The 688022-nt window shown below is 35.0% G+C and carries 615 protein-coding genes, 13 tRNA genes, 5 pseudogenes and 1 riboswitch (1 of these 634 running past the window's edge); of the genes and pseudogenes, 336 read left to right on the forward strand and 297 right to left on the reverse strand.

The window, feature by feature from the left end; translation table 11 throughout:
* The 4 genes from PGH12_RS15905 to PGH12_RS15920 all read right to left on the reverse strand — a co-directional run.
* A protein-coding gene (locus tag PGH12_RS15905; RefSeq protein WP_267598460.1) for a pectate lyase family protein crosses the window boundary here: on the reverse strand, positions 1-720 show its 5' end (the start). 726 nt of this gene lie to the left of the window's left edge; only the first 720 of its 1446 coding nucleotides appear in the window; it begins with the start codon at positions 718-720; the stop codon falls past the left edge of the window.
* Between the two features lie 17 nt (positions 721-737).
* Positions 738-1763, reverse strand: coding sequence for a pectinesterase family protein (locus PGH12_RS15910; RefSeq protein WP_267598462.1), 1026 nt, complete (start codon positions 1761-1763; stop codon positions 738-740).
* Positions 1764-1849: 86 nt separating this feature from the next.
* Positions 1850-3676 carry a RagB/SusD family nutrient uptake outer membrane protein gene (locus PGH12_RS15915; RefSeq protein WP_267598468.1) on the reverse strand — a complete coding sequence of 609 codons (1827 nt, stop codon included), beginning with the start codon at positions 3674-3676 and terminating at the stop codon, positions 1850-1852.
* An 11-nt stretch (positions 3677-3687) separates the two neighbouring features.
* On the reverse strand, positions 3688-6696 hold the full coding sequence (locus tag PGH12_RS15920) for a SusC/RagA family TonB-linked outer membrane protein (RefSeq protein WP_267598469.1): 3009 nt from the start codon (positions 6694-6696) through the stop codon (positions 3688-3690).
* An 875-nt stretch (positions 6697-7571) separates the two neighbouring features.
* Here PGH12_RS15920 and kduI point away from each other — a divergent pair.
* The 8 genes from kduI to PGH12_RS15960 all read left to right on the forward strand — a co-directional run bounded on the left by kduI (position 7572) and on the right by PGH12_RS15960 (position 17768).
* A complete protein-coding gene (gene kduI, locus PGH12_RS15925; protein ID WP_267598470.1) occupies positions 7572-8408 on the forward strand; it encodes a 5-dehydro-4-deoxy-D-glucuronate isomerase in 837 nt (278 codons plus the stop codon).
* 10 nt (positions 8409-8418) lie between these two features.
* Positions 8419-9201 (forward strand): gluconate 5-dehydrogenase, encoded by a 783-nt coding sequence (locus PGH12_RS15930; RefSeq protein WP_267598471.1) that lies wholly within the window; start codon positions 8419-8421, stop codon positions 9199-9201.
* An 18-nt stretch (positions 9202-9219) separates the two neighbouring features.
* Complete coding sequence (uxaC, locus tag PGH12_RS15935) at positions 9220-10617, forward strand: glucuronate isomerase (protein ID WP_267598472.1); 1398 nt, start codon at positions 9220-9222, stop codon at positions 10615-10617.
* A 321-nt stretch (positions 10618-10938) separates the two neighbouring features.
* Positions 10939-11946, forward strand: a complete 1008-nt coding sequence (locus tag PGH12_RS15940) for a sugar kinase (protein WP_267598473.1) — start codon at positions 10939-10941, stop codon at positions 11944-11946.
* 249 nt (positions 11947-12195) lie between these two features.
* The gene (locus PGH12_RS15945; RefSeq protein ID WP_267598474.1) at positions 12196-12855 is read left to right on the forward strand and encodes a beta/alpha barrel domain-containing protein; all 660 of its coding nucleotides are present in this window, start codon (positions 12196-12198) and stop codon (positions 12853-12855) included.
* Positions 12856-12867: 12 nt separating this feature from the next.
* Entirely contained in the window at positions 12868-14397 is a 1530-nt protein-coding gene (locus PGH12_RS15950; RefSeq protein WP_267598475.1) for an MFS transporter, read from the forward strand.
* A gap of 287 nt (positions 14398-14684) precedes the next feature.
* Positions 14685-16148 (forward strand): tagaturonate reductase, encoded by a 1464-nt coding sequence (locus PGH12_RS15955; RefSeq protein ID WP_267598476.1) that lies wholly within the window; start codon positions 14685-14687, stop codon positions 16146-16148.
* Between the two features lie 6 nt (positions 16149-16154).
* Complete coding sequence (locus tag PGH12_RS15960) at positions 16155-17768, forward strand: UxaA family hydrolase (protein WP_267598477.1); 1614 nt, start codon at positions 16155-16157, stop codon at positions 17766-17768.
* Positions 17769-17918: 150 nt separating this feature from the next.
* Here PGH12_RS15960 and PGH12_RS15965 read toward each other — a convergent pair whose 3' ends face one another.
* Both PGH12_RS15965 and PGH12_RS15970 read right to left on the reverse strand, forming a co-directional pair.
* On the reverse strand, positions 17919-18770 hold the full coding sequence (locus PGH12_RS15965) for a DUF6236 family protein (RefSeq protein ID WP_267598478.1): 852 nt from the start codon (positions 18768-18770) through the stop codon (positions 17919-17921).
* 1352 nt (positions 18771-20122) lie between these two features.
* Positions 20123-20608 carry a hypothetical protein gene (locus PGH12_RS15970; protein WP_267598479.1) on the reverse strand — a complete coding sequence of 162 codons (486 nt, stop codon included), beginning with the start codon at positions 20606-20608 and terminating at the stop codon, positions 20123-20125.
* Between the two features lie 358 nt (positions 20609-20966).
* Here PGH12_RS15970 and PGH12_RS15975 point away from each other — a divergent pair, with 358 nt between their 5' ends.
* Positions 20967-21383 carry an endonuclease domain-containing protein gene (locus PGH12_RS15975; RefSeq protein ID WP_267598480.1) on the forward strand — a complete coding sequence of 139 codons (417 nt, stop codon included), beginning with the start codon at positions 20967-20969 and terminating at the stop codon, positions 21381-21383.
* A 313-nt stretch (positions 21384-21696) separates the two neighbouring features.
* Here the strand turns inward: PGH12_RS15975 and PGH12_RS15980 are convergent, their stop codons facing one another.
* Both PGH12_RS15980 and PGH12_RS15985 read right to left on the reverse strand, forming a co-directional pair.
* Positions 21697-22014: a nuclear transport factor 2 family protein gene (locus PGH12_RS15980; RefSeq protein WP_267598481.1), complete on the reverse strand. Its 318-nt coding sequence runs from the start codon at positions 22012-22014 to the stop codon at positions 21697-21699.
* A gap of 21 nt (positions 22015-22035) precedes the next feature.
* A pseudogene (locus PGH12_RS15985) lies at positions 22036-22800 on the reverse strand (SDR family oxidoreductase); the annotation flags it as partial.
* A gap of 154 nt (positions 22801-22954) precedes the next feature.
* Between PGH12_RS15985 and PGH12_RS15990 the strand changes: the two are divergent.
* A complete protein-coding gene (locus PGH12_RS15990; RefSeq protein WP_267598482.1) occupies positions 22955-23341 on the forward strand; it encodes a winged helix-turn-helix transcriptional regulator in 387 nt (128 codons plus the stop codon).
* 143 nt (positions 23342-23484) lie between these two features.
* Here the strand turns inward: PGH12_RS15990 and PGH12_RS15995 are convergent, their stop codons facing one another.
* On the reverse strand, positions 23485-24513 hold the full coding sequence (locus PGH12_RS15995) for a LacI family DNA-binding transcriptional regulator (protein ID WP_267598483.1): 1029 nt from the start codon (positions 24511-24513) through the stop codon (positions 23485-23487).
* Between the two features lie 244 nt (positions 24514-24757).
* Here PGH12_RS15995 and PGH12_RS16000 point away from each other — a divergent pair, with 244 nt between their 5' ends.
* Positions 24758-26341 (forward strand): Na+/H+ antiporter, encoded by a 1584-nt coding sequence (locus tag PGH12_RS16000; RefSeq protein WP_267598484.1) that lies wholly within the window; start codon positions 24758-24760, stop codon positions 26339-26341.
* A gap of 15 nt (positions 26342-26356) precedes the next feature.
* Complete coding sequence (locus tag PGH12_RS16005; protein ID WP_267598485.1) at positions 26357-26812, forward strand: hypothetical protein; 456 nt, start codon at positions 26357-26359, stop codon at positions 26810-26812.
* A gap of 54 nt (positions 26813-26866) precedes the next feature.
* On the opposite strand, the gene xylE is transcribed toward PGH12_RS16005, so the two are convergent.
* From xylE to PGH12_RS16020, 3 genes are all read right to left on the reverse strand, one after another.
* Positions 26867-28288, reverse strand: coding sequence for a D-xylose transporter XylE (xylE, locus tag PGH12_RS16010; protein WP_076557925.1), 1422 nt, complete (start codon positions 28286-28288; stop codon positions 26867-26869).
* Between the two features lie 21 nt (positions 28289-28309).
* The gene (gene xylA / locus PGH12_RS16015; RefSeq protein ID WP_267598486.1) at positions 28310-29638 is read right to left on the reverse strand and encodes a xylose isomerase; all 1329 of its coding nucleotides are present in this window, start codon (positions 29636-29638) and stop codon (positions 28310-28312) included.
* Positions 29639-29820: 182 nt separating this feature from the next.
* On the reverse strand, positions 29821-31311 hold the full coding sequence (locus tag PGH12_RS16020; RefSeq protein ID WP_267598487.1) for a xylulokinase: 1491 nt from the start codon (positions 31309-31311) through the stop codon (positions 29821-29823).
* Between the two features lie 452 nt (positions 31312-31763).
* Between PGH12_RS16020 and PGH12_RS19070 the strand changes: the two are divergent.
* The 4 genes and pseudogenes from PGH12_RS19070 to PGH12_RS16040 all read left to right on the forward strand — a co-directional run bounded on the left by PGH12_RS19070 (position 31764) and on the right by PGH12_RS16040 (position 33906).
* Positions 31764-32072 (forward strand): annotated as a pseudogene (locus tag PGH12_RS19070) (DUF5616 domain-containing protein).
* A gap of 2 nt (positions 32073-32074) precedes the next feature.
* Positions 32075-32725, forward strand: a complete 651-nt coding sequence (locus PGH12_RS16030; RefSeq protein WP_267598489.1) for a tRNase toxin domain-containing protein — start codon at positions 32075-32077, stop codon at positions 32723-32725.
* Between the two features lie 81 nt (positions 32726-32806).
* Positions 32807-33124 carry a hypothetical protein gene (locus PGH12_RS16035; RefSeq protein WP_267598490.1) on the forward strand — a complete coding sequence of 106 codons (318 nt, stop codon included), beginning with the start codon at positions 32807-32809 and terminating at the stop codon, positions 33122-33124.
* Entirely contained in the window at positions 33121-33906 is a 786-nt protein-coding gene (locus PGH12_RS16040) for a TatD family hydrolase (protein ID WP_267598491.1), read from the forward strand. The genes PGH12_RS16035 and PGH12_RS16040 overlap by 4 nt, the downstream gene beginning before the upstream one ends.
* A 61-nt stretch (positions 33907-33967) precedes the next feature.
* Here the strand turns inward: PGH12_RS16040 and deoD are convergent, their stop codons facing one another.
* Positions 33968-34678 (reverse strand): purine-nucleoside phosphorylase, encoded by a 711-nt coding sequence (gene deoD / locus PGH12_RS16045; protein ID WP_267598492.1) that lies wholly within the window; start codon positions 34676-34678, stop codon positions 33968-33970.
* A gap of 275 nt (positions 34679-34953) precedes the next feature.
* Here deoD and PGH12_RS16050 point away from each other — a divergent pair, with 275 nt between their 5' ends.
* From PGH12_RS16050 to PGH12_RS16135, 18 genes are all read left to right on the forward strand, one after another.
* Positions 34954-35601: a conflict system bpX4 domain-containing protein gene (locus PGH12_RS16050; RefSeq protein ID WP_503612727.1), complete on the forward strand. Its 648-nt coding sequence runs from the start codon at positions 34954-34956 to the stop codon at positions 35599-35601.
* Complete coding sequence (locus PGH12_RS16055) at positions 35601-36734, forward strand: AAA family ATPase (RefSeq protein WP_267598494.1); 1134 nt, start codon at positions 35601-35603, stop codon at positions 36732-36734. The genes PGH12_RS16050 and PGH12_RS16055 overlap by 1 nt, the downstream gene beginning before the upstream one ends.
* Entirely contained in the window at positions 36707-37450 is a 744-nt protein-coding gene (locus tag PGH12_RS16060) for a hypothetical protein (protein WP_267598495.1), read from the forward strand. The genes PGH12_RS16055 and PGH12_RS16060 overlap by 28 nt, the downstream gene beginning before the upstream one ends.
* Positions 37441-39825 (forward strand): hypothetical protein, encoded by a 2385-nt coding sequence (locus PGH12_RS16065; protein ID WP_267598497.1) that lies wholly within the window; start codon positions 37441-37443, stop codon positions 39823-39825. The genes PGH12_RS16060 and PGH12_RS16065 overlap by 10 nt, the downstream gene beginning before the upstream one ends.
* Entirely contained in the window at positions 39815-41521 is a 1707-nt protein-coding gene (locus PGH12_RS16070) for a bpX3 domain-containing protein (protein ID WP_267598498.1), read from the forward strand. Before PGH12_RS16065 ends, PGH12_RS16070 begins: the two co-directional genes overlap by 11 nt.
* Positions 41514-42533, forward strand: coding sequence for a soluble NSF attachment family protein (locus PGH12_RS16075; RefSeq protein WP_267598499.1), 1020 nt, complete (start codon positions 41514-41516; stop codon positions 42531-42533). The genes PGH12_RS16070 and PGH12_RS16075 overlap by 8 nt, the downstream gene beginning before the upstream one ends.
* 18 nt (positions 42534-42551) lie before the next feature.
* On the forward strand, positions 42552-42830 hold the full coding sequence (locus tag PGH12_RS16080) for a hypothetical protein (RefSeq protein WP_267598500.1): 279 nt from the start codon (positions 42552-42554) through the stop codon (positions 42828-42830).
* Positions 42831-43628: 798 nt separating this feature from the next.
* Positions 43629-43696: transfer RNA gene (locus PGH12_RS16085), tRNA-His, on the forward strand.
* Positions 43697-43728: 32 nt separating this feature from the next.
* A tRNA-Arg gene (locus tag PGH12_RS16090) sits at positions 43729-43802 on the forward strand.
* A gap of 69 nt (positions 43803-43871) precedes the next feature.
* Positions 43872-43943 (forward strand) — tRNA-Pro (locus PGH12_RS16095).
* Between the two features lie 385 nt (positions 43944-44328).
* A tRNA-Cys gene (locus tag PGH12_RS16100) sits at positions 44329-44410 on the forward strand.
* A 185-nt stretch (positions 44411-44595) separates the two neighbouring features.
* A tRNA-Tyr gene (locus tag PGH12_RS16105) sits at positions 44596-44682 on the forward strand.
* Between the two features lie 442 nt (positions 44683-45124).
* On the forward strand, positions 45125-45610 hold the full coding sequence (locus PGH12_RS16110; RefSeq protein ID WP_115620186.1) for a ribonuclease H-like YkuK family protein: 486 nt from the start codon (positions 45125-45127) through the stop codon (positions 45608-45610).
* 19 nt (positions 45611-45629) lie between these two features.
* Entirely contained in the window at positions 45630-46442 is an 813-nt protein-coding gene (locus PGH12_RS16115; protein ID WP_267598501.1) for an ATP-grasp domain-containing protein, read from the forward strand.
* A 23-nt stretch (positions 46443-46465) separates the two neighbouring features.
* Entirely contained in the window at positions 46466-46999 is a 534-nt protein-coding gene (locus tag PGH12_RS16120) for an ATP-grasp domain-containing protein (protein ID WP_267598502.1), read from the forward strand.
* Positions 46977-47492 (forward strand): DNA ligase-like domain-containing protein, encoded by a 516-nt coding sequence (locus PGH12_RS16125; RefSeq protein ID WP_267598503.1) that lies wholly within the window; start codon positions 46977-46979, stop codon positions 47490-47492. Before PGH12_RS16120 ends, PGH12_RS16125 begins: the two co-directional genes overlap by 23 nt.
* Positions 47493-47758: 266 nt before the next feature.
* Complete coding sequence (locus tag PGH12_RS16130) at positions 47759-48304, forward strand: 3'-5' exonuclease (protein WP_267598504.1); 546 nt, start codon at positions 47759-47761, stop codon at positions 48302-48304.
* 27 nt (positions 48305-48331) lie between these two features.
* Positions 48332-48883, forward strand: a complete 552-nt coding sequence (locus PGH12_RS16135; protein WP_267598505.1) for a 3'-5' exonuclease — start codon at positions 48332-48334, stop codon at positions 48881-48883.
* Between the two features lie 53 nt (positions 48884-48936).
* Here the strand turns inward: PGH12_RS16135 and PGH12_RS16140 are convergent, their stop codons facing one another.
* Positions 48937-49383 (reverse strand): VOC family protein, encoded by a 447-nt coding sequence (locus PGH12_RS16140; protein WP_267598506.1) that lies wholly within the window; start codon positions 49381-49383, stop codon positions 48937-48939.
* A 314-nt stretch (positions 49384-49697) separates the two neighbouring features.
* Here PGH12_RS16140 and PGH12_RS16145 point away from each other — a divergent pair, with 314 nt between their 5' ends.
* The 4 genes from PGH12_RS16145 to PGH12_RS16160 all read left to right on the forward strand — a co-directional run bounded on the left by PGH12_RS16145 (position 49698) and on the right by PGH12_RS16160 (position 53060).
* Positions 49698-51215, forward strand: coding sequence for a TROVE domain-containing protein (locus PGH12_RS16145; RefSeq protein ID WP_267598507.1), 1518 nt, complete (start codon positions 49698-49700; stop codon positions 51213-51215).
* Positions 51216-51369: 154 nt separating this feature from the next.
* Positions 51370-51822, forward strand: coding sequence for a hypothetical protein (locus tag PGH12_RS16150; RefSeq protein WP_267598508.1), 453 nt, complete (start codon positions 51370-51372; stop codon positions 51820-51822).
* 185 nt (positions 51823-52007) lie between these two features.
* Positions 52008-52535, forward strand: a complete 528-nt coding sequence (locus tag PGH12_RS16155) for a DUF6584 family protein (RefSeq protein ID WP_267598509.1) — start codon at positions 52008-52010, stop codon at positions 52533-52535.
* 384 nt (positions 52536-52919) lie between these two features.
* Positions 52920-53060: transfer RNA gene (locus tag PGH12_RS16160), tRNA-OTHER, on the forward strand.
* 366 nt (positions 53061-53426) lie between these two features.
* Here the strand turns inward: PGH12_RS16160 and PGH12_RS16165 are convergent.
* Both PGH12_RS16165 and PGH12_RS16170 read right to left on the reverse strand, forming a co-directional pair.
* Entirely contained in the window at positions 53427-53753 is a 327-nt protein-coding gene (locus PGH12_RS16165) for a helix-turn-helix domain-containing protein (protein ID WP_267598510.1), read from the reverse strand.
* A 19-nt stretch (positions 53754-53772) separates the two neighbouring features.
* The gene (locus tag PGH12_RS16170; RefSeq protein ID WP_267598511.1) at positions 53773-54192 is read right to left on the reverse strand and encodes a transposase; all 420 of its coding nucleotides are present in this window, start codon (positions 54190-54192) and stop codon (positions 53773-53775) included.
* Positions 54193-55244: 1052 nt separating this feature from the next.
* Here PGH12_RS16170 and PGH12_RS16175 point away from each other — a divergent pair.
* The 7 genes from PGH12_RS16175 to PGH12_RS16205 all read left to right on the forward strand — a co-directional run bounded on the left by PGH12_RS16175 (position 55245) and on the right by PGH12_RS16205 (position 61355).
* Positions 55245-55919: an HAD family hydrolase gene (locus tag PGH12_RS16175; protein ID WP_267598512.1), complete on the forward strand. Its 675-nt coding sequence runs from the start codon at positions 55245-55247 to the stop codon at positions 55917-55919.
* A 1-nt stretch (position 55920) separates the two neighbouring features.
* Positions 55921-56745, forward strand: a complete 825-nt coding sequence (locus PGH12_RS16180; RefSeq protein WP_267598513.1) for a phosphoribosyltransferase family protein — start codon at positions 55921-55923, stop codon at positions 56743-56745.
* Positions 56735-57289, forward strand: coding sequence for a TerD family protein (locus PGH12_RS16185; RefSeq protein WP_267598514.1), 555 nt, complete (start codon positions 56735-56737; stop codon positions 57287-57289). Before PGH12_RS16180 ends, PGH12_RS16185 begins: the two co-directional genes overlap by 11 nt.
* A 6-nt stretch (positions 57290-57295) precedes the next feature.
* Complete coding sequence (locus PGH12_RS16190) at positions 57296-58462, forward strand: toxic anion resistance protein (protein WP_267598515.1); 1167 nt, start codon at positions 57296-57298, stop codon at positions 58460-58462.
* Positions 58463-58476: 14 nt separating this feature from the next.
* Positions 58477-59421, forward strand: coding sequence for a hypothetical protein (locus PGH12_RS16195; RefSeq protein ID WP_267598516.1), 945 nt, complete (start codon positions 58477-58479; stop codon positions 59419-59421).
* A 179-nt stretch (positions 59422-59600) separates the two neighbouring features.
* On the forward strand, positions 59601-60212 hold the full coding sequence (locus PGH12_RS16200) for a TerD family protein (RefSeq protein ID WP_267598517.1): 612 nt from the start codon (positions 59601-59603) through the stop codon (positions 60210-60212).
* Positions 60213-60320: 108 nt separating this feature from the next.
* On the forward strand, positions 60321-61355 hold the full coding sequence (locus tag PGH12_RS16205; protein ID WP_267598518.1) for a TerC/Alx family metal homeostasis membrane protein: 1035 nt from the start codon (positions 60321-60323) through the stop codon (positions 61353-61355).
* Between the two features lie 102 nt (positions 61356-61457).
* Here the strand turns inward: PGH12_RS16205 and PGH12_RS16210 are convergent, their stop codons facing one another.
* A complete protein-coding gene (locus PGH12_RS16210) occupies positions 61458-62459 on the reverse strand; it encodes a catalase family protein (RefSeq protein ID WP_267598519.1) in 1002 nt (333 codons plus the stop codon).
* Positions 62460-62622: 163 nt separating this feature from the next.
* On the opposite strand from PGH12_RS16210, the gene PGH12_RS16215 reads away from it, so the two are divergent.
* The 5 genes from PGH12_RS16215 (at position 62623) to PGH12_RS16235 (ending at position 66490) form a co-directional block, all read left to right on the forward strand.
* Complete coding sequence (locus PGH12_RS16215; protein ID WP_267598520.1) at positions 62623-63057, forward strand: FKBP-type peptidyl-prolyl cis-trans isomerase; 435 nt, start codon at positions 62623-62625, stop codon at positions 63055-63057.
* 104 nt (positions 63058-63161) lie between these two features.
* Positions 63162-63731, forward strand: a complete 570-nt coding sequence (locus PGH12_RS16220) for a helix-turn-helix domain-containing protein (RefSeq protein ID WP_267598521.1) — start codon at positions 63162-63164, stop codon at positions 63729-63731.
* A 140-nt stretch (positions 63732-63871) separates the two neighbouring features.
* Complete coding sequence (locus PGH12_RS16225; protein ID WP_267598522.1) at positions 63872-65281, forward strand: serine hydrolase domain-containing protein; 1410 nt, start codon at positions 63872-63874, stop codon at positions 65279-65281.
* Positions 65282-65368: 87 nt separating this feature from the next.
* Positions 65369-65779, forward strand: coding sequence for an Rrf2 family transcriptional regulator (locus PGH12_RS16230; protein ID WP_267598523.1), 411 nt, complete (start codon positions 65369-65371; stop codon positions 65777-65779).
* 57 nt (positions 65780-65836) lie between these two features.
* The gene (locus PGH12_RS16235; RefSeq protein ID WP_267598524.1) at positions 65837-66490 is read left to right on the forward strand and encodes an NAD(P)-dependent oxidoreductase; all 654 of its coding nucleotides are present in this window, start codon (positions 65837-65839) and stop codon (positions 66488-66490) included.
* Positions 66491-66559: 69 nt separating this feature from the next.
* On the opposite strand, the gene PGH12_RS16240 is transcribed toward PGH12_RS16235, so the two are convergent.
* The gene (locus PGH12_RS16240; RefSeq protein WP_267598525.1) at positions 66560-67582 is read right to left on the reverse strand and encodes a M23 family metallopeptidase; all 1023 of its coding nucleotides are present in this window, start codon (positions 67580-67582) and stop codon (positions 66560-66562) included.
* A gap of 218 nt (positions 67583-67800) precedes the next feature.
* Between PGH12_RS16240 and PGH12_RS16245 the strand changes: the two genes are divergently transcribed.
* The 7 genes from PGH12_RS16245 to PGH12_RS16275 all read left to right on the forward strand — a co-directional run bounded on the left by PGH12_RS16245 (position 67801) and on the right by PGH12_RS16275 (position 76021).
* Complete coding sequence (locus tag PGH12_RS16245; protein WP_267598526.1) at positions 67801-68841, forward strand: NAD(P)H-dependent glycerol-3-phosphate dehydrogenase; 1041 nt, start codon at positions 67801-67803, stop codon at positions 68839-68841.
* A gap of 368 nt (positions 68842-69209) precedes the next feature.
* Positions 69210-70715, forward strand: coding sequence for a malate dehydrogenase (quinone) (gene mqo / locus PGH12_RS16250; protein ID WP_267598527.1), 1506 nt, complete (start codon positions 69210-69212; stop codon positions 70713-70715).
* A gap of 96 nt (positions 70716-70811) precedes the next feature.
* Positions 70812-71210 carry a hypothetical protein gene (locus PGH12_RS16255; RefSeq protein ID WP_267598528.1) on the forward strand — a complete coding sequence of 133 codons (399 nt, stop codon included), beginning with the start codon at positions 70812-70814 and terminating at the stop codon, positions 71208-71210.
* Entirely contained in the window at positions 71211-71837 is a 627-nt protein-coding gene (locus tag PGH12_RS16260; RefSeq protein WP_267598529.1) for a DUF1684 domain-containing protein, read from the forward strand.
* 3 nt (positions 71838-71840) lie between these two features.
* Positions 71841-72323: a GNAT family N-acetyltransferase gene (locus PGH12_RS16265; protein ID WP_267598530.1), complete on the forward strand. Its 483-nt coding sequence runs from the start codon at positions 71841-71843 to the stop codon at positions 72321-72323.
* Positions 72324-72394: 71 nt separating this feature from the next.
* Positions 72395-73204: a glucose 1-dehydrogenase gene (locus PGH12_RS16270; RefSeq protein WP_267598531.1), complete on the forward strand. Its 810-nt coding sequence runs from the start codon at positions 72395-72397 to the stop codon at positions 73202-73204.
* Positions 73205-73363: 159 nt separating this feature from the next.
* Positions 73364-76021, forward strand: coding sequence for an MGH1-like glycoside hydrolase domain-containing protein (locus tag PGH12_RS16275; RefSeq protein ID WP_267598532.1), 2658 nt, complete (start codon positions 73364-73366; stop codon positions 76019-76021).
* Positions 76022-76025: 4 nt separating this feature from the next.
* Here PGH12_RS16275 and recO read toward each other — a convergent pair whose 3' ends face one another.
* Genes recO through PGH12_RS16295 form a run of 4 tightly spaced genes read right to left on the reverse strand, consistent with a single transcriptional unit; the run spans position 76026 to position 80689 of the window.
* The gene (recO, locus tag PGH12_RS16280; RefSeq protein WP_267598533.1) at positions 76026-76712 is read right to left on the reverse strand and encodes a DNA repair protein RecO; all 687 of its coding nucleotides are present in this window, start codon (positions 76710-76712) and stop codon (positions 76026-76028) included.
* Entirely contained in the window at positions 76712-78982 is a 2271-nt protein-coding gene (gene porZ / locus PGH12_RS16285) for a type IX secretion system anionic LPS delivery protein PorZ (RefSeq protein ID WP_267598534.1), read from the reverse strand. Before porZ ends, recO begins: the two co-directional genes overlap by 1 nt.
* A gap of 1 nt (position 78983) precedes the next feature.
* Positions 78984-79934 carry a bifunctional metallophosphatase/5'-nucleotidase gene (locus PGH12_RS16290; protein ID WP_267598535.1) on the reverse strand — a complete coding sequence of 317 codons (951 nt, stop codon included), beginning with the start codon at positions 79932-79934 and terminating at the stop codon, positions 78984-78986.
* Complete coding sequence (locus PGH12_RS16295; RefSeq protein ID WP_267598536.1) at positions 79934-80689, reverse strand: 5'-nucleotidase C-terminal domain-containing protein; 756 nt, start codon at positions 80687-80689, stop codon at positions 79934-79936. The genes PGH12_RS16290 and PGH12_RS16295 overlap by 1 nt, the downstream gene beginning before the upstream one ends.
* Positions 80690-80856: 167 nt before the next feature.
* Between PGH12_RS16295 and dapA the strand changes: the two genes are divergently transcribed.
* A complete protein-coding gene (dapA, locus tag PGH12_RS16300; RefSeq protein WP_267598537.1) occupies positions 80857-81729 on the forward strand; it encodes a 4-hydroxy-tetrahydrodipicolinate synthase in 873 nt (290 codons plus the stop codon).
* A 191-nt stretch (positions 81730-81920) separates the two neighbouring features.
* Positions 81921-82418: a GNAT family N-acetyltransferase gene (locus PGH12_RS16305; protein WP_267598538.1), complete on the forward strand. Its 498-nt coding sequence runs from the start codon at positions 81921-81923 to the stop codon at positions 82416-82418.
* Between the two features lie 71 nt (positions 82419-82489).
* Here PGH12_RS16305 and recG read toward each other — a convergent pair whose 3' ends face one another.
* The 5 genes from recG to PGH12_RS16330 all read right to left on the reverse strand — a co-directional run bounded on the left by recG (position 82490) and on the right by PGH12_RS16330 (position 90403).
* Positions 82490-84574, reverse strand: a complete 2085-nt coding sequence (gene recG / locus PGH12_RS16310; protein ID WP_267598810.1) for an ATP-dependent DNA helicase RecG — start codon at positions 84572-84574, stop codon at positions 82490-82492.
* Between the two features lie 110 nt (positions 84575-84684).
* Positions 84685-85218, reverse strand: coding sequence for a thioredoxin family protein (locus PGH12_RS16315; RefSeq protein WP_267598539.1), 534 nt, complete (start codon positions 85216-85218; stop codon positions 84685-84687).
* Positions 85219-85254: 36 nt separating this feature from the next.
* Positions 85255-86766 (reverse strand): peptide MFS transporter, encoded by a 1512-nt coding sequence (locus tag PGH12_RS16320; protein WP_267598540.1) that lies wholly within the window; start codon positions 86764-86766, stop codon positions 85255-85257.
* Between the two features lie 132 nt (positions 86767-86898).
* Positions 86899-88617, reverse strand: coding sequence for a peptide MFS transporter (locus tag PGH12_RS16325; protein WP_267598541.1), 1719 nt, complete (start codon positions 88615-88617; stop codon positions 86899-86901).
* A 133-nt stretch (positions 88618-88750) separates the two neighbouring features.
* Positions 88751-90403: a peptide MFS transporter gene (locus PGH12_RS16330; protein WP_267598542.1), complete on the reverse strand. Its 1653-nt coding sequence runs from the start codon at positions 90401-90403 to the stop codon at positions 88751-88753.
* Positions 90404-90485: 82 nt separating this feature from the next.
* On the opposite strand from PGH12_RS16330, the gene PGH12_RS16335 reads away from it, so the two are divergent.
* Both PGH12_RS16335 and PGH12_RS16340 read left to right on the forward strand, forming a co-directional pair.
* Entirely contained in the window at positions 90486-90731 is a 246-nt protein-coding gene (locus PGH12_RS16335) for a hypothetical protein (RefSeq protein ID WP_267598543.1), read from the forward strand.
* On the forward strand, positions 90718-91023 hold the full coding sequence (locus PGH12_RS16340) for a type II toxin-antitoxin system RelE/ParE family toxin (RefSeq protein ID WP_267598544.1): 306 nt from the start codon (positions 90718-90720) through the stop codon (positions 91021-91023). Before PGH12_RS16335 ends, PGH12_RS16340 begins: the two co-directional genes overlap by 14 nt.
* Positions 91024-91080: 57 nt before the next feature.
* Here PGH12_RS16340 and PGH12_RS16345 read toward each other — a convergent pair whose 3' ends face one another.
* A complete protein-coding gene (locus tag PGH12_RS16345; RefSeq protein WP_267598545.1) occupies positions 91081-93210 on the reverse strand; it encodes a S9 family peptidase in 2130 nt (709 codons plus the stop codon).
* A 116-nt stretch (positions 93211-93326) separates the two neighbouring features.
* On the opposite strand from PGH12_RS16345, the gene PGH12_RS16350 reads away from it, so the two are divergent.
* Positions 93327-93800, forward strand: coding sequence for a hypothetical protein (locus PGH12_RS16350; protein ID WP_267598546.1), 474 nt, complete (start codon positions 93327-93329; stop codon positions 93798-93800).
* A 12-nt stretch (positions 93801-93812) separates the two neighbouring features.
* Positions 93813-94004: a DUF6496 domain-containing protein gene (locus tag PGH12_RS16355; RefSeq protein WP_267598547.1), complete on the forward strand. Its 192-nt coding sequence runs from the start codon at positions 93813-93815 to the stop codon at positions 94002-94004.
* Positions 94005-94048: 44 nt separating this feature from the next.
* Here the strand turns inward: PGH12_RS16355 and glgP are convergent, their stop codons facing one another.
* Positions 94049-95713, reverse strand: coding sequence for an alpha-glucan family phosphorylase (glgP, locus tag PGH12_RS16360; RefSeq protein WP_267598548.1), 1665 nt, complete (start codon positions 95711-95713; stop codon positions 94049-94051).
* A gap of 200 nt (positions 95714-95913) precedes the next feature.
* On the opposite strand from glgP, the gene PGH12_RS16365 reads away from it, so the two are divergent.
* On the forward strand, positions 95914-96711 hold the full coding sequence (locus PGH12_RS16365; RefSeq protein WP_267598549.1) for a hypothetical protein: 798 nt from the start codon (positions 95914-95916) through the stop codon (positions 96709-96711).
* A gap of 136 nt (positions 96712-96847) precedes the next feature.
* Positions 96848-98944: an FIDD domain-containing protein gene (locus tag PGH12_RS16370; protein WP_267598550.1), complete on the forward strand. Its 2097-nt coding sequence runs from the start codon at positions 96848-96850 to the stop codon at positions 98942-98944.
* Positions 98945-99126: 182 nt separating this feature from the next.
* On the opposite strand, the gene PGH12_RS16375 is transcribed toward PGH12_RS16370, so the two are convergent.
* Positions 99127-99459, reverse strand: coding sequence for a nuclear transport factor 2 family protein (locus PGH12_RS16375; RefSeq protein WP_267598551.1), 333 nt, complete (start codon positions 99457-99459; stop codon positions 99127-99129).
* A gap of 131 nt (positions 99460-99590) precedes the next feature.
* Between PGH12_RS16375 and PGH12_RS16380 the strand changes: the two genes are divergently transcribed.
* The 3 genes from PGH12_RS16380 (at position 99591) to PGH12_RS16390 (ending at position 103196) form a co-directional block, all read left to right on the forward strand.
* Complete coding sequence (locus tag PGH12_RS16380; protein WP_267598552.1) at positions 99591-100163, forward strand: hypothetical protein; 573 nt, start codon at positions 99591-99593, stop codon at positions 100161-100163.
* Positions 100164-100289: 126 nt separating this feature from the next.
* Complete coding sequence (gene mtaB / locus PGH12_RS16385; RefSeq protein ID WP_267598553.1) at positions 100290-101636, forward strand: tRNA (N(6)-L-threonylcarbamoyladenosine(37)-C(2))-methylthiotransferase MtaB; 1347 nt, start codon at positions 100290-100292, stop codon at positions 101634-101636.
* Between the two features lie 57 nt (positions 101637-101693).
* Entirely contained in the window at positions 101694-103196 is a 1503-nt protein-coding gene (locus PGH12_RS16390; RefSeq protein WP_267598554.1) for an FMN-binding glutamate synthase family protein, read from the forward strand.
* A gap of 86 nt (positions 103197-103282) precedes the next feature.
* Here the strand turns inward: PGH12_RS16390 and PGH12_RS16395 are convergent, their stop codons facing one another.
* On the reverse strand, positions 103283-104035 hold the full coding sequence (locus PGH12_RS16395) for a hypothetical protein (RefSeq protein ID WP_267598555.1): 753 nt from the start codon (positions 104033-104035) through the stop codon (positions 103283-103285).
* Positions 104036-104090: 55 nt separating this feature from the next.
* On the opposite strand from PGH12_RS16395, the gene PGH12_RS16400 reads away from it, so the two are divergent.
* A complete protein-coding gene (locus PGH12_RS16400) occupies positions 104091-104534 on the forward strand; it encodes an RNA-binding S4 domain-containing protein (protein WP_267598556.1) in 444 nt (147 codons plus the stop codon).
* Here the strand turns inward: PGH12_RS16400 and PGH12_RS16405 are convergent.
* Entirely contained in the window at positions 104529-105044 is a 516-nt protein-coding gene (locus PGH12_RS16405; RefSeq protein WP_267598557.1) for a shikimate kinase, read from the reverse strand. The genes PGH12_RS16400 and PGH12_RS16405 overlap by 6 nt on opposite strands.
* A 116-nt stretch (positions 105045-105160) precedes the next feature.
* On the opposite strand from PGH12_RS16405, the gene PGH12_RS16410 reads away from it, so the two are divergent.
* The 3 genes from PGH12_RS16410 (at position 105161) to PGH12_RS16420 (ending at position 105492) form a co-directional block, all read left to right on the forward strand.
* Positions 105161-105233: transfer RNA gene (locus PGH12_RS16410), tRNA-Lys, on the forward strand.
* Positions 105234-105267: 34 nt separating this feature from the next.
* A tRNA-Leu gene (locus tag PGH12_RS16415) sits at positions 105268-105350 on the forward strand.
* 69 nt (positions 105351-105419) lie between these two features.
* A tRNA-Lys gene (locus tag PGH12_RS16420) sits at positions 105420-105492 on the forward strand.
* 100 nt (positions 105493-105592) lie between these two features.
* On the opposite strand, the gene panC is transcribed toward PGH12_RS16420, so the two are convergent.
* Complete coding sequence (panC, locus tag PGH12_RS16425; RefSeq protein WP_267598558.1) at positions 105593-106441, reverse strand: pantoate--beta-alanine ligase; 849 nt, start codon at positions 106439-106441, stop codon at positions 105593-105595.
* Positions 106442-106610: 169 nt separating this feature from the next.
* On the opposite strand from panC, the gene PGH12_RS16430 reads away from it, so the two are divergent.
* The 8 genes from PGH12_RS16430 (at position 106611) to PGH12_RS16465 (ending at position 116820) form a co-directional block, all read left to right on the forward strand.
* Positions 106611-107381, forward strand: coding sequence for a glycogen/starch synthase (locus PGH12_RS16430; protein ID WP_267598559.1), 771 nt, complete (start codon positions 106611-106613; stop codon positions 107379-107381).
* A 10-nt stretch (positions 107382-107391) separates the two neighbouring features.
* Entirely contained in the window at positions 107392-108978 is a 1587-nt protein-coding gene (locus PGH12_RS16435; protein ID WP_267598560.1) for a DUF4270 family protein, read from the forward strand.
* 21 nt (positions 108979-108999) lie between these two features.
* The gene (glmS, locus tag PGH12_RS16440; RefSeq protein WP_267598561.1) at positions 109000-110853 is read left to right on the forward strand and encodes a glutamine--fructose-6-phosphate transaminase (isomerizing); all 1854 of its coding nucleotides are present in this window, start codon (positions 109000-109002) and stop codon (positions 110851-110853) included.
* A 108-nt stretch (positions 110854-110961) separates the two neighbouring features.
* Entirely contained in the window at positions 110962-112374 is a 1413-nt protein-coding gene (gene porK / locus PGH12_RS16445; RefSeq protein ID WP_267598562.1) for a T9SS ring complex lipoprotein PorK/GldK, read from the forward strand.
* Positions 112375-112433: 59 nt separating this feature from the next.
* A complete protein-coding gene (porL, locus tag PGH12_RS16450; RefSeq protein WP_267598563.1) occupies positions 112434-113126 on the forward strand; it encodes a type IX secretion system motor protein PorL/GldL in 693 nt (230 codons plus the stop codon).
* A 40-nt stretch (positions 113127-113166) separates the two neighbouring features.
* Entirely contained in the window at positions 113167-114759 is a 1593-nt protein-coding gene (gene porM / locus PGH12_RS16455; RefSeq protein WP_267598564.1) for a type IX secretion system motor protein PorM/GldM, read from the forward strand.
* 21 nt (positions 114760-114780) lie between these two features.
* Complete coding sequence (gene porN / locus PGH12_RS16460; protein WP_267598565.1) at positions 114781-115719, forward strand: type IX secretion system ring subunit PorN/GldN; 939 nt, start codon at positions 114781-114783, stop codon at positions 115717-115719.
* Between the two features lie 54 nt (positions 115720-115773).
* Positions 115774-116820 (forward strand): NAD(P)/FAD-dependent oxidoreductase, encoded by a 1047-nt coding sequence (locus tag PGH12_RS16465; RefSeq protein ID WP_267598566.1) that lies wholly within the window; start codon positions 115774-115776, stop codon positions 116818-116820.
* 18 nt (positions 116821-116838) lie between these two features.
* On the opposite strand, the gene PGH12_RS16470 is transcribed toward PGH12_RS16465, so the two are convergent.
* A complete protein-coding gene (locus PGH12_RS16470) occupies positions 116839-117216 on the reverse strand; it encodes a hypothetical protein (protein ID WP_267598567.1) in 378 nt (125 codons plus the stop codon).
* Positions 117217-117463: 247 nt separating this feature from the next.
* On the opposite strand from PGH12_RS16470, the gene PGH12_RS16475 reads away from it, so the two are divergent.
* The 4 genes from PGH12_RS16475 (at position 117464) to PGH12_RS16490 (ending at position 123710) form a co-directional block, all read left to right on the forward strand.
* Positions 117464-117853, forward strand: a complete 390-nt coding sequence (locus PGH12_RS16475) for a hypothetical protein (RefSeq protein WP_267598568.1) — start codon at positions 117464-117466, stop codon at positions 117851-117853.
* A 143-nt stretch (positions 117854-117996) separates the two neighbouring features.
* Positions 117997-119079 carry an efflux RND transporter periplasmic adaptor subunit gene (locus PGH12_RS16480; protein ID WP_267598811.1) on the forward strand — a complete coding sequence of 361 codons (1083 nt, stop codon included), beginning with the start codon at positions 117997-117999 and terminating at the stop codon, positions 119077-119079.
* A gap of 7 nt (positions 119080-119086) precedes the next feature.
* A complete protein-coding gene (locus tag PGH12_RS16485; protein WP_267598569.1) occupies positions 119087-122281 on the forward strand; it encodes an efflux RND transporter permease subunit in 3195 nt (1064 codons plus the stop codon).
* A complete protein-coding gene (locus tag PGH12_RS16490; RefSeq protein ID WP_267598570.1) occupies positions 122268-123710 on the forward strand; it encodes a TolC family protein in 1443 nt (480 codons plus the stop codon). Before PGH12_RS16485 ends, PGH12_RS16490 begins: the two co-directional genes overlap by 14 nt.
* A gap of 686 nt (positions 123711-124396) precedes the next feature.
* Here the strand turns inward: PGH12_RS16490 and PGH12_RS16495 are convergent.
* From PGH12_RS16495 to PGH12_RS16505, 3 genes are all read right to left on the reverse strand, one after another.
* Positions 124397-124927 carry a phage tail-like protein gene (locus tag PGH12_RS16495; RefSeq protein ID WP_267598571.1) on the reverse strand — a complete coding sequence of 177 codons (531 nt, stop codon included), beginning with the start codon at positions 124925-124927 and terminating at the stop codon, positions 124397-124399.
* A 137-nt stretch (positions 124928-125064) separates the two neighbouring features.
* Entirely contained in the window at positions 125065-128610 is a 3546-nt protein-coding gene (locus PGH12_RS16500) for a DUF8202 domain-containing protein (RefSeq protein WP_267598572.1), read from the reverse strand.
* Between the two features lie 276 nt (positions 128611-128886).
* Positions 128887-129147 carry a hypothetical protein gene (locus PGH12_RS16505; protein ID WP_267598573.1) on the reverse strand — a complete coding sequence of 87 codons (261 nt, stop codon included), beginning with the start codon at positions 129145-129147 and terminating at the stop codon, positions 128887-128889.
* A gap of 1323 nt (positions 129148-130470) precedes the next feature.
* Here PGH12_RS16505 and PGH12_RS16510 point away from each other — a divergent pair.
* The 3 genes and pseudogenes from PGH12_RS16510 (at position 130471) to PGH12_RS16520 (ending at position 132633) form a co-directional block, all read left to right on the forward strand.
* Positions 130471-131730, forward strand: a pseudogene (locus PGH12_RS16510) (aldehyde dehydrogenase family protein).
* Positions 131699-131845, forward strand: a complete 147-nt coding sequence (locus PGH12_RS16515; RefSeq protein ID WP_267598574.1) for a hypothetical protein — start codon at positions 131699-131701, stop codon at positions 131843-131845. The pseudogene PGH12_RS16510 and the gene PGH12_RS16515 overlap by 32 nt, the downstream one beginning before the upstream one ends.
* A 92-nt stretch (positions 131846-131937) precedes the next feature.
* Positions 131938-132633 carry a hypothetical protein gene (locus tag PGH12_RS16520; RefSeq protein WP_267598575.1) on the forward strand — a complete coding sequence of 232 codons (696 nt, stop codon included), beginning with the start codon at positions 131938-131940 and terminating at the stop codon, positions 132631-132633.
* A gap of 181 nt (positions 132634-132814) precedes the next feature.
* On the opposite strand, the gene PGH12_RS16525 is transcribed toward PGH12_RS16520, so the two are convergent.
* The 7 genes from PGH12_RS16525 to PGH12_RS16555 all read right to left on the reverse strand — a co-directional run bounded on the left by PGH12_RS16525 (position 132815) and on the right by PGH12_RS16555 (position 136859).
* The gene (locus tag PGH12_RS16525) at positions 132815-133312 is read right to left on the reverse strand and encodes a hypothetical protein (RefSeq protein ID WP_267598576.1); all 498 of its coding nucleotides are present in this window, start codon (positions 133310-133312) and stop codon (positions 132815-132817) included.
* A gap of 3 nt (positions 133313-133315) precedes the next feature.
* Complete coding sequence (locus PGH12_RS16530) at positions 133316-134119, reverse strand: helix-turn-helix domain-containing protein (RefSeq protein WP_267598577.1); 804 nt, start codon at positions 134117-134119, stop codon at positions 133316-133318.
* 19 nt (positions 134120-134138) lie between these two features.
* Positions 134139-134540 (reverse strand): GlcG/HbpS family heme-binding protein, encoded by a 402-nt coding sequence (locus PGH12_RS16535; RefSeq protein ID WP_267598578.1) that lies wholly within the window; start codon positions 134538-134540, stop codon positions 134139-134141.
* Between the two features lie 66 nt (positions 134541-134606).
* Positions 134607-135284 carry an SDR family NAD(P)-dependent oxidoreductase gene (locus PGH12_RS16540; RefSeq protein ID WP_267598579.1) on the reverse strand — a complete coding sequence of 226 codons (678 nt, stop codon included), beginning with the start codon at positions 135282-135284 and terminating at the stop codon, positions 134607-134609.
* Complete coding sequence (locus PGH12_RS16545) at positions 135277-135399, reverse strand: hypothetical protein (protein WP_267598580.1); 123 nt, start codon at positions 135397-135399, stop codon at positions 135277-135279. The genes PGH12_RS16540 and PGH12_RS16545 overlap by 8 nt, the downstream gene beginning before the upstream one ends.
* Before the next feature lie 299 nt (positions 135400-135698).
* Positions 135699-135785: transfer RNA gene (locus PGH12_RS16550), tRNA-Ser, on the reverse strand.
* Positions 135786-135842: 57 nt separating this feature from the next.
* Positions 135843-136859, reverse strand: a complete 1017-nt coding sequence (locus PGH12_RS16555) for an asparaginase (RefSeq protein WP_267598581.1) — start codon at positions 136857-136859, stop codon at positions 135843-135845.
* A gap of 84 nt (positions 136860-136943) precedes the next feature.
* Between PGH12_RS16555 and PGH12_RS16560 the strand changes: the two genes are divergently transcribed.
* Positions 136944-137615, forward strand: coding sequence for a TrmH family RNA methyltransferase (locus PGH12_RS16560; RefSeq protein WP_267598582.1), 672 nt, complete (start codon positions 136944-136946; stop codon positions 137613-137615).
* Here PGH12_RS16560 and PGH12_RS16565 read toward each other — a convergent pair.
* The 3 genes from PGH12_RS16565 to tsaD all read right to left on the reverse strand — a co-directional run bounded on the left by PGH12_RS16565 (position 137612) and on the right by tsaD (position 139889).
* The gene (locus PGH12_RS16565; RefSeq protein ID WP_267598583.1) at positions 137612-138307 is read right to left on the reverse strand and encodes an RsmE family RNA methyltransferase; all 696 of its coding nucleotides are present in this window, start codon (positions 138305-138307) and stop codon (positions 137612-137614) included. The two genes, PGH12_RS16560 and PGH12_RS16565, sit on opposite strands and share 4 nt — an antisense overlap.
* Before the next feature lie 131 nt (positions 138308-138438).
* Positions 138439-138849, reverse strand: coding sequence for a hypothetical protein (locus tag PGH12_RS16570; RefSeq protein ID WP_267598584.1), 411 nt, complete (start codon positions 138847-138849; stop codon positions 138439-138441).
* Positions 138850-138872: 23 nt separating this feature from the next.
* Positions 138873-139889 carry a tRNA (adenosine(37)-N6)-threonylcarbamoyltransferase complex transferase subunit TsaD gene (gene tsaD / locus PGH12_RS16575; RefSeq protein WP_267598585.1) on the reverse strand — a complete coding sequence of 339 codons (1017 nt, stop codon included), beginning with the start codon at positions 139887-139889 and terminating at the stop codon, positions 138873-138875.
* A gap of 4 nt (positions 139890-139893) precedes the next feature.
* Between tsaD and PGH12_RS16580 the strand changes: the two genes are divergently transcribed.
* The 3 genes from PGH12_RS16580 to PGH12_RS16590 all read left to right on the forward strand — a co-directional run bounded on the left by PGH12_RS16580 (position 139894) and on the right by PGH12_RS16590 (position 145744).
* Entirely contained in the window at positions 139894-144681 is a 4788-nt protein-coding gene (locus PGH12_RS16580) for a translocation/assembly module TamB domain-containing protein (protein WP_267598586.1), read from the forward strand.
* A 134-nt stretch (positions 144682-144815) separates the two neighbouring features.
* Complete coding sequence (locus PGH12_RS16585) at positions 144816-145286, forward strand: Lrp/AsnC family transcriptional regulator (protein ID WP_047446659.1); 471 nt, start codon at positions 144816-144818, stop codon at positions 145284-145286.
* A gap of 68 nt (positions 145287-145354) precedes the next feature.
* The gene (locus tag PGH12_RS16590; RefSeq protein WP_267598587.1) at positions 145355-145744 is read left to right on the forward strand and encodes a hypothetical protein; all 390 of its coding nucleotides are present in this window, start codon (positions 145355-145357) and stop codon (positions 145742-145744) included.
* Positions 145745-145790: 46 nt separating this feature from the next.
* Here the strand turns inward: PGH12_RS16590 and gwsS are convergent, their stop codons facing one another.
* The 12 genes from gwsS to PGH12_RS16650 form a co-directional block, all read right to left on the reverse strand.
* Complete coding sequence (gwsS, locus tag PGH12_RS16595) at positions 145791-146873, reverse strand: grasp-with-spasm system SPASM domain peptide maturase (protein WP_267598588.1); 1083 nt, start codon at positions 146871-146873, stop codon at positions 145791-145793.
* Positions 146870-147058: a hypothetical protein gene (locus PGH12_RS16600; RefSeq protein WP_267598589.1), complete on the reverse strand. Its 189-nt coding sequence runs from the start codon at positions 147056-147058 to the stop codon at positions 146870-146872. Before PGH12_RS16600 ends, gwsS begins: the two co-directional genes overlap by 4 nt.
* Positions 147027-147986 carry a grasp-with-spasm system ATP-grasp peptide maturase gene (gene gwsG, locus PGH12_RS16605; RefSeq protein WP_267598590.1) on the reverse strand — a complete coding sequence of 320 codons (960 nt, stop codon included), beginning with the start codon at positions 147984-147986 and terminating at the stop codon, positions 147027-147029. The genes PGH12_RS16600 and gwsG overlap by 32 nt, the downstream gene beginning before the upstream one ends.
* A 320-nt stretch (positions 147987-148306) precedes the next feature.
* On the reverse strand, positions 148307-149302 hold the full coding sequence (locus PGH12_RS16610; protein WP_267598591.1) for a hypothetical protein: 996 nt from the start codon (positions 149300-149302) through the stop codon (positions 148307-148309).
* Between the two features lie 277 nt (positions 149303-149579).
* Positions 149580-150527 carry a transketolase family protein gene (locus tag PGH12_RS16615; protein ID WP_267598592.1) on the reverse strand — a complete coding sequence of 316 codons (948 nt, stop codon included), beginning with the start codon at positions 150525-150527 and terminating at the stop codon, positions 149580-149582.
* Between the two features lie 225 nt (positions 150528-150752).
* Positions 150753-151604, reverse strand: coding sequence for a transketolase (locus PGH12_RS16620; RefSeq protein WP_267598593.1), 852 nt, complete (start codon positions 151602-151604; stop codon positions 150753-150755).
* A gap of 240 nt (positions 151605-151844) precedes the next feature.
* Positions 151845-152690 carry a GIY-YIG nuclease family protein gene (locus tag PGH12_RS16625; protein WP_267598594.1) on the reverse strand — a complete coding sequence of 282 codons (846 nt, stop codon included), beginning with the start codon at positions 152688-152690 and terminating at the stop codon, positions 151845-151847.
* A gap of 117 nt (positions 152691-152807) precedes the next feature.
* On the reverse strand, positions 152808-154382 hold the full coding sequence (locus PGH12_RS16630; RefSeq protein WP_267598595.1) for a sodium:solute symporter: 1575 nt from the start codon (positions 154380-154382) through the stop codon (positions 152808-152810).
* Between the two features lie 108 nt (positions 154383-154490).
* A complete protein-coding gene (locus tag PGH12_RS16635) occupies positions 154491-154772 on the reverse strand; it encodes a GNAT family N-acetyltransferase (protein ID WP_267598596.1) in 282 nt (93 codons plus the stop codon).
* A gap of 1 nt (position 154773) precedes the next feature.
* A complete protein-coding gene (locus PGH12_RS16640) occupies positions 154774-155172 on the reverse strand; it encodes an OsmC family protein (RefSeq protein WP_267598597.1) in 399 nt (132 codons plus the stop codon).
* Positions 155172-155390 carry a (4Fe-4S)-binding protein gene (locus PGH12_RS16645; protein ID WP_267598598.1) on the reverse strand — a complete coding sequence of 73 codons (219 nt, stop codon included), beginning with the start codon at positions 155388-155390 and terminating at the stop codon, positions 155172-155174. Before PGH12_RS16645 ends, PGH12_RS16640 begins: the two co-directional genes overlap by 1 nt.
* A gap of 56 nt (positions 155391-155446) precedes the next feature.
* Entirely contained in the window at positions 155447-155983 is a 537-nt protein-coding gene (locus PGH12_RS16650) for an NADPH-dependent FMN reductase (protein ID WP_267598599.1), read from the reverse strand.
* Positions 155984-156260: 277 nt separating this feature from the next.
* Here PGH12_RS16650 and PGH12_RS16655 point away from each other — a divergent pair, with 277 nt between their 5' ends.
* Positions 156261-156659 carry a hypothetical protein gene (locus tag PGH12_RS16655; protein ID WP_267598600.1) on the forward strand — a complete coding sequence of 133 codons (399 nt, stop codon included), beginning with the start codon at positions 156261-156263 and terminating at the stop codon, positions 156657-156659.
* A 57-nt stretch (positions 156660-156716) separates the two neighbouring features.
* On the opposite strand, the gene PGH12_RS16660 is transcribed toward PGH12_RS16655, so the two are convergent.
* The 8 genes from PGH12_RS16660 to PGH12_RS16695 all read right to left on the reverse strand — a co-directional run bounded on the left by PGH12_RS16660 (position 156717) and on the right by PGH12_RS16695 (position 166494).
* A complete protein-coding gene (locus PGH12_RS16660; protein WP_267598601.1) occupies positions 156717-157616 on the reverse strand; it encodes a pirin family protein in 900 nt (299 codons plus the stop codon).
* Positions 157617-157692: 76 nt separating this feature from the next.
* A complete protein-coding gene (locus PGH12_RS16665; RefSeq protein ID WP_267598602.1) occupies positions 157693-158010 on the reverse strand; it encodes a GNAT family N-acetyltransferase in 318 nt (105 codons plus the stop codon).
* A gap of 45 nt (positions 158011-158055) precedes the next feature.
* Positions 158056-158931, reverse strand: coding sequence for a pirin family protein (locus PGH12_RS16670; protein WP_267598603.1), 876 nt, complete (start codon positions 158929-158931; stop codon positions 158056-158058).
* A gap of 163 nt (positions 158932-159094) precedes the next feature.
* On the reverse strand, positions 159095-160501 hold the full coding sequence (locus PGH12_RS16675) for an MFS transporter (RefSeq protein ID WP_267598604.1): 1407 nt from the start codon (positions 160499-160501) through the stop codon (positions 159095-159097).
* Positions 160502-160584: 83 nt separating this feature from the next.
* Positions 160585-161400 carry a hypothetical protein gene (locus tag PGH12_RS16680; protein ID WP_267598605.1) on the reverse strand — a complete coding sequence of 272 codons (816 nt, stop codon included), beginning with the start codon at positions 161398-161400 and terminating at the stop codon, positions 160585-160587.
* Between the two features lie 144 nt (positions 161401-161544).
* Positions 161545-163212 (reverse strand): asparagine synthase B, encoded by a 1668-nt coding sequence (gene asnB / locus PGH12_RS16685; RefSeq protein WP_267598606.1) that lies wholly within the window; start codon positions 163210-163212, stop codon positions 161545-161547.
* Between the two features lie 319 nt (positions 163213-163531).
* Positions 163532-165196, reverse strand: a complete 1665-nt coding sequence (locus PGH12_RS16690; protein WP_267598607.1) for a GLPGLI family protein — start codon at positions 165194-165196, stop codon at positions 163532-163534.
* A gap of 92 nt (positions 165197-165288) precedes the next feature.
* Entirely contained in the window at positions 165289-166494 is a 1206-nt protein-coding gene (locus PGH12_RS16695; RefSeq protein WP_267598608.1) for an RsmB/NOP family class I SAM-dependent RNA methyltransferase, read from the reverse strand.
* 146 nt (positions 166495-166640) lie between these two features.
* Between PGH12_RS16695 and PGH12_RS16700 the strand changes: the two genes are divergently transcribed.
* A complete protein-coding gene (locus PGH12_RS16700; protein ID WP_267598609.1) occupies positions 166641-166985 on the forward strand; it encodes a zinc ribbon domain-containing protein YjdM in 345 nt (114 codons plus the stop codon).
* Positions 166986-167245: 260 nt separating this feature from the next.
* Here the strand turns inward: PGH12_RS16700 and PGH12_RS16705 are convergent, their stop codons facing one another.
* Entirely contained in the window at positions 167246-168181 is a 936-nt protein-coding gene (locus PGH12_RS16705; protein WP_267598610.1) for a sulfate/molybdate ABC transporter ATP-binding protein, read from the reverse strand.
* A 144-nt stretch (positions 168182-168325) separates the two neighbouring features.
* Here PGH12_RS16705 and PGH12_RS16710 point away from each other — a divergent pair, with 144 nt between their 5' ends.
* The 4 genes from PGH12_RS16710 (at position 168326) to PGH12_RS16725 (ending at position 172672) form a co-directional block, all read left to right on the forward strand.
* Positions 168326-168982, forward strand: a complete 657-nt coding sequence (locus PGH12_RS16710) for a YceI family protein (protein ID WP_267598611.1) — start codon at positions 168326-168328, stop codon at positions 168980-168982.
* Positions 168983-169214: 232 nt separating this feature from the next.
* A complete protein-coding gene (gene pheS / locus PGH12_RS16715) occupies positions 169215-170225 on the forward strand; it encodes a phenylalanine--tRNA ligase subunit alpha (protein WP_267598612.1) in 1011 nt (336 codons plus the stop codon).
* Between the two features lie 99 nt (positions 170226-170324).
* Positions 170325-172031, forward strand: a complete 1707-nt coding sequence (locus tag PGH12_RS16720) for a sensor histidine kinase (protein ID WP_267598613.1) — start codon at positions 170325-170327, stop codon at positions 172029-172031.
* Positions 172028-172672 carry a response regulator gene (locus tag PGH12_RS16725; protein WP_267598614.1) on the forward strand — a complete coding sequence of 215 codons (645 nt, stop codon included), beginning with the start codon at positions 172028-172030 and terminating at the stop codon, positions 172670-172672. Before PGH12_RS16720 ends, PGH12_RS16725 begins: the two co-directional genes overlap by 4 nt.
* 519 nt (positions 172673-173191) lie before the next feature.
* On the opposite strand, the gene PGH12_RS16730 is transcribed toward PGH12_RS16725, so the two are convergent.
* A complete protein-coding gene (locus tag PGH12_RS16730; protein WP_267598615.1) occupies positions 173192-173962 on the reverse strand; it encodes a DUF3108 domain-containing protein in 771 nt (256 codons plus the stop codon).
* Between the two features lie 152 nt (positions 173963-174114).
* On the opposite strand from PGH12_RS16730, the gene PGH12_RS16735 reads away from it, so the two are divergent.
* Both PGH12_RS16735 and PGH12_RS16740 read left to right on the forward strand, forming a co-directional pair.
* Positions 174115-175170, forward strand: coding sequence for an NAD(P)/FAD-dependent oxidoreductase (locus tag PGH12_RS16735; protein WP_267598616.1), 1056 nt, complete (start codon positions 174115-174117; stop codon positions 175168-175170).
* Positions 175171-175253: 83 nt separating this feature from the next.
* On the forward strand, positions 175254-175583 hold the full coding sequence (locus PGH12_RS16740) for a 2Fe-2S iron-sulfur cluster-binding family protein (protein WP_267598617.1): 330 nt from the start codon (positions 175254-175256) through the stop codon (positions 175581-175583).
* A 663-nt stretch (positions 175584-176246) separates the two neighbouring features.
* On the opposite strand, the gene PGH12_RS16745 is transcribed toward PGH12_RS16740, so the two are convergent.
* The 4 genes from PGH12_RS16745 to PGH12_RS16760 all read right to left on the reverse strand — a co-directional run bounded on the left by PGH12_RS16745 (position 176247) and on the right by PGH12_RS16760 (position 179541).
* Positions 176247-177692: an aminoacyl-histidine dipeptidase gene (locus PGH12_RS16745; protein ID WP_267598618.1), complete on the reverse strand. Its 1446-nt coding sequence runs from the start codon at positions 177690-177692 to the stop codon at positions 176247-176249.
* A gap of 177 nt (positions 177693-177869) precedes the next feature.
* The gene (locus PGH12_RS16750) at positions 177870-178364 is read right to left on the reverse strand and encodes a hypothetical protein (protein ID WP_267598619.1); all 495 of its coding nucleotides are present in this window, start codon (positions 178362-178364) and stop codon (positions 177870-177872) included.
* Positions 178365-178419: 55 nt separating this feature from the next.
* A complete protein-coding gene (locus PGH12_RS16755; protein WP_267598620.1) occupies positions 178420-178932 on the reverse strand; it encodes a BTB/POZ domain-containing protein in 513 nt (170 codons plus the stop codon).
* Positions 178933-178938: 6 nt separating this feature from the next.
* On the reverse strand, positions 178939-179541 hold the full coding sequence (locus tag PGH12_RS16760) for an LURP-one-related family protein (RefSeq protein ID WP_267598621.1): 603 nt from the start codon (positions 179539-179541) through the stop codon (positions 178939-178941).
* A 176-nt stretch (positions 179542-179717) separates the two neighbouring features.
* On the opposite strand from PGH12_RS16760, the gene recR reads away from it, so the two are divergent.
* Positions 179718-180329 carry a recombination mediator RecR gene (gene recR, locus PGH12_RS16765; RefSeq protein ID WP_267598622.1) on the forward strand — a complete coding sequence of 204 codons (612 nt, stop codon included), beginning with the start codon at positions 179718-179720 and terminating at the stop codon, positions 180327-180329.
* Between the two features lies 1 nt (position 180330).
* Positions 180331-181170, forward strand: coding sequence for a glycosyltransferase family 2 protein (locus tag PGH12_RS16770; protein ID WP_267598623.1), 840 nt, complete (start codon positions 180331-180333; stop codon positions 181168-181170).
* Between the two features lie 53 nt (positions 181171-181223).
* Here the strand turns inward: PGH12_RS16770 and secG are convergent, their stop codons facing one another.
* The 3 genes from secG to PGH12_RS16785 form a co-directional block, all read right to left on the reverse strand.
* Positions 181224-181571: a preprotein translocase subunit SecG gene (gene secG / locus PGH12_RS16775; protein WP_267598624.1), complete on the reverse strand. Its 348-nt coding sequence runs from the start codon at positions 181569-181571 to the stop codon at positions 181224-181226.
* Between the two features lie 123 nt (positions 181572-181694).
* Entirely contained in the window at positions 181695-183740 is a 2046-nt protein-coding gene (locus PGH12_RS16780) for a M16 family metallopeptidase (protein WP_267598625.1), read from the reverse strand.
* 113 nt (positions 183741-183853) lie between these two features.
* Positions 183854-185167: a M16 family metallopeptidase gene (locus PGH12_RS16785; protein ID WP_267598626.1), complete on the reverse strand. Its 1314-nt coding sequence runs from the start codon at positions 185165-185167 to the stop codon at positions 183854-183856.
* A gap of 159 nt (positions 185168-185326) precedes the next feature.
* On the opposite strand from PGH12_RS16785, the gene PGH12_RS16790 reads away from it, so the two are divergent.
* The 5 genes from PGH12_RS16790 to PGH12_RS16810 all read left to right on the forward strand — a co-directional run bounded on the left by PGH12_RS16790 (position 185327) and on the right by PGH12_RS16810 (position 190964).
* Complete coding sequence (locus PGH12_RS16790; RefSeq protein ID WP_267598627.1) at positions 185327-186544, forward strand: PAS domain-containing protein; 1218 nt, start codon at positions 185327-185329, stop codon at positions 186542-186544.
* 8 nt (positions 186545-186552) lie between these two features.
* Positions 186553-187194 (forward strand): sensor histidine kinase, encoded by a 642-nt coding sequence (locus PGH12_RS16795; RefSeq protein WP_267598628.1) that lies wholly within the window; start codon positions 186553-186555, stop codon positions 187192-187194.
* Positions 187187-187555 (forward strand): response regulator, encoded by a 369-nt coding sequence (locus PGH12_RS16800; RefSeq protein WP_267598629.1) that lies wholly within the window; start codon positions 187187-187189, stop codon positions 187553-187555. Before PGH12_RS16795 ends, PGH12_RS16800 begins: the two co-directional genes overlap by 8 nt.
* A 167-nt stretch (positions 187556-187722) precedes the next feature.
* A complete protein-coding gene (locus PGH12_RS16805) occupies positions 187723-190053 on the forward strand; it encodes an ATP-dependent helicase (RefSeq protein ID WP_267598630.1) in 2331 nt (776 codons plus the stop codon).
* 89 nt (positions 190054-190142) lie between these two features.
* Positions 190143-190964 carry an alpha/beta hydrolase gene (locus tag PGH12_RS16810; RefSeq protein ID WP_267598631.1) on the forward strand — a complete coding sequence of 274 codons (822 nt, stop codon included), beginning with the start codon at positions 190143-190145 and terminating at the stop codon, positions 190962-190964.
* Between the two features lie 39 nt (positions 190965-191003).
* Here the strand turns inward: PGH12_RS16810 and PGH12_RS16815 are convergent, their stop codons facing one another.
* Genes PGH12_RS16815 through PGH12_RS16825 form a run of 3 tightly spaced genes read right to left on the reverse strand, consistent with a single transcriptional unit; the run spans position 191004 to position 193167 of the window.
* Positions 191004-192002 (reverse strand): alpha/beta hydrolase, encoded by a 999-nt coding sequence (locus PGH12_RS16815; protein ID WP_267598632.1) that lies wholly within the window; start codon positions 192000-192002, stop codon positions 191004-191006.
* A 21-nt stretch (positions 192003-192023) separates the two neighbouring features.
* On the reverse strand, positions 192024-192407 hold the full coding sequence (locus PGH12_RS16820; protein ID WP_267598633.1) for a DUF3037 domain-containing protein: 384 nt from the start codon (positions 192405-192407) through the stop codon (positions 192024-192026).
* The gene (locus PGH12_RS16825) at positions 192394-193167 is read right to left on the reverse strand and encodes a HipA family kinase (protein WP_267598634.1); all 774 of its coding nucleotides are present in this window, start codon (positions 193165-193167) and stop codon (positions 192394-192396) included. The genes PGH12_RS16820 and PGH12_RS16825 overlap by 14 nt, the downstream gene beginning before the upstream one ends.
* A gap of 223 nt (positions 193168-193390) precedes the next feature.
* Here PGH12_RS16825 and PGH12_RS16830 point away from each other — a divergent pair, with 223 nt between their 5' ends.
* A complete protein-coding gene (locus PGH12_RS16830) occupies positions 193391-194239 on the forward strand; it encodes an alpha/beta hydrolase family protein (protein WP_267598635.1) in 849 nt (282 codons plus the stop codon).
* Positions 194240-194267: 28 nt separating this feature from the next.
* Here PGH12_RS16830 and PGH12_RS16835 read toward each other — a convergent pair whose 3' ends face one another.
* The 8 genes from PGH12_RS16835 to PGH12_RS16870 form a co-directional block, all read right to left on the reverse strand.
* Positions 194268-194876 carry a hypothetical protein gene (locus PGH12_RS16835; protein WP_267598636.1) on the reverse strand — a complete coding sequence of 203 codons (609 nt, stop codon included), beginning with the start codon at positions 194874-194876 and terminating at the stop codon, positions 194268-194270.
* 18 nt (positions 194877-194894) lie between these two features.
* Entirely contained in the window at positions 194895-195665 is a 771-nt protein-coding gene (locus PGH12_RS16840) for a flavin reductase family protein (RefSeq protein ID WP_420710305.1), read from the reverse strand.
* A 188-nt stretch (positions 195666-195853) separates the two neighbouring features.
* Positions 195854-197101, reverse strand: coding sequence for a fumarylacetoacetase (gene fahA / locus PGH12_RS16845; protein WP_267598638.1), 1248 nt, complete (start codon positions 197099-197101; stop codon positions 195854-195856).
* Between the two features lie 46 nt (positions 197102-197147).
* Positions 197148-197612, reverse strand: coding sequence for a hypothetical protein (locus PGH12_RS16850; RefSeq protein WP_267598639.1), 465 nt, complete (start codon positions 197610-197612; stop codon positions 197148-197150).
* Between the two features lie 69 nt (positions 197613-197681).
* Positions 197682-198812: a 4-hydroxyphenylpyruvate dioxygenase gene (hppD, locus tag PGH12_RS16855; protein ID WP_267598640.1), complete on the reverse strand. Its 1131-nt coding sequence runs from the start codon at positions 198810-198812 to the stop codon at positions 197682-197684.
* Between the two features lie 228 nt (positions 198813-199040).
* Positions 199041-199823 (reverse strand): hypothetical protein, encoded by a 783-nt coding sequence (locus tag PGH12_RS16860; protein WP_267598641.1) that lies wholly within the window; start codon positions 199821-199823, stop codon positions 199041-199043.
* Between the two features lie 176 nt (positions 199824-199999).
* Positions 200000-201274, reverse strand: a complete 1275-nt coding sequence (locus PGH12_RS16865; RefSeq protein WP_267598642.1) for an acetyl-CoA hydrolase/transferase family protein — start codon at positions 201272-201274, stop codon at positions 200000-200002.
* 179 nt (positions 201275-201453) lie between these two features.
* Entirely contained in the window at positions 201454-202641 is a 1188-nt protein-coding gene (locus PGH12_RS16870; protein ID WP_267598643.1) for a homogentisate 1,2-dioxygenase, read from the reverse strand.
* Between the two features lie 125 nt (positions 202642-202766).
* Here PGH12_RS16870 and PGH12_RS16875 point away from each other — a divergent pair, with 125 nt between their 5' ends.
* Together PGH12_RS16875 and PGH12_RS16880 are read left to right on the forward strand one after the other, a co-directional pair.
* Positions 202767-204839, forward strand: coding sequence for a TonB-dependent receptor plug domain-containing protein (locus PGH12_RS16875; RefSeq protein ID WP_267598644.1), 2073 nt, complete (start codon positions 202767-202769; stop codon positions 204837-204839).
* 245 nt (positions 204840-205084) lie between these two features.
* Entirely contained in the window at positions 205085-205492 is a 408-nt protein-coding gene (locus tag PGH12_RS16880; protein WP_267598645.1) for a thioredoxin fold domain-containing protein, read from the forward strand.
* Between the two features lie 13 nt (positions 205493-205505).
* Here the strand turns inward: PGH12_RS16880 and PGH12_RS16885 are convergent, their stop codons facing one another.
* Positions 205506-205871 (reverse strand): DUF1304 domain-containing protein, encoded by a 366-nt coding sequence (locus tag PGH12_RS16885; protein WP_267598646.1) that lies wholly within the window; start codon positions 205869-205871, stop codon positions 205506-205508.
* Positions 205872-205936: 65 nt separating this feature from the next.
* Between PGH12_RS16885 and PGH12_RS16890 the strand changes: the two genes are divergently transcribed.
* Together PGH12_RS16890 and PGH12_RS16895 are read left to right on the forward strand one after the other, a co-directional pair.
* Positions 205937-206509 (forward strand): Crp/Fnr family transcriptional regulator, encoded by a 573-nt coding sequence (locus PGH12_RS16890; RefSeq protein ID WP_267598647.1) that lies wholly within the window; start codon positions 205937-205939, stop codon positions 206507-206509.
* Between the two features lie 66 nt (positions 206510-206575).
* A complete protein-coding gene (locus tag PGH12_RS16895) occupies positions 206576-207019 on the forward strand; it encodes a carboxymuconolactone decarboxylase family protein (protein WP_267598648.1) in 444 nt (147 codons plus the stop codon).
* Positions 207020-207072: 53 nt separating this feature from the next.
* On the opposite strand, the gene PGH12_RS16900 is transcribed toward PGH12_RS16895, so the two are convergent.
* From PGH12_RS16900 to PGH12_RS16910, 3 genes are read right to left on the reverse strand one after another with little or no spacing between them, the layout of a single operon-like run.
* Positions 207073-207576, reverse strand: a complete 504-nt coding sequence (locus PGH12_RS16900; protein WP_267598649.1) for a PPC domain-containing DNA-binding protein — start codon at positions 207574-207576, stop codon at positions 207073-207075.
* Between the two features lie 57 nt (positions 207577-207633).
* A complete protein-coding gene (locus PGH12_RS16905) occupies positions 207634-207921 on the reverse strand; it encodes a putative quinol monooxygenase (protein ID WP_267598650.1) in 288 nt (95 codons plus the stop codon).
* Positions 207918-208535 carry an NAD(P)H-dependent oxidoreductase gene (locus tag PGH12_RS16910; protein WP_267598651.1) on the reverse strand — a complete coding sequence of 206 codons (618 nt, stop codon included), beginning with the start codon at positions 208533-208535 and terminating at the stop codon, positions 207918-207920. Before PGH12_RS16910 ends, PGH12_RS16905 begins: the two co-directional genes overlap by 4 nt.
* Positions 208536-208749: 214 nt before the next feature.
* Here PGH12_RS16910 and PGH12_RS16915 point away from each other — a divergent pair, with 214 nt between their 5' ends.
* The 3 genes from PGH12_RS16915 (at position 208750) to PGH12_RS16925 (ending at position 211737) form a co-directional block, all read left to right on the forward strand.
* Positions 208750-209655 carry a LysR family transcriptional regulator gene (locus PGH12_RS16915; protein WP_267598652.1) on the forward strand — a complete coding sequence of 302 codons (906 nt, stop codon included), beginning with the start codon at positions 208750-208752 and terminating at the stop codon, positions 209653-209655.
* A gap of 55 nt (positions 209656-209710) precedes the next feature.
* Positions 209711-210586, forward strand: a complete 876-nt coding sequence (locus PGH12_RS16920) for an aldo/keto reductase (protein WP_267598653.1) — start codon at positions 209711-209713, stop codon at positions 210584-210586.
* 158 nt (positions 210587-210744) lie between these two features.
* The gene (locus PGH12_RS16925; RefSeq protein WP_267598654.1) at positions 210745-211737 is read left to right on the forward strand and encodes an NAD(P)H-dependent flavin oxidoreductase; all 993 of its coding nucleotides are present in this window, start codon (positions 210745-210747) and stop codon (positions 211735-211737) included.
* Positions 211738-211795: 58 nt separating this feature from the next.
* Here PGH12_RS16925 and PGH12_RS16930 read toward each other — a convergent pair whose 3' ends face one another.
* From PGH12_RS16930 to PGH12_RS16945, 4 genes are read right to left on the reverse strand one after another with little or no spacing between them, the layout of a single operon-like run.
* Positions 211796-213133, reverse strand: a complete 1338-nt coding sequence (locus PGH12_RS16930) for a UDP-N-acetylmuramate--L-alanine ligase (RefSeq protein ID WP_267598655.1) — start codon at positions 213131-213133, stop codon at positions 211796-211798.
* Positions 213134-213135: 2 nt separating this feature from the next.
* Positions 213136-213576, reverse strand: coding sequence for a hypothetical protein (locus PGH12_RS16935; RefSeq protein ID WP_267598656.1), 441 nt, complete (start codon positions 213574-213576; stop codon positions 213136-213138).
* A 16-nt stretch (positions 213577-213592) separates the two neighbouring features.
* A complete protein-coding gene (locus PGH12_RS16940; protein ID WP_267598657.1) occupies positions 213593-214393 on the reverse strand; it encodes a lysophospholipid acyltransferase family protein in 801 nt (266 codons plus the stop codon).
* Between the two features lie 28 nt (positions 214394-214421).
* Complete coding sequence (locus PGH12_RS16945) at positions 214422-215051, reverse strand: NUDIX hydrolase (RefSeq protein ID WP_267598658.1); 630 nt, start codon at positions 215049-215051, stop codon at positions 214422-214424.
* Positions 215052-215299: 248 nt separating this feature from the next.
* Here PGH12_RS16945 and PGH12_RS16950 point away from each other — a divergent pair, with 248 nt between their 5' ends.
* From PGH12_RS16950 to PGH12_RS16975, 6 genes are all read left to right on the forward strand, one after another.
* Positions 215300-216814, forward strand: coding sequence for a hypothetical protein (locus tag PGH12_RS16950; protein WP_267598659.1), 1515 nt, complete (start codon positions 215300-215302; stop codon positions 216812-216814).
* A 280-nt stretch (positions 216815-217094) separates the two neighbouring features.
* Positions 217095-217508: a hypothetical protein gene (locus PGH12_RS16955; RefSeq protein WP_267598660.1), complete on the forward strand. Its 414-nt coding sequence runs from the start codon at positions 217095-217097 to the stop codon at positions 217506-217508.
* 10 nt (positions 217509-217518) lie between these two features.
* A complete protein-coding gene (gene csgH, locus PGH12_RS16960; RefSeq protein WP_267598661.1) occupies positions 217519-218244 on the forward strand; it encodes a curli-like amyloid fiber formation chaperone CsgH in 726 nt (241 codons plus the stop codon).
* 12 nt (positions 218245-218256) lie between these two features.
* Positions 218257-218664, forward strand: a complete 408-nt coding sequence (locus PGH12_RS16965; RefSeq protein ID WP_267598662.1) for a curli production assembly/transport component CsgF — start codon at positions 218257-218259, stop codon at positions 218662-218664.
* 23 nt (positions 218665-218687) lie between these two features.
* Complete coding sequence (locus PGH12_RS16970) at positions 218688-220055, forward strand: CsgG/HfaB family protein (RefSeq protein ID WP_267598663.1); 1368 nt, start codon at positions 218688-218690, stop codon at positions 220053-220055.
* Between the two features lie 5 nt (positions 220056-220060).
* Positions 220061-221566, forward strand: coding sequence for a carboxypeptidase-like regulatory domain-containing protein (locus PGH12_RS16975; RefSeq protein WP_267598664.1), 1506 nt, complete (start codon positions 220061-220063; stop codon positions 221564-221566).
* A gap of 79 nt (positions 221567-221645) precedes the next feature.
* Here the strand turns inward: PGH12_RS16975 and PGH12_RS16980 are convergent, their stop codons facing one another.
* The 4 genes from PGH12_RS16980 to PGH12_RS16995 form a co-directional block, all read right to left on the reverse strand.
* Positions 221646-222293 (reverse strand): response regulator transcription factor, encoded by a 648-nt coding sequence (locus PGH12_RS16980; RefSeq protein WP_267598665.1) that lies wholly within the window; start codon positions 222291-222293, stop codon positions 221646-221648.
* Positions 222294-222666: 373 nt separating this feature from the next.
* Positions 222667-224226, reverse strand: coding sequence for an Rne/Rng family ribonuclease (locus tag PGH12_RS16985; RefSeq protein ID WP_267598666.1), 1560 nt, complete (start codon positions 224224-224226; stop codon positions 222667-222669).
* Between the two features lie 351 nt (positions 224227-224577).
* The gene (locus PGH12_RS16990) at positions 224578-224868 is read right to left on the reverse strand and encodes an HU family DNA-binding protein (protein ID WP_034674127.1); all 291 of its coding nucleotides are present in this window, start codon (positions 224866-224868) and stop codon (positions 224578-224580) included.
* Between the two features lie 138 nt (positions 224869-225006).
* Positions 225007-225678 (reverse strand): response regulator transcription factor, encoded by a 672-nt coding sequence (locus PGH12_RS16995; RefSeq protein ID WP_267598667.1) that lies wholly within the window; start codon positions 225676-225678, stop codon positions 225007-225009.
* A 178-nt stretch (positions 225679-225856) separates the two neighbouring features.
* On the opposite strand from PGH12_RS16995, the gene tssO (PGH12_RS17000) reads away from it, so the two are divergent.
* The 10 genes from tssO (PGH12_RS17000) to PGH12_RS17045 all read left to right on the forward strand — a co-directional run bounded on the left by tssO (PGH12_RS17000) (position 225857) and on the right by PGH12_RS17045 (position 239386).
* Positions 225857-226387: a type VI secretion system TssO gene (gene tssO, locus PGH12_RS17000; protein ID WP_267598668.1), complete on the forward strand. Its 531-nt coding sequence runs from the start codon at positions 225857-225859 to the stop codon at positions 226385-226387.
* Positions 226388-226408: 21 nt separating this feature from the next.
* On the forward strand, positions 226409-226927 hold the full coding sequence (gene tssO / locus PGH12_RS17005) for a type VI secretion system TssO (protein ID WP_267598669.1): 519 nt from the start codon (positions 226409-226411) through the stop codon (positions 226925-226927).
* A gap of 36 nt (positions 226928-226963) precedes the next feature.
* The gene (locus PGH12_RS17010) at positions 226964-227869 is read left to right on the forward strand and encodes a PKD domain-containing protein (protein WP_267598670.1); all 906 of its coding nucleotides are present in this window, start codon (positions 226964-226966) and stop codon (positions 227867-227869) included.
* Positions 227870-227916: 47 nt separating this feature from the next.
* Positions 227917-230313 (forward strand): type VI secretion system protein TssR domain-containing protein, encoded by a 2397-nt coding sequence (gene tssR, locus PGH12_RS17015; protein ID WP_267598671.1) that lies wholly within the window; start codon positions 227917-227919, stop codon positions 230311-230313.
* Between the two features lie 92 nt (positions 230314-230405).
* A complete protein-coding gene (locus tag PGH12_RS17020; RefSeq protein WP_267598672.1) occupies positions 230406-230909 on the forward strand; it encodes a DUF4280 domain-containing protein in 504 nt (167 codons plus the stop codon).
* Positions 230910-230927: 18 nt separating this feature from the next.
* Positions 230928-233918 (forward strand): peptidoglycan DD-metalloendopeptidase family protein, encoded by a 2991-nt coding sequence (locus tag PGH12_RS17025; RefSeq protein WP_267598673.1) that lies wholly within the window; start codon positions 230928-230930, stop codon positions 233916-233918.
* A 5-nt stretch (positions 233919-233923) separates the two neighbouring features.
* Positions 233924-234700, forward strand: coding sequence for a hypothetical protein (locus PGH12_RS17030; protein WP_267598674.1), 777 nt, complete (start codon positions 233924-233926; stop codon positions 234698-234700).
* A 36-nt stretch (positions 234701-234736) separates the two neighbouring features.
* Entirely contained in the window at positions 234737-235699 is a 963-nt protein-coding gene (locus PGH12_RS17035; RefSeq protein ID WP_267598675.1) for a hypothetical protein, read from the forward strand.
* A 259-nt stretch (positions 235700-235958) separates the two neighbouring features.
* Positions 235959-238454, forward strand: coding sequence for an ATP-dependent Clp protease ATP-binding subunit (locus tag PGH12_RS17040; RefSeq protein ID WP_267598676.1), 2496 nt, complete (start codon positions 235959-235961; stop codon positions 238452-238454).
* Between the two features lie 80 nt (positions 238455-238534).
* Positions 238535-239386, forward strand: a complete 852-nt coding sequence (locus PGH12_RS17045) for a lytic transglycosylase domain-containing protein (protein ID WP_267598677.1) — start codon at positions 238535-238537, stop codon at positions 239384-239386.
* A 70-nt stretch (positions 239387-239456) separates the two neighbouring features.
* On the opposite strand, the gene PGH12_RS17050 is transcribed toward PGH12_RS17045, so the two are convergent.
* The 3 genes from PGH12_RS17050 to PGH12_RS17060 form a co-directional block, all read right to left on the reverse strand.
* A complete protein-coding gene (locus tag PGH12_RS17050; RefSeq protein ID WP_267598678.1) occupies positions 239457-241241 on the reverse strand; it encodes an endonuclease in 1785 nt (594 codons plus the stop codon).
* Between the two features lie 190 nt (positions 241242-241431).
* A complete protein-coding gene (locus tag PGH12_RS17055) occupies positions 241432-241962 on the reverse strand; it encodes a DUF4136 domain-containing protein (protein WP_267598679.1) in 531 nt (176 codons plus the stop codon).
* A 5-nt stretch (positions 241963-241967) separates the two neighbouring features.
* Entirely contained in the window at positions 241968-242147 is a 180-nt protein-coding gene (locus tag PGH12_RS17060) for a C1orf53 family protein (protein ID WP_267598680.1), read from the reverse strand.
* 31 nt (positions 242148-242178) lie between these two features.
* Here PGH12_RS17060 and PGH12_RS17065 point away from each other — a divergent pair, with 31 nt between their 5' ends.
* The 4 genes from PGH12_RS17065 (at position 242179) to hemL (ending at position 246086) form a co-directional block, all read left to right on the forward strand.
* Complete coding sequence (locus PGH12_RS17065) at positions 242179-242508, forward strand: hypothetical protein (protein ID WP_267598681.1); 330 nt, start codon at positions 242179-242181, stop codon at positions 242506-242508.
* Between the two features lie 152 nt (positions 242509-242660).
* Positions 242661-243569: a 1-aminocyclopropane-1-carboxylate deaminase/D-cysteine desulfhydrase gene (locus tag PGH12_RS17070; protein WP_267598682.1), complete on the forward strand. Its 909-nt coding sequence runs from the start codon at positions 242661-242663 to the stop codon at positions 243567-243569.
* 87 nt (positions 243570-243656) lie between these two features.
* On the forward strand, positions 243657-244709 hold the full coding sequence (locus PGH12_RS17075) for a glucosaminidase domain-containing protein (protein WP_267598683.1): 1053 nt from the start codon (positions 243657-243659) through the stop codon (positions 244707-244709).
* A 93-nt stretch (positions 244710-244802) separates the two neighbouring features.
* The gene (gene hemL, locus PGH12_RS17080) at positions 244803-246086 is read left to right on the forward strand and encodes a glutamate-1-semialdehyde 2,1-aminomutase (RefSeq protein WP_267598684.1); all 1284 of its coding nucleotides are present in this window, start codon (positions 244803-244805) and stop codon (positions 246084-246086) included.
* Between the two features lie 125 nt (positions 246087-246211).
* Here the strand turns inward: hemL and PGH12_RS17085 are convergent, their stop codons facing one another.
* Entirely contained in the window at positions 246212-247384 is a 1173-nt protein-coding gene (locus tag PGH12_RS17085) for a beta-helix domain-containing protein (RefSeq protein ID WP_267598685.1), read from the reverse strand.
* A 27-nt stretch (positions 247385-247411) separates the two neighbouring features.
* Positions 247412-249976, reverse strand: a complete 2565-nt coding sequence (locus PGH12_RS17090; RefSeq protein ID WP_267598686.1) for a TonB-dependent receptor domain-containing protein — start codon at positions 249974-249976, stop codon at positions 247412-247414.
* Positions 249977-250163: 187 nt separating this feature from the next.
* Between PGH12_RS17090 and PGH12_RS17095 the strand changes: the two genes are divergently transcribed.
* The 3 genes from PGH12_RS17095 to PGH12_RS17105 all read left to right on the forward strand — a co-directional run bounded on the left by PGH12_RS17095 (position 250164) and on the right by PGH12_RS17105 (position 252655).
* Positions 250164-250841, forward strand: a complete 678-nt coding sequence (locus PGH12_RS17095; protein WP_267598687.1) for a response regulator — start codon at positions 250164-250166, stop codon at positions 250839-250841.
* A gap of 44 nt (positions 250842-250885) precedes the next feature.
* On the forward strand, positions 250886-251917 hold the full coding sequence (locus PGH12_RS17100) for a sensor histidine kinase (protein WP_267598688.1): 1032 nt from the start codon (positions 250886-250888) through the stop codon (positions 251915-251917).
* Positions 251918-252049: 132 nt separating this feature from the next.
* Complete coding sequence (locus PGH12_RS17105; protein ID WP_267598689.1) at positions 252050-252655, forward strand: IS1096 element passenger TnpR family protein; 606 nt, start codon at positions 252050-252052, stop codon at positions 252653-252655.
* Positions 252656-252789: 134 nt separating this feature from the next.
* Here the strand turns inward: PGH12_RS17105 and PGH12_RS17110 are convergent, their stop codons facing one another.
* On the reverse strand, positions 252790-254019 hold the full coding sequence (locus PGH12_RS17110; protein WP_267598690.1) for an ABC transporter permease: 1230 nt from the start codon (positions 254017-254019) through the stop codon (positions 252790-252792).
* A 4-nt stretch (positions 254020-254023) separates the two neighbouring features.
* Here PGH12_RS17110 and PGH12_RS17115 point away from each other — a divergent pair, with 4 nt between their 5' ends.
* Positions 254024-255220 (forward strand): exo-beta-N-acetylmuramidase NamZ family protein, encoded by a 1197-nt coding sequence (locus PGH12_RS17115; RefSeq protein WP_267598691.1) that lies wholly within the window; start codon positions 254024-254026, stop codon positions 255218-255220.
* Positions 255221-255302: 82 nt separating this feature from the next.
* Here PGH12_RS17115 and PGH12_RS17120 read toward each other — a convergent pair whose 3' ends face one another.
* The 9 genes from PGH12_RS17120 to PGH12_RS17160 form a co-directional block, all read right to left on the reverse strand.
* Positions 255303-255509 carry a hypothetical protein gene (locus PGH12_RS17120; RefSeq protein ID WP_267598692.1) on the reverse strand — a complete coding sequence of 69 codons (207 nt, stop codon included), beginning with the start codon at positions 255507-255509 and terminating at the stop codon, positions 255303-255305.
* 1 nt (position 255510) lies between these two features.
* A complete protein-coding gene (locus PGH12_RS17125) occupies positions 255511-256161 on the reverse strand; it encodes a DUF3575 domain-containing protein (protein ID WP_267598693.1) in 651 nt (216 codons plus the stop codon).
* A 7-nt stretch (positions 256162-256168) separates the two neighbouring features.
* Entirely contained in the window at positions 256169-257344 is a 1176-nt protein-coding gene (locus PGH12_RS17130) for a thioredoxin family protein (protein ID WP_267598694.1), read from the reverse strand.
* Positions 257345-257537: 193 nt separating this feature from the next.
* The gene (locus tag PGH12_RS17135) at positions 257538-258149 is read right to left on the reverse strand and encodes a hypothetical protein (RefSeq protein WP_267598695.1); all 612 of its coding nucleotides are present in this window, start codon (positions 258147-258149) and stop codon (positions 257538-257540) included.
* A 24-nt stretch (positions 258150-258173) separates the two neighbouring features.
* The gene (locus PGH12_RS17140) at positions 258174-258590 is read right to left on the reverse strand and encodes a hypothetical protein (protein ID WP_267598696.1); all 417 of its coding nucleotides are present in this window, start codon (positions 258588-258590) and stop codon (positions 258174-258176) included.
* Positions 258591-258706: 116 nt separating this feature from the next.
* On the reverse strand, positions 258707-259003 hold the full coding sequence (locus PGH12_RS17145; protein WP_267598697.1) for a hypothetical protein: 297 nt from the start codon (positions 259001-259003) through the stop codon (positions 258707-258709).
* A 217-nt stretch (positions 259004-259220) separates the two neighbouring features.
* Entirely contained in the window at positions 259221-259796 is a 576-nt protein-coding gene (locus PGH12_RS17150) for a hypothetical protein (RefSeq protein WP_267598698.1), read from the reverse strand.
* 59 nt (positions 259797-259855) lie between these two features.
* Positions 259856-263674, reverse strand: coding sequence for an AsmA family protein (locus PGH12_RS17155; protein ID WP_267598699.1), 3819 nt, complete (start codon positions 263672-263674; stop codon positions 259856-259858).
* A 234-nt stretch (positions 263675-263908) separates the two neighbouring features.
* On the reverse strand, positions 263909-264649 hold the full coding sequence (locus tag PGH12_RS17160) for a hypothetical protein (RefSeq protein ID WP_267598700.1): 741 nt from the start codon (positions 264647-264649) through the stop codon (positions 263909-263911).
* 725 nt (positions 264650-265374) lie between these two features.
* On the opposite strand from PGH12_RS17160, the gene PGH12_RS17165 reads away from it, so the two are divergent.
* Complete coding sequence (locus PGH12_RS17165; RefSeq protein ID WP_267598701.1) at positions 265375-266745, forward strand: phosphatase PAP2 family protein; 1371 nt, start codon at positions 265375-265377, stop codon at positions 266743-266745.
* Between the two features lie 248 nt (positions 266746-266993).
* Here PGH12_RS17165 and PGH12_RS17170 read toward each other — a convergent pair.
* From PGH12_RS17170 to PGH12_RS17185, 4 genes are all read right to left on the reverse strand, one after another.
* A tRNA-Phe gene (locus PGH12_RS17170) sits at positions 266994-267066 on the reverse strand.
* A gap of 274 nt (positions 267067-267340) precedes the next feature.
* Positions 267341-267413: transfer RNA gene (locus tag PGH12_RS17175), tRNA-Phe, on the reverse strand.
* 97 nt (positions 267414-267510) lie between these two features.
* Positions 267511-269352, reverse strand: coding sequence for a bifunctional lysophospholipid acyltransferase family protein/GNAT family N-acetyltransferase (locus PGH12_RS17180; RefSeq protein WP_267598702.1), 1842 nt, complete (start codon positions 269350-269352; stop codon positions 267511-267513).
* A 22-nt stretch (positions 269353-269374) separates the two neighbouring features.
* A complete protein-coding gene (locus PGH12_RS17185) occupies positions 269375-270613 on the reverse strand; it encodes an aspartate kinase (RefSeq protein ID WP_267598703.1) in 1239 nt (412 codons plus the stop codon).
* Positions 270614-270850: 237 nt separating this feature from the next.
* Between PGH12_RS17185 and fbp the strand changes: the two genes are divergently transcribed.
* From fbp to PGH12_RS17210, 5 genes are all read left to right on the forward strand, one after another.
* Positions 270851-271867, forward strand: coding sequence for a class 1 fructose-bisphosphatase (gene fbp, locus PGH12_RS17190; protein ID WP_267598704.1), 1017 nt, complete (start codon positions 270851-270853; stop codon positions 271865-271867).
* Positions 271868-272872, forward strand: a complete 1005-nt coding sequence (gene menC / locus PGH12_RS17195) for an o-succinylbenzoate synthase (protein WP_267598705.1) — start codon at positions 271868-271870, stop codon at positions 272870-272872. It begins immediately after the preceding gene.
* A gap of 673 nt (positions 272873-273545) precedes the next feature.
* Positions 273546-275219: a glutamine--tRNA ligase/YqeY domain fusion protein gene (locus tag PGH12_RS17200; RefSeq protein ID WP_267598812.1), complete on the forward strand. Its 1674-nt coding sequence runs from the start codon at positions 273546-273548 to the stop codon at positions 275217-275219.
* A 206-nt stretch (positions 275220-275425) separates the two neighbouring features.
* Positions 275426-276649 (forward strand): MFS transporter, encoded by a 1224-nt coding sequence (locus tag PGH12_RS17205; RefSeq protein WP_420710306.1) that lies wholly within the window; start codon positions 275426-275428, stop codon positions 276647-276649.
* A 122-nt stretch (positions 276650-276771) separates the two neighbouring features.
* Positions 276772-278802, forward strand: a complete 2031-nt coding sequence (locus PGH12_RS17210; RefSeq protein ID WP_267598706.1) for a TonB-dependent receptor — start codon at positions 276772-276774, stop codon at positions 278800-278802.
* A gap of 16 nt (positions 278803-278818) precedes the next feature.
* Here PGH12_RS17210 and PGH12_RS17215 read toward each other — a convergent pair whose 3' ends face one another.
* Complete coding sequence (locus tag PGH12_RS17215) at positions 278819-279784, reverse strand: YpdA family putative bacillithiol disulfide reductase (RefSeq protein ID WP_267598707.1); 966 nt, start codon at positions 279782-279784, stop codon at positions 278819-278821.
* Between the two features lie 130 nt (positions 279785-279914).
* Between PGH12_RS17215 and PGH12_RS17220 the strand changes: the two genes are divergently transcribed.
* Positions 279915-280550 carry a hypothetical protein gene (locus tag PGH12_RS17220; RefSeq protein WP_267598708.1) on the forward strand — a complete coding sequence of 212 codons (636 nt, stop codon included), beginning with the start codon at positions 279915-279917 and terminating at the stop codon, positions 280548-280550.
* Positions 280551-280568: 18 nt separating this feature from the next.
* On the opposite strand, the gene PGH12_RS17225 is transcribed toward PGH12_RS17220, so the two are convergent.
* From PGH12_RS17225 to PGH12_RS17250, 6 genes are all read right to left on the reverse strand, one after another.
* A complete protein-coding gene (locus PGH12_RS17225) occupies positions 280569-281858 on the reverse strand; it encodes a glycosyltransferase family protein (RefSeq protein ID WP_267598709.1) in 1290 nt (429 codons plus the stop codon).
* A gap of 121 nt (positions 281859-281979) precedes the next feature.
* The gene (locus PGH12_RS17230; protein ID WP_267598710.1) at positions 281980-284523 is read right to left on the reverse strand and encodes a YfhO family protein; all 2544 of its coding nucleotides are present in this window, start codon (positions 284521-284523) and stop codon (positions 281980-281982) included.
* A gap of 56 nt (positions 284524-284579) precedes the next feature.
* Positions 284580-284807 (reverse strand): hypothetical protein, encoded by a 228-nt coding sequence (locus PGH12_RS17235; protein ID WP_267598711.1) that lies wholly within the window; start codon positions 284805-284807, stop codon positions 284580-284582.
* 88 nt (positions 284808-284895) lie between these two features.
* Positions 284896-285942 (reverse strand): DUF6263 family protein, encoded by a 1047-nt coding sequence (locus PGH12_RS17240; RefSeq protein WP_267598712.1) that lies wholly within the window; start codon positions 285940-285942, stop codon positions 284896-284898.
* A gap of 18 nt (positions 285943-285960) precedes the next feature.
* Entirely contained in the window at positions 285961-286761 is an 801-nt protein-coding gene (gene rlmB / locus PGH12_RS17245) for a 23S rRNA (guanosine(2251)-2'-O)-methyltransferase RlmB (RefSeq protein ID WP_267598713.1), read from the reverse strand.
* Between the two features lie 85 nt (positions 286762-286846).
* Positions 286847-287317: a DinB family protein gene (locus PGH12_RS17250; protein ID WP_267598714.1), complete on the reverse strand. Its 471-nt coding sequence runs from the start codon at positions 287315-287317 to the stop codon at positions 286847-286849.
* A gap of 250 nt (positions 287318-287567) precedes the next feature.
* Between PGH12_RS17250 and PGH12_RS17255 the strand changes: the two genes are divergently transcribed.
* From PGH12_RS17255 to PGH12_RS17295, 9 genes are all read left to right on the forward strand, one after another.
* Positions 287568-288572, forward strand: a complete 1005-nt coding sequence (locus PGH12_RS17255; protein WP_267598715.1) for an AAA family ATPase — start codon at positions 287568-287570, stop codon at positions 288570-288572.
* Positions 288573-288657: 85 nt separating this feature from the next.
* Positions 288658-289521: a DUF58 domain-containing protein gene (locus tag PGH12_RS17260; protein WP_267598716.1), complete on the forward strand. Its 864-nt coding sequence runs from the start codon at positions 288658-288660 to the stop codon at positions 289519-289521.
* A gap of 49 nt (positions 289522-289570) precedes the next feature.
* Positions 289571-290467, forward strand: a complete 897-nt coding sequence (locus tag PGH12_RS17265) for a BatD family protein (RefSeq protein WP_267598717.1) — start codon at positions 289571-289573, stop codon at positions 290465-290467.
* Positions 290460-291452 carry a vWA domain-containing protein gene (locus PGH12_RS17270; protein WP_267598718.1) on the forward strand — a complete coding sequence of 331 codons (993 nt, stop codon included), beginning with the start codon at positions 290460-290462 and terminating at the stop codon, positions 291450-291452. The genes PGH12_RS17265 and PGH12_RS17270 overlap by 8 nt, the downstream gene beginning before the upstream one ends.
* Entirely contained in the window at positions 291452-292459 is a 1008-nt protein-coding gene (locus tag PGH12_RS17275; RefSeq protein ID WP_267598719.1) for a vWA domain-containing protein, read from the forward strand. The genes PGH12_RS17270 and PGH12_RS17275 overlap by 1 nt, the downstream gene beginning before the upstream one ends.
* Before the next feature lie 98 nt (positions 292460-292557).
* The gene (locus PGH12_RS17280) at positions 292558-293295 is read left to right on the forward strand and encodes a tetratricopeptide repeat protein (RefSeq protein WP_267598720.1); all 738 of its coding nucleotides are present in this window, start codon (positions 292558-292560) and stop codon (positions 293293-293295) included.
* A complete protein-coding gene (locus PGH12_RS17285; RefSeq protein WP_267598721.1) occupies positions 293295-295031 on the forward strand; it encodes a BatD family protein in 1737 nt (578 codons plus the stop codon). The genes PGH12_RS17280 and PGH12_RS17285 overlap by 1 nt, the downstream gene beginning before the upstream one ends.
* Before the next feature lie 41 nt (positions 295032-295072).
* Positions 295073-295678 carry a MarC family protein gene (locus PGH12_RS17290; protein WP_416258827.1) on the forward strand — a complete coding sequence of 202 codons (606 nt, stop codon included), beginning with the start codon at positions 295073-295075 and terminating at the stop codon, positions 295676-295678.
* Between the two features lie 3 nt (positions 295679-295681).
* The gene (locus tag PGH12_RS17295) at positions 295682-295876 is read left to right on the forward strand and encodes a hypothetical protein (protein WP_267598722.1); all 195 of its coding nucleotides are present in this window, start codon (positions 295682-295684) and stop codon (positions 295874-295876) included.
* A gap of 203 nt (positions 295877-296079) precedes the next feature.
* Here PGH12_RS17295 and PGH12_RS17300 read toward each other — a convergent pair whose 3' ends face one another.
* From PGH12_RS17300 to PGH12_RS17345, 10 genes are all read right to left on the reverse strand, one after another.
* Positions 296080-297048, reverse strand: coding sequence for a chorismate-binding protein (locus PGH12_RS17300; protein WP_267598723.1), 969 nt, complete (start codon positions 297046-297048; stop codon positions 296080-296082).
* 22 nt (positions 297049-297070) lie between these two features.
* Positions 297071-297940 carry a hypothetical protein gene (locus PGH12_RS17305; protein WP_267598724.1) on the reverse strand — a complete coding sequence of 290 codons (870 nt, stop codon included), beginning with the start codon at positions 297938-297940 and terminating at the stop codon, positions 297071-297073.
* Positions 297941-297950: 10 nt separating this feature from the next.
* Positions 297951-299039 carry an RNA polymerase sigma factor gene (locus tag PGH12_RS17310; RefSeq protein WP_267598725.1) on the reverse strand — a complete coding sequence of 363 codons (1089 nt, stop codon included), beginning with the start codon at positions 299037-299039 and terminating at the stop codon, positions 297951-297953.
* 7 nt (positions 299040-299046) lie between these two features.
* A complete protein-coding gene (locus tag PGH12_RS17315; protein ID WP_267598726.1) occupies positions 299047-299850 on the reverse strand; it encodes a hypothetical protein in 804 nt (267 codons plus the stop codon).
* A 31-nt stretch (positions 299851-299881) separates the two neighbouring features.
* Positions 299882-300097 (reverse strand): hypothetical protein, encoded by a 216-nt coding sequence (locus PGH12_RS17320; protein WP_267598727.1) that lies wholly within the window; start codon positions 300095-300097, stop codon positions 299882-299884.
* Positions 300098-300148: 51 nt separating this feature from the next.
* Entirely contained in the window at positions 300149-300604 is a 456-nt protein-coding gene (locus PGH12_RS17325; protein WP_267598728.1) for a protease complex subunit PrcB family protein, read from the reverse strand.
* Positions 300605-300716: 112 nt separating this feature from the next.
* Positions 300717-301151 (reverse strand): PaaI family thioesterase, encoded by a 435-nt coding sequence (locus PGH12_RS17330; RefSeq protein WP_267598729.1) that lies wholly within the window; start codon positions 301149-301151, stop codon positions 300717-300719.
* A gap of 64 nt (positions 301152-301215) precedes the next feature.
* The gene (locus tag PGH12_RS17335; protein WP_267598730.1) at positions 301216-301806 is read right to left on the reverse strand and encodes a 1-acyl-sn-glycerol-3-phosphate acyltransferase; all 591 of its coding nucleotides are present in this window, start codon (positions 301804-301806) and stop codon (positions 301216-301218) included.
* A 298-nt stretch (positions 301807-302104) separates the two neighbouring features.
* Complete coding sequence (locus PGH12_RS17340) at positions 302105-303823, reverse strand: PspC domain-containing protein (RefSeq protein ID WP_267598731.1); 1719 nt, start codon at positions 303821-303823, stop codon at positions 302105-302107.
* A gap of 11 nt (positions 303824-303834) precedes the next feature.
* Positions 303835-304164, reverse strand: a complete 330-nt coding sequence (locus PGH12_RS17345) for a PadR family transcriptional regulator (protein WP_267598732.1) — start codon at positions 304162-304164, stop codon at positions 303835-303837.
* A gap of 247 nt (positions 304165-304411) precedes the next feature.
* On the opposite strand from PGH12_RS17345, the gene PGH12_RS17350 reads away from it, so the two are divergent.
* Both PGH12_RS17350 and PGH12_RS17355 read left to right on the forward strand, forming a co-directional pair.
* On the forward strand, positions 304412-305002 hold the full coding sequence (locus tag PGH12_RS17350; protein WP_267598733.1) for an HD domain-containing protein: 591 nt from the start codon (positions 304412-304414) through the stop codon (positions 305000-305002).
* A gap of 68 nt (positions 305003-305070) precedes the next feature.
* Complete coding sequence (locus PGH12_RS17355; protein ID WP_267598734.1) at positions 305071-305298, forward strand: hypothetical protein; 228 nt, start codon at positions 305071-305073, stop codon at positions 305296-305298.
* Between the two features lie 67 nt (positions 305299-305365).
* On the opposite strand, the gene PGH12_RS17360 is transcribed toward PGH12_RS17355, so the two are convergent.
* The 3 genes from PGH12_RS17360 to PGH12_RS17370 all read right to left on the reverse strand — a co-directional run bounded on the left by PGH12_RS17360 (position 305366) and on the right by PGH12_RS17370 (position 307576).
* On the reverse strand, positions 305366-305749 hold the full coding sequence (locus PGH12_RS17360; protein WP_267598735.1) for an acyl-CoA thioesterase: 384 nt from the start codon (positions 305747-305749) through the stop codon (positions 305366-305368).
* A gap of 110 nt (positions 305750-305859) precedes the next feature.
* Positions 305860-306039: riboswitch (cobalamin riboswitch) on the reverse strand.
* A gap of 43 nt (positions 306040-306082) precedes the next feature.
* Complete coding sequence (locus PGH12_RS17365; protein WP_267598736.1) at positions 306083-306880, reverse strand: hypothetical protein; 798 nt, start codon at positions 306878-306880, stop codon at positions 306083-306085.
* Positions 306881-306913: 33 nt separating this feature from the next.
* Positions 306914-307576, reverse strand: a complete 663-nt coding sequence (locus PGH12_RS17370; protein WP_267598737.1) for an ATP-binding cassette domain-containing protein — start codon at positions 307574-307576, stop codon at positions 306914-306916.
* 386 nt (positions 307577-307962) lie between these two features.
* Between PGH12_RS17370 and PGH12_RS17375 the strand changes: the two genes are divergently transcribed.
* A complete protein-coding gene (locus PGH12_RS17375) occupies positions 307963-309048 on the forward strand; it encodes a GEVED domain-containing protein (RefSeq protein WP_267598738.1) in 1086 nt (361 codons plus the stop codon).
* Between the two features lie 37 nt (positions 309049-309085).
* Here PGH12_RS17375 and PGH12_RS17380 read toward each other — a convergent pair whose 3' ends face one another.
* Complete coding sequence (locus PGH12_RS17380; protein WP_267598739.1) at positions 309086-311233, reverse strand: endonuclease MutS2; 2148 nt, start codon at positions 311231-311233, stop codon at positions 309086-309088.
* A 217-nt stretch (positions 311234-311450) separates the two neighbouring features.
* Between PGH12_RS17380 and PGH12_RS17385 the strand changes: the two genes are divergently transcribed.
* From PGH12_RS17385 to PGH12_RS17395, 3 genes are read left to right on the forward strand one after another with little or no spacing between them, the layout of a single operon-like run.
* On the forward strand, positions 311451-311960 hold the full coding sequence (locus PGH12_RS17385; protein ID WP_267598740.1) for a GNAT family N-acetyltransferase: 510 nt from the start codon (positions 311451-311453) through the stop codon (positions 311958-311960).
* Positions 311961-311988: 28 nt separating this feature from the next.
* Positions 311989-312291, forward strand: coding sequence for a hypothetical protein (locus tag PGH12_RS17390; RefSeq protein WP_267598741.1), 303 nt, complete (start codon positions 311989-311991; stop codon positions 312289-312291).
* 23 nt (positions 312292-312314) lie between these two features.
* The gene (locus tag PGH12_RS17395; RefSeq protein WP_267598742.1) at positions 312315-312956 is read left to right on the forward strand and encodes a uracil-DNA glycosylase; all 642 of its coding nucleotides are present in this window, start codon (positions 312315-312317) and stop codon (positions 312954-312956) included.
* On the opposite strand, the gene PGH12_RS17400 is transcribed toward PGH12_RS17395, so the two are convergent.
* The 3 genes from PGH12_RS17400 to PGH12_RS17410 form a co-directional block, all read right to left on the reverse strand.
* On the reverse strand, positions 312943-313425 hold the full coding sequence (locus PGH12_RS17400; protein ID WP_267598743.1) for a hypothetical protein: 483 nt from the start codon (positions 313423-313425) through the stop codon (positions 312943-312945). The two genes, PGH12_RS17395 and PGH12_RS17400, sit on opposite strands and share 14 nt — an antisense overlap.
* A gap of 6 nt (positions 313426-313431) precedes the next feature.
* On the reverse strand, positions 313432-313923 hold the full coding sequence (locus PGH12_RS17405) for a DUF456 domain-containing protein (RefSeq protein ID WP_267598744.1): 492 nt from the start codon (positions 313921-313923) through the stop codon (positions 313432-313434).
* 70 nt (positions 313924-313993) lie between these two features.
* Positions 313994-315169: a hypothetical protein gene (locus PGH12_RS17410; RefSeq protein ID WP_267598745.1), complete on the reverse strand. Its 1176-nt coding sequence runs from the start codon at positions 315167-315169 to the stop codon at positions 313994-313996.
* Between the two features lie 163 nt (positions 315170-315332).
* On the opposite strand from PGH12_RS17410, the gene PGH12_RS17415 reads away from it, so the two are divergent.
* From PGH12_RS17415 to PGH12_RS17445, 7 genes are all read left to right on the forward strand, one after another.
* Positions 315333-316595, forward strand: a complete 1263-nt coding sequence (locus PGH12_RS17415; RefSeq protein WP_267598746.1) for a mechanosensitive ion channel family protein — start codon at positions 315333-315335, stop codon at positions 316593-316595.
* A gap of 116 nt (positions 316596-316711) precedes the next feature.
* Positions 316712-317431: a pyridoxine 5'-phosphate synthase gene (locus PGH12_RS17420; protein WP_267598747.1), complete on the forward strand. Its 720-nt coding sequence runs from the start codon at positions 316712-316714 to the stop codon at positions 317429-317431.
* A gap of 32 nt (positions 317432-317463) precedes the next feature.
* Positions 317464-317964, forward strand: a complete 501-nt coding sequence (locus tag PGH12_RS17425; protein ID WP_267598748.1) for a hypothetical protein — start codon at positions 317464-317466, stop codon at positions 317962-317964.
* A gap of 206 nt (positions 317965-318170) precedes the next feature.
* Positions 318171-318959, forward strand: a complete 789-nt coding sequence (locus PGH12_RS17430) for an alpha/beta fold hydrolase (RefSeq protein ID WP_267598749.1) — start codon at positions 318171-318173, stop codon at positions 318957-318959.
* Positions 318960-319140: 181 nt separating this feature from the next.
* On the forward strand, positions 319141-320157 hold the full coding sequence (locus PGH12_RS17435) for an NAD-dependent epimerase/dehydratase family protein (protein ID WP_267598750.1): 1017 nt from the start codon (positions 319141-319143) through the stop codon (positions 320155-320157).
* Positions 320157-321917, forward strand: coding sequence for an AMP-dependent synthetase/ligase (locus PGH12_RS17440; protein WP_267598751.1), 1761 nt, complete (start codon positions 320157-320159; stop codon positions 321915-321917). The genes PGH12_RS17435 and PGH12_RS17440 overlap by 1 nt, the downstream gene beginning before the upstream one ends.
* A 43-nt stretch (positions 321918-321960) precedes the next feature.
* A complete protein-coding gene (locus tag PGH12_RS17445; RefSeq protein WP_267598752.1) occupies positions 321961-323019 on the forward strand; it encodes a diphosphomevalonate decarboxylase in 1059 nt (352 codons plus the stop codon).
* Between the two features lie 150 nt (positions 323020-323169).
* On the opposite strand, the gene PGH12_RS17450 is transcribed toward PGH12_RS17445, so the two are convergent.
* Positions 323170-324252, reverse strand: coding sequence for an endonuclease/exonuclease/phosphatase family protein (locus PGH12_RS17450; RefSeq protein ID WP_267598753.1), 1083 nt, complete (start codon positions 324250-324252; stop codon positions 323170-323172).
* Positions 324253-324377: 125 nt separating this feature from the next.
* Between PGH12_RS17450 and PGH12_RS17455 the strand changes: the two genes are divergently transcribed.
* Both PGH12_RS17455 and gloA2 read left to right on the forward strand, forming a co-directional pair.
* The gene (locus PGH12_RS17455; RefSeq protein ID WP_267598754.1) at positions 324378-324818 is read left to right on the forward strand and encodes a nuclear transport factor 2 family protein; all 441 of its coding nucleotides are present in this window, start codon (positions 324378-324380) and stop codon (positions 324816-324818) included.
* Between the two features lie 5 nt (positions 324819-324823).
* A complete protein-coding gene (gloA2, locus tag PGH12_RS17460) occupies positions 324824-325201 on the forward strand; it encodes an SMU1112c/YaeR family gloxylase I-like metalloprotein (RefSeq protein WP_267598755.1) in 378 nt (125 codons plus the stop codon).
* 4 nt (positions 325202-325205) lie between these two features.
* On the opposite strand, the gene PGH12_RS17465 is transcribed toward gloA2, so the two are convergent.
* Genes PGH12_RS17465 through PGH12_RS17475 form a run of 3 tightly spaced genes read right to left on the reverse strand, consistent with a single transcriptional unit; the run spans position 325206 to position 326922 of the window.
* Entirely contained in the window at positions 325206-325673 is a 468-nt protein-coding gene (locus tag PGH12_RS17465; RefSeq protein ID WP_267598756.1) for a hypothetical protein, read from the reverse strand.
* 38 nt (positions 325674-325711) lie between these two features.
* The gene (locus tag PGH12_RS17470) at positions 325712-326095 is read right to left on the reverse strand and encodes a DUF1634 domain-containing protein (protein WP_267598757.1); all 384 of its coding nucleotides are present in this window, start codon (positions 326093-326095) and stop codon (positions 325712-325714) included.
* Positions 326092-326922, reverse strand: a complete 831-nt coding sequence (locus PGH12_RS17475; protein ID WP_267598758.1) for a sulfite exporter TauE/SafE family protein — start codon at positions 326920-326922, stop codon at positions 326092-326094. The genes PGH12_RS17470 and PGH12_RS17475 overlap by 4 nt, the downstream gene beginning before the upstream one ends.
* Positions 326923-327453: 531 nt before the next feature.
* Here PGH12_RS17475 and PGH12_RS17480 point away from each other — a divergent pair.
* Positions 327454-328005: a DUF1543 domain-containing protein gene (locus tag PGH12_RS17480; RefSeq protein ID WP_267598759.1), complete on the forward strand. Its 552-nt coding sequence runs from the start codon at positions 327454-327456 to the stop codon at positions 328003-328005.
* A gap of 16 nt (positions 328006-328021) precedes the next feature.
* On the forward strand, positions 328022-329131 hold the full coding sequence (locus PGH12_RS17485) for a 5-(carboxyamino)imidazole ribonucleotide synthase (protein ID WP_267598760.1): 1110 nt from the start codon (positions 328022-328024) through the stop codon (positions 329129-329131).
* Positions 329132-329192: 61 nt separating this feature from the next.
* Here PGH12_RS17485 and PGH12_RS17490 read toward each other — a convergent pair whose 3' ends face one another.
* Both PGH12_RS17490 and PGH12_RS17495 read right to left on the reverse strand, forming a co-directional pair.
* Positions 329193-329765 (reverse strand): hypothetical protein, encoded by a 573-nt coding sequence (locus PGH12_RS17490; RefSeq protein ID WP_267598761.1) that lies wholly within the window; start codon positions 329763-329765, stop codon positions 329193-329195.
* 108 nt (positions 329766-329873) lie between these two features.
* A complete protein-coding gene (locus PGH12_RS17495; RefSeq protein ID WP_267598762.1) occupies positions 329874-330782 on the reverse strand; it encodes a DMT family transporter in 909 nt (302 codons plus the stop codon).
* Positions 330783-330993: 211 nt separating this feature from the next.
* Here PGH12_RS17495 and purE point away from each other — a divergent pair, with 211 nt between their 5' ends.
* Positions 330994-331497 (forward strand): 5-(carboxyamino)imidazole ribonucleotide mutase, encoded by a 504-nt coding sequence (gene purE / locus PGH12_RS17500; protein WP_267598763.1) that lies wholly within the window; start codon positions 330994-330996, stop codon positions 331495-331497.
* Positions 331498-331555: 58 nt separating this feature from the next.
* Here the strand turns inward: purE and PGH12_RS17505 are convergent, their stop codons facing one another.
* From PGH12_RS17505 to ahcY, 5 genes are all read right to left on the reverse strand, one after another.
* The gene (locus tag PGH12_RS17505) at positions 331556-333115 is read right to left on the reverse strand and encodes a BspA family leucine-rich repeat surface protein (RefSeq protein WP_267598764.1); all 1560 of its coding nucleotides are present in this window, start codon (positions 333113-333115) and stop codon (positions 331556-331558) included.
* A gap of 39 nt (positions 333116-333154) precedes the next feature.
* The gene (locus tag PGH12_RS17510) at positions 333155-334699 is read right to left on the reverse strand and encodes a BspA family leucine-rich repeat surface protein (protein WP_267598765.1); all 1545 of its coding nucleotides are present in this window, start codon (positions 334697-334699) and stop codon (positions 333155-333157) included.
* Between the two features lie 305 nt (positions 334700-335004).
* Positions 335005-335397: an inner membrane protein YiaA gene (yiaA, locus tag PGH12_RS17515; protein WP_263000920.1), complete on the reverse strand. Its 393-nt coding sequence runs from the start codon at positions 335395-335397 to the stop codon at positions 335005-335007.
* 144 nt (positions 335398-335541) lie between these two features.
* Positions 335542-336354 carry a hypothetical protein gene (locus PGH12_RS17520; RefSeq protein WP_267598766.1) on the reverse strand — a complete coding sequence of 271 codons (813 nt, stop codon included), beginning with the start codon at positions 336352-336354 and terminating at the stop codon, positions 335542-335544.
* A 130-nt stretch (positions 336355-336484) separates the two neighbouring features.
* Entirely contained in the window at positions 336485-337801 is a 1317-nt protein-coding gene (ahcY, locus tag PGH12_RS17525) for an adenosylhomocysteinase (protein ID WP_267598767.1), read from the reverse strand.
* A gap of 157 nt (positions 337802-337958) precedes the next feature.
* On the opposite strand from ahcY, the gene PGH12_RS17530 reads away from it, so the two are divergent.
* Positions 337959-338489, forward strand: coding sequence for a HugZ family pyridoxamine 5'-phosphate oxidase (locus PGH12_RS17530; protein ID WP_267598768.1), 531 nt, complete (start codon positions 337959-337961; stop codon positions 338487-338489).
* 142 nt (positions 338490-338631) lie between these two features.
* The gene (locus PGH12_RS17535) at positions 338632-339246 is read left to right on the forward strand and encodes a 4'-phosphopantetheinyl transferase family protein (RefSeq protein WP_267598769.1); all 615 of its coding nucleotides are present in this window, start codon (positions 338632-338634) and stop codon (positions 339244-339246) included.
* Here PGH12_RS17535 and PGH12_RS17540 read toward each other — a convergent pair.
* The 3 genes from PGH12_RS17540 to porU all read right to left on the reverse strand — a co-directional run bounded on the left by PGH12_RS17540 (position 339227) and on the right by porU (position 346764).
* Positions 339227-341488 (reverse strand): FUSC family protein, encoded by a 2262-nt coding sequence (locus PGH12_RS17540; RefSeq protein ID WP_267598770.1) that lies wholly within the window; start codon positions 341486-341488, stop codon positions 339227-339229. The genes PGH12_RS17535 and PGH12_RS17540 overlap by 20 nt on opposite strands.
* A gap of 171 nt (positions 341489-341659) precedes the next feature.
* A complete protein-coding gene (porV, locus tag PGH12_RS17545) occupies positions 341660-342823 on the reverse strand; it encodes a type IX secretion system outer membrane channel protein PorV (RefSeq protein ID WP_267598771.1) in 1164 nt (387 codons plus the stop codon).
* A gap of 56 nt (positions 342824-342879) precedes the next feature.
* Entirely contained in the window at positions 342880-346764 is a 3885-nt protein-coding gene (gene porU / locus PGH12_RS17550) for a type IX secretion system sortase PorU (protein WP_267598772.1), read from the reverse strand.
* A gap of 164 nt (positions 346765-346928) precedes the next feature.
* Between porU and gldJ the strand changes: the two genes are divergently transcribed.
* Together gldJ and PGH12_RS17560 are read left to right on the forward strand one after the other, a co-directional pair.
* Positions 346929-348530 (forward strand): gliding motility lipoprotein GldJ, encoded by a 1602-nt coding sequence (gene gldJ, locus PGH12_RS17555; protein ID WP_267598773.1) that lies wholly within the window; start codon positions 346929-346931, stop codon positions 348528-348530.
* Positions 348531-348591: 61 nt separating this feature from the next.
* Complete coding sequence (locus PGH12_RS17560; protein ID WP_267598774.1) at positions 348592-349863, forward strand: UDP-N-acetylmuramoyl-tripeptide--D-alanyl-D-alanine ligase; 1272 nt, start codon at positions 348592-348594, stop codon at positions 349861-349863.
* Here the strand turns inward: PGH12_RS17560 and PGH12_RS17565 are convergent.
* A complete protein-coding gene (locus tag PGH12_RS17565) occupies positions 349856-350467 on the reverse strand; it encodes an NUDIX hydrolase (protein ID WP_267598775.1) in 612 nt (203 codons plus the stop codon). The genes PGH12_RS17560 and PGH12_RS17565 overlap by 8 nt on opposite strands.
* Positions 350468-350497: 30 nt before the next feature.
* Between PGH12_RS17565 and PGH12_RS17570 the strand changes: the two genes are divergently transcribed.
* Positions 350498-350887: an SRPBCC family protein gene (locus PGH12_RS17570; RefSeq protein ID WP_267598776.1), complete on the forward strand. Its 390-nt coding sequence runs from the start codon at positions 350498-350500 to the stop codon at positions 350885-350887.
* Between the two features lie 31 nt (positions 350888-350918).
* On the opposite strand, the gene PGH12_RS17575 is transcribed toward PGH12_RS17570, so the two are convergent.
* Genes PGH12_RS17575 through bamG form a run of 3 tightly spaced genes read right to left on the reverse strand, consistent with a single transcriptional unit; the run spans position 350919 to position 353868 of the window.
* Complete coding sequence (locus tag PGH12_RS17575; protein WP_267598777.1) at positions 350919-351968, reverse strand: anhydro-N-acetylmuramic acid kinase; 1050 nt, start codon at positions 351966-351968, stop codon at positions 350919-350921.
* 9 nt (positions 351969-351977) lie between these two features.
* On the reverse strand, positions 351978-352574 hold the full coding sequence (lptC, locus tag PGH12_RS17580; protein ID WP_267598778.1) for an LPS export ABC transporter periplasmic protein LptC: 597 nt from the start codon (positions 352572-352574) through the stop codon (positions 351978-351980).
* Position 352575: 1 nt separating this feature from the next.
* Positions 352576-353868: a BamG family beta-barrel-assembly machinery protein gene (gene bamG, locus PGH12_RS17585; RefSeq protein ID WP_267598779.1), complete on the reverse strand. Its 1293-nt coding sequence runs from the start codon at positions 353866-353868 to the stop codon at positions 352576-352578.
* A 207-nt stretch (positions 353869-354075) separates the two neighbouring features.
* On the opposite strand from bamG, the gene PGH12_RS17590 reads away from it, so the two are divergent.
* The 5 genes from PGH12_RS17590 to PGH12_RS17610 all read left to right on the forward strand — a co-directional run bounded on the left by PGH12_RS17590 (position 354076) and on the right by PGH12_RS17610 (position 360088).
* Positions 354076-355194, forward strand: coding sequence for a DNA polymerase III subunit (locus PGH12_RS17590; protein WP_267598780.1), 1119 nt, complete (start codon positions 354076-354078; stop codon positions 355192-355194).
* A 160-nt stretch (positions 355195-355354) separates the two neighbouring features.
* A complete protein-coding gene (locus PGH12_RS17595; RefSeq protein ID WP_267598781.1) occupies positions 355355-355981 on the forward strand; it encodes a TetR/AcrR family transcriptional regulator in 627 nt (208 codons plus the stop codon).
* Positions 355965-357278, forward strand: coding sequence for a TolC family protein (locus PGH12_RS17600; protein WP_267598782.1), 1314 nt, complete (start codon positions 355965-355967; stop codon positions 357276-357278). Before PGH12_RS17595 ends, PGH12_RS17600 begins: the two co-directional genes overlap by 17 nt.
* 16 nt (positions 357279-357294) lie before the next feature.
* Positions 357295-358398 (forward strand): HlyD family secretion protein, encoded by a 1104-nt coding sequence (locus tag PGH12_RS17605; RefSeq protein WP_267598783.1) that lies wholly within the window; start codon positions 357295-357297, stop codon positions 358396-358398.
* 115 nt (positions 358399-358513) lie between these two features.
* Positions 358514-360088 (forward strand): DHA2 family efflux MFS transporter permease subunit, encoded by a 1575-nt coding sequence (locus PGH12_RS17610; protein ID WP_267598784.1) that lies wholly within the window; start codon positions 358514-358516, stop codon positions 360086-360088.
* A 37-nt stretch (positions 360089-360125) separates the two neighbouring features.
* On the opposite strand, the gene PGH12_RS17615 is transcribed toward PGH12_RS17610, so the two are convergent.
* Positions 360126-360632 carry a hypothetical protein gene (locus PGH12_RS17615; protein ID WP_267598785.1) on the reverse strand — a complete coding sequence of 169 codons (507 nt, stop codon included), beginning with the start codon at positions 360630-360632 and terminating at the stop codon, positions 360126-360128.
* 177 nt (positions 360633-360809) lie between these two features.
* On the opposite strand from PGH12_RS17615, the gene PGH12_RS17620 reads away from it, so the two are divergent.
* A complete protein-coding gene (locus PGH12_RS17620) occupies positions 360810-361361 on the forward strand; it encodes a DNA-3-methyladenine glycosylase I (RefSeq protein ID WP_267598787.1) in 552 nt (183 codons plus the stop codon).
* A 16-nt stretch (positions 361362-361377) separates the two neighbouring features.
* Here the strand turns inward: PGH12_RS17620 and PGH12_RS17625 are convergent, their stop codons facing one another.
* The 4 genes from PGH12_RS17625 to PGH12_RS17640 form a co-directional block, all read right to left on the reverse strand.
* Positions 361378-361746, reverse strand: a complete 369-nt coding sequence (locus tag PGH12_RS17625) for a glyoxalase (RefSeq protein ID WP_267598788.1) — start codon at positions 361744-361746, stop codon at positions 361378-361380.
* A gap of 130 nt (positions 361747-361876) precedes the next feature.
* The gene (locus tag PGH12_RS17630; protein WP_267598789.1) at positions 361877-363169 is read right to left on the reverse strand and encodes a hypothetical protein; all 1293 of its coding nucleotides are present in this window, start codon (positions 363167-363169) and stop codon (positions 361877-361879) included.
* Positions 363170-363257: 88 nt separating this feature from the next.
* Positions 363258-364844, reverse strand: a complete 1587-nt coding sequence (locus PGH12_RS17635) for a patatin-like phospholipase family protein (RefSeq protein ID WP_267598790.1) — start codon at positions 364842-364844, stop codon at positions 363258-363260.
* Between the two features lie 154 nt (positions 364845-364998).
* Entirely contained in the window at positions 364999-365898 is a 900-nt protein-coding gene (locus tag PGH12_RS17640) for a magnesium transporter CorA family protein (RefSeq protein WP_267598792.1), read from the reverse strand.
* A gap of 76 nt (positions 365899-365974) precedes the next feature.
* Between PGH12_RS17640 and PGH12_RS17645 the strand changes: the two genes are divergently transcribed.
* Positions 365975-366997: a 3-oxoacyl-ACP synthase III family protein gene (locus tag PGH12_RS17645; RefSeq protein ID WP_267598794.1), complete on the forward strand. Its 1023-nt coding sequence runs from the start codon at positions 365975-365977 to the stop codon at positions 366995-366997.
* Between the two features lie 355 nt (positions 366998-367352).
* Here PGH12_RS17645 and PGH12_RS17650 read toward each other — a convergent pair whose 3' ends face one another.
* The 4 genes from PGH12_RS17650 to pruA all read right to left on the reverse strand — a co-directional run bounded on the left by PGH12_RS17650 (position 367353) and on the right by pruA (position 371004).
* Complete coding sequence (locus PGH12_RS17650; RefSeq protein ID WP_267598795.1) at positions 367353-368513, reverse strand: thioredoxin family protein; 1161 nt, start codon at positions 368511-368513, stop codon at positions 367353-367355.
* A gap of 140 nt (positions 368514-368653) precedes the next feature.
* Positions 368654-368911 carry a hypothetical protein gene (locus PGH12_RS17655; protein WP_267598796.1) on the reverse strand — a complete coding sequence of 86 codons (258 nt, stop codon included), beginning with the start codon at positions 368909-368911 and terminating at the stop codon, positions 368654-368656.
* 84 nt (positions 368912-368995) lie between these two features.
* Positions 368996-369205: a cytochrome C551 gene (locus tag PGH12_RS17660; RefSeq protein ID WP_267598797.1), complete on the reverse strand. Its 210-nt coding sequence runs from the start codon at positions 369203-369205 to the stop codon at positions 368996-368998.
* A 173-nt stretch (positions 369206-369378) separates the two neighbouring features.
* Positions 369379-371004, reverse strand: a complete 1626-nt coding sequence (gene pruA, locus PGH12_RS17665; protein WP_267598799.1) for an L-glutamate gamma-semialdehyde dehydrogenase — start codon at positions 371002-371004, stop codon at positions 369379-369381.
* Positions 371005-371315: 311 nt separating this feature from the next.
* On the opposite strand from pruA, the gene PGH12_RS17670 reads away from it, so the two are divergent.
* A complete protein-coding gene (locus PGH12_RS17670; protein WP_267598800.1) occupies positions 371316-372341 on the forward strand; it encodes a L,D-transpeptidase in 1026 nt (341 codons plus the stop codon).
* Here the strand turns inward: PGH12_RS17670 and PGH12_RS17675 are convergent.
* From PGH12_RS17675 to PGH12_RS17685, 3 genes are all read right to left on the reverse strand, one after another.
* A complete protein-coding gene (locus PGH12_RS17675) occupies positions 372338-372862 on the reverse strand; it encodes a hypothetical protein (protein WP_267598801.1) in 525 nt (174 codons plus the stop codon). The two genes, PGH12_RS17670 and PGH12_RS17675, sit on opposite strands and share 4 nt — an antisense overlap.
* The gene (locus PGH12_RS17680) at positions 372834-374189 is read right to left on the reverse strand and encodes a PDZ domain-containing protein (RefSeq protein ID WP_267598802.1); all 1356 of its coding nucleotides are present in this window, start codon (positions 374187-374189) and stop codon (positions 372834-372836) included. The genes PGH12_RS17675 and PGH12_RS17680 overlap by 29 nt, the downstream gene beginning before the upstream one ends.
* An 87-nt stretch (positions 374190-374276) precedes the next feature.
* Positions 374277-374915, reverse strand: a complete 639-nt coding sequence (locus PGH12_RS17685) for an alpha/beta hydrolase (protein ID WP_267598803.1) — start codon at positions 374913-374915, stop codon at positions 374277-374279.
* 272 nt (positions 374916-375187) lie between these two features.
* On the opposite strand from PGH12_RS17685, the gene PGH12_RS17690 reads away from it, so the two are divergent.
* Positions 375188-375622 carry a hypothetical protein gene (locus PGH12_RS17690; protein ID WP_267598804.1) on the forward strand — a complete coding sequence of 145 codons (435 nt, stop codon included), beginning with the start codon at positions 375188-375190 and terminating at the stop codon, positions 375620-375622.
* Positions 375623-375688: 66 nt separating this feature from the next.
* On the opposite strand, the gene tyrS is transcribed toward PGH12_RS17690, so the two are convergent.
* A complete protein-coding gene (tyrS, locus tag PGH12_RS17695) occupies positions 375689-376984 on the reverse strand; it encodes a tyrosine--tRNA ligase (RefSeq protein WP_267598805.1) in 1296 nt (431 codons plus the stop codon).
* Between the two features lie 151 nt (positions 376985-377135).
* On the opposite strand from tyrS, the gene PGH12_RS17700 reads away from it, so the two are divergent.
* Positions 377136-377696 carry an RNA polymerase sigma factor gene (locus tag PGH12_RS17700; RefSeq protein ID WP_267598806.1) on the forward strand — a complete coding sequence of 187 codons (561 nt, stop codon included), beginning with the start codon at positions 377136-377138 and terminating at the stop codon, positions 377694-377696.
* A 117-nt stretch (positions 377697-377813) separates the two neighbouring features.
* Here the strand turns inward: PGH12_RS17700 and PGH12_RS17705 are convergent, their stop codons facing one another.
* Both PGH12_RS17705 and PGH12_RS17710 read right to left on the reverse strand, forming a co-directional pair.
* The gene (locus tag PGH12_RS17705) at positions 377814-378446 is read right to left on the reverse strand and encodes a hypothetical protein (protein WP_267598807.1); all 633 of its coding nucleotides are present in this window, start codon (positions 378444-378446) and stop codon (positions 377814-377816) included.
* A gap of 46 nt (positions 378447-378492) precedes the next feature.
* A complete protein-coding gene (locus tag PGH12_RS17710) occupies positions 378493-379410 on the reverse strand; it encodes an IS982 family transposase (RefSeq protein WP_442867828.1) in 918 nt (305 codons plus the stop codon).
* Between the two features lie 181 nt (positions 379411-379591).
* Here PGH12_RS17710 and lipA point away from each other — a divergent pair, with 181 nt between their 5' ends.
* Positions 379592-380458, forward strand: coding sequence for a lipoyl synthase (gene lipA / locus PGH12_RS17715; RefSeq protein ID WP_267598286.1), 867 nt, complete (start codon positions 379592-379594; stop codon positions 380456-380458).
* 170 nt (positions 380459-380628) lie between these two features.
* Here lipA and PGH12_RS17720 read toward each other — a convergent pair whose 3' ends face one another.
* The gene (locus PGH12_RS17720; RefSeq protein WP_267598285.1) at positions 380629-381483 is read right to left on the reverse strand and encodes an AraC family transcriptional regulator; all 855 of its coding nucleotides are present in this window, start codon (positions 381481-381483) and stop codon (positions 380629-380631) included.
* A gap of 130 nt (positions 381484-381613) precedes the next feature.
* On the opposite strand from PGH12_RS17720, the gene PGH12_RS17725 reads away from it, so the two are divergent.
* Positions 381614-382816, forward strand: a complete 1203-nt coding sequence (locus tag PGH12_RS17725; RefSeq protein WP_267598284.1) for an MFS transporter — start codon at positions 381614-381616, stop codon at positions 382814-382816.
* A 30-nt stretch (positions 382817-382846) separates the two neighbouring features.
* Here PGH12_RS17725 and PGH12_RS17730 read toward each other — a convergent pair whose 3' ends face one another.
* Positions 382847-383227: a SpoIIAA family protein gene (locus tag PGH12_RS17730; protein WP_267598283.1), complete on the reverse strand. Its 381-nt coding sequence runs from the start codon at positions 383225-383227 to the stop codon at positions 382847-382849.
* Between the two features lie 110 nt (positions 383228-383337).
* Here PGH12_RS17730 and PGH12_RS17735 point away from each other — a divergent pair, with 110 nt between their 5' ends.
* A complete protein-coding gene (locus tag PGH12_RS17735) occupies positions 383338-384543 on the forward strand; it encodes an NAD(P)/FAD-dependent oxidoreductase (protein WP_267598282.1) in 1206 nt (401 codons plus the stop codon).
* A gap of 100 nt (positions 384544-384643) precedes the next feature.
* Here the strand turns inward: PGH12_RS17735 and PGH12_RS17740 are convergent, their stop codons facing one another.
* From PGH12_RS17740 to PGH12_RS17755, 4 genes are all read right to left on the reverse strand, one after another.
* Complete coding sequence (locus PGH12_RS17740; protein WP_267598281.1) at positions 384644-385837, reverse strand: vWA domain-containing protein; 1194 nt, start codon at positions 385835-385837, stop codon at positions 384644-384646.
* Positions 385838-385861: 24 nt separating this feature from the next.
* On the reverse strand, positions 385862-386536 hold the full coding sequence (locus PGH12_RS17745) for an SIMPL domain-containing protein (protein WP_267598280.1): 675 nt from the start codon (positions 386534-386536) through the stop codon (positions 385862-385864).
* Positions 386537-386629: 93 nt separating this feature from the next.
* The gene (locus PGH12_RS17750; protein ID WP_267598279.1) at positions 386630-387586 is read right to left on the reverse strand and encodes an SIMPL domain-containing protein; all 957 of its coding nucleotides are present in this window, start codon (positions 387584-387586) and stop codon (positions 386630-386632) included.
* Between the two features lie 150 nt (positions 387587-387736).
* Positions 387737-388141 carry a nuclear transport factor 2 family protein gene (locus tag PGH12_RS17755; RefSeq protein ID WP_267598278.1) on the reverse strand — a complete coding sequence of 135 codons (405 nt, stop codon included), beginning with the start codon at positions 388139-388141 and terminating at the stop codon, positions 387737-387739.
* A gap of 239 nt (positions 388142-388380) precedes the next feature.
* Here PGH12_RS17755 and PGH12_RS17760 point away from each other — a divergent pair, with 239 nt between their 5' ends.
* The 3 genes from PGH12_RS17760 (at position 388381) to PGH12_RS17770 (ending at position 391522) form a co-directional block, all read left to right on the forward strand.
* Positions 388381-390105, forward strand: a complete 1725-nt coding sequence (locus tag PGH12_RS17760; RefSeq protein WP_267598277.1) for a tetratricopeptide repeat-containing sensor histidine kinase — start codon at positions 388381-388383, stop codon at positions 390103-390105.
* A 35-nt stretch (positions 390106-390140) separates the two neighbouring features.
* Positions 390141-390875: a LytR/AlgR family response regulator transcription factor gene (locus PGH12_RS17765; RefSeq protein ID WP_267598276.1), complete on the forward strand. Its 735-nt coding sequence runs from the start codon at positions 390141-390143 to the stop codon at positions 390873-390875.
* A 107-nt stretch (positions 390876-390982) separates the two neighbouring features.
* Entirely contained in the window at positions 390983-391522 is a 540-nt protein-coding gene (locus PGH12_RS17770; RefSeq protein WP_267598275.1) for a lipocalin family protein, read from the forward strand.
* A gap of 78 nt (positions 391523-391600) precedes the next feature.
* Here PGH12_RS17770 and PGH12_RS17775 read toward each other — a convergent pair whose 3' ends face one another.
* A complete protein-coding gene (locus tag PGH12_RS17775; protein WP_267598274.1) occupies positions 391601-392077 on the reverse strand; it encodes a DUF7832 domain-containing protein in 477 nt (158 codons plus the stop codon).
* 113 nt (positions 392078-392190) lie between these two features.
* On the opposite strand from PGH12_RS17775, the gene PGH12_RS17780 reads away from it, so the two are divergent.
* The 5 genes from PGH12_RS17780 (at position 392191) to PGH12_RS17800 (ending at position 400020) form a co-directional block, all read left to right on the forward strand.
* Positions 392191-393441: a CinA family nicotinamide mononucleotide deamidase-related protein gene (locus PGH12_RS17780; protein WP_267598273.1), complete on the forward strand. Its 1251-nt coding sequence runs from the start codon at positions 392191-392193 to the stop codon at positions 393439-393441.
* Positions 393442-393583: 142 nt separating this feature from the next.
* Positions 393584-395638 carry a M13 family metallopeptidase gene (locus tag PGH12_RS17785; RefSeq protein WP_267598272.1) on the forward strand — a complete coding sequence of 685 codons (2055 nt, stop codon included), beginning with the start codon at positions 393584-393586 and terminating at the stop codon, positions 395636-395638.
* Between the two features lie 215 nt (positions 395639-395853).
* The gene (locus PGH12_RS17790) at positions 395854-397947 is read left to right on the forward strand and encodes a M13 family metallopeptidase (protein ID WP_267598271.1); all 2094 of its coding nucleotides are present in this window, start codon (positions 395854-395856) and stop codon (positions 397945-397947) included.
* Between the two features lie 242 nt (positions 397948-398189).
* Complete coding sequence (locus tag PGH12_RS17795) at positions 398190-398636, forward strand: type VI secretion system contractile sheath small subunit (RefSeq protein ID WP_267598270.1); 447 nt, start codon at positions 398190-398192, stop codon at positions 398634-398636.
* A gap of 22 nt (positions 398637-398658) precedes the next feature.
* Positions 398659-400020, forward strand: coding sequence for a DUF5458 family protein (locus PGH12_RS17800; protein WP_267598269.1), 1362 nt, complete (start codon positions 398659-398661; stop codon positions 400018-400020).
* A 3-nt stretch (positions 400021-400023) separates the two neighbouring features.
* Here the strand turns inward: PGH12_RS17800 and PGH12_RS17805 are convergent, their stop codons facing one another.
* Positions 400024-400215, reverse strand: a complete 192-nt coding sequence (locus PGH12_RS17805) for a hypothetical protein (protein WP_267598268.1) — start codon at positions 400213-400215, stop codon at positions 400024-400026.
* Positions 400216-400285: 70 nt separating this feature from the next.
* On the opposite strand from PGH12_RS17805, the gene mutY reads away from it, so the two are divergent.
* The 5 genes from mutY to PGH12_RS17830 all read left to right on the forward strand — a co-directional run bounded on the left by mutY (position 400286) and on the right by PGH12_RS17830 (position 405824).
* Entirely contained in the window at positions 400286-401332 is a 1047-nt protein-coding gene (gene mutY / locus PGH12_RS17810) for an A/G-specific adenine glycosylase (protein ID WP_267598267.1), read from the forward strand.
* Positions 401333-401593: 261 nt separating this feature from the next.
* Positions 401594-402151: a gliding motility lipoprotein GldD gene (gldD, locus tag PGH12_RS17815; protein ID WP_267598266.1), complete on the forward strand. Its 558-nt coding sequence runs from the start codon at positions 401594-401596 to the stop codon at positions 402149-402151.
* A 212-nt stretch (positions 402152-402363) separates the two neighbouring features.
* On the forward strand, positions 402364-403284 hold the full coding sequence (locus PGH12_RS17820) for a PfkB family carbohydrate kinase (protein ID WP_267598265.1): 921 nt from the start codon (positions 402364-402366) through the stop codon (positions 403282-403284).
* Between the two features lie 91 nt (positions 403285-403375).
* Positions 403376-404743: a peptidylprolyl isomerase gene (locus tag PGH12_RS17825; RefSeq protein ID WP_267598264.1), complete on the forward strand. Its 1368-nt coding sequence runs from the start codon at positions 403376-403378 to the stop codon at positions 404741-404743.
* 91 nt (positions 404744-404834) lie between these two features.
* Positions 404835-405824, forward strand: a complete 990-nt coding sequence (locus PGH12_RS17830) for an NAD(P)H-dependent flavin oxidoreductase (RefSeq protein ID WP_267598263.1) — start codon at positions 404835-404837, stop codon at positions 405822-405824.
* A gap of 184 nt (positions 405825-406008) precedes the next feature.
* Here PGH12_RS17830 and PGH12_RS17835 read toward each other — a convergent pair whose 3' ends face one another.
* Together PGH12_RS17835 and PGH12_RS17840 are read right to left on the reverse strand one after the other, a co-directional pair.
* Positions 406009-406632, reverse strand: coding sequence for an HD domain-containing protein (locus PGH12_RS17835; RefSeq protein ID WP_267598262.1), 624 nt, complete (start codon positions 406630-406632; stop codon positions 406009-406011).
* A 22-nt stretch (positions 406633-406654) separates the two neighbouring features.
* Entirely contained in the window at positions 406655-406954 is a 300-nt protein-coding gene (locus PGH12_RS17840) for a rhodanese-like domain-containing protein (protein WP_267598261.1), read from the reverse strand.
* Between the two features lie 104 nt (positions 406955-407058).
* Between PGH12_RS17840 and queG the strand changes: the two genes are divergently transcribed.
* The 3 genes from queG (at position 407059) to PGH12_RS17855 (ending at position 409692) form a co-directional block, all read left to right on the forward strand.
* Positions 407059-407991 (forward strand): tRNA epoxyqueuosine(34) reductase QueG, encoded by a 933-nt coding sequence (gene queG, locus PGH12_RS17845; RefSeq protein ID WP_267598260.1) that lies wholly within the window; start codon positions 407059-407061, stop codon positions 407989-407991.
* 364 nt (positions 407992-408355) lie between these two features.
* On the forward strand, positions 408356-409039 hold the full coding sequence (locus PGH12_RS17850; RefSeq protein WP_267598259.1) for a TIGR02117 family protein: 684 nt from the start codon (positions 408356-408358) through the stop codon (positions 409037-409039).
* Positions 409040-409041: 2 nt separating this feature from the next.
* Positions 409042-409692, forward strand: coding sequence for a murein L,D-transpeptidase catalytic domain-containing protein (locus PGH12_RS17855; RefSeq protein WP_271286778.1), 651 nt, complete (start codon positions 409042-409044; stop codon positions 409690-409692).
* Positions 409693-409737: 45 nt separating this feature from the next.
* On the opposite strand, the gene PGH12_RS17860 is transcribed toward PGH12_RS17855, so the two are convergent.
* Positions 409738-410436: a DUF1826 domain-containing protein gene (locus PGH12_RS17860; protein WP_267598257.1), complete on the reverse strand. Its 699-nt coding sequence runs from the start codon at positions 410434-410436 to the stop codon at positions 409738-409740.
* Between the two features lie 21 nt (positions 410437-410457).
* Positions 410458-412614: an ATP-binding protein gene (locus PGH12_RS17865; protein WP_267598256.1), complete on the reverse strand. Its 2157-nt coding sequence runs from the start codon at positions 412612-412614 to the stop codon at positions 410458-410460.
* A 388-nt stretch (positions 412615-413002) separates the two neighbouring features.
* On the opposite strand from PGH12_RS17865, the gene PGH12_RS17870 reads away from it, so the two are divergent.
* Positions 413003-413374 carry an RNA polymerase sigma factor gene (locus PGH12_RS17870; protein ID WP_267598255.1) on the forward strand — a complete coding sequence of 124 codons (372 nt, stop codon included), beginning with the start codon at positions 413003-413005 and terminating at the stop codon, positions 413372-413374.
* A 10-nt stretch (positions 413375-413384) separates the two neighbouring features.
* Here the strand turns inward: PGH12_RS17870 and PGH12_RS17875 are convergent, their stop codons facing one another.
* On the reverse strand, positions 413385-413984 hold the full coding sequence (locus PGH12_RS17875; RefSeq protein ID WP_267598254.1) for a Crp/Fnr family transcriptional regulator: 600 nt from the start codon (positions 413982-413984) through the stop codon (positions 413385-413387).
* Between the two features lie 394 nt (positions 413985-414378).
* Here PGH12_RS17875 and PGH12_RS17880 point away from each other — a divergent pair, with 394 nt between their 5' ends.
* The 8 genes from PGH12_RS17880 to PGH12_RS17915 all read left to right on the forward strand — a co-directional run bounded on the left by PGH12_RS17880 (position 414379) and on the right by PGH12_RS17915 (position 420727).
* Positions 414379-414975 (forward strand): Crp/Fnr family transcriptional regulator, encoded by a 597-nt coding sequence (locus tag PGH12_RS17880; RefSeq protein WP_267598253.1) that lies wholly within the window; start codon positions 414379-414381, stop codon positions 414973-414975.
* Positions 414976-415609: 634 nt separating this feature from the next.
* Complete coding sequence (locus PGH12_RS17885; RefSeq protein ID WP_267598252.1) at positions 415610-416023, forward strand: thiol-disulfide oxidoreductase DCC family protein; 414 nt, start codon at positions 415610-415612, stop codon at positions 416021-416023.
* A 53-nt stretch (positions 416024-416076) separates the two neighbouring features.
* Positions 416077-416385 carry a CCC motif membrane protein gene (locus PGH12_RS17890; protein WP_267598251.1) on the forward strand — a complete coding sequence of 103 codons (309 nt, stop codon included), beginning with the start codon at positions 416077-416079 and terminating at the stop codon, positions 416383-416385.
* Between the two features lie 204 nt (positions 416386-416589).
* Positions 416590-416817, forward strand: a complete 228-nt coding sequence (locus tag PGH12_RS17895) for a hypothetical protein (RefSeq protein ID WP_267598250.1) — start codon at positions 416590-416592, stop codon at positions 416815-416817.
* Between the two features lie 265 nt (positions 416818-417082).
* Positions 417083-419347: a cytochrome-c oxidase, cbb3-type subunit I gene (gene ccoN, locus PGH12_RS17900; RefSeq protein ID WP_267598249.1), complete on the forward strand. Its 2265-nt coding sequence runs from the start codon at positions 417083-417085 to the stop codon at positions 419345-419347.
* A 10-nt stretch (positions 419348-419357) separates the two neighbouring features.
* On the forward strand, positions 419358-419558 hold the full coding sequence (locus PGH12_RS17905; RefSeq protein ID WP_267598248.1) for a CcoQ/FixQ family Cbb3-type cytochrome c oxidase assembly chaperone: 201 nt from the start codon (positions 419358-419360) through the stop codon (positions 419556-419558).
* Positions 419559-419696: 138 nt separating this feature from the next.
* Positions 419697-420458: a succinate dehydrogenase/fumarate reductase iron-sulfur subunit gene (locus PGH12_RS17910; protein ID WP_267598247.1), complete on the forward strand. Its 762-nt coding sequence runs from the start codon at positions 419697-419699 to the stop codon at positions 420456-420458.
* 77 nt (positions 420459-420535) lie between these two features.
* On the forward strand, positions 420536-420727 hold the full coding sequence (locus tag PGH12_RS17915) for a hypothetical protein (protein ID WP_267598246.1): 192 nt from the start codon (positions 420536-420538) through the stop codon (positions 420725-420727).
* Positions 420728-421181: 454 nt separating this feature from the next.
* On the opposite strand, the gene PGH12_RS17920 is transcribed toward PGH12_RS17915, so the two are convergent.
* The 6 genes from PGH12_RS17920 to PGH12_RS17945 form a co-directional block, all read right to left on the reverse strand.
* Positions 421182-422183, reverse strand: a complete 1002-nt coding sequence (locus PGH12_RS17920; protein ID WP_267598245.1) for an NAD-dependent epimerase/dehydratase family protein — start codon at positions 422181-422183, stop codon at positions 421182-421184.
* Positions 422184-422251: 68 nt separating this feature from the next.
* Positions 422252-422848 carry a Crp/Fnr family transcriptional regulator gene (locus tag PGH12_RS17925; protein WP_267598244.1) on the reverse strand — a complete coding sequence of 199 codons (597 nt, stop codon included), beginning with the start codon at positions 422846-422848 and terminating at the stop codon, positions 422252-422254.
* Between the two features lie 521 nt (positions 422849-423369).
* Positions 423370-424824: a cytochrome c oxidase accessory protein CcoG gene (ccoG, locus tag PGH12_RS17930; protein ID WP_267598243.1), complete on the reverse strand. Its 1455-nt coding sequence runs from the start codon at positions 424822-424824 to the stop codon at positions 423370-423372.
* Between the two features lie 45 nt (positions 424825-424869).
* Positions 424870-426423 (reverse strand): FAD-dependent oxidoreductase, encoded by a 1554-nt coding sequence (locus PGH12_RS17935; protein ID WP_267598242.1) that lies wholly within the window; start codon positions 426421-426423, stop codon positions 424870-424872.
* A gap of 395 nt (positions 426424-426818) precedes the next feature.
* Positions 426819-426900 (reverse strand) — tRNA-Leu (locus PGH12_RS17940).
* Positions 426901-426968: 68 nt separating this feature from the next.
* A complete protein-coding gene (locus PGH12_RS17945) occupies positions 426969-427736 on the reverse strand; it encodes an MBL fold metallo-hydrolase (RefSeq protein ID WP_267598241.1) in 768 nt (255 codons plus the stop codon).
* 53 nt (positions 427737-427789) lie between these two features.
* On the opposite strand from PGH12_RS17945, the gene PGH12_RS17950 reads away from it, so the two are divergent.
* Entirely contained in the window at positions 427790-429217 is a 1428-nt protein-coding gene (locus PGH12_RS17950; protein ID WP_267598240.1) for a TonB-dependent receptor, read from the forward strand.
* An 11-nt stretch (positions 429218-429228) separates the two neighbouring features.
* A complete protein-coding gene (locus tag PGH12_RS17955; protein WP_047445792.1) occupies positions 429229-429678 on the forward strand; it encodes an XrtF-associated fRMsr-like GAF protein in 450 nt (149 codons plus the stop codon).
* A 106-nt stretch (positions 429679-429784) separates the two neighbouring features.
* Here the strand turns inward: PGH12_RS17955 and PGH12_RS17960 are convergent, their stop codons facing one another.
* The 3 genes from PGH12_RS17960 to PGH12_RS17970 all read right to left on the reverse strand — a co-directional run bounded on the left by PGH12_RS17960 (position 429785) and on the right by PGH12_RS17970 (position 432503).
* Positions 429785-430513: an ABC transporter substrate-binding protein gene (locus PGH12_RS17960; RefSeq protein WP_267598239.1), complete on the reverse strand. Its 729-nt coding sequence runs from the start codon at positions 430511-430513 to the stop codon at positions 429785-429787.
* Positions 430514-430539: 26 nt separating this feature from the next.
* A complete protein-coding gene (mgtE, locus tag PGH12_RS17965; RefSeq protein WP_324290956.1) occupies positions 430540-431880 on the reverse strand; it encodes a magnesium transporter in 1341 nt (446 codons plus the stop codon).
* Between the two features lie 65 nt (positions 431881-431945).
* Positions 431946-432503, reverse strand: a complete 558-nt coding sequence (locus tag PGH12_RS17970; protein ID WP_267598237.1) for a pyruvate decarboxylase — start codon at positions 432501-432503, stop codon at positions 431946-431948.
* 172 nt (positions 432504-432675) lie between these two features.
* Between PGH12_RS17970 and rpsO the strand changes: the two genes are divergently transcribed.
* The 6 genes from rpsO (at position 432676) to PGH12_RS18000 (ending at position 438518) form a co-directional block, all read left to right on the forward strand.
* The gene (rpsO, locus tag PGH12_RS17975; protein WP_034679332.1) at positions 432676-432945 is read left to right on the forward strand and encodes a 30S ribosomal protein S15; all 270 of its coding nucleotides are present in this window, start codon (positions 432676-432678) and stop codon (positions 432943-432945) included.
* Positions 432946-433090: 145 nt separating this feature from the next.
* Positions 433091-434281, forward strand: a complete 1191-nt coding sequence (locus tag PGH12_RS17980; RefSeq protein ID WP_267598236.1) for an acyloxyacyl hydrolase — start codon at positions 433091-433093, stop codon at positions 434279-434281.
* A gap of 142 nt (positions 434282-434423) precedes the next feature.
* Positions 434424-436640, forward strand: a complete 2217-nt coding sequence (locus tag PGH12_RS17985; protein ID WP_267598235.1) for a polyribonucleotide nucleotidyltransferase — start codon at positions 434424-434426, stop codon at positions 436638-436640.
* 82 nt (positions 436641-436722) lie between these two features.
* The gene (locus tag PGH12_RS17990) at positions 436723-437079 is read left to right on the forward strand and encodes a hypothetical protein (protein ID WP_267598234.1); all 357 of its coding nucleotides are present in this window, start codon (positions 436723-436725) and stop codon (positions 437077-437079) included.
* Positions 437080-437581: 502 nt separating this feature from the next.
* On the forward strand, positions 437582-438016 hold the full coding sequence (locus tag PGH12_RS17995; protein ID WP_267598233.1) for a cold-shock protein: 435 nt from the start codon (positions 437582-437584) through the stop codon (positions 438014-438016).
* Positions 438017-438080: 64 nt separating this feature from the next.
* Entirely contained in the window at positions 438081-438518 is a 438-nt protein-coding gene (locus tag PGH12_RS18000; RefSeq protein ID WP_267598232.1) for a hypothetical protein, read from the forward strand.
* Here the strand turns inward: PGH12_RS18000 and PGH12_RS18005 are convergent.
* The 5 genes from PGH12_RS18005 to PGH12_RS18025 all read right to left on the reverse strand — a co-directional run bounded on the left by PGH12_RS18005 (position 438499) and on the right by PGH12_RS18025 (position 444115).
* On the reverse strand, positions 438499-439218 hold the full coding sequence (locus PGH12_RS18005) for a hypothetical protein (protein ID WP_267598231.1): 720 nt from the start codon (positions 439216-439218) through the stop codon (positions 438499-438501). The two genes, PGH12_RS18000 and PGH12_RS18005, sit on opposite strands and share 20 nt — an antisense overlap.
* A 195-nt stretch (positions 439219-439413) precedes the next feature.
* Positions 439414-440472, reverse strand: coding sequence for a nucleotidyltransferase domain-containing protein (locus PGH12_RS18010; protein WP_267598230.1), 1059 nt, complete (start codon positions 440470-440472; stop codon positions 439414-439416).
* A gap of 6 nt (positions 440473-440478) precedes the next feature.
* On the reverse strand, positions 440479-441540 hold the full coding sequence (locus PGH12_RS18015) for a hypothetical protein (RefSeq protein ID WP_267598229.1): 1062 nt from the start codon (positions 441538-441540) through the stop codon (positions 440479-440481).
* A 216-nt stretch (positions 441541-441756) separates the two neighbouring features.
* On the reverse strand, positions 441757-442509 hold the full coding sequence (locus tag PGH12_RS18020; protein WP_267598228.1) for a nucleotidyltransferase domain-containing protein: 753 nt from the start codon (positions 442507-442509) through the stop codon (positions 441757-441759).
* Between the two features lie 211 nt (positions 442510-442720).
* Positions 442721-444115, reverse strand: coding sequence for an RtcB family protein (locus PGH12_RS18025; protein WP_267598227.1), 1395 nt, complete (start codon positions 444113-444115; stop codon positions 442721-442723).
* Positions 444116-444415: 300 nt separating this feature from the next.
* On the opposite strand from PGH12_RS18025, the gene PGH12_RS18030 reads away from it, so the two are divergent.
* The 3 genes from PGH12_RS18030 to PGH12_RS18040 all read left to right on the forward strand — a co-directional run bounded on the left by PGH12_RS18030 (position 444416) and on the right by PGH12_RS18040 (position 446146).
* The gene (locus tag PGH12_RS18030; RefSeq protein ID WP_267598226.1) at positions 444416-444748 is read left to right on the forward strand and encodes a HopJ type III effector protein; all 333 of its coding nucleotides are present in this window, start codon (positions 444416-444418) and stop codon (positions 444746-444748) included.
* A gap of 178 nt (positions 444749-444926) precedes the next feature.
* Entirely contained in the window at positions 444927-445946 is a 1020-nt protein-coding gene (locus PGH12_RS18035) for a helix-turn-helix transcriptional regulator (protein WP_267598225.1), read from the forward strand.
* 68 nt (positions 445947-446014) lie between these two features.
* Entirely contained in the window at positions 446015-446146 is a 132-nt protein-coding gene (locus PGH12_RS18040; RefSeq protein WP_267598224.1) for a hypothetical protein, read from the forward strand.
* A gap of 48 nt (positions 446147-446194) precedes the next feature.
* Here PGH12_RS18040 and PGH12_RS18045 read toward each other — a convergent pair whose 3' ends face one another.
* Both PGH12_RS18045 and PGH12_RS18050 read right to left on the reverse strand, forming a co-directional pair.
* Positions 446195-447385 carry a DUF1501 domain-containing protein gene (locus PGH12_RS18045; protein WP_267598223.1) on the reverse strand — a complete coding sequence of 397 codons (1191 nt, stop codon included), beginning with the start codon at positions 447383-447385 and terminating at the stop codon, positions 446195-446197.
* Between the two features lie 52 nt (positions 447386-447437).
* Positions 447438-448811: a DUF1800 domain-containing protein gene (locus tag PGH12_RS18050; RefSeq protein ID WP_267598222.1), complete on the reverse strand. Its 1374-nt coding sequence runs from the start codon at positions 448809-448811 to the stop codon at positions 447438-447440.
* A gap of 239 nt (positions 448812-449050) precedes the next feature.
* Here PGH12_RS18050 and PGH12_RS18055 point away from each other — a divergent pair, with 239 nt between their 5' ends.
* The 7 genes from PGH12_RS18055 (at position 449051) to PGH12_RS18085 (ending at position 456193) form a co-directional block, all read left to right on the forward strand.
* Positions 449051-449614, forward strand: a complete 564-nt coding sequence (locus tag PGH12_RS18055) for a hypothetical protein (protein WP_267598221.1) — start codon at positions 449051-449053, stop codon at positions 449612-449614.
* A 113-nt stretch (positions 449615-449727) separates the two neighbouring features.
* A complete protein-coding gene (locus PGH12_RS18060) occupies positions 449728-450783 on the forward strand; it encodes a glucokinase (RefSeq protein WP_267598220.1) in 1056 nt (351 codons plus the stop codon).
* A 141-nt stretch (positions 450784-450924) separates the two neighbouring features.
* Positions 450925-451491 carry a YceI family protein gene (locus tag PGH12_RS18065; RefSeq protein WP_267598219.1) on the forward strand — a complete coding sequence of 189 codons (567 nt, stop codon included), beginning with the start codon at positions 450925-450927 and terminating at the stop codon, positions 451489-451491.
* A 78-nt stretch (positions 451492-451569) separates the two neighbouring features.
* Positions 451570-452181 (forward strand): YceI family protein, encoded by a 612-nt coding sequence (locus tag PGH12_RS18070; protein WP_267598218.1) that lies wholly within the window; start codon positions 451570-451572, stop codon positions 452179-452181.
* A 244-nt stretch (positions 452182-452425) separates the two neighbouring features.
* Positions 452426-453067 (forward strand): alpha/beta hydrolase family protein, encoded by a 642-nt coding sequence (locus tag PGH12_RS18075; protein ID WP_267598217.1) that lies wholly within the window; start codon positions 452426-452428, stop codon positions 453065-453067.
* A 110-nt stretch (positions 453068-453177) separates the two neighbouring features.
* A complete protein-coding gene (locus PGH12_RS18080) occupies positions 453178-454524 on the forward strand; it encodes an ammonium transporter (protein ID WP_267598216.1) in 1347 nt (448 codons plus the stop codon).
* 250 nt (positions 454525-454774) lie between these two features.
* The gene (locus PGH12_RS18085) at positions 454775-456193 is read left to right on the forward strand and encodes an L-serine ammonia-lyase (RefSeq protein ID WP_267598215.1); all 1419 of its coding nucleotides are present in this window, start codon (positions 454775-454777) and stop codon (positions 456191-456193) included.
* Between the two features lie 110 nt (positions 456194-456303).
* Here PGH12_RS18085 and PGH12_RS18090 read toward each other — a convergent pair whose 3' ends face one another.
* The 11 genes from PGH12_RS18090 to PGH12_RS18140 all read right to left on the reverse strand — a co-directional run bounded on the left by PGH12_RS18090 (position 456304) and on the right by PGH12_RS18140 (position 466740).
* A complete protein-coding gene (locus PGH12_RS18090) occupies positions 456304-457686 on the reverse strand; it encodes a serine hydrolase domain-containing protein (protein WP_267598214.1) in 1383 nt (460 codons plus the stop codon).
* Positions 457687-457692: 6 nt separating this feature from the next.
* The gene (locus tag PGH12_RS18095; protein ID WP_267598213.1) at positions 457693-458256 is read right to left on the reverse strand and encodes a YIP1 family protein; all 564 of its coding nucleotides are present in this window, start codon (positions 458254-458256) and stop codon (positions 457693-457695) included.
* A gap of 2 nt (positions 458257-458258) precedes the next feature.
* The gene (locus PGH12_RS18100) at positions 458259-458531 is read right to left on the reverse strand and encodes a DUF2089 family protein (protein WP_267598212.1); all 273 of its coding nucleotides are present in this window, start codon (positions 458529-458531) and stop codon (positions 458259-458261) included.
* Positions 458532-458665: 134 nt separating this feature from the next.
* Entirely contained in the window at positions 458666-459511 is an 846-nt protein-coding gene (locus tag PGH12_RS18105) for a prephenate dehydrogenase (protein ID WP_267598211.1), read from the reverse strand.
* Between the two features lie 270 nt (positions 459512-459781).
* The gene (locus PGH12_RS18110; protein ID WP_267598298.1) at positions 459782-462061 is read right to left on the reverse strand and encodes a cation:proton antiporter; all 2280 of its coding nucleotides are present in this window, start codon (positions 462059-462061) and stop codon (positions 459782-459784) included.
* 101 nt (positions 462062-462162) lie between these two features.
* Positions 462163-462885 (reverse strand): LytR/AlgR family response regulator transcription factor, encoded by a 723-nt coding sequence (locus PGH12_RS18115; protein WP_267598210.1) that lies wholly within the window; start codon positions 462883-462885, stop codon positions 462163-462165.
* On the reverse strand, positions 462851-463624 hold the full coding sequence (locus tag PGH12_RS18120) for a histidine kinase (RefSeq protein ID WP_267598209.1): 774 nt from the start codon (positions 463622-463624) through the stop codon (positions 462851-462853). Before PGH12_RS18120 ends, PGH12_RS18115 begins: the two co-directional genes overlap by 35 nt.
* A 10-nt stretch (positions 463625-463634) precedes the next feature.
* Positions 463635-464006, reverse strand: a complete 372-nt coding sequence (locus tag PGH12_RS18125) for a hypothetical protein (protein WP_267598208.1) — start codon at positions 464004-464006, stop codon at positions 463635-463637.
* Positions 464007-464020: 14 nt separating this feature from the next.
* Complete coding sequence (locus PGH12_RS18130) at positions 464021-465214, reverse strand: alanine dehydrogenase (RefSeq protein ID WP_267598207.1); 1194 nt, start codon at positions 465212-465214, stop codon at positions 464021-464023.
* A 70-nt stretch (positions 465215-465284) separates the two neighbouring features.
* The gene (gene tsaE / locus PGH12_RS18135) at positions 465285-465692 is read right to left on the reverse strand and encodes a tRNA (adenosine(37)-N6)-threonylcarbamoyltransferase complex ATPase subunit type 1 TsaE (RefSeq protein WP_267598206.1); all 408 of its coding nucleotides are present in this window, start codon (positions 465690-465692) and stop codon (positions 465285-465287) included.
* A gap of 136 nt (positions 465693-465828) precedes the next feature.
* On the reverse strand, positions 465829-466740 hold the full coding sequence (locus PGH12_RS18140; protein ID WP_267598205.1) for an alpha/beta hydrolase: 912 nt from the start codon (positions 466738-466740) through the stop codon (positions 465829-465831).
* A gap of 147 nt (positions 466741-466887) precedes the next feature.
* On the opposite strand from PGH12_RS18140, the gene dnaG reads away from it, so the two are divergent.
* Together dnaG and clpP are read left to right on the forward strand one after the other, a co-directional pair.
* On the forward strand, positions 466888-468858 hold the full coding sequence (dnaG, locus tag PGH12_RS18145; RefSeq protein ID WP_267598204.1) for a DNA primase: 1971 nt from the start codon (positions 466888-466890) through the stop codon (positions 468856-468858).
* 156 nt (positions 468859-469014) lie between these two features.
* Positions 469015-469701, forward strand: coding sequence for an ATP-dependent Clp endopeptidase proteolytic subunit ClpP (clpP, locus tag PGH12_RS18150; RefSeq protein WP_267598203.1), 687 nt, complete (start codon positions 469015-469017; stop codon positions 469699-469701).
* A gap of 115 nt (positions 469702-469816) precedes the next feature.
* Here the strand turns inward: clpP and tpiA are convergent, their stop codons facing one another.
* The 5 genes from tpiA to PGH12_RS18175 form a co-directional block, all read right to left on the reverse strand.
* Complete coding sequence (gene tpiA / locus PGH12_RS18155) at positions 469817-470578, reverse strand: triose-phosphate isomerase (RefSeq protein ID WP_267598202.1); 762 nt, start codon at positions 470576-470578, stop codon at positions 469817-469819.
* 13 nt (positions 470579-470591) lie between these two features.
* Positions 470592-472721 (reverse strand): S9 family peptidase, encoded by a 2130-nt coding sequence (locus PGH12_RS18160; RefSeq protein ID WP_267598201.1) that lies wholly within the window; start codon positions 472719-472721, stop codon positions 470592-470594.
* Positions 472722-472739: 18 nt separating this feature from the next.
* Entirely contained in the window at positions 472740-473090 is a 351-nt protein-coding gene (locus PGH12_RS18165; protein ID WP_267598200.1) for a TerB family tellurite resistance protein, read from the reverse strand.
* A gap of 68 nt (positions 473091-473158) precedes the next feature.
* The gene (locus PGH12_RS18170) at positions 473159-474256 is read right to left on the reverse strand and encodes a BT_3928 family protein (RefSeq protein ID WP_267598199.1); all 1098 of its coding nucleotides are present in this window, start codon (positions 474254-474256) and stop codon (positions 473159-473161) included.
* A 1-nt stretch (position 474257) separates the two neighbouring features.
* Entirely contained in the window at positions 474258-474824 is a 567-nt protein-coding gene (locus tag PGH12_RS18175) for a DUF1599 domain-containing protein (protein WP_267598198.1), read from the reverse strand.
* 169 nt (positions 474825-474993) lie between these two features.
* On the opposite strand from PGH12_RS18175, the gene folP reads away from it, so the two are divergent.
* Positions 474994-475869: a dihydropteroate synthase gene (gene folP / locus PGH12_RS18180; RefSeq protein ID WP_267598197.1), complete on the forward strand. Its 876-nt coding sequence runs from the start codon at positions 474994-474996 to the stop codon at positions 475867-475869.
* 98 nt (positions 475870-475967) lie between these two features.
* Here folP and PGH12_RS18185 read toward each other — a convergent pair whose 3' ends face one another.
* From PGH12_RS18185 to PGH12_RS18215, 7 genes are all read right to left on the reverse strand, one after another.
* Entirely contained in the window at positions 475968-478421 is a 2454-nt protein-coding gene (locus PGH12_RS18185) for a DUF5686 family protein (RefSeq protein ID WP_267598196.1), read from the reverse strand.
* A 148-nt stretch (positions 478422-478569) separates the two neighbouring features.
* A complete protein-coding gene (locus PGH12_RS18190; RefSeq protein WP_267598195.1) occupies positions 478570-478806 on the reverse strand; it encodes a hypothetical protein in 237 nt (78 codons plus the stop codon).
* A 44-nt stretch (positions 478807-478850) separates the two neighbouring features.
* Positions 478851-481268: a DUF5686 family protein gene (locus PGH12_RS18195; protein ID WP_267598194.1), complete on the reverse strand. Its 2418-nt coding sequence runs from the start codon at positions 481266-481268 to the stop codon at positions 478851-478853.
* A 263-nt stretch (positions 481269-481531) separates the two neighbouring features.
* A complete protein-coding gene (locus PGH12_RS18200; RefSeq protein WP_267598193.1) occupies positions 481532-483343 on the reverse strand; it encodes a cytochrome-c peroxidase in 1812 nt (603 codons plus the stop codon).
* A 66-nt stretch (positions 483344-483409) separates the two neighbouring features.
* Positions 483410-484885: a PhoX family protein gene (locus PGH12_RS18205; RefSeq protein WP_267598192.1), complete on the reverse strand. Its 1476-nt coding sequence runs from the start codon at positions 484883-484885 to the stop codon at positions 483410-483412.
* A gap of 197 nt (positions 484886-485082) precedes the next feature.
* The gene (locus tag PGH12_RS18210) at positions 485083-485829 is read right to left on the reverse strand and encodes a hypothetical protein (protein ID WP_267598191.1); all 747 of its coding nucleotides are present in this window, start codon (positions 485827-485829) and stop codon (positions 485083-485085) included.
* A 540-nt stretch (positions 485830-486369) separates the two neighbouring features.
* The gene (locus PGH12_RS18215) at positions 486370-488349 is read right to left on the reverse strand and encodes an ATP-dependent nuclease (protein ID WP_267598190.1); all 1980 of its coding nucleotides are present in this window, start codon (positions 488347-488349) and stop codon (positions 486370-486372) included.
* Between the two features lie 685 nt (positions 488350-489034).
* Between PGH12_RS18215 and PGH12_RS18220 the strand changes: the two genes are divergently transcribed.
* Positions 489035-489727, forward strand: coding sequence for a hypothetical protein (locus PGH12_RS18220; protein WP_267598188.1), 693 nt, complete (start codon positions 489035-489037; stop codon positions 489725-489727).
* Positions 489728-490755: 1028 nt separating this feature from the next.
* A complete protein-coding gene (locus tag PGH12_RS18225; protein WP_267598187.1) occupies positions 490756-491043 on the forward strand; it encodes a GIY-YIG nuclease family protein in 288 nt (95 codons plus the stop codon).
* A gap of 602 nt (positions 491044-491645) precedes the next feature.
* Here PGH12_RS18225 and alaS read toward each other — a convergent pair.
* Positions 491646-494249, reverse strand: coding sequence for an alanine--tRNA ligase (alaS, locus tag PGH12_RS18230; RefSeq protein ID WP_267598186.1), 2604 nt, complete (start codon positions 494247-494249; stop codon positions 491646-491648).
* A 662-nt stretch (positions 494250-494911) separates the two neighbouring features.
* Here alaS and msrA point away from each other — a divergent pair.
* Positions 494912-495562: pseudogene (gene msrA / locus PGH12_RS18235) on the forward strand (peptide-methionine (S)-S-oxide reductase MsrA); the annotation flags it as partial.
* 145 nt (positions 495563-495707) lie between these two features.
* Here the strand turns inward: msrA and PGH12_RS18240 are convergent.
* The 3 genes from PGH12_RS18240 to PGH12_RS18250 form a co-directional block, all read right to left on the reverse strand.
* Positions 495708-496229, reverse strand: coding sequence for a hypothetical protein (locus PGH12_RS18240; protein ID WP_267598185.1), 522 nt, complete (start codon positions 496227-496229; stop codon positions 495708-495710).
* Positions 496230-496310: 81 nt separating this feature from the next.
* Positions 496311-497153, reverse strand: a complete 843-nt coding sequence (locus PGH12_RS18245; protein WP_267598184.1) for an ABC transporter permease — start codon at positions 497151-497153, stop codon at positions 496311-496313.
* Between the two features lie 2 nt (positions 497154-497155).
* Positions 497156-498058, reverse strand: a complete 903-nt coding sequence (locus PGH12_RS18250; protein ID WP_267598183.1) for an ABC transporter ATP-binding protein — start codon at positions 498056-498058, stop codon at positions 497156-497158.
* A gap of 116 nt (positions 498059-498174) precedes the next feature.
* On the opposite strand from PGH12_RS18250, the gene PGH12_RS18255 reads away from it, so the two are divergent.
* The 3 genes from PGH12_RS18255 (at position 498175) to PGH12_RS18265 (ending at position 501510) form a co-directional block, all read left to right on the forward strand.
* Complete coding sequence (locus PGH12_RS18255) at positions 498175-499524, forward strand: AAA family ATPase (RefSeq protein WP_267598182.1); 1350 nt, start codon at positions 498175-498177, stop codon at positions 499522-499524.
* Between the two features lie 68 nt (positions 499525-499592).
* Positions 499593-500705 (forward strand): peptide chain release factor 2, encoded by a 1113-nt coding sequence (gene prfB, locus PGH12_RS18260; RefSeq protein ID WP_267598297.1) that lies wholly within the window; start codon positions 499593-499595, stop codon positions 500703-500705.
* An 88-nt stretch (positions 500706-500793) separates the two neighbouring features.
* Positions 500794-501510 carry a DedA family protein gene (locus tag PGH12_RS18265; RefSeq protein ID WP_267598181.1) on the forward strand — a complete coding sequence of 239 codons (717 nt, stop codon included), beginning with the start codon at positions 500794-500796 and terminating at the stop codon, positions 501508-501510.
* 41 nt (positions 501511-501551) lie between these two features.
* Here PGH12_RS18265 and PGH12_RS18270 read toward each other — a convergent pair whose 3' ends face one another.
* Complete coding sequence (locus PGH12_RS18270; protein ID WP_267598180.1) at positions 501552-502412, reverse strand: alpha/beta hydrolase; 861 nt, start codon at positions 502410-502412, stop codon at positions 501552-501554.
* A 252-nt stretch (positions 502413-502664) separates the two neighbouring features.
* Between PGH12_RS18270 and PGH12_RS18275 the strand changes: the two genes are divergently transcribed.
* Both PGH12_RS18275 and PGH12_RS18280 read left to right on the forward strand, forming a co-directional pair.
* Positions 502665-503570, forward strand: coding sequence for a DUF808 family protein (locus PGH12_RS18275; protein WP_267598179.1), 906 nt, complete (start codon positions 502665-502667; stop codon positions 503568-503570).
* Between the two features lie 122 nt (positions 503571-503692).
* Positions 503693-504610: an acyltransferase family protein gene (locus PGH12_RS18280; protein ID WP_267598178.1), complete on the forward strand. Its 918-nt coding sequence runs from the start codon at positions 503693-503695 to the stop codon at positions 504608-504610.
* A 248-nt stretch (positions 504611-504858) separates the two neighbouring features.
* Here PGH12_RS18280 and PGH12_RS18285 read toward each other — a convergent pair whose 3' ends face one another.
* The 6 genes from PGH12_RS18285 to proS form a co-directional block, all read right to left on the reverse strand.
* A complete protein-coding gene (locus PGH12_RS18285; RefSeq protein WP_267598177.1) occupies positions 504859-505209 on the reverse strand; it encodes a prevent-host-death protein in 351 nt (116 codons plus the stop codon).
* A 90-nt stretch (positions 505210-505299) separates the two neighbouring features.
* Positions 505300-506421 (reverse strand): molecular chaperone DnaJ, encoded by a 1122-nt coding sequence (dnaJ, locus tag PGH12_RS18290; protein ID WP_267598176.1) that lies wholly within the window; start codon positions 506419-506421, stop codon positions 505300-505302.
* A gap of 66 nt (positions 506422-506487) precedes the next feature.
* The gene (locus tag PGH12_RS18295; protein WP_267598175.1) at positions 506488-507024 is read right to left on the reverse strand and encodes a nucleotide exchange factor GrpE; all 537 of its coding nucleotides are present in this window, start codon (positions 507022-507024) and stop codon (positions 506488-506490) included.
* 259 nt (positions 507025-507283) lie between these two features.
* Positions 507284-508606: an Nramp family divalent metal transporter gene (locus PGH12_RS18300; RefSeq protein ID WP_267598174.1), complete on the reverse strand. Its 1323-nt coding sequence runs from the start codon at positions 508604-508606 to the stop codon at positions 507284-507286.
* 122 nt (positions 508607-508728) lie between these two features.
* Positions 508729-510063 (reverse strand): OmpA family protein, encoded by a 1335-nt coding sequence (locus PGH12_RS18305; protein ID WP_267598173.1) that lies wholly within the window; start codon positions 510061-510063, stop codon positions 508729-508731.
* 121 nt (positions 510064-510184) lie between these two features.
* The gene (proS, locus tag PGH12_RS18310) at positions 510185-511660 is read right to left on the reverse strand and encodes a proline--tRNA ligase (protein ID WP_267598172.1); all 1476 of its coding nucleotides are present in this window, start codon (positions 511658-511660) and stop codon (positions 510185-510187) included.
* 146 nt (positions 511661-511806) lie between these two features.
* On the opposite strand from proS, the gene PGH12_RS18315 reads away from it, so the two are divergent.
* Entirely contained in the window at positions 511807-512886 is a 1080-nt protein-coding gene (locus tag PGH12_RS18315; protein ID WP_267598171.1) for a prolyl-tRNA synthetase, read from the forward strand.
* Between the two features lie 56 nt (positions 512887-512942).
* Entirely contained in the window at positions 512943-514349 is a 1407-nt protein-coding gene (locus PGH12_RS18320; RefSeq protein ID WP_267598170.1) for an OmpP1/FadL family transporter, read from the forward strand.
* Between the two features lie 163 nt (positions 514350-514512).
* Here the strand turns inward: PGH12_RS18320 and PGH12_RS18325 are convergent, their stop codons facing one another.
* Together PGH12_RS18325 and PGH12_RS18330 are read right to left on the reverse strand one after the other, a co-directional pair.
* The gene (locus PGH12_RS18325) at positions 514513-515232 is read right to left on the reverse strand and encodes a ZIP family metal transporter (protein ID WP_267598169.1); all 720 of its coding nucleotides are present in this window, start codon (positions 515230-515232) and stop codon (positions 514513-514515) included.
* Positions 515232-515957: a class I SAM-dependent DNA methyltransferase gene (locus PGH12_RS18330; protein ID WP_267598168.1), complete on the reverse strand. Its 726-nt coding sequence runs from the start codon at positions 515955-515957 to the stop codon at positions 515232-515234. Before PGH12_RS18330 ends, PGH12_RS18325 begins: the two co-directional genes overlap by 1 nt.
* A 136-nt stretch (positions 515958-516093) precedes the next feature.
* On the opposite strand from PGH12_RS18330, the gene PGH12_RS18335 reads away from it, so the two are divergent.
* The 3 genes from PGH12_RS18335 (at position 516094) to PGH12_RS18345 (ending at position 519223) form a co-directional block, all read left to right on the forward strand.
* Complete coding sequence (locus tag PGH12_RS18335) at positions 516094-517263, forward strand: THUMP domain-containing class I SAM-dependent RNA methyltransferase (RefSeq protein ID WP_267598167.1); 1170 nt, start codon at positions 516094-516096, stop codon at positions 517261-517263.
* 4 nt (positions 517264-517267) lie between these two features.
* Positions 517268-517702, forward strand: coding sequence for a branched-chain amino acid ABC transporter substrate-binding protein (locus PGH12_RS18340; RefSeq protein WP_267598166.1), 435 nt, complete (start codon positions 517268-517270; stop codon positions 517700-517702).
* Positions 517703-518218: 516 nt separating this feature from the next.
* Positions 518219-519223, forward strand: coding sequence for a glycosyltransferase family 2 protein (locus tag PGH12_RS18345; RefSeq protein ID WP_267598165.1), 1005 nt, complete (start codon positions 518219-518221; stop codon positions 519221-519223).
* Positions 519224-519643: 420 nt separating this feature from the next.
* Here PGH12_RS18345 and PGH12_RS18350 read toward each other — a convergent pair whose 3' ends face one another.
* Complete coding sequence (locus tag PGH12_RS18350) at positions 519644-520870, reverse strand: aminotransferase class I/II-fold pyridoxal phosphate-dependent enzyme (protein ID WP_267598164.1); 1227 nt, start codon at positions 520868-520870, stop codon at positions 519644-519646.
* A gap of 144 nt (positions 520871-521014) precedes the next feature.
* On the opposite strand from PGH12_RS18350, the gene PGH12_RS18355 reads away from it, so the two are divergent.
* Positions 521015-521476, forward strand: coding sequence for an Lrp/AsnC family transcriptional regulator (locus PGH12_RS18355; RefSeq protein WP_267598163.1), 462 nt, complete (start codon positions 521015-521017; stop codon positions 521474-521476).
* A 1-nt stretch (position 521477) separates the two neighbouring features.
* Here PGH12_RS18355 and PGH12_RS18360 read toward each other — a convergent pair whose 3' ends face one another.
* Both PGH12_RS18360 and PGH12_RS18365 read right to left on the reverse strand, forming a co-directional pair.
* Positions 521478-522512: a bestrophin family protein gene (locus tag PGH12_RS18360; RefSeq protein WP_267598162.1), complete on the reverse strand. Its 1035-nt coding sequence runs from the start codon at positions 522510-522512 to the stop codon at positions 521478-521480.
* A gap of 80 nt (positions 522513-522592) precedes the next feature.
* Complete coding sequence (locus tag PGH12_RS18365) at positions 522593-524665, reverse strand: alpha-ketoacid dehydrogenase subunit alpha/beta (RefSeq protein WP_267598161.1); 2073 nt, start codon at positions 524663-524665, stop codon at positions 522593-522595.
* A gap of 237 nt (positions 524666-524902) precedes the next feature.
* Here PGH12_RS18365 and dnaE point away from each other — a divergent pair, with 237 nt between their 5' ends.
* The 4 genes from dnaE (at position 524903) to PGH12_RS18385 (ending at position 538269) form a co-directional block, all read left to right on the forward strand.
* On the forward strand, positions 524903-529570 hold the full coding sequence (dnaE, locus tag PGH12_RS18370; protein ID WP_267598160.1) for a DNA polymerase III subunit alpha: 4668 nt from the start codon (positions 524903-524905) through the stop codon (positions 529568-529570).
* Between the two features lie 305 nt (positions 529571-529875).
* Positions 529876-533355, forward strand: coding sequence for an NIDO-like domain-containing protein (locus PGH12_RS18375; RefSeq protein WP_267598159.1), 3480 nt, complete (start codon positions 529876-529878; stop codon positions 533353-533355).
* A 193-nt stretch (positions 533356-533548) separates the two neighbouring features.
* Positions 533549-536170 carry a GEVED domain-containing protein gene (locus PGH12_RS18380; protein WP_267598158.1) on the forward strand — a complete coding sequence of 874 codons (2622 nt, stop codon included), beginning with the start codon at positions 533549-533551 and terminating at the stop codon, positions 536168-536170.
* 134 nt (positions 536171-536304) lie between these two features.
* Positions 536305-538269, forward strand: a complete 1965-nt coding sequence (locus PGH12_RS18385; protein WP_267598157.1) for a T9SS type A sorting domain-containing protein — start codon at positions 536305-536307, stop codon at positions 538267-538269.
* A gap of 76 nt (positions 538270-538345) precedes the next feature.
* On the opposite strand, the gene PGH12_RS18390 is transcribed toward PGH12_RS18385, so the two are convergent.
* A complete protein-coding gene (locus PGH12_RS18390) occupies positions 538346-538507 on the reverse strand; it encodes a hypothetical protein (RefSeq protein WP_267598156.1) in 162 nt (53 codons plus the stop codon).
* Positions 538508-538550: 43 nt separating this feature from the next.
* Positions 538551-539378, reverse strand: coding sequence for an ion transporter (locus tag PGH12_RS18395; RefSeq protein ID WP_267598155.1), 828 nt, complete (start codon positions 539376-539378; stop codon positions 538551-538553).
* A 63-nt stretch (positions 539379-539441) separates the two neighbouring features.
* On the opposite strand from PGH12_RS18395, the gene PGH12_RS18400 reads away from it, so the two are divergent.
* On the forward strand, positions 539442-540539 hold the full coding sequence (locus PGH12_RS18400) for a Nif3-like dinuclear metal center hexameric protein (protein ID WP_267598154.1): 1098 nt from the start codon (positions 539442-539444) through the stop codon (positions 540537-540539).
* A 2-nt stretch (positions 540540-540541) separates the two neighbouring features.
* Positions 540542-541318 carry a zinc ribbon domain-containing protein gene (locus PGH12_RS18405; RefSeq protein WP_267598152.1) on the forward strand — a complete coding sequence of 259 codons (777 nt, stop codon included), beginning with the start codon at positions 540542-540544 and terminating at the stop codon, positions 541316-541318.
* Positions 541319-541547: 229 nt separating this feature from the next.
* On the opposite strand, the gene PGH12_RS18410 is transcribed toward PGH12_RS18405, so the two are convergent.
* Positions 541548-543326 (reverse strand): AMP-dependent synthetase/ligase, encoded by a 1779-nt coding sequence (locus tag PGH12_RS18410; protein WP_267598151.1) that lies wholly within the window; start codon positions 543324-543326, stop codon positions 541548-541550.
* 240 nt (positions 543327-543566) lie between these two features.
* On the opposite strand from PGH12_RS18410, the gene PGH12_RS18415 reads away from it, so the two are divergent.
* Both PGH12_RS18415 and PGH12_RS18420 read left to right on the forward strand, forming a co-directional pair.
* Complete coding sequence (locus PGH12_RS18415; RefSeq protein ID WP_267598150.1) at positions 543567-544706, forward strand: acyl-CoA dehydrogenase family protein; 1140 nt, start codon at positions 543567-543569, stop codon at positions 544704-544706.
* Between the two features lie 19 nt (positions 544707-544725).
* Entirely contained in the window at positions 544726-545091 is a 366-nt protein-coding gene (locus PGH12_RS18420) for a hypothetical protein (protein WP_267598149.1), read from the forward strand.
* A 219-nt stretch (positions 545092-545310) separates the two neighbouring features.
* Here PGH12_RS18420 and PGH12_RS18425 read toward each other — a convergent pair whose 3' ends face one another.
* Positions 545311-546240 (reverse strand): DUF4349 domain-containing protein, encoded by a 930-nt coding sequence (locus PGH12_RS18425; RefSeq protein WP_267598148.1) that lies wholly within the window; start codon positions 546238-546240, stop codon positions 545311-545313.
* Positions 546241-546654: 414 nt separating this feature from the next.
* Between PGH12_RS18425 and PGH12_RS18430 the strand changes: the two genes are divergently transcribed.
* Positions 546655-549036, forward strand: a complete 2382-nt coding sequence (locus tag PGH12_RS18430; protein ID WP_267598147.1) for a zinc-dependent metalloprotease — start codon at positions 546655-546657, stop codon at positions 549034-549036.
* Between the two features lie 61 nt (positions 549037-549097).
* Here the strand turns inward: PGH12_RS18430 and PGH12_RS18435 are convergent, their stop codons facing one another.
* Positions 549098-550693: a peptide chain release factor 3 gene (locus tag PGH12_RS18435; protein ID WP_267598146.1), complete on the reverse strand. Its 1596-nt coding sequence runs from the start codon at positions 550691-550693 to the stop codon at positions 549098-549100.
* A gap of 56 nt (positions 550694-550749) precedes the next feature.
* Entirely contained in the window at positions 550750-551940 is a 1191-nt protein-coding gene (locus PGH12_RS18440) for an MFS transporter (protein ID WP_267598145.1), read from the reverse strand.
* A 168-nt stretch (positions 551941-552108) separates the two neighbouring features.
* Here PGH12_RS18440 and PGH12_RS18445 point away from each other — a divergent pair, with 168 nt between their 5' ends.
* The 8 genes from PGH12_RS18445 (at position 552109) to PGH12_RS18480 (ending at position 564690) form a co-directional block, all read left to right on the forward strand.
* On the forward strand, positions 552109-552939 hold the full coding sequence (locus PGH12_RS18445) for a CPBP family intramembrane glutamic endopeptidase (protein WP_267598144.1): 831 nt from the start codon (positions 552109-552111) through the stop codon (positions 552937-552939).
* A gap of 104 nt (positions 552940-553043) precedes the next feature.
* A complete protein-coding gene (rdgB, locus tag PGH12_RS18450; protein ID WP_267598143.1) occupies positions 553044-553619 on the forward strand; it encodes an RdgB/HAM1 family non-canonical purine NTP pyrophosphatase in 576 nt (191 codons plus the stop codon).
* A 124-nt stretch (positions 553620-553743) separates the two neighbouring features.
* A complete protein-coding gene (locus PGH12_RS18455) occupies positions 553744-554658 on the forward strand; it encodes a ribonuclease Z (protein ID WP_267598142.1) in 915 nt (304 codons plus the stop codon).
* 6 nt (positions 554659-554664) lie between these two features.
* Positions 554665-555432 (forward strand): TIGR02757 family protein, encoded by a 768-nt coding sequence (locus PGH12_RS18460; protein ID WP_267598141.1) that lies wholly within the window; start codon positions 554665-554667, stop codon positions 555430-555432.
* Positions 555433-555441: 9 nt separating this feature from the next.
* Entirely contained in the window at positions 555442-555972 is a 531-nt protein-coding gene (locus PGH12_RS18465) for a hypothetical protein (RefSeq protein WP_267598140.1), read from the forward strand.
* Positions 555973-556098: 126 nt separating this feature from the next.
* Entirely contained in the window at positions 556099-558453 is a 2355-nt protein-coding gene (locus tag PGH12_RS18470) for a choice-of-anchor L domain-containing protein (protein ID WP_271286779.1), read from the forward strand.
* A 176-nt stretch (positions 558454-558629) separates the two neighbouring features.
* Positions 558630-562232 carry a choice-of-anchor L domain-containing protein gene (locus tag PGH12_RS18475; RefSeq protein ID WP_267598138.1) on the forward strand — a complete coding sequence of 1201 codons (3603 nt, stop codon included), beginning with the start codon at positions 558630-558632 and terminating at the stop codon, positions 562230-562232.
* Positions 562233-562338: 106 nt separating this feature from the next.
* A complete protein-coding gene (locus PGH12_RS18480) occupies positions 562339-564690 on the forward strand; it encodes a choice-of-anchor L domain-containing protein (RefSeq protein ID WP_267598137.1) in 2352 nt (783 codons plus the stop codon).
* A 68-nt stretch (positions 564691-564758) separates the two neighbouring features.
* Here PGH12_RS18480 and rsmA read toward each other — a convergent pair whose 3' ends face one another.
* Complete coding sequence (gene rsmA, locus PGH12_RS18485) at positions 564759-565529, reverse strand: 16S rRNA (adenine(1518)-N(6)/adenine(1519)-N(6))-dimethyltransferase RsmA (RefSeq protein WP_267598136.1); 771 nt, start codon at positions 565527-565529, stop codon at positions 564759-564761.
* A 92-nt stretch (positions 565530-565621) separates the two neighbouring features.
* Here rsmA and PGH12_RS18490 point away from each other — a divergent pair, with 92 nt between their 5' ends.
* From PGH12_RS18490 to PGH12_RS18535, 10 genes are all read left to right on the forward strand, one after another.
* Positions 565622-566518, forward strand: coding sequence for a cell division protein FtsX (locus tag PGH12_RS18490; RefSeq protein WP_267598135.1), 897 nt, complete (start codon positions 565622-565624; stop codon positions 566516-566518).
* 3 nt (positions 566519-566521) lie between these two features.
* Positions 566522-566818, forward strand: a complete 297-nt coding sequence (locus tag PGH12_RS18495; protein ID WP_267598134.1) for a DUF3098 domain-containing protein — start codon at positions 566522-566524, stop codon at positions 566816-566818.
* 93 nt (positions 566819-566911) lie between these two features.
* Positions 566912-567730 (forward strand): undecaprenyl-diphosphate phosphatase, encoded by an 819-nt coding sequence (locus tag PGH12_RS18500; RefSeq protein WP_267598133.1) that lies wholly within the window; start codon positions 566912-566914, stop codon positions 567728-567730.
* Between the two features lie 228 nt (positions 567731-567958).
* On the forward strand, positions 567959-568657 hold the full coding sequence (gene truB / locus PGH12_RS18505) for a tRNA pseudouridine(55) synthase TruB (protein WP_267598132.1): 699 nt from the start codon (positions 567959-567961) through the stop codon (positions 568655-568657).
* Between the two features lie 11 nt (positions 568658-568668).
* Positions 568669-569394 (forward strand): 23S rRNA pseudouridine(2604) synthase RluF, encoded by a 726-nt coding sequence (rluF, locus tag PGH12_RS18510; protein ID WP_267598131.1) that lies wholly within the window; start codon positions 568669-568671, stop codon positions 569392-569394.
* Positions 569395-569624: 230 nt separating this feature from the next.
* Positions 569625-571430: a 30S ribosomal protein S1 gene (rpsA, locus tag PGH12_RS18515; protein WP_267598130.1), complete on the forward strand. Its 1806-nt coding sequence runs from the start codon at positions 569625-569627 to the stop codon at positions 571428-571430.
* 235 nt (positions 571431-571665) lie between these two features.
* Positions 571666-574266, forward strand: a complete 2601-nt coding sequence (locus tag PGH12_RS18520; RefSeq protein ID WP_267598129.1) for a T9SS-dependent M36 family metallopeptidase — start codon at positions 571666-571668, stop codon at positions 574264-574266.
* Between the two features lie 182 nt (positions 574267-574448).
* Positions 574449-577064, forward strand: a complete 2616-nt coding sequence (locus PGH12_RS18525) for a T9SS-dependent M36 family metallopeptidase (protein ID WP_267598128.1) — start codon at positions 574449-574451, stop codon at positions 577062-577064.
* A 114-nt stretch (positions 577065-577178) separates the two neighbouring features.
* On the forward strand, positions 577179-578159 hold the full coding sequence (locus PGH12_RS18530) for an EamA family transporter (protein WP_267598127.1): 981 nt from the start codon (positions 577179-577181) through the stop codon (positions 578157-578159).
* A gap of 85 nt (positions 578160-578244) precedes the next feature.
* Complete coding sequence (locus PGH12_RS18535) at positions 578245-579240, forward strand: alpha/beta fold hydrolase (protein WP_267598126.1); 996 nt, start codon at positions 578245-578247, stop codon at positions 579238-579240.
* A 235-nt stretch (positions 579241-579475) separates the two neighbouring features.
* Here PGH12_RS18535 and rplS read toward each other — a convergent pair whose 3' ends face one another.
* Entirely contained in the window at positions 579476-579832 is a 357-nt protein-coding gene (gene rplS / locus PGH12_RS18540; protein WP_034709455.1) for a 50S ribosomal protein L19, read from the reverse strand.
* Positions 579833-580119: 287 nt separating this feature from the next.
* Between rplS and PGH12_RS18545 the strand changes: the two genes are divergently transcribed.
* From PGH12_RS18545 to PGH12_RS18555, 3 genes are all read left to right on the forward strand, one after another.
* The gene (locus PGH12_RS18545; RefSeq protein ID WP_267598125.1) at positions 580120-582858 is read left to right on the forward strand and encodes a fibronectin type III domain-containing protein; all 2739 of its coding nucleotides are present in this window, start codon (positions 580120-580122) and stop codon (positions 582856-582858) included.
* A 206-nt stretch (positions 582859-583064) separates the two neighbouring features.
* On the forward strand, positions 583065-583769 hold the full coding sequence (locus PGH12_RS18550; RefSeq protein WP_267598124.1) for a CoA transferase subunit A: 705 nt from the start codon (positions 583065-583067) through the stop codon (positions 583767-583769).
* Positions 583770-583900: 131 nt separating this feature from the next.
* Positions 583901-584554 carry a CoA transferase subunit B gene (locus PGH12_RS18555; RefSeq protein ID WP_267598123.1) on the forward strand — a complete coding sequence of 218 codons (654 nt, stop codon included), beginning with the start codon at positions 583901-583903 and terminating at the stop codon, positions 584552-584554.
* 237 nt (positions 584555-584791) lie between these two features.
* On the opposite strand, the gene PGH12_RS18560 is transcribed toward PGH12_RS18555, so the two are convergent.
* On the reverse strand, positions 584792-585601 hold the full coding sequence (locus PGH12_RS18560) for a DUF4197 domain-containing protein (protein WP_267598122.1): 810 nt from the start codon (positions 585599-585601) through the stop codon (positions 584792-584794).
* Between the two features lie 106 nt (positions 585602-585707).
* On the opposite strand from PGH12_RS18560, the gene PGH12_RS18565 reads away from it, so the two are divergent.
* The 14 genes and pseudogenes from PGH12_RS18565 (at position 585708) to gldG (ending at position 604585) form a co-directional block, all read left to right on the forward strand.
* Positions 585708-587963, forward strand: coding sequence for a glycoside hydrolase family 20 protein (locus PGH12_RS18565; RefSeq protein ID WP_267598121.1), 2256 nt, complete (start codon positions 585708-585710; stop codon positions 587961-587963).
* Positions 587964-588020: 57 nt separating this feature from the next.
* The gene (locus PGH12_RS18570) at positions 588021-589016 is read left to right on the forward strand and encodes an isoaspartyl peptidase/L-asparaginase family protein (protein WP_267598120.1); all 996 of its coding nucleotides are present in this window, start codon (positions 588021-588023) and stop codon (positions 589014-589016) included.
* Between the two features lie 28 nt (positions 589017-589044).
* A complete protein-coding gene (locus PGH12_RS18575) occupies positions 589045-589707 on the forward strand; it encodes a copper homeostasis protein CutC (protein WP_267598119.1) in 663 nt (220 codons plus the stop codon).
* A gap of 20 nt (positions 589708-589727) precedes the next feature.
* Positions 589728-590122, forward strand: a pseudogene (locus tag PGH12_RS18580) (GxxExxY protein).
* Positions 590123-592606, forward strand: a complete 2484-nt coding sequence (locus PGH12_RS18585) for a beta-mannosidase (RefSeq protein ID WP_267598118.1) — start codon at positions 590123-590125, stop codon at positions 592604-592606.
* 55 nt (positions 592607-592661) lie between these two features.
* Positions 592662-595109, forward strand: a complete 2448-nt coding sequence (gene priA / locus PGH12_RS18590; protein ID WP_267598117.1) for a replication restart helicase PriA — start codon at positions 592662-592664, stop codon at positions 595107-595109.
* Positions 595110-595268: 159 nt separating this feature from the next.
* Positions 595269-596738, forward strand: a complete 1470-nt coding sequence (gene dacB / locus PGH12_RS18595; protein WP_267598116.1) for a D-alanyl-D-alanine carboxypeptidase/D-alanyl-D-alanine endopeptidase — start codon at positions 595269-595271, stop codon at positions 596736-596738.
* Between the two features lie 137 nt (positions 596739-596875).
* Positions 596876-598789, forward strand: coding sequence for a M1 family aminopeptidase (locus tag PGH12_RS18600; protein ID WP_267598115.1), 1914 nt, complete (start codon positions 596876-596878; stop codon positions 598787-598789).
* Between the two features lie 217 nt (positions 598790-599006).
* Complete coding sequence (kbl, locus tag PGH12_RS18605; protein WP_267598111.1) at positions 599007-600203, forward strand: glycine C-acetyltransferase; 1197 nt, start codon at positions 599007-599009, stop codon at positions 600201-600203.
* An 85-nt stretch (positions 600204-600288) separates the two neighbouring features.
* Positions 600289-600732 (forward strand): toxin-antitoxin system YwqK family antitoxin, encoded by a 444-nt coding sequence (locus PGH12_RS18610; RefSeq protein ID WP_267598109.1) that lies wholly within the window; start codon positions 600289-600291, stop codon positions 600730-600732.
* 78 nt (positions 600733-600810) lie between these two features.
* Complete coding sequence (locus tag PGH12_RS18615; protein WP_267598108.1) at positions 600811-601461, forward strand: hypothetical protein; 651 nt, start codon at positions 600811-600813, stop codon at positions 601459-601461.
* A 92-nt stretch (positions 601462-601553) separates the two neighbouring features.
* Positions 601554-602105, forward strand: coding sequence for a CopD family protein (locus PGH12_RS18620; protein ID WP_267598106.1), 552 nt, complete (start codon positions 601554-601556; stop codon positions 602103-602105).
* 79 nt (positions 602106-602184) lie between these two features.
* Positions 602185-602913 carry an ABC transporter permease subunit gene (locus tag PGH12_RS18625; protein WP_267598105.1) on the forward strand — a complete coding sequence of 243 codons (729 nt, stop codon included), beginning with the start codon at positions 602185-602187 and terminating at the stop codon, positions 602911-602913.
* A gap of 4 nt (positions 602914-602917) precedes the next feature.
* On the forward strand, positions 602918-604585 hold the full coding sequence (gene gldG / locus PGH12_RS18630; RefSeq protein WP_267598104.1) for a gliding motility-associated ABC transporter substrate-binding protein GldG: 1668 nt from the start codon (positions 602918-602920) through the stop codon (positions 604583-604585).
* 73 nt (positions 604586-604658) lie between these two features.
* Here the strand turns inward: gldG and PGH12_RS18635 are convergent, their stop codons facing one another.
* The 3 genes from PGH12_RS18635 to PGH12_RS18645 all read right to left on the reverse strand — a co-directional run bounded on the left by PGH12_RS18635 (position 604659) and on the right by PGH12_RS18645 (position 607203).
* On the reverse strand, positions 604659-605408 hold the full coding sequence (locus tag PGH12_RS18635; RefSeq protein ID WP_267598103.1) for an LCIB family protein: 750 nt from the start codon (positions 605406-605408) through the stop codon (positions 604659-604661).
* A gap of 11 nt (positions 605409-605419) precedes the next feature.
* A complete protein-coding gene (locus tag PGH12_RS18640; RefSeq protein ID WP_267598102.1) occupies positions 605420-606427 on the reverse strand; it encodes a bestrophin family protein in 1008 nt (335 codons plus the stop codon).
* A gap of 104 nt (positions 606428-606531) precedes the next feature.
* Positions 606532-607203 carry a potassium channel family protein gene (locus tag PGH12_RS18645; protein ID WP_267598101.1) on the reverse strand — a complete coding sequence of 224 codons (672 nt, stop codon included), beginning with the start codon at positions 607201-607203 and terminating at the stop codon, positions 606532-606534.
* 619 nt (positions 607204-607822) lie between these two features.
* Here PGH12_RS18645 and PGH12_RS18650 point away from each other — a divergent pair.
* Complete coding sequence (locus PGH12_RS18650; RefSeq protein ID WP_267598100.1) at positions 607823-608500, forward strand: YceI family protein; 678 nt, start codon at positions 607823-607825, stop codon at positions 608498-608500.
* A 180-nt stretch (positions 608501-608680) separates the two neighbouring features.
* Here the strand turns inward: PGH12_RS18650 and PGH12_RS18655 are convergent, their stop codons facing one another.
* The 6 genes from PGH12_RS18655 to PGH12_RS18680 all read right to left on the reverse strand — a co-directional run bounded on the left by PGH12_RS18655 (position 608681) and on the right by PGH12_RS18680 (position 612950).
* Positions 608681-609841, reverse strand: a complete 1161-nt coding sequence (locus PGH12_RS18655) for an FAD-dependent oxidoreductase (RefSeq protein WP_267598099.1) — start codon at positions 609839-609841, stop codon at positions 608681-608683.
* A gap of 28 nt (positions 609842-609869) precedes the next feature.
* Complete coding sequence (locus PGH12_RS18660; protein ID WP_267598098.1) at positions 609870-610628, reverse strand: helix-turn-helix domain-containing protein; 759 nt, start codon at positions 610626-610628, stop codon at positions 609870-609872.
* A gap of 94 nt (positions 610629-610722) precedes the next feature.
* A complete protein-coding gene (locus PGH12_RS18665; RefSeq protein ID WP_267598097.1) occupies positions 610723-611460 on the reverse strand; it encodes an SDR family oxidoreductase in 738 nt (245 codons plus the stop codon).
* 116 nt (positions 611461-611576) lie between these two features.
* Positions 611577-612152 (reverse strand): Crp/Fnr family transcriptional regulator, encoded by a 576-nt coding sequence (locus tag PGH12_RS18670; protein WP_267598094.1) that lies wholly within the window; start codon positions 612150-612152, stop codon positions 611577-611579.
* Between the two features lie 60 nt (positions 612153-612212).
* Positions 612213-612476, reverse strand: coding sequence for a hypothetical protein (locus PGH12_RS18675; RefSeq protein WP_267598093.1), 264 nt, complete (start codon positions 612474-612476; stop codon positions 612213-612215).
* Positions 612477-612521: 45 nt separating this feature from the next.
* Complete coding sequence (locus PGH12_RS18680; RefSeq protein ID WP_267598296.1) at positions 612522-612950, reverse strand: DUF4268 domain-containing protein; 429 nt, start codon at positions 612948-612950, stop codon at positions 612522-612524.
* Between the two features lie 141 nt (positions 612951-613091).
* Between PGH12_RS18680 and PGH12_RS18685 the strand changes: the two genes are divergently transcribed.
* The 6 genes from PGH12_RS18685 to PGH12_RS18710 all read left to right on the forward strand — a co-directional run bounded on the left by PGH12_RS18685 (position 613092) and on the right by PGH12_RS18710 (position 617769).
* Positions 613092-613499: an RrF2 family transcriptional regulator gene (locus tag PGH12_RS18685; RefSeq protein WP_267598091.1), complete on the forward strand. Its 408-nt coding sequence runs from the start codon at positions 613092-613094 to the stop codon at positions 613497-613499.
* Between the two features lie 88 nt (positions 613500-613587).
* Entirely contained in the window at positions 613588-614280 is a 693-nt protein-coding gene (locus PGH12_RS18690; protein WP_267598090.1) for a phosphoadenylyl-sulfate reductase, read from the forward strand.
* 21 nt (positions 614281-614301) lie between these two features.
* Entirely contained in the window at positions 614302-615210 is a 909-nt protein-coding gene (gene cysD / locus PGH12_RS18695) for a sulfate adenylyltransferase subunit CysD (RefSeq protein WP_267598089.1), read from the forward strand.
* 63 nt (positions 615211-615273) lie between these two features.
* Positions 615274-616515 carry a sulfate adenylyltransferase subunit 1 gene (locus PGH12_RS18700; protein WP_267598088.1) on the forward strand — a complete coding sequence of 414 codons (1242 nt, stop codon included), beginning with the start codon at positions 615274-615276 and terminating at the stop codon, positions 616513-616515.
* A 1-nt stretch (position 616516) separates the two neighbouring features.
* Positions 616517-617401, forward strand: coding sequence for a sulfite exporter TauE/SafE family protein (locus PGH12_RS18705; RefSeq protein ID WP_267598087.1), 885 nt, complete (start codon positions 616517-616519; stop codon positions 617399-617401).
* Positions 617402-617478: 77 nt separating this feature from the next.
* Positions 617479-617769: a putative quinol monooxygenase gene (locus PGH12_RS18710; protein WP_267598086.1), complete on the forward strand. Its 291-nt coding sequence runs from the start codon at positions 617479-617481 to the stop codon at positions 617767-617769.
* Between the two features lie 180 nt (positions 617770-617949).
* Here PGH12_RS18710 and PGH12_RS18715 read toward each other — a convergent pair whose 3' ends face one another.
* Complete coding sequence (locus tag PGH12_RS18715; RefSeq protein ID WP_267598085.1) at positions 617950-619227, reverse strand: T9SS type A sorting domain-containing protein; 1278 nt, start codon at positions 619225-619227, stop codon at positions 617950-617952.
* Between the two features lie 197 nt (positions 619228-619424).
* Complete coding sequence (locus tag PGH12_RS18720) at positions 619425-620228, reverse strand: T9SS-dependent choice-of-anchor J family protein (RefSeq protein ID WP_267598084.1); 804 nt, start codon at positions 620226-620228, stop codon at positions 619425-619427.
* Positions 620229-620481: 253 nt separating this feature from the next.
* On the opposite strand from PGH12_RS18720, the gene PGH12_RS18725 reads away from it, so the two are divergent.
* From PGH12_RS18725 to PGH12_RS18750, 6 genes are all read left to right on the forward strand, one after another.
* Entirely contained in the window at positions 620482-622617 is a 2136-nt protein-coding gene (locus tag PGH12_RS18725; protein ID WP_267598083.1) for a TonB-dependent receptor plug domain-containing protein, read from the forward strand.
* A gap of 10 nt (positions 622618-622627) precedes the next feature.
* The gene (locus tag PGH12_RS18730; protein ID WP_267598082.1) at positions 622628-623755 is read left to right on the forward strand and encodes an HmuY family protein; all 1128 of its coding nucleotides are present in this window, start codon (positions 622628-622630) and stop codon (positions 623753-623755) included.
* Between the two features lie 30 nt (positions 623756-623785).
* Positions 623786-624664, forward strand: coding sequence for a heme/hemin ABC transporter substrate-binding protein (locus PGH12_RS18735; RefSeq protein WP_267598081.1), 879 nt, complete (start codon positions 623786-623788; stop codon positions 624662-624664).
* On the forward strand, positions 624648-625688 hold the full coding sequence (locus tag PGH12_RS18740; RefSeq protein WP_267598080.1) for a FecCD family ABC transporter permease: 1041 nt from the start codon (positions 624648-624650) through the stop codon (positions 625686-625688). The genes PGH12_RS18735 and PGH12_RS18740 overlap by 17 nt, the downstream gene beginning before the upstream one ends.
* Positions 625688-626458, forward strand: coding sequence for a heme ABC transporter ATP-binding protein (locus PGH12_RS18745; protein ID WP_267598079.1), 771 nt, complete (start codon positions 625688-625690; stop codon positions 626456-626458). The genes PGH12_RS18740 and PGH12_RS18745 overlap by 1 nt, the downstream gene beginning before the upstream one ends.
* Positions 626459-626642: 184 nt before the next feature.
* On the forward strand, positions 626643-627671 hold the full coding sequence (locus PGH12_RS18750) for a hemin-degrading factor (RefSeq protein WP_267598078.1): 1029 nt from the start codon (positions 626643-626645) through the stop codon (positions 627669-627671).
* 370 nt (positions 627672-628041) lie between these two features.
* Here PGH12_RS18750 and PGH12_RS18755 read toward each other — a convergent pair whose 3' ends face one another.
* A complete protein-coding gene (locus PGH12_RS18755; RefSeq protein ID WP_267598077.1) occupies positions 628042-628284 on the reverse strand; it encodes a hypothetical protein in 243 nt (80 codons plus the stop codon).
* A 70-nt stretch (positions 628285-628354) separates the two neighbouring features.
* Between PGH12_RS18755 and PGH12_RS18760 the strand changes: the two genes are divergently transcribed.
* Positions 628355-629227, forward strand: a complete 873-nt coding sequence (locus PGH12_RS18760) for a ChaN family lipoprotein (RefSeq protein WP_267598076.1) — start codon at positions 628355-628357, stop codon at positions 629225-629227.
* Between the two features lie 185 nt (positions 629228-629412).
* On the forward strand, positions 629413-630042 hold the full coding sequence (locus PGH12_RS18765; protein ID WP_267598075.1) for a peptide deformylase: 630 nt from the start codon (positions 629413-629415) through the stop codon (positions 630040-630042).
* 25 nt (positions 630043-630067) lie between these two features.
* Here the strand turns inward: PGH12_RS18765 and PGH12_RS18770 are convergent, their stop codons facing one another.
* From PGH12_RS18770 to PGH12_RS18825, 13 genes are all read right to left on the reverse strand, one after another.
* Positions 630068-630649, reverse strand: a complete 582-nt coding sequence (locus PGH12_RS18770) for a hypothetical protein (RefSeq protein WP_267598074.1) — start codon at positions 630647-630649, stop codon at positions 630068-630070.
* 121 nt (positions 630650-630770) lie between these two features.
* Entirely contained in the window at positions 630771-631193 is a 423-nt protein-coding gene (locus PGH12_RS18775) for an organic hydroperoxide resistance protein (RefSeq protein WP_267598073.1), read from the reverse strand.
* A gap of 5 nt (positions 631194-631198) precedes the next feature.
* Positions 631199-631633 carry a MarR family winged helix-turn-helix transcriptional regulator gene (locus PGH12_RS18780; protein WP_267598072.1) on the reverse strand — a complete coding sequence of 145 codons (435 nt, stop codon included), beginning with the start codon at positions 631631-631633 and terminating at the stop codon, positions 631199-631201.
* Between the two features lie 27 nt (positions 631634-631660).
* On the reverse strand, positions 631661-632293 hold the full coding sequence (locus PGH12_RS18785) for an NAD(P)H-dependent oxidoreductase (RefSeq protein ID WP_267598071.1): 633 nt from the start codon (positions 632291-632293) through the stop codon (positions 631661-631663).
* Between the two features lie 213 nt (positions 632294-632506).
* On the reverse strand, positions 632507-633241 hold the full coding sequence (lipB, locus tag PGH12_RS18790) for a lipoyl(octanoyl) transferase LipB (protein ID WP_267598070.1): 735 nt from the start codon (positions 633239-633241) through the stop codon (positions 632507-632509).
* A 31-nt stretch (positions 633242-633272) separates the two neighbouring features.
* Positions 633273-634007 carry a tryptophan synthase subunit alpha gene (trpA, locus tag PGH12_RS18795; RefSeq protein WP_267598069.1) on the reverse strand — a complete coding sequence of 245 codons (735 nt, stop codon included), beginning with the start codon at positions 634005-634007 and terminating at the stop codon, positions 633273-633275.
* Positions 634008-634067: 60 nt separating this feature from the next.
* Complete coding sequence (gene trpB / locus PGH12_RS18800; RefSeq protein WP_267598068.1) at positions 634068-635258, reverse strand: tryptophan synthase subunit beta; 1191 nt, start codon at positions 635256-635258, stop codon at positions 634068-634070.
* A 209-nt stretch (positions 635259-635467) separates the two neighbouring features.
* On the reverse strand, positions 635468-635557 hold the full coding sequence (locus PGH12_RS19165; RefSeq protein WP_420710272.1) for a hypothetical protein: 90 nt from the start codon (positions 635555-635557) through the stop codon (positions 635468-635470).
* Entirely contained in the window at positions 635532-636236 is a 705-nt protein-coding gene (locus PGH12_RS18805; protein ID WP_267598067.1) for a phosphoribosylanthranilate isomerase, read from the reverse strand. Before PGH12_RS18805 ends, PGH12_RS19165 begins: the two co-directional genes overlap by 26 nt.
* Complete coding sequence (gene trpC, locus PGH12_RS18810; protein ID WP_267598066.1) at positions 636233-637009, reverse strand: indole-3-glycerol phosphate synthase TrpC; 777 nt, start codon at positions 637007-637009, stop codon at positions 636233-636235. The genes PGH12_RS18805 and trpC overlap by 4 nt, the downstream gene beginning before the upstream one ends.
* A 108-nt stretch (positions 637010-637117) precedes the next feature.
* Entirely contained in the window at positions 637118-638104 is a 987-nt protein-coding gene (gene trpD / locus PGH12_RS18815) for an anthranilate phosphoribosyltransferase (RefSeq protein ID WP_267598065.1), read from the reverse strand.
* A 16-nt stretch (positions 638105-638120) separates the two neighbouring features.
* Positions 638121-638714 (reverse strand): anthranilate synthase component II, encoded by a 594-nt coding sequence (locus tag PGH12_RS18820; RefSeq protein ID WP_267598064.1) that lies wholly within the window; start codon positions 638712-638714, stop codon positions 638121-638123.
* A 10-nt stretch (positions 638715-638724) separates the two neighbouring features.
* Positions 638725-640146: an anthranilate synthase component I family protein gene (locus tag PGH12_RS18825; RefSeq protein WP_267598063.1), complete on the reverse strand. Its 1422-nt coding sequence runs from the start codon at positions 640144-640146 to the stop codon at positions 638725-638727.
* Positions 640147-640501: 355 nt separating this feature from the next.
* Between PGH12_RS18825 and PGH12_RS18830 the strand changes: the two genes are divergently transcribed.
* The 5 genes from PGH12_RS18830 (at position 640502) to PGH12_RS18850 (ending at position 644883) form a co-directional block, all read left to right on the forward strand.
* Positions 640502-640711, forward strand: coding sequence for a hypothetical protein (locus PGH12_RS18830; RefSeq protein ID WP_267598062.1), 210 nt, complete (start codon positions 640502-640504; stop codon positions 640709-640711).
* Entirely contained in the window at positions 640711-641073 is a 363-nt protein-coding gene (locus tag PGH12_RS18835; RefSeq protein ID WP_267598061.1) for a c-type cytochrome, read from the forward strand. Before PGH12_RS18830 ends, PGH12_RS18835 begins: the two co-directional genes overlap by 1 nt.
* Positions 641074-641076: 3 nt before the next feature.
* On the forward strand, positions 641077-642003 hold the full coding sequence (gene rlmF / locus PGH12_RS18840; RefSeq protein WP_267598060.1) for a 23S rRNA (adenine(1618)-N(6))-methyltransferase RlmF: 927 nt from the start codon (positions 641077-641079) through the stop codon (positions 642001-642003).
* A gap of 249 nt (positions 642004-642252) precedes the next feature.
* Positions 642253-643953, forward strand: coding sequence for a lysine--tRNA ligase (gene lysS, locus PGH12_RS18845; protein WP_267598059.1), 1701 nt, complete (start codon positions 642253-642255; stop codon positions 643951-643953).
* Between the two features lie 105 nt (positions 643954-644058).
* Entirely contained in the window at positions 644059-644883 is an 825-nt protein-coding gene (locus tag PGH12_RS18850) for an OmpA family protein (protein ID WP_267598058.1), read from the forward strand.
* 2 nt (positions 644884-644885) lie between these two features.
* On the opposite strand, the gene PGH12_RS18855 is transcribed toward PGH12_RS18850, so the two are convergent.
* Together PGH12_RS18855 and PGH12_RS18860 are read right to left on the reverse strand one after the other, a co-directional pair.
* Entirely contained in the window at positions 644886-645896 is a 1011-nt protein-coding gene (locus PGH12_RS18855; protein WP_267598057.1) for a cytochrome d ubiquinol oxidase subunit II, read from the reverse strand.
* Positions 645893-647236, reverse strand: coding sequence for a cytochrome ubiquinol oxidase subunit I (locus tag PGH12_RS18860; protein ID WP_267598056.1), 1344 nt, complete (start codon positions 647234-647236; stop codon positions 645893-645895). Before PGH12_RS18860 ends, PGH12_RS18855 begins: the two co-directional genes overlap by 4 nt.
* A gap of 231 nt (positions 647237-647467) precedes the next feature.
* Between PGH12_RS18860 and gyrB the strand changes: the two genes are divergently transcribed.
* The 5 genes from gyrB (at position 647468) to PGH12_RS18885 (ending at position 655186) form a co-directional block, all read left to right on the forward strand.
* Positions 647468-649402, forward strand: a complete 1935-nt coding sequence (gene gyrB / locus PGH12_RS18865; protein ID WP_267598055.1) for a DNA topoisomerase (ATP-hydrolyzing) subunit B — start codon at positions 647468-647470, stop codon at positions 649400-649402.
* A gap of 141 nt (positions 649403-649543) precedes the next feature.
* Positions 649544-651439, forward strand: a complete 1896-nt coding sequence (locus tag PGH12_RS18870; protein ID WP_267598054.1) for a DUF3858 domain-containing protein — start codon at positions 649544-649546, stop codon at positions 651437-651439.
* A gap of 1 nt (position 651440) precedes the next feature.
* Complete coding sequence (locus PGH12_RS18875; RefSeq protein WP_267598053.1) at positions 651441-653375, forward strand: DUF3858 domain-containing protein; 1935 nt, start codon at positions 651441-651443, stop codon at positions 653373-653375.
* 81 nt (positions 653376-653456) lie between these two features.
* Positions 653457-654290 carry a DUF3298 and DUF4163 domain-containing protein gene (locus PGH12_RS18880; protein ID WP_267598052.1) on the forward strand — a complete coding sequence of 278 codons (834 nt, stop codon included), beginning with the start codon at positions 653457-653459 and terminating at the stop codon, positions 654288-654290.
* A gap of 5 nt (positions 654291-654295) precedes the next feature.
* On the forward strand, positions 654296-655186 hold the full coding sequence (locus PGH12_RS18885; RefSeq protein WP_420710271.1) for a diacylglycerol/lipid kinase family protein: 891 nt from the start codon (positions 654296-654298) through the stop codon (positions 655184-655186).
* A 203-nt stretch (positions 655187-655389) separates the two neighbouring features.
* Here the strand turns inward: PGH12_RS18885 and PGH12_RS18890 are convergent, their stop codons facing one another.
* Positions 655390-656670 (reverse strand): dicarboxylate/amino acid:cation symporter, encoded by a 1281-nt coding sequence (locus PGH12_RS18890; protein ID WP_267598051.1) that lies wholly within the window; start codon positions 656668-656670, stop codon positions 655390-655392.
* A 161-nt stretch (positions 656671-656831) separates the two neighbouring features.
* On the opposite strand from PGH12_RS18890, the gene PGH12_RS19170 reads away from it, so the two are divergent.
* Positions 656832-657008: a hypothetical protein gene (locus PGH12_RS19170; RefSeq protein WP_442867833.1), complete on the forward strand. Its 177-nt coding sequence runs from the start codon at positions 656832-656834 to the stop codon at positions 657006-657008.
* Between the two features lie 96 nt (positions 657009-657104).
* On the opposite strand, the gene ggt is transcribed toward PGH12_RS19170, so the two are convergent.
* On the reverse strand, positions 657105-658796 hold the full coding sequence (gene ggt / locus PGH12_RS18895; RefSeq protein ID WP_267598049.1) for a gamma-glutamyltransferase: 1692 nt from the start codon (positions 658794-658796) through the stop codon (positions 657105-657107).
* Positions 658797-659211: 415 nt separating this feature from the next.
* Between ggt and PGH12_RS18900 the strand changes: the two genes are divergently transcribed.
* From PGH12_RS18900 to PGH12_RS18910, 3 genes are all read left to right on the forward strand, one after another.
* Entirely contained in the window at positions 659212-662067 is a 2856-nt protein-coding gene (locus PGH12_RS18900; protein WP_267598048.1) for a TonB-dependent receptor plug domain-containing protein, read from the forward strand.
* A 111-nt stretch (positions 662068-662178) separates the two neighbouring features.
* Positions 662179-663141 (forward strand): NAD-dependent epimerase/dehydratase family protein, encoded by a 963-nt coding sequence (locus PGH12_RS18905; protein ID WP_267598047.1) that lies wholly within the window; start codon positions 662179-662181, stop codon positions 663139-663141.
* A gap of 74 nt (positions 663142-663215) precedes the next feature.
* Positions 663216-663968, forward strand: coding sequence for a polysaccharide deacetylase family protein (locus PGH12_RS18910; protein WP_267598046.1), 753 nt, complete (start codon positions 663216-663218; stop codon positions 663966-663968).
* Positions 663969-663972: 4 nt separating this feature from the next.
* Here PGH12_RS18910 and PGH12_RS18915 read toward each other — a convergent pair whose 3' ends face one another.
* The 3 genes from PGH12_RS18915 to PGH12_RS18925 form a co-directional block, all read right to left on the reverse strand.
* Complete coding sequence (locus PGH12_RS18915) at positions 663973-664272, reverse strand: hypothetical protein (RefSeq protein ID WP_267598045.1); 300 nt, start codon at positions 664270-664272, stop codon at positions 663973-663975.
* Positions 664273-664292: 20 nt separating this feature from the next.
* Complete coding sequence (locus PGH12_RS18920) at positions 664293-665498, reverse strand: metallophosphoesterase (RefSeq protein ID WP_267598044.1); 1206 nt, start codon at positions 665496-665498, stop codon at positions 664293-664295.
* Between the two features lie 73 nt (positions 665499-665571).
* Positions 665572-666639, reverse strand: coding sequence for a 3-oxoacyl-ACP synthase III family protein (locus tag PGH12_RS18925; RefSeq protein WP_267598043.1), 1068 nt, complete (start codon positions 666637-666639; stop codon positions 665572-665574).
* Positions 666640-666738: 99 nt separating this feature from the next.
* Between PGH12_RS18925 and PGH12_RS18930 the strand changes: the two genes are divergently transcribed.
* The 7 genes from PGH12_RS18930 (at position 666739) to PGH12_RS18960 (ending at position 671756) form a co-directional block, all read left to right on the forward strand.
* The gene (locus PGH12_RS18930; RefSeq protein ID WP_267598042.1) at positions 666739-667308 is read left to right on the forward strand and encodes a hypothetical protein; all 570 of its coding nucleotides are present in this window, start codon (positions 666739-666741) and stop codon (positions 667306-667308) included.
* Positions 667305-668036 carry a bifunctional demethylmenaquinone methyltransferase/2-methoxy-6-polyprenyl-1,4-benzoquinol methylase UbiE gene (ubiE, locus tag PGH12_RS18935; protein WP_267598041.1) on the forward strand — a complete coding sequence of 244 codons (732 nt, stop codon included), beginning with the start codon at positions 667305-667307 and terminating at the stop codon, positions 668034-668036. The genes PGH12_RS18930 and ubiE overlap by 4 nt, the downstream gene beginning before the upstream one ends.
* A gap of 3 nt (positions 668037-668039) precedes the next feature.
* Entirely contained in the window at positions 668040-668822 is a 783-nt protein-coding gene (gene porT / locus PGH12_RS18940) for a type IX secretion/gliding motility protein PorT/SprT (protein ID WP_267598040.1), read from the forward strand.
* A gap of 139 nt (positions 668823-668961) precedes the next feature.
* Positions 668962-669264, forward strand: coding sequence for a coiled-coil domain-containing protein (locus PGH12_RS18945; RefSeq protein ID WP_267598039.1), 303 nt, complete (start codon positions 668962-668964; stop codon positions 669262-669264).
* Positions 669264-669551, forward strand: coding sequence for a cell division protein ZapA (locus PGH12_RS18950; RefSeq protein ID WP_229984527.1), 288 nt, complete (start codon positions 669264-669266; stop codon positions 669549-669551). The genes PGH12_RS18945 and PGH12_RS18950 overlap by 1 nt, the downstream gene beginning before the upstream one ends.
* Before the next feature lie 217 nt (positions 669552-669768).
* Entirely contained in the window at positions 669769-671337 is a 1569-nt protein-coding gene (gene rny / locus PGH12_RS18955) for a ribonuclease Y (RefSeq protein WP_267598038.1), read from the forward strand.
* A 221-nt stretch (positions 671338-671558) separates the two neighbouring features.
* Positions 671559-671756, forward strand: a complete 198-nt coding sequence (locus tag PGH12_RS18960; protein ID WP_267598037.1) for a hypothetical protein — start codon at positions 671559-671561, stop codon at positions 671754-671756.
* A gap of 299 nt (positions 671757-672055) precedes the next feature.
* Here PGH12_RS18960 and PGH12_RS18965 read toward each other — a convergent pair whose 3' ends face one another.
* Positions 672056-672928 carry a sugar phosphate isomerase/epimerase family protein gene (locus tag PGH12_RS18965; protein WP_267598035.1) on the reverse strand — a complete coding sequence of 291 codons (873 nt, stop codon included), beginning with the start codon at positions 672926-672928 and terminating at the stop codon, positions 672056-672058.
* Between the two features lie 6 nt (positions 672929-672934).
* Positions 672935-673402: an acyl-CoA thioesterase gene (locus PGH12_RS18970; protein WP_267598034.1), complete on the reverse strand. Its 468-nt coding sequence runs from the start codon at positions 673400-673402 to the stop codon at positions 672935-672937.
* A 140-nt stretch (positions 673403-673542) separates the two neighbouring features.
* On the opposite strand from PGH12_RS18970, the gene PGH12_RS18975 reads away from it, so the two are divergent.
* Entirely contained in the window at positions 673543-673899 is a 357-nt protein-coding gene (locus PGH12_RS18975; RefSeq protein ID WP_129534108.1) for an arsenate reductase family protein, read from the forward strand.
* Between the two features lie 97 nt (positions 673900-673996).
* Here the strand turns inward: PGH12_RS18975 and gcvT are convergent, their stop codons facing one another.
* The 3 genes from gcvT to idi are packed head-to-tail and all read right to left on the reverse strand — an operon-like array spanning position 673997 to position 676088.
* Positions 673997-675073: a glycine cleavage system aminomethyltransferase GcvT gene (gcvT, locus tag PGH12_RS18980; protein WP_267598033.1), complete on the reverse strand. Its 1077-nt coding sequence runs from the start codon at positions 675071-675073 to the stop codon at positions 673997-673999.
* 17 nt (positions 675074-675090) lie between these two features.
* On the reverse strand, positions 675091-675567 hold the full coding sequence (locus PGH12_RS18985; RefSeq protein ID WP_267598032.1) for a hypothetical protein: 477 nt from the start codon (positions 675565-675567) through the stop codon (positions 675091-675093).
* Between the two features lie 11 nt (positions 675568-675578).
* Positions 675579-676088 (reverse strand): isopentenyl-diphosphate Delta-isomerase, encoded by a 510-nt coding sequence (gene idi / locus PGH12_RS18990; protein WP_267598031.1) that lies wholly within the window; start codon positions 676086-676088, stop codon positions 675579-675581.
* A 238-nt stretch (positions 676089-676326) separates the two neighbouring features.
* On the opposite strand from idi, the gene PGH12_RS18995 reads away from it, so the two are divergent.
* Both PGH12_RS18995 and PGH12_RS19000 read left to right on the forward strand, forming a co-directional pair.
* Positions 676327-676728, forward strand: a complete 402-nt coding sequence (locus PGH12_RS18995; RefSeq protein ID WP_267598030.1) for an LNS2 domain-containing protein — start codon at positions 676327-676329, stop codon at positions 676726-676728.
* 94 nt (positions 676729-676822) lie between these two features.
* Positions 676823-677782: a D-2-hydroxyacid dehydrogenase gene (locus PGH12_RS19000; RefSeq protein WP_267598029.1), complete on the forward strand. Its 960-nt coding sequence runs from the start codon at positions 676823-676825 to the stop codon at positions 677780-677782.
* Between the two features lie 54 nt (positions 677783-677836).
* Here the strand turns inward: PGH12_RS19000 and mscL are convergent, their stop codons facing one another.
* Complete coding sequence (mscL, locus tag PGH12_RS19005; RefSeq protein ID WP_267598028.1) at positions 677837-678226, reverse strand: large conductance mechanosensitive channel protein MscL; 390 nt, start codon at positions 678224-678226, stop codon at positions 677837-677839.
* 136 nt (positions 678227-678362) lie between these two features.
* Here mscL and PGH12_RS19010 point away from each other — a divergent pair, with 136 nt between their 5' ends.
* The gene (locus tag PGH12_RS19010; RefSeq protein WP_267598027.1) at positions 678363-679880 is read left to right on the forward strand and encodes an NAD(P)H-hydrate dehydratase; all 1518 of its coding nucleotides are present in this window, start codon (positions 678363-678365) and stop codon (positions 679878-679880) included.
* A 25-nt stretch (positions 679881-679905) separates the two neighbouring features.
* Here PGH12_RS19010 and lgt read toward each other — a convergent pair whose 3' ends face one another.
* From lgt to PGH12_RS19030, 4 genes are all read right to left on the reverse strand, one after another.
* Positions 679906-680751: a prolipoprotein diacylglyceryl transferase gene (lgt, locus tag PGH12_RS19015; RefSeq protein ID WP_267598294.1), complete on the reverse strand. Its 846-nt coding sequence runs from the start codon at positions 680749-680751 to the stop codon at positions 679906-679908.
* A 454-nt stretch (positions 680752-681205) separates the two neighbouring features.
* A complete protein-coding gene (gene yidD / locus PGH12_RS19020) occupies positions 681206-681448 on the reverse strand; it encodes a membrane protein insertion efficiency factor YidD (protein WP_267598025.1) in 243 nt (80 codons plus the stop codon).
* Between the two features lie 179 nt (positions 681449-681627).
* Positions 681628-682419, reverse strand: coding sequence for a hypothetical protein (locus tag PGH12_RS19025; protein ID WP_267598024.1), 792 nt, complete (start codon positions 682417-682419; stop codon positions 681628-681630).
* A 47-nt stretch (positions 682420-682466) separates the two neighbouring features.
* Positions 682467-682721, reverse strand: a complete 255-nt coding sequence (locus PGH12_RS19030; protein ID WP_267598023.1) for a hypothetical protein — start codon at positions 682719-682721, stop codon at positions 682467-682469.
* 166 nt (positions 682722-682887) lie between these two features.
* On the opposite strand from PGH12_RS19030, the gene PGH12_RS19035 reads away from it, so the two are divergent.
* On the forward strand, positions 682888-683217 hold the full coding sequence (locus tag PGH12_RS19035; RefSeq protein ID WP_267598022.1) for a helix-turn-helix domain-containing protein: 330 nt from the start codon (positions 682888-682890) through the stop codon (positions 683215-683217).
* A 12-nt stretch (positions 683218-683229) separates the two neighbouring features.
* On the forward strand, positions 683230-684507 hold the full coding sequence (locus PGH12_RS19040) for a replication-associated recombination protein A (protein ID WP_267598021.1): 1278 nt from the start codon (positions 683230-683232) through the stop codon (positions 684505-684507).
* Positions 684508-684563: 56 nt separating this feature from the next.
* Here the strand turns inward: PGH12_RS19040 and PGH12_RS19045 are convergent, their stop codons facing one another.
* The 3 genes from PGH12_RS19045 to PGH12_RS19055 all read right to left on the reverse strand — a co-directional run bounded on the left by PGH12_RS19045 (position 684564) and on the right by PGH12_RS19055 (position 687887).
* Entirely contained in the window at positions 684564-685001 is a 438-nt protein-coding gene (locus PGH12_RS19045; RefSeq protein ID WP_267598020.1) for a hypothetical protein, read from the reverse strand.
* A gap of 187 nt (positions 685002-685188) precedes the next feature.
* Positions 685189-687393, reverse strand: coding sequence for a DUF2339 domain-containing protein (locus tag PGH12_RS19050; protein WP_267598019.1), 2205 nt, complete (start codon positions 687391-687393; stop codon positions 685189-685191).
* Between the two features lie 80 nt (positions 687394-687473).
* Entirely contained in the window at positions 687474-687887 is a 414-nt protein-coding gene (locus PGH12_RS19055) for an acyl-CoA thioesterase (RefSeq protein WP_267598018.1), read from the reverse strand.
* Positions 687888-688022: the final 135 nt, after the last annotated feature.

Here is a 688022-nt window from a genome sequence, read left to right on the forward strand (position 1 = left end):
AAATTTACTTCCTGCATATTCTCCCAACCTTGGATTTCTGCTGTCGTGGTTGGCGTAGATATTATGATGAAAAGAAGCGAATTTTCCGCCGGCAATTCCGCCATATCCGTGTGCGCCTTTCTGGTGAGCTGAATTTCTAAGGCTTTCTGTAATCACACACCATTGAAGCGTGGTATTTTCATTCACATAAATTGAAACCGTTTCATCGGTTGACCAACTCATCGAACAGTGATCGAAAATCAGATTTTTAATAAATCTTGCGCCTAAAGCATCGCCTTCATATTTTTTCTTGTCACCCATTCTGAAACGCATGAAACGGATGATGACATTGTCTGCTGCGACAAAAGTTTCATAGTTGGCAACCGTGATTCCGTCTCCGGGAGCGGTTTGTCCGGCAATCGTAACGTCACCTTCTTTTATTCTTAAAGGAGATTCAAGGAAAATCGTACCGGCAGTTTTAAAAACAATATATCTCGGACCTTTCTGTTCTAAAGCGTGTCTTAAAGTTCCTTCCGAACCATCATCTGTCAATTTAGTTACGAAGACAACTTTTCCGCCACGACCACCAGTGGTAAATCTTCCAAAACCTTCTGCACCAGGGAAACTGATCGGCTTGCCTGAAACCATTGTTTCAGATTCAGCTGATGTTTTTACCTGGCTCGTACAACTTTGTAAAGATAAAATTCCCAAAAGGAAGATTGAAGGAAAAAGTATTTTCATTTAAAACTTTTATAAGATTATTGAACAGCTTTTTTGAAGTTCCAGTTGTCTTTTCCTGAAAGAATATTTTTAGCAGTATATTTTTTACTTTGCTCTTTCGTTAGCTGATGTGACCATGAAACTCTTTTTTCAGCATTAGCTCCTGAACCTTTAGAGTTGTATTCTGCATAGAAAGTCGTTTTCTCAGCATCAGGTTTAGACCAGTTGTGCCAACCTTCAGATTTGATTGTGGAATCGATTGCACAATGAATATAAACAGTTTTGGCAAATGGTCTCCACGGACGACCCAAATATACTGAATTTGCATCGGCATCTCCTGTTAAATTACAGTTAATAAACACAAATCCGAATTCATTTCCTTCAATGGTAGAAGCAGCAGTAACGTAAGAAGCATCTTTTTTTGAGTAAATTGTACAGTTTTCAAAAACCGCAGTTCCGGCTCCGAAAATATAATCGGTAGTTCCTTCTATGTAACAATTTTTGAAATAGTTTCTGGAGATTTTAGATTTGTCAGGATTATCCTGAGCTCCTTTAATGTAGAGTGTATCCTGAAATCCTAAAAATTTGCAATTTTCAAAAGCAATTCGGTCACCTGTCGTTAAAACGGCAACTGCTTGTCCGACTGGACCTGCGTTGTTTTGAAACGTGATATTTTTAGCTGAAAAATCATCAGAAAAGATAAAAAAAGATGATGAGCCTGTCGTTCCTATATTTTTACCCTCAGCATTTTGCTTTGAAGCATGATCACCGTAAACTAAGATCGTGTTTTCTGCATTTTCTCCGATTAAAAAAATCGGACTTTTTGCAGCATCAACACTTATTTTTTCTCTGTAAGTTCCGGGTTTTACAATGATTTTCGTTCTTACTGTTTTTCCTTCTTCAACAGAATTGATCGCCTGCTGAATTGTAGTGAAATTTCCTTTTCCGTCCTTCGAAACTACGATAGTTTTATCATCATTAATTTTGAAAGAAAGAAGACTGATTGCGACTAATGAAAAAATAGACAAGAATTTTATTTTTCTGTAAAGACTTGAAATCTTCATAGATTTTATTTTTTATGAAAATACAGACTTTACTCTGGTGAAAGAGAAAGTCTGTATTGAAATTAATATAAATGTATTTTTTAATTCTAATAACCGTAATCTTGGGTCAGATTGTAGTTATTCTGAATGTATTCAAAGTAAATAGGCAATAATTCTCTCTTATTTGCCTGGAAATACTGTGCATATCCTGCGGAAGGATCATTAACGTATGTTGCGGTAATTCCTGCTCTCCATGCAATAACTTTGTAACCTGCAGGCGTTGTAGCAGATTGATTAGGAAGATAAAATACCTGGCTTTTGTCTGTTCCTGTCGTATAAACATCGATCGCTGTAATGTTCTGCTGAGCAGTTTTGGTAGGATCGTAAACAGAATTTTTGTAGTAAATATTCAAAGGTACATTTGCGTAAGCTCCTACACCGTTGATGAAATCTGTCAGTTTCTGTTTAGTTTCAGCAATTTTTGTAGCCAATAAATTCCAACGGATCAAATCGTATTTTCTGATTCCTTCAGAACCCAGTTCTAATAATCTTTCTTTTACAATTGCATTAAAGAAACCTACTTTATCGGAAGGAATTGTTCCTACCTGACCAAGATTTCCTGCGTATGCTCTGTTTCTAACTGCTAAAAGAGCATTTTTTGCTTCCTGTGAAGGTGCTCCGTGAATTTCGTTGTCAGCTTCTGCAAACATTAGCATTACATCAGAAAGACGGATCAAAGGCCAGTCAACGGCAAGTGTTTGTGAAGGTCCGGTAATGTTTGTCCACGATTTTCTATATTTAGAATCTGTCCAGGCATTAGAAGCGACCAATTCAGCTTGATTTGAATTATTTACCTTAAAAATCCCTACGTTCATGTCTCTTCTAAGATCATATTTTGTGAATTCGTAGAAATAAACAGGTAAGGCATTGATACCACCACCACCTTTCCAGGTTGAATTGTCATCATGCTTAAGACCGTTATAATATCCTATTTTAGAATCTGTTCTGGTACCACCACCAAACGCACCAACAGAGAAAATAACTTCATTGGTTGCGTCCTGAGCATTTGTGTGTAAAGCACGGAATACATTTTCATAACTTGGGTTAAGGCTGTGTTCACCAGCATGATTCATAATGTCCTTACATTCGTCTAAAGCGATCTGAAAATATTTCTGAGGATTAGATCCCTGAGCCATGATCTGCGGGCTTCTTCTCAAAGAATATCCTGCTCTGGCTAAAGCGATTCTTGCTCTCAGACCTTTCACTGCGCCTTTAGAAATTCTGTTGCTTGTAGTTCCGCCTTCGGATCTCCAAGGAACTAAAGTTGCAGCTTTTTCAAGATCGATGATCATTTGATCATAAATAATGTCTCTGTCTGTTTTTGGCTGATTTTGTTCGGCCACATCAGAAGCAGGAACAAGATAGAATGGTACATCTCCCCAGTTTCTGATCAGTTCATAGTAATATTGCGCTCTCAGCGTTAAAGCTTCACCCAAATATCTGTCCATCAGTTTTTTATCTTCCGCAGATCCTGTCTGCATCACTGGTGATAATGGGATGTTTTTAATTACAAGATTAGCACGCTCAATTCCTGTATACAATTTTGAGAAAGGATTGTTAAGCTCTGTATTAGTGGTACATGCACCGAAAGTAGCAACACCTCTTCTGTCGTTACAGTTATAACTTCCTGAAGTTCTGAAATCGTCTCCGGAGTGAGGAATAATTAATGACAATCTTTGTCCGTAACCGTCGTCACCTCCTAATTGGGCATAAACACCAACTAATGCTGAAAATGTATCTGCGGTGCTGTCAAACTGCTGTGCTTCAGAGATACTTGATAAGTTTTCCGGCTCTAGAAAGTCGCTGCACGATGAGTTTAAGAAAAGTGCTCCTAGTAAGCAACTTGCTATAAATATTGATTTAGATTTTTTCATGATAATAAATTTTAGAATGTGATATCTACACCTGTTACAAAAAATCTGCTGCGAGGGTAGGCTGAGTAATCAACTCCGGGAGTTAAAGGATTTCTTCTTGTACTTGCTTCAGGATCATAACCACTGTATTTTGTAAGAACAAAAACATTGTTTACTGTAGCATACAATCTGAAGTTTTTAACACCGACTGCATCCAGAGAACCTTTTGGTAATGTGAATCCTAAAGTTACGTTATTTAGTCTTAAGAAAGAACCGTCTTCAATTCCGTAAGAATGTAAAATATATTGTCCTGTAGGTGGCGTCCACATTGTTGTATTTGCGTTCAATGCTGCCAAAGCTGTAGGATCGTTTACTTTAATACCATTATTATCAAACCATCTCCATCTGTCTGCAACTTCTGCAGCCATATTATTATCTCTGTATAGATATTGGGTGGTGTTTTCGATTTTATTAGCATTGTAAACTTTGTTTCCTACGGAGAAATTAAAGAATAAACTCATATCAAAGTTCTTATAACGGAAAGTCTGGTTAAAGCCTCCATAGAATTTCGGTTGAGCGCTTCCCAATTCTGTTCTGTCGGCATCGGTAAGCTGTCCGTCACCATTTAAATCCTTTAACTTAAGATCTCCTGGTTGTACAGCTTTTGCACCAAGTGCGATTGCACTACTGTTAGGAATTCCTGCTTTTAAAGTATAAACCTGAGTTGCCGAATTGTAATTAAAATCGCTGATTTCATATCTTCCTTCAGTCACATAACCGTAATAAGTACCGACCGAGCTTCCTACTTTTGCAATAAAATCAAACCCACCGATACCTCCTGACTGTACAAGGTAAGAGTCTTGTCCCGGACGAACGCCGCTTCCTAAACTTAAAATCTTGTTTTTGTTGGCAGAAAGGTTGATGTCTGTTTTCCATGTGAAATCTTCTTTGTTGACAATAACTCCTCCAAGAGTAAATTCTAAACCTTTGTTCTGAGTTTTACCAGAATTCTGGAACTGATTCGAATATCCTGGGAAAGCAACTTTTGCTAAAACCAACAAATCTTTGGTATCAGTAATATATCCGTCAACGCTACCGTATAATCTGCTGTTGAAAAATTCGAAGTCAATACCCGCATTTTTAGATACCGTAGCTTCCCATTTTACGTTAGGATTTGCCTGTGTTGTTGAGATCGCGGCTCCCGGTGTAACCGAAGTCCCGAAGACATATCCGTTGTTGGCATTGATATTATAAAAATTTGCCCAAAGGTAAGATGTGATTCTATTGTTCCCCGAAAGACCGTAACCTACACGAAGTTTTAATTCATCTAACCAATTAACATCTTTAAGGAATTTTTCTTCTTTAATTTTCCAAGCCAATGAAGCCGCAGGGAAGTATCCCCACTGATTTCCTTTCATGAAAACATTGGATCCGTCAGCTCTTACTGAGGCTGTAAGAATATATTTATTGTCAAAAATATAGTTTACTCTACCGAAGAATGAAGCTAAACGATCTGGTGCCATAGCTGCTGTTCTCGCAGCATCCTGAATTAAACCTGCCGGTGGAGTAGCAGCTGCAATATTTGCAAATGCTTCTTCAGGAAGAATAGATTTCGGAAACCATTTTACATACGTATTGCTAGATTCGCCATCAGTCTGAATTGTTTCCTGACCTAATAAAACATCCAGCTTATGTCTGCCAAATTTTTTAGTATAATTTAATGTATTCGTATTGGTAATTCTTCTGGACTGGGATCTGTCGAGCTGTACAATCGGCATATCTGCATTGGCTCTGGCCTGAGAAGTTACAACACCCCAAAACTGATTGGTAATAATATCTCTTTGTACATATCCTACAACACTTCTGAACGTAATATCTTTACTGATGTTCCAGTTGATATAACCATTTAATAATAAATCGTTTGATCTGTTGTCTCTTACCTCATTATCGTTAAGAATCAAAGGATTTACAAGGTTTGTATTTGTAGCGTAGTTAGGATCAAAATCATCGATAGGAATATTAGATCCGCCTTCGAAAGGCTGATATCTTACCGCATTTCTCAGTCTGTTGTTACTTTGAGAACCTGAGCTTGATGTACCCACACCGTTGATTAATGATCTGCTGTATCTTGCATTAAACCCGATTTTCAATTTTTTGCTGATATCGTAGTCATATTTAAAGTTGACCATACTTCTCTTAAAACCTGAGTTAAGCATAATTCCATCTTCGTCTACGTGGTTTAAGGTAAGTGCAAATGCAGATTTTTCAGAGCCTCCGTTTACGGTAATATTGTGTGTAAAGTTGAAAGCTTCTTTCCCGAATAGCTCATCTTGCCAGTTTCTTCTTTTTACATTGCTGTATTTACTTTCCAGCTCATTGTAAGTTCCATATCTTGTTGCAAATGCGGTGATATCTTCTGCAACACCGTTTTTATTGTATAGCTCATATTGATACAGTACAAATTGGTAAGGATCAAGAACATCGAGCGTGTTCATGATTTTTCTTACACCTGTGAAACCATTATAATTAATTGTAGTTGTAGCTCTTTTTCGGCCGCTTTTTGTAGTAATTAAAACTACTCCGTTTGCACCTCTAGAACCATAGATTGACGTAGATGAAGCATCTTTAAGAACTTCGATAGACTCAATTTCTTTAGGAGTTAAAAGTGACATAGCATTATCCATCTGGATTCCGTCTACAATATAAAGCGGAGCATTACTTCCGGTAATAGAAGTACCACCTCTTACTTTTATATCTACCTCAGCACCTGGTGATCCTTCACTTGTCTGAACCTGCACCCCGGCCAATCTACCCTGAATTGCTTCTGCAGCACTGTTTACCGGCATATCTTTCAAAGCTTCAGCTTTTACAGACGATACAGCATTGGTTACATCTTTTTTAGAGACTTTGGAGTAACCTACCAAAACCACCTCGTCAATGTTGGTTTCTTTTTCTTTGCCTTTTTCCTGTGCCATACCAAGTACGGGAAGCAGGAAGACAGACAGATATAACCACTTAATTGATTGTACTTTTTTATTCATTATTATATCCTTATATAGTTTTTAAAGTATGGTCGGAAAGCTTTTACAGACCTTCCGCTTAGTTTTTTTGTGGATGCAAGTACTCTGTATATATTTTGAAAGTCATTACGCATCTTGTAGTGCAATCGATTGCGTAATTTTTCACAACATATAATTATCGTGGGTTCTAAACTAATATTATTTTCCAATACACAAAACAAAAAATATTATTTTTTCATTAATTTCATGGTTTACTTTGTTAAATATCGCACAATATTAAGTTGGGTTTTGGTATTAATTGATTGATATTCAGAATAATATTTACTCAGATGTTTTTCGCTGAGAAAATGAAAAAAAAATTTCAATCTGAAGTTTTTGGTTCAAATTTGATAAGATTTTGCACCGAAAAATCAATTTTTACGTTAAACTGAACTCCCAAAATACGTTGTCGAGCACCAATATTTTAAAATTTTTGTGATTTTTATCATCTTTTTGATGTTAAAATTTGCCCGTATTTTCCAAATAACAATGTTTTTATCATAAATTAACACGTTTTGCACCGCATAAATAATATTTAAGTAATTTTAGAAAATTGTTATAGTTAAATACACAAATTTTGTGGCATGATTTTTACATTTCCATAGATCAATTCTTTATTTAGTTAAAAATCAACATAGATTTTTTCTTAAATTCCCTTTATTTTTCCTGTGTATTCGCTCGTATAACATTCATTTTCAGTAAATTAAAAAATTAAATGAATTTTTTGTTAACGGAATGGTTATTATATATATATTTAGGGACAAGTATTTCTGTACAATTTGAGTGTAATTTAATGCAATCGATTACGCAATGTTTAACCGGTTTTTGTAACCGTAATTAAGTTTAAAATCTAGAGTATGACAAAATCAGAATTTCGTTACGCCCATCATCCTGAAGATGTAAAAAAATATACAACTGAAGACCTGAGAAGGGAGTTTTTAATGAATGATTTATTTAATGAAGATCAAATCAATGTAGTGTATTCTATGTACGACAGAATGATCGTAGGTGGTGCAATGCCTGTAAATAGCGCATTGAAACTTGAACCTACCGATGATTTGAAGGCAGAAAACTTCCTCGACAGAAGAGAATTGGGAATTATCAACGTAGGTGCTGCCGGAAAGGTAACCGTTGACGGAGAGGTTTTCGAACTTGAAAATAAGGAAGCTTTATACATAGGAAAAGGGGCAAAGGATGTCGTTTTTGAAAACGGAAATGAAGGTCAGACTTTATTTTATTTTAATTCTGCTCCGGCGCATCACACTTTTCCTACAAAGAAAATCACTAAAAATGAAGCCGAAATTGTAGAATTGGGAGAAGCAAAATACGCCAACAGACGTACCATCAATAAGTTGATCGTCAACAGCGTATTGGAAACTTGCCAACTACAAATGGGAATGACTGAGTTGCACGAAGGAAGTGTTTGGAACACGATGCCTTCTCACACGCATACCCGTAGAATGGAAGCTTATTTTTATTTTGATCTTGAAGAAGGGCAGGCGGTAAGTCATTTTCTTGGCCAGCCGAATGAGACCCGTCATATCTTTATGAAAAACAATGAAGCAGTCTTGTCTCCGGAATGGTCTATTCACTCAGGGGTTGGTACTTCCAACTACACTTTTATCTGGGGAATGGCAGGAGAAAATATGGATTATGGAGACATGGACGCTGTTAAAACTAACGAACTAAAGTAATTTTTTCTACATGAATTTATTCGATTTATCCGGAAAAGTAGCCGTTGTAACCGGCGGTACTCACGGATTAGGAATGGCAATGGCTGAAGGTCTTGCCTCTGCAGGTGCTGAACTGGCAATCACAAGTACAACTCCCTCAAAATTAGATGAAGCCTTAGAATATTATCGCAGTAAAGGATATAACGCTACAGGTTATCTTTTTGATGTAACAGACGAACGTGAAGCTGCTCAGAAAGTAGCATTAATGCTTGCTACACATGGGAAAATCGACATCTTAGTCAACAATGCGGGAATCATCAAACGTGTTCCGGCTTTGGAGATGGATGTTGCAGACTTTAGAAAAGTAATCGATGTAGATCTTACCGGTCCTTTCATCATGTCTCAACTGGTTGGGAAACATATGATCAAAAGACAATCCGGTAAAATCATCAATATTTGCTCGATGATGAGTGAGCTTGGCCGCGACAATGTAGTAGCGTACGCTTCTGCAAAAGGCGGACTGAAAATGCTTACCAAAAATTTAGCAACAGAATGGGCAAAACACAATATTCAGGTGAACGGTATCGGTCCTGGATATTTTGCGACAACCCAAACAGAACCAATCAGAGTAGACGGTCATCCGTTTAACGATTTTATCATCAGCAGAACTCCGGAAGGAAGATGGGGGAACCCGGAAGATCTTTCAGGAACGGCTATTTTCTTAGCTTCAGACGCAAGTAAATTTATCAACGGACACATTATTTATGTGGATGGAGGTATTTTGGCGACCATCGGGAAACCTGCTAATGAATAACACAAGAATTTTACAGAAATGAAATCTTTTATTACAGATAATTTTTTACTACAAAATAAATATGCGGAAGAATTATATTTCAATTTCGCAGAAAAACAGCCAATCATCGATTATCATAATCACTTGATTCCTAAAGATATCTCTGAAGACACGGTTTTCGAAAATATTTCTAAAGTTTGGATTGCAGGCGATCATTACAAATGGCGTGCAATGCGTACAATGGGCGTGAACGAAAGATTCATCACGGGCGACGCAACAGATAAAGAGAAATTCGAGGCTTGGGCAAAAACGGTTCCTTATACTTTAAGAAATCCTTTGTACCACTGGACGCATTTAGAATTAAAGCGTTATTTCGGTATCGATGAATTATTAAACGAAAAAAACGCGTCAAATATTTACGACAACATCACCGCACAACTTCAGACTCCTGAAAAGTCGACAAGAGGTTTGCTGAAAATGATGAACGTAGAATCTTTGTGCACCACAGAAGATCCGATTGATGTTTTAAATTATCATCAGGATTTGGCGAAAAGTGATTTCAGCATTAAAGTAAGCACAGCTTTCCGTCCTGATAAAGCAATTTTGATTGAAAATCACAACTTTGCAGATTATATTTCTAAATTGGGCGAGTCGGCTGGAATTGAAATCAATTCTTACCAGACTTTGTGTGATGCTTTACTAAAAAGAGTAGAATATTTCCATGAAAACGGATGCAGATTATGCGACCACGGATTGAATAATATTTCTTTTGAAGAAGCTTCAGAAGCTGAAGTAGGCGCAATTTTCAACGATAAAATTTCAGGAAAAGTAATCGCTGAAAAGCAGGTGAATCAGTTCAAAACTGCTATTTTATTATTCTTAGGCGAAACTTATCATAAATTCGGATGGGTTCAGCAGTTCCATTTGGGAGCTTTAAGAAACAATAACGAAAGAATGCACAGAATATTAGGTCCTGATACAGGATGGGATTCTATTGGTGACTTCGTGCAGGCTGAAACTTTATCTAAATTATTAAACGCTTTAGACGGAAAGGACAAACTGACCAAAACAATTCTATATAACTTAAATCCTGCCGACAACGAAATTTTCGCGACTATGATCGGGAATTTTAATGACGGCAGTATCAAAGGAAAAGTACAATTCGGTTCGGGATGGTGGTTTTTGGATCAGAAAGACGGAATGATCAAGCAGATGAATGCCCTTTCAAACATGGGATTGATCAGCTGTTTCGTAGGAATGTTGACAGATTCTAGAAGTTTCTTATCTTACCCGAGACACGAATATTTCAGAAGAGTATTGTGTAATCTTTTCGGAGAAGAAATGAAAAACGGCGAATTGCCGGATGATATGGAATTAATTGGTAAAACAATTTCCGATATTTGTTATCACAATGCTAAAAATTATTTCGATTTTTAAATTTCGAATTAAATAAATAAAATTTGAACCATTAAGGAGAATTAAGGAGTTAAGGCTTTTTAAGATTAAAATCTAAGATTTATTTAGCAGACTGCTTAAAGCGAAGCTCAACTTATTGATTCTTAAATTCTTAATAAATCTTAATGGTTTAAATAATAACAATAATTTAAATATCTGCAATTTTCTGAATTTGAAAAATCTTTGTGAGCTTGGCTGAGTGGAACGCCTTTGCGAGCTTAAAATATACATCGAGTTTTAAAAGAAAAATCTTAGCGTACTTGCGTTTAAAACACAGCAGATATTAAACAGAGTATTTAAAATATGGCTAGTAAAATACTTACTTTCGGTGAAGTAATCATGAGGCTTTCACCTCCCGGAAACAAAACAATGAAACAGAGCCACGAGATGGAGTTCTTTTTCGGCGGAACTGAGCTCAACGTAGCTTCCTCATTGGCAACAATGGGTTGCGATGTGACGCACATCAGTAATGTTTCTGACGATTTTGTGGGAGAATCTGCATTGTCTTTCATCAAAAGTTTCGGAATAAATACAACTTTCATCAATAAAAACGAACATCCTTTAGGTTTATATTTCCTTGAAGTAGGGGCATCCGTTCGTGCGAGCAGAATTGCTTACAACAGACTGAACGGTTCTTTTGCCAACATCAAACCCGAACAGGTAGACTGGAAAAAAGCTCTGGAAGGTTGCGACTATTTCCACTGGACAGGCATCAGCCCCGGAATTTCCGAAGGTGCTTACGAAACTTTGAAAGAAGGTTTATTGACAGCCAGAGAAATGGGAATTGAAGTGACAACCGATCCTGCTTACCGTTCCAACCTTTGGAAATATGGTAAAAACGGAAACGAAGTTTTAAAGGAATTGGTTTCTTACTCAACGATTTTTATCGGTGGAGTGAATGAAATTAATGAGATTTTGGGAACTCAATTTTCGTCAGATCAGCAAGGTTTTATTGAAGCCTGTGAAGAATTAAAAAAACAATGTCCTTCTATTCATAAAATTTTCGACAAAATAAGAATTGGGGTTACAGCGAGTTCTCAACAAACGCAGGGAAGAGCTTTGATTAACGGGAATTATTTTGAAACTAAATTTTTAGAAATAGACAACGTAGTCGACAGAATCGGAACGGGAGATGCTTTTGCCGCAGGTTTAATTTACGGTCTATTAAATTTCGATGACGAAAAAGCACTGAATTTCGCCAACGCAGCCTGCGCCATCAAACACACGATTCTAGGTGACATCAATTACTGCAGCGCAGAAGATATCCTCGAAGTAATGGCCGGAAATTCCGGAGGAAGAATCAAAAGGTAGCTTTTCGCTTTTGGCTGTTAGCTTTTGGCAATTGGCTTAGTGCTTAAAATAAACATTGCGGACTTAGCTTAGTGAAATCGAAGATTCGACGAAGTCAAACGCCTTTGCGAACTTAAAAATATACATCAAGTTTTAAAAAGAAAATCTTTGCGCTCTTTGCGATAAAAAAAGGAAGTGTTGAAGTTACAGCATACCAAAGGATGGTTAAACCTCCATCAAAGATTATTTTAACAAAATAATTCAACAAAAATGACAAAAATTCAATTGGTTACAAACACCATCATCAATCAGGGAGCTTTGCCTCTGTATTACAATGCTGATGAAACGGTAACTTTAGAAATATTGAGATCGCTTTACAAAGCAGGAATCCGCGCAGTAGAATATACCAGCCGTGGAGAAGCTGCGTTGAGCAATTTCACAAAAATGGTAGAAGTACGTAATGCAGAAATGCTTGAAATGCTTCTCGGAATCGGCACCATCAAAAATGTAAAACAAGCTGAAGAATATTACAAAGCGGGAGCAGATTTCTTTATCAGTCCGGGTTTTGTAGCGGAAGTTGCAGCATTTCTAATTCCGAAAGATGTGTTGTACAGTCCGGGTTGTATGACTCCGACAGAAATTATTGAGGCGGAAACAGCTGGGGTAACTTTCATTAAATTATTCCCGGGGAATGCTTTGGGACCAGGATTTATGAGTGCCATCAAAGACGTTTTCCCAAATCTGAAATTTATGCCGACAGGAGGTGTTGATACTACGAAAGAAAGTATTGACAGTTGGTTCAAGTCGGGAGTTTCTGCAGTGGGAATGGGAAGCAAGCTGGTAAGCAAAGAATTAATGCTTGCGAAAGACTATGCGACGATAGAAAATGAAACCAAAAAAGTGCTGGATATTATTCAGACTTTAAAATAAATAAAATTGACTATGAGTTCAGTTAAATCTCTTAAGCCGACGCAATACAGATGGACGATTTGTCTGCTGTTATTTCTCGCCACCACAATCAATTATCTCGATCGTCAGGTTTTATCATTGACGTGGAAAGATTTTATAGCACCGGAATTTCATTGGAATAACAACGATTACGGAAATATCACGGCATTATTCTCTATATTTTATGCAGTGGGAATGCTTTTCGCAGGAAAATTCGTTGACTTCATGGATACCAAAAAAGGTTTTCTTTGGGCTATCGGAGTTTGGTCTATCGGTGCAGTTTTACACGCATTCTGTGGAATCGCAACGTCAGGAATCCTTACCGGAACTTGGACGGCTGGTTTTCATGGTTCTAAAGAATTGATTGGTACAGTGTCTAACACTTCTGCGATCATCAGTACAAGTGTTACCTTATTTGTTTTTGCACGTTTCGTATTGGCAATTGGTGAAGCAGGAAATTTCCCGGCGGCAATCAAAACTACGGCAGAATATTTCCCTAAAAAAGACAGAGCATTTTCTACAAGTATCTGGAACGCCGGAGCTACTGTTGGAGCTTTGGCAGCACCGCTTACAATTCCATTTATTGCAAAGTCAATGGGTTGGGAATGGGCGTTTATCATTATTGGTGCGCTAGGATTTGTATGGATGGGACTTTGGGTTTTCGTTTACAAAAAGCCACATTTACACAAGAGAGTTAACGAGCACGAATTAACGTATATCAATCAGGATCAGGATGATCTTCCGAATGAAGACACTTACGTTCCTGAAAAAGTATTTACGTTCAAAGAATGCTTCAGCTACAGACAGACTTGGGCTTTTGCCTTCGGTAAATTTATGACAGACGGAGTTTGGTGGTTCTTTTTATTCTGGACTCCGGCTTATTTAAGTTCGGTTTACGGAATGGATTCCACACAAAGTGCATTGCCATTATTCGTATTATACATGATCACTTTACTATCCATTATCGGTGGATGGCTTCCAAAATATTTTGTTGAAAAGAAAGGAATGAACGCTTACAACGGAAGAATGAAAGCGATGTTGATTTTCGCATTTTTCCCTCTGTTGGCGCTTTTAGCACAACCTTTAGGAACGATTACCTATTGGCTTCCGGTTTTAATTATTGGAGTTGCAGGAGCAGCGCATCAGGCTTGGTCTGCAAACATCTTCTCAACAGTTGGCGATATGTTTCCGAAAAAAGCCATCGCAACCATCACTGGAATTGGCGGAATGGCTGGAGGAATAGGTTCATTTATCATTAATAAATCTTCAGGAGTTTTATTTGATCACGCTCACAAAGCATGGTCAACTGTTGACGGAGTTCCGTTATTGGAAAAATATCCACAATACGTAAACGATCGTTTGCCGGATGGTTTCTTTGAGCAGTTAGAAAAATCAGGAGCGGTAGTTTCAGACGGAATTGATAAAGGCTACATGATCATTTTCTCAATCTGTGCAGTCGCTTACCTTATTGCATGGGTGGTAATGAAATCATTGGTTCCTAAATATAAAGTGATCAGTAAATAAATTAAAATTTAAACCATTAAGGAGAATTAAGAAGTTAAGAAAGATTTAGAATTTGCTTGCAAACTGAAGTGCATACTTTAGAAATTTATTTCTCTTAAATAACCTAAACCCCTTAATAAATCTTAATGATTCAAATATAAAACTTTGAGTTCTTAGCTAAGTAGAACGCCTTTGCGAACTTAAAAATATACATCAAGTTTTAAAAAGAAAATCTTTGCGCCCTTTGCGTTTAAAAAAGCATTAAGATTTCATCGAATTAAAAACACAATTTAATTCAAATTAGAAAAATGGAAAATCAGACAAAACAACAGTTAAACCGCCAAAACAGCGGAATAGATACAAAATTACCAATCAAAATCCTACAATTCGGGGGAGGAAACTTCATGCGTGGATTTACTGATTATGTGATTGATAAATTAAATAAAGAAGCAGGTTTCCACGCAGGAATTGTCAACATACAGCCTACACCAAACGGTTCAGTTCACAAGCTTGAAGAACAGGGAAATCTCTACACTTTATTTTCAAGAGGAATCAAAAAAGGTGAAATCATCGATGAAAAATGTGTGATTTCGGCAATTCAGAAGTCAGTAAATCCTTACACAGATTACAACAGTTTCTTAGAATTAGCAAAAGAAGAAGAACTAGAATTTGTTTTTTCAAATACAACCGAAACCGGAATTGCTTACGACGAAACAGAAAATACCTATGAAGGTCCGCACAAAAATTTCCCTGCGAAAGTGGCGGTTTTACTTCACGAAAGATATAAGCATTTCAATGGAGCGGCAGACAAAGGTTTAAGAATTATTCCTTGCGAGCTGATCGAAGAAAATGCGGTTGTTTTAAAAGGTATTATTTTAAAATATGCCCAACTTTGGAATTTAGAAGAAGGTTTTGCGCAATGGATTGAACAAAGCAATCACTTCCACAATACTTTGGTCGACAGAATCGTTCCGGGCTATCCGAAAGATGATGCTGCAACCTATGAAGACCAGTTGGATTATGAAGATCCGATGATGGTAGTTTCTGAAACATTCCTTTTGTGGGTGATTCAGGGAGGTGAAGATTTAAAAAAGAGAATTCCTTTCGATCAGATCAATGAACAGATTTTGGTGGTGGATGATATTCAGCCGTACCGTTTGAGAAAAGTGAGAATTCTGAATGGCGGACATACGTTGATGTTGGCTCCGGCAATTTTAGCAGGAAAAGAAATCGTAAAAGAAGCAATCGATGACCAGTTTATCGGAACTTTTTTAAGCGATTCTATTTTTAATGAAGTGAATCAGACTTTAGGTTTGGATGAAACTGAACTGAAGGAATTTGCGGAAGAAGTGTTCGACAGATTCAGAAATCCTTTCATCAAGCATCATTTGGCAAGCATCGCTTTATATTTTGTTTCTAAATTTAAAGTGAGAGTGGTTCCGAGTTTGTTGACGTATGTTGAAAGAAATAATAAACTTCCGTTGAATTTAACATTCTCTCTGGCAAGTTTAATCAGATTCTATCAGGGAAGTTTTGGTGAAAAATCTCTTCCTTTGAATGACGAAGAAGCCATCGTAAACAGATTCAAAGAAATCTGGAAAAACGAAGATTACGAAGTAGTTTCAGAACAGGCATTAAGCGAAAAACTATTCTGGGAGACCGACCTTACACAGGTTGAAGGCCTGAAAGCCGCAGTAGCAAAAGCATTGTACGAAATCGACCACAATGATATGGAAACTGCTTACAAAAATTTTATTCAATTTTATTCTTAAACAATCATGCAAAAGAAAGTACTGAAAGTAAATCCCAAAGACAACGTTATTGTAGCGCTGTTGGATTTACCTGCCGGAGAATCGGTGCACTTAGACGGTACAGATTATACGATTCTTAAAGATATTAAAGCAAAACATAAATTCGCTGCCGTAGATTTTGAGGATGGCGACCATATTTTAATGTATGGCGTTATCGTTGGAAAAGCCAACCAATCCATCAGACAGGGCGAAGTCATTACTACCGAAAATGTAAAGCACCAAAGTGCAAAAGTGGTCGGCAAAACCGAAACTTTAGGCTGGACTCCACCCAATGTTGACAAATGGAAAGACCGTACGTTTATGGGCTACCACCGTGAAGACGGACAGGTAGGAACAGAAAACGTCTGGCTCTTCTTCCCGTTGGTATTCTGCGAAAACAAAAATATCGAAACGCTGAAGGATATTTTTGAAAAAGAATTGCTTCACGATAAAGCCAGCAAACACCAGTTGTTACTTCGTTCGTTATTAAACGGTGGCGCAACTGTTGAAGTTGAAGAAGAAGAACCGGATACAAGAATATTTAAAAATATCGATGCAAGATTCATCACGCATCAGGGCGGTTGTGGCGGAATCCGTCAGGACGCTGAAGCATTGGGGAGACTGTTTGCAGGATATGTCAACAACCCGAATGTGGCGGGAGCTACGGTTCTCAGCTTAGGGTGTCAGAATCTTCAGGTACAGATTTTCATGGATTCACTGCACGCATTGGCTCCAAATAATAAAAAACCGATTGTCGTTTATGAACAGCAAAAATCGGGTACCATCGATGAAATGCTGACCGGCGTTATTAAAGATTCATATGAGGGTATTAAAAAAGCCAACGAAATAGAGAGAAAACCTGCCTCCATCACCAAACTGAACATCGGTTTGGAATGTGGTGGCTCAGACGGTTTCTCAGGAATTTCTGCAAACCCTGTTTTGGGTGAAGTTTCCGATATTATGGCGGCAGTGGGCGGAACAACCATGTTGGCCGAATTCCCTGAATTATGTGGAGTAGAGCAGGAGTTGGTCAACCGTTGCATCAACGATGAAGACGGAGTAAAATTCCTGAAACTGATGAAAGATTTTGAAGCCTCTGTGGTTGCGGCAGGTTCAGGATTTGATATGAATCCGTCCCCAGGTAACATTAAAGATGGTTTAATTACCGATGCCATGAAATCTGCTGGAGCATCCAAAAAGGGCGGAGCGGCTCCAATTGTAGAAGTTCTCGATTTTACAGAATATGCTACAAAACCAGGTCTGAATCTTTTATGCACTCCCGGAAATGATGCTGAATGTACAACAGCGTTAGTTGGTTCAGGTGCAACAGTGGTACTTTTCACCACAGGTCTTGGAACTCCGATGGGAAATCCTATTACGCCTGTTGTGAAGATTTCTTCCAACACGGTTTTGGCAGAAAAAATGTCAGACATTATTGATTTCAATGCTGGTACCGTAATCAGCGGAGAAAAAACAATTCCCGAAGCAGCAGACGAACTTCTGGAACTCATCATCAACGTAGCCAGCGGCGAAGTAAAAACCAAGGCTGACGTTCTTAATCAGAATGATTTCATTCCATGGAGACGAGGAGTCTCTCTGTAATGGGTTAATTATATTAAATATTAGGGTTGAAAATGCTTTCTACATCGTGTAGGGAGCATTTTCTTTTTTGGGTGATTGCACAGTTTTATAATTTAAATTATGATGATTGTGGGAGGAAATCACGGAATTAAACTCTTATAATTCTTCATACTATATAATTTTTTCTTTTTTAGCATTGGCTAAATAACTTAATTTTATTTTTTCCTTTGCTTCTTCCACACTAATTGTTTTATTTGCCTTAATACTAACAAAAGATAATGCTGCTCCTATAATCGATGTCAAAGGTATAATTTGAGGATTTGTCATAAAACCTAACGTCACTCCAGAGGTTAATCCTGTTATCAGATTACCGAAATTAAGTTCTGTTACTAAATTATATTTCGATGAAAGTGAAAATTTTTCATTTGAAACTTGATTAACATTTTCGAGGACTTTTTTCAATTTTAATAAGCTTTTTTTTGATTGAAAATCTTTGTCTGGAGAGTTTATTATTTCAAAATAAAATGAATCTAGAGTTTCATGTAATTCATCAAGTTCAGACTGTCTTCTTCTTTTAAAATCTATTATGTCTTCAATAGAAGTTTCTTGAGTAGGTACTGGTAAACACTCATTAATTTCAACTTTTAAAGAATTAAACTCCTTAACGTTTTTATCACCTAAAATTAATTCTTCGCCAATTTGATGAAGAATCCAATCAACATCTTTATCATTTTTTATCAAATCATTAGCAACTATTTTTTGACTTTCTAAAAATAGATTTACTTGTGAAGATGTACTCCAGCTCGGAAAATTGACCCTTGGTCTTGAGATAATGTTTTCTGAAATTAGCATCTCTTCATGTGGAATAGCATAATGAATCATTCCATTTGTAGGTAATACAACTTTATCGTAATATAATATGTAATAATATAAATCTTGTATTGTGATATTAGAACTAACGGCTACGCCATTATGTGATTGTCTTTGCATTTTAGCTGGAGATGCAATAATTCCTCTTTTCATAATTATTAAGTTTATTCAAAATAACAACTATTCTAAATAACAATTTTATTTTTTTATAAATATATGTAAGAAAAATTCAGCAATGCTCGGACGGTTTTTCTAATCTTAGTCACTAATAACTAAAAATAAAAAAGTCACAGACTACAAATTTGTGAACTTAATAAAATCATAAAATATATTTCGGTAGGAACAATATCAATATGGTATCCTAAAACAAATGCTAATCTCGAAAGAATATCAATTCCTACCGAATGCTTTCCTAGTTCAATGCGACTTTTGATGCCTCGGATTTATAATCCGTGACAATTACATCCAAAAAAACCACCCCGTCAAAAATTCTTTCGAATTTTCGCCACCCCTCCGGAGGAGGGGAATTTTTCACATGTAGACTTTTGTTTAAAATTTGACTTTCATTTTTCTAAATGATGATAACCCTTCCAAGTTAATGCCTTACGCAATTCCACTCCCTTGGAGGGGTGGATTTTTTAGCAGAAAAAAGACGGGGTGGTTAAAACAGTATATAGGTAACACCCAATTCTTTCACTCATCCTACCAAAACAAAAACATAGCCCATTCTCGCACCAGCGAAAAACAAAAGTAGTTTCTACATTCTTGCGAAAACAAACCACCCCGTCAAAAATTCTTTCGAATTTTCGCCACCCCTCCGAAGGAGGGGAATTTATCACGTGTAGACGTTTGTTGAAAATTTGAGATTCATTTTTCTAAATGTGGATAACCCTTCCAAGTTTATGCCTCACGCAATTCCCCTCCCTTGGAGGGGTGGATTTTTTCGCAGAAAAAAGACGGGGTGGTTAAAACAGCCTACAAGCAACACAACAATTCCTACACGCATTCTACGAAAACAAAAACCCATCCCTCCACGTCCCCAACCCAAAATTCCACGTTCCGAACCCCAACCTACACGTCCAAAACCTATTACGACCCGTTCCGAAGAAGTCCCGATACGTTCTGTAAAGGTTTCGATACGTTGTACAGCCTATCCCGATACGTTCATCAGACGTTTGTCGGGGTTATCTACGTCTCCGATGAGGTTCTCAATACATCCGTACAGGTTATACAACCGATTGCGACAGGTAAAAGATAGGTCGGGATAGGTAGAAGACCGCTCCCGACTTATCTACAACGTATCCCGATGGGTAAACAACTGCTTCCGACCATCAAGTAACGTCTCCGGATAGTTGAAAGACGTCTTCGAAGCTATTCGAAACGTATCGGAAATGGTGAAGAATGTCTCCCAAGTATTTAGCAACGTATCGAACCGCTTGAAAGATGGTTTCAAAGCATAATAATACCCCTCCAAATTATTGAAGGGGCAAATGTTAATTATTGTTTTACTTTTTCTCCGCAGGTGGAGCGGTAGAGGTTGAATTTTTCACAAAGAATTGTTTCAGATCTTTATACTTATCTTCAAATCCGGTTGCTGATGTCCCTGCTTTGTAGGTGGTGAAAGAATAATCTACCAACGCCGACTGATAGTTGTCGTAATCATGAAGTGTCTTCGCATTATTCAGTCTTGTAATCACGCTTTCGAGCCTGCTGATCATGGTTTCCATATTGTTTCGGGAACTGTGATCTCTGTTGAATTCGTCCCAGTCTACTTCCGGAGAGCTCAGGTTTGGCTGGCTTTGGTTGTAGTCATTGACTTTGTTCACAAAGAGTTTGTTTTGCTCGTTGATGCTTCCGTAGCGTTTACGTTCATCGGCAGAAAGATTGATCGTGATTTCAGCGATTGCGCTTTCCAATGCCGCGATAGCATCCTGTGCCGCAGTGATTTTTGCACTGCTCAAATGGGTGGAGTTCAAATTTGTTAATCCCATCATTTTTGATTTTAAAGGTTAGTATGTTATGAGTAAAATCGTGTGTTTTTTTTGTAATGGAAAACTAAGGTAGGAAAAATTTTAAAAAGGGAATGAAAATTTTGAATGCCTGAAATAGTTGTTAATTACTTGCGAAAACAAACCACCCCGTCAAAAAATTCTTTCGAATTTTCGCCACCCCTCCGTAGGAGGGGAATTCACACGGGTAGACTTAGTTGAATATTTCAATATATTATCTAAATTTATATAATCGTCCTACATTGATGCGTAGCAAAAATTCCCCTCTCTTGGAGGGGTGGATTTTTTCGAAGAAAGAAGACGGGGTGGTTAAAAAGAACACAAACAAAAACACAAACAGATGAAAGAAATATTAACCCTAATCAACGGAATCCCTATCCGTAGAAACTTCGTAGAAAATCTCCCTTACAATCCCGAACTAAAACCATTATTACACGGAAAACGAAAAGCAGGAATCTTAAGTGAAGTAATATTTTGGAATCGAGTTCGGGCAAAATGCTTTCATGAGATAGATTTTGACAGGCAGAGAATTATAGGAAATTATATCGTTGATTTTTATGTTAAGAAATTAGGATTGGTTATTGAAATTGATGGCTGGAGTCATGATGTAAAAAAAGATTACGATGATATGAGGCAAAAGTATTTGGAATCTTTAGGACTGAAAATATTTAAAGCTAACGATTTTGATGTGAAGAATAATTTGGGTAAGGTGGTGAAGGATCTGGAGGATTTTGTTGTTCAGAATTATGGGTGCTGAAAACCACCCCGTCTTAATTTTCTTTGAAAATTAATCCACCCCCCAGAGGAGGGAAATTTTTTCAACGTTGACTTTCTGTTGAATATTTTTGTCATACAATTCTAAATTTGAATTTGAGACTGAGCCTTCTTAAACACACAATAATTCCCCTCCTTTGGAGGGGTGGATTCTTTCGCAGAAAGAAGACGGGGTGGTTATTGAGTGTAAACAAAATCCAAATCTTTTAAAAACTTAAGCATACAAAAAAAGTAAAAGGGCTGAAATTTTCACTTCAGCCCCGCATGGTAAAACATTGTAATTCCAGACAGATTTTTTATCCTGTTACTTTCAGGTTCTGAATTTTTCCGTCAGCAATTTTAAAATGGAATTTCAAAATCAGAGGACTTCCCGGAAATGATCCTGCAATTTTTGCCGATAATATATCTTCTTTTTCATCATAATTTAATGGCTCCATTGTGGCCTTATAGTCTGTTTTGGATTTGTCGATCCACTTTTCAATTTCTGCCTTTCCATCATGCTTTTTGCCTTCATCAGATACCTGGGCATTTTCGGCGAAAAGGTCTGCATAGGCAGCGCTGTCAAATTCATTTTGGCTCGTTACTAATTCTGCAATTACTTTAGGTAAGTTCATAATATTATATTTTTTGAGTTATTAAATAGTTGGTACGGTTCCTCCGTCGATTACATATTCGGTTCCTGTTAAATAGCTGGCTCTTGGAGATACAAGAAAACCTACAAATTCTGCGACTTCTCTCGGTTCGGCAGGTCTGCCAAAAGGAATTCCGCCCAGTGCATTCATCACTCCTTGTTGCGCTTCTTCTACAGTGCTGTTTGCGTTTCTTGCAATTTCGCCCAACCAGTCTTTCGATGCTGTCGTATTGATCCATACCGGTGAAACAGCCAAAACACGAACACCTTTTGGCGTCACTTCATTCGACAGGCTTTTACTGTAATTTCTCAATGCTGCTTTTGAAGCGGCGTAAGGCAAAGTAGAATCATATAAAGGAAGCTTACCCTGAATGGAAGCAATGTGGATAATAACGCCACTTTCCCGCTCAATCATCTGGGGCAAAAATCCTCTGTCCAATCGTACCGGAGCCAGTAAATTAGCCTTTAATGTAGATTCCCAGTCTTCATCTGATAATGCATTAAACCCTCCGGCGGGTGTTGTTGAAGAGCCAAGGTTGTTGATCAGAATATCAAGTCGGCCGTACGCAGACATTACTTCACTGATTACTTTCTGTGTTCCTTCCGCAGTACTCAAATCAGCAGCAATGAAATGCAGATTGCTGTTTTCTTCTTCCGGTGCATTTCTTGCGGAAATGAGTACTGTTGCACCGGCCTGCAATAGTCTTTCTGCAATCGCTTTTCCAGCCCCTTTTGTACCTCCGGTTACCAAAGCAATTTTGCCTGATAACTCATTGTTGAAATTAAATTATTCCATTTTTATATTAATTTATAGGGCAAAATTGGGGTATAAAAACAGTTTGTACAAGTACGGAATTACGATTCAGATCGGGAAAAATTATTCCCCTATTGTGCAAATCGGAACATACGTTTAAATTTGCTTTATGTATGAGAGAAAAATAATCCCAAACTTAAATTGCGGTCTTGATCTGATCGGTGAAGTGCTTTACGGCAAATGGAAAATACGTCTGCTCTGGTTCATAGATCAGGGACATCAGCGACCGAGTGAATTGCAGCGTAAAATTCCTGATGCCACAAGAAGAGTTTTAAATATTCAGTTAAAAGAATTGGAAGATCACGAATTGATTACCAAGAAAATTTACCCTGTAGTACCGCCCAAAGTAGAGTATAGTCTTACTGAATTGGGTAAAAGCGTTATTCCGGTAATTTTGCAGCTCGGAATCTGGGGCGATCAGAACGAAACGCATTTGCGTACCGTTATTTTAAAGCGTCTGAATGCAGAAAGTGATTCCCTACGCTTGGATGAATGAGGATTGAACATTGAGTCGCTATAGTAAGATAGTGGTATCATTACATAATGTAAAATACCCCTCCCTTGGAGGGGTGGCGAAAATTCAAAGAATTTTTGACGGGGTGGTTTAAGAGTATTTTAAAAAAGTATTAAAACAAAAAATCACTTCCTCTTCGAAGATTTCCTTACGCAAATTTTAGGGGCAAGTACAACTTTCTTTTCAATAGAAACTCCAGAAGAATTATCTTTAATATTATCCAAAAAAACCTGCCCTGCCATATTTCCCATCAATAAAGGGGTTTGATCGATAGAACTCATTGGTAGTTCCATAAATTGGGTAAAAGGCTCATTGGAAAAACCGATAACAGCTACTTCTTGAGGGATTTTTATTTTTCGTTTCTTTAATTCCTGACAAGCTCCTAAAGCAGTAGAATCACTCGCAGAAAAAATAGCATCGGGAACTGATGAGCTGTTCCAAAGTTTTTTCACGGCATCAATTCCGGCGTCGATCGAACTTCCCGTAGAAATGATGCTTTCTTCTTTTACCTGAAATTTGTGGTCGATTAATGCTTGCTTATAGCCATTCAGACGGTTTTGATAAATCTCAAGATTCAGATCTCCTGCAAAGTGACAGATGTTTTTGTAGCCTTCCGAAATCAGATGTTCAGTCGCCATGTAACCACCGCGGTAATCATCAATCGTCACGGTACTTATTCCTGGAATATCTTTCTTTCTGTCAAAGAAAATAATAGGTGTATTGGTCGTATTTAAAATATGCTGAATATGTTCCGTATCAATTGTAGTTCTTGATACAGACATGAAAATTCCGTCAACCTGAGCATTTAACAATGTATTCAGATGTTTTTTTTCGGTTAAAACATCTTCGTGACTCTGGCAGATAATGACGTGATAACCGTGGGGAGAAAGTTCTTCCTCGATTCCACGGATGACAGACGAGAAAAAGTTGGTATTGATATATGGAACGATGATCCCGATGTTTTTTGTTTCTCCGCTTTTCAATGCTTTGGCAAGATTATTCTGCTTGTAGTTCATTTCCTTTGCGGTTTTTACTACAAGCTCTTTTGTTGCCTGGCTAATTCTCGGGTTATCGTTCAGCGCTCTGGAAACCGTTGCCACACTTACGTTCAGCTTTCTTGAAATGTCATAAATGGTGGCATTTTTCTTTGTCATAGGTATTCTGGAATATCGTTATTTTTCCTTCAGGATATAGTCGTAAATTTAATCAAATTAACCTTATCAGCACACGAAAAGTAACTATTTTGTGACTTTTATTCCTTAAAGTAAAGTACAGAACTTTTAGCGAATCGGAATACAGTCAGTATTAAATTTCATCAATGTTCAATTATTCTTCTGCTGTATTTTAATTTAGGCCAATGTATTTGTTACTTTTGCATCTTAAACACAAATATTTATAATGCACAGTCTTTTACCTTTTCTATTGGCAATGGTCGCCGTCATCGTTCTCCTGAATATGTTTGCTGCCAAACTGAGAGTTGCTTATCCTATTTTATTAGTCGTTGGTGGTTTAGCGATCAGCTTTATACCGGGATTGCCTGTTATAAAAATTGATCCTGATCTTATTTTCTTCATATTTCTTCCACCATTATTATTTGAAGCTGCATGGAGTATTTCCTTTAAAGAAATGAAAAAATGGTGGCGCATCATTGGAAGTTTTGCTTTTCTAGTTGTTTTCTTTACGGCTTTGTCAGTGGCTTTGTTGACCAATTATTATATTCCCGGATTTACGATTGCTTTAGGATTTTTGCTTGGCGGAATCGTCTCTCCGCCAGATGCTGTAAGTACAGGAGCGATTACGAAATTTGTCAGCATCCCAAAGTCTACAGCAACAATTCTTGAAGGTGAAAGTTTACTGAATGATGCTTCTTCGTTAATTATTTTTCGGTTTGCTTTGGTAGCAGTCGGAACAGGTCAGTTTATCTGGCAGGATGCGACGATGAGTTTTTTTTGGATGGTGATTGGTGGTGCAGGAATCGGGCTGCTTTTAGGTTGGCTTTTTGTAAAAGCGCACAAGATTCTTCCTACCGATGCACCCTCAGACATTGCATTAACGATCATTGAGCCCTATATTATGTACTGGATTGCCGAACAGTTTCACAGTTCGGGAGTTTTGGCAGTGGTTGCTGGTGGACTTTATATGTCTGCAAGGCGATTGAAATTTCTCAACAGCACCAGCAGAATCCACGCTTACAGTGTTTGGGAAAGTCTGATTTTCATATTAAACGGAATCGTTTTCTTAATCATTGGTCTAGAGCTTCCAGAAATTGTAGATGGTCTGAAAGAAGATCATATTCCTCTCCAAACCGCGATCGGTTATGGTGTTTTGGTTACAGTAATTCTGATCGCCGCGAGAATGATCAGTTCATATGCCGCATTGGTTGCTACTGTAATATTTCGCCCAAGTGTACAGCCTCACGCATCTTCAAGAGCACGACGATGGATGATGCCGCTTCTATTGGGATGGACAGGAATGCGTGGCGTAGTTTCTCTTGCTGCTGCATTGGCAATTCCTGTAACTTTGAGCAATGGTGAACCTTTCCCGCACCGGAATTTAATTTTGTTTATCACATTTGTAGTTATTTTATTGACCCTTTTGGTGCAAGGTCTCACATTGCCTTATATTATTAAAAGAACTCAATTTTTTGACGGTATTTTTAATGAAGAAGATGAAGAAACAACCAAGAAAAAGATTAAGAAAGACCTTAAGATTCATATGCATCAGTTTCTGAAAGAGAAATATCAAAACGAACTCAAAGATAACGCAGGTATGGAAATGTTTCTAAAACATTGGGAAGAACGTACAAATGCTACTGATGACAGCTGGATGAATGATCTGACTAAAACGATTTTTATAGAAATGCTGGAAATTCAGCGCGATTATCTTGCGGAATTGAATAAGGATCCTAAAATCAATGAAGAAATCATCCGTCAGCAATTATATCAGATTGATCTGGAAGAAGAACGGTTGAAGATGATATAATCTGATTGTATGTTTATGAAAAATATTACTAAAAATAGTATTGTCAGCTTTTTGAAGAGAATTTTGCTTGTGGCATTAGTTGTTTTTGTTGCTACATTTTTGCAGTTTTACTGGTCGATGGGGAAACTCTCGGATCGTATTTCGAGTTCTTGTTTAGAATGCTGGTTTGTGGAAGATGCTTTCAAAATGTCATTAATAACAGCTGTTTTTCTTTTAATTATATTTAAATTTATCTCCTCCATAAACAAGGTATTAAAAGTTATTACTCAATTTTTACTTTTAATTTCTGTATGGTTTTTCTGGGATTATACAATTTTTGTAGAACGAGAATCATCGTGGAGCACTTATCTTTTTAATGAAGAACTATATTATGTTGCTACGTTTTCAACCATGCCGATTTTAGTTTTGTCTTTTGTAACAATCTTTGTCATCAATTCTGAGAAAATAATTAAAAATGATAAGGTATTATAAAGAAAACCCACCGAATTATCAGTGGGTTTCTATATTAAAATTAAATGTTTGAATTTATTTTTCCCAAACCTTTTCGATTTCCTCAAGAGATTTTCCTTTGGTTTCTGGAACCCATTTCCATACAAAGAAGAGCGAAAGAACACTCATCACTCCATAAAACCCGTAAGTAAATGCTCCACTGAATTCCATCATAAAAGGATAAGTTGATGAAATTAAATAATTCGCTGCCCACTGAGCGGCAACAGCAATTGCAATCGCACTTCCTCTTATTTTATTAGGGAAAATTTCTGAGATCAGAACCCAGCATATTGGTCCCCAAGACATCATAAATGAAGCCGTGTAAACAATGATAAATACCAAAGTTGCAATTCCGATAATTTGATAATAGGATAAAATTGCAATCGCAAACATTCCAATCGCCATTCCGACAGAACCTACAATCAATAAAGGCTTCCTTCCCCATTTATCCACGGTGAAAATAGCGATAACGGTAAATACAACATTCACCAGTCCCATCACCACGGTTTGCAGCATGGATGAATCCTTATGAACACCCATACTTTCGAAAATTCTTGGAGCGTAATATAAAGCCACGTTAATTCCCACAAACTGCTGGAAAACAGAAAGCAAAATTCCAATCACGATCACAGTTTTCCCGAAGGCGAAAATTTCACTTTTATGTTCTACAACGGTGCTTTTTATTTCAGAGAAAATTTCTTTTCCTCGAGCTTCACCATTGATTTTTGTTAAAATTTTCAAGGCTTCCGCATCTTTATTAATGAAAGTCAGATAACGTGGAGTTTCAGGAACAAAAAACAGAAGAATTCCAAACAAAGCAGAAGGAATCGTCAGTGATAAAAACATATATCTCCATCCGATTTCGTTGATCCATTCTACGGTTTGTCCGCTTGCGATGCCCCAGTTCACAAAGTAAACCACGAGCATCCCGAAAATAATGGCAAACTGATTCAGTGATACCAGTTTACCACGTATTTCGGCAGGTGCAATCTCACCAATGTACATCGGGCAGACCGCCGAAGCGAGTCCCACACCGATTCCACCAATGATCCTATAAAAATTAAATGCCAGCAAAACACCCATAGAATGTTCGCCGTGTTTGAAGAATAAAAATTCAGGATACGCCGCTCCTAAAGCACTGATGAAGAACAGAAACGCCGAAAGCATCAACGATTTTTTTCTTCCCAGCTTCGTGGAGATCATCCCGGAAATAGCGCCTCCGATGATGCATCCGATCAATGCACTCGAGATGGTCGCTCCGTGTGCGAGTGAACTCAAGCCCAAAGGAATGATCAGGTATTCCTGAATCGATTTTTCGGCTCCGGAGATCACTGCCGTGTCGTATCCAAACAAAAGTCCTCCCAAAGTGGCAACCAACGTGAGTACAGTAACGTACAGCATATTGATCTGCGCCTTTGTTCCTGAAGAATATTTAGGACCAGAATCTATTATTTGCATAGTTTGATTTTTTAATTGAAATTATAAATACTGATTGATAATACTCTCAAGATATTCCTGCTTTCCACTTTCTCTGCCAACTTCGCCTAATCCCTGAGCATAAGTGGCAAGATCAGTTAAAGATAAGCTTCCGTTTTCGAAATCTTTCCCTTTTCCGCTGTCGAAAGATGAATATCTGTTGGTTCTGATCTCAGAATATTTTGATTTTTCTAAAATTTTATCAGCAGCCAAGAAAGATCTTGCAAAATTGTCCATTCCGCTGATGTGCGCGATGAAGATGTCTTCAAGATCAGTTGAATTTCTTCTGATTTTAGCGTCGAAATTAACTCCACCACCTTGGAAACCTCCAGCCTGGATAATCACCAACATCGCCTGAGTCATTTCATACAGGTCAACAGGGAACTGGTCTGTATCCCAACCGTTTTGGTAATCACCTCTGTTCGCATCGATGCTTCCTAAAACATTATTATCAGCCGCAACCTGAAGCTCGTGCTCGAAAGTGTGTTGTGCTAAAGTTGCGTGGTTTACTTCAAGATTCAATTTAAAATCATTTAATAAATCGTACTGACGAAGGAAATTCAAACAAGTTGCAGCATCGAAGTCGTACTGATGTTTTGTAGGCTCCATCGGTTTTGGCTCGATGAAGAAAGTCCCTTTGAAACCCTGAGCTCTTGCATAATCTTTAGCCAAATGTAAAAACTTCGCCATATGCTCCTGCTCACGCTTCATATTAGTGTTTAAAAGTGACATATAACCTTCACGACCACCCCAGAATACATAGTTTTCTCCACCTAATTTAATAGTTGCATCCAAAGCGTTTTTCACCTGTCCGCCTGCGTAAGCCAAAACATCAAATGAAGGATTGGTTGCCGCACCATTCATAAATCTTGGGTTCGAGAAACAGTTGGATGTTCCCCAAAGCAATTTTACGCCAGAAGCCGCCTGTTTTTCTTTAGCGTAATCGGTAATGAATTCTAATCTTTTTGTAGATTCGATGAAATTGTCAGCCTCGTCAATCAAATCGTAGTCGTGGAAACAGTAATAAGGAACGCCTAATTTTGTGAAAAATTCGAACGCAGCATCCATTTTTTCTGTCGCTCTTTGTTTCGCATCAGAGGCAGTTAACCAATCAAATTGCTGAGTTCCTGCACCGAACGGATCGCCACCTGTTGCGCAGAACGTGTGCCAGTAAGCAGAAGCAAACTTGAAATATTCTTTCATCGTTTTTCCACGAACCACCAAATTTTCATCGTAAAATTTGAATGCCAGCGGATTGTCTGACTCTCTTCCCTCAAACTTGATTTTATCTATTCCTTTAAAATACTCTTTGTTTCCTGTTGTAATTGCCATTATTTTGATTTTATATTTTTAATTTATTTTTTTAATTTGGGCAGCTATTTCCGCCTTCCACTCCCTCTTTTTTCTGAAAAGCCAGCGCATTTTCCATCCTTTTTTCAGAAAAAGAGCTCCGTTCAAGTCGGGCTGCGAGTTTGTTATTGTATCAAATGAACTCTAATTCATCGTAATCGAAACTAAGAGCCACTTATTACTTGTTCCAGTTTATTTTTCCACTTACCATAATTTTCCCTGTACAAATCCATATTTTTAAAATCCGGAATGTACGTCGTGGTAATGTCTTTTTCAGTTAAAATATCATTCAGTGTCTCGAAAGCTCCTGCTCCGATTGCCGCTGCTCTTGCTGCTCCGGTAGAACCCGTCGTGTCAAAAATTCTAATTTCCGTATCCAATAATGTTGCAATCGATTGCGCAAACAATGAAGAGCGGAATAGATTGTCACCACCTGCTTTAATAATTCCTTTTTGTAGTCCGTCATTCATTAATATTTCTGTTCCATAAACAAAAGAAAAAGCAATACCTTCCAATCCGGCTCTGAACAGATGAACACTTTTGTGACGGTTAAAATTCACATTATAAGTAGATGAACCAATATCTTTATTTTTTAAAACTCTTTCAGCGCCATTTCCAAACGGTAAAACGATAATTCCGTCTGATCCGATGGGGATTTGTGAAGCTAAATCATTCAATTCTTGGTAAGAATGTCTTTTCTGATCCACCTGATGACGCAGCCAGCTGTACTGAATTCCCGCACCGTTTAAACAAAGCATTTTTCCGATTCTCGGCTGGTCTTTCGTATGATTAATGTGCGCAAAATTGTTTACACGCACAGATTCTTTAGAGTGAATATTGTCTGTCACGCCATAAACCACGCCAGAAGTTCCGCCTGTAGCAGCGATTTCTCCAGGATTCATTACGTTTAAAGACAATGCATTATTCGGCTGATCTCCTGCTCTGTACAGAATTGGAATTCCCTCCGGTAAACCACTTTCTTCAGCACCCTGTTTTGAAACTACACATTGCTCAGTGAAATTGTCTACAACTGTTGAAACCAAAGATTCATCAATTCCCCAATGATTCAACAATGTTTTTGATGCCTGATGTTTCTGGAAATCCCAAAGAACTCCTTCTGACAATCCGGTAACCGTTGTCGTTGCTTCACCACTTAATTTTAAAGCAATAAAATCTCCGGGAAGCATAAATTTCCAGATTTTTTCATAGACTTTTGGCTCGTTTTCTTTGACCCATTTTAGTTTTGAAGCGGTGAAATTTCCTGGTGAGTTCAAAAGTTTATTCATACAAATTTCCTCACCTAAATCGTCAAAAGCTTTATCACCGGTTTCAACTGCGCGGCTGTCACACCAGATAATCGACGGACGTAAAACTTCTTTATCATTTCCAACTAAAACCAAACCATGCATCTGATAAGAGATACCGATTCCCTTGATTTCATTTTTATCAATGTGACTTTCCGCAATTACTTTTTGAGTCAAAATTCTCAAATTCTGCCACCACTGTTCCGGATCTTGTTCTGCCCAGCCGATTTTTGGCGAATCAATGGACATCTCGCTTTCCGGATATTTTGCGTGAGCAATTACTTTTCCTTTTTCATCTACAATGGATGCTTTTATCGATGAGCTCCCGACATCGTATCCTATAAACTTCATTATTAATTAATAATTGTTAGCGTCTAAATGTAATAATTTTATCATATAATCAATATTTTTTTTATTAATACCGTATTTTTAATGATAATAAACGCTTCCAAGTCTTTGAAATTCAAGTTTATTCAAAAGGTCGGTTATCGTTATATTTATGATAAGGTAGTTTACAATGAATGATTTTTACGATAATATTTTTCCCTGAAATGGTCGCTTGCATATTAAATTAGAGTTAATGGATTGCATAAAAGCTTATTTTGCTATTTTGAAACTATTAAAAGAAATATTATATTTTTGAAATATGAACAACAGAAATCGTGGAAGAAACACGGGAGATGATGCTTTATTTGAGCCAAAAAGAGAATTGGAGAAGCTGAAATTAGCAGTTCAGAGTATTAAAAATAGTTAGAAATTTCAGATTTAAAAATAAAACAATTCATATTGATGGTTTTAATATTTTGATTTTACTGGAAAGTTTACTTTCCGAAGCATATATTTTTCAGGGTTTAGATGGTTGTTTTCAGGATCTTTCCGGAGTTTATGGAACATGGAATAATTAAACAAATAATTCTCAACTTCGCTCAGGAAAATATTATGATTGGGAAGTTGAATTAGAGTTTAATCCGGATAAATATTTAGTTGAAAATGCTGAAATCTCAGCTTTTTCAGATGCATGGATTTTGGATCATTTTGAGAGTTGGTTTAATCTCGTTGGATTTCTGATTAAAGAAGAAAAACTTTCTGTTAATTTGGTAAAAATGTTCTAGTGATGAATTTATTTGAAAAATATATTTCGTTGTTTTCAGATTCATGGAAAGAAAAATTCGGTAGAATTTTGGACGTTGAGCATCTCGAAAGTATGAGTAAAAATATTCAAGCTTTTAAAGAAAAAAAACTAGATTGGGAACTTCCGTATTTCAATGAGGAAATAAAATTTGACCGATCAGAAAGTTTCAAAAGTTTTATTGACATTCTTGAAAATGAAAATTCTGATGAGCTTAAAACAAAACTTTTAGAAGAGATTCCATTTGAAAATTGGCTGGATATTTTGGGACAACGTCTCACATCTGCAAGTTTGCGGGATGAAAATGCAATTCCGCCACTTGAAAATGTTTTGATTGAAAGTTGCCTAAAACCTTTTAATGATGAAGTCAGCACGGCTCAAAGAGCTTGGGAAAAACATGTTGGAAGAATGGATGACGAATTTTGGGGTGAAGTAAAAGGAAACAATCAGCAAAAACAACAGAAAGTGATGGAGAAAATCATTTATATCATTAAAAATAAAACGTGGTGGAATGTTTTCTATCACTATAAACACGAATTGGTCTACGAAATCAGAGAAAAAGACGGTCACGGAATTCGCTGGAGTCAAGACGGAACTCGACTGATCGGTTTTTTGGAGACTTTTATTAATAAATGAAAAAATATTTTATTGCGTAAAAAGATTGCGTACTGATGTTTTATGTTTGGCATTTTAAATTACAGATTTATGATTTAAATAATGAAAAACACTTACAACAAAGGAACTTTCAGAAGCTTCGAATATGGAAAAATCGGATCTTATCTGAAAAAGTGTGGAAATAAAAAATGGAGGAGAACTGAAAAATCTGAAATTGAAAACCAACTAAGTGATACCATTAAATTTTTTAAACAAAGAAAGAAAAAACGAAAACTAATTTGGACTAAAATCACAAAAGAGATTTACGGCAAAACACATTCGAATTACAGAAGTTTTTATTCTGAAAAAGCTTTTAAAGACTCAATAAAAAGAGCAAACGTAACAAGATATTTTTTAATCAATAAAACAAACAAAAAATGAACACATTTATAGATATTGGTATTAATTTAACCAATAAACAATTCAACAACGAACACGATGAGATTATCAATTTTGCCCTCGCTACCGGAGTTCACTTGATGATTCTCACAGGAACAAGCGTTCGGGGAAGCAAAGAATCAGCTGAAATAGCAGAACATTATCAGGATGTTCTATTTTCAACAGCAGGGATTCATCCTCATGATGCAAAATCTTTTAACAACGAAAGCATTAATGAATTAGGGAAATTATTAAAACAAGACCACGTCGTATCGGTCGGAGAATGCGGATTAGATTTTGACCGTGATTTTTCACCAAGATCCATTCAGGAAAAATGTTATCGTGCTCAACTCGAATTATCGATTGAAGTTGCTAAACCTCTTTTTCTCCATGAAAGATCAGCTTTTAAAAGATTTAATGAAATTACAGACGAATATTTATCAAAACTCCCCAAAGCCGTTGTCCATTGTTTTACGGGAACTTTAAATGAAGCTAAGACTTATCTTGACAAAGGATTTTACTTAGGATTCACAGGAGCAATCAGTGATGATAAAAGATTTAAACATTTGGAAGAAGTCATTAAATATGTTCCACTTGACAGAATGATGATTGAAACCGATGCACCTTTTATGCTTCCGAAAAATGTTCCGAGAATGCAAAGCCGCCGAAATGAGCCAAAATTCTTGCCTTTTGTTGCCCAAACAATTGCCCATCTCAAAAAAATAAGTATTTCCGAGGTCGCAGATGAAACGACAGAAGTCGCCCGAAACTTTTTCAAAATATAAAAAAGAGCCTTACAAATCAATGTAAAGCTTTTTTTTATGAAGTTTTAAAATTTATAGTTGCTTAAATGCTTTTCCAAGCTGATTCTAAAGCTAATTCTATCATTGGCTTCAAAGCCTTTTCTCTTTGATCGGCTGAAATATTTTCATGAGTCGGAATAATATCCGAAACCGTGAGAATTGTCGCAGCATTTTTTCCTAAATATTTTGCATTGGCAAACAATCCGAAAGCTTCCATTTCTACAGCCGGACAATCGTATTTTGTGGCAATTGACGGAATATTGGGATCTTTTCTGTAGAAAATATCGCTGCTGTGAATGTTCGTGGCTTTCGCTTTTAAAGATAATTCTTCTGCGGTTTGATTAATGATTTCAAAAATATTTCCCTGATGAGAAATGATATCTTCTTCAATTTCCCAGGCAAATTTTGCGTAAGTACTTTCACTTGCTGCGTTTTCGACATTTAAAAGATCAAAAACTTTCAGATCAGTAGTGTAAGCTCCACAAGTTCCGATCCTGATGATGGTATCAACTTCGTATTCTGTAAACAGTTCAAAAGAATAAATTCCTATGCTTGGAAAACCCATTCCGCTGGCTCCAACAGTGATTTCCTTGCCTTTATAAATACCTGTATAATAGAAAATACCTCTCGTCTGGCTTACCAATTTTGCATTTTCCAGGAAATTATCGGCGATATATTTTGCTCGGAGCGGATCTCCGGGTTGCAATACCACTTTAGCAATTTCTCCCTTTTTTGCACTGATGTGAACACTCATAATTTTATTTTGAATGGTGCAAAGATAACAAATATGTTAAAGGTGAATGGTTAATTTATGACCCCGCTTGAATTTTTTTGAAGCTATTCCCGCTTTCCGTTTCAATCTTTTTTTTTCAAAAAAGGATTTCCTCTGCAATCGGGGCTAGGGTTTTGGGATACAATTATTTAATGAGTACCACTTTTGTCAATTCGTGATTTTTTAGCAATTTAAATTAATGATTAAGTTATCATTTAAATTGATATTTCAGAAAGAATATTTTCTATTTTTGTTAGATGATGGAAACCAAATCCCCATTGTTGGATACGATATTTCTTCTTCGAAAAGAAGAATGCATTACCGTTTTTTCAGATTTAAAAGAGATTACAAAAAAGGAAGACGAGGATGCGGGGAATTATTTTGAAACCGAATTTGAAAAAGAAAGATTAGAGTATTTATCTGATCAAATCGATTGCAATAAAGAAACTGCAGTTTGGGCAGCAAAAGTGCTGTATCACTCTGTACAACTGTATATGATAAGAGAAAATACGGCGAAAGATTTGAACATATTAATTCCGGAATTAAAAGAAATCCGAAATATCTCTTCAATTTTATCAGCAGATTTATCGCTGAGATTTTTACCGCAAATAATCTCTGCTTTACAGCATGCAGATTCCGAAGATCCTTTGGTGAAAATCTTAGAAAATATTTTACAGAACTTTCATTACTCAGGAATTGGTTTTGATCTGAATTTGGAAAAAATAAACTGGGAAGAAGAATTAAAAGACAAAACCTACCGAAAATTATATCTCGAAAGAATTGTCGAAAAGAAAGCTTATAACTTAGCTGAAATTCCTTTTATCAATCAATTATTGATCGGTGAATTTGGAATGTATAAAGATGCTTTTTGGAGAGAATTAAAAATCATAATTCAAGAAAAATAATGACTCAGAATATCACAAAACTTAATACCGTTCTTAATTATGTGAAGGATACATTCGTTGGAAAAAACGACGTTGTTGATTTACTTGGAATTTGCTTACTGGCAAGAGAAAACGCATTTTTGTACGGACCTCCCGGAACCGCAAAATCCGCTATTGTAAGAACTTTAGCAAAAACCGTAAAAGATGGCAAAAACTTCGAATATCTTTTGACACGTTTTACAGAACCAAATGAAATTTTCGGACCTTTTGATATTAGAAAATTAAAAGAGGGTGAGCTTCTCACAAACACAGAAGGTATGATGCCAGAAGCATCAATGGTTTTTCTGGATGAGATTTTCAATGCAAACTCAGCAATTCTGAATTCGCTTTTGATGGCTTTGAACGAAAAGATTTTCAAAAGAGGAAAAGAAACAAAAAATCTTCCTGCGTTGATGTTTGTAGGAGCAAGTAACGTTCTTCCTGAAGATGAAGCGTTGAATGCGTTATTCGACCGTTTTCTGATCAGAATTAATGTTGATTATGTGCATCCCGATCTTCTTCAACAGGTACTTTTAGCTGGAAGAAAACTCGAAAATAATATCGAAACGGAAACTCCTGAAATTCTTTCAAACGAAATCAAAGAACTTCAAAATTTGTGTAAAACGATTGATTTAAAACCGATTTACGAAGTATATTTAAATACAATTATCAATCTTCGAAATACAGGAATTGCAATTTCCGACCGTAGAGCGGTAAAACTGCAAAATCTGATTGCTGCAAGTGCATTAATTTGTGGTAGAAATGAAGCGATTCTTTCTGATCTATGGGTTTTGAAACACATTTGGGACACCCAAGAACAGATAGAAATTCTGGAAGGAATTATCAACAGAACGATTGAAAAAGACGACCATCCGAAATCGCATCCGCAAGCTTTACAAAACAAGGCTCCGAATCCGGAGGAAGTAATGAAAGATGTGAAAATTCTCATTGATCAATGGGAAAGCGGAACATCTACTTTTGAAGAGCAAAATGTCATTAAAGATAAATTGAGATACCTGCAAACGCGTTGCGACTGGATCAGAAATCCTGAGCAAAAAAAATATATTCAAACAGAAATCGAAAATCTATGGCAAAAGATTCTTCAGACAGTATAAAAGAATTTTGGGCAGAAATTCCGCGAATTGATGAAGATTTTTTGGGCTCAATTCGTGACTGGAAAAATGTTCAGATCGCTTCAGATGATGAAGTAATTTGGCTGAAAGGTTTTACCGATGAACAAGCTGTTTCGTCGGAAATTCATCAATTGCCCAATTTTTTGCTGTACGAATTAAGAGAAGGACTTTTATTCAGAAAAGATGCTTTGGTTCCCAGTAAAAAAGTAAGCACGGCTATGCTTTGGATGCCGATTGATAAAGCTTTAAAACTAACTTTTCCGATTTCAAATAATAATTTTTTTGGAATTGATGAAAATGTTGAAATTAAGCTAAAACCAAGCGAAGAAGAGCAACCTGCAATTGCATTATTAAGTTCAATTTCTGAAATTAAAGACAGAATTGTAGAAATTCCGAAATTCAAATTGGAAAAACTGGATTGGATTGTCATTAATGATAAAGCATTATTTATAGGAAACCCATTATTGAGTTTTCCGGGGAAAACGTATTGGACGAAAGACAATCATCTTTTACCGACAGGTTTTGATTTTGAATTTAAAAATTTGAGTTATTTATTGCAAAGAAAATATAACGCAACTCAGGAACAATGGCTTTTATGGAACGAAAACGGAAGTGTTTTGCATCTCAATAAGGAAGATTTTAGAAAACTGTCTGTTAGTTCATTTCGTCTCACTGAAAAAGCAAAGGAATGGAGTTAGTATCGTATTTTCAGTCATATAAAGATTATTTTTGGGAATGGACGACTGATGAGGATGTTCCAGACGATACAGGATATAATGAAAACAATCTCATTTCGATTCCAAATGTAGGAGCAATTGCTTATAGGCCTTATATTATTGAAGTTTTAAAACAATTACAACCGCAAGGTTTTCCGCCCTTTGGATCTTTGCTTCTTCTATTGTATGCTACACAAGAGGGATATTTAAATTTAGATGGAATTCTTTATCATTTAAAAAGAGTTCAATTAAATTATATTGATGTTGAAAAACTGAACATTCATGAAGGAATTAAATTTTTAGAAAATCTAAGAACTTTAGCAAACAAATATAAAAAAGGACAAAATAAAATTATTCTTTTACAAACTGTTTTTGCTCATTCACCTGTCGTTGCTTCATCTGTTAATTCGAATTTGTTGTTAAGAATGTATGCTAAAAAATCGCATATCATCGCAGAATCAGCAAATAAAAAGGAATTGCAAGATTCGGTTATCATAAAAGATATTCGAACACTAGCAATATTAGGCTCAAAATTTCCTACAACAGAATCCATCATCAAAGCGATGCAGGGAATTACTGAAATTCCAGAGTTGGAAGATGAAGTTGTACAGGAAGAAACCACCGTAGAAACGGATAAAGATTTTATCCAAGAATTAATTGAAGATCCAAAAACTTTCCAAATCGGTAGTTTGATTAAAAGAATCTGGAGCGGTCTGAAAATCCCGATGCGACACCTTTCTCCCGGCGAACAGCCAATCGGAGGAATTTCTGATATGACCAATAAAGGCGATTTTCACAGAATGCTTTTGTCGGAATTTGCCAACGAAGATGAGGTTTTTATGAACCGTGTTGCCAATAACGAAGCATTGTACATTCAAAGAGAAATTCCGCCTGAGGAAAATATTTTTGAAAGGATTATTTTGATTGATACTTCGCTGAAAAATTGGGGAACTCCGAAAATTTTGGCGTTTGCTTCGGCGATTGCCGTGATCAAACATCCGAAAGCGCATTCGGAATGTAAAGTTTTTGCTTTAGGACAAACCAATGTGCCAATTTCTTTGGATAAATTGGATGAAGTGATAGAAAATCTGAATCAGGTGAGTCCGGTTTTGGAGGTTTCTCATGCACTTGAAAAGTTCTTTACTGAAGAGCATCGAGGAAAAGATCTGGAAGTTTTTTTTATTACAAATCAGGAAAATTTAGCCCATCAAAAACTTCAAAAAGTCATTCACCAAAACAGAGATCGACTAAAATTTCTGGTAACAACTTCTTCTGATGGCGAACTGAATTTTTACAAGCACCATAAAGGAACGAGAAAGCATATTCACAAAATTATGCTTCCGTTAAAGGAATTGTGGGCAAATCCGCCAAAACACAAGACGATAAATGTACAGGGAAACCAGATTAAAACTAATATTCCAAAGAATTATCCATTATTATTTCCAACTCCAAAAGAGAGAATTAAAACATTTTTATATGAAGGAGATTTCTATATTTTAAGCAATAAAAAACAACTCCTGAAAACGTATCTGTCGGATAATTATTATAATAAAAATATCTATCAAAATATTAGTACCCAAAAAGGATGCGAAGTTATTATTGAAAATATTTCAGTAAAACCAAAAGGTCAATTTGCCTTAGCCAAAAATAAAGCTGGAAATTATATTCTGGCTCAATTTCAGCAAGATAAAAAAATTCTTTCCAAGTTGAATTTAAATACAAAAGAGTATTCTGAACTAAATCTTACGGGACAAAATATTCCTATAAATTTTCATTTAATTTATTTTAATAAAAATTTCTATCTATATAATTTTGATGCCCCAAAGATTTTCATGATTAGTCTAGAAGGTCATCTTTCTATTGAAGAAGTTGAAAATGATCAACAAATTTTAAAAAATGGAATCAAAAGCGAAACAGAACTTAATAAATTAAAAGACAGAGGTGCGAAAATTTTAAACAACTTTACCAAAATAGGAATTAATGATGCTGAAGAATTTATTATTTCGAATTTTGCGTTAGAATTTCATACTGAAAATGTCTATTATTTGGGTAAAAATCTTCAGAAAATTGAAGTTTTAGCAAGTCAGAACAAAAATAAATTTGCTTTTGAAGATGGAAGTGAAGTCATAACAGATCATCGCGGAATGCTTGCTTTTAAAAGCAGCAACAAAAATATTCCAACATTTTATATGCCTTCTGTTCATTACGGATTTATGGCTTTAGCGACAGAAAAAGAATTTGGAGGTTCAGAATATTATCTACCGAAAGATTCAAAATTGAAAGTAAGAGAAATGGACGAAATGTATTCTGATTATATGGAAGCTTTTATTAAACATATTTTGGAACATGGAACTTAGAATAAAACCTTTTCCGAAAAATAATCATCCGAAAAAAGGACTTTTAATAAAGGGTTCTTCACCATTTACTTGGCTTCAGGAGATGGAAATTTTGGGTGTAGATTTAAATCAGATTCAGTCTTATCCGATTCCTTCCAACGAACCGAATGTTTTGTATGGATGTTTTTTAATTTTTGAAAATAACGCTCCCAACGAAATCGGGAGAAATTCTTATTTTCAGTGTATCGATCACAAATTTTTCATTCCTGAAAACACGACTTTTTATCCAAAAATCAATCCTGAAGAATGGCAAAATATCGATGCTGAATTTTTAATCATGCATCCCGAATTCGGATTGGTAAAGCTCAATGAAGAAATTGATTGGCTTTCCATTATTCAAAATCCGAAACAGTCCGAAGATAAAATCCGAAAACCTCAAAATGGTGTAAAAATCCCTCAGAAAATTGAGAGTTATACGGTTGAAATGGATGATGAGAAAGTTTTAGAAGCTCTTGAAAAACCGCAAACCGAAGAAGAATGGATGAAAAATCTTCCATTTGACTTAAAAAAATTGATGGCTGGAAATAAAAAAGAGATTGAGAAATATTTAAAATACATCGAAAAATATCCAGATCGAGCTGTAGATCTAGGAATTCCTTTAGATGTTACGGGAACTTCCCGAGGTGATGGTTTTGCAAAATTCATGTTTGGAAATTCATGGTTCGGGAAATTATTCGGCGGAAATTCTATAAACGGAGAAAAGTCGACGTATTCTATAAAATACCGTTGGGTATTTTGGGTTTTTCTGATCATTATTGGGTTGGTAAGAATTTCAATATATCTAAACAAAAAAAATGATGCAAAAAATTTTCCGATGGCTTCGTCCGGGAAAGTTTCTGAGGCTGATAAAAATATGATGAATCCTACTATCGCGTATCGATCCGGAGTTACAGATATTGATTTGAAGATCGATTCTATGTTTGGAAGAAAACGGAATGAGTTAGCCACTGAGAGATTAATGCTTCTTACAGGAAATACTGAAGAAGAAAGTTATAAAGAATATCTGAAAAATGGAGGAAAATCTATTGAAAAAATTTCCAAAGAAGCTGATTCGATAGAAAATAAAATTACAACTGCAACAGATTCTTTGAAAAGAGTCTACCGTCAAAAAATCGTAAAATATTTAGTTCAAAACGAAGTAAAAGTCAGGAAGAAAATTACAGATTCTTTAAACAAAATAAGTTCCGGAAAACCTGCCGATCATGGAATTGTGAAAACCATTTTAAAAAAGAAAAAGGTTTTAATTGAAGATTCTTTAGGCCGACTTTACGGGACAAAAGAGATCATTGAACCACCAATTGATCTTAACAAAGGTAAAATAGTTGAAACATTAGAGAGCGAAAAACCCTATTCGAAAAACGACATTTCTTTCTCTGAAATTATTTGGCTGATTATTTTTATGACAGGAGTTGTCGGGTTGTATTCATTCATCGTTAAAAGAAAATCTTTGAATGTCGGAGGCGAAAATGTTCCCAACGGAATCAAGATTTTTCTTGTCATTGTGCTTTTAGCAATGTTGGCTTATATTTTTTATCCTTTGATCGAAATGTTCGGCTACAATTGGTTTGTGTGGATTCTAATTATTGGTGTTGTGTTGCTTCTTTACCGTCTTTTCAGCGAAGACAAAACTATTTTAAAATCAGATAAAGATGAATAGACAGAAGTTTATAGATAAATTCATGGCGGCATTCTTTATTCTGGTTATTTTTAAAGTGATCGGAATTTTGACTCAGTTATTTCATGCTACATTATGGAGTGTGATAGGAAATCTTTTGATTTTCATAGTGGTGGCGGTGATCATTCTTCTTGTTATTACTGCTTTAAAGGATAAAGAAAAACAAAATTCGGGAGTAGGCGGCCGTCACGGTGGAGGTGGAAGTTCTTACGTTGAAAGTTCACTTTTCGACCGAATCAGAAATAAATATGAAGACCTTGCAAAAAAATATATCGACGAAAAAGATTATAGAAAAGCTGCAAAAGTTTACATGAATCTTCTCCAAGATAATTACCGAGGTGCAAAAACTTTGGAAAACGGAGGTTTTTATAATGAAGCAGCGGCTATTTATCTTAAAAAGTTAAAAAATAAATCTGAAGCAGCAAACTGTTACGAAAAAGCAAAGCAGTACAGAAAGGCAATCGATTTGTATAAAGAGCTCGAACAAAAAGAAAAAGTTGGTGATCTGTACAGACAAATTAATGATCTAAAAAATTCGAACAATTATTATCAAATGGTTGTAGACGATTATGTGAATAACAATCAGATAGTAAAAGGCTCATTGATTTACCGTAAAAAAATGGAAATGCCGGATGAAGCTCAGAAAATTTTGTTAAAAGGTTGGGAAGAAGATCGTGATGCTTTCAATTGTCTGAATAATTATTTTGCAAATATTTTTGATGTTAAAAAACTCGATCAGCAGATCCAGGAATTGTACGAGAAAACACCTTCAGATAAGAAGATTACTTATCTTGAAGCCATTAAATATGAATTTAAAAAAGATCAGAAACTTCAAAATACAACAAGAAATATCGCCTACGAAATCATCGCCGAAAAAGTAGCAACCCGTTCTGAAATCGTCAATGAATTAAAACATTTCAATCCTGATGATCAGGTGATTTTAAAAGATATTTCGAGGTTTAAGACGGGACGGAATAAGATGTTTAGGAATTGATTGAATAAAAATCGTTAGATGGATAACTCTAATAAATATTTTCATTTTAGTCACGAAGGAAAAAACGTTTACGAAATTGTAGATGAAATAATATCTAACTATAAATCTCCATTGTTTGCAATTAAGAAAATTAGAGAAATTTTCCCCAATTTTTCTTTAATAGAGGCAAAAGAAATAGTAATCATTTCAACTTCTGAACATAAAAGTTTATATGATTATCAAGGAAGTTTGCTTCCTGATCTTGAAGAATCAGATAAATTAATAAATGAAGAAGAGAACAAAAATAAGGATCAATAAAATAAGTGACGAAAGTTCTGTAGACTATCATTTCTTATCTGTCAATTATAAAATTAATTAAAGAAATAAGAAAAACATTTATCTTTGCACCAATATAATTATGACAATACAAAGAGCACATATCAGTTTAAATCTATGCGATCGCCCTGCAATAAAGGGATCGTTTGGATATGAATGGATGATATTGGATGAGGCGAAATGTGCTTGCTTTGAAAATTATTTACTGTAAACTTGTAAAAATTTAATCAAAATACTGTAGAAACGCCTCGATGATCGGGGCGTTTTTTGTGTTTTAAGGGCAGAAATTATTTAGAATGAAAAAAAATAACCATAAAAGTGAAAAATATTTAATCAACAATGAACAATTAATAAGAAAATAAAACGTGATCAATAACCCGATGAGAGACAGTCATTTAGGTAATTAAGATATCTGTAATGTATTACGGACAGAAATTCGCTATTCTAAATTTGAATTATAATTAACTGATTTTCAAATAGTTAATTGAAAAATAAATTTGCGAGTTAAAAAATTTCATACTTACTTTGCAACCGAAAATTAAAGCAATACGTTTTTAATCTTTTCAAAAAAACAATTTTAAACAAGAATATAATGAAACAATTACATAACATATCTAATCAGTATTCAAGACAACACGGACAAGAGCCGATGGGACTTGCGTGTATTCTTGATAGTGAATTTGTGGATAAAAGGTGCTTATATAAATGCGTCAGTTAATGAACTGACACGTCAAAATATATAAAGCGCCTCCCGAAAAGAGGCGCTTTTTTTATGGTTTCTTTAGCTTATTTGGTAAAGCGTCGGTCTGTGGAACCGGAGAACAGGGTTTGATCCCCGGAGATACCCAAAAGTGTGAATTTTACTTCACAAGAATTTTAAAATTCCGTAGCTCAATTGGATAGAGCGTTGGTTTTCTAAACCGAAGGTTAGAGGTTCGATCCCTCTCGGAATTACAAAAGATTCACGGAAAAATTCCCGATCCGACTGTCTCTCGGAAAAGAATTTGAAGTGAATCTGAAAAACTGGAAAGATAACGGTGGTTGTTTACCCGCCTTGGACGCGGGAGGTCATAGGTTCGAATCCTATTTTTCAGACGAAGAAAGTAATGTAATAGTCAAAACTGAATTTTGTTTCACAGGTGAATTTTTAAAAATTGACAAGTAAAGCGAATTGACAATTACGATTCAGATCAATTAATTGTTTCAAAAGAGAAGAGAAAAGGTTTGTCGAGCGCAGAAGATCTTTACGCCAAAAACACAATATAGACAGGCTTTTTCTTAACTCAAATAAATAAAAAGATGGAAATTAATTAAACATAATATAAATTTTTAGGTAAAATAAAGTTTGTCAAAGCGCAGAAGTTCTTATATCAAATAAAAAATTAAGACAGGCTTTATTTTTTAATGAAAATTTAAATAAAAAAGAATAATCAATATGGTGAAAATTACTCATTATCCATTATTGATTACTCATAAAAATGATGGTTCGCCGAAGTGGAAGAGTCGGGGCGGTCTGCAAAACCGTTGCGTAAGCTGAGTGGGTTTAAATCCCATAACCATCTCAAATAACTAAAATGAGATTAGTTCCGAAGAAAAAGTAAAAGTTTGTCGAGCGCAGAAGTTCTTATATCAAACTAAAAAATTAAAGACAGGCTTTGTTTTTCTTCACAAAAAAGAAGTTAGATGCTGGAGATTAGAAGTTAGAATGAAAATCATTAATCTCTTATCAATTATCATTTATAAAAAAGGAAGTACGCCGAAGTTGGAGAGTCGGGGCAGACTGTAAATCTGTTGCTTCATTGCTGAGTAGGTTCAAATCCTACTACTTCCACCATAAAAACCGCTGATAATGTAATGGCAGCATGCAGGAAATGTACTCTTGTTGTTTAGGTTCGATTCCTAGTCAGATGGTCAAAAAAGTGAATAAGTGAACGGTAAATTTTGCTCTGAAAGTTAATTTATAGATTGACTACAAAGTAAATTGACTATTCACAATTCAAAAAAATAATGCTCTATTCGTGTAACGGTTCAGGACGCCTGCCTTTCGAGCAGATAATAAGGGTTTGGGTCCTGATGAATCAACAATTATCTGTCATTATTGAAAAAGGCTTTGTGTTCTTAGCTGAGTGAAACGCCTTTGCGAACTTAAATAGCAGTTAGTATTAAAAAAAATCTTTGCGGACTTTGCGCTAAAATAAGCACTCTGCCGGATTACAGATATTCATATAATAATTAGTAAAAATTTAAATAAAACAAATTTAAAACATGTAGAAAAAATGGAAACGCAACAACAAACATGGCAAAATATGACCGGAAAAATTTTCCAAAACTCTATCACACAGTTGGTAGAAGAAGCCATCATTCGCGAACAAGCAAATGGACATCGACTGAAAGTGTGTGTGGGTTCAGACTCCCACGTTTATGGTGACGCCATTAATTATGCTACGGCAGTGGTCTTTATTCGTGAGGGAAAAGGAGCGTTTACCTTTATCAGAAAAGAAAGAGAAATACAGAATATCAGTATCAAAGAGCGAATGTTGAACGAGGTCAACAAATCCGTAGAAATTGCCTACGCCATTTGCTCTATTCTGGAAACATATGATGTGGAAATGGAGGTACACGCAGACATTAATACCGATCCGGATTTCAAATCCAACGTTGCTTTGAAAGACGCAATGGGATATATTTTGGGAATGGGTTATATATTTAAAGCAAAACCTTACGCATTCGCAAGTTCCAATTGTGCTGATATGATGGTGTAATTTTCAAAAAATAAAAAAAATGAAAACAATTTTAATCATTAATGGAGAACAATACTGGAAAGATTATTTTGCAGGATTTAATGTAGTTCAGAAGAAAGTTCATACATCCGAATTTATCGTAAAAGATGCTGAATTGTATGTGATTGATGCAGATGGAGTCTGCAAACCGGATGTGATTTTTTGGAGATTGGGGGCTATAAATCCTGAAGCAAAACACAGAAATATTTTGGAATTAATTGAATATTCAGGTGTTGCTTGTGTGAATTCTGCTTCAACATTATTAATGGGGTACGAAAGATTATCAATGTTAAATAGATTGAAAAGACTTGGATTACCTGTTATTGATTTTAACGTAGCAACCAATATAACTCAACTGAAAAATCTGGAAATGCAGTTTCCTTTTGTGGTTAAAGTTGGAAATCATCACGGTGGATACGGAAAAAGTCTGGTTTCAACCGAAGAACAATGGGAAGAACTGAAAGATTTGCTATTTATTCATCAGGATTATATCACAACAGAGACATTCATTAACTATAAATATGACATTCGTTATCTGGCAATAAATGATAGAGTTTGGGCTATGAAAAGAAAAGGCAAATATTGGAAAGCCAATTCTTTAACCCAAGAATATCAAATCATCGAGCCGGAAAAAGAATGGATAGAAAAAGTAAAACTGTTACAGGAAAATATCAAAGCAGATATTGTTGCCATTGATGTTCTGGAAACAGAAAACGGAGAAAAAGTGATTTTAGAATACAACGATATTCCCGGTCTTTCAGGGTTTCCTGAAGATGCAAAACTGGAATTATCAGGTATTGTAAAAAGTAAATAAAAAACCTTTAAAAACTAATAACCATGTATTTTTTAGTTCAGGCTAATGTATATTTAGATCCCGATCATTACAAAATTTTTGATGCCTTGGAAGAATTAAATATTGATTATCATGTAATTAATATTCCGCCAACTGCAAGGAAAATAGATTTCGAAACAGACAGAAAAGATGTTTTCGTGTATGGTTCGGTAACGATTGCAAGATTGGCAAAACAGAATACCAATTGGTTTCCAGGTTCTTTTTACGGAGGAAATCATCTGTATGAAGTGTATTCTAAATATTATGGTGAAAACCTTTTGAATCATAAAGTTTCGGTTCACAAGATTTCAGAAGAATTGATTTGGGAAAAAGATGAACTAAAATTCATTAAACCTTACAATGAAGCTAAAATTTTCACAGGAAAAGTTTTCACAGAAGCAGAATGGAAAGATTTCGTTTTTGAATCATTAAAAAATCAATTAAACAGAATTACAAAAGATTCTTTAGTTCAGATTTCTGAAGCAAAACGAAACCGGATTTTTCTATGCAAAAATCTTGTTTCAAGGGACTTTGGATGAGGCTTTGAAGTTCTCTAATGTTTTCGATTCTAAAATTCCGGCCTGGTTGGGATTACCGGAAATCGAAAATAATATGTGTGAAGGAACGATCCTTAAAACTTTGAAAACTAAATATTTTGGAAACGGCTCAAGAGTCATTTTAAAAAATAAAAACGAAAAGTGGACTGAGAAATCTAAAATGGTTAGGAAAGACAGGGCAATTCAAAATGAAGTTCGTTTCAGTGAAAATGCTCAGAATATTTGGGAAGAAATTAAAAAATATGCAACTGCAAACCGATTGAATAATGTTGTCAGTAAAATTGGTGAATTTGAACCCAAAATGATTGGGAAAGTGATTGGTCTTTTTACACAGGATATTTTAGAGGATTTTGAAAAATATTTTCCGAAAGTTTTCACTACAATAGAAAAAGAAGAACAAAAAAGGATCAACAAAAAGTTGAATTCTTTGGTCATCGATGTTATAAAAGAAGAATTGATGACTCTTAAAGTTTAGTTTCGGTAATTTATTATCGAAACTTTTTGATGTAAATATTAAAACAAAATTGAAGCCTAAATACTTTCTACGGCAGATCATTAAAATAATTTAGATTATTTTTTGAAGATTATTTTTTAACTGCGTAAATACAATGCGTATAATGGTTTTATCTTTGCAGAGCTTCAGCAGCAATTCTTTTCAGGGTATTTCTTCCCGCTTTCTCCTCCAATTTTTAAAACCAAATGTAGATGACTGAAAAAATATGTAGAATAAAATAGTTAAATATGAAAACAACAGACAAAATATTAATCGTCGATTTAGAAGCGACTTGTTGGGAAAACGATAGAATTCCACCTGGTCAAAAAGTCGATATTATAGAAATAGGAATTTGCGAATTAAACAGAACAACAAAAGTACTTTCCAAGAAACAAAGCATTTACGTCATTCCGGAAAGATCTAAAATCAACCAATTTTGTACAGATTTGACCGGAATAACTCCGCAGCTAATAAAAGAAAAAGGAATTCATTTCGAAGAAGCTTGCGAGAAAATAAGGGATGAATATGATTCAACTTGGCTTACTTGGGCAGGTTTTGGAAATTTTGATAAAGAGCAGATCATGGAACAGTGTGATTATCTCGGCATCGAAAATCCTTTTTCCGAAAATTATATTAACATTATGCATCAGTTTAAAGCCTATAATGGACTTTACAAAATGATGGGTTTAAAAAGAGCTCTTATAGCTATGAATATGAATTTTGAAGGAAATCATCACAGCGGAGCAGATGATGCTTACAATGCTGCTAAAATTTTGAGAGAGATTTTGCAGTAAATTTTTAACAATAAACAATTTAAAAAAATGAAAACAACAGATAAAATTTTAATTATAGACCTCGAAGCCACATGCTGGGACGACCGCCCGCCAAGAGGACAGGAAAGCGAAATCATAGAAATCGGCGTTTGCATTATGGATGCAAAAACCGGTGAGATTTCGCAAAATGAAGGAATCCTAGTGAAACCTCAATATTCAAAAGTAAGTCCGTTTTGTACAGAACTGACTTCCATTACTCAGAAAATGCTAGATGAAGAAGGCGTTTTACTCGAAGATGCATTAGATATTTTACGAGCAGAATACGATTCCGAAGACCTGACTTGGGCGAGTTACGGAAACTATGATCTGAATATGCTTAAAAATCAGGCAAGAAGATTCAATGTAGATTATCCTTTGAGTGATGATCATATCAATGTGAAAACATTATTCGGGCAAACGCATCCGACCGTCAGGAAAAGCGTTGGAATGGCGAGAGCTTTGGGTGAGTTAAATTTCAAGCTTGAAGGGACACATCACAGAGGTGTGGATGATGCAAAAAACATTGCAAAAATATTACATTGGTGCCTGAAGCAATATTAAAAACGGTACATAATAATTAAATAATGATGACTTCTTTTTAAAAGGAAGTTTTTTTATTTTCTTTCCAACCATTCTTCGTAAGAAAGTACACCCAAGTCAGGTCTTCCTTCTCCTTCCAAAATCGAAATAAATTCCAGTTGATTTCCGTCCGGATCATTAAAATAAATCGCTAACGCAGGCATCCACGCAAAAACCATTGGTTTATCAATTCCGTCTTTCAGGAAGTTGTAAGGTTTTAAATTTTTATTTTTTAAAAACTCAACGGAATAATTTAAAATATCTTCTTTATCAGCAGAAAAAGCAAAATGTCTAGTTTGTAAATTTTCCCTTTGCTCCCACAAACCAAGCATGGCTTCTTTATTTTTTCCAATCCATAAAAATGCAATCGGACGGTTTCCATCATGATGAGCAAATTCCAAACCTAAAACTTCAGTATAAAATTTTATTGAGTTTTCTAAATTGTTAACCTGTACGTGAGTTTCATATAATCCTTTTATCATAGTTTACATTTTAATATACACAAAGCTAGACAACGGATTTCCAAAAACCTGAAACTGTCGATTCCTTTATGTAAAATGAATGATAGATTTTATCTAAACACAAATCACACTAATACTTTCACAAATATCACAATCAAAATTCGTGTTTTTTTTAGTGTAAAGATTTGTGTCATTAATGTTTAAGTCAAAAAATAAAAACTTTTTCACAAAAAAATTAACTACGCAAAAACACTGCGCAATATCGTCATTACTTTGCATAAGAAATCAGAGAGGAAGTGATAATCTTCCGAATGTTTAACAAAAAAACAGTAACCATGAAATTTAATTTTTTAAGAAAAGAGAATAAAGTAGTCATGAACTACGAAGGTGCAAAAGCTTATACAATGACACCTGCAGAAGAACTATACAGTGCTGTTGTTACAACAGGATTATCAAACGCAACCTATGAAAAAGGAAATGACAGATTGGCGAGAATCCAAGCTTTGATTCTGAAAAACGATCCTGAATTCGTAGCAAAATTGGCAATCTATGCAAGAAAAGATATGTATTTGCGTTCAATTCCACTGGTTTTGACTACCGAATTGGCGAAACAGACTTCAGGTACAGACTTGGTAAGCAGAACCGTTGACGGTGTTATTCAAAGAGCAGACGAAATCACAGAATTGTTGGCGTATTACCAATTGGCCAACGAAAGAACGGATACTAAAAAGTTGAATAGACTTTCAAAACAGATCCAAAAAGGTTTGGTGAAATCTTTCAATAAATTTGATGAATATCAATTTGCAAAATACAACAGAAAAGCAGAAGTTACTTTGAAAGACGCTTTGTTTTTGGTTCACCCGAAAGCAAAAGACGAAAATCAGCAGGCAATTTTCAACAAAATCGTAAATGATTCGTTGGAAACTCCATACACTTGGGAAGTTGAACTTTCAGTTTTGGGTCAGACAAAATTTGCCGATGAAGCAGAAAGAAGATTAGCTTTCAAAAACAAATGGGAAGAATTGATTTTCAGTAACAAACTAGGTTATATGGCAACGTTGAGAAACTTGCGAAATATCTTAGAAGCTAAGGTTTCTTCAGATGCAATGTTCAAAGTGTGCAACTATCTGTCAGACGAAAAGGCGGTGAGAAATTCAAAACAATTGCCATTCAGATTTTTGTCTGCGTATAGAGAATTGAAAACGATCGATTCACCCTATTTGTCATCAATTTTGGAAGCATTGGAAGATGCGGTGATGGTGAGTGCAAAAAACATCAAAGGTTTTGGTTTCGATACTTCGGTGGTGATTGCGGCAGACGTTTCGGGTTCGATGCAACAGCCTGTTTCTGCGAAATCTAAGGTTTTGTTGTACGATATCGGTTTGCTCATGTCGATGATGTTGCAGTCGCAGTGCAAAAATGTAGTTACGGGTATTTTTGGTGATCGTTGGAAAAGAGTTCCGATGCCTAAAAATGGTATCCTGAGAAACGTAGATGCTTTCTACAAGCGGGAAGGTGAAGTGGGTTACTCCACAAACGGTTATTTGGTGATCGAAGATTTGATCAGAAAAAGAGAAAAAGTAGATAAAGTGATGTTGTTCACCGATACTCAGCTTTGGGATAGCAATGGTGGTAGAAATTCTTTCGAAAATTCATGGAATCAATACAAAAGTTTCAATCCAAATGCAAAATTGTATATTTTTGATTTGACGGGTTACGGAAAACAACCGTTGGATGTCAGAAAAAATGATGTGTATCTTATTGCAGGTTGGTCCGACAAAATTTTCGACGTACTGAATGCTCTGGAAGACCGAAAGTCTGGTGTAGAAATGATTAAAAAAGTAGTGCTGTAAAAGGCACTGCTTTTAAAAATAAAACTAATAACCATTAATTTTTTTAGGAGCCTAATCCCGCTTTCCGCTATATCTTTTTCGCCAGCACTTTTTTTTAAAGCCATTTCAGAAAAAGGATGTCACTTCAATCGGGGCTAGGAATAAAAATTATAACATGAAAAATATTACTTTAGATCTTATAAAAGGCATTTTATACACATATGCAGACTTAAATACTCCAAATTGTAATTTATCTTATGAATATGAAATAATTGAAATGGAATTAGACAAAGATGAATCTATTTTTTTGAGAAATAAATTTCATCTTCAAGAAGAATGTTTATTTACTATTGAAAATATCAGTATCGGAGAATTTCAAAAATCTCTAAAAAAATGGTTATTCAAAAATGGAGAAATCATTAAGTTGGAAATTAGTGAGAGAAGAGAAAATGTTTTTATCGAATTATTTTTTAGAGATTTAAATAATTTGATAAATATTAAAAACATTTTAACTTCAAAGTTTAGTGATTCCAATGAAACATACTATGAATTGGGAATTTACTACGAATATTTTTTCATAGTAGGAGATAAGAATAAATACCTTCTCTATTTTAAATACGAAGATTAACAAATAACCGATGCGTAAGAAAAGAAATTCTTCGACTTCCAATTGAAAAATGAGTCTTTTCGTCAGATTGTTCGGTTTTAATAACCAATGTCGTAAAATAAGAGTTCCATCGTCAAACTTAAAATGTGAACAACATTCAAGAACTCTTATAACTTGTTACTTGGTTTTTAATTAAAATATAATTCATGGGAAATATGTTACACAGAATTGAACAGGATATTAAAGAAGGCAGAAAGAAAAAGGCCTGTGACAGATTGAGAAATATGATTAATCAATTTCCAGATGATATTTTGTTGAGAGAAAAATTGGCTCAGCTTTATTATGATTCTGGATTTAAGGATGAAGCCGGAAAATATTGGATCTTGTCTGAACCGCAGAATTTCGAAATGAAAGAAGCGGTTGAAATATACAGAAAGTCTTTCAGTAACTCAGGAAATGCTATCTTAAAAGATATTGTCTTTCGTGGAAATAAAACTCAACTTTCAGACTTCGCTCAAAATACTTTAAAAGAATTGGAATCTGACAGTTTAAAGAAAACAAAACGCATTCCTGACTTTAAACCCAAAAACAGAGAAAAAGGAAATTATACGGAATCTAAAAATGGCTTTTTTAGTAATGTCGGGTTTTATTTGTTCATTGGAGGAGTTATTTTGCTTCCAATCTTAGGATTTGTAAAGCTTTTAGAAATAATAAACTTTTTATTTTTAAAATAAATTTCAACTGCGAAAAAAGGTTGCGTACTGATAATGTAATTTGCTGTAACAAAAAAACAAGAACAAACAAAACTTAAAATAATCGATGCCGTAAGAAAGAGTTCCTTCGAATTCAAATTGAAAAAAGTCTCTTTCAAAATTTTGCTCGATTTAAAATTACTTACAAGTGCCGTTGATAAGAGTTACTTCGTTATTTTACAAAGGTTCGAATCCTTTCGCCGAAAGGTGTGGTCGAGTGGCTAGACAATTTTTAAGACAGCTTTTATCAGAATTTGCCTTGTAATTTTAGAAATAATATAAAACATACAAATCAAGTGTCGTTTTAGAATCATACTTCGATATTTAATCTTTGGGTCGCAGGTTCGAGCCCTGCCTTTTCTTCGGGAAAAGTAGCTCAGTTGGTAGAGCAAAAGCACTGAAAGATTCTATACTTTTTACCTTGATTTAAAATAAAAACAAGTGCCGTAGAGTAGTGTTACTTCGCTGTCACCGACGAGGTCGCAGGTTCGAGTCCTGCCTTTTTAAGGGAAATTTTATAAAGTAGCTCAGATGGTTAGAGCACGACTACACTTTTTGATCATTGCCTTGTTTTAAAATATAAAGTGTCGTAGAGAAAAGATACTTCGCCTCACAATTGGGGAGGAATAGCGCAGTCGGTAACTCCGGCAAGGTTATCCGGTTCGACTCCGGCTAGACATGCCCCGCAATCTCTTTTCTCGATTTTTACCTTTTGTTTTTTTATAAACAAGATGAGCCCGCATTTTAGCGGGCTCATCTTTTACTTTTATATTTCGAATCAGAACCTGACCAATTTCATTTTAGAATATCGTGCAGTTCTGATTTATTATTTGTCAAAAAAAACTACATTTTCAACGTTGTACGCTTTAAATTTTATTGAATCTCGTCTTCACAGATTTTCTTCCACTTTGCAATGGTCGTTCTGCTGATTTTGTACTGTTTAGAAATATAGTTACTCGAGAAACCGTGTTGCTTTTGATAATTCAGAATTTTCAACATTGTTTCTTTGTCATAAGTCCTAAGTTTTTGGTTGTTTTCCTGACTTTCTTTCGATTGTTTAAAAATTTTATCATTAAACTTTATTACTTCATCGCTGGTGTTGAGGCTCTTCAGGAGTTCTTTTACTTTAGCATCCTTCAATTTTTCAGGATGCTGTTCCTTCAGAAGATCGTGATAAATCTTGCTGTAATTAGGTTTCATTTTCATAATGATTTGGTGATTATTGTTGCTTTTTTTGAAGCCAACGATGAAGTGTGCTTTTCGGTATTGAGTACTCTTTGATCACATCTGCCTGCGTCATTTCTCCAGAATCAATCTTTTTTATAATAAAATCTTTGATCTCCTGAGTATAGATATTTTTTCTGAATTGTGGTGTCTTATCCGATTTTTGATTCGTTTTGTTCACTGCGGCAGGTGGAGCATAGAGAATCAGGTGAGAACTGTATAATCTGAAAAAATCGTACTCCAAAAGTTTAGACCATCTTAGAAGAATGTCTGTATCGATAGACTTGCTTTCGTAAACACTGTTTACAAAATCTTCATCTTTATTTAAAAAATTGCAGATCCTTTCGATTGTGATCTCTTTTTGATCTACAAGTTGCTTTATAGCCTGGCCTATATTTATTACTTTGTATAACATTTATCAATAAAAATTTATTTTTAAATATTTTTCAATAATCAGTAACTGATAAGCATTTGTGTGTTTAAAAAAATTGTGAAACTTCACAGAAATCTACAAGAATAGATTTGGTAAAAATGAAACAGTAATTAAATAGTTAAAGCTAATCTCTTAAGATATATTTTAGCTGTAAAATCTTTTAATCGCTCATTTTTTACACATCATAGACGAGGGGTTCTAAGATATGCGGCAATATTCTTATAATTAATAAAAAAAATTAAATTTTGTGAGCAGGCAATCATATCATATACGAATTAATGCAGTAATAAGATTGTTTATTATATAATTATTAATTATACTAAATTACTCTTCAAAATTACATAAAAATTGCTTATAAAAAGCATTATTTGTTTTTAATAATTTACCAGTCATAACTAATTTATGTTATCGAATGATCATTTGCAAATTCTCATATATGTGAAAATTCAAAATGAACTGTTTATTTTAATTAAATGTGCCAAATAATGTAAGTTTATAAGCTTTAATTTGGGAAACATATTACCAAAAGGATGCCATTTAACAATCCATAAGCTTGATTTTGCTGCTGAGCTATTTCAATTATGTCAATTCATATCTTTCTTGAGCCTTAAAGAGTATTAATATTTATTATCTTTATTTTGTAAATTCTTCAAAAATTTCCTGCACTTTATCTTTTTTCTTTTAATGTGAAATCAATTCTGAATCTGCCATTTCTCCTCATCTAAAGTTTGTCAAATTAATGCTTTGTTTTCCAATTTTTAGTTTAGTAAAATTAAAATACAAAAAACATCAATACATATGATTACGAATTGTAATAACTCTGTGCTCAATTTTATTAAAAAACAAATTCAACACATTGTTTTTCACTAAAAAATCATAAAGTTTCATAAAAAAAATGGTCTCTATTTTGGTATAATGATAAAAATTTTATCTTTGGGTAGAATTGAAAAATTCAAACACGATTGATTTAAAATATATGATCAATTAATAGATCTTTTTCAATAAAGCTAAAAACTAATTTAACTTAAATCATTTTGAAAACAGATATCGACATCCAAAATCATTCACATTTTTCTTTTGATCTTTGGCTCACTTTAATAAAATCTCATCCAGAATTTAAAACCAAAAGAGTTGAGCTGTTTTCTTCTTTTTTTGAAGTTGATAAACCGATTGGTGAAGTTGCAAAAGTTGTAAAATATTACGACGATCTTTGCAATACGATCAATGAAGTGATTGGCGGAAATGTGGATACTTTCGAGATTTATCTCTTGATTCTAAATTCTTTAGAAATTGATTTAAAAAATTTGAATAAAGACAAACTCAACAAATTTTACCAAAAAAGTGAAGACTTATTTCTGGAATACAGACCGGTTATCATTTTCGAAAATTTACATGACTTTTTTGACGAAATCAAAAACCAGGGAAAAACCATTAATATTCTCAGTAACACAGGTTTTATTAAAGGAAAAACCATGAGAAAATTCCTGATACACGAAAATCTTGATCAGTATATAGATTTCCATATTTATTCTGATGAACTGAAGATTTCTAAACCCAATCCGCTGGTCTTTCAGGAAGTGAAAAATTTAATTAAAAATCAGGATTTACAAATGAATCATATTTTGCACATTGGTGATAATCCGATTGCAGATTATAAAGGAGCCAAAGATTTCGGTTTCAACGCACATTTACTAAAACACACAATATAATATGAACAAAAGATACAGTTTGCATCATATTCATTCGGCGGACGAATTTACGTTTTCACCTGCTGAATACAGTTATTTCAAATATGGTGATAAGTCATATGCAGAGAAATTTGCCAAAGAATTATTTCAGGGCTTTATTGCTCATCATGGCGAAATTTTAGATACAGATAAAGAGATTCTCGTATTGCCGAGTCCCTACATGGCAATTCCTACGGCTTCTAATTTTCTGTGTTTTTACTTTAAGAAACAACTTGATTTTTATCTTTTTCAGAAGGGAAAAAAGTCGAGTATTTTATCGAAAATCAATAGAAATCACACCTATACAACCGATTACGGAACTTTAAGTTTTGAAGACCGTAAGAATTTAATCGGGAACGATACTTATTATCTTGACAAAGATTTTCTGAGAGGAAAACTCTGTATTTTTATAGACGATATAAAAATCACCGGAAGTCATGAATTTACAGTCAATAAAATTTTGGATGAATTTGATGTAAAGGCAGATTTTCTATTCATGTATTATGCTGAATTGATGAATCTTGATATTGATCCCAAAATTGAAAATTATTTTAATTATCACTCGGTGAAAAATGTAGAAGATGTTACAGAAGTGATGTTGAAGCCAAGTTTTCAGTTTAACACCAGAATTGTAAAATATATTTTAGGTCTGGAATCAAGTAATTTTGATTATCTTACGTCTAAAATAAAAAAAGAGCAGATGGATCATCTTCTCGAGTTGGCAATAAGTAACAATTATCATTTAATAAAAGAATACGAAACTAACATAAACACTTTAACACAAACAGAACTTAATTATGGCTATTAACTTACAAAAAGGACAAAGAGAAAATATAAACGCACCTAAATTCACGATCGGTTTGGGTTGGGATACCAATAATACATCGACTGGTGGAGCATTTGATTTGGATGCATCTCTTTTTCTGCTGGATGATAACAAAAAACTGGTATCTGAGAATCATTTTATTTTTTATAATAATTTGGAATCTCCTGATAAAGCGGTGATTCACTCAGGTGATAATTTGACGGGCGACGGTGACGGAGACGATGAGCAGATTAAAATTGATCTAACTAAAATTGATGCTGCTGTGAAAGAAATAACCGTTGTAGTAACCATTCATGATGCCGATACAAGAAGACAGAATTTCGGACAAGTAAGAAATTCTTTTATCAGAATTTTTAATACAGATACCAACGAGGAAATTTTAAAATATGAATTAGACGAAGATTTTTCTATCGAAACAGCAGTAGAATTCGGAAGAATCTACAACAGAAACGGAGAATGGAAATTTGAAGCTGTAGGTGCAGGTCAGAGAGACGGACTTGAGAAATTTGTATCAATGTATCAATAATCAATTATGGATAATCAGGATAACCAAAATATAGATCCGCTGGGATCGATAGAACCTTTAAAAACATTTGAGCCAACTCCGAATGCTCCTTCACAGCCAACGCAAAGTTCGGCTCCTGCAGTTTTGGTAGACAGAGACGGAAATGTAAATTTAAGTCAGATCAAAAATGAAGAACGCCAAAAGTACGAACTTCTGGCAAATTCTATTGATGAGACAAATCCTGGTTCTATCGTAAATTTCGGTTCAGATCTGCAGAAAACTTTAGCAAACCAGAGTGACAGTTTTCTTGGGAATGTAAGAAGATCAAACTCAGGTGAGGTAGGAGAACTAATCAACAATTTATTAGTTGAGTTAAATTATGTAGACGTTGATGAAATTAATAACGGTGGTGTAAAAGGTTTTCTGAGCAGACTTCCTTTCATGAAAAAGATGCTGACTCAGGTTGATAATCTTTTTGCCAAATACGACAAAATTACCAGCAATATCGATCAGATTTCTCATAAAGTAAATGCAGGAATTATTACTTCTACCAAAGATAATGCGGTTTTACAGACGATTTTCGACAGCAATGTCAATTCGATTAAAGCAATTGAAGATCTTGTAATTGCCGGAAATCTAAGAATGGAAAAAGCAGCGGTTGAGCTAGCTGAAATGGAAACCAATGTTCAGAATTTCGCAGATTATCAGATTGCAGACAAAAGAGATTTCATTAATAGATTAGACAGAAGATTAGCAGATTTAAAAGTGGTGCGTTTGATTATGATGCAGTCACTTCCGCAGATCAGACTGGTACAAAACAACAACGTTTCTATTGCTGAAAAAGCGCAGACGATCTTAACTACAACGTTACCGGTTTGGAAAAATCAGCTTTCGTTGGCCGTTGCAATGCACAGACAGCAGCAAAATATTGAAGTTCAGCAAAAAGTATCTTCTACGACAGAAGAGATTTTGAGAAAAAATGCAGAACGTCTGGGTCAGAATTCGATCAACGTAGCAAAAGCCAACGAGCAGACGATTGTATCGGCAGAAACACTGAAAGAAACGACTGCCATGTTGATCAATACTTTGAACGAGGTAAAACAAATTCAGAAACAGGGTACAGAAAGCAGAAGAAAACTAGATCAGGATCTTCAGACTTTAGAATCGGAATTAAAAGCAAACATCAGAGGATAAAATAGTGCAAAAGGGTGAGTGATGAAGTTGCAATCATAATGTCTCAAAGCAGAAGAAGATTAACAAAGCTTAAACTTCTCTCTAATTTTTTTGAAAATATTGACATCATATCAGTTTACATAAAAACAGATATTATTCATAAACTATTCGAAGAAAACAAGACTTTAGATTACAACAAGCTCGAGCTTTTTCATTTGCAATATACTGACAGTCTGATAGAACTGCTGACGAAGATTAAAAAGAAAAAAGAAAATGATCTTCTGGCGGTGATCAACGAAATTAATATCAATAATCAGTATATTGATGCTTTTGAGGAAAAAAAGATAGATAATTTTGAAACAGACCGGAAATTTTACAGCGGAGTTTTTTCTGAACATTTAAGAAAACTGTATAAAGATCTCACCGAAGATAAATTTACCTTAAATTGGAATGACGTTTTATATTTTCACAAAAAATATGCAGTAGAATTCTACAGAACAGAAGCAGACGAAGCAAAATTGAAAATTGGTCATGTTCCGTCGTATCAATATCAGGATTATTCGATTGAGAGGAAGTTATTAGGCAAGCTAAATATCCAGAATTTTAAAGTTCGCTTTGTATGTGGATACAGAATTGAGCGTAATGAATATGAATTATTTAAGATTTTTCAGTCGAATGAACATTTTATTTTTAATGTGGAAGAAAGAAGATTGTATTTAATTGATGACGAATTATCTTCTCTTGACACTTCTGAAAATGAATCGAATCAGGCTTCAGTTATGAATCAGCTTAAAAGAAAAAATGAGCAGCTGGAAGAAACGATTCATGAAAATAAAAGAAAGTTACCGGAAGGTGTAGATGCGGTTTTAAAAGATTATCAGCGAAACCTGGAAAACGTAGATATCATGAGCAAAATATTTGATGTCAACGAAGAAACAAATATCCTTCGGGCAATGCTGAATTTAAATTTAAACAATTGATTTAAAGTAGAAAGTATAAAATACTTTGAATATGAGAAATTTCCTTTGCTGAGTGGAACGCCTTTGCGGAAGAGAAAAATATAAAGAAAAGTTTTAAAAAAATCTTTGCTGACTTTGCGTTAAAATAAATTTTAGCAATAAAATAAAGATCAAAATATAACTAAAACAAAAAAATAAATATGGCAATTAACTTACAAAAAGGTCAGAGAATAAACCTTACAAAAGAAAACGGAACAGCGCTTTCCCAGGCTTGTGTCGGAATAAACTGGGGCGCAATCGAGAAGAAAAGCTTCTTTGGTGGTGTTTCAAAAGAAGCAGTAGATTTAGACGGAAGCTGTATTTTGTATGATACAAACAAAAATGCAACAGAAGTAATCTATTTTGGGAATTTAAAATCTAAAAACGGTTCTGTAAAGCATAGTGGAGATGATTTAACAGGTGATGTGAGCGGAGACGACGGCTTGGATAATGAAGTTATTACTATAGATTTTTCTGCTTTAGATTCTGCTGTAGAGCATGTTGCTTTGGTTTTAAACAGCTACAAAGGTCAGGATTTCGGAACAATTCCTTTTGCATCAATCCGTATCTACGAAGGTACTCCAACAAACGTAAGAGAAGTTTTTGCTAAATATGACATTGCCAACGACAAATCTTTCAGCGGTCATGTTGCAATGGTAATGGGAGTTTTCTACAAGAGAAACAACGAATGGAAATTCAACGCAATCGGAGATCCTACGGCCGACAGAAAACTAGAGCAGACGATTGAAACAGTTAAGCAAAAATATTTGTAAGATTTACATAAAAGACTTCTGAAATTATAAAATTTTAGACTTAAAAATTAAGCAATAGCTGTATCTTTACAACTATTGCTTTTTATCATATAATAACATTTTTATAAAGTGGAACAACACAACATTTTAGATCTTCACCCTGGTTTGGTGTGGGGATTTGCAGTAACAGTAGTCATCATGCTGCTTCTGGATTTAGGAGTTTTCAATAAGAAAAGTCATGAGGTTTCCTCAAAAGAAGCAACGATTTGGTCTATAGTATGGATCTCTCTTTCAATGGTTTTTTCCGGCGTTGTGTATTGGGTTTTCAATACAGACGGTACGGCAGGAAGTCACGCTGTAGCTGTAGAGAAATTTACACAATATCAGGCGGCTTACTGGATAGAGAAAGCACTTTCGGTAGATAATTTATTTGTATTTATCTTGGTTTTTGGTTTCTTTAAAGTGCCAAAATTCCTTCACCATAAAGTTTTATTCTGGGGAATTATTGGAGCACTGATCTTCAGAGCAATCTTTATTTTTGCAGGAGTGGAATTGATCGAACTGACTTATTTACCAGAAATGGAAATTTTAGGCCACACCGTTAAAATCAATGTCGTGATGACGCTTTTCGGATTATTCTTGATCTATGCAGGAATTAAGTCTTGGGGCGATGATGGCGATGATGATAATGAAAACTACGGAGATACAGCCGGAGCAAAATTGATCAAAAGCTTTTGGAAAGTTTCTGATAATTATGATGGTGATAAATTCTTCACCGTACAAAACGGAATCAAGATGGCGACACCTCTTTTGGTTGTTGTTGCTGTGATCGAGTTTACAGACGTATTGTTTGCGGTAGATTCTATACCGGCGATTTTTGCGATCTCTAATGATCCTTTTATCTTGTATACATCGAATATTTTTGCGATTTTAGGATTAAGATCACTCTATTTCCTATTGGCAAACTTCATTCATATGTTCAGCAAACTGCCTTATGGTTTAGCAATTATCTTAGCGTTTATCGGTGTTAAAATGTTGATCGCTCCGTGGTATCATATCTCGTCACCGGTTTCCTTAGGAATTGTCGGCGGCGTGCTGGTCATCTCGGTTTTACTTTCAATCATGTTCCCGGATAAAAAGGAAGATAAAGAGACAATCGAATAATAATCAATAATTAAAGGCTTTACAATTTGTGAAGCCTTTTTTATTTAAACCTTTTAAGAATGAAGTAAACCGTTCTGTTACTGTGAAAACGCAACATGTACACTACTTATATTTCAGCAGTTTATTGATTTTTTTCCTAGTTTGAAGTGAAACTTTATACGCTTCTTCTCTTAATTTTTGAATTTTACCGACTGGCTGAAAAATTTCAGCACTTTCAAAAGGGTTAAATGAAAGCAATTCATTATCACAAGTATTAGGCGTAACAAAAGAATTTTTCCCGATTCTTACTTCGCCAATTTTGATCAGAGGTGAATTTTTCCATTCTTTGCTTAAAATATTAATAGGCTGATCTTTTAAATCATAACAGAACTGAATCATCACATCCGCAACATAAGTTTCCTTTAAGCAAAAATTTTCAATCGCTTCTTTTGTTGTTTGTTTTCTGCCAAAATTTTTCTCAATATTTTGCGGAATCATTTTTATTTTAATCATATGATCTCCTAACCGATAAGCGCCCACAGAATGATAATCAAAAGACAGGAAAAAATTATTTCTTTTCATAAAGAGTTCCCAGCTTTTTATTAGAAATGATAATTTCAAAATATTCGGTAAAACCTGATAAACCTGTCTAATTAATTGAAATGTATTTCCCCATTTTTTCGTAAAAAATCGATTGATAGCGGTGAATAGCTTTAAAAACTTTGAAACTGAGTCGATAGGAAAAAGCGGGAAATTCACCAAAGGATAATTGGCAATGGTACGATCTGCATCATCTTTTATTTTAATTGAAAATCCGTATGCAGGAATTTCTTTCTTATTTCCAGTAATCTTTAAATGTGCATTAGAAAGCCGTATGATGACGTTATATTTTTCTTTATCGAATAAATAAAGCAGGTCCGACCGCATTTCCGGGTTGATGACGAACTCTCCTTTCAAAACAGCGTACGTTTTTGCATGCGCGTTTCTTGTCGCATAATTGACATCACTTAAAGTTGATGATTGTTCCACAAAATCGGCGATGCTTTTTTTATTTTCCTCAAAAAGCTGTCTTTCTTCGTAGGAAAGCTTTTCAAAGTTCTTATTATATTTTAAAGGATTGGGCATATATTTTCAAAAATCAAGTATAACGCCAAGTTTTTATTTCTACGTTAAGAGAATATTAAACTTGTTTAAATTTTTACCATGCATCTTTAGTATGAAATCTTAACTTCAGCTCCCTGTCTTTTTCTTCCCAATTCAAAACCTTATCTTTGTAAAAAAAAAAATTATGGGAGTAGCAGATTTGTTATTTAAACGTAAAAAAGAACAAGCCGAAAAAAATCTGAAAAACGGTCAGGAATATATGATGGAGTACGGTAAAAGAGAAAGCGTGGTACAGTTGCCAAGCGGATTGCAGTACGAAATCATGGTAGAAGGCGATGGGCCAAAACCGGGACCGAAATCTATGGTAAAATGCCATTATCACGGGACGACAATTGGTGGAAAAGTTTTTGACAGTTCTGTAAAAAGAGGAACTCCGGCTTCATTTCCATTGAATAAAGTGATCAAGGGCTGGACGGAAGCTCTTCAGCTAATGCCTGTGGGAAGCAAATGGAGATTGATTATTCCGCCGCATTTAGCGTATGGCGATCAACAGATCAGCAAAGAAATAGGGCCAAACAGCACACTTGTTTTTCAGGTAGAATTGTTGGATATCAAATAATATCAACTTTATGTTAAAAAATAAAATTACCTGTTTTTCGGGTAATTTTTTTATTTAATTAAAGCAAATGAAATCATTAAATTTATTTCTTGAAATCTTTAAAAATGTCGGAATTAAAAAAAATCAGAGAACTGAAAAATCTTACTCAGGAAGAACTTGCCGCACAGTCAGGCATTTCAGTGAGAACCATTCAGCGCATTGAGGCAGGAACAGATCCAAAAGGTTATACGCTGAAAACTTTGGCTGCTACTCTCGACATTTCCGAAAAAGATTTATTAAAGCTGGAACTTCAGCAGGAAATTTTTGTTGAAAATTCTCTTCCAACAGCTGAAAAAAATGACGTTCTGAATTACACTTTAATTAAAATGATTAATCTTTCCTCAATTCCTTTTGCATGGTTTCCGATTGTCAATTTTTTGCCGCCTTTGTTGATTATGCTTTTCACAAAAGAGAAATCTGAAATGGTAAAGCAGATAATTTCGCTTCAGATATTTTTAGCTATAATTTCACCAATTATCTTTCTGATTGTTGCCGTTTTAAAACTCGGCTCACCATCTGTAATGATCACAATGATTATATTGACGGTGTCCAATATTTATATTATTTTGAGAAATGCTTACGAAATCGATAAAAGAAAAATCCTTTATTATAAACTGAATTTCAATATTATATGAATCTGACAATCGATTGTCGGGTTTTTGTCGGGCTGCTTTTTTAAGTTGATTTCAATAATTTCAGAATCTTTGTCAAAAATTAATCAATGACAAAAAGATTCTACTTCAGCATATTCATTCTCTTCTTTTTCTTTGGAAATATGAAATGCCAAATCGATAAAAATTCACCTTTATTTTTAGAACTAAAAAAACAGGACAGTCTTTTCTTTGAACGTGGTTTTAATAACTGCGACATGGCATATTTGGAAAAAACGATTGATGAAAATCTTAAATTTTATCACGATAATGGTGGTTTTCAGGACAAGAAATTATTTATGGAACGAACAAAACAAAATATTTGTTCGAATCCTAATCAAAAACCAATTCGTAAAGTCATTGTAAGCAGCCTTGAAGTTTTTCCACTCTACAATAACGGTAATTTGTACGGTGCAATTCAAACGGGAGAACATCAGTTTTACATTCGCGAAAAAAATAAAAAAGATGTTTTGGGCGGACAGGCAAAATTTACTTCAGTCTGGACAAAAAAGGACGAAAATTGGTTGATGAGCGACGTTCTGAGTTACGATCACGGCGATCCCGGCAAGTTGGAAGTTGAAGATAATCTTGAACAATTACTCGAAAACAACAACATTCCAACATTAGGATTAGGAATCATTGAGGATGGAAAATTGGTACAAATAAAAGTTTACGGAACATTAGATGGCAAAACGACGGCGCCTTATAATAGTCTTTTTAATGTAGCTTCTCTAACCAAACCAGTCACTGCAATGACGGTCTTACGCTTGGTGAGCTTAGGAAAATGGAATCTTGACGAACCGATCGAAAAATATTGGGTAGATCCTGATATTGCAAAAGATTCTAGACATAAAAAATTAACTACAAGGATGATTTTAAGTCATCAGACAGGTTTCCCGAATTGGAGAACGATGGCTAAAGATAAAAAGCTGAGTTTCGATTTTGAGCCGGGAAAAAAATATCAATACTCCGGTGAAGGTTTTGAATATCTGCGAAAAGCTCTCGAAAGTAAATTTCATAAAAGTCTGGAAGATTTAGCTAAAGAAATGATTTTCCAACCATTAAATATGAATAGCACAAGTTACATATGGAATGAAAAAGTGGAATCAAAGATCGTAGTCGGCTACGATAGAGAGCGGAAATTATATGATATTGTTAAAAATAGAACCGCAAATGCAGCAGATGATTTGATGACTTCTGTTGAAGATTACAGCAAATTTTTAATTTCCATCATGAATAATGATCTTTTGTCAAAGGCGGTTTTCGAAGAAATGAAAACGAAACAAGTTAAAACAAAAGAAAATAAGTATTTCGGACTTGGTTTTGAAATTTATGATCTGGGAAATAACGAGATTGCTCTCTCACACGGCGGTTCAGATAAAGGTGTTAACACTATTGCCATTATTTTACCGAAAACCAAACAGGGTTTAGTGATTTTCACCAATGTTGACGATGGTTATAAAATTTATGAGACGATTATGAACCGATACCTTGGTGATGTCGGAAGGAAGATTGTTGAGATTGAAACTAAATGAATTCTGATAAAATTAATTGCAGTTAAAATTTTTAAATGTAATTAATTTTGTTACAATTAAAATATTTGTTACCTTTGTATCATCATTATGGGGAATACAAGATTTGCAACAGCGATACATATTATGACTTTACTCGCAAAATTTTCTCAGGAGTGGCTCACTTCTGACTGGATCGCCGGAAGCATTAATGTAAATCCTGTTATCGTTCGGAAAGAACTGAGCGAATTGCGGGAAGCTGGATTAATTACGAGTAGATTAGGAAAAGATGGTGGAACAAAATTGTCGAAAAGTGCGGATGAAATTAAAATTTCTGAAATCTACGAAGCGGTTAAAAATAATGAAGTTTTAGGCAAAAAAAATCAAAAACCGAATCCCGCTTGTCCGGTAGGAAAGGAGATCAACAATCACCTTTCGATTCTTTTTCAGCAAACGGATCTTCTGGTGAAAAATTTTTTAGGAGACAAATCTCTTCAGGAATTCACAGATCAATTCGATTAAAATTTTTTCACCTAAAATGTAACAAAAATTATTACAATTAATTTAAATATAAATATTATGAACAAAAAAGTAGCAGTAATCGGAGCCACAGGTTTCGTAGGAAAACAAGTCGTTAATGAATTATCTAACAGAGGATACGAAGTTAATGCCATCGCTAGAGACGGCTCTAAAGTCGAGGCCAAAGACAATGTAAAAGCCATTAGTGCAGATGTAAATAATGTGGAAGAGTTTGCAAAAGTTCTTGAGGGTAATGATGCGGTAATCAACACTTTCAATCCTGGATGGACGAACCCAAATCTTTATGATGATTTTTTGAACGGAAGTAAAAATATCGAAAAAGCGGTAGAGCAATCTGGCGTTAAAAGATTTATTACCGTTGGCGGAGCAGGAAGTTTATTTATCGACGGAAATCAATTGGTTGATGACCCAGATTTTCCTGCAGATATTAAACCGGGAGCAACAGCGGCAAGAGATTACTTAAATATAATTAAACAAAACAATATTTTAGACTGGACGTTTTTCAGCCCCGCAATCGAAATGCATCAGGGAACAACAGGCGTGAGAACAGGGAAATACAGAACATCTTTAGAATCGCCTGTTTTTGATGAGAATGGAAGAAGTATTCTCTCTGTAGAAGATGTTGCTGTAGCTTTGGTAGACGAATTAGAACAAAACAACCATATTCGTGAGCGTTTTACAGCTGCTTACTAATTTTTTTCTTGATTTATATAAAGTTTCGGGGCACCAAAGGCCCCGAAACTATTTTTATTGATTAAAATGTTACAAATTCATAAACAACTTCGGATTTACCGGAGTATTGTTTTTGTGAACCTCATAATGCAAATGCGGACCTGTAGAACGACCGGAATTGCCTGATTTTGCGATTACTTGCCCCACTTTTACTTTATCATTTGTCTTTGCAACCAATTTTGATAAATGTCCGTAGAGTGTTGCCAAACCATTTCCGTGAGAAACGATCACACAATTTCCGTAACCTCCTTTTTGTCCTGAAAAGATAACGGTTCCCGCAGCGGTTGCGATAACATCTGATCCAAAAGGAACGGCGATGTCCAGACCTTTGTGATACTGCATTTGATCAGCTTCAGCAGGCGGATTGTTTTTCTCAACCGGAGTTTTTGATGCAACAGCAACAGCAGATTGAGGAGAAGTGGAAGGCACAGAAGCTACTGGTTCGGTTTTCGCTTTTGGCGTCACCATCACTTTTACTTCGCGCTTGTTACCGTAACTGTCGGTTAATTCAAGAATTTTCTCGTATGGTTCAGCTTTTACTTCAGGTTTCGGGCTGGCTGCAACTGTTGTCGGTTTTGCACTTGCGGTTGGTTTTACAGAAGCATATACCGTTTTGAACGGAATAGGATTTTTTCTGATTCCGAAATTTGATGAAATATAACCCTCAGTAGGCATTCCCAAAGGAACCTGCTGCAGTTTTTTCTGAAGATCCATCAAATATTGGCTATATCTGTTGGATTGTTTTGCAAGATAAATTGAGTTTGATATACTGTCGTTATCAAGAATCATCAATTTTTCGCTCTTAATGTCTTTAGATTTTAAAAACGAATTAAGCTGTCCTACCGTTTGGTCGACCAAACCCAGATCTGTTTTCATTTTCAAATAATCTACGCTGTCTTTTTCTGTATTTATTTTTACCAGATTGACTTCATAATTTTTATCATCTTTACCAGAATACAATTTAGCAATAAAAATACTTTGTGCAAAAACGATCATTAACAGTCCTGCTATCAGGATGTTTACTTTCTTTTTGCTTCCTAAAAATCTCTTCATTTTTCTTTCTTAGAATTAAATACCGTTTTAAGGGTGCAAATTTAGTTAAAAATAAATTTTAAGAATTATTTTAAGTTAAATTCTGAAATATTCTATATTTAACGGAATTTTTTTGATTTAATTGTGTGAGAATGTTAATTTTATAGGATTAAGGATTATGAGATTTATAACCTCTCTTATTTCTTTGTTTTAATATATTTGCAATTCAGACTTTAATTATGGCAAAAAAGAAATCAATTTCAGAATCTTCAAACCCGAAAAAGACTAAAAAGGATATTTCCGTAGGTGTCGTAGGAAGTGGAAGTTTTGCAACAGCGATCGTGAAAATGCTCGTAGAAAACTGTAAAACAGTGCATTGGTGCGTAAGAAGCGAATTTGTGAAAGGTGCTATTGAACTTCGTGGTCACAACCCAACATATCTTACAGCTGTTAATTTTAATCTTAAAAATTTAAAGCTTACTACTGATATTAACGAACTTGTTTCTGCTTGCGATGTGGTGGTTTTGGCAACTCCGTCTATTTATTTGTCAGATACGATGGATAAAATGACGTGTGAGTACAAGGACAAAATTTTTGTTTCTGCGATTAAAGGGATTATTCCAAAAGTGAATGATGTCGTGGCGCATTATCTTAAAGAAGAATTTCAGATTGGTTTCAGAAATCAGGCAGTTATTGCAGGACCCTGTCACGCAGAAGAAGTAGCGATGGAAAGACTTTCTTATCTTACGGTGGCGACTGTGGAAGACGAAACTTCAGATAAATTAGTGGGAATTTTTAATTCAGACTTTATAAAAGTCAATTCCAGCAAAGATATTTTAGGAAACGAATACAGCGCAATTCTTAAAAATATTTTCGCGATCGGAGCAGGTATTGCAAGCGGTTTAGGCTACGGAGACAACTTTACCGCAGTTTTTGTGTCCAACGCGATCCGTGAAATGGAAACCTTCCTTGAAGCAATCTACGAAGCTCCGAGAGATGTCAACGAAAGCGCATATTTGGGAGATTTGCTTGTAACGGCATATTCATTATTCTCAAGAAACAGAAATTTAGGAAACCTCATCGGAAAAGGATATACAGTGAAATCAGCCATTCAGTCGATGAACATGGTGGCAGAAGGATATTATGCAGCAGATTCTATTTATAAAACGGCTAGACAGAAAAATCTTGAATTACCAATCATTGACACGATTTATGCGATTTTATATGAAGGCAAAAATGCAGAAAAGCAATTCAAAAAACTAACTGCAAAACTGAATTAAGTTTTAACAAAAGCATAAAGGAACATCAGTAATTTATTTGCTGATGTTTTTTTATGTCTAGTAATCAATAAATTAATCCATCGTCTTACTTCAATAAACGAAGCGGCTTAGTCTGTCTTAAATTATGTACAACTAAATTAAAAAAAACTTTGTCTGCCTTTGCGATAGAGAACAGATCATCCTATTAATCATTTTAAAATATAGTCCTTGGTGAAAAAATCTCCAAAATCTGCGAGAAAACAAATCTAAAATTAACAAATCTAAATGATTAAAAGTTAAATTTCCGAACTGAAAATATCAATGTTAAAAATCATTAAACACCCATTTAATAAAAAACTTTTCCCGAAATTCGTAGTAAATTTCAACGTATGCCAAATACAATTTTAAGCAGAACACCAAAACCAAAATATGATGTTGTTTTAATCGGAGGCGGAATTATGAGCGCCACTTTAGCAACTTTACTTCATGAATTTGACCCGAATTTAAATATAGCAATCTTCGAAAGATTAGGAAGATTTGCCAAAGAAAGCACTGCCGCGTGGAATAATGCAGGAACCGGACATTCAGCTTTCTGCGAATTGAATTATACACCAGAAAATGAAGACGGAACAATAGATATTTCTAAAGCTGAGAAAATCGCCGAGCAGTTCGAGATTTCCAAACAATTCTGGTCTTATCTTATTGATAAAAAATACATTTCGACGCCCACAGATTTTATCAACACTTGTGCGCATATGAGTTTGGTATTTGGTGAAAAAGATGCTGAATATCTTAAAAAACGCCATGAAGCGATGAAAGATTCGCCGTTGTTTTCTGCTATGAAATTCTCGACGGATCACGATCAGTTAAGAGAATGGATTCCTTTGGTGATGAGCAAACGAAATAATGCAGAAGTTCTCGCAGCCACAAAAATGGATTTGGGAACCGATGTAAATTTCGGAAGTTTAACCAGAAAAATGGGAAGACATTTATTAGAAGATTCAAACGTTGAGGTATTTCTTTACCACGAGGTTAAAGATATTGATCCCAGAAGCGACGGAAAGTGGGAAATGAAAGTGAAAGACAGGATTCACAGTCACAAGCAGGAAGTTGTTGCAGATTTTGTTTTTATCGGTGCGGGCGGTTATGCTTTACCGTTATTGGAAAGTTCAGATATCAAGGAGAGTGAAGGTTACGGAGGCTTCCCGGTTTCAGGAGAATGGCTGGTTACGCACAATCCTGAATTAGTAGAAAAACATCAGGCAAAAGTTTATACTCAGGCAACGGTAGATGCGCCGCCAATGTCTGTTCCGCATTTAGATTTAAGGATTATCGATGGTAAAAAAGCATTGTTATTCGGACCGTTTGCAGGATTTTCAACTAAATTTTTAAAAGAAGGAAATTATCTTGATTTACCGGCAAGTGTCAACACAAAAAATATAAAATCGCTTTTCGGAGCTTGGTGGCATAATATTCCGCTGACGAAATATCTTGTACAACAGGTTGCGATGACAAAAGCGCAGAGAATTCAGCATTTAAGAGAGTTTGTAAAAGATGCGAAAGAAGAAGACTGGGAACTGAAAGTTGCCGGGCAGCGGGTACAGGTGATTAAAAAAGATGATCAACTTGGCGGAAAATTGGAATTCGGAACCGAGGTCGTAGTCAATAAACAGGGAACAATTGCTTCTTTGTTAGGTGCGTCTCCTGGAGCTTCTACGGCAGTTTATGCAATGGTGAATGTCCTGGAAAAATGTTTCCGTGAGAAAATTAACGGTGAATGGAAAGAAAAACTTTTAGAAATGATTCCTTCATATGGACAAAAATTAGCCGAAAATCCTGAACTTACCGAAAAAGTAAGAGCGTACAGCAAAGAAAAATTAGAACTCAAATATTAAAATATCAGTAATGGGTGGTGAGTAATATGTAATTTGACGGAATTTTTTATTTCTCGTTGCCAATTACTTATCACCAATTATCATTACCCATCAACCATGGAGGAAGTAGTCGTAAAACCCATCATCGCAAAAGAATTACTGGAATCTCTTCAGACCAAAATTGAGGAAGAGAAACAGGTGATCGTGCATTGCTGTTTTCCGGCATCACCGTTTTTGGGAAATCTGATCAGAATCTGGAATACCACGTACCTTCTTGATAATCATTCAAGTCACAAAAGCAAACTGATTCATGCTGAAAATATTACGATTTATCCGAACTGGACGGTAGTTCCATTTATGAAAGATTTTTGGTTTACTTTAGTTTTTTCGGGTCTTCCGAAAGATTGTACAAGCTTCGATTTTAAAGAAGTTATTCCCGAAGAAGGCGGTTTTTTCGTGAATTCTATTAAGAGAAACGGATCAGATATTTACAGAATTAAAATCTCAGAAGAGTAAATGAAAAAGCATATCTTATTTTTACTTTTGCTATTTCCTCTGCTTGTGTTTTCTCAGAAAAATAAACAGCAGTCGAAGGAGATTCAGGAAATTAAAAAGTTTCAGTCAGATTTAAACAAAGAATATTTAGATCCAAAAGAAACACCTTTGAGAGATGATAATTTTGCTAAATTTAAAAAGCATCCTTTCTTTCCGATAGACTTAAAATACAGAGTTACCGCAAAATTCAGGAAAACTGAAAATCCGCAACCTTTTGATCTTCCCACATCTTCCGGAAAATTGAAATCGTATCAGGAATTTGGGAAAGCGAGTTTTGATTTAGATGGTAAGTCGCACAGCTTGACGATTTACCAAAGTTTAGATTTAATGAAAAAAGAAGAATATAAAGACTATCTTTTTCTTCCTTTTCGTGACAAAACCAACAACAGAGAAACGTACGGCGGTGGAAAATATATGGATTTGAAAATTCCGGAGGGAAATACCATTGTATTAGATTTTAACCAGTCGTATCAGCCTTTTTGCGCTTACAATGCATACGACTACAATTGCCCGATCGTTCCTGAAGAAAATAAACTTGCTGCTGAAATACGAGCAGGAGTGATGTATGAAGATATTTATCATCATTAAATTATGACTGAATTAAAATTTTACCAGCCCGAAGATCTTCCCGAACTAGATTATGTTCTGGACGAGATTCAGTCGCAGTATACCGCAACTGCAAAGCAGGCATTAGAAAAAATTGAAGAGAGAAATCAAAAAGAAGATTTTTTTGCTTATCCAATAACCATATTTTTTGAAGAAAAAGTTGCCGGGTTTTTTGTACTCGATTTCGGCGATGATAAATATGACCTTACAGAAAATCCGGATTCTGTTTTGCTGCGTTCGTTATCTGTAAATCCAGAATTGCAGGGAAGAGGAATCGGAAAATCTTCAATGGCTATAGTTGATAATTTCATTGAAGAGCATTTTTCAGACTGTAACGAGATTGTTTTAGCTGTTAACGAAAAAAATACCGCAGCTTTTCAATTGTATACCGACAGCGGATATAAATTTGACGGTAAAACGCGAGAAGGCAGAAGCGGACCTCAGTTTTTACTGTTTAAAAAGCTTTAGTATAATTTAAAATCTAAATGTCTACTTTGGCGTGATACTTTCAATGAAATTAAGAACTATAAAAATTTAAAATGGAAGTATCGCTTAAAAATCAGGTAGCCATCATCACAGGCGCATCAAGCGGCATCGGCATCGGCATTGCAAAATCAATAGCAGAAGCCGGCGCAACAGTCATTGTGAATCACTCATCCGAAAGATCATCAGAAAATGCTAAAGAAGTTTTAAAGGAAATTACAGATGCCGGAGGAAACGGAATAACTTATCAGTGTGATGTTTCAAAAGAAGATGAAGTTGTCAAGATGTTTCAGGATGTCATTGGAAAATTCGGAACGGTTGATATTTTGGTCAATAATGCCGGGATTCAGAAAGACGCAAAGTTTACAGAAATGACGCTTGATGACTGGAATGCTGTAATGGGCGTTAATCTCACCGGTCAGTTTTTATGCGCCAGAGAAGCCATCAAAGAATTTCTTCGCCGCGGTATCGATACTTCGCGATCTTTGGCCTGCGGAAAAATCATTCATATAAGTTCTGTTCATGAAGTTATTCCCTGGGCAGGTCACGCCAATTATGCTGCTAGTAAAGGTGCAATAAGAATGCTGATGCAGACATTGGCACAGGAATATGGTGCAGATAAGATCCGTGTAAATTCTATTTGCCCCGGAGCAATACAGACACCGATCAATAAAGACGCATGGAGTACTCCGGATGCACTCAATTCTTTGCTGAAACTAATTCCTTATAATAGAATCGGTCAGCCAAAAGATATTGGAAATCTGGCGGCTTTTCTTGCAAGCGATCTGGCAGATTATATTTCCGGCGCGAGTATATTTGTTGACGGCGGAATGACCACTTTTGAAAGCTTTTCTACAGGAGGATGATGAGTATAGCAGTTGTAAAGGTTGAATTGTCAATGGTGAGTCACTTCGTTTTTCAATTTTTTCAATAATTATTTCAAATTAAAAGTTAAATTCACTATTCAAATTGACAATTAATTGCGAAGCAAATTCGCCGTTCATTCTCAAATTCATCAATCAATTATGACAGAAAAAGAAAGATTATCAGATGTTTCATGGAAAAAATGGGGCTCTTATGTAAGCAATCGTGAATGGGGATTGGTGCGAGAAGATTATAGCGCAGATGGTGATGCGTGGAACTATACCAACCACGACATTGCAGAATCTAAAACATACAGGTGGGGCGAGGAAGGCATTTGCGGAATTTGTGATGATGACCAGAAACTCGTTTTTTCTGTCGGTTTTTGGAATAAGAAAGACAAAATTGTAAAAGAACGGTTCTTTGGTCTTTCAAACGGACAGGGAAATCACGGTGAAGATGTAAAAGAATATTTCTATTATCTGGATGCGACGCCCACGCATTCTTACATGAAAATGCTATATAAATATCCTCAGAATGCTTTTCCTTACGAAGATTTAATAAATACAAATGCGGAAAGAAGCAAAGAAGAGACGGAATATGAATTAATTGATACAGGAATTTTTAATAAAAACAAATATTTTGATATTTTCATTGAATATGCCAAAGAAAGTCAGAATGATATTTTAGTTAAAATTACGATTACTAATAAATCCGAATCTGAATCTCCTTTAATTATTTTGCCGACGGTATGGTTTAGAAATACGTGGAATTGGGGTTATGAGGATTATAAACCAAACCTTCAGTCTGAAGAAGCGACCCATATTAAGGTTAACCATAAAGATTTAGAAATTAAAAACATTTATGCAAAACAGTCTTCAAAGACTTTATTCTGCGATAATGAAACTAATAATGAAAAGCTATATCAATCAGCAAATAATTCAAAATATCCAAAAGACGGAATCAATAATTTCGTCATCACAGGAGATTCTTCAACAGTTAATCCGAAAGATATCGGAACTAAGGCATCATTTTTTATAGACGAAAACTTTAAAGCTAAAGAAACCAAAATCTTTGAATTAAGAATCAGTGATAAAGACTTGAAACAGCCTTTTAAAGATTTTAATGAAATTTTTAATAATAGAGTACAAGAGTCGGATGATTTTTATGCTGAAATTCAAAAGGAAATTACTTCTGATGATGAAAAATTGGTTCAGAGACAGGCTTTTGCAGGAATGCTCTGGAACAAAATGTTTTATCATTACAATGTAGAAAAATGGCTGAAAGGTGATCCTTCCCAGATGAATGTTCCCAAATCCAGGGAGAAAATCAGGAATTACGAATGGACGCATCTGAACAATTCGCATATCATATCTATGCCCGATAAGTGGGAATATCCTTGGTACGCAACCTGGGATCTGGCTTTTCACACCATCAGTTTTTCACTGATTGACCCTGAATTTTCAAAGCAGCAACTTAAACTTTTTCTTTTTGAATGGTATATGCATCCCAATGGTCAACTTCCTGCATATGAATGGGATTTTAGCGACGTCAATCCGCCGGTACACGCGTGGGCAGTTTTCAGAGTATTTAAAATAGATGAACAGATGCGTGGAAAACCTGATCTGGCATTTCTCGAAAGTGCATTTCAGAAACTTCTAATGAATTTCACTTGGTGGGTGAACAAAAAAGACAGCAACGGAAATAACATTTTTGAAGGTGGATTTTTGGGACTCGATAACATCGGAATTTTTGACCGGAATACACCGCTGCCAAACGGAGAACGACTGGAACAGGCGGATGGAACAAGCTGGATGGCAATGTTTGCTCTTAATATGATGAGAATTGCGTTAGAATTGGCGCAGTACAATAAAATTTACGAAGAAATGGCGACCAAGTTTTTCGAACATTTTCTTTCGATTGCGCATTCTCTTGATAATATGGGGGAAGAATGTTTCAGCCTTTGGGATGAGCAGGATGAATTTTTCTACGATGCGATTTCTTCGAATGATAAGAACAATATGTATCTAAGAATGAGAACGATTGTAGGACTGATTCCGATGTTTGCCGTTGAGGTCATTGATGATGAAATGATTGAAAAATTACCCAATTTTAAAAACAGAATGAATTGGATTCTCGAAAATAAACCCGAGCTGGCTGCACTGGTCTCTCATTGGGAAATAAAAGGTGAGAAATCAAAACATTTATTGTCGCTGCTCCGTGGTCACCGTTTAAAGAGATTATTATACAGGATGCTGAATCCCAGCGAGTTTCTAAGTGATTATGGAATCAGGGGATTGTCGAAAGAATATGAAGAAAATCCTTATCAATTACATTTAAACGGAACAGATTATTCTGTGAAATATACTCCAGCAGAAAGCGACGGCTCACTTTTCGGAGGAAACAGCAACTGGCGCGGACCAATCTGGTTTCCGATTAATTTTTTAATTATTGAAAGTCTGCAGAAGTTTTTCTTCTATTACAGTCCGGATTTTGTGGTGGAATATCCTACGGGAAGCGGAAATTATTCTAATCTTGAAGAAATTGCGGAGTCGTTGGGAAAAAGATTATCCAACATATTTCTTAAAGATAAGAATGGGAACAGACCATTTAATAATCAGTATCCGCAGTTCCAGACAGATCCCGATTTTAAAGATTATATTCTTTTTTATGAATATTTTCATGGTGATAACGGCCGTGGAGTGGGAGCTTCTCATCAAACCGGCTGGACGGGATTAATTGCCAAACTTCTGCAGCCTGAACCGGCGGAAAAACAATCACTAAAATCTGAAACCAGAACATCAGATATTTCCGGAAAGTAAAAAATTATTCGAAGATCTGCTGAATGATTTCTAAAGAATTCGGAGTTCTGAAATCAGGAATATGATAATGATAATATACTAAAATACTATCTAGAAAATTTTTCCTTTTAGAAGATGGTATTTTAGTTTCGTAAGGGTTTTGTGATGTCATAATGCTTTTCCATATTGAAGAATTTTCTTCATCAAAAATAGGATGCGTAGAGTTGTAAACAAAATTTCCTGTTTCAGGATCGAGAAATTTGCCTTCTCCTAAAAGTGGTGCAACTCCCTGGATTTTTAAAATTTTAATTAAAAAAATGAGATGCGACTGATAATTTTTGTTACTGAGTTGATCTGTAAATTCATCAATTGTGGAAAATAGAGGGAGATTTTTATTTTCATTTCGTAAAATCTGATTCAGAAAATCTGATATGAAAAATACTACCGTGTTGGCTTTTATATCTGTGTAAAGATCATGGAGATTTAGCAATTCAAATCCTGAAATGGTCTGCATGCCACTTCCTTTTCCGAGTCGTACAGAGAAATTTAGTTTATTCAAAGGCAAAAGGAACGCTTTCTTTTTACTTTTTTTGGTATAAATACCTTTTAGAAAATAAGTCTGAAAACCTTCCTCTTCTGTAAAACAATGCAGGATAGCATCGTTTTCTCCGTATTTTATAAAAGAAAGTAAAAAACCGTTTTGAGAATTCATTAATTAACAACAGCTATTTTTGCAGTCGCTTTATCGCTTGCATCTTCATTGGTCATCAAGACAAAATAAATTCCGGATGCTACTCTTTTACCTTTTTGATTATTAAGATCCCACTCATAGTATCCGTTTCTTGCAACTGCAGAATGTACGATATTTCCTGCGGCATCTGTGATTCTGATATTTGTTTTTTCCGCAAGACCTCGTATGGTTACATTTCCTTTAAATTGAGAATGTACCACAGGATTGGGATATACCAATACATTTCCGAAATTTGACGTTACATCTGCTACGTCACCTTGATAAGTCACGATTCCGTCATAAGTAACAAAATATACTTTTCCTGTTTTCTTATCAACTTTAATATCCGTCACCGAATTGGTAGGAAGAGGCGAATTTTCTTTTGTAAATCTTTTAATCACCTGCTCCCCGGAAGCAGAAAGATAATAAACTCCACCGCCGTCAATAGAAATCCATTTTTGATTTCCGCCGTCAACTTCTACCTGCAAAATCTGCGAATCTCTGAAAAGTTCTTCTGCAAGACCATTCTGTTCGATAACGATTGGCTCAAGCTGTACATTTGCATTTTTCACCTCATTGGCTGCGTTGGGAAGTATTCTTAATCCGCTGTCTGTTCCTATCCAAGCATCTCCCGACTTGTCGACCGCCACTGAAAGTGTTCCTCCGGAATTTCCCGGAAGCCCATTGGTAACGCTTAGTAAATATTGAGAATCATCAGAAAAATTTGATGTTTTTTTGTAGTCATAGACCAGAAAATTATTTGATCTCGGAAGTGGAACCCAAAATAAATCCTGACTGAAATATGGCTGTTGTGCGGCACTACTTGTAATTCCGAAATCTTTTACCAAAAACTGATCTGCTGCCCTGTCATAGAAACCAATTGCAGCAGTTGTTCCGGCACTCCCGGAATAGCCCATTGTCGCAAATAAATTATTCTGATCATCGTACGTGAAACCTACAGGCCTTCTCGCGTAAGGATCACTGGCTCCTAAATCATATCTTTTAACAAAATCAAAATCTTTTGATCCTGAGTTATATTTCATTTTGTAAACTCCAAATCCCGCTGCGGTATTATAGTTTGTAAAATATACTTCTGAAGCATTTGAAGGATCGGCAATGGCATCAAGAACGTTAAAAGTCGTGGAGCTTCCAATAAAAAATGTAGAGTAAATCCATTCTGTTCCATTAAAATAATAGAATCCTGGATTTTTCGGATTTGAAATTCCTGTATTAAACCCGCCCTCTCTACCACCGGAAGAAACCAAAAGTTGATTTTCGTTGAATATTCTTAATTTATAGGAATAGTTAAAATAAGGTCCGTCTGGTTTGAAAGAAATATTGTCTTCATTTTTAAGACCAGATAAAATTGTTCCGAGATAAATTCTTGAACCTACTTTCGTTGCAGTATTGCATTCTTCGCCTACCGTCACAGATCCGGCAAAGGTTCCGTTGGTATTATAAGTGTAAACTCTGCTCGCATCAGTAATCACTATATTATCTGCATTGACAACAACGTCACTCACATTCCCAAAAATCTGGGATAGCGGCGTTGAAACACCATTATTGTAAATGTAAGTTGTTGTCGGTGAGGAAAATGATACGATACTTTCAGAATCAATATCAGTAAAATTTCCTGCTAATTCTGTCACCCATGTAGAAAATACGGGGAAAGTTGTATTGAGTTCGTGTGTTTTTAGTCCGGTATTAGTCACCGAAAATACTTTATTATCTTTTATAGTGGCTTCGTTACTAGCCTGATAAACTCCACCAGACACGAAAAAGGCAGAATCTCCGAACTCTTTCTTTTTTAAATCAAAAATTGAAACTCCGTATCCCGCAGACACTACGGCTCTGTCTCCGGTAATCGAAATATGATTAATTTTTTTACTACCGTTATATCCCGTTGCGATAGGGATATCTACAATGTACGTTACGCCTTGTGGTGTTATAACGTCTAATGAGCCATCTTGATAACCTACAAGACCGATCTTAGTTTGCGGATTGTAATCAAAAGCAGCAATTTTGACTTCGTGCAACCCGTTGGCTTTAGAAAGCTTGCTAATTTCTCCGGTGGATATTGTATAGTAGAAAATTCCGTTTTCTGTGGCAGCAACTATTTTTCCGTTGTCTTCTTTGATAGCAAGAATATTATTGTAAGAAAATAAATCTGACCATTTTTTAGAAGAAATGTTCTGCGCAGTTACCTGTTGCAGAGATGCTAAAATACCGAGAGAAATTAAAAGTTTTTTCATATTATGCTATTATACTGCTGTCAATTGCCTGATTATTCCAGGTAATATTTTGTACATTTTTATTTTTATCAAAAAAGAAGTCTAGCCTTCCCAAAAGAAGTCCTGCCCAGCCAACCTGATTGACCAAAACATTTTTTCCCTGCCTGTTTTTATAAGTTTCCGGTGCTGGTAAAAATGTATGGGTATGACCTCCTAAAATTAAGTCAATATTTTCTGTTTTTGATGCTAAAATTTTATCGCTTATTTTTTCAGGCTCACCTTTGTAATCATAGCCGATGTGAGAAAGACAAATAACGAGATCACATTTGTGTTCTTTTTTCAGGAAATTAGAGTAATGCTGAGCAGCATCAATAGGGTCTGACCAAATTGTTTCTCCGTATTGTTTTTTCCCGACTAAACCTTCCAGTTGAATTCCGACTCCGAAAATTCCTACTTTGATTCCATTTTTATTGAAAATCTTGTACTGCGAAGTCTTTCCGTCTAAAACGGTGTTTTTAAAATCATAATTCGAACAGATAAAAGGAAATTTGGCGTTTGGTAAAACCTTTAAAAATCCGTCTAAACCGTTATCAAAATCATGATTTCCCATTGTGGAAGCATCATATTGCATCATCGACATCAGTTTAAATTCCAGTTCGCCTCCAAAAAAATTAAAATATGGAGTTCCCTGAAAAATATCGCCGGAATCGAGCAGCAAAAGATTGCTTTCTTCGCTTCTTATTTTCTGAATTAAACTTGCTCTTCTCGCGAAACCACCTTGATTAGGATTTCTAGTATAACTTTCATCGAAAGGTTCAATTCTGCTGTGTTGATCGTTTGTATGAAGAATGGTCAGTTTACTGGCAGATTTGATTGAATTTAAATTCAACTCGCTTGCCATCATCAGATTAGGAGCTAAGGTCATTGCCAAAGTTCCACCCGTTATTGTTTTTAAAAAGCCTTTTCGATCCATTACTTCTCCCCGATAAAATTTAAACGAATATCTTCTTTAGTTTCAATTTCAGAATTATTTTTAAAATATTCAATGAATAAATCTCTTAATTTAATTCCTGTTGAAATAGATTCACCTTTTGCGAAAAACTTCATATTGTCACCACCTAAAGCCAAATAATCAGAGGTTGCAATGTAATAATCCTGAGAAGGATTTACCGGTTGTCCGTTGATTAAAGTTTTAGATAAAAGTCCGTTACTTGTTTCAATATATAAATGAGAAACAGGATTGTTGACCCGGTTTTTTGCGTAATAATCAAAAAGTCCCTGCAGATCTGCACCTTTCATTTTCACAATGATGACTTCATTTTCAAAAGGCATCACTTCAAAAACGTTTTTCAGAAGAATGTCGCCTTTCCCGATTGTGGTTCTGATTCCTCCGATATTAATCAACGCGGCATCCACATTTTTTTGAAGATTAACTTTTGCCCATCGGTCGGCTCCGTCGAAAGTATAATCTGCTAAAAGATTTCCTAAATTGCTGTTGTCGCCCTGTTTTGTAAGATCTACATTGGTGTGAGAGATTTTTTGATTCATCTCTTTATCCAGTTTTTCTTTATAAGGATTGATGACTTTTACAAATTCCTCATCATTTTTCAGCTCGTTATTAATAGAAATATTGTTTTGAGTCTGCACATTTGATACCTGTAACGAAGTCGTTTTGCAGGCAGTAAGCGAGATCAAAGCAATTCCTAAAAATAAGAATCTATTTTTCATATGTTGTAATCATTTAGTTAAAGATCATATAAATAGCTTTTCATTGCAATGCTCTTTCATATTTCTCTTTAGTATATGCAAATATAATTATATGTATAATAAAACATTATTAATTATGATAAATTCTTAGTGTAATTTATTAAATTTGAAAAAAATATTTCTAAAAGATGAGCATTTTAAAAGGAGTAGGTGTTGCTTTGGTAACGCCCTTTAATGAAGATTTATCCGTAGATTTCGAAAGTTTAACGAAACTTATTGAGTACAATATCGAAAACGGAACCAACTACTTGGTGGTTTTGGGAACTACAGCGGAAGCTGCTACACTTTCTTCAGATGAGAAAAAACAGGTCGTAGAGCACATCATTAAAGTTAATAATAAACGTGTTCCTTTGGTTTTAGGAATCGGTGGAAACAATACTTTAGAAGTAAAAAAGCAGATCGAAGAAACCGACTTGTCTGATTTTGAAGCCGTTTTATCGGTATCTCCATATTATAACAAACCCAATCAGGAAGGTCTTTACCAGCATTATAAAGCTCTGGCATCTACCGGGAAGAATATTATCATTTATAACGTTCCTTCAAGAACCGGACAAAATGTAGAGGCAGAAACGACTTTGCGTCTGGCGAATGAATTCCCGAATTTATTCTTAATAAAAGAAGCCGCGCCCAATATCCTTCAGTATTTCGATATTTTAAGAAAAAAGCCGAACGGTTTCAATCTAGTTTCCGGTGATGACGAGTTTACACTTCCTGTGACTTTAGCCGGTGGAGCAGGAGTAATTTCCGTGATTGGACAAGGTTACCCGAAAGAATTTTCAACAATGGTTCAGTTAGCTTTCGATAAAAAAGTAGATGAAGCATATGAGATTCACAACAGGTTGGTTGAAATTACAAGACTGATTTTCGCAGAAGGAAATCCTTGTGGAATTAAAGTGATTTTAGCAGAAAAAGGATTGATTAAAAATTATCTGCGACTTCCGTTAGTTCCTGCATCAGAAGGACTTTACGCGAAAATTAAAGCTGAAATGGCGAAAATTTAAAGTGAATATTGGTATTTTCCATTTAACTTGAAATAATGAAAAGTGAAAGGTATAATGCTTTTCACTTTTTTTAGTATATAATTTAACTTTAAATTTTTAACACATTAGTTTTTAGGTAATTATGTTCTAAAATATTTTCATGATTGGTCTAAAAACTTTGTGACTCATTTGTTTAAATATATTTTCAAAATATGAAACTAATCAAAGCAACAGAAAAAGATATTCCTCTAATTCAGGATTTGGCAAAAAGATCCTGGGAAAATGCTTACGCAGAAATACTTTCGCGCGAGCAGATGAAATATATGCTTGAAAACATGTATTCCGAGATTGAAATTTCGCTACATTTAAAGAATCCTAACTATCATTATTATCTTGTTTTTGATGAAGTTTTAAATTTATTTGACGGATTTTTAGGCTACGAAAATCATTATGAAAATCAAACAACAAAGCTTCACCGAATTTATCTTGTTCCCGAAAGCAAAGGAAAGGGTCTGGGGAAAAAAACTTTAGAATTTTTAAATGAAAAAGTAAAAAAAAGTGGTGACAGTAGAATTATTTTAAACGTAAATAAATATAATTCTGCAAAGAACTTCTATAAATCTCAAGGGTTTGAAATTTATAAAGAAACAGTTATAGATGTAGGAAATGGCTTCGTAATGGACGATTTCTTGATGGAAAAAAATGTATAGATCATAAAAAGCGGGCTTTAGCCCGTTTTAGATTTAAATAAAATTCCATAGGCTTTAGCCAAAACTTAAACCTAAGAAATTTTACTCCACTTATTTTTTCCTTTATAATACTGTAGATAATAATTTTTGATAATCTGATGCTCCGGTCTCGAAAGTAAGGGATCTGCTTCGAGAATTCTTTCAACCATATTTTTGGTGTTTTTGATGATCGCAGAATCGTTGACCAAATCTAATCTTTTGAAATCGACAACGCCACTTTGCTGAGTTCCCAAGATATCGCCGGGACCGCGCAATTGCATATCGACTTCAGAAATTTTGAATCCGTCATTGGTTTCTGTCATAGTTTTAATTCTTGTTCGGCTTTCAGTAGATAATTTATCCGAAGTCATCAAAATACAGTAACTCTGTTCGGCTCCTCTGCCAACCCGGCCTCGCAACTGATGCAGCTGAGACAAACCAAATCTTTCGGCACTTTCAATCACCATAACTGAGGCATTCGGAACATTTACACCAACTTCAATTACCGTTGTTGCTACCATAATTTGCGATTTCCCTGCTGCAAAATAGTTCATGGCTTCGTCTTTTTCATCGGGTTTCATTCGTCCGTGAAGCATGATTACATTGTAATTTGAGAAATTTTCCATGACATGCTCAAGACCTTCCATCAGATTTTTATAATCTAAAGTTTCAGATTCTTCAATAAGTGGATAAACGAAGTAAATTTGCCTGCCTTTTCGAATTTCTTCATGACAGAAATTATAAACATACGCTCTGTCTTTTTCCCTGCGATGAGCGGTAATAATTGGTTTTCTTCCAACAGGCATTTCGTCAATTACAGAAACATCAAGATCCGAGTAAAAACTCATTGCCAAAGTTCGCGGAATCGGCGTTGCGGTCATGACCAGAATATGAGGCGGGATTTTATTTTTTGCCCAAAGTTTTGCTCTTTGCGCTACTCCAAACCGGTGTTGCTCATCAATAATTGCTAAACCGAGATTTTTAAACTTCACTTTATCTTCCAAAACTGCATGAGTTCCCACCAAAATTGAAAGCTCACCGTTTTCCAGTTCTTCGTGAATGATTTTACGTGCAGAAGCCTTTACCGAGCCTGTAAGGATGCTGACCTTAATACTGGTGTCTTTCAGTAAATCTTTAATTCCATTGTAATGTTGTTGAGCTAGAATTTCCGTCGGAGCCATCAAGCAGCTTTGAAAACCATTGTCTAGCGCAATTAGCATCGTTAATAAAGCAACCATCGTTTTCCCCGAACCTACATCGCCCTGCAAAAGTCGGTTCATTTGGATAGGCTTCTTCATGTCGAGCCGAATTTCTTTTAAAACTCTTTTTTGGGCGTTCGTTAATTCAAAAGGAAGGTGACTTTCATAAAAATCTGTAAAATAATCGCCAACGATTGGAAACGGATTTCCGTACGATTTTGTTTTGTGGTGAGCTTTTTTTAAGCCAAAACCTAATTGAAAAAAGAACGATTCTTCAAATTTTAATCTAAAATCTGCTTTCTCAAAATATTCTAAATTTTCCGGAAAATGAATGTTTAAATACGTTTGTTGCCGCGACAAAAACTTCATCGACTGAATCATATATTCCGAAAGATTTTCTTGAATAATATTTGGAATTTCTTTACAGATATTTCTTAAGATTACCTGAAAAAACTTCTGATTCAAACCTCTTTTGGTCAGCTTTTCCGAGCTTGGATAAATCGGTCTCAGGCGATTGTCTTTATCCTTATTTTCATCCAGTTCAATTTCCGGATGCGGCATCGAAAACTGATTGTTGAAAGCATTAATTTTTCCGAAAATAAAAACTTCCCGATTTACCGGAAGCTGTTCCTTAAGCCATTTCGAATACTGAAACCACACCAGATCCATACTTCCTGTGTCATCATTGAATTTGGCGGTCAATCTCTTTATTTTTCCGTTATGAATTTCCTGAACATTAGAAATTTTTCCTTTCAGCTGAATTTCAATGTTGCTTTCCTGAAGGTTGCCGATTTTGTACAGTTTGTTTTTATCAATGTAGCGAATCGGGTAGAAGTGCAAAAGATCTTCAACGGTAGAAATTCCCAACACATTCTTGATGAGTTTGGCTCGTTCCGGACCGATTCCTTTTACGTATTCTATTGAAGTTTCTAAAGTCAATTCGTAGAAAGCCACGAATTTCGGGAAAATTTAGAAATAAAAAAAGCTTTCAAATATGAAAGCTTTCATCGTTATTTAATTTTGATCTGAAAGAATTAACCGATATGAAGCTAATCTTTTATATTCGATTTAAATTTCTTCTGAAAATCTTCCCATTCTTCGCGGGTTTTTATTTTCTTATATAGATTATCTGAAATTAATGAAAGATAAGGTTCTAGCTCTTTTGCAGAAAGTTCGCCTTGTAAGATGGTAATTGGTCCGCCAATTTCGTCCAGAAAAACAGTACTTGGAACTGCTCCTACATTCATAAACTGAGTAAATTCATGCAGAGAGTTTCTTCCTTTTTTGTGAGCCGTGTTTTCGTTAGAAAATTTTCTTCCGAAGATTTCAATATCCTTCTTTTCTTCGGCGTTGAATTTAACCGGATAATAGTTTTGATTTAAAAAATCTGAAATTACTGCATTTCCGTATGTCTTTTTTTCCATTATTTTACACGGTCCGCACCAGTCTGCATAGAAATCGATCAGTATTTTTTTAGGCTGAACTTTCTGTGCATTTAAAGCTTCTTCAATTGTCATCCACTTTACCTGAGCAAAATTTAGAGTAATAAAAAGAGTAAAAAATGCGCTTATAATTTTTTTCATATCGTTTATGTATTTGATCAGCCTAGATGCTCATCGTTATCTAACCTCCTGCATTAATTTTTTGACTAATGGAGATATCAAAATTAATACCACACCGGCAATAACTGCATAGAGAGCCAATTGTTTGTAACCTTCTGTGTATGTTATTAATGCGTCATAATTGGTAGAGCCTTCTTTGGCGGTTGCCAATCCTGCTCCGATGATTCCTGCGACATACTGTCCATATGCGGATGCCAGAAACCACATTCCCATCATCATTCCTTGAAGGTTTTTTGTGGAAAGTTTAGTCATGATAGAAAGCCCGATAGGTGAAAGGCATAGCTCTCCTAATGTGATTACCAACAATGCAATCGTAAAGAAATTTAATGAAGTAATTCCTTGTAAATCAGCAAAAAACCTGGTGGCAAAAAGCACATAATAACCTAATCCCAAGAAAATAAATCCTAAGCCAAACTTAATAATCGTATTGGGTTCTATTTTTCTTTTGCTCATCCATATCCACAGTAAGCCAAGAAGTGGAGCCAGGAAAATGATGAAAAATGCACCACCTGAATTGTTGACACCATTGGGATCTAAGCCAAGTAAATCTTTATTTAAATTTTTAGCTGCAAAAATGCTTAACGAACCTCCGCTTTGCTCATAAATTCCCCAAAACAGGATCGAAAATAGAATAAAAACCAACGCTGCCCAAAGCTTTTTTCTTTCATTGGGTGTCACTTTCGACATTTCAAAAAATAAATAAATCAATGTCAAAGGGCCTACCGTCCACATAAAATAGTCGGTGTATTCCGGAACTGAAACCATTGTCATAATGATTGGAATAAAAATCAGAGATAAAATATAAACTCCGTATTCTTTCCATTTTGCCATTGGTGCAGATTTCACTTCATTTAAAGGATGTCCTGGCTGAAGACCGATTGTACCCAAACTTCTTTGAGTAAAAATAAAATTGATTAAGCTGATGACCATTACAATTGCGGCAAGTCCGAATGCAACATTCCATCTTAATCCTTCAGATATGATACTTCCGAAAAGTTCACCTTTTCCAATTGCAATGCATAAATAACCGCCAAGCAATGCGCCAAGATTAATTCCTGCATAAAAAAGTGAAAATCCGGCATCGGCTCTAGAATCGTTTGGTTTGTAAAGCTGACCAACCATTGAAGAAATATTTGGCTTAAAAAAACCTGTGCCTACGACGGTAAATGCAATTCCCAAAAAGAAAAACTTGTGCGGATCTGTTGCGAGAATTAAACTTCCTACGATCATTAAAAGTCCACCCCAGAATAGAGATTTTCTAAAGCCTAAAATTTTATCAGCAAAAAGTCCTCCTACAAAAGTGAAAGCATACACGAAAGCCTGCGTTGCTCCGTATTGAAGGTTGGCTTCTTTTTCGTGGAAATTTAATTGTGAAATCATAAAGAAAACAAGCATTCCTCGCATTCCGTAGAAGCAGAAGCGTTCCCACATTTCAGAGAAAAAAAGCGACCAGATTTGTTTTGGATATTTTCCTTTAAAATTTTGTATTTCGTCTAAAGTTAGGTTCATTGATAAATTGGTATTTGAAGCAGTAATAAATTTAATCAGTACTATGTTGAAATTAGTATCTTATTAATAATTTACTAATGTAAAAAAAAACCTCTGAAAAATCAGAGGTTTGAAAATTATTTTAATGATGAATTAGTTTACACCGTGCATCATTTTTTTCAAAATTGGCGAAATCAATGCTAAAATTGCTCCTGCAATTCCACAAAGGATAACAAATACCATGAAGAATTCAAATAAATTATGGATTTCAAATCCTGCGAAACTGTTGTAAACAGTAGAGATTTGTTCTTTATCTAAAAGAGATATTTGATCTGCACTTAAAGTAACTTTTTTATCTAAAACATCCTGCAGATTAATTCCCAGTTCTTTTGCTTTTAAGAATTTATCACCTGTTGCCGGTAAGATTGATCCTAAAGTTCCTGATAAAGCATAACCTGCGGCATTTGCGATAAAAAATACACCAAATAAAAGTGATGCAAATCTTTTAGGAGCTAATTTACCAACTAAAGACAAACCAATTGGAGATAAACATAATTCGCCCATTGTTTGAATTAAATATAGTAAAATCAACCATTTAACGGCAAGTAATCCGGTATTTCCTAAATCTTTAACATTGTAAGCAATTATTAAATAACTTAAAGCAATTAAACCAAGCCCTATTGCTTGTTTTAGAGGTGAAACAGGTTCTTTTTTATTGGCTCGTAATTTATCCCAAAGCATACTGAATGGAACTGCCAAAACTACAATAAAAAGACCGTTAAATATCTGAACCATTGATGGCGGCATATTCCAGCCCAAAATATGTCTGTCTGTCTGGTTATCTGCAATAAACGTTAATGAAGATCCTGCCTGCTCGAAAGCTGCCCAAAAGAATATAATGAAAAAAGATACGATATAAATTACCCAGATTCTATCTCTTTCGATCTTGTTTTCAGTAGCTGACATAATTAAATAAGCCAAAGCAAGTCCCATAGAATAAATAAATGGATAGATTACTGCTTTCACAAATTCTCCCATACCCACAGAACCAAAGCCAACTTTGCTAACAAATAAATACTGAAATCCGAAGAAAGTTACCAGAAAAACAACAACTGCAATACCGATAGATTTTCCGGAAAATTTAGCGGTTTGTGATTCGCCTTCTTCAAAATCTTCAGCTGTGCTTTCACTTGGTAAACCACCGATTGGTCTTCCTTCTGGTGTTATAACATATTTATTTTTAAGTAAAATGAAAGTCAATGTGCCGATTGTCATAGCGATAGATGCTGCCAAAAATCCCCATTTAAAAGCGTGAATGTCTCTAAGGCCGTTAGAATCTTTTACATCTCCTAAAAATGGACAGATAAATTGACCTAAAAATGCTCCCAAGTTAATCCCCATGTAGAAAATTGTAAATGCAGAATCTAATTTAGATTTTTCCTGCTTGGGATAGAGGCTTCCCACCATCGAAGAAATATTAGGTTTGAAAAACCCATTTCCAAAAATGATCACTCCCAAAGCAATCCACATTAATGTTTGTGCAGATCCCAGATTAGACCCAAATGTTGATGCACTCATGAACATTAAAAACTGTCCAAGTGCCATTAATGCGCCTCCAACGATAATACAGTATCTATTTCCTAAAAATCGGTCTGCAATAAAACCTCCCAACATTGGTGTTAGATAACACAGAGCTAAAAAGCCACCATATATGATGGTAACATCGCCTTCTTTCATTAATAGAGAGTTTACCATAAATAAGGTAAGCAATGCTCTCATTCCGTAAAAATTGAAACGCTCCCACATCTCTGTTCCGAATAGAACCCATAATCCTTTAGGGTGTTTAGTCTGCGACTGAACTACTGTATCCATATATTACTTGTTAATTTTTTGTTAAGATTGACAAATATAGTTTTTTTTGAGTTTTTGACAAGGTTTTAATTTGATTTAAACAAAAAAGCCGCAGAACATTCTGCGGCTTAAGATTTATTAAATACTCAAGAACTTAGCTTACACCTTTTTCTTTCATAATTTTGTTTAATCTCTTTAGAATTGATAATCCGAGTAAAGTTGCTAAAAGAAGCAGACCGCAGTTTACGATAAAAAAATTGGCTTTGTTGTCATAATCGTACCAAAAGCTTGCTAACACACCGGAAAGTTTGTTCCCGATTGATGTAGAAAGAAAAAACCCACCCATCATTAATGCCGTTAATCTCGGTGGCGAAAGTTTTGAAACCAGAGACAATCCCATTGGCGAGAGACATAACTCGCCAACAGTAATGACTCCGTATGCTGCAACGAGCCATAATGCTGAAACTTTAATTAACCCATTTTGTCCTGCATATACAGCGCCAACCATTACCAGACATGATAAAGCGGAAATAAATAAACCTAAAACAATTTTTGAAGGTGTACTTGGCTCTTTACCTTTTCTACGAAGCATCATGAAGAATGCAACGACAACAGGTGTTAAAATAATAACCCAACCAGGGTTAATAGACTGAAATAATTCTGTATTATATAAACTGACCTGCTGACTGGGATTAGCTTCTAATTTATCACGCTCAGCTTTTGGAATGTTTCTAAAATAAATATCTTTGCCCTGTTCTTTGATTGCATCACCGGCTTCATTTTTTTTAACCTGATATTGATCGTCATAAACCGATACTTCCTGACTTTTATAATCTTTTACATCAACTAAATAAATCGATTCTAAAGGTTTTTCGAGTGCTGCGGGAATGGTTCTGTCAGTATAGTTTTTTGCCCAGCGAGTCAATGCGGTTCCGTTTTGTTTAAAAACTGCCCAAAACATTAAGCTGACTGCAAAAATTGCAAGCAAAGCACCAATTGGTTTTTTATCTTCCGCATTGGCTTTCACATAAAGCATCACATAGAAATAAATTACAGGAACACATGCAAAAATGAACGCATCGGTACTGTCACTTCCGAAAATATTATTTGGAATAAACCAACCGATGAGCCCAAAAATAACTGCAGGTAAAAATACTTTCAATAAAACATCAGAAATTTTAGTATCGCCCTCTTGGACAGGCTTTAAAATATTTGCTTTTAAAATATGTTGTCTCCCGATCGTGAAAACCAACAATCCTATAAACATTCCGACTCCGGCTGTCATAAAAGCTGGTCCCCATCCATATTTATTACGCATAAAAGCTGCAATAATATTACATACAAATGCACCGATGTTGATTCCCATATAGAAAATATTGTAACCGGCATCCTTATTAGCTTTGTAAGGTTCTTCGTTGTATAGATTCCCTAATAATGTAGAAATACTTGGTTTAAAAAAACCGTTTCCGATAATAATTAAAGCTAAAGAAGCATAAAAAAGAGGAAGCTCTTTAAAAAAGCCAACCCCGAGATAGCCTAATCCCATCAAAAATCCACCAATGTAAATGGCTTTAATGTATCCTAGAACTCTGTCGGCTAAAAATCCACCTAAGAAAGGAGTCAGATAGGTTAAAGCGATAAATGTTCCGAAAATATCATCAGCACTTTTATCATCAAATGCCAATCCGCCTTTTTCGCTGTCAATCATGTACAAAACGAAAATTCCGAGAATAAGATAATAGCCGAAACGCTCCCACATTTCAGTAAAGAATAGATAAGGCAGCCCTTCAGGATGTTTAGTCTTCATAATTCAAAATTCAATTTTCACAAATATAAAATATTTAATATAATAATTGAATTTTATTAACTTTGAGTAAAATTAAGCAAATATGAATACAGTGTTTCATTTGTCATCTGCCGACGAAATCAATCAAGATTTAATTGAAAGTATAAAAGCTGCTTACAAAAAAAAGCCTATCTCAATCACTATTGAAGAAGATTTGTTTATTCCTAATTGGCAGAAAGAAGAAGTTTTGAGAAGGGCGAAATATGCTGAAGAAAATCCTGAGTCACTTTTAGATTTTGACAATTTTATTGAAAATTTTGAGAAGAAATTATTAAATGAGAAGAGCTAAAATTGTTATTTCCGAGAATGCTGATTTTGATTTAAGCGAGATAGCAGATTGGTATAATGAAATTAATAAAAAACTTATTTGGTTATTTTTAACAGATTTTAAAACAAAAGTAAAGTATATTGCTGAAAATCCTTTTTCCTGTGAAATCAGATATGGAAATTTTAGAATAGCATATCTAAAGAGATTTCCGTTTGGAATTCATTATGAATTTGATGAAAATAGAAATATTGTGAAAGTATTTTCAATATTTCATACTTCCAGAAATCCTGAAAATTGGCAAGAAAGAAAATAAAAACTCCGAATCTTTTATGGGATTCGGAGTTTTTATATTTTGAATATAATCGGAAAATTATAAATTCTCCAAAATAAAATCCGTCATCTTCTGATACAATTGCGGTCTTGTCTGTCCGCCATAAATTCCGTGGTTTTTATCAGGATATGCCATAAATTCAAACTGTTTTTTGTTTTGAATTAAAGCTTCAGAAAACTCCATTGAGTTCTGGAAATGTACATTGTCATCAGCAGTTCCGTGGATTAACAAAAATTTACCTTTCAACAAATTGGCATAAGTTGTTGGTGAATTTTCATCATAACCCGCAGGATTTTCCTGTGGAGTCAGCAAAAATCTTTCTGTGTACACAGAATCGTAATATCTCCAGTTGGTCACGGGCGCAACTGCAATTCCGGTTTTAAAAACATCTGCACCTTTCGTCATTGCCAGACTCGCCATGTAACCTCCGAAACTCCACCCGAAAATTCCGATTCTTGTTTTATCAATGTAGGATTGATTTCCCAGCCATTTTGCAGCCGTAATCTGATCTTCAATTTCGTACTTTCCTAAATTTTTGTAAGTTACTTTTTTAAATTTAGCTCCTTTAAAACCTGTTCCGCGGCCATCGACACAAGCAATGATGTAGCCCTTTTGTGCAAGCATTTCAAACCAAAGTGCGTTTCCGTTGTCCCAAGAATTAGCAACCTGCTGAGATCCCGGTCCTGAATACTGGAACATAAACAAAGGATATTTTTTGTTTTTATCAAAGTTTTTAGGCTTAATGATCCATGCATTCATCTGATCTCCGGCTTCATTTGGAATCGTGATAAATTCTTTTACTGTGAAATTATCAGCCTCAAGTTTTTTCAACTGATCATTATTATTCTGCAATTCTTTCAAAGTTTTCCCGGAACCATCTTTTAAAACATAAGTGTAGGGTTTTGCCACAGTAGAAGAAGTTTCGATGAAATAATTGTAATTTTTACTGAAATTCGCAGAGTTGTTTCCTTCTGCGTTAGAAATCATCTGAGCCTTTCCGTTATCAATATTGATTTTAGAAATCACCTTATTTATGCTGCCTTTTTCTGTGGTCTGAATGAATATTTCTTTCGATTTCGGGCTGTAACCATAATAATCTGTCACTTCCCAATTTCCTTTTGTTACCTGTTTTTTCAACTTTCCATCTTTGTCGTACCAATATAAATGACGGAAACCATCTCTCTCCGAAGCCCACAAAAATGAGTTGTCTTCAAGGAATTCTAATGTCACGTTATCCGTATCAATCCACTTTTCATCGGTTTCGGTAAACAATTTCGTAGCAGTTCCGGTTTTCGTATTAACTTTCAAAACATCAGATGCATTTTGAGTTCTCTGTGAGGTGATCAAAACAATTTCGTCAGGATTTGATGTCTGTACAACATTTGGGATGTAATAATTTTTAAACTGATCCAAATTTACTTTAGTCTTTTTTCCGTCTGCCAAATGATAAATGTGCGCTGAAGCTACAGAGTTTTTCTCTCCGGCCTTCGGATATTTATATCTCATTTCATTTGGATAAAGAGACTTTCCGTATATCGGAATGTAAATTTCGGGAACATCAGTTTCCACCAATTTTACAAATAGAATGTCTGCAGAATTTTTCGTCCATTCATACAATCTTGCGTGCCCGAATTCTTCTTCATAAACCCAGTCTGCCAAACCATTGAGTACTTTATTTTTTACGCCATGTTCTGTGATCTGAGTTATCTTTCCCGAATTGATGTCCTGGTAAAATAAATTATTGTCAACAATAAAAGAAACTTTCGTTGCATCAGGCGAAAATCTCGGTTCCTGAACGAATTTACCTTCATTAAGGCTCGTTATTTTTCCGGATTTCAAATCTTTAATATCAAATTTTCCTAAGAATGAATGTCTGTAAATCGGCTGACTTTCTTTTAAAAGAAGAATTTTAGATTCATCATCAGAAAATTCATAGCTTTCAAAATTTCCATCAACAAGATTGCCTTCTTTTTGAGAAGTTTTGTAAGAATATTTGGCGATTCCTCCTTGCTCAATGACAAGATAGTTTTCTCCGTTTTTCATCGAAGTGATTCCGGCAATACCTTTTCCACGGTAATATCCTGAATATATTTTGTCTAAAGTGATTTCCTGTGCTGAGATGTTGTGAAATGCAGCAACTATCGTAAGGGTAAGTAAGAGTTTTTTCATTTTTAAAAAATAAAGGAATCCAAAGATAACAATTTTATCAAATTATACTAAAAAGCTTTTATATAAAGTAATTTGGCAGAAAAATTGAATATACTTTAGCACTAAATTAAATAATTATGGAAACGAACGCACAAGACCAGAAACTGAATAAATATGAGATGGAAAATCAAACAGTTTATACTGGTTTTTCGAGTTTTACAGACGCAGAAGAGCACGCTCAAAAGATAGGAGGAACTTTGGTAGAGGTAGGATTTAAAGATGGAAATGATAATCCGCAAATTACTGACGATGCAGGATTGATAGAAAAAAAACTACATTATTTTGTAGATGCAGGAGAGGAGTATAAATTTATCCATTCTTCGGATCCCGGTTTTAGAGAATATGCAGATGAGCTTCAAAAAATTAAAGCAAAACTGCTACAATCACCTCCAGATGAAAGATATATTGCAAATTTCGAAATAGAAAATGCAGAAGACCCTATTATAGTTCTTAAAAACAATGAGTTTGAATCTGTAACATCCAGAGAGCGGTCAAAATATCTCAAGCATGCAAAAGTGTATGAGATAGGAGTTTCTACATCAGAATCTTAAAATAAATACATCATGAGCAAAACAAAGTATTCAGAAAAAGCTCAGGAAAAAGTAGGGAAGGTGATGGAAGAATTCAAAGAAGGAAAATTAAAATCATCTTCAGGAAAGAAAGTTACAGATAAAAAGCAGGCAGTTGCCATCGGAATATCTGAAGCACGAGAAAAAGGTTTAAAAGTACCTAAGAAAAAAGATAAAAAAAAGTAATGTAAAAGAAAACCGTTTAGGAATTTCCCGAACGGTTTTTATTTTTATTTGTTTTGTTTGTACATGATTTCGTAGTATTCGTCGGCCATTCTATCGCTGTTGAATTGATCTTTGACATCATTCATGGCGTTCTGCTGTACTTTTCGCCAGTCTTTTGGCTGATCGTAATATAATGGCAAAATTTCCTCTTCCAGGATTTCGTACAATTTATTGAGATCATAATTATCCTGTTCGTAGATACTCATATTTTCATAATCACATTTTGGAACTACAAAAGAATTTTCGCCGTGCTTCGCAAATTCAGGGATCCAGCCGTCATCCGTTGAAAGATTGACAGATCCGTTCATTGCAGCCGACATTCCTGACGTTCCTGAAGCTTCTCTCGGAACTCTCGGATTATTCAGCCAAAGATCAGAACCTTGCTTTAAAGATTTACTTAAAGAAAGCTCATAGCCTGTAAGCACGGCCATGTTTTTATGATTTTTACTTTCCTCTACAAGTGTATTGAATGTTGAGATTGATGAATAATCCATCGGATAAGGTTTTCCTGCCCAAATAATCTGTACAGGATATTTAGGATTATTCAATAATTTTATGAATCTGTCTTTATCATGCAGAAGCAAATCTGCGCGTTTGTATCCCGCAAATCTTCTCGCCCAAACAATGGTAAAAATATTCGGATCGAATAAATTTCCGGTCTGGTCGGCAACGATTTTAAAGAGTCTTTTCTTTAAAAGTTTTTTACGGTAATCAAAAATAGTGTCATTATTTTCATCTTTTGCGATGTAAAGCTCCTTGTCTCCCCAATATTTAAATTCCTGAGCATTGGTGATCGATTTGATTTCGCAAATTCCGGGATATTTACTCCACATTGCTCTAGAAACCACGCCGTGAAGTTGCGAAACACCATTTGCAATTCTTGCCATTTTCAAAGCGCAGAGAGAGTGATTAAACAATTCACCGTCAGAACCTTCCAGTTTTTTGGCTTCTTCCATACTTAATCCGGAAAAATAAGACATGTCATAACATAATCTCAGATTGTGTTTCTCGTTTCCTGCTTCTTCTGGTGTATGTGTTGTGAAAACCAACTTTTCCTTAACTTTCTGAAGGTTTCCGTTAAATTTTTTCAATAAATGAAATGCTGCTGGAAGTCCGTGTGCTTCATTAAGATGATAAACTTCTCGCTCAAGATTCATCTCATCAAGCAGTTTTGCGCCACCTTTTCCCAATAAAATATACTGAGCAAGTTTAGTCGATTCATTAGCATCGTATAATTTGTGACAGATTGTTTTAGAAACATGATCGTTTTCAGAAACATCGGTAGAAAGAAAAAACATGGGTGCCGTATGGAAAATTTCAGGATCAAGATAATATACTTTTACCCAAACCGGCGCACTGTGAATTTCGATCTGGAATTTGATACCGGTATCTTCCAGAAAACTGTACATTTTTCTCGTCCATGTAGGTTGCAGGGTCTGGTCATGATTTCTTGCCTGATCGTAGTAACCGAATTTCCAGAGAATTCCTATTCCTACCAAATCCTGCTTCAGATTGTAAGCACTTCTCATATGCGAGCCCGCCAAAAATCCCAAGCCACCGGAATATATTTTAAGAACCTGTTCTATGGCAAATTCCATAGAAAAATAGGCTACTTTTTTAGTGTATTTTTCGTTAACGCCGTAAGGTATTTTAAAATTTTTAAAATCCATAAAAAGATCAGTTTTGTGTTTAAAAGGGTAAAGGTATTAATTAAGAAAATAAACTTTACATTAATTCTATATAAATTATTTTTAAAACAATCTATCGAATAGTTTTTTTAATTACCTTTAAATGTAATTTTTTGATAATCAAAAACTTCAAGTTTTAAACGGGGGTTTCCGGAGTGTTCTTTAATAATTAAAAATCAGGTATGAAAAAATTATTCTCAGAGGAAGATTTGATTAAAAATCTAAGTTTGTACTACCTCAACCAGCATCTGAAAAAAAAGCCGATGGAGAAATATCACCGTACGATCGATGCATCTCCGCTTCACGACAGAGAAAAATATAAGAAAAAGGCTGAAATATTATTGCTGAATTCTTTTATGCATCATTTTCCCGAGGTTACTTTTGAAAATCTTACCTGCGAGAGTCCTGATTTTATTGCAAAATTTCACAACAAAAAAATCGGGATAGAATTGACTGAAGTGATCAATCATCTAGAAATGAAAAAAGTTGAGAGCAATTTGAATAAGATTTTCCGTCAGGCAGAAATATTGTTAGAACATGAAGACACTACGAGATATCGTGGTGTTTATTTTTTGTCGTTCCATGCCCATTTAAAATTTGAAACCCCGGAACAGCAACAGGAAATCATTCAGAATATTTATAAAAGCATCAAAAGGAATAAAGCAACAGGATTCGTAAAAAGCATTCGCAAATCTTCGCATCGCAGAAACGTATTTATCACTCATGAATACAATATGAATTTGTTTGATGAACTTTGCTCGGAGAAAATTTTAGAAATTATAGATAAGAAAAATGAGAAATTTCCTTACTACGACAGAACAGTTGACGAATGCTGGCTGGTCATTGTTTCCGATATGAATTCTCTGGCTTCACGATACACATTTATTCGGGATAAAGAACATTTGAAAGAGGTAAAAAGCCCATTTGACAAAATTTTTCATCTTGAAAACCTGTGCGGCAATATGACAAGTATTAAATGATTTAGGATTAATTAATAAAAATTATCTAAAGGATATTTAGTTTTAATATTAATAGTTTTACTTTTATCAATATTTGGTGATTATAATTAAATTTTGTTATATTTGGTAAAGTTTAATCCTTAATAACCAATTTGATATGAAAAAAACTTTACTTCTTCTCATATTTCTGATTTCCCAAACTTTTTTTTCTCAGGCAGACTGTTCTACGGCATTATCCGTTTGCGGAAACTCGAATATCACCTACAGTCCTACAGGAATTGGAGCGGTTAATGAATCTTTAGGTGGCTGTTTGATCTCGGGAGAGCATAATTCTATCTGGTACAAATTAACGATTGCAACCAGCGGAACACTTACATTTAATCTGGTTCCTAATGATCCAAATGCAGATTACGACTGGGCTGTGTATGGTCCAAACGTGGCTTGCGGTTCTCTCGGTTCGCCAATTCGATGTAATGCAGCAACCGTCATCGGCGTTGGTGCAGCTACAGGACTGAACATGACAAGTACAATTACCAATGCAGCGGGAGGCTCGGCAACTCCTTACTGTCAATATATGGATGTTCTGGCTGGCCAGACTTATTATCTGTATATTGATAATTGGGTAGGTGCAGGAAGCAGTACCACAGCGCCTTTTTCTCTTACATGGGGCGGAACGGCTACACTCGCTTCTCCGTTTACAGACCCCGCTTTACAGCCAAATCCTTTTGTTCCGCCGGGAATTCCCGCAGCGAATCCTGCAGATCCTAGAGAGATTTTGATCTGTGCAAGCCCGGCAGTTTTTGATTTCAGCACACTTACAGCGGGAATTTTGAATGGCAATTCTAATTTTGTAGTTTCTTATCATACATCACAAAATGATGCGTTGGCAGGTACAAGTCCTATTACGACTCCTATTACTGTAAATACTACGACTATTTACTATTACAGTATTCATTACCAGGATCCCACGAATCCGAATAATCCAATTAATTTTTGCCGTCAGATTGGGCCTTTTAAATTTAAACAAGGCAATATTACAGCACTTGATAAAACAATATTCGCCTGCAATAATAATAAAGCAGGTACAGCAACTTTCAATCTGAATTCTGCAAATGTTTTCTCAGGTTCAAATATTGTCATTAAATATTATCCTACCATGGCAAACCTGAATGCGGGAACCGGCCAGATTATTAATTCTACACAATATGTTTCTGCTCCGGGAACAGTTTATGCACTTGTTACCACTTCAGAAGGATGTTCAGATATTGCAGTGATTACGCTAAGCTTCTTTGCAGAATTTACTGTTAATGATGCAATTATCCGTTCATGTTCAATGATTCAGAATGTAAGTATGGCATCTTTTGATCTATCATCAGCTTCAGTTACCACACATGCCGGAACTACAAAAAAATATTATAAATCTCTAGCAGATGCGATCAGCGGATCAAACGAAATTACACCTTCGACAAATTATATCTCTCCGGGAGGCGTCGTTTACGTAAAAGTATCAGATGAGAACGGCTGTTACAATATTGCTAAAATTACTTTGGAAGTAATTCCTCCTGTTTATTCTCAGATTTTAAAAGATAAAATAATCTGTATAGAAGACCGAACTGTGCTTGATGCAGGCGCAGGATTTGACGGATACGAATGGAATACCGGAGCAACAACTCAAACAATTTCAGGTGTTGGTGTGGGTACGTATTGGGTGAAATTGAAAACCGGAGAATGTATCTCTTATCAAACGGTAAAAGTATATGCTTCTGATCAGCCAGTTGTTACAAGTATCGATATTTCTAATACCACCGTTACTATTAACGTCAACGGAGGGAAAGCGCCTTATAAATATTCTATGGATAATGTAAATTGGCAGGATTCTAATATATTTAGCAATATTCAGCGAGGTGATCATGTAATTTACGTAAAAGACTCGTACGATTGCGAGCCGATCTCAATTTCAATTGTGGTTCCTAATCTTATTAATGTAATCACACCAAACGGAGACGGAATTAATGATTTTATCGACTACTCTGCGTTATCTAATAAGGCCAATCTGATATTTACGATTTTCGACCGTTACGGAAACAAAATCTTCCAGGCAGACCGACAAAATAATTATAAGTGGGACGGAACGTCAGGAAATAAAAAAGTTCCTACCGGAAATTATTGGTACTCAGTAAGCTGGAATGAAAATGATAAGAAAAATACACCATTTAAATATACCGGATGGGTTTTGGTAAAAAACCGTGAATGATTATTAATAATAAACTGTAAAACCATCTCTCAGAGATGGTTTTTTATTTCGCTACTTATCAATTAATTTATTTTCTATGATTATATTTAATTATAAAAAACTCTGTGATCTTAGCTGTTGGAAAGCTTTTGCAGGTTTTATGTTAAATTAAGAATTATGAATAAAACGGATGATCAATTTTTTTAGAATACCTTAGTATCTTTAAAATAGTCAGAAAGATAAATGATTTTGCCTTGCTCAGAGAACTGTACAATTGTACAGATGTCATTCTCGTATTCGCCAGAACCAGACATATTTCCAAATGATGTTGTCTGATAAAAGTACTTTTCGTTTCCTAAATGAAATATTTCTGAGACCTGCCACTCAATATTCTCGTATCTTCTAAAAATTGCTCTGAAGAGTGCTAAAATTCTGTTTTTGCCAGAAATTTCTTTTGCAGGCGGAATCCAGATTGTGCTTTCATCAGTAAACCATTTTTCCAACTGATCGATTTTCAGGGAATTTAAATCACTCATAAAATCACTGATTTTACACACCATAAACTAATCTTTATCTTTATATACGTGAAAATTGCTGACTTGGTTTGAATTATTATGGTGAAATGTAAGGTTAATAATCGGTCTTCTAGTAATATTATAATTTAAATATGAAAAATTTTAAAATTAATGAACATAAAGGAATTATTTCTAATGAATTTCTAATTCGTGAGATTGATAATTTTTTAGATGCTTGTAGGTTTATTGCCGAATTGCCATACAAAAGAAATTCAGATAAAAATCAAATCAAGTGTGTATTCTATGATTTTGGCGGTACCTGCAGCACAAAACATGCGACGCTCAGGAAATTAGCTTTAGAAAATGATCAGCAAAATGTACATTTGATGTTAGGCATTTTCAAGATGGATTCTGAATATACCGTTAAAATTGATGACACACTGAAAAAATTTAAACTGAAATATATTCCTGAAGCGCATAATTACCTAAAAATCGATCAGCAGTATTTTGACTTTACAAATGATCATTCAGACTACAGTCAATTTGAGTCTAAAATTTTAACTGAGTTAGAGATTGAGTACGATCAGATAAATTTAGAAAAAATTACTTTTCACAAAGATTTTCTTAGAACCTGGATTCTTGATGAGAAAATCCCATACAATTTAGAGCAACTATGGAATATCAGAGAACAGTGTATTGTTGATCTGCAAAAAATTGAGGTTTAGCAATAAAGACTTTTATTTGATTAAAAATTTCTGAAATATAGGGTCATTATCAAGTATAGATTCAATCGATTTAAAATTCATATTTAAATTATTATCTTTGCAGTCATTAAAATTCAGTAAAAATAAATGTCTCATTTTCATAGAACTGCCGCATTTCATACTCTCGGCTGCAAATTAAATTTTGCGGAAACATCTACCATTGCCCGTCAATTAATAGATGCAGGTTATGAGAAGGTGAGTTTTGATGAGAGGGCAGACGTTTATGTCATCAATACCTGCTCGGTAACTGAAAACGCAGACAGAGAATGTAAATTGCATGTAAAACGAGCTATGAAAGCCAATCCTGAAGGTTTGGTTGTAATTGTCGGCTGCTACGCGCAGTTAAAACCAGAAGAGATTTCGCAAATTACAGGCGTTGATTTGGTTCTCGGAGCGAAAGAAAAATTCAATATTCTAAGTTATCTTGATGATTTGGAAAAATCTGAAAGTGAAGGTATAGTACATTCTTGTGAAATAGAAGAAACCGATTTTTTCATCGGAAGTTACTCCATAGGCGACAGAACCAGGGCTTTTCTTAAAGTTCAGGATGGTTGTGATTACAAATGTACATATTGTACGATTCCTTTAGCCAGAGGGATTTCCCGTTCAGACACCATTGAAAGTGTTCTTAAAAATGCCAAAGAAATTGCGGCGAGAGACATTAAAGAAATTGTTTTAACAGGTGTCAACATTGGTGATTACGGAAAAGGTGAATTTGGAAACAAAAAACACGAACATACTTTTTTAGATTTAATTAAAGAATTAGATCAGGTAGAAGGTATTGAGAGAATCCGTATTTCATCGATAGAGCCTAATCTTTTGAAAGATGAAAGCATAGAATTGGTCTCCAGAAGTAAAAGTTTTGTTCCTCATTTCCATATTCCTCTTCAATCTGGGAGCGATGATTTATTGAAAAAAATGAAACGTCGTTATCTTACGAAATTGTATAATGAAAGAGTCAATAAGATTCGCGAGGTGATGCCTCACGCAGCGATTGGTGTTGATGTGATTGTTGGTTTTCCTGGCGAAACTGAAGAGTTATTTATGGAGACTTATAATTTCCTGAACGAACTTCCGATCAGTTATCTTCACGTTTTTACCTATTCTGAAAGAGAAAATACCGAAGCAGCAGAAATGGACGGAATTGTGCCGATTCCTGAAAGAAAAAGAAGAAATAAAATGCTGAGAATTCTTTCTGAGAAGAAAAAGATGTCATTTTATCAAACTCAGATCGGGCAAACGCTTCCCGTTCTTTGGGAACACGAAAATAAAGACGGAAAAATGTACGGCTTCACAGAAAATTATGTGAGGGTGCAAAAAGATTTCGATTCTGCATCGGTTAATAAGATAGAATTTTTGAATTTAGAAAAAATCCTGTCAGATGGCACAGTTTCTGTGCAATCGTCTTACGAAAGTTTTTTAGCAAAAGCATAGCCTATTTGCTTTATTTCCACTACATTTAATTTTTAACTTTTAAAAATCTACATTCTTATGAGAGATAAATTTTTATCTTGGGGTTTGGTGTTGGTGATTGTAACGTGGGTCGTTGCATTACTCATCAGAGCTCATTACTGGATTCCTATATTTCTAACGGCAGTTTATGTCTTAGGAGTTTATAATACGTACCAGACGAAACATGCCATTCTTAGAAACTTTCCTGTTTTGGGATATTTCAGATACTTTTTTGAAGATATTTCGCCTGAAATGCAACAATATTTTATCGAAAGAGAAACAGACGGAAAACCTTTTCCACGAAATCAACGTTCTGCCGTTTACAGAAGATCAAAAAATCTCAGTGATACGGTACCTTTCGGAACTCAGTTGGAAGTTAATCACAGGAAATATGAAGGTATAAAACATTCTATTTATGCTAAATCTCCCAAAGAAGAACTGCCGAGAGTTTGGGTGGGCGGCGAGCAATGTTCGCAACCTTACTCTGCTTCATTATTTAATATTTCTGCTATGAGTTTTGGTGCGTTGAGTGACAGAGCTCAGATTTCACTAAACCGGGGAGCCAAAAAAGGTAATTTTTACCATAATACCGGTGAAGGTGGTATTTCTCCGCATCATTTGGAAGGCGGAGATCTTTGTTGGCAAATTGGTACAGGTTATTTTGGATGCCGCGATGATGAAGGGAAATTTAATCCGAAACTATTTACAAAATATTCTACACTTCCGAATGTAAAAATGATTGAGATTAAATTATCTCAAGGTGCAAAACCTGGTCATGGTGGAGTGTTACCTGGAGTGAAAAATACTCCTGAAATCGCAAAAATCCGTCATGTACAACCAGGTTTAACGATTGTTTCTCCGCCGTCGCATTCGTCTTTTTCTGACGCTGCAGGTTTGCTGAGGTTTGTTCAGCATTTAAGAGAACTTTCAGGAGGAAAGCCAGTTGGTTTTAAACTGTGTATCGGTGATACCAAAGAGTTTGAAGATATCTGTGTTCAGATGAATGTTCTGAAAATTTATCCTGATTTTATCACCGTTGACGGAGCGGAAGGAGGAACAGGAGCAGCACCGCCGGAATTTTCTGACGGAGTAGGAATGCCTTTGGAGCCGGCTTTAATTTTTGTTAATAAAACTCTTAGAAACTACAATGTAAGAAGTAAACTGAGAGTTATAGCGAGCGGAAAAGTTCTGACGAGTTTAGATATTCTGAGAGCGGTTGCAATGGGAGCAGATATGTGTAATAATGCGAGAGGATTTATGTTTTCGCTAGGCTGTATTCAGGCTTTAAGATGCAATAATAACAATTGCCCGACAGGAGTTGCAACGCAGGATAAAATGTTGATAAAAGGTCTTGATGTTACTGATAAAGCTGAGAGAGTTTACCATTTTCACAAAAATACATTACATACGTGTAATGAATTAATTGCTGCTGCAGGAAGAGATTCTTATGAGGAAGTAGATGCTACAATGTTTATGAGAGGAGATGAGTTTGAGCATCTTTCAGATAAATATTTCCCGGATATTCTGGGAAATGTGAGATAATAAAATTTAAATCCCAAAAAAAATCCGCTTCATAATTTTATGAAGCGGATTTTTTAATTTATTTATTTATTTATTTATTTATTTATTTATTGTTGATTTACAGGTCTTGTTTCTGTATGATAAATCTGAAAATTAAAGACAAATGTTGCATTCTGAAGATTATAAAAATTGGCATCTCTTGCAAACGCTGCTTTCGACGGAACAATAATTACACCCTGAAGATTAGGTAAGTTTTCGTTAGGAAGATTTTGAAACCCATTAAAATATTTTAAACCTTCCTGAAATCCTTCTATTTCGTAATAACTTCTCTGTTTTGCTGCTTCAGTAGATGCATTTTCTAAAATTGATTTTTTCACGTAGTAAAATCTAGGATCAATTGTAGGTGAAGCTTCGGCATCAATTGTATTGATAAGAGCACCTGCGGAAGTGAGAGCTACATTGCCATCAATATCTGTAGCACGGTAATAGGTACCTCTTATCATTGTTTTGATCAAACTTGCCGTCTCAGGTACTGTTGAATTGGTATTAATTGCCACTCCTGGATTTGGCTGGGCTCCCTCTCTTTTAATATAAATAACCCCTGAAGGAAGTCTCACCGGGCTTAGCTGAGATAATTTCTTGAAATTATCATCGGCAGCATCTGTACTGCTGAACGCTTTGATGTTCCCTTGTGTATCAAGGTAATTGTTATCCATAAATTTTTGGATAGCCTGCTCGTCTAGAGTATTTCTCGCTTCGATGTTTTCCGGCTCAATAAATGTAGCTACATCATCATCATCTTTCTTACAAGCTGAAAAACTTAAAGATCCAGCAAGGATATACAAAAATATTTTTTTCATTTCAAAAAACTTTAATTACTTTACAAATAATATAACGGCAAAAGTATAAAAAATTATGAGAATAGATAAATTTTTATGGAGTATTCGATTTTACAAGACCAGAAGTATTGCTACAGACGAAATAAAAAAGAACAGAGTAGCAATAGGAGAATCGGTTGTAAAGTCGTCTAAGGAAATAAAAGAAGGAGATGTTATAAAAATTCGTAAAAATCAGATTGACTATAAAATAAAAGTCATACAAATCCCCAAAAGCAGAATTGGGGCAAAATTAGTTTCTCTTCATATCAAAGATGTCACAGACAAAGAACAGTATGAGTTGCTTAAACTAAGAAAAATGTCACAAAGTTATTACCGAGATCGTGGCGAGGGAAGACCTACCAAAAAAGACAGACGAGAGATCGACGGATATGTAGAAAATGACGTTGATTCAGATTTTACAGACTGGGATGATTTTTTTGGAGAAAGCAGTTCGGAAAAAGAAGAGGAAAAAGATTCATAAGTAGAGTTTTTCAATAATTTCATTCATGATCTGTTCAGGTTCTTTAAAATCTGTACTGATATGATATTGAGCTTTACTGTAAAATTCATTTCTCTCGAATAAATGTTTGGCAATAAACTCGGGTAGGTTTTCGTCTGAAATATTAGCAATTAAAGGTCGTTTTTCTTTTTGTTTAGAAATTCTTTCTATCAAAGTATTGATGGATGTTCTTAGGAACATACTTTTTGAGTTATGGTTGATGATTTCCATATTATTGTAATATACAGGCGTGCCTCCACCCAAGCTAAAAACGATGTTTTCTTCGGTTGCTAAAATTTCTTCTAAAATTTCTCTTTCTACCTTGCGAAAGTAGATTTCTCCTTTATTTTCGAAGATTTCGGGGATCGTGAGTTTATTTCGTCTGGAAATTTCTTTGTCAAGGTCAATTAATTTAAAATTTATTTTTTCGCTTAAAATTTTGGAAATGTGAGATTTGCCACTTCCCATGTATCCGACCAGTGAAATTATCATGAATTTATTTTTAACAAATTTGCGAAAAAGTTTTGAGATAATGAAAAAAGTTCTATCTTTGCACCACTAAAAACAAGGGACATTACTTACGATGAAAACTTGATAATAAAGTGACCGACTCGGTAGCTCAGCTGGTAGAGCAATACACTTTTAATGTATGGGTCCTGGGTTCGAATCCCAGCCGGGTCACTAGCAAAAATATTATATATTTTTATAATTTTTTGCCTGCGTGGTGAAATTGGTAGACACGCCATCTTGAGGGGGTGGTTTCCTAAGGATGTGCTGGTTCGAGTCCAGTCGCAGGCACTGCAAAAAAAAAAAGTATTTGGTAAGTCTGAAATTTATTTTATATTTATCAAATCTAAAAACAAGACCGACTCGGTAGCTCAGCTGGTAGAGCAATACACTTTTAATGTATGGGTCCTGGGTTCGAATCCCAGCCGGGTCACAAGTTTACTGAAAAGTAAATTTTTTTCATATTAATATTTTGTGATTTGGTGTTCAAAGGCTTCCTTCAGGAAGCCTTTGATTTTTGGTACATGTTTCATTTAATCTAAATGCATATTGTCAATCAATCGTACACCGTCTACCATTACTACAATAAATGCTCTGTATGATTTGTCTTTGTAAAAAAAATCAGTTTCTTTTAAAGTCTTTTCATCAGCGATCAAAAAATATTCGAGTTGCATCCCTTTTTGATCGTCAAAAATATCTTGCACTCTGTTTTTAATCTCTGGTACAGAAACGGTTTTAAACCAATCATTCACTTTTGCTAGTGTTTCATAAATTACTTTAGAATCATCTCTGCGGTTTTCGGTGAGTCGTTGATTTCTTGAGCTTAAGGCGAGACCGTTCTTTGCTCTATATATTTCGACTCCTTTTATTTTAACAGGCAGGTTTTTTTTATCAACCATTTTTTTAATAATAGCCAATTGCTGATAATCTTTATCTCCAAAATAGGCGTTGTTTGGTTTTACCTGTCTGAAAAGTTCTTCAACCACAGTTCCTACGCCATCAAAATGGCCGGGTCTCGATTTTCCTTCCATTTCATTTTCCAAGCCGTCAAAATCGTAGTGCTGGCTTTCTGCTTTTTCGGGATAAATATCCTGAATCTCCGGAATATAAACAGCATCTACCAATCCTGATTTTTTTAGAATTAAAATATCTCGGTTGGTATCTCTCGGGTATTTTTTTAAATCATCAGCATTATTAAACTGAGTAGGATTTACAAATATTGAAGAAATAACAAGATCATTTTCCGCTCGAGCCGCTTCGTATAAGGAAAGATGACCGTCATGCAAGGCACCCATCGTTGGCGCAAAGCCAATCTTTTTACCCATTTCTCTCTGTCTTTCAATAAAGTCTTGAAGTGTTTTTTTGTTTTTTAGAACTTCCATAGTTTATTTTAATAGCAATTCAAAAATACTAAATTATCTTATATAAACTTTTAGGATTTGGCAGTTTGATCGTAGTGATTATCGTAAAAAAATGTTAATTACAATAATGTTGGATGTTTTTTTGTAATTTTGCACATTAATGCATTATTTAAAAATTATATAAAATTATATGCCCAATCAGAAAATACTGTACATTACCACCGAGATGTACCCTTATCAGGAAGATACAAATTTAGCAGCTGTGGTAAACAAAATGGCACTCAAAATGCACCAAGAAGGCAATGATGTAAGAGTTTTTATGCCACGATTCGGACAGATAAGTGAAAGAAAATTCCAGCTTCATGAGGTAATACGTCTTTCGGGAATGAATATTATCATCAATGATCTGGATCAACCTCTTATTATTAAAGTAGCTTCTCTTCCGGGAGAAAGATTACAGGTTTATTTTATTGACAACGAAGAATACTTTAAAAGAAAACAATATTATTTTGACGATGAAGGTGTTGCCTTCCCAGATAATGACGAGCGTGCAATTTTCTTCGCGAGAGGCGTTATAGAAACAATCAAAAAGCTTAATTGGGTACCAGACGTTATTCATCTTAACGGTTGGATGGCTTCTTTTATTCCAGTATATCTTAAAACTTTCTATCAGTCTGATACTTATTTTAAAGATGCCAAAATTGTGCTTTCATTATACAATGAAAAGGATGCTCCTTTAGATCAAAGTATAGCACAAAAATTACAGTTCGACAATATTTCAGGTCTTGAAGCGTTGAATAATCCTAGCTTTCAGAGTTTTGTAATCGAAAGTATGAAATATGTGGATGAAGTAGTAAAAGGCGACGAGTTTCTGGAAGGTGATTTAGATAAAGCTTTTAACGAAACTACTACATCAAAATCTGAGTATTTGGATGTAGATTCTATTAATAAATTATATTAAAAGACATTTGATGATGTACAATTTTAGAAAAACCTTCACCATACTTTCTTTGGTGATTTTCGGTGGTATGTTGGTTTATAATTGTGAACCAGACCCGGATTCTTTAGGTGAACAACTGTTTTTAGATGGAGCAGCAAACGAAAACGAAATAGCGTACGATGTTACCGCATTTAATATTGATAACAATGACAGTATAAGAAGTGATGCTTCGAAATTAGGATTAGCTACCTTGGGAGCTTTTTCCGAAAGTCAGTTTGGGATGCAGAAAGCAGCTTATTACACACAGGTAAGGCTTCCTGCTTACGATCCTGATTTTGGCGCAAGTGCAACGGTTGATTCTGTAGTATTAGTAATTAAGCCTATTTATGCTTCGGATTCTGTGACGACCACTACGGATGAAAATTATATTTATCCGGAAGGTTCTGTCGCTGCGAAAAAAGTTATCAACAGATATCCTGCAACAAAATACGGAAGAACAAAATTTAACAATGGAAACTTAACGGTTAAAGTAAATGAAGTAACAGAATTTTTGAATGGATATAGCGATGTTGCTTACTCAAATAAAATTTATGGTAGTGATCTGGAATTAGGTTCGAAAACTTTTAATGGTTATGTAAATTCTGTTGCAATCACAAAAGATTCAGATAACAGCTCTATATTCACTTCTGAAGTAGGTTTCAGAATTCCTTTATCAGCAAGTTTCTTTAAAACAAAGATAATTGATAAAAAAGGGCAGCCGGAATTGAAAGATGTTTCAACTTTTATAAGATATTTCAGAGGATTGAAAGTTTCTGTAACTGATGTGGATGGTTATTTGGTTCAGTTCTCACCTTCAACCGTGGAATTGATTATGTATTATAAGTCTATTGATGCAGGTGCTACAGCAAGTACTCAAAAAAAATACGCTTTCTCAATAGGAAACGGAAATGCTCATATAGGAAATTACATTTACGAACGAGCTAACTCGGCGGTAAAGCTTGCTAATTCAAATATTAACAGTACAACAGGCGATGAAAAACTTTTCGCTCAAGGAATGGGAGGTAATTCTATTGGAATTAAATTTCCTGCCAAAACCATTCAAGAGTTAAGGACTTTGTATGAAAAAGATAAAGCAGCTATCATCAGTGCAAAAATCAGAATGTTTACAGATAAAGCTGCGTGGAGTAACCATCTGAAAAAGCCTACGGTCTTAACAATACTTCAAAAGGTTATGGATAAAACGGATCCTAATAAGATAACGACTAGCTTTACGAAAGATCTATTAACACTCGGGGCAACGCCTAATTTTGCTTATATTAAAGCATATGATTTAGATAAGAACCCTGCGTACTATGACTTTACGGTTACACAATCATTGAAAGATATTGTAGAATCTACGGATGGAACTTTGGATGATTATACGCATAAATACTTCCGTATTGACGTTGGAAACTTCCTTCAGTCATCGACAGGAACTTCTCTTGCTGGTTATCAGTTTACATCAAGACCGTTTTCTCTAGACAGAGCTGTTTTTGTTGGAACAGATCCAAACAACCCGGATAAAGATCCGAGCAAGCCTTATGAAATTAAATTAAGAGTTACCTACGGTACAAAATAAAAATAAAAAACTCAATAAATTATGTGCGGAATTGTTGGTTATACAGGTTTTCAGGATGCCTACGATATAGTTATTAACGGACTTAGAAGGCTGGAATACAGAGGTTATGACAGTGCCGGAATTGTTTTGGAAGGTGAGAATAATGCATTTGATGTTGAAAAAACCAAAGGTAAGGTTGATGATCTTGTAAGCATTTCGGGTAAACTGAAAGGTTTTGCGAAAGTGGGTATGGGTCATACTCGTTGGGCAACACATGGTGTACCAAGTGATAGAAACTCTCATCCCCATTTATCAAATAATGGGAAGATTGCAATTGTTCATAATGGTATCATTGAGAATTATGATACAATAAAGATAATGCTTACCGAAAAGGGTTTTACTTTCAAGTCAGAAACTGATACCGAAATTTTGGTAAATCTGATTCAGTACTTTATGGATGTAAATTCTGAAATAGACTTTCCAACAGCAGTAAGATATGCTTTAAATGAAGTTTATGGCGCATATGCTATTACAGTAATGCACGAAGATTATCCGGGAGTTTTGGTTGTGGGAAGATTAGGTTCTCCTTTGGCTATAGGAATTGGTGATAAAGAATATTTCATTGCATCTGATGCGTCTCCGTTTGTTGAATTTACAAAAGAAGCCATTTATTTGGAAGAAGGCCACATGGCTATTCTTTCTTTAGAAAATGGAGTTGATATAAGATCAATTAATGATAACTCTAAAATTGTTCCTGAAATTCAGGAGCTTAAATTGAATCTTGAACAGATTGAAAAAGGCGGATACGAACATTTTATGCTTAAAGAGATCTTTGAACAGCCAAAATCAATCCATGACACGATGAGAGGTAGACTTCTTGTTGATGAAGGTATTATTAAGATGGCTGGTATTTGGGATCACCTTGAGAAATTCAAAAATGCGAACAAAATTACTATTATCGCTTGTGGTACATCATGGCACGCAGGTCTTATTGGTGAATATCTGATTGAAGAATTTGCGAGAATTCCTGTAGAAGTAGAATATGCTTCAGAATTTAGATACAGAAATCCTATTATTACAGATAAAGATGTAGTTATTGCAATTTCTCAGTCAGGCGAAACTGCAGATACAATGGCAGCTTTGAAGTTAGCTAAAGAAAAAGGAGCATTCATTTATGGTATTTGTAATGTCGTTGATTCATCGATTGCAAGAATTACAGATGCAGGTTCATACACACACGCAGGTCCTGAAATTGGCGTTGCTTCTACTAAAGCATTTACTGCCCAATTAACTATTCTTTCACTGCTTGCATTAAAATTAGGGAAGCATAATGGTAACTTAGGAAACGCAGATTTTATGAGTCTTATTGCAGAATTAAATGCGATTCCTAAAAAAATCGAAGAAGTTCTAGAAGCTACTCATAAATTAACTCAAAGTATTGCTAAGGATTTCATAGATGCTACTAATTTCCTTTATTTAGGAAGAGGTTACAACTATCCTGCAGCGCTGGAAGGAGCATTGAAACTTAAAGAAATTTCGTACATTCATGCAGAGGGATATCCAGCAGCAGAGATGAAGCATGGTCCTATCGCATTGATTGATGAAAATATGCCAATTGTTATTATTGCTCCTAAAAAAGGACATTACGACAAGATTGTAAGCAACGTACAGGAAATTAAAGCAAGAAAAGGGAAGGTAATTGCTGTGGTGAATAAAGGAGATACTCAGGTAAGTGCGATGGCCGATTATGTTATCGAAATTCCTGAAACATCAGAATGTTTCTCACCAATTGTTGCATCAGTTCCTTTACAATTATTAGCATATTATATTGCAGTATATAGAGGCGCAAATGTAGATCAGCCAAGAAATCTTGCAAAATCTGTAACTGTAGAGTAAATAATACTTGCAAATAAAATAAATTTAGATTTTTTTCGTTATTCTAAAAAAAATCTTAAAAGTTTCTTAAAAAAATTATATATTTACGGCTTAATTATAAAAATTAACATGAAAAGGATATTTCTTTTATTATTGTCTGCGTCGGTAGCATCGGTATCTTGTTCAGGTGGTGGATCTTCTTCTGTCGGGAAGCCAGGAACAAAAGGGGAATTGATACCTAGAGAAAAAACAAAATCATTTGTTGCAGAAAGACCTTATGGTATGGTTGCCATTCCTGGTGGATCTTTCGTTGCAGGTTTAGCTGATGTGGATTTCACGGACAGCCCTGAAAAAGCAGCTTTGAAAACGGTAACAGTTTCATCTTTCTTTATGGATGAAGCAGAAACTACAAATGCAGAATATAGGTTGTTCATCAACTATGTTAGAGATTCTATTGCTAGAACCATGTTAGCAGAAGCTGCCGGAGAAGGTGGTGACGGTGGTGGTAAAGGTACTGGCATTGGAGATTATGCATACCTTGCTAAGAAAGAAGAGAATCTTACAGCATATCAAGAATATCTTGAAGGTGCAGGTGGTAGAGATGGTTTTGATGATACTAAAAGATTAGACTGGAAAATTCCGTTGCATTGGAATACTTCTAAATATCCGGATGTAGAATATGCTGAAGTTTTAGAATCTATGTATTTACCAGCTTCTTCAAGAGTTGGAAGCGAAAGACTTCTTGATGTAAGCAAATTAAAATATAATTATAAATGGGGAGATATGGATGTTGCCCTTGCTGAAAACGAAAGAGGTGTGAATTACCTTAGAAGTGAAAGCATCGCAATTTATCCGGATACTACTGTTTGGGTGAAAGATTTTCATTTCACGTATAACGAGCCTTTATTTGAGCAGTATTTCTGGCATAAAGCCTACAAAGACTACCCTGTTGTTGGGGTAACTTGGGATCAGGCAAGAGCATATTGTAACTTCAGATCAAAATTAAAGTCTGATTATAACGAAAGTTTGAAAAGAAGAAAACAAAGACCATTAACTTTCCGTCTTCCTACTGAAATGGAGTGGGAGTACGCTGCTAGAGGTGGTAAGCAAAATGCTACTTACCCTTGGGGTGGTCCTTACTTGATGGACGATAGAGGTTGTTATCTTGCAAACTTCAAGCCAAAAAGAGGTAATTACATGGAAGATGAGAAATTAGGTACTTATACTTATGCCGCTCCAGTAAAAAAATTCAAGAAAAACAGCTTCGGATTGTTTGATATGGCTGGAAACGTTGCCGAGTGGACTGAGTCTGCTTACAACAATTCATCATACGGTTTTTCTTCTACTCTGAATCCTTCTACTAAAGATAAAGAAGATGCTAAAAGATCTGTAAGAGGTGGTTCTTGGAAAGATGTTGGATATATGTTGATGACTGGTTATAGAGATTACGAAATGAAAGACTCTGCAAGAAGTTACATCGGATTCAGAACGGTACAGGATATCCCTGAAGCTGCTGTTAAAGCAAAAAGAATTAACAGATAAGAATTCAATTATTATTTCCCGAAACAATATTATTTTAACATTAAAAAAAACTAACTTATATGTTTAAGACTAAAGATGCTTGGATGAATTTCTTCTATTCATTCGGTGCTGCAATTGTAATTCTTGGAGCTTGGCTTAAAATTACTCACATCTCATTTGGCCCAATTAACGGTAACATTGCACTTACAGTAGGGCTTGTTACAGAGGCAATTATCTTTATTATTTTCGCTTTTGACCCTCCAGCAGCTGAAGAGTCTTACCATTGGGAAAATGTTTATCCGGAATTATTAGATAAACATGCTAACCCAAACCCTTTGCATTCTAATATTTCTTCTAAAAACGCAAATGCTCAATTTGCAGAATTAGAAAACTCTCTTTCTACTAAATTGGATAAAATGCTTCAGGATGCAAAACTTGATGTGCAGTTATTCGACAGATTGAGAACAGGAATTGATAAGTTTTCTAACTCTGTAGATCAGATTAACCAAACGGTTGATGTATCTGCATCTACTCACAAATATAATGACCAGCTAAACAAAGCAGCTCAACACATGGAGAGCATGAACGCTTTGTATGCTATGCAATTGGAAAGCGGTCAGAGACAATCTGATTTTGCTAAAAAATATGTTGAAGATATGCAGAAATCTGCTGAGCATTCTGAGAAGTTTAACCAAGAATTACAAGGTTTAACAACCAACTTAAATAGCTTGAACAGAGTTTATGGTGGTATGTTAACTGCAATGAAGTCGTAATCCCAAACCATTAATTTAATAAAAAACTAAAGAAAAGAGAATGGCAAAAGGAAAACAGACTCCACGTCAGAAGATGATCAACCTAATGTATTTGGTGTTCATCGCAATGATGGCCCTAAACATTGATGTTGAAATTATCAGATCATATTACGATTCTACAAGAGCATTAAATGAAACAAGACATTTGACTGAAGATAAAAATCAGGACATTTTTGAAGTTACTCTGGAAGCGAAAGCTCAACAGGTTCCTGATACTTACGCTCAACCTTGGGAACAATACAAAGTTTTAAAAGGTAAGATCGACGGTCTTGTTGGTTCAGCTGAAGAAATTAAAGGTATTCTGAAGAAGAACTCAGAATTCTTTGACAAAGATCCAAAGACTGGAAAAGATATGGATGTCAGTGAGAATTTTTCTGCACTGAATAACAATGAGGCAACTACAGAATATTTCTTTAAAGAAGGAGACGAAAATAGTCCGTCTGCAAAGGCCTTAGAGCTTAAAGGCAAAATGGATGAAGTGAGATCTTATATTGTTTCTACTTTTGGAAATAACCCACAGTTATTAAAATTAGTTGACAGAGCAAACAGATCTATTGTTGCGGAATATCCTCAAGGGAAATCTCCAAACGGTAAAACATGGTTTCAGAATAAATTCTATCACCAGCCTCTTATCGCTGCGATTTCAAACTTGGAGATTATTCAGAATGATGCTAGAAATGTACAGTCTGATGCATTAGCATTAATGCTTCAGGAGAAAGTAGATGCGAGCATTAAGTTCAATCAATATGAAGCTATTGTTTCTGCACCATCTGACATTCAGTCTGGTAAGAAAGCTGAAGCAGTTATTATGTTAGGAACTTATTCTAACAGCAATAAAATCAGCATCAGTGGTGTAAGCAGACAGGAAAATGGTAAAGGATATCTTCCTTTAAATACCGGTGGTCTTGGTGAGAAGAAAATTGGTGGAGTTATTACATTAACAGACGCTACAGGAAAAGCTCAGCAATTCCCTTTCACTCACACCTATAATGTGATTGCGGGTCCTCAGCAAGTGAAACTTGAACAAGGATTGATTCTTTCAGCTGATAAGATGAATGTAATGTATAGAGGATTAGAAAACCCAGTAACGGGATCTATTCTTGGTGCAGATAATTCAAAACTGTCACTTTCAGCTCCTGGAGCAGTTGTAAAGAATACAGGTAAAGGTAAATGGAATGTGACACCTTCAGTAGGTAACACTATTAAATTGACTCTTTCCGGTACTGATCCAACAGGTAGAACCGTTTCTGAAGTATTTGAATATAGAATTAAAGGTATTCCGAAACCACAAGGACAGATTAGAGGTAAAGCAGTAAACTTTATGCCTGTAACATCAATTCCTAATCAGATTGTAGCAGCTACGTTACCTGATTTTGATTTCCCGGTTTCATTTACTGTAAACAGCTTTATTCTTAAACTTCCAGGAAGAGCAGGTACTATGATTCAAGGTAATTCTCTTTCTGCTGCAGAAGGATTGCTAAGAAACTTAAGAGCTGGTGATGTTGTTCAGATTTACGACATTCAGGCAACTGCAACTGGTTTAGGAAATCAGAGATTGAAAGAAATTTCACCTGTGACAATTAATGTTCAATAAGATAATTTGTAAAATCATATTATGAAAAAATATATTAGCAGTCTTTTAGTTTTAGCCTCTGGGTTTGCATTTTCCCAAACTATTCTAAATGCTTCTTCTCCAGAAGAGTTCAGACAAATGAGATCTGAAAATATGAAAAAAGTGGGAGATACTGTTATAAGTAATAAGGTAACACCACTAGAATACGGATTTGTAGATGAGAAAGATGTCTTAAAAAGTATGATGGTGTGGGAAATAATAGATATGAATGACAAGATCAATCAGCCTTTCTATTATGATAATCCTAATGGTTTGCTTTCTAAAAATACAAGATCTCTATATCAAATTCTTTTAGATGCTGCCATGAATGGTGCAATCGAAGAAGTTTATGATGATGAAAACTTTACAACAAAATTATCTCCTGAAGGTATTCAGAAGAAATTGGAAAGTGTAAGAATTGATGATGAAGCAATCGAAATTCTTAACTCTGGAAGACAATTGACAGAGGAAGAAAAGTTGAGACTAACTGACCGTATCAGAACTACTACCGAAAAAGTAAAAGTTCTAAAAATTATGGGAATGTGGTTCATAGATAAGAGAGATGGGCAAATGAAGTACAGACCTCTAGGTATTGCTGCAATGGGTCCGGATCCGACATCGCAGGGAAGACTTGATGCTGAAGGAAAACCAATGGAAGGTGCTAATGATTTAGTAGATTTGTTCTGGGTTTATTATCCAAAAGCTAGAGATATTTTGGCTAATAACTATGTATTCAACAGAAAGAATTCGTCTGCAGACTTATCTTTTGATGATGTCATCAATGCTAGAAGATTTTCTTCTGTTATCTATAAATCTTCAAACGGTTTAGGAGACGGAGTTATCAAAGACTACATTCCTAGAAATGCTGAAGAGCAGTTAGATGAAAGCAATAAAATCAAAGAGCAAATTCTTCAAATGGAGAATGATATGTGGAATTACTAAATTTCACTTGATATTTATAAAAAACCTGAGTACTTTTACTCAGGTTTTTTTATTATGAAAAATGTTGATTATATAATTGTTGGCGACGGTTATGCCGCGGTATTTTTTGCGCACCAACTTATTAAAAATAAAAAGTCATTCGTGATTTATTCTGAAGGACGAAAAAGTGCTTCTCAAATATCTGCAGGAATTATCAATCCTGTAGTTTTGAAAAAGTTTACTACATTTTGGTTAGCTCAACAGCAGATAGATTTTCTAAAAACTTCTCTGGATGAAATTGAAAAATATACAGGCAAGAATTATTTAATTGAAGCACCAATTCATCGAATCTTTCATGACGAAAATGAACAGAATCTATGGCAAAAGAAAGCGAAAAATGAAGACCTATCTGATTTTTTAAATACAGATTTTAGACACTTAGAAGATGTCAAAAACGATTATAATGCAGGAATGGTAAAGCAGTCTGCAAGATTAAACGTTCAAGGTTTTTTTAATGACTTATTGAAGTTCCATGAAGACCACTCTCAATTAATTAGAGAGAAGTTTGATTATGAAAAGCTTAATACAATTGACTCAGTTTATAAAGACATCTCATATAAAAATATTGTTTTTTGTGAAGGAATGGGCGTTAAATATAATCCTTATTTTTCAGATATTCAGGTGATTCCTAATAAAGGTCATCATATTAGAGTTGAGCTTTCAAAACCGATCACTGAAAATATAACTATTAAAAAGAAACACTTTTTATTTCCTTTAAACAATAAATTTTACTTCTATGGAGGAACGTATGACAGAGAACAAATGCATGAAAATATTGATGATTCTGCAGTTGAACAATTAAGAAACGGTCTGTCGGAATTCTACCAAAATGATTTTGAAATAAAAGAGGTGCATTTCGGGTTCAGACCGACAGTAAAAGATCGCAGACCTATTGTTGGGAGGCATTCTCTGCACCATAATTTATATGTGTTCAATGGTTTGGGAGCTAGGGGAATTTTAAACGGATGCTATTTTTCAAAAAGTCTCTACGACTATATTGAAAATAATATTGATCTTCCCGGGGAAATTTTAATTGAAAGATTTAATAAAAAAGACGCCTGATAGGCATCTTTATGTATTTTATTGTGCAGCCATCTTTACGTCTGCCTGTTGCTTTTTACCGTGAAATAAGACCATATCTACATCTTTCTGGAGGAAAGTGATTTCATTTCTAGAATCAGTAAAAAGATATTTATTGTCTTCGCTAGAAAATCCGGGAGTAGTTTTGTTTTTAAACAGTTCATAAGTCTTTCCGTTTAGATGCACTGTTACAATCTCCTTTGTATTGTTGGTGATAATTTCGATTTCGTCACCGTGACGGTCAGAAATTGTCTCTTTTATAATGCTGTCCTGAGATTTTTTTTCTTTAGTAATATTAGCAAGGTCAGGATCTTTAGAAGAGTGTTTACATGCTGTAAACGAGAGGATTATAAACAATCCCACTAGCGATTTTTTCATTTGTATTGTAGTTTTTAAGGTTTTCATCTTAATAATGATTTGGTGAAGCAAAAATACGACTATTTTTCTTTAAAATATGTTAATTTTTAATAATTTAAATAATTCTAGTGTATGTTTACGCTTATAATTTTATGTTAAATGCAATATTTTATTTCTGTCATTCACTTTTCAGGTTTTTTAAATTAGAGTTAAACTTTGTTAACATTGAAGTATGTAGTAAATTCTCAGCTTACATTTGCAACTTCTAATGAGAAACTATATCATATACTTTTTGACTTCATTATTTCTGCTTTTCGTAGTAGAAAGCAAGCTGAATGTCAAAACTCTGTATAATGATTTTTCAACGCACATTTCTCATAATTATCCTGACAAAACAGATCATTCAGCTCATGCACCTCAGAAGTTTTCTGTACAGCAAATTTCAGAGGGTTCTACTACTTTTTCATTTGATGTAGCTGAAGACGATTTTCAGTTATCAGACACTCAGCAGACCGTTTTGGCTTTTGTTTGTGTGTTTGCCCTTATTTATTCTTTCGGACTTTTATTTAAAAAAAGGTACAAACCTTCCGTTGCTGATGTAATACGTCATTCGCGGTCTGTAAAAACTTTTATTCTGATTCGTTCAATCAGAATCTAAAAAATTTTTCTCAATTTTCTTTTTTGTTCCCTGACCGGAATGAAAAAGCTATGCATTGTATTCCTTTTGATTAACAGTGCAAGATTTCCCGAATTTATATTCAAACTAAACATTTAACGATTTTAATAATACTCTAGATTATGATGAAAAGAGTTGTCTCAGGCGTTGTCCTAAGCAGTGTTATGTTGCTTTTTAGCTGTAACAAAAAAAAGGAAGAAAAACAGGAAGATTCTGTTTATCCGGTGACTACACCGGTGAAAATAGATACGATCATCAACAAAGATTTTGTTGCTCAAATTCAGTCGGTGAAGAACATCGAAGTTCGCGCTCAGGAAAAAGGTTTCCTTGAGAAGATTTATGTGGACGAAGGTCAGTATGTAAGAGCCGGACAAACTTTGTTTCGCATTATGCCCCAGATTTATCAGGCAGAATTGCTGAAGGCGAGAGCTGAAGTTGAACAGGCTTCTATTGAGCTGAAAAATGCAAGCACATTAGCAAGCAACAATATTGTTTCAAAAAATGAACGATCAATGGCTAAAGCTAAATTGGATGCTGCCAATGCAGAAATGAAACTGGCACAAATCCACCTTTCATTTACCGATATCAAAGCTCCGTTTTCTGGAGTGATTGACAGAATTCCTTTAAAGCTTGGAAGTCTGATAGATGAAGGTGATCTTTTGACGACTCTTTCAGATAATACTAATATTTATACTTATTTCAACGTTTCCGAACCAGAATATCTTAATTATCAGACTCATGTAGCAGATCGCGGAAGCCAGAGCGTTAGCTTAATGATGGCAAATGGCGAAATGTTTAATCAACAAGGTGAAATTCAAACCATTGAAGGTCAGTTTGATAACGAAACAGGAAACATTGCATTCAGGGCTAAGTTTCCGAATCCTGAAAAACTGCTCAGAAACGGCGAAACGGGAAAAATTCGAATGACTTTACCACTCAAGAATGCTTTGATAATTCCTCAGAAAGCTACTTATGAAATTCAGGACCAGAAATATGTCTTTGTGATTGATAGAAATGGTGTTGCAAAATCTAAAAATATCAAGGTTTCTTATGAACTTCCTGATATCTACGTCGTTGCGTCAGGAATTTCTCCGAATGATAAAATATTGTTGGAAGGCGTACAAAAAGTAAAAGACGATCAGAAAGTAAAGGTAAAATTCCAGGATCCGAAGAAAGTTCTTCAAAATTTAAAATTAAAAGCAGAATAGAAGAATTATGTTTAAAAAATTCATTCGCAGACCTGTTCTGTCAATCGTAATCTCGCTGATCATTGTTTTTATGGGAGTTTTGTCTTTAATGAAACTTCCAATTACACAGTTTCCTGCGATCTCTCCACCTAAAGTAAATATCACCGCATCCTACCCGGGAGCCAACAACGAATTGCTGGTGAAAGCGGTGGTTATTCCTTTGGAACGCTCATTAAATGGTGTTCCGGGAATGAAATATATGACTTCCGATGCCGGAAATGATGGTGAAACTTCTATTCAGGTGGTTTTCGATTTGGGAACAGATCCCAATGTTGCTGCCGTTAACGTTCAGAACCGTGTTTCATCAGCAGTGAATAAACTGCCGCCGTTGGTTGTACGTGAAGGGGTGAAAATTACCCGTGAAGAACCCAATATGTTGATGTACATTAACTTGTACAGTGACGATCCCAAAGCCGATCAGAAATTTCTTTTTAACTACGCAGACATCAATGTAATGTCGGAATTGAGAAGGGTAAGCGGAGTAGGTTTTGCAGATATTTTGGGAACAAGAGAATATGCAATGCGTATCTGGCTGAAGCCTGATCGTTTGACGGCCTATAATATTTCAGCAGATGAAGTAATGGAAGCTCTGAACGAACAAAGTTTGGAAGCATCACCTGGAAAAACCGGTGAAAGTTCCGGGAAACGTTCTCAGTCATTTGAATATATCTTGAAATATCCGGGACGTTTTAATAATGAAAAAGATTACGGAAATATCATTCTTAAAGCTAAATCTGCTGGAGAATTTGTAAGATTAAAAGACGTTGCCGATATCGAATTTGGTTCTTCGATGTATGATATTTATTCTACATTAAATGGAAAACCATCTGCTGCAATTACGGTAAAACAATCTTATGGATCAAATGCAAGTGACGTTATCAAAAACGTAAAAACATTGATGGCTGATCTTGAAAAAACCAATTTCCCGAAAGGAATGCATTATGACATCAGTTATGATGTTTCCAGATTTTTGGATGCATCAATTGAAAAAGTCATTCATACTTTGTTTGAGGCTTTTATTTTGGTGGCGATTGTGGTATTTCTTTTTTTAGGAGATTGGCGCTCTACGTTGATTCCGGCGATAGCGGTTCCGGTTTCACTTGTGGGAACTTTTGCTGTCATGTCAGCTTTTGGAATTACTTTAAATATGATTTCGCTTTTTGCGTTAGTCATGGCAATCGGGGTCGTCGTCGATGATGCGATTGTAGTAATTGAAGCCGTCCACGCCAAGATGGAGGAAAAAGGACTTTCTGCATTAAAGGCAACTGAAGAAGCAATGCACGAAATCAGTGGAGCAATTATCGCAATCACTTTGGTAATGGCGGCAGTATTCATTCCGGTAGCATTTATGTCAGGTCCGGTGGGAGTTTTCTACCGTCAGTTTTCAATTACAATGGCGTCGTCTATTATTCTTTCGGGAGTTGTAGCATTAACTTTAACTCCGGCTTTATGTGCTTTAATCCTTAAAAACAATCATGGAAAAGCAAAGAAAAAAGGTCTGATTACCATATTTTTAGATAAATTCAACAATGTATTTACAAAAGGAGCCGGGAAATATGAAAAGTTACTGAATAAGACAGTCACTAAAAAATTTATTACTCTACCATTGCTTTTAATATTTTGTGCATGCACATACTTTTTAAGCAACTCACTCCCTTCAGGATTTATTCCGGGAGAAGATCAGGGGATGATTTATGCGATTATTCAGACGCCGCCGGGTTCTACTTTAGAAAGAACAAATCAGATTGCTAAAGAATTATTGAAAGAATCTGAAGATATTGATGGAGTGCAATCTGTTTCTTCATTGGCAGGTTATGAAATTTTAACGGAAGGAACAGGTTCGAATTCAGGAACTTGTCTGATTAACCTTAAAAGTTGGGAAGATCGTTCAGAATCTGCCGCTGAAATTATTGAAAAACTTGAAGAGAAAGCCAAAAATATTCCGGGTGCCAATATTGAATTCTTCCAGCCGCCTTCTATTCCGGGCTATGGTGCCGCAGGTGGGTTTGAATTAAGACTTCTGGATAAAGCTGGAAGTGGTGATTATCAGAAAATGGAGCAGGTAAGTACGGATTTTGTGAAAGAATTAAAAAAACGTCCGGAATTAGGTTCTGCATTTACATTTTATTCTGCAAGTTTCCCTCAATATATGCTTAAAATTGACAATGATCTGGCCGAACAAAAAGGGGTAAGCATTGAGAAAGCAATGGATAATCTATCTACATTAATCGGTTCAAACTATGAAACCAGTTTCATCCGTTTCGACAGACCTTACAAAGTAATCGTTCAGGCGGGACCGCAATATCGTGCTTTGCCGAGCGATTTAATGAAATTATATGTGAAAAACGATAAAGATCAGATGGTTCCATATTCAGATTTTATGCATTTGGAAAAAGTATATGGTCTTTCTGAAATTACGCGACACAATATGTACAATTCTTCTGAAGTGAGTGGAACACCGGCGCCGGGTTACAGTTCCGGACAGGCAATTAAAGCCATTCAGGAGGTTGCCGACAAGACTTTACCAAGAGGTTTTGGTATTGACTGGGCCGGAATTTCAAAAGATGAAGTAGGTCGTGGGAACGAAGCCGTTTACATCTTTCTGATCTGTTTAGGATTTGTTTATTTAATTCTTTCGGCGCAGTATGAAAGTTTTATCCTTCCATTACCGGTAATCCTTTCATTGCCGACAGGTATTTTCGGGGCTTTTTTATGTCTAAAACTTTTAGGTTTAGAAAACAATATTTATGCACAGGTTGCGATGGTGATGCTCATTGGTCTTTTAGGTAAAAATGCCGTATTGATTATTGAATTTGCCGTTCAGAAAAAAGCAGAAGAAGGAATTCCTGTTGCTCAGGCGGCCATCGAAGGAGCAGCCATCCGTTTCAGACCGATTTTAATGACTTCATTTGCATTCATTGCAGGTTTGATTCCTTTGGTGATGGCAACCGGGCCGGGAGCGGTAGGAAACAGAACGATTGGCACTGCAGCAGCAGGAGGAATGCTTATCGGAACCGTTTTCGGGCTATTGATTATTCCAGGACTGTACTATATTTTCGGAACAATTGCCGATAAATCACGACTGGCAAAATATGAAGAAGAAAATCCTTTAACCGAACAAACCGAACCTTATCAACACGATAACAAACATGAAGATTTATAATAAATATATTACAGCCATTGCCATTTCGCTTGTTTTGGCAAGTTGTAAAGCTCCGATGGCAACCGTAATTCAGGACGATGTAAAAAATAATATTCCTGAAAATTTTAATCAAAATGAACAGCAGGACGCCAATACAAACACCGGAACTACGCCTTGGAGACAGTTTTTCACAGATCCGAATCTGGTGAGTTTAATTGAAACTTCTTTGAAAAACAATCAGGAATTAATGATCACGCTGCAGGAAATCGAGATTGCCAAAAGCGGAATCGTTGCCAAAAAAGGAAGATTAAGTCCGTCTGTAAGAGCTGGTTTAGGAGCTGGAGTTGAAAAAGTAGGTCGCTATACAAGTACAGGTGCTGGTGATGCATCTACTGAAATCGAGCCCAGAAGAGAAATGCCTGATCCACTTGGAAATTTCGAAGGCGGTTTGATGGCCAATTGGGAAATTGACATCTGGAAAAAACTCAGAACGGAGAAAGATGCAGCCGTTGCACATTATCTCTCTACGGTTGAAGGAAAGAATTTTGTTCTTTCTAATCTGATCGAAGAAGTGGCTGATAATTATTACGAATTATTGGCACTGGATAATCAGCTGGATATCATCCAGCAGTATATCAAATTGCAGACAAGAGCTTTGGAAATTGCTAAAATCCAGAAACAAGCCGCTGCAGCAACTGAATTGGCCGTTAAAAAATTTCAGGCTGAGTTGGCAAAGTCAAAGGCAACAGAATACACAATCCGTCAGGAAATTACTGAGAAAGAAAATCAGATCAACGCGCTTTGTGGACGTTATCCACAACCGATTCTGAGGACTAAAGAAAGTTTTATGTCGATCATTCCGCAAACAGTGTATACGGGAATTCCGTCGCAGTTGTTGGCAAACCGTCCTGATATCAAACAGGCTGAATTAGAATTAAAAGCCGCAAAATTAGATGTTGAAGCCGCAAGAAAAGAGTTTTATCCTTCTCTCGAAATTTCTGCAACTTTAGGATTAGAGGCTTTTAAACCTTCGTATTTGGTCAAGTTACCCGAGTCGATCGCCACAAGTTTAGTTGGCGAACTGGCAGGACCGCTTATTAACAAAAGTGCGATTAAAGCGAACTTTCAGACAGCAGATGCAAAGCAGATTCAGGCTTTGTACGAATATGATAAAACCATTCTGAATGCGTATTTAGATATTTCAAATCTGATGTCGAAAGTGAAGAACATCGATCAGTACTATCAGTTAAAGTCTCAGGAAACGCAGGCTTTAGACCAATCCATCGATATTGCCAATCAGCTTTTCAAAAATTCAAGAGCAGATTATCTTGAAGTTTTGTTAAACCAAAGAGATGCCTTGGATGCAAAGATGGAACTGATTGAAGCCAAACAAAAGCAGTTAAGTACCGTTGTCGACATCTATAAAAGTTTAGGTGGCGGCTGGAAATAAGTTAGTTTTTTTTATTCATATATCATTATTTCAATCGTGGAGTCCGGTTCTGTTATCAGAGCCGGACTTTTTAATTAAATTAGAATAATATGACAAATTAATAGTGGAGTAGAAGAGTGCAGTTTTATGAATCAATTATTTAATATTAGAAGAAAGAACACTAAAATTCTAATAAAAGTTGATGGTTTTGAGTGAATTCTAACTCTTGATCAAACAGCCGAACATTCAAAAGTGTGGAAGAGTATGTGAAAAGTTCACGGGCGATTAAATATGTTAGATAAGAATTTTCACGACAGTTATCGTGTAAATGTCACTAAAAGTTTAAATATAATTAAAGCAATTTTATACAAAACTATTCGAATGACTAATTTCTAAAACGATATTTAAAAAAGTTTATTTATAATTTGAGAATTAAAATTTTGATAGATAACTTATTGCCGAGTGGCTCATCATACAAAGGATGTGTGATGTTTTAGCGTCATTCATTTTATTGTCAAAAAAAACCATCATAAACTAAAAAGTAAATGATGGTCAGTTATTTTAAATTTCGCTTAAAACGAGATCATGTTTTATTAAAATCTTCAGTAAAAGAAAAATTTAATGATTATAAAAAAGCCCCTATTTCAACATTTTTTTCCTCATTTGTATCTTTGATCAGAAATATAGGGGCTTGTTTTTTTATGTCTCTATGGTTTCCAAAAACTCCACATTGCTCCGTTGTATACAGCAAGTTGTTTCTTCGTTAAATCATAAACCATCATACCTGCACTAGGGTTCAGGATGTTTAGATGCGGGCTGGCTACTCGCGGAAGTACCATTGCTTTGTTCGTATCCGTAAGGACAAGAATTCCGTCTACGCTATCTGTCGCCGCATTGCTTCCTATAGCTGTTTTAGCGGTCGGCTTTTCAACCTTTTCATTACCCTGGAGGGAAAGATCAACTACCCCTGAAGTATCCACAGTTAGGTCAAACCATGTGTTGGTTGCAATATCCTTCAGGTATTTTACTTTTTTGTCTGAAGCATCGTAGATAATGGTTCCGTTTTCTGTCATGCTGCTTTTATCAACAATATAGGGAAGAATCAATCCTCTATTTTCTGTGTCTGCAAATTCCAAAGACACAGATGCGTTGGTAACACTTGGCTTCCCCATTGCAACCTGAGATTTTACTCCGATCGTTCCTATAAGGAGGATAAGTGCTGTAGTTATATTTTTCATCTTTGTTAATTTTATAAATTTGAAAAAATTGAAAATCGAAAGCTTTTCGAATTGGTCTCTCGATTTTCAATTAAATATTTAAATTTAAGTACCACAATTGGTTACATTTTAAATATTTTTTTATTATGTAATATAAATTAAAGACCCAATTTGTCTAAAGCGTACGCCATTATATTATGAAGATATTTTTCCTGAGCAGTGTCTACATTTGTACCAGAAATATCTGAAGCTCTAAATACTCCTTCGTCCCAGAAAAAGATTACTCTGCCTCCAGTACCTGTAGTCCAGATACCAGCGTTAGCAGAAGCTACTCCACCTTCACTTGCCAGAACTTCAGATCCTGCTGCCAATTGAGTTTTCAAAACTCTTCCCATTGTTTGAGCTGCTGTAATTGCTGTGTTTCCAGCCACATTACCAAATACACCTGTTGAACCTGTAGTTCCTGCCACTGTGTAAGAATATGCCGATCCGCTTCCTACCGTGCCTGTTCCTCCAAAACCTTGATGTGCCGGTGTATTTCTAGTACTATCCAATAAAACAATTACTACTCCTCCGAGGTCTGTAAATTCTTTTATTTTTGCAATCGTTGCTGCATCTAAGTCTACGTTGAATTGTACACCCACACAAAATACATCTACCATACTTTTCAGCTGTGCTCCGGATAAGGTGCTCAACTCTTGTGCTTCAAACTTGAAAAAGTTGAATCCTTCTATTTTGTTGTACGTACCTGTAGTTCCGTAATTAAGCGGACTCTGAAGCTGAGAATTAAATGTTGGAAGTCCTGTTCCGCCTATTGCGTATTCATTCCCATCCCACAATCCGGCCCAATAACCGATGTTAATTTTTCTAGCTGTCGTATCTGGGCAAGTTTGAGTACTCATACAATGCCAAGCTGGTAAAGTACTTCCATCCTTAACAGTGTACATCTTAAGACACTTGTTGGTGGTGTCAAAAACCATCATTCCCTCTACAAAATTTGCTGATGCAATGCCTACAGGATTTCCTGAAACATCAAACGCAACCCTGTTTGGAACAAATCCTTTGGTTTTGGCTTCTAATGCCAACCAAGCGCCTTTTCTCGCCATAGGCCAATTGTCTGTATTCTCTGCTCCAGCTCTGCTAAGCGATGTAATACCTATTTTACTATCTAATCCTGTACCAGTAGCTCCTGGTTTGTAGCAAGTGCTTGCTGTAGCTGTAGTAGTTACACCAAATGTAAAGTATCTATTAATATTTTCAGGGTCAAAATCATTATTAAATACCCAGTTACTACCTACTTTCGTTCCTAGAACAAGCTTTACATTGGTTGTAAGATTTTCATTATCTGCAATAATCATGTAAGCTACAGCTCCGGTATCAAACTGATTTTCATAAGTTGATAGATCAGCTTGGAAATAGGTATTTCGTGTAGTACCTGTTCTCTGAGAAAGCCATTTTCTCTGAATTATTTTTAGTGCGTTTCCATTAATGGTGGTTGCCATCATTGGTAGAGAAGTATTGTTATTATCTCCAGCGACGAAAAATTCCTGATCATCAGAGATCGCTGTTCTGGAGGGGTCAAGGTTACCTGTAACGAAATCATTATTGGTAGCCATCGTAACAATTGTTCCACTATTTACACTTACCGATACCTTTTGATGTAAAGTACTGATGTCATCTCTTCCTATCCCAAATACATTATTATGGTATGTAGGATTGGCAATTCCGTTCCAAACTGCTGTACTATTTGATGACAAATAGTTAAATGTTCCGGTGTCAATGCCCTCATTACGCAAAGTAAGACCATATTTGATTCCTAAATAAGAATTAATTCTTTGATTTTCATTTCCAGATTTTGGAGATGTATATACAATCACTTCTGGGATTAATCCGTTCCATGGCTGATTAACACCATTGATAAAATCATTTCCGACAATAAAATTACCTGCCGGAGAACTTTGATTACCTCCTGTTCGGGCTGGGAAACCATCAAATTCTATTCGTGCAGTACCTGCTACAGCATGCTGCCAGTGACCAGACATCAAATAGGATTGTGATAATGTTATATCCGGGTTGGCGGCAGTACCGTACAAACTTGTCCACATCATAAACTTTGGTCCAGGATATGCACCAAGGTGGGGATTATCTCCGTTAGCTCCGACGCCAAGCAAAGTATTTGCTCCTGAATTTACTTCTAAAGATGCGACAGAGTACATAGATAGGCTGTTATTAACTCCACGATTGGCAACCTGATTATTACCCATAGCCTTATTAGCAAAATTACCAGCAGGATTATAGTTAAACTTCTTAAATGAATTTGCTAGAATAGGCTGCATTCCCGCAGTCGGCTGTGTTAGGTCATAATCATTTCCTGACTGATCTTTCCATAAAGATGGAGAAAAGTCCTTATCAGCTTTTGCCCATAATCCCAATCCAGTAACTACACCTCCGGGAGCTCCATATTTAAGTATGCCATATTTTAATCCTGTAATGTCAGATGTTCCTGCAGTTAGAGTCAACTGACCATTTGGAGAACCATCGTTGCCAGTCACGGTTGTACTTTCTCCTACGGTAGACCAACCCAAATTAAGTTGCGTAATCGGAGCCGGCTGACCGATCGTACCCGTATTTTTACTAAGTGAAAGCGAATAGGTTTCTCCTTCTGTAACATACATTGATGGTATGGTAAATGCACCTGCTGTTACAGTTGCAGAATAAACTAATAATCCATTAGTATCTATCAGGTTAACATATAAACCACCGCCATTAATGGGTAACCCGTTAATATTAGCAGAACCATCTATATCATGATATACATTTCCGGTTATGGATGGTTTTGCAAGAGGTAATAAAGGTACTATATTAAGACGGACAGCAGTAATTCTTTGTGCCGAAGATTTTGTAAGAGTGGTAGAAGCTGCCCCGTTCCGATAGGCGGTTAATAAGCTTACCCCATCTGGCTCATTGATTCTAAGATTAAATGCACTACCTGCGTTATTAGTAATCTTCATTTGATTAATATTCGTCCAACCTGCATCGAATGAGATATTTTCATCCATTGCAGTAGCCCCAAAACTTACATACATTACATCCGTGGCCGTTCTTCCAACCGGGGTGGCGGCAACTGTAGGAGTAAGGTTAAAGGTAGTGTTTTGGGTGGCTGCTTCAATCCAACTGTTGGAGCCTGTGGAAGTAAAGGAGGTGGATGGGCTTACATTTCCATAGACCTCAATGGAGACCGCAACTTCATCTGCTACATTAGCAGGAGTTATTATACCGGAAAAATCAAATGTGGACAGACCTGTTGGTAGACCTTGAGAATCCGACAGGGTATATCTGTAAAAAGAAGAAGACATTTCAGCAGTGGAGAAAGTACCACCTCCAACTGCTAAATGATATGTTCTCAGTACAGAGCTTCCTGTCATACTTTGCCCGGCTACAGTAAGCGGGAAATAATCTGCTCCCGAGTTTCCGGATGGGTAATTATTCGCAGCCCCTGGTCGGTGGTCTCTCTCGAACCAGAAATGGATAATCATTACCCGGTTCTGTCCCGCGGGTATGTTCCAACTAAGTGTGGGCTTTCCACCGGTTCCGCTACCTATGGCAGAAATAGATGTTTTTCCCAAAAGAGTTACATTCTGCGCAGATAGATTTCCGGAAAGGAAATAAAGTACCGCAAAGAATAGTAATATAAATTTTTTCATTTTAGTGGTTTTTTTGAAATTAATTGTAGGTCTTTTGCCTAGATATGATCATTTATAAAATTATTGGATATCTGTGGTTGATTCTTTATGTTTTCTCACTATTTATAAGTTACCTTAGGTGTTATTTCCAATTGATATACTTGAGTCTTATTTATTTTTCTATAATATAAAATATGGTGTGATGTGGATGAATTCTATACATATCATCTAAGGCTGTTACCAAAAAAATCAACAGACCAACACTGATTCGTAGTATTAGTCTGTTGATTAAAGAGATTATCTATTCTCAGTTCCTCCACCTCCATCACATACTCTGCTTATCTCACATTTTGTAGCAAGACAAGTAAGTGGAATACAAAGAAAATAAGGAGTCGAAACTTTATAGGTCACTGTACATTTGTTTTCAGTTACTTTAATATAAGTTACTACGATACATGTCTGTGTAGTTTCGGGCTGATTGTTTGAGATAGTGTTAGCATTAAGTGTTGCTGTTCCCATAGTTGCAAGTAGTAAACCTGCGAAAAGTGTCTTTTTCATCTTAGTGAATTTTTTTTATTAATTTGTGTTCTTTGTGAAATCCAGAATGGTTCATTTGTCCATAGATCTTTCTAAATGGACGATTCTGGAGTTTTGTCTTGACCCTTTGCTTTGGAATGGCAAGTAAAAAGTATGGATCTTTTTTGTAATATGCTGAAAATCTAGCTTAAAATTCTTTATACAAAATTCTGAACCTTCAGAAGCTGTATAATATTCTCTGTAAAAGACTGTGGGATTTTCTGCAAGAAGTAGTACAAAATACTTTTTACTTTACGTTGAAGTATGCCTTCGTAATCTTATCTCATATTTGTGTTTTTTTGTTTTTAAATACTATTTTTCCTATTTGAAAAAATGATGCCTTTCACAAATTTGAAAGCCATTCTTTTTGTATTTTAAGATATTTATCAAACTATAATTATATTAAAAATGTAACATCCTTTACAGGCTGCTCTATTATTGTATTTACAGTACTGACTTAATAAATTGCTGCAAAATTAGATCAATCTTTGATAAATTATTTTTTATGGTGTAAGAATTTCGGAATTAGTACTGTGTTTTAAGCGAAAAATACTACCCAATATGCACCCTTGATGATTTTATAATTGTCTATAAATCAAGCGTATTTACTTGTAAATTAAAAAAAATATGAATTTATCGCAGCATTAATCAATAAATTTACATAAGCTTCATTTTTTCGTTTGTATGATCTCAATATTGGTTACGTATTTGTTTAAAAAAAAAAATTTGAAATTATATTACTCTTTTAAAGAAAACTATAGTTGTAAATATTCGAGTGTTTTTTGTGGACTATGGATTTGTGTACGACGAGATCTATGATAATGGGATATTGTCGGTTTAAAGATGTAATAGTTAAAGATAACTAATGAAATAGACTTTTTTAGAAATATAACTGTATTGAAAGTTTAAGGTGCAAATTTAAACAATATCATTCTGCATTTATTCCTTTCTTTAATTTTATAGTATAAATTTTCAATAAAAAATTAAAATACCGCATCTGAATTTATTTAAATCATTATTTTTACTAAGATTTTTTTCATGAATTGCTGGAAATATATTTTGTTAAGTGAATATTAATGTTCTGATATATCATATATATATAATGTGGTATAAGTTATTTTAATTTTAAACAGAAAAAACCATATCAAAAACTATTAAGCTATTAAATATAAATTTCAATAAGATCTGCGCAAGATCTGCACAAGTATAGATTCGAATAATGTAAAATAATTAATTTTGAGAACATTAAAACAATAAATATCAATAATTTAAAAACCTATTGTAATTAACTAAAAAATACAAATTATGAACAAATATCAAACAATTTTTGATACACAAAAGGAATTTTTCTATACTGATGCTTCCAAAACTTATGAGTGGAGGATAGATCAGCTAAATAGGCTCGAAAGAATGCTTACTGAGAATCAGGACTCGTTTTGCCAGGCTCTGAAAACTGATTTTAATAAACCACCATTCGAGCAACTATTTGAGATAACCGTACCGTTGGGTAATATTAAATATTACAAAGAAAATCTCAAACAATTAATGGCTCCAGAATCAGTTGCTATTCCTGTCGGGCTCGATGAAACTGGTAACAAAGGAATTATTTTTAAAGAGCCTTTTGGTGTAACTTTGGTAATAGGACCGTTCAATGCTCCCATCTTATTGCTGCTGGATCCTGCTATTGCAGCACTTGCAGCGGGAAATCCGGTCATTCTAAAACCTGCCAATGTAACACCTACTGTTGCTGCTTTGTTTCAAAAACTTATTCCTAAATGTTTTGAACCTGAAGCCGTAAGTATTGTAACCGGTGAAAGAGAAGAGATTACTGCTTTACTTGAACTGCCATTTGACTTTATTTTCTTTACGGGAAGTTCTACTGTTGGCAAGGTCATCATGCGCGCCGCTGCAGAAAACTTAACTCCTGTAATTCTGGAACTTGGAGGACAAAATCCGACAATAGTTGATGAAACTGCAAATCTTGATATTGCTGTTGACCGGATTGCTTGGGGACATATGGCAATTTCTGGACAATGGTGCATTGCGCCGGGCTATGTGTATGTGCACGAAAGTGTTGCGACAGAATTTATAGAGAAACTAAAAGCTTCCGTAAAGAAAATGTATGGTTAAGATCCTAGTCAAAGTCCTGATTTTGCAAGGATGATCAGCGAGCATGACACAGAAAGAGTGGCATCATATATTATTCCTGAAAAAGTAGTGTTGGGAGGTCGATATGATATAAAGAATAGATATGTGGAGCCAACTATTTTATTTCCTAGTTCCTGGGAAGATCCGGCGATGCAGCAGGAAATTTTCGGACCTGTATTTCCAATTTTGGTTTATAAGGATTTAAAGGAAATTGTAGAAATTATCAAACGCAAACCAAAATCTCTGGCAGCATATTTCTTCAGTAAAAATCAAAAAAATATCGACTATTTTGTTAATTCTGTATCATTTGGTGGCGGTTGTATCAACCAAACCAACCTTCACTGCTGGATAGACAGTGCCTTTTGGTGGTGTAGGATATGCTGGTATGGGAAAATATTATGGAAAAGCAGGTTTTGATGCATTAAGTAATACAAAAGCGATGCTCATAGGAAATCCGGATCTGGAACTTGATGTTTTTCCTCCTTATGAGGGAAAGGATATTGCAAAAAACTTAAGTTTATTTGGCTCGTAGTATAACTTAAAGACAACAAAATGTATTAAAAATAAAACACGTCAAGTTTTGTCGCATTACAGTAATAGCTTTGAATTATAAATATTACAGCTATGAAAATTCCATTTTATTTAAGTTTCAGAGAATTTGAAAACGATTATTATAACAATCTTGAAATTTGGTTTGAGAACAATCAAAATACAAATGAAACAGACTTTCTTTTGGCTGTAAAAGAGTTTTATAAACCTTACCTCTGTTACAGTTTTGCTGATGATAAGTTGCAGACCGAAGCGTTGATAGAGGTAAAAAACTGTTTCTTTTCTTTTCTTGAGAATTATGGAATATCATTTCATATTGATGAAAAGACCAAAAATTCTAAGACAAAAATTAACTCAGTTTCAGAAGCGAAAACGATATCAATGATGGATTATGCACAATGTGTTTTAGATAAAATTTATACCTATTTTCAGCAATATCAAATATCAATGAAAGAAAATGAGACCGTACTTAATTATATAAATAATTACGAAATAATCACACTACGAGAAAAAAACGGATATTGCTTAGATTATGATATGCATCAGAAAACAATTCCTTTCTTAAAAGTATATTTGCCACGTTTTGGAAGCACGGTTGACATTTCTTTGTACAGAGATTTTTACTGTTCGGCTGTAAAAATTGCTGATTTTATCGATCAGAAATTAAAAGCAGTAGAAGCATTTGATCAGAGTATTTATACAGAATTAAAATCTGAAGCTGTCATGAAAATTCACATGAGAGGGCATAGTTTCCTTACGATCTGTAATTGATAACATCTTCTACTTTCGTTTTCTCTTACTGTTGTTGTGCAATCATTTGATTATACTAAGATAAAATCCAGACCTGTTGATCTGGATTTATTTTTTGAAATAAAGAGTTATATTTTATCTCTTTTCTGTTTCGTCATAATAATGCAAATTCTTTTCTGCTGACGTAGTTTTTGATTCAATTTCAGAATCCATATCCGGATAAATCTCGCATATAAATTTTTAATCGTTGGTGCAGAAATACGTCAATAAGTAACATGCCCAGAAACATTACAGTGAAACCAAGTGATAGTCCTTGAATATACTCTTTGTTAAACATAAAAAAGCAACCTACTGAGAGTATTAATAATCCTGCCCAGATGTACTTCGTTATTGTATAGCTTTTATGGTCTGATTTTGTTTTAATTAATTCACTATCAATTGTTTCTTGTGGGTTTGTTTGAAAGATTTCCTTTGTTTGTTCCCTATATTTTGGTCTGGAAAACATTAAATATCCACCGTAACCTAAGTTCATCATAAAAAGTAGACCGAGAGGAACCAGCATTCCTTTCTGAAGCAAATTGCCATTTTTGGCAAACAAAAAACAGACAGGCAGAATAATAATAATGGCTATTCCTATCATCCATTTTCCCTGATCAATATCAGCTTTTGTCCATGTTTGCAAATGTTGTATAAAGTCCATTTTTTAAATTTGAGAAGTAGTTTGTCCAAACTTTTCTTTGAAAGAAGTGTAAAAATGAGATAGATTTTCAAAACCTAAATCCAAATAAAAGTTGGCTGGTTTTTGGTTTTTATGTTTAATTAAATAATACGCTTCATCAAGGCGTTTTGCAAGCAGCCATTGTTTTGGCGTGGTCTCAAAAGTCTTGGCAAAATCACGTTTAAAACCTGAAAGACTTCTTCCGGTAAGTTTTGCAAGAGATTCCACAGAAACGTTAAACGTATAATTTTGGTTCATAAATTCTTTCAGATCCATTTTAAAAGGTTCGGAAAAATCAAATAAAATTTTTTTAAAATCTACGTTGCTTCGCAGCAATAATTCTATTGCTTCCCTGATTTTCAAATCTGCCAATCGTGGCGAAGCGTCTTTTTTTTTGTTAATGTAGGGTGATAATGAAACAAAGTAATTTTGTAGAAAATCATCTGCTTCAAAAAAAATTTTCTGTTGACCTTCATATTTTTTGTCAACGATGATTTTGTTTTCTAAAGCGTATTGCTGCAACGTAGCTTTGTCTAACATTATTGATAAAAACTGATATTTTCCAGATTTTGCAGGGTATTTAATTGTTCGAATCAGTTGATTTTTTTTAACCAATACTATTGTGTTTTCTGGAATAACTGTGTTTCCGTCTGCGTGAAAAGCGTGTGTTTCACCCGAAAGTTGAAATCCTAAAAAATGTTCAGGAATAAATTCTTCACTTCCTCTGTGCTTTTCATAAATACAAGAATAAACCAACTTGTCAAAAATTATTTCACGCTTTGTTTCCATCACTGCAAATATCTTAAATTTAATTGAGTGCAGCCACTCCGAAACTTGCAATTTCTTTATCTTGCTCTGGTGAACCTCCGGAAGATGCAATTGCACCAATAATGTCACCGTTCTTATTTTTGATTATAACACCGCCAGCAATAGTTAATAATCCCTCATTTGAATTTAACATTCCGTATCCGTGGATTTCTGCTCCTGAAACAATTGTTCCCATTATGTCGCTATCTACCCCGAACATTACGGCAGTTCTCGCTTTCTTTATCGCAAATTCGATCACGCCAAAAACGCGGTCTAATCTTGCAAACGCGACCAAATGCCCACCTGTATCAACTACCGCAAGGCTTACAGGTATGTTAAATTCTTTTGCTTTCTGAATAGAAGCATTTATTGCTTTTGTTGCTTCGTAATAATTAATGTTCATCTTTTTAAGTTTTTAATTAATAAAGAAAGCACAGTTTGAATAAACTGCGCTTTCAGGGATTTTAATTTAGCTTTTTGCTGTCCAAGCTTCTGCCTGCAATTGTTTTACAAAATCTTCAGTTTCTTTTGGGTGTACATTTCTAAAGTTTGAGTTATCATCCAACGCTACATCAACAATACAATCTGCCATAGATTGAGGGTCTAATTGATTTGCCAGAGCTTCTGCAGTTCCATCAAATGCAGACGGCGGAGTGAAATTAACTTTAGGATTGTACCAGCGATTGATCGTATCTACACCACGGTCATTGAAACCTGTACCAAAAATCCCAGGATTGCAAGTTGCAATTTTGATATTAAACTGAGCTAATTCGGTTTTTAAACCTTCTGCTATAGAGCCCATTGCGTGCTTAGATGCGCAGTAAGCAGCAACGTAGGGCACAGTCCATAATTCTCCCATAGAAGTTGTGAATACAATTTTCCCGGGTCTCTTCTCATCAATAAATTTTTTGATGAAACCCTGTGCTAGCTGAAGTCCGCCAAAAACATTAACATCAAACATAGAGCGGATTAAATTTACAGGTTGTTCTGCAATTGGGCCGCCTTCCATAATCCCGGCATTGCTGATTAAAATATCAATGTCGTATTTTTGAGTAATATAGTCGATATCAGTTTGGTTGGTTACATCCAATTTATCTACAGTTAATTCTATACCCAGCTCTTTGGCTTCTCTTATCAAGTCACTCATTTGCGGATACACTTGTGCCGTAGCAATTACTTTGTGTCCTTTTTTTTGCTAAATCGAAAGCAGCAAGTTTTCCAAAACCGCTTGCAGCTCCTGTAATTAAAATTCTTTTGTTCATATTTACATTTTTAAAAATTATAAACAAAATTGAACTAATTTAACAAAGTAATTAGTTTGTGAGAGGTTTAAATTTATGTTGGCAGAAAGTTCAAAGTTTAAGATTTGCTATAACTTCGGACGAAAACTTATATGAAGCATAATATTTTACTTTAATACAAAAAATGCAACTCTTCAGGAAATGTGAAAAAGATGTTGGCACATATAGATGATTTTGTAAATATTTACAAAATTATATATCATTCAATACGAATGGATAGTAATTTAAAATAAAAAAAGCGTTGAAAATCAACGCTTTTGCAGAGAGGAAGGGATTCGAACCCTCGATACAGTTACCCGCATACTACCTTTCCAGGGTAGCTCCTTCAACCACTCGGACACCTCTCTATGTTTTGAAGACTGCAAAAATAGTTTAATTTATCGAATTAGCAAATTCTTATACTCTTATTCGCTGATTTCCCCACAAATATTTCTTGAGAAATTCTCTGCAAAACTTCCTTTGTAACTAGGGTTATCAATCAGGTGCATCGATTTTGTGATGGCAGATTCGGCTGTCATATCTTTTCCACTGATCGCTCCGATCTTAGCGAAAATATTGCTGTTTTCATATTTTCCAAAAGATATTCCACCTGAAATGCACTGACTTACAACCACTATTTCCGTACCGTTATTTCTGATTTCCTGAAGCGTTTGCAATGTTTTCTCACTGCTGAAAATTGTTCCGGAGCCGAAAACCTGAAGAATCAGAACTTTCATTTTGGGAATTTCTTTAAAATGATTCAGTTTCATTCCCGGAAAAATTCTCCAGAACAAAACGTCCTCAGAAATATGTCTGTCTACATGAAATTCCACTAGACCGTCACCACGGAACAAATTGTCTTTGTCAATTTTCAGATGTACTCCGGATTGCCCCAAAATAGGGTAATTCGGACTAGAATAGGCGTCAAAATACTCTGCAGAATATTTCAAAGTACGGTTTCCTCTCAATAATTTATATTCAAAATAAATTGCAACTTCCTGAATCACCGCTTCATCTTGCTCATATAAACTTGCGTAATAAAGGCTCGTCAAAAGATTTTCTTTTGCATCTGTTCTCAAATCTCCGATTGGAAGTTGTGAACCTGTAAGAATTACGGGTTTTGTTAATCCTTTTAGCATAAAACTCAATGCTGAAGCGGTGTAAGACATTGTGTCTGTTCCGTGGAGAATTAAAAAACCATCATAATTTTTATAATTATCAAAGATATAATTGGCGATAATTCTCCATTCTTCAGGTCCCATATCCGAAGAATCGAGCGGTTTTGCGAAAGGATGTACGAAAACTTCGCATTCCATCAGTTTCATTTCGGGCATTTTCTCAAAAATATTTCCGAAATCAAAGGCACGGAGACTTCCGGTTTCGTAATCTTTTTCCATACCGATCGTTCCACCGGTATAAATAAGAAGGACTTTTCGCTTCATTTTTTACTTTAAATTAAAGATTTTGAGTTTCTTTTCAGGTTCAGAATTTCAAAATTACGTTAATTTGCAAAGATTTGAAAATAGATGGAAGATTTAGCTAAAACCTACGAGTATTTAAAACAGTTTTTAACCGAAGAAAGATTGAAAAAGATTGAACATTTCGCTCCCGAAAGTTCAGATTTTGTGCTTCCGGTTTTAGAAGATGTCTATCAGTTTAGAAATGCTGCCGCAATTGTGAGGTCTGTGGAAGCTTGCGGTTTTCATAAAGTCGTTGCTTTGCAGGAAGAAAATAATTTTGAACCGAATTTAAAAGTCACAAAAGGTGCAGATACTTGGGTTGAAGTAGAAAAGCTTCCCAGAAATATGGAATCTTTCCAGAAAATTAAAGATAAAGGTTACAAAATCGTTGTTGTTTCATTAGAAAACGACGCAAAAATGCTTCCCGATTATGAAATTACAGAACCTATTGCATTAGTTTTCGGGACTGAAATGGAAGGTGTTTCTCAGGAAATTTTAGATTTTGCCGATGAAACTTTGGCGATTCCGATGTATGGTTTTACAAGAAGTTTTAACGTTTCCGTTGCCGCTTCACTTTGTATGTATGAATTGAAGCAAAAATTGATGAAATCCGGTATTGATTATAAGCTTAATGATGAGAAATTATTAAGAATGAAAATCCGTTGGACAGTAAACTCAATTAGAAGTGGTGAGCAAATCTATAATAAGTATTTGAAAGATAATGATTTGACACATTAAACCATCTTCCCATAATTCCAGGCCGCTACAAAAACGCCCGCCGTTTCTGTTCGTAATCTTTGATTTCCGAGAGAAACCGCTTTAATGCCTTTTTCCGCTAAAAACAGAATTTCTTTATCCGAGAAATCACCTTCAGGACCAATTAAGAAAGTGTAGTTTTCTAGTTTTGGAATTTCATTTAAATTAATTCTTTCTAAATTTTCGTTGCAGTGCGCGACAAAAGTAGTTTCGGAATCTATATTTTTTAGAAAATCAGGCAACTTAACTAAATCATTAATGACAGGAAAATGAAATCTCAAACTTTGTTTTGAAGCGGCAACCGCCTGTTTTCTAAGTTTATCAATATTTAAATTTTTTCGCTCAGTTTTTTCGGTCTGAAGAATCGTAATCTCAGAGATCCCCATTTCTACGGCTTTTTCCACAAAAAATTCGATGCGGTCAATATTTTTAGTCGGAGCAATGGCGATATGAAGTTTTGGATTAAAATCTGGCGTTTCAGTTTTAATTTCGACAACTTCAATTCCTGCTTTTTTACCTTCAATGATCAAAATTCCTGAAGCTAAATTTCCTTTTCCATCCGTAACATAAATTTCTTCGCCATCTTTCATACGAAGAACTTTCACAATGTGCTGCTGTTCTTCGTCATTGATGATTGCTTTTCCGTTATTGATTTCTCCAAAAAAAAGTTTCATATATTGGTATTTAGAATCTGCCTAAAATTTTATTAATAATGAGTATCAAAGGACGCTTCGACAGGCTCAGCGTGACATCGCTACTACTAGTTATTTAATTTTCAAACTGTCAGGCTGAGCTTGTCGAAGCCTTAAAACGCAATTTCATTATCGCTCAAAAATGCCACTCCGGTTTTTATTGTAGTATAAATATCACCGTCACAATCTCTGTACGAACAAGCGTAGATCTCCTCAATCCACTTATTATTCATAAAAATAAGATTCAAATATTCATTTTTTCTTAAATTATTTTTGATGGATAAATAATCTCCTTCTTTCGGTTCGAAACTAAAACTAAATACATTTTCTGAATTTATTTTTTCTACAATTTCTTCCTTTACATTCTGCACATATCCAATTTCAGAACTGATCATGATATAATCTTCGTCTTCAGATTTTTCTGTAACTTCATTTTTTCCGGTAATCGTCTCTAAAACCCAATAATATTTTGAGTTCTTTTTCGATTGCGTTCCCAGTACTTTTTCTTCTAATAATATTTTCATCTGTAGAATCTTATTTTAAGTCTTTATAAGTCGTATTTTGAAATTGCCGTTGTTCTTAAATCTGTAAATTCTCCTCTTTCGAATTTAAGCTGGGCAACCATTGCAATCATTGCGGCGTTATCTGTTGTGTATTCAAATTTAGGAATGTAAATATTCCAGCCTAACTTCTGGTGATTGTCCTGCATAATTTGTCTTAAAGCAGAATTGGCAGAAACTCCACCCGCAATTGCTACTTCTTCTATGTTTAAATCTTTCGCTGCTTTCTCTAATTTATTCATTAAAATTTCAATGATGCATTTTTGGACCGAAGCACAAAGATCATTCATGTTTTCTTTAATAAAATCAGGATTTTTCTTAACTTCTTTTTGGATGAAATATAAAACTGAAGTTTTAATTCCGCTGAAAGAGTAGTCGTAATTTTCTAATTTGGGTTTGTTAAACTTAAATGCATCAGGATTTCCTTCCTTTGCTAAACGGTCAATAGTCGGTCCTGCCGGATAATCGAGATCGAAAATTTTTCCGATTTTATCGAATGCTTCACCTGCTGCATCGTCAATTGTTTTTCCAATGATTTCCATGTCAAAATAATCTTTCACCAAGACAATCATGGTATGTCCGCCACTTACCGTAAGACACAAAAAAGGGAATTTTGGCGGCACAGGATTTGCATCGTCGATGAAATGCGCCAAAATGTGCGCCTGAAGGTGATTTACTTCAATCAAAGGAACGTCTAAACTCATAGCCAGAGACTTAGCAAACGAAGTTCCTACAAGGAGAGAACCCAAAAGTCCGGGACCTCGGGTAAAGCCTATGGCAGAGATTGCATTTTGTTGTATATTTGCTTTGGTTAAGGATTTTTCTACAACTGGAATAATATTCTGCTGATGAGCTCGTGACGCAAGCTCAGGAACCACACCTCCATATTCTTTATGGATCTCCTGGTTGGCTGCAATATTTGAAAGAATAGAATTTCCTTTAATAATGGCTGCTGAAGTATCGTCACAAGACGATTCGATACCTAAAATTATAGAGTCACTCATAGTAATGGCAAAGTTAGAGAATAATAACGAAAATGAGCATAAAAAATCAGTAGCTGAAAACTTAGGAAATCAGGTACAAAAGACGGTTGATAACGTTCAGGAGAGTATGAAAGAAGCTTCTGAGCTTGCTTCTGATGCCATAAAACACCCAATTGATACCGCTCAGGAATTCGGTAAACAGGCGGCGAAAGATGTAACGAGCTACTCATGGTGGGCAAAACTTCTGCTTATCCTTTTTTGGGGTGTTCTTTCAATTGTGGTTCTCGCTTTTATTGCCATTAACCTTCCTGTTACCAAAAGATGGGCTGCAGATCAGGCTTTACAAATTGTAAATCGTGATTTTAAAGCAAAAATGTCTACCGAAAGTGTAGAAGTTGATTTTTTTGGCGATGTTACAATCAAAGGCTTACGGATAAAAGACTACAAAGATGTTGACTTTATTAAAGCAAGAGAATTTAAAGCTAATTCTGACTGGTTTTCTTTGGCCACCAATATCGGAAAAAACAATTCTTTAAGTTTTAATGGTTTAAGGCTCATTGATGCAGATATTAAAGTCATTACTTATAAAGGCGACAGTATTTCAAATTTTATTCGCTTCACGCAGCTTTTTGATAGCGGCAAAAAAAAGGATTCCACGAAACCTCCATTTCAGTTAAATTCAAGATTAGAAATTCTTGATTCTAAGGTTTCTATTGTTAATCAAAATTCTCCGGGAGAACCTGGGAAATGGCTTACTGCCACCAATGTCAATCTTATTGCTCCAAGATTGAAAGTAAATGGTGTCAACATCAACGCTACCATTAATAATTTTACTTTCACAACAAAACGATGGGGGAAAGCACATTTTGTAGATACTTTTTCGACAGATTTTTCCATGACACAAGATTTTCTTTTGTTAAAGGATTTGACCTTCAATACAGATCATTCGCTTCTTCAGGGAGATATAAAATTTAATTTAAATAAAGGTTCTTGGGCAGATTTTACCAATAAAGTAAAATGGGATATGAATCTCAAATTGGGAAGTCAGCTTAGCGGATATGATATTTCTTATTTTGTGACCAATTGGGACAATTATGTTCCTTTTAATATCAGCGGAAAAATGGCTGGTCCGCTGAATAAATTTAAGCTGGATAATTTCCTGATTAGAAATCCGTCGGTAAATATTGCCACCCAGAAAATGAATATTACCAATTTGCTGAAAGGTAATTTTTTAATTGAAACCAAAAATCTTTCCGCAGATTTTACGTACAAAGATCTGAAAGCCATGATGCCAAGTTTCATTTCTAAGAAAATGAAAAACTTCGCTGATGATTTCGGAAAATTAAAATATAATGGAGACGTAAAAGTGACACCCAAACAAGTTTACGTTTCTTCAGGAAATTTGATGACAGGAATCGGGCAGGCAAAAATCACCAATTTCTCACTAACAGATTTCAGTACAACGATGCCTAAATATAAAGGTTATGCAGAAGTTCGTGATTTGAATACATCGGTCATTACAAAAAGTAAAACCGTGGGTTTAATTTCTGGGAAATTCAATATTGACGGGCAGAGTTTTGATGTCAATACAATGAAAATCAGAACAAGATCCCAGATTTCGAGTATTGATATCATGAATAAAGAAATCAATAATCTTAATCTTGACGGTCTGCTGGATCACCGAAAATACAATGGTTTGATCAATGTGAATGACGAACAGGCAAAAGCAACTGTAAAAGGTCTGATTGATTTCAGTACAAAAAGAATTTCCGCCAATGTAGATGCAAATGTAGAGTATCTAAATATGAATTATTTTACTGGTAAAGCCGGTAATCAGATCGTGAGCGGACAGGTTAACGGAAAAATGTCGATGACCGATCTGAATGATTTGAATCTTGATGTGGAAGCCAATAATATCAATTTTGCTACTGCTACCCAACGTTATCAGATTCCGAATGCTACAGTTAAAACTTTTATAGAAGGTGGAAATCGTGTAATTGATGTAAATGCTCCAGGCGCTGTGAGCGGAAAAATTTCGGGGAGATACAATCTCGCTGATTTGGCAGGAATGGTAGAAAACGGTTTAGGTAAAATTCTAGTGGGACCGCCGCCGAGAAAACTGTATCGAGGGCAGACTTTTAATATGAATTTTGATGTTCAGCAGGGTCTGGTAAGCTATTTTATGCCAGATCTGAAACTTCCACAAGGTGCTGTAGTAGAGGGAGAATATGACGGAAATAGTAATAATTTAATTTTAAATCTTGATGCTTCTTCCCTCAAATATGTGATGACCAAAAAAGAGGAAATCACAGATGCAGATATGGCTTTGGCAAACGCAAATCCTGATTATAAAATCAATCAGAGAGATGTTATTACCAGAGACAGCGCATTGGTTGATAGTGTGATGGTGAGAATTAATACCGCAAATCTTGACCAGCAGCTTTATGCAAAGATCAAAAGAGTAGAGTACAATAAAAATATTCTGAAAGACATTCTGCTGACCGGAAAAAATGAAAATAATACAACGTTGCGGATTGCCACAAGTTTCAAACACGGAAGTCCGGAAGACGAGATTGATGACAATCTTAAAAATTATGCAATCAATTTTAATCAGTCTACAAACCCGGAAGGAGATTATATTTTCAGATTTGAACCTACAGAAGTCAGCTTTAATAATGTAAAATGGGCAATTGATACAAGTCCGGAGCTTGATCATTATATAAGTTACCGAAAAAAAACACAGGATTTTGAGATCAGAAACCTTAAAATCTATTCAGATAAAAGTTCACTTTTAATAAATGAATCTACATTTAAATCAGCCAAAGATTTTTACGTTGACGCAGAAGTGCAGGATTTTGCCATTGAGAAACTTCTGGAGATGCAAGCCGGAGGAAATCCCATGGATATCAAAGGTTTAGCAAATGGTAATGTGAAAATTAAGATGGATAAAAGCACGCTGCAACCACTTGTGGATCTTACAGTTGACGATATCATGATGAACGGAAATGACATGGGAGATCTTACGATTTCTGCTGTTAACGGTTTTTCATTAAATGTGTACGATGTGGATGTAAAGGTGACTTCTGCAGGTGTGATAGGAAATAATAACCTTCATTTGACGGGAACTGTAAATAATAATACGCCGTCACCCACAATTGATCTTACAGCAGAACTTCGTGAATTTAATATAGCATTTACCCAACAGTTTGTACAGACTGTTTTTGGAAATTTAAGAGGAAAAGCAACTGGAGATTTGAAGATCAACGGAACCCTGAAAAATTTAGATTATAGTGGAGATATTGGATTAAAAGAATTTGGATTAAAACTTTTGTTTACCGGCGTAGATTATTCTTTTGATGACACCGTGATTCCGCTTTCTAAAGGTCTTGCAATCATGAATAATATTGGCGTGCACGACGGAAGAACCAATTCAAAAGGAACGATATCCGGAGCCATACAGTTTGAGACTTTATCATCAATGGGAGTCAACCTCGTGATGAGAGCAGATAACCTGCTGATGCTTAATACCACACAAAAAGAATATGATCTTTTTTGGGGTAGAGTTTATGGACAGGGAGATCTGTACGTTGACGGGCCTGTTTCTGCATTAAATCTATCGACCCCGAATATGAAAGCTTTGAATGGAAGTACTTTTACTTTCAACTCTAGCTCTACATCAAATGTTGAAGAATTTAAGATGTTGAGATTCCTGAAAGAAGGCAAAGATGGCCTTGTAACTTTAGAAGACAAGAAAAAAACCGGAGCCAATATGAATATTGACTTCAGCCTGGATGTTGACAAAGGAACTACAGTAAATGTTCTGGTAGGTGACGACGTGGGAAATATTACTGTAAAAGGAATTGCTGATGACCTGAGATTTCAAATGGGAAGACAGGGGAATATTGCCATGAATGGTTCTTATATGGTAGACAGCGGAACTTTTGTGTCTAAAGCCATCCTTAACAGAACTTTTCAGATTCAGAAGAACAGCAGTATAAGATGGGATGGTAATGCGATGAAGCCAATGCTTGATATCACAGCCAACTATGTGAGAATGGTTTCTAATGCAGGCGAATATCTGAACATGGGACAGTTACAGCCGATCAGCATACTTTTGCAGGCAAATATAACGAATACTTTAAATGATCCTAAAATAGCACTTAATGTTACCGCTTTAGATGTTTCCAGTCAGGTTAAAGAGACGTTGGCAACCAAAATCAATCAGACGGAAGGTGAAAACGTATTACAGTTCGGATCTATTTTGTTACTAAACAGTTTTAATGTTTCAAACACCGGAAATCTGAATTTTGATGCAGCCGGTGTTGCAGAATCTTCAGGGTATAATATGTTGCTTAAACAATTGGGATCTGTTCTTAATACGATGAGTAATGAGTTTCAGATTGACCTGAATTATGTACGTGGAGATCAATATTCAAATACCGGAGACCGGGCAAATGCCGGAGTTAGTTTTGCGCTTTCTCCAAGAATTACCGTAAAGACCGGTCTGGGAATACCTTTGAATAAAACTGAAGGTGCAGATGCAAATTATCTATCCGGTGAGGGATCTATTGAGTATGATATTTCTAAAAAAAATGATGGTACATTACTTCTGAGAGGTTATTCGAAACCAACAAACATCGGAATGGGTGTGGGAACTGTGGGGACAAACGGATCTGCAAATCAAGCGTATGGCGGCGGTATTGTATGGAGCAAAAGCTTCAATTCTTTCTTCAAAAAGAAGAAAAAAGATAAAAAGTCGGTGCCTGATAATACTGAAATAAAAACAGATTCCGTAAAATCAGAGGTTAAATAAAATGAATCTTTGAATGATTTTTGTCATCCGTGTTAATTATTGTTAATGTTTGATATATTTTTCCTAGTTAATTTATTTTTCTTAATTTTGTAAAAAATTTATCGATTTTTTAGGAAAAATATAATTTCACTAATATGAACTATCAACTGGACGAAATAGACAAGAAAATTCTTGATTTCTTAGTAGAAAACACAAGAATGCCTTTTACAGAAATTGCTAAGCAGATGGATGTATCTGCAGGTACAATACACGTAAGGGTGAAGAAAATGGAAGATGCAGGTATTATTTTAGGATCATCTCTTAATTTAGATTATGGTAAATTAGATTACCATTTCACGGCTTTTATCGGAATTCTTTTAACAAAATCAAACCGCACTCAGGAGGTTTTGAAAGAATTGGGAACCATTCCAAACGTAGTAGAAGCAAGCGTTATCTCAGGAAAATATAATATTTTCTGCAAGGTAAAAGCTAAAAATACTGAAGACGCAAAGAAAATTATTTATCAGATCGACGACATCCAGGATGTGATGAGAACTGAAAGTATGATCTCTATGGAAGAGTTTTTGAGCGATAAAAACAGATTGATCAACGCGATCTCGATTTAATCAAATTTTAGACGATATAAATACCAAAGAACTTATGAAGTAATTCATAAGTTCTTTATTTTTGTACTATGGAAAAGGAATATAAAGAATACAGTTATTTTGATGAAGATCCGAAAAAAGGACTGGGTTTTATTTTAGCTTTAGCTGCTCTGATGCTTTTTACATTGATGGGAGTAGGCTTAGATTTTGATGAATACTTACAGCACGAAACTCTCAATATTCCATTCGGGTATTTCTATTTTATTTTTTCTGTAGATATTCTAATGATCGCAGGAATTGTATTGATGTATTTCTGTAGAAAAATTGGTATCTTTCTTTTTCCTGCGATGTTAATTTTGCATTTTTTCATGCATAACTATTACCTGTCGACTTTCTTATATTCTGATGTGACCAATCTTTTCCTTTTTACAGGATTTGGAATGTTGGCGATTATTCCTAAATGGAAGTTTTTTAGATAAATATATAATAATAGAGTGTTATAATTTATGCTTATTCTTTTGTTAACTAAGTTAATCCATAATGTCGAATAGGCTTTTGATTAAATGGATTAGTACTCCATTCTTCCCATTCTCCAGTATAAGGATTGTAACCACATTTTAAAGGCTTAGAAATGTCTAACCCTTTTGTGTTAGTTTTTGTTTGCTCTGTATAAGCTCTGCAATCGGTGCAGATATAACGGAATTCACAGTCCTTACATATCTCTATACGATCTTTAGTAAGATTCCAATATTTTTTAAATTCAGGATTATCGAGGGCATTTTCTAATTTTATATCCTGTATATTTCCAAAATTTTGGGACATTGAGGGACAATTTTTGATATTGCCATTTATATCTATTGATATTTTCTTGTGAAGACAAGAATTATGATTGATTGCCTCTAAGACCTTAGGAAGATTTGTATTAAAATACTTTAAGTCTATAGCTCCGCAAAATTTAAAGGTTGTAATTTTTTTTGTAGTATATATTCTATCATAAAAAATTTCATCATCCCAATTATTAATAATATTCCTATCTGCTTCAAAAAAAGTAATTTTTGTTAATTGCATTATCATATTAAGACCTTTAAGAAACTTTTGATTAATCATAATATCATGCTTGCAAACTATTTCTAATGATCTAATAGGAAAGCCTTCTAAAAATTTTGCTACTTCGTAAAATTCGGCTCGAGTGAGATTTTCATAAAATACCAATGTTAAACTCTCACATTGTAAAAGAAACAATTGTTTAATAATAAAATTCAAATTTCCAATATTTTCTAATTTGAGTTCAATGACTGCATTGCTTATACTTGACGGGTAATTAAAAGTTATATCTAATTTTGGAAATAAGTCATATTCATTTTCTTCACAATAAAACCCATATTCTTTCTCTTGTAAAAAATCCAAATATTCTATAATGATCTGTTTGTTTTCCAAACCATATTTATTACAAATTTCATCAATACTTTTTTTAGAATTTAACAATTGTATTATTTCAAATAAATCATTAGGAATTGTTTCAGACAATTGCCTTTGCAAATCAGAAATTACTGATTGTGTATGACCTTTTGCTAAAATACAATTTGAAAATATTTTAAAATAATTCATAATAAAATTGTTGGCTTATAAAAAGGTATTATATCATAATTATTAGTCTTGTGTATTTTGCTAAAAGCTACCTTTTTCGATATAATTCTTTCTTTACGTCTGTCTTTTAACACAATATTAATGATACTTAAAGGCATTTTTTCTTTATTATCATCAATAATTTTTAAAAATTCTTTCTTCTCCATATTTTAAATAATTTACAATTTCCTTTTCTAAATGATAATTACAAGGATTAGATACCATTCCAAACTGTCCAATGGGATTAACTTCTAAAAAATAATATTGCAAATTTTTAGAAACAATCATGTCAATAGAACCACAATTAAGTTTTAATTCTTCCATCAATATCTGTAATTTTTCTTCAATGTCTTTTGGAAGTGTGTACGGAACAGTTCTATTAGGCTTTTCAAAATTGTAATTTCGGAAATCAACAGTAGTTTTTTTGTCATTTTGAGAAAAAATTGCCATTGTCCAAAATTGTCCTGCTAAATAAAAAATCCTTAATTCATATCTTTTCTCAATATATTCTTGAAAATAAGTTGGTTGAAAAATTTTATTTTTCTTTATAATCTTTTTTGTAATCAACTTTGTATAAACAACTCCAAACTTTGTATCATCTATATCAATAATAGAAGACCCTGAAAGGGTTTTTGTTATAAGCTTGGGTGTGTCCACCATTATTCTTTGTAATTCATTTACTGAAGTTATAATATAGTCTTTTGGAACTAGTATTTTAATCTTCTTAGCTTTATCACTTACTATATATTTATTAACAGTTGAATTATTAAAGCTATTAATACTTTTTTTTGATAAAATCTCATAATTAAAAATTTCTGAAAGATTATCAAACTCTTTTTGTACTAGTACATTTAAAGGAACAAAATTTATTTTATCTGGTGAAAACTTCATATTGCCTCTCCTATAAAATACAGCTTTCACATCTGATAATAGTAGGGTTTCACTATCTTGCTCAATAACCAAACCGTCTTTTACCCAGTTTATATTAGCAGGATAGAGATTATTAATCAGTTTAAATTCGATTTTTAAATATCTGAACCAATTTACTACATCACTTGTAGATGTATCTGCTTCTTCGGAAAAAATTAATATCATAATTGTAATAAAAAGAGAAGAGCATTATATAATGCTCCTCAATTAAATGGTAGATAATAATGTTTATTACTACTCTAAACTAAATATAGCTTTCTTCCAAACAATAATTGGTCCTGTAGATACAACATTTCGATTATCATCATAAGTTATAGTTTGTGTATCAGATCCTTGAGAACTAACGCATGTGATATTCTCTTGGGGCTGGAGAGTTCCATTACCGCCTGTAACTAGTGATTGTGAATTTTTTGAAATAACATTGCTTTCAAATTAGAGATTGATTGTAATTTTTTCATAAGATATTGTTTTGATTAATATTTAAGCTAATTGTTTTGTTTTTTATATTTGTTTATATATCCTTTATTTTTCCATAAATAATTACTTACTGTAGGTAAACCTATTGATTTGCGCAAAGAGTCTAATTTTTTTTCATTTTGTACAGGAGCTATATTATAATCGGGGCCTAAATAACTTCCATATAATTGTTTTTTATCCTTATACAAATAATATTGATCTATCATGTTTGCATAATTGGTAGGGCTAAATTTTCCTTGCATTACGGCTCTTTTTAGCAGTGGAATAAAATAATTTAGTCTTATAGAGTCTCTTGTATGTAGTAATGGTATATGAAAGTTATTCGCATAACTATAATCTTCTGAATTTGTGTACATACTTCCTAGTAATTTCCAATCGGGAACACCATATTTTTTGAAAATTTTAACCAATAGTTTTTCATGTACCTTATCTATTGAGTCTATTTTTTCGAAATTATCCACATTGACTCGATAATACTGATCTTTTTTATAAATATTCACCAAAGTGTCTCTCAATCCTACATTGATTTTCTTTAAAAGTTTATTATTTTCAATGTTAACAAAATTTTCATCAATACCATATTCCTTAAAGATTAAACTCATAATACTGTCGTTTTTTGCACGACGATACGGATAACCGTATTTTTTAATGAAAAAAATTGTATTTTCCTTAATGTTAGATTTATTATTTGTTAAGTACGATAATTTAAGATAGTTTTTATATTCTTCATAATTAATTTCATTCAATGGCTCATAATTTTTGAACAATTTATCTAGTTTTTCAAAAGCTTCTACATTTTTACCAATCGCGCTTAAACTATCTGCTTTATATACCTCTAAATAATATAGAATATAATTTACTTTTTTAGTAGTAGAAAAACGAATGTAGTTAGTTTCTTTTACTTGTTCTATTTGACTTTTTTTTGGGTTATAGCCACTACACGCAGTAATAATTATAACTGCGCTAAAAAAAATTACCTTAAAAATTATGAAATAACTACGCATTCATTTATCGTATCTTATGATTGATTTTATAAAAGTAAAAAAAAAACAAGCTAAATGAATAAAATACAATTATTTAACATTTAATCATTTGATTTAAAAAGAAGTGATAGTTTAAGTGTATTTGATTTATTTTTATTTATAATTTGTAGTTATTAGTTTATTTTTTAAATAATGCTTAATATAATTTTTTATCGTTGGTGTAATGGAATATTCATTTTTTTAGTTAAATAAAAAAAGCATCCAATTTGGATGCTTTTAAATTTATTTCTAAAGAAACTTATTTAGCTAAAATTCTCTTTACCGCTTCAATTACAGCTGTAGAATCGATTTTATACTTTTTCATTAATTCAGCGGGAGTTGCAGATTCTCCGAAAGTATCGTTTACTGCAACAAATTCCTGTCTTGTAGGTCTTTTTCGTGCCAACATTCCCGCAATAGACTCACCTAAACCACCAAGATAGTTATGTTCCTCGGCAGAAACAATTTTACCTGTTTTCTCAACAGATTTTAAGATGATCTCTTCGTCAAGCGGCTTAATAGTGTGAATGTTGATCACCTCACAAGAAATACCTTCTTTCTCAAGCTCTTCAGCGGCAACCAAAGATTCCCAAACTAAGTGGCCTGTTGCAACAATTGTTACATCTGTACCTTCTTGTAGAAGAATACCTTTTCCAATTTCGAAAGGCATGTCTTCAGGAATGAACACAGGAACTACAGGTCTTCCGAATCTTAAGTAAACCGGACCTTCAAACTCAGCAATGGCTAAAGTTGCCGCTTTTGTCTGATTGTAGTCGCAAGTATTGATTACAGTCATTCCGGGAAGCATTTTCATCATTCCGATGTCTTCTAAAACTTGGTGTGTTGCCCCGTCTTCACCTAAAGTAAGACCTGCGTGAGAAGCACAGATTTTTACATTTTTATTAGAATATGCAATTGACTGACGAATTTGGTCATACACTCTTGAAGTAGAAAAGTTAGCAAAAGTTCCGGTAAAAGGAATTTTTCCTGTGATGCTCAATCCCGCAGCCAATCCCATCATGTTTGCTTCGGCAATACCAACCTGGTAAAATCTTTCAGGAGCTTTTTCGATGAATTTTTCCATTTTCAAAGATCCGATAAGGTCTGCGCAAAGAGCTACAACATTGGGGTTTTTGTCAGCCAATTCAGCCAATCCGGCTCCGAATCCTGAACGTGTATCTTTTTTTTCTGTATATGTATATTTCATGTGAATTTCTAAGTTTATAAATTGACTAATGATGTTTAATAATTGATATGAAAACAAAATTTTTAACTATTAAGATGAATTAATTTTAGTAAATAAATTAAGATAATAGCTGAAGATATTTTAAGCGTTATGCTAAATCAGATCTATCATATTCTTAAAAAATATTCAAAACTAAAATTTTTTAATATTTAAATATGATCATAACCCATTACTCATTACTTATAATTAATAATCTGCCGGAGCTTCTAAGTACAATTGTTTGAAAGCTGTATCCAGCTGCTCATCGTTCGGAGCTTTACCATGCCATGCGTGAGTTCCCATCATATAATCTACTCCGTTACCCATAATGGTATGAAGGATGATTACTACAGGTTTTCCGTTTCCGGTTTCGGCTTTTGCTCTTTCCAAAATAGCAATTACAGCTTCAAGATCATTACCGTTTTTCTCTTCCAATACAATCCACCCGAAAGCTTCTAATTTTGCATGAAGATTTCCTAACGAAAGAACGTTTTCTGTGCTTCCGTCAATTTGTTGTCCGTTATAATCGATGGTAGAAATAATATTGTCTACTTTTTTGCCAGCAGCGTACATGAAAGCTTCCCAAACCTGACCTTCCTGCAATTCTCCGTCACCATGAAGAGTGTACACCAGAGAATCGTCACCGTCTAATTTTTTACCCTGAGCAACACCTAGAGCCACAGAAAGTCCTTGTCCTAAAGAACCAGAAGCAACTCTGATTCCCGGTAAACCTTCGTGAGTAGTAGGATGTCCCTGTAATCTTGAATCTAATTTTCTGAAAGTTTTCAGTTCCTCTACCGGAAAGAAACCAAATCTTGCCAGAGTAGAATAAAAAACAGGAGAAATATGTCCGTTTGATAGGTAGAAATGGTCTTCGTTTTTACCTTCCATGGTGAATGGTAATTTATAATTCATTACTCTACCGTAAAGTGCTGTGAAATACTCTGTGCAGCCCAAACTTCCCCCAGGATGTCCTGAATTTACAGCATGAACCATTCTTAAAATGTCTCTTCTGATTTGTGTAGTAAGAGATTTTAGCTCTTCAATACTTTTACTCATATATTAGGATTTATTATTAGGATTGATGAATGCGAATTTACAATTTTTTGTCGGCTTACGGAAATGGGAAATCCGGATTGTGAGTCCGAATCTTGTCTCGACTAGTTTTATAAAAGTTAAAAATATCTCAAAAATTTTGACTTGATTTAAATTAAATAGGATCGGGCTTTAGCCCGATTTACTTTCGGACGTAATATATGGCTTTAGCCAAAATTTAAAGTTGGTAATAGAACAATTTTTTTAAGAAATAGAATTTGTCTCTAAGCTCTTTAAAATTCGGCCATCGGAAGTTTTCCATTCGGTTAGACCATTTGCATTTCTTCCCATGACTATTGCTGCGGCATACGAAGGGCTAGAGAAAATAAAATCTTCTGCAAATTGATTATTTATAATAATTTCTTTTCTCAAGAGTTCATCTCTAAAATTTTTAAATGTATTTGATAAAGATGGCGTTACAGAATCTGCAACCCTTGAACCCTTTAGCACTAAAAAGCCTTCGGAAGTCTGCTCACCCATTGCATCACAACCTATTGCTGCGGTTATGTACAAAATTTCTTTAACCTTAGTAGAAGATGATTGTTCTCTTTTATCTTCAAATACTTTATGACCAAGAGTGTTTACTAATAACAAAATATAATTTAAAAACTCTTCCATTTCTGCTCGATCAGATTCTGAAATAGAAGATTGGGTTGGAATGCATCCGTTTTCTAAAATGTATCTATTGGTTCTCGTGGCTATGTCATGAAGTCTATTTTCTAGATATTTGATATGAGCTTTATTGAGATTTTCATCTTTACTTGTAAAAACAATTGCTTCGTTCCAAAAATCTTTACTAGAAAGGTGTTGATTTAATCTGGTAAAAACATTTTCTGCTTCTCCTATATATACAAGGTCTTTATTATCATCATTTTTTCCTAACAATAGATAAATTCCAGTTGACATTAAATCTTTCCGATCAATGCAGTCTTTGATTTTTATTCTTGGGATTTTATAAGCTTTTCCAGTCCAGTTTGAAAGTTCACAAGACATTCTTCCGTTAGGATCTCCATCTATTAAAAATATTTTTATTGTTTTTCCAAATGCCATGATTTGTATTTATTTAATTTCTTTAGAGGTTAAGTATCACAGCCCGACTTGAACAGAGCTCTTTTTGTGAAACAAAAAAGCGGGAGGGGAAGGCGGAAAAAGCTGACCAAATAATTATTAAACCAACTTCAAATAATTCTTATTCTTTACCATCCACAACCCAATAAAGGTCAGCAATCCATTTAGAATAATCAGCTCCACACCAATTCTATAATCGGTGTAAGTAGTTACTGAGTAATTAATTAAATAAGTCAGAACCGGTGCTAAAAGTGTCACCGCAAGAATAGAATATTTTCTTGAAATTTTAAATTTGGTAAAGATTCCGAAAGCGAAAAGTCCTAAAAGTGGTCCGTAAGTGTAGCCCGCAATTTCCATAATCAGGTAAACAATAGATTTGTCATTCATCGCCTTGAAAACCATAATCAGGATGAAGAAAACTACAGTAAAAGTTAAATGGATCTTCATACGAAGATGTTTCTTTTGCTTTTCTGTTCTGGTTTTATCTTCGTTTAAATTTAATAAATCCACACAGTAAGAACTCGTCACTGCCGTTAATGCGCCATCTGCGGAAGGGAATAAAGCTGAAATCAATCCAATGATAAAAATGACAGAAATTGTCATTGGAAAATATCCGTTCAAAGATAAAGCCGGGAATAAATCGTCTCCCATGATATTTTTTACATTTCCTGCGGCATCTTTAAACCCGAAAATATTTGATACAACTTCTTTCCCCTCGACCATATTGGTGATCTGTGAATATCCTGCGCCATTTTGCAACGCAAAAAGATAAAGCAAACCACCTAGGAATAAGAACGCAAGATTTACAAAAAGCAATGTTCCTGCAAACGTCAGCATGTTTTTCTTTGAATTCTGAAGATTATCAACGGAAATATTTTTCTGCATCATTTCCTGATCAAGCCCCGTCATTGCTATGGTGATGAAAATTCCACCCAAAATGGTTTTTAAGAAAAATGTCTTGGAATTGGGATCAAAGTTGATGAAATGAGTATAGTTTTTCTGCTCCAAAATTCTGTAAGCTTCTCCAAAAGAAAGATTTAAATTTGATAAAATATAGACGATACACGCAATCAAACTGATAATCATAAACGAAGTCTGCAAGGTATCAGTAATGACAATTGTTTTTACACCACCTTCAAAAGTATAAAGAAGTACCATCACCAAAAGCACCATCGCCGTTACCCAAAATGGAACGCCCAAGCCTTCGAGTAAAAATATCTGCAAAACATTGACAACCAAATATAATCTCGCCGTTGCGCCAATCGCTCTTGAAACAATAAAAAATACTGAACCGATTTTGTGCGCTTCTACATTGAATCTTTTACCTAAATAGGTGTAAATTGAGGTCAAATTCATTTTATAGTAGAGTGGAAGAAGTATTGCCGCCACGATAAAATACCCGATGAAAAACCCAATCACCATCATATAATATTCAAAACCTCCGAAAATATATTCGCTTCCTGTCATTTTACCAACGGTTCCGGGAACAGAGATGAAGGTTACTCCGCTCAGGCTGGTTCCTATCATCCCGAAAGCAACGAGCCACCATTTGCTTTTTTTGTTGCCGATGAAAAACGATTGGTTATCAGAATTCCGGCTCGTAAAATATGAGATCACCAAAAGTCCAACGAAATAAACGAAAACAAACAGCAAAAGGATAGTTCCTGGATTCATGCTAAGATTTTAAATTTCAGCAAATATAGTTTTTTTTGTTTCTGTTAAAAAAAACCTTTCAGAGAAAGTTACTGAAAGGTTTTTAAAATTTTTAATCAAAAAGCTGTTTTATAAAACATCTCTTAAATCTTCGTTTTTTTGAAAAGTTGCTTTGGCAAACGGACAAAGCGGAATGATTTTTTTGCCTTTCTCTCTGGCAAATTCTACAGCCTTGATCAGCATTTCTTTTCCAACACCTTTCCCGTTAAATTCTTCTTCTACCTCTGTGTGATCGATGATGAATCTCTCTTCACCCGCCCAGGTATAAGTCATTAAGCCTGCTTTTTTTCCATCTATTAACGCTTCAAAGCTTCCGTGTTTTTCGTCGTTATTCTGTTTTACTTCTATCATTTTATGAAAATTTGGTTTGAATTTCTATTTCGTTGGTTAAAATTTTGTGTACCGGACAGGCATCTGCAATCGTATGAAGCCTCTTCAATTGCTCGTCGCTTAAATCTCCTCCTTCAAAACTAATATTTCTTTTAAAAACTGCCAATTTTGTGAGCGGAAAATTTTCAAGTTCTACCTCTACATCTATTCTTTCCACATTCCATTCTTTTCTGTCGATGTACATTCTCAAAGTTGCCGCCGTGCAGCTTGCCAGAGAAGTTGCTAAGATTTCAAACGGATTAAAACCTTCATTTTTTCCGCCTTTATCAATTGGTTCATCGGTGATCAGTTTATTATCACCGGCAACTACTTCTGTGTAATATTTTGTTTTGCCTAAGCTTGCTTTTACCGTAACTGCCATTATTTCTGTGTGTTGAATTGATAACTTAATGCTCCTGAAGGACAAAGGTCTATTTGATTTTTTAGCTCTGCCGGAGTTGCATTTTCCGGTTTTAGCCAAGGTTTTTCGTTGGGATTGTAAACCTGGGGAAGACTTTTTACACAGATTGCTGCGTGAATGCATTTTTTAGGCTGCCAAATGACGGTAATTTCGCCGTTTACATATTCATGTTTTTCCATATTTGTTTTTTTAAAATTTTTAATTCTATCTTATTGAATGGTTAATTTTTAGCTTCTTATGATTTTTTGATCTGAATTTTAAAACTTTCAATCTTATGATTTAAATCTTTCATCATGTCGGGATTGATGACGCCGCTTTCAAGATCAAAGTTTTCATAAAATTTAGGCAGAGAAAAAGTTTCTTTCACATCTGCACCAAACTGAGGGAAAAACGTTTTTGCGGTGTTCATTACATTTCCGCCACCATATCCGCCAGGAGAAGTTGACATTAACAACATCGGTTTGTTCTGAAAAACTTTCACATTAATTCTGGAAGCCCAATCGAAAACATTCTTAAAAGCTGCCGAATAAGAGCGGTTGTGTTCTGCTAAAGAACAAACAATAACGTCGCATTCTTCAATCTGTTTCAAAAAGTTGTGTGCTTCATCAGGAAAACCTCTTTTTTCGCGGTCAACGGAAAAAACGGGCATATCAAAATCATTAAGATCTATTAAATTAATTTCGTCGTCCTGAAAACTTTTCAGAACATATTTTACTAATTCTCTATTGATAGATGTGGAAGAGGTGCTTCCTGCAAATGCTAATATTTTCATGATTGATTATTTTTATAAAGCTATCAAATAAATTTAAGTCGAGATATATCTTCTTTTTTTAAGACATTACTGCTTCATAATTGATTATTGTTTTACTAATCTTAACTGTATATTAATTATTGTTTATTTTTTATGTATTATTTATGTTTTTATCACTTATACTTATTGTTTTTTATGCTAAGCATTGTTTTATTGAATTATATTTGAAAAAAAATATTTTTAATTAAGTTATTCATAAATTAATATATATTTGTAATACAGATAAAATCAAACATTTATGAAAAAAACTATCCTCATGTTGGGTGCTGCCTCGCTGATCTGCGTTACAGCATGCAAAAAAAACGAAATCTTCGGAACTGAGACATCCAAAAAGGAAAGTTCAGTTGCTTCTGAAGAAAAAACTTCTCCTGGATCCGGCGTTACAGTTGATGGAGTAGAAGTTCCGAAATTTAGTAATCAGGAAGTGCAGCAGTTTGCAACCGAATATGCACATATTGTCTCTGAAATGTCGGCCGCTTCAAGATCCGGTGATGTTGCAAAGAGCCAGGAGCTTACTGCAAAAGCACAGGAGTGGACGACAAAAAATGCTTCTTGGTCATCTAACATGACTCCTGATGATTCTAAACTTTGGACAGATTTTCTTACAAAACTTTCAGCAGCCGAAAGAGAGAAATAGGCTTTTCTTTTTTCAAAGCTAAAGCCACTTGTACAGGAAGTGGCTTTTTTCTTCTGTTTATTTCCTGTTTAATACGGCTTTCGGAAGTGGTACAAATTCATTTTCATCGCCAGGAACCAAAGGGAAAGCTTCGTGGTTTTGATCATTCCAGTTTATTTTTGCCTGATCGATTTTTTCTTTGTCAGAATTTACAAAGTTCCAGAAAATGAAACGCTCTTCATCAAAAGGTTCACCTCCGAAAAGATAAACTGTAGCATTGTCGCTCATCTCAAACTCACAAAGTTGGGTATTTTTGGCAATCAACAATTGTTTGGAGCCATAGCTGTTGTTTTCTATACTTACAGTTCCGTCCAGAACATACATTGCGGCTTCCCCGTAAAGATCTTTTCCGATACTTATTTTCTGGGCAGTTTTAGTTTTAATTTCAATAAAAAAAAGTTTGCTGTGAACAGGCACCGGAGATTTTTTTCCGAATGCTTCACCTGCAATTAATTTATACTGAACACCGTTTTCTTCCCAAACAGGAAGTTCGTCTGCCTCAATGTGGCTAAAAGTGGGTTCGCTTTGCTCAAGATGTTTCGGAAGTCCCACCCAGATTTGGAATCCGTGAAGTCTTTTATCGGTTTCTCTAAGATATTCAGGAGTTCTTTCTGAGTGTACAACACCTTTTCCGGCGGTCATCCAGTTTACTGCACCGGGTTTTATTTCTAAAGCGCTGCCGATGCTGTCTCGGTGAAAAATTGACCCTTCAAGTAAATATGTCAATGTAGAAAGCCCAATATGTGGATGCGGGGGAACATCAAGATTTTGATAATCTTTCAGTTCTGCAGGGCCCATATGATCGATAAATACGAAAGGTCCTACTGCTCTTTTTTCACGGAAAGGCAATAATCTTCCCACCAAAAAGTTTCCTATATCTGCTGATTTCTCTTCTATAATAAGTCCGATGTTTGACATGATCGTTTTGTTTTTTTTATTTTGAATTGAGCTAATTTAATTAAAAATTTCTTTTGCCAATCTTTATTACGTAAATTTAAATTTTGTCGTACCCTTCGAATCTTTCGTCAACAATGCGTTTCCATTCCGGGTGTTTTTTTATGAACGCAAATACGTATGGGCAATACGGGAGAAGTTTTTTTCCGCTCTCTTCAATATATATCAAGGTTTTTTCAACAACTGCTGCGGCAGCTCCTGTTCCTGCCAGTTCGGGCTCGGCTTCTGTGTGAATGAGCGCGATTTGATGACTTGTTTCTTTACAGTCGATAAATGCAAAATGACTGTTGTATTCTATTTCGAATCTCTTTTTTTCTTCGTTTTTTACCAACGGAATATTTTCAAATTCTGGTTTCATGATTTTTTATATTTTATGTTTTTGAATTAAATTTACGTTCTTAAATTAATCTTCCAAATAACCGAATTTTCCGGTATTGAAATCTTCGAAGGCCTGCATGATTTCTTCTCTGGAATTCATTACAAAAGGACCGTGAGGATAAATTGGCTCATTAATAGGTTCTCCGCTGATAATTAATATAATGGAATCTTCTGTGGCTTCTATTGTGAAATCTTCGCCTTCATTTTTAAACAAAACAAAATGATTTGCAGAAGCCTTTTGCTCTCCGTTTATAATGATGTTTCCTTCTATAACTAACGCCGCGGTATTGAAATTTGGAGGAAAATTAAAATCTGCTTTTCCACCTGATGTTAGTTTTGCATTCATAAGATTAACAGGGGTGAATGTTGATGCGGGACCTTTATTTCCGTTATGTTCACCTGCTATAATTTCGATAAAACCGTTTTCTCCAAGATCTTCTGTTATCATTTCTGAATTTGAGATCGATTGATATTTTGGTTTACTCATTTTGTCTTTCGCCGGAAGATTGACCCAAAGCTGTACCATCTGAAAAATCCCGCCCTGTTTAGACCATTCTTTCTCGTGATATTCTTTGTGAAGAATTCCGCTTGCTGCAGTCATCCACTGTACATCGCCTTCGCCAATGATTCCGCCACCACCTGCGCTGTCATGATGTTCTACTTTTCCCTGATAAGCAATCGTCACCGTTTCAAAACCTCTGTGTGGATGCACACCAACACCTTTTGGAGTTTTGGATGGATTAAAATGAAATTTAGAATTATAATCGAGCATCAGAAACGGATCCATTCTTTTCATATCAAGATTCTGTATACTCGGAATAAAATTATGCACCCTAAAACCGTCCCCTACAAAATGCGCCGGCTTCGGTGGAATTACCATTTCTACTTTTTTAGTTGTCATAATATGTTTGTTTTAACTTTAAACAAATGTAGAACAGTAGAAATGAATTGACATTGATGTGTGGTAAGTTCGGTTTTACGTGTTGAAAGATTGCAGAATAAGATTGAAAAGATGAGAATTTAAAAGATAATTCGGAAACGTTTTAGCTATTAATTCAAGATTTTTATTCTTCAGAAGATCTCATATTTCTACCATCAGAAGTGTGCAATCTGCGGAAAACCAAACTTGATAGGATGGTCAAAATTCCGACGGTAAGAAATGTATAACGGAAAGCATTATGAGTTTCATGCAAAATGAGTTCAGGACTGTTTTCATAGATTTTTAAAACAATTAATCCAAATGCAATCCCAAAACCAATGGCTAATTGCTGATTGACCGAGATTAGAGAATTTCCGCTGCTTGTCTGGAAATTTCGCAGATCTGCAATAGAAATTGTATTCATAGAAGTAAATTGAATAGAATTAAAAAATCCTAAAATTGCAATGATCGGTATAAACCAGTAAATAGAGGTGTGAATATCTGGAATCGAAAGACAGCAAATCAAAATACCAATAATGAACGTATTGACCATCAAGGTTCTTTTATAACCGTATTTGTTTAAAATTTTAAGAACAGAAGATTTTCCAAACATCGCTGTAAGTGCCATGGGAGCGATGATCCACCCGGAAGTAACCGCAGACTGACCGTAAGCAATCTGGATCATCAGGGGCAGCAACAGCGGAACGGAACTGATTCCTAATCGTGTTGCCAGATTGCCAATAATTCCCACTCTGAATGTACGAACCTGAAATAAATTTAATGGGAAAATAGGATTGTTCCCTTTCTTTGCGTGTCTGTAATAATAATAAAGGAATAAAAATCCTAAAATGAAAACAAGTAAAACCGGCGTAATGTTTTGTATATCCCCGAAAAGTTCAAGAGCTACGGAAAGAAGTAACGAGGCCGCTGCAAATATCAAAAATCCCTTCAGATCAAAATCGGTGTCACGCGAGTTGTAGTTGGGCATATATTTTAGTCCTAAAACGATTCCCAGAACCCCAATAGGTATATTGATAAGAAATATCCAATGCCAGGAGAGATAATCAACCATGTATCCGCCAACTAATGGACCGAGAACAGGTCCTATCAAAGCGGGAATGATCGCGAAATTCATAGCCTTTAGCAACTCATTCCTTTCAAAAGTTTTGATTAATGCGAGCTTCCCGACGGGCGTCATTAAGCTTCCTCCGACTCCCTGAACTACTCTTGAAATTACTAAATGCGTTAAATTTTGAGAAAGTGCACAAAACACCGATCCCACACTGAAAAGTACCAAAGCGAAAATAAAAACTTTTCTCGTTCCGAAACGATCTGCCAAAAATCCGCTTGCCGGCATGAAGACAGCTAATGTCAGAACATAACTGATAATTGCATTCTGCATATTCAACGGAGATTCATTAAGATCTCTCGCAATTGATGGCAGCGATGTATTCAAAATCGTAGAATCCAGCATCTGCATAAAAATAGCAGTTGCTAAAATGAGCGGGAGAACTTTTTTTACGGTCTGGCGTGGGTATGTAGTTGTCTGCATAATCAATAAATGATTTTAAAAGCAATTTTAAAACCATTTTTAACAATAAAAAAGTCCTGCGAATTATCGCAGGACTTTTGGGTTTATTTTCTAGGTTTTTCTACTCCTATCCACGCTTCACCTTCTCTTTTGACCTGGCTTAGTGTGAAAGTCTTAAAATCGTCTGTTTTGTATTCTATGTTATCTACGTTTTGCTCAAATGGCATGATGTAGAAAAAGTCTTTGTCTGTTTTATCTGCTTTACTTCCCTTTTTCACTGTAGGCATAAATTTTCTGTTGAATTTATATTTTGGCAGATACTGTTTCAGCGAAGCGTAGAATTTCTTGTCTTCTTTTTCGTTAGGAACAATGTCTACGATATTAAATTCATCTTTTTTCTTATCAACCCAAAGATAGTAGATTGTTTCTTCCATCGTTTTCTTGTTGAGAGAAGCAAATCCGAAAAATTCTTTCGGTACCAGTTCTTTTATTCTTTCTGCGTCTACCTTAGTGAAATATTCACCTTGAGAAGGATCTACATATGTTTCTAAATTATATAATAAAACCTGATTGTCTTTAAAATTTTTATTTTTAAAATATTGATCCAAAGATAATTCCGCAGTTTTTCTTAACTCTTTTCCTCTCTCATCCAGTTTTTTTGTCGGGTTTTGAGGATTTACTTTCTTTACAAAGTTGTATAATACGACAGGTTTTATATCTGCAAGATGAGGAAAGGTTTTCAACTGTTCAGCTTTTACCAACCAATAATATTGCTGATAGTAATCATCTTTCTCGGCAGGTTTTACGGTTTTATAAGTAAGTGCCAGCTTTTTAGAATTAAGATATTTTCCATATTTACCTTGTCCGAAAGCAAAGCTTACAGATAATAAAGCAAATAAAATAGTAATGTTTCTTTTCATGTTACAGCAAAGATTTTTTTTATTTTTCAAATATAATTATTTATTAGATAATAAGTTTAATAGTTAGTTAAATTATCCAAATATTCTTGATTTTATTTAAGAAAAAATCCTGTACGAATACAGGATTGATAAATTTTTTGATTTTTAATAAGAAGTTTCATGCACTTTTACTGCTCTTCCGCTTGGGTCATTCATTTTTTTAAATGCTTCATCCCATTCTAGAGCGATAGGAGTGGAACATGCTACGGAAGGTACAGAAGGAACGGTTGCGGCCGCAGTTTCACTTGGGAAATGTTCTTCAAATATCGTTCTGTAACGGTATTCTTCTTTGTTTTGAGGCGTATTTAATGGAAATCTGAATTTTGCATTTGTCATCATTTCATCAGTCACATATTTTTCGGCAACATCTTTTAAGGTGTCAATCCAGGAATATCCTACACCGTCAGAGAATTGTTCTTTCTGTCTCCAGGCGATTGATTCTGGTAAAAGGTCTTCAAAAGCTTTTCTTAAAACCCATTTTTCAATTTTCCCTTCTTCTTTTTTAATCATTTTATCCTGAGGATTTACGTTCATCGCAATATCCATAAATTCCTTATCCAGAAAAGGAACTCTGCCTTCAATTCCCCAGCTCATCAACGCTTTGTTGGCTCTTAAGCAATCATACAGGTGAAGTTTACCTAGTTTTCTCACCGTTTCATCATGAAATTCCTTTGCATTGGGAGCTTTATGGAAATACAGATATCCTCCAAACAATTCGTCTGCGCCTTCGCCGGAAAGTACCATTTTAATTCCCATAGATTTTATGACTCTCGCCAAAAGGTACATCGGCGTAGAAGCTCTGATAGTCGTGACATCGTAAGTTTCCAAATGATAAATCACATCACGAATTGCATCCAAACCCTCCTGAACCGTAAAATTTACTTCATGGTGAACCGAACCGATATGTTCAGCCGCTTTTTTTGCTGCCGCCAAATCAGGAGAACCTTCCAAACCAACTGCAAAACTGTGAAGTCTTGGATACCACGCTTCCTGAGTATCACCACTTTCAATTCTCTGTCTGGCGTATTTTGCTGTAACTGCAGATATAATAGATGAATCTAAACCTCCCGAAAGCAAAACACCATAAGGTACATCGCTCATCAGTTGTCTGTGAACGGCATCTTCCAGGCCTTTTCTGATGGCCATAATATCTGTCACGTTATCTGTCACAGCGTCAAAGTTTCCCCAGTCTCTTCTGTACCATTGTTGAAGTTCTGCTCCATCAACACTGTATACATAATGTCCCGGAAGAAAAGTGTCAATTTTTTTGCAGACACCTTCCAGGGCTTTTAGTTCAGATGCGATATAGTAGTTTCCGTTTTTGTCCCAGCCTTGGTACAGAGGGCAGATTCCCATATGATCACGCGCGATCAGATAAATATTTTTTTCAATATCGTAAAGTGCAAAAGCGAATATGCCATTTAATTTTTCGATAAAATCTTTTCCATACTTTTGATATAAAGCTAAGATAACTTCGCAGTCAGATTTGGTTTGAAACTCATACTCTGGAAATTCTTCTTTCAGTTCACGATGATTGTAAATTTCTCCGTTTACGGCTAAAACAATTTTTCCGTCTTTAGAAAATAATGGCTGTTTGCCGGAAGTAGGATCTACGATGGCGAGTCTTTCGTGAGAGAAAAGTACTTTCTCATTTTGGAAAACTCCGCTCCAATCCGGACCTCGATGACGGATTTTTTTAGACATTTCTAAGACTTGAGGTCTTAATATTTCAGTTTGTTGTTTGGCGTCAAACAAGCATACAATTCCACACATTTTATTTTTATTTAAAAGCAAAACTAAATGATTTAATTAAATTTTAAAATAAAAATTTGATTAAAATTAATTTTTTACATTAAATTATGATTTTTAATTAAAAATATTGTAAATGTATATGTCTTTATTTAGTCTCCGATTGATTTTTTTAACCGAAAGATTTCAGATGGAAGAGGCGAAAAAAGTAACAAGTTTTAAAAAATTAGGTGACTGATGTTTGTTAATTCAAATATTTTTCGTTCCTTTGTTGCTCGAAATAATTTTTTTTCATCATTTGTGTTTTTACCTCCTTGTAATAATATTGCAAGGAGGTTTTGTTTTATTCAAAACCTAGCAGTGAGCCAGAAATATTCCATGCGCTGAAACTGGTTCCTTCCGGTTTTCCCTGAGGAATTTTCACCTGAATGGTATGTTTTCCTGCTTTTAAATCTCCCAATTGAATGTAATTCGGATTGGTAATCGTTCCCGGACACCAATTTGAGCGGCTCAGGTCAGAAGATGAAAGTCCGTCCGGAAAATTACCGGATGCAGGATTGTAAAGTCTATAAGATCCGCAATCGGTTCTCCACGGTGTAAAAGAAAAAATCATTTTGCCGTCCAGAAAAATAGAATTTGCTTTCGGGATAAATTCGTCACCATTTTCCCAACCGCCATGACCAGTTGTGATGTACCGTAACTGACCATTTTTTAAATCTTTCGCTAAATTGAATTCCACAAAAAGGCCTTTATCGTTATCAAACATTGTCGCGTAATCCTGTCCGGCCATTTCCATAATATTCGTTGTGTTGAATAGTGGGATCACTTTATTATTTTTATGTACAATCTGATCGCTTTTGTGAATTGTGATTTCTAAACTCACTTTGTGACCGCCTTTGTCGTAGTTACCGATGAAAACTCCCACCCAGATTTCTTTCTCAGACAGTGAAGGTTTTAATTCGGTGATATCCTGGCGAAACGGATTAATCGTTTCCCATGTTTTATCTTTTAATTCTAAATTATTAAACTTATTGATTCCAAAAGCAGTAAAAAACCGCATCATTTCTACAGTTGGTTGATAATTTTCACTAGAAATAATTCCGAAATACTGTTTTCCGTTTCCATTTTCATAAAGCGGAAGTGTTTTTACTCCTTTTTCCAATCCGTCAAAAAAAGATTGTGATTTTTCTTCAGGAATTAAAAATACCGCTCCTGTTCTGTCGTAAGCATCACCGTTCGATTGCTGTTTTAATTCAGCAAAAATACTTTCGCCTTGAGAAATTTTTGGAAATTTTATTTTCTTTAGAATTATGGTTCCATTAGCAAATCTTTTGATATTTTCATCAGATTTCGACTGGTCTGAGAAATTGATGATTTCATTTTCAAAAACTTTTAAAGTTGTGAATCTGCTTTTCCAAAGTAGATCTTTATAACTCAAAAGATCTGTGGGAGTTATAGGTTTGTTGATAATGTTTTCTATTCCTGATTTTTTGATTTTTTTCAAAGAAGTTGCGGTCGTTGCAGAATTTCCGTTGCGTTCAATTTCTAAGACTAAACCTAAATTTTGCCCAAGACTCGATGGTCCGCCTTTCATTTTCAGATCATTCGTGTACCAAACTTCAATAGTGTTTGAATTGATTTTTGTGACCGCATGTTTACAATTATATCCTAAAATTTTCTTGGTTTTATCAGTAAATTCAAAACTTTGTTTTGCTACAGCTTCGGAATCGGAAGTTGAAATAATTTCGCCAAGCTTCAAAAAACCGTAAGAAACGATTTTATTTGAAGGTTTTTCTATCTTACTGATTTCAAAAGGATATTCGCTTTTCTGTTCTTTCGTTTTTACATTTAGGATAAAATTGTCACTTTCATTGACCCAAACAATTGTAGGATTTTGATTAGGCTGAACTTTTCCGTTGTAAGAACTGGTGTATTGAATTTCGTAGGTCTGTGCGAAATTTAAAACAGATAAAACTGTGAAGAAAAAGAGAAGTAGTGATCTGATCATGATATGATAATGGTTTTTCACAAAGGTAAAGTTTTGGATAAAAAAAACTACTCCAAAAAATAGAGTAGTTGATATATTATATTTAAAAAAAATTAGGCCAGTCTTTCGATCAAAGCCATGTAGAAACCGTCGTAGCCTTCGCTAGGCATTACTTTTTCGTCTTTTATTAATTTAAAATCAGGATTGTTTTTCAGAAATTCTGCCACCTGTTCATTGTTTTCAGAAGGAAGAATAGAACATGTTGCGTACACCATTTTCCCACCTTTCTTAAGGATTTTTGAGTAATCCTGAATAATTTGCTGTTGTTCTTTTTTAATTCTGTCGATAAACGCCTGATCAATTTTCCATTTGCTGTCTGGGTTTCTTTTTAAAACTCCCAAACCTGAGCAAGGTGCGTCAATCAACAATCTGTCTGCTTTTTCATGAAGACGTTTGATTACTTTGTTATCAGAAATCATACGAGTTTCGATGTTGTGAGCTCCGGCTCTTTTTGCTCTGCGCTTTAATTCAGCCAATTTCCATTCGTAAATATCTAAAGCGATAATCTGACCTTTATTGCCCATCAATGCGGCAAGGTGAAGGGTTTTTCCTCCGGCTCCTGCACAAACGTCGACCACTCTCTGACCTTCTTTTACATCAAGGAAATAGCCAATTTTCTGTGATGTTGCGTCTTGTACTTCAAATAATCCGTCTTTAAAGGCCGTAGTTAAGAAGACATTCTTTTTTTCTTCAAGCTGTACAGCATCCGGATAATTTTTCACCGTGTAAGCTACTACATCTTCAACGGCAAGATCTGAAATTAATTCTTTTGCTGAAGTTTTCAATGAATTTGCTCTTAAAACTGTCGGAGCTTGTTCATTCAAAGCTTTCATTTCTTTTTCCCAAATCGGACCCAGTTCTTTTTCTAAAGTTTCAGCCAACCATTCAGGAATTGAATATTCGATAGATTTTGTAGGAACGGTTCCTTTTTTTAGTTTGGTGGTGATGTCGGCAATTTTAATGCCTTCAAATTCTTCAAATCTTTTGTAGTTAGTTTTACTATAAAGACAGTAAGCAACAATTAATTTATAAACATTGTCAGGTTTTACGCTTTCACCCATGTAATATTCAAGGCGTCTTTTCCAACGAATGATATTGTAGAAAATCTCCGAAACAACTGCTCTGTCTTGGCTTCCCCACTTTCTGTGAGCCTTTAAAAGTCTTTCGATTACTTTATCGGCGTATTTATTTTTCTCAAAAAAAGTTTCTTGTAGAGCATCGTGAATTCCGATGGCCAAGTTTCTGTGTATTAATTCCATTATTGCAGTATGCTGTTTGAACTTGCAAAAATACGAATTTTAATTGAAATGTTGTAAGTGACAGACTATGAGTAATTTCATCTCATCATAAATCACTGTATTTTTAAATATTTAATTTAATCTTACATTTGCAAAAATTTAAAAATATGAGTGATGTTGTTATCTGTCCTAAATGCAGTTCAGAATTTACCTACGAACAAGATGATTTAATGGTTTGTTCGCAATGTTTTTATGAGTGGAATCCTAAGGAAACTGCCTCAGAAAGCGAAAACTCTGGGAAAATTTTGGATGCTAACGGAAACGAACTGCAGGACGGTGATTCTGTGGTTGTAGTAAAAGATCTTCCGGTGAAAGGCGCTCCGAAACCTGTGAAAGCCGGAACTAAAGTTAAAAATATCCGTTTAAGACCAGAAAGCGATCATAATATAGATTGTAAAATTGACGGTTTTGGTTCGATGGCTTTGAAATCTGAGTTTGTGAAAAAAGCTTAAAGAAATTTTCTTCAATAAATATAAAAATGCGTTCCGATTGGGACGCATTTGTTTTATAAAAAAAAGGAAAAGATCGGACAGTGTAATCTTCCGAGACTTTCATTGCTGGAGAAAGCTAATTTCAGTCTTTTTGGTGGAAGAGAATTGAACCAAAAGTTTCCTTATATTGTTGTAATCAAATTTAAAAATATTATTGAAAATCAAACAGATAAAACTATTCTTTTTATCCACATACTAACATGATGGATGTGAGGGTTTTGTTAACTAAATGTAATTTTTATATCACCATTAATTTTTTCCTGAGTATAAATGATAAGTTCTTTATTTTGTGAAATAATTTTATTCCAATAATGATTTCCTGCAAAGCGACTTTCTAAAACCTGAGCAGCAAAGCCTTCTACTGAAATTTTTATATTCTGCGGAAAGTAGGCGAAATTTGAAATTTTAAAATCTGATTTTTCAGCTTCAGAAAATATATTGACTTCCCCGAAAAGTTTGGCTACATACTGATTATAAGGGTTTTTGTAGGTTTCTTCGGCGTCATCGGTCTGTATTAATTTTCCGTGGTCAAGAATGACAATCTGATCCAACCAGGGGATAATATCCTGAATCTCGTGCGTAGAAATAATGAGAGAAATATTTTTTTCTTTAACATATTTAAAAAGTTTCTCACGAAGTTCTATTTTCCGTGCAAAATCAAGATGGCTGAATGGCTCATCCAATAAAAGTAATTTTGGTAAAACAGAAAGAGCTCTCGCAATGGCAACTCTCTGTTGCTGTCCACCGCTAAGGTTTTTGGGAAGTGTATTGGTAAATTCAGATAATCCGACAACATCCAGAAGTTCATTGACGGTTTCTTTTTTCTTCGCTAAATTGATATTTGATATGAATTTTCCGACATTTTCAGCAACTGTCGCATAAGGCATTAAGTCAAAATTCTGAGCTACAAATTTCATTTCGGGTTCTCCGGGAACGAGATTCCCTTTTGGTCCCATGAGTTTTTGACCTTCAAACAAAATTTCTCCTCGCTCCCAGTTCAAAAGTCCGTAAATAAGACTCAGTAAAGTAGATTTTCCGCAACCGCTTTCTCCTGCTAAGGCAATAATTTTACCTTCATTCAACTTGAGATTGAAATTTTCAAAAAGAGGTTGATCTTTTGTATGTGAAAAATATAAATTGTTTATCTCTAATAGCATAATACAAAAATATGGTTTTTACAGTAGACTGGCATATTTTTAGTAATTTAGCATAACGTTAAAATTAGCATAAAAATCGCTGAACAGGGAACTTTTTCAAAATCTATCATGCGATTTTTAAATTTAAAAAATACTTATTATAATATGAAAAGAAAACTATTTTCCCTTGCTGTTCCTGTAGTTTTTGCTGCAATAGTGGTATCGTGTCAGAAAGAAAAACCTTTAACCAATGAGGGAAGCGAGGTTACAACGACAAAGAACGGAAACAAGTACGTGCTGGATACACTAAACAGTAAAATAGAGTGGAAGGGTTATAAAGTTTTTAAATCTGAAAATACAAGTCATTTTGGGACAATCACGTTTGAAAGTGGTGATGTTACCGTAAATGAAGGAAAGCTGGAAAGTGGTAAATTTGTTGCAGATATGAATTCTCTCACTTCCGTTGATCTTAAAGATGATGCAGAAAATTTAAATAAACTGAATGGTCATCTGAAAAGTGGCGATTTCTTTGAAACAGAAAAGTTTCCTACCGCATCATACGAAATTACTAAAGTAACTCCTTCTGCCGAAGGTGATTACAATACATTATTAGATGGTAATCTTACGATAAAAGGAATTACAAAACCTTTGCAGTTTAAAGCGAATGTTTCTGTAAGTGAAGGATTGGTAAGCATTGCTACTGAACCAAAAGATATTATGAGACAAGAATTTGGAGTGAACTTTAAAAGTCCGGCTGAAAATGGCGTGATTAAAGACGAAGTAACGCTTCAGATTAATATAAAAGCTATAGAGAAAAAATAGTTTCTGATGAATTCTTACGAAGGCACTTATGATTTCGGATCTTCCATCGCTCCATCAATTATTTGCGGAATAGTATTTTTGGTAATTTATTTTACCATTCGTTATATCAGGAAAAGGAAAAAGTAATTTTGAAAAAATAAGACCATCTGTCTGCAAAGGCAGATTTTTTTATGATAATTTTTAATTGGAAAAACCTTATTTTTGCATTTACGTTTTTGAAAGGGTTAATATAATGACAGAAAAGATAGAAGAATTACTGATCGAAGTAAACAGCTTCAACGCGACATCCAAAGATGAAATTGAGAATTTCCGAATCAGGTTTAATGGCAAAAAAGGAGTTTTAAATGATTTTTATGAAACATTAAAAACTATTCCCAACGACCAGAAAAAAGATTTCGGACAGAAAATCAATACTCTGAAGCAGGCTGTTGCAGCCAAATTAGAAGACTTTAAAAGTACTTCTGAATCTTCTGTAATTCTGGAAAAAGAAGATCTTACCAGGCCAGCTTTCCCGTTAGATTTAGGATCAAGGCATCCTATCAATCTGGTAAAGAACAGAATTATTGAAATCTTCAAATCTATAGGATTTGCCGTAGCAGACGGTCCGGAGATTGAAGATGACTGGCATAATTTTACTGCTCTGAATTTACCGGAATATCATCCGGCTAGAGATATGCAGGATACTTTTTTCATAGAACAAAACCCTGATATACTGTTAAGGACACATACTTCTTCGGTTCAGATTCGTTATATGGAAGAAAATCAACCGCCAATAAGGATTTTGTCTCCCGGAAGAGTCTTTAGAAATGAAGCGATATCTTCTCGTTCGCACTGTATTTTCCATCAAATTGAAGGATTGTATATTGATGAAAAGGTAAGTTTTGCAGATATGAAACAGACGATTCAGTTCTTTACGACAGAACTTTTCGGAAAGTCAAAAATAAGAATGAGACCTTCCTATTTCCCGTTTACAGAGCCAAGTGCAGAGATTGATGTCTATTGGGGTTTAAATTCTGAAACAGACTACAGAATTACGAAAGGAACAGGCTGGCTGGAAATTATGGGTTGCGGAATGGTAGATCCGGCAGTTTTGAAAAATGTAAATATCGATTCCGAAAAATATTCGGGTTATGCTTTCGGAATGGGCATTGAGAGAATTACAATGCTTCTTTACCAAATGAGCGATATCAGGATGTTCTTTGAAAATGACAAAAGAACACTAGAACAGTTTAAGACATTATAATCAATTTATAATTAAATTAATTGAATTCCTGTAAAATGCTTTTTTACAGGAATTTTTTATTACTTTTATAAGAATAATACACAAAGGATGTTTAAAAAGATGTTGAATTTTAAGTTGAGAAAAATTGTTCTTTATTCTCTTATTATATGTATTTTACTGATACAGGTTACGGTAGCCGCATTTTTCTATAATGAATTTGTAAACCGGAAAAATTTAACTTTTATCGAAAACCAGCTGAAGGAAGTTCAAAAACTGGAAAATCTCACAGATAATTCTCGGGAAGAGCTTGTAAATGCGCAAGGTTTTTTCCAGCAATATGTGGTCACAAACAATGATAAACACTTAAAATCTTATTTTAAATCTGTAGATAAACTCACGAAAACTTTAGACAGCATTAATCATTTTAAGTATAAAAACCCTAAGTTGAAGAAGGTTTTCACTTCAATTAAAAATGATTCTCTGGAAGTGAAAAATCTAAAACTTCTTGCAGATTCTACCTACCAGATTTCTACAAATTCAAATTTTAAAACCCGTGATGAGGTTCCAAAGCTTAAGAAATTTGATTATGATTTTAATTTCGATAAGTTTGAGGTACAGAGAACAACATATGTAGATCCTGTAAAAAAGAAAGGCTTACTTGGTCGTCTCGGAGATGCAATTGCCGGAAAAGAAAATGTAAGAAAAGACAGTGTAGTCGTTACGGTGAAAAATGGCATTGTTCCCGTTGCGAGCAGAATAAAAAGTGAGATGGACAGTGTTCTGAATCTTGTAAATAACCATTATACCAGAGAAATTCAGAAGATACAATACAACGTGACCAAAAAAGAAAATAACAGCGGTAAATTCTACACCACTTTTAATCATCTTTTGGTGTACAGCAATGAGTTGATGAATATCTACGAGTTTGCAGTAAAAGATTCTAAATCTAAACTTGAACAAGAATATGCCGATCAAAATTCTGAGAGTAATAAAATCAGAAAATATCTCGTATTGGGATTGATGATCTTGATGTTTGTTGTATCGGTTTTGATCATGTATTTTACCAGAATAGCCTTTATCTACGAAAAAAAGCTAAATTCTGCCAACAGACAAATCAAAGAAAATTTAAATTTTAAAAATAGAATATTAGGGATGTTAAGCCATGAATTGAGGTCACCGCTGAAAATTATTGGTATATTTATTAATAGAATTAATAAGAAAACAACTGACGAAAGCATCAAAGAATATCTGAAGTCAATAAGTTTTACCAATAATACTTTGTTAATGCAAGCAAATCAAATTCTTGAATATACTAAAAATCAGCATGTTGAAAATAAATTAAATCCTGCAGTTTTCAATCTTAGTAACGAGATTGATTCTATTCTAAATTCTATAGAACCTTATATTCAGACGAGAAACAATAAATTTATTGTTCATAAAAATATTGATGCTGATCTGGTTGTCTTCACTGATTGCACCAAAATCAATCAACTTTTCATGAATATTCTTGGAAACGCAAATAAATTTACTGAGAACGGAGAGATTTCGGTAACAACTTCTACAGAACCTGTTGATGAAAATACAGTTGCGCTGGTTACGAAGATTACTGATTCCGGAGTTGGTATTTCGAAATCAGATTTAGAAAAGATCTTCGAGCCATATTACCAAGGAATCATTTCTGATGAAGTTGAAAACCTGGGAGCCGGCCTTGGTTTAAGTCTTTGTAAAGAGCTTGTAGAGCTGTATTCCGGGAAAATATCCGTTGAAAGCGAGTTACAACATGGTACAACTGTTTACTTTACTTTAAATTTAAATATCAGCAAATGAGTCAGTTAGAAAGCGGTACGGTAAATATTCTTCTTGCGGATGATCACAGCCTCATCAGACAGGGCATTTCGTTTATTCTGGAAGATGTATTTCAGAATCATATTGTGCATCATGCTTCAAATCTACAGCAGACTTTAGATGTCGTGAGAATTAATGAAATTGATATTGCCATCATTGATGCTCATTTTCCAGATGGCAACAGTCTCACTATTGTGCCCGAAATAAAAAAAATACGTTCGGAAACTAAAATTCTGATCTTCACAGGAATTGATGAAAGTTCGCATTCTCTCAAGTTTCTTAATGCAGGAGCCAATGGTTTTCTGAGTAAAATGAGCGAAGAAGAAGAAATAAAGCGTGCAATTTTTAAAATGAAAGAAGAGGGCGAGTATATTTCTGCTACTACGCAGATCTTGCTTATGAATTCTCTTAAAGACAGAAATCTTATCAATCCTTTATTTAGCCTTACGGATAGAGAGCGCCAGATCGCCGATATGTATGCGAAAGGATTAGGGAATTTGGAAATTGCTAACCTTCTTGATCTAAGGCAAAACACCGTCAGCACTACAAAGAAAAGAATATTCGAAAAACTGAAAGTTGATAATCTTGCAGAATTGATAGAGCTGGTAAAAGATCATCAATAAAAAAAATATGAATACGTCTCCAGAAATGCGTTCTCAAAATCGTTTCTAAATATTCAAAAAAAACAACTTTTGTAGATAAATATCTACAAGTCTTGCGACATTTATCTATGCGTCTTGCTGGGTTTGTATATTCATATCTTAGTACTTTTGTATTAAGATTAATGAAGACGATTAATCCTAACAAAAACACATTTTTAAGAAAAATTTATTACCGACACTTTAACTCTTGAGTTGGGGAGGTAAAAACACAAATGAAGAAAAAAAAGGTAGTTTTTTACAGAGTCGAAAGACTCTGTAAATACTAACTTTAAAAATTAGATCGAAACATTCTAAAAACACAATTGTTGAAATCCTTAGTATAGTCGCAGAGCATTTGCTCTGTGACAGATACAGGAAAATTCAGAAGATTCTGAATGGTAATTTTATTAAATAGTCAAATAATAACTATACTATATTAGCCTTTTTTTTTAAAAGCGATTTCTGAAAAGAAATCGCTTTTGTTTTCTGTTATTTATAAGACTACTTATTAAACTTTAAAGGATATTTTACATTTTTAAAATCATCAATACTTGCTTTCAGAGAGCCAACTGCTAATTCGGCTTTCAGGAGAAGAGGAATATGATTAGCATCATTGGAAACCCACATCGTAACGCCTTCTTTTTCTTTAAAAACCCTGCCGCTTTTTACTGACGGAATTATTTTTAAAGCATTAATGGTACCGAATTTAGTCTTTAAATTCTCAGTCCCCACTACTTTTAGCTGAAAAGGAAACATTTCGTCGTCTATCCACACATTCATATTAAAAACAGTGCCTGTTCTGAGTTCTGCTGGTGTTTTACTTCTTAAAAAATAGAAGCATGAGAGCATATCCTGAACGCCTTGTACAGATTTTATGGTTTTAGATCCGTTAGCAGGATTTTTCTTATCTGTTAAAATCAAAGTGTGATTACTGTGATTAAAAACAGTCTGAAGATGCTGTGTGTAACTTCCTTCTTTTACATTTCTCACATAATAACTTGGGAGCTCAGTCTGCATATTGATATAACTTTCGTAAAGATCTTCAACCTTAAAAAAAGCTTTTACGGCTCCGCTTGTATAGCCTGTTCCTTTCACATATAAATGCGGAACACCTTTATAATTTGTCTTTTTTGCAGTAAGATTAGCTGATCCTGCCGTCAAAAAACCATAGTGAATTCGTAGTGTTAAAGACTCTCCATCATTAATATTTGTTATTTGGCCATGACCAAGAAAAAAAACAAATATTGCAATTATACATAATAATTTATTCATAATACAAATTTTACAAAAACACTGCCATATAAACGCGGCTTTGTTACATACGAGATTTGATAAATCTCAGTTTTTTATTTAATTCAATTAAAATTGCTTCGCATTAAAATTAGTAAATTTGCATCTATATACAATTAAATTATCTTCATATTATGATAACGACAGACATATTGATTATTGGAGCGGGGCCAACGGGACTTTTTGCTGTATTTGAAGCAGGTTTGCTTAAAATGAAATGCCACATCATTGATGCGCTTCCTCAGCCTGGAGGGCAATTGGCAGAACTATATCCTAAAAAGCCGATTTTCGATATTCCTGGTTATCCTTCTGTAAATGCAGGTGAACTTGTAGATAATTTGATGGAGCAGATCAAGCAGTTTCAGCCTGGTTTTACCCTTGGCGAAACAGCAGTTTCTTATAAAAAAATAGATGAAGAGTGGTTTGAAGTGGTTACGAATAAGGGCACCATTCACAGATGTAAAGCAATCGCAATTGCCGGAGGTCTCGGTACTTTTGAACCAAGAAAACCTACAATGGATAACATTGCAGACTATGAAGAAAAAGGTCTTGAATATTTCGTTAAAGAGCCGGAACATTTCAGAAACAAAAAAGTAGTCATTGCAGGTGGCGGAGATTCTGCTTTAGACTGGAGCGTTTTCTTATCAAACGTAGCAAGCGAAGTGACGCTGATTCACAGAAGAAACGAATTCCGTGGAGCTTTGGATTCTGTAGAAAAAGTTCAGGATTTAAAGAATCAGGGTAAAATTAAATTAATCACTCCTGCTGAAGTTACTGCCATCAAAGGTGACGGAAAAGTAGAAGCTATCACGGTAATTAGAGACGGTGAAGAGGCATTTGATATCGAAACCGACTATTTTATACCATTATTCGGATTGACACCGAAGTTGGGTGAAATTTCTCAGTGGGGACTAAATATTGAAAAAAATGCGATCGTGGTAAACAACGCATTAGATTATCAGACCAATATTGAAGGAATCTACGCAATTGGTGATATTAATACTTATCCCGGAAAATTAAAGTTGATTTTATGTGGTTTCCATGAGGCTACTTTAATGTGCCAAAGCGTTTACAACAGATTGAATCCTGGTAAAAAATACGTTTTGAAATATACGACAGTGAGCGGAGTAGACGGTTTCGACGGAAGCCGTAAAGAAGCTGAAAAAGCAGTGGTAAAGAAGATAGATTAATTTTGGTTTACAGTTTTTAGTTGTCGGTTGTTCGTTAACACCTTTCTGAAAACAATCAACCATAACTAACAACATTAATTAGAATGAGCGATATAAATATAAGAATTACAGATAGAGAGGGCTTAACCCACGATATTGTAGCGCCTACCGATATGTCTATGAATCTGATGGAGATCATCCGTTCTTATGAGTTGGCAGAAGAAGGAACCATTGGAGTTTGCGGAGGGATGGCGATGTGTGCCTCTTGTCAGGTTTATGTAATAAAAGATCCGGGTCTCGAGCCTATGGGTGACGAAGAAGACGCTATGCTTGGCGAAGCATTTCATGTAGAGCCAAACAGCAGATTGGGTTGTCAGCTTCATATTGCAGAGGCAATGGAAGGTCTTGAGGTGGAGATTGCTCCTTATCCTTAGAAGAAATTAAGATTATCAAATAATAACACCCTTCGAACCAAATTCGAGGGGTCTTTTTTGTGGTAGAGATAGTTTTAAATGATTGTAATTTCGTATCTAACTAATCCTGAGGCGTTCACGAGCTATCCTGAGACGTTCATTAATGATTCGCCGACGTTTTTCACCGCTCAGGATACGTCTTCAAGTAATCCGGATACGTCAATCATCTGTCTGTTGACGTCGTACGATGGTTCGATGGGGTCTTTTATCTATCCGGACATGTAAATTACCTCTCGGAATAGGTGAATAGACGTATCGACATCTATAAATAACGTCTCGGCTGGGGTAAATGACGTGTCCAGATGTCTGAACAACGTATCGGGGATGGTTGTGCAACGTATACTGATAGATGTAGAACGTGTCTCGACTGTTAAATGACGTGTCGGGATAGGTTGCGGACGTGTCGGATGAGGTTCTGAACGTCAATTTTAGGGTTTTAGACAGTATTCCGTAGTCAAAATTTTCAATGATTCATCTTTTAAGAACAATCGTTTGATCTTTATTAATAATATAAAAGCGAAACAAACTTTATACTTCTTAAACTATAAATAACCTTCATGGTTAAAATAAAAAAATATCCAAAATCAAAAGACTTTGGATATTTTTATTAAATGATATTTACCTTTATTTCAAAGGAATATTTGCTAAAATATCCTTCGTGAAGCTCCAGAATTTCTGTGTTGAAGAAATATTTGCTTTCTCATCTGGTGAGTGCGCACCTCTGATGGTTGGCCCGTAACTTACCATTTCCATTTCAGGATAATTGGCTCCGATAATTCCACATTCCAATCCTGCGTGACAAGCAACAACGTGAGGCTTTTCTGTAAATTTTTCGGTGTAGATTTTCTCCATCATCTGAACGATTTCAGAACCCGGTTTTGGTTTCCAGCCAGGATAAGACCCGCTGAATTCTACATTCATTCCTGCCAATTCTGATACTGATTTCAACTGTTCGGCAACAGAATCTTTGGAAGAATCAACAGATGATCTTGAAAGGTTTAAAATCTTCAGACCACCTTCTTTTAATTCTACTCTGGCAACATTATTAGAAGATTCTACCAAATCCTGAACATCCGGACTCATTCTGTAAACGCCGTTGTGAAGAGACTTCAAAACCAAAATGATTTTTTTAGAATCTTCCTCCGAAAGTGCTTTGTCAGAACTTGTAGAATTTTCGATATTAATTTGAAGACCCGCTTCAATAGAAGCAAATTCTTCTAAAATTTCTTTTTTAATTCCGTTGGTTACGTTCTCGATAAATTCACCAGCATTTCTTACTGAAATTAAAGCCACTGCTTCTCTCGGAATCGCATTTCTCAAACTTCCGCCGTCGATAGAAATCAACTGGATATTTTGATTTTCCAAAGCTTTGTAAAGAATTCTGCCCATAATAATATTGGCATTTCCGAAACCTTTATGAATATCCATACCCGAATGTCCGCCTTGTAAACCTTTTATTTCAATCCTTACAATTTGTCCTTGTGCAGCTTCCGGAGAATAGTTTTGACTTACTGTAACGTCGATTCCTCCGGCACAGCCGATGTCGATTTCGTCATCTTCTTCTGTGTCTAAATTTAAAAGAATCTGTCCCGTCAGTTGTCCAGGTTTTAAACCTAAAGCTCCGGTCATTCCCGTTTCTTCATCTATCGTAAATAAAGCCTCCAAATCAGGATGCGGAATGTCTGTACTTTCAAGAACCGACATAATGGTTGCCACTCCCAAACCGTTGTCAGCACCCAAAGTTGTTCCTTTTGCTTTTACCCAGTCTCCATCAACTTCCATCTCAATCCCCTGAGTTTCAAAATCGAAATTCACATCATTATTTTTCTGACAAACCATATCCAGATGTGATTGCATCACGATCGATTTTCGGTTTTCCATTCCCGGAGTCGCAGGCTTTTTGATGATGACGTTTCCAACTTCGTCAACTTTAGTTTCCAAACCTAAGTTTTCACCGAATTCTTTGATGAAAGCGATTACTTTTTCTTCTTTTTTTGACGGTCTCGGAACAGCATTTAGTTTGGAAAAATTCTTCCAGATAATCTGCGGTTCTATGTTTGATAGTTCCATAAAATTTATTTTGATCAAAATTACGAAATCGCTATGATTTAGAAGCGTAAATACCAACTAAAACTCGGCGATTGAATATGAAAAAAAAATAGATAAATACATATGAAATAAAAAATGCTCCTGAAATTCAGGAGCAGTATTTTTGCTAGAAGCTAGAAGCTAGAAGCTAGAAGCTCATTAACATCCGCATTCACCATAGATTGGCATTGTTGTAACGCTTCCATCTGGTTTTTCAATGGTTAAAGTACCTTCAAATAGTAAAACCTCTTCATTTTTTATCTTCTTACCTTTTACGGAAATTTTATAATTTTCGTTTTCAATTTCTTTGTTCAGTTCTTCATCTACTTCCATGTCACTGGATGAAATCAAATTCATTGCGATTCTTTTTCCGTCGAGTTTCATGTAAGCCGTTTTTCCCGCATCATCTGCATAAATGTACCTTTCGTTTTCAAAATCTGCTTTATTTCTTGCAAAATAGCAAGAACATTCTTTGATTTCTTTCGGGAAAGGAAATACATCAACTAAAATATTCGCAGGTTGAGCATCTGTTTTTGCAGAATCCTGAATGAAATTCAGAGAATCTTTGGGTTTAGAATTATTTGAAACGGTTTCTTTTTCCTTTTTGCAAGCAACCAATAAGAATGCTGAAAAGAAAATGATTAAATATTTCATTTTTTGTTTTTTTTTGAATGATACAGTTTTTTAATTAAACAAGTTTCAAATGAGTTTAATGAGGTTGTTTTTGTTCTATTTTATCAATTAACTTTTTAAAATTTTTCAACTCAATTGAAGGAAAATCATTGATTATCATTGACGAATCACTAAGAATAATACGATTAAATATTCCACTGTGAGAAGGTGTAGGTTTTCTATTGATTTTATTCTCAGTAAGCTCATCAATGATTTTGATAATTAAGTCGCTGTCTTCATCAGTAATTTTTATACGCTTAACTGATTTTGTGATTTTCGATTCACTTACATTGTCACAATTTCCAATTTTCTCTGAATAATCTGCAAGCAATTGGCCTTTAAAATCATCTCGGTAAATTATAAGCTGTTTTTGGTCTCCACCCCATTCTCCACATTTATCGTCGACATTTAATATTTCTAGCTTATTACCATAATTTACATTAAGTAATCTTTCTTCCTTTTGACAAGAAATGATAATAAACGCTCCAAATAAGATAAGAAATATTTTTAAAAGTAATAGTTTTAATATTTGTTGCAAATGAATTTCCAAAAGCTATTATCCTCTCGCTCTTTCTAAAAGAACCATCATCAATAAAGACAAAACCACTAAACTTTCGTCTTCGTCATCAATATCAATCATTCTTTCAAGCTGGAATCTTCTTCCGAACATTGACGGCATTTTTTTGAGCTTAAAATATTCTTTTCCATCGATACCTCTTACGGTGTATGATGGATTTAGAAAATATCCTGTAAACATTCCGATGATTGGAATTTCACCCACCATTCCGTCAAAAAATTTAACCCAGGCGTTGTCTTCTGTAATAGTGAATTTTTGCTGATCTGCTTCGTCCAAAACATTGTAAGAAGACTTCCAGATAGAGCGCATTCCTTTTCTTGCCAATCTTCCAAAGTTTTTCCCGATAGAATCTTTGATAGAGTAAGATGCATTAAAATCAATCCATTGGTTTGCCTGAATTCTGAAAAGCTCCTTGGTTTTGCTTTCGTCATTGAAAACGATAACGTCTTCTTTCAGTTTAAACATTTTCTGACGCACATACGCTACGTAATTGCCATTTTTGTCTGTAATGTTGAAATCGCTGGCAAGAGTGGTGATTTTAAATTTAAAATCCAGCGGATAATTAAGATTGTTAAGAATCATTTTAGTTAATTTTCTGTTTAATATTTTGATGATCAAAGATAATGGTTTTTTCAGATTTTTAAATGATTAATTGATAATTCTGATCTGGAAAAAACTCAATTTTAATTCATAAAATTATCATAGTATTTGACTGTTTACTATTTAAATTTTACAACTATAATTCTTATTTTTGTTTTATGGATTACCCAAGTAAAGTATTGGCAAAAGCAGTTGAAGAAATCTCCGGACTTCCGGGTATTGGAAAGAAAACTGCCTTGCGTCTTGCGCTTCATTTACTTAAACAACCCAATTCCAGAGCGACAAGTTTGGGGACTTCAATCATCAATCTGGTGAATGAAATTAAATACTGCAAAGAATGTCACAACTTTTCAGATTTTGACGTCTGTGAGATTTGCAGCAACGATAAGCGCAGTGATGAACTGATCTGCATTGTTGAAGATGTACGTGACGTTATTGCCATCGAAAACACGGGAAAATACAGAGGAAAATATTTGATTTTAGGTGGAAAAATTTCTCCGATGGAAGGAGTAGGACCTAATCAATTAAATATTCCGAGTATCGAAAAGAAATTACAACAAGGTTTGGCAAAAGAATTTATTTTTGCTTTAAGTGCAACGATGGAAGGTGATACCACGGCTTACTATATTTATAAAAAATTCAAAAATTCGGGAATTCAGTTTTCTAGTATCGCACGAGGGATCTCGGTAGGAGACGAACTGGAATATGCAGACGAAATTTCCCTTGGAAGATCAATCACCAACAGACTTCCGTATAACGAAAAGGATTAAAATGACTTACAAACTTTCGATCATCATCGTTAATTATAATGTGACTCAACTCCTGAGAAACTGTCTTCTTTCTATTGAGAAATATACAGAAGATGTAAAGTACGAACTCATAGTCATTGATAATAAATCTACTGAAAGTTCTTGGAGTGATCTTATTCCTATATTTCCAAAAGTGAAATTTATTGCTTCGGAAAAAAATGAAGGTTTTGCTGTTGCAAATAATAAAGCAATAGAAACTGCTTTAGGAGAATATCTTTTGATTCTAAATCCTGATACCGAGTTCGAAGGTTTTTATTTAAATGAAATTTTAAATTTTGCTGATTCTAAAGCGAATTTCGGATGTTTAGGAGTTAGAATGCATGACGCGAACGGAAATTTTTTACCGGAAAGTAAACGCTCGGTTCCGGATATGTTCAATTCTTTTGAAAAGTTATTTACGGGTTTAAAAAAGAAAAATTCAAAATCATATTATCGAAATGATGTTGGAGAATTTGAAATTGCTGAAGTAGAAGTAATTACAGGAGCATTTTTTCTGGTTAAAAAAGAGGTTTATCAAAAAGTTGGCGGACTTGATGAAAAATATTTTATGTACGGCGAAGACATCGATCTCTGCTACACTTTATTAAAAAACGGATTCACAAATTTTTATTACGGAAAAGCTTCAATTTTACATCACAAAGGTGAAAGTACCATAAAAGATGAGGCTTATCTCGAAAGATTCTACGGTGCGATGCAGATTTTTATAGATAAATATTACCGAGAATCAAAACCCTTGCAATATTCATTTCTCAAGGCTGGTTTAAAATTAAGACATAAGATAGAGCTTATTAAACTCAAATAAAAAGCAACTCAAATAATTGAGTTGCTTTTGTTTTATCTTAAAAAAATAATTTCTTATTTAGTTGCCGGAACACTTACCGGAGCAGTAGTTTTAGAAGCAGGAGCTGTTTGATTAGCAGGAGCTTCAGTTTTTGGCATTGGTGGAACAGGCGGTGCAGATTGTTTTGGTTTCCCGGTAACAACTACGCTGATTAAGATAAGAACGATAATTACCGCTCCCAAAGTCCATGTAGATTTTTCCATAAAGTCGTTGGTTCTCTGTACTCCGAACTGTGCAGAAGAAGCACCTCCGAATGTACTTGAAAGGCCGCCTCCTTTAGGGTTCTGAGCCATAACAACGATTACCAATAAAATGCTGGCAATCATAATAAGAACCATCAATAGTGTAAATATAGTATCCATTAATTCTAATATCTTTTTGAATGGGCAAATTTAATGTTTTTTTACAGAACCGCAAAATAAAGATTTCACTAAAAACAAAAAGCGGCAACAATTGTTGCCGCTTTTTTATGATATGCTAGTTTCTTATTTGAAATCTGAATCTTTTGCCTGATTTACTTCGTAAGATTTTACATTCATTGTCATATCCATACCCATCTGACTCATTGTGATTTTGTAAGGCATTTTCACACCTGCAACATCTTTGTAATCAGAATAAGTTGTAGGAACAGTAAATGTTTGCCCCTGAGCTTTTTCAACTTTAGTTTCCCCAGTCTTTAAACCGGTTTTTACACTGTAATAGTAAGTCTCATCACCAGCTTTGATTGCGTAAGAATCTTCACCGTTTATTTTTTCGATGCCCCCCAATTGGTAATCACCAGATTTTGCGAAACCTAACTCTTCGAAAAGTTCAGTATTTTTCAGGTTGTCAGCAATTTCTTCTTTAGTCATTGGTACTTTCTGACCTTGTTGCTCAGAAAAACCTGTTTTACCATCAAAAACCTGTTTCTGAAGAGTCATTGCTCCCATAGAAACTAATTGTAATTCTTTTCCTCCCTGTGCTTTGATAGTTTTGATATCAATGTTTTGTCCCTGCATAGACATTGAGCCAGTCATTGTGTAAGAAGAAACTTTAGCTAAGTTTGCTTTACCTCCAATTGCTGTAATGTATTTATCTACAACAGAAGCTACCGTTACACCAGCATCAATTTTCTGCGCAGTTGGTTTTGCAACAGGATTTGCATTCGTATCATAATATTTTACAGGGTAACCTAATTTTTCTAAACCTTCAGAAATATCAGATGCTTTACCAGCGATGAAAATTCTGCTTTGGTTTGGTAAAACTGTAGCTTTTACAGCGCTTGATACATCTGCAGCAGTCACTTTATCGATTGATTTCAGATAATTTGTATAAAAATCAGCAGGAAGGTCGTTAACTTTCTGACTAACTGCAAATCTTGCGATCGTTGCAGGCTGCTCCAAAGACATGATGAAACTTCCTTTCAATTTAGCTTTTGCATTTGCTAATTCGTCTGCTTTTACGGTAGAAATTCCATTGATTTCATTCATGAATTCTTTTACCGCTTTATCAGTAACTTCATTTCTTACGCTTGCTTCCGCTGAGAAATCAGGAGAATATTTGCTCGGGCTCATGCTAGAGTATGCACCATAAGTAAATCCGTTTTTCTCACGAAGATTCATGAAAAGTCTTGCTTCACCGCCGCCGCCTAAGATGTAATTGGCAATAGTAGCAGGGAAGTAATTAGGATCTTTCATCTTCAATGTATTGATGTTTCCTACAGAAACTACAGATTGTACTGCAGATGGAACGTCAACTACGTTAATCTCTGTTTTGGCAACATTTGAAGCCGGCTCCAAAGGTGCAAAAGTGGTGTTTGCTTTTTTCCAGTTGCTGAAAGCTTTCTCCACCAAAGGTTTCACTTTGTCAAATTTTACATCACCTACGATTACCAGATAAGCATTATCCGGAGCGTAATATTTTTTGTAAACATTCTGAACATCTGCAAGCTGAATTTTATTTACGGTTTCTACTGTTTGAAATTCTCCTCTTGAAGTGTTTTTTCCGTAGATCAACGCGTTAGAAACTCTTGAAGCGATAGATGAAGCATTTTTTTCTTCACTTTTGATACCTTCAATAGATCTTTCTTTTGATTTTTGAATTTCGTCAGCAGAAAATTTAGGATTGATAATCGCATCAGCCATTAAACCTAAAACTTCCGGGAAATATTTTGAAAGTGAGTTAGAAGAAGCTCCTGCAGAACTGAAACCTAAGTTTGCTCCCAGGAAATCAATCTTTTTGTTGAATTCGTCTTTGCTTAAAGTCGTTGTTCCGTTACCCAGCTGATCTGCCATGATTTCGCTTACTCCTGCAACATCACCCTCGTAATAAGGTTGTCTGTCCATAGAAAGGCTCATGTTTACTCTTGGTAGTTTGTTGTTTTCAACCACCATTACGGTCAAGCCGTTTTTAAGCTGAAAAGTTTTTGGCTGCGCAATGTTGATTGCAGGAGTTGGTCCCGGCTTCGGCATTGCATTCAGGTCAATTTTTTGTGCAGAAAGCATTCCTGTGAATAAAAATGCTACTGCTATATATGTTAATTGCTTTTTCATTTGTAAAAATTTAATTTGAATAATCCTTGATAAATTGATCATTGTCTTGAGATTGATAAAAGACGCTTGAAAATGTCGTTTTAATAATCTAAAATCCTGAATCTATTTAATGATTATTTTTTTTCGGGAACGTAATTAATGATTACTCTTTGGTTAGGATTAAGATACTTTTTAGCAGCATTTTGAAGATCTTGCTTCGTGATCGATCTGTAAATGTCGATTTCTTTATTGATCAAATTAGTATCTCCCATCAACACGTGGTTTGTTGCCAATGAAGCAGCAATTCCCTGAATGCTTGAGTTTGCGTTTACAAACTGATTCTCAAACTGATTCTGAAGTTTTTGATAATCTTCCTGAGAAATCAATGTAGTCTGAAGTTTTTTGATTTCTGCATCAATATCTGCCTGCAAAGTCTGCTTCGTTGTAGCTCCCATCGGGATTGCAAAAAATGCGAAAATTCCGTAGTCTTCAAGACCTTGATTAAATGCCTGTACCTGAAGCGCTTTTTTCTCCTGATCAACCAATTTTTTGTATAAAACTGAAGATTTTCCGCTGCTTAAGTAAGAAGAAAGCATATCTAAGATATACGCATCTTTTTCTTTGTTAGCCGGGGTTCTATAAGCGAAAACGTAAGCCGGAAGCTGAATATTCGGGTCAGTAGCCGTTACTTCTTTTTCCTGAGTGATTGGCGCATCTTTCGGGAAGTTTTTAGGATAAACAGTTCCTTTAGGTATGCCACCGTAGTATTCCATAATCCATTTTTTGGTCTGCTCAGGCTTGATATCACCTGCTACAACCAAAGTTGCGTTATTCGGAACGTAATATTTTTTATAAAAAGCTTTAAATTCTTCTAGTTTTGCACCATTTAAATCCTCCATAGAACCGATAGTCGGCCAGTTGTAAGGGTGATTGGTGAAGAGGTTTTTCTGTACCGTTGTGAAAAGATTTCCATAAGGCTGGTTATCCATTCTTAATCTTTTTTCTTCTTTTACAACTTCTCTCTGTGTATCTACACCGATTTGGTTGATTTCTGCATGACGCAATCTTTCAGCTTCCATCCAAAGTCCCAATTGCTCGTTGTTAGACGGGAAAGTTTCGTAATAATACGTTCTGTCGTTTGTCGTGTTTGCATTGTTTTGTCCTCCGTTTGAAGAAACGATTTTGAACCATTCTCCTCTTTTAATATTGGGAGTTCCTTCAAATAAAAGGTGCTCAAAAAAGTGAGCAAAACCCGTTCTTCCTATAACCTCGTCTTTTGCCCCGACGTGATACATTACCCCTGTTGTAACTACCGGTGCCGAATTATCCTGATGAAGAATTACGTGTAAACCATTTGGCAGATCATATTCTTCGAATTTGATTTGTTGTGCATTCAGCATTACTCCAAAAAAAGCAGCTGCCGCAGCACTAAGAAGTCGTTTTTTCATAAATAGAAATTGTTTTGTCAATTAGTGCCAAAAATACATTAAATGTTACATATTTTTAATTAAATTTTGTAGTTTTAAAAGTTAGAATCATCATTTGATCTTAATCATACAATTCTTTCATTATCAAGAATTAATTTCGAACGCAATTATCCGGACTTCATGAAAAGCTTTATAGAACAGAATATTTCACAGGAATCATTAATCACTTTATTCAGCCAGGCTCCTGTAGCAATGTGTTTGTTGCTGGGCGAAGATCTTATTATTGAGAGCGCCAATCCTCAGATTTTAGAACTTTGGGGAAGAGATTCTAGCTCGGTTGGTCAGCCGCTATTTGACGTGCTTCCAGAAATCAAGTCTCAGGGTTTTGTAGAAATTTTTGAAAACGTTTATCATAAAGGCGAGGTATTTAAAGGAAATAAACTATCCATTTTTTTGGAAAAATTCGGAAATTTAGAAGAACATTTTTTCGACTTTATTTATTCACCGGTTTATCATGTTGATAAAAAAATTATTGGGGTAAGTGTTGTTGCCACTGAGGTTACAGATCAGGTAATGTCTGAGCGTAAACTTAGAGAAAGTGAATATCGATTTGAAGATTTAATTAAAAATTCTGACTATTCTACAGCAATTTATCGTTCCGATGATCTTTATATAGAACTTGCCAATGACCTGATGCTCAAAACCTGGGGCAAAGATGCATCAGTAATCGGAACAAAGCTGGAAGATGCTTTGCCGGAGCTCGAAGGTCAGCCTTTTATAGGAATTCTAAAAGATATTTTCAAAACCGGGCAGACGTATACTGCAACCGAAGACCGTGTAGATCTTGTGGTGGATGGCAAACTTCAGACCTATTATTTTAATTTTTCCTACAAACCAATCAAGAATCAAAACGGCGAAGTGTATGCGATTCACAATATGGCGGTTGATGTTACAGATTTGGTGATTGCCCGTAAAGAAATTCAGCAAAGAGAAGAAAAATTCAGAGATCTGGCCGATTCTATGCCGCAATTTGTATGGACTTGTGATAAAGACGGAAAAATGACTTATATGAATGATAACTGGTATCGCTACACGGGTTTCGACAGAGAAGAAGATCCAGCGATCGGTGTAAAGAAAATTATTCATCCGAACGTCTATGCAGAAGTGGAAACTATTTGGGAAGAAAGTCTGAAAACAGGAAATTCTTTTGAAATGGAATATCAGTTTTTAGATCCGAGTAATCCTGAAATTTACCGATGGTTTTTGGGAAGAGCGGTTGCCGCATTTGACGATTGTGGAAACATCAAACAGTGGATCGGAACTTTCACAGATATCGACGATTTTAAGCAGCTTCAGACGCAAAAAGATAATTTCCTCGGAATTGCAAGTCCGAACTGAAAACACCTTTGACGAGTTTAAAGATTTACACTCAGTTTATCGAAAAAAATCTTGTTCGCCAAAATGATCTGAAGAATGCTCAGGTTGCCAGAAAGATGGATGACCAGATTGATCTTTTAACCGATCTAATAAGTGATCTGCTTGACGTTACAAAAATTCAGAATGGCAAAATTCAACTCAATGAATCTGAATTTGATTTTGATCAGCTCGCAGAAGAAATTGTTGCCGAACAGCAAATGTCTGCAAGGCATAAGATTACATTTAATCACTCTCAGGTAGGTAAAATATTTTCAGACAGACATCGTGTATCACAGGTAATGAGCAATCTCATAAGCAATGCCGTAAAATATTCTCCCGATGCAGATGAGGTGATTGTTTCTACAAAATTAGTAGGCGATCACGTGAGATTCTGTGTAAAAGATTTCGGGATTGGTATTCCTGAAGATAAACAAAAGAAAATTTTTGAACAGTATTACAGAGTGAGCAATGCGAAAGAGCATACTTTTCCGGGGTTGGGATTAGGTCTATACATTTCTTCAGAAATTATCAAACGTACAGGTGGCCGCATTTATGTGACGTCAAATGAAGAAAAAGGGTCTGATTTTTGCTTCGAAATTCCCAAAAGTAAAAACGTACAACAAAATGCCTAATGCGACAAAAGTTTTAGTGGTAGATGACAGTCCTGCGATCGTAGATTCTATAGAAATGATGCTGGATTTTGAAGGATTTGAAATAGAAAAATTTTATAAAGGTTCAGATATGTTGAAAACTTTGAATGCAGATTCTAAACCCAATGTTATCCTCATGGATATGTGGCTTTCCGGGGAAGACGGCCGAGATATTTGCAGAGAAATAAAATCTGATGAAAATTTAAAAGATATTCCTGTTTTGATCATGTCGGCAAGTCGTGGTTTAGAACAGTCGGCTTTGGAGGCTGGTGCAGACGCTTTTATCGCCAAACCTTTTGATCTGGGAGATATGGTTGACAGATTAAAGACTTATGCTAAATAAATTTTAAAACTTACAATACACAAACGATCAGCAGAATTTATTTTGCTGATTTTTTTTTTGCCTAAATTGTAAAGAATTACTCGGAAATTATAAGGCAGACATTTCGATACAAAATTTGAATTCTCCTTATAATACACTAATTTTGTGTTCCCAAATTTTTTTGCTGTATGGATTATCTGAAAGGACTCAACGAATCACAATATGAAGCCGTTACCACTTTACAAGGACCTCTCATGGTGCTTGCAGGAGCCGGTTCCGGGAAAACACGTGTGCTTACGATGCGTATTGCGCATTTGATTACAAATGGGGTTGATCCGTTTAATATTCTGGCATTGACCTTTACCAACAAGGCAGCAAAGGAAATGAAAGAACGTATTGCAAAAGTGGTAGGACAAAGTAATGCACGAAGTCTGTGGATGGGTACTTTTCACTCTGTTTTTGCAAGAATTCTGAGAAGTGAGGCGCATTATTTGGGCTATCCTTCCAATTTTACGATTTACGATCAGCAGGATGCTTTAAATGTCATCAGAAAAGTTTTGAAAGACATGAATATTGATGCAGATCTGTATAAGCCCAAAAAAGTTCAGGCAAGAATTTCCAATTATAAAAATAACCTGATTACCGTAAAAGCATATTATAACAATCCTGAATTAATTGAAGCTGACGAAAAAGCCAACATGAAATTCATCGGAAAAATTTATGAAAAATATGTTGAAGCCTGTTATAAAAACGGCTCGATGGATTTTGATGATTTATTGCTGAAAACCAATGAATTATTAACAAGATTTCCCGAAGTTTTAGCTAAATATCAAGACAGATTCAGATACATTTTGGTAGATGAGTACCAGGATACGAATCATTCTCAGTATTTGATTGTGAAAGCTTTAGCCTCAAAATTCGAAAATATTTGTGTGGTAGGTGATGATGCACAGTCGATTTACTCTTTTCGTGGTGCGAATATTTACAATATTTTAAATTTCAAAAAAGATTATCCGGATGCAATGACGGTTTCTCTGGAACAAAATTATCGTTCTACCCAGAATATTGTAAATGCTGCAAACGTAGTAATCTCTAAAAACCTTCAGCAGTTTAAGAAAAATGTTTTTAGTGAAAACGAAGAGGGAGAAAAAATCAAAGTGTACAGATCGCTTTCTGATGCTGACGAAGCCAATTTCGTTGCCGGGAACATCTGGGAACTGAGCAACAGAGAACAAAAGAAATTCAGCGATTTCGCAATTTTATACCGTACCAACTCACAGACAAGAGCGTTTGAAGACTCTTTAAGAAGAAAAAATATTCCGTATAAAGTGTATGGCGGTTTGTCTTTCTATCAAAGGAAAGAAGTGAAAGATTTGATTGGTTATCTTCGTCTTCTCGTCAATGAAAATGATTCTGAAGCGTTAATGCGAATCATTAATTATCCCACAAGAGGAATTGGTGAAACTACTCAGAATAAATTGATTGTTTTTGCAGATTCACAAAATATATCGGTATCAAAAGTTCTCGACAATCTCGGAATGTACGCGCCACAACTAAAATTTAACAATGGAGTTTTAACTAAGCTGAGTGATTTCTGGTCGATGATCAAAGCATTTCAGGTTTTGCTTAAAACGGAAACCGCATACAGCGTTGCGATGGAAGTTGCCAAGCGAAGCGGTTTAATTAAATTTTTAAAAGATGATCAGACTCCAGAAGGTATTTCCCGTGTAGAGAACGTTCAGGAATTAATGAACTCAATGCAGGGCTTTATTGAAGAACAGCAGCAAATTGAAGATGGTGACCCAAGTTTACCAAATTTCCTTGAAAACATCGCACTTTCTGCCGATACACAAAGGAAAGATGATAATGAAGATATGGTTTCGCTGATGACGATTCACCTGTCGAAAGGTCTTGAATTTCCGGTTGTACATTTGGTTGGATTGGAAGAAAATTTGTTTCCGAGTTTTATGAGTTCGGCCACCAGAGAAGATCTGGAGGAAGAAAGACGTTTGTTTTATGTTGCATTGACGAGAGCCGAAAAACAGGCATTTTTCTCCTACGCAGTTTCTCGTTTTCAGTGGGGAAAAATTACCGATGCAGAACCGTCACGATTTTTGAGTGAAGTCGATGAGCAATATATTGAATTTTTAAATCCTGCGATTGAGAAGAGATTCATCAATAATGCCGGAATTACCTCTAATATATTTGATGAGCATCCTTCTGAAATGCGAAGTTTCAAAAAAGTGGAGAAGAAGACGATCGCTAAGTCTGAAAACGATAAGCCGATTGCAGAACCTAGAAAACTAAAACCGGTAGCGACAGCAAAAATTATCAATCCAAGTGGTGCTTCTTCGCAGGATATCGAGGTGGGTGACAAAGTGAGACACGACCGTTTTGGTATTGGTGAAGTTAAATTTTTAGATGGCACCGATCCTCAGAATATCAAAGCGAAAGTAGTTTTCTTACATGAAGGTGAGAAGAATTTAATTCTGAAATATGCTAAACTGACAAAAATTTAAGTCTAAAATTTGATAATACATATTAAACAGACTTTTTCTGAAGGTCTGTTTTTTTATAATTCATATCTTTAAATTCCAAAAAGAATACAATGAAAAAGATTCTCATATTTTTATTCATAACGATTACTTCAATACCCTTATTTTCACAGGAATATCAAACCCTTCAAAACGTTCACTACTACGAAGAAACAACGAATAAATCTGACGCTTACATTAACGAAAGATGTGTTTTGGATGTTTATGTTCCAAAAAACACAAAGAATTTCTCTACAGTAATCTGGTTTCACGGTGGCGGGATTACAGGTGGCGAAAAACATATTCCCGAAGAGCTTAAAAATAAAGGAGTCGCAGTAATTGCGGTCAATTACAGATTGTCTCCGAAAGTGAATGCTCCGAAATATATTGAAGACGCTGCAGCTGCAACAGCCTGGGTTTTTAAAAATATTAAAAAGTATGGAGGAAGTGAAGATTTAGTTTTCATCTCAGGACATTCAGCGGGCGGATATCTTGCAATAATGGTTGGTTTAGATAAGTCTTATTTGAATAAATATAAAATTGACGCCAACAAACTAGCCGGAATTATCCCGTTCAGCGGACAAATGATCTCCCATTTTACCACAAGAAAAGAAAAAGGAATCGATGAACTGGATGCTAGAATTGACGAGATGGCGCCACTTCATTTTATCCGTGCAGATGCGCCGCCTTTGCTTTTAATTACAGGTGACAGAGAAAAAGAACTTCTCGGAAGATATGAAGAAAACGCATATATGTGGAGAATGATGAAGCTGAAAGGCCATAAAGAAACCACACTTTACGAACTTGATGGCTTCGATCACGGCGGAATGGCTCAACCTGCTTTTCCTTTGTTACTGACCGAGATAAAAAGAGTTGAAAAAGTGAAGAAAAAATAAATATTTAAAAATTTTGATTTCTTACCTGTTCATTTAGTTTTATTTTTTTTGTGAAATAATAAAATTGATCATAGCTTCATTGAGCTCGTTCTGATAAGATTTTTCTGTATCTTTAAAACCGTGATTTCCTTTTTTTACTACGATCAGCGAATGTGGAGTAGTTGTTTTATCCAGCATTTTAATCAGTCTTTTTGAATGTCTAATTGGGGCAACCTTGTCTTTATCACCGTGCAGTATCAATGTGGGAACGCTGTTGTCGGTGTAATTTAAAGGTGAAACTGTTTTGCAGATCTCAATCACTTTTTTCCTGTCAGTCTTTATATCGTAGCCTGTAATTCCTTTGGCAAGTTTGGTTCTGATGTCAATAATTTCTTTAGCGATTAAACCTACAACAAAAAGTAGCGGCTTTGGTGCTTTGGTATGTAACAATCTATTCATATCCGTTGGGCCAAAATTATCAACTACATAATTTACTCTCCCGGAATATTTTGATAATTCTGAATCGCCAATAAATTCACTATCAGTTGTATAAGCAGAAAGTAAAGAAAGATGTGCCCCCGCGGAAACGCCCCAATATCCAATGTTTTCTGAATCAAATCCGTATTGAGCAGCATTTTTTCTCACCCATCGCACCGCATCTTTTGAGTCTTCCACAGGACCAGGAAAATGAACAGTATCGCTTACCAAACGATAATTGACACTTAAAACTGCAAAGTTTTTTTCTGTAAGTTTCAAAATAGTTTGTTCAACATAATTGTCCGGTGCGATTACCTTATCGCCAAGTGCCCACGCGCCGCCATGTAAAAAAACAACAACTGGTAATTTTCCAGTTGTAGAATTTTTTGGTTTGTAAATGTCTAACTGAAGATCGTTTCCCAGATCGTCTTTTTTATAAGTAATATTTTCAGAAACTGTGGTTTCTTCTTGAAGTAAAGTGCTCTTTTTTGTCTGCGAAAATAGTGATGCCGATAAGAAGAAAATAAAAAACAGGTTTATAAAAACCCTGTTGATATGTGTTGTGGGAAATTTAGAATTCATAAAAATAAATTTGAAAAAGCGTTATTTTACTAACTCCTCAAAAAGTTTACCAAACGTCTTTTCCAGGTCTTTAGATTTTCCGGGATGAGGTCTTGAGGTTTGTACTACAGCACTTCTCAACGCCGTCAACCAGCGGAATCTTTCAGGAATATCCATGTGAGCAACCGGACCGCCATCTTTGGCTCCGTAGGCTATCTTCTGGAAACTTTCAAGATTTTGAATAATATCATCATAATCCAGTTTGCTTCTCATGAGTTTAAATTTATCTGGGCAGAGATAAAATTCTACACGGATAAATTTTTCTTTCTTTGAAAACATCACCAGTCCTATATTGAAAAACTCTTCTCTTTCAACTTTGGGAACCAGCCGTATAACTGCGTATTCGTATATTTTATCCTCTAGCATTTTTGGCTTCTTTTAAAAAGATTTGAGAGTTTTCCAATCGCGTTTTCATAAAATTAAAATACACTTCACGAATTTCGTCTGCATTTTCTTCGGCATCTTCCCATTGCAACCAGTCTTCCGGGATAAGATTGACAATGTCTCTGAAAACAGAATCATTTAAAATTTCATGAGCAAATTGATCAGCTTCATCCAATTTTGTTGCCTGAGGAAGAAGAACGTGATCTTTTACATATTTAAACGGAGTTTTTGCCGCCGTGTCAAAATTTTGCCACGAATGATGAAAGTAAAAAGAGGCGCCATTGTCAATGACCCACAGTTCTTTATGCCACATCAAAAGATTGGTGTTTTTAAAAGTACGGTCGATATTGGTAATAAAAGCATCTAGCCAGACAATTTTTGAAGCCAAAAGAGGATCAACTTTAATACTTGAATCAAAAGCAATGGATTCTGACAAGTAATGCAAACCCAGATTTAAACCTTCTGAGTTTTTAAGTAAATCCTGAATTTCTTCATCAGCTTCCGTCCGTCCAAAATCCACATCCAGATTTGCAAAAACTAATTCCGGAATTTTTAAGCCCAAAATCTCGGTAATTTTACCGCCCAGCAATTCAGAAATCAACATTTTAACTCCGTGACCTGCACCACGAAATTTCAGAACATATTTAAAATCATCATCGGCCTCTGCCAAAGCAGGAAGTGAGCCACCTTCGCGCAGCGGGAGAATATAGCGCATTACTGTAACCGTTCGTAAATCCAACATAGCGCAAAAATAAGATTTTACTTTGTGTTTAATTCTATTTTTAATATTTTTAAATGAAAAAGTAAATTGGTCAGTTATCATTTAGAAGTCTATTTTAAAATAGTTTTATTCATTGAGCTTGTCGTTTCGTAAAACCTCAACATTTTAATCAATAAAATATTTTATATTTTCAAGGAATACGCAGTTGCTTCGAAATTTAATACTGAACCTAAAAATAAAAAATATGGAAATCATAAAAGAGCAAAATATCGTCATTCAAAATCCTGAAACCAAAGATTTTCTTGCCGACGCATTTTATATTAAAACTGATAAAAAATTGCCATTGGTAATTTTTATCCACGGTTATAAAGGCTACAAAGATTGGGGTGCGTGGAATTTGATGGCAGAAAAAATTGCTGAAGCAGGTTTTTATTTTGTTAAATTTAATTTCTCATACAACGGAACAACTTTAGTAAATCCGACAGAATTTGATGATCTTAAAGCTTTCGGTGAAAATAATTACTCAAAAGAATTGTCAGATTTGGGACTGGTGATTGATCATTTTAGCAAGAATCCGCAAGTAGATGCAGAAAAAATAATTTTGATGGGTCACAGTCGGGGAGGAGCGATTTCTATTGTGAAAACCTGTGAAGATATTAGAATTAATGGCTTAATTACTTTGGCAAGTGTAGATTCTTTAGATCGATTTCCGAAGGATGATGGTCTTGAAGAATGGAAAAAGAAAGGAGTTTATTACATCGAAAATGCAAGAACAAAACAGGAAATGCCGCACTATTATCAGTTTTATGAAGACTTTAAAAATAATGAACATCGTTTTGATGTAGAGCGCTCAATGGAGATGGCAAAAGCTCATGTTTTGATTATTCACGGGACAAAAGATGAAGGAGTAAGTGTGAAGAATGCTGAACACCTTCATGTTTTGAACCCTAATTCTGAGTTGTTTTTAATTGAAAGCGGAAATCACGTTTTTGGAGCAAAAGAGCCGTGGGAAGAAAAATTTTTACCGGAAGATTTGAATAAAGTAGTTGAGAAATGCATTGATTTTCTGAATGATAAAATAGTGCATGAATAAAAAAGATAGCCTAAAACTATCTTATTTCTTAAAGTGAATTATTGGTTTTTATAGAATTCTTTTTTACTGATTTTAGAAGACTTCTAAAGTTTTTCATCGTCATCATTTCGGTTGTCGGAGTAAAAATTGTTGCTTTCTGACCCTTTTCAACAGAAACTTCCGAAGATGCTTTTAGTGAATATATTTTTTTCAGTGTCGTAATATCATATACATCCATCATCGCAAAAGTTTCATTCTTTTTGTAGTCATATTGTTCACCAAGTGCGCCGTCTAAAGCGTTCCGAACTTTAAATGTATAAACATTTACCAAAAAATTGAAATCAGTGCTGCTCTTTAAAGCCTCAAGATCTTCAGTCTGAGGATCAAACGGAATATTGTTTTTAATAATATTTTCAGACTTTGCAGTTTTCAGATCAAAAGCATTACCACCGCTCAAATCTTGAAAGAGTTGTAATGTTTCCTCACTCATCATTTCTCTGTGATGAGAATCTACTGTAGTATTGATATTGTTGATCAGCCATTTTTTATCTTTCGAAAATACAAGTGATTTACTATAAATGCTGTAATCTTTTCTGACAGGATAATAGCACGACTGTAGAGTAATCAAGACAAATAATAAAATAACACTTTTCTTCATCTGATATCTTTTATCAATTTATTTCACCAAAAGTTTCCACGCTTCCTCAATCCTGTTTTCCAATAGCAACTTTTGTGCGTCAAGATGTACATTTTCATCATCATGACAGTTTTCTGAAGGTAAAACTTCCACATTTGCCAGCATTCCCAAATCGTTTCCCGTAAATACTTTGCTGTATTTTATGGCATCAGGAAGAAGATCAAAGCCAATTCCTTTTGTGACCAATGGTTTGGGAACTTCAAAAAGATTGTTCTCATTATTTCTGGAATACCAATTTCCGCCCAAACGTGCAACCATATCTAATTTTGCCTGGTCTAAATTTCCTTCCTCATTCAAGTATTCTTCCCGTATATGAATTTTTTTTACTTCACAAATTACCAGATTTCCTGCGCCACCTTGATCTCCCAAAGATTTTATTTCTAAAACTTTGCATTCAAAATTTACAGGACATTCTTCAATCAATTTTGGTTTTACCAAATCAGCATCTTTCATCGTCAATCCAGATTTGATAAATTCATTCACATCATCTCCATATTCAGTGGAAGCCAAAGAAATCTGCTGTACGATTGGGAAATTTACGGTTCCGATCACAACTTCAGGAACTTCCAAAACATTCTCCAAAGTATGTTTGGTCGTATTGTCACGAACTCTTCTTGATGGTGAAAAAATCAAAATAGGTGGAACGGTACTGAACATATTAAAAAAACTGAACGGCGATAAATTGCTGTTTCCATCTTTGTCCACGGTTGAAGCCAACGCAATTGGCCGTGGTGAAACGGCTGTCTGCATAATGGTTTGTAGCTGAACGGGAGTTATTTCGTTTGGGATAAGTGTTTTCAAAAATATTTTAATTTAAAATTTAATGAAGTAAATATTATGTTTGTCATTCCGTAGGAATCTTAGCAACATTGAACTATAATAGCTGAGATTCCCTCGGAGTGACAAACTTGGTGTAGATTATTTTGTGGTTAAATAATTTATTTAGTTGGAATAATTTTACCTGAAACCTCCCCGAAACCAACTCTCACTCCATCTTTTTCTGCCCAGGCTTTCATGGTCACGGTGTCATTATCTTCGATGAATTTCCTTTCCTGTCCGTTGGTCAATGTGATTGGGTTTTGACCTCTCCAAGTTAATTCCAGCATAGAACCAAAAGATTTTGGATCACTTCCTGAGATTGTTCCGCTCGCATACATATCTCCAACCTCAAGATTACAGCCATTTACTGTGTGATGAGCCAACTGCTGAGTCATATTCCAATACATATGTTTGTAATTGCTTTCAGAAATAAGGTTTTCTTCACCGTTTTCTGGCTGTATGTAAACTTCAAGATTGATATCGTAATTTTTATCTCCTTCAAATTTTAAATAATCTAAAACCTCGGGATCCTGTGTTGGAGAAGTTGTTTTAAATGGTTCAAGTGCTTCAAGTGTTACTACCCAAGGCGAAATTGATGAACCGAAATTTTTAGCTAAAAACGGTCCTAATGGAACGTATTCCCAAGACTGAATATCTCTCGCTGACCAATCATTGAAAACCACCATTCCGAAAATTGCATTTTCAGCATCTTTAGTAGAAACGCTTTCGCCCATTTCGGTATTTTGATTGATAATGAAAGCCATTTCTAATTCGAAATCCAGCTGTTTGCAAGGTCCAAAAACCGGCTTTTCTGCATCTGCAGGTTTCATCTGACCTTTCGGGCGGTTAATTTCTGTTCCTGAAACAACAATTGATGACGCTCTACCGTGATAACCGACAGGCAGATGTTTCCAGTTTGGTAGCAAAGCATTTGCGGGATCGCGGAACATTTTTCCGACATTTGTGGCGTGCTCAATGCTGCTGTAAAAATCTGTGTAATTCGGAATATGCACAGGCATAATCATTTTTACCTGATCCAAATCGTAGAATGCATCTTCTATCGTTTTTTCATCTTTAGCTAATGTAGAACCTTCTTGCAACAATTCCTGAATTCTTAAACGTACGGCGTTGGTTACCGGTTTTCCCAATTCAATAAATTCATTTAAAGTATATGCTTCGAAAACATTATCGTCTAAACCAGCAATTTCTTCAAAATAAGATAAATCGTACAAAAGTGCCAGATCTACAACCTGATCGCCAATTCTTGTACAACAAGCGATAAATTCTTTATTAAAAACAGCAACCCCGAACGGAATGTTGTGAATAGAAAAATCTGATTCTGAATTGTATTCTACAAATGATTTCATAATATAATAGTTTGATGTTTAGACTTAAAAAAGTCATTTTGATTAATTATTTTGATTTTTTGGCGTAAGCCTCTTCATCGATCCATCGATCGCGGGAATTAATGTCGATGAGGTAAAGAATTTCTTTTTGTTTGGTTAAAAGAAGTGTTTTAGCAACAGGAATCGGGATTTTTTTATTTTCCAGTTTGTCTGCTCTTACGGAAATGATATTCTTTTTTCTGATCACGTCTCCGGAAAAAACATTTGATGTACTTTTTGCAGTCGCTTTATCATCAAACATTTCTACATAAGTAACGTCTTTTCCTTTGACAATAAGAAAACTTCTCTCGGTATGGTCATTAAAATCTTTGAGGAGTACAAATTTTTTATTATCAATACTCACGTTTTCAAGATGTTGATTGATGCCTTTTCTTTCCTCCAGTCGATCAAGGATTTCATTGATCGCTCCATAGTTTTGAGCATTTAATGCAAATCCGGTAAAAAATAATGTTAAGACAAATAATTTTCTCATAAGCTGTGTTTATAAAAAAGTTTTGTCAAGATCTGCATCCTGACAAAACTCTATGTTTAGTTTAAAAAATTAAAGATTTCCTCTTTTTTCCTGTTCTCTTTCTAGAGCCTCAAAAAGAGCTTTGAAGTTACCAGCGCCAAAACTCTGCGCACCATGTCTCTCAATAATTTCAAAGAAAAGAGTAGGGCGGTCTTCTACTGGCTTTGTAAAAATCTGAAGTAAATAACCTTCTTCATCATGATCAATTAAAATACCAAGTTCTTGAAGTTTCTTAATATCTTCGTCTATATGGCCAACTCTATCGGGAACCATGTTGTAATATGCTTCCGGTGGAGGAGAAAGAAATTCTACACCACGCTTTTTAAGCTCAGTAACTGTGTGGATGATGTCTTTTGTGGCAACGGCGATATGCTGTACACCTTCTCCTTCATAGAAATCAAGATATTCTTCTACCTGAGATTTCTTCTTTCCTTCAGCCGGCTCGTTAATCGGGAATTTTGCAAAACCGTTTCCGTTAGACATCACTTTAGACATCAAAGCCGAATATTCTGTGTTGATCTGTTTGTCGTCAAAGGAAAGAATATTCACAAATCCCATTACTTTTTCGTACCATTCAACGGTTGGGATCATTCTGTCCCAGTCAACATTTCCTACGCAATGGTCAACGTATAATAAGCCTGCTTCCTCAGGTTTGTAGTCACTTTCCCACTTTTGAAAACCTGGCATGAACGGACCTGTGTAATTTTTTCTTTCGATGAACATATGCACGGTTTCTCCGTAAGTGTATATTCCGGACATTCTTACTTCACCGTGTTCGTCGTTTAAAGTTACAGGCTCCATATACGGTTTTCCACCTCTCTTTGTGGTCTCTTCAAATGCAGAATATGCATCATCAACCCAAAGTGCAAGAATTTTCACTCCATCACCATGTTTTTTTACGTGTTCGCTTACCGGCGAGTCAGATTTAAGGCCTGTAGTTAAAATCAATCTAATTTTTCCTTGCTGTAAAACGTAAGAAGCACGATCCCTAACTCCGGTTTCGGGTCCTGCATAAGCGACAGACTGAAAACCAAAAGCGGTTTTGTAATAATGTGCAGCCTGCTTTGCGTTGCCTACATAAAACTCAATATAATCTGTACCGTTGATCGGCAAAAAATTCTCAGCCTGAGCAATTTTTTCGGCAAATGTAAGTGTTGACATATTTTTATTTTTACTTTTTATTTATTGGTTGCAAATTACAAAATTCCTTTAAATAATTAAAAACATTATTCTTGTGTAAACGATTGCAGTATATTTAAAAATTAACTAAGTTTAATTAAGTATATTTAAGTTTATTGTTTTTATGATATTTTTTCTATATTTGTAGCAGAAATCCCAAGTGGTGAAAGAAAGTTATAGAAACAAAGAAAGCCGTAATTATTACGGCTTTTATCTTTTAATATTAAGTCTTCCGGCATCAGGATTGTAATTATCCCAAATTTTCCAGGTGTTGTCTATTTTACGAATAAAATAAATCTGAGTATTAAGCTGATTCACAAAATGTTCTTCTCCTGTTTCGCCTACTTTAAAAAGCAGATTCCAAAACTCCTGTGTTTCAATTATTTTTTTCTCCGGCTCATCTGTCACTACATGAATATCAAATACTTCAAAATTCGATCGGTTATTTTTCGTAACCAGTTCAAATTTTCTTTCGCACAGCTCTTTACTAAACTCTGTTGCCCTTTCTAAAAACGGAGAATTCTCAAACACCAGATCTTTAAGTAGATCAGGATTGTGGACAGGAAAACTTTTATATAAATTAAAAACGGTCGAACAATAAGTATAAACAATATCGGTAGAAAAAACTCCATTGTCGATCATTTCTAATTCCATTTCGTTCCCTTTGAGGTGATGAATGTAAGAATTGAGGTCTTTAAAGCCTAAAAAAATGCAGATTTTATCTAAAGTCTTCAGAAAGCGGAGATCATTATGTGTTTTATCATGATAATCATTTTCAAAAAACCTCTGTAAAGTAATGTGAGAAATCGTGTTACCAAGTTCGAATTTTTTATCATATTTCATCTCTTCAGAAGACGCAAGCTCATCTTTTATGATTTCTGAAAGAATGATGTAATGGCTTCTTTTCCATTGATGCACCTTACCTAAAATTGAATCCTGAATTGTGGGATGACGGTTCACCTCATCCTTTATCGAATTATATATTGTCCTCAAATGTGTAATATTTTATATAAAAGTAAGCAAAAAATATCCTTAAAATCTCATGATGTTGCTATGAATTTATATTTTTATTAAATATACAGTATTTTTAATTTAATATTAGTAATTAGCATAAGGACAGACCAATTTCTAGGTTTAATTAAATTCAATGGAGTGAAAAAATACTGCTGTTACATCTTAAATCTTTCATTTGCTGCTCTTTCCAGCATTTCTCTGTCATCGGGATGTGCAATACTGATGAGCTCCTGCGCTCTCTGGCGAAGATTTTTCCCATAGAGATAAGCGGTTCCGTATTCTGTAACCACCCAATGGATGTGACCTCTTGTTGTTACCACTCCCGCTCCCTGTTTTAGGAAAGGGACAATTCTTGATACACCACGTTTCGTTCTTGATGTGATGGCAATGATCGGTTTTCCGCCTTCGCTCAATGCGGCGCCTCTCATAAAATCCATCTGGCCGCCAATTCCGCTATATTGTAGAGTGCCGATAGAGTCTGCACAAACCTGTCCTGTAAGATCTATTTCGATTGCCGAATTAATTGCAACCAATTTTTTATTCCGCATAATATTGATCGGGAAATTCACAACACTCACGTCTTTAAAAGCAAAAATGGTATTGTCATCTACAAAATCGTAAAGTTTTTTGGTTCCAAAACAGAAGCTCGTGATTGCTTTATTATCGTTATAACCTTTATATTTATTATTGATGACATCATTTTGAATTAAATCAATCACTCCGTCACTCAGCATTTCGGTGTGTACACCGAGATCTTTATGATTGCTTAAACATTTTAGAACAGCATCAGGAATTGTTCCGATTCCCATTTGCAGAGTTGATTTGTCGTCAATCAGTTCGGCTACGTTTTTTCCGACAAGCATTTCGTCTTCACTCACTTTTGATCCGTAATCTACCGTTGGAAGTTCTTCCTCATGCCAAACGAGTTTGTTGATTTTACTGATGTGAATCATTCCGTCACCATGCGTTCTCGGCATTAAAGGATTCACGATTGCTACAACCAATTTTGCAGTATCTACGGCAGATCTTGCAACATCAACAGAAGTTCCTAATGTGCAAAAACCATGTTTGTCTGGCGGTGATACCGTAATTAAAGCTACATCAAGTGGTAAAATATTATTTCTGAATAAAATAGGAATTTCACTTAAAAAAATAGGAACATAATCACCATTTTCAGAATTCACAGCATCTCTCACCGGCCCGGAAACAAACAATGAATTAACGAAAAAACTCTTTTTGTATTCAGGTTTTGCAATTTCTACATTTCCCTGCTGGGTAATCGAAACCATTTCTACGTTTTCCAGTCTGTGAGATTGTCTTGCCAACTCGTCGATCAAATGATTTGGCGTACATGCACTTCCATGAAAAAACACACGGTTTCCGCTCTTGATGGTATAAATAGCTTCCTCTGCACTGATATAATTATACATATTCAAATTTTTAAAATGTGTTACCCTTTAATTTTCTATTCTAAAGATAAGTCATATTCACAAGATTTAGTCTGAATCTATATGGTTTTTTTTGTAATTTTTGTCATGTTTTGTCAGGTCGTAAAATAAGAAGGATTCAACGTTTCCATTGAATCCTTTTAATTTATATTATTGAAAAACTACTCCTGCAAACGGTCTTTCAAGTCATGATCTTCATTTTCCAGCCAAGAAGTTTTGTACGAAGGATCTTCCACTTTCATTGCTTCTTCTGTGATCTGCAACGGACGGAACGGGTCAACCATAACCGCATATTCTTCAGTGAATTTTTTGCCGATACTTCTTTCCATCGCTCCCGGATGAGGTCCGTGAACAATTCCTCCAGGATGTAAAGTGAAATCCATCAAATCAATATGATTTCTACTCATAAAATCTCCTTCTGTGTAAAATAAAACTTCGTCAGAATCAATATTTGAGTGATTATAAGGTGCAGGAATTGCCATCGGATGATAGTCGTACATTCTTGCGCAGAACGAACAAACTACAAAATTATGCGCTTCAAAAGTCTGGTGAACCGGTGGTGGTTGGTGAATTCTACCTGTAATGGGTTCAAAATTTTTAATATTAAATTTATAAGGATAAAAATAACCGTCCCAACCTACAACATCAAAAGGATGTGTCGCATAGATGAAATCTGTAATCTGATTTTCTTTTTTTACTTTAATTAAAAATTCCCCTTTTTCATCTTTCGGTTCTTTAAAAGTAGGAGCTATGATGTCTCTTTCGCAAAACGGCGAATGTTCCAAAAGTTGCCCAAACTCGTTTCTATATCTTTTCGGAGTGTAAATCGGCGAATGACTTTCCACCACAAAAAATACAGTATCATCAGAATTTACCTCGACCTGATAAATTGTTCCTCTCGGAATAATAAGGTAATCACCAAAAGAAAATTCCAGATCGCCAACGAAAGTTTTTAAGATTCCGCTTCCGTTATGAACGTATAAAAGTTCGTCACATTCGGCATTTTTGTAGAAATAATCCATCGATTTCCTTGGCTTCGACAATCCCATTTTCAGGTCATTGTTTACCATCAGAAATTTTCGGCTGTCCATAAAATCGTCTTCAGGAGTGACATTCATTCCTTTAAACATTCGTGGAGTCACGTTTTTACTCACCGCAATTTTCGGAGAAACGTCTTTCGGTTCACCAATCGATTTGATCTGTGTTGGGCGATGAACGTGATAGAGCAAAGATGAAATTCCGTGAAAACCTTCCGTTCCGAAAAGCTGCTCGTAGTAGAATTTATCTTCTGGAGATTTGAAAATCGTATGCCTTTTTGGTGGGATATTTCCCGATTGATGGTATCTCATTTTACTTTTATATCTGGAATCTCAAATTTAATATTTTTTAATGAATTGAAATTTAAAAACAATATTTTATTTAAGTTTTGCTGTTCTAAAAATAATTGTTAGTTTTGACTAACAATTTAAATTTCATGAGGCGAATATTATTTTCTGTAGTTTTTCTGTCATCTTACTGTTTCTCTCAGGAGACGGATAGTTTAGATTTAAATCAAACAGAAAAGATAGATTCTGTTAAGATTCCGTCAAAAAATGAAATCAAAACAAAAAGTATTGATGATGTGGTGATTACCGGAACGATAAAGCCGATGAGCAGATCGAAAAGTCCGGTTGCAGTTGAAATTTACAGCCAGAAATTTTTTCAGAAGAACCCGACTCCGAATGTTTTTGAAGCGATTGCAATGGTGAACGGAGTAAAACCTCAACTGAATTGTTCGGTTTGTAACACGGGAGATATTCATATCAATGGTTTGGAAGGACCTTACACGATGATTTTGATAGACGGAATGCCAATTGTAAGTTCGCTCTCAACAGTTTATGGTTTAAGTGGAATTCCGAATAGTTTAATTGACAGAATTGAGGTCGTAAAAGGCCCCGCTTCTTCTCTTTACGGTTCTGAAGCGATGGGCGGAGTAATTAATATTATCACCAAAAATGCTTTGACAGCTCCAAAAATAAGCGTAGATCTCATGACAACAAGCTGGGCTGAAAATAATTTTGATCTTTCCACAAAATTCACTTTCGGGAAAAATATTGCTTCCATTTTAAGTTTGAATTATTTTAATTTTAACAAAAAAATCGATCAGAATAATGATAATTTCACGGATGCTGCACTTCAAAACAGAATTTCCGTTTTCAATAAATGGAACTTCCAAAGAAGAGAAAACCGATTGGCAAGTTTTGCTTTAAGATATCTTTATGAAGACCGTTTTGGCGGCGAAATGCAGTGGAATAAATCGTATCGAGGAAGTAATGAAGTTTATGGGGAAAGTATTTATACGAATAGAATAGAAGCTTTTGGGGTTTATCAATGGCCAATAAAAGAAAGTGTAATTACTCAGTTTTCTTATAATTTTCACGATCAAAATTCATTTTATGGAAGCAATCCTTTTACAGCAACTCAAAAAGTAGCTTTTGCGCAAACTTATTGGGATAAAAAACTGGGAGATCACGATTTGATTTTGGGAGCAACTTTCAAAAAAACATTTTATGATGACAATACTCCCGGAACTTTGTCAGCTGACGGATTCACAAACAATCCGATGAAATCACCCATTTTCGGAGCTTTTATTCAGGATCAATGGGAGATTAATGAAAAACATACTTTGCTTTTAGGTTACAGATTTGATTATGATAAAATTCATCATTCTGTACATTCACCAAGATTTGCATGGAAGTTTTCTCCAAATCCTTATCACACTTTAAGATTAAATTTCGGGACGGGTTTCCGTGTTGTCAATTTATTTACAGAAGATCATGCCGCTTTGACGGGTTCGCGCGAAGTGGTTATTCAATCAGATTTAAAACCTGAAAGATCTGTCAACGGGAATTTAAATTATATGTGGAAAATTCCGGTTGGTGATAGAATGATCAATTTCGATGCTTCTGCATTTTACACGTATTTCAGCAATAAAATTGTGGGAGATTTTGATTCTGAACCTGATAAAATTATTTATGATAATCTGCAAGGTTACGGTGTTTCACGAGGTTTATCTTTGAATCTTGATTACAGTTTCAGTTTTCCTTTTAGCATTAATCTAGGAATAACCTATTTAGATGTTTATCAAAAATTTGATGGCGAAAACGAAAAAGTTCAGCAGCTTCACGCCCCGAAATGGAGCGGAACATATAGTTTAACGTATAAATTTCCTAGTAATTTGACGATAGATTTTACCGGACAATTTTACGGACCGATGCGACTTCCTGTTTTACCAAATGATTACCGACCGGAATATTCGCCGTTTAATTCTTTGGCAAATGTTCAGGTTTCTAAGAGTTTCGAATCAGGATTTGAAGTATATTGCGGTATTAAAAATTTATTCAATTTCACTCCAAATGATCCTTTGATGCGACCTTTTGATCCGTTTGATAAAAACGTGAATGATCCAATTAATAATCCCAATCATTATACTTTTGATACGACTTATGGTTACGCTCCGATGCAAAGAATCAGAGGTTTTTTAGGAGTGAAATATAATTTGAGATGAAATTTGATTTATTTTAAAAATTAAGATGTTTTAGTTTTTAAGTTTTTTGAAAATTTAGATAAATCTAAATTAAACATAGTGCTAAATAATATCTTTAGATATTTACTTAAAAAACATTTTAAACTTACTGAACTTAATGTTTTGAATTACAATTTTTAGGGTATTTATACATTTAAACAGAATAAAAAGTGATGAGGTCTTTTTTATTTTTAATAGTATTGAATTCAGGATTTTGCCTTTCGCAGATGAAAACAATTACATTTTCAGATTTGGAAAAATTGCAGAAAGAAAGTCCAAAACCGATGATCATTCATCTTTACACCGATTGGTGCTCGGTTTGTAAAATCGAATCTTTTCAAATTAAAAAAGATAAAAATTTAATAAAAATGATCAATGAAAATTTTCATATGATCAATTTTGAAGCAGAAAAAACGAAACATACAATCAATTTCCAGGGAAAAGAATTTAAATATTTACCCAACGGAAATTCCGGAATTCACGAGTTGGCTTTGTCCTTATCTAAAAATAAAAAACAACCAGTTTATCCTTTATGGATTTTTATAGATAAGAATCAGAATTTGGTATATTATCATGAAGGGGAATTTAAACCTGAAAAAATGAAAGAGAAATTAAGGGAAATTTCTACTTTATAGTCAAAGGAAAAATTTATTTCAACAAAACAGCAATAATCCCTAAAATCGCAGGTAAAGCCTGTACGAAAAATATTTTCTTGGTTGCTGAAATGGCACCGTAAATTCCCGCAATCGCCACACAAATCAGGAAAAATAAAGCTACATTGGTTTGCCATTTCGGATCTTCAATGAAGAAAGACCATATCAATCCTGCAGCTAAAAATCCGTTATACAATCCTTGATTTGCTGCCAAACCTTTTGTGGGTTTAAACATTTCTGCAGGTAAAGCAGCTTTGAAAACTTCTTTTCCTTTGGTTTCCCACGCAAACATTTCCATCCAGAGAATGTAGAGATGTTCTACTGCGACCAAAGCGATCAGAATTTTTGCAACAATTTCCATGATTTATATTTTTAATCATGTAAAACTAAAGAAATAAAGTTAAGTTTGGATATACAATTATTAAAATGGAAACATTCAAAACACATTTAGATAAATTTATTAAGATCAATGACGAAGAATTTTCTTCGGTATTTTCTTTTTTTCAGGTTTTAAAAGTAGATAAAAAGCAGAATCTGATGTTGGAAGGGGAAATCTGTAAATCAATGTATTTTGTTCTGAATGGTTGTCTTAGAAAGTTTTTTATCAACGAAAAAGGAGTAGAGCAGACTACAGAGTTTGCCATAGAAAATTGGTGGATTACTGATACTTATGCGTATGAAAGGCAAACGAAAACGGATTTTAATATTCAGTCGGTTGAGAAATCGACTATTCTTGCCATCGATTTGCAAAATCAGGAAGAATTGCTGAAAAAACATCCTGTGATGGAACGATATTTCAGAATAATTTACCAAAGATCGTATGCTGCTTCCGAAAGAAGAATCCGTTTTTTATATGAGATGACCCGAGAAGAATTGTATGTGCATTTCAGCACGCAATACCCGTGGTTTATCCAGAGGATTCCGCAATATCTGATTGCTTCTTTTTTAGGTTTTACGCCGGAATATCTAAGCGAAATCAGAGCGAAATTACGATCTTAAACCAGTTTAAGATTTTTGCGATTTTTTAACAAGACATTTGTACAATAAATTTTAAAACAATAAAAAATGAGTACACGTATCAAAATTTTAAGCGCAAATTCTGAGTCTTACAAAGCAATGATGAATCTGGAAATGACTTTGCAAACAACGTCATTAAGCAATATTCAGAAAGAACTGATAAAAACCCGTGCGTCCCAAATCAATGGCTGTGCTTTCTGCCTGGATATGCATACGAAAGATGCATTGAAATATGGTGAAACAGCTCAGAGACTCTTTCTTCTCAATGCCTGGAGAGAAACAGATCTTTTTACCGAAGAAGAAAAAGTGATCTTAGCTATGACTGAAGAAATTACATTAATCAATCAAAAAGGACTGACTGACGAAACCTACGAAAAAGCGACACAGTATTTTGACGATGAGCAGATCAGAAGTATCATCATGGCAGTTATCACTATTAATATGTGGAACCGAATTGCAATCAGCACGCATTTGCAGGTTCCTAAGAATTAGAATTTTACATAATAAAAATAGCTTTTCTGATGTTGAAAAGCTATTTTTTTGATTTATTGCTGGCAACTTAACTGCAAAACATTGGCGTTCAAAGGTTGCTCTATTTTTCTTTCTAATTTTTTGTCGCTGACGGTGATATAGATTTCAATAGAACCTGTGCCAACGTGCATTGATAAAATGTGTCCACCAAAAGCTTTGAATTTGTCGTCTGTTGCAACACCGTGAATATGGATCGATGCACCTTTTTCATTCCAGGCGATTGATCCTGTGAGGCTTCCCATTTCTACTTTTTTAAAAGTTTTAGGATTAAATTTTTTTGCATTAAAATCATAAAATCCGAAAGTAACATCTGCTGCAAAACCAATTCCTGTAAAGCTTGCTGAAGGTATATTTTCCGTTTTCGCAAGATTTTCTATTCTTGAAATTACATCATCACCTTCACGAAGAACCATCAGAAATCCGGTAGGAGTTTTTGTATATCTGCAGATTTCTTTTTCCTGAGCCGAAAGGTTGATCACAAGAAAAAGTGTAAATAATAAAGCTGAAATTGATTTCATAATCATAATTTAATTTTCAATATGAAAAATCTACACCAAATGAGCTTTTACAAAAACTTAAATAATTTCAGTCAAATAAATCTGAGGTTTTTCCTGCAGTTTTTCATCAATTAAGTCTCCGAAAGCTTTAATGTAAGGCTGTTCATTATGTTTTTTTAGCCCTTCGTCACTTTTCCAGATTTCGTAGAAAACAAAATGATTTTTATTTTCGATTCCCTGATGAAGTGTATACAATTCGTTGGATTCCTCTTTACGAGTCTCTTTTACCATATTCCGGAGAACTTCTAAAACTTCGGTTCTGTGCTCTTCTTTTGTTTTGATGATTGCCGTAAGATATATTTTCATGAGACTAATTGTGGATTTAATTCTTTTTCGAATACGTTTTTCAAATGCTCTCTGTAAATGCTCATATCACGTTCGATATTCGCGTTTTTTTCAACGTCATGAAAATGGAAACTATCCAGTTTTTCCAGAGAAACGAAAGCATTCATTCTGTGAAAACCGAAAAGCGGTCCGTCATCAACACTTTTCTCGTTGAAAAATTCGCCTGGAAGCGTAAAAGCAGTTTCGGGTGCATTCCAGCTTGTAGTAAGCATGTATTTTCTGCCGCCAAGCATTCCGCCGGTTCCGTAGTTGATTTTTGGGTTGTCTGAAGTTCTTCCGTCATTCATATAAATTCCTTTTGCATGGCCTGCTGTAAAAACTTCGTCAATATATTTTTTGAAATCATTTGGAAGTTGAAACCACCAGATTGGAGTGTGATAAATAATAAAATCTGCCCAAACAAACTTTTGAACTTCTTCGTTTTTATCGTAACCTTCGCTGATGTTGGATATTTTTATTTCTATATTTTCAAATGATTGTAAGACTTCCAAAGTGTTTTCTGCAATGGTTTGATTATATTTTCCTCCGGAATGTCCGAAGTTTTGTCCACCGTTAATTATTAATACTTTTTTCATTTTGGTAATGATTGTTTAAATTTTATGATGCAAAGTTATGGCAGCTTTAAGTATAATTAAAATAATATAGCTTATAGTTTAGTATTATAATTATGATATTAAAACTATCTTTTTTTAAAAACTTACTGCTAACTTTGCAGAAGAGAAATTGACAATTCAACGATCAGTAAGCCACAATATATAAGCAGAAGTAATCTGACAAATCAAAGAAATCATGGTAAATTTAGAATGGTATCGAACTTTCAAAGCGATATATAAAACAGGAACATTGACGGGAGCGGCCGATTCTTTGTTTATTTCGCAACCCGGTGTGAGTCTGCATTTAGGTTCGCTGGAAGCATATGTTGGTTACAAATTATTTGACAGAACCGGGAGAAAAATGATACCTACAGAAAGAGGAAAAGTTTTATTCAACGCAGTTTCTGATCCGTTGACAAGATTGGAAGATGTAGAAAAAAACTTTCAGAAATCAACAGAAAAACATACGCCGACAATTAGTGTAGGAATGTGTTTTGAAACTTTTCAGACGACTTTAGAACAATATGTTTCCACATTACCGTTTAATTTAATTATCAGTTTTGGTGAATATCCAGAAATGCTGGATCAGTTGGATAAAGGAATTTTAGATTTAATTATCACCCCAAAAAAGGGAGCTTCGCCTAATATTTTACATGAAGCATTTTCTTCTGAACAGATCATCTTAGTTGGCGGAAAAAATATTGATAAAGAAAGTTTCAGAGAAACTGTAGATTCAAAAGGAATTGAGCATGCCGAAGAATGGCTGAAACAGGAAAAATGGTACGGAACAACAGGTGATATGGAACATCTTTTTCAATTCTGGACTTTAAATTTTGGCCATAAACCATATTTCCGCCCTAATTATATTGTTCCTAATTTAAATTCGATCATTCGTTGCCTGAAAGGTGGAACGGGATTGGCAGTAATTCCTGACTTTTTATGTAAAAGCGAAATAGAAAGTGGTGAAGTGAAACTTATTTGGGAAGGCGAGAAAAAACTGGAAAATACACTGTATTTCGGATGTCGAAAAAAGACAATTTACCAAGAGGAAATAGATCATATCAAAGGTTTGTTCCGAGAGATGATGGGGAAAATTAATTAAGAAATTACGAATTACGAATTTTACAGATAATATTTTTAAACTAAAAAAAGCGATTATGCAACAAAAAACATACACAGGACAGCCTGTACTTACATTGAACAACGGAGTTGATATTCCAGCTTTAGGTTTTGGCGTCTGGCAAATGGAAGACTTGAAAGAGTGCGAAAATGCTGTTATTAAAGCTATCCAGACTGGTTACAGAATGATTGATACGGCATCCATTTATCAAAATGAAACTGCGGTCGGAAATGCTGTGAAAAATAGTGGTGTCAATAGAGATGAGCTTTTCATCACATCAAAACTGTGGGTTCAAAGTCATGGTTATGAGAACGCTAAAAGTGCTTTCCAGAGAACGCTTGACAGGTTGCAGCTTGATTATCTCGATATGTATCTTATTCACTGGCCTTTCGGAGATTTTTTGGGAGCCTGGAAAGCGATGGAAGAATTGTACCAGGAAGGAAAAATAAAGGCAATCGGAGTCTGCAACTTTACAATTGAGAAACTGGAAGAATTAAAGGCAAACTCAAATGTGCTGCCTGTGATTAATCAGATTGAATTGCATCCTTTGTTCCAGCAAAAAGAACTTCAGGTTTACAATAGGGAAAATAATATCGTTACTCAACCGTGGAGCCCGCTTGGTAACGGAAACGCAGGACTTTTAGATAATGAAGATTTAAAAAATATTGCAGAAAAATATCAAAAAACTGTTGCTCAGATTATTTTAAGATGGCATTTGCAGGAAGGTTTCTGCGTGATTCCAAAGTCTGTTACTCCATCTAGAATCGAAGAAAATTTCAATGTTTTTGATTTTGAATTATCAGAAGACGAGATTAATATTGTTCGCTCTTTAAATACCGGAAAAAGATTATTTTTTGACCCGAAAGATCCGGCTTGGGAAGAAAAAATGCTGAATTCTGTTGCGGATATTTAATTACTGATAAAATTCATCTTTGAAAAGAGCATATCAACTAAAGAAGCAATCTATTTTGCTTCTTTTTTTATTACATTTAAATAAAATAACTTTATGTTTTTCCCGGATATAATTTCACAAAAAAACTCAATATAAAATATCCCATTATTCAGGCTCCTATGTTTGGAGTGAGTACGCCAAAAATGGTTGCTGCTGCAAATAATGCAGATTGTTTGGGAACTTTAGCTTTGGCAGATCTTACTGCGGAAAAGTCGGTTGAATTGATTCGTGAAACCAAAAAACTGACAGATAAACATTTCGCAGCGAATATTTTCGTTCACAAAATTCCTGAAATTACGGATTCTTTGAAGTTGAAATTTATCAAAACAAAACAGTTTATCGAGCAACTTGCCACAGAAAATAATCTTAAAGTCAGTCTTCCGAATCTTGAAGAAATCAAATTAAATTCCTATCACGAACAAATCGATGTAATCATTGATGAAAACTGCAAAATTCTAAGTTTTACGTTTGGAAATCTTGATGATAAAAGCATTCGGAAATTAAAGGAAAATGGAGTTACATTGATCGGAACTTGTACTTCGGTTGAGGAAGCTTTAGCTCTCGAAAAATCAGGAATCGACATCATTTGCGTTCAGGGAATTGAAGCAGGTGGTCACAGAGGAAGTTTTGAGGCTGAGAATATTCCGAAAATTGGCGGTTTGTCTTTGTTGTCGCAGGTTTACGATTCTGTAAAAGTTCCGTTAATTTACGCAGGTGGAATTTACAATGATAAAACTTTAAAAGCCTCAAAAGAATTGGGAGCGCAAGGTTTTCAGGTAGGAAGTATTTTATTGGCTTCTCAGGAAAGTGCTTTGCAACCGTTTGAAAAAGAAAGACTTAAAAATGTAAATGAAAAAGAAATTCTTTTAACTAAAAGTTTTTCAGGACGTTATGCAAGAGGAATTGAAAATACATTTATCCGGACTTTAGACAATTCAGAATATATTTTGCCATATCCTTATCAGAATAAATTGACAAATGAATTGAGAAAAGTTGCAAAAGCCATGAATAATTTAGATTTTGTGAATATTTGGGTAGGACAGTCGATTCATAATTACAGCGAATTTTTAACGGAGGAAATTCTCAAAAAATTAATTCAGGATTGCGAATAACAAGCAAAAATCCTTTCAATTTGAAAGGATTTTTTATATTTTGATAAATGAAAATTAATTATTTCGTCAAATCTAAACCACCAAAATTACCCGAACTCATCATCATATAAACACCTTTGGTTTTATCTAATGAATCCCAGTACGCATGAAGTTCTTCTGCATTGGCAAAGACTTTAAGATTCTCATTCTTAAATTTTTCTTTGATTAAATCAGGAGAAATAGGCTCCATTCTTTTGATCTTTAAAGCATCTTCAGAATAGAAAACAATGGCTTCATCCAAACCGTCCATTGCGTGATCATATTGTTCTAAAAATATAGGGTTTAAACTTGAATAGGTGTGTAATTCCAGAAAACCGTATTTTTTTTCATTTTTAAATTGCTCACAGAAAGCTTTTACCACAGCTTTGACTTTGCTTGGTGCATGTGCGAAGTCTTTATAAAGAATTCCTTTATCTTCTCTCTCTACTTTTTCGAGACGTTTTGAAGCACCTTTGAAGCTCATAATCGCATCATAAAAATCTTCATCCATGATACCTAAAGTATGACATATATGCCTTGCTCCTTCAAGATTTAATAAATTGTGTGCGCCAAAAACAGAAAGCGGAATATCTCCCATTTCGGTTTTTAAATGAACTTTTCCATTCACGATTTCGTATTCCGGAGTTTTGTAAGGGATTTTTCTGAAGTAATTTTCAGCATTTTCAATTACTTTTACGACTTCCACATCTTCTTCGTTGTATACTAAAACTCCGCCCGCAGTAATACTCGCAACAAATTTTCTAAACTGATCAATGTAATCATCAAACGTTTTAAAAACATTGATGTGATCCCACGCAATACCGCTTAGTAAAGCAATATTCGGTTGATACAGTAAAAATTTGGAACGAAGATCTATCGGAGAAGAAAGATACTCGTCACCTTCCAAAACCATAAAATCATTGTCTTCCGTTAGTTTTACCATACAGTCGAAACCTTCAAGCTGTGCTCCCACCATAAAATCTACGTCTTTCTGGTGAAAATTCAGAACATGAAGAATCATTGAAGTGATCGTAGTTTTCCCATGCGAACCTGCGATGACAACGCGTGTTTTTGTTTTTGCCTGTTCGTATAAAAATTCGGGATAAGAGTATATTTTTAAACCTAAATCTTTCGCTTTTGCCAATTCAGGATTGTCCTGATGAGCGTGCATTCCGAGGATAACAGCGTCAATATCAGAAGTTATTTTATCGGGAAACCATCCCAACTCTTGAGGAAGAATATTTTTTTTTTCTAATCTTGATTTTGAAGGTTCAAAAATGGCATCATCTGAGCCGGAAACTTCATATCCTTTATCTTTTAACGCAATGGCAAGGTTGTGCATGGCGCTTCCGCCGATGGCTATGAAATGGGTTTTCAAATCTATTGAGTGTTTTTTACGTTTTTAGTAATGATGTCTTGAAAAGCACTGACAACACGATCCCAATTATTTTTAGATTGAGGCATTATCATGCTCGCGTCAGTTTTATTGGCACTGTTTTCACCGTTTTTCACATTGATGGAAACAGAAACATGGTCGTAAAGCTTTTTGTGGTCTTCTACAATCTGTCTGAACTTATTCTGAGTCAGGGTTTTGTTCAGATTCTGAATATCTTCATTGGTAAGCTTAAAGTTTGTTTTGATTTTTTTCCCCTGTCCTTCATAAGAGTAGCGAGCATTGTTCCCTTTTATTAGAAGGTTTTCGTAGATCGGCGTTAAGCCGCCACTTTTTGAATAACTCATATCAAAATCTGAATACATTTTCTGACTGTTGCACGAAATAGTAATCACAATGGCTATTAATATTGCTATTAAATTTTTCATAATGACCTAAAATTTTTTATAAATTGTGGTTTTCAGATTTTTTTGCTTTGATCTCTTCATCGTAGGTGTGTAAAACATTGAAGTCTTCCGTCTGCTCAATGGCAGTCATTATTTTCAGAAGAATCTGTTGTGCATTTTCATGATCGTAATCGATGTCTAAAGGCTTTTTAAATTCCATTGTAGGTTTTACGCCGGTTACTTTTACACGAAGTCCTTTTTTATCAAATGCTCTTCTGAATCCGTTTATTTTGATGGGAATTACAATTGGTCTCTGGTTTTTGATCAGTTTTGCTGTTCCTTTTCTTCCCTGTGCAAAAGCTGCGGTCGTTCCTTGCGGAAAAGTGGCTACCCAGCCGTTGTCTAGGGCTTTCATGATATTATCAATTTCACCCAGATCAACCATTCTGTTGACGTTTTTACCTTCTGCCCTCCATGTTCTTTTTACGGTTACAGCTCCTGCGATTTTGAAAATTTTAGGAAGAATTCCTTTATTCATGGTTTCTTCGGCGGCAACATAGTAAAAATCTACTCTTGGATTGAGAAGATAAATCGGGTTTTTTATTGTATTTAAATATCCGTTGTTCACTGCGCAAAATGCATGATACATTGCCGCTACATCAGCAAAATAAGTCTGATGATTGGATACGAAAAGTACATTAGAATCCGGAAGGTCTACCAAATGCTCAGTTCCGGAGATTTTAAGCTTATTAAAGCCATTAAATCTTCTGTAGGAAACGATTCCTAAAATGAAGATGATAAACCTTTTTAAAAAATAAGGAGTGCCGAACGAATCGGTAAATATGTTCTTCTTCGCCATTTTTTAATTAAACATAATATCTGCAAAGTTACATTTTTTTAATCAACTGGCTGAATTCGCTGAGTATCATTGCAGTTGCTCCCCAGATAATATATCCGTTGAAATTGATTACAGGAACTTCTTTTCCGCCTGCTCCCGGCAATGCCATTATTTCCGGTGAATCCGGAAGGTTCAGAAATGATGTGATCGGAAATTCTATAACTTCTACAGCCTCACTTTCTTGTAAAATAAACTCAGGATTTCTTTTGGAATAAGAAATGTAGGGATATACGTAAAAATTACTCGGCGGAATATAAATCGGTGACATTTCGCGAATGATTCTTACATAAGGTTTTTCCAGACCTATTTCTTCGGAAGTCTCTCGTATTGCGGTTTCGGCAAAATCCTGATCAAATTCTTCCCGCTTTCCTCCAGGCAAAGATATTTGTCCGCTGTGTCTGTCGCGCTCATTTTCTGTACGTTGTATGAGCGGGAAATACCATTCGTTATTTCTAAGGTAAAGAACAATATTGACGGCAGCAAATTTCGGGTTTTTTGCTAAAATCTCATCATTGGAAAATACTGCACGATAAGGCGGCGAGAAAATACCATGTGCGTTGGCGCCATCCAATTGAGCATTTTTAAGCTTTTTTAGTAAATCTTTTCCAAAACTTTCCATATCTCAAATTTACTAATATTTCTTATTATAAAGAAATCGTATTGATGGCAATTGGTGATAAATCTCAATAATAAAAAGTACCGTATTTATACCTACGAGTACGGTAACTGATTGTAATGATACCACAATACCGGAAACGGTTACGAATTAAACTGTATCTGATGATATTTACAATTTACCCTTTTATGATGGTTTTTAGGGCTCGGGAGAGTTCTACATTTGTATCACTAACCAATAAAATTTTTACCATGAAAAAATTAGTAACAGGAGCTTTTGTTGTATTATCAGCAAGTTTCGCTTATGCTCAAAACAGTGATAATACTGTAAACCAGTCAGGAACTAATAATACTGCTGCAGTAACACAATTAGGAAGTCAGCTATGGGGGAACGAAAATACCTCAAATCAAACAGGTTTTGGTAACTCTGTCAATGTTTATCAAAAAAGTAACAGTGCCCGTAACAAATCAGAAACTACTCAGGATGGAACTTTAAACGTTGCGAACGTTTCTCAAGGAAATGGTTTCTCCGCAGGTGGAGTTGAGGTTTCTCAGGATCAGGATGGTTTAAGAAACCGTGCAACTGCGACTCAGCAATTTTCTTATGGCTCAAAAATGAATCAGACTCAGGATGGTACTTTCAACACCGTAACTGCTACACAGGGTGGTGGAGATGTGAGATCTACTATTGATCAGATTCAGGATGGTAATTTCAATACGGCTACTGCATCTCAGAGTCAGGTAGGATATGTACGTCCTACAGGAGTTTACAGCACAGCAAATGATATTGATCAACTTCAGGATGGTAATTTAAATATGGCTACTGCGACCCAGGTAGGATATTTAAATAAATTAAATCAAAATCAGGACGGAAACATGAATAATGCTTCTTCAAGCCAAACAGGAACGAGACATGAAGCTGTTCAGACTCAGGATGGAAATTTAAATAACGCATCAAATACACAGACAGGGACTCATCAGATAGCGACTCAGACTCAGGATGGAAACCTAAACCGTGCAACTTCTACACAGTCTGGAAACGATCATTCTGCTTCTCAGTATCAAAATGGTAACTCAAACCGTGCAACTTCCACACAATCCGGAGGTTCTTCTTGGTTGGTACAATCTCAGACTGGGAACAGCAACGTTGGTGTTGTAAACCAATCTGGTGGAACGTATAATGGTGCAATGCAGGTGCAAAATAATAATAATAACAATGCATCAATCGATCAGGTAGGAAACAGCAACGGAGCCGGCCAGTACCAAACAGGATTGAGAAACATGGCAGATACAGATCAAACCGGAGCAAACAACTCATCAGATACCAACCAAAATGGTAATGATAATGAGGCTTACGTTGTTCAAAATAATAATTACAACAGAGCTGAGATCGACCAAATTGGAAATGATAACTACGCAAGCAGCGCACAGAGCGGAACTTCAAGCAATGCAGGCAACAGCAACAGTGTAACAATGTATCAGGATGGAAGTGACAACAGCGCTATGGCAACTCAGTCTGTTGGAAGAAGCAATTCTTTAGTTTCCAATCAATATGGATCTATGAATCTTATAGAAAGTGATCAAATGGGTAGCAGCAATACAGCAACTATCAAACAGGGATCATCAGCAATGGATGCAAATAATAACGAAGCATATGTAATGCAGAATGGTACAAGCAATACGCTTACTCTAAATCAAATGTCTAACGGAAACATGCACACATCTAGCCAGATGGGTAGCGGAAATTCAATTGTAGTAAATCAATAATTACAGGAGAGTAATTCCTGTAAAGTATTTTTAAAGCAGCATTTGCAGACAGAAAATCTTTTGAAGTCAGGGTTTTCACAGCGCACAACTGTTATTTAAAAACACATAACTTTATTATATTTATACATCAAGGAGAGACTTCGGTTTCTCCTTTTTTGGCTTCATCATTTTCTCCGTAAAAATACGGTAGTGCATAACGGCAATCAGTGATTTTAAGCTCGTAACCGTTTAACGTGTTTTGTATATAACGGTATTCCAGTACCTTTAAAAAAAAATAAGAATGAAAACCTTTGAGAAAATATTTATTACCCTTGTACTTCTCTCAACGATGTTGGCGAAGTCGCAGCAGATAGACTGGAGTCTTATCAACAGCCAGACAGCAATTGGTATCATCAATACGCCAGTTTCAGATCCTTCATTCATTACATCTTCGGTTTCACAAGTCTTGCAGGTAGGAGATTTAAACAATGCTGATCTCCGGATCAATTCTAAGACCAATATTATGGTGCAGCAGTTTGGTGATCAAAATAGTATTTATTTTAATAATGCTTTTTCTTCAAAGGAAGCTAAAACAGTAATTACCACGCAGGGAGACAATAATATCGTAGACATTACCGGAACCAACAGTATCTCAGATAAAATGCATCTGAACGTGCAGGGTGAGAATATGGCGGTGTTTATGCGAAATTATTAAACAATCGACTATGAGAAATTTCGTCTTCTATAATGTTTTTTTTATTTTTTTGTCTGTTTGCGCGTACGGACAGGAAGACAAAAAAATAGTTGCAAAAATTGACAAAGAAGTCATCGAAAAGCAGTTGAAAATAAAAGCTTTGGTCAATAATAATACCTCAACATATCAGGAACTGAATTATCTCCTGATTTCAATTAAAAAAGGTGCAGGCGGAAATCTCTCAAATAATAAGCAAAGCGGTAAATTTTCAATAAATCCGAATGAAAGCAAATCTTTATCTGAAATGAGTGTGAATCTGGAAAAAGGAGATGCATTAAAAGCATTCCTTTACATTCGGGACGAAGAGACGCAGAAACTTATCGCTAAAGACAGCCTGGAAATTAATCAGGATTTTTTTAAGCAAACAACAGGCGTTGTAGAAAAAGAAGAAGCTTTCGAACTCAGCGGATTGACGATTGACGATACAAAAAGTAAGATCGGGAAAGATTTTTATGATTTGTTTTATATTCAGTATAATCAGATTCCTGACAAGAGCAATTCTGCGATTACGATTACAGAACTTCCTGCAAGAGGAACCAGCGGTCAGATTAATATTCAGATTGATGATAAAGTAATTTACAGTTTTATGACCAATCCCAGTGAAGATTATCTCAAAGAACAGTTAGATTTCACGCTCAGATATATTAAAGATTTCAACTCCCGAAAGAATCTTATTAAAAACGAATTCATCTACTAAAAACTAATAACCATGAAAACTCTTTTAATAACAGCCTTCTTTTTTTTAGGATTTTTCCAGCCAAAATCTCAACAGCTGGTGTACAAACCGATCAATCCGGCCTTTGGTGGCGATACATTCAATTATCAGTGGCTTCTAAGTTCTGCAAGTGCTCAAAATCAATTTGATGATAAAGACGGAAGTAATCTCACGGGAAATTCCGGATCTCTGAGCAATTTCACAGACAGTTTAAACCGTCAGGTTCTAAGTGAGCTTTCCAGGAAATTATTTCAGGATCAGTTTGGCTCCGGAGGCGTACAGGCAGGAAACTATATGTTTGGTTCCCTTTATCTTCAGATTACCAATACGGCACAAGGAATGATGATCAGTATTTTGGATACCAATACGGGGGAACAATCCGAGATTGTAGTGCCAAAATAAAAAACTAATAAAAGAAACTAAACATGAGATTTTTTACTACTATCAGAATTTTTTTCTGGATACTTTTTGCGTGTATACTGCAATCTTGTGGTACTGCAATGAGTTTTACTTCTAATAAAGAAGTGTCTACAATGGGAGAAATCACTTCTTACACTACAGAATTGAGAAATTTACCTTTACCTAAAGAAAAAGTGGTAGTGGGTGTCTATAAATTCAGAGATCAGACCGGGCAGTACAAACCTTCTGAAAACGGAGCCAATTGGAGTACAGCAGTGCCTCAAGGCACAACAACCATTCTTATTAAAGCATTAGAAGACAGCAGATGGTTTACACCAATCGAAAGAGAAAACATCGCCAATCTCCTTAATGAAAGACAAATCATAAGGTCTACACGACAAGAATACCTGAAAGATGCTGACAAAAACAGCCAGGCTTTACCGCCATTGTTGTATGCAGGAATGCTTTTGGAAGGTGGAGTGATTTCTTATGACAGCAACGTCATGACCGGCGGTATCGGTGCAAGATATTTCGGAATTGGCGCATCATCACAATATAGACAAGATAGAATTACGATATACCTTCGTGCTGTTTCTACTTTAAATGGTGAAATCTTAAAAACGGTTTATGTTTCTAAAACCATTTTATCAACAAGTATCAACGGAAGTTTTTTTAAATACATCGATACCGAAAGGCTAATGGAAGCTGAAGTTGGCTTTACACAAAACGAACCCATCCAGCTTGCTGTAACAGACGCTATAGAAAAAGCTGTAAAATCTTTAATTGTAGAAGGTATTAAAGATAAAATCTGGGGAAAATCATTAGGCGATCCTGCAGATTATCAAAAATTGGTAGACGATTATGATTTTGAGACTAAAAAAAATACAGACAGACAGGTGGGAAATATCTATCCAACTGCTGAAAGATCAAAGCTTTCTATGTTTGGACAGGTTGAGGCCAATCAGGTAAGAAATGATTATGTAAATCCTGTTGCTCAATTTGGCTTAAAAGGCGGAATTAAATATTTTTTTGATAAAAATTTTAACATAGAACTCAGCGCTGCAGCCTATCGACTTGAGAACGAAAAAATTATAAGACGTACGTTCATTTCACCGGAACTTAATTTAGAATACTTTATGCTACCCAAATACAAATTTTCCCCATTAGTATACGCAGGGGTAGGTGCGATGTTTTCCAGAGAACCCGTACGATATAAAGCTCAATTTGGAGGCGGTTTCGAGTATTTAGCATTCAAAAAACTTGGGGTAAGATTATCTTCCCAGTACGATGTAGGATTCAGTGACGATTGGGATCTTTTGATCAACGGAAAAAGAAAAGATCATGCACTGAGATTTGGGTTGGGTCTTAATTTATATTTAGGCAATAAAAAATAAAAACTATGAAAGCTTACATTAATATATTGATTATTTTGATTTCTTTTTTTTCGTTCACTTCTTGCAGCGAAGAATTGGTAGATCAGGCGCAAACCGGGATTTTGCGTGGTAGAGTAGTAAAAAAAGGCACCAATGAACCGATCGCCAATGCAAAAGTTTTTACCACACCAAGTACACAGACAACGTTCAGTGATAAAGACGGCATGTTCGAAATTAAAGATATTCCTGCAGGTAATTATTCTGTGAAAGCTGAACTTTCGGGATATGTTTCCAATTTTCAGGCGGTTAATATTCAGACAGAAAATCAGGTGGTCACCATTGTTTTTGAGATGGATGATGATGAATCTTTGAATTCACCGCCTTCCGCGCCAACATTACTGAGCCCAATTGACAACGCTGTAAACCAACCCTTGAGTGTACAACTAAGCTGGAATGCTACAGATCCGGATAAAACTGATAGTCTTACTTATAAACTGACGGTTAAAAATAATATCAATACAGACGTTATTCAGGTAAATGATTTAAAAGTTAAATCCTATATTTTATCTAATTTACTTTTTGGAGTGAGCTATTTTTGGCAAATTTCAGTTTCGGATGGTATTCATCCTGATGTTTTAAGTCCGGTATTTAAATTTACAACAAGTGCAACACCTGCCAATCGTTATCATTATGTGAGAAAAGTCAATGGGAATTTTGTTATTATGTCGAGCGATGTACAGAGTAATAGTTTTCAACTCACTAATGCTTCAAACAGCAGTTGGCGGCCAAGAAAAAACAACAATGCAGGATTGATCGCTTTTTTAAGAAATGATGCAGGTGGAAGTCATATTTTTACTGCAAATCCTGATGGTTCTAATGTCTTTAAAGTAACTCAGATTCCGGTTGCCGGATTTAATCAGAATGAATTAGATTTTTCATGGAATACGACAGGAAGTGTATTTTTATATTCAAATTTCGACAAACTTTATAAAATCAATAAAGATGGTACCGGTCAGCAGTTGGTGTACACAACTACTGATGGCAGCCTGATTTCTGAAGTTGACTGGAGTTATGATAATACCAAAATTGCTATAAAGACCAATAATTTCAGCGGTTATAATACTAAGATTTTCATTATTGATATGTTAGGTAATGTTCTGCAAAATGTGTTTTCAGCTGCAACAGGAGCAACAGGCGGACTGAATTTTTCGGTCGACGGTCAAAAACTTCTTTACACACACGATGTTTCAGGTTACCAAGATGCTAATTACCGACAGCTAGATTCTCACATATTTATTTATAATCTTGTCAACAATACGATTATTGATGCTTCTGCAGAAAGTGACAAACCTATTGGTACCAATGATCTTGATCCGAGATTTTCACCGAATAATTCTCAGATCATCATGGTGAACACCAGTAATGATAATGTTTCTCAGAAAAATATTCTGACAATTGATCTTAATAACACAGGGGTAGATTTCGTAAGAGCAATATTATTTTCCAACGGAGAAATGCCGGATTACGAATAGAATTATAAATGCTTATTGCAAAAAAAAATCAAAACCCAGATTGCGGTTTTGATTTTTTTTGTTTTTCAAGAACTTGTTTCTAGCTGAATATGTTGTTTTCCATTGCATATTTTACCACGCCTACAGAATTTTTTACATTAAGTTTCATCAAAATTCTCTTTCGGTGAGTTTCTACCGTATTGATGCTGATGAAAAGTTTTTCGCCAATGTCTTTACTGCTGTAGCCATCACAAATTAATTTCAAAATTTCCATCTCTCTTCTCGTCAGTGGCTCTTTAATATTTGGGCTTTGTTTCTCCTGCTCGCTGCTTATAAAATTGATCATCATTTTTTTTGCATGTTCACAAATATAAATTTCATTCATAGACAGAGCATTTACCGATTTTAGAAATTCGTCGTAATTGCTGTTTTTGTCGAGGTAACTTTTTATGCCTTTGTTAAATAATTTTCTGATCACTATCACATCGTAAGAATTACCAATCACTATTATTCTTACCGTGCTGTCTTGCGAAATAATTGTTTCTAAACATTTGTAAAGATCGCTTAGCAATAAAATATTTGAGCTGATCATTAAAAACTGTGGAGTATTCTCTCTCAGGTGACTGTATAAATTTTCACAGCTATTAAAAACGTTCACAGAATTGAAAATTTTTTCTTGTATGAGTAATTTGGAAAGGCTTTCTGTATATAGAAGTGGCTCATCTAGAATTGCTAAATCTGGTTTCATCGGTTACTAGTTTTCAATAACTAAATATACGACATTATTCATAAAATTTTGGTAAAAAAACGTAAATTTTTACCGAAAAATTCAATATAAAGATAGTTATTTTCGTTTTTCCGTAATTATACGGTATCAAATCTTTATTTAGTGAATTATTTGAATTTATTATGCTTTTTACTTCTTTAAAATCCTGTGACAGCAATGGTTTACAAAGTTTTATACCATGATTTTAATTCAGGTAGGGATATATTTCTGTTAAATATAGTACTGGAATATTTTCTGAATTTTTTGGCAGACTCTGTGCAGAGCAACATACAATTTGACTCTCTAAAAAAAGAAAAGCCTTCAGAAATTCTGAAGGCTTCGTTGTGTTGTTTTTTTAGTTAGAATAGCCGCTTAATTCTTCTTTTTTAGAATTATAGATTTTGTATTCTAAATATTTAAAAGAATCCCGTGGGATAATGGTTACCCATTTTTTGTATTTCAGAAACCATTTCATCTGTATACTTTTGATTCCTTTGGTAAGGAAAGCTTCTACGAAAGGATGTACATGCAGGTAAAGTTTTCCTTTGTCTTTTTGCATGATGGTTCTTATGGTGTCTTCCATTTTCTCAACAATGACGATCGGTGCTACGATTTCTCCGTCTTTGTTTGGGTTTTCTTCTTTTGTGTCGATTTGTTTTTCCGGACGGTTTCTCTGTCTGGTGATCTGTATTAATCCAAATTTACTTGGAGGCAGAATCTTGTGACGAGCTTTGTCGCGGCTCATTTCTGTTTTCAGATGTTCAAACAAATCTCTTCTGTGATCGGGGTTGGTCATGTCGATAAAATCTACAACGATGATACCACCCATATCACGCAGACGAAGCTGTCTTGCTATTTCTGTTGCTGCCATTTTGTTCACGTGGAGTGCGTGTTCTTTATTGGCAGAATTTCCGGCTGTGATATTATTTCCGGAGTTTACGTCGATTACGTGCAGTGCCTCTGTGTGTTCTATTACCAGATAAGCACCTTTTGAACTTGGAATATTTACGTGTTTTCCGAAGCTTTGTTTCAGCTGCTTTTCAACGTTATAATATTCGAGGAGAGGAATGTGAGAGTCATAAAACTGAACGATATTTTTGCGTTCAGGAGCAATAACTTCCACATAATTTTTCATTTCTTCAACCATTTGTTCGTCGTCACAAAAGACATTCACGAAATCCTGATTGAAGTTATCTCTTAAAATAGATGAAGCTTTATCATCTTCACTCAATACTTTCGACGGGACTTTATTTTTCTGAATATTCTTAAAAGTATTTTCCCATTTTTGAATCAGTTGATTCATATCATTGTGAAGATCAGCTACTTTCTTTCCTTCAGCGACAGTTCTGATGATGACACCAAAACCTTCAGGTTTTATACTGTCGATCAAGGTTCGCAGTCTCACTTTTTCCTCGGAACTTCCGATTTTTTTTGAGATAGAAACCTTATTATCGAAAGGTATTAAAACCAAAAAACGTCCCGTAAGAGAAATCTGTGTAGAGATTCTCGGTCCTTTTGTAGATATAGGTTCTTTGGTAATTTGTAAAAGAACAACGTCATCTTTGGCGATGATTTTGTCTACCGTTCCGTTTTTGTCAATTTCGGGCTGTATTTCGAAATTTTTTAAACTTGAAGCATTCTGTTTCTTAGAAACCGTGTCTTTTAAAAATTTTTTGTAAGTAAGATATTGTGGCCCAAGATCCTGATAATGCAAAAATGCATCTTTATCGTATCCGATGTTTACAAAAGCTGCATTAAGGTTGGGAGCCAGTTTTTTTACTTTTCCTATGAACAAATCTCCGACTACAAAATCATTTTTGTCTTCTTCCTCATGAAGTTCACATAGTCTTCCGTCTTCCAGCAAAGCAATCTTTGTAAGCTCATCTTCATGCGAAACTATTAGTTCTTTCTTCATTTTGTTATAAGATAATTTTTAGTTGATTAGAGATACGAAGAGATTTTTTTTTTAATTTAAAATTTGATAATTATAAAGATAAATTATTGAAATTTTAATAATCGGAAAAAATCAAACGTTCAAAATCATATGGTAACAAACAAAAATATAGTCGGTGATTAATAAATAATTTAAAAACACCAACTATATTGTTATATGAAAATTCCCGCAGGAAAATTATTTTTTCTTATGTCTGTTCGCTCTTCTTCTCTTCTTTCTTTTGTGTGTTGCAACCTTGTGTCTTTTTCTTTTCTTTCCGCTTGGCATAATGTTAAATTTTTTGTGTAACTAGTTAATATTCAATTGTTATTCTTATTTTACTGCAACTTTAGTTTTTACTTTCTCTACAAAAGATTTTGAAGGTTTGAAAGCAGGAATATTGTGTGCAGGGATTTCTATTGCAGTGTTCTTAGATATGTTTCTTCCCGTTTTCGCTGCTCTAGTTTTAACGATGAAAGAACCAAAACCTCTTAAGTAAACATTGTCTCCATTATACATAGAAGTTCTGATCTCCTGCATAAAAGCTTCTACAACTTTCTGTGTTTCATTCTTTTCTGTTCCCAATTTATTTGAGATGGTGTTTACCAATTCTGCCTTTGTCATTTCCTTTTTTAATTTTAAATTTTAGGTGTGCAAATTTAGTTAAAAAAATTGAATAGAAGCAAATTAGTACAGAAAATATTTTGGTTAAGAGGCTGACAATTTTATATTTAGTCGCATATTATAACAAGAAAAGTGCCTTTACATACTAGAATTATAGTACCCATTTTCTACACAGAAGCGAATGAGGTGCAGTTTTGTTTTTAAACCAAGCTTTTCTGTGAGTCTGTTTATATACGTGTCGATGGTTCTTGTGCTGAGGTTTAGTTTTTCGCCTATCTCCTTATTACTGAAGCCTTCATAGCAAAATTTCATCAGCTGAATTTCTGTTGGCGAAAGCTCATCCTGGCTGTGTTTTTGTCTGTTCATATATTCCTGAACGGCGAGCGGCTGCTGCTTCCAGCTTTCAGAATAAGCTTCATAATCAAAGTCCTTTGAGGTGATTTTTCCTTTGATAAGATCTTTAATGATATTGCTGTTTTTTTGACAATAATAGATATTCGGAATTTTTTGCAGTAGATCTGCCATATCTTCTTGATACGTCCCGGAATAGGTGATAATTGGCGTTTCGCTGTTGTTTTTGCGGATGAACTTTATGGCTTCGAGACCGCTGAGAACAGGCATGAAGAGTTCTACGATAAAGACATCTTCCTGTTTCCGGTAGATCCTGTTGATGAGCTCATGACCGTTATTGCAGTCATTAAGAAGCATATTAAAAGGGTTTTCCAATAAAGTTTTGATCATTATTTTTTTAAAATAAAAATCGCTGTCTGCAATCGAAAACCGAACCGTATTGGCCAGTATTTTACTCATTTTATTTTTGTGATTTGGTATAAATAAAATAAAATTATGATCACTAAAGTATGAAAATCTTTCGGAATTTAAAATTAAACTTAATATTAAGAAATTGTGAATACGTTGAAGAGTTCATATTTAATTTTGTAAATAAATATTTTTTTTCTATTTTCACATTCCAAACCATATCACAATTATGTCTACAATTAGAGATAAGAAATTGAATAGATCCGACGTCAGGATTGCAATTTGGAAATTTATCCTGTCGTTCGTCGTTTTATCGTTAATTTCATTTTGCGCTATTTTTTTCTTTTTTAAAAGTTACCATACCCAACGCATCGGTATGGAAGCAAAAGCAGAGCAATATTCACAACTTCTGGGGCGCAGTGCAGCGCTGAACATCAAAGTCGACAGCATTCATACACTCATGACACTTTTAGATATCAATAAGGTTCAGAATGATATTGTCCTTAGCAGACAGATCACGGGAGAACTTTATGATGCACGAAGCATAATGGGTGCAGACAGTGTAGATAATCTAAAACATTACGCAGTACTTCTGAAACATATTGAGCCGATGATTGATCTAAAGTCAAAAATAATCAGTGTTGCCAATAAGAAAGAGTATTTTAAAACTCAATATGAAAGATGTAAGGGCAAAAATGCTACGGTTGTACGAGAATTAAGAATCGATCCTACAAGAAAATACGCAGGGAGAAGAAGATAAATTTACATAAAAGATTGAGTTATGCAGGGACAAATTACCTTATCAAAAAAAGAAAAGAGATTCCAGTTTTTATATCTTATTCTGATGCTTTTGGCGGCAATGATATTTTTAGGAATAATCTTTCTGAATAAATTTGAATCGCCATTCGATTCTTCAGATGTTGTAAGCTTAAAGCGTCTTGAGCAGAAAGCTCAGTTTGATCTTGAGCAGAAAAAAATACAGTCTGTGGTAGACAGCACTTTTACAAAAATTTCTCATCTGGATACAGAAAATCCTGATGCGATGACCGTTCACGATATCGAGAAAAACACAGATTTTATAAGCTCTACCAACAAAAGATTCAGTACTCCCGACGAAAGAGTTGAAGGCTATCCTTTAATTGCAGATTTTTACGATATGTACATGGATGACAAAAATATGATCACTTACATGACTGAAGATGTAAAAAGACTTGAGGCAACGGTAAAAGATTGCGAAATGGGCTATAAACAAAACGAACAACGTCTTTTTGACCGGGCAAACGCATTAAGATCAAAATAAAAAACCAACTATCAAAACACATCACAACAATTAAATATGAACTATTTTCAGAAAAACAGAAAAAACATCATCATCGGTGTCGTCGCTACTTTGCTGGTTGCTGCCCTCATTGCATTGTGGCTTCAGAAAAAGGTAATTCATTCATCAGATGATATCGTAGGATCGGTATACCCAATGTCCCTCACGGTAGGTGATACGCTTCACTTTTACGATAAAACACCTTTTGCAAAACAGAGAAAATGGAATTTTGCAGACGGCAATACATCTGATAAAGTAAAGGGATTTCACTTTTTCAACAAGCCCGGCTACTACAGCGTTACTTTAATTATTGATGATAAATACACAAAAACTTATCCTATTGTAGTTTCATCAAGACGTACTGTCACAAAGGATAGTGTGAAAATGCCGACTACCATTGATGCGCCAAATCAAGCGATGCAGTTTGAGAATGTAAGTTTCCGGGCGCTTTCTGACGGAACACTTTTTACATGGAAATTCGGAGAAAATGCGGGCATCGATTCTAAAGATAAACTTGCAACATATTCCTATAAAAAGCCGGGAGATTACGTTGTGACACTATATACAGATGTTGATAGGGAACCCATCCTACACAGAATAAGAATTGTGGCAGAATATAATGAGGTCGAAGAGGAAGTCGCTGTGGATGATTTTTATGAGAAGCGAGACAATGATTTTAAATATCATCTTCAGCAGATCGCAAATGGTAACAGCTTCAATATGCATTACAACTACTTGCTGAATACGTACTTATGTAATAACGAAAACTCTATCGTACAGGTAAGTGACAGTAAAGTCAATAACTTCTATCTGTATTGCGCAGGTTTACAGTTTGATAAAAACAATGTGATTCAGACTGTCAAATTAAATTATGACGACGCGCAAAACTGCGTAACCAAAGTAGATATCAACCAAAGTAAATAATCTGTACGGTTTGCTCGTACATCACACCAATTATAAAGAAAATTAAGATGAAAAATAAATTTCCTCTCGCTGCATATTATATAGGTTTTTCGGTACTTCTTACGGCGTGCCAGGTAAAACTGCCTTCCAAAAAAACGCCTGAACCCAAGCAGTACGGTTCAATAGATCACGCTACCGTTATTGATGGTTTTCCTAAAAAATCAGTACCGTGGATTGCCATTTCAGACCGCTCCAGAAATACCGCTTACCTTGATAAAGATGACGAAAAATCTTACAAAGAAGTGAAATTTTTAGAACCGTTAATGGTTTTAAAACACAGAGACGGAATGGTAAAGGTTGCAGAATATATTCCGGATGCTTTAATGAAAAAAGTGTCTCCGAAATCTGTAAAAACTTATGGCTGGATTCCCGAGTCTGATCTTCTTTTATGGAATAGTTCTTTAAAGAGCGAAAAAACCGGTTATCCTGTGAAAGTAGCAGTAGTGCCTAGTCATCCTGAAGTCATCCGAAGTGCTGAGAGATATTACAAGAATGATTCGATCATGGTATTTAATTCTCCCAGCCTCATAGAAAATGCCAATGTTAAAATTCCTAACGGGCAGATGGTTTATGTTTACAAACAGGCGGAAAATAATAAAAGGTTTCTCGTAGGGAAAAAACCTTCTATTGATATGGACAGCATCAGCACAGGACTTTACGGCTGGGTAAGTTCGGATGTTATTTCAGCTTGGGGAGAGCGTTCTGCTATGAAAATGAAGAATACGACCGGGATCAAAGAGACATCTTTAGGAATTCACGAAGGTTCTCCCGGAGGAACCGATGCAGAAAAGAGAATAGCCGTTTTGTTGACAGATGTTGATAAAAGAACGCCGCTGGAAAATATATATCCGGTTAATTTAAATTTAAATGAAGAAGCAAAACCTGATACAAAAACAAAATATTTTACGAATGTTTTAGATTACAGTAAAAACTTCGTTTACAATGTTTTAGGTGAACAAATTTATTTCGACAGATACAGAGAAATTACAGATCGCAATAAAAAAGCAAATATCGTTTTTGTGCTGGATGTAAGTGCTTCAAACACGCCTTATACGCCAATTGTAAAATCGCTTTTGCAGGATCTTCAGTTGAGATTTGAAAAACCATCTTATTTTAATTCAATTAAATACGGTGTTGTTTTATATAAAAATAATCCTTGTGGTGAAAATGTAGTTCCGTCTGTTTTAAGTAAAGATTACAGTAAAATCACTTCATTTATTGATGAAAAAATCAACGAAATGAATTGCCAGAGTACCGGTGGAAATCAACCTGTAAATGAAGGTTTGATTGCTGCCGGAAATATGCTTTCTGAACTTCCTGATGAAACCAATATCGTAATCACGATTGGTACTTCTGCCAATAGCGGTAATATGTATGGTGTCATTAATTCTCTTACACAGGCGCAGGCAAAACTGATCATGTTTCAGACGAGTGCCAGATCTTCAGATACTTACAATGATTTTGTACTGATGGCGGAGAATATTGTGACCAATACAGCAAAAAACGTTGCTGAGCTTAAAAAACAGAGAATAATAGATCAAAATAACGTTCTTACAAAAAATAATTTTAATCTGATAGAAGGAGAATCTGGTTTCTATTCCCTAGATTATCCTAAGCAGAGCATGGCTCCCGGATTTGTTATTTTTCCGAAAAAAGGTGATATCACAGCTCCGGGTTTTCTGAAAAAGTCGGTTGACAGTTTGATTGCTCAGGTAACGTTGGATAACGAGATGATTGACAAGTCGTTAAATGAATATTTTCATTCTTCTGTAGGTGCCGGAAAAACAGATGTAGATTTTAAGTATAAATATTTGTATCCGGGTCTTACCAATCCTGTTCCTGCCGGCATAGCAGCACAGCTTATCAATTATGGAAATCCTTTTTTGGTGAAAGGTTATATTCCTAAAGAGCTGAAAGATTTTAAACCGGGAATGGAGAAAGGTATATTAATATCTGAAAAAGAGTATGATCAGCTTAAGGCTTTCTACACCGAAGTTTATGCAAATACAGGTGCAGGAAGAACAGATTTTAAACAGGCAAGAGCTTTGCGGGAATATGTGAAACTTCTAAAGAAATATAATTCTACCTTAAAATTTTTAGACAAAGGTGAATTGTATGAGCAGCCAATGTCTTATGCGGTGGGTATAAGTACAGGTTTTGATAACTCTGATGAAGAGAAAATGTCTAAATACAAGCTTAAAGGCTGGAAAAAATCTAAAATAATTACCAATGAAGAATCCAGAACTTACTTCAAATATTACAAAGAATTAGCAGACAGAATGCTGACACACAGAAAAAATCCTGCCGTAAAAATTGAGCAGAACGGGCAGGAATTCTATTGGCTGAATGAATATTTTATGCCAACAATGCTTCCTGTAGAAGAACCGGAATATACTCAACATTAATAACTTATAATAAAAAAAACGGAAATTTAATTTCCGTTTTTTTTATGTTTAGATTACTTTTTGCTATCTTTGAGTACCAAACATCACAAAATATGTCAGAGCAATCGTCATCTCATGACGGCAAACACTTTGTCGTTCAAAAAGGGAAATGCCAGTGCGATCAGGGCGACCAGTTTCCACAGCATAAAGTTACCGCGCATCAAAAACATTATTGGAATGATGCAGCGGGCAGCGCAGATTATCTTGCCGTAACGGAAGATGATTTACAATTTAATCCATCAGGACCGAGTTTCGGAAAATGTAAGCTAAAACCTTCATCTGGAGGCAATCTTCCGTGTTCATATGCGCCGGCGGGCAAATGGCAGAAGACGTATGACAAAGTAATGGTGATGGGCAAAAAAGTCGTTACGGAAGTTTCCGAACTTCAATGTACAGTTGGTGGCAAAATCACTATTAAAGATCACGGGCAACGAGGTGAAATGAGTAAACAGAACGTGAAAAAAGCTGACGAAAAAGTTATCAGACATGCAAATCCTCTTGTGGATGTAAAAGAGTTTAAAGAAACTGCTTTTGAGAGTGAATTAGACGCTTATTAATCTTTAAATTTATTCTGAATGTCAAAAAGAGGAGTTTCAAAAATAGCAGGAAATCCTTCTCCCAAAATTGGAGAAGCAACCACTTATACCGTTACAGATTGGTATTCATCGACCCCACAAGCACAACGAAATATCGCAGCTGTTACCTGGGAACTGTTCAAAAAACGTTCCGACGGAAGATTTACATCGACTAATATTAAAAAAACAGGCTTGGGAACTTTTACTTTCGGAGAAGTTGCTCAGAGAAATACTTATCGTTTAGAAGCTTATTTATTTGAGCCGGAAGGTAACGGACCTACTACAATAGATATTAACCCTCAACCTGCCGTGATCCCAAGAATCAATAAAGTAGATCTGAATTATGTAGATGATACGCCAGGATCTGTTTTTAGTTTCACAGAAAAGATGAGAGCCAGGGCTCATTGTGTTAATCTAAATGGTAAAAAGCTGAAATTCAGCTTGTGGGAAGATGATGCAGCAGGCTCGGGGCACAGTGCAGGCAACCTTTTGATAGAAACCAAAGAAGCAGTAGTAAATACAAGTGGTGTGGCAACTGCGGAGTTTATGCTGACCAGAGCATTGATGCAGAAAGCCATGCAAGGTGAGACTGATCCTAAAAAACTTGAATTTTATGTTACTGTAGAGTATTTTGAAAACCGCAAGCATGCAACAGATAATGTGCATGTCAATAATCCATTAAATAGTCCGCCGCCAAGACCACAAAGTCGTCCTCAGACGAACGCAACTCCAAATTCCCCGCAACAGCCTGCAAATAATACACCTCCGAGAGCCGCCGGATCTCCCGCAGCACAAAAACCGCAATCGCAAAAAGAGGAAAAAGGTATTGTAGAATCTGTTACAGAATGGTGGAATAATCTCGAGCTTTGGGATTGGGGCGAATCTTCAGGAACGATAGAGCCTACACAGCCGCCAACTCAGCAACCTGCTGACGGAAGAACTGTGAGTGTTGTACAAGATTCAAATGTTGAAGATCTTCTGGATGCTTATTTTGCCAAAAAGGTCTACACAAAACTTACGGGAGAAGCTGCAGGAACTGTGGATTATACCGTTGGAAGTAACGGAAACAAAACTTCTACTGATGCAGAAAAAGAAAAAATTGCTAAAATTATCCTTGCAAAACCTGCAATCAAAGCTTTAGCAGATAAAAAAGAATATACCACGCTTGAAGCCATCAAGCAAGCTCTCACAAAAGAGGTCTACAATAAAAACGAAAAGGTAACGATTCAGACTTTTAAGCTTGGAGCAGAATTTAAAAAAGTGACAAGCGCACCGCTGGAAGATAAACTTTATCTTGTAGCACGAACGTCAGGTCTTAACGGTAAGCAGGCGACAATTATCATTAAAGAAAAAGACGGACAATTAAAGGGTGCCGCCGGAGCTGTTTTACCGGTTCTCGAAATTACCGAGGCTCAGATGGAACAGGCCACACCTGCAGGAGGCGAAGTTCAGGGGACAGAAAAAACACAGTTTACTGCGACGATAGAAAATGGGATTGCAAAAGTTCCTATTCATCTGAGACCGAAATCTGATGATGAACTGAAACAGTGGAAAGAAAAACTCAAAAAAGGAAAAAAAGACGGTGAATATTCTTATAGTTTTGCAGGCGCGACAGCAATTGCTGATGAAAACGGAAAGAAAAATATAGCAAAAGCAATTCTTATCAATGCTAAAGAAGGTAAAAGAGGGAACCCTAAAATCGAAGAAGGTAAATCTGCCTATTTGGAAGATATCGAAAAAGCTTTAGAAATAAAAACATACAATCCGGGCGATAAAATCACTTTTTCGCTGTATAAAAAAGATCCGGAATTGCTATATTTAAATGCAAAAGCACAAGGCCAAAAACAACATGATAAAGACTTCCTGAAAGCAGACGGAGCGTATTTCACCGTTGGAAAAAATTGCGAATGCGAGCAGAGAATAAGAGCTTTTATGAGAATGTTGAGAATAGGCGAAGGTACAGAAGGCGAAAAAGGTTACACTACACAATACAGCGGAACCCAATTTTCCGATATGTCTACACATCCGGAAAATGTGATTACTGCAGGAGCTTATTCGTCTTCGGCAGCCGGAGCTTATCAGATTATGAGATACACATGGTGGTGGCTGAATGGTGAAAAACTTACGAACGATAATAAAAAAGCAGGCGTTTATGAGGAAGCGCACGATTATGTAAAAAAATATTCCATTCCAGATTTTACAGCAGAGTCTCAGGATAAACTGTGCATTGTGATTTTAAAACATAAGAGAGCCGGTAGTTTAGAATTAATTACAAAAAATCAAATTAAAGAATCTCTGGAGCAGTACGGCAGTTATGAATGGGCAAGTTTACCACCTGGAAGATACGGCCAGCCAGCTCAGACAATGGATGTTGCTTTGGCTAAATATGAAAAGTTTTTAACTGAAGAGCTTGCCGGTACGAGCGATCTTCATCTGAAGAAAGGGTTTTTGAAAGAATTTGGAATACCCTGCAATTGCGGCAACGAAGGCGGAAGTTCAGATTGGCATCATCCGTTAGACAGAATGGAGCTTCGAGGCTGGTATGGCAGCGGTTTTTATCCGGATTCTAGTGATCACGGTAACGCACCGATCAGACATAGCGGTAGCCACGACGGGTTAGATCTTTACGCACCAATAGGAACTCAGGTTTATGCCTGTGTATCCGGAGTTGTTCATGAGGTGTATGAATCTACAACTTATGGAAACACAATCAACATTAAAGGAGATTATAAAGGAACGACGTATTACTTTTTCTATGCCCATTTATCAGAAGTGAATGTGAGTGCTGGAGATCCCATAGATGCCGGAAATCCTATTGGCAAGACCGGAAAAACAGGAAATGCGTCGAGTCAGGAAGCAAAAATGAATCACCTCCACTTCGAGGTACGAACGACGGGAAACAGAACTGGCGGAAGGGTAGATCCTCTCACAACCATTTCCGAATTGACGACAGGTGTAAACACAAATCCTGATCAGACCACTCAAATATAAAGATAATGAAAATTAAGAATTTAGTGATTAGCAGTCTGTTTTTAGTGACTGCCATTGCCTGTAAAGAAGGCAAATCATATGCGAAAAGTACAGATATTTCTCCGACACAAGATACAGTGGTTGCTAAAAAGGCAGATCAAAAAGACATCTTCATCAATAAAGAATTTTTCTCCGGAGATGAGCTGGTAGATGTCGAAATATTTAAAACTGGAAAAACAGATATTGATAGTGTAAATTATAGTATTTATAAGAGCAGGAACTCCGGTAAATATATTTTTTCACTTGAAAAATTTCTGAAAAATGACGATGTTGAAAAGTACAGAATTACCGATACCGTCAATTTAAATTCGCCAGACATCGCAATTAACGTTCAAACTGTGGGCGACAAAAAATTGTTGTCTTTAAAATCTGATCAAAAACTGCTGAAAGAATGGAGTTTTAATAATAAAACAGTTTCCGCAAAATCTAATGAATGGGTTGGTAATTTTTCTTGTAGATTTTTGAGGATGAAAGAAGAATCCGGAGATCCGCGAGCGTACGGAATGATCAATTTAAATATTTCAAAAAGCAATGCAGACTTCAAATTAGACAGTTATGTAGAAAATGTAAAAAAAGATCTGATGGTCATCGAAAAAAAACCGGACGAAATTATTCTTGCAGAAAAAAACAATAAAAACGCCACTTTTAAGATCACAAAAAGCAACAGTAAATATCTCCTTAAAAGCGATTTTATTAATACAACGGTTGGCGAAAACGACACTTACGAATTAACAAAAAAATAAGATCAACAAAATAAATTCATCGATACACAAAAATCTATGACGGTACATTTTATTCTACACGGTGAGACCTTTCAAAGTATTGCCGATCAGATTAATCTGGAAAACCCTTTGTACATCAAAGAATTCCACAACCAGCATTGTGCGAGAGAAGATTTTATCTACGAAGATCTGGTTCCTAGAAAAAAACTTTTGCTTCCGGATGTTTTTACCGTTCATAGATTGAATGCGAAGAATGATGCACCATTTAAAGACCCCGACAGAAACCCAAAAATCAGTTTTAATCCGGATTTTTCAGTGTACAATTATAAAGTTTTTATAACTGAATCTTCCGTTGACAGCCTCGGAAATTCTAAAGAAACTTCTTTTTCGTATCAATTTTCGTTAGAGCTTATTCAGACAGAATTTGATGTTCATACTTTTCATCTTTCTAAATATAATTTCTCTACAATCAACGATACCAAAATGGGGAATCTTGCAGTAAAATGCATGCAAGCTGTTGAGCCGGTAGAAATTCTCACCAATTTGAAAGGTGAAATAATATCTGTGAATCTTCTTCCGGAAATCATCGATAAATTTCATAAAATCAAAGAAAATCTGCTCGATCTTTTCCCCGATAAATACGCAAAAATATATATTGACGAGTTTGAATACGTTGTTCGCAATCAGAACCTATTTAATAAAAAAATGAAGCAGGATTGGCTGATAAAGACTTTTTTTTCGGCAATACGAGGTGACTTTAAAAATGGTAAATCATATTTAAAAATATTTCTTGAAAATAAAGATTCTGTAGTTGAGATCGAGCAAAGCGGAATATTGATCAGGGAAAATGATGAGGTTATTCTCACACAATCAACACAGTCTGAGAATAAAGACATTGATTTTTCTGCAAATTATATAGTTTCCAATCAAAATGGAATGATAAAATCGATGGATGTCAAAAACTCTTATTCACAGTATGATATTCTGTATACTACACAGATAAAACTGGAAAAAGTTTAAATATTTAAATTAAATTATTAACAAAAACTTCCTAGTGTTTGTGTCAAAATTCGCATTATGAATAAATACGGATAATCAAGATGTTTAAGAGATTATAGCAGGTGAAAAATGTTTTCATTTTAAGTATGAATATAATATTGAATTATTATTTGAAAATCTTTAATAAATTAATGTTTCAAATCGTAATCATTGGTAAAAAAAACTTATTTTAGTTATACCAAAAAATAAATGTCACCACAATATTAATATCGAAAAATAAATGGGAGTATTAGTTACGAACGAAACTGTAAAGCAGCTTTTTCACATTGCGCAGTCCATCGCCAGAGAAAATTATAATGCAACTTACGACGGGCCACATATTCTGCAGGCTTTAATGCATAAGGACATCGGGCTCAATGAGTTCCTGAAAAATATCGACAAAGATCCCGGATATTTCTATGAATGGGCAGATGTAAGAATCGAAGATTATCCCAAAACAACCCATCTTCCAAGTGAAGTTGGTGAGGGCGAATTTGTAGATCAGATTCTTGAAGAAGCAGACGATATCAGATTAAAATTAGGCTTGGATGAAATTACCCCAATTTGTATTCTAACAGCCATTGTAAAACCGCAGGTTGCGTTTACCTTACAGCAACTTAAATCTCTACCTCTCAGAGAACACGAAATTTTTAATTTATACAGAAAAGATACCCCTTACAACTCATCAGAAAATAGTGAAATTTCATCTCTTTTTTCTAATGGAGCAGACTATTCTGACAATTCTTTTCCTTCCATCAAAAGTTATTGTATAGACAGAACTGCACAAGCAAAACAGGGAACTTTAGAAAACATCATTGGCCGAGATAAAGAGCTGAGAATGTTGGTGGAAATTCTTTGCCGAAGAACCAAACCCAACGTGATTATCATCGGCGAACCCGGCGTTGGAAAAACAGCTTTGGTAGAAGGTTTTGCTACAGAAATTATCAAAGGAAATGTTCCCGAAATGCTGAAAAATGCGACACTTTTAGAATTGGACACGGGAGCTTTACTGGCAGGAACTTCTTATAAAGGAGAAATTGAAGACCGTCTGAAAAAAGTAATCAATGAGTGCAAAAAGATTGAAAAAGCAATTCTTTTTATTGATGAAATTCATGCACTTTTAGATCCGAAAGGAAGCATCGGAAACATTGGAAATATCCTGAAACCTGAGTTGGCAAGAGGCGAAATTACCGTCATCGGAGCGACTACTCAGGAAGAATACAGAAAAATAATCGAGCCGGAACAGGCTTTTAACCGACGGTTTGAAGTTCTTACCGTCAACGAACCGGATGAACAGACCTGTGTGAAAATGATCAATGTTCTTTTAGATGGTTATAAAAAACATCACGCCATTGAGGTCGACAAATCTGCTTTACCTGAGTGCGTACGTTTGGCAAAAAGATATGCGAAAGGTAAAAAATTGCCGGATGCAGCGATCGATTTGCTTGACCGAACGATGGCTGCCATCAAAATGCTCGACGAACTTTCAGAAAAAGAACTTCAGGACTGGAAGGAAAATTACGAAAATATTCTGAAAGAAGAGTTTCTGGATGATAAAGATAAAGCCGACGAACTGATCTGGAATTATAATTTATTGAGAGACAAAATAAGTCCGATTTTGTGGGGTTCTTTGAGAGAGCAGCCACAGATTGATAACTCAATGCCGATTGAGCATCTTCAAAAAGTGATTAAAGATACTTTTACAGAATTGATAGAACATGCTTCGATAAAAAGAGAAAAGGTAGGAAAATTGGAATTGGCGGCTGTAATGGCAGCGAAAACCAATATCCCGATTGGTAAACTTCAGGCTCAGGAAAAAGAGAAATTGCTTAATATGGAATCTCTTTTATTGAATAGAGTTGTCGGTCAGGATCATGCATTAAAAGTTCTATCAGACGCGATCGTTGAAAACCGAAGCGGATTAAACAAACCCGGACAACCAATCGGATCATTTTTTCTTCTCGGACCAACCGGAACAGGAAAAACAGAACTTGCAAAATCTATGGCAGAATTGCTTTTTAATGATGAAAAAGCGATGGTGCGTTTCGATATGTCAGAATTTAAAGAAGAACATTCTGCGGCACTTTTATACGGTGCGCCTCCTGGATACGTAGGTTACGAAGAAGGAGGAATGTTGGTGAATAAAATCCGTCAGCAGCCTTATACCGTTGTTTTGTTTGATGAAATTGAAAAAGCTCATCATTCGGTTTTTGATGTGTTTTTACAGATCATGGATGAAGGAAAAGTGCATGATAAGTTAGGCAAAGAAGGAGATTTCAGCAACGCTTTAATTTTATTTACTTCAAATATCGGAAGCGAGGAAATTGTAAAGCAGTTTGAAGAAGGTAATATCCCGGAATCGTCTTCTCTGATGCAAATTATGTCTAATTCTGGTAGATTCAGACCTGAATTTCTGGCTAGAATTACCGAAATTATTCCTTTTGCGCCAATCACAGAATCAATTGCTGAAAGAATTTTTAATATTCAGTTAAGATCTCTTCACAAATCTCTCAATAGATTAGGAATGTCGCTTTCTATATCAGACGAAGCTGTGAAAAATCTGGCACTGGGAGGATTCAGCAGTAAATATGGAGCAAGACAAATTTCAGGTGTAATCAGATCTCAACTGGCAAGACCGATCTCAAAAATGATCGTTCGGGAAGAAGTAAAAACCGGACAAACGCTAAAGGTTGACTGGAATGAAACCAATGATAAAATCGAGTGGAAAGTTGAATAAATAAGAATTAAAATATGAAATCCGGAATTTTTCAGTCTCAAATATTCCGTTTTTAAAATGAAAATGCTTAAGATTTTAAGATGAAAGTTTTTACGAAAATAATTTTCCCGGTTTTATTTTTATCCTGTTTTCAAGCACTTCAGGCGCAATTTCTTTCTGCTACAGATACTTCAGAAAGCACGGTGAGAAAATATAAAAGTATTATTAATACAAATAAAGAGATCGTTCAGTTTATAGAAAATTCTCTTGCCAGTAAAGGTCTTCCAAAACATTTGAGAAATTTAGCTTTAATTGAATCTCACTTTGATCGCAATATCACCTCACATGCAGGAGCTGTGGGAGTTTGGCAGTTTATGACGGCTCATGCCAATCAATATGGGCTCACAGAAGACCGCCGTAATGATTTGTACCGAAGTACAAAAGTGGCCGTGGTTTCATTGGGAAATTTATACAAAAAATACAATAATTGGGTAACCGTTGTCGCAGCCTACAATTGCGGTGAAGGCAATATTGCGAAAGCAATGCAGTCTGCAAATTCTACGCAGTACCATATTTTTTCTAAATATTTGCCGGCAGAAACCATCAATCATGTAAAAAAATATCTTAATGCATGTTACGCAACGGGTGAATTGAGTGGAGTTTTGACCAACTATAATAACTCAAGGATGAAAGCTCTTTTTGAATCTCGTACGGGCGTGAAAGAAGGTTCGTCGCTTTCGGAAACTGAGATTAACGCAGGCTTTAATCTGAAAATTATTGCTGAAGAACTGAAAATTGATCTTGCGGAATTGCTGGCGTGGAATCCCGGAATTGAAGAAGAACTGCAGAGTAGTGGTGAGAGTACATTTTATCTTCCTACTGATCTTATGCCGGATTTTCTTCTTCGAAAAAATAAAATACTTTCCCGTTCTGTAAAAGAAGGAATTAAATAATATTTAAATTAAAACCAAAAAAGACTTCTCCAATAAAGAGAAGTCTTTTTTTTTATTTGCTTAAAATGTTTTATTTCACCAAAAATTTCAGATTCAATTCATCAAGTTTAAGAAAATACATTCCTTGTGGCAATTCATTAACCTTAATTGATTGTCCGTTTTTAAAAGGTTTACTAATAGTTTGCATTACTTTTCCCTGCAAATTATAAATTGTAGCTTTTAGAATATTTTCAGTTTCCCCTTTCACAAAAATTTCATTACTTGAAATAGGATTTGGATAAACCTGTAATTCTTTTACTTCGGTGTTTTCTAGTGAAGAAAAGCTTTGTCTTGCGCTTCCTGCAGAGCAAGTCCATACCAGATTATCAATGGCAACTCTGTTACTCGATGAATTGTTTACCAACGTCAGAACCACGTTTCCGGAGACATTGATGTTGTTGATCGTTGTAGTCGTTGCGGTGGTACTGTAAGGAATTGTTCCCACATTCACACCGTTTACAAGTACATTTAAATTTCCGTTGGTTCCGCTGAATTTCAATTGTGTAGTGACTGTTAAAGAAGTAATTCCGTTAGCAAAGCTGCTTGATTTCAGTGATCCGCTTCTTACAGTGATTGCTTTGTTAGATATAGTTTGATCACTTCTGGAGTCAGTTGCTGTCCAGGTAATTCCTCCATTAGTCCATGTTTTTGTTGTGTATGAAGATGCACTTGAAGTTGGAATAGTTTCAAATGTTTCATTCACGCAATTTGTTGAAGGTGTAGTTCCTGCATTGGTAGTTCCGGAAACTGTTGGGCTGTTTGCAGAAGCATTTCCCGCAGCATCTTTTGCTTTAACATAAAAACTGTAAGTAGTAGAAGGATTTAAACCTGTAACAGTTGTTGATGTAGAATTTATATTAGATTTAAAACTTCCGTTCATGTAAACATCATACGAAGTTACCGCAATATTATCAGTTGAAGGATTCCACGTTAATGAAATACTGCTTGATGTTTTTGAAGGAATTGTAAGATTGGTTACCGTTGTCGGAGACTGTGTATCTTGAGTAGGAGTTTGTGATCCCCAGATTTGATTTACATAACCTGGATTGTCGATAAAAGGATTTCTGTTACCCTGAAAAGCGTAAGAAGCATTGTTTCTGTTGACTTCTGCCTGCGAAACAGGATCTTGATTGTGCCACGCCAAAAGTACATTGAGTTCCCACGTCTGTAATCCCGGAAAAGCCGAGCTTCCGAGCATATTACCTGATGAAAAAGAAGATAACTGATTTTGATACCGCGTCACAAAATAGAAAACCATTCTCGCCACGTCTCCCTTAAATTCGTCAATAGGCTCAAAAACAGTTCCCGAAAAACCCGTTGAAGAAGAACTTCCAAGTTTCGATCCGTTTTGAGATGTAAAACTTGTACTTCCTACTTTCCCAAAAGGATAATTTGATCGCATTCCGTTTACTTTTCCATCAGTAGCTCTTATAAAATGAATGTCATTTCTCATCGGAGAAGCTTCATTAAAAAAACTTTGAGGAACAATATGTTCACGGTTATAGCAATTTCCTTCCGTAGAATATGTTCCGCATTGATTATTGACCACAGTGAAATTGTATGGATCATTTGAAGTTGGTCTTTCAGAATAAATATCTAGAACAGATCCGTCGTTCTCATAATTTTTATCAATATCTGTAGTTTTATAAGCAGTCCAAAGACCTGCATATCCCTTATCCTGATGCCCACTGGTGATATTTGAGCTGAGTGCAGTTTTTAACGACGCTCCCGAAAGTCCGTTCGCCGAAGAATAATAACCGGATGGAGCCTGTGCATTGACGATCTGTGCCAATACTAATAGTAGTAGTTTTTTCATATTAAATAATTTACTGTATGGTGATTACAATTTTACTAATATATAATTACATGGTCATCAATTTTCTTTAATTATTGCATGAATTTTTATTAAGATTAAATTAGGATGAAAAAAATATGGTTTGATGATCAGCAATAAAAAAAAGTCAACACCCAATGTATTGACTTTTTTTTATTTAAATCTGTTCAGATTATTTTTTCTTCATTCCCGGAGGGTAGTTGGCCATAATTTCGGCTACAATCTGAGGGATTTGTTTCTGTTTTGCCTGCGGTCTGTCGACAGAAATTCCGCTTCCTATACCCTGCCAAACCAGTTTATTGGTTTTAGAATCAATAAGATCTATAATAATTGCACCTTCGTTGTAGTTGCTAGACCAGGTTCTGTTCATGCCGATTCCCCAGCCAAAACCTCCGCCCCAACCCCACATTCCGCCAGGATTAGAAGTTGTAATGTCGGTTACTTTTTTGTGGTTGGCTTTCACATTGACGATTAAGTCCGGACTTTCCCCTGACTGAAGGCCTCTAGTTTGAAGTTGTTTGGATAGCTCATTCAAGACTCTGTCTTTATCAATATCATTCAGTTTCAAATCATCAATTCTTATTTTATACGTTTTATAAGAAGAGAAATTTGCAGTTTCTGCATAGTCTGAACGTACTTTAAAAGGACTGCAAGAAGACAAACCTAAAGTTGCTGCCAGCAAAATAAAAATATATTTCTTCATTTTCTTTATTTTTTTTTAGTGATTTTTATAAATGTGTCGGTCTTTTTATCGTATCCGTATGGGCAGTGTCTGCAACCGCTTTTGCAGCAATATCCTCTTTTAAGATGAAACTTTTCTGTAAAAACTTTATATCCCTGCTCATTGTAGTAAAAGTCTTCATGTTCTTTGATGTCAAAATGCGCCATAAGTTAAAACAAAACTTTTATATTTGTTATCATGATAATTGTGTGCCAAAAGCTTCTCAAAAATACAAAAATAAATGGCATTACGCTTTATCCTTTTATTTTCATTAAAAATCCTGAAGATAAGAGGAATAGAGTGTTGTTGAACCACGAGAAAATACATCTCAGACAGCAACTGGAACTGTTGATTATTTTCTTTTATTTCGCATATATTACAGAGTATTATTACCATTTATTTACTTTAAAAAATGCTCACAGAGCTTATCTTGCTATTTCATTTGAAAGAGAAGCATATGCAAACGAACACGATCTTGATTATCTTAAAAAAAGAAGATTTTGGGGTTTTTGGAAATACTTAAAGTAATGAAAATATAAAAATTAGAAATTAGATTGCACTATAACTTTCCGAAATTCCCCTCCTTTGGAGGGGTGGCGAAAATTCAAAGAATTTTTGACGGGGTGGTTTAAAAAGCAATATAAAAATTACTCGTAAAACAAATATCATTTAAAACAAAAATGCTATTAAAATATCCAACCCAACCAATTCCGATTCAGGAAATCTCAGTTGAAAAAAATATTCGGCTTTTCATCAAAAGAGAAGACCTTATTCATCCTGATATTTCGGGAAATAAATATTGGAAATTGTTTTTTAATATTAATAATTATCTTGAAGATAAACCCAAAAATCCGTTAATTATTACATTCGGCGGCGCGTATTCCAATCATATTTCTTCGATTTCGGCTGTTGGAAAGTTATCAGAAACTCAAACTTTAGGAATTATCAGAGGCGAAGAACTGGAAAAAAAGTGGATCGACAATCCCACTTTAGTTTTAGCTAAAAAAAACGGAATGAACTTTAAATTTGTTTCCCGTGAAGAATATCGTCATAAAGAAAAACTAACCGAAATTCTCCAGCAGGAATTCCCCAATGCGCTCATCATTCCTGAAGGTGGAACGAATGAAAATGCAATTAACGGTATTAAAATGATGCTGAATAACGATACAAAAGATTTTGATTATCTTTGCACCGCAGTTGGAACGGGAGGTACGGTTTCGGGAATTTCAGAGTTTTGCGAAGACAATCAGAAAGTTATCGGTTTTAAAGTGGTTGATGATGATTCTTTACAGAACAAAATTTCAGAATTAACAACCAAAAGAAATTTTCATCTAACGGATGCGTCTTATGGTGGTTACGGAAAAATAAACGATGATAATATTCGTTTTATCAATGATTTTAAAATGAAGTTTGAGATTCCGCTAGAACCTATTTATACAGGAAAAATGATGCAGAAGATTTTCGAAATGATTGATGATAATTATTTTCCTGAAGGAAGTAAAATTCTCTGTTTTCATACAGGTGGTTTACAGGGTATTGCAGGAGCCAATAAGCTTTTAAGAAAACAAAACAGAAATTTGATTATTTAAATTTCAAACATAAAAGACGATCAGAATACACATTATAAGCATATTTTGAGAGTGTTTAATTATTCTTTATAAAAAATAAATAGAAACATGAAAAGACTTTTCTTACTAATTAGCCTTTTAGTTTTATCAAAATTCTCAGCTCAGACCTGGGCTACTGAAGATCAATACATCCAAAAATTTGCGCAATACGCGGTGGAGGAGATGGAAAAATATAAAATTCCGGCTTCAATCACCCTTGCACAGGGACTTTTGGAAACCGGTGGCGGCCAAAGTCGTCTGGCGCTGGAAGGTAAAAATCATTTCGGTATTAAATGTAAAGAAGACTGGACGGGGAAAACGATGAAGCACACCGATGACGCACCAAACGAATGTTTCCGTGTGTATGAAGATCCCAAACAGTCTTATGAAGATCATTCTATATTTCTGAAAACCAGAAAATATTATACAAAACTTTTTGATCTTGATATGAAAGATTACAAAGCGTGGGCACATGGTCTGAAAAAAGCAGGTTACGCAACAAATCCACGTTATGCATCAATTCTGATAGGAAAAATTGAAAGATATAAACTGTACGAGTTTGATGAAGTGAATTCTAAGGAAGTACTTTATGCAGTTCTAAAGAAATATCCGGATCTGAAAGACGACAGAACTTTCATGGCACGTCTGGAGCCTTCTAAAAAAATGAAAACTGAGCCTGTAACCGTAAAGGTTCCTTATAAAGCAACTTCTTACGCCCAACAGCAAAAGAGGGTAGAGCGCATCAAAACTACAGCGGAAATTCTCAATTCTATTTTAGTTAAAAATCATCCGAACGGAGGTTTAAAGTATGTAGTAATACCCGCAGACACCAATATTCAGTTAATCGCGAATAAATTTAAAATCAGTGACAGTAAATTGATTAAATGGAATGATCTGCAATCTGATGTTCTGAAAAAAGATGATATTGTATTTCTTGAATCAAAAAATTCAGATGGCAACACGCCAACTTACAAAGCCGAATTTGGTGAAGATATGCATGATATTGCACAAAAATTCGGAGTAAAACTAAACAAGCTTTACGCAAAAAACAGAATGGATGAAGGTCAAAAGCCTTCTGCCGGACAATTGATTTATCTAATTGACAAAAAACCCAGAAACTAAAATTGGTTGATGGTTTTAGTTGATCGTTGTTGGTTTAATTACTTATGACTGTTCGCTATTTATCATTAACTATATGACAATCAAATAACTATAATGAAATACCAAAGAAGTTCAGCTTTATTCGAAGAAGCTTACAAATATATTCCGGGAGGTGTAAATTCTCCTGTCCGTGCCTTCAAATCTGTAGGGGGTGTTCCTGTTTTCATGAAATCTGCAAAAGGTGCCTATCTTACTGATGCTGATGATAATATTTATGTTGATTACATCAATTCATGGGGTCCTGCAATTCTGGGTCATACGCATCCGGAGGTTTTAGAAGAGTTAAAAATTCAGGCTGAAAAAGGTTTTTCTTTTGGTGCACCGACAGAACTTGAAACTGAAATCGCAAAATTCATCACAGAAAATGTTCCGAATATTGATCAGATAAGAATGGTCTCTTCAGGAACGGAAGCGTGTATGAGTGCAGTGAGATTGGCGAGAGGTTTTACGGGAAGAGATAAAATTGTAAAGTTTGAAGGCTGTTATCACGGTCATTCAGATTCATTTTTAATTAAAGCGGGAAGTGGTGCTGCTACATTCGGAAACCCAAATTCTCCGGGAGTTACAGAGGGAACTGCAAAAGACACTCTACTTGCAAGATATAATGATTTTGAGCAGGTTCAGGATTTGTTCAGACATAATCAGGGTGAGATTGCCGCGGTTATTATAGAGCCGGTTGCTGGAAATATGGGTTGCGTTTTACCGGAAAACAGTTTCTTACAAAACTTAAGAAAAATCTGTGACGAAAACGGTGCCTTATTAATCTTTGATGAAGTGATGACGGGTTTCAGATTGGCTTTTGGAGGAGCTCAGGAATTATACAATGTAAAAGCAGATTTGGTAACGTATGGAAAGGTAATCGGTGGTGGACTTCCTGTGGGTGCTTTCGCCGGACGCAATGAAATTATGGATCATCTGGCTCCGAAAGGTGCAGTTTACCAAGCCGGAACTTTGAGCGGAAATCCGTTAGCAATGAGAGCAGGTTTAAAGACTTTGCAACTCATTAAAAATGATGAAAATTTCTTTAATAATTTAAATAAAACTACAGAAACCTTAGATTTTGAAATCGGGAAAATTCTTAACGAAAAAGGAATTGCTCACAAGATCAACCGGAAAGGATCAATGATGTCTGTGTTTTTTCATATCAACAGAGTCTCAAATTTTGATGAGGCTCAACAGGCAAATCATGCACTCTTTAATAATTTCTTCCACCAAATGCTGACCAACGGAATTTATCTGCCGCCAAGTGGCTACGAAACCTATTTTATCAGTGATGCCATCAAAGACAGAGAAATTGATATGACTCTGGAAGCCGTGAGGAAATTTGAATATTCTTAAATCATTTTAATATAAATTTTAAAGGAGGAAACGCAAAATTTCATCCTTTTTTTTAAGAAAATAAAAATCCCTCAGGAAATTTTCCTGAGGGATTCAATTTAATATGAAGAAACTAATTACTTAAATTAGATACCTGCCCATCCTGCAGCCCAAGTAGGCGTTGCTGTACCGCTTCCAGCTCCAGTTGCTGTAGCGTCTTCTGTGTAGGTGTTTGGTAATAATGTAGCAGCAGCACTTCCTGTAGTAGCTTTCACAGATGCTTTAGTTGTTACGTTATCAAATTTCACTTTTGTGATCTTGTTTTGACCGTTGAAATAAGATACAGATTGATCGTGTTCTACGTTGATACCAGTAGTCCAGTTAGATAAAACTACATTGTCAATTGATGCATATGTACCTTCTCTTAATTTCAAACCGTCAGATTCACCTGAAGTAGCGCCGATAAATGTTGCGTTCTTAATAGTAGGATTAGATCTAGGATTTGCATCTTTATTATCAGCATTGTTGTCTGCTTCTATTCCTCTGTTTCCAACTCCTGTTGATCTTCTTTTTGTGAAGATATTCGTTGCAGTACCGTTCCAACCTTCTGTCCAGTCAAAAGCATCATCTTCGTTTGCTACAGAAATTACATTAGAAACATTTACAGTTCCACCGAAAAATTCAATACCGTCATCAGATCCGTTAATCATTGAGATATTATCAATTACAGTTCCGTTACCTACTCCGAAAAGAGAAAGTCCGTTAAATTCTTTAGTTCCTGTAAATACAGCACCTGCATATTCTATTCTCACATATTTTAATGATCCTGAATTGTCATTAGCAACTGTACCGCCATAGATAGAGTCACCAACTTCTGAAGTTGCAGTAGCACCTCTGTTGATAGGAGCTTTACCGCAGATTACCAAACCTCCCCAGCTTCCCGGTGTAGGATTAGGTGATGTAAATACAACAGGATTTGTTGCTGTACCGTTAGCGAAAATTTTAGCATTTTGCTCTACAACGATAAAAGCAGAAGTACCTCCTGAAGCTTCAATTCTTGTTCCTGCAGGGATTACTAAAGTTCCACCGCCTCTTACAATTACAGAACCTGTAAGTTTATATAATTTTGTAGCATCCAGAGTTACCGTCTCACCAGATTTTACTTCACCTTTGAAGTTGCTAGGATCTAAAGCGATCCCTGTTCCTGGATTTGTGATGATCAATTCTTCGTCTTCATTATCACTACATGAGTGAAATACTACAGCTGTTGTTGACATAATAAATGCAGCAGCTAATAATTTTAAAGTGTTCTTTTTCATTTTACAATATTTTTATTTATTTTTTATTTAGAATTCATAAGAAACGCTTGCGCCGATTCCGGATCCTCTTTTGTATTTTCTTGAAACAAGTTCTCCGGCTTTATTGTCTTGCACTCTTGTGAAGTAAGGATTGATTAAATTTCTGCCAGTCAGTGAGAATCCTATTCCGCTGCCAAGTTTTATTTTCATCGTGGCATCCAGCGTGCTGAATGCTTTATCTACAAGGTTTCCTTTTTCCTGTGTACCAATGGCATAGATGTTATCAGAGATATAAGAGTAAGAGACTACAAAATCCATCGTGTTTTTGTCACCCCATTTCTGCTCCAGACCTAAGTTTGCATTGGCTAAGAATTCAGAAGCTCCCTGTAATTTGTCTTTTGTAACACCTTTGTTCAGCGTTACATTATATTTTGTGTTTTCTTTTCTTACTTTATTTTCATCAAGATCCTGCTCTGTATTCAGATAAGTACCATTTATGAATGTATAAAGTCTTGTTTTGCCAGAGTCGTAAATATCTTTTCTGATTTCAGCTTCCAGACCAAATACTCTACCTGTATCACCAATGTTCATGAAAGAAACTATGTTTGAAGCAGATGCAATTACAATTCTGGAAATAGGATTTTGAATGTACTTACCAAAAGCCGTTAATGAGATCAGCTCGTTCTTTTTCGGAAACCACTCCCATTTCAAATCTACATTGTAGTTATCTGCAGGGTAAGCTTCCGGATTTCCTATTGTAGACTCATCAATATCTTCGTACTCAAACGGTGCAACTTCTAAAAGTAGTGGAGTTGTGTAGGTCTTTGAACCTGCTAATCTGAAATTATGTTTGTCGTTTAAGCTGTATTTTAAATTAAATGCAGGTAGAATTTTAGAATAATCTTTGTTTACTTTTCCGCCATCAGGATAAAGTGTGGTGTTGTAAACAATTTCTTGTTGCAAATTGTCGTAACGCACACCAACCTGAGCCGTGAATTTTTCTGAGAATTTGTAATCAACATTTACATATCCCGCATTGTTCATAATTTCAGATGTAAAGAATTGAGGTACAAAAGCGGTTTCCGGATTGTATTTTACATCTCCTCTGAACGTTACGATATCAAAAAATCCTCCCATCTGATAGTTTCCTATATTAAAGAAAGAATCGTAATTTTTTGGATCTACATAATAAGTTCCCTGCGCAGGCAAAATTCTAAAGTTGTATTGTGTAGCCTTAAAATCACTGTCTTTATACCTTCCGCTATATCCCAAGGTGATTTTTGTATTCTCTCCCAATTTATAATCTGCATGCAAATCTCCAACAAAATCATTTTCCAATAATCTGTCGTAATATCTGTTGTTTGCTCCGGGATTAGAACTTGCAAAGAAGCTGTAGTTCTGAAGTTTATCCAGAACAGTAATATTTTGTTGTCTATCTGGTCTTCTGCTGTCTAGTCTGTTGTAACCTAAGTTCCAGATAATTTTTAGTGGCTCAGATAAAGTATGCTCACCTTTTAGTTGGTTTACAATTAAATCGTTGGTTTTATAAGTGGCTCTTCTAATCTGAGTTACATATCTTTCTTGCGAAACGTCGTTGTCGTAATAATCTCTGTTGTACCCACTATAGTTACCCAGCTTCTGTTCTGTGGTGTGGATGTAGTTAGATGAAAAATTAATATTATTCTTACTGTTGATTCTGTAGTTAACATTTATCAACCCTGTAGTATTTGTAGAATATTTAAATTCTTCAGAATTATCATAAATTTTATTGGGACCTGTGGTAGTATCGAAAGACCCTCCTGTAATTCCCTGGAAATAATCATAGCTATTATCAAAACCGCCATATCCAAAAATACTAAGTTTCCCTTGCTCACCGATTTTGAAATTGGTACCAAAATCAAAACTTAAAGCAGAATTAATAGGATTATTAATTTCCTGATCTTTCAGAGAAGTTGTGAAAACATAACCTCTGTTTAAAACCGCATTTTTAGATGGTTTTTCAAGAATTTTTGATCCAAAAAAGTTCGGACCATCCTGTAAGAAATAATTGTTTTTCTGAACTGAATTAAAGTTTACAGAAGATCCAAGATTCACTTTAAAATAAGGCTTTCCTGTATATACTTTCGTTACGATATCAACGTTTGCTCCAGACATATCACCCCAAAGTTTTGGGTTATATACCTTTTCCAGACCGATGAAATCGATCATATCAGTTTTAATGATACTCAGATCAATGTTTTTGTATAAAGGATCGTTTGAAGGAACCTGTAGTCCGTTGATGGTTGTAGAGTTGTTACGGTCACCAAGACCACGAATGAAAATCTGTCCGCTTCCTTCTTGTTTTTGCGAACCTGTAGCCTTAGTTACCGCCACAGAAACGTCGCCTACACCTTGTTTTTCTAGCTGTACAGAACCTACTCTTTCTATAACTTCTACAGATTTTCTCTGTACGCTGATGATATTGGCTTCACCACCTTTTTTTGTTGTACCTTGAATGATTACTCCTTCAATTTTCTTTTCTTTTTTTACGGTGTCATTTTTCTCTTGAGCGTAAAATAAAGTTCCGGATGTGGTAAGGAACAAAACAGCGATACTCAGTTTTCTAAAATTCATTTCTTTTTTACTAATTACTTTCGGTGCAAAGGAATAAAAGATTAGAGGTATAAATGGTTTAGTTAAATTTAAATTTTTCTTAACTAAATATTACGAAACAGCCTTTAATATTAAGTTTATGTGAATGAAAACTAATTATCAATCATGTTGCTTAATTTTTGTTAACTTTGAATTGTAAAAATTGAAAATGAACCAAAAAAAGATTCTATTAATTGATGATGAACTGGATATTCTCGAAATTCTTTCATACAATTTAGAAAAAGAAGGCTACGATATATATACTGCCACAAATGGTAACGAAGGTATAGAAAAAGCCAAAGAGATTATTCCGGATCTTATCTTATTAGATGTCATGATGCCCGAAAAAGACGGCATCGAAACTTGCCAGGAGCTGCGCAAAGTAAAAGAACTTCAAAAAAGTCTTATCGTTTTTCTATCCGCTCGAAGCGAAGAGTTTTCTCAGCTTGCAGGTTTTCAGGCAGGAGCAAACGATTACATTGTGAAGCTGATTAAACCGAAAATTTTAATTTCTAAAGTAAATGCTTTATTGCAGCTGACTTCTCAAGTTTCGGATAATGCAAAACTGATCGAGGTAGGAGATTTAATTATTGATAAAGATAATTTCAGAGTTTCGAAAAGCGGCCAGCAGTTTTTACTTCCGAAAAAAGAATTTGATCTGCTTTATCTTTTAGCTTCAAATACCGAAAAAGTTTTTAAAAGAGAAGAAATTCTTGAAAAAGTTTGGGGTAATGATGTTATTGTAGGCGAAAGAACGATTGATGTGCACATCAGAAGATTGAGAGAAAAACTTGGCATCAACACCATTCAGACTCTTAAAGGAATAGGATATAAGCTGATTGTTTAATTCAGAATTCCTATCTTTACTTATAACCCCTAAATTTTGTAAAATTGAAATTTTACAGACTCAGTTTCATCTCCGCTTGTCTTTTGACTTTGGTGATGCTTATTTTAGTCATCATATTTGATGCTCTGCATGACCGCTATTACCATAATTCGTTTTTCATAAGCGGAATAGCGGTAAGCGTGCTTATCATGTTTGTGATTAATTACATTGTTCTAGAGCTGCTATTTAATTATTACGCCAAAAAGCAGGTAAGAAATATTTCTAAAATTTTACCCGAAGAGATTGTTTACGACAATCAGGAAAATATTACCTTGAAAGAACTTGGTGAAAGATTTTCTGATTTTAACCAACAGAAAGTTACCGAAATGGAGGTAATGAAAAAAATGGAAAGTTATCGTAAAGAATATATCGGAAACGTATCTCACGAACTCAAAACACCATTATTTTCCATCCAGGGATATGTTGAGACATTAAGTGAAGGTGGGGTGGAAAACCTGAATATAAGAGACAAATATCTTGAAAGAATAGGTATTTCGGTTGAACGCCTTATCGCTATCGTTAATGATCTTGATATGATCAACAGGCTGGAGTCTGGTGAGATTAATCTTACCGTTTCGAAGTTTGACGTTAATATTCTTGTGAAAGAAATTTTTGACCTTCTTGATCTGGAAGCCGAAAAAAACAATACCGTCTTACAGCTGCAGACTTTACACAGCCAGATTTTTGTGGAAGCCGATAAACAGAAAATTTCGCAGGTTTTTATTAATTTGATCTCAAATGCCATACATTATGCCAACCGACAGGAAGCAAAAGTGGTGGTAAAAACCAGCGTCTTAAGAAACAAAGTTCTTATTGAAGTCATCGACAATGGTATGGGAATTAAAGAAGAACTTCTTCCAAGGATATTTGAACGATTTTACCGTGTGGAAACCAGCAGAAGCAGGAGACAGGGAGGTTCTGGTCTCGGCCTCGCGATTGTGAAGCATATTCTGGAAGCTCATAATGAAAACATTACCGTAGAAAGTGTATATTTGGAAGGAACTAAATTTAGTTTCATGCTCGAAAAAAGCAAATAGACTGTTGGAATGTAAGCAAAAAAAAATTCTAAAAAATTAGTAAATATTCTTTTCTAAAATTTCATTTATTATATATTTGCAACAGAAATTGATCAATTAGAATAAGGCAAAAATAGAAATTGGAATAGTAGTATGGTTTACAAAATCCGTGTAATATTAGATACAAAAGAAGATATTTTCCGTGATGTTGAGATTAAAGGAAAACAAACGCTCTGGAACCTTCATTTAGGAATCAAAAGTGCTTTCAACCTTAGCGGTGATGAGCTTTCTACCTTTAATCTCCTTGAAGAAGACGGCACCATTGTGAAAAGTGTTCCGTTGGAAGATATGAGTGATGAAGGTGATGGCGAGATAATGTCAGACGTTTACATCGATGAAGCATTTGAAACCGCTGGTGACAAAGCGCAGTTCCAGTATGGTTTATTAGATCTTTGGGAATTTTTCTGTGAACTTGTAGAAGTTATCGATGAGACAAAGGGTGTAAATTACCCGATTACAGTCTACAGATTCGGGAATGCTCCTTTGAAAGCCCCTAGCAAAAGTGGAGGCGCAGGTTCTAAAAACAAAAAATCAGCAATGCCTTTGATGGATGATGATTTTGGTTTTGAAGAAGATTTTGCTGTCGGAGGAAACAGTTTTGCTGACGAAGATGATGACAACTTTGACGATGACGAAGAAGATGACTACAACGATGACGTTTTCGATGATGAAGACGACAGCGACGATGATAGAATCTAAAAAATATAAACCCTGAATTTAAAATTCAGGGTTTTTTATTAAGAAAAGTAATAATTATTTTAAATAACTAATAACTAATAATTAATAATTAATAATTAATAATTAATAATTAATAATTAATAATTAATAATTGTTTAACTATATTTAATCGACTTCACCGGAGAAATTTTGCTGATCAGATAACTCGGAATAATTAATGCCAGTCCGGAAATCAATAAAATACCGGCTGAGATTGAAAGAATCACGATAGGGTTCAAATCTACCGGAACGGTGCTCACATAATAGTTTTCTGGATTTAATTTAATGATTCCGAAAAATTTCTGAATCAATAGAAGTCCTAGACCAATCGCATTTCCGTAAAGCAATCCCGGAACCATTATGATCAACGTATAATTAATAAAAGTTGCACGAATCTGCGCGTTTGTGGCGCCTAAAGTTTTCAGTAAACCAATAGAGTTCGTACGCTCAATAATCAAAATAAGAAGAACCATAATGATGTTGATGATCACTACAATCAGCATTATAGAGATGATTAAAGCTATGTTTACATCAAAAATACTAATCCAGTCATTGATCTGAGGGAATTTTTCAGTTGCTTTCTCAGCGTAATTTTTATAGCCGATCAGTTTATCGATTTGAGAAGAATCTTTATCGATATCGTTCACGTTTTTGAAGAAAATATCTATACCGCCAACATCTTCAGGAGTCATATCCTGAATTTTCCGAACCTGATTGATGTCGCCCATTACAAACTGATCATCAATCATTTTAATATCGGTTTTATAAATTCCGACAACCTGAAATTTTCTGTAGATCTGTTTCTGATCTTCCTTCGCAAAAACGGTTACAATGCTGTCATTAACTTTCAGATGAAGGTCGTGTGCAATTTTTTCTGATATAGTGATTGCATTGCTGTAGCCATCTTCAGTAATTTTCGGTGTTTTTCCTGAGATGAGGAATTTCTTAAATCTTAAACTGTCAAAATCTTTTCCTACACCTTTAAATATAATTCCTGCAAAGCTGTGTTCGTTACGCATAATTCCCGTTACCATTGAGTATTTCTGTACACTTTCTACATCCTCAAGTTCTTTCAGTTTTTTAATATTTAAACCTTCTTTGTCTAATACAGAAGTGTTATAAGAAGAGTTAGAGCGGGTAGATTTTACGGTAATATGACCACTAAAATCTGCCAGTCTCTCTTTGATAGCTTTTTTTGAGCCGAACCCTGTGGAGACAGTAATTAATGAAACAATAATTCCCAAGGCCACAGAAAGTCTGCCAATGAAGATGATCACCCGAGAAAGGTTATTTTTGTTATCTTTGGAAAACGCTATTTTTCTAGAGAAATATAAAGGAAATTTCAAGCTTATGAATTTAGATTTCAAAATTAAAACTTTAGTTCTTATTTGCCTAATTTTTTTAGGAGTATTCAGCCCATATTATTCTCAGATTCAAGATAAGGATTGTTTCAAAACGGGTGCAGACAGACCTGAGTTATATTTGCCACTATTGAAAGGGAAAAATATCGGAATCGTTACCAATCAGACTGGTTTGATGAAAGATAAAAATCATGTGGTAGATTATTTAGTAAAAAACGGCATTAAGATTAAAACAATTTTTGCTCCAGAACATGGTTTCCGGGGTGATGCCGATGCGGGCGAAAAAGTAAAAAACGGAATAGACATCAAAACGGGAATTCCTATCATCTCGCTTTATGGTCCCAATAAAAAACCAAAGCCGGAGCAATTGAAAGGTTTGGATATTGTAGTATTTGATATTCAGGATGTTGGAGTTAGATTTTATACTTACATCTCTACTTTGACGTATTTGATGGAAGCCGGAGCAGAAAATAATGTTAAAATTTTAGTTTTAGACAGACCAAATCCGCATGACGGATATATTGATGGGCCGGTTTTGAAGAAAAAATGGGAAAGCTTTGTCGGTATGCACGAAGTTCCCGTAGTTTATGGCTTAACGATTGGCGAATACGGAAAAATGGTGAACGGGGAAAAATGGCTGAAAAATGGAGTACAGGCTAAATATACGGTGATCCCGATGCAGAAGTATCATAAACAAAACCGCTATGCTATTTTAGATAAGCCGTCTCCAAATTTACCCAACGATAAATCGATCAATCTGTATCCGAGTTTATGTTTCTTCGAAGGAACGCAGGTTTCCGTGGGACGAGGAACTGATATTCCGTTTCAAGTCTATGGTTCACCTTGGACAAAAGATTTACCTTATCAATTTACTCCAAAACCTAATTTTGGAGCCAAAGATCCTTTTCTGAACGGACAATTATGTTACGGTGAAAATCTCTCAAATTATTCTGAAGATTTAAGAGAACTAAATCTGGATTGGTTGATTAAAGCCTATAAACAGTACAAAAATCCTCAGCAAAGTTTCTTCCTGAAAAATCTTTTCTTTGATACCTTAGCGGGAAGTGATGAATTAAGAAAACAAATCGTTGCCGGAAAATCTGAAGCTGAAATAAAATCTTCATGGAAATCTGATGTGGAAAAGTTTTCAAAAATCAGAACCAAATATGTGATGTATGAAGATTGAAAATGTGGATTCTAATCGTTAGTGCTCGTAAATTTAAAATTGACCGGCAAAGCGAAATTCACAATTGATAAGTCACTGTATATCAGTCAAAGTTCTGCGGCGGATTTTTATCATCTTTTCCTTTATTCAAGATAAAAAGTCCGATCGATAAGCCGATAACTCCTGCAAAAGCAGTCATCAAAGCGCGCTCTAGTTTGTCAGCTTCTTTATTTCCCAAATAATTCATCAGGAAAAGAATAGCAAAAGTGATTACTGATATAATGATGTGGTTTTTTCCTAGTAGTTTCATATTATTTTAGTCTGTAACAAATCATGACACCGCCACGATAAGGTAACCATTCTCCGCTTCTGTTAAAGCCCTGCGCGCTATCATATCTTTCACCTGTTCCTCGAACGTAGCCTTTATAAAAATCCTGAGAATTTCCGATACCTGCAAAAATATCCATATTCCAATTATCTGCAAGTCTAAACTGATAACCACCTTCTACTCCTAGCAGAAAAGAAAAGCCTTTTTGATAAAGTTGTGAATTTATATATTGAGTGGGAACTCCTACCTGAGCATCTACAAATGTATTATCATTCCAATAAGTAGGTTTCTGTAGTATGTAAGTTCCTACGGAGAAATTAGCTCCGACGTGCCAACCTTTAAATGCCTCTTTAAAATAATATCTTCCCTCAAGAGTTCCCATGTAAATCTGAGCTTCATGTCCTGCAAAAGATTTCCATGGCGAGATTAATACATCTCCCTGCGCTGTAAATTTATTACTCAACTGATATTCTAATCCTGCATTGATTACTCCAATGGGAATAAGTAATGCGTTGCCTTTTACATAAAGTTTCTTTTCAGAAATCGTTTTCACATCTGATGTTGAATTTTCCTGAGCATCAGCATTGATGAAGGAAAATAAACTTATTAGTACGATGAAAATTTTATTATTCAATGTGACTCTATTTTATTTTACTTAGTAGTTCTTTAGCCAATGTAGCGTCCTTTCCGGCACTCTCCGCCATATTTCTCGACATTTCAGCATAGTTTTTAGCGACATCTGTATTTCCTAATTGATAATATATTTTTGCTAAAATATAAGTGTTTTCAGGGGTTTCACTTTGCATTACAGATTTTTCTGCCCATTCAGCTGCTTTTTTAAGGGATGGTTTTGACTGTATATGATCAGAAAAAATCCAGGCTGCCTTCAAAAGTTCATTGGGTTGAAACTGATCTGAATTTTTATAGTAAACCAAAGCAGCTTTTTCATATTCTGCAAAATTACTATTCTGCTCATAATAGCTAAGTTTAGTCTGATTAAGCTTAGTCATTGCAGCTTCTTTTCCTACCAGCGGCTCGGCTGTTTTCATGAAATATTCTTCATTAATTTCTTTTTTGTTTTCGTCAATTGATTCAGCGACGATTTTAGAAAGTACAATTTGGTTATTAAACTCATTATAAGTTTCTTCTGGTAAATACTTAATGATGTCTGTTTTTCTTGCCGTAAAAAATTTGTAGTTGGGATCTTCTGTTGATTTAATGAAATAAAGCAACAAACCAACTTCATCTTTTGAGATTTCGTCTGTTTTGCTTTTGTTTTGAAAATATCGTTCTGAAGCTTTTTTAGCAAAATCAAAATCTGCATTAGCATTAAGTTTCATAATGTTAATCAAAAATTCAGGTGACTTTTCTCCTTTTGCAAAACGTTCTTTCAGCGACCCAGATTTATTGTTGGGCGAGTTAATATCCTGAGCCATTGTAAGGAAAATGTTTTCTTCCATATAGCCGTAATTTTGAGAAACCAATTCTCCGTCACCATTCAGGAACAGATAAGTAGGGTAGGAGCGAACACCGAATTTCTGGGCAACTTCTCTACCTTCACCTTTTTCCATATCAATTCTTGCGTTGATAAAATTTTTATTGTAAAAGTCGCCGACGGTTTTTTTTGTAAAAACATTTTTTTCCATCATTTTACAAGGGCCGCACCATGAGGCATATGCGTCGATGAAAACAAGTTTGTTTTCTTTTTTTGCTTTTGCTATCAGATCTTTGAAAGGGATATCCTGAAACTTGATTTCGTCTTGTGCAAAAGCAAATATTGTGATAAAAATAAATAATCCGGAGATGATCTTCTTCATTTCTTATTCTAAATTATAATAAGCGAAGATACTTATTTTTGATTTATTGCGATTGTTAAATACTTTTAAAATATACTCAGATTTTGAGCACACAAAACCACCTCGTAAAAGGTGGTCGTTTTGATCTTTGATCAATAAAAATTTAAAAACAAATTTACTTTTAAAATTAAAAGCTGTTTCTTTTAGTAATATTTTAGTCAAGACCTTCTGACAGCAGACGACCATTTAAGTTGATAAAACCACTGTGATCAAGAATATCACTAAGTTTCGCATCATAAGCTTCCATATATAAAATATTGTCCTTAAAAGTTCTTCTACCGCTATAAACACTTATGTTTATTAAAACATCTTTACTACCTAATAAATCATAGAGTTCTTTTGGAAAACTTAAATCTTTAACATCGAATACATTTGACTGCTTGATGTCCTTTTTTTCAATATCAATTGATGTCAGCTTAATACCTGTCGGCCCCATCAGTTTTTTAAACTTTGTTGGAATAGAATTTTCGTCTGCAACCTCCCCATACAGGTAAAGTGAAGCTATTACAGATTCTTTACTGTCCTTCAGTTTCGTAACCGCTTTGTCAGAAAGGTTAACTTCTAATCGAAAATCAGGTAAGATAATTTGCTCGCCCTGTATCTCTAATTGTGTTTTTTTAGCAGGTAATTCTGTAACCTGTTTTTCTTTTTTGGGTTGGGAAAGTAAATTTTGATCTTGATCGTGTGTCACCTCTTTTGCTTTTTCCTTGCAACTTGATGTTAATAAAAAAGTAATTATGGTGAAAGCTGAAAGTACTAATTTCATTTATTTTTAAATTTTACAGGAGTATCAGGGTATATATTTTATAAAATCGGCGTGCAAAACATCTTCGGTAACATTTGTTGACTCTGTCGTTGTATTCTTCATCCATTGGCGATGCTCAACCGTATTGGATGATGAAGTTGAACCAATAATTCTCTGTTCCATGTTATAAAGAATAACAGCATCAGCACCTTTTTCTTTGGCCGTCTGAACCACTTTATCCTGAATTTCCTGATAACTTGATCCCAATACGCCTGAAATTCCGTCAACCTTTCCGATTACTTCATAGTTTTTCTTGACATCATTAGTATCCAAAAAAACATCAATATTCTGAGTAGGGTTGTAATTTTTGCCGATATAATTAACGGTTGGGGAACAGCCGATCATCGATACAAGTACACCCACAAGAAGTATGTTTTTAAATATCTTATTATAAGTATTCATTTTATTTAATAAGTAAAGATTATTTTAATTTATATGCTTTAGTCTAGATAAATAGATAGAAAAATTTCCATCAGATCATCATTTGATTAAATAAGCTTTATATCTTTAAATTTTAATTATTTCATCTCGGTTTGTCCAGGCTCAACAACATTGTTGTCATCATCATCGTCGTCATCTCCTTTTTTCATTTCTGTCTGACCTGGCTCCGGTACATCGTCGTCGTTCTGAGATTTCATTTTATTTTGACCAGGTTCAGGAATATTATCCTGATTATTGTTTGATTGGTTTGCGCCCTGTGTTTGCATTACAGTCTGTCCCGGTTCCAGAGGTGCATCATAATTTGTTACCGTTCCGCAAGAATTTAAAAGTAAAAGCAGCATGGCGGCAAAACCTGTTTTGATTGAATTTTTCATAATATTTATATTTGATTTATACTTTACGAATGTACCACTGTTTGCAGATATAGTCACTAAAAGTGATCGATGTAGGTGAGATAATTTCTTATTTTATTACATCAAAATATCTTCCGAAAAGGCCCTGTATCATTGTTTTTTGTATAAAATCATCGATCATTAAAACTGACTTCCGGTGGCTCCAGAATTGGTGGAAAATTAGAACAGTTTAAGAAAATTAATCATTATAAAACTTACTGAATATAAAATAAAATTCGAACAGGATAAAGAATATAACCATTGCTCCGTAAAGAGATGCTTTCTTGCTTTTCAGAAATGCAAAAATACCTAGTAGTGAAATATGGCTGATCATTCGTATGGCATAGACAGGCATCAGTTTCTCTAAATATTCGGGGCCTTTAATTAAAGTATCAAAAATGTCAATTAAAAAAACTGCAATCAGCAAAAGAAAAAGCCATTTTTTTCTGGAGTAAAAATAGTTTTTATAATCATCCCCGTAATCTTTTACATCTGCCGGATAAAGAAGCTGACACGACGTGAAATAAATAATAATGTACATAATTATAAAGATGTATTCTGTGAAGGTCCACATTCTGACTTCCCGTAAATTATATTCCCACCACCAGAAGTGGATCATGAGGAGGAATAAATAAAAAACCCATAGCAGATGCACCCAATAAGGTTTTGTTCTCTTTGGATGTTGTACAAATTTTACAGATCCATTCAATAAGCAACCTATAGAAAGTCCTAGAATTATGCTGATTACCGTTTTAATGTGGTTGAAAAAATCCATTTTTATTTTAATTTAAAAAATTATTCGTTGAAATGATTTAACAGTAAATAATTGATTTTTTAATCGTTTGAAATTGTAGGGTTGATTCTTGGCAGGCCATAACGCTCGTGATTCTCATTATATTTTTTCTGATATTTTTTATCGCTTTTTAAACCAAATGTTGACATAATACCACTAATCTGCATTTTGATCCAGTAGTTAAAAACAAATTTGTTAGCATCACGCTCTACAAACATCATCGATGATTTGTGATGACTATTAGGAATTATTAAGTTGGCAGCAAATGTTTTTACCTTTGACGATAAATGCCAACCGTTTTTACCTTCCGGATTTAGAAATTTTACTTTTAATTGATTATAACTGAAATTCATAGTTCCGGTTGCTGCATATTGATTTCCCGACCAGCTGCTGTATAAGTTATCAGCATATCCGGAACTTATGTCTAATGAGCCCATTGGACGAGAAATATTGCTGAATTCTCTTAGATCAATTCCCGTAAAATGAACATTTGCAACGAATCCCGCCAGCGAATCAGCATAAGATTCTTTATATGAAAAGCGTTTGATATCAGATCGAAATAAATTACCGCTAATATTCAGTTCCAGGCTATCTTTTCGGCTTGCCTGATTGCTTAGATTAATGATATTTCCATTTAAAGAAGAAAATGGGATCTCACTCCAAGCTTTCGACTTTACTTCAAACTCTTTGTAAACGACAGAGTTATTTTTTAACGAAATGGTATCAACGGAAAAAGGTTGTTTTATTGAACTTATTAATTGAGTAGGCATTAATTTGTGTGCTGCAGGTTTTCTGGGTAGAGTTTTGTCTCTTGACACGATCACATGAAGGCCGTCCAGAGTGATTTTCTTCAATGAGATCGCAGAATCTTTCGAAAAGCGGCCTGCCTTTGCAAGTGATAAGGATATAGAGTCACCTTGTAATTCAAGATAATTATCCTGAAATTTTGAGTTTTTAAAAAATATTTCTCTACTGATAACAGGATGCAAATTTAAATTAGTTAAATTGAATGTGTTTTTTGACGAATTCCAACCGTACTTTTCAATGTCTGCCGTAATTGCAGCATTTTTGTAAACAATTTTCCCACCTTTAAAATTAACCTTTTGCAAGATTTTTTCTATGTTAAATCTCGTCGCTTCGTTAAAGAGAAATTCATTATCAACAAAACTACCGGAATTACCATTTGCCTGTAAACGCATGCTGTCTTTTTGAAATTTAAATGATGCGCCAGACCAATCAACAAGTACACTGGAAGAAATTGTTGTCAGATCATTTTTACGAAATACATTCCATCCGTTTAAATGGAGCGATAATTTTGGAACATTCAATTGAAATTTTTCACCATCTACATTTGAGTTCAGTACTGTGATGCGTAGATCATCAGATTTTAACATCTGTGAATTTTCATTAAAACTTCTTATATTTTGCGCTGCCAGATTTACTACACCTTTATATTTAAATAATTCTTCGTTTTTTTGTTTAATATAGTTGATATTTAAGTTGTTGATTTCTAATGATTTAATCTGTACGGGTGTTCTCGGTACATGAAACGATTGGGAGTTGCTTTTCCCTTTTGCGTAAATTTCAATTTGACCTTTATCAGCAGACACTGATTCAAAAGCAATGACTTCCGGTTTGGTAGAATTGAATTTTCCATTGAAAAAAAGTGCGGGCAAAGAAATTTTTTGAAATCCTTTATCTGAATTAGAAATGAAACTTAAATCATGTATGCTTCCCAAGTTGTTTTTAATATAAATTTTCGCAATATTTCCTTTTGCGTGTTCTCCCAGCAGTCTGAAGTTTGAGATATCTAAACTCACATCTTTCCAGGTAAAATAATTGGCGTGGGATCGTACATCCGTAACTGAGATATTATTTCCTGAAAATCCTATGAAATCCTTTGCTGTTTTTCTGCTAAATAAAAATTTATCAATCTTCATTTTAGCAACACGAATGGGCGGCAGATTCTTTTTATGTCGGGAAACTGTTTTCTTAGGGCTATTGTTTATATCAGAGATAAGCGTATTAATGTATAAAGAATCTACTTTTATAATTTCAGATTTTTGGAAAAGATCCCAGTCGAATGCTTTCCAATAAATATTTTTTGCTTCTACAGCATTCTTGTTTTGTTGAAATTTTAAGTTTTTTGCCCAGTTTTCCCGGTAAAGTCCAGCGAATTTATAGTTATTGATATTCAACAGAAATTTGTCTGATCTCAAATAAATATCACCAATTTCCAGCTTGTGGATAGAGTGCTTGATATCTACTAAAGAATCACTTTTAAGCGTTTTATTGAGGATAATTTTGGCATTTAAATTTTTCGCATGAAGAGCAATGTGGCTTTTAGACGAAATGTTGTAATTGATTGTACCATCTAATATTACTAATTGATCTACATTGATCATCTCTTTCATCTGATGCAATGTCAGAAAAAAGCTGGTGTTTTTTTTATCTTTTACAATTTTTGATCTGGTTTTTTGATCTGTAGTTCTTTTTTTCTGATCAATAATTATTACTGGTTTTAGCAGCTCAGCCTGATCAGCAACTAGCTTTTTCTTTAATAATGCTTCAAGATTTACATTTCGCAAAATGAGAGAAGGTGCAGAAAAAACCATCGCTTTCTGTATTTTCTGTTGAGTAGTCGGGCGGTAGTTTACATGACGGAAAATGATATCATTATTCCTGAAAGAAAATTCTTCAATAGTGAGTTTATGAAGACTGTCTTTTGAAAAAAAGGCAATTTGATCCATATTCAAATGTACACTGTCTAAAGTGATCTTTGGATCTTTTCGTGTTCTGAGAGATAGATTGTAAACCGTCAAATTAGCAGTTTTCCCTGCTGAATTTTTCAACGTTCCGTCAGCTCTTTTTTGGACTAAAGACGCATTTTCTATTTCAAAAAATTTAATGTTGATCAGATTAAATATTTCATTTTTTGCCTTGCTGCGTTGTGTACTGTTTCGCTTTATTTTATTTTTATGATCATAAAAAGTCATCACCGGATTGCTACATCTCACCGTGTCAAGCAGCAGCTGTTCTTTTTGATATGTGGCAGGAAGATGTTTAGAATTAAAACTGAAACGGTCTGCTTTAAATTCCATCCGTCCGTTTTTACGGTCATCTTGTTGATCAATCAGCAATGAATCGACGTTGAAATATTGATTTTTACTATTGAAACGAACGGAACTGAAGGCAACGGTAAGATTTTGATCAGGCAGGGAAATAGTTTGTTTTCCAACAGAGAGATCTATATGATCTGAACCCAGTAAATGGCTGTCGTCATTATTAACTTTTTTAAAATTCCTGATTGATAAATTAATGTTTTTAATATTAATAGCTTCTTTTTTACCTTGTTTGTAGCTAATAGATGCATTCTTTATCGAAAGATTGCTCAGGTTAAAAGATTGCTGGGTTTTCTCCAGAAAAGATAAGATGTCGGACGGCCGAAAAGCAGTTTTATTTTTTAATCTTCTTTTTGAATTTGAATAGACTTGAACTTCCGGATTGATGATTTCCAGGCTGTCAACCAGGATCTTGTTTTTAAACAACAATGCATTCCAGGAAGTGAGAGAAAATTTTAGTTTTGATAATTTTACGTTGTAATAAGAATTTGCTTTAGTGGTGTCTTTGCAAACCAGCACAGATTTCTCAAGTAAAAGAGATTTTGACCATAGGGAAACTTCAGCGCTCCCGGCATTGAAAATATACTGACCATTCGTTTGGTTATGAACAATAAACTTTACACTTTCCTTGAATCGTTGAATAATGACAAAATATAGCAGTCCCGACATGAAAAAAAGAATGCCTAAAAAAGCAATAACATAATACTGTATTTTTTTTTTCAGACTTTTCGATTTCATTATTGCCAATATTTATTGTAGATTTCACTCTGATTTAATCCTGAAGATTGGCAGTCTTCATTTTTTGCTTCCGGGATCATTCACCAACTTAAAAGTATAGATTTTTTTCTACATTTAGCACTTTGTCTCTTCAATAAGTGTGACCCAAAAAATCAATATCTTATTTAATTAGAAAAAGGCCATACTCATGATCTCAGCAACAATTGTAAGTATTCTTAAAATACAGAATATCTTCTATCGATATAAAATTGCTTGCTTCGGCAGGTCGCTTGTTGATGTAGTTTGTTTGAAAACAGTATTAGATCCTGCACTGCTCAATGTTCCGTCTGCTATCGATGCACCGTTTTGATCTCTGAATCGTATATAAGCAATACCGTCTTTCACATAGCCGTTCACAGATAACATTCCGGTATCCAGCTGTTCGTCTTTTGTGCTGTAGTTTGCAATGCCCTCAATTTTGCTTCCTGACTGAGTAATTTCAAATGATAAAATCCCCTTCGCGGTAGTATCTCCTTCATTTGAATATTTTCCTGTGTAGCTTCTGCTGGTGACCACTTTTTTTTCTGTTGGTGATTCTTCATTTACAGGATACAAATATGCAGCATTTGGTACGATCGGAGATTTGGTAGTCTGTATGAAATAGACTGTCGAGCTGTTTTTAAAAATAATAGAACCGTCAGCTACTACATTTCCTCTCTGGTCTCTAAAACGAATATATCCTTTTTTATCTTTAACATAACCGTTGACTGAAAGTGTACCTGAAGTGTTGTCGTCTTTATTAGACATATAATAACCGATGCCTTCTAGTTTAGATCCTTGCTGAGACAGTTCAAGCGTCATTAATCCCGGTGCCGTAACATCGCCCTCGCTGGAAAATTCTCCTGTAAATATATTTGCAGTTTGCGCCTTTATGTTTGATAAAAATGTGATGCAAAGAAGTCCAGCAATGATAATTAGAATTTGGCGTATTTTCATCTGTATTTATTTTAGTTTAATAATTAAATTTTATAGAATCTTAATAAAGTTAAATCTTCGATTTTTCTTGCTCATCAATGTATTCATGGAAAACAGCTCACCATAAATACTGTCTGATAAGTAATTTTTATACTGAAAAATTTTAGCTACAAATCTAATGCGATTACTTTGATATACCACATTGCCAAGCCGTATTGTTGTGATATATTCGTAATTTATTACATTAAAATAGTGGTTTTCAAAATGCTATTATTTAGTATTCACGCAATGTTTTAACTAATCTATCTGCAAAACTGCTGCTGATTGAACTTCTAAAATGGATGTAAAAATTTAAATATATTTACATAAAAGTGTATTTTAAAAAATACCTAAATGATTGGAATTTTGAATGTTAAATGAAATGGTAAACTTTCATTTAAGATTTTTACAAATCAAATATCAATTTTTTATAAGTAGTTTTTTCGGAAATCATTACAACAATATATTGTGATATCACTGTCGAGTTTATAAAATTGCAAAATTATAAAGTTCACCAATTATAGGTTTATATGTTTTCGAGTGGCGTTGAAGATTAAATTATGTCTCTTTCAGAATATGATTATTTTAAATCTTTTTATATTTTGATAACCTTTCAAAAGAAATGCTGCAGTACACCAACATTATAATTCTTTTTTTAACTGATGATTTGGACTTAGTAATCACTGATCTACACTAATTAAAATACTATGAAAAAAAAACTATTTTGTTTATCGCTGAGTATCTTTCCGTTTGTACTTCACTATGCGCAGGATTCTCTTGAAGTTCAAAAAATATCACCAATTATTGAGCAACAGGATTCTAAAGTGAGAAAACCTTTTTTCCAAAGGGAATGGGTAAAAATGTCTACGGCACCAGTATTACTATTCGGTGCTTCGGGTGCGACTTGGGGAGAGAGAAAAAATATTCGTGAAATTAGAAATCGATATATTCCTACCTTTAAAGTAGGTTATGATAATTATCTTCAGTATGCTCCGGCTGCAACCGTATACGGACTAAAGCTTGCAGGAGTAAAGGGAAGAAATAATATTGGAAGAGCTACATTGTCGTATGCTGCCAGTATCGGGATCATGGCTGTGATTGTAAATTCCTTAAAATATACTGCAAAAGTAGAACGCCCCGATGGTTCGAGTAAAAACTCTTTTCCGTCCGGACATACTTCGATGGCATTTACCAATGCGAGTTTTCTTCACAAAGAATATGGTGTAGTAAGCCCCGGATACAGTATTGGTGGATATGGCGCGGCTGCTATTACTGGGTTGGGTAGAAATTTAAACAACAGGCACTGGATCTCTGATGTGTTGGCCGGAGCCGGAATAGGAATACTTTCCTCAGAATTAGGATATTTTTTTATTGATAAGATTTATAAAAATAAAGGTGACAATATCGGAATGTTAGCTGATTTGGAAGGAAATGGCAATCCATCTTTCGTATCTCTAAAAGTAGGGTCAGCCTTATCAACAACAAACTTTTTAAAAGAGTCTGAACTTACTGATAAAAAAGAAGTCGGTTTCGAAGCGGGTATTGAGGGAGCGTATTTTTTTTCCAAGAAATGGGGAGTTGGAGGAGACTTCAGTTTCAGCAGTTTTCCCATAAACCCAACAAGATTTCCGTTAGACGGAGATATTGGGAGCTTTGACATCACCACAGAATCTTTAGGATTTTTAAATTTTGGAATTGGTCCTTATTTCTCTCACGAAATATCTGATAATTTTAATGTCGTATTAAAAGCTACAGCTGGATATTCTTCAGGAGCAAGCGGAAAGATTTTTGTTAAAAGTGAAATTTTTGACTTGCCGACAGATGAATTTCAAGTGGCAGAATATAAACCATCCAGCAGTTTCAGATGGAATACCGGTGCGGCATTAACGTACAAATTTAACCCGGAGTTGGGAGTAACGCTTTATGCAGACTACAACCAGACCCAATCAAGTATTAGCTACCATTTCAATGATATTATTCAAAATGATCAGGATATGGCAGATAATTTAAACAACGATATTTCTCGTGAAAAAATAGAATACATGAGCGTGGGTCTAAAATTGACTGCATATTTTTAAACTGTTTTAGAAGATATTTAATCACTATTTTACTGCACATCATTCTTTCTATAATCATAATACGTTTAATATTTTATCTAGAGATATATGAGAGGATGAGATAAGATAAGAGCCTACCACAAAATGGGCTCTTATCTTTTTGAGAGCAAGGCGATGTAATGAAAATTTTGATGTTGACGAATAAGAGTAAAAAATAACCCCTCAAATCATACAATTTGAGGGGTTTGTTTGAAACTTTTAGTTTCTAGTGGTTTCTCCAGGAATCGAACCAGGGACACATGGATTTTCAATCCATTGCTCTACCAACTGAGCTAAGAAACCATTTGGTTTACTTTGTTGTTTAAAGTGGCTGCAAAAATATGATATTTTCTATTGCCATGCAAATTTTATTAGCTATTCTTCTAAATAATTTCATCGCTAAGTTCTATGACTTGAAATGGGGTAAATGTAATTTAAAAAAAAACATTACATTTTGTGATGGAAGTGAATTGATAGGGTATTATTCAACGAAAAGCATTCTACCAGCTCCAAAAGTCTTTAAAAGATTTAGAAAATTAAACACAAAAAAACCCTCAAATAAATTTAAAGGTTTTTGTGGTTTCTCCAGGAATCGAACCAGGGACACATGGATTTTCAATCCATTGCTCTACCAACTGAGCTAAGAAACCATTTGGTTTACTTCGTTGTTTTAAAGTGATGCAAAAGTAGTATCTTTTGGTATATCATGCAAGTAATAAAAGTTTTTTTTTAGTTTAAATTAAAAACTTACTGATTTTCAGGAGTATTATTTTCCTGCTCCTTTCTTATTTGCTCGCTCATCTCCTCCAATACAGGTTTTATCGTGCTTTCAGGCAGGTCACTTATTCTGATATACATTAATCCGTCAATAGCATCATTGAAATTCGGATCAACATTGAACGCAATTACTTTTGCATTTTGTTTGATGTATTTTTTAATTAATACGGGTAGCCTCAATTCAGGTTCCAGATCGTCAATAATTTTATCAAGTTTATTTAGATCAGATTCCATTTCGTCAAAAAACAAATTTTTATCTCTGTCGCGAAGTTTTACCTTATATTCATTTCTCGGTGTAATATACTGTGCAACAGCAGAATCGTAATAATTTGAACGCATAAATTCAATCATCAGCGACTTAGAAAACTCCGAAAATTTATTTGAAATACTTACACCTCCCATCAGGAATTTATGATCAGGATTTCTCAGGCAGACATGTACAATTCCTCTCCACAAGAGGAAAAGAGGAAGCGGTTTCTGCTGATATTCTTCACAGATATATGCTCTGCCCATCTCAATCACTTTTTTAAAGAACGGATGGATATCCTGTTCAAACTCAAATAATGAACTGGTATAAAATCCTTTAATTCCGGATTTCTTCATCACATCCTTACCCAAAGCCATTCTGTAAGCACCTGCAAGTTTTTCTGCCGCATTGTCCCAGAGGAAAAGATGATGGTAATGTTTATCGTATTCATCCAGATCAAAAGGTAAATTACTTCCTTCACCCACCGCCCGGAACGTAAGTTCGCGCTGTCTTCCAATTTCCCGCATTATTGAAGGAATTTGATCGTAGGTTGTAAAATAGATCTCGTAGTTACCATTGCTGAAGAGCATCTTGTCTGTGCCTTTCAGTTTACTGATATCTTTTAGAATGTCTTCTTTGGGAGTTTCATCGATAATATTCTGAACGATATTTTCTTCACGTAGCAACTGAAATTTTAAAGATAAATTTTTCAGATTGATAGCCTGTGCCAGAGATTTTCTTTTTTCGTAATAAGATTTCATCATATAAACCTTACGTCTTAAGAATTCTCCCAGTTCTTCGATGGTCTCCATATCGTCCATCGCTTTTACCGTGATGGGTTTTCCTATTCTTATTCTGATAGGTTTTTCACGGTCATTCATCATTTCAGCAGGAAGGAGTAACGTCTGTAGATTTGGATGAATTTTTGAAACCTGATAAAAAAGAGTGCTGTTTTTTGCATGAAAATACATAGGAACTACCGGAACTTTTGCCATTTTGATAAGCTTTAAAGCCGGTTTTTCCCACTCTTTATCCAGAATTTCTCCATAAGGATTATTTTTGTTAGAAACTTCTCCTGCCGGGAAAATTCCTACACAGCCACCATTTTTAAGATGTTTTAAAGTTTCGCGCATTCCCGTGGAGCTGTTGCGTATTTCTTTCTTTCCTTCGAAAGGATTTACAGGAATTACATAAGGCTCCATAGGTTCTATTTTCTCTAAAAGGAAATTCCCCATCACTTTAAAATCCGGTCGCACTTCAGACAAAACCTTGCACATCAATATTCCGTCAATGGCGCCTAGCGGATGATTCGAAACCAATATGAACGGTCCTGTTTTTGGTATTTTAGCCAGATCTTCAGCGAACGCGATATAACTCAGGTTACGTTCTCTCACAAATGAGTCGAAAAAATCTTTGCCTTCTTTATATCTCAGTTTATCATACAGTCTGTTTACTTCATTTATTTTGGTAAGGCTCATCACTGCAGACGCTATAGGATTCTTGAGAAATCCCAGTCTGTTGAGTCCGGAGGCTTTGATTAAATCATTTTTCGAAATTAAACTCATGTGTTTTTGGTCGTCATTAATTTTATTGTGTTACCATTTGAAGGGTATTTTTGGCAATCTGCTCCAATAATACACTTTTTTCCTGGTAAAATTTCCCGATGTTTTCAATTTTTGCATTTCTCACCGTAAATAAAGATACATTTTTTATGACATCGGTTTCAAATACTTTTTGAAGCTCTTTATTAAGCTCATCTATTTTTAAAAATTTATCTTCTAAGCATAAAGCTAACGAAATTGCAGAGTTCTGCATCAGAGAAACTTTAATTTTATATTTAGATAAATATCCGAAAACTAGACTCATATGGTCTTCTGCAATGAAGGAAAAATCTCTTGTTGAGATTTTCAGTAATGTTTGATTTTCTTTTAAGATATATGATTCTTCACTTTGGTTTTTCTCAGAAGCGCCCACTTTTGTTCCGTCTTTGGTAGGATCTACGAAAGATTTCACATAAAACGGAATGTTTTTCTGTTGTAAAGGCTGTAATGTTTTTGGGTGAATGATGCTCGCACCGTAGTAAGCCATTTCAATTGCTTCCTCATACGAAATGTTAGAAAGCAGAGAAACGTCTTTAAACTTTCTGGGATCGCCTGTCATCACTCCCGGAACATCTTTCCATATCGTCATCGCGTTGGCATTCAAACAATAGGCGAAAATTGCAGCAGAGTAATCTGAGCCCTCTCTTCCCAGCGTTACTGTGAAATTATTGTCGTCAGAACCTATAAAACCCTGAGTCACATAATTAATTGAAGGATTTAAAGTCGCAATAAATTCTTCTGTTTTCTGCCAGTTAACGATACCGTCTCTGTAAGAATCGTCTGTTTTTATATAATCTCTGGCATCAAGCCATTGGTTGGTAAACTGAATATCATTCAAATATTCACTTACAATTTTAGTAGAGATCATTTCGCCACAACTTACTACCTGATCGTATACAAAGTTGTAGTTGGGTGATTTATTTCTTCTTAAAAATGATACGATGTCATCAAAAAAAAGATTGATCTCACCAAATACTGAATGATCGTCGTTGAAAAGGCCTTTTGCAATTTCGGTATGTTTGTGTTTTATCTTTTCAGTTTCAGTTTGGTAGTCTTCTTTTTTAAAATAAAGTTCTACTACTTTTTCCAGCTCGTTAGTAGTTTTACCCATTGCCGAGATGACAAGCAGACATTTTTCAAATCCCTGGCTTTTTAAAACCATGGATACATTTTTTACACTTTCGGCATCTTTCACCGAAGCTCCACCAAACTTGAAAATTTTCATTTAAAATTAAAAATAAAATTGTTAGATAAATAAAATTTTGTGAAACCGCAAAATTATAAATTTACGGTGAGATATGAAAGTGCACAATTTGGTGATTAATAATTACTGCATAATTGTTTGAAATATCAGATTATTGATGATAATAGCTTGTTTAGTAGTTATTTACGTAATATAAAAGAAAATTCTTTCAAGTCTAATAATTTTTACGAAATTTGAAGCAAACGTAAAAGTATAAAAATGTCAGATCAACCATTACAGACCTTAGGAGAATTTTTAATTGATAAACAGGAAGATTTCCAGTATTCTACGGGAGAATTTTCGCGTCTTCTAAGTGCAATAAGACTGGCGTCAAAAGTAGTCAACAGAGAAGTTAATAAGGCCGGAATTGTAGATATCACGGGAGCAGCCGGGAATCAGAATATTCAGGGCGAAGAGCAGCAAAAGCTAGATGTTATAGCGAATGATATCTTTATTACAGCTTTGTCACAAAGAGAAGTTGTCTGCGGAATTGCATCAGAAGAAAACGATGATTTTATTGATATCAAATGTGGAGAAAATGGTCATTTAAGCAAATATGTTGTTTTAATTGATCCTCTTGACGGTTCTTCTAACATCGATGTCAACGTTTCTGTAGGTACTATTTTTTCGATCTACAGAAGAGTTACTGAACCTGGAACACCTGTCGAGCTTCAAGATTTTTTACAGAAAGGAATTAATCAGATTGCTGCAGGATACGTAATCTACGGTTCTTCTACAATGATTGTTTATACCACTGGAAATGGTGTTAACGGATTTACACTAGATCCTTCTCTGGGAACTTACTATTTGTCTCACCCCAATATGATGTTCCCGAAAACAGGAAAAATTTACTCGATTAACGAAGGAAATTACATCAAATTTCCTCAGGGAGTAAAAAATTATCTTAAATATTGCCAGATGGAAGAAGGCGACAGACCATATACGTCAAGATATATTGGGTCCTTAGTTGCTGATTTTCACAGAAATATGCTGAAAGGTGGAATATATATGTACCCATCATACTCACAAGCTCCCAATGGAAAGTTGAGGTTGCTTTATGAGTGCAATCCTATGGCGTTCTTAGCCGAGCAGGCAGGTGCAAAAGCTACAGATGGTTTCAGAAGAATAATGGAAATCGAACCAACAGAACTTCACCAGAGAATACCTTTTTTCTGCGGAAGTGTAGACATGGTAGAAAAAGCAGAAGAGTTTATGCGAATTGACAGCGTAAAATAAATGAAAGCAGAATATTATAGATATTTATTAAAATTCAAACGCCCGAGTGGAACATCTCGCGGCGTTTTGTATGAAAAGGAAACCTTTATTCTGGAAATTTCAGAGAACGAAAGAAAAGGTACAGGAGAATGTGCAATTTTCAGAGGGTTGAGCCATGATGACCGTCCAGATTATGAAGAAAAATTAAAATGGCTTTGTGAAAATATTCAGGCTGATCACCAGTTTTTAAAAGAAGAATTAAAAGATTTTCCTTCCATTTGGTTTGGTTACGAGCAGGCTCTGTTAAATCTAACGCATGGTGGAGATCTTTATTACCCAAGTGAATTTACAGAAGGAAAATCTTCAATGATGATTAATGGTCTCATCTGGATGGGCGATATTGGTTATATGGAAGAGCAAATTCAGGAAAAGCTGAAAGAAGGTTTTCATTGTATAAAACTAAAAATAGGAGTCGATTGGGAATCTGAACATAAAATTCTACAAAAATTAAGGAAAAAATTTTCACATAGTAAACTGGAACTGCGTGTTGACGCCAATGGCGGTTTTTCTCAAGTTGAAGCAAAAAAAGTGTTGCAACAACTGGCAGATTTAAATATTCATTCGATCGAACAGCCAATAAAGTCCGGTGACTGGAATTCGATGGCTGAACTTTGTGCCAGTACTCCCACGCCAATTGCTTTAGATGAAGAGTTGATTGGTGTTATACATCATAGCGAAAAACATCGTTTATTAGAGAAAATAAATCCGCAGTTTATCATTCTTAAACCATCATTAATAGGTGGATTCGCAGGGTCTGATGAATGGATAGCACTTGCTGATCAGAAAAGTATTGGATGGTGGATTACTTCCGCACTAGAAAGTAATATAGGGCTTAATGCTATCGCACAATATACATTTACAAAAAATAATACGATGCCTCAAGGCTTGGGAACCGGAGGATTATTTACCAATAATTTTCAGAGTGCTCTAGAATTAAAAGGCGACCAAATCTTTTTTAAAAAATAAATAGTAGTTTTTTTTCTATAAGATGTTGTTTAAATGAAAAAAAAGTGTAATTTTAAGATACTTAAATAACATCTTTGATAAAAATGGTTTTCTTAATATATTCCAGTAGATAAGAAAATTTGCTTTTTACTTTTTTCATAATGAATATTTTAATTTGAGGTAAGGCAAAGTCTGTACCATTATTTGTGTGAATTAAATTTTTGTCCATTTTCTTTGATGATTTTTATTAAATTTCTGATTGATAAAGCTTTATAGTTAGGTGATCTGTTAGAATTCTTATTTAATAAATAATATTTACCAACAGTATTTGCGTTGTTCTACAGATCCTGAAAAACAGATTTTCAACGATATTTCCAGATGATATCTCTCTTTTATCAAGAAATTATCTGTTTTTAAAATTTGAAGTATGGTAGATTTTTCGAAATTTAGAATTGATTTATGTCTTTCGGAAGGAATCAGATGATGTACTTCTCAGACATAATATCTTTTTGTAGCTGAAGATGTTACAGTTCATGTTAATAGTTTTAGTGAATTAGTTTTGGTTGTATAAATTTAGATATAAATTTTCAAAGAACTGTGAATTTAATATTAAAATTATCATTTTTTTTAAACCTTAAAATTTCTTAAATTTGCAAATTGCTGTTAATTGATGCAGCACTGTAAGTTTACTGCAATGGAAGAAGAAAAAAAATCTCTCAATTTTATTGAGCAAATTATAGAAGATGATTTAGCAAACGGTATGAGACAAGATCAGATCCGTTTCCGATTTCCGCCGGAACCCAATGGTTATCTGCATGTAGGTCACACAAAAGCGATCTGCATTAACTTTGGTTTGGGCGAAAAATACAATGCTCCTGTAAACCTTCGTTTTGACGATACAAACCCTGAAAAAGAAGAGCAGGAATTTGTAGACTCTATCATGAAAGATGTAGAATGGTTGGGTTTCAAATGGGATAAAGTATTGTATGCATCAGATTACTTCCAACAACTTTACGATTGGGCAGTTCAGTTGATTAAAGACAAAAAAGCTTATGTTGACGAGCAACCATCTGAAGTTATAACCGAACAAAGAAAAAATCCTTCCGAACCGGGAGTAGAATCTCCTTATAGAAACCGTCCTGTAGAAGAGTCTTTAGAATTATTCGAAAAGATGAAAAACGGTGAATTCGAAAGTGGCACGATGTCTCTTCGTGCAAAGATCGACATGGTATCACCCAATATGAATATGCGGGATCCTGTGATGTACAGAATTCTGAATAAACCTCACCACAGAACCGGTACAGCATGGAAAATCTATCCGATGTACGACTGGGCGCATGGTGAATCTGACTATTTGGAGCAGGTTTCTCACTCGCTATGTTCATTGGAATTTGAAAATCACAGACCACTTTATAATTGGTATCTAGACCAGGTTTATGAAGAAGGAAAAGTGAGGAACAAGCAGAGAGAATTTGCTAGAATGAACGTTTCTTATATGATTACTTCCAAAAGAAAACTACAAAGGCTGGTCGCTGAAAAAGTAGTTACAGGTTGGGACGACCCGAGAATGCCTACCATTTCAGGAATGAGAAGAAAAGGTTTTACGCCAACTTCAATTAGAAATTTTATTGAGAAAGTAGGTGTGGCTAAGAGAGAAAATCTTATTTCGATTCAACTGTTGGATTTCTGCGTACGCGAAGATCTTAATAAAGTTGCGAAACGTGTCATGGCAGTTATTGATCCTGTAAAATTGATTATAGAAAATTATCCTGAAGGACAGGAAGAATGGTTAGAAACGGAAAATAATCCTGAGCAGGAAAATGCTGGCACAAGAGAAGTACCTTTCTCCAGAGAATTATATATAGAGCGTGAAGATTTTCAGGAAGAGGCCAATAAAAAATTCTTCAGATTAAAATTGGGCGGCGAAGTTCGTTTAAAATCTGCTTACATCATTAAAGCTGAAAGAGTAGAGAAGGACGACAACGGAAATATTACAACGATCTATGCTACTTACGACGAAAAATCTAAGTCGGGAAGTGGTACAGAAGAGAGTTTACGAAAAGTGAAAGGAACACTTCATTGGGTTTCTGCTGCACATGCAATTCCTGTGGATGTAAGAGTTTACGATAATTTATTTACCGTAGAACAGCCTGACGCTGAGAAAGATGTGGATTTTTTAGATTTCGTCAATCCGGATTCTATGTCTACAATTCAGGCGTTTGCTGAGCCTGGTTTGAAAGATGTTGCTGTGGGAGAACCACTTCAATTCCAAAGAATTGGATATTTCACCAAAGATCAGGATTCAACGGATACCAAGATGGTATTCAACAGAACCGTAACCTTAAAAGACTCCTATAAGCCGGAGTAAAATCTATTTATATCATTATAAATGAAACAGGGCTTAATTTTTAAGTCCTGTTTTTTTTCGTCAGTTCGAGTTTTTTTGGAAATGATATGAAGAGAAATGTATCAAGAACCCGTGATCAAAAAACTTGTAAATCACAAACTTCTCGATATGATGTTCTTCAAAAAAAAATTACTCGATGCGACGGAATTAAACATAAAATCAAAGAAATTGTGAAACTTATAAATATATACACAAGTTCCTACAAAGGACTTTCAAAAGAAAGCTGGATGTTGGCATTGGTAATGCTGATCAACCGCTCAGGCTCCATGGTACTTCCATTTTTGGGAGTTTACATGACTGCGCATTTGAAATTCAGCATAGAAAACACCGGAATTGTCCTGAGTTTTTTCGGGATCGGCTCCGTAGTTGGTTCATGGTTAGGCGGCTTTATCACCGATAGAATCGGAGAATATAAAGTTCAGTATTTTAGCCTATTATTAAGTGTTCCATTGTTTTGTTTAATCCCGCTTTTTAAAACTGAAGCGGGTGTTGCATTTATTATTTTATTGCAAAGTATTGTAAGTGATGCTTTCCGTCCTGCAAATTCTGTAGCGATCACAAAGTATGCGAAACCAGAAAATATTACACGGGCGTTTTCACTGAACCGTATGGCGGTGAATTTAGGATTCTCGATTGGTCCCGCTTTAGGCGGAATTTTATCTGCAATTTCTTACGATTTTTTGTTTTACAGCAATGCTTTAGCGGCTTTTCTTGCTGGCTTACTTTACATTTCATTCTTTTATAAACGAAATAAAATCGCAAAAATAAAAGCTAAAAAGGTGAGTGAAGTGGTAGAAATTAAAAAAGAAAATTCGCCTTACCATGACCGGAAATTTCTACTATACTGCTTTCTGTGTATGTTATTTTCGATTTGTTTCTTTCAGTTGTTTAGTACATTGACGATTTTTTACAAAGATACTGCGCATTTGAGTCAGCAGAATATCGGCTTTATCTTAGGGTATAGCGGATTCTTAGTTGTTTTACTGGAAATGGGATTGGTACAGATTGCTGAAAAATATTTCAGCTTAGGAATTACAATGCTTATCGGCACTTTTATTTGTGGGTTTTCTTATGCAATGCTGGCTTTTGATTACAGCTTATTTGCATTATTACTTTCGATGACTTTGCTGTGTATTGGTGAAATCTGGACGCTTCCTTTTATGTCGACAATTACGGCTTTACGTTCAGGGAAAAATAATAAAGGAGCTTACATGGGTTTAAATGGAATTTCATTTTCAGTCGCGTTCATCATTACACCTTACTTAGGAACTTCGATTGCAGAAAAATTTGGTTTCAGCATCTTATGGATCGGCACCGGAGTTTTAGCAACCATTATCGCCATCGGGTTTTATTTTATCGTTCCTTGGATGATAAAAGACAAAAAAGTTTAAACTAAAAGATTTTATATGAAAGCTGCAATCATCAATTGCAGCTTTCCTTTTTTATTCGAGTTTTACGAAGCAATTCCTAAAAACTGTACAATTTTTGCTGATGCAAGTCTACAAATTACTTCATGAACAAAATATACCTTCTCATATTCACGTTTTGCACCACGATAATTTTTTCGCAGAAAAGAGATTCTGCAACTTTAATTTCAGAAGTAAGAATTGATGCTTACAAAAAACCAACCTCTTTTATCGCCTCCACAAAATCGGTTTCTGTAGTTTCAGAGAATCTGCTAAGTCAAAATCCGCCGGAAAGATTGCTGGAATCTGTCAATCAGATTGCCGGAGCAAGAATGGAGGAACGTTCGCCGGGAAGCTATAGAATTTCTTTGCGTGGTAGCACTTTGCGGTCGCCATTTGGTGTGCGAAATGTAAAAGTTTATTTAGACGATTTTATTCTTTCTGATGCATCGGGAAATACATATTTTAATGTCATTTCTCCTGAATTAATCACGAGAATGGAGATTTTCAAAGGTCCGGAAAGTGGTGATTTCGGAGCCGCTACAGGCGGTACGGTTTTGTTGCAGACTCAAAGTAGCGAACAAACTTTAGCCAATCTTTCTGTCGGAAGTTATGGAACATTTAATGAAAGTGTTAATTTTTCAAAACAGTTCAGAAAGCACTTTTTCCAGATTTTTCAAAATTATTATCGTACCGATTCATATCGCAAGCAATCTGCTGTAGAAAGAAAACAGATTTTTATAAAAGACAATTTTCAATACTCGAAAAATGCCGAGTTGAAAGCCATGATTCTTCTTTCGGATCTTGATTATCAGACTCCAGGCGGTTTGACTTTAGAGCAAATGCAGCTCGACAGAAGGCAGGCAAGACCAAAAACTGCTACTGTTCCTGGCGCAAAACAGCAGGATGCAGGAATTCGTAACAAAATGATTTTAGCAGGAATTTCTCATGAGTTTAAAATTCTTCCGGAGTTATCACATTATGTTCTGGTTCAGGGCTCGTATGTAGATTTTGAAAATCCTTTTATTACCAATTTTGAAAACCGTTTTGAAACGAATTATGCCGTAAGAAGTCATTTGAATTATAACCAAAACTGGGGGAAAGTTTCGGCAGAATGGCGATTGGGTTTCGAAGGTGGAATGAACAATATTTTCGTTAAAAATTTTGATAATAATAAAGGAGTAGAAGGCAACCCGCAGAATTTTGATAAGGTTAAAAACAATTCGGGATTCTTTTTTGTTTCGCAGAAATTGAATATTAACGAAAAACTGTTTTCAGATAGTTCATTAAGTTTAAACTCAAATTTTTACGAATGGGAAAAGATTTTTCCTGCTACTGAAAATGGGAAAACTAAATTTAAAGATCAGTTTCTTCCTAATTTCGGATTGACTTATCTGATCGGAAAAGGTTTTTCGGTTCGCGGAAAAGTGGGAAAAGGAAATTCTGCTCCCACCAATGAAGAAATCCGTTCCTCCAATCAGGAATTCAATTTAAATTTAGTTCCGGAATACGGATGGAATAAAGAAATAGGCATCAGAAAACAATTTGGTGCTTTCCTGTTTGCAGAGGCCAGTTATTTTGATTTACGAATGAAAGATGCGATTGTGAGAAGACAAAACGAGCGCGGACAGGAATTTTTTGTCAATTCGGGTGGAACCGTCCAAAAAGGAATAGAAGTTCTTTTGGAATCGAAAAATTTCAATCTTAAAAATGATTTTCTCAGCAATTTCAAATTTAGATTTTCAGGAAGCTTTTATCAGTTTAAATTTCAAAATTATCAACAAGGAGCAACTGATTTTTCTGGAAACGATTTAACAGGAGTTCCGAAAAATACGATCAATAGTTTACTCAACTTTACCTTTTTTAATAAACTTTCTGTAGATTATTCTCACTTTTATACTTCAGAAATACCGTTAAACGATGCAAATACAGTTTGGTCAGATGCCAACATAATCGGAAATATTCAGTTCAGATATCCTGTGCAATTTGAAAATACAATTCTGAATTTATTTGTTCAAATCCAGAATCTATACAACACCGATTATGTTTTAGGCTTTGATATCAATGCTTTCGGAAATCGTTATTACAATCCGGCTGCCAAAAGGAATTTTGTTTTTGGAGTAAAGGTAAATTTTTAGCTTTTAGAATAACATATCAGTACTTAGAAATAATATGTTGAACGATCATTTCTGCATGAATCCTCGAATTTTCTATAAACCAAAGATGCGTATCTTTTCCGCCGCAAACTACGCCGGCCAAGTACAAATTTGGAATATTAGATTCCATTGTCTCAGCGTTGTAAACAGGGTTAAAAAAATCTCCTTGCAAATCAATACCTGAATTCCTCAGAAAGTCAAAATCGGGAAGATAACCGGTCATTGCCAATACAAAATCGTTTTCAATTTCTTTAATTTCCTCTTTTTCATCTTTAAAAATTACAGAACTCTCTTTTATTTCTAACAGTTCAGAATTAAAATGAGCTTTAATGCTTCCTTCGTTAATTCTGTTTTCAATATCTGGTTTAACCCAATATTTTACATTTTCAGAAATAGAAGACTGGCGGATAATCATTGTCACGTCGGCACCTTTTCTATACGTTTCTAAGGCAGCATCTACAGATGAATTGCTAGATCCTACTACAACAATTTTCTGTTTTGCATAAGGGTAAGGTTCTGTGTAATAATGTTTTACTTTATCTAAATTTTCCCCTGGTACCTGCATTAGATTCGGAATATCATAAAATCCTGTGGAAATTATCACGTTTTTTGACTGATATTTTGATTTTGAGGTTTCAATTTCGAAAATCTCATCTTTTTTAGAAATTTTTAAAACCTTCTCATACAAATTGATTTTCAGATCTTTCTGTCTCGCAATTCCTTGATAGTATTCCAACGCTTCCTGTCTTCCGGGTTTTGGAGCAGCAGAAATGAAGGGAATTTCAGCAATTTCTAATTTGTCGGCGGTTGAAAAAAATTTCATGTACAGAGGATAGTTGTAAAGCGAGTTTACAATCGTTCCTTTCTCAATAATTAAATAGTTTAAATCATTTTTTTTGGCTTCTAAAGCACAGTTTAAACCAATTGGTCCGGCGCCGATAATGAGAACGTCTAAAATTTCCATCTAACAAATTTACAAAAATACATGATCTAAAAAGTCTAGACTTAGCGCAAAGAATATCATTTATTTGTGAATTCTAAAACTTCAGATTTAATGATGGCATCGCTTTTGGTCATTTTTATAAAATTTTAAGATGAGAAAAATATTGATCATATTGTCAGTGCTTTTTATTTGTTCGTGCGAAAAAAAACAGGATAAAAATCCGACAGTTTCAACAGATAATCTCAAAAGATCAAATGAAAGAACCGATGCAACGCAAGATGTTCTTTCGACAGAAGTGGCTTTAAAGAAAACTAATGATGAAGTTTTACAGGCAATGAAAGTTGGTTATTATGATATCTTTGCCAACTATATTCATCCACAAAAAGGCGTTCGTTTTTCAATGTACGCTTTCATTAATAAAGATGAGGACAAACATTTTTCAAAAGAAGAGTTTGAAAAGTATTTACCTTCAAAAACTATTTTTACGTGGGGTTCGCGTGATGGCTCTGGAGAGATTTACAAAGCAACGCTTAATAAATATCTTCAGAACTGGGTTTTTAAAAAAGATTTTACAAAAGCTGAATATTCTTTCAATTCTTTTTTGGCAGGCGGAAATTCTCTTAATAATTTGAAAGAAATGTATCCAAATACCAACTTTACGGAGAATTATATTGCCGGATCAGAGAATAGTGGAGGCATGGATTGGAACGCTCTTCGTTTTGTTTTTGAAGAATTTAACGGAAAATATTATATCGTTGCCGTCGTCAATGATGAGTGGACAATTTAATCAGCCAGAATCTAAACTTTACAGTATTTCGGATAATTGTTTTGTTAAATTTCGTCTTGTAAACTGTTCAATATTTTGACTATTTTTCAATAGATTTCCGCTCTTCCAAAGTTCAAATTTCGCTAAAATAAACTGTTTTATTGTTTCCGAATCACTATAACTAAAATGTTTTCCAGCTTTAGTTTCTTCCAGTATTTTAGAAACATCAGCTTCATCAGGACCAAAAGAAATAATCTGGTTTCCTGTAGCGAGATATTCAAATATCTTCCCTGGAATGATTCCTTTGGAAGATTCATTCGGGAAATTTGTAATGATAAGCATAGTAGAGTTTGACATTTCGTCAATCGCTTTATCGTGTGATAAATAGCCCAAATTATTAATATAATTTCTTAAACTCGATTTTTCTATAGACTCTAAGATCCTATCATCAATTCTACCAACAAATTTTATCGAGAAATTTTCCGCAAAATCAGGATCTGTTTTCACAAGATCATCAAGTGCTTTCCAGAGATTTTCAGGATTTCTAAGTTGCTCGAGAACGCCAATATAACTTAAGGTGAATTTTGTTGAAGACACTGAATCGGCAGAAGTTTTTGAAGCATCACTTTCATCAAAACCATTGGTAATACACAATGCATTGGCTCCGTTTTTTCTAAAATTTTCAGCATCGGTATAGCTGGTTGCTAACGTAATATCTGCGTTTTTGAAAACTTCACTTTCCAACTGACGGTGTTTTTTGTCTGATTTATTGGTAAGTTTTAAATGTTTATAATAAGAAATTTCTGTCCACGGATCACGGAAATCGGCAACCCATTTTATATCAGAAAATTTCTTTTTTATGTTTAAACCGATGAGATGCAAAGAATGCGGCGGCCCTGAAGTGACAATCACATCGATCTTGTTGTTTTTTAAATACTCTTCCAAAAATTTCACAGAAGGATTTACCCAAAAAACCCTCGCATCGGGAATGAAAAAATTTCCACGGACCCAAATCGAAAGTTTAGATTTCCAACTTTGATTATTTCCCACATCAAACTGTCCGGCCTTGAATTTTTTATTGCTTTTATTCAGTTTTTCGGCCAATTGATAAGGTTCCCAGATTTTAGTTTTTATGATTTCTAAATTTTCGGGAACATCCTTCATTAAGCTTTCGTCAATCAAAGGATAACTTGGGTTTTCCGGAGTGAATATGATTGGTTCCCAGCCAAATTCGGGCAAATATTTTGCAAATTTCAACCATCGCTGAACTCCCGGTCCACCTGCAGGCGGCCAGTAATAAGTGATGATAAGGATTTTTTTTGTATTCATCTTAAATATGAATTCTATCGTCGTTCACTTCAGCGAATCTTGAATTTCCGCAGAAATCCGGACAAAGTTTTAAATTGATTTTCAAGAGTTACTTAGATTCCTAAGGAACGATAAACAGAATTTAAACTTGTTCTGAAACTAAAATTTCTCTTTTGCCTTTTTTGCGGTATATAAAATAAATTCCACCAGCACTTAACAAAATAAATAATCCGAAGCAAAGTAAGGAGATCCATTTTCCGGTTGCGATCACTTCTGGTTCAAAAATCATTCTGATGTTGTGATTTCCGGCAGGAACGTGTACTGCTCGCAAAAGATAATCTGCTTTGATGTATGGTACTTCTTTGTCGTCGACAAACATTTTCCAGCCGTGAGGATAGTAGATCTCTGAAAATACTGCTAGCTGCGGAGTTTTCGATTGAGATTTAAATTCCAGTTCGTTGGCTTCATATTTTGTTAAATTAATGGAAGCTGTAGAATCTGCCTGAACCTGTTTTCCGTTCAAATAAGCTTTGTCTGAAACGTTGATAACTGCAGTCTTTTTAGAATCGATGTTTCCAAGTAACTTTATTTCTTCATCCGGAGTATTTACAAATTTTACATCAGCAACAAACCATGCATTTCCGTTTGCATTAGGATTCGGAACAACTTGTGGCTCCTGCGGATTTCCGAAGAGTATGTATTTTGTGTTCAGTAAATTCAGAATTTTTGGTGTTTTTACACTGTCAACATTAGAGATATATTCATTCAACAGATCGTCGTAACGTCTCAGTCTTACCGCGTGGTAACCGCCGATTGAAGATGTAAAATAAGATGTGTTTGTTTCACTTGTAACTCCCAGAACCTGATTGTAAACTCTGTAATGTTTTTTGTCTTTTTCAGCAATTGTTTCCAAGGTTTTATTAACCGGAATACTTGCTAAAATCGATTGTAAGTTTTGATTATCACCTACTTTCTCAGCAAGATAATCTGAACCTTCAGTCTGGAAAGGATTTTCTGCAAAGATCTTATCGACGTAATTTTCGTCATTCAGATAACGTTTGTTAACGGTCCAAAGATCAAATAAACTTACGGCTCCAATGATAAGTAAAGCAACATTTTGATTCAATTTATGTTTTAAACTAAAGAAGAGAACGGCAGCTGTAATTCCGACATAAATCAATGCTTTGATCGCGTCAATTCTAAATAATTTAAACCTTTCTTCTGTTAAATAATCCAATAAAAATGGCGGCAAATATGTTTTTTCATTATCGGTATGGAAACCTAATAAAGATTTTCCGAAAAGAATGAATAATACAGTTAAACCTAAAACTCCTCCGCTCACATAAGTAAGAATTTTCTTTTTATAATCTTCTTCTAATGTTGAATCTGTATAAAATCTGTACAGTCCAATAATTGCGATCAAAGGAAATAATAATTCCACCACAACCAAAATTGAGGACGGTGCCCTGAACTTGCTGTAAAATGGAACGTATTCAATAAAGAAATCTGAGAGCGGCATGAAGTTGCTTCCCCAGGCCAAAAGAATGGTAAGGATGGTTGCTCCTAAAATCCAATAGCGGTATTTTTTCCAGGCAAAAAAGAATCCTAATAATGCAAGAAAACATACAATCGCTCCCTGATAAGCGGGTCCCGAAGTTCCTGGCTGATCGCCCCAATAAGTAATGCTTCCAAAACCTTTGGAAATTCTATCATATTCAGCCTGAGAAGTCACATTTTCCTGTACAAGTTGCTGTACTTTTTCCATCATTTCCTTTCCTTCCGGTTCCTGGCTTCCACCTCCCATCAATCTTGGAATAAAAAGGTTTAAAGTTTCCAGTTTTCCGTAGCTCCACATCAGAATGCTCTCTTTATCCATCCCAGAGTTTCCTGCGGTATGGTTTTCAGTATTTAAAATCTGTTTTCCTCTTACGGTTTCTTTAATATATTCGGAGTTGGCCATGATTCGCTGAGAATTCATACCAACACCGATTGCTAAAGCTCCGGCAATAATTCCTGAAGAAATAAGGAAATGTTTCATCGGAGTTTTCTTTTGGATGGCTCTGATTAATTCAGATAAAAACAAAAAGCCAAGTCCCAGAAATAAATAATAGGTCATTTGCGGATGATTGGCAGCGACCTGTAATCCGAAGAATAGGGTAGTGACAATAAAACCGAGGACATATTTTTTTCTGATGTAAACCAATAGAATTCCCGCTAAAAGTGGTGCGAAATATTCGATGGTATTTACTTTTCCATTATGTCCGGCTGCAATAATGATATAAAAATAGGTTGAAAGTCCGAAAAATGTGGCTCCCAAAAGTGCGTATTTCCAGTTTCTAACCGCGACCATTCCCAAAAGGAAAAATCCTGAGAACAATAGAAATAAATAGTTGACTGGCCTCGGAAGAATATTCAGATAACTGTCTAATTTTTTAATAATATCACCTTCAAAACGGCTTCCCATCTGGTAAGTCGGCATCCCGCCAAACATAGAATCACTCCAGTATGTTTCTTTGTCGTAAGTGTCTCTGTAGTCGATAAGTTCTTTTGCACCGCCCCGATACTGCACAATATCATGCTGGAAAAGCTGTTTGCCCGTAAAGACTGGTGTGGAATATAAAAATGCTAAAACCAAGAATGCAACGATGGAGATTGCAATGTAAATTAAGTTTTTATTTTTTGCCATTTTGGTTATCAGTAGATATTAAATTTAAGATGTTTTGAGATTCAATATTTAATAGATTATCTTTTCTCTTTCACTTCTTCATAGTCCACAGTTTCTGCGTCCCATTTTACTTTTTTCTCAATATTTGTTTTCGATTTTTTGGTTTCTTTTTCCTCTTTATTGTTAGGTCTGAAACCGGTGTATTTATAAAATTTGTTAAAGAATATTCTTTTTAAAATATTCCAGACGAAAAAAATAATAATCGTAATGAGTACTAACTCAAAAATACCTTTAATAAAAGACATATTTATTTGTAATATTTAAAAATTCAAGATTCAAGATTCAAAATTGATCATCATCTAAAATATCGCTGAAAGTCTTACACTTCAGAATTTACTTCGCAGCAGGATTCACCATTACAGACGAGTTTGATACACTTTTCATGCTTTGAGATTGTTTGCCGTCAGAGATTGCTTCAACCTGAGTTGTTTTTACCGTGATATTCTGATTTGTGATCCAACCTGTATTTTGGTCAAATTTTATGGTTCCGTTTTGCGCCAGTTCGCTACTCATGCTGTGAGTCATTTCACCCTGAGATTTTTTCTCTTCTTTTTTCGGGATTCCTCCGGTTACAGAAATTTCTGCGATACCGTTTCCTACACTTTTCAGAACATAGTGTGAGGTAACTTTATATTTTCCGCTTTCATCTGCGCTCTCGCTTGTCGTCCACTTTTCACCAATTTTCACTCCTTTTTTAGGAATTATGGTTAAATTTTTCGAGAATTGATCTTTTAAAACTTTTTCATTAAAAGTCTGTTTTAGTCCTGCCACTGCACTTGCTTTTTGGTTCGCATCTTTTATAAGCGTCCCAAGCGCATTTGAAATTTTCGTATAGATCGCATCAAAACCTGTAATTGAAATTACATTTCCTTTGCTGTCCATTTTCATATTCAGTTTGTTTCCGGTCAATGCGCGGTTAACGTTCCAGATCATTTTCAGATTATCTTCTTTCGGAATTGCCTGTTTTGTGTCCACAACAATGGTTTTTCCGTCAGCACTTTGAGAGTTTCTTTTTCCGATAAGGTTGATGGTGATATCGTAAATTCCACCTTTCACATCATTGACTGTAAAAGTCATTTCATCAGTAGATTCGCTGGTTCCGTTTAAGGTTTTTCCTGAAGGATCAGTCATTGTTTTTACATCTCTCTGATACGTTGTCAAAGGATACGTTTTTCCTTTTTCAAGTTTAAAAGATTGCGTGAAAACTCCTAAAGAATCTTTGATTGCAGGGTTTGCTTTTACTTCAGCCACAGAATCTGCAGGAACTTCTACCGTAATTGTTTTTCCGGTTTTAGGGTCTACTTTGGTGATGGTTGCAGTTTCTTTTTTACAAGAAACGATGGCTAAAGAGATAAGTGCTATTGCTGCTATATTTTTCATAAAGATTTTTAAATTTGATTAATTGATTTTTACTAATTTCTGTCTCATTGCTTCGTAAAGGATTGCTCCACACGCTACAGAAACGTTCAGTGACTGAGTTTTTCCTTCAATCGGAAGTTTTATTTTTTCATCTGAATGATGTAGAACTTCTTTAGAAATTCCTGTTTCCTCGTTGCCCATCACGATTGCGCATGGTTCAGTAAAATTAACATCGTAAATTAGTTTTTGAGCTTTTTCCGTTGCTGCAAAAACAGAAACTCCGCTCTGCTGTAAATAATCTACAACATGCGCCAGATTATTTTCTTTACAGATTTTAATATTGTACATCGCTCCCGCAGAAGTTTTAATTGCGTCAGAATTGATCGGCGCTCCACCTTTTTCCGGGATAACGACTGCGTGAATTCCTACACATTCTGCTGTTCTGCAGATTGCTCCGAAGTTTCTTACATCAGTCAATCTGTCCAAAATCAAGATGAAAGGTACTTTCCCTTCCTCAAATAATTCGGGAATGATATTTTCAATTTTGTGAAAAGGCACATCTGAAATAAACGCCACCACACCTTGGTGGTTTTTTCTTGTGAAACGGTTTAGTTTTTCAACCGGAACATAATTCGGACGAATTTTATATTTTGCTAAAACTGCTTTCAGTTCTGCATATATTTCTCCCTGCAAAGCATTCTGTACAAAGATTTTGTCAATTGTTTTTCCGGCTTCAATCGCTTCCAGAACAGGGCGTAATCCGAATATAAAATCGTCTTTTTTATTAGGTTCTGAATTTCTGAATTCAGGTTTTGAGTTCTTATGTTGAAAATCTTCCAAAATTTTTATTTTATTTTTTTAATGAATAAACTTAATTATTCAACTTATTTTATTGACTGTAATAACTTTTTAACTAAATCTGTATTTAGAACTTTTCGCCTAAAATTGCTCTTTTCTGCGCCATTGCATAGCCATAATGAAGGCTTTCGTGCATATTATTAAAGATAATCGCGTCCTGAATACTTTTAAGATCCATTCCAAAACTCGTTGTGTAAGGCGTGTAATCTGAAAAGAAATCGCTGTCGTAATCTTTCATCAAAATCTTCGAAGTTTCGGTTAAAAGAAATTCAAGATCTTCAACTTCAGACTTCTGGACGTTCAGATTTGGCATTGTTCCTTTTTTGTACGTTTCGATCCAGTATTTATCGATTCTGAAAGGATTTCCGCTTAAATAGTAATGCAAAAGCTGCTGTGTAGCAACGGTATGTGCAATATTCCAATACATATTGTTATTAAAACCGTCGGGAATTAATAAAAGGTCTTCGTGAGAAGTGTCCTGCAAGATATCCAAAAGGTTTTTTCTGACCTGCCTGTGAGCTTGAAAATGATAATTCATATTTCAAAAATTTAATCACCAAAAATAGTTTAATAAACTGAAAATGACAATTTTTGAGTAGGGCTTTAAGGCAAAATTTATGTATTTTTTATGATTTTATAATTAAAAGAAATTCAATTTAAGATTAAAGCCGTTCCGAATCTGTCATAGCTGTCAGAATATTTAACAAATTTTAACTCAAAAATGGCATTTATTGTGTTGATTAATGCAAGTATTTATTAGAAATTTACCAATTATTTTAATTTAAACTATGTCAGATTCATATCAAGCAGAAGACATTCGTCAACTCACGGAAAAAGTAAGAGAACAGAATTATTTCTTTTCACTTTTGAGGCAGGAAATTAATAAAGTTATTATCGGACAAGAATACATGATAGACCGACTTCTGGTTGGGCTTTTGGGTAACGGTCACGTTTTGCTTGAAGGAGTTCCCGGGTTGGCAAAAACATTGGCAATCAAAACTTTAGCGGAAGCTGTACATGGTGATTTTTCCAGAATTCAGTTTACGCCCGATCTTCTTCCTGCGGATGTTGTGGGAACGATGATTTATAATATTAAAGAAAATGATTTCTCTATAAAAAGAGGTCCTGTTTTCGCAAATTTTGTACTCGCAGATGAGATCAACAGAGCGCCGGCAAAAGTACAATCCGCTCTTTTGGAGGTCATGCAGGAAAAGCAGGTAACTATTGGTGACGAAACGATGCATTTACCGAAACCATTTTTAGTATTGGCAACGCAAAACCCGATTGATCAGGAAGGAACATATCTTTTGCCGGAAGCACAAAGCGACCGTTTTATGCTAAAATGTACGATTGATTATCCGGAATTTGAGGACGAAAGAAAAGTCATGAGAATGGTTTCCACATCAGTTCAGTACGATGTAAAACCTGTGATTTCTTTACAGAATATCGTCGAAGCAAAATCGATTGTCAACCAGATTTATTTAGATGAAAAAATTGAAAAATATATTCTTGATATGGTGTTTGCAACCCGTTTTCCCGATAGATACGGTCTTTCTGAATTGAAAAATTATATCAGTTTCGGAGCTTCACCAAGAGCATCGATCAACTTGGCTATTGCATCTAGAGCGTACGCATTTTTAAAAGGAAGAGCTTTTGTAATTCCTGAAGATGTAAAAGAATTGGCAAAGGATGTTTTAAGACACAGAATCGGATTAACCTTTGAGGCGGAAGCTGAAGAGATCACTTCTGAAGAAATTGTGAATAGAATTTTGGCTAAAATTCAAGCACCGTAATTAATGTAGCAATTTACTAATGTATCAGTTTACCTATTTTGAAATTGTTATATTGAAAAACTGATACATTGTTACATCTGAAACTATGCAGATAAAAGACATCATAAAAAAAGTAAAACAGATAGAAATCCGTACTCGCAAGAAGACGGAAGCTTCTTTGATGGGACAATATCACAGTGCTTTTAAAGGACAAGGAATGACGTTTTCTGAAGTTCGTCCTTATCAATTTGGTGATGAAATTCGGAGAATCGACTGGAATAAAACAGCACGTTTCCGTGAGCCTTTTGTGAAAGTGATGGAAGAAGAGCGTGAACTCACAATGATGATTCTGGTTGATATTTCTGCTTCAATGGATTACGGAACAAAAACTCAGCTAAAAAGAGAATATGTTGCAGAAATTGCTGCAAGTTTAGGATTTTCAGCTGCTGGAAATAATGATAAGGTTGGTTTGATTTTGTTTGCTGATAAAGTGTATAAGGTTATTCCGCCACAAAAAGGAAGGAAGCATATTTTGTCGATCATCAGTCATATTCTGACTGCCGATTATATTCCTGCTGTTTCCAAAATTGATAAAGCTTTAGAATATATGATGGGGATTTTTAAAAGAAAATCACTCGTATTTTTACTTTCAGACTTTGGAGATGATTATGATTCTAAAATGCTTCGAGTTGCTTCGAAGAAACATCAGCTTCTGGGAATGAGAATTTTTGATGAAAAAGATAACGAAATTCCTGATGTAGGTTATACGCTTTTCAATGATGTTGAAACTGGAAAACAAATTTGGGTCAATACATCCAATGCGAGGTGGAGATACACTTTTGCTGAAGCACAAAAACAGAAATTAAAAGCTTTGGAAGAAGATTTTGCCAACAGTTCGGCAAGCTTTATGAATATTAATACCGGAGATGATTATTCGAAATTATTGTATCAGTATTTTCAGAAACGATAAATTTAGATTTAAATTAAATTAGGCTTTTGCCAAAATTGACTATTTAGAATTGAAAAAATTAGTATTACTTATATCATTTTTCGTCTGTGCGAATGCTTTTTCACAGATACTTTCTTCAAATCTTGAAAAGAAAACTTTGGCTCTCGGGGAAGTCAACAGGTTCACCGTGAAAATTGACAACCTGAATAATCAGGAAGTGAGAGCTGCTGCAAAAGATCAGTTGTTGCCTTTTCATTTTGAAGAAATTAAAGACAGCGTTGGAATTCAGCCAAATTCTTATGAAAGAAAAATTGAATTTTCCATTTTTGATGAAGGAACTTACACCATTCCCGAACTTGAATTTAAAGTTGGAGACAAAATTTTAAAAACAATTCCATACGAAGTAGAAGTTATAAATACTGCACAAAAAGGTGATGTTATTAATGACATCATGAATAATAAAGAGGTCAAATTAGATGTTCAAGATTACTGGCAACTTTATAAATGGTACGTTTTGGCGGTATTGGCTTTGATAGCATTAATAATTGCTATTTATATGATTGTAAAATATGGCAGAAAATCAAAAGATTCTCCTGTTGTGGCTACCAATCAGACTTTAAAGGAATTGGATTCTTTAAAAAAGAAAAAATATATTGAAGAAGGAAATTATCGTTCGTTTTATGTTGAATTAATAGATATTTCCAGAAAATTTATTGCTAAACAATACAGAATTCCTGCAGATGTTTTGCTGACTGATGATCTTGTTCATTTAATGAAAGAAAACAACACGATTTCGCAGGATAATGAGAAAATTATTGAAGATGTTTTCTTCAGAGGTGATTTGGTGAAATTTGCCAAAACTTTTCCGGATCAGCAGATGATGGAAAAAGATTTTAACGAAATCAAAGACTTTGTGAAGAGATCATCAAAGGATATAGAATTTGAAAATCTTAGAAAAGATGTTTAATTTTGAGTTCTACAGTCCGTGGTTTTTATTTCTCTTTATCTTATTTATTCCTTTACTGGTCAGAGATTTTAGTAGAAAAAAGCTAAAAGGAATAAAAATTCCTACTGTTGAAAATATGAACAGTAGCAGCGGAATTGTTCCTGTTTTATTTTTACTTAAAATTTCAAAATACATCATACTGTCATGTCTTTTTGTAGCGATGGCAAGACCGAGAACTTTTACGATTTCTCAGGACAGAGACGATACGAAAGGCGTAGATATCATGTTTGCAGTTGATGTTTCTCTAAGTATGCTGTCTAAAGATCTTTCGCCGGATCGACTGACTGCATTGAAAGAAATCGCCATTCAGTTCGTAGAAAAACGGCCGAATGACAGAATCGGTGTGGTTACTTATGCTTCAGAAGCTTTTACAAAAGTTCCCGTCACTTCAGATCATCAGGTTGTTATTGATGAATTTAAAAATCTTAACACTGCCGAACTTTATCCCGGAACAGCAATCGGCGAAGGGCTTTCTGTTGCAGTTAACCATCTTCGTACAAGCAAAGCGAAAAGCAAAATCATTATTTTGATGACCGATGGTGTTAATAATGTTGAAAACGCCATTCCGCCACAAATTGCTGCAGAATTGGCAAGAAATAATAATATTAAAGTTTACTCGATTGGTGTGGGAACAAACGGTATCGCATTGATGCCGACTCAGGTTGATGTTTTTGGAGATTTAGTTTTTACAGAAACGCAAGTACAGATCGATGAGCCGGTTTTAAGAGAAATTGCTCAGGTGACGGGAGGAAAGTACTTTCGTGCTACCTCAAACAGCAGTCTGGAAGAGGTTTACAGCGAAATCAACCAGCTTGAGAAATCTGATGTGAAAGTTTCAAAGCTTTATAATTATCAGGAATATTTTAAGATTTTCCTTTGGATTGCTTTGGGAATGCTGTTTTTTGATGCGTTATTGAGATGGGTATTATATAAATTTTTAAGCTGATGGAATTGTATTTAGGAAATTATTGGTACTTATTATTGTTGCTGCTGTTACCTCTTCTTGCCTTTTTTCTCATAAGATATTTAAGATGGAAAAAGAAAAGCAGAGATTTATTTGCTGAAACTCGTTTCCACGAAGTTTTATTTGAAAAAAAATCAGGTTTTATAAAAATATTTCCTGCTCTGTATTTTTTAGCGACCTTGTTTTTAATTTTTTCGATTATCGATTTACTGAGCGGATCTGAAGAAGTGACAACCAATCAGAAATTTAATAATGTCATTTTTATGTTGGATGTTTCAAATTCAATGAATGCTGAAGATATTGAGCCAAGTCGTTTGGTTGAAGCAAAAAATCTGGTGATTCAGACTATGCAGAAACTAAAGAATGATAAGGTCGGAATGATCATTTTTGCAGGTCAGGCAACTTCTATCATGCCTTTGACGACAGATTATAATTCAGCAGAAACATATATAAACGGAGTTGAAACCAGCTCTGTAAAAATTCAGGGGACAGATTTTCTAAAAGCGATGGAAACAGCCGTAGACAAATTTAAAAATGTCAACAAAGGATCTCGGAAAGTTATTTTGTTGAGCGACGGTGAAGACAACGAGGGAAACGATAATGCAGCCATTAAATTAGCCAACAACGAAGGAATAATGGTGACATCAGTCGGGATTGGTTCAGACGAAGGAGCGCCAGTTCCGGAATACGAATTCGGACAGTTGATGGGATATAAAAGTGATATGAACGGACAAACCGTTATTTCCAAAAGACAGATCCAAGCGTTAACTAAAATTGCAGAGTCAACAGGTGGAAGTTATATTGACGGTAATAATATAAACGAAGCACCGGATAAGATAATTGAAGCACTCAACAAAAAAACTTCAACTACAGAAAGTATCGTCAAATCTCAGAATGCTAACCATTACTATCAGTATTTTTTGGCGGTTTCAATCTTCTTTTTTCTTATCATTTTTCTGTTTAATCCAAAAAGAGATTTTAATATTTAATTTGCTTTTGTTGAAATCTTACTCTGGTGAATACTTTAACCCAACTTTAACAAATAAGAGACTGTTTCTTAACATATAAAGGAATAATTTTGCAAGTGATGAATACTAAAATTTTATTTTTGTCGTTAATGATTTCTTTTCTTTTCCCGAATACATTATTTGGGCAAAAGAACTATAAAACTTTGGTATACGAAGGTAATCAGAAATTCAAGAATAAAGACTATGACGGTGCATCATCAAGATATATGGAAGCGGTAAAATCTAATGAAAAAGAATTTACTGCACATTACAATCTGGGTAATGCATTATACAAAAGTAAAAAATACGAAGAGGCAAAAGCTGAATTTGAAAAAGCTAAAAGCCTATCACAAACTATTCCCGATAAGGCTGCTGCTTTACATAATCTTGGAAATTCATATATGCAGATGAATCAGCCGGAGAAAGCTGCTGATTATTACAAGCAATCTCTAAAACAAGATCCTTACAATGAAGCTACAAGAAAGAATTTTGAAATCGCAAAACTGAAAGAGAAAGAAAAGAAACAAAAAGAACAGGAAAGCAAATCTGGTAAAGGCGGCGGTGGCGAAGACCAGCAAAAGAATAAGGACAAGAATGGTGATCCGAAAAATCAGAATAAAGGCCAAGGAAAGGAAAATGAAGGTGAAAGCGAAAAAGGAGATCAGCCTGATAAAGATAAAAATAGAGAAGGCAGAATGCCGAAAGATGTTGAAAACGCTATCCTGAATAAAGTAGGTGAAAAAGAAAAAGAAACCGCCAAGAGGATTTTAAATAAAAATTCTTACTCACTGCCTCAAAGCAACGAGAAAGATTGGTGATGACACAAAAATTATTTTACATATTAATGACTTTTGTCTCTGTAATTGCTTACGGACAGGTAGAACTTAGGATGAAACCTGATAAAAGTGATTACAACGGTAAAGAGATTGTAAATCTTACCATCACATTAGAACTGAATGGTGACAATCTTGAACAGCAAAGTAAAATTCAGCTTCCGGATCTCTCAAAATTTAGTATGATCGGCAGCGGTTCTTTTAATCAGGCTGTCAGAGATCCTGAATCTAATGTCGCTGTGGAACAGTATATCACGAGAATTGCACTCGAACCTAAACAAAAAGGTAAGATAAGAATTGGTTCTGTGCTGGTGACCGTAAATAACAAAATCTACAAAACTGAGCCTTTCGATATCTTCATACGAGATGTTGAGAAAAAAACTGTTGCAAAAAACACAGATAATGACGTCTATCTCAATATGGAAATTGAGGATAAAGATGTTTATCAAAACCAGCCAACATTAGCTGTTTTACGGGTTTACTCTAAGAATATTGATAATTTGCGAAAAGTAAAGAATATTAATCTTCCTGAGCAGGATAATTTAAATGTACATCCCGTAAGTTTCCGCAGATCGGAGATTGATCCTTCAGGTGTTTACAATATGCCATCGCAGATTCTTTCGATGTTTATCGTCTTTCCGGATGAATCGGGATTCGTTGAGGTTCCGTCGGTTTCGGCTTCGGTAAATTCATACTCAAATAAGAACAAAATTGTTTCAAATAAAGTAAAGTTAAATGTAAAAAAGCTTCCGGAAGGTTCTCCCGACTGTTTCAAAAATGCGGTAGGAAACTTTAAAGTTGATTTTTATCATGAGGCGAAGGAAAAAATTGAAGCTAAAAAACCGATAAATATTATTCTTAAAGTTTCCGGAGAGGGCAATTTATCCGACATGGAAATTCCAAAAATTCAGGCATCGCCAGATTACGAAGTTTTTGCACCAAAGATAACATCAAAAGTAAAGACAGGAGTAGAAGGAATCAAAGGGTATGTCTTGGCCAATTATATACTGATTCCTAATAAAGCTGGTGTTCTTAATATAAAAACTGAGGAATTTGCATTCTTTAATCCCGCAGAAAAAGAATATGTAAATTTGGGTCAGGAAACGTTGAATCTTACGGCATTCTCACACGATCAGGTTTTAGAATCGCGTACCACCGTAGAAAAAGTGAATGAATATACCAATACTTTACTGGAAACCGTTAACAGTCCGGTTTTAAAAACCACAACTTTTAAGGTTAAAGAAAAAAGCAGATTCAACTGGAAGGTACTTTTTATTAACCTCGGAATTCTTTTCGGATTATTGATCGCTTACCTCATATTTAAAAACTGGCAAAAGAAGAGAGATTTAAAAAAGGTAAAATCTGCACCACGAGATCTCGGATCAGTTGCTGAAACTGAACGAGCAATCAGGGAAAACTTAAAGACTGACGTTGGAGATTACTTCAGTTATCTTGAAAACCTCAAAGACAGTCAAAATTTTGATGCTTTCTTTAAAACAGCCGAAGAGCTGGATTCTGAAGTTCGAAATCAATATTTTCAGAGTTCAAAAGAAGATTTCAGACAGTTTTTGGAAAGCTATAAAGGTAGTTTAGTAGCTGAAGAATATAGAAATCTATCACAGAGAATTCAGATTGAGAAATTTACTCCCGTAAAATCTCAGGAAGGAATTAGCGAAATACTAAAAGATATAATCAATTTATATTCTCAGATTAGCAAATAATCATTTTTTATTCATAATTTTGCGAAATTAATAATTATCAAATGGTGGAAGTTTTTCAGGATTTTTCTCTTAAAGAGACAATGACGTGTTTTATGGTTCTTTTTGCAGTGATCGACATCATTGGCTCAATTCCTATTATTGTAAGTTTAAAGCAGAAATTTGGACAAATTGAAGCAAAACGTGCATCAATTACAGCGGGATTGATCATGATTATATTTCTGTTTGTTGGAAATAAAATTTTAAAATTTATTGGTGTAGATGTTAATTCATTTGCCATCGCGGGTGCATTTGTAATCTTTATCATCGCTTTGGAAATGATTTTAGGGATTGAAATCAATAAGACCACCGAAGCGAAAGCTGCATCTATTGTTCCGATTGCTTTTCCTTTGGTTGCCGGAGCCGGAACTTTAACCACAACTTTGTCTTTACGTGCAGAATTTCATGACATCAATATCATTCTTGGGATCATTCTCAATACAATTTTCGTATATTTGGTGCTGAAATCAGCGCCTTGGTTGGAGAAGAAAATGGGAGAGGCAACGTTGTCTATTCTACAGAAAGTTTTCGGGATCATCCTGCTTGCGATTTCAATTAAATTATTTACAGCAAACTTTGCACAATTGGTGCAGAATTATATAAATTTTTAGATCATGCAGAAGTTTTATAAAGTATTTTTAATCGTTTTTATCGTGGTTATTGCTATCAATATTTACGCGATCGACTGGCATTCAGAGATTTCGTCTGAAGACAATATGAAATATGTAATTTCAATTATTTGTGGTGTGGTAGGACTTTTCTTGCTTTTCATCATGAATACATGGAGTAAAATCGGAGTAAAGAAATAATCTTTTTCAGATATAAAAATACAATCCTCTCTCAGGTTCTGAAAGAGGATTTTTTATGTTCGTCAAACACGTTTATCTTGTCGTCAATTATTTGTAATTAATATGTAATGATTATTTTGTCATAAGGGAGAATTTTGCAGCAGCAAACCTACACAATTTACAAAATTTGAAAGTTCACCGTAATTAAAATTCTGTACGTGATTTTAGCTTAAAAGAGAGAGATTTTTCAGAACAGCTTCAGACTTCAATTCAGTTTCCATCCATTCTTTATCAGGATCGCTCTCAGCCGTGATTCCGCCACCCACGAAGAGATGTACAGCGTCACGATAAAGTTTTGCACAACGTAGATTCACAAAATACTGGATGAATTCATCAGTTTCAATTCTTATAAATCCTGCGTATAATTCTCTTGGAAATTTTTCCAGCTCCTGAATTTTCTCTTTGCAGAAATCTTTCGGGATCCCGCAAACAGCTGGGGTGGGATGAAGTTCTTCAATAATTGCATCAAGATCTTCAGCGCTGATTTTCAATTTAAAATCAGTTCTTAAATGCTTGATATTGCCAGATATATGATCATAGGTTTCGGATTCCCAAATCTCTGAATCTTTTCGGAATTTTTGCAAGACATTTCTGATGTACGAAGAAACGGGTTTCTGTTCTTCAATTTCTTTTGTACTCCAGGTTTCTGATACCGGAATGGTTCCCGCTAAACTCATCGTTTCAAACTCGTGCGTAGTTTTATTATATTTTCCTAAAACTTCCGAGAACGCACCAATCCACGTATTTCCATTCTTTGTAAACAGATATCTGAAAGCGTTCGGATACGATTGACAGAGGTTTTTAAAACTCTGTTCTAAATTAATTTCACTAAAGTCTTTGAAAATTTTTCTTCGTGATAGAACCAGCTTTTGAAGATTGTTTTCTTTAACAATTTTAATAACCTTGTGAAGTTTTTCCAAATATTCATGGTGAGATTCTGGTGAAAAATCAGATTCTTCCTGAATTAATGATTTGCTGGAGAGTCTTTTATCAATGTTGCTTGCTTCAAAAATATTTCCATTAAAATTAATACTTTCCGCCTGATCAAAAGACTTGAAAATAACCGACTTTTTATCTGAATTTTCTTCTATGGAATACATTTTTTCGTTAAAAGGAAATTTGAAGTAAATCATAATCTAATACTTTTTAAAACTATTATCTGGAAATAAAATAGGCAACTCCCAAGTTCAGTTTTCGTTCAGCAAAGGTATTATTAGTCTTAAAAATGTCAAAATCAAACGAGCTGTTTTTTAAAGATAAATTGTTAAGTGAAAACTGCTGATAATCTGATGTTACGGATATTTTGGGGGAAATCTGATATTGCAGTCCAAACGAAAAGCCAATATTGAGTTTGTAGCTTCTAAAATCGTTAGGTTTATTAAGGTTTTGATTTTCGGGCACCAAAAACCGCATTTTATAAATGTTTTTATTGACAGCAAATCCCGCAAATGGCCTGAATTTTTTCCACTCGTACAATATTTTCAGTTGCCCTGTATATTCAAAATGTTTATTGTTAAATCTTTGAAAAAGCAGTGGTTGATTGTCTTTTGTAAAATAAAATCCATTCAAATAAGTTTCGTCTTCATTGGCATCAAGATCAAAAGTAGAGTTCCAGCGATAAATATTGGCTGATAACATCAGTAACAAATTTGAACTTACCTTTTTGGAAAACCATAATCCCAGATTTTCCCCAAACTGCAGTTTGTCGCTATGCAATGCTCTTGCCCAACTGTTGTTTTTAAAACCAATTCCGCCTTCTACGCCATATTGTAAACTTTGGAGAAAAGTTTTTTTAGGTGTTATTTTCTTTACTTTAAAAATTCTGTTTTCAACAAACTGATCTTTTACAGTTGGAAGGGAAATTTGAATTCCGTTCACTCTGCTTTTTACTGCTTTCTCTAAATAAATTGTGTCGTAAACGATCACTTTTTCATAAACAAATATAGTGTCTGCTTTCTTTTTCTGCGCCTGTGTAGTTTGCAGTAATAAAACTGTGAAAATGAAAATTAGTTTTTTTAAAAACATGTTCGGGTTTTTAGTTAGGTCGTTCAATAAAAATGGTGTCTCTCTGGATTATTTTTTTTATGATAATTACTTTTTTAAGAGCATTATCAACAGAATCTTTTGAATGTAATTTTTTTTCTTTTGTAAGAATTGGTCTTGAAATATTCTCTTGATTTTCTGTCTTTCGATTTAAGTCGATTTTATTTAATTCTTCATTTTGAATATCAGTCTTTTTAATAACTTCTGATTTTGGTTCCGTAGAATTTTTATTTACATTATTTTCTATCTCATTTTTCATGGTCGATTCAGCTAGTGAAATTCCTTGCTTAAATGATTTATTTTCTTCAAAAGCTACGATCGAAATGATAAGAGTAATAAATAATGTAGCGGTAATAATCAGTTTCTTCAGAAGATTTTTGCCGGGACCTGAAAAAGAAACAGTAGTCGAAGAAACATTATTCGGAATTGAAAGATTTTTTGACGGCGTAATCTTAAAATCAGCAAATTTACTTTGAAAAGTCTGTGCCCACATCAAGCTGCCAAATCCTAAAAAAACAAGTAATTGAGTAACTTTTTTGTTGTTTTTAGGAGTGTCTTGAGTGACGAAATTGTTTAATAAATAATTCTGAACAGATTTTTTTGCTCTCAGCAAATGTGATTTTGAAGTGTTAACGTTTATACCCAATAGTTTTGCAATCTCCTGATGAGAATTGTTTTCGATGAAATATAAATTGAAAACCGAACGGTGATGCAATGGCAGACTGTCGATAGACTTCAACAGTTCTTCTCTGGTGAAATCGTAGGCTAAAACGTGATTTTTTTCTGTGGAAGAGTTATTCATTTCGGTCAATTGTTCCGGGATTTCTGATATTTCTGTGGATACGAAAATTTCTTTGGAGTTGCTTCGTAAATGCTGTAAAGCACTATTGACAACAATAGTTTTGAGCCAGCCAAATAAAGCTTTTTCGTCTTTTAGCTGATGGCTTTTTTGCATCGCCAAGATAAAACTGTCCTGCAAAAGATCTTCCGCAGTCTGTAAGTCTGCGACATATCTGCGACAAATCCCCAAAAGTTTCGGGGAATAGTCGAGATAGATTTTTTGCCAGTTTGTTTTGTGCATATACTACTTAGTTTTGAACTACAAATATGTCGTTGAAACATCCTTTTGTTGTGTCTGTTATAGTCATTGTATCTACATTGTTGATGAAAAATTTCACAACACTATTTTTCGTTCTTGTCATGTAAATATTTTGATCTTTTACTAAAAGACGTCCGATTCTATTAAATCCTGTAGGATCATTTATTTGTATGAGATTATTATTTTTGTAATAGAAATCATCACCAACGTAATATTTGTCATTTTCATTCCAGTATTCATAATTAATTGGTGTAGATGTTATAAGTGCAGGAATGTTAAGGGTTGTATTAGTAAGAATATTCTTGTAAATTCGTATGTAACTTGAAGTATATGGGGGATTTGTATAATGTTTTTCAAGCAAAAACATTTCCGAAGAATTTTTAAAATAGCCTTCTGGCATGGCAGAACTATTAGTAGTTGAAGAAAATACAATTCCATTTTTATAATGCATAAGATCCCAAGTCAAATTGCTGTAATTGAAATTTTTACGTGTTGCAATATAAATATCATTATTAAATAATTCAAATCCGCCGATTGATTCATCACTAACATTACTAACAACTGTTTTCAATCCGTTTTTCCAGTAGCATATTTGATATTGATCTAAACTTGAGGTCGGATTTGGATTTTTTATCGTTCCTGCAAAATAAATATCTCCATTCTTAACGATCATTTTTGTTAAAAGAAGTAGGTTGTCTTGTGCATTTGTATTATTTGCAGCTACATTGAGGTATTGGGCAACATTATATTTTACTCCGTTTTTCCAAAAATACCAAGCACGAATTTGATCCATATTTTCAATGTTTACAGCCAATACGTAGACGTCATTTATCCACTTCAATCTGAACTCCATTAAGGTTATCACCGCCGGGCAAAATGGTTTTCTGATTATTTTTCCAAAAGCACACTTGTAGATTTTCTGTTCCACCAACATATACATCGTAAGAATTGACTTTTTTCTCAAGCAATCCGTAATCCTCACTTCTACAAGAAAACACTAAAGTCAATATCAATAAAAAAGGTAAAATTAAATTTTTCATGGTAGTTATTTTATTATAGGATGCAGAAAAGTCAAAAGGTTGCAAATAAATTTATTGAAATATAATCGGTTTTGTGCTTTTAGGAATTTTCACAATATGATAGGGTTGCGTTACAACTGCCGTCACGTTTCCTGTTAACAGTTTTTCAACATCAACGATGATGTTTTGAGGATTTTCGTCAACAGCAATAATGTCGATAGAATGTCCGCCATTGGGAAAAACCTGATCAAAGGTTGCAATAATCATAAACTGATTAAAATCTACATTAGTTTCTGTGAAACCACCTGAAATATTATTGGAAGCATCTAAGTTATTAAGAAGAGTGTTCCATTGTGCAGAGGTTGTGATGACGGTATTTTGCTGCGGAATATTATTTCCAACCAAATCACCTTTCCCGATTAGCTGTACAGTTACAGGAGTTTTGCTTTCAGTATTCTCTTCTTGATCCCTACACGAATTTAAAATAAAGAAAACCGAACAAAATAATAGAAGTAGATAATTTTTCATAATTGATCATTTTTTGGTTACAATTATAAGATGCAGAAAATTCAAAAGGTTGCAGCAAGTATATAAAAAAAGACTCAAAATTTTTGAGCCTTCTATATTTTAATTTTAAATATCACTTTTTAATAATATTATTCGTCATCGTTGTATGACTGATTAACTGGTCTTTTTCGTCCCGAATTTCAATTTCAGAAACGTGCATTGTTTTTCCTTTTCTGATGAATCTTGCTACTGCCGTAACGATTCCGTCTTTTTTGCTTCTTAAATGATTCGAATTTATATTTGTTCCTACACCGAAATATTTGCTTCCGTCAATGAACATATTCGAAAGGCTAGAACCCATAGTTTCGGCTAATACACAAGTTGCTCCGCCATGCATAATCCCGAAAGGCTGATGAATTTTCGGCGTAACAGGCATTGTTGCGGTAAGAGTTTCGTTTTCGAGATCGATGTCGATGAATTGTATGTCAAGAGTTTTTGCAAAGGTTTCTTCACCCCAATTATTAATAAATTCTAAGATCTCTTTTTTTGTTTTGCCTTCTGTATACATGTTTTAAATAACTAATGAGTAATTGCTAACGGTAATCTTCCTTCTAACTTCTAACTTCTAACTTCTAACTTCTAACTTCATCTCCTATAATATTCGGATTCCAGTTGGATGGAATTTTAGGACCGATATCGTATTTGATATAATAATTTTGAATTTCTTCCATGATTTCCAGGAAAGATGCCGAAGCTATTCTTTCATACGGAATTGTATAGCCGAGGTAAACAATATTTCTCTTGAAATCTCCCGCTGCCAAAACAATCGGAACCTTCGCTGCCAAAGCCATGTGATAAAAACCCTTCCGCCATTTCGGAACCCAGCTTCTGGTTCCTTCAGGAGTAATTACAAGACTAAAATCATCTTTCTTAAATTCATTGGCTACGAAATTAATCAGATCATTTTTCTGGCTTCTGTCGATGCCGATTCCTCCCAGTCCACGAACTACCGAACCGTACCAAGCTTTAGTGTGAGCATCTTTAATGATGATTTTCAAAGGTTTTCCGAGAGTCCAATAGGCAAGATTTCCCAAAAGATATTCCATATTGTGCGTGTGTGGTGCTACCACCAGAATACAACGATTGAGACTGTTGGCATCGCCTTGTAAAACGACTTTCCAACCCAGAATTTTTAGCATCAGTTTGCCAATCAGCTTTTTCATTAATTTAATTTTAAAAACAAAAAAGTATAACCAGATAGTGGTTATACTTTACAAATATATTGAAATATTATGTCTCTTAAAATAATCCGCTGATTAAATCTGCGATTTTTACTGCGATCTCTAAAACTACTTGTACCATGATTTGATGTTTTTGTGTTGGTTAAATTTTTTACGAATATAAGACTATTTTAGTATATAAACCACTAATTAATGAAGAATTTTTAGTTTTTATTGAGAGTAGAAGGGTGTGGGTTTCAAACATTTGCTATTCATCCACACCTTCATTCACTCTCTCAGGTTAATTATTTGGTTTAATCGAAAATTCTTTTTTACCGTCTTTTATCTTGATGTCTACATCCTTCATTTTATCGATATTCATCTTCATGGTATCCATGATTTTTTCAGCTTCATTTTTTTGATATTTCTTTCCATTAATGATCACGCTGTCTTTATCATTATCGCTGTATTCGATGGTAGCACCGTTGATTGAGATTTTATTTTTTTCAATTTGAATATTACCGGTTTCATCATCATTGTCTTCTTCGTCATTGTCGTTGATACCGTTTCCGTCTGTGTCACCGTCAAAATTGATTCCGTCTTTCTTTAAAGGGATAACGACTGCGTTTTGCGGAATTACCAATTCATAATCAATGCTGTAATCTCTGAAACGGTGATCATAAGGATATTTAATATAGTTCGGAAGAATTACTTTATTTCCAACGATTTCTACAGGAATACTTGCGTTAAGCGGAATATTATAACCTTTAGCTTCTTTTTTAATGATTAAATATGGTGTTTTAATATCAGCTTTTCTCGTTACATCTACATGAACCCAGTCTTTTTCGTAAACAGATATTTTATCAGAATAGATATCGTCATCATATCCTTTAAAGTTTTGAGGTATCGTAATTTGCTTAATATCAACATAAATACTATCTGAAGTTGTAGGAATGGCAATCTCTTCTGTATCCTCTTTATGACCTTTTAAAAACATATCTTTTTTAGCCATGCTGATTCCGAAATAAGTGGAAACTGCGATTAATGCAAGAATCAATGCTCCGATTACCCAACCTGTATTTCTCAGTTTTGTTTTTGGTGAAATTAATTTCATGCTCAATAACCCAAATAACAATGCCGGAATCAGACTTCCTAAAACGATCATTACCATAATGATGTATTTCATTCCATCATTATCAAAATAAAAATCCATTTGATTGATTGGAGGAAAGCTGTCGTTGCCCATGAAGCCAAAGACTACAAAAACACCAATCAGACATCCAAATGACATTAATGCAAAAATTCCTCCTAGAAAATAACGGATTACGTTCCAGATTCCGCTTCCTGCATTATTGATATAAGGTTTGTTTTCGATGTAGATTTCTCCGACTCTCTGCGTAGATTCATTAGCAAACTGTACAAGTTTGTTAGATTCGTTTTTAAGATTGTCGAAGTTCATAGGCTTTCCCTTCATTTTCAAAAAATCTGCTGCCGTTTCTGCTTTTGGTAAAACAACCCAAAGTATAATGTACAGAAGACCGATCAAAGACGAAGAAATTGCTGCCGTAAAAATCCCCAGAACGAAAATCCCTAACCAGATTGCTCTCATTGCCGTGATATCCATCCCAACGTAATGAGCCAAACCTGCACAAACACCGGCAATTTTTTGTCTTTCAGGATCACGGAACAATTGTCTTTTGTCTGTGTACGTTGTTCCTGAGCTTTCTCTTTTTGTATTTTTTTCAGAATAATAAGCTTCTTCCTGCTCTTCGATCTTTTCAGGAGAACCGATTTGAGCAATTACTCTTTCTACGTCTGTATCGTTGATTACTTCTCGTTTTCCTAAAGTATCTCTGAAGATTTCAACCATTCTTATTTCTATATCGTGCATTACCTCGTCTGCTTCAGAAGCCTCTAGTGAGCTTCTAAGAGCGTTAAGATAATCGCTGAGCTTTATATATGCGTGTTCTTCTATAGTAAAAGAAAAACCTGCGAGTCCTATTGAGAGTGTCTTGTTCATAGCTTTTGTTTTTAAATATTTTGAGTGATTTGGTTTACAGAATTTGTCAGTTCTTTCCAGGTATTTTGCAGTTCAGCTAGAAAAGTTTTGCCTTTTTCTGTTATCTGATAGTATTTTCTTGGCGGCCCTCCGGTAGATTCTTCCCATCTGTAAGAGAGAAATTCTCCGTTTTTCAATCGGGTTAAAAGAGGATAGAGGGTTCCTTCCACTACATCCAGTTTTCCTTTTTTCAGTTCATCAATTAAATCAGAAACATACATTTCGCGATTATTGATGAGGCTTAAAATACAGAATTCCAGAATCCCTTTTCGCATTTGCGCTTTGGTATTTTCAGTATTCATCTTTATTAAGTTTGTTAATTAGTTATATAAAATCAGATTTCGTTTCTAGCTAGTTAAACCTTCTCCGATTCTACATTACAAAGATATGTAATTAAAATGGTAATATGCAATACAAAGTAGTGAAATTATTTTTAAATTTACATTAAAGTATTGAATATCAGTGATAAATATTTTTATTTCTATTTATCACTATCAATTCATTTTCTTACAAAGCAGTTAGATTCCTTACTTTTTCTTATTTTTGAAGATGAAAATTAAAAAGGAAATTGATTTTATTATCGCAATCGATGCTTTAAAAAATGTCCAGAGAAGAAATTATAACGCCGACGATTCCCGAAGAGAAAATACTGCCGAACATTCTTGGCAGATCATTATATTGGCGCAGATTCTCTTTCCTTACGCAAAAAACAGAGCAGACATCGATTTGTTGCGAGTAATCAGAATGCTTTCAATTCATGATTTGGTTGAAATTGAAGCAGGTGATACCTTTATTTTTGATGAAGCAGCAATGGTGGGCAAGTTCGAAAGAGAAAAAATATCAGCTCAGAATATATTTGGAATTATAGATGAGCCAATTCGTTCAGAATTTTTCAATCTCTGGTTAGAATTTGAAGAAGAGCAAACTCCTGATGCAATATTTGCCTGTGCAATTGATAGAATAATGCCTTTCATTCTCAATTCTCATACATCAGGAAAAAGCTGGACGGAAGCTGCGGTAACCGAAATACAGGTAAGAAACATGCTCGAAAATGCGATAAGCAGAGCTTCTGACGAGATGGGAGAGGCTTTCCAATTTTTAATGATTAAAAATCTTGAAACGGAGAAGGTTTTGAAATAATTTTTTTAAAATTTTAAAATACTTCTGAAAACTTTGGTGTGCTGATTGTTGTATTTCCTAAAAAAGGTATGCAGACAAAAGATTACAGCAGAGAAGATCTACAATATCATCAAAGTGAAAATAACTACACGCTTTCGATACCGAAAAAGTTTTTGAGTGTAAAAGATCTTAAGGTCTTAAAAAAAAATCATGACGGCAGTTTTTCGGATGCTGATGTAACGGTACGTGACGAAGAACATAATATTTTGATTATAACGACGATCCCGATAGATATTCGGCTTGAAATTTTAGATTAAATCTGAAATTTTCGTTAAGGTGGAAAAAAGGTTTCGGCGGGCAAAGCCCGCCGAAACCTACCTGAATTTATAGTATTTGAATTGGTTTCTTAGATTCGTCAATCGCTACAAAAGTAAAATCACCCACTATTGCTTTTTCCCTTTCGTAAGAATACATTTGCTCGGTGTAGATTTCTACATTCACCTTCATACTTGTTTTTCCTACATGAGAAACTTTCCCGATCAGTTCTACAATCGTTCCTGCCGGAATTGGTTTTTTAAAATCGATTTTATCGCTGCTTACGGTTACCACTCGTTTCCTTGCAAAACGTGTTGCGGTGATAAAAGCAACTTCATCCATCAACTGCATCGCTGTGCCGCCGAAAAGTGTGTCATAATGATTGGTTGTATTGGGGAAAACCGCTTTAAAAATTCGCGTTTCGGAGTTTGTAATTCTTTCTTCTGTAGTCATATTTCATTTTTAAATTAATGCGAAAATGAAAAGATTGAAACAAACAGAAACAGCAGGAACATGAAATTCCTGAATACCATAAGATCAACAAACTTCAGATCGCGAAAGTTTTTGTCTAAAGAAAAATGGCAGGTCTCCTGACTTGTAACATCTTTATTTCCTTCCCATACACCTTGCACAGTGGTTTTTAATAAAGACTCAGTTACTTTACAGTTGCGCGACAGCTCGTGATTTTCACACGATTCCCTTTTCATCTGCGGTTAAGCAGAACCAATTTTCGGGAAAGCTAAATTTTAACTTTTCCGTGGGCAAAAATAATGATAAATAGATGAATTATTCAGGATTTTTAAAAATAATCTGACTGATTACTTTTCCTTCCTTGATAGTCCAGAGCGTCGTGTATCTGTTCGCTCCCGAACCGTTGATCATATAAAGAAAAATATGATCGTCGTCGATAGAAGTCACTCCGATGTTTTCGAAATCCATCGTAGGTTGAAACATATTCTTAATGGCTTCTCTCACAAAAACAGAACCTCTTCCTGGTTGTTGTACTCTGATCGATTTGATCTCGGTCATTCCTACAGGCAATTCCTTATCAATTCCCCATGGTTTTACTTTGTCGATCGAGGTGATATTTCCATCAGTATCTTTTACCTGCTTGCGGAACCCGGCATTTGAAGGGTAAATATCAATAACGACTTTACTTCTCTGCGCTGTCGGAATTTTTGGGTTGTTGTTATCGGTGAAAATGATAGATTTTCCGTTTTTAGATTTTGACGGTGTAAATTGTGGAAGCTGATCAATAAAAGCGATACGGTCTTTATTCACCATTCCTTCTTTCATCAGGCTGTCGTATCTTACAAAAGGTTTTTCGGTTTCTTCTTTTTCCGGATATTTGATCCAGATCCAGTCGGTTTCTCCCGGAGCAGGCTTTACATAAACAAAGACATCACCTTTTTTCATTCGGATTTTGTCAACGATTTTTCGGTAGTCTTCTTTGTGAACACGCACCATTGCATAACCTTCGGTTGCTTTTACAACTCCGAAAGGCACTTTATTCTGTGCAAAAAGCAGCGAAAAAGAAAAAATACTGAATACCGATAAATAAATCGCTTTGTTGATGAAAGTCATTTGGAAAGAATATTTATACCTCAAAGATATAAATTAAATATTTTTCGGAAGATAATTAAACCTTTGCAATTCTGTTAAATCTTTTATTGGTTTTAAATAAGCATCGGAAAGCAGATAAATACGATCTGAAATATCCAAAACGTCCTGATATTGATGATCAGAGATGATAAAACCTTTATTTTCTGATTGTTTTTTAATCATATTCTTTATGCTGGAAACTATTTTTGGCGAAAGGCTGTGAAATGGTTCATCCAATAAAATAAATTCGGCTTTTGAAAAAATGATCAGTAAAACTTCTAAAATTCTTAATTCGCCACTGGAAATGTTTCTTGGAATTTCATTTATAAAAGGCTGAAGTAATTCTGACTGAAAAAGTTTTGCAGAATCTGCCTTATCACAAAATAAGCTTATGAGTTTTTTAATTCGAATATTTTGAGGAAGAAAAGAGGACTGTGGTAAATAAGAAATCCTGTTTTTACGGTCAAATTGACTCCTAACGATAACGTCATTCACTTTCACATATTGACCGTCACCTTTCATGGTTCCAAAAATAATTTGGAATAGCGTCGATTTCCCGGAACCGTTTCTACCAAGAATTCCTATGATTTCTCCTGTTTTGCAACCTAAATAAATATCCTCCAAAACTTTCTTTTCACCAAAAGATTTTGTAACGCTGTCTACATGAAGTGTACTCATAAAAATAGAGTGATAAATTTTATCATTAAACCAATAGACAAGGTGAAAATCCATAAAAACACCCTTGAAAACCCAAAATTGGCGTAGAAAAAATATTCATTTTTAAATCTCAATTCGTAAATAAAATAATGCATTAAAGGTAAAAGCAATATAAAACACAAACCGAAAATTTCAAAACTCATTCCAGCCATGAATGTCATCAACAAAGAAAATAAAACTGCGGGAATCAGCAGTTTTCTGTAAAAGATCCATAAAATTTTAAGATCGGTTAGCATTTTTAAAAATAAGAGTATTATTTACCATTTGTATTGGATTATTTATACCAAATTTAGTGAATAATTTGATAATTTACATTAATTTAGACAGATAACTAAAAATCAGAAAATATGGCAAAAAAACTACTTTTTTTATTACTTGTCTTATCAGGAATTTCAATTTACCAAAGTAAACATTTAGATAAGAACTTATTAGAAACACCTTTCACTGTTCCTGCAATTGTTGTAGTTTCTAATATTACTGCAACTTCTGCTACAATAACTTGCAGTTCTATACCAAGCTCAAATTATCTGTTTGAGTACAGACCTTCCGGTGTAGGAGCTGCCTGGAATTCTGCTCAAACCAATGTTCCGATACTCACAATAAACTCTTTACAATCTTGTACAAAATATGATGTGAGAATAAGAGATTTGAGCAATCCATCGGATGTTTCTGTAATTGTGGTGTTTACGACATTGTCGGTTGATAATTGCGTATCTTCGTCTACAGATTCGGGTTTAATGCATATTTCAAATGTGACCGTTACACCACCGCCTCTGTTCGGGGTTTTGCCGATGGTAAGCAATTCCGGAACATCAAATTACACAGACTATCGTTCTGATCCTACCAGAAAAGTAAATTTGGTCTATGGTTCTACAAATAATGTGTTTTCCATGACAAAAAGCGGACCGGTCAATCCGTCTGCTGCGTATGTAAATGTTTGGATAGATTACAATGCAAACGGAATTTTCGAAAGTGCTGAACTGACTGTGAGTGCTACATCCAATACCAACAATACGATCGCCAGTTCTTTTAATGTTCCAACTTCTGCAGCAATCGGTAGTGTCATCAATTGTGCAGTGACAATGAGGGTTATCTTCTCAAATACTTATGTATCAAACGGATGCGGGAATTTTGGGTATGGTGAGGTAGAAGATTATGGCGTTTATTTATCTACAACTCCAAATCTTGCTGTTAATGAGATTGAAAAAAACAAAGAAATCAATATCTGCCCAAATCCTGTTTCGGATATTATAAATATCTCAGGAATATCTTCAGAAACAGACTTTGAAATTTACAATGCAGCCGGACAAAAAGTGAGTTCAGGCAAAATTTCGGATGGAAAAGTAAATGTTCATCAGCTTTTGAAAGGAATTTATTTTATTAATATCAATAATAAAGAAAAAACAAATCGATTGAAATTTATTAAAAAATAAAACAAGAAGAGAGTGCTTATAAACACTCTCTTTTTATTTAAATTCTTTCCAATTCATCGGCACTAATCACCGTTTTGAAACTCCCGTAATTGACGGTCACCTTATTTTTAGAAATTGTTTCAATTGTTCCTACGCTTGTGCTTCCGGTAATTCTTACACGCTGCCCGATTTTCATCCACACCGCGCGATCGGTTTTACGTTTTTCCTCTATTTTTTCGTTGGTTTCGGAGATTTTTTCAATAACATCTTCTTTTTTAAGCTGCTGAGTGATTTTTCTCTTAACAATCTGCATTCGCTTACTTTCATCTTTATCGGCTCCGATTTTCCTGAATTTTTCCTGCTCAAGAATCTTTACAAAATCTTTCACAACATCTTTTCTGGATTTTCCTTTTACATAACTGTCGATAAAACCTTCAATCTTTGTCCCGAACTGAAGTTTTCTGTGCTCTTCTTCATACAGTTTCTGAAAGTTGAAAAGCTTTTGCTGAAGCTGTTCGTTAAGTTTCTGAAGATTGTCTCTTTTGTCTTCCACGGAGCCTTTTCTTTCGGCAAGATCGGTTTTCAGTTTTTCAACTTCGTATTTTTCCTGCTGAAGTTTGACGATGGTTTTATCTAAATTAACAATATCATGCTCCACTTTTTTCTTCGCAGAATGAATGATAAATCGTGGGATTTTATTTTTCTCAGCAACTTCAAACGTGAATGAACTTCCGGCTTGCCCGACTTCTAATTTATACATCGGTTCCAAAGTTTCTTCATCAAAAAGCATTGCAGCATTAATCGCGTTCGGAAGTTGTTCTACAACCAGTTTGATATTGGTGTAATGCGTTGTAATGATCGCAAAACTCTTTTTATCATAGAAAAACTCAAGGAAACTTTCGGCTAAAGCTCCGCCCAATTCCGGATCTGAACCCGTTCCAAATTCATCGATCAATAAAAGCGTATCAGGATTAGATTCACGAATGATTCCACCCATTTTCTTTAATCTTGATGAATAGGTCGAAAGATGGTTTTCAATAGACTGATTATCACCAATATCGGTCATGATTTTATCAAAGAAAAACATTTCGGATTTTGGATGTGCAGGAATTAGAATTCCGCTCTGAATCATCAATTGAAGCAATCCGACAGTTTTTAAAGTGATCGATTTTCCACCTGCATTCGGTCCGGAAATACAGATAATTCTGTTGTGTTCTGTTAAACTTAATGTCTGCGGGAAAATCGTTTTATTTTCTGCTTTATTTCTCAACCAAAGTAATGGATGAAAGGCTTCTCTTAGCTTTAAAGTTTTGTGACGGTTGATTTTAGGCAAGATACCATTCACCAATTCCCCGAATTTCGCTTTAGCTCTTGTTAAATCTAAATCAAAAATATAAATCTGATATCTCCAAAGCTGTGGCTGGAAAACCGCCAGTTCTGCCGTAAGCTGTCTCAGAATTTTATCGATTTCTTTCTTCTCTTCTTCCTGATCTTCACGAAGTTTAAAGTAATGCTTCACAACGCTGTCCGGCTGAATAAAAGTAATCGAACCTGTTTTTGAAAGTCCTAACACTCTTCCCGGAACTCGTTTTTTATACGCAGATTTTACCGCTAAAACTCTTTGATCTTCTATAATACTTTCACGAATGTCATCCAGAAAATCACTCTGACTGTAATTGAATAAAACTCTGTTGAAATTTTCCTGAATCGCTTTTTTTGACACCTGAATTTCAGCTCTCAATGTTTTCAGAATCGGGGAAGCTTCACTTTTTACTTCTCCAAAACGGTTGAATACTTTATCAACTTTATCGATGATTTCTTTTTTATATTCCAAAGCAGAAGCATCATTCATCAGATTTGGAAAAGTATCGGGCATGGTCGGGAAAAACTTCTGAAGCTTTCCTATTTGTTCGGTAAGCGTTTTTATTTTGATGAAAGCGACGTTTTCAAGACGGTAATTCTCGATGAGCATCAGTTTCAGTTCGCTCTCAATATCTTCATATTCATCAAACGGGATCGCATTTGAACTTTCAAAACTCGACAGATATTCTGAAGTTTTTTTCAGTGAAAGTTCAGCCTCATCAATTTTCATCGGACGAAGCTCAAGGATTTTTTCTTTCGTTTTCGGAGAATATGCAAAAGGAGCAATTTCCGCGAGCAATTGCGGAAACTCTAATTCGTTTAAATCTTCTTTATTTATATACACAGTGCAAAGATAATTAATTTGAAAATGAGTTAATTTATTTTAAACCATTAAGATTTTATTAAGGAGTTAAGAATATGAAGTAAAGATTCGAATATAACGTTTGGCTTAAAAAAAATCTATAGATTTTACTTAATTAATCTTAACTTCTTAACTCACCTTAATGGTTTATTTTAAAAATTAATTTAATTTAAGATATGTTTTTTATTACATTTGAAATATGAGAATAGAAACTGATCGTTTGATTTTAAAGGAAATTGATGAAAGTCACGTTGAAGATATTTTAAAAATCCGAAGCAATGAAGTTGTCAATCAATTTGTGAAAAGAATTCCACCAAAAAATAATTATGATGCACTGGATTTTATTTTAACGATCAAAAAAAGAAATAAGAATAATGAATCTTTGAATTGGGGAATCTCTTATAAAAACCAACAAAACCTTATCGGAACGATCTGTCTCTGGAAATTTTCTGAAAACAGAAGCGAAGCGGAAGTTGGTTACGAACTATTGCCCGATCATCACAGAAAAGGAATCATGTCAGAAGCTTTGACTGCCGTTTTCAATTTTGGTTTTAATGAATTAAATTTGCTGGAAATTTTAGCTTTCACCAATAAGTTCAATGAAAACTCAAAAGGACTTCTACTGAAAAACGATTTTGTTTTGCAGGATGGAAGGACTGATGATGGTTTTCCTGAAAATTTGGTTTTTAGTTTGAAAAGAAATATTTGATTTAAAAAAACAAAATTATTGTTTGAAAATGGCAAAGATCATTATTAATCGCTCATCGGAATACTCAAATAACTTACGATCCATAGGAATTTATTTGGATGATATAAAGATTGGTGAACTTTTAGATGGCGAATCCAAAGAGTTTGAAATAGAAGAAGGGAAGCATAAAATTAGAGCTAAAATTGACTGGTGTCGATCCAATTTTGTTGATTTAAATGTAAAATCAGATGAAACTTACCGATTTAATCTAAGTGGCAGAAATCCGTTTTTGGCATTATTTTATATCACATTTGGAAAAGACAACTATCTGGAACTAAAATCTATAAATTAATATTATCAAATCATCAAAAAAATATGACCTGGACCGAAATCTTAGCCCCAATAAAAAGCACACCTTACTTCACCAATCTCTGGGAAAAAGTCAAGCAGGAATACGCAACCACAAAAGTTTTTCCACCAAAAAACCAGATTTTCAGAGCGTTAGAAATTACACCTTTTGATGATATTGAGGTTGTGATTATTGGTCAAGATCCTTATCATAATGATTTTCAGGCAAATGGTTTGTGTTTTTCGGTTTCCGAACAGGTAACTGCTCCGCCGTCTCTTAAAAATATTTTCATTGAGCTAAAAGATGATTTGGGAGTTGAAAGAACTTCAAAAGAATTAGACGATTGGGGAAAACAGGGAGTTTTACTGCTGAACGCAACTTTGACTGTTCGTGCTCACACTCCAAATTCTCACAAAGATCTGGGCTGGGAAACGTTTACCAATTATATTATTAAAGAAATTTCAGATAAAAGAGAAAATGTAGTTTTCGTGTTATGGGGCGCTTTTGCACAAAAAAAAGCCGAACTCATAGATCCGGCTAAACATTTTATTTTAAAATCGAAGCATCCTTCACCATTTTCTGTTTACCGAGGGTTTTTCGGAAGCAAACCTTTCTCAAAGATTAATGAATATTTGGTTTCAAAAGGTAAAAAGCCTATTTCGTGGTAGAATCTTTTCCGCCTTTCGTTATCACCATTCCTATTCTATATTTTCCGGCAAGAGCTTTTGCTCCTTCTCCAGAAGCTGGAGCGGGATTTACTTCAATTAAAGAAATCGTGTATCCGTTAAAAAAAGTTGATTTCTGATAATTTCTTCCTGCATTTTCTGTGGTCGCTAACGGAATTGTAATAGGTCTTGTAGTTGTACCCATAAATTCTATATTGGCAACGGCTGCACCTTCCCAAACACAGGTGACACCTTCAGGACAACGGCTGTCTTCAGAAATATTTTTGAAAGTAACATTCATCTGATATTCCGGGAGAAATTTATTTTCTCCTTCAGCAAAATAAATAATTTTTCCTTCCACATTTTTATTGCTTTTTGAAATCACTTTGTCAGAATTTTTTGTTTCTTTCTGGGAATTGCAGTTCATTAAAAACATGAAAGCAAAGCCTGATATGATAATTTTATAAAACATATTTTTTTAAATTACATTAACGATATCCAAAACTACAACAAATAACATTGCCAATCCTACTACAAGGCTAAAACCTGTACCGTAAATAAATCCTATAAAAGCTCCTTTCGTCGACTGCAAGGCCTTTTTCATGTCTTTGCTGTCATGAAGAAGTTCACCAATAAAAACTCCTGCAAACATTCCTACTAAAAATCCCAGCGGAATGGGAAGGAAAATCCCAACAATAGTTCCGATAATTGATCCTATGCTTCCCCATCGCGTTCCTCCGTACTTCCGATTGGTTTTTGCAGGTATTACATAATTTAAAACTACTGAAGCCAGCGTAAGAAAAACAAATGCCCAGATGTAAATTACAGACATATCAGAATCTGTTCCGTATTTGTAGATTAAAAGTCCCCCAAGACTTAAAACGAGTCCGGGCAAAACTGGTAAAAAAGTTCCGAGCACTCCTAAAACGAGTAAAATAACTGCGATAATCGAGATAATTGTATGATCCATAATTTAGTTTTAATAAAAAAGTGACTCCGAAAAGTCACTTTTGGTAAGTATCAATTTTCAAGCCGATTTGCTAAAGATTAACAATCACATACTGTAAAATAACTCCGGCATTACCGATGTTTCCTGTGGCGTGATTATGAAAAGTAGTGTAGTAAATATAACCACTTCCTGACGCACCTGAACATGGACCAACGGTTGCTCCGAGTGCTACTAAATAAGGAACCGCAACTGTAGGAACTGAAATGCTGATCTGAATATTCCCCGGAAGTGTAATACAAACAGTTGTGAAAGTTGTGTTGGGAGCGTTCCCGATCGGTGTATTAGGAATTCCTGTCGCTGTAAACAGATTGGTTCTCAACATTAATGCTTCATTGGTCATGGCATCTTTCACTAAAACTTCCCAATACGCAGGATCATAAGTGATAATTTTTTGCCACGCTCCCAAGTCATAATTAATATTTAATGTATTAAATCCAAGCGCAGCAGTCAAACCGGCATTATTTACACTTGCTGCAAGAAGACCTGTTGAGCCAATATTTTTTGAACATAATTTTGAGTCAGGAACAAATCCTCCTGAAAGAGAACAATTGTTGGTATTGTCGGTTCCGCCAACAAGATATGAAACATCCCAATCTGAAGCATAAATACTTCCACCATTAGCAACGAAAATTGCCAAATTGGTATCAATTAAAGGATAAAGCGATTGGTTTGCTGCGTAATTTCGGGAACCGCAGTTTAGAAATACAATATCGTACTGAGCGAGTGTATTGATGTTTGCCAGATCAACATTCGTAATTTCGGTTGCAGTATATCCAAGGTTTGCTATGATGTCTTCAATTTTATCATACGATCCTTTTACGTAAGCAATTTTTGCAACCTGATTTAGTTTTGTCTGATTTGCCGTTAAATTTACAGTTTCATTATCTTTTACCACAGCCGAAATTTCTGTACGGAAATTGCTTCCGTTTCCGGTCTGTATGTACACTGTTTTTGCGCCAACGGGAGCTTCCAAAACAAAATTACCTTCGGAATCTGACAATGTATGATAGATTTTATACTTTTCGTCAAATGTAAAAACTGAGGCTCCACCTATCGGTTTACTTCCGTTTTGCGACATAACTTTTCCTGATAATTTTCCGGTTTTCATTACACTTTCCGTGATTTCTACAGGAGTTTCTGACTCAGAGCGACAGCCTCCTAAAGATAGCAGAATGATGAAAATGAAAAAAAGATTGAATTTTCTCATGATCGTAGTTTTATGGTTAAGACTACTAAATTAATGAATTTATTATTAATTTTACTTTTATTTTTAATAAAATTTATCAATTTTGTAATAATTTAAACAAAATGTTATTGAAAATTGTTATGGTAAAGGTTTTGCTGATTCTAATTTTATTAAATTTGCTATAATGAAAGACGAGTTAAAAGATACAAAAGACTTTTTGCAGAACATAAGTGATCAGATCCATTATTTTGTAAAAGATAATGTTTACAGCGATCTTGTTCTGACCGTTCAGATTTTATTGAAATTTATTTTTCTGGCGGGGCTTATTTATACAATAGATTTTATTTTAAAGTTAGTAGTGAATTTGGTATTCAGGAGATTTTTTGATAAAGAAAAGTATCCTGTTTTCAAATCAATTTACCAATCAAGAATTACCAATTCTATAGCTCATTTATCTGCTTTATCTTTTGCGGGATCAGCACTTTTTTCCATATTTTACAGACATCCGAAAAGCTTTACATTTCTTGAAGTAATTGTGAATCTTGCAATAATTTTTGTAATAGCAGGAATGCTATTCAGGGTACTGAATACTTTCAGAAATTACTTTGTCATCAAACAGGATTTTTATAAAATAATGGCTCTCAATGCAATTTCCGAATCGGTTAAAATTTTCGGAATTTTCATTCTGACTGTGATTGGGATTTGTACTGTCTTTGGTATAAAAGGCGGAACAATTCTGGGAAGTTTAGGAGCCATTACAGCGGTTTTGGTATTGGTTTTCAGAGATACGATTTTGGGATTTGTTACAGGTCTTCACGTAGCAACTTCGCGAAGTCTGAAAGTTGGCGACTGGATCGGAATTCCAAAATATAATATTGAAGGAAATATTCTGGAAATAAATTTGCTGACTACCAAAATTACCAATTTTGATAAAACAATTTCATCAATTCCCACTTACGATTTGTTGACTACAGAGATCAAAAATCTTCAGGTGATGTCGGAATCTAATACAAGAAGAATTAAAAAATCAATTTTCTTTAATATCAATTCATTTAAATTTTTAAATAACGAAGATATAGAACGCTTGAGAGAGATTAATCTCATCTCAGATTATCTGAACGAAAAAACTTCAGAAATTACTTTAGAAAAAGAAAATATACAGCACAAAGACAAGACAATCAACGGAAGACAGCTCACCAACGTTGGTGTTTTCAGATACTACACACAAAAATATCTTGAAAATGATCCTGAAATCGACAAAGAAAGTCCGATCATGGTTCGCCAGCTGGAGATTACAACGCAAGGTCTTCCTATGGAGGTTTATTGTTTTGCAAACGATTCGAAATGGGAAAAATTTGAGCAGATTCAGGCAGATATTTTCGATCACCTGTTGGTCGCTTCAAAAGAGTTTGATCTTCAAATCATGCAAATCAGTTTGCCGAAATGATGATTATTTTCAATCGTAACAGTAAATGTGAATTTTAATAAAATTAAATTTTAAAAAGTGATAAATTTGAGAAGTTACAATCATCGGGCTTCCAAAATTTATCATCCAACAAAATAATGACAAAACTAAGCGTAAATATCAATAAAATTGCAACCATCAGAAACGCAAGAGGCGGGGAAACACCCAGTGTAACAGAAGCTGCAATCAAAATTCAGGAATTCGGAGCGCACGGAATCACCATACATCCGAGACCTGATGAAAGACACATTACCAGAAAAGACGTTTATGACCTGAAGCCTCTGGTGACGACAGAATTTAATATTGAAGGAAATCCACACAGAGATTTTATCGATATGGTTTTGGAAGTGAAACCCGAACAGGTAACTTTGGTTCCGGATGCTGATGACGCAATCACTTCAAATGCAGGTTGGGACACCAAAAAACACTTCGATTTTTTAAAGGAAATCATTGCTGAATTTAAAAATGCAGGAATCAGAACTTCTGTCTTTCTAGATCCGACTCCCGAATTGGTAGAATATGCTTTCAAAACAGGTGCAGATCGAATAGAATTATACACAGAGTCTTTTGCAAAAAATTATCCTATTAATAAGGAACAGGCAATTAAACCATACTACGATACGGCTGTTATTGCCAACGAATTTGGTTTGGGAATCAATGCAGGTCACGATTTAAGCTTAGAAAATTTAAAATATTTTGCGGATAATATTCCAAATCTTTTGGAAGTTTCCATTGGTCATGCTTTAATTTCTGAAGCTTTATATATGGGAATGGAAAACACAGTTCAGGCATATTTGAAGAGATTGGCAGTTTGGTAATCATAACTTATTATAAACAAATTGTTTACGTAATGAAACATACGATTTTAATGCTTTTTTCGTTCTTAATACTTTTCTCATGTGAAAAAAGTGAGAAAATAGCACCACGAATTGAGAATTCGAAAATTAAAGAATTTCAAATTTGGAAAACGCTTGAAATCAAAACACGTTATCAAACTCTTACGATTTTTAATTCTGCTGATTCTGCCGATTATGAGAATGTCACTTATGATGATGGAATTTATGATATTCCACCAAAATATGACAATAAGAAAGTAGAAAATAGAAAAATTTATTTTAGTGAAACCGAAAAGGATAGTTTGGCTAAATTTATTTACTCATCTGTTACAACGCCGAAATTTACTAACAAATTCGTTACGGATTATGTTGGAAACGTAAAATTAAAATTCAGTAAAATAAACATGAGTTTAGTCTGCGAATATCAATCAGTTGGAAACTGGAATGAAGTATCTGAAAATACAAAAAAGATTTATGATATTATTCAAAGTAAGGCTCAATTTTCAACACAATAATATCATATTCAAATTTTAAAAAAAATGGGTATAAGATTTATACGATTGTCCGTAATTTATTATCATTGAAAATACTTTGTATTTCCTCTTTAAGTTAACGCCTTTGTATAACTTAAAAACGTTCGAAATCTTTAATCCTTTGTTTGGCTTTGCGTTAAGTCAGGAATTATCAAAAATTACGGATATATAATTAAATTCATTTATTAATGGAAATTTTACATTCAAAAATATTCGGCGAAAATTTATCGTCAACACCACTTTTAGTATTTCATGGTTTATTTGGTATGCTAGATAATTGGGGAAGTTTCGGGAAAGAACTGGGCGAGTTTTTGCCGGTTCATTTAATTGATTTAAGAAATCATGGAAGAAGTTTTCACTCGGAAAATATGTCACATGACGATCTGGCGAATGATATTGCTAATTACATGACTCATTACGGGATCGATAAAGCGCACGTTTTGGGACATTCTTTAGGCGGAAAAGCCGTGATGCAGTTTGCATTGAGTTTTCCCGAAAAAGTCGAAAAACTGATCGTTGTGGATATTGGTCCAAAAGCATATCCTCCACATCATCAGGGAATTATAAAAGCTCTTGAAACGGTTGATTTTGAGACCGTAAAATCACGAAATGAAGTTGAATCAATTCTCAGTCAATATATTCCTGAAAAATCGACCATTCAGTTTTTAGCTAAAAATTTGTATTGGGAAGAAATTGGTGATGCTAAAAAACTCAATTGGAGATTTAATTTGAAAACACTTTCTGAAAAATACAATCAATATGTTTCTAACGCGATTAAATTCGGAGTTTTTGAAGGCGAAACTTTATTTATTGCAGGAGAAAAATCAAATTATATTTTACCACAAGATGCATTTGCGATCAAACAGCAATTTCCCAAAGCTCAGATTATAACCGTCAAAAATGCTGCACATTGGGTTCAGGCAGATAATCCAGTGGAATTCAGCGAAGTGGTAAGAAATTTTTTAGATTTAAATTAAATTTAATAAATAGGATCAAAATCTTTGAGATCTTAGCTGAGTGGAACGCCTTTGCGAGCTTAAAAACAGTTAGTAGTTAAAAAAATCTTAGCGAACTTTGCGTTTTAAATAAAAAATAACCACATAAAATTTGCAAATTTGCAGGAATTTGTAATTCACTAATCAAGCAGGAAATAAATTAATGGTTTTTGTAACAGGAGCAACAGGAATTTTAGGCAGAATCATTGTTTTGGAACTTTTGAAAAAAGGTAAAACGGTTCGTGCTGCGAAAAGACCTGCGAGCAATATTGATGAAGTAAAACATTCTTACCAGTTTTACACAGAAAATCCGGATGATTTATTTAACAAAATTGAGTGGGTAAATGTCGATTTTGACGATATTCATTCTTTACAAAGTGCTTTAACTGGCGTAACTGAAGTTTATCATTGTGCTGCAAAAGTAAGTTTTCATCCCAAAGATGAAAAAGAGATGTATCACACCAATATTAATGGCACAGAAAATCTCTTGTTTGCTTGTGAAAATTCGAGCGTTCAAAAGTTTCTTCATGTAAGCTCGATTGCTGTTTTAGATGGTTTTAATGAAAAAGGTGAACTGGATGAAGAATCTGATTTTAATCCAAAAATTGAACATTCGGATTATGCAATTTCAAAACATCTCTCTGAGATGGAAGTTTGGAGGGCATCTGCAGAAGGTTTAAATACCATTATTATCAATCCCGGAATGATCATCGGAACTGGAAATTGGCAACAGAGCAGTGGAGAATTATTTTCGACTTTTGAAAAAAACAGTTTTACATTTTCCGGAGCATCAAATTATGTTGATGTGCGCGATGTTGCGAAAATTTCTATCGATTTAATGGAGAAAAATAAATTCGGAGAACGATTTATTCTAATTTCTGAAAGTAAAAAATATTCTGAAATCGGCAATCAGATCAGAAGAAAATTAGGTTTAAATGATGCAAAAATTCTCTCTCAATCGATATTAAATTTCGGAAGATTGCTTAATTTTTTTCTTGGATGGTTGATTCCACAATTGAAAATGGCAACCAGAACCAATATCGAAGCGGTGACATCGTCAAGCGTTATCTCAAATAAAAAAGTGAAAAATACTTTAGATTATCAATTTATTCCCGTTGAGGAAAGCGTTGATTTCCATCTCAATAATTATATTAACGACAAAAAGCTGAAACAATTATAATGAATCTGGCAGAGGCAATTATCAGTAAAAATGCAGAAAAGCATTCTTTCAAATCAGCAGTCGGTTTCAAGAAGAAAGAAGGCTGGAAAGAATTGAGTTGGAAAAAATTCAGCGAAATTATTTATAAAACTGCAAACGCACTAAAAAATAATGGTGTCGAAGAAAATGACAAAGTCGCCATCTATGCAGACAATTCTGCCGAATGGATGATTTTTGATTTGGCAGCAATGTCAATTGGAGCGATTACAGTTCCCATATATTCTACCAATAATGCTGAACAGGCAGAATACATCATCAACGATTCTCAGGCGAAAATTATTTTAGTCGGAAATCAGGCGCAATATGATGCCTGTTTTGAAATTGTGCAGAAAGAAAACAGTCTTCAAACTATAATTGTTTCTAAAAAAGCAGTTTGGGTAAAAAAAGAAAACACTTTTTATTTAGAAGATTTTATAGCTAAAACTTCCTCGAAATTTGAGATTATTAAAAAAGAATTTGACGATCTAGCAACAATTATTTATACTTCCGGAACAACCGGGACGCCAAAAGGTGTGATGCTTACCCATGGAAATTTCATTAAATCTTTTGATGCTCATTTTGAATATTTTAAGTTTAAAAATTTCGAGAACGAACTTTCTTTAGCTTTTTTACCTCTGACGCACGTCTTCGAAAGATGCTGGAGTTTGCTTTGCCTTTATGGTGGCGCAAGAGTTTATTTTCTTGAAGATCCAAAAGATATTGCGGCCACTTTGGAAGAGGTGAAACCAACGATGATGTGCGCTGTTCCGAGGTTTTTCCAAAAAGTGTATGCAGGAGTTTTAGAAAAAGCAAAAGAAGGTTCATCATTCAAGAAAAAAATCTTTGATTGGGCTTTAGAAATAGGAAAACAAACCGCCGAATTGAGAAGGATTGAACGATCAGTTCCTTTCGGATTGATGATAAAACATTCTGTTGCAAATGCTTTAGTTTTCAGTAAAGTGAAACAGAAAATGGGCGGAAGACTTTGGTTTATGCCTTGTGGTGGAGCATCTGTTTCGCCCGAGGTGACACAATTGTTTGAGGCAATGGGACTTCATATCACCGTCGGTTATGGTTTGACGGAAACTACAGCGACCTTAACTGCCTTTCCTTTTACTCATTTTGAGCATGGAAGTTGCGGGAAACCTTTGCCTGGAGTAGAGCTTCGCATAGGAGAAAATGACGAAATTCTGGCAAAAGGAAATGGAATTATGAGAGGTTACTATAATAAACCTGAAGAAACCGAAAAAGTTTTCACGAAAGATGGATGGTTTAAAACCGGCGATGCAGGAAAAATTGACGAAAACGGAAACCTTTTTATCACAGATCGTATAAAAGATTTATTAAAAACTTCGAACGGGAAATATATTGCTCCACAACAAATTGAAAATCTTTTAACGAACAACAATTTCATTCAGCAGATCGTTTTGATTGCGGAAGGACGGCAGTTTGTTTCAGCCCTGATCGTTCCGAATTTTGAATTTTTAAAAGATTATTTAAAGAAAAACAATATCGCTTTTAGCAATTGGGAAGAAATTGTACAGAAAAAAGAAATTGTCGATTTTTATAAAGATAAAATTAAAGAATTACAGCACGAACTTTCAGATTTTGAAAAGGTAAAAAAGTTTACTTTAATGCCTTCTGAGTTTGAAATAAGCAGCGGAGAAATTACGCCGACATTGAAAGTAAAAAGAGCAGTAGTTCTGAAGAAATATGCCGATTTAATTGAAAAAATGTATTAATATTTCGTGGTTAGTATAATCAACTTTTAGTGAATTAAAAACTATGACAACACAAGACTTCTTAGGAAAAGAAACTTTTAATATACAATCTATAACAGTTTCAGAAAGCTGTCCTTCAAATATTGCCTTAATAAAATATTGGGGAAAATATAAAGATCAGATTCCGGCAAATCCGAGTATCAGTTATACTTTAAACAATTGTAAAACCAATACTACGATAGAATTTTTGGCAAACGAAATATTTTCTGTACAAACTTTTCTTTCTGGTAATGAGGAAGTTAAATTTGCTGAGAAAATAGAGAAATATTTCAGAAGTATCGAGCAATATCTTCCCTGGATCTTAAAGGGAAAATACGTGATCAATACAGAAAATACATTTCCTCACAGTTCAGGAATTGCAAGTTCGGCCTCTGGTTTCGGAGCGATTGCAAAATGTTTAATGAAATTGGATGAAACGTTTTCAGGAAAAAGTGCGGAAGAAGAATCTTTAAGAAAAGCCTCTTTTTTAGCCAGACTGGGAAGTGGAAGCGCTTGTAGAAGTCTTTACAACGGGTTGGTTGTCTGGGGAGATTCTGATGAAGTTAAAGGTAGTTCAGACCTTTTTGCAGTTAAATATTCTGACGATGAAATTCATTCAGTTTTTAAAGATTTTAACGATTGGGTTTTACTGATTCATGAAGGCGTAAAAAGCGTTTCATCAACAGTGGGGCATGGTTTGATGAATACCAATCCTTATGCGGAAAGAAGATTTCAGGAAGCGAGAGAAAATTTTGTCCCGATGAAAGAAATTCTGAAGAATGGCGACATGAATGCTTTCATTAAATTAGTTGAACACGAGGCTTTAACGCTTCACGCAATGATGATGATGAGTGATCCTGCTTTTATTTTGATGAAAACCGGAACTCTTGAAGTCATCAATAAAATATGGGATTTTAGAAGAGAAACTGAGTTGCCCCTATTCTTTACTTTGGACGCAGGAGCCAATGTTCATTTACTTTTTCCAAATGACGGTTCGGAAGAGAAAATTAAAACTTTCATTGAAAGCGAATTACTGCAACACACTCAGAAAAATGGTGTAGTGAAAGATGTGATGAAGTTTTAAGAAAGAACTTACCTATAATGAAAGCGGACTTTGGTTCGCTTTTTTTGATTATGCTTAAGCTTTATCCAAAACTATAAAACCACCCCGTCAAAAATTCTTTGAATTTTCGCCACCCCTCCAAAGGAGGGGAATTGATATTACTTAAAAATATCAATCCTCTGTCACTACTGCATCTCGTTCGCCGTCTTCTTTTTTTCCTTCTTCAATTATTTCTTCGGCTTCGGTTATCTCTTCAGAATCAGCTTCTTCCACTCGTTCTTCCTGATCGTCATTATGATGATCGATAAAAAATTCACAATAAACCGGAAGGTGGTCTGAGCCAAAGCTTTCCAGTGTTTTTAAATCTTTAATGAAAATATCTTCACTGTGAAACATCAGATCAATCGGAAATCTCAGCAAACGTGATTTTGCGTGAAAAGTCGATACGAAGGCATGTCCCACTCGGGGATCAATCAGATGACTTGTTTTTCTGAACAGAATTGAGGATTTTGACCATGCTACATTGTTGAAATCGCCAACCACAATTACTGGTTTTTTGATGTCTTTTACACGCTTGGCCACGCTCAACAAATCGCCGTCTCTTTCTTTTGAAGTTTCTTCCTCGGTTGGACTTGGCGGCGGCGGATGAACCCCAAAAAAAACAAATTCAAAACCGTCATCAGTCTTTAAGTGTGCTTCAATACTCGGAATATCGTCTGCAACAAAAAAATGGGTTTTAGATTCTTCAATTTTCATTTTAGAATAAAAGTGCATTCCGTACGTATTTTCAAGTGTCACTTTATGTTGGTATGGATAATCTTTTTCTAAAACCTGCAAAGCTTTTTCCCAGTCGCCGTTGCTTTCCATGGTCAAAAAGATTTCAGGTTTGTTTTTTTGGATCAGAGCGATGAATTTATTGAAATCAGTGTTAAACTGATATACATTTGCTGAAATGAAATGATATTTTTGTGATGAATTTTCGGTTTGCGGATGCTTTTTAACTTTATAAAGTGGAGTATACTTAATTAATGCAATTCCGTGAAAGATAATCATAGCCAACAATAAGCCCTGCAAATACCAGAAATATTCGGTTTTTTCAACGATAAAACCCAGAATTAAAGTAATGATAGTAAAATAAGTAATCTGAATTTTACCAAAATCGGGAAAGCGAAAAATCCAATGCGGGCTTGGAATTTTTGGTAATATGGTTAAAATCAATAATAAAGCAGTCAGAACAAGGTAAGTTTCCCACATATTTCTTAAAATAAACGAATAAAAATACGTTATTTTGAGGTAATTTCGTATCAGTTTTATTTAATATTTGTTCATAAAGTGGACTTGAATCATAATTTTTAATTTTATAAGCTTAAATATCAATCATGAAGATATTATTTGCATTTTTACTGTTTGTAAGTAGCCAAATTTTTTGTCAAAAAGCGGAATATGTTGTCATACGAGAAACTGTAGAAAAGCTTTTCACAGGAATGAAGAACGCAGATACAGTCATGATAAAGTCTGTGTTTGCTGAGAATGCTATTTTGCAGACGATTACAAAAAACAATACTGTAAAAACGGAAAATGTACAAGATTTTGTAAATTCAATTTCTCAATTTTCGGCCAACGATGCAAATGAAAAAATTACATTTGAAGCGATTCATCTTGATGGAAATTTGGCAAGCGTTTTCACACCTTATGAATTTTATTACAAAGGAAAATTTTCGCATTGCGGAGCCAATAGTTTTCAGTTGGTCAAACAAAACGATACATGGAAAATTCAATATTTAATTGACACAAGAAGAAAAGAAAATTGCCAAAAATAAATCCAATGAAAATACATCATATTGCCATTATCTGTTCAGAATATGAAATCTCAAAAATGTTTTATACTGAAATTTTAGGATTAAAAATCTTACGGGAAGTATATCGCGAGGAGCGACAATCATATAAACTTGATCTCGGAATTGGTGATCATTATGTCATTGAATTATTTTCTTTTCCCGATCCTCCAAAACGACCATCAAGACCTGAATCATGTGGTTTAAGACACTTGGCTTTTTCTGTAGAAGATATAAATGAAAAGCGTGAAGAATTAATTCAGAAAGGCTTAAACTGTGAAGCGATCCGAATTGATGAGTTTACCGGAAAAGAGTTTTTCTTTACCCAAGATCCGGATGGTTTGCCTTTGGAGTTTTATGAAATGTGAAACGTTAGGTTTTTACAAGTGTGATGACATGTAAATTGTCTTTTCTTTTTTTAATTCCCTTAACAAGATATTTCTCGCTTTTAATCTTATTTTTAATAATTAAAACTAAGTTTTCACCATCAATATATTCAATCTCATACCAATCATTAGCAGTAGTAACTGTGGATAATGCTGGCTCAATACAAACATTAGTTTGATTGCTGATAAATTTATTTTTTGTGTAAAAAGTCCATTCAATATATTTACAGCAATCTGACTGGCTTTCAAATGAGTTTTCGAACATATTTATTTCAGAACCGCCTTTACTTTGGCAAATTTTCCAAGAATTTTCTCCAATTGATATTGTAGATTTTTTAGGCTGTAAAATACTTTTTTTGAATATTTTTTCAAGTTCTTTTTTGGAATATCGGTTTTGACCTAACAGTGAAATTACGTTAAAAAATAGTAAAAAAAGTATTAGTACATTTTTCAATGTAAACTTAATCTAAGTGAATTTTATTTCAAAGGAAATCAATGCGCATATCCTGTTACGAAACTGATAATCATGATAATTAAAACGATTGAGGAAATCAAGACATAGAGATAGTCTTTCTCTTTTAAATATCCTATCAAGGCAAAGATAATTCTCATTAAAGGCGTGAAAATCAGCATCAGAATTCCCAGTTGTATAATGGCCATCCCTTCACCTTTGCAAAGTGTTTGCCAGAAGTGACTCCAGACTTTTTCAGATGAAGTTCCCATGTCGAGAAGCTTATATTTCCTGGGCATTTCAAAGCCTTCCATGAAGAGTTTTACAAAACCTATTAATGATGTGATTACCGACAAAATTACACCCAGACGAAGCAGGTTTCCTACGGAACGATTCAGATCTACGTCAGTGAAATTTTTTCTCATGAGAAGTTGCTTCTAATTCCGTTATACATCATATACACTGAAAGGATCGTGATAACAATGGCGAAAAATGTCTTAAGTTTCTTTGTTTTAGAAACCATTAAAGTTTTTGATCCTATGAAACTTCCGACCACAACGCCAACTAAAACCGGAGCAACAATTACGGGAATAATTTCACCTCTCTGGAAATAAATTAATGAGCTTGCAACGGCAGTTACACCAATCATAAAGTTACTCGTAGTGGTAGATACTTTGAAAGGCAGTCTCATCATATTATCCATTGCCAAAACTTTTAAAGCACCCGAACCAATTCCTAAAAGTCCGGACATTGCTCCGGCAAACATCATCATAAAAAATCCCGGAACGGTATTTCTTGCAGAATAGCTTTTCAGAATTCCTTTATCAGGAAAAGTTCCGTATAATCTTAGTTTATCCTCTAAAGTTCCTTTAATACGCGGTTCCTGATGATCAGGTTTTCCTTTAAGATTCAAAATCACGGTAAGAAGCAAGATGCTGGCGAAAATAATTCCTATTGTATTAGGATTCAGCATTCCGGAAACCAAAGCTCCTACAATGGCACCGGCCGTAGTAGCAATCTCCAAAAACATTCCAATTCTCATATTTGTGAATCCTTCTTTTACGAAAGCAACGGCAGCTCCCGAAGAAGTTCCGATCACAGAGATGAGCGAAGCACCGATTGCGTAATGCATTGGAACTCCGAAACCAAGCGTTAATAAAGGGATGATGATAACTCCTCCTCCTAAACCTGTAAGCGAACCCAGAAGCCCTGCTGAAATAGCGCCAAGAAAGAGAATAATGATTTCCGACATGTTACAAATATAAAACTATTGGCGTTTTTGGGCAAACTTTAAGGAAATATTATTTCATGAGTATTTTTATGGTTGAAACAGGCACATTTAAATGCTTGTAATAAGTGAAATTTAGTTATTATAATGAATTTTATCTCTTGTAAAATGTAACAAATAAGCCTTAAACTTGAATAATAAATATTGCAGACATACTTTAACTGATGCAAATATTCTTCATTATTAAATATTCATAAGCAATAAAAATCGAACGCTTTTATCTGAATTTTTTGAATTGTATATTCATATCTATATTCCCAGACAAACTGATTTTCTGATAATGTATTTATTTTCGCAAAGGTTTGTAATTATTTTAATTTTAAAAATTTTAATTCTTTTGTTCAGAATCATGTAGGAATTTAATTCAGTACGGATCTGGTTTTTTGGGGTAAATTAATATTTCTGAAATTTCATCGTTTTTAAGTAGAGTGGTTTTCGGGCAAACGTTCACTCAAGATTATTTTTTGACGTATTTTTGCAAAAATTAATTTGAAAATGAAGTTGTTTTACATCATTCTTGGCGCCACACCGAAGGGGAGAAATATTGAGCAGCACGATGTGTTTTTCGGAATTGCAGAAACTCTGAAAGATCTTGTTCCTGCAATGAAAGACTTTTGGCTGGAAGCCAAGGGGAAAATTCATATTGATGCCTATCAGGAAGTGAAATTTGCTGACGGCTATGAAATCTTTGTAGAACCTAAAAACACATTTGAGAACGAAGAAAAACTATTTTTTGTAAATCTTGGAGGTTATAAGGAAGAACATTTCAAAGAGTTTCATGAGCAGCATCTGATGGTTGGGAAAACATTGGGTGAGGTGGTGAAAAAATCGAAAGCAACAGAGTTTTATCAGACAATGGGTTTTAAAGGAGCTGGAAGTCATATTGATGAAAAATTTGGGGTCGATATTGATGACATCTTTAGCGTAACAGAAATTCTTCCCGAAGAAATGAAGCAGAAGTATTCATTAAAAATCAGAAAATCTGATCTTGAAAATCAGGATAACTATACATTTTTGGGTTATCTCATGCTCGATAAAATTAAGTAATTTAAAAATTTAAAAAATGAAAATAGGAATTTTAGGAGGCGGACAACTGGGAAGGATGCTCATTCAGGAAGCATTAAAGTATGATGACGACTTTTATACTTTAGATCCTGCGGCTGATGCGCCTTGTCACAATATTTCGCATTTTACACAGGGAAGTTTTAATGATTACCAAACTGTTTTAGATTTTGGACGAGATAAAGATGTTGTTACAATTGAGATAGAACACGTGAATGCTGATGCTTTAGCTGAGCTTGAAAACCAAGGTGTAAAAGTAGTTCCGAATGCTCAGATTATTAAAACAATTCAACAGAAAATCCTTCAGAAAGAATTTTATAAATCACACGATATTCCTAGTCCTGATTTTGAAATTATGGATGGAAGTTCAGATGAAATTAAAATTGCTTTTCCGTTTGTTCAGAAACTAAATACGGGAGGTTACGATGGAAAAGGTGTACAGATTATCCGCAATTCTGATGACCTGAAAAATCTTTGGACGGAAGATTCTGTTCTCGAAAATCTTGTGGATATTGATAAAGAACTTTCGATCATTGTGGCCATCAACGAAAACGGCGAAACCCAGACATTTCCCGTAACTGAGATGGTTGCCGACCCTAAGTTAAATTTACTCGATTTTAATATCTGTCCGGTTTTTTTAAGCGAAGAAATAGAAAACCAAATCGATTCAATTACTGATAAGTTTTTGAAAGCGGTCAATTCTCCGGGGTTATTTGCGATTGAATTATTTTTAGATAAAGACGGGAAAGTTTGGGTGAACGAAACGGCTCCAAGACTTCATAATTCTGGTCATCAAAGTCAGGAAGGCAACGCAAATTCACAATTTGAACAAATGTATCGTGTTGTGAAAAATCTTCCTTTAGCAGATACAGATGCTATTATTTATAGTGGAATGCTAAATTTAGTCGGGGCAGAAGGTTATTCGGGAAAAGTAATTTATAAAGGAATGGAAGAGGTTTTAAAACTTCCTGAAACATATATTCATCTTTATGGAAAAACGGAAACAAAACCTGGTAGAAAAATGGGTCACATCAATGTTTTGGCAGATTCCAGAGAAGAGCTGATGGAAAAATTGGTACAGGTAAAATCTATGGTGAGCGTGATTGCTTAGACATATGAAAGACTGCTTAAAAGCAGTCTTTTTTTTATTTTTTCATAAATTTCTATCCGTTTTACAGTGTTTTCGCTTTTATTCGGGTAAGTTCAACTGAAAATTTTGCGGTGCAGTTGTCAACGTTTATCGTTCGGCTTCCTTTGATGACCTCTGGCGAAATTTCATTTAATAAGATATTCATTTCTACATTTTTTTTGGCCGTAGAATCAGATTTGTAACTCAATTTCACTTCATTGTTTTCTACTTTGCCGAGATATGTTCTTACAAGATTATTATTGTTAATGATTTTAGTTGAAAGCTGCAAAGAATCACTGTCAAATTCCCACTTGTCGACACGCTGATCTCCAACAGCATAGTCGCTGCAATTCGATTCTGTACAGATTACTTTACCACTCCAAGCGCCGGAAATTTCATTAGGCCAAAGAACTATTTTTACTGAATCTTTCTTCATGAAAATACTGTCACGCATTTTTAATAAAGCCTGATATTCTGATTCTTTTTCAGCAAATAATTTCTCTTTTTTCTGCAGTTCTGCCTCTCTTTCTGCAAGTTTATCGTTTTTTTGTGTATTGTCGCAACTGATGGTAATGATCAAGATTAAAACTAAAAGAAATGTATATTTTTTTATCATAATTGAAAGAATATTGTTCTGATAATATAGTTTAAATTAATGAAAATAACAAATCTAAAGTGGGAAGATTTAAAGGTAAGGTGAATGTTTAATGCCCTGAAGCGCAATTTATAATTCGATTCTTCTTTTTTTAAACATCTGAGGATTATAATTGATGATAAATACGCCAAGAATAATTAAAACCGCTGCAATGATAAATTTTGCTGAAATACTTTCGTCTAATATCAACCAGCTGAGGAAGATAGAAATTACAGTGTTGACATAAGCTAAAATCGAAACCTGAACCGGCGAAATTTTTGTCAACGCATAATGAAAGGCAAAAAAAGCAGAAACAGAACCGAAAACAGCAAGGTAAATCATCGCCGAAATACTTTTGATACTCCAGTTTTCGTAGTTGTAACTTTCTGAAAAAAGAAAGGCAAAGATAAGCTGTACAATTCCTGCAAATGCAAACTGATAAAATAGATTAAGTGAAATATTTTTGCTTTGAATATTCAGTTTTTTAGTGAAAATAGTTCCCGAAGCCCAGCCTCCGATGGCAATGAATAGATAAATGATTCCTAAACGGTAATCTGGGTTTGCCATATCAGACAAACCATCCCAAAAGATAAATAAAATACCGCTAAAACACATTAAAACCCCAAAAAAAGCCCGAAAAGTGAACTTCTGTAATCCTATGGCTACACTTCCAAGAAAAACAACAATGGGAGAACATGCACTGATAAGAGACGTTAGACTGCTGGTAACATCTTCTTCTGCTACGGTGGTCATTCCGTTTGCTACAATAAGCATCAGTGTCGAAAAGATCAACTGATAGCCTAGATTTTTCCAACCTATCCATCTGAATTCTTTTCGGTATAGCAATAAAAAAAGCATGATCATTGCCGCAAGAAATTGCCTGATTCCAGCAACAAACCACGCAGGGATAGTTTCTACAGCGACACGGATCGCCAAAAAAGTAGTTCCCCAAACGATGGCAACAGTAAGTACGGCAAAAATAAGTTTATAGTCTCTCAAAATAATGCAAAATGGTGTGCAAATATATTTATTTTTAAATGAAAAATTATGCCATACTTGCTATTCAGCCCAATTGTGTGCAATGAATTTTTTATTAGAATAAATTAGGCAGACAAGTGATAAGGCTGATTCCTGCTCATTCAATTGAAGCCGAAAATTTCATTCGAGATGCTAAAATTCTTATCTTTGAGCAATCTAATATATTATAGAAATGGTAGGAATTATCATGGGAAGTCAGAGCGACTTGCCAATCATGGAACAGGCTGCGAATTTTTTGAAAAGTTTAGACATTCCCTATGAATTGACTGTGGTTTCGGCTCACAGAACGCCTGAAAGAATGTTTGACTATGCAAAACACGCCAAAAAAAGAGGATTAAAAGTGATAATCGCCGGAGCGGGAGGAGCCGCACATCTTCCCGGAATGGTTGCAAGCTGTACTACTTTGCCTGTAATTGGGGTTCCTATTTTGTCAAGCAATTCTATTGACGGATGGGATTCTGTTTTGTCTATCCTTCAAATGCCGGGCGGAATTCCGGTGGCAACGGTTGCCCTGAACGGAGCATTAAATGCCGGAATTTTAGCTGCAAAAATATTAGGAACAGGAGATGAAAACGTGGCCGAAAAACTTCAGGTTTATCAGGATACGCTGAAAGATAAAGTATTGGGAACTGTAGATGAGATTAAAGCAAAACATCCCAATCTTTACGACTTGTAATGATTCAGATTTAATATAAAAACAACAAAGCCTCGCAAGATCGCGAGGCTTTGTTGTTTTATTTTTTGATGAATTTAAAAGTCTGAATTTTTTCTTTCGTTAAAATCTGTAAAATATAATTTCCCGGTATAAGATCTTGTATGTTGATGTAATCTTTTGTCACATAATCATTGGCTATCAATCTTCCGCTGAGATCTGTGATGATATAGCTTTCAGCATTCTTGATATTTTTAAGATAAATAAAATTCTCGGCAGGATTAGGATATATTGTAAGGATACCTGCCGATTCAATGTGTGAAGCAGATAAAAAGCAACTTCCAACAGTATCTCCCGAGATCGTCCAGCCTTTATTGATGAGAATGTTTCTTTTATTAGTAATATTACTTGCATATTGCATAGGTGAATTCAAAATAAAAGATACATTATTAGCTGTATTAGGATTATCTGCCCATCCTGAAATAGTTTTACTGTAGTTTTCGCAGTCTATTGCAGAATTCCCAAAAGCGCTATTTCCATCAACTAGCGAAGAAAGATTCCAGGTGGCAAGAGATTGATTATATGATGTCGCATTGCGAAAAATGCTGGTCATTTTCGTAACATTACTTACATTCCATAAGTCTAAAGGCTGATTAAATTGTGTACTGTATGCAAAAGCTCTGTTCATATTTGTGACGCTGGAAGTATTCCAGTTACTTAAAGATTGATTAAAAGAAGAAGCATTGAAAAATAGATCATGCATGACCTGAAGGCTGGAGGTATTCCAATTATTGAGAGGCTGGTTAAAAGCGGAACAAATTGCAAACATCCAACTCATGTCTGTTACGCTCGAAACATCCCAGGAATTTAAATTTTGGTTAAAATAAGTTCTGCCCGTAAACATATAGCTGAGATCGGTTGCTGATGACATGTCCCAAGCACTAATTTCAGAGGGATTAAAACCGGGAACAGTTGGCGTATATTCTATTCCTAAATGGTGTTGTGCAAACATAAAACTAAAATTTTGGATATTTGAGGTGTCCCAATTCTGCATAGAGCTTGCGCCCAGAAAACTGTTGGTAAGATAAAACATCAATGAAGCATTGGTAACATTAGATAAATTGGGAGAATCTGTTGCGGTGAGAGTCATTCTTTGGCAACTCGCAAAAGCTGCATTCATTGAAGTCCAGGCAATATTTCCCCAGTGTTCAATTTCAAGTAATTTGTCTGCACTTCCAAACATTTGCAAACTAGGAACTAATGTTTCAATAAGAGGATTAAAGTTCTGATGGGATGCAAATTTGATTTGTTGGAAAACTCCGTTTCCATTAGATACCTTCACACGGTACAGTGTATTTGATCCACCTCCTTCAGAATGATTTCCAAAATCGATAAGAACCTGACTGGTAGAAGTTACATTGGTCATTGTACCATTATGCTGAGGAAACCCAACCTCCTCCCAAGTGATGGTGTAATTCTGGCCAATACCGGGAAACCAAATTTGGTTTGAGTTTGCCTGAAAAGGAGCATTCACTGTGACAAGAGAAGCTATACCGGGTTGCCATACTGTAGTAAACTCATTTTGTGCTTTTGTTACCTCGAAAGAAAACAATAAAATGATAACAAATATTAGTTTTTTCATGGAATAATTTTGAAATCGCGTGTCTGAGGAAATATTTCTTTATTTTTTAATGACTTTAAAAGTCTGAATTTTTTCTTGGGTTAAAATCTGTAAAATATAATTTCCGGGTGAAAGATGCTGAATGTTGATGTAATCTTTCGCCAGAACTTCTTTTGAGATCATTCTTCCGCTGAGATCTGTGATGATATAGCTTTCAGCATTCTTGATATTTTTAAGATAAATAAAATTTTCAGCAGGATTAGGATATATTGAACCTGTATTTTTTATCATACTTTCATGAGTAGATAATTTTCTGCATTCTCCAACGTTATCGCCTGTAATAAGCCATCCTTTTCCAAGAAGAATATTTCTCTGCGGAATAACATCAACGGAGTACGTGAATGGTGTTAAAAAACCTAAATTGATATTATTGGCAGTATTCGGATTATTTCCCCACCCAAAAAGTGTATCACTATAATGATCACAATCTAGACCTGAAGCGAAAAGCGCCAATATTCCGGATGTAAGCGAAGGAAGATTCCAGGTTTGAAGGCTTTGATTAAAACTTGATGCAGATGAAAATACAGTATTAATGTCGGTGACCATGCTCGTATTCCAATTGTTAAGAGGTTGATTAAAAGCTGTGCAACCGTGAAACATATGAGAAATATCAGTTACTTTTGAAATGTCCCAGCTATTAAGAGGCTGATTGAAGTTTGGATTAAAGTGGAACATCCACTTCATATCAGTTACGTTTGATGTATTCCAGTTGCTCAAAGGCTGATTAAAAACCTGAGTTCCGGAAAACATATAGCTCATATCTGTAACGTTTGATGTATTCCAGCTATTTAGATTTTGATTAAATGCAAGTCTGTTTTCAAACATTCTGTGGAAATTTGTAGCATTTGAAGTATTCCATGCACTAATGGGCGCATTAAAATTATCAGGAATCTGCAATATTGCCATATTTGAAAACATGTAGCTGAAGTTTTTAATGTTTGAAGTATTCCAGTTTGCCATTGAAGTATTTCCTGTGAATGTATTATCATTATAAAACATGAAAGATGCGTCTTCTACAGCAGAAAGATTTGGTGTATCTATAGCCGTCATCTGCATGTATCTACAATGTGAAAATGCGTTGTACATTGTTTGCCATTGGATGTTTCCCCATTGTGAAATTTCCAGCAATTTATCAGAATTTCCATGATGACTCCATGTTATTGCTCCTGCTGGGTTTATTGCAGCAGAGGCGAATTTAATCTGATTAAAGACGCCGTTTCCATTGCTTACTTTTACTTTGTAAGTAGCTTGTGAGGGATTTGGATTAAGAGGCGTACCGAAACTTAAAAGAATTTTTCCGATAGAAGTTACATTCGTCATTGTTGCGTTATGCTGAGGATAATTCACCTCTTCCCACTCAATGGTGTAATTGAGTCCTGTTCCGGGAAACCAGATTTGGCTCGACGTGGAAGGGTTTTCGCCTGTCACATTCGTTACAAAGCCGGTATTGATTCCTGTAGGTTTCCAGACTGTAATAAACTCATTTTGTGCCTTTGCTAGCTGAAAAGATATCAATATGACGATAAAAAGTACAAATTTTTTCATAGTGTAAAAGTGTTAATTTGGTGCGAAATATAGTTTTTGTTATTTTTATAAACTTGAAAATTTTAGTTTTATTCAATTCCTGGATCCGCACCTTATTTTAATTTGCCTGCGATTGCGCATTTGTACTAACCGTTGGATTGCTAAATATTCACAGTGATAACAAAATAATTTTACGATATTGCTAATATGATGAATAGCAAAGATAATAAAATTTTAGTCATGTCAATTATTTGTGAAATAATTCTTACTTGCAAAAAATATGCTCATCAATTTGATGAGCATATTATGTTATTTAAATCTTGATATTAGTCTTCCATCATATTGTCACGGGTATTTTTCTGCACAGCAATTGCGCCGAAGAGTGCCAGCAAAAATGCAAAAGCGTAAAATCCTTTCTCACTAGGTAAAATAGTAGCATTAAACAAACCTACCGTCAGCAAAACTATTGAAGATAAAGTAGCAAACCAGCAGATTCCGTAGTAGATGTCTGTTACTTTTATGTTTTCCATTCTGTCACGAACCGCTTTTTGTAGAGAGACTACAGCAAATAATCCGTAAAGAAGGATTGTAAAATAATATCCTTTTTCATTCAACTGCATTTCTGCTCTTACTAAACCGACAATGTAGCCTACCATTCCGGCTCCGAGGGCCACCCACGACGCGGCTACAAATGCATTAGATACTCCTTGTTTTTTCATGATTATGTTTTATTTAAGTTTAATTGATTCAAATATATTATTTTTTCGCGAAAGCCTCTTACTTATCTCATTTTTGTCACCTTTTTAAATTTGAAGCTTCAGAATTGAGTTTGTAAAATTTAAGTAAAAAAAAATAATATTATTTTATTGAGTAATATATTCGTAATTATATTTCACGTAAGTACTTCCATTCGAATTTTTGCCTATCACCTGCGTCGGCAACTGAGCACTGTTGTACTGAACATCATAAATAATGTGTTGGTTCTGTACCCAATTTCCTGAACCGTCCTTATAACTGATTCTTTCGGTTGTATAATTATTTTTGCTCAGAACATAAGCTCCACCAAAGGAAATTTTTAAATATTTATTAGTATATGTAAAAGGATTCAGCTGATTATCATATAAATACTCATGCTTGGTCGGAGAAGGAAATGTTCCGCCGATCACAGAAGTTTCTACAGTGATATTTTCTCCGTTATAAGTATAAGACGACGTACTAGGATTTGAGCAGTTTGCCGATTGGCATAGAGTAGAAGTCATCACTTTACCATTATCATAGGTGTAACTGAGGGTTCTGTTGAAATCAGGATTGGTGTAAATTGCTTTGATATTTAAAAGCTGATCTCCGTTATAGGTGTATGATGAGTAATAATCTAAAGTTCCGTCGGCATTATAATAATTTGTTTTTATCGGTTTGCCTGTAGCGTCGTATTCATAATTTGAAGTTCTTCCTTCAGATATGACTTTTGTTAATTCTCCTTTGCTGTTGTATGTGAAATTTGCAACATTTGTTTGCGGATTCGCAGGATTGTCATAATACACTGTGGTAACTTTGGTCAACAATATTTTAGGCTCCGCAAAATTACCATCAAGATCAATCACATCTTCACTTTCGCAACTGTTGAGGAATATAACCGAAGTCATTAAGCTTAGGAAAAAGTAGTTTTTAATTTTCATTTTTAAATTTAAAGCTCAAAAGTAAGGATTTCAGTGAAAGTTTTAGAATAAATTAAATAAAAAATCCCACTATTTAGAATAATGGGATTTCTTTTATATGTTTTGCTTAGACGAGCTTAGCATGACAATTTTAGTATCTGTAATATTCAGGCTTATAAGGTCCTTTTACATCAACACCAATATAATTTGCTTGTTCTGGTGTAAGAGTTTCTAATTCTACGCTTAATTTTTTAAGGTGTAATTCTGCAACTTTCTCATCCAAATGCTTAGGAAGCATATATACTTCGTTTCCGTAAGCTTCAGAGTTTGTCCAAAGTTCGATCTGAGCCAAAGTTTGGTTAGAGAAAGAATTAGACATTACAAAACTTGGGTGACCTGTTGCGCAACCAAGATTCACCAATCTACCTTCTGCAAGAATGATTACTTCTTTACCTTCTTCCAAAGTATAAATATCCACCTGTGGTTTCACTTCAGATTTTGTGTGACCGTAGTTTTCGTTTAACCATGCCATATCGATTTCGTTATCGAAGTGACCGATGTTACAAACGATTGCCTTATCTTTTAATTTTAAGAAATGCTCTTTTCTTACGATGTTAAAGTTACCAGTTGTAGTAATTACGATATCTGCGTTATCAACAACAGTATCCAATTTTTTAACTTCAAAACCATCCATTGCAGCTTGTAAAGCACAAATAGGGTCAATTTCAGTTACAGTAACGATAGAACCAGCACCTCTGAAAGAAGCAGCAGTACCTTTACCAACGTCTCCGTATCCGCAAACTACAACTCTCTTACCCGCTAACATAATGTCTGTAGCTCTTCTTACAGCATCTACAGCAGATTCTTTACATCCGTATTTGTTGTCAAACTTAGATTTAGTAACAGAATCATTTACGTTGATTGCAGGCATTACCAAAGTTCCGTTTTTCATTCTTTCGTACAATCTGTGAACTCCGGTAGTAGTTTCTTCAGAAAGTCCTTTAATATCTTTGGTGAATTCAGGATATCTGTCAAAAACCATATTTGTTAAATCTCCACCGTCATCAAGAATCATGTTCAATGGTTTTCTGTCTTCGCCGAAGAATAGAGTTTGCTCGATACACCAGTCAAATTCTTCTTCATTAAGACCTTTCCATGCGTAAACAGGAATTCCGGCAGCAGCAATAGCAGCAGCAGCGTGATCTTGCGTAGAGAAAATATTACATGAAGACCAAGTTACTTCAGCTCCAAGCGCAGTTAAAGTTTCGATCAAAACTGCAGTCTGAATGGTCATGTGAAGACATCCTGCGATTCTTGCACCTTTCAATGGCTGAGACGGCCCGTATTCTTCACGGATTGACATCAAACCTGGCATTTCTGCTTCTGCAAGTGTAATTTCTTTTCTTCCCCATTCTGCCAGAGAGATATCCTTAACTTTATAAGGAATGTATTGTGTTGTAGTACTCATATTTATGAATAATTTAATTCAAATAATTATCCTGCAAAATTACGACATATAATTAAGATAAAAAAACAATGTGCCTGATAACCATCATGAATCAAAATAAATCGATCTTCCATTTTTATTATTCTAAACTATGTATTTTTGCTTAAATAAATCTAATATGAATCACACGCAGACGAAGGAGGAAGCACAGCGGCAGGCAAAACCCATTGTACCCAAAGTAAAAGAATTGATCGGCAGATCCAAAAGCATTATTCTTGCGACAGTAGATGCTGATGGTATTCCCAATTCCAGTTATGCGCCTTTTGTGGAAGTCGATCAACAGTTTTTTATTCTGGTGTCTTTTATGGCGAAACATACCAGGAATCTGTCTGAAGGAAAAAAAGCGTCAATAATGTTTATCGAAGACGAATCTGCTACAAAACAAATATATGCTCGCGAACGCCTGACAATTGAAGCTACAACTACCCAAATCGCAAGAGATTCTGAAAAATGGAACGAGGTCATAAATCTCTTAAAAGATACGCACGGCAAAGTGGTTGAGGTAATTGCTGAAATGAAAGACTTTATCTTAATTTCTTTAAATCCTGTGAAAGGTACTTATGTAAATGGTTTTGGAAGTGCTTATTTTGTAGATGAAAAGCTGGAAATTATGCAGCACAGAAACGAAACAGATCATCAGTCTAAATAGATACCGCAGCTTGGTCAAAAGATTAAGCCCTTGCTTTTGAATTATTTAATTAATTTAATACAGAAAGTCAGGGTAATTGACTGGTCAATTTTCGGTATTAATCTTATATCTTTTTGCTATTTTTACATCATAAATTTGCAAAATGCCTCTTTACCGTGATTTTTCTGATAACAACGCAACAATTCTTGTATGGAAATATGAGGAAGGTGAAGAGCTGAACCCCGATGAACTTCTGGAGCCTGAAAATGCCGATAAAGTAAAAGATTACCACCCGAAAAAACTACTGGAGGTCCTGATGGTACGTAAGCTTCTAAAAAGTTTAAAACCAAATTCTAAAATTCTTTATAAAGAAAGAGAGCCATACCTTTCCCCAAAAGATGCGGAGATTTCGATCACGCACTCTTTTCCATTTGCTGCTATTGCAATTTCTAAAAATAAAATAGGTATTGATATTGAAAAATTTAATCCTAAAATTTTAAGAGTAATTGATAAGTTCACATACGAAAACGAAAGAGATTTTATTCCGTTTGACAATGAGGTTACTTTTTATACCATTATCTGGAGCGTGAAGGAAAGCATGTATAAAATACATCACTCAAAACACTGGTCACTGAAAAAACACTATGAAGTAAAGCCTTTTGAGCTTAAACATCTTTTTGATATCAGCTGCAGAGTGCACGATGATAAAATTTCGGATGAGTTGAAAGCAAGTGTAAAGTTTTTTGATGATTACTGTTTTACGATTGTGGAAGAGTAGTGGTTTCTGCTCGGTATGTCTGAATTACTTTCCGCTGTTCTTTTGCAACATCGTAAATTAATTCTAAAACATCGTGAATATTTTTAAGTTCAGTTAAATGAGAGATTTTGTTCGGATCTCTACGGTCAAATGCTTCATTTTCCAATAATTCTGTTTTTCTTTGAAGCAATAAATTTTCTATAGAAGAATCTTCCGGCTCCAGACGACTGTCCATTTTCAGAGTTTCTGTAATTTTTTCGCCGTTCAGCAATACTGAAACCTGATTCATCTCGGCTTCTATTTTTTTTGTCCAGCTTTCAGAATCTATTTCCGGATATTTTTTATTGTTTTTAGAATATTGAGAAAGTGAAGCAGTATAAGCTGTGATCAAATGTGACGTCGCGACAAACTGATGCACCACTTCCAGTTTTTTCTGCTGATTTTTAGGATCAGAAATCATTCTCTGGAAATTATCTGAAAGGTTTGCCAATGAAATAATGGCGTTTTTCCGTTTTACTTTATAATCTTCAATATCAAAATCTTCATTCAGAAATTTTGCCATCACACTGTGAAAATAAATAAGATTGCATTCGGCAGATTTTTTCATTAATTCTAAATTCTGCGTATGTTCCCAAACAGGAAGTACGATGTAAGAAACGACGAAAGCAATAATACCGGCAATGATGGTGTCAACAATTCTGTCTTTAAAAATAACATTCACATTTCCGGGATTCAGGAAATTAAAACTCATAAAAACATACATCGTCATGAATAGAACCGCCCAAAAGTATCTTCCTTTAAGCAAACTGAAACACAAAATCATGCTGAGTAACAAAATCGCAAAAAGTACAGCATTAATATTTACAAAATATAAAATCGCATAGGCAATCACGGCACCCACAACGGTACCACAGAAACGCAGAAAATTACGCTGTTTGGTAATAGAATAGGCCGGCTTTAAAATCGCAACAACGGTAATTAAAATCCAGTACGTATGACCGATTACTAAAAACGGCAGTAGAGAAACCAGATACCCCAGAAATAAAGCAACGGTAATTCTGATCGCATGACGAAAATGAGAGGAAGAAAGAGAAATATTACTTCTCAAAACTTTAAAATTTATTTTTTCTTCATTGGGCAAAAACTTTTTCAGATCAAGACCTGTGGAAAGGCTTTTTGCCAGTTTTACGTTTTGTGCAAACACTTTGTAAATTTCGCTGATTTCTTTCGTTATCTCATTGATACGCATCATGATCTGTCTCAAAATCATGAAATCTTCCAGATTTTCGGGAGTCATTTGCTTATTTCTGAGTTCAAAATAGTGAACATTAAGATCCTGTGAACGGGCTTCCAGATTGAAAATAGGTTTTGCGCGTGTACTGCTCTGAAGCGATATCCCGATATTGGCAATTTCGTCTGAAAGTAAATTCAGGTAATCATGAATATTTACTAAAATAGTAGAATCTTCAAAACTCTGTTGCAGTTTTTTGTAATCGCTTTCTGAGGTCATCAGTTTTTCGTGTAGATCCAACGAGTTCAAAAATGTAAGCATGAGAAGCCGACTGATCGTCGTCGATTCGTTGACGATGGTACGGGTTTTAAAGACAGTTTCGCGAGTTTCTTCCTGAAGATTTTTAATCTCGATCTGTTTGGCAATTACCTGAGTTTGTAATCGGTCAAAATCCGGATTTTTCTGATAAAAGTTGGCTTTAATTTTTAGAAACTCTGCGAGTTGAAGATAGTTTTCGCCAATCATCTGGCTTGCAAGTTTATAAGGCTGAATGGTCGTAACAACTAAAAAAATCAATAAGAACCAAACACATCCGGCTGCAAAAATCAACAGACTCTTTAAAATATTGGCTCCCGTTAAATGGCCATCAATAAAAATTGCGAGAACGACCAAAGCTAATGATCCGACAGCAGCAAGTCGCTGTCCGTATACGCCGATCAATGAAAAGAACATTCCGAAAACGAAAATCTCCAAAAGAACTAATGGAATTATTCCTTTGACCAAACTTGCAATAGTAGAGACGACGATAAAACAGAAAATGGCAAATGTTAACGAATTTCTTCTTCGGATGAATGGTCCCGGTTGGTCTGTTAATGCAACAAAACTGGTTCCGAGGGGAAAGAGGAAATATTCTTTGAGCAGGCCAAAATAGGAGAGTACTAAACAAGGGATAACCGTAGCTAAGGTAATTCTTATGGAAGAATATACATATTGGCTGGTTACGATCTTTTTTAGCTCCGCAGAATAGTTCATTTTACAAAAATAATTATTGAAAAGTAAAAATCCCCATTATTGGGATACTTTTGTTAACATATTTTGTTAATGTTTGATTTTAGTTATGCGCATATTCCTGTTTAGAATTAAATCTATAACGCAAAAAAAGCTCCAGTGAATGGAGCTTTACAATTGTATGTTTAGTTATTTTTAGTAATCTACGTTTGAAGTTTCGTCACCAATGTTCCATGTAAGACCGAAACGAAGTGTGTTATCCAAAGCGGTATTAATTTTAGACATATTGATAAGGTAAGAAATATCTAATCCGAAAGAACGGTATTTTAAACCAATACCTGCAGTCGCAAATTGTCTCGCTCCCTGTACATCACTTTCGTGGAAATAACCTCCTCTTACAGCAAATGCATTGTCATAAGAATATTCTAAAGCACCACTGTACATGATTGATTCAGGATTTTTGAAAGATTTTCCGATTCCGGACATTACTCCAACGTTTGGTACAGCGTAGATCGGCTGTCTTGTATTAGGATCGTTTCCTACAAATTCTGAACCTGGTACTAAAATTTTAGAACCTTCAACACTTAGTCCCACTCTGTTTACATCATCAAGATACATATCGTAACCAATACCTAATCTCGCCATTGTAGGTAGATAAGATCTTGATTCTTCATCACCGGTATAGTCTAATTTCGGACCAAGATTGGTAACTGCAAAACCAGCGTTCAATTTACCATCATAACCTCCAAAGCTTGAAAATTTAGGAGAAGTGTAGTATCCCGAAACGTCTACCGCAAAAGAATTTGCAGGCTTCAGTGTAGTATCTGTGTTGAAACCTCCGGCCAAATCTGAACGAATGAATCTACCTGTAACCGCCATTGAATATGAATCTGAAAGTTTCAGTCCGTATGCGATATCAATAGAAAATTCGTTTGGCTTTGAAGTACCGTTTGAAGTAACTTCGTTTCCTACAAGAGAAGTAAGATCTACCTCACCCATATTAAAGTAATAGATACTTGCAGAAATTGTAGATCTCTCTTCCGAACCTAAAAATTTATGGAAAGCTCCATAGAGTAAAAATACATCATTAGTAAGTTTTCCCATGTATGGAGTATAGTTGATACCCACAGAAGAACTTGTTCTGCTAAAAGGATATTTGGCTGCATTCCAAAATTGAGAGAAAGCATCCGGGGAAGTAACAACCCCTTGATCTCCCATACCACCTGATCGTGCATCTGGCGCAATTCTCAGGAATGGAGCTCCGGTTAATACAGGTCTCACCTGACTCAAATCCTGTGCATAGCCTAAAAACCCAGCACTTAAACCAATCCCCAAAAGCAGTTTAGTAGTTAAATTCATATGTTGTCTTTTATATATTATCAGTTTTTTATTGATATTCTTAAATGTTTGTTATTTTACTTCAAAAGTACCATTTTTTCTACAGCTGTAGCACTTCCTTTGCATTTTTCTTGATTTTGACTTTTTGCAAATATCTTAAAAATATACGTACCTTTTGCTACTGTGTCACCAAAATCATCTTTTCCGTCCCATTCTATTGCCTGACGTGGCGTTCTAAAGCCCTGTAGGAAGGGTTCTGCAACTACAGGCTGACTTAAAGTTCTTACTAATTTTCCTGTAATTGTATAAATCTGAACGTTCACATCTAATATATCATCACAATTATGCTCAAAATGTATGTACGTTTTGTTGGTAAAAGGATTTGGCCAGTTCAGCGGTCTGTTGATTACCAGATGCTGATCTGCTTCATCTTTAACTTCAAAGTTTAACGTTTCAGTTGTCGAATTATTGTTTATATCCCAAACTTTAAATGTCAACTGATGCTGTCCTTTCGCAAGGTTTCTGAAAGGGTAGGTTACATTCCCTTTCTGATAATCTGCCAAGCCAGGATTAAGACATCCATTTCCTTCTCCTGATGCGAAAAAATCATTCAAAACTACGGTGTTAATAATTTGTCCGTCCAAATATACAGTAATATCGTGACCAATACCAGATCCTGTAGAATTTATTCCTGTATCATCTGTGACACAAGCAAGAAGCATCGGGTTCTGATCTGTAATCCCACCGTTGGCAAAATTGGTGTTATTCATATATAGTTTCACTTTCGGCGGTTCATTATCATTGATTCCGTTCGGATTAATATCACCTACCTGCACTGCCTGATTATTAAATACATCAACAGATTTATTATCGGCATATCCTAATAATCTACCTTCTCCTACAGCATAATTGATATCTTTCGGAACGTAAAATTCTACAGTGAAAACACCGTTTACTGCTGTGCCTGAAGCCTTCACGATCGCGCTTCCTTCTTCTGTGTAATTTAGAATAGGAGTAAGACCTCCGTCATTATTTAAAGTTGTTTTATTTAATTTTTTATCAAAAATGTTGATAACAACTCTGCCATTAAATGTCGTGTTGGTTGTTCCACTGGAATTATTGATATGGCCTTTTATTTTCACAAAATCCAAACCTCTGATTAACCCCGGAACAGGAGTTTCTATTCCGTCGATTACCAATAATCTCTGTGGTCTGCTCAGTTTCATGGCAGGATCTCCTAATAAATTTACTTTTAAGTGATTAGCATCTCCGGGTTTCAGTTTTTTAGCATTAAGATGTGCATCTCCTACAGGAATAAAATCATCATTTACCATTTTGAAGATATCCTTAGTGTAGAGATTGGTAAAATCTAAACCATAGCCCACACCTACTGCACGGCTTGAGGTAATCATCGCTGCGGCACCGCCTTGCTTCAGTTTCATCAGCTGTTCTCCGGCAGAAGCCGTTCCCGGCTCGTCCCAAAGTGTAAATTCGCAGGTTATAGTTGATACAAACGGAAATCTGCTGTAGACATTAGAAAAATTATTGGCATTTTGAATTTCGTCTAAAGTAAAAACTCTTTCCTGAGACCAACCGTTGATTCCACCGTGTCCAAGATAGAAAAGATACAAGCTGTTACCCAGATCATTTGAAATAGCCTGGTTAACCTGAGGATATCTTTGTCCTCCTGCCGTACTTTGAGCCTGAAAAGCATCAAGATATAGTTTTCTTACATTATATTCTTTCAGCATTGTACTCGCAGGCACTTCGAATGTACTTTGTAATGTATTGTTCATGACAGTATGAAAAGGAATTCCACCGTCATTGTCATCGTCTACCACAAAATCCAGCTTCATTCTCCATTCTCCGAAAGGCGTAGATTGGCCGGGTAAAGAATTGTAGTAGGCCAAAGTTTTATCAATCATATTTCCTGCTTCCGTGGCATTTGCTGCAGGAATTCTTCCTACCGGAAGATCGGGTAAGTTATTTGCTAAAAATGGATCTGTTTGTGGTTTTGTCATTACGATATAATCGTCTGTGACGTACGAGCCAACGAAATCGCTTGATTCTTCACTTTGATAGCTTGATACGACATTTGAATTATTAGGGACTCTGTTTTTGTAATCAAATGACGCATCACCCAAAATGAAAGTATATTTTAAGCTTCCAAGAGGTGTATTTAGTTTTGTGATAAAATCTCTGATTGCCGTAAGATCTCTGCTTCCGCTGCCAAACTCATTGTAGATTTTTGCAGGATCTACAATCTGCACATTATAGTTGTTTTTCGTTTGGTGGTAATTGGAAAGTCTCTGAGCCTGAGCCATCATTTCCGGCGGTGCAATAATTAAGTAGTCTACATTTTGAAGAGCAGATAGATTTTGGCTGTTTATTCTTTCCACAAACTGAGGTCCGTAAGCGGCATCTGCCCGGAAAGCAACAAACTCATTATTAAAAGAAGTATTAGAAGCATTATAGCCGAAATTAAAGCTACCGCTTCCTGTTGCTTTATTTACACGTCGGTTTGCGTTTGTAATATCAGTAACGTCCCAAACCTGTTCCATATTAGAAACTGAGGAAATGCTGAATCCGTAATTGGTATTGGTACCGCTTTGAAGAGAAAAGTCTCTGAAATTCATTTGAGTTCCATTAAATTTTAAATCTTCTTTATATTGTACTTCAACATAATCCAGGTGAAAAGTTCCGTTAGGATTAATTGCTATTGTTGGGTTGTATTTAATATTGATTTGATTTCCACTCAAATTAGTCACAGTTCCAAGATATCTGAATGGTCGAAAATCAAGATCTGAAGATACCGAAGTATCAGTCACAGGATTTTGATTATTAATAGAAAAAGCCATGCTGTTTCCCTGGGCACGGTAGCCCACGACCTGAGTTCTGTATTTTATAACGTCAGAACCCTGAATAGGTGATTTTAAATTAAATGTTAAAGTTTTCTCAGAATTTATTGTTTGATTTTCTACCCAGATTCTTCCAACTTTCAGCAGGTTTCTTTCGTCATTATTAATGACCTGATAGTCGTCATATCTAGTAATAGGTGGAGTAGTAGGCAAATTTAAATCGACAGTCTGTACCCTTTTTCCGGCTCCTTTATCGAAGTTGATGTAATAATAAGAAAAGTCTTCGTAGATATTCTTTACATTCTCCATCTGGTCATTTCGGCTGTCTCGTCTTTTGATACCGTTTCCGTTATTTGTATTATAAAGATTATAACCATTAGGGCCTTGAGCATAGAAAAGTGCATAATCGGAATCATTCCATACATTATCTTCTTCCCCTACAACCTGAATAGAATTTTCCTGCAGTGCGCTGTATTTTACATCCTGATTAAATTCAGGAAGCATAATTCCGCCGTTGCCATAAATTCTGAAGTTTTTTGGATTTACGTTCGAAGGATTTACTCCGATATCTCTTAAAAATTGAGCTGTGATTTTGAAAATTCCGGATTTATCGACCTTTATTTTGTAGAAAACTCCCGAAGATAATGGGTTTACTGTTGTTCCTACTTTTTGTGCCGAAAAATTTGCCGGCGAATTTGATGATGAAATTTCAAATGATGAAAGCCTCTGCACACTTCCTTTTACGACTTTAAATAGTGCGATATTGGCATTTGCAAATCGCTCGCCGTCCTCATAAAAATAATTGACACCGGCAATATCGTAGTCCGGTAAAAGGCTTTTACTGATGTCATACAATTCTCTGTTCGAAACAGTTTCCCACACAAGATTAGAAACTTTTACCTGGCTTTCACCTACTTTTTGCTTATGAAGGATAAAAATGTTGTTTTGGCCGTACGAAAAACCCTCATTTTTGAAGTTCGGAAGATTCCGTTTTATATCGCCAAAGTCTTCGATTTTGGCTCCGTCCCATTCTATGGTGATTCTTTGAGCCCAAGCCGTTGATATAAAGGCAAATAGGAATAAAAGAGTTGTTTTTAGTCTCATGTTTGTTTTTGAAATTTCTAAATTACAAAATAAATGAAAATTTTATAATAAGTAGCGATACAATAAAATTTATTTGCAAACGTTTTTCAAAAAAATCAAATCTTTATTTGATTTATTGAATAATTTATTTTTTCTTTGTACTTTGAATAATATTTATATCGACTATGAAAAAACTAAAGTTGTTTTCATTAATAGCATTAAGTTCTACACTTGCATTAACCAGCTGTGGAGGGTCTAGTACCAGCAAAGGAGGCGGCACTAAAAAATTTGTCAGCAAGACAGGTTGGAAACCAAACGAAAAACAAGGTTGGTTTTTTGCAGGAAAGCAACAAAAGCAGAAAGGTTGGCCAGGAATGGTATATGTAGAAGGTGGAACTTTTACAATGGGATTAGTGAAAGATGATGTAATGCATGATTGGAATAACTCGCCTCGCAGAATGCAGGTAAGCTCATTCTTTATCGGTGAAACAGAAATTACTAACTACGAATACCGCGAATACCTGACATGGTTGAAGTACGTATTCCCACCAAGTGATCCTAGTTTCAAGGAAATCTATAACGGTGCCCTACCAGACACTTTATTATGGGATAACAAATTATCAAGAAATGATCTTAACGAAACTTATTTCAGAGATCAGAATTATGATTATTATCCGGTAGTAGGAGTTTCTTGGACTCAAGCAAACAGATACTGCGAATGGTTGACAGACAGAGCAAACGAAAAAGCTCTTATGCAGGCAGGTATCATTGCTAAAGATTTGTACATCAACGAATCAAACAACCAAGGTGGAACTGCATTTAATATGGATAAATTCAAATCGAATGATCCTGAAATGCAAGGGTACATCAACGAACAGAGATTACAGCAAAAATCTGGTATGAAAACGACCAACCAAAGATTATTAGCTGCAAACAGATCTCCTAGTTCTGCGATGGTAACAAAATTCAGACTTCCTACAGAGGTTGAATGGGAGTACGCAGCTCTTGGTATGGAAAAAAGCAGAGAGTACAACAACTATCTTGAGAAGAAACCACAGATCGATAAACTGAGAGGTACCAAAGGTAAAGACAGAGGGATGATCTTGGCAAACTTCAAACAGGGTAGAGGAGATTATTCAGGACCTGCAGGATGGAAAAATGACGGTGCTGCTCAGACTTCAGATGTTAGACAATTCCCTTCAAACGATATCGGTATCTACGGTATGTTCGGAAACGTTGCAGAATGGACGGCTGATGTTTACAGACCAATCATTGACGAAGATTTTACAGACTTCAATTATTACAGAGGAAATATGCCTCAGGCTATCGTAAGAAACGGTGACGGAACTTACAAAATGGTAGACGAAGGTTCGATCAAATATGATACTTTGGCTGACGGTAGATTAGTTTACAAAAACTTACCTGGTCAGTACGAAAGAGAAACAATTGCTGATTACAGAAACTATAGAGATGGTGACAGAATGTCTTCATTAGATTATAGAAACGCCAGCGATTCTTCTGCTAATTACAACATGTATAACGCGCCTACAACAAGATTTGTAGTTGACGGAAACGGAAAAGTAGTAATGCAGAGAGATACTAAAGAAAGAACTTCAGAGATGACTAATGATATCAGAGTGATCAAAGGAGGTTCTTGGCAAGATTCAGCTTACTGGCTAGATCCGGGACAAAGAAGATACAAAAGCCAGGCTTCTGGTTATGGTTGGATTGGTTTCCGTGTTGCTCAGGATGCAAGAGTTAACGATAAGGCTAGAACAAGAAGATAATATTTCAAAATACTTACAAAAAACCTCCCGATTTTTCGGGAGGTTTTTTTATTTTTGATACATGAATGTAGAACAGTTTTATCCTTTGTTTTTAAAGGCAGAAAAAGTAACGATTGACAGTAGAAAAGTCAGTTCTAGTGATATTTTTTTCGCCTTCTCCGGAGATAATTTCAATGCGGCATCTTCAGCACAGAAAGCAATTGAAAGTGGAGCTTTAGCAGTAATTGTTGAAGATAAAAATTTTGAAAATGAGGATAGAAATATTTTCTACGTTCCCTCAACTTTAAAGTTTCTTCAAAAACTTGCAGTATATCACAGAGATCAACTGGAAATTCCAGTTATCGGTCTCACTGGAAGCAATGGTAAGACGACCACCAAAGAACTGATTCATGCCGTACTTTCGCAAAAATTTAATGTGCAGTATACTTACGGTAATTTAAATAATCATATCGGTGTTCCGCTCACTATTTTATCAATTAAACCAGAGCATCAGATGGCGGTTATTGAAATGGGAGCCAATCATCAAAAGGAAATTGAGCTTTTATGTACTTTAGCAAAGCCAAATTTCGGGTATATTACCAATTTTGGTAAAGCACATTTAGAGGGCTTTGGAGGTCTTGAAGGCGTAATTAAAGGAAAATCTGAATTGTACGATTATCTTAAAATAAATAAGCGAACAATTATAATAAACGAAAATGATCATATTCAGGTAGAAAAAACTATTGATTATGATCCAAAAATTACTTTTGGAAAAATTACCTCAGATTATTTTTTCCAAATTTTTTCAGATGAGCATTTTGTAGGAGTAGATTATCAGGATGTAAAAGCTCTATCTCAACTTACGGGTGATTATAATTTTACAAATCTTTGTGCAGCAGTTAGTTTTGGGCTGCATTTCGGTGTTTCAGTAGATCAGATTAAAGATGCGATCGAAAATTATACACCAACGAATATGCGCTCTCAGCTTGTAAAAATAGATGATAAAACGATGGTTTTAGATACTTATAATGCAAACCCGAGTTCAATGATTGCTTCTCTTTATAATTTTATAACATTTGAAGGCACAAAAACCGTTATCATTGGTGATATGCTGGAACTGGGAGAAGAAAGCAGAATTGAGCACATGAACATTCTAAAAACGGCTCATGATCTTGGTTTTAACGAAATTATTACAGTAGGAAAACATTTTAAGGCAGTCAATGATTCATCACAATCTTTTGAAGATACTTCAGAATTGATTCAATACCTGAAAGCAAACAAAATTCAATCTGAAAATGTTTTGTTAAAAGCTTCGAGAGGTATTTCGCTAGAAAAAGTAATTGATTTTATTTAGTCTTGGTTTCCCAGAATTCTTTAATAATCAATTGAATGTTCTTAAAAGTACTTGGGAAGACTTCGCTTTTTATCTGTGAAGTATTTTTCCATGCAACTTCGGTAATTCCCTCCTCCAGTTGAGGTTTTGAAGTGTCTTCACCGTCAAAATTCATTTCAAACCAATGAGTGTATTTTAAGACTTTGTCGCCGTTTCTCTCAATATAAATATGATAAGTGGTGTTGATGAAATCTAAAAGTTCAACATTTTGCAGGTTGGTTTCTTCCTCAATTTCTCTCACTGCAGATTCTTCACGAGATTCGCCTTTTTCCATTTTACCTTTTGGAAGATCCCATTTCCCGAGTCTTTTAATGAAAAGAATATCTCCGTTTGGTCTGTTGACGATACCTCCGGCTGCTTCAATGATTCTGAAAAGCTTTCTAAATTCTTCCCATATTTCGTCGATCTGTTCTCCAAAAACATTCAGTTCTTTTACTGATGTATTCTGTAGAAGATCAAGCGCAATCTCTAAAGTTGTGAAACTTTCATATTTCAGAGTTTTTTCTAAGTCTTCGGACTGCTTAGAGAGTAATAATTTTTTTTCGTTCACAAAAACTTTATACATTTGTAAGAATTTAAATACAAAAATAAAAAAATGAATTTAGAAGGACGAAAAATTATTGTCAATAAATCATCTAAAGAGTTATCTGATTTGCTGAGAACACCGGAAAATTACAAAAATTTTATGCCAGATGGTCTTCAGAAGTTTGAAAGCAGAGAAGATGGGTTCAAATTCGGACTTCAGGGAATGCCCGAAATCGCTTTAAAGATTGACGAAGTTACAGAAGAAAAGGCTGTGCTGAAGTCTGCAAGTTCCAGTTTAGATTTTGCTCTTACGGCAACTCTAAAATCTCTAAGTGAAAATCAGACAGAAGTTCAGATGCTTTTTGAAGGAAAATTTAATCCTTTCATTAAAATGATGGTTGAGAAACCGCTTCAGAATTTCATTAATACATTGACAGATAAGATTGAAGCTTATAAATAAGATCAAAAACCTTCAGAAATGAAGGTTTTTTTTATGCAATAATGCCGGAACTGTGATCTGAAATGCTTCCCGTTGCGGAAGAAAGTACATTGATTTCGTTATTTATTCTTAAGACTCCCATAAAAGCAAAGATGAGTGCTTCTTTGAAATCGATTATTTCTTTTTCAGGAACAATGATTTCCGAATTTGTCTTTTCCTTAATTTTTTCAATTAAATAAGAATTGTAAGTTCCGCCGCCCGTAAATAATACTTTTTCAAGTTGATATTGATTCAAAACTTTTGAAATCTGTTCTGCAGAATGTTCGGTAAAAGTAGCCAAAACATCCATTGAATCTAAATTGGCAAATAATGGAAAAATGTTTTCATTACACCATTCTACTCCCAATGATTTCGGATGCGATTGGCTGTAAAATTCGATCGAATTCAGTTTATTCAGTAATTCTGTAATTATCTTTCCTTTCCTTGCTAAATCGCCATTTTTATCGAATTTCTGGCCGTAATCTTCAGCAAGATTATTTAAAATAATATTGACGGGAGCAATATCAAATGCAATTCTCTCATTGTTTAGCTTTAATGAAATATTAGAAAATCCTCCAAGATTGAGGCATGCGTCATATTGAGAAAAAAGAAGTTCATCCCCGATCGGAACAAGCGGAGCTCCGTTTCCGCCCATTAAAACGTCCTGTGAACGAAAATCGTAAACAACAGATAAGCCAGTTTCTATCTTGATTGCGCGGCCGTCGCCAATTTGTAAAGTGAATTTTTTTTGTGGTTGATGAAAAACAGTATGACCGTGTGAAGAAATCACGTCAATATTTACAATTTTATTTTTTGTGATAAAATTTTTAACCGCTCTTCCTAGATAAAATCCATATTCGGAATGCAGTTCTAAAAGTTTTTCAGCAGATAAATGAATAGGGTTTCTCAGTTGATCTTCAACTTCTTTCGAATAGGAAACAGTTTCAGCCTTTAAAATTTGAAATTTCCAGATAGAATTTTCTTTTTCAAACCTCGCAAAACAAATATCCAAACCATCCAGGCTTGTTCCCGACATCAATCCGATTGCATGAAAAGTACTCATTATTATTATTTATCTTTTAGACTCGGCAATTTTTGTCTTACTGATGTCAAGATCACCAGAATTATTATAGAAAGTGTATTCTGAAAAGTCATCTTTTGCGGTCATTCCGTTAGCATGTACAAGAGTAGACCCGTCTTCCATAGTTGCATAAACGGTATCTCTTGTGTAAATTCTCTTCTTTCTCTGATCCCAAAAAACGCTTTGTGTGGCAAATCTCTGTCCGTCACTCGTAAGGATTTTTACATTTCCCCGAGCTTCAAAAAACTGCTTATAATCATAGATTTTAGCGTATTTTGCAGTAATATTACCAGGATTTTTTGGCTTTTTCTTATCGAAGAACTCAATTTTCATTCCTTTTCTGGCAACTGTATATTGGCTGTCGATCAATTCATATTTTTCTATAATAGGTGCCGTCGCCCTCAATTTCACAAAACCGGAATCTCGTTGAATGATTTTCGCATTTTTTATGATCTGCGAAGGGAAATTTTTGCTTAGGTTTTCGTTTTTCTTGGTAAGATCTTCCTCGCACGATATGAGCACAAAAAATATAGCACAACTAAAAAGGTATGCTATATTTTTATATGATATGTTTGAAATCAAACTCATCTTAGTTGTAAAGAGATTTTCTGAACCACTTGTCAGCAAAGTTGAATCCTACTTTTAAATTTACATAATTTTGATTGATCAGATTATTTTTCAGAGTTCCTCTTTTTCCAAGTTCAACTCCGATCTCCAGACCGCTCATTCTTGTAATACTGCTGGTTTTGAAAGGAAGCATTACTCCCGCAGAAATCCCAAATTTGTTGATGTCTGTTCCGGCAATTTTCAGGTTTCCTTTTTCATAAAACGCACCATAACGATAGACTACTCGCGAGAAATAACTTCTAAAGTTGTTATAGTTTGGTAAATACCAACCACCGGCAGATATTCTGTAAGAATCGTTAAAATCAAATGTATTTCCGAAGTAACTTATGGTTTCTCCTTTTTTATAATCAACCTGCCCAGATACAAACCATTGGTTTTCGCTTCCGTAACCTACACCCACAGATGCCTGTAAAGGAAGAAGGTTTTTAGAATTTGTACTTTTCTGATCGATTATTTTTTGTCCGGCTTTTTCTTCGCCATCTGTATAATAATATGTGCTGTTCAGATATTCTGTAGTCATATTACTTGTGTTCCCGAAGGTAGCAGTTGCACCAAGTGTAAATTTACGATCTGTGCTTGTGTTCAGTGCTTGGTAACTTGTACCCAAGGTGAAATTAAAATTCTTGATCGTGTTTTTTGTCTCGTATCCGTTGATTAATTCAGCATTTGATGTCGTAATTTCATTGGTGTCATAAAGATTACCAAAATAGAAATTGGCACGTGCACCAACAGCAAACTGAGGACTAATTTTATAAGATAATGCGGCCTGTGCAGTGTTCAAAGTTCCGCTGCCTCTAAAACGGTTACCGATAATGGTTTGCTGACCTGTTATTTCCTCTGTTCTGGTTTCTGTATTGATGATGTCATAGCTTTTTGAGCTATATGGTTGATACAATAATCCCATTTTGATTTTCGAAGAAATAGGAAATGCCAATGAGATATTAGATAAATACGTAGAATGTTTGGTAGACTTTGTATTGTTATAATCAGTTTTAAAGTAATTATTCTCGTTTGTAGCTTCAAGTTTTATGCTTGTCAGTTCGAAATTGCTGTTATTCGCAGGATTTCCGAAATTAAAGTTACTTGTAAAGTCACTAATATAAGCAGTTGAGATACCTCCCATTGAGGAAGTTTCAATCGTATTATCATATTTTACATCACCAATTCCATAAGTTGCATAAGGTGAATTGCTCAAACTTTGCGCGTTAAGGAAGTACCCAACAGAAATGAATGACAGTACAAAAATTTTTTTCATTCTAGATTTTTAAAATAATGCGCAAATATCTTAAATATTAATGAATTGTAAAAATTTACCGAGGTTAAAGTTTGTTAAGGGGATTTCGCTGTGATTTGTCAATCTAAATAAGCTTTGCTGTCAATTTTTAGATTCGTCATTTGCTTTCGAGGTAAAATTGATATTTGACCAATTTAATTTTCTGTAAAATTCTTTTATCTTTGAAACATGAATTGGGAAAACATCGCCGGACAGGAAAATCTTAAAAAACTTCTTCGAGACAGCATTGCCGAAAACAGAGTGAGCCACGCCCAGCTTTTCGTAGGAAAAGAAGGCTACGGAACGATGCCTTTGGTTTTAGCCTATGCAAAAGAAATTCTTAAACGCGAAAATGAGCACGCTGCCTCAAAAGTAGAACATCTGAATCATCTTGATCTGCATTTCAGTTTTCCTGTATTTACCGACAATAAAAATTCTCTGAGTAAAAATAAATTTGAGCAGTTCCGCGAAATGATGTTAGAATCGCCGTATGCAAGCTACGACGATTGGACGGCATTTTTGGATTCAGAAAATAAGCAGCTTTTTATTTCGGCAGATGAAATTGATGATCAGAATCAGAAATTTGCTTTAAAAAGTTTTGAGGGCGGAACCAAAATTCTTATCGTTTGGCGAGCCGATAAAATGAATGTTGCGGCTTCAAACAAATTTCTTAAATTCTTAGAAGAGCCGCCCGCAAAAACGATCATTCTTTTAACAGCTGAAAGTACAGACGATATTCTTCCGACAATTATATCAAGAACTCAGATCATTGAGGTGCCAAGAATAGCTGATGAAGATCTAATGGATCACCTGAAAAATCAATTTTCGGCTTCCGATGATCAGGCGAAAATGGTTGCTCACGAGGCACAGGGAAATTTAAATGAGGCGATTAAACTTTTGAATGCCGAGATCAAAAATCCCGAATTTGAAAGACTTTTCGTTCAGTGGGTGCGAGATGCCTTTCAGGTAAAAAAGAAACCGGAATTTCTGAAAAATATTATCGTCTGGGCAAAAGAGATTGCCGGATGGAACAGAGAAAAGCAAAAGAATTTTCTAAATTATGCTTCTGAAATTTTCAGATTGGCCTTGCTTCAGAATTATCAGTCTGAAGAGTTGGTATATAAAAAAATTGATGCAAACGGATTTAATTGGAATGGTTTCTCGAAATTTATCAGTGGTGCCAATATCATCAGTATTTTGGAGGAAATCAATGCTGCAGATCATCATTTAACCCGAAACGGAAATCCTAAAATCGTCTGGACAGATCTTGGAATTAAACTTTCAAGATATATTCATAAAAATTCATAACACATTATCATTTAAGACTTAGATTATTCTGAGTCTTTTTTTTATAAATAAAGTACGATCAACAAGAAAATTAAGATTTATTAAATTTTAATTAAAAACCAATCAATCGTTTGATTTTATCCAAATCTTGCTTATCTTTGCCGCTTCAAAATGAAACTTGATGATTTCAAAAGAAGAAAATATTTTATTTGCTGCTGAGAAACTTTTCGCTGAGTACGGTTTTAAAGGAACCTCAACGAGAGAAATTTCTAAAGCAGCGAACGTTAATATCTCTATGATTTCTTATTATTTCGGCTCAAAAGAAATGCTGTATGAGAAATTATTAGAGTATAGAATGAACGAAAGTCAGTTTTTCTCAAAAGACATTCTCGAAAGAACAGATATTGACGAATGGGAAAAAATTGAAAAGATTATAGACCAGTTTTCTGGCAGAGTAAGACATCAAAAATGTTTTTATAGAATCATGCAGCGAGAGCAGCTTCATGCAGAAAATCCTCAGATTGTAGAATTTCTGAAACAGACTAAACTTGGCTTTATTGCGATGTATTCAAAAATTTTAGAAAGCGGTCTTCAAAAAGGTATTTTCACAAAAAACCCGCCTATTTACTTGTTGCATTCCACCGTAAGCGGAACTCTGTTTTATGCCTTTAATGGTAAAGAAATGTACAAAGAATTTCTAAACAATACAGAAAATGAGGAGGTTTTTGATGAGAAATACTACACAGAACTCAATAAACATATAAAACATATTTTAAAAGACCTTTTAGGTTATGAAGCGAATAAATAACTCAGTTATTGCTCTTTCCTTATTCTTAGGAATCGCAAATGCAAATGCTCAGGAAAGAAAACAACTCAGCCTCGATGAAGCCGTACAGTTGGGAATCCAAAACAGCAAAAGTTTAAAAATTGACGCAGCTAAAATAGAAGAAGCGACGGCAGATCTTTTGGCCGCAAAAAACAGACAGCTTCCCGATCTTTCAATTTCAGGAACCTATCTTTATCTTCCATTAAAACCGAATATTGATCTGAAGATTCCGGGAGTTGCAACGGCTGGAGGTCCGGAAGTTCATCAGGTTGCTTATGGATCAGCAAACTTAAGTGTTCCGATTTACAGTGGTGGAAGAATTAAGTACGGTATTCAGTCTGCAAAATATCTGGTAGAAGCATCAAAATTGAGTACAGAAAACGACAAAGTGGCTATTGCTTATAACGTTGCTCAGGCGTACAATAATTTATTTAAAGCCAATCAGTCAATTAAAGTTTTAGAGGAAAACCTTTCTGCTTCACAAAAAAGAGATGAGACTTTTCTTAAACTGGAAAATAATGGTGTGATTGCCAGAAATGACCGTTTAAAAGCAAATCTTCAGACTTCAAATATCGAATTACAACTTTTAGAAGCAAAAAATAATTACAATATTGCCAATATCAATATGGATCTCCTTTTAGGACTTACTGAAGCGACCGAAATTGAAGTCGATCAGCAATATATCGACGAAGCAGATGATGTAAAACCTGTTGATTTTTATTTAAATGAAGCAAGAGAAAACCGGAAAGATCTTCAGGCATTAGACCAGCAGAGAAAAGCAGCAGAACTCGGAACGAAATCGGCCAAAGCAGAAAATCTTCCGTCTATTGCTTTTACAAGTGGTTATGTTGCGGCAGATATTCCAAAATTTTTAACGATTTACAATGCCGTAAATGTTGGTGTAGGTGTTTCTTATAATTTATCAAATCTTTGGAAAGAAAATTCTGCCTTGAAGCAGTCTAAAGCTAGAGAAATGCAGTTGTCGGCTACCAACGAAATGATGAATGATAATATTAAATTAGAAGTCAACAGAGAATATCAAAATTCAGACTATTCTAAAAAAAGAATTGCTGTTTTCGAAAAAGCCGCTGTTCAGGCGAATGAAAACTACAGAATTACAAAAAATAAATACGACAACGGTTTGGCAACAATGACCGAACTTTTGGATGCTGATGCAGCACAAATTGCAGCAAACGTAGGTGTGATTAATGCAAAAGCAGATGCAGCATTGGCATACAGAAAACTATTACAGACTACAGGAACCTTAACAATCAAATAAACAGAACGATATCCAAATGGAAAATAACAATACTCAAGCAACTGAACCGAAAAAGAAAAAAAGTTTAGTTTTCCCAATCATTTTAGCGGTCATCATCGTTGTAGGTGGGATCTACGGTTATAGAACTTATTCTTACGGGCAGGTTCACGAAGAAACAGACGATGCTCAAATTGCTTCAAACCTCAATCCTGTGATTTCGAAAATTTCAGGTTATGTAGCAGAAGTAAAAGTAAAAGATAATCAGTTTGTCAAAAAAGGCGATACTTTGGTGATTTTAGATAATAAAGATCAGAGAATGGCTTTGGAACAGGCTCAGGCAGCTTTGTCTACGGCGAAAAGCAATATTTCTTCTGCACAATCATCTACTAATGCGACTTCAAAAAATATCAACAGTTCACAAGCTGCGGTGGCAACTGCCAATGCGCAAATTGAAGCTGCAAAAGTAAATGTCTGGAAAACTTCTCAGGATTTAAAAAGATATTCAGTTTTAGTTAAAGATCATTCGATTACTGAGCAACAGTATGAGCAGGCTTTGGCAGCAAAACAGTCTGCGGATAAGCAATTACAGGTTTTGGTAGATACACGAAATCAAATTGCCCAGCAAACAGGGATCGCTTCTTCACAGACAGAAGCAAGTTCACAACAAATTTCTGTAGCAAGTTCTGTAGCAAAACAGAGAGAAGTAGATGTTGAAAGTGCAAGATTAAATCTTTCTTACACAGTAATTACAGCTCCGGAAGATGGTTTTGTGGGAAAAGTTCCTATTCAGGCAGGTCAGTTTTTACAGGCAGGATCCCAGTTATTCAGCCTTATCAAAAATGATCAGAAATGGGTAATTGCTAACTTTAAAGAAACTCAGGTTGCAAAAATGGTAGAAGGTCAAAAAGTGAAAATTGAAATTGATGCTTTTCCTGATACAGAATTTGAAGGAGTTGTTAGTTCGTTCTCTCCGGCAACAGGTTCTACATTCTCAATTTTGCCTCCGGACAATGCAAGTGGAAACTTCGTAAAAGTGGTTCAGAGACTTCCTATTAAAATTGATTTTGTAAAATTGGATCCCAAAATTGCAAAAAGATTAAGAACAGGAATGAATGTGAAAGCAGAAGTTTCTTTAAAGTAGATTAAATAATTAAAAGATTCAAACATTAAAAGATTACAGGACAGATAAAATAATATTATGCAAGTTAGTAATCTTTTAATTCTTTAATTTTTTTAATCTTTAAATTAAATATTAAATGCAAGATTCATTAGTAGAATATGGAGCCCGAAGAGTGATCATCACGATCACGGCAATTCTTTGTGCTTTGCTTGAAATTGTGGATTCCACGATTGTGAACGTTGCCCTCAACGAGATGAAAGGTAATCTGGGAGCCACACTTTCTGAAGTAGGCTGGGTGATTACAGCTTATGCAATTGGTAACGTAATCGTTGTGCCAATGACAAGCTGGCTGTCCCAGCAGTTTGGGAGAAGAAATTACTTTGCCGCTTCTATTGTAATCTTCACTATTTTCTCATTTCTCTGCGGGAACGCCGATAACATTTGGGAACTAGTGTTTTTCAGACTTTGTCAGGGAATCGGAGGTGGAGCATTACTCGTAACTTCGCAGACAATTATTACCGAATCTTATCCGGTGGAAAAACGAAGCATGGCTCAGGCGATTTATGGTCTTGGAGTAATTATAGGCCCTACATTGGGTCCGCCGTTGGGAGGATATATTGTCGATAATTTTAGCTGGCCGTATATATTTTATATTAATATTCCGATCGGTATTGCTGCGACTTTAATGACGTTACAGTTTGTGAAAAGTCCGAAATTTTCTGAGAAAAGAAAAGCTTCGGATGTTGACTGGCTAGGAATTATGCTGTTGGCTTTAACCGTAGGTTCTTTACAGTTTATTCTGGAAAGAGGTCATGAAGAAGATTGGTTTGAAAGCGGAATGATCGTCACCTTTACAACGACAGCCGTTTTAGGATTTATATGTTTCCTGTGGCGAGAGCTGACTTTCAGATATCCAATTGTAGAACTTCGAGTTTTGAAGAATGGAAATTTAAGAATAGGAACCGTGATGTCTTTCGTTTTAGGGTTTGGTTTGTATGGTTCAACATTTATCGTTCCTTTATATACACAGAGTATTTTAGGATGGACGGCACTACAATCCGGAGCATTGATGATTCCTGCGGCCTTAACAACGGCTTTTATGATGCCAATTATCGGAAGACTACTTTCCAAAGGTGCAAAACAGCAGATTCTGGTTTCATTAGGATTATTCATCTTCTTTATTTACAGTTTTTGGGGTTACAAAATATTAACACCTGATACCAGTAAAGAAGCGTTCTTCTGGATGCTGATCGTCCGCGGAATGGGACTTGGTTTACTGTTTATTCCAATCACATCGCTTTCCCTAAGTACTTTAAAAGGTCAGGAAATTGGTCAGGGAGCCGCATTCACAGGGATGATGCGACAGCTGGGAGGATCATTCGGAATTGCTGCAATCACTACATTTATTGCCAACGCAAGTCAGAAATACAGGGTGAATTTAATTTCTCACTTAGACAGTAACAGTCTCGATGTTCAGCAACGTTTAGCAGGTTTGAAAGCTAATTTTATTGCTAAAGGAATGACGCCCGACGCCGCAATGAATGCCGCTTACAAAGTTTTGGATCTCACGGTCACAAAGCAGGCGACAGTACTCTCTTATATGGATGTATTTCTCTATCTCGGAGTAGTTTTCTTAGTCTGTATCCCTTTTATTTTATTTATAAAAGAAAGAAAAAGCAAAGAAAAAATAGATTTAAGTGGCGTACACTAAAAATAAAACCTCTGAAATTTTCAGAGGTTTTTTTAGTTTATCTCAAAGCTCTTACATTTACTTCCGGTTTTTCTCCTGAAGGAACAATGAAAATTGCATTGTCGCTAATGATATCTCCTGAGTCAAAATAGTAACTGCCGATTACGGGAAGTACATTAGAAACAGATTTTCCGGATTTGTCATAGGCAGAATAACTCACATTAATCATCTGAGTTTTCATTTTAAGCTGAATTTTCTTCGATGTCAGTTTTGCTCCCGTAGCGTTCACACAGTCAAGCTCTACAATGCCTGTGTCTAAAACAATTTGCGGGTAAGAAGTTAATCTGATAGTATACGATTTGTCTGACGAGTTTTTGACAGAAGCTGAAACTTTGTAGCGGTCAAAAGGTTTTCCGCCAACCTGTACACTTTCTTTATTGGTAATATTTAAACTTACCTGCAGGCCGTTAACATCTACAGTTTCCCCATCACCAATTTTTTGAGCTTGAAAGAACGTTCCGAAACTTATCAATGAAAGTACAAATAGAAAAATTGAATTTCTCATAGTGAATTGTTTTTATGATTGATGATTAACAAATTTACTCATAATCATCCTAAGCGAGGGAGATATTTATTGAGAATTGTTAATTAAAGCTGAAAAATTTTATCGGTGCTGACTAACGGTTGTCAAAATCACACAGTATCTTTGTCCTACTTAAAAGTTTATCTAAAAATTATCACCATGAGCTATTGTTCCGCAATCGAAAACATGCAGCCTGAAAGCAGAAAAGAGCTGCACAAAAAATACCACGACAATCATTATGGTTTTCCAATTCATGATGATAACGAATTGTTTGGAAGATTGATTATGGAAATCAATCAGGCAGGTCTCAGTTGGGAAACTATTTTGAAAAAAGAAGAAGGTTTCAGAAAAGCTTATGATCAATTTAATATTCAAAAAGTTGCAACCTATACCGAAGATGACCGTGAAAGACTATTAAGTGATCCCGGAATTATCAGAAATAAGCTGAAAGTAAATGCGGCAATAGAAAATGCCAAAACCATCCTCAAACTGCAGGAAGAATTCGGCTCATTCGAAAAATGGCTGGAGCATCATCATCCAAAAGATTTACAGGAATGGATGAAGATATTCAAGAAAACATTCAAATTCACAGGTGGAGAAATAGTAAATGAGTTTCTGATGAGCATCGGTTTTTTAAAAGGCGCTCATGATGAAAATTGTGCGGTGAATGAGGAAATTTTGAAACATGATCCTATGTGGAGGAAAAGTTGAGGTAGAGGCAGAATTTTTATTTCATCTGACTCTTCAACCTTTCAATCAGCATGGTGATAATTCTTTTATTGAAAACTTTGCTGTCAGATTGATATATTTCCAGTTCCTCCAAAGTGAACATTCCGATTGTCATGCCAATGAACGTGTTTTTCAAGACCGCATCTTTTTGCAGGCTTTGCTCGATAAATGTTTGCTTTTTGAAAGATGATAACGTAGGGAAATCTGCTTTTTGTCGCATTGCATAGTTTGTAAACAGCGACAGGTAAAGATCGTTCTGCAGTTTTAAAACAGGACGTAATGTTTCATTTTGAAATATTTCTGCGGGAGTGGTTGTTTCTGAATTGGGTAGGTTGAGAGATTCTCTGAGGTTTATTTTTGTGGTCATGGATTGTTATTTAATTTTAATGAGCTTGATGTCGCAGATTTGAAATGCGTGACTATATATTGTTCCGTGAAGATAAAATATTGTTGTTTTGTAATAATTAACACAGATTGTAAATTTCCTTTATTGGGTGTTATTTTGGATACTCCTTAAAATTTATAATTATATTTTCAATATTTTGAAACCAATTAAACACTTTTAAATTTTTGGTTATTTCTAATTCTTCTTCTTCTGGAAATGGTTCAATATTTTCAATCATTCCAAATTTAAAGTCTGTTAGTTTATTAGAAGTACAAATAAGAACAATTTTTTTTGATTTATAATTATTCCAAACGCAAAATCCTTCAGCTGCCAATTGCATTGAAATCATAATGTGTTCGTGCTTCATATTACTACCATGAAGAACCATAGCAAATACAATATCATTAACTGTTCCGTATCTTCTAGCAACAAAATAACCATTTTCCTCTTTGTATCTACCCCAAAACTCAAAAAAGGTTTGCCCAAAAATTCTCCTTTCAAAACGACTTAATGAGAGTAATTCTGTTGCAATTTTAATATTATTGGAGTCTCCTTTATAGAGAACTTCTCGTTTTACAAATTCGTCAACAAAATAACTTATTTGATCTTCTTTCTTTTTATTTTCAACTTCTTTTCGTGATAAATAATTTTGCCATTTGCCGTCCATTTGGATAAATGCACCATTCACACCATTTGAACAGAGATTTTCACTAAAATTTCTTTCATTAAAAAAATAGTCTGCTAACAAGTCAAGTTCACTACCAGAAAAAAGAATAAAATGTTTGTTTTCGTTAATAAGTGATTTGTTATATTTAAAAAAAGAGTCATTCGTTTCCGTATCCCAATCTTCCTCATTTCCTAATATCATAATAAATTCTTTCCCTGTAAAAGTTGCTTCTCTTTTGTTTAAATAATTTATAAAATCTGGGATTGTATCAAGTTCATTTACTATTCCAAGAAATGAATTCCAATTGAAAATATGACAGAATTCTTGATTTTTTGTTTCAATGCCACCAGGATGAAATAAAGGTACAGTATTAATATTTATAATTAAGCGATGAACACTGTCATAAGAATTTGGATTTAAATCAAAAATCCCAGTCTCAGGATGACTAAATTTTACATTAGAATTTTTTTTTAAGAGTTTTCGTTCTGCGCCATGGATTTGTGAAACAGCTTTTTCAAGAGTAGATTTGAAGTACCTTTCATAATTTCCTTTAAAAGAATAATTTTTAATGGATATTATCAAAAGATGGTTTTGAAAGCATATTAGTAAATCACAAATTTCCTTTTTGTCTCCAAAATCATCTTTTGGATTTGGAAAACACCAATATTTCAAATATGTATTAAATGCTAGTTCATTTACTGCTTGTTCACCCTCAATTCCAATCTTGTTACTATCCATTTTTTTATGTTTACTAAATAATTCATTAAAAATAAATCTACTTGTCTTTAGAAAGTGATTTTGCTTTATAAGATAATTTTTTTAGAACTTACCCCACCGTCTTCGTATCCTCCTCCTTCAAAATCTTTTTCTCCTTCATCGCAACCATCATTCTTTCGCACTTATATTGTGCCCAGTCAAATTGATTGAGAAAATCTAAAGCGGCAGAAAATCCGGCGTTAAAGAGCTGTTCTTTTTCTTCCCTTTTCATAAAGAAATTCAGCCAGCTGCTTGTTCCGCAATTGACGGTTTTGATGCTGTACAGATTGTAGAAAGAGTATTTAGTCAGAAAAGTTTTGTCATTAAAATTTTTTAAAGTTCCGATGATATTTCCGGCATAGGAGAGGGGAGTTTTTAGGATTTGTTCGCTGGTTTTTCCTTTTTCACCTAAGATTTCAGAATCACTTGTGAGTTGTACCCCAAACAATGGAAGTCGCGGATAAAAAATATCATTCATGTGAAAAAGATCGATCGGGAAATTGGATAGTGTACCGCCATCGATGAAAATTCCGACAGGGTAGATGTCTTCTTTTTGAGTATTCATCCAGAATTTCCAGGCGTATTTTACAGAATCATCATCCTTATTGATGAGTTTTTGCATTGGTTCAAAAAAGAAAGGAACAGACATTGATGCTCGCACGAACTCTGCCGGATTACTATGTTTCAGTTCTTCCTCAGACCAATACAGATTCGCCATTGTCGGTAATTCGACTTTTATCTTTGTATTGATGTCGGTGGTAATGACAATATATTCTGTCTGAAGTTGGTAAAAAGGATTGTTTTTGTAATAATCATTATTTTCGGCACTTTCGAAGAATATGCGATAGCGGGTTTCATCGATGTGCTCGAGGTTATTCATCTTGATATCCTCAATTCCGTTCAGCGCGTTTGTGTAAAATTCCATACCGTTTCCGTAGCGGTAATTGAGATTCATTTTGTCTTCTTTCTGAATAAATCTTTCGTTGAGTTCGGCGACAGTTTTAATTCCGAATCCATTCATCACGTCGGTCATTTGTTTCAGAAAAACATTTCCGGGGTTCAGTCCGCTGTTGCTTTTCGTGAAATCATTATAAAATTTTTTAAAACAGAAAAATCCAATAATAACAGGGATCAGCGGAACTAAAAATAATAGTTTAGCATTAAGGATTGTTTCAGACGAAATAATAAACGGCAGTGCAACCAAAATCAGCATAATCGCAACAATGATCATCAAATTAATTTTAATGAAATTTTTATTGTTAAGCATCGCATGAATGGTGGTTCTCACATACGGTTTACCATCCATAAAATCTGAAAAATCCCAGTTGAAAAGAATGTCTTTAATAACATCTGCTTTAGCTTCCTCTTTTGTTTTACAAGCTGCGATCAACATAGTGTTGATGGCTCCGGCACTCGTTCCTGCAATTTTCAGAAACCTGATTCCGAAGATTTCTAAGGCATAAAGATATCCGACCAATGCACTTCCCCAAACGCCGCCACCTTCCTGTACGAATTCGATATACTGATTTCCTTCAGCATCAAGAATGTCCGAAAACTCCTTTTTACTAATATTTACCTGCAAAGCTTTAAGCTTTTCCTTTGATTCCTGGGAAAGTACATCGTCATCAAGGATTTGTTGAAGAATTTCGGGTTTCATGATTTTGGTTTGGCGTTTTGTTTTTTCTCGCAGATTTTGCAGATAACGCAGATCTTTTTTGATCATGCGATCAGCTAAATCAGGTTAAGCAGCGAGAGATTATTATATTTAGATTCCTAATGAATGACAAACAATATTTATAACTTAAAATGAATTACCACTGTTTTCTCCTAGCATAAATAAACGTACAAATCACAATCACAGCCATTAATCCCAACGTATAAAAATAACCGTGTTTGGTATGAAGTTCCGGCATATTGTCGAAATTCATACCGTATAAACCGGCAATAAAGGTGATCGGTAAAAAGTAAACCGAGTAAATTGCCAAAACTTTCATCACCTGATTGGCTTTTTGATCAGATAATGCCAAAAACATCGAAATTAAGTTGGTAATCTGAATATTAAGATGATCAAAATCGGCAACCACGTCTTTCTGTTTGTCCTTTAAATCGACTACTTCAGAATCCTCCAATTCGAGCACTTTAAATTTATCGATGGCATCATTTGAAATCGTTAAAACTCTGGAATTTAAACCCGATTTTCTTTTCAGTTTATACAATCTTCTGATTTGATTGGTATGATTGGTGTTTTTTAGGAAAATTTCGTTTTCAATATTATCCATCGTTTCAAAAAGGCTGATCGCTTCATCATCAAAACTTTTCATAATGACGAGAGAAATCATCAGCGCAATTTTATGAGTATGTACCTTATCCTGACTTTCTGCCAATTGTTTTTTTGTTTCCGTAATACTTTTTGCCTTCATCCTGTGTACTGTAATGATGGTTTTCTCCAAAAGAAAAATTCCTATTTTAGTACTGATGTCACTTATGGTGTTGAGGTTTTTGCGTTCAAGCTCGGTGCTTTCCCGCAACAGGAAAAATTTTACGTTTCCGTCTTCTTCATATTTTGGTAAATGATTAGGGTCTAAAGTATCTTCCAAAAGCAGATTGTTTATTTCATATCTTTCATGAAGGTACTTCATATCTTCGTCCGTAGGAGCCTCTACGTCTATCCATTCGCATCCCGAATCTCTGTAAATTGTGTTAATAGGCATAAAGTAAAAATACTATAAATTTTAAAAAACGATGTGTAAAATAAAGTTTTATCTTTACCAAAATTAAACAAACTATATGATTAAAAGTACAATAAAAGGGATCGGATTTCACGTTCCGGATCATGTTGTCACCAATGATGATTTAGCCAAATTAATGACCACAAATGATGACTGGATCACCGAGCGAACCGGCATCAAAGAGCGAAGACACAGAATCAATAGAAATGACGCTCAGGAAACTACAACATTTCTAGGTTTCAAGGCTTCAGAGAAAGCGATAGAACAGGCTGGTTTAACTTCAAAAGATATAGATTACATTGTTTTTGCAACTCTTTCACCGGATTATTATTTTCCGGGCTGCGGAGTTTTGCTTCAGGATATGTTGGGTTGTGATACTATCGGAGCTTTGGATGTGAGAAATCAGTGTTCCGGTTTTGTGTATGCAATGAGTGTTGCCAATGCTTTTATTAAATCTGGAACTTATAAAAATATTTTGGTTGTAGGTGCCGAGGTTCATTCTTTCGGGCTCGATTTTTCAGATAAGGGAAGAGGAGTTTCTGTAATTTTCGGGGATGGGGCAGGAGCGATTGTACTTTCTGCAACCGAAGATGAAAATGCAGGAGATATTTTAGCCATGAATATGCATTCGGAAGGAAAATATGCAGACGAATTATGTACGCAGTTTCCGGGTTCAAAATATGGCTGGAGCGACAGAATGAGAAAAGAACCGGAAAATGTAACGGATAAGGAAGTCTATCCAATCATGAACGGAAATTTCGTTTTCAAACATGCCGTGACAAGATTTCCTGAAACGATGATGGAAGCTTTAAATAAAGCCGGAAAAACCGTTGAAGATCTCGATATGTTTATTCCGCATCAGGCAAATCTGAGAATTGCTCAGTTTGTTCAGCAGAAGTTTGGATTACCTGACGAAAAAATACATAATAATATTCAAAAATACGGAAATACAACTGCTGCTTCTATTCCGATTGCGTTGAGCGAAGCAATAGAATTAGGGAAAGTAAAAAGAGGAGATTTGGTTCTTCTCTCGGCTTTCGGTAGCGGATTTACCTGGGGAAGTGTTTTGTTTCAATATTAAATAAATATTACTAAAGATTTAAAATACTGCGTTATTTAGAGTAAGGTTTTTTTAAAGAAAACAGTATCATGAGATTTGTGATTTTTAGATTGCTTATCATTACGGGTTCTCGATAGATTTTCTTCGCTTTGCTCCGAAATACACTCGAACTGACGGATTTACTTTGGTACTTCGTAATTTGCGTCAGTTCGAGTAGGTTTTTAAAAACTGTATCGAAAAATTTACATGATTTAACCGAAGGTTCTCGATACGCTTCGCTACTCGAACTGACGAAACTTATTACTACTCAATAATAAAAAAATCCGCTGAAATAAATTTCAGCGGATTTTTTTATTATTTTAGATTAAAGTAGTTTTTATAAACTCTTCAATATTTTTTCTGTCTCTGCAGTATCTTCACCAGCAGCTTTTCCTAATGCAACAGACTTTTCTGCCCACATTTTAGCGTTTTTCTTGTCACCGATTTTATTGTAAAGATTGGCAAGTGTATCTGTGTTTGCATACTCTTCTTTTTTCTTTACAGATTCCTGCGCCCATTTTACAGCAGTTTCAAGAGAAGATTTTGTGTTGACGTTTTCAAAGAAATTCCATGCTAATGAATTTAATTCTTCTGAACTTGCAGCAGAATAATCTTTATAAAGATCAAGAGTCATTTTTTCGTATGTAGCAAAATCTTTGTCCTTTAAAGCTCTGTTCGACTTTGCTCTTTTCAGTAATTTTTCAGATTCTTCTTTTGTTAAAAACTTTTGAGTTTCAGTGTAAAAGTAAGCGTCATTCCATTTTTTTGTATCAGCGCTGTACGTTTTTTTCATGATCGTATTCAGCTTTACATTCTTGTCGAACATATCATATCGGTCAGCAGGGAAAACTTTAGTGATTTCTTCTTTTTTATTTTGGAAAATCTTATACAACGGACTTTCAGTGCTCTGAGTTCCTGAAAGAAGCATCTGAACATCTTCCTGATCTAAGGTTGTTTTTGCGCTGAAATAACGGTCTAAAACTTTTCCTGCAAAATCTGCATCATTATAAATGGTAAGACCTGCAAGATTTTTCAGAAATTCAGGATTTTTTTCTCCGTTTTCAAATTTTTGCTTCAACGCCGTAAGTCTTTTATTAGGATCTCCTGCATCCATCGCAAACTGAATAAAATCTTTCTCTTCTACATATCCCAAAGTTCTGTGAACCTCTTCGCCATCACCATTGATGAAAAGATAAGTAGGGAAAGCTCTTACGTTGTATTTTTTCGCCAGATCTATACCTTCACCTTTTTCCATGTCGATTTTGGCATTGATGAAATTGGCATTATAATAATCACCGACAGGTTTTAGTGGAAAAATATTTTTCACCATCAGTTTACAAGGTCCGCACCACACGGCATATGCGTCTATAAAAATAAGTTTGTTTTCTTTTTTAGCCTTAGCCAAAAGACTTTTAAAGTTACCTTCTTCAAATTTAATTCCCTGTCCGAATGCAATTACTGCGAAGAATAGGAATGATAATATTGCTGTTTTTTTCATGAAATATTTTATTGAATACAAATGTAATAATTATGTGAATATATGGCTATAAAATTATTAATAATTCAATACATAAGTTCAGCATTAAATAAAGTGAATTAAACGAAATAAAAATCCACAGTTAAAGCTGTGGATTTTACTTATCTTGAACCTCCTACCTTCGTATTGGGATTTGATTCTTTGCTTTTGTAATCTGTTGGTTTTTTAAGCGTATCATTGGCAAGATTTGTAGTATCACCAGCATTCTGTTCTGAATTTGCTACTGCAGAATCTCCCAGATCGTTTCGCATATAATCTTTGTTGTGATCAGTTTTAAATTCTTCTCTGTTTTCCTTTTTGTCGGCACAACTTGCTAAAAAAAGCAATCCTGAAATTGCTGCTATCCATAATTTTTTCATAGTAATTTATTTTATTTGTTATTCAAATATAAAAAAATCCGCAGAAGTTTTATCTGCGGACTTTCCATTTTTACAATTAGACTTTTATCTGCTTGCAGGAGCCGCCATACTGTCGACTTTCGCAGAGTCCATTGGCATGGTCGTTGTCATCGTATCTGCTACAGGTGGCGCAACTTGCATAGTTGTATCGACCATTGTAGAATCTGTGTTACTAGATGACATCTGTTTTTCTTTTGTTCCGCAGCTTGCTGCAATAAATCCTATTCCTAAGGTTAAAACTAATAGCTTTTTCATAATGTTTGTTTATGGTGTATGAGACCGTATTCAATAATTATTCCGAAAAATTTAATTTTCTAGCATTATGTGCAATTATAGTATTAAATAATTGTTAAATCCTGTACAAACAAAAACCCCGGATAAAATCCGGGGTTTCTATAATGAACACGTTTTTTAATCTTGATTAAGTCTTAACCCAAATATGGATATTTGTAATCTTTAGGAGAGACAAAAGTTTCTTTAATGCTTCGTACCGATGTCCATCTTAGTAAATTCATTTTAGAACCTGCTTTATCGTTGGTTCCAGATGCTCTTCCGCCACCGAAAGGCTGTTGTCCTACGACTGCACCTGTCGGTTTATCATTAATGTAGAAATTTCCTGATGCATTTTCCAAAGCTTTGAAAGCTTCATCTGTTGCATATCTGTCTTGTGAAAATACAGAACCCGTCAACGAATAAGGAGAAGATGAATCTACAATTTTAAGAGTTTCAGACCAATCCTGATCTTCGTAAACGTAAACTGATAAGATAGGCCCGAAAATTTCTTCCACCATACTTTCGTACTGAGGGTCAGTGGTTTCAATCACTGTAGGACTTACGAACCAACCTTTAGAATCATCACATTTACCACCGATGATTACGTTGGCATTGCTGGATAATTCTGCTCTTTCAATATAACCTTTACATTTTTCGAATGAATTCTTGTCGATTACTGCGTTCACAAAATTTGAAGGATCTTCAGGTGAACCAATTTTAATTGAAGCGATCTGAGTTTCCATCACTTTTTTCACATCTGCCCAAAGTGATCTTGGAATATAAGCTCTAGAAGCCGCAGAACATTTCTGTCCTTGATATTCAAAAGAACCTCTTACCAAACCTGTTGCTACAGCTTCTACATTTGCGGAAGGATGAGCAATCACGAAATCTTTTCCACCAGTTTCTCCAACGATTCTTGGGTATGTTCTGTAATTATGAATATTGTCACCAATCATTTTCCACATTCCCTGAAAAACTTTTGTGGAGCCTGTAAAGTGAAGACCTGCAAAATCTCTGTGAGCTAAAACTTTCTCAGCAGTTTCTTTACCGTCTGTGAAAATCATGTTGATTACTCCTGCAGGAAGTCCTGCTTCCATTAAAACATCCATGATTACTTTAGCAGAATAGATTTGTTTGTCTGAAGGTTTCCAAACGACTACATTTCCAAGCATTGCCATACAAGCAGGTAAGTTTCCTGAAATTGCAGTAAAGTTGAAAGGAGTAACTGCAAAAACGAATCCTTCCAATGGTCTGTATTCTACACGATTCCAAATTCCTGCGTCGGAAACCGGCTGCTCAGAATACATTTCTGTCATGAATTCTACGTTGAATCTCAAGAAATCAATAAACTCACAAGCTGCATCAATTTCTGCCTGATGAACATTTTTTGACTGTCCGATCATCGTTGCAGCGTTAATCACGTCTCTGTAAGGTCCAGCTAAAAGATCAGCAGCCTTTAAGAAAATCGCTGCGCGGTGTTCCCAGCCCAGTTCATTCCATTTTTTCTTTGCAGCTAATGCCGAATTGATGGCATCTTCTACATGCTGCATCGTTCCTCTATGGTAAAAACCAAAATCGTGAGCGTGATCCTGAGGAGACTGAAGCTGAACTTTGTCGTCAGTTTTTACTTCTTTACCATTAATAACCATTGGAATCTCGATTTTTTCTGCCCACATTTTTTTGTACTGAGCGATCAGAGATTTTACTTCCGGAGAACCTGGTGCGTAAGAATTTACCGGTTCATTTACTGCAAATGGTACTTGCGATATTGCTTTTGACATATTACGTTGTATTATTTTTATAATTTGCTAATCTTACAAATTTACAACTTTTATTCAAGTCTGTTATTAATTTTGAAAAGGCAGATTGTGAGGCTTTTTTAATTTTATTTAAATATTGATGCTTATTTTGATCCCAAGTATTATTTAATTCAAATATTTTAGCGATCAAATTAATACTCTGTAAAATGAAGATCATATTTTAAAATTTAAATAAAAGTTAGATTCATCAAGAAAGGAAATATTTTAAGCTAAATACTTTTTAGGTCTGATATTTGTATCTTTAGTTCAAACTCAATGGCCACCTACTATTTATGAAAAAATTATTTTTAAAGCAGTCAATCTTTTACACTTTATTTTTTGCGCTACTTCTTACTTCATGTAAAAAAGAAAATGACAAAATAAACGATCAACAGCAAAGTACCTCAGAAAATGTTCAAATTGAAGATGATTCAGATTCTACAGCAACGAAGGCTGAAGTAAAAGAGTCTGTGCCGCCCGCAATTCAGGAGAACGGCTTTTATAATGCATTTCCAATTCCAAAAGATAAGAAACAGAGAGATTCTCTCTATGCAATTTTCAGTAAAAAATATAATGAAAGGGAACGTTACGCAATTTTGGCGCTTAACAGATTAGATTCCAAAAGCAAATGGAATTCTGATACGTTGGTGGTTCCTGCAAAAATTGATACCACTTTGATGGCTTATTCGCCTTTCCCAATGCAGCTTGATGTATTGAGTGATGTAAAGAAATTTGTTGTTTTTTCTTATCCTATTCAGGCTTACGCGGTTTATTCTAATGGTGCTTTAGTAAAATGGGGTCCTACAAGTATGGGAAAAAAAACAGCGCAGACCACGAGAGGATTAATGTTTGCTAACTGGAAAAAGAAATTGGCGATCTCAACAGTAAAAAGCGAGTGGAAACTACCTTATAATTTTAATATTCACAATACAGGCGGAATCGGTTGGCATCAATATGATCTTCCAGGTTATCCTGCCTCACATTCTTGCCTTAGATTATTAATGAAAGATGCAATGTGGCTTTATAATTATGCCGATACTTGGATCTTAAATCCCGGCGGAGCTACCAAGAAAGCAAATGGAACTCCTGTCATCGTTTTCGGAGATTATCCTTGGGGAAAAAGAAAACCGTGGAGAAATCTTCTCAATGATCCCAATGCCAACAATATTTCTGTTGAAGAAATGACGAATCTGGTAAAACCACATGTTGAGAAAATGATCGCCGAACAGACCAATAGAGAAAAAGTTTCAGATTCTATAAAAGCTGCAAAAGCGATGGAAGCGCAAGCTCCGAATGAAGAACCTGCAGTCTCTAACTAAATTTTCTTTTCAAACTGGAGCGTAGATTCTTCAGCAAACTGTCTTAGCTTTTTCATTTCGTCTTTTGCTTTACTTTGCCCGAATCTTGCTGCTGCATATGTTGCAGCAATACAAAACAGCATCACAAACGAAGCATTTAAAGCCCACGGATATTCGAAACTCTTTATTTGCTTTTCAACATAATACATGGTGAAAAATGTCATCCACATGATTGAAAAAAGAAAATAGAGGAACATGAAAAAAGTCCAGACTGCAGAACTAGGTCCGAAAACTCCGCGGATTACTGTTTGATCGTCTTCAATTTCTGTTCGAAGTGATAATCGTGGTTTCCAGTAATTATCGTATTCTGTTGCAACGCAGATCGTCGCCATTTCTTTGTTGATGTTTCCGGTAAATTCGCCTTTGTGCTCGGCAAGATATTTTTTAAGATTTTCCGCGTAGGTTTCTTTATCAAGATGGGTAAACATCTTAAATCTCGGGCGGTTTCTGATTTTATTTAAGGTCGTTTCCTCTGTCTGCATATTGTTCTTGATAAGGTATTGGGTCTTCTAATGTAAAGCTGAGACGAAGTTCCTGATTTTTTCTTACAATCACCACTTTTATTGTCTTTCCTTCATCAGATTTCATCAGTTCCATAATTTTTTTGAGGGTCATTTCTGAAGTTTTTCTTCCATTTATAGAGATGAGCTGGTCTCCTTTTGCAAAACCTGCTTTATCGCCCGGTGAATCTTTACGTACTCCAGAAATAGAAAACAGAGGTTTTAAAACAAATTTATACTGCAAACTGTTATTAATTAGTTCGACTCCGGTAGTGCCATTATCTTTTCTTTTACTCTCTAAATTGACCAGATCTTTTTCCCACTGCATGCCATCCTGCTGAAAATCTAGACCACTCATATTAAAATGAAAATGATCGTCGTAATTTCCGTTTTTCTTTAAATATAATTTTTGATTAGGATAATCAAAAGCGGCAGTAAACCGTCTCATGATTTCTCCGCCCAAAGAACCTTTTCTGTCACCCACCAAATTTACATGCTGAATCGAAAATTCGTCGGGCATCGCTGTCAATGGTTTTACAAATTTAAAATCACCCAGATAAAAATTGTGAATCCTACTTCTTTTACCATAAATATCTCCGTTGAAACCTCGCCCGAGAAAATCATCAATATTGGGACGGTTGTAGACAAAATTTTTAATCAAAGTAGGGAAGAGCCATATTGCATCACTGTTTCCTAGATCGATGAGAAGTTTCGAACTTTTTTTATCATTTGTCATTTCTACATCAGCAAAAACGTACGGCTTGTTTCTTTCTATAGAAATAGGAAGTTCATTAAATCTTTTGATTTTTTTCTTAAAAACCTCATTGTTCTGATAAATCGTGATCTTTTTAGAAGCGTAATCAATGATCAAAGGGTGATTTTTAAAAAAATGATATCCTATAATCCCATTCACAGGAATTCCAACATGAGATGAAATGTTAAAATCCTGATCTAAAATTATAAACAGCGTAAATGATTCATTCACAAAATTTTCCCCGATTTTCCCGATATTGTGATCAGACTTGAAACCTTCAATACTTTCATTTCCTCCCAACCCCGAAAAACGCATTTTTTCTAAAGGGGCAAGTATCATTTCTTTATTTTCCAGGCTAAAAATTGTAGTTTCTGAAACACCGGTATCTAGCATAAAAGTAAGATCAGCTCCGTTTACAGTAATTGGAATAAAAATTAAATTATTGATCAGCTTAAAGGGAATAACCGTTTTTTTTGCATCTTTTAATTCAAAACTATTCTGAGCATAAGTAATAATGCTGAAAAAAATAGTAATTAAAAGTAGAACGGATTTCATTTAATGAAAGTAGTGAAATATTTAATACATAAATAAAAAACATTCTTAAATGATAAGAATGTTTTAATATTATTGATGGAAATTTCGTTATTTAGAAAAGAATTCCATTAGATCGATGTAGTTTTTCTGGTTGACGCCGTGACCGCTCATATATTCTCTGAAAGTGAAATAACAGCTTAAATCATACAAAAGATCGGCAGCTTTTCTTCCCCAGTCCATAGGGATAACTGCATCGTCAGTTCCGTGAGAAACAAAAAAGCGCAATCTTTCGAGTCTTTTTTTGTCTTTTACAATATCCGTCAATAGTTTTTCTTCAGGGTAACTGCTTAAACAGGCAACGTAATTAAAAAGGTCAGGATTTTTTAAAGCTAAACTGTAACATAAAATTCCACCCTGGCTGAATCCGCAAAGATGCGTTTTGTTATCAGTAAGTCCGTATTTGTTGCTGATCGCCATGATATTCTGCAAAAGACTGTCTAGTACATCGTTTGCCTGATCGATATCAATAAAATGTTCAGGATTATTAAAATCTATGTCAAACCACGAATAACCTTCAAACTGAGTTGTTCTGGGAGCTCGGAAACTTACAAGAATCCAATCAGCAGGAAGACTCTCTCTGAAACTGAATAAGTCTTGCTCATTGCTTCCATAGCCATGAAGCATAAAAAGTATAGGTGTCTTAGAATCGATATTTTCCGGTTCTCTTACAATGTAATCTAAATTCATAAAAGGAATCTATTTTTATTTATTTGTACCGCCTTATTTTAAGCAATTTATTTTCTTCATTCAGCGATTTTCAAAGAGCAAAGATAATTAATAAAGATTTATTTTAATTTTAAATAATCTGCTCTGAACATTTAAATTCTAGTAGGTAGCATCTTCATAACCATTTATTGATTTGATATTGATTGCAAATCTTTGTTGGAAATTTTTCATAAAAGTTATTTTTATATTGATAAAAATCCTATATTTGAAACATTAAAAATCTATTCGGAGAAATGAAGCAAATTTACAAATCAAAAAAAATACATAGACTTTCATTTTTAGTAGTCGCATTATTTTCGGTAATATCTGTAATGAATTCTTGTAAAGAGGACGACGAAGACGAGTTTCAGGAACGCCTTGTACAGTTTGAGGTAAAGGCAACCAAAGGTACAGGACCTGGAGATCCGGTTTTGAAAACTATTGTTACACAAGTTGGAGTAAGCCAGAATACGACGTTTAATCCACCTGGGATCTCTTGGAAGAGTGATGAGTTCTTTGTAAACTCGAGCCAGTCTCAGCTAAATCTAGATGCAAATGCTGTTTTACCAAATGCAGATTCCAAATTGATTGTTACGCTTTATGTAGATGGTGTCGTAGCAAAATCTGATACTGCTACAGGATCAGGAACACAGGATGCATCGATTGATCACAGCTTCTTAGAATTATAGGAAACATGATTTAATAAATATAAAAAAACCGCCGATTGGCGGTTTTTTGTTGTTATATAAAGATCATTATACTGCTTTTACAATAAAATAATTCTTTTTTCCTTTTTGCAGAAGCAGAAATTTGCCGTCAATAAGATCAGTTTCATTTGCAGTATACACTTCATTTACTTTTTCTTTATTTACAGAGATAGCATTTCCTTTCAGTTCTCTTGTAGCTTCACTTTTAGATTTTAAAAACCCGGATTTTTCAGAAAGTAAATCAGTAATATTAATACCTATAACATCAGCTTTAAGAAGTTCTTTTTGCGGAACACCGTCGAAGATTTCTAAGAAGATTTCCTCATCAAGACTTACCAAATCTTCAGCAGTAGATTTGCCAAAAAGAATTTCGGATGCTTTTACTGATCTTTCATATTCTTCTCTTCCATAAACCCAAACTGTGACTTCCTCTGCTAATTTTTTCTGAAGTTTTCTTTCGTGAGGAGAAGTTTGATGTTCTTCAATTAAAGATTCAATTTCTTCTTTTCCTAAAAATGTATAGAATTTAATAAATCTTTCTGCATCAGAATCGGTTGCATTCAGCCAGAACTGGTAGAATTTGTAAGGTGAAGTTTTCTTTTTGTCTAGCCAATAATTTTCTCCGCTTTCAGATTTTCCGAATTTTGATCCGTCAGCTTTCGTAATTAAAGGAACCGTTAATGCAAATGCAGTTCCCTGCGCTTTTCTGCGAATCAATTCTGTTCCGGTTGTGATATTTCCCCACTGATCAGAACCTCCCATCTGAAGTTTTACGCCGTTATTTTGATATAAATGAAGGAAATCATATCCCTGAATTAATTGGTAAGTAAATTCTGTAAAACTCATTCCGTCAACACCCGCTTCTCCGGTAAGTCTTTTCTTTACCGAATCTTTCGCCATCATGTAATTCACTGTGATATTTTTCCCAACATTTTTAGCAAAATCAAGGAAAGAAATCTGTTTCATCCAGTCATAATTGTTCACCAATTCTGCCTTATTGCTTTCTTCACCGTCAAAATTTAAAAATCTTGAAAGCTGGTTTTTCAGGCATTCCACGTAATGCAAAAGCGTTTCTTCATCAAGAAGATTTCTTTCTGCAGATTTCCCTGAAGGATCGCCGATCATTCCTGTCGCACCACCAACCAAAGCAATCGGCTTGTGACCGTGTTGCTGAAAGTGAGCCAGAATTTTGATCTGAATAAGACTTCCGATATGTAAAGAATCTGCGGTAGGATCGAACCCGATATAGGCAGTGGTCATCTCCTTATTCAGTTGTTCGTCAGTTCCGGGCATCATGTCAGAAAAAAGACCTCGCCATTTCAGTTCTTCAATAAAAGAGTTCATATTTTTTGTTTAAAATTTAATAAGCAAAGATAAGTAAAATATGGATTGTGAAATATACGGACTGATCTGCCATAACGCTTAATTATTTAAAACGACAAATCTGTAAATATTTTGATTATTTAATCTTTTAATTTTAATAAATTTGTTAGTAATGAAAGACGAACAATTATTTTCTCTCATCCAGCAGGCCAAGGAAAAAAATCAGAAAGCTCAGACAAAACTAATCAATGTTTTTTGGGTAGATGTTTTTTCGTTTGTGATGAAAAAAGTACGTGATGAAAATGATGCCGACGAAATTACCGTCAATGTTTTTTCTAAAGTTTTATCGAAACTTGATATGTACGATCCTCATTTTCAGTTTAAAACATGGGTGTTGACAATTGCTCAAAATACGATTATCGATTTTTGGAGAAAGCGGGCAAGAGAAGCTCAGGATCCTACGGAAAATTTGGATAAAGTGAAAAATCAATATGCCAAATCACCTGAAGAATTAATGATATCAGATGAAGAGCAGAAAAAAATTATTCAAACAATTGAGTCTTTAGATGCTAATTATCAAGATATTATCAGACTTAGATTTTTTGAAGAAAAAAGCATTAAAGAAATCGCCGAAGAATTGAAAATTTCTGTTGCCAATACAAAAGTACGTGTCATGCGTGCTAAAAAAGTTTTAGCAGAATTATTAAAAAATAATGAGTTTGAGGATAATTAAACTGAAATTATCATGGCTTTATCTAAAAAAGCTTGTCATTCAGGAGGAATCTATATTCTACTTGATAATACTGTGCTGAGATTCCTCCTGAATCACAAAAGCAATGTGAATTTTTAATTATAAATATACTTTTTCTTTAGTCTTAGGAAGTAAGATTTCTCTTTGCTTTTCCTGATGTCTGTTTTGAAGATTTATTTTTAAACCTTTCTTGATAAAGATTTCGTTTTTAGATTTTCCATATTCTTTGGTATTTGTAACTTCTTTGTCAAAAACTAATTTTCCTGTTGAAAGATTAAAATCAACTGTCGTCCAATATTCGTCAGGTTTGCCATTTTCTGATGAAATCCCGATTAATTCAAAATGCCCGTTTTGAAATCTGTATTTATCTGTACCTCCCCATTTCCAGCTGCTTCCTCCGTAATGAGTTATATTTAAAATACCATTCTCAATGGTCGTGTTTTGATAAGGATCGCCCATCATTCCGCCGTCTTTACTTCCGTAGATTGCTTTTCTGGATTTTTCCAAAATAGTCCATATATTATTAATCTTTTTCAAAATCTGAATTTCACGAATGTCTCCCGAATCGTCATTTGTCGGAATATTATAAACGATAACCTTCTCAGGAATTTTATCACCATCAAGATCACCGTTAACAGTTTCATTTATCGTAGCGTTTTTTGGCTGAAATTCTTTTTGAGCAAAACTTAATGTGCTGAAAATTATCGACAGAAAGCAAAATATAGTTTTCATAAATTAAAAATGAGATTTAAAATTACTAAATTAACCTGAGTTCGGTTTAATCAAGATTTAAAAATAATTGACCGTCATTTACTTTTTTCAAATTAAGTGACGGTTTTTTTGGAAAGAAACAGTATGCTGTAAGCCCTCCCAGAATATTCATTATAAAATTGTTCACACTGCGATGTCTCGTGTGTTCAACCTGACAGTGATTCTTCAATTCATCATTTATGGTTTCGATGATGGCTCTTTTTCTGAGCAAAATCTTGTCTTCCATAGTCATAATATGATTTTTCATATTCTTTCTAAGTTTGGTAAAGAGTTGAATTCCATCTGCAAAAAGCATCTCCCACAAGGTTTTTGAAAGGTATCCTTTATCGGCAAACAATTTCCCAAACAGTTGCTTGGTCATCTTCTTAATGTGTGTCGGATTTCGATCATCCACATTTCCTTTTGTCACATAAAAAGATAAAAGTTCTCCCTTTTCATTGCATACCAAATGCAGTTTAAAACCGTAGAACCAACCCATTGAGGATTTTCCGCGTTCTGCTAAACCTTTGAAAACTTTATGATTATGTATTCTTTGGTTTCTGTAAACTTTCAAAGTTGTACTATCCATAAAGCTTATTCCTGTGCATTTTCCCAGACATTTTTCTTTTAAAAATAAGGCAAAAACAACAAAACATCTTTGTTGAAGTTCGATAAACCTATTGTAGGAAAGACTGTTTGGAAACAGATCTTTCCAATATCCACAAACTATTTCTTTGTAATAATGCTTAAACGTTTTGTGAGCTCCTAAATGAAAACCGATCATGATTGTGATAATTTCAGAATCAGACATTTTTGAATTTCTGTTCCTTCTCTTCTTGCTATCTCCTAACGCATCAAGCTTTAATTTTTTAATTTGCGCATCAAACTCTTTACAAAAATCATCAATTTGTACAAAAATATTTGTAATTTTGTCTTTCAAATTCATAGCAATAAATCGTTTAAATATTTGAATGTCAGAAACTTAAATATACGAATTATTGCTATTTTTTACAAATTATATTTCATTTTTTATCTCGAACTCAGGTTAAATTATCTGTTTCATCAATCTCTATCTTTGATTGTTTCGATAAAAAATTCCTTAACTTTGAAGTCAATTTTAGAAATAAATGGAGAATTTAGTTCAAGATACTACCGTTCAGAAACCAAAATGGATTCGTGTAAAACTTCCTACCGGGAAAAATTACAGAGAACTTCGAACCTTGGTTGATAAATATAAATTAAATACAATTTGCCAAAGTGGAAGTTGCCCAAATATGGGAGAATGTTGGGGTGAAGGAACCGCTACGTTCATGATTTTGGGAAATATCTGTACCAGAAGTTGTGGATTTTGCGGTGTAAAAACCGGAAAACCGATGGATGTGAATTGGGATGAGCCAGAAAAAGTGGCTCGTTCGATCAAATTAATGAAAATTAAACACGCAGTTTTGACTTCCGTTGACCGTGATGATTTGAAAGATATGGGCTCTATTCTTTGGGGCGAAACCGTAAACGCTGTAAGAAGAATTTCTCCAGGAACAACAATGGAAACGTTGATTCCCGATTTCCAGGGATTGACAAAACATCTCGACAGAATGGTTGATGTTGCTCCTGAAGTGATTTCTCACAATATGGAAACCGTAAAACGTCTGACAAGAGAAGTGAGAATTCAGGCAAAATATGAAAGAAGTCTTGAAGTTTTAAGATATTTAAAAGAAGCCGGACAAAACAGAACAAAAACCGGATTGATGCTTGGTCTTGGAGAAAATAAAGATGAGGTTTTTCAGACCATTGAAGATATCAAAAATGCAAACGTAGATGTCATTACGATGGGACAGTATTTGCAGCCGACTAAAAAACATCTTCCAGTAAAGAAATTTATAACTCCTGAAGAGTTTGATGAATTTGGTGATTTTGCAAGAAGCTTAGGTTTCAGACACGTTGAAAGTTCGCCTTTGGTTAGAAGTTCTTATCACGCAGAAAAACATATCCATTAAAAATATTATCGCTTCTTTTTGGGAGCGATTTTTTTGTAATATATTTTGAAGACATAATTATTATAAATGCGACATCTGATCAATAAAATTACGTGTTAACCACCCCGTCAAAAATTTCTCTGAAATTTTCGTCACCCCTCCAGAGGAGGGGAATTGTTACGCGTCAAATATTAGGATTCGACTTTGTTCAGGTGCTTTTTCTTAAAAGATGTTGGTGTTTCTCCGATGTGATTTTTAAATAACTTATTGAAGTAAGAAAGACTTTCAAAACCAACCTGAAAAGAAACTTCAGAAATACATAAATTCTGCAACAGCAACATTTTTGCCTGATTAATTCTGTAGTTATTAACAAAGTCTGTAAATGTCATATTGGTCTGTTTTTTAAAATATCGGCAAAATGCGGGAGTACTGAGACTTACCATTTCGGCAATTACATTGACGTTTGGATTTTTATCATAATTTTCGTTGATGTAATCGTAGATAGTTCCCATTCTGATTTTGTCGTTTAAAAACCATTTTACACGGGTATCTTCTTTATTCAGTTCTATTACTTCAGTTGATTGAGAAAGGATTTGCAATACTTCCATCAAGGCAATAAGCGATTTGAATGGATTTTTTTCTTTAATTAAATGAAGCTTTCTAGAAACATTTTTTTTTGTTTCTCCATAAAATGATAATCCGAGATAAGAGCGGTCTAAAAGCTTTTTTATATCATCAAATTCAGGAACAGGAAGAATCATTTCATCCAGAAAATTTTCTTTAAGCTGTAAAACGATCTGTTTGTATTCGGTCTTAATTCCATAGTCAAAATTTAGATGTGGCACATTTGAACCTACCAAGAGAAGGTCACTTTCCATAAAGCCGGAAATATCTTTTCCAACATGGCGAATTCCGCTTATTGCTTCTACATAAACCAATTCAATTTCCGGATGGTAATGCCAGAAAAAACGATGTTTCATAGAAGCTTCAAAAATTTTGAAAGATTTATCCTCTTCAAAATCGATGATTTCTTTCTGGATCTTCATAAGGCTCTATTTTGATTGATAATTATTGCAAATTTATTTAAAATTGTCAATACAGAGCAATAATTAATCATTTTAGAACAAATAAAACCCGTTATTTCTATCGAATTTTGCACTTTGAAATTGGATTAAGATGTTTGATAAAAGAATTTTGCCATTGGCAATCGGTGGCTTAGCGATAGGAACTACAGAATTTACGATTATGGGATTGCTTCCCGATATTGCAAAAACGCTGGAGATTACGATTCCGCAAGCAGGTCATTTAATTGCGGCTTATGCGATGGGAGTGGTAATTGGAGCGCCAATTTTGATCGGATATTCGGTGAAGTTTCCTCCAAAAAAAGTGTTGTTGGTTTTGATGGTGATTTTTACCATTTTCAATGCACTTTCGGCCATTGCTCCGGATTATAATTCTATGTTGATAATAAGATTTATGTCTGGTTTACCACACGGAGCATTTTTCGGAGTAGGAACTGTAGTTGCATCACGAATGGCAGGAAAAGGGAAGGAGGCACTGTATATTTCTTTAATGTTTACCGGATTGACGGTTGCCAATTTGGCGATGGTTCCTTTGGTTACGTACATCGGACATGCATTTCACTGGCGTTGGTATTTTGCTATTGTAGGTATACTTGGTCTGGCAACTTTATTGGCTTTAAAACTGTGGCTTCCCGCAATAGATAAAAAGGAAGACAGCCATTTTCTTGAGGAATTAAAATTTTTGAAAGGCAAACAATCTTGGTTGGTGTTAATGATTACAGCAATCGGTTTTGGTGGTTTATTTACCTGGTTCAGTTATATAACTCCTTTGATGACGGTTGTTTCAAAAGTTGAAAACAGTTATATGGCCTACGTAATGATTCTCGCCGGTGGCGGAATGGTGGTTGGGAATCTGGCAGGAGGTTTTCTTTCGGATAAAATGGGTCCGGAAAAGACTTGTGTACTATTGTTATTTTTGATGATGTGTTCTTTGTCCGGGGTATTTTTCCTTTCAGAATATCAAAGTATTTCTCTGATATTAACTTTTATCTGTGGAGCTCTGTCGATGTCGGTTGCCGCACCAATTAATATTATGATGATGAAAGCTGCACCTAAAAGTGAAATGATGGCGGCTGCTTTTATGCAGGCTGCATTTAATATAGCAAATGCGATGGGAGCTTTTCTGGGAGGAATTCCTCTAGAGTACGGTTTGCCTTACAATTACCCATCGCTGGTGGGCGTAGGGATGACAATAATTGGTTTGATCATCAGTATATTTTACTTTTATTTATACCGAGCTTCGAATAACGCTACCCAAAAAGATAATGTAGCAAATTGTATTACCTGTGATCAATAAATGAAAAGAGAAGCTATTGCTTCTCTTTTTTTATACTTCAACTTCGTTACCGTTATGGCACCAAAAAAGGGCGTTATAGAGATTTTCTTTAGGGAAGGATTTAAATTCTCCCGGCATTAGAACACTGAAAATATCAGTGAAATTCTGTACACCTTCTTTATCTGTTACAATGGCTGCTCTGTTCCATTTGGTAATGTTTTTTATTCCTAAAAACACGTCCTGAAGCCACGCTCCCATTGTAAAGTTGCTGAGATCGGTATCAAGATAAAGTAGATAATTGAGTTCATCAAACTCTTCTACCTTTTTCTTCACATAAGGAATCACAAGGTTTTCGAAATCTTCTTTTGTCACATCTCCGGTAGCGTTGAACGCAGCTACGTTTTCTGGCGCGTCATTAATAATTGATATCATATTAAGATTTTTTTGGTTTGGTATTCTGAGATGATCAATAATTAAACCATAAATCAATAAATAACCTTTGAAAGGCTCAATTATTGATGTCGAAGAGAAAACTGATTTGCATGGATTTGAAATCTAACGAACCTTTCTGGCTTTTAAAAAACGGATTGATCTCATCCTATCCTTCCCTGAAAACTGATGAGATATGTGATGTTCTCATCATCGGTGGCGGAATAACTGGCAGTTTAATTGCCCATCAAATGGTAAAAGACGGTTACAAAACGATATTGATCGATAAACGTGAAATATGCAACGGAAGTACCTCAGCGACAACCTCGATGTTACAGTACGAAATAGATATACCGCTGTACAGACTGATTGAAATGATAGGAGAAAAGGGCGCAGTAGAAAGCTACAAAGCCTGTTCAAAATCTATAGATACGATCGAAAAAATAGTGAAGGAAATAAAATCCCGGTCTGGTTTTAAAAGAAAACAGTCTCTTTACTTTGCAGCAAAAAAGAAAGATGTAAGGTGGCTTCAGAAAGAATACGAAGTAAGAAAGAAAAACGGCTTTGATGTCACTTGGATTGATCCTGACGAGATAGAAGAAAGATTCAGTTTTCAAAATACGCATGGTGCTATTTTATCGAAACAGGGTGCAAGCATCGATGCTTTCAAATTTTCACACGAACTTCTTAGGTTCAGTCTCAGTAAAGGTCTCAAAATTTTTGATAAAACAGAAATGAGATCGGTAAAATATCTTAAAGATCACAACTTGGCGCTCACCAAAGATGGTTTCAATATAAAAGCAAAGAAAATTATCTATTGTGTTGGTTATGAAAGTACTAACTTCATCAAAGAAAAATTTGTAAATCTCAAAAGCACTTTTGCAATGGTATCTGAGATCGATAAGCATACCTTTAAAAATATGGAGCAAACCTTAGTTTGGAATACAGACCATCCTTACGTATATATGCGGTCTACCGATGATGAGAGACTGTTGATCGGTGGAGGAGACGAAGATTTTGTTGATCCTGAAAAACGAGACTCGATGCTCGACAAGAAAGAAAAAGAAATTCTGAAAAATCTTAAAAGGATAAAACCCGATTATCATTTTTATACAGATTTTATCTGGGCAGGAACTTTCGGCGAAACAAAAGACGCGTTACCATATATCGGTGAGCACGAGAATTTTAAAAACTCATATTTTGTTTTGGGGTTTGGAGGAAACGGCATTACTTTTTCTGTGACAGGAATGGAAATGGCATCTGCGTATATGAAAAATAAAAAGCATAAACTCTCCGAATATTTTAAATTTGGCAGATAGTTTACTTTAAAATTCTAAATCAAAATGTTTCAAGATTCAGCATTTGCCGAATCTTGAAACAAAAAATAATAAACTAAGTATTTTCAATATTGACTTCGTTCTACAAACTGTAACCATTTTTTAAACCAATCTCAAGGATAGATTTCTCGATTGCTTTTCCTAAATCGTCTCCTTCAGCATTTCCACGCTTTTTTAATTCGGAGTCTATAAAACTTTGTCTTTGCTTGGCGAGGATTTCAATTTCTTTTTGAATTTTATCACGTTCTGCAGATTTTTGGCTGACAATTTTATTGATTTCTTCTTTGCTTTTACCTTTTAATTCAGAAGGTAACTCTTCTTCTCTTATAGACGAAATGTAACTTTTATCTTTTTCAGCTTTATCCACCAAATCCCAATGATCATTTTTGTAAGCATTTTTCTTAGACTTACTTACGGTACGTTCTACAGCAATGGAAGCAGATTGCATTTCAGCATTAGAATCCTGTGTTGTCTGTTTACTTTTCATTTCAGAACCACGGCTTCCGTAGGAGATGTAGGTGTCATTCAGCTGAGAATTAAACTGAGATATTTTCACATCATAAGGTGTTGCAATATCAATTACTTTTCGGTCGCTGTCGATGTTGAAAAATTTTCCGTCACCAAGACTTGCTCCGTTTTGCCAGAAAGTTTGAATTCCCTCATCCCGACTTCCGCAAAAAATGGTATTCGTATAAATATTTTTCGCTTTAGCTTTAGCAATCACATCTCTATAATTAATCTTTCCCTGGTCAAATGGTTCATTTCCAGCAATATAAATCAGTTTCATGCTCTTTTCGTTTCCGTCCCAATTCAGATTCGTTGATGCTTCACGAATCACAGCTCCGCAATATTCGTTTCCGCCATTGGTTCTGAGGGCAAAAAGTTTTTCTGAAACCAGATCTAAATCTTGAGTCAATGCCGTGACTTGTCGGATATAATTTTCATCTTTCAAACCGTCATTTCCGTATTCATATAGAGCAATTTCTATTTGTGGAGCTTGTCCGTTGTACTTTAAAGTGGTTAAAGTATTGACGATATTCCAAAGTCTTGATTTTGCCTGATCGATCAGTCCATCCATACTGTTTGAGGTATCCAAGAGCAACGCAACCTGTATTTTATTATCTTTTGAAACTGTAAATTGTGGTTCGGCAGCAATATTACCTTTCACCACTTCTCTGTCATGGGTTTTGTTGCTGCAACGGATGTCTGAGATTTTTCCTGCACTTAAAAAAGCTGCTACACTTGCGGTAAATGTTAAAAATTTGAGCGTATTCATAATGATTTTTTTAAGGATTAAATTTTAAAGAATTTCGTATTTTGTTTTGATGCTGTATTTCAGTTTTATGTTTTCAATATTATCAAAAGAATAATCTACAGTTGCATCGGCAGTTTCCATTTGTACATTCGCTAATCTGCTTTTGAAAGCCATAGGTAGTACAGAATCACTCATATAATCTTCTATTTCTACAATTTCCATCGGTGTTCCTGTTTTTTTATTAATGCTTTCCAACAGGTAATCTGCCTTTTCTTTGGCTGCTTTCAGAGCGTTTATCTTCACTGTTTTTCTGAAGTCTGCAATTTTTGTATTCTTGATTTCAGCAATATTCAGATTGATTACCCATTTTTGATTCAAATCTTCAAATATTTTACTCATATTAGTTTCTGCATTCACTTTAAACTGAAAACTCTTGGTAAATTTTTGTGTTTTAGAATAAATATTTTGATACATTGATTTGAATTTTATATCCTCATTCTTCACTCCATTGTTTTTCAAATTTTCAAATAAGAGTTTTTCATTTTCAGCAAGCTGATTTTTGTTGTCAGCTTTTATCCCGATGTTGAAGATGATTTCATCCGGTTCTACTTCCATTTCGGCAACTCCTGTCACCTCAATTACATTTTTTTTGATTTCCTGCGCATTTATCAGACTTCCTAAAGTAAATATTCCGATAAATAAAAAATGTTTCAATTTCATAATGTTTTGTTTTAAATTCTAAAGTAAAATTAGCTTGATTTTAAACTAAGAAAGAGGCAACTTGGTGAATTTGGCTTTTGACTTGGTGAAGGTTTACTTATTAGATTTAGGAATATTCAAATCTCTCATTTCACCATTCGGTGTTATCAAAATATAGGATTTGTTATCTCTGTTTTCACTTTTTTTCTCTTTGGTAATGAGTAATTTCACTTCATACATTACTTGAATTACAGGTTTTAAAATGGTGGGATTTATCACAAAATCAAATTCTTTATCTAAAACAGGTTGATAATATAATGTAGTAGATTTATTCGCCTGATTAATGTTGGCTAATCTCGACAAAGCTAAGGTTGAGCTATTGTGTGCTTCATAAGATTTGTACATTTCGGTTGGAAGTTTTATTTGAAATCCTTCGTTGATTGTTTTTTCGCTATTAGCAAAAGTTTCTCCAAGTAAAGATTCGTAGGATTTTACTTTTTCCTGAAGCGAAATTTTAGCTTTATTCGCCAATTCTTTTTTAATTAATTCAAGATTGTTTGCGAAATAATCAACCCTCACTAAATCATATATTTCATTTTTTGCTAAAATTTTGATTAATTCGTTGAGTTGAGAAGGGTCAGAAAACTTGACATGCAGATTTTTTTTGAGTTCAAAACCTGTCGGAACTTCGTTGTATGTTTTTTTGCTAAAAATCTTTTTTTCTACAGCATATTGATAAACCGGAACAAACGAGACCATATCAATATAAGTTTCAATTCCTTTATTAATTTTTATTTCGGTTATTGATGAATTTAGACGTTTGTCCATCAGTGAATTAACTTCTTCTGAGGTCTCTGCAACTTGTGTAAGGCTAAAAATAGCCACGTATTTATCTGCTGTTACGTTTGCCATTCCTTTGATGTTGATGACAATATTATTTGGTGTGGGAAGATTAATATTGATATTGTTTTCTGCGTAACGTACTTGGTTTTGATAATTTATATTCCCGGAAAACTGTGCAAAACTCAATTGAAATGCTAAAACCGATGCAAGACATAAAATATTTTTCATGATGATTAATTTTAAATTATGTTGCAAACTTAATCGCCAGAAAAGTCTTGAAACGGCAGATTTGGTAAACCACAGTTTTCACTTGGTGAACACAAAAAAAAAGACAACTCTGAAAGAATTGTCCTTAAATTTTTATATGAAAATAAATGTTTACGGGATAAAATAAACCTTTGAAATTTTCCCATCTTTAATTTCATAAATAGCAGAAGCAACTACTTTTTCACCCTTTTTCATCCCGGAAATACTTTCCTGATCTATGACGAAATTACCATTTACGATTCTGTTTTTAATTTCACAATGTAACTCGGGAAGGTCTTTAAACATACTCGAATAATCTTTTCGCATCGCTTCTTTTCCTTTGCTGATTAATTGATTGGGAAACATGTATAATTCAACATCTTCAGCATAAGGTTTTAAAAAAGCATCAATATTTCTGGCATTGTAGCCTTCAACTTGTTCCTGAACCAAAGCTTCAACAACAGTTTTCTTTTCTTGAGCAAATGAATGATTTATTGAAAAACAGATAAGTAGGAATAAACAAATTTTTGATTTCATGATTTTAAGTTTTAATATATTCAAAGTTAATCAATGAATTTAATTTGAAGAAGATTATATTCTCATTAAATACATTGTTTATTCAAAACTTCTCATATTTCTATAACGTATAAGGGCTTATTGTAGACTTGGTAAACCACAGTTTTCACTTGGTGAATAGTTTTTGGAAGAAGTATATATATGTATATCTTTGTTTTATGAATTTGATTCGGTTTTTTGCGTTTATTTTTATCCTTTTTGTGAATAGCATTTATTCGCAAAGTAAAGCAACGCAGGAAGTTGTTGCCGAAACTTCAAAACTTAGAAAAGCGGTAGATACTAAAAATGAAGCTGCTGAAGCCGAGTCGTACTACAATATTGGAGAGACTTTTTATAACAACGGCAACTTCCCGAAAAGTGAAGAGTATTTTATTAAATCTAAAAATATTTACGAGAAACTAAACGATAAACAAAATCTTGAAAAGGTAACGAGAAAGCTGGCGCAGTCGCAGGAAAATCAGAATAAACTCAAATCGGCACTTACCAATTATGAATCTGCTTCAAAAGTTGGCTATACCCAAAGCAGCAGAGCTATCAACTCTAATGATGTTTCCAGATTGGCAACACCTTCCGCAGCAAAAAAGACTGAGGCTATTCAGAATAATATAAAAATCAGCGAAAAAGATAATAACAAAGAAGATCTTGCGGCAAGCTACAGCCAAATGGCAGACGTTAATATAGAGCAGAATAACATTCCAAAAGCAGAAGAAAATCTTAATAATGCTTACAAAATATCTGTGAAAGAAGCTCCGCAACAAGCATTGGCAATCAATCAAAAACTCACTGATTTTTATATTGATAACAAAAATTTTGATAAAGCGATTGAAGCTAAAAAGGAAATATTAAAAGAAGATTTCGTTAAGGATAATTCTCAGAAAAAAGTAGAGCAAATTCAGGAACTTGCAGATATTTACATCAAAAAAAATGATCCTGAAGGAGCCATTGTTTTACTGAAAAATGCATACGATATCGCTCTCAACAAAGGTCATACTCTAGAAGCCCAAAAAAGCGTACAAAAACTAGACAGCCTGTATACAATCTCTGAAAATACCGAAGCTTCCGTACGATTGTACCGTGATTTTTTAGGTAAAATTCCCGATCTGGTTTCCAAAGACCGAAGTCTGGTAGACAATAAAATTCTGGAAGATACCGAACAGAGAATTTCGCAGCTGGAAAGGGAAAAAAAACTGAAAGATGAGCTTATCCGTAAGAAAAATATCTTTAATTACAGTTTAATATTTGCCGTTTTCGTTCTCGTAGGAATGATGTTTTTTATTATCAGGACATTAAAGAAAGTTCAGATTAAAAATAAAAAAATTGCACTTCAATCGTTGAGACGAGAAATGAATCCCCATTTTATTTTCAATAGTTTAAATTCTGTAAATCAATTTATTGCAACTAATAATGAATTGGAAGCGAATCAATATCTAACTAAATTTTCAAAATTAATGCGTGGCGTCATGGAAAATTCTGCCGAAGATTTTATTCCGTTTCAGCAGGAAATAGATTTACTTCAGAATTATCTGGCGCTAGAAAAAACACGTTTTGCAGATAAATTTGATTATGAAATTATCGTCGACGAAGATGTAAACCAACAGAATCTACAAATTCCAGGAATGATGATTCAGCCTTTTTTAGAAAATGCAATTTGGCACGGTTTGCGGTACAAAACTGAAAAAGGATTTCTGAAACTCAGTTTTAAAAAAGAAAATCAGCAGTTAAAAATAGAGATAAAAGATAACGGTATTGGTATCGAAGACAGCAAAAAGCAGAAAACCATGCATCAGAAAAACAGAGAAGGTAGAGGGATGAAAAACACGCTTGAAAGAATACGTCTTCTCAATGATTTGTACAGAAAAAATATCGTTTGCTCTGTAAAAGACTCTCCGGATGGAGTTCTCGTTCAAATTTTAATGAATTTTTAAAAGTAAAACATGATCATTAATCTAAACCTGAAAACATGAAAATAAAATCTGTCATTATAGACGATGAAAAAATTGCAAGGGATGTTCTCAGGAATTATCTCACAAAATATTGTCCACAGATTGAGATTTTGGGTGAAGCAGAAAACATAAAACAAGCCGTACCTTTAATCGAGGAAAAAAAACCGCAACTGCTTTTTCTGGATGTAGAAATGCCTTTCGGAAATGCGTTTGATGTGCTAGAAGCAACAAGTGAATTTTCTTACGAAACTATTTTTGTCACTGCGTTTTCGCAATATTCTCTTCAGGCTTTAAACAAATCTGCAAGCTATTATATTTTGAAACCAATAGATATTCAGGAACTTATACTGGCGGTAAATAAAGTTGCAGAAAGTTTGGAAAAGAATGAAGACATCAACCGAACCAAAATTTTACTGGAAAATTTAAAGTTAAAACCGGAAAAACAACAATTGATTTTGCCAACTCTTCAGGGTTTTGATGTTGTAAAAACAGAAGATATTGTAAGACTTCAGGCAGATGGAAATTTCACGCAGGTCTATCTCACAGACGGATCGAAAAAGATGGTCTGTAGATTTCTTAAACATTTTGATGATTTGCTGGAAACTCCTTTTGTAAGAGTTCACCGTTCTCATATCATCAACGCCAGTTTTGTAAAGTCATACCATAAAAATGGTACAGCAACTTTATCTGATCATACCGAAATTGAAGTTTCAGGCAGTTTTAAAGATAATTTTCTTAAGGTTTTCTCATAAAGTGAAGCTTAGAAATGACAAGTTTTGATTTCGTAAAAATCTTAATTGTTATATTAAACTACATAGGCATCATTTTTGAATTTTTAATTTAACAATAGTAATTTATTATGAAAACTTTTCAAAAAATAGCCATTCCGCTTTCTTTAGGTATTTTCGGACTACTGGTTCTTAGTTCTTGCTCGGTAGGAATTACAAAAGGCGCAACTGCCGTAAAAAATTTCGATTCTGATAAATATCTGGGTAAATGGTATGAGATTGCACGTTTCGACTATAAATTTGAGAGAAATCTTGACAATGTGACCGCCGATTATTCGCTAAATCCAGACGGAAGCATTAAAGTTCAAAACAGAGGTTACAATTATGTTAAAAAAGAATGGAAAGAATCTATAGGTGAGGCGAAATTTGTGAATGAAAAAACGGAAGCAAGACTGAAAGTGTCGTTTTTTAAACCGATCTGGGCAGGTTATAATGTAATTGATATTGATGATAATTATCAAAATGCATTAGTGGTAGGGAACAGTACAAAATACATTTGGATCTTGTCGAGAAACAAAGAAATTCCAAAAAGCATCAGAGAAAGATTTTTAGCAAAAGCTCAGAAATTGGGTTATAAAACAGAAGATCTGATTTGGGTAAAACATAATTAATCATCATTGCGAATAATGAAATGAATATTCAAACCTAACAGATGTCTAAGATTTGTTAGGTTTTTTTTTGTCCAAATCTTAATTCAAATTTTTATATTCTTTCCATTCCTGAAAACGATGATCAATTATTTGTTTCATCACATCATAATTTTCATAAGTATCTTCAATATGATAAAATGTTTCATACTCATAATCGTTTTCCTCGGCGATGCTGTCAAAAATATTAATGTAATCTGTAGCAAATGAACTGAATTTATCACTGAAATCTGTCTCGTCTACGTAATAATCTTTTGCAAAAGCATTTCCCATTTCGATGAGATCATACTCGGAAAATTTTCCGTCTAATGCATCAATGACAAAATCGGCTCCGGTTATTTCGCGTCTCTTGAGGCTTTCACATTCATTTTGGTGGTCTTCCATTAATTCTTCAGAGTGAAAATTATTAGTAACGCACCAATTAATAAACATTCCTGTGTGGGTTGCTCCATTTTTTTTGTCTAATTCTGCGGGAAAATCTCCGCTGTAATGCCATGACGCATCATCATATTTTGTCATACTATTCTAGATAATTTCTGCCAGTTGAAACCAAAGATAATAAAATTCATTTTCTTTTGTTCACTACATAGATTTTCACGTCATTTGTAATGAAATTTTTTCAAATTTAAACTATGCAAAATGCAGTCCTTATAACCATTGGTGACGAGATTTTATCAGGAAATACCGTTGATACCAATTCGAATTTTATTGCTACCGAACTCAAAAACATAGGAGTTAAAGTCGTTCAGATTTTCACTATTTCAGATGATATTGAAACTATTAAAAATACCTTAAAATCTGCCTTTGAAATCGGAGATTTAGTCATCACAACCGGAGGTTTGGGGCCAACGAGAGATGATAAAACAAAGAAAGCACTTGCTGAATTTTTTCATGATGAAATTGCTTTGGATGAAGTCACTTTCGAACATTTGAAAGGTTATATGGAAAGGCGTGGACGAACAGAAATTTTAGAAAGAAACCGCGAACAGGCTTTTGTGCCTACAAAATCTACCGTTTTTCAAAATCATTACGGTACTGCACCTTGTATGATGATGGAAGAAAACGGAAAACTGTCGTTCAGCCTGCCCGGAGTTCCATATGAAGTAAAACCTTTGATTAAAGATCAAATTGTTCCTTATTTAAAAGAGAAATTTAGTCTGAATTATATTTCTACAAGAATTGTTTCTGTCGTAGGAATTCCCGAAAGTATTTTGGCTGATCAAATTGAAGATTGGGAACTGGCGCTGCCCGAAAATCTCGCCTTATCATATCTTCCTGTCGGAACGAGAGTAAAATTAAGATTGACCGCAACAGGAACTGATGAAGACAAATTATTAATTCAGCTGGATGACGAAATTCAAAAGTTATTCCCGATTATTGGTGAGAATATTATTGCAACTTCAGAAGATAAAATCGAGAAGATTCTAGGTGAAATTTTGATCCAGCAAAAAATGACTGTCTCAACAGCCGAAAGTTGTACAGGCGGAGAATTGTCGCTCTTGATGACTTCTGTCCCGGGAAGCTCAAATTATTTTATGGGAGGAATTGTGACGTATGCAACACAGAAAAAAATCGATCTACTTCACGTTTCAGAAGGAACTATAGAACGTTTTACGGTGGTAAGTGAAGAAGTTTCGCGCGAAATGGCTGATGGTTGTCAGAATTTATTTAAATCAGATATTTCGATCTCCACAACAGGAGTTGCCGGTCCCGGAAAAGGCGAGGACGGAAAAGATATTGGCCTGGTTTATTATACAATTAAGGTTAAGAATCAATCTGAAACTTTTAAACTTTTTCTTCCTCATCTCGAAAGAAAAGATTTTGTGTATTTTGTCTCACAAAAAATTATTCAGGATTTGGTAGGGATTTTAATCAGGAAATAATTCATTTAAAACTGAAAATATTATTCTAAAAACCACTTCATTCTATGTTGTTGTTTTCGTAAAAAGTGAATTCATAAAATAAATTAACTTTACCGTAACAAAATTTAATTTAAATATACTTATTGTATAAATTATTATCATAATGAAAAAATTAACCCTTTCTTTGTTTTTATTAGCAGGAATTTGTTCGCAAAATACGCTGAACGCTCAGGCTAAATCAACAAAAACAGTATCGACTACAGATAAAGGTTTAGACATCAGTCTGATGGATAAATCGATTCGCCCTCAAGATGATTTTTACAATTACGTGAGCGGTACCTGGATGAAAACTGCTAAAATACCTTCTGATAAACCAACTTGGGGAAGTTTCAATAAATTGGCAGACGATACAGACAACAATTCGATGACGATTTTAAATTCTCTTCTGAAAGACAAGTTTGCAGACGGAAGTGAAGGTAAAAAAATCCAGGATCTGTATGCAACGTACATGAATATGGAGAAGAGAAATGCTGACGGAATAAAGCCTATTCAGGAAAATATCAATAAAATTGATGCGATTAAAAATCTTAAAGATCTTCAGAATTATTTAACTTCTGTAACAAAAGAAGGCGACAACGCATTCTACAGTTGGGGAGTGTATTCTGATCTTAAAGATTCTAATATGAATGCAGTCTATCTTGGTGATGCATCTTTGGGAATGGGAAGAGATTATTACCAAAAAGTAGATGTGAAAAACACTGAAGCGCTTGCAGAATACCAAAAGTATGTGGCTTCTATGCTGAAAGAATTAGGATACAAAAATGCTGATGAAGCTGCAAAAGGAGTCGTAGATTACGAAAAAAATATTGCTAAAAATTTACTTACCAACGAGCAGAGTAGAGACAATACTTTACAGTACAACCCAAAAACGATTGCCGAACTTTCTTCTTTGGTAAAAAACGTAGATCTAGCTTCTTATCTTAAAAAAGTAGGCGTAGATACAAACAGAGTAATCATCGGTGAAATAGGATATTACAAAAACTTTGATCAGTTGGTGAATGAAAAGAATGTTCCGGTAATTAAAGATTATCTTAAGTTTCACATGATCAATGGTGGAGCTTCTTATTTAAGTGAAAAATTGGGAGATACTAAATTTGCTTTTTATGGTAAATATTTAAGAGGTCAGCAGGAGCAGAGAGCTTTAAACAAAAGAGGTTATGAGTTGATCAACGGTTCTTTGGGTGAAGCATTCGGTAAGCTGTATGTTGAAAAATATTTCCCGGCTGAAGCAAAAGCTCAGATGGTAGAACTGATTGATTATTTAAAGAAAAGTTTTGGCGTTCATATCAATAATTTAGCGTGGATGTCTTCTACTACGAAGGAAAAAGCAATGCAGAAATTAAATAAATTTACTGTAAAAGTTGCTTATCCTGATACTTGGAAAGATTATTCTAAATTAAATATCACGCCGGAATCTAAAGGTGGAAATTTATATTCAAATCTTCAGAATATTGCAGAATGGCAGTACAATAAAGATTTAGCCAAAATCGGAAAACCTGTAGATAAAACAGAATGGGGAATGACGCCTCAGACGGTAAATGCATATTACAATCCGGTATACAATGAGATTGTTTTCCCTGCTGCAATTCTTCAGCCGCCTTTCTTTAATCCTAAAGCTGATGCTGCTGTTAATTTTGGTGGAATTGGTGCAGTTATCGGTCACGAGATCAGCCACGGTTTTGATGATTCTGGTGCACAGTTTGACGCAGAAGGAAACTTAGTAGATTGGTGGACTCCTGAAGATAAAGCCAACTTTGAAAAAGCAACAAAAGCTTTGGCTGCACAATACGACAAATATGAGCCTGTAAAAGGAACTTTTGTGAACGGAACTTTCACAAACGGTGAAAATATTGCAGATTTAGGTGGTGTAAATATCGCTTACGATGCGTTACAAATGTATTTGAAAGATAAAGGAAATCCTGGTGTAATCAGCGGTTATACTCAGGACCAGAGATTTTTCCTAAGCTGGGCAACCGTTTGGAGAACTTTATCGAGTGAGAAATATATGGTAAACCAAGTAAAAACAGATCCGCACTCTCCTGGATATTTCAGAAGTTTCGGTCCGTTGACAAACGTTGATGCTTTCTACAAAGCATTTGATGTAAAACCTGGTGACAAATTATACAAGAAACCGGAAGACAGAATTAAAATCTGGTAATCAATAAACAATATATCGAAACCGCTCAGCTATGAGCGGTTTTTTTATTCAGTAGGAATGGGTTTTAGCCCGTTTTTTTAACGAAAATATTCAAATGGCCTAAGCCAAATTTACGTTTTCTTGTTAATGATTAAGGATAATGAAAATAGTAGCAAAAACAATTTAACATAATTTCTTATATTTGATCAAACTGATTACAATTCAAAATTAATTCAATGAAAAAACTAAATATTGCAGTACTTGCATTCTCGGGTATTGTCTTTTTAAATTCTTGCGGAACATCAAAAAATATGGAAACTCCAAAAGCTGAAACCACAGTTGCCGTTGATGAGCCTGCAAAACAGGAAACCAAAGAGGAAGGTTTAAATCTATCTTATATGGACAAAACCGTTCGTCCACAGGATGATTTCTTTAATTATGTTAACGGAAATTGGGTTAAAAACACTCAGATTCCTTCAGATAAAGCGAGCTGGGGATCTTTCAATGCTTTGAGAGAAAATGTGGATGATGCTTCTTTGAGTATTTTAAATAAAATTTTAACTGAAAAATATTCTGAAGGATCAGAAGGTCAGAAAATACAAAATCTGTACGCTTCTTTTATGGATATTAGCAAGAGAAATGCTGATGGTTTAAATCCGATCAAAGGAGATTTAGCCAAAATTGATGCAATAAAAAATGTAAATGATCTTCAGAAATATCTTTTAGAAGCCACCAAGCTGGGCGACAATTCATTTTATGGATGGAGAGTCGGTGCAGATATGAAAAACTCAAAGATGAATGCAGTTTATCTTGGCGGTCCAGATCTTGGTCTGGGAAGAGATTATTATCAAAAAGTGAATGAAGCAAATACAAAAACTTTAGCTGAATATCAAAAGTATGTAAGCCAGTTGTTTGGAGTTTTAGGCTATAAAAATTCTGATGCTGCGGCAAAAAATGTGGTTGATTTTGAGAAACAATTAGCGAATTATTTATTAACTCTAGAGCAAAACAGAGATGCCAATTTAAGATATAACCCTAAAAATGTCTCTGAACTATCAGGATTGGTAAAAAATGTAAATCTCCCAAAATATCTAAAAGAAGCTGGTGTAAATACCGATAAAGTAATCGTTGGTGAGTTAAAATATTACCAAAATATGGATCAGTTTATCAATCAAAAAAATCTTCCTTTGCTGAAGGATTATTTGAAATATCATGTTGTGAATGGTAATGCAAGCAATTTGAGTGAAAGTTTAGACGATATTCGTTTCAATTTTTATTCTAAGTATCTTCAGGGCCAGAAAGAGCAACGTGCGATGGATAAACGAGGTCTTGCTCTTGTTAATGGTGTTTTAGGTGAGGCTTTCGGGAAATTATATGTGGATGAATATTTTACGCCGGAATCTAAGCAGCAGATGGAAATGTATATTGATTACATTTTAAAATCATTTAAAAACCATATCAATGAAATGGATTGGATGTCTCCGGAAACCAAAGTGAAAGCTCAGGAAAAACTATCTAAATTCACTGTAAAAATAGCATATCCTGATCAATGGAAAGATTATTCCAGATTAAAAGTAGATGCTCCGGCTCAGGGCGCGACTTTATATTCAAACTTACAGAATGTTTCGGCTTGGCAATATGAAAAAAGTCTTGAGAAAGTAGGAAAACCTGTTGATAAAACTGAATGGGGAATGTCTCCGCAAACTGTAAATGCTTATTACAGCGGTTCAAATAATGAGATTGTTTTCCCCGCAGCGATTCTTCAGCCACCATTCTATAATCCTAAAGCTGATGCAGCCGTTAATTTTGGTGGAATTGGTGCGGTTATCGGTCACGAAATTTCTCATGGTTTTGATGACAGCGGATCAAGATTTGACGGTGATGGAAACTTAAATAACTGGTGGACGGAGCAGGATCGTAATAACTTCGATGCAAAAGTCGCACAGTTAGCGGCTCAATACAACGCTTATGAGCCTGTAAAAGGAAGCTTTGTGAATGGGAAATTTACCAGCGGTGAGAACATCGGTGACTTAGGTGGAGTAGCTGTTGCTTATGACGCACTTCAAATGTATTTGAAAGATAAAGGAAATCCGGGACTGATCAGTGGGTTTAATCAGGATCAGAGATTTTTCATGAGTTGGGCAACAGTCTGGAGAACCAAATCTACAGATCAATATATGATCAATCAGGTGAAAACAGATCCGCATTCGCCGGGATATTTCAGGGCATTCGGGCCGCTGGTGAATCAGGATGGGTTTATAAAAGCTTTTGATATAAAACCGGGAGATAAATTATACAAAGCTCCGGAAGAAAGAATTAAAATCTGGTAGATTTTTAAACAAAACTTAATATTGAAAACGCATCATAAGATGCGTTTTTTTGTTTATTTTTCATAGTTTAGTATCACTTAAAATATTTAGTTACTATAAGATATATTCAATATATTTGATTTATTTAAAGAAATATCATTACAAAATTTTGTATGTAACAGTTTTTTTATAAATTTAAACAATAGATTGGTCAATAATTTGCTAATCCAAACCAAAATCAACAATCTCAAAATAATAATAATATGGCAATGTTTAATTACGGTGTTGGCGGTAACGAGGTCAAAGTCGACGCTAATGAAGCAATTCAGGAAATCCAGGAAAACAAATCGCTCATCGTAAGTCAGCTTACAACCGATGAATCTTATGTTCCCGAAATCGTAACTGGTCTTAAAACTGTGGATGATGTCTTCAGACATTTTCAACCCTCTGTAGCTGTACAGCACGAGACAGAAGACGGAAATGCAGTAGAAGAAGAGTTCCGTTTTCAGAATCTTGCAGACTTTACTCCCAAAAATTTAGTTCAAAAATCAGATTATCTCCAAAAACTCAGTATGGAGCAGGAGCAGTACAATAAAATTGTACGTCAGCTGAAAACCAATAAAATTCTTAGGAATATGCTGGAAAACGAGCAGACTAGAGCTGCATTTGTTGAAGCATTGAAGGAAGTGGCTCAGGAACTTGAAAAATAAATAAAACACCTACACAAATATTATGGATAGTAAGTTACAGGCTGCAGAAAGCCAACAGCATAATCAACAGCAGCAATCCGGAAAACCGAAAGCAAGTCCTGTTGAAGAATTAAACAAAATAGGCGGTTTTGGCTTTATAGAATCTGTCGTAGATGGCATTGCCAATATGAACCCGACGAGAAAAGCACGAAAAGAAATTTTCCTAAACGATGCGAATAAAGCTGAGGAAAGGAAGGAGCTTCTTCAGAAAATCAATCTCTGGGTTGAGCTTTTAGGAAGTAATGAATCTGCGGAGAAAATGGCAGATACCTGCAAAACAAAAGCACAGGCAGCCGAGCAAAATTTAAAAACAAATCTGAAAAACACACTTGATTCTGTTCGTCAGCTTGAAACTAATTATAGAACTGTCGCACAGTTTTACAAAAATACTGAGCTTGATAAGGTTGATAATGTAAGTATTGTGAACGCGAGTTTAGATCAGGTTTCAGATCTTGATAATCCTTTATTTATTGATGCAATAGCTGAAGAATTTAAACAATATTATGACCGTTTAGATTTGCGTGATAATTATTCGATTTTAGCGATACCGGGATATTTAGGATCAAATAAAGTCATAGAAAAGTGGGCAAAAATCTGCAACGAAAACAAGGTGATGATGGTTACCGATTTCGCCAATCTAGACAAACCAGATGACGTTGTTGATTTATTCCATTCTGCGAATCTTACAGGTGGCGAATTGCACAGAAGTAATGTCATCATGACGTGTAACTGGCTTGTGGGTAGAGGCAGAGCAGAAGAAGTAGGTGAAGAAGAAAATGTAGAACTTCCACCATCCACTTCATTAGCAGGAAAAATCCATAAAACATTAATGTCTCAGGTTGCTGCGGGTAAAAAGCACGGTAATATCAATGAAGTGGATGCTGTAAAATTTGAACTGAAGAAAAGCGAAATTTCCCAGTTAGAAAAAATGGGCCTTGTTCCGATGGTCAACGAATATGGGAAAATCATGGCGTTCTCGGCAAAAACACTGTTTACAGGCGATAACATTGGTCTTCAGACGTATTCTGTAGTTCGTGTATTCGATTATGTAACCAAAGTTTTATTGGATTTCCTAAACAGAAGAGCCTTCGAAAACTGGAATGCAAGAAATGAGGACGACTTAAGAAGACAGATTGTAACATTCTTAGACGGAATTAAAGGTGCAGATAAACTGATCGAAAAATTCAAAATCGTACGTTTCGAGCAGGATAAAGTAAATAAAGACAGAGTATGGTTAGACATTCGTTTGACACCGTATTTCCCAACAAAAAGTTTTGTAATTAAACTTGACGGTCACAAAGGAGATGACGGAAACGAGTGGGATGCTGAATATATTCAGGATTAACGACTACAAAATGAATTTAGAACCGATGTTAAAAAGCATCGGTTTTTTTGTGAATTTAATTCTTGGTACATATTGTTGATTGTGCTCCTTAGGTGTAATATCGGTAGAACTTACCGTCATAAGAAAATCGGTGCGCTCCGTAGGAGCGCTATCTCCGTTGCCTATTGAAATAAATTTGTTTGTTATTTTGTACATATTGATATCTCGAAATAGTAAAGCAACAACAAATAATAAATTATCTTTGCCAATTAAATGAGACGGCTTTTTGGAAAACAACAAAAAAACATCAGACTTCCTTCATATCGGTAACAAGCTACTAAAGTGGTACGATAAAAACGCAAGAGATTTACCTTTCAGAAACACCAAAGATCCCTACAAGATCTGGATTTGCGAAATTGTTTTTCAACAGACAAGAATCGCTCAGGGACTCAATCATTACAATAATTTTATCAAAAGATTTCCCGACGTTCAGACCTTGGCGAAAGCTGAAGAGGATGAGGTTTTGTTGTATTGGAAAGGTTTAGGCTATTATTCAAGAGCGATTAATATTCATAAAGCGGCACAGCAAATTATTAACGATTACAAGGGAGTTTTTCCCTCCGAATATGAAGAGATTTTAAAATTAAAAGGTGTTGGTAAATATACTGCGGCAGCGGTTTCAAGCATTTGTTTCAACGGAAAAATGCCGGCAGTTGACGGAAATTTCTACAGAGTTTTAAGCCGAGTTTTTGCTGATGATTTTGATGTTTCAAATTCCAGAGCATTTAATTATTTTTCCGAACTCGCTCATTTAATTATACCTGAAAATGTAGGAGATTTTAATCAGGCGATGATGGATTTAGGTTCTGAAATCTGCAAACCACGAAATCCGTTATGTGGAGAATGTCCTTTAAATAATGATTGTTTAGCATTTTCATTGAGCAGAATTTCAGAATTTCCTGTCAAAACAAAAAAAGTAAAAGCGACTGATTTAGAGTTAAAATATTATTTTGTTCACAGAAACGGAGAATTTTTAATTCAGCAGAGAAAAGATGATTTCATCTGGAAAAAACTGTTTGAATTTCCACTTGAAATTTCTGAGGAATTAAATTCATTCATTAAAAGTGTGAAAGCCGTTAATCACAAACTGACTCACAAAAATTTAAGTATAGAAATATTTAACGTAGAGGTAGATTCAGAAAAGGTTTGGAGAAATTTTACTGCTGAAAATGATTATATGATCACAGATGTAGAAAATTCTCATGAAAAATCATTTCCGAAACCTTTGGAAAATTATATTCAAAATTATCAAACAGCTTACAGATTTCACTAAAAATATTGATGTTGAAAGTTTATATTATCGAAAGTATGACTATTCTGCTATTTGCTCTTTCAGAATTATAAAGTGAAAAAAATAAGGTTAGTTTTCTTTGCTAAGTGGAACGGCTTTGCAGACTTAAAAACAGTTAGTAGTAAAAAAAACTTTGCGAACTTTTGCGCTTAAATAAAATTCTTGATAAATCAAATTTCAAAACTCATTGAAATGCTGAAAATTGTATCATAAAATCTAAAATGGAATTTGTATTTTTGCAAAATGATTAGAAAAGTCATTCTTGTTTTCGTTTCATTACTCCTTCTTTCTTGTGAGAAAGAGACTCAGCCGAAACCTTACGGTGAATTGAGATTAGAATATCCCGCACCGAAATACCAGAAATTTGATAAAAACTGTGCGTACACTTTTGAATATTCAGATTTTGCCAGAATTGTTGATGCTAAAAAGCCGTGTTGGTATTACATGAATTATCCGACCATGAAGGCGAAAGTTTTTATTACTTATTTTCCGATAGAAGGAAATTTTGCTGATCATGTGAGAGAATCTGAGAAAATGGTTTACGAGCATACCATTAAAGCAAGTTCGATTGAAGCAAAATCATTTCGATATCCTGATAAAAAAGTGTACGGAAACTTTTATGAGTTGAAAGGGCAAAGCGCTTCTAATCTACAGTTTTATGCTACAGACAGTACAAAACATTTTGTAACTGCTTACTTATATTTTGATACAAGACCAAAACCAGATTCTCTGGCTCCGGCAGTAGATTATATCAAAAAAGATATAAAACATATGCTGGATACTTTTGAATGGAAAAATTAATTTAATAATGATTGAATTATCTAAATCTATAGGATTCAGTATAATTAAAATATAAAAAAATACATATGACATCGCAAGATTCCATATGACCTTTAAAAAAATAGAAAAATACATATGACATCGCAAGATTCCATATGACCTTTAAAAAAATAGAAAAATACATATGACATCGTAAGATTCCATATGACCTTTAAAAAAATAGAAAAATACATATGAAACTTTTAGTTGTAGGAAGTGTTGCGTTTGATGCAATAGAGACACCATTTGGTAAAACAGATAAAATTTTAGGAGGAGCTGCCACATATATCGGAATTACAGCATCTGTAATGGGAGTAAAGTCAGGAATTGTTTCTGTTGTGGGAGGAGATTTTCCTCAGGAGCATTTAGATATGTTCACAAAAAGAGATATCAATATTGAAGGATTGGAAATTGTGAAGGACGGAAAAACTTTTTTCTGGTCGGGCAAATATCATAATGATCTTAATTCAAGAGACACTTTGGCGACGGAAGTGAATGTTCTTGAAAATTTTGATCCTAAAATACCTGAATCTATGCAAGATGCAGAGATTTTGTTGTTGGGGAATCTTCATCCTGGTGTACAATTGTCAGTTCTTGAAAAAATGAATCAGCGTCCGAAATTGGTTATTCTTGATACCATGAATTTCTGGATGGATTCTGCAATGGATATTCTTAAAGATATGATTGCTAAAACTGATGTTATCAGTATTAATGACGAGGAGGCCAGACAGCTTTCTGGAGAATATTCTTTGGTAAAAGCAGCGAAAAAGATTCACGCAATGGGTCCTGAGTTTGTGATTATTAAAAAAGGAGAACACGGAGCAATTCTTTTCCACGACGGTAAAATATTTGCAATTCCGGCACTTCCTCTTGAAGAGGTTTTTGATCCGACTGGAGCTGGAGATACATTCGCAGGAGGTTTTGCGGCGTATTTGGCTAAAAAAGAGAAATTTGATTTTGAAACAATGAAGTCTGCATTGATCGTTGGTTCTGCAATGGCTTCGTTTACGGTTGAAAAATTCGGGACAGAGAGAATTGAGGAAGTAAATGAATCTGATATGCTTGAAAGAATCAATCAATTTAAAGAATTAACGACTTTTACTGTTGAGTTGTAATTATTTCGGCTCTTTTAAGAAATATTTATAATAAAAAATTGAGTGTAATTCGCTAAGAATTATAAATTTGCAACTCGTTTAAAATAGTATAATGATAAATAAATTAAAAATCGCTTTTCTTTTTGGAGTTTTTGCTTTGTTGTTTTCAGCAAATGTACAGGCTCAGCTAAAGCAAGGTCAGTTGATTGATGGTATTGCAGCGGTGATTGGCGATGAGATTGTTCTGGAATCTGATGTAGAAGAACAATTGAATTACGGTAAACAGCAAGGTGCCGGAACCACAGACAGATGTGAATTTCTGGAAAATCTTGTCAATAACAAATTTCTTGTTTACGAGGCTAAAAAAGATACGCTGATAGAAAATCGTTCTGCGGCAATCAAAGATCAGGCAAATGCTAAATACAACCAATTGCTTTCTCAGTTTCCTGACGAAAAATCTATGTTGACTGCATATAAATTCAGAACCGGCTACGAAATGAAGAATGCTATCGAAAAAATAGATACAGATACGTATTACGGACAAGCAAAATATCAGAGAATTACAGAAAAGGCAGATGTTACCCCGAATGAGGTGACAGACTTCTTTAATATGTTTAAAACTCAGTTGCCTGAAATTAAAGATGAAATTTCTATCTCTCAGATCGTGATGAATCCTAAATTGACAGAAGCTCACAAGGAAGAACTGATCAATAAATTAAAGAAAATCAAGCAGGATATTGCCGGCGGCGAAAGTTTTGAAAGCCAGGCAAGAATTTATTCTGAAGATCCGGGTTCTGCGCCAAATGGCGGGTTAATGAAGAATGTTTTTAAAGGTCAGATGGTAAAACCGTTTGAAGCTGCAGCTCTGAATCTTCAGGAAGGTGAAATTTCAGATCCTATTGAGTCAGAATTCGGTTATCACATTATTCAGCTTGTGAAAAAATCAGGAAAAGCATACGATGCAAGACATATTCTCTTGATGGCAACACCTACTGCTGAAGAAATTACCACGGCTAAAAAGAAATTAGATAGTATAAGAGGTTTAATTTTGGCTGAAAAGCTTACTTTTAAAGATGCTTCATTTAAATTTTCAGATGATAAAAGAACAAAATTCAACGCTGGGGTAATTCCTGGAGCTGACGGTTCTAATAAGATCGAAAGAGAAAGTATTTCTGGAACAATCAGCTATGAATTGGCAGGTTTAAATAAAGGAGATATCACTGCTGCGTTTGAAGATGAGGATGACAGAAAAAGAAAGGTCGTTAAGATCGTAAAGATAGAAGATGTGATTCCGTCACACCAGATTACACTGGAGACAGATTACGACAGAATCAAACAAATGGCTCTTCGAAAAAAGCAGGCAGAAATGGTTGAGAAATACGTAAGTTCAAAAATTTCAACAACTTTTATTTCTATAGACGGTCGATATGACACCTGTAATTTTAAAGGAAACTGGAAAAAAGAATCCATTAAAAAATAGACTCAAAAACCTTCAGAATAATCTGGAGGTTTTTTTATGTAATTGTTGACAATAAATCTTACAGAAATTCAGTTTTTAGTATTTTTACAGCATGAGCAATTTTATAGATTTTAATTCAGCAAAAAAACTTCACGATATGCAGGAAAATCAAAACAGAATCACCAAACTTTTTGAAATTCAGTATCCTATTATTCAGGGCGGCATGATCTGGCATTCAGGTTGGAGATTGGCCTCTGCTGTTTCAAACTGTGGCGGATTGGGTTTAATAGGTTCAGCAAGTATGTATCCCGATATTTTACGCGAAAATATTCAAAAATGTAAGAAAGCTACCGACAAACCTTTTGGGGTAAATGTAGCTCTGCTTTACCCAAATTTAGAGGAAATCATCAACATCATTCTGGAAGAAAAAGTGAAAATTGTTTTCACTTCTGCCGGAAGTCCCAAAACCTATACAGAAACTCTTCAGAAAGAAGGTTTGAAAGTTGCCCACGTTGTTTCATCCACGAAATTCGCGATGAAATGTGAAGATGCAGGCGTTGATGCTATCGTTGCAGAAGGATTTGAAGCGGGTGGTCACAATGGAAGAGATGAGACGACCACTTTCTGCCTTATTCCCAACGTAAGAAATAATATATCAAAACCCTTGATTGCTGCGGGCGGAATTGCATTAGGCTCACAGATGAAAGCTGCTATGATTCTCGGTGCAGATGGCGTACAAATCGGAAGCCGTTTCGCTGCAACCGTCGAAGCAAGTGCCCACGATCAATGGAAAAAAAGAATAACTGAATTGAATGAAGGCGATACTCATCTTACATTGAAAGAACTTGCCCCTGTACGAATGGTGAAAAATAAATTCTATCACGAACTTGAAGACATCTACAATACAGGAAGAAATTCTGAATCTCTGATTGCTGCTTTGGGAAGAGCAAGAGCAAAAAAAGGAATGTTCGAAGGCGATTTGGAAGAAGGTGAGCTTGAAATCGGTCAGGTTTCGGCGTTGATTAATGATGTTCTTCCGGTAGAAGCGGTTTTCAATAATTTGCTGAAAGAATTTGAAGATGCAAAAATGCCTAAGTTTTAAGTTGAATTTTGAAATAGAGTAATTTGATTAAATAATCTCCGATACTTTTTTAAATAAATCTGTTTAGTTATAAATTCTTTAATAAAATAATACACTAAAATTCCCCTCCCTTGGAGGAGTGTCGAAAATTCAAAGAATTTTTGAAGGGGTGGTGATAACAGAGATTGTTGACTAAAATTTGTACTTAATTTCGCAAACTTTTTAACTCAACCTCAATATTTTCTTTCGCCTGAAGTTCATATCGATCACTAAAATCCTCAGTTTTAAAAATATTTTCGAGCTCCAAAAAATGCTGCAAAACCTTCTTTCTTCCTGGTTTATAAAGAAAATCAGGATATGTAGAATACTCTTTTCTTATTTGTTTAGTGTATGCAAGATAAATTTTAGAATCTTTTCCCAAAATAGACAAATCAGCATCTAATAAATAATTGATGTCTCTTTTTACCGACTTCTGATGTGATTTTGTGGCTAGAATCTGTTCTGAAATTTCTGAAAGATCTGTTTTGTTTAAACCTAATTTTTGAAGTCTTGCTTTTGCAAATTCTGCGCTTTTCTCTTCATTGATTTTTGAAGTTACATCATAAATTACATCATGATAAAAAACTGAAAAACAAATAGTATTAAAATTCAGGATTTTGTCTTTCACCAATTCCAGCTCTGAAAGCATATTTTCCAGATGCTTCAGATTATGATAATATCTGCTTTTTTCAGAATAGTGAGTTTCAATTTCCCACCACAGACTTTCAATTGTAGTTTGATTATTTGTATAATCGAAACAAATCTGGAAAAATATTTCTTTTAAATTCATTCTTAAAGATAAAAAAAGGAACTTAAAAAGTTCCTTCATTTGCTTCTAAATGCGCTTTCAACTCAGCCCAGCCGCCACCGTTGTAGCCTTCTTTTAATCCTTGAGATTCAAGAAAATCAAGAGCTTTTCCGCTTCTGTTCCCGCTTCTGCAAAATAGAACGACAGGTTTTTCGATAGATAAGATCTCTTCTTTTCTGTCTTCTACTTCACCCAAAGGAATATTTTGAGCTCCTTCTATATTTCCGTCCATTTCCAGTTCCATTGGTTCACGAACATCGATGAGTGCATAATTTCCTGATTTTAATACTTCTGCTAATGACATAATATTTGTTTATTTAGAGTTTAATGGATAATTGTTGAGTGAATTTTTCACAAATCCAAAGACCAACAAATTTATAAAATAATCTTAGTTTTGCAATGTAAATAATGAATTCAAACTCAGAAAAATATTCAGACTTAATTAAAACCAAAGCCAAAAGTTTTGGGTTTCAAAACTGTGGTATTTCGAGAGCTGATTTTCTTGAAGCTGATGCTAAACATTTAGAAAAATGGCTGAAAAATAATTTCCACGGCGAAATGAAATATATGGAAAATCATTTCGATAAGAGACTAGATCCCAGATTGCTGGTTGAATATTCGAAATCTGTAATTTCTCTTTCCTATAACTATTTTCCGGAGGAAAAAATTTCAAGTTTAGAAAATTTTAAGATTTCAAAATATGCATATGCAGAAGATTATCATGAAGTTATAAAAGAGATTCTTCGCGAAATGGTTTCTGAATTACAGCAGGAAATAGGGGATTTTGGTTTTCGTGTTTTTGTAGATTCTGCGCCCATTTTAGAAAGAAGCTGGGCGAAAAAATCCGGTATCGGCTGGGTTGGTAAAAATGCAAATTTAATTACAAAACAGAGCGGATCATTTTATTTTTTGGCGGAAATTATCTGTGATTTAGACTTAATTCCTGATCATGAAACCACTGATCATTGCGGGAGCTGTAGAAAATGCATTGATGCTTGCCCTACGGATGCGATTGTATCAGATAAAATAATTGACGGAAGCAAATGTATTTCTTATGCAACGATAGAACTGAAAAGTGATATTCCTGATTATTTTAAAGATAAAATGGAAGACTGGATGTTTGGTTGCGATATTTGTCAGGACGTTTGCCCGTGGAATCGTTTTTCGGTTCCGAATGTTCAGAGTAAATTTAAACCAAACGAATTTTTAAAAAATTTCAAGAAAGGAGAATGGAAAGAAATTACTCAGGAAATATTCTCAGAAATCTTCAAAAAATCTCCTGTGAAAAGAACGAAATTTGCAGGATTAAAAAGAAATATTGAATTTTTAGACCGATCTTAAAATTTTGTAGCTCATTTTATGGGGCTATATATTCTGTTCGGAATTTTAAGTTCCAAAATAAATAGGGTTGTTGATCTTGCCTTTAAGCTTAGCTTGAAGGAGATTCTAAGATTATTGTCATTAAACTTAAAAAAGTTTTTCCTATAGAAAAATTGACTCTCAGGAGATAAAATCTCTCACAAATCAACGTTTTTTTGGAACTCTTTTCGGTGCAGTTTTTACTCTTACTTTGAATCTTTTTTGAGATTTCGTGGTTTTTTGCATATTTGCGAAAGTTTGATATCTAAATTTACTTATTTTTCCAACTAAAACAAATACTTTTACGCAATATTGAAATTAAATTTTATTAATCTAAAGTAAAAACATGAGTGCAAAAATTATATTGATCTATTTTTTAAAAACTATAGGGATCATTCTGGGAATTGTTGTGCTTTACGTGCTTCTGGCACTCACACTACCCTTAATTGAGGTGTCAGCAAAAAACGACGGTGAGAAAAAAGAAATCCCCATCTATATTTATACTAATGGCGTTCACACAGATATTGTAATGCCAGTGAAAAATGATTTGTACGACTGGAGTTCCAAAATACCTTTTGCGAATACAAAATCCAAAAAAACAGATTACAATTACGTAGGAATTGGATGGGGCGATAAGGGCTTTTATCTTGATACGCCAACCTGGGCAGATCTGAAATTTTCAACAGCTTTTAACGCGGCGTTTTGGTTGAGCGAATCGGCGATGCATTGTTCATACTATAAAACCATGACTGAAGCTGATGACTGCAAAAAAATAATGATCAGCAGAAATCAGTATAAAGATTTGGTAAAATTTGTGGATGCTAAATTTGACAGAGATCAAAACGGAAATTTTATTTTAATTCCTACCAATGCTGTATATAGCGATAACGACGCATTTTATGATGCAACGGGAAGATATAGCTTTCTCAATACCTGCAATACGTGGACTAATGATGCCTTAAAATCAGCCGGACAAAAAGCTGCACTCTGGACACCTACTGATTTTGGGATTTTTCAACATTATAAATAGCAGTGAAAACGCTATCTATATTTTTTATTCTGATTTGTTTTTTGTCGTGTAAAAACAAGCGAGAGATTAATGAACGTAATACTTTACAGAATACGATTATTAAAGAAGTAGAGAAACCCAAGTTAGATTTAAATAAAACAAAGAAGAAAGCTGCTGAAGCTCTGGAGTTTTGCAAAAGAAAAAAGATGAATACCGACTTCTGTATTCTGATTGATATGAGTTTGCATTCCGGAGTTAATCGTTTTGTGGTGTGGGATTTTAAAGCCAATAGAATCAAAACGAAACATCTCGTAGGTCATGGTTGCGGCAATAATAAGTGGAATAGTGATGAATCTAAAGAAAGCCCAACTTTCAGCAACGAAGATGGAAGTCACCTTTCATCATTGGGCAAATATAAGTTATCTGAAAGAGGTCAAAGCGATTGGGGAATTAACGTAAAATATCTCATGCATGGATTGGATGAAACCAACAACAATGCGATAAAGAGATTTATTGTTTTTCATTCGTGGAATTTGATGAGTGATAATGAAGTTTTCCCAAACGGTTCACCGGAAGGTTGGGGTTGTCCTACAATTTCCAATAATGCGATGAGAGAAATTGATCCGATGATTCAAAAATCCGAAAATCCGGTTTTGATGTGGATCTACAATTAATTTTATAGGTCTAAATTTTAATCAGGTGTGGCAAAGATTTAAAAATCAACAAATCAGAAGCAATCTAAATTCATCCTTATTTTCCTTGGGAGCCCGGTGGATGCATGGCAAAACCTTTTGTTCGGGATGATCTACGGAAAGCTTCCACAGATGCCCGATACCTAAATTTATTGGCTGAGCATTGGGCTTTGGCTCGTAATGAAGATCGAAAAAATATTCTTCCAGAAAAGTATTAAAGTCTTCATATGATCCGGTGTGCAATTCTCTCAACTTTGCTCTAATCTCTGGAATCATGATCTTTTGAACCGCCTGATTATTAGGCAAAATTTCACTTGGGGCTCCGTAATATGTACATAAAATAGTACTTGTAGGAATAGGAGAACGGTCTACATGAAAGGAATAAACATCTGTCGAAATAAAATCAAACTCTAGATCCCGCTCATAATTTTTCAGTAGATTAAGGGTTGGTTTTGCTCCGGAATCAGATAATGTTTTCAGATCATTTAAAATAATTTTTCTTGCAATATCACCATTTTTAGAGAGATGTAGCGATAGAATATCTTCGGGAGAAATTTCCGTAATATCATCTTTTAGTGCAAGTTTTGAGACAACTTCTACAAAATCTCCTTCCAGATTTCTCATCCAGAAAATTGCATTTTTCTCACCTTCAAAAGCGGTGTCGATAAAATCTGAAAAAGTGGAAACGGTTTGTATTTGTGTACTTTCAGGAAATAATTCTTTCATAAAATCGGTTACAAATTTATTCTATTCGTTCGTAAGAGGCAGAGTAAACCAGAATGTACTACCTACGTTTAATTCTGTATCGACTCCAATTTTTCCACCGTGATTCTTAATTATTTCTGCGCTGATGTACAATCCCAAACCTAAACCTGTAAATTTCTGTCCGTGGTAATTTGTCCTGTAGTAACGCTCAAAAAGATGTTGCACCTTTTCTTGGGGAATTCCCGGTCCGTGATCGATAACGCTTATTTTGATCTCATGATCGCTTACCCGGTCTGCTTTGATAATGATTTTATCTGATTCCGGAGCATATTTGATAGCATTCGTTATAAAGTTTACCATCACCTGACCAATCTGCTGGTGATCTGCTTCAAGAGTCTGCGATGTATCACCTTCAAAAATAATTTGCTGAGTAGTATTTTGGATAACGCTCGATCGACAGTCTTCAAAAAGTTCTGCAATAATCAAGGGTCGTTTTACTAATTTAAGTTGACCTTGCTCAATACGTGTTGTATCCAAAAGATCTGTTAGCAAATGAGAAAGTTTATCTAAACTTTTGATTGACTGATCTAAAAGTTTGGTACGAATTTCACTTGAAAATTTATCGTGTGACCGTTGTAAAAGCTGCAATGATGCTTTAAGAGCAGTTACGGGAGTTTTAAGTTCGTGACTTGCGATACTGATAAAATCGTCTTTTCCCTGTGTGATCATTCTTCTTGTGGTAACATCCATAAAGGTTCCTATCCCGCCGGAAAGGTTGCCTTCTTTATCAAATATTGGTGCTGCATTGATCGAAATATAAAATCGCTCTCTATCTGGCGGTTGTACGCCAATCTCGTGATCAAAGACAGGTTTTCCTGTAGCCATCATAATTGCCATAGGGTGCTCTTCTGCGGGAAGCGGTGTGCCGTCTAGCCTTAGATTCTGCCATTTGGGATCGTCAAAAGTTCTGCCTTTTATTACGCTTTCACTTAATCCCAATATTTGCTGAGCCATCGGATTGGCATATATCAGTTGTCCGGTATTATCAATAACACCTACGCCCTCTGCCATAGTTTCCAAAATACTTTGCAGACGCTGTTCGCTTTTTCGGAGAGTCTCTTCTAAATCACTTTTTTCCAAGATGATCTTATCGCGCTCTTCAATTGCTATCATCTGCGGAGTGACTTCCATGGCCATGTCTATAACGCCTGTCACTTTTCCGTTTTCAATAAATGGAGTGTAGGTAAAATTAAAATAGCCTTTTTCCAGACTGCCTCTTCTGTTCAGAAGAACAGGATTAGAGTAGTCAGTATGCGATTTCCCTTTTTGATAGGTTTCTATAAGCATATTGGCGGCCAATTGCCCTTTCAGCTCAGGAAGTTCATCAAATAAAGGTTTACCAATCACTGAATGATCTTTGCCGATTAATTCAAGCATCGAAGCATTAATCATGGTAATTATAAAATTGTCTCCCTTTACCAGCAATGTAGCAACAGGCGCCTGATCAATTAGATTGCTAAAACTGATCTCGCTATCTGAAAGTTTTTTATTAAGCTGAAGAATCGTTTCGTTGAGTTCTTTCAATTCTCTGTTTCTGAATTCAAGAATTTTATTAGAATTGTTTAGGTCAATAATCGTCTGCTGCAGTTCTTTATTCGTCTCGTCAAGTTGGCTATTGGTTGCTGTGTATTCTTTGTTTAAAGCGCTCAGTTCTTCGTTTGTGCTAAGAATTTCTTCGTTCAGGGCCGTTAGCTCTTCATTCGTTTGCTGCTCAGTCTGCTCTTTCTCATGAAGGAGTTTCCAGGCTCTTTCGCGCTCTGTAACATCAGAAGCGGTATGCAGAATACAGTAGATTTCCCCCTTATTATCGATAATCGGTTGGTAGATAAAGTCAAAATAAGAAGTCACCATTTCTCCGTCAATCTCTAAAGTTGCCGGCGTACTTACTGCCTCGTACGTTTCAGCTGTTTCCCAAACATTTTTCAGAAGTTGTGTGAAGGGCTGTCCTTTCAATTCGGGAAGTGCATCTTCGAATTTTTTTCCGATGATGGAGCGGTCTTTGCCCCAAATTGTAAGCATGGCATTGTTTGCCAGCTGAATATTGATATCAGAGCCGGTGTAAATTGCTGTTGCAGTGCTTGACTGGTTGAGGATTTCAAGAAGCGCTTCGGTACCTAAAGCATTGAAAAATCTAATCATCGACTCAAAAAGAGATTTATTTGGGGATTATTTGTAAAGGTAGTATAAAAAAATCCTTTCGAAAACAAATGTACAAAATTGCTCGATAATCCTATTATCTAAATGATTTGGATATAAATTTTCTTTATGACAAGCAAATTTATATCTATTGATGCGGAAAAATAATGGTCAGACTTTTGTGAAGAGGTTCATTATATCTACAGATCAAAACGATAGCTTATTATTTGTAGCATAGAATTTGATTGCAGACTTCTAAGAGTTTTTAGGAAAAGAAAAAAAATCATCATCTGAAGCGCTTCAAAATTCTGAGCTGTAACTCAAAATATTATTGTGTTGAACTGATCTCTGTTATATTCATTAGCCTAAAAAAGATCATAAATTCAAAAAAATGAATGTACTGATGAATCAGGAAACCAAACATATAGAATCAGAGTCAGACTTGCTCATCATGATGAAAAACAATGATGTAGCAGCATTTGATTATCTGTATGATCAGTATAGCAGTTTACTTTTCGGTATGGCTCTGCAGTCTGGAGCATCGTCTAATGACGCGGAAACGATTCTTCAGACAACATTTCAATACATCTGGTATTCTATTCAACTTTATCATTATCAATGTGTTCCTTTCAAAATTTGGGTGATAAGAATTCATCTTAACTCTATGAAAGAATTTTCAGAATCTAAAAGCAAAATTCAAATAACATCTGACGATTTTGTAATTTCGCAAGAGACGACCACAGAAATGATATCGGTTGTTTAATATCATGTCTTTAATAATAAACTCTTCCTTTAATAATTTTTACCACTTTTTCGGTTTGTAGTTTCTTCAAAATTCTGATGACCGTTTCTATCCTCAAACCCGTTAAAGACGACAGCTCTTTTCTGGTAAAAGGCACTTTGTAAGAGTACTGATCTTCACCATCTTCAGTTTCTTTTAAACGGTCCAAAACAGTAAGTAATTGATGGGTTGCGTCTTGTAAAGTGAGGCTGTTGAGAAAGACATAGTTGTAGTAGGCATGTTCTGCACAATTTTTTAGAAATTTCATCTGAATACTAAAATCTGATTCTAACAACTGCAAAAGCCTGGGACGCTCTAAACGCAAAACTGTACAATCTTCCATTGCAAGAGCGTTGACAGGATATCGGTGATGTTTGCAAAATAAAAAAACTTCACCTACAGACTCGCCTTCTTCGTGAATGCTGTGTATAAATTCTCCGTCTCCGGGTTTGTGATTAGAAAGTTTAATTTTACCTTTTGTAATCTGATAATAATAAATAGGAGGAATATCTTCCTGAAAAAGAAATTCTGATTCTGATAAGAGAATACTTTCTGCTCCGAAATCAATAAGCAAGTCTTCTTTTATAGCCATAATTCTGTCTTAAACCAATTTCACAATGAGATAGCTGATAAGCTGTGGTGGTAATATTAAAATCTACGTATCACAAATATACATGCATAATACATTTTCTATTATGATCTAAATCATTGATGATAAAAGATGATACCATAAAACAGTGTTTCGGTTTCGTTTATAGTTAAATAAAAACTGCAATAAGTTTACAAACAATGATTTAAGTAACTACTTGAGTTGTGTATTTTTTGGGAATTACAAATTATTTCCATATAAAATAAATTTATGACCTAGATCATATCATGTGACTTAACGATCTATTTATCTTTGGCAAGACTAAAAATACATTGTACAGTTTTCTAAAATGTGAAATACATTTTAACTAAAAAAATTAAACAATAAAAATTGCAGTATGGCTATCGAAGAAACACTTTTACGGAATTTTAATGCAACAGAAGAGCATTACGATGAAGGTGATGTCATCTTTAGTGAAAGTTCGGTTCCGGAATATTATTATCAAATTGTAACAGGTGAGGTAAAACTGAACAGTTTTTCTGATAAAGGAAAAGAATTTATACAGAATATTATCAGTGGTAAATCCTGCTTTGGAGAATCTATGCTCATTTTGGGGAAGCCATATCCTGTAAATGCAGTTGCTCTTTCTGATTGCACGGTTCTGAAACTCGCCAGCAAAGAATTTTTTGTATTGCTTCGAGATCATCCCGGTGTTTTTGTGGATATGTATTCGAGATTAGCAGATAATACGTTTGAGAAGCAAAAACTGATGCGGGTTATTACAGATCCCAATCCCGAAGAAAGGATTATAGAAATAATGGAACTGCTGAAAGAATCTCACATCAACAAAGAAAAATTTTCTTTGGAAATTCCTCACAGCAAAGAGCAGCTTGCATCGCTGACTGGTCTTTCACTGGAAACTGCGATCTCGGCAATCGATAAAATGGAGCAGAAAAATATATTAAAAATCCAGGGCGAAAAAATATTCTATTGATTTCATTAAAAAAATGTTTAGAATATTGATGTTTAATTTTTCATGCAAATCTGCAAATCTTTTAAAATTCAGATCAAAGAAAACCTTCCGCAAAGGGAAGGTAAATCACAAATATTAAATCTTAATCACGAAAATTCGCTTTACAAATTTAAAATGTGTGCTGTCATTTTTTTTATGACAGGAATCACAATGATTTAAATTAACAGCGATATCTTCCAAACCTTTCACCGTTGTATTTTATCTCTATGATCATAGTCATAGGAATCGATTTTTCATTACACTAAATTTGATTTGCATCATCACGAGATGCAGTTTAGACCTTAAAAAAACTTTAGACAAAAATAAAATAATCATGAAGAGTTCTGTTGCGCGACCGAAGTATTTGGTTTTGTTACTTGCAATATTTGGATGTTTATCGTGTGTTTCCTGCAAATGCGATCTTCCGGAAGAGGTTGAAGATGAGAAAACAAAGCGAAATACCTCAGCACAAAAATTTGAAAATGATAGTGTCAAAGTTTGATCCGGAAAACAGAGTAGTAATTAAATAAGTACTTTAAAATCTTTGAGCTAAACAAGTTCGAAATCTATTTTTTCCGTGCAAGAGCTGAATTTTAATACTAAAAAGATAAAGATCATGGATATTAATTTCAAAAATAAAAATGTAGTTTTTTTTGACGGAGATTGCGGATTTTGTAATTTTTGGGTTCAATGGATTCTTGAGCGGGATCGTAAAGATCGATTCTTATTTGCATCATTACAATCTGAATTTGGTCAGAAATTTCTTTCAGATCACAATCTCGAAACAAAACAATTCAATACACTTTATCTGCTGAAACCAGACGGAAAATACCTTAGTAAGTCTGGTGCTGTTTTGAAAATTGCCAGACTTTTGGGAGGTATTTATGCTCCGCTGAATATTGGGATAATACTTCCAAAACCATTGCGAGATCACATTTATGATTTAGTATCCCGCAACAGAATGAAACTTGCAGCACAAAAATGCTTCCTTCCTGATCCACATCAAAGAAAGAAATTTATTGAAATTTAGAAGAAATTTTGATATAGATTTTTAAATAAATACTAAATAGCACGACGAACATTATGCGAAATTCCAGATTACCATACGCAACTGCTGTACTTGTTTTGGGTATCTCATCAATTGCTCTTTGCTGCTGCTACGGTTTGCCGGGAATCATGACGGGTATTATTGCACTTATATTATACAGAAAAGATATAAGATACTACGAGAAAAATAAAATGCAGTATGATAATCTTGATAGTTTAAAAACTGGTAGGAAGCTCAGTATCATAGGTATAAGTATGAGTTTGGTGTACATTCTTTATCTTATTTTTGCTTATTATATTGCAGGAGCCGAAGCGTTTTCAGATCCTACAGTAATTTGGAAGTAGCAATTAAAAAACATTGATATACAGTTTGCTGTTGTGATAATTTTAAATCGAATTTCATCAGCAGTATTTTGGTTTTTTCAATTTTATCCGAATTAACAATTTGATTGATAGTTGTTTGTGATTTTTCTTCTTCTCTATGACTATAATCATAGGAATTTTTTTTTGTTGTTCTTAGCTTTGAATACCAAATTAAAATATCATCATATGAAATCACTTAGTACGGCAGTTGTTGCCCTAGTCTTTGTTGTCGTCAGCTGTAAAAAAGATGTTCAGTCAACTTCCAATAATACTGATAACCTTACGACTGCAGATTCTACCAATACGAATTCTACACCATCTACAACCGATAATGCGACGGCAGTTTCACCTTCTACAAGTGACACGGCGAATTCTCAAACCAGAGATTCGACAATGTCGGTTCCAAATAAATAATTAAACTTTCGCAGGTCTTGTTGTAATTTACAACACCTTCAATTTTTCAACAACTTCAGTTACATATCAAAATATTGATGTGCTGGGAAACTAATGTATAAGATTAACATGATTTGTTCTAATTTTTTTCGGGAATGTGTTGCTTTAAGTGAATAATAAAAGTCGTGATCTTCGGAGATTTTATATTATTTAATTTAAAACGTAAACAGATAATGCTAGAAGTATTTAAGCAAATAAAAATTATATATCATAAACTCAAATAATTATGGAGCCTCAAAAATTTAGTTATGACAACGCAATTGTTCGTGCTTTTTTATATGCGACCGTTGTTTTTGCCCTTATTGGATTTCTGTTCGGACTTACCGCAGCCTTACTGCTTTTCTATCCCGAGCTGCCGGAGTTTTTATTTGGTACTGATGATCCTACGATCAGATCAATATCTTCTAAAAACATTCAGGGATTGATGAGTACTCAGGGAGCTTTCGGATTTGGAAGAATCCGGATGCTTCATACCACAAGCGTTATTTTTGCTTTTGTTTGCAATGTCGTTTTCGTTGGTGTTTATTATTCTCTTCAAAGATTGCTGAAGACAAGAATGTATAGTGATGTCATGTCCTGGGTGCATTTCTGGACATGGCAGCTCATGATTGTAGCTACATACATTACTTTTTTCATGGGAATCAATACTTCAAAAGAATATGCCGAACACGAATGGCCGATAGACATTCTGATTGCCTTTTCATGGATTGTATTTGGTCTTAATATGTTTTTTACCATTGCCAAAAGAAGGGTTCGTCATCTTTATGTTGCGATATGGTTCTATATCGGTACCTGGATTGCGGTTGTGATGCTGCATATCTTTAATAATCTTGAAGTTCCGTTAAGTTTCACAGGCTGGAAATCGTATTCAGCTTATGCCGGTGTAAAAGACGCTGTAGTACAATGGTGGTATGGTCATAATGCGGTTGCTTTTATTTTAACAACTCCTGTGTTGGGTCTTATGTATTATTTTCTCCCAAAAGCTGCAGACAGACCTGTGTTTTCATATAAACTGTCGATCATCCATTTTTGGTCGTTAATATTCGTATACATTTGGGCCGGTCCGCATCATTTACAATATACATCTCTTCCTGCGTGGGCGCAGGCCGTGGGTACCGGTTTTTCTATCATGCTCATCGCTCCTTCATGGGGTGGGATGCTCAATGGTCTTCTCACCTTAAGAGGAGCTTGGGATAAAGTTCGCGAAAGTCCGATTTTGAAGTTTTTCGTTGTTGCAGTAACGTGTTATGGTATGGCAACATTCGAAGGTCCTTTGCTGGCGACAAAAAATATTAATAAGATTGGGCATTTTACAGATTGGGTAATTGGTCACGTTCACGTGGGAGCATTGGGATGGAACGGTTTTATGGCATTTGGCGTTATCTATTATCTCATTCCTATATTGTGGAGAACGCAGCTATGGTCGGTGAGGCTCGCTAACTGGCACTTCTGGCTCGGTACGCTTGGGATAATATTTTATGTAGTGCCTATGTACATATCGGGTTTTACACAAGGTTTGATGTGGAAGCAGTTTAATCCTGATGGTACATTACTTTGGAAAAATTGGCTAGACACGGTGACGGCAATAATTCCTTATTTTAAACTTCGGTTTGTGGGTGGGCTCTTTTACTTTACAGGAGGCATTCTTATGGTTATCAATTTAATTGCGACTGTACGAAAAGGGTCATTCGAAAAAAATGTACACGCAGAAGCTTATGCTTTAGCTGATATCAGCAGAAAAAGAAAAGAAGGCGAGGGCGCTCACTTGTGGCTGGAACGTATGCCTGTGCTTTTGGGGATTCTGTCTTTTTTCGCATTGTCTGTGGGTAGTCTTGTTGAGATCATTCCTACATTGTCTATGGATCGTTCCGTTCCTATAATCACTGTCGTAAAACCATACTCTCCGCTGGAACTAGAAGGACGAGATTTGTACATACGTGAAGGTTGCAATGCCTGTCATAGCCAGATGGTTAGACCGTTCAGAGATGAGGTGATTAGATTTAATGGTAAAAACGGACAATATTCTAAAGCAGGCGAGTTTGTATATGACCGTCCGTTCTTATGGGGATCAAAAAGAACAGGCCCGGATCTTCACAGAGAAGGCGGAAGAAATCCCAGCTCTTGGCATTACAAACATATGTACAATCCCAGAACTACATCAGCCGGATCGATCATGCCGCGATATCCTTGGTTGATCTCAAACAATCTCGATCGCTCTGTGATGATTGAGAAGATTAAATTAATGAAAAATGCATTTGATGTTCCGTACACAAAAGCTCAGATAGATTCTGCTGATCGCTGGGCAGATAATCAGGCTGCCGCAATTGTGCGAGATATATTTGTAGAGGCTCCGGATCTGAGAGCTGCCTACGCGTCTCGTCCACAGAAGGAACTGGAAAAAAAGGAGATTATTGCGCTTATCTCATATCTGCAGAGACTGGGAACAGATATCAGGACAACAGAAATCAAAACAGCATTTAACAATAATTAAAAGATTCATAATGAAAAATTTAATAGTGCTTTTGTTTTCAGAAACTGATAAAAGCGGAATGTATGAAGTGCTGTCTTTGATCAGTTTAATGCTTATTTTTTTGGCATTCGTTATCTACATTTTCATAAGAAAGTACAAAAAGGAAGAAGTACGCGCTCCTCTGGAAGATGATCATCCGGAAGATGTTTTCCGCATTTCTGATAAGGATTAAGCCTCAGAGATTTCTCTAAATTTTTGTTTCCTTTTGATGAATTAAGACGGGAAATAAAATAGTAAGATTTCAAAATACTACGATATACAGTTTCAGATCAATTTAAATTCTATAATATTTACTCAAAAAAATAAAAAAATGAGTGCAAAACAAAATTTAAATCTCACACTTAAAATATGGAGGCAAAAAAATAACCGTACCAAGGGACATTTTGAAATCTACAAGCTCACGGATATTTCTACAGATTCTTCATTTCTAGAGATGCTAGACGTACTAAATGCGCAACTGATAGAAGCTGATAAAGAGCCGGTAGCGTTTGATCACGACTGCCGCGAGGGCATCTGCGGGATGTGTTCTCTGTACATCAACGGGAGAGCGCATGGTCCGGATACCGGGATCGCAACCTGCCAGCTTCACATGAGAATGTTTACCAACAACCAGACTATCGTCATAGAACCATGGCGAAGTGTAGCGTTTCCTGTCATAAAAGATCTGATCGTAGACCGAAGTTCGTTTGACAGAATCATGGCGGCGGGCGGATTTATTTCTGTAAATACATCCGGGAATACTTTAGACGGAAATGCAATTTTAGTGAATAAAGAAAATGCCGAAAATGCTATGGATGCTGCGGCTTGCATCAGTTGTGGTGCCTGCGTTGCAACCTGTCCCAATGGTGCTGCGATGCTTTTTGTTGGTGCCAAAATTTCGCATCTTGCGTTATTGCCTCAAGGCCAGGTGGAGCGGAAGAGGAGAGTGCTCAATATGGTAAAAGCGATGGATGAGGAAGGATTTGGCAACTGCTCGGTCATAGGAGCATGTGAAGTGGAATGTCCAAAACATATTTCTTTAGACACGATTGCCAGACTAAACCGCGAATATATAAAGGCGTGGGCTAAATAATATTCAGGTCTTTTATTTTTATAATTAAACCTGACATTTAATATTAAATCAAATTTTAAACTTAAATATATATTGTTATGAAATATTTTGTGATTGCTATTGCACTAATTTCTTTAAGCTGCAGAAAATCTGAAACTCAGTACATCAATGATAAGAACGAAAAAGCTACTGTAAACGATCGGCGTTCAGACACCATTAAAACATTGCCGGAAACTACTCCGCCTACAGGACCAGATTCTACGCATCTGAAACCCGAGACACAAAATTAATAATGCTAAAAGATTACTTTTTCAAAAAAAGACTTTAAAAATGCTGTGGTATTAATGACTGTAATGCCATATTTATTTGAGTGGGACTGCCTTCGGGCAGTCTTTTTTGTATTAATTTAGATTTGTGAACAAGCAGGCTTTATTTTTTAGATTAAATAAAAAACGCCCTTTCAGAGAAAGGGCTAAAAACACAAATGATGAAAAAAAATTATTCCGTTTAAAAGCGGATGTTCAAAACTATAAAATCAAAAACTATTATTCTATGTTTCAGATCATAAAATTTTAATTACTAAAGAAATTTATCTTCATTCACAAATTTTTTATGAATAAGAAGACCTTCAGGATAATTTGAAGAGATGTATTTAAAGAAATTAAAAATGATAAGTTTAGATTCTACTGAACAAGAAACACCTCTTATTTAAACACTACATTAAACGAACACAAGTCACCAGCATTACGATGTTTCAGATTTGCGGTAATTTCCGTAATGAAATTTAATTGCCTCGGAAGCAGAATAAAACCGATGTTGCAGAGTGTTTTTGATCTTTTTATTAGAATCATATTGAAAATCTGTGATAAACCTGATATTTTCGTCAGTTAAAAATTTTGCCTTTCGGTCAAAAATCGTCAGGATATTTCTAAAATATTTTACAACTTTTAAAACGGTGACAGGACATAATACTGGTTTTTGTAATCCAACAACTTTTCGCAGGAGAGAAATTAACTCTTTATAGGTCAAGTTTTCAGATGATATGCAGAAGCGTTTTCCGAAGATGTTTTTTTCGATAAGCTCTACCGCAATAGTTGCCACATCACGCACATCTACGCAGGAAGTGCCGCCGGAAAAAATTATTCTGCTGGTAAGGAAAAAATCAAGAAGCTGACTGTTTTTTGTGCGGTTGCCGCTGCCGATAATCATTCCGGGATTGATGATTACTGTATTTAGTCCGTTTTTATAAGCATTCCAGACCAGTTTTTCGCAGATGCATTTCGAAATAACATACGCGGAATAAAATTTTTTCGAAAGCGGATCTTTAATCTGTCTTTCTAGCAAATTTTTATCGACTCGCAATGTAGCCGCAGAACTTACATATAAAAATTTATGCACCGGAAGATACATACACGCACGAAGCAGATTTCTTGTATGTGCTATGCCTGTTTCTAGTACTTCGTCGCGATCCTTTGGGTCAAAACTGATTTTTGCCGCACAGTGATAGACCTCATCAATATCTTGCAAAACTTTATATAAACATTGATGGCTGTTGAAATCAAGATCTACCCACTCAATCATATCAAAATAGAAATTGGCATTTTCTGTATAATTTTGATACGACTTCTGCACGTCAGAAAGATCGCTGTCTGGTCTTTTGCAAGCTCTTACTTTTTTGCCTCTTTTAAGGAGTTCGAGTACTATAACTCTGCCCAATAGTCCTGTCGCCCCGGTAACTAAAACCATATGCTTGTTTTAAATTATTATTTTTATGCCAAATTTCAACCAGGGAAGAATAAGTATACAGGAAATAGTTAATAATAAATTTTCCTGTTTGTGATCTTAAGCATTTTACTTCCCTCCATTTTTTTGATTGCTCTTATCGCGGTTTCCACGCATAAGCCTGTCAATGATGCTAACTGCTGTCTTGTGTGCGGAATCTCAAAAGTATATTTTTCTTTATTCTGCTGAGGTTCTTTCATCAGATCCATAATTTCGGTCAATCTCTCAATGGCATTTTTGCTGGAGATTTTCCGCATAAGAATAAATTTGTTATAGGTTTTTTCGGAAAGCGTATTGCATATATCGAGCGCAATATGAGGATAAATATCTAGCAGAGTCAGAAATTTTTCTCTGCATATTTTGAGTACCGTACAATTACTTAGCGCAACCGCATTCACGGGATATGGCTTCTCCAAAAATAGCATCGATTCTCCGAAGCAGTTGCCGGCAGGAAGTATATTTTGAATAAATTCTTTACCTTCATTGCTGTAATTGTTGAGCTTTACTTCGCCTTCCAGAATTTGATAATAAAATTGTGGCGTACCATCTTCGCGGAAAATATAATCTCCGGCATAAAAGTGCTGTTCAGTTGCCCCTACAGAATGCAGGAGTCTTGGTTTGATAGACATAATATAATTTTTTTAGGTTTATTTTACTTACAAACTCAAATTCTTGAGTTTGTAGAAGATGAATTGAAATATGATCATTGAGATTACAATCTTTCCGAATATTCATGTTAAAATATTCTGATCTGTGACAATTGATCTTCTGGTAATCTTTAGATCAAATAAAGATTAAGGTTTTGAGAATTGCGGATCGCGCAAGTTTTTCTTGAGATGTATTCATAATATTTTCTAATGGTGTACTTCAAAGATAGATAATTCACCATTGAAGAGAATATGATATAGGTCATATTCGTAAAATATTAGAATCATATTTGATAAAAATGAATTTTTATAATCTTTTTAACTAAATATTAGTATACAAATGTCCTAAAATATAATTTTTTTATATCATGATATATCACATGTCAGTTAATTAGTTATTTGTTACTACTCTAAATAGATTGCTAATGTAGGTTTAAATAAAAAAAATCTGCAGCAAAAATGTAGCTGCAGATTTAATTATTTAAAGACTTAGTGCAGTAAATCTAAAATTGTATTTTAAAAGGTCCTTCAAAATAAGTCTCATAACTGTCAAGAAGATTGCCTTCCTGATCGTAAACACCGAGTTCTATATTTTGCTTAGAAAGTTTTATTTGCTTTTCCGGGAAACTTACATTAATTGTTCCTTTGACGATTTTATCTCTTTCTACTTTGATTTTACTAGAAGCGCTGTAAGAAATTTCTCCATTTTGCGGCTCTACTATTTTGATGGTTACGACTTTATTTTCGTTGGTCTTATTTAAAAAAGTGAAATTATAAGTGTTTGTAATCTTGTTTTCCCGAACAAAAAATGTACTTCCTGCCGGCTTTATAAATTTCACTTCCATGTCAGCACGGCTGTAGACTAGATAACCCAAAAGCAGTTGCAGACCTACGAGGAGAATAATAAAACCTTTCATTCTCCCTGTAAACTTGGAGGGTTGTCCGGTTTCAATTTCCTTCTCTGAAGCATATCTGATCAAGCCTTTCGGAAGTCCTACCTTATCCATTACTTCATCACAGGCATCAATGCAGGCGGTGCAGTTTACGCATTCTAATTGTTGACCATCGCGAATATCAATTCCCGTGGGACATACTACGACACATTGATAACAATCGATGCAATCTCCTTTTCCCGCTGCTTTCCTGTCTTCACCTTTTCTCCATTTTGAACGGTTTTCGCCGCGGTTAAAATCATAAAAAACGTTGATGGTCTCTTTATCAATGAGAACTCCCTGAAGCCTTCCGTAAGGACAGACGAGGGTACAAACCTGCTCACGGAACCAAGCAAATACAAAGTAAAATGCTGTAGTGAGAAGAATCATCGCTATAAAATTTGTAGGATGTTCAAAAGGTCCTTCAGAAACTATTCTGAAAACTTCCTTGTAACTTACAACATACATGAACATAAAATGCGTAAAAATGAGTGAAAGAACAGCATAAATTCCCCATTTAAGGCTTCTTTTCCAAATCTTTTCCGAGTTCCATTCCTGGCGGTCTAGTTTCATCTGTTTGTTTCGGTCGCCTTCAATTGCATATTCTATTTTACGGAAGACATTTTCAAGAAATATGGTTTGAGGGCAGATCCAGCCACAAAATATTCTCCCAAAAGCAATTGTAAAAATGATAATGCAAACAAGTGAAACTATAGCTCCTAATGTTAAAATGAAAAAATCCTGTGGATAAAAAGGTTGCCCGGCGATAAAAAACTGACGGTTGATAATATCCAGTAAAAGGGCAGGGTTGCCATTCACTTTAATAAAGGGGAGCACGAAATAAAACGTCAATAAAGTGTATGCCACCAAATTTCTATAATTGGTGTATCTGCCTTTTGGCTTTTTCGGAAATACCCATTTTCTCTTTCCGGATTGCTCCATTGTACCAATAGAGTCGCGATAGGTTTCGGGTTCTACCACTTGATTTTGTCCGCCTCTGAATTCAGAATTGTCTTGATCTTTCATATCATGTTATTTGAATTGATATTCAGATTTCGGTCTGTTTATATATTATTCTTCCTTATTGTCTATTTTTTTCAGACCTGTCATTGCGGGTCCATTAAGCAATTTTCCGTCAATATCGAAACGCGAACCGTGACAAGGGCAATCCCAAGTAACTTCCGAAGGATTCCATGCAACATTACATCCGGTGTGCGGACAGACAGGACTTAGCAGATGAATCTCTGATTTTGAATCCCGATAAGCAGCAAAGGTTTCGCCTTCGTGTTTAATGATTCTGCCTTCCCCATTGTTTAGGTCATTAAGCTCCTCGATTTTATCTGCAGAAAATTTATCTTTTACAAAATGAACTGATGCATTTACAACTTCATCCAAAACATTACCGGCACTTGCGATTGGTTTTATACGGCTTGGTGCAAATAGCTTTGATAATTCGGTTTCTTTTCCTTCAATAAGATCAGGAATCACGACCGATGTCATAGTGCCAAACGTCATTCCGTTTCCTGTGAATCCTGTAGAAATGTAGACATTATCTTCTCCCGGCATTTTCCCGATATACGGCAAACCGTCGGCCGACTGATAATATTGTGATGACCATTTCGCTACAACTTCTTTATATTTAAAATTGTCATCAACGTACTGCATGAGATCTTCAAAATGCTTTTCAGTGTCTTTTTCATCACCTGTTTTATGGTCATAGCCTCCCGCGATTAAAAAATAATCGTTTCCGGATTTGTGATAACGTACATAATGATAAGGATCGTAAAGGTCAGCAGTTTGCGCTAATGTTTTTACAGGATTGGCTAATTTTAAAGTCACAGCGTAGCTTCTGTAAGGAGCAAGAAGTACACTGAAACGATTGTTTCCGGGCGGTATATGTGTAGCCCAGACTAGATTTTTCCCGGTAAACGTTAAATCATTATCGGTTTTAACTGTAATAATTCCATCTTTATTTTCATAATCTAAAACTTGGGTTTCTGTTACGGCAGAACCCCCGTTTTTTACATATTCTTTCAGCAGTTTATTAATATATCTTAGAGGATGGAACTGCGCCTGACCTTTTATTTCTATAGCTTTCTCGAATTCTAATGTAAACGGAATGCTGAAAATAGGTTCTGTATCAATTCCTACTTTTTGATGTGCTTCTAAAATATCTTCAAGTTTTTTTGACTGTTTTTCATCAACACTAAACAGATAATAGTTACATTCGTTAAAATCACAGGAAATGTGGTGTTTTACAATGTTTTGCTTGATATAGCGCACGGTTTCTTTCGCGGCATCGGCCAACAGAATAGCAGATTCTCCACCGAAGTTATTGATGATTTCATCATATGACGAATCAAAAAAATTGTTGATGTGTGCTGTAGTTCCGCCGGTTGTACCAAATCCGGGATTTTCTTTTTCAATTAAAAGACATTGGCGACCGCGGTTTTGTAATTCTTTAGCTAAAGTAACTCCCGTTATTCCGGCACCAACGATAATGGTGTCAAAATCTGTATGACTGTAATTTTTTAATTTTTCATGTTGCGATTGGTTTTCCCAAAAGCTCTGATTTTTTCCGTCTCTGTTCATAATATTGTTTTTGTGATTGGTGTAAAAGGTCATTTCAAAATTTTGATGTGATGTGATTACAATTATTAATACTATTTAAATCTTCTATTCAGATCTAAATCATCCATAAAACAAATAATAGTCCTTGTGCAGTGTTGTAATGCAGAAATGGAAGTTTAAAAAGATGATTTGTGATTAACCAAAAAGGTGAAGAAGTTAAAATTCCCATATTATTAATTTTTATAATAATTGATCGTTCTATGGGTGAATTATCCAAATTTGTACCATTAAAAGAATTTTATGGGTTATTTTCAAGATTGATTTCAAATTAGAGATGAGAATAGAATAAGTATTTCTGATTTTAAAACTAAATTATTTGGAAGTATATTGAAAATATGAGAATAAAAATCAATAAAAAACCTCTGAAAATTAATCTCAGAGGTTTTTAGTACCCGGTACCAGAATCGAACTGGTACATCTTGCGATACTAGAGTTTGAGTCTAGCGCGTCTACCAATTCCGCCAACCGGGCTTGCTTTAAATTGGTGTGCAAATATAAAAACTTTTTTTATATGTTCAAAAGCTTTTTACGAAATTCTTTTAGAATTTTATCTCCAAACCATCGTAGGCAAGGTGTATTCCGTCAGGAAGTAACTTATCTTCAATATCATGCAGACCAAAATGATGACTGATGTGTGTTAGAAATAATTTCTTAGGTTTTAGCTCTTCGTAAAGTTTGATAACATCGGCAAGCACGAAATGGGCAGGATGAGGATCAAATTTACGAATACAGTTTAAAATAAGAACATCCAAATTCTTTAACTTCTCTTTTTCAGTTTCAGAAATAAAACCTGCGTCTGTAATGTATGCTAAGTTTTTGAATTTATATCCAAATACTGTTATTTTATAATGAATGACTTCAATCGGAGTAATTTTAATATCTAAAACTTCAAAAGCTTTATTTTCAATTGTATGCAGATCAAATGCCGGTGCTCCCGGATATCTTTCATCAACGAAGGCATATGCGAAGCGATTCTTAACTTCATTTCCTACTCTTTCGCTGCTGTAAAGTGGCATATTTTTTCCGCTTTTAAAAATAAGCGGCCGCATGTCATCAAGACCAATCACATGATCATTATGCTCATGGGTAAGTAATGCGATATCTATATGACTTTCATTATTAATAAGCATTTGCTGTCTGAAATCTGGTCCGCAATCGATGAGAATTTTTTTATTTTCATCGGTGGTTACCATTGCAGATGATCTGAAACGTTTGTCTTTCGGGTTTTTTGAGATACATACCTCACAAGTACAGCCAATAACGGGAACGCCCTGAGAAGTTCCGGTTCCTAAAAATTTCAACTTCATTTGTTTTGAGGTTGGTTTAATTTTGGTAAATTTACGAAAAATTTAATGTCATAATGTATCAGAAATTAACTCCTAAACAAAAAGCATTAACAATTAATCTAGATCCTACCATTTATGGTACTTTCGCAGAAATTGGAGCAGGGCAGGAAACTGTGCGGCACTTTTTTAGAGCAGGAGGAGCTTCCGGTACAATTGCTAAGGCGATGTCAGCTTATGACAAAGATTTTAGTGATGCGATCTACGGAAAAGAGGTTAAAAACAGATATGTAACCCAAAACAGACTTCGAAAAATGCTTCGCTACGAAGTTTCATTAATTGAAGAAAGAATTTCCAGAGAAAACAGCCCAAACAGAAAGTTTTTTTCTTATGCAAATACCGTTACCACAATAAATTTTGATAAAACCGTAAAAGGTCACGGCTGGGTGGGAATACGTTTTCAGGTCAAAGAAAACGAAGATTATAATGAGGTGGTCATTCACGTTAAATTTAAAGAGAACGATGCTACTTTACAGCAGGAAACTCTTGGAAATTTAGGTGTAAATCTTATTTTTGGAGCATTTACCTATTTTGATAATCCCCGAAGATTGATAGAATCTCTTTATGATGACGTCGCTACAGACAATCTTGAGATTGATATGATCGATTTTAGTGGTCCCGCTTTCGCTTACGTTGATAACAGACTTATGTCTTTACAATTGGTGAAAAACAACATGACCGATGCTGTGATTTTTAATTCCCAGGGAAATAATATGCTTCCTGCAGATGTTTTGTACAAGAAAAACATTTTTGCAGTCAGAGGAAGTTTCAGACCTGTGACAAGGGTGAATATTGATATGCTCAGGAACGGAATGGAAATGTTTCTGAAAGATGCTATTTGTACTCACGAGGAAACCGAAGTTCTGATCGAAATTACCATTTCAAACCTTCGTGCTGACGGTGATATCGACGAAAGAGATTTCTTAGACAGAGTAGATGTTCTTGGGAAATTAGGTTATACGGTAATTATCTCAAACTTCTCAGAATATTACAGATTGATCGATTATTTTTCTCATTATACCAATGGTGACATCGGTGTTGCGATGGGCGTGAATAATATGTTGATGGTATTTGATGAAAAATATTATAAAGATTTATCAGGTGGAATTCTTGAAGCTTTTGGTAAATTTTTCAGAAACGGAATGAGAGTTTATCTATATCCTTACAAAGATCCTGAGACCCACGAATTGCTTGATTCTGAGAATCTTAAGGTGGAAGAAAGCCTGAAAGAATTATATAAATATTTCAAATTAAATAACCGTATTGTAGATATTAAAAATTATGATCCGGAATTTTTGGAAATTTATTCAAGAGAAATACTGAGAAAAATAGCATGCAATGTTAGCGGCTGGGAAAATCAGGTGCCGGAAGGTGTTGCCGAAATGATAAAAGAAAGAGGAATGTTCGGTTACAAACAGGAACTTTCTCTAAAACAATTTTCTTAAAACAAATTAAAATGTCTGAACTAAAAAAAAGACTTTCGTCTATTCTTGAAAGTCCGAAACATAACACGGAAGAGAAACTTGAAAAAGTTTGCCATCTGCTAGACCAAGAAATTTCATATTTTAACTGGACGGGTTTTTACTTCAAAAACGGAGATAAAAACGAGCTAAAATTGGGACCTTACGTTGGTGCAGAGACTGATCATATCATCATTCCGTATGGAAAAGGAATTTGTGGACAGGTTGCAGTTTCAAACGAAACGTTCATCGTTCCTGATGTTCATTTACAGGATAATTATCTAAGCTGTTCGATCGATACAAAAGCAGAAATCGTAGTTCCTATTTTCAAAAACGGTGAAAATATTGGTCAGATCGATATAGATTCTCACACCATCGATCCTTTTACTAAAGAAGATTTAGAATTGCTCGAATGGCTTTGTAATGAAGTTTCGAAGATTTTGTAATCGTCTTTAAATTTAAAATATAAACTCCGACGAAAATCGGAGTTTTTTTCTGCTTAAAATATTCAATAGTTTGAAAATGGAATAACCCTGTGGCTTTAGAAAAAGCTTAATGATTAAATTCAGCAATTAATTTCTTAAAATAATCCTCACACTTCGCAATATGCGTCCCATACCAGGAAAAAGCTTCACCATCAACGATGATTATTTTTTTATCAGGATAAAATTCTTTCAGTTCTGTAATATGTTTTTCTTTAAAAGGAAAAGGTTCTGAAGAAAGCATAATGACGTCTGCCTCAGCTAAATCTTCAACCTGAATTTCCGGATAACGGGTTTGGTTTTTAAAAATGTTTTCGAAACCTATTTCAGATAAAACATTGTGAATGAACGTGTCTGAACCAATCGTCATGTAAGGATTTTTCCAAATTAAATAGGCTGCTTTTATTTTTTTACCAATTTTAGCAAGACTAAGAACTTCATAGATTTTAAGATTAAAAAGCTGTGCTCTTTCTTCTTTATTAAAAAGTAAACCCAAGTTTTTGACCAGATAATAATTATCTTCTATAGTTTCCGTATTATAAACGCTCACCTTGAAATCTTTCATCAAAACTTCCACCTGATCTTTAACGTTTTCTTCTTTGTTGGATAAAATTAAATCAGGTTTTAAAGCTTTAATTTTTTCAAGGTTAAGATTTTTTGTTCCACCGATAATCTCTACATTTCTAACCTTTTCTTCAGGATGTATACAAAATTTTGTCCTGCCGATGACTTCTTTTTCTGTTAAACCCAAATCAAATATGGCTTCCGTAATTGAAGGTACGAGAGAAATAACTTTCATAAGTAAATTTTAGACTTTGCTTAAAATTACAAAAGTTTTCCGGTTAAGAACATTCCGGCAATGGTAAAATAGATAATTAAACCTGTAACGTCAACCAATGTGGCAACAAATGGTGCAGAAGAAGTTGCAGGATCGAGATTGAATTTTTTAAGAATAAAAGGAACCATAGAACCGGATAAAGTTCCCCAAAGTACAATCATAGAAAGCGACATTCCTGCGCTGAGTGCGATGAAAAACCAATAATCGCCATAATTAAACCAGCCCATTTCGTGCCAGATCATAATTCTGAAAAAACCGATTACTCCTAAAAAGGTTCCTAATATTAAGCCTGTGACCAATTCTTTCTTCATCACGATCCACCAGTCTTTAATGGTGATTTCCTGAAGTGCCATTGCTCGGATAATCAAAGTTGCGGCCTGCGAACCAGAATTTCCGCCGCTTGATATAATTAAAGGTATAAAAAGTGCTAAGACTACGGCTTTTTCAATTTCATTCTCGTAATATCCCATCACAGAAGCGGTGATTAATTGCAGAAAAAATAAAACGATCAGCCATAAACCTCTCTTTTTAATCATTTCAAACCAATGCGTCTGAATATAAGGATCATCCAAAGCTTCCACACCTCCAAATTTCTGAATATCTTCTGTGTTTTGAGATTCAATTTGATCTAAAATATCGTCAATTGTTACAATACCTACCAAAACTCCGGCGTCTGTAATAATAGGAAGAGCCGTTCTGTCGTATTTTTCAAAATACTGAACAGCATCTTCTTTTGATGTTGTAGTTTTAATTGCAACAAACTGATTGTCTGTGAGATCAGAAACCAAAGTGTCATCTTCGACTAAGAGTAAACTTCCCAATGCCAAATCGTCAATCAATCGGTTTCTCTCATCAACCACATACAAATGATTGATAGTTTCCACTCTTTTTCCGACTTTTTTGATCTGTTGTAGGCATCTTTTTACCGTCCATTCTTTTCTGATCTGGATGTAGTAAGGTGTCATCAGACGGGCAATAGAATCAGAATCGTAACCCAAAAGTTTTAATGCAATTCGTCTTTCCTGCGGATTAAGGTGATTGATAGAGTATTTTATCAATTCGTCCGGAAAATCTTCAAAAAGAGCTGTCCGGTCGTCTGGAGTCATCGCATTGAGGATTTCCGAAACATCATCGCTGCCGATACTTCGAATAGTTTCTTCCTGAAAATCTGGATCTAAGTGAGAGAAAACATCGGCTTTGTATTCTTTCGGAACTTTCAGAAAAGCCAGTAAACGTTCGTCGGCGTGAAGTTCGCTAAGTCGTTCGGCAATATCGGCTGGATTAAAGGTAAGTTCGTCTATATAATTCAAAACCTGAATTTTTTTGATATGCAAAAATAATTCAAATTTTCAACAAAAGAGAACGATCGGGAAAATTTAAGGATTTATTAAAGCTAAAAACCAGCTTCTGATGAGGGTTTTTGTTTGCGTAGCTCTTTCAGGATACTTTTCATCGCTCCATTTGTTCCAATTTTTATAGAGTTTTCCGTAGAACCCAAAAGACGCATGTTTTTTCGGTAAGTGTCATAATCTGAGGATGCAATGAAATTTCCTTCTGCGTCAAAAAGCTTTAAACTTACGACCACCTGATTTGAGAAAACGTATTTTCCCAGACCCACTTTGAAATATTTTACCTTCGGAACTATAACGAAATCAGCATCATTGTTTTTACTGTACTCAAGAATCGTCTTAGAATCTATACTGTCATAGGAAACCTGAACTTCAGATTTCAGCATTTTATTTTTTCTGAATGAACTTACATTATCCGAAACTGCGCTGAAAAATGCATAATTGGTAGGATCTTTAATTTCCTCTAAATCTGGCTCTACTTCAGGATTAAAGTACAGAATCTTTTTAATTTTGTCATGCGTATTGCTTTTCTGTGCATTCACAGAAGAAATACTGGTGATAAATACAGTGAAAATCAGGATATAGTGTAGAACTTTTTTCATCTTTTTGTCTATGCAAAAGTACTGCCTTTTAATGAAATATTGTAATTTTATTAAGAATTTTTTAACAATCTTGTCTATTTTATTTAATCGTGAGCCTGTAATCTTCTTGTTTAGTATAAAAAATAGTTGTACTTTTGCCGCCGTTACATAATAATCATTAAACAATATTGGAATGTACTTAACAACAGAAAAAAAAGCAGAAATTTTCGCAAAACATGGAAAATCTGCACAAGACACAGGGAGCGCTGAAGGACAGGTAGCTCTTTTCACTTACAGAATCAACCACTTATCTCAGCACTTGAAGGCTAATCGTCATGATTTCAATACTGAAAGATCTTTGGTGAAATTAGTAGGTAAAAGAAAAAGCTTATTAGATTATCTTAAGAAAAAAGATATTACAAGATATAGAGCAATTATTGCTGAACTTGGTTTAAGAAAATAATCTATCCGATTTCCAAAAATAAAAGCAACTTCGAAAGAGGTTGCTTTTTTCGATTAAATAATAGTTGATAATAATTAAGGAGCATTATCCATCTATTTAATAAAAGATATTTAAATTTGCGCTTTTCACCTTCAACATATTAGATTTGAGATACTTTTACCTGTTTTTTCTGGTTTTCACATCTGCTTTTTTGTTTTCGCAGGATTTAGATTCAATTCCAAAATCAAATTTGCAGGGAACAATAAGTTTTCAGGTCGGAAAATTTTTAGGAACAAACGACTACCTGAAAACACTTACTCACAGAGAATTTATCGGTGCTTCGGCAGAACTTACAGTGCAGACAGACGGAAGTCAGGAGTGGCACAGACGATTCGGCAGACCATATTACGGTGGAGGTATAATCGCTTTTAATTACCTCAAAAATAGTGAGATGGGTAAACCTTTCGCTGTATACGGTACATTTGGCGGAACAATGAGCCGGGCAAAAACTCATTCCTGGAATTACGAAACAAGTGCAGGTTTTGCTTTCAACTGGACTCCTTACGACTTGAAAAAAGGGTACAATAATCAGACATTCGGCTCTTCTGTGAGTATCTATATTAATCTAGGAGCTAGCTACAAACGTTACTTGGGGAAACATTTCGACTTAGGTTTAGGCCTGAATTTTAATCATTTCTCAAACGGTGCTTTGAAACTTCCCAATAAAGGAATGAATACTTTTTCTCCTAAACTTTCCTTAACCTATAATTTTAATGAAAGGCTGATTCCTAAAGAAGATTCTCTCTCTGCTTTTGATAAATATTCTACTCTGGATGTCAATGTTTTTGGCGCAGTGAGACATTCTATTTTTTATGGAAAAGATCCGGGATTTGAAGATTTTGATGTTGATATGATCAGAAAATTTGAAGGTAAATATTACCAGAATTGGGGAGTAGAGACCGTTTACCACAGACAACTTACTTATAAGTCGTCTCTTGGCTTGGGAGCAGGTATCATGTATGACGAAGACTATAATCATAGATTTTATCAGGATGAATACGGAGTAATCCAGAGTACAAGAAGATTTAAAAAAGACCATCTTTTACTGCATGTTTTTCCTTCTTACCGTCTTTCGATCTCAAAATTTTCTATTCAGCTGCAGCCGGGATTTTATATCTTTAAAAAAGAAATAGACCGTCGTTACGATAAAACAATTTTTTATCAGCGAGTTGGCTTTCAATACACCATTGGAAGAAATCTTCTGGTGGGAATTGCATTAAGATCTTTCAAATTTCATAAAGCAGATTATATTGAATGGAGACTTGGTTACAGGATTTTTAATAAGAAAAATTTATGATTAAGGTGAAATTAATATGAATATTTCTTCTTATCAACTTTAAATCTTCTATTTAAAACAAAAGCCTTAAATTTGCAAACGAAATTTAGACGAAATATCAATAATTAAAGCGCTCAATACGGAGTGCAACACAAAACAATTTATGAGTATACCTCAAGCAATTACAGAAACGATCATTCTTGCAGACGGCAGAGAGATCACAATCGAAACAGGAAAACTGGCGAAACAAGCTGACGGTTCTGTTGTAGTAAAAATCGGCGGAACAATGCTTTTAGCAACTGTTGTAGCCAGCAAAGAAGCAAAAGATGGTGTAGATTTCTTACCATTAACAGTAGATTACAGAGAAAAATTCTACGCAGGCGGAAAAATCCCCGGAAACTTTTTCAGAAGAGAAGCGAGACCATCTGATCAGGAAATCCTGACGATGCGTTTGGTAGACAGAGTTCTAAGACCATTATTCCCTGAAGATTTCCATGCGGAAGTTCAGGTGATGATTTCATTAATTTCTTATGACGGACTTTCAATTCCAGATGATTTAGCAGGTCTTGCAGCTTCGGCAGCAATTGCGATCACTGATATTCCTTTCAACGGACCAATGTCTGAAGTAAGAGTCGTAAGAATCGATGGAAAATTAGCAGTAAATCCTAATTATGAAGATCTTAAATTGGCTGACCTTGACATCATGGTGGGAGCAACTAAAGATTCTATCGTAATGGTGGAAGGTGAGATGAAAGAAATTTCTGAAGCAGAAATGCTTGAAGCTATTCAATTCGCTCACGTTGAAATTAAAAAACAAGTTGAAGCTCAGGAAAGATTGGCTGAAAAAGTAGGCAAATCTTTACCAAAAAGAGAATACAGCCACGAAAATCACGACGAAGCAATTCGTGAGAAAGTGTGGAAAGAAACATACGATAAAGTATACGAAGTAGCAAAAATTCCTTCAGGAAAAGAGGAGAGAGGTGAGAAATTCAAAGCTGTTTTAGCTGAATTCCTGTCTCAATATGTAGAACATGCTGAAGAATTAGAAAGAGTGACTCCTTTTGCAAAAGTATATTTCCACGATGTGGAAAAAGAAGCGATGCGTCAGATGATTTTGAATGATAAAATACGTCTTGATGGTCGTGATCCTCAAACGATTCGTCCGATCTGGAGCGAAATCGATTATTTACCGGGAGCTCACGGTTCTGCAATCTTCACAAGAGGTGAAACTCAGTCTTTAACTGCTGTAACTTTAGGTTCGGTAAAAGATGCGAACATGGTAGACAGCGTAATGGTAAATTATGACGAAAGATTTTTCTTACATTATAACTTCCCGCCGTTCTCAACAGGTGAAGCTCGTCCTTTGAGAGGAACTTCAAGAAGAGAAGTTGGTCACGGAAACTTAGCTCAGAGAGCTTTGGCAAACATGATCCCGGAAGAAAATCCTTATACAATCCGTATCGTTTCTGATATTTTAGAATCAAACGGTTCATCTTCTATGGCAACTGTTTGTGCAGGAACTTTAGCATTGATGGATGCGGGTGTTCAAATTAAAAAACCGGTTTCAGGTATTGCAATGGGATTGGTAACTGATGTAAAATCAGGGAAATTCACTGTACTTTCTGATATCTTAGGTGATGAAGATCACTTGGGAGATATGGACTTTAAAGTAACCGGAACAGCAGACGGTATCACCGCTTGCCAGATGGATATCAAAGTTCAGGGATTGACTATGGAAATTATGGAAAAAGCGCTTCTACAGGCTAGAGACGGAAGATTACATATTCTTGATAAATTAAACGAAACAATTTCTGCACCAAGAGAAGACGTGAAGCCTCACGCTCCGAAAATGGTGATGTTAGAGATCTCTAAAGATTTCATCGGTGCCGTTATCGGACCTGGTGGAAAAATCATTCAGCAAATGCAGAAAGATACGGATACGGTTATTGCAATCGAGGAAGTTGGAGAAATCGGAAGAATCGAGATTTCTGGTGTTAGCAGAGAGAAAATCAACGAAGCGATCGCAAGAATCAACGAGATTACTTTTGTACCGACTGTAGGTGAAGTTTACCAAGGTAAAGTAGTAAAAGTAATGGATTTCGGAGCATTCGTAGCGATCGCAAAAGGTACAGAAGGTCTTCTTCACATCTCTGAAATCGAGTGGGCTCGTCTGGATAAAGTTCCTTATAAAGAAGGTGACGAAGTTGAGGTGAAATTTATGGGTTATGATGACCGTAAAAAAATGAAACTTTCTAGAAAAGTTTTGTTGCCAAGACCAGAAAGACCGGCTCAAAAACCGAGAAATGAAGGTAACGTAAATCCTGAAGGTAAAGACCAGCCGGGAGAACACAAGCCTTTGAACGAACCACAACAGGACTAATCATCCATATATAATAGAATCCCTCTTTTGAGGGATTTTTTTTGCCTTAAATTTAATTATCTTTAAACTTTAAATTTATTAAATGAAAAAACTATTTACTCTCTCGCTTATTTCTTTATCATCTTTAAGCTTTGCACAGACCGTGAATGATGTTCCCTTAAAAGACATTGATGTAGATTACATTCAGATCATTGGTACGGGTAGATCGCTCAGCACAAAAGTAAATGTGGAGATCGATTTCGGGCAGGAAACAAAATCCATATCATTTAAAAATGGAACCAATATCAAAGACGAAAGAGGGCGAAATGTTAAATTCAATTCGATGATGGATGCTTTAAACTTCATGTCTGCGAACGGATATTCATTTCAGTTTGCTTATACAACCAATAATGAAAAAGATGAAGCAGTGTATTATATTTTAAAAAAGAAAGACAGATAAGAGGTTTTAAATTATAGATTTAAAGTAAACATAAAAGGTGGATTCGTGTTTATAAATAAACTGGAATTCAATTATTTAAATAATAGTCGTCAAAATCCGTGGAATTGTCGTATATTTGTACTATAAATAAGAAGAAGGTTTCTGCTTATCTTAAACTTTTACAGTTTAGAATACTCTTTATCCCTCAGTTTTCTTTATTCTGAATGCCTATTTTAACTTTTATTTCCTGTAAATAAGTCTTACTTACGGCATTACGAATCACCACGACTGACAACGTGCAGAACACTTTTAACTTCTTTTCAGAGCGTTGAAATGATTGTAACAATCAAAAAACTTTCTGGTAACGATCATAAATTCGAAAAAATTTATTATCTTAATGCAGCGAAATCATTATAAGAATTCAAAAGGAATCTTTAATGATGATTAACAATACCCTTTGATGAAATCATAGTGAATCATCAAAATTGAAATTCAGAAAATAACAATTAATATACAATAATATATGGCGGATTCTTTCTCAAAAAAAGAAAACTTTAAGAAAAAATTACAGAAGCAAAAGGAAAAAGCGATACGTCGCGAAGACCGAAAAAATACCAATGACAAAGGAAAAAGTCTTGATGACATGATCATGTATGTAGATGCAAACGGTCAGTTAACAAGTACACCTCCGGATAACTCTAATGCAGAGGCTATCAATTTGGATAACATTCAGTTGGGTGCAGCTCCTATTCAGGAGGAAGATCCAATCAAGTCTGGTATCGTTACATTTTTCAGTGACAAAGGATACGGGTTTATCACAGAAGATAATTCTAAAGAAAATGTATTCTTCCACAGTAACAACTGTATTGATATCATCAAGAAAGGAAACAAGGTGTCTTTCGAAAAAGAAAGATCACCAAAAGGTTTTTCTGCAATTAATATCAAAATCATCAGATAGTTTTTTAAAACTATATATAAAAACAAACCGCTTCAGCAATGAGGCGGTTTTTGTTTTTTGGTCTTTGGGAAACAAGAATATTGTTTCGGGAATCAAGAACATTATTTTGGGAAACAAGAATATTGTTTTGGGAGACAAGAATATTGTTTTGGGAAGCAAGAATATGATTTTGGGAGACAAGAATATTGTTTTGGGAGACAAGAATATTGTTTTGGGAAGCGAGAATATTGTTTTGGGAGACAAGAATATTGTTTTGGGAAGCAAGAATATGATTTTGGGAGGCAAGAATATTGTTTTGGGAGACAAGAATATTGTTTTGGGAAGCGAGAATATTGTTTTGGGAGACAAGAATATTGTTTCGGCATATGAGATTATAAAAACATCCTTACAAAATATTTTGCAAGGATGTATGATGATTAATTGCCGAAGGTACAGATTGTTCTTTTGCACTGTTTGTAAACAGATGCCTGTGCTTGCTTTTGCTATTTCTCGGAAAATTTAATTGCTGAAACGTTTGTGTACTCTGGGGAAGTGGCGCCATAGAGGCTCTTCACATATTTTTTGACGTTTTGAGCGATGGTGTACAATCCGGTTCCTTCTGCGTATAGCATTTTGTCTCTTTCTATCATTCTGGTGTTGAGTTCAGATTCGGTCTGGTCGATCACGAGCGTTGCACTTAATAAGGAAGAATGGTAGGTGTTGAGGTTGTTTAGTTTTAAATCTGCTTCATTGGGTGCATAGTTCGGAATTGTTCCCAACAGCTGCACAAGAAGCCCGAAATTCTCTGTCTGCTGTGTGTAAGACTGGCGTGAAGTGGAAACCGTTCTGGGAGCTTCTTTACCTTCTTCAGGTGGAGTAGTGGTTTTCTTTGAACTGCCCTGCATGGCTCGGTTTAAAGATCTCGCCTGATCTAACGTACCCTGCGGTAAACCTAAAATCTCGAGCAGATTCATGATGCTGGTACAGGTTGATTTTAAATTTTCAAAAGCCGACTGACGGGCAACGATTGCGTTTTTGTTGGCTTGTCTTTTATCGGCCACTTCGTTTAATTTTGCATTAGCATTGTTGTACAATGTCTGAAGGCTGGCTAATGAAATGTTTTCTACGGGAGGATTGTAAAGGCTGTAAGTGTTTACCTGTTGTGTGATTTTTTGAAGGTTGGCTACATTTTTAGCGTGCCCTACTTCGGAGTGGCTTGACATAGTATTTGTGTTTTTAAATTAGAATTCAAATATAAATATTATTTTGAATGAAATTGTTTTTGGAGTGAAATATTTTGGTATTCAGGATATTATGTTAAACTGGGGTTGTTGAAAACCCCGGCGTGGAGGCTGGGGTTTTAGATTAGAAGACCGGATTGTAAATCAGCGCTATCAATATTAGCTGGCAAGAACTATTTATTTATAGAGGTTTTCTCTAATCTCCACTAAAATTTTTGTTGTCTTTTCTAAATTGGGATGTTCAGGAAGAGATGACTTTAAGTGATAATATTCAATCGACCGAATCAATCCTTCAGCTTTTTTCATTACGGCATCATACGACCAGTTTCCGGCTTTTATGTCTAATAATTCATCGCGTTTTTCCACACGAATATTTAAGGAATTGGTTTTAAAAATCTGTTCACAAGACTGCAAAAGACGAATCGTGTGCATCATGTTTTTGCTGTCATAGTTTTGTCCGTGGTTTTGGTTGACGTTGTAGCGATCTTCGTTACGTTCTGAAACCCATTTCCAATATTCACGGTAATCTTTGCAGTAGGTGGAGTAGGCGTCGAGATTACAAAACATAAAAGCTTCCGATTTTTCTCCTTTTGGAATTGATGACAGAGAAACCTGATTAGCTTCTTCATTCTGGATAATTCCTTTATAGTTTAAATCTCCTGATTCGTTGTAGAAAAGTGCAAACATTCCTTTGGTATTGTCGATGCTCACCAATCCGCATCTCTCTGGCGAAAGATCACTTTCTAGAAGCCATTTTTTTAATGGAATCGAACCATTGTTTTCTAAAATATAACAGAAATCCAGGATCGATTTTCTTTCCTTTTCGACAGGATTTAAAATCTTTTTATTGAGTCCTTTTGCTTTTTTGATCTGTGAAATCGCATAACCCGCAAAAGTGTCTTTGCATAATTTCGATAGGAAATCTTCAGATTTCAACAAATCCATCAACGGATTTGTATGTTGAATACAGTCTTCCGGACTTGCCAGAATTTCCAGAATATTAGGATTATTTTTCTGTAATAATTCTACAAATCTCCCGATCTCATAGTATGAAATATCATTCGTTTCATTAGAAATCTGCGGAATATAGTTTAACCCAAAAAAGTCTTCTTTTGGTAAGAAATATACTCCACGGATGTCTGTATCTGAGTTTTCTGTGGCGAGCCCGAAAGAGCGGCTTCCGGAGATAGATTGGAAGAGTATCAATTCACGGGATGTTAGGCTATGGATGGTCATATTACATTATTTAAAATAGCGGGATCTCAGAATTTCGTATTGGGTCAATCCTCTGTGTTTCGGTGAATCTTCTATTTTTTGTTTCCATGAAGAGTCTAATTTGTCTAAAATATATCCCAATGCTGCTCCTTTATCATACGATGCTTGTCTTGCCAGATACTCATGGTAAGGCTTATTTTGAATTATAAGTTCTAAGGCTTGCGAAAAATTTAATGATTTACCTTGTTCATTGGTATTAAAATGTTTGTCTTTGGCAGTAAGATCAGAAAATCTATGTTCTAAGTATTGTGCGGTGCCCTCTATTGCTTCACTGTTCTTTTCAGCGATAAGCTGTGGCCACTTTTTAAACCTGATATCACGAATTTCAACCCATTGCTTCATAATAGAATCAAGTTTTTTAGTATCTGTGGCTTCTAATCCTTCGTCCAGCAGTTTATATTCTTTTCTCAGGAGATCAAAATTTTCTTTATTGTATGGATAATTTTCTATGTAATCTCCTCCATCTTTATCGTAGATCCAATTTTTCTGTACATATAGATGAAAGGCTTCATGTAGAGAAAAATAGTTAAAATCTAGATAAATTTTTTTATCAAATAATTCAGGATAAAATTTAAAAGCCAGCATTTCTTTATTCTGTAATGTTGTATATCTGAAAGCTGCAGGTAATAAATATTTTACAGATTCAATTCCCAAAGATTTTGCTAAGTAAACGTCTTTCAGATAGGGATTGCCTGGAAAATTGATCTTTTTATACTTTTTCGTATCCACCCACTTACTGGTGTTAATTAAGTATATATAGTAAGATATGTATTTGGATTTATTAGACCGAATTAATATTAAAGGCTCCTTATTATATTGATATGCCGACGTCCAAAGCTTATCTGCTGATTGATCAAATGTTTTATATTGTAAGGTTAATTCATCAAACATTTTCTGATCGGTAGGGTCTAACTCGGAATAGCTGTCTGGAGAAGGTTTTAACAAGAAATATGCTAAGATGAGAACTGCGATAGTCAAAAAAAAGATCACGAAGTGTCTTCTTTTGACATTTTTTTTAAAAATTGTCATAACTTTTTTTCATTTGTATTTCCGGCAAATATAAACATTTTTTCTTTTCCTATTTTTTGTCAAAGATTCAGATAAAATGTATTAAAGTTATTTTTTGCTTAAAGTGATAATCCTGCAATATCTTAATGAAAATTTATTGGTTTAATGAAATCAGAAATAGTTGATTTAGTATAAAGCTTTTTCAAAGTTCATTATCAAATTCATAGTAGATATTTCTTAGTTATTATTTAATATCTTCCTGAAAACGTTCTCCATTTCAAGCTTATCCGCATTTCCTCCCTTCAAGTTCTTCGCTCTTTCCTCATTATCCTTCACTATTTCCTCAAAAAAACCAAAAAGTTCCCAATCATTAGAATGGTAATACGATTCTCCTTTTGTGGCTTTTAAGGCAACAAGATTTTCTATCTTGGTTCTTGTAAAATCATCGACTAAAACCAACAATTCACTGAACAAAACTGGCGGTACCGTTCCTTTTTCTAATATCCATTTTCCGGTCAAAGCTGTTCGAAGACAGTAGAAATAAGATTTCAATTTTACTTCATCTGTTCTGCAGGCTTCAAGATATTTTTTGCTCATGCTCAGATAATGGTAAGAAACCGCTATCGGGGAAAAACAGGAATCTGCTAAAGGTTTAAAAAGTTCATAAAACTTTTTATTTTTTACATAAACGATAGGAGAGTAGAACCAACTCAACAAAGCTGCATTGGATTTTAACAGGAGATGAAAAGTCTTTCTCAAATCCCATCCCGAACCATCTAAATCGTCTTCAGTCATAAATTCTATGGTTTCATCTTTATCCCACGGGGAGAGATACCAGTCTTTTTCGTGGCGGTATATGAATCGTATGTCATAATCGCTGTCGGGAGATGCAAAACCCCAAGCCCGGCTTCCAGATTCCACGGCAAGAAGTATTTCTATATTTCTTTCTGTTTCTATTTCTTTTAGTTTTTCTAGTATTTTTGGTGTCATTGTTTTTATTTTATTTTGGTTGTACGCAAAGGCGCAAGGTTTTTAAATCTATTATATTGTAAGGCGCAAGACACTTCGACAAGCTCAGTGTGACAGTGTGTATTTCAAAAGTCTACAGTAAATTGAAAGTTGTAATTTTAATTGAGATGAAATCCTTGCGCCTTAAAAGTATAGTTGTTAAAGAAATTGCGCCTTTGCGATTGACCAACAATTATGCTTTTCTAAATTTTTTCTTTTTCTTCCACGGTGCATTCTTCTGAACGTCTCCCGCCATAATACATCCGTAAGGCATTACTTCATCCAACACTTCACACAATTCGTATTCTTCAATTTGTGCTCTCACGTTTTTGGCACTTTTATAAGCGGTCGGAAGTTCGGAAATATCAATTTCATTCGAGAAAAAACGAATGTCTAATCCTTGGGTTTCTTCTGCGAAAACTTCTTCAATGGTTTTATGAGCCAATGATTTTTTATGTTGCGTTCTGCTGAAATTTCTTCCTGCTCCGTGTGGTGCAAAACCTAAGTTTCTTTCATTGGTTTTTCCCTGAACGATCAAAACAGGTTCCGACATATTCAAAGGAATCAATCTTGGTCCTGTAATATCAGGCATAAATTTATCGTCCAAAGGCGTTGCTCCTTTTGCGTGGTAAAATAAATCACCGTCTTTGAAAACAAAATTATGTTCGTTCCAGTATCTGTTTTGTTTTTCGATATTCATTTTGTTTAAAACGGCATCGTGGATTGAAGTATGGTTTTGTTTCGTCCAAGTTCTGATCAACTGCAAAGCTTCCCAGTAGGATTTTCCTTCCTCGGTTTCATACGGAATCCATGCGTTTTCTTTCAAGGTTTCAGGCGAAATTTCCTGTCTGAAACGGTTGGCGATTTTCATTCCTTTATCATATAAAGCGGCTCCGGGAGCTCTCGATCCGTGGTGAGTGACCATCATTGTGTTCCCGGTATTTTTTGAAATTCCGACAAACAGGAAATGGTTTCCGTCACCCTGAGTTCCCATATGAGAACGGGAGATGCTGATTAATTTCTCGTCATTCAGGAACCAGTTGGCTCTGAAAGCATCCATCAGTTCCTGAGACATTTCCATTTGTTCGCCTCTCGGTCTTCCACCATATCCAAAGTGGGTAATTGAATGGGCTGCATCCAAAACTTCTTTAGGATCAGCTTTTCCAAAATCTGTCAACATCACTGAACAACAGATATCTGCGCTATGAAATCCGGGATGAATGGCATTTTTTGCCACCACAACTCCGCCAACAGGAATCTGACCTTCAGGACCTGTGGGACAGGCATCGGGCATGATCGCACCTGCAACCAAAGTTGGAGTTTTCATCAATACTTTCATGGTGTTGATTACTTTTTCTACGTTGTCGATTTCGCTTTCGTGTTCTGCTCTGATGTTGATGATAAAATCTTTCGCCTTTTCATGAAGCGGAATCGGATCGGGTGATCTGAACTGTTCAAGATATGTTTTCATATTGTTTTCGTCGAGCTGGTTTTCATTGATATATTGTAAAGCTTCGTTAAACCATTTTCCGGGTCTGAAACCTAAGTCGATTAAATCGTTTCCGTTGATTGTACTAAATGTGTTCATGTGTCTGTTATTTGATAATGCAAAGTAATTGTATAAGTGTGCAATGTTTTTGCGCAGATAAAATTATTTTGATTATTTTTGAAATTAAATTAACCACAAAAGTCACAAAAGTTTTTTATCACATCAGTCACATTAGTTTTTAGCTAAAATCATTGAGGATATTTTAGAACACATGAGATTTTAAAAAATCAAAGAATTTTATCAGATGTGATCTTGATGTTTTAAAGTTTAAATCTTAATAATTCTAATGTGTTAAAAAAACTATGAGCCTTAAATTTTAATACTAAAAAATAAAAAAATATGTTATTTGAACAATTAGAAAAATCGGCGCAGGAAATTCAATTTAAAGAAGTCATTGCTTTTATTGATGAGCATTACGATTTTACTCCGACAAAATTTACCAACGGAAATACGGTGAATCAGGCGGATCAAAACAACGGTTCTTGTAAGGTTTTCAGTTTTGCGAAACTGAATGATCTGTCGAAGCAGGAAACATTAAATCTTTTCGGGGAGTTCTACAGAGAAGATGTTTTGAAAAATCCGGAGGGAACGGATCATCAGAATATCAGGAATTTTATGGAGTTTGGCTGGGATGGAATTTCTTTTGAAGGGCAGGCTTTGAAGAGGAAGTAAACTTGTAAAAACAATAGATTCTTGGCAAGAACAACACGCTTAACCACCCCGTCAAAAATTCTTTGAATTTTCGCCACCCCTCCAGAGGAGGGGAATTCTTTGCGCCTTAGTCTTGAACTCAACCTTAATTTAATCATTGCCTTAACCTTAAACTTAACCTTTACCTTAACCTCACTCTATGTCGTCAAATAAAAATGCTTTGATCCGTTACAAAACTTTAGATAAATGTCTGAAGAATAAGTACAAACAATATACTCTGGAAGATTTAATTGAAGAATGTTCTGAGGCTTTATTTGAATTTGAAGGTAAAGAGTCTTTTGTCAGTAAAAGAACAGTGCAGCTTGATCTGCAGAATATGCGGAGTGAAAAATTTGGCTATGAAGCACCGATTGAAGTTTACGACAAAAAATATTACCGCTACAGTGATCCCGATTACAGTATTCATCAGATTTCTGTGAATGAAAATGATCTGAAAGCGATGAATAATGCGGTGCAGATTTTAAAGCAGTTTAAAGATTTTTCGATGTTCAAAGATATGAATGGGGTGATTCAGAAACTGGAAGATTCTATTCATTCGACCAATCAAAAGTCGATTATTCATTTGGATAAAAATGAACAGTTGAAAGGTTTGGAGCATATTGATATTTTGTATGAGGCAATTTTAAATAAGAAAGTTCTCAATATTTTATATAAAAGTTTTACGGCAAAACAATCTAGTAATTTTGTTGTGCATCCGCAATTGCTGAAAGAGTATAACAACCGTTGGTTTCTGATCTGTCTTCACAAAGGAAAAATGTATAATCTCGCTTTGGACAGGATGGAATCTATTGAAGTGGATGAAAAAACTCCTTACATCGACCAAGATCTTGACGGAGACGAATTTTTCAAAGATATTGTGGGTGTAACGGTTTCAGATACGATGAAACCTAGAAATGTGTTTTTTTTTGTAGATGCATCGAATACACCTTACATCAAAACAAAACCTGTGCACAAAAGTCAGGAAGTGGTAAGTGAAGACGAAGACGGAGCAATTTTTAAAATCTGTGTTCAGATCAATTATGAGCTCGAGCGGCTTCTATTGGGCTTTGGAAACTGTCTGATCGTTCATAAGCCAAGAAATCTGAGGTTGAGAATGGAGGAGAAATTTAAAAATGGTCTAAAAAATTATCAGAATCTAATTATTGAAGATGAGGTTTAGCAGATTGAGATTATTTCTTCTCAATTTTTGTGGCGCAGATATTGTAATGTTTTTGAAAAATAAATATTATGAAATCTAGAATATTAAAAGCGGTACTTGCAATGGTGGTACCAATCGTCATTGATTATGTGATCAAAAAATTTACTGAAAAGAAAGATGTGGTGAGCGATCCAAACAGACAGATTCCTTCGCCGCACTAAAAAAATTAACTTTATACTTTCTGAGTCCTGCATTTTGTAGGGCTTTTTTTATATAAAATCATAAACGCCGTTTTTCCAGCCCAAAACTTTTGATGAATCGGCATTGAGCCAGTTTTTGAGAATGGTTGCATATACTTTTCTGAAATCTTCTGTATAGATTAAGTCTCCTTCATTCAGATTCTGTAAATCGGGGAGCGCGTTGAGAATTCCTTTCTTTTTTAAACCACCGCTGATGAAAAACATTTGATTGGCGGTTCCGTGATCAGTTCCTTTGCTTGCATTTTGGGCAACACGACGACCGAATTCTGAAAAAGTCATGAGTAAAATATCGTTAAACAATCCGTTGGCTTTCATATCTGCAACGAAAGATTTTACTGCCTCGTTGATTTCTCCAAAAAGTTTTTGCTGTCTTTCATTTTGATTGACGTGCGTGTCGAAGCTTCCGATTGAAAGATAATAAACCTGCGTGTTGATGTCAGATTTTATCAGTGATGCAACAGTTTTAAAGTCTTTTCCAAGTTTGGAATTCGGGTATTCCTGAGTGGTTTTTTTAGCTTTACTTTTCTCGAAAATATAATCGGCATTGTTTATAGTTGAGCCTAAAGTTTTGTATAAATAAGAAACCGTCTCATCATCATGATGATGATCGCTTTCATAAAGTGATTTGAAATATTTTTCCTGACTTGTCTGATACAGTTTTTTAGGATCTTTAAAGGCAAAAGCTTTGTTATTTTCACCTTTTAAAGCTAAACTCAACATATCGTCAACTTCCAGAGCCTGAGTTGGATGCTCGCATTTATAGCACTCTTCATCCAGGAATCTTCCGAGCCATCCCGTTTCTAAAAATTCGTCGCTTTCACTTGCAGAATGCCAAATATCCATGCTTCGGAAATGCGATTTGTCGGGGTTTGGATAGCCAACATTATTCATCAATGAAAGTTCACCATCATCGAATAATTCTTTAAAATAAGATAGAGCCGGATTAATTCCGGTTTCATCATTTAAAGCTAAAGAATCGTTGATGGCAATGTTGCTTCTTTCTTTAAAGTATATATCATTTTTTGTGGGAATGATCGTGTTCAAACCATCATTTCCACCTGTAAACTGAAGGACAATCAGTATTTTCTGATTCGGGTTTAATGCATTATCCAACGTCATCGACTGTAGGAAATTGGGAATAAACAGTGAAGCTGTTGCCAACGAGCTAATCTTTAAAAAATCTCTTCTTTTGATGATCATAATTTCTTTGCTTTGATGTATTTAAAACTAATTTTCTCCAATTCCCAACTCATCACATCAACTGATATTCTGGCGTTGACATGAGGTTGATGATATTCATTTTGATGCTTTGATCTGAAAATTGTTGAACAGTATTCATATCCAAAGAATCTGAATTGACGATCAGATAGTCTTCTGCTTTTTTCGAGGCTAAAACTTTTTCAACTTTCGCCCAGTCAATCGTGATATTCGGGCTTTTAAAACTTTTATTTAAAGCTTCACGGGATTTCATTCCCATATCCATATCATCATCTTCCTTTGCAGAATATTCCATTGGTCTTAAGCCCGACCATATTTGCGGGATCTGAAGACGAAGCATTAAAGTCGAACTGTCGATCCATGATTTTCCGTTGGGCCAGCCCGCAACATTTGGTGGATAGAGCAACATTTGGCCGAGAAGTTTCTGGTAAACGGTAATGTTTTCAGGATTTTGAATTTCCATAGGAAGCATTCTCATCATTCCGGCGAGAAGTTCGGTGGGTGATTTTATTCGGTTTCCGATATTTTTTTTGTTGTAAAACCATGTGCTTGAAAATATTTCGGTCATTAGTTTTTTGATGTCATATCCCGATTCGTAAAAATTTTTACTGAGAGTTTTAATGATTGCTGAATCAGGTTTTTCGTTTACAAAGAAAGTGTAGATCTTTGTCGTGATAAAATCAGCTGTAGTTTTCTGTTCCAAAATAATATTTAAAACATCATCACCTGTGAAATTTCCGGTTTTTCCGAGGAAGGTTTTTGAGCCTTCATCGTGTTGTTTTTTTCTTTGAATAAAATTGCCTTCTTTATCATAACCCCAACCCGTAAAAGCTCTTGCAGCCTCGCGGATGTCTTTTTCGGTGTAATTTCCTCTTCCCATTGTAAAAAGTTCCATCACTTCGCGGGCAAAATTTTCGTTGGGATGATCTTTTTTATTCTGCTGATTGTTCAGAAACTGTAACATCGAAGGTGAACGACTCACTTCAAAAAGTAAATCTTTGAATGTACTTAAAGATTTTTCTCTGATAACATTCAGAAGCTGTTGATTGAATTTCGGATTGTTGATTCTTGTTGCAAAATGTCCGTGCCAGAAAAAAGCCATTTTCTCGCGAAGCTGTTCGCTGCTGGTGGTCATTTTTTTGAGGAAATTTAGATTAAGCTCGTTATTCTGCTTCTGATTCACTTTTTGGATTTCTCTTCTTTTTACAGCGTTGGCTTTAGGATCATTGTATTCTACTTGCTCAATATCAGGCGTTTGGTAGATAACTGGTGAGAAGGTTTCTTCTTTGAAAACTTGCTTTAAAATTGCCATGATGGGTTCATTTTTCAAATGATCAATCTGCTGAATTCCAGGTCCGAAACCGGCACGCCATAGTAGATGTTTGTTGTGAAGAAAGTTGGTCACCATAATCCTGATTTTATTTTTGATGTTCAAATAGAGAATAGGTTAAACTATATAAACAAATATTAAAGATAATTTATTGTTGTAACCATATAAAGTTAAACAAGTATTTAATTATTAAAAAACATAATATTTTGATTTTTAGTGAATTATGTTTTTCCGGTGTTTAATAATCGTCTTTAGTGAATTATTTTGGCATGATTTTTACATCTCACTTTTCAGTAAAATTTTAAAAAATCAGAGTTATGAAAATGTTTAAACAAACCATAGTAGCAGCTGGAATTCTTACAGCAGGTTTAGTAAGTGCGCAGAGTGCTCAGATGAACAATATGATCAAAGTAGGTGCAACGGCTGGTATTGCTGTTCCTTCAGATAACGTTTCTGCCGCAGTAGGTGTAGATGTGGCATACCAGAATTTGATCACTCCGGGATTCGGTTTAGGTATTGCAACAGGTTATACACACTATTTTGGTAAAGATAATAACGGGTACGATAATAACGATGTAGGTGTAGTTCCTGTGGCTGCATTATTCAGAATTTATCCTAAGCAGACAGGTTTCTATTTTGGTGCCGATCTTGGATACGGATTTTTAGTTGGTGATGAAAAAGTTGCAACCAACTCCGGAACAGACCGACCAGATGGTGGTTTTTATCTAAAACCTGAAATAGGATATCACAACAGAGACTGGAATTTCTTCCTTCAATATCAGAAAGTATTCTCAGGAAGTAACGGCGATGTAGCTGGCCAAGACTATAATGTGGGCAGCATCGGTGCAGGATTTTCTTACAATATTCCTTTAGGGAAATAATATAAAGTTTTATAATTAATTATAAACCAAACCTTTTCTAGTTTTTGAAAAGGTTTTCTGTTACCTAGCGGGAATTACCAAAACAATTATTATATTTGATAAAATTTGCGATTATGAACTTAAATCCTAAATTTCCACTTTTTTTACCGGGAGTGAAAAACAGCAATAACGATAATGTTTCAATCATTGGTGCAAACCTTCGTGAAGATATTACCACGGTCGCTTATTATATCTCCGGAAATGGTGGGATTGAAACTAAAATTCAAAAAAATTACCCTACAAAAGAATATTCTTCTTTTTCTGATATTCTCAAGCAGTTTGTGCAGGAAGAGCAGTTAGAAAACGTGAAACGTTTAGGTATTTCTGTGCCCGGACCAGTGTTGAATGGGAAAAGTAATCCCGCAAGATTAGGCTGGAGTCTTGATATTGAAGAGTTTAAAAATACTTTCGGTGTAGAAGATGTTTGCATGCTGAATGATCAGGAAGCAGCGGCTTATGGTATCGCACTTCTGGAGGACAGTGATCTGGATGCTATCTATAGCAGCGGTCATCTGGAAAAAGGAAATGTTGCCATTTTAGCTCCAGGAAACGGACTCGGTGAAGCAGGATATTTCTTCGACGGAAAATATCTGAGACCTTTTGCTACAGAAGGCGGTCACTCAGAATTTTCACCAAGAACAAATGTTGAGGTTGAATTTTACCAGTTTCTAAATAATATCTACGGAATTGTAAGTTGGGAAAATGTACTTTCTAAAACAGGATTGTTTAATATCTACAGATTTCTGAGAGACGTGAAAAGACATCCTGAACCGGAATGGCTTTCTGAAAAACTGAATAACGGTGACGGAAATTTCACGGAAGAAATTTTTAAGGCTGCTATGGAAGAAGATGTAATGATCTGCAAAATCGCATTAGATACATTCCTGGAGTTTTTGGCGAGAGAGGCGAACAACCTTACATTAAAGTTAAAAGCAACAGGTGGTTTATTGATTGCAGGAGATATTCCACAAATCATCAGACAATATATCGATAAAGATAAATTTTACGAGAAATTTAAGATCAGCGATAAGATGGAAGATATGCTGAAGAATATTCCGATCTATCTCATCAATACCGACAGTACCAGTATTAATGGTGCTGCACTTTACACCGCTTATTATAAAGACTAAAATATTGCTCCGAAGAAATTCGGAGTTTTTTTATGGATTATTTTAGTCATAGAAATTATTTGAGATATTGATGTAGATCAAGATGAAATATTCGATAAGATAATTACATTTGCAGCAATAAATAATTAAATAATTTTATTCATGAAAAAAATATTCTTGGTAGCGGTTTTATCGAGTGGTCTTGCTTTCGGTCAGTCAAAAAAAGTAGTAACATCTGATGTTCACTGGTGGGGTTATAAAGTTGCTAAAACTGAATCAAGCTCTCACGACGGAACGGTAAAAGTAAAATCCGGAAATATGATCATGAAAGGGAACGAGCTTGTAGGCGGAGATTTTGTTTTGGACATGACTTCTATTAATGCTACAGATCTTTCAGGCGAATATCAAGGTAAACTGAATGGTCACCTTAAAAACGGAGATTTCTTTGAAGTTGAAAAATTCCCGAATGCAAGTTTTAAAATTACTTCTGTTAAGAAAAACAGTGATAAAGTTTACAACAAACTGGTAACAGGAAATCTTACCGTAAAAGGAAAAACGAGCCCTGTTTCGTTCCCTGCAAAAGTAAATTACTCAAACGGAGTGGTAAGTTTAGAGTCTAATAAATTCTCTTTTGACAGACAAAAATTTGATGTCGCTTACAAATCTTCTATGAAAGACGTTTTTGTGAAAGATGATATCGATATGCTTGTAAAAGTGACAGCAAAATAATTTAATCAAAAAAATATTATTAAAAGTGTAGAAGTTCTACACTTTTTTTTATTTTTGTTGAATTGTAAATAAAAAAGAATGAAAAGATTATTATTGTTTGTGATGATGTGTGCGAGCATTTCATTTGCATTTGCTCAAAAGAAAGGAGATAAAATTTCAAAAGTCGTTACATCCGAGATCAAATGGTGGGGTCATAAAGTGGTAAAAACCGTTCCGACTTCTCATTACGGAAGCTTGAAGCTGAAAAGCGGAAAATTTACTTTCGATAAAACGGTTTTAGTAGACGGTGAATTCATAATTGACATGAGAAGCCTTACTGTTGCAGATTTATCGGGTGCCGATCAGGAAAAATTAACCAATGATCTGAAAGGATACACTTTTTTTGAGGTTAAAAAATTTCCTACAGCTAAATTTCACCTGAAAAAAATAATTCCTTTGGCAAACAGCGAATACAATTCTACGATTGTGGGCGATATCACTATTAAAGGTATTAGAAAAACAATTTCGTTCCCGGCAAACGCTCATGTTACGCAGTTTACGGTAGAAATAGAGTCTTCAAGATTTTCTCTAAACAGAAAAGACTTCAAAGTATTCTACCAAAGTTCATTGAAAGATTATTTCATCAAAGATGAGATGGATATTCAGTTTAAACTTTCTACTCAGAAAATTGACAACGAAAGACCGAGATAAGGTTAAAATTTTCATAAATCATAATGCATAGCTTTTATCAAGCTGTGCATTTTTTTATTTTAGTACAACGAATCGATTGGTAATAAAAAATATCAGCAATTAGCTCCTTAAAAAACTTTGTTGACTTTGCTAAGTGGAACGACATTGCGAACGAAAAATATGCAGAAAAAATTTAAAGAAAAACTTAATGAACTTTGCGTTTAAAGAAAACAGTTTGATTTAAATTAAAATTTAAAAAGTACAGATGAAAATATATGTAGTAAGTGGTTTGGGAGCAGATTTTAAAGTGTTGGAAAAACTAAAATTTCCTGAGCAACACGAGATCGTTTTTCTGAATTGGCTGATTCCCGAGTTAGATGAAAGCTTTGCAGATTACGTCGCTAGAATGTCTGAGAAAATCGATACCAGTGAGCCTTTTTATCTTTTAGGATATTCTTTCGGCGGAATTATGGTGCAGGAACTGAACGCTCTAAAACCTGCTGAAAAAGTGGTGATCATGGGAAGTATAAAATCTGATAAAGAAAAATCCCGATTGATTAAAATGGGTGAAGTCACTAAAATCCCAAAATATTTGCCGCTTCGTCTTTTTAATGATCAAACTTCTGTTTTCTATACAAGACTGAGAAAGTTTTTTGATCCGAAAAATCCAAAAGTTATTGAATATTTTCAGGTAAGAGATCCGTATTATTTGAAATGGTCTGTTGAAAGAATCTCAGAATGGAAATTTCAAGAAAATCCTAATGTCATTCAGATTTTGGGCGACTGTGATATTGTTTTTCCGATTAAAAACTCAAAACCAAATTATATTATCAAAGGCGGAACTCATCTTTTCCCGGCAACCAAGTACAAAGAAGTTTCCTCGTTGTTAGCTGAAATTTTTATTTAAATTTAATTTTAGTCTAAATTATTAGGGGTAAATTTGTTTTTAGTGTTAATTTATTTAAATTTACATCTAATTTTTTAGGGGTTAAGATTAAATTTAATAAAAATACACATATGAAAGTTGGCTTAAAATGGAAGGTTTCGTTTATTATCATAACTTTAGTAGCAATTGGCGGACTTTTCTGGCAGCCAAGTGTTGACTTTCCAAATACCGGAGATTTTTTAGGTCAGGAAAATATTGTTGGATCTGATGTCGCGTGGATTTTAGCTGCAGCCGGACTTGTACTTTTGATGACTCCCGGACTTTCATTTTTCTATGGCGGTATGGTTGGCAAAAAAAACATGATTTCTACCATGCTGCAAAGCTTTATCGCTTTAGGTGTGATTTCTATTTTGTGGATTGTTGTTGGCTTCTCACTGTCTTTTGGAGATTCTCTAGGTTTTGAAATCGATGGTGAGCATTACGGAATTATCGGGAATCCTTTTACCTATCCTTTTTTTAATCATGTGAGCGTTTATCCTCACAAAACGATGGCCTCTACCATTCCATTCATCTTATTTGCTTTATTTCAGATGAAATTTGCGGTGATTACTCCCGCTTTGATCACGGGTTCATTTGCTGAGAGAGTCCGTTTTATATCTTATCTATTATTTATGGTGCTTTTCAGTCTGTTCATCTATACGCCTCTCTGTCACATGGTTTGGCATCCGGAAGGCCTTTTAAATAAATTTTTCGGGGTTAAAGATTTTGCGGGCGGAACAGTAGTTCACATGAGTGCAGGTTTTGCAGCTCTAGCTGGAGCATTTGTTTTAGGAAACAGAAAAAATCCGCATCACGAACCGTCAAATATTCCATACGTTATTTTAGGAACGGGGATGCTTTGGTTTGGCTGGTTCGGTTTCAACGCAGGATCGGCTTTAAGTGCAAATGCAACGGCGGCAATCGCTTTTGGGACTACAACCATCGCTTCAGCTTCTGCAATGATGACGTGGATCTTTTTCGACCGAATCAACGGCAGGAAAGTTTCTGCTTTGGGAGCCTGTATCGGTGCTGTCGTAGGATTGGTAGCCATCACTCCTGCGTGCGGTTTTGTGTCGATTCAGGAAAGTTTATTTATAGGATTTATTGCTGCGATTGTCTCAAATCTAATGCTCAATTGGAAATCTTTGAAGAAAATAGACGACACTTTAGACGTTTTCGCCTGTCATGGTGTAGGAGGAATTATGGGAATGATTTTAACTGCGATTTTTGCGCACGGAGAAAATGCAAGTCTTCTTCACGGCGGAATTGGAGTTTTTGCACATCACATGATGGCTTTGCTTTTGGTTTCAGTGTTTACATTTTTTGGTTCTTTGCTTTTATACAAAATTACCAACCGAATTATCACGCTCAGAGTTTCCGAAGAATCTGAAAACATTGGACTGGATATGTCTCAACACGAGGAAAGTCTGAAATGGTAGTTTAGTTTTAATTAGAGTAATTTTTATTGTGGCAGCTTTATCCGCCTTCCACTCCCGCTTTTTTGCCTCCGCTTTGCTCCGGCAAAAAGAGCTCCGTTCAAGTCGGGCTGCGAAATTTGTGCATAGTTAAGGAGATGGTTATAAAAAGTAAGATTTGTAGGTATTAGATTTAGTTTTAAACCATTTGTAACAATTCATTTCTTTAGAATTTATCGTGTATATTTGCTTTTCATGAAAATGAAAATCACGTATGGAATCTATATCGGTTTTTGAAATTATAAAAGTAGGAATTGGCCCTTCCAGTTCGCACACAATGGGACCCTGGAATGCTGCGTCGGCATTCATCAGAATTATAAAAAGAGAAAGATCAATTGCTGAAGTAAAAGAAGTTTTTCTGGAATTCTTCGGTTCACTTGCAAAAACAGGGATTGGCCACGGAACAGATATCGCCGGAATGTTGGGTCTGAATGGGGAAGATTTTAAAACCATCAACACTTCAAAGATCGACGAAATCGTGCATCATATTAAAACTTCAGAAATTCTAAATTTAGGCGGAGAAAAAGAAATACCTTTCGTATACGGACATCATTTGGTGCTCAATATGTCTCAGTCTCTTGATTTTCATCCCAACGGAATGATCTTTAAAGCCTTTTTTGAAGACGGAACAGAACTCGTTCAGGATTTTTATTCTGTAGGCGGCGGTTTCATTGCCAGTCAGGAAAAAAATTCGATTGAAAAACAGTGTGTACGAACATTATATCCTTGTCATCACGGTTCAGATATTTTAAAATATTGCGAAAAATTAGGATTTGATAAAATGTCGGATCTTATTTTAATCAACGAAGAAAGCTGGAGAACTCAGGAAGAGACTAGAAAAGAAGCCTTATACATTTGGGAAAATATCAAAGAATGCATTTACAAAGGTGTAAATAAAGAAGGTATTTTACCGGGCGGACTCAATGTTACTAGACGAGCTGCCGGAATCAACAGAAAGCTTCTCGGAGAAAAAATTTATAAAAGTAAAGAACAATGGTTTCAGCAGGTTGTTGACGCCGAAGAAAACTTTACCAATATCAACAAATGGATTTCCTGTTTTGCGCTCGCTGTCAATGAAGAAAATGCCAGTTTTGGTAGAATCATCACTGCACCAACAAACGGAGCAAGCGGAGTAATTCCTGCAGTTTTGATGTATGCACAGGCTTTTACACCGCATACAAGCGACGACGATATTGCGAGATTTTTATTGGTCGCCGGAGAAATCGGGACTTTATTCAAAAAAAATGCAACTATTTCGGCTGCAATGGGCGGCTGTCAGGCAGAAGTCGGAGTTTCATCGGCAATGGCAGCAGCAGGTTTAACCGAAATTCTTGGAGGCAGTGTAGGTCAGGTTTTGATGGCCGCAGAAATTGCTATGGAACATCATTTAGGTTTAACATGCGATCCGATTCGTGGTCTTGTGCAGATTCCTTGTATTGAGAGAAATACAATGGGCGCGATGAAAGCCATTACTGCAGCGAATATTGCATTAGAAAGTGATCCTGCAAAAGCAAAAGTAAGCCTGGATCAGGTAATTCAGACGATGTGGGAGACAGCTCTGTCGATGAATGATCGTTTTAAGGAAACTTCGGAAGGCGGTTTGGCGATCGCAGTAAACGTTCCCGAGTGTTAAAATAAAGTAAAAATATCTTACGATAAAAAAAAGATGTCGACGTTTCAATGAATCGTCGATATCTTTTTAAGTTGATAAATGAGCATATCAATTTTTTAATTGTGACTAATTCATTTTTGCAATTCATAATCTTTTCCATATAAAAAACTAAGAATTGCAATGACGAATTCATTTCCTGCAATGCCGATTCGATCAGCGTTTAGAGAATAGGAAACAGAGATATCGTCTTCGCCATTATAAATCATTAGAGAATTTGTACCGTACGTTCCGCCGCTGTGGCCTACAAAAATTTTATTGTGAAAAGGTACAATCGCGAGACCTTTTCCAAATCTTTTGTCATCGGGCATCATTGATTCTAACGACGTTTCAGAAACTATTTTACGGTCAAAAATTGCGTTAATGATCAGATTTAAATTATATGGCGTCGTGGCTATATCGCCAACGCCAACAATATTGCTGAAGTCAAAATCTGTAACTGGAATCCATTTTTTGTCGTAAGAAAAAGGTTTGTAAACGTTGCGCGGTTTTTTGCTAGCTGTATAAAATTGTTTGATTTGCAGAGGTTTTATAATGTATTGATCTAAATTTTCCTCATAAGATTTTTGGGTAACCTTTTCTAAAATTTTCGTTAAAAGGTAATATCCGGAATTTGAATATTGCTGCGATTTACCAGGTGCAAACTGTAAGCCCTGCTCAATAATTCTGTTGATAATCGCTTGATCTGCAGTCTTTTTTTCGAGCCATCTGGGTTCGGTTTTTCCCTGTATATAGTCACCGAGTCCCGAACTGTGATTGAGCATTTGTGAAATTGTAATTTTATCAGCTTCAGGGATTTGTGGAAAAAATTGGGAAAGTTTATCGCTAAGATTCAGTTTCTTATGATCGATTAGATTGAAAATCATGACGGCGGTCATCGTCTTGGTAATAGAGCCAATCTGAAATGTCTCGTTTGTTTTTTTAAATTCAGGAAGATTTTTTTGACCGAAATTTCTGTTATAAATCTCTTTGCCATTTTTAAATAGAGAGATTTCTCCTGCTTCTGCATTGTTATTCTCTAAATAAGAAAGAAAATAATCAATCTTTTTCAATCTTTCCCCAATATCGGCGAGTTTTAAGAGCTCAGGAGTTTCGTCCTTGTTTTTTGCTTTGTCAAAAGGTTTGAGAATCAAAGGTAAAGTTAGTCCGTTTTGATCAAAGGTTCCGATAATCGCAGAATCTTTCAGTATTCCTTTAAATTTCGCATTCATTGCTGCATTTTCAAACCTTAGCTCGTTGTTGATAAAAGATGTCTGATCGAGGGGAATTCCTTCTGCACCCTGTAGCGGACTGTCTAACGTAGAACTGTAAACATTGTTTTCATGTTTTATATTAATAATTAATGGCAGCTTAGTTCCCTGAATTTCAAGTTCACCCTTCCACGAACCGATAATTTGTTGCGAAAAAACTGAATTAAAGATCAGGAAGCCGAATAGAAGTAAAAATCTGTTTTTCATAATAGATTATAGAATTTGCATGGTAATCATCAAGCTTAAAAGTAAAAGGGCAAAGATCACAATGTGACGCCAGTTTTTCATATTTGTAGCGGTTTTAAAACCGTTATAAAGTATTGCAATTCCATAAGCTGATACCGCTAACGAAAAGAAAGAGTACATAGTGATGATCAAAAGTACGAGAGGCTCAATTTCTAAAGATTGATTTTTTACCGAATTCATAATCTGTTCCTGAGAATCGCTAATAATAGGAATTTCAGCGGTAATCAAAAGAAAAATACTCGTAATCTGTGATATCAAAATTGGGTTTACAATATCGATCAATCTTGTTTTTCTGTTAATTATTTTTCCAAAAATGAAAAATACAGCGACGTTGATCGCATAAACCATCAATGTTGATAAAATAATCTTGGTTAAAGAATCCTCGGAATCAATTAATGCAAAATGGAAAAGGCTGTCTGTCTGAAGTCCGAAATAATAGGCTGTTAAAAAAACAACAATTACGGAAACAATGCCTGTGATAAGCAAAGTTTTATCATCAAATTTAAGAAGCGGATTGAATATAGTTTTCAAAGTCATATTTTGGTTTTTAATTGATTAATCTTTTCAATCAGATCGTCCATTTTATTTCTCATCGTCGGGTAGGAGAGATCGGCCTGTTTTGCCATTTCTTTGATACTTCCGCTGGAAAGAAAGAAATTAAGAATAAAATCCTGCTCATCTCTAGCTAACTTTAACAGTACAGGAAGCTCATAATTTCCGTTGACTTCAGTGGTACATTCCGGGCATTTCATCTGGCTTACCTGAAGTGTATGATCACAGCTCGGACAAATTATTGGTAACTTCATCAATATTTATTTCTGTAAAAGTAATAAATATTTTAATAAAGTTAAAAATATATTTAATAAAGTTAAAAATTATGTTATTTAATAGGTTTAAAAAAAACTTCCCGAAAGAAGTTTAATTTATTTTAAATGAAATTTTATTTATCTAAAATTCCTCTGATCTTATTGGCGTTTTCTATGAGTTCGCTTAAATATTCAAAGTTTTCTTTTTCCAAAGCAGATTTGAATTTTTTTAATTGAGAAATATGTTCATTTAAAACATCCAAGACATTTTCTTTATTTTGTTTAAAAATGGGAACCCACATTTCGGGATGAGATTTTGCCAGACGAACTGTACTCGAAAAACCCGAACTCGCCAGCTGAAAAATCGTTTCTTCTTCTTTTTCTTTCTCCAAAACTGTATTGGCAAGCGCATAAGAAGTGATATGAGAAATATGTGAAATGTACGCAGTGTGAAGGTCATGTGCGTCAGCATTCATGTAAATTAAATGCATATCTAATTTTTCTACAACTTTTTGAACCAAACTCAAAGCATCTTCAGCAGAATCTTCACGATCACAAATTACACCTGCTTTCCCTGAAAAACTTTCGGCAACAGCAGATTTCGGACCTTTATTTTCCGTTCCCCACATCGGATGAAACGCAACAAATCTAGATCGTTTCTGATTGTTTTTCACTGAATTTACAATCCCTGCTTTGGTAGAACCAACATCCATCACGGTTTGCGATTCTGATATTAAATCTAAAACTTTGGGAAGAATTTTTCTTGCCGCGTCCACAGGAATCGCAATGATAATTAAATCTGAGTATTTAATTCCATGTTCAAAATCTGCTTTTTTGTCGATGATGTTTAAAGCCAAAGCTTCTTTTAAATTATCTTCATCATTGTCGATTCCATAAATAAAATCGACCGCTTTTTTTTCTTTTAATTTTAATGCAATTGAACCTCCGATCAATCCTACACCGATAATGCTAATTTTCATTTCCTATATTTTAAAAATAAAAAACCCCGTCCGAGAACGAGGTTTTAAGTTATATAACAAGAATCTCTATCCCAAATCTGAGCTGAAAATTCTATAATAATATGTTCTGTTTTTGTTAATCACAAAGCGAAGATAGGAATTTTTTTTAATTTGAGTTAAAAAGTGAATGATGAATTTTGCTTCGCAACGAATAGTCAATTCTAAAATACAGTGATGAAATTCATTTTCCAAGAAAAATTGATTTGTAAAACAAAATTCATAATTTACAATTTAAGTATTACTAATGATCAATGTTGACGGAATATCTGAAAGCCAAAGACTTTTTGATTCGATCAGTCCGCGCCAGCTTTTTTTGCTGATAAGCATCAGATCCTGTGACTGTAAGAATTCTTTTTCAATCTTCTTATCGTTATATAAAGTAATGTGATTGGGTGCGACCTGTTCAATGCTTCTGATGAGTTCTTTTACTTCAATATTACTTCTGATCTGTCCGGCAACATCCAAAATAATGACCTGAGAATTGTTGTTATTGATCAGTCTTTTAGCAAATTCAAGCAAATAAAAATCACTTAAATTAAATATTGGAACAAACACTTTTTCAGCCGAAGCGAAGCTTTTATCTACTAAAACTCCTACCGGAATATTTGTTTTGTCTAAAATCTGAAGTGTAAAATCATCAAATGGAGAATTGTTGAAAATATTACTTTTACCTTTTACGGTATTCAGTAATTTTTCAGGATTAATGATTTTTGTGGTAAATCCTAAAAGTCTTCCCAATAAACTTCCTTCATACATCGATTTTCCTAACATGATCAAAAGTAAATCGTAATTTCCTTTGTTTGAAATACTTGTGAGATCACTTTCAATATCAGTTGACGCTTTGAAAAGTGTGGTCACTTCCACGCGAAGATCCTTAGAAGTTTCTATAATACTTTTGAACTGCTCATTCTCGTATTCATTGATTTCATACGTATGCATTTCATCTACCGGAGCAATGTTCATTGCGGTTATACTCTTGTTGCCGTTCATTTTATACGTGAAATCATTGGCTAATTTCAAAAGAGTACTTCCGGATTCGGGGTTGTCAAAAGACAGCAGAACCCGATATTTAGAATCATTGTTATCATCATTATTCTGTTCATCATTCTTAGATTTAAAGATATAATTAATTAAATCTAAAGCCGGGCCAGTCATAAATGTAGTAAATAATGCCATAATAACCATCATCGCAAATATTTTAGGACTCAAAACACCAAGATCATACCCAATATTTAAGACAATAAGTTCCATTAAACCTCTGGTATTCATTAAAGCTCCGATCGTTAAACTTTCTTTCCAGTTGATACCGAGAAACTTAGCGGTTAATGCACTTCCTGCGAATTTTCCGACCACCGCAACTAAAATAATCGCACCTGCTGTCAACCACAAATGCCCTTCGTTTAATAATCCGATTTGTGTACGAAGTCCTGTAAACACGAAGAAAAGTGGTAACAAAAGTACGAGAGCAACATCTTCTATTTTATCAATAAACAAAGATCTGAATTTCGCATTTTCGGGCATGATTGCTCCTGCCATAAAAGCCCCGAACAAAGCATGAATTCCGATGACTTCTGTTGCATAAGCTGATAAAATAAGCGTCAGAAAAAAAATAGCAACCATCGGTTTGTTGATCGTATTTTTCTCAGCCTGAAGATCTCCGATTCTTTTTAAGAAAGGTCTTACAATTTTGATCATTAAAAATACGTAACCGATTGCCATCAAGATCACGTAGATCGAACTGGCAAAAGAACCTGCTTTTACAATTGCAATCACCGCCGCCAAAATACACCAAGCTGTAATATCATCTGCTGCGGCACAAGTAATCACGATCGTTCCTAATTTCGTTTTCTGAAGATTTCTCTCCTGAACAATTCTTGCTAAAACAGGAAAAGCTGTAATACTCATTGCGATGGCAATAAATAAGGCAAATGAGGTAAACTGAATTCCTTCCGGAGCAAACTCTTGGTAAATGAAATAAGAAAGACCGATTCCCAATGCAAAAGGAATGATGATACTTGCATGGCTGATGACAACCGCATCGTGCGCTTTTTTTCTTAGAACACTCAAATCAAGCTCCATTCCGACGATGTACATGAAAAGAATTAATCCGATTTGGCTTAAAAACTGCAAATTTCCCAATGATTCTTTTGGGAAAAGAAATGCAGAAAATTCTTGGAAATACATTCCTAAAAGTGAAGGTCCGAGAATAATCCCGGCAATCATTTCACCAATTACGCTGGGCTGTTTTATTTTAATACAAATCCAGCCAAATAATCTTGCCGCCAAAATGATGGTGACGATCTGCGCCAATAATAACGCTAAAGGATGATGAAGATTGGTCTGAAAAGATTCCACAAAATTATCCCAGGTAGAACCATTATGAGATTGAATGATGATATTTTCGCCTGCTTCCAAAGTTTGTCCTTGTATCAAAAACCAATACATCAGACAAGAAAAGACGACGATAGTTACGACATAAAAGATGATATTCCTATATTTTGAAAAACGCATATTCCCAATATTTCTGTACAAATTTGAAAAATATAAAATAATCTACAATACTGGTTTTTTTTAAATGTAATGAATCTTGCGAATAATGTAATAAAACGAGATTATTTGTTTCCAAATACTTCCAGTAAAGCATTTTTATAGGTTTCGCCGACGTGAAGTTTAAGGAAGTTTTCTTGATTTGTCTTAATATTGGTAACTACTTCGGTTGTTGAAAAAATTTTAATTGCCGAGATGGCGATGATTTCTTTTTTGTTGATTTGAGCAAAATCTTTTGCAGGCAACATTTCTAAGAGTGACCTGAAGTTAAGATTTTTTAAAATGATGTTAGAATTGTCTTTAAGGGTAATTTCTTTATCGCGGCTGTCGATTTCAGAAGTTTTAATGTGGGCAATTTGCTCTGTGAAAATAATTGTCTTTCCCATATTGGTATTCCAATCTATAAAGTCTTTTTTCGCGGAATTCGAATTGATTTGTTTCACTTTTTCAAATGCCTGTATCAGCCTTTCTTTTTGGATGGGCTTTCTTACATAATCTACAACATTCAGATCAAAAGCTTCTGCTGCATATTCTTTATAAGCTGTTGTAAAGATTATTTTCTTTGAATCTGAGATGCTTTCTGCCACCTGAAGGCCGTTCATTCCGGGCATTTCAATATCTAAAATGCAAACGGTACAGTCGAGATTATTTATTTCGCTGAAAAAAATTTCAGGATTATTAAAAGCTTTCACTACTTCCACGTTTTCTATTTGTTCGCAAAGAAGTTTCAGATAGCTTATAGCTAAAATTTCATCATCTAATATAACGCACTTTATCGTAGAACTCACCGAGATTTATTTTTAATTCTGCTGTGAAGATACCATTTTTTGAACTTCTGTTGAGCTCATAAAAGTTATTGTAGATCATTTTTAAACGCTGATCAAGAGACTGACTTCCGAAACCGCTGTTTTCTTTTTCCAAAACATTTTTAAGAGATGCTTTGTTGCTTACCTTCATTGTGAAAATTCTGTTTTCCAGCTCGAGCTGAATCGAAATAAAAGAATCCTGAGCCAAAAAATCTGTATGTTTAAAGGCGTTTTCAATTAAATCTACAGAAAGTAAAGGAGCAAAAATTTTTTCTTCGTAAATGGCATCCTGCTGATCGATATTAGATTTTATCCTGAAATCAAAAAGCGGATTGATTTTGATTTTATTAATTTCAATAAGACTTAAAGCAAAACTGAATTCCTCTTTTGGGCTTACAAATTTTTTGTTGCTTTCGTACAGAATATAATCCAGAACATTAGCTAATTTGTCAAGCGACATATACGTCTGATAAGCATGAGATTGTACCGAATTCAGAATGTTTTTAAAAAGGTGAGGATTCAGTTTAGTTCCTATTTGTTCCAGCTGAACTTCGTTTAATCGTTGTTCAATCAGCTTGTTAGTTTCAGAAAGTTTACTATTTTTCTTCCTAAAATTTTGATTTTTACTGAATAAATAAACGCTAACAGATACAAAAAAAAAGATGGCGAAAATTCCGACGAAAATCAGATAATCGTGAATCATGTAATAATCACCGTCCATCGAAGTTCAGTTATTTTATTTTTTTTAAGCTTAGCAATTGGGCTTCCTCAGCACATTTTTCGAATACCACTTCAAATTTTGGATTCTCCTTTGGATAAGAAATCAGATAGTCCGGACATGGTTTTTTCTGTGCATGACTTCTGTCAAAGTCCACTTTTCCCTCAGTAATAATGCTGTCTTTTAAGAATTTTTCATTGACTTTTAGAGCAGCCATCTCAGCTCTGAAATTTTCAGAATATTTAAAATCTTTAGATAAAGTTTCTGCAATGACACGGCTGTTAGGTAAATATCCGCTGCAGCTCACGCCTTTTTTATTTAGAACAAAAAATACAATAATCAATCCGGGAATAAGACCGATTAAAAAGAATTTGATTTTTTTCATACGAAGAATAAATTCTAAAAAATTAAAAGATTGATGTCATGATACGTTAGTCCGAAACGGTCGCAGATTACTTTTTTGGTGTGTCTACCTTTGTACATATAAAGACTTTGCTTCATTTCGTTTTTTCGCAGAAGCATGTTTTCAAAACCACCTTCTATATCGTAATTTAAAATATAAGAAAGGAAAAAATTTGAGATCGCTTTTGTGGTTGTTCTAGGCATTTTTGAAGTTAAATTCGGAAGTCCGCAATGTATAACGCCGTGTTTGATGATGTAAGGATCTTCCATCGTGGTAAGCTCAGAAGTTTCTATAACTTTACCATTGTCGATGGCGATATCAATGATGACGCTGCCTTTTTTCATTTTGCAAACCATTTCTTCTGTTACGATGGGCTGCATATTTAATCTTGGAAGTGCTCCTATCACCACATCTGCACGTCTGAGGCTTTTGCTTAATTCTTTAGGATCAATGATTGAAGTCGGAACTCTGCTGTCGACCAAAGTGTGAAGTCTGCGCAGTTTTGAAAGTGAATTGTCAAAAACTTTCACGCTCGCTCCCAAACCGATTGCAGCTTTAGTTGCAAATTCACCAACGATTCCTGCACCTAAAATAACAACTTCTGCAGGTCTTACCCCTGTAATTCCTCCAAGCATTAAGCCGTTTGATAATGCCAATAATTCTGAAGCATATAAAATAGAAACCGTACCGGCAATTTCGCCGATCAGTCTTACCAAAGCCAATTGTTTGTACTCGTCAGCAATAAATTCGAAAGCAATAGCGTTAATTTTTTTCTCTGCAAGTTTCATAAAATAATCTTTATCTCTAAGATTAATTTGTAATGCAGAAACCAGATAAGTATTTGGTTTAAAGTAATCTATTTCTTCGTCAGTTGGCGGATTAATCTTTAAAATCAAATCCTGACTAAAGGCTTCTTTGGGATCTTTGGTAATAATGGCTCCCGATTCTGAGTACTGAAGATCTGTAAAAAACGAACCTTTTCCCGCACCGGATTCTACGATAATCTCATGACCGTGCTGTATCAAAACCTGCACTGCGTCTGGTGTAATACAAGTACGTCTTTCGTTGAGACATGTTTCTTTGGGAATTCCAATGCTGAATTGTTTGCCCTTTTTGATGACTTCCAACTTTTCCTCCTTTGGCATCAGTTCTTCCTCGGAAAAAGGAGTAAAAATATTTGTAGTACTCATTTTAAATTCAATTATGACTTACAGAAAATTTATAATTCTAGTGATTTATCAGAACAAAGATACATAATATTTAGTCGAAACTGATTTCTCTGCTTTCACCATTGTTATGAATGCTCATGGTATGGAATTTCAGACCGTATAGCTCCTCTTCGTAAATTTCCGGCCATTCTATGATGCATAAAAACGAGTTGTCTAGATATTCTTCAATGCCAATATCAAATACTTCTTCTAAATTTTTCAATCGGTATAAATCAAAATGATAGACTTTTCCTTTCGGCGTATTGTATTCATTTACAATAGAATAAGTAGGAGAGTTTACTTCATCCGTACTTTCTAAATTTTTAAGTAAAAACTGAGTGAATGTAGTTTTTCCGGCACCCAAATTTCCTTTTAATAATAAAATGGGATGTTGAAGTTGAGGAAGGATTTCTTCTACAACTTTTTGCCAGTCTTCTATCTGTTTTATATTAAATTGCATGAGCAAAGATAATTATTTGTGCTAAATTTTTGATTTCCAAAACATGAACTTTTCTTTGAGATTATAAAATGCCGAATATTTTAGTCTTTAAATAATTTGAAGTTGATCGTGGAAATGAGATTTAAATATTATTGATTTACTTTAAACTCAAGATCCACTGATACAGATTGTCTGTCCAGTTTTGAAGATGCCCTTTTCCAATTGCCAAACCAAAACCGTGACCTCCTTCCGGAAAAATATGCATCTCCACCTTTACTTTTTCTTTCTGCAAAGCTTCATAAAAGACGATACTGTTTTTTACGGGTACTGTTTGGTCATCTGAAGAATGTATTAAAAATGTTGGCGGAGTTTTACTGTTCACATGGAGTTCGTTAGAATAATAATTTATCAGCTCTTGACTTGGATTTAGTCCTAATATGTTTTCCCTCGAGCCTTGATGTCCAAATGCTGAATTCATAGTAATCACGGGATATACTAAAATCATAAAGTCTGGTCTTGCGCTGATAGATTCAGTTTCTGATTTTGGCAATTTGTCTTCACTGTCAAAATGAGTTCCCAATGTCGAAGCAAGATGACCTCCCGCTGAAAAGCCCATAATTCCAATCTGGTTTTCAGAAATATTCCATTTTTTGGCATTACTTCTCACAATTCTTATGGCTCTTTTAGCATCTTGCAGCGGAGCTTCGTTCGGAATAATTAATGATTTTGATACCGGAAGTCTATATTTTAAAACAAATGCGGCAATACCTTTAGAATTAAGCCATTTAGCAATATCAGTACCTTCGCCGTCATAAGCTAAACCTTTGTAACCGCCTCCCGGACAAATAACTACCGCTTTGCCAGTTGCTATTTTTTTGGAAGGCAAATAGATTTCTAATGTAGGTTTTTGAACATTTTCGAGCCACAAAATATCTCTTTCAGTTGAAGTTTCTTTTTCCTGAGTGGTTTTTTGATTTGGAATCTGTATGCCCCAAAGTGGAATTATTTCTTGACCGTAAAACATAAAAAATGATGAAAATAATAAGCTGAGCGAAAGAATTTTTTTCATTGCTGAAATTTTTATTTAATTGTTTTCAAATTTAAGGCAAATTAGGATTAATCTGTCACTTTGTAAGATTCTAAATGTTACAAATATAAAATTTCAGAGCATTATAAAATTAGCCCAAACCAATACTGAAATTTGTATTTTTGCCATATGATTTCCAAGCAGACGATAGATAAGATATTCTCAACAATCCGGGTAGAAGAGATTGTTGGAGAATATGTACAGTTGAAGAGAGCGGGATCCAACTTCAAAGGTTTGAGTCCGTTTCATGATGAAAAATCGCCAAGTTTTGTGGTTTCTCCAAGCAAACAGATCTGGAAAGATTTCTCGACAGGAAAAGGTGGAACTGCGATTTCTTTTTTAATGGAAATTGAAAATTTTACTTATCCTGAAGCACTTCGCCACGCCGCAAAAAAATACGGAATCGAAATTGAAGAAGATCAGCGTGAGTTTTCCGAAGAAGCGAAAAATGCTCAGTCTGAAAGAGATATTCTCTACAAAATTCATGAAATTGCCAATGAGTATTTCCAAAATATTTTGTGGGAAAATGAAGAAGGCAGATCGATCGGTTTATCTTATTTCCGGGAACGTGAACTGAAAGATGACATCATCAAAAAGTTTCAGCTAGGATATTCTCCCGAAAAGAAAAACGCATTTACAGAATTTGCTTTAGATAAAGGATATTCCAAAGAAATTTTAGAAAAGTCGGGGCTTTCTATTTTCCCTGAAAATTCTCCCGCAGGAATCGACCGTTTCCGTGAAAGAGTAATGTTCCCGATTCACAGTTTTTCGGGACGAGTTTTAGGTTTTGGAGCTAGAATTCTTCGAAGCAATATTAAAACTGCCAAATATCTCAATTCGCCTGAAACAGAAATCTATCACAAATCAAATGTTTTGTATGGTTTAAACCAAGGTAAACAGGCGATTTCCCGGAAAAATATCTGTCTTTTGGTGGAAGGATATATGGATGTGATTTCGCTTCATCTTTCTGGAATTGAAAATGTGGTGGCGAGTTCCGGAACTTCTTTAACGACCGAACAGATCAAATTAATTAAAAGACTTACTGAAAATGTAACCATTCTTTTTGACGGTGATAATGCCGGAATTAAGGCAAGTTTCAGAAGCATTGATATGTTACTGACAGAAGGAATGAATATTCGTGTTTTGCTTTTTCCGGAAGGTGATGACCCCGATTCTTTTGCCAGAAAACATCCGCAGGATTATGTGGAAAAATTCATCGAAAATGAGGCGATGGATTTCATCGACTTTAAAGCTGAAATTTTATTAAAAGAAGCTGGAAACGATCCTATAAAAAAGGCTGAGGCAATTAGAAATATTGTAAAATCGGTAGGTTTCGTTCAAAATGGCTTGAAAAGAGAGGTTTATTTAAAGGAAGTTTCAAATAAATTTGGTCTTTCTGAACAAAGTCTGTTTAATGAACTTGATATTCAGAAGCAGATTACTCAAAATCAAGCTCCAAAAAGTCAGCCCAAAGAAAATATTCAGCCAAAACTGGAAATTGTTCCCGACAGTATAGAACAAGTTGATCCTATTATGTTCGATTTGTTGAAACAGGAAAATAATCTGGTAAATCTGATGCTTAATTTTGGTGACGTCGTTCTTCACAGAGAAAACGAAGAGAACGAAAACTATGACATTACCGTTATTGAGGAAATTCTTCATCATTTTGAGGAAGAAAACTATGAGTTTCAGGTCGAATTAAATAAAATTATCATCGACAGCATCAAGGAAGGAATTCAAAATGAAGAATTAAGAAAAGGTAACTTTTTTGTCACTTTTATGGATGAGAATATAACTTCGAAAGTTGTAGATGCCATAATGCCGTTAAATGATCTTGAGAATTGGGCTTCGAGAAATATATTTCCGCCCAATTATGGTGACAAAATCAGTACTCAGGTTGAAGGCGATATTTTAATTCATAAATTCAGATATATTGATTATTTAATAAAAAAAATCGGCGAAGATCTCCCAAATCAAGTCAATAATGAAACTCAATATTTTGACTCTATCAAAAAAATCACGTTGCTGAAACAGGCTTCCATGCAGTTGTCTGAAATTTTAGGCTATTCTCCGATCAAAGGAATTTATGTGAAAAGATAGCACATTTGGGATCTGAATAGAGCGGTATTTAAGTTGAAAAATTTGAGATGTAACAATTAGAATTATAAGATAACTGCCAAAAAGTCTTATAAAATTTTAGGAATAAAAGTTGTAAATTACATCTTAGTTAAATTTAAAATATATACCAATAGAAATATGGACATTAAAAAAGAATTCAGAGATTTCTCTGTAAAACATTTAGGAAACAGCGGTCTTGCTACCGATCAGTATATGGGAATGTATGGCCCTACAAACCTTACGCCTTACATTATGGAAGAAAGAAGGATGAACGTTGCACAAATGGACGTTTTTTCTCGTCTGATGATGGACAGGATTATCTTTTTGGGAACAGGAATTGACGATCAGGTTGCGAACATCGTAACCGCTCAGCTTTTATTCTTAGAAAGTGCTGATCCTTCGAAAGATATTCAGATCTACATCAATTCTCCTGGTGGAAGCGTTTACGCTGGTTTAGGAATTTACGACACGATGCAGATCATCAAGCCAGATGTTGCTACGATCTGTACAGGTATTGCCGCTTCAATGGGAGCTGTCTTATTGGTTGCGGGTGAAAAAGGAAAGCGCTCTGCACTGAAACACTCTAGAGTGATGATTCACCAACCTTCAGGTGGCGCACAAGGTGTTGCTTCTGACATGGAAATCAACTTGAGAGAAATGTTGAAGCTGAAAAAAGAATTGTACGACATCATTTCTGAACATTCCGGACAAACTTACGAATGGGTAGAAAAAGCGTCAGACAGAGATTACTGGATGACTTCTACTGAAGCGAAAGAATTTGGAATGGTAGATGAGGTTTTACAGAGATCAAAAAAGGAGAAATAATTTCCACAAATTATAAAAAAACACGTCAATTGACGTGTTTTTTTTATTTCAATAGAAACGGGCTTTAGCCCGTTTGCAGTTTTTAATCAATTCCTATGGCTTTAGCCAAATTTTATTATGGATTAAAACCTTCAATAATCTTTGAGAAATCTTCGAGTTTCAAAGCAGCTCCGCCGATTAATCCACCGTCAATATCTGGTTGAGAGAAAATTTCTTTAGCATTATCCGGTTTTACAGAACCACCGTAAAGAATAGACACTTCGTCAGCAACTTCCTGTCCGTATTTTTCAGCGATAATGCCTCTGATGTGAGCGTGAATTTCCTGCGCCTGTTCCGGACTTGCAGTTTCACCTGTCCCGATTGCCCAAACCGGTTCGTAAGCGATCACCACGTTTTTAATTTCGTCAGCAGAAAGGGTGAAAAGTGCAGTTTCAGTCTGAGTTTTTACAACATCTAAATGTTGTCCTGCTTTTCTTTGTTCAAGCGTTTCACCATTACAGTAAACAGGAATTAAACCTTTATCTAAAGCCAATTTCACTTTTTTATTGCAGCTTTTGTCGTTCTCACCGTGATATTGTCTTCTTTCAGAATGTCCGATTAGAGAACCAGTAACATCGATAGATTCTAACATGTCTGCGGAAAGTTCTCCCGTGTAAGCACCGCTTTCAAATTCGCTCATGTCTTGAGAAAAAACTCCGATTTCATCTTTCTCGAAAATATCTTTTGCCATCATTAAATATAAAGATGGGGGAGCAATCCAAACCTCACAGTTGGTTTTATTTTCATTTTTATAACCTAATAATTGAATCATTAATTGTTGAGCATCAATGACGTTTTTATTCATTTTCCAGTTTCCTGCAACTATTTTTCTTCTCATAGTTTATCTTAAATTATTTATTAATTCCTTCTAATTTAAACATAAAAGCATACACCAAAGCAGTATCTTTCAGATAATCAAATCTTCCTGAAGCACCGCCGTGACCGTAAGCCATATCTGTTTTTAATAACAATACATTTTTATCAGTTTTTAAATCTCTTAATTTTGCAACCCATTTTGCAGGCTCAAAATATTGTACCTGAGAATCGTGCAAACCTGTCGTAACCAAAATATTCGGATAGTTTTTCTTTTCGATATTTTCGTACGGAGAATACGATTTCATATAAAAATAAGATTCTTTATTACTCGGATTTCCCCACTCATCATATTCATTTGTTGTCAACGGAATACTTTCATCCATCATTGTATTCACAACATCTACAAAAGGAACCTGAGAAATAATACCTTTCCACAGTTCAGGTTTAATATTGACAATAGCTCCCATCAAAAGACCACCTGCACTTCCTCCCTGAGCGTACAAATGTTTTGATGAGGTATATTTTTCTTTTACTAAATATTCCCCGGCGTCAATAAAATCAGTAAAAGTATTTTTCTTTTTCATCATTTTACCGTCTTCGTACCATTGTCTTCCCATTTCCTGGCCTCCGCGGATATGCGCAATTGCATACGCAAAACCTCTGTCTAAAAGGCTTAGTCTCGTACTGCTGAATGTCGCATCAATCGAATTTCCGTAAGAACCGTAAGCATAGAGTAGAAGCGGACTGTTTCCATCTTTTTTATAACCTTTTTTATAAACTATAGAAATCGGAATTTTTGTGCCGTCTTTAGCTGTTGCAAAGAGTCTTTCTGTAATATAATCAGCTTTACTGTATCCGCCTAAAATCTCCTGCTCTTTCAGTAAAATTCTTTTTCCTGTTTTTAAATTTTGCTCAAATTGCGAACTCGGTGTAACCATTGAAGTGTAACCAAAACGGAAATTATCGGTATTATATTCAGGATTTCCTGATGGATAAACGGTATAGGCAGGTTCGTCGAATTTCAAAAATTCTTTTTTACCTGTTTTTCTGTCATAGATCACCAATTGCGAAAGTCCGTTTTGTCTTTCATTAAAAACAAGATAGTTTTTAAATTCGCTGATTCCTTCCATCAAAACATCTTTTCTGTGCGGAACAAAATCTTTCCAGTTTTCAATGCCTGTCTTATCTAAAGGTGTTTCGACAACCTTAAAATTTAAAGCATCTTTATTGGTTGTTATTAAAAAACGATCTTCTAAAGGAGTTACATCATACAAAACATCTTTTATTCTTGGTTGGAAAACCTTGAATGTTTCGCTAGGTTTGCTGGCATCTATGTACCTTGTTTCCGAAGATGTTGTTGCTCCGGAATAGATCATGATGAACTTTTCGTTCTTTGATTTTCCTACACCGATATAGTTGGTTTTGTCTTTCTCCTCATAAACCAAAACATCTTTGGAAGCTTCAGTTCCCAAAGAATGCCTGAAAATTTTCTCCGTAAGAAGTGTTTCAGGATTTTTTGAAGTGTAGAAAATAGTTTCGTTATCGTTGGCCCAAGTTGCAGAACCAGTCGTATTTTTTATTCCTAAATCTGTCGTTTTTCCTGTAGAAAGATCTTTCAAAAACAGCTTGTACTGTCTTCTGGAAACGTCATCTACCCCGAAAATCATTTTGGTATTATCCGGACTGATACTGAAACCAGACGCAGAATAATAAGCATGACCTTCCGCCATTTGATCTACATCCAGCAGAATTTCTTCAGGAGCAGTCAGGCTACCTTTTTTTCTGCAATATTTAAAATACTGTTTTCCGGTTTCTGTACGGCTGTAATAATAATAACCACTTTTGAAAGTGGGAACAGATTCATCTTTTTCTTTGATACGCGCTTTCATTTCTTTGAAAAGCTGATCTCTGAAAGGTTCTGTATCTTTCATCATCGCTTCCCAGTAAGAATTTTCTGCTTTCAGATAATCTACCACCTTTGTAGAATCTTTACCTTTTTTAAAGTAATCGATCATCCAATAATAGGGATCGTTTACTTTATCAGAATGTATTTCCCGAATATGTTCCTGCTTTTCTGCAACAGGCGCTTTAAGATCAGGAAATTTCTGTGATTGAAATGTTGTTGAAATACTCATTGCTACAAGTCCTAAATAAATTTTTTTCATCGGTATTTTGTTTCAAGTTTATGCCAGATTCCAAAGGTTTTTAAGCAACTTATAAAAAGTATGTTCTTCATCCGTCACCACATCATCAGCTTTGATCAATGTTTTCGCAAACTGAATAAAACTCTTACGTTCTTTTTCTGTAGAATCTTCTAAGAAACAACGTCCGTGAAATTCAAAATGATCTTTCCATTCTTCGGGTTGGAGTAGCGCGATGGTTTCCAACTCGTTATCTAAATTAATTTTAAAAGGAAACTCGTCAGCCAAATATTGCTGAACCAACATTCCCTCTTCAGGGGCAAATTCGCCATCTACAGACGAGAGAATCATTAATAAGTGATATCCGGCGATTGATTTATTTGATTTTTGCATGTAATGATATTTAAGTTTAAATTCTAGTTTATATGATGCTATTTACTACTGACCAACCATTCACAAGGTTAGTCTATGTAGTTTTTAGCAGGTTGTTTGTCTACTATTTTTCCCTCTTCCAAAATTAGTACAAAAGGATTACTTCTGGCAATCGTTTTGATCGCCGTTCCGTCCATCATTGCATTTTTTATCGTTTTAAAAGTATCGGGCATCGTCGAAATCCCGTAGATAACCGCAGTTTTGTCAGAATTTACTTTTGCTTCAACTTTCTCTAAAAGATCCTTTGAAACATCTTTTGGATGATAAGAAAATACTAAAACAGCTTTTGGTGCGCTGATGATCTGCGGTGTAAGATCAATTCCTGTGGGATCTTCGATCTTAAACTTTGAAATCTCAGATTTGTAGCCTTGCTTTACCAAAACAGATTCGTTTTTCCCTTCTTCAATTTTCCATGGTGAACCGTCTTCCCAATATTTTGTCTGATTGATGTAATCGTCCTGATTTATTTTTAAAACTTCACCTGTTTTTGTATTCTTTAGTGAATAAAATGTCTTGTATTCAGAAGGGCTTTTAGCGATTTTTGCTTTTTCAGCTGCCAGATCGGTTCCTATTTTATAATCGCGGAAATCAATCAGCGGCTCATTCATAATCCCCTGAGCCATTACAAAAATCATAATTCCGGAGAAAATTCCTAATGCTAAAGATTTAGATTTATTATTAGATTTTGACTGATCAATGTTTTCATTAAACTCTTTGCGGTAAAGCAAAACTAAGATGATAAGTCCGGTCAAAAGAATAATGTCTTTCACAAAACTTTCCCAGGGTGTAAATTTAATGGCGTCACCGAAGCATCCACAATCTGTCACAACATTGTAGTACGCTGAATAAAATGTAAGAAATCCAAAGAAAATACACAGTGCAATTAATGCTGAAAGAGTAAATTTAAGTTTTAATTTTAATAAAAGCATCAAACCAAGCAAAAGCTCCAAAACCACAACAATAATTGAAAAAGCTAAGGCAAATTTTACGAAAAACGGCATATTGAAAACAGCAGGTTCAAAATATTCTTCCATTTTAAAAGAAAATCCTACTAAATCAACCGCTTTTACAAATCCTGAAAGGATGAAAATGATAGCGACAACGCAACGTAATAAACCTTTTATCATATTATATAATTTGATTTTCTAAATTATTTTCTTTCTCAGAAAATTTAATCAGACAAAACACGGCATAATTCAGCATGTCAAAATAATTGGCATCCAGACCTTCTGAAACGATGGTAACGCCTTGATTATCTTCTATTTGTTTGGTTCTAAGAACTTTCTGATAAATAAGATCGGTAATTGATGAGATTCTCATATCTCTCCAGGCTTCACCATAATCATGGTTTTTTCTTTCCATTAGCGATTTAGCCTCTTGTGCATATTTGTCGTAAAGTTTTAAAACTTCTTCTTTATCTTCATTAAAATCGTTTGAAAAACCCTTTTCGAGTTGAATTAAACCGATGATAGAATAATTGACTACCGCTACAAATTCACTTTCTTCACTTTCATCAATCATCTTCACATCTGTCATCTGTAACGTGCGGATTCTGTTGACTTTAATGTAAATCTGATCAGTAATTGAGCTTGGTCGCAAAACTCTCCAGGCTGCACCATAATCCTGTAATTTTTTACTGAAAAGATCGCGGCAATCCTTAAGCACTTTGTCAAACTGTAATGAAGTTTTTAGCATAAATTTTCTTAATAGCCCAAATATACAAAATTTTGTTTTTCGGATTCGGTTTTTGAGAAGCGGAGAATGTACCGTCGGAAGAGTTTCTATTTAATTATTCAGCTAATTAATTCTATTAAATTTTTAAAGTTTTAGTTTATTTTTGCAGCAATAAATTCGATGAATCTGAATGTCTGAAAATACTGTAAATCTTTCGCCAGCAAATATTTCTAAGCTCCAGCAGTTCTACTCAATAAACTGTAACGGAACTCTGCTTGATTTAAGTTTGCCAAAAGTAATGGGAATTTTAAATCTTACCCCAGATTCTTTTTCTGATGGCGGGAAATTTAATAATCCTAAATCTGCGCTTGAACATGCCGAAAAGCTCATCAATGATGGTGCAGCGATCATTGATATCGGTCCGCAATCTACAAGACCAAAAGCCGAATTCCTGAGCAGTGAAGAAGAGGTAAGAAGATTAGGAAATACAATATCAGCCATAAAAAAAGAATTTCCTGAAATTTTGATATCGCTGGATACTTTTTTTGCCAAAACAGTGGAATTTGGTTTTAATGAAGGAATTGATCTGGTGAATGATATCTCAGGCGGACAATTTGACGAAAAGATGTTTGATGCCGTTGCAGAAACAAAATTGCCTTACATTTTAATGCATGTGAATTCAACGTACAACACGATGCATGAGAAAGCATCTTTTGCAGACATTACCTTGTCGGTCAATCAGTATTTTTCTAAAAAAACGGATGAATTGCTTAAAAAAGGCATTAAAGACATTATTCTCGACCCTGGTTTTGGTTTTGGAAAAACAGTGGATGATCAGATGAAAATGATTGATGAGGTTGAGTTTTTTGATTTTGGAAATTTTCCGCTGCTGATTGGTATTTCGAGGAAATCTTTTATTTATAAACCTTTAGGGAAATCTGCTTTAGACATTGATGAAGAAACACAGAAACTTCATATCAAAGTTTTAAAGCAAGGCGCAAAAATTTTGCGTGTGCACGATGTTGCTGCAGCAAAAAAAACAATAGACAAGTTTTTAAACAATTAGAATTTGACAAAATAAAAGCCTCTCAAAATCAAAATCTTGAGAGGCTAGTTTTTTTTAAATAATTATTTTGTCGAATTGTAAGTGTTTATTATCACTATTTAAAATCCTAACAATTTCAGTTTAAACTGTATAGCAAAATTATCTTTGAATTTCGGCGTATTGTAATGTCCGACTCTGTAGAAAAAGCCTAAATTAAACTGTGAAGAAAGGAAATTATTCCATTCCAGACCGACTTCATTGTAAAGATGATCTAATTTTTCAAACTCAAACTGATGGAATTCTTTATTTTTCATATCGCCGATCGTTCCTCTGTAAATAAAGTCAAAGCTTGAAACGTTTTTCCCGAAACTCTTGAAATACCACGGAATTCTGTGCGTCAAATAAGCGCCAACAAATTTATCATTATAGTATTTCCCACCTTCCATTGTTGCGAAACCAAGATAAGAAGTCAGGTTAAAATTCAGTCCGCCATGTCCGTTTCCTAATCCATTCATTGTAAAATTTTTCCAGATCGGTGCGTCACCGGTGATTATTCCACCGTAAGCTCTTATCCCTGTAACACCTAATTTAGTTTTAAAATTATGAACGAAAAGCGCATCAAATCTGCTGAAATTAAAATCTCCGTCTAATGTTTTAAAGCCCTGTTCATAATTTAAATATACTTCCGGAAGATTTTGCTCATAGGTGTATTTTCCCGTCGGCGTCATAATGTTTTTAGAATTGGGAGAATATTTCAACGTAATCGTTGAGGAAGCAATGTCAAACTGATTTCCCAAACCTTTAAAATTGTAATTAAATTTAGATTCTTCCTGAGTCTTTTTGGCAGAAACATTTACTGTTAAACCATTGGTAATATCGTTTTCATAACTAACTTTGAAACCTTCGTAACCATAGAAAACTCCATTGTTCAGAGCAACTCCGGAATTCATAATTTTCATCCTGAAATTCCACAAATTCTCAGAAAAACGACCTGCAGCCATCACATCATTAAAATATTCAACACGGAAAAATGAATTTTTATTTAAAGTGGTTCGAATATCAACTCCGGCGCCATATTTAAATTCTTTGTCATAAATTCCGTAGGCAAAATAAGCATCAGGAGAGATGTATTTATTGAACTTTTCATTCAGTTTGGCACCCGCTCCAAAACGGAAATGCTCGTATTTATTGTAGCCTATTAATCTTGCCAGATCAAAATCAACAATTCCCACGCGAATCTTTCCTTTCAGTAAACCTGTTAAAGCTTTTGCTTTTTGATCTAATTTATATTTACTGCTCAGACTGTCTATTTTAGAGTAAGTAGTTACTTCACGATCAGTGAGGTTTTCGGTACGGTATTGCTCGATAAGACTTCCATCAGAGTTTTTCACATCAATTGTATAGCCTTTAAAATCCTGAGGCTTTTCTTCAATAGGTGTTTTAAAATCGAAGTAATCTGCGGTGGCAAAGGCATAACTTCCAAATTTCTTTCTGGCACTATTTTCTGCTTCCTTTTCTTCTTTGGTTTTGTTTTTGTCAGATTTTTCGTCAGTGTCAAAAGAAGTGGAACCCATCTTCAGTTTGTAATTTTCTTTTACCAAAAACCATTTGTTTTCGATCGGTTTCCAAATGCTTGTAATGCTTCCTTCGCTTCTGATCTTGCTGTTGCTTTCAATTTTTTTCAGTGCATAGCTTTCTTTGTCTACATAAAGATAGCCATTGAATTTTCTGCGATTTACAGCTTGTTTGTAATCAACCTGACGGAATCGGATGACGTAATTTTCTCGTCCGTCGATCTCAATAGAATCGGTCAGGAAAAATCGGTATAGATTTCTGTTTTCTTCTTTTATTTCTTTCGGAATTACATTTCTGTTAGAACGGAAAGCCATCAATTCATAAATAGGCTCTTTTAAACCAGCAATTTTATTATCTAATATATTGGTTTTCTCACCATATTTTTTTGAATATAAACTTTGCGATGCTCTTTCCCACAAAAACATTTTACTTTTACCAACAAGTTTCATAAGACCCACAGATTCCAGAGAATCTTTTTTTTCCTGCGCTTTCATAGGCTGTTGCGGAAGTCTTTTGAGAGAATCTATTCGGTTTGCGATGTAATTATTGTATGCCTTAATGCTGTCTTCATCAAAATCCAGTGAGATTTTTTCGTAAGATTTAAATGAATAAGAATCTAAGCTTAGCGGAGAATTCTGTTTGTAATTTTCATTGATTTTCTTTAGGATTTCCAATGCCCTCGGATCACTTTTATCTTCTAGAATGACAGTCTGGATGTTCTTCATTTTAGGATCGGTCTTGCTCAAAAAGACTTCCATCACTTTATCTACAACTGCATCATCTTCATAATAACCTCTTGCAGAAACTTCTACTTTTTTACATTTTGTTTTAAAAGTTAGAGTACCCGAAGCGTCGGTTTTACCAATCGCTTTGTCGTTACACAGAATCGTTGCATTGGGAATTGGTAGCTGATCGCCAGAATTTTTGACGATAATTTTTGACTGTGAAAAAATGCTGATGTAAGCGAACGACAACAGCAGAATATACATTTTTTTCATAAAGGATTTTCCGACTAATAGTTTGTTAATTAGTTTATAATCAGATTTCCTTCACTGTTTTAAAGAAAACGATCTCAAGATATAAACCGAATCAGCTATGGCAAATAAAGTGCCGCAACTGTTAACGATTCTTAAAGTAATACGTATATCAGTTCAGATGAGATTGTTTTTCTGCAAATTCTTTAGAGAATTTTATTCTGTCTTCTTCCAGTTTTTCCTGATTGCTGGGCAGAATATAATTGAATAGAATCTTTTCTTCATTGTCTAAGAAGATCATTTCTTTTTCTTCGCCGTCGATCATTTGAGAAAAAATTGCCCACATCGAAGTGTCTTTTAATTTTAATAATTCAAAAAACTGTTCTGCTTTTATTTCTATTTTTTTCATTGATTTCTTTTTCATTAATTATTAAACTTTACCAATCATTTATTTTAAAATTCCAAGAGTTTTAATTTAAACTGAAAGGCAAAATTCTGTTTAAAACTATATGTTGTATAATATCCGACTCTGTAAAAAATTCCCAGATTAAAATATGATGAAAGGAAATTGTTCCATTCTACACCAACTTCCTGATACAGATGATCAAGCTTTCGAAATCTGAAATCATGATATTCAGGATGTTTCATATCACCAATCGTTCCTCTCAAAACAAAATCGAAGCTCGAAATATTCTGTCCGATACTTTTAAAATACCAGGGAAGTTTATGGGTTACATAATAAGCCACAAATCTGTCGTTGTAAAATTTTCCGCCTTCCAGAGTTGCAAATCCTAAATATGAAGTCAGGTTAAAATTAATATCGCGACTTGGCGATGCGAGGCCATTCATTGTAAAATGCTTCCAGATCGGCGCTTCACCTAAAACCAATCCTCCATATAATCGTAATCCCGTTGTTCCCAAACCGGTTTTGAAATTCTGCACAAATAAAGCATCAAAACGAGTATAATTAAAGTCTCCGCCCAAAGCTTTGAAACTTTGTTCAAAATTAAAATAAAGCTCAGGATATTTCTGATCAATCAGCGATTTTCCCTGCGGCGTCATGATGTTGGTAGAATTCGGAGAGTATTTTAATGTTACCAATGTGTTGAAATTTTCGAAAGCTGCTCCGCTGTTTCTGAAACTGTAGTCGAATTTTGCTTCTTCTGTATTTCTTCGTGCCGCAAAAGCTAAAGTCAAACCGTTGCTCACATCGTTAAGATACGATACAGAAGCACCTTTATATTGGTAATATTTGTCGTTGTTGATGTTATTTCCGTAGTTCATCATTCGCATTCTGAAAGTCCAGAGCCGTCTGTAAAATTCTCCGGAAGAGTTTACGTCGTCATAATATTCTGCGCGGAAAAACGAGTTTTTATCGAGTGTCGTTTTAATGTCAAGACCAATTCCGTATTTGAATTTCTCATCATCAAGGCCATAAGCAAAATAATAATCTGGTGAAAAATAAGGGTTGAAATTTTCATTCAGTTTTGCTTTCAAGCCGAATCTAAAACCTTCATATAGGTTGTAATTTATAATTTCGCCAATATCAAAATCAAAAATACCTGCACGTACCTGTCCGTTTATCAATCCTGTTAAAATTCTGGCTTTGCGGTCTACATTATATTTTTTGCCTAAACTGTCGATGACGAAATAGGTGTTTTTTTCTCTCTCAGAAAGTGGCTCGGTGCGGTATTTTTCTAATGTTTTACCGTCAGCATTTTTAACGGTAAAAGTATATCCTCTAAATTCTTTTGGATCTTCCTCAGACGGCGATTTGTAGTCAAAGTATTTTGAACTTAGATAGGCATAAGTTCCGAAGCTTTTTTTATTTTTTCTTGAATGATTTTCCTCGTCGTCGTCTGTCTTTTCAGGATTGTTCATCTTCATTCTGCTCATTCTCAGCTTTACATTTTCTTCAGCCAGAAACCATTTGTTATTAAATAAAATCCAGGTGCTTGCAATGTTTCCTTCATTCTTATCTTTGCTGATGCTTTCAATCTTTTTTATACCAAAAGTTTCCGTGTCAATATAAAGATATCCGCTGAATTTCCTTCTTTTAACAGACTTCTTGTAGCTCGCTTCACGAAAACGGATCACATAATTTTCTCTGCCGTCAATTTTGATAGAGTCGGTAAGGTAAAATCTGTACAGACCGCGGTTTTCCGGTTTGATCTGATTTGGAATTTTGTCTCTGTTTCCCTGTAAGGCAATCAGTTCGTAGATGGGTTGCTTCAATCCGGAAATTCGGTTATCAAGAATGTTTACTTTTTCACCAAATTTTTTAGAATACAAATATTCCTGAGCTCTTTCCCAGAGAAATAATTTACTTTTAGCGAAAATTCTTCTTGCAGAAACATCACTGATGCTGTCTTTCTCCTTCTGTTTTTTAAAAAGATTAAAATTGTCGTTAAAAACTTCATTAAACTCAGAAATACTGTCCTGATCAATGTCTAAAGATATTTTTTCGTAAGATTTGTAGGTATAAGAATCGAGGCTTTTTGGCGAATTGCTCTTAAATAGCTCATCAACTTTTCGAAGAATCTCTAAAGCTCTGGGATCACTTTTATCTTCTAAAATTACAGTTTCAATAGACTGCGTTTTTGATGAAGTGTTAATAAGCGTGACAATCATTTCATCTTCTACCAGCGCACTTTCTCTAAAATAATTATCGGCCGTTATCTGTATACTTTTGCATTTAGATTTAAATTCAAACAATCCGTTGGCGTCAGTTTTTCCGAGAATATAACCGTTGCAGGAAATAACCGCACTGGGAATAGGAGTTCCTTTAGCTTCATTAATTACTGTGAGTTTTGATTGCGAAAAACCAAAAACAAACATCCACAGAAATAAAAAAATAAAGCCCTTTTTCATCAAAAATAATCTACCACAAAATTACTGATATTTCTTTGGGTAAGAAAGTTTTAAAACGAAGTTTTGCGATTCAATTTGACTGTAAAAAATCATATAAAAAATTCTTATCTGCAAATGAAAGAAAAGATTTTATTTTGATATCAGCTGTTCAAATTCTAGAACCATGAGAAAATCAACGTTCTAGAATTTGTGTGCTTTTGTAATTCTATTTTTATTAATTTTTATAATTATTTCTTTTGAAGCTTTTTCGGTTAAAATGAATTTTATTTATCATTTAATGCACTCATAAAATCAATAATCTCATCAATTTCTTTTTCGGTTAAATTTAATTGTGAATCTGAAAGTGTTTGATTTTCAACTGCTAATCCCAAACCTTTTCCGCCACCTTTATTGTAGAAATTCATCACTTCTTTTAATGTTTTATAACCGCCATTATGCATATAAGGAGCCGTTTTGCTGATATTTCTTAGCGTTGGAGTTTTAAATGAGTTCTGAAGAAACGCCACTGTCTCATGGAATTTTCCTCTGCCTAAATCGCGGTCGATCTTTCTGTTTGAAGCATTTTCGGCAACTCCTAAAACTTCCTGTTCGGTTTTATTGTAAGTGGGAGGAACAGTTCCGTTAAATAAGGGAACAAAATGACAGATCGCACACTGCGCTTTTCCAACAAAAAGATTAAATCCTTTTTTCTGTTTTGCGGTCATGGCAGAATCGTTTCCGCGCATGTAGTCGTCAAAATCTGAAGAAAAAGTAGCCAACGAACGAATGTAACTTGCCAGAACATTCTGTAGCTGCCAAACTTCGGCCTTTTTTGTTTTAAAAATTTTCGCGAAATCTTTTTGGTACTGATTGTCTTTGTTGATTTTAGCAATAATCATATTCATATCGCCGTGCATTTCTTCTTTGTTAGTGATTACATCAGAACTTTGGCCTTCGAGATCATCTTTTCTCATGTCCCAAAACTGTCCGTGCTGAAAAGCGGAATAGTTAAGTGATGGCGTATTTCTTGGCAATGCCACATTATCCAGTGACATCGATTTTTCTAAACCGTCTGTAAATGCTTTTACTGCAATATGACAGGTTGCACAGCTTCTTGAGTTGTTGTTAGAAAGTATTTTGTCACTGAAAAGCTGTTTTCCGAGGGTTACTTTTTCCGGTGACATCTCAAATTCTTTCCCTGGCACAAAAGCGTTGGGATTGAAAGCGTTTTTGGAATAGAAAGTTGATGCATTTCTGTTTAAAGCCGATGTCACATTAACATCCGGAATATTTTCTTCCTTTTTAAACTGAAGAAGCAGAGATGATATTTTATTTAAATGATTGGGAATAAAATCGATATAGTTAAATGTGTTCTTATTTGAGTTTTTCTTTAAAATTCCATTGGCTTTAGCAATTTCGCTTACAATTTGTTTTAAAGATTTCTGTTGAGAATTTTCTGTTGAAATTTGTTCTAAAGTCTTCTTTACGCCATCTAGTGCAAAAGGTATTTCCTCTAAAAATGTTCCAGAAATCGGAGTGTCAAAACCTGCAATTCCCAAACTGGAAATCCTAAAAATCTGCTGTCTCAACGCATCAAAAACCTGATCTTTGCTGATTGTAATTACCAGAAAATTAGCTTTTATCGTGTTGCTTTTGTTGGTGAGTTTTTTTAGAATTCTGGTCAGTTCGTCCTTATTTTGTTTTTCATATGGATAAATCATTTCCTCAATCACCTGAAGACCTTCGGGCTCAATTTCTGTATGTTCTTCCATTTCAATTTCGGGAAGAGCCGGGCCATTCATGAATCTGGCTGTATTTGGCAGAAAATATTCTACCGCCCATTCCATTTTTTTGTAGGTTTTTCTGAGTTGCTGAAATTTCTCCTGCAGTACTTTATTATCAGCATCTTTTGAAACCAACGACATCATTTCTTTGGTCTGTCTTAGAAATTCAGTATTATTTTTAAATATTTCTTTTTTAACATCAGTGAGGTCGTTAACGATCGGTTTTTGATCGGTTTGGCACTGCAAAATTCCAAAAAAAACAAAAGTGAGAATAAGAAATACAGCGAGAGGATATTTAAGAATAAATTTCATTGCTTATAAAAAAGCATCAATAGAGAAAACTCTACTGATACTTTGCTTAATTAATGGTTATAAAAATTATTTTTGAACATTTCTGATCAGGATGATCTGTCCGCCTTCTTTATTGGTATTTACTCCTGCGCCGTCAGCATTTTTGAATGAATCTTTCTGCCATGTATGAGAGTGAATGTTCACCGCAAAAGTGTTTGGAACACCGATGATATCTGAAACATCAATCATTGCTCCGTATTCCCAAGATCCGAATTTATTTAAATTTCCAGATTGATTGTATGCCGTTTGCCACGCTGCATCATTTCTGTTGTGCTTCATGTTTAACCACGGTTTGTACTGCTTGCTGCTGATATTTAATTGCCAGATGTAAGAATCGTGATTTGCAGCCGTATAATAAGAATCTCCATCTTCCTGAATGTATACGTAATTTTCTGTCACACAAAGATTGTCAGGATTGATCAGGTTGTTTCCAGGGTTTGAATCACCTTCCGCTACAACTTCAAGTTTTCCTGTTAACATATTGCTTTCATTTAAAACCAATTTGTACACTCTTCCCCACATCGTTAATCCCGGTTTTGGGTTCACGCCGTCTGAAGATTCTCCGGTTGCTGTGAAGTAAATTTCTCTTCCTTTTCCTGCACCTTTTCTGTAATCTACATCTTCAACTCTAGAAAAACGAATCGCATTGATATCTAAATTTTTCTGATTGATTTGAGCTCCTGTAAGATTTTTAGCATTGGTGATTTCCACAAATTCTACATCATACTGAGAACCTTTGGTCATGTTGGTTTCTGTAGTATTGTTGTTGGTTCTTTTTAAAGAATACAGTTTTCCGTTATCAAGATCTCCCGGCGTGTTGGCAACGTACATAATCAATTGCCCTGCAGACTGATGCGAAGTAGAGTAAGATTGATCTTCACCGATCAAAATATAAGATTTTCCGTTTGAAATATCCTTAGGGAGCGGAACCGCATTTTCCATAGAAGCTTTTCCCAATGCTGGTTTCACTCTGGTTTGGTCAGAAGCCTGCGCGGCTGCAGCCATAGGATTAATTGCGTGAACCATACTTTCTTCACCAGATTCTCCGGCCGTTAAGAAAGCACTGAAACCATGTTCCTGAGGCGTTGCCAAAGTAGCAGAACACAATCTCGTCATTCCTCCGATTCCGTTGAGAATATATTCTCCTTTTACAGGCTTGAATGTCTTATCTAAATAAACTCTTGAAACCGACTGGGTGATCTCATGATTCGTAATCATTAAATACCCGTCTGAAGCAGGATCTTTCATAATTCCCATTCCGTCCGGCTGACCTGCAAATACAAAATTCGGACTTCCCGCAAGTACATCTGAACTTGAAATTAAAGTCGTAATTTTCATATCTTCAAAACCGGGCATTCCGAATGCGAAAGCAGGTTCTTTTGATAAATTTTCAAGTTTAATATTTTCGTTTACAGGATCTTCTGCATTGTCTTTGTCGTCGTTGCAACTGTGAAATACCGCTGCTGATAAAAATAATGCAGCAAGAGAGTGAGAAATTTTCATAATACTTTCTATAGTTTTAGGTTGTGACAAAACTATGAGTCTAGTATGAACTTAAGTTTACGGCGGGAACACAAAAAAATTAACTTTAGTACGCAATTCAGTCTCTACTGTTACGGCAACTTCAATAATTAGAATCGGTCAAAATAAAAAAATCCCGAAAAGTTCGGGATTCTTATGTTTTTAAGAGAAAAGCGGTCTTACATTGCTTCTTCTTTAGTTATCGTAATTTCTTTCAGCACTTTACCGCTTTTATCGGTATAAAGATATTTAATATGATTGATCCCCAAAACGGAGGTCTGAGAAAACACCTGCTTGATCTGTCCGGATTTCAGCATTGCTTCTTTCATTGCTTCTTCTGTTCCCGGGATTGCCAGCGCTGTTTTGAAACTGTCTGGTACTTCGCAAGTATATACCAGATTATTTTCTGCATCTGCTTTTATGCTTGTGATTTTAGTTCCTGTAGAAGGATCTTCAATCGGAAGATTTTTGTTAAATGATTCAAGAATGCTGTTCAGTTGCTGGTTGGAAGGTTTTTCCCCTGCAGCAATTGATTTAAAATCAACGTCTTTTGGCAGATTTTTGTTGTCGATGGTTTTATCTAAAATTACTTTAGAATTTAAGCCATATACTTTAAGATTAAATTTTACTCCTCTGTCAAAAAGTTCTTTCCCCAGTTTTTCACTTCTGATTGCCTGTCCGATAAGATCGGGTAGGGCACTTGTTACAAGATCGCTTTCCATACCGCTGCCTTCGTACTCGGTTTCTACGGAAATATCGACCTGATCGGGATTTGACGTTGTGGCTTTGGTTGATTTGATCTTGTTATTGACGATCATTCCCGAAGAACGGTTGTACATATCAACAAAATCCTGAGTCTTGTCTTTGTCGTTCTTACAAGACATTAACAGCAGCGAGGCCATTACAATTAAAAGTAGTTTTTTCATATAAAAATATTTTAGGAAAAGATAATAACAAAACAGAAACCATTCGACTTTTGTTTAACATTTTTCTAAATATTTTTAATTAGTAATATATTACTTTCTACACTATGCTTGTCATGCCTTAGGAATCTAAATTATGTCATTTGTAGTGTTCTGATATTCCTACCGAATGACAAAACGAAGGTTGATTTTAGGATAATAAATAAAGATCGATACTAAAAACAATTAAAGTGTACTGTATTTCTCTGTTAAGGTTACGCCTTGGCATATCTTAAAAATAAATAGTAGTAAAAACTTTACGAACCTTGTGATAAAAAATTGCACAACAAAAAATCATAATCCGAAAATTTTAATGATAGAGTAGTGTTGCATTGCTATAAACTGTTACAGCAGATTGTGAGGTTTTTAAATTCTCGTGGTGAGGATTAATGGAGATTTCTTTAAGATTTTGAGCATTTGTAGTATTACACAATTCCTAAATATTCGCCCTCCGTCAGTTCGAGTAGAAATTTTTTAAAGAAAAATTTTGTATCGAGAAGATAATTAGACTTCATTGTGTATATTTTGATTTTTACCTTTTTCCTTAATAAAAGTGAAAATTTGTTCAGTCAGTAACTCCACCTCTTGAATCTGCTTAAAATCATCCCAAGTAATTTTTTCTTCCATAGTTTTTTGTAAAATGATTCTGCTCAACTCTGCTTTATCTCTGAATGTTTGGGGATTACTAGCGGAATCTTCCTTCCATATTATATTTAGTTCAGGAATTTTTGTTTTTAACAAAATACCGATATATTCTGTTTTATCCAATGTTAAATTATCAATTTCTGATTCTATTGCGTCTAAAATTTCTTTTTCTTTATTTTTTATTAGTTTCTTATTACAAAATTCTAATAATATTTTTTTCCATATATCTTTTGATAAAAGATTTTCAGATTCTCTGAATCCCCAAATTATTCTACCTTTTAAATTAGCACTTCCAAATTTACTTTCTAAATTTTTTAAACGGTTATACTTTTCAGAATCTTGATTTTGGTCAGACATGTCGGAATCTGCGAAAAGAAAAATTCGATTATTTAGAGCCAAAGTATTAATCTCATCTAAAAAACGAGTCTCTTCTTCATTATTAAACTTTTCATCAAATAAATAATGTATAATATTACCACCTGCATATTCAAAAAAAGCAAAATCAATATCTTCTTTTGGATAATTATGATCATTTGCTTTGCAATAAGCCCAAAGAAAGGCTTTAATGTAGTTTCTATCTGAAATTCCCTCTACCCAAATACTGCAATTGGCGAGAAAAACAGACGAATTATTTACACCAAGTTCTCTTAAAAGATCATTGTTTCCAGCATTTACATTATTAATAATAAATTTTTTATTTCTGTCTTTATCTAATAGTGGTGAAAAGGAATATATAGAAACATCATTACTTTCGAGAGTTAAATCCAACAAGTGATTAGAATGTGTAGTTATGTAAAACGTAAGGTTCTTTTTTGTAATATCTGGATTATAAGTAATCTGTTCAAAAAATAATCGTTGCATTCCTGGGTGGAGATTAAGTTCTGGTTCATCTATAAAAATAACTGTTTTGTCTTCTGCCATGAAAATTTTATACATCAAAATAATAATAGCTTGTATACCATCACCTAAATCGTAAAGTTTTCTTGTTTCATTTTCTCCCTCAATATGAATGATAATATTTTCTTCTTGATTACTTGTACCTTTTTCAAATTTAGCAACAATATCTACATTTTTTCCTTCATAAAAACTTTCGCTTAGAAATCTTTCAAAACTTTCAAAAAGATCCCGGATGGTTTTTTCACTATTTCTGGCTTTTAATATTTCTTGATAAAGAGTTAATCCCGTAAAAATTTCTAATTCGGGAATATTTTGAATACTTTCTTTATAGTTATATGATAACGTAAATTGGAAAATATCATTTTCAATTTTATTATGAGAATCGTCATATAAAGAATGAGCCGTACGAAGTGTAGGAATATAGATTTTATTGGGACTTTTACTTTCTACTAAATTGGATAAGATTTTCTTGATATTTTCAGCTGCTTCTTTTAATGAATCTATTTCAGTTTTTTCAATTCTGGTATCAAATCTCTCCCAATGTGAGTAACGTAAAAGATTGTTTATATTTACTATATTATCTTGATTTCTTTTTTCAACCTCTTCCAGTGTTAAATCTGTAAATTTATTAATATTAATATTTGGAGCATTACCATCTGAGTGCCAAGTACCTGGTTTTTGCCCTGTGGATAAATTGGCATAACTATTAAGGTTGAAATCATTTATCCATATAATTAAGTCTTCATAGTCAACCTTGTTATAGTTTTCAATCTGCATCAAATGTCGCATCATCCAACTCTTACCACTATTATTTGCACCTACAAAAATGTTAATATTTTTTATGTTGGGAAGGTGTGTTATAGGTTTTTCATCGCCAAACAAATGATAACGTTGTACAATTTTGTTATTTAATTTTTCTTGAAGTAATAAATCGTATTTCATTTTTTAGTTTTCTTCTACAAATATAAGAGTTTGTGTAAGAGACTTTAAAGGACATCGAAATTATTTGAAATAAATTTCATTTCAGAAGAATCCCTCTAATACTAGCTTCTCCATAATGATTCTTGAAAAAAGATCTTCCGAAATTAAACCTCTCTCTTTCGCTAAGTACCCCATTAAAAAAAACAACATCCCAATCCCATACTATTCAAAAATATTTTTATATTTGTTTTAAGAACAACAAAAAACAAAATGATGATCTATAAAAATATTCCAGCAGTTTATGCACAGGCTTCCGACACTCCCGGTTCCAGAATCCAACTCAATACTTTCCAACTCATTGCTCATCACAAAAAACGGTAAACCGTTCCGTTGGTTTGTTCAGGCAGTCTGAAGAGCGCTTAAATCCTTTCGAAAGGGCATTCAGACATTCCGTTGAGGTAATCAGCCACTTCGTAACGGCTTTCAACTGCCCCGTAAAGGCAACCAACCACTATGAAGAGTCAATCAACCGTTGCGAAGAGCGAATCAATCATTACGAAGAAGCAATCAACCACTCCGAAGAGGCAATCAAGTACAATTTGTTATATTTCAACACTTTACAATCGTTTCGGAGAAATAAATAGATTCAACAGACAAAATACTATAGTCTACAAACACATTTTCTAAGAACAAAAATTATTTTATTATGAAAAAAGAACAGGTAACACGTGATTTTAAACTGGCAGACTCTGTACTGAAACAAAAGGCAGATGAACTGATTGCTTTAATCGACAGAGATAGCACTGAATTTACAGACCGTGGATACAACGCCGCAAAAAAGACCGAACTGACGGCAGCACGGGACACGGCAGAAAGTTTTCCAAGCGATGAACAGCTTGAAGCTATCAAAATGGATCTCACCGAACAAAAAGATGCCGCCAGAAAAGCTCTGGAAAAATCGATGCGCAGTATTTTTAAGATGGCAGAAAATGTTTTCGGACTCTACAGTGCCAAATACAAGGAATTCGGCAATGCAGGAATCAGTCAGCTCAGCGATGCCGAAGTGGTGCGCATTGCCAAAATGATGAGCGTGACGGTAGAGAAATATCTTCCCCAACTTGCTGACGAAGGTCTTACCTTCGATAAAATTAATACCCTGATCACACAGCGTGAAGCTCTGGATGTTGCCATTGACGCGCAGGCGCAAGGTGTTTCCGACCGTGATGTCGCCGCAGAAGGCCGTATTGAAGCCCTCAACAAACTCTACCAACTGCTCACCAAATACGCAGGCACCGGCAAGGATATTTTCTACGAGACCAACGAAGCCAAATACAACGACTATATCATCTACGACACCCCAAGCGGACTGCCGGAAATGCCACCTACAGATCCGGTGTAAACAAGTCGCCCCCCGTCAGCCGTTCGTCAGTTCGAGTATCCCGATGAAATCGGGATGTATCGAGAACCCGTGAACCGAAGACGACTCGTAATCTGTAAACCAATGACGACTTATACTCTGCGGGCTTCTCGATACGATTTTTTTCAAAAACCTACGCGAAGTGACGGCGTTCCTACAGGACAAAATAAGCCAAGTCAGTCGCATCGTCAGTCGCTCCGTCAGTTCGAGTGTCCCGATGAAATCGGGATGTATCGAGAACCCGTGAACAGAAGACAACCCGCGATCCGCAGGCTTCTCGATACGATTTTTTTCAAAAATCCACTCGAAGTGACGTCGGGTTCAATCTTTACATGATTTTTACCGTCAGTCGCTCCGTCAGTTCGAGTGTTTTTCGCAGCGTAGCGTAGAAAAATGTATCGAGAACCCGTGAACGGAAGACAACCCGCGACCCGCAGGCTTCTTGATACGATTTTCACAAAAACCTACTCGAAGTGACGTCGGGTTCAATCTTTACATGATTTTTACCGTCAGTCGCTCCGTCAGTTCGAGTGTTTTTCGCAGCGTGGCGTAGAAAAATGTATCGAGAACCCGTGAACCGAAGCATCGCTCGTGAATCACAGACTTCTCGATACGGCTTTTTTTCAAAAATCCACTCGAAGTGACGTCGGGTTCAATCTTTACATGATTTTTACCGTCAGTCGCTCCGTCAGTTCGAGTGTTTTTCGCAGCGCAGCATAGAAAAATGTATCGAGAACCCGTGAACCGAATACAACCCGCGATCCACCGGCTTCTCGATACGGCTTTTTTTCAAAAACCTACTCGAAGTGACGTCGGGTTCAATCTTTACATGATTTTTACCGTCAGTTGACCGTCAGTTCGAGTGTTTTTCGCAGCGCAGCGTAGAAAAATGTATCGAGAACCCATGAACCGAAGACAACCCGCTATCCGCAGGCTTCTCGATACGATTTTCACAAAAACCTACTCGAAGTGACGGTCCATCGAATCAATACTTTTTAATACAATTAATCATGCAAACCTCATTTGTCTACATCCTTCTGTGTTCTGACGATACTTATTACAAAGGTATAACCGAAAATGTTTACAAACGTTTTGACGAACATCAAGACGGAAAACACTTCGGTTCTTATACTTTCTCAAGACGACCTTTACAATTAGTCTATTTCTGCCAGTTTATGGACATCGAGCAAGCAATTGTTTTTGAGAAAAAGATTAAGAAATGGTCTCAGGCAAAGAAGTTGGCATTAATTGAAGGAAGATATGAAGACCTTCCTAATCTGGCAAAAAAGAAGTTTTGACAAGTGATATCTATCTGATTCACTCTTTTCGATTACTCGTCAGTTCGAGTGTCCCGATGAAATCGGGATGTATCGAGAACTCGTGAACGGAAGCACAACCCATCAATCACACAATTCTCGATACGATTTTTGTCAAAATCTACTCGAAGTGACGCTGTGTTTACAAGTTACTAAAGCAATTTGCTTTGTCAGTCGTCCGTCAGTTCGAGTGTTTTTCGTAGCGTAGAAAAATGTATCAAGAACCCGTGAACAGAAGACAACCCGCGATCCGCAGGCTTCTCGATACGATTTTCTTTAAAAATCTACTCGAAGTGACGGCGTTCCTTCAGGATACAATAAGCCAAGTCAGTGGCTACGTCAGTTGTCCGTCAGTTCGAGTGCTTTTCGTAGCGCAGCGCAGAAAAATGTATCGAGAACCCGTGAACCGAAGCACCGCTCGTGAATCACAGACTTCTCGATACGATTTTCTTTCAAAAATCGACTCGAAGTGACGAAGGCAGTGACGGTAGGATTAAGGTGTCATTATAATAAACAATCCCTTTCAGAGCTGAAAGGGATTGTTTACTATAAACTGCACAGCGGTACTATTTATTTGAAATTAATTAAAGATTCAAAGCCTTCTGATATGCATTTTCCAAGCCATCAAGATTTTTACCGCCAGCTGTTGCGAAGCCAGGGTTTCCTCCTCCTCCGCCTTGGATTTCTTTTGCTAAATCTTTAATCAACGCTCCAGCTTGATAAATTCCAGCCAGATCATCGGAAACACCAATAGTGATCATCGGTTTTTGATCTGAATCCGATAAAACAATCGTTATGGAAGTCGGGATTTCTTTTTTCAGTTGGAAGACAATATCTTTTACTGAACCAGCATCCAGAGAGGTTTTCTTTACCAAAAGAAGCTTGTCGCCTTTTTGTTCGTAAGCAGTTTTCCAGTCACCGATTTCACTTTTTGCTTTTTCTCTTTTCAGGGATTCAACTTCAGATTTTAATGCTGAATTTTCTTCGATTAATTTCTCAATCGATTTTACAATATCTTTAGATTTCAACAATTGAGAAAGTTCAATAACCTGCTTTTCTAAACTCTTAAAATACTCTTCAGATTTGTCTCCGGAAATTGCTTCAATTCTTCTGATTCCTGCAGCAGCAGAACTTTCAGAATTGATTTTAAAATGACCAATTTCACTTGTATGTTTTACGTGAGTTCCTCCGCACAATTCTTTTGAGCTTCCAAACTGGATCATTCTCACGCTATCGCCGTATTTTTCACCAAACAATGCCATTGCACCTTTGTCAATCGCCTCCTGAATCGGAATATTTCTAAACTCCTGAAGAGCAATATTTTCTTTAATTTTCGCATTGACTTTTTCTTCAATTAAAGTCAATTCTTCTTCAGTCATTTTACTGAAATGCGAGAAGTCGAAACGCAGATAATCAGGACCAACGAATGAACCTTTCTGCTCAACGTGAGTTCCCAAAACTTCTCTCAAAGCTTCGTGCAATAAGTGCGTAACAGAGTGGTTTGCCTGAGAATTTTTTCTTTCGGTTGCATTAACTTTAGCATAGAAAACCGCTCCGGCATCTTTCGGAAGTCCGTTGATTAAAGAAATGATCAATCCGTTTTCCTTTTTAGTTTCAAGAACTTCAAAGCTTTCAACGGCATTTTCAAGAACACCTTTATCACCGATTTGTCCACCACCTTCAGGATAGAAAGGGGAGTTGCTTAGTACGACCTGATAAAATTCGCCGTCTTTATTTTCTACTTTTCTGTATCTTGTGATGTACGTTTCAGATTCAGTCTGATCATAACCAACAAAATTTTCAGGTTTTTCTTCCAAAACTACCCAGTCGTATACTTTGGAAGCTGAGTCTTGCTTGGAACGTTCTTGTTGCTTTTTTCTTTCTTCATTAAATCCTTCTTCGTCGATTGATAAACCTCTTTCTTCCGCAATAATTCTTGTTAAATCATCTGGGAAACCGTACGTGTCGTATAATTCGAAAACTTCTACGCTTGGTAAAACTTTAGAATCTTCAGAAATCGTCTGCTGAATTAATTTTTCTACTCTTAATAAACCGGTTTCAATCGTTTTTAAGAAAGATTCTTCTTCACTTTTAATCACCTCGGTAACTAATTTTGCTTGCTTTTCCAACTCTGGGAAGAATTTTCCCATCTGATTTTGAAGAACAGCGACCAACTCGAAAAGGAAAGGTTCTTTTCTGTCTAAAAATCTATAAGCGTAAGAAATGCCTCTTCTTAAAATTCTTCTGATCACATAACCTGCACCGCCGTTGGAAGGCAACTGTCCGTCTGCAATCGCAAAAGAAACCGCTCTGATGTGATCTACCACAACACGGATCGCAATGTCTTTTTCGTCCGTTAAAATTCCTGTATATTTTTTTCCTGAAAGTTCTTCAACTTTAGCAATTAAAGGAGTGAAAACATCAGTATCGTAATTCGATTCTTTTTGCTGTAAAGCCATGCAAAGCCGCTCGAATCCCATTCCGGTATCGATGTGTTTTGCAGGAAGATTTTCAAGAGAACCATCAGCTTTTCTGTTGAACTGCATGAATACGAGATTCCAGATTTCTACAACCTGAGGATGATCGTTATTCACCAATTCTAAACCGGAAATTTTAGCTTTCTCTTCTGGAGTTCTCAAATCTACATGAATTTCAGAACAAGGACCACAAGGCCCGCTTGCGCCCATTTCCCAGAAATTGTCTTTTTTGTTTCCGTTGATAATTCTGTCTTCCGAAACAAACTGTTTCCACAAATCATAAGCTTCAGTATCTCTTTCAAGGTTTTCTTTAGCGTCACCTTCGAAGATGGTTACATAAAGATTTTCTTTTGGGATTCCATACACTTCCGTCAACAATTCCCAAGCCCAAGAAATTGCTTCTTTTTTGAAATAATCACCAAAAGACCAGTTACCCAACATTTCAAACATGGTGTGGTGATACGTATCACGACCTACATCATCCAAATCGTTGTGCTTTCCGGAAACTCTCAGACATTTTTGTGTATCGGCAATTCTTGAGGCTTTAGGCTCTTTATAACCTAAAAAATAATCTTTAAACTGCGTCATGCCCGAGTTGGAAAACATCAATGTTGGATCATCTTTCAACACAATAGGCGCTGATGGAACGATGAGGTGTTGTTTAGATTGAAAAAAGTCTAAAAACTGTTGTCTTATTTCCTGTGAAGTCATATTTGTTGCTTTTGGCTAAATGCTTTTGGCTTTTAGCTTTTTTTTGATGCGCAAATTTAATATTTTTAAGTGATTGCGAAATACAGTTGTTGTGATTTAATGAAAATTATCGAGTAAAGTTTAGAATTTTTATATTAACTTAAACTTTTTAACCATTAAGAAAATTAATTTTTTAAGGAATTTTAAGAATCAATTAAAATTGATTGAAGCAAGCTGCTGGAAATTGACGTTGTTTTAATTAAACGCAAAGAAAGACTAAGATTTTTTGGCAAAAACAATCTTTGTTTTTAGGTAAAACAAAGGAGTTTCACTTTTTAAAGAAATACAAAGTTTAATCTCACCATTAAGAAAATTAATTTTTTAAGGATGATTAAGAATCAATTAAAATAGATGTAAGCATGCTGCTAAAACATTCACCGTGGTGAATCTTAAAAAAATATAAAGCATTTTATTCTTAAAATTTTAATGTGCTTAATGTTTAAAAATATTCTTAAACCTTTCAAGTCAAACTTTTGTCAAGGATTTTTCGTATATAATACTAAAGAAAATAATCGTTGAAAATTAAACGAAATCCAATTTAATTTTAGCTTGAAATGTGCATCTAATAAAAGTGCTCTAACTAATGACATCAAATAAAAATGATTAAGAATAACAAAGAAAAAATGAAAAATATTTTAGTATTACTCGGAATGTTTCTCGGAATTGCTGTATTTGCAGCAAGTTGCGGAGATTCAAAAAAAATTAAAGGAGGAGGAATTAACAAAGAAAAAGAAAATGAGACTGTTATGGATGGAGCCAATATAAAAGAAGTTTATTTTGCAGGTGGATGTTTTTGGGGAACTGAACATCTTTTTCAACAGGTGAGAGGTGTGGTAAAAACCGAAGTTGGATATGCCAACGGAAAAACTAAAAATCCGACCTATGAGGAAGTGGTGAGTCATACAACAGGATTTACAGAAACAGTAAAAGTGAAATATGACGCCGACGAGGTTGATCTGAAATTGCTGATTGACCTTTATTTTAAATCTATTGATCCTACAACTTTGAACAGACAGGGAAATGATGTGGGAGATAATTACCGTAGCGGAATTTATTTTACAGATAAAAATACCGAAGCAACCGTAAAAGCTGAAGTCGAAAAACTAGCTAAAAATTATTCTAAACCCGTGGTAGTGGAAGTTGAAACTTTAAAAAATTTCTACAGAGCTGAAGATTATCATCAGGATTATCTGAACGCAAACCCTGGAGGTTACTGTCACATAGAACCGGGACTTTTTGAAGAAGCCAGAAATGCAAACCCGCCAAAAGCGAAAAAATAAATTGAAAAGTTGTCGAAAGGCAACTTTTTAGTTTAAAAACCGTTCTTTGATGCTTAACATGGAGAGATTTAGAAAGATTAAAAAGCCGAAGATTATGTAGAACGCTTCTTTGGGAAGTTGCAGTAAGAAAAATCCAAAATCATCGTGTTGGATTATATTCAGTATAGAACGTGTCATTACACAGTAAACAATTATATTCAATTTCTTTTGCATTTGGATCTCTGTAAAAATGCGCTGCAAAAATATGTCCCCTCTTATCTAAATCTAAACCATAGGTATCTTGTTTAGCTATATGGAAATCATTTAAAATTGATGCAAAATCGCCATAATTATTGTTATCGTCTAAAATAAATTCAATTCCGGTTTCTTTTTCATTTCTCTTTTGCAGTTCCTTAAGTTTTGAAACATAAAATTTAGAATTACTTTTTGCGGAATTTGGCTGAACGATTATTTTTTGATACTTCCAATTTCTTAACGGCTCGAAAGTCATCAATTGCTCTTTTAGAGGAATATTAGGATTGTATTTTGCAGGTAAACCCAAAACCATAAAATTTGGAATTGGTTCATTTAGTTTTCTGTTCCCAAAATACCAAAACAAAACAGGAATTAATAATGCACTTATCAATCCCGGAACATAGAATATTTTCTTTCCTGAAATCATTGGTTTAAATTTAAATAAAAAAAGTGACTCAATAATGAATCACTTTCGTAGTTGAATAATTTATAAATGGTAACTAGGAAATTACCAGTCTCTTTTCTTCAAAATCCAGTAAGAACCAATGATAAATATCGCGCACCAAACAAAACACGCGATTAAGCTGTCGATTGGATAAATGAACTCGTATTTCAGCCCAAAGAATTTTGCCATTTGTAATCTCAAAATAGGATTAGGAATTATATTTGACATGCTTTCTAACGGAAAAATATTGTAGAACATAAACGTGTTTTGTAATTTTTCTACTTTTGCCTCTGCAGGTAAGCCTCGTGAAAATGATTTTTCAACTGCCATGAAAATATTTTCTGCCACCCAAATCACAAAAAATGCGAGAAAGACAAACATCGATTTTCTCAACAAAATAGATAAAAACATCAGAAAACAGAAGAATGTAAAAAGTTTAAGAAAGTAGCTTCCTATAAAAAACATTTCTTCATAGATAAGAGCTGTTTCTGTAGTTTTAGAATATTGTAATCCTAAAAATAAAGTGATCACAAATACAATGATCGTTGAAATGATAGTAAAAGTTCCGATTGTAATTAATTTTGAACCAATAAATTCTTCTCTGCTTAAACCATCGATCAAATTTTGTTTGAACATTCTATTGCTAAATTCCTGACAGATCGAAAAGACGATAATAAACCCGAGGAAAATTTTTATTAAACCAACAATCCATGTTGTGAAATTCCATATTTCGGGGAAATTATACATTCCTTGCTCTTTCAAATTGAGCGAACTTCCTAAAATAGTAATATCAACCAAACCGATTAGGAGAAAGACGATCAATATGACAAAGTACATTATTGTAAAAACCTTGAAAGGAGTGTAATTCAGATTTTTGTAATATTCTAGTTTTAATAATTTCAACATGATTAATGAGTGTTTTTTACAAGTTCAAGGAATTGATTTTCAAGCGATTGTTTTTTCTTAGCCAAATGAGACAAGAAAATACTTTTTTCTGCAAGTTTCTGGTTTAAACCTGAAGCAGAAATTGAAGCATCATCACGTACCTGTGCTTTCACAATATCACCGTCAATTTTTACAGAAGTAAACCATTGGAGTTCTTCCAAAGCACTCAAAAGTAAAGTGTTGTTGTCTGCTTTCAACTCAAAATAACCATGATTACTGGTCATTCCGTCAACAGCACCCGAATATATTGCATTCCCATCTTTCAAAACAATGACGTGGCTGCATATTTTTTCAATTTCATCTAAAAGGTGACTTGCAATGATGATTGTAATTCCCTTTTTTGCGATCGTTCCGATAATTTCTCTGATCTGGATAATTCCTTCAGGATCTAAACCATTCGTTGGTTCGTCTAATATTAAAACTTCAGGATTGTTCAGCAAAGACGATGCGATCGCCAAACGTTGTTTCATTCCTAAAGAAAAAGTTTTGAAAGTATCTTTTTTCCTTTCTAAAAGTCCGACCGTACTTAAAACTTCATCAATTCTTGAATAAGGAGTTCCTTTTATTTCGGCAACAATTTTAAGATTTGTTTCTGCACTTAGATAAGGATAAAAGTTGGGCTGCTCGATGATGGCGCCTATTTTTTTTAATGTTTCAGCATCAGTTCCCTTTTTTCCAAACCAAAACCAGTCTCCGCTTGTGGGATTTATTGTTGAAAGAAGCATTCCGAAAGTTGTTGATTTTCCGCTTCCGTTTGGCCCAAGAAGTCCGTAGACGTTGCCTCTTTCGACATCAAAAGAAATGTTGTTGACAACAACTCTTCTGAATTTTTTAGTCAGATTTTTGACCGATAAAACTTTTTCCATGTACTTTGTTTATGCCAGATAAGTTTCTCTTTTTCGTGAAATGTTACAGTTTCATCATAAATTAAATAATTTTTTAATATTAAAATATTAAATTTGATAGAACTAACAGATACTTTATGAAGCTTACAGAACTTGCAAAGGAACTCCACATATCACCGGAAAGCATTAAATTTTTTATTCAGGATTTTGATCTGGATTTGTCAGACTGTATCTCAACGACTTTCGAGGTAAAAAAAGATTTTGAAAAATTTGCACGCGAAAATGCCGATTTTCTTAGGGATTATGAAAAAGATTTAGACAAAAACAAATCGGTCGACCATATTGCTGAAACGATCAATCAGCCAAAAGAAAAAATAGAAAAAGCAATAAAAGACTCACATCCTAATATTTTTGAAAACGGGTTTTTCCGCTCTTCGATTTCTAGTTATGGAATTGATCAGAAATTGGGTGGCAATTATCAGTTTGTCTATGATTATTTCGGATATAAAACGAGTCTTCAGAAACGTGATTTTATAGGTTACCGAGATTTATTTTTCTATATTTCTACCGTTCTGGAACCTTTTTTAAATGAAAAACAAATTAAAGACTGGGGAATTCATAAGCCAGCGGGAATTATTTTGTACGGACCACCGGGAAGCGGAAAGATTTTCTGGGCTAATAAAATTGCTGAGATTATCAATTACAATTTTAAAGAAGTAAAGAAAAATTATTTGGGGACTTCGTACGTAGACGGAAATAAGACAGATTTTAATGATTTCCTAGTAAAAACGATGAATGCCGATAAAGTTTTGCTTTTTATGGATGATTTTGATGAAATTATGATGGAAAAAAAAGCCGACAATAATATCGAGTCGTGCAATCTGGAGGCTCAGGAAATTATACTTCATTACATCAGTAAATTTGAAAAAGAAGATCTTCTGATGGTAGGTTCTGCCAAATCTGTTTCGGAAATAGATAAGGAAATGATGGCGCCGGGAAGATTTGATGTTCTGGTTCCCGTGTTTCCGCCCAATGCTGCAGAAAGGTCAGAAATTATTTTGTACATGATGACAAAAGGTCTTGAGGAAGATTCACTTTTATACAAAATTTTAAAAAATAACAAGGCCGATAAAATTCCGTTCTGGAATGATATTGCATCAAAAATGAAAGTTTTCAGCAATACCATGCTTATCGATTTTACTCAGAGTCTTAAAAAAAGAATTAAAAATCTTTATCAGAAAACGAAGGATGAAAAATTGGTAATCGATCAGAAAATCCTTAATTCAGCTCTGCGTGATGCAGGAAGTAAACTGACCGAAGAATATCTTGGACAGATCGCCAGATTTTTGGCAGACGTTCTCACCAATAATCCTGAAGATTTTCAACAAAGGATTAAAGCCTTAAAAACTGAGCTTGAAACGTACCGAATAGTCGAAGAACCGAGACGAGAGATTGGTTTTCAGCATAATGAGGAAGATAAAGGATGATTTTATCTAAACTCATACAAATTATAAACTCTCAACTTTAAATCTTATTTTTGCAAAAAGAAATATTCGTGATCAACAACGACCAGATAAAAGAAATTCAGTCAAGAATTGAAGACCTTCATAAATACCTTCAAATCGATAAAAAGAAGATAGAAATCTCCAATGATGATGAAAAAACTGCCGCTCCGGAATTTTGGGACAATCCTAAAACAGCTGAGGTTTTCCTAAAGCAGCTCCGTTCAAAGAAAAAGTGGGTAGAAGATTATGAGAGCATCAATACTCAATTTGAAGATCTTCAGGTTTTATTGGAATTTGCAAAAGAAGATCCGGATTCTGAAAAAGAACTCGATGAAAGCTTTCCGCTTCTGATGGAGAAAATTGAGAACATCGAGTTTAAAAACATGCTTTCCAATGAAGGTGACGAACTTTCTGCAGTGCTACAAATTACAGCAGGAGCAGGAGGAACAGAAAGCTGCGACTGGGCTGCCATGCTGATGAGAATGTACACGATGTGGGCAGAAAAACAAGGCTATAAAATTAAAGAACTCAATTATCAGGAAGGGGAAGTTGCCGGCGTGAAAACGGTTACTCTGGAAATTGAAGGAGAATTTGCTTTCGGATATTTAAAAGGTGAAAATGGTGTTCACAGGCTGGTAAGAATTTCACCTTTTGATTCTAATGCAAAGCGTCACACGAGTTTTGTTTCGGTATATGTTTATCCGTTGGTTGATGATACGATTGAAATTAACATTAATCCTGCTGATATTTCATTTGAAACGATGAGGAGTTCCGGAGCGGGCGGACAAAACGTAAACAAAGTAGAAACGGCAGTTCGCCTTCGTCATGCACCAACAGGAATTATCATTGAAAACTCAGAATCGCGTTCCCAGCTTCAGAATAAAGAAAAAGCGATGCAACTTTTGAAGTCCAGATTATACGAAATGGAACTGGAAGAGCGTCTAAAAGCCAGAACAGAAATTGAAGCCGGAAAGATGAAAATAGAGTGGGGAAGCCAGATCAGAAACTATGTGATGCATCCTTACAAATTGATAAAAGACGTTCGATCCGGTCACGAAACTTCTGATGTTGATGCGGTAATGAACGGAAATCTTACGCCTTTCTTAAAAGCCTTTCTGATGGCTGACGGGACGGCAGTTTCAGATGATGATCTTGACCTTTAGAAATATCATGTTGACATTTCTGTTAAAATATGCTAATATATTTTCAGCATAATTTTATTAAGCTTATTTTTGTTCATCATCATTACTTATGGAAGATTTCAATAGCTGGAGAGATTTATTAAACCCCGAATTTTATATTAAAATGGGTGGGTTTTGGCTTATTTTGTTTATCATTTTTGCAGAGACAGGCTTGTTTGTCGGGTTTTTCCTTCCAGGCGACTCATTGCTGTTTGTTTCGGGAATCTATGCAGTAGAAATCATCAAAGAGACTTTCGGGTCTACGGGAAGTGATTTTCTGGATACTACGATTCTTGCTTCTGCCGTTGCTGTTGCAGCAATTATTGGTAATCAGGTAGGTTACTGGTTTGGAAACAAAACAGGGCCGGCTTTGTATAAGAAAAAAGATACATTCTTATTTAAGAAGAAATACCTTTATCAGGCTCATGATTTTTTCGAAAAAAACGGAGCTTTAGCAATCATAATGGCGAGATTCTTACCTGTTGTAAGAACTTTTACGCCGATTATTGCAGGAATTGTAAAGATGGATAAGAAAGATTTTCTAAGAGACAACGTTATCGGTGGTGTTCTATGGTCATTCCTTTTGATTTTTGCAGGACATTATCTTAATGAGCTTTTTGCAATGCAATTCGGGATTAATTTGAAAGAAAAATTAGAATATATCATCATCGTAATTGTTTTGATCACCACGCTGCCTGTGGTTCTTAAATTCATGTTGGGAGCACCAAAAGAAAATCCGAAACTGGAAGATGAAACTCTTGACGAATTGATCGATAAAGAAAAATAATCAATTTAAAATATACAAAATAACCTGCTTTTCTAAGCGGGTTATTTTTTTATCCATTCTAGAATATTGGGGTAAATAATGCTGTCTCTTTTCTTTTTACTGAAGAACCTGGGAGCGTGACCTGTATTTTTCATAAAAATAAATTTGTGAGGAATATTCATCGCGGTTAATGCAGAATCTAAAGCCAATCCCTGTTTCTGATTCACCAGAAAATCCTGATTTCCCTGAAACAAGAGCGTCGGAACATTAGTTATATTAGCAATCGGACTTGCTTTTTGAAATTCTTCAGACAAAATCTTCCTGTTAAATTTGCTCCCCACCATTTTTTGTACCGTTCCAGAAGTATATTTTGAATAAAATGAATTCAGATATTCTTGTGAATAAAAATCTGTCGGTCCACTTAATGAAATGATTTTCTTGATTTTATCTGAATTTTGATAACCGTAAAGTAAGGCTAAATGTCCGCCTGCACTTTCGCCGAGAAGAATATAATTATTAGGTAAAAGTTCAGCTTTTTCCGATAGAGCATTAAACTTTTCAATCACTGAATTAATATCTTCAAGCTGTTCTTTATAAGTTAAATGTTTAGAAACCAAACGATAATTCATGTTGATACTAGGAATGTTATTTTCAAAAAGCATTTTTTGGATTTTAATCATATGCTCTTTTCGTCCGTATTTCCACGCTCCTCCATGAAGAATTAAAACTACAGGTGCATCATTTTTGTATTCTGCAGGGAGAAAAACATCCATCTTCTGACGTTTGTGTTCCCCGTATTTGAGATTATAAATTTTCTGACTGTCTTTTCCCACCCAAACACGAAATTTAGAATTACATGAATTTAATACCAAGCCAACTAATCCTAAAACAAAGAAATGGTAATTGAGAATCAGCTTTTTCATAAAGTAAAGGTAAGGAGAAAATATATTTTATTTGGTTCTTATAAAATGACTTTTATGATCTTCGAGATATTATTTTGAGAATGAGATCAGTATATTATTTTTGTCAGTATTTTAGCTTTATATTTAAAATTATATAGAAAAAAATAAAATGCCTTTAAGATTACGTCTTCCGCCAAGATGTAATTTAAAAATCAAATTAAAACATTATTTTTGTCTGGATTTTAACGACTATTAAAAAAATATTAAAACATTATGGCTTCAGGATTTTTTGCAATTTTAGATGATATCGCTGCTTTGATGGATGATGTTGCAGTTACGAGTAAAATTGCAACACAGAAAACTGCGGGAATTTTAGGTGACGATTTGGCGGTAAATGCTGAGAAAGCAACGGGTTTCCTTTCTTCAAGAGAAATACCGGTCTTAATGAAAATTATGAAAGGTTCTTTTGTCAATAAATTGATCATCGTACCTTTCGTTTTTCTACTCGAGTGGCTGTATTCGCCTGCTATTAAAATTATTTTAATTATTGGTGGGTTTTACCTTGCGTATGAAGGAGTGGAAAAAATTGTGGAGTTTTTATTTCATAGAGAAAAAAAGGGTCATGAGGTGATAGAAGAATCTGATGATGTGGTGGAAGATGGTGAAGCTGCAGAGAAAGCGAAAGTGAAATCTGCTGTGACTACCGATTTTATTTTGTCTCTGGAGATCGTAATTATTGCACTTGCCGCTGCTAAAGATGGCTATGACGCGTTAAAATCGCAGTTTAATCCTTTGCTTGTAGAGATTGTTACGGTTTCTATCGTTTCGATTATTGCTACCGTTGGTGTTTACGGAATTGTTGCTTTAATCGTTAGAATGGATGATGCGGGTTTTAAACTGATTAAAAAAAGTAATGACAAAGGCTTAATCGGCAAACTGGGCCATCTTCTTGTAAAAGCGCTTCCCTTTGTGATTAAAGCTTTGGGAATAATCGGAACTATCGCTTTGATTTTGGTTGCTGGTGGAATTTTTGATCATAATATCGATTATCTTCATCATGCGTTGCCAACGTGGCACGACACTATAAAGCAGGTTGTTTTTGGTATTGTAGGCGGATTAATTGCATTTTTTTTAATTTCAGGTGGAAAAAAAATATATTCATTAGTTTCTAAAAAATAATTTTAAAATTTATAAAAGATCCTGTTTCACATTTTTGAAGCAGGATTTTTTTATTTTTAAGATTAAATTTAATTTATATTTGCAAACTGTAAAATATACCGAAAATATTCATTAAAATACTGATGGGCAGAAACTTAACGATTGATATTTTAAAAATTGTACTGGCTTTTTTTGTTGTTTTTCTGCACATGAATTTTCTAAAGGAGACAAATTCGCTCTTAAGTTATTTGCTGGTAAACGGATTATTTAGAATTGCTGTTCCTGTTTTTTTAGTCATTACCGGATTTTATTTCTTTCATATTGATAATATAAAAAAACTCAAAAAATGGCTTTTGAGAACTTTTCTGCTTTATGCAATCTGGATGATAATCTACATTTCTTATTGGAAAAATAATGATCAGATTTTATTGACCATAATTTTCGGATATCACCATTTATGGTATTTAATTGGAACTTTTTTTTCTGGAATTATTCTTTTTTCTCTGAGGAAAATGAGTTCTCATTCAATGATTTTTCTTGCAGTTTTTTTATTTCTAATCGGTTACATCATACAAATTCTGGGAAATCTGCATTATTTTGAAAAAGAACAGGATTCGGTTCTGAATATGTATCTTCTTTACAGGAATTTCATTTTTGTATGTTTTCCTTTCCTGGCAATTGGTTTTTTAATGAACAAACATTTGCCAAAATTGTCTGAATTTAAAAATTTTAAGGCTATTTTGATTCTTTCGCTGATCGGTGTTGTTGCTGAAGCATTTTTTAATTACAACTTCATAAGCGCAGAAAGCACGGATATATTATTATCGCTTTTTGTTGTAAGTCCTGCAGTCTTTTTATATTTTAAAACGATTTATGTTAAAACCAATTCAAAGATTTTAGCGAATCTTTCGACGGCGATTTATGTAGTTCATCCTTTGATTATGAAGTCAAATTTCTATGAAGAACTTCAATCATTTAAAATTTATATTTTTTTAGGGATATTAATTTCTGTCAGTTTTGCCTTGGTTTTTCTAAATAATAGACTCAAATATCTTCTATAAATTACTTCTGACAATCTTCATTGGAGCTAAAACTTGTTCCCAATATTTTTAGATTTCTTAGAATTTGTTCTTATAAATACAAATCTCATTTATAAATAAAACCATATCAGCAAATTTATTTAATTTGCTGATATGGTTTTGATATCGTCGATTTCGCAGTCGTTGCAAACTTTAATTTAAAATAAAAGCTTGCCTGTAAAGCAAAAAAAAGCATTTAATTGGTTGATATTACCGAAAAAGAGATAAATTTAATTTAAATTATAATTCATAATCACCATTCTCAAAATAAAATGTACAAAATCCTGTTGTGCATCATTTCGGCTGATGAGTTTATTTTTATATTCGTAAGTACCAAAAACTTTGATTAATGTTTTGTAAGTATTGTAATCTTCGTCCTTAATTCTCAGTTTTACATGTCCGTCTTTTCTTTTGATCAGTTGATCATCCAAAGTTCTCACTTTGAATAAAACATCACAAGATTTTGGCACAAGACCATAATATCTTTCTACAATATTTACCTTGAAAGCATCAAAAATAATTGTATTGAATACTAGATTACCATTAGAATCCGGCGTGCGAAGATGAAGTTGATAGTTCATATTGAGTTTCTACCCTTAAAGGTATAAAATTAAATATTTATATTGACGTGAAAAAAGAGACTTTTTCAAGTCTCTCTCCTATATTTTTTTTTAGTTGAATAAATCCTTGACTTTGTCGAAGAAAGTTTTTTCTTTGCCTGAAGGCTCTGCCACCATATCTCCGCTAGACATCTGCTTTTCAAAGAAATCTCTTTGCTCTTTGTTAAGCGTTTGAGGCGTCCATACATTGATGTGGATAAACATGTCACCTTTTCCATAACTGTCGATGCTTGGTAAACCTTTACCTGCCAATCTTAGGATTTTTCCGGACTGTGTACCAGGGTCGACCGTAATTTTTACCTTTCCTCCAACAGTAGGGATTTCTTTTTTTGTTCCCAAAGCAGCTTCAGCAAATGAAACGTACAATTCCTGATGAAGATTATCACCTTCTCTCTTGATTGTTTTATCTACTTCTTCTTCTACGATTACCAAAAGATCTCCAGGAATTCCACCAAATGGAGCATCATTTCCTTTCCCTCTCACATTTAGTTGGATACCGTCTCTTGCACCAGCTGGTATATTAATTGAGATTTCCTCTTCATCTTTTATTAAACCCTGCGCGTTGGCTCCTGCAGGAATTTTATCAGCAACCTTTCCGATTCCCTGGCAAGTTCCGCAAGTTGTCTGCGTCTGCATCTGTCCGAACATGGTATTCATCACCTTCATCTGAACACCGGCACCATTACAGGTAGGGCAGGTTTTTGAAGTGGCACCTTCTGCCATCTTCATTTTCTTAACTTTAAGAGTCTTGTGGGTACCGTTGACCATTTCTTCGAGATTCAGCTTGATTCTTATTCTTAAATTAGAACCTTTTACCTGTTGACGACCGCCGCCACCACCGCCGAATCCTCCGAAACCACCGCCTCCGAAGATATCTCCGAACTGACTGAAGATGTCTTCCATATTCATGCCACCACCGAAGCCGCCACCGCCGAATCCTCCGGCTCCGCCAACTCCGGCGTGACCGTATTGGTCATAACGTGCTTTTTTGTTATCGTCACTTAATACTTCGTACGCTTCAGCAGCTTCTTTAAATTTGTCTTCGGCTTCCTTATCTCCCGGATTTTTATCTGGGTGATATTTGATCGCCATTTTTCGGTATGCTTTCTTTATTTCGTCGGCACTCGCAGATTTGCTGACCTCAAGAACCTCGTAATAATCTCTCTTTGACATATATTTGTAAGTAATGAGCAATGGGTAATGAGCAACCGTTGATTACTTATTACCCATTACTGATAATTAATTTCCTGTTACCACTTTTGCAAAACGAATTACTTTGTCACCTAAAGTATATCCTGTTTCGATCACATCTACAATTTTACCTTTCAGGTCTTCTGACGGCGAAGGAATTTGTGTAATAGCCTCATGGAAATCTACATTAAAAGTATCTCCGGCTCTTACCTCCATTATTTTTAAACCTTTTTCGGTAAGTTTGTTTTTAAATTTGTTGTAAATTAACTCAACTCCCTGAAGATCTGCTTCGTTACCGTTCTTGGCGATTTCCTTTAAAGCTCTTTCAAAATCATCTAAAACACCGAGCATAGAAACCATCATTTCCTGGTTTGCATAGGTGAAGAATTCCATTTTTTCTTTTGAAGTTCTCTTTTTATAGTTTTCGAACTCTGCGTATAATCTGATATAACGGTCTTTTTCTTCTGCCAAAAGTTCTTCTGCTGTTGGCTTTTCTGTCACATTTTCTTGTGTAGTTTCTTCAGTTTGAGCTGTATTTTCTTGCTGATTATTGATATTTTCTTCGTTGATATCCTGATTTTCCATGTTTCAATAACTTTTTATATTGCATGTTTGTCAAAGATTTTGCCAAAGAACAAATATGGACATTTAGGCAGAGTGTATTTGTGTCTAATCGTGAATTATTGACCGAAGCCATAACCCCGATTGCAGTGGAAATCCTTTTTTGAAGAAAAAGATTGTAGCGGAAAGCGGGAAAAAGCTCCTGAAAAATATTAACGTGATTAGTTCATTAACCTTTCTGTCAGTTTTTTCATCTTGGCAGTACCAATCTATTTTTAAAGAATTATTCTCCAAAAAATGTCTGATATAAAAGATAAAGATTTAGAATAATGATGATTCCGGTGATAATCCAGACACAGATTTTCAGGAATGATTTGTTGACAAATTCGCCCATTTTTCCTTTGTCACTCGTAAACATTACTAACGGAACGACGGCAAAGCTCAACTGCATCGATAAAATTACCTGACTTAAAACCAAAAGATCTGTGGTTCCTTTTTCGCCATAAATAATCGTAACAATCAATGCAGGAATTACCGCAATTAGTCTGGTAATCAATCGTCGCAACCACGGTTTTAGTCTTATATTTAGAAAACCTTCCATCACGATTTGTCCGGCAAGAGTTCCTGTAAGTGTAGAGTTTTGTCCGGAAGCTAAAAGTGCTATCGCAAACGCAATACTTGCCATCGAAGCTCCTAAAATAGGTGTAAGCATTTTGTAAGCGTCATGAATATCAGCAACATGTTGATTTCCTGTTGTGTGAAAAGTCGCCGCAGCTAAAATTAATATGGCCGCATTAATGAAAAAAGCCAATAATAAGGAGACTGTACTGTCTATAGTTGCAAATTTGATCGCTTCTTTTTTTCCCTCTTTATCTCTTGTATAATCTCTTGTCTGAACGATGCTGCTGTGAAGGTACAGATTGTGGGGCATTACGGTTGCTCCGAGAATTCCGATACCAATGTAGAGCATGGCAGGATTGGTAATGATTTCTTTTTGTGGAACCAATCCTCCCAAAATAGCATTGATCTCAGGTTTTGAGATAATGATTTCGTATCCGAAACAGATTAAAATGATAAACATTAATCCTGCAACAATACTTTCGATCCACCGAAAACCTTTTGCCTGAAGAAGCAGAATGATGAGTACGTCAATCGTTGTGATCACAATTCCCCAGGTGAGAGGAATGCCAAAAAGTAGATTTAATGCAATTGCAGAGCCGATCACTTCCGCCAGATCACAGGCAGCAATCGCAATTTCACAAAATATCCATAAAATAAAATTGGTGGTTGGTTTAAAATGATCTCTACATGCCTGAGCGAGATCTCTTTCTGCAACAACACCAAGTTTCACAGAAAGATGTTGCAAAACCATCGCAAAAATATTTGAGATTAAAACTACAGAAAGTAATGTGTAGCCAAATTGTGAACCACCGGCAATATCGGTTGCCCAGTTTCCGGGATCCATATAGCCGACAGCTACCATCAATCCGGGACCGGCAAAGGCGAGGTATTTTCTCCAGAATCCTGATCCTTTAGGAATGGAAATAGAAGAAAATACTTCTGGTAGTGAATTGGATATCTTGTCTTTTCGCCAGGCATTTTTCATACTGAAGGTGCATTTGTTAGAAATGGCTAACAAATTTAATTAAATAAATGAAATGAAGATGAAATTCACACAAAAAATCCTGAAAAATTATTTTTCAGGATTCATTTTATAGTGGAAGTAATTTATTTTGTAAATCTTACTGCCATTTTTCTGTCGGCTGCTCTTTCTGCATCAGATGCACTGGCATCAACGGTTGCAAATTCACTTCCATAACCGTCTGCTCCTGTCACTTGTGAAGCAACACCTTGTTTTGCCAACCAGTCTTTGATGTACGTTGCTCTTTCTCCGGAAAGTTTTACGTTTGCAGCTTCGTTACCTACTTTGTCAGTATATCCGCCAATTTTAATTTTAGCTTCAGGATATGCTTTTAAGATTGCAACTAAATTTTCTAACTGTCCTTGTGAACCTGCTTCAAGTTCAGTTGAACTTCCCATTTTGAAGTTTACATGATCAAAATTGTACCAGTTATCTTTCAAAGCTGCATCATTAGCCGCACTTGCGTAAGATCCGCTTTTAAGGAAAGTAATCATATTGTCTTCCATTCCGCCTTTGTAACCTTTTAGCATTGTTCCGTTCAGATCAATATTTTCGTCAGTTTTGGTGGTGGACATTGTATTGGCTGTATCCATCGGCATTGATGAAGTATCTGCCGTCGTTGAAAGAGAATCGCCTGCAACTGTCGTGGTGGTTGTCGTCTCCTTTTTCTCGCATTGCTTCCATAAAAAATATGAGGCAGCAATCAATAAAAGTAGAGGTAAAAGCCATTTCCAGATTGATCCGCCTTCATTTGTTGTAGGTCTGTCGGGGAAAGTGCCACCATCAGCAACATCTCTTGTTATTTCGATTTTTGGCTCTGCGTTCGCAACAGGTGTTGGGATTGGATTGGGTGTAGATATTGGACCATTTTTGATGGCATCATTATCATTGTCAAACTTGTACCCTTTGGCCCAATCGCCGACATTTAATGAAGCAAGTGAAAGGCCTGCAGGTAGTAATGATGATACGATCCCTTTCTGATCATTTAATAAGTTAGAAATTCCTGCCTGATCAAGATTATTATCGGCAGCATATTTTCCTACCGAGCCTATCGTAGCTCCTGTAACCAAATTAAGTAATGAAGCCGAAGAATTATTGCTGATTCCTGCATATGTAGCAATTGAATTAACCAAGCCGCTCAGTTTATCACCAAAGATCGACGCCAGTAGATCTTGTACCCACGTATTATTGGTGGCAAGACCAAGCAGGTTTCCTAAGATACCTTGAGAAGGAGCGTTCGAGATTGCATCTAAAACAGCAGGATTATTAGAATTGTTTGCCAAACCTCCTACAACTGCAGGCAATAAGCCACCAATAGCTTTTGAAATTCCAGATTCACTTTCGCCTAATTGCGATGACGCTTGCGTTACTAATGCAGAACCAAGCTGTCCTTTAATAAGATCAATAATGTTTAATGACATAATATATTATTTGAATGTTAGTATAGAATTTAATCAAAAATCTATCCAAATGTTAATTTCAAAAAAAAATCTTTAAAAATCGTGAAGATTTTTAAAGATTTCATAATTTATTATGTTAAATCTAATAAGCTTTCGCAAACAAAACTCTCCTTGCAGAAGGTTTTTGTGAGATCAGAGAAACTCCTTCCTCAATATCATCATCTAAAGGAATACAACGGATTGTTGCTTTGGTTTCTTCCTTAATCTGCGCTTCTTCTTCGTCAGTTCCGTCCCAATGTGCGTAGATAAAACCTCCTTTTTCTTCTAAAACTTTTTTAAACTCTTCGTAAGAATCTACTTTTGTAATATTGTTTTTTCTGAAATTAAGCGCTTTGTTGTACATATCCTCCTGAATAGTTTTCAATAAATCTTCGATATAAGAATCTAAACCTTCCAACGGTTTAGTTTCTTTAGTAAGATTGTCTCTTCTGGCGATTTCTACAGATTTGTTTTCTAAATCTCTCGGTCCCATTGCGATTCTTAAAGGCACACCTTTTAATTCGTATTCAGCAAACTTCCATCCGGGTTTGTTTTGGGTGTCATCATCAAATTTTACTGAAATTCCTTTTAATTTTAATTTATTCTGAATTTCCAATGCAACTTCACTGATTTGATTTAATTGCTCTTCTCCTTTAAAAATAGGAACAATAACCACCTGAATCGGCGCCAAAGTCGGCGGCAAAACCAAACCTAAATCATCCGAATGCGTCATGATCAAAGCTCCCATCAGACGTGTTGAAGTTCCCCAAGACGTTGCCCATGCGTGTTCTATTTTTCCTTCTTTGTTGGTGAATTTTACGTCAAATGCTTTTGCGAAATTCTGTCCCAAAAAGTGAGAAGTCCCGGCCTGAAGCGCTTTACCATCCTGCATCAATGCTTCGATACAATACGTATCATCTGCTCCGGCAAACCTTTCAGAAGGAGTTTTTACACCCATCACAACAGGCATTGCCATAAATTTTTCGGCAAAATCTGCATAGACATTATTCATTTTTTCAGCTTCTTCCAAAGCTTCATCTTTTGTAGCGTGAGCAGTATGACCTTCCTGCCACAAAAATTCGGAAGTTCTCAAAAACAAACGAGTTCTCATTTCCCAACGAACAACATTTGCCCATTGATTGATCAAAATTGGTAAATCTCTGTAAGACTGAATCCATCCTTTATAAGTATTCCAGATAATTGCTTCAGAAGTAGGTCTTACGATCAGTTCTTCTTCTAATTTGGCATCCGGATCTACGATTAGTTTTCCGGGATTATCAGGGTCGTTTTTTAGACGGTAATGAGTAACAATAGCACATTCTTTGGCAAAACCTTCCGCGTTTTTTTCTTCAGCTTCAAATAAACTTTTGGGTACGAATAGTGGGAAATATGCATTTACGTGACCTGTTTCCTTGAATCTTTTGTCCATCTCGTCACGCATTTTCTCCCAGATCGCATATCCGTACGGTTTTATAACCATAGATCCTCTTACTCCGGAGTTTTCAGCCAAATCTGCTTTTACAACCAATTCATTATACCACTTGCTGTAATCTTCGCTTCTTGAGGTTAATTTTGCCATTAATTTTATTTTAATATTTTAACTTTTCTCTTTTATTGTAATCTAAAAATAAAAATCTATTTTTGATAGATCTTTCTTACCAATTATTTGGTATATTTTTGGTACAGATTGCAAATATAATTTAAATTAAAAATTTTTACATTATCATGAAAAGAAATATACATAAAAATTTACTTGGGACGCTAAAATCTAAAGGGATTTTAGGAATTTCAAGTGGTTTGCTATTAATGTCTTGCGGAGCTCAGGTAGGAGGTTATAGCGAGACCGATGGAGTATATTATGATCCCAATAGAGATACGCTTCCTGAAGGCGTAATCATCAACGGTGATCAAGGAAACAGAGTAGGAGATTATTATGACTATTATCCCGAAACGAATATCGTAGAGAATGCACAGATCAACTCAGCAGAATACGATAACCGATATGATTCTTGGGTAAATTCTAACAACAGCAATGCAACAGATTCTGACTGGGGCAACTTTGCAGGAAATGAAACCAACATCTACGACAACTCTTGGGGTTGGGGAATGGGTTTTGGTTCACCTTGGGGATGGTATGGCGGTTATAGTCCTTATTGGGGATCTGGCTGGGGAATGGGAATGTCATTCGGCTTGGGTAATTCTTGGGGCTGGGGCGGTTACAACCCATATTGGGGTATGGGATGGAATTCTCCTTACTGGGGAGCGTACAATCCTTACTGGGGATATGGCGGATACGGTGGCTGGTACGGTGGTGCAGGATATTGGGGTAACAGTTATTACGCACCCGTTTACAGAAGAAGCGGAGCAAATGGAAGAGGATTTACAAACAAAACTGTAGGTATTAATAAATATAACGGTACAAGCTCAGGTTTCAGAAATGGAAATAACAACTCCGGAATTAGAAACGGACAAGGCGGTTTCAGAAACAACAATGGAGGTTTCAGACAGGGATCCGGAAACGGAGGTTTTAGACAGGGAAGCTCAACAGGCGGCTTTAGAAATCAATCTGGTACTAGAAATCCTAACTACAATACAAGACCGAATTATAATACAAGACCAAATTATAATACGAGACCAAATTACAATCAACAATCGCAGCCAAGATCAAATGATAATGGTGGCTTCAGATCAGGAGGATTCAATTCAGGAAGCAGCGGTGGAGGCTTCAGATCAGGAGGTTCTTCTGGCGGTGGAGGCATGAGATCCGGCGGCGGAGGCGGCGGTTTCAGATCTGGTGGTAGATAATTATTTAAAACTCAATAACTGTAAAGAATATAATGTTAAAAAAATCTTTAGTCATAATGAGTATTTCTGCAGCATTTTTTGTGCAGGCTCAGGATATTTCAGTAATTAGAAACTCTATTGATGTATACTCAAATACTCCAATGGTAGGATCTTCAAAATTTAATGCAATGGTAGGCTCAAATGGAGCTCTCGGTGGCGATGCTACCTCGTTGCTTACAAACCCTGCAGGTATAGGAGTTGCTATTGCTGGCGATGTTTCGGGTACTCTATCTGTTGTGAACAATAAGAATACATCGTCACTTGCAGGTTCGTCAATTAATTATAATATCAACAAAACAAATGTTGGTAATGTAAATGGTGTAGCAACCTTCCAGTTGATGACAGAAACACCGTGGAAATTTATTAATGTTGCTGCGAATATTTCCACAACATCAATTGAAGATTATATAGAATCGCCAGGAAATTCTAACATCACGATCGCCAAAAGTTTAGTCGATCAGGGAGGAAATAATGTTGTTGGTAATCTCTCTTATTTGGGTCACGCTTACAATAGATACGGAACTCAGACGAAATTCAACGTTGGTGTAGGTGCAAATTATAACAATACCTGGTATTTTGGAGCCAGCTTGAATATGCACGGTGTTGATATGGAACAATATGACAGTGCTGTTTTAGGTCTGGATTTAGATAAATCTGTAACCACTTTCGATAAACAATATACTCCTTACTCGGAAAACTCAAGCGGTTTTTCAGGAAGTATAGGTGTTATTGGGAAAATGAGCAATCAATTCAGGTTGGGTGCATCGATCGAAACACCAACTTGGTGGACAATTGACAGAGCCTATAGAGATTACTATGACGGTGGAGACGGAATTTACTATGACAATTTTGTTGAAGACAGATCATTTAGATCTCCTATGAAAGCTACTATAAGCGGTGCTTTTGTTCCGAATAAGAATTTCGCGATCAATGTAGACTATACTCTTGGATTAACGAAGCCAAGATATCAGGTGCAAGGTGATGCAGAAACAGAATTAAATTCTTTTTTCAACGATAATTATAAAAATTTATCAGAAGTAAAGGTTGGAGCCGAGTACAGAATAAAGGCTTTACGTTTAAGAGGAGGTTATTCATATGCTTCAAGTCCGTTTGATTCTACTACAATAAGTGCGTTTTCAAATACAGGAACCGTTGCAGACAGTAACTACAGCAATTTTATTTTAGGAGACAGAAGTACGATTGGTGCAGGTATAGGATATGATTTCGGATCTTTCTATATCGATGCTGCTTATCAGAATATGACGTCCGAGTATAAAAATCCGTTCCTTGCAGGATATGAATTTACAAATTATAATACAGGATATTATTCAGGAGATTTTGATGTAACAACTCCATCTTCAGTTGTATCTGACGTAAAGAATATTAGAAATAATTTCTTCGTTACATTGGGCTGGAAATTCTAATTAGAAATTTTATTTAAACATAAGAAAGGCTTCGAATTATTTTCGAAGCCTTTTTGTTTTACTCTTGTATAAATTGAATAAATATTTTCAATGATGCTTAGCAGAATATGACTTCCAAGTGTTTTACAATAATTGATATATTTTCTAGTTTAAATAAAATCAATTAATGATGATGACCGTGATCATGAGAATGAAACAAATGCATCAACAAAGCCAAAGAAACACCCAAAATTACCAATCCGATTTTTGACCAGTTGATATTATGATTTTTATTACTTTCAAAAATGATTACAGACGAAATATGTAAGAAAATTCCGCCAACAATGGCTAAGAAATAAGGCTGTAAATTTGGATTGAAATAATTTCCCAACAACATTCCCATGGGTGAAGCCAACGCAAAAAGTGCTACAATTAATAATGAAGGATAGGATGCTTTCGATCCAGATCTGTTAAATAAAAACGCACCCAGAATAAACGAAATCGGAAGATTGTGAAACAAAATTCCTAAAAGATAAGGTGACAGCGGATTTGTTTCATTTGCCAAAGGTATTCCTTCAATAAAAGCGTGAATGAAAAGACCAACCATTAATGCAGCCGGCAAAATATTGCTGCTTTCATTATGATGATGAAAATGCCCGTGCTCAAAACCTTTGGTAAGTGCTTCGAGAATCATTTGAAGCAAAACCCCGCCAATCACGAAAATCCCTAAGTTACCACTTACTTCTGAAGCGTAAACCTGTGGAAAAACTTCGTTTAAACAGATCGTAATCAGAAAACCTGCACTTAGAATCAATAAATTTTTGGCAAATTGCTCTTTCTTACCAAAGAATTTTCCAAGAAAAACTCCTGCTATTACGCTTAATATTAATAGAATGAAAATCATTACTTTTTCTTAAATAAATTGATGCAACGAGGCGAAATTTCTTTCTGAAAATCGTTCAGCTGATAATCTCCCCAAATTTTTATCCTTTCAAAACCACATTCTTCAGCGTAGTTTTTTATCGTATCCAAAGTGTGAAGTTTTACCTTTTCAAAAAAATGATAAGGCTTTCCTTCAGATTCAAAACGAATATCTTTTATAATATGTCTGTTTTCGATCTTTTTAGAAATATGAAAATCAATTTCTTCTCTCTGAACGGTCGTTTCCGGAACAATCATTCGTCTTACATATTCTTCGTTAAGATAGTCTAAAACAAAATATCCGTTAGATTTTAAGACATTATAAACCGATTTGAATACATTTTTATCATCTGCTTCATTATCAAAATATCCGAAACTTGTAAACAAATTAAATACAGCATCTACAGGTTCTGAATCAATAGGATTTCGCATATCGTGAACCTTAAATTTCAGACTTTCATTTTGAAATTGCTTATCGAAGTCAATGCTTTGATGTGAAAGATCCAAACCTAGAACATCATAGCCCATTTTATTCAGAAAAACAGAATGTCGCCCTTTTCCGCAGGCAAGGTCTATAATCTTTGAAGATTGTGGAAGCTCAAGTTCCTGTGTCAGTTTTGTAATAAAATTTTCTGCCTCTGTATAATCTCTGTTATTGTAAAGCAAATGATAATAAGGCGTATCAAACCAAGATTCAAACCATTCCATAATGCAAAAATAACTAAATTTGTGCGGTTAAAAGAAATGTATTTTTAACATTGCCGGATTGAAAGATTCAATTATAATAAAAATTGACTTTCTAATCTTTTGATTTTTAAATAATTAAATCTTTTAATGATAACTTATGGATACAGAAAATATAAAAATTCAGATAAAAACATTCTTCGGATTAGAACAGGTTTTAGGTGAAGAAATCAAAAAACTGGGTGGAAAAAATGTAGAATTGAAAAATCGTGCAGTAAATTGCGAAGGCGACCTTGGTTTTCTTTACAAAATTAATTATTCTGCAAGAACGGCATTGAAAATCCTGGTTCCGATTGAAGAATTTAAAGCTTACAACGAAACAAAATTCTACGAAAAGCTTTTCAAATTTGAGTGGGATGATTTTATGAGTGTTGATCAAACATTTGCGATCGATTCTACGGTGAATTCTGAAAGATTCAGTCATTCTCAGTTTATGACCTTTAAAATGAAGGATGCGATCGTTGATTTTTTCCAGAACAGATACGGAAGAAGACCAAGTATCGAAACAAAATCTCCGGATATCAAATTCCACCTTCACATCGATAGAGAACTGGTGACGATCTCTCTGGATTCTTCGGGCGATGCTTTATTTAAAAGAGGGTACAGAAAAGAACAGGGTGAAGCGCCAATTAATGAGGTTTTGGCAAGCGGAATGCTTCAGTTAGCTGGTTGGGACGGGAAAGGAAACTTTCTTGATCCAATGTGTGGTTCCGGAACGATTTTGATTGAGGCTGCGATGATGGCGATGGATCTTCCTGCACAGCTTTTCAGAAAAAGATTCGGTTTCCAAAACTGGAAAAATTATGATGAAGCTTTATTTACTAAAATTAAAGAATTCAGAATCGAAAGAATAAGAGAATTTCACGGGAAAATCGTTGGGTATGACATCGATGGAAGAACGCTGGATGCTGCAAGAGATAATATAGAATCGGCAGAAATGGAGGATGTGATCGAGGTAAGAAGAGAAAATTTCTTCGATACCAAAAAAGATATGTTTCCATTGTTGATGGTTTTCAATCCGCCTTATGACGAGAGAATTTCAATTAACGATGACGATTTCTACAAGAAAATAGGAGATACTTTCAAAACGAGTTATCCTAATACTTTGGCGTGGCTTATTTCTTCGGATCTTGATGCACCAAAGAAAATCGGGTTGCGACCTTCAAGAAAAATCAAACTTTTCAACGGAAAACTGGAAACCAGATTTTTACAGTATGAAATGTATGAGGGAACAAAGAAGTTGCACAAGATTGAAAATAAAGAAGATTAAAAATATGCCTTTTGATTTTTTTGATGGCTTAGGATTTATTGGGGACTTAATTAGTTTTTTAGGAAGTTCTTCTGACTCAAAATCCTTAACCGACAAAGAGGCACAGAATAAAAAATCAAAATATATTGTAGAATGGTGGAGTGGAAGTCTACTTCTAATATCTGCCATTCTACTTTTTCTCGTATTTAAAAATTTCTTGCCAGCAGAAAATCTTGTACAGAATTTGATTGTTTGTTCAATTATCGGATTGATTATTTCTTTTGTTTTGTTTTTTGCACTCTATCATTTGGGACTTTATTATTTTAAAAGTCTTTTTAAATTGCTTTTACTGAGTTGTTCAGTTATTCTATTTTCAATTTCGATCGTTTTATGTATTTATTTTAAATCAAATTTATTTATCAAAACTCCGTCATCTCTGGAAAACAGTTTATATAAGTAAGGAATTATCTTGCTGTGTCGGAAAATGATCTGTACATGCCAGAACACGATCTGTCAATACCAGAAAGAGATCTGCGTTGGTCGGAATGTTATCTTGTTGTCTTAGAAAATCATCTGTATATATCGGAATGTCATCTGTCTAAGTCGGAATGCGATCTGTCTGCGTAGAAAAGTAATCTTGCTATCTTAGAAAACAATCCGTTCGATTCAGAATGTAATCTTACTGTCTCGGAATACTATCGATCTGCCTCAAAAAGCTATCTATGTATTTAATAATGGCATCTTACTGCTTGAAAAGTGATCTATACATCGATGAATACTATCTTGTATCTCCTGAAGAGAATCTGTAGGTTTTTGGAAATCATCATTACATTACTAGAAGTCATGTTGATTCATTGCAAAGCAATTTGTTATGAACGTTCTTATTAAACTGCATAAATTCTGGTTTTATATTTTAATTAACGATAAACTGTTTGTAAGTTCTTTCACGAATAATTAATTTTGAAAAAAATTCCATTTGAATCCAACTATTTCTATCGTTGTTGCCATATTTAACCGAAAAGATGAGCTTTTTGAGCTTTTAAATTCTTTAGTTTCTCAAACTGATAAAGCATTTGAAATCATTATTGTTGACGATGGTTCTTTGATCGATTTGAAACCGACCATCAATAATTTTGAGGGAATTCTGGATATTAAATATTTCAGAAAAGATAATTCTGGTCCCGGTTTGTCAAGGAATTACGGTTCAAAAAGAGCTTCCAACGAATGGCTCGTTTTTGTAGACAGCGATGTAATTGTGGAGAAAGATTACATTCAAAACATCAAAAAAGATATTCTCACAATTTCCTGTGATGCTTTTGGAGGAGCAGATAAGGCACACAAAGGTTTTAATCTGATGCAGAAGGCGATTTCCTACTCTATGACGTCGGTTTTTACAACCGGCGGAATCAGAGGAAACAAGAACGCGGTTTCAAAATTTCAGCCGAGAAGTTTTAATATGGGAGTGAAAAAAGAAGTTTTCGAAAAAGTCGGAGGTTTTTCAGAGATGAGAATTGGCGAAGATCCGGATCTGTCGATGACGCTTTGGGAAAATGGCTTTACAACAGCTTTTTTTGATGACATTGCGGTGTATCATAAACGTCGTGTCGATTTTGGAAAGTTCTCAAAACAGGTGTATCAGTTTGGCTGTGCAAGACCAATTTTAAATCAAAGACATCCGAAATATGTAAAAATCTCTTTTGCTTTTCCCACTTTGTTTTTGCTGGGTTATCTTTTGGGATTTATAGAATATTTTATTCTCGGGAGAGGAATTATTTTAGCGTTTTACGGATTGTATACTTTCATGGTTTTAATTCATGCCATGATTGTGACTAAAAACATTGCTATCGCCGGAATGGCGGTTATTTCGACCTACATTCAAATGTTTTCCTACGGTTACGGTTTTTTGAAATCGTGGATTTTACTCAACGTTTTTAGAATGAAACCAGAAGAAGCTTTTCCTAAACATTTTCATAAGAATTAATAGAATTTATTTTGTTTTCTAACGCAAAGACAAACTAAGGTTTTCTGACAAAAACGATTATAAATTTTACGATAAACAAAGGCGTTTCACTTATATAAAGAAAGATAAAATTCCTATCTTATGGCAGGGTAAAGGATATTTTTTATTTGTTTTGAGTTTATAGAATCGTAGTTTAATCATTGGTATTTCCTTGCTAAACGAAGTGGCGTTGTTTATCCTTAAAATAAGTCGATTTTTCATCCTTTTGTCTAACCTTGCATTTAATCTAAAGGCAAACTAATTTTTTTCACAAAGACTCATCTTATTTTACTAAAACCAAAAGCATTTCGTATGAAAAGAATAAAAAATCTTCTTTAAAATAGATTTGATGACAAATTTTACAAAAATAAATGCTGTTGAAGGTTCAACAGCATTTTTTAATTAAGATGTAAAAATAGTTTCATGGTGTAGAACGCCTGTTTTGATCATGCATTCTTTCATTTTTTTATAAGTTCGCTCGATGTCATGATCGAGACCTATTGAAAATCTTATGAGTCCGTCTGAAATTCCCATTGCTTCACGTTCCTCTTCGGGTATTTCAGATGAGGTAGAACTTCCTGAGCATGAGAATAATGTTTTGTAAAAGCCTAAACTTACTGCAAGATATCCGAGATTTTCGTGCTGCATCATTTCCATCAGCTCGTTTGCTTTTTCAGTCGTTCCGGCGTCCACAGTGAGAAGACCACCAAAACCATATTCTTTCTGCATCATACTTTTCATCAGCTCATGGTTTTTATGAGATGGTAAACCTGGATAAGAAACTTTTAAACCATCATTTTCAAATCTATCAGCAAGATACATTGCGTTGTAGCTGTGCTGTTTCATTCGAATGTGAAGCGTTCTCAGGTTTTTAAGAATACTTGCAGACCTGAAGCTGTCCATCGTAGGACCAAGAAGCATGCAGGCTCCGTTGTTTACATTTTTTGTATCATTAATAAATTCTTGGGTACCACAATAAACTCCGCCAACCGTATCACTGCTACCATTAATAAATTTAGTTAAACTGTGAATGACAATATCAGCACCTAAAAGACGCGGTGATATGGAAAGCGGAGAAAAAGTATTGTCTACGATAAGTTTTAAGTTGTGTTTTTTGCAGATTGCAGAAAGTTTTTTAAGGTCAGCAACCTCTAGAAGCGGATTGCTCACACTTTCGCAATAAATTATTTTTGTGTTTGGCTGAATTGCATTCTCAATCGATTCAAAATTATTAATATCTATGAAGGTTGTTTCGATATTAAAAGGAGGAAGAAAGTTTTTAAGAAAAGCATACGTTCCGCCATAGATGGTTCTGCTGGAAATAATGTGGTCGCCACTTTTACAAATCTGCATAAGCACCGAAGTGATGGCGCCCATTCCTGAAGCGGTCACATTTGCCGTTTCTGTGTTTTCCATTTTTGCCAATGCCTCAGAGAGATAAAGGTTCATTGGGGAAGAATGTCTCGAATAAAGATAGCATCCATCAGCATTCCCTTCAAAAGTATCAAACATGGTTTTTGCAGAAAGAAAAGTGTACGTGGAGCTATCTGAAATAGAAGGGTTTACTCCGCCGAATTCTCCAAAATATTGCAAATCCTGTATTTCGTTTGCTGCATTAAAATGATCCATATTTTTTTTGTTTAAAAGTGAATCATTTTATTTTTTATTACAACATAATAACTAATATTTAGATTTTAAATCTATAAAAATTAAAATTTGATGATATAAAGTTGGTTAATTTAAATTTTAATAAATTTAGCCAAAAATTTTTCTATGCAATTTGACGAAACCGACAAAAAACTGCTCCTTTTTTTACAACAAGACTGTAAGCAAACCACCAAAGAGTTGTCTTACAAACTAGGTCTGTCGATAACGGCAGTTTATGAGCGCATCAGAAAGCTGGAAAACAATGGCGTGATTTCTAAATATGTGGCCATTTTAGATAAAACAAAAATTGATAAAAATTTTATTATTCTCTGTCATGTAAAACTGACTCAGCACAAAAAAGAATTTGTATTGCGCTTCGAAAAAGAGGTAATGACTTTGGATGAAGTCACAGAGTGCTTCCATGTAAGTGGTGATTACGATTATATTTTAAAAATCTGTGTGAAAGATATGGAAGATTACCGAAGTTTTATGTTGACAAAGCTTACAACAATTGAGCATATTGCAAGTACACAAAGTTCTTTCACGATTTCTGAAGTGAAAAACACCACTGAATTAGTATTGCCGTAATTTAAACCAAAACACCATTTTTAGAAGCAATCGGCTCCGGAAGGTCGTCGTGTTCGCCTGTTATCTGAAGAAGATCGATTTCTATACTTCTGCAAATGGATAACATCGGAATATCGAACATTAATCCTTCGAAAGGGTTTTCGGAGTAGTCTCCTACCAATTCCATAATGATATAAATCCAGCCAATTGTAATGCAAAAAGGAACCGATACCCAGATTCCCCAGTCACCGAGTTTTGAAAATTCGCTCACCAAGCCTAAAGGAAGCAGCATAATAAAGATTATATTGAAGACAAAAGCGGTACTTGCAAACTGTCTGGGAAGCGGGAATTTTTTAATTCTTTCTGCCTGACCCTGTAATGTATAAAATTCTGTAAGACAATCCTGAAGTTGCATTTGATTAAAATCTGAGATTGCCTTCATGTTTTTTAATTCGTTCACGTCTTTCGCCTGTTGTGAAACTAGAAAAGTTGCAAAATTATTGTAAGAAGATTGCAGCTCACATTCTTCTTCAGATAAATATTTTTTCAGGAATATTGGTGTCCTACCATAATCTGGAAATCCGGCTCTGATGATTCTGTGTCTCTTTTTATCCGTATTCTTTAATTTATCTTCTTCAAATTTTATATGTTCCCATTCTACAGGAACCAAACTTTGCTCGCGGAATGCATACAACCATGCAATGTGTCGATAAACAATTTTTTTTCTGCGTTCATCAAGTTCAGATTTTTCTGTCTCACTGTTATCAGTTTCGAAAGCATAAACCATCGCAGCAAATGAACGGCTTGCATTCACGATGCCACCCCAGATTTTTCTTGCTTCCCATAATCTCTCATAAGCCTGGTTATTTTTAAAACCAACCAAAAAGGCTTCTGCGGTACCAATCAGCGCCACAGGAACCCACGGAATGATCATCCAGTCCCAATGGAAAACGTGAAAAAGTACAGCGATAAGCGTACACCAAAAAGAAATGACGAGTAAATGGAATCCGGATAAGTTAAGAACCTTTTTATAATTGACGTATTTTGTCGTGATCATTTGTATATAAACATTTGTAGAACCAAGTTAACAAAAACCGTACAAAAAAACCTCTAAAAGTTTTTTAGAGGTTTTTATTTTTAATATTTCAACATTTCGTCGATTTTCTTCGAGAGCTTTTCAGCGTTTGGAAGCATTTCTTTTTCTAAAATTAAATTAATCGGAACTGCGGGAGTATCTAGAGATCCCATGGTTTCAACAGGAGCGTCAAGGTATTTAAAGCAATTCTTCGAAATTCTGTGTGCGAAGGCTTCAGCAAATGAATTGTTCAATTGTTCTTCTGTCAGAACAATACATTTTCCGTGAGCTTTTACTCTTTCAAAAACCAATTCTTCATCTAATGGAATGATGGTTCTTAAATCGATTACTTCTACTTTTCCGCCGAAGTTTTTCACGGCTTCTTTTGCCCAGTAAACTCCCATTCCGTAAGTGATTACGACCACTGTATTTCCTTTTTTGATTTCGTTTTCGTCAGCTTCGATAACGATTTTTCCTTTTCCGAAAGGTAAAATATAATCTTCTGCAGGCTCGATGGTTTTTGCATCTTCAGTTCCAGGAACTTTACTCCAGTACAAACCTTTATGCTCCAACATGACAACAGGATTCGGGTCGTAATAAGCTGCTTTCAGCAAACCTTTAAAATCTGCTGCGTTGCTTGGATAAGCGATTTTAATTCCTTTGATATTGGCTAAAATACTTTCAACACTTCCGCTGTGATATGGTCCGCCGCCGCCATAAGCTCCAATCGGAACTCTGATGATATTGCTTACAGGAAATTTCCCGTTGCTTAAATAATTTGATTTTGAAATCTCCGTAATCAACTGATTGATTCCCGGATAAATATAATCTGCAAATTGAACTTCAACAATTGGTTTCAGACCAACCGCACTCATTCCTGTTGTAGAACCGATGATATATGCTTCTTGAATCGCTGTGTTAAAAACTCTTTTACTTCCGAATTTCTTCCCTAAAGTCACCGTCTCACGGAACACTCCGCCGATTCTTTCACCAACATCTTGTCCGTACAATAAAGCTTCAGGATGTTTCCACATAATCTCCTGAATGGCATGAATCGCTGCATCAACCATTACGATTTTCTCGCCACCTTCAGGCTCACGCGTTCCCACTTCTTCCGTAATAGGAGTAGGAGCAAAAATATGTTGCATCACGGTTTCAGGTTTCGGATCTTCGGCTTTTTGTGCTCTTTCGAAAGCTTCTTCTGCTTCCAGTCTTGCTTTTTTCGTGATTTGTTTTAATAATTCTTCGTCTGTCCCAGATTCAAGCAACTGTTTTCTAAGGATTTCTCCCGGATCTTTTGCTCTGTGTTTGGTTAAGTCTTCCTCATCTCGATAAAATTCTCTTCTTACTCCTGAAGTGTGGTGACCAATAAGAACTGTTTTTGCACAGACAACCAAAGGTTTTCTTTCTTCACGTACAAAATCAACAGCCTTTTTCATTACGTCAAAACTTTCTGCGAAATTGGTTCCGTCAACTCTCATTCTTCCTAAACCTTCAAAACCTGCAACAAAATCGTATGCATCCACAGTTCTTGCTTCTTCTTTGGTTACAGAAATTCCCCATTCGTTATCCTGAACCAGAAAAATAATTGGTAACTGGTGTAAAGCTGCAAACTGAAGTGCTTCACTCACTTCACCTTCGGTTACAGAATTGTCACCCAGACTACAAATGACTACAGGATTATTTTCAAATTTTTCTAATTCAAAATCTTCAATATATTTGATTCCCTGTGCAACACCTGTTGTAGGAATGGTCTGCATTCCTGTCGCTGAGCTCTGGTGAATCATCTTCGGCATATTTTCGTTTCTGCTCGAAGGGTGAGAATAATACGATCTTCCGCCAGAAAAAGGATCATCAGCTTTTGCCAATAATTGAAGCATCAACTGATAAGGCTCAAAGCCAATTCCCAACAAAATACTTTCGTCTCTGTAATAGGGAGAAACCCAGTCTTCTTTTTTTAACTGATAAGCTGTCGCCAACTGAATCGCTTCGTGTCCTCTTGAAGTGCTGTGTACATATTTGCAAACATTTCTGTTTTCCTCATAGATATCTGCCATCGCTTTGGCAAGCATCATGTGGTTGTAAGCTTTAAGTAAAATATCCTGTGAAACTTTTTCGTGAAGTGTATTTTCCATAGAAAGCAAAGATAAACATATTTTGGATTTTTAAAAATAATTGCCTAACAATTGATAGGCGATCTTTTAATTGTTTAATTATTAAATTTTTAATTGATAGTTTGATTGTTTATTCGCTGAATACTTATAAAAAATTCATACTTTTTATAGTTAATTTCAATGTCGAAATGTTCATGAAAAACAATAAAAATGCAGTAACTTTACAGACTATTTTGTTACAAAAAGTTAAAAAAATACATGTATTTAGTTTTTGACACAGAAACCACAGGTTTACCAAAAAATTTCAACGCACCGCTTTCAGATTCAGACAACTGGCCAAGAATGGTTCAGATTGCATGGCAATTACATGATGATGATGGCAATTTGCTTGAAAATCAAGATTATATAATTAAGCCGGAAGGTTACGATATACCATTTAACGCCGCAAGAATTCACGGTATTACAACTAAAATTGCCAATGAAGAAGGCCACGATTTGCAGAAAATTTTAGAAGAATTTTCTGAAGTTCTGGAAAGAGTACGGGTTGTTTCCGGCCACAATGTTGAGTTTGATTATAACATTGTTGGTGCAGAGTTTTTCAGAAAAAATATTCAGAACAATCTTCAGGAAAAGCCCAAAGCAGATACGATGATTCTGGGAACAGATTACTGTCAGCTTGGAGGTGGAAGAGGAGGAAAATACAAGTCTCCAAAGCTGGAAGAATTGTACGAAAAATTATACGGTCATAAATTTGATGAAGCGCACAACGCTGCAGCCGACGTAAATGCAACCGCTCAGGTTTTCTTTGAAATGATGCGTATCGGAATTATTCCAACTGAGGTTTTGAAGACTTCAGAAGATCAGTTGGCATATTTTAAAACGCTGCATCCGGACCCGATCAAGCCTTTTGGAATTATCATCAGAAGACAGGTTGCAGATTTTAATAATAAGAAAAAGCAATCTGATGTCGGCAGCATTGATGATATTGATTTAGGAAGATATTTCAATTTTGATAATAAAAGTGTCTTTTCAACATTGACGGCGACTTCCAGCATCAATGATTTGATTAAAAAAGCTACAGACGAAAATTTCCCGGCAGTCGGAATGGTCGATTTAGGAAATATGATGGGAGCTTTCAAATTTGTTTCTGCTGTTGAATCTACCAATTCGGACCGTTCAAAAAAACACAAGGAATTTTTAGCTAAAAAACAGGAAACGGAAGAAAACGGAACGGAGTTTACGGAAAGCGAACCAATTTCCGAGCCTTTGATTCCGGTTGTGGGTTGTGAATTCTACATCTCAGACCGTTACGAGCAAAAACAATTTACAAAAGATGATCCCGACAGAAGAACTCAGGTTGTTTTGTTGGCGAAAGATTTTAATGGATATAAAAATTTAGCGAAATTATCAAGTATAGGATTTTTAAAAGGTTTCTATTTTGGAGTTCCGAGGATTAGCCGTGAATTGATTGCTGAATACAAAGAAGGATTGATCGCTTTAACTTCAGGTATTAACGGAGATATACCTGATGCGATTTTAAATACGGGTGAACAAAAAGGGGAGGAGCTTTTCAAATGGTGGAAGGAAACTTTTGAAGATGATTTTTATGTTCAGATCCAAAATCATAAACTACCTGAGGAAGAGCATTTAAATGACGTACTATTGCATTTTGCAGACAAATATAACGTTAAAATTTTAGCTCAAAATCAAACTTATTATACGGATAAAGACGATTCTAATATCCAGGATATTGTGAGTTGTATTAAGGATGGTGAGAAGCTGACGACGCCTGTAGGTAAGGGTTTTGGTAAAAGACGCGGTTTAGCTAGCGGAGAATATTATATTAAAAATGCCCGCGAGATCAAGGAAACTTTTCTGAATTATCCTGATGCGTTCGATGCCTACGAAGAATTTACGGCAAAGTTTAGTCCTTACACTTTAAAAAGAGATGTTTTATTGCCTAAGTTTGATATTCCTGAAGAATTTATTCACGCTGAAGACGAAATAGATGGTGGAAAACGCGGGGAAATGGCTTACTTGACGCATTTGACTTATGAGGGAGCAAAAAAAAGATACGTAGAAACTGGTATCACAGATGAAATAAGAGAACGTCTGGATTTTGAACTTGAAGTTGTTGCAAATACCGGTTATCCCGGATACTTTTTGATCGTACAGGATTTTTGTAACGAAGCCCGTAAAATGGGAGTCTGGGTGGGTCCCGGCCGTGGTTCAGCAGCAGGTTCGACGGTCGCTTATTGCACCGGAATTACCAATGTAGACCCCATTAAATATGATTTACTATTTGAGAGATTTCTGAATCCGGAAAGGATCTCGATGCCCGATATTGATATTGATTTTGATGATGAAGGTCGTGATAAAATTATCAAATGGGTGGTAGAGAAATATGGTAAAAATCAGGTAGCACAGATTATAACTTACTCAGTTTTGGGTGGAAAATCTGCGATAAAAGATGCCGGAAGAGTTTTAGACTTACCAATTCCTGATACCAATAATATTGCAAAACTGATTCCTCCAAGTCCAGGGATGAATATTGCCAAAGCTTTGTCAAAATATGATAAACTGAAGCCTGAAGATCAGCAGCTTGTAGACGAAATGAAATATGTTCTGAATACTCCTGATGATCCTCGTCATGATGTTTTGGGAAGCGCCAAAAAGATGGAAGGCTGTATCAGAAATACAGGAATTCATGCTTGTGGAGTAATTATTACACCAGAAGATGTAAGTAATCTGGTTCCGGTAACAATTGCAGCAAAAGATGCTGATATTTTGGTTTCTCAGTTTGATAATTCCGTTGCCGAAAGTGCAGGTTTGCTGAAAATGGATTTCCTGGGTCTTCGAACTTTGACGATTATTAAAGATGCCTTAAAATTAATAAAGCAGAGATATAATGTAGATATAGATCCGGATAATATTCCGCTGGATGATACGAAAACTTATCAATTATTTAAAGAAGGAAGAACGGTCGGGATTTTCCAATATGAAAGTCCGGGCATGCAAAAGTATATGCGAGAACTGAAACCAACGGTTTTTGCCGATTTGATTGCCATGAATGCATTGTATCGTCCGGGACCGATTAAATATATTCCGAACTTTATCAATAGAAAACACGGTATCGAAGAGATTATTTATGATTTACCGGAAACTGAAGAATATTTAAAAGAAACCTACGGAATTACTGTTTATCAGGAGCAGGTAATGCTTTTATCTCAAAAGTTGGCCAATTTTACAAAAGGTGAAGCCGATACTTTGAGAAAAGCGATGGGTAAAAAGCAGATTGAGGTTCTGAATAAAATGTACCCGAAATTCATCGAAGGCGGAAGAAAAAATAATCTTGACGAAGGGCCATTAGAAAAAATCTGGAATGACTGGAAAGCGTTTGCGGAATATGCTTTCAACAAATCTCACTCTACCTGTTATGCTTTAATTGCTTATCAGACAGCGTATTTGAAGGCGAATTATCCCGCTGAATATATGGCAAGTGTAATGAGTAACAACATTAATAATACAGACTCGATTACCATGTTCATGGAAGATTGTAAGAGTATTGGTGTGGATGTTTTAGGACCAGATGTGAATGAATCTCAATACAAGTTTTCGGTAAACGAAAAAGGGCAGATTCGTTTTGGTTTAGGAGCAATAAAAGGAATAGGAGAGGGACCAAGTGAAGCAATTACGAAAGAAAGAGCCAACGGAAGATTTAAAAACATTTATGATTTTTTTGAAAGAATCTTGCCATCTCAAATGAATAAGAGAGTCGCAGAAAGTTTAGTACTGGCGGGAGCTTTTGATGAATTCAGCGTATATCACAGAGGTCAGTATTTTGATATTGATATGGCTGGGAGAACCAATCTTGAACGACTTATAAGATACGGACAAAGTTTTCAGGAAAGTAAAAACGAGATGGAAAATTCGCTTTTTGCAGATTTTGCAGATGAAGTTCAGATCGAACAACCCAAATTAGCACCATGTCCGGAGTGGCCAAATATGCATAAATTGAATAAGGAAAAAGAAATTATCGGTTTCTACCTTTCGGCGCATCCTTTGGATGAATTTAAATATCATTATCAGTTTATGCAGGGTAAGCTTTCAAAGAAAGCGGTTTTAGAAAAAGAAGATGAGGTAAAAATAGTTATTGATGAGGTTCCGATTCTTGAAGCTGATGATAAAGATGAAACTGTGGATATTGCAGAAATAGTTTCTGACGATATTGTAGCCGGAGAGGAAGAAATCATTGAAGAGGCTGTGAAAAAAGCAGAACCGAAAGGTAATTTCGGATTTCTAAATCTCGATGAGGTTGATGCCTATAAAGAACAGGCTTTTGCCAATAAGCCTGCTGAACTTTTTGAAGAAAAAAAGAAAGACTGGAAGACGCTTCAGAAAGAACGAGAGAACGGCGGCGGCGGAAAAGAATATACTGTAGCCGGCTTAATTACCGAATATGTTGTAAAAGATGGTTTTAAAAGCGGTGAAAAAGTGGCTTTTTTAACATTGGAAGATTACTCAGGTTCGTACTCTTTTAGACTTGGTGACCGTGATTATATGAGGTTGAAAGAGAGGCTGGAAGTTCAGCGTTTTGTTATATTAAAAATAAAATTTGCCCAGGTGAAGGACGGGAGAGTTTTCGTGAATGTAGTTGATGTTATTGAGCTTCAGGAGGCATTTGAAAAATTCGCGAAAAGTATTTCTTTGGTAATGGATATTATGGATTTCAGGAAAGAAGATCTTGAATTTTTCCGAAACGTTCTTGATCAGAATAAAGGCGATCAGAAGTTTAGATTTTTGATAAAGAATTCTGAAGAAGACTCGTTTGTAGAACTACAATCAACCAAATATTCTGTTGACCTTAATGGTGATTTAATAAAAGAGATACAATTATTGAACAAGTATGAATTTTATCTCAATTAATTAAAAAAAATATAAATTAAAAAAGTGGCTTTAAGGGTCACTTTTTTTGTTTATAATTAATCTAAACTAAAATAATAAATAAATAATTCAATTATCATGGAAGATTGTACTGATCTTGTAACGTATTGACATTTAAATATTTATAGTTTTAAGTTAATTTAAGTTTGATAAATAATTAAATGATTGTTTAAAAAATATTTAATATTTTGTAAATTTTGTTATGATATATACAATAATTTAAGATAATTTTTGATTGTGTGGTAAATATTTAGTAATTTCACCCCCTAATTTTAATTTAACTAAGTATGAAAAACCTTTACAAAAAACCGTGGCAAATAAGTCGCGGCTTGCAGAGAGCGGGAATTACCGTTCTAACGCTTTTCGGAGCTATGCAATGTTTGGATGCGCAGGTGAGCACTTACACTTTTGCTCAAACCTCCAGCACATTCAATAGTATTGCTTCTACGGGAACTTTGGTTACTGGAAGTGATGCTACGACGGCAACGACCAATGATACAACAGGCTGGTCTGTTGCGATACCATTTACCTTTACTTTTAACCAGATTGGTTATACATCAATGTATGTAAATTCGAATGGTGGTGTCACTTTTGGAACTACAACAGGTAATGATGTTACAGTTATCTCGGGAACGTCTGCATATGCAGGATCAGTAGGGGTAATGAATAGGGACTTGTGGGGTGTGTTTATAACTTCAGGGGTAACCACGAGTGGATCAAATGTAATCACCAATGTTGCGTCCTTCAAGGGTATTGCAATTGGAAAAACTTTAAATAATGTAAATGGAATCCCTTCTGGAGCTACCGTTACAGCGTTTGATGAAACAGCAGGTACTATTACGATGTCTGCAGCTGCCACTTCTAGCTCTGCAACAGCTGTAATAAGATATGGAACTGGTAGAGTTTTGACATCTGTTGAAGGAACAGCTCCAAACAGAGTATTTGTAGTTGAGTGGATTGGTTACAACGATTACTCTACTACAGCTGCAGGAAGTAATTATTTGAATTTTCAACTTAAATTAGCTGAAAGTACTAATAAAATTTCAACTGTTTACGGACCTCAGTATAATGTAAGTACAACATCTAGAACAAACGAAATAGGTTTGAGAGGAGCTTCAACATCTGATTATAATAACAGATCTGCTGCTGCGGGTGTCTCATGGGCTAGTACAACTGCAGGAACTACAAGTTCTGCTTCTGTTGCCAGAGATAATGCTGTTTTTCCTGCAACAGGATTAACATTTACCTGGTCTCCACCAACATGTGTTCAGCCTTCAGGAATCGCTGCATCTGGTATTACAACTACAACAGCTTCAATTTCTTGGGTAGCATCTTCTACTGGAGCGGCAAATGGATATGAATATTATTATGGTACTACTAATACTGCTCCAACTTCATCTACAGTTCCTACTGGAACAAGTCCGAGTACGTCTGTCTCACTGAGCACTTTAACTCCGGCGACTAATTATTATGTATGGGTAAGGTCTGTGTGTAGTTCTACGGATAAGAGTATTTGGTCTACATCTGGTACTTTTACGACTGCATGTAGTCCTTTTACTACATTAAGCGAAAATTTTGATTCTTTTACAACTGGAAGTATTGTACCAACTTGTTGGGGAAGAATTGTGACAGGCTCAGCTTCGCAGACGATTACGTCTACTACGCCTGCTTCCGGAACAAGAAATATTTTTCAGGCTAATAGTACGGCGGGTAATATTAGTATAGTTCTTTTGCCAGAATTAAGTACTGTGAATGCAGGATACCAGTTGAGATTTAAAGTAAGAGCAACTGCAGCTGCAACATTAGATATTGGTTATTTGACCAATCCTACAGATGCAACAACTTTTGTAAATGTACAGACATTAAGTATTGCAAATACTACTTATGGTGCTGAAAGTAAAATACCTTTCCCAACATCAGTGCCTGCAACTGCCAGAGTTGCCGTTAGAATGCCAGTTCAGGCAAGCGCACCATCTATTTATTGGGATGATGTAAATTGGGAGATTGCTCCTTCATGTGTAGAGCCGAATACGGTTACAGTATCGGCAATTACTCCCACTAGCGCAACATTAGCTTGGGTTGCTCCTTCTACGGTTCCTGCGAACGGATACGAATATTATTATTCTACATCTAATACTGCACCTACTGCAACAACAATAGCTACAGGTTCTAGTACAACAACTACTGCTCCGCTAACGGGCTTGGCTCCTGCAACTACATATTATGTTTGGGTGCGTTCTGTTTGCTCAACTACAAGTAAAAGTTTATGGACGGCAGTTACAACTTTCGCAAGTTCTTGTAATCCGGTTACTACTTTCCCTTGGAGTGAGAATTTTGATGCAATGACAACGATTGGTAATGGTATTTTACCAAATTGTTGGTCAACAACAGGTGGTTTGAGTGCTTCTTATTTTTTCACCACTCAAAATGCAGCATCTCAAACATATAATGATCCTAGATCTGCACCTAACTATGTAACAATTTATTACCCTACAACAGCGGCTTACCTTTGGGCTCCTGCAATGACTTTAACTGCGGGACAATCATATGATTTCTCTTTTTATTGGGCAGGTGATGCTACAGCTGGTTGGGTTGGAGATGTATTGGTTAACAATGCTGCTTCTGCAACTGGTGCGACCAATCTTTCAAATTTTGTTAGTCAAACTACAACTACTTCGAATGCATACACTAAAGTAACTGTTACTTTTGTGCCAACAACGACAGGAATTTATTATTTTGGAGTAAAAGCTTTTTCTGCTACAAGTGCTCCATACTATATGGGATTTGATGACTTTAGTGTACAATTAACGCCTAGTTGTGCAGAGCCTACAGCTGCTTCTGTTTCTGCAATTACTTCTACAACTGCTACATTGTCATGGACGGCTCCGGTAGCTGCTCCAGCAAATGGATATCAGTATTTTTACTCAACAACAAATACGACTCCAACAACTGGTACTGCTATAACAGGAACTACCATAAATATTCCAGCATTGACACCGGCTACAACTTACTATTATTGGGTAAGATCAGTGTGTTCAGGTAGTTCAACAAGTACTTGGGTAACAGGATCGTTCACTACGCTTGCTGTACCGCCTACAAATGATGCTTGTTCTGGTGCAACTGCATTGACGCCTGGTGCTACTTTTAGCCAGAATGCAGTAACATCAACAAATGCTGGTGCGACTACTGATATTTCCGCTTCTTGTGCAGCTTCAAGTGCAGTAAATAATATTTGGTTTAGTGTTGTTGTTCCTGCTTCGGGAAGTATTACTGTTGAAACTGGCGCTGCAGCTGGATCACCATTTACTGATTCTGTTTTAACTTTGTTTAGCGGTGCATGTGGATCATTAACTGCAATTGACTGTAATGATGATATTGCATCTGGATCTAATATATTTTCGAGAGTAACTCTTACAGGAAGAACTCCTGGTGAAGTGATTTATGCAAGTGTTTACAGATATTCAACTGCGGGATCTAACGGGCAGATTCAGATTTCTGCATATGATGCAAGTTTATCAACTGCCGAAGTTTCTCAAGTGAAAAACAACCTTAATGTATATCCAAACCCATTTGCAGATGTATTAAATATCTCAGATGTGAAGAATGTAAAATCTGTATCAGTAGTTGATATTGCTGGAAGATTAGTAAAAACTATAGATAAACCAAGTTCTGCTCTTCAATTAGGAGATCTAAAATCTGGGATGTATGTAGTTGTTCTTAATATGAATGATGGTTCTAAACAAACTATCAAAGCGATTAAGAAATAAATTTAAAATTAAACAAGTTCACAGAGGTAGCCAATTTTGGCTACCTCTTTTTTTTTACTTAAATAATTACGTTGTGACTTATATTTAATAATTATAAACATTTATTAATATTATTATAATAAAAATATTTTTGTGTTGGTAATTCGGAAACTTTAGTTAATTTTATTTCACAATTTCGAAAAAATAAATATTAATGAAAAAAGCTTACTTATTGGCTCTTATCCTATCCGTAATAGGGGTAAGTGCGCAAACCTACTGTGCTCCGAATTATGCGAGCGGATGCAGCGGAGGTGATCAAATTGACGATTTTACAATTGCTTCGGCAGGTTTTAGTCATCTTGGAACTGGTTGTTCAACCGGAACTTACGGTAATTTTTATGCCACTCACACAATCACGTTGGCTCCTACCATCAATTATGCTTTTTCTGCAACTCATAATTTTTCTAGTCAAATAATGAAAGTATGGGCAGATTTTAATAACGATGGCACGTTTGACGCGTCCACCGAATTAATCGGTTCGGGATCCAGTGGTTCTACAATGACTACTAATGGTACGATTTCTTTACCAGCGAATGTTGCGGCAGGAACATATAGAATGAGGGTTTCAGATCGTTATGCTAATGACCCTGTTCCTTGTGATGTTGCAGGTTACGGTGAAGCACATGATTATAAGCTTGTCGTTACTGCACCACCAACGTGTATTGCTCCAACAGCTTTAACTAATTCTGCAATTACAGCAACAAGTGTTAATGTTTCCTGGACCGCGCCGGCTACCGCGCCAGCTTCAGGGTATGATATTTTTTACAGCAGTACAGGAGTTGTTCCAAATGCTTCAACAGTTCCCACAATGTCTTCTTCGCTTACAACCGTAACGATTAACGGATTGACACCGGCAACTAATTACTGTATTTGGGTACGGTCAAAATGTACGACTACTGACGCCAGTGTTTGGATAAACAGTTGTTTTCTAACCTCTTGTGTTGCGGCGAACGTTCCGTATTTCTTAGATTTTGAAAGCGTTACAGCACCGGCATTACCTTTGTGTACAGCTGTCACTAATCCAGGTGCAGGTAATAGCTGGATGATTAGTTTCGATCCTGGAAATGGTTTTACTAATAATACTTTGGCTTATAACTATAATTATCAGAACGCTGCAAATTCATGGTTTTTTACGCAGGGAATAAATTTAGTTGCCGGTACAACGTATAGAATTAAATATAACTACGGAAATAACAGCTCAAGTTATTCTGAAAAGATGAAAGTTACTTATGGTGACGCACCAACTCCTGCGGCACAGACAAACGTTTTGCATGATTACACCAATATTATTGATGTTATAAGCCCGGTTTCAGACTTTTACACGCTGACACCTACGACAAGTGGTGTTTATTACTTTGCGTTTAATGTTTATTCAGATGCCAATATGTATAACTTGTATGTAGATGATATTCTTGTAGAAGTAAATCCTTCTTGCATTGAGCCAAATGCTTTAGCAGTATCTGCAGTTACAGCATTTACAGCGACAGCTACCTGGGCGGCTCCTGCTACAGCACCAGCTGGCGGTTACGAATATTATTTATCTACCTCTAATACAGCACCTGTTTCTACAACTGTAGCGACCGGAACATCTGCAAGTGCTACATTGAATTTAACATCGCTTCTTTCCTCATCAACGTATTACTTATGGGTACGCGCGGTGTGTACTGCTACAGATAAAAGCGCATGGTCTTCTGTTGTAACATTTGCTACAGAATCTTTCTGCCCGGTTGTCACTGGTCCTGCAGATGCGATTACAAACTTGTCTCTTACTCCTACGATTACGTGGGATCCTATGGCGGGAGCTGATGGTTATAAAATCACAGTAGGAACCACTTCAGGAGGTACGGATATTCTTAATGATGTAGACTTAGGAAATGTTACATCATATACATTTACCACTCCTTTGGCTAACAGTATTGAGTATTTCTATACGATCAATGCTTACGCGTCAGGGGTTTCATCAAATTCTTGTTCTATAAGAAGTTTCACTACGGCATGTGCGGCAATCAGTCCGAGTTATACGAATGATTTCTCAAACATCGATGCTGCATGTTGGGGTCAGGCTTCCGGAGGTTCTGCATCTGGAGGTTCAACAGGAACTAACAGTGAATGGGTAGAAGATGGATTCCTTAATAATGGCTCAACCGGAGCTGCTAAAATTAATTTATATTCTAATTCAAAAAGTGGTTGGTTGATTTCACCTACTTTCAATTTGACAGGTGCGTCTTATGATGTGAAATTTGATTATGGAATGACTGAATGGAATAATACAACTTCAGCAACTTTAGGATCAGATGACAAGGTACAGGTTCTGATGTCAAATGATAATGGAGTAACGTGGACTACAATTCAGACTTGGAGTGCAGGAACGCAAATCTCTAATACTTCAACTCAGTTTTCATACACTGTAACTGGTGGAACAAATCAGATGAAATTTGCAATCTACGCAACTGAAGGTGCTAATGATGATCCCGAAGACAATGATTTCTTCGTTGATAATTTCACGGTTACACAGTCTCTACTGTCGACTGCAGAAAATACTTTAACAAAAAACAACATCAAGGTATATCCTAATCCGTTCTCGGATGTTCTGAATATTTCAGATGTAAAAGATGTTAAATCTATAGCTGTAGTGGATATTGCTGGAAGAATAGTGAAAACGTTCGAAAAAGCAAGTTCAGATCTTCAACTTCGCGACTTGAATGCAGGAATTTATGTAGTAATACTTAATATGAATGACGGCACAAAACAATCAATTAAGGTTATTAAAAAATAAATTGTAAGAAATTACAGATAATGGCGGCCAAATGGTCGCCATTTTTTTTTGTAACAATTTATTATTAAAAAATTCAAACTATAAATCGTTAAAATTTCTTAAATTCGTATCAATAATGTTATATGTATTTGATTATGAAAAGATTTTTACTTTTATGCTTTATTATTTTTAATATTGCGTCAAATGCCCAAATTACTTTGGGCGCAGGAAGCGCATCAGTAGGTGTTGCGCCGATAAGTACATACTACGGTTACTCGTATGTTCAGCAGATTTTTACAAAAAATGAAATCAATGCCAATGCTGCGGGAAATATTACCGGGCTTAAATTTTATCTCAGTCCGGGATCAAGCATAGCCAACTCGTCAAACTGGAAAATTTATTTGGGTACAACTTCAAAAACCACCTTTACATCAAACTCAAATTGGATTCCTCTCTCTCAGCTTACACAGGTTTTCTCGGGAACAGTTTCCAGCGTAAGCGGAGTTGTTACCATTACTTTTCCTGTGCCTTACAACTATAATAATTTAAGTAATTTAGTAATAGCTGCAGAAGAAAATTCTGCCGGATATGACGAGAATGGTTTTGATGATGCGTTTTTTGGTTACAATTCTACCGCAAGTTCAGTTCTTTATTTTCAGGATGATACCATTAATCCTAATCCTTTGTCTCCGCCAACTGGATCTCTCGGTAATAAAAAATCAGCTGTTACCTTTAGTGGTTTAAATTCCAGTTCCACAATTGCTTGTCCGGATGTTACTTATCCTCAAAATAATGCACTATTTATCCCTTTATTACCCACAATCACATGGAATGCAGTTTCTGGTGCGACAGGTTATAAAGTGACAATCGGGACTCTTCCTGGTGGTTCAGACATTGTCAATCAGCAAACTGTATCTACAAACAGCTTTCTGGTTCCTGCAAGTTTAGCTGCAAATTCTATGTACTATCTAAAGGTAGTTGCAGTTAATGCTTCTGGAGAATCACAGGGTTGCTCAACAGGGATGTTCAGAACGACGCCGGGACAACCTGGTAATGACGAATGTGCTAATGCGATTACATTAACTGTAAATCCTAATGCAACTTGCACATCTTCTGTACAAGGTTACACTTTGGGAGCGACAAATTCAGGATCGGCGGTATCGCCTTGTTACGGAAATGCAGATGATGATGTTTGGTTTAAATTTATTGCAACTGCAACTTCGCACAAGATTTCCCTAAACAATGTTGAATCTATTGGTACTGTTGATAGCGATGATATTTATTTTCAGGTTTTTAGCGGATCATGCGGAAGCTTGTCAAGTGTGTTATGTTCAGATCCTTCAGCATCTCTGGTAACTGGTCTTACTGTCGGAAGTACTTATTACGTAAGGGTTTACAGTTACGATGGTGCGGGTAGCAATCAAAGTTTTAACATTTGTATTGGTACAATTCCGCCACCGCCTGCCAATGATGTTTGCTCCGCAGCTGTTTCAGCGAATATTTTCCCTTTTTCGTACACTCAGAATGACGCTTTGGGAGCAACCAACAGTTCAGGGTTTTTAAACGCCTGTACCGACGGAATGAATGACGGTACATGGTTCAGCTTCGTTGGCAACGGCGGAAATGTTGATGTTATTGTAACGATGCCTGCCGGTAGTTCTTTTGATCCTCAAGTTGGCGTTTTTACAGGAAACTGTGGCTCATTAGTATGTTTCGAAACGGAAGATACAGGTGGAGATGGCGAAGCTGAAATCATTACTTTATCAACAGTTGCCGGAACAATATATTACATCAACGTTGGTCATTATGATGAGATTAATGATGATTTTGAAGATACTTTTACCATCAATATTTCTTCAAATTTTCTTTTGGCTACAGAAGTTTCGCCAGTAAAAGATAAAGTAAGAGTTTATCCAAATCCGTTTTCAGAAATGATTAATATTTCAGATGCTGAAAACGTAAAATCGATGTTTGTGAGTGATATGGCTGGTAGAACTTTGAGAAATATAGAAAATCCGGCTTCAGTTATTCTGTTAAATGAATTAAAATCCGGAATGTATATTGTAACATTAATGATGAAAGATGGATCTAAACAATCTCTGAAAATCATTAAAAAATAAATTTCAATACTAGAAAATAACAAAAAAAGGATGCAGTTAATTTTAGCTGCATCCATTTTATATTTTTATGATCATCTTATTCTGATGGTGGTACCGGTTTTATGTCTCCCGTATTCATAAGGTCGAATACTGTCGGGAAAAACATCACCAGTATAAAATAGATAATGATCATTAAAACGATCATAGCGAATAAGATAATCACTAAACTATTGGGTTTATTTTTCTTTTGTGGTTCCATGATTTTTTAGATATTAGATGAATAGATTATTTGATAAAAAATACTATGCTAATTTCTTGCCACACTGCTTGCAGTACCTAGCATCATCATCAATATCTTCATTTCCGCACCGCTCACAGATCAATTCCAGGTTTTGTCTTTTGTTTCGCATCTCCGCAGTTACAATTCCTGTAGGAACTGCAATGATAGAATATCCGGCCAGCATTAGGATTACAGCAAAGAATTTCCCCATCGGTGTAATAGGAGAAACATCTCCGTAACCTACGGTAGTTACCGTTACTACAGCCCAATAGATCGATTGAGGAATGGTCTCAAAACCTGGTCTTCCACCTTCTACCATAAACATCAGGGAACCTACAATGACAGAAAATATAATTAAAAATAATAGGAAAATATAGATTTTTCGTGAACTGTTTTTTAGTGCTCTCACAATGACAAAACCGTCATTCATAAAATCCAAAAGATTAAAAATTCTGAAAATTCTCAGCATTCGCAACATTCTGAAAATCAGAAAATACTTGGTGATAGGGAAAAAGAAACTCAAATAAAAAGGAACGAGCGAGAGAAAATCTATGATTCCAAAAAAACTGAAAATGTAATTTTTTTTGCTTTTTAAAACTGCAATTCGCATCCAGTATTCAGCGGTAAAAATTACAGAAATGATCCACTCGCTGATGATAAAATAAACATGAAATTTTTTATCTAGTTTTGGTATGCTTTCCATCATAATGATAGAAGTACTTATAAGAATGAGAACGAGTAATGCAACGTCAAACAGCTTTCCAAGCTTCGTGTCAGAACGGTATATTACGCGGTACAGAAATCTTTTCCAGAGTTTGTCTCCCGGAACAAGATCGTGCTCTCTTTCCATGATCAGAGTTTTTTTTAAATTTAGCAAATTATCCCTATTTTCGTAACAAACATACAGAATAAAATGACAATACAAAAAGTAATTGCCGAGATAGAAAAACACATAGCCATTTCACAGGCTGAAGATTTTGATAATGTAGGACTTCTCTGTGGTTTGCCGGAACGCAATGTTTCCGGGATTCTGGTTTGTCACGACGCGTTAGAAAATGTTGTGGATGAAGCAATACACAGAAACTGTAATTTAATTGTCTGCTTCCATCCGATCATTTTTTCTGGTTTAAAATCTTTAACGGGAAAAAATTATGTGGAAAGAGCAGTTTTAAAAGCCATTGAAAATAGAGTCGCAATTTATGCCATTCACACCGCTTTCGATAATGATTTTTATGGAGTGAATGCCGGAATTTGCAATCTTTTAGATTTGAAAAATTTAAAAATCCTTCAACCTAAAAAAAATAATCTAAAGCAATTAAATGTTTATGTTCCAAAAGATCATTCTGAAAATGTAAAAGAAGCTCTTTTATCTGCGGGAGCCGGAAATATTGGTTTTTACGACGAGTGTAGTTTTACCACAGAAGGAAAAGGAACATTCCGACCGATCGAAGGTTCGAATCCGTTTTCCGGTGAGCAAAATATCCGTGAAAACGCTATTGAAAACATGATCTCGGTGATTTTTGAATCGTTTAAACAAAATCAAATTATTAACGCCATGAAATCTGCTCATCCGTATGAAGAAGTTGCGCATCAAATTTATAGTCTTGAAAATGAAAATCATTATTCAGGTTTAGGAATTTATGGTGAATTTGAAACCGAAATCGACGAAAATTATTTCCTCAATTTTGTAAAAGAAAAATTTAATTTAAATGTTATTAAACATTCAGATTTAAATAATAAAAAAATAAAGAGGGTAGGAGTTTTAGGCGGTTCGGGAGCTAGCGGAATAAAAGCGGCACTTTCAAATAAATGTGATGCCTATCTTACCGGAGATCTGAAATACCACGACTATTTTCTGGCGGAATCTAAAATGCTGATCTGCGATATCGGACATTACGAATCTGAGCAATTGGTAAGTCAACAATTATTTGAAATTTTGTCACAAAAATTTAGTACATTTGCAGTCTTAAAATCTAGTGAAAAAACAAACCCAGTAAATTATTTCCTATAGATATGGCAAAAATCACCGAAATTTCAGTTGAAGAAAAATTAAGAGCTTTATACGATTTGCAAATCATCGATTCAAGATTGGATGAGATCCGAAATACAAGAGGAGAATTGCCAATCGAGGTTGAAGATCTTGAAATCGAGATTGAAGGCCTGGAAAAGAGAGCGGAAAAATTTCACGCAGAGATTAAAGAGCAGAATGATCAAATCAGCAATAAAAATGAAGTGATCAACCATGCAAAAACTTTAATCGACAAATATAAGTCTCAACAGGATAACGTACGAAACAATAAAGAATTTGAAGCTTTAGGAAAAGAGATTGAATATCAGGAACTTGAAATTCAGCTTTCTGATAAAAGAATCAAAGAATTCGGAGCTAAAATCGGTCATAAAGAAGAAACTTTAAACGAGTTAAATACAAAAATCGAAGATCTTAAAAATCACCTTAAATTCAAAAAAGAAGAATTGGAAGGTCTGATCTCCGAAACTCAGAAAGAAGAAGATTATCTGATCACAAAATCTGAAGAATTTGCTTCGAAAATCGATGAAAGATTATTGGCATCTTACCACAGAATCAGAGCTAACTCATCTACTGGTCTTGCAGTTGTAGGTCTTGAAAGAGGTGCTCCGAAAGGATCTTTCTTTACAATCCCACCTCAAAAGCAAATGGAAATCGCTCAGAGAAAGAAAATCATTATTGATGAGCATTCAGGAAAAATTCTAGTTGACGATGAATTGGTCAACGAAGAAACTGAAAAAATGAATGCTGTAATTAAATTTTAATACAGACTTTTTATAAAATAGAAACGGCCTCAAATTTTTGAAGCCGTTTTTTTTGTTTAAACTTTTCAAATGAAATAATAAAATTCCCCTCCTTTGGAGGGGTGGCAAAAATTCGCAGAATTTTTGACGGGGTGGTTTATTATTTTATCTAAAAAGCTTTTTCATTTTTATTAATGATTGATCACTTTCAGAAAAAAAACCGCTTCAAAAGTGAAACGGTTTATTATTTTTAATCGTGGTGATCATACATTTTGTCATAAAGATCTTTGAATTTCTCCTTTACCGCCTTTCTCTTCAATTTTAAGGTAGGAGTCAGAAGTCCGCTCTCAATACTCCATACTTCAGGAGTAAGCTCTATTTTTTTGATCTGTTCCCAGTTTCCAAGATGTTCGTTGATATCGTGAATTTCTTTCTCTATCCTCTCTTTCAGCTGAGGGCTTTTTGCAATTTCCTGTGGAGTAGAGCCGATGTTTAGGTTGTTTCTCATTGCCCAATTTTTAGCAAACTCAAAGTCTGGCTGTACAAATGCGCAGGGCATTTTTTCTCCGTCACCAACAACCATTACCTGCTCGATAAATTTCGAGGCTTTGGCTAAATTTTCAATTGTTTGAGGAGCTATATATTTTCCGCCGGAAGTTTTAAACATTTCTTTTTTACGATCGGTGATCTGCAAAAATCCTTCGCTGTCGATATGTCCGATATCTCCGGTTTTAAAAAATCCGTCTTCTGTAAAAGTTTCTTTGGTCTGTTCTTCATTTTTAAAATAACTTTTAAATACAGAAGGACCTTTCACGGTAATCTCACCGTCTTCCTGAATTTTAACAATTAAATTATCTAAAGGATGTCCCACGGTTCCAACCTTCATTTTTCCGAAAGAGTTTACGGAGATTACAGGTGAGGTTTCTGTTAAACCATATCCTTCTAGAATTGGAATTCCTGCGTTCTGGAACATTAGATTTAATCTTGTTGATAAAGCAGCAGAACCCGAAACTAAAGTGATGATTTCACCTCCCAAACCTTCTCTCCATTTTTTGAAAACCAATTTGTCGGCAATGATTTCAGAAAGACCTGACGGTTTTGAAACCTCTTTTTTCTTTTGAATTAAATTTAAAGCCCAGAAAAATATTTTTTGCTTCAAACCGCCTGCGGATGATCCTGTATTGTAGATTTTATCATACACTTTCTCCACCAGTCTTGGCACCACACTCATATAATGTGGCTTTACTTCTTTTACGTTTTCGCCCATCTTTTCTATGCTTTCGGCGAAATAAATTGAAAAACCGTTATACTGAAAAAGGTAATAAAGCATTCTTTCAAAAATATGACAGATCGGCAAAAAGCTTAACACTCTTGTATCTTTATAATCTAAGCTTTTCTTTTTCGGAATTCGAGGAAAAGAACCTAAAACATTGGAAACAATATTTTCATGGGTTAACATTACGCCTTTCGGTTTTCCCGTAGTTCCCGAAGTATATATTAAAGTTGCTAAATCCTGTGTGTTGATGGCTTTAGAAAGATCTTCCACCTCAATTTGTGTAGAATCATCTTCTCCTAAATCTAAGATCTCTTTCCAGTTGGCAGCACCTGTAATGTTGTCAAACGTAAAAACTCCCTGAAGCGAAGGTACATTATGTTTGATCTTCATCACTTTCGCTAAAAGCTCTTTGTCTGAAACAAAACAGTATTTAATTTCGGCATTATTAAAGATAAATTCATAATCTTCAGGCGAAATACTTGGGTAAACGGGCACGGAAACAACTCCGATCTGCGAAATTCCCAGATCCATAATTGCCCACTCGGTTCGTGAGCTGGTAGTGATTAAAGCTATTTTATCTCCAGGCTTTATACCCAGCTTCAAAAGACCTCTCGAGATCTTGTTTCCCTGATTGATAAATTTCTGAGTTGAGGTTTTTTCCCATTCTCCCTGATGTTTTGTGGCAAACATGACATCATTTGGAAATTTTTCTAAAGCAAGATGAGGAATATCGAATAATCTTTTGATTGACATAATTTGTTATTTATTTAATAAAGAATTTAAATATAAGCATTTTTTTTAATTATAAATTCAGATTTTTCAAATAAAAAACCAAGTATTAGAATTTTGAATGTACAGATTGTTTTTTGCCTTTGATTTTAAAGCTAAAACCTTATGGATGCTGATAAAATTGTAGGCAAGCACACTAAATTGTAAATGTATTTTCAGATTTGGTTAAAAAGTGTAAATTTACGACCACTAATAATAATTTTTATGGACTTTAATTTATCAGAAGAACAGCTGATGATTCAGCAGGCAGCTAGAGATTTTGCACAAAACGAGCTATTACAAGAAGTAATAGAAAGAGACCGTGACCAGAAATTTCCTACTGAGCAGGTGAAAAAAATGGGAGAAATGGGACTTTTGGGAATGATGGTTGATCCTAAATACGGCGGTGCCGGGATGGATAGCATTTCTTATGTTTTGGCGATGGAAGAGATTGCAAAAATTGATGCTTCTGCAGCAGTTGTGATGTCTGTAAATAACTCTTTGGTTTGTGCAGGTCTTGAAAAATACGCTTCTGAGGAACAAAAAATAAAATATCTTACACCATTGGCAAGCGGTCAGGTAATCGGAGCATTTGCTCTGTCTGAGCCGGAAGCAGGTTCTGATGCTACTTCACAGAAAACAACAGCTGAAGATAAAGGTGATTATTACCTTCTAAATGGTGTGAAAAACTGGATCACCAATGGTGGAACAGCATCTTATTACATCGTGATCGCGCAGACTGATCCGGAGAAAAAACATAAAGGAATCAATGCTTTCATCGTAGAAAGAGGTTGGGAAGGTTTTGAGATCGGGCCAAAAGAAGATAAACTGGGAATCAGAGGAAGTGATACGCATTCTTTGCTTTTCAACAATGTAAAAGTTCCTAAGGAAAACAGAATTGGTGAAGACGGGTTCGGATTCAATTTTGCAATGGCTGTTTTGAATGGCGGTAGAATAGGGATTGCTTCTCAGGCTTTAGGAATTGCTTCCGGAGCTTACGAAATGGCGCTGAAATATGCTAAAACCAGAAAAGCATTTAAAACTGAGATCATCAATCATCAGGCAATTGCATTCAAATTGGCAGACATGGCGACTCAGATCACTGCCGCAAGAATGCTTTGTTTTAAAGCTGCGGTAGAAAAAGATGCAGGAAAAGATATTTCTGAGATCGGTGCAATGGCTAAATTATATTCTTCTCAGGTTGCGATGGATACGACGATTGAAGCAGTGCAAATTCACGGTGGATATGGTTATGTAAAAGAATATCACGTGGAAAGACTCATGAGAGATGCAAAAATCACTCAGATCTATGAAGGAACTTCTGAGATTCAGAAAATTGTAATTTCAAGAAGTATTTCAAAATAAAAAGACAAAAAACACTATTATGAAAAAATCTTGGTTGATCACTTTGGGAGTTGTTTTACTTCTTGTCGGAGTTTTTATCTGGTATAAATTTTTCTTCGTTTTCGGAGAAGGTGTGAAATCCGGATATTTGAATTATGCCATCAATAAAGGCTACGTTTTTAAAACCTATGAAGGCAAAATTATTCAGGAAGGTTTTGGAAAAGGTAAAACCGGAACGATTACGAGTTACGAGTTTGAATTTTCAGTCACCGACCCTGAAATTTTTAAGCAACTGGAACTCAATAGTGGTAAAACCTTTGATCTTCATTACAAAGAATACAACGGAACATTGCCTTGGCGAGGAAATACAAAGTATGTTGTAGATAAAATAGTGAATATGAAATAATCGTAAAAGGCTCTCTTCCGAGAGCCTTTTACTTTACACCAAATCACAAAATATTAATATGAAATATTAATTTCTACACTATATGATTACAAATCGCCAGTCAGGTTAAATATAATCAGAGATTTTATCAAAACTTTAACAGTTTCGTAATACAAATGTAAGAGGAATTTCAATTCAAAAATGCGTTGTACTAAAAATTTTAGTAATTTTTATTTAGAATCAATTTCCAGGAAGATTGTTCTTCTTCTTTTTGTAAAAATAATAGGCGGCTCCGGCGATTAGAAAAATAGGCCAAAGCGGAAGAAAGAATAAAAATATAGAAGTAATAACATCCCATCCTGAAGAAACTGCTGCAAATGATCTGTCACCAAAACTCTTTGGTTGCTCACTTAGCGCCACATCTGAATCAGTGCTATACAAAGTGATTTCAACATCGCACAAAATATTATTTATAAAATCCTGACCGGAAGCATCAATGCTTTTGTTCTCAACTTCTCCAATGTTGTAACTGAGATCATCCATCAGATAATCAAACTTTTGAATCGGAACTTTCACTCTAAGATAAGCGGTTTTTGTATCATTATTGTTGAGAGAGACATTTTCACTGCTGATAAAACCGTCATATTTCTTCACCTGCTCTTTTACAATTTCCTTAGCTGTTTCTGCATTATTTACATTAATCTCCAAAACGCCGGTTTTCTGCATCTTGTTTTTTGAAATGGGCAAGTTTTCAGAGCTGCTTTTCGGTTTGTCTTTATAAATAATTTTTGTTTCCTTGATAATTTTTGGGGCAGGAACATTTACTACAATCCGTTCATTTTTTTTGTCTGAAGAATCTTTATGCGAATTGATTTTAGATTCCAGTTTCATATTGGCAATCTTGTCTGATAAAGAATCAATACTTTTTGAAGTAGATTCTATCTTTTGATCGGCTTCACTTTTAGTGTTTTCAAAGTCCTTAATTTTTATACTCGCAGAATCAAAAATTGCGGTGGCATCTTCATTTGCGGAATTTATCGTTTCAGAAACGTTTGCTACTGTACTGTCTGCGGATGATACTGCATTTTTAATTTGAGATGTAGCAGCTTCACTTTTTTTACACATAATAAAAGTGCTACTCATAATTACTAATAAGATAAACTTTTTCATAAGATTTTTTTTGTTGATGTAAAATTAGAGGCTTATTGGCGTGAGGCTTTGTAAAAGAAATGTATCATTCTGGTAAATTTATAAGTTGTTGATATTTATGGTTTTGTAAAATAATTTGAGCTATTATACAAGAAGATGAAAACTTTATAATTGAAGATTTTGGCTCTATTAACCTTATTAATTTCTGCAATCTTAAAGTTTTTAGCGATCTAATGTTGAAATTCCTACATAGATTTTAAACAATCTTCATAAACTTTAGACGAGATCTTGTCTGTTGCTTTTACCAGGTAATAATGAAAAGTATAATTATTATGAAAAGTTTCTTAAAAATTCTAAAAGTTTCTTAAATAATTTTGTTTTTTGTGTTGTAATTTTTCATTAATTTTGTCATTTCGTAATTAAAATTAAATCTACATGAGAAAACAATTACTTGTGATGGGAGTGCTACTGATCTCCAATATATTTTTAGCACAAACAAACCGGGCTTGGAAGGAAGTCTCAGCAAAAACTTCTTCAGAAATATTAGAAAATAAAACCAATATTCTTCATCCTAAAACGTATCATCTTGACATAGATGCTCTGAAGAATGTACTGGTAAACGCACCTCAAACTTTTGGAAAAAACAGGAAATCTGATATTATTGTGTCATTTCCTAATTCTGAAGGTATTATGGAAAATTTTAGAGTGAGAGAAAATTCTAATTTTGATCCCGCTTTGGCAGCAAAATATCCTGATATTAAATCTTATTTGGGCGAAAATCTCGAAGATTCCGGGTCTACCGTGTATTTTAGCGTATCACAGTTAGGCTTGTCTTCAATGGAATTGTACAGTAATAAATCTGCTGTTTTTATTGAGCCGTATACAAAGGATCTTTCGACTTACGTAGTTTATAAAAAATCTGACAAAACAGCGAGTTTAGATAAATTCGAGTGTACAGTAATTGATGTTGCTCAAAAGGGAGTAGACCATTCAGACCTTACGGCAAGACCAAATGCTGATGACGGAAAATTACGAACTTTCAGATTAGCATTATCTTGTACAGGAGAATACACTACCTATTTTGGAGGAACAGTTGCAGGAGCTTTAGCTGCGATGAACACAACAATGACTCGTGTAAACGGAGTTTTTGAGAAAGATTTTTCTGCAAGAATGATTCTTATTCCAAATAATAATACAATCATTTATACTAATGCGGCAACAGATCCTTACTCAGGAGCTACAGCCGGAACCGGCGGTGCGTGGAATGGCGAGTTACAGACAAACCTAACAGCGGTAATAGGTGAAGCCAACTACGATGTAGGTCATTTATTCGGTGCAACAGGTGGTGGTGGTAATGCTGGGTGTATCGGATGTGTCTGCAACAACGGTACAAAAGGAAGAGGTTATACATCTCCAGCAAATGGAGTTCCATCGGGAGATACTTTTGATATTGACTATGTAGCTCACGAGCTAGGTCATCAATTTGGTGGAAATCATACTTTCTCAATGAATAATGAAGGATCAGGAGTCAATATGGAACCAGGCTCTGGTTCTACCATTATGGCTTATGCAGGAATTACCAATCAGAATGTACAGATGAATTCCGATGCATATTTTCATGCAGTAAGCATTCAGCAGATTACCAACAATATTAAAACAAAAACTTGTCCGGTAACTACAAATACAGGAAATGCTATTCCTACTGCTGATGCAGGATTAGATTATATCATTCCAAAAGGTACTCCTTTTGTGCTTACGGGAGCGGGTACTGACGCAAATAGCGATCCTCTTACTTATGTTTGGGAGCAAATGGATAACGCTACTGCTGCTCAAACCGGAGCTAATTCTGCAGCAAGTGCAACAAAAGCAACAGGACCTACATTTAGATCTTACACTCCGCAAACTGTACCATATAGATATTTCCCGGCATTACCGAGGATAGTTGCTGGTGCGACAACCACATCCAGCCCTGTGGGTACTACTTCAGGTATTGTTGTAGAAGCTCTGTCAAATGTTGCGAGAACATATAATTTCAGATTTACAACTCGAGATAACAGAGCGGGAGGCTCAGGAAACAATTCTGATGATGCGGTTATCACAGTAAACGCTACTGCAGGACCGTTCATTGTGACTTCTCAAAATACCGCAGGAGTTGTCTGGACAGAAGGCCAAACACAAACGATCACTTGGAATGTTGCAGGAACAACAGCTGCACCTGTAAGTACTCCGAATGTAACTATTTTATTGTCAAAAGACGGTGGTCTTACTTTCCCGACTGTATTGGTGGCAAGTACTCCGAATAGTGGTACATATACATATACTGTTCCGGGTGGTTTGGGAACTATTACCAACAATGCAAGAATTATGGTAAAAGGAGTTAATAATATCTTTTTGAATGTAAATTCACAAAACTTTACAATTAATTCTTCAGCAGTTGTAATTCCTCCAGGAGGTGGTGGAAATCCAGGAGGTGGCGGAAACCCAGGAAGTCCGGGAAATCCCCAATCTCCGATCTTTCAGGGAATGATGATTTATCCGGTTCCTGCAAATGACGGTTTTGTTTATATTAAGACAGATTTCCCTCCAAAATTTGATGATAACAGACTTCCTGCTCCATATAAAGTAACTTACGAAATTTACTCTATGGACGGAAAACTAATTGTACCAAAGAAAACCAGACATATTTTCTCTAGAACTGTTGATAACAGAGCAGATGAAAAGATTGATCTTAGAACTCTTCCTACAGAAGCGTACATGATTCATGTAACGGTAGATGATGAGAAAATTGTGAAAAAACTATTAATGCTCAATAAATAGTATTATTGATAAAGCAAAAAAAACCGTTCATCTGAGCGGTTTTTTTTATTTTAAATAAGAATTAATTTTGTCTGAATTCACTAATGAAATGCAGCTTCACATTTGGGAACTTCTCCTGAGTCATGTGAATTGTAAATGATGAATCAGCTAAGAATACCAGTTGATTGTATTTGTCTCTGGCGAGAAATCTTTGCTTTAATCTTGCAAATTCTTTATACTCATCAGATTTTTCATCAGCTTCTACCCAACATGCTTTGTGCATAGAAAGTGGTTCGTAAGTACATTTTGCTCCGTACTCGTGTTCAAGACGGTATTGAATTACCTCGTATTGAAGAGCCCCCACGGTTCCGATGATCTTTCTGTTGTTCATTTCAAGTGTAAATAACTGAGCAACACCTTCATCCATCAACTGATCAATACCTTTTGCTAATTGTTTAGCCTTTAAAGGATCATTATTATTGATATATCTGAAATGTTCAGGAGAGAAACTTGGGATTCCCTTAAAGCTAATCTTTTCGCCACCTGTCAAAGTATCACCAATTCTGAAACTTCCGGTATCATGCAGCCCAACAATGTCTCCGGGGAAACTTTCGTCCACAACTTCTTTTTTATCTGCAAAAAATGCATTCGGAGAAGAGAATTTCATCTTTTTGCCTTCTCTTACCAATAGATAATTTTCATTTCTTTTAAATGTTCCTGAAACAATTTTCACAAAAGCCAAACGGTCTCTGTGCTTGGGATCCATATTTGCGTGGATTTTAAAAACAAACCCTGTAAATGCAGACTCTTCAGGTTTTACCATGCGAGTTTCGCTTTCTTTTGGCTGCGGCATCGGAGCGATTTCAATAAATGCATCCAACAATTCACGAACTCCAAAATTATTTAAAGCAGAACCGAAAAAAACGGGTTGCAAATCACCATTCATGTAATCCTCACGGCTGAATTCAGGATAAACAGACTGAATTAATTCTAATTCTTCCCTTAAATTCTTGGCAGCTTTTTCACCAATAATTTCGTCGATTGTAGAATCATTAATGTCATCAAATTTGATGGCTTCACCCACTTTCTGTTTCTTTTCTTCTAAAAATAGCTGAATATTATTTTCCCAGATATTATAAATTCCCTGAAAATCTGCTCCCATTCCGATCGGAAGAGAAAGCGGAACAACTCTTAAACCTAATTTCTGCTCAACTTCATCCAACAAATCGAATGCATCTTTTCCCTCACGATCCAATTTATTAATGAAAACAAGCATCGGGATGTTTCTCATTCTGCAGACTTTCACCAATTTTTCTGTCTGTTCCTCAACACCTTTTGCAACGTCAATGACAACGATTACAGAATCTACAGCAGTTAAAGTTCTGTAAGTATCTTCAGCAAAATCTTTGTGACCCGGCGTATCTAGAATGTTGATTTTGTAACCTTTATATTCAAATGCTAAAACGGAAGTCGCAACTGAGATTCCTCTCTGTCTTTCGATTTCCATAAAGTCGGAGGTTGCTCCTTTTTTAATTTTGTTTGATTTTACCGCTCCGGCCTCCTGAATTGCTCCTCCAAAAAGAAGTAATTTCTCAGTAAGCGTAGTTTTTCCGGCATCGGGGTGAGAAATAATTCCGAATGTTTTTCTTTTCTCTATTTCTTTGATTAAGTCTGACATAGTGTATTTTGAATTTGCAAAAATCGGGATTTTTATCGGATTCTGAAAATCGTATTTTAAGACTTTTTGAAACTCAATTTTGTTTTAAGAAAATAAGCGACTCCCAAACCTATCAAAACCATTAATGCACTAAACGGAAAGATATATTTCATTCCCCAAATATCTGCAACACCGCCAATAAGCGGACCTGCAACACCAAGTGAAAGATCAATAAAAAGTCCGTAACCTGCCAAAGCAGAACCCTGACTTGACGGCGAAACACTTTTGATAGCAACGACTCCAAGCGCAGGAAAAATTAGAGAAAATCCTAATCCGGTAACTCCGGCTCCAAAAAGAGCCATTTCAGCATTAGTAGCAAGTGAAATAATTGAAAGACCGATCGCTTCTACTAAAAGACAGGCAATGGCAACTTTAATTCCACCATAATTGTTGATCACATTGCTGAAAACCAATCTTCCTGCTACGAATAATCCGCCGAAAACGCTGAGACAAAGCGCACCGTTATTCCAATGGAAATAGTTGTAGTACAATGTGATAAAGGTAGAAATGCTTGCAAAACCGATTCCGCCCAAAGCAAGACAAATTCCGAAAGGGGAAACTTTTCCTAAAACTTTCCAGAATGATTGTGAATCCTGAGTGTGTGAATTGGTATAGTTTGTTTTTGTTTTGGCAAGAAGAAAACCTAAAATTCCAATTAAAATAGAAAGAATTCCTATGCCGTAGAGTCCAAATCGATGTTCGATAACAACTCCTAGTGATGCACCAATTGCTAAAGCTCCGTAACACGCAACACCATTGTAGGAAATGATTTTTGCTGTATGTTTTTCGCCAATCGCCATAATTGCCCAGTTAATAGGACTTGCACCGATCATTCCTTCTCCGCAACCTGTCAGAAGGCGTGTGATGATTAAAAATCCTAAACTCAATAAAGGGGATAATTTAAAATAGTACGCGATAATAAGGAAAATTCCGGTTAAAGAAAAGCTCAACATACTGAATAAAACGGCCGGTTTTGGACCTTTTCCGTCAATGATTTTGCCTGAATATGCTCTCAGAAAAAATGTTGCAACATATTGTAAACTGATCACCAATCCGGCAATCACCAAACTGAAACCTAAATTTTTACTGATGAAAATAGGAAGTACGGAAAGAGATAAGCCTATAATAAAATATCCTAAAAAAGTGAAACCAACGTATGTTAATAAAGGTAAATTAACGTTTTCGGGACGTTTGACTGCATGATCCATATTCATAAAAAATTAAGGTGCAAAGATACTTCAGAAAATAATTTAAAACAGATTATAAGTTTTAAATAGATAAGATAAATCGTTTTAGAAAGGGAAAGATATTTCAAAATAGGTTTGTACGACAGATTTTGTGCAAAATCAATTATCTTTGTTTTAAATAAAAAAAATATGGAAAACAGCAGATACCCAAAATTTACATTCACCTGGATTGGAGGTCTTGTCCTTTTAGCAGGTCTGTTTTTGGGGACAATTGCTACATCGTTTATCAATGTTTTCTCTATGTTCGTTTTTAAGACTAACTTACAATACAAAGATTGGTTTTTCATGTTTGCAAATGCAGCGGGATTTCTTACTGCTATTGCTTTTTTTGATTTTTTTGTTGTAAGGCCGACAACGAAAAAAAAGCTCAATTTCAACTTTTCACCAACAAATTTTTACACCTATTTATTGATATTTCCGATGATGTTGGGAATGATGTTTATTGGTGAATTTGTCACTTCCCAAATTCCGATCACCGGACCATTTTTTGGTAAATACTATGATTTTTTCACGAAATTGATGGAGCAGCTGACCGATGATCCTGTTATAATGATCATCACGGCGGTGATTATGGCGCCGATTTTTGAGGAGATTATTTTTAGGGGAATTATTCAGAAAGGATTGATCAATAATGGAATGCAACCGTGGAAAGCAATCGTTTTTGCCTCAATTATTTTCGGTATGGTACATGCAAATCCGTGGCAGTTTGTTGGTGCGGTTTTGTTGGGCTGCGTTTTAGGTTTGGTGTATTATAAGACGAAATCTTTGCTGTTGCCCATGTTGCTGCATGGTTTTAATAATCTTTGTTCAGCAATTTTAATTTTTTACACAAAAAATGAAAGTTTTTCAGAAGCATTCAAAGTTTCTGAATGGATAATATTAGGAATTGGGATTGTATTGTTTTCACTTTTCTATTATTTATTCATAAAAAAGTATAAAGTGCATTATTCGGAAATTTAATTTTAATTGAAATACAGATTACAAAAATCTTTTCAACAAATTTTAGAGATTATCGATTTTATTGGAGAAAGTTATTGATTAATGTTTAAAAATAAAAAGTTATCATGGAATTATTAGTTGCTACCCACAACATACACAAAAAAGAAGAAATTCAGCAGATTTTGGGAAACGGATTTGTCGTTAAAAGTCTGACAGACTACAATATACACGAAGAAATTGTAGAAGATGGAGATTCGTTCAATGCAAATGCATTAATCAAAGCTAAATATTGCTTCGAAAAAACCGGAATTCCAAGTTTAGGAGACGACAGCGGTTTGGTTGTAGAAGCTCTAGACGGAAGACCCGGAATTTTCTCAGCGCGTTACGCAGGAGATCATGATTTCGCCAAAAATATTGAAAAAGTTTTAGTCGAAATGGAAGATATAGCAAATAGAAAAGCTTACTTCATTACGGTTTTATGTTACTATGACGAAAACGGAGCGCAATATTTTGATGGCAGAGCACACGGAAATTTACTGACAGAAAATAAAGGTCACAAAGGTTTCGGATACGATCCTATTTTTGTTCCGGAAGGTTACGAAATGACTTTTGCAGAAATGAATACTGAAGATAAAAACCAGATCAGCCACAGAAAGCAGGCTTTGGATTTGTTTCTGGATTTTTTGAAGGAGAAAAGTTAGAAATTAGATGAGTTGAGGGGTAAATTAATTAGAAAAATTAGTGTTTTTTTAACTCAACCCCAGCCTTCTTCTAAACCTTCTCCTCAAACTTTTATCGTACATTTGCTCGTAATAAACTATTGATTTGAGTACTTATTTAACTATTTTAGGCTTTAATTCGGCGATTCCGACTGTAAATACATCGCCCACCGCTCAGCTTCTGGAAATGGAAGAAAGATGTTTCCTGATCGACTGTGGTGAGGGAACGCAAGTGCAGCTGAGAAAAGCAAAAGCAAGATTTTCAAAAATCAATCATATATTTATTTCCCATCTTCATGGCGATCATTGTTTTGGTTTGCCGGGACTCATTGCTTCATTTCGTCTGCTTGGAAGGGACGTTCCTTTGCATGTTTACGGTCCGAAAGGCATCAAAAAAATGTTGGAGACTATTTTTACGATTACAGAAACCCATCGTGGTTTTGAGGTCGTTTATCATGAGCTGGATAAAGATTATTCCGAAAAAATATATGAAGATAATAGAGTAGAGGTCTTTACGATTCCTTTGGATCACAGGATTTATTGCAACGGATATCTTTTTAAAGAAAAGCAAAAAGATAGACATCTTAATATGCAGGAAATTTCTAAATATAAAGAAATTGAAACCTGCGATTATCATAATCTGAAAGCCGGAAAAGATTTTGAACTAAGCGACGGATACATACTTAAAAATGAAGTTTTGACCACAGAACCGGCGCATCCTGTTTCTTACGCGTTTTGCAGCGACACCAGATATTTGGAATCTGTAATCCCGATCATCAAAAATGTCACTGTTTTATATCACGAATCTACTTTTTTGCACGATTTGAAAGAAATGGCAGATTATACAGGTCACACCACTGCTTTGGAAGCTGCAAGAATTGCGAGACAGGCTGAAGTCGGAAAGCTTATTTTAGGTCATTTTTCTAACAGATATGGTGATTTGACGGTGTTTACAGACGAAGCGCGAACTGTTTTTCCAAACACATTTTTACCAAAAGCATTGGAAGTTGTGAAAATTTAAGCTGATATGAATTTTGAAGAGTTAAAAGATTTTCTTAACGAAAAAGCTGACATTTATAACAGTTCTGAATTTATACAGGATGATCCCATACAGATTCCGCACCGCTTTTCTTTAAAACAGGATATTGAAATAGCAGGATTTCTTGCAGCTACAATTTCTTGGGGAAACAGAAAAGCAATCATAAAATCTGCAGAAAAGATGCTTGACATTATGGGGAATTCTCCATATGATTTTATTAAAAATTTTTCTGAAAAAGATTTGAAATTACTTGAAGGCAAAAGTATTCACAGAACATTTAATGGTGAAGATTTTTCATATTTTATCAGACAGTTTAATAGAATTTATGCTGAAAAGGAAAGTCTCGAAAATTTATTTATAATTAAAGATTCCGAAACCAATTTTTACCACGCGATCGAAAGATTCCGAAGTAAATTTTTAAATATCGAAAAACACAGAAGTCATAAACATGTAAGCTCGCCATACAAAAATTCTTCTTCAAAAAGAATCATAATGTTTCTGCGTTGGATGGTGCGAAATGATCAACGTGGCGTAGATTTTGGAATTTGGAAAAATATTGATACAAAACATTTATCCATACCTTTAGACGTTCATACCGGAAATATTTCAAGAAAATTAGGTTTGATTTCAAGAACACAAAATGACTGGAAAACTGTTGTAGAACTTGATGACGTAATCAGGAAATTTGATGCAAAAGATCCCGCAAAATATGATTTTGCACTGTTTGGTTTGGGAGTCACAAAAGAATTGTTTTAAAAGATATTAATGAAAACACCGCACGAAAAACTAGAGTTTCTGGAGAAAATGGCAGATGGAATTACCTCATGGATAGGTTCCATACCTTCCCTTATTATTCATACTTTGCTTTTTCTCACAGCATTTCTGCTGCCAAGTTTTGGCGTGGTCGATTTTGATAAGATGCTTTTAGTGCTTACGACAGTTTTATCATTGGAGGCAATTTATCTGTCTATATTGATCCAAATGTCGGTGAATAAAAGTCACGAAAAAATTGAAGATATTCAGGAGGATATTGAGGAGATTAGTGAAGATATTGAAGACATTCAGGAAGATCTGGAAGAGATCAGCGAGGATATTGAAGAAATAACGGAAGATATTGAGGATATTCAGGAAGATATCGAAGAAATAAATGAAGATGAAGATGAAGATGATCATACAGAAAGAGCAAAAAATGCAATTTTAAAGAGCAATGTAAGCTCAAACAAAAATGAGATTAAAGTTTTAAAGGATAAAATTAATGAGCTGCAAAGCATGATCGATCTTCTTAAAAAAGACTGATTTTACCAGAGAATTATCTGCATTATATAATCTCATATAAAAATAATATTATCAATATCGCAACGTACAGATAAATAATCAAGCTTTTACGAAAATTTTTTCTATTTTTGAACAAACAATTATAAAATGTTAAATTATAGATTGAAAAACTACTTTAGGCTTAGTTTTATTTTGTTATTCTGTTTCAGCATATTCTCTTATGCACAGAAAAACAGGCCGCCGGCAAAAAAAACTATTCCCCTCAATGCTAAAGCCGGAGCTTATATAGATGTAAATGTAGCGCCTTATCCCCAGACAAATTTTACAGCCACACAGCTTGTTACTGATGTTTTGGTGGGAAGTTCTGCCGGATGTGGAACGCCAAATATTTCTAATGTAACAGTGAGTCCAAATCAGCTAGTCACCAATAATGACCGATTTTGGGGTTATTTCAACAAAACTACATCAGCTTTCCCTTTTGACGAGGGCATTGTTTTAACAACAGGATTTGCAAGAAAAGCTGGAAATATTGCTGAAACGGGTATCTTAAGCGATGGCAATGGTGGTGGAAGTGATGCGGATCTTATTGCGGCCATCGGAGTGACAACACAGATTAACAATGCTGCGGTTTTAGAATTTGACTTTGTACCTACAAGTTCTCAGATGAAGTTCAGATATATCTTTGCTTCTGAAGAATATACAGGCAGCTTTCCTTGCCCACCGACACAATATGATGACGCATTTGCTTTGTTGTTGAAGCCAAATACTCCTGGTTCCACGTATACTAATTTGGCTGTACTTCCTGGAGGCGCAGGTCCGGTTTCGGTTCCTAATATTCTTCCTTCAAGTTTCGCATGTGGACCTATCAATGCACAGTATTTTGGATCTTTAGCACCTAATGCAACCAATTATAATGGTACTACTGCACCACTTACCGCTGAAGCGACTGTTATTCCTGGGCAGTCTTACCATATTAAAATGGTCGTTGCTGACGCCAGAGACTCCAGTTATGGATCTGCGGTTTTCTTAGAGGCGGGTTCATTTGATATTGGAATCAGCATTGTAGACAGCGCAGGGAATTTAATTCCAAGCGTTTTAAATGTCTGTGACAATGTGCCGCAGGTTTTAAATGCTCAGGTTGTAGCAACTCCGGGAATGACTTTTCAATGGTTTAAAGACGACGTTGCAATTGCAGGTGCTACCAATATTTCATATACTGCAACTTCACCGGGCGTTTATAGTGTAAAGGTTACTATACCTGGAGGTAATTGTCCGGGCGAGGCGAAAGTAACCATCGTGGGTGGTACAACTCCTACTGCTCAGAATGCCACTTTAAAACTTTGTACTACACCAAGTACTTTAAATTTTGATTTAAATTTAGCTAAACCATCAATAAGTACAACTCCGGGAGCTATTTTCCGTTTTTATGTAAATCAAGCAGATGCAATTGCACAAAATGGTAGCTTCATTGCTGCTCCAGAATCATTTAACGGAAATGATGGTCAGGTTTTGCATGTTGTTGTTTCAAATGGTGCTTTTTGCAGTAAATTAGTTACTTTAACTTTAAATAAGGAAGCAACTCCTATAGCAGCTCTTGCAGCGACAAAATTAAAAATTTGTTCAGGTGAATCTGTTACTTTAACCGCTTCCGGCGGAGTAACTTACCAGTGGAATAATTTCACAGGAACTGGCGCAGTTCGTACGGTTTCGCCAACTCAGAACACAACATACACGGTTTATGCAATTGGTGCGCAAGGTTGTAAATCATTGCAGCCGGCTACTGTGATCGTAGAAGTTGTTCCTGCAATCACTTCTAATCTTTCAGGAGGGTTTATTTGTTTAGGAGACAGAATCACTTTAGATGCAGGAACTGGTCCAAATTACACCTATCAGTGGAATAACGGTGAAACTTCTCAGACCGTAGCAGCAGAATTGCCGGGACTGTATTCTGTAACTATCAGCAATGGCGTTTGTTCTAAAGTATATTCAACGCAAGTTATCTTGGCGATTATTCCTCAGATTATCAAAGTTGATTATGATGAAAACGGAACGTTAGTGGTTACTGCAAGTAATCCTAGTAACGGACAGTTAGAATATTCTAATGACAACGGAGTAACGTGGCAATCCTCTAATGTATTTACAAATGTCGCGAACAACACCCTTGTTCCTATCAGAGTAAAGGTGAAAAATACAAGTTGTGTAGGTTTCTTAGAATATTTCACATTTATTATGAAAAATGTAATTACACCGAATGGTGATAATGTGAATGATATGATTGATTTCAGAGGAATTAGTGATCTTAAAGATTTCCAGGCTGTAATTTCTGACCGTTACGGTAAAGCAGTTTTCAAAGCTGAAAAAACACGACCTTTCTGGGATGGTTTCTTCCAGGGAAAAAAATTACCGACATCATCTTACTGGTATCAGGTAACATTTGAAGATCCTGCAACGAAAAAGCTAACTGTGAAGACAGGATGGATTTTACTTAAAAATTTCGAATAATATTTTATTCAAAGTAATAATAGAAAAGACCGATTTTATCGGTCTTTTTTTTATTGATCATTTTTAAAATGAAATTACTATATGAAGAGTCCAGAATTTATGTTAATAATAATATAAATATTTTGGAATTAAATTTAAATCAAAAAAAATAGTATTTTTGTTAAAAATAATACAAAATGTTAAATAAAAGTGCAGGAAGTTTATTTTTGGCTTTATTTTTAGTTCTACTTGGAAATTTTACATTTTCTCAGACTAGAGAAAGAGGTAAAACTACACAGAAAGCTTCATCTCAAACCATGAAAGTGGGTTCATTCATAGACGTAAATGCCGCAGGATATCCTGAAACGTCCTTCAATATAACTCAATTGGTAAAAGATGTTCTTATTGCCGGAGGATCTACATGTTCTACCGCAAACGTGAGCAATGTTGTTGTTTCCCCAAATCTGTCTACAGGTGATGCCACAAGAACATGGGGTTTTTTCAACAGAGGAACTACCAATTTTCCTTTTGCAAAAGGAATAATTTTAACTACAGGTCACGCCAGAAAAGCGGGTAACACTTTTTTAGCAGGTCAATTGGGCGACGGGGTTATTACTCAGGGGGATGCTGATCTCGCTGCTGCACTCAACATACCAAACAGTGATTTAAGAGATGCTACATTTATAGAATTTGATTTTGTTCCTACTTCAACCCAGGTTACTTTCAGATATTTATTTGCTTCAGAAGAATATGATAATGATTTCCCATGTCAGTTTGTAGATGGTTTTGCACTACTGCTCAAAAAAGTCGGAGATCCTTACACCAATTTAGCTGTTTTGCCAGGAGGCGCAGGACCCGTAAGTGTTAAAAACATCCGTCCTTCAACAGAATTTGATGGTACACCGCTTAGTTGTGGTGCACTCAACCCTTCGTTTTTCGGAGGATATAATACCTCTGCTATAGAAACAAATTTTAACGGACGTACAATACCACTTACAGCACAAGCTACAGTAATTCCTGGTCAGACGTATCATTTTAAGATGGTTTTGGCTGATTCTGGTGACCCATCACACGATTCGGGAGTTTTTTTAGAAGCAGGTTCTTTTGATATAGGTGTTCAGATTTTAGGTTCAAATGGTGTTCAGCTTCCCGCTTCAATTAATGTTTGCGACAATGCACCACAGACGTTTACGGCATCTGCTCAGATTCCGGGTGCTACATATCAATGGTTTTTAGGTACTACTCCGATTACAGGAGCAACCGGACCATCTTATACAGCAACGCAACCAGGTGTATATTCTATAGAAGTTACTCTTCCTGGAAATTCTTGTCCGGGAAAAGCGACCGTGACGATAGTTGGCGGAACATCACCAACCGTACAGAATGCAACGCTTACAAGTTGTTTTGCACCCGGAAATGCTATTTTTAATTTAACATCTGCTCAGCCTTCAATCAGTACAACGCCGGGAGTAACTTTTGCATATTATCTGAATCAGACCGATGCAAATGCAGGAAATTCGTCCACAATTTCTACACCTACTACATTTTCTAGCGCAGGTAATCAAACGATTTATGTTCTTGTTAAAAGCGGTTTCTGTTCGAAAGTGGCACAGCTTCAGTTAGTAAAAGCTGCGGAAATAGTACCTACAATTGCTGCGCCTGCAGCATTAACTTGCGCCAATAATCAGGTTACGCTTAATGCCTCGGCATCAGTTTACCCTACAGGATCTACTTTTGCATGGACAACTACTGGTGGAAATATTGTTTCCGGAGGTACTACTTTAAATCCTGTTGTAAATGCAGCCGGAACTTACACTCTTACTATTTCAAATACTTTTGCAGGAAATGTAACCTGTACCGGAACGGCAAATGTGACGGTAATTGGTGACAGCTCACCACCCGCAACAGGAGTTACAGCAAGTAAACTAATTATCTGTTCCGGAGAATCTGTAGTCCTTACAGCAACTGGAGGAGCAACATATAACTGGACGGGTCTTACAGGAAATGGAGCTACCCAAACAGTTTCTCCTACAGCAACGACAACCTACAGCGTTACAGCAGTCGGCGCAAACGGATGCGTTTCAACATCTCCCGCTACAATAACTATACAGGTTTCTCAACCGTTTACGGCTCAGAATGCAAGTCTTATAAAATGTTTTCAGCAAGGAAATATAATCTACGATCTTACTTCAGCTCAAAGTCAGATTACGACATCACCGGCAGGTATCACATTTACCTATTATGTTAATCAGGCAGATGCAATCGCCGGAAATACAAGCAATATTACAACTCCCACAACGTTCCCAAGTGCAGGAAATCAAACAATTTATGTGTTGGTAAGCAATGGCGGATGTAAATATGTAGTGACATTGCAGTTGCTGACAACAGCACCAACGACATTAACTATTGCCGCACCTCAGACCATCACTTGTACTACAACTCAGGTGACGCTTAATGCGGGCGCATCAACTTTTCCTGCAGGATCAATAATCAACTGGACGACTACAGGAGGAAATATTGTATCTGGTGCTAATACACTCAGTCCCATTGTAAATGCGGCAGGTACTTATACATTAACGATAAGCAATACAACGCAGCCTGCTAACTTAACTTGTACTTTTACTGCAACTGTAACCGTTATTCAGGATAAAGTTTTACCGGTTGCTAATTTGACATCAACCTTCCAGCAGATATGTCCAGGAGAATCAGTTACTCTTACAGCTTCGGGAGGTGTTACCTACAATTGGGGCGGAGGTCTTACCGGAAACGGTGCAACACAAGTAGTTTCTCCTACTAATAATACAATATATACTGTTTTTGCAGTGGGAGCAAATGGTTGCGTTTCTGCAAATCCGGCATCAATCACCATTGTTGTGGGACCGCCAACAGCTCTTGTTGTTGCCTCAAAAATTAAAATTTGTGCCGGAGAATCTGTCACATTGACGGCGAGCGGCGGATTTACATATAATTGGGTGGGATTACCTGGAACTGGAAATACTCAAATTGTAACGCCTGCTGTAACCACTACTTATTCTGTATTTGCATTGGGTGGAAATGGTTGTGTTTCTAATACTCCGGCTACGATTACCATAGAAGTTGTTCCGGCAATTGTCTCTACTTTGCAGGATGTTTACGCTTGTGCGGGAGATAACGGAACTTTGGATGCAGGTGCAGGACCAAACTATACTTATCTGTGGAGTAATGGTGCAACAACACAGACTATCACGACAAATGTACCCGGATCTTATTCTGTAACGATCAGCAATGGTACTTGTTCAAAATTGTTTACGGCACAGCTCATCAACCCTGATCTACCACAATTTACAAATGTAGTTTATGAAAATAATGTCCTTACTATTTCTGCGACAAATCCTACCACAGGGTCACTGGAATATTCTATTGACGGAGGTAACACTTGGCAGTCTTCAAACATATTCTATAATGTTTTAGACAATACAAATTATTCAATATCAGTAAGAGTAAAAGATGCAAAATGCGGTAATACGCTTAGTTTCTTCACTTTCATTATTTCCAACGCCATTACCCCAAATAGTGACGGTATCAATGACTATATCGATTTCACAGGAATAAGCAGTTATAAGAACTTTGCGGCATCAATATTTGACCGATATGGTGCAGAACTCTTTAAGGCCGACAAATCAAACGTCAGATGGGATGGTTCTCTGAAAGGTATCAATTTACCGACAGCGACTTATTGGTTCAGAGTGCAATGGGAAAACCCTGCAAGCAAAAAACTGGAATTAAGATCCGGATGGATATTACTTAAAAATAGAAATTAAATAAAATTTAAAGTCTTCCTTCCGGAAGACTTTTTTATGTTAAAAACTTGAGTTATTAATGGCATTTTTGTAAAAAAAAACTAAATTTGTTGAAACAAAAATTATTATGAAGAGATATCTACTGTTGTTTTTATTATTTCTCGTCAGTACATTTTCTAATGCACAAACAGCAAAACAAAAAAGAATACAATCTGCAAAAAATTCAGTTCCGTCATCATCAGCAAAAGCCGGTGATTTGATCGACGTTAATGTTCCTCCTTATCCTGCGTCAAATTATACCCCGTCACAGTTGGTTATTGACGTACTTGTAGGAACTACCTCTAATTGCGGAACTCCAAATATTACGAATGTCACCGTTTCACCAAATCAACCTGTTACCGATACAGAAAGATTTTGGGGATATTTCAATAAAGGTACTTCGAATTTCCCTTTTGCTGAAGGTATCGTACTAACAACGGGTACGGCAAGATTGGCAGGAAATACTCCGGAGGGACAGCTCGGAGTGAATTTAACTACCGGCACTGATCCAGATCTTGAAGCTGCCTTAGTTGGCAGTTTATTAAATCTGGAAGATGCAGTAATACTGGAATTTGATTTCGTTCCTACTAGCACCCAGATGAAGTTTAATTATATTTTTGCTTCTGAAGAATACGATGGTGGATTTCCTTGCTCAGGTTATGAGGATGCTTTTGCTCTTCTTTTAAAACCAAATACACCGGGAAGCACATATACCAATCTTGCGGTATTACCCGGAGGTGCAGGTCTTGTTACCGCTACCAACATCGTACCAGCAAGTTTTACTTGTGGGCCCATCAATGCACAATATTACGAAACATCATCACCAACCAATCAAACAAACCTTTATGGGAGAACAGTTCCTTTAACAGCTTCTGCGACGGTGATTCCTGGTCAGTCTTATCATATTAAAATGGTAATGGCTGATGATAATGATGGTACTCATGATTCAGCGGTGTTCTTAGAAGCCGGATCTTTCGATATCGGAGTGAATTTATTAGATCCTTCGGGAGCGGTTTTACCTGCTGAAATTAATGTTTGTGACAGTGTTCCCCAAGTAATCACTGCTTCTACAAGTGGACCCAACTTGGTGTATCAATGGTTTTTAAACGGAACTTTAATTCCGGGAGCCAATACCAATACCATTACAGCAATTCAGCCGGGAACTTACAAAATTGAAGTAAGTGTTCCGGGAAATCCTTGTCCGGGTTCGGCCTCAATTAAAATTAATGGTGGTACAACGCCTGTAGCGCAGGATGCATCATTCCGTTTATGCTCGACTCCAGATATTACTACATTTGACTTAAATAGTGCAAAACCGCTGATAAGCCCAACTCCTAACGCAGTTTTTAGATTTTACGAAGTTCAGGCAGATGCAATTGCTCAGAATGGTAATTTTATTCAGGCTCCGGCTAATTTCAACGGAACTGACGGTCAGATTCTTTATGTTGTGGTTTCGGATGGTGGTTTCTGTAGCAAAACTGTGAAATTAAATCTTATAAGAGAGGTTACACCGATTGCAGGAATTACGTCAACAAGAATCAGAGTTTGCCCGGGAGAATCTGTTACACTTACTGCAACAGGTGGTGTTACGTATTTATGGGATAATTTTCCAGGTAACGGAAATACACAAACTGTGACTGTACAACAGACTACAACATTTACCGTTTATGCAATAGGTGCGAAAGGTTGTAAATCTCTTTTGCCTGCAAAAATTGTTGTAGAAACAGTTCCTTCCATCACATCTCCTTTGATGGATGTAGAAATGTGTATTGGTGATTCTATGGTTTTGGATGCAGGAGCTGGCAATAATTATTCTTATGTATGGAATACCGGAGCAGAAACACAGACGATCACTGTGAATCAATTGGGTATTTATTCTGTAGTTATTAGCAACGGTATCTGTCAGGAAGAATTTATCGTAAAAGTTCATGGAGCTTCTTCGCCGTTCTTCACAAATCTTAGCTACGAAAATAACACATTAACCGCTGTCGCAACTAATCCTTCAATTAACAATATTTACGGAGTTCTTGAGTATTCGATAGATGATGGCGCGCACTGGCAAGATTCAAACATATTCAATAATCTTACAGATAATACAACCTATAATCTTTTAGTAAGAATAAAAGGGACAAGTTGTGTAGGTACAATAGAATTCTTTACTTTAGAGATCAACAACGTGATTACTCCAAATCAGGATGGTGTAAATGATGTATTAAATCTTTCTGGACTGACAGGTTTCAATAACTTCACAGGATCAGTTTACGACAGATATGGAGTTGAGGTATTCAGATTCTCAAAAGAAAGACCTATTTGGGACGGAACGGTTTCCGGAAAAAGATTACCAACTGCAACGTATTGGTATAAATTTAATTTTGAATACAACAAATCAAAAGTGCAGATGAGCAGATCTGGATGGATTATGTTGAAAAACAGAGAGTAATCTTAGAAATTATACATAAAAATAGCCTTTCAGTTTTGAAAGGCTATTTTTTTATGAGGTTGAATGATTTATATATTTTCTTTCCAAAGTTGCGTAAAGCTGATAAAATCTGATACACTTAGTTCTTCAGCTCTTTTATCCATAAATTCATGGGTTTTTAAAACTTCTGGAATATTCAGAACTTTCCACGAATTAGAAAGCTTTTTTCGTCTCTGTCCGAATCCGGCTTTTACGATCTGTTTAAAAAGTACCTCATTACCAGCCAATCCTTCTTTTGGATTTCTAGTAAGCCTTATAACTCCGGATTTTACTTTCGGGGGCGGATTAAAAACATTTTCATGAACTGTAAAAAGATAAGTAACATCGTAATAAGCCTGTACCAAAACAGAAAGTATTCCGTAATCTTTCGTACGCGGAACCGCAGCAGTACGTTCGGCAACTTCTTTCTGGAACATCCCTACCATCTCCGGAACCTGCTCATAATAGTCAATGATTTTAAACAAAATCTGAGACGAAATATTGTAAGGGAAGTTTCCGATGATAGCGATCTGTTCTCCGTTTAAAAAACTAAAATCCTGTTTCAGAAAATCTCCTACAAAAGTGTCATCAGTAGCTTTGTCGTAGTTTTTTTTGAGATAATCTATAGACTCTGTATCGATTTCAGCAAGATAGATTTGCTGTTCTTTTTTTAGAAGATATTTGGTAAGCACACCCATTCCGGGACCCACTTCCATGATGTTGCTGTAGTTTTCAAAGCTCAGGCCTTCTACTATATTTTCTGCGATATTCTCATCTGTCAGAAAGTGCTGACCGAGATGTTTTTTTGCTCTTACACTCAAAGTTTATTTATGATTTCGTTAACAATGATTTTCTCTTATTCGTTCCAAATTTCGGTAGAATTTTTCTATTTTAGCCAAAAATTTTAATATTAATGGCGAAATCTGTAGAAGAGTTTAATAAGAAAAGGCTTCGGTCTAGCAATATTACGGTCGTAATAAGTATTGCCCTTGTGTTATTTTTGTTGGGATTAATGGGTTTGATTTTAATTAATGCACAAAAATATTCAGACTATCTTAAGGAGCAACTCGTTGTAAATGCGTATTTTGACGAGAATTATGATCAAAAAGATTCTGCGAAAATAGTAAAATTAGAGTCAGATGCAGTCCTGCAGATCCAGAAACTAGAATCTGTAAAGAGAACGACTTATATTTCAAAAAAAATGGCTTCAGCTGAAGCTAAAAAAAGTTTGGGAGTAAACAGTGAAGCTTTATTTGAAGACGATATTTTTCCGGCTTCAGTAGAAATTGCTCTTAAACCGGAATACACAGACTCTACAAAGATTGGCGCAGTTTTGACGCAGATAAAATCAGTTCCGGGAATTGTAGATGTTAAAAATGATTCAGATTCGCAAAAAATTTATGACAAATTAAACAAGATTCTAAAATGGATTTTAGCTTTCTGTGTATTATTTTTAGTTCTTGCGATCGTATTAATTAACAACTCAATCAGGCTAAAAGTATTTTCTAAAAGATTTATTATCAAGACAATGCAGCTTGTAGGTGCAAAGAGAAGATTTATTTTAACTCCTTTCATCAGAGAAGCACTTATTCTCGGTTTATTAGGAGCCGTTTTAGCACTTATTGCGCTGTCGGGTCTTTGGTATTATTTTACAACAACTATAAAAACTCCATTCGTACAAGATACCAATCAGTATTTCTGGTTAGTACTTCTAATTTTCGGAGTTGGTATTTTTATTACAATATTAAGTACAATCGTTGCAACATGGAGGTTTTTAAGATCAAATGTTGACGACTTATATTACTCTTAAAAAATGGGCAAAAAAACACATAAATTTTCCGCATCAGACTTTGGAACGGATAAAGAAGTTTCAGAAAATAAGTCTTTCTACTTCGGACAGCAAAATTATAAATGGATGCTGATTGGCCTCGCTTGTATCGTTGTCGGTTTCCTTCTCATGATGGGACCTGATGCAAATACAGTAGATGGAAAATTAGATCCGAACTCATGGAATGACGATATATTTTCGATCAGAAGAATCAGAATTGCACCTCTGTTAATTGTAACAGGTTTCGTTATTGAGATATACGCAATTCTAAAAAGGAAATAAAATTACTTTGTATAAAGATTAAATAAGTTAAAAGATTTGAATATTAATTTGAATCTTTTAATTTTTTTATCTGTAAATTTTTAATTATTTAAAATGGATTTAATTCAGGCAATTATCATTGCTATCGTAGAAGGACTTACAGAATATCTGCCGATTTCGTCAACTGCTCACATGGGTTTTGCTGCCAATCTGATGGGATTGAAGGATGACGAGTTTCTAAAAATGTTTCAGGTTTCTATCCAGTTTGGCGCAATACTCTCCGTGGTTGTAGCGTACTGGAAGAAGTTTTTTGATCTGAAAAATCTCCAGTTTTATTTTAAATTGGGTTTTGCAGTGATTCCGGCATTGGTCTTAGGATATATTTTTGATGATAAGATTGAAGCGGTTTTAGGAAATCAGATCGCCATTTCATCAGTTTTAGTTATAGGCGGTATTATTCTTTTGTTTGCAGATGAATGGTTTAAAAATGCTGTTATTCAAGACGAAAAAGAATTATCAATAAAAAAAGCAGTGATCATCGGTTTTTGGCAATGTCTTGCGATGATGCCCGGAACAAGTAGGAGTGCGGCCTCAATCATTGGAGGAATGACTCAGGGCCTTACAAGAAAAGCTGCTGCAGAATTTTCATTTTTCCTTGCGGTTCCTACCATGTTGGCTGTGACAGTTTATTCAGTTTTTGTGAAAACATGGGGAAAAGAAACGGCAAACCCAATGAAAGGTTACGAGATGATTTTATCTTCACAAGAACATATCACGATTTTTATCATTGGAAATGTTGTGGCGTTTATTGTGGCATTGATCGCCATAAAAGCATTTATTGGTGTTTTGAATAAATACGGTTTCAAGCCTTGGGGATGGTACAGAATTATTGTCGGAATTGCTTTGTTGGTCTATTTTAATTGGTTTAAATAATTTTTAGGGCAGTTAGGAAAACTTCGTTTGTAAACTTCGATAAAGTCTTGTTTTTCCTTATTTTTGCTTTGTACTTCGCTTTGCTCCGGCTACAGAGCTACGTTCAAACCTTTTGATTTGGTTCGATAAGTCAAATTAAAAAAAATCGCATATCATCATGTCGGGCAGCGAGAGATTCAGTGTAAATAAATATTGCCAATTATTCATTACTTATCATTTATCAACTTTATGACAGCAGAACAACTTTTGGAAGGACACGTTTTTCTTTTGGATAAACCTCTGGACTGGACTTCATTTCAGGCGGTGAATAAAATGAAGTACAAACTCAAAAGCGAGTTTGGACTGCCGAAGAAATTCAAAATCGGTCATGCCGGAACTTTAGATCCCCGAGCAACAGGTCTTCTGATTGTGTGTACAGGGAAATTCACCAAAAAAATTCCTGAAATACAAGATGCTCCAAAAGAATATTGGACTGAAATTAAAATTGGTGTACAAACCGAGTCTTACGATACAGAAAAACCGGAAATTCTTCAGCAGGATATTTCTCATATTACAGAAGGAAACGTAAAAGAAGCTTTGGAAAAATTTTTGGGTGAAATTGAACAAAAACCACCTATTTTTTCAGCGATCAAAATTGATGGGAAAAGAGCTTACGATATGGCCAGAGCAGGGCAGGAGGTTGAGATGAAATCCAGAAAAACAACAATTACTTATATAAACGATGTGATAATCAATTTTCCTTTTGTCAGTTTTACAGTAGGTTGTTCAAAAGGTACTTATATTCGCAGTCTGGCGCACGATATTGGTCAGGAACTAGGAGTCGGCGCATATCTCACACAGCTCAGACGAACGAAAATCGGGCATTATAAGATAGAAGATGGTACTTCCGATTTTTTAGAAAATGATTTTAAATTTGAGAATCTTTAGACAAAACAATTATGCAAGAGAAAACACGTATCAATAAATATCTTTCTGAGGTTGGTTTTTGCTCAAGACGTGCGGCCGACAAGCTTTTGGAGGAAGGAAGAATTACAGTGAATGGCAGCGTGCCCGAACTGGGAACCAAGATCTCCGATGAAGATATTATCGAAGTGGACGGGAAGCCCATCCGAGAATCAGAAGAAACTCCTATTTATATAGCGTTCAACAAACCTGTTGGTATCGTTTGTACCACAGATACTAAGAGAGAAAGAGATAATATCATAGAATATATTAACCACCCAAAAAGAATTTTCCCGATCGGAAGGCTCGATAAACCGAGTGAAGGACTGATCTTGCTTACCAACGATGGTGATATTGTCAATAAAATTCTAAGGGCAAAAAATGATAATGAGAAAGAATATCTCGTAAGAGTTGATAAACCTCTCAATACAAAATTTCTTGAGAAAATGCGAAATGGTGTTCCTATTTTAGATACCGTAACAAAGAAATGTGAAGTGGAAAGAATTGATGATATGACATTCCGTATCGTATTGACCCAAGGTCTGAACAGACAAATCAGAAGAATGTGCGAATTCTTAGGTTACGAGGTTAAAAAGCTTAAAAGAATTAGAATCATGAACATTAAGCTTGATCTTGCGCCGGGAAAATGGAGAGATCTTACTTCTAATGAACTTGGCGAGCTTAATAATCTACTAGATGGTTCTTCTAAGACATTTGAATAATTTATAAAATTATATCTTCTTTCATAACTGTTTGATATACAGATCTCTCATTAATTGATCACTGAAATAAAAAGGTATTGTCATTATTAAAAATTTCCGTACTTTTGCACTCACTTTTGTGAACGTACTTTCGGCGAAGTAATATATTATCAATTAACAACTTCCATATTTTTCAGGATTCACAGCAAAGCCGAGGTCTGTAAGAATTGGAATACAAATTTTATTAGAAAATGTCAAAAGAGACAAATTCAGCAGAGGTTATTCTTAACCAAAACGTAGCACCAGAACAATTTGACTGGGATTCTTTCGAATCTGGTCTTGATGCAGATGCTAGAAAAGAAAAAAGCGATCTTGAAGAAATCTATAACGGATCTCTTAGCAGCTTAAATGATAACGACGTTATCACTGGTAAAGTTGTAAGATTGACTGACAAAGAAGCTATCGTAGACATCGATTTCAAATCTGAAGGTGTTATTTCTCTTAACGAATTCCGTTACAACCCAGGCCTTAAAGTAGGTGATGATGTTGAAGTAATGGTAGACAGAAGAGAAGACAAAACTGGTCAATTACAATTATCTCACAGAAAAGCTAGAACGCTAAAAGCTTGGGATAGAGTAAACGAACTTCACGAAACTGGAGAAATCGTAAACGGTTTTGTAAAATCTAGAACTAAAGGAGGTATGATCGTTGACGTACACGGTATCGAAGCATTCTTACCAGGTTCGCAAATCGACGTTAAGCCAATTAAAGATTACGATCAGTTCGTAGGAAAAACTATGGAGTTCAAAGTGGTGAAAATCAACCCTGAGTTCAAAAACGTAGTAGTATCTCACAAAGCATTGATCGAAGCAGATATCGAGGGTCAGAAAAAAGAAATCATCGCACAGCTTGAAAAAGGTCAGGTTCTTGAAGGTACTGTTAAGAATATTACTTCTTACGGTGTATTCGTAGACCTTGGTGGTGTTGACGGATTGATCCACATTACAGACCTTTCTTGGTCTAGAGTGAACCATCCATCTGAAATCTTAGAAGACGGACAAACTGTGAAAGTGGTTATCCTTGACTTTGATGACGAGAAAACAAGAATCCAATTGGGTATGAAGCAATTAGAAGCTCATCCTTGGGATGCTCTTTCTGCTGACATGAAAGTTGGTGATAAAGTAAAAGGAAAAGTAGTAGTTCTTGCTGACTATGGTGCATTCGTAGAGATCGCTCCAGGTGTAGAAGGATTAATTCACGTTTCTGAAATGTCTTGGTCTACTCATTTGAGAAGTGCAGGAGATTTCGTAAAAGTAGGTGACGAAGTGGAAGCTGAAGTACTTACTTTAGATAGAGAAGACAGAAAAATCTCTCTAGGTATGAAACAATTATCTAAAGATCCTTGGGAAAATATCGAAGCTAAATATCCGGTAGGTTCTGAGCACGTTGGAACGGTAAGAAACTTTACAAACTTCGGTGTATTCGTAGAATTGGAAGAAGGTATCGACGGATTGATCTATATTTCAGACCTTTCTTGGACTAAGAAAATCAAGCATCCATCAGAATTCTGTGCAGTTGGTGATAAATTGAATGTTATTGTTCTTGAACTAGACATCCAGGCTAGAAGATTATCTCTAGGTCACAAACAATTGACAGAAAACCCTTGGGATAAATTTGAAACTAAATATGCTGAAGGAACTGTACACGCTGGTAAAGCTGTAGAAGTACACGATAAAGGTGCTTCTGTACAATTCGAAGATGCTGAAGTAGAAGCTTTCTGCCCTTCAAGATTATTAGAGAAAGAAGACGGATCTAAAATCAAAAAAGGTGAAGATGCTCAATTCAAAGTAATCGAATTCAACAAAGAATTCAAAAGAGTAGTTGTTTCTCACACAGGTATCTTCAGAGACGAAGAGAAAAAGAATGCAAGAGAAGCTTCTAACAACAGATCAAATAACAACAATAACAATTCTTCTTCAAACAATGAAGAAAGATCAACTCTTGGTGATATTGATGTGTTAGCAGAACTTAAGAAAAAAATGGAAGGAGGTAAATAATCTCTGATCATTTTTTATAATACGAAGCCACTCGCAAGAGTGGCTTTTTTTATGGAAAAATTTATTGAAATATGATTTATATATGCGTAAATGAATGTTTCTAGGAGAAAAATATTATCACAATAATGTGAAAATTGTGATATTGGTTAAAATAGATTATAGTTTTTAATTATTTTTTAAAATAAATTAATATTAAATATAAATATTTCATAAATTTGCGCCTTTAATAATATAAATGAAAAAAGTAACACTTCCGCTTTTATTCGCAATATTCACTATATTGCCTTCATCAAATTTATTTTCTCAGGAAAACCAAAAACTTATTAAAGATTATATAACGGCAAAACAATTGCGTGATTATAAAAAGTCTGACTTGGCAGCTTTCGTCATTGATAATGTTGATGTTTCAAATTCTTTAAAAGGAAATGTTGTAAAATTCCAGCAGACGTATAAAGGATATCCAGTCTATAATTCGGTCGGAACGGCGCTTGTAAAAGAAAATAAAATCGTATATTATTCTGATAGTTTTGTAAAAGATTATACACAATCTGCAAACAATACAGCAAGTATAACTTCGTATGTAGCGCTAAAGAAAATTTCTGACGAGCTAAATAAAGACGAAATTTCTAATTTTATTATTTTAGATTCTTCAGCGAAAGAGCCAAATCATAAAAAATATGCAAAACAAAGATTGGTATATGTTGAAGATCAAGGTGTACTGAGATTTGCCTATGAGTTTACTTTGCGTGAGCCTAAGTGTCCGAATCTGTGGGATATCTTGGTAGATGCCAATTCCGGCGAGATAATCAGAAAGGAAAACCTTAATTTATCATGTAGTTTTCATCCCGGAGCATTTGGTCATGATCATTCCAGCGATAATTTTGTAGGACCATTAAATAACGTCAGCAGTAAATCTTCGTTATTGCTTCCGGACAACTCATCTTATAATGTGTTTGCGCTTCCTCTCGAAGCGCCTACCTTTGGCTCCAGATCTGTGATCACCAATCCTTGGTTGCCTTCATCGTCGCCTCAGGGTTGGCATTTTGACGGAACCGATCATTATACCATTACAAGAGGGAATAATGTATATGCTTACGAAGATATTGCTAATATAGATGCTCCAGGATATTCGCCTGATGGCGGTACTGCCAGAGATTTTAATTTCCCTTTCAGCCTGGCCGGTGATCCTTATAATAATTTGGATGCATCAATTACCAATTTATTTTACTTGAATAACAGAATTCATGACATTTTTTATAAATTCGGATTTACAGAATCGGCAAGAAACTTTCAGCAAAGTAATTTCGGAAATGGCGGTTTAGGAAATGATTACGTAGAAGCCGAAGGTCTTGATGGTGGTGGCATAAACAATGCTAATTTCGGAACGCCGTCCGATGGTAACAAGCCTTATATGCAAATGTATCTTTGGTCACCAGCGAACCGAAATTTCTTTTATAATGCTCCATCAGCAGCAGTTTCCAGAGAGCCTGTAGTCGCTAAAGCAGAATTCGGTCCTGCCCTTACTGCCACAGGTGTTACGGCAAATATTCAATTAGCAAATGTAATAACAGGATGTACAGCTTTAACTGCCGGATCATTAAATGGAAAAATCGGGTTGATTGAGCGAGGTGGATCTTCCAGTTGTACATTTAACGTAAAAGTTAAAAATGCTCAGAATGCCGGTGCAGTTGCTGCAATAGTTTACAACAACATTACTGCAACAAATTTTCCTTCCGTTATGGGAGGCGTTGATGGTGCAATTTCAATTCCTTCGGTCTTAATAAGTAATGCTGAGGGCGAATATATTAAGGGCCAGCTTTCTGCAAATATAGTAGTTAATGTAACTTTAAAAGATGATCCTGCAACAATGATAACTCCGGATGGAAGTTTTGATAACGGAATTGTTACTCACGAATATGGTCACGGGATCTCAACAAGATTAACTGGTAACGGTTCCACTTGTCTTCAGACTTCTCAAAGTAGGGAGCAAATGGGCGAAGGATGGTCAGATTTTTTTGCCTTAATGCTTACTAATAAACCTGGCGATAATGCTTCAGTCGCAAGAGGTATGGGAACTTATGCAAATGGACAGGCTATCACAGGAGGAGGAATAAGACCCGCAAAATATTCACCAAATTTCTCAATTAATGCCTTCACATACGACGATACCAACCTTATGCAGTACAACAACGGTTCTGCTCTGGTACCGGATGTACATTCAATAGGCTTCGTGTGGGCAACAATGCTTTGGGATTTAAATTGGGATTATGTAGCCAAGTATGGATATTCTTCCGATGTTACTACAAGTACAACCAGTGGAAGTTCCCGTATTTTGCAGCTGGTGACTGACGCTCTAAAAATTCAGATATGCAATCCCACTTTTATTGACGGTAGAAATGCAATTTTAACTGCCGAACTAAATACTACAGGTGGCGCAGACAGATGTATGATTTGGAGAGCTTTTGCAAAAAGAGGTTTAGGTTTCAATGCTTCTGCCGGACTAAAGACAAGTATTACAGATCAAGTTGAAGATTATACCGTTCCTGCAGATTGCGTATTGTCGACCAACGAAACTGCTTCGGTGAAAGATAATGCGATTTCAATTTATCCTAATCCTGCGAAAAACGAATTTTTTATTAGTTTTCCAAAAAATACTTTAGGAAAAGTGAATGTCGAGATCTATGACATGTCAGGAAAAATAGTTTCTACCGAGAGTAAAATCTCACCGGATGCGAAAAAAGCAATTTCTACAAGCAGTCTTACAAACGGAACCTATCTTGTAAAAGTAAACGGTATCGGCATAAACACAGCGTCAAAGGTTATTATCAATAAATAATTTTCATTTAGTACACTAAAAAAGGCTGTTTCATAGACGAAACAGCCTTTTTTAGTGATATGTTTTTTACGGACTTTTGTTTAAATGATTTTCAATCTTCTATGATAATTGCTTTTGTTTCAATTATTAGGTGTCTTTTCATAAAATGTTTATATTTTTATAATGCATTAATAACTAAAGTCATGAATTGCTTTTCTACTCATATTTCCCAAATAAAATCTACCAAATTTTATTTTAAACTCTTATTTTTTCTTCCTGTATTCATGTTTTCTCAACAACGAGAAAGTGTAATCACAAATTATTTACAGACTAATCATATTAAGGATTTTAAAAAAGCCGATCTGTCTGATTTCGATATTGACAATATAGACGAGTCAAAGTCATTAAGAGGAGAAGTTATTAAAATTCAGCAAAAATTTAAAGGTTATCCGATTTATAATGCAGTAAGTACTATTTTTTTAAAAGATAAAAAAATTGAATATTTTTCAGATTTATTCATTAAAAACTACAACAGTGCAGCTTCAATTATACCATCTTTAAGTAAAGATGAAGCATTTGAAAAGATAGTTTCCGTTCTGCGAAACAAAGATCTCGAAGATTATACAGTTCTTGAAAATTCTTCTCCGGAACCTGGTCATAAGAAATTTGCCAGACAGAAATTAGTTTTTGTAGAAGTCAATTTAAATTTAAAACTTGCTTACCAATTTTTTCTTATTGAGCCAAACTCTTCAAATACTTGGAATATTTTAGTCGATGCAAATACCGGAGAAATTTTAAATAAAGACAATCTTACCTTATCATGCAGTTTTCATCCCGGAGCTTACGGGCACGATCATTCCGCTGAAAATTTCACCACGTCTCAGGAAAAAATAATCTCACCAAAGATTTTGGCACCCGATAATGCTTCCTACAATGTTTTTCAGCTGCCGATTGAAGCACCGACTTTTGGAAGCAGATCGATCGTTGCCAATCCCTGGAATTTAAATGCATCTCCGGAAGGTTGGCATTCTGATGGCTCAGACAAATATACAATCACGAGAGGAAATAATGTTTTTGCTTACGCAGACTTGTCAAACGCAAACCAACCCGGATTTTCGCCGGATGGCGGCTCGAGCAGGAACTTTAATTTTCCTTTTTCAACCAATGGAACTCCTGCGTTCAATCAAAATGCTGCGATCACAAATTTATTTTACATTAATAATAAAGTTCATGATGTTTTCTATCAGTTTGGTTTTACAGAATCAGCAAGAAATTTTCAACAAAATAATTTCGGAAAAGGTGGATTGGGGAACGATTATGTCATTGCAGAAAGTCAGGATTCCGGTGATTTTAATAATGCCAATTTCACAACACCTTCAGATGGTAACAAACCTGTAATGCAAATGTATCTTTGGTCGACTGCCAACAGGTACTTTTTTTATAATGCTCCTTTATCGGCAATTCCGCGGGTTCCGCAGTCTAGTCCGGCTCAGTTTGGGCCTTCACTAAACGGCACCGGAGTTACAGGTGAGGTGGTTTTAGCAACAGTAATTAACGGTTGTACAGCTTTACCTTCAGGGTCATTATCCGGAAAAATAGGTCTTATGGAACGGGGCGGTAATTCTTCGTGTACATTTGCCGTGAAAGTAAAAAATGCACAAAATGCAGGAGCAATTGCTGCGATTATTTATAACAATGTTTCTGCTTCAAATTTTCCCTCCTCAATGGGTGGAACAGATTCGAGCATCAATATCCCATCAGTTTTAATTACTAATAATGAAGGTGAATACATTAAAAATCAATTGAATAGCGGAATCTCAGTCAATGTAACATTGAAAAGCGATCCTCTGACGGCAATTACTCCTGACGGTAGTTTTGATAACGGAATTATCACACACGAATATGGTCACGGAATATCCAACAGACTTACCGGAAACGGATATACATGCCTTTTAAAATCTCAAAGTAAAGAGCAAATGGGTGAAGGCTGGTCAGATTTTTTTTCACTAATGCTCACTAACAGTCCAAATGACAATGCAAATGTACCAAGAAGCGTAGGAACATATGCAAGTGGCCAATCAACAAGTGGTGCAGGATTGAGACCTGTTAAATATTCGCCGGATTTCTCTGTAAATAATTATACTTATGGCAGAACCAACGGAATGGAATTCGAAGAAGATTCTGAAATCGTTCCTGATGTGCACAGAATAGGATTTGTCTGGGCGACAATGCTTTGGGATCTACATTGGCAATACGCAGCAAAATATGGATACTCATCTGATGTCACTGCAAATAAGAACAACGGGAGTTCGCGCGTGTTGCAACTCGTAACTGATGCTCTGAAATTGCAGGCCTGCAACCCGACATTTATAGACGGCCGTAATGCAATTCTTTCTGCAGAGATGTTGACTACAAAAGGAGAAAACCGATGCATGATCTGGAAAACCTTTGCCAGGAGAGGTTTAGGCATTAATGCGCTACCAGGAAATAAAATGAATATCAATGACCAGATAGAAGATTTTTCGATTCCGAAAGATTGTACTGAAGGAAATTCCGGCATTCCGATAGACAGAAGCCAGATTGCAATTTATCCAAATCCGGCAAAAGATGAATTTTTTATTTACTTAAAAGATTTTCCGATCGGAAATTTGATCGTTCAGGTGTACGATATGACGGGAAAACTGGTTTTATCAGAAAACAGAACATCGCAGGATTCAAGAATTCCTGTTTCCACTAAAGATTTTGAAAACGGTGTTTATGTTGTAAAATTGCAGGGAGTAGGAGTCGATATTACATCAAAAATTATTATTAAAAAATAACCTTAAAGTTTTATTACTGATCACCTCAGAATTTCCTGAGGTGTTTTTATTTAATATAGAATCTGGTTTTAATAGATTTTTATGTCGTAAATTTGCCGGCTGTAAAAATCGGTTATGGAGAAGAAAAATATTTTTAAAGGAGTTGTTTTTGTAGGCATTGGAGCGAGTATTTATGGGATGTTAGCGACCTTCGTAAAACTGTCTTACAAAGATGGTTTCACAACTTCCGAAGTTACTACTGCTCAGTTTGTGATGGGGTTTTTAGGATTATTGATTCTAAATTTCATTCAGACCATCACTTCAAAAAAAACGCTGGCTTCGCCAAGTTCTAAGGATTTTAAAATGCTGATGTTAGCAGGAACTTCACTAGGCTGTACAAGTCTTTTTTACTATATCTCAGTGCAATACATAAATGTGTCAATTGCAATTGTGTTGTTGATGCAGTCGGTTTGGTTCAGCGTTGTAGTCGAAAGTTTTCTTACGAAAAAGTTTCCGAATCTTAAGAAGATTGTCGCAACGCTCATTGTTTTGGTTGGAACAGTTTTGGCTACAAATCTAATCAATCTTAATATAAATATTGACTGGCACGGTATGTTTTGGGGACTGTTGGCGGCGGCTTCATTTACCATGACCATGTTTACTTCCAATACTTTAGCAACCAATTTACCGGTTCTCAGAAAAAGTATCATCATGCTTTCCGGAGGTTCCGTAATTGTACTTTTATTTATGTTTTTTGCTCAGATCGGACCACTTTATTTTCCAGAACTGAAATCTTTTTACTTAAACTTCACCGAAAATACGCAATATATCCGAGCTTTTGACTACTCGATATTCTGGACTTATGGTTTTATTCTGGCACTTTTCGGAACCATTATTCCTCCAATTTTATTTAACCTCGGCTTCCCCAATACCGGTTTAGGTTTGGGAAGTATTATATCGTCCTTAGAGCTTCCGGTTTCTGTTACGATGGCATTCGTTTTACTAGGGGAGCAGGTTCTTCTGATTCAATGGTTCGGGATTATATTAATTCTGTCGGCAGTGGTTCTAATGAATTTACCATCTAAAAATGAATTTAAAGAAGCAGAAATATCATAAAAAGTATTAATTCAACTAAAAATAACATTCCAAACCGTTTCTTTTGAAGCGGTTTTTTTAATTTTAATATCTAAAATAAATTTTTATGAAATATTTTAAAAATGCTGTAGTAATAATGTTGTTTTCAATTGCATCTGTTCCTCTATTTTCACAGATAAAACCTTTAGATGCTACACTTTCAAATTATCAGTATCCTTTCGAAGTTCATTTTAAAGATTTAAAATCACAAAATCAGACCTTGAAAATGGCTTATATGGATGTAAAACCAAAAACATCCAACGGAAAAACCATTATGCTTCTCCACGGTAAAAATTTTAACGGTGCGTATTGGCAAAAAACGGCAAAAGATCTGTCTGAAAAAGGTTTCAGAGTCATTATTCCCGATCAGATCGGTTTTGGGAAATCTTCAAAACCTCAAAATTACCAGTTTTCGTTTGCACAATTGGCGAGTAATACCAAAGCGATTCTGGATAATTTGAAAATCGAAAAACTGATTGTTTTGGGACATTCAATGGGCGGAATGGTTGCTACAAGATTTACCTTGATGTATCCCGAAACTGTAGAAAAATTAATACTCGAAAATCCTATCGGGTTGGAAGATTATAAATCTTTGGCAAAATATCAAACTGTTGATGAGGCATATCAGTCAGAATTAAAAAACACTGCTGAAAGCTATAAAAATTATCAGTTAAAATTTTATTACGATAACAAATGGAAGGCCGAATATCAACCATGGCTCGATCTCATCGCCGGTTGGACATTGCACAAAGATTATCCGCAAGTTGCGTGGAATGCTGCTTTAACGAGTGATATGATTTTTAATCAGCCTGTAGTTTACGAATTTAAAGATATCAAAACGCCAACCTTACTGATTATCGGGACGAGAGATCGCACTGCTATCGGAAAAGATCGTGCTCCAAAAGAAATTCAGCCTACAATGGGGCAGTATCAGGAATTGGGAAAGAAAACGCAAAAAAAAATCGAAGGATCAAAACTTATTGAACTTGAAAACGTAGGACATCTTCCTCATATCGAAGTTTACGATAAATTCTGGAATGCACTGTACGATTTTATTAAGTAGAATATGAGCAGTAAGCAGTAAGCAGGATGCTGAAAGTTTGCAAAATTGAGAATAAACTTGAAAATGAAGTAATGAAAATTCCCCTCCTTTGGAGGGGTGGATAAATTTTCAAAGAAAATTTAGACGGGGTGGTTTAAAAACACGAATCTCTTTCTACATCAATTAATAATTCCCTCAAAATAAAAAGAGACCACTAAAAATTAGCGGTCTCTCTTCGTATGTGTTGTTGTCTGAATTACTTCTTTTTGTAAGCAGCGTCTTTAATTCTCGCTTTTTTACCTCTAAGATCTCTGAAGTAGTAGATTCTAGATCTTCTAACTCTACCTCTTCTGTCAACTTCGATTTTTTGAAGAGCCGGCATATTGATAGGGAAAACTCTTTCTACACCTACATCACCACTCATTTTTCTGATGGTAAAAGTCTTTGTAGAACCTGTTCCTCTCAATTGAATTACAGTTCCTTTGAAGAACTGAGTTCTTGTTTTTTGACCTTCTTTAATCTCGTAATACACAGTGATTGTATCACCAGCTTTGAATTCAGGGAATTCTTTTTTTGTAATGTACTTGTCTTGTACGTACTTTAATAAATCCATTATTAATAAAATAAAATGTGTAAAGCTAAGCAACTTTCACGGACTTCGTCAGAGGTTGAATAACAGGTTGCAAATATATAAAATGTTTTCAAATCTCCCAAATAATTTTATGTTATTAAATGACAGTATTTCAACATTTTTCAGACTAAAAAATTAATGCTGTATTCATATATCCATCAGCTTGAGTTTATATGGGATTTCTACTTTTGCCCGAACAAAAAAAACGAATTTTTTTAATGTAAAAAGATTCAGTTTAAACCTGAAAATACTATTCAAAACCATTTTTTATGAAACAGCTTTTATTATTTTTACTGGTATCGGTGCAGATGACTTTTGGTCAGGCTCTGTATCCTTATCTTCAGAATCCTACGCCCAATTCTATGATTGTCAATTGGAAAACGGCATCAAACAACGAAACTACCGTGATCTATGGCACAAGTGCCACTAATCTTAATGTTACTTTTACCGGAACTACAAATATTTTTTCGGATACAGGGTACAATAACAATTATTATTATCATACTGCAAAGATTTCTAATTTGCAGCCCAATACAAAGTATTATTACAAAATAAAAACGGGAACCGATGAGTCGGCGGTTTACAGTTTTAAAACACTTCCTTTACCTGGACAAGCCGCTACTGCAGACGGTAAAATCAGATTTCTAATTATGGGTGACAATCAGATCAAGGCTGAGCCAAGATATGATAGTCTTAACCTGAATGCCTACAAAAAAATAAAGCAAAAATATGGTCTTATAGCAGATCCTTCCGATAATATTGCGCTTACTTTCATGGTGGGAGATCAGGTAGATGTGGGAACTTTGGATCATTACGAAAATGTTCACTTCAAAAAAAATATAACGCTGTCTCCCTATCTTCCGATTCAGACAACCGTTGGAAATCATGAAACCTATGGAACGCTGGGTATGAATTCCTACTATGCTCACTTTTATATCAATGAAATTTCCTACAAAAACATTTCTTCGGGTAATGAAAATTACTATGCGCAACAGGCGGGCAACGTTTTGTTTGTCAGCTTAAGTTCCGAACATACCGGTGCTGCTCAAATGACCTGGTTGCAACAGGTATTGAATGCTGCCAACACAGATAATACGGTAGACTGGGTGATTTCTCTCAGTCACAGACCGTATCAGGCAGAGCAGTATGTAGGAGATATTTCTACGTGGGTGAGAAACAATGCTGTTCCGCTTTTAACTACTTCAGAAAAATATTTGATGCATGTAGGTGCTCATCATCATTTGTACCACAGAGGACAATTAAAAAATACGCCAAATTACCAGATTATTTCTGGAGGAACTGCATGGGATCAATATTGGGGAATGTCGAACGAGCAAGATTTTGATGACGTTCAGAAAACACTTACAGATTGGACGTACCAGATCATCGAAGTAGATATTCCGACAGGAAAAGTCGATATAGAGTCTTACTCAATAGGCGGTGTTCACCACAGAAAATATAATGAATTGGTCGATACTTTTCATAGATACAAAAATCAACCAAAACCGGCAAAGCCATCGATTACAAATACTTTCACAGGCGCGATAACTTTACCGCTGACCTTAAACGGAAGTACATTCTCAACCACAAGCTCAGATCTATTAAATACGACTCAGTTTTTGATCAGTAAAGCGGCCGATTTCTCTGTTATTGAAAAAGAATTTTACAGAGATTTTGAAAACTGGTTTGGGAAAGAAGGAAACGGAACTCCGGATTTTACGAAAAACCAAAATGCAGGGATCGATATAACCAAAGCTACCATCGCAGCAAACTCAATTACAAACGGTATTTATTATGTTAAAGTTAGATACAGGGATCGTAATTTAGAGTGGAGTGAATGGAGCGATATAAAACAATTTCAGGTGACAGGAAGTGTTGTTTCGAATCCTTCATTCAATTTAAATAAAACTGAATATCTTCAAAACGAAGCCATAACTGCAACATTTACAGATGGCCCCGGGAACAATCAGGATTGGATAGGAATCTACAAAAAGGGTCAGAATCCAGCAACGGTAACTTCCCAGTCGTTCGTTTACACCAATGGGCAAACTTCAGGAACTACCACGTTTGCTAGTGGTTTAGCGACAAAAGGTCAGTACTTTGCAGGTTTTTTTGCAAATAATGGTTATACAGATATTGCCCCAAGAAAGAGTTTTTATGTAGGTCCGCAGGTTGTATTGCAGACAACAGCAGATACTTACCCCGTGGGCGGAACAGTAACTGTTAATTTCAGCAACGGACCCAACCTTTTAAAAGACTGGATCGGAATTTATAAAATGGGTCAGGTTCCGGGACCTACACCTTCCATTAAATGGAGTTACGTAACAACCGCAGCAGGAACTCTGAACTTTACAGGACTTCCAAAAGGTTATTATTATGCTCAGTATTTTCTTGAAGACGGATATTTTACCGTTGGGGAAAAGGTATTCTTTAAAGTTGGTGATATTGTAACAGAACTTTGGACTAACAAACCGGTTTATACTTTAGGTGAAAATATTACGGCTTCATGGACGGATTCTCCGGGAATCATCAAAGACTGGCTAGGTATTTATCCGCAGAATATTTCAATTCCTGACGATAATTTTGTCTCTTATACCTATTTCGACGGCATTACTCAGGGTACAAAAACAATTCAGGGTACAGCAGTTCCCGCAACACCCGGAAATTACTACATGGTCATGTTTACAAATGATTCTTATACCGAAGTTTCCAATAGAGTTCAGTTTCAGGTTTCCGGTCCTACTTTGGGAACTGAAGAAGTGAAAAGTACAGAAAAAAATGTAGTTTTATATCCTAATCCTACAAAACCTGGTGAACCGACATTTATAAAAAGCGATTATCCGATTAAGAAAATCGAATTAATTTCAGCAAACGGAGATCTTCTATATCAATCTAAAAACATCAACAATCAAAGATTTTCTATGGTCAATGAAAATCTGCCGAAAGGAGTTTATTTTGTTAAAGTTTATACCAGAAAATTATTTACTTTAAAACTGATCATTCAGTAACAGATATTTTTATATAGAAAAGCGGGAAATTTTTTCCGCTTTTTTTTGTCCGAATTTTCTCTATTTTTCAGAGTTAAATTCATCAAAAATAAGCGGCTGAATCTATTTTTATTTAAATTTTGCTTAAAACGTTCTCAAATTATTCTTCCGTAGCTTGAATACAAGAAAAATTATTAAATTTAGCCAATACAAAATCTAATATTTAAATGATAGATAAAAGAGTAAATAGCGCACAGGAAGCCATTGAAGGAATTCAGGATGGTATGACATTAATGTTGGGCGGCTTCGGTCTTTGCGGAATTCCGGAAAATTCAATCAATGCATTGGTAGATAGTGATGTAAGAGATCTCACGTGTATTTCAAACAATGCCGGAGTTGATGATTTCGGATTGGGATTGCTGTTGCAGAAAAAGCAGATCAAAAAAATGATATCTTCTTATGTAGGAGAAAATGCAGAATTTGAAAGACAGATGTTGTCGGGAGAATTAGACGTAGAATTAACGCCACAGGGAACTTTAGCAGAAAAATGCAGAGCTGCACAGGCAGGAATTCCAGCATTTTACACGCCTGCAGGTTTCGGAACTGAAGTCGCAGAAGGAAAAGAGGTGAAAGAATTCAAAGGAAAACCCCATATTTTAGAACATGCTTATGAAGCAGATTATTCCATTGTAAAAGCCTGGAAAGGTGATCACGCAGGGAACTTGGTTTTTAAAGGTTCGGCTAGAAATTTCAATCATCCGATGGCAGGAGCGGGAAAAATCACCATTGCTGAGGTTGAAGAATTAGTTGCGCCAGGAGAATTAGATCCCAACCAGATTCACATTCCGGGAATTATGATCCAAAGAATCTTTCAGGGAGAAAAATTCGAAAAAAGAATCGAACAAAGAACTGTAAGAAAGAATAATAATTAAATATATTCAAGCACTTCAATAGTTAAAATTTGTTTGACTTTGCTAACTAGAACGCTTTTGCGAAATTAAAAGCAACGTCAATCTTAAAAAAAAACTTTGCGCTCTTTGCGTTAAAAAAAATCAAATTAAAAATGTTAAGTAAAGAAGATATAGCAAAACGAATTTCCAAAGAAGTAAAAGACGGTTACTACGTCAACTTAGGAATCGGAATCCCGACATTAGTGGCAAACTATGTTCCGGACAATCTTTCTGTAGAATTCCAAAGTGAAAATGGGGTTTTAGGAATGGGACCATTTCCTTTTGAGGGTGAAGAAGATGCAGATATTATCAACGCGGGAAAACAGACGATTACGATTTTAGAAGGCGGTTCATTCTTTGATTCTGCTTTCAGTTTTGGGATGATCAGAAGCCAGAAGGTTGATTTAACCATTCTCGGAGCTATGGAAGTTTCAGAAAACGGAGACATAGCCAACTGGAAAATCCCCGGTAAAATGGTCAAAGGAATGGGCGGCGCAATGGATCTCGTAGCTTCAGCTGAAAACATTATTGTCGCAATGATGCACGTAAATAAAGCCGGAGAAAGCAAAATCCTCAAAAAATGCACGCTTCCACTTACAGGAATCAACTGTGTGAAAAAAGTAGTCACAGAATTGGCGGTTTTAGATGTAACGCCAGCCGGATTCAAACTAGTAGAAAGAGCTCCCGGAGTTTCCGTAGAACACATTATCAAATCTACAGAAGCAGATTTAATCATCGAAGGAGAAATTCCTGAAATGCAGTTTTAATAAAGCAAAAACCTTGTCAATTGACAAGGTTTTTTATTGTAAAAAATTAAACTCAAATTTCTACTGTTTGAAGCGCGAGAAAAATCTAAAAATTGAAAAACCAACGTTGAATTCGCGCAAGTTTAGAATTTTTAGCTTACACATTTTATTTTTAGCGAAGAGTTCTAAGTCTTGAATTTTTGTTTTTTTTGTTTCAAGATAAAAGAAAAGTTAATTGAATTTCACTTTACAAAAAAACTATTTTCCGTCCTGCGCTCCAAAAACCTTTTGCAAAATACTTGTCGTTCTCATCGCCGGCGAATTTCTTATTCCGCTTTCTTTATCAGCAACCATTTTAAAAACCCCGTTAATTGTTTCATTGGTAACGTATTCGTTTAAGTCGGTCGATACAGCATTTCCGGTTAAAGTATTGTACTTTGAAATTAATTGAGTCCAGACTTTATCAGCACCCACTTTTCCAAGAGAAGCCTTCACTTTTGGCTGAAAAGCGGTAAACAATTGGCTTTGGGTTTTTCCCTGAAGATAATTTGTTGCAGAATTATCACCTCCAAGCAAAATATTTTTTGCATCCGTAATCGTCATCGACGTAATTGCTTTCGTAAAGATCGGGGCAGATTCTGTCACTGCATCTTCGGCGGCTCTGTTGAGTAATTTTACACCCTGATCAGCAAGACTACCCAACCCGAATGCACGAAGTTTGGTGTCAATCACTCTTAATTTTTCGGGCATTAATATTTTTACGGCTTCATTTTTCAGGAAACCATCGGTTACACCCAATTTTTTTACGCCTTCTGTTACGCCAAGACTTAAAGCTTCTTTCAATCCTGACGAGATCTGAGCTGAATTCAGACTGTTGATATTTACAGAAGGTGATTTTGGAGCAGTTGATGTTGTCGTAGTTGTACTTGTAGAGGTTTTGGTTTTCACCGGATTGTTCAGATCGATGCCGGTCTGGTTTTTAACAGTAGATTTTATTACATCTAAAATCTGTGCTTGTGCAGAAACCGAGAACAATATTCCGGTTGCTAAGAGAAAAGTTTTTTTCATCGTTTATTATTTATACAAAATTAGATGTTTTGAAGCTGAAATAGTTAAACAATAGACCAAATTTTTCAGAAAAGAATTATATTCGCTAAAATCTAAAACCAAATCAATGCTTCGATTTCTATTGATCTTTTCTTTATTATTTTCCGGTTTGTTTTATTCCCAAAGCAAATTAAATTTAATTCCATTTCCGCAGAAAGTTGAATATCTGAAAGGCGAATTTGTCTTTCCGGAAGTATTAATTTTAGATGAAAATCTGCCAAAACAGGAAACCGAATATTTAAAGAAGAAACTAAAAGGAAATTTTAAATTTCAGAATTCCGGTAAGTCGGAATCTCATTTGATGTATATTTTATTGCAGGAATCTGCAAATTCGGAACAAAATAAGGAGTTTTATACGCTTGAAATTTCTCCAAAACAAATTTTAATTAAATCTTACACCAAACAAGGCTATTTTTTAGCAGTTCAAACGCTGATTCAGTTATTTGAAGAATTTGGTAACAATAAAAAGATACCGTCATTAAAAATTGAAGATCAGCCTAAATTTTCATGGCGCGGAATGCATCTTGATGTTTGCCGTCATTTTTTCACAGTAGACGAAGTAAAACAGTACATCGATTATCTGGCCATGTACAAATTGAATACTTTTCACTGGCATTTGACGGACGATCAGGGTTGGAGAATTGAGATTAAAAAATATCCTAAACTAACCCAAATCGGTTCAAAACGTAAAGAATCAATGATTGGAGCTTACGTTGATAATAAATTTGACGGAAAACCTTACGGACCTTATTTTTATACTCAAGAACAAATAAAAGGAGTGGTAAAATATGCTCAGGATCGGCATATCACAGTAGTTCCGGAAATTGAAATGCCGGGCCACGCTTTGGCGGCTTTGTCTGCTTATCCCGAATTGGCGTGTACAAAAGGACCTTTCGAGCCAGCAACAAAATGGGGAGTTTTTGATGATGTTTTTTGTCCGAAAGAGGAAACTTTTACCTTTTTAGAAAATGTTTTGGATGAAGTGATGACACTTTTTCCGTCACAATATATTCACATCGGTGGTGACGAATGTCCCAAGACAAGATGGAAGGAATGCGCTCATTGTCAGGATTTAATCAGAAAAAATAATTTAAAGGATGAACATGGTCTGCAAAGCTATTTTATTCACAGAATTGAAAAATATGTAAATTCTAAAGGACGAAAAATCATCGGCTGGGATGAGATTTTAGAAGGTGGATTAGCTCCAAACGCAGCTGTGATGAGCTGGACTGGCGTAAATGGCGGAATTGAAGCCGCAAAATCAAAACATTTTGCAGTAATGACTCCCGGTTCGTATTGCTATTTTGATCATTATCAGGGAGATCCTGCAACAGAACCTAATGCGTTTGGCGGTTTTACACCGTTGGATAAAGTCTACTCATACAATCCGATTCCGGGTGAATTAAATGAGGAACAGGCACAATATATTTTGGGAGTTCAGGCAAATTTGTGGACAGAATATATACTTGATTTTAAACAGGTTCAGTATATGATTTTCCCAAGATTATTTGCGCTGTCAGAAGTCGGTTGGGGAACTTCAGAACCCAAAAATTATAAAGAATTTGAAAGCAGAGTAATTAATGAGTTCAAAGTTTTAGATAGATTAAACGTGAACTATGCCAAAAGTATTTATAACGTTTCCGGAAAAGTAATTCCTGATAAAAACGGAGCTTCTTATGAACTTTCAACTTCACAAAATCCAGACGGAATACGATATACTTTAGATGGAACAGAACCTGCAATGAATTCTCAAATCTATCAAAATCCGATTCCGGTTTCAAAATCAATGACCATAAAATCGGCTTATTTTGAAAACAGACAATTAAAAAGTGCCGTTTCTTCTCAACAATTTACAACTTCAAAAACTACAGGGAAAAGTATCAGTTTAGAGCAGCAACCCAGTGAAAACTATTCCTTTGGCGGTGCTTTTACTTTAGTTGACGGGATCGTTGGAAATGTAAAACAGTTGGGAAAAACTTGGCTCGGTTTTCAGGGAAAAGATGTTGTTGCAACGATTGATTTAGGCGAAAAAACGAAATTCTCAGAAGTATATTTTAATACTTTAGAAAATAAAGGAAGCTGGATCCATCTTGCAAAATCTGCGCAGATTTTTATTTCTGATGACAATAAAAATTTTAAATTGATCAAAGAAATCGGGAAAGAAGAAATTCAGAATGCAAAAGGTAAAATAAAAATAAATGTAGGAAATCAAAGTGCAAAATACATCAAAGTAAAAATAGAAAACGCTGGAATTATTCCCGCAGGAAATCCCGGTGCAGACTCTAAGGCGTGGCTCTTTGTTGATGAAATTGGTGCGCTTTAATTCAAATTAAATATTTAAAATTTATTATTACATTTAAATTAGCTTCAACTGACAGATATGAATTCAAGAAGAAAATTTTTAAAAACTACAGGAATATTATCTTCCGCTTTATTGCTGAATCCTTTAGATTTAATTGCTAAAGAAATTCCTGAAAATGATAATACGTTGGTCAATAAGCCAATTGTGCTTTCAACCTGGAATTTTGGTTTAAAAGCCAACGAAGAAGCCTGGAAGATTTTAAGTAAAAACGGAAGAGCTTTGGATGCAGTCGAAAAAGGCGTTCGTCTGGTAGAAAATGACCCCACAGAAAGAAGTGTTGGTTATGGAGGCCGTCCAGACAGAGATGGTAGAGTGACTTTGGATGCCTGTATTATGGATGAAAATTATAACATCGGATCGGTTGCAGCTTTAGAAAATATTAAAAATCCTATTTCTGTTGCAAGAGCAGTGATGGAAAAAACACCACACGTCATGTTGGTCGGTAGCGGAGCGTTACAATTTGCAGTTTCACAGGGTTTTAAGAAAGAAAATATTCTTACGGCAGAATCTGAAAAAGAATGGAAAGATTGGTTAAAAGACAGCAAATATCAGCCGATTGTTAATATTGAAAATCACGATACCATCGGAATGATTGCGTTGGATGCGCAGGGAAATCTCTCAGGAGCATGTACAACCAGCGGAATGGCTTTCAAAATGCATGGAAGAGTAGGAGATTCTCCAATCATTGGTGCGGGTTTATTCGTTGATAATGAGGTTGGTGCAGCGACGGCGACTGGTCACGGAGAAGAAGTCATCAGAACAGTAGGAACGCATTTGGTAGTTGAACTGATGAGACAGGGGAGAAATCCGCAACAGGCTTGTAAAGAAGCGGTTGAGAGAATTGTAAAGATTACCAAAAAAAGAAATAAAAATTTAAAAGATATTCAGGTCGGTTTTATTGCTTTAAATAAAAAAGGAGAATACGGTTCGTATTGTATTCAGGACGGATTTAGTTTTGCGGTGTATGACCAAAAAGGAAATCGTCTTGAAAAACCAGATTTTGCTTTGAAATAAGATTTAAAAAATTGATATAATAAGATAAATGTTTTTAGAAATAGCCACTTTTGACATCACTTCCGCCGAAATAGCCTTAAATTCTGTTGCCGATAGAATTGAATTCTGTGCCGACATCAACGCTGGTGGAATCACGCCCGATCTCGAAGAACTGAGATATTTAAAAGAAAAATATTCGAAACCGATTCATGTGATGATCCGTCCGGTCGGCGGAGGTTTTCTTTATTCAGATTCAGAATTTATGCAGATGCAGAGAGATATTGTTGAATTTTCAAAAGCTAAGGCAGACGGTTTTGTTTTTGGGATTTTAGACGAAAATCAGGAAATCGATTATGAAAAGAACCGACTTTTAGTTGATTTGGCAAACGGCAAAACCTGCGTTTTTCACCGGGCTATCGACAGAACTAAAGATATTTTTGATTCGACAGAAAAATTAATCGACTTAGGTTTTAAAGAAATCCTGACTTCCGCCGGCGAAAATTCAGCAATGGAAGGAAAAGAGAACTTGAAGAAGCTTGTTCAAAAGTATTCTGATGACATCAAAATCCTGATTGGTGGTGGAGTTCGTTCCAATAATATTTCGGAACTGAAAAATGCAACCAATGGGAAATATTTTCATTCTTCGGCGGTTTTATCATATGAATCGTTTGCCAATGCAGAAGAAATTAAAAGATTGAAAGTTAATTTGTAAGATAGATGTAAAATTAGTAGTTGAAAAGCTTTAGAAGAAGTTTTAACGCAAAGATTTATTTTCAACATGGAGGTGCCGCTTTAGAAGTCCACAAAACAATAGGAGTCGGCTTACTCGAAATTGTCTACGAAGTTACTCTGGCTTATGAATTAAAAGAGCTTGGATTTAAAGTTAAAAATCAATCAATACTTCCTTTAAAATATAAAAATGAAATAATTGATAATGCTTACAGAAAAGATTTGATAGTCGAAGATAAAGTAATTATTGAGATAGAATCAGTTTTAGAATTACATCCAGTATTTATTCGCAGGTTTTGACTTATTTAAAATTAACCACTATCAAATTAGGTCTATTGATCAATTTTAATGCACTATTAATTAAGGACGGAATTCACAGAATTGTAAACAAATTATAGATGAGTAAAATTTTCCTTTTTGCTTTCATTTTTATCCAAAATCTAATTTTTTCTCAAAATTCGGAACGCAATTTATCGTCTGAAAAATGGCAGTTTAAAAATTCGAAAGATAATGAGTGGCTTTCTGCCACAGTTCCGGGAACTGTTCATTTAGATTTGATGAACAATAAAATTATTCCCGATCCTTATAAAGATGAAAACGAAAAGAAAGTTCAGTGGATTGAAAATGAAGATTGGGATTATCAGACATCATTTATCGTTTCAGAAAACGAATTAAAAAATCAGAATATTGATCTAATTTTTAACGGATTAGATACGTTTTCCGAAATTTATCTCAACGGAAAACTGTTGAAGAAGACAGATAATATGTTCAGGAAATGGGAAATTCCGGTAAAGGCAAATTTAAAAGCCGGAGAAAATATTTTGCAGATCAAATTCAGATCTGCGGTGAATATCGGAAAAGAACTGGCAAAAAAAGTTCCTTTTACCATGCCCGAATCACCACGAAGTTTTGTGCGAAAAGCGCAGTATCAGTTTGGTTGGGATTGGGGACCAAGATTGGTAACCGCAGGAATCTGGAAGGATGTTAAGTTGAATTTCTGGAATAATGCCAAGCTTAAAAATGTCAAAATCGAGCAGAAAAATATATCGGAACAACTTGCAAACTTAATTTTCTACACAGAAGTTTTTGTTGAAAAAGAAGGGAAATATCATGTGGGCATTAACAGTAATTTCAAAGATTATAATTTAACAAAAGGCAAAAATGTAATAGAAATTCCGTTTGATATTAAATATCCAAAATTATGGCAACCTAATGGTTTTGGAGCAGCTTATACGTATCAATTTGCAGTTTCTATTTTTCAGAATGATACAATTCTTGATCAGAAACTTCTTGAAACTGGTCTGCGAACTGTAGAATTAATTCAGGAAAAAGACGAGAAAGGAAAATCTTTCTATTTTAAGGTCAATGGAAATCCTATGTATGCAAAAGGAACCAATTGGATTCCCGGTGATAGTTTTTCGCCAAGAATGACCAAAGAAAAGTATCAGAAACTCATCAAAGACTGCAAAGATGCCAATATGAATATGATTCGCGTTTGGGGTGGTGGAATTTATGAAGACGATGAGTTTTATAAAGCCTGCGACGAAAACGGAATTTTGGTGTGGCAGGATTTTATGTTTGCCGGCAGTTTTTATCCGTCAGACGACGATTTTTTAAATAATGTGAGAGAAGAGGTCAAAGATCAGGTCAACCGACTTCAAAATCATCCGTCGATTGCTTTGTGGTGTGGAAATAATGAAATTGATGAAGCTATCGTCAATTGGGGTTATCAGAAACAATTTAACTATACAAAAGACGATTCTTTACAGGTTTGGAAAGATTATAAGAAGCTTTTTCATGCCGTAATTCCGGATGCTTTAGAGAAAAATTTAACTTCAGAAAAAAACATTTACTGGCCAACTTCACCATCAATTGGTTGGGGTCACAAAGAAAGTTTAACGGAGGGCGATTCTCATTATTGGGGTGTTTGGTGGGGCGAATTTCCTTTTGAAATCTACAATGAAAAAGTTCCGAGATTTGCTTCTGAATACGGTTTTCAGGGAATGCCGAGTTTAGAAACAGTAAAATCAATGTTTTCACAAAACCCTGATTTAAGTTTAGAAAATTCTGTCATTAAAGCTCATGAAAAAAATGCCCGCGGTTTTCATATTATTGATGAATACATGAAGCGTGATTATATTGTTCCGGTAGATTTTGTGAAATATAATTATGTTTCTCAGTTGCTTCAAGCACGCGGAATGCAGATTGCGATTGAAGCGCATCGTCGTGCAAAACCTTACAATATGGGAACCTTATATTGGCAACTCAACGATTGCTGGCCGGTAATTTCTTGGTCTTCAATTGATTATCTGGGAAATTGGAAGGCTTTACATTATCAGGTGAAACGAAGTTTTGAAAACCAGGTGATTTTAACGGAAGAAAAAGACGGAGATTTGAACTTTTTTGCCGTTAATGACGGAATAGAAAACTTTGAAGATGTGTCTGTTAATATTCAGGTTGTAAGGTTTGACGGTAAAATATTAAAAGAAATTTCAACCGTTCCCGTTGGAAAAAAATTAGAAGAAATTGTACAATTTGACCCGATTAAAATTGAAAGTTTAACCCATGATTCGGATAAAAATGAAGTTTTTTTGAAATTAACTTTAAAAGATAAAAATGAAAATAGTATTGCCGAAAACCATCATTTCTTTTCCAAACCGAAAGATTTAAAACTCGCAAAACCAAACATTAAAGTCAGAAAAGTGTCGTCAACAGAAATCGAAATTTCTACCGATCTTTTGGCAAAAGATGTTTATTTAATGGGCGAAAAACATTTCAGTGATAACTTTTTTGATCTGCTACCGAAAACTTCAAAAAGAATTAAGCTTTCAAAACCTTCAGAAAATGTGGAAGTGATGAGTTTGTGGGATACAATGAAATAAATAAAATATTGCAGTTCTCTTCAGAAACAATTAATTTTACATTTTAATTTTCCCTTTGCAGTACGCTCAGATTATTTTACCATTAAATTTAAAAGGAACTTTCACTTACAAAGTACCCGAAGAACTGGATTCTAAAATTACAGAAGGAATGCGTGTTTTAGTGCCTTTTGGAGGAAAAAAAATCTATACCGGAATTGTTTTTGAATTGCACGATTTAGCTCCCGAAGATTTTGTAGCAAAAGAGGTGATCAGCATTTTAGACGATTATCCTATCTTGCCGTCTGAGCAGATAAAATTCTGGAACTGGCTTTCAAATTATTATCTATGTAATTTGGGTGAAATCTACCGTTTTGCTTTCCCTTCTTCTTTAAAGCTTGAAAGTGAAACCTATTTAAAACTGAAACCAAATGCCGTCATTCAGTTTGAAAATCTGGATGTTAACGAAATGTATCTCATTCAGGCTCTCGAAGTGCGTCAGCTCATAAATCTAACTGATATTGAGGCATTTATTCCGAAAAAAGAAATTATTAAAACCATCAATTCTCTTATTGATTTGCAATATATTGAGATTGATGAAAAAGTTGCCGAAAAATATAAAGCCAAAGAAGTCGCATATGTAAAAGTAAAAGATGAGGTTTTGGCAAATCAAAATCTTACAGAGATTCTTTTGCAACTGAACAGAGCCAAAAAACAGAAAGAACTTTTTCTGAATATCATTGAAAAGCAGACCGAAAATCCTGATTTACACCTCAGAAAATCTGATTTATTTGAAGACGGATATTTTGGAAGTTCTCATTTTAAAGCTTTGGCAGATAAAAATCTGATTGTAGAATATTATCTTCAAAAAGACAGAATAGAAAGTTACGAAGGCGAAATTGAAGAAATAGAAGAGCTTTCTGAAGCACAAAAAGAAGCACGAGCAGAGGTTGATGAAGCTTTTGAAGAAAAGAAAAATGTTCTTCTTCATGGCGTGACTTCATCGGGCAAAACACATATTTATTTAGAGAAAATTGATGAATGTGTGACTGAAGGAAAAAATGTTTTGTTTTTGCTTCCCGAAATTTCCTTAACCAAACAAATCACGCAAAGATTAGAAAAAAAATACGGTAGACAACTTGGCTTTTATCATCAAAAACTCACTGATTTTGAAAAAGTTGAGGTATGGAGAAGAATAAAAAATAATGATATTAAAATTCTCATTGCGACCAGAAATGCGCTTTTTTTACCTTATCAGAATTTAGGGTTGATTGTCGTAGATGAAGAGCATGATTCTGCGTACAGACCTCGGGAGGTTTCTCCATTTTTTAATGCTAAAGATGCAGCTTTGGTTTTGGCGGGATTTTATGATGCAAGAGTTATTTTAGGCTCTGCCACGCCTTCTGTGGAAAGTTATTATTTGGCCAGAAAGGAAAAATTACAATACGTCTTCTTAAATGAAAGATTCGGTAATGTAAAATTGCCGGAATTTGAATTGATTAATTTCAAAGAAGCTCAGGATTCTAAAAAAGTTTCCGGTAATTTTTCTTTGCAGTTAATTGATGAAATTAAGAAAACTTTAGACGAAAAAAATCAGACTATCATTCTTCACAACCGTCGCGGTTATGCAAGTGTCATAGAATGTGAGACTTGTGGTTACGTCAATTACTGTTCAAACTGTGATGTTGTATTGACTTATCATAAAGCCGCCAACGAAATGAAATGTCATTACTGTGGCCAGAGAGCTTCGAAACCAAAAGCCTGCCCCAAGTGTCATTCTGAAAATTTAAATGAAAGAGGAGTTGGAGTAGAACAGATTCATGAAGAAATTTCGAAGATTTTTCCCGAAAATGAAGTCGATAGGATGGATGTAGATTCGATGCGGAAAAAATTTGCCTACGAAAAATTATACGAGAAAATAGAAGACCGCGAAACTGATATCGTAGTTGGTACACAGATGATTTCTAAAGGTTTAGACTTTGATCATATCGAATTGGTTGCAATACCAAAGGCTGATTCTATGTTGTACGTTCAGGATTTCAGAGCAGAAGAACGTGCTTATCAATTGATCACTCAGGTTTCAGGAAGAGCTGGAAGGGTTTCCGGACAAGGTAAAATTTTAATTCAGACTTACAATCCGGATCATTCTGTTTTTCAGTTGATTAAAATGAATAATGTGGCAAAAATTTATAAATATTTTCTCACCGAACGACAGAAATTTCATTATCCGCCTTTCACCAAATTAATCATGATTGAATTAAAGCATATTAAGGATGATAAAGTCAATCGCGCTTCCCAGTTTTTAGGCTCAATTTTAAGGAAATATCTTCCGGAAGATTGCATTTTGGGTCCTGAAAGAGCGCAGATTGCAAGACTTAATAATTTGTATCAGTTTCAAATTTTGCTGAAGCTTCCGCGTGGTAAAAATTATGATAAATATAAAAGTCTCGTATTATTGAGTCTTAAAGAATTTGGTGAAATCACTGCGTATCAAAGCATTAAAAAGGAGGTTTTTGTAGATTTTTAACAATTTTTAACAAACTTTATGCACATTTATTAACCTTTTGTAGGCTCGGTTCTAACAATAATATCTAAATTTGAACGTTCATTATGTGTTTGGATTGCGTCTAATTGGTTTAACTTATCATATTTTATGCCATCCAAAATATAATAAAAAGAAAAATTGATGATAAATTACAGAAAGTATATTTCAGGTATGACGGTTTTGGCTACTGGTTTTTTCCTTGCTCAATCTACCGTATCTACAGTTCTTTATTCTCCTAATTTTGACAGTCAGACAAAAAACTTGAATTTACCATCGCCTGTAGCGGCGATTGAGAAAGCTTTTTTGTCACCTAAAGAACTTGTAGATGTAAGTGTAAACACAATGATGGCAGATCCCGTGCTGAAAAATGCAACCTGGGGATTTGTAGTTTACGATCCGAAAACGAAGAAAATTATCTCTTCGTATAACGAAAATACTCCACTTGTTCCTGCTTCAACGACAAAACTTTTGACCACAGAAACAGCTTTGAATCTGTTGGGTGAAAATTACCGTTGGATGACACAGCTCGAATATTCTGGAGAAGTTGACGAAAATGGAGTGTTGAACGGTAATCTTTACCTTGTAGGAAGCGGCGATCCGTCGTTGGGAACCAACAAAGCAGGAGCTTGGTCTTACAAAGAGATCGTTTCAGACTTCGTAAGTGGTATGTCTCGTGAGGGAATCAAAAAGGTAAATGGTGATATTATTATTCAGACAGCGCTTTTCAAAGGTAACATTTCGAGACTTCCGGAAAATGTTGTTTGGCTAGAAAACAATAATTACTATCTGCCGGTTGGTACTACCAGAGAAATTAATCCCGCAAACGAGAAATTGATTGTGAAGAAAGGAAACACTTTAGCCTCAGATAAAAAATATTTTTATGTGTCACCTTATGCCAATCAAATGGTTTATGCTGAAAAATATGAGGGTGAAGGTATTTTAACAACTAAACTTCCGGATGCTCCGGCCTTTTTAGCAAACACTTTCAGAGCAACCTTAGTGAAAAGTGGAGTAGGCGTTACAGGAAAAGTGACTCCACGAACAACAGATGGAACTCCGGAAGTCAGAAAAATGATTTCTGTTTACAAGTCACCAACGTTATCAGACATTATTTATTACACCAACCAGCGAAGTGATAATGGTTTGGCCGAAGCTTTACTTAAGACCGTTGGTTTTCAGAAAAAAGGCGATCAGACTTCAGAATCTGGAAGAATTGTGGTCAACGAGCATTTAAAAGATGTAGCATTTGATATAGAAGGTTTAAACTATATGGATGGAAGCGGTTTGTCAAGAAGCAACCATGTTACACCTATTTCTCAGGTTAAGTTTTTGACTTCGTTAATGAATCAGAAATACTACAAAACTTATTTCGATTCTTTACCAATTGGGGGACAGTCTGGCACTCTGAAAGGTATGTTTAAAACCGACGGAAACGGACAGATTTTTGCAAAAACAGGAACATTAAATAAAGTAAAAGCTTTGGCTGGCTACATTAAAACAAATACAGGAAGAACATTGGTTTTCTCGCTGCTTGTAAATAATTACGCCGGTTCTGTAGCTCAGGTGAAAAGCAAAATGGAGAAAATCCTGCAGCCTGCTTTAGATCTCTAGAATTTTAAAATTGCTATATAAACCTTTTAATCTCAGATTGAAAGGTTTTTTTATCTTTAACGTCAACTTATTGATAACGGATTTGTTTTGTATTTAAATTAAAACCAATGTGTTAAGACAATCGTATATTTAGTAATATGAAAAAAAATTATCTTTTTATTTTTAGCATTTTAATATCTCAAATCTTTTTTGCTCAGGAAAATCTTGAGAAGAAGGGTTTGATGGCTAAAGAAATGAAGTCTTTTACTTCAAAAATGAATGTCGGAAATACAAATCCGAATACTTTAAACTACGATCTTCAATATCAAAGGATGGATGTAAGCATCAATCCGTCGGTGGCTCAGATATCGGGTTCTGTAACTTCTCATTTTAAGCCTACACAGGCAATGAGCAGTATTTATTTTGATCTGAGTAATCAACTTACAGTTTCTCAGGTTACTTTCCATGGTCAGCCTCTTGCTTTTCAGCAGTTGGCTACAAAAGAAGTGAAAATTAACTTTACATCTTCTGTTCCTGCCAATGTCTTAGATTCTTTGACGATACAGTATAGCGGTGTTCCACCAACGACAAACAATGCTTTCTTTACCAATATTCAGGGTGGAAATCCGGTTCTTTCTACTTTAAATGAACCTTACGGCGCACAAGATTGGTTTCCTACGAAGCAAAGTTTAAATGATAAGATCGATCGGTTCGATATTAAAGTGACTACGCCATCTCAATATAGTGTAGCTTCAAACGGCAGATTGATGAGCGAAACAATTTTAGGAAGCGGACAAAAAGTAACGTTCTGGAGAACCCAATATCCTACAGCAGCGTATTTGGTAGCTTTGTCAATTACAAATTTTGTTAAACTTAATGACACGATTGGTAATCCGCCATTTCCTTTTGTGAACTATATCTATCCGTCCACATCAACAAATACGGCAAGTATGACTAATATTGAGTGGACGAAAACAGTTATGAATACATTTGAAACATATTTCGGTCCGTATCCTTTCAGAAATGAGAAATACGGTCATATGGAATTCACAGCAGGCGGCGGGATGGAACATCAGACGATGTCTTCTATGGGAGCGTGGAGCAAACAGCTTGTTGCGCATGAGCTGGCGCATCAATGGTTTGGAGATAAAGTGACCTGCGGAGCATGGAATGATATTTGGCTAAATGAAGGTTTTGCGACATTTGGAGAACATGTTGCCAACGAAAAATTATTGATGACCAATACTCAGTTTTTAAGCTATCTTTTAGATCAGAAAAATTTTATTACCAATGCTAATGGTGGAAGTGTATATGTTTCCGATGCAAATTTAGGTAATATAGGAACTATTTTTGACGGCAGATTAACCTACGCAAAGGGTGGATATGTTGTAAGAATGATCAAATGGATTTTAGGTGAAACCGTTTTTTATCAGGCTCTTAAAGATTATCATGCAAGACCGAATTTGGCATATAACTATGTGAAAACTTCAGATTTCAACACATCTTTATTACAATCAACGGGAAAAGATTTTACAGGTTTTTTCGCAGATTGGATCTACGGTCAAGGTCAGCCAACTTATGATATTCGTTGGAAGCAGGCCGGGAACGCCCTTACTTTCAAAGCTTCGCAAACGCAGAGTCACTCATCGGTAAGTTTTTTCGATATGCCTTTGCCTATAAAAGTTAACGGAACTGGCGGTCAGGTTGCTTATTTTGCTCTTGATAATACCTCAAACAATCAGTACTTTACAGAAACAGTAGCATTTCCGGTTGCGAGTGTAGAATTTAATTACGAATACCACATTTTGGAGAAAAACTCTACAGTGATACAAGATAATACTTTGAGCACTGCAGAAATCAAACTTTCAGAATTTACAATTTATCCAAATCCCGCAAAAGATGAATTATTTGTTTCAGGTTTAAAAAGACCTACAGATTTTTCAATATATACGGCCGACGGCAGATTGGTTAGAAAAGGAATTACCGACAAAAAGATTGATATTTCTTTATTATCTAAAGGAGTTTATTTGATCAACATTGGAAATACTAATTTTAAATTTGTAAAAGAGTAAATTCACCAGTTTCAAAAAATAATATAAAAATAGTAAAGCCTTCAATGTGAAGGCTTTGTCATTTTAAGTATAATTCCATAGTATAAGGAATGACTTCTCTTTTGTATATCTAAATTTAATTAAAAAATTATCACATCACATAATAATATAATGTTGGGGAAAAAGAAGATACTTTCCAGCCTTTTTGTTAAATTAGCAAACCTAAAATATTATTATAATGATCTCTGAAAAGTATCTTGAAAATCTACAGAACGAACTGACAAATATTGAAAACGACGGTCTTTTTAAAAAAGAAAGAATCATCACGTCGCAGCAAAGTGCAGAAATAGAAGCCAATGGAAAAAGGCTGCTGAATTTTTGTGCCAACAATTATCTCGGACTTTCGAATCATCCTGAAGTGATGAAAGCTTCTCAAGATATGATTGAATCTCATGGTTACGGGATGTCTTCGGTACGTTTTATCTGCGGAACTCAGGATATTCACAAACAATTAGAAGAGAAAATTGCTAAGTTCTTAGGCCTTGAAGACACCATTTTGTACGCAGCTTGTTTTGATGCAAACGGAGGAGTTTTCGAACCTTTATTTACAGATGAAGATGCGATTATTTCTGATGAGCTGAATCACGCTTCGATTATTGATGGAGTTCGTCTTTGTAAAGCGGCAAGATACCGTTATAAAAACAATAATATGGAAGATCTTGAAGCGCAGTTAATTGCCGCTTCAGAGAAAAATCACAGATTCAAAATCATCGTTACCGACGGCGTTTTCTCGATGGATGGAATTGTTGCAGACTTGAAAGGAGTTTGCGATCTGGCAGATAAATATGATGCTTTGGTCATGGTAGACGATTCTCACGCAACAGGTTTTATAGGAAAAACAGGTCGTGGTACGCACGAGGCAAACGAAGTGATGGGTAGAGTAGATATTATTACTTCAACTCTTGGAAAGGCTTTGGGTGGTGCTTTAGGAGGATTTACTTCGGGTAAAAAAGAAATCATTGATATGCTGAGACAGCGTTCTCGTCCGTATTTATTTTCAAACTCATTAGCTCCCGGAATTGTTGGGGCAGCTTTGAAAGTAATAGACATGATTTCTGATGATACAACACTTAGAGATCAGGTGATGGAAAATGCAGAATATTTCAGAAAAGAAATGAAAGCTAAAGGTTTTGATATTCCTGAAGGTGATGCGGCGATTGTTCCTGTGATGCTGTACGATGCAAAATTGGCTCAGAAAATGGCTGAAAAGTTGATGGATGAAGGCATTTATGTGATAGGATTCTTCTACCCGGTTGTTCCTAAGGAAAAAGCGAGAATCAGAGTACAGCTTTCTGCAGCTCACACAAGAGAACATTTGGACAAAGCAATTGCCGGTTTTGAAAAAGTAGGGAAAGAATTGGGAGTGATTTCTTAGAAGATAAAACTCATAAAATATAATCGATTCTACAATTGTAGAATAAAAACAGAATTTCTATATTTACAGAAATTCTGTTTTTTTTATGATGAAAAATATTGTACTTACACTGCTCTCAATTTTTGTTTTTGTTTCCTGCAAAACAAAGGAAATTAATCAATACAAAAAATTCCCGGATAAAAGCCAAAAACGACATGGCAATTGGCGGGAAGAATATTCTTCAGATCAGGGAACTCTTATTGCGCTTGGTAAATATAAAAACGGAGAAAAAGTAGGAGTCTGGAAAACAACTTTTGAAGATAAACTGTATCAAAAAGATAAAATCAGAAAAAATTTAACGAAGACTAAATTGTATCATTCGAATGGTAAAATAATGGAGAAAGGTCAGTCTAGATTAGATATTTCTGACGTTCAGAGACATTGGTATTATTTCGGTGACTGGACATACTATGATGAAAACGGAAAGTTGAAGTATGTAAAAAAATATTCCGACGGCAAAAAAGTCGACAGTATTTCTTTTCTAAGGTGATTTTTTTAAAACTGAAATTACTTTGTTCCCGAATGTGGAATTTTGTTATTTTTAGGATATTATTTTTTGAATCAATCTATGAAAAAATTTCTACTTCTGATTTTTATTTGCCTTTTGTCAAGTCCGTTTTCTGCACAGTCTGAAGAGTATAAATCAATCATTTCGGTAAGTTCATTTTCTCCGTTTCGTGATCAGCGATATAATGTCGGCTATATGCGAAAGGTATCAGAGAGATGGTGGATTGGTACTGAAGTAGCTTATGGAGCTAACGGAATGACTCCAATAAATATTGGTAATTTCGAGGGTAAAAACAGGATTTTTGAGATCAGGCCTGAAGTATTTTACAGCTTGGCACCACAATCAAGGTTAAAACATTTTGTCTCAGCAGAAGCATTTTATCTAAATCAGATCGGAAAAGGTGTTACAGGGAATTACTATGACAGAAATGAGGATTACTATTCTTTCAGTTCATCAGATTATAAGAGAATAAAGTACGGTCTCAATATTAACTACAGTATCTTGCTTCATAAAGAGACATCATGGTTTGGTTTTATGCCCAAAATCGGTTTTGGATTGCGGCATAGGGATATTTCTTACACGAATACGATTGATAAAATACCTGCCGATCCTCCGATAGATGGTTTACCTTTTGACTATCACTTAAATCGCGAAGGTTCAGATCTGCTTTTTAATTTTAATATTGACATGAAACTGATTTTTAAATTTTAAAATCATTCAATTATTGTTATTTAGTCATCATTTCCTCACATTAAATTCACTTTTTTTCTGAAATAAACTATCTTTGCACACAAATTTTTAAGATGCTGTATACCATCATCAAGGCGTTGCATATTATTTTTATGGTCAGTTATTTTGCGGGAATATTTTATCTCGTGAGAATTTTTGTGTACTATAAAGATACCGACGATTTTGCAGAAGAAAAAAAGAAAATTCTTAGAGAACAATATATCTTCATGGCACGCAGATTATGGAATATCATCACGGTTCCCGCAGGTGTCATTATGGCGGTTTGTGGTCTTATCATGATTATTTTGAATACCGGCTTAATGAAAATGCCGTGGTTTCATCTTAAACTAACTTTTCTGGTTGGTTTGGCGGTCTTCCACTATTGGGCTTGGCGAAAACTTAATGTAATTAAGAATCTAAACGGTGACACGCTTTCTACTTCTAATGTGAAACTGAGACAGATCAACGAGATTGCAACATTCATATTATTTCTTGTTGTCTTTACAGTCATTCTTAAATCTTCTGTCATTGAATATTGGTGGCAATTAATCACCGGCTTTTTCATTCTTGTATTTTTAATTATGATGACGGTGAAACTAGTGAATAAGAGTAAAAAAAATAAATAAAATTATCAGTTAAGAGTGATGGAACCGCAAGTTCAATCATTGCTCGTAACGTATAATTTATAACCCATAACTAAAAAACATGATTGCAATTTTTAAAAAAGAACTTTGGAGTTACTTTGGAAACTGGAGCGCATGGATGATTATTGCGGCTTTCAGTCTGATAATGACTCTGTTTCTCTTTTTCTTCGAGAACGATTCTAATATTTTTGATATTGGGCTGGCTTCTTTACAAAGCTATTTCGTTTTGGTTCCGTGGTTGTTGATGTTTATAATTCCGGCACTGTCGATGAAAACATTTGCAGAAGAACAGCAAACCGGAACATTGAACTGGCTTTTTTCTCAGCCTTTAAAGGTTTCAGAATTGGTTTTTGGTAAATTTCTCTCAGTTTGGGTAGTTGGAATTTTGTGTCTCATTCCTTCACTCATTTATCTCTATACCGTTTACGTTTTGGGAGTTCCGGAAGGAAATATCGATTTAGGAATGACATTCGGAAGTTATTTCGGATTAATTATTCTGATCGCAGCATTTGCGGGAGTTGGAATTTTAGCTTCTTCGCTATCTCAAAATCAGATCATGGCTTATTTGCTTGGAATTTTTATGTGTTTCATCATGTATTTCGGTATTGAGCAGTTGGCGAGTTACAAATTGTTGGGCGGAGCAGATTTCATCTTGCAGAATATCGGTTTTTATCAGCATTTTTTAGGCTTTACGAGAGGTTTGATTGATTTTAAAGATGTAGCCTATTTTGTGTTTGTCATCGGTCTTACGTTGGCATTGTCTAATCATTTTATCACTAAAAAGAAGTAAAAACATGAAGAAGATATCCTTAAAATCTCCATTTGGCATTTTACTGTTTGTAATTTTACCTTTAAGCATCATTTTGATGTTTTCCGGAATTCGGTTAGATTTAACTAAAGAAAAAAGATACACACTTTCTGAGAGCACAATTAAAGTTTTAGAATCGATCAAAAAACCTGTAACGGTAGATGTTTATCTTGAAGGAGATTTCCCGGCAAGCTTCAAGCAGTTGCAGAGTGAGACAAGATTTATGTTGGAGGAATTCAGAAAGATCAATCCGAAAATTGATTTTAAATTTATTGATCCCATTAAAACAAAAATGTCTCAGGATACTTTGATGGCTATGGGAATGCAGCCTTCTATTCTTCCGGACAATAAAGATGGGAAAATTACCCAGATTTACCTTTTTCCATATGCGGTCGTAAAGCAGGGGCGAAACGGCGCGTCGATTCCTTTGGTTGTACAGCAGGCTAATATTAATGCGGATGACCAACTGAGAAAATCAATTGAAAATTTAGAATATAATTTAGTTTCAAATATTAAATCGGTTGCAACTAATAAAAGAAAAAAAGTCGGCATTTTAGTCAATCAGGATGAGTTGAGGCCCGAAGAATTTCAGGGCTTTATGAATCTCGCTTTAGAAAGTTATGATGCAGGTCCCGTAATCCCGAAAAATAATGTGGAACTGACTTTAGCCGATCTACCGCTTCTGAAGCAAATGAGTGCTTTGGTCATTGCAAAACCTAGAAAAGCATTTACAGATGGCGAAAAAGTAATTTTAGATCAATACATCATGAACGGCGGAAAAACCCTTTGGATGATTGATGCCGTAAACGCTGAAATGGATACGCTAACGAGGTCTAAAAAAGTAATGCCATTTCCTGTTGATATCAATATGACCGATTTTTTCTTCAATTATGGCTTAAGAATAAATCCGGCATTGGTAAAAGATGTGAAAAAATTTGCTTTACTTAAATTGGTTACAGGCGAGGTAGGAGGGAATCCTCAATACACAAGTCTTCCGTGGCCGTATTTTCCTTTGGGAATTGCTGAAAACAACAATCCGATTACTAAAAATATAAATCCTGTAAAATTTGAATTTCCAACGTCCATCGATACTTTGGGAGGAAAAAAATTCAAAACAAAGGTTCTTTTTGAATCTAGTGAAAGAACATTGCTAAAACAGGTTCCAAATTATGTCGAACTGAGCGAAATCGCAAGTGTCGACAGCCTCGGACAAATGGAAAAACCAAGCACACCGAAGATTTTTGCAGTTGCTCTTGAAGGAAAGTTTTCTTCTGCATATGCATCAAGAATCGAAAGACAATCATATCCGGGATTTAAAGCAACAAGTCCGGAAAATAAAATGATTGTGATCGCAGATGGTGATGTTGGCAGAAATAAAACGCACAAAGGTGAGCCTTTACCTCTTGGTGTTGACCGCCTTACTGATGAACAGTTTGGAAACGAGCAGTTTTTGAGAAATGCTTTAGATTACCTTCTTGACGACAGCAATCTGATGGAACTCAGAAACCGAAACATCGAAGAACGACTTCTGGATCGTCACAGAATCAGTGAAGAAAAAGCAAACTGGCAATGGTTTAATTTGCTACTTCCTTTAGTGATAATTGGTCTTTTAGGAGGATTATTCTTCTATTTAAGGAAAAAGAAATTCGGATAAAAAAATACGATCCGTCTCAACAGTGAGACGGATCGTATTTTTTAAAAACTTAGCTTAAATTTCTTATTATAATTTAACTGAAAGAGAAATTGCTGTCAAAATTTTTTCTTGTTTTCGTTTCTAAATTAATAACATCAAACCTTCTGATCTCAGTGAATGATCCCATATCGCTGTCACTGTTGATAAGAATGGCTCCTGCGAGAATTACATATTTGCAGTTGTAATTTGTCTTTTCTACCAATTCGTTAATGCGTTTATCTATAGCTTCGTAAATAACTTCTGTAGCTTCGAAAAGTGGTGCCTCCGCATCAAGTACTCTTTCTTTATTATGAAAAAGAATCTGTTCCAGCGTATTCATCTGATAATCAATTTCACTGATGTTACCTTCCACAATCTGGTTGCTGCTCAGTTTTGCCAAAGCACCTTTTGCCGCACCACAACAGCCACTGTTTTTACTTTGTCCGAGACGGTGAATTTCGCCGATTGTTCCGTTTTTAGTAATGCCAATATGTGGACCGTAATAGATAAAAACTGCGCCGTCATCGGGGACATGGCTTGCAAAAGCTGCCATACCTGTAAGACCCGTAAAAGGAAAACCATCTAAACCACCCATTTTAAATGGTCCTAAAAACTCCTGTGTTCTTGCAGGATATTGAATGCTGTTTACATCATCACTGCAAAGACTGTCTGCAAGCATCACCTTTTGTGGTTCCAGATCAAGCTCATTTTCCACAAAATCGATTAGTGTATTCACACTGTCAATCGTTGTAATGGCATTTGGATACCATTTTCTAATGATTTCTAATTTTTCTCTTTTTTTCATTTGTATTAAATTTAAAGTATAATATTATTTTTCGGTTGTAAAGCAGGCGGCAAATCGGTCTCACCCAGCATCTCTCTCATATCTATTTCTATTGTGCGGCTCATTTGTGAAATAGGAACGTCATTGGCGCTTCCCTCGAACGGATTTTCGGTACTTTCTCCCACTTGCTCCAGTGAAGTGTAAACCCATGAAATCAAAACACTGAACGGGATAACAAGCCACACCATATGGCCTTTCATTATTCCTTCAATGCTGTCATTCAGCTTATCAAATTCGTTAAGCATACCGAAAGGCAGCAGAATACAGAATAATTTGATGAAAAATGAATTGATAGAAGCAAACTGTCTTGGATAAGGAAAGTTCTTGATGCGCTCACTTTTCCCCTGATGGTCATAAAATTCTTTTACCATTCTGTGCATTTCTACAAATTGATGGCTGTCTATATCTTTATTGACAAAAATTTCTTTTATTGTTTTTGATTGTAAACTCAGCAGTTGCGCCGCCTTGTTCTTTGTAGACAAAATATATTTCAATTCATCGGGCGAAATATATTTTTCCAGTTCAGATTCTATACTTTTTTCTCTTTCCGGTATGTCATAAAACGCCTGATATTCTTTATTATAAGTTTTAGATGACGTTTCCCATGCTCTGCTGTCTCTCATCGCATATCGTAATGCAGTGAGCCAAGCAAAATGACGGTACACCAACTCTTTTGTGACCTCAGAATTATCAATAAAATCTCTGCTCATTGTACCAAATGTGCGGCTGCTGTTGAGAATCGCGCCCCAAATTTGTCTCGCTTCCCAAGTTCGGTTATAAGTCTGCGTATTTTTGAACCCTACAATAAATGCAGTTGCAGTTCCTAGCAGAGACACAACTGTCCACGGTATGGCGATCCAGGTAAAGCCCGCCAATTGATATAAGAGAACTGGTACAATGCTGATGATTAATGTGATGTAAATATTTCTCCTTGTCCAAAGAAGAAATTCTGAAATTTTATACGATTTTCCTGAATGCATTTTATAATTTTTTTTGTTTGTGTTAAATTTTATGAATGTCGGTTTGACCTTAAATACAAAAGTCAGAACTGATTACTGATTTTCATAGTTTTTGAGCTCTAATATTATGAATCGGATTTACTGGAAAACTTGCTGATTAAAATACCTACCAGAACTACTGAGTAAAACTGTCCGGCAATACCAAATAATGATGCAATGAGTTTTGTATTATAAGAATTGGGAGTAATATCGCCAAAACCAATGCTTGTAAGCGTGATAGAACTGAAATAAACCAAATCTATATAAGTCTTGGCAGGACTTGAAAAATCAATTCCCTTGAAAGATTGTGCATTTTGATAAACAAAAAATTGGAATAGGAATGTGCTGATCTCAATTAATAAAAAATAACCGCACGCCGACGCAGAGATAATGTCTTTGTTTATATAGCCTGGCTTAATTAGAAATTTAAAAATCTCCCAAAAGATGAATAAAAAGAAAATAACGTACCCAATATTGAGAAAAGCAAAATATGTAGGGTTTTTTCCCCAGAATGTAAGACCCAGCGGTAAAAGAAGTACAAGCAGAAAAAGAAACTGTTGCATGAGGTTTTTCCAGCGGCCTTTTTCTATAAAAACACAAACACTTGCAGTGCCTAAAATAAGCATGTTTACAGGCCAGATTATCTTGGTATAAAAAGACAGATCATTTAAAAAGATTCCGATAAAAAGATGTTGAATAAGTGCTAAAAGCAATAATTCGTACTTTTTATCTTGCAGATACTTTCTGAATTTCATCATTTATTTTGATATAAAAGTTGTGTTTTCTCTGAGCTTTCCAGTCTGTGAATATTAAAGATTATCAATTAAAAAGTAGTGGATAAAACCAAAAACGGCAGAGCCAAGTTCATAGATCACTTGAACCTTTAGTTTTTTCTATCGTTTTTATTTTGCGAAAAATAATTGTGAGTTGCTTATAAAAAATATTGACAAGAAAAACAGATGTTAAAATATCCAAATCTCTATACGTTTATAAAAATAAACTGAAAAAAAATCTGTTGGATGTGTCTGATTCAATTGATGAGTAAAGCAAAAAGGATAGAGCCTGGGAAAAATAATTTTTAAAATCATGGTGTGTGTTTTTTGTTTGGAATCAATTAAAAAAACATCATCCATTTTAGTTTGCTAATTTATTAAAAAAACTTAGTTCACAAAATTCTTTTTTTAGTAAAGATTTGCATCACTTTTCAATAACTCGCTGTGTATGACATAAAAAAAATAAAAAAATTTAACTTCTTATCCTATGTTAATGATTCAAATCATAAATTTTCCCGAGTTTTGCAATAATTAAAAAACAAAAACAGTATTTTTGCCCGAATAGAGCAGAACTTAATCAATAATAATATTAAATTTTAAAAAAATGAAAAAAATCAGTGTAATCGCTTTAGCAGCTATGGGTCTTTTATTGGCTTCATGTGGAGATAAAAAAACAGAAGCTACAGCTGCAGGTCAGGAGCAAACCGTTGCTAAAAAAAAAGGTGATGTATTAGCGGTAGATGTTGCAGCATCAAAAGTAGAATGGAAGGCTTTCCACAAAGGTGGTATGGCTCCACGTTGGGGAACTCTTGCGATCACTTCTGGCGAATTATCTGTTGCTGACAACCAGTTGGCTTCCGGTGAATTTGTTATTGATATGAAATCAATCAAAGTGAATCCTGCTTCTGTAACAGAAAAAGATAAAAAATATACAGATCTTGAAGGACATTTGAAAAATGAAGATTTCTTCAATGTTGAAAAATTCCCGACAGCTGATTTTAAAATCACTAAAGTAGAAGATTTGGCAACTGCTGGAGCTGATGCGGTGGCGGGAGCAAACAAAACGGTAAGCGGAAATCTTACTTTGATGGGTAAAACAATGAATGTTACTTTCCCGGCTAAAGTTGATGTAACAGATAAATCAGCTAATGTTGCTGCTAAATTTACAGTAAACCGTGCAGATTGGGGAATTAAATTCGGAACTTCTGAGGCAGATCCTGCAGAATGGATGATCAGCAAAGACATCGAAATTGCTATTGATGTGAAAGCTGCACAAAAATAATTTTTTCTTAAAATATTTGAAAAGACATCCGCATTTTTGTGGATGTCTTTTTTTTATAACAAAAATTTAATTATTTAAAAATTGAGATCTTTCTTCAGTGAAACGCTTGGTCTGACTTAAATGCATCTAGTAAATAAAAAAAACTTTGTGAACTTTACGTTTAAATAAAGCAACCAAAATTTAATGAGAAGTGAAAAATTCCAGCATCATATTTAATGAATCAGCGGAATGCATTTTCTCGCCATTTTCAAGTGATTCCTTCGCTGCATTTGCAGCTCTCATGCACATTTTTGTTTCATAATCTGAAATTGCTTCCTGTAAAGAATTGTATTCATCAGAAGTCAGAACTTCACTCAACTCCAAGGCGTCAAGCATCGCCATATTTGCGCCTTCTCCTGCGAATGGCGGCATTACATGAGCTGCATCACCAATAATGGTAAGGTTCGGAAGAGTTTTCCATGTCTGATCCAACGGAGCGCAATAGATAGGACGAGGAATAAGTGGAGTAGCTGCTTTCTCAAATAATTCATCCCAGAAAATGCTCCATTCTGAATATTCTTTTTTAAACCAATCGAGAACTTCTGTGCGATCTGAGAAATCAATTCCGCTTTCTTTTGACCACTTTTCATGAGTTTTAAAACTTACATAAAATCCGAGATCGCCACCACCTTTTTGTCCCAGCAGAATATTTCTTTCGTTTCCAAAAGCCATAATTTTTCCTCCTTTGAGCAATGAATGCATTTGAGGAAATGCTTTTTCGGAATTATAAACGTTGCCTTCCAACATCGTAATTCCAGAATAAAAAGGCTTAAAATCTGTCAGGTAAGAACGAATTTTTGAATTGGCACCATCAGAACCAATGACCAAATCTGCATAAACAGACAAACCATCTTTAAAATGTAGTATCCAACCTTCATTTTGTGGTTCCATAGAAACAAAATGACTATTCCAAACAACAGTTTCGGGCTCTAAAGAATCTAATAATATTTTTCTTAATACGCCGCGATCAATCTCAGGACGAAAATGTTCGTTTCCGAAATCTTCCTCAATATTGCTTTCGTGATCACTGAAAAAGATTTCTGCCTGATCGTTTAAGATGAGCGTTTTATCTGCACCCGGCATAAAATTATTCTTAAACTCGGTCAGTAAATCAGCTTTTATTAAAGCTGCCAATCCCGATTCTTCGTGCATATCGAGAGGTGCGCCTTGTACGCGTGCATCTTTGTTGATGTCTCTTTCGTACACTTTTACATCGGCTCCTTTAAGCTGTAAAAGTCTTGCTAAAGTTAATCCACCGGGACCGCCTCCGATAATTGCGATTTTTTTATTGTTGATTTGCATTTTCTTTATTGTTTTGAATGATGCAAATTTATTCTGTCTTGAAAGAGGATAATAGTATAAATCGGTCGTTTTTATTTTTAAATAATTCTTTGGGCACTGCTCCGGAATATTTTTTCATTTCTTTAATGAAATGAGTCTGGTCTGCAAAATTAAGTTCAGGGAAAAGTTTTCCCTTTGCAATATGTTCTAATGATGTTCTGAAACGTAAAATGCTGCAAAATGATTTTAACGAAATTCCAAATTGCTGATTAAAATAGCGGTTGATCTGTCGGCTGCTCCAACCCACATTTTCTGAAAGTTCTTTTACTGTAACAGAACCGTGAGTATTATAAATAAGATCAAATAATTTCTTTTTTCGCGGATCAATTTCTTTGATAAGAAGAGATTTTATTTTCTCTGATGCCTTTTTGCAAAAATCATCAAAATTATTAAGGTCTTCAGATTTAAAATTCCAGAAATCAGCAGATAATATTTTTCCTTTATCTACAATATCGGAAATGGTTTCATGAAAAATATATTCAACTGCGAGTAGCTTAAAACTGACCGCAAATCTCAGACTTTTGGCAGGAATAATTCCTTCTTCATGATGCTGCGTTCCCAAACCGAGAAGCACAATCCTAAAAGGTTCGTTTTCTGATTTTATCAAAAACAAATCAATGCGGCCATCTGGTAATCCGATTGTTTCTTTGCCATTTTCCGAACGATTGTGCAACACCCAAAAACTTTCCACAAAGTCTGAAATAGACTCGTTGGGTTTTATATTTTTGTAATAAATATCGGTGTTCATATTTTTTTTCTGAAATGAAATCAAATCTAATGATATTACGGAAAACAAAAAAGAGAAACCCGAAAGTCTCTCTTTATATAAATCCTAAATTTTTCTACCACGGACTGATACCCGATTCGTCTTCGATATCATTGCTGAAAAATTGTCCGGAAGGTGCATTTTCCTCTGTCAGAGTGTGTTTAACGATAAATGAAGCTGCACTTTCCACAGAACCCGGACCACTGTGATGATTAAAATCTGTCGCTGTATACCCAGGATCAATCACGTTTACTTTGAACGGAAGATCTCTAAGTTCGTAAGCCAAAACAATCGTATAAGCATTCAAAGCTGATTTTGAAGAACCGTAAGCTGCGGTTTTTACAGGATAATACTTCCATGTAGGATCACTGTGCAAAGTTAATGAACCTAGTCCTGAAGTAATATTGCTGATTCTCGGGCTGTCAGATTTTTTAAGTAAATCTAAAAAAGCCTGAGTAACATTAATTACTCCGAAAAAATTGGTCTCAAAAACTTCTTTAATATCATCGACTGCAGTTTCTGCTGCTGTTTGAGGATTAACGCCTAAAATACCTGCATTGTTGATGAGAATGTCAAGCTTCCCTTGCTCTTTTTCTACTGTAGTTTTCGCAGCCGAGATTGATTCCGGATTGGTCACATCAATTTCGATTGCTTTGATGTTTTGATATCCTTTTTCGTTTAATTTTTTTACAATTGTTTCACCTTTTGCAAGATCTCGGCTTCCTAAATAGACGAATAATCCTTTTTGTGAAAACTGTTTTGCGGTTTCAAGGCCAATGCTTCTGTTAGCTCCTGTTATTAATGCTGTTGTCATTTTTTTAATTTTAATTGATGATGTAAAATTCCGTCAATTAATCAGCATAACATTTGTCATTTGGCAAAAAATATATTTTAATTATAAATATTATCAGTTTTAAATTTCTAAGATATTTAATCTAATGTGATGTTTTTCCTGATGCGACTTAGTGAAGACTGCGTAACTCCCAAATAAGAAGCAACGTACGAAAGCGGAATTCTATTGACAGCCGTCGGGTAAATTTCTAAAAACTTCAGGTACCTTGTTGTCGCATCTTCAGAAACAAGCGGACTTCTTCTTTCCACTTTTTGCATCAACGCTCTGGAGATGATTTTATGAACAATGTTATCAAATCCTACAATCGTCTGCAAAAGTTCAAGCCAGTCTTTTCTTTGAAAAACAATCATTTTACAATCTGTAACAGCCTGAACATATGCACTCGAACAAATTTGATTATCAAAACTTTCTAAATCTACAACCAGATTGTTTTCTTCAATAAAATATTTTGTAATTTCTTCACTTTTATTGTTATAGTAGCAAACACGAAGAATTCCGTCGACAATAAATCCGATTTGCTTTGCTATTTTTCCGGCTTCAGAAAAGTATTCTTCTTTTGGAATAGTAACTTCTACAGCTTTGCTTGCAATGAAATCGATCTGTTGCTGGTTGAGATTACCAAATCTTAGTATAAAATCAAAAAGTTCTTTCATGCGGGAAAGTTAAGAAAACTATGTTTTTTAAGATTTGTCATTTGGTAAAAAAATGATTAGCTAGATTTGTCTTTTGTTACCACATTTTGGACAAAAAGTCGCAGTTTCTGTTCTGTAAGGTTTTTCACAATTTTCACAATCAGGACCATACATATCAATGAAATGATGCATGATTGCAATATGATTTGTTTCTTCAAAGCCTGTTACATCATTATAATAATTGAGTAATTTGCTGAAGTTTGGAGCCTTCATCAATTTTTTAGCGTCTTGATATCCTTCAGATAATAATTTTAAAGCAATTTTTCCTTCTTCAGAATTCAACATAGGAACATCCATTTTGCATCTTCAACAATATCTGACTTTCATATTTTAAACATCTTTTATAAAATCCTCATACTCATAATAAAACCTTTCGAAGCCATCCATTTTCTCTACAAAAAACTCGAAAATTTGTTGCCAGGTATTTTTATTCAAAACAGAAACTCCCTCTTTTTCTACCCAAATTCTGCTGATGACTTTGCCGTTTTCTAAAGTGTAAAATTCTTCTTTGTGAAAATCGCCAATATAGTCTTTCAGAATATCTTCAAGTGACCAGATCTTGTTATAATAGGCATCTCTGAAAACTTCATCTTTCATTTCTATATCTAGAGAAACCTCTGCTTTTTTGTTTTCAGCATTAAATTTAAATGAAAAATCTTTGACTTTGGTACCGTACAAAAGCCATTTTCTCGGAAACGACTTTCCAAAAGCCGTCCAGAATTCTTTTTTTAATTGCTGTGCTTCCTGTTTACTGAACATAGAAACAAATTTAGGAAATTTGCACGGAAGATTAATGATAGAAAAGTTTATCGGTAACCTCATTCCCTTACTTCCAACACCTGATTTTCGGCTTCCATTAAAGATTGACGGATTTAAAACAATTTTCATACTTTTGTTCTAATGCTGTCAAAAAAATCTCAATATGCGTTTAAGGCACTTTCATATCTTGTAGAAAAAAGAAATGAAGGTCCTGTTCTTATTTCCGAAATTGCAGAGCATAAAAAAATTCCATTAAAGTTTCTTGAAAATATTCTTCTGCAGCTGAAAAAATCTGATGTTCTCGACAGTAAAAAAGGAAAAGGCGGAGGTTATTTTTTAAAAGATCTTCCCGAAAAAGTAACGCTTTCGAAAATTATTCGTCTGGTAAACGGACCGATCGCTATGCTTCCGTGTGTAAGTTTAAATTTTTATGAAAAGTGTGATGACTGCAATGAAGATCATTGCGGTCTGCACGACGTTTTGATCGAAGTGCGGGACGCTTCACTGAAAATTTTAGACGAAAAAACACTGTTGGATCTGATCGACTGATTAGATTCACTTTTTTTAAATTATTAGTCGACTGATTTGGTAGGATAGTAATTTTATCTGATATTTGCATGACTTCAATCAATAAACTATGATTTCAAAAGAAGATGCAGAGATACTGAAACAGCTTTCAGCAGAGCACGGATTAAAATTTATCTCAGGAAAATTCTCTCAAGGAGTTGTTTTTTCCACTTCGCTTGGGCAGGAAGATCAAGTTGTTACCGATATGATTTTCAGGAATCAACTGCCTATAAAAGTTTTCACTTTAGATACCGGAAGACTTTTTTATGAGCATTACGATCTACTTTCTAAAAACAATTCGAGATATAAAACCAAAACGGAAGTTTATTTTCCGGAAGCTTCTGATGTTGAGCAATATGTGAATGAAAAAGGCATCAATGCTTTTTATCATTCCGTAGAAAACAGAAAAGAATGTTGCTTCATCAGAAAGGTAAAACCTCTAAACCGAGCTTTGGAAAATGCGCAAATCTGGATCACAGGACTTCGTTCTGATCAATCGGAAAACCGCGAAAATATGCCGATCATCGAGTGGGATGAAGACCGAAAACTTTTTAAATACAATCCCTTGATCAATTGGTCTTATCAGGAAGTTCTCAATTATCTGGAACAAAATAACGTTCAGGAATTGGCTTTACACAAAAAAGGATTTATAAGCGTTGGTTGTCAGCCCTGCACAAGAGCAATCGAAGAAGGCGAAAATCCTCGCGCAGGACGTTGGTGGTGGGAAAGTTCACAAAAAGAATGCGGGCTGCATTCACATTAATTCAAATTTTTCAGAAATAAAATGAGTACACATAAATTAGATTATCTGGAACAGCTGGAAGCCGAGAGCATTTATATCATGCGCGAAATTGCAGCACAATTCGAGAAACCGGCTTTACTTTTCAGTGGCGGAAAAGATTCAATTACACTGGTACATTTGGCTAAAAAAGCTTTTGCTCCGATGAAAATTCCGTTTCCTTTGGTACATATTGATACAGGACACAATTTCCCTGAAGCCTTGCAGTTCAGAGATTATTACGCTGAAAGTATTGGCGCAGAGCTGATTGTCAGAAAAGTGGAAGATACTATTAAAGCTAAAAATTTAACTGAACCGAAAGGAAAATTTGCCTCAAGAAACTGGTTGCAAACGCATACTTTATTAGATACAATTGAAGAATTTCAGTTTGATGCGTGCATTGGCGGTGCAAGAAGAGATGAGGAAAAAGCCAGAGCGAAAGAACGTTTTTTCTCAGTTCGTGATGAGTTTGGTCAGTGGGATCCGAAGTTACAGCGTCCGGAATTGTGGAATATTTACAACGGAAGAATCAATAAAGGTGAAAATGTGAGGGTTTTCCCGATTTCAAACTGGACGGAGCTCGATGTCTGGAATTATATTAAAAAAGAGAATATCCAGTTGCCTTCCATTTATTTTGCTCACGATCGTGATGTAATTGAATTTGAAGGACAGTTAATTGCGGTCTCAGATTTTATTCAGATTGATGAAAATGACGAGATTTTAAATAAAAAAGTGCGTTACAGAACTGTTGGAGATATGACTTGTACCGCAGCAGTAGAAAGTTTTGCTGAAACGTTGGATGAGGTCGTCACAGAAATTACCGCTTCAAAAATTTCAGAAAGAGGAGAAACCCGAATTGATGATAAAGTGACAGAAGCAGCAATGGAAGATAGAAAAAAAGGAGGGTATTTTTAAGCAATGAATAGTAAGCCTTCACAACTCATCATTTAACATTCACAACTTATAACTAAAATTAACGTGGACATATTAAGATTTATCACTGCCGGAAGTGTAGACGACGGGAAAAGTACTCTGATCGGAAGACTTTTGTATGACAGTAAAAATATATTGATTGATCAGCTTGAAGCTTTAGAAAAACAGTCAAAAAATAAAAACGAAAATGGTGTCGACCTTGCAATTCTTACCGATGGTTTGAGAGCAGAAAGAGAGCAAGGAATAACGATTGACGTTGCTTACAGATATTTTTCTACCCCAAAGAGGAAATTTATTATTGCAGATGCTCCGGGACATATTCAGTACACGAGAAATATGATTACGGGTGCTTCAAATTCACAATTGATTGTTATTCTGATTGATGCAAGACAGGGGGTGATCGAACAAACCAGAAGACATTCAATTATCGCGTCATTGTTGAGGATGAAAAATGTTGTTGTAGCGATCAATAAAATGGATTTGGTTGATTATTCTGAGAAGGTTTATAACGATATTAAAACTCAATATGAATTAGTTGCACAAAAATTAGGTTTGGAAAACGTAAGTTATTTCCCGATTTCGGCCTTTCATGGGGACAATATTGTAGATAAATCTTCGAAAACCGATTGGTATAAAGGTTCTACACTTTTAGACTTTCTTGAAACTGTAGAAATTGCTGAAAATAAAGATGTTGACCAGCCAAGATTTCAGGTGCAATATGTGATTCGCCCGCAAACCGATAAATTGCATGATTACAGAGGCTACGCAGGTGAAGTTATTTCAGGAGTTTACAAAAAAGGAGATGAGGTAACCATTCTTCCGCAAAATATTCAGACCAAAATTTCAAAGATAGAAACCGGCGGAAAAGAAGTTGATTTTGTTTTTACCAATCAGCCCGCAGTTTTACATATTGAAGATGATATTGACATCAGTCGCGGAGATTTTATCGTTAAAACTGAAAGTCAGCCTCAAGTTGAAAACGAGTTTGAAGCCGTTGTTTGCTGGCTTGATAAGAAAGAACTGAATGAAGGAAATAAATATTTTATTCAGCATAAAAGCAAAACTTTGAAAGCAATCGTCAAAGAAATTGAATACAAAATTGATGTGAATACTTTAGAGAAAACGCCCATTACAGAAAGTGTTAAACTGAATGAAGTTGTGAAAGTTCGTTTAAAAACTGCTTCGCCTTTAGTTTTTGATAGTTTTGAAAAGAGTAAATCTACAGGAAATGCAATATTGGTTGACGAAACAAGTAATTCTACAGTGGGAGCTGTAATGATTTTATAATATGGTGATTACGAGGAAAGTTCAGATAAGATTAAACATTTTATTAATCACGGTTGCCTTATTATTTATTGTGGTATTCTCGATGTATGAAATGGGCTATCTTGATGAGCTTTTAACGATATTAGCAAAAGACAATTATATTTTTTACTGGATGATGCTGGTAGGATTTTTGGCAGAAATCGTAGCCGGATCAATGGGAATGGGTTACGGTGTAATTTGTACAACAACCCTTTTATTGCTGAATATTCCGCCGCATATTGTGAGTGCAAGTATTCATTCGGCAGAAAGTTTTACAACGGCGGCAGGAAGCATCAGTCATATTCAACTGAAGAATGTTAGTAAAAGTTTAGTTAAAAAACTTGCAATTCCGGCAGTTATCGGAGCGATCATTGGAGCTTTATGTCTTACTTACGTTGGAGAATATTATTCAAAAATTACGAAAACTGTTATTGCTTTTTATACTTTATATCTCGGTTTTCAGATTTTGTCGAATGCTTTTAAACCTAAACAGAATAAATCTTTAAAAAAGAAAACAAATCTTACAAGGCTCGGCGTAATCGGTGGTTTTATCGATTCTTTTGCCGGTGGAGGATGGGGCCCTTTAGTAACGGGAACTTTAATTAAAAACAGTTTTACCCCAAGATTTGCGGTAGGAAGTTCTACGGTTGCAAAATTTATCCTTACGCTTACCGCTGCAATTACCTTTATTTTCACATTAGGAATTCAGCATTGGAATATTATTTTAGGACTTTTATTTGGAGGAATCATCACCGCGCCTTTTTCGGCAATGCTTACCACAAAACTTCCTATGAAAAAAATGTTTATCGTGATCGGAACTTTGGTGATTGTGATGAGTTCGATCACGATCTTTAAATCTATTTTTTAATCTGATTTATTTAAATTTGAAATACGAGGTGATTTTGAATCGCTAAATGATCTACATTTGCATCCTAAAAATATATCATGAATTTACACATTGTTGCGCTTTTCAGGTTTAATGAAAGTTATCTGATGGAAGCCGTAGAACTTTTTCAGACTTTGGTGAGAGAAACGAGAAAGGAAGACGGATGTCTTCAGTATGATTTAATTGAAGATAACGAGCAGAAAGGAACTTTTTTCATAATTGAGCTTTGGGAAAGTGCGGAACACCACAATCATCACAACGGAGCAGATCATCTGTTGAATTTCAGAAAAGATGCTTCAAAAATTCTGACAGAAAACATTCAGGTTTATAAAGGTTTCAAAGTGTATTAATTTTAACTTGAACTTTAATAATAAAATGCAAAGGCAGTTTCATCATTTTTGAAACTGCCTTTTATAGAAAAAATAGAAAGTATTAATTTTTAAGTTAAATGTTAAAATGTCCATTTGCTTTGCAGTGAATTTTAAATTTCACCATTAAAAAAATAATGCTAATTCACGATTCACTTTTTCTTATTTTACAATTAATTTTTTAGTCTCTGTGCTTCCGCCATAGGTAATTTTTACAATATAATTTCCTGATGGAAGATGAGATAAATTTAAATCTTGCTTGTAGAAACCTGCTTGATTCGTCAATTCTGCAGTATAAACTTTTTTTCCTGTAAGATCATAAACTTCTACATTTCCTTTATAATTAGATTTTTCTTTTACATCAAATAACACAGTCACTTTTTTATCAGCAGTCGTGGGATTCGGATAAAGACCGAAAGAAGCTTTTTTGCCGACTTCTGTTACATCTAAGATGGAAGTGATATTTTTATATTTAAAATACATATTACCTGTTGTAGCTCCACCATTTTGTGTGAAAAACATTCTGTAATACGTGTTTCCCTGTTTTACGTAATAAACGATGTCACTGTAAACTCCTTGAGTTGGTTTCCAACTGTGCCCTATTGTTGTAATATTACTTGAAAATGCTGTCGTTGCAGGTAAATTTGCAATTGAACTATCCTGAATTTCGGGTTGCACTTTTGCAATCGTAACGTTTGGGCTTTGGATTACACCAGACAATCTGTACATCATAATATTCGCGTAGAACGACCAATATCTTGTAAACATAAGATCCCAGTCTGTTTTTGGCGGTTCCATATTGGCAACTTTATCTCCTGTTGCAAATGAGAAATAATTAAAAAATGCGTCGTCAGTTCCGTTTGCTATTGTTTTAGTTTGAGTGGCATCCCAGACAGAAGAAGTAGCATTCCATTTAGAATATTTGAAAGTATAGCCACCATAATAATCCTGAATCATGAATTTATAGTATTCTCCAGTCGTTGCATATTTTAAGACAAAAATTACATTTCCTTCAACATGATGATTTGCGACGTTGTAAGATCCCCAACCGTAAGGTGCAGATCCTTGTTCGAAAGCGCCATCCTGAAGTGTCGTCGTTACATCCGGATTGTAAAGCGGAGCGCCCCAGGAAGTTATATTTGAAATGCTGATATTATCCCAATTTGCTGCAACATTTGAAGCTTCATAAACTTCGATGTTTTGAGCATCATTAATTCTAGTTCCGAAGCTCATTGTAGAATTTCTGTAGAAGGCAACGTCCCATGTATTTGCGGGTTGCGAAACAATATTATTTGAGCTGAAATCAAAAAATACACGGTTTTGATAATTTGCTCCCGTTGTTAAATTTACAGAAGTATATCCGTTTGCATCTGCCTGAGCCCACGTAGTTTGCTGCACGGTGAAAGCAAATAATGAAGCTAAAAGTAATTTTGTTTTCATAGCTGATTTTCTTATTTAGAATTATTCTACAAAACTAAGTAATTATTTTTAATCAGTCTAAATAAAAATATGACATTTATCTTTTGGTGATTATTTAGGTACGAAACTTAGTTGATAATATATTGATATTTATATATATAAGTAAAAAAAGCTGACCACAATTTGTAGTCAGCTTTAAAATTATTATAAAAAGAATTTTATTTTTTAATAAATTTTGATTTTACAGCTTTACCATCTGTAGTTTCCACAAGAAAAAAATAAACTCCTGCCTGAAGTGTAGAAATATCAAAAAGGCCGTTTTCGACTTTTCCTGAAGATGCTTTTTGCCCAACAGCCGAATATATTTCAACATTTTTTGGCTGCGTTTTTCCAACAAACTGTAACGCGGAGTTTTCTTCATTTAAAGCAAATTTTAAGTTGTCTTCTGAAGAAAATAAATCAGACGTTCCTAAAGTAGCAGAATTGTATACCACATTATCAATCTGTATTGCTACGTGATTAGATGAAGGAGTAAATTTAAAAACAATATAGGATGCATTTGAAGCTGGAATATTTACGCTAATATTTTGCACTGCTCCTATGGTTGTTACATTTATTACACTTCCAATGGGAACAAATGTTGACATATCTGTCGGGTTAGATGCCAATCCAATTTGCAGTGTACCCGGACCAGGCGATGGAGATACCAATGTAGTGGCAAAAGATAAGGTTTTATCTCCTGTAGGAGCTACAATTTGTGGTGCTATTAAATACGATGATGCTACTGCATTATTACCGGCATATGATTGTATGGTTTTATCTGTGTCACCTACCACAAGCATTCTCGGAGATACAGGAGGCATCGCTCCGGTCATCGGTGCAACTATTGCTGACCATCCGTTTTGAGGAAAAGTCGTATTTCCCGGTGTAAAATTATTGAAGTTCTCGTTGATGGTTGATAGCTGTGCATTTGCTGATATTGCTGAGATCACCAATCCTGTAAAAAGTAATTTTAATTTCATTTTTCTTATTTCTAATTATGTCGCAAAATTAAACATTAGTTTTTAATTGTTCTAAATAAAACAATGATATTTGTTTCGTTTTTTTACATTTAACACAAAAAATACATGCGGTTTTCAATTAATATTTTCTGAAATTATTATTAATACTCATGTAATGTGATTGTTATGCGGCTTAAAAAAATCTTATAACAAATTTTTAATTATTTTTAATTGTTCTAAATAAAGCACTATATTTGTCGAAAATTTTGAGTTTATGAAGAAGAACATGCTTTCACTTGTGTCATTATCTGCCATTTTTTTGGTTAGTGCACAGGAAAAAGATTCTCTTAGCCAGAAGAAGATAGAAGAAGTTGTCATCACAGGACAGTATATGCAGCAGTCGATTAATAAATCTATCTATAAAGTTGAGGTAATTGATGCTCAGCAGATTAAAAATATGGCGGTAACTTCTGCGGCTGAAGTTCTCAATCAAAATCTTAATATTTTAATAGAACCTAATAGCGGCACCGGTGATTCTAATGCAAGAATAATGGGTCTTGGTGGCGCTTACACGAAAGTTTTGATCGATAACATTCCTGTTGTGAGCGATCAGGGAATGGGAAATCAGGTCGATTTAAGCAAAATAAACGTTAATAATATTGAACGCATCGAGATTGTAAAAGGTGCAATGGGCGTAGAATATGGCAATAATGCCGTTGCGGGAGTTATTAATATTATCACAAAAAAAAATTACGGCAAAAAAGTAACTGCCTTGCTTTCTTTACAGGAAGAGACTGTGGGGAAAGATTACGACTGGTTCAAAAAAGGAAATGGCCGTCACTTACAGGCTTTGAATTTAGGATTTAGAGTTTCTGAAAACTGGTCGATTACGGCAGATATTAACCACAATGATTTTCAGGGATACAAGGGAAATCTAAACGGATATACCTATTTTAACCCAAATAACGATAAAAAAAGAGGGTATGAGTGGCTTCCAAAAGATCAGATTACTGCAAATGCAGCCGTACGATATTCAAAAAATAATACTTCATTTTTTTATAAGGTTAATTTTCTGAACGAAGACGTCAATTTCTACAATCCGGTGATAGAAGATTTACCTTTGGGTGGCGGTAACAGAACCTACACCTCAGATGACAGAAATTATTTTACCAAAAGATGGATCCATCAGTTTAATATTCAGACAAAATTAGGTTCCAGAATCAATTATCATGGTGATTTCTCTTACCAGACGCAACAAAGAAAATCGCAGGATTACGTCTATGATATCCCAAACAGACAAAAAATTTCTGAAGGAGAAAAAAATACTTTTTACGATTCCAAAGTCTTTTACTCACGGGGAATGTTCAGTAATTTCTTAGACAACGACAAAATAAATTTTCAGCTGGGATATGAATTAGATCACACCAGTGGATTTGCAGGTTCGTCTACTTTCCAGTTTAATAATAACGGGATCAATATAGAAAGAAGCATCTTCAATTATGCTAATTTTCTCTCTGCGGAATGGAAAATTAATAACGAGTTCTCTTTGCGACCGGGCGTTAGATTAGCGCTGAGTGATAAATTTGATTCTCAGTACAATTATTCATTAACTGCAAGATACAGTACGTCAGAAAATTCAGATCTGAGAGCAGTTTTCGGGTCATCCAACAGATTTCCTACATACGACGAATTATATACTTACGTGGTAGATAACAACCATGATATCCGCGGAAATGAAAATTTAAATCCGGAAACAGGATATTCTCTGGGGCTGTTCTGGGATTACAGCATGACTACGAATAATCTGTGGAAATTTAATCTGAGTGCATCGGGAATGTATCTTGATGTGAAAGACAGAATAGAAAGTGTGATTGTAAGCAACAGTCCTTTGAAATATACATACTTGAATGTTGATAATTACAAATCGCTCTTATTTGGAGCAGGTTTGAATGTAAGAAAAGGCGACTTATCACTAAATGCCGGAGTTTCTGTGATGGGAATTTCACAGGTTTTGAATGCAGGAACGGTCGTTTCACCAAATGATTATAATTTCTATACTGAAGCCAATTTTTCGGCCAATTATACTTTGCCACAAGTAAAAACTTTATTTGCACTGTACTACAAATACAGCGGAACACAAAGACAGTTTACACAAAAAGCAACTCAGAATCCAGGTGAAATTCCGGAATATGTATTGGGAGAATTGGGTGAGTTTAATATGATGAATTTTACCGTTACCCAGCCTTTTTTTAAAAACCATCTCGAACTTACATTGGGAATCAAAAACATCCTTGATGTTTCCACGGTGAGAAATACAATACTTTCAGGAGGCGCTCACAATGCAGGACCGGATACCCAAAATCTTTTTTACGGAAGAAGCTATTTTGCTCGTTTAAATTATAATTTTTAAATAAATTAAAATGAAAAAATTACTATTCACTTTATTAATAAGTACAGCATTTATCTCGCAATCTTGTATCCGTGATAACGAAGATCCTGTAGCTGTCGCGCCTGTAGAAGGTGCAATTGGAGACCCGATAGTTGGTGGTGCAACTCAGCCAAATCAGGTTTGGATTGATTTGAGCGAAGTAGATCCACTTTCAAAAAAACCTAGACAGACTTTGACGAAAAGAACAGATTGGGATCTTGCATTGTATTCAGGAAATGAGTTTAAAGTAATTGTAAATTCTTCAATAATGATGGCAGCGGCTAAAATACCGAATGTCACAGAATTATCAGAAGTCAACCAATCTACAGTTGCTACACTGAAAACGCAGGTGCAGGTTGCTAATTTTAACGAAGCAAACACAGTGTATATTGATGATGTGAAAGGTGATTTTCCCGCAGGTTATACTGCAATATCAGAGATAAAAGCCACCAGTACAGAAAATGGAATATATCTGATAAATATGGGTAAAGACATTTACAAAGGAAACGTTCCTGTTGGCTCTGTGACTACAGGTGGAGGCGAAAGAGGCTGGAAAAAAGTACAGATTACCAGAGCAGGAGAAGGTTACAAAGTGAAATCTGCCAATATTGACGGTTCAGATTATTATGAAGTTACGGTTTCTAAAAATGCTGCCTACAATTACAGTTTTTTAAGCTTAGCCAATAAAAAAGAAGTCTTCATTCAGCCAGAGAAAAACAAATGGGATATCTGTTTCACTGTTTTCACAAATACAATTGCAGGTGCAGGAAGTTACATTTATGCAGATTTTGTAAACAATAATAATGTCGGTGGTGTTGGTGTATATGAAGTCATTGTTCCGGGTACAGCTTCAGGTCTTGATGCTTACAATAATTTTAAAATTTCAGATGTTCAGCAATCAAAATTTGTATATAATGACCATCGGGTGATTGGCGGAAACTGGAGAAATCCTGTAGGAACCAATGGACCAGAAGTGTACGGCGACCGCTTTTATATATTGAAAGATTCTGATGGATATACTTTTAAATTAAAATTCACAAGACTTACAAAAAGTACTACAGACGATATGGGTGTAGCCGGTGAAAGAGGTTTTCCTCAGTTTGAGTATGCTCCTTTGTAAAAAGAAATAATCTAAAATAATTAGTAAAAAATGAAAAAATTAATTCTTGCAGTATCCGTACTTGCGGCTGTATCTTCTTGTAAAAAAGAAACTTCGAAACCCACAGAAAATAAAGCCGAAGTATCATCTGAAGCTCCGAAGACCAACAATAAAATTGTCACTCTGAATGGCGGAATTACAGAAATTGTAAGCGCTTTGGGTCACGACAGCGAGATCGTTGCCACGGACGTTACAAGCACATATCCGGAATCTTTAAAAGCTACGGCTAAAGATTTAGGTCACGTAAGATCAATGACTATCGAGCCGATCATGGCGGTGAGTCCTACATTGATTTTAGCTTCAGACAAAGACATCAATCCGGATTTAGTAGGGAAAATAAAAGCTTCAGGAATCAAAACCGAGTTATTCAAGCAGGAATTTACCGTTGGCGGAACCAAAAAACTGATCGCCGACGTTGCAAAAGCAATCGGAAACACAGATTATCAAAAATTAAACGATAAAATTGATGCAGATCTGAAGCAGGTTCAGCCCATTGCTAAAAAACCGAAAGTATTGTTCATCTACGCAAGAGGAAATATGATGATGGTTTCCGGTAAAAATACGCCGATGGCAGCCTTGATTAATCTTGCAGGAGGTGAAAATGCAATCAATGATTTTGAAGATTTTAAACCTTTAACTCCGGAAGCCGTGGTAAAAGCAAATCCTGATGTACTGTTCTTTTTCACAAGCGGGTTGCAAGGTTCCGGAGGAAATGAAGGTGCTCTAAAAATGCCGGGAGTTTCACAAACCAATGCCGGAAAAAATAAAAAAATTATTGCGATGGATGGAGGCTTGGTTTCAGGTTTCGGACCAAGATTAGGAGAAGCCGCAGTTGCATTAAACAAGCTTTTAGTTGAGAACACAAAGTAAATTATATTTTTATATTGCATTAAGTGCCATACTGCTTTTTATCATTGCAGTATGGTCGCTTAATACCGGAGTTTACGACTTCGGCGGACGTTCTGCGTTCGAAGTTTTAGGAAAATTAATTCGCGAAGATTCTGGTGTTTCAGTAAGTGATAAATACATTGTCTGGGATGTAAGAGCTTCCAGAATTATAATGGCAATTTTGATCGGAAGCATGCTTTCGGTTTCAGGAACGAGTTTGCAGGGATTGTTCAAAAATCCTCTGGCTACGGGAGACTTGATAGGTCTTACCTCTGGTGCAACATTGATGGCTGCCATCACCATTGTTTTAGGAAGACATTTCAGAGAGTTTTTTCCGGAGGCAGTACAGTTTTCATTGGTAGGCATTGCCGCATTTATCGGTTCACTTCTCGCTATGCTTTTGGTGTACAGAATTTCTACAAGTGGCGGTAAAACCAATGTTGTCATGATGCTCTTAACCGGAGTTGCCATCTCAGCAATCGGATTTTCCATTGTAGGTTTTCTGATTTATATCTCAAAAGATGATCAGTTACGAGATCTCACGTTTTGGAATATGGGAAGTCTTGCAGCTGCGACATGGACGAAGAATGCGATCTTAGCCGTAGTTCTAGTTTTTTCATTCAGTATTTTAATGCCGAAAGGAAAAGCCTTAAATGCCATGATGCTTGGTGAAAAAGATGCCCAACATCTGGGGATTAATGTAGAAAAACTGAAAAAAGAAGTCATCATCATCACCGCATTGATGGTAGGATCGTGTGTTGCATTTTCCGGAACCATCGGCTTTGTAGGGTTGATTGTTCCGTATATTTTAAGGCTATTGTTTAAATCAAATTATGCATTCATATTACCATTGTCTGCAATCTGCGGAAGCATATTATTGTTAACTGCAGATACCTTCAGCAGAAGTATTGTAGAGCCTTCGGAACTTCCTATCGGGATTCTTACGGCGATGATGGGCGCACCTATTTTTATTGCAATTTTAATCAAATTTAAAAAATCAATGTAATGATCAGGGCACAGCAAATCAATTACAGACACAAAGATTTTTACATTCTGAATGACGTAGATGTCACGCTGGGTTTTGGCGAGTTTTTGGCCATTGTAGGTCCCAACGGTGCAGGAAAATCTAGTCTTCTGAGTGTTTTAGCCAATGAAGTAAAGACAAAACAGGAGATTTTATTTAAAGATAAAAATATCACCGATTGGAAAGTGACGGAAATTTCTAAGCACAAAGCGAAATTCTCTCAGCACAATTCAAACGATATTCCTCTCAAGGTGAAAGATATTGTGATGATGGGGCGTTACCCATATTTTGATGCTCAGCCAAAAGCAGAAGATCATCAGGCAACCCACGAAATGATGTTTGAAACCGATGTTTACCATCTGAAAAACAGAGAATATAATACATTGTCGGGAGGTGAAAAACAGCGCGTACATCTATCCAGAGTTTTGGCACAGTTAAAAAACGAAATCATCCAAAAACTTCTTTTTTTAGATGAGCCATTGAATAATTTAGATATTAAACATCAGTATAAAGCTTTAGAAATTATAAAGAATTTCACGAAAAAAGAAAATTCTGCCGTGGTCGTTCTTCATGATCTCAATCTTGCGGCTCAGTATGCAGACAAAATTTTGCTGATGAAAAACGGTAAAGTTGCAGCTTACGGAACTCCGCAAGAGGTTTTTACTGCTGAGAATATCAGCGAAGCGTACAATTTTCCGTGTACGATTTGCGACCACCCGATCACCAGTAACCCGATGATTATTTTTGGCTGAATATGGAAAAATATCAAAAAAAAATGCGGTCACCAAATCTTGCATATCCCTAGGTGAAAGGTTTTGAGATGGGTGAAATTTAAAAATAAAGATCTCCGAAAAAGAAGAAGAAACAAAAAGCAAACCCGGAGAAAAAATTAATAACAACAAATTATACAGTTTTTAACCATAAAAAAGTAAAATAATGAGCACATTAGTAAACGAACTGAAAGAAAAATGGGAAGCTCTGAAAGCAGAAAACCCACATTTAAGAATAAGAAATGCTGCAGAACAGTTAGGCGTAAGTGAAGCAGAATTATTATCAACGAACGTAGGAGAAGGAGTTACTGTCTTGAAACCTGAATTTGCAAACATCTTAACAGAAGTTGAAAAATTAGGAAAAGTAATGGCTCTCACAAGAAACGATGAATGCGTACATGAGCGAAAAGGAACGTACCAGAATGGTGATTTCAGCAGCCCGCATGCACAGCTTTTTGTAGGAGAAGAGATCGATTTGAGAATCTTCCAGAATCACTGGAAATTTGCTTTCGCAGTCGTAGAAGGCGACAGAAGAAGTCTTCAGTTCTTCGGGAAAGACGGTTTGGCACTTCATAAAATATATTTAACGAAAGACAGCATTGAAGAAGCTTTCGATCCTATGGTAGCTCAGTTTAAGGCTGAAAATCAGAATGAAATATTTGAATTTCAAGCAATTGCTCCAAAAGCTCCCGAAAAAGCAGATTCTGAAATTGATGCTGAAGGGTTTAAAAAAGCGTGGACAGAATTGAAAGATACTCACGATTTCTTTATGATGACCAGAAAATTCGGAGTATCAAGAACTCAGGCGTTAAGACTGGCTCCTGAAGGATACGCTAAAAAAATTGAAACTTCAAAAGTGGTCAATGTACTTGAAGATGCATCTGAAAAGAACCTGCCGATCATGATTTTCGTTGGAAACAGAGGCATTATCCAGATTCACACCGGTGAAGTAAAGAAAACAATGTGGCACCAACAGTGGTTCAACGTGATGGATCCTGATTTCAACCTGCATTTAGATGTGACAAAAATCGCTGAAGCATGGATCGTGAAAAAACCAACGGAAGATGGCGAAGTAACAGCGATTGAAGTATTCAACAAAGAAGGTGATTTTATCGTTCAGTTTTTTGGAAAAAGAAAACCGGGAATCCCTGAACTACAGGAATGGAAAGACCTTGTAGCAGATCTAGAAAAGTAATAATTAGATAATTTGATTCAGGCCGTTTTGTTTTTTTTTAAAATCTCAAAACGGTCTTTTCTGTTTTTAATTAAATATCAATTACATAAATGTCTTTTCACGGATACCACGAATTTTAATTTGAAAAAGATTTTTATCATTGCCATCACTGAAAGTCGTGAGTGCCATTTGTGTTTAAAAACAAGTAGTTTCAAAATAAAAAGAGATTGTAACCAAGATAGAAAGAACCTCCTTAAATTTAATGTATACATTTGAAAAGAATATTCTTTCTTCCCAAAGCAATATTTTAGTATCCCAAAGTAATATTCTCGCTTCCCAAAGTAATATTCTTGTAACCTAAAGTAATATTCTTATGTCCCAAAGTAATATTTTAGAATCTCAAAGTAATATTCTTGTAACCCAAAAGAATATTGTTGCTTCCCAAAATAATATTCTTGTTTCCCAAAGTAATATTGTTGCTTCCCAAAGTAATATTCTTGTAACCCAAAAGAATATTCTTGCAACCCAAAGTAATATTCTTGCAACCCAAAGTAATATTTTTGCATCCCAAAGTAATATTCTTGTAACCCAAAAGAATATTGTTGCTTCCCAAAATAATATTGTTGCTTCCCAAAACTAAAATGAGACATCTTTACATTAAATAGTTAAAATAATAGTAAATTAAAACGATAAAATAATTAAGAATGAAAAACACTTTCATCATCCTGTTGCTGATAGGATTTTCAATTTTGAAAGCACAAGAAATAAAACCATATCAGTTCTACGACAAAAAAGGAAAAGAGATAAAAACCGATAAGCTCGTTAAAGAATTAGCCGATTATGATGTTGTTTTCTTTGGTGAAAACCACAATAATTCCATTAATCACTGGCTTCAACTGAAAATCACCGAAGCTTTATTTGAAAAGAAAAACGGACAGTTAATTCTGGGAGCAGAAATGTTTGAAAGAGACAATCAATCCCAACTGAATAATTATTTAAATGGAATATACGATGCTAAAACATTGAAAGACTCAGCCCGTCTTTGGAATAATTATGCAACAGATTACAAACCGTTGGTTGATTTTGCCAAAGACAAAAAACTAAAATTTATCGCGACCAATGTTCCCAGAAAATATGCTTCTCAAACTGCAAAAGAAGGTTTGGAATCATTAAATAAATTAAGCGAAAAAGATAAAACTTATATTGCGCAACTCCCAATCAAAGTGACCTTAGAAACTCCCGGTTATCCTGAAATGAAAAAAATGATGGGCGATCATGCCGAAGGTACCAAAGTGATGAACTTTATCTCTGCGCAAGCCATTAAAGACGCAACGATGGCAGAATCTATCCTGAAAAATTATGAACCCGGAAAGACATTCATTCATTACAACGGAAATTTCCACAGCAAAGAATTTGGCGGAATTTACTGGTACATCAAACAGAAAAATCCTAATCTGAAAATGGCGGTCATCTCCGTATTCGAATCTGAAGATCCTGAATTAAAAATTCCAGAGAAAGAATATATCCCGACAGATTTTAATCTGATCATTCCGGCAGATATGACAAAAACTTATTGAATTCTTTTCCACAGATTTCACAGATCATTATGTGAAAAAGATCAGCTATATCAGCAAAATCTACGAGAAAAAACTCATGATGCAATCAATAGGAACGGGCTTTAGCCCGTTTTAGTGAAAATAAATTCAATCGGCTTTAGCCAAAACATAAAAACATTCTATATTTGTTCAACATTCCAGCAAAAATGAAAAAATTCCCTCTTTTCTTCGTCTTCTTTATCGTTTTTATTAACGCTCAAAAACTGACTACAGCTGAGATTTCCTTAATTAATCAAGGTGATGTCAAAACGCTAATACCGATATATCAAACAGCAGATTCTCATCAACACGCCGTTTTATTGGATCAGTCAACAGAAATTGATCCTACCGATCCGAATACCGCAACATTAGTTTCTAGAATGAAACAATCTCTTCTTTCCACAGATGGTGGAGTAGGAATTGCCGCGCCGCAGGTCGGTATCAATAGAAAAGTAATTTGGGTTCAGCGGTTTGACAAGCCGGATGAACCATTAGAATACTTTATTAATCCGGTAATCACGTGGAAATCGCAACTCCAGAATCTCGGTAGGGAAGGAGATCTTTCGATTGCTGATTTTAACGGACAATTTTACAGAAGTCAGGTTATTCAGTTGGAATATTTAGATTTGAAAGGGCAAAAATATTCAGAGATTGTAGAAGGTTTTACCGCTGTTATTTTCCAGCACGAGATCGACCATCTTTTCGGAATCTTAATTTCAGATAAAAAAGAAAAAGAACTGACTGATGAGTATATAAAGGTGGATGCTTATAAGAAGAGTGATGCTGTGGGGAGGTAAGTATTTTGGCTTTTATACTAGACGTTTAGGTAATAAATGTGTTTGTAATCTCTTTTATGATCCAACTTCCATCTTTTTGCTTTTCAAGTAAATATCCAAAACCAATTCCAAATACTGAGTCACGATATATGCTTTCGATATAAACAAAATTATCATTAAAATATACCGGATTTGAAAATTGATATAGTTGTACTCGTTTATCAATCTCTTGTTTATTTGCTATTTGAATGTTTGAATTTATCTTAGTATCAATATATAAGGAATTAAAGATATAGATGTTCTGTTTTAATAAATTTATTGAATCAGATTTTCTGTTTTTAAATTTACTCCCTTTTAAATCTAATAGACGAATAATATTTCTATTGAAAAATGGAGGAGGTCCTGGTTCTTCACCTAAAATCTCTTTCTGACTTGGAACATAAATTTTTAATTTTTGAAATTCCGGATTTATTAAAAATTTGTAATTTGCATTAAAGCTATTTCGTTTGGATTCATATTTCAAAATAGTATTTAATATCTTGTTTACTTCTATTTTTTCTTTCATTTCACTCTTAGTGCAACTAATTAATAAAGTCAAAGAAATAATTAGCAAAAATATTTTATTCATATCGAAAAGCTTTATAATTAAAAGTACATATAAAACTTGAAAAACATTAAACTTATTTAATTTAAACAAAAAAAATCCGCCTCCAAAGGAAGCAGATTTATATAATTTAAAAGAAAAAATCTTAGTTATTCGTTACCGAAAGTTTCACCTCAATATTATTTCTAGTCGCATTAGAGTACGGACAAATCTGATGAGCTTTTTCAGTCAGTTCCTGAGCTTTTTCAAGAGAAACTCCGGGAATGTTAACGTCTAATTCAGCGGCCAGACCAAATCCACCGTTATCTATCTGTCCGATGCTTACTTTTGCAGCAACCGAAGTTTCTCCTGTTTCGATTTTAGATTTACTGATGATCAAATTCAATGCACTGTCAAAACAAGCCGCATATCCTGCTGCGAAAAGCATTTCGGGATTGGTAAAATCGTCATTTGCTCCGCCTAATCCTTTTGGCATTCTTACCTCAAGATCCAAAACTCCGTTTTCGCTTTTTACCTGTCCGTTTCTTCCGCCTTTTGCGGTAACGCTGGTTGTATATAATGTTTTCATTTATTTTATTTTTGAATTTTATTTAAAATTTTGTCGACTGTTTCTTTCAGTTCCAGAAGATCTTCTGTTGAAAGATTCAGTTTTTCCTGCATTTTTGCCGGAATTTCGCAGGCTTTTTGTTGTAAATTTTTTCCTATTTCACTTAAAAAAACTTGTACAACTCTTTCATCTTCCTTTTTTCTTTTTCGGAGGATAAAACCTTTAGATTCCAGTCTTTTAAGAAGTGGTGTTATAGTTCCGCTGTCGAGATAGAGTTTTTCACCAATCTGATTGACCGTCAATCCGTCTTTTTCCCAAAGCACCATCATCACAAGATATTGCGAATAGGTAATGTCTATTTCATCAAGAAACGGACGGTGCAAACCGGTAATTTCTTTTGCGATGACGTATAGCGGAAAGCATAGCTGATTTCCCAATTTGAGTGACTCGTGATTTTCCATGATCAACAGCGATTTTGAAACTAAATATTATTTTCTGATAATAAATTCCTCCATCGGAATTCTTACCTTCTTCATGTGAGAAAGATAGTCGTTTTCCAGATCTCTGTAACCGAGATATAAAAGACTTACACTTTTGAGACCCAATTCTCTCAAACCTAAAATTTCATCTACCACTTCATTGCTGAAACCTTCCGCTGGAGTAGAATCTATCTTCAACTCTGCAGCCTGAGCCATTGCTAAACCTAATGCAATATAAGTTTGTCTTGCAGTGTGCGCGAAATATTGATCAGGAGTTTGTGCACCATACATTTCTTTGATTTTATCGGTATAACTGCTGAATCGACCTCTCGGTAAATCTCTTACATCTGTGTGATGATCATAAACTTTGTCAATTTTTTCATCAGAATAACTGTCCCATGCAGCAAAAACCAAAACGTGCGAACAGTCGCTCATCACCTCAGGATTTAGTGCGCCTTTCACCATTTTCTCTTTCAATTCCTGGTTTTCAACTACAATCACGCGGAATGGTTGCAAACCTGATGAGGTAGGTGCCAATCTTGCAGCTTCTAAAATTTTATTTAAATGTTCTTCTGATACTTTTTTTGTTGAGTCGTATGCTTTTACAGCGTGTCTCCAGTTTAAATCTTCTATTAACGACATTTGTTTTATTATTTTATTATTTGTTAAATTTTGACTTGAATAATTAAATATTCAATTTTGATAAATCAAAGGTAGTAAACAATTAAATTGTGTGCAATTTAATTTTGGAATTTAAATTGTAGATGAAATCTATTTTCTGTATTATGAATTTTTGTAAAAAGAAAATCCATTGCAATAACAATGGATTTATATGATCTAATAATGTGTTTACGGTTAAATATTGTTTTTAACCAATTCCGCTCCAAAAACATCTGCAAAATGCTTTTTGATCTTCAGTTTAATATTTTCAACTTCTTCGGATGTCAATTCTCTTTCCAATTCTCTTTTCAACGAAGTGACTTGCTTATCTTTAATTCCACATGGAACAATGTATTCAAAGTAGCGCATATCAGTGTTGACATTGAAAGCAAAACCATGCAAAGTAACCCAGCGCGAAGCTTTTACACCCATCGCACAGATTTTTCTGGCGTAAGGTTTTCCGACATCAAGCCAAACTCCGGTTTCTCCTGGTGAACGTTCACCTTTTAAACCAAGTTCTGCCATCGTTCGGATAATCACTTCTTCAAGATTTCGCATATATAAATGAATATCAGTAAAGAAGTTCTCAAGATCAAGAATCGGATAACCTACAATCTGTCCGAAACCGTGATAGGTAATATCTCCGCCGCGGTTTACCTTTACAAATGTGGCTTCGATTTCTTTTAATTTATCAATTCCAGCCAACATATTTTCTTCATGACCACTTTTCCCTAAAGTATATACATGAGGATGCTCTACCAAAAGAAAGTGGTTTGAAGTTGTCTGGCGTTCTTCCTCTGGTAAGTCACGATTTTTGACTTTGGTGTCGATGATGTCTTTCATCAGTTTTTCCTGATATTCCCAGGAAGACTGATACTCTTTTACACCAAGATCTTCAAATGCTACGACTTTATTTTGATATGTGTTCATGCCTTTAATTAACAGGCAAATTTAGTGATTTTTAATTTTTTATTGAATGAATAAAATCTATGGCATTTATCTTCCAATCTTTATCGTTCAGCAAAATATTGACGAAGGCAGTTCCTATGATTCCGCCGTCTGCTTTTTCGGTAACGTTTTCAAAATCTTCTTTAGATTTAATCCCAAAACCGATCATAACTGGATTTTTCAGTGGGAGAGAAGCAATTCTTGAAAGATAATCTTCGTTTTTTAAAACTGCATTTTCATTTCCTGTGGTGGAAGACGAACTTACCGCATACAAAAATCCCGAACTTAGAGAATCAAGATATAAAATTCTTTCGTCAGAAGTTTCAGGTGTAATTAAAAAAGTAAAATTCAGATGATATATTTGTAAAATTTTCTGATAATTTTTTTCAAATTCAATCGGCGGAAGATCTGGAATTATTAAACCTGAAACTCCGCTGTCCGAACATTCCCGACAAAAATTTTCAAAACCAAAACTTAAAACAGGATTAATATATCCCATCAAAATAATTGGAATTTTGATTTCGTTTTTAATATTTTTTAATTGGGATAAAAGTTTTTCGATCGTCATTCCGTTTTTTAAGGCCAATTCATGCGCTTTTTGAATGACCGGCCCATCAGCAACAGGATCAGAATAAGGCATTCCGATTTCCAGCATATCGGCTCCGGAATTTTGTATGAGTCTTATAATGTCAGCAGTATCTTCCAATTCTGGAACTCCTGCTGTGAAATATATATTTAGTTTTTTCATTTTTTAAAATTTACGATTTAAAGTTAAAAGCTAGATAAAAGAGCTTTGAAAGATAAATTTCTAATTGATAACTTCTAATTTTTTCAAATACGTTTCCATATCCTTATCGCCACGGCCGCTCAAGCAGATCACGACAACATCATTTTCATTAAATTTCTTTTTATTAAGAACGGCCAGCGCATGAGCACTTTCCAAAGCAGGAATTATTCCTTCCAATTTTGTAAGTTCAAAAGCACATTCTAAAGCTTCGCCATCATTAATGCTGAAAAATTCAGCACGATTTTCCGTGAACAAATTGGCATGAAAAGGCCCGATTCCCGGATAATCCAGACCCGCGGAGATTGAGTGAGGTTCAATAACCTGTCCGTCATCTGTCTGCATAACAAGACTTTTGCTTCCATGCAAAACGCCCAAAGTTCCCAGAAAAGTAGTTGCAGCAGATTTTCCTGATTCGACGCCGAAACCTCCTGCTTCCGCAGCGATAATTTTCACATTTTCTTCATTTACAAAATGATAAAAAGTTCCTGCCGCATTGCTTCCTCCACCAACGCAGGCAATTACGTAATCAGGATTTTTCCTTCCTATTTGCTCGTGAAGCTGCTCCTTAATTTCTTCCGAAATCACACTTTGAAATCTCGCCACGAGATCAGGAAAAGGATGCGGACCAACCACACTTCCGATCACGTAATGTGTTGTGGTAGAGTTGTTAATCCAATCCCGTAAAGCTTCATTTACAGCATCTTTCAAAGTTTTTGAACCAGAAGTGGCAGGAATTACGGTTGCTCCCAACATTTTCATTCTCCCAACATTCGGCGCTTGTCTTGCGATGTCAACTTCTCCCATGTAAACGATACATTCTAAACCTAGCAAAGCGCACGCTGTAGCGGTGGCAACGCCGTGTTGTCCGGCTCCGGTTTCTGCGATAATTCTGTGTTTTCCAAGTCGTTTTGCCAGTAAAACCTGTCCGAGAGCATTGTTGATTTTATGCGCGCCTGTATGATTAAGATCTTCTCGTTTGAGATAAATTTTCGTTTTGTATTTTTCACTTAAATTTCTCGCAAAATATAGCGGAGTAGCACGACCGACATAATTCTTCAGCAAATCCTGATATTCAACCTGAAATTCTTCCGATTCTATGATATTTAAATAATTATTTTGAAGTTCTTCCACATTTGGATACAACATTTCAGGGACAAAAGCTCCGCCAAATTCGCCGTAATATCCGTTTTGATCTGGGTTTTTATAATTCATTTTTTACTTTTTTATAATTGCAGTCCCAACGGGACGATTTAACAAAGAATAGGAATTCATTCCTATTAATTTTTTTGGAATTAAAATCAAACATCAATCCCAAAGATATTTTTCATCATAGACAATTTTGTATTTTTTATAGTAGTTCATCATCTCGTGTTTAAAATCATATTCCTTATGATACTGTCTTTGGTTTTTAATATATTCAGTCACTGCAAAATATTATGAGGACTTACAGAAAATGCTCCATAACCATTCTGCCAAAAAAAATCTTCATATTTTATTCCTCTTGTTTTCAACCATTTTGATGAAATTGCTTTTACTTCCCGAACAAATTTCATCAACGCTTTTTAAAGGATATAAAACTTTTTTTATTTTCTCTACATCTTTATTTCCCGGCGAGATTTCAAATTTTGAATTGATATCTACTGAAAATGGTTTTTGATGTAGAAGATTACTGTTTTCGATATTTTCTAAAGAAACTCCGCCGCTTAAAAAATAAGGACGCTGAATTTCACATTCGTTTAAAATTTTCCAGTTAAATGTTTCTCCGGTTCCGCCGAATGATTTTGAATCGGTGTCGAAAAGAAGATAATCGATGATCGAAGGTTGTCTGTTTATGATCGCCTGCAAGACATTTGAATTCTGATTCCCGATTCTTATAACTTTAATGATTCCGATTTTAGAGTTCAGTTTTCGCCTTAATTCTAGTATAAATTCCTCATTTTCATCACCGTGAAGTTGTATGAAATTTAAATTTGCTTTTTTAGAAATCTCAACAATGTTTTCTACCGTTTCATTCACAAAAACTCCGACTTTTCCGAAATGATTTATTTTTGAAATATCATTCAGATTTAGTACATCTAGAACATATCTTGGAGATTTTTTATAAAAGATAAAACCAAGAAAATCTATATTTTCAGAAATCAATTCCTGAATCTGAATTAAATTGGTTAAACCACAAACTTTGACTTTCATGATATTTTGTTTATAAATTCTTCGAAAGATTTGCCCGGATTTTCATTTTTCATGAAATATTCTCCCATTAAAAATCCGTCAAAACCTTTCTCTTTGAGATAGCTGAAGTCTTCAGTATTATAAATTCCGCTTTCTGCTATTGCTAAAACGCTTTTTGGGAGCTTATTTTTAAGATTGACAGAATGCTGCAGATCAACCTGAAAATCCTTTAAATTTCTATTGTTAATTCCGACAAAGTCAATTTTTTTATGATAATGCTGAAGTTCGTCTTCTGTATGAATTTCCAATAAAACTTCAAGACCCAATTGATGAGACAATTCTGTGAAATCCATAACCTGAGAAGGACTTAGACATGCTGCAATCAACAAAATAACATCTGCACCAATGCTTTTTGCTTCATAAAACTGATACTCGTCGATCATAAAATCTTTTCTCAAAATCGGAATATTGATTTCTTTTCTAACACTTAAAATATCATCAAAAGAACCTCCGAAAAAATCATGATCTGTCAGAATAGAAATTGCGCTTGCTCCGAAATTTTCATAATCAGAGACCACTTCTACTGGAGAAACTTTGTTATTAATTATTCCTTTTGATGGAGATTGTCTTTTAAATTCGGCGATAACTCCGGATTTTGATTTTAAAGTTTCTTTTAAGGATAATGATTTTCTGTTGAAAAATTCTGAATCTTTCAACTGCTGTACAGAAATTTTTGATTTTGAATCTTTAATTTCCTGTTTTTTCCTTTCTATTATTTTGTCTAAAATCGTCATTTTTGTTGATCAGTTTCTATTTCGTGCATATTGCGACCCGGCTTGAACGGAACTCCTTTTGCAAAGCAAAAGAGTGGGAGTGGTAGACGGAATTTGTCGCCCTAAAAATCAGCTAAGCAGGCTGTTCAGACTTCTTAAAGCTTTTCCGCTCACCAGACTTTCCTGCGCCATGAGAAGGCATTCCTGGTAATTTCCAAATTTCTGTGTGTGATGCAAAGCTACGGCAGCATTGGCGACCACAACGGCATTTTGCTCAGAACTTCCGTTTCCTTCCAGTATGTTTCTGAATATCTTAGCAGATTCTGAAGCAGTAGTTCCTGCAGCAATACTTTTTGGATCTAAAGTGTTGAAGCCCAGATCTTTTGTTGAGAGAATTTCTTCACTGTTTTTTGTGATGATTTTACTATCGCTCGTGAGGCTTATTTCGTCGTAACCGTCTAATCCATGCACGATTGTAAACTCGCGCTCGTCTTTTTGAAGTAAATATTGATAGATTCTTGCAATTTCCAGATTATAAACTCCTATAACCGAGAATTTGGGTTTTGCAGGGTTTACAAGCGGACCCAGCAGATTAAAAAAAGTACGCAAACCCAGTGAACTCCGCAAAGCAACCACAGATTGCAACGCAGGATGAAAATGTGGAGCATGCAGAAAGCAGATGTTTGCTTTTTCTAAATCTTCATTAAGTTTTTCTGAATTATTATGAAACTGATAACCAAGTTTTTCTAAAACATTAGATGAACCAGTAATTGTTGATGCTCCGTAATTGCCGTGTTTGGTTACCTTTTGCCCTGCTCCTGCAATGACAAAGCTTGCCAAAGTAGAAATATTGATGGTATTTTTTCCGTCACCGCCGGTTCCTACGATATCGAGAGTGTCGTCACAATCAATATTTGCAGGAACTGCCATTTGCAACAGAGCTCTGCGGAAACCTTCGAGTTCGTCTAAGGTGATATTCCGCATCAGGAAAACGGTAATAAATGCTGTAATTTCTGCGGTGTTAAATTTATTTTGGGCAATCTCAATCATAATCGCTTTTGCTTCAGATTTTGACAAAGTGTGATGATTGAAAAGGTATTGTAATATTTCTTTCATAATCGTGAGATTTGAATTAATTTAAAAGAAAATTTCTTATAATGACTTCGCCTTCAGGTGTTAATATACTTTCTGGGTGAAACTGAACGCCATGTACATCATAAGTTTTATGTTGTAAAGCCATGATCATTCCGTCATTATCTATTGCAGTGATTTCTAACTCTTCCGGAAAATTTTCACTATTTACAGCCCAGCTGTGATATCTGCCGACCTCGATTTCTTCGGGTAAATTCTGAAAGAGTTTTGAATCCTTTTTAATTGTTTTCGAGCTCGTTGCTACACCATGGAAAATCTCAGAAAGATTGATCAGATTTCCTCCAAAAGCTTCTGCAATCGCCTGCTGACCGAGACATACTCCCAAAATACTTTTTGTGGGTGCATACTTTTTAATTAAATCTAGCAAAATTCCGGCTTCTTCGGGAATTCCGGGACCTGGAGAAAGAATGATTTTGTCATACATTGCGATTTCTTCTAATGAAATTTCATCATTACGGTAAACATCTACTTTTTGATCTGTAATTCTTTCAATCATCTGTACAAGATTGTAGGTGAAACTGTCGTAGTTGTCGAACACCAAAATTTTTGTTGTATTTAATATATTGCTTTTCATTTTCTTAGATCTATTTAACTAATTTTTCCGCTTTCTCGACGGCTTTTTTTAAGGCATTAAGTTTATTGTTTACCTCTTGCAATTCATTTTCGGGAATCGATTTTGCCACCAAACCGGCACCTGCCTGATAAAAAAGTGTATTATTTTTGCTTAAAAATGTTCTGATCATAATTGCCTGGTTACAATCGCCATTCAGCCCGATCATTCCTATACAGCCGCCGTAATAACCGCGCGAATCTTTTTCGTATTCATTGATCAATTCGAGAGCTTTGTATTTTGGCGCTCCGCTGAGGGTTCCCTGCGGAAATGTGCTCGCGACAACTTCAAAAGGATTGGTGTTTTCTTCTAATTCTGCAGTGACCTCACTTACCATATGAATGACGTGGGAAAAAAACTGAATTTCTTTAAGTTTGGTCACGGTAACGTTTTTTCCCATTTTTCCTAAGTCATTTCGTGCTAAATCAACCAACATGGTATGTTCCGCATTTTCTTTAGGATCTTCTTTTAACGCTTCGGCAGAAAGTAAGTCGGTGTGAATATCGCCACTTCTTTTAAAAGTTCCGGCAATGGGATGGATGGTTGCTTTATTATCATTAATAAGTAACTGACTTTCAGGACTGGAGCCGAATAGTTTGTAATTTCCGTAATCAAAAAAGAAAAGATAAGGTGATGGATTGATATTTCGTAACGCACGATAAACATTAAACTCATCGCCTTTAAATTTCTGCTCAAACCTTCTGCTGAGAACAAGTTGGAAGACATCGCCCCTTTTACAATGTTTTTGGGCAACTTTTACCAAATCCAGATATTCTTCGTCGGTAAGATTAGATGTTTCTTCATCTATTTTCTCAAAAGGAAAAACAACAGAATTTTTATTTTTAATTAAATTTTCCAAAGTGTATGCTTCAGATTTTACGCCTTCGATTTCATTTTCTATCAAATGCATCTGGTCATTATAATGATTGATCGCAATCACATACTGATACAATCTGTAACGAAGAATAGGAATTTCTACTTCTTCACTTTGAGGTTTAAAATCAATCTTCTCAAAAAGCGGAACTGCATCAAAACTCGTGTATCCAAAAAGACTTTGAGCCGTCTGTTCAATTTTTTCATTGGTTTTTTCACAAGCGAAAACTTTCGAAAAATCATTGAGTAAATCTGTGATTTTAATATTTTCCAGTGTTCTTTTTTCGGGATTTTCATTGGGGAATTTTATTTCAAATTCGTGATGATTTTTGATTTCAATTCCGGCAATGGCGTTAATAGCAATAAACGAAAAATTATTGTCGGTGCTTTTGATGTCAGAACTTTCCAGTAAAATGGTGTCTCTGAATTTGTCACGAATCTGCAGGTAAATATTCATCGGAGTTTGCAGGTCTCCGAGTGACGTTCGTGATGTGGTTTTTATATTGATTTTTTTAGTAAACATTTTGGGCATTTTAAATTTTTAGACAAAAAAAAGACTTCAACGCATTCGTCAAAGTCTCTGTATGTTTTTCTATAATATTCTTGCTGTAAAATTAACAACACGATAATAGCATCAGACCCGACGAAGAGTTTGAGTGCCACCACCAATTTTTGTTAACTGAATTAATCATGGGACAAATGTAGAACTTTTTTTTATATCAAAAACAAAAATCAGGGAAAATTTAATTGTGATTTAAAAAACGCACATAGTCTCTCTTTATAAAACTTTATTTTTATATTTTTGTGATCGAATTTAGAAATCAAAGGAATCATCAAAGGTTCCATTGAAATTATCAAAAATAAAAAGAAATTTAACTATGAAAAAAGTAATAGCGATCGCATTTATCGGAAGTTTAGTGGCAGTTAGCTGCTCGAAAAAAACAGACAAATCTTTACAAGACAGCAATATTATGCTAGAAGAGCCTGCTGCTGCCACTGTACCTGCAGATTCTACAGCTAAAACTGACAGTACACCTGCTGCAATACCTGCACCGTCGCCTTCTACAGATTCTACGGCAACAAAATAATGAAAAAATTGTTTTTTACAGGAGCAATAAGTTTGCTGGCGTTTTCCTGTTCTAAAAAAGAAAATTCAGAAATAAAGCCATCTTCAGAAGGTTCAGCGCCGATTGCAACCAGTGTTTCCGGGAAGAGTCTTATCGAAGCTTCTGACTGTATGTCTTGTCATAATACTAGCGAGAGAATGATAGGTCCTTCTTATCAGGATATTGCAGGTAAGTATTCTGATAAAGATATCGAAATGCTGGCATCAAAAATCATTGATGGTGGAAGCGGAGTTTGGGGAAGCGTTCCTATGCAACCTCATCCGCAAGTGTCTAAAGCAGATGCAAAAAAAATGGTGGAGTATATTTTGAAACAGAAAAAATAATTCATGGTCGAAAAATCAGGACTGCACACAAGAAATCTTCATAAAAATCCCTACGATTTTGAAGAGTTGATTTCCTGTGTGCCGGAACTGAAGCATTATGTTTTTAAAAATACTTACGGAAGTTTAACCATCAATTTCAGTATTCCGAAAGCTGTAAAATTGCTTAATAAAGCTTTGCTGGAACATTTTTATAATGTTAAAAATTGGGATATTCCTGACGAAAATCTTTGTCCGCCAATCCCGGGACGTGCAGATTATATTCATAATATTGCAGATTTATTAGCAGAAAATTTACGTGAAATTCCGGTAGGTTTATCGGTAAAAGGTTTAGATATTGGAACGGGGGCTAATTTGGTTTATCCTTTAATTGCACATCAATCTTACGGTTGGCAAATGCTGGGAACAGATATCAATCAAAAATCTTTAGATAATGCTCATAAGATTTTAGTTGGAAATTCTGATCTTCTAAAAGATATTCAACTTAAATTTCAGCCGGATTCAAATTTTATATTTAAAAATATTCTCAACTCTGAAGATAGATTCACGTTTTCCATGTGCAATCCGCCTTTCCATGATTCCGAAGAATCTGCAATGAAAGGCAATCTCAGAAAAACAAAAAATCTAAAAAAATCTAAGACTCAAAAACCTAATCTCAATTTCAGCGGACAACAATCTGAGTTGTGGTGTGAGGGTGGTGAATTGGCATTTATTTCAAAAATGATTGAAGAAAGTGCATCGTATTCTTCTCAAATTCTTTGGTTTACCTGTCTGGTTTCAAAAAAAGAAAATTTATTTAAACTCAATTCGCTTTTAAAGAAATTTAAAGCTTTTGAAGTGAAAACAATTGATATGGCGCAAGGTCAGAAGGTCAGTAGAATTTTAGCTTGGAGTTTTGTGCCTCCACAAGAAAGAAGAATTTGGTTTAAGTAATTTTGGATTTTTAACCATTAAGATTTTTTAAAAAGTTTAGAATGGTTAAGAATTCGCAAGCGAATTTTAGGGATATGTCTTAATAATATCTTCAGATATTTCGCTTAAATAATCTTAAAACATTAAATTCCTTGATGGTTTAAAATTAAATATTGTTTTATCGATTTTAAATAAATTTAAGTGTAAAAATTTAACTTCCATAAACACTTAAATTTCCTTATTTTTGCAATTCGAAAAAATTGAATTATAATGCAATTATCAGAACAGGAAATCATTAGAAGAGAAAAGCTGACTAAGCTTGTTGAAATGGGAATCAACGCATTCCCGGCGGAAGAATACACGGTTACAGATACTACAGAATCTATAAAACAGAATTTTTCTGAAAGTAAACAGGTGAAGATTGCGGGCAGATTGATGTCTCGCCGTATTCAGGGGAAGGCTTCTTTCGCTGAATTGCAGGATTCTACAGGTAAAATTCAGGTGTACTTCAACAGAGACGAAATCTGCACGGGAGAAGATAAAACTTTATACAACGATGTTTATAAACATCTTTTAGATATTGGTGATATTATCGGTATTGAAGGAGAATTGTTCACGACTCAGGTTGGTGAAATGACGGTTTTGGTAAAAAACTTTACGCTTTTAACGAAAACTTTAAGACCGCTTCCTCAGGCAAAGACTGATGAAAATGGAGTCGTACATGATGCTTTCAATGATCCTGAGATGAGATACAGACAGCGTTACGTAGATTTAATTGTGAATCCTCAGGTAAAGGAAACTTTCGTGAAGAGAACAAAAATGTACACGGCAATGCGTCAGTTTTTCAATGAAGCAGGTTATATTGAGGTTGAAACTCCGGTTTTACAGGCGATTCCAGGTGGTGCAGCAGCAAGACCTTTTATCACACATCACAATGCTTTAGATATTCCTTTATATATGAGAATTGCTAATGAATTATATCTGAAAAGATTGATCGTTGGTGGTTTTGACGGTGTGTATGAATTTTCAAAAAACTTCAGAAATGAAGGGATGGACAGAACGCACAATCCGGAATTTACGGTGATGGAAATCTACGTTGCCTACAAAGACTATTATTGGATGATGGATTTCACAGAAAAAATGATAGAACATTGTGCTATCGCAGTGAACGGAACTACGAAAGCGAAATTTGGTGATCAGGAAATTGATTTCAAAGCACCTTACGCAAGAGTTTCTATGACGGAAGCGATCATAAAATATACAGGTTTTGATATTACAGGAAAATCTGAGCAGGAATTGTTCGACTTTGCAAAATCTATCGGAATCGAGGCAAACGAAACGATGGGTAAAGGAAAATTAATCGACGAAATTTTTGGTGAAAAATGTGAAGGAAACTTTATTCAGCCGACTTTCATCACAGATTATCCTGTAGAAATGTCGCCTCTTACCAAGAAACACAGAAGTCAGGAAGGTCTTACTGAGCGTTTTGAATTGATGGTTTGTGGTAAAGAAATTGCCAATGCTTATTCGGAATTAAATGATCCGATTGATCAGAGAGAACGTTTTGAAGATCAGTTAAAATTAGCTGAAAAGGGTGATGATGAAGCAGGACAATTTATTGATGAAGATTTCTTGAGAGCACTGGAATACGGAATGCCGCCAACTTCAGGAATGGGAATCGGGATGGACAGATTGATTATGTTCTTAACAAATAATCCATCAATTCAGGAAGTATTGTTTTTCCCACAAATGAAGCCGGAGAAAACTGTTCCTCAAGTTGAATTAGGTGAAGACGAGAAAGTGATTCTGGAGATTTTAAATTCTCGTGAAGAAGCGTTCTCTTTAGCTGACATAAAAGAAAGAAGTCAATTATCCGGTAAAAAATGGGATAAAGCTTCTAAAACTTTGACGAAAGGAGGTTTGGTGAAAGTTGAGAAGATTGATGAGAATGTTTTGATGAAGTTGGTTTAATATTGATCATCATTTAATTATAAAAGAGATTCCTGAAATTATTTTCAGGAATTTTTTTATGGATACAAACTATAAATTATTATTTCTCGTTCTAAAGAAAAACTAATGAAAGTCTATCTTTGTATTCTCTTACTTTTCTTTTTAGCAGAGATAAATTCTCAAACGCTTACATCTGTTTATTTTAAAAATAACAGTTACGAACTCAGTCAAAATTCTAAAACAAAGCTGGATAGTTTGTCTCAATTAAAAAGTAATCTCGCATTCAGGATTTTTGGGAATTGCGATCCTTCCGGGAATATAGAACTTAATAAAAAGTTATCAGAAAACCGTGCATATGCAGTCAGTCAATATTTAAAAAATAAAATTGGAAGTAATATAAAATTAGGAAGTGCCATAGGTTTAGGAATAGAAAAACAGATCAACGATAACAGTACCGAAAAATTACGCAACAAAAACAGAAGAGTAGATATCTTTATTGAAAAAACATTTGCGCAGGGAGAAAAAATTTCACGGAAAATGTTACCAAGCTTTCTTGATTCAAATATTGAAATGATGAAAGTGAAAGATACATTTTCTCTTCCTGACGTTAATTTTATCGGAGCTAAACATGTCTGGCTTCCAAATGGAAATACAAACCTCTTCAAATTGTATAAAGTATTAAAACTAAATCCGACTTTTGAGGTAGAGTTGCAAGGTCACATCTGTTGCGACTACGAAAATTTTGATGGTGAAGATGAAGATTTAGGTACATTTAATCTTTCCTGGACGAGAGCCAATGCCATGAAAGAATATCTGCTGAAACAAGGCATAGAGTCCAAGAGAATAAAAGTTGTTGGGTTGGGGCATCTTAATCCGTTGGTCTACCCTGAAATTACAGAAGCAGACCGTGTTAAGAACAGAAGAGTGGAAATTGTTTTACTTAAAAAATAATTTTACAATTTCCCTTTTGCCTTTGTAAATGAAAACATCAGATAAAATAAAAACGGAAGTATAAATAACGATCCCAATATCAAAGCCCATCCTAAAGCTACGATTGTTTTCTCAGCTGCAATATGTTTTAGTAATGAAAGATGTTCGCCGTTTCCTAATAATATAATGTTCGGATTGTGCTGATAAGTTGCAGCTACCAGAATCATAATGATCTGAAATCCTGCCAAAGCCCGCACGGGAAGTAGCTTTTTAATATGCATTGCTCGTAAAATCAAACCTAAAGAAACAGTTGCGAATGAGACTGCCATTACGCCTAAAGGTTTGGAAAATACCCATTTCAACAAAGGAATACCTGAAAAATAAGCAGTTGCAAAAACCAAAATCCCAGTGATAACGACAAAAATCATGGTCTGATGAGATTTTTTAATCATTAAATTGAGTTCTAATTTGTCGCTTGCTTCTCTTAGCGAAAAGATAGATGCCAAATAAGCACAGAGCGCCACAACAAAGAGTCCAACAGAAATTCCAAACCAATTGAGCCAACTGTAGATATACAGGTCTAAAAAAGTTTTTGCATCTGGATTAATTGATTGTGAAACGGTTGCCCCAGCAATTAAACCTAAAAAAAATGGTGTTAAAAGACTCGCGTAATAGAAAATTTGAGTGTAAATAATTTGCCAACGATCTTCCACAGCATCGTAATGCCTGAAAGTAAATGCCGTGCCTCTCGCGATAATACCTAAAAGCATCAAAACCAATGGAATATGAAGATAGGTTGACATCGTGGTATAAATTTCGGGAAAGCCTACAAAGAGAATTACAATGGCAATAATCAGCCACATATGATTGGCTTCCCATACGGGTGCAATCGACTCGTACATTAATTTTTCTGTGTACTTTCTGTTTTTCTTTTTGGTCATTAATTCTACAATTCCTGCTCCGAAATCTGCTCCGCCCAAAATCACATAAAGACAAACGGAAAGCCATAAGAAACCTATTACAACGTAGATCATGATTTTTTGTTTTTAGAGTTAAATTGTGCGTCTGTCGGGTCATAAAGCTTCGGAACCATCTGTATTTGTCTTTTCAAAAGAAAAATAATAATGAGTGACAGAGAAATAAAAATTGCAGTAAAGAAGTAAAATGAATACTGAATTCCCGGCATTGGTGTCACTGCGTCTGCTGTTCTCATGATACCGTAAATGATCCAGGGTTGTCTGCCGACTTCAGTAACTGTCCAGCCGGCTTCCAACGCAATATATCCGAAAGGTGTGGCAAAAAGAAAGGTTTTCAATAACCAGTTTTTAGTTAGCCAATCTTTTTTGAAAAAGAATGCGTATAGATAAAGACTTCCGATGGAGATCATGACTACCCCAAAAAAGATCATAATCTGAAAAGCGTAATGTACAACGGCAACGGGCGGCCATTCATCTTTCGGGAAATCATTTAAACCTTTTATTTCTGCATTAAAATTATTGGTTGCCAAAAAACTTAAAAGCTTCGGAATTTTTATGGCATAATTAAGTTCGCCTTTTTCTTCGTCAGGAATTCCGCCAATCACGAAAGCTGCACCTTTTTCAGTTTCAAAATGAGCTTCCATGGCAGCTAATTTTATCGGTTGCCTTTCTGCAACAGATTTTGCCGCAACATCGCCACTTAATGGAGCTCCAAACGCACCAATCATTGCAAAAGCAGCAGAAATTCTGAAGGCTTTTGTGTGAAATTCCACATTCTTTTTTTTCATAATTAAAAAAGCATGAACACCCGCAACTGCAAATCCTGTCGCACAAAAAGCGGCAACCGTCATATGCAAAGCCTGAGGAAACCAAGCCTCATTAAACATTGCTTTAATTGGATCGATATTCACATATTCTCCATTAATATAATCAAAACCCGCCGGGGAATTCATCCATGCGTTTGCGGCAACTACTAAAATTCCTGAAGCCAGACCGCTTAAACCAACTAAAAATCCGCAAAACCAATGAAACCATTTATTGAATTTATCCCAACCATAAAGAAAAAATCCTATAGCAATGGCTTCAATAAAAAATGCCGTTCCCTCGAGTGAAAATGGCATTCCGAAAATAGGACCTGCGTGCTTCATAAATCCCGGCCAAAGAAGTCCTAATTCGAAAGACAGCATCGTTCCGGAAACGGCTCCAGTTGCAAAAAGAATAGCAACACCTTTACTCCAGGCTTTTGTGAGACCTTTGTAAATTTCGTTTCCTGTTTTAAGATATTTCCAGTGTGCAAAAGCCATCAAAAACGGCATCACCATTCCGACACAGGCAAAAATGATGTGGAAACCGAGGGAAAGCGCCATTTGGGCACGTGCAGCTATGAAATCGTCCATATGATTTATTTTCAACATTAAAGTTAAGGATAAATTTCTGTGTTAAAATATGATATAAAACATTCAATTGTTTCCGGTATTTCAGCTTAACTTTGATGTTTTTTTACGCCTGTAAAAATCATAAATTTTGATGTTTGGAAGACTGTTTTTTTGACATATTTTAACTTTGATAAGTCGAAAAAAATCACGATATTTGTGGGTCTTTGCATTAAGCAAATATTTCAATTTTATATGAGTCAAAAACAATATACAGCTAGTAGTATCCAGGCATTAGAAGGCATGGAGCACGTTCGATTAAGACCATCTATGTACATTGGTGATGTAGGAGTAAGAGGTCTTCATCATTTGGTTTATGAGGTAGTAGATAACTCGATTGATGAGGCTCTTGCCGGTCATTGTGATACGATTTTAGTTACAATACATAAAGGAGAAAGTATCTCTGTAAAAGATAATGGTAGAGGGATTCCTGTTGATTTTCATGAAAAAGAACAGAAATCTGCTTTAGAGGTTGTAATGACCAAGATCGGAGCGGGCGGGAAATTTGATAAAGATTCTTACAAGGTTTCCGGAGGTTTGCACGGTGTCGGTGTTTCTTGTGTGAATGCACTTTCAACTTTATTGGTAGCAACAGTTAGCCGTGACGGAAAATTATATCAACAAAAATATTCTGAAGGAAAAGCATTGGCTGATGTAGCTGAAATTGGTACGACTGACGAAAGAGGAACAGAAGTTTTCTTTCAGCCAGACGGAACTATTTTTCAGGAATTGGTTTACAATTATGATACTCTTGCTGCAAGGTTGAGAGAATTATCTTTTTTAAATAAAGGAATTACCATCACTTTGGTTGATGAAAGAGAGCCAAACGAAGACGGATCTTTTGCGTTTGAGGTTTTCCATTCTCAAGGTGGTTTAAAAGAATTTGTAGAATTTATTGACGGAAACCGTGAAGCGATCATGGAAAACGTTATTTTCATGGAAGGCGAAAGAGACGATATTCCTGTGGAAGTGGCGATGCGTTACAACACATCTTTTAGCGAAAATCTTCACTCTTATGTTAACAATATCAATACCCATGAAGGTGGAACTCACTTAGCAGGTTTCAGACGTGCTTTGACAAGAACTTTGAAAAAATATGCTGATGACTTAGGAATTCCTGCTAAAGAAAAAGTGGAAATTACCGGAGACGATTTCCGTGAAGGTTTGACTGCCGTGATTTCTGTAAAAGTAATGGAACCTCAGTTTGAAGGGCAAACTAAAACTAAATTAGGAAATTCTGAAGTTTCCGGTGCGGTTGATAAAATTGTTGGTGAAATGTTGACCAACTTTTTAGAAGAAAATCCAAACGAGGCTAAAATTATCGTTCAGAAAGTTGTTTTGGCTGCAAAAGCTAGACAGGCTGCGAAAAAAGCCCGTGAAATGGTTCAGAGAAAATCTCCGATGGGAGGTTCTGGTTTGCCAGGGAAATTATCTGACTGTTCATCAAAAGATCCTGCAGAATCTGAATTGTTCTTAGTAGAGGGAGATTCGGCAGGTGGAACTGCTAAACAGGGTAGAGACAGACATTTTCAGGCGATTCTTCCGTTGAGAGGTAAGATTTTGAATGTTGAGAAATCTATGCTTCATAAAGTTTATGACAACGAAGAGATCAAAAATATATATACCGCTTTAGGAGTTTCCGTAGGAACTGAAGAAGATAGTAAAGCCTTGAACATGGCTAAACTAAGATACCATAAAGTAGTGATCATGACCGATGCTGATATTGACGGTTCTCACATTTCCACTTTGATTCTAACTTTCTTCTTCCGTTTTATGAAAGAAATGATTGAGAACGGGTATATTTATATTGCTCAACCTCCTTTGTATCTATTAAAAAAGGGAAACAAAAAAGTATATGCTTACAACGAAAAAGAACGTGAAGAGATTACTTTAGAGATGGCTCCGGACGGGAAAGGTGTTGAGGTACAGCGTTATAAGGGTCTTGGGGAAATGAACCCTGAGCAGCTCTGGGAAACAACCTTAAATCCTGATCACAGAATTTTAAAACAGGTAACCATTGATAACGCGGTAGAGGCAGACAACGTTTTCTCTATGTTGATGGGTGACGAGGTTCCGCCAAGAAGAGAATTTATAGAAAAGAATGCAAAATATGCTAAGATTGATGTTTAATCATCTTTAAAAATAATACAGTAAAGACTCCATTGAAAAATGGAGTCTTTTTTTTATCTTGAAACTAATAAATCTCATATTAATGATAATTATTTAACATTTTCTTAAGAATTTTTATATTTTTGGGAAAATTAAAAAACCATGATTAAATTTCTTTGCCTTGGTGCTTTTTCTTTAGCATCAATGTACTATTCGCAAAGTTATCCGATCTCTGAAATCAGTGAAAATCTGAAGAAAAATGCAAGTGTTGTCATCAGAAATGAAAGCACAATTGTTGAGATCAATAAAGTCGACGAAATTGTTTATAAAAATCTTTCTGTTGTTACCATTCTGAATCGTGAGGCTATTTCTTATTCGGTTCCAAAGATCTATTACGAGAAAGGTGATGTGATCTCGAATATAAAAGTTACTGTGTTTGATGAGAAAGGCACGAAAATTAAAAGCTTTTCTAAAGGCGATTTTTCAGATGTGGCAGCCAATTCTCAGGGAACATTCTATTCGGATAACAGAATAATGGTTTTACCTTTTACACCAACATCATTTCCCTACACGGTTGAGTTTAGCTATGATCAAAAAGATCAAAACACGATCTTTATTCCAGATTTTACACCTTTTTACAATTACAATATTTCATTAGAAAAAAGTAATTTTAAAATCATTAATAAATCAGGAATTAATCTGCGCTCAAAAACGTATGATTCTCCGTTTAAATATGCATCGGTTCAAATTCAGGATAATGGTAACGAAAAGTTGTACACGTATCAGAACGTTCCGGCAATTGATAATGCAGAATTGGCTCCTAATCCGCAGAAAATTTTACCGAAAGTAAGCTTTTCGTTAGACCAGTTTAATTTAGTTGGTAAAAAAGGAAATATCACTTCATGGAAAGATTTTGGAGTTTGGTACAATAACAATCTTTTGACTCCGGTTTCTGTCTCAACGCCACAGATAAAATCTGAAATTGCGGCACTTAATCTTTCCGGAAGTACAGAAGATAAAGTGAAGAAAGTCTTTCAGTATATGCAGAGTAAAACAAGATATATTTTTGTAGCTCTGGGAATTGGCGGTTGGCAACCTATGACGCCCGATGAGGTTCAGAAAAAAGGTTATGGCGACTGTAAAGGTCTCAGTAATTACATGAAAACTCTTCTCGATGAGGCCGGAATTCCGTCTTATTACTGTAAAATAAATATGAATGAATCGCCAATTTCTTTCGATAAAGATTTCCCAAAGATGGGCGGCAATCATATTATTCTAATGGTTCCTACAGAGAAAGGAAATATCTGGCTTGAAAATACGTCACAAGATATCGCTTTCAATCATTTAAGTTATCATACAACCGACAGAAATGTTCTGGCGGTAATGCCTACGGGAATTGAAGTGATGGAAACGCCGAGCTACACATCGAGCCAAAATAAAGAGAAGCAGATACTGAATATTCAGGTAAATCCGGATAAAACGATTACCGGTAAAGGTAAATTTTCTTATACCGGAAACCAATATGACTTTAATATGAGTTACATCGCGCTTTCTCAGAAAGAAAAGAATGAGGCGGTGAAGTCTAAATTTTCGACTTTAAATTTTGAAAATGTTGAGATGGTAAATTTCAGCAATAATAAAGATTTGGCGTCTATAGATTTTGATTTGAATTTTAAAGCATCAAATTATTCTAAAATGATGGGTGACAGTTTTATTTTCCGTGCCGTACCTATTTATTCTAATGGTTTTTATCATCAGGACGAAAACAGAGAATTGCCTTTTGAAAATAAATTTTCTTTTGAAGACGAGTACGAAATCGTTTATCAGATTCCGGCAAATTATGCCATAGAAGAAATGCCACAGAACGGAATTCTGACTTCAGATTTTGGAACTTATATCCTCACATTTGAGAAAAAACAGGATCAAATTGTGGTAAAAAGAATTGTTACAATCAAAAAAGGGATTTATTCTAAAGAAAAATTTAACGATTACGTCAACTTTAGAAAGAAAATAATGAATGCCGATAACTCAAAAATTTTAATAACCAAAAAATCATAAGATGAAAAAACTTTTAATGATCTGTGTAATCCTGATGACTTCATCAATAGTTGCGCAGAAGCATGAGTTTCTGAAAATGCCAAAATTCACAATAGAAGATTTAAAAAAATCAAAATCTAATATTGACGAAAAAGCTCCCGCTGAGATTCTTTACCGATCGATACATTACCGTATTGATCCTTACAACGGTCAATTAATAAAAAACTTCGCTTACAGAGTAAAGATTTACGATAAAGATAAATCTGAAGACTGGCTGAATCTCGAAATTTCTTTACGAGAGAATAAATCGGGAAGCAGAGAAACTCTAAACTCTATAAAAGCTTTGGTCTACAATCTCGAAAATGATCAGATTGCTGAGACAAAAGTTGATAAAAGTTCGAAATTTAAATCGAAAGAAAATAAATATACCACAGTAAGTAAATACGCGTTCCCAAATATAAAAAACGGTTCGGTGCTTGAGTATCAGTACGAGGTGATTTCTCCTTTTCTGTATGAAATTCCTGTAATTTATATGGAACTTGATACTCCGTCGATGTATTCTGAATATATTTTAGATTCGCCTACCAACATGTCTTATCACATCGATTTCACGGGCGGTCTGAAGCCCAAACATCAAAAAGTGGGCGAAGAGTTTCTGTATGGTACAGATTCTAAAACATACCGATTTGCTTACGAAAATGTAAAGCCTTTTAAGGAAGAAAAATTCGTGAGAAACAGTGATAATTACAGAACTAAAATCCGGGCAGAGCTGCATTCTACATTTTTTAATAACGGACTGAAAACTTATACCTCTACCTGGGAAGACATCAGAAAAAGTCTTTGGGAAGATGAAGAGTTTGGTCAGCAATACAAAAGAGAACGATTGGTAAAGGATTTAATTCCCATTACGATCTCTCAGGAAAAAGATGAACTTAAGAAAGCTAATGCAATTTTCGACCATGTTAAAAATTCTTACACATGGAATCAGACCACAGGATTTTATACCGAAAATGGAATTAAAGAACTGGCAAAAACCAAAACAGGAAATACGGGAGATCTAAACCTTATGTTGATCAATATGTTGCGTGCTGAAAAGCTGAAAGCATATCCGATTTTAATTTCGACAATTAAAAATGGTTTTGTAAATCTTACGTTCCCAAATATCGGAAACTTTAATTACGTCATCGCAGCAGTAGAAATTGATAAAAATGTTTATCTCTACGATGCAACATCGAAGCAGGCGAAAGAAGGTGTTCTCCCAGGTCGGGTTTGGAACAGCAATGGGCTTTTGCTGAGAGACGAAAAAGCTGAGGTAATCTCGCTAAATAATATAAAAGTAAGCTATACAACGCATACATTAAAAGCGAAGATAAATCCCGACGGAACACTAACCGGGCAATATCAGGATGAAGACGAAGGTTTGCTTGCTCTTAACGCTAAAGAAAATTTTGATGAAAACCCCGATCGGTACAGAAAACAGTACAAAGAAAATTTCTCAGTTGATTTTTCTAATATCAGTTCTCGGGTTTTAGATAATGGCGAATTCAGATCTACGATGAGTTTTACAGCAAATAACTTAGTCGATAATCTTGGCAAGAGAAAAATTATCAATCCGCTTTTATTTTTGCATCAGACGACAAACGATTTTGATCAGCAGGAAGAAAGAAAATATATGATCGATTTTATTTCGCCGATGACCAAAACAAAAATTGTAGAAATAGAAATTCCTGAAGGATATGACATTACGGAATTACCGAAAAGTAAGAAAATCGTTACTCAGGATAAGGAGATCAGCTATTCTTATACCGTAGAAAAAAAGGAAAATAAAATTTTAACGATTTCTAAATTTGAAATTGCAAGTGCAGATTATCCTAAAGAATATTATCCTGCCTTTAAACAAATCTGGAAAGTAATCTCCGATAGCGAGAATCAGGTGATGAGTCTGATCAAAAAATAAATTCAGATATAATAAACTAAAAACTGTAAGAACCATTCAACTTTTGAATGGTTTTTGCATTGCTAAGAAAAATAATAAATTATGAAAAATATCATTGCTGTTTTAGCAGTTTCTACAATTTTTGCCGTTTCGTCATGTAAAAAGACGGATTCTAAAAATACTGTTGCAGCAGAAACAGGTGAAAAGATTGAAACTACCGAACAATTTACAGTCGATTCTGTTAAATTGAGTGATTCTACGAAAGTAAATAATTTACTGTCACTAAAATACGAGGCGAAAATGCTTGTATTTCCTACGATCAAGGACAAGTCGCTTCTAGACAGTATTTACTATGATAAAAAAGGAATTATCGATTTTTCCAAGCAAGGTTTACAAACATTTCTTAATAAAGATAAGGATGAATACTTTGCATCTGTAAAAGAAAAAGACAACAGTTGGATCAACGATATCGCAAGACCTCAAAGCTGGGATACAGGTTCGTTTATGAAACTGAAGTCAAACACAAATGATTTTTTACAGATTGAATACATGTATTCTTCATATGAAGGAGGAGCGCATGGAAATTATGGTTTTGCTGAAAGAGTTTTTGATCTTAAGAATAAGAAAAGAGTTTTATTAAAAGATATTACAACAATGCCGAAAGCGAGATTAGAGGCGCTTCTTACTAAAAATATCAATAACATCCCAAGTGGAACTACAGATTCTCAAGGTGCTGTAAAAAATTCGGAAATGCTGTTGATTGATGCAATACCAGCGAACGATAATTTTTATTTTGACGACAAAAATCTGTACTTCCATTACAGTCCGTATGAGATTGCAGCTTTTGCAGCCGGAGATATTGTAATTCCTGTTTCGTGGGAAGATCTTAAAGGAACGCTTAATCCGCAGTTTAAAGAAAGAATGAAAATTAATTAATATTAATGCTTCCAAATCAGGAAGCATTTTTTATTTTTGTGTCAATGGAAAAAGTAGCTTTTATTATCAATCCTTTTTCAGCGAAAAAGAATTATCAGCCCTTTCTGGATGAGCTAAAAACCAAAGCTGAAAATCCGTTATACTACATTTCAGAATCAATCTTGGGAACCGACGAGTTTATTCAGAAACATTTTCCAGATACAGATATCTTTGTGGCAATCGGCGGTGACGGTACGATCTCTACTGTTGCGAAAAACCTTATCAATACAGAAAAAGTCTTAGCTATTTTTCCTGCCGGCTCGGGAAATGGTTTTTCCAACGAAACTCAGTTCAGTAAAAATTTAGATGAGCTTTTAACAAAATTAAAGCAGAGAAAATCAAGAAAAATAGATACTTTTACGGTCAACGGAAGATTATCCATCAATGTTTCAGGAACCGGTTTTGACGGAAAAGTGGTAAAAGAATTCGAAAAGACCAGCCGAGGATTTAAAAATTACATTAAAGTATCACTCAAGACTTTTTTCAGTTACAAACCCATTAAGCTCAAATTTTTAGACGAAAAATACAAACAGCACAACGGAAAATATTTGATGGTGAATATTGCCAACACCCGCCAATTTGGTAACAATGCATACATTGCTCCAATGGCGAGCAAGAGTGACGGTTTGGTAGATATGGTTTTGGTTAAAAAATTTCCGCTGACATATTCGCCTTTATTTGCTTTCAGAATGTTTACGAAAAAACTGAAAGAAGATGATTACATTACCTATTTGCCCGTTTCTGAAGTAGAATTCAAAGTGAATACCAAAAATTGGCATCTCGATGGAGAATTTAATAAGATAAAATCTCCGATTCATATTAAAGTGCAGCCTGCGAGTTTGACGATTTTGATATAATTTATTTTTTTTGGAGCTTAATCCCGCTTTCCGTTGCAAACCTAACGAAGTGGTTCGACGAAGTCAATCTTTTTTTGTTGTCTTCGGCTTCGCTCAGACATCAAAAAAAGGATTTCCTCTCCAATCGGGGCTAGGATTTTCGTCTTCGTTAAATAAGTTATCCGTTTTAGAAAGAATTATTTGATACTTATTTAAGAGAAATATCAAACTTCCAACTTCTTTTCGACTTCATTTGGATGAGCCAAAGCATATCGCAACTGACCCTTATCCAACTGTTTTTCCCAGTTTGCAACCACTACAGTAGCCACAGAATTTCCAATAACATTGGTTAAAGCGCGACATTCACTCATAAATTTATCTATTCCCAGAATCAAAGTCATTCCGGCAATCGGAATTTCCGGAACTACTGCCAATGTTGCAGCTAAAGTAACAAATCCAGCTCCGGTAACTCCGGCAGCACCTTTTGAACTCAGCATTGCAACTAAAAGTAACATCAATTGTTTTTCAAGGGAAAGATCAATATTCAAAGCCTGTGCGATAAATAATGAAGCCAAAGTCATGTAAATATTGGTTCCATCGAGGTTAAAAGAATAGCCTGTGGGAACTACTAATCCTACAATTGCTTTGGAACAGCCTGCTTTTTCCAGCTTTTCCATAATTCCCGGAAGTGCAGATTCTGAGGAACTTGTTCCTAAAACCAGAAGAAGTTCTTCCTTCAGATAATACATCAGTTTGAAAATATTAAAACCATTGTACAACGCAACTGCTCCTAAAACAAGAACGACAAACAGGGCAGAAGTGATGTAGAATGTTCCTACGAGGAAAATTAAATTTAATACAGAAGCCAATCCGTATTTTCCGATCGTGAAAGCCATCGCCCCGAAAGCACCGATGGGAGCAAGCTTCATCAGCATATGTACAATTTTGAAAATAGGTGTTGCCAGATCCTGCAAAAAATCTGTGACCTTTCGGCTTTTTTCTTTGGTTAAAACCAATGCAACACCCATAAGTATTGCAACCAAGAGAACCTGAAGAATATTATCACCAACCAACGGACTAAATAAAGTTTCGGGAATAATATTCATCATAAACCCCGTAAGAGTAGTGTCATGAGCTTTCTGCTGATATTGGGAAACGTCGCCCGACAAACTTGCGGGATCAATATTGAGTCCGGATCCGGGATGTAAAAGATTTCCCACAATTAATCCGATGATCAAAGCCAGAGTAGAAAATGTAAAAAAGTAGATCATTGCTTTCACGGCAATTCTTCCTACTTTTTTCAGATCGGTCATGTGAGCAATTCCTAAAGTCAGGGTGATGAAAATGACCGGAGCAATGATCATTTTTACTAATTTAATGAATCCGTCACCAAGAGGTTTCATTTTTTCACCTATTTCGGGATAAAATTTTCCTAAGAGAATTCCTGCAATAATGGCAATAATTACCTGAAAGTAAAGTTGCTGATAGAATTTTTTTGCTTTCAAAACGTATTTATTTAAAGTGTGAAAAGTAAGAAAATTACTTGGGAAAACAGGAGTGATGATTTTATAAAATATTGTGTTTACTATGCAAGAATATTGTTTCGGGACGCGAGAATATTGTTTCGGGACGCGAGAATATTGTTTAGGGAAGCTAGAATATTGTTTTGGGATGCGAGAATATTGTTTTGGGATGCAAGAATATGGTTTCGGGACGCAAGAATATAGTTTCGGGACGAAAGAATATGGTTTCGGGACGCGAGAATATTGTTTTGGGATGCAAGAATATTGCTTCCGGATGTGAGAATATTCTTTTAGGGTGTAGGAAGAGAGATTTGAGGTGAATAATTGTAATTTTTTGTAGAAGATATTGCTTTATGAAGCTTTAAATTTGAAAAGAATCTTAAATGTTTTATTACGATCAGTAGCGACATGTAAAATCATTCTACTGCCACAGAATCGTCACCACGACCGTCTGCAACGGCATGAATGTTTCCGTTATCATCAATTAAAATCATTTCGGTTCTCCCAAGCTGTCCCCATCTTTCGCCTTTATAGCCGAGTTTTTCAAGATCCATAATGGTAGTTTCGGGGAAGTTTTTTTCAAATGCTACGGTTTCGGGCAACCACTGATGGTGAAATTTCGGAGAATTTACCGAAGTATTGGCATTGAGTTTAAAATCTACCACATCTACAATCGACTGATACACAGAAGTCGGGATCGTGGTGCCACCCGGAGTTCCTACGATCATATACGGTTTTCTGTTTTTCATAACGATTGTGGGAGTCATTGAAGAAAGCATTCTTTTATGTGGCTGAATAGCATTTGCCTCACCGCCTACCGCCCCAAACATATTCGGAACGCCAGGTTTTACAGAGAAATCATCCATTTCGTTATTCAGAAAGAAACCGGCACCCGAAACGACAACTTTGCTTCCGTACAAACCATTTAAAGTTGTGGTCACTGCTGCTGCATTTCCTTCTTTGTCGATCACCGAAATATGAGTGGTTTCTTTAGATTCTTTCGGTTGCTGAATGATTTTTCCTACTTCCGAACTTAGAGTAGCTTTGTTAAAACTAAAAGTTTTCCATCTGTTCTTTAAGTATTCTTCGGAAGTCAGGTAAGAAGTTTTATCCTGAATAAAATCCGGATCGCCCATGTATTCTGCTCTGTCTGCGAAAGCTCTTCTTTCGGCTTCCACCATAATCTGAACTGCCGGAGTAGAGTTGTGCTGATATTTTTCTAAATTTTCAAAACCCGACATTTTCAGCATTTGAGCTAAAAGAATTCCGCCGCTTGACGGTAAAGGCATTGAGACGATCTGGTTTCCTTTATAATCAAATTCGAGAGCTTTTCTTTCGGCAACCTTGTAGTTTTTAAGGTCTTCCAAAGTGATGATTCCGTTTCCTTTTTTCATTTCGGCAACCAAAAGTTCTGCCGTTTTCCCTTCATAAAATCCTTTTAAACCTGCTTTTTGAATCAGTTTTAAAGTTTCAGCCAATTCTTTTTGGATCAAAATATCTCCTGATTTCCAGCTTTCATTTTTCACAAAAGCATTTGACGTTTTATTATGTTTTTGGAAATATTCTTTGCTTGAATTGAGTAAATTGGCTTCCTGCTCGGTAATTGCAAAACCCTTTTCTGCCAACTCAATTGCAGGCTGAATCAATTGATTCATAGGAAGTTTACAATATTTTAAAGTAGCAAAAAAACCTGCCACACTTCCGGGGATTCCAACGGCTAGACGACCGTTTTGAGATAAATCTGTATTTGCATTTCCTTTTTTGTCGAGATACATATCTCTTGAAGCCTTTCTGGGAGCCGTTTCGCGATAATCTATGGTAAATGCTTCACCGTTATTTTGTACTCCAACCAAAAAACCACCACCACCGATGTTTCCCGCTTGTGGATAAACTACAGCTAGGGCGTACTGTGTTGCGACAATTGCGTCATAAGCATTTCCTCCCATTTTTAGAATTTTTGCACCAGCTTCACTGGCGAGAGGATGTGCAGAAACCACCACGCCTTTGTTTTTAACTTTGACTTCTTTCACAATATTGAACGACACAAATTGGCTAAAATAGGTTCCGTACGTTGTCAGTAAAGTGATTGCTATAAGTATTTTTTTCATATCAATTGTATAGTGTGCTTTATAACACATTATTAAATTCATTAGTAAATAACAAGAATTAATATTTTTCTTTAAGATTACCCTTTTTTAATTAAAAAATATACTAAAATAAATTCAATATGTCAATAATTTTTTCCGAATGATTAATCATATCTGCCGGATGAAATAAGAAAACGATAAAACTTTATCAATAATGATTTAATCTGTCTTCAAAAAACTAATATTCAAATATTATATTGATAAAGATTTGTTATTTATTTTAACTTTTTTATTTTTAATTAACTTTTTTATTACTATGTTTGAAAGATTAAATATAACAAAATTTTGATTATCTGTAAAAAAAATTAATTTTATATATTTTCGTTATTCTACTTATGAGGGAGATATATACTCAGTAAAAAAATAAAACATAAATATGAAAAAAAACTACCAGAAAATTATTTCTTTAGGTGTGCTATTGTCTATTTCAGTAGGATTAAGCGCTCAAACAAATGATTCTTTAAGAGTCAAGACAGTAGAAGAGGTTAAAATTACTGTCGGCTCCAGAAATAAAAACAGAGTTGCAACCGACACAGCAGTTCCTGTAGATGTTATTAATATTTCTGCACAAGGAGTTTTGAGTCCGCAAACAGATTTAAATCAGATTTTAAATTTTGCAGCTCCCTCTTTCACCTCTAATACAGCTACTGTTGCTGATGGGACTGATCATATCGATCCTGCACAATTACGAGGTTTAGGTCCAGATCAGGTTTTGGTTTTATTAAACGGAAAAAGAAGACATACTTCTTCTTTAGTAAATATTAATGGAACGCCAGGAAGAGGATCTGTAGGAACAGACTTAAATGCAATTCCTGCTTTTGCAATTGATAGATTAGAGGTTTTACGAGATGGTGCTTCAGCACAGTATGGTTCTGATGCTATTGCAGGAGTAATAAATGTTGCCATGAAAAGAGCAACCAATCAATTAACTGCTGCAATTACGGCCGGAAGTTTTAATTCCCAAGGAGCAAATGATCACATCGGAGGTTGGGACGGTGGCAAGTATCAAGTCGATTTAAATTATGGAGCAAAATTGGGTGAGAAAGGCTTTATTAATTTTACAGGAAGCCTAATGACTCGTGACGATACCCAACGTGCTAAACCTAGAACAGGTACTATTTTTAATGCTTATAATTCTATAGAACAGCGTGCATTAGAAAATGGCGTCAATATTTCTTCGCTTTTTTCTAATATTGGAAATACCCCAAACACGACTCAAATTGTAGATTATATTCATCAATATGCAACGGGTGTTAATTATTTTAGTAGCGCACAGCAAACGGCTATACAATCTGCAAATACAATTGCAGGTTTGCAAACTGCCCTTAATTTTGATGTAACAGATAACGAATTGGCTTACAGAGGTCTGAATCGTGAAGATTTTAACATGAGAGTTGGCCAATCTAAATTAAAATCCGGACAGTTGTATGTAAATTCAGAATTTGACTTGGGGAGTAATATAACAGGTTATGCTTTTGGTGGTTACTCATACAGAAACGGAAATGCCGCGGGATTTTACAGATTGCCAAACCAGAGTAGAACGGCAACCTCTATCTATCCAAATGGGTTTTTACCGGAAATTGGTTCGGATGTGATTGATCTTTCTTTTGCCTCAGGATTAAAAGGGAAATTAGGAAGATTCAACTATGATGTAAGCAATACATTTGGGAAGAATTCTTTTGATTACGCAATAAAAAATACGGCCAATGCAAGTATGCCTTATCCTAGCAAAACAGAGTTTGATGCAGGGGCTTTAGCTTTTTCGCAGAATACAATCAATGCGGATTTTGATACTAAAATTGATGTTTTAAAAGGTTTAAACTTAGCGTTTGGAGGAGAAGGAAGATTTGAGAATTTTAAAATTTCCGCAGGAGAAGAAGCATCGTATGCGTTGTATGATATAAACGGCAATATCCAAACTCCATTAAGTCCAGCAGACCTGAAACCTACTGATTTTTATGGCGCAACAAGACCAGGAGGTTCACAAGTCTTCCCGGGTTTCAGGCCAGAAAATGCAATTAACAAAGGCAGGAATTCTTTCGCACTGTATTCTGATAATGAATTGGATGTTACAGACAAATGGTTGCTAAGTGTTGCATTGAGGTTCGAAAATTATTCAGATTTTGGCTCGACCTTTAATTACAAATTCGCTACACGCTACAAAATTACAGACAATATTAACGTGAGAGGTGCATTATCCACAGGTTTCAGAGCGCCTTCTTTACACCAAATTTATTTTAATTCTACTTCTACACAATTTGTGGGTGGCAGTGCTTTTGAGGTGGGTACATTTTCTAATGATTCTAAGATTGCGGACATGTTAGGAATCGATAAATTAAAACAAGAAAAATCTTCTAGTTATTCTGCGGGATTTGCTGCAAAAATTCCTAGTGCGAAATTAGCTATAACAGTTGATGGATATTATATCAGAATTAATGATCGTATCGTTCTTACCGATCAATTTTCCAGACCGGGAGGTACTCCTTCTTCAGGAAGCCCGAATGCTGTTTTGAATGGATTATTTGATCAGGCAAACGCAAACGCGGCAACGTTTTTTGCCAATGCTATTGATACCCAAACTAAAGGAATTGAAGCGGTGATTTCTCATAAAGCCAGTTTTTCTGATGTAAAGTTGAATAGTGATTTTTCTCTTACTGTTTCAAAAACAAATAGTGTAGGAGAAATTCATTCGTCTGATGTTTTACAAAATGCAGGACAGGTAAATAGATATTATTCAGAAGCAAGCCGGGTTTATTTAGAAGAAGCAATACCAAGATTCAAATCATCATTAATCAATACTTTAGAATTTTCTAAATTGAGTTTTATGATGAAAAATGTATATTTCGGAAAAGTGACAGACCCAAATACGGTAGATGTAAATGGAAACGGGCAAATAGATGCTATCGTAGTAAACGGGCAGGCTGTAGAAAATGAACACCCGGTTTGGGGTGCTAAAGTGATAACAGATTTTTCTATTGCCTACAAATTTACTAAGCAGGTCAGTTTGACAATTGGTGCAAATAATATATTTGATATTTATCCCGATCTAAACTATGGTCCTGTAGCTGCTAAAAGACCTACCGGTATAGATGCAAACGGCAATGTAGTTTATGGCACAGCAACTTCAACTGTAGATTTATCAAATGCCAATCAATTTGTGTATTCTAGAAATGTTTCTCAGTTTGGGATGAATGGCAGGTTTCTTTTTGCAAGAATAAATATGAATTTTTAAATGTTTTATTGAAATATGATCGAAAAGGTGTGTTTTGCGCACCTTTTTTATTTTTGTTGGTTTGATTTTTTTACTTTTGCGACATCTAATAAAATAGTAAAAAAATATACTATGGAAAAAATTCTCATTACAGGAGCTTTGGGGCAAATTGGCACAGAGCTTACCAACAGACTTGTAGAAATTCACGGAGCCGAAAATGTAGTTGCTTCAGGACTCGACAGATGGCAAAAAGACCTTACTTCTGCAGGATATTACGAAAGAATGGATGTTACCAACACACAATTGGTAAGACAGGTCATTAAAGATTACGATATCACAACAGTTTATCATTTGGCTTCATTATTGTCCGGAACTTCTGAAAAGCAACCGGTTTTTGCATGGAAACTAAATCTGGAGCCGCTTCTTCATTTCTGTGAAATGGCGAAAGAAGGTTTGCTTAAAAAGATTTTCTGGCCCAGCTCGATCGCTGTTTTCGGAAAAGGAATTCCTAAAAATGATGTTGCTCAGGATGTTGTTTTGAATCCTACGACAGTGTACGGAATTTCAAAAATGGCAGGTGAAAAATGGTGCGAATATTATTTTGATAAATATGGTGTTGATGTAAGAAGTATCAGATATCCCGGTTTGATTTCATGGAAAACTCCGGCAGGTGGAGGAACCACAGATTATGCAGTTGAGATTTTTTATGAAGCAGTAGAAGAGGGGAAATATACAAGTTTTATTTCCGAAGATACGGCAATGCCGATGTTGTATATGGATGATGCAATCAACGCAACGCTGAAATTAATGGAAGCTCCTAAAGAAAATCTGACGGTTCGTTCTTCGTATAATTTAGGAGGAATGTCTTTTACTCCAAAAGAATTGGCTGCTGAAATTAAGAGGGAAATTCCGGAATTTGAGATTGATTATAAACCAGATTTCAGACAGGCAATTGCTGATTCCTGGCCATCATCAATCGATGACTCTATCGCTAAAAAAGATTGGAATCTTTCTTATGATTTCGGAATTTCTGAAATGTCTCAAGATATGATTAAGAATCTTAAAGTAAAATTGGACAAAAAGAATCAAGGTTAAATTAACTTTAACTGAAATGTTATTTAACTACTGAAAAATAATAACTTATACTATTTATCTAAACTTTAATTTAAATGATTTTACTGACCTTTAATTTAATCAATATAGAATCTGAAACTAAAAATGAACTTCAGATTTCTGATGTTGAAAGGTTAGCAATCACAGAGGCCAATACTAAATCGGTCTTAAGAATTTTAGATATTCACGAAGTTAAAGCAAGTTTCTTTATTGAAATTTCAATCGCAGAAAAACTAAAAAATTTGATAAAAGCAATTTCTGCTCAAGGGCATGAAATTGCTTTTTACAATAAAAACTCATCATCTTCACAAATTGAGTTTACCAAGAAATGGGCTGAAGATTTTCTTGAAAAACAGATTCGTGGTATTCGTCAAAAGGAATTTAAGATCGGCGAAACAGAATTGAAATTGATGGGATTTAATTATATCTCAAACATCGATCACGCAGATATTCTGTTTCCTTTCAAACGTCTGAAAAGAGATTCGGAGATCACTGAAGAAAACGGAATCAGCATTGTCCCGGAAAGTATCTCGCCTTACAGTCAGCTTCCTTATAATGATTTTGTGTTTCAGGTTTTGCCAATGAAATATTATCAGAATATGCTTTTTGAAACTTTAAAAAAGGACGATTTTGTTTTGGTCTATCTTGATACATGGCAGTTTACCGATGTTAAAAAATACAATTTTAAAGTTCCATTCCACAGAAGTTTTAACTGTGGAAAAAAGATGGAAGACAAACTTGAAGATTTTCTAGTTTGGATTAACGAAAAAGAATTGGCGACTTCGAGAATGAAGGATTATATTTTTTGATGTTCTATAACTTTCTGCTACTATTTTCCTGTAGAAATTTGATGATAGCGTCGTTTGCTAATCGTTCTACATCTCCTTTTATATTACGGTCTTTAAATTTAGAAAGCGCATACTGTTGGATCTCCATTACCAAAGAATTTAGATAGTTTCGTCCACTATTTTCATATTCCTTCAGTTCAGATTCATTTAATTGAATAAGCATGTTAAAATTGATAAATGAATGACTGCAGTTAACGTCAATGTAGCAGTCGTTTTCATGACTGAGGAAGAACCATGATTTAGATTCAAAATCAATTATTTTCATAATAAGTTTTTAATGAAGAACTACGAAAGTACCAGTAAGGTAATCTCTGGCAAAACCCCAACTCTTCCCGGATATCCCAATACTCCGAAACCGCGGTTTACATAAAGCATTTTGCCTTCACTTTCATACAAATCTGCCCATTTCGGATAACGGTATTGTACAGGCGACCATTTGATGTTTTTTAAATCTAAACCAAACTGCATTCCGTGTGTGTGACCGGAAAGTGTCAAGCTAATGTCTGCAGGGTGTTTTTTAACAACGTAATCAAAATGAGTAGGGTCATGGCTCATTAAAATTTTAGCAGCATTTTGGGGAACGTTTTCTAACGCTTTATCGATTTTTCCAAATTGCGGAAAAGGCTTCAGTCCCCAGTTTTCGACTCCTAGAATGTATAATTTTTCTCCATTTCTGTCGATTGCGCGGTTTTCGTTCATCAGCATTTCAAAACCGGCCTGTTTCTCGTATTCAATGAGCATTGCAAGATTCGCGTCTTTTGCTTTGGGCGATTCCCACGTCACATAATCACCGTAATCATGGTTTCCTAAAACCGCAAACTTTCCGTCTTTTGCTTTAATTTTAGAGAAAAGAGGGATGAAAGGTTTGAATTCTTCAGATACATTATTTACCATATCTCCGGTAAATAGAACCAAATCAGCTTCTTGTTCATTAATCAAATCAATTGCGTGTTGCAATTTGCTTGGATCAGAAAAACTTCCGCTGTGAACGTCTGAAATCTGAATGATTTTGTATCCTTTAAAACTACTTGGAAGATTTTTAATTTTAACTTTTACTCTTCTTACTTTGTGTCTGTATTTTCCGAAAGTAATGCCGTCAATAAATAGTGCAGAAAGAACTCCGCCCAAACCTAATCCTACGATGCTTAAAAATTTTCTTCTTTCCGGAAAAAAGTTTTCGTCTGGCTTTAAAAAACCTACAAAATATGCACCTGCTCTGAAAATATCGTCTATCAATAAGAATAAAACAATAAAAATTTTAGGTAAAATAAAGACCAAAAACAAGGAGATCATAATTTGTGCTCTCATCGTACTTCTGTCTGATTTCTGAAAATGAGAAACTTCGTAAGCAAAGAATCCGTAGATGGCCAGAGACAAGACGCAATAACCGATTTTGATCCACGAATTATCAGTTAATGTTCTTATTGCCTGATAGATATAGACTTCGAGAAACAGGAAGATAGCAGTTATAAATAAAAAATTTTTTTGCATAATTGAGTTTTAAAAAAGCACAAAAGAAATTTCCTCTGTGCTTTTCAATATTTTTTAAATTAAATTTTAAGTCTTAGGGAAATTTGTAAACGATCGCGTTAATATTCATTCCGGCACCTACAGAAGTCATCACGACGTTTCCTTTTTCTTTAAACGTTTGACCTTGCATTTTTCCTTTAATTATTAAATCAAACATGGTAGGAATGGTTGCAACAGAAGAATTTCCAAACTCCTGAATTGTCATTGGTGAAATTGAATGGTCGTAATCTTTGATGTCATACAATTTGTGAAGTCTTTCGATCATGGCATAATCCATCTTTGCATTAGCCTGATGAATTAATATTTTGTCGATATCTTCGATAGAAAGACCGGCGTTATCAATGGTTTCTTTAATTGCAGACGGTACGTTTTTAAGTGCGTATTCGTAGATTTTTCTGCCCATCATTCTGATATACAGTTTCTGATCGTCAAAATCTCTGTTGATGGAAGGGCCATTTCGTAAGTATTCTAATTCCGGGCCGTTATCGCAGATTGTATTGTGAGAAATAATCCCGACATTTTCTTCATCTGTAGCTTTTACAACAACTGCTCCTGCTCCGTCGGCAAATATCATTTTGTTTCTGTCGTACGGGTCTGTCACGCGGCTTAAAGTTTCTGCGCCAACAACCAAAATAGTTTTTGCAACACCTGCTTTGATAAGATTATTTGCCAAAATCATTGCTTCGACCCATCCCGGGCAACCAAAAATCATATCGTAAGTGATACATTTTTTATTTTTTATACCCAGATGATTCTTCACTCTTCCTGCCATATTCGGCATAAAATTGGCAGCGCCATTGGTACCTACTTCACCAAAATTGCTGGCGTATATAATGTAGTCTAAATCTTCGCCGTCAACTTTTGCATCTTCTAAAGCAATTTTCGAAGCTTCATAACCAATTTTTGAGTTTGAGGTGTCATCGCCAATATATCTTCTGTTTTCAATTTCTGTAATTTCTACAAATTTTGAGATGATTTCTTCAGTTGGCTTTTCTATTTTTTCGCCTTCATCGGTATAGAATTCAGAATTAAGAAAATGATTTCTACCAATAACTCTGCTAGGAATGTAAGATCCAGAACCAATTATGATCGTATTCGGCATTCGTTTAAATAATTTTAAAGATGCAAAGTTAATAATTAATATTAATAAGAAAGAATTAAAAATATTATTAAATTTGCAAAAATTGTGCATTACAATACTATGAAAAACAATCCGTCACTCAAAGGTTTACTCATTGCCGCTGTAGTTTTTATTCTTGCTTTCGGAGTCTACTTCTTCTTCCTTGCCAAGAAAAATTATTATTTGGTAGATAATCCGACGCCTGAAACTTACTATTTTAAGATCAATAACGGTTCTGAAGGCATTATTTCGGCAGGACAATTTGTAAATGTTGACCTTAAAAAGGGTAAAAATTCAATTAAAGTTTTTGATCAGAATAAGAAATTACTGTATGATTCTGCCTTTGAGGTGAATAAAATTAGAGGTCTTATTAATATTGCTCACAAGGATTATTATATTAATCGTCAATATTATGGGTACAATCTTAAAAAAGATTCATTACTTTTGGCGTTGGATAAAACGATTATAGACGGGAAACCGTATTTTGGAGGGGCAAAACACTTCAATAAACTTTATACAGAAGATTTTTATTACAATGTTGATGAAGATTATGATAAGCTGATTAAGAATATTGATAAAGTCGAAAGCCGGTCAAAGATTTTTAGAAAAGAAGATTACCTTAACTATTATAAAGAATATTACAAGTTTTGACAAACGATATTAATAAAGTAACTCCCTACAATTCTGAGGCTACCAAAAAAAGCCAGGTAGAGGATATGTTCGACAATATAGCGCCGAAATACGATTTGCTAAACCATGCGTTATCTATGAAAATAGATGTTCTGTGGAGAAATAAAATGGTGAAGATGATGAAGGAAGATGCTCCTCAGGAAGTACTAGATGTGGCTACCGGAACAGGAGATCTTGCGATAGCGGTGGAAAAAGGAACCAATGCTAAAGTAGTTGGTCTCGATCTATCGCAACAAATGTTAAATGTTGGCGTTATTAAAATAAAAAAACTTAAATTAGACGGCAAAATTTCTATGCAGAAAGGTGATGCAGAAAATTTACCTTTCGAGGACAATAGATTCGATGCTGTTTCCGTTGCATTTGGAGTGAGAAATTTTGAAAACCTTACCAAAGGTTTGGCAGAGCTGAGAAGAGTAGTGAAAGAAAACAAGAGCGTGTATATTCTGGAGTTTTCAAAAGTGGAAGGTTTTTTAGGACCGTTTTATATGTTTTATTTTAAAAATATATTACCGGCAATCGGCAGATTGGTTTCTAAAGATAACAGGGCGTATACTTATTTACCAGATTCTGTAAATGCTTTTCCATTCGGAGAAAAAATGAGACAAATCCTGCTAGATACAGGATTTAAAAAAGTAGAATATAAAAAATTAAGTTTAGGTATAGCCACAATTTATAAAGCAACAAAATAACCTATGAATAAATTTCTATTAAAAGCTCTGGTTTTAGCATCAGTTAGCATAGCAACTTTTGCAGATGCGCAATTTAGAACTCGCAACAGGATGGATAAGCTGGAAGATTTTGACCAGCAAAAATTCAGTTGGGGTTTCTTTCTAAACGGAAATAGACTAGACTACCGCATCGTACTTAATCCTAGATATGGGATGAATGCTAATCAAAATCTTGTAACGTCAAAAGAAAGTTACAGTTTTGGAGCTGGTCTTATCACAAAATTCAGATTAAATGATTACTTAGACGTAAGAGTAGAGCCAGGTTTACAGTTTGCGCAAAGACAATTGATTTTCAATACACAATCTAACGATATATATCAGAACGGAAACCCTCAAAACCCTCCGTTTACACCTATTGCACTTACTGAAAAAGACAGAGTAAGAGAGATAAAATCTACTTTGGTAGACGTTCCGGTATTATTGGAACTTCACGGGGAAAGATGGTATAACTCAAGACCTTATGTTGCTGCAGGGGTTAATTATATTGTGAATCTGCAATCAAACTCAGATTCTGAAGATGATAACCAACAGCAGGTTTTCAGATCTACAACGCATAATTTTGCATGGTCTGCGGAAATGGGAATTCAGTTTTACTTTAATAAATTTAAATTGACACCAGCAATCAGAGGAACATTTTTCATGAATAACGAAATGGTATCAGATAATGCTACAACACCACCTTACTGGTCTGCGGCAGTTTCTACGTTGCAGACAAGAGCAGTAATGTTTGTATTGAAATTTGAATAAAATAACACAAAATTAATAGAGAAAGGAGGTGCTTTGGCATCTCCTTTCCTGTTTTTAGTCAAAATATAGAGACTTTTATTTTTGTTAGTCTTTTTATTTTCATATTTTTGCTTTTAGTTAGAATATTTAGAAACCTGAAATGCTTCAAGAACTAGAAAACAATTTTTCAGAACTGGAAAAAAAGATTTTGAATCTTCATAAAAGTCATCAAAGTCTTTCTGAAAAGTTGTCAGAATTGAATAAAGAGCATGAAGAACTGAAGATGAGATATGATGAAGAGCGAAAGAAAAATCAGGTATTAGCAGAAGAACAGAAAAATATAAAATTGTATTCGGCAATATCAGGAAATCCTGAACACAACAGACTCATGAAAAACCATATCAACAGATTGGTAAAAGAAGTAGACTTTTGTATTGCACAGCTTCAAAACAGTGGACTATAATGGAGGTAAGGAGAATAACCATCAATATTGCAGGAAGAGTATATCCGCTGAACGTACCCGCAGCTGAAGAAGAAACTTTACGCAAAGTGGGGAAGCAGATTGAAAATATGATTAAAGATTTTGAACAGAATTTCGATGTAAGAGACAAACAAGATGCTTTGGCAATGTGTGCCCTAAAATTGGGAACCAATGCTGAAGTAGTGTCTATGAACTACGAAAAAAATATAAATTCTACCAACGAAAGATTAGCCAAAATTAATCAGACGTTGAATGAAGTTGGGAAATAATATTCCCAAAAAGCTGCCTACAGTAATTCTAACACATTAAGGTAAACTCAACACTAAACAATTAATGTTCGAAAGTCTTTTCAATGGCGTGCTGCTTTACGCAGATTACAGAGAGAAGAAATCAGATCAAATCGTGGAGATCGGGAGTTTACTCTAAATCACTGGATTATTGTAGGCTTTTTTATTTTTAAATTTAGACAATTAAAACTCAATATATATGACAACAGCCATAATAGTCGGCGTTATTTGTTTGGTAATAGGTGCTGTTTTAGGAATGGTATTTTCTAAAAGCTCCCTGAATGCTAAAGGCAAATTTATTATAGACGATGCAACAAAAAATGCCGAAAATCTTATAGAAAAAGCCACGGTGCAGGCTGAATCGATAAAAAAAGAAAAAAATCTTCAGGCTAAGGAAAAATTTCTTGAATTAAAATCTCAGCACGATGCAGATATTCAGATTCGTGAAAAGAAAATGCAGGAGGCAGAAAAAAGAATCAAAGACAAGGAAAACAAACTTAATGACGAACTTAGTAAAGCTGGGAAGCTAGAAAAAGATCTAGACAGACAGATCGCTGATTATGCAAGGAAAACTGAAGTTTTAGAGAAAAAACAACAAGAACTTGACTCTGCAACAGCTAAGAAAGTTGAAATGCTCGAAAAAATTTCAAATTATACGGCTGAAGAGGCGAAAGCAGAATTGGTAGAAACAATGAAAGCTGAAGCAAAAACAAGAGCTCAGGCACACGTTCAGAGCATCATGGAAGAAGCTCAGTTGAACGCCAAGAGTGAAGCTAGAAAAATTGTTATTCAAACTATTCAGAGAATTGGTACAGAACAGGCGATCGAAAATTCAGTTTCAGTATTTAATATAGAATCAGACGAAGTAAAAGGTAGAATTATTGGTAGAGAAGGTCGAAATATTCGCGCATTGGAAGCAATGACAGGTGTTGAGATCATTGTGGATGATACTCCGGAAGCCATTCTCCTTTCGTGTTTTGATCCTGTAAGAAGAGAAATTGCCAGATTATCACTGCACAGATTGGTTACGGATGGTAGAATTCACCCAGCGAGAATCGAGGAAGTTGTAGAAAAAACTAAAAAAATGATCGAAGAAGAGATCATTGAAGTAGGTAAAAGAACGATCATCGATCTTGGAATTCATGGTTTACACCCAGAATTGGTGAAAATTGTAGGTAGAATGAAATACCGTTCATCTTATGGACAAAATCTTCTTCAGCACTCAAGAGAAGTAGCAAATATTGCGGCAACAATGGCTGCTGAATTAGGATTAAATGTAAAAATGGCTAAAAGAGCTGGTCTTTTACACGATATTGGTAAAGTTCCTGAGCAGGAATCTGAGCTCCCTCACGCTTTATTGGGAATGCAATGGGCAGAGAAATATGGTGAAAATCCTGAAGTAATCAACGCAATTGGAGCTCACCACGACGAGGTAGAAATGACTTCATTATTATCTCCGATTATTCAGGTTGCCGATGCTATTTCGGGAGCAAGACCTGGTGCAAGACGTCAGGTTTTAGAATCTTACATCCAGAGATTGAAAGATCTTGAAGCGGCTGCATTAAGTTTCGAAGGTGTTTCAAGTGCTTACGCAATTCAGGCGGGAAGAGAACTTCGTGTGATGGTAGAAAGTGGGAAAGTAAATGACGAAATTGCGTCTCAGCTTTCGTATGACATTTCAGAGAAAATTCAGAACGAGTTGACTTATCCTGGTCAGGTGAGAGTTACCGTAATTAGAGAAACAAGAGCTGTGAATATCGCAAGATAATTGATATAAACACTTTACATAAAAAAAACCTCTCAAAGCAATTTGTGAGGTTTTTTGTTGCAGTTAATTTAGCATTAGGAATTATGAAGGGTTATTAAGAAACTTTAGTTATTTGTTAAAGTTTAATAGAAATTATTTATTAATATAAATTAGATAAGATAATTATGGTTGTAGTGAAATAAAATTATTAAATTTGATTATCAACTTAAAACCAAATTATTATGTTAAATGAAATTTTAAAAAATGCTAAGAAATTAAAAACTGCAGATCTAAAAGAGATTGTTGGTGGTGCTGGAAAAATCGGAACTCCTGATTTATCACTATGCGGATGCAGTTGCTCTGGTTCTGTGACTGGACCGAAATATTGTGCCGCTTATATTGGCTGCCCGCAGGTTTACACTTGTAATGATGCAGTATAAAACATTGAAATTTACATAAACCCTTAAAACAAAATAGTATGTTAAACGAGATTTTAAAAAACGCTAAGAAGCTGAAAAGTTCTGAATTGAAAGATATCGTAGGAGGTGTTGGAAAAATCGGAACCCCGGATTTATCGCTATGCAAATGTAGTTGTACAGGTGCAGTAACAGGGCCAAAATATTGCAGTCAATATATGAATTGTCCGCAAATAATTACTTGTTAATAATAATTTAAAAATTAAAATAGAAAGTCTTCCATAAAGGAAGACTTTTGTTTTTATATATATTTTGAGCTTGCTTTATTTTAAGAAAAAGCTGTTATTATCGATATATTTCTTGCTCATATTCACACTTTCAAAAATATCTTTATCACTAGAATCTTGCTCCACAAACCAGTATTTTAAACCGGCCTTTTTTCTAAATTCAAATATTTTTTTAAAATCTATACTTCCGTTTCCAACTTCTTCAAAATGTTTGGTTTTACTATGCATGTCTTTCACATGCCACAGAGGAAATCTTCCGGGGTATTTGTCGAAATAATGCAAGGGATCAAATCCTGCTTTTGTGATCCAATAAAGATCCAGCTCCATTTTCACAAGATCTGACGGCGTGTTTTCTAATAGAAAATCATAGATCAGTTGATCATCAGTTAATTTTTCAAACTCAAAATCGTGATTATGATAACAAAATTGGATTCCTGCCTGCTGCGTTATCTCTGCTGATTGACTCAGTATGACAGGGAGATTTTTATAATTTTCGATCGTTCTTTCTTTAGGAACCAGGTAAGAACAAACCATATATTCTGAGCCGATAAATTTTAAATCTTCAACAGATTTTTTCCAATTATTACGCAAAGTTCCTTTTCCTTCACCAATGACTCCGGTTTGATGATGAGAACTTACAACCTTCAAACCTGTATTGTTTAAAATAGATTGAAATTCATTTCTGTTTTTACCAAAGAAATTTCCGTCATAGCCATAGATTTCCAGATCTGTAAAACCAAGTGATGCAATTTTTTCTAATGCTCTTTCCGGATTTTTAGAAACTGCTTCTCTTATGGTATAAAGTTGTATTCCCAGTCGCCTCTTTTTTGTCGTTGAACCTGCAATTCCACAGGAATAAAGTCCTAAGAATCCTAAAGATGACAACTTTAAAAAATCGCTTCTTTCCATGATTTACTATAGAAAAGGTTTCATTTCATCCTCAATCTGAGTTCTGAGTTCCATCAGCCGTTTCGCATACATTTCCTGTTGTTTCTCCTCACTGGTTTCAGGAATCCATTTAGGAACTGGTAATTTTATACCATTTTCGTCTACGGCCACAAAAACGATAATACAATGCGTTTTCTTATCAAAAATAGGTTGTTTAAGATTTCTTGAGAATACATTAATTGAAATATGCATACTCGAAGAACCTGTGTAAATAACCTGAGCTTCCACTTTTACAATTTCGCCTATTTTTATCGGATCATAAAAACGGATTCCGCCTACGTACACAGTTACCGAATAATTGCCACTCCACGTTGTAGCACAGGCATATCCCGCTTGGTCAATCCATTTCATTACGCTACCTCCATGCACATTTCCTCCATAATTGACATCTGAAGGCTCTGAAATAAACTGAAAAGTAACAGGTTTGTTATCCATTTTTTCTAAATATTTTACTAAAGATATTTAAATATTTTCACAAAGTCGAATAAAATTCGTATTTTAAGATATTAAAGTGTTATATTGTCAAAATGTTCAATTTTGAACTTAAATAATAAAAATTATAAATTATAATATAGATGAAAAAAGTATTTTATCTTAATAGTTGCGACACTTGCAGAAAAATCTTAGCAAAATTTGATCTGAGAGATTGGGAAATGCGTGAAATAAAAAAAGAGCCTATTACACAGGAGGAAGTTGAAGCAATGCACAAGATTACCAATTCTTACGAAGATCTTTTTAGTAAAAAATCTACCCAGATCAAATTGAGAGAACTTGATTTGAAAACAATGGGCGAAGATGATTTTAAAGAGTTGCTTTTAGATCATTATACATTCCTGAAACGTCCGGTTTTCCTTACAGATACAGAGATTTTCATAGGAAATGATAAGAAAAACATTGAGAACTTAAGAGCTCACTTCAACGGAAATAATTAAGTATTACTTTCTGATTAAAAAGGTAAAACCACAGAGCGATCTGTGGTTTTTTATGTTTAGAAGCATCAATAAAAAGCCCGCTTCAAATGGTTAATTTTTACACGAAAGGCATTTTCACCACTTTCGCAGGAATATTTTTATTTCTTACCTGAATAAAAATTTCTGTCCCTAATTTAAAGTGAGGCTTATCGACATATGCGATTCCCAAACCAATCTTCTTCATCGGAGACTGTGTTCCGGAAGTTACTTTTCCGATTACGTTTCCTTCTGCATCTACAACAGGATAATCGTGTCTTGGAACTCCTTTATCAGTTAATTCAAAACCAACAAGTTTTCTGGTTACTCCTTCTTCTTTTTGTTTTGCAAAAATTTCTTTAGATACAAAATCTTTATCAAATTTTGTGATCCAGCCAAGTCCAGCTTCGATCGGAGAAGTAGTATCGTCAATGTCCATTCCGTAAAGACAGAAGCCTTTTTCTAATCTCAAGGTATCTCTTGCAGCCAATCCGCATGGGACTATTCCTTCGCTTTCGCCAGCTTTTAGAATTTCATCCCAAAGCTTTTCAGCATCATCATTTTTAAAATAAATTTCAAAGCCTCCGCTTCCGGTATAGCCTGTATTTGAGATAATGACATCACTTACTCCGGCAACCGAACCTACTGTAAAATGGTAGTAAGGAATTTCAGAGAGATTGGTTTCAGTTAATTTCTGAAGAATTTCTGCTGCTTTCGGACCCTGAACTGCCAATAAAGACATTTCATCTGAAGCATTCGTCATCTTTGCTCCGAAAGTATTGTATTTTGAAATGTGATTCCAGTCTTTTTCGATGTTTGAAGCGTTTACGACAACAAAATATTTATCATCTTCCATTTTGTAAACGATAAGATCATCTACAATTCCTCCATCTTCGTTAGGAAGACAAGAATATTGAGCTTTTCCGTTTTCCAGAGCATCAAGATTATTGGTCGTCACAAACTGCAAAAGATCCTTAGATCCTGCGCCTTCAATGAAAAACTGTCCCATATGAGATACGTCAAATAATCCTGCTTTTTCTCTTACCGCAAAATGTTCTTCCGTTACCCCGGAATATTGTACAGGCATATCAAATCCTGCAAAAGGTACAATTTTCGCTCCCAGAGAAACGTGTTTGTCGTACAAGGCTGTTTTTTTCATAGTAGATTGATTACTTTTTATTTCTTTATTTTAAAACTTTCAAAAGTTTCGTTAAAAACCTTCATATAATTTCCGTTCCAGTATTTATTTTCGCAATTGATGCTGATAATATAAAGATCCTTATTTTTTTGAAAAACTTTAGTGATCCACAAAAGTTGATCTTTTTCATCGAGATATTCATAGAAATACTCGGTGTAGCCCTTCTTTCCTCCGCTGCTTTTTATTTTTTTCTCATCTTCTGAAGAATTGTATAGTGCGAGAATAAATTTTTTAGTTTCGGCTTTTGGAAGTTCAAGATCATGATATTCTGATATCGTCACTGCGCCGATTTGATTTGTCGGAAAAATGTTTACGATACCATCATCATTGGTAATTTTCCAGGTATCGGGCATTACAATCGAATAATTTTCACTTTCAAAAACTTCTGTATCTGTTTTCTGGGCGAAGACCGTCAAGTGGAATAGAACCGAAAAAATTAATAATGTTTTTTTCATTGTGTGTTTTTTTAAAAATTGTGTTTATATTCTTCAAGAATGATCTTGAACCATTCTGTGAAATTTTTGGGATGCTGCGAAATCTCATAATCAAGATCAGCCATGGAAATGTAACGCACTTCTCCCACCTCATTTTCATTTAAATTAAAGCCAGAATTGTATGTTCCTGTAAAAACATAATCTAACTCATGCTCCCAAAGTCCGCCGCCAACATCTGCTTTATAGATAAATTTAAATTTTTCTGAAAGTTCAGTTTCAATTCCAAGTTCTTCTTTTAACCTTCTGTTTGCGCCTTCAATATAGCTTTCGCCATCTCGGGGATGCGAGCAAACAGCATTGGTCCATTGATTGGGAGAATGGTATTTTCCTGACGCACGCTTCTGCAAGAGCATTTCACCTTTGTCGTTAAATAAAAAAACAGAAAATGCACGATGAAGAAGACCGTTAATGTGAGCCTGCTGTTTTTCCATCAAACCTAGAGTTTCATCCTGAGCATTTACTAAAACTACAAATTCTTCCATTCCTACAAATTTAAGTTTAAATAGCGATTTCGTAAAATATTTATTGGAAATTTTTATTTTTTATGAAATTTTGGCTTTTTTATAAACAAGGTAAAGAGTTCAATTTTATGAATAATGCAAAAGATGGATCGTTTTCTCTTTTATAAATTAAATTTTAAGTTAAAATTTTAACATATACTAAGTTTAATATCTCTGTTAATCGGATAATGTGTAACTTTGCGCTTTAAAAAAATTAAAGATGGAACTAGATTATATTGAGCATATAAGTCCGATTTTGAAGGACGGAGTTAAGAATTATCTTATTGATATTGACGGAACAATTACTGATGATGTTCCCAATGAAGAGCCGGAAAGAATGACAACTTGCTTACCATATCCCGATGCGCTGGAAACGGTAAACAAATGGTATGACGAAGGCCATCAGATTTGTTTTTTTACATCACGAACAGAAAATCTTAAACAGATTACTATCGATTGGTTAGACAAACACGGTTTTAAGTATCACAGCGTATTATGCGGAAAACCGAGAGGCGGAAACTATCATTGGATCGATAATCATTTGGTACGCGCCACAAGATACAAAGGTAAATTTACCGATCTTGTGGAAAAACAGGTAACGATAGAAGTTTTTAAAGATTAAAATCTAAATAAAGGATTTAAAAATTAAATAAAAAAGTTTAAAAAGACTCCATTTTATTAATTTTTAAATCTTTCATTTTTAATATAAAAAAGATATGAAAGTTTTAGCAAATGACGGATTAGATCAATCAGGAATTGATGCGTTGACGGAGAAAGGTTTTGACGTAATTACTAAAAAAGTTCCACAGGAATTTTTGGTTGATTATATCAATGAGCACAAGATCAAAACAATCCTGGTAAGGAGTGCAACACAGGTTAGAAAAGATATTATCGACAATTGCCCGTCTATAGAGATTATAGGAAGAGGTGGGGTAGGAATGGATAATATTGATGTAGATTACGCAAGAGAAAAGGGGATTCATGTAATCAATACACCTTCAGCCTCATCAGAATCTGTTGCAGAATTGGTTTTTGCACATTTATTCTCGGGAGCGAGATTCTTGCAAGATTCAAACAGAAAAATGCCTGTGGTTGGCGATACAGAATTTGCCTCACTTAAAAAAGCTTACGCGGCGGGAATAGAATTGAAAGGTAAAACCATCGGAATCGTCGGCATGGGAAGAATCGGTCAGGAAGTAGCAAAAATAGCTTTAGGACTTGGTATGAGAGTGATCGCAGCTGATAATATGATTGGTAAAGCAAGCATTAAAGTGACATTTTACAATAAACAATTCATCAACGTTGACATAGAAACTGAGCCATTACAGGAAGTTTTAAAACATTCAGACTTCATTACGCTTCACGTTCCGGCACAGAAAGAAGGTTTCATGATCGGTAAAAACGAGTTTTCAATGATGAAAGATGGCGTTGCAATCGTAAACTGCTCAAGAGGCGGTGTGATCGACGAAGCTGCATTACTTGAAGCTTTAGATTCTGGGAAAGTGAAATTTGCAGGTTTAGATGTTTTCATTAATGAACCTACACCTTCAAAAGAAATTTTGAATCATTCTAAAATTTCTCTTACGCCTCATACAGGCGCGGCAACTTTAGAGGCTCAGGACAGAATTGGTCTCTCTTTGGCCGAGCAGATCTCGAGTATTTTGCAGATTCATTAAGATTGAATTCTTAACAAAAAAGAACCGCCGCAAATTTATTTGCGGCGGTTCTTTCTATATATTGTTTTTGCTTTTTAGTAAATCTCTGATTTCCATAAGTAATTTCTGATCTTCGGTAGGTCCCGCCGGAGCTTCTACTACTGCATCTTCTTTTTTGCTTAAACTTGCGATTCCTTTAATTAGAAAGAATAAAACAAGAGCTACAATTAGAAAACTGATGACTGAGGATAAGAAATTCCCATATTTTACGCCGTTCCAGGAAAGTTCTGCAATATTTTTTACATTTGCCTTTTCAAGTGCAGGGTTCAATAATAAGGGTGTGATAATATCATCAACGAATGATTTTACAATTGCACTGAAAGCCGCTCCGATGATAACACCGACCGCCAGATCGACAACATTTCCTTTAAAGGCAAAATCTTTAAAATCTTTAATAAATCCCATAATTTATATTTTTTTGATTGTTTAAAACAAAATTATAATTTAAAAACAGGAATCGTGCATAGTTTGATAGTTTTTTAAGATAATAATCAGATTATTTTTAAAAATTAATCATTAAATTTATGTAAAACATTATTCTATGAAAATTTTCACAGCAGAAAAAATAAAGGCTGGAGATCAATTTACTATTAAAAATGAACCCATAACTTCGATCGCATTGATGGAAAGAGCAGCGCAGAAATGTGTTGACTGGATCCTTACTTATTGTAAAAACCATCACAAGTTTGCAGTGTTTTGTGGAAACGGTAATAATGGTGGTGATGGTTTTGCCATTGCAAGAATGCTTTATCTAAAAGGTTTTGATGTTGATGTTTTTATCGATTCATCAAACGAAAAATTTTCTGATGATGCTCATTTCAATTACGAAAAGGTTAAGGAAATTTCAGGTATTTCTATTTATGATTTTAGTGCGATCGATAAATTTAAATTTGATAATGATACAGTGATTGTCGATGCACTTTTTGGAACAGGATTATCTAGGAAATTAGAGGGGAAATTTGTTTGGTTAATCAATGCGCTCAATGATTTAAAACAAGTTAAGATTTCTATTGACGTTCCTTCCGGACTGTTTTCTGATCAGATTTCGGAAGAAAATCAGACAATTTTAAAAGCTGATTACACATTAAGTTTTCAATTCTGGAAACGTACTTTTCTTCACCCTGAAACAGGTAAATTTACTGGAAAGGTTATCGTTTTAGATATAGATTTAAATAAAGAATATATCGACGAAACGTCAACCGATTATTTTGTAATTGATGATGAAATTATCAAAGAAATCTTCAGACCACGAAGCGATTTTGCACACAAAGGAACTTATGGAAGAGCCGCCATTGTTGCCGGAAGTTTCGGTAAAATGGGAGCAGCAGTTTTGGCAACTAAATCAACTTTAAAAACAGGAACGGGTTTAACATTTACAGTTGCACCAAACTGCGGATATGAAATTCTGCAGACCAGCTGCCCCGAAGCGATGTTTGTTTCTGGCGGAGAAAAATGTATAGAAAATATTGAAATTCAGAAAGAAACGGTTTACGGAATCGGGCCAGGTTTGGGAACAGATATTTTAACAAAGAAAGCCCTTATAGAATTTTTAAACGACGTTAAAGAACCCTTGCTGTTAGATGCTGATGCTTTAAATATTATTTCCGAAAGTCGGGAAACTATCAATTTAATTCCCAAAAATTCTGTTATCACGCCACATCCGAAAGAGTTTGAAAGACTTTTTGGAAAAACTGAAAATTCTTTTAAAAGAGTAGAACTGGGGATACGAAAAGCAAAAGAATTACAAATTTTCATTGTCTTGAAAGATCATCATACGCAGATCATCACTCCTGAAGGAAAAGTATTTTACAATATTACCGGAAATTCTGGTCTCGCAAAAGGTGGAAGCGGCGATATTTTAACAGGAATTATTACATCACTTTTAGCCCAAAAATACTCACCCGAAACGGCCTGTATATTAGGAGTCTGGCTTCATGGGAAAGCTGCTGATCTTACTGCTGAAAAAATTTCGAAAGAATCAATGCTTCCTACCGATGTGATTGGCGAGTTGGGAAATGTTTTCCTTGATCTAAACAAAAAAGTCACAACTCTGTTGTGACTTTTCAATAATATTTTATATTTTTTTAAACTGTTTTTTCTGTTTCAGGAAGAGCTTTGTTATTTTTAGAATAGACCATGATGACCAAACCTGCGATCATAAATGGTATTGATAAAATCTGTCCTGTATTTAATCCCGCAAATGAAATAACTTCATCACCTTGAGGCATTTTAAGAAATTCTACAGAAAATCTAATTGCCCAAAGAAGGAAAAAGAATAATCCGAATAACCATCCTTGTTGAAATTTTTTGTCAGTTTTTCTGTATAAAACCCAAAGAATTATAAATAGCGTTACGTATCCTGCAGCTTCAAACAATTGCGTAGGATAGCGCGTTACAGTGATTCCGTACTCGCTGCTCTGTTGCGGGAAAAATAAAGCAAATGGTGAAGAAGAATCAACAGGTTTTCCGATAATTTCAGAGTTGAAAAAGTTCCCCATTCTTACAAAAGCACCTCCAATTGCTACAACGATTCCTAATCTGTCGAAAACCCAAAGCGGATTTTTTTTCACTATTTTATATGAATAATACAGCGTTGTTACAATTACGGCAAGTGTTGCTCCGTGACTTGCTAAACCTGCAAATCCTGTAAATTTTATTCCGTTTTTGGTACTGATCGGTAAAAATACACTCCAGAAATCTTCTTTAAATAATTCCGGCTGGTAAAAAATAACGTGACCTAATCTCGCTCCCAGAATGGTTCCTATCAACGTCCACGTGAAAAATGGTTCTACATATTTTGTGTCAACACCATCGATGGAATACATTTTTGTCATCAGGAAATATCCGATTCCAAAAGCGAAAATGAACATTAAACTGTAAAAATGTAACGTAACCGGACCTAAATGAATTCCGGTTGAAGGATCCCAGATTTTAAAAGGTGTATCAAGTTCAACTTTATCGTTTGCTTTAACAGGACTTGAAGATTTTACTGCATATTTGAGAGTTTCAATGTTATTTTCATTAATACTTACATTTTCCACAAGTCTAAAATCTTTGTCAAAAAACTGATAATGATCTGCTTTAAATTTGCCCAAAATCATTGAACTGCTCATGAAATGCGAAGTTTCAAGATTCGATTTGTTCAGAATTACCACCATATTTTTATTGGTGTTTAAACTAGCAAAAGAATCAAGTTCTGCAAGCTCTGAAGTTGCGAAAATTTTGACAGGAATTTCTGCGGAATTAACTTTTAAAGTTCCTTGCGATAAGCCGGAAGGAGTGTTTTGTGCAAAAAATGCCTGTGCCGTGATTGCAAATATGAAAAGGTAAATTCTGAAAAAAATATTGCTCATTTCTATTTTTTTAAAGTTCTTATCGTTATAATTATTTTTTTGGAGGAACAGGATCAAAACCGCTTCCGCCCCAGGGATGACACTTTGCAATTCTTTTTACACCGAGCCAAAATCCTTTAAAAATGCCGTGAACCTGAAGAGATTCTACCATGTAATGCGAACAAGTAGGTTCGTATCTGCAATTTTTCGGAAGTAATGGCGAGATAAACCATTGGTAGAATCTGATTAAAATTACCAAAGGTGCTGTAACTATTTTATTGATTGAAAGTTTCAAAACACTGCAAAAATAGGCTAAAAAATTGAAAATTAGTTTAAATTGGTAGAAGTTTGAGAATCATAGATAGGTTTTTGTCGGATTATTTGATGTGTTTATAGATTTCAGATATAGACTTAGAAAAAAAACAAAAACTCGTATAAGATAAACGAGTTTTTATATTAAACTTAACAAAAGTTTTAATAAGATATTGTGTAAGAAAAACTTATAAGATTTATATCATTTGATAATATTTTCCAGTCTTTTAAATATTGATTGTAAAAATAAATATTTCCTTTTTCTTTTGAATTATAAAATTGAATTGAAGGTTCTTTAAGATTTTTATCTGTTAGCCCTGTTTCATCAATAATTCTTATGCTAATTAGAATATTTCCAATGATTGGAATATTGTATTTATGTAAATCAATTACATTGTTTTTTTTTGTAGTTAAATCATTTACGTTTATAAATATACTCTCATTATTCAGAATCTCTTTATCTATCACGTCGTTTTCAAAGTTGTAAAAATCAATTTTTAATAATGTATTATTAGCATAAATTCTTTTGACAGGAATTGAAATTTTTTGCAATTTTCCACTTATATTTTCCTTGCCTTTTATTTTGAATCCAATTGTTAAATCATTAGGTAGTTTTGTAGTATTTTTATTTATAGATTTCGATGCAAACTCTACATTTTTTTTATTTTTAATTATTACTTCTTCAATATCTTTAATAATAGGTTTCAAATATATGATTCGATTATAATTTGCTTTCTTTTGTTCCTCATATCCATTTTTTTTTAAAAATATTGGCTGTTCATTTTTCTTTGTTAATTCAATAGTTCCCAACGAATCAGAAAAATAAGAATTACCGTCGACAATAAACTCTACATAGGAAATAGTTTTATGATCTATGCTATCTAAAACGGTTATTTTTTGTGAATAATAATAGAGTGTTGAAAATATAAAAAAGAAACTAAAATATGTTTTCATAAAGAAAATTTTAAAGTGACTGGTTTTTTACCAGTCACTGAAGTTAGTTACTCAAGGCTTGTTGATTGCTGTAGTGAAGTTTGGCAATCAACGAAAGTTGTTGTTGTACTAATTGGTATTCCAAATAAATAAAAAGTTTCTGTCTTAGACTGTACTCCTCTTCCACCTTGTCCGTTATAAGAATTACAAGTTCCATATGTCGTTTCAGTACCTATGAATTTTCCTGTTGAGCTTTCTGGTCCAAATGATGTAATAGAAAGTAAACCTACTGATAATAATCCTACGGTTAAAATTTTTTTCATTGTTTAAGATATTAAAGTTAAAAAATTAAAAAAAAACAATCTGTGCACTTATGTTTTACAAATACAATATTATTGCAATTGCAAAATCTCTACAATTACTTTTAGTAAAATTAATTTTACTTTTAATGAATTATTTTATACTTTTGATATCTAACACGATCTGAAGATGGAAAAAATTCTTAAAAAAATTACCACCTGTAGAAGAGAAAGAGGATTTACATTTGAAAATATGGGCCATGAGCTTGATATTACCATGGCAGCGTACAGGAAGATTGAGATTGGAAAGACTAGACTTACTGTAGATAGACTTTTTAAAATATCAAATATCTTAAATTTACATATTAGAGATCTAATTTCTTTGCATTCAGAATTTACGGAATATGTAAATGAAGAGTATTCTGTAAATAATATTGATTTTTTCAAAAAGCTTTTGGAAGCTAAAGATGAACAAATATTTTTACTGAAAGAAAGAGAGAAGATAAAATATAAAAAATAGAATCATAAAATTTTGAGTCAGAATACTCCTTTAGCCGAAAGAATGAGACCGAAAAACCTGGATGAAGTTTTGGGACAGGAACATCTTACCGGCGAAAAAGGAACCATAAGGAAAATGCTGGAGAATGATACTTTAAATTCTTTGATTCTCTGGGGACCGCCTGGAACAGGTAAAACAACTCTTGCGGAAATTATTTCTGAGAAATCAGGTCGGAAGTTTTTTAAGCTTTCAGCGGTTTCTTCCGGAGTGAAAGATGTACGGGACGTAATTGAAGAAGCCAAAAAGCAAAATCTTTTTTCCGGAAAATCACCCATTCTTTTTATTGATGAAATTCACAGATTCAACAAATCTCAACAGGATTCTCTGCTTCATGCGGTAGAAAAAGGCTGGATCGTTTTAATTGGCGCGACTACAGAAAATCCTAGTTTTGAGGTAGTTTCGGCTTTGCTTTCCAGAAGTCAGGTCTATGTTTTAAAAGCTTTAACTCACGAAAAACTTGAGGAATTAATCGATATCGCTCTTGAAAGATTTAATAAAGATGAAAAAACAGATTTTAAAATCAACGAAAAACAGGCTTTTATACAATATTCGGGTGGTGACGGAAGAAAACTGATCAATTCTGTAGAACTGGTTCTCAGCCAGTTTATTAACTCAGATACTACAGAAATTTCGAATAATGAAGTGTTAGAAGTGCTTCAGGAGACGATGGCGCTGTATGATAAAAATGGCGAACAACATTATGATATCATTTCGGCTTTCATAAAATCGATGCGCGGCGGCGATCCGAATGGTGCAGTGTACTGGCTGGCAAGAATGATCGCAGGAGGTGAAGATATAAAATTTATCGCCAGGAGAATGCTTATTTTGGCATCTGAAGATATTGGTTTGGCAAATCCGAATGCGCTTGTGATTGCCAACAGTTGCTTTCAGGCTGTTAATGTTATAGGAAATCCGGAAGCTAGAATTTTGCTTAGTGAAACGGCGGTTTATCTGGCAGTTTCTCCAAAAAGCAACTCTACTTATATGGCAATTAATGAAGCTTTGGCTTTTGTAAAAAAAACAGGAAATTTACCTGTGCCACTGCATTTGAGGAACGCCCCGACAAAGTTGATGAAAGATCTGGATTATGGTAAGGAGTACAAATATGCCCATTCTTATGAGGGCAATTTTGTAAATCAGGATTTTTTGCCTGAAGAAATAAAAGATCAGAAATTTTACGAACCCGGAAATAATGCCACCGAAAAGAAAATTTACGAAGAACTCAAGAAAAAATGGAACGATAAATATTAAAGAAAAAAACGGATACTCAATTGAATATCCGTTTTTTAGTATTTATTTAGTGAAAATTATTTTTTTACGGTTGTGATAACCAAAGCTTTTTTACCTTCTACAGTTTCCACTTTTGCATCTGCAATCATGTCTGCAAAGATTTTAGTATCAGGATTTTTAAATTCGTATCCTTCGATGAAAACAGAAGCGTCTTGTGGAAGGCCGCTCTGAGCATTGTAGCTTCCTAAGGTCATGAAATCTAATGTTCCGACATCTTTCTTAAATTTTACTTCAGCCAAACCATTGTCAGCTAAAAAATCAAATTTCTTAAGATTTTGTGGAAGATTTGATTTTGTTTTAAAAACATTTACGCTTTGAACAAAATCTTTCTTCAAATCAAACATTGCTACAGTTCCCACAGCATCATTACAAATTGCAAATTTTACGTTAGGATTTTTTTGAGCAAATAATGTTGCTGAAGCAAAGATTAATAGAGAATATAGAAGTTTTTTCATATGTAGATAATTTTTTTTGGAGAAATTGCCAACTTAAAAAAGTAATCTCTAACTTGGAAACACCATTTTTGAGATCTAAATTTTAAGTATTAAAAACGTGATAAATATAGTTATTTTTTGTAAATCGTCAACAAAAATTTAATTTAAATTAATAATTAATTACAAATATTCGATTTAACCTTATAATTTAGAATGTTTTCTGATCAGAATCTTCTTTCTTGTCAACCAGGTTTTTTATCAGGTTTTTAAGTCGCTGAAACATGAAAGAACTTAATAATAAGATGATTCCTAAAATAATGAAGGCAATGATTCTGGAGACATTATCCATCTGCCAGATATCAACAGCGTATAATTTAATGATCATAATTCCGAGTAATGTAAACCCTATTTTATTGAGTTCAGGCAATTCTTTTTTAAGGCCAAAATAAATAAACAGGCACGCTAAAACTGCCCAGATAATTGGCAGATATAACCTGCTGAAGTGATTTTGAAGCGCATAAATTTGATTTGGATTTTCAGCATTCATTAATATGTAAAAACGATATGACTCGAAACTGAAAGCTAAAATAACAAGTAGCGAAATTGCCCAATATGAAATGTGAACTTTGATAAAATCTGAATTCGGAATTATTTTACAAATTAAATGTAAAAAAGGCAAGATATACAGCAAGTGTATAAAGTAGAAACCGGTAAAAATTTTGTTACTGATTATCTCTGTTGCAACCTGCGAAGTTAAAATATGCATGAAAAGGAAAAGCAGAAATAAATAGATCATTCCGGTCTGGAAGCTCTTGCTGATTTTTAGTTTTCGTCCGAGAATGATTAAGACAAATAGATAATAGATCGTGAAAAGGAAACCGATGATAAATATAAAAACCAAACTTTCATCGGAAATATGATAAATGATTTCAAATAAAATGGAAAAATAAATTACAATAAAAGATAAAGTTTTAAAGAGATTTTCATAATAGGTGTTCTCAGATTTTTCTACATCAGAACTGTCCTGTAGCAAAATCAGATTCGCAAAACAGCTTCCGATAACAACTATACTCGTAATAAAAACAGGATTTACGATCACTTGCAAAGAATCTACATGTAAATATTGCGTCCAGGTCAACATTTGAGAGACAATGACCATAGGAAACAAAATATAGAAGAAAACCTTGAAGAGCTTGTGGTTGGTTTTTTTCCAAATATATAGCAACAGACTTGCTTCGATTGCCCAAATGCTTGTGATGAGATGTGTTTTTAGCTCAAGTGCAAAAGCCAGCGTTATTAAACTTATTGTGATGCTTGTAAATACTGAATAATTGATTCCAAAATCTTTTTTCTGATATTCTCTATAAAAGCCAATAGCATTAATAACGGCAAAAATGATAGGAAATACTGATGCCGGAAAAAGCTGTAATTGGTTGAAGATGAAAACAAGTCCTGCGATGGAAGAAAAATTGATTAAAATCAACATTAAAATATCAAATTCCTTCAAAACATTATTTCTGAAATAATTCTGAAGCGCAAACGCATAGAAAATAATATAAGTGATGACGTAAAACAGAATTGCAGAAAATTCCGCTTTCTCCATGGTCCAGAAAAAAAGATAAAAAGCTGTGAGTACGAAGGCAATCCAGCCGATGCTTTTCCATTGTTTAAGGTAGGAAATAAAGAGCATTCCAATATTCAAAACAGATAGATAAGTAAAGAGGAAAATGTAATTGCTTTGTCCGGTACTGATCATTAATGGAGCTAAAAATCCACCAAATAAGGAAAATATGATTAGCGTTTCGCTTTTGTAATAATAGGATAGTCCTACGGAGGCGAGGGTAATCAGGCAAGTGATGAGAAAACCAGTATTCTGCGAGAAAATATGGTATTCTCTGAAAGCGATTGTCGTCGTAAAATAAAGCACAGCAACACCGCCACCTGTAATTATAGATGAGAAAACGGCGTAGTTCTTTCTAAGAAAATGCCCGACTGCGATGATAGAAATGCCTGCAATAAATCCTATCCCGGCTCTTGAAGTTTCGCCGATCCAATTTTTATCGATTGCATATTTAACGAAATATCCGATCCCCAGAACAAGAGTGAAAATACCAATAATCGTAAGCGCATTTTGTTTTAAAAAATCAAATACTGGTGATAGCCAGTCTTTTTTGGGTTCTGTTTCCTCAATCTCATCTGAAACTTTGTGGTGTTGAGATCTTATTTCGGTTTTAAATTGCGCAATCGGAAGATCATCAATATTGTCTTCGGAAACTTTTTCTACTTCACGGGAATCACTCTTGGTAAGTTCAGAAATCTGTTTCTCCAGAAGATCGATTCTTCTGCTTAGTTTGTGGTAAACCAATATGAGAAGCACAATCAGTATGACAACAATAGTAAAAACAGAAATCATAAGTAAGAATTATTTTCAAATATAGGAATTTGAAAATAAGCTCTGAAAAAAACTCAGTACATCAGAAACTGAAAAAAAAATTAATTTTCTTTCCAATTATTTTCAATCAATTTCATTAAAAAATCCGGACATTTTATGACTTTGTTGGTTTCTGCATGTAAAAAGAAAAGGGTAGTGCGGGCTTCTGTTATTTTTATTTTTTCCTCATTATAAATTTCGTATTCAAATTCTATTCGCACCCCCGGAATTTTTTTTACATAGGTATGAATTTCTAATTTTTGATCGTACAAAGCTGGTTTTAAATACTTAATATTGTAATCGGAAACCGGAAGCCAGATTCCTAGTTTTTCGATCTCATCATAGGATATTCCTATGCTTCTGAAAAGTTCGACTCTACCCAATTCAAAATAAGCGGCGTAGTTGCCGTAATATACATATTTCATAGGGTCTGTTTCTGCGTAACGTACTCGTAATGAGTGTGTTGTGTGTATCATGTAAACGGTTGAATTATACATACAAATATATTTTTTAATAATCAATACCTGCAATATTTTTTTTTAAAATTAAAATATGAGACCTTTGTCTTCCTAATAAAAACAAGTACCACAAAATTAATCAGGGCATAAAAT

The organism is Chryseobacterium sp. CY350, assembly GCF_027945075.1.
Classification (GTDB): domain Bacteria; phylum Bacteroidota; class Bacteroidia; order Flavobacteriales; family Weeksellaceae; genus Chryseobacterium.

What these genes read in the sequence shown, in the direction of transcription:
- PGH12_RS17620 (WP_267598787.1), top strand. Translation starts at nt 360,810, where the DNA reads ATGAGCTATTGTTCCGCAATCGAAAACATGCAGCCTGAAAGCAGAAAA.
- porZ (WP_267598534.1), bottom strand. Translation starts at nt 78,982, where the DNA reads ATGAAAAAACTTTTAATTTCTCTCGGTATTTTAGCATCTCTGCAACAG.
- lptC (WP_267598778.1), bottom strand. Translation starts at nt 352,574, where the DNA reads ATGAGTTTGATTTCAAACATATCATATAAAAATATAGCATACCTTTTT.
- PGH12_RS15945 (WP_267598474.1), top strand. Translation starts at nt 12,196, where the DNA reads ATGACAAAAATTCAATTGGTTACAAACACCATCATCAATCAGGGAGCT.
- PGH12_RS18660 (WP_267598098.1), bottom strand. Translation starts at nt 610,628, where the DNA reads ATGAACACCGATATTTATTACAAAAATATAAAACCCAACGAGTCTATT.
- fahA (WP_267598638.1), bottom strand. Translation starts at nt 197,101, where the DNA reads ATGAAATCATTTGTAGAATACAATTCAGAATCAGATTTTTCTATTCAC.
- PGH12_RS16050 (WP_503612727.1), top strand. Translation starts at nt 34,954, where the DNA reads ATGATGGAAACCAAATCCCCATTGTTGGATACGATATTTCTTCTTCGA.
- proS (WP_267598172.1), bottom strand. Translation starts at nt 511,660, where the DNA reads ATGGCAAAATTAACCTCAAGAAGCGAAGATTACAGCAAGTGGTATAAT.
- PGH12_RS16325 (WP_267598541.1), bottom strand. Translation starts at nt 88,617, where the DNA reads ATGGATACAGTAGTTCAGTCGCAGACTAAACACCCTAAAGGATTATGG.
- PGH12_RS18225 (WP_267598187.1), top strand. Translation starts at nt 490,756, where the DNA reads ATGCAAACCTCATTTGTCTACATCCTTCTGTGTTCTGACGATACTTAT.
- PGH12_RS17945 (WP_267598241.1), bottom strand. Translation starts at nt 427,736, where the DNA reads ATGAAGTTGAAATTTTTAGGAACCGGAACTTCTCAGGGCGTTCCCGTT.
- PGH12_RS18350 (WP_267598164.1), bottom strand. Translation starts at nt 520,870, where the DNA reads ATGGATCATTTTAATGCAGCAAACGAAATACAGGATTTGCAATATTTT.
- PGH12_RS17350 (WP_267598733.1), top strand. Translation starts at nt 304,412, where the DNA reads ATGAAAATTAAAAAGGAAATTGATTTTATTATCGCAATCGATGCTTTA.
- PGH12_RS16680 (WP_267598605.1), bottom strand. Translation starts at nt 161,400, where the DNA reads ATGAAAAGAAACATTACTATTTTATTTGCTTTATTATCTGTAAGCTTT.
- PGH12_RS17880 (WP_267598253.1), top strand. Translation starts at nt 414,379, where the DNA reads ATGGCTATCGAAGAAACACTTTTACGGAATTTTAATGCAACAGAAGAG.
- PGH12_RS17615 (WP_267598785.1), bottom strand. Translation starts at nt 360,632, where the DNA reads ATGAGAAATTCAATTTTTCTATTTGTACTTTCATTGATAAGTTTCGGA.
- PGH12_RS18960 (WP_267598037.1), top strand. Translation starts at nt 671,559, where the DNA reads ATGTTAAATGAAATTTTAAAAAATGCTAAGAAATTAAAAACTGCAGAT.
- PGH12_RS18690 (WP_267598090.1), top strand. Translation starts at nt 613,588, where the DNA reads ATGATTTCAAAAGAAGATGCAGAGATACTGAAACAGCTTTCAGCAGAG.
- PGH12_RS16475 (WP_267598568.1), top strand. Translation starts at nt 117,464, where the DNA reads ATGAGAAACTATATCATATACTTTTTGACTTCATTATTTCTGCTTTTC.
- PGH12_RS18365 (WP_267598161.1), bottom strand. Translation starts at nt 524,665, where the DNA reads ATGGAAAATACACTTCACGAAAAAGTTTCACAGGATATTTTACTTAAA.
- PGH12_RS17365 (WP_267598736.1), bottom strand. Translation starts at nt 306,880, where the DNA reads ATGACTTTCATCAACAAAGCGATTTATTTATCGGTATTCAGTATTTTT.
- PGH12_RS18125 (WP_267598208.1), bottom strand. Translation starts at nt 464,006, where the DNA reads ATGAAAAAAATCAAATTCTTTTTAATCGGTCTTATTCCCGGATTGATT.
- PGH12_RS18850 (WP_267598058.1), top strand. Translation starts at nt 644,059, where the DNA reads ATGAAAGTCTATCTTTGTATTCTCTTACTTTTCTTTTTAGCAGAGATA.
- PGH12_RS17355 (WP_267598734.1), top strand. Translation starts at nt 305,071, where the DNA reads ATGCAGACAAAAGATTACAGCAGAGAAGATCTACAATATCATCAAAGT.
- PGH12_RS17740 (WP_267598281.1), bottom strand. Translation starts at nt 385,837, where the DNA reads ATGAATACGCTCAAATTTTTAACATTTACCGCAAGTGTAGCAGCTTTT.
- PGH12_RS16935 (WP_267598656.1), bottom strand. Translation starts at nt 213,576, where the DNA reads ATGAAAAATTTAATAGCAATATTAATAGCCATTGTGATTACTATTTCG.
- PGH12_RS16165 (WP_267598510.1), bottom strand. Translation starts at nt 53,753, where the DNA reads ATGAAACCTAATTACAGCAAGATTTATCACGATCTTCTGAAGGAACAG.
- PGH12_RS16990 (WP_034674127.1), bottom strand. Translation starts at nt 224,868, where the DNA reads ATGACAAAGGCAGAATTGGTAAACACCATCTCAAATAAATTGGGAACA.
- PGH12_RS17135 (WP_267598695.1), bottom strand. Translation starts at nt 258,149, where the DNA reads ATGAAATTAGTACTTTCAGCTTTCACCATAATTACTTTTTTATTAACA.
- PGH12_RS18480 (WP_267598137.1), top strand. Translation starts at nt 562,339, where the DNA reads ATGAAGAGATATCTACTGTTGTTTTTATTATTTCTCGTCAGTACATTT.
- PGH12_RS17200 (WP_267598812.1), top strand. Translation starts at nt 273,546, where the DNA reads ATGGAAGAAGAAAAAAAATCTCTCAATTTTATTGAGCAAATTATAGAA.
- PGH12_RS17310 (WP_267598725.1), bottom strand. Translation starts at nt 299,039, where the DNA reads ATGCACAAAACAAACTGGCAAAAAATCTATCTCGACTATTCCCCGAAA.
- PGH12_RS17120 (WP_267598692.1), bottom strand. Translation starts at nt 255,509, where the DNA reads ATGAAACTACTAGGAAAAAACCACATCATTATATCAGTAATCACTTTT.
- PGH12_RS16215 (WP_267598520.1), top strand. Translation starts at nt 62,623, where the DNA reads ATGGGAGTAGCAGATTTGTTATTTAAACGTAAAAAAGAACAAGCCGAA.
- PGH12_RS19055 (WP_267598018.1), bottom strand. Translation starts at nt 687,887, where the DNA reads ATGATACACACAACACACTCATTACGAGTACGTTACGCAGAAACAGAC.
- PGH12_RS18400 (WP_267598154.1), top strand. Translation starts at nt 539,442, where the DNA reads ATGACAATACAAAAAGTAATTGCCGAGATAGAAAAACACATAGCCATT.
- PGH12_RS16655 (WP_267598600.1), top strand. Translation starts at nt 156,261, where the DNA reads ATGAAAAAAACTATCCTCATGTTGGGTGCTGCCTCGCTGATCTGCGTT.
- PGH12_RS17425 (WP_267598748.1), top strand. Translation starts at nt 317,464, where the DNA reads ATGAAACATACGATTTTAATGCTTTTTTCGTTCTTAATACTTTTCTCA.
- PGH12_RS17535 (WP_267598769.1), top strand. Translation starts at nt 338,632, where the DNA reads ATGCCTCTTTACCGTGATTTTTCTGATAACAACGCAACAATTCTTGTA.
- PGH12_RS17075 (WP_267598683.1), top strand. Translation starts at nt 243,657, where the DNA reads ATGAAAAGACTTTTCTTACTAATTAGCCTTTTAGTTTTATCAAAATTC.
- PGH12_RS15910 (WP_267598462.1), bottom strand. Translation starts at nt 1,763, where the DNA reads ATGAAGATTTCAAGTCTTTACAGAAAAATAAAATTCTTGTCTATTTTT.
- PGH12_RS16345 (WP_267598545.1), bottom strand. Translation starts at nt 93,210, where the DNA reads ATGAAAAAACTCTTACTTACCCTTACGATAGTTGCTGCATTTCACAAC.
- PGH12_RS16180 (WP_267598513.1), top strand. Translation starts at nt 55,921, where the DNA reads ATGAACAAAAGATACAGTTTGCATCATATTCATTCGGCGGACGAATTT.
- PGH12_RS17060 (WP_267598680.1), bottom strand. Translation starts at nt 242,147, where the DNA reads ATGGCGCATTTTGACATCAAAGAACATGAAGACTTTTACTACAATGAG.
- lipA (WP_267598286.1), top strand. Translation starts at nt 379,592, where the DNA reads ATGGAGAATTTAGTTCAAGATACTACCGTTCAGAAACCAAAATGGATT.
- PGH12_RS16805 (WP_267598630.1), top strand. Translation starts at nt 187,723, where the DNA reads ATGGATTATCTGAAAGGACTCAACGAATCACAATATGAAGCCGTTACC.
- PGH12_RS17375 (WP_267598738.1), top strand. Translation starts at nt 307,963, where the DNA reads ATGGCAAAAAAACTACTTTTTTTATTACTTGTCTTATCAGGAATTTCA.
- PGH12_RS16405 (WP_267598557.1), bottom strand. Translation starts at nt 105,044, where the DNA reads ATGATAATTTCACTGGTCGGATACATGGGAAGTGGCAAATCTCACATT.
- PGH12_RS17840 (WP_267598261.1), bottom strand. Translation starts at nt 406,954, where the DNA reads ATGTCATTAGCAGAAGTATTAAAATCAGGAAATTATGCACTCATCGAT.
- PGH12_RS18445 (WP_267598144.1), top strand. Translation starts at nt 552,109, where the DNA reads ATGGAAAACAGCAGATACCCAAAATTTACATTCACCTGGATTGGAGGT.
- PGH12_RS18820 (WP_267598064.1), bottom strand. Translation starts at nt 638,714, where the DNA reads ATGAAAAGCAATATATTAAATACAACAAAAATTTTGGTGTTCGACAAC.
- PGH12_RS16945 (WP_267598658.1), bottom strand. Translation starts at nt 215,051, where the DNA reads ATGGAAAGTTTTGGAAAAGATTTACTAAAAAAGCTTAAAAATGCTCAA.
- PGH12_RS18240 (WP_267598185.1), bottom strand. Translation starts at nt 496,229, where the DNA reads ATGATTTCAGGAAAGAAAATATTCTATGTTCCGGGATTGATAAGTGCA.
- PGH12_RS18160 (WP_267598201.1), bottom strand. Translation starts at nt 472,721, where the DNA reads ATGAAAAAAATTTATTTAGGACTTGTAGCAATGAGTATTTCAACAACA.
- PGH12_RS18560 (WP_267598122.1), bottom strand. Translation starts at nt 585,601, where the DNA reads ATGAAAAAAACTTTTCTCTTAGCAACCGGAATATTGTTCTCGGTTTCT.
- PGH12_RS18900 (WP_267598048.1), top strand. Translation starts at nt 659,212, where the DNA reads ATGAAAAAAAACTACCAGAAAATTATTTCTTTAGGTGTGCTATTGTCT.
- tyrS (WP_267598805.1), bottom strand. Translation starts at nt 376,984, where the DNA reads ATGAACTCTTTTATTGAAGAACTGAAATGGCGAGGTCTTTTTTCTGAC.
- PGH12_RS18255 (WP_267598182.1), top strand. Translation starts at nt 498,175, where the DNA reads ATGAAGCTTACAGAACTTGCAAAGGAACTCCACATATCACCGGAAAGC.
- PGH12_RS18440 (WP_267598145.1), bottom strand. Translation starts at nt 551,940, where the DNA reads ATGGATCATGCAGTCAAACGTCCCGAAAACGTTAATTTACCTTTATTA.
- PGH12_RS18750 (WP_267598078.1), top strand. Translation starts at nt 626,643, where the DNA reads ATGAGCACATTAGTAAACGAACTGAAAGAAAAATGGGAAGCTCTGAAA.
- PGH12_RS16600 (WP_267598589.1), bottom strand. Translation starts at nt 147,058, where the DNA reads ATGGAGAAGAAAGAATTTTTAAAAATTATTGATGATAATAAAGAAAAA.
- PGH12_RS17910 (WP_267598247.1), top strand. Translation starts at nt 419,697, where the DNA reads ATGAGTGCAAAACAAAATTTAAATCTCACACTTAAAATATGGAGGCAA.
- PGH12_RS16340 (WP_267598544.1), top strand. Translation starts at nt 90,718, where the DNA reads ATGAGAAGAGCTAAAATTGTTATTTCCGAGAATGCTGATTTTGATTTA.
- PGH12_RS17295 (WP_267598722.1), top strand. Translation starts at nt 295,682, where the DNA reads ATGCAGAAGTTTTATAAAGTATTTTTAATCGTTTTTATCGTGGTTATT.
- PGH12_RS18245 (WP_267598184.1), bottom strand. Translation starts at nt 497,153, where the DNA reads ATGTTGAAATTATTAAAACTAGAATATTACAAAAATCTGAATTACACT.
- PGH12_RS18670 (WP_267598094.1), bottom strand. Translation starts at nt 612,152, where the DNA reads ATGAAAGAACTTTTTGATTTTATACTAAGATTTGGTAATCTCAACCAG.
- PGH12_RS16725 (WP_267598614.1), top strand. Translation starts at nt 172,028, where the DNA reads ATGAGTCAGTTAGAAAGCGGTACGGTAAATATTCTTCTTGCGGATGAT.
- PGH12_RS16910 (WP_267598651.1), bottom strand. Translation starts at nt 208,535, where the DNA reads ATGAAAAAAGTATTAATAATTAACGGTGGACAAAACTTCGGACATTCC.
- PGH12_RS16965 (WP_267598662.1), top strand. Translation starts at nt 218,257, where the DNA reads ATGAAAACTCTTTTAATAACAGCCTTCTTTTTTTTAGGATTTTTCCAG.
- fbp (WP_267598704.1), top strand. Translation starts at nt 270,851, where the DNA reads ATGTCAGATCAACCATTACAGACCTTAGGAGAATTTTTAATTGATAAA.
- PGH12_RS17160 (WP_267598700.1), bottom strand. Translation starts at nt 264,649, where the DNA reads ATGAAAATACGCCAAATTCTAATTATCATTGCTGGACTTCTTTGCATC.
- PGH12_RS17750 (WP_267598279.1), bottom strand. Translation starts at nt 387,586, where the DNA reads ATGAAAAATATTTTATGTCTTGCATCGGTTTTAGCATTTCAATTGAGT.
- hemL (WP_267598684.1), top strand. Translation starts at nt 244,803, where the DNA reads ATGAAATACCAAAGAAGTTCAGCTTTATTCGAAGAAGCTTACAAATAT.
- PGH12_RS18110 (WP_267598298.1), bottom strand. Translation starts at nt 462,061, where the DNA reads ATGCGTTTTTCAAAATATAGGAATATCATCTTTTATGTCGTAACTATC.
- PGH12_RS18195 (WP_267598194.1), bottom strand. Translation starts at nt 481,268, where the DNA reads ATGAAAAAGGGCTTTATTTTTTTATTTCTGTGGATGTTTGTTTTTGGT.
- PGH12_RS16255 (WP_267598528.1), top strand. Translation starts at nt 70,812, where the DNA reads ATGGAGGAAGTAGTCGTAAAACCCATCATCGCAAAAGAATTACTGGAA.
- PGH12_RS18415 (WP_267598150.1), top strand. Translation starts at nt 543,567, where the DNA reads ATGGACTTTAATTTATCAGAAGAACAGCTGATGATTCAGCAGGCAGCT.
- PGH12_RS18020 (WP_267598228.1), bottom strand. Translation starts at nt 442,509, where the DNA reads ATGACACCAAAAATACTAGAAAAACTAAAAGAAATAGAAACAGAAAGA.
- PGH12_RS16825 (WP_267598634.1), bottom strand. Translation starts at nt 193,167, where the DNA reads ATGTTGGATTTACGAACGGTTACAGTAATGCGCTATATTCTCCCGCTG.
- PGH12_RS17300 (WP_267598723.1), bottom strand. Translation starts at nt 297,048, where the DNA reads ATGATTTACTTCAAATTTCCTTTTAACGAAAAAATGTATTCCATAGAA.
- PGH12_RS18035 (WP_267598225.1), top strand. Translation starts at nt 444,927, where the DNA reads ATGTCGTCAAATAAAAATGCTTTGATCCGTTACAAAACTTTAGATAAA.
- PGH12_RS16750 (WP_267598619.1), bottom strand. Translation starts at nt 178,364, where the DNA reads ATGAAATATTTAATCATTTTCTTTTCAGCATTCTTATTGGTTGCTTGC.
- PGH12_RS17625 (WP_267598788.1), bottom strand. Translation starts at nt 361,746, where the DNA reads ATGACCACAAAAATAAACCTCAGAGAATCTCTCAACCTACCCAATTCA.
- PGH12_RS18010 (WP_267598230.1), bottom strand. Translation starts at nt 440,472, where the DNA reads ATGACCATCCATAGCCTAACATCCCGTGAATTGATACTCTTCCAATCT.
- ggt (WP_267598049.1), bottom strand. Translation starts at nt 658,796, where the DNA reads ATGAAAAAAATACTTATAGCAATCACTTTACTGACAACGTACGGAACC.
- xylE (WP_076557925.1), bottom strand. Translation starts at nt 28,288, where the DNA reads ATGCAAATAATAGATTCTGGTCCTAAATATTCTTCAGGAACAAAGGCG.
- PGH12_RS17860 (WP_267598257.1), bottom strand. Translation starts at nt 410,436, where the DNA reads ATGAAAGAATTATTTCCTGAAAGTACACAAATACAAACCGTTTCCACT.
- PGH12_RS17735 (WP_267598282.1), top strand. Translation starts at nt 383,338, where the DNA reads ATGGATTTGAAATCTAACGAACCTTTCTGGCTTTTAAAAAACGGATTG.
- PGH12_RS18775 (WP_267598073.1), bottom strand. Translation starts at nt 631,193, where the DNA reads ATGAAAACATTATATACAACCAGCGTTACCGCAAAAGGCGGAAGAAAC.
- PGH12_RS18530 (WP_267598127.1), top strand. Translation starts at nt 577,179, where the DNA reads ATGGAGAAGAAAAATATTTTTAAAGGAGTTGTTTTTGTAGGCATTGGA.
- mtaB (WP_267598553.1), top strand. Translation starts at nt 100,290, where the DNA reads ATGTCTCATTTTCATAGAACTGCCGCATTTCATACTCTCGGCTGCAAA.
- PGH12_RS17185 (WP_267598703.1), bottom strand. Translation starts at nt 270,613, where the DNA reads ATGAAAATTTTCAAGTTTGGTGGAGCTTCGGTGAAAGATGCCGAAAGT.
- PGH12_RS16260 (WP_267598529.1), top strand. Translation starts at nt 71,211, where the DNA reads ATGAAAAAGCATATCTTATTTTTACTTTTGCTATTTCCTCTGCTTGTG.
- PGH12_RS17035 (WP_267598675.1), top strand. Translation starts at nt 234,737, where the DNA reads ATGACGGTACATTTTATTCTACACGGTGAGACCTTTCAAAGTATTGCC.
- PGH12_RS16070 (WP_267598498.1), top strand. Translation starts at nt 39,815, where the DNA reads ATGGAACTTAGAATAAAACCTTTTCCGAAAAATAATCATCCGAAAAAA.
- PGH12_RS18355 (WP_267598163.1), top strand. Translation starts at nt 521,015, where the DNA reads ATGCAATTTGACGAAACCGACAAAAAACTGCTCCTTTTTTTACAACAA.
- PGH12_RS17385 (WP_267598740.1), top strand. Translation starts at nt 311,451, where the DNA reads ATGAGAATAGAAACTGATCGTTTGATTTTAAAGGAAATTGATGAAAGT.
- PGH12_RS16155 (WP_267598509.1), top strand. Translation starts at nt 52,008, where the DNA reads ATGGGAAATATGTTACACAGAATTGAACAGGATATTAAAGAAGGCAGA.
- PGH12_RS18620 (WP_267598106.1), top strand. Translation starts at nt 601,554, where the DNA reads ATGCTGTATACCATCATCAAGGCGTTGCATATTATTTTTATGGTCAGT.
- PGH12_RS16570 (WP_267598584.1), bottom strand. Translation starts at nt 138,849, where the DNA reads ATGAAAATATTATTAGAAGAAAAAGTACTGGGAACGCAATCGAAAAAG.
- PGH12_RS18265 (WP_267598181.1), top strand. Translation starts at nt 500,794, where the DNA reads ATGGAAGATTTCAATAGCTGGAGAGATTTATTAAACCCCGAATTTTAT.
- PGH12_RS16880 (WP_267598645.1), top strand. Translation starts at nt 205,085, where the DNA reads ATGAAAACAATTACATTTTCAGATTTGGAAAAATTGCAGAAAGAAAGT.
- gldD (WP_267598266.1), top strand. Translation starts at nt 401,594, where the DNA reads ATGATTAGAAAAGTCATTCTTGTTTTCGTTTCATTACTCCTTCTTTCT.
- PGH12_RS18425 (WP_267598148.1), bottom strand. Translation starts at nt 546,240, where the DNA reads ATGAAAAAGTTTATCTTATTAGTAATTATGAGTAGCACTTTTATTATG.
- PGH12_RS17630 (WP_267598789.1), bottom strand. Translation starts at nt 363,169, where the DNA reads ATGGATAGTAACAAGATTGGAATTGAGGGTGAACAAGCAGTAAATGAA.
- PGH12_RS16980 (WP_267598665.1), bottom strand. Translation starts at nt 222,293, where the DNA reads ATGAAACCAGATTTAGCAATTCTAGATGAGCCACTTCTATATACAGAA.
- PGH12_RS16335 (WP_267598543.1), top strand. Translation starts at nt 90,486, where the DNA reads ATGAATACAGTGTTTCATTTGTCATCTGCCGACGAAATCAATCAAGAT.
- PGH12_RS17420 (WP_267598747.1), top strand. Translation starts at nt 316,712, where the DNA reads ATGACAAAACTAAGCGTAAATATCAATAAAATTGCAACCATCAGAAAC.
- PGH12_RS15960 (WP_267598477.1), top strand. Translation starts at nt 16,155, where the DNA reads ATGCAAAAGAAAGTACTGAAAGTAAATCCCAAAGACAACGTTATTGTA.
- PGH12_RS17095 (WP_267598687.1), top strand. Translation starts at nt 250,164, where the DNA reads ATGAACCAAAAAAAGATTCTATTAATTGATGATGAACTGGATATTCTC.
- PGH12_RS17275 (WP_267598719.1), top strand. Translation starts at nt 291,452, where the DNA reads ATGGAATTGTATTTAGGAAATTATTGGTACTTATTATTGTTGCTGCTG.
- PGH12_RS15930 (WP_267598471.1), top strand. Translation starts at nt 8,419, where the DNA reads ATGAATTTATTCGATTTATCCGGAAAAGTAGCCGTTGTAACCGGCGGT.
- glmS (WP_267598561.1), top strand. Translation starts at nt 109,000, where the DNA reads ATGTGCGGAATTGTTGGTTATACAGGTTTTCAGGATGCCTACGATATA.
- gldJ (WP_267598773.1), top strand. Translation starts at nt 346,929, where the DNA reads ATGAAAAAACTAAAGTTGTTTTCATTAATAGCATTAAGTTCTACACTT.
- tsaD (WP_267598585.1), bottom strand. Translation starts at nt 139,889, where the DNA reads ATGAGTGACTCTATAATTTTAGGTATCGAATCGTCTTGTGACGATACT.
- PGH12_RS16665 (WP_267598602.1), bottom strand. Translation starts at nt 158,010, where the DNA reads ATGAAACCAGAATTTGAAAATATTCCGTTGGTAAAAAACGAAGAAAAA.
- PGH12_RS17405 (WP_267598744.1), bottom strand. Translation starts at nt 313,923, where the DNA reads ATGGATCATACAATTATCTCGATTATCGCAGTTATTTTACTCGTTTTA.
- PGH12_RS16365 (WP_267598549.1), top strand. Translation starts at nt 95,914, where the DNA reads ATGAAAAAATTATTCTCAGAGGAAGATTTGATTAAAAATCTAAGTTTG.
- PGH12_RS17820 (WP_267598265.1), top strand. Translation starts at nt 402,364, where the DNA reads ATGAAACTTTTAGTTGTAGGAAGTGTTGCGTTTGATGCAATAGAGACA.
- glgP (WP_267598548.1), bottom strand. Translation starts at nt 95,713, where the DNA reads ATGGATTTTAAAAATTTTAAAATACCTTACGGCGTTAACGAAAAATAC.
- PGH12_RS17995 (WP_267598233.1), top strand. Translation starts at nt 437,582, where the DNA reads ATGGCGGATTCTTTCTCAAAAAAAGAAAACTTTAAGAAAAAATTACAG.
- PGH12_RS17670 (WP_267598800.1), top strand. Translation starts at nt 371,316, where the DNA reads ATGAAAAAATTATTTTTAAAGCAGTCAATCTTTTACACTTTATTTTTT.
- PGH12_RS16530 (WP_267598577.1), bottom strand. Translation starts at nt 134,119, where the DNA reads ATGGAAACAAAGCGTGAAATAATTTTTGACAAGTTGGTTTATTCTTGT.
- PGH12_RS18545 (WP_267598125.1), top strand. Translation starts at nt 580,120, where the DNA reads ATGAAACAGCTTTTATTATTTTTACTGGTATCGGTGCAGATGACTTTT.
- PGH12_RS17290 (WP_416258827.1), top strand. Translation starts at nt 295,073, where the DNA reads ATGGTGGAAGTTTTTCAGGATTTTTCTCTTAAAGAGACAATGACGTGT.
- PGH12_RS16610 (WP_267598591.1), bottom strand. Translation starts at nt 149,302, where the DNA reads ATGCGTAGTTATTTCATAATTTTTAAGGTAATTTTTTTTAGCGCAGTT.
- PGH12_RS16810 (WP_267598631.1), top strand. Translation starts at nt 190,143, where the DNA reads ATGAAAAAGATTCTCATATTTTTATTCATAACGATTACTTCAATACCC.
- PGH12_RS17050 (WP_267598678.1), bottom strand. Translation starts at nt 241,241, where the DNA reads ATGAAAAAACTACTACTATTAGTATTGGCACAGATCGTCAATGCACAG.
- PGH12_RS18520 (WP_267598129.1), top strand. Translation starts at nt 571,666, where the DNA reads ATGAAAAAAGTAACACTTCCGCTTTTATTCGCAATATTCACTATATTG.
- PGH12_RS17255 (WP_267598715.1), top strand. Translation starts at nt 287,568, where the DNA reads ATGTCAGATTCATATCAAGCAGAAGACATTCGTCAACTCACGGAAAAA.
- PGH12_RS17150 (WP_267598698.1), bottom strand. Translation starts at nt 259,796, where the DNA reads ATGGATTTTTTCAACCACATTAAAACGGTAATCAGCATAATTCTAGGA.
- PGH12_RS18270 (WP_267598180.1), bottom strand. Translation starts at nt 502,412, where the DNA reads ATGAAAAAGCTGATTCTCAATTACCATTTCTTTGTTTTAGGATTAGTT.
- PGH12_RS18555 (WP_267598123.1), top strand. Translation starts at nt 583,901, where the DNA reads ATGTTAAGTAAAGAAGATATAGCAAAACGAATTTCCAAAGAAGTAAAA.
- xylA (WP_267598486.1), bottom strand. Translation starts at nt 29,638, where the DNA reads ATGGCAATTACAACAGGAAACAAAGAGTATTTTAAAGGAATAGATAAA.
- gwsG (WP_267598590.1), bottom strand. Translation starts at nt 147,986, where the DNA reads ATGATATTAATTTTTTCCGAAGAAGCAGATACATCTACAAGTGATGTA.
- PGH12_RS19010 (WP_267598027.1), top strand. Translation starts at nt 678,363, where the DNA reads ATGAAAATTTTCACAGCAGAAAAAATAAAGGCTGGAGATCAATTTACT.
- PGH12_RS18855 (WP_267598057.1), bottom strand. Translation starts at nt 645,896, where the DNA reads ATGATCTACGTTGTAATAGGTTTCTTATGGCTTTCCGTTTGTCTTTAT.
- PGH12_RS17440 (WP_267598751.1), top strand. Translation starts at nt 320,157, where the DNA reads ATGAATCTGGCAGAGGCAATTATCAGTAAAAATGCAGAAAAGCATTCT.
- PGH12_RS17645 (WP_267598794.1), top strand. Translation starts at nt 365,975, where the DNA reads ATGATTAAAAGTACAATAAAAGGGATCGGATTTCACGTTCCGGATCAT.
- PGH12_RS16495 (WP_267598571.1), bottom strand. Translation starts at nt 124,927, where the DNA reads ATGAAAAATATAACTACAGCACTTATCCTCCTTATAGGAACGATCGGA.
- PGH12_RS16875 (WP_267598644.1), top strand. Translation starts at nt 202,767, where the DNA reads ATGAGGCGAATATTATTTTCTGTAGTTTTTCTGTCATCTTACTGTTTC.
- PGH12_RS17675 (WP_267598801.1), bottom strand. Translation starts at nt 372,862, where the DNA reads ATGCAGACAGAGGAAACGACCTTAAATAAAATCAGAAACCGCCCGAGA.
- PGH12_RS18065 (WP_267598219.1), top strand. Translation starts at nt 450,925, where the DNA reads ATGAAAAAAATATTCTTGGTAGCGGTTTTATCGAGTGGTCTTGCTTTC.
- idi (WP_267598031.1), bottom strand. Translation starts at nt 676,088, where the DNA reads ATGGAAGAATTTGTAGTTTTAGTAAATGCTCAGGATGAAACTCTAGGT.
- PGH12_RS16900 (WP_267598649.1), bottom strand. Translation starts at nt 207,576, where the DNA reads ATGAAATCAATTTCAGCTTTATTATTTACACTTTTTCTTGTGATCAAC.
- PGH12_RS16400 (WP_267598556.1), top strand. Translation starts at nt 104,091, where the DNA reads ATGAGAATAGATAAATTTTTATGGAGTATTCGATTTTACAAGACCAGA.
- clpP (WP_267598203.1), top strand. Translation starts at nt 469,015, where the DNA reads ATGGACATTAAAAAAGAATTCAGAGATTTCTCTGTAAAACATTTAGGA.
- PGH12_RS17505 (WP_267598764.1), bottom strand. Translation starts at nt 333,115, where the DNA reads ATGAAAAAACTAATATTTGTTATCATTTTATTGTTTTCTTTCGAGGTA.
- PGH12_RS18285 (WP_267598177.1), bottom strand. Translation starts at nt 505,209, where the DNA reads ATGAACTATCAACTTCATCTTCGCACGCCGGATTCTAATGGTAATCTA.
- csgH (WP_267598661.1), top strand. Translation starts at nt 217,519, where the DNA reads ATGAGAAATTTCGTCTTCTATAATGTTTTTTTTATTTTTTTGTCTGTT.
- PGH12_RS18680 (WP_267598296.1), bottom strand. Translation starts at nt 612,950, where the DNA reads ATGTTCAGTAAACAGGAAGCACAGCAATTAAAAAAAGAATTCTGGACG.
- PGH12_RS17345 (WP_267598732.1), bottom strand. Translation starts at nt 304,164, where the DNA reads ATGAATACTGAAAATACCAAAGCGCAAATGCGAAAAGGGATTCTGGAA.
- PGH12_RS17605 (WP_267598783.1), top strand. Translation starts at nt 357,295, where the DNA reads ATGGAAAATAACAATACTCAAGCAACTGAACCGAAAAAGAAAAAAAGT.
- PGH12_RS17875 (WP_267598254.1), bottom strand. Translation starts at nt 413,984, where the DNA reads ATGGCTATAAAAGAAGACTTGCTTATTGATTTCGGAGCAGAAAGTATT.
- PGH12_RS16915 (WP_267598652.1), top strand. Translation starts at nt 208,750, where the DNA reads ATGGTAAATTTAGAATGGTATCGAACTTTCAAAGCGATATATAAAACA.
- PGH12_RS17600 (WP_267598782.1), top strand. Translation starts at nt 355,965, where the DNA reads ATGAAGCGAATAAATAACTCAGTTATTGCTCTTTCCTTATTCTTAGGA.
- PGH12_RS16270 (WP_267598531.1), top strand. Translation starts at nt 72,395, where the DNA reads ATGGAAGTATCGCTTAAAAATCAGGTAGCCATCATCACAGGCGCATCA.
- PGH12_RS16580 (WP_267598586.1), top strand. Translation starts at nt 139,894, where the DNA reads ATGGCAAAGTTAGAGAATAATAACGAAAATGAGCATAAAAAATCAGTA.
- PGH12_RS17390 (WP_267598741.1), top strand. Translation starts at nt 311,989, where the DNA reads ATGGCAAAGATCATTATTAATCGCTCATCGGAATACTCAAATAACTTA.
- PGH12_RS15915 (WP_267598468.1), bottom strand. Translation starts at nt 3,676, where the DNA reads ATGAAAAAATCTAAATCAATATTTATAGCAAGTTGCTTACTAGGAGCA.
- gyrB (WP_267598055.1), top strand. Translation starts at nt 647,468, where the DNA reads ATGAGTCAAAAACAATATACAGCTAGTAGTATCCAGGCATTAGAAGGC.
- PGH12_RS17775 (WP_267598274.1), bottom strand. Translation starts at nt 392,077, where the DNA reads ATGACAAAATATGATGATGCGTCATGGCATTACAGCGGAGATTTTCCC.
- PGH12_RS18770 (WP_267598074.1), bottom strand. Translation starts at nt 630,649, where the DNA reads ATGAATAAAATATTTTTGCTAATTATTTCTTTGACTTTATTAATTAGT.
- PGH12_RS16635 (WP_267598596.1), bottom strand. Translation starts at nt 154,772, where the DNA reads ATGATAGAAGTAAAACAGAATAACGACGAAAAACACGGAAGCTTTGAA.
- PGH12_RS18835 (WP_267598061.1), top strand. Translation starts at nt 640,711, where the DNA reads ATGAAAAAATTGTTTTTTACAGGAGCAATAAGTTTGCTGGCGTTTTCC.
- PGH12_RS17105 (WP_267598689.1), top strand. Translation starts at nt 252,050, where the DNA reads ATGGTTTACAAAATCCGTGTAATATTAGATACAAAAGAAGATATTTTC.
- PGH12_RS16525 (WP_267598576.1), bottom strand. Translation starts at nt 133,312, where the DNA reads ATGGACTTTATACAACATTTGCAAACATGGACAAAAGCTGATATTGAT.
- PGH12_RS17905 (WP_267598248.1), top strand. Translation starts at nt 419,358, where the DNA reads ATGAAAAATTTAATAGTGCTTTTGTTTTCAGAAACTGATAAAAGCGGA.
- tssR (WP_267598671.1), top strand. Translation starts at nt 227,917, where the DNA reads ATGAAAAATAAATTTCCTCTCGCTGCATATTATATAGGTTTTTCGGTA.
- PGH12_RS18280 (WP_267598178.1), top strand. Translation starts at nt 503,693, where the DNA reads ATGGGCAGAAACTTAACGATTGATATTTTAAAAATTGTACTGGCTTTT.
- PGH12_RS16955 (WP_267598660.1), top strand. Translation starts at nt 217,095, where the DNA reads ATGAAAACCTTTGAGAAAATATTTATTACCCTTGTACTTCTCTCAACG.
- porN (WP_267598565.1), top strand. Translation starts at nt 114,781, where the DNA reads ATGAAAAAATATATTAGCAGTCTTTTAGTTTTAGCCTCTGGGTTTGCA.
- PGH12_RS17540 (WP_267598770.1), bottom strand. Translation starts at nt 341,488, where the DNA reads ATGAACTATTCTGCGGAGCTAAAAAAGATCGTAACCAGCCAATATGTA.
- PGH12_RS16265 (WP_267598530.1), top strand. Translation starts at nt 71,841, where the DNA reads ATGACTGAATTAAAATTTTACCAGCCCGAAGATCTTCCCGAACTAGAT.
- PGH12_RS18995 (WP_267598030.1), top strand. Translation starts at nt 676,327, where the DNA reads ATGGAACTAGATTATATTGAGCATATAAGTCCGATTTTGAAGGACGGA.
- PGH12_RS16890 (WP_267598647.1), top strand. Translation starts at nt 205,937, where the DNA reads ATGGAAACATTCAAAACACATTTAGATAAATTTATTAAGATCAATGAC.
- PGH12_RS17235 (WP_267598711.1), bottom strand. Translation starts at nt 284,807, where the DNA reads ATGTCTTTTATTAAAGGTATTTTTGAGTTAGTACTCATTACGATTATT.
- PGH12_RS17850 (WP_267598259.1), top strand. Translation starts at nt 408,356, where the DNA reads ATGAGTGCAAAAATTATATTGATCTATTTTTTAAAAACTATAGGGATC.
- alaS (WP_267598186.1), bottom strand. Translation starts at nt 494,249, where the DNA reads ATGACTTCACAGGAAATAAGACAACAGTTTTTAGACTTTTTTCAATCT.
- PGH12_RS16555 (WP_267598581.1), bottom strand. Translation starts at nt 136,859, where the DNA reads ATGAAGCGAAAAGTCCTTCTTATTTATACCGGTGGAACGATCGGTATG.
- PGH12_RS17415 (WP_267598746.1), top strand. Translation starts at nt 315,333, where the DNA reads ATGAAAGACGAGTTAAAAGATACAAAAGACTTTTTGCAGAACATAAGT.
- ccoN (WP_267598249.1), top strand. Translation starts at nt 417,083, where the DNA reads ATGGAGCCTCAAAAATTTAGTTATGACAACGCAATTGTTCGTGCTTTT.
- PGH12_RS16840 (WP_420710305.1), bottom strand. Translation starts at nt 195,665, where the DNA reads ATGCAGACAGCCGTTTCACCACGGCCAATTGCGTTGGCTTCAACCGTG.
- PGH12_RS17400 (WP_267598743.1), bottom strand. Translation starts at nt 313,425, where the DNA reads ATGTTTTATAAAATTATCATATCAGGCTTTGCTTTCATGTTTTTAATG.
- PGH12_RS18565 (WP_267598121.1), top strand. Translation starts at nt 585,708, where the DNA reads ATGCTTCGATTTCTATTGATCTTTTCTTTATTATTTTCCGGTTTGTTT.
- PGH12_RS17660 (WP_267598797.1), bottom strand. Translation starts at nt 369,205, where the DNA reads ATGAAAAAGCTATTAGTTTTAACCTTAGGAATAGGATTTATTGCAGCA.
- PGH12_RS17305 (WP_267598724.1), bottom strand. Translation starts at nt 297,940, where the DNA reads ATGTTTTTAAAAAAACTAATTTTCATTTTCACAGTTTTATTACTGCAA.
- PGH12_RS16735 (WP_267598616.1), top strand. Translation starts at nt 174,115, where the DNA reads ATGATAACGACAGACATATTGATTATTGGAGCGGGGCCAACGGGACTT.
- purE (WP_267598763.1), top strand. Translation starts at nt 330,994, where the DNA reads ATGGTAGGAATTATCATGGGAAGTCAGAGCGACTTGCCAATCATGGAA.
- PGH12_RS18975 (WP_129534108.1), top strand. Translation starts at nt 673,543, where the DNA reads ATGAAAAAAGTATTTTATCTTAATAGTTGCGACACTTGCAGAAAAATC.
- PGH12_RS16380 (WP_267598552.1), top strand. Translation starts at nt 99,591, where the DNA reads ATGAAAAATTTTAAAATTAATGAACATAAAGGAATTATTTCTAATGAA.
- PGH12_RS17655 (WP_267598796.1), bottom strand. Translation starts at nt 368,911, where the DNA reads ATGAAAAAATTATGGATAGCAGCAATTTCAGGATTGCTTTTTTTAGCA.
- PGH12_RS18395 (WP_267598155.1), bottom strand. Translation starts at nt 539,378, where the DNA reads ATGGAAAGAGAGCACGATCTTGTTCCGGGAGACAAACTCTGGAAAAGA.
- PGH12_RS18920 (WP_267598044.1), bottom strand. Translation starts at nt 665,498, where the DNA reads ATGCAAAAAAATTTTTTATTTATAACTGCTATCTTCCTGTTTCTCGAA.
- PGH12_RS16835 (WP_267598636.1), bottom strand. Translation starts at nt 194,876, where the DNA reads ATGAAGAAAAGTGTTATTTTATTATTTGTCTTGATTACTCTACAGTCG.
- hppD (WP_267598640.1), bottom strand. Translation starts at nt 198,812, where the DNA reads ATGTCAACACTTACATTTGCCGAAAAAATTGCTCAGGCTGAGAATTTT.
- cysD (WP_267598089.1), top strand. Translation starts at nt 614,302, where the DNA reads ATGAGTACACATAAATTAGATTATCTGGAACAGCTGGAAGCCGAGAGC.
- gwsS (WP_267598588.1), bottom strand. Translation starts at nt 146,873, where the DNA reads ATGAATTATTTTAAAATATTTTCAAATTGTATTTTAGCAAAAGGTCAT.
- PGH12_RS16220 (WP_267598521.1), top strand. Translation starts at nt 63,162, where the DNA reads ATGTCGGAATTAAAAAAAATCAGAGAACTGAAAAATCTTACTCAGGAA.
- PGH12_RS18805 (WP_267598067.1), bottom strand. Translation starts at nt 636,236, where the DNA reads ATGAAAGTCAAAGTTTGTGGTTTAACCAATTTAATTCAGATTCAGGAA.
- PGH12_RS17805 (WP_267598268.1), bottom strand. Translation starts at nt 400,215, where the DNA reads ATGTACAAAATAACAAACAAATTTATTTCAATAGGCAACGGAGATAGC.
- PGH12_RS18360 (WP_267598162.1), bottom strand. Translation starts at nt 522,512, where the DNA reads ATGATCACGACAAAATACGTCAATTATAAAAAGGTTCTTAACTTATCC.
- PGH12_RS17130 (WP_267598694.1), bottom strand. Translation starts at nt 257,344, where the DNA reads ATGAAGAAGATCATCTCCGGATTATTTATTTTTATCACAATATTTGCT.
- PGH12_RS19030 (WP_267598023.1), bottom strand. Translation starts at nt 682,721, where the DNA reads ATGAAAAAAATTTTAACCGTAGGATTATTATCAGTAGGTTTACTTTCT.
- PGH12_RS18050 (WP_267598222.1), bottom strand. Translation starts at nt 448,811, where the DNA reads ATGGTGACCAACTTTCTTCACAACAAACATCTACTATGGCGTGCCGGT.
- rlmF (WP_267598060.1), top strand. Translation starts at nt 641,077, where the DNA reads ATGGTCGAAAAATCAGGACTGCACACAAGAAATCTTCATAAAAATCCC.
- PGH12_RS15995 (WP_267598483.1), bottom strand. Translation starts at nt 24,513, where the DNA reads ATGACAAAGAAAAATGCCACCATTTATGACATTTCAAGAAAGCTGAAC.
- PGH12_RS18470 (WP_271286779.1), top strand. Translation starts at nt 556,099, where the DNA reads ATGTTAAATTATAGATTGAAAAACTACTTTAGGCTTAGTTTTATTTTG.
- PGH12_RS16055 (WP_267598494.1), top strand. Translation starts at nt 35,601, where the DNA reads ATGACTCAGAATATCACAAAACTTAATACCGTTCTTAATTATGTGAAG.
- PGH12_RS17480 (WP_267598759.1), top strand. Translation starts at nt 327,454, where the DNA reads ATGAAGTTGTTTTACATCATTCTTGGCGCCACACCGAAGGGGAGAAAT.
- PGH12_RS16925 (WP_267598654.1), top strand. Translation starts at nt 210,745, where the DNA reads ATGTTTGGAGTGAGTACGCCAAAAATGGTTGCTGCTGCAAATAATGCA.
- PGH12_RS16920 (WP_267598653.1), top strand. Translation starts at nt 209,711, where the DNA reads ATGCAACAAAAAACATACACAGGACAGCCTGTACTTACATTGAACAAC.
- ahcY (WP_267598767.1), bottom strand. Translation starts at nt 337,801, where the DNA reads ATGAGTACTACAACACAATACATTCCTTATAAAGTTAAGGATATCTCT.
- PGH12_RS17960 (WP_267598239.1), bottom strand. Translation starts at nt 430,513, where the DNA reads ATGAAAGTTATTTCTCTCGTACCTTCAATTACGGAAGCCATATTTGAT.
- PGH12_RS18275 (WP_267598179.1), top strand. Translation starts at nt 502,665, where the DNA reads ATGGCTTCAGGATTTTTTGCAATTTTAGATGATATCGCTGCTTTGATG.
- recR (WP_267598622.1), top strand. Translation starts at nt 179,718, where the DNA reads ATGGATTACCCAAGTAAAGTATTGGCAAAAGCAGTTGAAGAAATCTCC.
- PGH12_RS18570 (WP_267598120.1), top strand. Translation starts at nt 588,021, where the DNA reads ATGAATTCAAGAAGAAAATTTTTAAAAACTACAGGAATATTATCTTCC.
- PGH12_RS16210 (WP_267598519.1), bottom strand. Translation starts at nt 62,459, where the DNA reads ATGCCCAATCCTTTAAAATATAATAAGAACTTTGAAAAGCTTTCCTAC.
- PGH12_RS16005 (WP_267598485.1), top strand. Translation starts at nt 26,357, where the DNA reads ATGAAAAATATTACTAAAAATAGTATTGTCAGCTTTTTGAAGAGAATT.
- PGH12_RS18645 (WP_267598101.1), bottom strand. Translation starts at nt 607,203, where the DNA reads ATGATGAAATTCAGAAAGTATCTGCAAGATAAAAAGTACGAATTATTG.
- porV (WP_267598771.1), bottom strand. Translation starts at nt 342,823, where the DNA reads ATGAATTTAACTACTAAACTGCTTTTGGGGATTGGTTTAAGTGCTGGG.
- ccoG (WP_267598243.1), bottom strand. Translation starts at nt 424,824, where the DNA reads ATGAAAGATCAAGACAATTCTGAATTCAGAGGCGGACAAAATCAAGTG.
- PGH12_RS18925 (WP_267598043.1), bottom strand. Translation starts at nt 666,639, where the DNA reads ATGCCGAATACGATCATAATTGGTTCTGGATCTTACATTCCTAGCAGA.
- PGH12_RS18025 (WP_267598227.1), bottom strand. Translation starts at nt 444,115, where the DNA reads ATGAACACATTTAGTACAATCAACGGAAACGATTTAATCGACTTAGGT.
- PGH12_RS17700 (WP_267598806.1), top strand. Translation starts at nt 377,136, where the DNA reads ATGAAAGACGAACAATTATTTTCTCTCATCCAGCAGGCCAAGGAAAAA.
- PGH12_RS17530 (WP_267598768.1), top strand. Translation starts at nt 337,959, where the DNA reads ATGAATCACACGCAGACGAAGGAGGAAGCACAGCGGCAGGCAAAACCC.
- PGH12_RS17215 (WP_267598707.1), bottom strand. Translation starts at nt 279,784, where the DNA reads ATGGAAATTTTAGACGTTCTCATTATCGGCGCCGGACCAATTGGTTTA.
- PGH12_RS16145 (WP_267598507.1), top strand. Translation starts at nt 49,698, where the DNA reads ATGAAATTTAATTTTTTAAGAAAAGAGAATAAAGTAGTCATGAACTAC.
- rplS (WP_034709455.1), bottom strand. Translation starts at nt 579,832, where the DNA reads ATGGATTTATTAAAGTACGTACAAGACAAGTACATTACAAAAAAAGAA.
- PGH12_RS17890 (WP_267598251.1), top strand. Translation starts at nt 416,077, where the DNA reads ATGCGAAATTCCAGATTACCATACGCAACTGCTGTACTTGTTTTGGGT.
- pruA (WP_267598799.1), bottom strand. Translation starts at nt 371,004, where the DNA reads ATGTCAAAAGCAATATCGCAAGTACCATTTGCAGTAAATGAACCGGTA.
- rpsO (WP_034679332.1), top strand. Translation starts at nt 432,676, where the DNA reads ATGTACTTAACAACAGAAAAAAAAGCAGAAATTTTCGCAAAACATGGA.
- PGH12_RS17560 (WP_267598774.1), top strand. Translation starts at nt 348,592, where the DNA reads ATGAATGTAGAACAGTTTTATCCTTTGTTTTTAAAGGCAGAAAAAGTA.
- asnB (WP_267598606.1), bottom strand. Translation starts at nt 163,212, where the DNA reads ATGTGTGGAATTGTATGCTTGTTTGACGCCAAACAACAAACTGAAATA.
- PGH12_RS18430 (WP_267598147.1), top strand. Translation starts at nt 546,655, where the DNA reads ATGAGAAAACAATTACTTGTGATGGGAGTGCTACTGATCTCCAATATA.
- PGH12_RS18385 (WP_267598157.1), top strand. Translation starts at nt 536,305, where the DNA reads ATGAAAAGATTTTTACTTTTATGCTTTATTATTTTTAATATTGCGTCA.
- PGH12_RS18860 (WP_267598056.1), bottom strand. Translation starts at nt 647,236, where the DNA reads ATGGACGATTTCATAGCTGCACGTGCCCAAATGGCGCTTTCCCTCGGT.
- PGH12_RS16355 (WP_267598547.1), top strand. Translation starts at nt 93,813, where the DNA reads ATGAGCAAAACAAAGTATTCAGAAAAAGCTCAGGAAAAAGTAGGGAAG.
- PGH12_RS17285 (WP_267598721.1), top strand. Translation starts at nt 293,295, where the DNA reads ATGACACAAAAATTATTTTACATATTAATGACTTTTGTCTCTGTAATT.
- PGH12_RS16815 (WP_267598632.1), bottom strand. Translation starts at nt 192,002, where the DNA reads ATGAATTCTAAATTTCCCACAACACATATCAACAGGGTTTTTATAAAC.
- PGH12_RS18635 (WP_267598103.1), bottom strand. Translation starts at nt 605,408, where the DNA reads ATGAAAAAAAGAGAAAAATTAGAAATCATTAGAAAATGGTATCCAAAT.
- PGH12_RS16730 (WP_267598615.1), bottom strand. Translation starts at nt 173,962, where the DNA reads ATGAATAAATTATTATGTATAATTGCAATATTTGTTTTTTTTCTTGGT.
- menC (WP_267598705.1), top strand. Translation starts at nt 271,868, where the DNA reads ATGAAAGCAGAATATTATAGATATTTATTAAAATTCAAACGCCCGAGT.
- PGH12_RS16240 (WP_267598525.1), bottom strand. Translation starts at nt 67,582, where the DNA reads ATGAAGAGATTTTTAGGAAGCAAAAAGAAAGTAAACATCCTGATAGCA.
- PGH12_RS16065 (WP_267598497.1), top strand. Translation starts at nt 37,441, where the DNA reads ATGGAGTTAGTATCGTATTTTCAGTCATATAAAGATTATTTTTGGGAA.
- dnaG (WP_267598204.1), top strand. Translation starts at nt 466,888, where the DNA reads ATGATTTCCAAGCAGACGATAGATAAGATATTCTCAACAATCCGGGTA.
- PGH12_RS16290 (WP_267598535.1), bottom strand. Translation starts at nt 79,934, where the DNA reads ATGGATCGAAAAGGCTTTTTAAAAACAATAACGGGTGGAACTTTGGCA.
- porL (WP_267598563.1), top strand. Translation starts at nt 112,434, where the DNA reads ATGTTTAAGACTAAAGATGCTTGGATGAATTTCTTCTATTCATTCGGT.
- PGH12_RS18825 (WP_267598063.1), bottom strand. Translation starts at nt 640,146, where the DNA reads ATGTTTACTAAAAAAATCAATATAAAAACCACATCACGAACGTCACTC.
- PGH12_RS18685 (WP_267598091.1), top strand. Translation starts at nt 613,092, where the DNA reads ATGCTGTCAAAAAAATCTCAATATGCGTTTAAGGCACTTTCATATCTT.
- PGH12_RS18325 (WP_267598169.1), bottom strand. Translation starts at nt 515,232, where the DNA reads ATGATTTTCATTCTATTAATATTAAGCGTAATAGCAGGAGTTTTTCTT.
- PGH12_RS17970 (WP_267598237.1), bottom strand. Translation starts at nt 432,503, where the DNA reads ATGAAAAAAGTTCTACACTATATCCTGATTTTCACTGTATTTATCACC.
- PGH12_RS16630 (WP_267598595.1), bottom strand. Translation starts at nt 154,382, where the DNA reads ATGAATCCAGGAACTATCCTTTTGCTGTTTGTTTTCGTTTATTTCGTT.
- queG (WP_267598260.1), top strand. Translation starts at nt 407,059, where the DNA reads ATGAATTCAAACTCAGAAAAATATTCAGACTTAATTAAAACCAAAGCC.
- PGH12_RS16190 (WP_267598515.1), top strand. Translation starts at nt 57,296, where the DNA reads ATGGATAATCAGGATAACCAAAATATAGATCCGCTGGGATCGATAGAA.
- PGH12_RS18120 (WP_267598209.1), bottom strand. Translation starts at nt 463,624, where the DNA reads ATGGACGGTGATTATTACATGATTCACGATTATCTGATTTTCGTCGGA.
- PGH12_RS16395 (WP_267598555.1), bottom strand. Translation starts at nt 104,035, where the DNA reads ATGAAAAAAATATTTTTGTATATCCTTGCTGGATCTTTAAGTTTTTCA.
- PGH12_RS17280 (WP_267598720.1), top strand. Translation starts at nt 292,558, where the DNA reads ATGAATACTAAAATTTTATTTTTGTCGTTAATGATTTCTTTTCTTTTC.
- PGH12_RS19035 (WP_267598022.1), top strand. Translation starts at nt 682,888, where the DNA reads ATGGAAAAAATTCTTAAAAAAATTACCACCTGTAGAAGAGAAAGAGGA.
- PGH12_RS17260 (WP_267598716.1), top strand. Translation starts at nt 288,658, where the DNA reads ATGCAGATAAAAGACATCATAAAAAAAGTAAAACAGATAGAAATCCGT.
- PGH12_RS16170 (WP_267598511.1), bottom strand. Translation starts at nt 54,192, where the DNA reads ATGTTATACAAAGTAATAAATATAGGCCAGGCTATAAAGCAACTTGTA.
- PGH12_RS17570 (WP_267598776.1), top strand. Translation starts at nt 350,498, where the DNA reads ATGAATTTAGAAGGACGAAAAATTATTGTCAATAAATCATCTAAAGAG.
- PGH12_RS16640 (WP_267598597.1), bottom strand. Translation starts at nt 155,172, where the DNA reads ATGGCAGTTACGGTAAAAGCAAGCTTAGGCAAAACAAAATATTACACA.
- PGH12_RS18705 (WP_267598087.1), top strand. Translation starts at nt 616,517, where the DNA reads ATGGTGATTACGAGGAAAGTTCAGATAAGATTAAACATTTTATTAATC.
- PGH12_RS17115 (WP_267598691.1), top strand. Translation starts at nt 254,024, where the DNA reads ATGAATTTAGATTTCAAAATTAAAACTTTAGTTCTTATTTGCCTAATT.
- PGH12_RS16695 (WP_267598608.1), bottom strand. Translation starts at nt 166,494, where the DNA reads ATGGAATTAATACACAGAAACTTGGCCATCGGAATTCACGATGCTCTA.
- PGH12_RS18970 (WP_267598034.1), bottom strand. Translation starts at nt 673,402, where the DNA reads ATGGATAACAAACCTGTTACTTTTCAGTTTATTTCAGAGCCTTCAGAT.
- PGH12_RS16185 (WP_267598514.1), top strand. Translation starts at nt 56,735, where the DNA reads ATGGCTATTAACTTACAAAAAGGACAAAGAGAAAATATAAACGCACCT.
- gcvT (WP_267598033.1), bottom strand. Translation starts at nt 675,073, where the DNA reads ATGAAAAAAACAGCCTTGTACGACAAACACGTTTCTCTGGGAGCGAAA.
- recO (WP_267598533.1), bottom strand. Translation starts at nt 76,712, where the DNA reads ATGAATTCTCAAAACGGTTTTTTACTTTCTTTTATAAAATACGGAGAA.
- PGH12_RS18295 (WP_267598175.1), bottom strand. Translation starts at nt 507,024, where the DNA reads ATGGAAAATCAGGATATCAACGAAGAAAATATCAATAATCAGCAAGAA.
- PGH12_RS17040 (WP_267598676.1), top strand. Translation starts at nt 235,959, where the DNA reads ATGGGAGTATTAGTTACGAACGAAACTGTAAAGCAGCTTTTTCACATT.
- PGH12_RS18910 (WP_267598046.1), top strand. Translation starts at nt 663,216, where the DNA reads ATGATTTTACTGACCTTTAATTTAATCAATATAGAATCTGAAACTAAA.
- PGH12_RS16745 (WP_267598618.1), bottom strand. Translation starts at nt 177,692, where the DNA reads ATGGAACTATCAAACATAGAACCGCAGATTATCTGGAAGAATTTTTCC.
- PGH12_RS17990 (WP_267598234.1), top strand. Translation starts at nt 436,723, where the DNA reads ATGAAAAAACTATTTACTCTCTCGCTTATTTCTTTATCATCTTTAAGC.
- rny (WP_267598038.1), top strand. Translation starts at nt 669,769, where the DNA reads ATGACAACAGCCATAATAGTCGGCGTTATTTGTTTGGTAATAGGTGCT.
- PGH12_RS16660 (WP_267598601.1), bottom strand. Translation starts at nt 157,616, where the DNA reads ATGTCAAACATCGGACTTATTATAGAAGAGAAATCAGCAGATATAGGA.
- PGH12_RS16535 (WP_267598578.1), bottom strand. Translation starts at nt 134,540, where the DNA reads ATGAACATTAATTATTACGAAGCAACAAAAGCAATAAATGCTTCTATT.
- PGH12_RS16675 (WP_267598604.1), bottom strand. Translation starts at nt 160,501, where the DNA reads ATGCAGACAACTACATACCCACGCCAGACCGTAAAAAAAGTTCTCCCG.
- PGH12_RS16970 (WP_267598663.1), top strand. Translation starts at nt 218,688, where the DNA reads ATGAGATTTTTTACTACTATCAGAATTTTTTTCTGGATACTTTTTGCG.
- PGH12_RS18915 (WP_267598045.1), bottom strand. Translation starts at nt 664,272, where the DNA reads ATGAAAATAATTGATTTTGAATCTAAATCATGGTTCTTCCTCAGTCAT.
- porK (WP_267598562.1), top strand. Translation starts at nt 110,962, where the DNA reads ATGAAAAGGATATTTCTTTTATTATTGTCTGCGTCGGTAGCATCGGTA.
- porT (WP_267598040.1), top strand. Translation starts at nt 668,040, where the DNA reads ATGAATAAATTTCTATTAAAAGCTCTGGTTTTAGCATCAGTTAGCATA.
- PGH12_RS16120 (WP_267598502.1), top strand. Translation starts at nt 46,466, where the DNA reads ATGTATTTTTTAGTTCAGGCTAATGTATATTTAGATCCCGATCATTAC.
- PGH12_RS18105 (WP_267598211.1), bottom strand. Translation starts at nt 459,511, where the DNA reads ATGAAAATTAGCATTATCGGTGTAGGATTGATCGGAGGTTCAATTGCA.
- PGH12_RS16075 (WP_267598499.1), top strand. Translation starts at nt 41,514, where the DNA reads ATGAATAGACAGAAGTTTATAGATAAATTCATGGCGGCATTCTTTATT.
- PGH12_RS18500 (WP_267598133.1), top strand. Translation starts at nt 566,912, where the DNA reads ATGGATTTAATTCAGGCAATTATCATTGCTATCGTAGAAGGACTTACA.
- PGH12_RS18220 (WP_267598188.1), top strand. Translation starts at nt 489,035, where the DNA reads ATGAAAAAAGAACAGGTAACACGTGATTTTAAACTGGCAGACTCTGTA.
- PGH12_RS16320 (WP_267598540.1), bottom strand. Translation starts at nt 86,766, where the DNA reads ATGAACCTAACTTTAGACGAAATACAAAATTTTAAAGGAAAATATCCA.
- PGH12_RS17825 (WP_267598264.1), top strand. Translation starts at nt 403,376, where the DNA reads ATGATAAATAAATTAAAAATCGCTTTTCTTTTTGGAGTTTTTGCTTTG.
- PGH12_RS16540 (WP_267598579.1), bottom strand. Translation starts at nt 135,284, where the DNA reads ATGAGTGACTTGATAAGAGAAGCCAAAGAGCTGGGTATAGAATTAACT.
- PGH12_RS18760 (WP_267598076.1), top strand. Translation starts at nt 628,355, where the DNA reads ATGAAAAACACTTTCATCATCCTGTTGCTGATAGGATTTTCAATTTTG.
- PGH12_RS18335 (WP_267598167.1), top strand. Translation starts at nt 516,094, where the DNA reads ATGGATACAGAAAATATAAAAATTCAGATAAAAACATTCTTCGGATTA.
- PGH12_RS16060 (WP_267598495.1), top strand. Translation starts at nt 36,707, where the DNA reads ATGGCAAAAGATTCTTCAGACAGTATAAAAGAATTTTGGGCAGAAATT.
- PGH12_RS18005 (WP_267598231.1), bottom strand. Translation starts at nt 439,218, where the DNA reads ATGTCAAGCCACTCCGAAGTAGGGCACGCTAAAAATGTAGCCAACCTT.
- PGH12_RS17705 (WP_267598807.1), bottom strand. Translation starts at nt 378,446, where the DNA reads ATGAAAACTATATTTTGCTTTCTGTCGATAATTTTCAGCACATTAAGT.
- PGH12_RS18610 (WP_267598109.1), top strand. Translation starts at nt 600,289, where the DNA reads ATGATGAAAAATATTGTACTTACACTGCTCTCAATTTTTGTTTTTGTT.
- PGH12_RS18880 (WP_267598052.1), top strand. Translation starts at nt 653,457, where the DNA reads ATGAAAAATATCATTGCTGTTTTAGCAGTTTCTACAATTTTTGCCGTT.
- dapA (WP_267598537.1), top strand. Translation starts at nt 80,857, where the DNA reads ATGAGCATTTTAAAAGGAGTAGGTGTTGCTTTGGTAACGCCCTTTAAT.
- PGH12_RS17885 (WP_267598252.1), top strand. Translation starts at nt 415,610, where the DNA reads ATGGATATTAATTTCAAAAATAAAAATGTAGTTTTTTTTGACGGAGAT.
- PGH12_RS16905 (WP_267598650.1), bottom strand. Translation starts at nt 207,921, where the DNA reads ATGAAAATATATCTTACGGCAATCATCAAAACAAAAGAAGAGCACAGA.
- PGH12_RS16870 (WP_267598643.1), bottom strand. Translation starts at nt 202,641, where the DNA reads ATGAGATACCATCAATCGGGAAATATCCCACCAAAAAGGCATACGATT.
- PGH12_RS18170 (WP_267598199.1), bottom strand. Translation starts at nt 474,256, where the DNA reads ATGATAAAAGGTTTATTACGTTGCGTTGTCGCTATCATTTTCATCCTT.
- kbl (WP_267598111.1), top strand. Translation starts at nt 599,007, where the DNA reads ATGATCTCTGAAAAGTATCTTGAAAATCTACAGAACGAACTGACAAAT.
- PGH12_RS17590 (WP_267598780.1), top strand. Translation starts at nt 354,076, where the DNA reads ATGAATTGGGAAAACATCGCCGGACAGGAAAATCTTAAAAAACTTCTT.
- PGH12_RS17325 (WP_267598728.1), bottom strand. Translation starts at nt 300,604, where the DNA reads ATGAAAAATTATCTACTTCTATTATTTTGTTCGGTTTTCTTTATTTTA.
- PGH12_RS17435 (WP_267598750.1), top strand. Translation starts at nt 319,141, where the DNA reads ATGGTTTTTGTAACAGGAGCAACAGGAATTTTAGGCAGAATCATTGTT.
- PGH12_RS16670 (WP_267598603.1), bottom strand. Translation starts at nt 158,931, where the DNA reads ATGACAACTAAAAAAGTAGAAATGGTAATTCCACCGAAGCCGGCGCAT.
- trpB (WP_267598068.1), bottom strand. Translation starts at nt 635,258, where the DNA reads ATGAATTATAAAAACCCAGATCAAAACGGATATTACGGCGAATTTGGC.
- PGH12_RS17520 (WP_267598766.1), bottom strand. Translation starts at nt 336,354, where the DNA reads ATGAAAATTAAAAACTACTTTTTCCTAAGCTTAATGACTTCGGTTATA.
- PGH12_RS18060 (WP_267598220.1), top strand. Translation starts at nt 449,728, where the DNA reads ATGAACTTAAATCCTAAATTTCCACTTTTTTTACCGGGAGTGAAAAAC.
- PGH12_RS18055 (WP_267598221.1), top strand. Translation starts at nt 449,051, where the DNA reads ATGAAAATGTTTAAACAAACCATAGTAGCAGCTGGAATTCTTACAGCA.
- PGH12_RS17690 (WP_267598804.1), top strand. Translation starts at nt 375,188, where the DNA reads ATGAAGCAAATTTACAAATCAAAAAAAATACATAGACTTTCATTTTTA.
- PGH12_RS16315 (WP_267598539.1), bottom strand. Translation starts at nt 85,218, where the DNA reads ATGAAAAAAATTATAAGCGCATTTTTTACTCTTTTTATTACTCTAAAT.
- PGH12_RS16950 (WP_267598659.1), top strand. Translation starts at nt 215,300, where the DNA reads ATGAAAAAATTAGTAACAGGAGCTTTTGTTGTATTATCAGCAAGTTTC.
- PGH12_RS16370 (WP_267598550.1), top strand. Translation starts at nt 96,848, where the DNA reads ATGAAAAAAACTTTACTTCTTCTCATATTTCTGATTTCCCAAACTTTT.
- PGH12_RS18190 (WP_267598195.1), bottom strand. Translation starts at nt 478,806, where the DNA reads ATGAAAAAAATAGAAATAAAAGCAGAACAGTTTTTTGAATTATTAAAA.
- PGH12_RS16500 (WP_267598572.1), bottom strand. Translation starts at nt 128,610, where the DNA reads ATGAAAAAATTTATATTACTATTCTTTGCGGTACTTTATTTCCTTTCC.
- PGH12_RS17055 (WP_267598679.1), bottom strand. Translation starts at nt 241,962, where the DNA reads ATGAAGAAATATATTTTTATTTTGCTGGCAGCAACTTTAGGTTTGTCT.
- PGH12_RS16430 (WP_267598559.1), top strand. Translation starts at nt 106,611, where the DNA reads ATGCCCAATCAGAAAATACTGTACATTACCACCGAGATGTACCCTTAT.
- PGH12_RS16000 (WP_267598484.1), top strand. Translation starts at nt 24,758, where the DNA reads ATGCACAGTCTTTTACCTTTTCTATTGGCAATGGTCGCCGTCATCGTT.
- PGH12_RS18100 (WP_267598212.1), bottom strand. Translation starts at nt 458,531, where the DNA reads ATGAAGTTACCAATAATTTGTCCGAGCTGTGATCATACACTTCAGGTA.
- dacB (WP_267598116.1), top strand. Translation starts at nt 595,269, where the DNA reads ATGATAAATTACAGAAAGTATATTTCAGGTATGACGGTTTTGGCTACT.
- PGH12_RS18745 (WP_267598079.1), top strand. Translation starts at nt 625,688, where the DNA reads ATGATCAGGGCACAGCAAATCAATTACAGACACAAAGATTTTTACATT.
- PGH12_RS18040 (WP_267598224.1), top strand. Translation starts at nt 446,015, where the DNA reads ATGAAATCTAGAATATTAAAAGCGGTACTTGCAATGGTGGTACCAATC.
- porM (WP_267598564.1), top strand. Translation starts at nt 113,167, where the DNA reads ATGGCAAAAGGAAAACAGACTCCACGTCAGAAGATGATCAACCTAATG.
- PGH12_RS16865 (WP_267598642.1), bottom strand. Translation starts at nt 201,274, where the DNA reads ATGTATAATTATATCAGTGCAGAGGAAGCTATTTATACCATCAAGAGC.
- PGH12_RS16590 (WP_267598587.1), top strand. Translation starts at nt 145,355, where the DNA reads ATGGAAAAGGAATATAAAGAATACAGTTATTTTGATGAAGATCCGAAA.
- PGH12_RS17635 (WP_267598790.1), bottom strand. Translation starts at nt 364,844, where the DNA reads ATGAAACCCGAAATTCTTCAACAAATCCTTGATGACGATGTACTTTCC.
- PGH12_RS16760 (WP_267598621.1), bottom strand. Translation starts at nt 179,541, where the DNA reads ATGATTCTTAACAATCTTAATTATCCGCTGGATTTTAAATTTAAAATC.
- PGH12_RS18465 (WP_267598140.1), top strand. Translation starts at nt 555,442, where the DNA reads ATGAAAACACCGCACGAAAAACTAGAGTTTCTGGAGAAAATGGCAGAT.
- PGH12_RS16985 (WP_267598666.1), bottom strand. Translation starts at nt 224,226, where the DNA reads ATGAAGAAAGAACTAATAGTTTCGCATGAAGATGAGCTTACAAAGATT.
- PGH12_RS17330 (WP_267598729.1), bottom strand. Translation starts at nt 301,151, where the DNA reads ATGTATACAGAAGGCAAAACAAAAAAAGAGATCTTAGAATTTATTAAT.
- PGH12_RS16520 (WP_267598575.1), top strand. Translation starts at nt 131,938, where the DNA reads ATGAAAATTCCATTTTATTTAAGTTTCAGAGAATTTGAAAACGATTAT.
- PGH12_RS16150 (WP_267598508.1), top strand. Translation starts at nt 51,370, where the DNA reads ATGAAAAATATTACTTTAGATCTTATAAAAGGCATTTTATACACATAT.
- dnaE (WP_267598160.1), top strand. Translation starts at nt 524,903, where the DNA reads ATGTATTTAGTTTTTGACACAGAAACCACAGGTTTACCAAAAAATTTC.
- PGH12_RS16485 (WP_267598569.1), top strand. Translation starts at nt 119,087, where the DNA reads ATGTTTAAAAAATTCATTCGCAGACCTGTTCTGTCAATCGTAATCTCG.
- PGH12_RS18735 (WP_267598081.1), top strand. Translation starts at nt 623,786, where the DNA reads ATGAAAAAATTAATTCTTGCAGTATCCGTACTTGCGGCTGTATCTTCT.
- PGH12_RS19025 (WP_267598024.1), bottom strand. Translation starts at nt 682,419, where the DNA reads ATGAAAACATATTTTAGTTTCTTTTTTATATTTTCAACACTCTATTAT.
- PGH12_RS15970 (WP_267598479.1), bottom strand. Translation starts at nt 20,608, where the DNA reads ATGGGATTAACAAATTTGAACTCCACCCATTTGAGCAGTGCAAAAATC.
- PGH12_RS17090 (WP_267598686.1), bottom strand. Translation starts at nt 249,976, where the DNA reads ATGAATTTTAGAAAACTGAGTATCGCTGTTTTGTTCCTTACCACATCC.
- PGH12_RS17725 (WP_267598284.1), top strand. Translation starts at nt 381,614, where the DNA reads ATGTTTGATAAAAGAATTTTGCCATTGGCAATCGGTGGCTTAGCGATA.
- PGH12_RS16225 (WP_267598522.1), top strand. Translation starts at nt 63,872, where the DNA reads ATGAAATGCCAAATCGATAAAAATTCACCTTTATTTTTAGAACTAAAA.
- PGH12_RS17780 (WP_267598273.1), top strand. Translation starts at nt 392,191, where the DNA reads ATGCAAAATGCAGTCCTTATAACCATTGGTGACGAGATTTTATCAGGA.
- PGH12_RS18320 (WP_267598170.1), top strand. Translation starts at nt 512,943, where the DNA reads ATGAGTATTTCTGCAGCATTTTTTGTGCAGGCTCAGGATATTTCAGTA.
- porU (WP_267598772.1), bottom strand. Translation starts at nt 346,764, where the DNA reads ATGAGACTAAAAACAACTCTTTTATTCCTATTTGCCTTTATATCAACG.
- PGH12_RS16975 (WP_267598664.1), top strand. Translation starts at nt 220,061, where the DNA reads ATGAAAGCTTACATTAATATATTGATTATTTTGATTTCTTTTTTTTCG.
- PGH12_RS17730 (WP_267598283.1), bottom strand. Translation starts at nt 383,227, where the DNA reads ATGATATCAATTATTAATGACGCGCCAGAAAACGTAGCTGCGTTCAAC.
- PGH12_RS15955 (WP_267598476.1), top strand. Translation starts at nt 14,685, where the DNA reads ATGGAAAATCAGACAAAACAACAGTTAAACCGCCAAAACAGCGGAATA.
- PGH12_RS17230 (WP_267598710.1), bottom strand. Translation starts at nt 284,523, where the DNA reads ATGGCAAAAAATAAAAACTTAATTTACATTGCAATCTCCATCGTTGCA.
- PGH12_RS18870 (WP_267598054.1), top strand. Translation starts at nt 649,544, where the DNA reads ATGATTAAATTTCTTTGCCTTGGTGCTTTTTCTTTAGCATCAATGTAC.
- gldG (WP_267598104.1), top strand. Translation starts at nt 602,918, where the DNA reads ATGAAGAAGATATCCTTAAAATCTCCATTTGGCATTTTACTGTTTGTA.
- PGH12_RS17680 (WP_267598802.1), bottom strand. Translation starts at nt 374,189, where the DNA reads ATGAAATCCGTTCTACTTTTAATTACTATTTTTTTCAGCATTATTACT.
- PGH12_RS16330 (WP_267598542.1), bottom strand. Translation starts at nt 90,403, where the DNA reads ATGAAGACTAAACATCCTGAAGGGCTGCCTTATCTATTCTTTACTGAA.
- kduI (WP_267598470.1), top strand. Translation starts at nt 7,572, where the DNA reads ATGACAAAATCAGAATTTCGTTACGCCCATCATCCTGAAGATGTAAAA.
- PGH12_RS17270 (WP_267598718.1), top strand. Translation starts at nt 290,460, where the DNA reads ATGTTTAATTTTGAGTTCTACAGTCCGTGGTTTTTATTTCTCTTTATC.
- PGH12_RS18945 (WP_267598039.1), top strand. Translation starts at nt 668,962, where the DNA reads ATGCTTCAAGAACTAGAAAACAATTTTTCAGAACTGGAAAAAAAGATT.
- rpsA (WP_267598130.1), top strand. Translation starts at nt 569,625, where the DNA reads ATGTCAAAAGAGACAAATTCAGCAGAGGTTATTCTTAACCAAAACGTA.
- PGH12_RS18930 (WP_267598042.1), top strand. Translation starts at nt 666,739, where the DNA reads ATGAAAAACAATCCGTCACTCAAAGGTTTACTCATTGCCGCTGTAGTT.
- PGH12_RS18205 (WP_267598192.1), bottom strand. Translation starts at nt 484,885, where the DNA reads ATGAAAATTTCTCACTCTCTTGCTGCATTATTTTTATCAGCAGCGGTA.
- rdgB (WP_267598143.1), top strand. Translation starts at nt 553,044, where the DNA reads ATGGAATTATTAGTTGCTACCCACAACATACACAAAAAAGAAGAAATT.
- PGH12_RS17445 (WP_267598752.1), top strand. Translation starts at nt 321,961, where the DNA reads ATGACAACACAAGACTTCTTAGGAAAAGAAACTTTTAATATACAATCT.
- PGH12_RS17250 (WP_267598714.1), bottom strand. Translation starts at nt 287,317, where the DNA reads ATGAATTATCATTTTCAAGCTCACAGGCAGGTCAGAAAAAACCTTTTG.
- PGH12_RS17925 (WP_267598244.1), bottom strand. Translation starts at nt 422,848, where the DNA reads ATGTCTATCAAACCAAGACTCCTGCATTCTGTAGGGGCAACTGAACAG.
- PGH12_RS16620 (WP_267598593.1), bottom strand. Translation starts at nt 151,604, where the DNA reads ATGAGTAAAAGTATTGAAGAGCTAAAATCTCTTACTACACAAATCAGA.
- PGH12_RS16830 (WP_267598635.1), top strand. Translation starts at nt 193,391, where the DNA reads ATGGAAATCATAAAAGAGCAAAATATCGTCATTCAAAATCCTGAAACC.
- PGH12_RS18475 (WP_267598138.1), top strand. Translation starts at nt 558,630, where the DNA reads ATGTTAAATAAAAGTGCAGGAAGTTTATTTTTGGCTTTATTTTTAGTT.
- PGH12_RS16305 (WP_267598538.1), top strand. Translation starts at nt 81,921, where the DNA reads ATGAAACTAATCAAAGCAACAGAAAAAGATATTCCTCTAATTCAGGAT.
- trpC (WP_267598066.1), bottom strand. Translation starts at nt 637,009, where the DNA reads ATGACGATTTTAGACAAAATAATAGAAAGGAAAAAACAGGAAATTAAA.
- PGH12_RS18175 (WP_267598198.1), bottom strand. Translation starts at nt 474,824, where the DNA reads ATGCTAAAAACTTCATTACAGTTTGACAAAGTGCTTAAGGATTGCCGC.
- PGH12_RS18885 (WP_420710271.1), top strand. Translation starts at nt 654,296, where the DNA reads ATGCTTCCAAATCAGGAAGCATTTTTTATTTTTGTGTCAATGGAAAAA.
- PGH12_RS16200 (WP_267598517.1), top strand. Translation starts at nt 59,601, where the DNA reads ATGGCAATTAACTTACAAAAAGGTCAGAGAATAAACCTTACAAAAGAA.
- PGH12_RS18185 (WP_267598196.1), bottom strand. Translation starts at nt 478,421, where the DNA reads ATGAAAAAAATGTATATTCTGCTGTTGTCGTTCGCTTACATCAGCATT.
- PGH12_RS17595 (WP_267598781.1), top strand. Translation starts at nt 355,355, where the DNA reads ATGATTTCAAAAGAAGAAAATATTTTATTTGCTGCTGAGAAACTTTTC.
- PGH12_RS17220 (WP_267598708.1), top strand. Translation starts at nt 279,915, where the DNA reads ATGAGAAAAATATTGATCATATTGTCAGTGCTTTTTATTTGTTCGTGC.
- PGH12_RS17955 (WP_047445792.1), top strand. Translation starts at nt 429,229, where the DNA reads ATGTCTGAACTAAAAAAAAGACTTTCGTCTATTCTTGAAAGTCCGAAA.
- PGH12_RS17640 (WP_267598792.1), bottom strand. Translation starts at nt 365,898, where the DNA reads ATGCCTATTAACACAATTTACAGAGATTCGGGATGCGAATGGATAGAC.
- PGH12_RS16545 (WP_267598580.1), bottom strand. Translation starts at nt 135,399, where the DNA reads ATGAACAAAAGAATTTTAATTACAGGAGCTGCAAGCGGTTTTGGAAAA.
- PGH12_RS18875 (WP_267598053.1), top strand. Translation starts at nt 651,441, where the DNA reads ATGAAAAAACTTTTAATGATCTGTGTAATCCTGATGACTTCATCAATA.
- PGH12_RS17710 (WP_442867828.1), bottom strand. Translation starts at nt 379,410, where the DNA reads ATGAATTTGAAAGACAAAATTACAAATATTTTTGTACAAATTGATGAT.
- PGH12_RS16790 (WP_267598627.1), top strand. Translation starts at nt 185,327, where the DNA reads ATGAAAAGCTTTATAGAACAGAATATTTCACAGGAATCATTAATCACT.
- PGH12_RS16375 (WP_267598551.1), bottom strand. Translation starts at nt 99,459, where the DNA reads ATGAGTGATTTAAATTCCCTGAAAATCGATCAGTTGGAAAAATGGTTT.
- PGH12_RS18315 (WP_267598171.1), top strand. Translation starts at nt 511,807, where the DNA reads ATGAAAAGAAATATACATAAAAATTTACTTGGGACGCTAAAATCTAAA.
- PGH12_RS16470 (WP_267598567.1), bottom strand. Translation starts at nt 117,216, where the DNA reads ATGAAAAAATCGCTAGTGGGATTGTTTATAATCCTCTCGTTTACAGCA.
- PGH12_RS17765 (WP_267598276.1), top strand. Translation starts at nt 390,141, where the DNA reads ATGAAAATAAAATCTGTCATTATAGACGATGAAAAAATTGCAAGGGAT.
- PGH12_RS17455 (WP_267598754.1), top strand. Translation starts at nt 324,378, where the DNA reads ATGAAGATATTATTTGCATTTTTACTGTTTGTAAGTAGCCAAATTTTT.
- PGH12_RS17315 (WP_267598726.1), bottom strand. Translation starts at nt 299,850, where the DNA reads ATGGATCAAATTCGTGCTTGGTATTTTTGGAAAAACGGAGTAAAATAT.
- PGH12_RS16295 (WP_267598536.1), bottom strand. Translation starts at nt 80,689, where the DNA reads ATGAAAAATAGATTCTTATTTTTAGGAATTGCTTTGATCTCGCTTACT.
- PGH12_RS16625 (WP_267598594.1), bottom strand. Translation starts at nt 152,690, where the DNA reads ATGGCATTTGGAAAAACAATAAAAATATTTTTAATAGATGGAGATCCT.
- secG (WP_267598624.1), bottom strand. Translation starts at nt 181,571, where the DNA reads ATGGATACTATATTTACACTATTGATGGTTCTTATTATGATTGCCAGC.
- PGH12_RS16040 (WP_267598491.1), top strand. Translation starts at nt 33,121, where the DNA reads ATGAACACATTTATAGATATTGGTATTAATTTAACCAATAAACAATTC.
- PGH12_RS17225 (WP_267598709.1), bottom strand. Translation starts at nt 281,858, where the DNA reads ATGAATACAAAAAAAATCCTTATCATCACTTATTACTGGCCGCCTGCA.
- PGH12_RS18305 (WP_267598173.1), bottom strand. Translation starts at nt 510,063, where the DNA reads ATGTCATTAAACATTATTGATCTTATTAAAGGACAGCTTGGTTCTGCA.
- PGH12_RS18715 (WP_267598085.1), bottom strand. Translation starts at nt 619,227, where the DNA reads ATGAAAACAAAATTACTTTTAGCTTCATTATTTGCTTTCACCGTGCAG.
- pheS (WP_267598612.1), top strand. Translation starts at nt 169,215, where the DNA reads ATGACAGAAAAGATAGAAGAATTACTGATCGAAGTAAACAGCTTCAAC.
- PGH12_RS16115 (WP_267598501.1), top strand. Translation starts at nt 45,630, where the DNA reads ATGAAAACAATTTTAATCATTAATGGAGAACAATACTGGAAAGATTAT.
- PGH12_RS16645 (WP_267598598.1), bottom strand. Translation starts at nt 155,390, where the DNA reads ATGGAAAAACATGAATATGTAAACGGCGAAATTACCGTCATTTGGCAG.
- PGH12_RS18075 (WP_267598217.1), top strand. Translation starts at nt 452,426, where the DNA reads ATGAAAATATATGTAGTAAGTGGTTTGGGAGCAGATTTTAAAGTGTTG.
- deoD (WP_267598492.1), bottom strand. Translation starts at nt 34,678, where the DNA reads ATGAGTGTTCACATCAGTGCAAAAAAGGGAGAAATTGCTAAAGTGGTA.
- PGH12_RS17755 (WP_267598278.1), bottom strand. Translation starts at nt 388,141, where the DNA reads ATGAAATCAAAAATTTGTTTATTCCTACTTATCTGTTTTTCAATAAAT.
- PGH12_RS18495 (WP_267598134.1), top strand. Translation starts at nt 566,522, where the DNA reads ATGGGCAAAAAAACACATAAATTTTCCGCATCAGACTTTGGAACGGAT.
- PGH12_RS16230 (WP_267598523.1), top strand. Translation starts at nt 65,369, where the DNA reads ATGGGGAATACAAGATTTGCAACAGCGATACATATTATGACTTTACTC.
- panC (WP_267598558.1), bottom strand. Translation starts at nt 106,441, where the DNA reads ATGGAAGTTCTAAAAAACAAAAAAACACTTCAAGACTTTATTGAAAGA.
- PGH12_RS18200 (WP_267598193.1), bottom strand. Translation starts at nt 483,343, where the DNA reads ATGAAATTTATTCTTAAATATCCTCTCGCTGTATTTCTTATTCTCACT.
- PGH12_RS18085 (WP_267598215.1), top strand. Translation starts at nt 454,775, where the DNA reads ATGGAATCTATATCGGTTTTTGAAATTATAAAAGTAGGAATTGGCCCT.
- PGH12_RS17920 (WP_267598245.1), bottom strand. Translation starts at nt 422,183, where the DNA reads ATGGTTTTAGTTACCGGGGCGACAGGACTATTGGGCAGAGTTATAGTA.
- PGH12_RS17565 (WP_267598775.1), bottom strand. Translation starts at nt 350,467, where the DNA reads ATGTATAAAGTTTTTGTGAACGAAAAAAAATTATTACTCTCTAAGCAG.
- PGH12_RS18435 (WP_267598146.1), bottom strand. Translation starts at nt 550,693, where the DNA reads ATGTCAGACTTAATCAAAGAAATAGAGAAAAGAAAAACATTCGGAATT.
- PGH12_RS16030 (WP_267598489.1), top strand. Translation starts at nt 32,075, where the DNA reads ATGAATTTATTTGAAAAATATATTTCGTTGTTTTCAGATTCATGGAAA.
- PGH12_RS17650 (WP_267598795.1), bottom strand. Translation starts at nt 368,513, where the DNA reads ATGAAAAAAACAGCAATATTATCATTCCTATTCTTCGCAGTAATTGCA.
- PGH12_RS17360 (WP_267598735.1), bottom strand. Translation starts at nt 305,749, where the DNA reads ATGACTACAGAAGAAAGAATTACAAACTCCGAAACGCGAATTTTTAAA.
- PGH12_RS16390 (WP_267598554.1), top strand. Translation starts at nt 101,694, where the DNA reads ATGAGAGATAAATTTTTATCTTGGGGTTTGGTGTTGGTGATTGTAACG.
- PGH12_RS17915 (WP_267598246.1), top strand. Translation starts at nt 420,536, where the DNA reads ATGAAATATTTTGTGATTGCTATTGCACTAATTTCTTTAAGCTGCAGA.
- tssO (WP_267598669.1), top strand. Translation starts at nt 226,409, where the DNA reads ATGCAGGGACAAATTACCTTATCAAAAAAAGAAAAGAGATTCCAGTTT.
- PGH12_RS18250 (WP_267598183.1), bottom strand. Translation starts at nt 498,058, where the DNA reads ATGGAAAAAGTTTTATCGGTCAAAAATCTGACTAAAAAATTCAGAAGA.
- PGH12_RS16700 (WP_267598609.1), top strand. Translation starts at nt 166,641, where the DNA reads ATGAGTGATGTTGTTATCTGTCCTAAATGCAGTTCAGAATTTACCTAC.
- PGH12_RS17870 (WP_267598255.1), top strand. Translation starts at nt 413,003, where the DNA reads ATGAATGTACTGATGAATCAGGAAACCAAACATATAGAATCAGAGTCA.
- PGH12_RS17010 (WP_267598670.1), top strand. Translation starts at nt 226,964, where the DNA reads ATGAACTATTTTCAGAAAAACAGAAAAAACATCATCATCGGTGTCGTC.
- PGH12_RS17830 (WP_267598263.1), top strand. Translation starts at nt 404,835, where the DNA reads ATGAGCAATTTTATAGATTTTAATTCAGCAAAAAAACTTCACGATATG.
- PGH12_RS16275 (WP_267598532.1), top strand. Translation starts at nt 73,364, where the DNA reads ATGACAGAAAAAGAAAGATTATCAGATGTTTCATGGAAAAAATGGGGC.
- PGH12_RS16585 (WP_047446659.1), top strand. Translation starts at nt 144,816, where the DNA reads ATGAACTATCAACTGGACGAAATAGACAAGAAAATTCTTGATTTCTTA.
- PGH12_RS18905 (WP_267598047.1), top strand. Translation starts at nt 662,179, where the DNA reads ATGGAAAAAATTCTCATTACAGGAGCTTTGGGGCAAATTGGCACAGAG.
- PGH12_RS18210 (WP_267598191.1), bottom strand. Translation starts at nt 485,829, where the DNA reads ATGAAAAAACTACTTTTAATTGTAATGGCCTCGCTGCTGTTAATGTCT.
- PGH12_RS17935 (WP_267598242.1), bottom strand. Translation starts at nt 426,423, where the DNA reads ATGACCTTTTACACCAATCACAAAAACAATATTATGAACAGAGACGGA.
- PGH12_RS18550 (WP_267598124.1), top strand. Translation starts at nt 583,065, where the DNA reads ATGATAGATAAAAGAGTAAATAGCGCACAGGAAGCCATTGAAGGAATT.
- PGH12_RS18665 (WP_267598097.1), bottom strand. Translation starts at nt 611,460, where the DNA reads ATGACAACAGCATTAATAACAGGAGCTAACAGAAGCATTGGCCTTGAA.
- bamG (WP_267598779.1), bottom strand. Translation starts at nt 353,868, where the DNA reads ATGAAAAAAATTTTTGTACTGTCATTCATTTCTGTTGGGTACTTCCTT.
- PGH12_RS17410 (WP_267598745.1), bottom strand. Translation starts at nt 315,169, where the DNA reads ATGAGAAAATTCAATCTTTTTTTCATTTTCATCATTCTGCTATCTTTA.
- PGH12_RS16235 (WP_267598524.1), top strand. Translation starts at nt 65,837, where the DNA reads ATGAACAAAAAAGTAGCAGTAATCGGAGCCACAGGTTTCGTAGGAAAA.
- PGH12_RS16740 (WP_267598617.1), top strand. Translation starts at nt 175,254, where the DNA reads ATGAGCGATATAAATATAAGAATTACAGATAGAGAGGGCTTAACCCAC.
- PGH12_RS17770 (WP_267598275.1), top strand. Translation starts at nt 390,983, where the DNA reads ATGAAAACTTTTCAAAAAATAGCCATTCCGCTTTCTTTAGGTATTTTC.
- PGH12_RS17785 (WP_267598272.1), top strand. Translation starts at nt 393,584, where the DNA reads ATGAAAAAATTAACCCTTTCTTTGTTTTTATTAGCAGGAATTTGTTCG.
- tssO (WP_267598668.1), top strand. Translation starts at nt 225,857, where the DNA reads ATGTCTACAATTAGAGATAAGAAATTGAATAGATCCGACGTCAGGATT.
- trpD (WP_267598065.1), bottom strand. Translation starts at nt 638,104, where the DNA reads ATGAAAGAAATATTACAATACCTTTTCAATCATCACACTTTGTCAAAA.
- PGH12_RS15980 (WP_267598481.1), bottom strand. Translation starts at nt 22,014, where the DNA reads ATGAACTTACCTAAAGTAATTGCAGAATTAGTAACGAGCCAAAATGAA.
- PGH12_RS16435 (WP_267598560.1), top strand. Translation starts at nt 107,392, where the DNA reads ATGATGTACAATTTTAGAAAAACCTTCACCATACTTTCTTTGGTGATT.
- dnaJ (WP_267598176.1), bottom strand. Translation starts at nt 506,421, where the DNA reads ATGTCAAAGAGAGATTATTACGAGGTTCTTGAGGTCAGCAAATCTGCG.
- mqo (WP_267598527.1), top strand. Translation starts at nt 69,210, where the DNA reads ATGCCAAATACAATTTTAAGCAGAACACCAAAACCAAAATATGATGTT.
- PGH12_RS16800 (WP_267598629.1), top strand. Translation starts at nt 187,187, where the DNA reads ATGCCTAATGCGACAAAAGTTTTAGTGGTAGATGACAGTCCTGCGATC.
- PGH12_RS17370 (WP_267598737.1), bottom strand. Translation starts at nt 307,576, where the DNA reads ATGAGTACACTTCATGTAGACAGCGTTACAAAATCTTTTGGTGAAAAG.
- PGH12_RS17450 (WP_267598753.1), bottom strand. Translation starts at nt 324,252, where the DNA reads ATGTGGGAAACTTACCTTGTTCTGACTGCTTTATTATTGATTTTAACC.
- PGH12_RS17210 (WP_267598706.1), top strand. Translation starts at nt 276,772, where the DNA reads ATGAACAAAATATACCTTCTCATATTCACGTTTTGCACCACGATAATT.
- yiaA (WP_263000920.1), bottom strand. Translation starts at nt 335,397, where the DNA reads ATGAAAAAACAAGGAGTATCTAATGCATTTGTAGCCGCGTCGTGGGTG.
- PGH12_RS18070 (WP_267598218.1), top strand. Translation starts at nt 451,570, where the DNA reads ATGAAAAGATTATTATTGTTTGTGATGATGTGTGCGAGCATTTCATTT.
- PGH12_RS18535 (WP_267598126.1), top strand. Translation starts at nt 578,245, where the DNA reads ATGAAATATTTTAAAAATGCTGTAGTAATAATGTTGTTTTCAATTGCA.
- PGH12_RS16820 (WP_267598633.1), bottom strand. Translation starts at nt 192,407, where the DNA reads ATGCTAGAGGATAAAATATACGAATACGCAGTTATACGGCTGGTTCCC.
- PGH12_RS16940 (WP_267598657.1), bottom strand. Translation starts at nt 214,393, where the DNA reads ATGGCGAAGAAGAACATATTTACCGATTCGTTCGGCACTCCTTATTTT.
- PGH12_RS17685 (WP_267598803.1), bottom strand. Translation starts at nt 374,915, where the DNA reads ATGAATTTAGATTACATTGTAAGAGAACCGGAAAATATCGATTCTAAG.
- PGH12_RS16515 (WP_267598574.1), top strand. Translation starts at nt 131,699, where the DNA reads ATGGGAAAATATTATGGAAAAGCAGGTTTTGATGCATTAAGTAATACA.
- PGH12_RS15920 (WP_267598469.1), bottom strand. Translation starts at nt 6,696, where the DNA reads ATGAATAAAAAAGTACAATCAATTAAGTGGTTATATCTGTCTGTCTTC.
- PGH12_RS17430 (WP_267598749.1), top strand. Translation starts at nt 318,171, where the DNA reads ATGGAAATTTTACATTCAAAAATATTCGGCGAAAATTTATCGTCAACA.
- PGH12_RS17045 (WP_267598677.1), top strand. Translation starts at nt 238,535, where the DNA reads ATGAAAGTTTTTACGAAAATAATTTTCCCGGTTTTATTTTTATCCTGT.
- PGH12_RS17475 (WP_267598758.1), bottom strand. Translation starts at nt 326,922, where the DNA reads ATGTCGGAAATCATTATTCTCTTTCTTGGCGCTATTTCAGCAGGGCTT.
- PGH12_RS16770 (WP_267598623.1), top strand. Translation starts at nt 180,331, where the DNA reads ATGACTTACAAACTTTCGATCATCATCGTTAATTATAATGTGACTCAA.
- tpiA (WP_267598202.1), bottom strand. Translation starts at nt 470,578, where the DNA reads ATGAGAAGAAAAATAGTTGCAGGAAACTGGAAAATGAATAAAAACGTC.
- PGH12_RS16895 (WP_267598648.1), top strand. Translation starts at nt 206,576, where the DNA reads ATGAGTACACGTATCAAAATTTTAAGCGCAAATTCTGAGTCTTACAAA.
- PGH12_RS16505 (WP_267598573.1), bottom strand. Translation starts at nt 129,147, where the DNA reads ATGAAAAAGACACTTTTCGCAGGTTTACTACTTGCAACTATGGGAACA.
- PGH12_RS17030 (WP_267598674.1), top strand. Translation starts at nt 233,924, where the DNA reads ATGAAAATTAAGAATTTAGTGATTAGCAGTCTGTTTTTAGTGACTGCC.
- PGH12_RS18080 (WP_267598216.1), top strand. Translation starts at nt 453,178, where the DNA reads ATGAAAGTTGGCTTAAAATGGAAGGTTTCGTTTATTATCATAACTTTA.
- PGH12_RS16135 (WP_267598505.1), top strand. Translation starts at nt 48,332, where the DNA reads ATGAAAACAACAGATAAAATTTTAATTATAGACCTCGAAGCCACATGC.
- PGH12_RS15975 (WP_267598480.1), top strand. Translation starts at nt 20,967, where the DNA reads ATGAAAGAAATATTAACCCTAATCAACGGAATCCCTATCCGTAGAAAC.
- trpA (WP_267598069.1), bottom strand. Translation starts at nt 634,007, where the DNA reads ATGAAAAAACTAAATATATATTTCACAGCAGGAGTTCCAGAATTGGAA.
- PGH12_RS16350 (WP_267598546.1), top strand. Translation starts at nt 93,327, where the DNA reads ATGGAAACGAACGCACAAGACCAGAAACTGAATAAATATGAGATGGAA.
- PGH12_RS17340 (WP_267598731.1), bottom strand. Translation starts at nt 303,823, where the DNA reads ATGAACAAGACACTCTCAATAGGACTCGCAGGTTTTTCTTTTACTATA.
- PGH12_RS18045 (WP_267598223.1), bottom strand. Translation starts at nt 447,385, where the DNA reads ATGATCATCAAAAGAAGAGATTTTTTAAAGATTAGCTCGTTGGCAACA.
- PGH12_RS17510 (WP_267598765.1), bottom strand. Translation starts at nt 334,699, where the DNA reads ATGAAAAAATTTGTACTTTTTATCGTCATATTGATATCTTTTCAGCTA.
- PGH12_RS18640 (WP_267598102.1), bottom strand. Translation starts at nt 606,427, where the DNA reads ATGCATTCAGGAAAATCGTATAAAATTTCAGAATTTCTTCTTTGGACA.
- uxaC (WP_267598472.1), top strand. Translation starts at nt 9,220, where the DNA reads ATGAAATCTTTTATTACAGATAATTTTTTACTACAAAATAAATATGCG.
- PGH12_RS18830 (WP_267598062.1), top strand. Translation starts at nt 640,502, where the DNA reads ATGAAAAAAGTAATAGCGATCGCATTTATCGGAAGTTTAGTGGCAGTT.
- PGH12_RS18405 (WP_267598152.1), top strand. Translation starts at nt 540,542, where the DNA reads ATGGCAAAAATCACCGAAATTTCAGTTGAAGAAAAATTAAGAGCTTTA.
- PGH12_RS17155 (WP_267598699.1), bottom strand. Translation starts at nt 263,674, where the DNA reads ATGAAATCGAAAAGTCTGAAAAAAAAAATACAGTATTATGTTATTGCT.
- PGH12_RS16785 (WP_267598626.1), bottom strand. Translation starts at nt 185,167, where the DNA reads ATGAAAAAACGACTTCTTAGTGCTGCGGCAGCTGCTTTTTTTGGAGTA.
- PGH12_RS17020 (WP_267598672.1), top strand. Translation starts at nt 230,406, where the DNA reads ATGTCAGAGCAATCGTCATCTCATGACGGCAAACACTTTGTCGTTCAA.
- PGH12_RS18375 (WP_267598159.1), top strand. Translation starts at nt 529,876, where the DNA reads ATGAAAAACCTTTACAAAAAACCGTGGCAAATAAGTCGCGGCTTGCAG.
- PGH12_RS16080 (WP_267598500.1), top strand. Translation starts at nt 42,552, where the DNA reads ATGGATAACTCTAATAAATATTTTCATTTTAGTCACGAAGGAAAAAAC.
- PGH12_RS17720 (WP_267598285.1), bottom strand. Translation starts at nt 381,483, where the DNA reads ATGAAGATCCAGAAAGAAATCATCGATTTTGAAGAGGATAAATCTTTC.
- PGH12_RS15950 (WP_267598475.1), top strand. Translation starts at nt 12,868, where the DNA reads ATGAGTTCAGTTAAATCTCTTAAGCCGACGCAATACAGATGGACGATT.
- PGH12_RS17070 (WP_267598682.1), top strand. Translation starts at nt 242,661, where the DNA reads ATGCTATTAAAATATCCAACCCAACCAATTCCGATTCAGGAAATCTCA.
- PGH12_RS18090 (WP_267598214.1), bottom strand. Translation starts at nt 457,686, where the DNA reads ATGAAAAACAGATTTTTACTTCTATTCGGCTTCCTGATCTTTAATTCA.
- PGH12_RS18965 (WP_267598035.1), bottom strand. Translation starts at nt 672,928, where the DNA reads ATGGAAAGAAGCGATTTTTTAAAGTTGTCATCTTTAGGATTCTTAGGA.
- PGH12_RS17745 (WP_267598280.1), bottom strand. Translation starts at nt 386,536, where the DNA reads ATGAAATTGAAACATTTTTTATTTATCGGAATATTTACTTTAGGAAGT.
- PGH12_RS16020 (WP_267598487.1), bottom strand. Translation starts at nt 31,311, where the DNA reads ATGAAGTTTATAGGATACGATGTCGGGAGCTCATCGATAAAAGCATCC.
- PGH12_RS17395 (WP_267598742.1), top strand. Translation starts at nt 312,315, where the DNA reads ATGACCTGGACCGAAATCTTAGCCCCAATAAAAAGCACACCTTACTTC.
- PGH12_RS18615 (WP_267598108.1), top strand. Translation starts at nt 600,811, where the DNA reads ATGAAAAAATTTCTACTTCTGATTTTTATTTGCCTTTTGTCAAGTCCG.
- PGH12_RS18650 (WP_267598100.1), top strand. Translation starts at nt 607,823, where the DNA reads ATGAAAAAAATCAGTGTAATCGCTTTAGCAGCTATGGGTCTTTTATTG.
- PGH12_RS17795 (WP_267598270.1), top strand. Translation starts at nt 398,190, where the DNA reads ATGGCAATGTTTAATTACGGTGTTGGCGGTAACGAGGTCAAAGTCGAC.
- PGH12_RS18490 (WP_267598135.1), top strand. Translation starts at nt 565,622, where the DNA reads ATGGCGAAATCTGTAGAAGAGTTTAATAAGAAAAGGCTTCGGTCTAGC.
- tsaE (WP_267598206.1), bottom strand. Translation starts at nt 465,692, where the DNA reads ATGCAATTTAATATAAAACAGATAGAAGACTGGCAAAAAGTTGTAGAA.
- rluF (WP_267598131.1), top strand. Translation starts at nt 568,669, where the DNA reads ATGCAAGAGAAAACACGTATCAATAAATATCTTTCTGAGGTTGGTTTT.
- lipB (WP_267598070.1), bottom strand. Translation starts at nt 633,241, where the DNA reads ATGAACACATATCAAAATAAAGTCGTAGCATTTGAAGATCTTGGTGTA.
- PGH12_RS16140 (WP_267598506.1), bottom strand. Translation starts at nt 49,383, where the DNA reads ATGATAAAAGGATTATATGAAACTCACGTACAGGTTAACAATTTAGAA.
- PGH12_RS16690 (WP_267598607.1), bottom strand. Translation starts at nt 165,196, where the DNA reads ATGATCAGATCACTACTTCTCTTTTTCTTCACAGTTTTATCTGTTTTA.
- PGH12_RS18030 (WP_267598226.1), top strand. Translation starts at nt 444,416, where the DNA reads ATGTTATTTGAACAATTAGAAAAATCGGCGCAGGAAATTCAATTTAAA.
- PGH12_RS18420 (WP_267598149.1), top strand. Translation starts at nt 544,726, where the DNA reads ATGAAAAAATCTTGGTTGATCACTTTGGGAGTTGTTTTACTTCTTGTC.
- PGH12_RS15940 (WP_267598473.1), top strand. Translation starts at nt 10,939, where the DNA reads ATGGCTAGTAAAATACTTACTTTCGGTGAAGTAATCATGAGGCTTTCA.
- PGH12_RS18625 (WP_267598105.1), top strand. Translation starts at nt 602,185, where the DNA reads ATGATTGCAATTTTTAAAAAAGAACTTTGGAGTTACTTTGGAAACTGG.
- PGH12_RS18710 (WP_267598086.1), top strand. Translation starts at nt 617,479, where the DNA reads ATGAATTTACACATTGTTGCGCTTTTCAGGTTTAATGAAAGTTATCTG.
- PGH12_RS19000 (WP_267598029.1), top strand. Translation starts at nt 676,823, where the DNA reads ATGAAAGTTTTAGCAAATGACGGATTAGATCAATCAGGAATTGATGCG.
- PGH12_RS16130 (WP_267598504.1), top strand. Translation starts at nt 47,759, where the DNA reads ATGAAAACAACAGACAAAATATTAATCGTCGATTTAGAAGCGACTTGT.
- PGH12_RS18725 (WP_267598083.1), top strand. Translation starts at nt 620,482, where the DNA reads ATGAAGAAGAACATGCTTTCACTTGTGTCATTATCTGCCATTTTTTTG.
- PGH12_RS17950 (WP_267598240.1), top strand. Translation starts at nt 427,790, where the DNA reads ATGTATCAGAAATTAACTCCTAAACAAAAAGCATTAACAATTAATCTA.
- PGH12_RS18380 (WP_267598158.1), top strand. Translation starts at nt 533,549, where the DNA reads ATGAAAAAAGCTTACTTATTGGCTCTTATCCTATCCGTAATAGGGGTA.
- PGH12_RS18655 (WP_267598099.1), bottom strand. Translation starts at nt 609,841, where the DNA reads ATGCAAATCAACAATAAAAAAATCGCAATTATCGGAGGCGGTCCCGGT.
- PGH12_RS17485 (WP_267598760.1), top strand. Translation starts at nt 328,022, where the DNA reads ATGAAAATAGGAATTTTAGGAGGCGGACAACTGGGAAGGATGCTCATT.
- gloA2 (WP_267598755.1), top strand. Translation starts at nt 324,824, where the DNA reads ATGAAAATACATCATATTGCCATTATCTGTTCAGAATATGAAATCTCA.
- PGH12_RS16560 (WP_267598582.1), top strand. Translation starts at nt 136,944, where the DNA reads ATGGAAGATTTAGCTAAAACCTACGAGTATTTAAAACAGTTTTTAACC.
- PGH12_RS18675 (WP_267598093.1), bottom strand. Translation starts at nt 612,476, where the DNA reads ATGTTGAATTCTGAAGAAGGAAAAATTGCTTTAAAATTATTATCTGAA.
- PGH12_RS18985 (WP_267598032.1), bottom strand. Translation starts at nt 675,567, where the DNA reads ATGAAAAAAACATTATTAATTTTTTCGGTTCTATTCCACTTGACGGTC.
- PGH12_RS17610 (WP_267598784.1), top strand. Translation starts at nt 358,514, where the DNA reads ATGCAAGATTCATTAGTAGAATATGGAGCCCGAAGAGTGATCATCACG.
- PGH12_RS18525 (WP_267598128.1), top strand. Translation starts at nt 574,449, where the DNA reads ATGAATTGCTTTTCTACTCATATTTCCCAAATAAAATCTACCAAATTT.
- PGH12_RS17320 (WP_267598727.1), bottom strand. Translation starts at nt 300,097, where the DNA reads ATGAAAAATTTAATTTTACCTTTTTTATTGATATTGACTTTAGTGTTT.
- PGH12_RS18340 (WP_267598166.1), top strand. Translation starts at nt 517,268, where the DNA reads ATGCCTTTTGATTTTTTTGATGGCTTAGGATTTATTGGGGACTTAATT.
- PGH12_RS17065 (WP_267598681.1), top strand. Translation starts at nt 242,179, where the DNA reads ATGATAATTGTGTGCCAAAAGCTTCTCAAAAATACAAAAATAAATGGC.
- PGH12_RS16710 (WP_267598611.1), top strand. Translation starts at nt 168,326, where the DNA reads ATGAAAAGAAAACTATTTTCCCTTGCTGTTCCTGTAGTTTTTGCTGCA.
- PGH12_RS16780 (WP_267598625.1), bottom strand. Translation starts at nt 183,740, where the DNA reads ATGAAAAAGCAATTAACATATATAGCAGTAGCATTTTTATTCACAGGA.
- PGH12_RS16705 (WP_267598610.1), bottom strand. Translation starts at nt 168,181, where the DNA reads ATGCTATTAGAGATAAACAATTTATATTTTTCACATACAAAAGATCAA.
- PGH12_RS18585 (WP_267598118.1), top strand. Translation starts at nt 590,123, where the DNA reads ATGAGTAAAATTTTCCTTTTTGCTTTCATTTTTATCCAAAATCTAATT.
- lysS (WP_267598059.1), top strand. Translation starts at nt 642,253, where the DNA reads ATGCAATTATCAGAACAGGAAATCATTAGAAGAGAAAAGCTGACTAAG.
- PGH12_RS17025 (WP_267598673.1), top strand. Translation starts at nt 230,928, where the DNA reads ATGTCAAAAAGAGGAGTTTCAAAAATAGCAGGAAATCCTTCTCCCAAA.
- PGH12_RS17180 (WP_267598702.1), bottom strand. Translation starts at nt 269,352, where the DNA reads ATGAGTTTAATTTCGAAAAATGATTTAATCAAAGCCTCCGGACTCAAC.
- PGH12_RS18720 (WP_267598084.1), bottom strand. Translation starts at nt 620,228, where the DNA reads ATGAAATTAAAATTACTTTTTACAGGATTGGTGATCTCAGCAATATCA.
- PGH12_RS18140 (WP_267598205.1), bottom strand. Translation starts at nt 466,740, where the DNA reads ATGAAAAAAATTCTTTCGCTCAGCTTATTATTTTCATCATTTTTTATG.
- PGH12_RS18780 (WP_267598072.1), bottom strand. Translation starts at nt 631,633, where the DNA reads ATGGAAAATCACGAGTCACTCAAATTGGGAAATCAGCTATGCTTTCCG.
- PGH12_RS16650 (WP_267598599.1), bottom strand. Translation starts at nt 155,983, where the DNA reads ATGAAAATATTAGCATTTGCAGGAAGCACCTCTTCCACATCTATCAAT.
- PGH12_RS16720 (WP_267598613.1), top strand. Translation starts at nt 170,325, where the DNA reads ATGTTGAATTTTAAGTTGAGAAAAATTGTTCTTTATTCTCTTATTATA.
- PGH12_RS18330 (WP_267598168.1), bottom strand. Translation starts at nt 515,957, where the DNA reads ATGGAATGGTTTGAATCTTGGTTTGATACGCCTTATTATCATTTGCTT.
- PGH12_RS16035 (WP_267598490.1), top strand. Translation starts at nt 32,807, where the DNA reads ATGAAAAACACTTACAACAAAGGAACTTTCAGAAGCTTCGAATATGGA.
- PGH12_RS16995 (WP_267598667.1), bottom strand. Translation starts at nt 225,678, where the DNA reads ATGAGTAAAATACTGGCCAATACGGTTCGGTTTTCGATTGCAGACAGC.
- truB (WP_267598132.1), top strand. Translation starts at nt 567,959, where the DNA reads ATGACAGCAGAACAACTTTTGGAAGGACACGTTTTTCTTTTGGATAAA.
- PGH12_RS18410 (WP_267598151.1), bottom strand. Translation starts at nt 543,326, where the DNA reads ATGTCAATCAAAAGATTATTCGATATTCCTCATCTTGCTTTAGAAAAA.
- PGH12_RS18575 (WP_267598119.1), top strand. Translation starts at nt 589,045, where the DNA reads ATGTTTTTAGAAATAGCCACTTTTGACATCACTTCCGCCGAAATAGCC.
- PGH12_RS17085 (WP_267598685.1), bottom strand. Translation starts at nt 247,384, where the DNA reads ATGAAAAAGAACACTTTAAAATTATTAGCTGCTGCATTTATTATGTCA.
- PGH12_RS18785 (WP_267598071.1), bottom strand. Translation starts at nt 632,293, where the DNA reads ATGTCGTTAATAGAAGATTTAAACTGGAGACACGCTGTAAAAGCATAC.
- PGH12_RS15965 (WP_267598478.1), bottom strand. Translation starts at nt 18,770, where the DNA reads ATGAAAAGAGGAATTATTGCATCTCCAGCTAAAATGCAAAGACAATCA.
- PGH12_RS18730 (WP_267598082.1), top strand. Translation starts at nt 622,628, where the DNA reads ATGAAAAAATTACTATTCACTTTATTAATAAGTACAGCATTTATCTCG.
- PGH12_RS17240 (WP_267598712.1), bottom strand. Translation starts at nt 285,942, where the DNA reads ATGAAAAATATAGCAGCAATAGCACTTATCTCTTTAGCCATCGTTTCT.
- PGH12_RS18390 (WP_267598156.1), bottom strand. Translation starts at nt 538,507, where the DNA reads ATGGAACCACAAAAGAAAAATAAACCCAATAGTTTAGTGATTATCTTA.
- PGH12_RS17835 (WP_267598262.1), bottom strand. Translation starts at nt 406,632, where the DNA reads ATGAATTTAAAAGAAATATTTTTCCAGATTTGTTTCGATTATACAAAT.
- PGH12_RS18460 (WP_267598141.1), top strand. Translation starts at nt 554,665, where the DNA reads ATGAATTTTGAAGAGTTAAAAGATTTTCTTAACGAAAAAGCTGACATT.
- PGH12_RS16465 (WP_267598566.1), top strand. Translation starts at nt 115,774, where the DNA reads ATGAAAAATGTTGATTATATAATTGTTGGCGACGGTTATGCCGCGGTA.
- PGH12_RS17790 (WP_267598271.1), top strand. Translation starts at nt 395,854, where the DNA reads ATGAAAAAACTAAATATTGCAGTACTTGCATTCTCGGGTATTGTCTTT.
- PGH12_RS17865 (WP_267598256.1), bottom strand. Translation starts at nt 412,614, where the DNA reads ATGATTAGATTTTTCAATGCTTTAGGTACCGAAGCGCTTCTTGAAATC.
- PGH12_RS17140 (WP_267598696.1), bottom strand. Translation starts at nt 258,590, where the DNA reads ATGAATACTTATAATAAGATATTTAAAAACATACTTCTTGTGGGTGTA.
- PGH12_RS17985 (WP_267598235.1), top strand. Translation starts at nt 434,424, where the DNA reads ATGAGTATACCTCAAGCAATTACAGAAACGATCATTCTTGCAGACGGC.
- PGH12_RS18765 (WP_267598075.1), top strand. Translation starts at nt 629,413, where the DNA reads ATGAAAAAATTCCCTCTTTTCTTCGTCTTCTTTATCGTTTTTATTAAC.
- PGH12_RS17800 (WP_267598269.1), top strand. Translation starts at nt 398,659, where the DNA reads ATGGATAGTAAGTTACAGGCTGCAGAAAGCCAACAGCATAATCAACAG.
- mscL (WP_267598028.1), bottom strand. Translation starts at nt 678,226, where the DNA reads ATGGGATTTATTAAAGATTTTAAAGATTTTGCCTTTAAAGGAAATGTT.
- PGH12_RS16850 (WP_267598639.1), bottom strand. Translation starts at nt 197,612, where the DNA reads ATGAGAAAATTATTTGTCTTAACATTATTTTTTACCGGATTTGCATTA.
- PGH12_RS17145 (WP_267598697.1), bottom strand. Translation starts at nt 259,003, where the DNA reads ATGAAAAATTCAATCAAAACAGGTTTTGCCGCCATGCTGCTTTTACTT.
- PGH12_RS16245 (WP_267598526.1), top strand. Translation starts at nt 67,801, where the DNA reads ATGGCAAAAAAGAAATCAATTTCAGAATCTTCAAACCCGAAAAAGACT.
- PGH12_RS19050 (WP_267598019.1), bottom strand. Translation starts at nt 687,393, where the DNA reads ATGATTTCTGTTTTTACTATTGTTGTCATACTGATTGTGCTTCTCATA.
- PGH12_RS17335 (WP_267598730.1), bottom strand. Translation starts at nt 301,806, where the DNA reads ATGAAAAAGCTGATTGGCAAACTGATGCTAAAAATTCTGGGTTGGAAA.
- PGH12_RS16110 (WP_115620186.1), top strand. Translation starts at nt 45,125, where the DNA reads ATGGAAACGCAACAACAAACATGGCAAAATATGACCGGAAAAATTTTC.
- PGH12_RS17470 (WP_267598757.1), bottom strand. Translation starts at nt 326,095, where the DNA reads ATGAGAAAAAATTTCACTGACGTAGATCTGAATCGTTCCGTAGGAAAC.
- PGH12_RS16615 (WP_267598592.1), bottom strand. Translation starts at nt 150,527, where the DNA reads ATGAAATATACATATACAGAAAAAAAAGATACACGTTCAGGATTCGGA.
- PGH12_RS19045 (WP_267598020.1), bottom strand. Translation starts at nt 685,001, where the DNA reads ATGAAAAAACTTCTATATTCTCTATTAATCTTTGCTTCAGCAACATTA.
- PGH12_RS18300 (WP_267598174.1), bottom strand. Translation starts at nt 508,606, where the DNA reads ATGAAAAATGCCTGGCGAAAAGACAAGATATCCAATTCACTACCAGAA.
- PGH12_RS17575 (WP_267598777.1), bottom strand. Translation starts at nt 351,968, where the DNA reads ATGAGTACTTTTCATGCAATCGGATTGATGTCGGGAACAAGCCTGGAT.
- PGH12_RS18130 (WP_267598207.1), bottom strand. Translation starts at nt 465,214, where the DNA reads ATGAGTACTACAAATATTTTTACTCCTTTTTCCGAGGAAGAACTGATG.
- PGH12_RS18600 (WP_267598115.1), top strand. Translation starts at nt 596,876, where the DNA reads ATGAAAAAAAATTATCTTTTTATTTTTAGCATTTTAATATCTCAAATC.
- PGH12_RS18215 (WP_267598190.1), bottom strand. Translation starts at nt 488,349, where the DNA reads ATGAAATACGATTTATTACTTCAAGAAAAATTAAATAACAAAATTGTA.
- PGH12_RS16490 (WP_267598570.1), top strand. Translation starts at nt 122,268, where the DNA reads ATGAAGATTTATAATAAATATATTACAGCCATTGCCATTTCGCTTGTT.
- PGH12_RS16480 (WP_267598811.1), top strand. Translation starts at nt 117,997, where the DNA reads ATGAAAAGAGTTGTCTCAGGCGTTGTCCTAAGCAGTGTTATGTTGCTT.
- PGH12_RS18015 (WP_267598229.1), bottom strand. Translation starts at nt 441,540, where the DNA reads ATGACAATTTTTAAAAAAAATGTCAAAAGAAGACACTTCGTGATCTTT.
- PGH12_RS17490 (WP_267598761.1), bottom strand. Translation starts at nt 329,765, where the DNA reads ATGATAAAAAAATATACATTTCTTTTAGTTTTAATCTTGATCATTACC.
- PGH12_RS18950 (WP_229984527.1), top strand. Translation starts at nt 669,264, where the DNA reads ATGGAGGTAAGGAGAATAACCATCAATATTGCAGGAAGAGTATATCCG.
- PGH12_RS16565 (WP_267598583.1), bottom strand. Translation starts at nt 138,307, where the DNA reads ATGAAACTTTTTTTTGGAGAAATCAATAACGGAAAAGCAATCATCAAT.
- PGH12_RS17165 (WP_267598701.1), top strand. Translation starts at nt 265,375, where the DNA reads ATGAAAAAAAAACTATTTTGTTTATCGCTGAGTATCTTTCCGTTTGTA.
- PGH12_RS15990 (WP_267598482.1), top strand. Translation starts at nt 22,955, where the DNA reads ATGTATGAGAGAAAAATAATCCCAAACTTAAATTGCGGTCTTGATCTG.
- folP (WP_267598197.1), top strand. Translation starts at nt 474,994, where the DNA reads ATGTCTGAAAATACTGTAAATCTTTCGCCAGCAAATATTTCTAAGCTC.
- PGH12_RS16885 (WP_267598646.1), bottom strand. Translation starts at nt 205,871, where the DNA reads ATGGAAATTGTTGCAAAAATTCTGATCGCTTTGGTCGCAGTAGAACAT.
- PGH12_RS18165 (WP_267598200.1), bottom strand. Translation starts at nt 473,090, where the DNA reads ATGCAAAAATCAAATAAATCAATCGCCGGATATCACTTATTAATGATT.
- PGH12_RS17895 (WP_267598250.1), top strand. Translation starts at nt 416,590, where the DNA reads ATGAAATCACTTAGTACGGCAGTTGTTGCCCTAGTCTTTGTTGTCGTC.